Here is an 883034-nt window from a genome sequence, read left to right as displayed (position 1 = left end):
CCACCGCTGACATACCTGCCATACTCAAGAAGTACCAGCAGGAGATCCTGAACAACATCGGAGGCTGAAGTCCTTTCCCTTTTCCTACCTTTTTGGAGGGATGAGGATGAGAAAGACCACAACGATTGCCCTGTTTCTAATCCTGCCAGGAATAGCAGCGTTCCTTTTCTTCAACCTGTGGCCGATAATATACTCGATATACCTCGCCTTCACCAACGCCCAGCTCGGAAACTTCCCGATTCAGGCGCCGCAGGCGCCGAAGCTGACCTTCGTGGGGCTGGACAACTTCAGGTGGATACTGAGCGATGAGAAGTTCAGGAGCGCCTTCCTCTGGACGTGGCTGTTCGTGCTGACGAGCGTCACCTTCAAGGTCCTCGCCGGAATCTTCCTCAGCCTGCTCTACAACAGCAAGTACGTGAAGGGTAAGATGATATACCGCTCGCTTTTGATAATCCCCTGGGCATTGCCCCTGCTCTTCTCCGTCACCGTGTGGAAGTTCATGTTTGACCCCATTTTTGGACCCATAAACCAGATGCTCAAATCCCTGGGGGTTCAAACGCTCCCAAACTGGATTAACGATCCGCTCTGGGCGTTTCTGGCCCTGAACATCATCGAGGTATGGCTGGCGTACCCGTTCATGATAACCGTCATAACCGCCGCCCTCCAGTCGGTTCCTGAGACGCTGGTCGAGGCGGCGATAATAGACGGCGCCAGCTACTGGCAGAGGATAAGGCATGTGGTTCTGCCCATAGTTGGAAAACCGATAGCCTTCGCGACGATACTCACCAGCGCGGCAAGCTTCCAGTACTTCATGGTGCCCTATATCTACAACGCCGGTCTCTTCGAGGACAAGTTCATACTGCTCTACGGTTTCAGGAAGGCCTTCGGTGCAACGCCCCACTACGGAAGGGCAGCGGCGGTCATGATAATAGCGACCCTCGTTCTGGCGGTCTACATGTACGTCAACGTTAGGATAACCAAGCTCCAGGAGGGTGCCAAAGGATGAGGGGCATGAGAAAGGGTGAGGCTCTGAGGAGCCTCGTGCTCACGGCACTGGCAGTGTTCGTCATGTTCATAATACTCTTCCCGGTCTACTACATCTTCGTGGTCTCGATAACGCCGGGCTCGACCCTGGCCACAACGGAGTTCCGGCTCATACCCCAGAACGTTAGCCTCGACTCCTACAGGGATGTGCTCTTCGGCTTCAAGGGCAGCAGGATAAGCGAGAACTTCACGGGGACCATCGAAGGGGCGGCCCACATAGAGGACGGGAAGCTCTACGTTATCAACGGCAAGCTCATAGGGAAGGTCAAATACGGGCCTTTTACGGGGCTTACCTTTGAGATACCGCTGTCCAGTGCGGTCTTCGAGGTCTCCGCGGGCGAAAACGTGCAGGGACAGCTGAAAGGGAACGTTAAGGGACTGTTCGTCCTCACCAAGGTCAACGACGACGGGAGCATAGGCTTTGGACTCGTCAGAAACCTTGAGCTTACGAGCGGCGAGCTCGATGGGACGTCCTTCTCGGGGATACTCCTCAAGGGACCGACCGGGAGGGACTACATCGTAGTCAGGAACTCCGGAAAGGTTACCTTCACCCACATAGGAATGTTCGTCAATTCATTGTTCTTCGGCTACCTCAAGAACAGCCTCATAATAGCCGGCCTGGCGGTGCTGCTAACCCTCATCTTCGTCGTCCCGGCAGCGTACGCCTTCTCGCGCATGAAGTTCTTCGGAAGGGACCACGTGCTGTACTTCTACCTGATGTTCACCCAGGTCGCAGGGGGTCTCGGCATAGCGGGCTTGATAGCACTCTACGGTATGGTCGTCAAGCTCGGTCTATACGACAAGCTGCCGGTGCTGTCCTTCATCTACGCCGCGGGCGGCGTGCCCTTCAATACCTGGCTCCTGAAGGGCTACATCGACTCAATCAGCCCGGACTTCGACGAGGCAGCCCTGGTCGACGGCGCCAGTTACCTTCAGATAATCCGGCACGTGCTCCTTCCGATGGCACTGCCTGGAATAGCGACCGTTGCAATATTCGCCTTCATAGGCGGCTGGACTGAGTTCATCCTGGCAAGCCTCCTCCTGACGGAGAAGAACCAGCCGCTTTCCGTGTGGATATACCTGCTCATGGGCGGCATAGGCAGGGGAATAGACTGGAGCTACTTCGCAGCGGCTGCGCTGCTATTCGCCCTGCCGGTGTTCGTGATGTTCATGCTCGCCCAGAACTACATAAGGAGCGGCCTCACGATCGGAGGCCTGAAGGAATGAGGTGATATCATGAGACGGGTGGTTGCCCTCTTTATTGCAATTTTGATGCTCGGAAGCATCGTTGGAGCGAACGTTAAGACCGTTGGAGCGGCGGAGCCGAAGCCGCTCAACGTCATAATAGTCTGGCACCAGCACCAGCCCTACTACTACGACCCGATTCAGGGGATATACACGAGGCCGTGGGTCAGGCTTCACGCGGCGAACAACTACTGGAAGATGGCCTACTATCTCAGCAAGTATCCGGACGTTCACGCCACGATCGATTTATCGGGCTCCCTCATAGCCCAGCTGGCGGACTACATGAACGGTGCCAAGGACAACTATCAGATAGTCACCGAGAAGATAGCCAACGGAGAACCCCTGACGGTTGACGAGAAGTGGTTCATGCTCCAGGCACCGGGAGGGTTCTTCGACCACACCATCCCTTGGAACGGCGAGCCGATAACCGACCCCAACGGCAACCCGATAAGGGACTTCTGGAACCGCTACACCGAGCTGAAGAACAAGATGCTTCAGGCGAAGGCAAAGTACGCCAACCTTCCTCTAGAGGAGCAGAAGGCGGCGGTAACCAACGAGTTCACAGAGCAGGACTACATAGACCTCGCTGTGCTCTTCAACCTCGCCTGGATAGACTACAACTACATAATGACTCACCCCGAGCTCAAGGCCCTCTACGACAAGGTTGACGAGGGCGGTTATACAAGGGCGGACGTCAAAACCGTTCTCGACGCCCAGATGTGGCTCCTCAACCACACCTTCGAGGAGCACGAGAAGATAAACCTCCTCCTCGGAAACGGCAACGTCGAGGTTACGGTAGTTCCCTACGCGCACCCGATAGGCCCGATACTCAACGACTTCGGCTGGGAGAGCGACTTCAACGACCAGGTCAAGAAGGCGGACGAACTGTACAAACAGTACCTCGGCGGCGGAACCGCGGTTCCAAAGGGAGGATGGGCGGCTGAGTCGGCCCTCAACGACAAGACCCTCGAAATACTCGCCGACAACGGCTGGGAGTGGGTCATGACCGACCAGCTGGTTCTAGGAAAGCTTGGAATAGAGGGAACCGTCGAGAACTACTACAAGCCCTGGGTGGCCGAGTTCAATGGAGGAAAGAAAATCTACCTCTTCCCGCGTGACCACGCGCTCAGCGACCGTGTTGGTTTCACCTACGGCGGAATGAACCAGTACCAGGCCGTTGAGGACTTCGTCAACGAACTCCTCAAGCTCCAGAAGCAGAACTACGATGGCAGTCTCGTCTATGTGGTTACGCTCGACGGCGAGAACCCGTGGGAGCACTACCCGTACGACGGCAAGCTCTTCCTCACCGAGCTCTACAAGAAGCTGACCGAACTCCAGGAGCAGGGCCTCATAAGAACCCTCACCCCAAGCGAGTACATCCAGCTCTACGGTGACAAAGCTAACAAGCTCACACCCCAGATGATGGAGAGGCTGAATCTCACGGGCGACAACGTTAACGCACTCCTCAAAGCCCAGAGCCTCGGCGAGCTCTACGACATGACCGGGGTTAAGGAGGAGATGCAGTGGCCCGAGAGCAGCTGGATAGACGGAACCCTCTCCACGTGGATAGGTGAGCCCCAGGAGAACTACGGCTGGTACTGGCTCTACCTAGCGAGAAAGACCCTGATGGAGAACAGGGAGGAGATGAGCCAGGCCGACTGGAACAAGGCCTACGAGTACCTGCTGAGGGCTGAAGCAAGCGACTGGTTCTGGTGGTACGGAAGCGACCAGGACAGCGGGCAGGACTACACCTTCGACCGCTACCTGAAGACATACCTCTACGAGATGTACAAGTTAGCCGGAGTCGAGCCGCCGAGCTACCTCTTCGGGAACTACTTCCCGGACGGAGAGCCTTACACCACGAGGGGCCTGGTCGGACTCAAGGAGGGAGAGGTAAAGAACTTCTCCAGCATGTCCCCGACCTCAAGCGGTGTGAGCGTTTACTTCGAGGGTGATGGACTGCACTTCGTCGTTAAGGGCAGCCTGGACAAGTTCGAGGTGAGCATCTGGGAGAAGGGCAAGAGGGTAGGAAACACCTTCACCCTCCTCCAGGAGAAGCCGAGCGAGTTGCACTATTCAATGTTCCCGTTCTCTAAGGACAGCGTCGGGCTGATGATAACCAAACACATCGTTTACCGGAACGGCAAGGCGGAAATCTACGGTGCGACCGACTACGAGAGCAGCGAGAAGCTCGGGGAGGCCACAGTAAAGGAGACTAGTGAGGGAATCGAAGTCGTCGTCCCCTTCGACTACATAGAAACCCCATCTGACTTCTACTTCGCGGTCTCGACGGTCAAGGACGGAAACCTTGAGGTGATAAGCACCCCCGTGGAGCTGAAGCTCCCGACTGAGGTTAAAGGAGTCGTCATAGCAGACATAACGGACCCGGAGGGCGACGACCACGGGCCGGGAACCTACACTTACCCGACGGACAAGGTCTTCAAGCCCGGTGTCTTTGACCTCCTCCGCTTCAGGATGCTCGAGCAGACGGACAGCTATGTCATGGAGTTCTACTTCAAGGACCTCGGAGGTAACCCCTGGAACGGGCCGAACGGCTTCAGTTTGCAGATAATCGAGGTCTACCTCGACTTCAAGGACGGCGGAAACAGTTCTGCCATCAAGATGTTCCCCGACGGACCGGGAAGCAACGTTAACCTCGATCCAGACCATCCATGGGACGTTGCCTTCAGAATAGCGGGCTGGGACTACGGCAACCTCATAGTTCTGCCGAACGGGACTGTTTACCAGGGCGAGATGCAGATTTCAGCCGATCCGGTTAAGAACGCCATAATAGTCAAGGTTCCGAAGAAGTACATCGGGATAAACGAGGACTACGGTCTCTGGGGGGTCATCCTCACCGGAAGCCAGGACGGTTACGGCCCGGACAAGTGGAGGCCAGTGGCCGTTGAGGCCGAGCAGTGGAAAGTTGGAGGTGCCGATCCACAGGCGGTAATCAACAACGTTGCCCCGCGCGTCTTGGACCTCCTCGCTCCCGTCAACTTCAAACCGACCCAGGAGGAGCAGCTGGGCAGCTACGACGCCAACGAGATAAAGCTCGCCACGGTCAAGGCACTGCCGCTCCTCAAGCAGGGCATAGTCGTGAACGACCCGGAGGGCGACGACCACGGCCCCGGAACCTACACCTACGCCACCGATAAGGTCTTCGTTCCGGGCCACCTCGACCTGCTCAAGTTCAAGATGGTCGAGGGAAGCGACGACTGGACGCTGGAGTTCTACTTCAAGGACCTTGGAGGCAACCCCTGGAACGGACCGAACGGCTTCAGTTTGCAGATAATCGAGGCCTACTTCGACTTCAAGGAGGGCGGCAACACAAGCGCCATCAAGATGTTCCCCGACGGACCGGGAAGCAACGTTAACCTCGATCCAGACCATCCATGGGACGTTGCCTTCAGAATAGCGGGCTGGGACTACGGAAACCTGATAGTCCTCCCCGACGGAACCGTTTACCAGGGTGAGATGCAGATTTCAGCCGATCCGGTTAAGAACGCCATAATAGTCAAGGTTCCGAAGAAGTACCTGAACATATCCGACTACGGACTCTACACCGCGGTCATCGTTGGTTCCCAGGACGGTTACGGTCCGGACAAGTGGAGGCCGGTAGCTGTTGAGGCCGAGCAGTGGAAACTCGGAGGAGCGGACCCACAGGCGGTCATAGACAACCTCGCACCGAGGGTCGTTGACGAACTCGTGCCGGAGGGCTTCAAGCCAACGCAGGAGGAGCAGCTCAGCAGTTACGACCTTGAGAAGAAGACCCTTGCCACGGTGCTTATGATACCGCTCGTTGAAGGAACCGGTGGCGAGCAGCCGACGCCGACGGAGACCCCGACAACCCCAAGCGAGACGACAACCACTCCCAGCGAAACGACCACCACGGCTTCAACGACCACTAGCTCGAGCTCAACAACCACGACCACACCGGGCGGAGGAATCTGCGGTCCGGGCATCATAGCGGGCCTGGCCCTGATACCGCTCCTCCTCAGGAGGAGGCGCTGACCTCCAATTTTTTCCTTTTGAGGGGTGAGAGCATGGCGGAAGTAAAGCTCATCGGCGTGTGGAAGCAGTTCGGTGATTTCACGGCGGTTAAGGATATGAACCTTCACGTTAAGGATGGGGAATTCATGATTCTCCTCGGCCCAAGCGGCTGCGGAAAAACAACGACGCTGAGAATGATTTCCGGCCTGGAAGAGCCAACCAAAGGCCAAATCTACATTGGGGACAAATTAGTAGCAGACCCGGAGAAAGGAGTCTTCATAGCCCCCAAGGATAGAGACATCGCCATGGTCTTCCAGAGTTACGCTCTATACCCGCACATGACGGTTTACGACAACATCGCCTTTCCACTCAAGCTTAGAAAAGTCCCCAAGCAGGAGATTGACCAGCGCGTGAGGGAAGTTGCCGAAATGCTCGGATTAACCGAACTCCTCAAGAGAAAGCCCAGAGAATTAAGCGGCGGCCAGAGGCAGCGTGTAGCCTTGGGCAGGGCAATCGTGAGAAAACCACAAGTCTTCCTCATGGACGAGCCGCTCAGCAACCTGGACGCCAAACTCAGGGTGAAAATGCGCGCGGAATTAAAGAGACTTCAGAAGCAACTCGGGGTCACAACCATCTACGTCACCCACGATCAAGTCGAGGCAATGACGATGGGCGATAGAATAGCAGTGATAAACGCTGGAGTCCTCCAACAGGTGGGCACGCCAGAGGAAGTTTACGACAAGCCAGCGAACACTTTTGTGGCGGGATTCATTGGCTCGCCGCCAATGAACTTTATGGACGCGACAATCACCGAGGACGGTTTTGCAGACTTCGGAGAGTTTAAACTCAAACTCCTCCCGGACCAAGTTGAAGTTTTGAGGGAAGAAAACCTGATCGGAAAGGAAGTCATCTTTGGAATTCGCCCGGAGGACATTTACGATGCAATGTTCGCTCAGGTCAAGATTCCCGGCGAGAACATGACTAGAGCAATGGTTGACATCATCGAGAACCTGGGCAGTGAAAAGATCGTGCACCTGCATGTCGGGCAAGTGACGTTTTTGGGTGCATTCAGGTCAGAGTCAAAAGTCAGGGAAGGACACGAGATCGACGTGGTCTTCGACATGAACAAAGCCCACATCTTCAAAAAAGACACAGGAAAAGCGGTGTTCTGAATTTTTTATTTTAAATTATCACTGGCCTGGCTGCGAGCATTACACAATATATTTAAGGCACGAATCCATAGAACACGGAAGCACGGGAATAAAACGCTTGTGAAGCAGGCGGTTCCCGACTCACGTCCGGATTTTGGCTTCTGCCAAAACTTCGGATGATTTTGAAGTCATTGCAATGTAATACTGGAGGGTACTGTATGAACACTGCATGGGGGGTAAAAACAAACAGTCTATATGAAACGTGCTGTTTTTTGAATACTCTGTTCATTGACAGACCATATCGGAATTATTACAGGGACGACTATGAATACTGGATGAATTTACCAGGCAACGACAAGAGTATGATTATTTCGAGTCTTTCCAAGAATTTATCGTCCGTATGCATGAAAAAGGGGAAGCTCGCGGTGTGAAGCAATACAGAATAGAGGGGCGGAAACATTGTGAAAACCTCAAAACCTGCAAATCCCTGGAAGTTTTTCGCTCTAGCCCTTAGCATTTCATGGTTTTTCTGGATGTGGGTTATATTGCTAGACTGGAATGTTTTTACATTCCCGGCAATAATTCTCGGTGCCCTCGGATTGTTTGGCCCCGCAATCGCGGAAATCATCCTAATCTCCCGCACTCACGATAAAGAAGAATGGCGGGATTACTGGCAGCGGGTATTTGATATCAGGCGGATTGGTAAAAGATGGCATCTGGTTATCTGGCTCACATTTCCTGTGCTGAACACTCTTGCCCTTCTGTTAAGTGTCCTCACAGGCTCCCCGTGGCCAGAGTTCGAAACGGCCAGAAATCTGCTGTCTGAACCCTGGAGAATTCTTCCTTTTGCCATTTTTATCCTGCTCTATGGCCCATTACCGGAAGAGCTGGGCTGGCGCGGTTATGCCCTGGATGGGCTGCAGGCGAGATACAATGCCCTTTTCTCAAGCCTTATCCTTGGCGCGGTATGGGCATTGTGGCATTTTCCCCTTTTCTTCATGGAAGGACAATGGCAGCACGACGTGTTAAAATTTGGCACGTTGGATTTCTGGACATTTATTTTTAGCCCAATCTTTCTTTCAATTCTATTCACTTGGATTTACAACAACACCAACCGCAGCACATTATCCGCTATCCTCTTCCATTTTATGTGCAATTTCAGCGGGAACCTCATTCCACTGACAGAGCGGGGCAGGCTGTATAGTCTGATTTTGACCATTATTTTATCAATGACAGTAACACTCATTTTTGGACCGGAAACCTTGACCCGGAACAGAAAAGGCTGCCAAATGAGATCAACGGAGAAAGGAATTCTAGAGCGTTTCTTGGGCAGAGGAGTTTGTCCATATCAGCTCTCATTTATCTTGGACTCTCCTTTTAGAAGGCTCATCCTTTCGCCTCAGAGACTGGCTGATCGCCTCCATCTCAAAGAAGATTCAAGAGTGCTTGAAATAGGACCGGGTTCTGGCTACTTCAGCGTTGAGGTTGCACGGCGCATTCCGCACGGGCATCTGGAATTGTTTGATATACAGCAGGAGATGCTCGAAAAAGCACATCACAAAATTGAGTCAGCAGGGCTTAATAATGTTGGATTTACCCGAGGAGATGCTGTTGATCTCCCCTTTGACGAGGGCGAATTCGATGTTGTCTTTCTTGTTGCAGTCTTGGGTGAAGTTTCAGACCCGGAAGCGTGTCTTCGGAGCATCTATAAAGTTCTCCGTCCATCCGGTCTCCTATCAATCACTGAGCAGCCTGGAGACCCCGATTTCCTGCCCCAGCGGACTGTCATCGCAATGGCCGAAAAACAGGGGTTTAAATTCGTCGAAAGTTACGGCGGAAAAAGGAATTACACTGCTAATTTCAGAAAACCAGTTCCGAGGATGGAAACGGGGAAGTCTGATATCTTCACGTCCTGAAGGGGGAGGTTTCAGAGAAAAGGTCATAGGCTCCCCGCATCAACAACCCTTTTAAATTCCCTCTCATACTCCCCCTCATGCCTATCGAAGATTTTGCGGAGTTTCTCGCGAGAGAAGTGCCCAAGGGAAAGATTGTGGAGCTGGGTATAGGCTTTCAGTTCAAGGTCGTACTCAGATTAAAGGAGCTTGGATACGACGTTCTGGCGGTAGACTGGAATCCCGAGTCGGTTAAGAGGGCCGAGGAACTGGGTATAAACGCGGTTCGCGATGACCTCTTCAACCCGAGGCTTGAGCTCTACAGGAGCGCCAACGCCCTCTATTCAGTCAGACCCACGCCGGAGATAGTGCGGCCCCTCCTGAACCTCGGAAAAAAGCTCAAGCTCCCACTCTACATCCTGCCCCTGGCGGGCGATACGATGCCCCGGGGGATGAGGCTGGTGAACTACCGCGGGCTGGCAATCTACGTGGCTAAAGGTATTTAAGTCGCCTCCCAAGTAGTCATGGTGGTGATATGAGGCTCTTCGGTACCGCTGGAATTAGGGGCACCCTGTGGGAGAAGGTCACCCCGAATCTCGCAATGGACATCGGAAAGGCCGTGGGAACGTACATCGAGGGAAAAACCGTCGTCGTTGCGAGGGACGGAAGGACATCCAGCGTGATGCTCAAGAACGCCCTCATCTCGGGACTCCTCTCGACGGGGACGGAGGTTCTCGATGCTGATTTAATCCCAACGCCGGCTTTAGCTTGGGCGACCAGGAAAAACGGCGATGGGGGAGTAATGATTACGGCGAGCCACAACCCGCCCACCGACAACGGGATAAAAGTATTCAATGGCGATGGAACCGAGTTCTATGTGGAGCAGGAGAGGGAGCTTGAGGAACTCGTTTTCTCCGGAAACTTCAGAAAGGCTATGTGGAATGAGCTAAAGACCGTAAAAGCCCTCGATGTAATCGACGAGTACATTGGGGCCGTTCTCGACTTCGTGAACCACGAGACTGAGCTCAAAGTTCTCTACGACGGTGCCAACGGTGCCGGAAGCGTTTTAGCGCCATACCTGCTCCGTGAGATGGGGGCGAGAGTTATAAGCATGAACGCCCACGTTGACGGCCACTTCCCTGGAAGAAAACCCGAACCGAGGTACGAGAACATAGCCTACCTCGGCGAACTAGCGAGGGAGCTCGGCGTTGACCTCGTCGTCGCCCAGGACGGGGACGCCGACAGGATAGCGGTCTTCGATGAGAAGGGCCAGTACGTGAACGAGGACACCGTCATAGCCCTTTTCGCGAAGCTCTACGTGGAGGAGCACGGCGGGGGGACGGTGGTCGTTTCCATAGACACGGGCTCAAGGATAGACCACGTCGTTGAGAACGCTGGAGGGAGGGTCGTTAGGGTTCCCCTCGGCCAGCCCCACGATGGAATAAAGAAGTATGGAGCTATATTCGCGGCGGAGCCGTGGAAGCTGGTCCACCCGAAGTTCGGGCCGTGGATAGACAGCTTCGTGACCATGGGGCTGCTCATAAAGCTCATAGACGAGCGCGGAAAGCCGCTCTCCCAGATAATCCGGGAGGAGATACCGACCTACTACCTCACAAAGAAGAACGTGAAGTGCCCAGACGAGTTCAAGAAGGCCACCCTGGAGAGGGCCTACAAGGTCCTCGAGGAGAAGCTGGGGAAAGAGGTGAAGGAGGTTCTCACGATTTCAGGCTACCGCTTCCAGCTGAAAGACGGCTCGTGGGTCCTCGTGAGGCCGAGCGGTACGGAGCCGAAGATACGCGTCGTCGTAGAGGCGCCGAGCGAGAAGAGACGCGACGAGCTCTTCGAGCTGGCCTATGAAACTGTGAAAAAGAGCGTCGAGGCGGCAATGAAAAAATAGAGGGCTAAACGAACCTCGCCGGCCTCAGAGTTCTCACCGATATCTCGTTCTTTTCCACCATTACCTTGAAGCCCTCCTTAGCGACGTACGTCTTAACACCGGTCACGGTCTCGATGTACTTGGCCTCCTTGTAGGGGTTCGCAAAGTGCATCTTCATGCCGATGTGGCTCATGACCAGGGTTTCCGGCTTTTCCTCCATCTTCTTGAGCATCATGACGACGTCGTCCGTGCTCAGGTGATAGGGAATCCCCATGTCCCTGGGTCTCGTTACGGCGGCGATTATCAGCCTTGAACCGTCATGCCACTCAAGGAGCCCGTCGAAGTAGGCCGTGTCCGGGATGTAGGATATATCTCCGTAGCGGGTCTTCATGCGGAAGCCTATAGTGGTTGGGTCGGAGTGAACGGTCGGGGTTATTATGAACTCCTCCTCGCCGATTGCTATCTTGCTCCCCGGTTCGGGGATGTGTATGCTCTCAAGGACGTCCATGTGGTACTTGCTGACCGCGGGAGTGTGAGTATCGTCGCCGTAGACGACGCTCTTCGAGGCTATCAGCATGCCACGCTTTTTGAGTGCGCCACCCGTCATGGCCTCGATCAGAACTTCAACGTCGTTGCAGTGGTCAACGTGCCGGTGGGAGACGAATATCGCATCGAGCTTCCTGGGGTCGAGCTTGTAGCGCCAGGAGCGAACCAGTGCACCAGGCCCCGGGTCAACGTAGATGTTCCTGCTGGCACGGATATGAAAGCCCCCGGTGGAGCGGAACTGCGTTATCGTGATGAACCTGCCGCCCCCGCTGCCGAGGAAGGTTATCTCAATCACCCATACACCCCCGATTTCTTTTGCAGACGTAGGGGTATCACAGTGAGGGTATATAAGGCATTACCTCCATGCCGCTGAGACTAATATGAATTTTTTGACACATAAGTTGAGATCATATGAACATGGCATAACATTTGGTCCAAAGGTATACATGACTACATCTGTTTGTATTACGAAATGTTACACTATAATGACAAATTTTCCATAGAACTTGTAAAAATACCTATTTAGCAAAACATTTTTAACATCAGAAGTGTTCACTCACTACGCCACCATTCGGGAGGTGTAGGTTATGGAGTTAAAACCGTACATACCACCTGAAAAATCACTCCCAGAATACACAGTCAAGGCTTTTATTTTGGGTATAGTCCTTTCAATAGTGATGGGCGCAGCGAACGCCTACCTTGGAATGTACGCGGGAATGACGGTAAGCGCCAGCATTCCAGCGGCGGTCATCTCAATGGCCATACTCTTCGCGTTCAAGGACAGAAACATCCTGGAGAACAACATGGTCCAGACTGCCGCTTCAGCCGGTGAGTCGCTCGCGGCGGGAGTAATCTTCACGTTCCCGGCGCTGGTCGTTCTCGGCTACTACACGACCTTCCCGTACTACATCGTGACGCTGATAGCGGCGCTCGGCGGTTCCCTCGGTGCGCTCTTCACCATCGTGCTGAGGAGGGCCTTCATCGTCGAGGAAAGGCTCCCCTATCCTGAAGGTACCGCCTGTGCAGAGGTTCTCATAGCGGGTGACAGGGGTGGAAGCCACGCCAAGCCGATACTCTACGGTGGAATCTTCGGCGGTCTCTTCAAGCTCTTCGGAAGCTCGGGCCTCTGGTCCGGAACCGTCGAGGCCGCAAAGATGGTCGGTTCTCGCGTTTACTACCTCGGAAGCGACCTCTCAGCGGCGCTCATAGCCGTCGGTTACATCGTCGGCCTCAACATAGCATTCCTCGTCTTCCTCGGAGGCGCCATAGCCTGGTTCATAGCCATCCCGCTCTACGCCGGCCAGATGGGTCACACCGACCTCAGCCCGCTTGACCTCGCGTGGACCATCTGGAGCACCAAGATCCGCTACATGGGTGTCGGCGCGATGGTCGTCGGTGGTCTCTGGAGCCTCATCAAGCTCAGGAATCCAATCAAGAGAGGTATCAAGGCCGGCCTTGAGGTTGCAAAGAGGAAGCAGTCGGGAGAGGCCATACTCAGGACCGAGGAGGACCTTCCGCTCAACTACGTGCTGGTGCTCATAGGAGCATTCGTCGTTCCGCTGTTCCTGCTCTACTTCCACATCATCGGCTCCATCGGAATCGCGGCAATAATGGCGGTGATACTCCTCATAGTCGGCTTCCTCGGAAGCTCGATAGCCGGCTACCTCGCGGGTGTCGTTGGTTCCTCCAACAACCCGGTCTCTGGAATCACCATCATGAGCCTGCTCTTCACGGCATTCGTCCTCAAGGGCCTCGGCCTCAGCGGAATGGAGGGCATGGCAGCGACCATCCTCGTCGCGGCAGTCATATGTACCGCCGCAGCCATAGCCGGTGACACCATGCAGGACCTCGCCACCGGTTACTTCGTCGGAGCAACACCGAAGAGGCAGCAGGTCTTCGAGATAGTCGGAACGTTCTTCGCCGCCCTCGTTATGGCCCCGGTGCTCAACCTGCTCATCCAGGCCTACGGTATAGCCGGAACCCCGACGGCAAAGGAGAACGCCTTGGCTGCCCCGCAGGCGTTCCTCATGGCCAAGGTCACCGAGGGTGTCTTCACCGGCAACCTCGAGTGGAACATGATATACATCGGCGCAGGAATAGCCATAGCCCTCATAATCATCGACGAGATACTCGCCATGAAGGGCTCCAAGTTCAGGACCCCGGTCATGCCGGTCGCGGTCGGTATCTACCTGCCGCTCAGCCTCGGCGTTCCGATATTCATCGGCGGTCTCGTCAGACACTTCGTCGGCAAGGCCAGGGGCAGCGACGAGGAGAGCCCAACCGACCCAGGAGTCCTCGGTGCCGCAGGACTCATCGCTGGTGAGGCCCTCATGGGCATATTCTTCGCCGCCCTCATCGTTGCAGGCGTGGCACCGAGCTTCGGCTTCAGCAGCAACCTCCTCGGTGTCGTCCTTCTGGCCGGAATAGCGGTCTGGCTATACATGACCGGCAAGAAGAAGTGATTTCTTCTTTTCCCTTTCCCAACCTTTAAATTTTGAACGCCGGAGGAATGAGCATGGAGGAATACATGAACCTCGTGCCAGTGCGCAACGAGAAGGTCGAGCTGAAGAAGATCGAGGGAAAGTACTACCTTCTCATACCGATGGAATCCAAGCTTGACTTTCTGGCGAGGAAGCTCCACGGCGAGCACAGAAGGATAGAGCTCGATGAGATAGGGGCCTACACGTGGGAGCTCTGCGACGGGCGGAGAACCGTCAGGGAGATAGGAAAGGCCCTGAAGGCACGCTTTGGGGACGAAGTTGAGCCTCTTTACGAGCGTCTGATAACGTTTCTTTTCGAACTGGGGAAAAGGTACCTAGTTGAGTTTAAAAACGGAAACGAGCTAATCTACGGTGGTGATAGGAATGACAGAGCTTGAAAAAATCTCAAAGGAGATTGAGAAGCTCCAGGACGAGATGGTTAACACCCTCGTCGAACTGATTAAAATCCCCGCCATAAGCCCAGACTATGGCTATGAGGGGGAGTACGACAAGGCCCAGAAGCTGCTCGAGATAATCAAGGACTGGCCCTTCGACAAGGTCGAGGTCTACAACGCACCCGATGAGAGGGCCAAGAACGGCGTCAGGCCGAGCATTTTGGCCTACTACTACGGTCGGAACGGCGAGAAGAGCCCGAGAATATGGATTCTTACCCACATAGACGTCGTTCCGCCCGGGGACATGAGCAAGTGGACAGTCACGGAGCCCTTCAAGCCGATCGTCAAGGACGGCAAGGTCTACGGGCGCGGAAGCGAGGACAACGGGCAGAGCTTGGTGGCTTCACTCTACGCGGTAAGGGCCATGATGAACCTCGGGATAAGGCCGAAGAGAACGGTCATCCTGGCCTTCGTCAGCGACGAGGAGACCGGCAGCAAGTACGGCGTCGAGTGGCTGATGAAGGAGCACCCGGAGCTGTTCAGAAAGGACGACCTGGTTCTTGTGCCCGACGGAGGAAACGAGGAGGGCACCTTCATCGAGGTGGCCGAGAAGAGCATCCTCTGGCTCAGGGTAAAGGTTAGGGGCAAGCAGGTCCACGCCAGCATGCCCGACAAAGGCCTGAACGCCCACCGCGTCGCCCTCGACTTCGCCTACCACCTCGACAAACTCCTCCACGAGAAGTACGGCGAGAGGGACGAGCTCTTCGACCCGCCGGAGAGCACATTCGAGCCGACGATGGTTCACGGCCCGGCCGACAGCCCGAACATAGCTCCCGGCGAGCACGAAGTGGTTTTCGACTGCAGGATTCTGCCGAGGTACAGCATAGATGAAATTCTGAAAGACGCCGAGAGGCTGGCCGAGGAGATCAAAGAGAAGTACAGAAAGGAGTTCGATGGAAAGGTTCTACCGGAGATAGAGTTCGAGATCCTCCAGCGCATGGACGCCCCGGAGCCAACCGACCCGAACAGCGAGATAGTGAAGCTCCTCCAGGAGGCGCTCAGGAAGCTCCGCGGAAAGGAAGCCAAGGTAGGAGGAATAGGAGGCGGAACCTTCGCGGCCTACTTCAGGAAACTCGGGATTCCAGCGGTTGTCTGGGCGACGCTCGACGAGACCGCCCACCAGCCCAACGAGTACGCCTGGATAAAGAACATGGTCGAGGACGCCAAGGTCATGGCGGCCCTAGCTCTTCTCTGACCCTTCTTCCCATTTTGTTTCAAACGCGATTGAAACCATCGCCAGCCATTTATATCATCCCGCCCAACATAACCCAGGGTGAACATCATGAGGTACGTACTGGCTGCCCTCATCATCTTCATGGTCGTTGCATCCGGCTGCATAGCCAATAACGAAGGAACGTCAACGGTTTCTCCGAGTTCCTCGAGCAAAACGTTCACTCCCCCGATGACCAAGTACGACGTTCTGAAGGAGGGGCAGGAAAGGCCAGTTGTTGAGGGCCTAAATGCTTTTACCTTCGACCTGTACCGCGAGCTGAGCGCGAAAGGAGGAAACATATTCTTCTCGCCCTACAGCGTGGAGGTCGCCCTGGCGATGGCCTACGAGGGGGCGAACGGAAGCACTCGGGAGGAGATGGGGAAAGTCCTGCACCTGCCCGGGGACGACGAGGCCAGATGGACGGGCTTCAGATACCTGATACTCTCCCTTAATCCATCGAACGGGCCCTACGTCCTCAGCACCGCCAACGCGCTCTGGATGCAGAGGGGCTACCCTGTGAACGAGCGATACCTCTGGATAATCAGGGAGTTCTACCTGGGAGACGTGAGGAACGTTGACTTCGTTAAGAACCCAGATGGAGCGGCGGAGGAGATAAACCGCTGGGCCGAGGAGCAAACAATGGGCAGGATAAAGGACCTCGTCCCGAAAGGGGCGTTGAACGAGTACACAAGGCTCGTGATAACCAACGCGATATACTTCCGAGCCAACTGGTCGAGCAGGTTTGACCCGAGGGACACGGCCAACGAGAGCTTCACCCTCGCCTCGGGCGAAAAGATAACGGTTCCCATGATGCACCAGAGGGGAACCTTTAACTACACCGAGAACGACGAACTCCAGGCCCTCGAGATGCCCTACGAGGGCGGCCTGCTGAGCATGCTGATAATACTGCCCAGGGATAACTCCCCCTCAGGCATCGAGGGGAAGCTCACGCCGGAGTTCATCCGGGAGCTCAGGAAGGGCATGATGCCTGAACTCGTCGACGTGACGGTTCCCAAGTTCAGGTTCGAGGCGAGCTACTCGTTAAAGATGCCGCTCATCGACATGGGTATGAGGGAGGCATTCAGCGGTAGAGCGAACTTCTCGGGAATCACCGATGTCGAGAGGCTCTTCATAAGCGACGTGATACATAAGACCTTCATAAGCGTCGCAGAGAACGGCACCGAGGCGGCCGCGGCGACGGCCGTTATAATTGAGGCCGCCTCTGCACCAGGAGAAGAGCCGGAGTACAAGGTTTTCAAAGCAGACCACCCGTTCCTGTTCCTCATAGTAGACAGGGAAACGGGGGCGGTACTCTTCATGGGCAGGCTGATGGACCCGAGGGGTTGAGCTTTTTAAGCCCCTCCCCCAACTCTTTTCATGCCAGCCTGGAAGGACGGAAAGCTCGGACTGCCTGTAAAGGAAGCCGTGAAGCTGTTTCCGGAGCTGAACAATTACATAGACGAGCGCGGAAGGCTCGATTTCTCGAACAGGGAAGCGAGGATACTCTACAACAGGGCGATAGCGAAGGCCCTCTTCGGGCTGGAGATAGAGTACCACCCGCGCGGGCTCGTGACCACCCCTGTCTCGCGCTACCTATTCCTCAAGACCTTCCTGCGCGGGGGAGAGAGGGTTCTTGAGATTGGAACCGGCCATACCGCGATGATGGCCCTCATGGCTGAGAAGCTCTTCAAGTGCGATGTTACCGCGACGGAGCTCGACGGGGAGTTCTTCGAGTATGCTAGGAAGAACATCGAGCAGAACGGGGGAAAAGTCAGGTTAATCAAAAGCAACGGTGGGGTAATCAAGGGGGTAATCCCTGAGGGCGAGCGCTTTGACGTAATCTTTTCCGCCCCGCCCTACTACGAGAGGCCGACAAGGGGCGTTCTGACGGAGAGGGAAGGCGTTGGTGGAGGCGAACACGGGGAGGCTTTCTCGGTGAGGCTCATCGAGGAGGCTCTGGAATACCTGAAGCCCCGGGGAAAGGTAGCTCTCTTTCTTCCGGACAAAAAGCCGCTGATAAATGCCATAACGAAAAAGGGAGAAGAGCTGGGCTACTCCGTGAGGGACGTGCGCTTTAAAGCTGGAACGCGGTGGAGGCACAGTTTGATTTTATCCGTTTAGGGACTCGGACCGTGGGCGTTTCAGCATCCACGCCGGCTCAGAGGAGGTGCTTTCTCCTCATCGTCCCCAAATTCACTTCATGTCCTCAACGTAGAGGAAGAGCGCCTTGAGGTACTCCGTGTCCTTCGAGGCCATAAGTATCGGGTGGTCCGGCGCCTGGGTTCTGTAGGGTTCAAGGAGCTTGAGGAACTTGCCCGCCTTGGCCGCGGCCGCTATCACCATGTCCTTGAAGGCCTGCATGTCAACGTGCTGGGAGCACGATGCCGTGACGAGTATGCCCCCTTCCTTCACCAGCTGTAAACCAGCGTAGTTCACGTTGAAATACGCCCTAAGCCCGCGCTTGAGGTCCTTCTCATGCTGGACGAATGCAGGGGGATCGAGGATCACTATATCGAACTTCTCACCCCTCTTTATCATCTCCTCCATGATCGGGAAGGCCGAGCCAACGACGTACTTCATCCTATCCTCGACGCCGTTGAGCTTGGCGTTCTCCTTCACCATGTTGATCGCCCAGGGGGACTTGTCGACGGCGACAACTTCATCCGCCCCGGCGACAGCGGCGTGTATCGCGAAGCCGCCGGTGTAGGTGAATACATCGAGAACCCTCATTCCGGGTTTAACGTACTTCTCCAAGGCAATACGGTTCTCCCTCTGGTCGAGGAAGAAACCCGTCTTCTGGCCACGCATATCGACGATGAACCTCGCCTTCCCCTCCTTGATTATCGTCCTGTACTTCTCCTTGCCGAGGAGGACGCGCTCGATTTCTGGCAGACCCTCCCTGCGCCTGCTCCTCCCCGTGTTCTTCTCGAAGACGGTCTCGATTTCAGGTTCAGCCTCCATGATGGCCTCGGCCAAGTCGAGCTTGAACTTCTCCATCCCGATGCTCGAAATTTGGAGCGAGGCTATCTCGTTGAAGCGGTCAACTATAAGGCCGGGGAGGTAGTCCGCCTCGCCGTAGACCATACGGTATGCCTTGTCGTAGCCGAGGACCTTTTTCCTGTACTCGTTGGCCCTCCTAATCCTCTCGCGGAAGAGCTCCTTGTTTATCTCAACGTCTCTGTCCTTGGTGACGAGCCTGATCATGATGTTGGAGTTGGGGTTGACGAATCCCTTTCCAAGGAACTTGCCGCCCCGAGTGTACACCTCGACAACGTCACCGGGTGAAAACTCGCCCTCGGTTCTCACAACACCCTTTTTGAAGACTATCATCGCGCCTTTTCCTATCGCCCTCGCGGCCTGGGCGTCAACTATCACCTTCGCCATCTCTCACCACCGGTTGAAGTTCGGCGATAGGTATATAACCCTTAGCGTCCTATATTATGCCGGTGATTCTATGCACTTCGAGGTAGTGAAAGAGTTTCTCGAGGAAATAGGGGCGGATTGGATAGAGATTGACGGCGAAATCCACCTTGAGCCGGAGGTCTTCTACGAAGTCTGGAAATACGTCGGCCAACCCGACCTCGGCATGTACACGATCGAAGACGAGGTCGTCGAGCCCGGTTCTTACGATCCGCCCGAGAAGAAGTACGTAAGTACGAAGAAGATTCGGGTCAAGAAGGCGTACTTCACTACGCTGGACGACAAGAGAATAGTAACGGACTACAACGAACTCCAGAGGATTCTGAAGGAGAAATCTCCCTGATTCCTCTTCTTATCCGATTATTATTTGGAGCATGAGAACTCCCATACAGTTCGTTCTTTTGACGCCGAGGCCCATTGCCAGAAGCCCTATCATGGCTCCCCCCGTAAGGACGAGGAGTCCCAGGAGGCCGTCGAAGTACAGGGAGAGAAGCAGGAGGGCAACCACAACCGCACCATTCAGGAGCCTATAGGGCACACGTGACAGGGCCTTGAGTATGATGGCCGCCAGCGGCTCGCCGTAACTCAGAACCAGAAGGGAGACGAAGAGGGCCGCCAGGGCGTAGTACGGCAGGAATCCCACGGCATCGGGGGTCATGAGCGCCACGATGCCGTTTCTCACCCTCCTGGTTTCCAGGAAGTTCACGAACGAAAACAGGAAGTTGGCGGTGTTGACGGAAAAAACGACCGTCAGAAACGAGCGTTCGTCCCTGGAGAGAAAAGAGCCAATCAGGGCCGCCTGAGAGGCGGTGAACGCTGGGATCAGCGAGGCCATCATCCCAAGGAGGGTTCCCAGAAAGGAAAAGCCTATGAAGCGTTTCAAGTCCATTCTGATTTTTCCATCACCTCCCGATAGGCTCCCGGTCCCATTCACGATCGCTGTGATGAGCACGGGCAAACCGAAGAGTCCCGTGAATAGGTGGTAGTACGGCTGTCTCAGTGGGAGCCAGAAAGCCAGGACTCCAAAAAGGCCGGAGAGAATGAACACCAGAGCCGCGTGGAGCTTTTTCAGGCCCCCCTCGGTGAGGATCAGGAAAACGGCCAGAAAGCATACGACCGTCCTCCCAATCTTTGGAGTGTAAGCGCCCGCCAGCACGGGATAGACGGGGGAGATGAGAATCGTCATGAAAACCGCCAGAAAGCTCGCCCACAGCGCTATCCTAACGACCTCCATAGCCCTTCCGCGGAGAACGAGCCTGTGCGCCGGCAGGATTCCAAGGGCCGTTCCCTCGTCAGGAACGCCGAGGAAAGCCGACGGAACGACGTCCAGGAACGTATGGGTTAAACCCATCGAGAAGAGCAGCAGGTTCCCGCCTATCCCCGCGGTCGCCAAAAACGCCCCAAGGGTGTTCACGTGGATTCCGGGGAGGATACCGCTAATGGTTCCCGCGAGGACTCCGCTCAGCAGTTCCCGGAGCAAAGGTCATCACCCGAAGCAACTTCAAAGGCGGGCATGTTCCTGTAGGTGGTGAAGAACCCGTAGGCCGTTACCGTCTCGTTAGCCTCGAGGGAGACGTTGAGTGACTTTCTAAGTTTGAGGAGAACCCAGCAGTCGCCGTTGGTGACGTTCGCCAGTCCAAAGCCGTTCCTGTAAACCCTGACCCATTCAACCCATCCGGCTATCCTTGCAAAGGCCCCGTCAGAGAAGGAGCATATCCCGTTGGGCAGCCCTTCCCTGGGCTCGATGACTTCGCACTTCAGGCAGTGGAGTGAAGACCTCCTCCTGACGGCCTCAAAGTGAATTCTGTCACCGACCCTGGCCCTGAAGTTGTGGAGCCTCAACCCTGTGCAGTCGAGCTTCAGGGAGCGACCGGCTGCAATTACGGTGCAGTTACCGACGGCGATGTCTCCGATGGACGCCTCTGAAACCGGAACCCGCTCCGCGCGGCCCGTTACGACAACATCATCGGGCGAATCAACGATGAGGGAAAGCTTTGAGTAGAACCTGACTATTCCCACCACCCTCACGCGCTCCCCAACTTCGAGGCTTGTGCCGTAGGGGAGATAGAGAACAACCTCCTCGCTTCCGTTCCAGATCACGGTTCTTGAGCCGTTGTAAATCACGGTTCCCTCGACGACCCATGGCATGCTCTCTCTGGGCTTCCTCGGAAACCCAAGAACCCTGTATCTGAGGGGGTAGAACCTGTTTCGATACCATATGCCCTCGACCCTCACGATTCGACCCTTTTCCACGGGGAGAGCGATCGCCAGCCTCACCCTCCCCGGCGTCAATATGTAAAGGCCCGATGACGGCCAGTAGGCGCCTTCCACGGTGGAGAGGGGAAAGTCCGGCTCGGCAGGCTCTATTCGAACATCCCTGAGCCTTGCTCCAGAGGTCGTGTTGTACATCCTTCCTACCGCTCGGTAAATCTCGCCCTCCTGGAGGGATGCGTACACCCCCACCGTGGTCCGTCCATCGCTCAGGAGCGAGAAGGAGCCCGAGGAGTACACGCAGACGCCGGTGAACTCGTCGGAGCCTCCCGTGGTTGCGCCGATGTGGGCCATGACCAGCAGAACCACTAACGAACCAATCAACAGAACAACTGTCAGTCTTTTATTTGTCACCATGTTTGATAGTAAGAATTGGACCTTAAAAAACTTACCCCATTAACGGTGAGGGTGGAAAAGAAGAGGGTCAGTAGACTTCGCCGCTCGGGTAGACGACGATGCCTTCCTCGTTGATCTCGAAGGGGTACTTCTTCATGGAGTGCTTGGTCTCGCGCATCTTCCTGATGAGGAGGTAGCGCTTCAGTTCGACCTCCTTCTCGACGAAGTCCAGAAGGACAACGCCCCTTGCTATGTACTCCTCCATTCCATAGCGGCTTATTCTACCCCTGCTGGGGTCGGGGGCCTCGGTGGTCAGTATCGATGTGACGCCCATCTCAAGGAGTATCGTGTTGAGCTGGAGAAGAACCTCCCTTATCTTGCCCTCCTCCTGGAGTCTAAAGGCTATGGAGGGGATCGAGTCTATCACCAGTCTCTTGGCGTTTATCGCCTTGACGACACGGTATATGTAGCGGAGAAAGTCCTCGGCGTTGAGGTTGCCCTCGAGAACGTACTGCTCCTCGGAGGGTAGCCCGACAACCGCGCTGACGCCGTCAACTATGGCTATCTTTCTCTCCCTCTCGTACTTTTCAAGGTCCCATCCGAAGGCCAGCATCTCCCTTCTGAGGTCCTGCGCCCTTTCCTCAAGGGTGACTATGACTCCGGGTTCGTCATGCTCAGCGGCACCCTTGTAGACGAACTGAACTCCAAAAGTAGTCTTACCGCTTCCAGTTGGCCCTGTAACCAAGACGGTCGTTCCCGCGGGAAAACCACCCTCGATTAAATCGTCAAAACCAGGGATACCGCTTTTTACTCTTTTGACGGTGTATTTCATGACCATCCAAATCACCCGTGAAATCTTTACGAACTCTCTCCTTTGTCTAATATAACATCTGGAACCAAAGAGATATAAAACTTTTGGGGTGCAAGTGGCCACTCACGTTTAAATCAATATATCCCGGGGATTGTTCGGAAGTTCGCGCTATTTGGGGCTGCAAGCGCCATAAACGGCCGCCCTGAGGGTTTTTGGAGAATCCGTAGTTGGGAAGGATATATAATCCACAACACCACGGAAACCGTTTTATGCTCCAACATCCACCTATCGATGAGAGGTGAAGCCATGCTTGATCCCTTCGGAGATAGAGCCAAGCGGCTCGTCAAGGAGGAGTTCGGTGGAATAAGCGAACTGCTCTCAATCATCCCCTCCTACGTGGGAATAGACCAGGCCATAGAGAGGGTCTCGTGGGTGAAATCGGGCGAGATTCCGGAGGAGATTCTCGGACTTGGAGACGTTCAGGACCTGCTGACGTTCTACGCCCTTCTGGGCGCCCTTGCGTTTTCACCCTACGGCATAGAGATGGAGCTCGTGAAGGAGAGCAACGCCAGGATATACTCCGAGAGACTTAGACGGGCGGGGAGGATAAGGGGAACCTCAATCGCCCTGGAGAGCGTGGATACGGACGAGATACCCACCAGGGACAGAACAATACTTGAGAGAACCCACCACCAGGAACTCCCTCCCGGGGAGAGGGAGAGGCTCAGGCTGAAGTACAAGATACCCCTCGGAAAGCTTCTGGAGCTGTGGGATGGCAGCCTCAAGGAGGTGTACATCAGGAGAGGCTACGCATACCTCACGGAGGAACAGGGACTGAGGCTGTGGGAGAGGTCCTTCGAGAGGAACTTTGAAAGGGCGGTGAACCTGCTCTATGAGGTGAGGGACGAGCTTCCGGAGTACTACCTCAGGCTCTACGAGAGACTCGGGGAAGTCGCGAGGGAGCACTTCAAGGAAAGGCTCGAAAGGATGGGCTCGGCAGAAGCTCAGCCGCTGCGCTTTGACCTCTTCCCTCCGTGTGTTAAAACCGCCCTCGGGGGCGTTCCGTCCGGGCTGAGGAACTACGCCATAACGGTTCTCCTCACGAGCTTCCTGAGCTACGCGAGGCTGTGCCCCAATCCCCCCAGGAGGGACATCAGGGTAAGGGACTGCGTGAGCGACCTGAGCATCGTTGAGAAGGAGATACTTCCTGTGATAATCGAGGCTGGTAACCGCTGCAGCCCGCCACTCTTCGAGGACCAGCCCCACGAGGTCAAGAACATCTGGTATCACCTCGGCTTCGGCCTGACGGACAAGCCAACCCTCGAGGACAGCGGAAACTCCACGTGGTACTTCCCGCCGAACTGCTCCAAGATACGGGCAAACGCCCCGCAGCTCTGCAAGCCGGACAGACACTGCAGGAACATCAAGAACCCGCTGACGTACTATCTGAGACGTCTCTACCTTGAAAACAGAGGAAAAGCCGGCGAGAAGGAAAGCGTCGAGGGCGGTGAGGAGAATGGCTGAGCTGTTCAGGGAGGCCACGCCGAAGGAGCGGAAGCTCTACTACTCGAAGGAATGGAGCCCCGAGAAACTCCCGGACTTCATAGTCGAAACCCTGGAGAACAGGGAGTTCGGCTTCGACCACACCGGAGAGGGACCGAGCGACAGAAAGAACGTCTTCCTCGATGTTCGCGATCTGGGCGACTACATACGGGCAACGGCCCCGTACGCGATATACTCCAGCGTCGCCCTCTACGAGGAGCCCAAGGGCATGAGCGGCTGGCTCGGGGCAGAGCTGGTCTTCGATATAGACGCGAAGGACCTGCCGCTGAGGAGGTGCTCCCACCTTCACGAGCACGGCCAGGTGTGCCCGATATGCCTCGAGGACGCGAAGGAGCTGGCGAGGGACACCCTGGTGATTCTCAAGGAGGACTTCGGCTTCGAGAACGTTCACGTGATATACTCCGGGAGAGGCTACCACATCCGCGTTCTGGATGAATGGGCACTCTCCCTCGACGGAAAGGCCAGGGAGAGGGTGCTGGCTTACGTCAGTGCCGCAGAGGACGTAACCTTCGATGATATCCAGAGCAGGAGGATAATGCTCTCCTCGGGCTATTACAGGGTCTTCCGCCTCAGGTTCGGATACTTCATAAGGCGGGTCAACGAGAACCACCTCCTCAACATAGGCCTGAAGAGGGGGCAGGTCGAGAAGGTTCTGGAAAGCAAGGAGGATATATACGAGGGCTTTGTGAGGAAGGGCCTTCTGACCGCGTTCCCGAGGGGGATAGGGTACAAAACCCTGACGAGACTGTTCTCCCTATCGAGTACGTTCTCAAAGGCCTACTTTGACGGAAGGGTCACTGTTGATGTTAAAAGAATCCTGCGCCTCCCGTCGAGCCTCCATTCCAAAGTCGGCCTCGTAACGACCTACATCGGCTCGGACGAGAAAAAACTTGAGCGGTTCAACCCGTTCGAGGATGCGGTTCCTAGATTCAGAAGGAAAGAGGTCAGGGAAGCCTACGGGGAGTGGCTGGAAGAGCACGGGGATGAACTGTGAACGGAAGGATAAAGATAGCCACGGCGATGCTGATATGGGGCAGCGTGGGGATATTCGCACGCTTCTCGAACCTATCCGGCCTAGGGGTTGCCTTCTTCAGGGTGGCCCTTGGCGCCCTCCTGCTCCTCGCCATCCTAATGAGAAGGAGGGAATGGCTCCAATCACTCCTCCCCCTCCTGAAGGCCAGGTGGAAGCCCCTCTTGGCGCTGGGCGTTTCCCTCGCCCTGAACTGGGTCTTCCTGTTCACGGCGTTTAACTACACCACCATAGCCAACGCGGTTCTCGTCTACTACCTGGCCCCGATAATAGCGACGGTTATCTCGTGGAAGTTCCTGGGAGAGAAACTGAGCCTGAAGAGCTGGCTCCTTATAGGCACTGCCTTCGCCGGGCTTATCCTGATCATGAGCGGCCAGAACGTTGACCTAGGCGACAAGGACTTCATAGGGATTCTGCTCGCTCTGGTGGCGGCTTTCTTCTACGCCCTGATACCGAACCTCGGAAGGTTCCTGCGCGGAATCGAAGGCAAAACGCTGACTTTCCTCCAGCTCGCAATAGCATCGCTCGTGCTCGCCCCGTTTATGGCCCTCTCGGGCGCCGGAGAACCTGCCTGGTGGGCGATTTTCATCCTCGTTGCGGTTCACACAGTTCTGGCGCTGTTCCTCTACATGGACGGGCTCAAGGATGTCGAGGTCAACGAGGCAGCCCTGCTGAGTTACCTAGACCCCATGAGCGCGATAGTCTACGCCTTTCTGATATTCGGGGAGGTTCCGGGAATAAGAACCGCGATTGGAGGGGCCCTGATACTCCTCGCATCCCTGCTGGACGTCAAGGCGAGGGGGTCGTAGCCCGCCTTCTGTCTCAAGGGGACATTCGACTGAGCGGCCTACCACGGGGCTCCCACCGGGAACTCATCGCCCCTCCCTCGGCCTTGCACCCCGCGGGACGGCCGTTTCACCGGTCCCCGACGGGTCGTCTGCGGGTTAGCTCGGGCACCGTCGCCGGGCCCTTCGCCGCTTTCATCCCCATACCCGCCGGGACGTGTCGTTTCTGCGCCGTTGCCCTCCCTCTCGGGAGGTGCCTTGCGGCACCGCGGCCCCGGTGCGGTGGGCGGAACTTCCTCGGGAGTGCCCCGAGAGTCCCCGACCCCCTCGCCGAAGGGGAGTTAGAAAAGGAGGGATAAAAAAGTTTGGTATTCACTTCTTCTTGGGGAGTTCCTTGTTCTCCTTGAACTTGGGCTCCTTGGGCCTCCTGAACCTTCCGAGGGGCGAGCGCCTCTTCGGTTTGGGCCTGGCACGTTTTTTGGATTTTCCGCCCTCGCGGGTGTAGTAGAAAGCCCCAGCGACGAGCAGGAGGAAGGCCACGATGACGAGACCTATCCACAGGCCTCCGGAGGCTCCCGACGAGGTTGTCGTCGTGGTGTTCGAAGCGGTGGTGGTCGTGGTGGTAGTGGTTGTCGTTGGGGGCGCAGGGGGCTGCAGGTACAGCTCTCCCTTGGACGTGCTGGTTTCACCCATCGCGCTCAGGGTAAACTCGTACTCAACGACCTTCCCCACGGGCAGCTCAAACTTCAGGGAGACCTCGTTGGTTCCCGGTTTGAGCACGCTCTGGAGCGAATCCTTGTAGAGGACGTTGCCATCGGCGACGATTCTGTATCCAAATTCGCCCTGAACCTCCTCGTAGTTGGGGTTCTCCATCGTGATTTTAAACATAACCTCCTCGTCAGAGACCCTCTCGTAGGTCACGTTGCGGATGACCGGCGGGGCCTGCACCTTGTAGGAGACCTTACCGCTTCCGATGATCCTCCCATCGAAGGTCAGCTCTATGACAGAGGTCAGGTTTCCTGATACGTTGGTCGGAAGTTCCGCCTCGATCACGTCCGTGCCGCCCTTAACGGTAACCGGTGTCGTGGTGTTCGAGACGAGGCTTCCGTTCCTGTAGGTCTCCACGGTCAGGTTGAGGCCAACCGTCCTCTCCGACAGGAGGGTGAGGTAGGCCCTGTTTTTCTCACCGAGCTTCACGACGTCCGACTGGAGGGAGAGGCCAACGAGTTTAACCCCGAAACGAACCGGGATTTCGCGGGAGTACCTGTAGCTTCCGCCGTCGTACCCGATGCGGTACTCCAGCCTGTACGTTCCCTCCGGGAGGTCGTAGCCAACGGGAACCTCGAAACGTATCAGGTTGTCCCCGGGCTTCATAGCCAGCGTTCTGTTCTCGAAGAAGTAGACCTTGCCGCCCGATGACAGGGAAACGGAGGCCTCAACCATGACGTCCGAGTGGCCGATGTTGTCGACGTGGGAGAACACCACTATGGTTTCCCCGTTGAGGGCGTAGGACGAGCCGGGCCTCTCCTTCACGTAGGCATCGGCAACTCCGAAGTTCAGGGCGCTCTCGATTATGTGGAGCGGAACCGTGGCGTGAACTATGTACATCGAGTTGTCGGCGGTGTACGCCAGAAAACGCAGATAGAGGGTGTAGGTTCCGCCGGAGACGTTGGAGGCGCAGGATATGTTGTACGAGACGGAGTACGTCTTCTGGGATGTCCAGTCGGTGAATATCGTTGGCTTAATAGTTAGATTGAAGCCCGAAATCTTGTTTCCGTCCGCGTCCTCGACCCAGAACTTCTGGTAGCTGACCACCTTGAAGCTGAAGCCGCCGGCGTTCGTCAACATTATCGTCCCGCTGCTGTAGTCGCCGCGCAGCAGGGTTATCTCATCGTTCGTCGTGAAACTGACGAACTGAGCCGAGGACCGGGGGAGAAGCGCCATGACCAGCATCAAAAGGATAAACGCAACCGCTGTCTTTCTCATGCGTTCCCACCACCAATAGTTGTGTTTTCACCCATATAAAGGCTACTCTCCATAGAGCAGAATAAGGGCACCCACGACCATCAAACCGGCAAAGGCGGCCATCATGAGCCTGTACCAGAGGAGCCTGGAGAGGTGGGGCCCTATGACGAGACCGAGCACGAAGAGCATAAAACCGTAGAATATCGCGAATATTCCCAGGGCGGTGTTAACGCTAATCCCCAATATCAGGAGAACCCCCAGGAGCGCTCCTGCGAGCACCGTGACGTGGGGAACCGTGAAGGCCAGGTAGTCCCTTAAAACCCTTAGGTCTTCGTCCATACCCATCACTCCGTTATGAAGGCGTAGGTCGTTGTCGTCGGGAGGGCTTTTCTGATTTTCGGAAGGAGGTACCTGGGGTACAGCTCCTCCGCCTTCTCCTCCAGGATATCGTAGGTGCCGAGGATTTTGTCCATGACCTTAACCTCAATACGGCCCCTCACCCTAAAGTACCCCCTGTAGAGGGTGCTTATCTCGAGCACTATCGGTATCCTGAGACGCTCCTCCTCGCCCCTATCGAGGAGGGAGAGAAGGTACTCCAGCTCGGAGCGTTTGAAGTAGTGGTAGCTCCCATCCCGCAGTCTGACTCTAGGCTCATTCTCGTTGAGCAGCTCCCCCAGCGTGGGTCTGCTGGCGGGAAGGTGGAGGTTCACCCTGGCTATCTCCCTGTTTAGTATGTCCTCTGCCTTCGGCATGTTCGTGCCTACTCGCGAATCCAATAAACCTTTGCTTAACACTAATTTGTTAAAAATCGTCAGAACAGGCAGATAAAATGACAGTTTCTTGTCAATCAAAGGAGGATTCAAGCGCACCGTCGTCATAATGACAAAAATCCAGTGAAAAGGCTTTTATTGGGTTAATCGTTCAATAAGATGGTGTTAATACTGAACATTTAAGCAATAATAGGTGATAAAGATGAACGATTTGATCACGTCCGGCGTGGGACACGGACTTGAATCGAAGAGGGTGAGGTTCATCCAGCTCATTTTCGTGGACATCAACGGCGTTCCGAAGGGCATGGAGGTCCCCATAGGGAGATACGACGAGGCTATAGAGGACGGCATAGCCTTCGATGGCTCCTCGATTCCGGGATTCGAAGGGATAGAGGACAGCGATTTAATTTTCAAAGCGGACCCCTCAACCTACGCCGAAGTCCCATGGGAAGGCGTCTCCAGGGTCTACGGGTACATATACAAGGGGGATAAACCCTATCCTGCGGACCCCAGGGGCGTCCTCAGGGATGCCCTTGGAGAGCTTGAAAAGGCAGGATTCAAGGCGTATATAGGGCCAGAACCAGAGTTCTACCTCTTCAGAAAGAACGGCTCCTGGGAGCTTCAGATACCCGACAGCGGCGGCTACTTCGACCTGGTGACCCTCGACAAAGCCAGGGGTATACGCAGGGAGATAGCGCTCCACATGCCGGCCCTCGGACTCGTTCCGGAGGTTCTCCACCACGAGGTCGGGAAGGCCCAGCATGAGATTGACTTCCGCTATGACGAGGCACTCAAGACGGCCGACAACATCATCAGCTTCAAGCACATAGTGAAGGCGACCGCCGAGGCCCACGGCCTCTACGCCACGTTCATGCCCAAACCCCTCTACGGATTCCCCGGCAACGGAATGCACCTTCACATAAGCCTCTGGGAGGACGGGAAGAACGCGTTCATCGGCGACGATGGACTCAGCGAAACGGCGCTCCACTTCCTCGGGGGTGTACTCGCCCATGCGAAAGCCCTGACGGCGGTAACGAACCCGACGGTGAACAGCTACAAGCGCCTCGTTCCAGGCTACGAGGCCCCGGTGTACACAAGCTGGGGATACAGGAACAGGAGCACACTGATAAGGGTTCCGGCGTTCTGGGGCAACGGCGCCAGGATAGAGTACCGCTGCCCGGACCCAAGCGCAAACCCCTACCTGGCCTTTGCCGCGATACTTATGGCCGGGCTGGACGGTATAAAAAGGAAAATTGAACCTGAAGCCTACGTGGAGGAGAACGTCTACGAGATGGACGACTCCCGGCGTGAGAGCCTCGGCATAGACACGCTCCCGGAAAGCCTCGGCGAAGCCCTTGAGTGGCTGAAGGAAGATAAAGTTGTCAGGGAAGCCCTGGGTGGGGCGTACAGGAACTTCATGGCCTACAAGGAACGCGAGTGGGATGGATACCTAGAATACCTCGGCGCCAAGGGTCTCCCGGAGGGAACAAAGAAGGTAACCGAGTGGGAGCTGGAGAGGTACTTCCACGTCTAGTGAATCTCTTCGAGCACTTCCTCGAGGACCGTTTCCTCGGGCTTTTCTTTCTCCTTCAGGTGCACCAGCGTCGAGCCGCCTATTATGAGGGCAGCCCCGATTAGCTGTTCAAAGGTGAGGGTCTCACCGAAGAGCAGGAACGCCAGTGTTATCGCAACCACCGGTTCAATCGTGGCGACTATGCTGGCCCTGCTGACCTCAATCTCCCTCAGAGCGTGGTTGTAGAGTATGTATCCGAGGAACGTCGGAAAGAACGCCAGGGCAAAGAGATACGGAACCGCGCCCGAGGGCACCGAGAAGTCCGTGAAGGGCAGGAGGTACAGCATGCCAAAGAGGAGCGTGTAGAAGAGCGCCTTCTCGGGCTCGTCGTCCCTGACGGCAAACTTCGCAAGAACGCCGTAGAGCGCGTAGGTCAGGCCGGTCAGTAGCCCAAATATCAGCGCCTTGGTGGAGAACTGCATGTCCCCCCAGTTCACTAGGAGAACGCCCAGCATAACCATCGCCAGGGCGGCGATTTTCTCCCTCATCAGGGGCTCGTTGAACACCAGCCTGCCCAGGATTATCGAATACACCGGGGCGGTGTAGAGGAGCAGAACGGCGAAGGACACCGAGGATATCGTTACCGTGTAGAAGTACAGCGTGTAGAAGAGGAAGATGCTGAAGAAGCCGTAGAGGGCGTAGAACCTAAGGCGGGAGCGCTCGAGGGAGAGTCCTATGCCCATGAGGCGAAGATAGGCCGCCAGCAGAACTATGGCGAAGAAAACGCGGTAGAACACCATAGTGAAGGGGGTCAGCCCGAAGCCGTCGAGGTACTTGGCGAATATGCCCAGCGTCCCCCACATGGAGGCGGCTAGAAAAACGAAAATGTAGCCTCGCTTCATGGACTCACCTCAGAAGACGGGGCCAACCGGGAGGCGCCTCTTGTGTTCGCTGCCCTTCACGAGTTTCTCGACGTATTCGACGGTTTCGATGTCGATTCCAAGCTCCCTCGCTATTTCAGCCTTTTCCTTTCCGAGGTCGATCATGCGCCAGAGTATCTCGTCGAGGAGGCGGTAGCTTATCCCGAGCTCGTCCTCGTCCGTCTGTCCCTCCCACAGGCCGGCCGACGGCTTCTTTTCGATTATCCTCTCCGGAACCCCGAGGAGCTTTGCTATCTCCCAGACCTCGGTCTTGTAGAGGTTTATGAGCGGAGCGTAGTCGCTGGCACCGTCGCCCCATTTCGTGAAGTATCCAGTGAGAAACTCACTCCTGTTGCTGGTTCCGAGGACGAGGCGGTTCATGGCGTTGGCGTGGGCGTACAGCAGGACCATCCTCGTTCTGGCCATGATGTTTCCCCTGCTCTTTGTGTCGAGTCCTCCAACGGCCCTCTCGAACTCGTCCACGATGGGCTTTATGTTGACCACCTTGTAGTCAATCCCCAGGCTCTCACAGACGAGCTTGGCGTCGTCAAGATCGCGGTTCTCGTAGTAGGGCATTATCAGGCCGAGAACTCTCTCCCTCCCAAGGGCCTCTGCGGCGAGGTACGCGACGGTGGCGCTGTCTATGCCCCCGCTTACACCCACGACGACCCCGTCCACACCAGCCTCTTCGACCTTCTCACGAATGAACTCCTTTATCCTCTCAACGGCGGCGCCGTAATCAAGCTTCCTCATTTCTTACCCTCCTTCACGTCCCTCAGGAACTGGGAGTACCCCAGGAACGCCATGACGACCCCCACCAGCATCAGCACGAAGGCAAAGAGGGAGTAGACCGCGTAGGGGTAGTCAACGGCGGTTGCACTGTAAGTATAATTCACGCTCCCGTTAAAAACATATATCACCGGTCTCTCCGTTGGATGGAGCGTTATCTCGCGGTTCACCAGCGTGTAGTTGGTCATCTCGGTCCCCTGGAGGAGGGAGAGGTTCGCGTTGGAGGAATAGAGAACGAGGGTTCTGTTGTGGTACAGGTACTCACTCTCGAATTTGTCGTCCCCCAGGTAGTGCATGCCCTCCCCAAGGGTTCCGCTCGCGGAGTAGGACTTGTCAACGCGATAGAAACCCGCGATGGATATGAGCAGGGCGAGGATGAGCATTATCAGTCCGACCCTCAGAAGAGGATAGCCCATAGCGTCCCTGAGCGTTCCCATCGGCATCACCTAGAGAAAGAAAAGAAGGGGTCAGTACTTGCCAACGAGGTGGCACTCGGCCCAGTGGTTGTGCTCGTACTCGACGAGCTGCGGGTGCTTGGTGTCGCAGAGTCCCTTCTGGGCGTAGATGCACCTCGGGTGGAAGCGGCATCCCGGCGGGATGTCAACGGCGTTGGGCACCTCACCCCTGATCGGCAGCTCCTTGATGATGTTCCTGCGCTCAGGCTTCGGCTCTGGAACGGCCGCGAGCAGTGCCCTGGTGTACGGGTGGAGCGGGTTGTCGATGACCTTCTCGACCGGTCCCATCTCGACTATCCTTCCGAGGTACATGACCGCCATCCAGTCGGCGAAGTACCTAGCGGTGGACATGTCGTGGGTGATGTAGAGGTAGGTGACGCCCATCTTCTCCTTGAGCTCCTTCATCAGCTCGAGGATCTCGGCACGGATTGAAACGTCGAGCATCGAGACCGGCTCGTCGGCGACGATGAAGGTCGGGTTGAGGATGAGGGCCCTGGCTATAGCGACACGCTGCCTCTGACCGCCGGAGAGCATGTGCGGGAACCTGCCGACGTAGTCCTCCGGTGGGGTTATCTTGACCATCTCAAGGGCCTTGTAGATGAGTTCCTCACGCTCTGCCTTGGTTTCACCTATGCCGTGTATGAGGAGCGGCTCCTCAAGGATGTCGAATATCCTGAACCTCGGGTTCATCGAGCTGAACGGGTCCTGGAAGATTATCTGCACGTGCCTTCTGTAGTCAAGGATCTCCTCCTTGGTCTTGATGTCAGTGACATCCTTGCCCTCAAGGTATATCCTGCCGTCAGTGGGCTCGAGGAGCTTGACGATCAGCTTTCCGGTGGTGGACTTACCACAACCGCTCTCACCGACGAGTGCGAAGACCTGCTGCTTGTATATCTCAAAGCTGATGCCGTCCACCGCGTGGACCTTCTTCTGCGGGGCACCCTTGATCGTGTCTATGAATCCCCTCTTGATCGGGAAGTACTTCTTAAGGTTCTCAACTTTAAGTACCGGCTCGGTCATTTCTCACACCTCACAGCAGCCAGCATGCGGCGTAGTGGTCCTTATCAACTTCCTTCAGCTCGGGTTCCTGCTCCTTACAAACCTGCATTGCGTATGGGCACCTCGGGTGGAAGCGGCATCCCTTCGGTGGCGTGATGAGGTTGGGCGGCTGTCCAGGAATGAACTCCAACTTCTCAACGTCCTCGTGGAGCCTCGGTATTGCCGCGAGGAGCTTCTGGGTGTACGGGTGGGCCGGCTCGTAGTAGACCTTCTCGCTGTCACCAATCTCGACTATCTTACCTGCGTACATTATCGCGACCCTGTCGCTGATCTCGGCGAGGATACTGAGGTCGTGGGTGATGAATATCATCGAGAGGCCGAGCTCCTTCTTCAGCTTCTTCATGAGGTTGATGATCTGCGCCTGAACGACGACGTCGAGTGCCGTTGTCGGCTCGTCTGCGATGACGACCTCGGGCTCAAGCAGGAGGGCGGTTGCGATGATGACACGCTGCTTCATACCACCAGAGAGCTCGTGCGGGTAGCGATAGACGATCTCAGGGTCAAGACCGACGAGCTCAAGGTACTTCTGAGCCCTGTCAAGGGCCTCCTCCTTGCTCATTCCCTTGTGGAGCATGAGCGGCTCGGTCATCTGGTAGCCGACGGTGTAGACCGGGTTGAGGGCGTTCATTGCACCCTGGAATATCATGGATATCTTCTGCCAGCGAATCTCCTTCCTGAGGACGTCCTCGGGAAGACCGACTATCTCCCTTCCGTCGATCTTCACACTTCCACTGACTATCTTGCCGGGTGGGGTCGGCATGCCCATAAGGGTAAAACCAAGGGAGGACTTGCCGCATCCGCTCTCACCGGCAAGTCCAAGCACTTCACCCTTCCTGAGGTTGAAGGTGAGGTTGTCGACGGCCTTGACGACACCCTTGCTGGTGAAGTAATACATCTTGAGGTCCTTAACTTCGAGCACGTTCTTAGCCATTTATACCACCTCACAGCCTCCTGAGCCTTGGGTTGAGTATCTTATCGAGGGCCGTACCGATGAGGACAAAGGTAAGGCCGACGACAGCGATACCGAGCCCGGGCGGGAGGACCCACCACCAGTAACCCTTGGTTGTCGCCGACTGCGCCTGTGCCGCGTTGAGTATCTGTCCCCACGTTACCGCGCTCGGGTCACCGATACCGAGGAAGCTCAGGGAAGCCTCGGCGATAACCGCACCCGGAACGCTGAGGGCTATAACCGCGAAGGCGTACGGAAGCAGCTGCGGAAGGATGTGCTTGAATATGATCCTTCCGTTGCCGGCACCTAGGGCCTTGGCGGCCTCTATGTACGTCTGCTCCTTGATCTGAAGGGCCATACTTCTCGCAATCCTCGCTATTCCCATCCATCCGAAGATGACCAACAGCAGCACTATGAACATTAGGGTTATGTGACCGAGTGTGGCTCCTATGAGGATAAGTATCGGCAGGCTCGGGATTGAGGCGAATATCTCGTTGATACGCATCATGAACTCGTCGGCGTTTCCTCCGAGGTAGGCACTGGTGACCCCGTAGATGAGGCCTATGACGGTGCTGAGGACTGAAACGAGTATACCGATGACGAGGGAGACCCTGCTACCCCAGATGATTCCGGCCCAGAGGTCCCTGCCGAGGTAGTCGGTACCCATGGTTCCGTAGCTCCTTCCGAGGAAGGTGACCTTGAGGTTGTCGTAGACGACCTGGTTGTACTTGGGAGCGGGGTTGTTGATCTTGAGTATAAGCTTGTACTGGCCGTTGAGCGGCTGCGGGTTGCCTATTATGTCGGTGACGTTCATTCCCGGCTCGACCTTGGCGAACATCGGAGCAACCATGTCGCTGATGAGGATCGTCTCGAGGGGAACCTCGAACATGGTTATCTCCCTGCCCTCGGTGACGTTCACGAGCCAGATGTATATGTTGGTCGAGATGGTGCTGTCCCTACCGATGGAGATGGTGGTGCCTGAGCTGAGCTGCTTGTTGGTGAGGAGCGGAACGGTCTTTCCGTCTGGCCTCAGGAGGTATATGTCCATGGTTGGTGCCTGAGATGGAGCGTTCAGCGTGACGTTCAGGCCCCTTATGATTATTCCCTGGGGTCCGAGGTAGTACCCATCTGGGAACTGATAATCGGCCTCAATTATGGTCACGGTATCGCTCGGGTGGCTGATCTTGAGGTCGTTGGCGTAGTAAACCTCCTGTGGAACGAGCTTCTGAGAGGTGAACATGTTGTACCAGGAGGGAGGAACGTTCTTGGGGTTGTCCTCCCAGTAGGCGGAGCTCCTCCACTTCTCGGGGAGGTTGGGCATGGTGGTGTATGGAGCCGTGAGTGCAACCAAGACAAGGATGATGAGGAGAATGACACCGGCTATGCCGGTCTTCTCCCTCTTAAACTCTTCAAGGAATTCCTTAAATCCTTCTTTGACGTCGACCCATCTCATCGTGAATCACCTCACATCTTGGCGGAAGCACCGACCTTGACACGCGGGTCGAGGAATCCGTAGATCATGTCCGCGAGGACCACTCCCGTCAGGTAGAGCACGGTGAAGAAGTACGTCAGTCCTATGAGGAGGTTGGTCTCGTTCTGCTGGAGGGCGACCCAGTAGAGCCTGCCCATTCCCGGGTAGTTGAAAACGAGCTCACTGATGATGGCACCTCCGAGCGAACCGAGGAGGGCGAAGATGATCATGGTGACTATCGGCGGGGCAGCGGCACGAAGGGCGTGGCCGTAGATGATCTTGTGCTCGGGGACACCCTTGGCCTTGGCGGCCATAATGAAGTCCTCCTGGAGGGTACCGATCATGATGTTCCTAGTCGTCCAAGCCCAGCCACCGAAGACGACGAAGACGTAGGTGAAGACCGGAAGGGCGAGCTTCCAAAGAACGTCCTTAACGTGCTCCCAACCGGTGAGCTGTGGGTCAAACATCGAGCTGAGCGGGAACCAGCCGAGCTTGAATGCGAATATCAGGAGGAACATCATTCCGGTCCACCACATCGGCAGACTGTAGGTGAGCAGTGCGAAGATGGAGAGACCCCTGTCGAAGACACTGCCGGCGTGCCTGGCGGCCCTGACTCCAAGGAAGATACCCAGTATGATGACTATTATAGTTGCTGTCGTGAAGAGCAGGATGCTCCTTGGAACGGCGACCTTGATGATGTCGGAGACGTTGTTGGTTCCGAAGATTGGCATGCTCGTCGTTCCGAAATCCAGCCGCAGCGTACGTAGGGCCTTATTATAGACCTTCTGCCAGTAGGGGATGTTCAGCTCGTACTTCTCCTCCAAGGCGGCCTGCTTTGCGGCCTTGGCCTGTTCAAAGGCCTCCAATCCCTGGCTCTGCTTGATTTTAGCACCCTCGGTTCTTTCCCACATCATCAGTTCTTCGTACATCTTGGATCTGTTGCTCTGCTCGGCAACCTTGACGAAGAGTGCCGAGATAATAAACGTCACTATCAGTAGAACGAGAATGGCGTTCAGGATCCTAAACACCAGGTACTTTAGATACCCCATTTTTCCACCCCCACGTAGGTTGCTCGTGTTTAATGTATCTTTTTCAGCATTGTAAAACTGGCTTTATATATCTTACTGCATAGATGTGCACATTTTCATAGAAGTGCACTATGAAGCTTGGAAAGAACCGTCAGAAACGCGGGTAAAATTTCAAAAAAGAGGGGAAAGAACGAAACTACTTCACTTCTTCTTGGTGAAGTACCAGGCGGCCGCGGCGATGATGATTATCACCAGGCCGACGACGACGTAGGTGGTCGTGTTGCCTCCACCGCTTGGCGGCTGGCTGGTGGTCGTGGTGGTCTCGCCGGGGCTGCTTGTGGTGGTCGTGCTGGGCGGCTGGGTGGTGGTGGTCTTGGTTATGTCGTCCCAGGTGAGGCCTGAGATCTTCAGCATGACCTTGGCGAGGTCGTCAACGTGCTCCTTGGTGAGGAGGTCGAGCCAGAGGACTCCCTCGGCACCGCTGCTGAAGGAGTAGGTCTTGTCAATGCCGTACTCCTTGGCGTTGGCGACGAGCTCACCCATGGCCCAGTAGAGCTCCCACGGGAGGGTCGGGTAGAACACGTAGAATCCAGCGGTCATGTCGTCGGCGAGCGGGTGCTCGTAGGTGCCGTAGACGACGTAGCCGTCGTCGGTCCACTGCCAGCCGAGTATGCTGGCGAGGGTTCCCGAAGTGCTCGAGGCAACGCTGTCGTCGTAGTACGGGTCGTCGGCGCCGTCCTTGTAGGCCCAGGTGTAGAGGAACGCGATGTAGTACTTGAGGTCGTCGATGTTGCCCTTAACGCCGTTGTGCCACTCGCCGAAGTCACAGGTGACCTTGACCTTGACGACGGCATCCTTGCCGGCGTTCTTGGCGATCCATCCCTGGGTCTGGTTGTAGATGACCGCGTCGTCCGGAACGGTGAAGTGGCCGCGCTCGAGCTCCCACTTGCACCTGTACGGGGTGACGATACCGTCGAAGTTGGTGGTGGCACCGTAGTCCCTGATGAGGTTCCAGACGCGGACGCTGTAGACGTCGCTCAGACCGCCAACCGGGTTGAAGGCGCTCATGAACATGGCACCGGTTGAGGCGAACTGGGCGATCTTAAGGTGCTTGTCCGGGGTCTCGGCGGTCATGATGCTCCAGCGCTGGCCGATACCGGTGCTGGCCTCCGGCTTGATGCTGGTGACCCTCTGCTTGTTGGCCGGGTAGAACTCCCAGGTCTCGATGAGGAAGACCCTCTCGCTCTCGAGGATGCCTATGAGCATGCTTATCTTCTGGAGGTCCCAGTACTGCTCCTTGGTGGTTATCTTGATCGGCTGCTCCGGAACGACGTCCGGGTTGAGGTGCGGGGTGTTCTGAGCCTTCTCCTTGGTGATCTCGAAGTAGGTCAGCAGGTAGGTGAGTTCCTCCTCGGTCCACTTAAGCATCGGGCCGAGGCTGTCAGGGCTCTTGTAGTACTCGGCACCGATCTTCTGGAGACCGGCGGCAACGTCGCCGTCGCCCAGGTACTTGAGGGCGTCCTCAACAGTGACGGTGTTAACGTGCTTGGGCTCAACCGCGCCAGGAACGTATCCGTACCAGGCGGCGTAGAACCAGGCGGTGTAGTCGTCAATCCAAACGCTCGGGATACCGCTGGTACCCCATCCACCGGTGTAGATGTTCCACTCGTAGTTGCTCGGCGGCTTGGCGAAGACGACCTGACCGGCCTTCTGCCTGTCCCACTCGAGCCTGTCAACCTTGAAGCCAACCTTCTTCTCAAGGAGGTCAGCAACGTAGAGACCGATCTCGTGCCTCTCATCCTCTATACGGATGATGAACTTGATCTCAACCGGCTGGCCGTCGAAGTACCACATTCCCTCCTTCTTCTCGAGGGTGTGTCCGTACTTAGCGACCTGCTGGGCGGCCTCCTGCATGGCGTTGCCGATTATCTTGAGGGCAAGCTCCTCGTTGCCGGCGCCGCTGAGGCCGAGGGCCTTGTAGACCGGCTCGAAGTACTTGTCGGCCGGGTGGCTCGGCCTGATGCATCCGAGCATCGGGGCACCGCTACCCTGGTAGATGTTCTGGACGATGTAGTCCCTGCTGATGAGCCAGTTCATGGCGAACCTGACCTGCCTGATGGCGAACGGGTTGAAGTAAACCTTGTCACCGACGGTGACGAGAGGAGCGTCCTTGTCCGGGTCGTGGTAGGTGTTGAAGGTCAGCTCGTTGTACGAGCTGGCGCTCTTGTACAGGTTGAGGTTGGCAAGAACATCCTCACCAAGACCCTGGTACTTTCCTGCGGGGAACGAGAACATACCAAGGTCGTACTCACCCTTGGCGATCTGGAGAATGACGTTCTCAGGGTTCTGGACACCCTGGTACTCGATAATGTCTGAGTAGCCGTCCTTCGGAAGGGTGTCGGTGTAGATCTTCCTCGGGCCGGTGTACTTCTCAAGCTTGAGGTAGAGGTTCTCCGGGGAGTACATGACGAGCATGTACGGACCGTTGCTGATGACAAAGTGGCCGTACTTGAGGTACCACTGGAGGTCGGCCTTGAAACGGGCCTTGGCCTCGTCGCTATTCAGCGGAATGTCCTTCGGAGTGTAGTTTGCTGCACTAACTGGGTGGATAGCAAACAAACTAAACAACATCAAACCCATAATAAACAATCCCAAAGCCTTCTTCATACTCCACTGCCTCCTTCACTTTTTGGCAATGTTGCCACATATGGTGTATAATGGCATGAAGATATACATTGAAAGCCTATTTAAGGGTTACGTTCTTGTAAAAGTAGTGCACTTAACAGAGCCATCACAAGTCACGATTAACCACTTAGAGGAATTTGGTATGTTCATTATAGCATTGCGTTGTTGAAAACGATGCAAAGACTTAACCACAAGCACATATAATAAATAGGGCGATACAAAGATGGCAGACAGTTGGGGAAAGCCCCAAAAATCGTTAGCAGGCTTTTTGTCATAATGACAAAAGTTGGGATGATCAAAAAACTTAAAATGGGCTAGCATCCATTCCAGTGCGGGCGCTATGTACGACCTTGTCCTGAAAGGGAAGCTCTTAAAGGATGGGAAAGTGATAGAAGGAAGCGTAGGTATTCTTGACGGGAAAATTTCTCGAATATCCCTCGGCGAATTGAAGGGAGAGGAAAAGATTAAAATCGGCCGTGGAAACCTCATCCTTCCGGGACTCATAGACGTTCATGTCCATCTGAGGGATTTTAAGCAGAAGAGAAAGGAAACCGTGAAAACTGGGACCATGGCAGCGATACACGGCGGGATAACGACGGTTTTCGATATGCCCAACACAGACCCGCCCATAATCGACTCCGGGACTTTCCAGAGAAGGGTGGAGCTGTTTAAGGGGAGGGCGTACTCGGACTACACCCTGAGCTTTCTCGTCAGAGACAACTGCACAGAGGCCGAGAGGGTGAACGCGGATTTCTACAAGATTTTCATGGGCGCTTCGACGGGAGGTCTCTTCTCGGAGGATTTTGAGAGCGACTATCGCTGTGTCCCAGGGGTTGTAAGCGTTCATGCCGAAGACGCTGGAATAATCCATAAAAAACCTGAAAGACCGCCAGATGCCGAGATAACCGCCATAAAACGCGCCCTGAAAGCCGTCGAGAAATTCAGAAAGCCCCTCAACATCTGTCACGTCTCCACCGCAGGTGGAATAGAGGCCATACTGAGCGCGAACCTCCCATGGGTAAGCTTTGAGGTCACCCCACACCATCTCTTCCTTGGTAGGGAGGACTACGAAAGGAACCCTCTCCTCAAGGTTTACCCTCCTTTGAGGGACGATGGACATAGAAGGGCGCTCTGGAGGAATCTCTCCAGGATCCCAATCATAGCCAGCGACCACGCACCCCACACGCCAGAGGATAAGGAATCAGGGGCGGCGGGAATTCCCGGATTGGAGACTGAGGTGGCCCTTCTCCTCGATGCGGTTAACAGGGGCATGCTGGAGCTTTCGGATATCGTGGAGAAGATGCACAATAATCCTATTAGGATATTTGGAATACGCAACAAGGGTCTCGAAGTTGGCAAAGATGCCGACTTTACGATGGTGGACCTCAAGGAAGAGTGGGTGGTTAAGCCGGAAGAATTCTACACGAAGGCAAAATGGAGCCCGTGGGAGGGCAGAAGACTGAGGGGGAAGGTCGTAATGACGATTCTCCATGGAGAAATCGTTATGGAGGACGATGAAATCTTCGGAAAGCCCCAGGGGGTTAGGATAAATGCTGCAGAGGGTGAGCATTAGAGAAGTCTGGGACGTCGCTAAGGACGTCAAGGCCTTTCGCTTCGACAAAAAACTCGAGTTCAATGCGGGACAGTTCATAATGGCATGGCTCCCGGGTGTTGGTGAGAAGCCCTTCAGCCTGGCCTGGAACGATCTGATAGTCGTCAAGAGGGTCGGTCCCTTCACATCAAGGCTCTTCGAGCTGGGGGAGGGAGATTACCTCTGGATCCGCGGGCCATACGGCAGAGGCTTTGAATCTGCGGGAGCTAGGATAGCCCTCGTGGGCGGCGGCATAGGAATTCCACCACTCTACGCCTTCGCGAGGCAGCACAGAGACAGATTCGATGAGATGACCCTCATCTACGGTGCCCGCTCGAAGGACGAGCTTGCGCTGATGGACATCGAGAACTACGTTGACGAGGTGATAATAACCACCGACGACGGCTCCGCGGGGAGAAGGGGCTTCCCAACGGAGGTTCTCTCCGAGAGGAAGGGGGAGTTTGACCGGGTCTACGCCTGCGGTCCGGAGCCAATGCTGAGGGCCGTTCTGAGGGTTATGGATTACAAAAACGTCCAGGTATCGGCTGAGCGCTACATGAGGTGTGGAATAGGCGTCTGCGGCTCCTGCAACCTCGGAAAGTACCTCGTCTGCAGGGACGGACCCGTCTTCGACGGCTTCCAGCTGAGGGGACTGCTCTGACCAGTGAGCTTTTTAAACCCCTTTTCTCCGCTTCGGCCGGTGAGAGAATGAAGAAGATGAGCTGGGAGGAGTTCGCGAGGAGCATGGGAGTCGAGCCCCAGATTCTTGAGAACAGGGAGGCCAGGTTGCTGAAGAAGTTCGTCATGGATTTGAAGTTCCCCACCCACTGTCAGGGCTGCCAGGGGCTTGATTTAAGCAATCCCAATCCAGTTCACCACCCGAGCTATGAGTTAACGCCAGCCTGCAACCACGACTGCATCTTCTGCTACTCGAACGTTGCGGTAAAACTCGGGAAGGCTCCGAAGCCCGGCTACTACGGCTGGGAGGATCCATACGCGATAACCGTTTCTCAGTACGGCGAGCCGCTGATAAGCCCCCGTATAGTCGAAGTGAACAGAATGCTTAGGGAGAGATTCCCAAAGGCGAGACTCGACCTTCAGACCAACGGCTCACTGCTGACGGAGGAGCTGTGGGAGAAGCTCGACTTCGACCTGGTCATGATAAGCCTCGACGCGGCAAGCAGGGAGAAGCACCTCAAAATAACCAACGCAGACACCTTCGATGCCGTCGTCAACGCCCTGAGGATAGTGGGCAGGGAGGAGAGCGTCCGTTCCGTCGTTAGGACGATATTCATGCCCGGCATCAACGACGATGACATACCAAAGATAGCGGAGCTTGCCGCTTCCCTCGGAATAGACGAAATGATGCTCCAGCCGCTCACAATCCATGAGCTGAACGTTGAACGCTTAAGAAAGGCCGGCCTCGACTTCGAGAGGGCGGAGAGCGTGAGGGAGTACCTAAAGGCGGCCATGGAGGCGAAGGAGCACATAGACGTTCGCATAAGCGGCTGTCAGCTGGCGGTCTACAGAACGATGGACCCGCTGACGCTCTTCAGCGCGAGGCGCGTCGCTCGGGATGTGGCACCAGCGATGAAGAGGGAAAGGGACTCTTCTCAACGGCAAGGGACGTAGGAATGGCTTCTGAAGAGACAAATAGACAAGCGTTAAATATTCCAACTCCAATTTTATTTTAGGCCCTTCGGAGGGATGGACATGATACGGGAGATGCTCGCGTTCTTCTTCTTAACTGCTTTTCTCTTCATCAACCTATCCCTAATGCTCATGAGGGCCTTCGGAAGCCTCGCCGGAATGACCTGGAGAAAGGTTCTGAAGCTGGATATTCCGGAAAACGAAAAGAAGGGCATTGAAAGGATTTACACCATCGTCTGGATAGCCGTAGGCATCTGGGCCTTCTGGAAGCTCTGGGGGGCTGCATGGACGGCGGCGCTGTTCGGATTCCTGGCTTTCAGGAGCGGGGCGAACATAACCAAAACTCTCGTCTACGGCCTCCACGACCAGAGACTTATAGGCGAGTATACTGAGGAGAGCAAGGTGCTCGGCATCGTTGGAACTGCAACCAAACTTTCGATACTGCTGGAAACGGTTTTCGTGGTGGCATTTGCCCTGGCGTACAAGGCGTTCTCCGTAACACTCAGCCCAAACGGAATGAGCGCCAACACGTTCATTCTCTCGCTCTGGCTCGGAGGACTGGCGTTTGGTCTGCTCTTCGGCTGGTTCATAGCCAGGAACAACCGCGGAATACTCCTCCAGAACGCCATAGCGACGGTCGGCTTCTTTGCAACGAGAAAGGGCAAGGAGAAGACGGACGAAACCATAGGAAAGGCCAAGTCCAAGATACCCAAACTTGGACGGTAGCATTTTTAAGGGGCCTTTCTTTCCTTCGACCATGCTCAAGTGCTCGCTCTGCATCCACGACGAGAGGACGGCAAAGATAGACATCATAGACGGAAAGCCCGTCTGCAGGGAGTGCCAGGTCTATCTGAGGCATCCCCTCGACCGCGAGAGGATACGAAAGGAGCTCGAAGAGCTCATGGAAGACGTCGAGAGGGCAATCGTTGCCTATTCCGGCGGCAAGGACAGTGTAGTTGCTCTATACCTAGCCAAAGAGGTTTACAAGGTTCCGGAGCTTGAGGCGGTTATGATAGACCACGGGCTCATGGCGGAGGAGGCGGTGGAGAACGCCGGGAGAATCGCCGAGGCCCTCGGAGTTCCCTTTAAGATCCTCCGCTATGACTACTCTGACATCTTCCGCGAGGCCCTTCTGAAGGCGGAGTCCCCGTGCAGGCGCTGCTCGAAGAGAACGATGGAGAAGCTGAGGAAATACGCCCTTAAGAACGGTTACCGTTACATCATAACAGGCCACGAGCTCCCCTTCGGCCACCACCCATACAGGCTCATGAAAGGGGGAATAATCCAGATAAGACTCCTCTCCCTGATACCTGAGAGCGAGAGGATTGAAATCCTTAAAGGGCTCCCCTTTGAGTTCCCGGAGCTACCAGGATACACAACCAACTGCCTCGTCCTCGGTCCGGCCCTGGAGCGCTACTGGGAGAGGCACGGACACAGTTTTGAGCACAGGAGAATAGCCGCCCTCGTCCGCTACGGTCTCATGGACAGGGAGAAAGCCGAGAGGGAGCTCTCAAAGCCAACCGTCCCGGCGTGGCAGAGGAAGCTCGTAATGGAACGTTTGGGTATCGAACCAGGACAGTAGTTCCGGGCTTTGTCGTTTCCTCCGCAACCACTTGTTACGATTTTCTCTCGAGTTTTTATTCACGGACTTATCGTTGGAACGTTAACACTCCCGAGCATTAGATTTTTAAAGGTTTACATTAACGTAAAACAGGGGGTACTGATGAGCGGAAGATGGCATTTGTACCTCTGGGTGCTCATTAAGAACCTAATCCTGTTTACAATCGGTGTCTTGATCCTCGATTACATGGCGGTTCTCGGCCACATTAACGCGGAGCTATACAACAGCGATGTCTACGGTGACTACCTCGACATGGTCAGCCACCTTCCGGAGAGCGTGAAGGAGGTCATAGAAAAGCACGTCAGCCTCGAACAGCTGGCCAAGGAGATGGCCATGGAGGCGTTGGGCCTATCCAGCAAAAGGGAACTCATGATGGACCACCTCCGTGTCGTGTACAACTTTTTCGCAAACCCCCACACCAAAACCCGGAGCGGATACGAGTACTACACCTACATCCTGAAGAGCCTCATGCTGGTCATCTTCACCGAGCTGTTCATACTGACCTTCGGTCTCTACCTCGGGCTGAGGGCCGGTTACAGAGGCGGGTGGACCGACAGGCTCCTATCCGTGCTCACCCCAATCTTCTCCGCAATCCCCTCCTGGTTCATAGCGGTGGTGCTCCTCTACACGCTGTACTGGAGGATGTCGCTTCTCCCCATAGATTTCGAAGGCCATCTAAGGGACGTTTCGATAAACGGAGGCTCGATTCCACTGGCATACGTCGTGGGGCTTCTCCTCCCGGTTCTGACCCTCGTGGTGGCGATGATATGGGAGTACGCCTTCAACGTGAGGAACCTTGTCAAATTCGAAAGCACCGAAGGCCACGTTCTCTACGACAGGGCGAGGGGCCTTCCAGACCGGAGAATAATGAGAAAACTCCTGAGAACCGCGCTTCCTGCGTTCCTTACGTTCACCACGTACAACTTCCTGGAGATCCTGATGAGCGCGTTCGTCGTGGAGATTATATTCAACATCCACGGCGTGGGCTGGATACTCGCCCGTTCCTTCAGGCTGGGGCACGGTGTGAACGGTGTGACGTTCTACTACAGCAGCTACGGGGTTTTCTTCGCTGCCTTCGTGATGCTGCTCTTCTACTTCATAAACGCGGTCGTGATGGAGTCGCTATACATACACCTCGACCCCAGAGTGGGAAGGGAGGGGCGCGGATGAGAGGGATACCCCTTAAGATAAAAATCGCCGCCGCAATACTCCTTTTTTACTTCCTGGCGGCCGCATTGGGACCAAACATGGCCAACAAGGAGGCGATAGACAACTGGAACAACAAGATGTACTGGGCGGACAACCCAAAGCTCGTGCCACCGGAGTGGGTCAACCTCTTCGGAAAGAACCTGCCCCCAACGGAAAACCTGACCCCCGCAAAGGTTGAGGGAAACGTCTACACCTACGAATACGACTTCCGGTACTCCGAGGCTCCGACGGACATAATAATCTACACAGAGTTCCCCGGGGACATCACGATAAACCTGACCCTCCCCGACGGCAGGGAGTATACGGTGTACCGGGGGCTCTCACGGAGTCAGATAAGGCTCGGCATGATGTTCATGACCATGCAGAGGATAGCCCAGGATAAGGGGCTGAACTACACGGACTCTGACCTGATTTTCGGTGGAGGACTTACCCCGATATTCACAGGTAAGGATGGCCTTGAAAAGGGAACCTACGTGCTGGAGATAACCGCGGAGGAGGAACCTAAGGTTCGGGTGCTCGGAAAGGTCTACGGACTCATGGGGACGGATTCAACGGGAAGGGACATCTGGCAGGGCTTCGTATGGGGCCTGAGGGAGACGATGGAGATGGTGGTAGCCGTTGGCCTGACGGCGGTTGCAATAGGGGCCACTCTAGGAGTCCTGAGCGCCCTCTCGGGCGTCGCTGGGGCGATAACGGACGGCCTGACGAAACTCTCGACAATACTGCCCCTGGTCCCCGTCATGGTAATGATGATTCCCATTACTGGAAAAATCACCTACGGGGGCCATATAGAGGTGCCCTTCTGGAGCTTTGTCCTCCTAATGGGGCTGCTCCTCTTCGGAAAGATAGCGAGAAACGTCAGGGCGCTCGTTGAGACTGAGCTTAGCAAGGACTACGTGGAGTCGGCGATCAGCCTCGGGGGCTCGAGGTGGTGGATACTGAAGCACCACATATCCAGGGCGGTTCTGCCCTACAGCGTCTACCAGTTCTCGATAGTCATGCCGAAGGTCGTTGCGCTCGTTTCGCTGCTGGGATTCTTTGAAGCGATACCGGGCTTCAACTGGGGAACACTGCTGGGAAGCATGATAACCGAAAACCAGCTCTTCAGCATGGCGTGGTGGATAGTGGTGCCCATCGGGGCGGCGCTGGCGCTCTTCGCCATGGCATTCGTGCTGATAAACCTGAGCATGGAGGAGATGTTCCTAACCAGATGAATCGCCTGAAAGCAGCGTAAGTCCGATGCTGACGATGATTATGGCGATGGAGGGTGAAAGAGGCCACCACCAGAGGGAATAGATGGCGTTCTGGGTGAAAGCCTCGGCCACGAAGGAACCCCAGTTGGCTCCAGGGATTATCTGGAAGAGGCCCAGTATAGAGATGACCGCTATCATCTGGGCGAAGAGCAGGGTGGAGTAGGAGAGCGCATAGGGGACGACGGCCTTCATTATATGCCTCGAGATTATCTCGATATCCCCCGCCCCCAGGGCCCTGGCGGACTCTATGTACTCCTGAACCTTCTCGTGCATGACGATGCCCTTAACGGCACTGGCAAACTTGCCCACGAGCAGGAGGGCGAGTATTAGTGCAAGCTCGAACACGCCCATCTCAAGCTTGCCGTGAAAGCCCGTGGAGGAGAGAACGAATATTATCGCTATCGCCAGTGGTAGGTAGGGGATCGAGTTAAGGGCCTCGAGAATCACCGATATGGCATCACCAAGCCTCGTCTCGTAGTAGCCGGATCCTATTCCAAGGAGGATTCCCAGGAAGATGACAAGAACCGTCGTGAGGAACGCGAGAATCAGCGTGTTCACGGTCGAACCAATGAAGCCGACCCAGAGGTCCCTGCCTTTGTAGTCGGTTCCAAGGAGACCGTAGGTGTCCCCAACCAGCTGCGCCTCGACGCTCCTCGGGTGTATCTGGATGGTGTAGTTTCCGGGCAGGGGATTCCTGTCTTCGTCCATGAAGAGGGCCTGCGTAGGGGCTATGAAGGCCAGATCCTCCCTCCTGAGGCCAAGGTTCTCAATGGCAAAACGTCTCGCCTGGAGGGCCAGCTCGGTGTTTGAGTTCACGCTGGTCGTCCCGTTTATTTCGGCGCTCAGGCGAACTACCTTACCGTCCGGCCGAAATATCGTGATCGAAACATCACCGTTTCCGTGGAGTATCAGGTTAACCGGCGCCTTTTCGGTCACGGTGTACTCAATCTGCCCGCTGAATTCAACCGACTTGGAGGAATCGCCAAGCCACACTGGCCTAGCACCCTTAGGATAATCAACCCAGAACAGGTAGTTGTCCCAGTTGGCGAGCTTTTCCCTGTCGAGGGTGGCATAGGAAACAGCGGTGAAAAGGAGAAAGGTAGCCAGTAACAGCGCACCGAGCGTTCTCCGCCTCATGCCGTTCCCCTCGGCTCCAGTTTTATCGCGAGTAGCTCCACCACAACTGAAACCAGGAAGTTCAGAAGCACCAGCACCACGACCACGAACGCAAAAGTCTTGGAGTAGAAGAGCACGTTGTCAGGGGTTATCGTGAGGGCCGATGCGAGCAGGGTTCCCAGGCCGTTGAGCCTGAAGAGGTAATCCACGACCAGGATGAGCGTCTGTATCTCGATGAAGTTCTGGAGCCAGACGTATATCACCGGGACTATCGACGCCCGGATGACGTGCCTCTTGACTCTCATCTCGGAGAGTCCCATGGCCCTCTTGGCCTCAACGTAGGGCTGGTCGAACTCCTCCTTCATTACGACGGTTATCCCCTCGGCGAGCCCCCACGACGCGACCAGAAGTATAGAGAGAACTGGGAAGGCGAAGTAAACGAGCATTCCCAAACCCGAGCCCCTGATGCCGTTCGCTAGGTCCGACGGTATCGGGGAGTAGATTATGAGCAGGAAGAAGAGGACGACGAAGAACCAAACTGGGATGCCGTTGAAAGTTCTCGCCGCCATCTGCAGAAAGCCGTAGAAGCGTTCGCTCCTCACGGCCTTAAACGACAGGAGGAGAGCCAAGAGCACCACGGAAACATCCGCAAGGACTAAGAAAAGCAACGTGCGGTAGATGTAACCCCAGCCCAGTCTCTCAAAGCCGTAGAGATAACCCCCGGACTCCTGTGTGGAGATTCCAAAGAGGTTCTTCACTATGGTCGCCATGTAATCCAAACCCACGTGGAGGGAGGACATGGCAAGCTCAGGATGGTTCTTTGGGGCAATATATTTGACGTAGTACTCAATCGGATCCATGCTCATCTTTTCCGCCGCAGCTATTACCTTCCCGGCGTTTGGATTGAACTGAAAGAAGCCAACGGCCTCGTAATAAGCCAGCCTCTCCTCAGCCCCCTTTATTGCATAACCGAGGACGAGGGCAATGAACAGGGTTACAATGGCGTATCTAAGCACTATTCTCCGCAGGGACAACACCGACCCTCCAACAGGGAGACACGTACCATCGCTAACGAGCGTCAGTAAGAATTCTCGACAACGCTTAAAAAGTTTTACTTTTAATTAAAGCCATGCGCAATAAGTTCCAAAGCCGGAAAAACAGGAGAAAAGAACGTCACTTAATGTAATTCCCGACGAGTCTGCGGGCGAGGTTTAGGACATCCTCCGGTGACACCCTGAACCCCCCACCCCTCGCAAGGGTTTCACTGCCGCCGCCACCGCCCCCGACCTCGGATAGAACCGCCTTCAGGAGGTCGTTCATTGAGAGACCCCCAACCTCCCGGTTCTTGGCGAATATCACGTAGTTCTCGCCGGCCACGAGGGCTACCGTCTTGGGGTTCTTGTCAACGAGGTAAACCACGAAAGCCTGGGCGTCCTTCATGGGGGCGTCTTCGATGTACGAGACCACCCTAACACCTTTGATTTCATCGGCGTTGTTCAGCAAGGCTTTGGCCTTCCACCTCCAGAGCTCCCGTCTAAGGCCGTCCTTTTCCTCCTCAAGCCTCTCGATTTCGGCCTTGAGTTCCCCTACGCGCTCAACGAGCGGGCGGTTCTTGTTCGGCATCTCATCGAGACTCCGCCAGTAGTCCGCTATAAGCTCGTCCAGATACTTCAGAGCCCTGTTTCCACAGGCGAACTCGATGCGCCAGAGCTTCCTACTCTTCCGGTAGAAGTTAACGACCTTTATGATACCAACTTCCCTCGTGCTCCTCACGTGCGTTCCGCCGCAGGGAATGACGTCAACCCCCGGAATTGAGACTATCCTTATCGGGGGCTTGACTTTATCTGAGAGCTCCTTCCGGAGCTTTTTTCTGAGTTCATCGGGAAGATTCTCGTAAACTTCCACCTCAACCGGAAGGTCCGACCAGACGATTCCGTTGGCGGTTCTCTCAACATCAAGGATTATCTCCCACGTAAGCTCGCCCGGATAGTCTATCTCTATCTTGTTGTATCCCTCGAATATCTGGAAACCAGTCGTGTTGGCGTCGTAGAGGTCCTTAAAGACCGCCGAGAGTATGTGCTGTCCCGTGTGCTGGCGCATGTTCTCGTAGCGCCACTCGGCATCAAGAATTAGCCTCACCGGTTCGCCCGCCTCGGGAAGGCGGCCCTCAAGTTTTCCCTCGTGCCATATCTCGTCCTTTCCCTCGACCTTTTCGACGGTTATCCTGAAGCCCTCGCCGGCTATTATCCCCCTGTCGGAGGGCTGGCCGCCGCCCTCGGGGTAGAAGATAGTCCTGTCGAGTAGGATTCTCACTCTCTTGCCCCTTTTCTCGACCCTCTCAACCCTCGCGCCGGCCTCCCAGAGGTAGGCGTTCTTGTAGAACAGCTTTTCCGTCATGTCACCACCAGGAAGAAAAGGAAGGCTGAAAATAAAAGGGTTGTTGCTTCACGAACCCTCGGCTTGGGTTCTGGCCTCGATTAGCGCCTTGACCCTCTTGAGCCTGAAGAAGTTCTCGCGCTCCATCTCATCGAGGCGCTGCTTGATGAACTTCACCGTCGCCTCCATGCGCGGGATTATGATGTACTCAAGGGCATTAACGCGCCTCTTGGTGACCTCTATCTCCTTCGCGAGCCTCTTGAGGGTCTCCTCCACCTCAGCCAGGCGAACCGCCAGGTCGAGAACCTCCTCAAACTTCTCGGCGGCGAGGTCTACCTTGGCCGAGCTCGAGACGAGTGCGTAGCCGCGCTCGTTCGTGCTCCTCCTGAAGGACTCTGCCTCAATGAGCGGAACCGGAACGCCCATTACGTTCCTCCTTCTTATCTCGACCTCCCTGTTGGGCTTCACGGAGAGGCCTATCTCCCTGAGGCGCAGCGTTCCGACGTCTATCTCCGCCGCCTGAAGGGCCGCGAAGGCCTCGGCCATCTTCCTGCCCAGCTCCTCGCGGAGGCTCAGGGCCTCGTCGTATATCGTGAAGAACTCCATGACGAGGGCGTCCTGCTTGTCCTTGAGGAGCTTGTGGCCTTTCTTGGCCAGCTTAATGCGCCTCTTGAGGTTCAGGAGCTCCATACGGGTGGGCTTGACGTTGAGCAGCTCTGCCATCTCGACCACCTAAGGGTTGAAGGGAGGTCAGCCCTCCCTCTTCCTGTACTTCGGGTGGTACTTGAGGATGTACTCCTTCCTGACACGCTTGAGCTCGCTCTCCGGAAGCTCGGCGAGGAGCTCCCAGCCGAGGTCGAGGGTCTCGAAGATGCTCCTGTCCTCGTCGTAGCGCTGGGCAATGAACTCCCTCTCGAACCTGTCCGCGAACTTGAGGTACTTCCTGTCGGTCTCGCTGAGGGCCTCTTCACCGACGACTGCAACGAGGTCTCTCAGGGAGCGTCCCTCGGCGTATGCCGCGTAGAGCTGCTGGCTGAGCTGCGGGTGGTCTTCCCTGGTCATTCCCTTACCGATACCGTCCTTCATCAGACGGCTGAGGCTCGGGAGAACGTCAATGGGCGGGTAGATACCCTTCCTGTGCAGCTCCCTGCTGAGAACTATCTGTCCCTCGGTGATGTAACCGGTCAAATCCGGAATCGGGTGGGTGATATCGTCGTCCGGCATCGTCAGGATAGGCACCTGGGTGATGGAACCCTTCCTGCCTCTGACACGGCCGGCACGCTCGTAGATGGTCGCCAAGTCGGTGTACATGTAACCCGGATAACCGCGCCTTCCAGGAACCTCTTCCCTCGCCGCGGAAATCTCACGCAGGGCCTCCGCGTAGTTGGTCATGTCGGTGAGTATAACCAGGACCTGCATATCGTAATCGTAGGCGAGGTATTCCGCAACGGTGAGTGCCATACGCGGGGTGATGATACGCTCGATGGCCGGGTCGTCGGCGAGGTTTAGGAAGAGGACCGCCCTCTCGATAGCACCGGTCTCCTCGAAGCTCTTCTTGAAGAAATTAGCTTCTTCGTAGGTGATACCCATCGCCGCGAAGACGACGGCGAACTGCTCCTCCTCACCGAGGACCTTAGCCTGCCTGGCTATCTGGGCAGCGAGCATGTTGTGCGGGAGACCGGAACCGCTGAAGATGGGCAGCTTCTGACCGCGGATGAGGGTGTTCATTCCGTCTATGGCGGAAACACCGGTCTGGATGAAGTCCCTAGGATAGGCACGGGCGACGGGGTTGAGGGGAGCACCGTGGACGTCGCGCCTGTCCTCGGGGATTATGTCCGGGCCTCCGTCGATCGGCTTTCCGATACCGTTGAAGACCCTGCCGAGCATGTCCATGCTGACCGGGACCTTGAGGGTCTCACCGGTGAAGCGGACGCGCGTCGTTTTGACATCGAGGTCGCGCGTTCCCTCGAAGACCTGGACGATTGCCATGTCCTCCCTGGCTTCGAGAACCTGTCCCTTCCTCTTCTCACCGCTCTCGGTCTCAATCTCAACGACCTCACCGTAGGCGACGCCCTTGACGCCCTGGACGATCATGAGCGGCCCGTAAATCTTGCTAACGGTTGAGTACTCCATTCCCGGCATCGGCATCACGCTCCGTACCTCTTAAAGAGCTCCTCAAACTGCTCGTTCGTCTCATCGATGAGCGCCGCGACCTTCTCTATCTCGGGCTCGAACTTCATACGGCCTATCTTCTCCCTGACCGGGAGCTTGGCTATCTCGTCAACCGGAACTCCCCTGTCGACGGCCTCCATAGTCCTGTCGTAGAAGTTGAGTATAACGCGCATCATGGTGACCTGCTTCTTCGGCGGGCAGTAGGTGTCGACCTCGTCGAAGGCATCCTGCTGGAGGAAGTCCTCACGTATCATCCTAGTCACGATGAGTATGGCCTTCTCCCTGTCCGGCAGCGCATCCGGACCGACGATACGGACGATTTCCTGAAGTTCGGCCTCCTTCTGGAGGAGCGCCATTGCCTGGTCGCGCATCTTCCTCCACTCGGGGTCAACATTCTTGTGCCACCAGTCCTGGATGGCGTCGATGTAGAGGGAGTAGCTCCTCAGCCAGTTGATGGCAGGGAAGTGCCTTCTCCTAGCCAAGTCGGCATCGAGCGCCCAGAAGACCTTGACGACACGGAGGGTGTTCTGGACGACCGGCTCGCTGAAGTCTCCACCGGGCGGCGAAACGGCACCGATGACGGAGACGCTACCTATCCTCTCGTCGCTTCCGAGTGTAACGACACGACCTGCACGCTCGTAGAACTCGGCGATCTTGCTCGCGAGGTATGCCGGGTAACCTTCCTCACCGGGCATCTCCTCGAGACGGCCAGAAATCTCACGGAGCGCTTCCGCCCACCTGCTCGTTGAGTCGGCCATCAGAGCCACGTCGTAACCCATGTCCCTGAAGTACTCCGCTATGGTGATTCCGGTGTAGATTGAAGCCTCACGCGCAGCGACCGGCATGTTCGAGGTGTTGGCTATGAGAACCGTCCTCTCCATGAGCGGCTTTCCGGTCTTCGGGTCCTTGAGCTTGGGGAACTCCTCAAGGACATCGGTCATCTCATTTCCGCGCTCGCCACAGCCTATGTAAACGACAACCTGCGCGTCACTCCACTTGGCGAGCTGGTGCTGGGTAACGGTCTTTCCTGAACCGAACGGGCCAGGAATTGCCGCGGTTCCACCCTTCGCCTGGCTGAAGAAGGTGTCTATCGTCCTCTGGCCGGTGATGAGCGGAACCTCCGGCGGGAGCTTCCTCTTGTAGGGCCTCTTGACACGAACCGGCCAGCGGTGGTACATCTTGAGCTCCTCGATGCTCCCGTCCGGCTTCTTGACCTTGGCTATGACCTCCTCGAGGGTGTAGTCGCCCTCCTCGACTATCTCTACTATCTCGCCCTCCACCCAGGGCGGGACGAGAACGCGGTGCTCGATGATGCTGGTCTCGGGAACAACACCGAGGACGTCGCCGCCAACGACCTTGTCCCCGACCTTGACCTTGGGCGTGAAGTGCCACTTCTTGTCCCTCGGCAGTGCCGGGGCGGTAAGACCCCTCGCGATGAAGTCACCACTCAGCTCCCTGAGGACCTCGAGCGGCCTCTGGATACCGTCGTACATTGCGGTGAGCAGCCCAGGACCGAGTTCAACGCTCAGCGAGGCGCCGGTTCCCTCGACTGGCTCCCCGGGCCTTATACCTGCGGTCTCCTCGTAGACCTGGATGACTGCTTTATCACCCTCAAGGCGAATGATTTCTCCTATGAGTCCCATTTCGCCGACGCGAACCACTTCGTACATCTTGGAGCCCTTCATTTCGTCGGCAACGACGAGCGGACCGGTAACACGAATTATCCTTCCCATTTCCCTTCACCTCTTCAGCTCAACACCAATTGCCCTTCTAACTATCTCCTTGATTGCCTCTTCACCAAGCTTGGAGCCGGACTTGTCCGGCACCTGAAGAATGATTGGAACGGTAACCTCCGGAAGTTCAACCTTCCCAACGAATCTCTCGGTTATCAGGATTATTCCGATGTCGTCCCTCTCGACGAGCTCCTTCAGCTTGTTCCGGAGCCTCTCCATATCAAGCGGGGTGTCGTCGAAGGAATAAACCTCATGGGCACCGGCCAGCCTGAAGCCGAGCGCGGTGTCCTTATCGCCAAGCACGGCTATCTTCATGCAACATCACCCGCGAGTTCCTTTATCCTCTCAGGGTGAACGCCGTCCTCGATGAGCTTCGCTATCGCCCTGAGCTTTCTGAGTTCCCTCTCCCTCTGGAGGATGTAGCCCAGCGGTGCGGCGACGCTGAGCGGGTAGAACCTGTTGAGCTCGTTCATCCTCTCAAGGATGTGCCTCTCAAGGGCCCTCTCAAGGACGCTGAGGTCCCTCTCGACTTCCTCCCTGACGTCCCTGATGACCTTTCCGTACTTCGTTGAGTCCAGCTCGGCCAAGGCCATGCTCAGGTCGTCGACGTGAAGGAGTGGGTCTAGCTTTACGCTTCCGCCGGGAATTATCAGCGGCCTTATCTCCTCCGCGGTCATTCCAGCGGCCTTTGCCCTGAGGACGGTGAGTATGTTGGTCTTGTCTACCTTGAGCCTGACGAACTCCTCAAGGATAACGCGCTCGTCGTCCTTCCTCGAGAGAGCATACCTGAGGAGCTTTCCGTAGTGCATCCTGTAGAGCTCGGTTTCAAACTCCTGGAGCGATATCTCCCCGAGGAGCAGTCTCTGGTAGGGTTCCTCGTAGGGGGTGCCCTCAAGGATTACGAGTATCTCCTCCATGGTCTTTGCCTCTGCCATGGCCTTGACCTTGGGGAGCATCGGGCCTATCTCCATGACGTAGTCGCCCGCAACCTCGCCGGCGAACTTGGCCTTGACCACGCTGGCTATGTTCCTGACGTCCCACTCCTCGAGCATGAACCTGAAGAACGGGCTAACCCTCTTCGGGAGGATCTTAATCATCAGCTCGTAGGTCCCGGCAAGGGCCTTTTCTAGGGCTCTCTCTATCTCCTCGACGGTGTAGGTCGAAACGTCGGTGAGGTAGTCCTTGTAGTCGGTGTCCTCTAGGCTGACGACGAAGTTCTGCAGCGTTCTGCTCTCGGCCAGCTCGTTGAAGCGCTGCTCGGTGAGGAGCTTCGCTTCCATGGCCTTTATCCTGGCGTTGGGGTACGAGTAGGGAGTGTATTTCCAGACTATCCTGGCCGTCTTGTATCCCACCCACACGAATACTACAGCCAGCGTCGTGTTGAGGATTCCGCTTACGGCTCCTGCTTCCATTAACCTCACCCGAAGAGAGCCTTGGCTATCTCTGCCCTGAGCTCGCTCTCAAACCTCTCTATCCTTGACTCGAAGGTGTTGTCGACCCTAATAGAGCCATCGGGGGTCTCAACCAGGACGCCGCCTATGGTCGATATCGGCTCACCGAGGCTTATCTCCACGTCCCTTCCGAGCTTTGCCGCAACGGTCTTCCTGAACTCCCCGAGCTTGCTCTCAAGGAGCTTCAGGGTCTTAACGTTGGAGCGAATAATGCAAGCCTCCCCGCCGAGCTCTTCGAGGGCCTTGACGGTGAGGTCAACGAGCATCGGGAAGTACTCCTCCTCGGGAAGCTCCGCGAGTCTCTCCCTGAGGGCGGTTATTACCTCCTGGATGAGCTCCTCCTGAACCTCAAGGCGCTTCTTCCTGACCTCAAGCCTCGCGTTGGCTATTATGCGCTGCCTTTCCGTCTCGGCCTGGGTCTGGGCCTTCCTGAGTATCCACTCGGCTCTCGCTTCGGCCCTCTTTCTCGCCTCTTCCTTAATCTTCTCTGCCTCCTTCTGGGCCTCGCTGAGTATGTACTGTATCTTCTGCTCCGCTTCCCTGTTTATCTCCTGGATGATCAGCTCTGCTCCATCCATCCTCCTTCCTCCTTGGCCTATAAAGAAAGTTTGCGGGAGTCAGAAGCCGACTCCGGTGACTATCATTATCAGAGCGCCGACGAGACCGAAGATGGCCATGGTCTCCGCCATAGCGGAGAATATGATTCCCTGGGTGAAGGTCTTCGGGTTCTTGGCGACTGCACCGATGCTCGCGCTGGCGATGATTCCCTGCGGTATTGCCGAGAGACCGGTGAGGCCGACGGTGAGACCTGCACCGAGGAGGATGGCGCTCTTAACGATGTTGTCCATGTTGGTCGGGTCGGTGAACTTGAAGCCGCCACCGAGGATTCCGGAGACCATCAGGATGAGGAACAGCGTAATGAGGCCGTATATACTCTGGGTCATTGGCAGACCCTCAAGGATGAGGGCGTTCTTGAAGTTCCTCTCATCCTCGGCGACGACTCCGGCCGCTGCGGCACCGGCTATACCGACACCAAAGGCCGAAGCTGCTCCAGCTATTCCTGCGGCAAGGGCCGCACCGAGGGATACGTAAACTATCGGGTCCATCTTTCATGCACCTCCTTAAGCTTCAAACTCCAATTCGGAAACTTCTCTTTTTGCCCTGAAGGGCTGGAAGGGTTTACCTTCACCTGAGTAGAACGTTCCGAAAAATTCAACGTACTGCAGACGGAGCGAGTGAACGAACGCTCCGAGGGCGTTAATGGCGACCGAAAACAGCTGGCCGCCGGCAAACAGTATGATTCCGATGAGTATGCCTATGGGAACGGGGCCGATGCTCACACCCCAGACCATCTGGGCCAGTATGTTGACGACCATCGCGATCCCTGCGGTCGCTAGGGCGAGTGCCATGAGCCTCGCGTAGCTGAGCCAGCTGCCCACGAAGCCGAAGAAGTCCGAGATGACCAGGAGAACCGCCAGTGCACCGTTCTTGAGCTCGCTGAGTATGAAGAGCACCAGGCCAACTCCGAAGAGCGCCTTGCCCGGCATGTCCAGGGACGGGTTCTTGCTAGAGAGGAACAGGAAGGTTATTCCAAGTATTATGAGCATCCACGAGAGCTGGTCGAGTATCGCATCCTTGGTTTCGCCGTTCCTGAGCTTGACTATGAAGCCGACGGTGTAGCCGGTGAAGAGGTGGGCTATACCTATCGCCAGGGCCAGCTGAAGCACCACTAGGGCATCCTGGAAGGTGTCCCAGACGCGCGGAACGGTGAAGCCGGCCAGATCGAGGGCGTTGCCGAAGTAGCTGCCGAAGATAACTCCCATCGCCATCGTGAAGAACGAGCTTATCAGCAGGGTGTAGGCGAACTTGTAGGTGCCGTCGTTGAACTTCTTGTGTCCCTTGACGAGGAGCGCGGCTATTATCGCTATTATGAGACCGTACATGAAGTCGGTGAGCATGAATCCGAAGAAGAACGAGTAGGTGAAGGTTATTATCGGCGTCGGGTCTATCTCGTTGTACTTGGGGACGCCGTACATCTCGGTGAGCATCTCGAAGGGCCTCGCCCATCCAGGGTTCTTGAGCTTTATCGGAATCTCGTCGAGTTCCTCCTCGGTCGGCTCCCTGATGTTGATGTAGGCCGTGCCGTTGGTCACCCTCTTGATGCCCTCCAGGACCTTGGGGACATCGCTCCTTGGAAGCCAGCCGGTTAAAGCGAAGGTCATGTTGGTTCTGGCGAGCATCGGCAGCACGGTTGACTTGTCGCGCTCGTTCTCCATGAGCTCCTGGTAGAAGACAACGTCCTCGTAGTACTTCTCGGCAAGCATCTCCGCGTCCTTCTTGGCGCTCTCAAGCTCCTCCTCCTTGGCACGGAGCTTCTCCTCGTAGACAGCTATGAGCTCCCTCGGGGTTCCTTCTCCCTCGGGAACCTCCAGCCTCTCGAGGGAGTACTTGGCCAGAATCGGGTTGGCCCTGTCGTAGTCGGCCTTGAGGAAGACAAAAACCGCCAGAACCTTGTCCTTCAGCTCCTTGGAAACTATGACCGCCCTGTTCTCAGTGGCCTTGGTGACCTCCTCAACGAGGGGCTTGAACTTGTTCCTGTCAACGGTTCCGACGACGATTTCAAGCATGTCGGTCGATTTGAGGTACGAAACGTCGAGATTGAGCGCCGAGAGAAGCTCCAGTATCGCTATGTCGCCCTTTATCCTCTCGATTTCAGTCTGGGTGGCGGTTATCTTGCCCTCAACCGCCTTTATCTCCGGCTCGACGGCGCTGAGAAAGTTCTCAACGTCTTTTATGAGCCTCTCGATCCCCTCGTACCTGTACTTCTTCCTCGCCCTCTCCTTCGGGAAGATGAACTCCTTTATGCCGCCCCCAGTGGACTTCCGGTAGGCCTTCAGAAAATCAACGAGCCTTGAGATGGTTATGCTGTACGAGGCGGCCTTCCTGTGGTACTCGTTTGGGGAATCCTTCTGGGCTATCTCGACGTCGAGTTCCCTTATTTCAACCATGCCGTTCTCGTGGAGATACGTTAGAAGGCTGTCCTTGTAGCGGTTGAGCGTAATGACCTCTATCCTGACCATCTCTTCAGGCTTGAACATTTCATCTCCCTCTCACGAGCGCTATTCCCGCAGAGATGGCCTTCTCGAAGTTGTTCGTGGCCTTGACCTTGAGCTCCTCGATCTCGGAATCCCCCTCCTCGAGTATTCTCTTGGCCTCCTCCTCGCCCTCGAGGCGGGCCTTCTCGATGAGGGATTCTGCGTTTTTCTCGGCCTCTTCAACTATGCTCTTTTCGAGAAGCTTGGCCTCTTCGCGGGCCTTGAGGACTATCTCCTTGGCCTCCTCCTTGGCCCTCTCGATCCTCTCCTCGGCCTGCTTCTCTGCATCAACAATCTGCTTGATGACGTCCTCCATGATTAGCCCCCCAATGACACCGAAAACAGGTGATCCTCACGCCACCTTTGGCTTCCCTAATCGGTTTAAATAGTTTTTGGCCTACAAACCGAGGATTTGACGATGAAAGAACAAAAATGGACATGAAAGTTGAAAAAAATGTCATATTAACTTTCGTTCTCAGGTTTTTTCTTTTCCAGGAGCTTCTTCACATCGTCCAGAACGCTGTTCTTGGCGAATATTATGAGCTGACCGCGCTCCGGGAGCTTTGTATCGCCTGACGGGATTATGAGGTTGCCCTTCTCGTCGTAAACCGCCACCATGAGCGCGTCCCTCGGCAGCTTCAGATCCTTGACCAGCTTGCCGGCTATCTCACTGTCCCCGTTTATGCTGAAGCGGACTATCTCGGCGCCCTCCTTCGGGAAGAGCACCCTGTCAAAGCCCGGCGTGACTATGTTCCTGCTGATGTACTCCGCGGCTATTTCCTCAGGCGAAATCACGAAGTCGAAGTAGCGCTTGAGGTCGGTGACCTCCTCGAATATGCGCCTGTTCTGCGGGTTGCTTATCCTGAGCGAGGTCTTGATCTTGGGGTTGAGGTGCTTCGCCAGTATGCAGGCGAGCAGGTTGGCATCGTCCTTGCCCGTCAAAGCCGCGAAGGCGTCGGCCTGCTTTATGTTGGCCTCCTCAAGCGTTTTCGGGTCGGTGGCATCGCCCTCGATGACCAAGCCATTGATGAGGAGGGAGAGCTCCTTGGCGCGCTCCTTGTCCATCTCTATTATGGTGACGTCGTGTCCCTCCTCCTCCAGCATCTTGGCCACGAGGTAGCCAACCCTTCCGGCACCCATTATAACGACGAACATCAGTCCTCACCGAGGAGGTATTTGGCTATTTCAGCGTAGGCTGGCCTTGTTATCAGGATTCCGATGAGCACGCCCAGTATCGTCGTGAAGGCGAATCCCTTGAGCGTTCCGACGAAGTAGACCAGCAGGAAGCTCATGGCCGCTATCGTTGTTGCCGCCGAGGCGAAGATGACGAAGAACGCCCTTCCCATCCTCTTGAGCACGCTGGAACGCCTGCTTATCTTCGTGGTCTTCTCCCCACCGAGGAGCTCGTCGGTTATGACTATCTGCTGGTCGACACCGGTACCTATGGCCGCGATGATACCTGCTATACTCGGGAGGTCGAGGTTCCACTTGATCAGCGCCGCGAAGCCCAGGATGATTATCGCCTCGAAGAGGCTGGTGGAGGCAACCGGTATGGCTATCCTCCACTTCCTGTAGTGGAAGTAGACGATGAGGAGAACCGTTATCAGCGCGCCTATGCCCGCATAGACGGCCTGCGTCCTGAAACCCTCGCCGAGCCTCGGGGAGATGAACTCCATGCCGACGACGCTGAGCTTGACCGGAAGCGAACCGCTCTTGAGGACGGTGTAGATAGTGCTGGCCTCCTGCTCGGCTGTGAGCCTGTCGGGGGCGCTTCCGGTTATCTGGACGTCCTGCTGAGGCTCTCCAACCGTGAGACCCTCTCCGAGGGAGTACGGACCGTAGAGACCGAGAACCCTGACTATGAGCGCGTGGTCGCTCTCGCCCTGGGCCCTCGGAACGTACCTTACCGTGATGTTCATTCCCTCAAGCTGGGTCTGAAGTTCCTGCGGGACGTCAACGAGGACTATCTTGTCCTTGCCCTGGGCGAGCTTGGCTATCTCGTCGGCGCTCTGGTTGGCGTAGGCGACGACGCTTATGTTGAAGGCCTTGGTGATCCTCTCCAGGAGTGTCGGCGCCTCGGGGGCCTCGGCGTTGAACTCCGAGCTGTTCATAGCCTTGTAAACGCTCTCCGGAACCACCAGGAGGGAGTTGACCGGCGGGTCGAGGAACATGTCAACGGGCCAGCCCTTCTTACCGTAGGCCAGCTCGGCGAACTTCTCCGCGGCGCTCTTTGAAATCCTGAAGGGAACGCTCCAGCTGTTGTCGGGGTTTATCTTGTAGATGCCAACGTACTCGACGTCGTTGCCCGTTCCAAAGATCGTTCCTGTGAACTCCATGTAGAAGACACCCTGGCTCTCGATGACGCTCTTTATCTGATTCGCCTCCTCCGGGGAGGTGACGTTGGCAACTTTGATGAGGACTATCTGGTCTCCCTGGGCCTCAACGGTTATGTCCCTCAGACCGAGGGTGTTCAGCCTCTTCTGCAGTGAATCGACGACGAGCTGCATGGTCTTGGTGTCGACGGGATGTTCCGTCTGGGCAACGAGCGCGACACCACCGCTTATATCTATACCGAAGGTGAGCGGTTTGAGCGCGAGGGTCGCTATCGAGCCTATGAGGAAGAGCGTGAGCAGGATTATCCTCCAGTTCCGGAGGAGCTTTTTGGTTCTTCTCTTCATGCCTTACCACCCCTGGCAGCTTCCCTGGTGAGGTACCACTTGAGCACGCCCGCGTTGAGAACCCAGGTGTTCATGAAGTCCGCGAGCAGACCGAAGATGAGGACTATGGCAATGTTGTCTATGGTCTGTGAGGTCGAGATTATCCAGAGAATCAGCAGGGCACCGAGGGTAGTGGTGCTCATGGTGAAGCCGGTTGAAACGGCCGAGAGGTAGGCTTTGTCTATGGAGTCCTCCTTCCGCCTGAGGAGCTTAGTCGTCAGGAGGATGTTGCTGTCGACGGTGTAACCTATGAGCATGAGCAGGGCCGCTATCGTGGCGGTGGTGAGTTCAATTCCGAAGATGCCCATCAAGGCAACGGCTATCGTCATGTCCGAGAGAGCGGAGAATATTATCGTGAGGGACGGCACGAGGTTCCTGAAGAACAGGAAGACCACGACCGCCATGGCGAGGAACGCAAACACCAGCGCCCTTATTCCCTGCTGTTGGGCTATCTCTCCAAAGGTGGGCTGCACCTCGCTGTGGGTGTATTCGGCGTTTGGATACTTATCCTTCATGGCATCGATTATCTTGAGCGGATCGGTGCCTATGGGGGCGTAAACCCTGACACCGCTGGCTTCCACGCCCGTGAAGCTCTCGACCCTGACGTCCACCCCGATTTTATCGCTTATGTACTTGCCGAGTTCATCCGGATTCGCATCCACCCCGTAGGCGGTGACGACCACACCGCCGCGGAGGTCTATTCCAAGCGTTGGAAAGTTGACCGCGAGAAGTATCAGTGCTATCACGAAGACCGCGAGGGGGTACATTATCATCTTCTTGTACTCCATCCGCGCTAGAAAGCTCAGTTTTTCCTGTTTCTTCGCCCTCACGGCATCCCCTGCCGCGGGCTTGGACTTCGGTTTAGACTTCGACATACCTTCACCCCTTCGTGAGTTTTCGTAAACTTGTCGTTAGTTGGAGGTATGAGTTTTAAAATTAGTGGTTCACGCTTAAAAAAGGCCATCGGTGAGCAGGATTAAACGAGGCGGAGAAGGGATTTAATCCATGAAAGAGCCTTCAAATCGGGCTTGGGAGGAAACCACCATAAGCTTTCGGAAAATTTCGATAACGACCAGGACATAACCGTTCAATGCATTCCAGGCCAATTAAGAGCAGTTCAAAGCCAGAACGGCCCGTTCACAGCTCTCCACTTTAGGGCTTAACTTTAAAAAGGGTTCGTAATAGGAGCAACAAGAGGTGAGAGCCATGGCTGAGATAGAGACGATCGGGTTCCACTACGTTGTTGAGGCCGCAGGTTGCGATCCCGAAATCCTCGGTAACGCTGACAAGATAAGAGAGATATTCCTAGAGGCCGCCAAGGTTGGTAAAATGGAGGTCAAGGCGAGCTATTTCTTTAAGTTCTCGCCCACAGGCGTCAGCGGCATGGTCATCGTCGCCGAGAGCCACATCTCGATACACACCTGGCCCGAGAAGGGCTACGCCGCCCTGGACGTTTACACCTGCGGAACCACCGCCGATCCGGAGAAGGCCGTTGACTACATCCTCGACAAGCTCCGCGCCCAGTACGCCCACGTTTCCGAGATAAAGCGCGGAATAGAGGAAGAGGACGAGACCTTCACCCACATGATACTCACGTGGGAGGAGAAGCTCGAGAGAACAAACAACGGCAAGAACTGAATCCACCCCCATCCTCTTTTCTGTCTCTAACGCTTTCTCCTTATGAACTCCCCTATGTCCGTAACGTTCAGGATGAACTTCCTTTTGCTTTCTGGGTTTATCCTGCCGATGCCGAGGATAATCCCGTTCTCGTCGTAGATAACGAGCTTCTTCGTTCCCTGCCAGTTGTATTTTCTCACGCCGCTCCTCGGCACGTCCTTTCCGGTGGTGAAGAGAAAGCCCGCCTTCGGGCTGAGAACCGCGTAGTTCTTCTCAACCCTCACGAAGTAGAAGAACTCGACGTTGGGGTAGAACTTCTCGACCAGGTTTTTGTCCACCTTTATCGTGCCGACGAAGGTTCCGTATGCGTAGGGCTTGACCTTCATCCCCTCAATCTCGGCCCAGGCCCTCTCGTTAACGGCGTAAACGTCGCGGAACTTCCCCTCGACTATCGCAAAGAAGTGATGCTCCAGCTCGCCGTACTTCTCGGCCTCGCGAAGGATCAAATCGTACTCCCAGGACGAGGCCCGCCTATACCTCAGCTCGCCCTCCATGAACCCACCGGTTGGGAGTCTTAGGCATTCCTTAAAAGGCTTAGCTCAGCTTGAGTTGGTGAGGTTTGGGGGAGGCACCTCCACTGGGTGCTCCACGACAACCGTGGCGTTCCCCGGGATGCTCTCGTTCATGTGGACGTGGACGTGGACGTAGTAGTCGGCGACCACCCACTGGGCCGTTGCGGCACTGATGAAGGCCGAGATGCCCAGGAAAGCGATTATCGCGGCGGCAACGGCATCGGGAACCTTCTCCTCTAGCAGCCAGAGGGAGACAATTCCACCGATGGATGAGGCGAACCATATGCCGAAGGCTATGAGGAGGAGGGGAGTTTCCGTACCGGCGAGGGACTCCGCTATCACCCAGGCCGAGCCGATTGCACCGAATGCGAAGTACGCCGAGCCGAGTAGCCTGCCTCTTTTCGGCCTCGGGGAGATTCCAAGGTAGTAGAGGGACGCCATCGCCAGGAGAAAGTAGACGATGATGAGAACGGGCAGACTCCAGGCAATCTCTGGATAGAGGGACTCCGGAACTATCCCCGAGAACATTATGGCCGGAAAGCCGTAGAAAATCAGATTGATGGCCAATTGAACGATGAAACAGCCGAGCAGGAGGGGGAGCTTCCAGTTCCTCATGTTTTCAAATAGCCGCCTATGGTATATCTATCTTTCGAGCTCATCCATGAGCCTCGCGAGGCCCTCCATGTCGGTTCTCTCGAGTTCCCTCTCGAATTCAAGGCCGAGCTCGGCGATCTCCTCGGGGTTTATTAGGGTTTCCGGCTCGTCGGCGTTTATCCCGGGACAGGAGGCATCGTAGTAGAGCCAGAGCCTCTGGCCCTTGTACTGGAACGGCCTCTCGCCCTTGACCCCGAGCGGTTTGCGCGAAACCATGAAGGGGTAGATCCTGCAGATTACCGGATTGACCTCGTGAATCCGGCACTTCCCGGTTTCGGGGTCGTGGAAGACGCAGCCGAGGTCCCATTCTCTCACGGCCAGAACGAAGCGGATTTTGTTCCCCTCCACGGAGAACGTCACGAAGTCCTGCGGGTCGTGGCCGGCCCTCGCTATTCTCTCTATGTCCTTCAGCGTCAGGTACACGTGTCTCCCGCGGCAGCAGTCGAGACAGAACTCGCACCTGAAGGGCACCGGTTGGGTGAAGGGTCTCGGTTCGAACCTCATGGAATTCAATTCAGGGATCTGGTTAAAAATGCATCGGGATATTTTCGAAAACTATTCGACGAAAGGTTTTTATCAGTTCGAAGTGGATACCTTATTTGCAAAAAAGCGTTTTGGAGGTAGTACCTATGGATGAAGTTAAGGAACCTTCTGGGGTTGAGGGAGAGAAGAAACCAATGACCCCGGAGGAGTACGAGGAGTACAAGGAGGAGATGGCCAAGAAGCAGATGGCCAGCGTCATGGCCCACTGGCCCTGGTATCTGATCCTCGGTATAGTGCTGACCGTTCTCGGTATCGTCGGTCTGGGAATGCTCCCGTTCGTAACTCTAGCCAGCATAGCCGTCTTCGGAGTGTTCCTGATAGTTGGCGGTATAATGCTCATATTCGCGGGACTCTTCGGCCGCGGCGAGACCGGGGGAACGAGAATATTCCAGCTGCTGCTGGCGGTTCTCTACTTGGCGGTGGGCGTCACCATGATCGAGGAGCCGCTGATATCGGCCCAGATACTGACCTTCATACTCGGTGGAGCGTTCTTCATCTTCGGTATCGTCAAGGTGCTGATGGGCTTCAAGGTTCAGAACGGTGGACTGGTCATATTCTCCGGCGTCATAGACTTCTTCATCGGCGCCATGATACTGGCCAACTGGCCGGAGTGGAGCCCATGGGTCATAGGAATCTTCGTCGCGGTGGAGCTGATCGTCGCCGGTGCGAGCTTTATTGCCATCTCGCTCGGCGCAAGGTCAATGAAAAAGGAAGCCGAAACGGGGGTTTAACCCCCTTTAGCTTTTTCCGTAGGCGACCTTGAAGGCGCCCCAGTCGATTTTCTCGCCGTATGTCACCGTGAAGTTAATCAGCTCATACTTCTCAGGGTTTCCTTCCGGCTTGTAGAAGATTAGGTGATATCCTGGCTCGACGTACCAGTAAAAGGCGGGGGTTATCACGAAGAAGTACTTGGAGATCGTCAGCTGCCTAACGCACTTCTCGCTCACGATGAACTTCTGCCCATCCCAGAAGGCAACGTCGGCACACCAGCCGGGTGTTTGAATTTTAAGGAACACGGAGTCCCCGTAGTCCTCGTTGCCCTTCAGTATCAGGTGCCCCTGCATGTCAACGGCGTTCTCCCATGTGTAGTTGCCCAGCGTGATGTTTTCGAGGAGGATTATCTGCCCCTTCGGCGCGGCCACGCCGTACGGAACGACTTTGTGGGTGAGGAGGGGGTAGTAAACTATCCTGAAGATGAGAATTCCAAAAACGAGGACTATGAAGAGAACCTTGAGCCGAAACGCCGTTTCGTAGGACAACCTCATAGTACCACCTCACTGGCTCCCGAGGGAGACCCTGAGCGAGCCCTCCCCAGTAACCCCGCCGTAGGTGACCGTGAAGTTGACGGTCTCGTAGTTCTGAACGGCACCCTCCTTGTGGAGCACTATGACGTATCCCGGCTCCAGGTACCAGTAGAGTATCTCCTTCGCCTCGTGGGTCGGAACCCTCCTGAAGGAGTACTGGCTCAGCTGAACCTCTCTGGCGCAGTCGTACTTCAGCTGCCAGCCGTTCGACGAGCCGCCCCACACCCAGATGTCAATGCACCAACCGGGGGTCTCCATTTTCATCGTCAGCGTGTCCCCGGCGTCGTCGTTGCCCTTCAGAACGAGTACGCCGTTCTGGGACGTTATCGGAACGGCGTTGGTGTAGTTCACGGAGCCCAGGGTGAAGTTCTGGGCTAGAACCACCTGCCCCTTGGGCGAGGCAACGTCAAAGGGATTCACGTTGTGGGAGAGGAGGGGATAGTAAACTATCATGAATATGGCGATTCCAAAGATGACCGCGAGTATGAGGACCTTGGCCCGGAAACTCGTCTCATATGAGATTCTTGACCTGCCACCCTTCCCCATTCAGGCTCACCTCAGTCCATAATTGTTCATCAGTGCTTAAAAGTTTTACTGAAGAGAAAAGGTTTTTCCTCCGAACCTGGTGACGAGAATAGGCTGAAGTTAAGGAAGAATAAAACACCTTTCACGTGTTTAAGTGGCCGTCGAAGTGTCCCCGGGTTTCGAAGTCAGCATAGCCCTTATCGAGCCGCTTTGCCACGTACGGCCCATTCTTCCGGTAGCCGAACTTCCTGTAGTAGTTCCTAACGCCAACGCCGCTGATGACGAGCATCTTCCTGACGTCAAACTCCTCCCTCGCTATCCTCTCGGCCTCAGCGAGGAGTTCCCTTCCGTAGCCGCGGTGCTGCCACTCGTAGCGGGGCTTTCCGCCGATGGGCACGAGCGGCCCGTAAATGTGGAGTTCCCTGACTATCGCAGAGGGACAGCAGTTTATCTCCCTCCTGTGGGCCTTTTCGCTCGGAATTCTCAGCCTGAGGAAGCCTATCAAGATGTCGTTCTTAACGTCCTCGAAGCTGAGGAAGATTTCCCTTCCCCCCGCTGCCTCGTAGTCCTCGCGGAGGAGCGTGATGTGCTCGATCTCGGGCTGAACCCCGAACTTCTCCATCATGTGGCCGACTTCTCTAAACCTAATCTCCTTCGGCCTTATACCACGCTTCACGAGCTCGTTGAAGACGAGCTGGCCCAGATTGGAGTGCTTGACGCCGTCAACGATGAGCTGAACAGGTATGTCGCGCTGGATCCTCATCACACGAACCCACCTGGGGAAGAACTTGTAGGCCTCGACGAGAAGCTCCACTGCCTCCTCCGTGCGGTAGGGGCGGTATTTACCCTCCTTCCACCAGCGGTAGAGCGGTGCATCGGCGGTAACCAGGGTGGGATACACCTTCAGCATGTCCGGGCGGAAGCGAGGATCCTCGAAGATGGCGCGGAAGGTGTAGAGGTCGCGCTCAAAGTTGCTTCCGGGCAGGCCGGGCATTATGTGGTAGTTGATTTTAAGGCCCGCGTCGCGGAGGAGCTGGGTGGCCTTAACTATCTCCTCGACGCCGTGCCCCCTTCTGGTCCTCTCGTGGATGAAGTTGAAAACCGTCTGGACGCCGAGCTCAACCCTCGTCGTTCCGAGCTTCAGCATCCTGTCTATGTGCCTCTCGAAGGCCCAGTCCGGGCGCGTCTCGATGGTCAAGCCGACCATCCTGACCTTGGCCATCTCGTTCTTCCTCTGCTCGTCCTCGAGGTAGTAGTATGGCCTTGAGTGAGTTTTCTCCCAGGCTTCCTTGAACTTCGGGTCCTCCTCAAAGACGGACTCATCGTTGTGGACTATCAGCCTGACGAGCTTCTCCTCAAGGTTCTCTATATCCTTAAAGTGCGGGAAGTCGTTCATCGCCTTGAAGGCGCACTTGACGAACCACTCCTGGTAGTCCAGATCAACGGCCGGGAAGGTGCCGCCCTGGATTATGACCTCCACCTTGTCCACGTCGTGCCCTATGTCGGTGAGCTGCTTTAGCCTGCGCATCATGATGATGTAGGGATGATAGGCGCTCTGAACGGCCCTCAGGGCGGAAGGTTCTTTTCCGGTGTAGCTCTGGGGGGAGCCGACGCTCGGTCCCCCGGGACAGTAGATGCAGCGCCCATGGGGACACGGGAAGGGCTTGGTCATCATGGCAACCACGGCGACGCCGCTTATCGTCCTCGTCGGCTTTCTCCTGAGCAGGTCCCTGAACTCCTCCCGCCTGTCCTCCGGGATGGCCTTGAGGATGTCAGAGTTACCGGGAATCTTTGAGAGATGATACTTCCTGGATACGGCTATCTTGTACCTGTTGAGCTCCTCACGGCTCTTTATCTCGCCTTTCATGACGGCCCTCGCGAGCTCCTCGACGGCCTTTCGGAACTTCTCACTCATCTCAACACCTCTCGGCTGGAGTTGAGGCTCGGTTTTAAAAGGGTTTGCCGGACATATTGGAGTAGCGAATACAACCGGGTGATAACCATGAACCGCGACAAGCTCGTTGCATTCCTCGATGAATACCTCAACGTTCAGGCTTACCCAGACAAATCGAGCAACGGCCTCCAGGTGGAGGGGAAGGCGGAAGTCGAGAGGGTAGCTTTCGCCGTCGATACGACGCTGAAGACGATAGGACGCGCCGCCAGGGGAAGGGCGGACATGCTCATCGTCCACCACGGCATGATATGGGGCGGGCTGAGTTACATCACCGGAATCCATTACAGGCGCCTGAAGGCGCTCTTCGATGCCGGCATAAACCTCTACGCGGCACACGTTCCCCTCGACGCCCATCCCGAGGTCGGGAACAACGTTCAGCTTCTGAAACTGCTCGGTCTTGAGCCGAAGGAGCCCTTCGGAGAGTACAAGGGGGCAACCATCGGCTTCCTTGGGGAGTTCGAGGAGCCGCAGCCCATAGAAAAGGTCGCCCAGGTTCTGGCCGAGAGGCTCGGCACGACCGTGAGAACCTACGAGTTCGGGGAGAGGGAGATAAGGGTCGTCGGAGCCATAACCGGCGCCGGAGCCTTTGCACTCGAAGAGGGTAAGAGGAAGGGCGTTGATCTTTTCGTAACCGGCGAATTTACTCACGCGGATTACCTCACCGCCCTAGACCTGGGGATAAGCGTTGCCGTCGCCGGACACTACAAGACCGAGACCTTGGGAGTCAAGGCCCTGATGGAGGTCGTAAAAGAAAAGTTTGGGGTGGATGTTTTCTTCATAGACGAGCCTACTGGGCTCTAATGCCCCTTATTTTCTCCCTGAACTCCTCCGGCCCGAGAATTCTCAATTCGACGCCGAGCTCCATGGCGTACTCGTTTATCCAGCCTAGAGAAGGCACCTGAAACGGATACACAACCCAGAGCTCCGAGAAACCGGCTCTGGAAGCCTTAACGATGTTGTAGAGCAGCCTCTGGCGGATCCACTTGTAGGAGTTCTCGAACTCGATGGCGAGGAGCTTTCGTCCATCGTCCAGTATCGCAAGGTCTATCCTCGTCCCGTCGGGCGTCCTGTACTCCGGAACGGCCGTGAGCCCCATTCCACCGGCTATCTCTGCAGCTTCCTTGGTTAGGGCCTTCACCCTGATTTTAACCACCCAAAAAAGTTTTGAATCAGCCGAGGCTCTTCTTCACCTCGGCTATAGCTTCCTCAGCCTTGAGCGGGTTCTTTATTCTGCCCTGGGCGAGCTCCTTCCTTCCGCCACCGCCACCGCCGGCGACGGAGGTTATTATCTTCGCCAGCTCGCCAGCTTTAAGGTCGAGGCCGTCTCCAACGGCGACCACGAAGTGCCCCTCTCTGCTGATAAGGACGATGACCCGGTTGTCCTTCCTGAGCTTGTTGGCGGCCTCGCGGAGGTCGTCCATGGTGCCCTCTACCACGGCCCCGATGAACTCAACCTCACCGACCTTTTCGGCCTCGCTCTCAAGCTCATAGACGAGAAGCTTGGCCAGCTCCTTCCTGAGCTTCTCCACCTCTTTTCTGGCCTGCTTCCACTCGTTGAAGAACCTCTCGGCGGTCTCGGGGACCTTCTCGGGCGGCACACGGAAGACCTCGCTCGTCCTCTTGAGTATCCTCTCCGTCTCCTGCATCCAGTTAACGGCCGCCTCTCCAGCGGCGAAGACGATCCTCTCGACACCGTCCTGTATGCGCTCGGTTCTCAGAATCTTAATCGGGCCTATGAGCCCGGTGTTCGGCAGGTGGGTTCCACCGCAGGCCTGGACGTCCCAGTCCTCTATCCTGAGAACCCTGATGGTCCTCCCGGGAACAACTCCACCCTGGTAGAGCCTGAAACCGTACTTCATCTCGGCCTCCGTCCTCGGGAGCCACTCCCAGGTCACCTTTCTGTTCTCCATGACGACGCGGTTGGCAAGGCGCTCTATCTCCCTGAGCTCCTCCTCGGTTATGCGCTTGTAGTGGCTTATGTCCAGCCTAGCCCAGTCGGTATGGAGCTGTGAACCGGCCTGCCAGACGTGCTTGCCGAGAACCCTAACCAGGGCCCCCATGAGGACGTGGGTTCCGGTGTGGTGGCGCATGTGCTGGATTCTCCTGTCCCAGTCGATCTTTCCATGGACGGTCTGGCCCTCCTTGAAGGCCTCGGGCTTCTCCACCCTGTGGAGAATAACCTTTCCGACCTTCTGGACGTCCAGAACCTTCACTCCGTTCAGCTCACCGAGGTCGCAGGGCTGACCGCCGCCCTCAGGGTAGAAGGCGGTCTGGTTGAGAACCACCCAGTCGTCTATGACCTTGAGAACCTCGGCATCGAACTCCTTCATGAAGGGGTCTTCGTAGTAGAGCGTCCTCGTGTCTGGGAGGTCCTTGACAAGCTCGAAGTCAACGACGTATTTGGCGGCCTCCTCCTTTGCGGTCTTCTCTGCGTCCTTGGCGACGAGGGTGTAGAAGTTGTCCGGGATGTGAACCTTGACCCCCTCGCTCTTGGCGACTTCCGCGACTATCTCAGGAGTTAGGCCGTGGCTCTCGTAGAACAGGATGAGCTTTTCGAGGGGTATCTCGTCCTTGCCGGACTTCTTGAGCTTGGCAATCTCGCGTTTCACAAGGTCGCTTCCGCGCCTGAGGGTCTCCTGATAGCGCTTCTCCTCGACGTTGACTATATCGAGGATTACCTCCTCCATCTCCTTGAACTCCGGGAACGTCGGGGAGAGGACCTTGATGTGCATCGCCACTACCTCGCTCAGCGGCATCTCCAGTCCGAGCTCGCGGAGGTGCCTTATGCTCTTCCTTATGAGGAGCCTCGCCAGATAGCCGGCTTTAACGTTGGAGGGAATCACGCCATCGGCGAGCATGAAGGTCAGGGCCTTTGTGTGGTCGGCTATCGCGTAGATTAGCTCGTAGGGTCTGACGGCCCTCTCCAGCTCCTCGACGCTTATGCCGACGCGCCTCGCGACTTCCTGGCGGAGAACCTTGAGGTCGCCCATGTCCTCGATATCGAACATTCCCGCCAGGCGGGAGTTCTCCATGAGGATGCGCTCGTCGATCTTGTCTATCCCTGCCGCCTTCTTCAGCGGCTCGACGACGTAGCCGAGGACGGCATCGTACGCCGTCGGCGTTCCCTGGCTCATCCAGACGAGCCTCTCGAGGCCGTAGCCGGTGTCAACGACCCTCGTCTCCATCGGGACGTAGTAGTCCCCTTTAATCTCAACGACCTGGCTGGGGTCTGCGTTCTCCGGGGCCTTCTTGTACTGCATGAAAACGAGCGTTGCCACCTCGAGGCCGCGGTAGAGCACCTCGAAGGCCGGCCCAGCGTTTCCTCCCCCTGCCCAGGGGTTCTCCTTGAAGGTTATGTCCTCGCCCTTCATTCCAAGCTCCTTGGTGAAGAACTCAAAAGCCAGCTCCACCGTCTCGTCCATCCAGTAAATCGGCTTGTTCGGATAGTTGAAGGCGTGGTGGGCCATCATTTCAAATATCGTGAAGTGCCTGCCGGTTATTCCAACGTTGTCTATGTCCGTGAAGCGAATCGAGGGCTGGCTTATCGTGAGCGGGTTGGCCGGCGGGTCGGCCTCGCCGCTTATGACCCACGGCTGGAAGTCCATTATGCTCGCCCCGACGAGGAGAACGTCATCTCTCCAGCGCGGCAGAACCGGGTAGCGCTTGACCCTTCCGTGGCCGTGCCTCTCGAAGAAGCTCAGGAACTTCTCGCGCATCTCATCGAGGGTGTACTTCTTCGGTATTCCGGGCTTTCCTATGAAGGCGTACTCGTCACAGGGCGGGTCACCGCAGGTCTCCCTGTCCGGATCGAGGGTCCAGAAGAACTTCCCGCACTTCGGGCACTGCTTTCTAATCCATCCTTCCTCCTTAAACATCCTGGTCGTCATGTCCATACTCATAATCCTCACCTTCTTACTCCTAAGCCTATCCTACGGTGATGCTAAAAAAGACTTTCGTTTGAAGTTCAGTTCTCCCCTTCGGAGGTCTTTTCCTGGAAGTAGTAGAGCACCCCCTCGTTCAGGAAAAAGTATACGCCCTTTTCGGCGTCGTGGATGACCCTCTTGTTCATGTCTATGGCCGCCTCAACGAGGTCGGTAAGCGAGGCCAGCTCTATCCTCTTAGCGGGGAGGCTCTTGGGGAGCTTTCCGGAGCTTATCCACTTGGCGAGCTTTTTCCTCTCCTGCTCGGCCGTAAGCTCCTCCACGCTGTATGCACCGGGGTCGAACTTCCGGCCGATGACGACTGTGGCGGCTGCGAGAACTCCGAAGAGTACCGACAGTGACAGGAACAGGGCGCGCTTTCTCTGGTTCACCGCCCGGGTCTCCGTAACGGTCTTTGTGAACGTCTGGGTACCGTTCCTCGAGTCACCCTCGATTTTATAGAAGCCCTCGTAGGGGAAGCTTATGCTCCCCTTGAACTCCTGAGACCCTTTCACAGGCTTTCCGTCAACCGTGCCCGAGTACCTGATTTTTCCGATGATCTCAACACCGGTGCTCTCCCTCGGAAGCTTCAGGATGTTCCTGGCGATCTCTATGCGGGTGAAAACGTCGCTGACGTTCAAAAGCAGGTGATCTGTAAAGGAACTCCCAGTCGAGGAGTTGGAGACCGAGAGGTAGGTTTTCTCAATCACCCTCTCCTTGTCGTAGGAGATGTAGTAAACGACCCTCATCTCTCGCTCAAACTTTAGATTAACGTCCTTTCCGCTCACGTTGAAGCCCAACGCAATCTCCGCCACGGGCATTATGGAAACGGGGTATATCGGAAGCTCCACCCTTTTTCCAACGTCCCATATCGGGTTCGGCCTACCCACAACGCCCGTTCCACCAATCCAGCCGGACCAACGGTACAGGGTCTTCGCAACGGTGGCCTTCGTGGTGACCGTCGTGGGGGTCGTGCCGTAGGCGTAGCCAAAACCAGCCGTCAGAAGCAGGAAGATTACGGTTAGAGGAATCCAGCGCCGTTTTACAATAGAGAGCAGATTATACTCCCAGAGTTCCATGGTGCCGCCTCCTTACCCGGCTTTTTATGTCCGGGAACTCCCTGACCCACAGGGGAAACGTTACGAGCGTCAGCAGGAGTGATATTATAACGTTTAGCGATTTAACTATAAAAGGGTTGACCTCGTAGGCACGGACGAGCCACATCACCGGGAGAACCGAGTTAACGGCCAGTTCGTAGTTTCCGTCGTAGGTTTCTCCCGGGGAAAGGTAGACGTAGTCGGGCACGTCGTTTCTGAGGAGGAGGACCGGGAGCACACCGGTGTTAACGATGCCCGCGGGGGTTCTTTCGAGCGATGGGTAAAACAACAGGGTCAACGCCACCAGTGATATAACGAATATACCCGCGGCCCTCATGGGAAGCACCTCCTCGACGGTCCTAGCTCGCCAGCGTTTCAGCCTCTCCTCCATCCTCTCGATTCTCGGTGAGTAGTTCCGCAGGTACGACAGCTCACCGTAGAGCACCACGAGGCCGGGGATAACTATGAGGAGGATATACGCCGCAAGTTTGACGGTTCTGTTCGGGTTGTGCCTCGTGAGGTATCCGAGGTAGGGCAGGGAGAAAACCGCCTTCCCCACGACGTTTTCTGATGGCACTAGAAAGGGATCGAGGTCCTCGTTGTTGTCGCCCTTGGTCTGGAAGTACCTGCGGCTCCCGTTAGTTATCACCTCAACGACCCTGTGGGTGACCAGCGTTTTCTCGTCCTTAGCATTTGGGGGATGGAAGGCTATGACGTCCCCAACAGTCACCGAGTCCAGGTTCACGCTCTCGATTACAACCATGTCGCCGGGATTGAAGAGGGGCTGCATGCTCCCGCTGAGAACCACGAGGAGGTCGAGCCTACTCAGGCTGGGCAGGAGAACGAGGGCTGGGGCAACGAGGATTAGGAGCACGAGGTATTTTACCTTCATCCGCTACACCCACTCGAACTTGACGCATGGTATGAAGTATACCTCCTCAACGTGGTCGTCGAAGATGAAGGTTATTTCAAAGACCGGGGAGACTATTGATTCAAAGCCCAGCTCAACGCTGTGGTACCCGCCCCCCAGCGTCACCCCGACTTCAACCTCCGCGGGGGACGTGGAGTTGGACTCGAACGTTCTGTTATCTATCTTCAGATAGTTAAGCTTTCCGCCGCACCACCACCTGACGATGACCCCCTCGAGAACCACGTCCCTTCCATCGTTCTTTATGTAAATCCCGTCGAGGACGGCCTTGTTACACACCTTCCTGAAACACTGCGGGGCGTGCTCCAGACTCTCGGGACTTTTCTCGGCCTTGGAGATAACCCCGTTCAAATCGGACGCGCCAGAACCGCTGCAGTGATGGCAACAGGGAACGTGGCAGAAGAAGGTGAGGGTGGCGTTTTCGTACAGAACGGTGACGCTGGAGGGCGGGATCGCGGCGGCCAGTTCAGCGGTTATGGTCTCGGTATCGGAGAAATAGGAAAAAGACGCCTGGGAAACGTAGAGAGAAAAGACGGCAATGATGAGGGGTATGAGCAGGATCTTCCTCATTTCATCTCACCACCAGTGTCGAGACCAGGGACAGGAACATCGCAAGTGCCACGGCCAAGAGGCTCAGCTTTGCCGCGAGCTCTATCGCACCGAGCATCTCTTCGTAGTTTATTTCCTTCACAGTGAAGCGCTCGGCCAGCGCCACTATCCTTGAGGAGTTCGACACGGTGAAGTTCGGGATGCCGAGCCTTGAGTTCACCCCCTGCACGTTCATTAGGTTTCGATTCTCCCCCGCTAGGGGAGACTCAAGCGGAGCGCTCTGACTAGCCCCCATCATCAGGGAACTGTAGAGCAGGAAGCCCATGAGAACAAAAAGAAAGATAATGGAGAGCGACCTCATCGGCCCCCGACCTCATGGCTTGTGATACAGCAGGACCATCCCTGGCCCGTAGACTTTCACTCCCCCTGCGCTTAGTACTTCCTGACTGCTATCCTGAGCCAGTGCAACATGGATTATGATTTCACATATGTCGCCCTGCCAGTCGTTCTGAGGAACTCCCGTTTCGGTAAAGTTAAAGTCCATTTGGATGAGACCATACTCGTTACTGTTTATTAATGGAGTATACTCTGGGGGTAGCTTGATGACGGACAAAGCTAGGTCATTCATTGTGCATTCTGGATCACCATCGGCGTTGCACAGTCCATTCAGAAGGACATAAGTAGGTTTACGGTTTGAAGAAAGCCCATAGTTAAGTTTCACTAGGTGTATCTCCTTGAGCCAGTTTCCAATACCACTCTGGTTCGTGTCAGATTCTGGGCCAACTATGTGCTTGCTTGGAGCATAAGTGAAGTTGTAAGGATACGTAGGACTAACAAACACGTCCCCATCATTGTCCTCATAGCACTTGAACTCAAAGGAAAGTTCCAAGTGATCTCCCTGGATGCTGCCATTGTTATGAATCTTAATCTGACCTGAGCCCATCCAGTTACTCTGACCCGGATTATTCTCGTCTGTATCAGGGTATGCATTTAAAACCAGCCATTGCTGGTTTGCGTCTTTATCGTGGTCAGTTAGATATATGTCCAATGTTCCAGCCTGGACATAGTTTCCACTGCTTATCTCCGTGTCTTGATAGATTGCCCATGTAGCATAGCCCATTCCTGCAACCAGCAGGCCGATGAGGAGGAAAGTTACTGCAATGCTCCGCATCGCTGGTCACCCCTGTAAAGAACTAAATGGGAATCATGGAGAGTAGCCATCCTGGATTAGTACAAACTCAACAGTAATGTTAACCCAGTCTCCCTGTATTTCGTTTCCAACGTCATCCGGGATATACGCCGTTACAGTAGCCTCTAACCAATCTCCAGGACCTAAGTTATCGTAAAGTTTATAGTAACCCTCATCAGCCCACTCTTTCAGCGTTTTAGTGACTGAAGTTCCGTTTACGGTTATGGTTATGTTAAGGTTGTCATCTAAGACTGCCTCATCTGGAGTGCCTTCAGGCTCTGGATTTGTTCCACCACCCTCGGTATAGGTAACTTTCATGTAAAGATCCCCTGTGATTGATCCAAAGTTCTTTGCGTATCCCGTCACGGTTTTGCTCCATCCTGGATAGACATCTTTCACTTCAATGTCTCCAGGTACTGACTCATTGTCGAACCAAGTGTTCTTATCCCAACTAAACTTCAAATCAAGGGTTCCAGCAGCAATGTAGTTCCCGCTGCTGGTCTCGGTGTCGCTGAAGTACGCCCAAGTTCCTGCTCCAATGCCAAACAGAACAATCCCTACCAAAACCAAACTTGCCAACATCTTCATTTCCGAACACCTCCGGAAGGGCCCCCTTCATACCAGGGCCCTTAGTAAATATTACCCTTCCAATATTTAAGCAAGAAGAAACGCTTTTCCGGAGTGAAGTTACGGAACAATGTTACGGAACAGAGTTCAGGTGATTTGAGAACTGATTGGAGCCTAAATGGCGTTTTCTATACAGAAGATGTCATCCAGCTCACGGGCTATGGTGAAGAATTCCCTGAGGAAGGCCTGCCCCTTGTCGGTGGCTTTGTAGACCCTCCTGTTGTTCTCGACGGTTTCCACCAGGTAGCCTTTCTTCAGAAGATACCTGATGTATCCCGTCGCAAGCTTGAAGTTCAGGTTGGCCCTGTAGACGATCTGGGTTTTAGTGGCACCGGTGCCGTTGGTGGAGCGGAGGATATCGGCTATTATCTCAACTTTCGACCGCCGCATACCAAACACACCTCCCACAGCTGCAATCGAAGACATTTGAATCAAGGTGGATTATACAAAACAGATTGTGGCATGTTATTGTTACGCTATCTAGACTAATTTGTCATGTTATTTAAGCTTTGCGTATCTTGTAACTATTCGAACCTTTTTCAAGTTCTTACATGCCGAGGAAAACATCAACGTTGAAAGAAATATAACAAAGTTTGCCGAAAAATGATGTATGTTTATGAAGTCTTATAGAAACAACAAGGCCGTAACCATGTTACTGAACAATGTTACTTCCAATCTGACAAAACTTTGTAGTTATTCCAACGATTTACAGTGGTGTCAATCAAGAACACAAGTGGGTAACGGGACATCACTCCCCGTCGGTTTCCTCATCGTTCAGCAGTATTATCGGGAACTTAATCTTCTTCAGCAGTTCGACCATCCGGTTGTAGGTGCGCCGCTGCACCTCCAGCTTGTGCCTTAGACTCGCGTTCTCTATCGCCAGACGGTTGGCCTCGTCCACCTTCAGGTTGAGCTGCATGCGGAGTTCCGTTATCTCGTCCTCCAGCTCCCTGATGGAGCGTTCAAGGCGCTCGATTTCCTCCAGGTATTCCCTGCAGAGGCGCTCTCGTATCATCTTGGTCAGCCCCGCGAAACGTCATCACCACTCAGGGGGCTCCAGACTCATCATCCCCTACCAGTAACGTGCCCAAGCTCATAAGCCTTTGCCCCGCGAAGTTTTTTCAAAAGTGAAGCACTTTTCTTTTATCAACCTCAAAGTCAAACTTTAAAAGGATAAAGCACATAGATGTACTGGCCAGTAACGTTGTGTGCAGTATACGTGGTAGGATACCATCAACCCCCATATTTGGCCCGAGAGGTGTTGAAAATGAGCGCCATCGTGGACTTTATCAACTGGCTCGATGGGGAAGTCTGGGGCATACCCATGATAGTGTTGCTGCTGGGCACCGGTATTCTCCTGACAGCGTTTCTGAAAGTTATACAGTTCAGGCGCTTGGGCTGGTCCATCAGGTTCACCCTCTTCGAGGGCAGGAAAAAGACCGGCAAGGGTGACATCACCCCGTTCCAGGCGTTAATGGCAACTATCTCAGGAACCGTCGGTATCGGAAACATAGCCGGTGTCGCAACGGCAATCCACTTCGGTGGCCCCGGAGCCCTGTTCTGGATGTGGATAACAGCACTCGTGGGAATGGCCACGAGATACTCAGAGGGACTCCTCGGAGTTGCCTTCAGGGACACCCTTCCAGACGGAACAATGATAGGAGGAACCTTCAACTTCCTCGAAAAGGGCTTCGCCATGGAGAACATTCCGAAGACCGGCAAGTACATAGCCTCGATATTCACCCTACTGTTTGCTCTCTTCGTCGGCTACGACGCCACCAAGCTAGCCGGGGCAACACAGATAGGGGCAATAATAGTCGCGATACTCTTCGCCATACTGGGCCTCTTCCTGCTCAAAGACGACGCATATCCAACGCTCGGAAAGGTGCTGGCGATACTGTTCGCACTCTTCGCGTCCATAGCGGCCTTCGGAATAGGCAACATGACCCAGTCCAACTCGGTAGCCGACGCCATGAAGACGGCCTTCAACGTTCCAATGTGGGCCACGGGACTGGTCCTGGCGGTCCTGACCTTCATAGTCGTCATAGGCGGTATCAAGAGGATCGGTGAAGTCGCAGAGATGCTCGTGCCATTCATGGCAATAATATACTTCATCTTCGCCATAGGCGTCTGGATCAAGTTCGCAGGAAAGCTCCCGAGTGCCATCGCCCTTATCATCAACGACGCCTTCACCGGAAAGGCCGTGGCCGGCGGTGCGATCGGCCAGGTCATCCTCTGGGGTGTCAAGAGAGGACTGTTCTCCAACGAGGCCGGTCTCGGTACGGCAACGCTCGCCCACGCTGCGGCTAAGACGGACCACCCCTCAAGGCAGGCCCACGTCGCAATGCTCGGTCCGTTCATCGACACCCTGATCATCTGTACCCTCACCGGTGTCTCAATAGTCGTCACGGAAGCCTACCTCAACCCCGAGCTCAACGGTGCACCGCTCACCCAGGCGGCTTTCGCGGCTGCCTTCGGACACGCGGGCGAGATAATGGTCGCCATAGGCATCGTTCTCTTCGCATACTCGACGATACTCGCCTGGTCCTTCTACGGCAGGCAGAACGTCATGTACCTCGCCAAGTGGCTCGAACAGGACCCAGAGAAGTTCGCTAAGCTCTATCCGAAGCTCCACTTAATCTACAACCTGCTCTTCGTCGTCTTCATCTACGTGGGTTCAGTGACCAAGCTGGAAACCGTCTGGAACTTCTCGGACATGATGAACGGACTCATGGCAATACCGAACCTGATAGGCCTGCTCGTTCTCTCCTGGTACGTCAAGAAGAAGACGGACGAGTTCGTCGCGGCCAACCCGTGACCTTTCGTTTTTTCAACTTTTTAGCTCTTTGAGGCGATGAAAATGACTTCTGAGTATCCAAAAATCGTGGTTAAGCCCCCAGGACCAAAAGCGAAGGAGCTGATCGAGAGAGAAGGGAGGGTTATCTCGCCGGGTCTTGGAGTCAAGCTTTTCCCGGTGGTTCCGGAGAGGGGATACGGTGCGCTGATAGAGGACGTTGACGGAAACGTCTTCATAGACTTCCTCGCCGGCGCCGCGGCCGCCTCGACCGGCTACGCGCATCCTAAGCTCGTGAAAGAGGTCCAGGAGCAGGTGGAGAAGATACAGCACTCGATGATAGGCTACACATACAGCAAGAGGGCCATAGAGGTCGCCGAGATACTCGCGGAGAAAGCTCCCGTGGAGGAGCCGCTGATACTCTTCGGCATGAGCGGGAGCGATGCGATGGACTTGACCATGCAGGTGGCGAGGTTCGCCACGAGAAGGCCTTGGATGATAGCGTTCATCGGCGCCTACCACGGTCAGACCTACGGCGCCACTTCAATAGCGGCCTTCCAGAGCTCCCAGAAGCGCGGTCTGTCCCCCCTGGTTCCTAACGTTGTCTGGGTACCATACCCGAACCCGTACAGGAACGTTTGGGGGATAAACGGCTACGACGAGCCCGACGAACTGATAAACCGCTTCCTCGACTACCTCGAGGGCTACATCTTCGCCCACGTGCTCCCCCCCGACGAGACCGCCGTTCTCATAGCCGAGCCCATCCAGGGCGACGGGGGGATAGTCGTTCCGCCGGAGAACTTCTTCGTCGAGCTCAAAAAGCTCCTCGACGAGCATGGAATACTCCTGGCGATGGATGAGGTGCAGACCGGAATGGGGCGGACAGGGAAGTGGTTTGCCAGCGAATGGTTCGGCGTTGAGCCGGATCTCCTAACGTTCGGCAAGGGCGTCGCCAGCGGCATGGGGCTGAGCGGTGTTATTGGGAGAGGAAAGCTGATGAAAGGCCTAACGAGCGGCTCCGCGCTCCTAACTCCCGCAGCGAACCCAGTGATCTCAGCCGCTGCATATGCGACGCTGAGGATAATCGAGGAGGAGAACCTTCTCCAAAACGCCCTGCGTGTCGGGGAGTTCATTCAGAAACGTCTGCGGGAGATGCAGGAGGAGTACGAGGTAATCGGAGACGTCCGCGGAAAGGGTTTGATGATAGGAGCGGAGATAGTCAAACCCGACGGGAAGCCGGACCCGGAGCTGACCGGGAAGGTGTGCTGGCGCGCCTTCGAGCTCGGCCTCATCCTGCCCAGCTACGGCATGTTCGGAAATGTGATCAGGATAACGCCGCCCCTCGTGATAACCGAGGAACTCGCCGAGAAGGGTCTGGAGATAATGGAGCAGGCTTTGAAGGACGCCATCGCCGGAAGGGTCACCCACAGGGTCGTGACGTGGCATTAAATTTTTAAGATTCCCCTCCTCTTTTTGCTTTTGTGGAGGCCATGAAGCGGATTGTGTTGCTCATTGTTTTCCTGGTTCTATCCGCGGGGTGCCTCGGTGGAACCCAAACGGCAGTCACCCACACCCAGAACCACACCATCACGCTAACGGAGACGACAACCAGGACCGTGACCGAGACTTACACGCAGACGGTAACGGTGGAAAACAAGACGACCATCGAAGAGCTGAACAAAACCCTGTCGGAATACTCCGAACGACTATCCGACTTGAACCTGACTCTAAGCGAGAGAGAGGCGGAACTTGCCGACATAAAAGCCAAGTACGCGTCCTGTCTGCTTCAGCTGGCGCTGGATAACGAATCGAGAAACGGGGCAGAGTTCAAGCTTCTCACGGATCGCGAGTACTACAGTGAAGTCCTGAGGGCGATAGAAGAGGCAAGCGACAGCATATACGTCATGATGTTCTCCATGAAATACGACCCGGACGACAGTTTTGATTGGGCGAATGATCTCATACGGGCGCTCGTTGCCGCAAAGAACAGAGGTGTGGACGTCCACGTACTGCTGGAAGACGGTATAGAGAGCAACGAAGAAGCGTACAGCTACCTGCGCTCTCACGGCGTCGACGTTTCCTTTGACTCCCCCGAAACGACCCTCCACGCGAAGGTTATCGTAATCGACGGAAGGCTGATCTTCCTCGGGAGCCACAACTGGAGCGAGAGTGCACTATACTGGAACCACGAGGTCAGCCTGATGATTGCCTCGGAGGAGCTGGCTGAGAGACTTATCGGATACTTCAAAAGCATCCGCTAAGGATTTAAAGTCCCATTCAGAAACCCAACGGGTGCAAAAAATGCTCGAATCCCTGAGAAAAGCTTACTTGAAGTGGCGCTCCCGCTGTCCCTTCGTCCGCCGCTTCGAGGAGTGGAGGATGAAAAAGAAGGCGAGGGAGTTCAAGGTAGAGGTGAAGAGGTAGCGAAAACCGAGTTTCTCTTTCTCTTGATGCCCCGCCTGTATCGAAGTGGTTTTCCGTTTTTTGATTACCTCTTCTAATAGTATACAAAATTTGAATAGAAAAAGTATTTATACCCTTTGCAGATGTTACTTTTATTGGTGGTTTGCAGATGAAACGCCTAGGTGGAATCTGGCTAATATTCCTGATTGTTGGGATGAGCGTAAGTGTGCCATCCTACAGCAAACCCGTGGCGGCGGCAACTAGTGACCCTTACGAAGCCTTCTGGCAGATACTGAACAGAGAAGCCGAACTCGTGGTTCAATTCAACTCTACTGGAAATGCCTCCCTCGCTCAGGAGTTAATTCAAAACTCCCACCTCGGTGCTGAGAACGCCGCCAACATTTCGGCATTAATCTGGCAGGCTCTGGAAGAATTAAAAGCATCAGGAGTCAAAACTTATTATACCGCCGAAGAACTTAGGGAAATGGCTCAGAACATTAGTCAAAACGGTTTGCCTGATGAGACTGTTGAGGCCCTAAAAGAGCAGGGCTGGACCGACGAGCAGATTCAAGCTTTGAAAGAGTACATTGTCCAGAATGCAGATGAGATTAACGAAGATTTCAACATGACTGCTTTCCTTGAGGACTTTTCGATGGCATTCATAAACGTGGCATTCAAATACAATGAGTACGAAGCCTGGACACTGAGAAAATGGAAATGGACAAACGCCCAAAAGACTCCACAAGCAAACGATAATTACCTCCTAAACCCAGCACTCGGTGGGGAATGGACTACGTTGTACTTTAGGTATTTACACAGCGATTACCAGAGGATGGAGCCTGCAGCTAAAACGCTGAGACAGTCAATGTACAACCTCCTAACCGGCGTTGGTGGAAATGTTAATCTGCTGTTCTACGAGAGGGGCACTTCACCATCTAAATTCCAAGGGAGTGTTGGATCCATTGTATGGGTGGAAGATGGTGGCCTGCTGTTCACGGTAACCACTAGAAGAGCAACAGCAACAGAAGTTATAACAGAAACGAAGACCTATTACTGGCCGAATGCGCTGAGGGCGTATAAACTGGTCAACAACATCTACGCACTCATAAGAGCAAGGAATCGCGGAAATAACAATACCATGATAGATTCCATCCTTAACCAGAAGATTGCTGAGCTTAAAGAGGCTCTAAAGGTGGAGATAGTTTCCAGTAAAGTCACAAGAACCCCCATAAAGAACCCCAAGCCTATCACCCCAATCCCCATCAAGCCCGGTGACCCAGGAATACCCGATCCACGTCCAAAGCCGCCACTAAGTTCCACTTTGGGAACAGGCATGACGTCCACTGTTTCAGACGAAGACACTGGGATAACAGTAGACGGAGTCCCAATAGACCAGGACGTACTCAAGGAGGCGCTCGATCCACAGAGCAGTCCCGGCACTCTGATGATAACCGATATAGCAGTTGTTGTTGACAAAAACGTGCCGGGTGAAGTTAAGTATCACGTCAAAGTCTCATTTAAGGCGGAGAACAACGCAGTAAACAACATCAGGGTTAGCGTCAAGGACTACACAACTGGAGATTCCGACTCTGGAACGGTCCCATTCCTCAACTCAGGAGAGAGCCACACATGGAACAGCAAGGAGTTTACTTATACTCACTCCTCAGGTGGAGAACTCACGGTCAGCGGAAGGGTCGAGATAACCTACACTCCATCCTGTAACGACGTGCCCCTGTCTAAGAATGAGCCCTTTTCTGCCTCCCTGAGCTGCCAAGAAAGAACTATCACGAAGGATTACTCCGCCACCATCGACTTAACCTCCCCAGTAGACTGGAGCAAGGTGAACATCAGGGTGGAAGCTTCGCGGGACAGTATTACAAAAGGCGAGAGCGTGACCTACAGGGTTATCGTTGAGAACAGGCAGAGTGTCAAACTCGATGATGTCAAATACTCGGTGACTATCCCGTTTTCTCCAACGAATTCGAGGACGTACTCCGGGACAGTTGATGTTCAGCAGGATGGAGAGCAGGTTATTTTAGAGAGGACGGTAACTTACACTGATGCTGGTACTTACGTTGTTCACGCCTCAATCTACTGGAACGGGCACTCAAAGAGCGCCGAGAAGAGCGTTACGGTGACTTCAGGGACTTTGAGCATAACTGGCGTGGACGTTTCGCCGGTGAATCCAACGCACGGGGACACCGTGAGTTTTGACGTGAGTCTCAAAAACCCTGTCTCAAGGTCCAGGGCCCTAACGATAAAACTTTTCATTGACGGCGTTGAAAAGTCGAGCAAGAGCCTTACAATCGGTGCCGAGGGTTCTAGAGTGGTGAGCTTAACGTGGACTGCTCAGGCGGGAGACCATGAGTGGAGGATCGAAGTCTGGGAGGGCGGAAAACTGGAAGCGTCGAGGAGTGGTGGGATAACAGTGTCTGATCCTCCAACTTCAGCCTGTTTGAGCGGTGTTCCCCTAGAGGGTCATTTAGAGGTTTATCCTGAGGGGGTTGAGGCTGGAGACAGCGTGAGTGTCCACATAACCGTCACTAACCTGGATCCGAACTGTGCACAAGGGCCCTTCAACATTGAGTTAGTCGATGATTCTGGGGCATTATGGTGGCCGAAGAAGGACATGGATTACGGGTGCAGTGGTTGCGGTTATGTAATCCAAGAGAGAGCATTAAAGATATATGCAGGTAAAACAATGAGCGAGTGGACGGACTTCAACAATATCGATCAGGCCACTACTCTGTACTTGAAGGTTGGTGGCAAGACACTGGCAAGTGCAAAAATCAACGTCAAGCAGGACGGACCGATTAAGGCAAGCATGGAATGCAAGCCTACGGTCATTCCCTTGGACGGTTCAACCACTTGTACTGTTCATTTTGAGCTTAAGAGTGTCGATACGGTCACATTGAACTTGGAAGAGGTTGACTTTGGGGGTAAGAAAGTGTGGCCAAACGGGCCAAGCAGCGTCACTGTTAACAAGCGAACTGTGACTCTAACTCCAACCAACATGCAGGAGGATCTAACGATAACCATCAACATAGATGACGAGCTAGCGGATTATTACTTTGGAAAGCCAATTTATAGGACATACATTGACAAGTTTGCTGGTCACTCATACTTAATTAAAGCGGAGTTCAGTGAATTTAATTACTCAGTTTCAGATGTAATAAAAATAATTTACAAGGACACGAGAAGTGGGACAGAAAAGGCAATAGATTATGGTTCAACCACAGGGGAAATAATATCCACAGCACAGCTTGTTGTTGAGGGCAGTAACCCTGTGGGCTGGATTGCATTTGCATTAACAAGTCTTCCAAAGCTCGGAAAAGCCGCTTCTGAGATCCAGTGGATATTTGAGTGGGGTGTGAATGGATTCCCACAAGAAAACGACAATAATGCTGTGGTGGGGGGATGAGAAATGGACATTTCCCTTACTGTTTCTATCTTTTTGTGGGTCGTCATAGCGTCACTTGCTGTCGTATCTTCACGGCGGGCTATAGCTTGTCTTGCGATTCTTATGGTGTCTGGATACATTGCTCTACGCTCGAACTCAATAGGGGCACTTTTGCCACTTGTCGCTTCCTTGATGCTATGGCTCGGGACTGCTCTGATTAGTATCAGGAGATATATTATTGGAACAACTAGAAGGGATATTGAAAACAGTGGTGCTTTGGCTTCCATTCCATTTCTTGGTTTTTCAGCGACATTGCTCTTTAAACATCCAGGATATGGGGCTTTTGGTATTTTAATCTGGTTCTTCCTCTGGTATTACCTTAAGAATGCATGTAAGAGCTTAAGGGCACTATGTCTACTAATCCTTTATCTCCCAACCATCTTATTCGTAATACTCTACAGGACCCCAATTGCCGTAGTGTACGGAATAATTACATTATGGTTGCAGAATGAGATTAAAATCTTACAGAACATAAGGAATAAAGAAGAGTCATGAGAAGGAAATATACCTACAAGCTTCCCCGACAATTATGACAGAGAACCTAATGAAGCAGAGAAGAACACTGGAACAAGGGGGGTGAAGATGAGAGGTTGATTAACGTATGCCAGCGTGAAGCATGCTACAACTCAATAAGAACCTATCACTTGCCCAAGAACCGCATGATTAGCCTTAAGGTTATAGAGCGACAAATTTTGCTCCAACAATCGAAGCATTGACACCAAAGTAGGGGTGGAGTTATCACGACCAAATATTATGGGTACGTTGAAAATAGAGTTACCCCAAGACATCATTGATACCTCAATTGAGATCGAATACCTAACTCCACTAAGAGAAAAAGACCACGGAAATGAAGCAGCAAGGATAAAAATACCGAGCAAAGGGAGCACAGGATGAACTTTCAGCTTCTCAGCATCTTCTCGATGGTCTCAACAACCCTCTCCTTTTCCACTGCCCTCTGCTCGCCGCTCTCCATGTCCCTTATCGTTACTTTGCCCTCCGCGAGGTCTCTCTTTCCAACGAGAACAACGTACGGAACGCCGAGTTTTCCTGCGTAGTCGAGGGCCTTCCTCAGCTTCCTTCCGGTCAGCTCGTAATCGGCCGTGATTCCGGCCCCCCTTAGGGAGGAAGTTATATCTATGGCGGCCCTTTTGAGCTCCGGCTCCTTTCCAATTGGAATCACATAAACGTCCGGTCTCAGCTTCGGCTCCGGAATGAGGCCCTTCCACTCAAGGATTGGAATCAGCCTCTCGATCCCGATGGCAAAGCCGGTCGCCGGAGTTGGTTTTCCACCAAAGACCTCTATGAGGTTGTCGTACCTCCCACCGCCGCCTATCGAACCTATACCGAGGTCGTTGGGCGCTATGGCCTCGAAGACTATGCTCGTGTAGTAATCGAAGCCCCTCGCTATGCCGAGGTCTACGAGGATTTTCTCCTTAACGCCGTAGGCGTCGAGGAGGTCAATCAGCCCGTAGAGCCTTTTGATTTCCGCCTTTGCCTCATCGCTCGTGAAAAGCTCCTCAGCCTTTGGAAGGACCTCGTCCGGCTTTCCCTTGACCTCTATCAGCGAGAGAACCTTCTCGATTCCATCCTCGTCGAGCCCAAAATCGCTCAGAGCGGCGATGAAGTCCTCACGGCTCATCTTGTCCTTCTTGTCTATGAGCCTCATGAGGCCGACGTCGTCCTCGACGCCGAGCATTTTGGCGAACTCGTCGAGCAGAACGCGGTCGCCTATGTTGACGGTGAAGTCCTCAAGGCCGGTTGCAAGGTAGCTTTCCACGAACAGGGCTATGACCTCTGCGTCGGCCTCCACCTTATCGCTTCCGAGGAGCTCCACCCCAGCCTGCCAGAACTCCCTATAGCGGCCGCTCTGCGGTTCCTCATACCTGAACATGTTGGCCATGTAGTACCACTTTATTGGCTTGGGGGCGTTCTGGAAGGAGTTGACGTAAAGACGGGCCACACTCGACGTCATGTCCGGGCGAAGCGAGATGTTCCTGCCGCCCTTGTCGTCGAAGGCGTAAAGCTGCTCGACGACCTCCTCACCGCTCCTCAGCTGGAAGAGCGTTGTGTACTCAAATGTCGGGGTGAGAACCTCATGAAAGTTATAGCGCTCGAAAACCTCGCGGATTCTCTCGAAAACCCATCTCCTCTTGGCCATCTCCTCCGGGAGCAAGTCTCGCGTTCCCTTAACCTTCTCAAGTCTGACCTTCATTCTCAACCCTCCTTTCCCTGGGAAAAGCGGAAGGGGTTAAAAGGTTAGCCCATGAAACTTTGACATTTATCCAGCGGATGTCATGAGCAAGTATATCCCGACGACACCCTGCACCATCATCTGGGCACCGATCGCCATCGTGAACATACCTATTATCCGGATGAACACGCCGAGGGTGGTCTTGCTCACGTTCTTGATGACGTACAGCGTGACGAACATTACGAGGGCCGTCAGCAGTATGGCGATGAATATCGCGGCTGTGGCGTGGTAGAGGCCCTTCTCGGCCGTTAGGGTTATCGCGGTCGTTATTGCGGCAGGACCTGCTATCAGCGGCGTCGCCACCGGGACCGCGGCCAGCGCGAGTATGTTCTTCTCCTTTTTGAGGGTCATCATGCCTCCGCTCTCGAGGGCTTCGAGACCTATCTTGAAGAGCACGAAGCCACCGGCAACGCGAAGGGCGTTGATGTCTATGTGGAATACCTCCTGAAGGATTATCTGGCCCGAGACGGCGAACAGGAAGAGCAGGAGAAAGCCTATGAGGTTTGCCCTCACGATGAGGGTCCTTATGTCCTCTATGTGAAAGTCCTCGCGGAGGAGGCTGACCAGGAGTATCTTGTCGCTCGGGTCTATCATGATGAGCATGAACAGCGCCGAACTGAGTATCGAGAGTGCCTCGCTCATGTTCGCCACTGCGGTGAGGGTTTTATAAAGCTATGCCCTAAAGTGTGCATCTCATCTGGAGTAGAGCCACTTAAGGAGCGGCGGCGTTATTACAGTCGTCACGAAGACCATGAGGATTGCCACGGTGAGCGCATCCGGCCCTATTATCCCGCTGGCCATCGCGACGGCGAGCATGGCGAGCTCCACACCCAGGCGGGGTACCATTCCAACGCCAATCTTGAGGGATGAGTTCCAGTCGAAGCCGGCCATCCTGGCGCCGGCGCCGCATCCGAGGATTTTGCTCGTTATCGCTGCCACGGTGTACAGGACCGCGAAGAGGCCTGCGTGAAGTATGTAGCCCAGCTCAATCCTCATCCCCACCTCAACGAAGAAGAGCGGTATGAAGAGCGAGTAGCCGATGACGTTCATGTGATCCATTATGCCCTTCTTTTTGGTGCTCTGGCCGAGGGCGAGACCGGTCAGGTAGGCTCCAAGGATTGAGGCGAGGTTCAGGTGTTCGGCGAGGTAGGCGAAGGCTATCAGAAAGACTAGGGCGAATGCCGTCTCCGCCTCCGGGAGGTCAATGCGGGAGATCAGCTTGAACGCCCTGTCCGCAAGGCCCGGCCCAAAGTACAGGAAGAAGAAGAGAAGGAAGGAAACGGAAATAAGAACCTCCGCGAGGCTCGCGTAGTTGACCTCCCCGCCCTTTATCATCGAGATGGCCACGGTGAGGATGAGGATTCCAAGAACGTCGTCAACCACAGCGGCGGCAAGAATCGTCGTCCCCTCCCGGGTGTTCAGCCTCCTCAGTTCCATGAGCACCTTTACCGTTATGCTGACGCTCGTCGGGGTCATCATGGCGCCGTAGAGGACGGCCTCGTGGAGGGGGACGAAGAAGTAGGCGACGGAGAACCCGAAGATGAACGCCATCAGAACCCCGATGCCCGCCACAACCATGCTCTGACGACCAACACGCTTGAACTCCTCCAGTTCGCTCTCGAGGCCAGCTATGAAGAGGAGCAGCAGAACGCCGAGGTTAGCGAACTGCCCGATGATAGGGTTGGTGTCGAAGAATATGCCTATGAGGAGCCCCCCGAATATCTGGCCGAGAACCACGGGCTGACCGATGCGCTCGAATATGTACCCGACCAGTTTCGCCGTTGCAAGCATCAGGGCCATCAGGAGCAGTATCTCCATATCACTCCCTCGAAAACGCCCATTTGAGGAAGAAGGGCGTCACAAGCGTTGTTATTATCACCATGCTTACGGGTATGGAAAACGTCCCCCTGTCGAAGACGCCCTCGCGGAGGGCGATGTTGGCCATGATGAGCGCGACCTCCATCCTCGGAACCATTCCCACACCGATCTGGATGGCCTCCCTGCCCTTGAACTTGGTCAGCAGCCCGCCGATGCCACAGCCGACTATCTTTCCGACTATCGCCAGAAACGCATAGAGCCCGGCGAACGCCCCGATGTGGGCCAGAACGTGGATGTCGGTCTCAACTCCTATGCTGACGAGGAAAACGGGGATGAAAAGGGAGTAACCGATGGTCAGGGTCTTGCCCGTAACCTCCCTGGCCTCGGCGCTTCCGGCTATGAGGAGGCCCGCCAGGTAGGCGCCGGTTATGCCCGCCAGCTGGAACTGCTCGGCGATGTAGGCGAAGATGAGCATTATGGCTATCGCGAAGGCCGTTATGGTCTCGGGCAGGTTTATCCTCTCCGACGCGCGGAGGGCTTCCTTTACGGCGGGGCTGCCGAGGAGGAGTCCGAGGAGGAAGAACAGCGTGACCTCACCGAGGATTATGAGGACGTCGATCGGATAGACGCTCCCCTTGGTGTTCATGGCGACGAGGACAGTTAGGATTATGATGCCGAGAACGTCATCAACGACCGCCGCGGCGAGGATCGTCGTTCCCACGCGGCTCCTCAGCTTCTTCATCTCCATGAGTATGCTCGTGGTGAGGCCGACGCTCGTGGCGGTGAGGATTCCACCGAGGAAGAGTGCCTGAATGTCCGAATAGCCCCAGGCCAAAGCGCCAACGTAGCCGAGAATGAAGGGTATCATGACACCGAGGACGGCCACTATGAAAGCGGAGACGCCAACGTTCTTGAACTCGTCGATGTCGGTCTCCAGGCCAGCAAGAAAGAGCAGCATGACGACCCCGAGCTCGGCAACGAGCTTCACTCCCTCATCGTACGTCACCACGCCCAGCAGAGAAGGGCCTATGATGATGCCGCCGATGAGCTGGCCGAGGGCGGCCGGAAAGCCCAGCCGCAGGGTGAGGTAACCGAACAGCTTCGCGACTATGAGTATCAGCGCCAGCTCCAGGAAGACGTCCATGATTATCATCCCGCGTTAGTTTAGAGCAGCTCAAGCCGAGACTATGCGGATGAGGCGGATTATGTCCTTGACCTCAAGAACGCCGTGAACGTGGCCGTTCTCGTCAATAACGGGGAGGTGGTGCTTTCCAGTCTCGATCATTATCTTTATCGCCCGTCCGAGGTCGTCCTCAACGTGAATGGTTATGGGCTTGCGGACCATTATGTCCCCAACGCGCGAGGCGTGGCTTATCGAGTACTTCTTGAGAAGGCCTATCCCGACGATCGAGTACCTCCTAGGCGGCTCGAAGAAGTGGAGAAGGTCCTTCATCGTGATGAATCCCATGAGCCGGCCTTCCTCGTCAACGACGACGGCGGAGCTCTCCTCATCCCTGAGGTTCTGCACCAGCTTCGATATCGAGTCCTCGGGGTGCAGGGTGAGGAACTCCCTGTCCATTACTATCTTGACCGGAACCTTCGAGATGTAGCGGATGTTGTGACTCATCTCCTCCTTCCGCTTGATCTGGAGCATTCTGCGCTTGCTGTGAATTATCTTTATCTTTTTGGCCTTCGCGCTCTTCGATTTATCGCTCATCATGCTCCCACTAAGGATTTTATTACCCAATTCTGTTTAAAGGTTTCGGGAAAATTATAATCAAATTCGTGTTAAACAGATGAGCATAAATAGGCCATATTAACCAAAAACTTGCCAAAAAGTTTTTAAGGCGTTGCCCATAAACATCGGCAAGGGAAATATGGTTTCTGGAAAAACCTACGACGTCGTCATAATCGGTGCCGGCCCGGCGGGTCTTTTTGCGGCCTACGAGCTGGTCGAAAGGAGCGATTTTAAGGTTCTGATAGTTGACGAGGGCGGAGACATCGAGCAGAGAATCTGTCCGATGTACGATCTGGGGTACTGCATCGGCTGCCAACCCTGCCACATCATGAGCGGCGTGGGGGGTGCCGGCGGTCTCAGCGACGGCACGATAAACCTCCGTCCGGACATAGGCGGCGACCTGAGCGAGCTTACCGGCGACGAGAACTACGCGTGGCAGCTCGTGTGGGAAGTGGACCGGATATTCCTGAACCACAAAGCGCCGAGAAACCTCTTCAAGGGCAATCCGGAGGAAGTCAGGTACTGGGAGCAGAAAGCGGCCCAGGCAGGCGTTAAGTTCATACCCATAATCCAGCGCCACATCGGCTCCGACAGGACGCCCGAAGTCATAGCGGACATAAAAAAGCACCTCGAAAGCCGGGGCGTGGAGTTCCTCCTCTGGACCAAGGCCCTGGAGTTCGGAAAGGGCTGGGTGAGGGTAAAGCGCGGAAAGGACGTTTTCGAGATAAAAACCAGGTACACGATAGTTTCACCCGGCCGCGGCGGGGCCGACTGGTTCCACGAGGTCGCCCAGAGGATAGGCCTCAAGGCCAGGCACGGGCCTATCGACGTTGGCGTCCGCGTTGAGGTGCCGGCGATAATCATGGAGCCGATAACGAGCATAAACCACGACCCCAAGTTCCACATATACACGAACACCTACGACGACTTCGTGAGAACCTTCTGTACAAACCCCAACGGCTTCGTCGTTGAGGAGCGCTACGACGGCTACGTTGGCGTGAACGGGCACTCGATGCACGAGAAGAAGAGCAACAACACGAACTTCGCATTTCTCACGAGGATAGAGTTGACCGAGCCGGTTGAGGATACCACCGCCTACGGCAGGAGCATAGCCCAGCTGGCGACGACGATAGGTGGCGGAAAGCCCATACTCCAGAGGCTCGGCGACCTGAGGCGCGGGAGGAGGAGCACCTGGCAGAGGATAAGGAGGAGCGACGTCGAGCCGACGCTGAAGCACGTTACTCCCGGGGACATCGCGATGGCCCTGCCCCACCGCGTCGTTACCAACATTCTGGAGGGCCTTGAAAAGCTCGACAGGGTTCTGCCCGGTGTCGCGAGCGACCATACGCTGCTCTACGCACCCGAGATCAAGTACTACGCCATGAAGGTCGAGGTGAACGAGGATCTCGAGACGAGCATTGAGAACATCTTCGCGGCAGGAGACGGCGCTGGCCTGAGCAGGGACATCGTGAACGCCGCAGCTACCGGCCTTCTCGCGGCGAGGGGGATACTCAAGAAGGAGGGCCTCTACACCGAGAAGGACTTTAGAAAGCCTGACAACTGGAAGGCAAAGATCGAGGGGCTCAAACCATAAAAACATCAAACGTTTCCATTTTCTTGGCAAAAGTATATTTAGTCGAAGTGCAATAGGTTAGACGTGAGATGATACCATGACGAGCCTATTGAGACAGCTTCCAAGGATAAAGGAGGGCATAGTGCTCGTTGAGTACTCCTCGACGGATCATCCCGAGAGGGCCATGGCGGAGATATTCACGGAATGGATGAATCAGGGAATAACTCCCCTGATAGTCGACATAGGCGATGCCCTCCACGTCTTTATCCAGAACCTGCGGTTTCAGGGCGTTGAGCTCCCCATAGAGAACGTCCCCGTGATAAAGGAGAGAGGAACGGTCAACGTTGGAAACGTCGTGGGGAACGTGGACGTTGTAGAGGACTTCGACCACCACCTGGCCATCTACGCCAAGTTCGCCAGGGAGGTCCCCCTGGAGAGCCGGAACCACACCATCGTCCTGGGGATGGAGAGGTTCTCCTTCACGTTCATGTCGGACCCGCCGAAGCTTGAGAGGTATTTCGAAAAGATAACAAGGCTATACCTCCCGGTCGAGGAAAGGATAAGCTTTCTTTTCCTGAACGTCGACATAGCGTCCGAATACCTGAAAAAAGGGCTTGAACAGGATTCCGACTACGTAATCCAGGTAGTGGGAAAGGATGCCAAACTCCTGAAATCCCCCGGAGGGGTGGGATATGCGGTTCTCTGAGTATCTGGGCAAGATCGGGCCTGGCGAAACCGTCCTCATAGAGCATACTTCGCTGTCCCCATATCCCAGGTTGTTCTACGCGATAGGAAACTCGTACGGCTGGGAGAGGGTGCTTCTGATAGACATCCTAGACTCGAGCATGCCCGTCGTCAGGTGGCTCAGGCTGGCCGGATTCACCGTCCCCCAGTACATAAAGAGGATAAAAGCCGGAGGAATGTCCGAATGGGGGGAGGTGCTCTTCGAGGTTGACCCCCACAAGGACCCGGGCATTTTCCTGAGTCGCTTCTCCAACTGGACCAACGGATACTACTCAAAGAACCCCGGAACCGTCAGCGTGGTTATGAACCCCGAGAGGCTCATCCCTCTCCAGAACAACAATCCGCGCTTCATCATAAGCCTCGCCAACCTGGGAGTGGCTTTCATAGGCAACCCCACGAGGAAAACCTTCTACTTCGTGAACACCGACCTCGCGGACAGAAGGTACGTGGCGCTCCTGGAGGAGGCCTTCATACGCGTAATAAGGACCGATGACGACGGAAAGACGGTGATAGTTAAATCACCCGAGGAGGATGAGGGGGCAAGCCTGGAACCCGTGTAGATGAAATCTGCCAAGGTTAAATTAATATAACGAACTCCCCCGTTTTAACTCGGTGACCAAGATGCCGATGAGATGCAAGTTCTGCGAGAGGCCGGCCTTCATCAAGCTCCACTATCCAAGGATGTACCTCTGCCCGGAGCACTTCACCGAGTACTTCGAGAGGAAGGTAAAGCGGACAATAGAGCGCTACAAGCTCATAAAGCCCGGCGAGAGGATTCTGGTCGTTGTGAGCGGGGGAAAGGACTCGGCCGTTACCGCCCACGTCCTCAAGAAGCTCGGCTACGACATCGAGTGCCTCCACATAAACCTGGGGATAGGCGAGTACTCCGAGAAGAGCGAGGAGTACGCCAAAAGGCAGTGCGAGAAGCTCGGCGTTCCCCTCCACATCGTTCGCGTCAGGGAACTCCTCGGAAAGGGCATCGGCGAGGTGAGGACGAGGAGACCGACCTGCTCCTACTGCGGGCTGACCAAGCGCTACATCTTCAACAAGTTCGCCTACGACAACGGCTTCGACGCGGTAGCTACCGGCCACAACCTCGACGACGAGGCGAGCTTCATCTTCGCCAACCTAATGAACTGGAATACGCAGTACCTCGCCAAGCAGGGTCCGATAACTCCGGCGCAGTTCAACGGGAAGCTCGTGAAGAAGATAAAGCCGCTCTACGAGCTGACCGAGAGGGAGGTAGTCGCCTACGCCCTGGCGAACGGCATAGAGTACCACATCGAGGAATGTCCCCACGCCGTTGGAGCACCGACCATCGAGTACAAGGGCATACTCAACGAGATGGAGGAAAAGAGACCGGGTACCAAAATCAACTTCGTCAAGGGTTACCTGAGAAAAAAGAAGCTCTTCGAGGCAGAGCTCCAGGAAACGGAGCTGAGGGAGTGCAGGATATGCGGAATGCCATCGAGCGGTGAGGTGTGCTCGTTCTGCCGGTTCTGGCGCAGGGAGGAACCGATAGATTTCAGGGTGGGGAAAGAATAAACAAACCTGATGTCCAAAGGGAGAATCAAAGCTCCCTGAACCTAATCCTAAACCTCAGCTCCCCCTCCATCGGGAACAGCAGGGTGTAGCTGACGCCCTGCTGGATGAAGTCCCATCCCGCTTCACTCTGGCTGAGGGTCTTTATCGGGTACTTCCAGACCTTTGCCTTCCTGTCAAGCTCTATTTCCACCTTTCCGATGCCATAGGGGTCGTTCACCTCAAAGCTTTCCGCCTCGAACTCCCCTGGCTTCTCCATGACGCTGTGGACGGCCAAGTTAAGCTCAACGCCGAACAGTGCCTTGACCTCACTCTTTACCGTATAGTCCACCACGAAGCCATCCTCACCCAACCTGAAGGACTTTTCAACCCGAGCAGGCCTTCCGGAAACGCTACCATCGCGCCAGAGGGTGATGCCCCCATCGAAGGTGCTGTAGTCATAGGCCCCCTTCACGAAGTCGCCCATCTCGAGGTACCTCGCAAGGCGGTACTCATCGAGGGTAGTCTTGGGATGTAGGAAGTGGTCCTGGAGGATTGCCCTCAGGTGATCATCGTAGGCCATTTCACGCTTTATCTCGTCGGGGATTCTCTTGCCCAGCTCGTGTATGCTAGCAACGCCCTCGTCACCACCCTCCTCTGGGGTGGCCGCCTCGGGAACCTCGTGGTAGTGCTCCCAGCGCCTCGCGAGAACGTCATTGTAGTTGAGGGCTCTCTTCTTCGAGCTGAGCTCGAAGAGCGCTCCACCGTAGGCGGGTTTAAACACTGCGTAGAAACTTTCGTTCTCCAGAAAGACCTCCTCCCGTCCGTCGAAGTCTATGTCCCTAACGAAGGTTCCAATCTTCACGTGGCTGTTCGCCTTTATGAGATTCTCCCAGACGGCCCTCCTGAGGTGGGGGAGGTAGACGCCGCCGAAGACACCGTGCCAGTAGGCGTCGTTGCACTGGGCCCTGAAGAGGAAGCGTCTGGCCTCCGGATTTTCCCGCACCAGCTTGCTCACCATGAGCATGCGCTTGTGCATGTAGTTGCTCTCCGGGTACTTGAGGAAAAAGTTCTTCCAGATGCCTCCCCTGACGAAGACGCGGTACCTCTCAAACTGGCCCTGCTCCTTGAGCTTTTCGACGAACTCGACGAAGAGCTTTGCCTGCGCCGCCGGAAGGGACCACTCGCTCATCTCGAAGTAGGAAGCTATCGGAAGGTAGACTATACCCCGTGGCTTGAACCTTGAGAGGTACTCGGAGTAAAGGGTGAGGTTTATCCCCTCATCGCTTGAAATCCGGTCGAAGAACTCCCTGAGCCAGCCCTTCTCATAGACCCACTCGTAGGTGCCCGGCCAGACGCCGAACTTCTCGCCGTCGTCATGGAAAACTGCAACCTTGCTCTCATCGCCGTCCTCCAGGGAGTGAAGGTACTCTATCGTTTTCTCGACGGGACGGAAGGGAATGAGGTAGCGCAGCTTCTCGTCTATCGGGAAAACCGCTATAACCTCCCCGCCGTCCTCCGTGTAGTATGGCCAGAAGAGCTCTTCCTTGCTCAGCCCGGCGCTCATGAAGTGGTAATCGTCAACGATCACGTACTCTATGCCCGCCTGGCGGAGGCTCTTTACGAGCTCCGGCTGCCACACGCGCTCGGTCAGCCAGACGCCCTTTGAATCGTAGCCGAGCTTCTTGGCGAAGTCCTTGAGAAGCTTAATCTGCTCTATCCTGTCTTCCTTCGGAATCGCCGCCAGAACAGGTTCATAAAAGCCGGCGACGACTATCTCAAGCTGTCCCTTCCTCACGAGGGAGCGGAGAAGATCAATGTACTCCGGTCGGCTCTCATCCAGCCACTCAAGGAGGGGACCGCTTATGTGAACCGCGACCTTCATGTTCGGGTATTCTTCAAGTATCTCCATGAACGGCCGGTAGGAGCGCTCGTAGGCGCTCTCCAAGACCCAGCCGAAGTTACCGAGAGGCTGATGGTTATGGATCCCGAATATGAAGTTCACCATGGCAACCACCCCTGTTATCACTAGCAGTGATATGGAAAGAAAAGCATATAAACCTTTTTCTCCAAATATTCACTACCGGTGATTACAGTACACCCTTGGGGATTGAACATCACCGGAGGTGTTTGATGTGAAAAAAACGGCAGCCTTTATATTGATGACCGTTCTTCTACTTAGTCTAGTGCCCTTTGGAAAGCTCGCAAGCGCCATGTACGGGGAGAAAATCCTCGACGGAAGTATTGCGGAGTGGGGCACCCTGGATCACGTCGCAACGGCAAAGAACAACGGCCTTGCAGGCGCCAATCTCAGAGACCTCTACATCGCCTGGGATGACGAGTACCTCTACATCGCCATAACAACCAGAAACTCCGCGAGCTGGGATGTGGCTTACGGAATAGGGATAGACGTCGACCCCGGAACAGGAAACGGATACACCGGCACCAGCGATGCATGGGGAAGGAGGATAAGCTTCGGAGGCGGATACGCCGCCGACTACGAGTTATACTTCTGGTGGTCAGGCGGCGATGGAAATATAACCGCGGACAACTTCATAGCCTGGACCGGCGGTGGCTGGGACTACAAGGGAGTTAAAGACGTCGGAGGCGATTTCGTCTACACCGGTGACTCCAGCAGCGGACTCCAGCTCATGGAGATAAAGATACCGTGGAGTGCGCTGGGCGGAAAGAGGGACAAGATAGCGATAGTCGCGTGGATAGCGGGCGGCGGTGACTCTTCAGCAGTCAGTGCCCTGCCCTGGGACAGCACGATGGAGAGCCTCGATGCCCCCTACGCCAACTGGTACGGGGGTGACGAGTGGGGCGACACCGACTACTTCACGGAGCTCACCGAAGTGGCAATAGCCCCCAAGACCATAGACGGAAACCTCGATGACTGGGAGAACTACGAAGTTGTCGGCGTGAGCAGCCTGGACGGCCCGGATGGCGCGGACGTTGGTAAGCTCTACGTATCCTACGACGACCAGTACCTATACCTAGCCCTCACCACGAACAACACCGCGAGCTGGGATGTCGCTTATGGAATAGGAATAGACGTCGATCCAGGAACGGGGAACGGATACACCGGAGACCTGGATTCCTGGGGAAGGAAGATCGGCTTCAGCAAGGAGTACGCGGTTGACTACGAGCTCTACTTCTGGTGGAGCGGAGGGGGCAAGAGCATAACCTCCGCAAACTTCAACAGGTACAAGGGGGACATGGGAGGAAACTACTGGGAGAACTGGGACTACAACTTTGCCAGCTTCAACTACGCCTACACCGGAGGGGACAACGGTCTGCAGACCCTGGAGATCAGAATCCCATGGAGCGCCCTCGGCGGAAACACGCCCAAGCTGGCCATAATGGCCTGGGTTGCCGGAGGGGACGGGAGCTCCGCGGTGGATACAGTTCCGGACGATCCCGCGGTTGATGGAAACGACTGGGTTGATCAGGATCAGCTCTCAAACTTCGCCGTGATCGAGATACCGATTCCAAAACCAGAGCTCACCGTCAAGCTGACCTCCAACGTGCTTGATGTTGAACCAAGGAAGCCTGCCAACCTGACCATCGATGTCCGGAACTTGGGAACCGTTGAGGCAAAGAACGTGACGGTTGCCCTCTACGACAACGATAAGCTGCTGACATCGTGGATTGTGAACCTCTCGGCTGGGGGCAATGCCAGCTTCTGGTACGTCTACGAGTACCCGGGAATGTGGGGAACCCACGTTTTCAAAGCGGTCGTGGACCCCGATAACACCATCGAGGAGTTCAACGAGGACAACAACGTCGACACGGTTACCCTCGATGTCGGACGGCTGCCCAAGCTCCAGAACACCTTCGTCATGCACAACATGTTCTACGGAACCAGACATTTCGAGAAGGACTATCCAAGGTACAACGAGCTCGACCAGCAGCTCAGGAACATGCCGCTTCCAGAGGACGCGAAGGAGAGGCTCGACGAGATACAGAACGAGGTTCTGGACCTGGTGAAGCTCTACAACGAGGGTAAGGACATGATCACCCAGCCGAACTACGCGTTCATGGGGGCAATGAAGATATACCGCGCCTACACCGGACTTAAGAGGATCATCGGAGAGATGGAAGAGATGCTCAGAAAGGCCCAGGAAGGAGAATACGAGCACGAGAAATACATGGAGGAGCTCGCCAAGAACCTCACCAAGAACATAGACGGAAACCTCGACGACTGGAGCGTGGAGCCGGTTGCAGTTGACGACACCGGCTTCGGGCAAGACGGTGCCAACCTCAAGGCACTCTACGTCGACTACGACAACCAGTTCCTCTACATAGCCCTCACCACCGAGAACAAGGCATCATGGAGGGTCGCCTACGGCATAGCACTGGACTACAAGGACGGCGGATACACGACCGGAACCGACGCCTGGGGCAGGAAGGTTAGCTTTACCGATGGAGTTGACGCCCAGCTCTACTTCTTCTGGAACGGGGAGTTCTTCGGCGACAAGGGAACCAGCAACATAACCAGCGCCCAGCTCGTACTCTGGAACGGTACCGCCTGGAAGTACGAGGACCTCAAGTGGGTGGGGTTCTACGCCTACACCGGCGGCGCCGAGAACGGACTCCAGACCCTAGAGATAGCGATTCCGTGGACGGCCATCGGCGGAGAGCCCGAGAAGCTGAGAATCGTGGCCTACGTGACCGGACAGGGCAGCGGAGACTCGGCCGTCGACGTACTGCCACTCCAGGAGGCCGTTAAGGACAACGCGCCGGGCGATGAGTGGGGAGACGCGGACACTTTCTCGGAGTTTGCGGTGGTCACGATTGAGTGACCATCCTCTTTTGCATTCTTCTTAGTTTTCTCAGAGGGGAATAAAACCCGCAAGGTAAAGAGCTATCGCTATCGCCAGCTGATTGGAGAAGTTATCGTCCAGCTGGTTGGCGGGATTTGACCCTGGGGGCAAACCGTAGAGCTCAACCAGTGCCCCTGTTAACGAGCCTATAACCGCCAGAAGGGGACCGACCAGGGGGTACAGGATGAGCACGCCGGAGATGAAGTAGGCAAGGCTTCCCTCGAGGCTCTTTCCGTTGCTGAATCGGTGCCTGCCCAGGGATTTTCCGATTATAGCTGCCAGGGCATCCCCCACCGTGGCGACGGTGATGGCACCGATGGCTATCTCGGCTGGGAAAAAGTAGACCACTATGAAGGCCGCCGCGGCAAAGTATATGTGCGCCGCCACGCGATAGCGCTCGTGACTCCGGGTAATCTCGTCGATCTGCTTCTCGAGAACCTCCATGCGCTCCATGACGTCGTTGTCCACGTATATCTTGAGCCTCCTCTTTATGTTGTCCCTCAGCTCCTCGATTATCCTGAAGGGTTCGAGCACAACGAAGATGAAGAACGCCAGGCCAATGAGTGTGAGCGTGAGGTCCCGCCCGAAGAGCAGGTAGGAGACCGGAACCAGCAGGCCTGTGAGGTGGAGGGACTTACGCTTCAGCTCGCTTTTCATGCTCATTCCTTATCACCTCCAGAGCCTCTATGAGGTCCCTCACCACGTAGTCCGCGTGCTTGGGGCGCCTCCCCTTGAAGTATCCCCTGCCAACGAGTATCGTGGTCGCGCCTATCTCCTTCCCGCCCCTCATGTCGGTATCGTCCCTGTCCCCGACCATGTAAACCTCGTCCTCGTGCGGAAAGAGCCGCCTGGCCAGGCGGAAGTTGTGGGGATCGAGCTTGCTGTGGCCGGTCTCGCCGCTTATTATGAGGGCGTCGAAGTAGTCCTTTATGCCAAGGTATTCGAGCTTCTTTCTCTGCCACCTGGTCGAGGAGTCCGTCACAAGAACCACCTTGGCACCCATGCGTTTCAACGCCTCAAGGAACGGTACCGCGTCCGGGAAGAGCCTAAGGTTCGAGAAGAACACCCTGTCTATGAGCTCTTGCATCTCCTCAAGCTCCTTGGGAGAGATTTTGGCGTAGACCTTCTCTAGGAGGTTCTCCACGATTTTATCCAGGTCCATCATGTGGAACTCACGCGACTGCTCCAGCTCGCGGTAGCGGGCGGTGAGTATGTAGAAGAAAGCCTTAAACTTCCTCCGTTTCAGCAGAAAGGGTATGAGACGGAGTATCGTATACTTCCCGGCCTCCCACGTGTTGCACAGGGTATCGTCGAGGTCAACGAGCACGAGCATATTAGAGAATCCCTCCCCGGGATTTAAATCCTTTGGGTTAAGTTTTAAAAGATGACGGGAAAGTCTCCAACGTATGGACAAGGGAAGCCTGCTCATAATGACGGGCATGGGAATGATAATGCTCGGATTCTTGCTAGTCTTTATTGGAACCGCCATCTCGGCCCTCGGCGGCGAGGGTGAGGTGGAGAGCGGTGGGGTTATAATGATAGGACCGATACCGATAGTCTTCGGAACGAGCAGGGGTGCCGCAGGAATAGCCATGATACTGGCGATAATTCTCATGGCGCTCTGGGTGATAGGGGCTCTACTCGCGAGGAGGGGATGACGTGGACTTCCTGCTGGCCCTGGCAATTCTCCTGGTGGTTGCGAAGAGCATCGAGTGGCTCTTCGAAAAGGCCGAGATACACCCGATAATAGCCCACGTGCTGACGGGAATACTCCTCGGTCCCTTCGTCCTGGGCATCATAGAGCCGAGCGAGGAACTGGGCGTTCTGGCAAGGTTCGGCCTGATAATGATGATGCTCTACATGGGGCTCACCAGCAACTTCTCGGCGATAGCGCAGAACACCAAGAAGGCCATCGCCGTTGCCAGCCTGGGGGTTGCCGCCTCGTTCATCCTGGGGTTCCTAACAGTCGAGTACTTCGGCAAGGGAACAACTGCAGCCATCTTCGTGGGAATAACCCTCGGAAACACCGCAATAGAGGTCACGAGCGGAATTCTCGTTAAGGAGCGCGTCAAGAGGGAGGTCTCGTCGATCCTCATGGGCGCGGCATTCGCCGACGACATAATGGCCGTCTACCTGATAGGCATCATAACCGCGATGGCCGGCGGGAGCCTGGATGCCCTCTCCTTCGGAATCCTGACCGTCAAGATATTCGCATTCATAGCCGCCACGCTCCTCATCTCGGAGTACGTCTTCAAGAGGGCGAAGTGGTTTTACTCGATCGTCCGGAACCTGAACGTCTTCTTCACCTTCACGCTCATCCTCACCTTCGCCCTCGCCATCATAGCTGAGAAGGTCGGCCTGAACCAGATAATCGGAGCTTATCTAGCGGGACTCACGATAAGCAGACTCCGCGAGAGGAAGGACCCGCTCGTGGTCACGAGGATAAAACTGAACGAGCTGATCGAAGACCTCCAGGTGGTCCTCACCGAGTTCTTCATACCTCTGTTCTTCATCTACGTCGGCCTGATGTTCAACCCCCCGCTGGCGAGCATAAGCCTGGCCCTTATAGCGGCTCTCTACATAGCCGCCGTCCTCGGGAAGCTCCTCGGCTGCGGCCTGGGGAGTAGGCTCTTCGGCCTCGGCTGGAAGGACTCAATCCTCGTGGGAATCGGAATGGGCGGAAGGGGAAGCCTGGAGCTGGCCATACTCACCTTCGGCCTCACGACGGGCCTGATAGACCAGGTCCTCTTCGCCAGCGTCATAGTGGTCTCGATGCTGACGGCACTGACGACGCCACTGTTCTTTAAGACCTACATCAAAAGGGCAAAAGCTTAAATTCATACCGGACGACTAGTGCCAGGTTGGTGAGAGGATGTTTCCGAGGAGAGGCGCGAGCGAGGAAGAGGTTCTGGAGGAGCTTGAGGAGAAAACGTCCCCCGATCTTACCTTTGATTCGGGGAGGATACTCGGTTCGATGTGCACATACCCCCATCCCTTCGCCCTCGAGGTCGTCCGGCGCTACATTGACAGAAACCTGGGCGACCCTGGACTGCACGTCGGGAGCCAGAAGGTCGAGGAAGAGGCCATCGGAATGCTCTCAAACCTGCTCGGCCTGGCGAGGGGCTACGGGCACATAGTTTCTGGCGGAACCGAGGCGAACATCCTGGCCGTGAGGGCCTTCCGGAACATAGCGAACGTCGAGAAACCTGAGCTCATTCTGCCCGAGAGCGCCCACTTCTCTTTCCTGAAGGCGAGCGAGATGCTCGGCGTTAAGCTCGTCTGGGCGGAGCTGAATCCAGATTATTCCGTCAACGTTAGGAACGTCGAGGATAGGATTACCGACAACACTATTGGGATAGTTGGAATAGCCGGCACTACTGGCCTCGGCGTTGTGGACGACATCCCGGCCCTAAGCGACCTGGCCCTGGACTACGGCCTTCCACTTCACGTGGATGCCGCCTTCGGGGGCTTCGTGATACCCTTCGCAAAAGCTTTAGGCTACGAGATTCCGGACTTCGACTTCAGGCTGAAAGGTGTGAAGAGTGTAACGATAGACCCCCATAAGATGGGGATGGTTCCGATTCCAGCTGGAGGAATAATCTTCAGGGAGAAGAGGTTTCTGGAGGCGATAAGCGTTCCGGCGCCGTATCTGGCCGGTGGAAAGGTGTGGCAGGCCACGATAACAGGAACCCGTCCGGGTGCAAGCGCTCTAGCCGTTTGGGCGATGATAAAACACCTCGGCTTCGAGGGCTATACTGAGGTCGTCGGGAACGCGATGGAGCTGAGCAGATGGTTCGCCTCAGAATTGAAGCGGATTCCCGGCGTTTACCTGATCAGAGAGCCGGTTCTCAACATAGTGTCCTTCGGGACCGAGAACCTTGAGGAAGTCGAGGAAGAACTGAAGAGGCGCGGCTGGGGCATAAGCGCCCACAGGGGCTACATCAGAATCGTCATGATGCCCCACGTGAAAAGGGAGCACCTGGAGGCTTTCCTGAGGGATTTGATGGAAGTTATTCGGTGACCCCTTTTATGTCCACGTGAACGAAGGCGACCTCCACCTCGGGGATCTCCTCTATCCGCTTCTTAACCTCCTCGCTGATGTCGTGGGCCTCTTTCAGCGTGAGTTCCGGAGGCACCTCTATGTGGAGCTCGACGTGAAGTCTGCTGCCAACGTAGTGAGCGCGGAGGTCGTGAACGCCGAGAACGTTGGGAACGTCCAGCGCGCGTTTCTTTATCTCCTCGCATATCTCAAAGGGCGGGGCCTGGCCGGTCAGATAACCGACGTTCTCGAGGATTATGTCCAGGGAAACCTTCATGAGGAACACCGCAACCACGAGGCCGGCGAGGGAATCACCGTACTGGAAACCAAGTTCCTGGGCACCCAAACCTATGAGAACCGCAACGCTGCTCAGGGCGTCGCTCCTGTGGTGGTACGCGTCCGCAACTAGTATCTGGCTGTTGAGCTTTTTCCCGACGTGGACGGAGTAACGGAACATGAGCTCCTTCGCCAGGATTGAAACCACCGTAACCGCGAGCATTATTGAGTTTACCTCTATGCTTCCCCCACGGATGATTCTGTAGACCGCATCGCGGCCTATCTCGTAGGCCACTATAACCAGCGCCTCTCCGATTAGGAAGGCCACCAGGGGTTCAAACCGCGAGTGGCCGAAGGGGTGGCTTTTATCGGGCGGCTTCGAGGAGATTTTTATTCCCGCGTAGCCGATGACGCTTGTGACGACGTCGCTCAGCGAGTGAACGCCGTCGGATATGAGGGCTATGCTCGAATACAGAAAACCCACGGTTAGCTTGAGGACGGCGAGAAGGACGTTGCCAACGATGCTGACCCATATGGGCCTGTATATCTCCTCCACGGTACCACCACAATTTTGTGCATATGCACACAATATTTAAACCTTTCCACACTGGCGTTGGGGCCAAACCTTATTAGGTTTTCCAATTTTGTTAGGCTAATCGAAAAAAGCAGAATGGAGCATCGCGGTCAGTCCGTCACTCCATCATCACGAGCCTCAGACAAGGCTGAAATCATCATCCCGAAAAAGGTTGAGGATGGGCCTTAAAAGGGTTTGCTCAGAGATCACCTTTCCTTCCTCATCCATCGGTTCGCCCATCACTCATCATCGCGTTCCCAACTTCTCGCGGGGGCTTAAAACGGTTGCCCAAAAATAGTGTAAGGAGGCAGTGGAGTCAGAACTCCAGCTCGAAGTTCCCGGGCCTGTGCTCGACCACGATGGTAAGAACGCCATCCGAGATGGACTCGTCCACGATTTTACCGCCGACGACCCTGACGTCCTCAACGTTTCTCAGCGCCACCTCACTGAGGTTCGAGAGATGGTTGCGGAGGTGGAACACGTCGCCGTCCCTGCCGAGGACGGTCGCAGTGGAGTAAACGACCTCGACGTCGCCGTACCTGACCCCAAAGGGCAGGAAGAGAACGCCGCGCTTTTTCATCTCTATCCCGTCCATGAGCTTTGGAACCTCGATTCCTCTGTACCGAACCTTTCCGAATACCCTGTGGCCGCGCGGGTTGGCGAGGACGAGGTAGTTCCCCCGCGGAATCGCTATCATGTCACCGTCGGTGACCTCAAAATCCCGTCCAACTCCCTGAAGGGCCAGCAGCTTTTCAACGAACTTTCTGTGGAGGTCGTGATAGCTGCTGAAGTACTGGGGCCTGAAGCCGAGCACTACCGCGCTTCCCCTTCCCTTCCGAACGAGCGCCCCGACGGGCTTACCGTTGGCGAAGGCTACCGGCGTTCCGCCCCTAACCTCTCTGGCAACGTTCCTGGTTACCATCCTGTCAATCCCGTCCGAAGAAACACTGACGAAGGGGATGAGCCTGAAGTTGTCCCTCGCCTCTGCAAACTCAACCTCAACGCCGAGATAGTCTGCTAGAGCGGAGTACGGCTTCATGCTCTCGTCAAGATAGGGGAGCATCGGGAGAATCACGAGGTTTCCGCCCCTCTCAACGAACTCCACCAGCTTGTCCTGAACGTCCTTGGCCATGAAGTCGAGGCTGTAGACCCAGAGCTGGTCGTACGCCAACATCTCCCCGACGCTCGCCTCCTCAAGGTCGAGGACGTCGAAGGGGACGTTGCTCATGGCTAAGAGAGTCAAAAGCCCGCGCTCGCCAAGGAGGTACTCGTTGAGGTTGACACTCTCCTTAAGGCCACCTCTGAGTCCCCATACAGTCAGGGGCTCGTAGGGCTCGTAACTCCCGAAGGCCACCCTCGGCCTAAGCCGGCTCTCCACGAAACCTGGATTGCCCCTCAGAAATTCGCCGAGCCATTTAATCGGCTCGACGTGCGGCCTCTCGCTTCCATCAAGACCTACCGGCGAGTAAACGTCCCAGGTTGCCCCGTTGTGTGACTCGTAGCCTTTGGGATTCTCCCCGCCGGCGTAGAGGTAGTAGTTGATGTTGTGGATTCCGAGGGCCGGAAGGAGGGCGTAGAGCAGCTCGGCCTCGTCCGGCTCTATCGTGTGGGCCAGCGAGACCTGGGTCTCTATGCTCAGCGGCGGCGTTCCAAGCCTCTTCTGATAGAAGCGGTAGATTCCTGTTTTGTAATAAATGTGCCCGAGCCTGTCCTCTTTGAAGTCGAAGGAGCGGTAGAAGGAGTACCAAAACTCCGTCCAGAGGTGGATATCGAGGTTCTTCTCCCTCACGTAGCGGTAGAAGTGTTTCCACGCCACCAGGAGGAGGTAGGGGTCGAGTATGCTTATCGGGACATCAACGTAGCGCCTCAGGTGGTAGTAGAGGGTCTCGACGTAGCGGTTGGTCATCCATATCTTGAAGTGGTGCCAGTCGAGGAGCTTTGTGAGGGGCTCCGATGGCTCTGTAGGGGGTTTAACCTCACCGTAGTCTGAGATTTCAGTTCCGTACCTCTCCGCGAGAGTTTCAAGGGGGTAGTTTTCCCTGAGCCATTCCTCCCAGAGACCGCCGGGTTTAACGACTACATCGTTGTAATCGGTGAGGAACGGCTGGAATATCGTTTCCCAGTATGAGGGCTCGTCGTCGATCGAGACGCTTATTATAGGTCCGCCGTTGGTGTGGAGGTAGTCCCGGATTACCGGCAGGACAGCGTCGTACCACTCCGAGACGGCCTCCAGGTAGGTCGGGTGGAGGTAGGTAACCGGCGGGTAATAGATGTCCCGCGGCAGGGCCCCGTCAGGCCCCCTGGCGAGTATCTCGGGGTGCTCGTTGATGAGCCAGTCGGGAATTCCACCGTTCCGCCACTCGCCGCAGATGTACGGGCCGGGTCTGACGATGGCGTACATGCCCAGCTCCTGAACCAGCTCAAGGAACCCCACCAGGTCTCGTTCGGGATGTGTTTCTCCAGTGAAGTCGAGCTCACCCTTCGAAGGCTCGTGCCAGTTCCAGGCAACGTAGGTGTCAACCGTGTTGAGGCCGTGCCCCTTCATTTTTTCCAGCCTGTCGCGCCAGTGTCTCCTCGGAACGCGGAAGAACTGGAGCGTTCCGCCGTAGATTACAACCCTCTCGCCGTCGATAACGTAAAACCTGCCGTCGTGATCAACCTTCATAACCATCACCACTTCACCACCTTGCTCAGAAACCTCGGCCTGTCCGGGTTGAGTCCGCGCCCAACGGCCTTGTAGTAGGCGAGGAGCTGAATAACCGGCAGGTAGAGAACCACGTTAGCCGGCTGGCTCAGCTCCGGGACCTCGATAAAGTAATCTGCCCCAGTGTCGCGCCTTCCAACGGTGAGAACCCTTGCTTTTTGCCCCTGGAATTCCTCCGTGAGCTTTTCGTGCCAGTCAAAGGGCTCGTTCACGAGCAGAACTACGAGGGTTCCGTCGTCGGCTATAGACTTGAAGCCGTGCCTGACCTCGAAGGTCGGGTATGCCTCGCTCCAGAAGAGGGCCATCTCCTTCATCTTCAGCATGGCCTCAAGTGCCACGGGATAGAGTATCCCCGAGCCGAGGAAGATGACGTTCCTGAAGTCGAAGCCGCTGACGATTTCCCTGATGTAGTCCTCGCTCCGCAGGACTTCCTTCGTTAGCGACGAGACGAGTTCCGCGTCGTAGGTTTCCCGCCCGTACGAACGGAGGAGAAGCTGCAGGAAGGCGAAGTAGAAGGCCGTGAAGGAGTGGGTCATGACGACGCTCTCCTCGTGGGCCGGGACGATCAGGGCATAATCGGCTTTCCTTGAGAGGGTGCTCTCGTAGGCGGTGAGGGCAAACCTGGGAACGTCGAGCGTGTTAAGGGCCTTAACCGCCTCGGTTGTCTCGCCAGAGCGCGATATGGCGACGAGAAGTTCAGGGTTTCCTATCGGATACCATTCACGCGAATAAAGAAGTTCGGAGCAGGGGGCGCTGAGCCCCCTGCCCCCGAGGCGGGTGGTTGCCATGGCCAGCGGCTGCGACAGGAAGTGCGAGCTGCCGCAACCAGTGTAAACTATCTCCCTCGGTAACCGGAAGTCGTGAGATGTTACGAAGTCTTCGAAGGCCTTCTGGGCTGTGAGTATTCCCTCAGGGGTTTTCCTTATCTCCCTCAGAGTCGCGTGCATTCAACCACCCCCGTAGAGATGACAGGCAACCCAGTGGTTCTTCTCGACCTCGCGGAGCTCGGGGCGGACTTTGAAACAAACGTCCTTGGCCTTCGGACACCTCGGCGCGTAGCGGCAGCCGGCTATCTCGTAGATGCCGCGCTCCTCCTTCTCGGGCTCGATCCCCCTGAACTCCCACTTGACGTTCAAATCGGGAACGCTCTCCAGGAGCATCTGGGTGTACGGATGAAGCGGATTGTGGAACACCTTCTCAGTGTCGCCCATCTCGACGATGGTTCCGCGGTACATGATTATCGTCGAGTCGCTGATGTAGTAGCCGAGAGCTAGATCGTGGGTGACGAAGAGAACCGAGGTGTCGTACCTGTCCCTGAAGTCGCCGAGGAGGTTGAGGATGTCAATCCTCGTTGAGGCGTCGAGCATTGAGACCGCCTCGTCCGCTATTAGGAGCTTCGGCTTCACGAGGAGGGCCCTCGCTATGAGTATGCGCTGCAGCTGGCCTCCGCTGAGCTGGTGCGGGTACTTGCCGCGCACCTCGCTCGGATTCAGGCCGACCTGGGTCAGCGCACCGTTTATCATCTCGTCACGCTCGTCCCGACCAACGTCCGGGAAGAACGACCGAAAGACCAGGTCAAAGGCCCTGTCAATCTCATGGAGGGGATTGAAGCTCGCAAAGGGGTCCTGGAACACCGCCTGGACGTCCTTGTAGTACTCCCTCCTCAGCTGCTTCTTGCTCAGCTCGGTTATATCACGACCCTCGAAGAGTATCCTTCCCGAGGTTGGCTTTATCAGCCTGAGGATGAGCTTTCCGACCGTGGTCTTTCCGCTCCCGCTCTCGCCGACCAGGGAAACTATCTCCCCGGGTTTAATCTCGAAGCTGACGTCGTCAACGGCTCGAATTTCAAAACCACCGACGAGGCCGGAGCGGAATATCTTAGTCAGCCTCTCGACCTTGAGGAGACTCATTGGCCCTCACCCCCGGCGACGTGACAGGCAACGTAGTGGTCCCTGCCAACGCTCAGGAGCGGCGGTTCCTCACTGGGGCACTTCTCGAGGGCGTAGGGACAGCGGGTGTGGAAGCGGCATCCCTTCGGCGGGTTGAGCAGGCTTATCGGATATCCTGGAATACCGCTCAGTTTCTGCCTCCTGTACTGCACGCCCATCCTCGGCAGGGAGTTGAGGAGGAGCCGGGTGTATGGATGAACCGGGTTGTTGATTATCTCCTCTGTGGGGCCTATTTCGACGACCTTACCCGCGTACATCACCATTATCCTGTCGGCTATCTTGTCGAGTATCGCCAGGTCGTGGGTGACGAAGATTATCGACTTGACTATGCCCTCCTCCATGAAGTGATGAAGGAGTTCAATGACGACGCGCTGGGTCGTAACATCTAGGGCAGAGGTTATCTCGTCCGCTATGAGCAGATCCGGGTTGAGGAGCGTTGAGACGACCATTGTGGCGCGCTGGCGCATTCCGCCGCTCAGCTCGACTGGGTACATGTTCGCCACATTGGGGCTGAGCTTCACCATCGCCAGCCTCTCGCGGAGGAGCTTTTCCACCTCTTCCCTTTCCGTGTGGCCGTGCTCCCTCGCCAGATCCCAGACTATGTCCCGGATTTTCTTGGTCGGGTTGAGGGCGTTCATCGCGTACTGGGGGATTATTGAGAGTTCGTTGTAGCGTATCCTCCTCGCCTCCTCCTCGCTCAGCCTCATTAGGTCCCTACCCTTGAAGAGCGCCTTTCCGCCCATGTGAACCATCGGCGGCTTCCTGAGGATGAGGGAGTGCACGAGGGTTGATTTTCCGCAGCCACTCTCGCCGGCTATGCCGAAGACCTCCCCCTCCTTGATCTCGAAGCTGACGCCGTCAACGGCCTTTACGTGGCCGACGGGGGTTGCGTAGTAGATTCTAAGGTCCTCAACGGTGAGCATGTCATTCCCTCCTCAGCCTTGGATTGAACACCTCTTCCATGCCCAGGTTGATGAAAAACAACGCCGTGATGATGAGGGTGATTATCAGCCCGGGCGGGATGAACCACCACCACCAGCCGAACTGGAGGGCATTGTGGGCTATCGCCTTCTGGAGTATCGTTCCCAGTGATACAGCCGTCGTTGGGCCAAGGCCTATGAAGTCGAGCGTCGCCGAGGCGAGTATCGCGCCGCTGAACTGCAGGATTCCGACCATGAAGATGTAGGAAATCATGTTGGGCATTATCTCCTCGAAGATTATCCTGAGGTCGCTGAGGCCGACTATCCTCGCCAGGTTCACGAACTCGCGGTTCTTCAGCGAGAGGGTCTGGGAGCGAACGGCTCTTGCAACCCAGGGCCAGCCGGTTAAACCTATGATAACCGCCTGAACCTCCGGGCTTCTGGCTTCGAGATAGGCCGCGACCAGTATTAGGAGCACTATCGACGGGATGACCAGCATTATGTTGACGAACATCATGAGCAGTTCGTCGGTCAGTCCGCCCTTGTAGCCCGCGATGAAGCCTATCGTAATACCGAGGATGGTTCCTATCACCGCCGCCAGCACGGCTATCCAGAGGCTGGTCCTCAGACCGTAGACGAGGAGGGCGTAGAGGTCCTTTCCGAGCTTGTCGGTTCCGAGGATGTGGAGAACCTCCACCTGCCTGCCGGTGTAGGTCGTGAGCACCTCCCGCGTCATCGGCGGAAGGGTCTTGGTGGAGTACGTCGCCACCGTGATGTTCGTTCCGGGTATGGTCTCGTAGTATAGGCCATCGCTCGAGAACACCGTGAACAGTGGACCGATTATGGCGAATACCACGAAGAACAGGAGTACCCCGAAGCCGAAGCGGAACTTGTTGTTCCTCATGGCGAGTTTGAACTTGTAGAGCTTGCTCTCCCTGGCCATCTTCAACCCTCCGTGTAGCTCGTCCTGACGCGCGGGTCAATGAAGGCGTAGACTATGTCTATGACGAAGTTCGCCGCGAGAACCGAGACCACGACCATGAGGAAAGCCCCCTGAAGCAGGAAGTAATCCTGGCTCAGCGCCGCGTTCATGAGGAGTATGCCTATCCCCGGGTAGTTGAAGACTATCTCCGTCGCTATCGCCCCGGCAACCATCAAGCCGAGCTGAAGCGCCAGACCTGTAACCTGGGGCAGAATGGCGTTTCTGTAGGCATGCCGAGTCATCAGCTTCTCGCTCGCCCCGAGCGCCTCAAGGTAGCGGACGTAGTCTGCCTCAAGCTCGTAGATTATCATGTTGCGCATTCCTATGGCCCAGCTGCCGATCATGACTATGAACAGGCTCAGGAATGGGAGTATCCAGTGGGAGATGAAGCTCTTTATGAACTCCCACGAGAAGCTGGGGAGCAGAGAGGGGTCGTAGGCGCCCTGGTAGGGGAGCCAGCCGGCCTTGACCCCGATGAAGTAGACGAGGAGCATGGCAAACCAGAAGTAGGGCATGCTCGCGAGGAAGTAGAAGATGGGCATCATGTAGCGGTCGTACCTCTTATTCTTACCCGCTATCGCGCCCAGCCAGTTTCCGACCAGCCAGCTGAGCGCTATGGCCGGCAACAGAAGGGCGATATCATAGGGAAGGGCGTGCTTGATTAAATCGGCCACGGGGGCCTTGTAGAGGAGGCTGTAACCGAGATCACCGTGAAAGAGCCTCACCCAGAAGTTTACGAACTGTCTCCAGAGGGGCTCGTTGAGCCCGTAAAGCTCCTCATAGAATTTAATCAGAATCTCCCTCTCCCCAGGGGAGAGGTTTAGGGTCGAGTCTATCATAGCCTCTATCGGGTTGCCCGGCATGAGCCTGGGCAGGAGCCAGTTGAGCGTGACCGCGAATAGGAAAGTTATCGCGTAAACGAAGGTTTTCCTGGCGAGATACTTCCTGAACCCCATTGCTTTCCCTCCCGATTATAAATCGTCAAAAGGAAGAAAAAGGTATCAGCGCCTCCTCCTTAGAAGGAGAGGCACCGCCGCCAGTAGGATCAAGGCGGCCGGACCGCAGGTGCTACCTCCACCACCGGTTGTAGTCGTGGTTCCGCTCGGGCTGCTGGTCGTCGGGGCCTGGGCGGGCTGGACTCCAAGCATCGCCAGCGCGGTACCCCAAGTTCCGAAGCCGGGCCAGAAGATCGGAACGCCGTAGGGGTTCTTCTCGTTGGGCCAGTTCTTCCAGTACTGGGTGTTGGCCTCGTAGAAGACGGTTCCGGTGTAGACGGGAACCGCAGGGACGTCCTGGAGCCATATCTGCGTGAGCTCCTTGAGGTACTTTATCTGCTCGTCCTGATTGGGCGTCGCTGCGAGCTTCTGGAGCAGCTCGTTGACCCTCTCGTTGTGATAGTTGCCGAAGTTGGCGCCGCCCCTGTCGGTCTCGTTCTTGTAGTACATGAGGTTGTAGTAGACGCTGTAGGGGTCGGGCTTGAAGGTTCCGGCCCAGTGGAGCGCGAGGTCGAAGTCGCCGCTGTTGAGCTTCTGCATGAAGAAGTTGGTCCAGTCACCCTTGTCTATGACCACCTTTATTCCGAGGGGCTTGAGCTGGTTGGCGATTATCTCGCCCGCCTGTATCCAGTCGGAACAGCCGGAACAGGTGACGAAGTGCAGCTCAACGGGCTTTCCGTTGTATTCCCTAATGCCGTCTCCGTCGGTGTCCTTGATGCCCAACTGGTCGAGTATCTTCATGGCATCCTGGAGGTCGCCGTACTTCCAGCCGTACTCGGTGATGAGGTCCTTGGCACCGATCTTGTCCTTCCAGCCCTGCATGATGGGTCCGAGCGGAGTCTGGTCTGGAACCGCGCTTATCGGTCCCTGCTGGACGATCTGCTCCGGGTTGATGGCCATCGCTATGGCCTTCCTGAAGGCGGGCATGTTCATGGGCTCGCGCTGGGTGTTGAAGTAGAGAACCACCGGAACGACCGGCGGGAAGTAGGGCTCCTTGTCGAGCCAGCTGACGATGTTGGGGTTCTGCTTTTTGAGCTCGGCTATGTCGAGGTAGTAGGTGGCAACATCGAGGTCTCCCTTGAGGAACATGTTCGCGGCCTGGTCGTTGCTCGAAACGTAGAGCTGGATGATGTACTTGGCGGCGGGCTTGTTGAAGTACTTCGCCCCCCACCAGTCCTCGTTCCTCTCGAGGATTGACTTCTGCTGCTCGACGACCTCCTTGAGCTTGTAGGCACCAGAACCGACGAGGTATTTCTTGTCGTCGCCCGTGAAGGTCATGGTCTTGACTTTCTCAGGGTCGAGGTTCTCGAAGATGTGCTTCGGTATTATGAGAACAGAGTAGAGGTTCTGGTCCCAGACCCACACGTTGGGCTGGCCTGAGAAGACAAAGCGGACGGTCCTGTCGTCAACGACCTCGATTTCGCTCAGGCCCTCGAACTTCTTCAGGCCGAGTTTTTCGTAGTACTCGAAGGAGAACTTCACGTCCTCGGCGGTCAGGGGTTTTCCGTCCTGCCACTTTGTCCCTTCGCGGAGCTTCACCTCGTAGGTGGTGCTGTCTATCCACTTCCCGTACTCGGCGAGCCAGGGTTTGAGTTCAGTCGTCATGAAGTTCAGCATGAAGAGAGGCTCGAAGACGAGACCGTCTATGCCGATGATGTTGCCGCCCTGGAAGGGATTGGCACTGGTCGGGGGAGCGCTGTTGGCCGTGTATATCGTTTCATTTCGGGGAAAGTCCTCAGCGCGTACGGAGGCAAAGCTCCAGAGGCTTACCAGCAGAAGAGCCACCAGAGCTATGGCAAGATGCCTTTTCATAGTTTCCCACCCCATTATAAACAATGTCAATTTTATAACACTAGCCAAATCTATATAAGCTTTTTGGTGAACAGGATGGGTACACAGTGTACACAAAAGTTCAGGAGAACAGGAGCGACGGGCACGACCGGTGCATCACAACGTCACGGCAGCGAGGGTAGGAAAATTATAAAAACACCAAAATCTATAAATGCCTAGGTGGAACCGATGAAAGAATTTTACTGGGGCGTCGTTCAGTCGGCCTTCCAGTTCGAGATGGGTGACCCCCTTAGACGGGGAATAGACGCGAGGAGCGACTGGTGGCAGTGGGTCCGCGATCCGTTCAACATCAAGAACGACCTCGTCAGCGGCGATTTGCCCGAGGACGGCATTAACAATTATGAGCTGTACGAAATCGACCACAGGCTCGCCAAGGACCTGGGTTTGAACGCCTACCAGCTCACGATAGAGTGGAGCAGAATCTTCCCGTGTCCAACCTTCGGCGTCGAAGCAGAGGTTGAGAGGGACTCCTACGGCCTGATAAAGCGCGTTAAAATCAAGAAGGAAACCCTGGAGGAGCTCGATGGGCTGGCCAACCATTTCGAGGTCGCCCACTACAGGGCCGTGCTGAAGAACCTCAAGAAGCTCGGCTTCTCGACCTTCGTGACGCTCAACCACCAGACCCTCCCCGTGTGGCTCCACAACCCCATCGAGGTGAGGAAGAACCTCGAAGAGGCAGGGGCAAGGGGCTGGGTTGACGAGAGAAGCATAGTCGAGTTCGTTAAGTTCTCGGCGTACGTCGCCTGGAAGTTCTCCGATTTGGTGGATTTCTGGGCCACCTTCGACGAACCGATGGTTACCGTTGAGCTCGGTTACCTCGCCCCCTACGTCGGCTGGCCGCCGGGGATACTGAACCCCAACGCGGCGAAGAAGGTCATAATTCACCAGATGGTCGCCCACGCGAGGGCCTACGATGCGATAAAGGAGTTCTCGAAGGCGCCGGTGGGGATAATCCTCAACATAATCCCCGCCTATCCCCTGAACCCGAGGGACGAGCGGGACGTTAAAGCCGCGGAAAACTACGACTACTTCCACAACAGACTCTTTCTCAACGCCCTCAACGACGGCCGGGTTGACCTCGAACTGAACTGGGAGGAGGTTAAAATAGACCATCTGGCCAGGAACGACTGGATAGGGAACAACTACTATACCCGCGAAGTCGTAAGGTGGATCGAGCCGAAGTTCAAGGAACTGCCGATGGTCAGCTTCGTGGGTGCCGAGGGATACGGCTATTCCGGAAATCCGATGGGGGTCTCACCCGACAACAACCCGACCAGCGACTTCGGCTGGGAGGTCTACCCGAAAGGTATATACGACTCGACGATGATAGCCGCGGAGTACGGGAAGCCGGTCTACATAACCGAGAACGGAATAGCGGACTCCAAGGATATACTGAGGCCGCGGTACATCGTCAGCCACGTGAGGGAGCTGTTCAGGGCGATTGAGAACGGCGCCGACGTCAGGGGCTACTTCCACTGGGCGCTGACGGACAACTACGAGTGGGCGATGGGGTTCAAAATACGCTTCGGCCTCTACGAAGTCGACCTGATAACCAAGGAGAGAATCCCGCGTAGAAAGAGCGTGGAGACGTATAGGAGAATCGTCACGGAGGGGTTGGGAGATGAAAACGATAGCAGTTGATGAGAGCACCTGGAAGAAGATAAAGCTCCTCAAGGACAAGCTTGACGCTCGTTCCTACGATGAGGTGCTCCAGAAGCTCATAGAGACCTGGCACCTCGTCGAGCTCGACAAGAAGGTTGACAACGTCATAATGGACGACGAAGAGGCCGAGATGCTCATCAACCTGCTCGAAAAGAAAAAGGGGAGTTGAATCATGCCGCTCCCATCGGAGATAACCTTCGACAGCCGGACGCTCCTCAGGATGCACACCGCGGGCAGAAAGAGACAGCTGGAGATAACGCTGGCCAAGTTCACCGTCTCGCTCTCAGTCATCACGCTCTACCGCTACCTTTCGGTTCGAGCGTACCTCAAGAAGAACGTCGAGAGGGAGCTGGAGGTACTGAGGGACATCTACACAATAGTTCCCCTGAACGATGAGATACTCGTCAAAGCGGCCCAGATAGAGGCCCAGCTCCTCCAGAAGGGGAAGATGCTCGACCTTGAGGACATCCTTACCGCGGCAACGGCAATCTGCACGGGAAGCTTACTCGTTACCGACGATCCCAAGAGGTACGAATCCATCAGGCAGTTCGGCCTCGATACAATGCCCCTCGAGAAGTTCCTGAAGGAACTTGAGATAATGGTGAAAATGGAGCTGGGCTAAATCAGCTCCGCGAAGGGCGTTATGTGCAGGAACATGCCCGGCATGAAGCGCAGCCCCTCGGCGTACTTCACTCCCGCCTTTTTACCGTAGTAGAGCGCCACCGTTCTCAGGAAGGGCTCCCATTTCTCCCAGACGTCATCGGTGAATTGGCTTTTGTGGGCCCGTATCGCCCTCAGCTTGAGCTCCATGACGTCGGTTATGTCCATGAAGTAGTTGGGCCTTGCGGTGTAGTAGAAGCCAAAGACCTCGACCTGGTGGGGTTCCAAGCCGGCCGCCACGTCGGTGCTCCCGAAGTTGGGAAGCTGGGAGAAGGCCACGGCGTCGATGGCCAGGAAGCCCGTCCTCCTGTGGTCCGGATGCGCCTCGTAGGGGAGCCAGGGGTCGGGGGCGAGAACCGCGTCCGGCTTCTCAGCGCGGATTATCTTTACCAGGTCTTTTCTGACCTCTTTCGTGTAGGGGAGCTCGGTGTCTCGATAATCAAGCCAGATTATCCTTTTGACGCCGAGCATCCTCGCACTCTCCTCCTCCTCGCGCTTTCTCACGATGGCGAGCTCGTGGGAGCTCAGGTCGTCATCGAGCGTCCCCATTGAGCCGTCGGTCATGCAGACGTAGACGACCTCTATTCCAGCATCGGTCAGCTTCTTTATCGTGCCCCCCAGGCCTATGGCGCAGTCGTCCGGGTGGGGCTCGATGCACAGAACCTTTTCGACTTCCTCAAATGGATTCGAGAGGTCGAATTCAAGCTCTTCGAGGAGCTTTTCAAAAGCCTCATCAAAGTTATCGATGTCCTCGAACATCGCCAACACCTCATCAACGTTGTACCCCAGTACTTATAAATATGGCGGCATTTATAAGTTCAGCAGAAGATATAACTACTGGCCAAAAGGTCCAAAAATCAACAAGAGTCCAAATGACAACCGCAGTAACAGTGTATCCGCTCAGACTCTCAAAAATGTTTATAATATTCCTCAATTCAATCCTAGCATAGTGGGGTGATAATCATGAAAGCTCTCATTCTCTCCGGTGGTCATGGGACTAGGCTCAGGCCTCTGACTTACTCCCAGCAGAAGCAGTTGATTCCAGTCGCCAACAAGCCGGTTTTATTCTATGCTATTGAAGATGTGATCGAAGCAGGAATTCACGATATTGGAATAATTGTGGGACCTAACGCAGAATTGGTAAAAGAAACCGTCCTCAGCAGGGAGTGGGACGCCTCCATAGAGTTTATCTATCAGGGTGAGCCAAAGGGCTTGGCGCATGCGATAAAAGTAGCAAGGGACTATCTCGGTGATGATGACTTTGTTATGTACCTCGGTGACAATATCCTCAGGGAAGGAATAGTGGAGCACTTAAAATACTTCCAAGAAGGAAACTTCGATGCCAGCATACTCCTCCAAGAGGTTCCCAATCCCCAGCAGTTCGGTGTGGCCGAACTGAACGATGATGGGAAGACCATCAAAAGGCTCGTCGAGAAGCCCAAGGTGCCACCAAGCAACCTTGCCTTGGTGGGGATATACTTCTTCAAGCCCATCATCCATGAAGCAGTTGAAAACATTAAGCCCTCCTGGAGAAACGAGCTTGAGATAACCGACGCGATCCAATGGCTCATTGACAACGGCTATCGTGTTGGCTGGACGAAGGTAACGGGCTGGTGGAAGGACACTGGTAAGCCCGAGGATATACTCGATGCTAACAGACTCATTCTAGACGACATCCAGCCAGACATAAAGGTGAAAACAAAGGCAAGAATCCACGGGAGAGTCATAATCGAGGAGGGAACGGAGATAGACGACAATACCGTAATTAAAGGGCCCGTTGTGATAGGAAAGAACGTCGTGATAAGAAACGCCTACATCGGCCCATACACAAGCATAGGCAACAAATGCATCATCGAAAACACGGAGATAGAAGACTCAATAATCCTCGAGGGAAGTGAGATAAGGAATGCGGGTAGGATAGTCGAAAGCCTCATTGGGAGGGGAGTGAAGATAATAAACGGTACCTCCCATCCATTTGGCAGAAAGCTCGTTGTGGGAGATAACTCCCGCATAATCCTATGAGGTGGAAAGATGAGACTCTTGGTAACCGGTGGGATGGGCTTCATAGGGAGCAACTTCATCCGCTACGTCCTGGAAAAGCACGAGGAGTGGGAGATAATCAACCTAGACAAGCTCGGATACGGCTCAAATCCAGAGAATCTGAGAGACATTGAAGACGAGCCCCGGTACACATTCATAAGGGGGGACATAGGGGACTTTGAGCTGATGAAGAATCTCGTGAAGAAAGTCGATGCGGTTGTGAACTTCGCGGCCGAGAGCCACGTGGACAGGAGCATCTCAAGTCCAGAGCACTTTCTGAAGAGCAACGTCATCGGTGTTTACACTATACTGGAAGCAATCAGGAGATATAATCCTGAGGTCAGGTTCGTCCACATAAGCACGGACGAGGTCTACGGCGACATCATTGGGGGCTCTTTCACCGAGAGAGACGCTCTGATGCCATCCTCCCCGTACTCTGCCAGCAAGGCGGCGGCGGATTCTCTCGTCCTCGGTTGGACGAGAACCTATAATCTGAACGCCTCTATAACAAGGTGCACCAACAACTACGGCCCTTATCAGTTCCCGGAAAAACTAATCCCCAAGACAATAATCAGGGCCAGCATGGGTCTTAAGACTCCAATATACGGTACCGGCCAGAACGTGAGGGACTGGATCTACGTCGAAGACCACGTTAGAGGGGTTGAAGCCGTTCTCCTCAAGGGTGAACCACGGGAGGTATACAACATTTCGGCCGGCGAGGAAAAGACCAACATTGAAGTCGTTAAAACGATTCTAAAGCTCCTTGGAAAGGATGAGTCATTCATCGAGTTCGTTGAGGATAGACCCGGCCATGACCTCCGTTACTCGCTCGATTCTTGGAAGATAACACGCGATCTCAAGTGGCGTCCACGGTACAACTTTGAGAAAGGAATCAAACTAACCGTGGAGTGGTATCTCGAAAATAAGGCCTGGTGGAAGCCGTTGGTGAACGAGAAGGTTCTCCACCCAACGCCCTGGAAGCTGGGGTGGTGAGGATGCCCTTCGAGTTTAAAAGGCTGGAAATTCCCGATGTTATTTTAATCAAGCCGAAGGTCTTCGGGGATAAGCGGGGCTTTTTCATGGAAACTTACAAGAAACCGGATTTTGAGATGGCTGGAATCAAAGAGGAGTTCATCCAGGACAACCACTCAAAATCTAAGTACGGCGTGCTCAGGGGCCTACACTTCCAGCGCAAGCCCTACGCCCAGGCCAAGATTGTGAGGGCCGTTAGGGGAGTCATCTACGACGTTGCCGTTGATTTAAGACGAGACTCACCAACTTTCGGGAAGTGGGTGGGGGTTATCCTCTCGGAGCACAACAAGTGGCAACTCTACATCCCAAGGGGTTTTGCCCACGGATTCCTAGTACTGAGCGATATTGCGGAAGTGGTTTACAAAGTGGACAACGTTTATGCCCCCGACTATGAAGGCGGAATAATCTGGAACGACCCAGAGATAGGCATAGACTGGCCGATTGATGACCCCCTGGTCTCTGAGAAGGACAGGAAGTGGCCAACACTGAGGGAGGCCATCGAAAAGGGATGGACTTTCTGAGGTGATTCAATGAGAGTTGCAATAATCGGTGCCGCCGGCCAGCTTGGAAGCGACTTAGTGAGGGTTTTGGGGGAAGACCTCTCGTTTGAAGTGATTCCTCTAACTCACGCTGACTTAGACGTCACGATTCCAGAGACACTGAAGGTTCTGAGAGAGTTGAGGCCCGACGTTATTATCAACACTGCCGCATATGTTAGGGTTGATGATGCAGAGCTTTATCCGGAGAAGGCTTTTGCGGTCAATGCTATTGGCGCTCTGAACGTTGCGAGGGTTGCTAACGAGATTGATGCCATCAATGTGTACATCAGCACGGACTACGTCTTTGACGGGGAGAAAGAAAAGCCGTATACAGAAGATGACGTTCCTAATCCGATAAACGTTTATGGGGCAAGCAAGTACGCGGGCGAAATCCTCACGAGAAATTATTCCACGAAGTACTATATTATCCGAGTCGCAAGCCTGTATGGAAAAGCTGGAGCAAGCGGAAAAGGTGGGAATTTCGTCGAATGGATCATTGAGAGAGCAAAACGTGGGGAAAAACTGCAGATAGTCGACGACCAAGTCATGAGTCCGACCCACACTCTATATGTGGCCAAAGCATTGAAAGAGTTCCTAAAGGTTCGACCCGATTATGGTGTCTATCATATGGTAAACGAAGGATACTGCTCTTGGTATGACTTTGCGAAGGCAATCTTCGAGATTCTTGGTTGGGACGTTGAGATAACGCCCATAAAGTCCAGCGAACTCAACAGATTGGCAAGGAGGCCAAGGTTTTCAGCACTGAGCGTCAAAAAGCTTAAGTCCCTTGGAGTCTTGAGCATATACTGGAAAGAAGCCCTAAAAGAATACTTAATTGAAGTGGGCCAGTTGTGAACATTGCTCCGTTTACAGGGATCAATCAAAGGTGTACACAATGAACACGATACAAAGAATCGCAAAGAACATGATGGTGCTTTTTGTAGGAAGAATCCTTAGTATGCTCCTCGGCTTCTTCTACGTAATGTACACCGCAAGGTATCTAGGTCCAGCAAATTATGGTATCTTGACTTTTGCCCTAGCTTTAAATGGAATATTTGGAGTTATTACCAATTTTGGTCTTGACCCCCTGACTGTCAGGGAAGTTGCAAGAGATAAAAGTTTGGCCAAGAGGTATCTAGCAAATGGAGTTGCTTTAAAGTTACTCTTTGGAGGTCTGACTTTTTTGATCGTCTTCCTAGTGATGGCTCTCTTAGACTACCCAGAGATCACAAGGAAGGTCGTCTACATAATAGCCCTATCTACGATCATTGGAGGGATTTCGAATTTGTTTAAAGATATATACCAGGCCTTTGAGAAGATGGAGTTCATGTCCATCGGACAGATTCTACAGAGTGCACTCTCCCTGCTTTTTGCAATAATTGCGATAAAGCTCAGCTTAAATGTGATACATTTTGCAATGATTTATTTGAGTGTAAACTTAATTGTTTTAGGTTACCATATCGTCATAACCACCTGGAAATTTTTGAAACCAGCCGTGGAAGTTGATTTAGAGTTCTGGAAAAGCATCGTAAAGGAAGCATGGCCGTTTGCACTAACTGCGATTTTTATATCCATCTATTACTGGATAGATTCGGTAATGTTGTCGTATATGAAAGGAGACGAAGTAGTTGGCTGGTACAATGCAGCTTACAGGTTGATTCTGATTCTGCTAGTAATCCCCAGCATTTACTTCACAGCAGTGTACCCTCTAATGTCACAGCTCTTCAAAAACTCAAATGATTCTCTTAGATTTTCATTTGAACGCTCTTTTAAATACATGAGCATGCTGGCATTCCCAATTGGAGTGGGAACAACTCTGCTGGCCGATAGAATTATCCTGCTAATATTTGGACCGGAGTATTCACCCGCCGCAAATGCGTTACGTATTTTAGTATGGTCTTCGGTGCTTATATTTCTAAGCCAACCTTACGGGCGGCTGGTACAAGCCACCAATAAGCAAATAATTGAAACTAAGATAACAGCAACAGGGGCCATCATAAATATGATATTGAATGCAGTTATAATTCCAAGATACAGTTATCTCGGAGCAAGTGCAACTACATTAACAACAGAATTATTTGTCACACTGGCATACATGTACATCTTTCGAAATACTAAATTCTTCAACCGACACATACTCACGTTTATGTGGAAAGCGAGCATAGCAGCCGCAATCATGGGGTTACTTATCTGGTTTTTCAAGAGTTTGAATCTATTTTTAATAATAATCACTGCAATAATTACGTACTTCGGTGTATTCATTTTGATAAATGGATTTGACCATGTAGACACAAAAATCCTAAAAAGACTTATGCTACCGGAGGGGGGATCAAAATGAGGATTGCTGCCGTTGTGGTGACGTTCAACCGAAAACAGCTCTTATTAGAGTGTCTTAACGCATTGAAGCAACAGACATATCCATTAGATGCCATTTTTATAATTGATGGACCCTCAACAGATGGAACACCTAATGCATTAAAAGATGCGGGATATATCCAGAAACTCCCGCCTAAGGAATGCAGGGAGGGCTCATGGTCCACAGAGAATGTCATTGAGAGTTCAAAAGGTACCCCGATTAAAGTCACGTATGTAAGGTTATATGAAGATGTTGGGGGGGCTGGAGGATTTCATGAGGGTGTTAAGAGAGCCTACAAAGAAGGGTATGACTGGATTTGGCTGATGGATGATGATGCAGAACCGAAGAAAGATGCACTGGAGAATTTAGTAAGGTGGTTACATTTACCAGACGCTGTTGCACTTGCTTGTTTAAAGATTGATGAAAACGAACGGGTACTACACTATCATAGAGGATATTTCTTTTTCAATGACGTCTTTAGACATATAATTCGTCCAATAAAAGACAACGAGTTCAAAGACAAAAGCTTTTTGGAAATCGACCATGCATCCTTTGTTGGCATTTTAATAAATTCAGAAGCTATTAGGAAAATTGGACTCCCTGACAAACGGTTTTTTATAACCTACGATGATGTTGAATATTGTATCAGATTAAGAACGGTAGGTAAGATATATCTTATTCCGGATAGCAGGATTGTTCATAAAGAAGGCATTAAAAAGAGAGGATTAATTAAAAAGACAGTTTTTAGAAAGACCTTGTACATAGTCCCTTATAACAAACTATGGAAAAGTTATTATGGAATCAGGAACCTAACGTATCTTGGCAGAAAATATTCAACAAACAGGCTCAAATTTTATCTCAGCCTCGTGAAGAGATTGGGTTTAAGTATAGGAGCTATAATATTGTTCCATGACCACAAATTTAAACGGATCTTGTTTGTGACATCCGCCTACTTGGATGGACTTAGGGGCATCTTTGACAACGAAAAACCAAAAAGAATACTCTATGGGGGTAATCAAAGATGAGAATCGGAATCCTCGGTGGTGGTTTAGCAGGACTCTCTCTAGGGTATTTTCTCGGTAAAAAAGGCTATGACTTCGCTATTTTAGAAAAGAATACCGAAACCGGGGGATTACTAAAATCTGTTAATGTAGAGGGATTCACCTTTGATGTCGGTGGCTCTCACATAATTTTCTCAAAAGACAAAGAAATCCTCAACTTTATGGTATCACTCCTTGGTAGCAATGTCGTTAGAAATCGGAGGAACACGAAAATCTTGTACAAAGGAAACTACGTTAAGTACCCCTTCGAGAATGGCCTAGCTGATCTACCCAAACAGGATAATTTTGAGTGTCTGTATTACTTCATCCAAAATCTCATTGCAAAAGAGAAGGGACTATTGAGACCTCCAAAAAACATGAAGGAGTGGTTTTACTACACTTTTGGAAAGGGGATAGCCGAGAAATACCTAATTCCATATAACGAAAAAATCTGGAAGTATCCTCTAGATCAGATGAGTACTGTGTGGGTTGAACGTATTCCTCAGCCACCGGTAGAGGATATTATAAAATCATCACTAGGAATTCCAACTGAAGGATACACTCACCAGCTTCACTTTTATTATCCCAAGTATGGTGGAATACAAAGTCTAGCAAAAGCGTTCGAAGAACCTATGAAAGACAAGGTAATTACGAATTTTGCGATCAAAAAAATCAAAAAAGAAGACAAAAAATGGATAGTTTCCAATGGAAAGAGAGAACTCGAATTTGACAAACTAATTTCCACAATTCCATTACAAGAGCTCATTAATGTCCTAGATGATGTTCCACACGAAGTTGAAGATGCGGTAAACAATCTCAAGTTTAACTCCTTAATTACTATCGGAATTGGACTTGATAAACCTAAACTCAACAGTCTTTCATGGTTGTATATCCCCGACAAGGAGATTTTAACGCATCGAGTCAGCTTCCCATCAAACTACTCACCTTACGTTGCTCCAGAGAGTAAATCATCAATCCTTGCAGAGATTACGTACAGGGAAGGAGATAAGGTTAGTAAGATGAACGACACTGAGATAGCCGAGAGAACTATTGAGGAATTGAACCGGCTGGGGATAATAAAAAGGGATGATGTGGTGTTAACAACAGTATATCGGTTCAAGTATGCCTATGTAATCTATGATATAGAATACAAAAAGCAACTAAAAATCGTTCACAATTACTTAACAAAACTTGGAATTACAAGTACCGGGAGATTCGGAAGCTGGGAATATGCCAATATGGATGCTGTGGTCAAAATGGCAAGAGATGTCACAGACTGGATTCAAAGTAATACGAATCCTTAGTAAACTGAGGAGGATAGGGGACTAAGAATGGAACATCCACGTGTCTCAATCATAATCCTCAACTGGAATAGCTGGAGGGACACTATAGAATGCCTAGAGTCAGTTTACAGGATAGATTATCCTAACTACGACGTCATCGTCGTTGACAATGCATCCCGCGATGAATCAATACAAAAAATCAAGGAATATGCCCGAGGAAACCTGAAAGTCAAGTCAAAATTCTTTGACTACACCACGGAGAACAAACCGATCAAAATTTTTGAACTCAGCGAAGAGGAAGCACTCCAAGGGAAACTTAACCGGCCCCTCTATGGTAAATATGACCCAAACAGAAGATTGATCATTATAAAAAACAGAGACAACTATGGCTATGCGAAGGGCAATAATATAGGAATAAAATTTGCATTAAGCGTTCTTTACCCCGAATACGTGCTAATACTAAATCCAGACACAGTAGTAAACCCTCACCTCTTAGAGACACTCATCCAGAATATAGATTGTGATACCGGCGTGGCAGGACCAACTGTCTACTTCTATGATTTCAATGGCAAGACCAATATAATCAGCTTTGCTGGAGCATTCTTAGTGCCAGAACGAGGCAGAGAACTCCGGCTCAACTTTAAAAGAGACAGTGATTCTCTCCCCCCAAATCCAAGAGAAGTTGAGAAAATAGAAGGTTCATGCATGCTAGTAAGAAAAGATGTCTTTTTTGAAGTCGGTTTGTTTAAAGAAGAGTTCTTTTGTTACTGGGAGGAAACTGACCTCTGCGTTAGAGCAAAGAAAAAAAGCTTCAAGCTACTGCATGTTCCTCAAGCAAGTATCTGGCATAAAGTGGGAGCCTTAACAGGAGGATATTTAAGTGATTTTTACACGTATCACTACTATCGCAATCGTCTCTGGTTTTTGAGAGATAATTATCCACAAAAAGTGCTAATTTTTCATTTATTTTACGTATTATTGTACGAAATTTACTTTAAACTGGTGCAACTAGTGTTCAAGTACAAACGGCCCAAAACATTTATTAAATACGCCCTTGCCATTGCTGATGGACTATTCAGCCGCTAGTCATCACCCCTGAAATACACCGATAGTCTCTTTTTCTCAATATTCCCCGAAAACCTCACTTCAGCATGCTTTCTCCCAAACACTCCAATTTTACGCTTGTACTTAGGATTCTCACTCAGAAACCTGACTATCTCTTCAATTTCATCCAAGTTAACAACAATGGCATTTTTCATATGCGTAAACTCCAGTCCTTGGGCACCGATTTTTGTCGTTATCACGGGTATCCCCCTGAGGAGGTAATCTAGTATCTTAAGCTTAACCCCAGCACCCCTTTTGAGGGGGACCAATGCGAGATCGCCCATAGAAAGAAACTCATCCAAGTTTTCAACAAACCCCATGAACTCAACGTTTTTCAATTTCTTCTTGGGCATGCCTGAGCCAGCTAAATAAAACCTGGCCCATTTAAGATTTTCGGAAACCTCTAGAATAAAATCTACAGCTTCCTTGTTTGGGAAATATTTGAAACTCCCATGAAAAAGGATGCCACACTTTCTTTTGTATTTTACACCTCTATTTGTAGGTACAATTGGACGTATAACCAAGATTCTCTCCGGAGGAATCCCATAAGTCCTCTTAAAAACTCTCTTATCTCTATGACTTATTGAGAAGACAATGTCAGAAGTTCTCACAGCAATCCATTCAGAGAATATGAGGATTATCTTTGTAAAGATTCTCAACAACGAGCTTTGAGTTGAGAATGCTCCACTCTCTACTCTCTCTTTTTCAACATTATGCGCATCATACACAATCAAAATTTTTTTTCTCCCATTAAATACAATTTTAACAAATAAAGCACCTAAACACCCCAATGGACCGGTCAATACAAGATTAACAGACCTTCCTTGATACTTCCGTAATAACTGTACAAGCTTCACATAATAGCTTGGATTCCAGTCTAAAACAAGACCCCCATGCCCCTTATAAGAAAAAAACATCTGTGAATTAATAGTGTATTCCCCCGACTGTATGGGTATAGGCCCTATAATAGTAACCCTCATTCCAGATTTCTCAAAAGCACGTATTAAAGATGAGCTTCTTTTTTCCACCCCACTTGACTCAAGCAACGGATTTCCCCAAGGGTATACAACAATTATATCAGGCGTTTTATCGTGGATCTTTTCAGTTTTCATAATCCACCCTCCAATTCCAAAAATACATCCAACTCATTCATTCTGGAATATTGTTTATTCTACGTTCAAGCTCATCTTATCCCTATATAATTTTTATAGTGCTGGGAAAAGTTTTTGAGAAACTATAGCTTTGGTTGTATGAGGATATCATCAGAATGTTTGTTAAAAAACCGCCGTGAGGGACGTGTAAATGAATGATTGGCTAACAACACTCAACGAAAAAATCTACAGTCATTCAGCTATAATAGGCATTGTAGGCCTCGGCTATGTTGGCCTTCCGCTGGCTATAGAGTTTTCAAAAAAGTTCAAGGTCATTGGATACGACGTTGCAGAGGACAAAATAACGATGCTAAAAAATGGAGTTTCATACATAGACGATATTAAAGACGAAGACCTAAATCTCGACAACTTTACACCAACAAACAATATCGACGATCTTAAAGAGTGTGACTTTATAATAATCGCCGTTCCCACTCCACTGAGGGAAGACAAAACACCAGACTTGAGCTTTGTAAAGTCCTCGGCAGTATCTATTGGAAAGATTCTCCGAAGAGGACAATTTATAATCCTCGAGAGCACAACCTACCCAGGTACTACGGAGGAGATTCTAGTCCCTCTACTTGAGGAACATAGCGGGTTAAGGGTCATAAGGGATTTCGGTGTTGCGTACTCCCCAGAACGCGTGGATCCCGGGAATAAAAAATACACAATTAGCAACACCCCCAAGGTCGTTGGTGGATTGATACCAGAATTTACTGAAACCGCGGCCCTTCTTTATGGATCAATAGTTACTCAAGTCATTAAGGTCCAAGACTGTAAGACCGCCGAAGCCGTAAAAATGCTCGAAAATATATTCAGACACGTTAACATCGCTCTGGTAAATGAACTTGCACTTATATTTGAAAGAATGGGAATTGACATCTGGGAGGTCATTGACGCAGCAAAGACTAAACCATACGGATTCATGGCGTTTTATCCTGGGCCTGGAGTTGGAGGACACTGTATCCCGCTTGATCCATTTTACCTTTCATACAAAGCAAAACAATATGGATTCATACCGAGATTCATAGAAACCGCGGGACAGATAAATGACTACATGCCAATACACACCGTAAACTTGCTTGAAGAAGGACTGAGGAAAATCAACATGAAACTATGGGGATCAAAAATCGCAGTACTCGGAATTGCATATAAGAAGAATATAAGTGATACCCGCGAGTCTCCAGCGATTAAAATTATCGAGGAACTCATCGAAAGAGGGGCTAAGGTTAGAGTCCATGACCCCTACTCGAAGACCATCAAAACAAAAGTTGGGGTATTCAGTTCGGAGGACCTTAATGAAGTCATCAAATGGGCAGATGCAATAGTCATAGTCACGGACCACGATATGTTTAGAGAAATCCTTCCCAAACTTTTGACAGAGAATGCTGAAAAGGTTGTCATCGATACAAGAAACGTTGTATGCGCGAAGATTAAAGAAAAGGTCAGGGTTTGCATAAAAATATAGCTCCTGATCTCCTATGAATATGCTTTTTTTATTATCTCCTTGTTTCTACCCCAATTCCATTTGTCCCTAAGCCTGATGGGAGGTCTGAGTTTGAGGGATTTTTCAAGGGCAATCTCCACATCCTTGGGGGTAATATCTATCGCTATCCCACACCGATGGATCTGAACAAAATCCTCCATAAGGGTATCCTTGTTGACTATCACCGGTCTTCCCACCACAACGCCTTCAAACATTTTCACGGCAAAAGTTCTTCTGATGTTTTCAGTGAGGGGGAAGACCGAGTATATCACATCACAGCGTGCGTAATACTCAGCAATACGCTGATAGGGAATGTGGCTTACAAACTCAACGTTAATGTCCGGATACTGCGTGGATAGCAACTCCTGAATTTTGTCCCTAGACGCCCCTCCACCCACAAAGAGTATTTTCAAAGCCTTATTTCTCCGAGCAACCTCAAACAAAGGAATAAAATTGGATATACTACGTATGGTTCCTATGTATCCCACGATGAGTCCATTATGCCTTTGTCGTGCCAATCGGGGGAAGAGCTCCAAGTCAGGAGTGTTCCAAACCACGTATATTTTGTCGGATACGACCCCATTCTTCACGAAAAATTCTTTGAACCCCTCATGTCTCCCTCCAACGGACCTACTTACTGTTATCACAGCATCAGAAAGCCTGGCAAATAGTATCTCCGCCGTCCGGAGAATTTTTCTAACAGGGCTATCTTTTTCCCGTTCTTCGAGAAGTGAGATACGAGTATAGTACAAATCATGAACATCGTAAATAAATTTCGCTTTGAGGAGCCGGGTTAAGAAAAAAGCCAGTGGAGCCGTATCAAAATCATTCGCATGGATTGCATAAAGACCCGTTCGATTGTTAACGATGTACAAAAAGGCTTTAAGATAAAACAATGGGAGTTTCAAAAAGAAATCCACAAACGATGCATATTTAGATTCGATGGGCACCCTATAAACCTCAATTCCCTCAACGACTTCGCGACGAGGATGCGTCCCTTCCCGATCCCATGCCACAATAGAGACATCGAACCCCAGTTCTAGCAGGGTCTTGGCCTCCTTGTACACTCGTGGGTCCGGTTTGAACGGATTAGTGAGTAGCATGAAGACCTTTTTTCTTCCCATCAGCATCACCTTTTTATTAAGTTCACACTCCAGTAGGTATCGGGTGATAGAATAATGAAGGTTTCGGTCATTGGCTCTGGTTACGTTGGCCTCGTTACCGGCATGGGCTTCGTTAAGCTTGGAAACGAAGTTATTTTCGTGGACGTTGATGAGGAAAAAATCAACATGATAAACAATGCAGAACCACCAATCTACGAGGAAGGCTTGGACGAGCTAATGAAGGAATTTAAAGGGCGCTATCATGCGACTAACGATTACCGCGAGGCGATTCTCAACTCTGAAGTCACTTTCATCTGCGTTGGAACACCCTCTCGAGAAGACGGCTCAATCGATTTAACCTACGTTAAACAAGCCGCCGAAGAAATCGGGAAAGTTTTGAAGGAGAAGGACTCCTACCACGTTGTCGTTGTCAAGAGTACTGTCCTGCCAGGAACAACCGAAAACGTCGTCAAGCCGATTCTGGAAGAGTACTCCGGCAGAAAAGCCTTCAAAGACTTTGGTTTGGCGATGAATCCCGAATTCCTCCGCGAGGGCGTTGCATTGAGGGACTTCCTCAACCCGGATAGAATCGTCATCGGCGTTCAGGACGAGAGGACGAGAGAGATTCTCGAGGAACTCTACCAGCCGATAGATGCCCCAAAGCTCTTTACTGACATTAAGACGGCGGAGATGATCAAGTACGCTTCAAACGCTTTCCTTGCGACAAAAATCAGTTTTGCCAACGAGATTGGGAACATTTGTAAGAAGCTCGGCATCGACTCGTGGAAGGTTTTTGAAGGCGTCGGCCTGGATCACCGGATTAGTCCGCACTTCTTTAGAACTGGAATCGGCTGGGGCGGTTCATGCTTCCCGAAGGACGTTAAGGCACTCATTAATAAAGCTGAAGAAATCGGTGAAGAGCCGGTAATACTGAAGGCCGTCGTGGAGGTGAACGAGAGGCAGCCGCTTAAACTCATTGAACTCCTCAAGAAGTACGTTCCAGAGCTTAAGGGAAAAACCGTTGGGGTCCTGGGACTGGCCTTCAAGCCGGATACGGATGACGTGAGGGAAACGAGAGCGTACATCGTCATCAAGAAGCTCCTCGATGAGGGAGCTAAAGTCCTAGCTTACGACCCTCAGGCGATGAAGAACTTTAAGCGATTCTATCCGGACGTTGGAGAGAGGATTGAATACGCGAGTTCGGTGGGAGATGTTTTGGAGAGGACAGATGTTGTCCTCATCGTTACAGAGTGGGGGGAGTTTGGGGAGTTGGATTATTCGGGGAAGATTGTAATCGATGGTCGTCGGGTGAGAGCCGCTGAGAGGACTGCGAAGATTTACGAGGGGGTGTGCTGGTGAAAGTTAGAAAGGCCGTTATTCCTGCGGCTGGACTCGGCACTAGAATGCTCCCAATAACGAAATCAATGCCCAAGGAAATGCTCCCCATAGTTGACAAACCAGTCATTCACTACGTGGTTGAAGAGGCTATAAAGGCCGGCATCGACGATATCCTCATAATTACCGGAAAAGGAAAACGCGCTATAGAAGATTACTTTGATAGGAGTTTCGAGTTGGAGTACTACTTGAGGGAGAAGGGTAAGGTTAACGAGCTCAGGCAGATTGAAGAGATTGGTGAAATGGTGGACATCTACTACGTCCGCCAGAAGAAGCCCCTCGGGCTGGGGGACGCGATACTCCATGCGGAGAAACATGTAAACGGAGAGCCTTTCGCTGTATTGCTGGGCGATGACATCATAATAAGTCAAAAACCTGCGATAGGACAACTGATGGAGGTCGCCAAAAGAAGGGACGCAGCGGTCATTGGCGTGGAGGAGGTTCCCTTTGAACTTGTGGGTAGATACGGAATCGTTGATGGAGAGAAAGTTGAAGACGGCCTCTACAGGATACGGAGCCTTGTGGAGAAGCCATCACCCGAGGAGGCACCTAGCAACATCGCAATAATCGGGAGGTACGTTTTAACACCGGATGTCTTCGACGCACTTAAAGAAACATCCCCTGGAAAGGGAGGCGAGATACAGCTCACCGACGCCCTCGGAGCCCTCTTAAAGGAACAGGAGATGTTCGCAAAGAAGATTGAGGGTAAAAGATACGATGTGGGGAGCAGGGTTGGCTTTATACGGGCCAACCTTGAATTAAGTCTCGCAAGGGAGGAGCTAAGAGATGAAGTAACCAAGCACTTACAGAGCATGCTTAAGGAGGTTCTTGATGGCTAAACCCACAGTATCCGTGATAATACCCACGTACAACCGCGCAAATCTGCTAAAAAGGGCGATAGAGAGCGTAATTAGTCAGCGATTTGAGGACTTCGAGCTGATAGTTGTTGATGACGCATCCCCTGATAACACCCCCGAGATCGTGGAAAGTATAAACGACACCCGGATAAGGTATATACGTCTCAAAGAAAACTCCGGTGGACCTGTTGCAAGGAACACTGGCATAAAGAAGGCCCGGGGGAAATTCATAGCCCTGCTGGATGACGATGATGAGTGGCTCCCCAACAGGCTGGAGGTCCAGGTAAGGAAATTTGAAAACCTTGATAGGGAATTTGGGGTCGTCTACGGGGGATTTTACTACGTCTCCCAGCAGGATGGTAAAATACTTGGGAAGAGACTTCCGAGGCACCGGGGTGACGTATACGAGCACTTTCTCCGTGAGAACTTTATCGGAAGCCCAACGTTGCTGATAAGGCGCGAATGCTTTAAAAGGGCGGGACTTTTTGACCCAAAGCTAACGAGCTCCCAGGACTGGGATATGTGGCTACGGATCGCGAGGTACTACAAATTTGATTACGTCAACGAGATAGTCGCAAAGTATTATGTTCACGGAAGGCAGATATCATTCAACATGGGGAAATACATCCCCGGAAGGGAACGATTCATCAGAAAGCACCTAGATATCTGGAGAAACCCAAATGTTCTCAGCATTCACCTAAGCCAGATGGGATTGCTCCTTCTCCTGGGCGGTGATCCAGAAAAGGGGCTGAAATACCTCATACGTTCCGTAGCAATCGCTCCCTTTAACATGGAAAACTACAGAAAGCTCGCCGAACTTGCACTGGATTCACGCTCGTTAGAGTACATCAAGAAAATACTGCATTTCAACAGGTAGCGCACTACATTTTTAAACCCCACTGGAAAGCCCTTATTAGGTGACCCAAATGAACAGCACACTCCTCATAGTCATCATTGGCATCGTCGCATTCTGGATGATCCTCTACGCCCTCTTCGGTAGAAGGGAGGAGAAGGAAGAGGGGCTGACCGTTGACCTGTTCATCGCAATGTGGAGAACCAAGAGGCTACTCGGGCTCATAGACAGCCTCGCAGGTAAGGCCAAGCGCTTCTGGAAGGTTTATGCGGACGTTGGAATAGTCCTTGGATTCGCTGGAATGGTCTACGTATTCTACGCCCTTCTTAAGACTGCAATGAGAACCATCCAAACCGGCGGCGAGCAGTCCGGGGTTCAGTTAGTCATCCCCGGCGTCACGATTCCCCTCTGGTACGGTCTCATAGCCCTCGCCGTCGTCATGGTGGTTCATGAGCTGAGCCACGGAATAGTAGCCAGGGCCGAAGACCTGCCACTAAAATCGGTGGGGCTGGTTCTCCTCGCGGTGATACCTGGTGCCTTCGTCGAACCGGACGAGGAGGAACTTGAGAAAGCCCCTCTCCGCTCGAGACTGAGGGTTTACGGCGCCGGTTCCCTCGCGAACGTCGCAACAGCCCTTATAGCTCTCCTAATAATAAACTTCGCAATAACACCCGTTCTTCAGCCCGCAGGGATCCTCGTTTCTGGGGTTTTGGAGGATGGCCCAGCGTTCGGCGTTCTCCAGAAGGGAGACATCATAATCGCAATGGACGGACAGCAGATAAGGGACATGGATAGCTTCATCAACTTCATGAACACGACCAAACCCGGCCAAGTCGTGACGCTTACAGTTCTGCGCAACGGGGAGGAACTGAACCTCCAGCTGAAGCTCGGTGCGCATCCTGAGGATCCGGAGAAGGGCTACATCGGCATCTATCCCGCCCAGCATGTGGTATCAAAAATCGGCTACGAGAACATAGTACTTCCGCTGTTCTTCACGTTCTACTGGATATACGTGCTCAACATCGGAATCGGCCTGATGAATCTCTTCCCGCTGGTGCCCCTCGACGGAGGCAGGATGCTGGACGACGTTGTTAAGGCGTATCTGCCGGAGAGAGTAGCCAAGCCGGTGAGGTACTTCACGATAGGCGTCGGCCTGTTCCTGCTGGCGCTCAACCTGTGGCCCGCGCTGGCGAATCTGGTCGGCTGAGCTAAATCTCCAGCCTCTCCGGGACTATCCTTATTTTTCCCTTTGAGAAGCGGAACTCAGCGGTGCACGGTTCAAAATCTGGCAGCAGAGACTTTCTCACTACCATCTTCTCGACTCCTGGTGCCTCCCTGTGGCTGAACTCTATTATATGCTCCGCGTACTGCGATATCCACGATATGAAGCGCTTTGAGACCCTATCCTGATTGAGGAGGAAGATGTTGACGGGTCTCTTTCTCCTTTCCGCGACTCGGGCGGATTCTTTCATCACCAGGTTCTTCTGGAGAAGCTTCATAGTGGACTCTTCTCCGAAGAGGTACGCGAAGCCGTCGAGGGTTATCGTAATGCCAATGGGTTTCCTTTCACCGACTTCGTGGAGAATCTCGTAATACACCGAAACCATCTTCGGAAGGTACGTGCTGGCATCGATCTCCCCTGGGGAATACACAAAGGGCAGGTCAGCGGCTATGCCGTTGACGGCGCTGAAAACGTCAATTATCGCCATATCCCTCGACTCACCGAGCTTTCTCACGTCAAAACCGAGCATCTTGCCGTACTTCTGCAGCAGGCTCAGAGGGAATGAGTAGTTGGTGACAACGCCGAAGCCGTTCCTGCTGACGAGGCTCCTGAAGATTTCAACCCCCAGCACCCAGCCGAAGGAGTTCGTGTCATAGATGACGAGAACTAGGCTGTCGTCGAGGAGGCCGCCCCCGAGCATGGTGTCCAGCTCATCAATCCCGGTTTTGATAACCTCATCCTCCATACGCCCCACTCAGTTAGTTTAAGGAACCAACCTTTTTAAACGATGTCCCGACCTTTCATCGGTGAGCCCATGAAGTGTTCCAAGTGCAACAGGCCTGCAGTTTATCACGCGCGCTACACGGGAAGGTATTACTGTAAGAAACACTTCAACGAGATGGTGGAGAAGAAGTTCAAGGAGACCGTCAAGAAGTACCGGCTCATAGAAAAGGGCGAGAGGATAGCCGTGGGAGTGAGCGGCGGAAAGGACAGTGTAGTCCTGATGCATCTCCTGGCGAAGCTCCGCGAGAAATTTCCCTTCGAACTGGTCGCGATAACGATTGACGAGGGGATATCGGGATACAGACCTCCGAGCGTGGAGATAGCCAAGAGAAACGCGGAAAAACTGGGCATAGAGCACAGGATTTATTCCTTCAAGGAATACATCGGCTTCACCCTAGACGAGACGGTTGAGATGATGGGGAGCTTTGAGAAGGGCGAGCGCGTCGGGGCCTGCTCCTACTGCGGCGTCTGGAGGCGCTGGCTACTCAACTATGCCGCAAAAGACGTTGAGGCAGATAAATTAGCCGTTGGCCACAACCTTGATGACGAGGTCCAGATGTTCATAATGAACATCCTGCGCGGTGACATAGCCCGGCTGGGAAGAACTGGTCCCTACTACGAGGAAATCCATCCGGAGCTGGTTCCTAGGATAAAGCCTCTCCGAGAGATTCCGGAGAAGGAGATAGTCCTGTATGCGGTTCTCAACGATATAGAGGTTGACCTCAGCGAGTGTCCCTACGCGGTCGAGGCCTTCCGGGCGGAGATAAGGGACTGGATAAACGAGATGGAGGAGGAACACCCCGGAACCAAGTACCAGATACTGAGGAGCTACGACAAGCTCTTCCCACTCATAGCGAAGACCTACACGAAGAGAACGAGCGAGCTGAACCGCTGCAAGATATGCGGCCAGCCGACGACGGGCGAGATATGCAAGGCCTGCCAGTTCCGCCTTCAGGTCGAGAGGAAGGCGAGGGAGAAGGGACTGACCTTTAGAGTTGGATAAGCATTCCCTAGTTGTCCCTAATTCTGAAACTCAGAGAAACCCCACGGTATAAATAGGCGGGGGTTCTATTCTTAATCGGTGAGACGCATGGAAGAGGTCAAGGAGCTGAGGGAGGTCCTCGAGAGAGTCGAGGGCAAGCTCATAGCGGCGGGAAAGATGTACGGAGCAATGAACTTTGGAGTGTGGCTGGCCATCATGAGCCTCTACTACGTCATGATGGGTGTACTAAATTTACCGTGGCAGTTCAACCTGATATACTGGCCGGTGGCGTTTATAGTTGCCATGAAGTTCACGGGCAACGTGTGGAAGAGGTACGTCAGACTGGCAGGAATATCGGGGAGTTCCTGGAAGGAAGGAGCAGTGATAATGGGGATATGGATTACGGGCGTACTTCTCGGGTGGATCGTGGTGCCGCTGGCTCTCAACAAGCCGGTCGATACCGAGATAGGTGTTGCCCTTCTCACGTTCATCTCGTTCTCCGTGGGAGGAATGTTCGCCCTTACGAGGGAGAGGGAAATGGTTCCGGCCTTTGGAATACCGGCACTCCTCATACCCTTCGCCTACAGCACAGTCTCCAACGCAACTGTACTGGCGGCCTTTGGAATCTCCCTAGGCTTCAGCCTCACAACCCTCTGGTACCTCCACTCAGCCTTCATGGCAATAGAGCGGTGATACCATGGAGGCCCTCAGAGAGCTGAGCAGGAATCACACACTTGGAAATCCGATTAGGTTAGGGGTGATGCTCTATCTGCTCCCGCGGGGGAGGGTTCTCTTCCGGGACCTCTTGAAGGTTCTGGAGGTAACGCCAGGCAATCTTGATTCGCACCTTAAGGCCCTCGAAAAGGCGGGCTACATCGAGATTTACAAGGTTATCGCAGACAGACCTCGAACGGCCGTTAGAATAACGGAGAGAGGAGCGAAGGAAACCGGGGAGTATTTGAAGGCCCTGAAGGAAGCGCTATCACTCATTCCCGCGGAGGACTGAATGGATAGCCCTTCTTAGTGACCATCCAGAGCCCGAAGAGGGCCCCCAGCTGTTCCATCAGGACGTCCCTTATCTTGTTCGGTATCGTCTCCTTCAGTATGCCCTCCGTGAAGTGGCTTCCAAACCACTCCGCTATTTCCCAGCCCACCCCGATCACCAGCAGGAGCGCGAAGGAGTAGAGGAGCATCTTTCTCCACGGCATCTCACTGAAAAGCCCCCGGAGGATGCTCACGAGGAAGAGCCAGAGGACGAGTCCCCCCAGGGAGTGGCTTATCATGTCCACGTTCCGGCAGGCGACGTTGAAGAGGTCCACGTTCGTGAACGGAACGTTTACGAGGGATGCATGGGCCGCGAGGAAAACCGAGGTCATGGCAGTGATGCCCCCGTTGTAGAAGGGGCTGAGAAGGGCCCCAAGGGTCCCGTCCGGCCGTTTGTACTTTCGAGGAAGCCACAGGAGGGCGAGAAGGTAGGCTATCATCCACGAAGTTCTCAGTATGTGGTCAACCCTTCGGTAATAGAGGCCGGTTAAAAACCCGATGAGAAGCACGAATATTGATACCAAAACGACCTTTTCTTCCCGGTTTATATCTACCACCAGTCCTGGGCGATTTTCAAACTACTTAAGCCTTTCGATGCTCCGCTTTGGCTTCCTCCTCGGCCTTTCTCCTCAGCTCCTTCATGCGCTCTATCCTGTACTCCTCCACGAGGCGGAGGAGCCTCTCTGCCTCCCTCTCGCGGTCTTCCTCCTCCCATCTCGCCAGCAGTTCATCGATTGCCCTTTCGAGGGTCTCCCTCTCAACGACGGCAAACTCGTCAACCCTCTTGACGTCCAGCTCATCGCTCGTGAAGAATGGCAGGTGGGCCTCTCGGAGGACTTCCTTGACCGGCCCCGGAAGGGGCTTCTCGGTGATGAGGGCGCGTATCCCCTTCCCAACCAGCTCCTCCGCTATACCTCTACCCGCCCCAGCGGGGTTTACGACGAAGAGAACGTCCCCCCGCTTGATTCCTATTTCACGTTCCAGCCTCTGGAGCTCGCGCCAGCTGAGGACGTTCATGACCTTGAGAGGAACCGCGCTGCCACGTATCTCTACCACGTTCATCCTCTTCACCTGAACCAAGTCCTTGCTCAGGCGCTCTATGACGGCCTTGGCATCCCTAAGCTGCCTTTCCAGAACCTCTATGCGCTTCACCTTCGCCTCCAGCTCCCTCTCGCGGAGAACCTTCCTCCGGATCTCCTCGTCGTAGTCAACCAGCTTTCTCTCAAGCCGGCCGATTACCCTCTTCTGCTCCTTTATAACCTCCCTCAGCTCGGCATTTTCTCTCTCAAGGAACTCTATCCTCCTCTCAAGCTCGCGGATGCGCCTTATGTAAGGCCTGGCATCTATACTCTGCCGCTCCTCGGGTGCTTCTCCTTCCTCCTTCGGCCTCTCACGCAGTGTAACGCGCTGCATGGCCTCTCCGAGGTTGTAGCCCTGAATGACCAAAGCTTTAACCTCGTCGGCCTTTCTCGTGAGTCCCGCCTCGCGGAGCTTGGCGTCAACGTGCTCAAGCTTGGGCTTCAGGCGAAGGTAGGCCTTGTAAGCGGCGGCTAAAGCGTCGCGCTGATGATCGTCGTCAACGCTTATCCCCAGGTTCCGCAGGAGCTCGTTCTTCTCCTCAACGCGGAGGCTCTCCCTGGGGACGAAAAGGTTGGCCTTGAAGGAGCGGGCAATTTTTTCGACGAATCCTGGGGCAGGGTTTACATCGGTAGCAACGATAACCGGATGCCCGACGTCGCTTATGAACCGGAAGACCTCGCCGACCGGCATGTTCCTCTCACTGTGGAGGGCGACTATCCTCCCGTTCAGGTCTATGGCCGCTATGCCAACCGTTATCCCGGGATCTATGCCCACTATGATGCTCCTCCTCTCGCGTATTGCCTCTTCCCCCTTCAGGGGGGCGAAGCCAAGCTCGGCCCTCTCAACCGGCTGGATCCTCACCTCGACGTCCCCGCCGCGCATGGGCTTTATCAGTCCCGCGAGCTCTTCCCTGCGGGCGTAGACCTTGAACTCCCCCTTGGCCAAGCCGTAGTCCTTCTCCTCAGTCTCAAGGTCGAAAGGTATATCCGCCCTTCTGAGCCTGTCCTCTATCTCCCTCACTTTATCGCGGACGAGGTTGTGAACGCGCTTCCTGTACCTGTCCTGGCTCCAGCCACCCTTGCCATGGCTTCTCCCCCGGGTTACCTTGATTATCACCTCGTCTTCGAAGGCAAGAACCTCGTAGCCGACTCCTTTGCTGGCCAGCAGGGCGGAAAGCTTGGCCTCCTCATAGGGGTCAAAGCGGTCTCCGGTTCTTATCCCGTGCTCCCTCGCGAGGCTCTGAAGGGTTCTCTGCTCACCCGGACGGCCGGTCACCTGGACGAGCTTCGTCCCGCTCGGCAGGGCCCGGAGGAACTTCCTGAGGTCGTCGCCAAGCTCGGTGACGCTGTCCATAGCCACTATATCCGGCCTCTTGGACTGGATGAAGCGGATAAGACGGTAGAGAGTGAACTCACCCTTTCTCTCAAGCCTGCCGTTGAACCAGCTCACGACGGCAAACCTCTTGGGGTTCTCGCTTATTATGTCCACTCCGAGGATTAGAATAGGCCTCACCCTCTAAGGGTTCTGTAGAAAGGTTGGAGGGGCCATTTAAAAAGCTTATCAGCCCCTCAAGGAGGTTCTGATGGCGACCTCAAAGGCCTTCCTTATCGTTTCAACGGCCATTGAAGGCCTCGGCTTTTCTAGAGCCTGCTCGTGGCTGAAGGGGACGTGGATGAAGCCGGCCTTGGTCTCCATTCCAGCGACAGCTATCGTGTGGAGCGCCGTGAACATTGCAGTATTGCAGACGTAGGTGCCAGCCGTGTTGGAAATTCCAGCTGGGATTTTTGCCTCCCTCAAAGCCCTCACGATGGCCTTTATCGGGAGTGTTGCGAAGTATGCAGCCGGCGCGCCCTCAAAGACAGGTTCGTCCTCTGGAGCAAAGCCCTCGTTGTCAGGCATCGTCGAGTCCATGACATTTATTGCAACGCGCTCGACGGTTATGTTCGGCCTCCCGCCGGCCTGACCGGCCAGGATCACAAAGTCCGGCTTCTCATCGACGATCAGCTTCGGGAGAATCTTCCTGACGCCGTTGAAGGTCACCGGGAGCTGGCGCTTTATTATCTCTGCCCCCTCGATCTCATCCGGAAGCCCCGAAACGGCCTCCCAGGAGGGGTTTATCTCCTCGCCGCCGAAGGGCTCAAATCCCGTCACGAGCACTTTCATGCTATCACCGAAAAGGTTAGGTTTTTAGGTTTTAAAACGCACTCCCCTCGGTGGGTGAGAATGAGGTACGACGTTCTTATCATCGGTGGCGGACCGGTTGGCAACTACCTCGCCAACCTGCTCGCGAGGGACTTCAGGGTAGCCGTTGTGGAGAGAAAGGGCTCCTTCGGGGGTAAGGCCTGCACCGGCATAATAGGGGCCGAGAACTATGAGAGGCTCGGCCTTCCGGAGAGTGCAGTTTTGAACAAGCTCCGCGGTGCGGTTTTCTACTCGCGGATACAGAGCTTCGAGATAGGGAGAAAATCGCCTCAAGCGTATCTCGTGGACAGGAAGGCCCTTGAGAGGTGGCTGGCAGAGAGGGCCGTGGGAAAGGGCGTGGACTACTACATGGCGACCACGTTTCTTGCCTTCAGGGATGGAAAGGCCGTCCTCCAGAGGCTCGGCGAGAGGATCGAGATAGAGGCAGACTTCTACATCGGCGCCGACGGCGTGAACAGCACCGTAGCCAAGGCGATAGGGGTTCAGACGAAAGGTGAATTCCTGAGCGGCTACGAGGCCGAAGTGGTGGGAGAATTCAATCCCGACTTCGTCGAGGTCTGGGTGAACAGGGAGATAAATCCCGAGTTCTTCTTCTGGGTGGCCCCGGTGAGCGAGAGAGTTGCCAGGGTTGGAACATTCGGGAGCCTCGATGCCTTCCACAGGTTCCTGAAGATAAGGATGCTGAAGCCAACTTCGATAGTCGAGTTCAAAGCTGGAAGCGTCGGCTTCGGCGTAAGGAAGCCCTGGGTCAGGAACAACGTTGCGCTCGTGGGCGACGCGGCGCTGCAGATAAAGCCGACCACCGCTGGAGGAATAGTCTACGGGATGTACTGCGCCCACGTCCTCAGAAGGGCGCTCCTCGATGGAAGGCTCAGGGACTACGAGAAGGGCTGCTCCTTCGTCAAGAAGCAGGTAAGCTTCGGGCTCCGCTTCAGGAAGGTCTTTCTGGGCCTGAGCCAGGACGACATCGAGAAGGTCTTTGAGGTCCTCGGAAGTCCAGAGGCGAGGGAGGTCATAGAGGGCCAGGCCGACTTCGATGACCACGTGAAGACCGCGAAGGCAATCCTTAAGAGGCCAAAGCTCCTCGCAAGGCTGATAAAGATAAGCCCGGCCATAGTCAGAACCCTCCTGTGAGGTGGTTCCATGGCAACGTGGAGGATGGGACTTCAGGAGGAGTACCTCAGGGCTATAGCCGAGGGCAGGAAGAGGGTCGAGGGGCGCTTGTACGACGAGAAGAGGCAGGGAATTAGGCCAGGAGACACGATAATCTTCGAGAACAAGCTGATGTGTGTGGTGAAGGACGTGAGGGTTTACTCCTCCTTCAGAGAGATGCTGGAGAAAGAAGGATTAGAGAACGTCCTCCCCGGCGTTGAGAGCATCGAAGAGGGCGTTAAGGTGTACCGCCGCTTTTATTCGGAGGAGAAGGAGCGAAAGTACGGGGTAGCGGCAATAGAGGTCGAGCCGGTCGGGTGGATTGGAGAACCCCTTGAATGACTACCCAACCAAAAAGTTAAAGTCCCTTCTCCCATTTTAACATGGTGTGCGATATGAGAAAGAAGCTCCTCATCATTATCCTTCTGGTGTTCATAATCGGTTTCATATCGCCACCCGCAGGAGCCAGTTCATTAATGGGAAGAGAGGTGGAGCACTACATAAACGAATACCAGCTCCGAACCCTGAACCATGCATGGAACACCGGAAGCGTTTCCGGATGGGACGCCTTCAGGGAAAACGAGACGTTTTATCTTGCATGCCTCAAAGTTATAGCCCTCGCGCGGAGCGGCTATCCAAGGAACTCGACGGAGTTCCGAGCACTGGTCGAATGGATAAAGTCAAGGCAGGACAAGGACGGTTCCTTTCCGGCGATAATAACTGACGACTACCCAGAGCCAGATTCGGAGTGGTTTTACTGGGAGCTCTCCAGATCGGCCGGAACAGGACTGGCGATTTTAGCTCTCCTTGGGGCGGGTGAAAGTCCCGATTCCAGGGAGATAGAAAAGGCAGCCCAATTCCTCCTGAAGAACGAGAGCGGGAACCACTGGGGGAGCACGGTCTACCTGTTCTGGGAGCAGACGGGACTCAACGCGGTCAATGAGTCGCCGAGCATCGTTGCCACGGCTTATGCAATCGCCGCCCTCTCAAGACTCGGTCACAACGTCTCGGAAGAGTGGAGATGGCTGGAGGAGAGGCTGACGCCGGAGAGGCTTGTGAGCCCGTATCTGGACAACACCTTCACGGGTTTCATCTTTCCCATGCCCTACCGCGATATTAGGCCCCCCTACGAGAGCATAGTCCTGCCGTTGCTCTTCCTGAGGGAGGAGAACATGAGACCGCCGAAGGGGACGCTCGATTTCATCGCCTCCCTTCTCGAAAGGACGCAGTACCTCGGAAACGCAACGCTGAGGCTGAGCTTTAGGGGGATTACCAACTACACGGTTGAGGAGAGGGTTTACACAGTAAACGGCTGGGAAGTGGAGAAAACCTGGAACGGGACCGGAAGAATGGCCGAGATAAACGTCAGCCTGGGGACCCCCGACCGGGGAAGTACCTTCCTGATACTCTCAGGGAAAGCCCTTCTCGAAAACGAGTCCGGCTTCTTCAGGGGAGGAGTGAGGCTCTACCCGGAACTTCCGGAGGGATATCAACCTTTCATCGGAACTGGGTACGCCGAAAGGACGGTTTTCCAGTTCAGGGATGGGGAGAACTACGCAGTGATTGAAGACCCGCACTTGGACGGTTCCTGGAATCATGAAGTTTACTCGACGGCTATAGCCCTGATATGGCTCCACATGGCTGGCAGGGACGAGGGCACCAAAGAGGCCCTCGAATTTCTCGAACTCGCGAGTCCCAGAGAATCCATGACCTTTGACGGCGATGCCTATGCTCTGATAGCCCTGAGCCTATACGGTGGAAAGTGGGAAAGCAACAGGCCCGGACCAGTGGAGAATGAGCCAAGCGCCCAATCAGGGGTTTCATGGAGGCTGCCGGCGATTTTTGGGATAGGGCTTTTGATTGGGGCACTCATTGGCGCCAAAGCGGGAAGAAAATGAAGGAGTGGCTAAAAAGAAACCTCAGAGGTACCTCTCCTTCACCCACCTTATGAAGTAGTCCGGGTTCAGCTCCTCACCGATGGCCCTCTGAAGGAGCTCCTTGGGTGGGTATATGCTTCCGTGCCTGTGAATCCTCTCGCGGAGCCAGTCCTTTATGGGTCCGAAGTTGCCCTCGCTTATCAGCTCCTCCACGTTGAGATCGCGCTTCATGTGGTAGTAGAGCTGAGCCGAGAGGAGTGTTCCGATGCTGTAGGTCGGGAAGTAACCGACCGTTCCGTGGGCCCAGTGGATATCCTGCAGGATTCCCTCGCGGTAGGTCTTTGGCCTTATGCCGAGGAGGTTCTCCATCTCGTCGTTCCAGAGCTCGGGGAGGTCTCTGGCTTTAACGCCCTCATTGAGCATCATCCTCTCGAGCTTGAAGCGGAGGAGTATGTGGAAGTTGTAGGTAACGACATCGGCCTCGGTCCTTATGAAGTCCGGGCGCACCATGTTGAAGTACAGGTAGACGTCCTCGGGGGTGTACTTGGACATGAAGGGCAGGTTCTCCCGAAGGGTTGGGTAGATGAGGCCCGCGAACTCCCTCGAGCGGCCAACGATGTTCTCCCAGAAGCGGCTCTGGCTCTCGTGGATTCCAAGGGAGACGCCCCCGACTATGGGGCTGAACATGAATCTCTCGTCCTGCTGGAGCTCGTAGAGCGCATGTCCGAACTCGTGGACCGTGCTGAGGACGGTCATCCTGAAGTCGTAGCCCTCGTAGCGCGTGGTTATCCTGACGTCCCTTATCCCGAACTCAGTCGTGAAGGGATGAGCCGAAACGTCGAGCCTTGAGCGAACGCCGAGTGGAAAGCCGAACTTCTCGAGTATCCAGCGGTTCACCTTCTCCATCTGGGCCTGCTCGTAGGTTTCCTTCTCAAGCGGGTGGCTCTGGGGAACTTTCCCCTCCTCCATTATCTTCTCGAGGAGAGGCTTGAGCTCCTTCTCGAGCTTGTCGAACATCCTCTCGACTTCCTTGGTCCTGAGGCCCTCCTCGAAGAGGTCGAGCAGGGCATCGTAGGGCTCGTCCTCGTAGCCGAGGTAGTCGGCGGCGCGCTTCGCGAGGTCTATGATTCTATCGAGCCACGGCTCAAACTTGGAGTAGTCGTCACTTCTCTTCGCCTCCTCCCAGGCCTTCGTTGCCTGGCTCGTGACCTCGCTCATCTCCCTAAGGAACTCAGGTGGGAAAGAGCGGCTTATCCTTATGTTCCTGTCAAGAACCCTGACGACACCGCGCTCGTACTCGTTGAGGTCCTCGATTCCCTTGGCCTTCTCGACGAGCTCAATGAACTCCGGCTTGAGGAGGAACTCCTGGCTGAGAACAGAAAGCTCGCCCTGGGCAACCGAGCGCTCAAGGATGCCCTCCCGTGGCATGTTGACCTCCATGTCCCAGCCGAGGACGCTCTGGGCGTGGCCTATTGCCCAGATGCGCCTGTACCTCATGAGTATCTCCCTGACGGTCTCGTTCTGGAAGACGCTTTCCATCGAAACCACCCCTTGTTTTTGATAGAACTTTCAGGCATCCGCTTTTAATCTTTTCGATGCTCATCTAAACGGGAGGGTAGAAGTCTGTTACTTCCACCGGAAACGGCTTAAAGGGGGAAGCGTAAGTCCGTGAAAGAACGAGTGCTGGTGATGACTATGGAACTCGACCTGGCTGTACTGGGCCACGTCTCAATAGACCACATTCGGTTTCCGGGGAGGGAGGAGATACTCTATCCCGGTGGTGCGGCTGCGGCCGTGGCTACTTCGGCAGCTTTGGCCGGCGCGAGGGTTGGCCTGATAACCAAAGTTGGAGAGGATTTTCCCAGGGAATGGCTCGAAAAGCTCGCCTCCGTTCTGGACGTGGGGGGCGTTCAAATCCTGCCCGGCAAGACGATTCACATATACATGATTTACCACGAGGACGGAACCGTGGATGCTCCAGTTGACATGGGTGTCGCCCGTAACATGGGGGAGACCCCGATTCCGGAGGAGTACATGAACGCCGAAATCTTTCACATAGCCCCGATTCCACCAGAAGAGCAGCTCAAGGCCCTGAAAAGGCTGGAAGGCAAGAGGATAAGCCTGGACTTTAACCCGACCTACATCGAGGACTACGCCAAGAGAACCGGGCTCATGAGGGAGATAGTATCGCGGGTCGAGGTTCTCTTTCCAAACGAGAGGGAAGCTTTAACGATAACCAAGGTCCGGGACGTGAAGAGAGCCGCTGAGGTACTGTACGAATGGGGAGCGAAGATAGTCGTGATAACGCGCGGCGAGAGGGGCGTTCTCGTCTATGACGGTGATTTCAGGGAGTTCCCGGCGCTTCCGATATCCCCCCACGAGATAGTCGATCCCACCGGTGCGGGGGATGCCTTCGCGGGCGGCTTTCTTGCGATGTACTCCAGGGGTGCGGCGCTCGAAGACTGCGTGAGAAGGGGCCTGGAGAGGGCGAGGGAAGTTCTGAAAAAAACCGGAAGCTGGAGCGTTTAAGAGGTCGCGAGCCTGGCGAAGAGGTAGAGCACCACCAGGAGCAGCGCCGCCAGGGCCGTCACCTCCAGCCTCGGGAGCGCAGGGGAGAGCGTTGACATCAGCAGGTAGGTTGGGAAGGACATCGCAACAGCCGCGAGGAGAATGAGGTAGTGCTCCCTCGGGGCACGCTCCCTGTCCAGGTAGCCCATTTCAAGGGCGAGGATAGCAAGCGCCATCACAGCGAGACCGTAGAGACCCCCCGTCCTCGTGTAGATGAGGAAAGCCGCCGTTGCCAGGAGAAAGAGCGTGCCGACGAAGTACCACTGAATCGCCATGAGGGCCAGCGGGATTAGGAGGAGGGTTCTGGAATCGAGGGTTCCGAGCAGGACGAAGAGTGGAACCAGAGGTATGAGGGAGTAGAGCCTTCTCCTCACTTTCATAGACCCACCACCTCCGCTATAGCAGCCTCCAGGGGTTTTCTGACATCCCAGTCGATGATGATACCGTAGGCGGACATCTTTATGAGCATCGCGCGCCTCTGGAGCATCAGCAGCTTCAGCGCAAGCTCCTCCTCTCGGCTCTTAGGCTCAACCGCCGTGTAAGGATTGGGACTTATGACGACGACGTTGTAGCCGTACTGGGCCATTATCCTGAGGGCCTCTCTGCTCTCCTCGGTCAGGAGGGGGGAGAAGTACAGCAGCTGGGCTTTGGCCGGGAAGCGCGCCTTTATGAGGTGCTCGACCTGGTAGGTTATCATGTTGTTCTTGTCGGGTTTGGCCGTGCTCAGGAAGTCGATGCACTTGAAGAAGTGCCTCTTGCCGTAGTCAACTCGAATCCAGAGCGGGACCTCTTCGGACAGTAGGAGTCCGAAGCTCGTGCCGTTGTTGAGTGCATTGAGCATGAGGGAAGCCGCGGCACGGACGAGGTGGTCAAAGACGAGATCCCCCGTGTAGGAGGCGTCCACTATGAAGACGACGTCGACCTTGCGCTCGCTCTCGTACTCGTTGGCCATTATCCTGCCGGTTCTGGCGGTGGCCTTCCAGTTGATTATCTTGAGCGGATCGCCCGGCTGGTACTCCCTGACGGCGTGGAACTCAACACCCTCCCCCACCCTCGGCGATGGGAGCGGGCCGACGGTTATCTTCGTTCCCTTGGTGGAGTACGGCGTCGGGACGTCCGTGATTATCGGAACGCCCACTATCTCGCTGTAAACCTCCACCGCCTTGTCAACCTTGAAGAAGCCGAAGGGGTCGCGGTAGCTCAGCCTCACCCAGTTGAACTCGTGAATTCCCCTCTTAACGCGAACCCTGTACCGTATCTCCCGTTCCTCCCCGGGTTTGAGCGACAGAACGTACTCTTTCTGCCCTTCTACGAGCTCCAGACCCGGCGGGATGTCCTCCGTGATCTTCAGGGTGGGTATCCTCTCGTGCGATTTAATTCTAAGGACTATCTCCAGCTCGGTTCCCTCAAGGAAGCGGTTGTGCGGGATTACACGCTCTATCTCAACGTTGAGGGTCGGTTTGAAGAAGAACACCGCCACGAAGAGGAGCCATATTATCGGGAGCGTCAGGTACACGAGCTCCCACCGCAGGAGGAGAAAGGCCAGCATGACGATTAGCCAGAGGGCGAGGAGTATCTCCTCCGCCTTCTCCGTTGGGTACATTTTGCCCGTGGGCTCCTCCCTCTCCTCGACCGGAACGGAGTGCCCGTAGAGCGGGGGTTGGGCCTGCACCTTTTCACCTCACTCAAACTTGGGAACTGGAACGCGCTCAAGGAGCTTCGCCATTATGCTCTCCTGGCTGACCTTCGTGTACCAGAGCTCCCTCTTGAGGATGAGCCTGTGGCTCAGCGCCGGAACGGCGACGGCCTTTATGTCGTCTGGAATGACGTAGTCCCTACCCTCGAGGGCAGCATAGGCTCTGGAGAGCTTGAGAAGGGCGAGGCTCCCCCTGGGCGAGGCCCCAACCTCTATCTCCTTCTTGTCCTCCCTCGTGGCTAGGACTATCTCGGTTATGTACTCCAGGATTGCGTCGCTGACGTAGACGTCCTCTATGGCCCTTTGCATCTCTACGACTTCTTCTGGGGTCAGGATCGGTGTTATATCCACCTCCTCCTTCTTCCTCGCCATCCTCCTGCGGAGTATCTCGATCTCCTCGCTCTTGCTCGGATAACCGACGCGGAGCCTGACGAGGAACCTGTCCAGCTGGGCCTCCGGAAGCGGATAAGTACCCTCCTGCTCTATTGGGTTCTGAGTGGCGAAGACTATGAAGGGCCTCTCAAGTTCGTACGTGTTGCCCTCGACGGTGACCTGCCTCTCCTGCATGGCCTCTAGGAGAGCGCTCTGGGTCTTGGGCGGGGCACGGTTTATTTCGTCGGCCAGGAGTATGTTCGTGAAGACGGGGCCCTTTTTGAACTCGAACTCGAGCGTTTTCTGGTTGAAGATGCTGACGCCGAGGATGTCGCTGGGGAGAAGGTCGGGTGTGAACTGGACGCGCTTGAACCTCACCCCCATCGCGGTGGCGAAGCTCTTCGCCATGAGCGTCTTGGCCAGTCCGGGCAGGTCTTCCAGGAGTATGTGGCCATCCGCCAAAATCGTCGTCAGTATGAGCCTCAACACCTCGTCCTTTCCGACTATCGCCTTCTTGACCTCTTCAAGAACGGCGTTACCCTTGGAGCTTACCTCCTCTATCTTCATAGAGATCCTCCTCCACAATTTTTAAGGCCCTTTCAAGGTTATCGAGAAAGTCTCCCTCCGAACGGAGGGCTTGGATGGCCTCGTTCGGCTCGGAAGTGAGCGAATGAAACGTCTGATTGTAGTCCTCGGAGAGGGTGGCGTATATTTCCGCTATCTTCTCCTCAAGGAGGGAGCGTGCAACCCTTCCCCTCTTGGCGCGCTCTATGAGCGTCACAACCCTCTCAACGTCAGTTTTTCTCTCGACCCTCTCCAGTCTCTCCCTCGTGGGGAGGGGAGCGCGTATCTCAAATCCGAAGAGGAGAAAGGCCAGAAGGGCACCCAGCGCCAGAACGGCGAGCCATCTAACCAGGTAGGAGCCGGCAACTATGGCCACGAGCAGCGGTATCACGGCTATCGCGAGCACGTGTCTGTTAAACCTCATCCACCCCCCTCCTCATCTCGCGGTAGACCTCGAGGGCCCTCCGGGCATCATCCCATGTTATTTTCTCGGGGGCGTATTTGGCCTTTTCGAAGAGCCGCGTCAGCTCGACGAAGGCATCGTGCATGTATTTAACATGCTCCGCGTGCTCCCAGTGCGTCCAGCTCTCCTGGTACGGCATCCCGAGGTACTCGAGCCAGAGAACGGCGTTCTTGTATATACCCACGACGGCCTCCCTTGGGTTCTCAAACATCCCAAGGCCGAGTTCGTCGAGTTTCCTGTCGAAGAGCTCGGCCCGGAGCCTCATCTCCCTGCGTTCCTTCTTCCGCAGGTACGTCCTGTACTGGACCGCGGCGAGGTATGAAAAGACCACTATCCCAATGAGCAGAACGGCATAGAGGATGTACTGGGAGGGGAGGGACTGCCTGGTCGGGGCCAGTTGGGTGCCGTTGTAGTGACCGGGGGTTTGAACGGGCGCGGAACCGTTCACGGAAGCGTTTAAGGCGGTACTGTTGTTGGAGGGGATTTTTACGGCCGCATTCTCCCGAATCAGATACATCACGAGGACGAGGCCGGAAAATCCCAGAGCCAGCATGATATACCTGATGAAAAGGGCGAGGCCGCCCGAATCAAGTCTCTGAAAGGGGTCCTTCCATCCTAAGAATACGCCAACGATAACGAACAGGCCAACTATCGCGAGGATCATCACGAGAACACCCGCCCACTGGGCGGGACTACCCCTTGAGGTCTCCGACGTGGCCGCGCTGTAGTTAATCATCAGCGCCATCAATGAAAACAGCAGTCCAGAGAGGGCCAATAATTTTACCCTGGTGGACATTTTTATCAGGGGTTTTAGAGAGGGCAGGTTTAAAAACTTTTACCCCCAGGTAAAGGTCAGGTGATGAAAGTGGAGAGGGTTCCAAGGCTTTACGTTGAAGCTCCCCCCGAGGAGTGCCTTGAGGGAAGGAAGGTTAAAAAAGACTGCGTGGTCATCAGCGGGAACGTTGAGGTCTGGCTGAAGAGGGACGAGAGCGTTCCGGACTTCATCGAGATCGAAGGGGCCAAATTCCTGGCGAAGGAAGTTTACGACAGGTTCTACCTCTACGTTGACAGAATGGAGGGTAAGATGCTTGCCGATGCCATCCTGGCCCTCCCCGATGGGAGAACGCGGATATATTTGAAGAGGGACGATGAACTGCTAATCCTTCCCGTCGAAGGATACACGAAAACCCTGATAGCGAACGTTGGGAACCGGGTGAGGACGGGGGATGCCTTTGCAGCGATAACCACCAGAAAAGGAGAGGTTCACTACCTCAAGCCGCCCAAGACGGGAACGGTCGTGTTCATAGACGAGGTGACCAACAGGCCGCACTACGTTTACTACATACTCCCCGAGGAATGAGCGTTCTTTCCCACTTTTGTACAAACCTTTATAAACTGCCGGGTCAAGCCCCACCTGAAGAGAATTTTGGAGTTGAAGGAAATGAAGATTGAAGCTGGAGATTTTGTGGTGTTTCACTACGTCGGAAAGTTCGAGAACGGCGAAGTTTTTGATACCAGTTACGAGGACATTGCCAAGGAGAACGAGATATACGTGGAAGAGAGGGAGTACAGTCCCCTTGGCGTCAACGTCGGTGTTGGCGAGATAATCCCCGGCCTTGACGAGGCCCTTATCGGCATGGAGCTTGGGGAGAAGAAGACGGTCACGATACCGCCGGAGAAGGCCTACGGCATGCCCAACCCGGAGCTCGTCATTGAGGTGGCAAAGACGGAGTTCTCAAACGTCGGCATAGAGCCCATCGAGGGCATGTACGTCATGACCGACTCGGGAATCGCCAAGATAGCCAAAGTCGGCGAGGAGAACGTCACCCTTGACTTCAACCATCCGCTGGCAGGGAAGACCCTCGTCTTCGAGGTAGAAATAGTGGACATTCAGAAAGCCAAAGAAGAGGCCTCAGACGGCGAGGTTGAGGCCTGAGGCTCCCTGGAAGACCGCCACTCCCATTATTACGAGCAGCAGGCTGTACTTTATGCCTGCTGAGTATTTCCCTTCTCTTATGACGCCAATTCCAAGGCCTGAAACTATCGCTTGGAGGGCAACGAATCCCAGCAGTATGGTCCTCACGGTCTCCACCGGAAACTCCACGTTGCCGGTGCTCATAGCCAGCATTACCTGGGCGACTATGCCGAGTATGAGGGGTCCGATAAAACCGCTGGTGATTATGAAGAACATCACCTGCATGCCCGTTGAGGCCTTCCTCTCCTGCTTTATCCTGAGTATCTCCCTGACGTCGTTTCCAACGAAGACAAGGACGTCGCTCATCGGGGCACCCCTCTCGAGGGCCTCGATGATGATCATCATCGAACGGTAGATGACGGGAGACTTTCTGTTCCTTACCGCAAAGGCCCTGAGGGCTTCGACGGTCGGACGGCCCTTCTTTATCTCGGCTACGGTCTTCTTGAACTCGTCAGTCAACGCTCCGAACTTGGCTGTTGTCAACTCCTCCAGAGCCTCCGAGAAAGAGATACCCGCCCTGAGCGAGCTGGCCAGGTAGAAGAACGCATCCGGGAGCATCTTCTCCATTTCATCAATGCGCTTGCTGATTCTCCAGTAGGGGTAGCCAAAGGCCATCACTCCAAAGAGGGCCAAGAACGTTATGAGGGCATAAACTGCAGTGAAAAACATATCAACGAGTACGGCACCGATTATTCCGACCAGCAGGGAGACGATGAGGTACTCTGCGGCGAGGAAGTTTATTCCCGAGGAGTATATGAACACCTCGTAGCGCCTCATCCATCGTTTGGGGACTATTCTCTCAATGATCTGAACCAATGCTCCTGACAATCCTCCCGCCATCATTGTCACCTCGGCTCTCCCTTCTTAATCATGTTGACCACTATGAACGACAGCGCCGGGAAGGCGAACAGCAGTATAACCGCCAGGGTCTCCGGGGGCAGTATGAGCTGCTGGGACATCACCGAACCGGCGAGTATTCCAACGACGAACATGGTGGGCATGACTATCGTCATGAACATGTAGATGAACGCTATACCGTTGACCCTCTGGACGTACTCTATGAGCTTCATCCTGTACTCAAAGGCGAAGTCCTCGGCCAGTTTGTAGAGTATCTCGGAGAGGTTTCCACCGAACTTTATCGCCCTGAGTATCTGCTTGACGACACGGCTGACGTTCTCGGAGCCCATTTTCTCATCAAACTTGGTGAGGGCATCCTCAAAGGAGGAACCCGTCCTCATGTCCCTCAGTATGAGCTCAAACTCCTCGGATATAACGCCGTAATCGGCGCGGGCAACGGATAGCAGGGCCTCGGATATACCGACACCAGCGCTGAGGAGGGAAGCCATGTGCCTCAGGGCGTAGGGCATCGCCCTCTCAACCTCAACTACCCTGCGCTTCCACACCATGCGCGGATAGTACCTCATGTACATGAAACCGCCCACGAAGCCCAGGAACCCAACGAGGGCGGACATGTCAATGGGGATGTACAGAAGGTACGCGAACAGGAATCCAAAGATGCCCGCAAACACGGCCACCGCCAGCATCAGCGCGACGTACTTCTCCTGGGGCATCAGTATGCTCGCCCGGTAAAGCTCCTGGTCGAGGCCCTTGAGGGAGTTCGTGAGTGATTGAACCGGTCCCTTGAAGTAGCGGAGCACAGTCTCCGCAAGCCTCTCAGAGAAGGGCTTCTGGATTTCCTTCTTCCTCCACTCCAGAATCTCCTCTATCTCCTTCTCCTTTTCTTCCTCAGCCCTCTCCTTCTCGATTTCCTTCTGCAGTTCTTTGAGCGCCCGGAGCCTCTCCTGAACACTTTTACCCTGGGGGATTCTTCGCAGGGGCTTCTCGGCGACCTCTACCGTCTTTCCCCCTAGGCGCTCCAAAAAGTCGGTGATGGCTTTAACGACGCCCACGATTATCACCCTTAGATCAGATTCTTAACCTGCTTGCTGGTTTCAATGCTGCTCTCGGCCTGAATCCTCTTCAGCAACGCCTCCTCGTCTATGTAGAACTGCCTTATGTAGTGGCCAACCTTATCAATGCTCCTGATGCCCTGCTCTATCATCCAGTCGAGGATTATCTTGCGCTTCTCCTTCTCGAACTCAAGCTCGGATATGCTCATACCCGTGTGGTGGGCCAGGGTGTTCAGTGTTCTGCTCGGAACTCCCGTGGGAATCAGCTCATCCTTGGCCGGGTCGTACTTGTAGAGCTTGTTGAGCTGGACGCTCTCGGCCTCGATGCCCGAGATCTCGGCTATCTCTGTGATGCGCCTTATGGTTCCCTTCTTCCGGCTGTGGAACCTGACCTGCATTATGATGATGTCCAGCGCGGGTATCATTATCCTGGGAACGCTCATTGGCGGGCTCTCCAGACGGACTATGGTTTCCCTCGCGCTGTTTGAGTGTATGGTTCCCATACAGCCGTCGTGACCCGTGTTCATTGCGGTGAACATAGTTCTGGCCTCTGGACCACGGACCTCACCGACGATGATTCTGTCGGGACGCATACGGAGGGTGTTCTTAACGAGGTCGTCCATGGTTATCTCGCCCTTGCCCTCGACGTTGGGCGGCCTCGTCTCGAGCCTGATCCAGTGCTCAACCGGGAGCTGAAGCTCGGCCGTGTCCTCTATCGTTATCACACGCTCACTCGGCGGGATGAACATGGCTAGGGAGTTAAGGGTAGTGGTCTTACCGGAACCCGTACCTCCTGCAACGAGAACGTTCGCAGGCTTGACGCCCAGGCCATCCACGAATATCCACAGCAGGGCAGCTATCTCGGTGTTCATGGTCCCGTACTTGATTAGGTCGATTATCGTGAGCGGGTCCTTCTTGAACTTACGGATGGTTATGGTAGGGCCGTCAAGGCTGATCGGTGGGATGGTCGCGTTGACACGGCTTCCGTCCGGAAGGCGTGCATCCAGGAGGGGGCTCTGCTGGTCGATTCTCCTGCCCACTTCCCTCGCTATCCTCTCGATGATGTTGAGTATCTCCTTCTCCTCGGGAAAGACTATGTTGGTCTTACACATATTGAAGCGCCTGTGCCAGACGTAAACGGGCCTGCCTGTACCTATGACCATGATTTCCTCGAGGTTGTCGTCGCGGACGAGGGGATCGAGCTTGCCGTAGCCTATCATGGACTGGACTATCATCTCGGTGAGGACCTCGACCCTGCCCTCCGAGAAGTGGGGGGCCTCGTCCTTTATCATCCTCCTGACGGCGTTCATGAAGACGCGCCTGCGCTCCTCCAAGTCTGGAAAGGCAGAGGGGTCTATCTGGAGTTCTGTTATCGCCCGGTCCTTGATCCTCTTGAAGAGCTCCTCCTCCTCGCGGCTTAGCTTGGGGAGGCGGATCTCGTATATGGGGACGGGTTCGCCCTTAACGCGGAGGATGCGGACGTTTCCGTAGGCATCCAAAACCTCGGCCTTCCCCGCGTAGGTCGTCTCCTCCGCGCGAACAGATGAACCTAGGATATCCTGGAGGGTTGACGGCGGTTTGGGTTTGGGGGCAGGCTTGGGCTTCTCCTTGGGGGCCTCTTCCTCCTTGGTGAGTATCTCTCCAAGAATATCGGCACCGGTGGGCCTGTTGGTGATGGCCTCCTCGGGGGAGGGCCTGCTGAGGATCTCCTCTAAATCAACTCCTCCCTCCTCCCTCACAAAGGGGAGGTGCTCCTCCTCTTCCTCCTTAGTTTTATCCTCCTTCTTGAGGACGTTCTCAAGGAGGTCGTCCTCCCCGCTCAGTATCTCATCAATCCATGAGATGGTCTCCTTCTTCTTTTTCTTCTCATCCGGCACCAACGCTCACCGCCCCTCATTCTTCCAGCTGACGTGATAGGTTATATCAACACCCTTACCCATGAATATTATCCACACGGGGAAGTCGAAGCCTGCCTGCTTGGGCGGATTGATCTCTGGCGTCCCAACGGAAACTCCGCTGATTAAACTGCTCGAAAGCTGGAACATTCCAGGCATCGTTGGAAGCGGCTGCGGCTGGCTCTTCTGAGGCGGGTTAAGGCCCTTGTATTTCCACACGAACTCCTCCATGTAGTCCCTGTACGTCATTGTGTAGTTGGGGGTGAAGTCCGTCATACTGGCACCATCGAATATGACCGGTATCGAGGCGGCGAAGAACGTGTTGAAGGTTCCCGCATCGTTGGGAACGTTTGTGAGGCGGAAGGTAACGTCACCCTCGTACTGAAGGATCTTGATGTGGGCATCAACCATTGGGAACATGCTCCTCAGGTAGAGAACCTTGGGGGTGTTTACGAGCTGAGGATACATGACCCCGCAGCTTATTATTCCAATATCATCCAGATCCTCTATCACGCCGCTAACGCTACTCCCGTTGTACTCAACGGTGGTTATTTTAGCGGTATCTCCGCAGACCGTCTTGTAATCCATGGTCGGGACTATGTACGAGTAGTGAGAGGTTATCCTGAAGTTTACAACAACGGTTTCGTAGGGCATTATCCAGAAGCCAGTGTAGTAGTTGAGGGTGGTCTTCTTAACGTTCGATATGTTGTGGAGAACCGTGTTTCCAACGAGTACGGCATTCATGGTCTCGCTGTTGTCCAGCCTGTAGACGGTGAAATCGTAACGCGGGTTCACCACTATGAACTTGGGGAACGGGGCAGTGTTCACCATGGTAACGTTCAGATCTATCATAACCTGCCCCATGATACCTATGTTGTTGTAGGTATCGCCGGGAAGACGATAGGTTGCTGCACTAACCAAAGATGAAGCTAACAAAAGAATAAAGAGAGATGCTGCGAGGCGTTTCATTGCTATCACCTCAGGTGGCAACTTTAGCGATGTAGATGTACTGCTGGTTGGAGAGTATGTCGGGCACGAATATTGAGGGAACCCTTACTATGACCAGGAACTGGGTGTTCGGGTCGAGCACGAGCATTCCGGATTCCTTCTCAAGGTCAACTATCTCCCAGCCGTAGGCCCTGAGCTGCTCCTTGACGTCCTCGCTGGCCTGTATCTTTCCGGCCGCTATCGCCTTGAGTATCTCCGTCAGATCAACGTTGTAGGTGTAGCTGGCTGAGGCGCTCTGGCTGGCAGTCTGGGAGTTGGAGTAGATGTCGCTTATCGCCTGGCCGTTGGTTATGGACGCATCTCCAGGCGTGTACTGGGTGTTGTGCTGCTCGGAGTACTGGGTCGATGAGCTGGTGCTCGATGAGCTGGTCTGGGTCTGGGCCTCGTTGACGGAAATCGTTCCGGCCTCCGTCGGGAGGAGTACTAGCTCAACGTAACCCTCATTCACTATCTCCTTGAAGGGCGCGTTGGTCGCGTTCTTGGCGAATATCATGATCTCATCGCCCGGAGCAAGGAAGGCACCGTTTATCTTGTCCCTTGAGAGGACGAGGGCGATGTCAACGAACTCAACCTTGTAGACCTTGTACTGCATCAGCTCCTTGTAGTCCAGTATTCCGCCCAGCACAGCCTTTGCGTCGGATTTGCTGACTATCTTCTTGACGTTGTCCTTCTCCAGGATGACGTTCTGGGTCGGGATGGTGTCGATGATGTAGTAGTAGTACTCCCTCCAGAGCTCGAGAAGGTACGGATCCGCGTTGACAGCCTCGACCTGCTGCTCGCTGGTGGCGCTCATGACCTGCTCCTCGAGGCTGTTCATCGAATCAACCACCTTCTTCTTGAGGCTGTCCGGCAGCGGCATCGCGAGGAGCTGGCTGAACTGTGCCTCGATCTGGCTTATCTTCTCCTTCTTGGTCTGGTTGAGCTGCCTCTCCATTTCAAGGCGGTGCTGCTCCTCGAGGTAAGCCTGATACTGGTTCCAGGCACTCTGGTATGCGGCTTTAACGTCTATCGATTCGACCTCATCCACAGTCTGGGCCGCGTTTATCTTTCTTATCAAGTCGTCCCTGGCGTTCTTTCCAAACGTCGTGTTCATGAGTTCGCTTCCGGGTTTGAAGTAGTAGTTAACCTCCGCGAGCTTTTTGTTCTTAGCCTGGGTGAGCTGCTCGGCGGCGCGGTTCTCCATGTAGATGTAAGCGCCTATAGAAATTATTAAAATCACAATGATGACTATCGATGCACCAATGAGAATGCGTCTCTTCCTTTCCCTCTCCCTTATGCTGCCCACGGGGCGGGGCTTCTTGGGGGGTTTCTTGACAGGGGGCTTGGCCGTTTTGGGGGCCTCAGGCTCTACGCTGGCTTTACCCAGCTCTCTAAGACGGCGGATTTTCGCCTCAATATCCTCGGACACGTTGAGCACCACCATCAATCGTTATCATAACCAGCTTCTTATGTCGAATAGTTTTTTGAACTTCAATCTTTATTTAGGTTTCGGTGAGAAGTATGGAGCGGTTAGAGATTGCCGTAATAGAAATCCGGGGAAAATGTCCCGTTTTTAACCCGGGAGACAGAATCGTCATAGAGGGGCCCAGCGTCAAACTCGATGAGACCGATGCGATTTGCACCCACGCCTTTGCATCCCTGCTCCCATACATAGTCGCCCTGCGAAAGGGTATTAAGCCCAGCGAACTAGGCCTTGGCAGGGGAGAGAAAGCGTACGTTCAGTGCCTCGATCCCGGACCGCCGTACACGAACGGTGGGACTGTAATCTTCGAGATAACGGTGGTGAGAGATGAAGCAGAGGAAGGCGTGGAGGATAGTGAGGGAGGTAGTTGAGGAGGCCGACCTCATCGTTGAGGTAGTTGACGCGAGGGACCCGATCGGGACGAGGAACAGAAAGCTCGAGAGGCTCGTCCAAGAGGAGGGCAAACCGCTCCTCATAGTGATGAACAAAGCGGATTTAGTGCCGAAAGAGTGGGCGGAGGAATACAAGAGGAAGAGTGACCTTCCGGTCGTCTTTATATCGGCCCGCGAGAGAAAGGGAACTGGAATCCTGAGGAGGGAAATAAGGAAGCTCGCAAAGCCTTTGCTCGACGAGAGGGAGAAGGTTAAGGTTGCACTCATAGGCTACCCCAACGTCGGCAAGAGCACGATAATCAACACGCTGAAGGGCAAGAAGGCCGTTGGCACTGCCCCCATACCAGGCTACACAAAGGGAAAGCAGCTGATAAGGCTCAGCAAGAAGATATGGCTCCTGGATTCGCCAGGTGTTGTTCCAATAGACGATTTCGACGAGCTGGTAATCAAAGGAGGCTTCCCGGCTGACAAAATAGACGAACCCGTAAAGCCTGCGTTAAAGCTCATAAGCAGGATTCTTGAGACCAGAAAAGAAGCCCTCACAGAGAAGTTCGGGATAGATGAATTCGAGAGCGAGGAGGAGATTCTTAGGATGATAGGCGAGAGAAGAGGGCTGATAAAGGCCGGAGGCGAGGTTGACATCGAAGAGACGGCAAGGTGGTTCCTAAGGGAGTGGCAGACGGGTCGCTTTACCCTCTTCGGAAAGGAGGAAACGGGGAAGGAGGAATTTGCCTGGGACTTCGAGGAAATCCTCGATGGAGTTGAGAGGGACCTCCTGCTCGACCCAAGGAGGATACTCTGGAAGTACGGCGACGAACTAAGGGAGAGGCTCGACAACCGGAAGCGCGTTGGGATACGTGAGATAGAGGGCTTTACCGTCGGAATAGCGACGGGCTTCAAGAAGTGCGACGGGGGGATAAAGCTCCTCGAGAGGCTCACCGGCAAGCACGTTCTGGCGAGCGAGTGCTTCGGGAAGAAGTGGAAGGGCGTAGTTGTGATAATGGAGTGATGCGGTATGAGGCTTTTGCTGACGACTTCGCAGGGGATTGAGGACTTAGCGAGGGCCGAACTTGAGAGTCTGCTCTCGGGCCTTGGAGTTCCGTTTCGAGTAGAGGAGAAGCCGCTCGGCGTCGAGGGGAGGGTCTTAGCGGAGGTCAATAAAGCATTTTACATCGACGAGAAGGGGCGGAAGAGAGAGCTGAGCGTTTCGACATATCTGAACGAGCGCTCGCGGCTTCTTCACCGTGTAATAGTCGAGATAGCTAGCGAGAGGTTTGAGGGAATCGGTGAGGAAGAGCCCGAGAGGGCGTTGAAGAGGATAGAAGAATTCGTCTCGGAGCTTCCGGTGGAGAGATACGTCAAAATCAGTGAGAGCTTCGCCGTGAGAAGCTTCCGAAAGGGCGAACACAAAATTACAAGCCTCGATATATCCAAAACCGTTGGCAAGGCGATATTCGAGCGTTTGGAGCGCTTTGGAACCCCAAGGGTGAACCTCGACCATCCTGCCGTTATATTCCGGGCCGAGCTGATTGGAGAGGTTTTCTTCCTCGGGGTAGACACAACCGGCGACAGCTCCCTCCACAAGAGGCCTTGGCGCGTTTACGACCATCCCGCCCACCTCAAGGCGAGCATAGCGAACGCACTAATTGAGCTGGCAGAACCGGACGGCGGCCCGTTCATCGACCCGTTCTGCGGGAGCGGCACGATTCCTATAGAGCTGGCCCTGAGGGACTACGATGGAAGGATAATTGGCCTGGAGAAGTATAGAAAACACCTGCGCGGGGCCGAGATGAACGCCCTCTCCGCAGGGGTTCTGGAGCGGATAGAATTCATACTCGGCGACGCCACCAGGCTGAGCGAGTACGTCGATAGTGTCGACTTTGCCGTCAGCAACCTGCCCTACGGGCTGAAAATAGGTCGCAAAAGCGCCATTCCGAGGCTCTACATGGACTTTTTCAGCGAGCTCGCCAAGGTTCTTGAGAAGCGCGGAGTCTTCATAACGACGGAGAAAAGGGCGATAGAGAAAGCGATAACCGAGAACGGCTTTGAAATCAAACATCACCGCCTCATCGGCCACGGCGGGCTCATGGTGCACACCTACGTGATAGAATAGCCATGAGAAGAAAAGAAAGGGCTCAGACCTTCAGCGCCTTGACCGCGCTGAGGGTCTCCTTGAGGTCCTCGTAGCCGTAGTGGAGGTATCTCCGCCCCTCGCTTTCATAGCCGTCCGCAAAGGCGCTCCAGGCCCTGTTGAGGGCCCTCTCGCCCCTGCTGAAGACGCTCATGATGGTTCCGTAGGTCATGAGACCCTCTATCCTGAGGGGCTGCGCCTTCTCGGCGAACTCGTCGAGCTCCTCGAGTATCTTCGTCAGCTCGGCCGTGACCTTCTCGGCGGGGGCGTCCATTATCTTCTCAATTCTGACGATGGCATCGGAGAGGAGTCTCTCGAGCTCCCTGACACCGCCGGTTCCGCTCTGGGCCGCCCTGTGGAGCTCCTCCTTCGCACCCTGGCGCCTGAGGAAGATACCAGCCCCCATGACGGCCAGGGAAACGGCCAAGCCGCCCCACATGGGCGGTATCCTGGCGGCGGTTATCGCTCCGGCAACGAGGCCAGCTGTGAGGAGTACGTTTCCGATGAGCTTCTTCATTTCCATCACCTCACGGGTGGAGCACTCCCATGACGGTCAGGACCGCGAAGAGGAGGGTCATAGCCGCCTCTCCGACCATCAGTCCGGCCGCGACCGGGAGCATCTTCTCGGTTATGAACTCGTTGCCCTTCTTCCTCTTGGCTATCTCGTGGACGATACAGCCGAGTCCGTAGGGCAGGATGTAGAGCATCGGCAGGTACATCGACAGGCCGACGAGGACTCCGAGTCCCGGTATTCCGCTCATGGAGAGGGCGAAGCCAAGGATTCCTCCCGCGATGAACTTGTCCACAGGGACGTTGCCCCCGAGGATCGCATCGACCATGGACTTGAGGGCCATGGCCTGCGGAGCAGGAACCATCTCGTTTCCGATGCCGTAAGCCTTCCATATGAGGCCGACGACGGTGAGGGCTATTATCGGGCCTATCCAGGCGGTGAGGAGCTCGACCTTCTGCTGCCTGGAGGGAATACCTCCAACGAGGTGGCCGGTCTTGAGATCCTGCATCATGTCGGCGGCGCCGGAGATGGCGACACCGACGGTGGCTCCGAGGAGTATGGTTAGCGGAACCTGCTTGCCGGTGAGGTAGAGGAGTATCATGACCGACACGAGGGAGAGACCGGAAACTGGGCTCCAGTCGGTCATTCCGGTGGACATGGCGACGAGCAGGGCCGCCACGAATATCCAGGCGACGCCGACGATTGCCGTGAGCAGGCTCCTGCCGATGCCGAGGTTACCCAGCTGGTAGGTGGTAACCAGCAGCAGGAGGAACGCAAGGGTTATTCCGGCGTAGAGGTACTTTATCGGGAGTTCCTCGTTCCTGCCGGTTCCGAGCTTGCTCGCGTTGGCTATGCTCCTGAGGGCGACTATGATGACGGGCATCGAGAGTATGAGGCCCGCTATCGAGCCGCCGAGGAGCATTCCGATACCGAGCGGCCTGGTCATGTTGGCGTAGACGAAGCCGCTGATGGCTCCACCGGTGACGTCGCTCGGGAGCCAGCCGAGGGCCTTGACTATGGGCGTGATGATGTAGTAGGAGAGTATTCCACCGGCGAGGACTATGAGACCGTTCCTTCCGGTGATGAGGCCCATTCCAAAGACCATCAGCGAGAGGGCCATGGCGAGGCTGACCCACTCGGGAAGGTGGAGTATGGCCCCAAGGTCGATGTACTCGGGGATTATCTCCGGAAGGCCGAGCACCGGGAACTGCTGGACGAGGTAGACGGCCGCGCTAACGGCCATGCCGAGGAAGAGCAGCCTGGCCTTCTCGATTCCGCTTCCCGGGGTCTTGAGGACGGTTGCAACGGCCGTTCCGGTCGGGAAGCGAAGCCTGTCAATCTCAATCATCTGCTTCCTCAGCGGGATTATGAAGGTGATTCCCAGTATCGCTCCGGCCGCGGTGGCGAGGAAGAAGTACGTGGTGTTTATCTCCTCGTGGAGTCCCATGATGTAGAGCGCCGGGATGGTGAAGATGACTCCAGAGACGGAGATGTTGACGGCAGAGGCTATGGTCTGGACGATGTTGTTCTCGACGACGGTTCCCTTCTTGAGGATTCCCCTGAGGACTCCCCAGCCGACGATGGCAGCTATAGCTGAGCCGCCGGAGGTGAAGCCCATTATCATTCCCGCGTAGGTGAAGCTGGCGGCCATGAAGGCGCCCCAGATGACGCCGAGGATTATGGCGGCAGGCGTCACTTCGCGGTAGGTCTCGTCCGAATCCTTACGCTTCCAGCTCGCTTCTCCAACCTTCCAGTTGGCATCCGCCATCTCCCAACCTCCTGTACAGTTATGAGCATTCATGTCCACGTTCTTCGGGAATGTGCATTCCTTGGAGGTTGGCCCGTTCTGAAATATAAAGTTTTTCAGCCCTGTAAATATCAAGAACGTGGATTTAAAACCAGAAACGAGTTAAAACAGGCCTTTATGCCGTTTTTAGTCTCAGCATGAATAAAAATTCATCAAGAAGATGAACAAATGGGCACTGACGCACATTACGACATTAGAGGCTCGAAGGGTATTTACTGGACCGTTTAATCCGCCGAACGATGGTTAGTTGAAACTTGAAAAGACTGAAGCGATTTAGGGGAAGCAACGAGAAAAACGAATGCTCATGTCTTCAGCGTCACGTCAATGACCACGGTCTCGTTGCAGGGGTTCCTCACCACGACCTTCCACTTGCCATCTGGAAGCCCAACGACCTCGTTTACTTCCTTGACGGTTCCAAAATCCTTCAAAACCTCCCCATCGGCCGAGACCACCTTTACCTCCACCGGAAGGTTTGAGGTCAACTTTACGGTCAGATTGGCCGGACCCTTAAAGGGCCACTCCCTGGCTTCACCTGCAGGAACGCTCTTCCCCTTGACGTAAACGAAGTTGCTGTCCAGGCAGCCCGCCATCACGACGGCGAGAACGAGGAGGATGATGACAGGGCGTACCCACCTCATGGCACCACCGGAGATAGTCAAATAAGGAAAACTTAAAAAAGTTTCTCAGCACAGTATCGAGTCCTCGGCCAGGACGTCCTCCTCCAGCGTTCCTATGCCATCTATCCACGCCTCAACCCTATCCCCGTGCCTCAGGGGGCCGACTCCAGCCGGGGTTCCCGTCGCTATTATATCGCCGGGTTCGAGGGTCATTATGCCCGAAATGTACTCGATTATCTCCGGGATTTTGAATATCATCTCGCTCGTCCTCGCGAGCTGCCTTATTTCGCCGTTGACCCTCAAGCCCAGCTCCAGATCGCTCACGTCCAGCTCACGTTTGTCAACCACCCTGGGGCCGACCGGAGCGAATGTGTCGAAGCCCTTGGCAACCGTCCAGGGAAGGCCCTTCCGCTTGGCCTCCCACTGCAGGTCTCTGGCCGTTATGTCCAGCAGAATCGTGTAGCCGAGGACGTAATCCATTGCCCTCTCCCTTGGAATCCTCCTCCCGCGTTTGCCTATTATCACCGCCAGCTCAACCTCGTGGTGAACTTCCTTGCTTTTCCTTGGCAAGATTATGGCCTCTTTTGGGCCTATCAGGGAGCTCGGCGGTTTGAGAAAAATCACCGGCTCTTTCGGAACCTCATGGCCGAGTTCCTTTGCGTGCTCCGCGTAGTTCCTGCCGAGGCAGATTATCTTGCTCGGCCTCAGTTCGTAAAAGCCATCACGGAATGGAAGGCGAATCATCTTGAGCACCCAAGAATAGTTCGGGGATTCGGTTATAAACCGCTCGCGGGAAGGGTAATAAACCACTTCATCCAAACCCTCAACGGTGAAACCCATGAAGCTCGTCGTCCTCAAGGAGAGGGGAAGCACTCTCGTCTTCGTTTTCTTGGTGATTTTTATAGTGCTCTTCACGCTGCCGCTGATATACATGCTCATCAACGTTCCAGAGGGGAGGCTGTTCATACTGGGCTTCTTCGTCTTCTTCCTGCTGATGATGTCCCTCGGTGCCTACTCCCTGCTCAGAAGGCGTAGGGAATACCGGCGCGCCGAGAACTTCGCGAGCCTGGTGGGATTCTCCGACTCGGGGGTAACGTTTCCGGAGGAGATTGAATTCGAGACGGGAACGCTTGAGATGAGGGGCTACTGGGTCGGGAGCGGAAGGAACAGAAGCTACCACGTGGAAAGAAAGTTCATCTCTGGGGAGAAGAAAAGGGCCTCGCGGGTTCCCTTCATGGACTCACCGTTCAAAGTGGCCGTTTCTTCAGACGGAACGGGCTTCGTAAAGGCTCCCGCCGTGAGGATAATCGATGAGCTCTACAAAAACATCGTGGTGCTCTTCTTCACCGATGAGGGCAAGGTCAGGGGCACCGGCACGGTAACGGTGGCGACCGAGAGCGACTCGGCGCAGGTAAACTACCGAGGGGACGGGAAGTTTATCATGGGGACGGTCTACTCGACGCTCACCAAGGCTAGGACCGTTAAGGTCGCCATAAGCGCCGAAGGATTCGAGTACGAGAAGATCGTCGGAAAGGGCCGGAGCTTCGAGTTCAGGGAGGGGATGCTCCCCGAGGAGAGGGTCATCATGGTCGGCTCCTACGGCACGATAACGCCGAAGATGGTGGTGAATGGCCTCGGTGGAGGAACCGTCATCCTCGGCCACGGCGAGTTCATAATCCGTGGCATTCTGGACATAAGGCTGAGGCCGGACGTGCGAGCTGAGGAGACCTTCAGGGTCGAGTTAAAGGGAGAAGAAATCGAGGAAGAAAAGGAGTTCGAGGAGGAGTGGGGGTTTAGGGACTGAATAGCAGTAGGATCTAATTCACATCCACCTCTATCCCCTCAACCTCAAACTTCCAGTTTACGTTGGCCATCCACTCATCCGGGTCAATTATTATCTTGACCGGCCGGTCTTCGAGGCGGAGCGAAACCTCCGCGGTCCTGTTGACCCACACCCGGGTATCGAGAGAGTCCCCGTTCTCCATGACGATCCTAATCGGAACAGGCATCGTAAAGTTGCTGGCGTCGACGATTGTGAAGGTCAGGTTGTAGCCCTCCCCTGTCGGTGAGAGGTTTAGATTGGTAATGCTGTAGTTCGGGAAGAGCGTGGAGTTGAACCACTCGTCGAAGAACCAATCGAGGTTTTTGCCGGAAACGTTCTCGGCGGTTTCGATGAACACCGTGTAGTTGCAGTGGGAGCCGTGACACTCCTCAAGAACATCGTGAAGAATCCTGTTGAAGGTTTCGTTTCCAACGATGAGACGGAGGGAGCGGAGCATAAAGGCACCCTTGGCGTACCGGACGCTGTAGATGTACTTCTCCTTATCGGCGGGGAGGTTTCTGCGAAGGGATTCCCTGAGGGAAAGCGCACCGTTTGCCCAGATAGCCCTGCTTTCCTCCCTCCTGTCGAGCCATCCCAGGGCATCGCTCTGGTTCCAGCGGGTGTAGGCCTCCATACGGAAGTACTCGGCGAGGGGCTCGTTGAAGGTACCAAAGCTCATGTAGTGACCGAACCACTCGTGGGCGAGTTCGTGGAACAGTGTGGACACGAAGTTCGTGGCGGAGTGCCCGATGTTCGAGGGGCAATCGACTATGAAAGTTCCACCAATGTTTACTGCACCGGCAGATATCCCCAGGACTTCCCGGCTGATCCTCCAGCTGAAACCAGGGACAAAGAGCACGTTGAAGCGTTCAACGGGTTTTATACCCGTTATGTTCTGATAGAGACCAAAGGAGAAGGTCAGTTCCCTTTTGACCAGCTCCAGACCCTCTTCATCGTAGCAGTCCCCCGGATAATAGACCGTAAAGCTCACGTCCGATGCCTCAAAACCCGTCCAGCCAAGGTTTGGGAGATAAAGGGAGAACCCGAGGTAGGGGTGGATGGGTGAAGTGTAAACCACCTCTGAGCCGTTGCGGACGACTCCGTAGTCGAAGAGCACGAAAACCGTGTCCTTGGGCAGATATGGAGTAACGGTGACGGTGGCGTTCTTCGAGGCGAACTCCCACCAGGAGAAATCGGTTCCAATGAAAACATCGTGCTCCCACATCTGGCGTATATACTCCTTATTTTCGAGATAGCGGAAATCGTAGGTGACGACACCTTTTAGGGTGGTGAGGTTCGTCGAAACGTTCACCGCGTAAATCTCGATACCAACGCCGTCTTCATCAACCCATCTGTAGACGTCCATGCGGGAAAGCTCAAGCGGAACGCCCTCAATGCTGATGTTGAGGGTTAGGGGATCGTTTGGAGTGACGAGGAGCGCCAGATAAAGCGGTCCCGACGTGAAATTCGTGAGGACAAAGTCGTATCTGCCCCTAAATGTTCCATCAGTGTAGTTCACGCTGATATTTCCATACTGGGAGTAGGGCACGGCAGAATACGTCTTCCAGAAGAATTCGCCCATGTTCTCAAAGCTCATGTTCACGTTGGCCGGTTCTTCGGGATAGATGAACCTCAGAGGAGGAGCCTTGTACTGAGAACCCGGTGATTGGACAGATGAAACTGTATTCGAAGCCGATCCGGTTGATGTGGTGCCGGTCGTTGTGTTCCCACCGAGACAGCCGCTCACGAGAATGACAAGGACCACCAGAAGGGCAGGAACCGCCTTCCGCACCTTTAACCCACCGGTAAAAGTTAATCCCGGCGAGTATAAAAGAGTTTCGAAAGGGGATTAAAAATCCAGCTCAGTTCTTCAACGGCTCCGGAATGGACTTATCCCACTGCTCCCTCGCCAGTTCACCGGTGTACTTGAACTTCTCGACCTTCTTCTCGGCCTCCTTGCGCTTCTTCTGGTGTTCCTTCAGGAAGGCCTGAACGCGCTCGATCAGCTCGCGCTTGCACTGGCCGCAGAGCAGCTCGCCGCTCTTGCATGCGTGGTAGCGTTCCATGAGCTTCTTGTCGTCGGGCTCGAAGAATATCTCGAACCACTTGAAGACGACGCACTTCTCCGGCTCTCCGCCCTTCTCGCGCTGCTCCTTCGCGGTGGCCCTCCCACCGGTGAGGGCGTACTTCCATATCTTCTTGCCGGCCTCTTCCGGGTCGTCGGTGAGGTAGACTGCAGTCTCTGGCTTTGAGGCGCTCATCTTACCCTCAAGGCCCATGAGCCCTGGCACGAACTTGGAGTGAATTGCCGCCGTCTTGTAGTAGCCGAGGCTCTCTGCAAAGTCCCTCTGGAGCCTCCAGTAGGGGTCCTGATCAATTGCCGCTGGGATTAAACAGCGCTTCCTCTCGAAGAATGTCGGGGCTGCCTGAATCGCCGGGTAGAAGATCATTCCAATCTTGCTCTGGTCGGTGAAGCCGAAGACCGCTTTGGCCATCGAGTAGTTTATCTTCTTCGCTATCGGTATCGCCATCTCGTATATCTTCGTGAACTCGCTGTCCTGGAAGATGAAGGTCTTGTCCGGGTCGAAGCCGACGGCTATGATGTCGAGGATGTTGTCGTAGGCCCATCTCTTGGTGTCGTCGAAGGTGAGCTTCTCCTTGAAGAGGAACTTCTCGTCGTCGGTTATCTGGACGTAGAGGTTGACGCCGAACTTCTCCTGGAGCCACTTGGTGGCAAAGAATGGAATGATGTGGCCTATGTGCATCGGTCCGCTCGGACCTCTCCCTGTGTAGAGGAAGAAACCCTTACCGTTCTCATAATCCGCCAGAACCTTGTCGTAGTCCCTGTGGGAGAAGAAGAACCTCCTCCTGAAGTAGATGGGCAGCTCGCTCCTGGTCAGCCTGGCAGTTTTCTCAAGCAGTTCATCCGTCAGCGGGCTTGTTCCGAATTCTTCTATTAGCTTCGCGTAGTCCACCATTCCCTCAACGTCCCATGGGGTGACCTTAAACGCGTCGTCCATTCAAAACACCTCCATTTCCAGTGGAAACGAAACCCAAGGCTAAGCCGGGGCAGAAGAGCAAGGCTTCACCAAGGCCAAAAGCAATCACCGAGCATGGGAAGAGAAAGGGAAGAAGGGGATTTAAAGTTTTTGGATGGTTTCAAAATCACCGCCTTTTCCAGAGAACCCATCCAACGCCGATGCCTATTGCAAGCCCTATGAGAAGGGAAAGGCCAAGCCAAACCCCCCAGTACCTCAGTTCCTCCCTTCCGGTCGGTGGATCGTAAAGGGTGCCCGCGAAGAACACACTCCTGACGTCATCCAGTTTCCGAACGTGTATTCCATCAAAAACCGCCCATCTTCGCTTGAAATCCGGAATTTGAGACCGCATAATCTCCGAACAATCAAAGGCATCAACCAGCAAATGCCTGCCTTTGTAATGAAAGCGCGGGTCATTGGAGATGAACTGTACGATGACACCGCCGTAGTCGCTCCAGTTGCAGCGCTGGAATGTGAGGTTCATGCTGTCTGAGTCATCGTTGCTTCCAAGAAAACTCAGGACGGCATCTTCTCTGAAGGAAGCCCGAATGACAAAGGACGAGAACTTAACTGGCTCAATTTTCAGCTCGTAGCCGTCGGGGGTTTCCAGTACAACGAAATTCGTTGGCTCCTTCGAGCGGTACAGGAAGGCTTTAAGTTCCTCCACGCGAACTGAGGCGTTTTCATCCACAATGAATTTCAGGGAAACATTAAACCCATTCTCCTCGAAGAAACGAACATAGGACGGGTCAACTGGAAGAATATCGGTCAGTTCACCCCACACACTCCTGAAGTCGCACGAGGCCGTGTAGCCCTCGGAAGTGCGGTACAGAATCGCCGGTGACGTGTAGTTCCCTGCCGCTTGGCTCACGATGCAATCAACCCAGTAGATCCTCCCTGAGGACGAAAGGTTCATGGTGAGGCCTATGAGCTGGCTCTGGTTTCTGGGAAGGATTCGTACCTCAAAAACACGGATGTGCTTGTCCTCCACCCATGCAGTTCCTCCCGGGAGTGTAACAGCGGAAACGTTCTCCACGATGAAGCCGGTGGAGTACTTGAAGCTTTCTCCCCCGTAGTACAGCCCGGCACTGACCAAGGAGATCAGAAGCAACGGCACGAGTACCAAAGGGAGTAGTCTCATCGAACCGCCCATAGTAACTCGAAGGAAGGGGTTAATTAACCTTTCGAATGTTAAGGTCAAAGAATTCCATCACGAGAATTGCAGTCAGAGATAGCGAAAACGGGAGAAAAGGCTAAGAAGAATCAGAGCTTCCCGTTCTCCCTCAGCCACTCGCCGTACTTGACGAGGGCATAGACCGCATCGACGCCGTCCTCGACGGTCTCGTAGACGGGAACGCCCTTGAGCTCAATGTTCCTGGCCATCTTGTGCGGGTAGTCTCCACCGGGGGCCACGAAGACTATCGGCTTGCCGTACTCCCTCATCCTAGCCATTGCCTCGACGATTCCCTCGTCGAGGGCCGGGCTCTGGAAGAGGGCTATGACGACGAGGACGTCAACGTTTTCATCCTCCAGCGCGTAGCGCATGGCTATCTCGTATCTGCTCGACGGGGCGTCGCCGATGATGTCGATGGGGTTCTTGTAGCTCATGTGCTCCGGAAGCTCACCCCTCTCTATGGCCTCCTTGAACTTCCTGTTGGTCTCATCGCTCAGTTCGGCTAGCTTCATGCCGCGCTCAAGCAGGCCGTCGCTCATCATGACTCCTGCACCGCCGCCGTTGGTGACTATGGCGACCCTGTTGCCCTTCGCCGGCTTCTGCATGGCGAGAACCTTCGCGTAGTTGAAGAGCTGGCGCATGCTCTTGGCGCTCAGGACACCGGTCTGCTCAAAGGCGGCCTCGTATATCTTGAAGGAACCTGCGAGGGAACCAGTGTGGCTTGCCGCAGCCTTAGCGCCGGCCTCCGTCCTTCCCGCCTTGAGGATGATTATGGGCTTCTTGAGCGTGACCTCCTTGGCAACGTTGAAGAACTTCCTTCCGTCCTTGACGCCCTCTATGTAGCCGGTGATGACGCCGGTCTTCTCATCCTCGCCGAGATAGGCTATGAAGTCACTCTCGTCGAGGTCTGCCATGTTGCCGAGGCTGATGAACTTGCTCATGCCTATCTTGTGACTGGCGGCCCAGTCGAGGATTGCAGCGCCGAAGGCACCGCTCTGGCTCATGAAGGCGACCTTTCCGAAGGGCGGCCTGGCCTGCCTCTCCGGCGGGTTGAAGTTGCAGTCGAAGCCGTTCTCGAGGTTGGTGACGCCGAGGCAGTTCGGACCGACGAGCCTTATTCCCCACTTCCTGGCGCGCTTGACGAGCTCCTCCTCGAGTTCGACCCTTCCGGCCTCTTTAAAGCCCGCCGAGATGACGACGGCGCTCTTAACCCCCTTCTCGCCGCACTCGTCTATGACATCAGGAACGAACCTGGCCGGAACCGCTATGACCGCGACGTCAACCTCGTCCGGTATCTCCTTAATGCTCCTGTAAACCGGGAACTTCTTCCCGTTAACCTCGACCTCACCGCCCTTGACGTTGACGGCGTAGACCTTTCCGCTGAAGTTGAGCGTTATCGAGCGCATTATCGAGTTCCCTATCTTTCCGGGGACGTTTGACGCCCCGATGACAGCGACACTCCTTGGGTAAAACAGGAAATCGAGCCTTGGAGCCTCCATCTTGTCCACCTCCGAAGGTTTTTCGGGAGCCCATATTTAAGCCTTCCTCCACAGATGGGTACATCCGGGTGCTGGATATTTTGTCCAGCTGCGGCCCTAATGAACCATGACCTTTACTTATATAAAGGTAGCGGGAAGCAAAAGGGTTATATGCCATAACGTTAAAAGAGGCATTAGAACGTTTAAATTGGGTGGTGGAAATGGCGAAGGTTAAGGTCATAACAGACCCGGAAGTTATAAAACTGATGCTTGAGGACACGAGGAGGAAGATACTCGGACTGCTCCGCAACAAGGAGATGACCATCTCCCAGCTGAGCGAGATACTGGGGAAGACGCCCCAGACGATATACCACCACATCGAGAAGCTCAAGGAGGCCGGCCTAGTCGAGGTCAAGAGGACGGAGATGAAGGGCAACCTGGTGGAGAAGTATTACGGAAGAACGGCCGATGCGTTCTACATCAACATGTACCTCGGGGACGAGGAGCTCCGCTACTTCGCCCGCTCAAGGCTCAAGATAAAGCTGGAGATATTCAAGGCCCTTGGCTACGAGTTCGACGGCGAGGAGCTGCTCGACGTCATGGACAGCCTCCTGGCAAAGGAGCATGAGTACAAGACGGAGATATCCAAGGAGATCGAAGCCAACGAAGAGGCTCTCAAGGACTTCTCCAACGAGGACATCATCCACGCCATCGAGTGGCTGGCCATGGCCAGGATGGGTCGCGACGAGGAGACCCTAGAGCTCCTCAAGAAGCTGGGAGAAATACTTAAAAAATGACGCCGAAAGGAGAAGCGATGGGATATGGCGAAGGGTATACGACTTCTAGTGCTGGACGTGCTTAAGCCGCACCAGCCCATGGTGACGGAGCTGGCGCTCGGACTAAGCGAGCTCGAGGGCGTTGACGGCGTCAACATAACCCTCGTTGAGATAGACAAGGAAACCGAGAACGTTAAGATAACGATGGTCGGCGACAACCTCGACTACGACGAGATAGTCAGGACCATCGAGGAGTTCGGCGGCGTGGTGCACAGCATAGACATGGTCGCTGCCGGTAAGAAGATCGTCGAAGAGGGAGAGACTCCCCAGGACAAGCTGGAGGAGTACTGAGTGAGGGAAGTCCTCATAATAACCGAGCCGGAAAGGATAAGGGTGCTCTCCGATGAAACCCGCTTTAAAATTCTTCAACTATTGAGGGAGCACCCCATGACCATAAACGAGCTCAGCGACGCCATAGGGAAGGACAGGACGACTATATACCGACACATAAAGATTCTAGAGAACGCCGGGCTCGTGGAAGAGCTTGAGGTCCACGGAAACGAGCGGGTTTACGCGAGGAGCGCCAGGCTGTTCCTCATAAAGGCGGATCCGGACGAGAGCGTCGAGGAGTTCAGGCAGGCCTACCTCCAGGTGGAGGCCGAAAAGCTAGTACAGGTTCTGGAGAAGGCAGGATTCAAAATAGAAGACCGGGAGAAGCTCAAGAATCTTGCCAAGGATGTTCTGAACGAGATAGAACTAAATTCCCAGCCGGTAATCAAGAGAATATCCCAGGCGGGCATCGACCTGACAGAGATAGAACTCTTCCACCTCCTCAACATGCTGGTTTTCCTTCAGAGCTGTGAGCTCTGTGAAAAGGCAGAGAAGGTAAAGGAGCTGGTTGAGTTCTGAGGAATTGAAAACCTCAGAACTCCATCACCCACTTAACCGCATGTGGAACTTTCTTCGCAATCTCCAACGCCGTGAAGTTCTCGCCGAGTTCCTCTTTCACCATATCGCCGGCGAGGCCGTTGAGGAAGGCACCAACTGAAGCGGCCCTGAGCGGTTCGTTGCCGAGCGCGAGCAGGGCGCCAACGAGGCCTGTCAGGACATCGCCGGTTCCACCGGTGGTCATGCCCCGGTTCCCCGTTCTGTTGTATTTCCAGGTCTTTCCGTCACTTATGACGTCGTAGGGACCTTTGAGAAGTATAACCCCCCTAATCTCACCGGCCTTTTCCGTCACCACCTTAGCCTTCTCCATGAGCGAACCCTCGGGCTTCACGCCAAAGAGAATCCCGAACTCGCCCGCGTGCGGAGTTAAGGCGAAGGTCTTCCCATCGAGAACGCTCAAATCTTCTGCCACCGCCTTTAGGCCGTCGGCGTCCACGACCATCGGCTTCTCACAGCGCCTCACGAACTCCCTCACGAACTCCCCCGTTTCTTCTGCGAGGCCGATTCCAGGGCCGATGACGACGGCGTCGGCCTTTTGAGCTAGGCTCAGAAGTTCACGGACGTGGTCCGGTGAGAAGTTCCTCCCTTCAATAGGTCTGAGGATTAAATCGGGGTCACTTATTCTCTCCGCTGGTTCAGAGGGCATTGCCAGATAAACCAAATCGACGAGGTAGCTCGCTGCCTTGGAAGCGAGATATGGGGCGCCGTAGTAGTCCCCACTGCCGCCGATGATGAGCAACTTACCGTTCTGACCCTTGTGCTCGCCCCTCTTCCTGAGCGCGAACTTGGCATCACCGGGGCCGACGATGTGATAGAGCTCCTTTGGATAGCCGATTTTGGCGATTATCCTTTCAAAGCCCTCGTACTCCTCCTTGTCCCACTGGAAGGTCACCGCGAAGTCGGCCTTGACCCGAATTGCGCTCGGATAGCCGCTCGGCAGGTCAACGCTCACTATCTTCGCCTTTCCGGCGTATTCGTTAATCTTCTCTATCGCGGAGCGTATCGGCTCGCGCGGCTCGCCCTTTGTGCCAGCTCCAAGAAGGGCATCGACGATAACATCGTAACCGCTCAGGTCCAGGGACTTTATGTAGGCGGAATCCTTGAGAACCTTGATTTTCACGAAGTCCAGGCCCTTGAGTATCTCCCAGTTGTGCTTGGCTTCATCGCTCCTTATCTTCGCCTCGTTCCCCACGAGGAAGAGCGTGACCTCGTTCTCGAAGCTGAGGTGTCTGGCCGCCACGAAGCCGTCCCCGCCGTTGTTCCCTGTTCCTGAGAAGACGGCGATTTTGAGCCCCCTTCCAAAGCGCTCCTCAATCGTTCTGGCAACTCCAGCGCCGGCATTTTCCATGAGCTGGTAAGGCGTAATCCCAAGCCACTTGGCGTTTATGTCCCAGATGTAAACGTCCTCGATGCGCATGATAATCACCGGAGAAATTTCAGACTCAAAGGTTAAGGGGTTTTCCATGAGCGATACGAGGTCAGGACGAGGAGCAGGCCGAGGGGAGCCGTGATGTACCACACCAGGACAAATAGGAGAATCTCACTTGTCCCACTCTCAATCGCCGCGTAGGGGAACTCGAAGACGACGGCTATGACGAAATACGCCAGAAGTAACCTGAGGGGAAACTTCCCCCTCCTGAGAACCACCATAAGGTAAACCTCAGCGATGCCCATAAGGAGTGGGTAACCCAAGGCGAGGAATCTGGGAAGATGCAGCAAGAGGGGCACGTTGTAGAAAAGCACCATGCCGAGGATGGGATCGAGGAGCGTGACGAAGCGAAAACCGAGCCGAAACAGTATAAGGAGAGGCAGCCAAGGGGAAAAGGAAGGATTGTTCCCTCCAGTCATACTATTCTCACGTTCCATAGACGATGCACCCGCTATTTCCTATCAGATTTTTCCGTTCCGCTGGACGCTAGTGTGAAGATGTCCAGCTTCAGACAAATTTCAATGCTTGCTTGTAATCCCTCTCTGAGTACAGCACCAAATAAACCCTCTCCAAGCTCTTCACTTCCTTTGAGAACTCCTCGACAGTCTCCTTGAACGTCCTCACGACCTCTTCAAGCGGGCAGCCGTAGATGCCGGCGCTTATGGCCGGAAACGCTATCGTTTTGATACCGAGCTCATCGGCCTTTCTCAGCGCGCCGAGAATTGCCTTTCTGAGCTTTTCTTTCTTGTCATCGTCCCAGACGCCACCGCAGTAGGGCCCGACCGTGTGGATGACGTACCTGATTCCGTGTTCCTCAAGCCTCATCGCTGGGGTCACGACTACCTCCCCGTGCTCGATGGAGCCCTTTCCGAGCTGCTCCCTCATGGCTTCCTTGCTTATCCTGATGTATTCGCGGGCGTCTCCAGCGGCCGCTTTGGCTATGGCGTAGGCGACGCCACCACCGTGTTCTAGATAGCGGTTGGCAGCGTTGACTATAGCATCAGCCGGGAAGTGGGTTATGTCCCCACGGGCAATCTCGAAGGAAACCATCGGACTCACCGTTCCAAGGATTACTCGGGAGGGATTTAACCCTTGCGCGAGCAATTACTAAGCAAGCTTTTCACGACATACAACTCAAAACAGTAACAGTTAAATACGGCTGAAGCCTATGAAATGTGGTGGTGGAATGAGGGCGTTCGAGGCGCTGGGGGAAACCATTGCATCCATCTCCGAGGACGGGAAGAGATGGAGGTATCCCGTTGCGGCGTCAGGGATAGCCGGTGTGCTCCTGGCCATCTCAGGATTCAACACCGATATGAGACCTGTGGATTACAGCCCCAATCTAAACCTGGGCATTGCGGCTCTCCTCGTCCTCATTGCCCTGCTCATCAGGCTCACCGTAATATACTACCCAATCAAGGCATTCTACTACCACAAAAAGGGCATACCCTTCGAGGAGTTGACTCTCATTAAGGAGTCCATAACCGGGGGAATACTGGCCCTCTTGGTGGGCATCGTTTACGGAATCGTCATCCTCATAGTCGGCGGTCTCATGCTCTTCCCAGCGATACTGGCGTACTACGCGCTCTCCGGAACAACGAGGTACGTGATAGCGGGACTGCTTGGACTGCCCCCGGCGATCTTCCTGATGGGGACAATCACCATGATGATTCCGGCGTACATATGGACCAAGGATTTCGGGGAGGGACTGGGAATAATCGGAACCGCCCTGGACAACGCCAAGGAAGTCTTCGTCTTCGGGGCCCTGATGGGAGCTGTTATCGTTGGTATCGGGGCCGCGGCAGGAGGGCTCGTTTTCATGACCTCCCTCGTTGCCAGGGGCTTCATTGAAACCCTGCTGGCGGGCCTGATCGACGGCCTCATAACGGGCCTGTCGAACGTAATCTCCGGTGTCGCTGGGGCAGCCATGTACAGAAAGCTCAGGGTGTGGGCGGAAAAGGAAAGGCCTGTTGAGGTAAACCCAGACTGGCTGGCCAGCCTCTGAGCTAAGCTAGCTTCCCTATCGTTTTTTCGGCCTCGTCAAGTATCTTCTCCTCGTCGAGCGTGAGAACCTCGCGGTCGAGCATGAGGATCTTCCCGTCCACTATCGTCGTCTCGACATCGTTTCCACTGGCTGAGTAGACGAGATGGCTAACCACGTTGTTCACGGGGCGGAGGTGGGGCTGGTTAAAGTCGATGATTGCTATATCCGCCAGGTAGCCTTCCTTTATGACACCCGCGTTGAGATGAAGGGCTCGGGCACCGTTTACTGTGGCCATCTTGAAGACAGTCTTGGCATCGGCCACGGTTGGATCGAGGTTGTGCACCTTGTGAATGAGAGCGGCCAGCTTCATCTCGTCGAGCATATCGAGGTTGTTGTTGCTGGCGGCACCATCGGTACCGAGGCCGACGTTTACGCCGGCGTTGATGAGCCTCTGCAACGGCATCACCCCGCTCGCGAGCTTCATGTTGCTCGCGGGGTTGTGGGCGACGGTAACGCCGTTCCTCGCGAGAATCTGTATGTCCCTGCTGTCGAGCCAGACGCCGTGGGCTATGATGACGTCCTTCCCCAGGAAGCCAATCTCATCGAGCAGAACCACGGGGCTCTTTCCATAGCGCTCGGTTATCTGGCCTATCTCCGCCATCGTCTCGCTGACGTGGATCGTTATCATCTTCCCGTGCTCGTTCGCCAGCTTCCTGACCTCCTTGAGCAGGGCTATCGAGCAGGTGTAGGGCGCGTGGGGCCCGAAGACGAAGTGAACCCTGTCGGAGCCGAGCTTCTCTATGAACTCCATCGTGCGAAGGGCCTCTTTTATTTCCTTCTCGGTTTTCTCGGGGTCGCCGAGGTCTATCATCCCGTAGGAGAGGTAGCCCCTGAGGCCAGACTCCTCCACGACTTCGGCAACGGCGTCCATGAAGAAATACATGTCGAGAAAAGCCGTCGTTCCGGTCTTTATCATCTCCAGCGCGCCGAGGTAGGCCCCAACCTTGGTGTACTCCCTCGTGAGCTTCGCTTCTCTCGGCCATATGTGGTTCTGGAGCCAGTCCATGAGGGGCAGATCGTCGGCGAGACCGCGGAAGAGGCCCATCGGAGAGTGGGTGTGCAGGTTCACGAAGCCTGGAGAAACCACCTTCCCCCTGGCATCGATGACGGTGTCTGCGGCTTCAGTTACCTCCTTGGCAACCTTGACGATGCGGTTTCCTTCTATGAGAAGGTCGGCCTCGACGACCTCAAAGTTCTCGCCGTAGATAACGCGCCCGTTTTTGATGAGAATGCTCATGAGCATCACCTTTTAAGAAGGTGTGTTTCCCCTGGAAGTTAAAAAGGTGTCGGAGAAAAGGAATCAGACAAACATGCTCTTCAGCACGTCGGCGCAGCCGCACTTCCTCTCCTCCGGAATGAGCGGGATGGCCTTCTTGAGCAGTTCCTGAACCTTGTAGTTGTTCTCGGCCATGACCTTGAGGACCTCCTGGGCATCTACCGGCTTGTCGGCCCAGACGTCGTAGTCCGTAACCGTCGCGATGTTCGCGTAGCACATACCCAGCTCCCTGGCGAGGTTTATCTCCGGGACGAGCGTCATTCCGATTATGTGGGCGTACTGCCTGAACATGAAGCTCTCTGCCCTCGTGGAAAAGCGCGGTCCCTCGATGCAGACGTAAGTGCCCTTCTCGTGGACAGGGAAGCCGAGCTCCTTGGCGGTCTCGTAGAATATCCTCCTCATCTCCGGGCAGAATGGATCGGCCATGGAAACGTGGGCAACCCTCGGCCCGTTGTAGAAGGTGTAGTCCCTCTTCTTCGTGAAGTCGATGAACTGGTCGGTTATGACTATGTCGCCGGGCTTGTACTCCTCACGGAGCGAGCCGACGGCGGTAACGCCGATAACCCTCTCAACGCCGAGCTCATGGAGAGCCCAGATGTTGGCCCGGTAGGGGACCTCGTGCGGCGGGAACTCGTGGTTCTTTCCGTGGCGGGGTATGAAGGCGACCTCAATGCCCTCTATCTCTCCGATTTCCACTGGAGCCGAAGGCCTGCCGTAGGGGGTATGGACCTTCACGGTTTCTTTCGGCTCGAAGACGCCGTAAACGCCCGAACCACCTATGATACCAATCTTCACCATAGACATCACCCTGTAAAAATAAAGCCCGAGTTATTTAAGGGTTGCTTTTCCAGTGGAAATGAAACTCGGAATAAAGCTTAAGGCAATGAAGACCAAGGGGCATACTGGGATTTGAAATGCCGGCCGGTCTCGGCAGATGGCTCATATCCTGGACGTTCGCGGGCATCATCGGCTGGTTCGTGGGGACTTTCCTCATGTTCCATCTTCTGGGTTCGGGAGTTAGACCCTCAGCCGGCTGGTTTGTGACGTTTATGGTAGGCTGGATAATCGGAGGTTTCATCTGGTACGAGTGGAAGATAAAGACGGAACTGGAGGGAAGCACCGTCCGGTAGAGGGCAAAATTTAATAACCTTTTGGAATTAAATTCTTTCGTGGGGGTGAGAGCATGGACAACGGGGGACCGGTGAAAATAGTGCTCCCTGAGATAAAGAACCCCATCCTGATAGAGGGCTATCCCGGGATAGGCCTGGTCGGCCACATAGCGGCGAACTTCCTAGCGAAGGAGCTTGGAATGGAGATGATAGGCTACGTGGAGAGCCCGTTCATCCCGCCTATGGCACTGATCCTCGACGGAAAACCCAACCCTCCCCTCAGGTTCTACGGGAAGGACAACATAATACTCGCCGTGGCGGACATCTACGTCCCGCCCACCCTGGTGAGCGAGATAGCCCGGGAGCTCGTGAGGTACCTTAGGGACATGAGGGCGGACAAGATCGTATCCCTCGGCGGTATAGGCATAGGCCTCTTCAAGGAGAAGATGGACGTCTGGGGGGTTGGAGCCAAGGAAGAGCTGAACAGGGAGCTCGAGAACCTGGGAGTGAAAATCCTCCAGTACGGTTCGATAATGGGAATGAGTGGAAAGCTCCTTTGGGAGGCAAGCAAGGAAAAACTCGACGCCTACGTGCTGTTGGGAGAGACCTTCGGGGACAGACCCGACCCGAGGGCCGCTGCGAACGTCATAGAAGTTCTGAAGAAGCTGACACCGATAGAGGTCTCAACGGAGCCCCTGCTCAAGGAGGCGGAGATGATAGAGGCCCAGCTTAGGAAGATGCACGAGCAGATGGAGCAGGCCAGGAGAAAGGCCGAGAAGCAGTACGAGAGCATCTACCTGTGAGGTGAGAGTATGGAGGCGATAACTCTCGCCGGAATCGCGAGACGGGTTCTCGATGAGCTTTTGAGGAGCCCGTACAAGACTCTGGAGATAAGGAGCGCGAGGAACGTTATTGCGCTCGAAAGGGCCCGCGAGCTCGGAAGGATCTTCCTCACCTACGAAACCTTCCAGGATGTCACTGTGGGCACGGAGGGGCTTCTCGCGGAGATACTCCGCCTGGAGAGCATGGAGCAGAGGATTCCATGGGAAGAGAGCGACGAGAGGGAAGTGACCGTGTGCCGGGCGCAGGTGAGGCTCCTCGGCCTCGGCAGAATAGTCGAAGTGAGGAAGAGGAACACGGTGCTGGTGGTCAGGGTTCGCGAGATGCTACCGCAGGAGATGGACATAGGTTAAAACAGGGTTTTCTGCCTGCCCTTTCCGAGCTTTTCCCTCTTCGGCGGCTGAACCTTTCTGAACTCAAGGCCCTCCTTTTCAAGGAGTTTCTTTGCGCCGGAGGTCAGGGACGGGGCAACGAGTATCCCCCTAACGTCCCCGTGCTCCTTGCTCAGGGCTTCAACGTAGCGCTTAAGCTGGCTGACGGCATGCAGGTCTGCCTTTCTGCGCTTCAGCTCAAGAACGACGAGGTTACCGTCCCTATCGCGTCCGAGGATGTCCACTATGCCGTGACCGATCTGCTTTTCCCTGAAGAGAGGCTTGAATCCAGGCTCAATGAGTTCGGGGTTTCCAAATATCATCTCCGCCATCTCGGCCTCGCTGCCTGTCAAAGCAAGCTCCTCGTAGTCCTCGGCCTTGAACATGGAGACTAGGTAAACCTCCTCAAGCTCAACTTCGAGTATCTCCTTCGGCTTCCTCCTCACTGAACGGAGGATGATTACGCCATCGCGCTCCCCAACCGTTACGAAGCTCCCCGGCGGCTGCCAGTTGACGGGTTCCCGCTTCTTGCTCTGGTGGATGAGAAAGGCACCGTCGGGCTTGATTATTATCACCCTGTCGCCGGAGCCGAGCTCGCTCTTGGCTCTTCCATCGTAGTGCACCTTGCAGCGGGCAAATATCGTCAGCATTGCCTCGGACGACAGGGCGGAATCGACTATCCTCATGAGTTCATCGCAGGATGGGTTCTGAACGGCCTCAACCTTTGACATGGAATGGGGTAAAGAAGAAGGGTTAAAAAGCTAACTCAGTCCTCGATGCCCTTGTCGGTTATCCTAAAGATTGCCTCACCCTCTGGGAGGTGGGGGCTGTCTATGAGCCTGGCTACGCGCTTGCCGGCCTTGCCCTTCCTCAGGTAGATTCTTAGGGTTGCACTGTGGGCTAGGATGTGGCCACCAACGGGCCTCGTGGGGTCGCCGAAGAAGGCATCGGGCTTAGCCTGCACCTGGTTGGTAACGAAGACAGCTATGTCGTAGAGGTCAGCTATCCTGTGCAGGTCAGAGAGGTGCTTGGCCAGCTTCTGCTGCCTTTCGGCGAGGGTTCCCCTGCCGACGTACTCGCTTCTGAAGTGAGCCATGAGCGAATCGACGACCAGAAGCTTTACCGGCCTATCGGTCTCGGCCTTCTCCTTGATTATCTCCTCGGCCTTCTCGATGAGGAGCATCTGATGGTTGCTGTTGAAGGCCCTCGCGACGTAGATGTTCTTGAGCGTCTCCTCGGGGTCAAGGCCGCGGTTTTCGGCGATCTGCCTTATTCTCTCGGGCCTGAAGGTGTTCTCGGTGTCTATCCATATGACCGAACCGTGAAGGCCGCCCTCTTCCTCTGGGAGCTGAACCATCACCGCGAGGGTGTGCGCCAGCTGGGTCTTTCCGGAACCGAACTCACCGAAGACCTCGGTTATGGCCTGCGTCTCGACTCCGCCGCCAACGAGTTTGTCGAGGCTCTTGCTTCCAGTGGAAATCCTGCCTATGGTTCTGCGCTTCTCCATGTACTCATCGGCACGCATGAAGGTTCCTATGTTGGCGGCCTCTCTGGCGGCTTGGATTATCTTGAGCGCCGCACCCTCACTTATTCCCGCTATCTCCTTGAGCTCCATTGGAGATGCAACTGCTATGGCCTCGATGCTGTCGTAGCCGGCCTCGCGAAGCTTTTCAGCAGTGGCAGGACCAACGCCTGGGAGGTCTTCAAGGGTCTTTATTTCCTTCTCCTTCTTTTTCTTGGTTGAGCTTGACGGGGACTCCTCAACGACATCGAGCTCCTCAAACTCTTCGAGCTCTTTTATTTCATCCTCAGCCTTCTTCTTCCTTGGCATCTCACTCACCCGCTACGGCTACCTTTCATAGGGGTAAAAAGCCGAAGGGTTATATACTTTTCTTTCCCATGGAGCGGAAGACAAAAGTGCCGAGTATTGGGAAATACCGCGAATTCACGCCCCCGCTTGGTCGTTTCAATCGAGATTGGATACACAATCCGGAAGTAAGAGTGATGGGGCAACGCCATCACCTTTTTCCACTGGAAGAGCCGGGCTTTATGATGATCAGTTTGGACCCTTCGGGAATCTTCTCTTCCAGTGCTGGGTTGAGAACGGGCTTTTCCCTGTAATAACCGAGGAGGAAGTAGCCCTCGTCGTGGAGGCGCTTCATGGCCTCGACGTAGGGAATGCCCCACAGGTCTCTGCGCTCCAGAACGGAGATATCGTAGCCGCCGGAGGCCGTGGTGAGGTCATCTATGACGTCCACCACCTCGGGCTCGAAAACGGAGCTTGCGAGGAGCCTTCCGGCGAGACTTCTGCTGAGTATCACCCTGTCGGCCCCGGCCCCTTTGAGCAGCTCCATGCTCTCCCCGCGGAGGGCCTCGACGAAGACCTTCGCTTTGGACATGCGCTTCACCATGAGGGTCGTGAAGACGGACTTCGAGTCGTCCTCCAGGGCGAGGATGACGTAGGATGCCTCCCTCACGTGGGCGCGTTCAAGGGTCTCTGGATTCGTGGGGTCGCCGATGAGGACCTCCACTTCCTCTGGAAGCTCAACCTTCTTCCGCTCGCCCTCGTCGGGAAAGACCACCACTATGGGCCGCATCTCCACCTCCCCACTAGAAATCGCGGACATGAGCTCACCCACGCAGCTGGGTATGCTGCTCCCGCGGCCGATTATCACGTAGTGTCCGGAATACCTAACGCTGTGCATGCCCATCATCCTCCTTAGAGACGATGAAATGAAGTATTCGGCCAGAATCGAAACGAGGGCCGTGAAAGTCGAGATTCCGGCAACGGCAGCGACCATCGCCACGGCGCGGCCGGCCTCGGTCTGGGGCGTTATATCCCCATAGCCGATTGTGGCCATCGTTATAACCGCCCAGTAAAAAGCTGTATAAAATCCCACGTTCTCAAAATACATGAACAGGAACGCAAAAATAATCGCCAGCAGGAGCACAAGCGCCGCTATTTGGAGAAGCCGGTTCCTGCTGACCTTGACCTTCATCCTGAGAAGTCGCCTGACCACTGGTACCGGAATCATGATGTACACTATGACACCTGCTTTAAAAAATTATCACCCATGTCCCAGTACATCCACGGATGGACTCATTTTTCCAGTGGAAACAGAGGTCTTTTTCGATGCCCATCTAAACGACCCCCCAGAGTTTCATTTCCACTGGAACCCAGTTTTGACTATGGACGGATTTGAGGCCAATGGATATGGAAAGGGGGATTTATAAGGCAGATTACAAAGAGCAAATTCACAATTTTTAAAGAGTGTTGGTGACTCACTGAACTATCTTTCATCACTATTTCAGATTGCATCTTTTTTATGAACATTGTTCATGAAAATATATAAATATCAGAAGTTGTAGAAAAGATGGGAAAGTTTCACCAGGAATACAAACGGTATTGGGGAGTAGCAATAACCCCGCTCCACAGGAAACGAAACTCCCTGGGGGTTAATCTCGTTAACCTTTTTACTGTAATGTTAACATTGATGTTTTCCCAAAATGCCATTCCCTGGGCTATGATGTATGCTTTTTGATGTTCATTCATGTTCATTCTCCTTTCAGTGGAAGTGAACGAATGGGTTCATCTGTCCGTTTACAAATAGAAACTTTCGATGTACAGAAGTGCGCTGAAAACCCCTTAGCTTCCTGTGGAAACTCATTTCGAGTGTAACGTTATTAACCCCTTTGCCCAATTTCTACTGGTGGTTCGCATGGAGGAGATTGAAAACCTCGTTCTGGAGTGGCTCAAGGCAGGCAACGATACGGCCGAGGACATAGTTGACCTCCCTTGGTCCATCAGGGAGATGAGGCCCGGCATGTACGTGGCGGAGCATCCGAGGATGCCGTTCTCGTTGCTGGTGACGTTTTCGGAGGACTTCATCCATCTGCTCGTCCCTCTGGGCCTTGAAACTTTCTCCATGACGAAGGACGAGAAGCTCAGGGTGTATCACACTCTCCTTCGTCTCAACGACCAGGTGAACCTCATGAAGTTCACCCTCTCGGGCATGGACGATGACGTTTATCTCCGCGTTGACCTGGACAAGAAGACCCTCGGTAAGGCGGAGTTCAACGATGCACTGACCGCGCTCCTCATAGGTCTGATGTCCGCGGTTTCTGCCCTGGGTCTGGAGGAGGCCTTTGCGAAGGAACTCTTTGACCGCATCGTTGGGATGGTCCTCGAGAGGGTTGAACGCGGCGCCAGCAGGGATGAGCTCATGAGGTTCCTCACGGTCAAGGTCGGCATGAGCGTTGAGGACGCCAGGAACCTTCTCAACGAGGTGTTCGCGGTCAAGAAGGAGATGGAGGAGCAGGGAAAGGACGTTGGCTATTTCTGATACCCTCTTCGGGTTTTTCATTTCCAGCGTCTGGAGTGCAGGGTATAGATGTATACGTTTTTAGAACCTTTAAGTCCGATGTTTGAATCTTTCATTGCCGATACCTTTATTAACTCTTTCACATTTAGAACCTTGAGGTGATTTGTGTGACTGATATTGAAACCCAGGTTCTTGAGTGGCTTAGGTCGGGCAGCGAGGATGCCGCCGACATAGTTGACCTTCCGTGGGAGGTTAAGGCGGTTGACAAGTCGATGTACGTGGCCGAGCATCCGAAGATGCCGTTCACTCTGGTGATCATGTTCTCGGACGAGTTCGTTCACCTTGTGATACCGACGAGTCTTGAGACCTACGGCATGAACGACGAGGACAGACTCTATGTTTACCACACGCTTCTTGAGCTGAACGACAGGATATACATGATGAAGTTCAGCCTCGGGAGGCCGAACGACGTAGTTAACATCCGGGTTGACCTGGACAAGAAGACTCTCGGCAAGGACGAGTTCAACGACGCCCTGACGGCCCTCGCGGTTGGCCTTCTCTCCGGAGTTTCCGCCCTAGGCCTCGAAGAGGAGTTCGTTGAGAGGATGTTTGACCGCATCATCCTCATGCTCCTTGAGAGGATTCAGAAGGGTTACACCTACGAGCAGCTCATGGAGTTCCTCACGGTCAAGGTTGGACTCGCGGAGAAGGACGCGAAGGAGCTTCTCGACGCCGTTCTTGAAGCCATGGAAGAGGAGCCTGCGGACGGAGAAGAGTGATTTCGCCTTCTTTTCTTTGATTATCTCTTCTATTTTCCGCTTACCTTTTTACATCCTCCTGTTCAACAAGGCATATAAACCCCTTGGCTCGATTATCTATGCTTTCCTCTGCATCCGGTGCTTCCTCTGGAGCACATGTTTGACGTTCAAGATCTCTTCGATTAAATTGGCTGGTTGACAACTGTAAACCTTAAAATTATCACATGTTCAACAAATTGCAGATTCCCTGAATAAAAATCAGCGATGGGGCTGGATTTCCAGTGGAGTGGGTGGTTCCTATGGACGACAATTACCTCGATTCAATCTTTGAGAAGTACCTTCACGCCAAGAAGATCTTTAAGAATAAGGAGGTTCTCAGGCACAGTTACACGCCTAAGGAGCTTCCCCACAGGCGTGAGCAGATCGAGAACCTTGCTCATATCCTGGTTCCCGTTCTCCGCGGTGAGACCCCCTCCAACGTTTTTGTCTACGGGAAGACCGGAACCGGTAAGACCGTAACCATCAAGTTCGTGACTGAGGAGCTCAAAAAGATATCCCAGAAGTACAACGTCCCCGTGGATGTCATATACGTCAACTGCGAGATAGTTGACACCCAGTACCGCGTTCTGGCCAACATCGTGAACTACTTCAAGCTCGAGAGTGGTGTCGAGGTCCCCCTCGTCGGCTGGCCGACTGATGAGGTCTACGCCAAGCTCAAGGAGGTTATAGACGCCAAGGAGCGCTTCGTCATAATAGTCCTGGACGAGATAGACAAGCTCATCAAGAAGAGCGGCGACGATATACTGTATTCCCTCACGAGGATAAACACGGAGCTTCACCGCGCCAAGGTGAGCATAATCGGCATCTCCAACGACCTCAAGTTCAAGGAGTACCTCGACGCGCGCGTTCTCTCGAGCCTGAGCGAGGAGGAGGTTGTCTTCCCGCCATACGACGCCAACCAGCTCAGGGACATACTTATGCAGCGTGCCGAGAGCGCCTTCAACGAGGGCGTTCTGGACGATGGGGTCGTTCCCCTCTGTGCGGCTTTGGCCGCGAGGGAGCATGGCGATGCTCGGCGCGCCCTTGACCTTCTCCGCGTTGCCGGTGAGATAGCCGAGCGCGAGGGGGCCAGCAAGGTCACGGAGAGGCACGTCTGGAAGGCCCAGGAGAAGATAGAGCAGGACACCATGGAGGAAGTTATAAAGACCCTCCCGCTCCACTCGAAGGTTCTCCTCTACGCCATAGTTCTCCTCGACGAGAACGGCGAGCTTCCGGCCAACACCGGTGACGTTTACTCAGTTTACAAATCCCTCTGCGATCACATAGACCTCGAACCTCTCACCCAGAGGCGCGTGAGTGACCTGATAAACGAGCTCGACATGCTCGGCATCATCAACGCCAAGGTTGTCAGCAAGGGCCGCTATGGAAGGACCAAGGAGATTCGTCTGAACGTAACCCCTTATAAGGTTAAGAACATATACCGTCATGACCACCAACTTCAGACTGTGCTCACCGTGAGCATGTCCCGCCAGAGGAGGCTGCTCTGATGGGTCTGATCGAGGATCTGATGTCCAATAACTATCTAATCACCCCTTCGGCTTATTACCTTCTCGTTGATGCCTATAAGAGAGACTTTACGCTCGCGGAGCTCATAAAGTTTGCAAAGGCAAAGGGAACCTTCGTGATAGACTCTGCACTGGCAAAGGATTTTCTGTCGCAGAAGGGTGCCCCTCCAATGGAAAGCCCCGCAGAGTCTTCGGTCGTGGAGTCGCCCACTGTTGAAGAACACATCTCCCCGGAGGTCCCTCCTGCTAGCGAAACTCCTGTGGAAACGTCTGTTCCTGGTGAATCCAGCGGTTTGATTGCCTCAACAACCCAAACGGCGGAATTCGTTCCTTCTTCAAGCGATGCTTCCCAGACGTTCATTTCCACTGGAACTCCTACTGAAAGCGGCGAGGAAACATCTGAAATTCCTGTATTAGAGGGAGAAGAAGGCAGTTTTTCTGAGGGAGAGAGTTCCATTTCTACTGGAGATGCTGAGACGGAAGAGGCCGTTGAGAGCTTTGAATCTGAAACCGGGATTGAGGGGGCCACTTCTTCCGAGGCTCCGGAGGAAGTCCTTCCCATGGAAGGTGAGACCACCGTTGAGGAAGCTCCGGCCGAGAACGGCAACGGCTACGATAACGGCTACGTGAACGGGGAAGAGAACGGAAACGGCGTCAAGCCTAAGATAGTCTACGGTGATTACGGTGTTCCCATAGCGTACGTGGGTGAAGAGGTCCCTGAGGAGGAGAAGAGCTACTCCGTTTATGCAGATCTCAAGCTCTCTCCAAGAGACGGTTTCCACTACAGGGCAAAGGAGATTCCCGACGAGTACGAGGTAACGTTCGACGTGAAGAACGTTAAGTTCGCCCTCCCAAAGGCCAAGAACGCCGCGGGTAAAGAGGGAGAAGTCATAATCAAGGTCTACTCCGACTACTTCAGGAGCAGGCTCAAGAAGATGCGCAGAATCCTCCGCGAGAACCCCGAGATTGGCGGTGTGATAGACATAGCCAAGCTGGGCTACGTTAGGGGCGAGGACGAGGTAACCATCATCGGCCTCGTTAACAGCAAGCGTGAGACTGCGAAGGGCTACATGTTTGAGGTGGAGGACAACACGGGCGTCATCAAGGTCTTTATAAACCGCAACAACGAGGAGAGCAAGAAGTTCTTCCAGATAATGCCTGACGCTGTTATAGCCTTCCGTGGACGCTACTCCGGTAGGGGCATATTCTTCGCCAACAAGATATTCCTCCCCGACGTTCCCAAGTTCAAGCGGGAGAAGCCGCCCCTCGAGGAGAAGGTCTACGCCGTTCTCCTCAGCGACATCCACGTAGGCTCAAACAAGTTCTGCGAGAAGGCTTTCATGCGCTTCCTCGAGTGGCTCAACGGCGACGTCAATAACAAGGCCGAGGAGGAGTTCGTGAGCAGAATAAAGTACATGGTGATCGCGGGTGACGTTGTCGATGGCATCGGTATCTATCCCGGCCAGTACAACGAGCTGGCAATTCCTGACATCTTCGACCAGTACGAGGCGCTCGCGAATCTGCTGAGCAACGTGCCGGATCACATAACCATGTTCATCGGTCCAGGCAACCACGACGCCGCCAGAACCGCCATCCCACAGCCGGGCTTCTACGAAGAATACGCTAGGCCCCTTCTCAAGCTCAAGAACGCCGTCATAATAAGCAACCCCGCCGTGATACGGCTCCACGGCAGGGATTTCCTCATAGCCCACGGAAGGGGAATCGAGGACGTCGTCAACTTCATCCCGAACAGGAGCCACCACAGGCCGGCCGAGGCGATGCTCGACCTGCTGAAGCTGAGGCACCTCGCACCGACCTTCGGTGAGAAGGTTCCAATCGCTCCAGACTCCGAGGATACCCTCGTCATAGAGTCCGTCCCCGACCTCTTCCAGGCCGGTCACGTCCACGTTATGCAGTACAAGATGTACAACGGCGTTTTTCTGATAAACACCGGCACCTGGCAGGCCCAGACCGAGTTCCAGAAGATGGTTAACATAGTTCCGACTCCAGCGAGGGTTCCGATAATCGACATCGAGACCGCCAGGCTGAGGGCGGTCATAAGGTTCGACCAGTACTGTGAGGGTGTCTGAGATGGGCGAGATATATTCCCCTGAAATGAAGGCTTACTTCGAATCCCTCCAGCGCGAGATAGACAGGGCCTACGAGATAGCGAGAAAGGCCCGCGAGCAGGGAAAGGATCCCAGCCTTGAGGTCGAAGTGCCCCAGGCGACCGACATGGCCGGCCGTGTTGAGAGCCTCGTCGGCCCGAAGGGCGTGGCCGAGAGGATACGCGTCCTCGTCAAGGAGTACGGAAAGGAGCTTGCGGCCCTCAAGGTCGTTGATGAGATTATAGACGGAAAGTTCGGCGACCTTGGGAGCAAGGAGCGCTATGCGGAGCAGGCGGTGAGAACGGCACTCGCGATACTCACGGAGGGCATCGTTTCCGCCCCCCTGGAGGGAATAGCCGATGTTAAAATCAAGCGCAACGAGTGGGCCGACAACAGCGAATACCTGGCCCTCTACTACGCTGGCCCGATAAGGAGTTCGGGTGGAACCGCGCAGGCATTGAGCGTCCTCGTTGGGGATTACGTTCGCAAAAAACTCGGTCTCGACCGCTTCAAACCGAGCGAAAAGCACATAGAGCGCATGGTGGAGGAGATAGACCTCTATCACCGCGCCGTTACGAGGCTGCAGTACCATCCAGAAGCGGATGAAGTAAGGCTGGCTATGAAGAACATCCCCATTGAGATAACCGGCGAAGAGACCGATAAAGTCGAGGTTTCCCACAGGGACGTCCCCGGCGTTGAGACCAACCACCTGCGCGGCGGTGCGATTCTCGTCTTGGCCGAGGGTGTCCTTCAGAAGGCGAAGAAGCTCGTCAAGTACATAGACAAGATGGGTGTTGACGGCTGGGACTGGATAAAGGAGTTCGTCGAGGCCAAGGAGAAGGGCAAGAAGGCAGAGGATTCCAAGTCCACGGAGTCCAAGGCCGAGGATTCCGGTGCAAAGGAAGAGGTTGAGGAGAAAGTTGAGAAGGGCTTCTACTACGAACTCTATGAGCGCTTGAGGGCAAACATAGCCCCCAACAAGAAGTACACGAAGGAGATAATCGGTGGAAGGCCGCTCTTCGCCGAGCCGTCGAGGAACGGCGGCTTCAGGCTCAGATATGGCCGCTCTCGCGTCAGCGGATTCGCCACCTGGAGTGTCAATCCCGCCACCATGCTGGTTCTGGACGAGTTCATAGCGATTGGAACTCAGATGAAGACGGAAAGGCCTGGCAAGGGCTGTATAGTGACGCCTGCAACGACGGTTGAGGGCCCTATAATCAAGCTCAAGGACGGAAGCGTGATAAGGGTAGACGATTACCAGACCGCCCTCAGAATCAGGGATAAAATCGAGGAGATACTCTACGTTGGCGACGCGCTGGTCAACTTTGGAGACTTCGTGGAGAACAACCAGACGCTTCTTCCGGCCAACTATGCCGAGGAATGGTGGATTCAGGAGTTCACCAGGGCGATGGCCGAGACCTACGAGGTTGAGCTCAGGCCCTTTGAAGACAACCCGCGCGACGCTATCGAGGAGGCCGCGGAATACATCGAACTCGATCCGGACTTTCTCGGGAACCTCCTGAGGGACCCGCTCCGCGTGAGGCCGAGCGTCGAGGAGGCCATACACATATCAAAGGTTCTCGATGTTCCCCTTCACCCTTACTACACCCTCTACTGGAACACCCTGGAGCCGGAGGAAGTTGAGGAGCTCCAGAGGGCTCTGGTCGGTGCTCAGATCGAGTGGGACGAGCACATGAAGAACAAGTTCGCGAGGAAAGTAGTTTTGGAGAACGACGCCAGGATCAAACGCTACCTTGAACTTCTTGGCCTTCCCCACAGGCTTGAGAGGACTGAGGACAGGAAGAAGGTTATAGTGGTCGATTATCCGTGGAGCGCCGCCCTGCTCACGCCTCTCGGCAACCTTGAATGGGAGTTCAAGGCGAAGCCCTTCCATACCGCCATAGACATCATCAACGAAAACAACCGGATAAAGCTCCGCGATAGGGGGATAAGCTGGATCGGAGCTCGCATGGGCAGGCCGGAGAAGGCCAAGGAAAGGAAGATGAAGCCGCCCGTTCAGGTTCTCTTCCCGATCGGTCTCGCCGGCGGCTCGAGCAGAGACATCAAGAAGGCCGCCGAGGAAGGAAAGGTAACGAGCGTGGAGATAGCCTTTTTCAAATGTCCCAGTTGCGGCCACATCGGGCCGGAGCACATCTGCCCGCGCTGTGGAACGAGGAAGGAACTCCTCTGGCACTGTGCCAAGTGCAACGTCGACTACTCCCAGGACGAAGCCGAGAACTTCGACTTCCGCTGTCCCAAGTGCGGCATGGAACTGAAGCCCTACGCGAGGAGGACCATAAAGCCCTCCGAACTTCTCCGCGCGGCGATGGAGAACGTCAAGGTCTACGGCATCGACAAGCTCAAGGGCGTCCAAGGTATGACCTCGGGCTACAAGATGGCCGAGCCGCTTGAAAAGGGCCTTCTGAGGGCTAAAAACGACGTCTACGTCTTTAAAGACGGCACCATTCGTTTCGACGCCACCGACGCCCCGATAACCCACTTCAAGCCAAAGGAGATAGGCACGAGCGTTGAAAAGCTCCGTGAACTCGGCTATACCCACGACTTCGAGGGTAAGCCCCTGGAGCGGGACGACCAGATACTCGAGCTCCGCGTTCAGGACGTCATACTGCCCTACGAGGCTGGAAGGTACCTCCTCAAGGTGGCCCGCTTCATAGACGACCTCCTCGAGAAGTTCTACGGTCTGCAGAGGTTCTACAACGCCGAGAAGATGGAGGATCTCGTCGGGCACCTCGTCATCGGTTTGGCTCCACATACCTCCGCCGGAATCATAGGCAGGATAATAGGCTTCTCCGACGTCCTCGTAGGTTATGCACACCCGTATTATCACGCAGCGAAGAGGAGGAACTGCGATGGCGACGAAGATGCCGTCATGCTCCTTCTAGATGCCCTGCTCAACTTCAGCAAGTACTACCTCCCTGAGAAGCGCGGCGGCAAGATGGACGCCCCGCTGGTCGTTACCACGCGCCTCGACCCGCGCGAGGTTGACAGTGAGGTTCACAACATGGACGTCGTCAGGTATTATCCCCTGGAATTCTACAGCGCCACCTACGAGATGAAGTCCCCGAAGGAGATTAAGTTCATCGAGCGTGTTGAGGACAGGCTAGGCAAGCCGGAGATGTACGAGGGCCTTAAGTTCACCCACGACACGGACGACATCGGCCTCGGCCCGAAGATGAGCCTGTACAAACAGCTCGGCGATATGGTCGAGAAGGTGGAGCGCCAGCTCGCTCTTGCGGAACGCATAAGGGCGGTCGATGAGCACCACGTGGCCGAGACGATAATCAACTCCCACCTCGTTCCGGATTTGAGGGGCAACCTGAGGAGCTTCACCCGCCAAGAGTTCCGCTGTGTGAAGTGCAACACCAAATACAGAAGGCCTCCGCTGACCGGCAAATGCCCCAAGTGCGGCGGAAAGATCGTTCTGACCGTCAGCAAGGGTGCCATAGAGAAGTACCTTCCGACTGCCAAGATGCTCGTTACGAAGTACAGCGTCCTAGACTACACGAGGCAGAGGATATGCCTGACCGAGAAGGACATAAAGTCACTCTTCGAGAACGTCTTCCCCGAGCGGCAGAGAACCCTGATGGGCTTTTCAGCCGATGTATGCGAGAAGATGATAAAGGCAAGGACCGGCAGGTCCAACGGGAGGAACGGCTACCTCGACGAGCTGAGGGCAAACGGGAAGCTCAAGAAGAGCTCTAAGACCGAGAAAAAGAAGGAATCCAAGAAGACCTCCAAGCGCTCTGAAAAGAAGATAAAGCCCTCACAGGGGTTTGAAAAAGCAGTCAAGAAGGAAAAGGCGGCCATGAAGAAGAAAAAGAAGGGTATAAGCCTCGACGAGTTCTTCGGTTCTTAGCCTTTCCGTTAATCATATATATCATTACGTCGCTCTTTCTTTGATGGGGATGAACTCAGGGTTCAAATTACTGCCCAGCGTGGCCTACCTGCGGGTTCAGAGGCAGACGTTCATAGGCTATTCTATGCCCTTGGCCGGCTGGATAGGTGAGTATCTGGTGAACTATCGGAAGCTTCCAAGGCCGAACTTCCTCGGAAGGGCCATGGGCAAGCTGGGCTTTCACCTCGCCGGCGAGGAGCGCGATGATAGGTATATAACTCAGTTCTTCACGAAGGGGAGCGTTTCAATAAGCGCGAGCTGGGACGTTGACAAGGAGAGCCTCTTCCTTCAGGTGATTCCCCTCCGCTCAAGGCTCTCCCGCGGTCTGATGGTTAGGGCCGAGAGAATCGAGTTCTACGACCAGTACGTGGTGAGCATAGAGCCAACCGGCAAGCTCCCACCGGGAATCAGGGGCATCGGAATAAACGCCCTGATCCTTGAGGATTTTTATCCCATCGAGACCCCCTACTGGGGGATGCTCCACGAGGACTGGGAGGCCGAGCTGAACCTGCTCGTCATGAAGGACGAGGTTTACGAGGGGCTGAGCCGTGAGGAGTACCGCTGTCCCGTCTGCTTCTCACCGCTGAGTGAGGAGAACGGAGTTTTGAAGTGCACCACGTGCGGCTTTACCTACGCTCCAGAGACGGACTTCGAGAGGGTCATGGAAGAGTTCAGCGTGGAGGAGTTCGCGTTCTAGAAACTTTGCCTAGCAAAGTTTCATCAAAGTTCGTGATTCCTCCAAAAAGCCAACTGGGAAAAGGCTTGCAATCTTAACAGACATTTTCAAGCAGGAATTCACAATTCAAAGCCCTAAAAACACGGGTTTAAACGCTTAAAGCGCTCCAACGGAGCGCGAGGAAAGTAAACCCACTTGAATAAGGCATTTTCAAAGGAATTCTTCACTAAAAACCGCACACTCAAAAAGGCAAACCTCTCAAAAGAGCACTTCACAAAAGAATCACCAACTTTTGATCAAACTTCGCCTTCGTGAAGTTTTGGGGGTGTGGGGGCGTTAGCCCCCCGGAGTTTTAGAGAAAAGCGGGGTTGTGGGGCGAAGCCCCACTATGGGGGTTTGAGAGTACAGAGAGATAAGGGGGCGGAGCCCCCTTGTCTTTCGTTGTGGTAGCCCCGCCGGGATTCGAACCCGGGTCGCGGGATCCAAAGTCCCGCATGCTTGGCCGCTACACCACGGGGCTGCCCGATAGAAAAGCCGAGTCCGAGCTTATAAATCTTAAGCCTCCCCGGGCTTAAAAGTTAGAAAAGGCTCAGAGAATCAGCGACACCAGATCCCTTATCGCCTTTTCCGGGTCTTTGGCCTTGGTTACACCGCTCGCGAGGAGGACTCCGACGCTTCCGAGCTCAAGGGCCTTCTTGACGTCCTCACCTGTGCTTATTCCCGCGCCCGTGAGAACCTTGACGTCCGGATTGACCCTCCTAACCAGCTCGACGGTGTCGGTGATAACTTCAGGCTTGGCCTTGCTGACCGGAATACCGGTGCCTATGAGCTCGGGCGGCTCGACGGCAACGTAGTCCGGGCCGAGTGCCGCCACCGCCGCTGAAACCGCCGGATTGTTGGAGCAGACCATCGTCATCAGCCCAACTTCCTCAGCACGCCTTATGCTGGCCTCCAAATCCGCTAAAATCATCCTGTTCTCGGAGTGGTTGAGGAGCGTTCCAACGGCCCCAGCCTCCTTCACGGCCTCCGGTAGAACGTGGCCGGTGTGGCTTCCCGGCGTTATCGGGTCGATGTGCTGGGCGAAGACCGGAATCTCGACCTCCTGGGCTATCCTGTAGAGGTCGGCCAGCTGTGGTGCAACGACTATGGTTATGCCCGTCTCCTTCCAGACCTTCTCCGCGGCCTTGGCTATTCTCAGGGCACCCTCGCCCGTGGCCTGGGCGTAGGTTTTGAAGTTAATCGCTATAATCGGCTCCTTCAGCTTCTCCATGAGTATCACCATAGGTGTTACGTTTTTGTCCCTTAAACGCCTTTCCCTCCGGGGTTTTGTTTCCACTGGAGAGCGGTCTTCCGAATGGGTCTATCAGGCCGGCCCTTATGAGGGATGAGCTGATTTTGGGTCCGAGGGAGCTCCTCACGAGGCCTATGGTGACTATCTTGAGGGGTCTTAGACCCTTCTCCTCCCGCGCCCTGTTTACGATGAGCGCGCCCTTGTAGGTCTCCTCGCTCACGACTATGGCTTCTAAGCTCTTCATATCGTCTGCGAAGCCGATGGCAGTGTGTATCTTAATCACGCGGTAGTTGGAGTAGCCGTTAACCTCGAAGAACTTGATTAAATCCTTGAGCCGTAGCTCGTACGGGAGGATTTTATCCGCGTACGGCTTCTCACGTATCATCTCGTCGGAGGTGAGGCCGATATAGACGTACTTCCCAACCTCGAAGGCCTTCCTCAGCAGGGCTTTATGGCCGAGGTGGAGTCTGTCGAAGGTTCCGCCGACGACCACTTTCCGGTATTTTCTCCCCATGGAGTGAACTTAGGCGGAGGAACCAATAAGCTTTTTTATCGCCGGTGGAAAATTCCCGTGGAGGTGATTGAATGAGGCGATTCGTGGCGCTCATACTCATCGTTCTTCTCCTCACTCCGCTCGCAGGTGAGGTCGGGGCCGCAGGCAACGCCCAGCCCCTCTTCAAGATAGACATGACCATCAAGGTTGCTCCAGTTGTCATAGAGAACACCTCGACGTGGCTTGGGACGTTCAAGATGTACGTGGTCCTCACGGATCCGCACTACAGGGCCTACTTCGACTATTTGGCCTCCAACAACACAACCGCGGCCAACGAGGAGTTCAAGGACTTTGTGAAGGAGCTGATCTACGACAACATGAAGGACAACCTTGAGAAGAGATACGAAGCGGCCAACGTAAGCAGCACAATATACCTCCCGTCTGGGGGGCCGGTTAAGGTCCTTGACAACTGGTCCGCCGTCGTGACCTTCGCGGTTACGAACTTCCTGATCAGCGATGGAAAGACGCTCCGGTGTCCTGCCGCCGGAAACCTGGACTTCGTGTACAAGGGTCACGTCTTCGACTACACCTGGGACAGGCTCACCCTCATCCTCCCGCAGGACTACGAGATAGCCAACCTCGCCCCGGTTCCGGACGACCTGAGCGACAACGTTGCCGTGTGGAACAAAGGGGACTTTATCCCCTTGATAGAGCTCTACACCCGCGTGTACTCGTACGTTAGGTTCCTAAACGCCACCAGGAAGGAGATATCCCTCCAGTACGACCCTCACGAGGGCTACGTCCAGTTCAACGCGACCTTCACGGGTGCCAACGCGACCCCTGTGGTAATCAGCCAGCTCCTCGCGAGCTTCAAGGCCACTATGAACATAATGAGCATTGACACCCGCCAGGAAAACGGCTCCCTGGTGGTTATAGGCGTCGCCAGGCCGGAGGTTGCCTACAAGGAGACGTCCTCTGAGAAGATATGGAAGGCGATGGTGAAGCTCCCCGGTGCGTTCGACAGCATCTCCGTCGTGGGCGGCAGCTACGTTGTTGCTCCTGACCACACCATCATAATAACCGTAACCGAGAAGAAGTCAACCTACAGGTTCTACGCCTACGGAATCGCGGCTGTCCTCGTTGTGGTGGCCGTCCTCATCGTAGTGAAGAGGCGGGGGACCAAGGAAGAAACGGAGACCGAGCCTGAGGAGCCAGGGGAGGAAGAGCCTTTCCCCGAATCTGAGGAGCAGGAGCCCCCTGAGGAAGCGGAGGATGGAGGTGAGTGAATGGACTTCTTCTTTTATCCTTCCAGCGTCGCGGTGTTCGGCTCGTTCAAAAAGGGGGCCATAGCGTACGAAATCCTGAGGAACATCGTCGAGGGCGGCTTCGGGGGAAAGGTAATCCCTGTCAACCCAAAGGGTGGAACCGTCGAGGTCGCGGGGAGAACCTTCGAAATCCGAGAGAGGCTTGACGAGCCCGTCGATACAGCCATAATCGCGATTCCGGCAAAGTTCGTGCCCGCTCTCATCGATGAAATCGGCCCTCTAATCAAGGGCGCCGTCGTCATAAGCGCCGGCTTTTCCGAGGTTGGGAACGTTGACCTCGAGCGCGAGCTGGTTGAAAAGGCGAGAAAGCACAGCGTCAGAATAATTGGGCCCAACTGTGCGGGCATCTTCGGCGTCCACGGGGGGTTCTTCGGCTCCTTCGAGGTTCGCGTTAGGCCCGGTGGATTGGCCCTCATCAGCCAGAGCGGTGCCTTTGGAGGGGCGGCCTTGGCGATGGGCAACGACGAGGGCATCGGCTTTTCGGCCTTCGTTTCCTATGGAAACGCCTCCGATTTGAACGAGAGCGACTTTCTGGAGTACTTCGCCGACGACGAGAACACGAAGGCCATAGCCCTCTACATCGAGGGAGTTAAAGATGGCCGGCGGTTTTTGAAGGCGCTCCGCTACGCCACTGAAAGAAAGCCCGTCATAATTCTCAAGGCCGGCAAGAGCGCCAGCGGTGCTAAGGCGGCCGCTTCCCACACCGGCTCGCTAGCGGGGAGTTACGAGATTTACCGCGCGGCCTTCAAGCAGGCCGGCGCCATTGAGGTTGAGGAGATGGAGGAACTCTTCGATGCCGCGAAGGCCTTCGAGATGTACACCAAAGCCGGAAAGAGAGTCGCGGTAATCACAAACTCAGGTGGCCCGGGCGTTCTCGCAACGGACAAGCTCGAAAGGCTCGGCCTTGAGATTGCGAAGCTGAGCGATGAAACGGTCGATGAACTCCGCTCCTTCCTCCCACCCCAGTGCTCGGTGAGGAACCCGATTGACCTCATAGCGGATGCGGACTACGGGAGGTACAGGAAAACGATTGAAGTCGTCTGCCGCGACGAAAACGTGGATTCCCTCCTCGTCATCTGCGTGCCGCCCATATTCCTGCCCAGCGAGGAGATAGCCAAAGCCATAATCGAGGCCGACTGCGACAAGCCGGTCATCGTCAACTTCATGGCCGGAGAGCTCGTGAGGGGCGGGGTTGGGCTGCTTGAGGGGCACGGGGTCAAGAACTTCCCGACCCCCGAGCGGGCAGCCAAAGCCCTTGCCTGGCTCGCGAGGCGCTGAGCCTCATCTTTTTTATAACATGAAGTCGGATTCATTTTTGGTGATGCCATGAGGCCTTACAGGCTCCTCTATCCGATGAGAACCTACCTAGTGGTGGCCGGTAAGGGCGAGGAAGCAAACGTCATGGCTGCCGACTGGGTCACGATAGTTTCCGCCGAGCCCTTCATGGTCGGCGTGGCGGTGGCGCTCAAGAGGTACACATGGGGGCTTATCAGGAAGCACCGGGAGTTCGTGATAAGCGTCCCGGGCATGGAGATGCTCGATGACGTCTGGCTCGTTGGGACGAGGCACGGGCCCTCAAAGCTGAGGGAAACCTCCATAGAACTGGTGCCGTCAAAGGCCATTGAAACCCCGAGCATTGGAAACGCCCTGGCCAACCTTGAGTGCAGGCTGGTGGATGAGAGAACCTACGGGGACCACACCTGGTTCGTCGGAGAGGTCGTGGGCAGTTCCTACAGGAGGGATGCCTTCAGCGGGGACAGTCCCAGGCTTGGGGCCGGCTTCCTCGCCCATGCATCGTGGACCGACTTCGTGACCTTCGAGGAGAAGATTCACCGCCCCGGGGAGTAGCCCGGCAACTTTTTATACACCTTCCCGGAGCGTATCACGATGATAGCCCTAGGCCTGGAAGGTACTGCCCACACGCTCGGCATAGGCATCGTTACAGAGAGAGAGGTTCTGGCCAACGTATTCCACACTCTCACGACGGAAAAGGGTGGAATACACCCCAAGGAGGCGGCGGAGCATCATTCCAGACTTCTCAAGCCCCTTCTGCGTAAAGCCCTCGATGAGGCTGGTATAGGAATGGAGGACGTTGACGTTATAGCGTTCTCCCAGGGACCGGGTCTCGGTCCCTGCCTCCGCGTCGTCGCAACGGCCGCGAGGGCGCTTGCGATAAAGTACCGCAAGCCCATAGTCGGCGTCAACCACTGCATCGCCCACGTGGAGATAACCAAGATGTTCGGCGTTAGGGACCCCGTCGGCCTCTACGTCAGCGGTGGCAACACGCAGGTTCTCGCCCTTGAAGGCGGCCGCTACCGCGTCTTCGGCGAGACCCTCGACATAGGCATAGGAAACGCGATAGATACCTTCGCGAGGGAACTCGGCATAGGCTTCCCGGGCGGGCCGAAGATTGAGAAGCTTGCCCTCAGGGGAGAGCGCTACATAGAGCTCCCCTACGCGGTTAAAGGAATGGATTTGAGCTTCTCCGGAATACTCACTGAGGCCGTTAGGAAGTACAGGACGGGGAAGTACCGCGTTGAGGACCTGGCCTACTCCTTCCAGGAGACGGCTTTCTCGGCGCTCGTTGAGGTCACTGAAAGGGCCGTGGCCCACACGGGCAAGGACGAGGTCGTTCTGGTCGGCGGTGTCGCGGCCAACAACCGCCTCCGCGAGATGCTGAGGGTCATGACGGAGGACAGGGGCATAGACTTCTTCGTTCCTCCCTACGACCTCTGCAGGGACAACGGCGCGATGATAGCCTACACCGGCCTTAGGATGTACCTCGGGGGGGTGCGCTTCTCGCTCAACGACACCGTGGTCAAGCAGAAGTTCAGAACCGACGAGGTGGATGTTGTATGGGGCTGACGGTGCCCCCTCTGGTATTCATCTCGGACGTCGTCCTCCTTCTGGTGATAGGCTACGCAGCGTTCTACGCCCTCAGGCGGATCAACCGCTATGAGGAGCCATTGAACCGGTTTCTGGTCATCACAGCCTTCTCCCTTCTCCTGGCATCCATCGGACGATTTATAGATGTGGTTGACGACTTCGCCGCCAATCCTGAGACCTTCGCGCCGCTGGAGGGGGCGCTCTACTTCTTCTCGATAGTTGGGGTAGCGTACGGCATCATAAACTACATCCGTAGTGTCGAGAGGAGGATATTTCCGGTTCCGTCCGGAGAAATCCGCGACGGAAACCTTCCTCCTGGAGGCTTTCTGTACCTAGGGGAACGCGAGGAGATCTTTGAGTTCCTCGGAAGTTGCGAGGTTCCCGCGCTGGTGGTGACGAGAAGCCCCTGGAAGTACAAGGAGTTCTGCGAGAGCGCCCAGACCCTCTGGATAACCCAGGCTAGTGAAAGCGGTGTCGGCCCCACGAAGCTCCACGTGATCCTGGACAGCGCTGTGAAGTTCCTTCAGAGCGGGGGAAGGCTGGTCGTCATAGACTGCCTTGAGGTTCTGATACTCTACAACGACTTCCACTCGGTGTTCCGGTTCCTCTCGACGCTCAGGGACTACGCGGTGGAGGCCGGCTCGACGGTGCTCCTTATCGTCGGTCGGTCGACCGTCGGGGACAGGGAGCTCATGATGCTGAAAAGGGAATTCATCCCAGTAAAAGACCTGGAGGAGCTCCTTAGAACTTCCTCTTGATCTTCATCGTGTACTTGGGGTACACTTCCCTCGTGAACCTCACGAACTTGGCCTTTCTTGGGGAGAGCCTCACCGTTATCTCGGTCCCCGGTTCCAGGTAGGTGTAGAACTGTCCGTCTATGGCGAGGATTATCTCCCTCGTGAGGGCTATGTTCTTGATGTCTATCCTGCTGTACGAGGGCACTATCATCGGCCGCGAGCTGAGGGCTATCGGCGCTATCGGGGCGATGACTACCACGTCCAGCCGGGGGTCAACGAAGGGACCGCCGACGCTCATGGCGTAGCCCGTGGAGCCCGTCGGAGTCGAGACCACAAGCCCATCGGCCCTTATCTCGTCGGCGAGGCCGCCGTCTATGTAGTACTTGAGGTGGATTATCTTGCCGGGGATTCCAGTCAGAACCGCGACCTCATTCAAGGCGTCGGGAACGATGTTTCTCCCGTTCAGGTAGGTCCTGAGCTTTATGCGCTCGTCCAGGTGGTAGTCCCCTTCAAGGAGCTTGCTGAGGGCGAAGAAGGCCTCGTGGGGCTCCACCTCCGTGAGGAATCCCAGGGTGCCCATGTTGATGCCCAGTATCGGTATGTCCTTCTTGGTTCTGTGCTCCACCCGCAGTATCGTTCCATCGCCGCCGATGACGATGATGAAGTCCACGTCGAAGTCCTCGAGCGGGCAGACGTCCTCCTCCTGGAACTCCGGGAGGTGCCTGTGGGTCTCGCTGTCCACGCAGACGTCGTATCCGCTGACCTTGAGGAAATCGTAGACGCGGTATGCGAGCTTGAGTGCGGCCTTCTTGTCCCTTCTGGCCACTATCCCGAACTTCATGGTTCGCTTTCCTCCTTCTCTTCCATTTTCTTCTTCAGGGTTTCCTCATCCGGAGCTGGGAGCGGGAGCTCCTCCTCTGGAACCTCGGCCTCGTAGCCGGCGGTCACGAAGGAGCCTATAACCGTTGGGCCCCAGTAGGATATGAGCCTCTCCAGGAGAACCCCGGTGACCGCGTACTCCGGGTTTATCCCGAGGGCTATGAAGACCGCTGAGTTAACGGCCTCTATTATTCCCGCCCCTCCAGGAACTATTGCGAACATTCCCACGACCATGGACACTACCAGAACGACGGTTATGTCCATCGGGGCTATCGGGTACTTTATGGCCAGAAAGACGAGGTAGTAGCGGAGTATCGTCAGCCCCCAGTATACGAAGGAGTGGAAGAGCGCCACTACGGTCGCCATCTTGTCCTGTGAGAGAATCCTGAAGTCCGACTGGAGCCTCGGGATTGTTACATCCGCAATGTTCTGGAAGGAGGCCTTGCGTTTCTCGGCCCTTCCCGCGGATATCCTGTGGTAGAGCCTGTAGATCCACCAGACCGCCCCAGGGGCCTTGGTCTCGCTCATGAGGAGCCATATCACGAGGGCGGAGAAGGCCATGAGAATCGCATCGAGGACTATTATGAGGATTGTAAGGCCGGTCTCGCCGAGCCAGTAGACGTGGAGGGTCGCCACGACCATCATCACCGCGATGGGAGCCAGGTCGAGTATCCTGTCCATCATAACGCTCGCCGTCATCGGCCCGTAGGGACTCTTCACCCTCTTGGCGAGGTAGTAAACCCTTATGAACTCGCCCAGCCCCTTGGCGCCGGGGCTGATGTTGTTGAAGAACATCCCGACGAATATGGCCGAGAAAACCGCTCTGAACGGGGCCTTTATCCCAAGCCCCTTGAGGAGAACCTTCCAGCGTAGCGCCCAGGCAACGAGGGTGAGAACGTAAACGAGGATGGCGAGGAGGAAGTACTCAATGTCCGAATCCCGGAGGATTTCGGCTATTCCCTGGGCTCCCGCCCAGTTGATGAGGGCGCCTATGACTATGAGCGCTCCGATGAAAAAAACTGCTTTTTTCCAGTCCATGATGTACACCGTCAAACCCGTTATTGGGGTTCATCGTTTATATCCTTGTCGTCCTCCCCTTCCAGTCTCTTCCTGTCCTGGCTCACCTTGATGCCGAAGTGAGTCATTATGCCTGCCCCTATCGCCGTCGGCGCCCAGTAGGATATCAGTCTCTCCAGCAGCGTCGCAGTCACCGCTATCTCCTTGTTTATCCCCAGGAGAACGTAAACGGCCGAATTTATGGCCTCTATTATTCCCGCTCCGCCCGGGATTATCATGAACATCCCGACGACGATGCCTATCATCTGGACGACCATGACGTCGAGGAGCTTTATCGGGCTGTTTATGCTGATGAAGATGAAGTATGAGCGGAGCAGAACGAGGAACCAGAAGGCGAAGGAGTAAATCAGCGACAGCGTGAAGGCCACCTTGTGCCTCATCAGGAGCTTGAAGTTCTCCTGGAACTGGGGAACGCTCACCTCGACGGCGTGAACGAACTTCTCCTCGTACTTGGCGGCCTTCTTGGGCATTATCCTCCCGAAGAGGCGGTAGAACCAGTAGAGGATGCCCTTGGTCTTCTTCTCGCTCAGGAGTATTCCAACGGTGGCTAGGGTTATTATGGCGAAGAATACATCCAGGAGGAGGAGCGTCAGCGTGAGCGAGAAAGAGCCGAGGTTGTAGACGTAGACCGTCGCGAGGAGAAGCATGACTACGACCGGGATGACGTCCATTATCCTGTCCATCATTATCGTGGCAAAAACGTGACCGTAGGGTTGCTTCGTGTGTTTGGAGATGTAGTACATCCTAACAGGCTCGCCGCCGCCCCTGGCGCCGGGGGTCACATTGTTTATGAAGACCCCGACGAAGAGACCGGCCACTATGGTCCTGAAGGGTGCTTCTATGCCGAGGCTCTTTAGCAGGACGCGCCAGCGCAGCGCCCACATGATAACCGCCGCGACGTAGGCCAGAATTGCCAGCACGAAGTACTCCAGTCTCGCGCCCTTCAGTATCTCGATGACGTCCTCTAGGCCGGCCCACCAGACCAGGAGGATTATTATGAGCAGGCCGAGGCCCAGGAGGGAGTACTTCTTCCAGTCCATGCCTACACCTTCCTGAACCTGGCTATGAAGAAGCCCTGGGTCAGGTGCCTGTTAGGATAGAACCTCTGAACCTCATCTATGTCCATACCGCTCGAACCTATAAAGATGCTCTGCTCTTCGAGCTTTAAACCTTTGCCGAGGATGTACTTCACGTTGGCCTCGTTCTCCTCATAACTCAGCGTGCAGGTGGAGTAGACGAGAACGCCGCCTCTCCTTAGGGATTTTATGGCGGCGTTGATGAAGTGCCTCTGGTAGCGCGCGGTGGCTTCTATGTCCTTCGGCGTCCTGCTCTCCCAGAGCTTCGGCCGTATACCCAGAGCGGTGCACGGTGCGTCGAGGAGTATCTTGTCCGCCTCGATTCCCAGCTCCGGGAGCTTCCGTGAGTCCATGTGGATGGGCTTGACGTTCTTCACGCCGAGCCTCTTCAGTTCCTCCTCCATCTTTTTGAGCCTGTTCTTGGACTTGTCCATCGCTATTATCTCGCCCCTGTTCTGCATCAGCTGGGCTAGGTGGCTCGTCTTTCCGCCAGGGGCGGCGGCCATGTCGATTATTAGCTCCTCCTCGCTCGGCTCAAGGACGTGGGCGACCACCATGGATGGCAGGCTCTGGGCGTAGAAGAGGCCCTCCTTGAAGGACTCCAGCTCGCTCAGACTGGGGAGCTTAAACTTCGGTAGCGTGACCTCAACGGCCAGTCCCTTTGTCGAGACTATCATCTCCTTGGCGCTCATTCTGGCGATTCCTATTCCGACGAGAAGCCCCCTCGGGTCGCGTATCTCCACCTCGTCGCCGGGCTTGATTTTTTTGTCCGCCTGGAGGACGCCGGGGGCGTAGAGCATCGCACCCTGGTAGACACTCTCGCTCGCGAACTTGTTGGCGCGGACGACTGGAAGGCCGGGTTCGTAGTCATCGGGGAAGTTTGGGCCTTCCCTCTCGAAGTATATGCCCTCCTTCAGGTAGGGGCTTCGCTTCGGCTTGAGGCCCTCCCTCCTGAGTATCCCCATGAGCTTCTGCCTGCTCGTCTTCAGCGTGTTCACGCGGATGTAGTACTTCTCCACCGGCGTTCTGAGCGAGGCCATTATCTCCTCCGCTTCGCTCCCGAAGAGCCTCCGGTAGTACTCCCTCAGCTCCTCGGGGAAAGCATCGGCGTACATGGGGACACCTCAGAGGTCGAAGATTTCGAAGCGCTTGCCGGTCTTTATGAGTCTCATGAGCCCTCGCTTCAGCGCCTCGACGCTGCCGAAGTTCGCCTCGAACTGGAAGAGCTTCTCATCGCTGGCTTCAATCTTCTCAAGTATCTCCCTCGGGGAGACCCTTCCGTCGCGCCTCCAGTTGTATACATCGCTGAGGAAGTCCTGGGCGCCGTATATGAAGCTCCTCGGAAAGAGCTCGATGAACAGGCCGACGAAGTTCTCGTTTATCCTCTCCTTTGGAACCGCAACCACGAAGTAGTAGCTCTCCGGCGTGGCCCCGACCTCTATCTGGGGCTTTATTTCGAAGGCCGGGTGGGGGTACTTCATGAGCCTCCACTCGCCGTCGAGGAAGATGTAGGCACCGAAGGCCTCCTCAACGTCCTCTACCCTGAAGCCCTCCTTGGGGAGCTCCAGCTTAAGCTCCTCGTTGAGGGTGAACATGCTCTCCCACATCTCGTTGAGGAACTCGTGAATCTCTCTCACGTTCATTTCTCTCACCAGAAATGGAAAAGATGGGGGCCTTAAAAACCTTCATCCGGAGAGGAGGCTCTCCAGCATGTCGTTGATGCCGCCCATGATGTCGGTCTGCACGGTCTCCTCGTAGCTTGCCAGCTTAATGCTGTACTCCCTGCCGAGGACGGTTATGTCCAGGTATATGTCCGCCCTGACCTTGCTGACCTCACCGTTCTTTACGTGGGTGGCCCAGACCTCGGGAAGGGCGTCCTCCTCTATGAAGGTCTCGACGTCCAGCGTAGCGTAGCCCTTGGGTGGGAGAACCACGGTCTCGACGGTTTTTCCGTAGCCGATTTTCACGTCGTTGGCGTACATGTCGAAGCTCACGTTCCCTATCGGAATTCTGTAGGAGTTGGGGTTGTAGAACTTCATGTGGGCTATTAGGACTGCCTTCCCGTCCTGCTCACCGGCCCAGTCGAAGGTTGTCTCGACCAGTGCGGGGCTCTTGACGAGTCCCCCTGCGAGTTCCTTGCTGTCTGCGGTGAAGTTGAGGTACGCGAGGATGTCCTCGCTGATGACCTGCTTTATGTCGGCGTTGATCGGGATAACCTTGAGGAGGCTCCCCTTGAGTTTGAGCTCGACATCGCCGGTCTGGCCGTTGTCCAGGTAGGCCACGAGGGAGCGCACCAGATTTCCGTTGTCTATGACTATCGCCATGTTTACGTCGGTTCTCGTTGCCCCGTAGTCGAACCTAGCGACCCTGGCAACGGGTATCCCCATGAAGCTCAGGCTCAGGTTCTCTATCTCAGCAGGAACGAGCAGTGGCTTGCTGAGCTTTGCCTCGACCCATATTTCTGTCGTCTTCTCGTCCACGTAGCCCCAGCTGGCGTGGACCGTGGGATGGGCCGTTACTGCGGCGTAGACCACGTATCCAATCCAGACGATGAGTATCAGCACGACCCCGAGTATCACCAGCTTCCAGTTCATTCTTTCCACCATAACGTTTCATTCTTCGAAGTGCGTTTAAAGGTTTCCAACGTCCGCTGGAGTCATCCCGACCTCTTCCTGTATGTGTAGGCCACCACTATGACGACCAGCGCTCCGATGACTATCGCGAGGTTCCTGAGGTTAGTCCTCGTCTTCGTGTTCTTCTCCACCGTAACGGTCACGGTTCTCTCGAAGACGTAGACGTTGTCGTCACCCTGGGTGGGGTCGCCCACGGCCCTTATGCGCAGCTGGATGTTGTAGTCCTTTGGAATAGCGTTTCCATCTATCCTCAGGACGATCACGCCCTCACCGGTCGCCCCTGGGGCGAGGTCTCCGACGTAGTCGGTTCTCTTGTCCAGCGTGAATGGCTGGTCGGCCTTCACAACTCCCTCGATGAGCACGCTGGTGGCCTTCTCGCCGCCCGTGTTCTTCAGCTTGACGTAGACGTTGACGGTCTCCCCATGGAGCGGCTCCGGGTCGAAGCGCACGCTGACGACCTCGATGTTGGGCTTGGAGCCTATTATAATCGGGACCTTGAGGGTTACGTTCTTCGCCATACCGAGGTCGTTGGTATATGTCACGAGCAGGGGTATCTCGTAGGTTCCAGAGCTGGCGTTCTCGGCGACGTTTATCTTGAACGATGACTGCGCGGAGTCGCCCTTCCCCAGACTTCCCAGGCCAATTACCTGTTCGCTGCTCTCGCTGAGCGAGAAGGGCCGCTCCGGCATGGGCTTGACTATTATCGTCCTGGCAGTCCCGGTTCCGACGTTGTCCACCTGGAAGTCGACCTCGACGTTGTCCGTCCCGGGGATTATCTTGCCGGGCGACGTTGAGACCTTTGAGAGTATCAGCTGGGCCCTTCCGGTCACGTCTATTCCGACCAGCCTCTCGTCGGTTATCTCCTTCTCGTTCGGCTCCGTGAGGTACTTCAGCTCTATCCTGAGCGGATATATGCCGTTCTCCAGCCTGTCGTTGGCCTTGATTCTGAACTCGAGGGTGGCCCTCTCCCCCGGCTGAAGTTCGGCTACATATTTCACGTTGTCCTCCCCGATGGGCAGGAAGGCCTCTATGTTCTGCTTGGCGAGCTGTGCCATTATCTGATTGAGCGCGTCCTGAAGGCTCCCGCTGAGCTGCTCGCTCCCTTGAATTGGGAGCTGCGAGAGTGCCGAGAGGTCGACGTTCTTTATCTCGCCCTGGACCGGCACCTTGTAGGAGCTTATCTTAAGGCTGAGGGCCTTAACCGGCTCCGCCCCGGTATTCTCAAGGGTAAAGCGCACGGTGAAGGTGTCCCCGGGGCTTATCTCCATGGGCTCGGTCTCGACCTTGGTTATCTCGACGAAGGCCTCCCTGGGCTTCTTAACTGTGAGCGCCATGAAGTTGTAGCTCTGCACCATGCGCATGTTCGCCCCCAGGCCGGTGAAATAGACGACCCCAACGTAGAGCGGGTACGTTCCAACGTCGGCGTTGGGGTTTATCTTTATCCTGAAGGTCATCGTTGCGTTCTCCTTGCCATCGAGGTACTCGATGTACTGCACGGCGCTTCCCTCAGGATAGAAGACGCTCTGCGACACCCCGCTCTGGCTGAGGGCCATCGAGACCGCGCTCGCTATTGAGGAGCTGTCGTTGAAGCTCATCGGCGTGGGCGTGACGAAGACGTTGATGTAGCGCACCTTCAGGGCGCCCTCGTTCTTCAGGTGGACCTTGACCGTGACAGTATCACCCGGCTGAACCGTGCTCGGCATCTCAACGCTCGAGATTATCATTCCGGGGGCGATTGCAGCCCTCCACTCGGGGGGCCCGCTTATGCTTATCCTGACCCCGTTCGGATAGACCTCGTTGACCGTCACGTAGACCGTCCGGTTGTCAACGTTGACCTCTACCGTCTCCCCCTCCCTGACGGGGGTTACCTCGGGGTACGTTATCTCCATCAGGATGTCTTCCTTGCTTATCCCAAGTTCGGGGTGCTCCTCTATCGTCTTCACGACCGCCTCCCCTATCTCCCTCGGGGATGCCGAGTTGAGCCACTGGTAGAATCCGTAGGCGTTGGCGATCAGACAGGCGTTGAACTCGGCGGTGTTGTTCACGTACTGCTCGCACTGGGTCACGTCGTAGCCCTGGGTTTCGGCCATGGCCAGCAGGAACTCCGGATCGAGGAGAAGCCTTCTTATCTTCTGCGGGTCGGGCACGAGTATCGTCTTGTACTCCGCGTTGAGTATTCTTCCGTCCTTCATTATCATGAGGAAGGCGTAGTAGTCACCGCTCCCGTAGTCCTTCTGGGTATCCGTGAGGGTCACTATCAGCGGGCCGACGAGAATCGCCTCACCCTTGCTCAGGTAGCCCTCGAAGAGGGGACTTCCAGTTGATGCGCTCACGCTCCCGGAGAGCATTGCGGTGATGAGCATCAGTCCGAGGATCGGTCCAATCTTTTTCATTCCCTACCACCTCCGATGTTCCTTCCATAAAAGACCTGCAGCAGCGCAGGGGTTACGAGGTAAGCGGCAAACATGGATGCGAATATTCCAAAGGCGAGCGTGGTTCCAAAATCGTGTATGGTCGGCAGCTCACCGGCGAGCAAAGCCAGGAAGCCGCCGGCCGTTGTCAGGGCGCCGGCCAGTATGCCCGGCCCGACGCTCTCAACCGACGTAACTATCGGCCTGGGGTTGCCCTCGTTCATCTCTTCAAGGAAGCGGTGGGTGAGGTGCATGCCGTAGTCAACGCCCAGGCCGACTATCATTGAGATAACTCCTGCCAGACTCTGGGTGAACGGTATCCCGGCCCATCCCATGAAGCCAACCGTCCAGAGGGCACCTAAAAACATCGGTGTTATCATCGCCATCGAGACCTTGGGCCGCCTGAAAAGGAGGAGCACTATCAACACTACAAACACGGTCCCGTACATCGAGATACGGTTTATCTCGACCTTCGTGAGCTGGTCGAGGACGTAGTTCAGGTATATGTCCCCCGTGAGGGAGAGCCTCGTACCCGGTGGGAACTCGGTATCCTGCGCCCTCGCGGTTTCCTCCTCGAAATAGCGCATTATCCTCCTGAAGTCGTCCATACTCTCTCCCCCGAAGTCCCCCTTGAACTTGACGATGGTCATCGAGTAGTCGCTGGACACCATGTTAACGCCCTGGTAGTCGCCGAGCGCCTCCTTTATCTTCCCCTCGTCGTTTGGGATGTACCCGTACTCGCGATGCACGACGTCGGCGATGCTCTCCGAGTCGAAGACGCCGTTGTAGTATGAGTCTGCCTTTATCTGGTTCTCGAAGCGGTAGATGCCCCTGACGATGGCGGGGTTCCTGACATCGTTGGCCTTGACCAGAACGTACAGCTCGTCCTGGCCGCCGAAGTCACTCCTGATGTCCATGAGGGCCTCTATCTCCGGCATTCCCTTGGGCACGAACTTCTCGAGTCTGACCTCAGTGGTCACCTGAGTTATCCCGTAGCCGAAGAAGAGGGTTATCAGGAACACCGCCGCGAGAAATGCAACCGGCTTTCTCCTGATGGTCTCCCCGAGGCTATGGAATACCCTCCCCACGAGGCCGGAGTGCGAGCGAACCTCCGGAACCACGTAGTGTCCCTTCAGTTTCTTCATGATGTCCTCCTCGAGGATTATGACGGCGGGGGTTATCACGACGGCGTTGAGTGCGGCTAAACTTAAACCGAGGATCAGCGCGGTAGCTAGGTGGTGGAGCATCGGAAGGCTGGAAAGGTACATCGCGGCGAAGCCCGCTATGGTGGTAAGCGCCGCACCGAGGAGGGCTTTTCCGGTCTCCGCGACCGCTTCCTCGGCCGCTTCTTCTATGCTCCTTCCCTTGCCGCGCTCCTCGTAATAGCGGTTGGTCACGTGAATTCCGTAGTCTATCCCCATTCCGATGAGCATCGCGCCTATTGTGGTTGTGGCCAGGTCGAGGGGGATGTTCATCAGCCCCATGAAGCCGAGCGTCATCGTGACGCCGAAGATGAGGGGGATGAGCGGAATGACGGCCTTAACGGGGGAACGGTAGAAGTACAGGAGCAGGGCTATGACGAGGATGAATGAGATGGCCATCGTCTTGTTGAGGTCGCTCTGGAGGAGTTCCAGTATGCGGTAGGTTATGCCGATGTTCCCCGTCTGGATGACCTCAACGTTCTTCGGGAACTTGACGTCGTTTATGTCCTCCTCTATGCCCTTGTAGACCCTCACCAGGGTCTCCGTTTTCTTCTCCCTGCTTATCGTCACGGCTATTATCGTCGTCGTGTAGTCCCTGCTGACGAGCTGGTACCTCTCCTCCGGAGGGAGCATGTCGAGGACGAACTTTGCCTCCTCCTCTGTCTTTGGAAGCCTCCCTAGAACCTGCATGTAGATATCGGCGATGCTCATGGTGTCCGTTACGTACTCCCTTTGCCGGAGCCTCTGCTCAAGCTCGTAAACGGCCTCTATGACCTTCGGGTCGCGGATGTCGTAGACGCCGCCCTGTTCTATCGAGTCCACCTTGACGACTATCAGCGTGCTGTCGCCGCTCTGAAACTCGTTCTGGAGGGTCGTGTAGTCGGCTATGGCCGGATGGTTCTCGGGCAGCATGGTTCTGAGGTCGCTCTCAAAGCGGAGGTTCTGGATGCCGTATATCGAAACGACTAGCAGAAATATGGCGATTAGCGCAAAGGCCACCCTGTACCCCACGATGACTCTCGCGGCGCCCCTCAGCAGTTTCATGCTTTCTCCCCCAACTTTCGGAAACTTCCGAAAGTTTTAAATATGCGAAACCTTAAAAACCTTTTGTCAGTTGATTGGTATACTCCGTTTCGGCGATGGTATAAATCGGGGTGTTGGTCATGGGTGTGGACGAGGCCAAGAGGATAATCATGGATCATTTCGCAGGGGCCGCGAGAAGATTCGGTTTCAACGAGCTTTACGGTTACATCTACGGCGTTCTCTTTCTGGCTAGGGAGCCGATGAGCCTGGGTGAGATCGCCGAGGCGACGGGATATTCCCTCTCCCACGTGAGCACCGCCCTCAAGTTCATGGAGCGCATAGGGCTCGTGATGAGGATCAAAAAGCCCGGCGACAAGAAGGCCTACTTCCGAGCCACCAAGCTCCTGAAGGACTGGCGCCAGGCAGCCTACTACGGGAAGATAATGGAGGACATACAGCAGACCAGGGCCAACCTCGAGAGGGCCTTGAAGGAGCTCGAGGGCGAAGAAGGCGAGGAGGCGGAGTCAATACGTGAGAGCATCACGTTCGCGATGAGGAGGAACGCGCTCGCCGAGAGGATTCTTAGGTTCCTCATCGAGCACGAGGACGAGGAGGTCTTGGAGAGGCTGCTCAACTGCCTCGAATCCACTTAAAAGCGGTAGCTTTAAAACCGACCCTCGATAATCAAATCGGGTGAAATTATGACGGCGTCACTCTCATCTCTCCTGTGGGCGTTCTGGTACATACTGCCCGCCTACGTTGCCAACGGTTCACCGGTGTTGCTTGGGGGAGGGCCGCCGATAGACGGTGGTAGGAACTGGCGCGACGGACGGAGGATTCTCGGCGACGGGAAGACGTGGAGGGGCTTCTTTGGGGGACTGGCCTGCGGCACGCTGACGGGGGTCGTGCAGTACTTCCTCACCCCCGGCTTTTACGGAGACCTGAGAACGGCAGCCCTTCTTGCGTTCCTCCTGGCCCTCGGTGCCCTCCTGGGGGACCTAATCGGGAGCTTCCTCAAGAGGCGCGCGAACCTGCCGCGCGGGGCCCCTGCCATAGGCCTGGACCAGCTGGGTTTCCTCATAGCTGCCCTTGCACTTGCCTATCCCGTCAAGACCCTGAGCTCTGGCCAGATAATCTTTCTCCTCGTCGTCTCGCCCTTCATCCACTGGGGCGCGAACTACTTCGCCTACAGGATGGGCTGGAAGAGCGTGCCGTGGTAGCAGAACCGTCCAGCAATCCTTTTTAACTTCCCCTCCAACTCTTTTCGGTGGTGTGCATGAGGATTAAGGTTCGCTATTTCGCCAGATTCCGCTCCATCGTTGGTACTGGTGAGGAGGAGCTGGAGGTTCCGAATGGCATAACGGTCAGGGAGCTCATAGAGTTGCTGAAGGAGAGGCACCCGGTTCTCAGGACGGAGGTCTTCGCCGAGGACGACGACCTGGCGGACGTCAACGTCTCCCGAAACGGCCGCTACGTGGGTTTTGACGACGTGCTGCAGGATGGGGACGTTGTGGCTCTGTTCCCGCCGGTGAGTGGTGGTTGACATGCTGAGCGATAGGGAGCTTGAGCGCTACGACAGGCAGATAATGATCTTCGGAAAGGAGGGCCAGGAGAAGCTTAAGGCCTCAAAGGTAGCCGTCGTTGGCGTTGGCGGCCTTGGAAGTCCGGTGGCATATTACTTGGCCGCGGCCGGGATAGGTACCATCCTCCTCGTGGACGAGCAAAAGCCTGAGCTGAGCAACCTCAACAGGCAGATACTCCACTGGGAGGAGGACATTGGAAAGAATCCGAAGCCCATCTCCGCGAAGTGGAAGCTGGAGCGCTTCAACCCTGACATACAGATAGAGACCTTCGTTGGTCGATTAACGGCGGAGAACATCGAAGAGGTCCTGAACGGAGTTGACGTCATCGTTGACTGCCTCGACAACTTCGAAACGAGGTTCCTGCTCGATGATTACGCCCAAAAGGCCAGAATCCCCCTGGTTCACGGCGCGGTCGAGGGAACCTTCGGGCAGGTCACCACCGTGGTGCCTGGGTTCACGAAGAGCCTGAGGGAGATATTCCCAAATGTGAGGGGAAAGAGCGGAAAGTTCCCGATACTCGGCGCAACCGCTGGAGTCATCGGAACGATTCAGGCGATGGAGGTTGTGAAGCTGCTCACCGGAATCGGCGAGCCGCTCCTCAACAAGCTACTCATAGTTGACCTGGCCTTCAATACCTTCGACGTCGTTGAGCTCAGGTAGAGGGCTCCGTGACCTTTCTCTTTTCGTTCACCGACGTTATGGTTATTGTCTCGCTCCACGAGCCGTCCTGGGTTATCGTCATCTTCCCTATCGTCGGATCGTCTATCGAGGTCTTCGTGCTGACCGAGAAGCTTATCCTCCCCCCGATCAGGTTGGCGCCGTCGAAGTAGAGCTCAAGGACACCGTTCTTCACGCTTATCTGGGTGTCCTGGGTCGCGGCGAAGTACATCATGGCCAGAGGGGCCACCTCCTGGTCGTTCAGGTAGTACCTGAGCACGAGCTTCTCTCCGTTCTCCCTCTCGTCCGGGGTTCTCTTGAGGTACTCCCTCGCGAGGCTCACCAGGTTGTACCTCCACATGAACTCTGCCGTCGCCGGATCGGTGGCCTTTACCCATCCCATCGGGGTCATAATGTACGTGACGTTGTTGACCACGATTCTGGACGTGTTGGTGGAGGCGTTGTCCGGAACGCTGATGGTCGTGGTGTTTATCCAGGCGCTCCACGATTCAAAGTCCATGTAACCGGTTTCCTCTATCGCGAGCGTCACGTTGTCCCTCTGGGTCAGGTTTTCCTGCTTCACGATGACGAGCATGGAAACCTCGGCGTTGGCCGTGTAGGTGAACTGCCTTATCTTAGAAACCCCCGCGAGGAGCTCGTCCGTCGTGATCTCCCTGGGAGTTTCCGTCGGCGACTGGGTCGTTGTGGTTGAGGAGACGCTCCTCGTTGTGGTCGTGGATGGAGTGTGCTCCGTTTGCTGAGACGTCGTCGGACTCGATGTCGTTGAGCCGTTGCCCCCAAGACAGCCGGCCATGAGCCCGGTGACCAGGATCAGAATGAGAACGAGGGCATATTTTTTCATTCCAACCACCCACAGTTCCTGGAATCGAGGTCACTTAAACCTTTTCGTTAACCCGGCAGCTTTTAATTTGGTTGGGCGTAGTCTCTAGGGGGATGAGGATGAAGGTTAGGATGACCAAGGATGCCTTTGATCTGAACGAGGCGTTGGGACACATCGCCGTCCCGGAGGCTGGGGGCTACGTCTTCTTCCTGGGGAGGGTGAGGAACGAAAGCCACGGGAGGCGGGTGAGGAGGCTCGTATACGAGGCCTACGAGGAGATGGCTGAGGCGGAGATGGAAAGGATTCGAAAGGAGGCCCTTGAGAAGTTCCCCATCCTAGACATGCTGATATGGCACCGCTACGGCGAGCTTGAGGTCGGCGAGGACACGATACTCATCATCGCCAGCGGGAGGCACAGGAAGGAGGCATTCGAAGCGTGCAGCTGGGCCATAGACGAAGTGAAGCGTCGTGTTCCCGTCTGGAAGAGGGAGATTACCGACGAGGGGACCTTCTGGATAGAGGGTGACAGGGTGGTGCCCGGGGAATAGGCCCTGTGGATTTTCCATTTTTTGCAGACTACTGCCAGTAGTGTGCAAAATCGGAATAGAAAAAGTATATATACGATCCCGGCGTTTCTTCCTATGGTGAGGGCTAAATGGAGAAGGTAGCTTACGATGCGTCTCATGCCGTTGATGTGGGAACCGCCCTCAACATAGTTTCCATCGGTAAGCCTCCTTGGAGTCACAGGGCTCACAACGGGAAGCTTGAGCGCCTCATCGTTCAACTCGGCGCCGGCAGGGGGAGATTCTCGGAAGTGGGTGGGATACCCCGCTCCATAGGCTGCATAGGAAACAACTCCTTCCTGCTCCGCCGCGAGCCGCTGAGTCCAGAGCGAGTTAAGGAACTGATAAAGGAGTTCAAGGAGATCGGTGGAAAGGAGCTGTGGCTCACAAATTACGACAGGGTCGAATACCTGACAAGTGTTGCCTCATACGCGGTTGAAATAGGTGTTCCCGAGGTTTACGCCGTCGTTAGGCTTGAGGACGTGGATTCAATCGAACCCATTGAGGGTGTTCGTTTCATAGCCGAGTTCGAGTACTCGCCCGAGAACCTCCACCGGCTTGAGGCCCACAGCTGGCTCCACGGGGCGCTGGTGATGGTGCAGGGCTCACGCCTGGATGAACTTAGGGGCCTCAAGACCACCTTCCCCGGAGAAATCTACGTTGACGTGCTTTTCCCGGGCTCCGCGAGAAGGCTGGACTTCAACGTCATCGAGGTCAAGAGGATACTCAACCCGAGCGTTGAGAAGTACCACGACTGCCTCGCGGGCACCATGGCGATAACCGCCGAGGGCTACGCCCTTCCGTGCCCGCTGCTGAGGAACTACGTCGTTGGGGACATGAAGGAACTGGGAATCAAGAAGGTACTCAGGAAGAAGAGGCTCAAGGCCTTCTGGAAAATGACGAAGGACGATATCGATGCCTGCAGGACCTGTCCGTTCAAGTACATATGCCACGACTGCAGGGCGCTGGAGTACCAGGCGAGTGGGGAGATAGACGGCCTGGAATACTGTCAGATAGCCTTTTAGAAGTCAAGCATGGAGCGGTAGCCGCTCCCATCCTTTTTAACCATCCTGGCGTACCGGGTTCTGGCGTTTCTGTCGTTGAGCTCCTTGAAGGTCTCGTCGAAGTACTCTATGAGGAGCTTCTCGACGTGGGCGCTGAACTCGAGAACCTTGCTCCCCAGGTCCTCCTTGGAGGAGAAGAACCACTCCAGAATGTATCCGTATCCGGGGAGGACTCCCACCATTATTTCGTACTCGTTGAATCGCTCCAGGACCTTCTCGTCCAGTTCTTTCGTGAGTCCTATGACTGCCCTGTCGTGGACGTTCATGTCTATCACCGGCGCGAAGTCGAGGAGTATGCCCTCCTCTTTCAGCCTGTTTATCATGTATCTAACGGTGGGCCTGCTCTTTCCGAGGTTCCGTGCCATCTCGGTTATGGGCATCCTCGAATCCCACTTGAGTATGTCGAGCAGAATGGCGTAATCGTAGCTCAGGTCCCAGTCTCCAAAGTTGTCGTCGCCGTCGTACGGGTATGCCCTGGCCTCGTAGTACTCGTAGTCCTCCGAGTACTGGGATAGGAACTCCTCTATCCTGTCCCTCTGGTCATCGGGGGTGTAGAATATCACCGAAAGGCCGTTTTTGAATCCATACGCTGGGTTCATGTAGCCAACGAATGGATTCTGGCTCATTCGAAGGCCCACTTCGAGGAGCCTGTCCGATGGAACCGTTAGGAATCCGACGTAGGTTCGCAGTCCAAGGCGCTTGAGGCTGATGAACGCACTCACGGTGAGGTACTTTCCGTAGTACTTGTCGTACAGCCTCTTAAGCCTGTAGTAATCTATACCCTCCTCCTCGGCGATTTTTTTGAGGCTGTCGAGGGGATGTTTCTCGAGGATTTCAACGAGGAATTCGAGCTCGTCCATAATGGGTTCGCCCATTTTACCTCACCATGCCGCCGCACGAAAAGGTTATATCATCATTGGATATTAAACCCTTCCGGTGGTGAACATGGTAAAGATAGATGTTGTGGATATCGAGAAGCCCGAAGGGGTCGAGGTGATAATCGGCCAGGGAAACTTCTCTATCTTCACGGTTGACGACCTCGCCAAGACGCTTCTGACGACGGTTCCGGGCATAAAGTTCGGTGTGGCAATGAACGAGGCCAAGCCGCAGCTGACGCGCTTCACGGGCAACGACGAGGAGCTTGAGAAGCTGGCAGCCAAGAACGCCCTTAAGATCGGTGCCGGCCACGTCTTCGTGATACTCATGAAGAACGCCTTCCCGATAAACGTTCTCAACGCCGTCAAGAACCACCCGGCCGTTGCGATGGTCTACGGCGCCAGCGAGAACCCCTTCCAGGTGATAATAGCTGAAACCGAGCTGGGAAGAAGCGTCCTCGGAGTCGTTGACGGCAAGGCCGCCAACAGGATCGAGGATGAGGAACTCAAGAGGGAGCGCAGGGAGCTCGTTGAGAGGATAGGCTACAAGTTCGACTGAAACCTTTTTATTTCTCCTTTCCACTTCCCCTCGGTGATTCCATGAGGCTGGCTTTTATCACTTCTAACCCCGGAAAGGTTGAGGAGGCGAGGAAGTACTTCGAACCCCTCGGCGTTGAGGTTTATCAGCTCAGGATGCAGTACCCGGAGATACAGGCGGATACACTTGAGGAAGTCGCCCTCTTCGGCGTTGAATGGCTGAGCGGGAAGATTGAGGGTCCCTTCTTCCTGGACGACTCCGGTCTCTTCATAGACGCCTTTGACGGCTTTCCCGGTGTCTACTCCGCCTACGTCTACAGGACGCTGGGAATAGACGGAATACTCAAGCTGATGGAGGGCCTCGAGAACAGGAAGGCCCATTTCAAAAGCGTCATCGCCTACTGGGACGGCGAGGCCCACCTCTTCACTGGCAGGGTTGATGGCGAGATAACGGCCGAGCCGAGGGGAAGTGGCGGCTTCGGCTTCGATCCGATATTCAAACCTCTGGGATTCGAGGAGACTTTCGCCGAAATGACAACAGATGAGAAGAACCTCATATCGCACAGGGGACGTGCCCTTAAGGCTTTCGCTGAGTGGCTAAAGGAAAACCTTAAATAAGGCTATCGTTCCAAAGTTAACAGTTATAATTGAACGAATGACGAAGGGGGTCGCGATGGTAGCTTCATTGGATGGCACGGATTTGAGGTTGTTGAGGGAGCTCAAAGAGAACGCCAGGGAGAACATAGCGAGCCTGAGCAAAAAGCTGGGGATACCCAGGACGACCGTCCACTACCGCATCAAGAAGCTGGTGGAGGAGGGCGTGATAGAGAAGTTCACCGTGAAACCCAACTACAAGAAGCTCAACCTTGGAACCACCGCGTTCATACTTGCCCGGTACGAACCGGATTCTGGTTTAAGCCAGAGGGAAGTGGCTGAGAGGATAGCGGCCCTTGAGGGAGTCTACGAAGTCCACATAATAGCCGGTGAGTGGGACCTCCTCATAAAGGTCCGCGCTCCAAGCTCCGAGGAGGTTGGAAAGATAGTCGTGGACCGGCTCAGAGAGATAAAGGGCGTTGGACAGACCGTGACTATGGTATCCTTCGTCACGGTTAAGGAGGAACTGTGAAGTCCCGGGGCGATGATTGGCGTTCTCCTTTCTGATTTTATGATGATGCGAGGTTTCCTGAGCCCACCGTCGTGGCGCCCTACATGACGCAGCACTCGTAGATTATCTCAACGTCCCTCACACTTTTTGCCCATTCGATAACTTTTCTGGGCGGATTCGTCAGCCTGTCAACGCCGGCTAGAATCGCCCCCCTGTCGAAGTCAACCCGCCACCTGCCCAGTGGGCGCATGCAGCCTATGCTCAGCTCCCCGTCGAAGCGCTCCCTGGCGTATTTCACGACCTTCAGGCTATCCTCAACGCTCGGCTTTGGAACGTTCTCCATCTCCGTCCCCTTCGTCGGGATGAGTACGTCCAGCACGAGGACGTCTATCGGATACTCCATCAGCAGGTCTATCGCCCTGTACTCCCAGCCGATTCTGCCGAAGTCTAGGCCTATGGTTATGTGGGGGGCCACCCTGACGCCCGCCCCCGTGAGCAGGTCTAGGATCCTCATGTAGTCCTCAACGGTCTTGTCTATCTTGTAAACGCGCCTTATGACGTCGTCATCGCCCACGAAGTCGAGGGAAACAACATCGACGTATTTGACCCACTCCAGATCGTTCTCGTCTATGAACCCCACGTGGGCGTTGAGCTTGAGGCCCGTTCTCCGCTTTATCTCCCTGATTTCATCCGCGTACCTGTCGATGGGAACCTTGAGCCTCGAATCCATTCCACCGCTCAGCAGGCAGCCGGTGTAGCCCTCCCTCTTCAGGCTGAGGCAATAGTCAACTAGATTCTTTCTGGTGGGCTTTCTCATACCCTCGAGATAGTGCCTCCCGCAGTGGGCGCAGTTCAGCGAGCAGTAGTTACCGGTGAGAGAGATTGAGGGGAATTTGATGCCTGGAATGTAGATTTTGAGCTTTTTCATTTAACTCACCTCAGAAAGGGGGTTGTAGGGGGCTTTGCCCCCTCCGGTGTTTAAAGGAGAAGGAAGGGTTTGGGAAACGTAGTTTCCCGATTCATGTGGGGCGAAGCCCCATCTTCGGGGGGAGGGGGTTAGCAAGGACGTGGGGGGTGAAACCCCCCGGTCCTGCGAGGGGAATTTAATGCCGGGAATGTAAATTTTGAGTTTTTTGGTCATTCAGTCTCCCTCCCACCTCGGGAGTCCGCCCTCCCGCTTAAAACCCTGACTGGACGGTTTTGTTTCCTCGAAGGTCAGGAGGAACCTGAGGTAGAACAGCTTACCGAGTATTGCGAGAACCGTGAAGGAACCGAGTATCGGGGCCGCTAGGACTGCCAAGAGCCAGGTTACCTCGCCGGCCTTGGCGAGTGCCGGCAGAAACGGAACCGCCGCCATGAGGAACAGCACTATCGAGTTCAGCCTCGACATCCAGAGGCTCATCTTCAGCCCCTCAATCTTCCAGAGCACGCTGTTCCTTATCCCGACCGCGAGGTAGTTTATTCCCGCTCCCACGAGCGCCACCACGGAGGTTATCACGAACTCGGGAGGTCCGAAGGGGAAGATGTTCTCTATAACCGCGGAGTAGGTGTAGACTGCCGATGCGAGCATAAGAACCCACGAGAGTGCCCTGAGGAGATAGGCTACCGTAAACCTCTTAACCGCCCACCTTCCGAGCCTTCTGCTCACGAGCTCGGTCATGCCTACGTAGTAGAGGACCGTCGAGGCTCCGAGGCAGGCTATCGAGGCGTTGTAGGACTCGGTGGCGGCGAATGCCGCCAGCAGAAGGAATAACTCGGCCAGAAGCAGGAGCGGTTTGGGCTTTATGAGCTTCTCCGGCTTGAACTCCATCTGCTCCACCAAAATTAAGGAAAAGGGGTCAGAGGAAGGGGTTGCGGAACTTCCTGCCGGGGTAGAGCGCTATTCCCTCGAGCTCTTCCTCTATGCGTATCAGCTGGTTGTACTTGGCGTTCCTGTCGCTCCTAGCCGGAGCACCGGTCTTTATCTGGCCGGCGTTGAGGGCAACCGCCAGGTCGGCTATCGTGCTGTCCTCGGTTTCTCCGGAGCGGTGGGAGACGACGACGCCGTAGCCGGCGCGGAAAGCCGTGTATGCCGCATCTATGGCCTCGCTGAGGGTTCCAATCTGGTTCACCTTGAGGAGGAGCGCGTTCGCTGCGCCCATTTCTATGCCCTTCCTTATCCTCTTCGGGTTGGTGACGAAGAGGTCGTCGCCGACTATCTGTATCTTGCCTCCGAGTTCCTTGGTTATCATGACGAAGCCTTCCCAGTCACCCTCGTGGAACGGGTCCTCGATGGAGACTATCGGGTAGCTTGAGACGAGCTCCTTGTAGAGTTCGAGGAGCTCGGCGTTGGTGTACTCCTTGCCGTTGACGACGTACTTGCCGATGTCCGGGTGGAAGAACTCGCTTGAGGCCGGGTCCATGGCGAAGGCAATCTCGTCTCCCGGCTTGTATCCGGCCTCCTCGATGGCCTTTATGAGGAGTTCAAGCGGCTCGTGGGGCTCCTTCAGCGGCGGGGCGAAGCCACCCTCGTCGCCAACGTTAACGGCGTCTTTGCCGTACTTATCGGCGATAACTCCCTTGAGAACGTGGTAGGTCTCGCTCACCCACCTTATGGCTTCCCTGAATGAATCGGCTCCAACGGGCATTATCATGAACTCCTGGAAGTCGAGCTCGTTGCCCGCGTGAACGCCGCCGTTGATGACGTTGCTCATCGGAACGGGCATGACGTAGGCGTTGGTTCCGCCGATGTACTGGTAGAGCGGAAGGCCGAGCGCGTTGGCGGCGGCCTTGGCGACCGCCAGAGAAACGCCCAGAATAGCGTTCGCGCCGAGGTTGCTCTTGTTCTCGGTACCGTCGAGCTCGAGCATGAGGCTGTCTATGTCCCTCTGCCAGGTGACGTCCATACCGACTATCTCGGGTGCGATTATCTTGTTGACGTTTTCGACGGCCCTTCTAACGCCCTTGCCGAGATAGCGCTTCCCGCCGTCGCGGAGCTCCAGGGCCTCGTGGGTGCCGGTTGAGGCTCCGCTTGGAACTGCAGCGCGCCCCATGCTTATCGGCGTGTAAACCTCAACCTCGACCGTTGGGTTTCCCCTGCTGTCGAGTATCTCCCTGGCAACGACTCCGGTTATCTCAAAGGGATTCTCCATCTCAATCACCTCGGGTGATATTCCCGGCAGGGCATATAAAGGTTTTAGCTTCAATCCGGGCCGAAGTGATGAATAAGCGTATATATTTGGGCGTCGTAGTTCACTCGGTGAGAAAATGAAGAGGGTTCTGGGGTTCGTTGTCCTTCTGATGTTCACGGTGAGCCCACTTGTGAAGGCCTGCATGACCCCGGCAGATTCCTACGCTGTCGAAGTCGTCCTGAACAAGCCCGGGATAACCTACGAACTCTGGCGCTTTAAGGTTGCCCATTACGTTCTCTCTGAAAACGGTACCTTCGTCTTCCGCTCCCACTACGATAAGAGGCTTTACGTCATCGTCTGGAACGAAAGCGACGGCCTCCACGTGAGGGTTGGAATCCCCCTGGAGTGGAAGTCTTACAACATCTCACGCGCGGCGCTCAACGCGTCGATTCTCCTGACCTCCGACGCTGTGGAGAGGCTCATTGCCGATGGGTGGAAAACCAGGGACAACACCACGTTCGTTAGAAACGGGGTCACGATAGCGCTGACTCCCGTGATGGGCACCGAGTGCGCCTCCGATGCCGACTGTGCCACGGGAGGCTGCTCCGGGGAAGTCTGCGCCCCCAAGAAGGAAGCCCTGGAGATAGTGACGCCCTGCGTTTACAAGCCTTGGTACGACTGTCTCTCACTGACGAGCTGCGGCTGCGTCAACGGCGTCTGCACCTGGAAGCCCAACCCTGCCTTTGAGTCCTGCATGAGGGAGCACGGGGTTGATCCGTCATCCGTCATCCGCGCCGGGGTTATGAGGGTGGACGTTGTTGCCGTTAACAAGGGGGATGTGGAGATTGAAGCCGCCCTCAAGGACTTCCTTGGGGCCTTTGGGATTACATGCGATCCGAAGCTGACCTTTGTCCAGAGTATCGGAGGGGAATTCGTCCCCGGAGTTGATCCTGGAGCGCTGAACGCCTCTGAGGCCATCCGGGCGGAGCTGGAGTGGCTGATTGAGGGCGGCGTCGTCAAAATGGATGACGGAGACGTCGACGAGATAGCCAAAACTGCTGAGTGGGGCTTTGCCGGCCACAACTCGAAGATAGGGTGGTACAAGACCGAAAACGGAAGCTACGCCTGGATACCTTACCACAAGAGCAGGAACCCCGAGCTGATTAGGTGCTTCTCCACGCGGTTCACCGTTCCGAACCTCCCGAACGGAACTGCGTACTTTGGTCCGACGGCGACGGCTCCACCATCGGGCTCGCAAACGTCCCCCGGGGAATCCAGCGGAATATGCGGACCTGGAGTTGTGGTTCTGTTGGCGTTGCTGGTTGCCTTCGCGGGGAGGAGATGAGCTTTTAAACTCCCCCTCCAACCTTCCCCCCATGGACTGGAAGAGACTGCTGCGTGAGGATGGCTTCGTCGAGGTCGATGGCTTTCGAATAGAGCTCAGTCTGGACAACACGTTCATGGACTTGGACTACATCCCCAGGGTGCTGTTCTACGACCCGCCAACTGGGAGATGGCACGTTCTGAGGAATCCGATTCCGAAGGGGAGGGATCTTGAGGAGAACTGGGACAACGCCGTTGAGGTTCTTGAACGCATAGCCGCCGGGAACGAGAAGCCCATCCTGGATGATGACGCGGTTGCCGAGAGGTTCGTTGAGTTCCTGAAGCGGCTTGGAGATTCCACACGATGATGTGGTTTCTTCATCTCACGGCAGACTTTGCCAACAAATCGGCGAAGATTCAATGAAACTCTGCAGATTTTCCGATAAATTGCCCATTTTTGAGGAGAAAAAGTCTAAATACCTTCAGGGAAAGTAGTTATTGGTGATGATTATGGGTGATCACATCGATGTCGCCAAGTATATTGACCATACGAACCTCAAACCCTACGCTACCGTCGATGACATTAAGAGGCTCTGCGATGAGGCGATAGAGTACGGATTCTACGCGGTCTGCGTCAACCCCTACCGGGTCAAGCTCGCCAAGGACTACCTGAGCGGGAAGAACGCCGACGTGAAGGTTGCCAGCGTCATAGGCTTCCCCCTCGGAGCGACCCCGACCGAGGTGAAGGTCGCAGAGGCCAGAAAGGCCCTGGAAGACGGCGCGGATGAGCTGGACATGGTCATCAACATCGGCGCCCTCAAGGACGGCGATTACGATTACGTCAGGCGGGACATAGCCGAGGTCGTCAAGGTTGCCCACGAGAGGGGCGCGAAGGTCAAGGTCATCATCGAGACCTGCTACCTCACCGAGGAGGAGAAGGTAAAGGCCTGTGAGCTGGCGAAAGAAGCTGGGGCGGACTTCGTTAAGACATCCACGGGCTTTGGAACCGGCGGTGCCACCGTTGAGGACGTCAGGCTCATGAGAAAGGTCGTCGGCCCGGAGATGGGGGTCAAGGCCGCTGGGGGTATCAGAACCTACGAGCAGGCACTGGCAATGATAGAGGCCGGCGCAACGAGGATTGGAACTTCCAGCGGAGTAAAAATCGTGGAGGGGGCGAGAAATGCAGGGAATTAACGATATCAAGGACATCCTCGGCAGGGCCATCGAGGAGCTCCAGGCGGAAGGGCTCGAACCCGACATACTCCTCGTCGGACCCGGCTTCCTCGAGTACGCTGCTGGAATGCTCCGGGACTGCAGGCTGAGGATATACAAAATCGAGGAACTGGGCTACGACGCGGTCGTCGCCGATTCGAAATACCTGGGGCAGATGAAGAGGGCATCCAGGAGAATCTCCGTCGAGCCCCTCCTGAAGGAAAGTGAAATGTGGGAAGAATTGAAGAGGCTGGAAGTCTAAATTAAATCGACGACCTCCGGATATCTCTTCTTTATTATCGTTGCCAGTCCCGTGCCCACGAGTATTCCCGTAACGGCTTGGAGTATGTTTCCTGGCACCTCAGTGAGCGCCGCGGGGACTCCGAACATGTACGCCTCGAAGAGGAAGTAGCCGGAGACCATTATGATGCCGCCGACGATGCCCGCTATGACCATCGTCGAGACGTTGTCGCTTCTTCTGGCGATGTATCCGATTGCAAGGCCCTCGAGGCCCTTAACCACCAGCGTTATCGGGGCCCATCCCGCGTAGCCGCCCATGATGTCGCCGAGGGCCGAGCCGACGCCTCCGGCGAAGACACCCACGACCGGGCCGAAGACCATTGCCGAGAACATGACCATCGTGTCTCCGAAGTTGATGTAGCCTCCCGTGGCAGGTGTTGGAACCTTTACCAGGTTCGTTGCTATCGCCACGACCGCCGCTAGGATGGCCGAGAGGGCTATCGTCGCCGGTGCCTGGTACTCCCTCCTCTTTGCCCAGACGTACGCGAGGAAAATGACCACGGCGCCACCGAGCACGTAGTGGCCGTAGGGTTCGAGCATCTGGGTCAGGTCCACCATGTTCACCACCGAGAGAATTTCAAGTTATAACTTTAAAAACTTTGACTTTTCGGGATCGTGGCTTGGGGGAGGTTGATAGGAAATGAATGAGAAAAGGAAGGAAATCACTGGAGAGCGGCCTTGAGGCTCTCCTCGAATATCTCCATCGCGACGTCTATCTCCTCCTCCTTGATGGTCAGCGGCGGTATGAACCTTATGCTGTTGTCGCCGCAGCCGAGGAGTATGAGCCCGCGCTTGACGGCCTCCTTGACGATGGCATCCCTGAGCTTGGGGTTCTTCTCCTTGGTGTCCTTGCTCTTGACGATCTCAACCGCCTGGGCAAGTCCGAGACCTCTGGCGTCTCCGATGACCTCGTACTTCTCGAGAAGCTCTTCGAGGCGCTTGTGGAGGTAGTCACCGACCTCCTGAACGTGCGGGAGGAGCTCCTTGACTATCTCGACGACCTCTATTCCAGCCGCTATTGCCACCGGGTTGCCGCCGAAGGTCGAGGCGTGCCTGCCCGGCTTGTCAAATGCAATGTCCGCCCTGTGGACGACACCGGCGAGCGGGATTCCGCCGCCTATGGCCTTACCGAACTGGATGGTGTCCGGCGCGACGTCGAAGTGCTCGATGGCCCAGAACTTTCCGGTCCTTCCGACGCCCATCTGAACCTCGTCGTCGGCGAGGAGTATCCCGTAGTTGTCGGCGAGCTTCTTGAGCTCCTTGAAGAAGTTCTTCGGCGGGACGACGTAGCCGCCCTCACCCTGTATCGGCTCGAAGACTATGGCTCCGACCTCGTGGGGCGGGACGTGCCTGAAGACGTACTCCTCGATGAACTCAATAACGCGGTTGACGAGCTCGTCCGGCTCGGCGTAACCGTCTATGTGCCAGGGGTTCCTGTAGGGATTCGGGTAGGGTATGTGCTCGACTCCAGGCATGGTCGGGAAGAACCTGTCCTGCTGAACCCACTTGCTGGCGGTAAGGCTGAGAACGGCCTGGCTCCTTCCGTGGAAGGCGTGGTAGAAGGCGATGAACCTCTTCCTTCCGGTGCCGTACTTGACGAGCTTCATCATGGCTTCGTTGGCCTCTGCACCGCTGTTCTGGTAAACCACCTTCTTCGGGAAGTCTCCGGGGCTGATCTCCGCGAGCTTCTGGGCGAGTATGACGGCGTTCTCGTAGAAGAAGTCGTTCAGGGCGAAGTGGGTGAACTTCTCGGCCTGCCTCTTAACGGCCTCAACGACCCTTGGGTGGGCGTGTCCGACGTTGAGAACGCCGACACCGCTTCCGAAGTCGTAGAAGGTGTTTCCATCAACGTCGTAAACGAGGATTCCATCTCCGTGGTCGATGACTATCGGGAGGGTCTCCGGGTCCTGCGTGGTAACTGCGAGGGCCTCAAAGTTCTTCTCAATAACCTCCTTGGCCTTGGGTCCGGGGAGTTCTTTAACGTTCGGTCTAACCACCATGTGCATCACCGATGGGGGATGGGGTTTATCCTATATAACCCTATGTTCATCAATGAACATCTTTGACCGAAGAATTTTCGATAAACATCCCGTCGGAATGGGTTCATAAAAGATAGCCGTTCCAGGGAACGCAAGGTTAATAAACCTGAGTTGGTAGAATGATTCGGTGCTGGAGTAGTGAACATGGGCAGGCTCGACGGTGTTGAGCTTGGGGGTGGTGTGCCCTTTGAGGAGCATCACGGGAATCGACTTTACAATTCCCTGCTTTCCGTGATGGTGGCCCTTTTCCTCGGTTTGATATTCTCGTACCTATTCGATGAGAAGGTTGGGGTCTTCGTCTTTGTTCAGGCTATTTTTTCCGGAATGGCCTCCTTGATGAGACCTGAAAACTCTGAGAAGGAGCCCTACATCATCGGTGATTCAAACGAAATCGTGTACCTGACGAAAAAGGAGCTTGAAGAGAGGCTGAAAAAGAAGAAAACCTCACTCCACGACCTTTGAGTTCCACTCCTCGAGGAGCTCCTTGGCGGAGTTTGCCGCTATCGCTCCCTGACCTACGGCTACCGCGATCTGCTTGAAGACGTTGGTTATGTCTCCCGCGGCAAAGATGCCCTTCACCTTCGTGCGCATGTACATATCGACCGGTATGTAGCCGTACTCGTCGGTTATTCCGAGGTGCTTGACGAAGTCGGTCTTGGGTTCGTAGCCGATGAATATGAAGACGCCGTCAACGGGCATCTCGGTCTCCTCGCCGGTCACGCGGTTCCTGAGCTTCACGGCCTCGACCTTGCCGTCGCCCTTGATCTCGGTCACGACGGTGTTGAGTATCGCCGGAATGCCGCTCTCCTTGAACCTGTCCTGGAGTATCTTGTCGGCCCTGAACTTGTCGCGCCTGTGAACGAGCGTGACATCTACGCCTATGCTCTTGAGGTAGAGCGCCTCTTGAAGTGCGGTGTTTCCGCCGCCGACGACGACAACCTTCTTGCCCTTGAAGAGCGGGCCGTCGCAGGTCGCGCAGTAAGAAACGCCCCTTCCGGTGAACTCCTCTTCCCCGGGCACGTGGAGCTTTCTCGGCGCGGCGCCGACGGTTATGATTATCGTCTTCGCCTTGTACTCCTTGCCGTTCTTGGTCTTGATGGCGAACTTGCACGGCCCCTCGTAGTAGGCGCACTCCGTTGGGTCTATGCGCTCAACCTCGTCGAAGATGACCTCAACGCCGAGCTTTTTGACCTGCTCGTGCATCCTGTTGGTCAGTTCGGAGCCGCTGATTCCCTCCGGAAAGCCGGGGTAGTTCTCTATCAGGTCCGTGAGGGCCATGTTTCCTCCGAGGTCTTTGCTGATTATCAGCGTCTCAAGGCCGAAGCGCGCCGCGTATATCGCCGCTGTGAATCCCGCCGGACCTGCACCGATGATAAGCACGTCCCAGGTCTTGTTTTCGTATTCGCCTCCGCGTGAGAATCCTCCCAGGCTGAACATCTCTCTCACCTCCGGTTCCTAACCTTGGGTTGAACACTTAAAAACATTGCGGGACAATCATGTGCCAATTCAGGACAAAAAGTGGTGGGTTAAAGGAGGGAAACCTCCCTGTCGAGGAGCAGGTGGAGGGTGTACCCGCTGAATGCCGCGAAACCGACGAAGAGGCCCTCCCCCGTGCTCATTCCGAGGCCGAACTCAACGAGGGCGTAGCCCAGGAGGCCGTACACCGCCGCGAAGAGCAGTGAGTGGACTATCCCCCTGTGCTTCGGCATCATCCATGTGAAGGCGAACCAGGCCACGAAAGCGGCCAGCGCCCCGATTCCCCAAGCCGCTGTGATGTTGAGCCAGGGTTCGCCGAGGTGCACGGAGTCAACGCTCTGTACGAAGATCGCGCTCCCCACGGCCACCGCCACTATCGGCTTCGTTCCTCGGTGTATCAGCGCGTTGGGATGATCCATGTCCGGCAGATCGCTGCCGAGGACGTAGAGGGCGTAGCCTATGACCATCGCCGCCGTGCTGAGGACGAAAGGGATTCCGGCGTAGTCCCGGAGCATGAACGCGATAAAAACGGCGAGCGGATAGGTAACTATGCCGCTCAGGAGATGAACGTCGTAGTTCGGCATGGACTATCACTCTTCGCCTTCTTCGGCCTCTTCGCTCTCCTCGAGGAACTTCCTCACGTACTCGGGGACCTTGTAGTTGCCCTTGGGGTCTCCAACCAGGAACCCCAGCCTTATGAGCTCGTTGAGCTGGTCGTAGACCTGTATTCCGGGCCTCTTGACGACCTTGGCTATCTGGATGTAGCTCACCGGTCCGCCGTTGAACTCGTAAACGATGGCTTCAACTAAGTCCTTGTACTCCTTCGGAATCCTCGTGAGGTACTCCTCAAGGCTCTTCGGCTCCTCGAGGATAGTTGTCACCACGTAGTCGTCTATCGGGTCGAACTTGTGCTTAGCGGCTTCGCTCAGAACGTAGTGGAGCAGGCGAAGAATCTGCCTGGGGTTGCCCTTTCCGAGCTCATGGATGAGTTTTACCGCCTCCTCCGTGAACGGGTAGAGCGGGTTGTCCGTGTCCTTTATCCTGACCCTGTTGAGTCTCTTTTTCACCAGCTCGTATGCCTCGTCTATGCTCATCGGTCTGAGCTTGAACTCGTAGTGCAGGCGCATGAAGAACGCCGGGAATATCTTCGTGTACTCATCGTAGGCCTCGGGAACGCAGGCGAATGCAACCACGCATCCCTGGGGCATGTTGCTGATGAAGTGCCTGAGCATCTCGAAGAACTGTATCTTCTCCCTCTCGCTCGCGGTCTGCATGTTCTCCAGCTCGTCCAGGAGAAGGGCGCAGTACGGGTACTTGCCCATCTGCTCGGTCAAAAGCTCGGCTATGTCCCTGCTCTTGTACTCGTCCCTGCTGCTCAGCATCTTCTCGAGCCTGTCTATGAACCCGAGCTTCCTTGAGAGGTTCTCGAGGAATATGTTCGTCCTGCTCTTCGGCGGTTTGAGGGCGTAGAAGATGTCACGCGTGAGCTTGAGGATGTCGTTCGTGTCAACCTTGACGTATATCGCCTTTCCCCGGTTCTCCTCTATGGCCTTGGCTATGGTCTTGAGCCTCTGGGTCTTGCCCATTCCGAGGGGGCCGACGATGCTCATGGCTATCGAGCTCTTGTTTCCGATAACCTCGGAGATTATCATCTGAAGGCGCATGTCTATCTCCTGATAGACGTGAATGCTCTCGACGTCGGCTATTCCCTCGCTCGCAAGCTGCTCAAAGGGGTTTCGAGAAAGACCGTAAACTTCGTATGACTGATAGGGATAAAGCTTAAGGCCACCGGCTTCCATTTTAACTCACCGCATAGTTTAGGAACGCGAAATATAAAAACTTGTCCATCGGTGAGCGGAGATGACGATTCTTCTCGTTACGACCCCACAGGGACGTGAGGGTGATGGAATACTCGAACTGGAATGGGCGCTGGGAAAGGTCCGGGTCAGGGGAACAGACTGGAAGGGCGTTCTCCTGGCCGAAACTCCCCTGTCGAAGGGCGAGGCCCTGGAACGGCTGAGGAACTTTGAGACGCAGGCTATACAGAGGGTCGTCCCCCTCGACCTCATCGTTCCCGCCAGGAGGGAGGAGATTGAAGGGGCCATCCTCCAACTGGCGGAAAAAATAAACGGAACCTTCGCAGTGCGCGCCAAGGTTCGTGGGAATAAGGGGCTCTCAGCGAGGGAGCTTGAGATTGGCCTCGGCTCCCTGGTGGTCGAGCGCTTCGGCCTCGATGTGAACCTAAGCGACCCGGATTACACCCTCGTGGTTGAGGTTCTCGGGAAGAAGGCCGGCATCGGGCTGGTGAGGAGGGGCGAGCTCCTCCGCTTCGAGGTAGTCGAGTGAAGGCTAAAATAGGATGAAGTCGAATTCATAAACATGGACGTCAAGCGAGTTTCATACCTGGTTATCGCCTTGGTCGTGGTTTCCTCGGTTCTTCTTTTCGTCAAGCCCTACGTTATTTGGAGGGAGGGGGGTGAGAGAATCTCCGGTGAGGTTGTTGTTCTTCCCGAGCCGAGACTGACTGGGGAGATGAGCGTTGAGGAGGCCATAGCAAAGCGGAGGAGCATCCGCTCGTACAGGAACGAGCCCCTGACCATTGAGCAGCTTTCCCAGCTCCTGTGGGCGGCGCAGGGAATAACGGACCCGAGGAAGTACCGCTCGGCCCCGAGTGCAGGGGCGACATATCCTTTCGAGGTTTACGTCGTGGTAGGAAACGTTGAGGGCCTTGAACAGGGAATATACCGCTACGACCCCTTCAACCACACGCTGATCCTGGTGAGGAAGGGGGACTGGAGGAAGGCCCTCCAGAAGGCCGCGCTGGACCAGTCGTGGGTCGGGAGGGCGGCGGTGGACATCGTCCTGGTGGCGTACTACTCCAGGACGACCTCCTACTACGGTGAAAGGGGTGTCAGATACGTCCACATGGAGGCCGGGCACATAGGCCAGAACATCTACCTCCAGGCGACCGCCCTGAACCTCGGAACCGTTGCAGTTGGGGCCTTCTACGATGACCAGGTTGCCGAGATAGTAGGCGCCGGGGGCGTTCCGCTGTACATATTCCCGGTGGGTGTTCCCGGTGGTTAGCCTGGACCATTACACGCTGGGTTACGCAGCCTTTGCCCTCATGAGCCTGGCCATGCTCAGCGGGGCACTGATATTCCTCTCGAAGCGCAGGGAGACATGGATAAAGGTCCACATCGTCATCAGCGTGATAGCCTACATCATCATGTTCCTAGCGATATGGCTCGTTAGATGAACCTAAAGCTTATTAGGCCCCGTGTGCTACCCGTACGGGGGGATGGGAATGTACGACGTTCACGAGGTCGTTGAGGCCCTTTCAAAGCTGAGTTACAAGGACGCCCTTGCGTACTGGATAGAGGGCGAGAAGGAGGAGGCGGAATTCTACCGCGAGCTCGCGAGACGCGCCCGGGACCTGGGTCTCGGGGAGGAGCTGGTGAAGACATTCGAGAAGCTGGCCGAGGACTCGCTGAACCACGCCGCCGAGCTTGAGGCCCGGTTCAGGGAGACCTACGGGAACGCCCCGAGGAGCGACCTCCCCCCGCTCGAGGTTCTTCCGGTTCTCGATGAGTTCGAGAGGGCCGACCAGCTGGAGGAGGTTTTGAAGGCTGCCATGGAGAGCGAGCTGATAGCCCACGAATCCTACAAGCTGCTCGCGGAGAGGGTCGACGACGAGCGGCTGAGGGAGCTCTACTCCAAACTGGCCGACGTTGAGCGGGGACACTACGAGATGCTCCTGGAGAGGTACAGAGAGTTGGTAAAGGAAAAGGCCTGAAACCCCGAAATCCGATTCAAAAACATCCCCTCTTTTGATAAATCCTTTATCAACGGTCCTTTTCTCCCAAACTCCTTTCATAGACGGTTGTGCCAAAGCCCGTATAAAACCTCCCGAGTATGGTTTACTGGGTGAGTGAGATGGTCGATCTCGAAGGATTGTCTTTCCTTGAGGAGCTTCCGCTGAGGGAGCTTCTCGCCCACTGGATATCCCTGGAGGGTGACAAGGCCCTGCTCTACGAGAAGCTGGCCGAAAAGGCCAGGGGCATGGAGATTGAGGGGGCCGTTGGGGATATGTTCAAACTCCTCGGCCAGGAAGCGAGGAGACACGAGAAGAAGCTGAGGGCCCTCTACACGAGGAAGTTCGGGGAGGAGATTCCCGCCGTCAACGGCCCATCGTTGGAGGACCTCTCCGACATAAGGGAGCTCGAGAGTGAGAACGACGTTTTTGCCGTTCTTAAGTGTGCCCTTGAGCTGGAAGAGGTTGCAGAGAGGGTTTACTCGATTCTGGCTGAGAAGGCCGACGACGAAACCCTGAGGGCGATCTTCTCCTACTTGGGCTCCACGGAGAGGCTCCACGAGAGGGCCGTTGAATCCCTCATCAGGGATTACGACTACAGAAACGGGGTAAGAAAAAAGGGGATGGAGGCTTAGCTCACGCTAGCCTTCTGACTCCGCTGCCTCCTTCACTTCTTTTTTGAATAGCTCCTTTGCCTCGGGAGGCTCCTCTATCAGGTTGTCGCTGTACTTGTCATAGTCAGCTATCAGGAACTCCTCGCTCATCCTCAGCGCCTTGACGGCCTTCTCCTCTCCAGGGAACTTCTTGCCTGGGCAGACGTCAACGCAGAGGGCGCAGAACATGCAGCGCGAGACGTAGTGCCTTATCTTCTTGAGTTCCGGTATCCACTCCATGGCGTCCGCCGGGCAGACCATTATGCAGAGCCTGCAGCCTATGCACCTCTCCGGGTCGTAGACGAGCTTGCCCCTGAACCCCTCGGGAACCGGGACGGGCGGGTTTATCTGAACCTCTCCCTTCTGGACCTTCTCTATTAAAGCCGTGACGTTCGCTGGAGCGTGTTTGACCGGGAAGGGATTTGTGGCCGGCTTCTTGACGAGCTGCTTAAGGAGGACGAACATCATCTTGTTCACCATGCATCACACCCCCAGCCATACCAGCGCGAGCCCGACGAGGGCGATTATGTTGACGTAGACCCAGAACACCCTGGACGCCTGCTCTATCCTGAACCTTGCGAACGATGTCCTGACCAGCGTTATCGCCAGCAGGTAGATGACCATGACCTTGAAGAGGAACCACAGGGCTTCGACGACGTAGTAGGGCGTTCCCGTTAGGTTCAGGTTGAGCATGCTCGTCAGCGTGAACGGGAAGAACAGCACCACCTCCAGCGCTGCCATGGCGAAGCCCCTGACCGCGTCCGAGAGGTAGAACAGTGCGAGGTTCCTCCCGCTGTACTCCGCGAGCATACCCTCACATATCTCCGTCTCAGCCTCTGCTATGTCGAAGGGCAGTTTCGCCAGCTCGGCCGGCGTGACGACGAGCAGGGCAACGAAGAGCAGCAGCACGCCCATGGCCGCGAGCGGACCCGCGACGCCCCACACCGGTGTGCTTGCTATGGTCGTCAGTGAGAAGCTCTTGTAGAGCACGGCGAAGCCGACTATGACGGTAGCCAGCGGCATCTCGTAGCTCATCATGAGCACCATTTCCCTCTGCGCACCCACCGATGAGAACGGGCTTCCCGATGCAAAGCCGCCTATGGCCATCGCCAGCGACTGGAGGGTCAGCAGGTACAGGATGACGACGAGGTCTCCGTAGCCCTCGAGCGGAGCTTTGAGCACTCCGAATGGTATGTACAGGAGCAGGGTCATTGAGGCCGCGAATGAGACTATGGGCATCGCGTTGAATATCCAGGCAACGGCGTTCTCGGGAACGACGGTCTCCTTCAGGAGCAGCTTGCCAACGTCCCAGAACGGCTGCCTTATGGGAGGCCCTATCCTGGAGGTCAGCCTGGCCGAGACGCGCCTGTCTACACCCTTGTAGACCAGTCCGAGGAAAACCCCCAGTAGGGGAAACGTGAAGGCGTACAGCAACGTTTCGGGGGTCATTCTCTCACCCCCAGCTCTTCTCTAAGCTTCCTTGTTTTTTCAACCGCCTTCAGGTGTAGCGTCGCTGGGTCGATTAGCCTGCCGTTCTCGTCCCTTACCACCGCGACCCTGTCGTTGCAGCACATGCACGGGTCTATGTAGGCGACGACTATCGGTATATCCGCCACCTCGGCGCCGAGGAGGAGCGGTCCCCACGTGTTGATGTTGTTGTAGCTCGGGGCTATCACCTTCCAGACGACCGGCCCGTCGCGCTTGTTGCCGTACTTGAAGTAGTGGATGACCTCACCGCGCGGTGCCTCGTGCATTCCTATCGCTTCCCCCTCACTCCTCCTTATCTTTGCCAGAAGCGCCACGTAGTTCGGAATGGCCATTATCTTGCCCTCTGGCATCTCATCAAGGCAGAACTCGATTATGTCGAGGCTCTGCTCTATCTCGTATATCCTGACGAGGGTGATGTCGTAGGCATCGCCCCTGGCCTCGCCGACTATGTCCTGGGGAACCACTGCCCTGACCCCGATGTCGGCGTAGGCGTCGTACGGGTTGTCCTGCCTGACGTCCATCCTCAGTCCGGCCGCCCTGGCAACGGGCCCGCATACGTTGAGCTTCTTCGCCATATCCCTAGAGAGCTGTGCCACTCCCCGCGTCCTGGCCTTGTATACGGGGTCCGCCAGGAAGACGTCCTTCATTTCCTCTGTGAATATCCTGTAGTAGTTTATCATGTCCTTTATGGCCTTCGCCTGGCTCTCCGTTATGTCCCTCCTGACGCCGCCTATCATGAAGACGGAGTAGTTTATCCTGTTTCCGGTCAGGAGCTCGAGGATGTCGAGAACCTTCTCCCTGCCCTTCCACGTCCAGAACAGGAGGGAGTCGAAGCCCATCTCGTGCGCAACCACTCCGAGCCAGAGTATGTGGCTGTGAATCCTCTCCAGCTCGGCTATTATCGTCCTTATGTACTGGGCCCTCGGCGGGGCCTCTATTCCCAGGGCCTTTTCGCTCCCAATGACGAAGGCGTAGGGGTGCGATATCGAGCAGATCCCGCATATCCTCTCCGAGAGGTAGAGGGTCTGTATGGCGTTCCTCTTCATGCCCATGTATTCTATTCCTCTGTGGGCGAAGCCCCTCTTGACGTCCACCTCAACTATCCTCTCGCCCTCGACCTTGGCCTCGACCCTTATCGGCTCCTTCAGCGCCGGGTGGATCGGGCCGACCGGGACGTAGTACTGGGTTTTCGCCATCACTCACCCCTCCTTATCTCGTTCACGCTCTTGTGGGTGTGTTTCACCATGTCCTCCACGCCGTACTCGTCCTTCCTCCAGGGATACTTGCCCTCCGGCCAGTCGTCGGGCAGGAAGAGGTGCCTCTTGTTCTTCAGGCCCTCGAATTCAACGCCGAGCATCTCCCTGATCTCGCGCTCGTTGGTCTCCGCCCCGGGCATCAGGTCGGTTATCGTCGGCAGGACTAGGTTATCCTTCGGAAGGTTGAAGCGCATGGTGACGCTGAGCTCTCCCCAGGGAACGGCCCAGAACAGGCCGAAGGAGTAGACCATCCTCAGGGAGTCGCCTCCGTCATCCTCTCCAGTTATGAAGTGCAGGTGCGGGTAGTCAAGCTCGAACATGACTTCGACGGCTCTCCTGAAGGCCTTCGGGTCTATCTCTATCCAGAGCTCTTGGTACGTCCTCTTCCTCCTGACGCCCATCGTGTACTCCCTGACCTCGTGGGAGAGCAGGGCCTCCCCGAGCGCCTCCTGGAGCCTCTTGAGGACCTCTTCCGCGCTCATTGGTTCCCTCATTCTTTCTTCCCCTCCAGCTCCTTTTCCAGCTTCTCTATCTTGAGCCAGGCCTTCACAACGCCGTCTATTATCGCCTCGGGCCTCGGAGGGCAGCCGGGAACGTAGACGTCCACCGGGATTATCTCGTCTATCGGGCCGGCTATGTTGTAGGAGTCGTAGAACACTCCCCCGCTGGTTCCGCAGCTCCCAATGACCACGACGGCCTTCGGGTCGGGCATCTGCTCGTATATGCGCCTCAGCTTGTCGGCGAAGTCCCTTGGAATGGCCCCGGTTACGAGGAGGACATCCGCGTGCCTTGGGCTTCCGACGAGTTTGATTCCAAAGCGCTCCACGTCGTAGCGCGGTGTTAACGCGGCTATGATCTCGATATCGCAGGCGTTACAGCTCCCTCCAGAGGCGTGGAAAACCCAGAGGGAGCGTTTAAAGTTGGTCAGCTTCCCCATTCACACACCCCCCACGAGGATGAACAGGATTATGGCACCGAGTCCGAGGTACCATAGGATGTAGTCCCTGACGTCTCCGGTATGCATTCTCATGAGCACGTTGTAGTAGCCCTTCAGTGCCTCGATGAAGCCCCAGTATATGTCGCCGGCCCTTACGCGGATTTCCTCCACGTCCTCAACCTCATTGCCGCTCAGGAAGGGCTTCACCTGGTCGGTGTTCGGCTTGTAGCTCCTGTTTCCGCGGGAGTAGATTACGTAGCCGATGACCGCGAAGACGATGAGGAGGGCCAGCCAGACTATCGGGTTCCAGAATCCCGACGGGGAGTTCAGTGTAAGGCTCTCAATCCACGTCATAGTATACCACCCCACGTCTGGTAGCTGCCCAGCTTCAGCAGCGCGTCAACCGCCGGGTAGACCAGCTTGTCCAGCACAACGTTCGGGAACAGACCGAAGAGCAGACACAGCGCCGCCAGGATGAGCATCGCCACTACCATGCTCCTTGGAACCTCCTTTACCCCCTCGTACTTCTTGACCGGCGGTCCGAGGAAGGCCGAGGCAAAGACCTTGACGAACGAAGCCAGCGTCAGTACGCTCGTGACCATTGCGAATATCGCGAATATCGGGCTCAGCTGGTAGGACGTCTCGTAGATGAGGAATTTGCTCGCGAAGCCGTTGAAGGGCGGTATTCCGGATATTGCCGCGGCGCCTACTATGAAGGCTATCGTGGTGTAGGGCATCTTCCTCGCCAAGCCGCCCATCTCGTTGAGGTTCCTCGTTCCGGTCACGTAGAACAGCGCTCCGGCGGTCATGAGGAGGAGACTCTTGTAGATGATGTGGTTGATGATGTGGAATATACCTCCAGCCATCGCGTCCCTTCCGAAGGCGGCTAGCTTTGCCGGGTCGTTGAGGACTGCCAGGCCAACGCCAACGCCGAGGAGCATGTAGCCGGTCTGCGAAATCGCATGGTAGCTCATGAGCCTCTTGACGTCCTTCTGGACGAGGGCCATCGTAACGCCGATGAACATGGTGAGCACCCCGAGGACGCACATTATCCAGCCGACGCTGCTCATCCCCGAGCTGACCTTTCCGAAGAGGCTGAAGCTCACCCTGAAGAGGGCGTAGAGGCTCGCGTAGGTCGCCACCAGGAGTGTGGGGTTGATTCCCGAGGGAACCTCCGTGTACGCGTCTGGAACCCAGTGGTGGGTCGGCACGGAACCGCACTTCATCGCGAAGGACGTGAAGAGTATTCCGAGGGCGATTATGTCAACGGTGTTGAACCCTATCTGGGTGCTCAGGTAGGCTATGTTGAGGTTCCCGTACTCGCCGTAGAGCAGGCCGATTGAGAACAGCACCATCAGCGAAGCGATCGCGCTGACTATGAGGTACTTGATTCCGGCCTCGCTTGCCTCACCGCGGTAGTTTCTGAAGCCGACCAGTGCTGAACCGGCTATTCCGGCTATCTCCAGGAACACGAAGAGGTTGAACAGGTCTCCAGTCAGGACCATGCCGAGAATTCCGACCTCTAGGAGGAGGAGCAGTGCGTAGTACTTCTCAAGGCCCGTCTCGTTCCTCACGTGGCTGTAGGAGTACATCGCCCCGATGAAGCTCATGAGCGTTGCGGAGAGCGCCATGAAGGCCCCTATCGCGTCGACCTCGAATATTATCCTTATCGGGACCCGGTATCCCGAGGGCAGGACGAGGTGCGGGTTGTCCGCTCCGAAGACGTACACCATCATCCCCTGGGCGAGCACCTCCCTGACGAGGAGGAGCGCCATTCCCAGCGTCACGCCGGTGATTATCATCGCCCAGACGGCTGGGGCACTGCCCTTCTTCTTGAGCAGGGGAGCCACGAACGCCCCGAAGAGGGGCACGGCTATCATGAGTGCAGGCAGGTGCTCGATCATCCTTTCAGCCTCCTGACCTTTGTAACGTCAAGGGTTCCGTAGTGCTCGTAGATGTTGACGGCGAAGGCCAGCATCAGGGCCGAGACCGCGACGCCTATGACGATGCTCGTCAGCGTGAGCGCCTGCGGCGTCGGCAGAACCATGTTGTTGACGGCCTCCTTCGGTGCCATGGTGTATATCGGGGCGTAGGCGCCTTTGACGTAGCCTAGAGCGATTAGGAACAGGTTGACGGCTCCCTCAAGGATTTCAATGCCTATGACGACCTTGATGAGGTTCCGCTTGAAGCCTACCGTGTAGAACCCCACCGCCAGCAGGAGCGCCACGACTATGAACGGGAGGTTGACTAGAATCACGTTATTCATCCTTCCTCACCCCCAGGAGGAGGTAGAACACCAGGATTATGCTGGTCAATCCGGCCAAAACCTTCGTTCCGACGAATATGTTCATGTACGGCAGCGTTCCGCCCGTGTTCAGGTAGCCTGGGTTTATCCCTATCGGGGTCGGGTCTCCGAAGAGCGGGAACCCGCTGTTGGCTATGACGTTCCTGAAGAACGTGTACCCCATGAAGCCGATGGTTGCCACTCCCAGGAATCCGAGGGCGCCGATGCTCTCAAAGGCGCTCAGGGGCACCTTCTTGAACCGCTCCCTTATCGCTCTGTCCTCGCACGCAACTATTAGGAGCGCCAGACCGCTGGCGAAGACGGCTCCTCCCTGGAAGCCGCCTCCCGGCGTGAGGTGACCGTGGAGGATGATGTAGGCTCCGAACGTCAGTATGAGCGCCGTCAGGTACCGGGTGGTCGTCTTGATGATGAGGGTCGTCATACTTTCACCTCCCTCCTTCTGAGGGCCATCAGCACGCCCGCAACAGCTGTGAACAGTACCGTGGCCTCTCCGAGGGTATCGAAACCCCTGTAGTCGAAGACTATGCTGGTGACGACGTTGTTGGCAGAGGCCTCCGCCTGAGCGTGTTCTATGAAGTAGGAGTCCATCTCCGTGTGAACCGGCTCGCCGAAGGGTCTGAGGCTCGCCACTGCCACGAGGAGGAACAGCGTGAAGCCTATGAACGCGAAGAGACCGAGGGCTTTCCTCATTCTATCACCTCCTCGTCTGTGGTTTTCTTGATCGCCAGCAGGTACATCGCCGTTGTGAGGCACGCTCCAACTCCAGCCTCTGCTATCGCGACGTCCGGTGCCTGCAGTATGTAGAACTCCAGCGAGAGTATCAGGCTAAACACAGCCATCGCAATGACGGCCGAGACCAGGTTCTTGAACCTCACAGCGGCTATTGCTGCTATCAGGAGTCCCAGCCCGGCCATAACCTGAAGCGCCCAGAAGAGCTCCTCGAAGTTCATAGGCGACCCTCCAGTTCGTCTATAACCGCCCCGTGGGGCAGTATTCCCGACTTCCTGGCTGCCCTGCCGAGGGCGTGCGCTCCAACGGGGTTCGTGAGGACGAGGAATATGACCACCAGCGCAGAGTGTATCCCTATGGTTATCCACGAGGGGTCCTTCTCAACCCAGAAGTAGCTGTATATCGCGTAGGTTACCGTGGCGAGCACGATGAATATCGTGCCGAAGGTCGTGCACTTCGTTGCCGCGTGTATCCTCGTGTAGACGTCGGGGAAGCGGAGGAGCCCTACGCTGGCCAGCAGGTTGAAGATGACGCCTATTGCCAGGAAGATCCCGATGAGCCACTCTATCATGTTCCCTCCCCCTCGCATTCACATGCGATACCAACCCTCTTCTTGACCAGATAGCGGGCTATGTAGAGGGTCGCGATGTAGCTCAGAACAGCGTAGACGAGAGCGACGTCTATGAAAACCGCCTGTCTGGTTATCACGCCGTAGGCGACCATCGCTCCTGCCGTGGTCGTCGTCATGGAATCCAGGGCGACGGCCCTGTCGGGTATCGTTGGCCCCGCTAGGAGCCTTATGAGCGTCAGAGTCGCCGAAAACAGCAGCAGTATCATGGCCCACATGAACATTCCGTCTATCGTCATTCCGCAATCCTCCTTGCCCATTTTGGAAGGTACCCACACAGATCCTCCGGCGTGGGCTTCTCCTTTCCGGGCGGCACGTTTATCCAGTGAACGTAGAAGTTGCCTTCCTCGTCTATCTCCAGGGTGAAGGTTCCAGGTGTCAGGGTTATCGAGTTGGCGAGGAGAGTCCTGCTCTCGTCCCTGGTCAGGTCGGGCGATATCTTGACTATCCCCGGTCTTATCTTGCCGGTTATGACCCTGTAGGCGACGTCAAGGTTGGCCTTGGCCATGGCGAAGAAGAACGGCCCTATGGCGTAGACTATGAAGAGCAGCCACCTCTTCGGGTTGAAGAAGTAGCCCACCTTTTCGTTCATGATGTCCTTTGTGGCGTAGCCGATGATGGCCGCTATTACAATCCCTGCAACCAGCTCCCCTGGGCTCCAAGCGATGATGTTGCCGGAACCCGCCGTGAGGAGTAGATAGACGATAAGGGACCACAGGAACGGTGCGGCAAACCCCATTTTCCCACCTCAACTTTAGGTTTTAAACCCTTATCGGGCGTATTTTCCCGAAATCTCAATTGAGCATTGGCTAAATCTTTATAAATGGATTTCTAAAACAAATGGTTAACAACCTGAAATTTGACAAACAGAAACGGCACAACGCTTTACATAAGTACAAAAAACGGCTCTCCGTAGTATGTTCTTGGATACGGATGCTCAGAAAAGGACATCAGAAAAGCCGGAGGAAAGTGCGAAAAGTAAAATGTAACTATTTGGAACCCTCTTTCTTCGCCGCTTCCTTGGCCTTCTTCTGCTCCTCCAGCTTCTTCTTGAGCTCCGCTATCTCGTCCTCCTTGAACCAGCGGAGGTTGTCGTCGTACTTGTCGTCCGTGGCAAGGAGGAACTCGTCGCTCATCTCTAGGGCCTTCACCGGACAGACGTCCACGCACTGCTGGCAGAAGACGCACCTTCCTAGCCAGAAGGTGACCTTCCTGACCTCCGGGACGTACTCTATGACACCCGCCGGGCAGACCATGACGCAGAGCCTGCAGCCGACGCACTTGTCCGGGTAGTAGACGAGCTTGCCCCTGAAGCCCTCGGGAGTTGGAACGGGCTCGCTGGCCGGGAACGGGTTGGTTGCCGGCTTCTTGAACAGGTTGCTCAGCACCGTCGATAGCGTTGGCGGAACCTTCATGCTATCACCCCCAGGGTGTCTATCGCCAGCAGCAGCGCCCCAACTATTGCCGCGGGGAGCATCCTGGTCCAGAACAGGCCCACTGCCTGGTTTATCCTTAGTCTTCCCGTCACCGCCCTGAAGACGCTCATGCTCACGAAGAGCACGGCGAATACCTTCAGGGTGTGGAAGAGCAGGTCGACGACTATCGCCGCAACTCCGCTGAGCCCGAGGTAGCCCGAGATGCCCCAGGGGAAGAATATCGCCACCACGAGGCTCGCGCTCACGAAGGCCTTTATCGCATTGGCCAGCTCGAAGAGGGCCAGGTGCCTTCCGCTGTACTCGGCCATCGTTCCCTCGGCGAGCTCGGTCTCCGCCTCGGGGATGTCGAAGTAGCCCACCTCGATCTCGCTGGCGAGCCAGGCCACGAAGACTAGCAGGAGTATGAAAGTTCCTATGAGGCTCAAGGGAGTTCCGAGCTCCCAGATGTTGTGCTCGTAGAAGGTGCCCATGCTGAACGGCTTGGTAACGCCGAGCTCGTTGAGGCGCCAGAGTATCGTGAAGAGTGCCAGCATCATCGGCCCTTCCCTGGAGACGAGGATTATCATCTCCCTCTGGGCACCTATCTGGGCGTAGGGGGAGCCCGAGCTAACCGCACCGAGTACCCTGAGGAAGCCGATGAGTGTCAGCAGGTAGATGAAGAGTATCACGTCTCCCTTGGTTCCGAAGAGCGGCTCGAAGCCGAGCGGTGTGTAGGCGAGCAGGGCTATCGAAGTGGCGAGGGCCAGCACGGGGGCCAGCTCGAAGAACCTGTTGGCGTCCCTCGGGATTATGGACTCCTTGCTAACTAACTTTAGGAAGTCGTAGAACGGCTGGAGCAGCGGGGGGCCCATCCTGCGCTGCATCCTTGCAACCAGCTTCCTGTCTAATCCTCCCCAGAGCAGTGAAGCGAAGGAGACGTAAGCGTAAACTCCTAGGAATCCGAGCGTTGCGTAGAGGACGTTCATAGGACACCACCCCTCGGGCAGCCTACTCCAACAACTTCGGGCTTCGCCCTAACGTTCGGGTTCAGCTCCCTGGTTTTCTCTATCGAGAGCCTCAGGAGGTCCTTCTCGGTGAGAACCTTCTTCCTCCCCGTGTTCGCATCGATAACCGCGACCCTGTCGGTACAGCTCAGGCAGGGGTCTATCGAGGCTATGGCAACTGGAACGTCCGCCACCTGCTCGCCGACCAGCGCCCTGGCTATCGCGAACAGGTTCGGGAAGGTGGGCTCGCGCATCTTCCACTTCGCCGGAACGTCCTTGCCCTTCTGACCCATGACGTAGTGGATGAGCTCACCGCGCGGCGCCTCATACCTGCCTATTCCCTCTCCCTCAGCCTTCTTGAGCTGGAACAGGAGGGTGTTGTCCTTTGGAACGGCCTTTATCTTGCCCTCCGGCATCTGGTCTATGGCCCTCTCAATGAGCTCCATGCTCTGCCAGAGCTCTCCAACGCGGACCACCATCCTGTCGAAAACGTCTCCCTTGACAACGCCGGTGAACTCCTTGGGCGTTATCGGCTTCACACCGAGGTCAGGGTAGACGCTCAGCTTCTCGTTGTAGCGGACGTCCTTCTTCACGCCGCTTCCCCTGGCAGTTGGCCCCTGGGCGCTGTACTCGATGGCTATTCTCTTGGGTATAACTCCGGCGTCCCTCAGCCTGGCCTCCACCGTCGGGTCGTAGAGGAATATCTCCTCGATCTTTGGCATGACCTCGTTGCGGTAGTACTCTATCATGTCGAGTATCGCCCGCACGTGCTTCTCTTCTAAGTCCCTCCTGACGCCGCCGATGGTGTTGATGGAGTAGTTGACCCTGTTGCCGCCGATGGCCTCGAGGATGTCCATGACGCGCTCGCGAGCGAGCCAGCTGAGGTGTAGAATCGTGTCGTAGCCTATCGCGTGGCCAACCACGCCAAGGTTGAGCAGGTGGGAGTGTATCCTCTCGAGCTCACCGATTATCACGCGGATGTACTCGGCCCTCTCGGGCACCTCTATGCCCGCCATCTCCTCGACGGCTCTGGAGTAGGTGTGGTTGTGGGAGAAGGAGCAGATTCCGCATATCCTCTCTGCTAGGTAGAGTATCTGGATGTAGTTCCTCCTCATGGCTATCCATTCCAGGCCCCTGAGGTTGTAGCCGAGCTTGACGTCGACGTTGATTATCCTCTCTCCATCGAGCGTGATGATGAACTTCTCCGGCTCCTCCAGGGCCGGATGAATGGGTCCCACGGGAACCTTGACCCAGTACTCAAGCTTTCCGTTCATTTTGAGCCCTCCTTTTTGATTTTGTACGGATGTCCTGCGTTCTTCACCATCTCGGGCTTGATTCCGGTCTCGTCGAGCCTCAGCGGGTAGATTCCCTCCGGGAAGTCGTCGGGCAGGAAGAGCCTCCTTGGGTCGGGGATTCCCTCGAAGAACAGCCCGAGGAACTCCTGGTTCTCCCTCTCGTAGGGCAGCGCGCTCGGGAAGATGTCCGTGACCGTTGGCAGTTTGGGGTCGTCCTTGGGGACGCTCGTACCTATGATGAGCGACAGGCTCTCCCCCTCCTCCCAGAACATCTCCATGTGGTACTTGGCGAGGAGTTTGTCTCCCGCGTCTATCCCTATTATGATGGAGAACTGGGCCTTCGGGTCGAGCTCCTTGATGAACTTCATGGCGTCGTGGAACCTCTCCCTGTCTATCTCGACCCAGACGCGCCTCTTCGGGTGGGGCATCTTGTTCTCGCTCACCCTTACCTCCGCCTCGGGGAACCTCTCGCCAAAGGCTTTAACGAACTCGTCAACGTTCATCTCCTACCCCCCTCAATCAGCCCTTTGCTCCGCAAAGCGCTGGCGGAAAAACTTTTCCTGCTAGATATGCTTTTCATTTTTTGAGGGGACTTTTTATCGCTCCATTTGGAAGTGTTCCCTCTTGGAAAGCGCTCTTCGAGCGCAAGATGAACGGGAACGCTGTGATATGTTTTCATTCTTCGTTCCCCTCCTTACCTTCAATTCTCTCTATCAGCTTCTGCAGACCGAGCACGACTCCGTAGAGTATCGCTTCCGGCCTCGGCGGGCAGCCGGGTACGAAGACGTCCACCGGTATGTGCTTGTCCAGCGGAGCGTTGGTGAACGGGCTCTCAAAGAACACGCTTCCGCCGGTGGGACAGGCTCCCACCGCTATGACAACCTTTGGGTCCGGCGTCTGCTCGTAGACCAGCTTGACCCTCTCAAGGCTCTGGTCGGTCACCGGTCCGGTTACGAGCAGTATGTCGGCGTGTCTCGGCGTTCCGACGAGCTTCACACCGAAACGCTCGGCGTCGTACCTCGGTGTTAACGCGGCTATTATCTCGATGTCGCAGCCGTTGCAGCTGCCGCTGTTCACGTGGAACACCCAGGGTGAGCGCCCTATGTATCTGCAGAGCTTTGATATCTCCCTCTCAAGCCTCTCGCGCTCCGAGGAGTTTGAACTGACATTAGTCTCTGCCCTTGTAACCTTAATCGCCATTCATCTCACCCCCACACTATCAGTGCTCCCACAAGTATCGCGGTCGTGACGAGCAGGTAGCTGATGTAGTCGCTCAGCAGGCCGGTGTGCTCCCTGCGGAAGACCAGGAACATCCTGTGGATTCCCCTTATGAGGCCCCACATGACGTGCCTTCCGGTGACGTAGCCCTGGAAGTGCTCGAACTGCGGGATAATCTCGTCCTGGTCCTCACCGCTGAGGAATATCTTCGTTCCATCTCCGGTTCTCCTCGTCCCCGTGCTGGAGCGCTCGGCCCACTTGTAGAGGGCGTACGAGATGAGCAGGCCTATGGCGAAGACGTAGATGAAGTAGAGTGCATCCCAGTAGCCAAACATTTCACGCACCCCCCAGCACCGCCGAAACGTAAGCTCCTATGTTCTCCAGAGTCTTTGCCGCCGGAAGCATGACCTTGTCGCTGATGGCCCATGGGAAGAGTCCCATGACGATTATTGCCACCACCAGTATGAGCATCGGCACGAGCATGGCCTTTCCTGGCTCTCTGGCCTTCATGACCCTCTCGCTGGGCCTTCCGAAGAACGTGAAGAGCACCTTGATGTAGGCGGCGGTACAGAAGGCCGTGCCTATGACCGCTACTGCCGCGAGGAACGGGTTGAAGAGCGCCGAGCTCTCGTAGATGAGCCACTTGCTCGCGAAGCCGTTGAGCGGCGGAAGGCCGATTATCGCGGCCGCGCCGACCAGGAAGGCGAAGCTCGTGACCGGCATCTTCCTGGCTATTCCGCTCAGCTCGTTGAGGTTCTTGGTTCCAAGCTGATGTATGACCGCTCCCGCGACGAGGAACAGGAGTGCCTTCATTATCGCGTGGTTCACGGTGTGGTATATCGCTCCGGCAAGGGCGACCTGGCCGACGTCGCTTCCGTACGCGGCAAGGCCGATTCCGATTCCCAGGAGGATGTAGCCTATCTGGCCGACGCTGGAGAAGGCGAAGAGCCTCTTCATGTCGGTCTGTATCACAGCCATCGCGTTTCCGACTATGAGGGTCACGCAGGCGAAGAATATGATTATCCAGCCGATAGTTCTGGTGCTGATTCCGGCGCTGAAGACGCTGAAGGCGAGCCTCGCCAGGGCGTAGGTACCGCCTATCTTGATGACGAGACCCGAGAGCATGGCGCTGATCGAGCTCGGTGCCGCCGGGTGAGCATCTGAGAGCCACATGTGCACCGGAACGGCACCGCTCTTGAAGAGCAGTCCGCCCGCGAGGAGGCCGAGGGCCACCTTGGCGGTGAAGGTCGGGTTCTCGGCTATCATCTTGGCCAGATAGGCCATAGTCAGCGTTCCGTACTGGCCGTAGAGGAGTACTATGCCGAGGAGGATGAACGAGCTGGCCAGCGAGCCGACGAACATGTACTTTATGCCCGCCTCGATGCCCTCCCAGGTGTCGTTCCTGAAGGCGACGAGGGCGTAGCTCGCTATGCTCATTATCTCTAGGAAGACGTAGAAGTTGAAGAGGTCTCCGGTTATGGCTATGCCGAGCATGCCGACCTCGAGGACGAGGACTAGGGCGTAGTACTTCTCAAGCCCCGTGTCGTGCCTCATGTACTCGCTGGAGTAGAGCACGGCCACGAAGGCTATGAAGGTCACCATCAGGGCGAAGAGAGCACTGATAAGGTCTACCTCCCAGACTATCCTTATCGGGAACGGAACTCCATTTCCGAGGGGGCTCTTCGCTCCGAGGGTGTAGACGAGTATCTCGCCGCTCTCCCAGACTTCTTTGAACAGACCGACCGCGACGCCGAGGGTGATGCCGGTTATGAGTATCGCCCACAGCTCCCTGGCCTTCCTTCCCGCGAGGCCGACTATGGGCAGTGCGAATGCTCCGAAGAGCGGGACTATGATGAGGTATGGAATCAGCCCGTTCATCCTCTCAACCTCCTGAGCTTGTTAACGTCGAGGCTTCCGTAGTGCCTGTAGGCGTTTATCGTGAGGGCCATCGCCAGCGAGAGAACGCAGACTCCGATGACTATGCTGGTGAGCGTGAGCGCCTGCGGAATCGGGGCGACCATTGCGCTCTTTACCGTCTCGTAGCCGGTGTAGATTGGCGCCGTCGGTATCTGGCCCGCCTCTATGCGGTATCCGAAGCTTATGAGGAGCAGGTGGATGCCCGCATCAATGATGTTGAGGGCCAGTATGAGCTTGATGAGGTTCCTCTTGTAGAGCAGGGCGTAGATTCCCATGGCTATGAGCAGGAAGGCAGTAATGAACTGGAACGGTATCATTCGTTCCACCTCCTGAACGCTGCTATGGCGACCATCGCGCTGACCAGTCCCGCGAAGACCTTCAGTCCAACTGCGAGGTTCATTACCGGCAGGTATCCCGCTGAGAGCAGCGTTCCCGGCTGGCCGTTGAAGACCGGTCCGTTGTGCCACAGCGTGTTGTAGAAGAACGCCACGCCGAGGCCGAGCATCGCCGCTCCGAGGAATACCAGGCCGCCGAGGCCCTCGAGGGCCGAGTAGAGGTGGTGGTTGTAGCGCCTCTTCATCTCGCCCAGCCCGAAGGCTATGAGGAACAGTATCCCGGCTCCCGCTATGGTCGCTCCTCCCTGGAAGCCGCCTCCTGGCGTAAGATGACCGTGTGAGACCACGTAGGCGCCGAAGATGCCTATGAGTGGGATGGTTGCCCTCGCGGTGGTCTTGACTATGAGTCCCATGTCACTCTTCATCCTCATCCCTCCTCCAGGGCCTGAGAAGTGCAACCGCTCCTGCTATGGCTGTGAAGAGAACGGTAGCCTCTCCGAGGGTATCGTAGCCACGGTAGTCGAAGACTATGTCGGTGACTATGTTGGTTCCGCCGACCTCTTGCACGCCGTGGTCTATGTAGTACTGGTCGGTGTAGCGGTAGGCCTTCCAGTCCTCACCGCCGAGGCCGAACTTTATTCCGGTTGAAGGGCTCGCAACGACTAGCAGCACTCCGAGGAGGAACAGCAGTGCGAGAGCTCCAAAAGTCCTCTTCATGGTCCCTCACGCTCCCATCTCTCCGTTTTGGCTATCCCGTACACAACCACGGCCGTAACGACGCCGGCTCCGACCGCGGCCTCGGCTATCGCAACATCCGGCGCGTGGAGCATGTAGAACTCCAGACTGAGGAGCAGGCTCATGGCGGCAGAGGCTATGGCCGCGCTGAGCAGGTCTCTCATCGTTATCGTGATGTATGCCGCCACCAGCACACCGAGGAGTATTCCGAACTGTATGGCCATGTCGACCGAGAGAACGTTCATTCGGCACCACCCCTGAGCTTGTTCTCGTAGGCGTCTATGACGGCCTTGGCCGGTTTGTAGCCGCTCAGATGGGCCGCCTTGGCTATCGCGTGCGCTCCGGTCGGGTTCGTGAGGAGCAGCGCTATCAGGGCGACGACGCTGTGAAGCGCCATCTGGAGGTACTTGGGGTCTCCGGTGAGGTGGAGCTGGTAGGCGGCGTGAACCACCACCGCCAGAACCGCGAATATCGTTCCGAAGGTGGTGCACTTGGTCGCTCCGTGGAGTCTGGTGTAGACGTCCGGGAACCTGTGGAGCGAGAAGCTGCCCAGCAGGTTGAAGACTATGTTTATCGTGAGGAAGGCGTAGATGACGTAGGTGACAGCGTTCATTCCAATCCCCCCTGGAGATACTTGGCTATGGCCAGGGTTCCCACGTAGCTCAGAAGGGCGTAGACGATGGCAATATCGATGTATATCGTCCTGTCGTAGGCCGCTCCGAGGAGAACCATTCCGGCGACGATCAGCGTGTTGAGGGTGTCGACTCCGACTACCCTGTCGGGCACGCTTGGTCCGAAGAACACCCTGAGCAGGGCCAGGAACGCCCCGATCATGACTATGACCGCGGCATAGAAGAACTCCGGTGCCATCATCTTCCCAGCCTCCTCGCCCATTTTTCGAATGAACCGGCTATGACCTCGGAGCTCTCCGGCTCCTTCTCGGTGACGTTTATCCAGTGGACGTAGAGGGCCTTCTCCTCTGGGCACGCGTCCACGGTGAGCGTTCCGGGGGTGAGGGTTATCGAGTTGCTGAGAATCGTGTACTGGGCGTCGTTTTCAAGCTCAACCGGAACGCGAACGATTCCGGGCTTTATCTTGCCCGTTATGACGCGATAGGCAACGTCGAGGTTTGCCTTGACCATGCCCCAGAACAGAGGCCCGATGGCATAGATTACGAAGCCGACCCACTTCGCCGGGTTGAGGAAGCGGGATGCCTTCTCGCCTATGATGTCCTTGGTTGTTAACGCAATTACTCCCGAGAATATCAGGCCCGCGATGAGTTCTTCGGGACTCCAGAGTAATCCTTTACTGCCCGCAGTGAGTACTAACCAGAGCACAAATGACCAAATGAATACAGCGATGAAACTCATTGTTCCTCCCTCCTCTCACCTGATACGGGCTCCACAGCCCTGTGTTTCGTCAGTTTTCAATAGAAAATTCGTTATTTGCTTTAAAAGGGTTTTTTGAAGCTTAGAATTGAAAGCAAAGGTCTGTAACCCCTTGTTGTTAACCAAAGGTTAAATACCCTGGAGCCGGTATGGAGACGCGGCCTTCGGTGGCTTTTTTAGCCGGATGTTACATCCCCGAACCCTTGTGGGCCTAAAAAGCCTTTTAGTGACTTTAGGGGCCTAAAAATCACCCAAAGCTTTATATACCCTCGGGCAGACCCATCATTGGGACTCTTCTCGGAGTTTTCCCTGAAGGGCCCTGAAAGTTGAAAGAGTTGGTGTTGGATATGTATGGAGATGGATTTGGCGGTGGCTACGAAGCCCCTGTTAAGGTTGGAGAAAGATATAGAGTTAGGATCGAGAGCCTTGGAAAGGGCGGTGACGGCATCGCCAAGATAAAGGGCTTCGTTATCTTCGTCCCGAACACTCAGGTCGGCGACGAGGTCGAGATCGTCATTAACTCGGTCAAGAGAAAGTTCGCTTTCGCGGAAGTCATCTGATTTCCTTTTCCTTCCTATTCTTACCTGCCATTTTGTGAGACGTTTTTAAGATATTGACTCAAGATTTTCCTGGTGGTTCCATGGATGAGGACTCCATAATGATTGGAGTTACGGTTGGAGTCATGGTTCTTCTGTCACCCGTCATGCTCTACTGGACGGTGGCCCTCTTCGACACGATCGGGGTTGATACGTATCTTCCAGATGTTGCGTTCATTGCCCTTTCCGCACTCGTCCCGGTTTTAATCGTTTGTTTCCTCTCCTATCTCGTTATGCGGCACTTCAACAGGCCCCGCGAATGGGTAAAGAGAGCACTAACGCTCGTGGCCGTTTTTCTCTTCGCCGCTCTCTTCATGCTCCTGAGTATGATGGGTGCGGTCTAATCCCCATTTTTGAACCGCACCCTTTTTAAACCCCTTCCCAGAGCGCCCACCGATGGTTAGGGTTCACGTCGAGACCTACGGGTGCACGAGGAACAAGGCAGACGCCGAGATGATGGAGGCGATTCTGGTTAGTGCTGGCTATGAGTTGGCGGAGAGCCCCGAAACTGCCGATTACGTCGTGGTGAACACGTGTGCCGTCAAGGATCCGACGGAAAAGCACATGCGCGAGAGGATAAAGGAGCTCCTCGATGCGGGCAAGAGGGTGATTGTCACTGGCTGCCTTCCTCATGTTAACCCAGATGTAATTGATCCCCGCGTTTCTGGAATACTCGGCGTTAAGAGTATAGACAGAATAGCCGAGGCGATAAGCCTAGCGGAGAATGGTGAAAAGCTGATCAGCGTCGAGGGCTGGCGCGAGAGGAACATAGACAAGCTCGAGCTCCCCCGCATCTGGAAGGGTGGCGTTGCCTTTGTCGTCCCGATAAGCGAGGGCTGCCTCAACGCATGCACTTACTGCGCGACCCGCTTCGCCAGGGGAGTTCTCAAGAGCTACAAACCCGAGTTCGTCGTTAAGTGGGTTAAGGAGGCCCTCGCCAGGGGATACAGGGAGATACAGCTGTCGAGCGAGGACACCGGTTGCTACGGCTTCGACATCGGGACGAACTTGGCCGAACTCCTCGACGAGATAACGGCCATCGAGGGCGACTTCAGGGTCAGGGTTGGAATGATGAACCCGAACCACGTTCTCAGGTTCCTCGACGAGCTCGTTGATGCCTACACCGATGAGAAGGTCTACCGCTTCCTCCACCTGCCCGTCCAGAGCGGCGACGATGAGGTTCTGAAGCGGATGGGTAGAACGTACACTGTGGAACAGTTCGAGGAGATAGTTCGAACTTTTCGTAAGAGAGTTCGCGATTTGAACCTCAACACGGACATAATAGTTGGCTTCCCTGGTGAGACGGACGAGGCCTTCAGGAACACCGTGGAGCTTGTTAGGCGCATCAGGCCCGACAAAATTAACGTTTCGCGCTACTCGCCGAGGCCCGGAACGATAGCGGCGAAGTGGAAGCAGCTTCCCGGCTGGAAGGTCAAGGAGCGCTCGAGGGAGCTTCACAGGCTCCGGCTGGCCATCGCCTACGAGATAAACCGCGCCTACGTCGGGAGAACCGTTGAGGTTCTCGTCCACGGCGAGGGTAAGAAGGGCGGCGTCGAGGGTAGGACTTTCAACTATAAGGATATAATCCTCGATTCCGGCGAACCCGGCGAATTTCTGCAGGTTCGGGTTGAATGGGCTGGCTCGACGTATCTGCGGGGCATTTCCCTGCACTGACGTATACTTTTGAGTAGTATTCAATGACCCTTGGGAAACCCCCAACGATTCCGCGGTTCTTTTGTAGAACTTACAATATCAAAGGGTGAACCAATTAGGTTTGCATTCGAAAACTATTTATACTCTCGTGCAAGCATATAAGCAAATCCTTCATGCTGGAGGTGAATCAGGATGAGGAGGAGTAATAAGAAGAGGTTAATTCCGCTGGCACTCGCCCTTGTGCTAGCTCTTGTTGGAGCCGCACTGGCTGTTCCGGTTATCACAGTGAACATCCAGCAGATTGGCGCCGGCTCAAACCCAGTTCTTAGCCCCGTTGACGTTGCCAACATAAGCTGGACCCTCGCGTCCAACCCGGACTACGTCAGTGGTGCGGTCATAGTCTTTGACCAGACCATTCCTGCAGGTTCCCAGGTATACCTTAAGATATACAACAGCACCGGCAGCATAATTGCTCTGGGTGTTAACGCGACCACCACCTCGACTAACACGGTGACCATATCGTTCACTAGTGCCGTTGACATAACCAAGATGGAAACTGCCGCGGTTGTAGTTAAGGGACCCAGCCCGTGAATTCCTTGGGAGGCTCTGAATGAATGCCAAGCGCCCCAACCTCCTTTCTCTTTTGACGTATCTTCTTCTGGGCTTTGTGGCCCTAGTCGTTGTTCTCCACTTCGTCTTCGGCTTCCAGTACGTCGTCATTCTGACCGACTCGATGGAGCCCAACATCAACCCCAATGACCTAGTCATCACGATGCCGGTTTCTCCGGATGAGCTTCATGTAGGGGACGTTGTTCTTTACCGCGTGGACATAGGCAACACGACCTACAAGATAACCCACCGCATAGTGGGTATGAAGACGGATTCCAGCGGTAGGCTCTACTACGTTACCAAGGGCGATAACAGGAAGTACACGGACCCCTGGCAGGTCTATCCGGAGCAGGTTATAGGAAGGGTAATCCTGGTCATCCCGAAGGTTGGCGTGGTGTGGTACTACACTCCGCTAATCGTTTTCGGCCTCTTCCTCATCGTCATAGCTTCCCTGGCCTACGACCTGGCCTGGCTCCTGCTTGAGGAGGAACCGATACGCCCGAAGTCCAGAAAAGCCGATCTTCTCGTTCTAAGAAGGAAGAAAATAAAGGTCTATCACTACAGGCGCCATTAGGCCCATTCTTCCTTGGGGATTGCCTCCCTCTTGGCCGGGATTATGCAGAGGAACTCGAAGGTTTCGCTCAGGGCCTTGTAGCCGTGGGGCTCGTTGGGCGGGACGTAGAGGAAGTCGCCCGCCTTGACGTGGGCTTCTTTGTCTCCGCCGGTGATGATTCCCTCTCCCTTCACGATGAATATCTCGTGCTCCCAGTCGTGTTGATGGAGCGGTATCTCGGCGCCCTTCTTGAGGACGAAGTAGCGCATCGCGTAGTTCTTCGCTCCGAGCTTTGGAGAAACGAGCCACCTGATGGTAACACCCTCAAACCCGGTGTCCTTCTCGGGGACATCCTTGTAGTGTCCGACGAACATGGTATCACCGAAGGACTTTCGGCTTTGGGCTATTTAAATCTGCCGAGTTCGGGTTTCTAATGGAAAGTGCTTTAAGCTTTCGTTTCCAATCCCCCTGAAGGTGATTCCATGAAGAAAGCCGCTTTTGCCTTCATTCTGGTTTTAATTGTGATGGCCTCGGGCTGCGTCAGCCAGAGCGGTCCGAGCCAGACTTCAACCACTACCAGCTCCGCCGCCGGAGGAATAGACTTCGGGGGCTACGAGAAGGGCCAGGTCCTGGCGCAGTGGAAGAGCCTGGCGGACGTTTCCAAGGTTTACGTCAGCGAGGGCTACGAGGACATGGCGAAGCACTACTTCCCGAACGCCCAGATACTCCCGGCGAGCCAGTACGACGGTGGCGTCGCGATACTCTCGCCCGCCGATGCGAGGCCCCTGCTGAGGGGCAAACCGATTCTCATAACGGTCAGTGACTACTTCGGCTACGTGGTCTACAAGCTCGGCCTTAAGTTCGTCGGCCCGGACAAGGGCGTCTTCGCCGCCTTCAACAAGGACGGTAAGCCCTACTTCGTATTCACCGGAACGAGCAAGGCCGGCGCGGGCGCCGCTGTGGAGTACGCCCTGGACTTGGCGGGTGGAAAGGCCCCCAACGCCGAGGACGTTCTCAGGAGCGGAGAGTTCGAGGGTGTCGTTCTCAAGGTCATAGGCGACAACAACTGGAACGGAATTCCGGACGACGGCGAGCACTGGTATCTGGACTCCTTCAAGACGTGGGAGCCCTTCATCTACTACTGGCGCATCGTTGACGGCGAGAACGTGACGGTTAAGGGAGGGTTCATAAGGCTGGTCAACGGTTCGACGGTCTACATCCACGCCCTGGGCTTCAACGTCAGCGTTGACGTCAAGGACTCGAAGAACGTTGAGCTGACCTACGTCATCGAGAACATCAACCCGTCCGTCCTGGAGCTCCCCGCCGGGGCCGAGACCGGGGACACCTGGGTCAAGCTGAGCACTTCAGAGGCTTCCCTTGACATCGTCCCGAAGGAGCTGAAAGACTACAGGGTGATAGCCTTCGGTGACCACAGGTCCGACGGTGGGAAGGAGCCGCCGCAGGTCTTCCTCAAGATAAGGGACGAGATAAACTCCGACGATGCTGTCTTCATAATCGACGGCGGTGACCTCGTCTATTCGGGCAAGGTTGATGAGTGGGCGGCCCTGCTGAAGGAGTGGAAGTGGAACAGGCCGATATTCCTGGCCCCAGGAAACCACGAGTACCGCGGGGAGGGCGTGAACGTCTACCACATGTTCTTCGGCCCGGACGACTATTCCTTCGCCCTCGGGGATTACTACTACATCTTCATAAACGACGTTGAGAACGACTACGGGCTCAGCGACGAGGTCTTTGCCTGGCTCGAGGGGGAGCTGGAGAGGGCGAAGGAGTCTGGAAAGAGGCCGGTTCTGGTTCTCCACGCCCCGCCGGTGGACCCAAGGCCGGAGGGCGACCACGCTATGAACCCCGAGGACGGGAAGAGGCTCTTGGCACTCATGAAGGAGTACAACGCCTTCGGAATATTCAGCCACATCCACATCTACTGGTACGGCGAGGAAGACGGCGTCCAGATGCTCATAACCGGTGGCGGCGGTGCGCCCCTCTACGCGCCCCCGGACCAAGGCGGCTTCTACCACTACGTCAGACTCTCGATGGGGGCCGAGGGGAACATAGGGGTCGAGCCCGTGAAGGTGAGTCCCTGATCCCTTTATTCTATTTATGCCTATATAGTGGATGGTATCCGGCTATATTCTACTGCGGCAAGATATTTATATACCGCCCCTTATTGAGCTTCGGTGGTGACGGTGGACGTATGGCTACTGATAACCGTGATCCTTGGATTCTCCATGGCCTGGGCGATAGGTGCCAACGACGCGGCCAACTCGATGAGCACCGCGGTGGGTGCGAAGGCCATAACCCCGAAGCAGGCCGTTATAATAGCCGGCGTCCTTGAGTTCGCGGGCGCGTACTTCTTCGGAAAGAGCGTCACTGAGACTATAAGGAAGGGTATCCTCGACCCCACGATGATAACGGACCCGAATGTGCTCGTTTACGGTTCTGTTGCGGCCCTCCTTGCCGCCACGATCTGGCTCCTCATCGCGACCAAGTTCGGGCTGCCGGTCTCGACGACTCATTCCATCATAGGCGGAATAGCGGGCTATGGAATAGTCTACGCCGGAACTGCGATAGTCAACTGGGGCAAGATGGGGCAGGTCGTCCTCAGCTGGATTCTCTCGCCGATAATCGGCGCCATAATGGCCTACTTCATCTTCAAAGCTCTGACGAAGAGCATCTTCGAGAGAAAGGACCCGGTTAGGAGTGCCCGCATCTGGTCACCCTTCTGGATAGGCCTTGCCTTCGTGGTCATAGGGACCATGTTCTACATCAAGGTTCTCCACGGGAAGGATTTAAAGACCGGGGTTCTCATGTACGGCATTCCGCTCGGTATAGTCGTGTTCGCCGTGACCTACTTCCTCATAAAGCTCCGCTTCCCGAGCAGCGACCCGTTCATAGGGGTTGAGGCCATATTCCGGAAGGTCCAGGTCATTACATCCGGCTACGTAGCCTTGGCGCACGGTGCCAACGACGTTGCCAACGCCATCGGCCCGGTCGCGGCGGTTTATGCTGTGGCCACCATGGGACTTGGTGGTTTGCTGGTTCCCGTTCCCAAGTGGATACTCGCCATGGGTGGTCTCGGGATAGCGGTCGGAGTTGCGACCTACGGTTACAAGGTCATGGAGACCGTCGGGAAGAAGATAACGGAGCTGACCAACACCAGGGGTTTCACCATAGACTTCTCAGCCGCGACGGTGGTTCTCGTCGCCAGCTGGCTTGGACTGCCCATCTCGACGACCCACACGGTCGTTGGTGCGGTCATTGGTATCGGCCTCGCCAGGGGAGTAAAGGCAATAAACAAGAACATCGTTAGGGACATAATAATCTCCTGGTTCGTTACCGTTCCGGTCGCGGGCCTGATAAGCGCGGCCATATTCAAGTTCCTGATGATAGTGGGGTGATACCATGCAGGTGTGGACGAAGCTCTTCGCGAAGAGCCCCTTCAAGCCCCTCATAAAGCACGCGGATGTTGTGCTCAGCACCGTTGAGACTCTGGAGAAGGCCCTCCAGTACTGGTACGAGGGGAACTACGAGGAGATGGAGAAGGTTGCGATCGAGGTTGACCGCCTTGAGGACGTCGCCGACAGGATAAAGGAGGAGATAAGGGATTCCCTCAGCTCCAAGCTCATGATGGCCGTGGCCAGGGAAGACGTTCTCATCTACCTCCACATGCAGGACAAGGTGGCGGACGCCGCCGAGGACACGGCCAAATGGCTGCTCATCAAGAAGCCGGATGGCGTTCCGACGGAGGTCAAGGATATAATCCTTCAGATGGGAATGGAGAGCATCAAGGCCGCGAAGCTCGTCCACGAGGCCATAGTCCAGATGGACCGCGTTATAGAGAGCGGCTTCACCGAGGGCGAGATAAAGAGGGAGTACGAGATAATCAGGCAGATAGAGAGCGTCGAGAACAAGATAGACGGCCTTGACACGAGGCTCATGCAGCTGGTCTTCGAGAACGCCGACAAGCTCAGCTGGGGAGATGGCTTCTACATCCTAAACATCGCCAGGACGCTCAGCAACATCTCGGACAAGGCCAAGGATGCCGCCGAGAGGATAAGGCTCATGATGAACAAGTGAGCCCTCTGCTCTTCTATTATTCCTGGAAGAATGGCAAGAGAGAAGAACGAGAGAATCAGATGGCTATCATCGTCGAGGTCATCTGTATCTCGGACATCTTCCTTATCTTCTCCGTGATGAACTGGTCAAGGTCCTTGAGGGTGTCGGTCTCGACCTTTACGACGAGGTCGTATTCGCCATAGACCACGTAAGCCTCCTTAACCTCCGGCATGGCCAGAAGCTTCTCCATAACTTCCCTTTCCTTTCCAGCGGCCGTCACCATCAAAATAAAAGCCGTCACCATGGCTATCACCAAAAGTATTTTATCGGCGGAGTATTTAAGCTTATCGAGGCCTATGTTCGACCACTTGATAAGTAAAGCTCAGTTGGGGCGGTTTTACTCTCACCTGAGAGGGCTTGGATTGGACGAAATAGGGCCCTACGCCAAGGGCACCACAAGCCTAATCTTCAGGGCGAGGTTGGATGAAAAAAACGTCATTATAAAGCTTCAACGGCCGGATTCCCCGAGGCAGAACTTCGCGAGGGAGGCGGAAATCATCCGCGCGGTGGAGCCCTTCGGAGTGACCCCACCGCTGATAGCCTACGGCGTCTTCGAGGGCCTTGAGTACATCATCCGGGAGTTCGCTGAGGGGGAGATAATATTCTACGCCGAGCTTGAAAAGCGCCATCTGTTCGAGATAGTCGAGAAAACCGCCCTGCTCGACAGGCTGGACCTCGACCACGGCCAGATTCAGGGCGGCAAGCATATAATAATCGGGAAGAGCGTTTACCTCATAGACTTCGAGAAGGCCGGCTGGAGGAAGCCGAAGAACCTCACCTCCGCGATGGCCATGATATTCCTCAACGACAACTACATCTCGCGTCGCGTTAGGGGGAAGTTCGGGGTTGATGAATCCTTCTTAAGAGAGATGAGAAACGAGGTCAGGGTTTACAAGAGAACCGGTCAGCTATCGGGCCTTCTGAGCCTTCTTTCTCGCCTTTAGTCTGTCAGCGTAGATCGCCAGCAGGGGTATTGCGACGGCCATCGCTATGAGGCCCATCCTCGGGTCCCAGAGGTAGTTGAAGACGAGTATGACAACGACCGCTATCGCTATCATGAGGAAGAGGTCCCTGTCGTAGAGTCTGGACTTTGCCAGTATGTTCTGCCCCCTAGCGGTGTACGCCAGGTACAGCGGTATTCCGACGGCCGCTATCGCCACTCCCACGTAGGTTCTGAGGATGAGCGAAATCAGTATTCCAGCGGCCAGTATTATTCCAACGGCGTACTCCTCCTTCATTCTCTCACCTGGCCCGGTAGTTACGCTTATATACTTTTAAGGCTCTCTACCAAATAGGTGATAGCGTTATGAGCAGTATCGAATGGAACCACGAGACCTTTTCTAAGTTCGCCTACCTGGGCGACCCGAGGATAAGGGGGAACCTGGTTGCCTACACCCTTACCAAGGCCAACATGAAGGACAACAGGTACGAGAGCACGGTGGTCGTTGAGGACCTGGAAACCGGGGCGAGGCGCTTCATCGAGAACGCTTCCATGCCAAGGATTTCGCCCGACGGCAAAAAGCTCGCCTTCATGCGCCCCAACGAGGAGAAGAAGGAGAGCGAGATATGGGTGGCAGACATCCAGACCCTGAGCGCCAAGAAGGTTCTGTCGGCCAAGAACGTCCGCTCGATCGAGTGGAACGACGATTCGAGAAGGCTCCTGGTTGTGGGCTTCAAACGCAGGGACGACGAGGACTTCGTCTTCGACGACGACGTTCCTGCCTGGTTCGACAGCATGGGCTTCTTCGACGGCGAGAAAACAACCTTCTGGGTTCTTGACACGGAGAGCGAGGAGGTAATAGAGCAGTTCGAGAAGCCGAGGTTTTCGAGCGGAATCTGGCACGGTGATTCCATAGCCGTCAACGTCCCGCACCGCGAGGGAGGCAAGCCGGCACTTTTCAAGTTCTACGACATCTACCTCTGGAGGGACGGCGAGGAGGAGAGGCTCTTCGAGGGTGTTTCTTTCGCGGCCGTCGATTCCGATGGAAAGGCACTCCTCCTGCGGGGCAAGAGGGAGAAGAAGTACATCAGCGAGCACGAGTGGCTGTACCTCTGGGACGGAGAGCTCAAACCCGTCTACGAGGGGCCGCTCGACGTCTACGATGCCAAGCTAGACGGGGGAAGGGTCTACTTCCTGACCCCTGACGCTGGCAGGGTGAACCTCTGGCTCTGGGACGGCAAGGCCGAGAGGGTTGTGGTGGGAAACCACTGGATTTACGGCTTGGACGTCAGCGACGGGAAGGCGCTGCTCCTGATAATGACCGCCACTAGGATAGGCGAGCTCTACCTCTACGACGGCGAGCTGAGGCAGCTAACCGACTACAACGGGCCGATATTCGCCAGGCTCAAGACCTTCGAGCCGAGGCACTTCCGCTTTAAGAGCAAGGACCTGGAGATAGACGGCTGGTACCTGAAGCCCGAGCTTAAGGAGGACGAGAAGGCCCCGGTTATAGTCTTCGTCCACGGCGGGCCGAAGGGAATGTACGGGCACCGTTTTGTCTACGAGATGCAGCTGATGGCCAACAGGGGCTACTACGTTGTCTTCGTGAACCCGCGCGGCAGCGACGGCTACGACGAAGACTTCGCCCTTCGCGTCCTTGAGAGGACTGGCTTAGAGGACTTCGAGGACATAATGGCTGGAATCGAGGAGTTCCTTAAACTTGAGCCTCAGGCGGACAGGGAGCGCGTTGGAATAACCGGCATAAGCTACGGCGGCTTCATGACCAACTGGGCCTTAACGCAGTCCGAGCTCTTCAAGGCCGGCATCAGCGAGAACGGCATAAGCTACTGGCTGACCAGCTATGCGTTCTCCGACATAGGCCTCTGGTACGACGTTGAGGTCATCGGCCCGAACCCGCTGGAGAACGAGAACTATCGGAAGCTCAGCCCGCTGTTCTACGCGGAGAACGTGAAAGCCCCGATACTGCTCATCCACTCGCTGGAGGACTACCGCTGTCCGCTCGACCAGAGCCTGATGTTCTACAACGTGCTCAAGGATATGGGCAAGGAGGCCTACATAGCGGTGTTCAAGCGCGGTCCCCACGGCCATAGCATCCGCGGAAGCCCGAAGCACCGGGCAAAGCGCTACAAGCTCTTCATCGAGTTCTTCGAGAGGAAGCTGAGGAAGTATGAGGAAGGGTTTGACGTGGAGAAGGTGATGAAGGGCGAAAAGAAGGAATGAGTTTTTTATCCCTTTTCTTTCAGCGGCTTCCTAGCCACCACGCCGAGCGCTTCTTCCACCCGCTTGACTCCGACGAAGCCCGCTTTTCTTAACCGTTCCATCACGCCTCTCTGGAGGTCCTTTCTGCGGTACTTCTTCCCGGGGTTTCCAACGTAATGGAAGAGTCTTCCGCCCGGCTTCAGGATCCTGAAAAGCTCGCGGTAGAACTCCTCCCCGTAGAGGTGGCCGGCTAAAGAAAACCTCGGCGGGTCGTGGATAACAACGTCAAAGGTCTCGTCGTTGAACCTCTTGACGACCTCGAAGGCATCGCCCTGTATAACCTGCACCTTCCCGCCCGTGAACAGCTCCCTGCTCCAGGGATTTATCCTCGCAAGTTCTAGGACGTGAGGGTCCTTCTCGATCGTTATGACGTACGCTCCCCTCCTCGCGGACTCTATCGCGGTGTAGCCGAGTCCCATGCAGGTGTCCAGAACCGTTTCGCCTTCCTTCGGCTTGACGGCGTTCACCTTGTTCCTCGTGTCTTGGAGCGGATTTACCTCCTTCGTCCTGTGCATTCTTATCCCGTTTATCTCTATCGTCGGCGGAATCGTCGGTACGAGCTTGTAGAAACCCTCGTCACTCGCTATGGCTGCCTTGTAAACACCGTTTCGGATGAAGTAAACGCTCCCCTCGTCCCTTGCGATTCTCTCGATCACGTCCCTTCCAACCCGCGTCCTGTCGGGAAACACGAACTCGTCTCCTTCAAGCGTTATGAGCCATGAGCGGTTTGTTTTTCTCAGGTCCAGGTTGAGTCTCGCCCCTCCCTTCGCGAAGAGTAGCCTTCTCGCGTCTCTCGCTGTTAGAAAGTAGAGTTCTTCCATAACTCCCACCGTGCCGTGGTGGGGGACAGGGAATAAAAACCTAACCCACGACCCGCTCAAAAACCCGCTCGAAGTTCTTGAAGGTTATCGCCTCGACCTCCCTCTCGCTGAAGGTTTCGGACAGCCTCTCGACGAGCGCGGGAATCTTGGATTCGTTCTCAAAGCCCTCGACGCTCCTTCCGCTCCAGCCCGGGAGGTAGTAGACGAAGTCGAAGCCGAGGCCGACGTGCCGGTAGCCAGCCAGGTCGACCATGTACGCTATATGCTCCACGTACCGCTCAAGCGTCGCGTGCTCCCTGTGGACGAAGCTTGGAATCGCCACCGCCCCGATGACGCCGTCGCGCTCCGCTATGGCCTTTATCTGCTCGTCAGTGAGGTTTCTCGAGTGGTCGCAGAGCCTTCTAGCGTTGGAGTGGGATGCTACGACCGGAAAAGCGGTAGCGTCCAGGGCGTCCCAGAAGCCTGCCTCGTTTATGTGGCTCAGGTCTATTACGATTCCCAGCTCCTCGGCCTTTCCAACGACGTCCAGGCCGAAGTTGGTGAGCCCCCCGCCGGTTCTCTCAAAGACGCCGTCGCCTATCGCGTTGCGCAGGCTCCAGGTGAGGGTCAAAAGCCTCAGCCCAAGGCGGTAGAACACCTCGAGGAGGTGGATGCTTTCACCTATGGGCTCGCCGCCCTCAAGGGCGAGCCAGAGCGCGACTCTTCCTTCCTCGATGGCCTTCTTCATGCCGTCTACCGTCGTCACGAGTTCGAAGCGCTCGCTCTCCTCGATGTCCCTTCTTAAAGAGTTCAGAACCTCCAGGCCGTAGAGGGTTGCGCTGTTCCTCCTGTCGGGTCGGGTCCAGATGGCCATGACGCGCGCCCCTATCCCCGGGGCGAAGAAACGGTCGAAGTTTTCCTCCAGAACGCGGGTCTTCCCGTTAACCCTCTCATCGTAGACGAAGGTCGGGAGGTCCGAATGGGCGTCGAATATCATATTCCCTCACTGGCCTCCTCTATGGCTATTATCTCCGTCAGCGCCTCGGTCTTTATCCTGGGGTCGGGTATGCTCCTCACGATTTCTCTGGCTTCTTCAAACTCCTTCCTCTTCGCCAGTTCCAGCGCTATTGCCCTGAGCGCATCGCTCCTCTTGCGGACGTCCTTTATCTCCCTCGCGAATTCGAGGGCCCTCTTCAGGCTTCCGAGCTCCGTCAGGAGCCGGGCTATCTTCTGAACGTTCGCCTCGGTGAAGTGCGGGTTCTCGCAGTGCTCGAACGCCTTGTCCACTATGTCCAGGTACTCTATGTTGTTAACCCTCTTCATCCAGAGGGCTACTTCCAGCTCCCCGATGAGCCTCACGACGCCGGCGTATTTCTTCTCTATGAGCGCGAGGGCGTAGTGGTTCCTCCCCTCCAGGAGGGCCTGCCTTATTGGCGGAAGGCCGACGTCGTAGATGGTCTGTGAGAGCTCTATCTTCTTCTCGACGATGGCCGCGCGCTGGTTGACGTGGAGCTTGTCGAATATGTCGAACGCCATCCTGTAGAAGTCGAGGGCCTTGTTTGAGGGGAGCGTGTCTCCGGCCTTCTCGAGGAGCTCTCCTATCCTTATTATGCCGTCCACCTTGAGGTTGTAGCCTATCTCCGCCCCGATTATGGTGTCGAAGGCTATGTTGAACAGTTCGAGGGCCGTCTCGGGGCGGCCGGCGAGGGCCAGGTGGTAGGCCAGCTCCGAGAGAACCACGCCCTTCTCTATCGGGCTCTTTATGCTGTCCGTTTCGTCTATGGCCCTGTTGAAGAAGTCCATCGCGTCCTCTTCGTACTCCATTATCGCGAGGGAGGATGCTATCGTTGAGTAGGCCACCGCCTTGTTGGCGGGGTCTTTGAGTTTCTTGGCTATGTACATGGCGTCCTCTATTATGCTTGGAATCCACTCCTGGGGCCCGCCGTGCTGGTATATGGCAACGGCTATGTCCGTGAGAACCTCTATCTGGTCGAGGGGGTCCTTCAGCTTATGAACCTTGGACAGGGCCTCCTCGTAGTACCTCCTCTCAACTAATAGTTCTATCTCCTCTCGCGTCGTCATACTAACTATTTAATCCGTTCTAAATCCTTATAAACCTTTGTTGGCCACTCTGAGTGAGGAAAGATGTTGACGCTGGCACTTTACAACACCTACGACCCCAAAAAACTCCACGAGGCTCATCTGAGGGCGATAGCCAGGGCCGGGCCGATAGCCTACGCCTATGGCTTCCATCTGGCCCTCGTGGGGTTTCCGTTCGAGGGCAGGCCAGTTGACGTTGCCCGTGAGATAAGCTCCCACACGACCATAGGCGAGGGGGGCAGGTATCTCCTTGAGCTGGCCGAGGGGGACCGCTTTCACCTTCTGGAGTTCCCGAAGAGGGGTTTTCCGCCGCAGTTCGGAATTCCGGTCGCAACTACAAGGAAGCCGGGCGAGGAGAAGGAGGTAACCCCGCTGGAACTCGCCGAAAGGGCCCTTCGAGGCGAGAGTTTTCTCCTCCTCGTTGGCCTCGGGAGGCACGGGCTCCCGAAGGAAATCTTTAAGACCGCCCGCTATCATATGGACATCACGGGAAAGAGGGTGAGCCTTGAAACGTGCACCGCGATAGGCGCGATACCCGCGAGAATAAGCACCCTCATGGAGGCGCTGAAATGGAGGACTCATGGAAAAAGGATTTAGCGTGGATACTGATAGCACTGCTTGCGGTTTTCACCCTTCAGGTGGGCCTCAAGGTGGCCCTTCACACCGACTCGCCCCTCGTGATAGTGGTAAGCGAGTCTATGGAACCGGTGTTCTACCGCGGCGACGTCGTCCTGCTCAAGGGCATAAGTGAGGAGAACATAGACGACGTGCATCTCAACGACGTCATCGTTTACAAGCGCCCCGGTTACGAGTACCCGATAATTCACCGCGTTAGGGAGATAAAGACCGTTGAGCTGGATGGAAAGGTGGAGAAGTGCTTCGTAACGTGGGGGGACAACAACTGGGCACCCGACCCGGATTACCCGACCCCCTATGGGATGATACCCTGCGTTCCGGCTTACGCGGTTGAGGACAAAGCTCTGCTGGTTTTCCCGAAGATCGGCCTCATTCCGTTGATTATAAGGGAACACCTTGGCCTGGGATGATGTGAGGGTAGGTGTCCGAGGTCTCCGATGAGGAGCTAATCGGCCCCTGACCCTACGAAAGACAAGGGGGCTCCGCCCCCTTATCTCTCTGTACTCTCAAACCCCCGGAGTGGGGCTTCGCCCCACAACCCCATTTTTTCTCTAAACTACTGAGGGGCTCCGCCCCCACGCCCTCAAAACTCTACAAAAAGTTGCTTGGCAGAGATGCATCAAAACTGGCACACCTTTTTGTGATTGCTTTATCTGGTGGGCTTAATCTCAACTTGCTCGTTTTAGTTGGGTTTCTTCTTAGGGCCCTTTGGGCGCGTTTTTAGACAACCCCTCACCAACAGGCTTTCATAAACATAACCCCCTTAAACAAATCGCCCACTTGGCGAGGCATGCAACTACCACCTACTCTCTTAGCTACTCAAACTCCTTTGGTCAAGCTTTGCGCGGGCAAAGCTTGCTCAGTGGTGACCGCTCTCCTCATCGTCACCTCGGAAGGGCTTGGGCGTCATCATCGCTGGGCTTAAAAACGCTCACGACCTTTTAACCTTGGTGATGTCATGAGGTTCATCCCGCTCATAGTTGCCAGGCCCGAGGTTCAGATGGCCATAGACGAGGCGATAATGCGCGCCAGAATCGAGGGGAAGGTTCCCGACACGGTTAGACTCTACGCCTTTTCTCCGAGCTCCGTGACGATAGGAAGGTTCCAGAGCGTCGTCCACGATGTGAACCTTGAGGAGGCAAGGAGGCTTGGAATTCCTGTCGTGAGGCGCATAACCGGGGGCGGTTCGGTGTTCCACGACGAGTTTGGGGAGATAACCTACTCTGTGATCGTCGGCGATGACTATCATCCAATGCTCAGGAACGTTGAGACGAGCTACCGCTATCTTGCCGGTCCGCTCGTCGATGCTCTGAAAGAGCTCGGTCTCGAAGCGGGTTTCTCGGGACTTAACGACATCGTTGCCAACGGGAAAAAAATCAGTGGTTCCGCACAGACGAGGAGGAAGGGTGTGATCCTCCAGCACGGCACCTTCATGTACTCCACCCGCGTTGAGATACTCGGGAAGGTTCTGAGGGTTTCCAAGGCAAAGCTGGCCGACAAGGGCGTGTCGAGCATCTGGGAGCGCGTAACGACCCTGGAGCGCGAGGGGGTAAAGCTGAGCCGCTGGGAGGCTTATGAGCTGCTCAGGGACAAGTTCACGGCCGCCTTTGAGCTCGAGGAGGGAGAGCTGACCGATTACGAGCTTGAACTGGCGGAGAAGCTGGTGGAAGAGAAATATGGGAACACAGAATGGAACGAGAGCCGCTGAACTAGGGTAGCCTCCATTTTTCTTCTATTCCGTGTTCCTCGGCCAGCTCGTAGAACAGTTCGTCTTCACCGAGCTCATCCTTCAAAGCCTTGAAGTTCCTTTCCAGCCGTGGAAGTCTTCCCTTTGAGCGCTTCAGCATATCGTTGCCGAGGTCAACTGCGAAGAGGAGGTACTCATCGTCCACCAGAACTTTTCCGTCCTTCCCCAGCGGGGCGGTGAGGTACTCGGTGGCGTTTATCTCGACGAGGTACCGCTTGGAGATCACCTTGAAGGTGGTGTACTTGAAGCCGCTCGCCAGACCAAGCTCGTGGAGCTTCCTCGCCCTCTCCAGGTCTTCGGCGACGATGTGGAATATGGGCGGCTGGCTCTTGAGGAATATGAGGCCTTTCTCGGCGTTTTTGAGTGCTCTCCTGGCCTCCTCGAACTCGATCGGGCGGTGAACCTTTACCAGCCATCTCGAGAGGGGCTTTGCCCCCAGTGCCGGTTCCTCTATTATTCCTATCCTCCCGGAGCAGGAGGAGGTTGTGTAGACGCCGTTGATGGAGTTTATGAGCAGGAGGAGGTCGATTATGTCGGCATCAACCTTTTCCTCTCTCATGGCCGTGAAGAGGCTGGTGAGTGCTTCGCGCTTTGCCTTCATATCTAAACCCCCTATGGCCTTCCGACTGCTTAAATCTCGCCCCAGCTCTTAGTTATGGTATGTAAAAGGTCTCAGCTCCCTCTTTCAGCCCCTTCTGTCGAAAACTTTATAAAGCTAACCCAAAAGGTTTAGCTGGAAATGGCCAGGGTGGTGTAGCCTGGTTAGCACAGGGGACTGTGGATCCCCTAGCCCGGGTTCAAATCCCGGCCCTGGCCCCATCCTCACAAACTTCGCGAAGGCGAAGTTTGATCAAGGTTCGTGATTCTTATCCGAGGTGCTCTTTTGTAGTAATGATTTCCGGATTCAAGGAACTGTTTTTCGGTTGAATGCACTCTTAATGGCCAACTTTAAGTGGGTTTACTCCAACTCGCGCTCCTATGGAGCGCTAAAAAGAACAAACCCTCTTCGAGAGCCAAGTTAGAACCGCATTCCTCTAGAAAACCCTCGGAGTATAAAAATCACAATAATAGGGGAGACATGAGGAAAATCACGAACTTTGATGAGACTTTCCCAAAGTTTTAGTGTTGACGGAAAGAGGGCGTTTTCTTTGGTCAAGCCCTGCGCAGGCCAATCTTGCTGGGGGGCTAACGTCCCCACATCCCAATAACTCCGCTTGCGCGGAGTTTGATCAAATTTTGTAACTTCTTTTTTAAGTTTGACAGAATGAATAACAACCATCAAAAAATTCGAGATTGTTGGTCAAAATGAAAAGTCAAAGCAGGCCTTCAATCAGCCTGTAGTCTTCCTCGGGGATTTCTCTCATCGCCCTGCCCATCAGGTGGCCGCTCCAGCGCTTCTTGTTGGTGATGAAGTTGAGCTTTGGAATGAGGGGCTTGAAGTCGAGCTCGCCGAGCTTTACGGGCTTGATCTTAATTCTCAGCGGGTAAGTCTCGTTAAGGTGCGGCGGGCTCTTGAATATCTTTGTTGAGTCAGTGTAAGGCTCGCTAATGACCTCAAAGATGCCGACGATCTTGGGTTCGAGAACTTCCTTGTTCTTCCGCTCCTTCTTGATGTAGAAGACAAGCTTGTCACCGGGTTTGACTTTGGCGATAGTGTTCTTGTGCCTCCTCGCCACGCCCCAGACGTTCTTCGTTCTGACAACTTCCCAGTTGTCGCGGTTGGTTATGCAGAGCCAGTGAATCATTCATACCACCACTTCAAATCTGTCGTTGATGATATTTAATGTTTGTTAGGTTGATTTATAATTCTCAAAACCATTTAATGAGTGTAGTGATAAGTATTGGAGTTGGAGCATGATTCGGGAGTTTCTTAGCTTCCAGAGATTGTGTTTCAGGATAAAACACTAAAAATGTGAAATTTGAAAATAAAAATAATGGTTACCTTTTATCTTAATGGCCTCTGAAATCTTTCCTCAATAGTGGGGATCCACTCATGTTGTAATGCTGTAATATACTCTCTGCTGGATTCTTCCTTAAGAATTAAGCACAGCCTTTCAAGTTTGGTGGATATGCCTTTTGACAGTTCGTTGAATCTCTCTGTTTCCTCTGTTAGGCCTTTATTGTGATACTCCTCGAACCACTCGTCGAAGGGTATGTCTTCGAGCTTCCGCCCGATTTCATCGATCGGAGCCCTCTCCTTGAGGACGTCACCGAAGTACAGGGAGTAGACTATGGCCTCTCTCAGGTTGTCGAAGAACTCGAAGGCTTCCCTGTATCCCCTGGCCGTTTTTTCGTCCTCGGCCTCGTTCTCCATAATCTTCAGGAAGGTCAGGTACTCCCCGAGCCTTTCCAGAATCCTTTGAGTTTCCCTGTCCGCGAGCACCACCGGCAATCTACGGACTTCGGGCATTGTTATGTTGTTCGATGAAGAGAACCTCTGGAAGAACCAATCGAGTAGGCGGGAGTTCAGGAGGGCGAGTAGGTATTTAGGGGACACTCTATCGTCGTTCAGCACCATAAAATCAATCGCGTGTGTGAGTACGACGTTCCTCGGTACCAATGAGAACTTTAGCCTCGGCACCTGTGCCTTATTGACAACGGCTCTCCACCCGAGCCTCTCTTTCCTTATGTTCTCCCTGACAGAGGGATACTTCTCAACCAGCCTGTTGAAGTCCTTCACCCACCTCGGCTTCGGGCCGTTGGGGTCAAGGTTGACGTAATAGCGGTCGAGGTGGATACCCTTGACGAGAAAGACCTTGGGGTCGTCGGGTTCGTCGCCGAGGAATTCCTTATCCTTCGTCTCGTTGATGTCACCCTGTTTCAGTTCGGCACTAACACTATCCAGTTTTGGGAATCTTGATAGGTGGGCCAGTATCTCCCATTCCTCTTGGGTTCCAACGAGTGGAACCACGTAACTGCTACCGGTAAGTTCTCTGAGGGCCGATTTGCTGACCCTTATCGGAACCAGTGCGTTGAGGTTCCTGATGCCCTCGGGAGTTATTCCCGTGACGAGATCGAAGCTATAATCCCCTGTATCCCCATCTTCGCTTTTTCCATAGACCTTTTGGAGGAGGGTTATCGTCACAGCCTGGGTGACGCCACTTCCTTTGAAGACTCCGGTCTTCTCTGGGAACTCCAACACTTTTCGCACTACACCCTTCTCGAAGAACGTCTTTCTGAGGCCGACGGATGTAGAGTCGTTTAGGAACGGGGCGGGGAATATCATTCCAAGGTACCCACCCTTGGCGAGAAGGTCGTAGGAGCGTTCGAGGAAGACCTTGTATATATTGACCTTTCTGCCTTCATCCTGTAATTTGTATCCCAACACCTTCTTGTCTTTGTACAATATACTTAACAACCTTGCTAGTTTCTTGTTATTGTTGGTCTTGTTTATTTCACCATATGGCGGATTCCCGATGACTATATCAAAACCTCCCTTCTCCATGAATACCTCTGGGAACTCCCAGGGCCAGTGGAACGTTCCTATCTTGGAGAGATCATCCAGGAGTTCCTTAAGATTTTCCATGTTTATTTTGATGTTCTTCTCTTTCAGCGACTCTACTAAACTCTCTGCGAGTTCTTGGTTGAGGTTATCGTTTACTGCGTTGGTCATCTCATCAAGTAGTTTGATTATTTCCTGTGCATATTTGGTGTCCAATGAGACTAGAAGTATTCTCGCTAACTTGCTCTTTAGTCTTAAGAAACGTTTAAAGAGCTCCCTGGTAAGCTGGGTGTTCAGGCTTACTTCCAGCTTTCTCAGTTCATTCACCACGCTCCGGCCATCAGCAAATTCAGGCTCATTCTTGAGTTTTTCCTCTATACGTCCTATGTAATCTTTCGTATCCCCTTGGAGAGACAGATTGACCTTTGAGGATCCAGTCGTAGATGCAGGCTTACTGAAAGTAAGCCATCTATCCAATTTACCTTTCTCTTCCTTTATTAGAAGTGAGTATAGTTCCTCGACCGTGATAAATCCTATTAAACTGTTGCCTGGCCGTATGTTGAAGTGAACGTTGGGGAACCTGATGTACACATCGGTTGGATCGAAGCTTTCCGCCAATGTCAGGAAAAGCCTGGCCCTGGTTAGGCTGACCGCCCTTGGATCAATATCAACTCCGTATATATTGCTGGAGATTATTATGTAAAACATAATCTTCAGCTTGAACTCATCGCCCGCTTTAAGTTCAGTTATGGGAACCTTTACGAGTTCGCCATTTTTGTCAACAGTGGTTATGGCAAACTCTGATTCGTTAAATCCATAGTCAATAACTGCATTCCGTATTTGTTTGTAAATGTCAACCAGTACTTCAATGGCACTCTCAAGAAAATGGCCACTGCCAACCGCGGGGTCTATGATCTTTAGGTTTCTCAGCTCGTTGAACAAGAATATGTACTGCCTCTCTTTCTGGCTTTTGTCTGTTCCATTTCTTTTCCAATCCTCGTTAAAGAAGTCATCCAGTGTATTATATTCGGTTTCAAACTCTTCGTTCAGCTTGTCAATCAAGTAGGGCTTAATGGTGTTCTCTGCGATATATTTAGTTATCTCTTCAGGAGTGTAGTATGCCCCGCGGCCTTTTCTGGCCTCTGGATCAAGGAGTTTCTCGAATATAGCACCTATAACGTACCTGTCAATTTCTCCTTCGGCGCCCTCTGATGTCCAGTCTCTGCTCTCAAAAATCGCAAGTACTGGGACTCCTTCCTCTCCCAGCTCTCTCATTTTTTCTTTTAAATTTTTGGGTTTTTCGGTTACTAGATAATCCAGCCCCTTTTTCAGTCCCTCGGGGGTTGAGAAGTAAAAAGCCTTGTTTGGTATCTTCACCTGATCGAGCTTTTCAATTGACGTTAGAAACGGAGCCGGGCCGGTTATGAATATCCTGCCTAGCTCCGGGCATTCTGCAAATGTGTTCTCATCATTAATGGCACACTCTTCGTCATTGCCCATCATGATCTTGAATAACCTTTTCAGAAACTCAAAATAGGAGTACTTCCCCCGGTCCTTTACTTCGAGGAACTTTTCAATGAGGTACGGTTTTTCACGTCCCTCTGGGAGGAATCCTCTGGACTGGAGGTACCAGACGATCAGAAGCTGAAGCATAAGCTCATCTATGAAGTATCCGATTTCTCTGTCGTCAGTTATACCTGTGATCTCGTGGTTTTTATAGAGGTCATACAGGTAACTTCTGGCGAGTCTAAAGAGCTGGAAGAAGTCCTCTATAATGTCCCTTCTGTCAAATATGGCTTTCCAGACTGTTGGAAAATAGTATTCCGCTATTTCACGGTCCTCGATTAATTTGTTCAATGGAACAACTACGAACTTACTTGGCTTATTTAGAGACCGTGCTAGGCTCTTAAGTTTCTTTTTGAATGCCTCTGTAATCTTGTCAGGAGATTTAATAATTGCATCGGGGTCACGTACTGGTGATGGGCCAATGAATGTTATCCCTCTGTTTGAGAAAACAATGGCATACCTGGGCCGTCCTGGCAAGCTGGTTATGTTTAGTTCTTCCTTTGATGCCAATTGGATATTACCCATGAGCTCACTGTATTCCTCATCAGGATCCACTAAACCTGTAGTTTTACGTCCCTTTTCTAGAAGTGTTCTAAGATAACTAACACAGTCTCGGTGGTCACCTTCACACTTCTTTATTATAAATATATCATCTTTGTCTTCAACGGGATCAATCTCTAGAAGTCTTAAGCGAAACCATATTTCATCTCCGGCGGGGATATCTTTTTCTTTATATTTCATGTACCAGGTTTGCCAAACTTGCTTAACGTTCTCAAGTTGAGGATATCCTATAGCATCAAGTTTGCCTTTAAGGAGCTCGTACTCAAGAAAATCACTCCATCCAAGCTTTTTTTCCCTGCTCATTACCACCACCATCCAACCACCTTATAGTAGATGTGTTTGTCCATAGTGTTAGAGTGAAACTTGCTAAAGTAGCTTATAATTCCCTCTACCAGCTTTGGAAAGTCTGCCAGAACGGTTTTTTTGCCCCTCATTTTGAGTCCTCCAGTTTTTAGAAGGTGTTCACGAAATTCTTTGATCTCTGAAGGGGATAACTCGGCCATTGAAAGGTATGACTTTGCCAGTTGGACTCTATCTGGAGTTATCTCCTTAGTCAATATTGCCTGGACGGTATGTTGCTCGAGAATTCCATGAAGTTCTGCAAGGAAACCTCTAAGAGGAGCGCCTCTAGAATGCTTGGCTAGTAATGTATTCTTGGAATACCTGTGAAGGGCAGTGAGGTGCTTTTCAAGTACGTGTATGCTGGGGGTTACTGTGGGGTGGTTCTCCCGCCACAATTGTTTTAGTACACTGCATCCGTGCTCGGATACTCTATCTTCTTCTACAACAAGAATCTTCTTTCCAGTAATTCTTTTTCCTCTTTTAATCTCAACCATACCAAACAACTTTCCGGTGTTCAGGAATGTATATGCGGGGCGGGCTAGGTGGAGTATAGGCTTTATTTCTTCGAAATCTTTCTTGGTGAGCTCTAGTTCATTTTGAATATAATCAAGTAGCTCAAATTCTTCTACCACGTCCTTAGGAATGCCGCCCTTTATTAATTTGAACTCCTCCGACTGGGAGGTTTCTTCCAGCTGGCTCAGGCTGAGTTCAGCCAAGCTCTTCAATTTTTCTCCGAAAGTTTCGAGGCTTACATCTTCATCCGAGCTTAGTATCTGGAACTCCTTTCCTAAGAGGATTGTTATGTCCTTTATCTTTTCTCTCAACTTGGAAAGAACACCAAGGGTTATCTCTATCTCATCTGCAGGGAAGAAATTCTTCACTATGACTTCTTTCTCATTCCCTATGCGGCTGACTCTACCCACTCTCTGGACTATCACCATCGGATTCCAGGGTAGGTCGTAGTTAATAACAGCATCTGCATCTTGGAGGTTTACGCCCTCACTAAGAGAATCAGTGGAGATTAATATCTCTATCTCTCCATGCGCCTCAGCAACATCCCTGCTATTGTTTGCAATTGGAGCAAAACGTTTTATCATACGTTCTTTCTGTTCAACGTCTAGTTCTCCGGTGACTAAACCGATTTTTAGTCCGCCATCTTGCTGTACTAGGTACTGTAAAACTACTTGGTGGGGTATCCATTGCTTCAGAGCGGCATAGAGATACTTTGCGGTATCCTTGTACTGAGTGAAGATTATATACTTCCTTCTCAGGAATTCGGTTTTGGCGATTTCCTTGAGGCGCTCAAGTTTTGGATCATAGTATGTGTATATCGGGACTTTCTCTGTTTCTTCAGTTATATGATCCAATACCTCTGGCTCATCAGAATTGGGCTTTCTTACCTTCAACTCATCAAGTTTGGAGAGGATGGCTTTCATCACAGTTATATCTGATTTTACCTTGGTAGATACGGTCGTTATTCCCCTAATGAGGACCTGTTCTAGATGCTTTTTATGGATATACTGCAGAAATTCCTCGGTAGTTTTGAACTCTGGAAGCTGGATCTGGGCACCGTTTTCTACAAATGTTGATAACATCTTGAGCTTTGTGTTATAAGTCCCAGTTTCTTCTCCAAGCTCTTCAAGGAGAGATGACTCGATATCCTCCTTTCCAAGTACCTGAAGAAGATCCTCTCCAAGGGAGAGCACATACCTGTCAAATTCAGCGCGGTTATTTTTTGCAACTTTTAGTTTAGGGAGGTACTTTTTGAGAGTGGTATAAACAAGCTGGTTTTTGGTGTACATCTTGTTTAGGGTTCTTTCAAAAGCGAAGATGCTGCTCTCTATCCTTTTTGCCAATAGGAGCTTTAATATTGAGGATAGGGATACCTTGATAAACTCCTCTTCTGCATGGTCGGGGGTAGTTTCCTCTGGGGTACTCCCAAGTACTATGTATCCGCTAGTATAAAGATTAACATACTCAAATTCGAGTTTCTTAAAATATTCGGGAAGCACTCTAAGGAATTCCCAGTATCTCTGATAGGGACCACCGGCTATCTCTTTGTATGTTACTCTTTCTGGTTTTGGATCTTGGAAAATAAGCTCTCTCTCGCCAATTTTTATCTTTCCATCCTTCCCGAACGTCTGGAGAATGTACTTTCTTGTGCGAAGTATCATGACATTATCTAAGACTTCTTCCTTTATCTTTTGAGCAATCCTTTGTAATTGGGCTTCGTATTTCAATGGGTCTTCTTTCCATTTTTTCTTAATTTCCTTGAATTCTGTGAATAACTGGGTAATATTTATTCCTCTGGACTTGAATGCAGAAAAGAAATCATCCGAAAACACACGTATTAAGTTGTAGATATCCCAGATAGTATTGTTCAGTGGAGTTGCTGTAAGCAGTATGAACTTATTCTGATAAGAGGATGACCTACCCTTAAATCTCAATATTCTCGCGTTTCTCCACCGCTTGGTTGCACGGTTTCTTAGTCTATGAGCTTCGTCTATCAGAATGAGGTCGTACTCATAATTGAGTTCCATGTTCATGATGTCCTCTTGAGAGTATGTGCTGAATTTGTCCATTGATAAAAACGCTATTTCTCCGATTCTGCCGTGTGTTTTATGGAAAACTGCATACTTCTTGAACCTGGCTGAGTCTGAAGAGATCTGCTTTAGATAAAATCCTTCGCTCCTCGAAAAGAAGTATTCACCGCTGACAAAGAGATACTCCCATTGGGGAATTAGAGAAGGTGGCAATATCAGAAGCGCTTTCCTTTCCTTTTCAATTCCAAAGCGATTGGGATCCCAATTCGAAAGTTTCCCGCGGATATATTCTTCAATAATAGTTGCCCCGATAAAGCTCTTCCCCAATCCAACTGAGTCGGCTATTATAACACCACTAAACTCTGAGATGATCCGAATAGCATTTACAACACCTATCAGTTGGAATTCGGCTAGGATATCTTTCTTTTCTACTGGCTCGATCATGCCATCAAACCATTTCCAAACGAGAAGTTTGAACAGCTGTTTTGGGGTCACAAATTTCCCAAAATTTTTGCCCATCCTCTTTCCGGTTTCTATTATCTGTAAAATCTCCTCTTGTATATCCTCACTCTCTTCCCAGAGTTCATCAAACCACTTGTCTAACTCGAGTATCGTCTCAACATTCTGGAGCATAATATTCAACTCTTTATTCCGGGTTAACCCTGCACTGGTTAGGTTGGAGGAGCCGACTATGGCGAGAGTTTTACCCGGTTCCTTGAACAGGTAAAGCTTAGAATGGAGTTTTCCTTGAGTATATGCCCTGATTTTCACAATCTCTTCTTTCAAGAGAGTGTAAAGCTTCTCCAAGGTATCTGAGTTGGAGTATTGTGAGACCTCCTCCAGAAGTCGTAGTTTGAATTCTTCTTTTGAAATGTTGAGTTCTGTATCAGGGGAATTACCAATGACTAGCCTCAAGAAGTCTTTAGGGGCTGTGGGGGGTATACCTTCGTCGATTAGGTCCCATCCGCTGAGGTAAAAGTAACCCACAGCAAATTTAGCATTTCGGCTTTCTCTTAGTTCGTTTTTTATATATTCAGCGAGAGGCTTTTTTGTGTTGTCTATTACCTCTATTTTACCTGGGATAGCTCCTCACCACCAGATAACTATATAGGCGAATTATTTATATTCTTTTAGCTGTTAGATAACATGCACTTTTTAATTCCTGGAGGGAAGCAGATGCTCAAAATCAATGACAAAATTATAAACAAATGGCTCTCGGGTGAAACTAGAGTCCCATCTTATATAACACTAAACGAGGAAGAGTTCACTATTAGGGAAGATCTCGATGACTCATTTGAGGTCATCCTGTCAAACCCAGGAATAAGCATAAAGAGGGTTGGAATAGCAGGGGTTATCATTGATAATGCTTCCAGTATTAAAGTTTCTAGTACTTCCGTTCAGGAGGTCTCGCTAGTTAAAATATTGCCAGCATCAGAGGATGATATTCATTTAGAAATAGAACTCGAACATGTCAAACTCCATAGGGGTTTGACATTACAGGATATTGAAGTCAATACTATTCTATCAGTCAGACGCGCCAAGCTGGGGGACACCCGGCTTGAAAACGTAAAATTGGAAAGTATTTATATAAATGAGCTGGAGGCAGAATCTTTTATACTCGAAGGGGTAGCGGGACCTGAGAATATTGCGAAGGATACATCTAGAATTGAATTTCAGAACTTGTCTGGCAATATCGAGAGAATACGCTTCAAGAATGTTAGGAACTTTTCGCGGATCGTACTTTCCGGAGGGTATAAGAGCAACAACAAGCCAACGGTCAAAGATTTGGAAATCCAAAACGTCAGTGTAGAGGGTATTAGTATAATGGGAGTCTATATCAAAAAGTTTGAAGTGAATAATAGTAGTAAAGTCGGGATTGGTGAACTAAACTTGAGTAACGTTGAAATTGATGAACTAAAGATAACTGGGGGGAGCATGACAGCACTACATATTGAAAATAGTAAAATAGACAAACTTTTGATTGATGTAGATGACATTGAAATGATTTCCTTTGTAAATGTCATTGTGGCTCATACAAATAAAGTGAACACAAAAAATGTGACTGTTACCCTAACTGCCCGCCAGAACGAAATGAAACTTGGCATGCTGGGATTGGGGGTAGACATAAAAACATCAAACTTTAACAATGAGAGGACAAAAAAAGAGGGGCCTTTAATGTGCGATCTTAGAGTAAATTCATTGCAGGGTAATGGAGATTTAATAATTCAACCCAAAACGGACTTTGATAATGTCATTTTGGAAAATCTACAAGTGCGTAATATTAAAATTTACTGTCCAAAGAACACAATCAATCATATTGAACAGTTTAAGTTGAGTGGAGATATTTACTCAGGAAATATAACTGAAGTTTTTGCGGACCTAAAAATTGAAAATATAGATTTTGGGAGGTTTGTGCTCTCCAATGTGGAAGTTGGGAACAAGCTTCAAATTCACAGTTCTGCTCGCAACGTAATTCGAGATAAGTTTTCGATGAAAAAAGTTACCGTGGGAGATGATCTTGAATTATTGAACTATGACATTTGTCCGGGGAAGGATGCGCCTCCCGAGGGTAACATGAGGGGGGATGTGTTTGAGATGTTAAAGGTCTACATTGGCGGTGATGTTATTCTAGAAGTGGATGGTAACTTTGGCTTATCCTCTCGTACACCGGCATGGATACGCAAGATTATTTACGGGGTTGCTAGGCGTAACTATGATGCAAACGGAAATCCTGAGAAGGCAGATAAATATTTTGTCCTGGAAATGAGATCTAGAAGGGAAGACAACAGATGGAAGTCCAGAAATTCAAAGTCTATTAGGAAAAAAATAACCGGAGAATTAGGATACTGGGGAGAGATTATTCTCATTGACATATTCTCCGAATATGGAACCAATTGGAAACGTACTTTTGGCGTTTGGCTCGGTATATGGCTGATGGGAGCTATTTTATATGGAATATATGATCTTTTTGGACTTCTTTCGAGTGAGTCAGTACATAGTATTGTAGGGTACATGTATATTAGCCTTTCAGCGTTAGTGACTTCCGATCCATCTGTTAGATTTTCAACCGGATTCGCCATTTGGACGTATGCCATCGAGATGGGCATTGGAATATACATCTGGACCCAGTTGCTTGCGTTATTTTCTCGTCAGTTTATGAGAGGTGCTTAATTTGAGTCTTTTGTTTTTTGTTTGGTTTCTTGATAATATCACTAAAATCTTACCCAACACCCTTTAAAACCCCTGGCAATTATATCCATCCGGTGAACCAACATGCCATGGAAAGACAAGCTCGGCCTCGTTCACATCTACACCGGAAACGGAAAGGGAAAGACCACCGCCGCCTTTGGCCTGGCCGTCAGGATGCTCGGCTCCGGCGGGAGGGTGATAATCCTCCAGTTCATGAAGGCGCCGGATGTTTACGGCGAGCAGAAGAAGATCGCTGAATGCGGCGCAGTCATAGAGTCCTTCGGCCTGCCCAAGTTCGTCCACGGGGAGCCCGAGCCGGACGACATAGAGGCGGCGAAGAAGGCCCTGACGCGCGCAAAAGAGGTAGTCTCAAGCGGCGAGTGGGATTTAGTCATTCTCGACGAAATCTGCGTTGCCCTCGGTTTCAAAATGCTCGACGTTGAGGAGGTCAAGGAACTCATCAAGAACAAAGCCCCTCACACCGAACTCGTCCTTACCGGCCGCTACTGTCCGGAGGAGCTCTTCGAGCTGGCCGACTACGTGACGGAGATGCGGGAGGTCAAGCACCCCTACCAGAAAGGAATCCTCGCGAGGAGGGGAGTGGAGTTCTGACGTCTCTCCTCCCTTTCGACGTTGACCGAAAAGCTTTTTAGTTAGGAAAGCTTAAGATAATCCGGGAAAGTTTTAGTAACAATTCTTTAGAAAAGGGGGTGATAGAATGAGCGAGCTCATCGGTCAGATCGTGCAGGTTCTCAAGGAGCAGGTCGTTCAGGACACCGTTGTTCCCAGGAACATAAGGCGCGCCGCCGAGCAGGCCATCGAGGCCCTCCTGGACGAGAGCAAGGAGCCGGCCGTCAGGGCCGCCGATGCCATAGCGATCCTTGAGGAGATAAGCGAGGACCCGAACATGCCGATGCACACAAGGACGATCATCTGGGAAGTCCTCGGTGCCCTTGAGCAGGTCAAGTGAGCGTTTTTCTTTTCCCGCTCATTTCCCTGCGTTTCTGGCGTTGCCGTCAGGCTTTTCTGCTCAGATACCAGAGCTTCGCGCTCTCCTCAACGAGTTCTGCCTTGTAGAACGCCTCCCGAAGGGTCTTCCCCACGGTAACTATGCCGTGGTTCGCCATTATCGCCGCGTCCGAGTGGCACACGCTTTCGGCAACGATATCGGCAAGCTCCTGCGTTCCAGCCGGCCTGAACGGGGCTATTGGAATTCTCTTCAGGTAAATCTCGGCCTCGGGGGTTATTATCGGCAGCTCACCCTCCACCAGCGTCGAGGCGACTATGGAGTATGGCGGGTGGAGGTGCGCTATGGCTTTGACGTCCGGCCTCCTCTCGTAAACCGCAAGGTGGAGCCTGTACTCCGACGACGGCCTCACCCCGGAGACCTGCCTTCCGCTCATGTCGATTACGGCGACCTGTTCGACCGTCATGTCGTCCATGACGGCTCCAGTGGCCTTGATGAAGACGAGGTTTCCCTTCCTGATGCTCAGGTTTCCGCCAAACGCCGCGGTAAGCCCCCTCTCGTGGGCCAGCCTGGAGTACTTCACGAGCTGGGTTTTTATGGCCCTGCTCATCATTTCACCACCCTCACGCCGTAGCCGCAGTCCTGGCAGTAGGCCCTCTCACCCTTCCAGGCGAGTTCTCCGCCGCATATTGGGCAGGTGTTGATGTCTCCCTCCTCCTTCCAGCGCTCGTAGGTCTCGCGCTCTATGACCAGGAAGAGCCCCTCTTCATCCTCCTCGAAGTGGCCCAGAGCCGGGTTGCTCTCCAGTTCGAGGGTCTTCTCGTCCACGATTATCGGCTCGATGCCGACGTTGCCCTCGTATTCGAGGTCGTTGGTCGGGAGAATCTCAACCACGAAGGCCCCGAGCTTCCTGTCGTGGTAGGCTATGACCTCCAGGGCGTCGCTGAGCTCACCGCTGGAGGAGATGGCGTCCACTACTACGGTCTCCTCCCTGGGAAATGCCAGGGCTATGACGAACCTGCTCCGGTAGAGGGCCAGTCCGCGGTCGAGGCAGCCCTCCTCGAGGCCAAGGCCCTTCAGCATCTCGCGAAGCTCGTCGCCGCTTGGCAGCTTACCCTCACGTCTTATGAACTCTCCGATTTCCTTTGCGAGCGGCATGGCGAGTGTAACGGGTTCGTAGAGCTTCATGTTCCCACCACTTCAGAGTCGGGAGAAAAATTTATAAACCTACCCGGGGCACTATGGAACGGGCTGACTGTAGGGTCCCGCGGTAGCCTAGCCTGGGAGCGGCGGCGGACTGTAGATCCGCAGGTCCCCGGTTCAAATCCGGGCCGCGGGACCACCAGAATTCTAACAGCCTTTTCTGAGAGCTTCAAACCGTTGGATTTCCCGTCTCTGTGAGCCTTTGCTTCGATTGCTCTGCTTCTTATCCCCTTACAACACGCTGAGTTTGACCCCATCCCCACGAGAAAAAACTTTTTAATCTTTGGCGCCATGTTAAACTTTGGTGTTTAAAAATGGGGAACCGGAGCTTTCTCACCGAGCAGCAGATTAGGATACTCCGCCTGCGAGCGAAGGGGTTGAAGCAGAGCGAGATCGCAGAGATGCTGGGCACTAGCAGGGCCAACATAAGCATCCTCGAGAGGCGCGCCCTCGAGAAGATAGAGAAGGCCAGGAACACCATCCTCCTCTGGGAGCAGATAAACTCCAAGATAAGCGTTGACGTGAGGAAGGGGGAGGACATCTTCAACGTCCCGGAGAGGCTCTTCCGGAAGGCGGACGAGCTTAATGTTAAGGTTCCCTACAGCACCGCCGAGATAATAGCTTTTCTCGTGGAGCACGCCCCGATAAGCGACAGGATAGCGAAGCGCGACTTCACACTCTTCCTTGACGCGAAGGACAGGCTAAGGATAAGCGAATGTCTACTTGAGGACTTCGATAAGGTAGGGAAGCAGGAGTGACGTGAAGACGCCGTTCAGGGCCATTGCCAGGCCGCTCACCGCCCCCGCCAGCTCGTCATCGAGGATTATCCTCGCCGTCCCGAGACCGTGGGAGCTGACTCCCATTGCCAGCCCCCTGGCTATTCTGTCCCTAACCCTCGCCAGGCCGAGAAGCTCCGGGCCGAGGGCGTTCCCCATTATCCCGGTCAGTATCACGAGAACCGCGGTTAGGGCCGGAATGCCGCCTATCTTCTCGCTTATGCCTATAGCTATCGCCGTGGTAACGCTCTTCGGGGCTATGCTGAGGAGGACCTCCTCGCTTCCGCCTAGGAGCTTGGCGATGTAGAAGGCGCTGAGGATGGCGACCGTTCCGCCGACGGCTATCCCGAGCGTTATCTCCTTCGCGTAGGCTTTTATGGTTTCCCTGCCCTTGTAGACCGGAACTGCCAGACTCACAACCGCCGGTCCGAGCAGGAACTTGAATATAACCGCGCTGTCCATGTAGCTCCCGTAGGGGATTCCGAACCACCTGAGGGTGACCGCTATCGTGATTATGGAGAGGAGAACCGGGTTGGTATAGAATGCCCTTTTCCTGGCGTGGAGCTCCGAGAACAGGTAGAAGACAACGAGGGTGAGTGTTATTCCGAGCGGGTTCATTCCTCGCCCCTCCTGAGGAGTTCAACCGTCTTCGCGGTGACGATCAGCGTAACCAGGAAGCTCAGTATCAATGCGACGAATATCGGCACCGCCTGGCTCTTTATGAGGCCGATGTAGGTGACTATCCCCACTCCTGGGGGAACGAACATGACGCTCATGTTCCTGACGAACAGCTCGGCTTCCCCTTCCACCCATTCCAGCCTGATGGCACCCGTGAGGAGCGCCGCCAAGAGGAAGAGCATACCTAGCACGCTCCCAGGGATCGTCAGGTTGAGGGCAAAACTGATGAACTCACCCAGCGCGTAGAAGCCGAAGATTATCGCCAGTCCGCGGTAAGGCCTCATGCTCTAAGCTAGGCGCTCCACCTATAAAAGCCTCCCGAAAGGTCAATAAGGTTCGGGGTCGAGTAAGTGCGGGTGGTTCCATGCTCCTCAGGGACTATAGATTCCCCCCAAGGTACGGCCCCGAGTGGGGCAGCGGTGGAATTTTTGGACTCAAATACCACAACGGAACGCTCTACTTTACGCTGGCCTTCGAGGCCGAGGCCCACTTCGTCAGGGACGGGCGGGAGAAGGTCTACGACTTCACCCTCCTTGGCGAGGCTCCAACCAGCGGCGGCGACACCTACAACGCGGTCGAGACTGTTGACGAGTTCATCTACTTCGGTGGCTGGGTTCACGCGCCGGCGGTTTACCGCGAGGACAGGAGGATACTCTTCCACAACAAGTACTCCCACGTCCACGTCTACGACACCGAGAACGACTCCATAAGGCTGCTCTGGAAGGATTCCATTCACCACGAGACCGACTGGGCCGGCGAGGTGAGCGATATCCTATACGACCCCGCCAACGACAGGCTCCTCATCACGAGGGAGGACGGTCACGCGAACCTGGGTGTGTACGCCGTTGACAGGCTCACCGGGAAGGCCGAGGCCTTGATTCACGAGCCGTCCCTCAAGGGGACGATAGTTCACGATACGGCCTTCTTCGGCATCGGCAGCAACTTCACGGAGGGCCTGAGGGAGATAAGGGCCCTGGACCTGATAGAGGGCAGATGGCAGACCTTCAAGCTTGGTGAGAGCGTCGACGGACGGCCCTACATAAGGCCCGAGTACGGCCCGCTGGCGAGCGCTTACAACAGGGCCTTCGCCTTCGTTCGCGGTGGAATAATCGCAGGAAACCCCTTCATGGGTGAGGACTTCCGCTTTTTCCGTCTCTTCGAGTTCTACACCTTCTACGCCCCCTTCAGGGTGAACGCGATAAACGTCGGGGGAGGCATCCTCACGGCCTACAACGCCCACCACGACGCGGTTTATAGAAGGGACTCAGCCGACGTCGGCATGGAGTGGGCGGCAACGAACACCATAACCGGCCCCAGCGTTCTCCTCTACGTTGCCCCACCGATGGTCAAGATAGTTGGGGCCTTTGGCGCCAGGATCACGAGCATAGAGAAGATGAACGGGAAGCTCCTGGTGGCGACCAACACGGCACCCAACACGGGCGTGACCGAGGCGACGCCCTTCGACACCGGGGCCAGGGACATAGTGGTTCTCGACGAGAGGATAATCCAGGAAAAGCCCCCCGCGGTGAGCTTCTCCCTCCCGCTGGCACTCCCGGGCATGGCGAAGAACCTGGGCGCCGGAACCTTCGGCGGAATCCCGCTGGACGGCTACCGCGAGCCGAGGATGGTTCTCTACCTGAGCGGGAACAACAGGCTGACCGTTCACGAGTACGACCTGGCGCTACCGGCTGGGGAGGCCGTGAGCGAAACCTTCGACGTGGGGGCAGGAAAGAACGTGCTCGACCTGAGCTCATTCAGCGGCATCGTGAGCTTCGAGCTAGAAAAACCGGATATGAGGGGGAAGGTAAGAATAGAGCTCCGCTGAGCCTTCCCCTTTACGATTCCATTCTTCCGAGGAGGTTGTTCCACGAGTAGCTGGATTCTATGAGCTCCCCGACGGTTACGGTCTCCTCCCTCGTTATCTCCGGCTTTAGCTCGCTGAGCTTTTCTAGGAGCTCCGCCCTCGGAAGATCCTCCTCGTCGAATATCACGAAGCCGTTCTTGGCGTAGCCGTTGATGAACGCCCTCCAGACCCTCTCGTCCTTCAGGAGCTCGTACTGTTTGCCCATTGCCCTCTCCCAGTCTATGCTTCCAAATCTGAGGACCAGTTTGGTAAGCCTCTTCTCCGGCTTGACCGTCATTCTACCACCTCACTCCCCGGGGTTTGTCCCGAAGTAGTCCTCTATGTCGATGTACGTCTTCCGGTAAAGCTCGCTGTTCTTCATCCGCTCGACGAACTCCTTGGTTCTGATGTACTTGTCCTTCTGGTACTCCCAGTCTGGGTGCATGGCCTTCCACTCCTCCCAGGTGTAGCTGAACTGGGCCTGCACCTTGTCCCTGTAGAGCTCCGGAATCACGTTGAAGGTACAGAACGGCACTATCCTTCCGTCCGGCATGGCGTAGTGGATGACGCAGCGCTCAACCCTCTCGACGTCGTAGTTGTACTCGTCCATGAAGTGCATCATTCCGAGGAAGAGCGAGTTCATGTGGAACTTTCCGAGGGCGTCGTAGTTTCCGTGCATAAAGGCGTTCTTTATGAGTTCGAGGACGCCGATGCCCTCGGGGGCGTACTTCTCGTCGTAGAAGCTCTTGAACTTCATGAATATCTCCGCTCCGAGCTTGAGCTTCTGGAGCCTTCCTAGGGTCTTCCACTGCTCTATCTCCTCCGCCTTGCTCTCCAAGTACTCGACGAAGCCCTCCACGTCAAGGAACCTTCCTATCGGGACGACCTTCTTGTTCTCCCTGTCAAGGAAGACGTAGGTTGCCGCGCCGCAGCAGTAGTGGCTGGTCATGTAGTAGCGCGAACCCGTGAAGGCCTCGAAAAAGCGCGCTATGTGGCCAGCGATCGGAATCGGGTACCAGTCGTCCATGACTATGGCCCCGTTCGTCTGCTCCTCGATGCGCTTTATGGCGCCCGGTATGGTTATCCTGAAGCGCTGGCGCTCCTTCTTCGGAACCCTGCCGACGAGGGAAATCGGCTGGAAGTTGACACCGCGCACTATATCGAGGTGGTTCAGGCCGAAGTTGATTATCGCGCCGAGCTCGTGGTCGTTGACGTTCCTTATGGTCGTCGGCACGAGGACTATTCCCGGCCCACCGGCCTTTCTCACGTTCTCAAATATGAGCGGAATCTCCCAGTGATTCTTCCAGTTGGTCTGGGGCGTCATTCCATCGTAGCTCAGGTAGAGGACGTTAACCCCGGCCTGCCTCACCGCCTTGACCAGCTCCGGCTCGAAGGCGAGCTTTATTCCGTCCGTGTTGAGCTGGACGTGGTCGTAACCTTCTTCCTTCGCGATTTTGATTATCTCGACGAGGTCCTCCCTGAGGGTCGGCTCGCCGCCGGTCAGCTGGACGGCGTTGGCTCCCACAGGGTACTCCTTCTTGGCGTTGCGGAGCATCATGCGTATCTGCTCGAGGGTGGGCTCGTATATCGGCTGACCCTCCTTGGCGTAGAAGAAGCAGTACCAGCAGCTTAAATTACAGCGGTTGGTGAGCACTATGTTGAGCAAACTGGTGTGCGAGCGGTGCCTCGCGCAGAGACCGCAGTCCAGGGGACAATTGACGCCGGAAGCGTCAACGTTGGCACTCATGAGCTTGAAGTCGAACTTCCACTTCTGAAACCTGTAGTACTGCTCAACATCCTCATAATACACATCGGTTATCATACCCTCGGGACAGCGCTTAGTTATCCACACCTTACCATCCTTTTCCCATACGAGGGCCGGAACGACCCTTCTGGTCTCCGGACAGAGGGAGTACGTTCTGTGCGGCAGCGGCCCACCGTACGCCCTGCTGGCCTTCCTGAGCATCTCCTCGAACTGCTCCTCGCTGATCTCGGGGAACTCGATTATGTCCCTGATCCTCCTAGTTAGCTGGTCGAATTCCTTTTCGCCGCTGGGCACTTCACCAACGCTCTCTGCCATGCTACTCACCTCTCCAACTTTCACCTTTGGTCACTTATCCAATCCACAGGTATAAAAACTTTTGCGTAAATATGAAGATTTTCCTGCATATCTATGCCCCACATCTGGGTAATGGGCTAAGGGTTAAAAGCACGCCGTCAAAATTATCCCGGTGGTGAGATGCCAGCGAGAGAAATGAGGATGGAGATGTTCCTCCGCGCCCTACTCCGGAGGGACTTCACCAAGGCCAAGGCCCACCTGGAGAAGCTCCAGAAGATGGCGGGCTCCGACGAGTGGGGAAGGGGCTACGGAAAGGCCATAAACGGCTTCATGAGCGCCCTCAAGGACAACGACACCGACGCGCTCATAGTCCAGCTCGTAAACGAGCACGACAGGGAGAAGGCCGAAAAGCTCTTGGAACACTTCCAGGGAATACTCGAGCACGAATTCCGCGACGAGTACGAGAAGGGCTACTACACGGCCTGGGTTGAGTTCCTCAACGCCTACCTCGCCCAGAAAACGCTAGCACTCAAGAAATGAGGTGTTTCCATGGGAAAGGAAGAGGCCATGAGAAAGCTCGAGGAACGCATTAGGAACTGCCAGAAATGCCCCCTCGGAAAGCTCAGAACCAACGCCGTCCCTGGCTCAGGGAGCTACGACGCCAAGGTGATGTTCGTCGGCGAAGCGCCCGGTTACTGGGAGGACCAGAAGGGCCTGCCCTTCGTCGGCAGGGCGGGGAAGATACTCGACGAACTCCTGGCCGAGATAGGCCTCAGCAGGGAGGAGGTCTACATAACCAACATAGTCAAGTGCCGCCCGCCGGAGAACCGCGACCCCACGGAGGAGGAAATCAAAGCCTGCTCACCCTACCTCGACAGGCAGATAGACATAATCAGGCCGAAGGTCATAGTCCCCCTCGGAAGGCACTCCATGAGGTACATCCTCGAGAAGTTCGGATTCGAGGCCGAGCCCATAAGCAAGATACACGGAAAAACCTTCGAGGCCCACACGCTCTTCGGAAGATTCGTCATAATGCCGATGTACCACCCGGCCGTTGCCCTCTACAGACCTCCCCTGAAGGAGGAGCTGAGGAAGGATTTCAGGAGGCTTAAAGAGCTGATAGAGGGCCAACCATGAAAGGCCCTTCAATTTTCAAATACTCTTCCGAGTGAGTCGTCCGTATTTAGCGTTTTTTAAGCCTCAAAGCCCCTTTCCTGAAGCTTTTTCTGGGAAAGATTTTTATGGTATTGGTGCGCATTATTGTACCTGAGAGCATGCATTAATGCAGGGATACACCAGTGTTCACCAGAACGCAAGAAATTCGATTCAGATGTATGGAAACGGCCCACGGGATTTTCGAAAACATGTCATTGTGTCAAAAACTTTTCAGGAAACCTTATATTGCACCCAAGGATTCCAAGGCATGATATTTAGGTGGGGGTGAAACTGTGTCGGATTTCGGAGTACTGTCTCTGCTGCCACCCCTGGTGGCTATTATCTTGGCGATATGGACTAAGAGGGTTATCCTGGCTCTGTTCGCCGGTGTCTGGATTGGAGGCGTAATGGTCTCCGGCTGGAACCCGGTGACGGGAACCACCCAAACCCTCGACTGGATAGTCGGCAACGCCATCGATGACTGGAACGTCAAAATACTGCTCTTCGACTTCCTCATCGGTGCGGGCGTGGGACTCATATACAAGTCCGGAGGAGCAATGGCAATAGGCCGCGCCCTGGCGAGCAAGGTGCGCAGCAGCCGCGGCGCCGCGATGATGGGATGGCTCCTCGGTGTGCTCATCTTCTTCGATGATTACACCAACACCATCATCGTCGGTAACACCATGAGGCCCATCACCGACAGGACCCGCGTTTCCCGTGAAATGCTCGCCTACATAGACGACTCGACTGCGGCCCCGGTTGCGGGACTGGCCATAGTCTCGACCTGGATAGGCTACGAGGTCGGTCTCATCGGCGACGCCTTCAAGGACCTCAACGTTGACTACGGCGCCTACGTCGCCTGGATGCACAGCGTTCCCTTCAGGTTCTACTCGATACTTGCGATAATACTGGTCTTCATCGTGGCCTTCACCCACAGGCACTACGGCCCGATGCTCCACGCCGAGTACCGCGCCAGGACCGAGGGCAAAGTCCTCCGCGACGGTGCGAAGCCGCTCATGACCACCGAGGTTGACCTCGGCATGCCGAAGGAGGACGGCAGCGTCCACATATTCATCTGGCCGATACTGACGCTCATCTTCGTCACCCTCTACGGCATGTGGTACACCGGTGGCGGTGGCGCGGCCTACGCTGAGGGCGGCCTCATGGAGGTCCTCGGAAACTCCGACTCGGCACTGGCGCTCCTCTGGGGTTCCTTCGCCATGGTCGTGGTCGCCTTCTTCCTAGTCTTGGCCATGAAGCGCATGACCATCGAGGAGGCCGAGGACGCCATCGTCCGCGGTATGAAGCAGATGGTCATAGCCAACACGATACTGCTCTTGGCCTGGAGTATAAAGAGCGCCACCGACGCCGTCGGGACCGCCCCGTACATCGTCGACCTAGCCAAGAGCGCGGGCGTCACCGGCAGCTGGGTGCCGCTGATAGTGTTCCTCATCGCCATGTTCATCTCGTTCACGACGGGAACGAGCTGGGGAACCTTCAGTATCATGCTGCCCATCGCCATACCGCTCGCCTACGGAGTTACGGGCTACGTCGGCCCGGAGGTCTTCGCTGCCATCGGTGCGGTCTTCGCCGGCGGTATCTTCGGCGACCACTGCTCACCGATCAGCGACACGACCATCATGAGCTCGATGTTCTCCGGTTCGGACCACATAGACCACGTCACAACGCAGGTGCCGTACGCGGTAACGGCCTCGAGCGTCGGCATAATACTCTACCTGCTCTTCGGCTTCGGCGTCCACAGCTGGGCGATACTCCTGCCGCTCGGCTTCATACTCCTCGTCGGCGCCTGGTACGTCCTCAGCGAGTGGTACGGCAAGAAGTACGGTATACCGCACGGAAAGGTCCCGGTGTACGTGGCCGAGGACTGAACCTTTCCTTTTCCCTTTTCTCGCCACTTTTAAAAGGCCAAGGACGCACTTTTCTCGGAGGTGAGAGATTGCTCGTCAGAACCTTCGTTCCGGCCCACATAACGGCGTTCTTCGTTCCCAGATTTCACGATGACCCGCTTAGAGCCGGCTCCCTCGGGGCCGGGGTAAACCTCGACAAGGGCGTCAACGTCTTCGCGAGCATAGAAACCGGCACCCTGGAGAGGCACATACACGTCGCCTTCAACGGCGAGCCGGTTGAGAGGAAAAGGGCGATCATAAGCTACTCCGTCGCGGACGAGCTGGTTCCGGACAACTTTGTGGGTGAGGTTGAAATCTGGCAGTACTTCGACTTCCCGAACGGCCACGGCTTCGGCAACAGTGCCGGCGGTGCCCTGGGGACGGCGTTGGCTTTGAGCTACTCCTTCGGCGGGACGTGGCTCAAAGCTGCCCAGATAGCGCACAAGCACGAGGTCCTCAACAGGGGCGGCCTCGGGGACGTTGTGGGCCAGCTGGCCGGAGGGATAGAGGTTCGCGTTAAAGCAGGTGGTCCGGGCGTTGGCGTCGTTGACAATCTCTTCTTCGAGGATTACCGCGTTCTCGTCGTCCCCCTGGGCAGGCTCTCAACCAGGGAGGTTCTGGACGGCGACGTCGTGGAGGCCATAGAGCGCGAGGGGAAGGAGGCACTTGAGAAGCTCCTCCTGGAACCGAGGCCCGAGAGGATGATGGCCCTCGCGAGGGAATTCGCGGAGAAAACCGGCCTCCTTAGCGGTGAACTCCTTGAGCTGGCGAGGGAACTGGACAAAGTTATTTCCACCCCCAGCTCCATGATAATGCTTGGAAGGGGTCTCTTCGCCCTTCTCCATGAGAACGAGGTGGAGAACGCCATAAGCCTCCTCTCCGACCTCAACCTGCCCTACGACGTGACCGGAATCCACGAGGGCAGGCCGAAGGTTGGCAGGTGGGTTGGCTAAACCCTTTTATCTCCCTACCCCCTAACCCCACTCAGGTGGTGAAGATGAAATACGCCGAACTGGCCGACCTTTACAGACGCCTGGAAAAAACGACCCTCAAGACCCTCAAGACCAAATTCGTCTCTGATTTTCTCAAGAAGGCACCCGATGAACTCCTCGAGATAATCCCCTACCTAATCCTCGGAAAGGTCTTTCCGGACTGGGACGAGAGAGAGCTTGGAGTCGGCGAGAAGCTCCTCATAAAGGCCGTTTCCATGGCTACCGGCGTTCCCGAGCGGGAGATAGAGAACTCCGTGAGGGACACCGGCGACCTCGGTGAGAGCGTTGCCCTGGCCCTGAAGAAGAAAAAGCAGAAGAGCTTCTTCTCCCAGCCGCTGACCATAAAGCGCGTTTACGACACCTTCGTGAAGATAGCCGAGGCCAGCGGGCAGGGAAGTCAGGACAGGAAGCTGAAGTACCTCGCCAACCTCTTCATGGACGCTCAGCCAGAGGAGGGCAAGTACCTCGCCAGGACGGTTCTCGGAACCATGCGCACCGGCGTTGCGGAGGGACTCATGAGGGACGCCATAGCGAGCGCATTCGGCGTCAAGGCCGAGCTCGTTGAGAGGGCCTACATGCTCACGAGCGACTTCGGCTACGTCGCGAGGGTGGCCAAGCTCGAGGGCAACGAAGGCCTTTCAAAGGTCAGAATCCAGGTGGGCAAGCCCATAAGGCCGATGCTCGCTCAGAACGCGGCCAACGTGAAGGAAGCTTTGGTAGAGATGGGTGGAAAGGCGGCGTTCGAGATAAAGTACGATGGCGCACGCGTTCAGGTTCACAAAGACGGCAATAGGGTTGTTATATACTCCCGCAGGCTGGAGAATGTGACGAAGTCCATCCCGGAGGTTGTTGATGCCGTCCTGGAAAGCGTAAAGCCCGAGAAGGCTATCGTGGAGGGCGAACTCGTTGCCGTCGGCGAGGGCGGGAAGCCCAGGCCCTTCCAGTACGTGCTGAGGCGCTTCAGGAGAAAGTACAACATCGAGGAGATGATAGAGAAAATCCCCCTCGAGCTGAACCTCTTCGACGTCCTCTACGTTGACGGCGATGGGATGATAGACACGCCCTTCTCCGAGCGCAGGAAAAAGCTGGAAGAGATAATCTCCCCAAATGAGCGGATAAGGCTGGCTGAGCAGCTGGTAACCACCAGCGCTGACGAGGCGGAGGAGTTCTACCAGCGCGCCCTTGAGCTCGGCCACGAGGGGCTGATGGCGAAGCGCCTGGATTCGGTTTACGAGCCCGGAAACAGGGGCAAGAAGTGGCTCAAGATAAAGCCCACGATGGAGGATCTAGACCTCGTCATAATCGGCGCCGAATGGGGTGAGGGAAGGCGTGCACACCTCCTTGGCTCCTTCCTGGTTGCGGCCTTCGACCCGCACAGCGGCCAGTTCGTCCCGGTCGGAAAGGTCGGGAGCGGCTTCACCGATGAAGACTTGGCCGAGTTCACCAAGATGCTCAAGCCCCTCATAATCCGCGAGGAGGGCAAGTACGTCGAGATAGAGCCAAAGGTCGTTATTCAGGTCACCTACCAGGAGATACAGAAGAGCCCGAAGTACGAGAGCGGCTTTGCCCTTCGCTTCCCGCGCTACGTCGCTTTGAGGGAGGACAAGAGTCCCGAGGAAGCGGACACGATCGAGCGCATAGCCCAGCTCTACGAGTTCCAGGAGAGGTTCAAGGCGAAGAGGTGACCTCGTTTTCTTCCGTTTCTTCAACGTTTTCTCGCACTTCGTCCGACTCTTCATCCTCCTCTGGAACCAGTCTTCCGGCAAGCTCGGCGGCCTTCTTAGCCATTAGCGGGGTGGCCAGCAGGAGGCCCGTTGAGAGTCCAGCAAGGTACGCGATCACGTTTCCAGAATAGCCGTCCACCATCGCCAGGGAGGGAAGGTCGTAGAGGGCGTGTGCGATCATCGAGAATGCCAGCCCCGTGAAGCGCTTCCATCCCCTCTCGCCGAGCAGGAAGCCTATCGTGATGGCCGCCCAGATGGCGTGAAGCCCCATGAGGACGATTCTGACCCCAACGAGGTACGCCGGCTGGTTGAGGGCGAAGATTCCCGCGGTGTAGAATATCCCCTCCACAACGCCCAGGAAGAGACCCGCGCCTATGACGAGCTTCCACTTTTCCCATTCCGGCGAACGCTCGAAGAACTTCATGGGCAGGAGCTTCACCGACTCCTCGATTATCCCCGCCGCGAAGGCTAGGGCAATCCACGTTTTGAGGAACAGTAAGGGTGCCTCAAGGACGGAGGCTATGACGAGGCCGAGCACTCCGAGGGCGAAGGATTGAACCTTCCAGCCGCTCTCCGGGAAGGAGCGCCACCTCTGGAGGGTGTACTTGATCGCCAGCAGAACGGACAGGCCCCCGACTACGGTTATGATTCCGAAGTAGTACTCGATGACCTTCTCCGGCGTGAGCATGGTACTTTCTTCACTCTTCCGCCTTATTAACGTTGGCCCCAACTTTTTTAAATCCGGTGTGGATTTTTCTCTGAAACTGCCAAGAAATTTACACGAAGGTGTTCAAAATGGAGGACGCGAAGGCCCGGCTCATCGACATGTTCTTCACCGAGGAGGCCATCCTCTTCGGTCGCTTCGTTCTCACCTCCGGCAGGGAGAGCGACTACTACATCAACGTCAAGAAGCTCTCCACTAATCCCAGGGCGCTGAGGATAATCGCGAGGCTGATGGCGGAGAGGGCCAAGGCCCTTGGCATCGAGTTCGACCGCGTTGCCGGCCCGGAGCTTGGAGCTGTGCCGATAGCGACGGCACTGTCTCTGGAAACCGAAAAGCCCCTCGTCATAGTCCGCAAGAAGCCCAAGGGACACGGCACCGGGAGCCAGATCGAGGGTGATGTAAAGCCCGGCGAGAAGATTTTCCTGGTCGAGGACGTGACGACCACCGGCGGGAGCGTTCTGAAAGCTGCTGAGGTTCTGGAGAAAGCTGGAGCGGAGATAGTCGCCATAAGCGTGGTGGCTGACAGGGAGGAAGGAGCCGGCGAGAGAATCGGGGAGAGGTACAGGTTCATACCCCTGGTCACGGTTTCAGAGCTTTTTGCCCGCAGGGGCCCTGCCGGAGTGGAGGAATGAGATTATAGCCTCGTAGAGCCTGTAGAGGAGGCCGTCTCTTTTCTTCCTTCCGAATATCCACTCGTCGAGAACCGAGCCTGCCTCGCTTATGGCCTTTGAAGCGGGTGCGTGCGGCGCGTAGTCCAGAACCGGCCGTCCCATGTTTGTTGCCTCCGGAACCTTGTAGTCGTAGGGTATTATGCCGACGACGGGAACGTCGACGCTGTACTCGAGGAAGTCCACCACGTCGTCGATGTTGGCCGAGGATTCCCTGACCTTGTTGATGATGACGCCCACCTTCAGGCCGTAGGCCTCTCCAAGGGCCTTCAGCTTGATGACCTCGTTCTCCACCATCTTGTGTACCGAGTGTATTGGACAGCGCTCTATCTCGAGTATGATAATCTGGTACTGGGCGAGCCTGAACGTCGATATGGTGTCGAAGGGTATGCCGACGGGGGAGTCTATTATCGTCAGCTTGTATCTGGCCGAGATTTCCCTCACTATGTTCCTGAGGCGCTTGTTGTCGAGGTCAAGAACGTCGTACAGCCTTGAACTCCCGGGAAGAACGTCAACGCCGGTGTTCACATCGTGATACACCGCGTTGAGAACCCGCATGTCCGGGTTCTTTAGGAGGGTATGGAGGTTGTAGACGGGGTTGTATATGCCGAAATGGAAGGCTAGCTTTGGCAGGTACAGGTCACCGTCTATGACGAGCGTTTTGTAACCGTTCTTGGAGAAGTAGGTGCTTAGATTGGCGGTCATGGTGGTCTTCCCTGCACCGCCCCTTCCAGTTATGACGACTGATACCACCTCTAGCCCTCCGTCCGTCCTTGTTATTCTCAGGCAAAAATTATTGAAAGGAATCAGAGGTAATCCTCTATGGTCTTGGCCTTGACCATTATTGAAGCCTTCTTCTGGCCGTAGAAGACCTCCACTAGGCCGTCGGATTCAAGCTGCTTAACGGTTTTGAGAACCGCAGGCATTGGAGTCTCAAGCTCGGCGCTCAGCGTCTGAAGCGCCACGGCCCTCTTCTTGGTAGCAAGGGTTTTGTAAACAACATCCTTACGCCTGCCGAACATCAAGGGCACCAATATCTAATTACCTCCTCCTACTAAATAAACCTTCTGGGGACGGGTTTGGCACATGTACGAAGGGCAGGTTTATAAGGCGCCCGCTGGATGAAAAACCATGCGGGGAGTCGTCGAAAGGCTTGACCTGGAAGGTCTGGGCGTTGTGAGGCTGGGGAAAAAAGAAATTCACGTCCCGTTCACCGCACCGGGTGACGTCGTGGAAGTCAGGAGATGGTGGAGGAGGAAGAGAACGCTCATAGCCACGGATTTTGACGTCGTGGAGCCCTCCCTAAACAGAACCGAGCCCAAATGCCCCTACTTTGGAACGTGCGGTGGTTGCCTCCTCCAGCACATTCCCTACACGGAGCAGGTTAGGTTTAAATCCGACAAGTTATCCAAGATTTTGGGCTTTGATGTCGAGGTTATCCCCTCCCCCCGGATATACGGTCATAGAAATCGCATTGATGTTGTCATTTCGACGAGAGGAATAGGCTTCAGAAGGCGCGGCACCTGGTGGGACGCTGTTGACATCGAGTGGTGCCCCGTCTTCGGCGAGTCCAGCGGAAGGGTCCTCCGCTCCCTTAGGGAGTTCATCGAGGACTTCAGACCGAGCCTCTACGAGATACGGGGGAACAAGGGCTTCCTCAGGTATATCGTCATCCGCGAGGGCAAGTTCACGGGCGAGCTGATGGTTAACCTAGTTACCTCGGAGGGCGAGCTCCCCCAGGAGTTCCCGGAGTACTTCGACTACGCGACCTCCGTCTACTGGAGCGTCAACAGAACCCCCAGCGACGTCTCCTACGGTGAGATAGAGCGCTTCTGGGGAAGCGAGTTCATAAGGGAGAGGCTCGAGGACGTGACCTACCTGATACATCCCAACAGCTTCTTCCAGACGAACAGCCACCAGGCCGTAGCGCTGGTTAGGAAGGTGGCCGAGCTGGTCGACGGTGGGAAAGTCCTCGACCTGTACTCCGGCGTTGGGACCTTCGGCATCTACCTCGCCAAGAGGGGTTTCGACGTGGAGGGAATCGAGGTCAACCCCTTCGCGGTGGAGATGGCAAACAGAAACGTCGAGCTGAACGGTGTCGATGCGACCTTCAGGGTCGGCGAGGACAAGGACGTCGAAAATCTTTCGGAATACGAGACGATAATCGTTGATCCGCCAAGGGCGGGGTTGCATCCCAAACTGATAAAGAAAATCTTAAAAGACAAACCGCAAAGCATCGTTTACGTCTCCTGCAATCCAAAGACCCTCAAGGCCAACCTCGATGAACTGGCGGGGATTTACTCTCTAGAAACCGCGGTGGGAATTGACATGTTCCCGCACACGCCCCACGTGGAGACGGTTGTCAAACTTAAACTCAAGGTTTAACTTTAGAACCAATAGGTTCAAAAACTTAATATACCTAGTCTGCATAACTTTAAGCAGAGGTGATGAGAATGCTTGATGAAAGGGACAGGGTTATAATCGAAATGCTCACCAAGGATGCCCGCACTCCGTTCACGGAGATAGCCAAGGTTCTTGGCATAAGCGAGACGGCGGTCAGGAAAAGGGTCAAGGCCCTCGAGGAGGCGGGCGTCATAAGGCAGTACACCGTCGTGGTGGACCCGTCGAAGCTCGGCTACAACCTCGTCAGCCTGACGGGCGTTGACACGCTTCCCGAGAAGATATTCGACGTGGCCAGCAAGCTGAAGGAGTTTGAGTTCGTCAGGAGCGTCTACCTCACCAGCGGCGACCACATGATAATGACCGAGGTCTGGGCCAAGGACGGGGAGGACCTCTCCGACATAATCTCCAACAAGATAGGCAAGATAGAGGGCGTTACCAAGGTCTGCCCGGCGATAATCCTTGAGAAGCTGAAGTGAGTCCCCCTTTCTTTTTAATTCTGTGAGAAAAAGAAAAGGTGGGTTTCATTCCATCGCGGATTCTAGAATCGCTACGGCTTCTTTGACCTTTACGTAGGCGTCCCTTACCTCATAGATTCTTGGGATGACGCCCCTCATGGTCCAGAGGGTCAGGCGCAGGTGCTCCAGGCTCTCCTCGTTCCAGGCGTGGAGGAGCATGTCAACGGCCTCGTTGTAAGCCTGCATCGCCGAGGCGAGAGTCTCGTTGTCAACTCCCGCGTTGGAGGCTTCCTCGTAGAGCTCGTTGAAGTCGTCGCTCTCAGAGAAGAACAGGTTGGTCCAGATTATCGCCATTCTGTAGTACGTGTTGTAAACGGCCAGCGGGGAGCCCTGGGCTGCTCCCACAACGTGAACATCAACGGGTGGCAGGCCATCTATCGTAACGCTGTACGTCCCCGGGGCGTTGAGGGTGAGGTCGAACGTCACGATTGCCGATTCTCCGGGTAGGAGCGCTCCCTTTTCGGTTTCGTTGACGTTTCCGTTGACCTTAAGCTCGGCGGTGTATCCAATTGGAATCTCGTTGGTGTTCTCGACGGTGGCGGATACGGTTATCGTGTCCCCCGGTGATACCACGGTTTTACTCACCTGAAGGTCTGAGTATGTGGCCTCCGGAGTCTTCCCGATCCATGGGTCAAAGTAAACGTAATCACCAACGGGATCCCCGCTTCCTATGGGGGTCTGTCCGTGGTAAACAACGTTGGAAATCGCACTCGGCCCGTCCTCGGCACCCCACCAGTTGAGGGTCGCGTTGACCCATGCCGGGCTGATGTAATAGAAGAACGTCCTGACTCCGATGCCGTTCCCGACTATGCTGTTGTAGTGCACCTCAATCCCACTGCTATCCCATACGAAGACACCACTTGAGTACCCGCCGATGTAGTTGTGGGTGATGTTTACACCAGTCGTCTTGTAAAGTGTGATTCCCGACTGTATTCCACTCATTATGATGTTGTAGTGTATCCCAACGTTCTGAGACCATTGGGCGTTTATTCCCTGGGTGTTGTTGATGAAGATGTTATGAATGACGGTCGTGTTGGTGGTTGAGTGGAGGTTTATTCCGATGGAGTTCCCGGAGAGCTCGTTCCCCTCGGCAATGCTGGAGACGAGGTCTCTCAGGTGAATGCCGCGGGCGCTCCTCGAGACTTTGTTGTTTCTCACCGTGCCGTTCTCCAGCTCATACACGAAGATACCGAAGGTGCAGTTCGTGACCACGTTGTCCTCTATAACGGTACCGTCGGAGTGGTCAACATAGATGCCGGACTGGTAGTTGGAGACAAAGTTTCCTTTGACAACGACCTTTTCGCGGGTGTAGCTCTTCACCGCGGACATGTTCTGAACCTCTCTCGTGAAGGTGTTGTTCTCCACCACGAGGGAGACCCTGCTGTTGTAGCTGGCCAAGATGTCGTACTGATAGTTGTCGGTGAATACGTTGCCGCGGATGACGGCGTTGGTAACTCTTGCGGTACCGGGGAAGTGAATTGCAGCGGTGTAGGAAACGCCCTGTGCGGTTTTTATGAACCTGCTGTTCTCGACGAGGATGCTATCCACGGTTCCATCGATGACAATCGCCTGCCTGTTGAGCTCCTGGAAGGTGTCGTTCCTAAACGTCACGTCCCTGGAATCGTACACGTAGACGCCGACGCCCGAGCCAAGGGGTCCGAGGATGCTGTTCTCTATCGTCACGTTGGTGGTGTTCCTCACGACGAAGAAGTCGGGTATGCTGCTGTGGGTCATGTTGAGGCCTGAAATCACCACATCCTGAGTGTTCAAGATGTTGATTGCAGTTTTCACGACGGGCATGCCCTCCCCGAGTATAGTGAGGGGTTTTGTGATCCAAATGTAGAACTGGGGCTCGTAGGTTCCCGGAAGGACGTGGATGACCCCTCCGGGGCTCACGATGCTAACCGCGGTCGCGATGTTGTCCACGTGGTTGGCGTCGTACCAGTCAACTGGGGCGTCGTCATCAACCCATACCTCGGGATAGCTCGGGGCGGCGGAGGCCAAGTTCACAAAACTTGGGACGACCGCCACGAGAAGGAGAATCGCGGTTAAAAGGCTCAGGGCTTTTTTCATGTTATCACCCCAATACATCAAAACAATTTGGGCAAAATGGTATTTAATAATTGCTACTTGGAAACGTCCTTTTGGAATTGTATAAATGAGCACATTGAAGTTCGTTAACAATCAGGTTATACGTATCGCGTCATCCCGAAAGTACGTAAAAACAGTGTTATCTGGTAAGGATCCTGGAGAAGATAACCCGAGAAGTTAAAGGTGCAGAATTATGGTGCGGTGGCCGGGATTCGAACCCGGGTTGCCGGCTTGGGAGGCCGGTGTCCTAGACCAGGCTAGACTACCACCGCTCCGTCCAGCCCGGTATTATTAACCATCCGTGCCTTTAAAAGTTTTACCTACGTCCTCCGACTTCTTGGCGACGATGAGCCTCACGACGCCCCGGTAATGGCTTTCCTCGTGTTCAACCTCGAAGTATCTTCTCACGAGCTCGTGAGTTTCCCTCAGCGTGTTGTCCCCCAAGAGCCAGCCGAGGAGAAGGTTGAGGGGCTTCAGGAAGAGCCAGTTCAAAAGCCTGCAGTCGCTCTTCGTGTGCTCCAGTAGGACTACCCTCCCGCCGGGCTTGAGAACGCGGTGAATTTCCTCCATGGCCCTCTCAGGGTCCGGCACCGTGCAGAAGACGAAGGATGAAAGGACCGTATCGAAGCTCTCGTCAGGAAACTCGAGCCTCTCGGCATCCATTACGTAAAACCGGGCGTTGAGACCCAGTTCTTTGGCCTTCCTCCTAGCTATCCCGACCATCTCGGGGACGGCATCAACGGCGTGGAGCTCAATCCCCGGGGGATAGTAAGGGAGCATCTTTCCAACGCCTACTCCAACTTCAAGAGTCCTACCACGGACAAAGGCTGCCGCCTTCTTCCTGAGCGGGCAGAAGAACCTGTCCAGAGGTTTTTCCAGGATCTCGTAGCGCTCCCCGAGCCTCGCGTACTTCTCCCTGAAGCTCATGTGGAAGAGTCGGTCTCCCCCGTTAAAACTCTAACTGGACAGTTTCGTGGAGTCGGCAGGCTTTTAAGGTCTCAGTCCAAAGCCGACCCGGTGATGCTCATGCCGTACCTGCTCATAGAACACCTGGAGGAACTGCGCGACTGGGTCCTGCTCGAGTACAGGCACGCGAGCGAGTGGTGGGGCGAAAAGCTGATATTCACCAACGTGGAGCCGAACGAGAGGGAAGAACTCGCGAAGCTGGGGAGCGTTTTGAGCCAGAGCGTCACGGAGTTCCCCTTTGACCGCTCGAAGCTCATAATCCTCGACCCCTTCGCCGAGGAGGAGCTGAAGCCCGAAGACATCGAGGAGGACAGCATAATCGTCGTCGGCGGAATCCTCGGAGACTTCGAGTTCACGGGGAAGACCAAGAAGTTCATAACCGAGAAGATTGAAGGGGCAAAGGCGAGGCACATCGGAAGCGTGCAGTTCTCCATAGACGGCTCGGCGATAGTCGCGAAGCTCATAGCTGAAGGAAAGAGGCTCGACGAGATTGAGTACGAGCTGAACCCGACGATAAGGCTGGACGAGTTCAGCGAGATAACGCTCCACTACGCCGTGCCAAAGCTCGAGGGAAAGCTCCTCCTCACACCGGGACTCATAGAACTCCAGAAGAGGGAGCTGGGGTACACCGAAGCGGATGAGGAGATAAGCGACGAGGAGCTTGAAGCGTTCTTCGAGGGGAGGGGAGAGATTTAGCCCCTCAACTCTCTCACTAGCCTCTCAATCTCCCTCCGGACCATCTCCCTGTCGGCCTTATCAACGACCAGAAAAACGTCCTGAACGCTCCCATCGCTCTTGGCAACGAGCTTGAGACCCGTCTGGGTTTCCCGTGAGACCTTTATCTCGAAGCCCCTGGAATCGCTCGCGTAGATTCTTCCGGGGATTACCTTCTTGACCCCGGGTATAGCTGCTATTCTCTCCAGCGGCTTCTCAAGGCCCTTCAGGAAGTGGTGCTCCCTTTTGACGCCTTTCTTGAAATGCTTGGGCATGTTCCTTAGAACGCCCGCCGGGTTTTTAGCGTTTTCTCAGGAGGATCACTAGAAGCACTGTGGAGACCAGAACCGCAGCGATTAGGGCACTGAGCGAAGCCGAGAGCCTGCTCTCACCGCTGCACGGGCATTCATCCCTGGCAATCACCTTTTGGGCCAGCGGTTTGAATGAGTATCCGTCCGTGGAGAGGAGGGGGATTGCCTTCAGCTCCCCGTTGTAGATGAACCCGTAGACCGGCTTCAGGTCTTTTGAGCTGACGTTCTCAATTGTGTGGGTCTTATAGGGGTTCTTGGCAACGAAGGTCAGGGTGCTCTTGGTTGTACCGTTGCAGCTCTCCCTGTGGTAGCTGATTGTGGGGGGAAGGATGAGTAGATAGTTTTCCATAAACACCCCGAGAAGAAACTCTGCCTCGGAGGGGTCCTGGAGGTAAGGCAACACGTCCTTCAGCGGAATTCTGTAGGTCTTTGAGCCGTTTGAGAACACAAGCTCGTCGTTTTTCACCACCCCGTTAACCATACTCGGTCGTTGAACCTTGGGCCACGGCTTCCACTCGAGTTTCTCGACCTCCGTTATCCCCTCAGGCGAGAGCCGGAACCTTCTGGTGCCGTTCTTGCAGTGAAGGGTGAGTGAATCGGGGGCCAGGCTGAAGTTACAGTCCGGCGATGCGTTTATGGCCCCTACTTTCTCTATTGAACACGCGATGTGGTACACGTCAAGGTGACCGTTCTTCATCGCCGCCGCGTATGGAAGGAGAACCCTCAGGCGGTACGGCGAACTAACGCCCCCAAGCTGCTGGAAGCATCCGTGATAGCCCCTCCAGACGCTGACGCCTTTGTCCTCGTTGAAGTAATGGAGGAGGTAGACGCCGTTCCTGTTCGACGTTACCCAGAGCTCGTATAGGTATCCTACGTAGTAGATTCCGCTCCCGTTTGCGTAGAGGGCTATGTAGTGGCAGCAGTCGTCCTGGACGTCCCCGCAGCATTCCACTCCGCAGTGTCCCCCCGGACTCAGTGGAATCCATTCCATCAGAATCAGGGCATCGTCCCCGTTCCCCGCTATTTTAGAGTGCACGAGAACGAATCCTGTAGCTGAAGCATACTGCGAAGTAAGGAGCAGGAGGAGCAGCACGCCGAACTTAAGTTTCATCGCCCATCGGGTGGGCTTTACTCCACGAAGATAAAAACTTTGCTATTGCCTCCTCACCATGAAGAACCAGGTGAAGCCTATCAGCGCCAGCAGGAGCACTGCCGCCCAGAACTCGAGGGCGTACGTTCTCGGCACCTCGCACCCGACAAACCTCACACCCTCAGCCTTTACCAGGAACCTGCTTCCCGTCGGCTCTCCGAGGGGAAAGGCCCTCAGCTTCCCGTCGTAGTACAGGACGTAAACATCCGTGGTGCCGCTGACTGCAACGCTCTCGTTGCCGAACTCCAGCAGTTCCCCGGTGGAGTTGGCGTCGGGGGCGAAGTAGTGGGTAACGCTCGGGGGTACCAGCAGGAGGGCGTTCTCAAGCCTGTACACCCTGAGGTGCCCCGCCTCCTCCCGAGCCCACAGGTATTTTCCCACGGAATTCAGCGGAAGTTCGATGTTCCCTTCGGGAATGCGGAGGGCGTCGCCGGAGACGTGGACGGCCATGGCGGTGGGTGGTTTCTCGGGCGAGTCCCCAACCAGTCTGATGTTCTTTCCCTCCTTGACGATGGTCACGCCCCTGAAATAGGTTCCGCTCTCGGCCTCCCTCAGGTCCAGGGTTCCAACGGTTACGTTCCTGGCGATATTGACGGCCAGAACCTCGTTCTCCGAGACCTGCACAACGAGGTACGGAACTGCAACGGCGAATGCTGGGGCCGAGTCGCTGTTCCGGGATTTGACGGTGAGTATCCCCTCAAAGCAGCCCTCCCCCATTCTGTAAACCTCTACCGAGCCTTCACTGGGTATGAAGGCGTAGTAGAAGCCCCTATACCAGTAGACCACGGGCTCTTCCAGGGAGTCCCCTATGAGGTACGCCCCGCTCGAGTTGACGTAGAAGTTGTAGTAGAAGTAACCGGTGGGCACCAAGGTATCGCTCATCGAGGTTGAGTATGGAACGTACACAAGCGAGAGCAGGGCGGAGTCACCGTAGGCCGCAATGACGTGGAAGTCTAGGCTCTCCGCCCCCAGATAGTCGGCTGAGGCTCCCGGCAGGAAGGAAATAAGAACCGAGATAACCAGGAGAAGGCTGAAAAACCTCCTCATACTCAGGCCCTCTTCCTGACCTTGACGGCGACGCCCTTTCTCGCCCTGACCATCTCCTCTCCGGCCAGAACGGCCTTTCCGACGCCGACAACCTTGCCGTCCCGGACTATGCCGACTATGTCGTCCGGCCTTATAGCCGGGTCCGCCTCGTCAACGCCGATCGCGAAGACATCACCGCGGAGCTCGAAGTCAATCTTCACCCAGTATGATTTGAGGGAGTCGTATATCCTCTGCATTCCGAAGGGGGTGACGCTTATCACGCCGTCTTTGAAGGTTCCCGTCTGCTGGTTTTCAACGAAGAGGCGGGGCATCTTGGAACCCCTGACCCTGCCGTTCTCTGGAAGGACTGCCTCTCCGGCTCCCGGGCCGAAGTAGAAGTCGAAGACCTTCCTTATACCCTCGAAGTAGCGGTAGGTTCTGTCTTCTTTCGTTCCCTCGAGCTCGAACTCCCTTAAGGTTTCGGTGAGGGCTTTGAGGCTCTCCCTGCTCGTCGTCCCGTTCTCAACGCGGGTGAAGGTTATCTCCCTCCCACTCAGCTCGGAAGCGAGCTTTGCAATCTCGACGTAGGCCTCGTCGAGGTGTGCTATAATCGGAATCTCCTTCGGGTACTTCTCGAGAGTTTTCGCGAGGAGTTCTGCCGCTGGCCTTATCTCCTCCTCGCTCCAGTGGCCGGTAACGACTATGTCGTACTTTGCCAGCCACTCCCATTCCCTCGGCACGACGCCGAAGGGTGAGGTGAGTATGAGCTCGTGAACTTTGCTTATCCCAGAGCCGAGGGCCTCTTTCACAGCTTTGCGGTAGAGCGTGTGTGAGCGTGAGAAGGAATAGGGCTTCTTGGCGGAGCACGGGAAGAGGAGAACCAGCTCGGTGTTCCTCGGCGGGACGAAGCGCTCGGCAACACGTTCGTGCCATCTCCTCACTTCCGGCCTTCTTATCGAGGCGTCGCTTATGAAGTAGACGGTCTCCTTCTGGATTGGGGTGTACTTCTCGAGGTAATCTCCGTGCTCCATGTCGGCTATCCTCAGTATCCCCGCGTGGTACTGGGTGTTGAAGAAGTTCTCAACTAGATAGCGGAGCTTGCCCTCCTGGAGGGCCTTTCTCACAAGGAGTATGGTCTCACGGGCGAAGTCGAGGGAGTTCGGCTCTTCTTTCCAGAGGAACGGGCTGTACCCGGTGAATCCCTTGCCGTCGAAGTCGTACAGCTTGAGCGAGCGCGTGTCGAAGGCATCAACGCCGAGGTAAACGGCCAGTGGGTAGAAGAAGGGCTCCAGATCGGCTATTATCATGACGTTGGGGAATCTCTCGCGCAGCTCCCTCAGAATCCTCACGAAGTAGCGGTATTCCCTTATTAGAATCTTCGAGTTGCCGAGGTAGACGGCGTCGAAGTTGTAGCGCTCGATTATCTTGAAGAACTCGCCCAGGTAGGAGGTCCTCCTCAGGGCCGGCAGGTAGAATGCGTTGAAGCCCCCGTAGTTTACGCTCCAGAGCCTTCCGAGGGCCTTCTCTATAACCTCATCCGGCGTGTAGAAGCCGAGCGGGATTGCGGGGGCGAGGTTGAGGTCATACTCCCCGGGCTCGGCGGGATGGAAGAAGGAGTTGAACGGGGAGAGTGTAAAGTCTACCCCTGCCAGTGCGGGGGTTCTGAACGAGTACTCCCCGAGTCTTACGAGGCCCAGCCTTCCAGGCCCCTCGTGCCTGATGACCTCCATAGCCAGGCCTCAGACGAGGTTGTACCTCTGTAGGAGGAGCAGTTCGTCGAGGGTGAGCTTCTCGCCCTTCTTGAACTTCTCGAGGGCCTCGACGGCCTTCTCGAAGCTGGCGTCCTTCTTGGAGCGCATCCTGGCAACGAGCCTGTAGGCGATGAGCTCCTTGTGTCTCTCGTCGTACTCCCTTATCTTCTTCTCGATCTCGCGAAGCTCCTTTCTGACTTCCTTGATCTTCTCCCTGAGCTCAACGACCTTGGCGTGGTACTCGTCGGCCTCCTTCTTGACCTCGTCGGCCTGGTTGAAGGCCTTTATCATCTGCTCGTGGAACTGCTGGCTCTGGTTGGCGAGCTTCTGTATCTCCATGCTTATGGCCCTTCTGGCCTTCTTGAGCTGGTCCACCTTCTTCCTGGTCTCCTGGAGCTTGGTGTGGAACCTCTGGGCCTGCTGGAGTATCTCGAGTTCGGTGGCAAGGACCTGAATCTGGTCGACTATCTGCTTCTCCCTCTCCGGCGTTATGTTCGGGTTGGTCTGGAGCTCCCACTCCAGCTTCTCTATGCGCTCCTGTATCTTCTCGGGCGGCATCTTAAGGCGCCTGAGCTGGTTGTACTCGTCCCTCTTCGTCCTGTACTCGAGTATCTCCTGGTAGAGGAGGTCGAGCTTCGCGTTTATCTCCTCGCGGTTCTTCTTGAGCTCCTGTATCTGGGCGTTGATTTCATCCCTCTTGGCTTTATACTCGCGTCCCTTCTGGCGGAGCTCCTTGACCTCGTTGTTCTTCTCGTCCCTCTTCTGAATCCAGATTTGAAGCTCCTTATCAAGCTCCTCCAGTTTGGCCCTTATCTCGTTTCTCTCCTTTTCAAGGGCCTCAATCTCCCTCTTGATCCTCTTAATTTCCTCTGGGTCCACTTTCGCTTGCATCTCTCTTCCCCTTCCCTCTTTTTAGAACAGCCCGTGAGCTTACTCCAAACATCTGGACTGAAAACGGTGAGAGTAAATAAAAACTTTTTGGCTGGAATTTTGTGAGTCCTTCAAAAATGGTGGAAGTAGGGGAAATCTCGAATCCTCAGGAGCTCTCGCCCCTCTGTGTGTAGGGCATGAATTCTACGGTGCCTCTCTGCTTCATTGGCTGCTTGTAAAGCTCCATGAGGGCGTAAACCTCCTCGGGAACGTCCGTTTCAACGTGAAGCCCAAGCTCCTTCGCGTGCTCGTAGGTAATTGGATAATCGTGAGTCCACCTGCCCTCGGTCAGCACTTGCGCAAGCTCCCTCGCCTTCTCCTCGCCGTAGCGGTCCTTCAGAAGGCTGTAGACGAAGTCGCGAACTTGGTTGATGGCCTTCTCAGCCACGTCCGCCAGGATAAGTGTTTGATCATCCACCTTGTCAACGCCCTTCTTTTCCACCGCCCTGACGATGCTTGGTCCAGGATACTGGCCGAGCTGCGGGTCAACCGGGCCGAGAACCGCGTGCGGGTCCATTATTATCTTGTCAGCAGCCAATGCGATGAGTGTTCCGCCGCTCATGGCGTAGTGGGGGACTATGACGCGAGTCTCAGCCGGGTGATCGTGGAGGGCCTTCGCTATCTGCGTTGCCGCGAGAACAAGCCCTCCAGGCGTGTGGATTATCAAATCAATCGGCTTGTCCTTTGGTGCCGAGCGGATGGCCCTGAGAACTTCCTCGCTGTCTTCAACGCTTATGAACTTGTAGAAGGGTATTCCGAAGAGTCCTATGCTCTCCTGCCTGTGAATCATTGTTATTACCGTTGATTTTCGCTTTTCCGAGAGTCTCCTGAGTAGCTTCGCCCTGGCCAGCTGCAGGCTCCTGTACTGCATTTGAGGCCACAGGAGAATGTACATGAAGAACAACCACCACAGCAGCGAACCGAAGAATCCGCTCGCCGCGTCCATCAATTACCACCTCCAAAAGCTTCAACGAGAACCCTGCCCGCCTCGGTGAGGCTCTTGCTTCCGAGGAAGCCGAGCTGGCGGAGCATCGTTAAGGCTTTCTTTATCTCGTCGTCACTGAGGCCGAGGTGCTTTCTGATGACGTCCACTTCCTCCATCTTGTAGTCCTTGACCTCGCCCTTCTCCTTCCAGATTCTATTGAAGGTCTCAAGCTCCTCGTAGACCACCTTGAGCACGTTGTAGAGGGTCGGCGTGACGCTGAACTTGACCTTGACTATCTCCTGGAGCTTGGCGTTCTCGAGGGCGGTCTTGACCTCCTCTCCTAGGGCGGTGAGTTTGACCATGCCGTTCTGGAGCTCGACGATAAAGCCCTTAGCTTCCGCCTCGCCGATTGCCCTTATTATCTCCTTCTCGTCCCCGCCGACGTAATCTCTCACTAGCTCCACCAGCTCATCCCTGTGGATGTACTTCTTCCTAGGGGTCTTGGCAAGTATCGCGGCGTCGTACTTGGTGAGGAATGGCTTCCTCTTGATGCTCCTGCTGAGCTTGAGGTAGAACCTGCCCTTGTCGGTGACTCCTGCCTTGACGAGTCCCTCCTTCTGGGCCTTGATGACCCACTCGGCTATGGGCACGTCACCGCTCTCGGCGGAGGTTATCGCCTTCATTCCATCCGGACTCACGGTTCCGAAGTTTATTGCTTCCCTACCCCACTCGGTGAGCCAGTAGGTGTCCTTGTTCTTGACGAGCCTCCTCTCTATGAGCTCCTTGCTCTCGAGGAGGTGCAGAATTGCTCCAAGGTCCTCAACCTCGACGCGCTTGGCGATTTCCTTCTCGGTGGGCAAGATGTCTGGGTTGGTCTCGTACTTCTCCTCGATTCCTCTGATGGCCTCGAGCACCGAAAGCTCATCGTCGAGCAGGTAAACCGGGAGAACCTTCTCCTCGACCCTGCCCATAGCCTCGTAGGTCTCCATCATGGCCTTTCCGAACTCCGTTGTGCCCTTCTCGTCGCTGAGCCCCATGCTTTCGAGCTCGGCGTTGCTCCTTCCGGCTTTTAAGGCCTCGAAGTCCTCCTTCCTGAGGACTATCGCGCGAGCAAATACTGGAATCATGCTGACTGCCTTGAGAGCGAGCTTTGCCGCCGGAGTGGTCGCGAAGGCCCTTCCCTTCTCGGTCGGCGGCGAGATGAGGAGAAGCCTCATAGCCTGCAGGGCGTTAACGATGTTGTCGCCGTAAAGGCGCGAGTTCTTGAATGTGACCAGCTCGTCGAGGGTTCCGAGCTTTGGCATTCCCCTAAGGAACGAGACTATCTCAGGGGTAAGGTAGACGACCGGGTGGGTCTCGCGGTAAAGCTGGAGGAGCGCCTTTCCGAACTCAGTGAGGCCGTTCTCATCGGCGAGCTTCCTCTCTCTCAGCTTCTCAAGCCAGCTCTTGGGAACCTTTCCGGTCTCCTCCAAGAGCTCGAGCATCTTGGTTATTTCCGTGTCGGCTATGACCTCGGGAAGTTCGTCTAGGTTCAGAGACTCGCTTATCTCGAGGAGCTTCCTCCCGGCCTCGGTGAGCTTAATCTTTCCGCCCCCAAGCTCAGCAAACCCGAGAATGTAGAGCTCGATTGCCCTTATCTGGAACTCCTCCGGGAGCTTGGCCTCGATCTCGGCCTGACTCTCGGTCTTTTTCATTTCCCTGAGTATCTCAAGGGGCCTCTTCTTAAGATACATTTCCATCACCTCTTCAGCTTGATCAAAAAGACTGCAGAGATTTTAGAAACTTAAAGTTTTTAAAAATTTCGGTAACTAAAAACGGGGAAGGTTTAAAAGGTGCCGGCACAAGGAGAGCACGGTGATGCGTATGAGAAACACGATGGTTTTAGTAAGGACCGACAACTTCCAGAAGGCCAGCATAGCCCTCGCCGACCTGGTGCGCTACGGCGGCATGGAGATACGCGGCGACCCAAGGATCATCCCTCCCGCCCTGTCCGACTGGGCCTTCGAGAAGATAAGCGGCGAGAAGCCGAAGAGGCGCTTCAGGGCGCACGTGATTGCCCAGATAAACCTTCCGCCGGCGAAGGCGATAGGAAGGCTCACGGACATTCACCCCCCGGCGCATATACTCGTGATACCCCCCGACAGCGAGGTCTGGGAGGAGCTGATTCGCCTCTGGGGCACCTTTGAGAAGCTCAAGGGATTCCACCCGCCGAAGAGAACCAAGGCAGAGGAACTCATGAAGAAGAGAGAAGAGGAAGAACTGGAAGAGCTCTGATTTACTTCTTCTTCCGCTTCTTGATCTTGATGTTGGCTATGTCACCGAGCGTTGGCTCGTAGTCCTTGGGAATCGAGGCCTTCTTCTCGATCTTGGTCTCGGCGCGCTCGATGAGGGTTATCTTGAAGTACTTCTCCAGCTTTCTTGCTTCCTTTATCGTCGGCTCGCGATAGCCGTGGGCTATGGCCCTCAGATCGTTCATCGAAAGACCTATCTCATGGGAAAGCTCCTCGTAGCTCTTCCCCGAGCGCTGTATCGCCCTGTAAACCCTCTCGGCGTAATCCTCAACTATCTCCTCGGTGTAGAGCGGCCTCTCGGTCCTGGGCTTGGATGATGGCCTCGGCCTGGCCGGCCGTGAATAGGTTCTCCTCGCCGGCTGCCTGCCGGTCGGCATGATGCTGAACGTTCCGGGCTTCTTTCCGCCGTACTTCTCGTAACAGCGGTTGCAAACGAGAACCTCCGCCCCCTCAAGCCTTATCTTGTGGCCTGGCCCCCTTATTGGAGCACCGCATATCTCGCAGTATCTAGGCTTGGCTTTCCCCATCTCAACCACCTTCTTGCCACACTTAAGGCTCGGAGTCAGGCTTTTTAAACCCCACGATGAGCTTATATTGATGAGCGGGGTAAAAATAGAGAGGCTCCAACGGCTCGACCAAGAAACGTTGGAGAGGCTCATTGAAATCTACATGCGAGGCTACGAGGGAATGCGCGAGTACGGCGGTGAAGGGGAGAGCTACGCGAAGCGCTACCTTAGATGGTGTTGGGACAAGGCGAAGGACGGCTTCTTCATCGCAAAGGTCGGCGATGAGATAGCGGGCTTCATAGTCTGCGACAACGACTGGTACAGCAAGTACGAGGGGAGAACGGTCGGGGCGATTCACGAGTTCGTGGTAGACAGGCGCTTCCAGGGACACGGCATAGGCCACGTGCTCATGGAGAAGTGCCTGGAGTACCTGGGGAAGCACAACGACAGGATAGAACTCTGGGTGGGCGAGAGGAACAAGAAGGCCATCAAGTTCTACGAGGACTACGGCTTCAGGCGCGTCGGTCAGAGCGGGATATGGGTGCGCATGGTGAAAGACATGCGAAGGGATGATAATAGAAAACCGCTGGGGGATAGTTGATGCCGTGCATAAAACCACCCCAGCCTGAGAGGGTGAAAGATTTGAAGGAAGAGAGCTTCATACGCGAAGGTAAGGGCAGGCTGAAGGTTGTTGTAGAGAGCGAGGGAGAGAGGATCGAAACTACCATTAACGGCTCCCTGAAGAGCGTTGACGAGATGGCCGAGATGCTGGGCGTCGAGGTTAGGGACGGAAGGATAGACGCCGTCGTTGACGGGGTGAAAGTCAGGGCCAAACGCGGAAGGCTGGAGATGGAGTTCGAGAACGGGGACAGGCTGAGGATAGAAAGGGCATGAGTCAGCCCGTCGAGATGAGGATTATCCCGACGCCCGTGAGGATCATGGCGTAGAGAAGTCTCCTGGTGAAGGGCTCCTTCAGGAAAAGCACGGCCAGGAGGGCAGCCAGAATCGGGCTGGACTCCGCCGCAGGGGTGGCTATGCTCGAACCGGCCTCTTTTATTGCCGTCGTGAAGAAGCAGTGACCAAGGAAGGTTCCCAGGAACGCGACGAGAAAGACCGTCGCCCAGTTCCTGGGCTTCATCCTCCTGACGTCCGGCAGTATCTTCGGCACGAAGATAACAGCACCGAGGGCGCCGAAGCTTATCCTGAGGCCGGCTATGACGAGGGGGTTGTTGCCCGTGACGAGCCAGTCGGTCATGACGATCGCGGCGGCCCAGAGAACCTGCGCGCCGGCGCTGAAGAGGACTCCCCTGGGGTCGAGCCTCCCCTCCCTCGATTCGCCCATGAGTATCGTCACCGCAAGGATTATCAGGAAAGCCCCCACACCGATCTGGATGGTCAGGGGCCTTCCAAGGAAGATGTGAGCCAGGAGCATCGTGAGTATAGGATAAGGCGTCACGAGGAGGGCCGCCCTGGAGACGCCAAGTATTTTGATGGACTCGAAAAAGAGCCAGTCCCCGAGTGTGAAGCCGATCAGGGCCGAGGAGATAAGGATCAAAAAGCCCGGGGTTCCGAGGGGAGGAATGCCGTAGATAGCCAGAACCACGAGGTACAGAAGGGCACCCATGAAGAGCCTCAGAACGTTGAGGGAGAGTGAACTGATGCCCCGCATGGAGACCCTGGCGAGCAGCGAGCCAACCGCCCACAGAAGGGCCGCGGAGAGTGCAAAGATCACGCCGAGGATGATGCTCATGGTGGGGGATGGGGCACCGGGGCTAATAAGGGTAGCGATTGAAAAAGACAGAAAAAAAGACCTCACTTCAGCGGAGGCCTGAACTTGTAGCCGTAGAGGATTATTCCGTCCTCCTCGAACTCCCTTATCTTCTTGGTGACGACCTCGACCTCCATGCCGAAGTCTATCTCCTCCGGGTCGACGTCCGTCAGCTGGGCAAGGACGACGGGCCCCTCTTCGAGCTCCACGAGCGCCAGCGGGAAGGGTTTGTAGTACTCGAAGCCGCTGGGCGGGTTCCTGACGATGGTCCAGCTGAGGACCCTGCCCTTGCCGCTCAGCTCGATTTCCTCGATCTTCCTCGAGCCGCAGACCGGACAGACCGACCTCTTCGGGAAGTGCACGTGACCGTTCTCGCACTTTCCACCTATGAGCATGTACTTCTCACGGAAGTGCCTCCAGTAGCGGGAAACCTGCATCGGGCGCGCCATTTCAGACCCTCCTAAAGACGTTAACGGTTATGTTCGAACCGGTTCCACCTATGTTCTGAGTCAGTCCGATTTCCGCGTCAGGCACCTGGCTCGGCGCCTCACCGCGGAGCTGGAGGACCGCCTCAACCGTCTGGTAAACTCCTGTGGCTCCGACCGGGTGACCGCGAGCCTTGAGACCTCCCATGGTCTGTATCGGGTAGTCCGCGTCAATCGCTATCTGTCCCTCCTTGGCCAGCTTCGCTCCCTCTCCCTTCTCGGCAACGCCGAGGGCCTCGAGGCTGAGTGCCGCCATGACGGTGAAGGCGTCGTGAACCTCGAAGAAGTCGATGTCCTTGGCCTCAACGCCGGCCATCTTGTAGGCCCTTTCGGCGGCGACTTTGGCGGCCTTCAAAACGAGAAGGTCCTCTCTGCTGGCGAGGGTTATGGTGTCTATGGCGCGCCCCATTCCGGCAACCTCGACCCACTTCTCCTTCGGAACGCCGAGTTCCTTGGCTTTCTCGGGCGTGGTGATTATCACCGATGCCGCACCGTCGCAGACCGGCGAGGCGTCGAAGAGCTTGAGCGGGTCGGCAACGTAGGGGCTCTTGAGAACGGTCTCAACCTTAATCGGGCGCTTGAACATGGCATAGGGGTTCTTGGCGCCGTTGGCGTGGGCGTTGACCGCGAAGAGTGCCAGGTCCTCCTCGGTGTACCCGTAGGCCTTCATGTAGTAGCGCATGATGAGTGCGTTCAAAGCTACGAAACTCGCCCCGTGGAACAGCTCCCACTCGGCATCGGCAGCGTAGGCAAGGTATCTGGTGGCGTCGCTCGGCCAGGCGTCGGTCATCTTCTCAACGCCGACGACGGCAACCACATCTTCGAGTCCGCTGAGAACGGCTTTGACTCCCTCCTGAACCGCGGCACCACCGCTGGCACAGGCGGCCTCGATTTTAACGGCTGGGATGTTTCCAAGTCCAGCCCAGTCGGCTATGAGCGCGCCGAGGTTCTCCTGCTCCACGAAGGGGCCAGAAACCATGTTTCCAACGTAGAGTGAATCGACCTTGTCTATTCCAGCGTCGTCCATAGCGTTGAGGAGCGCCTCGACTGCGAGATCCCTCAATCCGAGCTTCCAGTGCTCACCAACCGGGGTCATACCGGCACCGATTATGACTGCCTTCCTCATCTCAACCACCTCACAGGATGTACTTCCTCCTCGCCTTCGCGTAGAGAGCGTAGTCTATGTACTTCTTCCTGTTCACGTAGTCCATGGTCTTCGGAGCCAGCTCGCGCTTCTCCTCGATGACGTCCTGAACGACTATGCTGAAGGCGTCGCTTCCCGCACCGGAGCCAAAGCTGACCCACAGAATCCTGTCTCCGGGCTTGGCTATGTCGAGAACCGCTGAAACACCGACCATCGTTGCACCGCTGTAGGTGTTTCCGATGATTCCGGTGAGCAGGCCAGGAAGAACCTTCTCCTTCGGGATTCCTAGGATTTTAGCAACGGTGAGGGGGAACTTGACGTTCGGCTGGTGGAAGACGGCGTAGTCGAAGTCGTCCACAGTGAGGCCGAGCTCTTCCATGAGGGTTTGGGCGGCGTTGACTATGTGGTGGAAGTAGGCCGGCTCGCCGGTGAACCTGTTTCCGTGCCTCGGGTAGTGCTCGTGCTGGCGCCTCCAGAAGTCGGGCGTATCAGTAACGTAGGAGTAGCTGCCCTCAAAGTAGGCGACGGTCTCGCTGTTCTTCTCGCCGACTATGAAGGCCGCTCCACCGGCACCGGCGGTGAACTCAAGGTGGTCACCGGGCCTTCCCTGTGCGGTGTCGGCACCGATGGCCATGGCGTAGTCGGCCATCTCGGAACCGACGAAGCCTATTGCCGTCTGCAGTGCCTCGGTTCCGGCCTTACAGGCAAACTCGAAGTCAGCCGTGCTTACATCGGGTGTGGCGCCGATGGCCTCAGCTATGACCGTGCCAGTGGGCTTGACGGCGTAGGGCTTGCTCTCGCTTCCAAACCAGACGGCCCTGATGAGCGTCGGGTCTATCCGGGCCCTCCTGAGTGCGTTTCTCGCGGCCTCAATTCCTATCGTGAGCGCGTCCTCGTCGAGACCGGGAACGGCCTTCTCCTGTATCGGGAAGCTGGAAACTCCCCAGACCCTTCCTATCTCTTCGGCCTTGATTCTATACATCGGAACGTAGGCACCGTAGCCGACGATGCCGACTTCGCGCCTTGGCTTCAGGAGCTTTTTCATGGGGCATCACCTACAAAAGCTGAACGTAACTTCGGCTAAGGTTCATGAGCGAGTTATAAAAGTCTTTCGGTAAAAGTAAAAGGTTTTTTCGACGATTGGCGATAAAAAAGGACGGAAAACGAGGGAACACCTTTATGGTTTCCTCACAACGAACAGCGCGTGGTCCTTCTCGTAGGGTTCGAGCGAAAGCCTCTCAACGACCTCGAAGTAGCTCGCGAGCTCCTTCTCGACCTCCTTGAAGACCTGCTCCGGCTCCTTGGTGACATCAATGCTCCTGCTCTTGACGCTTATCATGCCGTAGCCGCCGCTTTTGAGGTAGATCTTGGCGTTGTCTATGAGTATCTTCGCCTGCGTCGGCTGGGCAACGTCCTCAAAGATGACGTCAACCTTCGGCACGAGCGCGCGGTAGCCCTCAGGCTTTGTCGCATCGCCGAGTATCGGCACGATGTTCCTGCGCTCGTCAACCAGCGGAACGAGCTCCCTCAGGACCCTAGGTGAGAACTCCACGCCAAAGACCTTCCCCTCCCAGCCGACGATGTCGCTGACGTGGGAAGCGGTCGTTCCGCTCGCGACTCCGAGGTAGAGAACCTTTGAGTCGGGCTTTATCGGGAAGTTCTCCAGGCCGTTGAGTATAGCGGCGGCGAGCTTTGAGCGCCTCGGGTTCCACACCCTGTACTCCTCGCCCTCGAATTTAATCAGCCTCTCGCCGTAGACCTTCTGGCCCGGAACGAGGTTCTTGGTGGCTATCTTCTCGCTACCGTCCTCATCCACGAAGACGTAAACGCCGGGGAACTTGTGCTTCTTAATCCTCATCTACCTCACCTCTTGCCCTTCTTCTTTTTCTTTCCGCCTTTCTCGCCCTTCTTACCCTTTCCTGCCTTTTCCTTCTTCTTTCCACCGAAGCCCTTGCCCCGCTTTTCTTTCCCCTTGAACTTCTTCTTTTTCTTCTTTTCAGGCTTGGCCTTCCTCTTGGGCGGGTTCGGATACTTCTGCTTTATCTCCTGGATGCGCTGCTCTATCTCCTGCTTCAGCTCCTCGGCTATGTATTCACCGGAGAAGTAGTCAACCCTGGCAGCTATGGCGAGCTTTCCGGCCAGAGCTCTCGCTATCTTACCCCTCTGCCACCACGGTGAGCGGTTTATGGCAGGATACTGGAAGATGACGCCGTGCTTGGGTGGCTTGGCACCGCTCCTCAGGTGCCTGAAGAGCGCCTTCTCGGCACCGAGAACCTGTATGGTCGATGCCGGCATCATGGCGAGCTCCTTCAAACCGCCGGCGAGGCTGAGCAGCCTGGCGCCGAGCTTGGCACCGACCAGAGCCTTCAGGTTTGGTGCGACCTCGTCCATGGCGGTCTCGAGGTAGTCCTCTATCTCCTCCCTCAGCTTGTAGAGGTCGCTTATCTCGCTCGCGAGCTTCATTATGATGTCAGCGTCGAACTTGCCGAGGGGAGCGCCCATCGAGGTTTCGGCCGCCTTCAGAATCTTCTCCACCTTGCCCTCGGGGAGGCCGAGGCTCTTGAGCTTCTCCTCGCTCACGTTCTCCCTCGGGCCAACGGTCTTGACAAAGGCAACGTACTGCTGGTGCTTGGGCAGTATCTCGTCGAGTTCAGGGAAGTGAAGGCTGTACCACTCCCTCAAGCGAGAAACGAGCAGGTTGATGACCTTGTCGATGTCGTCGAGGGACTCGATGGCCTGGATTATCATCTTGTCCCTTGCCCCGCTCTGCTCCTGTATGCGGAGCCTCGTCAGGGCAACGCCAACTCCAAAGTACTCGTCGAACCAGTTCTCGCCGAGGAACTCCTCAGGGCTTGAGCGGAGCTTTTCCCCTGCGATGTTCGGAAACTCCGCGGTGGCGTTGTAGCCGAGCTCCTTTAGGTTTCTGCTCAGCTCCGAGTCCTCGAGGACGAACTCGTCGTAGCCCCTCTCCTTAAGCTCGTCGAGGAAAGAAATCAGCTCGTCGCTTGGCTCGCCCTTCAGAAGCCTGTCGAGGCTCGCCTCCGGCCTTCCGGAGAAGACCCTCTGATCAATGAGATTACCGCTCTCGTCAAAGGCGTAGATGCCCCTGACGTTCTCAGCCACGTAAGCTTTCATCATCATCACCCTCTCAGTTTTTGTTTCTGAAGTATAAAAGGCATACCCCTTTTAAGCCCTATCGGTGGAACGAAGTGGAAGAAAAGGAGAAGAGCCTCAGTCCTCCCAGGGCTCGGTGTACTTGAGGGCCCAGCCGAACTCCTCCTTGAGTATGTCTATGGCCGCGCTCGGCGGGATTATCCCGCGCTCGGTTATGATGACGTCCACGTACTCCGGGGGAGTTACATCAAAGGCCGGGTTCCAGACCTCTATGTTCTTAGGCCAGGTCTTGAGCTCCTCCTCGGGAATGACCTCCGTCGGGTCGCGCATCTCTATCTCGACCAGCTGGCCGAGCATCGTCTCGGGGTGGAACTTGTAGGTTTCCGCTGCGATCATCGTCCATATCCGGTGCTCCTTGGCAGTGAGGGCTATCAGAGCCGTTCCAATCTTGTTTATGACCGCACCGTTGACCGTTATGCTGTCCGCACCCATGACCACCTTGTCCGTCATCTTCATGTAGTGCCTCGCGGCGCTGTCAACGACGTAGATGACCGGGATGCCGTAACTGGCCAGCTCCTTAGCGGTGAGCTTGCCCTGCCACTTGGGCCTCGTCTCGGTGACGATGACCTTTATGTCCTTGCCCTGCTCCCATGCGGTCTTCATGACGCTTATGGCAGCCTTGCTGTGACAGTGGGTCATTATGACGTCTCCATCCTCTATGCGCTTCGCCCCCATCTCGCCTATCCTGATTATCGCGTTCTCGGAGTTGTGGATGAACTCCTTGGCGGCGTTGATGACGACGAACTTGAGCTGGTCGAGGTCGGCGCCGCCCGCGTAGGCAACCTTCCCGCGGTGCATGACGTAACGGAGCGCGTTGGGGAGGGAAACCGCTGTGGGCCTTGTCTCGTACAGTATCTTGGCCGCCTTCTTCATCTCGTTCCAGAAATCGTCAACGTTCGTTGCTTTGCTCTTCTCAGCCTGAAGCTGGAGCGCATAGGCCGCGAAGCGGGCTATCTTGCCAGCCCCCCTAATCTCCATGTTCCTGATTTCGTCGGCAATCTCGAGCACTTCCTTCACTACCGTCATCTCCATCACCCCTCTTCGGTAAACCCAGGTTATGGCGGGAGGGTTTATAGGGGTTTTGTGTTCACCCGTGTTCCTTTCAGTCCGTTGATGTTCTTAAAAATACCCCCACAAAGCACTTTACAAACGTAAACGGCACTAACGACCATTGCAGAAAGATTTATAACCAATCGCCGCTACCCCTTAAGTGTATAGATTTGATGACGTGCTCAAAAGTGTGCATCTAATGGGGGGAACGGAAGTGGAGGAAAAACTTATGCGCAAGCTGAGTTCAGGGTCACTGGATTTTGAGGCGTACTTCTCGGACAAGGCTCAGGGTATGAAGGCCTCGGAGATTAGGGAACTCCTCAAGCTCGTTGAAGCTGGAGACGTCATCTCCCTTGCCGGCGGTCTTCCCGCTCCCGAAACCTTCCCTGTTGAGACCATAAAGGAGATAGCCGCCGAGGTTCTCACCCACCACGCCGACAAGGCCCTGCAGTACGGAACCACCAAGGGCTTCACGCCGCTCCGCCTCGCTCTGGCGGACTGGATGGAGAAGCGCTACGGCATCCCGACCAGCAAGGTCGAGATAATGATGGTCGCCGGTTCACAGCAGGCGCTCGACCTCATCGGAAGGGTCTTCATAAACCCCGGCGATATAGTCGTGGTCGAGGGGCCGACCTATCTCGCGGCACTCAACGCGTTCAAGTACTACGACCCCGAGTTCCTCAGCATCCCCATGGACGACAACGGTATGATGGTTGACCTCCTCGAGGAGAAGCTCAGGAAGCTCAACGCGGAGGGCAAGAAGATCAAGTTCGTCTACACCGTTTCAACCTTCCAGAACCCGATGGGCGTCACGATGAGCCTGGACAGGAGGAAGAGGCTCATAGAACTCGCCAGGGAATACGACTTCCTCATCGTCGAGGACAGCCCGTACAGCGAGCTCAGGTATTCGGGCGAGCCCATACCGCCCATAAAGCACTTCGACGACGAGGGCCGCGTCATGTACCTCGGAACCTTCTCGAAGATACTCTCCCCGGGAATGAGGCTCGGTTGGATAGCAGCTCACCCGCACTTCATCAGGAAGATAGAGATAGCCAAGCAGGCCGTTGACCTCTGCGCCAACACCCTCAGCCAGGTCATAGCCTGGAAGTACGTGGCGGACGGCCACCTCGACGAGCACATACCGAAGATAATAGAGTTCTACAAGCCGCGCAGGGACGCCATGCTGGAGGCCCTTGAGGAGTACATGCCCGAGGGCGTCAAGTGGACCAAGCCCGATGGAGGAATGTTCATCTGGGTCACCCTCCCAGAGGGCATTGACACCAAGGTGATGGCCGAGAAGGCCATAAGCAGGGGCGTTGCCTACGTGCCCGGCGAGGCATTCTTCGCCCACCGCGAGGTCAAGAACGCCATGCGTCTGAACTTCACCTACGTGCCCGAGGAGAAGATACGCGACGGCGTTAAGAGGCTCGCCGAGGTCATAGAGGAAGAGATGAAGGCCCTCAAGGGCTGACGTTCCTTCTTTTCTTCCCGCAAAGCTTTTTATTCTGACGTGAACACATCACTAGGTGGTGGTACTTATGAGGCCATTGATAGGCATAATAGGTCAGGTTGATCCATCCAAAAACAGGCTTTTTCTCGACCGCAGGCACGTTGAGAAGGTCACCGCTGCCGGGGGCATTCCGGCGGTTTTCAACATAAACTCCTCCCCCGAGGAGGTTCTTGAGCACGTGGACGGTGTGCTGCTCATCGAGGGCCCAGACGTCCATCCCCACTTCTACGGAGAGGACCCCTCGGGCGCGATAAAATACGTCGACGTTGACAGGGACGAGTTCGAGATACGGCTCGTGAAGAGGGCCGTGGAGATGGGCGTTCCGATACTTGGCATCTCCCGCGGAATGCACGTGATAAACGTGGCCCTCGGGGGAACGCTCTATCAGGACCTGAACGACATCCCAAAGGCCATAAAGCACGACTGGGACGTCGAGCTGATTGGACCGACCCAGAGGGTTCATGGCGTCAGGATAAAGACCAGCTCTACCCTCTACGAGATACTCAAGGACGAGCTGGACATAGAGGGAACCAACGAGGTTTACCTCCGGGTCAACAGCTTCCACCACCAGGCGGTTAAGAGGGTCGGTGAGGGAATAAAGCCAGTTGCCTACGCCGTGGACGGTCTGATAGAGGCCATCGAGGGAACCGATGGTTTCATAATTGGCCTGCAGTGGCAGCCGGAGTACCTACCCGAGATGGACAGGGTCTTCGAGGCCTTCGTCAAAGCCGCCGCCGAGTACCGCAGGGGCAAGCTTGAGATGGAGAAGATAGAGATAGAGGCCGAGCTCAGGGAGGAGCTCACAAGGGAACAAGATGAGAGCCATCACAGCTCGGAAACGACCGATAGCCCTCCCGACACGAACCAAACGTGATTCCTTTCCCCAAAACCTTCCTCTCCGCCTCCCTTAGGATTTCAAACCTCAGCTCGCGGGGCAGGTAGTGGTATCCCCCAATCCTCTCCCCCTTCTCGTAGAGGGGCCACAGCTTTTCCATTAGCCCCGGAAACTTGACGAACATCCTCCCCTTTGAATCGGGCCTCAGTTTGAGGGTCGAGACGGTTATGTGGCTCACGAAGCTCAGGGCATCGAGGATTTCATCGAAGTCCTCCCAGGTGTAGAAAGGTATTATCGGGTCGATGCGGGCGTAAACTGGAATACCTGCATCCTTTGCCCTCTCAAGCGCCCGGATTCTCGCCCTCGGGGAAGGGGCGTTCGGCTCCAGCAGCTTCGCCTTCTGTTCATCCACCGTGGTCACGGTTATCCCGACGGCGCACTTGAGATCGCTCAGAACGTCCAGGTCGCGCTCAAAGATGTCGGACTTCGTAAGGAGCAGGCAGCGGACGCCGTAGCGCCTGAAGAGCTTGAGAACGCTCCGGGTTATGCCCAGCTCACGTTCAATCGTTGGATACGGGTCGGAGGAGTAGGAGAGCGCTATTATGTGGCGCCGGTCAAAACGCCTCAGTTCGCGCTCCAGCTTCGGCAGGAGACCCTCTTTAGTCCGTACGCGGAAGGCGTTGGGGATGTAGCTCGTTATGTAGCAGTAGACGCACGCGTGGTCGCAACCGGTATAGACGTTGAGGGTGTACTTGAAGGGGCAGGTGCAGAGCTTAGCCTTCCACGGGTCGAAGGGCCGGATATACATATTCCTGCCTACGAAAAGTCCTTAAAAGGGATTGCGTCTACACGAATGGGTGAAAAAGGTGACAAATGAAGTTAGGGGACGGGTTAAGTGGGTCGAGAACATGCAGTTCGTGGGAAAGATGGACACCGACCAGTGCGCGATAATCCTTGGAGACGGCGGCATAAGTCCCATGAAGCTCCTTCTTCTGAGCGTTGCCGGCTGCACCGCCTACGACGTGGTTATGATCCTCCAGAAGATGCGCGAGCCCATTGAAGGACTGGAGGTCGAGATTTCGGGCGAGAGGCGTGATGAGCACCCGAAGATATACGACAGGGTGCACCTCCACTACAGGATATATGGGGACGTGAGGGAGGAGAAGGCCAGGCGCGCCATAGAGCTGAGCCAGGACAAGTACTGCTCGGCATCCGCCCACGTGAAGCTCAGCGGCGCTGAAGTTACGTATTCCTTCGAGATAATCAGGGGTTAGGTTTTTAACCTCCTCTTCTTCCCGCCTTCGGGTGGTGACGTGATAGAGCTGGTCAAGCACTTCGTGATACTCTACGGTGGGCTGTTCGCGATAACGAACCCGGTTGGAGCCGTTCCGGTGTTCCTTGGAGTCACTCACGACCTTTCCAGGAGGGAAAGGCGGGAGATAGCCAGAAAGACCGCGATAACTGTGGTCGTTACACTCGTAACCTTCGCCCTCATAGGGGAGTGGATATTCAAGTTCTTCGGCTCCAGCACGGACGCCTTCGCGATAGCCGGTGGGATACTGCTCTTCAAGATGGCTATGGAGATGCTCTCGGGGAAGCTTTCCTCGGTCAAGATAAGCAGGGAAGAAACCGAGGAGTTCAGCGAGGAAGTCGTCACCCTCGAGGAGGTCGCGGTGATCCCCCTGGCGATCCCGTTGATTTCCGGCCCCGGCGCGATAACGACGGTGATGCTCTACATGGCTAAGAGCACGTCCATACCTGAGAAAGGGGCGGTCATAGCAAGCATAGCTGCGATAGCCGTAACGGTCTGGCTCATCCTCTGCTCGTCCAACGGGATACAGAGGAGGCTCGGCAGGGTGGGAATAAAGGTCATGACGAGGATGATGGGCCTGATACTCACGTCCATGGCGGTGCAGATGATAATCAACGGCATCAAGGGGGCGTTTGGAATTTAGGCCCTTAAATCTCGTTCTTCGTCATTTTTAACAACTCGAAAAAGTTAAATATCATAAGCGTTCTATATGTAACGGATTCGGAAAAGTAAAAACACGCACTGTTCGTTATCTGTACTCGGGGGTCACCCATGGGGAAGGGAGCAACCGGTCTGGTGCTCGCGCTGGCCATTATATTCCTCGTGCTTTTTGGGGCGGTTATTTTAAAGAGAGGGGAAGAGAGCCCAAAAACCTGCACTTTCTCCTCGGATTTTCCCCTCGTTCAGTCGCCACACGTCATAAACGTAGCGTACTACCCCGAGAACGGCTCCAAGGTAAGCTTCAGTGAAGGCTTCGGAGCCTGGCCGATTAGTGGGGGAAGCGGGTATTCCATAATAGACGAATGGGCCACAGAGCTCGGCATAACTCCACCCTGCCACATCCAGCGCGGAGAGGTCAGGGTCAAGATAGAGAAAGGTGCCAAGGCCTCCCACAGCGTTCACCTCTGCCATCACAATCCGAATCCGACGGATCCACTCTGGGAGAAGTGCCTCAAAGAATACACTCTCAGGACGGAGCTAATGATTCCGTCAGGAGAAGTGAAGATTGCCACCTTCGTCGTTCCCATAGGCGGAGGAAGCTGGAAGAAGACCGACATGCCCTTCTGCGGGAAGGCCCTCAACCTAACATCCGCCGGGGCCTGCCCACCTGCGACTGCCTGGGTCAACGGGACCTGCAGTTGCACTCCGGAGGAAATTCTGAAGATCACGGTGAAGAGGTTAGAGTCAGCCGGCTTTAGTAAGCGCGAGGATGTGAAGGTCTTGGAAACGGAGGTACTGAAACCCATGTACTCGGCCCTCTTTGTTAAGGACGATGAGTACCTCTACGTGGAATTCGTGGAAGTCGAGGGCATGAATCTGATGAGAGTCCTCATGATAATGGGCGATGAAAAAACCGTCAGAGCCTACGCGGGGGCATTCAGTAGTGCCCCCTGAGCAATCACCCTTTTAAACTTCCCCACCAACTCTCTAATGGTGTTGAAGATGCGTGGAGACCTGATCCGTGTTCTGAGCACCGTGGAGGAGAAGGCCAACGAGCTGAAGCTCGACGGCTACGAACCCGACATAGTCCTCCTTGGAAAGGAGGCGTACGAGTTCATAAGGGCGCAGATAAACGAGGAGTTCGGCGACGAGGAGGAGGTTTTCGAGCTCTCCGGCCTAAAGATACGCATGCTCGACGAACTCGACGGTGACGCCGTCGTTGTGGACAGCAAGGCGCTGGGCCTCGGTCTGGGCGGGGCGAAGCGCTTCAAGGTCGTCCTATAACTCCCCAGACCCTTCCGTTTCTCAATTCTATCCTTAATCCCCTGAGGACGAGCAGGCTGAGCGAGACGGCCATGACGTCCGCCAGGCTGCCCGGGTTTCTCAGGTCGCCCCTCTCGCGCATGAAGGCATCGAACTCCTCAACGCCGAGCTCTCCGGCGAGAACCTTCCCGGCGTTCTCTCGAACGAGCTTCGCCTCCTCCAGGCCTGCCTTTCTGACTATCAGCGTGTCGAGGTTTGTTGCGAGCAGCTCAACGAAGGCCCTCACGACGGCGTCCTCCAGCGGGAGCTCCTTTATCAGCTCGTAGAGCCTTCCGAAGGTGGAGTAGCTCAGCTCGTATTCCTTGAGCCACTCGCAGAATATCAGCTCTCGTTTACAGCTTATCTCGGCGAGCCTGGCGAGGTTAATCCCGTCCTGGAAAAGCTCCCTGAAGGAATCGTCGGAGTAGACGTCGTACTTGACGCCGCTGGGGATTCCCTTGGGGTTGGCTATTCTTATCGCCCGGTAGAGCTCCATCGTGTCCCTGACCGTTGATTCCTCTATCAGCAGCCTCGCCTTTTTCCTCGCATCGAGCATGTTCCTCCCAATCGTCATTCCCATTATGAGGGGAAGCGAGAGGGCCACAACGCCAAAGTTGGGGTTGGCGTCCTGGGCCTCGCGCGATGCCTGGAGGGCGCGTTTTATCAGCTCGCCGAGTCCCGCTTCCCGGGGCTCGAGGATGCCCTTCCGCAGAAGCTCCGCCGTCTTCACGGCCTCGTAGTAAACCCCCGTAACGGCCGTGTCGGCGAAGAGGAAGTGGTAGAAGGTGAGGTCGTCGAAATCCCTGAGCCTGCTCACGTTGCCCGGCTTTGGAACCGCTGCCTCGAGGAGCGGACCGAGGGTGAAGGCGCGGACTATTCTCCACCTCTCCATTCAGACCACCAGATAGAGGAGCAGGTAGATTAAGTAAGCGATTAGGACGAGCTTCCTCGCCGTTCTCCGGGTCAGGAAGTACAGGCCTATCGCGATGAGGGTGACCCCTCCGAACGCCTCCTTGATGTAGGGGGCGTAGGGCTGGAGCCAGCCGAGGAACGCGGGGTCGAACTCCCTGAGGAGGACGAGCAGACCTATGAAAACGAGTATTATCCCGAGGGTTCTCATCTCAATCACCTTTCACCAGCAGTATTATGCCTATCATGAGGAAGACGACCGCCAGGGCGGTTTTGGGGTCAACGACGGGCATCACCAGCGGAAAGAACGGGCCGGCCAGTAGAATCGCACCCAGGATTATGAGAACTATCGCGAGGGCCCTTGCATTCTCGCTTCCCGAGAAAACCTCCTCGAGCCTCTCCCCGGTCTCGTCCACGAGCTCGGTGATTTTATCCCCAAGGGGCTTTTCTTCCCCCTCCTCCCCCTCTTCGGGTATTATCAGGGCCACTATGAAGTAGAGCAGTCCCATAGCCACAGGGTTGAAGACGAAGAGCACCGCGAAGATGATCCTGACCAGCGTTGGGTCAACGTCCAGATGCTCCGCTATGCCGCCAAGAACCCCCAGGAGGATTCTGTCCTTCCGCGAGCGTGTGAGCTTCCTCGCCATGGTTTCCACCAGAGATAAGAAAATCCGGAGGCTTAAAAAGTCATCCCCCCACAGTGATGTCGCCAACCACGTCATTAACGGTGATTACGACGGTGCCGTTCTTCCCGTTGGCCGTGTTGGTCACATCCCCCACGATGTCCTTGACGGTGAGCGCCGCCCCAAAGCCCCGGGGAACGGTTATGGTCACGTCGCCAACCACGTCGCTTATCGTCGCCCTCTCTGCGACGTTGAGGGCGACACCGCCCACGATGTCAGAGAGGTCGTAATCGTTCCAGGAGGCTCCCCGCACCTGTCCCACAACGTCAGTAATGTCGATTCCAGCCGAGTCCGCGGCCACCAGAACGTCCCCAACAACATCGTGGACGTTCAGGCCCAGCAGCCCCCCCGGAACCTCAATTATAACGGTGCCGTTCCTGTAATCGTTGCAGACGTTCCTGTGGCTGATGCCGACCTTCTTCGTGGGGCAGTAGACGGTAAGAACCCCGTTCTCCAGGCTGACGTTTATCGGCAGGTTGCTCCTGACCACGATCTCGCTCACGTTGGCGCCGACGACCGAGACGTCGCCGACCACGGCCGTTACCTCCAGAACGGAGGCGTTGAATTCGCCGATCTCAACGACCTTCCCCGCCACTTTCTTCGGGGTTATCCCGTTTATGTGTATGTCCCCCCTGATGGCTAGGACTGTGAGAACCGCACCGATCAGAAGGACCGCGAGGGCCACGCCGAGCACTGCCCCCAGGACACCACCTCTTCGCCTCATGCACCACACCGATGAAAATATCCTAATTTTCCGTATAAAGTTTACGCCCGGCAAGAGTTACAAAGAAAAGTTGAAGGTCAGCGGAGGAGCTTGACGAACTCCCTCATCCAGGCGTATAAGTCGCCGGGATGCCTCGAGCTGACCCAGTTGCCGTCAACCACGACCTCTGAGTCTATCCACTCCGCCCCTGCGTTCCTCACGTCGTCCCTGATTGTTATCGTGCTCGTTCCCTTTCTGCCCCTCAGAACGCCGGCCGAGATGAGTATCTGGGGACCGTGGCAGATGCTCGCTACCGGCTTTCCAGCCTGGAACATCCTCCTGGTTATCTCAACGGCCTTCTCGTTGAGCCTGACTATCTCGGGCGCCTTTCCCCCGGGCAGAACCAGGGCGTCGAACTCGTCCGGATCAGCCTCGTCAAAGGTCAGGTCAACGTTCACGGAATAACCGTGCTTTCCGGTTATCTTTCCCCTCTCGAAGCTCGCCACGTAGACCTCGTGGTTCTCCTCTTTAAGCCTGTGGAGCGGGTATATAAGCTCCAGGTCCTCGAAGCCGTCGGCACTCAGAAACAGCACCCTCATTCAGAACACCCCCCATCCAAACGCTTGGAGAGAAATAGAAAGGGACATTTATAATCCTTTCTGGGCAGAAATGGTCAGAGCGGAAGCTCCGTGGTCTCCTTGTGAACCTTGAGGACGACCATCGTATGGGTAGCCACGACACCGTCAATCTCGCCGATGGTGTCCAAGAACTCGTTGAGCTCCTCGCTCCCGCGGGTTCTTATCTTGACGAGCATGTCGTAATCGCCGGTGGTCTCGAATATCTCAACGATCTCGGGGTACTTCTTAAGCTCACTCGCGACGTACGAGTACTTGCCGGCCTTGGCCTTTATCAGTATGAACGCCAGAATCTTGAAGCCGAGGGACCCGGGATCCAGTATGACGGTGAACTTCTTTATTATCCCCCGCTCCTTAAGCTTTTTAATCCTCTCGTAAACGGTCGATTCGGCGAGATTGACCTCTTTCGAGATCTCCCTCAGGGGCGTTCTGCTGTTCTTTTGGAGGATGGCGAGAATCTTTCTGTCTATGTCGTCCAAACCCGTTCGCATGAGCATCACCGCCTGTAAAAAATTTTCGGAAGATTTTATAAACTTGCCGATTTCAGAACCACAGCGTTTATAAAACGCCGCTCGCCTCTTACTTCAGAGCTTCTGGGAGGGTCAGCGATGCCAACCAACGTAACAGCGGAATACCTAGCGGCGGAGGAAGAGTACAGAAACGCCAAGACTATTCCAGAGAAGATTCGGGCCCTCGAAAAGATGTACGCCACCGTCCCGAAGCACAAGGGGACGGAAAAGCTCAGGCTGCAGATAAAGCGAAAGCTCGCCGAGCTGAGGAAGGAGCTGGAGAAGCAGCGCCAGATGAAGAAGGGCGGCGGCGGGCCGTCGATGTCTGTGAGGAAGGAGGGCGCGGCACAGATCGTTCTCGCAGGTCTTCCCAACGTCGGAAAGAGCTCACTCATGAAGGCCCTTACCAACGTGGATATAGATGTTGCCGATTACGCTTTCACAACTGTGGAACCGATCCCAGGCATGATGCACCACAAAGACGTCCAGATTCAGCTCGTTGAGGTTCCGGGCCTCGTTGAAGGTGCCGCCCTTGGAAAGGGAATGGGACCCCAGCTCCTCAGCGTCGTGAGAAACGCCGATGCGATAGCCATCGTGGTTGACCTCTCCCAGGACCCGGTGAAGCAGATGGAAACCCTCCTCAAGGAGTTTGAGAGGGCCGGAATAAAGCTGAACAAGCGCCGTCCGCGGGTCGAGATAAAGAGGACAGCGATGGGCGGAATCGTCATCAACGGCCAGGAGAACATCAAGGGAGACATCAGCGAGGTCATGAAGATGCTCAGGGAAGAGCGCATTCACTCGGCCGAGATAACCGTCAAGGAACCGGTAACGCTGGAGGAGTTCGCAGATGCCCTGGATGAGAGCCTCGTCTGGAGGAGGGCGATAATCATAGCCAACAAGGGCGATGCCCCCGGAAGCAAGGAGAACTACGAGAAACTCGTTGAAGCCTACGGCGACAGGTTCAAGATAATCCCCGTCTCGGCGAAGAGGAAGATACAGTTGGACCGGCTCAAGGACGAACTCTACGATCTGGCCGGAATCATCCGCGTCTTCACCAAGAGTCCCGGCGAGGACCCGGCTTACCCGCCCGTGCCGCTGAAGAGGGGCTCGACCGTTATGGATTTAGCCGAGAGGATTCACAAGGACTTCGCCAAGAACTTCCGCTATGCTAGAGTCTGGGGCAAGAGCGTGAAGTTCCCTGGCCAGCGCGTTGGGGCCGACCACGTCCTCGAGGACGGGGACATAGTGGAGATTCACGCGAGGTGAAGGTATGTTCCTCCTCCTACCTGAGAACCCAGATGAACGGTTCAGACACGGAGGGAACAATGCAGTCTACGGCGCGACTCACGTCGGGGGAAGGGGGCACAATGAGGACGGTTTGCTGATTATGGAGCTTCCGGATGCGTACCTCCTGGCGGTCGCCGATGGGCTGGGTGGACACAGCGCGGGTGAGATAGCGTCGCGCCTCGCCCTCGAAACGCTTGCTCGGTTCTTCAGGGAGAACTACGAGCCAGGCATGGACGATGAATCCCTCGGACTTTTCATGGAGAATGCTCACAGAGCAGCTCATTCCGCCGTCACGGAAAGGGCACAGGGCCCATTTGAGGACATGGGGACGACCCTCGTCTCGGTGGTTGTGAAGGGGGATGGTGTCACGGTGGCCAACACCGGTGACAGCAGGGCGTACCTCTTTAGGGATGGGATGCCCGTTGAGAGAACCCTCGACCACTCGCCGCTGCAGGAACTGGTCCTCTCCGGGGAAGTGAGTGAGGAGGAAGCTATGAGGCATCCGCTCAGGAACCGTGTGAACGCCGCTATAGGGCGGAGGTTCAGAGTGGACGTGTACCACTGGAAACGGGGAGATGCACTGCTCCTGGGCACCGATGGGCTTCACGACTACGTTCCAAAGGCGGACATCGCTGGGATAATTTCCTCCGGCGAATCGGCCAGAGAGATTGCACTCGACCTCGTTGAAAGGGCGTTGCCGGTTACCAAAGACAACGTGACCGTTGTGGTGTGGAAGTGGGAAATGTGAGTAAAAACACGTCGAAGAGGACGCTCTTTTTGGTTCCGTGACTGTTAGCGGCAGAGTGGCCCCTTACACTTCCTTCCGTCCTTCCCAACGAGCCTCTCTAGGCTGAACTCCTTCCCGTCAAGACTGTCCAGGAGGAACTTCTCCCCGTCCTTCTCGAAAATCCAGAAGACCTTGTACGCCTGGGCCTCTCGGATTATCTCTATCCTCGGAAGCCACCACGAGACGACCCTTGAGTTGCCCCAGGTTATCGCGCTTTCAAAGGCCTTCATCCTCGCCTCCTCGTAGTCCACCAGCGGTTCCATGACCTTTTTCTCATCGACGTCCCACTCGTAGAGGTCTATGAAGCCGTCACCCCTCTCCGCCCCGAGACGGTACAGGTCGACGTAGGCGAAGTAGTCGAAGACCCTGTCGCTTCTGCCTAAGCGCTTGTAGAACAGCTTCAGGTGGAATATGTGGTAGGGATACAGAACGAAGTCGGCATCCGGCACCTCGGGTTTGAATATAGGTCTCATGACGTTGACCCTCATATTTCAGCCCCGAATCTACATACCCCCATGGCCTATTAACTGTTACCCTTTGTTTGTCACGGCCGCTCAACATCCCGTTCTCAACGGGGAACTGGTAAACCAATATGTTTATATTTTCAAACGTTCATAATGTGGTCTGATGTCCTTTAGTTTACACCAATGGATTGAGGTGGAGTAAGATGGGCTTGAGTGGTTCAGCCTGGGCAACACTTTTGGTGCCGACACTTTTGGGTATTTTGACGATGCTGCTGTATGGCTTTTGGGACAAAATAACGGGCAAGGAGTACTACGTGGACGACGAGATTCTGGCCTACGACGAAGACCTCATGACAACTCTCAAGGAGGAGGGTAAGCTATGAACAGCGGGATACTGTTTGGTTTTCTGGTGTATCTCGCACTGCTGGCGTACATAGGCTGGTGGGCCAACAGGTACACCAAGACCGAGGATCAGTACTTCGTCGGAGGCAGGAGGGTTCACGTCCTGGCCGCGACCCTCTCCGACAAGGCGAGTGACTTCTCCGGATGGCTGATGCTCGGTTATCCGGGTGCAGCATTCTCCAGCGGTCTCGGTGCTTTCTGGGCGGGAATCGGCTGTCTCTTCGGTACCCTCGCCGATTACGTCCTTATTGGACCGAGGTTGAGGATATACGCCGGTAAATTCAGGGCAATAACCGTGCCCGACTACCTGGAGGCAAGGCTCAAGGACGACACCAAACTGATAAGGGTTCTGAGCGCGCTGATAATCATAATCTTCATGACCGCCTACGTTGCAGCGCAGTTCACCGCCGGTGGAAAGACCTTCGCCGAGGGCTTCGGCATAAGCGACAACATGGGAATCCTCATAACAGTCATCATCCTGACGGCCTACGTTATCACCGGTGGATTCTTCGCGGTCGTCTGGACCGACGTCGTTCAGGCAATGTTCATGCTGCTGACCCTCCTTATAGTTCCATTCCTAGCGCTCTCTGAGATAGGCGGCTTCGAGAAGGCCACGCAGATAATAGGCAGCGCCGACCCGGCGAAGCTGCACCCGTTCGGAGGTGCTACGGGAATAGCGGCCATAGTCTTCGCCATAGGCTACGCCTCATGGATAGTCGGCTACCTCGGTCAGCCCCACATAGTCACCCGTTACATGAGCGTTGAGGACCCGAGGAAACTCAGGAGGCCGGGTATCTTCATCAGCGGTACCTGGACCATCCTCGTTCTCTGGGGAGCGTTCTTCGCGGGCTTCCTCGGCTTCGCCATGTACCAGGCAGGAATCCTGAGCGTCAGCGACCCGGAGAAGGTCATCCCGGCCATGGCCGTTGAGCTGATGCCCGGCTGGCTCGCGGGCTTTGTGATAGCGGGCATAATCTCCGCCGTCATGAGTACCGCGGATTCACAGCTGCTCGTCGCCTCCTCGGCAATAGCGAGGGACTTCTACCACAAGGTCCTCGGCAAGGAGATAGGCAAGAAGCAGATGGTCAACATATCGAGGCTCGTCGTTGCCGGCGTTGCCCTAGTGGGCCTCTGGTTCGCCATCAGCGGTCCGAAGGTCATCTACCAGATGGTTGCTACCGCCTGGGGTGGCTTGGCCGTTGGCTTCGGCCCGATACTCACGCTGAGCCTCTGGTGGAAGAGGGCCACCAAGGAGGGAGCAATAGTCGGCATGGCCTACGGTCTTATCAGCGAGGTCATCTTCGAGGCAAAGATATACGGCTGGGCCTTCAACCCGGACGCTCCGGGCTTCTTCGGAACGATAGGTGGCTGGTTCAACGGCATACCGGTGTTCTTCATCAACTTCTTCGTAACGCTGATAGTCATCATAATCGTCAGCCTTCTCACCAAGCCACCGGAGGACATCGTCAAGCTCCACGAGGAGATATTCAAGAAGGTTCCCGTCGAGGGAACCGGCAAGAAGAGCATCACCGAGACCAGGGCCAAGAGCCAGGTCGAGAACGTCGCCGAGTTCGTCCTTGCCAAGGGAATCGCCTGATTCCCCCTTTTCTTTCCACCGTTATTTTTCGGTCGCACTACAGAGGGCTATTAAACCAAAGGTTTTGAACCTTTTTTGGTCAACCTAACATTTATAAGCATTGGTGTATAAATGAGGGCGTCCTTTGTAAAATCTTCGAGGTGGGAGCATGAGACCGCTCGACCTGACCGAGAAGGACCCTTCTAAGAGGATCACCATCTATTTTGAAGGAAAGCCCTACGAGGCCTACGAGGGGGAAAAGATCACCGTCGCACTCCTCGCCAACGGAGTGTACTGGCTCACCACCAGCACCGAGGGAAGGAAGCGCGGAGCCTTCACCTTCGGCCCGGTCCCCATGGTGGTGAACGGGATAAAGAACGTGAACGCGCGCAAGACGAAGGTCAGAGACGGCATGAGGCTGGAGAGGCAGGGCTACGGAGACTTCCAGGAAACCGTGGAGATAGACGAGGACAAGCCCGTTGAAAGGCTGGTCGTTGACGTGGCCGTCATCGGAGGCGGCCCGGCTGGAATCGGAACCGTTCTCGAGGTTCAGGATCATCTGACCGTCGCCCTGGTGGAGGAGAAGGGATGGCTCGGGGGCGACCTCTGGCTCAAGGGGCTTCCCCAGGAAGGTTTTGGAGAGAAATCTCCCCAGGATGTTGTTAGAGAGCTCACCGGAAAGTTCAACGAGAACGTCAGGGTTTTCAGGGGCACGATAGCCCTCGGTGTCTTCGACAAGGGCGAGTACTTCCTCGTGCCGATAGTCACCGGGGAAAACCAGCTCATCGAGGTAATGGCCAAGCGCGTTGTTCTTGCCGTTGGGGCCGTTGACAACATCCATCTCTTCGAGAACAACGACATGCCGGGTGTGTTCAGGCGCTCCGACCTCCTGGAGGTTCTCAACGTCTGGGGAGTTGCCCCTGGAAGGAAGGTCGCAGTCGTGGGCAGCAAGCCGGGGGAGATAACGGCGGAGCTCGACCGCTGGGGCATCGAGTACATCGTCGTCCCGAATCCCAAGCGCGTTGAGGGAGACGAGAGGGTCGAGAGACTCATCGACATGAACGGGCACGTTTACGAGGTCGATGCCGTCGTAATGGCCGAGGGAAGAAGGCCGGACATCAACCCGCCGACCCAGGCCGGTGGAAAGCTGATCTTCAAGCACGGCTACTACATGCCCCTCCTCGATTCCCAGCACAGAATACGCGATGGAATCTACGTCGCAGGTAGCGCAGCTTCAATAAAGCCGCACTACGCGAACTACCTAGAGGGCAGGCTCGTCGGGGCCTACATCCTCAGGGAGTTCGGCTTCGACGCCGAGCCGTGCATCTACGCTGGGAGACTGGAGGAGTACGAACCGGAGGCGGTGCAGGTTCAGAGCATAGACTTCGGAAGCCTCAACCTTGAGGACGTCCAGATATGCGGCTGCGACGTTTCCCTGAGGAAGGTAGACGACGTGGTCAGGGCCGGAATAACGGACCTGCAGATAATCAAGCGCCTGACTCACCTCGCAATGGGCTTCTGCCAGGGCCGCTTCTGCCTGTTCAACGGCGCGGTTGTGGTTTCGCAGAGGACTGGGACGCCGATGGACAGACTCGACATACCAGTCGCGAGACCGCCTCTCAAGAACGTCAGGATGAAGGTCACCGCCGAGGGGGTGGATGAGTATGCCGAGTAAAGAGCTTCCCGAGAGGGGTGAAATCGTCATCATCGGTGGGGGAATAATCGGAGTCACCATAGCGCACGAGCTCGCCAAGCGCGGGGAGGAGGTCACCATCATAGAGAAGCGCTTCATCGGCTCCGGCTCCACCTTCCGCTGCGGAACGGGAATAAGGCAGCAGTTCAACGATGAGGCCAACGTCCAGGTCATGAAGCGCTCCGTCGAGCTGTGGAAAAAGTACAGCGAGGAGTACGGCTTCTCCTTCGAGCAGACCGGCTACCTCTTCCTGCTCTACGACGACGATGAGGTCGAGGAGTTCAAGGCCAACATAGCGATTCAGAACCGCTTCGGAGTTCCGACGAGGCTCATAACGCCCGAGGAGGCGAAGGAGATAGTCCCGCTCCTCGACATCAGCGAGGTCATTGCAGCCTCATGGAACCCGACCGACGGAAAGGCCGACCCGTTCCACTCCACGGCCAAGTTCGCCCTCAACGCCGAGCGCTTTGGGGCCAAACTCGTCGAGTACACCGAGGTCAAGGACTTCATCATCGAGAACGGTGAGATAAAGGGGCTGAAAACGAACAGGGGGACCATTAAGACCGGCACCGTCATCAACGCCACCAACGCCTGGGCCAAGCTCATCAACGCGATGGCAGGGATAAAGACACAGATACCCATAGAGCCCTACAAGCACCAGGCAGTCATCACGCAACCGATAAAGAAGGGCTCGATAAATCCGATGGTCATCTCCTTCAAGTACGGGCACGCCTACCTCACCCAGACCGCCCACGGAGGCGTCGTTGGCGGCGTCGGCTACGAGCTGGGCCCGACCTACGACCTCAACCCGACCTACGAGTTCCTCCGCGAGGTGAGCTACTACTTCACCAAGATTATCCCGGCTTTAAGGGAGCTCCTCATACTGAGGACGTGGGCCGGTTACTACGCGAAGACTCCGGACAGCAATGCCGCCATAGGAAAGATCGAGGAACTGAGCGACTACTACATCGCTGCCGGTTTCAGCGGGCACGGATTCATGATGGCACCCGCGGTTGCCGAAATGGTGGCGGACCTGGTTACGAAGGGAAGAACCGACCTACCCGTGGAGTGGTACGACCCCTACCGCTTCGAGAGGGGAGAACTGAGAACGACGGCGATTCAGATGGGCTGAACTTTCCTTTTCTCTCTCGTTATATCCCTCTTTTGAAAACCTTGCCGTTCACGGTAGGGATTCAGTAAACCGCTCAACCAGCCCTTGAGAAGGAAAGCGATACTCTTTTAAAGCTTAAAATTCATACTATATACCAGAATGAAGCGGACGGTAACAGTAAAACTACATCCCTCAAAAACCCAAGAGAAAGCCCTTTTCGAGTTATCAGATATTAGCGCTAAGGCTTGGAACAGAGCAAATTACCTGAGGAGACAGGAATACTTTCAGGGGAAACCCATTGACTTTCTGAAAACTCAGAAAACCGTTTATGAGGAGTTTAAACGGGAAATTGGTTCCGCAACGGTTCAAACAATTGCAAGGAAAAACGCCGAGGCATGGCGTTCGTTCTTCTCTCTCCTCCGAAAGAAAAGGAATGGTGAACTCCCCAACTGGCTGAAACCAAAACCACCAAACTACCTCAAAGAAAACAGGAGGAGAAAACCCTTAATCGTCCTCAGAAACGACCAGTACAAAATTGATGGGAACAAACTAATCCTCAAGGGTCTTGGAAGGTTCAAACGCCTTGAAATCCAGTTTAAGGGCAGAATTCACTTGAGGGGCAAGCAGGGGCGCTTAGAAATCACTTACGATGAAGTTAAGAGGAAATGGTACGCTCACTTGAGCTTCACAGTCGAGGAGAGGCTTGAGGATGAAGAGTGGATTAAGCTTCCAAGAATCCCAAAAGGGAGCCTTTCCGCTGGAATTGACTTGGGAGTGAACAACCTAATGGCAATCTATGTTGAAAACGGTCAAAGCTTCCTCGTTAATGGAAGACCACTAAAAAGCATTGACTTCTACTGGCGGAAGAAGATTACTGACTATCAGTCCAAACTTAACAGATCTGGGGCTAAAACGAGTAGAAAGCTCAAAAGAATGCATGAGAAAGCCAAACTTCAGGCGAGGCATTACATTAACACAGCAGTCAGGCAGACAGTGAGAAAACTCTACGAGCTCGGTGTTTCCAGAATTGTCGTCGGTTACCCCAAAGGCATAACCAGAAACTCTAATAAGGGAGCAAGGCAGAATTTCCTCCTTTCTCACGTTTGGCGGTTCAATTACGTTATCAAACGTTTAACCGAGGTTGCTGAAGAGTATGGTATTCGTGTTGTGGTTGTTGGGGAAGCTTTCACTTCTAAGACCTGCCCTGTCTGCGGGAAGCCTCACGAGGGGGCTCGCTTCGTTCGGGGATTGTTTAAGTGTCCCGCGACGGGGCTTATCTTTAATGCAGATTTAGTTGGTGCTTTCAACATTTTGAAGAAGGCTGTGAAAACCATAACCCCGAGCTTGGGCGGTTTGTACGCTCAAGGGAGGGGTAACTGGCCTAAGACCGGGCCAGAGGGGTTGAAAACCCACTTTTTAGCGGGTTTGAATGAGACCCCTCAAACCTCCCCGTCAATGGCGAGGGGTTAACCCTCCAAGGCGGGGAGGGGGTCAGCCTTAAATATTTTCGAGCCTAACCCCATTGGGTGGAATCATGTACCGCGTTGATTCTCCTGGAAGGGTCAATCTGATCGGGGAGCACACGGACTACGCCCTCGGCTACGTCATGCCGATGGCGATAGACCTCTACACGGTCCTGCATGCCCAGGCCGATGAGAGGGTGAGGCTCTACTCCCAGATATCCAGGGAAGTTAAGGAGTTCGACCTCGATGAAATCAGGAAGGCCAACGACTGGGCCGACTACGTCAGAGGAATCTTCTGGGTTCTCAGGGAGGAAGGACACGAGATTGGGGGAATGAAGGGCATCATTGGAGGGGACCTCCCGATAGGCTCGGGTTTGAGCTCCTCGGCGAGCCTCGAGCTGGCCGTTCTGGCCTTCCTCAACGAGGTCTATAAGCTAAACCTCCTTCCGATAGAGATGGCACTCCTGGCCCAGAAGGCGGAGAACGAGTTCGTCGGTGTCCCCTGCGGGATACTCGACCAGTTCGCGATCGTCCATGGGAAGAAGGACCACCTCATTTTCTTAGACACGGACACGCTACGGCACGAGTACCTCCGGTTCCCGAGCGATGTTCAGGTTCTGGTGTTCTACACAGGGGTTAAAAGGGAACTCGCAGGCTCAGCCTACGCCGAGAGGAGAAAGGTCGCGGAGGAGACCCTCAGGTTCCTCGGAAAGAGAACCTCCAAGGAGGTCGAAGAGGAGGAGCTGAGGAACCTCCCCTCACTTTACCGGCGCTTCTTCGGCTACATAGTGAGGGAAAACCGGCGCGTCCTCGAGGCGAGGGACGCCCTGAGGAGCGGCGACGTTGGAACCTTTGGGGAGCTGATGACCGCCTCGCACTGGGATTTGGCCAGAAACTACGACGTCTCGAGCGAGGAGCTCGACTTCTTCGTGAGGAAGGCGGTTGAATTCGGCGCCTACGGTGCCAAACTGACCGGTGCCGGCTTTGGTGGTTCCGCAGTGGCCGTAGTGCCCGAGGAGCTGGCCCTGGACATTGCAATGAGGGTCACCGACGAGTACGTCAGGCACTTCAACTGGGAGCCGGACTACCATCTCGTCAGCCCGAGCGACGGGGTGAGCGTGAGGAGGGTCTGAGTTGATGGCTCTCCTCCTCCACGGCAACCTGCAGTACGCTGAGATTCCGAAGGCGGAGATAGAAAGGGTCATCGAGAGGGCCTACGTGTCGGTTCTCTCGGCGCTCCTCAAAAGGGAAATCCCCTTCGCCCTCAACATAACTGGCTTCACGCTCGAACTCCTTCCGGGGGACGTGCTGAGGCTCGTGCGCGAGGGTATCGAGTCTGGGCTGATAGAAATAACCGGAACCGCCTACAACCACGCGATACTGCCCCTCCTAAGCCTTGACAGGGTTGAGGCCCAGGTGAGGAGGGACAGGGAGGTAAAGGAGACCCTCCTCGAAGTCTCCCCGAGGCTCTTCTTCCCGCCGGAGCTGGCCTACGACCCGATCCTGCCGGCCATACTCAGGGACAACGGCTACGGGACGGTTTTCGTTGACGGCGAAGCCCTCCTTCTTTCAAACCACCTCAACAGGGCGATAAAGCCGGTGAAGCCACTCTACCCCCACCTCATCAAGGCCCAGCGGGGCGAGGGCAACAGATACCTCAACTACCTCCTCGGCCTGAGGGAGCTGAAAAAGTCGCTCAAACTTGTCTTTCCGGGCAAAGTGACCCTCGAAGCGGTTAAGGAGATCGAAGCGATACCGGTATGGGTGAACGTGAACACCGTCGTGATGCTCGGTGCCGGGAGGTTTCCATTGATGAACCCGGGAAAGGCCGCGAAGTGGCTGGAAAACCTCGACGACATCATCCTATACGGCACCGACATAGAGTTCTTAGGATACCGTCCATTAGCGGACTACCTGATAACCGTCGATTCTTTCCTTGAGGTCTTCGACGCCCTGGGGAGGGAGGTAAAGCTTCCAAGCGGGCTCCCCCACTCCGGAAGGAGGCTCTACCTGAGGACTTCGAGCTGGGCGCCCGATAAAAGCCTCGCCATATGGAGCCTCGACGACGGCAACGCCAGGCTGAACCTCCTCTCCCGGAATCTGAGAGGAGAAAAGGCCTTCCTCGCGGAGAACAGCGATGCGAGGGGATGGGAGCCCCTGTCCGAGAGGAGGCTCGACGCGTTTAGGGCTATCTACGAAGCCTGGAGGGATGGTGAATGGGAAACCTGAGGAATAAGATGGCGATAGTCCTTCTCGTCCTGATGGCGGCCTTCCTGATGGCCGACCAGAACCTGCTTCCCCCCAACTACCAGCAGATAATGGCCGAGTTCGGGATAAGCGAGACCCAGATGGGGCTCGTCTCAACGATATTCGTCGCAACGAGCGCCCTGATAACGATAGTATGGGGTTTTCTCTCCGACATCAAGGGGAGGAAGAAGCTCCTCGTGGTAGGCGTTCTCCTCGGTGAGATACCCTGCTTTCTAACCGCCTTCGTCAACAGCTACTACGAGCTCCTCCTCATGAGGCTCTTCACGGGGATTGGAGTTGGCTCGATAATCCCGATAGGCTACTCCCTGATAGCCGACATGTTCCCGAGCGAGGAGCGCGGAAAGGGCTACGCCTTCATACAGACCGCCTTCGGCTTCGGAACCCTCTTCGGAATGATAATGGCCGGCCTGATAGGGAGCTGGAGGCTTCCGTTTATCCTCGCCTCGGTTCCAAACTTCATACTGGCTCCCCTCTTCTACGTGATAGCGGAGGAGCCCAAGAGGGGGGCCGGAGAGGAGGAGGTCAGAAAGCTCATCGAGCGCGGTGTGGAATACACTTACCGGCTGAGCTGGGAGGCCGTTAGAAAGTCCTTCAGAACCAAGACAAACCTTCTGATATTCCTCCAGGGCCTGGCCGGAACCGTCCCCTGGGGCGTCCTCATGTACTGGCTGGTCTCGTTCCTCATCGTAACGAGAGGAATGGAGAAGGACACCGCGACCTTCGTTCTGCTGATCCTAGGAATAGCAACCGTCATAGGAACCTTGGTTGGAGGCTACGTCGGAGACTACTTCGAGAGGAGAAGCCCCGGCGGCAGGGCGCTGATAACGGGGATAGCAGTTTTTCTCGGAATGATAGCGGCGATCGGGGTCATAGTTTACCCGCTCCCACCGGAGCTCTCCTTCGAGGGCTGGCTCGCACTGACGGTCTACTCGATACTCTTCCTCCAGCTCGTCAGCTTCGCGGGGCCGAACGTTACGGCCATAATCTCCCAGGTGAACCTGCCCGAGGACAGGGGAACGGTCTTTGGAGTGTTCAACATCATAGACAACGTCGGAAAGGCCCTCGGCCCGCTCTTCGGCGGGTTCCTCATCGAGGCCCTGAGGAGTGCAGGCTACACCAACGCCCAGGCCTACGAGTACACGCTCGTAATAGGCTCGCTCTTCTGGACGCTCTGTGCGCTCGTGTGGTTTTGGATAAGGCATCAGTATCCGAAGGACAGGGAGGAGGTCAGGGAGATACTCAGGAGACGCGCCCAGGAACTTTTAGGGGGTGAGGTATCTTGAAGCCAATCCTTCTGGCCAAGGCCAAGCTCAGGGGAGTTTCTCCCGGCGAGTTCCGGGCGCTCTTGAGGGAAACCCTGGGCTTCGACGTGGAGAGGCCATTCGATGGCGTTGAGAGGATCCTCTGCGTCCAGCCCCACCCGGACGACTGCGAGCTTGCCATCGGGGGAACGCTGGCGAAGCTCTCGCGGGATGGGAGGGAGATAACCTACCTCACACTGACGGACGGCTCAGCGGGGAGCAGGGAGATTCCGCCAGAGGAGCTGAAGGAAGTCCGGGGGATGGAGCAGGAGAGGGCGGCGGAGATAATAGGCGTCAAAAAGCTCCTCTGGCTCGACTACCCCGATACGAAGCTCCCCTACAGCGAGGAGGCAAAAATGAAGCTGCTGAAGATAATACGCTCCGAGAGGCCCGACCTCGTACTCGCCCCCGACCCCTGGCTTCCCTACGACGTCCATCCGGACCACAGGAACGCGGGGCTCTTAACCGGGGAGGCGGCCTTCTTCTCCGCCCTTCCGAGCGTCGGGGAGGGGAAGCCGTGGGAGGTGAGACTTCTCGGCTTCTACTACACGGACAACCCGAACCACGTTGAGGACGTCGGGGCTTTCCTCAAGCTCAAGCTGAAAGCTTTAAAGGCCCACGAGAGCCAGTTCAGAGAGGATTGGAACTCGTGGGAGGTATTCGTGAAGAGCGTTGCCAGGTTCTACGGAGAGATGGCGGGCTTCAAATACGGCGAAGGGCTGAGAATTCTGCCCACGATTCTCTTCCACGCCAACCCGCTCGCGGGGGTGCTGTGAATGAGGATAGCCTTCATCGGAGCCGGGAGCATATTCACCCCTCTGGGCCTCTACACGATAGCCACGAGCGAGGTTCTGAGAAACGCCGATGTCTACCTCGTCGAGATAGACGGCGAGCGGAGGAGGTTCATAACGGCCCTGGCGGAGAAGATAAAAAAGACCTTCAAAGCTGACTTCACCGTCACTCCCCTTGAGAGCGTCGAGGGGCTCGAAGGGTACGGCGTCGATTACGCGGTTATCTCGGTCGAGAAGGAGCGGTACGAACGCTGGAGGCTGGATTTTGAGATCCCCCATAAGTACGGCATCAGGCAGGTTCTAGGGGAGAACGGGGGCTTGGGGGGTCTGGCCCACACGCTCCGCGTCGTCCCGCTGGTTCTGGAGATAGCGAGAAGGATAGAGGATATAAACAGGGATGCCCGGGTTTTCATATACTCCAACCCCGAGCCAAGGGTGACCTACGCGGTTCTAAACTACACCGGGCTCAAAAACGTCTACGGCCTCTGCACCGGCTACATTGAGAGGAAGGAAATGTTAGCTCCCCTGCTGAAGGCCGACGAGAGGGAGATAAGCCTTATCGCGGCTGGCCTGAACCACTTCACCTGGATAAGGGAACTCCGCGTGGGGGGAGAGGATGCCTACCCAAGGCTCGACGGGGCGCTGAAGAGAAGGCCGGATTTCGAGCCGCTGAGCCAGCTGCTCTACAGGACGTACGGTCTCTTCCCCTCGCCGGACGACAACCACATAGGGGAGTACCTGGGCTTTGCCTGGCCGCTGGTTCCGGAGGAGAAGAAGGGGCTGAGATGGATAGAGCGGACGAGAAAGGAGGGGGAGGAGGTAAGGAGGCTTTTGAGGCTGTTCCTCAGGGGCCTCGTCCCCAGGTTCGCCTTCAACCGCTTCGTTAAGTTCCCGGACGTTGCGATGAACGTCGTGGAGGGGCTTGAGGGCATGGAAAAGCTCCAGGAGGCCATAAACGTCCCCAACAGGGGCTACATCGACCTGCCGGAAGGGGTCATCGTCGAGGTTCCGGCGGAGGTCTCGCCGAAGGGGGTAAAGCCGCTCCGCGTCGAGCTCCCGGGGGAGGCACTGGTTCTCCTCAGGGTTCAGGCTGAGATACAGCGGCTATCGGCGGAGGCAGCGGCAGAAGGAAACGTGGAGAAGGTGATAAAAGCCGTACTCCTCGACCCAGTTGTTCACGACGCCGAGGCGGGATTGAAGGCCATGGCGGAGCTCCTGAGGGTTCACCTCGATGCCCTTCCTCGGTTCGACGAGGGCGATGTGGAGAAAATAGAGGGCTGGATGAGGGCCTAAACCTCCCCAAGGCCGTACCTCTCGAGCAGCTCGTCGCTTATTTCCCTTTTCTTAGCGATTTCGCCGTAGATGTGGGCGCTTTTCCTCGGCTTCCTCTCGAAGGTCTCGTAATCAACCTCCACCAGCCCGAAGCGCGGCCTGAAACCTTCTGCCCATTCGTAGTTGTCGATGAGCGACCAGTAGAAGTAGCCCCCAACGTCGATGCCCTCTTTTAGGGCTTTATGGACGTACTGGAGGTGCTGGACTATGAACTCCACCCGCCACTCGTCGTCGAGCGTCGCTATGCCGTTTTCAGTGACGTAGAGCGGAAGGTCGTACTCCGAAAAGGCCTTCAGCCCCTCGTAGATGCCCTTCGGGTAGACGCTCCAGCCCATATCCGTCTTCCTGCTCACGCCGGCGTCCTCGACGGCGAAGCGTCTGAGCGGGTTCCTCACCGCCTTGACCTTCATGATGTTGTAGTAGTTCATCCCAAGCCAGTCGAGGCCGCTCGGGGGAACGTCGAAGGTCCTCATGAAGCCCTTGAATCTCCCGGTCAGGATTCCATCCAGTATGGAGCGGTTGAAGGTGTAGTCTATCTCTTCTGTCGCTTTCCTGTCCCTCTCGGAATCGCTCGCCGGAATGAAGTGCGGGCGGTTCTTCACTATCCCGACCCTGAACTTGCCGTGAAGGATCTCGTAGGCGATGGCGTGGGCCTTGATCAGGTTTGCCGCGACCTTCTCGGCCTTCAGAGGGTTCTTCCTGAAGGGCGGCCACATCCCCTCGAGGTAGGAGGCCACGACGTAGACCATCGGCTCGTTGAAGGTCGCCACCAGCTCAACGCCCTCGATGTTGTCGGCTATCAGCTCAACGTAGCTCCTCCAGTGCTCCAGGTTCTCCTCCCTTTCGAAGCCACCCTTGAGGGCGAACCAAGTGGGCAGGGTGAAGTGGTGGGGCGTGAGCATCGGGGTAATCCCGTTCTCTCTGAGCAGGTCGATTATCCCCTGGTAGCGCATTAAGGCCTCCTCGTTCGGCTTTCCCTCCTCCGGAAAGACCCTGCCCCATTCGATGGAGAAGCGGTAGGCCACATAACCCAGCCCGACCATCAGTTCGATGTCTTTCTCGTACAGCTCCCAGGAGTTGCAGGCCTTTCCGGCAGGGGGAAGCTTTCCTTTTTCGGCCCAGTACCACCAGTCGCTCCAGACGTTGTCGCCCTCTATCTGGTAGGAAGACGTTGCCGTTCCGAGGAGAAATCCATCCGGAAACCTGAGCATCCTCAACCCTCCAGCCTGAGTCCAGCATTCTCGTTAACCTTTCTCCAGCTCCGCCCGAAGAGGAATGGAAGCCTCCCGGGCTTCACGATCTTCTCCCACCTTTCGAGGAGCTTGGCCTCTTCCCTGAAGGCCCACTCCGTCAAAGCTTTCAGGTCCTCCGGCGTCTTCTCAATCTCCCTCGCCTTCTCTATTATCCCGGCCTGCAGTCTATCCCTCTCGCGGGCGAAGTCATCGATGTAGCTCCGGTAGTTCGTCAGGAACCTCCTGTGGAAGGCCTCGAAGCGCCACCAGTATGCCTCGGGATCGTAGCGGTCGGTGGGTTCCTTTCCGAGGTCCGGGAGGCCGCCCTCGAAGGTTACTGGCTTGAAGATGCTCATGCAGGGGTTTGAGGTACCCGTGAACCAGTGAAGGCCCTTTCCAAGCTCGGAAACCTGCGATGAAGCCGTCTGAGATGGCCTAGTCAGTCCGCCGTAGTGCATGCAGATGTCCCTCATCGAGCCCTTCTCCGGGCGGTAAGGCTCAAAGGAGTGGGAGCGCAGAAGGGACATCATGTATTCGAGCGTTATCTCGCCCTCCATCTCCTTTAGTTTCGTCAGCGTGAAGGCCCTCCGCTCCCTGCCGTGGGCGAAGTGAGTGTAAAAGCGGTCCGAGAAGTGTTTCGCGAAGCTGAAGGAGCCCTTTCTCGCGAGCCTCTCGACGCCCTCGGATGCCATATCCCAGTCGCCTTCTATAGTGAGGGCGTTGGAGATGGAGTAAACACCCTCGATTTTCTTTGCGGCCCATTCCCTCCCGACGGTCTCAAGAACCCAGGCCTCTTTTGGGTCGGCTATTATGAAGGAGCTGAAGTAGTAGAGTTTGTGACTTTTGCTCCCGTTCCCACCCTGCAAACCCTGCTCGACGATGCCGGTTATGAACTCCAGGGCCTCCCTCGCGCTCTTCGTCCTCTCAAGCGCCAAACGTATCATGTCCATTCCTGTTATCCCCTTCTCCGGCACCTTGACCTTTGTGAAGACAGCCGTGTTGCCTATCGCCAGCCCGAACTCGTTCACACCCATTTCAGCGCCCCACATCCACCAGGGGCGGGAGAGAATTACCGCGTAGGTCTCCTTCACCTGCGGAAAGTCCACGTAGGTTAGCCTGACCTTCTCCTCCTCGTGCTTGGTCCTCGGTATGAACTCAAGTATCTGAGCCTCGTTCGGCTCGCGGTCGCTGTTCTTGGCGAAGAGAGTTATTCCCTCCTTGGTGGCCTCGGGAGTAGCCACGAGAATATCGCACATGGTTTCACCCGTGAATCATTGGGAGAAGTTTTATAAGAGGCTTTCCGTTAGGGCCGGCCGATGAGGAGGGAACTGACGGTACTGCAGGGGCGCAGGGAGAAGGCGGGGAAGCTGAGGAGGCTGAAGGTGAAGAGGAAGAACGTCCTCCTGTTAGCCGTCTCCATGTTCCTCGCCAACGTCGCCTTCGGCATGGCCTTCCCCTACCTGAGCGTCTACATGCGCCTCCTCGGCGGAACGATGCTGATAGTCGGCCTCCTGAGCGTCGCCTTCAACCTGACCTCGACGGTCTTCCAGTATCCCTTCGGCTGGCTCTCGGACTCGACCGGCAACAGGAAGGGCTTCATAGCCCTCGGCCTGTTCTCGACCGGGTTATTCTACACCGCAATGGCGCTCGTCTCGACTCCCCTCGCCCTCCTAGCCCTCAGGACGACCCAGGGAGCTTTGGGTTCGGCTATGATGCCTGCCAAGTCGGCCCTCATAGCCGAGCTCTCCACGAGGATAGGCTCGGCCTACGGCATCTTCTCCACCGTCGAGAACTCCGGCTTTATGGTGGGCAACTTCCTCGGCGGCTTCCTCGTGAAGAGAACTGGGATAGATGGGATATTCGTGTTCTCCGGAGTCTTGCTCGTTGTTTCCACAGCGATAGCCCTGGCCATGCGCGAGAGGCCGAGGGGGAGGAGGGCACCCAGGTTGCTCCTTATCCCCCAGGAGGGCCGGGAGAGCGAAAGGGTGACGGTCAGGAAAACAGCCCTCGGGAAGCTCATGAGGGGCGAGCTTGGCCTCTTCTACCTCAGCGTCCTGCTGGCGATGATAGCGAGCGGACAGGTTTACTCGGTGGTCTCGGTCTACTTCGGCGAGACCTTCGGCGATGAGTGGGTCGGGATTCTCTTCGGCATAGACTCCCTCGCGGCTGCGCTCAGCGGCTACTACATCGGGAAGCTGATAGACAGGCACGGCGCCAGGAACTTCTACCTGCTCGCCATAGCCGGCTACGCGGCAGCTTTCCTAGGATACGCCTTCGCGAAGAACATCTACCTGATGCTCCCCGTCGCCTTCATCTCGGGCGTGAAGTGGTCGATGACGCTGAACTCGGCATCTACCTACGTCGCCGAGAGGGTGAAGGTGAGCGAACGCGGCCAGGCTATGGGCCTGCTCAACGCCATGATGAGCCTCGGCTGGGTGATAGGGCCGCTAATCGGGGGCTACCTCTCTGGAATAAGCTTCACGCTGAACTTCCTCAGCACGCTGATTCCACTCGGGCTGGCCTTTATCCTAGCCCTCAGACTGCCAGGGTGATGCACTCCGGCGGGACTTTCTCTACTATCCTCACGTTCTTTCCGGCCTTGTAGACTTTCAAGCCCTTCCTCCTCAGGCAGTCGGCGTCGATGATGAGCAGAACGACGTCCCTCCCGTGTCTCCTGCCGGTTTCGAGGGCCTCGCTTCTGCTCGTGCTCAGATGAACAAACTGTCTCTTCATCGGCTTAAGTCCTTCCCCCAGAATCCGCCCTAAGTTCCTCCTCGGCGTGCCATGGTAGAGAACCCTTGACTCGGTGTCCTCTTCGTGGTTCAAAGAGACCGGAAAGCTGTGGCCGTAGCGGGCGCGGATTTTATCCTCCATTATCTCGTAGCGCCCCTTCGCGTCCCTCTCTACGATCTCACGCACAAAATCCTCGGTAACGTCCGGATAAACCTTCTGGAGCGCTCTGACGAGTTCGCTCAGCGGTACGAAACCCTCGACGTCGGGTTTTAGGCCGAACTCCTCCGGCGAGTGGCGGAGAATGTAGGCCATCAGCCTGCTAACCTTGACCCTCGGCGGCATGGAGAAAAGTGGGAGGGGAAGATAAAAAAACCTCACGGCAGCTCAATGAGAGCCCACACTGGCCTGTGGTCGGACACGAGGACGTCGCAGAGGCAGCCGTAGTCCTTTACCTCAGCCGGCCAGTCGTTCTTGAGCAGTATGTAGTCGATGTTCTCCTTATCAACCACCCCGTTGCGCTCCCAGAGGAATGTGTAGGGCGGCCTCTCGGGGAAGGCGTCGCGGTAGTCGCGAGTGAGTATCTCGATGGCCTTCTCGTCTGGCTCGGCGTTGGTGTCGCCGGCTATTATCTGGGCCACCGGCGAGCTCTCGGCGAACTTCAAAAGCTCCTCCGCCTGCATGGCCCTTTCTTCCTCGCTGAGGCCCATGTGAACGTTCACCACCGTTATTCCCAGCTCCTCGATGGAGACCTTCTGAGCGGGCCTCGCCTGTCCCACGCTCGGAAGGTTGAGTTCACCTTCGGTCTTCATGTGCCAGTGGGAGAAGACCGCTATTCCGTAGGTTCCCTCTATGGCCGGCTTGTACTCATAGGCGTAGCCGAAGCGGGCCGATATCAGGAGCGGAAGGTCGACGTAGGCACTTCCTATCATGCCGCCGGCAACCTCCTGGGCCATCAGAACGTCGGGTTTCTGTTCGTCAAGCAGGTTCAGGAGCTCGTGCCCGTTGAACGTGCCGTCGTAGGGGCCGAGTCCCTGGTGGAGGTTGTAGGTCCAGAGGAGAACCTCCCTCTTGCCTCCAGCGTAGCTCGGCCCGGTGTGGAAGGCGGCGAGGACAACGATCGAGGCGAGGATGACCCCCAGTAGGGGGCCGGCTATCTCTTTGGCACTCGGGAGCTTCACCTCCACGCTCTTCCCGTAGGCGCTTAGGGCGTAGACGGCCGAGGCGGCCAAGATTAGGACCTCCATGTTGTTCTCCATGAAAGGAACCCCTATGTCCCTGCCGACGTAGACGCCGAGCCCGAGGAAGCCGATGAGGATGAAGTATATCGAGCCGAGGATTCCTCCCCTGCTTCCCTTGGCACCCTCAACGAGGGCTATGGCAGAGGCGAGGGCAAGGGGCAGGCCGATCAGCGAGAGGGGTTTGATGAAGAGCGTGGCGGAGCCAATCAGGAGAAGGAGGGCCGCCAGGTTCGGCCTCTTCGCCAGATAGGGGCCCAAAAGAAGCGCGGCGGCCAGAATTATCGAAACGCCGATGAACTTGGGGAGGTAGTAGACGTTGATTCCAGAGTAGCGCAGCACGGCGTTGGGGTAGATGAGGCCCAGTCCGAGGAGTATCGCAAAGGCGTAGAGCCCGAAACCGGGCTTCTTGAGCGTTCCCGGTTCGTGCCAGAGGGCGTAGGCACCCAGGAGAAGGAGAATGGCCAAGATCGCCCCGGTGTACGGGAAGTCGATGGGTTCGCCGCCGACGGCTAGAACTCGAAGCGCTAAGTCCGCGACCAGTCCAAAGGCAAGATACTTGACGTCCAGCTCCTTGACGAGCGCCAGGGACAGGGGCAGGGCGAAGGCCGCTATTAGGTGGAGGTATTCCGTTGCATCGCTAAATAGGAGTGCAAGCGCATAGACGGCCATTATCACTGCCCCGGCCTTTCTGCTCAGCCGTCCGACCAGGAAGGATGCGATGATCAGGAGAACCAGCCCCAGGAAAGACGGGAACATGACACCGTAGAAGAACGTCTTTTCAACGCTTGAGTACGCTCCAGCGACGAAGATTCTCATGCTCGAAGCGAGCAGCACTCCGGTTCCGAGACCGAGGAGGATTCTATCCCTTTCAGCGACCTTCATGGAATCACCTAAGAAGGGAGTTGGTCTTTGAGGACTTAAAGTTTGTCCACTCAGAGGAAGAAGGGCAGCAGGAACGCCAGCGCCCCGAGGAGGAGGGCGACTTCCATCCTTCTGAAGACCTCCCCCCGATCGGCCCCGTGGAGCCATCTCCTGAGCTGAAGGACGGAATAGGCCATGAATGGGAGGAAGGAGAGGGAAGCGACCGGATAGTAGCCGGGGATGCAGTACGCAACCACCATTACGGAAGAAACCGCGAAGAGGAGCATCCCGACCCTTATCCCCCTCTCCCGGCCGAGCAGGGCCGCAGAAGTCCTCGCACCGAGCGAGAGGTCTTCCTCTATCGTGGGGATCGCGAGGAGCATGTGCCCCGCTGAGAGGAGGACGAGGAAGGGAAGAGAGTAGACAACGGCCCATCTGACGGGAAGACCGAGGGACTCAAAGACGAGCCCCATCGTAACCGGTCCGTAGGTGAGGCCGTTGGTGAGGGAGTCAACGAGTGGCCTCGCCTTGAAGCGTAGCGGTGGGGCCGAGTAGGCAATCGCGAGAAAAGATGCGACGAGGGTTATTGCGATGGCCCTGAGGGATATTATCCCAGTGAGAAGAATTGCCGGAAGAAAGAGGCCGTAGCCGAGCAGCTTGGCCGTTCTGAGGCTCACCTTTCCGCTCACGAGGGGAAGCTCTGTTCTGTTCGCGAGGACGTCGAGCTCGTAGTCGTAGTACTCGTTGATGACGAGGCCTGCGGAGGTTACAAGGAACACCACGAGCATTGCAATGAGAAAATCCACCGTGAAGAAAACACCGTAGTGGTAGCGCGCTATGGTGAACGCAACTAACCCGGGAACGATTGATGGGAGGGCGAACTTGGGGCGAAGAAGGGAGAAAAGAGCCCGAAGCTCCACTCAGCGGAACCTCCTGAGGGCCATTTCGGCGGCAACGGTTATTGGGTCTATCGTCGGGCTTATCGGCGGTGCGTAGGCGGTTTCGAGGTAAACGATGTCCTCAACGGTCGCCCCCTTCTGGGCTAAGGCTGAGAGGGTCATTATCCTGCCCCAGACGCGCTCGCCGCCGACTATCTGAGCGCCGATGAGCTTCCTGTCCGACTTCCTGAAGATGACCTTGACCGTTATCGGCTTTCCACCCGGATAATATTCCGGCTTGGTGGAGCCCTTGAACTTGCCGACGGCTATCTCAACCCCCGCCTTCTTCGCCCGCTCCTCGGTTATCCCGAAGGTGCCTATCTCAAGGCCGAGGAGCTCGGTTATCGCCGTGTTGAAGACCGGCCTGAAGGAGACGTCCTTTCCGGCTATGTGTTCAGCGGCAACCTTTGCCATCCTCACCGCGCTCGTTCCCAGCTGGCTGAGCGTTCTCTCGCCGGTTACCGCATCGATTACCTCAGCGCAGTCGCCTATCGCGTATATGTCCGGGTCGCTCGTCTGGAGGTGCTCGTTCACCACGATGCCCCAGTGCACGTCTAGGCCCGACGCCTTTGCGAGGTCTGTGTTCGCCCTGACGCCGGTGGCGACGAGAACGAGGTCGGCTGGAACCTCCTCGTCGCCTATTTTCACGGCTCTAACCGGACTGCCGATTATCTCGCTAACCCCCTCGTTGAACCTGAAGGAAACGCCGTGCTCCTCCATCTCCTTCTGGACAAGCTTTGCAGTGTCCTTGTCGAGCATGGTCGGCATGAGCCTGTCCATAAGCTCGACGACCAGAACCTCCATGCCGAGCTTCGCGAAGGCTTCGGCCCCTTCGAGGCCTATTAAACCAGCACCGATGACCACCGCTTTCTTCGGCTTCCTCTCAGCGATGTAGGCCTTAATCCTTCTCACGTCGTCGAGGCTCTTGAGGGTGAACACTCCTTCGTTCTCAACGCCCTTGATCGGCGGGACAAAGGCCTTCGAGCCCACAGCCAGAACGAGCTTGTCGTAGGGAACCTCGCCCTTATCGGTGACCACGACTTTCCTCTCGCGGTCGATGGATTTGACCTCAGTTCCGAGCATGAGGTTGATTTTCTGCCTCTCGTAGAACTCGTTCGGGAAGACAATAACATCTTCGGGCTTCTCGATCGTGCCGCTGATGACGTGCGGCAGGGCACAGGGAGAGTACTGCATGGTCTCCTCCTTTCCGATGACGGTTATCTCGGCCTTCCTGTCGAGCTTGCGCATGAACAGCGCGAAGTTGCTTCCTGCTGTGCCAGAACCGACGACCACGATTTTCATGAGCACCACCAGCTTGAGAAGGGCGAGGAGGTATAAAAGGATTGAGTCAGCGCATCCACTTTCTTGCTATCACTGCAACGATGAGCGCCATGAAAACGGCTCCGGTTAGGGCTTCGATTGCACTCAAAGCTTTAAGCCAGCCGGTCGGATGCATGTCGCCGTAGCCGAGGGTCGTGAAGGTGACGAGGGAGTAATAGAGGGCGTTGGCGAAGCGGATAAAGTAGCTCGAAGTTTCAGGAAAGCCTTCAATTAGTTTGCTCCATATCGTGTAGGGAACGGCGTTTCCAATGATTACAAGCAACGAAAATAGGAACAGTCGAACCCAGTTCGTGCCGTATTCTGAAGGCAAATCTGCCAGTAGCCATTCCACGAAATTATGAACATAGGCTTTAACTTTGCTTAACTTGCCTTGTGCGTTTTTTAGCCGAGCCCTACGCTTAGCGCGCATTTCGAGGACGAACATCCTATCTGCTTCCTCTCGCTTGCCTTCTTTTTCGTAAGTGAGACGCTGAACACGACGGGCTTCGATTTCCGCTTCGGGGAGCTTGAACCATTCGCTTGGGATGTCAATGTCAATGCCTTTTCGAATGTCTACATGAAAGAAATCAAGCTTGCCATGGAATTTGAATTTTTCATTTTCGGGTTTTCCTTGAAAAGAGATCGGCTCGTTAAATGAAGCTCCCTCAAAGGAGACATCTTCTTTAAAAACAGTTCCTTCAAAATAGGAGTACCCCTCAAATACTGAGGCAGAGAAATTTGTTGGACCCTTAAAAATTACTGGCGAGTCAGGGTCTTCTTCAATAGCTATTCCACTATACTCAAGCACGGGTATCATTCCAATACTCAGTTGTCCAAATATTGAAGGCGCCCTGAATATAGCCTCGCTAAAACTAACATAATCACTAAACACAACATTAGAGAAAACTATCTCTCTATTGAACTCTGAAGTCTCGAATGAAACCTCTTCCTTGAACTCAACCTGGTGGAGGTGAAATGGGAGGTTAAATGTGCATTCATCAAACCTTACTCCCTTTGAAAATACCACATTTGAAAGATTCACCCAACTTTCAAGATTGGAGGATTCTCCAAATTTGGAACCTGCAAATGAAACAGTTTCAAAGAAATTGGCATCTGTGACAACGAAATCTCTCAAAAACGAGCATTCACTAAAATCTGTTTCTCCTTTGAAGGTGGCACCATAAAGTTTAACCCATCCGTCAAATGTACTCCGGGAGAAATAAGCTGTTTTGTGGAAAATTGTGTCGCGAGAATCAACATTTCCCCTAAAAGAGCAGTTATGAAAATAAGCATCACCCTTGAATCGAACCCACATGAAATTAAGATATTTTTCTGAACCCTTGGAAAAGATAGTGCGATCAAAGTGAACATCATCTAAAAATACCGAGGCAAAAAAACTAACCCCCCCAAGAAACTTAACAAAAGGAAAGTATGTGTTCCTCTTAAACGTTACGTGGTCAAACTTTGCATTTCCTATAAATATGGATTCCATAAAGGATACTCCTGATTCGAAGATTCCATGTGAAAAATTAACATCTTCCTTGAAGGTAGTATATTCAAATGAAAACCCTACTGAACGTGGAATCTCCGGAAACACAAAACCTCTCGCATCTACAGGTCTCTCAAAAACCAATCTCTTTATTGTAGTCCCATCAACCTCAATCTCCTCAACCCTCGGCTTGAACCTCTCCAGAAACTTCCTGTAAAACTCAACCGCTTCCTCCTCACTCTTGTCCGGCTTGTGAAAAATACAATACTCCTGGTCAGCCGTTTCGGGGTCGCAGTTCCCAAAGTGCGCCATCTTGCACATGGATGCATCTTACGCGTCAGAACTATAAAAGCTTTCGTCTGGAATAGAACAAGGAACAAGAGAAAAAGAACCTCACGGCTCAACAACAGTCCCGCTGTGCTTCCCCTTCACAACGTCGAAGAGGTGGTAGGCGTCCTTCTTGCCCACGATGTAGGTCTTTATCTTGCCGCGCTGGATGAACTTAGCGGCGAGGGCATCGACGACGCCGCTTCCCCCGGCCTTGCTCTCGGCCTGCATCGCGATCTCAACGAGCTGGTCGAAGGTTATCCTGTCGAGTTTCTTCGCGTTCGGGTTCTTTCTCGGATCGCTGTCGTAGACGCCGTCAACGTTCGTCACCACGACGAGAAGGTCTGCCTGGAGGTACTCCGCGAGGAGAGCCGAGACGGCATCCGTGGTGTGGCCCGGATGCGTTCCGCCCATTATCGGTATCTTCTTGAGCTGGATGACCTCCCAGGCCTTACGGAAGTCCTGGATTACGAAGGGATAGGCCTTCTCGCCAAGCGCCGCTATGAGAAGCATCGCGTTGGCGCGGGTGATGTGTATGCCGATGTAGTCCTTGAAGGTCTCGTTGGGCGTGAAGGTCTTCGCGGCCTTGATGTACTTGCGCGCTACCTTTCCGCCGCCGACTACCACGGCAACCTCGTGATCCTCGCTTATCTTGATGAGCTCGTAAGCCATCTTCCCGATAAAATCAACGTCCGGGTCGTCGGGAACGAGAACCGAACCGCCTATATCGAAGACTATCCTCATGATGACCCTCACGATGCTAATCGGGGCTCCTTTATAACCTTTTTCTTGCCGCAGGGGTGTTAAAAGAAGGGACGGAGAAAGTGAAAAGGCTCAGCCTATCTGGAAGGCGCTCGTACGGAGCTCGCCGCGCTCGAAGCGGTACGGGTCGTACCACTCCCAGTCGAGCGGAACCTTCGAGCGGCCCTTTGAAATCAGCTCGGCCATCGCCTCTCCAACGGCCGGCGCCATCATGAAGCCGTGCCCGCTGAAGCCTGCCGCTATGTAGAAGTTGTCGAGGAGCTTTCCAATGGCCGGGTTGCTGTCCGGCGTCTTTGCGTAGAAACCGGCCCACTGCCTAACGACGTGAGCATAGCGCAGCGGCGGGGCGATTCTGACGGCATACTCCAGAACGCCGCGCAGGAAGTCGTAGGTCGGCTCGTAGTCGTCGAGGCTCTTGGCCTTGTGCTCTATCCCGGCACCGCAGATTATTCCGCCGTCCTCACCGTCCTGGATTATGTAGGCGTCGTTCCAGCTCGGCGGGCAGACCAGCGGCTCGGCCTGTCCGGGTTCCAGAGGTTCGGTCTTGACGAGCTGGTGCTTGTATGCCGTGATGGGAACGAGGTCCCGCTTTAAGCCGGCCATCTCGTTGATGAGCGGCGCCCAGGCGTTGGCCGCGTTCAGAACTGCGTCAACCTTAACGCTCTCAACCTTCCCGTTGCTCCTGAACTTCACGGCCCTTATGGCATCACCCTCGCGCTCGAAGCCAACAACTTCCGTGTGCTCCCTTGCATCGACGCCAAACTCCTTAGCCTTGAAAAGGTAGGCAAAGAGCGTCTTGAAGGGGTTCGCCTTGCCGTCCTTCGGGTTCCAGGCTCCGGCCAAGAAGGGCTCGGTGTTGAGGATCGGTACTATCTCCTTGGCCTCGTCCATGTCGATGAGCCTCGTGGGGACACCGAATTTGTTCTGGAGCTTTATGTTCGCCTTAAACGCTTCAACCTCCTCCCCGCTCGCGGCGAGGAACAGGTAGCCGGTCTGCCTGAAGACGATGTCGCTCTCCAGCTCCTCCTCAAGCTTCTCCCACCTCTCAACGGAGTGCTTCATCAGCCTGATGTTCGCCTCGTCCGTGAACTGGGCGCGGATTCCCGTTGCGCAGCGGAAGGTGGAGCCCGAGCCGAAGTAGTTCTTCTCGAAGAGGATTACCTCCTCGCCGAGCTTCGCCAGCTCGTAGGCGGTGACAACGCCTATTATCCCGCCGCCGATGATGGCTATTTTACTCATCGGCACCACCCACTATGACCTCTACGCGAACGGGCCTCGTGGGGACCCTAGCCTTTGGAAGCGGTATCTCCTCCTGCCTCTTTCCGGTCTTCCTCGCGAGGATCGACAGCACTATGGGAATGCAGGTCCTTCCCTGACAGGGGCCCATTCCTATGCGGAGAAGCCTCTTGAGCTCCTCGATGTCGGTGACGCCGGAATCGATGAGCGCCTCGACTTCCTCAACGGTGACATCGTTACAGCGACAGACGATTTTCTTTCCCCCCATTTCAATCACCTCTCAACCCTCACGGCGCGGACGTCCCAGGCCAGCTCTACCGGCACCTCGACGATGATTATCGGCGTGTCACCCTTGCTCTTCTCCCTCGGCACGACCGTGAGCACCTTCCCCGTTCCAACAGGCTCGCCGACCCTGTTGAGAAGAACGACCTCCTCGCCCTTCTCTGGAACCGGAAGGAGTTCGTGGGGCATAGTTATCCTAGCTTTGTCGCCGACGTAGTGCACCATGAAGAAAGCCAGACCTGGACAGATTTGGACGCAGAGGGAGCAGCCAATGCACTTATCGTAGTCAACTATCGGCAGGTCGTTCGGGGTGGGCATGCTTATGGCCCCCGTGGGGCATATCTCCCTGCACGGGGCGCAGGGTATCTCCTGCGGGCACTCCGGAACGGCAACGGGCCTCTTCCTGAGCCTCTCCTCGCTCGGCAGGGGGATGAACTTCTCAAGCTCCTCAGGGGTGATGTAGCCCTTTCTAAGGTACTCCGGAATCTCACTCATTCTCTCACCACCAGAGCCTTCTTAATGCCCTCGAGCACGTGCCTGCCGAAGGGCCCGGAGCGGAACTCCAGGAGGTCTTTCTGGGCCTTCTCCATCTCCTTGAGCCAGCCCTTGTCCGCTATGCCCAGCCGAAGCGCGGCGGCAATTCCTGCGACCTTACCCTCAAGCATCGCGGTCGTTGCCTCCTCTATCCCAGCGGAGTCGCCAGCCACGAAGATTCCCCTGACGGTGGTCTCCATCCACTCGTCGCGGACGGCCACGTGACCGCTGAGCTCGCGGACGTACATTATCTGGCAGCCGGCCTGGTGGAGGAGCTCGATGCTGGGCCTCAAGCCGACGGCGAGTGCTATGACGTCGACCTCAAAGGTCCTCTCCGTTCCGGGGATTACCCGCCAGTTCTCGTCGAGCTGGGCAACAATAGCTCTCTCGACCTTCTCCTTCCCCTCGGCGCGCAAGATGGTGTGCCTCGTGAGTATCGGAACGCCCAGGCGCCTAACCTTCGCCGCGTGGACGAAGTAACCGCCGACCTTCGGCATGGCCTCGACTATCGCCTTCACCTCGACGCCGGCCTGGATGAGCTGATACGCCAGAATAAGTCCCACGTTTCCGGCTCCAACGATTAGGACCTTATCGCCGGGCTTGACGCCGTAGGTGTTCATGAGCGTCTGAATTGCCCCGGCACCGTAGATTCCAGGCAGATCGTTGTTCTCGAATGGTATCATCTTCTCCATCGCGCCGGTGGCAACTATGACCGCCCTTCCGCGGAACTCTATCAGCTCGCGGTTGTTCTTGACGGCCAGAACGAGCTTCTCGTCGCCCTCCTGAAAGATGCCGACGGCGGAGGTTTCAAGGAAGATTTCAACGTTCTCCCGCTTCCTGGCTTCATCCTCAAGGATTTTGGCTATCTCTACTCCCCTGACTCCCGCGAACTGCTCGCGCTTGCCGAAGAACTTGTGGGTCTGCTTGACGAGCTGGCCGCCGAGCATGGGGTTCTCGTCGAGAAGAACTACGCTCGCTCCTGCATCGGCAGCATGGATGGCTGCCATAAGACCGGCAGGACCGCCGCCCACTATAACGACGTCCGCCCTGACGACCTTCGCGTCCTTGAACTCCGGAGGCTTTGCCTCCTTCGGCAGCTTGGCCTTTCCTCGCTGGGGTTCAATCCTCATGCCATCCTCAACGAGGGTTATGCACGTTCTAACGTTTGGTATTCCGTTCACGACCATCAGACACGAGGAGCATTTGCCGATGGCGCAGAAGAGCCCCCTGGGCCGCTTCTCGTTGGCGGAGTAGTTCAGAACCCTCACGCCAGCGGCGTGAAGGGCCGTCGCTATCGTTTCCCCCTCGTATGCCTTGATCGGCCGTCCTTCAAAGTATATTGTAACCTCCCTGCCACGCTCAAAACGCAGAACAGGATGCTCAGTTAAGCGCACGGTGTATCACCCATGCACCTATTCGTTCACGCATTTATGAAAATTTTTCAATCCGAAGGTTCTTCACCTTTGGTTTCAGGGAGTACCAAAGCTTTATATATCGGGCGGCGGATAAGTTAGCTGGCGGCGGGCTAGGCCGGGGGGTTCGGCGTCCCCTGTAACCGGAAACCGTCGATATGCCGGGGCCGAAGCCCGGGGGGCGGTTCCCAAAGCCGTCCCCGGAAGCCGGGGCACAACGGTGATCCCTCGTCCCACGGGGCCGGCGGTGGGAGGGGCTCGGCTGGAGGGCCGGGCTAACTCCCTTTGCCCGCCGAACCCCGCCAGGCCCGGAAGGGAGCAGCGGTAGGCGGGACGTTCGGCGCTCGTGGGGTAGCGGGGGTGAGCGAGCCCCGGTGGAAGGGAACGGTGGAGGGTTCCCACCCCCGGGCGCGCCCGCCGCCACTAAACTTTTAGCGCTTCTTCGCGTATTCAGGTACGGTGATTCCAGATGCATCCAAAGATAGGTTCTCTTCTCGCCAGGTTTCCAAGGGTGGAGCTCATCGGCTGGGAAACGCCGATCCAGTACCTTCCGAAGATAAGCTCGATGGTCGGCGTTGACGTCTACGTCAAGCGCGATGACCTCACAGGCTTTGGAATCGGCGGGAACAAGATAAGAAAGCTCGAATTCCTCCTGGGCGATGCGATAGCCAAGGGCGCCGATACCGTGATAACCCTCGGTGCGGTCCACTCGAACCACGCCTTCGTGACGGCCCTGGCCGCAAAGAGCTTAGGTCTAGATGCTCTCCTCGTTCTCCGCGGGAGGGAGGAGCTCAAGGGCAACTACCTCCTCGACAAGCTGGTCGGGATAGAAACGAGGGTCTTCGAGGCCGAGAAGACGACCGACCTGATTCCTATGGCAGAGGAGATAGCCAAGGAGCTGAGGGCGGAGGGCAGAAAGCCGTACCTGATCCCGATAGGCGGCGCTTCCCCAATCGGAACCCTCGGGTACGTGAGGGGAGTTGGAGAAATCGCCTCGCAGGCGAACGGGCTTGGCCTCGAGTTCGACACGGTAGTTGACGCCGTCGGCAGCGGCGGCACTTTGGCGGGAATAACCCTCGGCCTTAGCCTCCTTGGAGTGGAGACGGAGCCCGTGGGAATGGGTGTCGGGATATTCGCCGGCGACATGGAGGAGAGGGTCGTGGAACTGGCCGAGGAGACGCAGAAGCTTCTGGGAACCAAGCGCAGGATCAAAAAGCCGAGGATACACGACTACAGCTTCGGCGCCTACGGGAAGATTGTGAAAGAGGTGGGGGAAACGATAAGGCTCGTGGCGAAGCTTGAGGGAATACTCCTCGACCCGGTCTACACCGGAAAAGCCTTCCACGGCCTCATGGAGATGGCCCAGACCGGCGAGCTCGGCGAAACCGTGCTCTTCATCCACACGGGAGGAACCCCCGGCCTGTTCCACTACGGAGAGGAGATGCTCAGGCTCATGGAAAAGCCTTAAAGCCATCCTCCACCTTTTTGCCTTCGGGGTGTCAAGATGGTCAGCCTTGAAATGGAGCTTTTCGGGATAAGGTTCGAGAATCCCCTCATTCTCGCGTCGGGAATAAACGACAAGGTTCCCGAGCAGTGGATAAGGGCGCACGGGGAGGGCGCCGGCGGGGTGGTCACCAAATCAATCGGAATCGAGCCGAGGGCAGGTTACGACAATCCAACGATTGTGGAGCTTCCCTACGGCCTGATAAACGCGATGGGCCTGCCGAACCCCGGCTGGAGGGGCTTCCTTGAGATGGTCGAAGGATACACCTTTGACTTCCCGCTCATAGTCTCGATTTTCGGCGGAACGCCGGGGGAGTTCGCCTTCCTGGCGGAGAAGCTGAGCGACGTCGCCGATGCATTCGAGCTGAACCTCAGCTGCCCCCATGCGAAGGGCTATGGCATGGAGATCGGCCAGAAGCCGGAGAACGTCTATGAAGTGGTCAGGGCAGTTAAAGACGCCACGGATAAGCCCGTCATCGCGAAGCTAACGCCTAACATAGACGACATCACGAAGCTCGGTTTGGCGGCGGAGAAAGCGGGGGCGGATGCCGTCTCAGCGATAAACACGCTGAAGGCGATAGCTATAGACGTCTACGCTAGGAAACCAATCCTGAGCAACCGCGTCGGCGGCTACTCTGGGCCGGGCGTGAAGCCGGTAGCTTTGAGGGCCGTGTACGACCTTGCGAGAACGCTTGAAATCCCTGTCATAGGCATCGGCGGCATAACGACGTGGCAGGATGCTGTGGAGTTCCTCCTTGCCGGGGCCTCGGCCCTTCAGATCGGCACGGCCGTCTCGCTCCGCGGGTGGAAGGTATTCCGGGAGATAAACGAGGGGATAGCTGGATACCTCGAAAGCGAGGGCTTTTCGAGCGTGAGGGAGATAGTCGGCCTGGCGCTGGAGTAGGTTTTTAACCCCAGGCTTTCCTTTTAATCCAGTGGGGTGATAGTATGAAGCGCGCTGTGGTGTTGTTCTCGGGTGGGCTTGACTCGACGGCCTGCCTCTACTGGGCGAAGAGGAACTACGACGAGGTCATCATGCTCACCGTGAACTACGGAAGCAACGAGGAGAGGGTCACGAACAAAGTTGCCGAGTTCTTCTCAAAGGAGCTGGACGTTCCGCTGAAGATAATCCGCCTCGACTTCCTCGAGGAGTTCTCGAAGCTCCGCGGAACGACCCTCGTTGGAGGTGAGACGCCGAAGGTTACCGCCGAGGAGCTTGAGGACATGAGCGTTGCACAGGAGACGGCGAAAAGCGTCTGGGTTCCGGCGAGAAACGTCGTGCTGATAAGCGTCGTGGCTTCACTCCTCGATGCCCTTGGAGGCGGGGACATAATAGTCGGCTTCAACGCTGAAGAGGGGGCAACGTTCCCGGACAACACCCCGGAGTTCGTCGAGAGGATGAACGAGATGCTGAAGTATGGAACCATGGCCGATGTGAGGGTCGTCGCTCCGCTCATAGAGCTTGACAAGAAGGGCATAGCCAGACTCCTCAAAGAGCTGGACGCGAAGTACGAGTACTCCAACTCCTGCTACATGCCGAGGGGCTTCACGGAGGACGGCAAGCCGATACACTGCGGCCAGTGCGAGAGCTGTGTGAGACGCCACCGCGGTCTGATCGAGGCCATCGGGGAGGACAGGACCGTTTACGCCGTGGAGCCGAGGATATGACCTCCTCCCCAAACCCTCTCCGTTTCAACGGCCCCGTTTCTGAGCCACCGCAAGATTTATAAATTCGCTCTCTACCCTATCCATTGGGCGTGGGGCGGTAGCTCAGCCTGGGAGAGCGCCGGACTGAAGATCCGGGTGTCGGGGGTTCAAATCCCCCTCGCCCCACCACTTTCTCAGCAACGCGGTGGTAGTCTAGCCTGGTCTAGGACACCGGCCTTCCAAGCCGGTGACCCGGGTTCAAATCCCGGCCACCGCACCATTCTAACAAACTTCTCCCGGATCAAGCTCGTCAGCCATTATTTTCCGGTTTTCACCGGCTTAAATTGATCCGAGGGTTCTCCGCTGCCCACATCTGTCCACTAAACGTTATAAAGGCCACCGTTTTACTTCGTCTTTAGGTGGGTTACGTTGGAGAAAGACGCTCATAGGTTCGAGCTCAACGGCGCTTTCGTTCTTATCCCTAAAAAACCTGATTTGAAGTATCTCTACATCGAGATAACCAACAGGTGCAACCTCCGCTGCGAGATGTGCTTCAAGCAGTACTGGGAGGACCCCGAGGGGGATATGGACTGGGAACTCTTCATGAAGATACTCGACGATGCGGAGGAGCTTCCCGAGCTGGAGATGATATACTTCGGAGGAATAGGCGAGCCTACGGTTCATCCGAGGTTCATGGACATGGCCAAGGAGGTCAAGAGGAGAGGATTTGCGCTGGGAATAAGCACCAACGGCTTTCTTCTCACTGACAAACGCATAGAGGAGCTCGTTGAGCTCGGCCTCGATCTGATATACTTCTCGGTGGACTCCGTGCCCACCCAACCGGTGGACATAGGGCACATAAAGCCAGATGTGACGGGTTCCAGGATCAGGAAGATTCAGGAGGTCAAGAAGAAGCTCGGAAGCGACGTCCCGCACATAGGGGTTGAGGTGGTGGTCACCAAGGAGAACTACACCGAGCTCATAGACATAGTGCACTACGTGGGGTCGCTGGGCGTGGACACCGTCCTCATCTCAAACCTGATTCCGATAACGAAGGAGCACGCGGAGCTGATAGTCTACGACGGAAGCGTTGACATGAAGCCGATAGTGGACAAGCTCGAGGCCGTATACCACGGCTACATCTACAAGCTCGCGGAGTTCTCCCTGAGGACGGAGAGGCACTGCGAGTTCGTGGAGAAGAACGTGGCCGTCATACGGTGGGACGGCGAGGTCGCCCCGTGCTACCGCTTCCTGCACACCTATCCGGAGATAGTCTTCGGAAGGGAGAAGAGGGTAATAGCGTACTCCTTTGGGAACGTTAAGGAGAAGAGCCTGAAAGAGATATGGACCAGCAGGGATTACTCCTGGTTCCGCTTCGTCGTCAAGAATTCGCTGTACCCAAGCTGCGCGGACTGTCCGCTCAACGAGTCCTGTTCCTTTGTGTGGGACACTGAGTCCGACTGCTGGAGCAACAAGCCGAGCTGCGCCGACTGCCTCTGGGCGAGGCGCATAGTGCTCTGCCCGATACCCGAAAAAGGCATGAAAGGGTATTGGTGAAGTTAAATTCATGCTTTTATCAACATTTTTTCATCCGTCCCCAAACTTTTAAGTTCGAAAAAATTCGCCTCGATGTTTGTTAAACTAATGTGCTTATCATAGCATCAATGTTGCATTCTTTTGCTTTCGTCAAATTTATTAGCATCAATGTACAAAAATGCTTCCAAGAACTGCTGGAGGCTTCGAAATATGTTTGCGTATTGGGGAAAAATTTTGAGAGTGAACTTGACGGACGGAACCATTAAGGAAGAGCACTTTGACGAGGAGTTCGCGAAGAAGTGGCTGGGTACCAGAGGTTTTGGCATATACTTCCTCCTCAAGGAGATGGACCCAACCGCGGACCCGCTGAGCCCGGAGAATAAGATTATCTACACCACCGGCCCACTGACGGGAACGACCGCCCCGACCGGTGGAAGGTATATGGTCATCACCAAGAGCCCGCTGACCGGTTACATCGCCATGGCAAACTCCGGCGGCTTCTTCGGTGCGGAGCTGAAGTTTGCCGGCTGGGACGCCATCATAGTTGAGGGTGCCTCCGACCACCCGGTTTACCTGTACATCAACGACGAGAGTGTCGAGCTCAGAGACGCGAGCCACCTCTGGGGCAAGACCTCAACCGAGACCGAGGAGGCCCTCAAGGAGGAGATCGGAGACAAGCGCATAAGGGCCGCGCTCATAGGACCCGCCGGCGAGAACCTCGTAAAGTTCGCGGCCGTCATGAATGACGAGCACAGGGCGGCAGGAAGGGGCGGCGTTGGAGCCGTCATGGGAAGCAAGAAGCTGAAAGCCATCGTCGTTCGCGGCCACAAGCGCGTTGAGGTCGCCGACAGGGCGAAGTTCACGAGCGTCGTCAAGGAGAAGACCGACAAGCTGAGGAACGACCCCGTTGCAGGCGGAGGCCTGCCGAAGTACGGAACGGCCGTTCTCGTCAACATCATCAACCAGAACGGCCTGTATCCGACGAAGAACTTCCAGTACAGCCAGTTCGAGTACGCGGAGGAGCAGAGCGGTGAGGCCATGACCGCGAAGTACCTCATCAGGAACAAGCCGTGCTACGCCTGTCCGATCGGCTGTGGCAGGGTCAACAAGCTCCCGACCCTTGGAGTTACCGAGGGACCGGAGTACGAGAGCATCTGGGCGCTCGGTGCCCACAACGGCATAAACGACCTAGCGAGCATAATCCACGCCAACCACATGGCGGACGAGTATGGTATGGACACCATAAGCCTTGGCGGAACCCTCGCAACGGCGATGGAGCTCTACGAGAAGGGCATCCTCAAGCAGGAAGACCTCGGAGAGGAGGCTCCCCCGTTTAGGTGGGGCAACACGGAGGTTCTGCACTACTACATCGAGAAGATCGCCAAGAGGGAGGGCTTCGGAGACAAGCTGGCCGAGGGCGGCTACCGCCTGGCCGAGATGTACGGTCACACCGAGTACTTCATGGGCGTCAAGAAGCAGGAGCTTCCGGCTTACGACCCGCGTGGAGCCGAGGGACACGGCCTCGGTTACGCCACCAACAACCGTGGCGGCTGCCACATCAAGCAGTACATGATAAGTCCCGAGATACTCGGCTACCCGTACAAGATGGACCCGCACGACATCGGCGACGAGAAGGTCAAGATGGTCATCCTCTTCCAGGACCTCACGGCTCTCATCGACGCGGCAGGACTGTGTGTCTTCACGACCTTCGGTCTCGGTGCCGACGACTACCGCGACATGATAAACGCCGCGACCGGCTGGGACTTCTCAACCGAGGAGTACCTCAAGATAGGCGAGCGCATCTGGAACGCCGAGAGGCTCTTCAACCTCCGCGCTGGTCTCGACCCGCTCAAGGAGGACACCCTGCCCAAGAGGCTCCTCGAGGAGCCCGTCAGGAACGGTCCGAACAAGGGGCACGTCGTCAGGCTGCACCTGATGCTTCCGAAGTACTACAAGTTCCGCGGCTGGACCGAGGACGGAAAGATAACCGAGGAGAAGATGAAGGAGCTCGGAATCGAAGAGCTCTGATCCCTATCTTCTCACCTTTTCTGCCATTTTCTTCACCCTGGATAGCACGAACTTCCTGAGGAACCGCTCGTCGAATTCCGTCCTCCTGCCGTCGAGGTAGGCGCTGTATATCCTCACGGCGTCCTCATCCCCGAGTTCCCGCAGGGCGCCCAGCACGTCCTCCTTCGCGAGGCTGGAGCCGTTCAGAAAGGCCATCAGCCTTGCCGTTTCACCGGCCAGGATGTGGAGCATCTTCAGGTTCCCCGAAAAGCGCTCGAGGTTCCTCAAAAGGCCCTCCAGCCTTCCGGGGAGGAGCTCGTCCAGGGAATACTCCGGAATGATGTCAACCACGTCCTCCCCGAGCAGAACCGCATGATTTTCTCTGAAATCCCGCTGGTAGACAGTAAGAAACTTGTAGGGATAGCCCAGGTTGAGGGGGTCGCTTAGATTTGAGAGCCATTCCCAGGCGACGTCAACCTCCACCGGGTTGAGGGACGATGAGCACTCCTCGAGAACCGGCTTTATCTCCCGGAGAATGGACTCTGGGTCGGTTCCGTCCTCAAGGACCGCGAAGAAGTCTACGTCGCTCGTTCCTGGAACGAAGTCGCCCCTAACGAGGGAACCGTACAGAATGAGGGAATGGAGGCCGGGAATCCGGCCGAGTTTCTCCCGTATGCAGTCCGCGAGCCTTTCGGCCCTCATGTGGTCGAGGCCTCTTCGTCGTTGTAGAGCTCGTCGCCGACGGTAATCCTGTCCTCGAAGCCCTTCGAGCCCTCGAGGGTCTGAATCCTGAACATGTAGCTCTTGTACCAGTTGTAGGACGGCTTGACCTTGACCGGCAGGAGCTTCCAGGCGCGGGTCTCTTCCTCGTAGCCCCAGTTGACGTACTCGTTGAAGTTCCTGATGATGTCGGTAATGACGACCCCGAACTCGTTGAGGAGAACCCTCTGAATTTCCCTCCACTTGTCGAGAGAGCTCTCGCGCCTCGTTATGCCGAAGTAGCCGGCGCAGCCGGGTCCTTTGAGCGTCGCTATTCCCCTGCCGACGAACGCCCTTATGGCGTCAACCGTCTCGGGCGGGTCGGTGATGAAGGTATCGAACTTGTGGAGCGCGTAGTCCGGGAGCGGCTCGCGGAGGTCGAAGGTGAACATCTCGATGTTCTCGTAGCCGAGCTCGTCGGCGGTCTTCTCGATGAACTTCACGAGACGCTCGTCGATGTCGAGGACGGCAATGCGCTTCGGAAGGCCGCTGAGCATGAGGGCTATGCTGGTCAGGTCGTCGTCGCCAAGGACGAAGACCTCCTTGTTCTCAAGGTCCCCGCGCGTGTGCATGAGGGCTATCCTAGCGACGGTGGTCTCGGGGGTAACGTAGGCCTGGTCGAAGTCGTGCTTGGGCTGCGGCCTGTCCTTGACTATCTCCTTGAACTGCTCGAGAAGGTCGCTGAAGGCACTCAGCTCGACCGTCTTGCCCTCGCAGTGGGAGCAGGTGTAGTCCTTCCTGGGCCCTATTCCATACTTCTCCACCAGCTTCCTGCCGCTCTGGGTGAGGACGACGCTCGGGCCGTCGAAGGCCACGTAGCCGAGCTCGTGGAGTGCGGTGACAACGGCAACGACGAGCGGGAGCGGCTCCTCGCTGAGGTCAACGATTCTCCAGACGTCTCCACTCGCCTGGATGGCGCTCAGAACGTTCTCGACGGTTCTCTCGTAAACGGGGATGCTCGTCTTCTCCCTAACCTTTTCCACTATCTCCCTCATCGCAAGCACCTCCAGAAGCATTTTAGGTTCGTGAACGGGGTTAGGGTGGGTCTCTTTTAAGGTTTTCCCAGCGGCAAGTTTAATAAGTGGGGCGTTTAGTGGCCTTCGATGATAAAGCCAGTGGGAGACGAGTTCGTCAAGCGCTACCGCCTCGAGTACAACCTGGAGGCCCTTGAGAGGGTTAGGGGGAAAATCGGCGAAGAAGCCTATTCCCGCCTGAAGGCCTTGATAGAATACCGACTGGGCGGGAAGGACTTCGACCGCTCTCCGGTCGGCGTTAAGATGGCCCTGGCATTCTCCGCCGGTTCCGACAGCACGGCCGCGCTCAAAATACTCCGCTGGGCGGGCTTTGAGGTGGTGCCCGTAACGGCCAGGCTTCCCCAGATGAACGAGGCGGTCATAGAGAGGGCAGAGAAGCTGGGGGCCGTCTTCGTCGAGGTTCCCGGATACCTTGAGGTAATCACGGCCCAGATGGAGAAGGGCGCGCCGATCTGCGGCAAGTGCCACTCGATGGTAATGGCCGCCGTGGAGGGGTACGCGAAGGAAAACGGGATAAAAATCCTCGCCAGCGGCGATCTGCTCAGCTCAGGCCTCATCTCGATCTACGAAACCGGGGGAGTTATTACCCTGAACCTTCCAGCGTTCTTAGCCCTGGACAAGGCCGAGATAATCGAGATCATTGGGGGCAGATACGACCTCAAATTCGGCTGTCCCCTCCTCTGGGAGACGTTCAGAAAGACGCCGAGCGTAAAGCGCTTCGCCATGCAGAGGATTCTCCGGGAGCTCCGCGCCAGGGCAATAACCCCCGAGATGGCCGAGGCGCTGATACTGGACGTGCTGTCCAGATAGTTACTCATTTCTGACCCAAAAGGTTTAAATCTGTCATCCGGAACTTCACCCAGGTGGTGAATAATGGTCACGAAAGAGGAAGTTGAGAACGTCGTTAAAGCTATCGTTGACGAGAAGTTCGTAAAATCCGTTGAGGTGAACGAGAAGGGAGACGTAGCGGTCACCCTCGCGAAGGACACCCCGAACATCGACGACGTGCTGATAAGGCTCAATGCGGAGCTCGGAAAGCTTGAAGGGGTTGGCACGATAACGATAAACCGCGAGAGGGAGATGAAGGCCGAAGAGAACGCCGAGCTGAGCGAGGAGCTGATCCTTGAGAAGCTCAAGGAGGTCATAGACCCCGAAATCGGCATCGACGTCGTCAACCTCGGCCTCATATACGAGCTAAAGGTCAGGCCGGATAAAACCGTGTACGTGAAGATGACGATGACGACCCCGGGCTGTCCGCTCACGATGTGGATTCTTCGCGCCGTTGAGGACAAGGTTCTCGAAATCCCCGGCGTTAAGGACGCCGAAATCGAGCTAACCTTCGACCCGCCCTGGACGCCCGACAGAATCAGCCCGGAGTACAAGAAGAGGCTTGGACTCTACTGACCCATTCTGTCAATTTTTGTTCATCAACGGGCGGTTTGCTCCCCTTTTCCACGTATTTTCGTCTTTCGGAGTCCTTTCCTCGACGAAAAGTTTATATTCGCCTGGGTTCATCTAACTCCGGTGATGTTCCCATGGCTTGGAAGGTTAGGGTTGACCAGGACGTTTGTATCGGAGATGCCATCTGTGCCAGCCTCTGCCCGGACATCTTCGAGATGAACGATGAGGGCAAGAGCGTTGTCATCGTCGAGGTTATCGAGGACGAGAACCTCTACAACTGCGCCGTCGAGGCCGCTGAGGCCTGCCCGGTCAGCTGCATTTACGTCGAGGAGGCCTGAAGCCTCTTCTTTTTCCCCTTCATTGGGCCCGCTTTTCTGAAAGTCCTGGAAGATTTAAAAGAAGAGGAAGTCACTCCAGGCCAAGTCCAAACTTCTCGGCCTGCTCGAGCACGTACTCCCTTATCTCCCTCGCCTTCGGCAGCTCCGCCACTATCTCACCGTTCTCGATGAGCGGTTTGAGGAGCGGCTCAACCTTCGCCCCGCAGACCGGGCAGCGTTCGAGCTTTTTGCCCGCTGGAACGCGGTGGTAGTGGCCGTTCTCGCAGCGGTATATCTGCTTCCTTCCGCTGAGCTTGCCGCGCTTGGTGATGGGCTTCCCCTCAATTTCAACTATGTCGAGCGAGAAGTCAACGGGCTTGGCGCTCGCTATCGAGCCTCCAACGCCGAAGGCATCGACAACGTCCACTATCTCCCTTATGCTCTCCTCGTCGAGACCGCCGCTCACGAAGATTTTGACGTGCTCGTAACCCCTGAGGTCGAGCTCCCAGCGGACCTCCTCGATTATCCTCCTGAAGTTGCCCCTCCTGGAGCTCGGGGTGTCGAGCCTGACCGCTGTGAGCCTCTCGCCCAGGGCTTCTGCAGCCATCAGGGCCTCGAACTTCTCGTCACAGAGCGTATCCACCAAAGCGGTTCTCGGAACCTCGGGCTCAACGACCTCGTCGAAGTACTTCCAGGCCTTCACCTGGTCGCCAACGACGAGGATGAGCGCGTGGGGCATCGTGCCGACGGGCTTCTCCCCCATCATCTCAGCACCCAGAACGCCGCTGACACCGTCGCAGCCGCCTATGAATGCCGAGCGGTCTATCATCGGCGCTATTGCCGGATGCATGTGCCTTATGCCGAAGGAGTAGACAGGTTTGAAGTCCGCCGCTATCTTCGTTCTGAGTGCGGCGGTGGCTATTCCCGTGGCCTGGCTGAGCATTCCCAGCAAAGCGGTCTCGTAGATTCCAAACTCCTTGTAATAGCCCTCTACCTGGAGGACGGGCTCGTAGGGGTGGAATATCGTTCCCTCCGGCATCGCATAGACGTTTATGGGGAGCCCCTCAAGGAGCTTTGCGACCTCTTCAATCCCAGCCAGAACCCCCCACTTCCAGCCCTTCGGAAGGGAAGTCGTTGTCACGTCGGCGAAAACCTTCCTGTGGATGCCCTTCTCGACGAGTATCTTCTTCGTCCTGATGAAGTAAACGTCAGTGGTCTTTCCGGCTTTGATATCCTCCTCGTGGGCGATGTAGAAGTCTCTCATTTCTCCTCACCTGATAGGGAGTTCTCGCCATCCGATTTAAGGCTTTCCGGGAAAAGGCTTATAAGACTAAAAACCGACCGGTCGGTAGGTGAAATAATGAAGGTCTGCATAGTCTACGACTCCAAGAGGGGCTCGACCGAGAGGGTGGCGCGGGCGATGGAAATGGCCCTCCGGGAGAGAGGCTTCGAAGCCCGTGCATGGAACGCGGGGCAGGATCCGGACGTTGATGACTGCGACCTCGTGGTCATCGGGGCGCCCATCTACTACGAACGTCCCCTACCGGGAATCGGGAGGTTCATCGCATCGAAGAACGGCCTGAAAGGAAAGAAGGTCGCGGTCTTCATACTCTGCATAGCCGACAGGTTCGGGAAGCTCGGTAGGAGATACACCGAGCGGAGGTACCTCAGGATGATGACCGAGCCCATCGAGGGGAGGATAATCGCCGCCCGGGTCTTCGACGGCTGGATACTGGGTGAGAACGAAGGGACGATAGACGAAGCCAGGGGCTGGATAATGCGGGTCGTTGAGGCCTTCGAAGATGGAAGAGGGCTCGGAATCGAGCATCCGGGGTGATGGGGATGAAGGGAGAGGAAACCAGGAGAAGGATAGTGGAATCTGCCCTCGAGCTGTTCAGTGAGAAGTCCTACCACGACGTCTCCATGGAGGAGATAGCGAAAAAAGCAGGCCTCTCAAAGGGCGGCCTCTTCCACCACTTCCCGAGCAAGTACGACCTCGCCAGAACCGTCCTGTTCACGCTCCTCGACGAGTGGCTGGAGAACCTCACGGCGAGGCTGGAGGGACTCTCGGGCAGGGAGAAGCTTGAAACCCTCGTGGATGCAGCGTTTGAGCTGATAACGACCAGTCCGAAGCTGTCGCGCTTCTTCCTGGAGCTGTACGAGGAGAGCCTGAGACTGAACAGAACCGCCGACTGGGACGAGTTCTACGGACGGTACATAGGCTCGGTGTCCAGCGTTCTCAGGGATGCAGGCGCGAGGGAGCCGGAGAAGAAGGCCCTGCTCCTGGGGGCGCTGGTGGATGGCCTCGCCCTTCACCACCTCCTCTCGGGAGGGAAGCTCTTCGAAGTCGAGGACATGAAGGAAGAGGTCTTGAGGATTATGGAGGGATGAGTTTATGGAAAGGTCTCTGGGCGATCTCATCTCCCTGAAGGGGAGACGGGCCCTGATAACCGGCGCGGCATCTGGAATAGGCCGTGCGACGGCACTTCGCTTCGCGGAGGCCGGTGCCGACCTGGAGCTTGTAGATATAGACGAATTTGGCCTGAGGGAGACCAAGTCGCTCGCCGAGGAGTTCGGCGTCGAGGTTGGCATTCACCGCGTTGACCTCTCGAAAAAGATCGAGGTGGACGCGCTCTGGGAGGCCCTGAAGGGCAGGGAGCCGGATATCCTGGTGAACAACGCCGGCGTATACTGGTTCAAGGACTTCACGGAGGTCGACGAGGGGTTCTACGAGAAGGTCATGGCGATAAACCTCGACTCCGTCTTCTGGATGTGTCAGCACTTCGTCAGGGCGAGGAAGGACAGGGGAGGGGTGATAATCAACGTGAGCTCGATAGAAGCTTTTCTCCCCTTTGCCAAGGGTCTTGCCCACTACGACGCGGCCAAACTTGGCGTGGTTGCCCTCACCAGGGCGATAGCCAGGGACTATGGCAAGAAAATCCGGGCCAACGTGGTGGTTCCGGGGGGCATAGAGACAGAGGGTGTGAAGAGGCTCAAGAAGGAGGCGATAATGAAGTTCGACATGGAGAAAATAAGCATCTCGTTCAACTTCAACGCGCGCCTCCCGATGGGCCGCTTCGGCCAGCCGGATGAGGTAGCCAGGGTCATGCTGTTCCTGGCGAGCGACCTGGCGAGCTACGTCAACGGGGCGGTAATCCCCGTGGACGGCGGGTTCCTCTCGACGTAAGCTTTAGAGCGTTGTACCAGTACATTATTAACGCGGCCTTCCGAATCTCCTTCGGTGGGGCCGATGCGCAAGGATTTTGATATCGGCGAGGTAATCCCCGGAGGGGTTCTTCTGGTCTCCTACGGCCAGTACAGCCTCGGCTGGAAGATAGGTGTGGAGTACCTCAAAAGGGAGATTGAGGGGGGCGCCTTTGGACTCATCATGAACACCACGGTTCCCGTTAGGAAGCTCTGGGAGAGGGCAAGGTCGGCAGGATTCGACATCGTTGAGGCCGGAAAAAACGGACGGTTGGCCGTTATAGACCTGTTCAACGAGCAGACCGGGCTCGACTTCGTCTATCCCATCGAGACCGTCGATAGAACCCTCATAATCCCGCGGATAGAGAAGGTTATGGACGAGATACAGGCCAGATACGACCTCAAAAACAGAAGGGTCGTGGGGGCCATAGCGACCCTGGACGGCCTCTACGAGCTGTTTGGAGGGAAGTTCCTGAAGAACATGACGCTCCAGTACCTCATCCGCTCCGAGAGGCTGCTGAAGGAGGGCTACGACCACTGGACGATTTTCATAGTCAACAGGGACACCATACCCCGGGAGCTCCACTCCTGGATAATCAGCGTCAGCGACTACGTGATCCTGACCGAGGGCATAGTGGACAGAGAGAGCCTGATAGAGAACACGGTCCTCCTGAAGAGTCTGGCCCCAGGTTTCTCCCAGAGAATGTTCCAGACGACCGTGCCTGCAAAAAAGCTGCAATGAGTCAGAGGCTGAACGGAAGCTCCACCTCCTCGCCCCCTTCCCTTTTGTGAAGCTCCCGCCTGTAGGCCTCAAGGGGCCTGTCTTCAACCTTCAGGTAAGCGGCGAACGTCTTTGGAGTTTCCTCCAGCTCATCGAAGAACTCCGGATAGCGTTTGTCCCTGATGATGTGATGGTCGAGTATTACCTCAGCCCCCGTTTCGCGGATTATCTCGTTGAGGTTCCTGATGCCCGTTTCCCAGCTGCCCTCGGCGCGTTTTCCGAGGTAGGTCGGCGGGCCACCCGTGATGAGCATGTCCGGATTCTTCTCCACTATCCATTCAACGGCCTTCCTGTTGAGGAGCTGGATGTCGCTGGCGTGGATTAAGCGGAAGCCGTCGTCAATCATGACCATGACCACGAAACCGAGCTTCGAACCCTCGCTTCCGTGAGGAACTGCAGGGGAGAACTCCAGCGTAACGCCGCCGAGGTCGAAGCTCCTGCCGTCCGCGAACTCTATCCTCTCCGCTATCGGCTCGGCGTTCTTCATGAAGGCCCAGGCGCGCTTCCTCTGGCTGAAGTTGATGTTCTCCCTCGGGTGCTTTATGAGGAGGAGCTTTCCGGAGTAGATTTCCCTCGCAAAGGCTTCACTGGAGCTCTCGTAGAGACCATCAAAGAAAGGCGTGTGGTGATCGTAGTGGTAGTGGGAGATGGTGACCACGTCCGCCCTCCGGGCGTAGCCCTGAAGCTTGCGGCGCATCCTGTGGAGAGTCTCTATCTCGACCCTTGCGGGAGGAAGGCCGTAGCGCTTAGGCCCGAGGGCAACTCCCGGATCTATGAGAACTTTTATCCCGGATGCTTCAACGAAGGTTGCCAGGCTCCTCACACCGAGGCTTTCGGAGGCGAGTGGAATGATCCTCATGATTCTCCCCATGTTAGACTTCCATGCTAAACCTTAATAAGTCCTGCCCGTTAGTGGAAGTTGACCGATGAAGAGTGTCATCCCTCCTGATGCCAAGATGATGACATTATCCCCACCTGAGGTGGTTTCATGCTTGGATTCTTCAAGAAAAAGAAGAAGGAAACCTACGGCCCGCTCGTCTACCTGAGCGAGCCGACGATACTCTACCACACCCACACCGAGCGGGCGCTCCTTGAGATACTCGAGGAGAAGCTCGGCTCCAACAACTTCGTCGTTCCATCTGACTACGGCCTCAGAACCACCGACCACCTGATACCAGAGGCCGAGATATTCGTGGCGATAGCCATAGTCGGCAAGTTCACTTCCCTGGTCGTCAGGGAGATCGAGATAGCCAGGAAACACGGAAAGAAGATCTACACCCTAGACGTGGCCAGAAAGGACGACGAGATACTCTACCTCTTCGAGGAGGGAATTCCGGAGAGGATCGAGTGGCTAACCCCAGAGGAAACCCAGAGCCTCTACGCGGCATTCCGCGGCGAGGACTTCTCGGGCTTCATGAAGTTCTTCGTGGGGGATAGAAAAAGGCAGTGGTAAAAAGAAAGGAATCATGCGTTGGCCTTTTTGCCCTTTATGTACCCGTCTATCGCCTTCGCGGCCTTCTTTCCGTCTCCCATCGCCAGAATAACCGTCGCCTCTCCCCTTATCGCATCTCCACCGGCGAAGACTCCGGGAATGCTGGTCATCAGGTTCTCGTCGACGATCAGCGTTCCGTCCGGGTTGGCCTTAAAGCCGCTGGCCTCAACGAGTATCTTGTTGGGCTCAAGGCCGATGGCTATGATGACGGTGTCGGCTTCGAGGGTCACGTACTCGCCGGTTCCGACTATCTTCCTCTTTCCGCGCTTGTCCCTCTCCTCGAGCGGGCGCATCTTCTCGAACTTAACGGCCTTGACCTTGCCGTTCTCGTCGCCGATGAACTCGACCGGCGTGAGGAAGAACTCGAACTTGACGCCCTCCTCTTCGGCGTGGCCTATTTCCTCCACCCTAGCCGTCATGTCCTCCCTTCCGCGGCGGTAGGCGATCGTAACCTCGGCGCCGAGCCTGAGCGCGGAGCGCGCCGCGTCCATGGCGGTGTTTCCGGCACCGATGACTATGACCTTCTTTCCAACGGCTATCGGCGTGTCGTACTCGGGGAACAGGTAGGCCTTCATGAGGTTCACGCGCGTGAGGAACTCGTTGGCGCTGTAAATCCTGTCGAGCAGGATTCCCGGTATGTTGAGCAGCTTGGGCGTTCCGGCGCCCGTTCCTATGAAAACGGCGTCGTACTCCTGAAGGAGCTCCTCGACGGTGACGGTCTTGCCGACGATGTAGTTGGTCTTCACCTCAACGCCGAGCTTCTCGAGCTTCTCCAGCTCGGTCTTGAGGATGTCCTTCGGCAGCCTGAACTCGGGGATGCCGTACATGAGCACTCCACCGGCCTCGTGAAGGGCCTCGAAGATGGTGACCTTGTAGCCCATCTTCGCCAGCTCGAGGGCGCAGGTTAGGCCAGCGGGTCCGGCGCCGACGACGGCAACCCTGCCCTTCCCATCGGTCTCGGCTATGAACTCCTTGAGAAGCTCTTGGTCGATTCCCCTCTCGCGGGCGTAGTCGGCCACGAAGCGCTCGAGCTTTCCGATGTTTATCTTGTCGCCGACCTTGCCCATGACACAGTTCATCTCACACTGGTCCTCCTGCGGGCAGACACGGCCCGTGACAGCGGGCAGCGTGTTGTCGTTCCAGATAACGCGCAGGGCGTTCTTGACGGCCTCGTCCGGGTTGTCAGCGTTCTCGCGGAGGGCCTTCAGGAATCCCGGGATGTTGATGTGAACGGGACAGCCCTTGATGCACGGGGCGTACTCCGGCGGACACTGTATGCAGCGCTCCGCCTCCTTCAGCGCGGAGGCGAAGTCGTAGCCGAGGTTGACCTCGACGAAGCTCTTAACGCGCTCCTCAACGGGCCTCTCGGGTGTGGGAACGCGCTCCTTGATGAGCTTTGGCTTCGCCATTCAGACCACCCCCTTGGACTCAAGGTAGTGCTTTTTGGCTATCTCCTGCTCGCGGACGAACCTGCTGTCACGCCTTATGACGTCGTCCCAGTCCACCTTGTGGGCGTCGAACATCGGCCCGTCGCGGCAAGCAAACTTTATCTCGCCGTCGTAGAGTATCCTGCAGGAGCCGCACATGCCGGTTCCGTCCACCATTATCTGCCTGACGGTGACTATGGTCGGGATTCCGTACTCCCTGGTCAGCTCGGCGAGCTTCTTGAGCGAGCCCAGCTTTCCACCGCCGAAGACTATGTCGACCTTGTCCTTCTCGATGAGCTCCTTCAGAACGTCGAGGTAGTGTCCCTTGATTCCACGCGAGCCGTCCTCCGTGGTGAGGTAGTGCTCGTCGGCGACGGGCTTTGCCAGGAACTTCTCGGGGTAGGAGTGGGCCCTGTCCTCGAAGGTCTGGATGGAGATCGTGTAGTTTCCGGCCTCTTTCATCGCCTTGAGCGTGGCGTAGTTCTCGGCCTGACCGCAGACGGCGTCGGAGACGAAGACGACGTTTCCGTAGTACTTGACCTCGATTGGCGTTCCGAGCGGGCCCGCGACCGCGTAGAGGGAATCGCCAACGTCAAAGTTGTCCCAGAGGTCGAAGGTGGTCTTTCCGTGTCTCCTGATGAACATTCCCAGCCTTCCGGTCTCCCTGTCGGCGTAGTAGATGGACATTGGAATCCTTTCACCCTTCTTGTGTATCAACAAAACAACGAACTGACCCGGCTTCCAGGCCCTTGCCACGTGCGGTGCCTCGACCTCCATAAAGAAATCCCTAACATCCAGTTCTTCTTTTGCGGTAATTCGGTACATGGATGAAACCTCCCGTGCGAATGAACAGTTTTGTTCACCTTTAGTTCTGAACTTCGGGTTTATAACAGTTTTTTGAACCAAAGGTTTAGAACTCCTTTCCGCCCAAAACAAGGCCGGAGCGTCCTTTTTTAGAGCCCGGTGGGGGCTCCTTTCGCTTTGGGAAGCCTTTTTAGCATGAGCGCGTAACTCCAATAGGTGATAGGAATGGTGGAGATACCGAAGAGCCACCCGCGCTACTGGAGCCTGTACTACAGGGAGAAGATCATCGAGGGAATGGAGAAGGGCATGACGGCCAAGGCCGGGCTGATAGCCCACGGCCGCGGTGAGGCCTTCGACTACCTCATAGGGGAAAGAACAATAGAGCCGGCCGAGAGGGCGATGAAAGCCGCCGTCGCTAAGCTAATCCTGGCGAAGCACCCAGTTATCTCGGTCAACGGCAACGTCGCGGCACTCGTTCCAAAGGAGACGATAGAGCTGGCAAAAGCGCTAAACGCCAAGCTCGAGATAAACCTATTCTACCGCACGGAAGAGCGCGTTAGGGCGATAGCGGAGGAGCTGAGGAAGTACGACCCCGATGTGGAGCTCCTGGGAATAAACCCCACGAAGCGCATCCCCGGCCTCGAGCACGAGAGGGGAAAGGTTGACGAGGAGGGGATATGGAAGGCCGACGTGGTGGTCGTCCCGCTGGAGGACGGCGACAGAACGGAGGCCCTCGTCAGAATGGGTAAGTTCGTGATCACCGTTGACCTCAACCCGCTTTCCCGCTCGGCGAGGATGGCGGACATAACGATAGTTGACAACATAGTCCGCGCGTATCCGAGAATGACTGAACTGGCTAGAGAGATGAAGGACTACAGCCGCGAGGAGCTTCTCGCGATACTGGAGGAATACGACAACGGAAAAACGCTAAGCGACGTGCTCACACACATACGGGATAGGTTAAGCAGGCTAGCCCAGGGTGGGGTGTGGCGCAAGGAGAGGTTGGAGTGAGCTCATAGCTCCTTCTCAGTTTTTTCGACGAGCCTTCTGAGGCCGGTTATGAGCTCCGCCTCGCTTGACGCGTGGGAGATGACCAGTGGGACTCTCTCGCGCTCGGCTAGCTTCACTGCAAGCTCATCGAGCTTCTTGACTCCGTGGAGAACCACAACGGCCGGTTTGAGCCCCTGAACGCGGACCGCTATCATCGGGCTCCTTCCGGTGGTGACCTTGGTGAATATCAGCGCCCTCTCCGTCGTCCAGCCGTAGAGCTTGAGGAACTCCTCGCTGCTCATCTCGAGGATCGCTTTTATGCTGTCAACGACGGTGTAGCCGTATATGCGCCTGTCTATGAGGTGCATGTTGGCGACAACGTCCCCCTTTACGGCCCCGACCAGATCCCTAATCGTGAGGGGCAGTGCGAACTCTCTGATGTCGAGTATCGCGCTCGTCGGAAGCTCGCTGCCGATGGTCTTGCTGAACGCCTTGATGACGTTTCCACCGCGACGCTCGTCGATCTCCAGGAGGGCCTCCACGAACTTCCTTATGGTCGACGCACCTGGACTCTTCCTCCTGCCGCCCTCGTAGTCGCTTATGACCGAAGAAGAGACGCCGAGGTATTCGGCGAGTTCTGTCTGGCTGATTCCGAAGATCTCGCGCCATTTGCGCATTGTTTTGCCGGGGTCGGAGGAGAGGGTTATTTCTCCTGCGATTCTCTTGGCTAGGGCTTCTTTCTCCTTTTCAAGCATGTTGGTAAAATATTCGTCAATCGTTATAAGCTTTTCGGCAATTGCCTAACATCCCCGCCCTCAAGCTTAAAAACTCCCCGCCCTACGCTCCCCGGTGAGGCTCATGGCGATATACTTCATAGGACTCGGCCTTTACGACGAGAAGGACATCACGCTCAAAGGACTTGAAACCGCCAGAAAATGCGACCTGGTCTTTGCGGAATTTTATACCTCCCTCCTGGCGGGTACCACCCTGGATAAGGTGGAGGAGCTCATCGGGAAGCCCATTCGGCGGCTGAGCAGGGAGGAGGTTGAGCTCCACTTTGAGAGAATAGTCCTCAGTGAGGCGAAGGAGAAGGATGTGGCCTTCCTCACCGCCGGCGACCCGATGGTGGCGACGACGCATTCTGACCTCCGCATAAGGGCCAAAGAGCTCGGAATCGAGAGCTACGTCATCCACGCCCCGAGCATCTACTCGGCGATAGCGGTAACCGGGCTACAGATATACAAGTTCGGCAAGAGCGCAACCGTCGCCTACCCGGAGAAGAACTGGTTTCCAACGAGCCACTACGATGTAATAAAGGAGAACATGGAAAGAAACCTTCACACGATGCTCTTCCTCGACATAAAGGCCGAGCAGAACCGCTACATGACGGCCAACGAGGCGATGGAGATACTCCTCCAGGTGGAGGACATGAAGAGAGAAAACGTCTTCACCCCGGACACGTTGGTCGTGGTTCTGGCGAGAGCAGGCTCCCTGAACCCGACGCTCAAGGCCGGCTACGTTCGGGACATGATCCGAGAGGACTTCGGGAGACAGCCCCACGTAATGGTCGTTCCTGGCAGGCTCCACATAGTGGAGGCGGAGTACTTGGTGGCCTTCGCGGGAGCCCCGAAAGAGATACTCGACGGAATCTAGCGAAAGCTTTATATTTTCCCCTCCGCCCACTAATTCCGGGAAGGGCCCGTGGTCTAGCCTGGTTATGACGCCGCCCTCACACGGCGGAGGTCCGGGGTTCGAACCCCCGCGGGCCCACCATTGAAACTTTGCTTGCGCAAAGTTTCATCAAAGTTCGTAGCTCTTTCTTGAAGTGCAAGTTCTCGGAGGTTTTCTACTTGAAATCAATTGTTTTGAGTGAGAACTCCTTTAGGGACTCCTTGTAATGGGTTTAACCTTAAAAAGACGCCCAAAGGGCGTCGGAGGAAAAGTAAACCCCTTGATAATCCTAGGATTTTGTTCATCGTTCTCCGCAAAAACAGGCCCCAAGAGAAAGAAAACCAAAACTTTTCCAAACACGACAATGCAGAGAGCTACAAACTTTTGGTCAAGCTTTTCCCAAAAGCTTGCTTCGCGAAGTTTGATCAAGGTCGGTGATTCTTCTTCCAAGTGCTATTCTGAGATGTGTTTGCGCTCTAAAAAAGCTCTTTCAAGCTGGGAATTCACTTTTAAAGCCTACAAGGAGGGTTTACCTATAAAAAGCGCTCCTTCGGAGCGCGAGAAGACTGTAAACCACGAACAAACGCCTCCCATCAAGGAATTCCAAACTCCAAAAGCATTTTGGAAGCAAACACTTGATCGGGTTGGCAAAGTTCTGGGGGTGTGGGGGCGTTAGCCCCCCAGTAGTTTAAAGAGAAACGGGGTTGTGGGGCGAAGCCCCACTATGGGGGTTTGAGAGTACAGAGAGATAAGGGGGCGGAGCCCCCTTGTCTTTCGTTGTGGCGGGCCGGGCGGGATTTGAACCCGCGACCTTCGGCTCCGGAGGCCGACGCCCTGTCCCGACTAGGCCACCGGCCCACGCCCATAGGTATTCCCTGGGTGAATTTAAAAACCTAATCACCCGGACGGATGGACCATAATGTTCATCAAGGCATCGAAAAGCACAAAAACTTTTTAGCCTGGGCACCCTACATAGAACAGGACGAAGGAGGAATGAACCATGGAACCGCACGAATTCAAGCTCACCGAGGAGGGTATAAAGGCTGTTCTTCCACCCCTCGAAGCCGAGATAATGGAGCACATGTGGAAGGTCCAGGTTGCCACCGCCGGCCAGGTATACGAGTACATGAAAGTGAAGCACCCGGACATAAGGCGCTCCACCATAAGCATCCTCATGAACCGCCTGTGCGAGCGCGGCCTTCTCAAGAGGAGCGTTGAGAAGGGCAGGGGCGGGATGAGATACGTCTACTCCATAACGACAACCAGGGAAGAGTTTGAGGAGAGGGTCGTCCAGAGCATCCTAGACGCACTAATGACGAACTTCAAGGAGGCGACCTACGCGTACCTGTCCAAAATCAAGAAGTGATGAGAAATGCTGTTCATCATCATGGCCCTCGAGGTCTTGCTGGCGGTGATAGCCCTAAGGGAGCTAGGCCTTAAGATAGCCATGGCTGCCTTCGGCTCCATAGTGCTCCTCTACTTCTGGGTCTCAACCAGGGACGTCAAGGGCAACTACGTAACCCTCCAGAGGAGCGAGATGCCCTGGCTCTACGACGGCATAGCCGAGATGGCCAGCAAGGCTGGAATCCCAATGCCCCGGATATACATCCTGGACGACTACATACCGAACGCGTACTCGTTCAAAAACACGATAGTACTCTCCCTCGGCCTCTTCGAGGTGCTTGACCGGGAGGAGATACTGGCAGTTGCTGCCCACGAGCTGGGCCACATAAAGAACGGTGACACCAAGGTATTCCCCGTACTGGCGTACGGCAGGTACCTGATGATGGTCTTCACGGGAATACTGATACTCCTCGCCCACAGGCCGAGCGTTACGCTGGCGGCGCTGCTCCTCTACGCCCTCTACGAGGTCGCCAGGGCGAACTTCCTCAAGGGCAGGGAGTTCCTGGCGGATGAATCGGCACTCAGGCTGCTGGACGTGCCCATGAGTCTGAAGCATGCCCTGGAGGAGCTCAAGTACTACGAGGACCTCAGGGCCGATGTAAGGCTGAGCGCCGTGCCCAGCATAGAGCCGTCCATAGAGAGGCGCCAGAAGGTCCCGAGGATAGAAACCCACCCGAGCTACGATGAGAGGATATTCAGGATACTCGTCGAGATTCACGGCAACAACATGTTCAACCAGCGCATGATGCAGTGATGCCTTATGGCGGTGGAGATAGTACTGGACAGGGAAAGGGCCGAGAGGATAAAGCGCGTACGGCCCACCAAGGACGAGTACTTTATGCTCATAGCCAAGCTCGTATCGCTCAGGGCGACCTGTCCGCGCCTGAGGGTTGGGGCCGTGGCCGTAAAGGACGGATACATCCTTGCAACTGGCTACAACGGTGCACCGAGGGGCATGGAGCACTGTATAGACTCCGGATGCCTCATCGTCGACGGCCACTGCCACAGGGCCGTCCATGCGGAGCAGAACGTCATAGCGATGGCGGCTAGAAAGGGCATAAGCCTCGAGGGGGCGACGCTCTACGTCACCCACTTCCCCTGCGACACCTGCTTCAAGCTGGTCATCAACGCCGGAATCCGGGAGATAGTCTACGAGGAGATGTACCCCAACGAGGCGACTGAGATTCTCCTGAGGGAAGCGCAGGAAAAAGGAATAGTCAGGATAAGACAGTTCAGGCTCCCGAAGGAGAGAGTACGGGTCTTTCTGGAGGAACTTTTCGGGGAGTTCGTGGATTAGAGCTTCTCCTCGATTTTCTCCAGTCTTCTGTTCATCTCCTCAAGTTCGATGGCGATTTTCCTCGTCAGTTCGGTTATCTCCCTCTCCGTTTTGTCCACGGCCACGTAGACCTTCAGTATCAGGAGGTACGACAGGCCTATCGCAAGGACAAAGAGGGCATCCAGGCCCCTTCCGAGGCCGAGAAGGTTCTTTATTTCCTCGGCTATCTGGAGGGGGAATACTGCGATCACCAGGAGACCAAGGAGGATAACCTCCCAAAAGAGGAAATCGCCCCACTCAAACTCCCTCTTCCCGTACTTCCCCATAACGTAGAGCATCAGGGCCAGCACAACGACTATGGCTATGTACTGAACGGCGTACATCCCCATCACCTCAGCTTGTCAAACAGCAGGTTGAGGGCTATCTTAACTCCCTCCAAGATGTTCGTCCCCTTCTTCATCGAGTACTCCGTGTAGACGGCACGGATGGGCACCTCAACGATGCGGCATCGGTTCTTGGCGGCCTCGATTATGATCTCGCTCGAAACCGCGTAGCGGTCGCACGTTATTATAATCTTGGACGCGCATTCCCTGCTGAGGCAGCGAAGACCGCTCTGGCTGTCGCTCACGTACTTCCGGGCAAAGACGGCTGTTATCGCGTCGAGAACGAAGTTTCCAAAGCGCTTCACGAAGGGCATCTGGCTGGTGTCGCCCTTGAGCCTCGAACCAACCGCAAAGTCGGCCCTTCCCTCGGCGACGGGCTTCATGACGCGCAGGGCGTCGCTCACGAGGTGCTGGCCGTCGGCGTCGAACGTTAGTATGAGCCTGGCATTCTGCCTGAGGGCGTAGGCGATTCCAGTTCCGAGTGCACCGCCCAGGCCCCTGTTGACGAGGTGGGTGAGAACGTGAACGCCCTTCGAGCGGGCTATCTCCCTCGTCATGTCCCCGGAGCCGTCGTTGACCACCACTATCTCTTCCCGCCTGAAGTACCTGAGCAGGTCGTCCAGGACGCCTCCAAGGGTTTTCTCCTCGTTGTAGGCTGGGACGACAACGTAGGCATCCAGAATGTTCTCCAGAAGGAGCAGGAGTCCCTTCATATCCTGGACTTCAAAATCCGGCGTGGAATCCACCGAAAAGCTCATCCTCCCCGCGGTATGCCCCGTTATCATGACGCTCAGCGCGCCGAGCTCCCTGGCTGGGAGTATGTCGTAGCCGTGGTCGCCCACCACCAGAACCTTGGTGGGTTCGGCACCGAAGGACTCGATTATCCACCTCAGCTGCCCGGCGTTCGGTTTGAGCCCCTCAGGAGGAACGTCGTCCCTCGTCGAGATTATCCGGAAGTACCCCCTTATTCCGTGCATCTCCAGCGCCTTCAGGGTCGCCTCCCGGGAGCTCCTGGTCATTATCGCCATCTCGATGCCCCTTTCCCTCAGGAAATCCAGAACGTCCAGAACCCCTTCAAAGAGGAAACTATCTCCAATCCTCTCGACCTCAAGCTCGACCAGGATAGAATAAAGCTCTCCGAAGTCCCTCCCGGTCTCGCGTGATATTCTGAGCAGGTTCTCGTACATCGGCGTCAGGTCGCCGAGGGTTTCCTCGGGTATTCCCATCTCGAAGAGCCTGGATTTAAGCTCCTCCTTGAGTTCCGCGAAGGGCTTGGGCGCGCCGACCAGTGTCCCGTCGAGGTCAAAGACCACAAGTTTTACGTCCATGGTATCCACCGAAGGGTTTATTTTTGGCCAGTCCTAAGGGATTTGGGTGTCTAAATATGATAGCGGCCGCTCCGCTTATAGGTTTAACCCTGACGCTCATTCTTACCCCCTACATAGCCGCGAGGATGAAGAGGGCTGGAATCATCGGGAGGGACATCCACAAGATGGACCTGCCGGAAGTGGCCGAGATGGGGGGTATAGCCATCCTCCTCGCCCTTCCCGTGGCGCTCTCGCCCTTCATGAGTGTGGAAATCGCGAGAGTTCTCATGGTTTTCCTGCTCTTCGGGGTCGTTGGAATCATAGACGACCTGGCGAATTTGAGACAACTCCACAAGGTCGTTCTCTCGCTCATAGTCTCCGTTCCGGTGGCGTTCTTCGGCATCGCGCCGGAGGTTAACGTCTTCGGCTACACGCTCAACCTCGGCATCCTGTACCCGGTCTTCGCGGTGCTCTTCGTTACGGGCTCGGCAAATCTGGTGAACCTCCTGGCCGGCTTCAACGGGCTGGAGATGGGCACCTCCGCCATAATCCTCGGTGTTTTAGCGGCCATAACCGGGGGAGAAGCGAGGCTCCTCGCCCTCGCCGGCATGGGGGCGGCCCTCGGGTTCCTCTGGTGGAACAGGTATCCCGCGAGGGTTTTTCCGGGTGACACCGGAACGCTCAGCGCCGGCGCCCTGATAGGTCTCGTCGCCATCACCGGAAAAGTCGAGGCCTACACGGCGTTACTCCTGGTTCCCCACTTCCTGGACTTCGTTATAAAGGCAACGAGCGTCCGCTTTGGTGTGAGGAGGCACGGAAGAACGAGGGTTCTGCCGGACGGGACGCTTCAGGCGCCGCCGTACCCCAGCTTCCTGGGGACAATAATGAGAAGGGTCAGGGTGACGGAGCCCAAGCTGGTTGCGATTGTGTGGCTGATAGAGCTCACTCTTGGTCTTCTCGTTTGGGCTCTTCATCGATCACTTTGACCATTCCAAAGCCGTAGCGGGTCTTCTCACCGAAGCCGTTCTCGTAGCCGAAGCGGGCTATCTCGAGAGAGCCATGGTAGCGGAATATCATGAGGGAACCGCGGTAGTAGGTGTCCCTGACGAGAATCCTGACCGGCTTGAACTTTATGACATCTATCGTGAAGTCCTTCTCCTCGGGCATGGCTCCGACTATGGCAGAGTAGCGCATCAGCATTACCTTGCGGAGCTTGTCGAAGAAGGCCTCCTCGCTCGGATAGAGGTCCCATATCTTCATCTTATTGCCGCTGAGCTTGACCGTTCTGACCATTATTGGACTGAGCGTTGAAAAGAGAGCCCCATCCCGTATTCTGGGCTCCTTCAGTATTTTGATGTCGTCCGCTATGAAAGCCGCATCGCCCAGCTGGAGAACCGGGCTGTCAATAAAGCCCTCCACAACGGCCTTTATCAGCTCGCTGGAAGACGAGGAGACGTAGAGAGAAACATCGTCGGAGAGAACCTTTATTCCCTTATCTGGTATCAGTTCGCGCTTCCTGACCATGATGCGGGAGAATGTGAAGTAATCAACGTGACTCACCTCGGCCTCCCGAGCTATTTCGGGTGAGACTATGGCCATCTTTTCAAGAAGCTGAGCGTAAACGTCATAGTTATAATTGAACGGGAGAATCGTGCCCTCCTTTGCGGGCCTGAACTTTATCTCAACTCTCATTACATCCCACCCCTTGCTATAACCCCATTATAGTTGGTACTAGAAGTTAATAAGAATTTCGCAGATAAACCATGGTTCTATTACTTCAAAATTAAGTCAGGAAAAATTCGCACATCCCGTACCAAAGGTATATAAAGCCGGATGCCCCAAAGCATGCATGGAAAAGATAGAGTTAAAAAGGCCCTTCTACACAGTTTGAAATGTGAGAGGTGAAAGATTATGAGCGTTGAAGACGTTGGAGTCAAACCATCGGACGAGTACGATGATTACATCATGTACCTCAAGAGGAGGATTAGGCAGCTTGAACTCCAGGTGAGAACCCTGGAGGCTGATAAGGAGAGGCTGGAGAGGGAGCTTTCCCGCCTTAGGATGGAGATGTCCCGGCTGAGGCAGCCCCCCGCCTTCGCGGGCACGCTCCTCGAACTGCTCGACGAGGACAGGGCGATAGTCCAGAACTACAACGGACCGCGCTTCGTCGTCAGGATAGCACCGTGGATAGAGCGGGAGAACCTGAAGCCCGGAGCGAGGGTCGCCCTTGACCAGAGGACGATGGCGGTTGTGGAGCTCCTCCCCAGTGAGAAGGACCCAAGCGTTCTCGGCTTCGAGGTCATCGAGAGGCCAGAGGTCAGCTACAAAGACGTTGGTGGCCTGGACAAACAGTTGCAGGAGCTGAGGGAGGCAGTGGAGCTTCCGCTCAGGCACCCGGAGCTCTTCGAGAAGGTGGGAATCGAGCCGCCGAAGGGAGTTCTCCTATACGGCCCGCCGGGCTGTGGAAAGACCCTCATGGCTAAGGCGCTCGCCCACGAGGTCAACGCCACCTTCATAAAGGTCGTCGGCAGCGAGCTGGTGAGGAAGTTCATAGGCGAAGGGGCAAGGCTGGTTCACGAGCTCTTTGAACTGGCCAAGGAGAAGGCCCCTACGATAATATTCATCGACGAAATTGACGCAATAGGCGCAAAGAGGATGGACGAGACGACCGGCGGCGAGAGGGAGGTCAACAGGACCCTGATGCAGCTCCTGGCCGAGATGGACGGCTTCGACCCGAGCGGAAACGTCAAAGTGATAGCGGCCACCAACAGGCCCGACATTCTCGATCCAGCCCTGCTAAGGCCCGGACGCTTTGACAGGCTGATAGAGGTTCCGCTTCCGGACTTCAAGGGCAGGCTGGAGATACTCAGGGTTCACACCAGAAAGATGAACCTCAAGGACGTTGACCTGCGCATAATAGCGGAGATGACCGAGGGAGCCAGCGGAGCGGACCTCAAGGCCATAGCCACTGAGGCCGGAATGTTCGCCATAAGGGCGAGGCGCGAGTACGTTACCCAGGACGACTTCCTCAAGGCAATAGAGAAGGTCTTCAGCTCTGAACAGAAGCTGGCGCAACAGATAGCCATGCACGAGGTCATGTACGGCTGATTTCCTTCTTTTCCAGCTTTTCTTCCACCCGGATTATCCCCCATGCCAGCAGGTACATGGCGGGTATTGAGAGAAACGCCTTCTCATAGCCGAAGCCGTCAATGAGGAGCCCAACGAGGTACGGGCCGACGGTTGCGCCAAAGAACCCGACCATGTTGACGAAGCCCATGACCGAACCCAGGTTCTCCCCGGTGGCCTTTTCCGATGTGTATGCGGTGACTATGGCACCGACCGAATAGAACGCCAGTCCCAGGGGAATTATCACCCAAGGGGAAGCCGTGAGGGCGAGAATCAATGTGAGGAGGGCGTTGAGACCGAAGACTACCGCTATGCTTCCCCGCCCTATTCTGTCGTAGAGGCCGCCGCCGAAGAGGGAACCTGCGATTCCGATAACCGAGAGAAGGGAGAACAGCAGGGACGCAGTTTCAAGGGAGACCCCTGAGTTCACCAGGAAGGACACAAGGAACGTGAGGAGGCCGAAGAAAGCCGCCAGGACTATGAAGTTCGCCGCGCTGAGCAGAAAAACGTTCCGCGGGATGGAGAACGTGACCCTCGAGGGTTTTGAGACCTCCCCCTTGATGGCGAAGGCCAGGGCTATTCCGATTGCCAGGCTCATTGCCGCGAGCGCGGGGAAGGCGTAGCGCCATTCGAGGCTCATCGCTATGGGAACGACTATCAGGGGAGCTATTCCGCTGCCAACGGGCGGGCCGACCATGAAGACGCCCAGCGCGGAGCCCTTCCTCTCGCGGTAGACCTCGCTTATCAGCGCCGTTGCGGGGGCGTAGTAGAGGCCGGAGAAGAGGCCGTACAGTGCCCGAACCGCGAGCAGTTCCCAGTACTCGCGGGCAAAGATTATGAGGGCGGAGGAGAGCGAGTAGCCGATTATGCTAAGGACAAGGAGCCTCTTCCGCCCAAAGCGGTCACCGATATATCCGGCTGGAACCTGTATGAGCGCGTAGGGTAAAAGCAGGGCCGTCATCAAAAGTCCGGCCTCGGCATTGTTTATCCCCAGCTCGGCCTTTATCATTGGAATAAGGGGCGGGATTGCCATCCTGTGGGCGTAGTTGAAGACCCAGCCGAGCGAGACCAGCAGGAGGAGCCTCTTCCGCATGGTTTCGATAAAGGACTAAGCGTTTAAAAGCATGTTGGACAGGAGCGTCCAACTACATTTATAAATGCAGGCCGGAAACCGACTTCAGGGAAGAGAGATGGTGAGCAAGCTACTGGCACTCGAGGCCTATCCCAACCTGCGGGACCTGGACTTCAGGATACTCAGAGGGGTAGAGCTGAATATGCGGCACCACAGGTGGGTTCCGCTCGAGGACATAGCCAGGTTCGCGAGGGTTGACGTGGAAACCGCATCCTTCAGGCTGGGCAAGCTGGACGACCTGTCCCTCGTCAGACGGAGGAGCGATATAGGCTACATCGGCTACCAGCTCACAATACACGGCTACGACGTCCTGGCGATAAGGGCGCTGGCAAAGAAGGGCGTTGTAGAGGCCATAAGCACCGCCCAGATAGGCGTTGGAAAGGACGCCGATGTGTACGTGGGAGTAACGCCAGCGGGGGAGAAGGTAGCCGTCAAGTTTAACCGCATAGGCGGCAGAACTGCCTCAAGAAAAGCGGCCTATCACGGGCACGTCTTCCAGGACAAAAGGCACACGAGCTGGCTCTACGTCTCGAGGCTCATAGCGAAGAAGGAGTACGAGGCGCTGACCCTGCTGAGCCCGATAGCTCGGGTACCGAGGCCGATAGCATGGAACAGGCACGTCATCGTTATGGAGTTTATAGACGGAACCGAACTGGCGGAGCTGCGCGACACCGACCTCTCTATGGAGGAGGCGAGGGAGATACTCGACACCGTTCTGGATGAATACCTCAAGATAGTTCGCTTCGGCATCGTTCACTCGGATATGAGCGAGTTCAACGTAGTTCTGACCCACGACGGGGGCATTCTCATAATCGACTGGGCCCAGTACGTCACGACCGCCCGCCCGGAGAGTTACGAGCTTCTCAAAAGGGACATAACCGTGCTCCTCAACGCATTCAGGAGAAGGTGGCGCGTGGAGAAGAGGTTTGAAGATGTGTGGCCGGACTTTGAGAGGGCCTGGCTCGAGAGCAGGGGTGAGGAATGATGGTGATAAAGTACGAACCGCTGAACCGGCGCGAGAGGATCATGAGGCTCTTCCGGGAGGCCATAGAGGCGGAGAACGCCAGGGACCTCGAGAGGGCTAAGCGAAAGCTGGACGAGATAATGGAGCTGGCGAGGGACGAGGAGCCGGAGTTCTACTTCGAGGCCTGCTTCAGGCTCGCGGAGATTTTCCTTCAGGAGGACAACTACAGGGGAGCCGTGAAGTGCGCGGTGCGCGGAATAGGCCGCGCGCCCAACGAAGACCTTTACCGGCTCGGGATAAAGAGGCTCGGGGACGTTCTGTTCATTATGAAGGAGGAGAACCGGCTCGGCGAGATAGCGGAGGGCATGGACGTTACGCTGGGCCTGGTGAAGGACGACGAGGAGCTTTACTGCTTCGTTCAAACTCTCGTGAGAATAGCGAGGGGAGAAAAGGTCGAGGAGCGGTTCTCGCTGGAGGAGTTCAACGAGATAATCGAGCTCCTCAGAGGATAGAGTCAAGGACGCGCATCACGTAGTCCCTCCCGGGACTTTCGGGGAAGTTGTAGGGTTCTTTTTTGGGCCTCTCGTTGTAGTACGGCCTGTTGCAACCTGGGCAGCCGTGGGTGGCGAAAACCTCGGGGGGAATGAGTTCGGCAAGCTTCTCCCCCTCGATTCCAAAGCCGATCAGGGAGTCGCTCTCATCGAACTCAAAATCCTCCGGCGTGGCGAGTCCCTCCTTTATGAGGTGGTGGGCCACCTGGATTCTCCTGTACCTCGCGAGGCTCGGGGGCTTCGCGTTCTCAAGGCGGGTTCCCCTTATGGGTGTGAAGGCGAAGAGGGAAACCCAGGCACCCATCGAGTACGCCCTCCAGATGGTCTCGACGGCTTCCCTGTCGGTCTCCCCGAGCCCGATTATAAGGTGGACGAGGGCCTTTCCATCGCCGAAGACATCGATAACGTCTCCCGTGAAACGCCACATCTCGTCCCATGAGTAGAGGGAGTCCTTTATCCCAGGGTAGAGCCTCTCGCTGGCCACGTCGAGGCCGACACCGATGTAGTCAACTCCCCTCGATTTGAACTCCTCGAGGGTTTCCCTATCCACCGGGGTTATCGAGACTGAGACTGGAAGGCCCAGCGGATGGAAAAGGTCAAGGAGTTCAAGAACGTCGGAGACTAAGCCGGGGTAGTCAACCGTCTGGAGGCATATCCTTGCGAAGCGGCCCCCAGGGAGGGCCTCAACGACGTCCTCCACGTCGAAGGCAGGCCAGGTTATCCTGGAGAGCTTCTTCAGGTCGGCCCTGCTCTCCCTCGCCTGGGGACAGAAGGCGCAGTTGTTGCGACAGCGGCCGTCGTGGTACGTCATGAGGTACGCGGTGGTTGGTCTGGCGAGCATCCTAGCCCTTACGAGTCCCATGGCTATGGCCGTTCCGTAGGAGACTCTGACTTTCATCCCTTTCTACCTCCAAGTATGAGAGGCACGTGGACTATTATAAGTGATGCGCCCGCTATGAAGGGGAGCAGCGGAAAGACCCCGGCGTAACCCCTGATGCCGGCGACGTAGCCGAGGGTTACCTGGCCCCCGAGCATCCCAAGGTCGAAGAACATCGTGTAGACACTCGAACCCATCGTCCTTATCCTCGCGGGAAGGTTTCCAAGGGCCATGAGCTGCATCGCGGGAACGGAGAGGCCGAAGCCGGCGCCGATGAGGAGTGCGCTGGCGTAGGAGTAAGGTGGTAGGCTGTAAAGGATCAGCACGATGTAGCCGAGGATAACGAGGAGCATGCCGGCACGTATGACCGGAATCGGACCCATTCTGTCGGCGCTCCTGCCACCCACGAGCCTCATTACGAAGCTCGATATCCCGATGACCATCATGTAGAAGCCGAACAGGCTCTGGGGCATCCCCAGTACCTTGTAGAGCGCGGGGAGGTACGTTATGACGCCGGCGTAGGAGAAGGAGAAGAAGAACAGGGCCAGCGACGCGGCAACGAAATAGCTTCTGAGGAGCTCGGAGTAACTGACGTCCTCGTGCCTCCCCTCCCTCCTGGCAACGGCCTTTCTGCCATCGAGCCAGACCGGGACTACGAGGGCGAGGCCAACGAGGGAGAACGTCACGGTGAATGAGAAGGCCCCAACGAAGCCGAGGAGGTCGGAGAGATAGCCTCCGAGGGCCGGGCCGATTATGTTGCCGAGGGAGAACATCATGCCCCTCCAGCCCAGCGTCTCGCCGACGCGTCCCTCCGGTGCAAGGTCAACTGCGGTGGAGAGGCTCGAGGGGAAGAATATCCCCATGGAGAAGCCATGGATCGCCCTGGCGAAGGCGAATATCCATAGGTTTCCGAGGAGCGCAGAGGTTATGTAGAGGAGCCCAGCCAGCATTCCGAGGACGTTGCCGGCCATCATAGCCTGGAACCGATAACCTCTATCCCCTATGAGGCCGCCGATGGGCTTTGAGAACAGGGAGACGACGGAGGCAACCCCCGCGACCAGACCAACCAGAAAAGGCGTGGCGTTGAGGGTTATCGCGAAGGGCGATATTATGGGGTTGACTACGCTTATTCCTAGGAAGAAAAAGAAGGTCGAGAAGTTGAGAAGCCAGATGTCCCGGAGCGCTCTGTCGATGGCTCAAACCCCCGCTACGGGTTCGTCCATTCCCTCCCTCATGAAGGCGTGGCTCATGTGTTTCGTATTCTTAGCGAAGCCCACGTTGCCCTTGGCATCAACCATTATTATACCCATCGTATCGGCGCCGAAGTACTTCGTGGCGAGGCTTATCGCGGCCTCGCTGGCTGCCTGGGCGTCCATTCCGAGGCGGACGAAGTCGGTGGCACTTTTTGCCAGGGCGAGCTTTATCGCCACCTCACCGAGTCCCGTGCAGGAGGCACCCGCAACCTCGTTGGCGTAGGTTCCGCCACCGATTATCGGGGTGTCGCCAACCCTGCCGAACATCTTGAGGAATACCCCACCGGTGGACGTTCCGGCAACGACCTCCTCGCCGTCGAAGGCAACCGCTCCAACCGTGCTCCTAAGGACTTCAGGATACTCCCTGATCAGCTCGTTGAGCTTCTTCCAGTGCCTCGTTTCTCCACTTTCAACGAGCTTCTTCCTCAGCTCCTCCCACTGCTTCAGCCTCTCGTCGGTTACCGGGTTGTACTCCTCGAAGCCCATGAGCCTAGCGAACTTTACCGCACCCTCACCGTTGAGGAGCACGTGGTCGGTCTTCTCCATAACCTTCCTCGCGACGCTTATGGGGTTCCTAACGCCCCAGATTCCTGCAACGGCGCCGGCTTCGAGGGTTCTTCCGCGCATTATTGCCGCGTCCATCTCGACCTTGCCGTCGAGGGTAAGAACGCTCCCGGTTCCCGCGTTGAAGAGCGGGTTGTCCTCGAGGGCTTTGACGGCTTCTTCCACTGCATCCAGCGCAGAACCCCGCTTGAGCTCGCGCCAGCCGGCCAGAACAGCCTCCCTAACGCCCTCAATGACCTTTGGAATGCGCTCCTCCTTCCTTATCGTGCCGGCACCGCCGTGAACTATTATCGCGACCATGAGAACCACCGTAATAAAAAGTCCTCGAACGGTTAAAAGGGTTGTGGAAACGAAAAGATAGGAACTTCAGCTCAGCGCCATGTTGATTATCGTCTCGCCGATGTTCTCGAGGTACTCGAGAATCCTGCGGTAGCTCTCGAGGGCTATCGACTGACGGTAGTCTATCGAGCGTATCTCCTCCTTCAGCTCAAGCATCAGCCCATCGATTTTCCCCAAATCCCTCTCCTCGATCTGGGTCATCATCCCCTCGAACTTCTCCTTCAGGTAGGCAACGTTTATCTCGCTGGGGTTCTCGGCTATCCTGGTTATGTGGTCGCCTATGCGCTCGATGTTCCTGACTATGAAGAGTATGCCGAGCAGGTCGAAGGTTCTCCTGATTATGCCGCTCTCCTCCGTGACGCCGCGCTTGCTCAGAAGCCGATTGACGGCACGGATTATGAGGAAGTAGAACCTGTCCAGCTCGTTCTCGAGGTCGTTTATGTCGCGCAGAATCTCGTCGTCCCCGGGCGAGACTATCAGCAGCTCGAGGTCCCCGAGCATCGAGATGATGAGCGAGCGAATCCTGTTGAGGAGTTCCGCGAGGTTCACCTCCTCCTCGTCGAGCAAACTCTTGGCGACTATCCTCTGGGGCTCGTCGAGTATTATCTCGACCCCGGGAAGGCTCTGGAGGACCTTCCTTATCTTGACCTTGTATATCGGCATCTCCTCGACGAGGTGAATCTCAAGGACGTCGTAGCCCTGGATGTAGGCAGAGATGACGAGCCTGACCGCCATGTCGGGGGAATACTCCTTCGAGATGTCCAGAATTTTCTTCTCGCTTACCTCCCTCGGCTCCTTGGGAAATATGGTTATGCTCCCGTCGGGGTTTATGAGGAGCGGAACGACATCGCCCTGGGCAAGTCCGTGCTCCCTGACCCACTTCTTGGGAAGGGAGATTATGTATGAGCTCCTACCGGTAAATTGGATTTTCCTGAACTCCATAGATATCACCGCCGATATATAGACGAGCGACGGCCTATAAAAGGCTTCGGTTCGATATGCTTATAAACGCTAAGATTAACGTTAGCACATGTTCCAGGACTACGGCAGGGACGCGAAAATACTCATAGCAGCCAACGCGGCGGGCCAGCTCTTCCTCCAGTTCTCAATATTCATCATGCCCTTCTATCTGGCAGTTTTAGGCTACGATATGGCCGCCATGGGGACGTTCTTCTCGATACAGACGTTCACTGGGGGACTGTTCTTCCTGATAGCCGGCCAAGTCTCACTGAGGCTGGGCTATAGAAGAACCCTAATTATCTCAGCCCTCCTCGGACTGGCCGGAAGGCTCCTCCAGGTGGCCGCGATAAACGACTACGTACTCGCTTTAGGCTTCTTCCTGGTCGGCGCGAACATGGGGATGAGACAGCCGAACTTTACCGCTCTGCTCAGCGAGGAGGTTGGCGAGGAGAAGCGCCATCATGCGTTCTCTATAAGCTTTGGCCTGGGAACTATATTCAACGCCCTAGGCGTCCTCATAGCGGGCTTCGCACCAAGCTTTTTCGTGGGGCTTGGACTGACGGAGGGAATAGCCTACAGGCTGGTAATCTCGCTGGCGCTCCTCCAGTTTGCCCTCGTGATCCCGGCGCTGCTCATGATAAGCGATGTTCCAGTGAAGAACCCGAGGATAAACTGGAACCGTGAGCTGGTCGTCAAGATACTCAAGTTCTCCCTCCCAAGCGCGCTGATAGGCTTTGGAGCCGGGATAACTATACCCTACATGAGCCTCTACTTCAAGCTCCAGTTCGGGCAAACTTTGGCGGCAATAAGCGGGATATTCTTCTTCCAGCAGCTGGCAATGGGCCTCGGCTCCTTCGGCCTTCCAAAGCTGGTTCACAGGATAGGGCCGGTGAAGGTGATAACGTCCTTCCAGAGCATAGCGGCATTTCTCTTCGCGATATTCCCCTCGATAGAGACCTTCCTGGTAGCGGCACTGCTCTACGTCGTCCGCTCCATCCTCATGAACATAGTCTGGCCCATAAATGACTCCTTCATGATGGGCTTCTTCTCGACCGAGGAGAAGGCCACCGCGGCGGGAATAAGGAGGGCCTTCTCGACCTTCATGCGCGGAGGAGGGAACTACGTCGGCGGCCTGCTCTTCGGCATGTCCTTGAGCTATCCATTCTATGCGACAGCGGCGCTCTATGTAATAGCAACGGCGATATTCTACGCCTTCTTCATAAAGCACAACGAGTGAAAAGAAAAGTCAACCCTCTGCGAGCTCGATTCCCCGCTCAAGGGCCCTGAAGTTGATCTCCCAGAGCTTCTCCCTGAGGGTGAGCCTTATTCCCTCAAGCAGGGAGTCCTTCTTGAGGGGCACGAGGCCCTTTCCGTAGGCGTAGCCGAGCATCAGGACGCCGAGAGTCCTGGGGTTTATCCTATCGGCCTCGCGCTGGAAGTCCATCATGTACACGGGGCAGATTCTTCCCAGGGCGGCCTCTATCTCGTCCAGCCCCGGATACTTCTCCTTCCCAACGAGGGTCGTTGCCGTGTGGATCGGATAGGCATTGACCACTGCATGGCTGTCCTTTCCCAGGAAGCGGGCGTTTCTCAGCGCCTCGGCGGGTTCAAGGGCGAGCATGAGGTTTGCTTTGCCCTCCTCGATTAGGGGTGAGTAGACCTCCTCACCAAAGCGGAGGTAGCTCAGAACACTGCCGTAGCGCTGGCTCATCCCGAGGGTTTCACCTATCCTGACGTTGTAGCCCTCGTGCATGGCAGCGTTCCCAACGATCCTCGAAAGCGTCAATCCACCTTGACCGCCAACACCTGTGATTATGAGGTTGAACTCCATCTGCACCACCGAGATGCATTGGAGGGAGCGGATAAAAACCTGTTGTCAAGAAAATTCGGCCGGCTGGAGTGAGACTCGAAAATACCACAGGGAAAGGGTGGAAAAAGTTGAAGAACTAAATCAGCCCTCCAGGCGGAGGCGCCTGATGACGAAGTCCCTGTCGAGGGAAGCCAGGAAGCTCGCGAGCCTTGGACCACGGTCCTTGCCGATGAAGACGTTGTAGAGCGCCTTGAACCACTCCTTGCTCGGGATTTCACGCTTCTTGGCGGCATCGTAGATGGCGTTGTTGAGTTCCTCAACGGTGAAGCCCTCGTGAGCCTCGAGCCATCCCGCGACCTCGAGCATGGCCTCCCGGATTTCAGGCCTAAGCTCGATCTCCGGGGGCTTTTCCAGGATGCTGAATTTCACGTTGTCGGGGGCGTACTTCTCAACCCAGTTCCTGGCGAGCCTTATGCGGAGCCTTATGCGCTCCATGTCGTCTTCGCCGAGCTCCCTCGGAACGTGACCCTGCTCCTGGAGAACGCGGATTATGCCATCCTCGTCGAGGTGCGGCATCTGGACGAGCGTAACCAGGAACCTGAAGGGCGCCTGCGCGGTCAGCCTGTCCGGAACCTTCGGCATCGACAGCTCGTAGGTTCTCTTGAGCTCCTCTTCCTCCTCCGGATTCTTGGCCCGCTCAATGCCGAAGTAGATGCGCTCCACCTTGTCGAACTCGTCGTAGAGGTTGAGCAGGCCCAGGCCGAGGTCTATCTTGAGCTCCTTGTTCGGCCTCGCCTTCGCGTATATGAAGCGGATTATTCCCGGCTCGAGCACCTCGTAGAGGTCGCTGAGGAGTATAACGTTGCCCTTGCTGCCGGACATCTTGCCCTTCTGCCCCTTGATTCCGACGAATTCGTACATCAGGTCTATGGGCGAAGGCCAGCCGAATATCTTCTCAACTATCTCCCTTCCGGTGTCGTACGAGCCGCCAGCTGCCAGGTGGTCCTTTCCGGCCGGCTCGAAGTCCACCTTGAAGTGAGCCCAGCGCATCGGCCAGTCAACTCTCCACCTGAGCTTGACGTTGCCCTCCCTTATGTCCGTCTCGCCCTCGCTTCCGCAGTGGGGGCAGCGATAAGAAACCTTCCACTCGCCGTCCCACGAAACGAACTCCGCCTCCTTCCTGCACTTCGGGCAGTAAACCATGACCGGCTGCCAGTCCTCCTCAAGGGGCGGCTGCTTGGCCCTCTCGCGGTATTTGTCGAGTATGGCCTTTATCTCTTCGCGCTTGGCCAGAGCAAGCTTTATCTCCTCGGCGTACTCGCCGGACTTGTACAGCTCGTAGGCGTGGAGGAAGTCCACCTCTATGCCGAGCCTCTCCACCTCGCTCTCGAAGAGCTCCATGAAGTGCTCCGCGTAGCTCTCGTGGCAACCCCAAGGGTCCGGAACCTCACGAACCGGCTTCGTGAGGTGCTCCTTCCACTCGGGCGGAACGTTCTTCGGCACCTTTCTAAAGCGGTCGTAGTCGTCCCACATGTGAATGTGCCTGACCTTCTTCCCCCTGTCCCTCAAAGCGTGGCCCACTATGTAGGCCGTGAAGAACTCGCGGAAGTTTCCGATGTGAACGTAACCGCTCGGCGTTATTCCGCTCTCCACAACGTATTCATCCTTGTCGCCGCGCTCCCTGATGATTTTCTCGGCCATGTAATCCGCCCAGTGAACCATTTTCACCACCGGGTTTAGCTCCGCTGAGGGCTTTTTAAGCTTAAGCTCGGCCAGCTGATGACAACTCAAAGAGGGAAAATTTTATAAGCTACGATGGTAAAACTACTCGTAAAAGTAACTGGAGGCGTCCCCATGGAGCTGGAACCCTTGAGGATGCAGGTGTTCTTCCCGGCCTCGCTGGAGATTCAGGAGGAGCTGCTCAAGGCTGGCTTCAGGGTACCCTACGACAAGGAGAGCGGGAGAAAAACACCGATTCCAGTGGTGGTGAGCTCGCGGGAGGAGAGGCGCATCAGAAGGAGCCGCCTGCTGAAGGCCAGGGACTTTGAAAGCGACGGCAAATTTGCCATGCTATCCGGAGAAAAAACGTCCATTGAGTTTGAGCTCACGGAAAGGGGTTTTCTGGTGCTCAGACCAAAGCCGATCGAGTACCACCTCGAGGAGATGGGCTTCGTCTCCGTCCCTCCCAGGGTCTGGGGAACGTGGGCGAGCTTTTCGCTGCCCTTTTCAGCGTACAATGAACTGGTGGATTTCCTGGCCGAGGTCAGGAAAGATAATGGAAACGGATTCTACACCGCCTCCAGAGGCTCCGGCGGAAGGATAGAGGTCTACGCCTACAAGGGGAGGAAGGGAAAAGACCTGGGGATTCCAGTTTTCGGCTACTCCCTCGGGCTCCACGGCCTGACGCTTGCGGAAGAGTACTTTTTGGAGAAGGCCAAGGAGAACGAGGTTCCAGAGGAGAGGCTCCGCTACATCAAGCTCGGCCTGAGAAAGAGAAAGGAAACCAAAGCGGGCCTCAAGGTTGGCCTTGTCTGGGAGAACGGAAGGCCGGTCGAGATAACGCTCAAGCTCTCGACGACGGAGCCAAGGGTTAAAATCCAGGGGCTCTACGGCGAAATTGTCGGCAAGTCTCGGGGAGAACTCGCGAGAACAGAGGGATGGTACATCGTCGTCCACGCGGGCGATTTTATCACCGCACTGGAGACCGTTGGGAGGGCCTTCGGGGGCAATCCATATTAACCCCAACCCCCTCTCATTTTTTGGTGGAACGCATGCTCCCTAGCTGGGGAATCTACGCGGGCATCGCCGCGGGGTTCATACTCCTCGCCATAGGTCTCACGAAAAGGCTCGGACAGGAATGGGCCTGGGTGAACAGGAAGATAATCCACTTCAGCATAGTCCCGGCGGTTCTGATGTTCTACTACGGGAAAATACCCGCCGAGGTCTTCAGCGGAGCCGCTTTCGTCTTCGGGCTCTTCCAGCTCTGGCCGCACCTCAAAAAGAGGGAGTTCTCGTGGTACCAGATAGAGCACAACTACGGGGAGGTCTTCTTCGCCTTCTCAGCCTCGGTCATTCCGATGGTTCTGCCGAAGGAGTACGCCACCGCCCTGCTCCTGGCCATGGCCGTCAGCGACGGGGTAACCGGGATAATCAGGCACTTCTACTTCAAGCGGCACGGATTCAACGTCAAACTGAGGAAGCACTGGACGGGAAGCCTTGGCTACCTGGCGACGGCGCTGGCGATAGCGTTCCTTCTCCTCGATGCAGGTGCGATGGGAAAAATAGGATGGGCGGTCGTTCTGACCCTGGCGGAGTATCAAGGTTGGCTCGACGATAACCTGGCGGTTCCTCTGGTTGGAAGCGTTCTGTTCCTCCTCTACTGAGCCCACCTGACCTTCAGGCTGTCCTTCTTCACCTTGTTGAACTCCCCCACGAGGGCCTTTCCGGTTCTCTCCATGAAGTCCTCGACGTCGGTAATGCCGAGTTCCTTGAGGCCGATAGCGTTCACGCCTTCGGGGATTCCTTTCGCTTCCACGTTTATCCCGATGTGGATTTTGACGCTGACCGGCGAAACGGTGGCTATCGAGATGCTAAGCTTCCTCCCGTTCACATAGATGTCGTCGCCCCTTCTCTCAGTCTTCACGCCGTATTCCCCCAAAACCTCGCAGAGCCTCGCTATGAAGAGCTTCTGGAGCGTTGAGGCGAAGAGGGTGTTGACAAGGTCGAAGATCTCGATGATGTAGTGAACCATGTCGTCGCTCTTAATCTCCTTGCTCGCTCGGAGGTCTTCAATGTCAATCATCTCCTCAACCTTGACGTCGCACTTTCCGCGGAAGACGACGAGCGAATTCCCGAGTATTCCGAAGTTCCTGTATGCCCAGTGGCTCCCTATCGCGGAACCGTCGTAGTCTACGCGCCTATCCTTCACTATGAGCAGCTCCATGCTATCACCCCATCCTTTCCAAAAGTTCCCTCAACTCCTCAAAACCTTTGGCATCTCTCCACATGTGGATGAACCGAATAGCCGGAACTGAGGTTTTAACCTCTTCGATGTGTATATCCCTGTCGTCCACGTAGATGACCATATCAACATCGTATCCAGAGAGCTCCAGCTCCCGGAGTGTTCTCGCTATCATGTCCGCCTTGTCCGGGTGGTTCTCAATTTTTGGAAACATGAAGTAGTCCCAGAGACCGAATCCCTTGAGGATTGGTCTAACCTTCTCCTCAACGTTCCAGCTCGCTATACTCAGAACGAACCTACCACTCGCCCATTCAAGGAACTCTCTGACCCCCGGGAAGAGATGGAGTTCCTGCCCAGTAGAATCAATCAGATAATCGCCGTGGAAATCGTATGGCGGCGTAAGCCGGGATGCATCCTCGTGATCCCACAGTGTGCCGTCTAGGTCGAGAACTAGCAGCTTCATTACACCACCAAGAAAAGCTCCGCTGGAAGGTTTTAACGGTTGCGGAAAAGCATCATGACTGTAGGTTTAACACTGCAATGCAATCAATCAGACAGAAACGAGATTTAGGGCCAGGACCGTGCACAGGCCGATTGACCTATCAAATGCCCAGCCCCCCTTTCAGAGGCAGAAACCTCGGGCTGTTGGGAGCGGCAGACTGAACGGGTCGGTTTCCCTTCCCGCTTACATCCCCGCCCCATCAAACGGGTCTTCTTCCCGAGCCCTCGTCCCAGGCAAAGGACCGGTCGCCCGACCCCCTGCGCCTGGGAGTGGGTGCCTATTTTCGGGGACCGCTTCGGCCTTAGATGCTTTCAGGCCTTATCGGACGCGGCGTAGCTGCCCGGCTGTGCCCTGTAGGACAACCGGTAGACCAGAGGCCGCGGCTCCCTGTTCCTCTCGTACTGGGGGAGCCTTCCCCTCAGGCACCCAGCACCTCCGGTAGATAGCATCCGACCTGTCTCACGACGGTCTAAACCCAGCTCACGTTCCCCTTTAATGGGTGAACACCCCCACCCTTGGCCCCTGCTGCAGGACCAGGATGGGAAGAGCCGACAGCGAGGTAGCAAGCCTCGGGGTCGATATGGGCTCTCGCCCGAGACGACTCTGTTATCCCCAGGGTAGCTTTTCTGTCATCCCTGGCCCCCACCGGGGAGGCACAGGGGTTCGCTAGGCCACGCTTTCGCGGCTGGACCCGCCTCTGTTACGGGTCCAGTCAGGCCGGCTTTTGCCCTTGCACTCTACGGCGGATTCCTGACCCGCCTGAGCCGACCTTAGGGCACCCTCGATACCTTTTCGAGGGTGTGCCGCCCCAGCCAAACTGCCCACCTACCGCTGTCCCCCCGTCGGGGGTTAGCCGTACGGCAGAGGGTGGGCGGTGTCTCATGGACGGCTCCACCCGCCCCGGAGGACGGGCTTCGACGCCTCCCGCCTACGCTGCGCACCCCCCGCCGTACGGCAACGGCAGGCTGCAGTAAAGCTCCATGGGGTCTTCGCTTCCCACCGGAGGTCCCAGGCATATGCGCCTGGCAGTGGTTTCGCCGGGCCCCAGCCGGGGACAGTGGGGACCTCGTTACGCCATTCATGCAGGTCGGCATTTAACCGACAAGGAATTTCGCTACCTTAAGAGGGTTATAGTTACCCCCGCCGTTTACCGGTGCTTCACCCGGTTGGACCCGGGCTTCACATACCGGCACTGGGCAGGCGTCGGCCCCAGTACAAACCCTTTCGGGCTAGCTGGGACCTGTGTTTTTACTAAACAGTCGGGCCCCCCTAGTCACTGCGACCTGCGGGTTACGCACCCGCAGGCACCCCTTCTCCCGAAGTTACGGGGCCAATTTGCCGAGTTCCCTCGGCTGGGTTTCCCCCGACACGCCTTAGGCTTCTCACCCAGGGGCACCGGTGTCGGTTCTCGGTACGGTCGCGGTGGATCGTTCCCAGAGGGCTTTTCACGGGCCCCAGGGATCGGCGGAACCCCCCTTACGGGAGGCCATTCGCGCTTTCATCCGGTTCTCGCCATTACGGCACTCCCCGGACTTATACGCTTAGCCGGCCTTGTGGACCGGTCCGCCTACCCCGAGGCGTCACCCTCTGGGCTTGCGTTGCCGCACCTACCACCGCGGTACGGGAATATAAACCCGTTTCCCTTTCGCCAGCGCCGAGTTACGGGCTGGCTTAGGACCGACTAACCCACGGCTGACGAACATTGCCGTGGAACCCTGGCCCCTTCGGCGGCCGGGATTCTCACCCGGCTATGCTGCTACTCCCGGCAGGATCCACAATACCGACGGGTCCACCGGACCTTACGGCCCGGCTTCCACCCCACCGGCACGCCCGCCTACCCGATCACGGACCAATCGGTCCGTGCGCCGGGGTCTCGGCAGCCGGCTTAAGCCCCGTCCATTTTCGGGGCCCCTGACCTCGACGGGTGAGCTGTTACGCACTCTTTAAAGGATGGCTGCTTCTAAGCCTACCTCCCCGCTGTCTAAGGCCAGGGACACCCTTTGGAGTAACACTTAGCCGGCATTTAGGGGCCTTAACCCCGGTCTGGGTTGTTCCCCTCTCGGTTGACGGCTTACACCGTCACCCTACTCCGGCCATCTACGGCGGCAGTGGGTTCGGAGTTTGACAGGGAGCCGGGGGATTTCTCCCCCTAAACCCCCAATCAGTGCTCTACCCCACCACCTACCTCCGGCCGGGCTATCCTGAGGGATAATTCGGCGGGAACCAGCTATCGCCGGCCTCGATTGGCCTTTCACCCCTAGCCCGAGGTCACGGGAGCGAATTGCACGTCAGCATCCCTATCGGGCCTCCATCCCTCTGTTGAGGGACTTCACCCTGCCCCGGGCTAGATCGACCGGCTTCGGGTCTCATCCGAGCGACTCCGGGCGCTTTCACACCCCGTCCCTCACCCTTACGGGCTGCGGACCTGTCGGTTTCCCTGTGGCTTCGGGGGTGAACCCCTTAACCTCGCCGCTCGGATGAACTCCCTGCCCCGTGATCCAAGACGGACGGTGCAACCCCGGTCGCCTCCCCTCGTACTCCACGGTCGCCCGTGTTTCCTTCGGGGAGGGTCAACCCTTTCGGGCCGCACCCACCTATCGCCGCCTGGTTTCAGGCTCTTTTCACCCCCTGCCAGGGGTGCTTTTCAGCTTTCCCTCACGGTACTAGTTCGCTATCGGTCTCGGGACGTATTTAGGGTTGGGAGCCGATGCCTCCCAGCTTCCCGCCGGATATCCGACCGACGGTACTCAGGAACCCTGCAGGAGCCTGAGGGCTTACGCCTACGGGGCTTTCACCCTCTACGGCGCCACGTTCCAGTGGACTTCGGCTTCACCCTCGAGGCTCCGATGCAGGGCCCTACTACACCACATCCCGCCGGGGTTTCCCCCAACGGTTCAGTTTGCCCTGTGCCGCTTTCGGTCGCCCCTACTAACGGCATCGCTTTTGCTTTCTTTTCCTGCGGGTACTAAGATGTTTCAATTCCCCGCGTTCCCCCTCCCGACTGGGAGTGCGGCAAGAGCCGCAGGAGGTCCCATTCGGGAATCCCCGGTTCGACGGCTGCCTGCGCCTCGCCGGGGCTTATCGCAGCTTGCCACGCCCTTCGTCGGCGCCCCGAGCCGAGCCATCCACCAGGCGGCTTAGGTTTTCTGCCCCCTACTCAGGGGGCTGGACATTTTTTGGGTCAATCGGCCTGTGCACGGTCCTCATCGTGACCCCTGTTCGGGGCCTAGGACCCTTCCACCCCAAGCAGAGCTTGGGATGTGCACCTCTTCGTGGTGGACCGGCCGGGATTCGAACCCGGGGCCTTCGGCTTGCAAAGCCGACGCTCTCCCAGGCTGAGCTACCGGCCCACGGATGGCAGGCCCGACATCCCTTAGACCCCCCGGACGGATTTTCCGGCGATAGGAGGTGATCGAGCCGTAGGTTCCCCTACGGCTACCTTGTTACGACTTCTCCCCCCTCACGGAGCCCAGACTCGACCCGACCTCCCCGAAGGGAGATCAGGCCTCATCCAGACCCCGCTCGGGTGGAGTGACGGGCGGTGTGTGCAAGGAGCAGGGACGTATTCGCCGCGCGATGATGACACGCGGGTACTAGGGATTCCAGCTTCACGCGGGCGAGTTGCAGCCCGCGATCCGAACTGGGGGCGGGTTTAGGGGATTCCCTTCCCCTTTCGGGGTCGGATCCCATTGTCCCGCCCATTGTAGCGCGCGTGTAGCCCGGGGGTTTCGGGGCATACTGACCTACCGTCGCCCGCTCCTTCCTCCGGCTTATCGCCGGCGGTCCCCCCAGAGTGCCTCCTCCCCAACGGGGAGGACTGGCAACTGGGGGCGCGGGTCTCGCTCGTTACCACACTTAAGTGGACGCCTCACGGTACGAGCTGACGGCGGCCATGCACCTCCTCTCGGCGTGTCCGGCAAGACCTTCAGCCTGGCCTTCATCCTGCCGTCGCCCCCGGTGAGGTTCCCGGCGTTGAATCCAATTAAACCGCACGCTCCACCCCTTGTAGTGCTCCCCCGCCAATTCCTTTAAGTTTCAGCCTTGCGGCCGTACTCCCCAGGCGGCGGGCTTAACGGCTTCCCTTCGGCACCGGACGAGCTCGAAGCTCGTCCGACACCTAGCCCGCATCCTTTACAGCCAGGACTACCCGGGTATCTAATCCGGTTCGCTCCCCTGGCCTTCGTCCCTCACCGTCGGACCCGTTCCAGCCGGGCGCCTTCGCCACTGGCGGTCCCCCTGGGATTATAGGATTTCACCCCTACCCCAGGGGTACCCCCGGCCTCTCCCGGTCCCAAGGCCTGCAGTATCCCCAGCAAGCCCCACGGTTGAGCCGTGGGATTTCGCCAGGGACTTACAGGCCCGGCTACGGACGCTTTAGGCCCAATAATAGCGGCCACCACTCGGGCCGCCGGTATTACCGCGGCGGCTGCCACCGGCCTTGCCCAGCCCTTATTCCCGGAGCTTTTTACACTCCGGAAAAGCCGTGGCGATGCCACGGCACTGGGGGTCCCCCCGTCGCGGTTGCCCGCATTGCGGAGGTTTCGCGCCTGCTGCGCCCCGTAGGGCCTGGACCCGTGTCTCAGTGTCCATCTCCGGGCTCCCACTCTCATGGCCCGTACCGATCTTCGGCTTGGTGGGCCGTTACCCCACCAACTACCTAATCGGCCGCCGGCCCATCCTCGGGCGGGCAAAGCCCCTTTCGGCCTGAGGACCTTCCAGTACCTCAGGCCTATGGGGGATTAGCCCCAGTTTCCCGGGGTTATCCCCCTCCCGAGGGTAGGTTACCGACGTGTTACTGAGCCGTCCGCCGGTGCGCGCAAGGCGCCCCATGACTCGCATGGCTTAGTCGGACCCCCATAGCAGTGGCCTCCGGCAGGATCAACCGGAATTGAGCAAGGAGTACGGCCGGTGGGACTTCCCTCAGGGGGAAGTACCAAATATCCGTCCGGGGTTTAGTCGGGATGTCGGGCCTGCCTTACCCCCGAGGGGTCCGCCTTTCGGCGTTTCCTCGGGAGCGCACATTGCTGTGCCCATGGTTGGAGGGCGGGGTTCATACTGGGTGCTTTGCACCCGTTCCCCCCGACGCCGCCGTCTTGGCACCTGGGCTTTGTCGCGCCCTGTTCGGGCGCTCCACCCAATAGGGGTGAACCCCCACAGTGAAAAATTTTTGCAAAACCCTTTCCAGGCCATATTTTTGAAAAAGAAGCTGTCAAAAAGCGCTGATAAAATGCACAATTTTAGACATAAAAACGGCAAAAAATTTTTGCAAAGTCAGAGGAGGAAAAAGACGAGGAGCAGAAAACCGGAGACCACAGGAACAACGACGCCCATGTTGACTGCATCATCATGACTTAGCCCGAGACCCCTTCCCGTTGCCCACCCAACGTAGCCACCGAGTGCCACCATCGGAAGGGAGACCATGAACAGCAACCAGCGTCCCCCAAGCGGTATCAACCTGTCCACGAAGAGGACGAAATCAAGAGAGGCCAGGAGCGTCATGAGGATGAATCCGATGGTATAGAGAACAACCCTCTTCATCAACGTCACCATCCGCAAGCTCTCGGTATGGTCATGTAGAACACCAAAACCGAGAGGAGACCGGCCAGGAGGGCAAGCTTTCTGGCGTCCCCTTCCTCCACACCAATAGAGATGAGGAGGCGCTTCGTCAGTGGGAGGAGAACTATGAGCGAGGGAACTATGGAGAAGCCGTCTGCGAAGGGAATCACCGAACCCCGGCCGCCAACCACGAGGAAAGAAACCACCATGAGAAGCCCGGCTCCAAAAAACGTCAGAAAGGTCAAGAGGGCAGCGAGGGAAGACGCCCTGGCCATCGCCCCGCCTCACAGCTTCAGTATCTCGGGCACAACGCTTATCTTCGAGACCGGCGTGGGTATCGTGTTGGTGACCGCCAGCTCGTCGACTGCGTTGCTCACCTTTTCTATGGCCCCCTCGGCGAAGACACCGTGAGTGGCCGCGACGAAGACCTTCTCGGCCCCCATGTCCCTGAGCAGGTTTGCCGCCCTTATCATGGTCCCGCCGGTGCTTATGATGTCATCAACTATGAGCACGTTCTTTCCCTTAACATCCACATCCACCGGCTTCATCTGAACCTCGGTCGGAGAAATGCGGACCTTGTGGAAGTGGCTGTACTCAAGGCCAAGCCTCTCGGCAACAGCCTTGGCCCTCATCAGCGCTCCCTTGTCGGGGGCGAGAACGACGCCCTCTCCGAGCTTCTCCCGGAAGTAGTCCGCAATGACCCGGGCGGGCGAAAGGTTGACGGCCTTCCCCGGGAAGAACCTTAGGGTCTCTGGATTGTGGAGGTCGAAGACGTAGAGTTCGTCGTAGTAAACGGCGAGGGTTCTCATCACCGCCCTCACGCTCACCGGCTCGCCGTCCTTCGTGACCCTGTCCTGTCTCGAGTAGGCAAGGTACGGAACGACCGCCCTGAGCTTCTGAACTCCCCTCTCGCGCAGAGCATCCGCCATGAGGATCAGCTCAATCAGATGCTCGTCCTGTGGGGCGAACGTTGACTGCACGACCGTGACGTCTTTCGAGGAGCCCATGATTCTGACGTACTTCTCACCATCGGGGAACCTCTTTATCTCAGCATCGAGGACCTCGCCGCCCAGGGCCTTTATCTCATCCTCCAGATGCCTGGCACCGCTTCCAACTACGAACATGAGCACCACCCCTTTTTGCCGTTGGAATGTTCAATTCACGGCTTATAAACCCACCGTCATACCAGAAGGACGGCAATAATCCCCGCGAGGAATATGCCGTCGAAGGTCCCCGCGCCGCCTATACTCACCATCGGCGCTCCGAGGTTCTTGATCCTGTTCCAGTTCATCAGGTCGGCCCCTATGAGGACTCCCATCGTTCCGCTGACGTAGGCCACGAGGTTGGGGTTTCCGTCGCCGAGGAGCCAGCCGAGGATTATGGCTATCAGGGGCGGGAGGAAGATGGGCATCGCTATGCCGAGACCCCTGACGGGTCTGGCAAAGGCGTGGCTGAAAAGGGCCGCTACGAGGGTCGCCAGGATGGTGTTGAAGAGCAGCCCGAATTGACCGAAGTAGAGGAGCCTGAAGATTTCGTACAGAACGATGCTGAGGGGAACCAGCGCCCCGCCGACGTTTATCGCTATTATCACCCTCTTCTCAGCCCAGTCGAAGTAGGGGACGGGATAGGAGATGCCGAAGAAGCGAACCTCCCTAAGGGTGACGATGGGCTCATACGAGACCTCCTCCGCTATGGGGATGTTGATGAAGCTCCCGAGGAGGGCGAAGAGGAAGAGGGCGTAGGCCACCTCGGGGGGTATTCCGAGCTTCTCAAAGGCGGCCATGACTATGCTCGAGAAGACTATGAAAACCGCCAGGAAGATGAAGAACATCAGAAGGAGAACCGGAAGCGAAACGGGTGGGATTATGAAGCGCCTCTTATTCATCCTCCACCACCACGTTGGCCCAGACCTGGGCGCCTCTGGGGATGCGGACCCTCCTCGGTCCATCGAACTTCTTCGCGTTGCGGAAGACCCAGGCGTAGAGGGGCTTGCCTCTGGAGTATTCCCGCAGGAATTCCACGTCAACGAGGTGCTTGTCCCCGTGTTGGGCCAGCTCCTCCGGGGTAAACGGACCGAGGACGTCAACGAGTTCTGCACTGCCAACCGCCCTGCCGCCGCTGAGAATAAGAACCTCCCCCCTAACCCTCGTCCGAGATTTCCTAATCTCCCAGACCTTCTTTCCTTCCGCTATGAGGGTTGCGAAGGGTTCGCGAACTATCAGACCCTTTCTGAAGTTTGAATTCCCGGCGCACATCAGTATGGTGACGAAAGCGAAGTATATAAAATCTACGCCGGGCTTTCGGAAGCTAACCGGGCGAGTTTCCAAAAAGAACCGCCAATGAAAAACTTTAAGTCCACCTCACCGAACCCATTGGAGGAGGTATCACCGATGAAGATTATCTGGTACGGACACGCGTGCTTTTGGGTCGAGACGAATGGTGTGAGACTGCTCATCGACCCGTACCCTGAGGTTGACGACGACAAAATCGGGGAAGTGGACTACATACTGATAACCCACGAACACGTTGACCACTACGGAAAGGTCGAGCTGCTCTCAAGGCTCCGCGACGCGACCGTCATAGGGCCGAAGCCGGTCTACATGATGGCCATCAGCGACGGGGTAACGAAGGTAAAGGAGATAGAGGAAGGCCAGACGATAGAGCTCGGGAACGGCGTTAAGGTCACCGCCGTCTACATGGAGCACCCCTCGAGCCAGTACCCTGTCGGCTACATCATAGAGGGCGACAAGACCCTCTTCCACACCGGAGATACCTATTCAACGCCGACCCTCCAGAAGCTCAGGGGAAAGATAGACGTGCTCATGGTGCCCATCAGCGGCCGCTCAACCGCCAACGAGCGCGAGGCGGCGCAGATAATCGAGGACATAAGACCGAAGATCGTCATCCCGATGCACTACGGCATCTACGGCACGGGAAGCGTCGAAAAACTCCAGGACGAGCTGAAGAAGAAGCGCATATGGGTCATGGTTCGCCCCATGGAGCTCTACGAAGAGCTCACCCTCTAGCGGTGGGGCTGATGCTCACCACGGGGGTAAAATCACTCGACGAGCTTCTCGGCGGCGGAATAGCCGAGGAGGTACTGACCCAGATTTACGGGAGCTTCGCCACCGGAAAGACGACGCTCGCCGTGCAGGTCGGCCTCCTGAGTCCCGGAAAGGTTGCCTACGTCGACACCGAGGGGGGCTTTTCTCCCGAGAGACTGAGCCAAATGGCCGAGGTGAGGGGTTTAGACCCCGAGGAGGCGCTCCAGAGGTTCATCCTCTTCACGCCATCGGACTTCAAGGAGCAGAGGCGCACCATCGGAAGCTTGAAGAAAATCGTTGACGGGTCTTTTTCCCTCGTGGTCGTTGACTCCATAACGGCCCACTACCGCGTAGAGGAGCACAGAAGGAACCTCACCGCTGAACTCGGTAAACAGCTCCAGGTTCTCCTCTGGATAGCCAGGAGAAACCGCATTCCGGTGATAGTTATCAACCAGGTCCACTTCGACAGCCGGGCGGAGAGGATGAAGCCCGTTGCCGAGCACACCCTCAACTACCGGACCAAGGACATCCTCAGGCTCGACAAGCTCAACACGCCCGGAATGAGGGTGGCCGTGCTCGAGAGACACAGGTTCAGGCCCGAGGGGGGAATGGTCTACTTCAGGATAACGGAGAAAGGTATCGAGGAAGCCCTGAGCGGTGAAGAAGGGGAGTAAACAGAAAAGGAACTAAACCCTCTCGTAGACCTCCTGAACTATTCTGAGAACCGCCTTGTAGAGCTTCTCGGTAATGATGCCCTCCTCATAGTGCTCGGTCAGCTTCTCCTTGTCTATTATCTCCTTCTTGCCGTCCGGCCACTTGACGATGTCCACCTCGAGGTCGATGTAGCGCGCCCTGTCCGGGTATATCTCCACCGGCGTGTTGATGTTGTAGTACTCGCCCTTGAGGTTGCCGTTGCGGTCGTAGTAGCGGTGCACGAACCACCACTTTCCGGACTCTATCTCAGTTATGACGTAGTCCCCGAACTCTATGGGAATGTCCAGGCCGTCGTAGAACTTGCCGGGCTTGAGGTGGCGCTTGAAGGTTATCTTCAGCGGATTCATAGAAACCTCGGTTATCTCACCGGGCCCTATCTTTATCCTCTGCCCGTCGGGCTTGTAGTGCTCAAGGCTGAAGAGCCACCCCCTCTTGGGCCCCTTGTTGGTTATCAGAGCCTCCCAGAAGCCCGTCTTCACCTTTTCCCTCTGGCCGGGAACCTTCGAAAGGATTCCCTCCGCTATCTCCACCGCGAAGCTCAGCTCGGGATCGTAGGCCTTCAGCTGGTGGTGGCCCTCAACGGTCGGAACGACTTTGTTCCTTATCTCGTCGAGCTTTCTCTTTGCGCCCCCACCGAACTCAACCTCGTATATGTTCCTCCCCTCGATTATGAGGGAGGGGGCCGTGTAGGAGTCCGCCTTCTTGAGCCGGTCAGCAAGCTTGGAGAGGTTTATTATCTCGTCCCGGAGGGTGTTCCAGTCTTTATAAGCTGCAGCCGTCCTCCAGAGGATTCCCCACTCACCCAGGTCTATGCTGAGGCCGAGGATGCGAAGCCTTTCGCGCTCACTCTGCTCCCTTATCTTTCTGGATATCTTGACGTGCCTCTGCGCCCCTATCGGCTTCGGGATGAGAACCGCGTAGTCGCCCGGAATCGTCAGCGTGACGCTCAGCTGGGGAAGGAGGTTGTGCTTCTTAACCTGAACGAGAACCTCATCGCCCTCCATCGCGCGCGGCAGTTCGCTGGCGACCACGGTTCCGATGGCGCTTCCGATGTCTATGTAGACGTAGCGCTCGTCCTTCTTGACTACCATTCCCTTGTAGATTCCGTAGAGCTGGTAGGGGAGCTTCCTAAAGAAAACGTCTATGAGCTCGTCCTCAAGGGCAGCCTTAACCTCCTCAACCTTCGTTCCAACGAGGATTACCCCGTGGTGGTCCTTCTTGTCGTAAACATCAACATCAAACTCGTCGTAGGTCTTTTCGAGGTTGAAGCGCTCGACGATCCTGTTGCTGGGCTGCGAGATTCCGAAGCCCCTGTCGAGGAAGAGCTTTGTAAGGGCCGTGCTGTAGATGCCCCTAACTCGAACTGAAACTCCTGTGTCTGTAGACACCTTCACCACCCCTCATCTTCTTTTCCACCACTCCGATGAGCGTGAGTCCCTCGAGTATATCCTCGGCGTCCTCGACGCCGCTGAGTTTCTCAACGTTTCTCGCCTCGACCCAGAGCAGTCCCCTGGAGTGCCAGTCTCTCAGCGCCTCTTCAACCTTATGCACATCACCGGGATGAGTGTAAAGCCTGAGCAGGAAAACCTTTAAGATTCCAAGCTCGGCCTCAAGTTTCTTAACTTTCCTGAGCTCCTCCATTATACCAACGGGTACCTTTTTCTCCTTTTCGCCCCCGGCCAAAAGGCTCAGCCCCTCGACCTCCCGGAGCATCTCGCCCAGTGCCTTTCTAACTGCATAGTCGTAAACCCTGTGGAACTGGACGAGCCGGTCCAGGGCCGTTGAGAGCTTTATCCTGGTGTCGTAGTCGTGCTCCTTGACTAGGAGAGAGAGTATCTCCTCAAGGCGGAACTTCATCTGGTACTCGTTGCGGTACAGTTCCTTCGCCTGCTCCTCTATGTGGCCGCCGAAGCTCCCCATCTCACGGTACAGAGATGACGCTATCTCAAGCTTCTCCCTCGATATGTTGTACAGGGACTTCACCTTCTCCAGAAGAGCCTCTCCGTCCCGTTCCTCGTAGATGGTTGGAAACTGCCGCTCAAAAGTGGAGTGAAGCGACTCAAGATGTGAAAGTTGGGCCTTAACCTCCTCAACGTTCATGCGGAAAACCCCCTGGGCTTAATCTTGCGCCTCCCCCTACTTGTAGTTTTCGATGGGAATGAGTTAAACAAAAACGCTTATCCAAAACCTTTTTTTAAGCCAAAAAACTAATCACCCCGGTGGTTGAATGACCCTCTACGACCGCTTTGGCCGGCCAGTAACGAACCTCAGGATTTCGCTCACCCAGGACTGCAACTTCCGCTGCTTCTTCTGCCACAGGGAGGGGCAGCACTTCAACGCGAGGCTCGAACTGACACCTGGAGAGATAGAGAGAATCGTGAGGATAGCCTCGCGCCTTGGAATAAGGAAGGTCAAGCTTACCGGCGGTGAGCCAACCGTAAGGGAAGATATAATCGAGATAGTCGGGCGAATCAAGCCGTACGTGGTGGACCTCTCCATGACGACCAACGGAAGTCGCTTAAAGGAGCTGGCAAAGCCCCTCGCAAAAGCCGGCCTCGACAGGGTTAACGTCTCGCTCCACAGCCTGAGGCCGGAGGTTTACAGGAGAATCACCGGCGTTGACATGCTCGACGTCGTTATCGAGGGAATCGAGGAGGCCGTGAAGTACCTCAGTCCCGTGAAGCTCAACATGACGGTGATGAAGGGCCTAAACGACGACGAGATATGGGACATGGTGGACTTTGCGGCGAAGACCGGGACGATCCTCCAGCTCATAGAACTCGAAGCCCCGAGGGAGTTCACGGAGACGAGATTCTTCAGGAAGTACTTCTACCCCCTCAAACCGGTTGAAAAGAAGCTCGAGGAGATGGCGGTGGAGACCAGGGAGAGACGGATGCACAGGCGGAAGAAGTACTTCATCCCGACCGACTACGGCATCGCCGAGGTTGAGGTCGTCAGGGCGATGCACAACACGGTCTTCTGCGCCAACTGCACCCGCCTAAGGGTCACCTCCGACGGCAAGTTCAAGACCTGCCTGCTGAGGAAGAACGACCTGATAGACTTCGCCACTGCTCTGAGGAACGGGGCGAGCGATGCCGAACTCGTCGAGATATTCAAACAGGCCGTTCTCATGCGCGAGCCCTACTGGAGGTAAGCGTTTTTAAGCCCCTTTCCCAACTCCTCCCGGTGAGAGATTGCCGGCTGTAAAGGTTCCAAGGCGGGAGGCAGAACCCGTCAAGAGAAAGCTGAAGAAGCTCGGCCTCTACGATGGCAAAAGGAGGCCGAGGAGGGAAAACGGGTACGTTCTCCTACCGGTTATCAACGACCCCCGGATTGGAAGGCTCGGCTACGAGGTTCTCCCGCTAGAACTCCCGCTCAGGCCGGAGAGGCAGATATACAAGAACCTTGAGAGCGTCCTCGCCGAGAGGCTGAGCAGAGAAGAGCTGAATTACCTGAGGCGCTACGACGTGATAGGCGACATAGCGGTCATCCAGATACCGCCGGAGCTTGAGCATAGGATTGAGGACATAGTTTGGGGCCTGAGGAAGGTCCACCCGTTTCTGAAGGTCATTGCCAAAAAGGGGTTCCACGAGGGTGCCTTCAGGATAAGGGACTACTCGATAATCTGGGGAGAGAAGAGACTGGAAACGGTTCACAAAGAGAACGGCGTTCGGATAAAGGTTGACCTCTCAAAGGCCTTCTTCAACCCGCGCATGAAGGGTGAGCGGTACCGCTTGGCCCAGCTCATCCGCGACGGCGAGAGGGTTTTAATTCCCTTCGCCGGCGTTCTGCCCTACGCAATCGTCATAGCGCGCTATAAGAGGGTCAAAATCACCGCGGTGGAGCTGAACAGGGAAGCCTACGAGCTCGGCCTTGAGAACATTGAGCTGAACAAGGAGAAGCTGAGGGGCGAGATAGAGTTCATTCACGGGGATGTCTTCGAGGTTCTCCCGGAGCTTCCAAGCCACGACAGAGTGATAAGCCCCACGCCGAGGGGCGTTGATGCCCTGACCCTAACTCTGGACAGGGCAGAGAAATGGCTGCACTACTACGACTTCGTCCACGAGGGGGAGATCGAGACGTTCAGGGCGAGAATCCTCGATGAGTGCCGGAAGCTCGGAAGGGACTGCACCGTCAGGATCAAAAAAGTGAGCGACTTCAAGCCGCACGTTTTCAAGGTCTGTGCGGATGTGGAGATTGGGTGAATCCTTATTAACCTCAATCGCATTATCTTGATTTGATGGAGAGTCGTATGGAACTGGTACAGATACTCAGCATTTTGCACTCCCATGCCCAAGAACTCCGGAAGTTCGGGGTTAGGCACCTCTGGCTCTTCGGTTCTTACGTGCGGGGAGAGGCAAGGGAAGACAGCGATCTGGACATCCTGGTGGAGTTTGAACCAGGGAAAAAAACCTTCGACAACTACATGGAGCTCAAGTTCTTCCTCGAAGACCTCCTCGGAGTCGAGGTTGATCTGATAACGATCGAGGCCCTCAAGCCGAGAGTCCGGAAGTACGTATGGAGTGAGGCGGTGAGCGTTGAGGGACTATAGACTGTACGTTGAAGATATCCTCGAAGCGATATCCCGGATCGAGGAATACACAGGAGAATTGAGTTTAGAGGAGTTCAGAGCCAAGGGGATGGTTATTGATGCTGTTGTGAGAAACCTTGAAATAATCGGTGAAGCCTGTCGGGCTATCCCAGAAGAAATCCGGGAGAGACATCCAGAGATAGAATGGCGCAAGATAATCGGCCTTAGGAATATTCTCATCCATCAGTATTTTGGTGTAGATGTGGAGCTTATCTGGGACGTTGTGAGGAACAAGCTACCAGAGCTAAAAATCAAGATGGAAAAACTTGCAGAGGAGTTGTGACCCCGTTCAAACTTCCAGCAAAAATCTCCCAGCGGGGCGTACTCCACCGTTTTCTCGCCGGGGAGCCGAATCTTATATTCCGCGGAATACAAAAACACCAAAAATTTGTATTGCAAAGAATATAAAATCTGGCCATCACTTCTTCCCGAGGAAGTCGAACAGCGTCGCCTGCTTGCCCTTCTTCTTGGGCTTGTCTATCTTCTCCCCGCTTTCCTCGACGGCTTCCATTTCCTCCTCGGCCTTCTCAAGCTCTTCCTCGCTTATCTCTTCCTCCGCCTCTTCCTCGACTTCTTCCTCTTCCGTGGGCTCAATTTCTTCTTCCTTCTCAGCGGCAACCCTCACGTGCTCCTCAAGCTCACCGCGCTCCTTGAGCTTCTTCTCGATGTTCATGCTCTTGCCCCATATAGTCCTGGCCTTCTCCTTGTCCCCGACTATGAACTCGACCTCCTTGAGGTCAAGGTCGAGGTAAACGACGAAGTGCGCCGCCATGTCTGGGTTGTACTCGAATATTGCCTTCAGGACGTTGAGGGTCTCCAGGGCTTCGAGCTTCGCCATGTGCATCTCCTTCATTATCTTCTTGAGCACCGAGTCCCTTAGTCCCCTCTCGGCCTTGCTCTCCGTGAGGAGCTTTATGGTCTTGGGTGGATAAATTCTCACGAAGCCCTTCCTCTTAACGCCAGCAACCGCAACCCCTGCCGTCATCATGTCCGTGGCGTACTTCCAGAGGCCGTAGTTCCCCGTCCTCTGCGCCCTTCCGAGGTATATGTCCGCCCTACTCAGAGCCTCGTAGGCCCTCGCTATGTCCTCGGGCTTGTAGTAGACGTAGGGAAGGTTCTCGTCTATCCACTGGAGGAGCTCGTGGGGGAACATGTCAACGCCGAGAACGACCAGCTTGGCCTTCTTGGCGTTGTCGGTTGCGAAGAGCTGAGCCAAAGCCTGGAAGACGCTCTTTTCCGTGTCGCGGTAGGCGAGAACGTCGACGGCATCCTCTATCCCGCCGGACACAACCGTCTGGAGGTCGTTTATTGCAGCCCTCAGATCACCGTTGGCGCGCTTGGCTATCTCGTAGAGCACCTCCTTCGGAACCGTCAGGCCCTCCGCGTGGAGGATCCTCACGAGTCCCTTTATGATGTCCCTCTGGGTCAGGCGCTTGTACTCGACTATCTGGGCCTTGTTTCTTATCTCCCTCGGGACTTCCCAGTAGTGATTGGCGCTCATGATTATCGGATTTCTGGCTCTATCTATCAGCTTCGCTATCTCCCTCGCCCCGCTCGGCTCCATGTTGTCGGCTTCATCGAGGAATATGAGCTTCCTCCTCTTCCCGAGGATGTCGAGGGTGTAGGCAGCCTGAACGTAGCGCTCCACCTTCTCGTATGTCCTCTCGTCGCTGGCGTTGAGCTCGATTATTTCGAAGCCGTACTCCCGGGCTATGGCATACACCGTCGCAGTCTTACCTGTTCCCGGAGGGCCGGCCAGGATCAGCGCCTTCTTCTTCGGCGGACTGCCCTGGAGCCACGCCTCTATCCATGCCTTCACCTGTCCCAGGGCCTTGGTCTGGTTTATCAGCTCCCCCAGGCGTCTCGGCCGGTACTTCTCAACCCAAGGAACGTCCCGCGGCATGGCCATCACTTACCCATCAGGGTGAACTGGGCCAGCAGAGCCTCAAGCTGTATCATCTCGTTCGCTCCTTCCACGAGCCTGAAGTTGTACTCTCCGATCTTGTCGGCCAGGGCAACTTTCCTGTCCTCGGGTATGGTCAGGTTGAAGACCTCCTTGTGCATCTGAATGAGAACGTCCTCGCCGCTCAGGCCCTGCTTGAGGAGTATCTCCCTGAGCTTCTCCCTGGCCTTGAGGAAGTTGCCCTCCAGGGCCAGCTGCATCATCTGTCTGACGTCCTCCGGACGAGCTCTGCTGGCAACGAGGAAGACGTTCTCATCGGTTATCTTGGTGTCAAGGGCGGCAGCAGCCTGCAGGACGTTTATGGCCCTTCTGAGGTCGCCCTCTGCAACGTAGAGGAGCGCCTGGAGTCCCTCCTCCGTCAGTTCAAGCCCCTCGTTCTCAGCTATGAGCTCTATGCGCCTCGCTATGTCCTCGTCCCTCAGCGGCCTGAAGCGGAAGATGGCGCACCTCGACTGTATCGGCTCGATTATCTTTGAGGAGTAGTTGCAGCTCAGGATGAAGCGGACGTTGTTCGAGAACATCTCCATCGTTCTCCTCAGGGCCTGCTGAGCATCTTGGGTCAAAGCGTCTGCCTCATCGAGGAAGATTATCTTGAAGCTCGCCCCGCCTATCGGCTTAGTTCTCGCGAACTCCTTAACCTTCTCGCGGATGACGTTTATTCCACGCTCGTCGCTCGCGTTCAGCTCAAGGAAGTTGTGTCTCCAGCCCTCGCCGAAGAGCTCCCTCGCGAGACACAGAGCCGCGGTGGTCTTTCCAACGCCCGGGGGTCCGGCAAATAGAAGGTGCGGCATGGAACCGGTTTTAACGTAGTGCTTGAGCCTCTTGACTATGTGATCCTGCCCGACCATGTCGTCGAGCTTTTGAGGCCTGTACTTCTCAACCCAAGGCTTCTCGAGGATTTTAACCTCCTTAACTTCCTCCGGCATAGCTATCACCCTACCTAAAGGCTTATGAGCCTTTGAGGTATTAAGCCTTTTGCCATGGACCCACTCGAACACGCCTCGATACCAGCGTTGGCATACCTCGCGCTCTCGTCGAATCCCACAGCTGGGTTAGTGCTCGCCATCATCATTGGAGCGGTCTTTCCGGACCTCGACGCATTCACACGGGAGCACCGGTCGTACCTCCATTCTCTCCTCCTCGCGGTTCCCATCACGGGGCTGGCGTACCTCGCGGGCAACCCCTACGCCATCCTTTTCTCCCTAGGCTGGCTCAGCCACATCTTCCTCGACTTCTTCACGGGCGTGATTCCCTTCGCATACCCCCTGATGAGGAGGGGCTACGGAATCGAAATATTCGCAAGGGGAGGAACCAACGGGCTGAGGATAGAGCCCAAGGTTCTGACCAGGTATCCCGATCCCCGGCGGGAGTACGAGATAAGCATAGGCGGCAGCGTCGCCCTCGCCTTGCTCACCCTGGCGGTAATGGTTCTTAGGCTGCACTAACTGGGGCACTGCAAAACTTTTATACCTCGATGTCCAAGAATCACCGGTGGTTCTCATGGCGAAGCTCGACTGGATTAGGGAAGAGCTCAAGGAGCTCAAGGAGAAAGGCCTTTACGTGACCATTAGAAAGCTTGAGAGCTCCCAGGGTCCCTGGGTCGTCGTTGACGGAAAGCGCGTTCTCAACATGTGTTCGAACAACTACCTCGGTTTGGCCGCACATCCCAAGATAAAGGAGGCCGCTATAAGGGCCATCCTCGACTACGGCGTCGGTGCCGGAGCGGTTAGGACCATAGCCGGCACCATGGAGCTCCACGTGGAGCTCGAGGAGAAGCTGGCCAAGTTTAAGAAGAGGGAGGCAGCCATACTATTCCAGAGCGGCTACAACGCCAACCTCGGCGCTCTAAGTGCTCTACTCACCAAGAAGGACAACGGTGTCTTCATCAGCGAGGAGCTCAACCACGCGAGCATCATAGATGGAATGCGCCTCAGCGGTGCTCCAAAGGTCATCTACAAGCACCTCGATATGGAGGACCTCAAGAAGCGCCTCGAGGAGAACAAGGACAAGGAGAAGAAGATAATCGTCAGCGACGGTGTCTTCTCGATGGACGGTGACCTCGCGCCGGTCCCGGAGATGGCCGAGCTGGCCGAGCAGTACGATGCCATGCTCTACATAGACGACGCCCACGGTGAGGGTGTCCTCGGAGACAGCGGAAGGGGTATAGTCGATCACTTCAAGCTCCACGACAAGGTTGACTTCGAGATGGGTACGCTGAGCAAGGCCTTCGGTGTTATCGGCGGCTACGTCGCCGGACCGGAGGAGGCCATCGAGTACCTCAGGCAGAGGGGAAGGCCGTTCCTCTTCTCAAGCGCCCCGAACCCGCCCGACGTTGCGGCGGCCATTGCAGCCGTCGAGATACTCCAGCACAGCGACGAGCTAGTTAAGAAGCTCTGGGACAACACCCACTTCCTCCAGAACGGGCTGAGGGACCTCGGCTACGACCTCGGCAACACCAAGCACCCGATTACGCCGGTCATGCTCTACGACGAGAAGACCGCCCAGGAGTTCTCACGGAGGCTCTACGACGAGTACAACATCTTCGCTCAGGCGATAGTCTACCCGACCGTCCCGCTCGGAACTGCTCGCATAAGGCTCGAGCCTTCAGCGGCCCACAGCAAGGAGGACCTCCAGTACGTTCTGGATGCCTTCGAGGACCTCGGAAAGAAGACCGGCTTCCTGAAGTGATTCCGGGCCCTTCAATTTTCACATTTTTCACCAAAACTGGTTCTTTGTTCGAACATTGTCTCCGATTCATGTTAAAAATTAGAACTTACGGTGTCCAATTACTTCGAAGCACCACCGAAAAATATAATTTATTGGAGAGAAGACAACATGTTGGGGAATAACCGGGTTATCAGCGGTGGTGGCCGATGGCGATAATCGTCGCACTGCTTGCGGAGGTTGCATTCATAGGCCTGTTCCTCATAACCGTCGGCCGTAGAAAACGGTTCATCTCACACTACCCGGAGCTCAAGCGGTTCTACGACTACGCGATGCTCTCCTTCTTTGTGGGCGCCCTTGGCAAGTCCGTTTTCCTGCTCCTCGATCTCAGGAGCAACAACCTCATTCTCATGACCCCTGAGCAGGTGGACTTGGTGAACTCGATAGGCAACCTTCTGGCCCTCCTGGCCGCGGTAATCTTCATCGCGGGATGGTGGAGCCTCCTCACAGTCCTCACGGAGAGGTACGAACTCATCCCGGTTGTGGAGTTCACTGGAAAGGAAGAGCAGGAGAGCCTCAAGCCCGGGCTGTACCTGTGCAACCTGCCCAACTGCTACCCGGTGATAGAGAGGCTCCTTCGCGGAAGGGCCGGGCTCATAGTGTCCAGGCATCCTCCGGAAGTCATCAGAGAGCATCTGAACATCGAAAAGACCCCGGTACTGTGGCTGACCACGGTTAGGGACAAAAACGCCGTTTCCCCCACTCGCTTGGAGTTCCTCCTCCAGGCGATGGTTGACTTCATGAGAAAGACCGACAATCCGAAGATTATTTTCCTCGATGGGGTCGAGTACCTCATCCTCGAGAACGGTTTCGCCCCGGTCTTCAAGTTCCTCACGACCCTGAAGGACTACACAACCATCTACAACACCGTGGTGATAGTCCCCATTGACGCGGAAAGCCTTGACGAGAAAACCGTGAACCTCATGTACAGGGAGTTCGAGAGGATGAAGCCCCAGTCCTAAAACTTCACCCATTCTATCTTGTAGTACACCACGTCGTTGTCCTCGTCGACGACGGCCATCACCATGTTCTTTCTGACGCCGTGGGCAACCCTCACGCGGGCGGTGATGTCGTTCGGGCTGAAGCGGAGGTTCTCGGGGACGACCCATATCAGCCACTGGGAGTGCTCGTCCATTCCGCGCCTGTAAACGCGGAAGTGCGAGCCGAACTTGAGGGCGGACTTGACGGTGTAGCCCCTGTCGCGCAGGTCGGTGTAGACGAGGAGCTTTATGTCGAACTGGTCGTCGCGCTTCCTTCCGAGCTCGACCAGTTCCTTGAAAGAAAGCTCTTTCTCGCCATCAAAAACCCTTATCTTGCCCTTCTCCATCAGGTAGGCAGCTTCTATGAGCGAGAGAAAGAGCTTCCCGTTCACGACCTCGCCGAAATACCTCTTGTTGTAGAACTGGTTTATCGCCTTTTCGCGCTCGCTGAAGACCCTGTCCCCGCTGAGCTGAAAGACTATCGGCTCCTTCAATTTCTTCCACCCCACTCGTCGGCCGGCATCAGCATGTAGTAGGCGTCCTCACCGTCGGCGTAGTAGCCGATTATGCGCTTGATGCGCCTGAAACCGAAGCGCTCGTAGAGCTTTATGGCCTTTTCGTTGCTCACACGAACCTCCAGACCGATGTAGCGGGCGCCCTTCTTTATGAGCCTTTCGATGACCTCGCTAAGCAGGGCCGAACCGATGCCGCTGCCCCGGTACTGGGGGTCAACGGCAATGCTCATTATGTGCCCCTCCAGGTCGGGACGAAGGTATGCCATCACGTAGCCGATGACCCTCCCGCGGTACTCGGCCACTAGGAAAGTATCGGGGTTGTTCTCAAGAAAAACCAGAAAAACACCCCGCGGGTACTGTTCCCGGAACGAGAGCCGTTCTATCCTGACGACGTCGGGTATGTCGAACAGCTTCGCCGGCCTTATAACGACCATCGCCAGGGGAATCCTCCCACCGGCTTCTCTAACGGACACGCTCATGTTATAGACTACGCGCCAAAGCTTTTAAGACTTGAGGAAGACTTCATCCGGGGTGGCCACCCCACGTGATGAGCACTCTCGAACCTGACGGCGGGATGATGACCGGATTCCTGGCTGATTCTCCCCCCTACTTTCCGGAGTAAAGTTTAAAGCCCCCGAAAACCAAGTCAACCGATAGGTGATGTTATGCGCATAGCTGAAGACCTTAACAACCCGGTTGGAATCGTGACTGGTGAAGCCACGGTTAACTCCTTCCAGTTCTACGCTCATCCCGATAGCGACCTCAAGTTTGGAGACTTCGTCGTTGCAAGGCTGTGCAAGGAGGCGAAGGACAGGAACTGCCGCTGGGGCGACGACGTTGAGTGGGTGATAGGCACCATCAGAGGGATTAAAAACATCAACTGGCTCCTCAGTGAGGGGAAGAGCACTTTCGCGAGCCTTGACCTCGACCTGAGGGAGTACGGAGAGAGCATAGGCGAGAACGAAGCACTGATAGTCACCGTTCATGTGCTGGGAAGGATAGAGCTCAGAGGCGACAGGGCCGAGATAGTCCCCAACCGCGTCCCCGTTCCCAACGGAAACAAGGTCTACATAGCCAGCTCAGACCTTCTCGGGGCGATCTACTACGGCGGGGAGGGCTTCATCGAAGTTGGAACCCTGCTCCTGAGGGACGACGTGCCGATATACCTCAACGCCGACGAGCTGGTTTCGAGGCACTTTGCTGTTTTAGCCGTTACCGGAGCGGGCAAGAGCAACACAGTTTCGGTCATGCTCTGGAAGATGGTGGAAGAGCTGAGGGGAACGGTCGTCGTTCTCGACCCCCACGGCGATTACATGCGCCTGAGCCTTCCCAACACGGGCACAAGATACGTCAACCTCATCGAGGCGAGAATCCAGCCCGAGACGATGGACGGCGAGGAGCTGGCTGACCTCATGGAGATACAGAGCAACGCAACCATACAGCGCTCCTACCTGCTGCGAGCCTGGGACACGGTTCTCCACGAGAACCCCAACCTTGGTGGGAGGGAGGTAGTCAAGGCCGTCCTCGACCTGCTCCAGCGGTGGGCGAGCGAGGGGTACGGCAGCTACTGGGACCCCCACGCCGGCAAGTACCGCGACCTGGGCGAGATAAAGGCCGCCGAAAAGGAAACGATAACGAGGCTCACGATGAAGATATCCCGCTTCCTGAGGAACTACGGCCATCTGCTCTCAAGTGAAGACATAGTGGCTTCCATCAGAGCTGGTATGGTGAACGTCATAGACCTCGGCCCCTTAGACGAGGGCCAGATGAAGCTGGTAGCTGCGAAGCTCCTCGAAAAGATGTTCGAAACCAGGATGGACTACGAGAAGGCCAGGAAGAGGCTCGAATACCTCAAGAGAAAGTACGGAAGCAGAATCTCGGCCGTTTCGGAAGAGGTGGAGGAGCTTGAGAAGTTCATCCGCTCTGTCGAGGCGAGCTATCCGGCCCTCTCGGAACCTATACTCATAATAGTAGAAGAGGCTCACATCTTCGCACCCCACGGCGAGAAGGGCGGAACCGTGAGGATACTCGGAAGGATAGCCAGGGAGGGCAGGAAGTTCGGCGTCGGCATGGGACTCGTATCCCAGAGGCCGAGCAGGCTCAACGAGGACGTGCTGAGCCAGACGAACACGAAAATCATAATGCGCATCGTGAACCCGAACGACCAGAACTACGTCATAAAAGCCAGCGAGCAGCTGAGCGGGGAGCTTATGGGGGACATAGCCGGCCTCGGCAAGGGCGAGGCGGTGATAGTAGGTCAGGCCATAAGCCTGCCCGCGCTGGTGAAGGTCTACAACTTCAAGGCCCTCGGCGGTGACTACGGGGGCGAGGACATAGGTGTCGTGAGGCGCTGGAGGGAAAGGGCGGAGCGCGAGAAGGCAGAGGAGAAGAAGGAGGAGCTCTACGAGGAGGAGGGCATAGAGCTGGACTTCTGAGGTGTCCCAGATGAAGTTCGCCCACATGGCCGATGTTCATCTCGGCTTCGAGCAGTACCGCCTTCCCTACCGCGCCGAGGAGTTTGCCCAGGCCTTCAGAGAGGCAATGAAGAGGGCCGTAGCGGAGGAAGTGGACTTCATTCTCATAGCCGGCGACCTGTTCCACTCAAGCCGGCCCAGTCCAGAGACAATAAAGACCGCGATAGAGATACTGGAAAAGCCGAGGAAAGCCGGAATTCCAGTCTTTGCGATAGAGGGAAACCACGACAGAACGCAGAGGAAGGTCTCGGCTTATCATCTCCTTGAGGGGCTCGGTCTGCTCCACCTCGTCGGTCTGAGGGACGAGAAGGTTGAGAACGAGTACCTGACGAGCGAGAGGCTTGGGGGCAAATACCTCGTTAGGGGCGTCTTTGAGAGGGGCGGGAAGACCGTCGAGATTCACGGGCTGAAGTACATGAGTGCGGCATGGCTTGAGCGCAACAGACTCGCTGAAATTTTCAAGCCCGAGGGAGACGCCATCCTGATGCTCCACCAGGGGATAAAGGAGCTCATAGAGAAGATGATGGGGATAATCCCCGAGAGCCAGCGCGACTACTTCGAGCTGAGGATGGAAGACCTGCCAAAGGGCTATGTCTACTACGCTCTCGGCCACATCCACAGGGAGTTCGTCACGAGCTACGATATAGGGACGCTGGTCTATCCGGGCTCGCTCCAGCGCTGGGACTTCGGGGACTACGAGCTCAGGTACCGCTGGAACGGAAGGAGCTTCACCCCGGAAGCCGGCACGAGGAAGGGCTTCTACATAGTCGAGGACTTCAAACCGAGGTTCATCGAGCTGAGGGTGAGGCCCTTCATAGACGTTAAAATGAAAGCCGACGAGGAAACCGCCAAGAGGGAGCTGAAGCGCCTCAGGAGTAAGATACCGAGAGAGGCCTTTGTAAGGCTCGACCTGCGCTGGGAAAGGCCCTACGACGTTTCCCACTTCCAGGAGATTCTGGAAGTTAAGTACCTCTACCTGAGAACGCGCTTCGAGAGGAAGCTGAAAGCTGCCGCCGGCGGAGAGGTGCCCAAGCCGGCTGAGTACTTCACCCCAGCGGAACTGAGGGCGATAGAGCTGACCGGCGAGAAGAAGTTCGAGGCCCTCGATATCGTCGTCGAGCTGTTCCTGGGCGAGTGGGAGGAGAAGAAGCCGGAAGAGCCGGGAGAGGAGAAGCTCGAAGAGCCCGCCCCGGCCAAGGAGGAGAAACCCCCTAAGAAAGAGAAGAAGCCCGAAAAGGCGCAGAAGGCGAAGAGACCCAGGCCGAAGGGCAAGCCCACGAGCATTCTCGCCTGGATCGGTGGTGGAGATGAAGATTGAAAAGCTCATAATCAAGGACTTCCGCTCCCACGGGCTGACCAAGGTTAACTTCACGAGCGGGATAAACCTCATAATCGGACAGAACGGCTCTGGAAAGAGCTCCCTTCTCGATGCGCTCCTCGTCGGCCTCTACTGGCCGAGCAAGCCCAAAGACCTCAGAAAGGAGGACATACTCAGGGTGGACGGAAAGTCCACGGAGATAACGGTCTTCTTCGAGAAGGACGGCGTCAAATACCAGCTCCACAGGAACATAACCAGGGGAATGGCCTTCGCCAAGTACCACGACGGAAGCTCCTGGAAGCACGCCACGGAGACGAGCCAAAAAGCTGTAAGGGACTGGATGGAGAAGCTAGTTCCGTACGACGTCTTCCTCAACGCGATTTACATAAGGCAGGGGGAGATCGATGCCATCCTTGAGAGCGACGAGAGCAGGGAGAAGGTCGTCCGCCAGGTTCTCGGTCTCGACAGGTATGAAAACGCCTACAAGAACCTCCTCGAAGTGAGAAAAGAGATAGAACGCAGGATAAAATCGACGGAGGACTACCTGAAGAGCACGGAAAACCTCGACGAGCTGATCGGGGAGATGGAGAGGGAGCTCTCAAACGCCCTCAAAGAGATAAACAAGCTCTCACCTCAGATTCCAAAGCTGGAGAAGGAACTGGAAAGGGTGGAGAAAAAGCTCGGGGAGCTTGATGCCCTGGAGAAGGAGATAAACTCTCTCAGACTTGAGGCCAAGGAGAGGGAAGGGAACCGAAAGCGGCTTGAGACGAAGCTGGAGGGGCTTGAGAAACGCATAGCCGAGAGCAAACAAAGATTGAGTGAGCTGGAGGAACGGGTGAAGGAGTTCCGTAAGTTAAAGGAGAAAGCCGAGCTCTACCTGAAGCTCTCGAACTTCAGGAAGCGCTATGTGGACGAGAAGGCCAGAAACGAGAAGCTCGCCGAGAACTACAGGGCACAGATTTCGGCGATAGAGGAGCGCCTCGCCGAGCTGAGTGAACTGGAGAAGCGCCTCAAGGAGCTGGAGAAAGAGAGGGGCAAGCTCGAGAGGAAACTCAAGAGGCTCGAAAAGGACGCCCGGGCGTACGAAGATGCCAAATCATTGTCGTCGCAGCTGGAAGGCCTCAGAAAACGCCTCAAGCTCTCCAGAGAAGAGATAGAAAAGCTCTCCGCCGAGGTCGAGGGTGCAAAGAGGAGGAAGGAAGAGATACAGGTTGAGCTAAACGAGATAAACGAGGAGCGCGGTGGACTGAAAAACCTGGTCAAGGAGAGGAACAAGGCCATAATGGAGCTGAAGAAGGCCAAGGGCAACTGTCCCGTCTGCGGCAGAAAGCTAACCGAGAAGCACAGGAAGGAGATAATCGAGAAGTACCAGGCCGAGCTCAAGGAGGTATCCCAGTCCCTGAAGGAACTCGACGAGAGGGAGAGAAAGCTCAGGAGCGAGCTTGTCAGGATAGAGAAGGTTCTGAAGAGGGAACGCGAGCTGATAGCCGCCAAGGAGCTCATTGACCAGATAGCCGGCCTTGAGGAGAAGCTGAAGGAATACGACCTTGAGAAGCTCATGAAAAAGGCGGAAGAATACGAGGGAGTGAAGAGCGAACTGAGCAGGCTCGAGGGCGAGCTGGAGAGCACGAAGGCCGAGCTTGAGAAGGCGAAGGCCCTCAAAAAGAAGAGGACACTCGCCGAGGAGAAACTCAAGTCGATCGAGGAGAAGCTGAGAAAGCTCGATGAAGAGCTCGAGGGGATGGGCTTCTCCAAGATAGAGGAGCTCGACGAAAAGCTTGCCGAGCTTGAACCGTCCTACAAGCGCTACCTCGAACTGAAGAACTCCGAGAAAGAGTTCGAGAGGGAGAAGAATAACTTGGAGCGGCTCACGCTGGAGCTTGAGGAGGTAAAACGCAGCCTGGATGCCGAGAGCAAAGCCCTGAACGCGCTGATGGATGAGCTGGCAAAGAAAGAGAAGCTTTACAGCAGGGAGGAGCACGAAAAGACCCGGGAAGCCTTCGCCTCGCTCAGGGAGGAGCTGGCCGGAAAGAAGGCCCAGCTGGAGGCCCTAGAGAAGAAGCGCGACGAGACCATGGAGAACCTCCGGAAACTCAAGGAGGAGAAGGACCGCAGAAAGGAGAAGACAAAGGAACTTGAGGAGCTTAAGAAGGCCCGCGAGAGGGTTCAGGAGCTCAGGGAGAAGGTGAGGCGCTACAAGGCCATGCTCAAGGAGGGGGCGCTGGCGAAGGTCGGTGAGATAGCCAGCGAGATATTCGAGGAGCTGACCGAGGAGAAGTACTCCGGGGTTACCGTGAAGGCGGAGGAGAACAAGATAAGGCTCGGGGTGCTGTACAACGGCAGGGAATACGGCCTCGGATTCCTCAGCGGAGGAGAGAGGATAGCCCTCGGCCTGGCCTTCCGGCTGGCGCTCTCGCTCTATCTCGCGGGCGAGATAAGCCTGCTCATCCTGGACGAGCCAACGCCTTACCTCGACGACGAGAGGAGGAGAAGGCTCGTTGACATAATGCAGCGCTACCTGAGGAAGATACCGCAGGTCATAGTCGTTTCACACGACGAAGAGCTGAAAGATGCCGCCGACAGGGTGATACGGGTGAGCCTTGAGAACGGCGTCTCGGTGGTCAAAGAGGTCGAGCTGGGGGTGTGACGATGGGATACAGGCTCATAGACAGGGCGAGCGTTGACAGGATAAAGCGGATGCTCCAGAGGGGCTACGCCGAGGCGCAGGAGAAGCTAAAAACCATAGAGTGGCGCGAGCTGCCGGAGAGAAGGGGGAGCAAAGTCTATGCCATCGATGGAAGCCAGGGGAAGCAGAGGCTCAGCGGGACGATTTTCTACGCTGTCTCAAGTTACGCCTTCGGCAACGGCCCGGCATACAGGCTGGTCTACACCAACGCCATGCTCTACAACCAGGGCATATCCGACCAGATAATCCGCCTCCAGATGGAGACCCTTGAGAACAAGCTGGGCTACCTTGCGGCGAAGATCGGCAATGTGGACTACGTCATGATGGACGGAACGCTGACCGGCTCGCTCACTAGGCCGCCCGTTTATCCGGAGAGCGTGAGGGGGATAACAACCATAAAGAGCGCCCTCGGGGACGAGCGCCTTGAGGAGCTTATAGAGCGCTTCGTTGAGGAGCTAAGGGAACATTACGAGGAGCTGGAAAGAAAACTGACGAGGGACGGCAGGATAAACGGCGACGTGATCCTGGCCGACAGGGTTCTTGAGGAGTACGCCGAGTACTACAGGGCCATGGAGGGGAAGGAGATCGTCAACTACGACGGCGCGTTCAGGGAAATCAGGAAAGCCCTCAAAGAGGAAGATACCGTAAAGGCCACGGAGATACTCGAAAACCTCGAGGAGTACGCCGAGAGCAAGCGCCTCTCCCTCGACGACGCCAGAAACGCCGTCCACGTCGTTCTCGGCTACCTGGAGTACCTGTATTCCCTGGAGAAGCTCCTGCACCTGAACCTCGTCTACGTGGCGAAGAGCTTCTACAACAGAAAGCTGACCCAAAAGCTCGGCATAGACATCGTTGACGTACCGTACCTCGACGCATACCTCCGAAAGACCTACGGCGAGGAGAGGGCGGGCTACTACGTGATAACCCAGGGAGGGAAGGCCATAAGCCACAGGATGCCCAAGGTCCTGAGGAAGCGGTTCCCCAAGGTCGAGCACTTCATAGAAAACGGCGTTCCAATGGCCTACATCCGCACCATGAAGGGCGGCGTCATATACCTCCTCCAGAGCAACAGGGAGATAGACGACGACCTGCTGGCTGAGATACTCTGGCACGAGAGGAACGGCTACTTCAGGCCGCTCCAGAGGGCCCACGAGGGAGTGAAAATCGAGAAGAAGGCCTTCGAGGCCGAACTAGCTGCGCTGCTCAACATAATAAAGGCGGAAAGTCCAGAGCTGAGGGTATTCCTGAAGTACGGAAGGAGCCCGCTGGAGTAAAAAAAGAAAGCTCAGGAAACCGAGGCACTGAAGGTCGCTAGGATTCTCAGATACGACTGGTCGAGGCCGTTCATGTAGTCCCTTGTTTTTCCTCCAGTCCCCCATCTATCCTGTCCCGCGAGGACTACGACCACCTGGCCCTCGGTCCAGACGTTGGTCTTGACGAACATGCCCCTCTCTCCGTTTCTCACCGCACTCTGCTCGCCGGGACTGAGAACCTGCCTGACGTAGCCGCCAACGCCATCGTAGGCGTCCGGACCGCCGAGGATTATGATTATCTTCGAGTCCCTGTAGGCCTCGAAATCGTCGGCGGTGACGTGCCTCACCGAGAGGCCGAGCGCCCCCAGGTGCGCCGCCAGCAGGTTGCCCTTGATGCCCCAGTCAATGTCGTTGGCGAGGATAACAACCTCGGGCATCTGAACGGGCTCGTAGTTCAAGGTCCAGTCCACCAGTTCCTTGAGAACCGAGAGCTCCTCCGCACTACCGGCCTCAAGCTCAACGGAGCTGTAGACTGCGCGGTAGTCCCCCTCGGTGGCAAGTATTCCACCGCTGTAGTCGCTGGTGCGGGCCAGAAGCATCGGGGCGTAACCCTTGAGGGCATGGAGGAGCCTGACGCGCTCGAGGAGCTTCCTCTCGACGGGAATCTCCGCCACCATGCCGTTGTGGCTTATCACAACGCCTTTATCGGTAACCTCCATGGAAGCGAGGACTTCCGGAAGTACCATTGACGCTGACAGCGAGAAGTTGAACTGCACGCCAGTGAGGTTCTTGATGGACTCGCCCATCTCGCGCATCCTGAGGCCGTTCTCCGAGGCGAAGCGTGAGACGCTCCTCTTGGCTATCCCAAAGTGTGTGGACGAGAGGACGTACTGCCACCCAACCGTTGAATAAGTGTTGACATCCACGGTGCCGCCGTTGAAGGGTCCCTTCTCCGACAGCACGAGGGAGTAGCCGGTGCTTATGAATGGGACCATAACAGAGGCCTGGGTGAGGTTGAGTTCGCCCTTGGCCGCGTCGGCGAGGATCAGCGGGTCGAGGCCGAGGAGCTTCGCCAGGCCCGGCTCGTCCACGCTCCCGATGTGCTGCGGGTTGGTGGCGTCGAACATGGTTCCGGACGTGACCACGAGGCCGGCGTGGTGAGTCTCAAGGTAGTCCTCAAGGGCCGAAATCTGATCCTCGGAGAGGCCCCACTCCGGGAGCCAGAGGTTCGAGAGTATCACCGCCTGGGGCTGGAAGCTCTGCAGGGCATCGGAAAGCTCATCCGGGGAGACTATCTTTATGTTGTAGTACTTGGCCAGGCCCTCCCAGTGGTGCTCGGCGAGCATCCAGGGCTTGAGCTTGGTCAGGGGCTCGGCAACGGCCTCGAAGTCCGAGAGGTTGTAGTGGTAAAAGCTCCTGGAGACGTTGAACTGGATCATCAGCGAATCCAGGGACTTCTCGAAGGCCATCGCCTCGACCGAGGGGTCAACTATGAGAACCTTCGGTCCACCGGGGTTGGCAACGTAGTAGGAGTAAACCGGGCTGTAGGAGGTGTGGCCCTCCACGTCCGTGACGGCTATCTTGAACTCTATCCTGCTTCCGGGTGGCGCCCCCGGCAGGTTTATCTTGCGGTAGAAGACGTAGAAGTTCTGGCTCTCGCCGTAAAAGCGGTGTATTATTGACTGGTAGAGCGACCAGTTCTCACCGGCCGCGGCGGTTCTAACGTACGCCGGCTTCCAGTCGCCGTCGTCTATCCTGTAGTACGCCTCAACCTTGCCCTTACCCACCGTAATCCCGAAGTCATCGGCTATGTAGAAGTACACCGTGAACTCCTCGTAGGGGCCAACGACGAAATCCTTGGGGATGTTGCCCACGAGTATTATAGGTGGCCGCAGTTCAGAGACTATCACAGCCGAGGATGCCGGTGGAAGGAGCATACCGAACAGCAACAGTATTGCAAAAACCGCTTTGAGTTTATCCATGGTGTCCTCACCAACATAAGGTAACGCTTCCGAACTATTTATATTTAGCCCGAAAGATTTAAACGCCTGGACAAATAATCCATGGCCATGAAAAAATGGCTCCCAACTCTGCTGGCCCTCTCGATCATCGCGGGCTTCCTCGGCGTCTACGTGGGCTCGGTCAGTCTGAACCCCTCTGACGTAACGGCTAGCGTGGCCTACGGGATAAAATCGGCCCTGTCAGGGATATTCCCGTCCATAAATCCCGGGGAGAGACCGAAGGCCTTCATCATCGTGTGGGAGCTTCGCCTCCCGAGGGTTCTGCTGGCCTATCTGGTCGGGCTCTCCCTCGCCTCGGCGGGCGTTGCCAGCCAGGCGCTCTTCAGGAACCCGCTGGCGGACCCGTACATAATAGGCGTGAGCGCTGGAGCGGGAATAGGCGCCGCCCTTGCGGCCATCTACGCACCGGCGCACATGGGAGCCTTCGCCCTGGTCTCCGCCATCCTCTCGGTCTTTGTTGTCTACACTGTCTCGAAGGTCGACGGCCACATCCCGGTTGATACGCTCCTCCTGGCGGGAATAGCCTACGGCTTCCTAGCCAGCGCGGTAACGTGGTACCTCATAATAAGCCAGGGAGAGAGGGCCCACGTAACCTGGATGTGGCTCATGGGGACGTTCAACGGCGCCGGCTGGGGCGACGTTGGCGAGATGTTTATCGTTGCACTCCTCGGCGTCGGCTTCCTCGTATGGAAGTGGAGGGAGCTGAACCTGATACTCTTCGGAGAGGAGAGCATTGCCCTCGGTCTGGACGTTCACCTATACAGAAAGCTCTTCATCGGGGCGATAGCCCTCCTAACAGCCTTCGCCGTCTCGACCGCGGGGATAATCGGCTTCATCGGCCTCGTCAGTCCGCACATAATGCGCCTTCTCCTCGGGCCAAACCACAGGGAGCTGACCCCAGCGAGTGCCCTCTTCGGAGGCGCCCTTTTGGTTTTCGCGGACCTGCTGGCGAGGACGCTGGCGAAGCCCACCGAGCTTCCCGTTGGCATCATAACTGCCCTCATGGGAGCACCTTTCTTCCTCTACCTCCTGATGAAGCACAAGAGGGGTGAGCTGTACTCATGAAGGCTCTTGAGGTCAAAGTTTCCTTCGCCTACGGCGAGAGGGAGGTCCTCAGGGGAGTGGAGTTCACCGCAGAGAGAGGGGAGCTTCTGGCCATAATCGGCCCCAACGGAGCTGGAAAGTCAACTCTCCTCAAGTGCTTGGTTGGAATCCTCAGGCCAAGGGGCCACGTGACCTTCGACGGAACGAACCTGCTTGAGCTTAAGCCCAAGGATAGGGCCAAACTGATAACCTACGTTCCCCAGAGTTCATTCCCCGAGTTCGCCTTCACCATAGAGGAGTTCGTCGAGCTCGGCACATACGCGACGAGGGGAAGCGTTGAAGGGGCCCTGAAAAGGGTCGGCTTATGGGAGCGCCGGATGGAGCAGATAACAGCGTTAAGCGGCGGTGAATACCAGCTGGCCCTGATAGCGAGGGCCTTAGCTCAGGGAAGCGAAGTGGTTCTCCTGGACGAGCCGACGAGCCACCTGGACATAAACCACGCCCTTGAGATAATGGAGCTCCTGAAGGAGATGAGCCGGGAAAGAATAGTCATAGCAGTTCTCCACGACCTCAACCTAGCCCTCCGCTACGCGGACAGGCTGATGCTCCTCCACGAGGGGCGGAAGCACTGGGAGGGGAAGCCGGGGGAGCTGAAGCCCGAGACCATCGAGGAAGTCTACGGCGTGAAGGCCAAGATAACGGAGGTAGATGGTCACAGAGTCCTTCTAGCGAGGGTCTAGCAAAGGTTTAAAACGTCAGGCGAGAAGATGTGTCAGGGGTGAGAGAATGGAAACGAAGAAAACCGGCACCACCACCGTGGGAATAAAGGCCAAGGACGGTGTCGTTCTGGCCGCGGATACGCAGGCTTCCCTCGACCACATGGTCGAGACCCTCAACATCAGGAAGATAGTCCCAATCACCGACAGGATAGCGATAACCACCGCGGGAAGCGTTGGCGACGTTCAGGCCCTGGCGAGAATGCTTGAGGCTGAAGCCAGATACTACCAGTTCACCTGGAACAGGCCCATGAGCACCAAGGCCATGGCGAACCTGCTCAGCAACATACTCAACGAGAACAAGTGGTTCCCCTACCTCGTCCAGATAATTATAGGGGGCCACGTTGAGGAGCCGACCTTAGCGAACCTCGACCCGATGGGAGGGCTTATCTTCGACGACTACACCGCAACCGGCTCGGGAAGCCCATTCGCGATAGCCGTCCTTGAGGATGGCTTCAAGAAGGACATGAGCGTCGAGGAGGCCAAGGAGCTCGCGGTCAGGGCCGTCAGGACTGCCGGAAAGAGGGACGTCTACACCGGCAGCAGAAAGGTCCAGGTCGTCGTCATAACGAAGGACGGCATGAAGGAAGAGTTCGTCGAGTTCAAGGAGTGAACCGTTCAACGGTTGCACCAAAGCCCTTTTTAATTCTCTTTTCGAGTTGGTAACATGCGGAATCTCCCAGAAAAGCTGGCGGTTCTCGGGCTGATAGTCCTGCTCGTCTCAGCGCTCTACGCAGCTGAGAGACTAACCGTTAACCCGAGCTCGGTTCTCACCCAGGTAAACGAGATACTCGATCAGGTTCAGGAGATAAGGAACCTCACCTTCAAGGAGAGGCCGAAGATAGTCGTTCTGACCAAGGATGAAGCCCTGGCAAAATGGAAGCCCGGAAAAGGCGACATCGAGAGGATGAAAATAGAAGAACTGACCTACAAGATGACCCTCCTTCTTCCCCCGGACTACCATTACATCAAAAAGGAGACGGAGAGGAGCGCCAACTGGATAGCCGCGACTGTGGGGGATACCATCTACATCATCCAGGAGAACTTCATGTCCGACCAGGACACCGCAAGGAGAACGATAGCCCACGAGAGCGTTCACGTGCTCCAGAAGCAGTGGTTCGACGCGAAGTACGGCGCCGACACCTACGACGGGACGATAGCGGTTCAGTCCCTAATCGAGGGCGACGCCGACCTCGTCGCGGACCTCTACTGCGAGAGGAACGGGATACCGATTCACAAGATACGCTCGCTGAGCGGCAACCCACTCACGGACCTCCACATCTTCCCCTACGTCTTCGGCGACCGCTTCGTGAGGTACCTCTACGAGAAAGGCGGCTGGAAGCTCGTTAACGAGGCATACACCCGCTATCCGGTCTCGGCGCAGCAGGTCATGCATCCGGAGCTGTACCTCGAAAACGTTACCCCCCTCAACGTCACCCTGAGCGCACCGCCGAACTCACGGATTCTCAAGGAAGACAGGCTCGGCGAGTACTACGTCTACCTCCTCCTCAGGGACGTTGCGAAGCTTGACAACGAGACCGCCTGGAACGTCTCAAGTGCGTGGCGCGGGGATAAGCTCCTCCTGACCCAGAACGCGACGGGCTACCTCCTCCAGTGGAAGGTCGTCTTCTCAAGCGAGAACGCCGCGAAGATCTTTGGGGAAACCATCTCCAAGCTTGCAGAGGGCAACACCTACGCGAACTACACGATAAGGATTGAAAGGAACTCCGTTCTCCTGATCGCCGAAAGGAGGGACTGATGTGAAGCTGGTCTGTCCCATCTGCGGGAAAACCTACGACGAACCTGTTCAGAGGTGTGAATGCGGCGAGCCTGTCGAGTTTGAAAGGTTCACCGGCGAACCGTACATAGGAAAGAGCGTCTGGGAGCGGTTCTGGGACTTCTGGCCGGTGGAACCGGCACTGGAGTTCTCCCTCGGCGAGGGCGACACACCCCTTGTGAAGTCGGGACTCGGCGAAGAGCTTGGAGTGAAGCTCTACCTCAAGAACGAGACAGTAAACCCGACGTGGAGCTTCAAGGACAGGGGCACTTTTCTGGCGATGAGCCATGCCCTAAAGGCTGGCTACAAGACCGTTGGAACCGTCTCCACAGGAAACATGGCGGCGAGCGTTTCGGCCTACGCTTCCCGCTTCGGGTTGAAGGCGAAGATTCTCGTCTCCGAGAGCGCGAGCGACGAGAAGCTGAAGGCCGTTTCGGTTTACGGCGGCGAGGTCATCAGGGTTCACGGCGACTACGGGAGGCTCTACTTCGAGAGCCTGAAGTTGGGAGAAAGGCTCGGGGTCTACTTCATGAACTCGGACAATCCCTTCAGAATCGAGGGCTACAAGGGCATCGCCTTCGAGATAGCCGAGGAGATAAGCCCGGACTACGTTCTGATTCCGACCAGCTCGGGCGGGCTCTTCCGGGGAATAGCCAAAGGCTTCATCGAGCTCCATGAGAGCGGGCTCATCGATGACCTCCCAACCCTCATAGCGGTTCAGGCGGAGGGCTGTTCGCCGATATGCAGGGCATTTAAGGAAGGTAAAGCAAAAATCGAGCGCTTTGAGAACCCCAAGACCATAGCCAAGGCCATAGCCAACCCGTATCCGCCGAGCGGGAACGCGGTTCTGAGGCTCATGCGGGACTTCGGCTGGAGCTGTGTATCCGTTTCCGACGGTGAGATACTCGAAGCTCAGAGGAAGCTCGCCGGCGAAGGCCTCTTCGTCCAGCCGGCGAGTGCTACAGGCATAGCGGCGCTGGAGAGGCTCGACCTTCCAAGAGGGGCCAAGGTCGTCTCAATACTCACCGGCTCGGGCTTGAAAACCCTCAAGAGCGCTCCACAGGGAGGGATTAAGGAGTGCCCGCTCGAGATGCTGGAAAGCTGTTTGAGGTGATACCATGCTGATTGGAGCCGCGGTTATGCCCCACGGGAACCCCGTCTTAGAGCCGGAGGACGATGAGACGAGAAAACTCGCGGAGGTTCTCAGAAAGATCGGTGAGGAGTTCAAGGGAGCTGAGGCCTACGTCCTCATAAGCCCGCACAACGTCCGGATGAGCGACCACCTCGGCGTGGTCATGGCCGAGCATCTCGTCTCATGGCTCGGCTTCGAAGGAAAGGAACTGCCCGGAGAATGGGAGACCGAGAGAGGGCTCGCGGGGAAAATCTACGAGTCGGCGAAGAGTGCCGGCCTGCCCGTGGTGGACATGAACTTCGCCGCACTGAGCGGTGAGTACTCCCGGTGGCCTCTGAGCTGGGGAGAGCTTATACCCCTGCAGTTCCTCGAAAAGAAGCCGCTCGTTCTCCTGACCCCGGCCAGAAACGTGTCCAGAGAAGTGCTCGTTCGCTTCGGCGAGATCATCGGAGAGGTTATAGAGGGGAGCGAGAAGAGGGTAGCCTTCATAGCCAGCGCCGACCACGGACACGGACACGATGAAAACGGCCCGTACGGAAAGGTGAAGGAGAGCGAGGAGTACGACAGGCTCGTCATGGAGATAATCTCGGAAAACAGGCTGGAAAGGCTCATGGAAATTCCCGAAGAGCTCGTGAGAAAGGCCCTAGTGGACAGCTACTGGCAGCTCCTCGTCCTCCACGGCCTTCTGAGGAGGGTCCCGATGGAGGTGAGGGAAACCGCCTACGCCTGTCCAACATACTTCGGAATGGCCGGGGCGCTGTGGGTCAGGTGAGTCACAGAACGTCAAAGCTTATCTCAAGCAGCCCCTTGCTCTTCCTGAACCTGACCTTTCTGATTTTTATCTCCCCGATTTCTCCCGTCGTTGCGGTATGCTCCTCCTTGCAGGCGTTGACGTTCCAGCCCTCGATGACGACGACCCTTAGGGTTCTTACCTCCGGCGGAATCGGGAAGAGGTCGTACATGTCCTCGCCGAAGCGCTTCTCGGCCTCGTCCCTGGGCAGCTCGTAAACCCGAATCGGTGCATTTTCCTCTACCTTCTCGTTGGCGAGGCGCTCTATCTCGGCAACCTCCTCTGGCGTTGGCTTCCGGTCGAACTTGACGGTCAGCCGCCCATGGTTTCCGTCCACGTAAACGCTCGCCGTCCACTTGGCGTTTTCACCCAGAACCTTGACGACGGCGCCCTTGACCACGTGCAGTGCAGTGTGGGCTCTAACCTCAACCGACGACATAGGCATCGTTCCATCTTCTCGGAGGACTTATTAACGGTTGCGCCGTACTCGGCTTGGGTGTTGGTATGAAAAGAATCGAGGAAATCGCGAAGGAACTGGGGGCCGAGATTCTCGAGATTGGAAGGCCAGTCAAGACCGTCGAGCAGGCCACGAGGGAGGCGGGCGTTGCCAGAAAGCAGGTTATAAAGTCGCTCGTCATCATAAGCGAGAGCGGGCCCCTTCTCGTCATAGTTGACGGCGAGTCGAGGGTCAGCCTACCGAAGCTGGAGGAAAGGTTTGGAAAGTGCAGGTTCGCCAAGGCGAAGGAAGTCAAGGAGCTCACCGGCTACGAGGTCGGAGGCGTTCCTCCCGTCGGCGTGCCGCTCAGGACGATAATCGACTCGCGGGTTCTGGAGAACGAGCACGTCATCGGCGGGGGAGGGGCCGTCGACAGGCTCATCAAGATAAGGCCCGAAAGGATCATCGAGTACCAGCGGGCGGAGGTAATGGACGTTAGGGAATAATCGGGTCAGGTTATCAACCCCACAGGTAAATTCAAACGGAGATTATCCAGCGGCGCTTGAATGTTTTTCAGTTCACTGAAGTCCCCACCGAATAATTCACGCCAGAAGCTTGCACCATTAAACAAAAACCGTTATAAATGCCAAAAACGATACACCAGTGCCAGATTAACAACTTTTGAGGTGGTCAACATGGCCGAAAAGAAGAGAAAGAGGGTTCTCATTTTGGGCGCCGCCGGAAGGGACTTCCACAACTTCAACACGTTCTTCAGGGACAACCCTGAGTACGAGGTGGTAGCTTTCACCGCCACTCAGATTCCTGACATCGAGGGAAGGGTTTACCCGCCCGAGCTCGCCGGTGAGCTCTACCCGAACGGGATTCCCATCTGGAGCGAGGATGACATGGAGAAGATCATCAAGGAGCACAACATCGATATCGTCGTTTTCGCCTACTCCGATGTCTCTCACGAGCACGTCATGCACCTCGCCAGCAGGGCCCACTCAGCCGGTGCCGACTTCTGGCTCCTCGGCCCGAAGAGCACCATGATAAAGAGCACCAAGCCGGTCATAGCGGTCACCGCCGTCAGAACCGGCTGCGGAAAGAGCCAGACCAGCAGAAAGGTCGCCCAGATCCTCCAGGAGATGGGCTACAAGGTCGTCGCCATCAGGCACCCGATGCCCTACGGCGACCTCAGGAAGCAGATCGTCCAGCGCTTCGCCAGCTACGAGGACCTGGACAAGTACGAGTGCACCATCGAGGAGCGCGAGGAGTACGAGCCCTACATCGACAGGGGCATGGTGGTCTATGCCGGCGTTGACTACGAGAAGATCCTCCGCGAGGCCGAGAAAGAAGCTGACATAATCCTCTGGGACGGCGGAAACAACGACTTCCCGTTCTACGTTCCGGACCTCTGGATAGTCGTCACCGATCCGCACAGGCCCGGCCACGAGCTCAAGTACCACCCAGGTGAGACCAACTTCAGAGCAGCCGACGTCATCATCATCAACAAGATCGACACCGCCAACAGGGACGACATTCAGAAGGTTCGCGAGAGCATCGAGAAGGTCAACCCGAACGCCATCGTCATCGACGGTGCCTCACCGCTCTACGTGGACAAGCCGGAGCTCATCAAGGGCAAGCGCGTTCTCGTCGTCGAGGACGGCCCGACCCTCACCCACGGCGGCATGAAGTACGGTGCAGGCTACGTCGCTGCCAAGAAGTACGGCGCCAAGGAAATCATCGACCCGAGACCCTACGCCGTCGGCTCGATCATCGACACCTACAAGAAGTACAGCCACCTTGACGTCATCCTGCCGGCCATGGGTTACGGCGCCAAGCAGATCAAGGAGCTTGAGGAGACCATCAACCGTGCCGACGCAGATGTCGTCGTCATCGGAACCCCGATCGACCTCCGCCGCGTCATGAAGCTCAACAAGCCGGCCGTCAGGGTCAGGTACGAGCTCGAGGAGATCGGCGAGCCGAAGCTCAGGGACATCCTCAAGGACTTCGTCGAGAAGCACGTCAAGAAGGAGTGATCCTTCTTTTTCATTCTCTTCTTCTCAGAACCAGCCAGACGTCGTTCCCCTCGAAGCCACAGCGCCTATAAAGCGCCTCTGGATTCGTTCTGTTGTCAAGCTGGCCCGAAACCGTTGTGAAGGCCGCGTCCTTCAGCCTGCGAAGGAGTTCAAACACAAGGGCCTTCCCGAGGCCCCTCCCGCGGTAGGATGAGTGAACCTGTATCCATTCCAGCGAGCCCTCGCCGATGGAGCGGTCCAAGTCCGCTATCCCAAGGGCAACGGGCTCACCACCATTAAGAATCCAGAGCCAGAACGACCGGTCGAACGCCGGCCCAGCGGTCCACGACTTGACTTCACCAGAACCCACATGGATGTCCTCGTAGCAGAGGTTTATGAACTCCGCAACCTCTCGGGCCTCCGCAGGGACGTCCACCTCTCTGAAGGCAAAGCCCGCCGGTAGGGACGGTGCCTCAAGGGTCTCGCCCCTGTGAACGAGCCTGAAGTACCTCTCAACATAAAATTCCTCCAGGTCTAAAGCCCTAGCTAGCCTCTCATGCAGAAGTACAAAATCCAGTCCCTCAATATCGGGGGGAACGCCGTTCGAGTCCCAGTAAACGTAGATCCCTCTGCCCCTCCTGGCCTCCAGATGGACGACTTCCCCTCCGCGAACGTCCAGAAGGGTCTCCATCCCGTCCAGCATCGCCAGGGTCTTCCAGAGGGCGTTCGGAAGCGTTCCGGTTGGGTTCCTGAGGTACAACTCGGTCAGTGCCGTTTTAAAGTCCATGAGAGCCGTACTCCCGGAGAAATTTAAACTTTGGGGTTACGGAAAGCTTTTTTATCGCGGGGCGGTACGTCAATTGGTGATGCGATGATATTCGGAGCGGTAGGGGTTCTCGGAACCTTCCTCATGGTGCTCCAGCTTCTCGCCCTTGTGTGGGTCATCTACGACGTCCTCACAAAGCAGAAGAGAATGCCGGACGTTGAAAAGGTCATCTGGATAGTTTTGGCGTTCATCTCCACGATACTCGGAGCGCTGGTGTACTACATACTCGTCAAGAGGCAGGGAAAATACGAGGAGAAACCGGAGGAAGCCGGCGCCTCCGAGGATTCCGTAAGGGTGTACTGACCGGAAGCCTTTTAGGGATAACGTCCAACTTATCCTGCCCGGGGAGTGCCGCCGAAGGCGGAGCCAATGAACTTGGGCGGGTTATTACCCCCTTTTCACGGCGTTTCTTGAATCCAAAATGTCATCGAAAGCCTCACTCCCCCATAACCTGCACTATAACGCGCCTGTGCCTCGGTATCACGTCGAGTTCGACGAAGAAAATCTGCTGCCAGGTTCCGCGCACGAGCCTGCCGTTAAGGACGGGGAAGCATTCGCTCGCACCGAGGAGGGTCGCCCTAAGGTGGCTGTGGGCGTTGTCGTCTATCCTGTCGTGGAGGTAGCCTTTGCCTTTGGGAATTAGCTCCCTCAAAGCTCGCTTGAAGTCCTCCAGAAGGCCGGATTCATGCTCTATCGTGACTATCGCGCCGGTGGCACCGGGAACGAAGACCAGAACCTGACCGTTCTCGATTCCAGATTCCTCAACGATCCTCTCGACCTCGCGGGTTATATCCACCAGGTCAATCTCTCCCTTCGTGGAAAAGCGGAGCTCCTTCGTCACGACCTTCATACCACCACCCCGCGATGAGTCCGAGGGTGAAGCCTATTAGGTTTGCGGCCATGTCGGCGAAGGAGAACGTTCTACCGGGGACGAAGAGCTGGAGGAACTCCAGGAGGAACGGTAGGGGCAGCAGGTAGGCCCACCAACGCCATCCAAGGATGCCCAGGGCAGAGAATTCTAGCAGATGAACCAGCTTATCCCCGTTGGCCACGGGCGACGATGGGACCCTCGGGGTCAGGTTCAGAAACAGAAGAAGGAGCACGTAGAGGAAGAGAAGCCTTCGCCTCAAAGGTTCTCCACCAGCCTCTTGAGTTTCTCCACGACGTCAAAGGGCGTCTCACCGAATACGTAGACCAGCGGCTCAACTCCAAAGCCGCCCACGTCAACGACGGCGTCGTAACAGCCCTGCCTGAAGACGTCCGCTATGACCCTCACGGCCTCATCCTCGCTCAGCCCACCTGTTTTAACCCTTGCGACTTTGAAGCCCGCAGCCTCGAGGGCCGTTTCGACGTCGCGGCCGTACCTGATGTTGAGAACGCTCCGTATCTCGGGCCTGATATCGGCCAGCCTAACGAGTATTCTCGCTGTGAACTCGCTGGCCCCGAACTCGGGCGGCAGCGCAAAGGCCTTCCCCTTGACGGCCGTTATCCTTCCCGGGATTGCCGCAACGTCCTCGATGCCCCGTGGAGAAGGGAGGGCATAGGCAAAGTTGCTCCTGACCTCCGGAATGAGCTCCGGGAACTTCTCATTTCTGATCAGCTCGTTGAGCGCCATGTTCAGAACCTCAAGAATCTCGCCCCTGAGGGGACGCACGGCGAAGAGCGACCTGCAGGAGTCCTCACTAACACCCGCGTACTCGGCGTAGAAGCCGCACAGAAAGCCGCTCTGGAAGAGCTCAAAGATTCTCCTCGCCACGAGAAGGACAGCGTCCTCACGGCGTCCCCCGAAGAGGATGAATTTGGACACCTCGTTGGCGATGTCCTCCAGCCTCTGGGCCACCTCCTCAGGGGGGACCTTGTACCTGCCCGAGAGGTACTTGCTAACCATCGCCTGGGTTATGCCGAGGTACTCGGCTATCTGGGACTGCTTCATGCCCTCGCGGTAGAGCCTCTCGGCTATCTTGGCCCTCAGAAAAGGCATCAACTCCTCGGCTATGTAAACGCTGGGAGTCCTCATACTACCACCCTAAAACTAAGTTATTGAAACTTCGAACCGAGGTTTAAAGGGTTACCGTCGACAACTTTATGTCAAAAAACGTTTAAAAACCCATCGATTTTTACATCGGAAGGGCTTTTATGGACTGGAAAGGACGAGACGTGATAAGCGTTAGGGACTTCTCGAAGGAAGATATTGAGTTTGTTTTGAAGGTTGCCGAAAGACTTGAAACGGAGCTCAACGAGAAGGGCGCACTCGACTATGCAAAGGGAAAGATACTCGCGACGCTCTTCTTCGAACCATCAACGAGAACCCGCTTAAGCTTTGAAAGCGCCATGCACCGCCTAGGCGGCTCGGTCATCGGATTCTCCTCCGCCGCTAGTACTAGCGTTAAGAAGGGTGAAAGCCTGGCCGACACGATAAAGACGGTCGAACAGTACAGCGACGTTATAGTGATACGCCATCCGATGGAGGGGGCAGCGAGGCTCGCCGCGGAGGTTGCTGATATACCGGTCATCAACGCCGGCGACGGCAGCAATCAGCATCCAACCCAGACCCTCCTCGACCTCTACACGATAAAGCGCGCCTTCGGGAGGATAGACGGCCTGACCATAGGCCTGCTCGGAGACCTCAAGTACGGGAGAACCGTCCACAGCCTGGCGGAGGCTCTGGCCTTCTATGACGTCGAGCTCTACCTGATTTCACCGGAGCTTTTGAGGATGCCCAAGCACATCATAGAGGAACTCCGCGAGAAGGGAGTTAGAATCCACGAGACGACCGACCTGGAGGGAACGATCCCGGAGCTGGACGTTCTCTACGTCACCAGAATCCAGCGCGAGCGCTTCCCGGACGAGCAGGAGTACCTCAAGGTCAAGGGCAGCTACCAGGTGAACTGCGCGGTTCTGAAGAAGGCCAAAGAAAGCCTCAGGATAATGCACCCGCTCCCGAGGGTCGACGAGATACACCCGGAGGTCGACAGGACGGAGCACGCGCTCTACTTCAGGCAGGTCTTCTCCGGAGTTCCCGTGAGAATGGCCCTTCTGGGTTTAACACTGGGGGTGCTTTGAATGGCCGAGCTCAAGGTTACCGCCATTAGAGAGGGAACCGTCATAGACCACATCCCAGCCGGAAAGGGGCTGAAGGTCATTGAGATACTCCGCCTCAACAGGCCGAACGGAGGCGTTCTCCTTCTCGCCTCGAACGTCCACAGCGGAAAGCTCGGAAGGAAGGACATCGTCAAGATAGAGGGCAAGTTCCTGAGCGAGGAGGAGGTTAACAAGATAGCCCTCATCGCTCCAACTGCTACCGTCAACATAGTGCGGGGCTACAAGGTGGCCGAGAAGTTCAAGGTCGAGGTTCCGGACGAGATAACCGGAATCCTCCGCTGTGCCAATCCAAACTGCGTCAGCAACCACGAGTACACCGTTTCAAAGTTCTACGTCGTCTCAAGGGAGCCCCTCAAGGTGCGCTGCCACTACTGCGAGAGGACGATGGAAGAAGAGGAGATACTGGGCAACCTCTAGCCCTTCTCCAATTTTCATCCTCATTCCAGCAGGTGGGGAACCCTTCTAAGCACCGGGATCGTGGCGGCCAGGCCCATGAAGACGTCGATGGCGCTCTGAATGGCGTTCGGGAGCCCAATGGCGACCCAGAAAGGAACACCAGTCCAACTCTCGACAGCCTGGATCACCTGCTCCCTTGGAAGGCCGAGCCATATCTCAAGGGCAACGTAGTAGTTGAGGGCCAGCATGAGGGGTATCCTTATCGCGATTCCGGCGAGGTAGGCAACCACCGCAAACAGAAGGAGCCTCTGTCTCACCCCATCGCCAAGCTCAAAGCGCGTGAGTCTCCTAGCCGCTTCAAAGCCCACGATGACCGAGAGGGTGGCGAGGGACTTCATCATAGCCCCGAGCCAGCTGGCTGAGGATACCACGCTGAGGCCAGCAAAGAGCAGCAGAACCGCGGTTAATCCTCCGGCGAACCCAGTGAGGAGGTAGACCATCACTATCGGAACCGCCACGAGGTCTATCTTCATCCCCCACACGGTGGGCATCTCAATAGGCATCACATCGAAGAGCAGCGAGAGTCCCAGCATCATGCCGATTAGAGCTATCTCCCTCGAACTCATCCTCACCCCAATCACCGGAGGGAGTTTGTTCCACATTTTATAAATTTTTGTTCTTATTTTGGAACAAATTTCCCGCCGAGAACCTTAAAAGTCCGCCCCTTGAGGTAAGAGGGAAGAGCCATGTTCACGATCAAGGGGATATCGGAGCTGGTGGGGGAGATAAGGCGCGAGAACGGTTTTCCGGAGAGCCCGTTCAGGATAGACGAGGTTCGCTATGACCCCGGGGGTGACAAGCTCTTCATAATCGCCCACGACAGAACGGACAAGAGCGTCGTCATAGGAAACAGCTTCGTAATCGGGAAGCTCCGCGAGAGGCTCAAAGTCAAACAGGTCACGGTCTATTCCAATCTTGACCTGGAGATAAAGCGGAGGAAGCTCAAGGAAGCCGAAAAACTCGTTGAAGGAACTGAGCTTGAGTTCCTCCTCCCGATAATCGAGGCGGAGAAGAGGTTTCCCCCGAGAAAGTGGCCGGACGTCAGAGGGGACGTCAAAACGCTCGTCTTCATGAGCTTCAATGCAAAGGCCCTGGTAGGCTTTGCCGAGGGGCTGAACCTGCCCCACGATGCCGTTGGAATCAGGTACGCCTTTCCGAGGCTGAAGTACGAGCCGATAGACGGAGAGCCAGAGGAACTGTTCTTTCCGGACGAGAGGAAACTTATCGGGATTGCGGAGGAGAGGGGGGCGAAACTGATTCTGGCGGATTTTCCCTTCGGTCTGAAGTTTGAGGGGGTTTACCTCCTCAACCCCTTCCGGCTGCTGCACATAGGCTTCTTCGAGCTGAAGTACCTCTTCGGCTTTGAGAGGCCCGTGGTGTACGACAAAAAAGCCTTAATTCGGTTCATCACAGACTTAACCTACGAGGGGCTTATGGAATCGACCGACGGAGCGAATCTAATCTGGAGGATGTGGAGAAGATGATAGTCGGTGTCGTTGGAAAGATAGCCGCCGGAAAGACGACGGTTGCAAAGTTCTTCGAGGAGAGGGGATTCTGCAGGGTTTCCTGCAGCGATCCGCTGATAGACCTGCTCACCCACAACGTCTCGGACTACTCGTGGATTCCAGAGCTGCCTGAGAAGGCCGAGCCAACGCGGGACAGGCTCATAGAGTTCGGGAAGTACCTCAAGGAGACCTACGGTGAGGACATACTCATAAGGCTCGCCGTTGACAAGATGAGGCACTGCGAAAACATCGTCATAGACGGCGTCCGCTCCGAGGGGGAGATAAAGGCCGTCAAGAGGCTCGGCGGAAAGGTCATCTACGTCGAGGCGAGCCCGGAGGTGAGGTTCGAGCGCCTGATGAGGAGGAAGGCGAGCAAGGACAAGGGCATAAGGAGCTTTGCCGACTTCAAGGCCATGGATGACGCCGAGGAGCGCTTATACCGCACGAGCGAGCTGAAGGGCCTGGCCGACTACGTGATAACCAACGAGGGAACGCTCGAGGAGCTGAGGGAGAAGGTCGAGGGGATAATTGAAGAGGTGGTTGGATGAAGCTCCTCATCATCGCCCCCTGCCTCCTGAGTCCGTTCTACGTCTACCGCGGGCCGAAGGAGAAGGAGTACGTGACGGCGAGGCTCCTGAGGGAACTGATTGGAGAGCTCGGCGAGGACTGGCAGGTTCTAGCCTATCCGTGCCCCGAATACGAGCTGATGGGCTGGCCGAGGGCGCCGGCGAGCCGGGAAGTTTACGAAAGGCTCGGAATGCGCGAGAGGGCCAAGACCATAGTGGACTTCATCGGAAGGGTTCTGACAGAGGAAAAGCCGGAGAGGGTAGTTTTCATAGGCGTTAAGGGCTCACCGACCTGCGGGGTCTTCCACACGAGCTCGAGCGACCCGGAAAGCTATCCCTACTCGGCCATGCAGGAGTTCTTCTACATGAGCAAGGAGGAGAGACTGGGCCGCTCTAGGGAGATGGTGGAGGGACAGGGATTCAAGCTCGTGAAGGCGCCAGGAATACTCTTTGAGATACTCCAGAGCAGGTTTCCCGAGGGAACGTACATCGAGTTCGACAAGGACGATATCGAGGGGAGCATGGAAAGGGTTAAATCGGTTCTTGTTGAATTAGGGGCCAGATGATGCAACATGATGTGGTACACGCACGTGGTTTTCGGGGTTCTCTTCTACCTGATAGCGGTTCTCTTTGGAGCCCCGATGAGCTTTCTGGACATCGGTATGGCCGCCTTCGGCGCCCTGATGCCGGACATAGACCATCCCAAGTCGTACATCTCGACCAAGCTGCCCGGCGGAACCGTCATGCCCAGGTTCGTGGAGCACAGGGGGCCGACTCACACCATAGAGGCTGGAATACTGATAACCGCCCTCGTTGGCGGCCTGGCGTACTGGATAACGAACAGCTACTGGCCGGCGGTGGCGTTCTTCATAGGCTACATCTCGCACCTCTTCGCAGATACGCTCACGGTTTCGGGCATCAAATGGAGCCATTTCTCAAGCTTCCACCCGAGGGGGAAGATAAAAACCGGAACGAGGGGAGAGGGACTGGTTCTGATACTGGTGACCTTCACCACGGTGATGCTGTTCGCGTACATCGTCATGCCGGAGGAAACAAGCAAGAACCTCGGCTGGGTCATGCTGATAGCCCTGATGGCGACCTTCGCGATAATAGGGAAGAAGCTGAAGAGGTTGAAGTGATCAGGCCCTGGTTATTGCATCCCTCACCAGCCTTTCCGCCTTCTCCATGAGCTCCTTAGCCTTATCCTCGGTGTGGGCTTCCAGAGTTATGCGCATTATCGGCTCGGTTCCGCTCGGGCGGAAGAGGATCCACCAGTTGGAGTTCTCGATTCTAACGCCATCTATGTCTATGAGCCTCTCGTAGTCGAAGCTCCTGAGGGCCTCGTGGGCGATTATCTCCATTGCCCTCGCTTTCTTCTCGTTGGGGCAGGGTATCTTCGCCCTCAAGGTTACGTAGCGCGGAACTTCCTTTGCTAGCTCGCTCAGCGGGCCGAGTTTGTCAATCATCTCAAGGACGAGCGCTCCAGCGAAGATACCATCTGGGGTGAGGTTCCACTCGGGCATTATCCACGTCCCGCTCGGCTCGCCGCCGAAGACGCCACCGTGCTTGGCCAGCTCGTCCGCGACGGCAACGTCCCCGACGCGCGTCCTTATAACCTCGCCACCGAGGGGTTTGACGTAGTCGTCCAGGGCGAAACCGGCATCGACCGTCGTCACGATTTTGCCCTTTCCGAACTTCCTGAGCATGTAGCCGGCTATAAGCGAGAGCATGACCTCGTACTCGACGAAGTTGCCCCGGTCATCCACGACCCCAATTCTGTCGGCGTCGCCATCGTGGGCTATTCCGACGTCGGCCTTCATGACCCTAACAGTGTTCGCCAGTCCCGAAAGGCTCTCCGCGTTCGGCTCGAGCTCCCTGACGAAGAAACCGCTGGGATGGGAGTTGAGGCTTATCACGCGGTTGCCCATCTCCCTCTGGAGGTAGGGGCTCAGAATCGAGCCGGCCCCGTTGCCGGAGTCGAGAACGACGGTGTAGGAACCGTCCAGGTGAACCATCTCAAGGGCGGCCTCTATGTACTCCTCCCTCGGGTCGGCCTTTCTGAGGCTTCCAATCTCGTTCCAGGGGGCCTTCTTGAAGTTCCCGGATTCCAGAATAGCCTCAAGCCTGTTCTCCATCTCGGGGGTGTAGGCCATCCCATTGGCCTGCCAGACCTTTATACCGTTGTACTCGGGCGGGTTGTGGCTTGCGGTGATTGTAACGCCCGCATCTGCACCGTAGAGCCTGATGGCGAAGCCGGTGAGGGGCGTGGGCGCGAGGCCGATGTCTATAACGTCTATTCCCGCAGATAGGAGCCCGCTCACCAGGGCTCTCTTCAGCATCTCGCCGCTCGTCCTCGTGTCCATGCCGACGACGACCGTTCCCTCGCCGAGGCAAGTCCCAAGGGCCCTGCCGACACCCAGGGCAAGCTCAGGGGTTAGCTTTTCGTTGACGACCTCTCGAATCCCGCTGGTTCCAAAGTACCTTCCCATGGGCACCACCTGGCTAAAGGCGTATATACGATGGGCGAATATAACCCTTTGGGTGAGTGTCATGGAGGAAAACTTCCCCTACGCAAGGGCGGCGCTGCTGTTTTCCCTCATAGCCGTCGCGGTGCTGATCTTCGCGGGCCTCTACTTTGACGTGAGGATTACCCTGATTTCCCTGCCCCTGCTCGTCTTCCTCGCGGTCATCTTCATAGGCTGGAGCGGCAACCGGTGTCTAAACAAAGGAGAGATGCGGCGCGCCATAGCGGCGACCCTCGTTGCGACGTTCATCGTCCTCGTCCTTGGAAGCGACTACATCACGATACCCTCTGAGCTGAGAAACTACTTCCTCGGCGTTCTCTCGACGATAATAGGCTTCTACTTCGGCTACCGTGGCAGGGAGACGGAGGAGGAGAGGATGGAGCGCATAATCCGCGGTCTGGGGGCTAACCTCCAGGGAAACGAGAACGAGGGCTGAGGGCCCCACGGGCCCCCAGCATCTTTGATCGTCCAGGACAGAAAAGGAAAGAGCCCGAAAACCCAGACTAAGGTTCGGACTACTTCTTCTCCAGCCGGTAGATTCCGACCGAGACGGTATAGCTCTCAACGTTTACGGGAGCCTTGTAGTCAATCCTGACCTGGAACGGCTGGGTTGAGCCGTAGATGAGCTCGTTCGTTTCCGATTCGGTCAGGACGTTGCCGCTCTCGTCGAGGATGGTTATTTTTTCCACGGTTCCCTCGCTGTCTGCGGTTATCTTGTACTTGCCGGGCTCAAGGACGTGGCTGAGGTAGAACACATCTCCCGTAACGGTTTCGCTCTTGACCTCGACCGGAACCTTCGTGTAGGCGGTATCGTAGTAGTACTGCATCCCGAAGATTGCCACTACACCGATGAGCACGAGCAGGAAAAATCCCACCAGGAGTTTCTTGAACAGTCCCATTTTCTCACCTCCCTCCAGTTTTAGAAACCGTCACCAGTCCGGGGAGTTCCTCAGCGGTAACCTCCCCGCTCTGGAGCCGTATTATATCCCTCGAGGACATCGAGAGGGTCACCGTCCCGTTATCGGCCAGGTAGGTTATCGAAACGGTCTCCACCCAAGGAGCATCTTCTAGGACGACGAAGGCCATCGCGAAGTAGTCCTTCCAGAAGCCTTCTCTATCGGCGAGATACTCCAGGGTTACTGAAGCAGTCTCGTTGGTCAGTTCAACGCTTTGAACCCTCGAATCGAACAGGGTGAGGTCGCTCTCGATCCTGAATTCGGGCCTCCTGATGTCTTCAAGCTCGGCGTTCTCAAGGTCCCCGTTCATTACTGTCACTGCCAGCAGCGGTTCGCCCAGGTAGTACGCCTCCACGCGGACCCTCTTGGCATGGCTTGATGAGTATGCCATCCCTGCAACGTCGTAGAGCATCGCGGTGAGGTTATCGTCGACGGTGGGGATGCCCATCCTGACCAAGGCGTCATCCCTTGAGAGGGAAACCTCAACCTCCGTGGCGCCGAGGGCCTTGACCTCATCCTGCAGCGATGAAACTCCTCCAGAGGAACTCCCGGTATCAAGGCCTGGAAGGCCCTCCGGAACCTTGACCTCTCCGCTGATGTAGAGGTAGCCACCAACGAGCAGGAGAATCAAGAGAACGGCCCAGCCCTTCATATCATCCCCTCCTCGAAGAGCTTGTTCAGGTAGAGCCTTATTCTGGCCTCCTGGTCCTTGTAGGGGCCCTTGGACTGGGCGTTGAGGGTCTGAACCTTCCTGTCCTGGCTCGTCTCCTCCATGACGTCGTCTATCGTTCTCCTGATGATGTCTTGGTACTTCATGCCGAGCCTTTTGTAGTACTCGGCCCTCTCCGCAGTCTTCCTGAACTCCCAGCCGTAGTCCTGGGCGACCGACTTCTTGACGGCTATTCCCAGGGACTGAACGATGAACTCCACGGGCTTCGTTTCCGGACCCGTGGGGATAGAGTTCTTCGCCGGTGAGAGCCTGAGCTCCCTCTCCTCGATGCCACTCATGTCATTGTACAGCGCCGCACTCCTACCGTCAACGTGGAGATCGAGGGCGGTCTTCCTCACCGCGTCCTCTCCCTGGAAGAGCTCGCTGTCCTTGTAGGCCTTGACGTAGTCCTTGAAGAGTCCGAGGGGAGAAACGCCGTACTTCTCCAGCAGGCCGTCGAGAGCCTCTAGGCTTGAGTCAACGGTCTTGTCGAGGACGTATTTGTTGCCGTAGTACTTCAGCTTGAAGCTCAGGGCGGTGCCCTTGGCATCTGCACCCTTGTTGATGACCCTTACCAGCTCACCCTCCGGGGTCTTGACCCGCACCACCTCGATGTTCCCGCCGCTCAGTCCCTCAAGCTTCCCCAGCGTTTCCTCCATCCTGGCCTTAGCCTCGGGGCTGAGCACCACGTTAGGCCTCTCAAGGCTGGAACCGCCGTTTTTGGTTTCTCCCGTTCCAGTCGTGGTTGTCGTGGTCACGTTTCCCGAGCCCCCCGAGGGAGCACCGGGGCCGCTGGTTAGGGGTATCAAAACCATGTTTCCGGGAATCGTGTCGAGGTAGTGGTTGATTAGGGTCGGAAGGGCCACCTCAACGTCGCAGGAGGAATCGTCGTAGTACCACCCCTTAGCGAGGATAAGGTACGGTCCCTCCATGACGATGTACCTAACAGTGACCTGGAGCCTGGGCGACTCGTCGGGATGTGCCTCAACCCAGCTCTCGCAGCTCGCCGAGATGCACTCGTGGGTTATGACCTCCCTGAAGACGGCCCACTTGGAGTCGGACGAACCTCCGGCCTCGTCGACCGTGTAGCGGTAATGAGTCGCCACGTAGGGATTCCCGTCGAGGTCATTCCCCACCTCGTCCCTGTCCTTGTAGGAGCGCCAGTCCGCCAAGGTCTCCTCGTAATAACTCCTTTTGGCGCTTGCATCCGTGAAGTAGCCCATCCAGAGGTCAATCTCGTAGGTAGCGTTGAGCTTGCCCCTATCCCTGCAGACGAAGGCGAAGTCGGCCAGGCTCGGCACATCAGCGCTCCCCATCATAGTGCCCCAGCCTTTTACCTTCAGATTGAGCGAGAGGAGTTCCGAATCGCTCGGGGGCGAGCGCACGTACGGTTCCACAGCCTCGCCGTAGGCCAGCATTGAACCGAAGAGAAGGCCCGCTACCATGAGCACGATGTAAATCCTAGGTGCCCTCATGCCATCATCCCCAGAACCGCCCGGAACGCGGGCTCGTTCTTTCCAACCATAGTTCCACTTCCATTATCACCCATCTCGCGGAAAAGAAAAGCGGGACAGGGTTGCGTATTTCAACAAGTTACACGTTTTTAGGTAATAAGCCTTTCGGAGAAAAAGATTCGAAAAACGGAGAAATCAGGGCATCAGAGGCGAAGTTTATTCGCCAGCTCGACCAGCTTCCTCGCCCTCTCGAGCGAGACCTCGTTCTCGACCTTTCCGTCGCGTTTGATCCACGTGCCCACTATGAAGCCATCGGCGTGCTCCCAGAGCTCCGGGAGGTTGTCGTAGCCCGTTCCAGAGCCCACTATGACCGGTACAGGCGAGATTCTCTTTGCGACGGCCAGTTTTTCAACGTCAACCGGCTTTCCTGTTGCTCTGCCGCTGACCACTATCACGTCGGCAAGGCCGCGCTCGACGGTGTCCCTTATCGCGTCCTCGAAGTCGAAGAAGTGAACCGCGTGCTTGACGTGGACGTCGGCGAAGACCTTTATTTTGCTCGGGAGGAGCTTTCTGAGCTTAGCGAGCTCGTGGGCGATGCCCTCTATGAGGCCCTGGTCTGTGTAAGCTATACCACTCAGCACGTTCACCCTTATGAAGTCCGCCTTCACTGCGTAGGCTATTGAGTACGCGGCGATTCCATCGTTGCGGAGAACGTTTATCCCAAGGGGAAGGCTCACCTCGTCGCGGATTGCCTTGGCGACCGCCGTGAAAGCCGCGACGGTCGTCTTGTCCACGTGCTTCGGGAAGGGAACGTCGCCGAAGTTCTCGACCATTATCGCGTCGAAGCCGGCCTCCTCAAGGGTTCTCGCGTCCCTGAGGGCGGATTCGATTACGGCGTCGAGGCTCCCATCGTAGAGGTACGAACCCGGAAGGGGCCGCAGGTGAACCATGCCTATGAGGGGTTTCCTCTCGAATTCCATAACACCACCAATCCAAGGATGACCCGCCGATAGTTAAGGGTTTTGGACAGGGATGTCCAAAGTACTACATTGATGCAAAGCCTTATATAACCCGCGATTGAAGTAAGGAACATCATGGTGGGGCGGAAATACATCGCCTTTCTCACCCTCACACTGCTGTCTCTCCTCCTTACCTCCGTCGTCCTGGGACCAGCCCTCATTGAGGCTCCCCCTGAAACCAAGAGCATCGAGGAGATACTCTCTCCGAAGCTTCCGCCCGGGAACGAGAGCAACGAAACCGGGCCACCGGTCGAGGTTCCGGTTTCTCCCCACTTCGTCCTCCTGGTAACAGGGGCCGCCCACACCCACTACCTCAGGCTCAACGTCTACACCGACTACGTTGACGGAAGGTGGACGACGAGAAACGCCACGAGGGTTCCGAGCAACGTCATTGCCCCTCCGGAGATAAAAGTCCCCTACCACAGCGAAAGGGACAGGGTGACCGTCGTCTCGTTCCTTCCCCTCAGCGGGAACCTCTTCACCTCCCTCTACACGACCCGCGTTGACGGTGCCGGGGCCGAGGCGGTTCCGGAGTACAACCTCTTCAGAACCGGCCTGAACGTGACGACCTACTCATTCTCCGCGGTGAGCTACACCTTTGACTGGCCCTACCTGGTCAACCTCACCGCTGGAAACCAGACGGAGTACCTCTCCGCCCCCAACGACACCCAGCTCGTGGTCCTGGCGAGGGGCATAACCATGGGCACGAGTTCGGACTACGGGAGGGCTCTGAGTATAGCGAGGTATCTGGCCAACAACTACAGGCACGTGGAGAACGCCACGCCCCCGGCCAACACAGACAGACTGAAGTGGTTCCTGTTTGAGTCCAAAGCGGGTAGCTCCTACGACTTTGCCACAGCCTTCGTCGTGCTGGCGAGGCTGAACGGCCTTCCCGCGAGGCTCGTCGAGGGAGTCTATATCGATGCGATTCCCCAGACCCAGGTCGTGACCGAGAGAAACAGGCACTTCTGGGCGGAGGTTTACTTCAAGAATGCGGGCTGGCTGGTCTTCGACCCGCTGCACCCAGATCAGAACGTTTACGTTCCCTTCGAGCTCGAGATTACGCCGCCGAAGATGACCCTCAACCCCGGTTCGCCGGGAACGGTTACGGTAAAGTTCGAGCGGGTCGCGGGCGGGACGAACTCGAGCGTTGTCGTGGAGGTTCCCACCCTCGGAAGGATAGCGCTCATCAACGAGTCGGGGATATACAATCTGACGGTGGGCCCCTTTGAGGAACCCGGCCACTACCCGGTCATTGCCAGGGCCTCCACGGGAGCCGGAACGCCGATGTCCGTGCTCCGTCTTACCGCAGTTACGGCTCCGGGGGCGATAACCGTCATCCCGGACCAGGCATCGGTTGGACTCCTCAAGGAGAACCAGGTTGTCCTCGGTCTTTCCATCCAGGGCGCCACCCAGGATGTAAGGCTCGAAACAACCTCCCCGCTGGTTGAGACGTGGTTCTGGTGGGGAACGCCGGGAAGCGAGACCGGGATATACGTCAGGCTGGCCCCACCCCTCAGGTATCCCCCCGGCTGGCACGTCCTTAACCTGACCGTTACGAGCGGAGCGGAGAGGTACCCCCTATACATCCCAGTCTTCGTAATGGAATCCACGTCCCTCGGCGTGAAGGTCCCCGAAACGCTCACCGCGGGCGATTCGCTCACCGTAAACGGCACGGTGAGGGGGACGGTCACCGGGGAGGCACCGTCCCTGGGGAACGTCGCTGTATTTCTGAACGATGGGGAGAGGAACATCCTGATAGGATACGGCAACGTCTCGAACGGTAGATTCTCGATCCCCGTTAAAATCCCCGAGTACCTCAAACCTGGAACCAGGCAGGTCGGGGTGTACTACGTGGCACCCCCCGGATACCCGTACCTCGCCACGGGGACAACGCTCGTAGTCAAGGTAAAGGGGCTGGCGAGGTTCTCGCTTCCCGGGCTGATTCTGGCCAGGCCAGGAAACGTCACCATCGTGGGGACGCTCCTCGATGGGGCGGATGAGCCGATAGCCAACGCCAGCGTTGCCTATTACTTAGACGGAAGATACCTCGGAAACGCAACGACCCGCACCGACGGCAGGTTCTCCCTGAGGCTGGAGATTCCGGGGATAGAGCAACACACGCTGACTCTTGAGTACCCAGGAAGTGCCAACTACTCCCCGGCGACCATAAGCGTTAGGGTCGCAACCGTTGAGCTCGACGTTCCCGAGAAAGTGACCGGTGAGCTCGGAAAACCCGTTAAAATCAGCGGGAGGGTCATCGGGATTGAGAACGCCACTCTAACCGCCTATGTGTTCCCGGGCAAGACCTACACATTCAACGTCGTCAACGGAAGCTTCGATTTCACCATCGAGCCCTTCCAGACCGTCGGTGAGAGGTCCCTGGAGTTCAGGCACGGCGCCAGCGTTCTGAAACGGATAACCGTTGCGGTGGTCTCTCCTGTGAAGATAGAACTGCTCACGTCGGAGGCGAAGGGAGAGGAAACCGCCCGGCTGAAGTTCCGGGTCGTGGATTCCGTTGACGACCCCGTCGGCGGCGTCTACCTCAACGTCAGCGTAGACGGCTTCGTGATGCGCGTGATGACCAACGGCTCGGGGATAGCCACCCTCGACGTCCCCGTGCCCGAGAAGAAAACCAACGCAACTGTGAGGGTTGCCTTCGACGGCTCCCCCTACTACCTGCCCGCCAGCGGGAGGTTCCACGTCATAATAGCCAAAAAGCGGAAAATCCCCTGGCTCTACATCGGTGTGATCGTGATAATCGGCGCTCTGGTGGCCAGATACAGGCTCGTGAAGAGGAAACCCGAGGAGAGAAGGCGGGAAAAGATTCTGAAGATAATATTCAACAACGGCATACCCCTGTTTCAGGAGGGCGAGACCATGGAGATAAGCATAGAGTGCGACGGTGAGCCTGAGCTCTACGTCGATGGAAAACCCTTCGGGAAGGGGCGGGACTTCAAGCTGACCCTTCCACTGGGAGACCACACGATAGAGGCCAGGTGCGGCGACCTCGTGGAGACAGCAACGGCAAGGATACTGCCCAGCTACAACGATGCCGTCGTGGAGTACTACGAGAGGTGCTTCCTCCCCTGGGCGAAGGGTGTGGGAGTGGACGTGGACGAACTGACGCCCAGGGAGATAGCGGAGACCCTCACGGAGATGATGTACCCCTGGGAGCCGATAGATACCCTCACATGGATATTCGAGAAGGCCAAGTACAGCGGAAGGAGGGTCTCGAGGGACGAGTTCATACGGTTCTATCGCTCGGTGCTCGAGGTGATAGGGGGTGGCTGCGGTGTTTAAAGTCAACTGGGGGAGAGTCGCCATATACATCGGCGCCCTAACGCTCATGTACGCCCTCTCCATCCAGATGGAAGCGTTGAGGGTGCTCATGGCCCCCGTCGCGGTTCTGGTGGCGTTCCTGGTGGCGGGAGAATTCATCGCCGCCATACGGAGAAAAAATGAAGCGTTCGTGACCAGACTGCTGGGGGTTACCCTCGCGGCGCTCTTTGCGCCCTCCGGATGGAACCTGCCCGCGGCCATGATCGCCCTCGGCGGAGGAATGGCTTTCATAGCCCCCCGGCTCGAGAGTCACTCCCGGTTCATCAGGGGAGCCGGGCTGTTGATTGGCCTCTACGGCATCTCAAGGCTCCCCCCTCTCGCCGCAGTTGGAAGCGTCTTCAGCTACGCCGGCCTTTTCCTGTTCCTCGGCTATTCCGTGGCGGAGCTCGGCGAGAGGTATCCCTGGACCGAGCCCGTTGAGAGGAACCTGCTCGGGCTCGGCGCCCTCGGTGCAATCCTCGGCCTCTACGTGGCGGTGAGGGGGAGCCTGAGCGAGAGCCATCCGGAGCTCGTGTTCTACGGGGAGTGGCTGGTTCTTCTCCTGGGCGTCATCGCGGCGGGAAGCATGGTCTATTCGTACATCAGCGAAAAAGACCCGGAAGCGTACCTCCTTTCCCAGTGGAGAAAGCACGAGGCGAAGACCGTGGAGAAGCTCGGCCCCGAGCTCTCCGAGGCTATGGAAGCGGTTGAGGACTTCGTGGTGCGCGGGAAAAAGGGGCCGCTGGTGGCGTTCATAGCCTACTACGGCTCCCGGCTCTTCGATGACAGGAAGCGGTTCGAGGCGCTCGTAGAAAAGATAGCCGACTACAGGGCCAGGCAAACCTCCCGGCTAACGCCGCTCTGGATAAGGCACGCCTACGAGCGGAGGGAGCTGGAAAGGAGGATTAAAATCGTTGAGGAAGTTTTTGATGAACTGAGAACGCTCATGGGGTGGGAGTCATGATGGAGGTTAAAGAGGCGTTTGAGACCCTTGAGGAAATCGTTGAGGGGATTTCCAAGGTGTATATTGGCAATGAGGTTGTTGTTAGGAAGACTCTAGCTGCCGCGCTGGTGAATGGGAACGTCCTCTTCGAGGATTACCCCGGGTTGGGTAAAACCCTCCTGGCAAAAGCCTTTGGGAAAGTTCTGGGCTTGAAGTACACGCGAGTCCAATTCACGCCGGATTTACTCCCCGCGGACATTCTGGGCACCAAAGTCTGGCGCCAGAACCTCGGAACATTCGAACTAATCAAAGGGCCCATATTCACCCACGTGCTTTTAGCGGACGAGATCAATCGAGCGCCGCCAAAGACTCAGTCGGCGCTGCTCGAAGCCATGGAGGAGAAGCAGGTAACTATCGAGGGAGAAACCTTCACCCTGGAGAGGCCCTTCTTCGTGATTGCAACTCAGAACCCGATTGAGTTCGAGGGGACTTACCCGCTCCCAGAGGCTCAGTTAGACCGTTTCCTGCTCAGGCTTCGCGTTGGTTATCCGAAGAGTTTAGAGGATGAGATTGCCATTCTCGAGGCTCGCTTGTCTTGGGGAAAGGACGACCCAACGGTTGACATGAAGGCTTTGATCGACCGTGAGACTTTTGTCGAAATGCAGGAGCTGGTAGAGCGGAGAATCTTCATCAGCAGGGACCTGCTGAGGTACATTGCCGAACTCATCAGGAACGCCCGCTCTGACGAGCGGGTTGAGGCGGGGCCAAGCCCGAGGGGTGGCATTGCCTTGATGAAGGTTGCGAAGGCGAATGCTTTGCTTGAGGGCAGGGATTTCGTCCTGCCGGATGATGTTAAGGCTTACGCGGTTGATGCTTTGGCGCACAGGATTGTTATCAAGCCCGAGTACGCTTTTGAAGGCATAAGTGGTGAGGAAATCGTTAGGGAAGCCCTAGAAAAAACACCCGTACCGAAAGAGGCGGGGGAGAGATGAGGAAAAGCCTGGTGGGATACATCCTCTGGGCATTGCTCCTCGGGACGGCCTTCCTCTCGCCGGGGATGATAGGCCTAGCCATAGTGCCGCTTTCTCTGCTCGCCCTGGCGATGCTCGTTGACCCTCCCAGGGAGGTGAGGGTGAAGAGGAAGCTCTCAAGGCGCGAGATAAGGCTCGGCGAGGAGGTCGAGATCAGGGTCGAGGTTACCGTGGAGAAGGGACTCGGACTGGTCGTCGTCAGGGACCCGCTTCCAAAGAACGCCGCCCTCACATCGGGAAACAACGTTGGGGTGTTCTTCAAGGGACTGAAGCCGCTGAAGGCCAGTTACACCTACAGGATACGGCCGATGCTCAGGGGATTCTACACGCTGCCGAGGAGTGAGGTAACCACCAGAAATCCGCTGGGGACGAGGTACATCTGGGGGCTCTACGGCGAGGAGCTCAGGCTCAGGGCGGTCCCAAAGGTCATCAGGGCGGTTCCGATTGCGGAGACGAGGAGGAAGGCAAAGATAAGCGTCCCGGAAACGAGTTTCTCGATAAGGGGGCCCATCTCCACCGACTTCAAGGAGATAAGGGACTACCAGACCGGCGATCCGGTGAAGCTCATAAACTGGAAGGCCACCGCGAGGATGGGGCGGGTTCTCGTCAACGAGTTCGAGAGGGAGGGCAAGAAAACCGTCCTCTTCATAGTCGACGCGAGGGAGGGCATGAAGATCGGCCCCGAGAGCGAGAGCCCGTACGAGCACGCCATGAACCTCGTCGCCTCGATGGCACACCGCTTCCTGAGGAAGGACTACCACGTCGGTCTCTACCTCCTCGGGGCAAAGAAGTTCCTCCCGCCGGCCACTGGGCCCAGACAGCTCCACACGATTGTGAAGACGATGATGGACTTCGAGAGGGTTAAGACGGAGGAGGAGAGCTTCTCAGATGCGGTCGAAAGGCTGAAGAGGATACTGGTTCAGTACAGCCCCCTCGTCATCTACGTCTCCAACGTCCTCGAGAGGACGAGTGGCGAAACCAGGAGGGGAGTGCTCACCGTGATGGCCGTCCACAGGGGAAAATCCAGGCCGGTGGTGGTAGACATCTCCGTCTATCCGACCCTCGACCCTAAAACGGGCACGCTGATTGAGATGGAGAAGCGAGCCATAATGGCGGAGCTCGAGGGCACCGGGGCCTACGTCGTCCGCTGGCTCCCCGGAAGGGAGGATATCGGAGAGGTGCTGAGCAAGCTGCTGGGGGAGATAAGATGAACTTCAGGGTGGAAAAGCTGGCGGTGGTGCTTCCGGCGATAATCCTGACGTCCCTGGCGTACTCCAACTTACTCCGCCCAGGGGACTACCTGTTGGCGGTGGCCTTCGGGATAATCCTCCTGGGGACGTTCCTCTCCAGAGGTTCCGCCAGCGGAACGGTCTTTCTCTCGACGGTCCTCTACTCTGTTCCCTACGCCATAGCGTTTTCGCAGTTCCTGCCCTTGGCATTCCCCGAGGCGTACAGAAACCTGAGCGAGGCCATACTGGCGAGCCCCTACTTCTCCAACCCGCTGGTAATCTTCACCCTGATAGCCCTGAGCATACTCGCCGACTACGTTGAAACCGCCGAGACCTGGGAGGAGACATTAAGGCGGCTCGGATGGAGGGACACCGGTGGAAAGACCCTCCTTTACGGCCTCCCCGTCGTCCTACTGGCCTTTGCACTCTCCCTGGGACTCCTGTGGCTTGGAAGAAGTCTGGGACTCTCAACAACAGGGGTTCTGCTGCCTGTCCTCCTGCTCGTCCTTGGCCTGGCGGTGGCGTACTCGTCAATCGAGGGTGGAAACTATCGGAGGGTCGTCATTGCAGTCGAGCTCCCTCCTCTGAACGGGGAGGTAATCATAGAGAACCCCGATGAAAGAAGGGTCATGCCGCTGAGCCGTTCCGCGGCCTTCGAGTGGGACACCATTCGATTGGAGGCCGAGATGAAGAAAAGGCCGACTCGGGTGGTTCTGCGGAGCGGTGGCGGCGAGGAGGTTCTGACCCCCCTCATAGAGAGCGTCGACGGCGAGACCCTGTTCCTCCTCTATAGGAGGGGCAGTAAGGAAGGTTAATATACTCCCACATCCAAGGGTAACACGGTGAGAGTCATGAGCACAAACCTTCCAAAGGCCGTTGTTCGGCATTTAGAACCAGATGAAAAGGTTCTGTTTACCGTCAGAAAAAAGGTCAGCCTCGAAAAGCCGAAGTGGCTGGTAATAACGGACAGGAGAATAGTCTACATAGATGAGAAAGTCCTCGGAAGGTACGACATGAAGGCAATACCCTACCAGAAGCTTGAGGAGGTCACCGTTGAGCTGGGCGTCATATCCTCGGAGTTCATCATAAAGGGCGAGGAGAACATAAGGCTCAAGCTCGGCTGGATGAACAAGGAGCAGGCCAGGGCGACGATAAACGCCATAAAGGATGCGCTGAACGCAATAGCCATCGAGCCGGTAACGATAGAGGTCAAGAAGGGCCTGACACACGAGACGTGGGTGCTGAAGAAGCCCAAGGAGCTCGTCAGCAGGGTCGTTCCGGCTGGAACCACCGTCCAGCACGCGCCGGCCGTGGAGAAGAAGGAAGACCCCCTCGAGAAGCTCAAGAAGCTGAAGGAGCTCTACGACATGGGCGTTATAAGCGCCGAAGAGTACGAGGAAAAGAGAAAGAAGCTGCTTGAACAGATTTAACTCCTTTTCTTCCAGATTATTAGAGCCGCCCCGAGCAGGAGGAGGGCGGCGAGGATGTAGGGGAGGGGATTCCCTCCAATTGGCCTGTGGACTATCGTCGTCGTTGGCATCGCAACGATGGGAGGCTCATCCCTCAGAACCACAACCGTGGAGTTCACGAAGCCGTAGAGGGTGACGTTGAGGGGTTCAAGCTCCCCCCATGGAGAACCAGTGTAGAGCTCCACAGAGAATGCCGTTCCGTTGGGGAGCGGGGCAACGGTGAAGTAGTAGCCCGTTGATGATCTGAATAGGGGTCTCGGCTCGGCCAGCTCCGATAGGTTACCCTTAATCCAGAGCCTCCCGGTGAGGTTTGTGGCGTTGATGGCTATAAGCGCTGGAAGATCGTTCCCCGAATAGTAGCGCAGCTTTGCCGGTTCGCTGGCCTTTCCCCCGGTTTCGACCACGACGTCGAGCCAGGCATTCTCAGTCTTCACCGCGGGAACCTCGACGAGTATTTCGGTCGAATTCCACGAGAGAACCCTCGCCTCAACGTCGCCGATGGTAACCCTTCCGGAGGAGCCGAAGCCGGCTCCACCTATGAGAACCCTCTGGCCGGGCTGGGCGATGTAAGGGGTCACCGAACCTATGAGGGGTTCTTTCTGCTCCCCTTCGATGTGGAAGACGTAGAAGCCGTTGCGCCCGAGTTCAAGGGATGCCCTTCCATTCGAAACGCTCATCTCGGCCCCGTAGAGTGCATCCCGGTACGTCCCGTCAGGCCAGTTGAGGTTGAGGGTCAGACTGACGGGCGAGCCCTTGTTCATGACGGCTAGAAGCTTATGGCTTCCAAAGGTTCTCTCAAAGGCCCACACGGAGTAGTTGGCATAAACCGTTCTGAAGTCTCCAAAGGCCAGGGCATCGTTGGTCTTTCTCAGCTCCGCCAGTGTTCTGATTATCCTCGCCGCCTCGGTTGTGTTGTTGAAGACCATCATCGGCCTGTTGTACGGGTCGCCCTTCCCGTCCCCGCTCACCAGATAGCTCTCGTCGCCGTAGTATATCACCGGGATCCCGGGCAGGGTCATCGTCAGTGCCAGGGCCATGTGGAAGCGCTCCACCGCGTCGTCCCGCTTTGCCGCGTTGAGGAAGCGGACGAGGTCGTGGCTGTCGAGGAAGTTAACCTGTTTGTTCGGATAGACGAAGAGGGAGTAGTAATCCTCAAGCGTTCTGGAGAGAGTTTCGAGACTTCCCACGAAGCCGAAGGTCCTCACTATGTCCTCCCTTATCGGTATGTTGAGAACCGGCGAGACGTTGGAGTAGCGGTAGAGCTCGTAGAGGTCGTCGCTCCTTTCCGGCGAGAGTGAGTAGTACTCTCCGTAGATGAAGAGGGGTCTCTCAGAGTAGAGGCGCAGGTAGAGGCTCTCAAGCCAGCCGAGTTCCATGTGCTTGACGGCGTCGATCCTGAAGCCGCAGGCCCCGGAGTGGGCGAAGAGGAGCGCGCCCTCCGTGAGGTATGAGTCGACCCACGGATTGAGCTGGTTGAAGTCGGCCAGGCCGAAGAGGTTGGCGTACTTGAGGGGAATCCCGGCCCAGGTGAATATGTTGCCGTTGTGGTGGTAGACGTTCTCCCTGATGCCCGTGTACGAGTTCACCGTGGCGTTTCTGGTGTCCCTGTGGTAGTCGGTTACAAAGGTGCCGTTGTCGTAGAGCGCTCCAAACTCACCGTCCGTCGCCGGGTTGGAGTGGTTGGGGACGTAGTCAACGATTACGCATATATCCCTCTTCCCAGCTTCCTCCACGAGCCTCCTGAAATCCTTCCAGTCACCAAAGTGCTCCTCTATGCGTTTGTAGTCGCGCGTCCAGTAGCCGTGGTAGGGGGCACTCCCCCCTGCCATCCTGTTGATGTTGTCGTTGAGCGGGGAGACCCATATCATTGAGACGCCGAGGCTTCGGATGTAGTCGAGCTTCTCGGTGAGGCCTTCCAGGTCGCCGCCCCAGTAGAGGCGGTAGTTGGTGTGGGTCGGGTCGTAGAAGGGCCCGTTGTTGCTCGCGTTTCCATCGTAGAAGCGGTCGACCATCACCTGGTAAACGACGCCCCTCTCGGGGACTTGGTAAGCGCCGACCAGCGGCATCAGGAGCATCAGGGTTACGATGACCACCAGAACTGACCTCACAGTATCACCAGGGGTGATAAGAAAAGGGGCTTAAAAACCTCACGTCCCGAGTATGTCCTTGAAGCTCATGGACACTATCGAACCCAGAATCTCGTCGTTTGCAGCCTTCAGGGCCCTGAGCCTGTACTTCCCCTTGCCAGCCTCCCACTGGAGCACCGTGCTGGCGGTCTCCTCGAGGAGTGGGAGGAGCTCGGGATTCCTCCGCTCCAGAACATCCCTGTTTATGAAGTAGAAGGCGAAGCGGCTCTTCCTGCCAACGAACGTTGATATGTTGCGGACGAGCCTTATAACGTCCTGCCTCTCGAGGGCCACGAAGAGCTTGTGTATGCCGAGGACCGGGTTGCACACGACCCTTTCAGGCACGACCTTGTCGTATATCTTTCCGTAGTACTTGAAATCGAGGGAGTACTTGTCCACCTCGACCCTGCCAACGACGTTGCCGAACTCCCTGTTGCCCCCGATCTTTATTACCGGGATCTCCATGAGGTCCTCTGTGTTCAGACCCATCAGTTCAAGTCGAATCACGTACTCGGAAAATGTGTCCGAGATATCGTCAATAAGAACCGGGCTCTCTGCGTGCCCGCATCTGCGGCACATGAGGTAGAGGAGGAGTTCGGGAGACGATACCGCGCTGTATTCAACGAGCACAGTCTCACCGGGCCTTATTTTGAGGAGGATCTTGTCAATCCCGTGACATACCATATCCGCTCACCTATCTAGTTTTTAAGACGCCGAACTATAAAAGCTTACCGAGAAGGGCCCGAATCTACACCAATCTGGCAATGCCGAGAACCCTCGGGGAATAAAAGGAGCCCTTTCTAACGATTTCGCGTCCGATTGCCCGGAGTGAACGCAGGAACTGGAAGGCGTTTCCGACGAGCATGTTGTCCCTGAACGGTCCCATCTCGCCGTTCTTAACAACGTAGCCCAGCTCAACGGTCAGCGAGAAGTCCCCGCTCACGGGGTTGGCGGTGTGCTCACCGAAGACCTTCCTCACGACGATCCCCTCGAAGTCCCCAAGGTTCTCGTCACCTGGGGCCACCATCACGTTGCTCGTCCCTATGTGGGGGGTCGTCCTGAAGTCCCGGACCGCGTTCCCAGTGCTCCTCAAATTCAGGAAGCGGGCGTAGGTTTCGTCGAGGAGGAAGGAGCGTATTACGCCATCCTCGACCAGAAGGGTCCTCTCTCCGGGATTACCCTCGCCGTCGAAGGGGAAGCTTCCAACGCCCCCCGGAACAGTTGCATCATCGATGACCGTAAGTCCCTCGGGTGCGACCTCCTCACCGAGCTTGGAAAAGCGGCTCCTGCCGTGATAAACGCCGTCTCCGAAGAGGTTCTCGAGGAATATCCCCAGAACGGCGCGGAAGGCCTCGGGTTCAAGGAGAATCTCACCCGAGTGGGGCTCCATCTTCCCGGCGCGATAGCTGAGCTCGGCCTCCTCGATGGCAGAGAGGATCGCGTTCTCAAGCTCCTCGAAGGGCTGAAGGGAACGATAGGTCTGATAATACGAACCCGAACCGGTTTTTCCATCCTTTTTCACGGCGTAGGCCGAGACGCTCATCCCGGTACCTTTGGTCTCAAGCCAGACCCCGTTGGAGTTCGCTATCCCGTAGGTGCTGACCGCGAGGGCCATCGACCCCGACAGCGTGAGGGAATTGTCCTTCAGCTCGCGCATCCTGGCGGCGAACTCCCCCGCGAGGGAGTGGGCCTCCTCGAAGGGTATCTCATCTATCCTCCTGTCGTAGAGACCCCCAACACGGGGCACCTTTGCCGGAGAAGGGAAGCCAACGAAGGGCACCTCGCTAACCTTGGCAAGCTTTATCGTCCGCTTTACGAACTCCTCAAGCGTTTTCCTGTCGTGATTCAGGCCGGTTACGTAGGAGAAGCCGAGCCGTCCTCTGTAGCCGACGCGCAGGCCTATGCCGGAATGGAACTTCCTCTGGGAGCGTTCGAGTCTCTCGCGCTCTATCCGGAAGGAGCCTCCCCTGCCCTTCTCCCAGTAGAGCTCCCACTCAACGTTCTCTCGCTCCAGGATTTCGATGAGTTCCTCTATCATTGGCACCGAGAGAAGTTTGGATGGGAATTTAAAAGGTATTCGACTACCTCTCCATGGCCTCGTAGAGTTTCAGAAGCTTTTCGTAGGCGGCCTCCTTCATCTCGGCCAGCCTTTCGAACAGCTCCGCCACCTCCTCATCGCCGGACATCCTCTGGAGCTTCCGGTAGATATCCCTGCCTATCGTTTCGGAGAGCATGGCAATCGCAAGGGCGTTTTCAAGCTCTCTTGTCTTCATCAGCTCTCTGCATACCGGCAGGGTGTCCAGGGGTGGGGCGTTGAACTCGAGGGGCTTCATGCCTGGATAGAGCTCCTCGAAGAGCTTCCTCAATTCCGCCGCATGCTTCCGCTTTTCCTTTGCCAGGTACCTAAACTCGTCAACGAGGATGCCCTCAACTCGGCCGGCAAGCCATTCATAGGTTTCCGCACCGCATTCCTCGTTGCAGATGGCGTAGCTGAGGAGTTCGTAGCCGTTGAGGTTCTTGAGCAGCGTCTCAACATCTTGAATAATGCCCACGTCTATCGCCATTTCACCCACCAAATATTAGGTTAAACTTTGGCATATATACACTTTTGCCTCGAAGACTTCAAATTGGGTTGAAGCTGTGGGAAGTGTTAAGTGCCCCATGGAGAACTAAAAACGGTGAGGTTATGAGACTGGAGACCTCGCTTACCCTGACGATTGCCCTGCTACTGCTTCTGGCGAGCGGATGCATCAGCGGGCCCAGCGGAGGTACCCCCACAGAATCGCAGGCTATCCATCCCGGCTACGGCGAGTTCAACGCCGGCAACGTTCTCATTGGAGACGGGGGGGTCATGAGGAATCATTACGGCCTGGTGATGCCCGTGAACAGAACTGTCACTCTCAAAGGGATCGTTTTCTCCAGGGAGTATCGGGTCTCGTCCGAGAACGGGAGCGGCACCACCGGCTACTACCGCGGAAAAGTGGGGCTCAAAGCATATCTCGGCGATATCGTCGTTTCCTATGCGTGGAGCGGCCTGGAGTCGAGATTGGAGCCGGTTTCCGAGCTGAAGGTCGAGATAGCGCCGGAAACGGTTGAGGTGGAACCCGGGAAGAACGGGACCTTCGAGGTGAGGATTGACACCTCCGGAGCGGTCAGGGGGAAGACGTACTACCTCTACATCGTCGCCTTCGGTGAGGACGGCTGGAAGGGCTGGGCGGTTGTCGAGGTGAAGATATGGGGGAATGAAACGGTAACCTCTCCTTAGCGCATGCCCCCTACCAACGCCCTCGTGAGCACGTGCGGCCCGCCGTCGTCGACCGGCACCCACTGGCCCTTTCCACAGTAGCCGGGGAACTCGATCCTGAGGTCATCCCCTATGGCGTGGATGTTCCGCAGGACGTCGAGGATTCTGCCGGAGAGGGCCACATCCCTGACCTGCGCCTTGATTTCACCGTTCTCGATTATGTAACCCTCCTTGGCGCCGAAGGTGAAGGTGCCGTTGGCGGTGTCGACCTCTCCCCCCTTGTCCCCCACCATGTAGAGGCCGTTCTTGACCTCCTCGACCATCTCCTCGAAGGACCAGTCCCGGGGCTCGACGTAGGTGTTACTCATCCTCACGAGGGGCTGGTAGTTGTAGCCCTGGGCACGACCGTGGCCGTTCGGCTCGAGGCCGAGCAGGGCGCTCGTCTCGCGGTCGTTGAGGTAGTTCATCAGAACGCCGTTCTTTATTACCTCAACCCTCTTGGCCTTTATTCCCTCGTCGTCATAAACGTAGGAGCCGAACTTGCCGGGCAGGGTCGGGTCGTCAACGACGGTGAGCTCCTCCACCGCTATCTTCTCGCCCAGCCTTCCGGCGAGTATGCTGTCGCCGTTCTTGACAGCGTCCGCCTCGACGGCATGGCCCAAAGCCTCGTGGATGAAGACGCCGGTAAGCTCGGGATCCATTATCACCGGGAACTCTCCGGAAGGGGGCGACTGGGCGTGGAGAAGCGAAATCGCCTTTTCCTTCACGAAGGCAGTCCAGTGGTTCAGGTCTATCCCCTCAACGAGCTCCCAGCCCGCGGTGCCGCCGAAGCTCTTCCAGTAGCTCTGCATTTCTCCGTTTTCCCTAGCGGTAACCGAGAAGCTCAGCCTCAGCCTCGGGACGACCGTCTCGATTTCGCTCCCGAGGGAGTTGAAGTAGAAGCCCTCCTTGAGGCCATCACCGTAGTAGACGCTCCTGTTGGACACCCGCCCGTCCCGGAGGAGCGAATCGATCTCCTTCACGAGGGCAAGCTTGTCCTCGACGTCCACGTCGAGAAAGCTCTTCTTCGGCCTTATTTCAGCCCTGTCCTTGATGGGGTCCCCAAGGTGAATCCTCGAATCGCCCTTTGAGAGCTTCGCTATCTTCATGGCGGTCTCTATGGCCTTTTCGGCGCGGCCCATGTCGTTGGCGCTTGAGAAGCCCCAGGCACCGTTGAAGGCCCTGACCCCTATCCCCATCTCGGTGTTCATGGCCAGCTCTTCGAGCTGACCGTTCTGCATCGTGAGGTGGGAAGCGGTGACGCGGGTTATACGTATTTCATAATATGATATACCGTAACGCTCCGCAAGCTCCTCGGCCCTTCGCATCAGTGCCTCCATCGTCCCACCGGTGGACATAAAAGGGGTAGCGTTTATATGACTTCCCATAGAGGGATGAACCACAAGGGTTTAAGTGTTGGGTATGGAGAGGCGTAGTGAGATACTCCACCACATCCAGGGCAAACCGGGAATAACCTTCCGGGAGCTTGCAAGGGAGCTGGGAATAGGGATAGGGGACCTCCAGTACCACCTCTACCGATTGGAGAAAGAGGGGAAGGTGTTTTCCAGGAAAATCGGAAAGAGGAGATACATCTTCCCTGCGGGCTTCGAGAGGGACTGCCAGAGGCTGCTGATAGCCATCTCGACGGAGACCCGAAGGAGAATCCTCCTGCTCCTCATGGAGGGTCCCCTGACCCAGAGCGAGATAGCCAAGAGGCTCGGGCTCAGCCAGCCCACCGTGAGCTACCACATGGGGGAGCTCGTGAAGCTCGGCATCGTGGATGCCCGAAAAGAGGGGAAGAGCGTGACGTACACCCTCTCCTACGACCCGGCGATAATAGCGCGCGTCATAAAGGAGTACAGGCCCAGCCTCTGGGAGAAGCTGGCTGACAACCTGATAGACCTGCTCACCAGTGTGGGTGATGAGGAATGATGGAAACGGTACTGGCAATCATAGCCCTGATACTGTCACTGGCCCTCGCGGGGATTTCATTGATCGCCTACAGGAAGAGCCATCTGAGGGCGGCGCTCTACCTGATAGCGGCGTTCCTCCTGCTGGCCATAAAGAAGGTCATAGAGACCCTACACCTGGCGGAATGGATAGAAAAAGACGTAAGCATGGCCGTTGGCGCCCTTGAAGTCGTGGTACTGCTGCTCTTCGTGGTTGCACTCTGGAAGCGCTAGCGGACAACCATGACCGGCGGATCTATCGAACCCACGACCTCCTCAAGGAGGCTTCCTATCCTCGTTTTTCCACTTCTTCCGTAGGCACCCATGACGACCAGGCTGTACCCCCCGGAGTTGGCCTCCTCGAGGATGGTGTCCTTTGCGGAACCCTCCACTATCCTTATGGAGCAGTTGGCTCCCTCCTGCTGGCAGAGCTCGAGGAGGTTCGTCATTATGTCGCGTATGCTCTTCTTCATCTCGCGCCATATCTCCTCCTCGAACTTCTGAACGTTCGTGAGGTCCTGGCTGAGCATGCCCATGTTGAAGGCCAGGGCCTTCGCCTCCCTCCTGTCAAGAACGGAGAACAGGATGAGCTTGCCTCCCCTCCTCTTGGCGATGGCTATCGCGTGAAGGGCAGCCTTCTGACTCCACTTGGAGCCGTCAACGAGCACGAGTATCCTCATGGATCACACCCCTACGTACCTTATCCATATGATTACCATACCCACTCCAACCGTGCTGAGCATTATCACGAGGCCCACCTTGAGGAAGTCCATGAAGGTTATGTTGAGCCTCTCCCTGGCCGCTATACCGAGGACAACGATGTTGGCGCTCGCTCCTATCGCGGTTCCGTTTCCACCGAGGCACGCGCCGAGCGAGAGCGCCCACCACAGGGGATAGACGTTCATCGAGACGCTCATGGATTTTATCAGGGGTATCATGGCGGCGGTCAGGGGGATGTTGTCTACTATGGCGGAGGCTATCGCCGAGAACCATGTGATCATCACTATCGCCTCGGCGGTCGTGTGAACGTAGCTGAGGAGCCAGTTGGCAACGTCGTCTATCACCCCGGTCTCCACGAGGGAACCGACGATTATAAAGAGCCCCATGAAGAAGAATATCGCCGTCCACTCTATCTTTTCGAGAACCTCCGTCGGCTCCATCCTGCTCCAGAGGAGAAGGAAGGAAGCACCGCTGAGGGCCACGACCGCCGGAGGAATTCCAAGCCTGTCGTGGACGAAGAACAGCAGGACGACTGCAACTATAACGACCACGGACTTCTTGAAGAGCGCCCTGTCCCTTATGGCCTCGTCCTCCCGGAGCATCTGAATGGTGGACTGAATCCTCTCCATCTTGGTCGGGGTTATCCTCATGGCATCCCGGTAGACGAGGTATATTATGCCGAGGGTTATGAGGAGGTCAACCGCCGCTATGGGCCCCATGTTCAGGAGAAATTCGTTGAAGCTCAGTCCTGCAGCCGAGCCTATCATTATGTTGGGCGGGTCGCCGATGAGCGTTGCAGTTCCGCCGATGTTGGAGGCGAATATCTCGGCCAGAAGGTAGGGAATCGGGTTAACGTCCATGAGACGGGTTATGTAGAGGAGCATCGGCGTCAGCAGGAGAACGGTTGTAACGTTGTCGAGAACCGAGCTCACCAGCGCAGTCACTATGGAGAACAGTATGAGGACCTTCATGGGACTTCCCTTGGCGAATTTTGCGGTCTTTATCGCTATGAACTCGAAGAGGCCGCTCTCCTTGGCGGTGTTGACTATCATCATCATTCCTATTAAGAGGAACAGCGTTCCGAGGTCGAGGTACTCGGACATCTTCTCCCACGGAACCACACCAATGAAGAGGACTATAGAAGCGCCAAAGAGGGCGGCAACCGTCCTGTGAACCCTTTCGCTGATTATCAGGGCGTAGATAAATATGAACACTGTAACCGCGATTGCCACCTGCTCGTTCAGTACCATTTGAACCACCTAATACACTATGGTCGGTCTGTCCACGTGCTGGACTATCTTGAGGACCAGGGGGCTTATAGGAGACGTTCTCGTGACCTCGGAGCCGTAGCTCCTGGAGATAACGAGGAGGTCGAAGTTTCCTTCCTCCATCATCCGCACGACGTCATCGCTCTTGTTTCCGATGAAGTACCTCTTCTCAACCTGAAGCCCGTGGGCCTCAAGCCTCGAGGCTATCTCCTTGGCGAGCCTCTCGGCGAACTCCATCTTGACCTTCCTGAGCTTTTCGGCCTCTTCCTTGCCGAGGGTCTGCTCTATGAGGGAGAGGGTCCTTTTTTCCGAGATGTAAACGACCGTGACTGAAGCCCCTGGATAGGCGCTCAGGGTCTCGTAGAGCTCCTCCCGTATTTCGCCCGAGAACCTGTCCACCGGAAGGAGTATAGAGTGTATCTCCGGGAGAACGAATTCCTCGGGGAGGAGGAGAAATTCCCGATAGCGCTTGGCTATCTCCTCGTACCTCTCACCGGCGATGTTCCTGAACTTCCTAGCGATGAGTTTATTGAAGATGTCCATTGCCATCCCCGGAGTAGGAAGATAAAGAGATGATTTAAGCTTTTTGTCGCCCGGTTTTAGAGGGTTGAACCACAAACGCTTTATTAAGGCGCAACGAGCTAAAAACGGGGTGAGAAAATGAAAAGGGCACTTGTACCACTGCTGATAATCATGCTTCTGCTCCCGTTTGCATCCTTTGCCGCCGCTGAATGCCCCAGCGAAGGCCACACGGTGGTGCTGAAGGCACCGGCCGTCTCAAGGACAGCCAGCGGGGAGCTGATAGGTGTCGCCACGGATTTCGTCATCACCGTCGCACCGGGAACCGGTCACGTTTACGTCGAGACGTGGCCCCTCGCGGAGGTTGACATGCAGGCGAGTGCCAGATTGGCCGCCCAGATAGCGGGCAAGGTTCTCGGGGTAGATATGAGCAAGTACGATGTTTTCATCCAGATTAAGGCCGATTCTCCCATAATCGGAGGCCCCTCAGCGGGAGGGACCATGACCGTCGGAATCATCGCGGCCCTTGAGGGATGGACGGTCAACCCCAAGGTTATGATGACCGGGATGATAAACCCGGACGGCACCATAGGGCCCGTAGGAGGAATCCTTGAGAAGGCCTCTGCGGCCCACGATGTCGGGGCGCAGCTCTTTCTGATTCCCCAGGGACAGCGCATCCAATACGTTCAGGAGACCCAGAAAAAGGAGATAGGAGGCATAGTCGAGATAAACACCCAGACGAAGAAGGTTGACGTCGTTGACTACGCCAAGGAGCGCTGGGGACTGACGGTCATCGAAATCAAGGACATATACGACGCCGTCTACTACTTCACCGGCCACAAGATACCCAGGCCGGAGGCGCCCGCGTACATAAAGATAGACACCTCCTTCCTCAAGGACGATGCGCTCAAGGACTACGACAACACGACGGCCTACTACCAGGCCACCCTTGAGAAGCTCAAGAAGAGCGACGTCAACTACGCCACATACACGACCCTCATGGAGGCCCTAAACGAGGCCCAGGCGGTGCTCAACCAGTCGAAGCAGAGCCTCGACGACGGGATGTACTACACGACGATGAGCAAGGACTTCCAGGCGAGGATAATAATAAGGCACGTGGACTGGTACCTGGGCGTGAAGTCGGAGGAGGACGTTCAGAGAATCCTGAGGACAACGGGCTCGGAGATAAACGCCTCTGAGAAGAGGGTGTCCAACCTCACGATAAGGGGCACGACGATGCTCCAGGCCGTCGCGGCCGCCGAGGAGAGGGTGGAGCAGGCCAAGGGTCTGCTGGACGAGGCATGGAAGTACTACTACAACGGTGACTACTGGGACGCCGTTGGCGATGCGGCCTACGCCTATGAGAGGGCAAAGACAGCGGTCTTCTGGGCGAGCCTCGGCGAGAGGTTCGCGACCGGCGACGTGATAGGCAGGGACGTGGTCAAGGCCACAGCGAGGGACTACATAGACGAATCCAACCTCATAGTGACCTACATAGAGTCGATGTACGGGAACGTTGGGGGCGACCTGAGTCAGAGCATCCAGCAGGCGGAGCAGTACTACGAGGACGGCAAGTACTCCGCGGCGCTATTCACGGCGATGGAGGCGCGCGTGAGGGCACAGGTCTTCCTCGACACGCTGGGAATAGACAACCAAACGGTTCTCAAGGACAAGCTGGCGGGAATGAAGGAGGGCGCTAAGGTGGCCATTGCGCTGGCCCAGAACCAGGGCATAACGCCCGTGCTGGCCATAGCATACTACGAGTTCGCGGAGAGCTACGAGCAGAGCGCCGAGGAGAACGGCAGCATGGAGGACCTCCAGACGGCCATGATATTCTACCAGTACGCCAGAGAAACCGCCAATCTGTTCCTCAGCAAACCAACCCAGTCCGTACCAGCGGCCAACACAACGGCAACCGACGTTCCCCAGATAGTCATCCCAACACCATCACCCGCCGAGACTTCGACGAGCACCCCCGGCGACTCCTCGGAGAGAATCCCCGAGACGGCAATAATCCTGATAGCCGTCGGCGCGTTCCTCGTCGGTGCGGCAGTGGGCAAGAAACTATGAACCTTCCCTTTCCCTCTTCTTCAGGAGCCTTACCTCCCAGTCGGAGAGGCTCGGGCACACCGTGCAGCCCAGCCGGTAGAAACCTTCGTAGTAGAGAGGGTGGAGCTCGATGCCTCTCATCAGGAGGAAGAGCTGAACCATCAGGCCGCTCCAGAACTTCACCGGCATGACCTCGAGGAACCTTCCAAGCACGTCATTCCGCCGCTCCAGAACGGGCGGTTTGAGCCTTCTCCTGGCGCTCTCGCCGTCGCGGTCTCCCACGACCAGGAGGGGTTTCTCAAACTCGGAGGCGGCCCGGTAAAGGGCCTCCACCTTCAACCTCGTGCACCAGCGGTTGGAGTGGGTCGGCACGCCGTACCGGTCGAGCGGCATGGGCACGTCAACCCTGATGACGTCAACGCCGAGCCTCCGGGCGGTCTCCTCCACGTACTCATCCGTCCCGGGCATCTCGTATTCCATGCGGATGTAGACGGCTGTGACATCGTCAAAGACCTCGCTGGCCAGAAGCAGGGCGGCCGTTGAGTCTTTCCCGCCGCTCCACGGAACGACGATGTCGTGCCCCTCAAACCTCCGGAGAAAGGCTCTGCTGGCCTCCGCAAAGGCCTCTATATATCCCCGATTAAGCTCAATGATTCTCTCCAGTGGTACCGCCTCAGTCGAGGGAATCCTCCAGAGAACCTCCACAGGGGAGCCGAGCCTCTTGCTGACCTCGGCCACCCTGTGCGGGCCGGAGTAGTAGACCTCGAGGTTCATCAGCTTCCTCAGGACGAGGGAGTTTTCTCCAATCTCGACGCCGAGGATGGAGCGCATCGCCCTCCGGAAGCCCTCCCCCATGGCCAGATAGATGTCGTAGTCCGGATGAATCTCGATGCCAAGGGGATTCTCCGGGTTCAGCGCGTAGGCATTCTTCCATTCGATCCCAAGCCTGAACCTGGCCTTGATCTCCTCGATGTTGGAATGCAGCTCGTCAACACGCATGTTCCTCACGCGCTTCGTCCTCAGAAGCCGCGCGTGGAATGGCTTGCCGGATTCCTCAAGGACGGCCAGCGCTTCCTCCATCAGCTCCCCCTCGGCCTCTCCAAGGAGCAGGATGGGCACGTACGGCTCATCGAGGAGCTCCCGGAGGGGGCCCTCAACCTCTTCCAGTGTTCTGCCACCGCCGAGGCTTGAAACCTTTAGAAAACCGCCGTAGTTTCGTTCGTTTATGTACTGAAGGGCCTTGGCGTCCTTCCTGGCCCTGACTATGAGATGGAACATGAAAAAAGATTTTAGGCGAAGCTTAAAACCTTTGCCGCCGATGATGAAAACTCCCTGCCCTGAGCGGTGAGGAGAACCGGCTCCCTGAGGCAGGAAAGGGCTTATATTCCCGGCCATTCACCGCCCTTCTTCCCCCGAGTCAGCTCCCCAACGAAAATCCCTGAGGGCATCAGAAGAGGCTCATAGAATCACCACTCGGAGAACAAGACCACGAGTAAAAATCGTCCTGCAGAAAACGGTTTGGTGGACCGGGCGGGATTTGAACCCGCGGCCTCCGCCTTGCGAGGGCGGCGCTCATACCAGGCTGAGCTACCGGCCCGCTCCCGGTTATATGGGAACCGCCTCGCCTTTAAAAAGTTTTGGTATACCCCTGGCGATTTATAAACATTTGCGAGTTTAATTTCCACTGGAAAGGAAGGACTTTTAACTTTAATTTGCCAATCAACTCCGGTGGTCTGATGGACGCGCTGAACTTTCATCGCAATAACTTTCCGGGCAACGGGAAGATAGAGGTAATCCCAAAGGTCCCCCTCACGAAGGAAACGCTCAGCCTCGCCTACACCCCCGGTGTGGCGGAGGTCTCGAGGGCGATAGCCAACGGAGAAGACCCCTGCGAGTACACCAACAGGTGCAACACGGTGGCCATTGTAAGCGATGGCACGAGGGTTCTCGGTCTCGGAGACGTTGGCCCCCTCGCGGCCCTTCCCGTGATGGAGGGGAAGGCTTTACTCTTCAAGGCCTTCGGCGGAGTGGATGCCTTTCCCCTCGTCCTAGCCGAGAAGGACCCTAATATGTTCATCGAGGTCGTGAAAGCGGTCTCCCCCTCCTTCGGCGGGATAAACCTCGAGGACATAGCCTCGCCCAAGTGCTTCTACGTGCTTGAGAGACTGAGGGAAGAACTCGATATCCCAGTCTTCCACGACGACCAGCAGGGAACCGCGAGCGTCGTTTTGGCGGCTCTGCTCAACGCTCTCAAGGTCGTTGGTAAGAAGCTGGACGGAATAACCGTCGCCCTCTTCGGCGCCGGGGCGGCGGGCTTTGCGACGCTGAGGATAATAACCAAGGCGGGGGTAAGGCCGGAGAACGTCAGAGTTGTGGAGCTGGTTGATGGGAAGCCGAGGGTTCTGACCCCCGACCTGCCGCTTGAGGAACTCTTCCCCCACAGGGGCGAGCTCCTCTCGAAGACGAACGGTGAGGGAATCGAAGGCGGTCCGGAAGAGGCGCTTAAGGGGGCGGACGTGCTCATATCCTTCACGAGACCCGGGCCTGGAGTCATAAAGCCGGAGTGGATAAGGCTCATGGCGGACGACGCGATAGTCTTCCCTCTGGCGAACCCAACGCCGGAGATACTCCCCGAGGAAGCAAAGAAGGCCGGGGCGAGGGTGATAGCGACGGGGAGGAGCGACTACCCCAACCAGGTCAACAACCTCCTCGGCTTTCCGGCGATTTTCAGGGGGGCGCTCGACGTCAGGGCCAGAACGATAACCGACGGCATGATCATAGCCGCCTCGAAGGCGATGGCCTCCGTGATAGAGCCGAGCGAGGATGAGATAATCCCCTCGCCGTTCCACCCGGAGGTCCACCCAAAGGTGGCCGGGGCGGTTGCAGAAGCAGCCATGCGGGAAGGGGTCGCGAGGGTTCGCGTTAACCCAGAGGAGATCGAAGGGCGGTTAAGGAAATGGAGGGAGTTCTACGGGAAGAACATCGTCCCACTGAACGAGGGGAGGAAAGCCTACCTGTAAAGGCTCCCTCCACTGGCGTCTATCGCAACCAGCAGGGGGAAGTCCTCGACCTCAAGAACCCACACCGCCTCAGGAATCCCCAACTCCTCCAGCCAGAGAACGTCAAGGACGCGCTTTACGCTCTTCGCCGCAAGGGAGCCGGCTCCGCCGGTAAAGGCAAAGTAAACGGCGCGGCCTTTGAAGGGCTCGGCATCCATACCACCCTTTCCTATTATCCCGCGGACGCCGAGGGAGAGGATTCCCCTCAGGTAGCGGTTCATCCTCGCGCTCGTCGTCGGCCCGGCGGAAACTATCTCGTAACCCTTGGAGGTTTTTCTCACGACCGGCCCGCAGTGGTATATGACTGCACCATCAAGTTCAAAGGGAAGCCCTCCCCTCTCGGCCAGCCCAAGGATTTTCCTGTGGGCCGAATCCCTGGCGGTGTAGATTACACCAGAGAGGTGAACGATGTCTCCAGCATTGAGGTTCAAAACGTCCTCCTCGCTTAAGGGAGTCCTCAGCCTCACTGCCACACGTCCACCCTCCCGTCGGGCTTTATCTCCACGAAGGCCCTCCTGTTGGCCCAGCACTGAACGACCAGACCGACCGGGAAGCTCGCAGGATGCCTGTGGGCGACCTCTATCTTGACGTCCAGGGCGGTGGTCCTTCCCCCCATGCCCATCGGGCCGATTCCCGTTTTGTTCACCTCCATCAAAAGCTCCTCCTCGATTTTCGCTATCCTCCCGTCCGGGTTCCTCTCCCCCACTTTTCTCAGCAGGGCCTTTTTGGCCATGAGCAGGGCGTAGTCGGCCCCGCCGCCAACGCCTATGCCCAAGATAACCGGCGGGCAGGGCTTTCCCCCGCAGGCCTTCAGGTGCTCGAGTACAAAACGCTTTACCCCCTCCCAGCCCTCGGCGGGGGTGAGCATGGCCAAAGCAGAGCAGTTCTCGCTTCCCCCTCCCTTCGGAAGAACCGCTATCCTTATCCTGTCACCCGGGGCGGGCTCCCAGTGGATTACCGGAACGCCCCTCCCTGTGTTGTCGCCGGAGTTCCTCCCTGTGAGGACGTCGACGGCGTTGGGCCTGAGGGGTATTTCCTCCGTGGCTCTCCTCGTAGCCTCGATGAGCCAGCCCTTAACCTCGCCGAGAAAGGGACTTTCAACGCCGGCCTCAACGAAGAAGGTCACCGTGCCGGTATCCTGGCAGACGGGAACCCGGTCGGCGAAGCCGAGGTCTATTGCCTTGATTATGTTGCCGAGGTTGAAGCGCGCTATCTCGTTATCCTCCTCGGCGTAGGCCTTCCTGATGGCCGAGAAGGTATCCTCGGGAATCTTGGTGACGGCCAACCGGATGGCCTCGACAATCGAGTCCACGAACTCCTCAGACAATCAGCATCCACCCATCAAAAATAGCCTGGGAAGCTTAAAAAGTTAACAGAAAAGGGGCAATCAGCCCTTCAGAATCTCGACTATCTGCTCGGCGACCTGGACGCCGGCGCGCATCTGGGCCTCGACGGTTGAGGCTCCGATGTGGGGCGTGAGGACGACGTTGTCGAGCTTCGTGAGCGGGTGGTCCTTCGGGAGGGGCTCCTCCTCGAAGACGTCCAGGCCGGCTCCGGCTATCCAGCCTTCTTGGAGGGCCTTGACGAGGGCGTTCGTGTCAACTACAGCCCCACGAGCGGCGTTGATGAGTATCGCGGTGGGCTTCATCAGCTTAAGCCTCTCCTCGTTGATGAGGTGGTAGGTTGCATCCACTAGGGGAACGTGGAGAGTAACAACGTCGCTCTCCTTCAGGAGGGTCTCGAGGTCGACGAACTTCCCTCCAACCTCTTTCGCGCGCTCTTCGTTCGGGTACGGGTCGTAGAGGAGGACGTTCATGCCGAGGGCCTTGGCTATCTTGGCTATGCTGTAGCCTATCCTTCCGAAGCCGATTATTCCGAGGGTCTTGCCCTCAAGCTCGAAGCCCATGCACTGCTTCTTGGCCCAGACGCCTTCCCTCATCTTCCTGTCGGCGAAGGCTATCTTCCTGGCCACGTTGAACATGAGCGCAACGGCGAGCTCGGCGACGCTTCTGCTCGAGGCCCCGGGGCTGTTGACTACCTTAATGCCCCTTTCCTTGGCGGCCTCAAGGTCTATGTTGTCCAGCCCGACGCCGGCCCTTCCGATGACCTTGAGCTTCGGAGCGGCCTCGATGACTTTCCTCGTCACCTTGGGCTTGCTCCTGACGATTATGGCATCAACGTCCCCGACGAGCTCCAGAAGACGGGCCTCGTCGGGATACTCCTCGTAAAGAACCTCAAAACCGGCGTTCTTCAAAACTTCCAGAGCTTTCTCGTGCAGTGGGGCAGCAACGAGAACCTTCACCATATCCATCACCTCATCCCCTTCTTTTTATGGCCATGAGCATGACCTGATCCGACGCATCCTCCGCACGGTCGGCTATATCGCCGATCTTCGTCAGTATCTGGTTCCAGATAAGCTTTGCGTAGGTCGTAACGGTCTCGCTCTCAAAAACCTTGCCCTTGACGTCGTACTCAACCTCGTCGGCCTTTTCCTCGGCGTCCTCAACGGCTTTGGCCAGCTCTATCGCCCTGTCAACGTCGGAGTTGAGGGCATTGACGGCATCCTCAAGGATGGCGTAGCTCTCTATCGCCGACTCAACGAGCTCCATAATCTCGCCCTTTAGCTCCATCGGCGCCTTCGGTTTCGCAAGAATCAGAGTGTGGGCCGCGCTCTCGGCCGCATCGGCAACTTGGTCAATTAGCTCGCTCAGCCTCACGTAGTCCCCCCTGTTGGCGGGCAGAAATGCACCCTCGTAGAGCATCGTCTCTATGCTCCTCCTGAGCGTGTCGGCCTTGCTCTCGAGCTGGTCAACCTCCCTCTCAAAGGCCCTGGCCCTCTCGAAATCCCCGTCAAGATAGGCGTTCATAAGCTCCCTGAAGGCGACCAGAGACTCCTTAACGACCTCAAGGTGACTCTCGATGGCCTCAAAGACGCTGCTCTCCTTACCACCGAATATGGGCATTTTCCCTCCCCCGCGATAACTTCCAACCGTGGGGTTTATCTACTTTGCCCCTCCTTTGCCTTGATGAGTGCCCAGAGGAGCTCGTTCCTCGGAGCCTCGAGGCCGACGGAGCTAGCGTACTCCACTATTTTGCCATGGATGTAGTCGACCTCCGTCCTCTTGCCCCTCCTTATGTCCTGAAGGGTGGAGTTGTAGTTCTCCCTAGTGCGCTCTATCGTGTCCCACAGGAGCTCAAGCGGGTGTATCTCGAACTCGATGCCGAGCCGCTGGGCAACGGTGCAGCCCTCGCGGGCTATCTCGACGGAGATGGCCTCAAGGTATGGGTCATCCTTCAGAAAGCCGTTTTTGACCTCGAGAACCGTCCCGAGACCGTTGATGACCGAGTTGACTATGGTCTTTGCCCATTTCCAGCCGTTCACGTTCTCTGTGACGTGGGTTTCCAGGCCGGAGGCGTTGAAAACCTCTGCGACCTTTCCGACAAAGGGGTCGCTTCCGGTGGGGTACCTTCCGATGACTGTGATGCCCTTCCCGGTCCACCTCACGTGCCCCCACTCGACCAGCATCGCCCCGTTCGTTGTTATCCCCCCCATGACGTTGGGCGTGACCTTCAAAGCCATCTCCTCGTTGCCCAGACCGTTCTGAATGCTGAGTATCCATGTTCCCGGCCCAATGCAGCCGCGCGCGCACTCAAGGGCGGCCTTGGTAGAGTAGGACTTGGTCGAGAGTATCAGAAGCTCCGGGGGCTCGTCAGGCGCGTAGAGGCTCGCCTTAGGATGGACCGTGAACTCCTCAAACCCAGAAACGTGCAGCCCGTTCTCGTTTATCGCCCGCACCTGCTCCTCTCTTCCGATGAGCGTGACGTCGTTGCCCGCCCTCGCGAGCAAAGCCCCGAAGAGCGAGCCTATGCTCCCCGCGCCGAGTACGTAAATCTTCATCCCACCACCGCAAGCGTTTAAAGCCCCATCCTTAAAGCCTTACCGATGATAAGCGTTGTTCTCGTCGAGCCAGAGGGGCCCGCAAACATCGGAATGGTGGCAAGGACCATGAAGAACTTCGGCTTCTCCAGCTTAGTCCTGGTCAACCCAAACATCACGGAGGAGAGCTACAGCTACGCAGTTCACGCGGGGGACGTTCTCGAAAACGCGATGCTGGTCGAGAGCTTTGAGGAGGCTCTGGGACTCTTCGACGTTGCCGTTGGAACCACGGGCAAGCCCGGAAAAAGCTACATCCCCGAGAGGGCACCCTTGATGCCCTGGGAGCTGAGGGAAACCCTACGAGGCTATTCCGGGAGGGTCGGCCTCTTCTTCGGCAGGGAGAGCATCGGCCTGAAAAACGATGAGCTGAAGAGGCTCGACTTCACGGTAACGATTCCGACAAGCGAGGCCTATCCGGTCATGAACCTCGCCCAGGCGGTGGCCGTTATCCTCTACGAGCTGGCGAGGGAGAAGCCAAAAGCTAACGTCCACTCCCTCGAGCCAGCCACGCGACTGGAGAAGGAGGAGCTGGTGAGAGCCTGGGAGAGGCTGCTCAACGTGCTGAACTACCCGAAGGACTCCGAGAGAAGGGAGGTTTTCACGAGGGTGTTTCGGCGCTTCGTCGGGAGGTCCCTCCTCTACGGGAGGGAGGTTCACACGCTCATCGGGCCGATCAGAAAGGCGGCCCTCAAACTGGAGGAATGCGAAGATGCTGAGCGTTGAGAGGTTTGATATAGCAGGTAGAGAGGTATGGATAGGAGTAGTCCACTCCGAAAAAATCCAGGGGATAACCTTCTCCCTGGAAAGGGAGCAGTTCGAGAGGAACGTCAAGCGCCTCACGGGTTTTCTGGAGAGAAGGAGCGTTGGTGTAGACATAGAGCCAGCGAAGAGCCGGTATCCTTCCCTCGTGAGGGACGTTATCCTGGGCAGGGTGGAGAATTTCGATGTTCTAGGGGAGCTCTCCTTCGAGGGCCTTACACCTTTTGAGAGACGAGTTTACGAATGGCTCACGAAAAACGTTAAAAGAGGGAGCGTTATAACCTACGGTAACCTTGCGAAGGCCGTTGGAACGTCTCCACGGGCAATCGGCGGGGCCATGAAGAGGAACCCTTACCCGATAGTCGTTCCCTGCCACAGAGTGGTCGCCCACGATGGCATCGGTTACTACACTCCGAGGCTGGAGGAGAAGATGTTCCTGCTCGAAATTGAGGGGGTGAAAGGATGGACAAGCTCAAGGCATACCTGATAGCGTTCGTTCTCATCGTTCTCGGGATAGCCGCGGGGATAGTCTATGAATGGGGCCCGACAATGCTGCTCAGGGTTATCCTGACCCTCGGCTTCCTGGGAGTCACGCTAATGCTGCTCTTCTTCACCGGGCTAACGCTCTACGCGGAGAGCTGGAAGTACGGAATAATCCTTGCGATCTTCACCGCGATAAGCGGCTACGGCCTCTACCTGAGCGCCACATGGCAGGGGCTCCACGTAATCGCCGGCATAATCGTCTTCTTCATCGCCATAGTCGCCTTCGGCATCTGGTACATCAGCGAGCCTGATTTAAGCCTGACCGACCGCTTCCGCTCGGCCGAAAAGCTCGAAAGGATGGGCAAGTACAAAGCCGCAGCAAGAAAGTACGAGAAGGCTGGGAACTACCTGAAGGCGGCGGAGATGTACGAGAAGCTCGGCTGGATGGAGAGCGCCGCCTGGGCCTACGAGAAGGCTGAAAAGTACGAGAAAGCGGCCGAGATATACGAGGAGCTGTACGAGAAGGAGAAGGACACCTACTACCTCAAGGAGGCCCACGAGTACTGGAAGAAGGCCGGAAACATGGAGCGGGCCGCTAAGGCCCTCGAGCGCTACGCTGAGGAGGAGCCCTGGTTCTGGGAGGACGTTGCGAAGCTCTACGAGGAGCTGGGCAACGATGAGAAGGCCAGGGAAGCCTGGGAGAGGGCCCTCGACTACTACCAGAAGGAGGCCCAGGAGGAGGGTGTCTTTTACGAGGACGTCGGCAACATAGCGCGCAAACTCGGAAAAGAGGAGCTCGCGAGGGAAGCATACCAGAAGTTCCTCGAGTACTGCCTCAAGGAGGCTGAGGAAGACCCGATGTGGTGGAAACACGTCGCTGAAGCCTACGAATATCTCGGCGAGAAGGAGAAGGCGGAAGAGGCCAGGAAGAAGTACGAGGAGTACCGGGCAAAGATAATGAGGGCCAACGAGGAAACCTCGAATTTCCCGGAGGAGAAGGGGGAGTAGTTCCAGACTAATACAGCTCCCCAGTTTCATCCAACTCCTCGAGTTCCTTCTCGATTTCCCTCTCCTTTTTCTCAGCGTACCTCTCCATCCAGTCGAAGAAGAACCAGACTGCGAGGAGAAGCAGGGATATACCCAAAAAGCCGAATAGGATCTGGAAGTCCGTGGGAACCGTCTGTGGAATGTAGGACATGCTCCCACCGAAGGGGATTTCGCGGGACACCTAAAAAACTTTGCCAACCTTTTTAAAATCCGGGTGAAACTCTCCTCAGGTGGTAGCGATGATGGGAATGAACCCGAGGCAGATGAAGAAGCTCATGCGCCAGATGGGCATCAAGATGGAGGAGCTCGATGGCGTCAAGGAAGTCGTAATCAGACTTGAGAACAGGGAGATAATCATAAGGGAACCCGCGGTCACGGTCATCACTGCGCAGGGCGAGAAGAGCTACCAGATAATCGGGCCGGAGGAGGTCAGGGCGATAGTCAGCATCCCGGAGGAGGACATAAAGCTCGTGATGGAGCAGACCGGCGTTGACTACGACACTGCAAAGAAGGCCCTGGAGGAGGCAGAGGGAGACCTCGCGGAGGCCATACTCAAACTGAGCGGGGAATGAAAAAGAAAAGGCATCACGCCTTTTGTCCTTTTCCGAAGTTCTCTATGGCCTTCATGAGCGGGATGAGATGCATCAGCGCCGGACCACCGGCCATGAGAACCGCCACGAGACCGGCTTCGATAAGCTCCTCGGGCTTTGCGCCGGCGGCGAGGGCCTTCTGGGTGTGGAGGTAGATGCACCACTCGCAGCCCTGGGCGATGCCGAGGGCAAGGGCTATGAGCTCCTTCTCACGGGTCGTCAGTGCCTTGTTGTCGAGGGTCTCACGCAGGAAGCGGGAGAAGGCCGATATCTCCTTCGGGTGCTCCTTTCCGAGTTTGTCAAGGAGCTCCTCTATTTCCTGAAGTTTGACGTTAACCTCGTCGTAATCCATGGGAATCACCGTAAATAACTCGCGTTCTGGGTTTAAAGGCCTATCTCCAACTTCAGGTTAGAAACCAGCCGTTCCAAAAGACTATAAACCCCGCCGAATAGGTGGATACGATGAGGGCGATAGGCGTCATAAGGAAATCAAGGCGGGACAGGATAAGCCGCGAAGAGTTTGAGGAGCTTTTGGAAAGCGCCGGCTATGAGGTAGTGGCGATTCTGGAGCAGAACAGAGAGGAGCATCCCAAGTACAACATCGGAAAGGGCAAGCTGGAGGAGCTGAAGGAGCTCGTGAGGGAGCTCGAGCCGGACAGGGTGATATTTGCCAACAAGCTTACGCCGAGCCAGGCATACAACCTCTGGAAGGAGCTAAGGGTTGAGATCATGGACAAGTGGCAGCTCGTCTTGGAGATATTCGAGAGGCGGGCGCATTCCAAGGAGGCCAAACTCCAGGTTGAACTCGCCTCGCTCCAGTACGAGGTTCCCCTGGTGAAGGAGGCGATAAGGAGGATAAAACTCGGAGACAGGGCCGGTTTCAAGGGAATGGGTGAATATCAGACCCGACAGTACCTCAAGCACATCAGATACCGCATGGGAAGGATCAGAAAGGAGCTGGAGAAGGTCAAAGCCGATAGAGAGGTGAAGAGAAAGCGCCGTGAAGAGGTCGGCTTCATACTCCTGGCTCTGGCGGGCTACACGAACGCCGGCAAGTCGACCCTCCTCAACACCCTGGCGAGGGAGGAGATAGAGGCGAAAAACCAGATGTTCACGACGCTCGATACAACCACACGGCGTTTCAAGCTCGGAGGCAAGAGGGTTCTCCTGACCGACACGGTTGGCTTCATAGACGGTCTTCCCCCCTTCATAGTCGAGGCATTCCACTCGACGCTTGAGGAGATCGTGAAGGCGGATATAATACTCCTCGTCCTTGACGTCAGCGAGCCCTGGTCCGAGATAAGGAGGAAGTTTCTGGCCTCCCTCAACGTCCTCAGGGAGCTGAAGACCCTCGACAGGCCGATGATAGTTGTGCTCAACAAGATAGACCTGACCACCGAGGAGGACGTGAGGGACAAGGCGGGGAGGATAGAGGAGATAATCGAGGAACGCGGGGTAAACGTCTCCCGCGTGGTGGCGATATCGGCCAAGCTCGGTCAACTGGAAGAGCTTTACAGCGCCCTCGAGGAGGTCATCCTCACCCTTCCGAAGTACGGTGCCTTCGAGATAACCGTGAGCGAGCCCGAGAAGGTGCCGCAGGTTATGGCGCTGATAAACGCCATCGGCGAGGTTTTGGATGTGGAATACGGCGAGGAAACGCGGATAGAGGCCTACATCCAGACAGGAATGATAAAGGAACTCACGAGGCTCGGAGTTGGGATACGGAGACTCTCCGTTGAGAACGAGTGAAAAAGGTTTTTAGGAAAAACGCCATATAGTAACACCGGGGAAGCGGTGTGGAACCTAAGGCAATAGCCGGGGCCCTCATTCTAGTCGCCATGTTAGCCCTCCTCCTGCCGAAGGGAATCCTGTTTCCAGTCAGCCCCAGAGGGGTCGACTTTCCAATCAGGAGCAGCGGATTCGTGAAGTGCCAGTTCTTCGTGAGGGAGCGCCTCAACTTCAGTAACCAGAGCATTGAGTTCACGGTGGTTGACAACGGCACGCCGCTGACGAACCTATCCCTGAAAGGCATCACGGGAGGGCACGTCTGCGTTCCCGAGGGAATCCTCGTGTACTCCTACTATCCAGGAGACCCCTACGCGGGCATGTACGGGGCGCTGATCGATTCCGAAAATCTGAGCGAGAGATGGTCGAGGAGAATCCTTGGACTCCCCTGGAGGTACTCAAACGGCGCAATCTACCTCACAGATGACGGTTGCGTTACCCTCCTGAACGCATCAACGGGAAGGTTCGTCTTCAGGTTCTGCCCGGACGCCCCCCGCTCGAAGACCACAGACCTGTTTTTCATGGACGGAAAGGCGTACATAACGGCAGTTTCGGTCGAGGAAGGTCCAAGGGGAGAAGTGGGAAGGGCGATAATATACCTCGTGGAAAAAGGAGAGACCCGAAAGAGGACCTTCGCTAGTCTCATCGGCGAGCCAGCGGTGGCCGAACTCTGGATAGACGGCAATGAGGAATACGTGGCTGTCTCATATTTCATGTACACTGCAGCCGGAAGGGAGAGGGACGGTCTCTGCGTCTTCAGGGCGGATGACCTCACCCCCATCGGGTGTAAAAGCTTCAGGCACTCCGCCCTAAACGTCAAGGTTGAGGGCGACGTTGTCTACGTTAGGGTTCTGGACGAGGTTAAGGCCTACCGGATAATCTCGCCCTGAGGTGATGGTATGGAGAGGGTCGTCATTGCCTTCCTCGTGCTCCTCATGGTGGTGGTTGCAGGCTGTATAGCTAGCGAGGAAACGCCGCCCACGGAAACCACGGGCGGTCCGCTCTCCGTTAATGCCCACCACTACGAGGTGAACGGTACACCCTTCGTCAACTTCACGGTTACGCTCAACGGCACCACCTTTGGCCCCTACGCCCTGGAGGGTAAGATTGCTGGAGACGTGCCGCTCCAGGAGGGCATCCTTCTCTACGCCGGCTATCCCGACGAGGCCTCCAAACCCACGGAGTTCCTGCTGGTGGGAAAGTCCGGTCGGGTCGTGTGGAGAAAGAGGTTCTGGGGCCCCACAGAGTTCTGGGCCTCAACGGAGGGTAAGGGAATATTCGTAAAGCAGGGGAGCCAGAAACCAAGGATCAACCCTGTTCTCTACTTGGTGGACATGGAAACCGGGAGGATCGTTCTTTCCCGTGAACTTCCGGGTGGGGGAAGGGTGGGCGACATCGTGCTCAGGGACGGGACGATTTACCTGGCGACGTCCACAGGATACGTTCACATGGTGGAGAATGACAAGCTCAGACTCGTCTACTTTGACTCCCTGAGCGGGGCTCGGGTAAGTGCTGAGCTCCACTTAGCCGCCACCGAGGAGTACGTGGCCGTCGCGTATCGCTTCACCAACGGGAGCGGTGAGAGGAAGGGCCTCTGCCTCTTTACCTCCAAACTGGAAAGGCTCGCGTGCAGGGAGCTGGAGAAGAGACCCAGTGGGGTCAAGATCGAGGGGAACACCGTTTACGTAATCAGTCCCACGGGAAGCGTTCCGTATCCAGTAGAGGCCCTCACGAGCACAGGCCAGAGGAAAGATAGCGACCAGAACTCCCCCACGGGAGATACCACGACATTTGCCTGTCTCCCATCGCTACGGATCTCGAAGAGAACCACCGAGGACACCGAGTACTACACCCACTTCACCCTCCAAACGGGGAACAGAACGGTTAACGTGACCCTCAAAGGACCCGACGGGAAGCGCATGTGCACCCCGGAAGGCGTTCTGGTGTACACGTACTACCCGGGCGAATCAACGGGAGGGGAGGGAGTGTTTTTCGACCACAACCTGAGCATCCTGTGGGAGCGGAAACTTCCGGCACTCCCGAGGGGATACCAGAACGGTAGCATCGTCCTCGTGCTCTCAGATGAGTACACCTCCCAGGGCTGCGTCTATCTCCTAGACCCCCTGAGCGGGGAGGAGAGGTTCAGCTTCTGCCCCGACGAGTACAAGTTCTACATCACGGACGTCAAGGTTGTGGGGGAAGAGGTCTACATCGCCGGGGCGAGCCTGTTCAGCGGGGATGCGTTCATCTACGCCCTGAGGGGAAACGAGACGAGAAAGGTCTTCGTGGCGAGCGCCGGGGAGCACCTCCTCGGCGTCAGGGTGCGCCTCAGAGTGAGCGACGAATACATAAGGGTGACCTACGGCCTCTCGGGATGGACGGGGGAAGCGGATGTTTTCGGGCACTGCATTTTCAGAAGGGACGACCTGTCGATGGTGGAATGCACGGGCTAAACCAGTCCAACCAGCGAGAAAGCCTTGAATATCACCAGGGAGATGACTATGGCCGTCAGCGGCGTGGCGACCCAGCCAAAGATTATGTCCCTGATGACCGACCTCTCAACGCCCTCCCCCGCGAGAAGGCCAACGCCAACGACGCCGCCGACTATGGACTGGCTCGAGCTCACGGGGAGGCCGAAGAAGTTCGCCAGGCTGACGGCTATTGCCGAGCCGAACTGGGCCGCGAAGGCCGAAATCGGGCCGAGGGCGGTTATCTTCTTTCCGACAGTGTGCATAACCGCGTAGCTGAAGGTGAGCGCGCCGATTGAAAGGGCGATGGCCCCGAAGATGCCGGCCACCTTGGGCTCCATGAAACCCGCACCGACGAGAGGACCAGAGGCGTTCGCAACCTCGTTCGTCCCGAAGTTGAATGCCATGTACGAGCCCCCGAGTATGGCGAGGGCCTTGTATAGGGTTTCAATCGTCGAGACGCTCTTGATTCTGGAGATGGCCCACGAATAGAACCTGAAGAGGATTATGGCCAGTATCCCCGAGAGTATGGGGGAGACGACCCAGGCGGAGGCTATCTTGAGGAGGGTGTACCAGTTGACGGGCGCGCTCGCCGCGAGGCCAACTCCAATGACACCGCCCACTATCGCCTGGGTTGTGGAAACCGGCAGGCCCTTAACGGTCGCTATCGTCACCCAGACACCCGCGGCCAGGAGGGCTATAACCGCCATCTCCATCGTCAAAAAGCCGCTGGGGACTATCCCCTCCCCGACGGTCTTCATGACCTTGTAGCCCCTCAGGTAGGCGCCCATGAGGACGAATATCGCTATCGTGAGCGTGGCCTGGCGGAAGCTGAGTATCCCTGCACCGACGGCGGTGCCCATTGCGTTGGCCGAATCGTTGGAGCCTATGTTCCAGGCTATGTAGAACGCCACCGCAATCGCCGCCAGGGCCAGGCCGTCCATGGACATCACCTATATAGTCTATATATCCCCGGTGGAGGCGAGGCTTAAAAGTTTTTGCCAAGATGTGAACGAACTTTTTTCGAGAAATGATGCCTTAATTAAGCCATTGACGACTGACAACGTTCATGCCTACCCAAAGACACCTGCCGAAGGTCGGTTAAGCCAATACCGAAACTTAAATAAATGCATTGGATGATTAAAGTTTGACAAACTTAAGGAGGCAGGAATGATGATAGAGATTCGTTTTCACGGTAGGGGTGGACAGGGCGCAGTTACCGCCGCCAACATACTAGCCTCAGCTGCTTTCCTTGAGGGCAAGTACGTCCAGGCGTTCCCGTTCTTCGGCGTTGAGAGGCGTGGAGCGCCGGTTACGGCATTCACCAGGATTGACGAGAAGCCGATAAGGATAAAGACCCAGATCTACGAGCCCGACATCGTCGTCGTTCTCGACCCGAGCCTTCTCGACACCGTTGACGTCACCGCCGGTCTCAAGGACGACGGCATAGTCATCGTCAACACCGAGAAGAGCAAGGAAGAGGTTCTCGAGAAGCTCAAGAAGAAGCCGGCGAAGCTCGCGCTCGTCGATGCAACCACCATAGCCCTCGACGTTCTCGGACTGCCCATCACCAACACCGCAATCCTCGGTGCGGTCTCAAAGGCCACCGGCGTCGTTACCCTCGAGCACGTCCAGAAGGCCATCCAGGACGTCTTCTCCGGAGCCCTTGGCGAGAAGAACGCCAAGGCCGCAGAGGAAGCCTTCAACAAGACCGTCATTTACGAACTCTGATTCTCTTTCCTTCATAATCCTTGACAAGGGGTGAAAAGCGTGAACACGTTGTTTGGTGAAAGGAAGGAAGGGGCAACCAAGATCGTCCTCAAATCCGTGGACGAGTATCCGGAGGCCCCCGTGACGTTGGGAACGACCCTCGTTAACTTCACCGGAGACTGGAGGACCTTCATACCGGTGATAGACGACGACAAGTGCGTCAAGTGCTACATCTGCTGGAAGTTCTGCCCGGAGCCGGCCATATTCATCCGCGAGGACGGCTACGTCGGCGTGGACTACGACTACTGTAAGGGTTGCGGAATCTGCGCGAACGAGTGCCCGACCAACGCGATAACAATGGAGAAGGAGGAGAAGTGAGATGGCCGAGTACAAGCCCATTAGGAAGGTTGTGAGCGGCAACTACGCCGCTGCTTACGCCGTTAAGCACGCCCGCGTTGAGGTCGTCGCGGCCTACCCGATCACTCCCCAGACGAGCATCATCGAGAAGATAGCCGAATTCCTGGCCAACGGCGAGATAGAGGGACTCGAGTACGTTCCCGTTGAAAGCGAGCACTCAGCCATGGCAGCCTGCATAGGTGCCAGCGCCACCGGCGCCAGGGCATTCACTGCAACCTCCGCCCAGGGTCTAGCACTCATGCACGAGATGCTCCACTGGGCCAGCGGAGCGAGGCTGCCGATAGTCATGGTCGACGTCAACCGTGCCATGGCTCCCCCCTGGAGCGTGTGGGACGACCAGACGGACAGCCTTGCCCAGCGCGACACCGGCTGGATGCAGTTCTACGCCGAGAACAACCAGGAGGTCTACGACGGCGTGCTGATGGCCTTCAAGATAGCCGAGACGGTCAACCTCCCGGCCATGGTCATAGAGAGCGCCTTCATACTGAGCCACACCTACGACGTCGTAGAGATGATTCCGCAGGAGCTGGTTGACGAGTTCCTCCCACCGAGGAAGCCGCTCTACACCCTCACCGACTTCGACAACCCGATAGCCGTCGGTGCCCTCGGAGGCCCCAACGACTACTACGAGTTCCGTTACAAGATACAGAAGGCCATGGAGGAGGCCGAGAAGGTCATCCACGAGGTCGGTAAGGAGTTCGGCGAGCGCTTTGGAAGGGACTACAGCCAGATGATAGAGCTTTACAAGACAGAGGACGCCGACTTCGTCTTCATGGGCATGGGTTCGCTCATGGGAACCGTCAAGCAGGCCGTCGATGTTCTCCGCGAGGAGGGCTACAAGGTCGGTGCCGCGAAGGTCCGCTGGTTCAGGCCCTTCCCGAAGAAAGAGCTCTACGAGCTGGCAAAGAGCGTTGATGGCATAGCCGTCCTCGACAGGAACTTCTCCTTCGGACAGGAGGGTATACTCTTCAACGAGGCCAAGGGAGCGCTCTACAACACCGACGCGAAGCCGCTCATCAAGAACTACATCGTTGGCCTTGGCGGAAGGGACTTCACGGTCGCCGACGTCAGGAAGATAGCCGAGAACATGAAGGCGATAATCGAGAAGGGAGAGCTTGATGTAGAGGTGGACTGGTACCACCTTAAGAGGTGAGAATGATGGAGATTCCAGAGAACGTTAAGAAGAGGTTGAGCATCCCCGCTGATGAGCACTTTTACGCCGGTCACACGGCCTGCCAGGGCTGTGGGGCCTCCCTCGGTATCCGCTACGTGCTGAAGGCGTACGGAAGGAAGACCATATTCACAATCCCGGCGTGCTGTTCGACCATCATCGCCGGTCCCTGGCCGTACACCGCCTTCGAGGCCAACCTGTTCCACACCGCCTTCGAGACCACCGGTGCCGTCATGGGCGGTATCGAGGCGGCACTCAAGGCCAAGGGATACAAGGTCAAGGGCGAGGACGGAATAATGGTCGTCGGCTGGGCCGGTGACGGTGGTACCGCGGACATCGGTCTCCAGGCACTTTCGGGCTTCCTTGAGAGGGGCCACGATGCCGTCTACATAATGTACGACAACGAGGCCTACATGAACACCGGAATCCAGAGGTCTGGTTCGACCCCGTACGGAGCCTGGACCACCAACACCCCCGGTGGAAAGAAGCACTTCCTCGAGAGGAGGCACAAGAAGAAGGTCATAGACATCGTCATCGCCCACGAGATACCCTACGCGGCAACCGCCAGCATAGCCTTCCCCGAGGACTTCATAAGGAAGCTCAAGAAGGCCCAGAAGACGCCCGGACCGAGCTTCATCCAGCTCTTCGCGCCGTGCCCGACCGGCTGGCGCTCACCGACCGACAAGAGCATCGAGCTCGCAAGGCTCGCCGTTCAGACGGCATACTTCCCGCTCTTCGAGTACGAGAACGGAAGGTACAAGATCAACATGCCCTCAACGAAGAAGGAGCCCAAGCCCATAGAGGAGTTCCTCAAGCTCCAGGGCAGGTTCAAGTACATGACCAAGGAGGACATAGAGATCCTCCAGCAGTGGGTCAACCACGAGTGGGAGAAGCTCAAGAAGCTCGCCGAGATCTTCGGCTGAGCTTTCCATCTTTAATTCCTCGCAAGGTTTAAGTTCCAATATGATAATTCACCTGAGGTGATAAACATGGCCGAGACTCCGTTTAAGGCCGAGATTGAGAGGGTTCAGAAGGAGTATAGCGAAAAGATGACCCCGGGAGCGATAGCCACTATTCCGGGGAGCAGCGTCATAAACAAGACGGGTTCCTGGCGTGTTTTTATGCCCGAGTTCTACAAGGACAAGTGCGTTAGGTGCTACCTGTGCTACATATACTGCCCGGAGCCGGCTATCTACCTCGACGAGGAGAACTACCCGGTCTTCGACTACGACTACTGTAAGGGTTGCGGAATCTGCGCGAACGAGTGCCCGACCGACGCCATCATAATGGTTAGGGAGACCAAGTGAGGTGGTGAAAGATGCCGATAAGAAAGGTTATGAAGGCCAACGAAGCCGCCGCCTGGGCGGCCAAGCTCGCCAAGCCGAAGGTCATAGCGGCTTTCCCGATTACACCGTCAACGCTCGTTCCAGAGAAGATTAGTGAGTTCGTCGCCGACGGAGAGCTCGACGCTGAGTTCATCAAGGTCGAGAGCGAGCACTCGGCGATTTCAGCCTGTGTCGGTGCCTCCGCGGCAGGTGTTAGAGTCTTCACCGCGACCGCCTCTCAGGGTCTCGCCCTGATGCACGAGATACTCTTCATTGCAGCAGGAATGCGCCTTCCGATAGTCATCGCCGTCGGAAACCGCTCCCTGAGCGCACCCATCAACATCTGGAACGACTGGCAGGACACCATCAGCGAGCGCGATACCGGCTGGATGCAGTTCTACGCCGAGAACAACCAAGAGGCGCTTGACCTCATTCTGATAGCCTACAAGGTCGCCGAGAACGAGAAGGTTCTCCTTCCGGCCATGGTTGGATTCGACGCCTTCATCCTGACCCACACCGTCGAACCGGTCGAGATACCCGACCAGGAGCTCGTTGACGACTTCCTCGGCGAGTACGAGCCGAAGTACGCATACCTCGACCCGGCCAGGCCGATAACCCAGGGTACCCTCGCCTTCCCGGCCCACTACATGGAGGCTAGATACACCGTCTGGGAGGCCAACGAGAACGCCAAGAAGGTCATCGATGAGGTTTTCGCCGAGTTCGAGAAGAAGTTTGGTAGAAAGTACCAGAAGATAGAGGAGTACAGGACGGACGACGCTGACATAATCTTCGTCACCATGGGTTCACTCGCCGGAACGGTCAAGGAGTACGTTGACCACCTCCGCGAGCAGGGCATCAAGGTCGGTGCCGCGAAGATGACCGTCTACAGGCCGTTCCCGATTGAGGAGGTTCGTGCCCTCGCCAAGAAGGCGAAGGTTCTCGCGCTCCTCGAGAAGAACATCACCTTCAGCGTCGGTGGAGCCCTCTTCCAGGACTTCAGCAGGGCGCTCATCAACGAGAGCGAGAAGCCGAAGATAGTTGACTTCATCCTCGGCCTTGGAGGCAGGGACGTCACCTTCAAGGACCTCGACGAGGCCCTGGCCATAGCCCAGAAGGCCTTGGCTGGAGAGGAGTTTGATGAGGTCAACTGGATCGGCCTGAGGAAGGAGATTCTGTGAGGTGATGAAGATGGCCGTTAGAAAACCCCCTATCACAACTCGCGAGTACTGGGCACCCGGTCACGCCGCCTGTGCCGGCTGTGGCTGTGCCACCGCTCTTAGACTCGCCACGAAGGCCTTCAGCGAGGCTATGGAGGAGAAGTACGGTGATCCAAACGCCTTCGCCATAGCCCAGGCGACCGGATGTATGGAGGTCGTCTCCGCCGTCTTCCCGTACACCGCCTGGAAGGCCCCGTGGATCCACGTCGCCTTCGAGAACGCGGCAGCCGCTGCAAGCGGTGTTGAAGCGGCTTGGAAGAAGCTCGGAAGGAAGGGCAAGATACTCGCCATAGGCGGTGACGGTGGTACTGCCGACATCGGTATGCAGGCCCTCTCAGGAATGCTCGAGCGCTGGCACAACGTCGTTTACCTCATGTACGACAACGAGGCCTATATGAACACTGGAATCCAGAGGTCAAGCTCAACCCCCTACGGTGCCTGGACCACCACAAGCCCGCCGGGCAAGTACTCCATCGGTGAGGACAAGCCCAAGAAGTGGGTCGCCCTCATCGCTGCTGCTCACCAGGTTCCGTACGTCGCAACCGCCAGCATAGGCAACCCCTTCGACTTCGTCAAGAAGATGAAGAAGGCCGCCAAGGTGGACGGTCCTGCCTTCGTCCAGGTCCAGTGTACGTGCCCGACCGGATGGAAGAGCCCGCTCGAGAAGGGCGTTGAGATAGCTCGCCTCGCCATCGAGACCGGCGTCTGGCCGCTCTTCGAGATCGAGAACGGCGACCTCTGGAACATCAAGATACAGTCCCCTGGAGGAGGCGCCAAGGTCAAGCGCGAGGGAGGTCGCGTAGTCGCCATAGAGTTCAAGAAACCCATCGAGGAGTACCTCAAGCTCCAGGGCAGGTTCAAGCACCTCTTCAAGCAGCCCGAGGCCATAGACGTCATGCGCGAGCAGATCAAGGCCATGTGGAAGGTCCTTGGTGTCGATGTCACCCTCCCGAAGCCGGAGGAGTGAACTCCCTTTTCTTTCCACTTTGATATTCCGATGCTCAGTCCACGGCATCCTTGAAGGCCAGCGCGAGGGCTCTAACGCAGTTTTTAATTTCCTCGCTCACCCCCATCCAGTCCCCGGGCTGACAGCCGAGGAGCAGGAAACGGGTCTCAGGGAGCAACTCGGCCAGGTGGTCAAGCGTCACCCTGAGCTGGAAGCGGAAGTCCTCGGGAACGTCCCCCATGGCCTCCCATGGGTCGGCAACGACAACTTTGCCGGGCTCGCCCCCGAATTCAAGGGGGACCGCAACTATCACCAGCTCCGGACGGAAGCGTATTATAGCCCCCGCCTGGCTCTCGGGAACGTCGTGGCAGTTGATTGGGAGGAAGTTCGGGTTTTCCACCGCCACGGAGAGGGCCTCTGCCAAATAGGCCCCGAATCCATAATCACCGCGTTTCTCGTTGCCCACACCGCAGAGAACTATCCTGCGTGCATTCCCAATTATCTCATCAACCTGCACGGTGGGACCTCCAAAAAGGTATCAGAGGAGAACGTAGCCGGAACTCACGCTCTCCCTAAGCTCCTCCTCGCTGAGCTCCCTCTGGTGTTCGGGGATGTTCTTGGCACGCCTCTCGTTGACGAGTTCAAGAACCATCTCCAACGGGCCGTACTGGATGGCCTCCGCTGGGCACATGAGGGCGCAGGCTGGCTCGAGACCCTCCTCGCGTCTGTCGGCACACATGTCGCACTTGGTTATCGCCCTGACCTTGAGGCTGTAGAAGGGAACGCCGTAGGGACACACCTGGAGACAGGCGAGACAGCCGATGCACCTGTTCTCGGCTATCCTCACCGCTCCATCCTCATCGCGGTAGATGGCGTTGGTCGGGCAAACCCTCACGCAGGGCGCGTCGTCGCAGTGCTTGCAGTTTATCGGGAGGTACTGCTTGTTCTCCGTTACGTAAATCCTGATGTGTGGGCTCCCATCGTGGATGAAGTCGCAGACGGTTTCACAGGTCTCGCAGCCGATGCACGTGAGGTAATCGAGGTAGAGGTACTTCCTCTCCATCAGGACTCACCCCTGAGCCACCTGTCGATTGAGACTGCCGCATAGAGGCCGTCTTTTATCGCCCTGCCGACCTTCGTCGGGCCGTTGACCACATCCCCGGCGGCAAAGATTCCCTCAACGCTCGTCATGTGCCTGGAATCAACGACGATTCTGCCCCTCCTGTCCGTTGCGATATAGGAGCCGTTAACCGGCGGGGTGGAGACCATGCCTATGGCAAAGACCAGGTAGTCCAGCTCGACTTGGAACTCCGAGCCCTCTATGGGTATCGGCCTCCTCCTTCCGGTCTCGTCGGGCTCACCGAGGCGAGTTCTGAGGAGTTCAATCGCCTTAACGCGGCCGTTCTCACCTATCACGCGCTTTGGAGTCACGAGCTCGAACCATTTGACTCCCCTGTTCCGGAGGATGTTTATCTCGTAGGCTCCGGCCGGGGCTTCCCTTATCGTCCTGCGGTAGAATATCTCGACCTCCGCACCGAGGCGGTTGCACTCGAAGGCTGTATCAACCGCCGTCAATCCCGCGCCGATTATACCGACCCTCCTGCCCCTCAAATCGGGAACCTTTTCCTTTGGAACGTAGCCGAGTTCGGCGCCTTTTATCCAGAAGAGGAGCTCCAGCGGCGAGAGTATGCCCTCCAGGTCGTCCCCGGGGATTCCAATCCTCCTGACGTTCCAGATTCCGGTGGCTATCAGAACCGCGTCGTAGTTCTCCCTGAGTTCACTGAGCTTAACAACCCTCTCGTAGAACTCGTCACCCTCATCCTCTCGTTCATCCTCCATGACCTTCGTCTTCGGGTAATAGGTTACCTCGAACTCCTCCTCAAGCTCCTTCGCACCGAGGCGAACCCTCTCGACGGGAATCCGGAACTCTGGAATGACGAAGAGCATCAACCCCCCGGGCTCGGGCATCTTGTCGTAGATGTCAACGTCGTGTCCCTTGCAGACGAGGTAGCCGGCCGCCGTAAGTCCCGCCGGCCCAGCGCCGACTATGGCCACCCTCTTTCCGGTACGCTGGGGCTTCTCTTTGCAGAGAAAGGAGAACTTGATACCCCTCATTTGGTGGTCCCCCCAAAGAACCTGAGGTACTCGCTCGGGAACTCCTTGACGCGGTCGTGCTTGCACCTGTCGCACATGAAGACGACCTCTGGATGGTCGTAGAACTTCTCCAGCTTGTGGTAGAGGAACTCCGCGGTTTTAACGGTGTAATCCAGCCTCTTGCCGCAGACCTGACAGTGGGCGTACTCGAACTCGAGGTCGAGCCTGTCGGGATGGCCCTGGATGGCCTTCGTCGGACATATGTCGTTGCACTCGTAGTTGCACTCCTTGCAGAGCTCGGGATGGAACGAGATGACCTTCTTACCGTCGTCTATGACGAATATCGCGTTGTGCGGGCACACCTGGGCACAGAGGGCACAGCCTATGCAGGCGTCGGCGTTGAGGTCTTCCTCCTTTTCCGGAGTTTCTGGAGTCTCGGCCAGCGGGGAAGCCGGGGCCTTCCCTTCCCTCCCGAATAATCCCCTGATGCGCTTGAACATTCTCCCACCTCAAAAGGGAATAAAAGAGGGAGCTCAGATGCCGAGCTCCTTCCTCTTCTTCATGATGTGCTCGTACATCAGCTTCGCTGCCTTGTACGGGTCGGGCTCCACTATGAAGGCCGCTCCAACGATGTCGTAGAGATCCTGCGTGAGGATCTTTACCACCTTCGGACCGCCGAGAACCGGCGGGACTATGCCGAGGTGCGTGGTGATTCCGCTGGCCACGAAGTAGGTTCCTATCGAGACCGCCTTCTCGGTCATGGCCTCGGGGGCGGAGCCCACCACCGGTAACGCCGAAATCGGAAGGTTGAGGTCCCTCGCTATGAGGTCAGCCAGAACCAGCATCCTCGTACAGTCAACGCACGAACCCATGTTGAGGGCGGGAGGAATGCCCCACTCCTTGGCGAACTCCCTCAGGCCGGGCCCGACATTCTCGGTGTCGGCGTACTCGGGCAGGAAGATGCCGTACTTCATCGCTGCAGTCGCCCAGCAGCCGGTTCCTATGAGGAGGACGTCCCTCTTCATCAGCTCGTTGGCTATCTTGATGTGGTTGTGATCCTGCTTTATCTTCGGGTTGTTGCAGCCGACCAAGCCGGCGACGCCCTTTATCTTGCCCTCGACTATCGCCTCCTCCAGGGGCTTGAGGGAGCCTCCGAAGTGCTTGAGTATCGCCTCGACACTGAAGCCAACGTAGCCGGCCATCTTCTCCTTCGGTATCTCGACCCTCTGCTTCGACCTGTTCGGGAAGTTCTCAACTGCAGTCTTGACTATCTCCTTGGCTATCTCATCCGCTCTCCTTTCGTCGAACTTGATGTGTATGGCTCCCGGGAACGTTGCCAGCGGGCTGGTGTCTATTATCTTGGTGTGGAAGCATCTCGCAACGTCAACCGTTGCGGGCATTATACACTGCACGTCAACGACCATGGCCTCGACGGCACCGGTAACTATGGCCATCTCCTGCTGAAGGAAGTTGCCGGCTATGGGTATGCCGTGCCTCATGAGAACCTCAAGACCGGTACAGCACATTCCGACGACGTTTATGCCCTTGGCACCGAGTTTCTCGGCGAGCTCGAGCAGCTCGGGGTCCTGTGCCGCCTCGACTATCTTCTCGGAGAGAACCGGCTCGTGGCCGTGGACGACTATGTTGACGTAGTCCTCCTTGAGGACCCCGAGGTTGGCCTCGGCCTTTATGACCTGCGGCGTGCCGAAGAGCACATCCTGAAGTTCGGTCGCTATGAGCGAACCTCCCCAGGCATCGCCGAGGGACGTCTTCAGACCGTGGAGGAGTATGCTCACCGGGTCGTGGTCGGTTCCTATGTGGGTCCTGTGGAGACTCTCCACTATCTCCCTGTCTATCCCCCTCGGCAGGATGCCGTTCTCGAACCAGGGCATGCCGGCCTTTTCGGCGGCCTTCTCGAATATCTCGTAGGTCTTGGGGTTGAGGTAGGCCTTGAGAAATGCCAGAGCCTCCTCATCCTGCTTTCCGAAATCGTGGAGCGCCACTTCGGCAACTTCCTTGGCGAGCTCTCTGACGGTCTTGCCCTCCGTCTCGATTCCGAGCCTCTCCGCAACGGCCTTGAGCTTCTCCACGTCCCTGACCTGATACGGCAGAGTGCTCGACGCCATGTTGTCGAGTTCAAGGACGGGCTTTCCTTCCTTCTTGAACTTCTCGGCCATCTCGGCCGCTATGAGAAGGGTCAGAGCCACGTGCCGCCCGTGGTCACTGTGGGCGGCTGCACCGGCCGCTATCATCCTGAGAAGGTTCCTGGCAACTATGGTGTCAGCATCAGCACCGCAGACGCCCCTTCTCGGCTCGCCCCCGAAGGGGTTGATCCTGCACGGTCCCATCATACAGTTCCTGCAGCAGACTCCAAGGAGGCCGTAGCCGCACTGCGGCTGCTGCTTCTCGAGCCTCTCCCAAACGGTCTCGATGCCCATCTCCTGGGCCCGTTCGTACATCTGCTGGGTGGTACTATCGATGGAGACTTCCTTATACTTCTTCATTTCGACTCCCCCTCATTAATACGAATAATTTCGGCGTACATGGACCTGAAAAGGTCCCAACCGTTGTATTCCTCCTCATACGTGCCTTCTTTCAGCTTGATTATCTTCTCGGCCGTTTCCTTCCTGACGTTGGAGACTATCTCGTCCATGGTGCCGAACTGAAGCGCCCCGGTCTTGCACGCCTCAACGCACGCGGGAGGCCGGCCCTCGGCCCTTCTGTCGGGACACAGGTCGCACTTGAACATCACGCCGTTGAGGGCTTCGAACTCGGGGATACCGAACGGACAGACGATGGCACACATCTTGCAGCCGATGCACTTCTCGGGGGTTATCATAACCGCGCCGTCTTCGTCGTGATAGAGCGCGCCGGTGGGGCATACCTCAACACACGGAGCGCCATCGCAGTGCCGACAGTTCATGGGTACGTTGTAGGCCCCCATGGGGAGAATGTGTATCCTCGGCAGGGGCAGCGGGTCCTCAAAGATCGCTGAGAAGAGGTCCTTGCTCTGGGAGTGTTCCACTGCACACGCTATCTCACACTGCCGACAGCCAATGCACTTCGCTGGATTTATGAAAATAGTAGGCTTTGAATCGATGGGCATAGGAAATCACCGTTGTTCTTTTTGACGTATGCTTTATAAATTCCTTTCCGTTTTAACATGCAACCAGGAGATAGTCTTTAAAATTGTAACAGAAATTGTTAAAAAATGCAACAATGCAATGAATCAGGGCCGGATACGCCCTCCCGCGAGATAACTACCCAAAAGTGTGAAACCAAAGGTTATACATTTCTGCCCATTAAAGGTCATTTACAAAAGGGTGTACATCAACTCCAGAAAAATGGCATCAAATACCCAAATTTGTGGAATCATTGGGTTCGTATATCGAACCTAAAAGCATTTATATCGCCGTATTTCAATCATTAGAGGTGCTCGATTATGACAAAACCCCTGAATCCCGAGGATGAGGAGAGGAGAAAAAAACTGTTTGAAATCGCCGATGAACTCAGGGAGCGGACGAAAAAGCAGACCCCCGAGGAAGGTTTTAGGGTCGTGATAACTGGCAAGGGCGGAGTTGGAAAAACCACGATGACGGCTATTCTCGCAAGGCTCCTGGCCAGGGACGGCTACCGCGTTCTGGCCGTTGATGAGGACCCCCAGATGAACCTCGCACACGCCCTCGGCGTTCCAAAGGAAGTGCGCGATAAGATAGTTCCCCTAAACAGAAACCTAGATTACATAGAGGAAAAAACGGGAGCGAGGCCGGGCACCAACTGGGGTCTGTACTTCTCACTCACCCCCGACGTCAGGGACGTCGTTGACCGCTTCGGCGTCGTCGGACCCGATGGCGTCATGCTCCTCGTCATGGGAAGCGTGGTTCAGGCCGCGGCCGGCTGTCTCTGCCCCGAAAATGCTCTCCTCGATGCCGTCATCAAGTACATCAACCTCAGGAAGGGCGAGATAATCCTGATGGACACGCAGGCCGGGCTGGAGCACTTTGGAAGGGCCCTCGCCAGGGGCTTCAAGCAGGCGGTTATACTCACGGAGCCAACCTACAACTCCGTTCAGGTGGCCGTCGATGCGGCGAAACTGGCGAGGCAGCTGGGCATAGACCACATCCACCTGGTGATCAACAAAGTGAAGAAGGAAGGCCACGTGGAAAAGGTCGAGAGAATCCTGAACGAGCTCGGCTTCAACGACTTCACGACGAAGACGGTGATCCCCTACGACGAGATGGTGGAGGAGTACGACCCGGAGATAGAGGCAATACTCGCCAATCCCGAGTCACCGACCTACATGAAAGCCCTGGAGCTGAAGGACATCCTCCTGAAGTACGCGGAGTAGTCAAAACGCTGCGCTTCCGGTTTCTTTCAACTTTCATCCCACGATCTGGATACCCACATATGTGTAACACTGTCGAAGTTTGGGACAAAACTTTTAAGCCCCTTAGGTCAACCTAAGCCGGAGGTGAATTGGATGACCATCAAAGCTCCCACACTCAACATAGGCGGACTGGGCGCTGATCCCCTCACCCAGAGGATAAACGAGAAGCAGGAGAAGTGGACGTACAAGATAGCCGTCCTGAGCGGTAAGGGTGGCGTTGGAAAGAGCACCGTGGCGGTCAACATCGCCGCCGCACTCGCAAAGAAGGGCTACTTCGTCGGAATACTCGACGCGGACATACACGGACCGAACGTCGCCAAGATGCTCGGCGTCGACAGGGCCGAGGTTCTGGCCGAGAAGATGGAAGACGGCAGGTTTGAGATGATACCTCCGATGAACGACTTCCTTGGCCAGACAACCCCGATCAAGGTCATGAGCATGGGGTTCCTCGTTCCGGACGACCAGCCGATAATCTGGCGCGGGGCCCTTGTCACGAAGGCAATCAAGCAGCTCCTCGGCGACGTCAAGTGGGGTTCGCTGGATTTCATGATAGTTGACTTCCCGCCCGGAACCGGCGACGAGATACTGACCGTCACCCAGACCCTCAAGCTCGATGCGGCGGTCATAGTGACCACCCCGCAGGAGGTCGCTCTGCTCGACACGGGCAAGGCCGTCAACATGATGAAGAAGATGGAGGTGCCCTACGTCGCGGTCGTCGAGAACATGAGCTACCTCATCTGCCCGCACTGCGGCAACGAGATAGACATCTTCGGCAAGGGTGGCGGAAAGAAGCTCGCCGAGAAGGAGGGGGTTGACTTCCTCGGAGAGATTCCGATAGACCTCAAGGCCAGAGAGGCCAGCGACGCGGGCATACCTATAGTCCTCTACGAGGACACCGTTGCGGCCAAGGCCTTCATGAAGATAGTTGACAAGCTCGTGGAGAAGCTCGAAGCGATGAAGGGCGAGAAGGAAGCCCCGGATGAATCCAAGGAGGAGTAATCTCCCAACGAATCCTTTCCTTCTTTATCGACTTCCGCTGCATTAACTTTTTAACCACTTCTGGGTATCTCACTGGGAGGGATACGATGAAACGGGCCCTCGTTCTGGTAACTCTAATCATCCTAACCGCCCTTCCACTGGTCTCCGCGGAGAGGTTAAGTTACTATCCTAGCCAGGATGCGTTTCAGGCGTTTCTAAACTCAAGCTCGTCCTACACGGTCTTGGCAGGTAACGATGAGTGGGCCAGGGGATGGGCGTACTACGTGGACGAGAGGCTCTACACGATAAAGCCCCACGGCAACGAAACGCTCGTTCTGGTGGGAAACGTCTACAACAACCCCGCGATGGCTGACGTCTGGAACCTCACGGGGCTTCCCGCCAACGCTTCCCTTCTCCCCTCCATCGTCGTCCTCAACGGCACCGTTCTCATAACCGGCTCCGAGGACAACATCTACATGACCGAGAGGGCCTTTGAAGGGCTTTGGAATCCCCCCCGAGGCTCGGTGGTGGCTTTTCTAGTACTCCTGTCCACCCTCATCCTGGCGTTCCTGCTCGCCCTGAGGCGCGACGACAGCCACGCAGGTAGCTTCTACATCCTAACCGTGTCACTCTTCATCCTCTGGTACCTGACCGCCCAAAGGCCCGTCCTGACGGAAGGATTCCTGCGCTACCTCCTCCAGGCGGTAACATTCGCCGTGGGCGGTTCTCCCGAGTCGCCCCTCAGCATGATAATGGGGTCCGTCTTCAGGTTCGTGCCACCGATCGAGGAGAACATAATCTTCGTCCACTGGATTCTTATCCTGCTGATAGCATCGTTCTCCTTCTACCTGGCACCCAAGAGGGCCCGTGAACTCGGCTTTATGATATTCGGGCTTACGTTCGTTGCCCCCATGTTCAGGGAGAACCTGTACCACATCAACGGCAGCGCCCTCGGACTGGCGGGCCTCGCGATAACCCTCGCCATCGTGAGCAACGTGACGTTCTCCCCCGAAAAGTGGAAGGCCCTGCTCCAGACCTTCGTTCTCTCGGCCTTCACACTGCTCACGATAGCCATAAACCCGTACCTGGTCTTCATACCAATAGCATTTGTCATCACGTTCCCGAAGAGGCACCTAAGAAACTACGCATACCTGCTGATAACCGGCGCCGGGATTCTCCTCATGTACCTCCAGTTCGGGGTTCCCGTTGGCCTTCCAAAGGGAATGGACCCGCACGGATGGGGGTACCTGGAGAGGTTCCTGTTCAACAGCGCCCTGGCCCTGGTGACGATGGCCTACGTGATGGCCGCGGGAGAAAGGGGAATAAAGATGAAGGGTCAGACGGCGTTTCTGCTCCTGATGACGATTCTGTACCTTCCGGCGTCGTTGTTCGTGCCCTCGCTGTTTCCATACTGCTTCGTCCTTATCTCAGCCCTGACCGTGAGACTGGTGCACGGGCTCACTCCCGGAACTTGACGGCCCCGATGAGGGTCCCCCTGAGGTGCGGACCGATTTCCTTGATTATTCCGGGGGCCTGGGTCCCCTTCTTGAGTATCAGGAGGGTCTCCATGAGACCCAGCTCCTCTATGCGCTTCACGTCCCTTCCGTGGCCCGTTTTGATGAGGGCTTTTTCAACGTTCTCGCTCACGGTGCCGGCTATGAAGAGCTTGTCGTAGCCGTCGCTTATCCAGCCCTCTATGCGCTTCAGCTGGGCGTCGCTGAAGGCCAGCTCAACCTCCCTAGCACCGAACTCCACCTCGGTCACGGTTACCTCGATGGGCAGGTTGTCCACCCATCCGAAGTCCCTTATCATCTGCCTGACGGGCATTTCACCGAAGGTCTCTTTGAGGTAGTACAGGGGGAGCAGCGCGTCCTTGGGCCTCGGCGTGAAGATTCCGATGTCCACGTAGGCCCCGTAGCCGACCTTACCGAGGTCCACGAAGCGACCGCGGTAGGTCTCTCCCTCTTTAACCGCGCTCAGCTTGTAGGGAACCTCGCCGAACTCCTCGCGGACGAGGTTCGCGCTTATCTCCTCATCCTCCCCGTTCAGGGAAACCTTAATCCAGTTCTTCTTGACCGCCGAAAGTTTCCATTCGACTTCTAAATCTCCAAGGAGGGCCTTCAGCTTCTTGTCGAGCTTAAGAAAACCACTCCTATCCCCGTAAACCTTCTCAAGAATAACTACTTCCTGCATACTCACCATCCCCGAAGTTCATTACCAACCGTTCAAACACACATCACTTCTTCTTCCTGGGCTTCTTCCTGAGGCCGAGCTCTATCTCGAGCTCCTCGATGCGCCTCTTGAGCTCCTCGACGACGGCGGTGTTGTCGTACTGCATGAGCATCTGGCCGCATATCGGGCACTGGAACTCGTACTCCATGGCCTCATCGAAGGTCAGCTTTGGATGACCCGGCGTGCCGCAGTGGTAGTAAATCTCGCTGGTCTCTTCCTCCAGCATCTCCCTGAGCTTCTTGAGTTCCGCCATCTTCTTGGCCCGGATTATCTCCGGGAGGCGCTTGGTCTCAAGGCGCCAGTAGTAGTAATACCAGCCGGTTTCTTTATCCCTTATGCGCTTGAACTCAGCCAGCCCCTGGTCGTAGAGCATGTAGAGGACCTTTCTGACGGTGTTGACTCTAATGCCCGTTATCTCGGCGAGCTCCTCGTCGGTGGATTCCTTCTTCTTCTCGAGAGCCTTGATTACCTCAACGGCCTCCTCACCGCCCATGTCCAGCGCAAGCTCAAGGAGCTCCTTGTTTTTTCTCCTCGCCACCATAACAACCTCCAGAGAATATTTAAACACGCTGAATTTTAGCGCATAAATACTGTCCAATAACAAACTATGTGAGCTGGAGTATATATAGGTTTTTGTCATATTTCCAACGCCAGTGAACAGAAAAGAACGTTGGATGGGCTAATCGGTGAAGTACTCGTTAAGCAATTCCTTCGCGGAGGGCTTGTAGAGCTCCATAACCTCTATGTCCTCGATAACGTTACCCTCCCTGAGCTTGAGCTTGACCTTGCCCCCGTAAACCTGAAGGTCGTCTAGCATGCCGTAGATAGCATCCTCCGCCTCGAGGGGAGTTTTAAACTTCATTATATACTCCCCGTCCTGAGTGATGAGCTTGACCCAGTACTCGTTCTTCCTCTTGAAGGGACGGGTGATCTTCGGCTTGAAGTTGTCGATTATGATTTCCAAGTGCTCCACCTCCAGCCCAAAGACTTTTTGGTCTCTCTAAGGCTTTTAGGATGCGGATTTTTAAGGGTTTCCTAAGGACCCTTTGAATAAAATGATACCGGCTATTATTTAAACGTTATGAGGCGCGATTTCCGGAATTCCCGAACGACGGGCCGGCATCATGACCTCTCGAAGGGCAGTTCGATTCCCGTTTCCCTCGCCACCTCAACGACTTTTTCCAGGGAAACCACCGCGCTTCTCGCCCCGACCTTCTGAACGGTGAGATACGCCAGCAGCATGCCGAGCCTGGCGGCTTCCTCAAGCGTCCACCCATTGAGAACGCCGTATATGACCCCCGCATCGAAAGCGTCTCCAGCGCCGGTCGAGTCAACGACCTCGGCACTCAGCCCACGAACCTCGCGGACGTTTCCGTTCTCGTCCCTCACAAGGGCACCGCCGCCGTTGAGGGTGACCACGAGGTTCCTGGCGCTTGAGAGCGAGAGGTCCAGCGAACCGAACTTCCTCCGGTATTCATCCTCGTTCATCATGAGGTAATCCACCCTCTCCTCCACATCCCTCGGGAGCTCGGCCTCTCCTATGTCCAGGGAAACCGTTATTCCCCTATCGCTGGCGAAGTTCACGACCTCAACTATCGTCTCCGGCGGGTTTGAGGAGAGGTGCACGTGCCTCGCCCCTGAGAGGTAATCGAAGTCTATCTCCTTCATGCGATTGGCACCGGGGTACTTCACTATCCTCTTGTCCTCCCCGTGTATTATGGCAACGGCAACCCCTGAGGGCGCGTCCACCGTTCTGATGCCCCCCGTATCAACGCCCAGCCTTCTAAAGTACGAGATGTGAGCCTCCCCAATCTCGTCCCTTCCAACGGCCCCTATATAGCCGGTTCTCAGCCCAAACGTGGCCAGCCAGCTTATGGTGTTGGCGGCGGCACCGCCCAGACCGAAGAACGCGTTTTCGGCGTTGACCTTCTCGTGGAACTCGGGAAAACGCTCTACGAGCAGTATGATATCGTAGTTGAGGTTGCCCACACCCACAACGTCGAACCTTGCCATGACCCTCACCTCTGAATAGAGAGATGGGCCGGGCATTGTTAATAAACTTGCGGGGGAATCCGGGGAAAGATTTAAATATCCATTCCTACCCATATATGAGTAAGAGGTGGACAAAAATGATGCTCATACTGGAGGCGTACTTCAAGAACTATCCCGCCAGGAGGAAGGTGGCAGAGTTCCTCTTTGAGAACGGTCTCAGCGTGAAGAACGGGAAGATATACCTCAGAAACGTGGAAGTTCCGATAAGCGAGCTCGCGAGGGTAATCGGGGTCAACAGGAAGATAGTGTACCACACGATAGAATACATCGAAAAGACATATCCCCTCAAGCTCATCTTCGAGAGGCTCAACCCCCTGCCGAGCCTCATAGACGTCGCACCCCTGATGGGGTGGGAGGTTCTGGAGATAGAACTGGAGAAGGGAGGCTACCTCCGCGGTTTCTCAGAGGTCCTCGGCCTGCTCTCGGAGAACGGCGTTCCGGTCATGGAGGTCTTCAGCAGAAACCTCCGCGAGGAACCCACGAAGCTATACATAGTCATAGACGGCACTCTTCCAGTTGAGGTCTTCATGAGGGTCAAGGAGATGGAGGGGTTCAGAAAGCTAATCCTCCACACCCCGGAGAAAGACAAGGAGCGGTTCGTCTGCAACTACTGCGAGGTCAAGTACTGCCCGAAAAGGATCCTAATCGAGAGGCTAGAGGCTACCCCGTGACCCTGAACCCTTCAAGCCCCTCCGGTTCTTCCCATTTTACGTCAACCCTTGTGACCCTCGCCAGGAGCGGGCCCTGGTGAGCCCAGCCGATCAGTGCCTCAACCCTCTCCGGGTCACCCTCTACCACTGCCTCGACGGTTCCGTCGGGCAAATTCCTCACCCAGCCGCTAACGCCGAGCTTTCTCGCCTCCCTCTGCATGCTCCACCTGAATCCAACCCCCTGAACGCGCCCGTAGATTTTAAGGTGAGCCCTTACCCTCCTCATACACCATCCCCTCGATGATACTCCCACAACCGATTTAAGCTTATCCGTCGACCCTAATCCGGTGGGGAAGATGGAGATGGTACTGGTCTACACGACCTTCCCCGACTGGGACAGCGCGGAGAGAATAGTGAAAGCCCTCCTGGAGAGGAAGCTCATCGCCTGCGCCAACCTCAGGGAGCACAAAGCGCTCTACTGGTGGGAGGAGAAGATCGAGGAAGGGGCGGAAGTCGGCGCCATACTCAAGACAGAGGTCGAGAAGTGGAAGGAACTGCGGGAGGCCATCAAGGAGATGCACCCGTACGAGGTTCCCGTGATTGCCAGAATAGAGGTGGACAAGGTCAACGGGGAGTACCTGGAGTGGCTTGAGAAGGTGCTGTCATGATAAGGAAGGTCAAGCCGCAGATCCGCGTCGTTGGATTCGACGACGGAACCTTCTCTTTCTCCTCCAAACTCGAACGGGAGAAGACGATTCTGATAGGCGTGGTCATGAAGGGCTCCCAGGAGGTTGTTGGCGTTCTCTCGCGCTGGATAACCGTCGACGGAAACGACGCCACCGATGCGATGATAGACGCCGTCAACTCCTCCAGATTCAAAGACCTGCGCGTGATAATGCTGAAGGGAATAACCTACGCCGGCTTCAACGTCGTTGACCTCGAAAGGCTCCACTCCGAGACGGGCCTGCCCGTCGTTGTCGTGGTGAGGAAGAGGCCAGACCTAGCGGCCATGGAGGGGGCGCTGAGAAAGCACTTCACCGATGCCGAGGGGAGGATAGGCCTTCTGAGGAAAGCCCCATCTCTGGTGGAGCTCGTCCCGGAGAGGCTCTACATCCAAGCCCTGGGCCTCGAAGCCGATACCGCCGCGGAGATAGTCCGGGTGACGACCAAAACGGGCCTGATTCCGGAACCCCTGAGGCTGGCACACATGATAGCCAGCGCCGTGATGAGGGGAGAGAGCACGCGGGAGTAGGTTTATAAGAGGCTCGGGGAAAGAAAGAAACGGCCGATGATGGCAACAGGGTAGCTACCGAATCTTGATGTGGAAGCCGTTCCAGTCTGAGGCTAATCACACGGTACCAGCAGCACCGGGACTTTTGAGTCCCTCATGACCCTCTCCGCGGTGCTACCGAGGAGCAGGTCCTTCAGGAAGTTTCTGCCCTTCTTACCGATGACTATGAGCGTGGCGTTCTTTGCCAGTGCGGTTCCTATTATCGCCTGACTGGCGGAACCCACGAGAACCTCAAACTCAAACTCCACCCTCACGCCCTTGGCGGATTTCCGCAGGTTGAGCTTCGCCACCTCTATGTTGTGCTCAAGCTCGTCCATCTTGCCGTAGTCCACGGAGTGGACGAGGATTCCCCGCTCTATGAGTTCCTCGAACTCCCTGACGGTCTTGATTATCTTTATCGAGCACTTCGAGAAGTCCAGCGTGACCAGCGGGCGTTTGAATATCGTCGAGCAGTCCACCGAGGGCTCGAAACCGTCATCCTTCTTCTGGTACTTCAGAAGGAGAACCGGCCGCCTGGTGGCCCTGGCGAGGTTGGAGGCGGTGCTGCCCATGAACATAGTCCTCCAGATGTTCTCGCCGACGCTTGGGATGACGACGAGGTCTATGTCAACCTCCTCCGCCACCTCCGCTATCTCAATCGAAGGAATCCCTATCCTGACTATCGCGTTCACGGTTACACCGTCAGTTTTGAGCTCTCTGGCGAGCTTCTCAAGCTTCTCGCGGTAAATATCCTCAAGCTCAAAGGCCTCGAACTCGGCTATGGTTATGTCAACGACGTGGATGAGGTAAAGCTCCTTAACCCCCATGGAGACGAGTTCGGGAATGCACGTGCGAAGGGCGTGTAGGGAAACGTCCGAAAAGTCGGTCGGATACAAAACTTTCTCAAACATCTTGGACACCTCGGTATTAATTTGGACGTTGATGCTTATTATCGTTGCTCTAGACGTGCTTGTATTTCATGCGGGTCGTGAACAGCTTCGGGCTGGAGACTGCCGGCAGTATCAGGGTTTTCTGGATTATATCTCTCCCCTGGAGAAACTCATCTATCGTCTTTTTGAGCTCCTTGAAGTCCTTGTCAAAGAACTTGATTACCACATTGTACTCCCCCATGTACTCGTCTATTTCGAAGACCTTCCTGTGGGATATCGCCTCCTCCATGAAGCCGGCGACTTTTTCCTTCGGTGCATCTTCCCGGAATTTGACGAGCACATCCGCCGACGCCAGACCGAACTCCTCAAAGATAAACAGGGCCATTATCCGCACGTAGCCCCTTTCCTGAAGGCTTATCCTGTGCCTCCTGGCGGTCGGGACTGAAACGCCCGTTATCCTCGCGAGTTCCGTATCGGGAAGTCTGCCGTTCTCCCTCAGCGCCAAGAAAATCTTAACGTCAAGGTCGCTCAGCTCGCCCTTGCTCATCTCCCTCCAGAACTTGATGTCCTCAGGGTTCCAGGAGTAGGATTTTTTCTTTTTGTTCACCATAACGTGTCACCTAAATAACGAATTTGGAAAAAATAGACTTAAGTTTTTTGATTCCTGATAATTCTTGCAAGCTCCCGCGACAGTTCATCGGTCAGCCTCACGAATTCCTCCTGGTCGTACATCAGGACGTCGATGGCCTCCTCGACGAGCTCCCTGAGCCTGAGCACCTCTTCGCCGGCCTTGCCTTCATCCTCCATAATTTCTATCAGCCTCGAAGCTGCGTCGAGCAGCCTCAACGGCCCGTAGAGCTTTGGCTCGTCTATGCATCCCCTCGCGCTCGTTATCAAAAACGCCAGGAGCTGAAAGTGCTTGTCACTCAAAAGGCCGTCCGTACTCCTCAACGTGTGCCACCTCCCTCAGCGGTTTCCTCCTCGGCGGCTTCGGCCAGACCTTGGGATAGCCAAAGATAAGGATAAGGACTGGCTCCACGTGCTCGGGTATGTTCAGGAGTTCCCTGAGGGCTGCTTTGTTGAAGGAAAGCACCGGACAGGAGCCTATGCCCAGTGAGTATGCCATCAGCATCATGTTCTGGGCCGCCATAGAGACGTCCATGAGGGCGCTTTCCTCCCCGAGCTTCCCGCCCCTTTCGGCCAGTTTGCGGTTTACGCAGAGCACCACCAGAGCCGCCGGATTTCCAAACAGGCCGGGGGAGATTAGTTTCACCTTCTCAACGTTGTCCCTCTCCATGACAACGATGAACTCCCACGGCTGAACGTTGCTCCCGCTCGGAGCCCATATCCCGGCCTCAAGAATTTTTCTCATGTCCTCCAAGGGGATATCCCTATCCTGAAATCTCCTAACGGCCCTTCTGCCCTTTATCGCTTCCATTACCTCCAACTTGACTCACCCTCACTCCTTAAGGAGACGCTTCTCCAACCTTTTCAGCTCGGGATGAGCGTACTCTCCGTCCTTTATGATGTACCTTCCATCGCCTTTGACGGTCGGGGCCAGGCATATACCGTCGGTGTGGCTCTTCGCGGGGCCGAACTTGCCCTTAAAGCTCTCGGCCTGATTGCCGAGGCCCCACTCCACCGCCCCCCAGACACGCTCGTCCTCCAGAATGTTTCCGGTGAGCTTTGCGCCGGGGTTGCAACCGTAGGAGAGGTGGGCTATGTTGAACATTCCCGGGTCGTTGAAGCTCCGGAGCCATCTCTCGAAGAACCTGGCCTCCCAGCCACCGTCTATCCCCACGACCTTTCCTTCCTCGACCTCAAGGGCGATGGGCTCCTTCAGTATTCCGAGCTCCTGCGGGGGCCACACGGAGCCATCGAAGACTATGGTTCCGTTTATGGTCTCCTCCACCGGTGCCCAGTCCACCTGCCCGAAGAGCATGTAGTCGCCGGGGCCGTTAACGTCCCCCTCCGTGAACACGGGTCTCCCCGGGTCATTTTCGAATTTAACGTCCATACCCGCTGGGCTGGTTATCTCCATCTTCCGGCTCTCCCTGGTCAGCTTTGCCAGAACCCTCTGGAATTCAAGAAGAACCGGGACGTTTATCCTTCCGATGTTCCGCACCATCATATCGCCGGTCATTCCAACGAGACAGATATAGCGCACACTCCTCTCGGCCATAACCCTGTCCCAGGGGGTCGAGTAAAGGAGCCAGCTTTTGTTGAACTCTATCCAGACGTCCGCGTTCTTCAGAGCGGCCTCAAGGGGGCCCATCGGCAGGTACGGGTCGGCGGCCTTTCCGACGTGGGGCGGCATTGAATACCACAGGACGAGGGGCTTCGCCCCCACGAGCTTCGCCGCCTTGGCGGTTGCCTCCACAACGTTCCAATCGCTCCCGGTGTCGGCGGTTATGACAACGGCCTCCCCCGGCTGAACCTTCATAACGTCCCTAACCAGCGTGTAGGCCCCTTCCTGCACCTCTATCGAGAGCTCATTCACCCTTCATCCCCCCAAGCTCCACCATATCCTCAACGATCTTAACCGCCGCGGCGACGGGGTCGAGGATGGGGACGTCGAAGAACGGCTTAACCTTCTCCGCGAACCCGGCCAGTCCAGTGCAGCCAAGGAGGATAACATCGGCACTGTCCGATATGGCCAGGGATATTTCCTCCCTGAGCAGACGCACCGTTCGGTTCTCATCGGCTGTTATCTGCGGGACGGAGATGTCTATTCCCCTTATGCTCGTTACCCGCTTGTCCATCCTGTACTTCAGTACCAGCTCCTCGAAGAGGGGCACCGCGGTCTTTGAAACCGTGACTATTCCCGCCTTCCTTCCAAAGACCGAGGCCAGGGCAAGAGAGGCTTGGCAGGGGCCGACTGTGGGAGTAGGGATCAGGGAGCGGATGACGTCGACTGCCGGGTCGAGGCAGCAGTTGACGATTATCCCGTCGTACCCCTCATGAAGCTCCAGGGCCTTCCGGACTATGAGCGGGAGAACCTCGGTTTCGGCGGCCCTGTTCTCTATTGACCTGGGCCCGGTTTCCAGGCTCACAACGTCTATGTGCGTGTCCTTCGATGCAAACGTTTCGTAGATTCTCCTGTCGGATTCGTTCCATTCATCCGTTCCAACGGGATTTATGACGAGTATCCTCATGGAAACACCTCAAAAAATGAATTCAGCGGGGACGCTCCTCTATGGGAACGTACTCCCTCTCAAGCCCCAGATACTTCGGCCCGAATATCTCCAGACCCTTCGGTGTTCTCCACAGCTCGGGGGCGGGGAAGCCAACAACGACGTACTCCTTCCCCTCCTCCACGTGGGGGTTCGTCACGGGGTGGCCGTCCGGGGTAAGCACGGATATGAGGTCGGGTATCGTGACGTCAACCTCCCCGTCCCTCCAGGAGATTAGGTTCTCGTTCTTGTACCAGACCCTGTAAGTCTCTCCCTTGAACTCACCCGTTCCCTCAAGCTCGAATTCCCCGACGGTGAATCCCGATTCCTCCCGCCATTCTGCCTTCGTGGCGACGCCCTCAAACAGCAGGAAGCCGTTCCCCGCTTTGAGCAAGGCCTCTATCGGGTTCCCCCCGTTTTCCCTGGCGGTTCTCAGCGCCCTGCCCATGTTCAGAGCGTGGCTTATGGCGTCCTTCACAACCGCGTTCCTGAGTTCCCTCCCCCTGACAGGATGCGACGTGACACCAACGTTGGTTTTTATCGAAGATGCTATGGCCCTGACGAGCTTTTCGGCCTGGAAGTCGTCCTTGACGCGGCCCACCACTATCTCGTCACCGTAGGGGGTAACAACGGCAAACGGGGCCATCTCAACGCCGACGATGTAATACGTGGTATGCTGCAGCTCCGGAACCGACCTTCCTGCCGGGTCGCCGTCAACTATCGGCCTCCCTAGCCTGGCCGCCGTCGCCAGCGCCGCAGCCGTGTTCGCCCCACCGAGTTCGGTTGAGATGACGGCGGCAAATTTCTCCCCCATGAAGTCCTCTAAAACCCTATAGGAGCGAACGGCTTCGCCCTCCTCGTAGAAGGATTCGACCTTTTCGCCGGCGAGAGAGCCGACGAAATACGGCATCGGCACCACGCCGTCGTCGGGAATCTCCTCCAAACTTGCCAAGCGGAACTCCCGCCCGGCGTCAAGCTCCTTCTTTACCATCTCCCAGCCCTCGGCGGGGTCGCCGCCCCCACCGGTACCAAGGACGGTGCAACCCTCCAAGAGGTCCCTCAAATCCTGCTCGTTCAACACCCTCATACTTCCACCTCCAGTCATTTTCCTGAAAACAATCCCCGTTTCCCGTGACGTATGAACGGATACAGGGAGCGCGCGGTTCCGTAAGTCGTCAATAGAGGTTCAAGAACCGGCACTCCGAACCTCTCCCAGACTTCCTCCATCAATCTATCAGCGATGTTAACGAACCCCGTGCAGCCGAGAACCACCACGTCGGCTCCGTCCTCAACCGCCTTTTCGCAGGCACTCAGGGCCTCCCCGTAGAGGCCCTCCTCGTTTTTCAGTATGCCCCCCAGGGGAAGCGCTATACCCCTAACCGAGACGAGCTTGTCGAGCAAACCGTACTCCCTGGCCTGAATCCGCGTCCAGGATGCCAGATTCTGGCCGGGCCCAACCACAGAGAACTCGCCCAGCATGGCGGCGATGTGAAGGGTCGTTTCCCCGGCCCCGAAAACCGGAACGTTGAGGTTCTCCCTCAGCTCAAAGAGGCACGGGTCGGCGAAGCAGTTCACGACGACCGCCGACGCATCCCCGAACTCGTCCAAGTGCCTCAAGATCGAAGCACATGCCAGCGTCTTCTGGGTGAAGTTCCCTATCTCCTCCGGCCCGTCTTCCAGCGTTACTATCCTGAAGCGATCCCCCGGATAGTGCCTGGAGAGATACGCCTCCGTTTCCCGCCGGAAATCGCCCCCCTCATCCCTTATCGGGTCAAGAATCACTATCATCATAGCTCACCCGCAAAATGGCATCTTACGAAGTGGCCGTTCTCCACCTCAATCATCCTCGGCTCCTCCCGCCTGCAGACATCCTTTGCGTATGGACACCTCGTGTGGAACCTGCACCCACTCGGCGGGTTTACTGGGCTGGGGATTTCCCCGATTACAGTCTCCTTCTCGATGTTCCGGGCCTTTGGATCCGGCACCGGTATGGAACTCAGCAGCATTCTCGTGTAGGGGTGCATCGGATTGTCGAAAACCTGCTCGATGGTACCGACCTCAACGAGCTTTCCAAGGTACATAACGCCGACGCGGTTGGCGAGGTACCTCACCACGCCGAGGTCGTGGGAGATGAAGAGATACGTGAGTCCCCTTTCCTTCTGGAGTCTCTCCAAGAGGTTGAGAACCTGGGCCTGGACTGAGACATCCAACGCGGAGGTAGGCTCGTCGAGAACCAGAAACTCGGGGTTCAGGGCGAGGGCCCTCGCTATGGCAACGCGCTGGCACTGACCACCGCTTATCTCATCCGGGTACTTCCTTGCATGCTCTTCGCTGAGTCCGACGGACTCAAGGAGGCCGATTACCGTGTCTTCAATGTCCTCATGCCCGTACTCCCTCAGGGGTTCCGCGATGATGTCAAATATGGTCAACCTGGGATTGAGGGAGGAGTACGGGTCCTGGTATATTATCTGCATCTTGGGCCGAAGCTCCCGGAGCTCCTCCCCAGAGAGGGCCGTTACCTCGACGTCGTTGAAGTACACCTTCCCATCGGTGGGTTCGTAGAGCCGCAGGATGGTTCTTCCGGTGGTGGACTTCCCGCTCCCGCTCTCACCCACCAGTCCAAACGTCTCACCGTCGTGTATTTCGAAGGAAACGCCATCAACGGCCTTCAGCCACGTCGTTTTCTTTCTAATGAAGCCCTGGGTTATCGGGAAGTACTTCTTGAGGTTCTCAACCCTCAACATCCGCCTCACCTCCATAGAGATGGCAGGCCACGAAGTGCCCGGGGAAGCGCTCGATGAGCTCAGGCTTTACCCTGCTGCAGACGTCCTTCGCGTAATCGCACCTCGGATGGAATCTGCATCCGCTCGGCGGGTTCAAAAGGCTCGGAACACTGCCTCTGAGGGGTTTGAGGGGCTTCTTTGTCCTCGGATCCGGAACGACGGATAGCAGTCCCTGGGTGTACGGATGGAGGGGATTCTCAAAGAGCTCCTCCGTCGGGGCTATCTCCACTATGTTGCCCGCGTACATCACCCCAACGCGGTCGCAGACTTCGGCAACGACTCCCAGGTCGTGGGTGATGAGGAGAACCGAGAAACTGTACCTGTCCCTGAGGTCGAGTATCAGCTTGAGTATCTGCTTCTGAATCGTGACGTCCAAGGCGGTTGTGGGTTCATCCGCTATCAGAAGGGACGGGTTCGAGGAGAGGGCCATGGCTATCATTATCCTCTGCCTCATGCCGCCGCTGAGCTCGTGGGGGTACGAGTTGAGTATCCTCTCTGGGTCGGAGAGTCCAACGGACTTTAGGAGGTTCCTGGCGTGTTCCAGAGCCTCCTCCTTGCTCAGACCCTCGTGGAGTGTTATTATGTCTACCATCTGATCCCCAATCTTGAAAAGGGGGTTCAGAGAAGTCATGGGGTCCTGGAATATTATTGAGATCTCCTTGCCCCGGAGCTTTCTCATCTCCTCCTCCGACTTCTCCAGCAGGTTCTCCCCCTTGAAGATGATTTCCCCGGAAATCTGGGCGTTCGATGGGAGCAGGCGGAGCACGCTCAGGGCGGTTACACTCTTCCCGCAGCCGGTTTCGCCGACGAGGCCGAATATCTCGCCATCGTTTATCTCAAAGCTGACGCCGTTGAGAACCTTTGCAACGCCCCACATGGTTCTGAAGTTGATGTAGAGGTCGCGTATTTCGAGTACCTTGCTCATAGCAACCTCCTCCTCAGCCTGGGGTCAATTACCTCCCTCACGGCGTCCCCGAGCAGGTTGAACGCCATGACAGTGATGAATATCGCCAGTCCCGGGAAGACGGGATACCACCAGTAGTTCAGGAAGTAATCCTTCCCCTCGCTGACCATCAGACCCCAATCCGGCGTGGGCGGCTGGACGCCGAGTCCAAGAAAGCTCAGGGCCGCGGCCTCAAGGATGGCGGAGCCCATATCCATGGTGGCCTGCACTATTATCGGGGACAGCGAGTTCGGAAGAACGTGGCGCAGCATAATCTTCCAGTCAGAGATTCCCATCGCCTTCGAGGCCTCAACGTAGGGCCGCTCCTTCACGGAGATCGCCATTCCCCTGGCGAGTCTCGTGTACCACGGCCACCAGCTTATAGCGAGGGCAACGATGGCATTCATCATTCCCCTACCGAGGCTCGTTGCTATGAGCAGTGCCAGAAGCAGGGGCGGAAAGGCGAGGAAGATGTCGGTTATCCTCATGATCACGAGGTCGGTCTTGCCGCTGAAGTAGCCGGCCATCAGGCCCAGGGGCACGCCTATGAGCAATGCCAGCGCAACCACAGAGAAGCCCATCAGCAGGGACGTTCTCGCACCGTATATCACCCTGCTGAGGATGTCCCTTCCCATGTGGTCCGTTCCAAAGAGGTGCGTTCTGCTCGGCGGCTGCAGCCTCTCCTGCAGGTTGGGCTCCCCGAGGGCCTGGTCGGGGTACGGGGCGAGTACGGGGGCAAGGATCGCCATGAGTATCAAGCCGGCTATTATCGCTAGACCTATCAGGGAAAGTTTGTTCCTTAGAAGGATTTTAACTGTCTCTTCTTTCCTCATTTTCCTCCCTCACAGCCTTATCCTAGGGTCAAGTTTGACCTGAATGAGGTCAACTATCAGGTTGATGAACACGTAGGCCGTGGCGGTGATTATCGTGACACCGAGAACCGCTGGATAGTCCATGCTCAGTATTGCATAGGCCGCATACCTGCCGAGACCCGGCCAGTTGAATATCAGCTCGACCAGGAAGGCCCCAACGAGGGTGTAGGCAAACGAGAGGCCCACGGTTATCAGCGCCGGGGCTATGGCGTTCTTCAGGGCATACTTGAAGTATATCTTCCTGGAGGGAAGGCCGTAGGCCCACGCGGTGCGGATGTAGTTCTCGTTCAGGACTTCTATCATCATGGAGCGTACCTGCCTCGTTATCAGGCCTATTGGGTACATTGCCAGGGTCAAGGCGGGCAGTATCAGATGCTTGAGCGCATCGACGAAGACTGGAATGTTCCCGGTCAGCAGGGAGTCGAGGAGGTAGAACCCGGTTATCACGTGAAGTGGATGCTCCAGCATGACCACCGTGTCAACCCTGCCGGCCAGCGGGAGTATTCCAAGATGCTTGAAGAATATAAGCTGAAGCACGATTCCAAACCAGAAGGCGGGCAATGAAACGCCGCTTATTGCGAAGACCCTGCCGAAATTGTCGACCCATGAATCCTTTTTGACGGCTGAATAAACGCCCAGCGGAATGGCGATAACTATCGCTATGAACTCCGCAGCCAGTATGAGTTCAAAGGTGGCAGTAAAGGCAGATTTTAAATCCGCCGCAACGGGGTTGTGGGTTCTTATTGAGACCCCAAGGTCGCCGTGAAGGAGAGACCACAGGTAGTACGCAAACTGCTTGACCACGGGATCGTTGAGATGAAGCTGCTCCCTCGCCTTTTCAATGGCCTCCGGGGTTGGATGGGCACCGACCCACAGGGCCGCGGGATCGGACGGGATTATCCTCGATACAAAAAACACAACGGTTACGACACCAATAATGACAAACACTGCCAGCACAAGTCTGTATACGATGTACTCCCTGAACCTCATAGCCCTTCCCCTCACCTATCGAATGAATAAAAGAAAAAGAAGTCATGCCTTGTGCAGGTCATAGAAGAAAACCACCTGCGGGTAACCTGGGTTGTCCTTGAAGCCGGTGATGCTCTTGTGGTAGACGTAAACATCATCCGGGTTGTAGAAGAATATCGCCGGAGCGTCTTCCATCAGTATCTCCTCAGCCTTCCTGTAGAGCTGAGCTGCTTTGTCCGGGTCGATTCCCTCCAGTGTAGCCGCCTCGTCAATGGCCTTGTCGAACTCGTCGTTGCAGTAGTAGCAGAGGTTAAAGTTGATTTCCGGTTCGCAGTGGAACATGTTGAAGAGGAAGTCGTATGGCGTCGGGTATGTCGGCCACCAGTACATCATGAGGATATCCTGGGCCTTGGAGGGGTCGCTCTTTGCGAGGGCCCACTGCTGCTCCCAGTTCATGGGCCTTATCTCAACGTCAACCCCGAGCTTCTTCCATTCGGCCTTTATTATCTCGGCAACCTTCGCCTCCGCCTGGTCGCCCTGGGTGTACGTCAGCACGAGCTTGAACCCGCCGTCGGGATACCCCGCCTGGGCCAGCAGCTGCTTCGCCTTGTCGATGTCGTAGGTGTAAGTGTCCATGTCCTCGAAGTGACCCAGCATGCCCTTCGGAATCGGGCCTTTGGCGACCTCGCCGTAGCCGTGGAGGACGTAGTCAACTATGTCCTTATAGGGAACTGCGTAGCTGAGAGCCTGCCTTACAAGTTTGTTGTTCAGAGGCTCCTTCTTGGTGTTGAAGAAGGCGTAGAGTTCCTGATACGATGCAGTCTGGTCAACCTTGACGCTCGGGTTCTCCTGGAGCTTCGGAAGGTCATCGAGCGGCAGGTCCCTCGTTATCTGGATTTCCCCGCTCGTCACCATCTGCTCCCTCAGGGAGGCATCCGGAACTATCTTTATCACCGCGATATCGAACTGGTCACCGCTCCAGCCGCCCCAGTAGTCGTCGAACTTCTTGAGGACTATCTCGGTCTTTGGATCGTACTTGTCCTTCACTATAGTGTACGGTCCCGTTCCGGCGTCCTGGCCCTGGTTGAACCAGTCGGCTATCGCGTTATCGTCCCCGACGGTCGAGAGGTACCTGCTGTCCATTATGTAGGCACCGTAGGCCGAGGAGGCTATCAGGGGAAGGTTGGCCGGATACTTCAGGTAGAACTTTATGGTGTAGTCATCCACAACTTCCATCTTGTCAATGGGGTCCCATATGAACGCCGGCCCCAGGCCCATTCTAATGGTTCTCTCAATGGACCATTTAACGTCCTCCGCGGTCATCGTGTTGCCGGTGTGGAACTTAACCCCCTTCCTCAGATGGAAGGTCCAGACGGTTCCGTTCTCGTTGCTCTCCCACGAAGTCGCGAGCCACGGCTCCAGCCCGTTGGGGGTGTACTTAACGAGACACTCGTAAACGTTCGCAAGAACCACTATGGAATTGGAAAACTCCGTGCTTGGGTCGAGAGTTATCATCTCGCTCCCGTATCCGTAGATTACGACGTTTGTTGTTTTCTCCGGCGTGGAGGTCTCACCGGAAGCGGTGCTTGTAGAAGTACTCTCCTGCCCACTCAGGCATCCACTGGCCACCACACCCATAACGGTGATGACCAGCATAAACAGGGCAAGTTCCTTTTTCACAATACCACCCCTGGATTATGTTAATGATTTTATCACATTGGTTTTAATGTTTTTATATTATTTAACTGTACCTGTTCAAAATCTTCACATCTTTGTGACCAATTTTGTCAAACATGCAGTTAACAATATTAACGGACATTGATGTTACAATTTTGTCATTAGTGTTTTTAGATGTTCTTCACCATGTCCACCCGGTTTACACAAAAGGATTATATGCTAAAGAGGGGATTTCGTGAGTGGTGATTGCTATGGTTAAGAGGGTTCACATCTTTGACTGGCACAAGGAAAACGCGAAGAAGGTTGAGGAGTTCGCCGGCTGGGAGATGCCCATCTGGTACTCAAGCATAAAGGAGGAGCATCTGGCGGTTAGAAACGGCGTTGGAATCTTCGACGTCTCCCACATGGGAGAGTTCATCTTCCGCGGTAAGGACGCCCTCGAGTTCCTCCAGTACGTCACGACCAACGACATCTCAAAGCCCCCCGCTATAAGCGGAACCTACACCCTCGTCCTCAACGAGCGCGGGGCTGTTAAGGACGAGACCCTCGTATTCAACATGGGGAACGATACCTACATGATGGTCTGCGACAGCGATGCATTCGAGAAGCTCGAGGCCTGGTTCAACGCCATAAAGCGCGGAATCGAGAAGTTCGGTAACCTCGACCTCGAGATAGAAAACAAGACCTACGACATGGTCATGTTCTCAATCCAGGGCCCGAAGGCGAGGGACCTCGCAAAGGACCTCTTCGGCATCGACATCAACGAACTCTGGTGGTTCCAGGCCAAGGAAGTCGAGCTCGATGGAATTAAGATGCTCCTCTCAAGGAGCGGTTACACCGGCGAGAACGGCTGGGAGATCTACTTCGAGGACGCCAACCCGTACCACCCGGACGAGAGCAAGCGCGGAGAGCCGGAGAAGGCCCTGCACGTCTGGAAGACCATCCTTGAGGCCGGCAAGAAATACGGCATAAAGCCGGCTGGATTGGGAGCCAGGGACACCCTCAGGCTCGAGGCCGGCTACACCCTCTACGGCAACGAGACCAAGGAACTCCAGCTCCTCAGCACGGACATCGACGAGGTTACTCCCCTCCAGGCCAACCTCGACTTCGCGCTCTTCTGGGACAAGGAGTTCATAGGCAAGGAGGCACTCCTCAAGCAGAGGGAGCGCGGCCTTGGCAGGAAGATGGTGCACTTCAAGATGATCGACAGGGGCATCCCGAGGGAGGGCTACAAGGTTCTGGCCAACGGCGAGGTTATAGGCGAGGTCACGAGCGGAACCAGCTCCCCGCTCCTTGTAATCGGCATTGGAATAGCTTTCGTGAAGGAGGAGTACGCCAAACCCGGCGTTGAGCTGGAGATAGAGATAAGGGGTAAGCCCAAGAAGGCCGTGACCGTTGCCCCGCCCTTCTATGACCCCAAGAAGTACGGGGCCTTCAGGGAGGAGTGAGGTTTTTATTCCCTTTTCCCCATCTTTCCTCATGTCCCGCAAGCACGCGATCGGAGCCGTTCTCCTGTGGGCAACGGTGGCCAGCGCTTTCAAGCTTTCACTGCGCTACATGAGCCCGCTCCAGCTCCTGTTCTACGCGTCCCTAACCTCGCTCATACTCTTCGGCCTCCTCTACGCGAGGGAATTCTCCCCCCGGAAGGAGAACCTCCGCTCGGCATACCTCGGCCTGATAAACCCCCTGCTGTACTACACAGTGCTCTTCTCGGCCTATGACCGCCTGCCGGCCCAAGAGGCGCAGGCGCTCAACTACACCTGGCCCCTGGCCCTAGTTCTCCTCTCGATTCCTCTCCTGGGAAAGAGGCCCGGGGCAAGAACCGTATTCGGACTGTTCCTCGGCTTCTTCGGGGCCATCGTTGTCGCGACGAAGGGAGACGTTATGGGCCTGAGCTTCACCGATCCACTCGGTGTTGCCCTTGGCCTGGGGAGTGCACTCATCTGGGCAAGCTACTGGCTTCTCAATCTGCGCGACGAGAGGCCCCTCGTCGAAAAGATGTTCTGGAACTTCCTCTTTGGCTTCGTCTACGTCTCCATCGTTGTGGTCGTGATGGGTAGGTTCACCGTCCCCCCAGTGGAAGGCCTGGCCGGCGCAGTCTACGTCGGCCTGTTCGAGATGGGGGTCACGTTCCTCCTCTGGTACCGGGCCGTTGAGGGGGACATGGCATTCGCATCCAACCTGGCCTACCTGGTGCCGTTCCTCAGCCTGTTCTTCATCTCGGTCGTCGTCGGGGAGAGCATAGCCCCGGCAACGGTGATCGGGCTGGCGATGATAGTGGGCGGCATCATCATCGGGAAGAGATAGCAAAACTTATAAACTCGGCTTGGGTAGGTTAAGCCGGATGGGGGCGTGGTGTAGCCTGGTCCATCATCGCGGGCTCCAGAGGTATGAGGACTTGCGGGTTTGCTGATTTGGGGATGAGCCTTTGGAGCTCTGACCCGGAGAAACCCGCGGACCGGGGTTCAAATCCCCGCGCCCCCACCATTCAAACTTCGCCTGCGCGAAGTTTGACCAAGGTTCGTGATTCTCTTCTAAGGTGCTTCTTTGAGAGGGTTTGCCTTTTTAAAGGGGTTTTTAGTGAGGAAATTCACTTCAAAGAGGCCATAAAATGAGGGCTTTTCTAAAAAGCGCTCCTTCGGAGCGTGAGAAAAAAGTAAACCCACAACAAAGGCTCGCGAATCATAGAATTTCAAAGCTCCAAAAGACCTCTAGAGACGCAAACACTCTCAAGAGGCCACTTCAAAGAGGAATCATAACCTTTGATGAAACTTTGCCACGCAAAGTTTCTTTGGTGAAGCTTTTTCCAAAAGCTTCAGCGTTGACGGAAAATTGTATGCAGTTTTGAGTGTGCTTGTTTAGAGAGGGGTTCACTCTCCGAATGGCGTCCTTCGGATGCCAAAAACAAAGTAGAACTGCTTGAAAGGCCTTATTTGTGAGGTGAACCTCTTTAATCCTGATACTTTGTTAGTGCACGACTGATTTTTGCCATCTTGGCAAGAAAAACACTTCTTTCGCCAGCCTTTCTTAAAGGCTGTGGGCAAAGTTTCAGCGCCGGCGGAAGTTTTATTAACTTTGACTTACAAAAAGTTTACGAGGTGATACCATGGAGGAGCCCATAAAGATAGGCCACGACAAGTTTTACATAGGGGAGGGGGAGACCGCCAAGAGGGAGCTCCGCGTGGTCAAGGTCAGCGACGACGTGATTCAGGTTCAGGAGGAGGTTCACGGCATCATCGCCCTAGTCGGTGCAAGCTCAAGCGTCAACATCAAAAAGGAGGAACTCAAGAACCTCATAAAGGTCGCCAAAGAGGAGTTCGGCTGGACCGACATCTGCGAATGAATCCCCTTTCCATTTCTGTGGAGAATTTGCCGCCCGTCTGGTATCATCGGCGGTGATATTAACGTTTTATAAGCATAAAAGTGCTTAAAAGCCATCGAGGTGATTGCCATGGCAGTTGGAGAGAAGATAACGATCAGCGTTATAAAGGCAGACATCGGCGGCTGGCCGGGCCATTCAAGGGTTCACCCCCAGCTCGTCGAGACCGCCGAGGAGGTTCTTGCCAAGGCCCAGGAGGAGGGCACCATAATAGACTTCTACGTCGCCACCTGTGGCGATGACCTGCAGCTCATCATGACTCACAAGAAGGGCGTCGACAGCTCCGAGATACACGGCCTCGCATGGAGGACCTTTGAGGAGGCCACCAAGGTCGCCAAGGAGCTCGGCCTCTACGGAGCCGGGCAGGACCTCCTAAAGGACGCCTTCAGCGGCAACGTTCGCGGAATGGGGCCGGGAGTTGCGGAGATGGAGATCACCCTGAGGAAGAGTGAACCGATAGTCACCTTCCACATGGACAAGACCGAGCCTGGAGCCTTCAACCTGCCGATATTCAGGATGTTCGCCGACCCGTTCAACACGGCCGGCCTTGTCATTGACCCTAACATGCACATGGGCTTCCGCTTTGAGGTCTGGGACATAAAGGAGCACAAGCGCGTGATCCTTAACACCCCGGAGGAAGTCTACGACCTCCTCGCCCTCATCGGAGCCAAGAGCCGCTACGTCATCAAGCGCGTCTTCCCGAAGGAGGGCCACAAGATAGCCAAGGACGAGCCGGTCGCCGTCATCAGCACGGAGAAGCTCTACGAGATAGCCGGAGAGTACGTTGGAAAGGACGACCCGGTAGCTATCGTCAGAGCCCAGAGCGGACTACCTGCGCTCGGTGAGGTTCTCGAGCCCTTCGCCTTCCCGCACCTGGTCAGCGGCTGGATGAGGGGTTCCCACAACGGTCCGGTAATGCCGGTTCCAATGCACCAGGCCAACCCGACCAGGTTCGACGGTCCTCCAAGGGTTGTTGCCCTCGGCTGGCAGATAAGCCCAGAAGGAAAGCTCGTTGGCCCGGTTGACCTCTTCGACGACCCGGCCTTCGACGGCGCCAGGCAGAAGGCCGTCGAGATCGCCGAGTACATGCGCAGGCACGGTCCGTTCGAGCCCCACAGGCTCCCGATGGAGGACATGGAGTACACAACTCTTCCGGGAATTCTGGAGAAGCTCAAGGACAGGTTCGAGCCCGTCGAGTGATCTCCCTTTTCCTTTCCTTGCCTCCACTCTTCTCCCCGTAAAATCTTATAACCCGTGAGCACCATAGCCGTCAATATACACCCTCCAGCCAGGGAGGATAGCAATGTACATCGGTGGTTGAAATGGGCGAGGATAAGTTCATTCTCTCCCTCGACGAGGGAACCACGAGCGCCAGGGCGATAGTCTTCGACAGGGAAAGCAACGTTCGAGGCATCGGGCAGTACGAGTTCCCGCAGCACTACCCCAGGCCCGGCTGGGTCGAGCACAGGCCGGATGAGATATGGGAGGCCCAGATAAGGGCGATCCGAACGGCCCTTGAGAGGGCAGGAATCGGGCCGGAACAGATAGCGGCAATAGGCATCACCAACCAGAGGGAAACGACTATAGTGTGGGACAGGGAAACCGGAAGGCCGGTCTACAACGCCATCGTATGGCAGTGCAGGAGAACCGCCGAGATGGTGGAGGAGATAAAGAGGGAATACGGGGATGTAATCAAGGAGAAGACCGGCTTGGTTCCAGATGCATACTTCTCGGCCAGCAAGCTTAAGTGGCTCCTCGACAACGTTCCGGGGCTCAGGGAAAAGGCCGAGAGGGGAGAGGTTCTCTTCGGGACCGTGGATACCTTCCTCATCTACAGCCTCACAGGGGAGCACGTGACCGACTACTCCAACGCTTCCAGGACGATGCTCTTCAACATCAAGAGGCTCGACTGGGACGACGAGCTGCTGGAAATCTTCGAGATTCCAGAAGGGATTCTCCCCGAGGTCCGAGAGTCGAGCGAGGTATACGGCTACACAAAGAGGGAACTCCTAGGGTCAGAGATACCCGTGAGCGGAGACGCCGGCGATCAGCAGGCGGCCCTGTTCGGGCAGGCCGCGTTTGAAGCTGGAATGGTGAAGGCCACCTACGGAACCGGGAACTTCATCCTGGCAAACACCGGCAAAACCGTCCGCTATTCCGATAACCTCCTCACCACGATAGCATGGGGCCTCAACGGAAAGGTCACCTACGCCCTTGAGGGAAGCGTCTTCATAACCGGAGCGGCCGTGCAGTGGCTCCGCGATGGAATAAGAATCATAAAGAGCGCCGGGGAGACCGAAGAACTCGCAAGGAAGCTCGAAAGCAACGAGGGTGTTTACTTCGTCCCGGCCTTTGTAGGCCTCGGGGCGCCCTACTGGGACCAGTTCGCCAGGGGTTTGATAATCGGCATAACGCGCGGAACCGGAAGGGAACACCTGGCGAGGGCGACTCTGGAGGCGATAGCCTACCTGACCCGGGACGTGATCGAGGAGATGGAGAGACTCGTTGGCATAAAGGAACTGCGCGTTGACGGGGGAGCGACGGCGAACGACTTCCTCATGGAGTTCCAAGCAAACATACTTGGAAAACCCGTCATAAGGCCCGTCGTTAAGGAAACCACTGCCCTCGGAGCGGCCTATTTAGCCGGCCTTGCCGTGGACTACTGGGAGGGCATGGAGGAGATCAGGGAGCTCTGGAAGGCCGAGAGGATCTTCGAACCGAAGATGGACGCGGAGACCCGGGAAAGGCTCTACCGCGGCTGGAGGGAGGCCGTTAAGAGGGCGCTGGGATGGGCGAAGGTTACCGGAACCTGACGGGATAACCGCCCGTCCCTTAACTTTTACCATTTCTCATGAAGCTTGCATGAAGTGGGGGAAGACTGTTTTACCGAGCCGTCGAGAACATGGAAAGGACACTTCAGTCCATTGCCCCAATGTTCACCAATGTGCTACCTCCTTATGCTCAGATATGTTCTCTACGCGCCGCTGGCAGGAACTTGAGGTTTAAGAAAGCTTTAAAACGAGAAAGACCCTTTCTTAAGTCAGTTGGGAGGGAGAAAGAATGAAGACACGGATCGCAATAATCGGTGCCGGCGTCGTTGGGGCGTCGATAGCGCGCGTTCTCAGCCAGTACGAGGGACTTGAGGTTCATCTAATCGAGAGGAACGTTGACGCGGGGATGGGCGTCAGCAAGGCCAACACGGGCATAATCCATCCAGGACACGAGGACGACCCCGGAAAGCACCCGCTGAGGGCTAAGCTCTGCGTCGAGGGGAACAGGCTCTGGTACCAGTGGACAAGGGAGCTGAGAATTCCCGCGAAATGGCCGGGCGAGCTCATGGTCGCCCTCGAAGAGGAGGACATGAAGGTTGCCGAGTACTACCTAGAGCTTGCACAGAAAAATGGCGTTCCGGGTGTCAGGCTCGTTGACCGGGAGGAGCTTCTGAGGCTTGAGCCCAACGTCAATCCAAATGCCGCCGGAGCGCTGTGGGCCCCGACCGCTGGAGTTATGTCCTCCCCAATGGCAGCGGTGGCACTCACCGAGAACGCCGTTGACAACGGGGTCAGGTTTCACCCGGAGACCGAAGTGCGTGGAATAAAGGTGGAGAACGGTGAGGTAAAGGGCGTTGAAACGAACCAGGGATTCATCGAAGCGGACATCGTGATAAACGCTGCGGGTCTCTACGCGGACAGAATCTCAGCCATGGCTGGCATAGACTACTTCACAATACGCCCACGGAAGGGCGAGTACTACATCTTCGACGATGATGCCGGGCCGAAGGTCAGGAGGATAGTCCACCAGACGCCCACTCCCACGACGAAGGGCGTCTACGTCATCACCGAGATGAACGATGGGGTGATGATAGGGCCCACCGCCGAGGACCTGCCGGAGGATGCAAAGGACGACACCTCGACGACCAAGGAGGGACTGGAGTTCGTCTGGGAGATGGCGAAGAAGCTGGTTAAGGGACTGCCGCCCAAGAGCAAGGTCATAAGAACCTTCGCGGGCCTGAGACCAGAACCACCGGACGGCAGGTGGATAATAGAGGCCTACGACGACCCCTGGGGCTTCATAAACGTTGCAGGAATAAGGTCGCCCGGACTCACCGCCGCGCCCGCAATAGCGCACTACGTTGTTGGAGAGTTGATTCAGGGCAAACTGGACGTAAAGCTGACCAAAAAGTCCCACTGGAACCCATACAGAAACGCCTTCTGGTTCAAGGCCCTGCCGAGAGAGAAACAGGCGGAGCTGATAAAGAGGAACTCCGCCTACGGAAGGGTCATCTGCATGTGCCGCACGATAACCGAGGGTGACATAGTGGACATAATACACCGCATGAAGCGGATGGGTGTTAAGACCATCACCCTCGACGGCGTCAAGCTGAGGAGCGGCGTCATGTCAGGGACCTGCCAGGGCTCGTACTGCAGGGTGAGGATAGCCAACATCATAGCCAGGGAAACCGGAGTCCCACTGTGGAAGGTCAGCATCAAGGGGGAGGGCACGGAGTACGGCATCGGTGACATAAAGGTTCTCCTGAGGGGGGAGAAGGATGAGGAGTGAGTACGATGTTGTTGTCATCGGTGGCGGGCCTGCAGGTCTGGCCGCCGCGATAAAGGCGAAAGAACTGGGGATGAGCGTCCTCCTCATCGAGAACAGGGAATTCCTCGGCGGCATTCCGATGCAGTGCGTGCACCCGGGCTTCGGGCTCCACTATTTCAAGGAAGACCTGACCGGAACGGAGTTCATACACCGCATACTCGAGAGGTTCCGCGAGATGAATGTGGAGTACTACACGAACGCCCACGTTCTTGAGGTGGTGCCCTACTCCTACAGGCACAAGATTCTCAGGGTAGTGACGGATAAAGGGCTCTTCGAGGTCAGAGCAAAGACCGTCATCTACGCTGCCGGCGCCAGGGAGAGGCACATGTTTGAGATAGGCATAACCGGTCACAGGGTTGCCGGGATATACACCGCCGGGGAAGCCCAGACCATGATGGACATCTACGGGGTAATGCCCGGAAAGGAGATAGTCATAGTCGGTTCAGGAGACGTTGGACTCATAATGGCAAGAAGGTTCACCCTCGAGGGTGCTCACGTCAAGGCGGTCATAGAACTCATGCCCTATCCCGGCGGACTAACCAGAAACGTCGTCCAATGCTTAGAGGACTTCGGAATCCCCCTCTACCTGAGCCACGCCGTAACGAGGGTTGAAGGAAAGAAGAGGGTCGAGAGGGTCATCGTGACGAAGGTTGACGAGAACCTCCGGCCCATTCCAGGAACCGAGGAGAGCATAGAGTGCGACACCGTCGTTCTGGCAGCCGGTCTTGTCCCGTATCTCAAGGTCATAGAGAAGGCCGGGGTGGAGATAGACCCCGCCACCAGGGGACCGGTCGTCAACAGCTACCTCGAAACCAGCGTTCCGGGAATCTTCGTCGCAGGGAACGCCCTCGTCATCAACGACCTCGTTGACTACGTCGTCGAGCAGGGAGAAGAGGCCGCCGAAGGGGCGTACGAGTTTGTCAAAAACGGTGGCCTGCCGGCGCTCAAATGGAGGAAGCTCGTTAAGGGAAGGAACATCAGGCTCGCCGTGCCACACTACCTCGCTGACACCAAGGACGTCACAATCTACGCGAGGGTTGCAGAGCCGGAGGAGAACGTCAAGCTTCGCTTCCCGGAGATCGGAAAGGAGATACGGCTGCCCCTCGTGAGACCCTCCGAGATGATAAGGGTGAAGCTGAAGGGGGAGGAGATAGCCCGGGCGAAGGGAAGAATCACGATGGAGGTCGTTCGGGATGAGTAAAGTCAAGAAGTTCAGGCTGACCTGCATCGTCTGTCCCCTGGGCTGTACGGTGGAAGTTACCATGGAGGGAGACAGGATAACCGGCGTCAAAGGCTTCACCTGCCCGAGGGGCGAGGAGTACGCGATTCAGGAGATAAGAGAGCCGAAGCGCGTGGTCATGAGCGTCGTGAAGGTGAAGGGTGGAACCTTCCCAACGGTGGCCGTTAAGAGCGACAGGCCGGTTCCCAGGGAGCTTATACCGAAGATCATGAGGGAGCTCGCGGAGGTTGAGGTCGAGGCACCGGTTCGCGTGGGACAGGTCATCGTGGAGAACGTCCTCGGAACCGGGGCGAACATAGTGGCCACGAGGGAGGCCTAGCAAGGAAAGCCTCCAAGAAACCACCACTTTATTTTTTAAGGGCAGGACGTAGCGCAACTCTCAAAACTCTTAAATACATTGATTGTAAATAACACTGGGAGTGATACGGGGTGAGGGATATGAGGTTCACGGTTCTCAGGATCAACCTGGACGAAGGAAAAGTTGAAAGCGAGGAGATGGAAAAAGGTGGAATCTATGGGGTATTGGACTACGGCATAGAGGTTCATGAGAGTCTCGAGACATACGACCTCGAACCCTACGACCCGAAGAACGTCGTGGTCATGGGGATGGGGCCCTTCTCGGGTTCAACCCTGCCCGGGGCCCACAGGCTCATGTTCTTCTTCCGCTCACCGCTCTACGGAACGCTGTTTCCCTCCGCGATGGGCGGAGCGGCATATGCATTCAAGAACGTCGGCGTTGACTTCGTGACCTTCGAGGGCAAGGCAGAGAAGCCCGTCGTCGTTCTGCTCTACAACGATGGAGAGAGCGTGAGGGTAGAACTCCACGCGATAGACCTCGAGAAGGTCGTTGAGATATGGAGGGGCTACAAGGGCGAGGAGGGGGTCTATGCCCTCACCCAGTACCTGCTGGACACATTCGGAAAGAACTTCGATTTCGAGTACCGCATAGCCGTTGTAGGGCCCGCCGCTCTGAACACCAACTACGGCGCAATATTCTCCCAGGCTCTGCGGAAGGGAGAGAGGCTTGTAGGTAGCGAGGACTGGGCCGCCCGCGGAGGCTCCGGAAGCGTTCTCCTCCGTGCCCACAACGTCGTCGGAATAATCTTCGGTGGAAAGGCAAGGAAGAGGCCCTTCCCCGGTGAGGACATCGGCAACTTCAGGACTTCCAAGGCGATTGTTGAGGGCGTTCACAAGAAGCCCTACAACGAGATAATAAGCGAGAAGACCACCAAGTACCGCTTCAACCCTAAGCTCAACACCGGTGGAACCTTCGGCGGCAACTACCCGGCCGAGGGTGACTTCGTTCCGATACTCAACTGGCAGATGCCCTACATTCCGAAGGAGGAGCGCATAAAAATCCACGAGAACATAATGAAGCACTACTGGGAGCCCTTCAACGAGGAAGCAATAAAGCCCAAGAACTGGACGACCTGTGGCGAGCCCTGTCCGGTCGTCTGCAAGAAGTACCGCAACGGCCATCACGTCGAGTACGAGCCCTACGAGGCCAACGGACCGCTCAGCGGAAGCATAAGCCTCCGCGCCAGCGACATAAGCGTTCATGCCGTCGATGCTATGGGCTTCGACGCGATAGAGTTTGGTGGAACCGCCGCCTGGGTCCTTGAGCTCGTCCACCGCGGTCTGCTCAAGCCTGAGGAGGTTGGCCTCAGCGGAAAGCCGGAGTTCACGAAGGAGGCACTCCTCGAGAGACCGGTCGAGGCGAGCGAGGTCAACGCCAAGCTTGTGGCGGAGCTGGCCCACCTCGTGGCCTTCTCCGAGAACGAGATAGCCAGGATAATCGGCCTCGGCAAGAGGAAGGCGAGCGTGATCTTTGACGAGAGGTTCAAGGACAGGCTGAAGTACGGCGAGAGCTTCAAGGACTACGGCGTCTTCGTCCCGCTCGGCGAGAACGGTGAGATGACGCCGACGATGTACTGGGCCATAGGCAACTACATACCGCTCCCGATTCAGGGTCGTTACTGGACGTTCTACCAGTTCGGCGTCTTCCTCGAGCCGGAGGAGCTGGCAGGCAAGATCATAGCCAGCGCCCTCTGGGAGTTCTGGTACGACAACGTCGGCTGGTGCCGCTTCCACAGGGGATGGATGAAGCCCGTCCTTAAAGCCCTCTTCATGGACGCCTACGGGGAAAACGTCGACATGGAAGAGCACGCCAGGAAGCAGCTCAAGAGGCTCATAGAGTACGCGAGGAAGGCCGGCTACACCCCATCCTTCTGGGACTCGATGCGCGTTATAGACCTCGTTTCAGCGGGAAGCGAGGAGTTCGGCAACGAGCGCTGGGCCGAGAGGTTCAGGGTTGACAAGGTAGGCACCGCCAAGGAGTACCTCGAAAGGGTTCTCGACGCCTACAGCGAGGCCCTCGGTGTGGATTGGAGGCTCTGAGTTTTCTTCCTTTTAGGAACAACCCTTATATTCTCCTCTTTCCTCAGGTTTTCAGGTGAGAAAAATGAGGGCAGTTGTAATAGGCTCCGGAATCGGCGGCCTTCTGACGGCCTCGTTCCTGGCCAAAAACGGTTACGATGTCACCGTCATCGAAAAATCGCCCTACATCGGCGGCCGCTTCACGAATCTGGAGTACAGGGGCTTCGGCCTATCGACGGGCGCCTTTCATATGCTCCCCCACGGCGAGGACGGGCCTCTGGCTCACCTCCTCAAGCTCCTCAACGCGGACGTTCAAATCGTGAACTCAAATCCAAAGGGAGTGATGTTCTACGATGGCAGAACCTTCCCCTACAAGGAGGGATGGAGGTATCTAAGTTTCCGTGAGAAGGCCAGGGCCATGAAGCTGCTCGCGGATATAAAGCGGAACAAACTGCCGACCGGTGAAGAGGCCGAGATGAGCGGTCGCGAGTGGATAAGGGAAAGGATAGGCGACAACGAGTTCGTTGACCTCTTCATCAAAAGCTTCCTAGGCTGGGCCGACAGCGTCTTGGACGTTCCTGCCGGAGAGCTGGCGAGGGAGATAAAGGCGGCGCTGAAATGGGGTGGGCCGGGCCTGGTGAAAGGTGGTTGCAAGTCGATTCCCGACGCGTTGAGCTCAATAATCCTCGGTAACGGCGGAAGGATAATCACGAGGAAGAGGGCCATTGAAATCGACGCCGATGCCAAGAAGGTCGTAACCTCCGACGGCGACGAGCTTCAATACGACGTGCTGGTTTCCAACGTTGGGATAAAGGAGACCGTCGAGCTGATAGGTAGGGAGAACTTCGACCGCGAGTACCTCAAGCGGGTTGATTCACTGAAGCCGAGCGAGGGCATAAAGTACAACGTGGCACTGAAGGGTGGGCCGAGGATAGGCAACACCGTCGTCTTCACCCTCGACACCGAGAGGATAAACGGCTACAACGAGCCGTCATCGCTGAGCCCTGAGCTCGCCAAGGAAGGCTACACACTTATCATGCTCCACCACGCACTCCAGAGCAGAAACGTCAAGGCCGAGCAGAGAAAGGGGATAGATGACATCTACCGCATCTTCCCGAACCTCGATGAAGAGGGCGAGATTCTGCTCGTCCAGACCTACCTCGATGGAAATCCTGTGAATAGAGTGGCAAGCGGCCAGACCGTTGAGGACTTCCCGATAGGCGATGTTTACATCGTCGGCGACGCCTACAAGCCGCCCGGAGGGATAGAGGTTGAGGGCATAGCCCTGGGGGTCATGAGGACGCTCGAGAGGCTCGGCCTGGGGAACTTTTCAGAGTGGTACCTCTGAATTTCCACATCCCCACCGAAACTCTTTTTTATCATTAGTTCGTACCATGAAACGTGGTGAGACATGAAGAGGGCAACCGCTGTTACAGCCGTTATGCTCCTCCTTCTGACGGCCCTTCCAACGGTGCATGCGGACCGGAGCGATCCCTTCAAGCTCCTCGGCCTCGAGTACTACCGGGACTGGGACTCCGTTGGGGAGATTTCAAACCTCACGATGCACGGTCTCATAGAGTTCGCCAGGAACAACGTGAGCGACGAGTCCCAGTACCGGGACGTGATGAGACTCATAGCGGCCCTCCACACCTACGAGAGCACGAGGATAGCGCTCATCGATGCGGGAAGGTTTTACATAGCCAGCAGTCGTGTGGAAAGCCCCTTCTACGATCCTTACAGGGGTTTCGACGTCAGATGGACTCCAATGACTGCCAAAACACCTGACGGGCTTTTAAGGGCCGCGTTCATGGTCTACACCTGCGGCGTCCACCGGCCATTCAACCCGGTCGCAGGTCTCGACCATTATCCGGCGCAGTTCCTCAGCAGGGCGTTCGACAGGGGTGCCTACCTCTTCAACGGTACGTACGTCCCGTACAGATGCAGCTGGGAGATAAGCGAAAAATCCGGAACCGTTCCATCGGGGGCGGTTCTCTACAACCAGACTTCGGGATGGGTGGGCGTCCATGGGGGCGAGGATTACAGCGTCTCGATAACCTACCGCTGTGGCCTCGGCCAGTGGCAGAACGGGGTGTGGATGACCGGGGAGGACATCAAGAACTACATAGCGTTCCTCTACGCCTGGGCCTACGAGGACTTCCAGGGCGACCCCTACTACGAACCGAAGCTGGAACTCGCGGAGAACCTGTCAAACATCGTGGGATTCTCCTTCAATGGGAGCTCGTACACGGTCTATCTGAGGGTGAGGGAGCCACTGGTGGACGATCTCCTCGCCAGTAAATACCTGTTCTACCCCCAGCTTCCGTGGGAGCTCTACTGGGCCATGGGCGAGCTGGTGGCGAACGAGGGACGCTATGGGATATACGGCACCAACTACGTTTTCATCCCGGAGGAGCTCTCGAGCTGGGGCTATCCAGAGAACGATTATCCGGTAGACCTCTTCGACAACAAGTCTCTTGAAGACCTAGATAGGGTCATTGTTAAGCTGATGACGGGAAAAGGGCCAGATATTCCCGGGATAGAGTGGAGGAAGGCCTTCGTCAGGTTCATCCTCGATAGGACCTTCCACAGCATCTACGGTCACTTCCTCGTCGGGAACGGCCCCTACGTCTTCGCCGAGGCAGTGCCGGAGAAGGTCTCCTACAGGATGGAGCGCTTCGAAGGCTGGCGGGACGTTGTTGGGGACACCCTGCCCGCGGAGGGGAGCGCCGGGACGATATACTGCGTGGGAGTACCTTACATGGACAGGCTCATCGAGAAAGTTGCCGCCGGTGAATACGACGTCTTCTTGGAGGGTTACTCGACCGACTACTACCAGAAACTGCAGGAGTATGCCAAGGAGGGAAAGATCAAACTCTTCCGTGCCTCCGATGGCGTGTACGGGGCGGTTTTGAACCCTGCTGAGGAGAACGGTCTCCCTGTGGTAACGGACGAGTACGGAAAGCTGCACTTCAACCCGTTCGCCATCAGGGAGGTGAGGCTCGCCCTCAACTACATCATCAACAGGAGCGAGCTCGCCTCGGAGATTCCCGGGGCACTTCCGGCATTCGACAGGCTCGGCCCGTTTCACCCTGGGGAAGGCATCGTGGGGAATGTCTACGGGGCCTTCAATCTAACTCCTGGGGGAGACCCCGACTGCGGCATGGCCCTTTTCGAGAGGGGGATGGAGAAGGCGAGACTCATGCTCAACGGCACGAACCACACCCTTGAGAGGATCAACGGAACCTGGTACTTCGACGGAAGGAAGGTCGAGATAATCCTCGCCGTGGAGGAAAGGAATCCCCGCTACCGGGAGCCCCACACGCTGGAGGTTGGGAACTACCTCAGGAGGGTCTTCCAGAGGCTGGGCTTTGAAGTCCGTATGGAGTACTGGGACATTTACCACATGTACGGATGGATATCCAAGGACGAAGGTGCCTGGCACGTCTATGTCATGCGCTCCTGGCCGCCGTCTTCACACTGGACGGCGAGGCCTCACTTCGTTCCGTGGAGTTTCATTGACGTGCCCTCGGAGGTGACCGTGGGAGAGCTGCTCCGCCACCTCTCGGAGGGATGAGGGCCCGTTAGCTTTACCTTTGCCAACTTATTTTCCCTCCCCCCGAACCTTTTTCCAGTGAACAGCCCTGGCTCCTAACGAACGTTTTTATCCTCCCCCGCGTATCTATACATCCCGGAGGTGATGCTCATGAAGAGGGTTGTCATAGCCTTGGGCGGTAACGCTATTCTCCAGCGAGGCCAGAAGGGAACCTATGAGGAGCAGATGGCCAACGTCATGAAGACGGCCAAACAGATAGTGGATATAATCCTCGACGGCGATTACGAGGTTGTAATCACCCATGGAAACGGCCCCCAGGTCGGGGCGCTCCTCCTTCACATGGACGCCGGTCAGGCTACTCACGGCATTCCGGCCCAGCCGATGGACGTTGCCGGCGCGATGACCCAGGGCCAGATAGGTTACATGATACAGCAGGCGATAAGGAACGAGCTGAAGAGGCGCGGGATAGACAAGCCCGTGGCGACGATAGTCACCCAGACCATCGTTGACAAGAACGATCCGGCATTCCAGCACCCGAGCAAGCCGGTTGGACCATTCTACGACGAAGAAACCGCCAAAAAGCTCGCGAAGGAGAAGGGCTGGGTCGTCATAGAGGACTCCGGCAGGGGCTGGAGGCGCGTCGTGCCGAGTCCCGATCCAAAGGGCCACGTTGAAGCGCCGGTCATAGTTGACCTCGTTGAGAAGGGATTCATAGTGGTGGCCAGCGGCGGTGGTGGGGTTCCCGTCATCGAGGAGGACGGTCAGCTCAAGGGCGTCGAGGCGGTCATAGACAAGGACTTGGCCGGAGAGAGGCTCGCAGAGGAGGTCAACGCTGACATCTTTATGATTCTGACCGACGTGAACGGAGCCGCTATAAACTTCGGCAAACCGGATGAGAAGTGGCTCGAGAGGGTCACGGTCGAGGAACTCAGGAAATACTACGAGGAGGGGCACTTCAAGAAGGGAAGCATGGGGCCGAAGGTTCTGGCTGCCATGCGCTTCGTCGAGTGGGGCGGCGAGAGGGCCGTCATAGCTGCGCTCGACAGGGCCGTTGAAGCCCTCGAAGGAAAGACCGGAACGCAGGTCATAAAGGGCTGAACCAAAGCCTATAAATATCTCCCCTTCCTTCTTTATTCGGTGATAACATGAGCGAGGCCGCCACCGGATTCTTTGGTTCGTTGTTGTGGTGGTTGTTCTTCATGTACATTCTCCTGTGGCCTCAAATGCAGTACAGGAGCCTGCAGCTGGCCAGGGCGAAGCTACTCAGGAGACTCTCGGAAAAGCGAAAATCAACGGTAATAACAATGATTCACAGGCAGGAGAGCATAGGACTCTTCGGAATACCCTTCTACAAGTTCATAAGCGTTGAAGACAGCGAGGAAGTTCTCAGGGCCATCCGCTCGGCACCAAAGGACAAGCCGATTGATTTGATAATCCACACGCCTGGAGGGCTTGTTCTCGCGGCAACGCAGATAGCGAAGGCCCTCCACGATCACCCGGCTGAGACTCGCGTCATAGTCCCCCACTACGCCATGAGCGGAGGAACACTCATCGCATTGGCTGCCGACAAGATAATAATGGACCCGCACGCGGTTCTCGGGCCGGTTGACCCGCAGCTCGGCCAGTATCCTGGACCGAGCATCGTCAGGGCGGTGGAAAAGAAGGGCGTTGACAAGGTTGACGATCAAACACTTATCCTCGCCGATGTCGCCGAGAAGGCCATCAACCAAGTCCGTGACTTCGTCTACAACCTGCTGAAGGACCGCTACGGTGAAGAGAAGGCGAGGGAGCTTGCTCAAGTGCTGACCGAGGGCAGGTGGACGCACGATTATCCAATTACCTACGAGCAAGCCAAGGAACTCGGGCTTCACGTTGAAACGGACGTTCCGGAGGAGGTTTACGCCCTCATGGAGCTTTACAAGCAGCCAATGAAGCAGAGGGGCACCGTAGAATTCATGCCCTATCCCATCAGGCAGGAGAATGGAGGTTGACTTACTGTCTTTTCTTTTTTATTCGTTCCCTCTCTTTTGGAGACCTAAACCTTTAAAAACTCAACCCGCCTCATTTATAAAGGGTTTTTAAACCCACCATCTGGAGGTGTAAGCCTTGGTCGACATGAGCAATGTAAAGCTCAGAATCGAAAACATCGTTGCTTCTGTGGATCTTTTTACGCAGCTGAACCTTGAAAAAGTCATAGAGATATGTCCCAACTCCAAGTACAACCCCGAGGAGTTCCCGGGGATAATATGCCGTTTCGAGGAGCCCAAGGTGGCGCTCCTTATATTCAGCTCTGGCAAGCTCGTCGTCACTGGCGCAAAGAGCGTCGAGGACATAGAGCGCGCCGTCAACAAGCTCATCCAGATGCTCAAGAAGATAGGCGCCAAGTTCGGCCGCGCCCCGCAGATAGACATTCAGAACATGGTTTTCAGCGGAGACATCGGCATGGAGTTCAACCTCGATGCCGTCGCTCTGAGCCTGCCGAACTGTGAGTACGAACCCGAGCAGTTCCCCGGCGTTATCTACCGCGTCAAGGAGCCGAGGGCTGTGATACTGCTCTTCTCGTCCGGGAAGATCGTCTGCTCCGGAGCGAAGAGCGAGCACGACGCCTGGGAAGCCGTTAGAAAGCTCCTCCGCGAGCTGGAGAAGTACGGCCTCATCGAGGAAGAGGAAGAGTGGTGAAACCCTCTTGCCCCTCAGAATCTTTTACTCCCCCCTTTTCAGGGAGCACAGGCCGGAGGGCTACCACCCCGAGAACCCAACCAGGCTGGACTACGCCATAAGGGGCCTCTCCGAAAATGGCCTGTGGGATGAAGAGCTGATTCTGGAGCCGGAGCCAGTATCGCCCTCCGATGTCCTTCTGATACACGAGGAGGAGTACGTGGAGCGCGTCAGGGAACTGGCGAACACCTTCGAATACCTCGACCCCGACACCTACGTATCCCCCGGCACGTGGGAGGCGGCCCTTACAGCCCTTGGCGCAGCGAGGGATGCCGTAAAGCTCGCGGTGAAGAAAAAAGGCCTCTACCTGGCCCTAGTCAGGCCCCCCGGACACCATGCTGGCAGATCCGGAAGGGCTTTCAACGCCTCAACCCTCGGTTTCTGCATCTTCAACAACAGCGCCTTCGCGGCTCACACCCTCAAAGAGCTCGATGGGAAGGCCTTGGTCATAGACTTCGACGCCCACCACGGCAACGGAACCCAGGAGATATTCTGGAACGATGACGGTGTAATCCACATCGACCTCCACGAGCGCGACATCTATCCCTGGAGCGGCTACGAACACGACGTTGGGGGAAGGGACGCCGAGGGGAGCAAGATAAACGTTCCCATGCCGCACTACTCGATGGATGACGATTATCTACTGGCGTGGAGGGAGGTTGTTCTGCCCGTTCTGGAGGCGGTGAAACCGAAAGTTGTGGTGGTCTCAGCCGGCTTCGACGGCTTCCAGGGTGAACTTCTGACGACCCTAAGGCTGACGGAGAGGTTCTTCCGCTACGCCGGTGCAACGCTCTCGCGCTATTCCCTAGCGGTTATCTTCGAGGGCGGCTACAACGTGGGACTGATGAAGGGGCTCCCGGCTTTCATCGATGGCTACCTGAAAGGCGAATCGGAGAGGGGGCCGATAGAACCGAGCTATGAGGCCCTGTCCACGGTTCACCGTGTGGTGGAGATTCAGAGGGAATGGTGGGAGCTGTAGCTTACCGGGGATAAGTTGGTTTGCCAAGCTTCAGAAGAAAAGTGGAAATTGAAGGGGGCATCAGAGCCCCAGCATCTCTTTTGCGGCCTGGACACCGAGGTCGAAGGCCTTCATGTTCACATCGACGGCCTTCGGCGGGACGCTGACGCGGATGACCTCCTTGACGTGCTCCGCGGAGAGCGGGAAGCCGGGCGTCTGGGTCAGCGCGCCTATGAGAACGACGTTGGTCGTTATCACGTGGCCGGCCTTGACCGCGAGCTCCTCGGCGTCGAAGGCCATGAACTTGGCCTGGAAGTCCTCCTCGACGACCTTCTTTATCTCATCAAGGCTCGGATAACTGGCCAGGCCCATCGAAACCTGGACCGGCGGTATCGGCCTGGCGTTCGTGAAGACAAGGCCACCCTTCTTGAGGTAGTTGATGTAGCGGAGCGCCTCGACCGGCTCGAAGGAGAGGATAACGTCGGCCTTCCCCTCGGGGACCATCGCGCCGTAGACCTCCTCTCCAAAGCGGACGTAGGCGATGACCGAACCAAAGCGCTGGCTCATTCCGTGGACCTCTCCCATCCTGACCTTGTAGCCGGCGCGGAGGGCGGCCCAGCCGAGAAGGTTGGCGGCGGTGAGGATTCCCTGGCCGCCAACTCCGGTGATAACGATGTTGTACTCCTTCATATCTCTCCCTCCCTGACCTTCTCAAAGGCGTCGAACGGACAGATCTGCGCACATCCGCCGCAGCCCCAGCACATGAGCTCGTCTATCTTGGCCTTTCCGGTCTCGGCGTCCCAGTAGATTGCCGGACAGCCGTAGGCGTTGATACATATCTTACAGCCGGTACACTTCTCCTCGTTGACCTGGTAGAGCGGCCACTGTATCCTGGCCCTCCTGAGCTCTCCTATCCTGTGGAGGGCACAGACGCGCCTGGTGACGACGACGCTCACTCCCTCGACCTGGAGGGCCCTCTTCATGGTCTCGACGGTCGCCTTGATGTCGTACGGGTCGACGACCTCGACGAAGTCGGCGCCGAGCGCCTTGGCGACCTCCTCGATCTTTATCTGCTTGCCGGGTCCGTGCGGTGTATCACCGGTTCCCGGGTTCGGCTGGTCGCCGGTCATTGCCGTGACGAGGTTGTCGACGACGACTATGAGGACGTTGGAGCGGTTGTAGATCGCGTTGGCAAGGGCCGGAAGTCCGGTGTGGAAGAACGTCGAGTCACCTATCGTTGCCACGATGACCTTCTTCTCCTTGCCGGTCTTGTGCTCGTCCTCAGCAACGGAACCGTTGAGGGCTATGCTGAGGCCGTGGGCGACACCGATTGAACCGCCCATCGCGACGGTCGTGTCAACGGCCTTGAGCGGCGGGAGGACACCGAGGGTGTAACAGCCTATGTCGCTCGGGAATATGGCGCGCGGCGTGGCGGCCTTCTTTATGGCGTAGAAGGTGTTCCTGTGCGGACAGGCGGGACAGAGGCTCGGCGGCCTCGGCGGGACCATGGCCTGGACCTTCTTGTACTTCTCGTCGAGCTCCTCGAAGTTTATCGGGGTCTCAAGGCCGAGGAACTTGGCTACGGCCTCGACGGCCCTCCTGGTGGTCATCTCGTAAACCCTCGGCACGAGGTCCTTTCCGTGGATCGGGATGTTCAGTCCCTTGTCGTAGGCCCAGGTCTTGACCTGCTCCTCAACGACCGGCTCAAGCTCCTCAACGATGAGGACCTTCTCGAGACCGTCGAGGAACTTCTCAAGCAGGCCGTAGGGAACGGGGAACGGGGTTCCAAGCTTGAGAACCTTTACGTTCTCGACGCCGAGCCAGTGAAGGGCCTCCTTCACGTAGGAATATGCCAGTCCCGGAGCGATGATACCAACCTTGGCGCTCTCGTCGCCCTCTATCCAGTTGAACGGGCACTCGTTGAGCTCCTCGCGGATCTTCTCTATCTTCTCAAGAATCTGCGGGTGGAAGCGCCTCGAGTTGGCGGGTATGTCGACGAACCTGCTCGGGTCCTTCTTGAAGTTTCCGAACTTCCTCTTTGCCTGCTTTATCTCCTCTGGAAGCTCCCCGAGGACTATGTCTCCCCTAGCGTGCGACGTTCTCGTGGTCGTCCTCAGGATGACGAAGTGCTTGAACTTCTCGCTCAGCTCGAAGGCGTACTTCGTCATCTCCTTGGCTTCCATCGGGTCGCTGGGTTCGAGAACGGGGACGTTGGCGAACTTCGCGTAAACCCTGGTGTCCTGTTCGTTCTGGCTGCTCCACATGCTCGGGTCGTCGGCGACCATTATGACGAATCCGCCCTCAACGCCCATTCCAACGGCGCTCATGAAGGTGTCGGCCGCGACGTTCAGTCCAACGTGCTTCATGGCCGTCATGGCCCTGAGGCCGCTCCAGGCAGCGGAAAGGGCGGTTTCAAAGGCGACCTTCTCGTTGGTGGAGTATTCCATGTAGACTCCTGCCTTCTTTGCCACCATCGCCATCGTATCGGTAAGCTCTGAACTGGGGGTTCCCGGGTAGGCCGCGTAAACCGCTATGTTGGCCTCCAGGGCACCCCTCGCTATGGCCTGGTTGCCGAGGAGTATGACCTTCTCCCCGGGCTTGTCCCACAACACAATGTCGGTAACCTTCGCCATCCAAAATCACCTCATTCCTCTTCCTTCAAAACTCCCTTAGCCTTTGCAAACTCCACTAGGGCATAAGCCGCGGCGGCCGCGTCCTCCGGCCTCTCGTAGCTTGGAATGCCTGCCTTCTCGAGAACCTCCTTCGCGGGCTCGCTCACGTAGCCTGCCATGAACAGACCGAGAACCGGCTTGCCGTTGTTGACCTCCTTAACAGCCTTCACAACGCCCTCCGCGTGTTCAGTCGGCGTCATGCCCGCGAAGGTCGGAACGACACAGATGCTGATGAGCATGTCAACGTTGGGGTCTTCGAGGAGAAGCTTTGCGGTCTTGTAGTAGTCCTCTCCCCTGGCAGAGGCTATCATATCGACTGGGTTCTTCACAGCGGCCATCGGCGGAAGGAACGAGCGAAGTCCCTCGATGGTCTCCTCCTCGAGGTTGGCCAGCTTCAGTCCGCGCTTGTCTATCTCATCCGCGGTGAGGACCCCCGGTCCACCGGCGTTGGTCATTATGGCGACGCGGGTTCCCTTCGGCAGCGGCTGCGTGAAGGCCCTCGCCATGCTTAGCATGTCGTCTATCGTGTCCGCGACGATTATTCCACTCTGCTTGAAGGCCGCCTCGTATATCTTGTACGAGCCGGCGAGTGAACCCGTGTGGCTCGAAGCCGCCCTGGCTCCGCTCTCGCTCTTGCCTGCCTTGAGAACTATGACGGGCTTCTTCTTGGTAACGCGCTTGGCTATCTCCATGAAGGCCCTTCCGTTCTTCAGGCCCTCGATGTAGAGCGCTATGGCCTTGTCCTCCTCGGTGTCGGCGAGGTACTCCATAAACTCGGAGAAGTCAACGTCCGCCATGTTGCCAATGCTGACGAACTTGGAGAAGCCTATTCCCTCCTTGACGGTCTTGTAGATTATTCCCGCCCCGAGGGCGCCGCTCTGGCTTATGAAGGCTATGTCTCCCTTCTTCGCGTCCATCACGAAGGTGGCGTTCATGGAGTTGTGGGTGTTCATTATACCGACGCAGTTGGGGCCGACTATGCGCATGCCGTATTTGTGGGCTATCTCAACGAGCTCGCGCTCCTCCCTCTTGCCCTCCTCGCCGACCTCGCCGAAGCCGGCGGTAATGAGGATTATTCCCTTGACGCCCTTCTCACCGCAGTCCACTATGGTGCCCTTGACGAAGCGCTTCGGAACGACGACAACCGCCAAGTCGACCTCGTCCGGGATGTCCTTCACGTTCTTGTAAGCCTTGACGCCCTGAACGACCTCGTCCTTGACGTTCACGGGATAAACCTTGCCGTCCTTGTAATCTTTAAGGTTCTTGAAGACCTCGTAGCCAAGCTTGAGCGGGTCATTGGATGCTCCAATAACCGCTATAGCCTTTGGCTTGAAGAAGTAATCAAACGTCACTTGTCGCTCACCGTTACGACATCGGTGGAATTGTATATAAGCTTTCCTAAAGAGGACAGAGAGGCAAATATGAGCATGGAGGAGGAAAAGTAAAGCCCTGATGGGCTAAAAAGGACATCAATGGATAAAAAACAAAACTCAGGCGGTGGCGGCTGCCTCCCTGGGTTTCAGGGCGTAGGTCGCTATCACCGCAACCACCGCGGTCACGATGAAGGTCATGAGCCTCGCCGAGACGACCTCCTCCAGCCCCGAGCTGATCCAGAAGATTGTGAACAGCAGGCCCGCGACGATGGTCGGCGGGACGGCCCTTCCGTGGAACCTCTTCCAGAACAGCGTCATTATGACTATCACGGAGAAGGTGTCGCCTATTCCGGCCCAGGTGTAGCCGACGATGGTGTAGATGAGCTTTGACGGGACGAGGTAGGCGGTAACGAGCGCTATGACTCCCAGGGCGACGGTGGTAATTCTCGAGAGCTTGAGGCTCCTCTTCGGGTCGAAGTCATCCTTGTAGACGAAGGGCTTGAGCAGGTTCTCCGAGAGCTCGGTGGCGGAGAGTATGAGCAGCGAGTCAGCCGTCGAGAGCATGGCCGCTATCGCACCGGTTATGAATATCGCCGCGAGGAAGGGCGGGAACAGCTTCAGCATAACCGAGGGCATAACGGCCTCCTGGTCCTCGAGGCCGGTCGGGCCGAAGATAGCTATTCCAATCCATCCTATGAGGAGGGCACCGATGTAGGCCAGTATGGTCCAGCTGACACCGACGTTCCTGGCTAGTTTGGCGTTCTTCTCGTCCTTGATTGCCATGAACCTGATGCTGAGCTGGGGCATTCCACCGAGGTAGCCGAAGAACCAGGAGAACTCGGCTATGACGAAGACGAACGCCGCGCCGCCAACGAGGCCGCCGAGGATCGTGGAGTACTCGGGCCCGGACATCTCCAGGGCACTGGAGACAGAGTGGGCGAAAACATCCGGGTGGTTGGCGATGTAGACGAGACCGACTATTGGCGCTATGGTGAGGGTGAGTATCATGACTATTGCCTGGACGGTGTCGGTGTATGCGACGCTCTTGAGGCCTCCGAGGACGGTGTAGGGCAGGATTATCACCGCGGTTATCAGCATTCCGATCTTCGGGTCAACTCCGAAGAGAGCGTTCAGCGTCTTTCCGCCGCCGAGGAACTGGGCACCGACGTAGAAGAAAAAGAAGAACACCACGGTAACGCTGCCGAGGATTCTTATCCACTTCTCGGCGTCGGAATGGCGCCTGGCGATGTAGTCGATGAATGTGGTAGCGTCGTACTTCTCGGCCTCCCTCCTGAGCCTTCCAGCGAAGACGGTCCACGCCACGATGATACCGGCCACACATCCAACCGCGACCCATATCGCCGAGAGACCGGCGGCATAGGCGAAACCGGGGAGGCCCAGGAGTGCCCACGCCGACTCACCGGTGGCGCGCTCCGAGAGCGCCGCTATCCAGCCCGGAAGCTGCCTGCCTGCGATGGCGAAGTCCTTGCCGCTCTTTGCCTTCCTTCCCTGATAGATTCCAAACCCTATCAAAAACGAAAGGTACAGAACCAGAACAATCAGTATTTGAGTCTGGCCCTCCACTATTGAATCACCGCTCATATTCAACATTGTTCATGTTTATAAACCTTGCCCTTTTTTGTACAGAGTTGCCTTTTTATGTCCAGTATAGGTGCGTTTTGTTACATTGTATTTGGTTTACTACTGGAATTATTGTACTCCATTGCCTTCGTAATTCAAACTATCGGAGGGCGGCCGTACCGTTCGGTGATGGTCGCGGAAGCCTCAACCCGAAAGACTTAAGTTAGTTCAGGTTATTATATCCGTCGGGGTGATACCATGGTGAGGGTGAAGTTTCTGGGCCACGCTGCCTTCCTGATCGAGGGGAGCAGGAGGATTCTGATAGACCCGTTCCTGACCGGCAATCCTGCCGCGGCTGCCAAGCCCGAGGAGGTTGAGGCGGACCTGATACTCGTTACACACGCCCACGGCGACCACGTGGGCGACGCTGCAGCGATAGCCAGGAGAACCGGGGCGAAAATCGTTGCGATGTACGACATAGCCAACTACCTCGTTGAGAGCGAGAGCGGCATAACGACCATCGGCATGAACTACGGTCCGACGGAGGTCGATGGGGTTAAGATCGTCCAGGTTCCGGCCTGGCACTCCAGCAGCGACGGCAAGTACAGCATAGGAAGCGCCTGCGGCTACATAATCGAGCTCGACGGCGTCAAGATATACCACGCCGGCGACACCTTTGTCTTCAGGGACATGGAGCTCTTCGCCGAGCTCTACGGGCCGATAGACGTTGCCCTGCTGCCGATAGGCGGTCACTTCACGATGGGACCGCGCGAGGCTGCCAAGGCCGTGGAGTTCCTCAGGCCGAGAAAGGTCGTGCCGATGCACTACAACACCTGGCCCCCGATTTCGGCCGACCCCGAGGAGTTCAGAAGGCTGGTCGGGGATAGGGCCGAGGTGGTAATCCTCAAACCCGGGGAGACCCTGGAGCTTTGAAAAACCTTTTAAGGAGCTTTCCCTACCCTTTTTTCAGGTGATGGAATGGTTAAAAGGGCCTTGACGTTGGCGCTCATCCTGCTCGTGTTTTCATCCTTCCTCGTTCCTCTCTCCTCCGCACAGGGGGCGAAGGGAGAGAAGCCCAAGTACGATTTAATCATCGTTAGAAACGACGATATGATTGATTACATCGTCGCGCTTCCCTACGCCAAGATGCTCGACGTTCCTATTCTCCCGGTTAACCCGAAGGAGCTCGACCCTGGCACCATAGCCCAGCTCCAGAGCTACGCCCAGTTCGGGTGGAACCACGTGCTCATAATAGGCGACTCCCAGGCCGTCAGCGACACAGTCCAGGACGAATTGCTGAACATGGGCTTCGTCGTCGAGAGAATAGGCGGCGCGGTTAGAACTGAAACGGCCGCAAAGCTGGCGCTTCACTTCTATCCGAACGGAGCGGACATAGTCGTCGTAGCCAGCTCCAGCGACTACGGCTCGGCGCTGGCCGCTGCCAGGTGGGCGATGATATACGGCTACCCCCTCCTCCTCACCCAGGAGGATGCGCTCTCCGATTCGACGGCCAACGCGATAAAGAAGCTCAATCCCGAACTCGTGGAGCTGATGGGTGCCGGGATGTCGAAGGACGTCCAGACCAAGATAGAGGCCATGGGCTACCAGACCTACTGGGTCAAGGAGAACCTGGAGATAAAGCTCCCGCCCCAGCCGAAGGAAACCAACTGGGTGCTGATAATAGCCGCGGTGATACTCTCGCTGGCCGTTGCGATTCCGGTTTCCCTCTACTACGCCAAGAAGCGCTGGGCCGCCAACAGGGTTCCCATCGAGGTGCTGACTGAAAAGGAGCGCATAGTTGTCAAGGCCATCCTGGAGAAGGGCGGCGTCATCAAGCAGGAGGAACTGCCGGAACTCACTGGCTACTCTAGGCCGACGATAAGCAGGATCATCCAGGAGCTTGAGAAGAAGCAGCTCGTCGAAAGGGAGAAAGTCGGAAAGACCTTCATCGTCAAGCTCACGAAGGAGATAATCCTCAGGGAATGACGGTCGGCAAGCCCGAAACCGCTCATCACTTTTTTCAGGCCTGGCCGTTCTCCTCATCCCGAAGGAAAAAGAAAGGGTCACTTCTTGAAGAGATGGCCGTGGGACTTGTTCACGTGCCTCGTGTAGTCCTTGGAGTTCCTGAAGAGCATTCCGCAGCGCGGGCAGCGGTAGTAGCGGGTGCCGTCGCGGTCGTAGAACACAACCGCCCTCAGCTCCGCCACTGCCACCACCTCCGGCGTTAGGTGAGAAAAGCCCTTTTAAAATTTTACGGATGGGGAAAGCGGGAAATGGAAATCAAACCCATATCCGGTTGCCCTTGACCTTCAGGTAGCCGAGCGTTTGAAGCTCCTTGAGGAAGTCTTCTATAGCTTCCTCGTCGAAGTATATGTTGAGCCTCTCGCGCTCTCCCTCAACGACTATCGGCTCCCTCTCCAGTAGGGCGTCTATGAGGTCGTTCTTCTTCCTGTGCTTCTCCGCCAGCTCCAGGATTACGTCCGCCAGAACCGAGCGGGCTATGCCGTCGAACATGGCCTCCACTATGCTCTCCTCGGTCGCGTACTCCTCCGCTATCTCAAGCGCCGCCTCGACAAGTTCCCTGTCGACCTCCATTACCTCGACGAAGTACCTCTTCTCCATCGTGTACTCGGTTATCATTCCCGTTTCAAAGCGCTTCTCAAGCTCTTCAAGATACTCCTCAATCTCGTCTATCGGGAAGCGGAGCTCCACCCTAAGGCCGTCGAGAACGGGCTTCTTCATGAGCACCAGCTTTCCATCCTCCTCAACCACGGCGCCGCTCTCTATCAGCGCCGTGAGCACGAGTAGCCTGCCCAGGTCGGACTCGTCGAACAGGCCATCGAGGGCTTTCCCCGCTCCAACTTCCCAGTCGGATATTATCTCCTCAAAGGCGAACTCAAGTTCGTCCAGACTCTCCTGGAGGGGTCCTATCCCCTCGGCCTTCTCCACAAGCTCGGCGTAGGTGCCCTTCACGACCACGTAGTGGGAAATCTCGGGGGTCACCTCTTCTCGGGTCCTGTTCATAATCCCCGCCCTGCTCAGCTCCCTCGAGAGGGCGTTCATATCGTCCTTGCTTAGAACCTCCAGCCTCAAGCCTCTCACCGGAGGGAGAAGGGCGCCATCGGTTATAACCTTAGCCCTCGACCAGCGATGAGAGGAGCGCCTTGATGGGCTTGTTGCTGACTACCTTCACGGTCTCCCGCACCTCGTCCTCAAGCTCCGGGCGATATGTGGCATAGAGGTACAGTGCGTAGGCCATGACCTTTGGGTCTCCCTCGTTGGTCCTCTCGATGGCCTCCGCCAGGATCGGGTTGTTCAGGAGGTCCTCGGCCAGACCCTCCATCTTTCTCCTGTCGTCCTTCTCAATGGCCTCCCTCAACGGCCTGTAGAAGAGTGAGAGCACGAGTTTGGCGAGCCTTTCCCTCTCCTCGAGCTCGTCCATCGGTGTCTTCGGCTCCTCGCGCCGGCTCAGGTAGTAGTACGCCAGGGGAAGCACCACAACGACGAGCACGACGAGGACGTAGGGGAGCAGCGGGAAGTTGAAGCCGTAGGGGAGTCTGTGGCCGATGGCCATCAGGGCGAGAAAGCCGAGGAGCACCCAAACGGCCATGAGGAGGAGGTAGTAGACAGAGTTGTCCTTCCTCTGGAGGGTTTTGTACCTCGACGGGGCGCCTATCTCATCCAGGTAGCGTAGCCTCTCCTCCGCGAGTTCAACTTCGGCCTCAAGGCGCTTTATGCGTTTGTCCAGTTCCGCGAGAACCTCTTCGCGTCCCATCATCCCTCCCCCGCTATGAGACGGGCTATCTTCTCGCTCACAACGCTCAAAATTGCCTCGCCCTTCTCGGCCGTCGCGAGGGACGGGTCGTCGTTCACGCCGTCCGGAAACAGCTCCCTTCCGATGTCCTTCCGGATTACCCTTACCCTTGAGGTCCTCCGTTGCCCACGGGCGTTCTCCATCTTCACGAGTTCGGGCCTTATGGCGAGCATCACGGACGTTTCGTCCTGGCCTGCATGCCCCTGGCTGGAGCATATGCTCAGGATGTCCTCCCTGAAGTCTATCCACCAGTTTATGAGCCAGATTTCGACCTCCGGAAACTCCTCCGCGACCTCTTCCGCCGCCAGAACCAGCGGCGAGTAGTTGCCGCCGTGCCCGTTGAGGAGGACTATCCTCCGAAAGCCCTCGGCGGCGAACTCGCGCATTATCTCGCGTACGTAGGCCTTCAGGGCATCTGAAGCAACGTTTATCGTTCCGGGGTACACATCGAGAACGAAGGTGTGCCCGTACCACACGGGCGGGGCTATGAGAACCTCCACCCCCAGCCCACGGAGCCTCTCTTCAACCCTCTTTCCTATCTCCAGCGGGGCGAAGACGTCGGTTCCAAGGGGCAGGTGTCTTCCATGGGCTTCAACGCTCCCTATGGGGAGTATGATCGTATCAACACGCTTTTTCAGTTCCTCGAACTCGGCCCAGGTGAGCTCCTCGATCCGCATGATGATCCCCATGTGTAGTGGGGACGAAACCTCATAAGCCTTTTCTATGCGCTGGAGAAAATCGCAAAAAGAGGTGAGGGTCAGACCCTCTCAAGGAGATCCCTGACGTATTTCGGCATCTGGAAGAGCGTCTCGTGCCTCTCCGGGTCGTAGTAGTAGAGGTCGAGTTTCTTCGCCCTCTCCACGTCCACCTTGGTGAAGTCCAGGTCGCCCTTAACGCCAACGAGGAAGCTCCAGGGCGAGGCGTAGCCGATTACCGGGAAGCTGAAGTAGTAAACGCGGTCAAAGACGTTCTTCATGGCCTTGTAGGCGTCGAGGAGCTCGTTGGTGAAGAGGTAGACGCTCCCGGCCTGGGTGATGTAAAGTCCCTTATCGTTCAGCTTCTCGTAGGCGTCGCGGTAGAACTCCTCGCTGAAGAGGAGCTTCGCCGGGCCGACGGGGTCGGTGGAGTCCACTATGATGACGTCAAAGCGCTCGTCGGTCTCCCTGAGGTACCTCACGCCGTCGCCGACCATTACCTCTGCCCTGGGATCCTCGAAGGCACCCCTCGCCACGTTCATGTATATCTTCGATACCTCTATCACCATCTCGTCTATCTCGACCATCGTGGCTTTCTCAACGGTTTCGTGCCTCAGAACCTCCCTGAGGGTTCCGCCGTCGCCGCCCCCGATGATGAGCACCCTCCTCGGATTTGGGTGGGCGAGCATGACGGGATGAACCAGTGGCTCGTGGTAGCTCTCCTCGCCGACCTCGACGAGCTGAACCGTGCCGTCGAGGACGAGGAGCTTGCCGAAGCCCTCCGTCTCGTACAGCTCGAGCCTCTGATACTTCGTCTGGGTTTCGAAGAGCCTCTCGGTCACCTTAAAACCGACTCCATAACCGCGAGGGTACCACTCTATGAATGCTCTCTCCTTCTCGTTGAATCCCATAAGCTCTCACCTCTAAAAGCTGAAGAAGGGAAAGGGCTTAAAAACCACACCCTCAGTACGGGAACATCACCACGGCCGCTATGGCGGCAGCCGGCTTGTCCTTGACGGTAATGCTTGCGCTGGCGACCTTGAACTCCGCCAGCTTCCATCCGCGCATGGCAAAGCCTTCCTCGACCATCTTCCTGACCATCTCCTCCGCCTCTTCCTTGGTGCAGTAGCCGGCGTACTCGTAGATGAGACCGCCCTCGTTGTTCTCGCTGATGCCTATTCCCAGGGCAGCGCTGATCGTCATTCCGGGCTCGTCGCTCTCGATGTGGGCGTAGACCGTCGGCAGCAGCATTCCTATCGGGACGTCGTGCACCTCCTCTATCCACTCGATGTGGGCCGGAATGACGCTGCTCAGCTTGACGAGGTTGACGTTTCCTATGCCGAGTTTGAGGAGAGCGTTATCAAACGCGTTGAGCTTAGTGCCTCCCTCCGCGGAGGCGGCGCCTATAAATGCCCTCTTTGGGGTTGTCCAGCTCATCTCAGCTTCCTCCTTTCTTTTCTCACGAGTTAGACGATTATAAGCTAAACCAACGATTTCTCTACTCGCTAGTCTGGGGTAGACTTAAAAACGTTTCGCTATATTGGAAAGAAACCATCATGAGCCATATTGTGGCTGGAAAACGCTTTACATGTCGCGGTTCGCTTTAAGCGGCCGCCTTGGAGGCTTTTGACTGGTAATGGTTGACCGCCCTGCCCAGGGTGGCCGAGGTGAAGATTCCAAGGACGCTGGCTAGGGAGGCCATGGCGTACATGTGCTGGCTTAAAACGCCCGAGACGAAGCCTATTTCTCCCACGAGCAGGCCGAGGACGCCGAAGCTCGCTATTCCGGCCCCCCTGACGACCGACGTTGGAACGTCCTGGTGTCTGACGATGATGGAAGAGAGCACCAGCCTGACGGCGTACACCAGAACGAAGAATTCTACCACCACGAAGGACAGCTCGGTCTCGAAGTTGAGGCCGCGCCAGGCGAAGAATATCGGGGCGAAGATGCCGTACGTAACGCCGCTGACTATGGTGGTGAGCCTGTCGTACTGCTTCGTTCCGACCAGGTCGCTGTGCATCATCAAGCCGGCCATGAAGCCCCCTATACTGAAGTGGAGGCCTATCTCATCGCTGATGAACGCCAGGGACGTTGAGAGCACCATGAATAGGCCAAAAACGGCCTCGTCGCTCTTGAGCCTGCGGAGGAAGCGTATTATCATCACCTTGTGCTTTATTCCTATAATGTAATTGACGTACATGAGGATGCCGATGAAGAGAGCGTCCTTCAGTACGCTCTCCAGGACCGGGGTGTAGTCGCCGGGCGTCTCGTGTATCCTGACCATCATGTAGACTATGAACAGACTCATTATCTCGCTTATGACCGCATAGGATAGGGCAACGTGGATGAAGTCCTCTCCAAAGAAGCGCTTGAGCCTCAGGACTATCGGCGCCGAGGCGGTCGAGATTATCGCGGCCACGATGAACGCATCTGAGTTAAGCTGCCAGCCGGTGAAGGGAAGCGTGACCAGCAGCATGACGATGTAGGTGACTATGTAGAGGGGCAGCGTTTTTTTCCCGGCGTAGTGGAGCTCCTCGGGGGTCACCTCCAGGCCGGCCGAGATCATCAGGAAGAAAAGGCCGAGCTCGGCCATGAGGAGCATCTGGTCCCTGGGCATGTCCAGGAGAACGGCGCTCAGTATCATTCCCGCCGTTATCTCGCCCAGAAATCCAGGATAGTCCAGTCTCTCAAAGCCTTCCGCGAGGAGCCTCGCGAATGCGATGATCACGAAGACGTACCCGATGATTTCCATGTTGGCCTCCTACGGCGGGCGGGTTAATAATTCTTCCGCCCGACAAGGCTTTTATGATGTTGGGAGTAGTTCCAAGCATGAGGCACTACGAGATAGTTCGTATACGGGAGAACGGCAAGGTTGAGCTTCCCAAGGATTACGCCTACGAGCTCGGCATGGTGGAGGGCGCGTATTTTCTCCTCGAGATAGACACCGACCTGAACGAGGTCCACATGGAGCGGATAGCGCTCCCTGGAAAGAGGCTCGTGGAGGTTGAGCTCGTCGTCGAGGACAGACCGGGGGTTCTCGCGAAGATAAGCGGACTCTTCGGGAGGCACGGGGCCAACATACTCTTCAGCGAGGCCGAGGAGCTTGAGGGCATAGAGCTGGCGGGAATAGTTGCGGTCATAGACGTGAGCGGAATGAGCGGCACGCTGGAGGAACTCAAGGGGGAGCTTGAATCGCTGGACGTCGTGAGGGAGGTCACCCTAAGACCACTGGAGTAGGAGCACCGTCAGCATGAAGGTCACGAAAACCGCCGCCAGGACGTTTACATCCCTTCCAACGTCCTTTGCTTCGCTCTGTACTCCCCTCTCGAAGACGCCCAGAGCCCTCAGCCCAAAGAAGGTGAGCACTGCGGCGGCAATGTAGATGGCATCGCTCGGCTTGAGCCCCGCACCGAGGTAGAGGCCGGCACCGAGGGTGGTTAAAGCAAGTACCAGTGAGGAGAGCTTCCAAGAGGGCCTGAGGTCTTCCGTTTCTCCCCTCAAGAGGTGGTAGTTCAGCTTGGTGAATGAAACGAGCGTTCCTATCGTCCCGGCCAGAACGGTCCACCTCCAATCCCCCGGCAGGCCTGAGTATATCAATCCCTTCGCATAGGAACCTATGAAGGGCGAAACCCCTCCTATGGCGAGGCTGAGCATCAGCACCGAGAAGGCCATGAGTGGAGCGTTCCTATAGCCGAACTCACCCAATTTCCTTGACTTTCTTCCGAGGCTTCCAACGCTCAGGAAGAGGCCTCCTTTGGCCAGAGAATGCGCCAAAGCGTAGTACGCTGCCCCCGTGAAGTTGAAGGTGGCTATTCCGAGGAGCACGTAGCCCATCTGGGAGACCGTGGAGTAGGCGAGGAAGCGCTTTGCATCCCTCTGGAGGAGCATAATAACTATGCCGAAGAATATCGACGCAACCGCTACCATCATGGCGGCGGTTTTCAGGCTCTCCCCAACGGGCAGGGCCGAGAAGAGGAGAATCATCCCGTAAGCGGGTGCCTTGACCACGAGCCCGCTCAGGAGGGCACTAACCGGGGTTGGAGCCTTCGAATGGGCATCGGGCAGCCAGCCGTGGAGGGGGAAGATGCCGGCCTTCAGGAGGAGTGATGCAAAGGCCACTCCGAGGGCGGCGTTGAGCTCCCTGCTCGGGAGGGCGTTCTGGGCCACGAGGTCGACGTTGAGGTAGCCCGTCTCCATGTATACGAGGCCTATCGCGAAGATGAAGAGGTAGGAAGCGAGGAGAGATAGGATGAGGTACTTGAAGGTCGCCTTTTTCGAGCCCGGCTCTTCGGAAAAGGCAACCAGGGCGAAGGCCGAGACGGAGGCAATCTCCATGTAGATGTAGAAGTTGAAGAAATCCCTCGCCAAAAACGCCCCCAGCAAACCCGCATGCATCAGGAGGAACAGGACGAGGGCTTTGGCGGTCTTTTTGTACCTGAAATCGAAGTAGGAAATGGAATAGAGGGCAACAACGGTGAAGAGTATCAGCTCGCCCGCGATGAACGGGGCGTTGATTTCACCGATTCCGACCTCTATCCCCGCCACCCTGCTCCAGCCCCCGACGATTTCCCTTCCATTCTCCACGAAGAAAATCCCGACCGGGAGAACGGCGCCAAAGACGAAGGAAGCCTTTATTAAAACCTTCTTCGCCCGCAGGGTGTCCAGGATGACGATTATGAACCCAAACAGGAGCGGAAAGGCCACCATCAAGGGAATCATAAGCCGTCCCTCCGCATGCGGATTATTATCGCCAGCGCGAGCGACGTTATGGCAACGTCAACGACGAGCGTTGTCAGCATCAGCGTTGCCGGGAGCGGGTCGACCGGATTCGTCGGCATCATGGGGATGTCCTTTCCGGGGGAGTACGCTAAGCCGATGAAGAAGAGCACTAAACCCAGAGAAACCACGTTTATGGAAAGTACTAGCTTTATCGGCTCCCTCTTCGCCATCAGGCCGTATATCCCCACGAGCATTATGACCACTCCGGCCTGCTCCGGGCTAATCACTTTCAACCCACCTCAGCAGGATGTAGAAGACGAAGGTGAAGGCGGCGCCGACCTCAAGGCCAACGATCACGTTGAATGGCAGTATTATGCCGCCCTCCGTCGGCAGGAAATTGGAGTAGAACGCCCCAAAGGCTATCCCGGCGATTCCCAGCAGGACGAGCATCGCTCCGGCCGAGCTCTCTATCAGGCTCGCCCAGTTGAACTTGAACCTCTTCCTGACCTTTTTGTAGCCGTGGGATGTTATGAGTAGTATGACCGCGACCGCGAGAATCACCCCTCCCTGAAAGCCGCCCCCGGGGCTTAGATGGCCGTAGAGCATAATGTACGCTGCGTAGGTGACCAGGAACGGGCTTATCATCTTGGTGGTGCTCCTCACGACGGTGCTCATCTTCACTTCTTCTTCCCCCCGAGGAGCAGGTAGAAGCCAATGACTGCCGTAAACAGCAAACTCGCCTCGCCGAGGCTGTCGTAGGCCCTCCAGCCGGCTAAAATAGCCGAAACCAGGTTGGGTATTCCAATCTCGCCCCAGTTGGCGACGTAGTAGGTGTAGCTCCCGCCGTAGGACGGAGAGTAGTTCAGGCCAAGCAGGAACGCCCCAAGGGCAACGGTCAGGAGCAGAGCTATTGCCCTCACCTCGTCACCTCCTCTATCGTGAAGAGGAAGACGCCTATCACTATCGCGCCGACGACTATCGCAGAGAGGGCGACGTCTGGCGCTTTAAGCTCGAACAGGGCCAGGACGAAGAGCAGACTGAGGAGGGAGTATTTAACGACCGCACTAACCAGGTTCTTCTCTTCAACGACCGCTATGGCCAGCAGTATCATCGCTACGAAGACCACGTCAAGGATTGTCCCAAGCATACATATCCACCACTACCTTCGGCTTCACCCCGTACTTGTAGGCTCCGCGGGCTATGGCATGGCCCACCATGGGGTTTATCATCGCTATCAGGAAGGCCAGCACCAGGAACTTGGCCCTCACAACGGCAGGAGCGTCCATTATCAGGATCAGGGCGAGGATTATGCTCATGGCCCCGCCGGTGTCGCACTTCGTTGCCGCGTGGAGCCTCGTATAAACGTCGGGGAAGCGGAGAATGCCGAGAGCCCCGAAGACCATGACGGCCTCTCCAAACAGCATAAGGATTATCTCAATCATATGAAGCCCTCCGCTCCATGTATTTGGCCAAGATCAGCCCTCCGACGGCGTTCACCATCAGCAGGACTATCGCGAGGTCCACAAGGTAGTACTCACTCCTGATGACCGATACGACCGCGATTATGACGACCACCTTCGTCGTTATCGTGTTCAGACCCACTATCCTGTCTGGCAGGGTCGGTCCTTTGACCACGCGGTAGGTTATCAGTATCGCAGTGAAGACGAGCACGTAGAACGCGCTCACCAGAAGACCTTCTTGAGCCATTCCTCGATGTCCCCCTTTATCTTTTCTCCGGCCTTCTCGCGGTTGAGTGTCTCCAAATCTATCCAGTGGACGTAGAGATAGGTCTCGCCGAGCTTTTTGTTGACGTCAAGGGTTAACGTGCCCGGGGTCAGGGTTATTGAGTTGGCGAGTATCGTCACGCCCGTGTCCGAGTGGAGGTCGGTCTTTATCTTGACTATTCCCGGGTTGATGTCCATGAAAATCACGTTCTTCGCAACCTTCAGGTTGCTCTCCAGCAGGCGGAAGGCCATTATCACGAGGTACTGCGGGAGGTATATGAAGGCGAAGTAGAGGAGTTTCTCGACTATATGGCCGCTCTTCCTTATGTCCTCGGTTAGGAGGTCGCGCATGAAAGCCGCTATTATCAGCGTAACGGCCGCGCCCAGGGCCAAGTCCCTCGCCCTGAAGCTTCCAGAAACGACCACCCAGAATGCCATCAGGACTGCCCACGTCAGAACCACCCTCTCCCAGGAGGGGAGCTTCGAGGCCTCGAATTCCTCGTGGAGGACCCTCTCCCTGAGGGTCTCAAGCCTTTCCTTCAGGTAGAAGGGAACGCGGCTCATGTGGTAGTTTAGGGCGCGGAAGGTTATAACGATTTTGCAGACGCAAAGATATTGCCCAAAATTGTGAAATCCGTTCGGATAATGCCCGAAAAATCGGAGGTTTTTGCGTAGCTCTCTCGGGGCCCCACCGTGGAGGGCTCGTTATGGAAAGGTTTAAATCTCCGGCGGTTCTAGAGGAAAACGGTGATGCTCATGATTGAGGTTGGGGAATACAAGGTCAAGGAAGGCCTTTACTACACGAAGGACCACGAGTGGGTTCAGGTTCTTGAGGACGGAGTCGTTCTCGTCGGAATAAGCGACTACGCCCAGAAGGAGCTCGGCGACCTTGCCTACGTTGAGCTTCCTGAGGTTGGTAAGGAGGTCAACAAGGGCGACGTTCTCTGTGAGCTGGAGAGCGTCAAGGCCGTTTCCGAGGTCTACGCTCCGGTCAGCGGTGAGGTCGTTGAGGTCAACGAGGAGCTTGAGGACAGCCCGGAGCTCATCAACGAGGACCCCTACGAGAACTGGATTGCCAAGCTCAAGCCGAGCAACCTCGACGAGGAGCTCAAGGAGCTCATGGACGCCAAGGCCTACGCCGAGTACCTTGAGAGCCTCTGAGGTGTTCTCTAACTTTTCTCTTCCCCGCTCGGAATCCTTAAGTATCTGGACGTCCATTAGTCTTCGGTGGTTTTCATGAAGGTTCTCAAAGAGTGGGACGTTAAGGTAAAGCTCGTGAAGACCCGGCGCGGGGCGATTCTTCACATGATCGAGCTCGAGCCCGGCCACTTCTACCTCGAACAGAATCCCCTGAAGGACTCAAAGTACGGTGTGGCCTATAGAAAGATAAAGGAGAATTTCCCCGAGTTCTACATGTTCTGGGAGATCAAGAACAACCGCTATACAGGGAAGCTCCTCGCGGGGGCTTTCCTTGAGAAGTCCGAGATAGATGAGTTCGTTACGCTTCTGGCGAAGAGCGAGGACTTCAAGAAGTTCGAGGAGATACTCGAAGAGATCGAAGAGATGGAGGAATGAGCTCAGTTTCTGACCTTCATCATTTTTGCCGCGTAAAGCGCGGTTTCAGATACCCTAGAGGTCTTCATCGCTCGCTTTCTCTATTTCTGAGAAGGTTAAAAGTCTAGCGGCTCGGCCAGTATGCCCTTCATCACGGTGCCATTCAGCCACTCCGGGGCTCGTCATCGCCGGTAATCATCTCCACCTACTCACTGATAAACATCACGAAACCCTTATAACTTCTGCCCCAGTAGTTAACTACTGGGGTGGTAGTTGTGTACTTTGACATCAGACCGAAGAGGAAGCGCGAGGATTTGTACGACAGAGAAGCGGAGCTGAAGGAGTTTGAAAAGTCCATCACCTCCGGGAATCCCCTCACAGTCATCACTGGTATAAGACGTCTTGGAAAGACTTCCCTGCTCGTGGTGGGCCTCAACGAACTGGCAGTCCCCTACGTTCTCGTAGATTTCCGGGGTGTCAATCCCAACTCCCGTATGGACGTTTACAAAAGAATAGAAAGCTCCATCAATGAATTCTTCCGCGAAAACCGTAACCTCTGGGAGGAGATTAAAACCGAGCTCAAAAACATAGCCGGTCTCCGGGTTCTGAGCCTCGGAGTGAACTTTTCCTGGAAAGAGGAGAGAACCGATCTCATAGCGCTCTTTCGTGAGTTGGAAAAGTACGACGTCGTCCTCGCTTTTGATGAGGTTCAGTACCTCCGCGGGCCGGTCGGGAGCGGGTTTGCCGGCCTAATTGCCCACCTGTACGACTACTCCGATCTCAAAATGGTCATGACGGGTTCAGAGGTGGGCCTGCTTCACGATTACCTCGGTGCCGATGACCCTAAGGCTCCACTCTACGGCAGGTACTTCCATGAGATTTCTCTGGGGAGATTCACACCCGAACAGAGCAGGGATTTTCTCCAGAAAGGCTTTGAACAGGTTGGATTGACACCCCGAGAGGAGATCATAAGCCTCGCAGTTGAGAGGCTCGATGGAATAGTGGGATGGCTGGTTCTCTTCGGCAGAAAGGCCATGGAAAAAGGGCTCTCCGAGAAGCTCATTGACGATGTTTTCGATGAGGCGAAGGCCCTTGCCATGGATGAATTCGAGAACTTTCTCTCAAAGAGACCTGCCGCGAGGAACCGGTACGTCGAGATAATGAGGGCTATCGCCTATGGCAAGAGAACGTGGGAGGAAATAAAGGAACACCTCGAAAGAAAGGAGGGTAAAAGTGTAGCGGACAGTGTACTGGCGAGGCTTCTGAAGGCCCTCGTTGATTCTTCGTTCCTTGAGAAGGTTAAAGAAGGCAGAAACGTCTACTACCACATTCCCGATCCAATACTGGAGGCGTGCTTCAAAGAAAAATAGAAGAGGCTCACGCGTTTCCGTTTTCCCTCTTCTTCGTGAGGTACTCGTGGATAGCCTTTGCGGCCATCCTTCCGTCGCCCATCGCGAGGATAACCGTCGCCTCTCCCCTTATCGCATCTCCACCGGCGAAGACTCCAGGAATGCTGGTCATCAGGTTCTCGTCAACGACTATTCTTCCGCGCTCGACCTTGAGGCCGGGCGTGTTAACGATGAGCCTGTTCGGGTGCTTTCCGATGGCGATGATGGCGGTTTCGGCCTCTATCGTCACGTACTCGCCGGTTCCGACGATCTTTCTCTTGCCCCTGCTGTCCCTCTCGTCCAGGGCCTTCATCTTCTCAAACTTGACGGCCTTCAGGTTGCCCTTGCCGTCCCCGATGAACTCCACCGGGTTAACGAAGAACTCGAACTTTATGCCCTCCTCTTTGGCGTGCTCGACCTCTTCAACCCTGGCGCTGACGTCCTCCGGGCCGCGGCGGTAGGCGATAATGACCTCTGAGCCGAAGCGCCTCGCGCTCCTGGCCGCGTCCATGGCCGTGTTTCCGGCACCGATGACGATGACGCGCTTCCCGACCTTGACGGGGGTGTCGTACTCGGGGAACAGGTAGGCCTTCATGAGGTTGACCCTCGTCAGGAACTCGTTGGCCGTGTAGATTCCGTTGAGGTTTATGCCGGGCGCGTTGATGAGCCTCGGGGTTCCGGCGCCGGAGCCTATGAAGACGGCGTCGTACTCCTCCAGGAGCTCCTCGATGGTGACGGTCCTTCCAACTATGTGGTCGGTGAGTATCTTGACTCCAAGCTTCTTGAGCTTGTCAATCTCGCTCTCGACGATGCTCTTGGGCAGCCTGAACTCTGGGATGCCGTACATGAGGACTCCACCGGCCTCGTGAAGGGCCTCGTAGATGGTAACGTCGTAGCCGAGCTTGGCGAGCTCTCCAGCGGCGGTAAGGCCGGCCGGACCGGCACCGATGATGGCAATCTTCTGGCCCTTCTTCTCTATCCTCGGGATCATCTCGAAGAGGAGTTCCTCGTCTATGCCCTTCTCGCGCGCGTAGTCGGCCACGAAGCGCTCGAGCTTTCCGATGTTTATCTTGTCACCGACCTTACCCATGACACAGTTCATCTCACACTGGTCCTCCTGCGGGCAGACCCTTCCGGTGGTGGCCGGGAGGGAGTTGCATGCCCATATGACGCTGAGAGCCTCCTTAACGGCCTTGTCCGGGTCGTCGCGGTATTGGACTAGTTTGCTTATGAAGCCCGGAATGTCGATGTGAACGGGGCAACCCTTTATACAGGGCGCGTAGTTGTAGGGGCACTGAAGGCAGCGCTCCGCCTCCTTAACGGCAAGCTCGAAGGTGTAACCAAGGTTGACCTCGGCAAAACTCTTAATACGCTCCTCCGCTGGCCTCTCCGGCGTCGGAACGCGCTCCTTAATGATCTTCCTCTTGACCGCCATTACTGTTCACCCCCCTGGAGGGCCTTCATGTACTCTGTGAACGCCTTCACCTCTAGGTCAGTATAGTACCCGCTCCTCGCTATCAGCTCATCCCAAGCGACCTGGTATGCGTCGAACTCCGGTCCGTCTATGCATGCGAACTTGACCTCGCCGCCGACGGTGACACGGCAGGCGCCGCACATGCCGGTTCCGTCCACCATTATCGGGTGAAGGTCGGCCTTCATTGGAACTCCGAACTCTTTGACGACCTCGAAAACGGCCTTCTGGTCTCCGGTTGGACCGACCATGAAGACGAGGTCGTAGTTCTCCTTCTCGAGCATCTCGCGAACTTTCTCCACGAGTCTCTTGGTGACGTTCTTCATGTTGGTTGGGAAGTCGAGGTTCGGGTCTATGGGGACGGTCTCGACCACGTGCCTGCCAACGGCCCTCTCAAGCTCGTCCTTAAGGACTACCATCGGCTCGAAGGTCACGTGGAGCGTGGTTACGTCGTTCCCAAGCTCCTGCCAGGCCTTTGCTATCGGGTAGACCTCGACTATTCCAGTGTACGCTCCAATCGCGAGTATCTTCCCGAACTTCTCCATCTCTGCCGGGTTTCCGAGCGGGCCTGCGATGTTGAGTATCTCGCCGCCCTCCTTCAGCTCCGCGGCCATCCTCGCCGTCGTCTTGCCCCTCGTGAAGACGATGAGAACAATCCAGCCCTCCTCGGGGTCCCACATGACTGGCGTGAGCGGAATCCTCTCACCGTTCTTGAAAGCCCTGACGATGACGAACTGCCCGGGCTTTACCTTCTTGGCAACGTGGGGTGCGTGAACCTTATACCAGGTGTTTCTCATGGCGATCTCTTTTTTCTCAAGGATTTTATACACGATGAACACCTCCGTGCAGGTGGTCAAATTTGGACATCTAAAGGTTTGCAACCAAAAGTGTTTATAAAGATGTTGCTAACCTTTGGTTCAACCGGGCGAATAGATTTCGGAATAAGCCTTTCTCCACGAGAAATTTTCAAGAAAAGGTCACATATTCAAGAGGATAAGAATCAGAGCTTCCTGATGAACGTTATGTAGCCGGTGTGCGCCAGCATGGTCGTCTTTGGCCTCATGCACTCCCTCTTGACCTCGTGCTCCCTGACGAGAACCTCAACGACCCTCGGCTTGTAGAAGTGCTCCCTGTACTCCTGGAACGCCTGGAAGAAGCGGTGTACCTGGTTGGTGCACGGTGTGTAGGCGACGAAGTAGCCACCCGGTTTCAGAACCTCAACCGCGTGGGGGAGAACGTTCTCCGGCTGGGGCAGGTCGAGAACTATGTGGTCCGCGCTTTCCTCGTCTATGCCGTCGTAGATGTTCTTGAGCTTTATCGTGACCCTGTCGGCGAAGCCCGCCATCTCGACGTTCTTCTGGGCTATCCTTGCAAAATCTTCCCTGAGCTCGTAGCTGATGACCCTGCCCTGGGGGCCAACTATGTTCGCGAGAAATATCGTGAGCGCCCCGCTTCCAACGCCGGCCTCTATCACGGTGTTCCCCGGGGAAATGCCGGCGTAGGCGATTATTATACCAGCGTCCTTGGGATGGACGATTTGAGGGCCGCGACGCATCTTCGCTATGATGTCGTTGACGTCCGGCTTCAGTATCCTGAACTCCTCGCCCTTGTGGCTGGTGATGCTCTCCCCGTAGTCCTTCTCCACCAGCTCACCGAGGTTGATTATACCCAGGTCCGTATGGAACTCCCTGTTAGAGACCGTCACGAGGTACCTCTTTCCCCTCCTGTCGACCAGAAGAACCCTATCCCCCTCTCGAATCAAAAATCTCACCGCCCTTCTTCACGATAAGTTCCTCGTTGGATACGTGGAATACTATCGAGGCCATCTCCTCCAGCATGGCCAGGTGGGCCTTACTGAGCACCTCGACGTTGAGGAAGTGTATACCGACCCAGTCTTCCATCGGTATCGTGCTTATCCCGGTCATTATGGCCTTCATGGCCTCGTCCCCGCCGAAGTGGACGTAGTGGGAGAGCCCGAAGGTCACGAAGTACTCGGGCTTCGTCGGCGAGTGGGTCATCCTGTTGACGACCGTGTGGTAGTTCTTGAGGAAGCTGTGGGAGTCGTAGACGGGAACGACCTCCTCTATGACCTCTCCGTAGCTGGCCGAGCCTGGTCCTATCTTGACGACCTTTATCTTCTTTATGAGTTCGATCACGTCGGAGTACTCCTTTCCGGAGATTCTGCGGATGTAGTTCCGGAAGAGCAGGTCACCGATACCGAAGAAGTCCCCTATGACGACGTCTCCCCTCTCTATGAGGGCCGGTATGAGGAATCCCCATGAGAGCTCCTCAAGCGGGTACGTCGGTCGGTACTCGATGAGAACGGTATCGCCCCTCTCGGCCTTTCCGAAGAGGTACTTTTCGAGGACAGAGGTCTCCATAGGACTCACCAAAAGGGTTTTTAACGGCTCCTCTTTTAAACCTTGTTAGGTGGAAGGGATGAAACGGTTTGTGGTGTGGCCCAGCGAACTTGATGCCAGGTTGAGCAGAAGGTACGGCAGGGCCGTTGGAAAGGAATTCGCCGTTGACGGCCCGAAAATCCAGGAGATAGCAGACGCGGCAAGGGCACTGGGCATGAAGATCATCGAGATGGACGAGTCGAAGCTCAACCCCCGCTTGGCGGGCCTGGACGAGGAGTACAGGCTCAGGGGGATGCTCCGCCTCGAGGGCAAGCACCCCAAGGGGAAGAGCCTCAAAATGATAGGTCAGAAAATCAGGGAAATCAGAAAAATCCAGGCTAAAGCCAAGGGCAAGAAGAAGCACAAATCCAGGAAGAAAAAGAGGTGATCACTCCTCTTCTTCCATCTCTACGACTATGGCGGTAGTAGTGTCTATAACTCCGTCGATGTTGTGTATGTCGTGGAGTATCTTCCTGGTGAGCTCGCCGAGGTCCTTGGCCTCGATGTGAACTATCGCATCGTAGGGTCCGGTGACGGCGTCCGCCCTCGTAACGCCCGGTATCTGCTTGAGGGCGTCTATAACGCTTTCAACCTTCCCAATCTCCACAGTCAATAAAACGTACGACCTAACCATTTTCCACCACCGCTGAAAGGCTTTACGCCTTTATTTAGCCCCCCATCTCATTTAAGCTTTTCGTAGTTTTTCGACGAATCCCTTGGATGGCCACACTCCTTCTACGCTGTCCAGTAGCACCCTTTAGTATCATTAATCTCACAGTGTACCACCGAGAGGTACATCGAAAGCTTTATTACCGGATTAGTCGTAGAATCAATGCCCTTAATGTACAGGGGTGGGTATTAATGAAGGCAAAGGCTGCAATGGCCCTGCTGGTTGTCTTTTTGGTGGCTTTTTCTGTTGTTGCTAGCGGCTGCATTGGTGGAGGCAAGAGTGCCACAACGACGATTTCTCAGGGCGGCACCACATCGAGCCCGAGCGGGCAGACTACCTCCCAGACCGGAACTTCCACCGGAACCACCACGTCCAGCGCGACGTCAACGCAAACCCAGACTCCCGCAGAGGTGAAGCCTGGGATACTCGAGATGGGGAAGGTCTACGTCATAGTCACGGACAAGAGCGTCGTGGTCGTCGGCCCGAAGGGCGCCAGCCCGAGCGTGAGCATCCCGAGCGGCAAGAAGGTCATAAAGGTCGAATACGAGGTTGACACCGCCAACACCCCGGACGTCAAGACCCTCATGGAACAGGGTCAGGGATTCGGTGCGATTGACCCGGCCTTCTTCCGCGACGAGCACGTGGATGCCCTCATCATCGCGGCAAGGCGCCAGACTGACCCCGCCATAAGAACCGAGCTCTTCAAGGCCGTTTACATGCTTGGAAACAAGCTGGTTCCCGAGATCATCCTCGGCCAGAACAGGCAGCTCCGCGTTTACTGGAACTGGGTCAAGGGACGCTACTACCACCCGACCCTTGCGGAGCGCTACGACCTCCTCAGCGAGGACCAGAACGCCCCGTCCGTCAAGATAGGTATCAAGGACTACAAGAACGACCCCGAGACCTACACCATCGCCACCTTCGGCTGGCCGGAGAGCTTTGACCCGGCGATGACCTACGAGACCTTCGGATGGGAAATCTGGCACGAGATAGGCGACACCCTCGTCACATACTGGAAGGAGAACACCGAGCAGGTCAGCCCCGACCTGGCCGTCGCCTGGGCGCACAACAAGGACGGTACCGAGTGGTACTTCCTCATCCGCGGCGGCGTCAAGGCATACGATCCGTGGGACGACAAGACCTACCCGATCGACGCTACCGACGTGGCCTTCACGTTCCTCCGCGTTGAGAGGCTTGGCCACAGCGTCAGCTGGATGGTTGACGCCTTTATGGACGTTAACCACTCGGCCGCCCTCACCGAGGACGAGTTCGACCAGTACCTCAAGGAGCACCCGCTCATAGCCGAGTTCAACGGCAAGAGCACCGAGGTCAAGAGCCTTGACGAGCTCAAGCAGTTCTTCGGCTACAACGGCGACACCGCTGGAGTCTTCAAGCTCGTTCTCCCGGCCCCGTACGCTCCGGTTCTCGGAATACTCGCAGACCCGTTCCTCAGCGTCGTCCCGATGGAGTACCTCCTCGGCGACAAGTACCAGGAGGCCCTCCAGGCTAGCGACAACGGTCACAACCCGAGCGCCTGGTGGAGCTACCTGAGCGAGGGCAAGAGCGACCCGACCCACCAGCTCATGCACAACAAGCCCGTTGGAACCGGGCCGTTCTACGTCGCCGACTACCAGAAGGACGCCTACATAGTCCTCGAGTACAACCCGCACTACTGGAACGCCACCGCCAACCCAGGCCACAAGAGGGTCATCTACATCATAAACAGCGACGCCATGGCGAGGATTAACATATTCAAGACCGGAACCGCGGACGTCGTTGCGATTCCGCCCGAGAAGATGGACACCGTCAAGGGACTCACGCTCAACGGCTTCAAGTCCATCGTTCAGACCGACATCCTCCAGCCGATACTGACCTTCCTCGTCTTCAACACCCAGAGGGAGCCCTTCAACGACCCGCTCGTCAGAGAGGCACTGGCATACGCCGTTCCGTACGACCAGATTTCCCAGATCGTGTACCAGGGACTGCTCGAGAGGAACTACGGACCGATACCGAAGCCGTGGCCTGGCTACACCGAGGAGGGAATAATCAAGTACAGCTACAACCTCGCCAAGGCCCAGCAGCTCCTCCAGCAGGCGGGCGTTGACCCGTCCAAGTACAAGATCGAGCTCATCTACAACGAGGGCAACAGCGCCCGTGAGAAGATAATGACCCTCCTCCAGAACGTCTGGAGCCAGCTCGGCTTCCAAGTCACCGTCAACAGCTACAACTGGCCGACCTACCTCGACAAGACCGAGCACGGCGAGTACGACGTCTACGTCGTCGGTTGGGTCCCGGACTACCTCGACTCCGACAACTGGGTTGGCCCATTCCTCTACGGCGCCACCGAGTTCAAGAGCGTCGAGGTAACCGTGAGCTGATTTCGAGTTTTCTTTTTTTCTCCCTATGATTTTTGGAGCTGTCCCGCAGAGGCATGCCAAAGAAGGCAGGGGGGATCGAATTGGCGAACCTGAGGAAGTTCCTAATAAGGAGGCTCCTCACCTTCATACCAACCCTCATTGGAGTCACGCTCATAGTGTTTTTGATCGCGTACGTCATCCCCGCGGATGTTGCAAGGGCCTGGGCAGGGGGTGAGAAGGCGAGCCAGGCCTACATGGAGCAGATAAGACGCCAGTACCACCTCGACGAACCCTGGTACGACCAGTACTGGTTCCTCATCAGCGGGCTCGCAAGGAACAATATCGTTGACCCGAGGACATCAAACTACGTCTTCGACGACATAAGCGAGAGGTTTCCCATAACGTTTGAGCTGGCGTTGGTGGCGTTCTTCTTCATATTGATAATAGGCATCCCGCTCGGTATTATCTCCGCCCTCAAGCGCAACACGTGGGTGGACACGGTTATAAGATTCTTTGCCCTCACCGGTGTCTCGATGCCGGTTTTCTGGCTGGGCTATCTTCTCATCTACGTGTTCTTCGTTGAGGTGCACTGGATAACGCTCGCCGGCTTTCCAGCTCCCCCCGAGCATCAGATAACCCACATCCCGATGATAGACGCCCTGCTGACGGGCGACTTTGACACGCTCAGCCAGCACATTCACAGGCTCTGGCTGCCCGGATTCACGCTTGGATTCATGGGCGCGGGCGTTCTGGCCAGGTTCGTTAGGAACAGCTTCCTCGAGGCCATAGGGAGTGACTACGTGGGCTTCCTCAAGGCCAAGGGAGTTCCCAAGAGGGGCATCTACCGCCACGCCCTCAAGAACGCGATGGTGCCGATAGTTACAGTCCTTGGCCTTCAGTTCGGAGGCCTCCTCGGAGGAACGCCGATCACCGAGACCGTCTTCGGCCTGCCGGGAATGGGTTCGTACGTCATAGAGTCCATCAGGAACCTCGACTTCCCCGCGGTCGTGGCGATAACCATGGTCTTCGCCCTGATATTCCTCATAACGAACCTCGTCGTGGACATACTCTACGCGCTGATAGACCCGAGGGTGAGGTATTAGCAGGGGTGGTAAAATGGGAAGGGAAGAATACACGAAGAACGTCCTCGATAAGCTCTCCGATGCCTTCGTTGAGGCTCTCGGCTCATTCATCAGTCTCTTCAGGAAGGACTGGAAGAAAAAGAACCGTTCCAAGATGGAAGAGTGGAAGCTCATGCTCTACGCCCTCAACCGCTCACCGCCGGGACTCATAGGCCTCGTCCTCGTGCTCATGTTCGTGTTCCTCGGACTCTTCGGCCCCAGCCTCGCGCCCTGGAGCTACCGCTTCTTCCCGAGCAACTACAACTTCGAGACCTACCTCGCCCCGCCTGGCTCCACCTACAGCATGAACGTCACGGAGCTCCATGATGGAAACATAATCCAGTACACCGCCACGATACACTACGTCCTCGGTGGAGACCACTACGGTAGAGACCTCGTCAGCCTCATCCTCTACGGCGCCAGGGTGTCCTTCGTGATATCCATAATCGTCATAGCCCTGGGCGTCCCCCTGGGCATCATCCTGGGTTTGATAGCGGGCTACTATGGCGGCAAGGTGGACGAGCTCGTGATGCGTATCACGGACGTTTTCCTCGCCTTCCCGGCGCTCATCCTCGCCATAGCCTTCTCCGCTGTGCTTCCCCAGAGGCTTCAGAACTTCATCTCGGCCCATGAGACCGTCCAGAGCTTCGTGCTGTGGCTCTTCGCTCTGAAGCCCCAGGACGCGGGCAACCTCGGAAAGCTCCTCGCGGTTATACTGGCGATGATAATCGTCTGGTGGCCGGCCTACGCAAGGATCACGCGCGGTTCAACCCTCACCGAGAGGGAGAACCTCTACGTCGAGGCGGCGAGGGCCATAGGTCTGAGCTCGAGGACGATAATGTTCAAGCACATCCTGCCCAACATCATCGGGCCGATACTCGTCTACATCACCCTCGACTTCGGTGGCGTCATCCTGATGGAGGCTGGCCTGAGCTTCCTCGGTCTGGGTGCAACGCCGCCCATAGCGGACTGGGGAAGGATAGTCTACGACGGCTCCCAGTACTTCCCTGAGAAGTGGTGGCTGGTCACCTTCTCGGGCTTCATGATCATGCTGGTGGCCCTCGGCTGGAACCTCCTTGGAGACACGATGAGGGACATCCTTGACCCGAAGACGAGGAGGAGCATAGAGTTCAAGGTCAAGAAGGCCAAGAAGGAGGGTGAGAGCAATGCCTGAGCCCATCCTTGAGGTCCGCGACTTAACCGTGCACTTCTACACCTACGCCGGCATAGTCAAGGCCATCGAGAAGGTTTCCTTCGACGTCTACCGCGGTGAAACTTTTGCCCTCGTCGGTGAAACCGGCTGCGGAAAGAGCGTCACCTCTAGGGCGTTGACCCAGCTCATCGAGAGTCCGGGAAGGATAGTCGAGGGCAGCGTGATCTATCACCGCGAGGACGGCTCCGCCGTGGACCTGCTGAAGCTCTCCCAGGAGGAGATACGCGACATCCGCGGCAAGGAGATAGCCTACATTTTCCAGGACCCCCACGCATCGCTCGACCCGCTCTACACCGTCGGTTACCAGATAGCCGAGGCGATGGTCGTCCACAACACCGTGAAGGACTGGAAGGAGGGCTTCAGAAAGGCCGTGGACATACTCCGGCGCGTCCTCATCCCCGACCCCGAGAGCAGGGTGAAGAACTACCCCCATGAGATGAGCGGAGGAATGAAGCAGCGTGTTGTTATAGGAACCGGAGTGTCTAACAACCCCAAGATACTCATAGCCGACGAGCCGACTACAGCTCTGGACGTTACGGTTCAGGCCCAGATACTCGACCTCATGAACAAGCTCAAGGAGGAGTACAACACCACGGTTATACTCATCACCCACAACATGGGCGTCGTCGCGGAGATGGCCGACCGTGTTGCCGTCATGTACGCGGGCAAGATAGTCGAGATAGGCACCGTTGACCAGATATTCAAGAACCCGCTCCATCCGTACACGCAAGGGCTCCTGCGCGCGGTTCCAAACCCCATGGCAAAGATAGAGCGCCTTGAGACGATACCCGGAACGGTTCCGAACCTGATAGAACCCCCCAGTGGCTGCCGCTTCCATCCCAGGTGTCCAAGGGTCATGGGTATCTGCAAGGAGAAGGTTCCCGAGCTGAAGGAGATGGAGCCCGGCCACTTCGTGGCCTGCCACCTGTACTGAGGTGATAGCATGAGCGAGCCGATACTCGAGGTTAAGAACCTCAAAAAGTACTTCCCCATCAGGGGCCTTTTCAGGACCGAGGGCTACGTCAAGGCCGTTGACGACGTCAGCTTCACGATAAACCGGGGCGAAACCTTCGGCCTCGTCGGTGAGAGCGGATGCGGAAAAACGACCACTGGGAGAACGATCCTCCGCCTCATAGAGCCCACCGACGGTCAAATCATATTCCAGGGGAAGGACGTCACGAAGCTCAAGGGGGAGGAGATGAAGTGGTTCCGCAGGAAGGCCCAGATAATGTTCCAGGACCCCTACTCATCCCTGAACCCCAGGCAGACGGTCTTCGAGATAATCATGGAGCCGGTCAAGTTCCACGGCATAGAGGTTGACGACCCGGAGGAGTTCGTGATAAGGCTCCTCGAGAGCGTCGGCCTCAACGAGATGCACCTCTACCGCTACCCCCACGAGTTCAGCGGCGGCCAGAGGCAGAGGATAGCGCTTGCAAGGCTCCTCGCGCTCAGGCCGGAGTTCATAGTTCTGGACGAGCCGACATCGGCCCTCGATGTCTCAGTTCAGGCCAACATCCTCAACACGATGAAGGACCTCCAGAGACGGTTCGGCTTCACCTACCTGTTCATCAGCCATGACCTCGGTGTCGTCAAGTACATGAGTCACAGGATGGGCGTTATGTACCTCGGGAAGCTCGTTGAGGTCGGGCCCGCTGAGGAGATATTCGAGAACCCGCTCCATCCATACACCAAGTTCCTGCTGTCGGCGATACCCGTTCCGGACCCCGAACTGGCAAGGGAACTCAAGAAAAAGCGCATGAAGGTCGAGGGAGAGCCACCCAGCCCGATAAACCCACCGCAGGGCTGCCGCTTCCACCCGAGGTGCCCCCTCGCGAAGGCCGGACTCTGCGACAAGAAGGAGCCACCCCTCATAGAGGTCGAGAGCGGTCACTACGTAGCCTGCTGGCTCTACGGAAAGGCATGATTCTATTCTCCCTTCTTTTCAGTCATCAGCCACGGGAGCGCCATCCCCGCGTTGGAGTCTATTCTGAACAGCTCCCTGTATACCGGGTCGCCGACGTCTCCACCGTTCACCTCGAATTCGAGAAAGGCATAGCCCAGCGGTTTTATCGTTGTGTCACTCAGCTCGACTGGAGTTTTTACCCCTAGAACCTTCCTCAGTATCGCCAGGGCCAGGAGGGCCTCCCGGTTCTTCTTGGCCAGCTCTTCGTCCCTGTCCACGTGCCGCTGATGCCCAGTGGGTATCCCTATGAGCCGCCAGATGTTCCAGCGCCTCATGTGCCTTGCCCTCTCGTTGAAGCTCTCGCCGCTGAGCTCGTAGAGGATCACGAAGAGAGAGGTGAGGTACTCCACGACGGACTCACCCTCTAGGAGTGCTCCCATTGGCTTTTCCTTGACCATTACAAGGTCTTCGGCCTTCCTTATCAGGGTTGCCCGTCTCTCCGGTTTCTCCACCCTCAGCGAGAAGTAGGCATCCACACCGTACTTCCCGGTCTTGGTCTCGAAGAGCACGTAGGGAACCCTCAGCCTCATTTCCCTCCCCCGCGGAGTAGGTGGGATAAGCATATAAAACCGTCGGTGGAATATTCCCGGAGCTGAGGGTCATGAGAATTGAGGAACTCCCGGTTGACGAGCGCGTGAAAAGGGTCATCATTGAGAGGGGCATAGAGGAGCTTTATCCGCCGCAGGGGGAGGCGCTAAAGAGCGGGGTCCTCGACGGAAAGAACCTAGTCCTCGCCATCCCCACCGCGAGCGGAAAGACCCTGGTAAGCGAGATAGTCATGGCCAACAAGCTCCTCCGGGAGGGAGGAAAGGCGGTCTACCTGGTTCCGCTCAAAGCCCTCGCCGAGGAGAAGTACCGGGAGTTCAAGGCCTGGGAGGTTCTAGGCCTCCGCGTTGCGGCAACCACCGGCGACTACGATTCAACCGACGAGTGGCTCGGGAGGTACGACATAATCATCGCCACATCCGAGAAGTTTGACTCCCTTTTGAGGCACGGCTCCAACTGGATAAGGGACGTCAAGCTTGTCGTTGCCGACGAGGTCCACCTCATAGGCTCCTACGACAGGGGAGCGACGCTGGAGATGATACTCAGTCACATGCTCGACAGGGCCCAGATTCTGGCTCTGAGCGCCACTGTCGGAAACGCCGAGGAGCTGGCGGAGTGGCTCAACGCGGAGCTCGTTGTGAGCGACTGGCGGCCGGTCGAGCTGAAAAAGGGTGTCTTTCACCTTGGGGAGCTAATCTGGGAGGACGGAAAGCGGGAGCGCTATCCGGAGAACTGGGAGAGCCTGGCGATTGACGCGGTTAAGAGGGGCAAGCAGGCGCTGGTGTTCGTCAACACCCGCCGCTCGGCCGAGAAGGAGGCCGTCTCGCTGTCCTCCAAGATAGCCCGCCTTCTCACGAAGCCTGAAACAAGGCAGCTTAAGGAACTCGCGGATTCCCTCGAGGAGAATCCGACCAACGAGAAGCTCAAAAAGGCCATCAGGGGCGGCGTGGCATTCCATCATGCCGGCCTGAGCAGAACCGAGAGGACGATGATAGAAGATGCTTTCCGTGAGGGTTTGATTAAGGTAATAACCGCCACCCCAACCCTCAGCGCCGGAATAAACCTCCCTGCGTTCCGCGTTATCATAAGGGACACCAAGCGCTACGCCGGCTTTGGCTGGACGGACATACCCGTCCTCGAGATACAGCAGATGATGGGCAGAGCAGGGAGGCCGAAGTACGATAGGGTTGGCGAAGCCATAGTTGTAGCGAGAACCGAAGATCCGAAGAAGCTGATGGAGAAGTACATCCATGGAAAGCCGGAAAAGCTGTTCTCGATGCTCGCCAACGAGCAGGCCTTCAGGAGTCAGGTTCTGGCTTTGATAACGAACTTCGGCGTTTCAAACTTCAGGGAGCTGATAGGCTTCCTCGAGAAGACCTTCTACTTCCACCAGAGGAAGGACACAAGCTCGATAGAGTACAAGGCGAAGGATATAGTCTACTTCCTAATCGAAAACGAGTTCGTGGACATGGACATGAACGACCGCTTCATAGCCCTTCCCTTCGGAAAGCGCACTTCTCAGCTCTACATCGACCCGCTGACGGCGAAGAGATTCAAGGACGCCTTTCCGAAGCTTGAGAGGAACCCCAACCCCTTTGGAATCTTCCAGCTGATAGCCTCGACGCCGGACATGGCAACGCTGAACGCCCGGAGGAGGGAGATGGAGGATTACCTCGACCTAGCCTACGAGTTTGAGGAGAAGCTGTACACGAACATCCCCTATTACGAGGACTACCGGTTCCAGACCTTCCTCGGCGAGATAAAGACCGCGAAAATTCTTCTTGACTGGATAAACGAGGTTCCGGAGGCGAGGATATACGAGACATACAGCATCGACCCCGGGGACCTCTACAGAATTCTGGAGCTCGCGGACTGGCTCATGTACTCCCTCATTGAACTCTACAAGCTCTTCGAGCCGGAGAAAGACGTGCTGAACTATCTGAGAGACCTGCACCTCAGGCTGAGGCATGGAGTCAGAGAGGAGCTTCTTGAGCTGGTTAGGCTCCCCAACATCGGAAGGAAGAGGGCAAGGGCGCTCTACAACGCAGGCTTCAGGACTCAGGAGGATATAATGCGCGCCAAGGTGAGGGACCTCCTGGAGGTCGAGGGCATCGGAATGAAGGTGGTTGAGGGACTGTTCCGGCACTTTGGTGTGGAGATGCCGAAGGGTGCTAAAAAGGGCTCCAAAAAGGCAGAAAGGGCGCGAAAAGGGACCCTCGACGACTTCCTGAAGTGAGGGTCAAGCTTTTAAATCCAGCCCCTTTACTCTGGCGTGGGCACTATGATAATCATCGTGACTGGAATGCCTGGTTCGGGAAAGAGCAGGATCGTCAAGGAGTTCGAGAGGAGAGGCTTTCCGAGCGTTTCTATGGGGGACGTCGTAAGGGAAGAGACGGCAAAGCGCGGTCTGGAGCTGACCAAGGAGAACGTTGCCAAGGTGAGCATCCGCCTGAGGCAGGAGCTTGGTCAGAACGCCGTTGCAAAGCTGACGGTGGAAAAGGTGAGGAGCCTCCTTGAGAGCAGCAGGGTCGTCGTTATAGACGGCGTCCGCTCCCTCGATGAGGTTGGAACCTTCAGGAGCGCTTTTCCGGACGAGGAGATAATAATACTCGCCGTTCACACGCCACCGCACATGCGCTTCGATAGGCTCAAAGCCCGGGGCAGACACGACGATCCGAGAACGTGGGAGGACTTCGAGGAGCGCGACTGGAAGGAGCTGAAGTTCGGCATAGGAAACGTCATCGCGATGGCCGACCACATGATAGTGAACGACTGCAGCAGGGAAGAGTACGAGGAGAGGGTGAGGGAGCTCGTTGACAGGATTCTAGCCGAGCATTGAGTCGAGGAACAGCATCACGTAGAAGCCCAGGAAGAATCCCAGGGTTATCAGCGTGTCGCTGTTTTCTCCCCTGTATATCTCGGGTATCATCTCCTTCACGGTCACGTAGAGCATCGCCCCGCCGGCCAGGCCGAGGCCGTACGGCAGGAGCCAGGCGAAGAGGGTGAAGAAATACGCCCCTAGAAGAACCATTGCCATCTCCGCGAAGCCGCTCAGCACGCCCATTGCTATCGGCTGAAGGCGCTTCTTCTGTATCGTCGCGAGGGGCAGCGAAACGACGGTCCCCTCTGGGAAGTCCTGGATTCCTATGGCTATGGTGGTGACGAGGCCCATCTCCAGGTTGTAGACGAGGGACGTCCCGACCGCGAGGCCCTCCGGCAGGTTGTGGATTATCACCGCTATGACGAGAAGCCAGACCTTCCTCAGCTTGTCCTTCATGGATTTGGGGCCCTCGTAGCCCTTGACGAGGTGCTCGTGGGGAAGAAAGCGGTCTATGGCGTAGATAAGTAGCACACCAAGGGCTATCCCGATTCCGGCAGGTGCAAAAGAACCGGTGCTCTCTATCGCCGGCAGGATAAGGCTCGTGAAGGCCGCCACTATCATCACGCCGGCGGCGAAGCTGAGGGCGAAGTCAACGCCCCCCTCGGGGAGGCTCTTGGCGAATATCGCCACCATAGCTCCGAGGGAAGTCATGAGTGCGACGAAAAGTCCGGCGTAGAAAGCAACCCACATGATTTCGCCGTTCGAGATGCTCAGTATCCACTCCGCGAGATTGGCCACGAAGTTCTCTAACACTATTAGGCCACCCTAACTATTTGGGCGGTTGGGTTTATAAGCCTTCCCGCGAGCTTCTTCTGGGTGAGAATATGGAGCTCTTTGAGGAAGTTGAGGTTGAGGCTTACGTTTATCCGACCGAGGACATCGAGAAGGTCAAGAGGGCCATGCTGAACCTGGTTCATGACCTGGAGTTCGAGGCGTTCGATAGGGGTGATTACGTCATTCTGACCGGCAAAACGAGGAGCAGAAAAGCCCTTAGCAGGCTCTACGAGCTCTTCAGGGGGCAGGCTATACTCGACACCGCGCGCTCGTTCCTTGAGGAGGGCTACTTCGGTGAGGAGATAATCATCAGGGTCAACAAGCAGGCGGCCTATGCGGGCGTCGTTAACTTCAACGAGGAGTCGCCGCTGGGCCCGATAACGATAATCATCAGAACCAAGGATCCTGGGAAGCTCATGAAGTGGCTCGCGCCGAGGACCAAGGACGGTGTGCCGATAGAGTAAAAAAAGGAAAGCTCACTCGGCCGCTTTTTTCTTCTTCCTTCTGCCCCAGCTTACCTGTGCCGTGAGGATTCTCTCCGTTGAGAACAACCATGCCGTGGCGTAGAGTATGACGACCGCAACCACCGTCAGGTAGGTCATGCTTATCGCTATCGGCGTGTAGCTGCTGAGGAGGACGTAGCGGTAGTCCACCACGGGGTGGGTGAAGGGTATCGCAAGCAGGACGTACTTGACAACCGCTGGGAGGTCGTTGATGTCGGTGTACATCAGCAGGAAAGCCGGGAACGCCAGGGGCAGGATAACCGCGCTGACGAGGGTCGTCGCGCTCTGGACGTCTTCGGCGAAGGTTGCCACTATCATGGCCAGGCTGAGGGCGATTATTATCGTCAGGAACACCACGACCGCGAACATCAGCGCCCCCGTCGGGGTGACGACCAGACCCAGGTCTTCGAGGCTCACCCCGCTCGACCCCAGCCCGAAGGAGCTCATGTAGTAGCGCATGCCTACCATGTACGCTATCGCGGCAACGAGACCCATCATGGCCGTTCCGAATATCTTCGCCGCGACTATCTTCGTCCTCGCCACGGGCAGGGTCAGGAGGGTCTCGAGGGTCTTGTTCTCCTTCTCGCTCGCTATGGCTCCGGCGGCCATCTGGGAGGTTATCATGACCATCATGAAGACGATGAGCGGTATCGTGAAGGCCTGGGCCGCTATAACGCTCGAAACTGCGGTTGGCGATATATCCACGACGTTGTTGTTTATGACGGACTTGCTCTCGGTCCTTATCGGATGCAGTATGGCATCGGGGTTGCTGGCGCCGAGGTTCTTCACCTTTATCCTGGCTATCTCGTCGCTGAGTATCCCGAGGACGGCGTTTATCCTGCCCTCGCTGACGCTCTCCTTTATGCCGGTGCTTATCGTCGTGAAGATGCCGTATATCTCGACGGTGGCGGTCTCGTTGGCCTGGAGCTTGGCCGTGAAGTCTGGAGGAATGACCACGAGAACGTTCTGTTCCTGCTGGATGGCCTGTTGAATGGCCTCGTCAAGCGTCGTCGCGTTCACCACGGTTACCGTGACGTTGGGGGCGACCTCCAGGGCCTTTATCAGCAGATTCCCGTAGGCACCCTCGTCGAAGTTGACTATCGTAACCTGTGTCTCCCCCTGGGCCTGCTCCATGCCGATGTTCACGGCCTTTCCCATCACCGGGAGCAGTATTAGCGGGACGACCACGAGGCCAAAGACGAGCTTCTTGTCCCTGAAGAGGTTCCACAGCTCCTTCTTGGCCATCACCCAGAAGTCGCTCATCCGCCCTCACCCCCTATTGGCTCGCTGATGTTCGCCCCCACTGCCCTCATGAAGACCTCCTCGAGGTTCTCTGCGTCGTATTTCTCCTTCAGCTCCTTCGGAGTTCCCACCTCTACTATCTGCCCCTTGTTTATCAGGGCGACCCGGTGGCAGAGGAACTCGACCTCGAGCATGTTGTGGCTCGAGAGCAGAAAGGTGACCCCTTCCGTCCTTGAAAAGCGTCTTATCATCTGCCTTATCGCGTATGCGTTGACTATGTCCAGTCCGCTCGCCGGTTCGTCCAGTATTGCCAGCTTAGGCCGCACCATGAGCGCCCTCGCTATTAGGAGCTTCCTCGTCATTCCCTTGGAGTACGTCGACACCTTGTCGTGCAGCCTCTCTCCCAGTCCACTGAGCTCAACACCTAGCTCGAGCATCTCCCTTGCCTTTTCCTCGTCCTTGGCGTAGAGCCGCGCCATGAACTGGAGGTATTCGTAGCCGGTGAGGTTCTTGTAGGCGCCTGCCTCCTCGGGAAGGTAGCTGATGATCTCCCTGACCTTGTCGGCCTCCTTCACCACGTCGTGGCCGTCTATCTTCGCGCTCCCTCCCGTCGGCTTGAGGAGCGTCGAGAGTATCTTTAGCGTGGTGCTCTTTCCGGCACCGTTGGGCCCGATGAGCCCAAAGATTTCACCCTCGTTGATTGAGAAGCTTATTCCCTTGAGGGCCTTTACCTTTCCGTAGTCCTTCTCCAGATTCAGAACTTCAACCATGGGCATCTCCAGCCCTCCCAACGTCTTTTTAACCCTCCTCGTAGATAAAGATTTCTTCAATCCGTCTGTTGAAAAAGTGGGCTATCTTGAATGCCAGCCTCAGCGATGGGTCGTAGCGACCCTTCTCGATGGCTATTATCGTCTGCCTCGTCACTCCAAGGGCTTTCGCCAGCTCCTCCTGGGTTACGCCCAGCTCCTCTCTGAGCTCCCGCAGGTGGTTCTTCACTCACATCACCCTCGAGTAGTAAACCTTTAGGAGCAGATGTCCAAAGGTCGCTATGAAGAACGTCAGTGATAGAAAAGCAAACGCCAGATTATTCGCCTCTCCGGTGATAAAAGCCAAATAAACCATTTCTAATCCACTTGTAATCTGGACCACATTGAGAATTCTCAGAGCAGCTTTCTCTTCAATTCGTTCTGCCCTCTCGTCAAGATCATGACCGACGTTTCTCCGATAGACCAACGGCAGGGAAATCCCGACTGCCATCCCAACGAGCACTCCAATGAGTATGTCCCACTCCATGCTCTCACCATGTAAAGTTTCCTTTACGTAAAGCTTCCTTTACATCCTTATAAGCCTTTCCCCTCAAAGTTTTTAAAGCGCCGGAGAGAAGTTCAATCCGCGCGGGGGTTGCCGAGCCTGGCCAAAGGCGCGGGATTTAGGGTCCCGTCCCGTAGGGGTTCGCGGGTTCAAATCCCGTCCCCCGCACCAGAAACTTTGCTGGGCAAAGTTTCATCAAAGTTCGTAGCTCCTTTTCATGGCTCAATTCTGTGTGATTTATTATCAATATGGCTGTTTTAAAGTTGAGAAGAACTTTTCAAGTTACTCTTTGAGTGTGGGTTTAACTTTAAAAATCGACGCCTGCAGGGCGTCAATGGAGAGCAAACCATGTTCAATAGTTTCTTCGAAGTGTTCTCGCTTGAAAAATGGACACTTGGGGGATAAAATCGGTTACAGGAGCGTTCTCTGTGATGAGCTACAAACTTTTGGTGAAGCTTTTGGAAAAAGCTTCAGCGTTGACGAAAAGAGGATGTAAGATCTTTTTGATCAAACTTTGCACAGGCAAAGCTTGTCTATGGCATTTTGAGCTCGGTTCTTACGTCTTCGTCCATCAGGACGAAGAGGATCAGCGCCGAGAGGAGGGTTAGTGTTACCGCCGGAAGGGACAGTCCCACCATCACCCAGAGGAGCCCGAAGAGAAGGTCCAGGAGGGCTATGTACGCCGAGAGGTCCACGGTTGTCTCGTGCCCTGTCCAGACCCCGTAGGCGAAGAGCAGGTGCACGCTCCCGACGAGGATGTAGCCAAAAAACGTGTACTCCTCCCCGAAACTTATCGCGGCTATGCCGTAGAAGAAAATCGCAAGGAGGATAAAGAAAGAAACGACGAGGGGTTTAGGCCGCATCGCCGAGCTCCTCCACCGGGAGCCTCATTCTCGAGACCGCTATAAGGGTCAGGATTCCTATGAGCGGCATGAGGGCCAGTTCTCCCAGGGCCAGGCCGGTGCTCTGCCTCGCGAGTACGTCCGTTATCGTTGGAGCTATGGCGTTAGCCGAGTTGGAGATGAGACCAAGGGCAAAGCTGGCCTTCGGGAAGATGTTCCTGGGATACGTTGCCGGGGCGCTGGTCCAGAACGCTGGTCCAGTTCCCTGGAGGGCTCCAATGAGGACCACCGATGCGAGGGCAAGGGTGTAGTTGCCGGCGAGCATGGCTTTGCCGTAGACCAGCAGTCCGATGAAGGCAACCGCGTAGGAGAATATCATGACCTGCACGATGGCCTTGAAGAGACCCCTCGCGTTCGGGTTCTTCCGGGACAGCATGTAGCCGACGTAGCCCATGCCTATGCTCCAGAGCGCCTTGGATATGTTGAGGCTCGTGCTGAGCGTTGCCACGTGCTCCTTCGTCCACCCGATTTCATAGCCGAGGGATGCGGAGAACCCTATGATGGTGAATATGACCCAGAGGGCCGGGAAGAACGTGAAGCCGAGCACCCAGGTGAAGGGCATCTTCCAGACGCTTACCTTCTCGGTCCCCTCGGTCTTGTGGATTATCTCGAAGTCCTCGACGAAGAACCACCAGAGGGCGAGAACCGCGTACATTATGAGGACGGTGACCCAGAAACCGCCCTTCCACCCGAAGTCCGCGACGGCGTACTTGGCGCTCATGCTTCCAAACACACCGCCCCAGAAGATACCTGAAAGGATTATACCCTTCGCAAAGGGCCTCTCGGCAACGAAGAACTGGGCTATCTGGGTGCTGAAGAGCGGCACGAGCGTGACCACGAAACCTTGGATGAACCTGAGGAAGACGACGACGTACCAGTTGGGGGCGAGCGGAATGAGCGCCTGCGCTATCGCCGCCCAGCTGAGTGCTATGGCAACGCTCTTCTTGAAGCTTCCTTCGTATATCCTGGTGTGGCCGAGAAGGAACGCTATGAACAAACCAAAGACGTACGCTATGTGCTGCCATTCGTACTCCGCACTGCTTATCCCGAAGTGGGCGATTATATCTGGCTTTGCGACGGCCATCATGGTCAGGGTTCCGAAGCCGGCCGTCATGACCAACGTGTCAAGCAGGACTGAACTCCACCGTTTGTCCATGATTTATCCCTCCTAGAGCTTTCCGAATATCATGAGGATTCCGAAAACAATGAAAAGTGCTCCGGCGAACTTGTGGACAACCTCGAGGGGCACCATGTCGCCGAGCTTGTCGCCGAGTAGCGCCCCAATGAGGTTAACCGCTGCGAGGCCCAGAATGGCCCCCATAAACGCTACCTTCCATCCGTATCTGGCCGCGAAGGCCATGGTTGCCAGCTGGGTCTTGTCCCCGAGCTCGGCTAGAAAAATGGCAAAGAAGATGGCCAGAACGCCGTCCATCCCTTTCCCCCGCTAGAGCTTTGAGAGTGCCTCGTTCATTCTCTGCATTGCCTCGATGAGCTGGCTCTTCTTGGTCGCGTAGCTTATCCTTATCCAGCCCTCACCGGCCTTTCCAAAGGCAGTTCCCGGGATGACGACGACGCGCGCGTTCTCCAGGAGCCAGTCGGCAAAGTCCTCGCTGCTCATGTCCAGGCTGGGGTCTATCTTTGCCCAGATGTAGAACGCGCCCTTTGGCTTGAACGGGGTGATGTACGGCATCTTGTGGAGGTGCTTGAGCACGAGCTTCCTCCTCTCCGCGTAGGTCTCGCGCATAGCACTGACGGCCTCCCAGCTGCGCTTGTCGCGGAGGGCCGTGATTCCCGCTATCTGTATGAACGAGGTGACGTTGCCGATGACGTATGCGTGGAGCTTTATCATGTCCCGTATGACCTGCGTTGGGGCTATGGTGAATCCGAGGCGCCAGCCGGTCATGGCGAAGGTCTTGGAGAAGCTGTTAGCCAGAATCGTGTTGTCCGGGGCGTACTTTATCATCGGGTAGTGCTTCGCCCCCTCGTAGAGGAAGTGCTCGTAGGGCTCATCGCTCAGGATGTAGAGGTTGTAATCCTCGGCTATGTCGGCTATAGCCTTAACTGTCTTCTTCTTGAGAATCGCGCCCGTTGGGTTGTTTGGATAGTTGAGAACCAGCATCCTGGTGCGCTTGGTTATCGCCTCGACGAGTTCATCCGGGTCGACTTGGAACTCGTTCTCCTCCCTGAGGGGTATCCTGATGATGCCCGCCTCGGCTATCTTCGCGTCCTCAACGTAGCACACGAAGGCCGGATCCGGGATTATAACATCATCGTCCTGCTCAAGGAGGGTCTGAAAGGCCAGATAGGTCGCCTCGTAAGCGCCGGCGGTCACGATTATATCGTTCGGAGAAACGTCAACCTTGTAGTGGGTCTTGTAGTACTCCGCTATGGCCTCGCGGAACTCCGGAATGCCCGCGTTGGGCGTGTAGTGAGTGTAACCTTCATCGATGGCCCTCTTGGCGGCCTCCTTGACGACATCGGGAGTATCGAAGTCAGGTTCTCCTATGCCCAGGGAGATAACGTTCTCCATCTTCTTAGCCTTCTCAAAAAGCTCCCTGATTTTCGAGCGCTGGATGAGGTTTATTCTGCCAGCAAGGAAATACTTGCGCTTTTTATACTTCATGAGCATCACCTCAGGCACTTCGAAAATGAGGAAGGGATTTTATAAACCTATCCTCCGAGGGGTACAGAACTGGGTACTTGCTGTCTATAAAACTTCAGCGAGTGCGGCTTTTTCAAAAAAAGTTTTCACTTTTTCCTCGTCACAACCGGTGAGCGGGAGCTCGTTCAGTCCCAATTCACGCAGGACCTCCAACGCCCTTTCCTGCGTTCCGAAGACCACCAGATAGTTCTCGCCATTTTTTATGCCGTTTTGGGCTATGGCGTCTTTTATCTGGAGCGTTCCGGCCAGGCGGATCAGCAGTTCTCCCCCAAGAGTTCTCGCATGATTTGTTCCCCTCTCGAACGAGCGGAGTGCCAGCAGGGCCGCGAACGCCACAGCCTCCCAGCATTCGGCGCTGACTATCTGAACGTCCCCCCCAAGCTTCGGGATAAGCTTTTCGGCGTCTTCCACGTACACCCTTGTGATGTGAAGTTTTTCGGTTATTCCTCTCATCGAGCTCCCCGAAATCGGGTGAAATATTCGATGTTAAAACCCTTTCTCCTCCCCGATTTTTGCCGATCTGAAGCATTTTTTGTATTCTTGGATTTTTCTAAAAATTTTTTGAAATTGATAATATTATAATATTAACATTCAGCCGCAAAGTATTTAACTAATTAAATCACTAGTTATTTCAGCGGCTTACTGAACTGGGTGGTGCAGGGATGAGCAAAATGCGTATCATCAGTGTACAGCTCCCCCAGGGCTTGATTAACGCCATGGATCAGCTGGTTAAGAAGGGCGTCTACCCCAGCAGGAGCGAAATCATCAGGGAAGCCATTCGCGAGCTTTTGAAGAAGGAGCTCTATCAGCTGGAGACTGAGGAACGTTCAACGCCTGACTACATCCTGAAATAAGCCGCTAAAATCATGACTTTAAATCACTATCATCCGAAAACCAGACGTATTGAGGGGGTTGGGGCAATGGTATTTAAACTCCTGGAACAAGCCGGAATAAAACTCGACTTGGACGACGAGCCTAGGACGGCGAAGTTCGACAGATTCTCCGACGAGAACCTTGAGGATCTGATAAGGATCGTCATAGTCGGCGTGGGCGGTTCTGGAAACAACACGATAACCAGGCTCTACGAGCTTGGCGTTCAGGGCGCGGAGCTCATAGCCATGAACACCGACGCCCAGCACCTTGCCAGGACGAAGGCCCACAGGAAGCTTCTCCTCGGCAAGGAGATAACGCAGGGTAAGGGCTCTGGTGGAAACCCCGAGATAGGCTACCGCGCCGCCGAGGCGAGCGCCCATGAGATTGCCGAGACCATCGGTGACGCCGATCTTGTGTTCATAACCGCTGGTATGGGTAACGGCACCGGTACGGGCGCTGCTCCAGTTGTTGCCAAGGTTATAAAGGAGCGTGCCAGGCACAACGGAAGGTTTAGGGAACCGCTCGTCGTCAGCGTTGTAACGTACCCGTTCAAGAACGAGGGCAAGATAAGGATTGAGAAGGCCAAGGCGGGCATAAAGGCCCTTATGTACTACTCCGACACGGTCATCATCATCGAGAACGACAAGCTCCTCAAGCTCGTTCCGAAGCTTCCCATCAATGCTGCCTTCCGCTTCGCCGACGAGATAATAGCCAGGATGGTCAAGGGCATCACCGAGACCATAAAGCTCCCGTCCATGGTGAACATCGACTTCGCCGACGTTTACAGCGTTATGCACAACGGCGGTGCCGCTCTGATAGGAATCGGCGAGAGCGACTCCAGCAACAGGGCGGTTGATGCCGTCAAGAACGCGCTCGAGAACAAGATGCTCGAGGTCGAGTACGGCAGCGGCGACAGGGCTCTGGTTCACTTCACCGTCGGACCGGATGTGAGCCTCGGAGAGATAAACGACGCCATGAACATCGTCTACGAGAAGCTCGGCGAGAAGAGCGAAATCAAGTGGGGTGCAAGGATAGACGAGGACATGGGCAAGGTCGTCCGTGCCATGGTCATCATGACCGGTGTTAAGAGCCCGCACATCCTGGGCGGAGAGCACGCCCTCCGCGTTGGCTCCTCCTTCAAGGAGAACATCATAGCCCCCGAGCCGGTCAAGCCCTTCAAGTCCGAGGACAACGGCTTCGACAAGATATTCACGACGATATCCAAGAAGGAGAAGAAGGAACTCCCTGCCTACGCCAAGAGGGCCCTCGAGGACTTCATCGACATCACCTGACCCTTTCTTTACTTTGGCAGGTGATTCCAGTGGCCGTCGTGATCAGCATAGCCAATCAGAAGGGCGGGGTTGGGAAGACCACTCTGACCATGAACCTTGGCCATGCCCTGGCTGGGATGGGCAAGAGGGTTCTTCTCGTTGACATAGACCCGCAGTTCAATCTAACCTTTGGATTGATAGGCATGGACGTCCTCCAGTACGGGGACAGCAACGTGGGAACGCTGATGACCAGGGAGAGCGACATCGAGGACACCATCGTCGAGGTACGGAGGAATCTTCATCTCATTCCAAGCCACCTGAACCTTTCCGCCAGGGAGATAGAGATTATCAACGCTTACAACCGTGAGAGGCGCCTGGAGAAGGCCCTAACACCCATACTGCCCGACTATGACTACGTTCTCATAGACAACCCGCCCAGCATGGGCATCTTCCTGGTCAACTCGCTCACCGCTTCGGACTACGTTCTCATACCCCTCGAGCTGAGCTACTTCGGCGTCATAGGCATGCAGCTCATGTTCAACCTCATGCGCATGATCCGCGAGGAGACCAACGAGAACCTGAAGCTGCTCGGTCTCGTTCCCAACAAGTTCACCCGCCAGACGAAGGTTCCGAAGATGCGCCTCAGGGAGCTCAAGGCAACCTATCCGGACGCCCCGATACTGACTACGATTCCGAAGGCGATAGCCCTTGAGAAGGCCCAGAGCCAGGGGATGAGCATATTTGAATTCGACGGGGATGGTAGAGCCTCCAAGGCCCTTCTAAAACTCGCGAGAGAGGTGGTTGAAATTGTCGAAGGATAAAATCCCCAAGCTTTTTGACGGCTCCGTTAACGAGCTCACCCGGCCGTCCAGGCCCAAAAAGGACCGGAAGGCCAAGTCCAAGGACATGAAGAAGGAAAAGAAGCAGAAGACCCTTTACGTCAGCCTCGACATGAACAGGAAGCTCATTGAGCTCTACGGCGAGGAGGGCAGAAGGCAGAGCATCATCGTCGAGGATGCCCTCAACCTCTACTATTACCTGAAGCTCGCATTAGGGGAGAAGAAGTTCGATGAGCTGATGAGTGCTGTGAAAAGAGAGGACCCGGAGTTCCTGCGGGAGTACATGGGGAGATTCAAACTCTAACGTTAATCCAGACGCTCAACTCACCGTTTGAATCATCCGCTAAAATCAGGCCCCAACTCCCGCGGGCGGCTTAAAATCAGGGTTAAAATCAATCGCAGTACGTTTCTATTATCCTTTGGATTATCTTGCTGGTCTTCGCCCTGTCGCTCTTGTAGAGGTAGGGTATCCTTACCACGTCCGCCCCTATTCCGTGCTTCCTTAGCTCCTCCTTGAGGCGCTCGCAGCTGAAGGCCTGATCGGGCCCTATCGCAACGATATCAGGGTTTATCCGTTTCACCAGCTCGTAGTCTATACCCCCTGGAGAGCCTATGTAGACCTCGTCCACGACCGCGAGTGCCCTGAGTAGCTCGGCCCTATCCTCCGCACTGTTCACAGGTTCCCTGCGCTTCTGCCTTCTGACGGTCTCATCGTGGGCGACTATCACTATCAGCTCATCCCCCAGGGCCTTGGCCTGGCTGAGAAAGTGGATGTGGCCGACGTGAAGGATGTCGAAAACCCCGCCGACGAGAACGCGGATTTTCCTCCTTCCCTCCTCTGTTCTGCTCATCTCAGCCCACCGTCAGTTCCCAGATTCTGTCCTTGGCGTGATGGATGTTCTTCACCGCCTTGCCCTTGGGCTTCTCCTTCATGGCTTTTCCGTCCATCAGGGCGATGCCTATCGCCAGGGGCCTTCCGTAGTCTTCCTCGACCACGAAGACGAAGTCACCCTCCTTTATGCCTTCATCCGCGTCGGTTATTCCAGCCGCCATGACGTCGGCGCCCTTGATTATGAACGGCACCGCGCCCGCATCGACCACGACGCGCCTCGGCCATTTCCTCAGGTCCTCCTCGTTGGAGAGCTCGTAGAGCGCTATGACGAGGGGGAATATCAGTCCCTTCCTCCGTATGAAGAAGGGCCTGCCGTTAACGAGGAGTATATCCGTCGTCTTGTCAAACTCGGCAACCTCGACGCGGTCCTTTTTGTTGAGCATTTTGCCCGCTATCTCTTCACCAAATATTTCGCCCATCTCGCGGATTATCTCCTTGATCTCCTTCTTGCTGAGCGGATGCTTGACCTTCAGCTCCATCCTTACACCCCCGCTATCTCCTCGTGAAGCCTCCTCGCGGCTTCCCTCGGATTTTCACTCGCGTATATCGAGCGCCCCACTATGACGTAGTCGGCACCGGCCTTTAAAACCTCACCCGCCTTACCACCTTGAGCGCCAACTCCTGGGGTCAGGATTTTGATTCCCTGCTTCAGCTTCGAGCGGATATATGCAACGCGCTCCGGCCTCGTGGCGGGTGCTATGACTCCAAAGGGCTCGAGCTCGTTGGCCAGCTCGATCAGCCTATCAGTCGCCGGCTGGATGAACTCCCTCGCCCCGGGATGGCTCATCTCGACGACGATTATGGTCTTTCCAAGTTCCATAACGGCTTCAACGCTGTCCTTCCCAACGAAGCTATGGGCTATGATGTAGTCTGCCCCGGCCTCGAAAACCTTACCCGCTATCAGCCTGTTGGTGTTGGGTATGTCCGCCAGCTTGAGGTCGGCTATTATAGGCAGTCCCGTAACCTGCTTGAGCTCGGTGATGATGTTCAGCCCCGAGCCTATTATCAGCGGCCAGTTCACCTTCACCGCCCACAGGTAATCCGCCGTGCACTCGGCTATCTCAAGCGCCCTCTCCCGGTCGTACACGTCGAGTGCGAGAATAAGCTTCCTCATGCCTTCACCTCACGAGGGACTTTATCTCCTCAGGTAGCTCATCGCCCTTGAGCGTCAGGGCGACGTGGTAGGCGCTCTTCATGGCGTCGGCTTCCTTCTCCGCCCAAGTTACCACGACGAGGTCGCCGTCGTTCAGCTTGAACGCTTCCTTAATCTTCCCAGCGAGCTCGGGCATCGTCTCGCTCAGCGGCCTTCCATCCTCCGGAAAGACAGGTTCACCATCCCTCACGACGAGAATCATGGCCCCCTTCGCGAAGAACCTTATGGCCTCATCGCGGAGCTCGATGCTCTTGAACTCCCCAGCTCCTTTCACCGTTAGTGCGCAGGCGGGATAGCCCTCAACCTCTCCGATACGGTGGACCTCGGAGAAATGCTTGGAAATTTCCTCTAGGAGCTCCATTCCCCTCTCGTTGAGCGAGTGTCCGCGCTGGGTGGAGCTTATGACCTCGAGGGCGGCAAGCTTCTTTAAAAGCGTTCTAACGCTCCCCTCGCCGAGGTCAAGAACCTCTGATATCGCCTTTCTCCCCGTCGGGTTCTGGAGCATGAAAAGAACCGCAACGGCATCCTCAAGCGTGAATTCAGGATAGGCTCCCCTCTTCCAGCTCATCGGCTTCCCTCCGAGAAAAATAGGGCAAGGAGATTAAAAAGTTTTAGAGAATCAGAACCAGCGCGGCTCCAGACCGGCCCACATTCTCATCTTCTCGTGGGCGATGATGCGCGGGATGTTCGGCCTGTCCTTCGGTCCAGGGTTCTTCATGTAGAAGGCGTTGACCTCGTAGACGGTTCCGAAGGCCTTCTTCTCGATCGCTATCTTTCCGAGCCTCGCGAGGTCGACGAGCAGGCCCGCTAAAGCTGGACTGTCGTTTATCCTGCCGGTGATGACGAGCTCATCCCTGGCACCGTTGAAGCTGACGTACTCGATGTGCATCGCTATGAACTTTTTGTCGCCGAGGGGCTCAAGGAATCCGGTGGGCTTGATGTAGTGCGGCGCGTCGTAGCCGAGGAGCTCCTTGACGACCGAGCTCTTGGTGAACTCCTTGCTCTTGTTCCTCTCCTTGTCGGTGAGGGCCAGGAAGTCGTTGTTTCCGCCGATGTTGAACTGGGCTATGTCGAGGACGTAGCGGTTCCTCTGGGCGAGGTGGCTGAGTATGTCGGCCGTGAGCGGAGTGGCACCGGTGGCTCCGTCGTCGCCGAAGATGGCCATGTTGCTCTCCTCGGCGAGCTCCACAAAGGCCGGGTCGTTGGCTATGAGGGTCGGAATAGCGTTCACGAAGGCAGCACCGCCAACCTCCTTGGCGTACTGGGCTATGGCGTAGGCGTAGACCTGAGTGGCGGTGAGCCTGTCCCTGTTGTCCTCAGTGATGGCCTTCTCGAGCTCCTCCCTGCTTCCGAAGGGCACGAAGGCCTCTGTGGTGCAGACGTTTATGAAGACCTCTGCGCCGAGTTCCTTCCACTCGTTAATGAGGTGCTCGACAGCCTCCTTGAGGGTCATGTCATCCTCAAGCCCGGTGGCCTCGATCGGCAGATTTCTGAGGCTCCTCAGGTGGATTCCCTTACTGACGGTGATGCCCTTGAGGCTCTCCGGCGCCTCGGGGTCGTAGGCCTTAACGACCTCGTGGAGGTCCTTTCCGACCTTGCCCGCGTCAACATCGTAGGAGCCGACTATCTCTATCTCCTTGATTTTAATCGGAAGCTCATCGGCGAGGGGAACGCCGTAGGGCTCCATCTTTCCGGCCTTTATCTTCTCCAGACCGCTCGCAAAGATGCTGGCAACGTAGCCCTGTCCGAGTATGACAACCTTAACCATTCCATCCACCTCCTTTACTTGCGGTAAATTATTTTATAGCAGTTAAATAGTTTTTGGTGGAAAAACGATTTTATGGATTTTTGAACATTCTCTCCGTACTCGTTTGTCTGAATACCGCTCACAGAGGGCCGTCCAAAAATTTTATAAATACAAAATCTGAATAAAATGTGGAATCAGTTCGCTTTCTAAAATAAGCCCTCCGGGCCTTTTTGGGCTCGCTTTTGAAAACTTCGGAGGGTGGTAGCCATGAGGGCCGCGGCACTCTGGCTGATTGCACTGGTGATCTTCGGAGTGGTCGCCAGTGGTTGCATAGGCGGCGAGGAAGCGAAGACTTCTCAGGCTGAGGTTCAGCTTACGGGCGACTTCACCAAGGACGTTGTGGAGATAGGAAAGGTTCTGGAGCAGAACGGTGTTAACGAGGTCAAGTTCTCCGCCTGGGGTTCCGGCGATCCGAACAGCGTCATGAGGGTTTACGGAATAGTGGAAGCCGCGAGGAGGATAAACAAAATCTGGGCCGACAACGGAATCAACGTCAAGATCGTCGTAACTGAGACCCACTACGTTGCCTCCTTCCAGGATGCCTACAAGGAGTACCTCAGCAAGCAGCCCCTCGGACAGGCCGGGGACTTCTTCGTGAACAGCTACGCCTTCCTGCCGACGCTGGCTGACGAGGGATACATACTCGACATAACGGACTACGCCAAGGCCTATCAGAGCGTTATCGACGACTTCTATCCGTCCTTGATCGAGGCCTCCAAGTTCAACGGAAAGCTCTACGGCCTGCCGCAGGACACCGAGGCGAGGCCGCTCTACATAAGGAAGGACGTGGCTCAGAAGATAGGGTTCGACCTCAACGGCCTCGATGAGAAGGTGAAGAACGGCGAGTTCACCTGGAGCGACGTCTACTACTGGGCCAAGAAGGCCAAGGATGAAGGCGCCGCCGAGTGGGGCCTCATCCACAGGAAGGGTTCGGCACATCCCGACCTGATACAGTTCATCTTCGCCTTCGGTGGAAAGCTCTACGACCCGAACACCGGAAAGCTCGTCGTCGACGTTCCGGCAGTTTACAAGTGGCTCTACGTTGAGTGGAAGTTTGCCCGCGATGGCCTCCTTCCAGAGGACATAATGAGCTGGGACTGGGCCAAGCAGATACACCCGGCCGTAGTCGAGGGAAGGACGCTCTTCGACATAGGCGGAACCTGGTACTGGACCGAGTGGCAGACCAAGCAGTACTACGCCAAGGGCGGAACACCGAGGGGCCTGAAGCCTGAGGAGGTGAGGGATTGGTTCTACTACACCCTCTTCCCCGCTGGAGAGAAGGGGGACAAGCCGGTAACCCTCAGCCAGCCCTTCGTCTGGATGATAAACTCCAAGGCGGGCCAGCTGAACCCGAAGTACGACGAGCTCAAGGATGTTTACCACAAGCTCGCCTTCCTGATGCTCATCAAGGCCAGCGATCCTGATATAAACGCCATACACAGCGTCATCTCCGCCCACCTGCCCGTGAGAAAAGAGGCGGCAAAGCTGATCAAGGACGAGAAGTGGCTCAACGACCTCAAAGCGCTCAACCTCGACCTGAGCGACGAGGTGAAGAACAACATCAGGGACATAGTCCAAGCGACCGTCAACCCGATAAACGCCCAGTTCCTGGCGGACGTCAGCTACATGCTCGAGTACACCCACCTCGCTCCAGCCCACCCGAAGTATCCGGCTTTGGCCGACATCTTCAAGGAGGCTGTCGACAAGGTTCTGAGGGGCGAGATGACCCCGGAGGAGGCCGTCAACTACATCATCCAGAAGGTTCAGGCTGACCCGGAGCTCGCCCAGAACGTCGAGATACAGGGTGAGATACCCAAGGATTGGAAGTTCCCGCAGGGATGAGGTGATGCCATGACAAAGGGGAAGCTCAGGGACCTTTCCTTCTTTCTTTCCCCAATGGTGCTGATGGTGTTCCTGTTCTATCTGGTGCCCCTAGTCATGACCATCTACATAAGCATGACCCGGATGAGGAACTGGAACGTTGACAGGTACCTTACCGAGTTCGTGGGCCTCTACAACTACGAGAGGCTCTTCTACATGTTCCAGCACGACCCGACGTTTAAGGCCGTAATCCTGACCACCCTCGTATTCGTTGGAATAACGCTCATGATAAACGTCTTCGGCGGCCTTGCGCTGGCTCTTGCGACCTTCTTCATCAACGAGAGGCCTGCTTCCTCGTACAGGCTCCTCTGGCTCCTCCCCAGGATGTCGCCGATAGCGGTTTACAGCCTCGTCTGGTACTACTTCTTCCACGGGAGTGAAATCGGAACCCTGAACTCGATCCTCATGAGTCTCGGCCTCATCTCGGAGCCCATCCCCTGGGGTCAGGTAACGCCCTGGGGGGCGTGGAGTGTGATAATCTTCGTCAACGGCCTGGTGGGTGTAAGTTTCGGAATGATAGTCTTCACCTCGGCCTTGAATCAGATACCCAAGGAACTCGTCATAGCCGCGAGGGTCGATGGTGCCTCCTCCTGGCAGATATCGAGGCGGATTCTGATTCCGATGATTAAATGGCACCTCCTCTACGTCCTGACGTGGCAGTTCCTCAGCCTGCTGACGACGTATCCGCACCTCTTCCTGCTCGTCCAGTGGGACCTCGTCAACAGGGACTACGGAACAACCTTGGCGCTCTACGTCTTCAACACGGCCTTCGGCAGGGGAGAACAGGATCAGGGATTGGCCGCTGCAGCGGCTGTCATACTCTCCATAATCGGAATCCTCGGCGGCTTCGTGACGCTCAAGGTCCTCAAGTTTGAGAGGATGATGAAAAAGCCCAGGGGGGACTTCTGATGAGGGACGTGGAAACGAGACCCAAGAGGTACGAGCGGCTTATAATCCTCGCCCTCCTCCTTGCAAGCCTCCCGCTAATTCTGGGCTTTTTCCTCCTCGTCCTTTCGAGCTTCAGCACGGAGATGGTCACCAACCTTGACCCCAACTCCTTCCACCCGACGCTTGAGAACTGGATAAACCTCTTCCAAGGGAAGATAGCCACCACCGGTGGAATAAGGGTCAACATATGGCGCATAACTCTCAACACTCTCATAGTGGCCCTCGGTGTTGCCGGCGTTGTCACCGGGATAAGCGCCCTCGCTGGGTACTCCCTCTCAAGGATCGACTTCCGCGGAAGGAAGACCATGATGGTTCTCCTCCTCGTCCTCCACGCCTTCCCAGGCGTTGCCCTCATAGTCGGCGTTTACCTCCTCTACCGCCTCACGTTCCCCCAGAACTACGAGGTCGTCGGGCTCTACTCCTTCGCGTACGTCATACTCGCGAGGGCTGCATTAGAGATACCCATGTCGATCTGGCTCATGAAGGGCTTCTTCGACACTATTCCCTGGGAGTTCGAGTGGTCTGGAATCATAGACGGCGCCTCGCGGATAACCGTCTGGAGAAAGATAATGCTGCCCCTCATAAAGCCCGGAATTCTGGCGGTTGCCCTCTTTGCCTTCCTCGCCGGCTGGCAGGACATAATCTACGTGAGGACGTTCCTCGTCTATCCCACGCTCGCAACCTTCATAGAGGCCAACATAGAGGCCGAATACTCCCACATGCCTCTCATAGCGGCTGCCGGAACGTTCTACCTCCTTCCCACGATAATATTCTTCATCACCGCCCAGCAGCTCCTCCTCCAGGGCTACTCGGGTGGAATAAAGGGCTGAGGTGATTGAAATGGTTAAGGTCACCCTGGACAACATCACGAAGAGGTTCGGCGACTTTGAGGCCCTCAAGCGGGTAAGCCTTGAGATAGCCGACAAGGAGTTCATGGCGCTCCTCGGCCCCTCGGGAAGCGGGAAGTCAACGCTCCTCTACACGATAGCAGGAATTTACCGGCCGACGAGCGGGAGGATATATTTCGACGGCAGGGACGTTACCGATGTCCCGCCGAAGGACAGAAACGTCGGTCTGGTCTTTCAGAACTGGGCGCTCTATCCTCACATGAAGGTCTTCGACAACATAGCCTTTCCGCTTGAGCTGAGGAAGGCACCGAAGGACGAGATAGCCAAGAAGGTCGGGGAAGTTGCCGAGATGCTCCGCATAGAGAACCTCCTCGACCGCTACCCGTGGCAGCTCTCCGGCGGCCAGCAGCAGCGCGTTGCCATAGCGAGGGCCCTGGTCAAAGAGCCGGACGTTCTCCTCCTCGACGAGCCACTCAGCAACCTCGACGCGCTCCTGAGGCTTGAGGTAAGGGCCGAGCTCAAGAGACTCCAGAAGGAGCTTGGAATCACCGCCGTTTACGTCACCCATGACCAGGCCGAGGCCTTGGCCATGGCCGACAGGATAGCCGTGATAAAGGAGGGGGTGATACTTCAGGTCGGAAGCCCGGACGACGTCTATTACAGGCCGAAGTACCGCTTCGTCGGTGGCTTCCTCGGAAGCCCGCCCATGAACTTCGTCGAGGCTGAGGTCAGGGGATCTTACCTCGACGTCTATGGAAGCAGGATTCCGGTTCCGGCCCAGTATCGGGAGCTGGTTGAGAAACTCGGGGTCACGGAGGTCATCCTCGGCTTCAGGCCACACGACGCAGAGGTCGTGAAAGGAAGCGCCGAGGGACTCGCCGGAACGGTCTATTCCTTTGAGCCCCTCGGCAGGGAGCAGATAGTTACCGTCTCGGTCAACGGGGCGTTCGTCAAGGTCTTTGCCCCGGAGGGGGAGCACTTCAGCTTCGGCGAGCCGGTGACGGTGAAACTCCGGAAGGACCGGATAGTCCTCTTCGACAGGAAGACGGAGAAGGCGCTTGAGTTCCTCGAAGGGTGAGCTCAGCTTTTCTTTCTCCCTATCAGCCACGCCGTCATTACCACCCGCAGGTTCGTGATTATGGAGAGAAGGAGGAAGAGCGCTTTAACCGAAGCCTCGACCGGATACAAGAGAAAGAGCATCGTCAGGAAGATTCTCTCATCCCTTTTACCAGGGAGCTTTCTGAGAGCCGGAATCGAGCTGTAGGCGTTCTCACCGTAGGCGGCCTTGAACCTCTCGGTCGAGTAGCTCACCATCACCGAGCCGAGGAGTGCAAGGAGTGCAATGAGGTACCAGAGGGGCTCTCTGAGGGTTGAGTAAGCAAGGAGGGTCAGAAATGCGCCGTCAACGTAGCGGTCGAGGAGGGAATCTATGTAGCCCCCGAACCTGCTCGTCATCATCTGGGCCCTCGCCAGCTCGCCATCAACGCCGTCAAGGATTGAGCTAATCTGATACAGTATTCCGGCTAGGGGGAGGCTGAGGAGCGTCAAAAAGGCCGAGATCATTCCGAGGACAAATGTAACGACAGTCATTTGGTTCGGGGTGGCCTTCTCGACGAGGAGGTAGCTTATCTCGGTTGAAACCTTCCTGTTGAGATGCCTGCTGATGAACCCGTCGCCCGTTCCCTTCACAGCGGTCTTGACGAGCATCCTCCTGGCTCTCTTCAGGTCCGAAGGCGTATCAACGTCGGTCCAGGGGAGGCCGTCGAGGAAGGTAACCTCAAGCTTAGCCCTCTTCACGACCTCGCTCACGGGGTAGTCCCCTTCTCTCTCCCTTTCTAAGGCCTCTGTTATCTCGAAGATTGTCTCACCGAGGACGAAGAAGCCCGTATCGACTGCGTCCCACTCGTCGAGGGATTTTCCTATCCCCTCGACCCTGCCGTTTCTGACCCTCACCTTAGTCGCCTCGCCAACGTCTGTCCATCTCGGTTTCCTGTCCGTTATCAGGCCGCTCCCCCTCAGAGCTTCCCGGATGAATTCCTCGCCGTAAACGTGGTCGCTCATCACCAGAACAAACCTTCCAGAGACGCGGTTTTTGACCAGGTGGAGGGAGTGCCCGTTGCCCTTTTCCGGCTCGGGATTGATCACCAGCTCGGCATTGAGGCCGTGCCCCTCGATGAACTCACGGTAAAGCCCTGCATAGCGTTCGTTGGTGACTATTATGAACCTCTCAACGCCGTTTTGCCTGAGAAGGGTTAGCGTCCGGTACAGAATCTCCCTTCGGGCGACTTTCAGGAGCCCCTTGGGTCTCTTCCCCATCCTCGTTCCGAGGCCTGCCGCCAGAATCACCGCCGTTTTTGGCACCATCGGCATCACCTTTTTAAAGCCCCCGCCGAGCCACTCTCCAGTGAGGGTTATCGGACCAATGATTTGAAGCTTTCGGGTGAGAGAGATGCGCGTTGCCGTGCTGTATTCGGGCGGGAAGGACTCCAACTATGCCCTCTACTGGGCCCTGAAGCAGGGTTTCGAGGTCAAATACCTCGTCTCTATGGTGAGCGAGCGCGATGACAGCTACATGTACCACGTGCCGAACATTCACCTCACGGAGCTCCAGGCGAAGGCTGTGGGGATTCCCCTCGTGAAGGGCTTCACGGGCGGCGAGAAGGAGAAAGAGGTAGATGACATGAAGGCCGTCCTTGAGGGGCTGAGGATAGACGGTGTCGTTGCCGGCGCCTTAGCCAGCGAGTACCAGAAGAAGCGCGTTGACAGGGTTGCTGAAGAGCTCGGCATAGAGAGCTTCGCCCCGGCCTGGCACCGCGATCCAATCGAGTATATGCGCGAGATAATCGGCATCTTCGACGTGGTCATGGTCGGCACGGCCGCCTACGGCCTGGACGAGAGATGGCTCGGGAGGAGGATTGACGAAAAGGCCTTAGAGGAGCTGGTGAGGCTCCACGAGAAGTACAGAATCCACGTTGCGGGAGAAGGCGGTGAGTTCGAGACCTTCGTCAGGGATGCGCCCTTCTTCAAGGCGCGCATAGTTTTCGATGAAGTCGAGAAGAAGTGGAACGAGTGCAACTATTCCGGAGTGCTTGAGGTCAAGAGGGCTCATCTGGAGCCGAAATGAAGGGGAGTCAGCTGAACTCCCCGTTCTCCATGTAAGCGACGTATGCGTGTGTTCCTTCGGGAACCGTGTTTATGTCCACATAGATGCCGTCTATCTTTCCGTTCTCGTCGGTATGAAACGTTATCGCGTCCTTGTACTCGACCGGAACCGCCAGAACGTATGAATCGCCGTTGGCGTCGTTATCGGCGAGCCCCATGGCAAAGCCCACGAGAACAGGGGCTATGCTTCCCTTCATGTAGTAGCCGTCCATGCCCTCGTAGCCGGTGCTGTCCCCGATGTAGAAGTAGTAGTAATCGTCCGTGATGAACTCGTCCGCCATCAACTCGACGTCTCCCCTGCCAACGTTCTGGGCGTCGAGGTCGTCAAGGGATATCAGCTCGCCATCGTTGTACGAGTATTCGATGTCGTAAACGGTAGCCTCGCTTGAGAGGGCCCTGTCGAATATGCCCACGAGGTAGTTGTAGAACCGCTGGGCGTCCCCAACGTCGGGAGTTTCATCCCAGTTCCCGTTTTTCACGTGGTAGGAGACGCTTCCGTCTGAGGTGGCTATGCTGAAACCATCATCACTTTCCCTGAACGTTATGTCCCAGTAGAACGCCCCATCGCGCTCCTCAACGGTTGAGAGGCTTATCCAGTCGTCGTCTATGTAGACCTTACCGTCCTCAACGCTCACGTAGTCCTCATCCGGCACGGCGAGCATGTATGTCGTTGAACCGTTGGCGTATCTTATGACGACGGCGTGGGAGTACTCTATGTCCGGCGTGACTATCACGTGGAGCGTGTCTGCATTGAAGAGGCTAACGGTGCTTGCCGTGTGGGTATCGCCTTCCGAACTTGAGCCGATGCACCCGGAACCGAGTGCCGCGATAAAAACCAGGAAAAGAACCGCCATTGAGAGGAGTTTTCGCATTATTCTTCACCAACCTAACTTGAGTTTCTTACTGAAAATGGCGTTTCCCTTAAAAGGATTGTTTTTATCGGGGGTAAAAGAAAGGAAAGGCTCAGTCGGCCTTTATCCTGACCCAGAACCAAGCCTTTGAGCAGCCGCCCGAGACGCCGCAGCTTGGGAACTCGAGGCTCCACTCCTTGGTTGGAATCGCGGAGTTCGGCTCCCAGTCGAAGTAGTCGTCGTCGAGGAGGAGCGTTATAGCCACCTGTCCCATCGGGTCGTCGTCGTTGCCCCACTTTCCAGCATCCTCTTCCCAGCCGTCGTATTCGAGGTAGAGGAACGGCACGTCGGCCCTCGTGTGGCCTATGATTAGCATCTGGGGCCTTGTGGCGAACCTGTTCCCCGAAAGAACTCCCGCCTTGGGATAGCGGTTAACCGGCTGTACGGGAACCATCGCGGTGGTTTCCTCCCGCGTTATGTCGGGCACATCGGCTACCTCCTCTGGCTTGAATGATATGAATCCGCTCGCGTAGAGGTAATACTCGTCATCCCCGAACTCCGTGTCCTTCGTGAACTGAACGGTATCGAGGTAAGCCTGGAGCGTGTTGTAGCGGAGCGTCCTCGGGACCTCAACCTCCTGAACGAGGTAGGTAACCCTCATGTTGCCGTCAGCGGACCATACCTCAACGAGAACACCGTCGCGGTAGTTGCCGTTCGTGTCTATCGTGTAGCCGTTGTACCCGACCGGATCGGGGTCTCCGCCGAGGTCCTTGACTATCGTTGAGCCCCACCACTCGGCCGCACCCTGGCCGGTGACGAGCTGGTTGATGAACATAACGCCGTTGTAGCCGTACTTCATGGCCGTTCCTATTTCTCCGGTGGCGAGGCCGATGGCGGCGTCAACCAAGAAGCCAACGCCGAGGGTGATGTATTCGCCGGGGTCGTCCAAGTCCCAGCCGGCGGTTTGGACGTAAACCTTCCTGTATTTTTTGACCTCATCGAGGGGCATGGCAAAAATCGGGTAGCCGTTGATGAAGGGATAGCTCACGCTTATCGCCCTCTCGTCGTGGTAGAGCAGTCTGCTGTGGTCGTCCGCCTCGACCCAGCGCTTTGCTGGATAGCCGACGGCGTAAATCGGCCCGTACTTCCAGTCAAGGTCGTTCTCGTGCTTCCAGTAAACCGGGAAGGCCCACGAGACGAGCTGAATCTCGCCCTCCGCGCTGTCCTTGTTGCCCTTTATGTAAACGTCTTCGACGACGATGACGAGGTAGCGGTCGACGTCCTTGTCGAGGCTCAGTCCGTTGGTCGCGTTCACCCAGATGTTGCTGTGAGACGGGAAGCGGGGCTTGAAGGTCGGCGATTGAACCTGGCCCGCGAACCAGAGGCGGAAGTAGCGCCAGGGGACGAGGGAGAAGAAGTTCTCGATGGTGAACTCGACGACGTGCCTGTCGTTTTCGATGTAGGTGCTCACCGTTCCTTCGCGGTAAACGCTCCCGTGCGCGTCCCTCAGCTTAAAGGAGTCCTCGTCGAGGTAAGCCACCCAGTCGGCCTCGCCGTTGTCGGTGCTGTCAAAGAAGACCTTCATCGGCATCATGTCGCGGTACTTCCGGTCGTCGAGGTAGAGCCTCATCGTCAGGTCGTAGCCCCTCGCCTCCATGTACAGCTCAACGTCTTCACCTGGAAGGCCAAACCATGCTGGGGTGTAGTAGTCAATCCAGCCCCTTCCTGCCTCCACCACGAAGGTTCCAACGCTAGGATAGGTGAGGCTCGGGTTGTCATCGCTAGTCGTTCTGCCGTAGATCCTGAGATGAACCTTTTCGGGAAAGATTTCGGAGAAGTTTTCGACGGTGAAGCTCACGCGCCTTCCGTCGAGCTGAACGCTTCCATTCTGGAGTTCGACGGGGCCGTTTCCAGTCAGCTCGTAGAGTGTGAAACCCGTTGAGTACAGATGGAGCTCCCATCTTCTCCCGAACTCGTCACCCTCGTCGAAGCGCAGAACCGTCGGCTTGTACACGTACTTTTTGCCGCTAAACAGGTCGATGAAGACGGGGATGTGAACGTATGTCGCCGCAAGGCTCTCGTTCTCAAAGGTTATCGTGAACTTGACGCTCTTTCCGGGATTCGTGGAGGCAGTGATGATCGAGACCTTCTCTATCTTCTCCCCGTTGGGCTCGAAGGCGTCGCTTCCGATCGGTCCGGCGTATGTGAAGTTTGCCGTGAGCTTGTAAATGGGTATTATGACGGGTTCAAGGGTGACGTTTATCAGGGTATCTGGCAGGGAGAACCCTGCCCCTGTTCCGTTGTCGTTGGTTTCTCCAGCCTCGCAGCCGAGGTCAGGGTCAGCGTCGCCCTCACATATCACATTGCCATCCTCATCGTACTGAATGCTCTCGTTCGGTGCGGGGGTCTCAGTGGGTGTTGAGGTCTCGGTCGAGGTCTCAGTCTGGGTTTCGGTTTGCGTTACTGTCTCTGTGGTTGTGTGGGTTCCGGTCTCACTTCCAGTTTCCGTTGGAGAACTCTCCGCCGTGGATGTCGTCTCGCCCGTGCCGCTTGTCGTTGGGTTCTCGCTGGTTGTTGGGCCAGTTCCGGTGGGTGAGGGGGTGGTGCCGATACACCCGCTGATGACAACTAACGCGCTTAGTAAAATGAGAACCAAAATCCGAGAGGTTTTTCTCATACCTGCACCTCCAACCCAAACCCGGGGCAAGAAACGAAATTGAAGCCCATACAGGGGTTTGGATTTTACCCAATTTTGGGTTTTATTTTATTTAAGTGTTTCTTCGATGAAGAGTCATTCAGGGGACAAAATTTATTAAGCGCGAATTATTATCACATCCGGTGGTAGAATGATCGAGGTTGAGAACCTCGTTAAGCGCTTCGGCCCGACGAGGGCAGTCAATGGAATAACGTTCACTGTTGCTGATGGCGAGATATACGGCCTCCTTGGGCCGAACGGGAGCGGGAAGAGCACGACAATGAAGATTCTGGCAGGGATACTGAAACCCACCTCGGGGCGTGTTGTTGTTGGCGGCGTTGACGTCGCCGAGGATTCACTTGGCGTCAAGCGGATAGTCGGTTACGTGCCTGAAACGCCGGTTCTCTACGAGAGCCTAACGCCGGTTGAGTTCTTCAACTTCGTGGGGAGTGTGAGGGGGATTCCGAAGGAAGAGCTCCAGGAGAGGGTCGAGACCATGGTCAGGGCGTTTGGCATAGGGGGCTATCTCGGCGAGATGATAGGTTCGCTCAGCTTCGGAACGAGGCAGAAGGTGTCGCTCATAGCGGCCATGCTCCACGACCCGAAGGTTCTCATACTGGACGAGGCGATGAACGGTCTCGACCCCAAGAGCGCCCGCATTCTCCGGGAACTCCTACTCCAGTTCAGGGAGGAGGGCAGGAGCATAGTCTTCTCCACCCACGTTCTGGCGCTGGCAGAGACGATATGCGACCGCGTTGGGGTTATCTACAACGGCGAGATAATAGCTGAGGGAACCGTGGAGCAGCTCAAGGAGTTCGCCCACGAGGAGAGCCTTGAGGACGTCTTTCTCAAGCTCACCGAGAGCCAGGACGAGGTGGCGAGCATAGTCCGGGCCCTTAAAGATGCCCTCTAGGGTGGGAGCATGTTCGAGATAGTCAGAATCCTCTACAAGGAGCTCCATTACCGGCGTTTGAAGAGCAACCCTCAGATAGCCGCTGATCCCGAGAAGTTCAGGAAGCAGCTCAGGAACGCGGGTGACATAAAGAGGGGGATGGCCCTTCAGTCAGTTGCCTTCCTGTTCTTTGGCGTCATGATGGCGGGGGCGATTGCCGGGGCCGAGGACGAAACCCGGGCGGCGGTGATATTCGCCACCTACGCCCTTCTCCCCTTCATAATGGCGCTCTACACGACGACCGTCAATGCTTCCTACGCGACCTCCATGGGAATCTTCGAGCCGCTCAAGCCCCTACCCATAAGAACGGGCTCAAAGTACCTCAGCGTTCTCCTTGCTATAGACAACGTCCCAGCGGTCATCGCGCTCCTCCCCGCGGCCGTCATGATGATGGCGAAGTACGGAACCTCCGGCATGCTCGGCCTGCTCTGGATCCTCACCGGGGCCTTCCTCGGCCACGTCCTCGGGCTGGTCGTCTTCACGTTCTTCGGCTCGGCGAGCGTTGGCGGCAGGTTCTCGAAGCTCAGGACGCTGGCGAGGACCATGGGGGTTATCCTCTTCATCGGCATCTTCTACGCCCTCAACTACTTCCAGCAGTACGTCAACGAGCACTACGAGGACCTTCTGCCCTTCTTCTCGAAGTACTCCCTGGCATATCCGTTCTCGGTTGCCTCGATAACGGATCCATCCCACTCCTCCCTCATTCTCCTCGGCTATCTCGTCATCCTCGTCCCGCTCTACCTGTTCATCCTCGGGCGACTCTGGGGCAGGCTCGAGGAGGGAAGGGTGGTTTCCCGCTCCAGAATCGTTCGCTTCAAGGCAGAAACCCACCACCCAATCGTGGCGATCGCCCTGAAGGACCTGAGGGTAGTCTTCAGAAAAAGCGCCCTCCTCGTCGGCCTCATCTTTCCGCTCTTCATAATCCTGCCGAGTGCCGTCGGCATTCTCACGTCCGGAAAGGTTGAGGACTGGGCGCTCGCATCGGTTCTCCTCATGATAGCCTGGATGAGCTCCGTTGGAATAGACACGGTTCTCAAAATAGACGGTAGGGAGTTCGAGTTCCTGAGGAGTCTGCCCATAACTGTCGGTCAGTTCGTTCGGGCGAAGCTTCTCGTCATGAACGCCGTTCCGGTCACCGCCGGCGTTGGCCTCGTTCTAGCGGTTTCGTACCTCAACGTTAGAACCCTTGCCCTGCTTCCCGCTGCGGTTATCCTTCCGCTCCTGACGTCCTCAGTGGCGCTGGCCTTCTTCTATCACGGCGAAAGCGAGCTATCCGTGCCGGAGACGAACTTCGGTCACGTTCTGGTGCTCATGATAATCAACGGGGTTACCCTCGGAGCAATCGCCGGCCTCTGGTACTTCCTCGGCTATCCCTACGCGCTGGCTCTGGCTACCGTTGGCTTCGTAGCGGTTCAAGCTGTCATCAACATGTGATGTGGAATATCGCGAGGACTTTCCTCTTTCCCCAGAGTCCGTTGAAGAGCTCCACAGCATCGCCTGTCGGCTTTTCGATGACTTCTTTGTTCGCCACCAGCTCCCTGCTTTCCGGCAGGAGAGAGAGCCTTCCCCAGGCCCCGGTGCCGATTAGCAGAACGTCGAAGTCCTCCGTTAGGTACTCCCTCAGCTCATCCGGGTCGAGCTTGTGGCTCGTGCCGTGCTTGTTCTTGCTGAGCCATTTCTTGCGCTCCTCGATTTTTCCGCTCGGATAGATCACGATATCGTGGTCGTAAATCTTGCCGTCCACGACTATCCTCCCGAACTCAGGGAACTCGACCCTCATGACATCACCTCAGGCTCAGGGCGTCCCTCAGAATCTTCCCGTGGTCGAACGCCAGCGGCAACTTCAGCGCTTCATCCACGGGTATAACGTGAACTTCCTTCGCGTCGTCCCCGGCCTTCAGTTTCCCGGTTCCGATGGCCAGAAATGCCGTCGTCACGGTGTGCCCCCTTGGGTCGCGGTTCGGGTCGGAGTAAACTCCAACGAGCTTGATGAGTCTAACGTCGAGACCGGTTTCCTCCTTTGCCTCGCGCAGGGCCGCCTCCTCGACGGTTTCGCCGTACTCGACGAATCCCCCGGGCAGGGCGTAGTGATCTTTGAACGGCTCGTGCTTCCTTTTTATGAGTACGACGCCGTCCCCGTACAGGATGACTACGTCGGCGGTGAGGCCTATGCACCTGTGTGCCTCGACCTTGAGCTCCGGATGGGTTCTGGAGAGAAACTCTCTGAGCTCCTCCCGTACGGGGGTTATATCGTAGCCCCTCGGGGCCTTAACGAGCAGAACGTATCGGTCCATACCATCACCTCAGGGAAGTCTCTCTTCATCATCTTCAGCATGCTGACGTTTCATCATCGGCGGGCATAATTATTCCTATGGATTTATATCGTTAAGCCTCTCGACCGCGACCCTCATAGCTAGCTCGTTGACATCTTCTATCGAGAAGGAAAAGTCCCTGTGCTTTAGAAAGAGGGCGGTGAACGCGTTCGCTCTCTTCAGCGCCTGGATGAACGGGCACTGGGAGTAGAAATGGGCAAAGCTCGCGAGGAAAACGTCTCCCGCGCCGGTTGATTCCTCGATGTCCATCTCCACCGGCCGGTAGGTGTACCCCTTCCCCCGGAGGTACGCAAAACCCGGTTGCGCTCCGTTGGTGACCAGGAGAACCTCGACATCGCTGGGGTTGAAGTTTTTCAGATAGCGCGTTTCCGTGAGGTCGGCGTGGAGGACTCTCATACCCCTGAGGAAGGACGCATCAATCTCCCAAAGCCGCACCGGACCAACTTCTGGCGCCCTTATGAATCCCTGAACGTCGGCGACAAGAAAGTCCGATAGCTTCTTGAACTTGGTGGCACTTTCGGGGGGAATCTCCCCGGCAACCGGGTTCAGCATCACCATGTCGTAATCCCCGCCCGGCACGTCCGTTATTGGAGCAGCCCTTGAGAGGAGCCGGAGCTTTCTTCTGTTGGCGTCCAGGTAACGGAGTTCGTAGGAGGTGCTCTTCTCGGCCGGTATTATTCTGAGCCTTATCCCTCGGTCGGTTAGTTCATCGAGCCACTCGTCCGGAAAATCCTCCCCAACGCTGGTCAGAACCTCAACGTCGCAGAAATTTGCGAGGGTTATCGCGGAGTAGTAGGCCCCTCCGCCGATCCTCCTTTCGAATCTCGAACCCCTTATTATTCTGTCGATGACCAGGTGTCCGGCGAGGAGGCATTTCATTTTAACCTACCTAATCTTTTGTTTTAGAGGGCACTTAAATAAAAACCTTTTGGAAATTCGGCGAAAAGTTTATAAAGGCAAAAGCGAAAAGCTTAAAAGGATATGTCCTTTTGGGGTGGGGCTATGAGACGCCTGGGCAAAGTTTCTCACTACGCGAAGCAGGGGTTCCTTATTCTGCGTACGGACTGGGTTCCTTCGCTCAACGACCCGGTGGTTGACAAAAAGCTCACCGTGGTCGGGGTAGTGAAGGATGTGTTCGGACCAGTTAACAGACCGTACGTGGCCGTGAAGCCACGCATCAAGAATCCCGAGAATTACGTCGGGACTCTGCTCTACGTTGATACCAAGCGCAAGAAGTCGAGGCCGGGAAAGACCGGCAAGAGGCGCACGAAGGGCGGAAAGGCAAGACGCCCTGCCCCCAGAAAGAGGGGGTGAGAGCTTTTGGCTGATAAGAATGTTTGTCCGGTTTGTGGCTCCGATAAGTTGTTTTACGACCCGCGGAGGGGCGAAATTGTCTGTTCTGTCTGCGGTTACGTCGTTCAGCAGAACGTCATTGATGAGGGTCCCGAGTGGCGTGCCTTCGATCCGGATCAGAGGGCAAAGCGCGCCAGAACCGGTGCGCCCATGACTTTGATGATCCACGATAAGGGCCTCTCCACAGACATAGACTGGCGCGATAGGGATATACACGGCAACCAGATAACCGGAATGTACCGTACGAAGATGAGAAGGCTCAGAATGTGGCAGCGCAGGATGAGAATAAACGACGCCGCCGAGAGAAACCTCGCCTTCGCCCTCAGCGAGCTGGACAGGATGGCGGCCCAGATGATGCTGCCGAGGCGCGTTAAGGAAGTTGCTGCATCGCTCTACCGCAAGGCCGTCATGAAGAAGCTCATCAGGGGGAGGTCCATAGAGGGAATGGTTTCCGCCGCTCTGTACGCCGCCTGCAGGATGGAAAGCATCCCAAGGACTCTCGACGAGATTGCCGCGGTTTCGAAGGTCACGAAGAAGGAGATAGGGCGGAGCTACCGCTTCCTTGCCAGGGGCCTCGGTCTTAACCTCAGGCCGACCAGCCCGATAGAGTACGTCGACAGGTTTGGTGATGCACTCGGCGTCAGTCAGCGGACGAAGAAGCGTGCCAAGGAGATACTCCAGGAGGCCATCAGGAGGGGCATCACGAGCGGAAAGGGTCCGACCGGATTGGCGGCCGCTGCGCTTTACGTCGCGTCCCTGCTTGAGGGGGAGAAGAAGACCCAGCGCGAGGTGGCCGAGGTAGCGCACGTCACCGAGGTTACCGTGAGGAACAGGTATAAGGAACTCGTCGAGAAGCTCAACATAAACGTCCCGATATGAGGGATGGGCTTGCTGATAGCGGTAACGGGCGACACGCATCACGGCGATAAAACAAAGAACCTTCCTTCCCTTCTTTTCCAGCATCTTGAAGAGAAAAAGCCCGATTTGATACTCCACACGGGGGACGTTACGTCCCATGAACTTCTGGAGAGACTGGAGGATTTCGCGCCGGTCGTAGCCGTGAGGGGAAACGCGGACCACCTCAACCTGCCCGAGGAGAGGCTCATCGATGTCGAGGATGTGAGTATCGGTCTCCTCCACGGTCATCAGTTCTTCTCTCTCAATGCGCAGTTCTTGACGCTCAAGGCCCTCGACATGGGGGCGGACGTTCTGATATTCGGCCACACGCACCGCTTCTACCACGATATCTACTCGGTTCACGGAGAGCGGGTGGTTCTCCTCAGCCCCGGCTCCCCAACGTTTCCGAGGATGGATACCGCAGGTTTTGCATTTTTGAGGGTCAGCGGCAAAAGCGTTAGAGTCGAAAGGATACGCTTCTGGTAATGTTTCAAAACTTTCAGAAAAGCGGAAAAGGGTGGAAAAGAAAGGCCATCAGCTCTTGATAGCGAGCTTGATGTCCTCGGCCTTGACGGTCTTCCTGCCGGCGTGGTGGGCGAGGTCGACCGCCTTGCTGGCGATCTCCATGGCCTTCTCCTCAAGGTGCTCGGCCAGGAGCTTGGCGGCGTCCTCGCTGACGCGGGCGGCGCCGGCCTTCCTTATCAACCTGTCAACTGGGGCAATCGGCAACTCAGCCATTTTCCCAACCTCCTAAACGTTGTTTTGCAGGTATCTGCGTTCTATTCTAAGAACAAAGGTCTATATAAACCTTTCGGAAACCGGGCGCTCTGGGGCCAATAATCGGCCATTTTTGGGTGAGATGTTGAGAAATCTGGTATCCTTAGCCTACCGACTTATGAACGGGCAAATACTAACTTGAGGGCAAAGTTTCAAAAACGGCAAATCGGGCGTTAAATCGCATTTAGAGGCCCATTAAACCTTCGATTTCTAAAAGAAGGGCAGGAGTTTGGAGCGTTGACGCAGGAAAAGCGTCTCCAATACTCACATAGAGGCAGGAATGCCCCACTATTGCACCACAGCATTTTTATAGGTAGCGATGCAATCTTCAGGTTACTCAGGAGGTGAAAGCATGGTAGAGAAGTTTGAGATATACGACATCTACGTGGACAAGGACTACGAACCCAACCCAAAGAGGGACCTGGTGGCTGTTTTCAGGATAACCCCCGCGGAGGGATTCAGCATAGAGGATGCCGCTGGAGCCGTCGCGGCGGAGAGCTCGACTGGAACCTGGACGAGCCTCTACCAGTGGTACGAGAAGGAAAGATGGGATGACATGTCGGCTAAGGCGTACCACTTCCATGACATGGGGGACGGCAGCTGGATCGTCAGGATAGCCTATCCGATTCATCTGTTCGAGGAGTGGAACATGCCCGGCATGCTCGCCAGCGTCGCCGGCAACGTCTTCGGAATGAAGCGCGTTAAGGGACTCCGCCTCGAGGACATCTACCTCCCGGAGAAGTTCCTCCGCGAGTTTGAGGGGCCGTACTTCGGAAAGGACGGCGTCAAGAGGATTTTTGACGTCAAGGACAGGCCGATAGTTGGAACGGTTCCCAAGCCGAAGGTCGGCTATTCGCCGGAGGAGCTTGAAAAGCTCGCCTACGACCTGCTCAGCGGCGGAATGGACTACATAAAGGACGACGAGAACCTGACCAGCCCCTGGTACAACCGCTTTGAGACTAGGGCGGAGGTTCTGATGAACGTCATAGACAGGGTCGAGGACGAGACCGGCGAGGCCAAGAGCTGGTTCGCCAACATAACCGCCGACGTGCGCGAGATGGAGCGCAGGCTCGAGATACTCGCCGACTACGGCAATCCACATGCCATGGTCGACGTCGTAGTCACCGGCTGGGGGGCGCTGGAGTACATCAGGGACATCGCGGCCGACTACGGCATAGCGGTTCACGGCCACAGGGCCATGCACGCGACCTTCACGAGGGACCCCTACCACGGCATCTCGATGTTCGTCTTGGCTAAGCTCCTCCGCGTCATAGGCATAGACCAGCTCCACGTTGGAACCGCTGGTGCTGGCAAGCTTGAGGGAAGCAAGTGGGACGTCATCCAGATAGCCAGGGTATTCAGGGAGGAGCACTACGTCCCCGATGAGACTGACGTCTTCCACATGGAGCAGAAGTTCTACCACATCAGGCCGGCCATGCCCGTCAGCTCGGGCGGCCTTCACCCCGGCAACATAGAGCCTGTTATAGACGCCCTTGGAAAGGACATAGTTCTCCAGATAGGCGGTGGAACCCTCGGCCACCCGGACGGACCGAAGGCCGGAGCGATGGCCGTCAGGCAGGCCCTCGACGCCATCATGCAGGGCATCCCGCTCGACGAGTACGCCAAGAGCCACAGGGAACTCGCTAGGGCCCTCGAAAAGTGGGGCCACGTCACCCCGGTCTGACCGGTTTGACGGCTTTTTTCTTCCATTTTCGTCTTCCGTTCAACTTTTCGGCCGGAGGAGATTTAACAGCTGAAGGCCTTCTTTTCTTGGTGGGAATCATGGTTCATCCAGGGGGATTCTTGGAGGTAATCACCGGTCCGATGTTCGCTGGAAAGACAACCGAGCTGATAAAGCGCATCGAGAGGCAGATGTTCGCGAAGAGAAAGGCGGCTCTCTTCAAGCCGAGCATAGACAACCGCTACTCCGAGGACGAGGTCGTCGCCCACAACGGTCTGCGCTACGAGGCATTCGTCATCCCTACCGATGAGAATGGTGTTGAGAGGATAGTGGAGATAACCAAGAGGGAAGGCTACGAGGTCATCGGCGTCGACGAGGTGCAGTTCTTCCCGATGGCCATCGTGGATGCCTTAGAAAGGCTCGCCGACGAGGGCGTTTACGTCATCGCGAGCGGGCTCAACCTCGACTTTAAGGCCGACCCGTTTCCCGTCACCAGGGAGTTGCTCGTTCGGGCGGACAACATAGTCTATCTCACCGCCGTGTGCACGGTTTGTGGAAAGCCTGCTACCCGGACCCAGCGCCTCATAGATGGAAAACCAGCGCCCCGTGACTCGCCGGTGATACTCGTCGGCGGAAGCGAGAGCTACGAAGCCAGATGCAGGGAGCACCACTTCGTTCCATAGTTTCTTCCAATTTTCCAAATCACCGAAAAGCTTAAAGTAATCTTTTCTTACATCAGGTTAGGGAAAGGGGGTGAGACCATGGAGTCAAATAAGAACATGGGGAGACTGCTGGACATACTCGGAAACGAGACGCGAAGGAGGATACTCATCCTGCTCACCAAGAGACCGTACTTCGTGAGCGAGCTCAGCCAGGAGCTTGGGGTGGGCCAGAAGGCGGTTCTTGAACACCTCAGGATACTCGAGAGCGCGGGCCTCATTGAAGGCCGAACCGAGAAGATACCGCGCGGCAGGCCGAGGAAGTACTACACGATAAAGCGCGGCTTCCGCCTTGAGGTTCTGCTCACGCCCTACGCCTTCGGCACCGAGATGTACGAACCCAAAGCACCGAGGCAGACAAAGGAGTACGCCCAGGCTAGGGCTCTCATAAAGTCTACGGAGCCGGCCGAGGAGAAGATAGACGAGCTTCTGACTTTTCTGACCGAGATACAGGGCAGGATAGAGGAAATAATCAGGATGAAGCAGGAGCTCGAGGAGGTTCGCCTGCTCACGGAGACCTACATCGAGAGCCTCTTCCGCCGCATCGCCCAGGAGAACGAGAGGGAATTCGAGCGGCTGATGAAAGAGTTCAGGGCTAGACTTCCAAGAAAAATACTCGAAGACCTTGAAGACTTTTAGGAAGCGGCTTGAAGAGAATAAATCCTAGAAAAGGGCCTCAAAGCATCTTGCCCTCTTCCTTCATCCTCACGAGCCTGGTCATGTAGCCCGCTATCCTGTTTCTGATGGTCTTGCTGGTGACGTTGGTGAGCTCCTCAACCTTCTTCTTGTTGTGCTCGAAGTCCCTGGTGAACTCGTTCGGATAGCGGTCAAACAGCTCGCGCGCAACCCTCTTGATGAACGTCTGCTTGATGTTTCCCATCATCAATCCCCCCGTTAGCTTGACTCTGACAACCATACCCCAGTCTCGAAAGCAGTTTTAAAGCTTTTCCCTCGCTCAGACTTATAAACCCCAGCTCGAAGTTGGAACCATGCTGAGGGAGGTAATCCACTGCAGGGGTCACGAGAACGTCAGGGCAACTCACAAATCAACGCTGGAGTTCACGAAGGAAGACTACCTCACGCCCCGAGGGGACTGCATACTCTGCATCGAGGCCGACAAGGGAATAAATGACCTTAGCGATGAGTTTAAATCCGCCCTGAAGGCTGGAAAAAGGCTTCTAATCCGAATAAAGGTAGAGAATTTGGTGGACGAGGTTCTCGCCGAGGGGAGTCCGGGGCTGATCCTCGATCACGACTTTTCGATGGTGGTAAGAAAGAGCAACTACATCGACGCCAGAACCCTCGCCATAAGGGCGAACAAAGCCGCGAGGGACATAGACAGGAAAATAGTGGAACTCCTGAAGAGCCCCGAGAGGGCAGCGGAGATCGAGCTGATAATTCTAGATTAATCTTCCTTCCTCCTCCAGTCCCCTATCGCCAGACCAACGTGCCTGTCTGCTCCCCCGTAGTAGAGGTAGTAGTTGCCCCCGTGGTCTATCATGGCCTCCGCGAAGACCACGTTGTCTACCCATCCATGCAGCTCCCAGTCGAAGGTTGGCCTGAGGATGGGCTTCTCGGTTCTCCAGATGAGCTTTCTCGGCTCTTCACTGTCAAAGAGGGCCGCGTGAGTGTAGTAAACGAGCTTTCCGTCCTCGTGGAAGGCCTCGCTGTGTATCAGGAGTATCCCGTCCTCCGTAGGGATTGGCGGAGGTCCGGGCTCGACGAGATGGCCCCTCGGCCTCAGGACGGGCTCCCTCTCGTATTCCCAGTGGATGAGGTCCTTTGAATAGGCAAGCCAGACCTTTGAGTCACCGAAGTACATGACGTAGTGCCCCTTGAACGGCCCGAATTTCATCTTCTCGGGCAGTATGGCTCCGCTCTTTGTCCAGTTGAGCCTTCCGTTCTTGGGGAAAGGAAACTCCTCGAAAATCACGCCGTGCTTCTTCCAGTTCAGCAGATTCTTCGAGGTGGCGATGCAGAGCCGTGCCGTCTTCCCATCGTAGCCGGTGTAGGTCATGTAGTAGGTCTTTCCGATTCTCACGACGCGGGGATCCTCAACGCCGAGGCTCTCCCACTCGTATTTGGGCTCCATAACGGGCTCCGGGTGCCTGATGAAGTTGATTCCATCCTCACTCAGCGCCAGCCCGATTCTTCCGGTTATCTTTTCGCCTTTAGCCTCCGCACGGTAGAGCATGACCACCTTCCCCCTCCTCTTAACCACCGCAGGATTGTAGACGTTCTTTGAGTCGAATCCTTCATCTGATGGGGAAAGCACGGGTTTTGGGAGTTTTTCAAACCTGAACTCATAGGGGTTCAACGCTAACGCCCCCGTCGGCAACTACGAGGTATCTCCTCCCTCCAAACGAAACCCCCCTCAGAACGATGCTCGTTCCCTCCGCCGGCTGGATGGTAAGCTCATCCCCTGTCTCAATTCCCAGCGCGGCGGTAACGAAGGCGAAAACGCTCGCCGCGCTCCATACCTGCGGGGAGTTGGCCCTCGGAACGGGAACGAGCTCGTTTAGGCCGCTGTACAGCTCCGGAAGCTCCCTATCCGGCAGAAGCTTCGCGGCATCGAAGACGGCATCCATGAGTGCCTTCGCCATGTCCGTTCTTCCAATCCTCGCCAGGCCGAGGGCTATCAGCGCGTTGTCGTGCGGCCATACGCTTCCGCGGTGGTAGCTGAAGGGGTTGTAGGCTTTCTCTCTGGCGCTCAGGGTTCTTATCCCGTACCGGGAAAGCATATCCTGCTGGAAAAGCCTCCCCGCGAGTTCCTCCTCGTGCTCGGCTATGCCCGTCAGGAGCAGGTGCCCCATGTTGGAGGAGACGACTCTAAGTGGCCTTCCCTCCCCGTCCAGCGCGAGGGCGTAGTGGGAGCCGAGCCAGAAGTCGCGGTTGAACCTTTTCCTGAGCCGTTCCGCCTCCGCGAGAAGGGTCTTTTCATCGAGCTCTGTCAGGTCAAGCTTCCCCGCAAATTTAAGCGCCCAGTGGGCGTAGCCCTGCACCTCGACGAGCGCTATCGGCGGCTTTGGAAGCTTCCCCTCCTCGTCAACTATAGCATCCCTTGAATCCTTCCACCCCTTGTTGCCGAGTATTCCCGGAACGTAAGTTATGTAACCATCATCGAGCTTTCCGATTATCCACTCGACGGCAGCCGTCAGGTTCGGCCTCAGTTCCTCAATCAGTTTCCTGTCCTTAGTCCAGCGCAGGTACTCGCCCGCCAGCGCCACGTAGAGTGGGGTGGCATCGACCGTGCCGTAGTACGGCGCGAAGGGAACCTTCCCCGACTGCGCGAGCTCCCCGAGGCGGAACTCGTGGGGTATCTTCCCCGGCTCCTCCTCGTTCTTCGGGTTGGTTCCCTTTCCCTGGAGCCGCCCAAAGAGCCTCAGTGTGCCGGCGGCGTATTCCGGGTAGTACGGCAGGAGAAAGAGTGAGGTTATTATCGCGTCCCTTCCGAAGGGACAGGCGAAGTACGGAATCCCGGCGAGGGGAACCGGCCCGAAACGCGTGAATAGCGTCAGGGCGTTTATGTTCTCAACCGCCCTCTCAAATATTCCGTCGATGGCGGGTGAGCCGGTGAAGGCGACGTTTTTTATCGTTTTCCTTTTCTCTGCGAGTATCTCCGAGACCCTGCCCTCGATTTTGGGGATGAAGCGGACGTAGAGGACTGCCTTTTCGAGGGGAGGTATCTCAAGTTCTGCCCTTAAGAGACTTCCCTCCCTTTCCATGTTGGTCTCGATGAAGAGGCTCCTCCTTCCGGCGGGGCTTTCCTTCAGGTGCGCTTCTCCGGCTGGAGCTATCGCCTCTCCGCTCTTCAGCCCCATGAAGCCCCTGACCTGGAATATGTCCTCAAGGGGAGCCTCGTAGGAGTACCAGACCTTGACACCGAGCGGTTCTTCCGACGTGTTGTAGAAGGAGAGCTTTTCCTCGTAAACCCCATCCAGCGTTCTCAGTCTCACCAGGATTCCCTGTTCGCCGAGGGAGAAGTGTGAAACCGCCCTGGTGAAGGTCGATGAGGCTCCTAGGAAGCCCGGTTCCGGAGAAACCTCAAGCTTGGCCTTTCTGACGAATCTGGTGTCGAGAAAATAAAAGCCGTCGTAATGGGAGGGCATGTCTCCTCTCTCATCGCTCAGGACGAAGGCCCCGTTGCCTGCGAGGATGGTTTTCATGGACTACCCCTCAAGGAAGGACTTTACCTCCCTTGAGTCTTCAAGGTTTATTGCCTTTACTCCCCATAGCCTAGCCACGAAGCGGACTTCCTCCGTAAAGTCACCGGGAACCAGCGAGAGGTGGTTGGCCCCCATAGCCGAAATAAAGCCCTCCTTGTCGAGCGGGTTCTTTATGGCCGTATGCGGCCACTGCTTGCCCCATTTAAGCTTCGATTCCATCTCCTCCGTTATCTCAAGACCCTCCGCGAGGAAGTAGATGAGGTAGTACTCGCCGCCCTTCCGTACGAGCCTCGCCACAGTGAACTCCGCCGGCGGGGTTCTGTAAGTTAGCGCTCCACCGCTCGCCCCCTGGCACTGTCCCTGGACGGTTGTTGCTTTGAGGTTCTCCTCCGGGTTCTCGCTCAGCCTTGCATAGTAGAGCGAAGCCGCCCCGCAGTTGGCTATCATGACGACCTCGTCGTCCACGTACTTTATGTCTCCGAAGAGCGGGGGCTTTCCGCTCAGATAGAAGAGGAGCGCCGAGCTTATCGTGCCCTTGACGTCGCCCTCACATGTGGCCGGGATTACCTCCTTCTCGCCCTCGGCATCGAGGTTGAACGGGAACAGCGCCGGAATCAGGCAGGCCGTAACGCCGTAGACCTCGCTCAGCTCTGGCTGACACTTTATCGAGACGGCCGAAACGTCCTTCTGCTCGCTCCAGCTCTCCTTTGCGGCGAGATATATGGCTATCTGCCTCCTCAATGCCTCCGGTGTCAGCATGAGGTCATCAAACTTAACGGTTGTCTTCTCGGTCAGCCAGTCGTAGAACTCCTCCACGCGGACCCTCAGCCTCTCGTCCGAGAGCATCTTCTCCGCCTTCCTCACCAGAACGTACTGGTCGAGCATTATGAAGTCGCCGACGATTCTCTTAAGCCTCGGCAGGTCGTCCATGAGGTGCTCCATCCCAAGGGTGTACGGAGCCCCCCAGAGGAGGAGAGACTTCCTGGAGAGCTTTGAGACGGCCTCAACGGCTCTAGCCCAGGCTTTTACCTTTTCAACGTCCCCCTTGAGACGGACATGGTTCAGCGCGTACTCGTTCACCGCGCTCTCCCAGAGCGAGGCCCCGACAGACGTGATGCACGTGGTTCCGGCCCACGCAGGGTCGTCGTCGGCGTAGAGGAGTATCGGCCTCTTGGTTTCCCTGACGAGTGCCGTGACTAGGTTGCTCTCCGTCCAGTGCCAGAGACCGGCTATTATTCCAGAAGCAGAGCTCCCGGCTATAATCTCTCCTGCCTCGAAGCTCTCGTCCATCGAATCTACCCCGAAGTTCTTCCCGGCTTTGAGGGCTTCGTATTTTCCAAGCCTCCCGTTCACGTCGAGAACTTCAAAGCCGGCCTTCCTCAGCTCCCCGATGAGGGCGGAGTGCTTCTCCATCAAAGCCCTCTCGCGCTCAATCGAGAGGGCCGTTGGCCTGGGATCCGTGAACGTTATTACCGCTATCATGGGCAACACCTCAGAATACGGCTTTTCCTGTGTCTTTTTTGAAGATGTGGGCTTTGTTCATGTCGAAGACCACGTCGATCTCGTGTCCTTCCCTGACTTTTGACTCTGACCTGAATGCACCCAAAAACGTCACTTGCCCGACATGCAGGTGCACGATCTTCTCGCTCCCCAGGTTCTCGATGATGTCAACCATTGCTCTAGTCATGTTCTCGCCGGGAATCTTGACCTGAGCGAACATTGCATCGTAAATGTCCTCCGGGCGAATTCCAAAGATGACTTCCTTTCCGATCAGGTTTTCTTCCCTCAAAACTTCAACTTGGTCCGGGAGGAGTTTGAGTTTAAACTCTCCGAAGTCCGCGAAGCCGTCTTCAGTGATCGTCGCGTCCATGAAGTTCATTGGCGGCGAGCCAATGAATCCCGCCACAAAAGTGTTCGCTGGCTTGTCGTAAACTTCTTCTGGCGTGCCCACCTGCTGGAGGACTCCGGCATTTATCACTGCAATTCTATCGCCCATGGTCATTGCTTCAACCTGATCGTGAGTCACGTAGATGGTCGTGACTCCCAGCTGCTTCTGGAGCCTCTTAAGCTCGGCGCGCATTTTCACTCTAAGCTTGGCGTCCAGGTTGCTGAGTGGCTCGTCCATGAGGAAGACTTGTGGTTTTCTCACGATTGCCCTGCCTAGAGCGACTCTCTGCCTCTGGCCGCCGCTTAATTCTCTGGGCTTTCTCTTGAGTAATTCGGTTAAGCCGAGCATTTCCGCGACTTCCCTAACGCGCTGGTCAATCTCCTGCTTGGGGACTTTTCTCAGTTTAAGCGGGAAGGCGATGTTGTCGTAGACAGTCATGTGCGGGTATAGAGCGTAACTCTGGAAGACCATGGCGATGTCTCTATCCTTTGGAGGGATGAAGACACCTTTCTCCGGATCTGCGACGAGTTTATCCCCAATGTAGATTTGGCCTTTCGTGGGTTCTTCCAAGCCTGAAATCATTCTCAGAGTGGTTGTTTTTCCGCAACCGCTCGGCCCGAGGAGAATCATGAATTCCCCATCCTTAACGTGAAGATTCATATCCTTAACCGCCGTGAAATCACCGAACATTTTCCAAACGTTCACAAGTCTAACGTCCGCCATACAATCACCTCAAACTATGGTCAGCCGGATCATAGTCGTTTCATAATCCTCCAAAACCGCGAACATTCCCCCAACCTTCACTATTCCCCTCTCCGTCTCCAGGTCGAAGTTGTCTATTCCCTCATCAAGCGCTACTGTGTAGCCAACAACGCGGCCTTCGAGTTCCTCCACCTCGCCCGTGACGAGGTTTCTTCCAAGCACCTTTGCGTAGATGACTCCATCGTTAAGGTGCCTCCTTATGATGTCCACGGCGTGGAAGTTAGCAAAGAACCGCAGATCGTCCCTGTTTTTTATCCCCTCAAGTATTAGGCTCGATTCCTTGAAGGCCTCCCTGATGAAGCTGTATTGGGAGAATATTATCTCCGGATAAGTCGCCTTGAAGCTCGGCGGATTCCTCGGCCTGAAGCCTATGTTCTGGATGTCTATGACCTCCCTGCCGTCGAACATCCCTATGAAGTGGTTCAGCTTGTGGAACTTCCTCACGTAGAGGTTGCCGAGCTTGGCAAAATCTGAGAGGTCTATCTTTTCCTCGGTGTAGAGGGAGATTGTGGTTCCCCGCTTGAGTGCGGCCTTTATGTTGTCCTCTATGTTCTCCAGGAACTTCTCCGGAGCCACCAATATCGCCTCGTAGGAACTCGCATCTATGGATTCCTTCACCATCTCAACGGCTATGTTGAGGTCCTTCGTGCGCCAGATTCCGGGCCTCTCATCGGTTTTTACCTTGACCCTCTTGAGCTCCTTCTCAAGCTCCTCCTTGATTCCATCTATGTCCCGCTTGAACTTCAGAAACGCTATCTTTGGGGAATACGCAACGTACACCTTCGGAGAACCCTCAACCTCGTTGACGAAGCCCCTCGCCTTCAGCGACGCTATGGTATCGTAAACCCTGTTGTACGGCACGCCACTCCTCTCGGATATCTCCTTCGCCGTGCTCGGCCCGTAGACAAGGAGCGTCCAGTATATCATGACCTCATACTTCGTGAAGCCGATTTTGGTCAGCATGGTTATGGCCTTTTCACTGATCTCCATACTTACCCCTCCCCAGAAAATGAGAGGAGGAGGTCTAAATACCTTTCCAGGTGCTTGGTGATGAGGAAGTTCTCCCTCACACGTTCTCTGGCACTGATGCCAAGCCTCTCGGCTTCTTCAGGGTGCTTCAGCAGGTAGAGGGTCTTCTCGACCGCGTCCTTTACTCCCTTCACGAGGAAGCCCGTCTCCCCGTCAACAACTTGGAACTTAATCCCCCCAACGGCCCTACCCACCACCGGCCTGCCCTTCCACATAGCCTCAGTGACCGTTAGTCCAAAACCCTCTCTGATGGACATCTGGAGGACAACGTCACTAGCCCGCTGGAAGGCGTTGACCTCACGGGCGTGAACTCCAGTCAAATTCGTCAGAACTTTCACGTCGTAATCCTCGCCGATCTTTCTCAGGGTCTTCTCGAAGTAGACCCAGCCTTCGGGGTCGTCGGCAGCCATGACACCAACGAGGAGCAACTGAACCTCCGGAATCTTCTCCTTCACTTTCCTGTAAACGTCAATGACATCAAACACTCCCTTCCACGGATCGAAGCGGGCAACCTGAGTGATTATCGGCCTGTCCGGGTCAACGTCGAACCTTTCGAGCGTTTTGAGAACCTCCGACTCTTTCAGTTCCATGTTCTTTTCACTCAGTGGGTCGATTGACGGGGGCATGATAACGGTTTTCTCCGGGTTCAAATCCGATTGAACGTACTCTGGAAGGTGAAAGATGTAGCGGTCGTATTTCTGCACGTATTGTCTTAGGAACTCCCAGAATTCCCTGTTTGGGCAGCTCAAGTCGATGTGGCAGCGCCATATCCAGGGCTGTTTCTTCTCGTAAAATTCTATCAACGCCGCCGGTTGCGGGTCGTGGACGAGGACGTAGTCGAATTCAGTCAAGTCGGTTTTTTGGGCGTTCTCCTCGTTGGTTTTGATGTAGAGGTTTTTCATTTCCTCGGTAAGTTTGAGGTTCTTGTTGCCCTGGAGGGCGTTGTGAAAGCTCTTCGTGACATTGAAGAACTCGTCGCTCCCCTCGAGGACCCACCATTCGGCCCTTATCCCTATGTCGTTCATAAGGGGCACGAGGTTGCTCAGTATCTCGGCGACACCGCCGCCGTATGCGGTTGAGTTGACGTGGGCAAGTTTGGTTCCCGAGAGCTTTTCCCCCTTTTCCATAATCCTTGAGACTGCATCTTCTCCGGCGACGGAAGAATAGTCCTCAATTCTCTTTTGGGATAGTTCCATAATCTGAAACATATGAGTGCTCCCCCTTGTATACTTTTAGTATATGAATATCCGGCAAATGTTTGGTCGTCCACATATAAAAAGTTTTTTGAAGTATGTCTTGAATTTTAATGAACGTTTCGTAAATAAAGTTGGTATTTGGGGTTTTTTGTCTAGACATTTTCCGAAATTTTTGGGGAATTATGAACACAAATTAACAGGGGCTTTCCGAAAAATATAAATATACTAAAAGTATACAGCCCTAGTGAACAGCCTTGGTGAGGTGTCTATCTATGAGGTTTCATGCCAAAAGGTTTGCACTGCTTTTGAGCGTGCTGTTGTTAGCCGCCTTTGTCTCAGGATGCATTTCAGGAGGGGGAACGTCCCCAACGCAGACAACATCCAGCCCCGGACAGACGACCACTCAGGAACAGGTTGAGGTTGTGGTTTACGGTCAGTGGGGTGGAGTTGAGGGCGAGAACTTCCAGAACGCCCTGAAGGCTTATGAGAAGGAACACCCGAACGTTAAGATAAAGTATGTGATCCAGTCCAAACTCAGGGATGCCGTTCTCACAGAGCTCGCAACGGGCTCTCCGGGTTTTGACATCGCTATTCTGCCGTGGCCGGCACTCATTACCGAACTCGGTCAGAAGAACCAGCTTGAGCCCATGAATTCTATAGTCGATTCTTATAAAGGAGACATCATGGAGAACCTCCTTGAACCCGTGAAGGTTGGGAACACCTACTACGCCGTCCCCATAAAGGCCTGGGCAAAGCCCGGAATCTGGTACAACGTCCACGACTTCGAGAAGTACAACCTAAAGCCGCCCGAGACCATTGATGACCTCAAGGCAGATTGTAAGGTCTTTGAGCAGAACGGAATCCAGCCGATGGCCAGTGGCGCCGCCGACAAGTGGCCCCTCAGCGACATCTTTGAGGCGGTTCTCATAAGGGTTGGCGGCCCGCAGCTCCACAACGACCTCATGACCCACAAGGTCAAGTGGACCGACCCGCAGGTTCTTGAGGCCTTCAAGGTTCTCAGCGACCTCCTTAAGGAGGGTTGCTACGGCGACCCAAAGGTTGCCATCGGTGAGAAGTGGGAGGTTCAGGTTACGAGGCTCGGCCAGGGAGAGGTTGCCATGTACTTCATGGGCAACTGGATCAACCTGATGCTCCAGAACCAGGGCTACAAGCCCGGTACCGACTACGACCTCATTCCGTTCCCCACCATTAACCCAGACGCCGACTTCGCCATAGTTGCGGGTGGAGACTGGGTCATCATACCCAGAGGAGCCCCGCACAAGGATGCCGCCTTTGAGCTCGCCAAGTGGCTCGCCGGTCCGGAGTACCAGAAGATAATGGTCGAGCAGAAGGGCTACCTAGCGCCCAACCTCCAGGTTCCCAAGAGCGCCTACGACCCGGTCGACGCGAAGATCATCGACATGATGGCCAAGTACACCGTGGTCCCCGACCTCGACGACAACGCCCCCTCCGGATTCCAGCCGATAATCTGGGACAAGCTCTTCGAGCTCTGGGCCAACCCGGACAACTACCAGCAGATAGCCCAGGAGCTTGAACAGTACGCGGAACAGTACTACGGCTCATGAGGTGCCTGAGATGGGCGGAAGGAGGGACTGGCTCAGCAAGGATTTCCTAATCCTGATGATGCCCGCCTTTATCCTCCTTTTAGTTTTTATACTCTACCCGATTTTCAACACGTTCTATCTGGGGTTCACCAAGTGGGACGGCTTCACCCAGCCCCAGTTCGTTGGACTCGATAACTACCGGACCATGATGGGTGATCCGCTCTTCTGGACGTCGGTGAAGAACAATATATTCATATTCATCGTTTTCCTGCCCTTCGTGACCATGCTCGGCCTTGGTTTTGCGCTCCTCCTCCACAACAGCGCCGTTGTGGGGCGCAACCTGCTCAGGGGCTTCGTCATGCTCGGAATGGTAATGCCCCTTACCGTCGTCGGTATCGTCTGGATGCTGCTCCTGGACCCCAACGCGGGTATCGTCAATCACGTCCTGAGCTTCTTCGGGGTCGAACCTAGGGCTTGGATTCAAGACCCCAGCACGGCGATATACTTCGTTATAATAGGCTCCCTGTGGGCGTGGCAGGGCTTTTCGACCACCGTATTCCTGGCCGGGCTGGAGGGGCTCGACGTTGAGGTTCTCGAGGCGTCGGTTATTGACGGCGCAAACCCCTGGCAGCGCTTCAGATACGTTATACTGCCCCTTCTGAAGCCCGCCCTGGTAGTCGTCGTCACGATGAGTTCCATCTACATACTCAAGGTCTTTGACCTTGTCTACGTACTCTCCGGTGGCGAATCCGTACCCATGTACCTCTCAGTGCTGGCCTACATGGTGTACTACGAGATATTCCGCATGTTCAAGTGGGGCTATGCCGCCGCGATAGCGACGTTGCTGACCGTTGCAGTGTTCCTGTTCTCCATAGGGATGCTGAAGAAGATGATAAGTGAAAGGGGAGTGGGCTCATGAAGGTAAGCACTAGATACAAGGTTACCATAAACCTCGTGGCCTGGGCAATAGGGCTGATGCTCCTCATACCCCTTCTGGGGCTGATAATGACCTCCATCAGGCCGTTCGACGAGATAGTGAACGGCTGGTGGAACCTCAAGAACGCCCACTTCATCATTGACAACTACGTCAGCGTGTGGGACGCGGGCTTCTGGAGGAACATCCTCAACTCAATCCTGATAGCCACGGTAGCTACGATAGTCCCAATACTCATCGCCGGAATGGCCGCCTACGGCTTTACCTCCTTCAGCTTCCCGATAAAGACGATGCTCTTCCTCACCCTCGTGGCCATTCAGGTCGTTCCGCAGCAGGCAGTCATAGTCCCGCTCCTGAGGCTCTTCCGCGACCTTCACATGTACGACCAGTACTACGGCATAATCCTCGTTCACACGGCCTTCGCGCTCCCGTGGACGATATTCTTCCTCCGCAACTTCTTCATGTCAATCCCCAAGGACTACGAGGAAGCCGCGAGGATAGACGGTCTCAGCGACGTTGGGATATACTTTAGGGTGATACTGCCCATAGCGATGCCCGCCGTCATCAGCGTTGCGGTCGTGCAGTTCATCTTCGTGTGGCAGGACCTGTTCTTCGCCATAACCCTGCTGAGACCCGGGAAGTGGCCGGTTTCGGCGGGGGTAACGCAGTTCATAAGCCGCTACAACCCCAACTGGGGACAGTTGACAGCCGCTGGAGTGCTGGCGATAATAGTGCCCATAACGGTCTACGTCGTGCTCCAGAAGTACTACATGAGGGGAGTGTCCGGCGGAATCAAGGGCTGAGCCCTTTCAAAACTTTTTTGGAGGGATGAAGATGGAATTCGTCCTCGGTGTCAACTACTGGCCGAGAAGGAAGGCCATGTTCTGGTGGAAGGAGTTCGAGGAACGGGAAGTTAGGGAGGAGTTCGCGGTAATAAAGGAGCTCAACCTCGATGTCGTGAGGATTTTCCTGCTCTGGGAGGATTTCCAGCCGGAACCCGAAAGAATCGACGATAAATCCCTCCGGAACCTGGGGAGGGTTATGGACATAGCGCATGAACTCGGGCTTAGGATTATGCCGACCTTTTTCATCGGTCACATGAGCGGAATAAACTGGCTCCCGGAATGGACGCTCTCCGACGAACCCCACAATAGGTTTCTGACGTACTCTAACGGAAGGGTCGTTGACCTCGGTGCGAGGGACATCTACGAGGAGCCAGACCTTTTGAAGGCCGAGGAATTGCTTCTCCGGACCGTTGGTTCTGAACTCGACGACCATCCGGCACTCTACGCATGGGACATCTCAAACGAGATAGACAACGTCAGAATTCCCCGCACCCCCGAGGCGGGGAGGAGATGGGTCCGGTTCGTCTACGAGACGCTGAAGGCCAGCTCCAGCAAGCCGGTGACCTTCGGTATCCATCAGGAGGACATCCAGGGGGACAAGCACTTCCGCGTGGGCGATGTTGCAGAAGGAAACGACTTTCTCTGCATGCACGCCTATTCGGTCTACACGGACTTCACGGATCCCCTCGACCCCTACTTCGTCCCCTTCGCGTGCCTGCTGACGAAAGCCCTCGGAGGGAAGGAGGTTCTCATGGAAGAGTTCGGGATGCCGACGACGCCGGGAGAGACCAGAAAGATACGCTCCGTGACTGGAAAGCACGAGGCCGAACACTACCTGATAAGCGAGAAGGACGCCGCGAGGTGGCTCGAAGAGACCCTCAAAGCCCTCTACGAGTTCGGAACCCTCGGTGCGTTCTACTGGAACTTCGTCGATTATCACGAGAGCATATGGGACAGGCCTCCCCTCGACAGGGCGGTCCATGAGAGGTTCTTCGGCCTCCTGAGGAGCGACGGGAGCCTAAAGCCGACCGCCCTTGTGATGAGGGAGTTCAGGAAAAAGATGGGCGAGCTTAAAAGGAGAACCTTGGAGATAGATGTGCCGGAAGACTACTACTCAGACCCCAAGGGCAACCTTGTAAGGCTGTACAGGGAGTTCAGGGGAAAGCTCGGCCTTGAGTGAGGTGGTTACCGTGATTGTATCCGTTGGGGAGGTCCTCATAGATTTCATAGCCCTCCAAGAGGGGAAGCTTAAGGATGTGAAGTCCTTCGAGAAGCATCCAGGTGGTGCTCCTGCAAACGTTGCGGTTGGTCTTTCAAGGCTCGGCGTTGAGAGTGCGCTGGTAAGCAAGGTTGGCGACGACCCCTTCGGGGACTTTCTGCTTGAAAGGCTCCGTGATGAGGGGGTGAGGATATACATATCCCGGGACGATGAAAAACATACTGGCGTTGTCTTCGTTCAGCTCATCGGTGCCAAGCCGGAGTTCATCCTCTACGACGGTGTTGCCTACTTCAACCTGAAGCCGGAGGACGTGGAGACGGCCCTCCTAGAAGGCGCAGAGGTCGTTCACTTCGGTACCGTGCTCTTCGCCAGGGAGCCCTCCCGCTCGACGCTCTTCGGGATTCTGGAGGAACTGAAGGGAAGGGTTCCGCTGAGCTATGACGTCAACATAAGGCCCGATCTCTGGCGCGGAAGGGGGGGCGAGATGCTCCGCGATATTGAGAGGGCCCTCGGGCTGGCGGATATAGTTAAACTCGGCGATGGGGAGATGGCGTACCTCAGAAACAACGGAATAAACCCCGAAGACTTCGACTTCAAACTGCTCGCGGTGACTCTGGGTGAGAAGGGCAGCGAGCTGATGAGTGGAGGCGCTAAGGTTCACATCCCGGCTTACAGAGTCGAACCGGTTGACACAACCGGCGCCGGGGATGCCTTTACGGCCGCCCTCCTGGCTGGTCTTCACTACTCGAACCTGCTCGGTGATGGGACCATCGATGAGGAGCACCTCAGAAAAATCGGCCGCTTCGCAAACCTCGTAGCGGCGCTCTCAACGACCCTTAGAGGGGCCTGGAGCGTTCCAAAAATGGAGGAAATAGTTCTGATGAAAGAGGTCAGGGAGCTCTACCAGTGCTCCAGCAGGTAGTCCTTCTCCTCAAGGAATACCTTCGCCCTCTCCTCTATCAGTTTTTCGGCCTCAAGGGTGCTCATGTCCATCGTTCTCCTGATGAAATCAGCCGTCTTTGCGAAGTACAGCGGCACGAGGGGTTCCGCCTCGGTTAGAATTCCGTTTTTGTACGCCACCGCCCCGTCGTAGAGAACGTGGCTCCAGAGCCTGTCGTCGAACTCGAAGGTCTTGAGAACCTCCATTACTCCCTTGAGCGTCTCTTCGCCCAGTGCCCTCTTCAGCACTGGCTCGTGCTGGGCAAAGAGCTCCTTCGCCCTTATCTCGAGGAGCTCCAGGGTCACCTTTACAGGCTCGGGTTCACCTTTCTCAAGCTCCCCGAAGACCGGAACGGGCTCTATCGTTCTCACGTCCTTCCAGACGTTCTCGTACTTCTCCATCAGCATGAACAGCGTTCCGACGACCTGGTTGAACATCGGGCCGAGTGATGCCGCCGGATCCTTGGGGTCGTGTATCTTCATTCCAAGGGCCGTCTGGGTGATCTTGAAGCCCCTCGCTATGGCCGTCGTCGTCAGAAATATGTCCACGCCGAAGCGCGCCACATGGGTCTTCCAGACCTCCTTGTCCTCGAGGTAGACCTCCATGAGCTTTCTGCTCACTCCAAAGTCCCCTCCTATCGGCTGCCTGACGTTCTTCCCGTAGAGCGAGGCCGTCATAGGGTAGGCTATGTTGTTGGTTATCGTGCCGTCCCACTTGTGCCTTATGTAGAGCGGCGCCACGAAGTCGTAGCCCTCCTCGATGGGCTTGGCGAAGCGGTATATCCACTCGGGGGTTATGCTCCTCAGGTCGCTGTCCACGAAGACGAGCGCATCGGCGTCCCTCTCGAGGGCAAACTCCATGAGTTCCTTCATGGCGCTGCCCTTTCCAGGAATCGGCCAGCTGTAGACGAAGCTGTGAACCTCGACACCATCTGGAACCTTCGTCCCCAGAACCGCCTCCCTCGTCCCATCGGTACTTCCTCCGTCAGCGTTGACGACGATTCCTCCACCGAAATACTTCTTCAGCCCCTCGGCGGCCTGCTTAACGACAAAAGAGATTGTTTCCGCGTTGTTGTAACTGGGAATTCCAACGATGACCCTCATCTCTTCCACCCCATAAATTTACAACCATTTAAAGTGGTTTATTTTGAAAAGGATTATATACTTTTTGCCCCTACTCCCTTGGGGGATCCCCATGGAGCTGAAGGTCGGAGTGATAGGCTGCGGAAACATATTCAATCTTGCCCACAAGAAGGCCCTCAGGGGAATCGAGGGCATCAGGGTCGTTGCATGCATGGACATAGACCCGAAACGGGCCCGCGAGGGTGCGAAGGAGTTTCGGGCGAAGGCGTTCACGACTCTCGACGAGTTTTTGGATACAGAGATTGACGTCGTTGAGGTGCTCACGCCAACTTACACTCACGCAGAACTTGCCGTTGAGGCCCTCAAGGCTGGAAAGCACGTGATAGTGGAGAAGCCGATAGCTCTCACCGTTGAAGAGGGCGAGAGGATGATAAAAACCGCCGAAAAGGAAGACCTGCACCTCTTCGTTGGTCACGTGAGGCGATTTGACAAGAGATGGATGCAGATGAAGGAGGTCATAAAGAAGCGCAACCTCCTTCCCATGCACATCAGAAAGGCCGAAGTCCAGAACCTCCCCTTCCCCAGGGATTACTGGTACTGGGACGAGAACAGGAGCGGCGGTGTCGCCGTTGACCTCGGAGTTCACGTCACGGACTTCCTGCGCTGGTTCTTCGAGAGCGAACCTGTGAGCGTCTACGCCGTTGGGAAGTCCATCAAGGAGGAGGCGAGGGCCAACGGGACGTTCGACCACTTCATGATGATGATAAAGTTCGAGGGAGGAAAGACCGGCATAGCGGAGGTCAGCTGGGCCTACCCCTACCCCTCGCGCTACGGTGTCTTCTACCACCACGTTGACATCATAGGGAAAAACGGCAGGATACGCTACACCCCGCTGGATACTCCCGTGGTCGGCGTCGCCAAGGCCAACTTCGAGATGCCGCGCTTCTCACCGCTCCTCTCAACCTTCCCCGACGCCTTCGAGAGGGAACTGAGGCACTTCTTCAACTGCATTAAGGGGAAGGAAGAGCCAGTGGTTACCGCCGAGGACGCCCTGATAGCGCTGAAGATTGCTGAGAGAGCAAAGGAGAGCGCCCGCAAGGGGGAGGTGGTTGAGGTATGAAGAAGCTCAACTTCGGAATAATAAGCTACGCTCATCCCCACGCCCTTCGTTTTGCCTCCACTATCGCGGGGGGCAAGGGAACAAAACTCGTGGCCATATCCGGCGATGGAGCCAACCCGGACGTTGCACGCGCCGAGGCGAAGAAGTACGGGGCGAAGTTCTACAGAAACTACGAGGCACTCCTGAGGGATGAGAACGTCGAGGCGGTTTACATAGCAATCGAGACCTACAGGCACAAGGAAATAGCCATCAGGGCCGCTGAGGAGGGCAAGCACATACTCCTTGAGAAACCCATAGCCCTGAACCTCAGGGATGCGGACGAGGTTATAAGGGCCGCCAAAAAGGCCGGTGTAAAGCTCATGCTCCCGTTCAACCCCAGGTTCACGGAGCCCCTCGTGAAGGCGAAGGAGATGATCGATGCCGGCGAGATAGGCCCCATTGAGTACATCCAGACGATTTCGGAGAACGTTAAGCCTCCGATATTCCTTCAGGGCCTTGACATGGGCTGGTTCTTGGACGCGAGTAAGTCCGGCGGCGGGGGCTTCATGGACACGGCACCCCACGGTGTTGACTCCCTCCTCTGGCTCACGGGGGACCTCCCCAAGAAGGTCTACGCGGACATAGGCGCCAAGATATATGGCTTCCCTGTGGACGATATAGGCACCGCCGTCCTTGAGTTCAGAAAGGGTGTTCTGGCCGTTCTCACTGCCGGATGGGGCAACCCGAGGGGCTACTCCTACGGCATCGAGATAAAGTACTACCTCGTCGGCAGGGATGGATTCCTCGACGTGAGAACTGCCTACCCGGACTTTACGGTCTACCAGGACAGGGCAGAGAAGATATACTGGGACAGGCCTGACGTGAGGGGGATAGTGAGTTCCTTCACCAGGGCAGTTCTGAAGGATGAGAACGTTCCCATAACCGGCGAGGATGCGAAGAAGAACCTGGCGATAATCCTGGCGGCCTACGAGTCGTCCAGAAAGGGGAAAACCGTGAAGCCCAGGGTTTAATTCCAAACTTTTACTTTTTTGTAATACAACCACTTTTAGTGGTTCTAAACACAAATCTTATATATGTTGTTCACATAAGTCCGTTGAAGTACCTTACTTTAGGGATAGGGTGATGCCCCATGATTAGGAGGTTGTTTGGTGTTCTGTTGGCGGCGGTTGTGTTGTTCGCCGTAGTGTTCAGTGGCTGTATCTCCCCCGGAGGGGAGGAGAAGGTAACAGTGACGTTTCTGTCAACCCAGCTGAACCCGCCCGAGGAGAGGGCCTTCGTCCAGGAGGACCTTCTGAAGGGGTTTACATCGGACACGAACATCGAGGTTAATTTCGTCCCGATTTCCTACACGGACATGGTTACGAGGCTCGAGGGCGAGATGCAGACTGGAAAGGTCACCATCGACGTCATAGGTGACCTCCACGGCGGTATGGACTACATGGCCTCGAAGGGCTGGCTCGAGGACCTCAGCACGATGCCCAAGCTCGAGGGAAGGACCTTCATCAGCACCTTCGAGCAGTACTCCTACATCCGCGGCCAGAAGGCCTACGTGCCATGGATGAGCGCCACCTACGTTATGGTCGTTAACAAGGAGGCCTTCCAGTACCTGCCGGAAGGGCTTACCGAAGAGGACGTCATGAAGGGCACCGACAAGTGGACCTACGATGCCCTCCTCCAGTGGGCCAAGAACCTCAAGGAGGCCAAGGGACAGCCCGAACTGGGCTTCCCGGCCGGACCGAAGGGACTCTTCGTCAGGTTCCTCCACGGCTACATCTATCCGAGCTACACCGGCTACCAGGCGAAGGAGTTCGACAGTCCAGAGGCCGTTGAGATGTGGGACTACCTCAAGGAACTCTGGCCCTACGTGCACCCGTCGAGCACCACCTGGGACGCCATGGCCGACCCGCTCTTGAAGGGCGAGGTTCTCATAGCCTGGGACCACACAGCGAGGATTAAGAACGCCATAGAGACCAAGCCGGACCAGTTCGTCGTCGTGCCGGTTCCGAGGGGACCGAAGGGCAGGGGATTCATAGTCGTCCTCGCCGGCCTTGCCATACCGAAGGGAGCACCGCACAAGGACGAGGCCTGGAAGCTCATCGACTACCTCACCAAGCCAGACACCCAGGTCAAGGTTCTGGAGAAGGTTGGATTCTTCCCGACAGTTGAGGAGGCCAGCGGAAAGCTGCCCGAGGGACCGCTCAAGATACTCGCGGAGGGTGTCAAGGCTCAGGCGAGCACCGAAGATGCCCTCGTCGTCATGATACCGAACCTCGGAGACAAGGGAGGACAGTTCAAGGAGTACTACAAGCAGGCCTTCGAGAGGATAGTCCTCAACAACGAGGACCCGGCGACGGTAACCAAGGAGATCAAGCCCGACCTCATAAAGCTCTTCGAGGACGTTGGAGTGCCGGTGCCGTGAAGGAGGAGTTCCCATGGAACGGCGCTCTCTCGTTCCCTATCTTTTAATTTTGCCGGCTTTCGCGTATCTGCTGTTTTTCGTTGGATATCCTCTCGTTCAGGCCCTCTATCTGGCCTTCACCCAGAACGGGGCGTTCTCTCTGGAGGTATGGCGGAGAACCTTTAGCGATTACTACTTTTGGAGCGCGTTTAAATACACAATCCTTCTCGCGGGTATCATAGTCCCGACCCAGGTTGCCCTTGCCGTTGTTCTGGCCCTCCTGATGAACCGCGTTTTCAAGGGCAAGGACGCCGCCCTCTACGCCCTCATAATTCCTCTCACCATAAGCGACGTGGCGGCCGGTTTGATATGGTACTCCATGCTCTCCCCCTACGGTTTCATAAACAAGCTTCTCATGAACCTGGGGCTGATAAGCCAGCCGATATACGTATTCGGCTACGAATACCGCATGAGGGAGTTCTTCGCGATAGTCATAGCCGAGCTTTGGCGCTCCACGGCGATAGTCTTTGTGATAATCCTGGCCGGCCTTCAGATGATAAGCAAGGAGTACATCGAGGCTGCCGAGGTCTTCGGGGCGAGCTACTGGACGAGGCTCAGGCGCATCGTTCTGCCGCTCCTGAAGCCCAGCATCCAGAGCGCCCTCATAATAAGGACGCTCTTCGCGATGCAGATCTTCGGTATCGTCTGGATACTGGCAGGCAGGGACATCCCGGTTCTCGCCGGTGAGGGCTACTACCAGCTCACGGAGATAAAAGACGCCGGCGTTGCATCGGTATACGCCCTCGTGATAGCGGGTCTCTCCATACTGCTCGGTGCGCTGTACATCAAGTTCCTCCGCGCTGAGTATCTGGAGGTGGGAGAATGAACGACGAGACAAAGTACGCCCTCAAAAAGGTGGGGTTCTACACCGCCGTTTTCACGGCCGCGGTCTGGATAGTGATTCCGATAATCATCTCCTTCCTCTACGCCTTCACCAGCAAGGCCGACTACTACGACCCGACCAAGATAATCCCGACGAGCTTCACGAGCGAGTACGTTCACACGATACTCTTCACCCTCGGCGCGTGGGACGGAATAAAGAACAGCGTCATAGTGGCGGTGCTCACCATCATCATAAGCTTCATCCTCGGCGTCCCGGCCGGGTACTCTATAGCCAAGTACATGTTCCCGGGCAAGGACCACATAAAGCTCTCCATCGTTGCCCTCAGGATGTTCCCGATTCCGGTCATGGCTATACCGCTCCTGGTTCTCTACATAGACCTCCATCTGGCGGATACTCTCCTTGGAGTGGCGCTGGCCCACACGGCAATGGCGCTCCCCTTCGTCGTCCTCATAACCTCGAGCATCTTCGCCGGAGTATCCAAGGAGTACGAGGAGGCCGCGATGGTTTTTGGCCTTACCCGGTTCGGCTCCTTCAGGAAGATAACTCTTCCCCTGGCCCTTCCGGGGCTGGCCGCTGCCGCTATGTTCACCTTCGTCATGAGCTGGAACGAGGTCTTCGTTGCCTCGATTCTCACCCTCAACAACAGAACCCTTCCGGCTCAGATACTCTCGATAATGGCCGGCTCCAGCGGCGGTGCCGCGCCGGACTACTACAAGTTCGCGGCGGCCTTCATAATGACCCTCCCGGCGATGCTGTTCATCCTCTTCGCCAGGAGGTATCTGGTCACAATGTGGGGTATAACGCTCAAGTGAGGTGTTACCATGGTTGAGGTCAAGCTTGAGGGAATAACCAAGAGGTTTGGGGACTTTGAGGCCGTTAAGGACCTCACCCTCACGATAAAGGATGGGGAGTTCCTCGTGCTCCTCGGGCCGAGCGGCTGTGGAAAGACGACGACGCTGAGGATGATTTCTGGCCTTGAGACGCCCAGCGAAGGCAAGATATACTTCGGCGATAGAGACGTTACATACCTGCCCCCCAAGGACAGGAACATCTCGATGGTCTTTCAGAGCTACGCCGTCTGGCCGCACATGAAGGTCTTCGACAACATAGCCTTCCCGCTCAGGGTGAAGAAGTATCCCGAGGACGAGATAACGAGGCGCGTCAAGTGGGCGGCCGAACTGCTTCAGATAGAGAGTCTCCTCGACCGCTACCCCGGACAGCTCAGCGGTGGCCAGAGGCAGCGTGTGGCCGTCGCCAGGGCGATAGTGGTTGAGCCAGACGTTCTGCTCATGGACGAGCCGCTCAGCAACCTGGATGCAAAGCTCAGGGTGGCGATGCGCGCCGAGATCAAGAAGCTCCAGACGAAGCTGAACGTCACGACCATCTACGTCACCCACGATCAAGTCGAGGCAATGACCATGGGAGACAGGATAGCGGTTATGAACAAGGGCCGGCTCCTCCAGGTGGGTCCGCCCACGGAGGTTTACCTCAAGCCCAACTCCCTCTTCGTGGCGACTTTCATAGGCGCTCCCGAGATGAACATCCTCAGCGCCGCGGTCACCGAGAGGGAGGGGCTGGCGCTCGAAGGGGATGGCTTCATCGTCCCCCTACCGGAGGACTTCAGGGAGCTACTTCTTGACTACATCGGGAAAGACGTTCTCCTTGGCATAAGGCCAGAGCACATGACGGTGAAGGGGGTCTCCACCCTCGAGCACGTAACCAGAACTGCGGAGATAGATGGGATCGTGGATTTCATCGAGGCCCTAGGGACGGACACGATAGTCCACGCCAAGGTTGGGGGAAACATAATCAAGATAAAGCTGCCAGGACATATACCCCTCCCGGTCGGAGAAAAGATTAAAATAGAAATAGACCTTGACAATATCCATATCTTCGACAGAGACACGGAGAAAGCGATAATCTGAGGCCTGCCTATGGACGAGAAGGAGATAAAGTCCCTCCTCCGCGAGTTTGGCCTTAACGAGTACGAGGTTAGGGCTTACCTCACCCTAATCAGAAACGGGCCGTTAACCGCGGGAGAGCTCGCGACGCTCTCGAAGGTTCCCCAGCCCAGGATATACGACGTAATAAGAACGCTCATGGCCAAGGGATTCGTCACGACGAGCCAGGGCAGACCCAAGCAGGTCATTCCCCTCAATCCGGAAAGCGTCATGAACGCCATCAAGCAGCGGTACGACGAGAGGATAGAGGCCCTCAAATCCGCCCTCGAGGAGATTTACACACCTCACGGCGAGATAGGCAGCGTAATCGTGGTTAAGAGCCGCATAACTCTGGAGGACTACATCAGGAAGGCGATAAAGAACGCCAGATTTCACATGAGCATTGCAGTTCCCAGGGAGTTCCTGAAGAGGCTGGAGAAGGAACTGAGGGAAAAGAAGGACAACAACGTCCGCATAAACCTTTTCCTTTACGGGGAAAACGACGTTCCACCCGTGGCCAACGAGATACGCATCAGAGACGTGCCCGATCCAATAATCATAATTCAAGACCGGGACATGGGAGTATACCTCCCCTACGAGGCCTTGAGCGGTGGCAGCTCCCTCCACGGCTACGGCCTTATAATCCAGGACAACAACCTGCTCTTCATGCTCGACCGCTACTTCTATCACGCCCTATGGCCCACCGGCAGGGTCGTTTATCGTGAGGAGCGCGAGCTCAAGCTTCCGAGGGAGTACATACACATAAGGGAGCTGGTCGCCGACCTGAAAACCTTTGGACTCGCCGGCATGCGCGTGGAGGTCATCGGAAGGTTCGTACGTTCAGGGGAGCCGGTCCATCTCACGGGCACCATCGTTGAGTTTTTTGAAGACGAGCACAAGGTCATATCCAACATAACCGTCGAGACCGAAGAGGGGACTAGATACGTCGTGGGCGGCTGGAACGCTTCCCTGGAGGACATAGAGGCCGAGAGGATAATACTCTTTGAGTGAGCTCTCTCCACTGGAGGAGGGTGAGATGGACGCCAAAACAGCCGCATTGGAGGTTATGAACTCTGCAATTGAAAGCGCCGACCCCTACCGGGCAGTGCGCAGGAGCATTAACGTCGATGGAAACCGCATGGCCGTTTTTGGAGAGGAGTTCCCCCTGTCTGGAAAGGTGTATCTTCTGGCCTTCGGCAAGGCCGCCTGCTCCATGGCAAGGGCCGTCGTTGACCTCCTTGGGGAGCGGATTGAGGAGGGAGTAATAATCACCAAGTACGGCTACGCAGAGGACTGCCCTAAAATGGAAAGGCTGAAGGTCATCGAGGCGGGACATCCCGTTCCAGACGAGAACTCCCTCCTGGGCGGAAGGCTCGGCCTCGAGCTGGCCGAGAAGGTGGGGGAGAACGACGTCCTTCTCGTCCTTATCTCCGGCGGCGGGAGTGCACTCTTCCTCCTCCCCGAGAGGGGGATAACCCTGGAGGACAAAATCAGGACGAACGAGCTCCTTCTGAAGAGCGGGGCAAAGATATACGAGATAAACACAGTGAGAAAGCACATCTCGGCAGTCAAGGGAGGCAAGCTGGCGAAGCGCGTGAGGGGGACTGTGATAAGCCTGATCCTCTCGGACGTCGTCGGCGACCCGCTCGAGGCAATAGCATCGGGCCCAACCGTAAAGGACCCAACCACCTTCGGAGACGCCTTCAGAATTCTGAAGCTCTACGGCGTCTGGGAGAAGCTGCCGGAGAGCGTTAAAGCTCACATCGAACTTGGACTTGAGGGGAAGGCGGAGGAGACCCTCAAGGAAGACCTCCCAAACGTCCGCAACTTCATCGTCGGGAGCAACACCCTCGCCTGCGAATCCGCCTTGGCGAAGGCGAGGGAGCTCGGCTACAACGCATTGCTTCTCACCACGACCCTCGAAGGCGAGGCCAGGGAGATAGCCCTGGCGATAGGCTCGATAGTCCAGGAGATAGCCAGGTATGACCGACCGGTTCCAAAGCCGGCCGTCCTGATAGCCGGCGGCGAGTGGACGGTGACAATCGAGGAAAAGGCCGGCCTCGGCGGGCCGAATCAGGAGTTTGCCCTGAGTATTGCCAGAAAGATAGATGGGCTGAACGCTGTTGTTTTGGCGGTCGATACCGATGGAACGGACGGGCCAACCGATGCTGCCGGCGGGATAGTGGACGGGAAAACCCTCGGACTTCTCAGGGAATCGGGAATAGACGTCGAGGAAGTCCTCAGGAGGCACGACGCCTATAACGCGCTGGAAAAGGTCGGCGCGCTCCTCAGGACTGGGCCAACTGGAACCAACGTGAACTCGCTGATGGTGGCGGTGGTTCCAAAGGAACGCCAGTAAATTTACAGCTCCACGAACTCCCAGCCTTCCCTGTGGGTCTCTATTCCCTCCGCCTTCACGCGTAGGGCCCTTATCTCCTTCTTCAGCCCCCACAGAAACTCTTCAAAGGCCTCCTCGTCGGTCAGAACCTCGTAGCTTTCCGGGTACTCATCGCGGAGGAGTTCCTGGAATTCCCTTCCCGACGCGCGGAGGTTGAGCACTTCGAAGAAGTAGTAGTCTGCGAAGCCCCTCGTGTCCTCTACTATGGCGGAGACGTCCGTTATCTCCGGGATTATGGGGCTGACGAAGACGTACGTTTTTATGCCCGCCTCGTGGAGTTCCTTAAGGGCGTTAACCCTCGCCTCGTGGACCGGTGTCAGCGGTTCAAACAGCCTCTTTTCTCTCCCCCTAAAGCCGTTTATCGTGAGGCCGACCTCTATCGTCCGGAACTCCTTGAAAATGTCAATGTCCCGGGTTACCAGAGGGGACTTGGTGAGCACCGAAAGTTCGTTCCTCTTGTCCATGTACCTCAAAACCCTTCTCGTAAGCTTTAACTCGGCTTCTATCGGTTGGTACGGATCGCTCACCGTTGACATGACGACGCTCCCAGAAACGTGCTTTCTCGCCAGGTCGGGCGCGTTGGTCTTGACCTCGACCCAGCTCCCCCATCTCCCGTAGTCCTTCCACCTCGTCAGAAACTTGGCGTAGCAGTATTCGCATGCGAAGGCGCAGCCGACGTACTGATTGATCGCCCACTCCACACCCGGAATCTTCGATTTGGTGTAGATGCTCCTGGCGCGCCTCTCTATAACCCGAACCTTCATAAGGACTTTTTATCCATTCTCCTTAAAAGGTGAGCGGCATGAGGTTGAGGGTTCGCCGTCGGCCGGTTAAGTATGCAAGGCTCGAGGTAAGGCCGGACGGAACGGTTGTTATCACCGCCCCGGATGGCTTCGATGTCGATAACCTGATCGAGAGGCACCGCGGCTGGCTCGAGGGCAAGCTGGCCGAGATAGGTGAGCTCAGGGAGATTGCGGAGTCCGGTTTCCCTATCAACGGTGAGTTCTACCAGGTCATCCACGGGAGAAAGCCTAAAGTTCACGAGCGGTTCAAGACCGTCGTCCTCTCCCCCAACCCCAACGATATGGTCGACTGCCTGAAGAAGATTCTCCGAAGGGAGCTTCTGCCCCTCGTGGATTCCTACGCCCACAGGATGGGAGTGGAGCCAGGAAAGGTCTACATCAGGCATCAGAAGAGCCGGTGGGGGAGCTGTTCCCCCAAGGGGAACCTGAACTTCAACGTTCGCCTCATAGCCCTCCCCCGGGAGCTTAGGGAGTACGTTGTAATCCACGAGCTCGCCCATCTGAAGCACATGAACCATTCGAAGGCCTTCTGGGAGCTCGTCGGGGAGTTCTACCCTGACTACAAAAACGCCAGAAAGGAGCTTAAGAAGTGGTGGACGATAGTCGAGCTCAATCCCTACTGGAAGTGGTTGGCCAGGGGCGAGGTTTAGAAATGGGGCGTATAAAAGCCGGGAATCTGCTCAAGCTCCTTGCACTGATGGCCGACGAGATAATCGTTGGCATCTTCATCTTCCTGATACTCCCTCGAATGGGCGTGGAGATTCCCCTATGGGCGGGTCTGCTTGTGATGGCAGTCCTCTTGGCCAAGGACTTCCTAATAGCGCCCTTCGTTCTCGGCGGGGGAGCAGACAGGAAGCCAGAGGCCGGCCCCGAGAGGCTGATAGGGAGAACCGCCCTCGTTGTCGAAGACCTTTCCCCCGAAGGGGTCGTTAAGCTCGATGGCGAGCTCTGGAAGGCGGAGTGCTTGAACGGAACCGTCAAAAGGGGCGAAAAGGTTAGAATAGTCTCAGTCAGGGGCACTAGGGTGCTCGTGGAACGCCGAGGGTAGCGAGGACCCTGGCGACCTCCTCCGGGTTGTTGGTCGTGAACGAGACCGTCCAGCCACTCTTCTGATGTATCGTGACGCAGCCCCTGGCAGGCAGGTTGAAGTGTATCGTCCCGTAGCAGGACGTCCAGCCCTCGCCGACCCTAAAGCTCGCAATGTTCTCGATGGGAACCGTCTTCCTGACTATGAGTCCGATGATACCCCTTATCCTCAGCTCGCGCTCGTCTATCTCGATTTTAATTGCCATGACATCGAGGAGCAGAACTGCAACCCCCACCGTGGCCGCGAGCATTATTTCGGCACCCTCCCCTGCCTGGTACGTCGCGTAGAGGCCCGCGAACATCGCGAGGATTGGAACCAGCATGATGATCTGGAAGGCCCGGCTCGTCAGGGTTTCCTCGTAGAGTGCCATGTCCTCACCGAAGGGAGTTCTCCGCTATCCCTTTAAAGTTTGGCCTCCAAACTTCTCCGGTGGTAAGATGGTAAGGACGATGCCCGTTGACAGGCTGACCGATGATGATGTCAGAGAAATCCTGACGAAGTACAGAAAGATCGCCCTCGTGGGCGCTTCACCGAAGCCAGAGAGGGATTCCAACGATGTGATGCGCTACCTTCTCGAACACGGCTACGAAGTCTATCCAGTCAACCCCCGCTACGATGAAGTCCTTGGAAGAAAGTGCTATCCGAGCGTTCTCGATATCCCCGATGATGTGGATATAGTCGACCTCTTCGTGAGACCCGAGTTCACGATGGACTACGTCGAGCAGGCGATAGAGAAGGGTGCGAAGGTCGTCTGGTTCCAGTTCAACACGTACAACAGGGATGCGTTCAAAAAGGCCAAGGAGGCTGGCCTAACCGCGGTTGCCCACCGCTGCATAAAGCAGGAGCACGCGAGGCTCCTTTAGCCCCGATACCTCAGCACGTGGATGTCCCTGACGAGTCTGTGCCTCTCCTCGTAGTCGGTGTACCTTCCAACGACCTCGAAGCCGAGCTTGGTCAGCCACTTCCTTTCCTTTCTGTATATTCCCCCTCCGCTCAGCCTGTAGGCTGGGAAGACGAAGACCACCTTTCCGTTCCTCTTGAGAACCTCACTAAGGCTCTCGAAGACGGGGTAGTAGAGTCTGTCCAGCTCGTTGGCGAGCTTTATCGCCTCGCCTCTGCTGGGATTCCTTTTGAGAGGTTTTCCGAGGTAGGGCTCGGTAACTATCGCGTCGAACCGCTGGCGGAAGCAGCGCTTCAGCTTCCTCGCGTCGCAGACCTCGAGGTGAGCCGAGCTCTTCAGACGGAACTCCTTTCTGAGCCATGCGAGGTTTTTCTTGGCGTCCCGTATTCTCTCCGGGTCGCGGTCGCTTCCGTAGGCACTCAGCCCCTGGAGGACGAACTCCTGAACTATCGTCCCTATCCCGCAGAAGGGGTCGAGGAAGGAGCCCTTCCTCACCTCCGTCAGGTTCACCATTATCCTCGCGAGCCTGGGCGGGATAGAAAGGATGGGCCTCTGAACGGGCCTCTCCACGTCGAGCTTCTTCAGCTCGAACGGGTCTGTAACCTTCACTGTCTCGCCGACCCAGAAGCTCCCGTCCTCGCGGAAGAGGAAGACGAAGTCCTTAACTTCTGGAAAGCCCTTGAGGATAAGTTCGGCGGGCATGGCATAAACCTTAGCGGGCTTGAAGAACTTTGACGAGCCTTCCGCCTTGAACTCCCTCTTTATCGCGCTCCCCAGCTTCCGCCAGAGCTTCCAGTCGTTCTCACCGTAGAGGCTGACCGTGAAGAGCCTCGCGTATTCGAGGTCGCCTATGGCACCCTCCCCTTCGCCGACTATCCGAACCAGTTTGAGTGAGCCCCCGAGCCAGTGGAAGTACCTCTCAACCTTGGGGCTCGAATTGAATACCATCCAGTCACGGTTGGAGTCGATGATTCCAACCTTTAGGTTGAACCTTCTCGCAAACGCATGAAATTCCGCTTCACTCAGGAGGGGATTCTTTCCGAATATCACGGCGTACATAGTCGTTCACTCCGCTTACGGTCTTAAAAACGTTCCGAGGGTTAGGTTAATAAGAAGAAGCGCGTAATATACTAAATGAGGATTCGGGTAAAATCTACAATCCAATGGGGGATATGTCGTATGATTGCCAAAGAGGTGCTGGCCTCCGTTGAGGTAATTCCAGACCCCTATATAAAATCTGCAACTTATGCTAAAATTGGTGAGAGATTAGCCAAAGCAAGGGACAACCTCTACAAGACCGCTTTTCTCCGCGCAATTGAGACTGCCAAGGAGATAGAGGATCCGGTGACGATGTTCCGGGCGCTTCTTTCCGTTGGATACTCAATGGGCCGCGCGGGGCTCAAATCCGCCAAGAGAATATACCAGGGGGTTCTTGAGGATTCCAGGATGCTTCCGAAGGCCCAGAGGGATCTGATAATGCAGAGTGCCGCCGGCTACATGCTGGCTCTCGGGGAGGTTAACGAGGCGATAACCTACGCCCTGGAGATAGAGAACCCCAAGGCCCGGAACGAGATGCTCCTTGAAATACTGCGCGTCAACACCAGGATGATAGGAAAGGAGCACCTAAAGGTGGCATACAGGCTCAGGAAGAGCAAGCTAATCGTGGACTACATAGATTCCGAACCCTATCGCTCAAAGGCCATGCTGGAGCTGATAAAGGCCTATCTGTTCCTGGACAGCTACGAGAACGCCATATCTCTCCTTCGGGAGATTCAGGTTAAGGACTGGGCCAAGCAGGCCTTCAAAGAGGTCGCTTTCTATCTGAAGGAGAAGGACGTGCTCGGTCACTACATAGACGCTCTGGAGACGGTTGCCAACGACCTCATCGGAAAGTTTGGAAGAGACTTCACGGTGGAGCTGGCTTTTGTATTCGCCCTCAGCGGTGAGGGTGTGCCCGCCCTCGACCTCATAAGGCGCCTTGAGAACAGCGACTCCATCATCGTCGAGATGGCCCTGGAGCTCCTTGAAAGGGACCACGATGTGCTGCCCAGCTTCATCTCCGCCATGAGGGAGGAAGAGGTGGCCCTAGTCGGGAAGGTCGTCATGAACAAAATCCTCGAGAACCCGAAGAAGGGCAGCTGGGCGATAGTTAAAGCCATCGGAAATGGGACCTCCAGCGAGGAGGTCTGGGCCAAGATAGCCCGCTACCACGTCCTCAAGGGCGAGCTGGAGGGGGCGATGAGGATAGGAAGCCTCATACAGAACGAAAGACTGCGCTCGATAATAATGGCCGACGTTGCCCACCACCTGGTCAAGAGGGGAGAGGTCGAGAGGGCCATCGATGCCGCGCTTGAGGTCAGGAACCCGAGGTTCTCTTCGATACTGGTCTCAGAGATACTCATCAAGGCCCTGGAGCAAGAGCTTCCGGGGAGGGTTAAGTCATGGAACGGCTCAAGGCACTGATAGGGAGAAAGGAAGACAGGGTTGACTTCGTCAGCTACCTCATAACCATCCTCCTGACGAACAAGGAGCTTTACTCCGACGAGATACTGTTCAGGGACGCCGTCGAGGAGATATACCGAACCCTCCGCTCAGAGGTGGTGGATAACGGCAGAAAGGACTTGATTGACGCCTACGAGAAGGCGGTTCTTCTGAGGGCGGTCGTTTCCGGCTCGATTGAGGCCCCCGATAAGCTTTTACTCGAGATAAAGAAAGGACTCACCCGGTGGGAGTGATGCTGTTCGAGGTCAAGGTCCCAACCGAGGAGAAGTTCCAGATAGTGGATATAACCGAGCAGATTCAGCACCTCGTGTGGAAGAGCGACGTGACCAGCGGCATCGCCGTCGTCTTTACCGCCCACACCACAACTGGCCTCGCCATAAACGAGAACGAGGCGGGGCTTATTCAGGACATCAGGGCAAAGATGAAGGAACTGATTCCGAAGGGTGCCGGCTACGCCCACGACCGCATAGACAGCAACGCCCACTCACATCTGAGGGCGACCCTCCTCCTGAACCCCGAGGTCGTCGTACCGATAGAGAACGGCGAGCTGCTCCTTGGAACCTGGCAGAGAATCCTTTTCATCGAACTGGACGGTCCGAGGCACAGGAAGGTTCTGGTGAAGATTTGCAAGTGCTAAACGTACTGGGCGTAGTACGCCAGCCTCTCGAGCAGATCGTTGAACCCCTCGTAGGTGACCAGCGAGAGGGGTATTGCCTCCTGCTCAAGGCGCTTCTTTATGACCTCCTGGATTTCCTCAACCTGCTCCCTTGGCACGAGGTCTACCTTGTTGATAACGACGATTATCGGCTTCTCGTAGCGGAACTTGAGCATGTGGTGGAGCTTCTCCATACCCCTGTGCAGGCCGACCGTGGCATCGACCATGTGGATGACTATGTCCGAGGAGACTATCTCGTCGATTATCTCCCGGAACTTCTCCTCGCTCAGGACCTTGCCCCTCAGCTCCCTCTGGGGGTCGAAGAGGCCGGCTGTGTCTATGAGCACGAACTCGTCGGCACCACCGAGCGGGTTCTTCATGCTCTTCGGTATCTTGAGCTTTCCGAAGCGCCGTCTTATCGTCCCCTTGGTCGTTCCGGGGAGGTTCTCCACCTCGGATATTTTACCGCCTATGAGGGCGTTCATGAGCGTTGACTTGCCGACGTTCTCGGCACCGATAATCGCAACCTTTATCATACCCTCACCCCACAGATATTTACAAGGTTGGCCTATAAAGGTGATGAGCATGCCCAAGCGGGTCAAACTCGGTCATCATTATTATTACATCGTTACGGTTGATGAGCTGAATTCCGGCGGTTTTCGCGGTAAGAACGTCGTCATCGAGGGCACCATCGAGGACAAGCCTCTGGTGGAGTTCCTTCCCATGGAGTTACCTGGCTACAGGACGACCTTTAAAGTTTCCGGCCTCAGGGTGGAGTTCTCGGGAAGTCCGTGCCTCGGAAAGGGCGAGTGGGTAAAGGTCTACGGCCGCTTTCTCGGTGACTGCATAATGGCGAGCGCCATCGAAACCGAAAGGGCCGTTTTCACGACGGAGGAGTGAAAATGTCCATTCTCGACCTTTTTATTGAAGCCGGAAACCTGAAAAAACTTCCCAGAACCGGCTGGCTTCTCCGGGGCGTTTCAAACCCCGAGAGCATAGCGGACCACAGCTACCGCGTTGCCCTGATAACTCTTTTTCTGGCCGACGAGCTAAAAGCGAGAGGCGTTGAGATAGACGTTGAGCGGGCCCTCAAGATAGCGGTTCTTCACGACCTCGCCGAGGCTAGAGTCACCGACATACCCCTGACGGCGCAGTACTACCTCGACAAGGGCAAAGCCGAGAAGAAGGCTGCGATGGAGCTTTTCATCAGAACACCGGACCCGAGGGAGTACTTCAGGCTCTGGCGCGAGTATGAGGAGGGGCTTAGCTTGGAGGGCAGGCTCGTGAAGTTCGCCGACAAGCTGGAGATGCTGGTTCAGGCCCACGAGTACGAAAAGGCCGGCTTTAGAGACCTCGACGAGTTCTGGGGTGCGCTGGATTCCCTCAGGGAGAGCGAGTTCTACGAGCACTTCCGGGAACTCATCGAAGAGCTCGCCGGGTTGAGAAAACAAAACCGTTAACGTTAATTCTTTTGTTTGCTCAAAATGTTTAAATACACGATTCTGCCCATTCTATTGGTGGTTCCAAATGAGGTGGAAAGGCATACCTCTGATTGCGCTCTTCCTGCTCTCCGTTATCGCGGCAGGCTGCATAAACGGCTCTGAGAACTCAGGGCTCAAGGAGGCAACCCTCGTGGTCTTCCACGCGGGTTCGCTGAGCATACCCTTCCAGCAGCTTGAGAAGGAGTTCTCGGATTACGCTGAGAAGAACCTCGGCTACAAGGTGACCTTCCAGGACGAGGCCAGCGGTAGCGTCGCTGCGGTGAGGAAGGTTACCGACCTGGGCAAGAAGGCCGACGTGGTCGGCGTTGCGGACTACACCCTCATTCCCCAGCTCATGATTCCCAACTACACGGACTTCTACGTCATCTTCGCCACCAACGAGATAGTTATAGCGTTCACTGACAAGAGCAAGTACGCGGACGAGATGAAGGCCCACCCAGAGAAGTGGTACGAGATACTGGCGAGGGACGATGTTTCCTTCGGCTTCTCGGACCCGAACCAGGACCCCTGCGGCTACCGCTCCGTCATGGTCATGAAGCTGGCCGATTACTACTACGACAAACCGGTATTCGAGACCCTGGTCGAGAAGAACACGAACATATACTTCAACGGGAGCATGGTGGTCGCCCCCAAGGATATCCAGATAAAGAACGACAGGGTCGTCATAAGGCCCAAGGAGACTGACCTTACCGCCCTCGTCGAGAGCGGAAGCCTCGACTACTTCTTCATCTACAAGAGCGTGGCCGAGCAGCACAACCTCAGCTACATCACCCTCCCGAACGAGATAAACCTCAAGGACTTCAACAAGGCCGACTTCTATGGAAAGGTGAGCATCTACATCGGTTCCACCGGCAAGGTCATCAAGGCCAAGCCCATCGTTTACGGCGTTACCGTTCCGAAGGACGCGCCCAACAGGGAGCTGGCGATGGAGTTCCTCAAGTACCTCCTGGGCGAGAACGGCAGGCGGGTCTTCCAGGAGAACCACCAGGACTTCATCTGGCCGCCGGTTGCCTTCGGCAACGTTCCGGAGGAGATCAAGGACGAGGTCAAGGTTGAGGGGTGAGGTTTTTATCTCCTCTTTCCAACTCTATGGGGATCGCCATGGGGACGAGGCACGACTACACGCTCTACTTCTTTGCAGCCCTGGGGAGCTTCCTAGTGGTTTACATAGCCCTGCCCCTGCTGGTTATACTGGCCAAGCAGGCCTCGGACTTCGACATGCTGCTCAGGGCCCTTCACGACGCCTACGTTATCGAGGCCCTCAGGAACTCCCTCCTTACAGCGACGGCGACAGCTCTCATAGCTCTCCTCTTCGGCGTCCCCCTCGGCTACGTTCTCGCGAGGAAGGACTTTCCAGGGAAAAGCCTCGTCCAGGCCCTGGTTGATGTTCCCATCGTCATCCCACACTCAGTCGTCGGAATAATGCTCCTCGTCACCTTCTCCAGCGCAATTCTCGATAGCTACACGGGCATAATAGCGGCGATGCTCTTCGTCTCCGCACCGTTCGCGATAAACGCCGCGCGCGATGGCTTTCTGGCGGTTGACGAGGGACTGGAGCACGTTGCCAGAACCCTCGGTGCCTCACGCCTGAGGGCGTTCTTCTCCGTGGCACTCCCGATGGCGTTTCCGGCCATAGCGAGCGGGGCAATAATGACGTGGGCCCGCGCTATAAGCGAGGTGGGTGCGATACTCATCGTCGCGTACTACCCGAAGACGGCCCAGGTTCTCGTCATGGAGTACTTCAACAACTACGGCCTGAGGGCATCGAGACCGATTTCCGTTATCCTCATCGTGATGAGCCTCACCGTTTTCGTTATCCTGCGCTGGCTCGTGGGGAGGAAGGCCAATGCTTGAGGTAAAGTCCGTTTCCAAGGACTGGAAGGAGTTCCGGCTGAGGGAGATAAGCTTTGACGTGAGCGAGGGGGAGCACTTCATAATCCTCGGCCCGAGCGGGGCCGGGAAGACGGTGCTCCTTGAGATAATAGCGGGTATAATCGAACCCGACGCCGGGAGGGTCCTTCTCAACGGTGAGGACATAACCCACTGGCCGCCGGAGAAGCGCGGCCTCGCCTATATCCCCCAGAACTATGCCCTCTTCCCCCACATGAGCGTCTTCGATAACATAGCCTTCGGGCTTAAGCTCCGTAGGGTTCCGAGGGCAGAAATTGAGAGGAAAGTTAAGGAAATAGCTGGGGTTCTGGGCATAGCCCACCTCCTCCACAGAAAGCCAAAAACTCTGAGCGGCGGCGAGAGTCAGCGCGTGGCCATAGCCAGGGCCCTTGTTGTGGAACCCGAGCTTCTGCTCATGGACGAGCCCTTCGCGAACCTCGACGTCCAAACCAGGGCGAAGCTTCTGGGCGAGATGAAGCGCTGGAAGCGAGAGCTCGGCTTCACCGCCCTGCACGTTACCCACTCCTTCGAGGAGGCGGTGAGCCTGGGCGATAGGGTGGGGGTCATGCTCGACGGGAGGCTCGTCCAGACCGGCTCCGTTCGGGACGTCTTTTCGAGACCATCTAGTGAAGAAGTCGCGCGGTTCCTCGGCTTCGAGAACATCATAGAGGGCACCGCGGAGGGAAGGGTCCTGAGGAGCAACGGCGTCGAGATAGAGCTTCCGGCGGAGGCGAGGGGAAGGGTTCGCGTTGGCCTGAGGCCCGAGGACATAATCCTCTCGTTGGAGCCCATTAGAACGTCCGCGAGGAACGAGTTCAAAGCCCTGGTCGAGTCGGTTGAAGAACTCGGCCCACTCGTCAGGGTTCATCTGAGAATCGGCGGCCTACATTTGAGGGCGTTCATAACCCGCTCCTCGATGTTGGAGATGGGAATAACGAAGGGACGGGAGGTCTACGTCAGCTTCAAGGCGAGCGCCCTTCACGTCTTCTGAGGTCCCTTAGCCTGTCTTTTATCTCCACTGGCAGGTTCTCGTATATTTCCTCCAGGGTGTTGATCAGCTCGACCAGTTCCCTCGCCGTCAGGACCTCCGTCCTCGGTCCCAGCTCAAGAACCAGCGCCTCGTACTCCTCGGGCAAAACCTCTTCCAGCTCATCGAGGTGTTCGCTTTTCCGGGGTATCAGGTTGACCTCTCCAATCTGCCTTGATGCGGGTACCTCAAGCTCCTCCTCCGGAATCGGAGTCTCCCTCGGGCAGTCGAGCCTTTCCACTAGTATCTTTATGTCAACAACGGGCGTTCCGTCCATCGCGTCTATCCAGTCGATGTAGAGCCTGTTTCCCTCGATGCGGTTTATCCTGACGGCATAGATGGCCAGTGGGTTTGGTCTGACCGGTGAGCGCGTGGCAAAAACTCCCCTGAGCGGGTTCTCTGGGTTGTTGTAGGGATGAACCTTCAGGACGCTCCTTCTCTCCGGCCTATCGCTGGCGTGGAACCAGAGGATCAGCTTTATCCAGTCCCCCTCGTTGAGACCGTGGACTGCATCGCTGAACTCCGGTAGGATTTCGATGAATGTCTCTCCGTTCTTCCTCACGTAGCCGACGGGAACGAGTTTGAAGGGTTCGAAGTTCATTGCCACCACCCGAAAAGAAAAGGGACTCAGGTCCCGTGCTCCCAGCTCTCCAGGTATTTCCTCTGCTCCTCGGTGAGCTCCTCGATTTTTATCCCCATCGAGGCGAGCTTTATCCTCGCCACCATCTCGTCTATCTCCCTCGGGAGCACGTAGACCTTCGGCTCAAGCCTCTCGTGGTTGTTCAGTATGTATTCGGCCGCCTTCGCCTGAAGGGCGAAGCTCATGTCCATTATCTCAGCCGGGTGGCCGTCAGCGGCCGCTAAGTTGACCAGCCTGCCTTCAGCGAGAAGGTAGAGCCTTCTTCCGTCCGCCATTCTGTACTCGGTTATGTTCGGCCTCGGCTCGCTTATCTCGACCGCCAGGCTCTCAAGGTCCGGTTTGCTTATCTCGACGTCGAAGTGGCCGGCGTTGGCCATTATGGCGCCGTCCTTCATGACTTCGAAGTGTTCCCGCCTTATGCAGTTGATGTCGCCCGTCGAGGTGACGAAGATGTCGCCCACCTTCGCCGCTTCCATCATGTTCATGACCAAGAACCCGTCCATCCTTGCCTCCAACGCCCTAATTGGGTCAACCTCCACCACTATCACCGTCGCGCCGAGACCGCGGGCGCGCATGGCTATGCCCCTGCCGCACCAGCCGTAGCCGACAACGACGACGTTCTTACCCGCTATCAGCAGGTTGGTGGTTCTCAGGATTCCGTCCCACGTTGACTGGCCGGTGCCGTAGCGGTTGTCGAAGAGGTACTTGGTGTAGGAGTCGTTCACAGCTATGATTGGGAACCTCAGCACGCCGTCCTTCTCCATGGCACGGAGCCTTATGACACCCGTTGTCGTCTCCTCGCTCGCTCCCCAGAGTCCGTCTATCAGCTCGGTTCTCTCCCTCAGCACCGTCGAGACCATGTCCGCGCCGTCGTCTATGATTATGTTCGGTTCTATGTCGAGCGCCTTGTGCATGAACTCGTAGTACTGCTCCCTGTCCTCCCCGCGGATCGCGTAGACCTTGACCCCTGCCTTGGCGAGGGCGGCGACAACGTCGTCCTGTGTCGAGAGCGGGTTGCTTGCAGCCGCCGAAACCTCCGCACCGGCCGCCTTAAGCGTGAGGAGCAGGAAAGCCGTCTTCATCTCAAGATGCAATGTCGCCGCGATTCTGACTCCCTCGAAGGGCCTTTTCTCCTCGAAGTCCTTTCTTATCGTCTGGAGAACCGGCATAAACCTGGAGACCCAGTCTATCTTTTTCTCGCCGCTGGGGGCCAGGCTGATGTCCTTAACGCAGTAATCCCTCGTGCAGTCCATCATCATCACCGCAGGGTTTTTAATCAAAGACGTTAAAAAAGGATTGGTGTTCCCATGATAGTTGACCTATCGGTGCCCCTCTCCGAGGATACACCGGTCTACCCCGACGATCCGGGAGTAAGCATAAGGCTCTGGGCCGTCATCGACAGGGACGGCTATTACATGAACATTCTGAAGATGGGGGAGCATTCAGGCACCCACGTTGACGCGCCGGCGCACTTCGTGCCTGGGGGAAAGACCATCGACGAGATGCCCCTGGAGAGGTTCGCGGGAAGGGGAATGGTCGTTGACGTGAGGGGTGGTGAGGGCCCGGTACGTCTGGACGAGATTCCGGACGAGGGCTATTTTGACAGGATCGTGCTTTTCCTGACGGGTGGCAGGGAGCTCTCTCCGGAGGTGGCGCTGTTTCTCGTGGCTGAAGGCGTTAGGGCCGTTGGCACAGACTCCATGAGCATCGGGGACGATGCCGTTCACAGGATACTCCTCAGCGAGGAGGTGCCAGTGTTTGAGAATCTGACCAACCTGGAGGCCCTCTTGGGAAAGGACTTCACGTTCGTGGCGTTTCCCCTCAAGATTGAGGGCGGTTCAGGAAGCCCCGTCAGGGCGGTGGCTTTTGTGGAGTGAACTCCGCGCTTGTTTTGTTTGATATGGGTTTGTTGCCCCCTTATTCGCATATCTACGTCAGCTTACTTTCGATTAAACAGAGTTAAACGTTGTGGAACCTTTGTTAACGGTTAAAAGATAAAACTCGGCTCTCAAGACTTTTTTCTAAACAATCGCCAACGTACATGGACGATTTCGTGAAAAAAGCTTAAATAAGCCTTTTTTCATAGAGATGACCGAGGTGAAGAGCCATGATGGGAAAGAAAGTAGCGGCAATCCTGTTTGGGTTGCTGATGTTGGGAATGCCACTGACCGTTGGAAGCGTCAGTGCCGCGGAAGGGAGCGTTACAGTGATACTGGTGAGCGATAACGCGGCAGACAAGGCAATCGCCGAGTACCTGGCCAACGAAACTGGGGCCGTGATGGTCACGACAACGTGGGGCGTCTACGATCCGAACGTTACGGCGGAGATCATGAGCTACGCCCCGGACGAGGTGATAATAATCGGCGGCCCGGACGCAGTGGTTGATGAATACGTCACGGACTTGGAGGAACTCAACATCACCGTCGAACGCTGGGGCGGCCAGAACAGGTACGAGACCAACCTCATGGTCATGGAGGGGGCCAAAGTCAAATTCAAGCTCGAGTTCAACAACAGCGTTCTAGTTGCTGGAAACGACACCCTGGCCATTCAGAACGCCCTTCAGCTGGCCCTTCAGAAGGGGGCCATGATTATCTACGTTAACGAGAGCAGCAACGTCACAAAGCTCATGGAGAAGCTCGAGATAAAGGAAGCGGCCATGGTCAAGACTCAGGCATCCGAGAGGGTCGTGGAGCACGTTAGGGAGCAGCTCCGCGAGTGCAACTGCACCGCCACGGAGGTTCAGGTCAACGTCACCAAGGAGACGGTTCTTCAGTTGATGGTTCAGGTTCAGGAGAGGCTCAAAACTATCGAGAAGATGGCAAACGAAACCAACTCAACCGCACTCACGGAGCAGGTTAGGGTCATGGAGATGACAATGGAGAAGGCCAACCAGGCGCTTCAGGCCGGAAACTACACCGATGCATACCAGATGGTGCTTGAACTCCAGGTTCGGACGGAGTTCAGCCTCAAAGCGGCGAACGGCGAGATGAGGATGGCGATAAAGAACTGTGAAAAGGCTGCCCTTGAGCGCGAGATGGGAAAGCTTGAGGCGCAGATAAGCGTCATGGAGAAGGCGGGAATAGACGTTAGCGCCATCAACGCGCTGATGGAGCAGCTCAAGGTTGCGATCCAGAACGGCCAGTACGACGAGGCCAGGGGGTTCATGAACCAGATAAAGGCCATGATAAAGGAAGCCTACCAGAACGGAAGGCAGGCCATCAGGGACAGCGCTCAAAAAACCCACGGAATGGGCTCCTCACGGCCGTGAGCAAGTTAACACACGTTGGGCACCACCAACCCCCGGTATGGGCGCTAAAATCAGGGGCTTGAATCAGTCCTTTGCCTTCTCTTCTCCTTTTGTTCCCTGATGTACGGGTACCTCATGATGTGGCCGCAGTTGAGGCACTTGATGACAATGTGACCGTTCCGGAGCCTCACCCTGGCGTTGACACCAGGGACGAGGAAGGAATGGCAGCGCTTGCAGTAACGGCGCTTCCACTTTCTCGGCATCCTTATTCTAGCCTTCTGCTGAACCGCGAGGGCTATCTCGACGTAGCGGTTGGCCAGCTCGGGTTCGTAGGGGAAGGCCCTCTCCGCGAGCGTAAAGAGGACGTTTACCCTCTCGCGGGCGATCCTGCGCTTTTCCCTCTGCTCCCTCTGGCGGATGAACTTCTTGGACATGACATCACCCTATCAGCCTTAGTTTCCCTGGGAACGGTTCGTATACGTATCCGGCGGCTATAAACCTTTCAAGGAGCTCCGCGGCATCCTCCCCCGAGAACCCGTCCCTCACCAGTTCCTGGATGAAGTCCTCCCTCGTTACCTCGTTTGAAGGGCTCACCGATGCCAGGTCGTGCAGTATCTCCAGAGCCCGCCGGGCCTTGAGCGTTCCCGGGACGTACATCTGGTATTCCCTCAGGAGCTTTATCATCTCCGAGGGATGGTCCTTGAGAACGACCATCCAGTCGTTCACTATGGCCTCGTTTATCAGCTTGACCTCCCTGGCGGCCCTCTTGGTAACCCTCCCGTTGAACCGAACTATCGAGCCGAAGACTCTTTTGCCCAGCTCCGCCCTAAGCCGGATGTTCATCGGCCCGCTGGGGGCGGTTAGGGCCCTGAATGGGTCTCCGTAGTCCTCTCTTGACTCCCTGAGCCACCTCAGAAACTCTTCCTCAACCGCACGGGTCTTTTCCCGGTCGAGGGAGCCCAACCTTTCCCTCTGGATGAATATCGTGACGAGGAGGTTGGGTATGAGCTGGAGGAACTCCCGGTTCTCCTCGAAGTAGGGCTTTTCCTCCGAGGGTACGAGCACGAACGGCGTCTCGGACATCCTTGCCATCCTGTCGAGGGGGTCCGCTTCGACGTTTTTGGGGAGCAGGCCAATCGCCCTCTTGCTCAGTATCCTTTCGGTGACCCACTTGGGTAGGCTGATGGTACCCCTCTTTGTCGGCGGGGTGTAGTACCGCATGTCGCTTCCGTTGGGGTTCCCAAGCCGGAAATCCAAACCGAGCAACGGGTCGTCCACTTCGAGGACCCTTTTCCTGGTGAGACGAACCTCCCAGGGAAGGCTTGAGTGGAAGTACTTGAGGGCCTTCCAAAGCGCGAGAAGCCCGGAATCCTCCCGGTATTTGAACACTGTGAACTCGAATCCCTCGCCCCACTCCTCGCCCGGTATGTACGGAACGCCGTATATCGAGTAGATGAGGGCCTTCCTCATGTCGTCACGTAGGTAAACCGTCCTCTCGAAGAGGTCGAGAACCTCCCGTCTGCTCAACGCGAACTCGCGGTAGTCCTTCCAGTACTCCGAGTAGTCCCTCCCCTCGATCCTTGCCGCGCTGACCATCCGGAGGTTTCCCCAGGGATATGCGTCGATGATTCCCCTCACGAGCACGTAGCTCCCGGGTTTTATCCTCCCGGAGAACTCGGTCCTTTCAGTCGCCCGGATAACCAGATACGTGCGGAAGTCTCCCCTGCGCAGGGACGACAGCTCCGAGGGGGAGAGTGGGGACAGCAGGTAGTAGGCGGCGTCGGCCGGTGCATTGGGAGGCTTCCTGCCCAGCAGAAAGCCGGCTACCTCGATCTCGTCCCCGTTTTTGAGCCGTTGGATCTTCATCTGAAACTCCCTGAGCCGCCTTCCCGGACTGAGCGGCTCCCTCATCCTCTCCAGCCTCAGCAGTTCCAGTATCTCGCCCTCCATCATCCACCCTCATCGACCGCAAGATTTATAAATGCACCGCGACAGGTATACATCGGTACGGCGGTCATAGCGGCGGGGTCACACCCGGTCTCGTTTCGACCCCGGAAGTTAAGCCCGCCAGCGATCCCGGGTGTACTGTCCTCCGGGAGGGGACGGGAAACCGGGGACGCCGCCGGCCACTATCCTTCTGACACACTTCTCGCAAGTCTTAAATCCTTTGGGCACGTATTTCTTCCCGATGAGTTCGATGGTTTCCGAGGACGAACTTCGGAGAAGATGGAAGAGAACGGTTGAGCGGCTTTTTCGGGAGAGGATCATCCGAAGCGAGGCCGTTAGGAAGGCTTTTCTTAAGTATCCGCGCTACCTCTTCGTTCAGAAGCGCTACTGGGACTACGCCCACGTTGATGAGCCCCTCCCGATTCCCGCGGGGCAGACGATAAGTGCCCCTCACATGGTGGCGATAATGCTCGAGCTGGCCGAGCTGAGGCCTGGGATGAAGGTCCTTGAGGTAGGAACCGGCAGCGGGTGGAACGCGGCCCTGATAGCTGAGCTCGTAAAGACCGACGTTTACACGATAGAACGGATTCCCGAGCTTGTCGAATTCGCGAGGAGGAACCTCGAGCGAGCTGGGGTGGAAAACGTCCACGTGATTCCCGGGGACGGCACGAAGGGCTTTCCGCCGAAGGCACCCTACGACAGGATAATCGTCACCGCTGGGGCGCCAAAGGTTCCCGACCCCCTTGTGGAGCAGCTGAAACCCGGAGGAAAACTGCTGATACCGGTTGGGAGCTACCACCTGTGGCAGGACCTCCTGGAGGTCCTCAAGCTCCCCGACGGTTCAACTGAGACCAAGAACCACGGGGGCGTTGCCTTCGTGCCGCTCATTGGGGAGCACGGCTGGAGGGGGTAGGCTTTTAAGTTTCCCCTCGCTCTCTTTTCAGGTGGTACGATGGTCAAGCTCATAGCCTTTGATCTCGAGGGGACGCTGGTCAAGTCGGTCTCCAGCTGGGTGGAGCTTCACAAGAGGTTTGGGACCTGGGAGAAGGGAAAGGAATACGCCGAACTCTTCTTTGCGGGAAAGATAGACTACGTAAAGTGGGCGGAGCTCGATGCTTCACTGTGGAAGGGCCACACCAAGGATGAAATAATGGAATGGGCGAACTCGGTCGAGTACATGGAGGGTGCAAGGGAGCTCATCGAGTTTCTGAGGAGGAACGGCTTCAAGATAGCGATACTCAGCAGCGGCCTCATGTGCCTCGCCGGAAGGATAGCGAAGGAGCTCGAGGTTGACTACGTTTTCGCAAACGAGCTGGTCTTTGAAAACGGCGTCGTTACCGGGAAGGTCAACCCCCTCGTTGACTTCAAGAGCAAGGGGACCATACTCCGGGAGCTGAAGGAAGAGCTGGAGCCGGAGCTTACTGTGGCCGTCGGCGACGGCTTCAACGACCTGAGCATGTTTAAGGAAGCCGACGTCAGCATAGCGATAAACCCCCACGAGGGCGTGGAGGGCGACCACAACGTTGAGAGCCTCTACGAGGTCATGGAGATCGTCAAGGGACTCATAGAAGAGCGGGGTCAGTGAAGGGCGTGTTCATCACCGCTCGGCAAAGCAAAAGCTCGTCATCCCCCTGTTGGCCCGACCGGAATCCCCACCTCACTCCTCCGTGGGGTGGGCGGACGCCGGGCCGGATAAAGGTTCGACGACGGTTTTAAATCCTTTTCTCACAGTCCGGCTATCTTGAGCTGAATCCACCAGAATATGTCGCCCCAGAAGTAACTTATCAGGAAGCCGAGGAAGAGAGCCGGGGCGAAGGGCATCGACTTCTTTCTCAGAAAGCTGTTTTCAAGCCTCCCCTCCTCAACGAGCCGCTTGAGTTCCTCGATCTGCTCCCTGCTCAGGCCCTCCGCACTAGAGGAGGCTATCACCTTGCCGTAATCAGGATGGAGTGCACCCAAGTCCGCACTGAGGAGGGCGTTCTTTATCCTCGTGAAGGTGTCCATTCTGTCCCTAAGGATTTCCCCGTCCTTCTCAAATACCGTCTCGCCCAGGATGTCCCATTCTCTGAGTTTCTCCACCGCCACCTCTTCCATCAGAACTTCGGTGCGCATGAACTTCACGAGGGAAAAGAACACCTTAAACAGGTACAGCACGGCGAGGAGCTTTAGGAACGCCCCCACGGCGGTTGATGGTTCCTGATAAATCAGGTAGGCCAGAACGCAGATTCCTATAGCGTCTCCAACCTTCCTGAACTTTCCGAGGACGTATATCACGCCGATTGTGAATACCCACGACCACAGCCCGACGATTGAGACTCCCGTGACCTCGTAGATTATTAGCCTGAGGCCGAGGGCGGCCATTATCCAGAGGGATAGCTCAAGGGTAAGCCTCGCCCTCTCGGTGAATATGGCCCTCAGCTCGGCGAACTTCCTTCTGGCGATGAGCACCCCGAAGGCGTAGACGAAGATGAAGGGGAATATCGCTATGATGCTGTTTAGAAGTATCGTCAGGGGGTAGAGGGGATACTCAACGGTGTAGGGGGCGACGATAGAGGCTGTTGCAGGTGCGTAGGGCAGGAGCGCCGAGAAGCCGGCGAGTATCACCGCGTCACCGCTCGCCCAGGCCCCGAGGTAGTAGAGGAGCAAACCGAGGACGAAGCCCAACACAAGCCCAACGAAGCCCGATGCGGCTAGGAGTGCATCCCCCTGGCTGATTCCGAGGTAGAGGTAGTAGATTATCCCGACCTCGACGGCAGGTATTATCAGCCTGGGAATCCACCCTGGAAGACCTTCCTCCTCTTCCTCTCCCTCCTCCCACCCGAGGAGCTTTCCTATCAAGGTGAGCGTCGGAAAAATGTGGTTGTCAAAAACGAATCCCGTCTTTACATCGGTGTACGAAGTAACGACTCCCATAACCAGCCCCAGAATCAGGGGAACGTAATCCATGATTCCACCTCATAGATCTTCGAGAATTTGCTTCCTTACCTGGGTTGTGTAGTTTGATATTGCCTCGTTGAGGTTCCTCGTGCCGTTGAGAACCACTCTGGCAGCTATGGTCACCAGAACCAGAACCGCCGCCAGCATGAACAGGTACTCAAGGGCTCCCTGGGCTCGTCTCATCTCTCACACCTAAACCTTCTTCGGCGCTAAAGGATTTAAAAGTTTCCATCGGCTAAGCTTTTAAGGGAAAAGAGAAGGCGGAATGTGGTGAAAATGAGGGTCCATCACCTGAGGGTTCGAGAGGAGTACCTGGACTACATAAAGTCCGGGGAGAAGCGGATAGAGGTTAGGGTTGCCTATCCGGGGCTGAGGGGAATACAACCCGGGGACAAGCTCATATTCAACGATTCGATTCCTGCTGTAGTCACCGGAGTCAAGCGCTACGAGACCTTCCGGCAGGTTCTGAGGGAGGAGCCGATAAAGAAAATCTTTCCAGACGAACCGAGCTTCGAGAGGGCGGTGAAGAGGTTCCACGGCATGTACCCGAAGTGGAAGGAGAACCGCTACGGGGTCATCGCCATAAGGTTCAAGCTCCTCGGTGAGGGGAGATGAGGCACTTAGAGTTCGATGGGCGCTATGCAGAGGCCATACTGAGCGGAAGGAAGAGGGCAACGGTGAGGCTGGGCAGGAAACCGAACCTCAAACCCGGAGACGAGGTTCTCATCCATTCGGGCGGCTATGCGATAGGGAAGGCGGTTATCGAGAGGATCGAGAGCAAAACCGTTGGCGAGCTCACGGATGAGGACGCTTTTCTGGACGGTTTCTCCAGCAGGGAGGAGCTGATAGAGGCCCTCAAAAGCCACTACAGGTACGTTAACGACGATTCCACCGCCCACGTTATAGTCTTCCGTCTCGTGGAGCGCTTCGAGAAGCCGGTCATGAGCTCGGATTATGCCTACGAGGGCAATTTGCCGGTGGAGATAGCCGAGAAGGCCCTTAAGTACCTCGACCTCTCCGAGGAGGACAGAAAGCTCCTCGAACTTTTCCTCCGGGCGGGGAGTCTGAGAAAGGCCGCCCACAGGCTCGGGGGCATGAACAAGAGGTACCTGATTAGGGACGCCCTCAGGAGGGCCTACGAGGAGCTGAAAAAGAGGGGCATCATGGGGCCGAAGGTTTGAGCCCCTCGAGGACGTTCGTTTCTCCGCCGTTCTTAACGGCCGAAATCACAACCGGAATGAGCTTGAAGGTTCCGCCGTGGATTACACGCTTGAGGTCTCTCATGAACGTCTCCATCTCGAACTCGTCCCGGAATTCCAGCTTGGCTATAAAGTCGTACTCCCCGTAGAGCCAGTACCCTTCGACGGGGAGCTTTTCCAGAACCTCGTCCCGGACGCCCCAGACGAGGAGTATCGCCTCGATTTCCATCACCTCCGTCGGCGATTCGTCCCCGGGAGCTGATAAAAGTCTTTCTAACGTTTTTCCGTCATAGGTGCAACTTTCTGAAAGATTTTAGGGCCCAACTTGTCGTTCTGCCGGGCAAGGGTTTTAACGTCCGCACCCAACTCCATCAGGTGGTCCTGATGAAAGCCGTCTTCTTCGATTTTGTGGGCACGCTCATAACGAAGGAGGGCGAAAACGTTACCCATCAGAACATCGTGAGGGAGGTCCTCAGAAAGGCCGGGAGGGAAGATCTCGACTACGTGATGCTCTGGGAGGAGTACGAGACCGAAAGCTCCGCGATGTTTAAGGAACTGGCCGGCAAGCCCTATGTCAAAATCCGGGACGTCGACATCAATGCAATGCAGAAGGTGGCCGAGCGCTACGGCTTCCCGGTTCCCGATGACTTCTGGGAGATAAGCATCGCCATGCATGAGCGTTACGGTCAGCTCTTCCCGGATGCCGTTGAGACGATTAAGGCCCTCAAAGACCTCGGCCTCCACGTCGGAATCATAACCGATTCGGACAACGACTACATCGAGGCCCACCTCAAGGCCCTCGGAATCTACGACCTGTTCGATTCCATAACGACCAGCGAGGATGCCGGTTTCTACAAGCCCCACGAGATGCCCTTCAGGCTCGCCCTCGAAAGGGCCGGCGTTGAAGCGGGCGAAGCCCTCTACGTCGGCGACAACCCGGCCAAAGACTGCGTTGGGGCTAAGAACGTCGGCATGATGAGCGTCCTTCTTGACCCGAATGGCGCGAAGAGAGAACTGTGGGGGAACTGTGACTTTGTGGTTTCAAAGCTGAGCGAGGTCGTTGAAATCGTGAAGGGTCTGATGAAAAAATGAGGGGTCGGCAACGGCAGGGCTCTTCATCGCCCTGGGGGCTCGCCTAGCGAAATTCTCGTCATTCCCCCTCTTCTTCACTCCTTGAGCCTCTGGTAAGCCACGTAAAGCCTCTGGAGAACGGTTATCCAGGCCAGAACCGCAACCGCGTAGACACCGTACTCAACGTAGCCGAAGAGCGCGGTTATGATTATTATCAGTAGCCGCTCCGCCCTTTCGGCTATCCCAACTGCCAGCCTTCCGGAGCCTGCCAGTTCAGCCCTGCAGCGCTCGTAGCTCACCAGGTAGCTCCCCATGAAAGCTATGAATGCAACGCGCCAGTCCACGAGGTTTCCGAGGGCTATCCCGAAAAGAACCGCTCCGTCGCTTATCCTGTCGAAGGTGGAGTCGAGGAAGGCCCCAAAGCGGCTCGTCTTTCCCGTGAGCCTCGCGAGCGTTCCGTCGAGGGCGTCTATAAGCGAGCCGAAGAGCAGAACGAGGGCCGCTATGGCCTGCTCGCCGCGGTAGAAGAAGTAAGCACCGGCGAGGCTTATCAGCAGGCCGAGGACGGTTATAGTGTTCGGTGTAACGCCGGCCTTCGCGAGTGGTCTGACGATGGCCTCGAGGTAGCCCTTCACGTTCTCGCGGTACCTGTTGAGCAACGCTCTCACCTCATTCCAGCTCGATTACCCTCTTGCCCCTCTCCTGCGGGATTATCTTGAGCTTTGCGTTCTCAAAGCTTTTCCTCAGGCCCTCCCCTTTCAGGAGCCTGTCCAGGAAAACGGCCAAGGCGGCGACCTCGCTGTGGGGCTGGTTCCCAACTCCGACGTTGTAGTCGGCCATCTCGTAGACCTCCCTGGGCACCTTCTCGGCGCCGACAACGACGAGAACGTCCCGACCTTCCTCCAGCTCTTTTCGGATCTGTGGCATCGCGTCGTCTATGTGGATTCCGTACATCGTGAGGTGAATTATCGCCCCCCCGCGTTCCTTCCACTCGCGCATGAACTTCCTCCAGCCCGGGTCGAAGGATATCTCGAAGGGCCCTCCCCATCTCCGGACAACGTCCTCGACGCTCTCCCTCACGTGCTCGTCCTCCTCGGCGGCAATGATTATTTTATCCGCCCCGAAGGCCCTCGCCGTCAAAGCGACGTGGGTCGTTATCCTCTTGTCCCTCTCGGGTCTGTGTCCGAGCCTTAGAACTACTATCATCATACCTCCCCCGCGAATATCTTCCAGTATCTGGTGAAGTCGTCCCTCCAGGTCATGTTCTTGTAGAACTCGTACATGGTTTTTACGTCTTGCTCTATTTTGCCCGTGCCGTACTCGCTCAGCACCCTGTTCAGGTCCTCCTCGTTGGGCGCCGAGGCGAAGAGGAACAGGGCGTACAGCCTCTCGTTCTCGTCGAGATTGTTCATAACGAGCATGAGCTTTGACCTCAGCTCCGGCTTCAGTCTCTCGGTTACCTTCTTCAGGAGCCTGTCCTCAAGGTTCGCGAGGAAATCACCGGTGACGTCAACGTGCTCGTGCCCCTGAAGGGTCGCCGGTGCCTGGGCGACTATCCTGAAGCCGTCGCGCGTTACGAGCTGGTACACCTTGGGGAAGTACGGACTGGCGAGGTAGTCGTCAACGGAACCAACGAAGCCGTGCTTTACGTCCACGATGTACCACCCGTCGGCGGTGTAGAACTCGGTCATCGGCCTCATCGTGCAGTCCGTGCCGTTGGAGAGTGTTATGATTCTGGCGGGGATATCAACCGAACGCAGCATCGCCGTGATGAGTATCTGGGCCTCCGCGTAGCTTATCCTGTCCTGGGGAAGTATCTTATCCGGCTCAAGGGTCGAGGTGGTGTCCCCCAGGGAGTATGTCCTCATCATCCAGCTGTATATTGCCTCCGCGGCCTGCGGCTCCGACTCGGCGCTCCGGATTATCCTGAGCGTCATGTTCCTGAACTCGGTTCTGTTGAACTCCGACGTCGAATTGTAGCGCTCCATCCAGTAGCCGTCGACTATGTACTCATCGGTTACCCAGTGATACTTCAGGCCGTAGGCCTCCTTTAGAACCTCGGTGCTCTGGTTCCACGGCTCCCACACCACCTTCAGCGGGAAGCTCTTGACTGTGCTGCCCTCGGCGCCGCTTATCGCGTACTTGAGGATGGTCGATATGTAGCCCTCGCGGTACGCGTACGGTGCCCTCACGGTGTACCTGACCCTCACCTCATCCTTTCCATCGACGGACGCTGGAAGCGTCCCCGCGCTCGCAACCTTCATGCCGTTGAAGAGGTTGAAGCTGAGGTCGCGAAGCTCTATCGGGACATCGAGCTTGTTCTTGATGATCACGGTTAGGTTGGCCGTTTCCCCTCCCCTGATGACCTCCGGTGCCTCAACGTTCACCTCGACCTCGTCGGAAGGACCGGCCTCGCTCGACACCGTTATCCTGAACTGCCCGTAGAAGCCCGTCCACGAGCGCTTGAGCTCGTCTGTAAGCTCGAGGGACAGCTTCAGGTTGTAGACACCCGGTTTTAGGGGCGCCCTTAGAATCCAGACCAGCTGTACCGCATCGCCGACTGGAAGTATCTCCGGAAACTTCGGCTCCTGGAGTATCTGGAAGCTGTCGTCTCCGAGAACGAGCGTCGCACCGGTGAGTCCGACCTTCCCGGTGTTGTTGACGAGTATCATGACGTGAATCGTCCCGCCCGGTCGGACGAGGGTCTTGTCAACCGAGAATTTAACCTCTGCCGGAGGCTTGAAGAGGCAGCCTGAAACCACCACGATGAGAATCAGCAGCAGGACGGGGATTAACTTCCTCATGACCATCTTCCAAACCCTTTAAAGCCCCAACCGTTAATAAGCTTTAGGTGGTGCGGATGATAACCCTGACGACTGACTTTGGCCTTAGGGGCCCCTACGTGGGGGAGATGAAGGCTGCCATGCTGAGGCTCAATCCAGAGGCGGTAATCGTCGATGTCAGCCATTCAATAACCAGACACTCCGTTCTTGAGGGATCGTTTGTGATGGAGCAGGTGGTCAAGTACTCGCCCGAGGGGACGGTTCACGTTGGCGTGATAGATCCCGGCGTTGGAACCGAGAGACGAGCGGTTATAATCGAGGGCGAGCAGTTCCTCGTCGTCCCGGACAACGGTCTGGCCACACTTCCCCTCAAGCACATCAAGGCGAGGAAAGCCTGGGAGATAGACTTCGAGAGGGTGAAGCGCTTCACCAAGTGGGAGATAAGCTCCACCTTCCATGGAAGGGACGTTTTTGGGCCGGTTGGGGCCCTGCTGGACGCGTGGGTCGAGCCGGAGAAGCTCGGAAGCGAGATTCCGCTGGAAAGCTTAATTAGGCTGGACGTCGAACCGAGGAGGGAGGATGACCTCTGGCTGCTCAAGGTGATATACATCGATGACTTTGGCAACGTCATACTGAACCTTGAGGGGTACGAAAGGCCGGAGAGGGTTGAACTGCCCGGCCGTGGTCTCAAAATACCCTACCTGGATACCTACGGCCAGGTAAAGCCCGGCGAACTGCTTGCACTCCCCGGAAGCCACAACTACCTCGAGATAGCCGTCAACCAGGGGAGCGCGGCAAAAAGGCTCGGCCTGAAGGTTGGGGATGAGGTCAGGGTGAAGCTCATCGGAGGTGATTGAATGGTCAAGCGCGGTCTATTCGTCGGCCGGTTCCAGCCGGTTCACAACGGTCATATAAAAGCGCTCGAATTCGTTTTTTCACAGGTTGATGAGGTAATCATAGGAATCGGAAGCGCCCAAGCGAGCCATACGCTGAAGAACCCCTTCACGACGAGCGAGAGGATGGAGATGCTCATCCGGGCACTGAACGAGACGCACCTGGCGGACAAGCGCTACTACCTGATTCCGCTCCCGGACATAAACTTCAACGCCATATGGGCGACCTATGTTGTGAGCATGGTTCCGCGCTTCGACGTCGTCTTCACGGGGAACTCGCTCGTTGCACAGCTCTTCCGCGAGAAGGGCTACGAGGTCATCGTCCAGCCGATGTTCAGGAAGGACATCCTCTCGGCGACCGAGATAAGGAAGCGCATGGTCGAAGGACAGCCCTGGGAGGAGCTAGTGCCCAAGAGCGTGGCCGAATTCATCAGGGAGATAAAGGGCTGCGAAAGGATAAAGATGCTCGCGACGAACCTTGAGAAGAACGAGAAGGAGCTACAGGCACCGATAAGGATTCCGGAGTTCTAGGCAAGATTCCCAAGCAAAACGCTTTTAAAAGAATATTTTTCTAATTTTACTTTGATAAACAATGAACTACGCTAGAAAAACAACAATACTAATTACAATGTTGTTTCTAATTTTAATCGGGTTTAGTCCGTACACCTTAGCCAGCAATAGCACGAAAAAGGAGGTTAATAATGGAATAGTCGTGTATTATAATAACAACAGGTGGAATCTGTATACGTTTAATGAGACCAATACCAAAGCTCCAATAATACAAGTTAGCAATCTAACAATCCCTCTTGCAGGTTTGGAAGGAAATGGCACGGCCGAGTTTGCAATTTTTAACGTGATTTACCTGCCTAAAGGCACAGTTTTTAACATGTCAGCCTTTGTATGTTCTGAGGATAGAATAACGAACTTGTCAGTGGTTGTTTTCAGGGGAAATTGGTTGGGTCCCTATGACTTTTCCCACCGCATAAAATTAAACCAGAAAAATTCGTACCGTCTCTATATGCCGTCAGGTATGTATTCCGTGGGTATCATTTTCGACATTAAAAACACCAGCATGGATAAAGTCCACTTCTGTAATATCTTTTTGAATATTTCGTCTAAAAAAGGAACTGCTCTTGTGCTTAAGCCCTCAATTCCCGGTCTCTCAAGGCCATTCTTTGTTGTGGGCAGACATGTTAAAGAGGGGAAAGTTAGGTCGATTTCTTGGATATATTACCAAGCTACGAAAGATGGTGCAAAAATTCCGATTCTTAACCTCACCAATTACAAAAAAACAGGGAAGATTTGGGCATGCTTTTATACGCCAACAAAAAATGCAACTCTCAGCATAGTAGTTCATGCAGAGGATCTGTTAAGTGAGCATAAGCTCAACTGGTACCCCACGGAATTGTATATCTGGAACGGCTCTAGATTAGATATTACAAATCTTAAGTGGAACAGCACATTCATATATAACGGTTCAGACTATGGTCTGGTGATTAATCCTAGCAATTTATGGAACTTTTCGAGAAACTTAACAGATGCTGGAGATACTTTGAGATGTATTGGGATATGGGTTAAATGGGACCCCCTCCTGAATGCTTCGGTTACTCTATCATTGCCGGCCAATTCCATTGTTGGACTCACTAACAGCTCGAATGTTCAATCAAACTCAGAGGAGATAATCCGACAAAACCGTATAACGGGGATTGAATTATTTATTGTTGGTTTATGGTTGCTAGTAATTTTCTTGGCACTCAGACAGCCTCAGTTGGTAAGAAGGTGTAGATTTCCAGATTGGATAGATGACTTAATAAGAACAATAAGAGGATTTTTCCAGAATACACAAAATCTGATTGGTATTGGTGTATGCATTGTGCTTCTTTTGGCAGCATTGGTATCTTTCGGCCTTATCCCACCAAATCAACTTGCCACATGGGGAGGAATTATTATCTTTATACTATTATGGGTATTGTCAGGTTCGCTCCTATGGTTAATTGATAATGAGTGGTGGAGTGTTCTTATTATTGCTGCTATAATAATAGGAATCCTGAGGGGATTAATTAACATTGGAGTATTCGGTAACAGTGAAGTCTTCCTATTCGTGCATTTTGCTACGTTTCTCCTTCCACTCCCCCTCCTTGTTCGCTCTTTGAGAATTGCGTGGGAAATAATTGATAGAGGAAGCCGCACAAGCCCACGCTTAATTCGTAGAAGGAGTGAAAGAATGCAACTTTTCCTTTCCATTGTGCTTTCCATATTCATAGGACCTGGAATGGTAATCTTGGTTTATGCCTCTGCCTCCATTTTGGGCCTTATTAATAACAATATTAGCACTTGGCAACAGATTGTGGGCTCCAGTTTCATTATCTCCATCGGAACCGCTGCTCTTCTTGTTTATGAATGTCTCTTGCTGAGGGATTTCTGAATATTGTTCCTTTTTGCCACAGCCTCCAAAACATCCCTCCAGCCATCAAAAACAGCCCTAAGCTAGCCGCGTACGGCAGCGTCGCGTGGATGCTCGCTAAAGCGCCGGCTATGATGGGCGTGAAGAGCCCTATGAGCCTCCGATAGCTCGATATTGCCGCATGGAACTCGCTGGCCCGCTCCTTCGGAATCAGCGAGAACTGCCAGGAGCGGTAGAAGGGGAACCAGAGGGTGTTTCCGAAGTCGCCGAGGGCATACACCGCCAGCGCCAGCCAGAAGGGCGGCGAGAGGGCCATGACCAGAGCATAGAAAGCGTTGATGAACATCCCGAGGCCGATGACCTGGAAGCCTCTCCCCTTTGGAACCCTCTCGCTGGCGTATGTGCCGATTATCGATGCCAAACTGCTCGCGCAGGCTATCAGCGTCACCTCGAAGACTGTTTTGTGGAGCACGAATACCACGTAGTTGATGAGCACCAGTTCAGGGGCGAGCGCCCAGGCGAGCGTTAGTAAAGCCTCGAAGGCGAGGAGAACCTTGAACTCCCCCACCTTAAACGTGAAGCCCTCGGGCGTTATCCTCTCCTCCCTGCTGACCGAGGGTAGGAAGAACCAGATATAGGCTACCGTAACGGCCGAGAAGAGGCCGAAGAATATGAACGCCCAGCGGTAGTTCTCCGCGCCGGGGTAGAGGTAGCCGAAGATGTAGCCGAGAATCGGGAAGGTTACCAGTCTCGCTATCTCCGGCAGGCGCAGGTGCCAGGCGAATATCTCCTCGTACTTGTCCTCGGGATAGATTACCTGCTCATATGCACGGTAGAGGGGGTAGAGAACCGTTGAGAGCTTCTCCACGGTCCTTCCGGCGAAGAGCACGAGCGGGGCCATGGCGCCTCTGGCAAGGCCGTAGAGGACGTAGGCGATGCCATCGAGTATGTCTATCGCGATGAGGCCCTTCTTAATGTCCCAGCGGTTGAAAAGCCGGCCGAAGAGATACGTTAGGGGAATCGCGACGATGTTGACGGCTGTGAAGAACGTCCCGACCTCGAGGACGGAGTAACCGACCTTCATCATATAGAGCGGGAAGAGTATCCAGACTATCAACCCGGGAGCGATGAGCGTGTGGTAGAGCATGTATGCCCTGGCTTCCCTCGGAATCTCACTCCAGCGCATCTGAAGCCCCGTTCATATTACAACTGAGATTTTTAAACGTTTCTCAGACACTTGGCGTAAATCAGCGCCGGCTCGCCCCACTCCGGATACGGGTCTATCAGCTCGATTCTTGAGAAGCCCCTCCGCTCGTAGAAGCCCCTCGTCGCGTCGTAGGGTTTGTAGGTTAAGTCTCCCGAGCTCTTGACGACGAGGAGCTCGAAGCCTCTCTCCCTTGCCCACTCCTCGACGAATCGGAGCAGTTTCGTACCTATCCCTTTACCCCTCAGCTCCCTTCTAACGGCTATCCAGAGGATTTCAACGGCCTTCTCGTTGAGCGGTTTGATCGCTACAAAGCCGAGAACCTCTCCCCCTTCCACGGCGACGAAGGTCTTCTCCTCTCTCAACTCCCGCTCCATAGCTCTCAGACCGGCCTCGTTGAACCACTCGGGAAGACCGCGAGCTATTTGAAGGCATTTTTCAATATCGTCCTCTCCCACAGCCATAACGATGTTCAATGCACTCACCCAGATTAATTTCTCAAGAAGCTTTAAATGGAGTTCCCCCAAGTTCGGATGGCGGTCAACGTGCTGAGGAGATTGATTCCACTCACGGCGTTTTTCATCGTCCTTCTGGTTATCTTCGGGCTGCTGTTCGTCAATCAAACCCCGAACCTTCCGCCCTGCGAGGGCAACACCACCTACACCCTCGCTCCCGGGATCAACGGCTCCCTCGGCGTCCTGATAGTCTACATGGATCCGGGCATAAGCCACGAGAGGGCGGAGGCCGTTTTTGACGCGGCGAAGAAGGCAGGTGCGAAGTGGGTGAGGATAGGCTTCATCTGGGCGCTGGCCGAGCCCTCGCCAGGGGAGTACAACTTCACCGAGTTCGATTGGATAATCAACGTCGCACTCCAGAGGAACCTCTCCGTGCTTCCCGTCGTGATGTTCACGCCTAAATGGGCCTCGGGAAAGCCGGACGCGAAGGACTACTACCTCTACCCGCCGGCTAAGGGTGAATACCTCCGCGATTTCGGGAGGGCCCTTGCCATGCACTACCGCGGGAGGATAACCCACTGGGAGCTCTGGAACGAGCCGGACATGAGGGGCTTCCTCAAAGACCCAGATGGAGACGGCTCGACCGCCGACGAGTACACGGAGATGCTGGCCTACTTCTACGGCGGTATAAAGGCCGGAGACCCGGATGCAAAGGTCGTCCTCGGCGGGCTTGCCAATTCGAAGGTCGAACCCTCCTGCGAGAAGGACTACCTCAGGAAGCTCCTGAGCGACCCGGACTTTCCAGCCGGGCGGAACTTCGACGTGGTGAACATCCACACGAACTTCCGGAGTCCCGAGGATATAATTCAGGAAATCCGGGAGACCCGGGCGATTCTACGTGAATTCGGCCTCGAAAAGCCCCTCTGGATAACGGAAACGAGCTACACCCCCGTCAAAAGGTTCCAGATTCTGCCGTGCTATCAGGGAGAGGAGGGGTTTGACCGCTACGTGCACGACGCGCTCGTGGTTGAGTTAAACGAAGGCGCCGAGGTCGTCTTCTGGGCGGCCCTCCATGACTATGGGGCCGACAGGCCGGAGAGCGACCCCTACAAGCACTCCGGGCTCTACACCTACGACCTGAAGTCCAAAAAGGCGGTGGAAGTGTTTAGAGAGTTGAGCGAGGAGCTGGGGGGTTAGGCTAGTCCAGCCACCCCTCCAGGGCCCTGTTGACGAGTCTCAGGAACTCCCCCTTCGTTCCACCCTTTCTGTAGAACTCGTCCAGCAACTCCATGAAGCGCCTCTCTTCCTCCGTGAACTTCTCGCCCCGCCATCTGAAGATTCTGAACCTCTCGCCGAGAACCTCAACCGTGTGAAAGCCACTATCTCTGGGCGTTGCCTCAAGGTCCTTCACGAGCTCGATGGTGTTTATCGTGTCGTAGCCGAGCCTCTTCCAGAAGGTCACTGCGTCCTTGTCCTGGGGCAGGACGAAGAGGTAGAGCGCTGAATCCCACTTCAGCACTTCCTCTTCGGCCCGTTCAACAAGACTTCGCCCAATTCCCCGCCCCCTGAATTCCGGCCTCACGTATATTTCCTCCACCCAGAAGCTGCCCTCCCTGCTCGAAACCCTGATGAAGCCTGCGACCCTTCCTCCATCGAAGGCGAGGAAGATTATGTCGCCCCTTTTGAAGTAGTGCGCGGCCTCTGCTCTGTATTCTGCCTCGGCGTGGGGGCTCCAGCCCTGCTTGCCCCTCAGCTCCTTGAAGAATTCGATGTAAAGCTCCTGGAAGTCCAGGAGGTGTTCTTCATCGAGACGGAGTATCTCCATATCCGTCACCTCTCAAACTAACTTCTTCCGGAACACCAGCACGTTAGGCTCCTTGGTCTCGTCCCAGAGGAAGAGACCGAGCCTCCTCAGTCCCGGCAGGAGAGGTTTAACCCCGCTGGGGAGCATTATGTCGAACTCCTCTCGTCCCCTCTCGCGAGCAACCCAAGCCATTCCCGGGAGCGTGGCCTTAAGTGTTGCCAGTCCAACATCGAGGGGCGTGAACGTTGCCTCCCCCTTCGGAACGAGGAAGCGGAAGCCGTTGATATCGTAGAATTTGGCCTTCGCCTTCAACCATTCGAGGCTTTCGGCACTCCTGCGGAGGAACTTCCATCCGGCGGGGATTACGCCGAGGGTCAGGTCTTCCAGGCTGGGTTCTATCATCGCCGGCTCCTCGGGCTCAAAGGCGGAAACCTTCGCCCCCAGGTTGAAGAACTTCGCGGTTGTTGAGAAGCCGTCCCTCTTCGCCATTGCTATGCTCTCGCGGTTGAGGAAGTAGGTCGCGAACTCGAGAGCTTCAATCTTCCCCTCGCGGGCGAGTCTCTCGCCCAGTTCGAGCATGAAGCCGTGGAGCTTCCTCCCGTAGCCCCTGCCCTGGTAGTTCGGGTGAACCCTCAGTCCCTCAAGCCAGCCGACTTTTCCCGGCAAAAGCGTCATCTTCGCCGTGCCAATGACCTTTCCGTCCAGCTCAAGCACGTAGAAGCCGCCGTCTTTAAGCCACTCGTCGAACACCCTCGCCAGGTAGTCCTCGCCGCCCCAGGTTAGTCTCGCTATTTCCTCGATGAAGGATTTATCCTCTGGCCTTGCCTCGCGGATGAGCGGTTCCATGGTATCACCAGGAAGAGTTGGGGAAACCTTTTAAGGTTCTTTCGTTATTACGATTGGTGATGTTAATGAATCGTCTCCTCGCGATTGCCGTCGCATTGCTCATCATTTCGGCTTCCCTTGGATACGCCTACCACGAGAAGGGGGCGGAGGTTGAGGATGCCAAGGCCGGCCTGTTCGCGGTTTCAAACACCGCGCTATACTGCATGACGGACATATATGCACTCAAAATAATGCTCGAAAACAACGCGAGCGAGGAACTCATAAGGGAGCGGGTTGGAAGGTATACCTACTGCGCGCTGATGCTTAGAGAGGCTTCCGCGTCGCTCTACGATATCACTGGGGAGGAGAAGTACTGGAACCTCCACGTCGCGGCTACAAACCTCATGGATTACTTCAACCACGCTAGGAACAGTGAGGATCCGCGAGAAGTCGTGGCCGAGAATCTGGAAGTCCTCATGAGGATCAAGGACGGAATTTCGGAAATATACCATGCGTGGGGCACGGGTAACGTCACCGAAGACATGACATCCAATCTCCTCAATCTGACCCAAGAGCTCTCGTGGTGAGGGCGAAGAGGCCAATGGCAAGAAACCCCAAAAGAAACGCTCCGGAAGTGAGGCTTAGCGTTCCTGCGCCGTTTTCAATCAGCCACGCGAAGGTCAACTGCGACAGCGGAATAACGAGTGTCGCGAGGGCGTCAAAAAGGCCCCTGGCAGTTCCAAGGCTCTCGAGGGGAATGAACTTCTGCATCAGGCTGTCGAGGGAGACGTTGAGGAGCTCCCCGCCGAAGCCGAGGATGAAAACTGCTGGGAACAGTGCTATCACCGCCGGAACGCCGACGATGAGGAGTGCAATGCTCTGGAGGAGCATTCCGGCAATCAGGGGGCGTCTTAAACCCGTCAGCCTCTTGCGGGCCAGGTAGGTAAGCCCCGCAACCGCCACGAGGCTTCCGACCGTCGTGAGTCCCTGGAGGAGGCCGTATAGAACCTTGCCCTCAGCGAGTTCCTTTAGGGAGGCGAAGACGAATATCCTGAAGGAGCCGAGGGCGAAGTTGAAGAGCAGCACCGAGGCGAGTATTCCAACCACGAGCCGACGGCTGATTTGTAGCCGTTTCTCTTCCCCCATCTCAGTTCTTCTTTCGCGCTTCACCTCGACGTTCAGGTAGGGAAGGAGCGTGAGAGCCCCCAGGAGAAGGAGAAGCGCGTCGAGGAACATTGCCCTTATTCCGAAGCGATACGCCAAGAACCCTGCCAGCGGAAACGCCACGAGCGAGACCCCGTTACCCAGGGTCGCAAGTGTCGCGTTCAATCCCTGAAGTTCACTCTCGTCAAGGGTCATCGAGGCTACCAGCGAAAACCCGTAATAGCGGTGGAGTATGTCCAGGGCGGAGATGGCCGAGACGATGAGATAGAAGGCCGGGACGTTCGAGGAGAGCGGGATTATAAGGACTGCGAGCAGGGACTGGAGAATGAGCGCGAGAAAGGCGAGCCTGACTTTTTTGGCCGTCCTGTCGAGGGTTCTCCCGAGGATTGGTGGAAGAATGACCCACGGTAGATGAGTGAAGAGCGCAAACCCTCCGATGCTCACCAGCGACCCGGTGGTATCCAGCAGACTCCAGGGTAGGGCGACGCTTTCGATGGCATCCCCGACGATTCTGAGGGATGACGTGAGCATGTGAAGGCGGTAGAGGGTTCGCTTCATGAATGCACCTCGACGGTTTCTGCCTTAAGCTTTATCCAGCGGAGTCTAAACTGCTCACTCCTGACCGGAAAGGCTAAAGGAGTGACCACACTATGGACAATCATGGCCGACAAGGAACTTGCCAGGGAAGTTCAGGAGCTCAGAAAAGCCCTTGAGGAGCTCAGGGAGAGCTTCGCAGTTGTCTCCCAGATGGCGCAGGCCTATCTGCGGCTCATCAACATATACGCCCAGTACGGTGGGCTCAGCATAGACCTTGTCGTCCCTGAGGTCAGGGGCGACCCGATAGCGCGTGAAATCGTCCGGATTCTCTTCGACCTTAAGAGGGCCAACGTGAGTCAGATAGCGCGGGAGCTGAAGGGGAGGCGCGGAAAGGCCTCACGGAACACCGTTAGGGCTAAGCTGGCCGAGCTGAAGGAGATGGGTATCGTTGTCGAGGCTCCCGGCGAGAGGGGGAAGGTCTACGCCCTCTCCCGCGAAGTGGTCAAAAAGTGGCTCGAAATGATCGGAATGCCGATTAAGCTTGACCAGACTAATGATTATTGAGGTGGTTGATATGGTGGATGAGAACGTAGGAGTCCCAAAGAAGCTGGAGGAACTCCTCGACGAGCTGGTCGAGGGGATAAGGAACGCAAAAACTGAGGAGGAGGTCGAGCTCCTCAAAAAGAAGGCCGAGATCGTGGAAGACCTCATCGAGACCTACGAGGGCGACAGGGACCTCGACAAGATACCGGCCATCATGGATAAGGTCGGGGACATGATGGAGGACCTCCTCCAGCCGCTCAAGGAGTTCCTCAACGAGCTCTACAGTCCGGAGAGGGTTCAGGCAATGGGAAGGAGCGTGGCCGAGTTCTACAAGAACCTGGCCGAGGCCGGGATGGACAGGGATGCGGCCCTTGAGCTGACGAAGGAGTACATGGAAGCGATAAACCCCGGAAAGAAGCTCATGGAGATGATCGCTAGCTTTGGAAAAGGCGGTTTCGGCAACATAAATATTCCCGGCCCTCCGCGGGGCCCCGGAGGGGATGAGCGAAAGGAGGAGTGAGCTTGGGGCTTTTTCACTTTTTTCTTCGACTGCCAGTGATAGCGTTCAGGATGGCTGGCATAGTTAGAGTATCAAATCGGGCGAAGCGGCGGTTCAGGAGGGAACTCGTGGAGAGCGGCCTTCCGGATGAGGTTGTTGAGGAGTTGGTTAACTACTTCAACCCGTCCGCGCCGCTTAGGGAGATGCTTTTCAAGTTTTCTGAGAGATAATCACTCCGTTTTCATCTAAAAATTCCTCTTTCAAGTTGTTTTAGCGCGTTGTTTGTAGTCCCTTGCAAACCTCTCATAAATAAGCTCGTCGAGATATCGCCCATTACTCCAGACGTGCTCTCTGAACCGTCCACTCAAAGAGAACCCATTCTTTTCAAGGACACGTATGGAGGGTAGATTGTTCTCATGAACCTTCGCCCAGACCTTGTGGAGGTTGAGATGAGTAAAAGCGTAATCACAGAGGAGCTTCACTGTCTCCGTTCCATAGCCCTTCCCTCTCTCTTCCGGTGAGAGGTAGTAGAGTATCTCCCCCCACCTTGCTTGCCAGTTAATCCAGTTGAAGCCAGCTATGCCCACGAGCGTTCCCTCTTTGTTCTCAACGACCGCAAAGATAGGCGCTTTGTCTTTGTTCTTCTTCAGCTCCTCATAAAACTCCTCCTCTTCCTCCGGAAGGGTGAAGTGAGCGGAGTTGAAGAGGTGTCTGACGGTGCTCCTGTCGTTGAACCACTCCCAGCTCTCTTGGAGGTCTTCCCTGAGGAGAATCGCCAGAGAGACCTTTTTACCCTTCAAAATTATCGGTCTCATCTCCCTCCCCCATATTACAACACGAAAGCGTTTTAAAGGTTTTACTGTGAAGTTGTCTCAAGTGGTGCCGATGGAACGGTGGGTGAGGGGTACCCTACTGACGGCCGTGCTAACTGCGATGATTCTCTCCAATCTCTTCATTGACCTTGGATACGCACAGAGATGGCTCGATCTCGCCGAGTTAATTTTCCTTGTCGTTGCTGTCGTTAGGTTCTCGGGATACAGCAGAGAAGAGCTGGGCCTCGGCGGGGAATTCAGCCTTCTCAAGCACGTTCTGTTTCCCCTTGCATTCTTCATCCTGCCACTAGTCGCGGTCCTCTTCGTGCCCCACAGGAGTGTTTCTCCCAAGATTTTTGCCCTCTATTTTCTCAACTATCTCCTCATCGCTGGTCTGCCCGAGGAGCTTCTCTTCAGGGCGCTTCTCTTTGCCTCCTTTGAGGAGCGCTTCGGCGGGATAACTGCCCTAGTTGGGAACTCTGTAATTCACTGGCTCATTCACTTTGGGGTTGTTTGAACATGTCCCAGCTGATGGCGGCGTTGGTACTTTCCTCCTACCGTCTGACGTTCCGACGGATTGAACCCCTGATTATTGCCCACGCCCTTTGGGATGCCGTTTTTATCGCGCTGAAGCCCAGTTTTGTTGGTTCATGGGGCCTCGTTATCATGGCACCCTTCGCTGGAGCGTTTCTCTCGATTTTAATTTACCTTGCTGGCCGTAGCCAGCAAGCAGAACTTAGTGTAGGGTGAGTTCCATGAATCCGGTCATGGTCTTTGTCGTTGCATTCCTCCTTTGGGCCTCTAAGGGAATCTACATCGGTACGTTAGTGGAGCGTTTCAAGGGCAGATTCAACGAGATAACCGCTTACTGGCTGATCACATCTTTGTTCAACGTTCTTTTGGCAGTCCTTGTAACCCTCCTCTGTCCCGACGTTTACTTTGTCAGCTGGAGCTTTTCGATTAGGGAGTTCCTTATCTTCTTTGCCCTTTCGGTCCTCGCCGTCATCCCTGGCTTAAAGGAACTCTGGCGCTTCATCGAGCCGAAAACTGAGGAAGAACAGAAAGCCGCAGAGCCTTTCAGGAATTTGGGCCTTATCGAGGCTTCGGTTCTCCAGATCATAAGCTCCGCCCTCCCGGAGGAGCTGGTCTTCCGTTACATCTTCCTGGGCCTTCTCTCGCTCTGGAATCCATTTGCGGGTCTGATCGCCGTGTCTGTATTCTTTGGCCTCGGCCACATGTTCTCCCACAGGGAGCGCGGATGGGGTCTTCTCATCTCCAATGTCCTGTCGGGTATAGTTTTCGGCCTGGCTTACCTATATACCCGGAGCCTTTTGGTGGTCATGGTAATCCACTGGCTCGGCAACATGATTCCTTGGGCCATGATGAAGTACACTGGGGTGAGAAACGTTATCGCGGCGGCAACGGCCTTGCCCCTTGCATCACTCTTCGTTTTCCGGAGCGAAGTGCGGGGGATCTTCGAATACTTGGCAGGAATTTACACGGCCTCGGGACTGTTCTGGGGGCTGATAATTGGACTCGCGATGCTCGGGGTAATCTACGCCGGGATTAAAATTTTAAGTGCTAAAAACGGTGAATGACCGTTTCCATACTTTTTCCTTCCACCCTCACGCCGAGCGCGATTTCCTTTCCCATAACCTCGACCCAGCCGTTCCCCCAGAGCTCCTTGACATTTGGTTCCCTCTCTCTGAGAATCTCGACCACAACGGCTTTTCCACCGAGCTCTCCCCCAACGAGGAGCTTATTGCCAGTGGGCAGCAGTGAGGTGGCGCTCCCCTCTCCGAGCTCAACCTCACGCCCACCGACCCGGATCCAGAAGTTTTCACCCCTGTACCCGGCGAGGACGAGCTTTTCCCTCCAGAGGCGTGCTGTTAAAGCGATTCCCTCCGCAAGGACTTCCTCATGGGAAGGCTCACCCTCTTTACCGAACTCGAAGGCATGGACCTTCCAGCTTCCCTCTTTGACGCTCCCGATGAGCTTTAAACCGCTCTCGGATTGGAGCAGGGCCGTGAAAACCTCATCCTCCCAGTTGCCAAAGTCCCTCAGCCAGAGGAGCTTCCCCTCGGGAGAGACCTTTCCGATGAAGAATCCCTTGTCTCCGGGCCTTCCGGTTTCTCCTGCGATGAAGATCCCCTCCCCTTCAGGGAGGATTGAATAGACCGCCCCATTGTTCCTGACGTTGAATTTCCGCTCCCAGAGAACGTTCAGGTTCTCGTCAAGCCTCGCTAGGTAAGCCTTCCAGCCTTCGCCACCGTCTGGTGTGGCCTTCCCCTCAACGGCACCGCCGATGAGGTAGCCATCGTAGAGTTCCGCTATGCTGTGGCCTTCCCAGTCGTTCTCTCCCGCCAGGAAGTGAATCTCAACGATATCCTCTTCATCAATCCTCGCAAGCATAATCCTGTAGTTCTTTCCATCGTGGACGCTTCCAACGACCAAATCCCGAGCTATGGCGACTGGAACGGTCTCAACGCCGAAGGAGTGAGTTTTCATGTCCAATCACCGATAAAAAAGAGAGCGGCGGGTTTAAAATGTATGCCTTAAGAAAAGAATGGTAAAAACTTCAGCCCGTGGGCATTCCAGTTTCCATCGGGCTGCTGATTATTGCCTCGTACTCGTCCTGCGGCAGAACCTGCGGTTCGTAGGTCACGCCGTACTGCCTCGCGAGCACGCCGGTGAACGCCCTCAGGTGGTTCCTGCTTCCCATCATGAGGTTCTCGAAGACGTACTCGATGTCCTGGTTGTCGGTCTTTTCCAGCCAGTCCTGCAGGTCTTTGATGTCAACTTCCTCTATGAGGGCGCCGACCGCAAGTGCCGCCTCCTCGCTCTTCATGCCCTCCTCTATGAGCTGGTCGTAGAGGGCCTGAAGCTCGGGGTTCTCGAACTCGCCGATGTCTTTATCTGCGGCAGGGTCAGTGAGGTTGTACTTTTCTATCAACGCCAGCACCATGTCCATGTGCGTCTGCTCGCTTCTCGCTATGTTGCTGAATATCGGAATTTCCCACTGGTCGTAGAGGGTGAGGTAGACGTCCCTTGCGAGCTTCTCCTCCTCGCGCATGTAGAGGATGGCCTGTATCTCATCCACGCTGAGGTCTTCCGAAGGAAGCGACGCGACGTAATCGGTGCCGTATCCATCCACCGTACCGCCGGCGGTCACGTTTGAAGGCGGCCCGCGGGGAGCCGCTTCGGCACCACGGGCGGACGTTGTGGTCGTGGAGGAGTCGCTTGTTATGCACCCCGCCCCGAATACGCCGAGGAGAACGACCCCCATGAGGAGCAGTCCGAATGTTTTCTTTCCCAGCATTTTCATCACCTTCTCCCATATGTAATTCTAATATTACATATGTGCCAAAGCTTTATAAGCCTTTCGGGTTACAGAAATGGGCAACAGGCTTATATCCCTCCATGAGAAACGGTATGCATGAACAACCGCCTGAATGCCGCCTTCCTGCTCATACTCCTTGCCAACGTCCTGAAGAAATCGCCGGTTTACCTCCTACTGTACTTCTTGGCGTTTGCCCTCTTCTCGCGGAGGGAATGGAAGAGCCTGCCCGTGCTCGTGGGGCTTGCTATCTCCCTCGGATTTCTCGCTGAACTCATTGGAACGCGGCTCTGCCTTCCCTTCGGCTGCTACGAGTACGTAAACCTCCAGCCCCAGCTCTTCGGTGTCGCCCTCTTCGTGCCCTTAGCCTGGGCGATTTTTGGCTCCGTCGCCTATCTGGCGGCGAGTTTCTTATTCCCTGGTAAGGTCAGCCGGCTTCTATTCGCCTCCCTGCTCATGGTGGTCTTTGACCTCGCCATAGACCCGCTGATGACGTCCTGGAACGCCTGGATGTGGAAGACCTCAACGTCCATAAACTGGTTCGGAATCCCTTGGACGAACTACCTTGGCTGGTTTCTCGTCTCGCTGCTCATATTCTACCTCTACGAGCGGCTTTCAAGCCCTTCAATATGCTCGTGCCTCAAGAGGTTCGGGCCAGCTATATACCTCCTCGAAACCTTCACCTTTGCCCTGTACGCTCCGGCGAGCGTGAAAACGCCCACTGTTACTGCGTTTGTTCTTTCACTGGCTCTGCTCATTCCTCTAACAATAGGGAGGCTGAAGAATGAGGGTAGTTCTGGTACCGATGCGAGTTGAGGTCAACAACTTTGAGGCCAACTGGCGGGAGTTCGAACGAAGATTCAGCGGGGCCCTGCAACATGAGCCTGACTTCGTCGCCTTTCCTGAATACTGCCTGACGGGCTTTATCGAGTGGGATTTCAGCGGGGCGAAGCTTTACGACGAGATAGTCTCTCGAGTGGGCAGGCTTGCCAGGGAGGCGGGCGTTTACATCGTCTTCGGTCTCATTGAGCCCTACAAAAACTGTGTCTACAACTCCGCCCTGCTGATCGGCCGGAACGGTGAGATTCTGCTGAAGCACCGCAAGTTCCAGGAGCCGATGAAGTTCTGCACCGGCAACACCGTGAAGACGGCAAGAACCGAGTTCGGAAAGGTTGCGATAATCATATGCGGCGACCTGTACAACAAGAGGATAGCGAAGTGGGTGCGAAGGAAAAAGCCGGACTTCATCCTAGTCCCGATGGAGTACTCCCCGGATTACGGCGAGCCCAACGAGGAGGACGTTGAGGCGATGGCTGAGAGGGTTAAGCTCCTCGGCGCTAAGACCTTCGTCGTAAACAGCCACCCGCCGGGAGGTGCCTGGGTCTTCGACTCCGATGGGAAGCTTCTGGCGTCATCGAGGGGAGATGAGATTCTGGTTGTGAAGCTTTGAGCTCCGAAACCCTTAAGCCCAGCCCTTCCAAAGATTATCCGGTGGTTCCATGGAGCTCTATGACGTTTCCGAATTCTGGAAGTTTGACCTCCGCGTCGGCCTTGTAAGGAAGGCCGAGAAGTTGAAACGGACGAGGAAACTGATAAAGCTCGACGTTGACTTTGGAACCGAACGGAGGACGATAATAACGGGCATAGCCGACCAGCACAGTCCGGAGGAGTTCGAGGGTAAGAAGTTCATCTTCGTCCTCAACCTGAAGCCGAAGGAGTTCTCGGGGGTTAGGAGCGAGGGGATGCTGGTGGTGGCGGAAAACGAGGACGGGAGGGTTTACCTCCTGCCCGTTCCGGAGGAGGTTCCAGAGGGAACGAAGGTGTGGTAGCATGTGGCGCTCGGCCAAATTCGTTGACGATAACGTTGCCTTCTCGAGGATGCCGACGAGGCGTGAAATAGATGAAGTTGCCGAAACCTTCGATGCGGTGGTTGTGCTCGTTGAGGAGTTTGAGCTCCCCTACAGCCTAAGCGAATGGAAGAAACGGGGCGTTGAGGTTTTCCACAGTCCCGTTCAGGATTTCTCGGCCCCTACTCTGGAGCAGCTCCTCGAAATCCTCCGCTGGATCGAGGCGAGGGTTGCGGAGGGCAAAAGGGTTCTGATCCACTGCATGGGCGGCCTCGGAAGGAGCGGAACGGTTGCCGTTGCCTGGGTGATGTACTCCAAGGGGCTTCCTCTGAGGGAAGCCCTGAGAAGGGTTCGCAGGGTACGGCCCGGTGCGGTTGAGGTGGAGGAGCAGATGGGGATTCTGAAGGAGCTGGAAAAGCTCCTCAGAAGCCGTTGAAGCTCACCACCTCTTCGAGCCGTCTCCTCTCGTACTTCGGCTTTGGGTCTGCCGGATAGCCAACGGGTAGAATCGTCTGGAGCTTGTAGTCCTTTGGTGTGTTCAACAGCTCTTCGACCGGCTTCGGGTTAGGAGGGGTGTAGGTTACCGTTCCGAGGCCGAGCTCCTCAAGTGCAAGGAGAAGGTAGCCGACCGCTATCCAGGTTGATTGGAGCCAGTACGGTGCCTTTGTGTGTCCGAAGACGAGTATCAGATAGGGCACCTCGCTGAGGAATGGCTTCTCCGGTTTGAAGCCCTTGGCGTTCAGCCAGGCCATCAGGTCACCCTTCGTCCTCGAGTAGAACTTTTCCTCTTCCCCCTCGCAGAGCTCCCTTATCTTCCCCTTGAGCCAGTCGTCATCCACAACCACGAACTTCCAGGGCTGGGCGTTCATGCCGCTCGGCGCTTCCTTTGCCGCCTTGATTGCCTTCATCACGTCCTCCTTCGGGGGCCTCTCCGGGAGAAACTGCCTCACGGTCTTTCTCCTCTTCGCCAGCTCAAGAACGCGCATGGCATCACCGGTTCCCTTTGGACGGAAACGGATAAAAACGTTTAGACGTAGAACACCATGCCATCGTAGGCTACCAGGACTTTGTTTCTCCACCGTCTCCTCACGTACTCCGTCAGCTTGAGGAATGGGAGGTTTTTGTGGGAGATGTGGCTGAGGACGGTCCTCTCCGCAAGCTTAAGCCCTATCTCGGCCGCCTCATCAACGTTGTTGTGATACGGGTCGTCGGTCCCTGGGGGATAGGTTGCGTCAACTATCGCCAGCCTGAGCGGGGCCTTCTCCCCGAGGAACTCCCACGTCTCCGTTGGAAGACCTTTGGTATCGTAAAGGAGGGCAACGCTCTTTCCGTCCTCCTCGATGAGATATCCGAGGGTCTCGACCTGGTGGTTTAGCCGAAAGGCGGTGATTTTGAGTGTGTCGAGCTCGATGACGTCGCCCGGTTTCACGACCTTCGGCTGAAGGTTCTTGGGCTCGCGGAGAATTAGAGCATCGGCGTGTCCCTCCGGCGCGTAGAGCGGGGTTTCAAGTGCCATCCAGCGGAGTTTGTAGAGGCCGTATATGTGGTCGTGGTGCCAGTGGGTGAGGAAAATCGCCTCCAGCGGAACGTTCAGGAAGTCCCTTATGTCGGTTCCAACGTCGAAGAGAACGGCTTTTCCCGTTTCGGTTATGATGGCCAGTGTTGAGGGCCTCCTCTGGGCGAAGCCGAACTTCCTCGCCTCGCTGCATGTCGGGCAGGTGCAGAGGTGGGCCGGAATTCCCTCGCTCCCACCGGTGCCGATGAAGTAGACTATCAAACCCACCACCTATTTCATGGCTGTGAAATAGTTCCCTTATAAGGATTGCCACCAACTCCTGAACATGAAGTTCATAGCGGACATGATGCTCGGCCGGCTCGCGAGGTGGCTCCGGCTGTACGGCTACGACACGCTCTACGGCATTGAAGATGACGATGAGATACTTCGGGTTGCCCTGGCTGAGAACCGGGTTCTCCTGACCAGGGACTCGGGTCTTGCAAAGAGGGCGGAGAAGTTCGGGGTTGAATCAATCCTGCTGAACTCGAACTCCCTTGAGGGGCAGGTCGAGGAACTCAGGCGTTTTGGCCTGAAGTTCAGGGAGCTTTTTCCGGCCAACGCACGCTGTCCCAAATGCAACGGACTGATAAGACCCGCTTCGAAGGAAGAGGTTAAGGATAGAGTCCCGGAGAGCGTTTACGAGCGCTATGACGAGTTCTACGTCTGTGAGAACTGCGGTCAAATCTACTGGCCGGGAAGACAGTGGAGGGAGATGCTGAAAATAGACCGGAAATTAAGAAAAGAAGGCTAGTGAAGCGGATGGTGGCAGGCAACGAAGTGGTTGTGGCCTATCTCCACCAGCTCCGGCTCGTGGGCTATGCAGACCTCGCTCGAGAACGGACACCTTGGATGGAAGCGGCATCCCTTCGGCGGGTTGGCGGCGTTGGGGACTTCTCCGGTTATCTTGAGCTTCTTCTCCTTCTTCCTGCGCGCTATCGATGGAACCGCCTGGATGAGGGCCATCGTGTACGGGTGGGCGGGGTTCTTCAGGACCTCATCGGTCGGGCCGATCTCGACTATCTTGCCGAGGTACATCACCGCTATCCTGTCCGCTATGAGCTTGCCGACCGCTATGTCGTGGGTTATGAAGAGCTGGCTGAGGTTGTACTCCTCCCTGAAGGACTCGAGGAGCTCGAGGATCGAGGCGCGCATGGAGACGTCTATCATCGAGACCGCCTCGTCCGCCACCACGAACTCCGGCTTCAGGACCATCGCCCTGGCTATCACGACGCGCTGCCTCTGGCCGCCGCTTAGATGGTGGGGATAGCGGTCGTAGAACTCATCTTCCGGGGTCAGGCCGACGCGCTTCAGCATTCTGAGGGCTATCTCCTTCGCCTCCTCCTTCTCGGCTATCCCATGGACGAGGAGCGGATGGGCTATCGCATCGCCGATCTTCATCCTGGGGCTCAGGCTTGCGTAGGGGTCCTGGAAGATTATCTGCATCCTCCGCCTGAAGGGCCTCATCTCCTCGCGGGAGAGCTCCGTTATATCCGTCCCGTCGAAGATTATCTTGCCGTCAGTGGGCTCTATAAGCCTCAAAACGGTCCTTCCGGCGGTCGTTTTACCGCAGCCGCTCTCACCGATGAGCGCCAGAACCTCTCCCCTGTCTATTTCGAAACTGATGCCGTCAACGGCCTTGACGTAGCGCGGCGGCTCCTTCCTGAGAACCTCCAGGATGTTTCTCCTTATCGGGAAGTACTTCTTCAGGTTCTCAACGCGAAGCAGTGGCTCGCTCATTCCCCTGCACCCCCGTAGAGATGGCAGGCCACGAAGTGGCCCTTCTCGTACTCTATCATCCCTGGCTCGACCGCGTCACAGAGGCCCTTAAGCGTCGAGCGCTCCTTGAAAACCGGGCACCTCGGGTGGAACCGGCAGCCCCGGGGCGGGTTCCTCAGGTCGGGCGGGTATCCCGGAATCGCCCTGACCTCGCTCTCCTTCCAGAGGTCCGGAACCGCCTCGATGAGCGCCTTCGTGTACGGATGGAGCGGGTTCTCGACTATCTGCTCGACGGTTCCGAACTCGACGAGCTTCCCCGCGTACATGACGGCTATCTTGTCGCTCCTCTCGGCTGCAAGCGAAATGTCGTGGGTAACGAAGTAGATGCTCGTTCCCTCGGCCTTGAGGGCGTCTATGAGGTCCATTATGGAGTCCTGCACGATAACGTCCAGAGCTGTCGTCGGCTCGTCCGCGATGAGGAGCTTCGGGTTGAAGGCCATCGCCATCGCTATGCTTATCCTCTGCCTCTGGCCGCCGCTGAGCTGGTGGGGGTAGTAGTCGAGCCTGTCGGGCGGGAGGTTGACCTTCTCGAGGAGCTCCTTCGCCCTCTCCCTCGCCTCATCCTCCGGGACGCCGTGGACGGTCATGACCTCGACCATCTGGTCGCCGACTTTCCTGAGGGGGTCGAGGCTGGTCATCGGGTCCTGGAATATCATGCTGATGTCCTTTCCGCGGATCTTCCTAAGCTCCTCCTTGCCAACCTTCAGCAGGTCCTTTCCCTCGAAGATGACCTCGCCCGAGACTATCTTCCCCGGCGACGGGACGATATTCATTATCGCGTGCGCGACCGTGGATTTTCCGCTTCCGCTCTCCCCGACGAAGGTGACCCACTCTCCCCTGTCAATGCTGAACGTCACGTTCTCGGCCCCTTTGACAACCCCAGCGAGGGTGTAGTAGTAGATGCTAAGGTTTTTGACTTCCAGCAGCATTCACATCACCTCGTTCCAAGGGAGAGCCTCTCGCTGAGGGCCTCTCCTATCAGCGCGAAGGCCATGGCCAGGAGCATTATCATTATTCCCGGGAAGAAGACCAGCCACCAGTAGCCGTCGAGGAGGAACGGCTGGCCGACGCGCAGGTCGTATCCCCAGTCGGGCGTTGGCGGCGTTACCGACAGTCCCAGGAAGCTCAGGCCGGCCTCCGTTAGTATGGCATCAGCGACGCTGAGGGTGAAGACTACCAGTATGGTTGGTGCGAGGTTGGGCAGGATGTACTTGAACATGACCTCCTTGTCCCTCGCGCCTATCGCGTGGGCCGCTTCAACGAAGAGCTGGCCGGTGAAGCTGAGGGTCTGCCCGCGAACCATCCTGAAGTAGGTCGGCACGTAGACGAAACTTATCGCTATGGCCGTGTTTATCGGACTCGGGCCCAGAACCACCGCGATGACCATCGCGAGGATCAAAGCGGGGAACGCGTAGATGCTGTCCATTATCACGCTCAGCGTTCTGTCGATTTTTCCACCGTGGTAGCCGGAGAGCAGTCCGAGGGGAATTCCTATCGCCATCGAGAGCAGCGTCGCTATGAATACGACGTAGAGGACGACCCTTGAGCCCCAGACTATCCTCGAGAACATGTCCTGGCCGAGCCTGTTGGTTCCCATGAGGTGGTCCCAGCTGGGCGGGGCGAAGACGTCGTCGCTGCTCTGAGTCGGGTCGTAGGGCGCTATCCAGGGGGCGAAGATCGCCATTATGACCACGATGAGGACGATGATTATGCCGAAGATGAGCATGCCCCTGCCGGGCTTCTTCCCAAAGACGAACTCGGTAAGTTTTCCTGCTATCTCCATCTTGACCACCTCAGTACTTCACCCTCGGATCGAGCAACGCGTAGACTATGTCTACTATGAGGCTGATGATGCCGACGAAGAATGCGAAGAATATCACCGCACCCTGGATGGCGTTGTAGTCGCGGTAGTCTATCCTGTCCACGAGGAACGTTCCCATTCCCGGCCAGCTGAAGGTCGTCTCGGTAAGAACCGCACCGCCGAGGAGTATGGCGAACTGGAGTCCCATGAGGGTAACGACGGGTATGAAGGCGTTCTTCAACGCGTACCACATGACCTTTCTGTCGGCAACACCCCTGGCATAGTAGGCCCTTATGAAGTCCTGGCTGAGGACGTCAACCATGTTGTTCCTCACCAGCCTCGTGTACGCTCCGCTGAGGACGATTCCGAGGGTGAGCGCCGGCAGAACCAGGTGCCTCACCGAGCTCACCAGCGCGTCCCAGTTTCCGGTGATGATGCTGTCCAGGACGTAGAGGCCGGTTACCGTGTGGAGGTTGACCCCCGGATCGAGCCTGCCCGAAGTGGGCAGCCAGTGGAGGTGGATGCCGAAGAGGTACTGGAGCATCATGCCGAACCAGGGTATGAAGAGCGTGTAGGCGATTATGCTGTAGACCCTCATGGCACTGTCGGTCTTCGTCCCCTTCCTGGTGGCCCCTATCACTCCGGTGAGGAGGCCCAGGAGCACGCTGACGGTGAAGGCCCAGAGGGCGAGCTCAAGCGTCGCCGGGAAGCGCTGGGCTATGTAGTCCCACACGGGCTTCCCCATCGGGAACGCCAGCGTAACCCCGAAATCGCCGTGGAGGACGCCCTTGAGGTAGTCGAAGTACTGGACGTAGAGGGGCTTGTCGAGCCCGGCCATGTGCATGAGGTGCTCCAGCTGCTCCGGGGGAATGTTCTTCGTCCCCACGACGGCCATAACGGGGTTTCCGGGGAGGATTCTCAGGAAGAAGAACACGAGGGTGTAGAGAATGAGAATCGTTGGAATTATCATGAGCGCCCTGATTATTATGTACTGACCGAGTCCCCTGGCCACGTTATCACCCCTTCGTTAATTGAGACAAAAAGGAGTGAAAGAAGGAAATCACTCCTTGTAGAGGGTCGAGTAGCGGAATATCATGTCCGGCCCTATGGTTACTCCCTTGACGTTCTTCTGGGTCACCACGAAGAGCTTGCCCTGTATCAGCGGTATGTAGGGAACGTCCTGGGCGAGTATGTCCTGGACCTGCTCGTAGAGCTTCGTCCTCTCGTTCTGGTCGCTGAGCCTCTGGGCCTGGCTCAGGAGGTCGTCCATCGTCGGGTTGGAGTAGCCGGTTCCGGCCCACTTGTTGGCGCCGGTCTTGAGGAACGGCGTGGTGTAGTCATCGGGGTCGAGGTAGTCTGGATACCAGCCGAGCAGGTAGACCTGCATCTGGCCGTTCCTGGCGTAGTCGGTGTAGGTTCCCCATTCGGCGCTCTTGATGGTGACCTTTATCATTCCGGTCTTCTCCCACTGCTCCTTGAGTATCTGAGCAAGGTCAGCCTCGGTGTCGCCGTAGTGGGTCGGCGTGTACCAGAGCTGTATCTCCAGCGGGTTGCTCTCGGAGTAGCCAGCTTCGCTGAGGAGCGCCTTGGCCTTCTCTATGTTGCCGTCGCCGTAGGCGGTCTTGAAGACGTCCTTGTGGCTCCACATTCCGTTCGGGACCAGGCTGTAGAGGGGCTCGACGGTTCCCATGAAGACCTTCTGGGCTATCTCCGGCCTGTCAACGGCCGCCGCGAGCGCCTGCCTGACCTTGACGTTGCTCGTCGGGTCGTTCTTGGTGTTGAGGCAGATGTAGCGGATGAATCCGCCCGGAACCTCTATGACGTTGAAGTTTCCGTCCTTCTTCAGGCTGTCTATGTCGCTGGGCCTGAGCGTCCTCCAGGCGATGTCTATCTCGCCGTTCTGGAGGGCGAGGCGCATTGTCGAGGCGTCGCGGTAGAACTTGATGATTATCTTCTCGGTCTTGGGCTTCTCGCCGTAGTAGTTCGGGTTGGCCTCGAGAACGAGCTCCTCATCGCGCACCCACTTGGTTATCTTGTAGGGGCCGGCACCGCCGGCGGTCTGGTCGCTCTGTATCTGGTCGGGGGCGTAGTCGGGATGGACCGGGAAGTACGGCGGGGTCGTGAGGAGGGCCAGGAAGTACGCGGTTGGCTGCTTGAGGTAGAATACAACCGTGTAGTCGTCCTTCGCTTCAACCTTGTCCACGAAGTCCGTAACGAGCCAGGACGGGTCGCCCTGGATGGTCATTACCCTCTCGATGCTCCTGACGACGTCCTTTGCGGTTAGAGGCGTTCCGTCCGCGAATTTAAGGTCCTTCCTAAGGTGGAAGGTCCAAACGGTCGAGTCCTCGTTGACCTCCCAGCTCTCCGCCAGAGCCGGCTCGATTTCCAGCGTTCCCGGCTTGTACTTCACCAGACCTTCCATGACGTTGTTGAGAACCTCCCAGGTGTAGAAGTCGTAGGCGTTCGCCGGGTCGAGGTCCGTTACCTTGTCAGTGACTCCAATAACTATCGTCGTTGGTTTTTCTTCGCCGCCACCGCCGCTTATACAGCCGCTGGCCACGACCGAAAAAACAACCAAAAACACCAGAGCCAATGTCGCGTACTGCCGTCGCATAAGGTGTCACCGATGAATATTTACGAGCATCCATGGATTTAAACCTTTCGTAGTGTTCGTTATCGAACCGACGAAGTCCGAACCTGGGGAGGGGACAAAGTTGATATATGCTCTACCCGATCTTCCTCCATGGACTGGGAAGAATGGAAGCCCTTCTATCTCCGCATCGTTCGGGAGATGGGGTACTCGATTGAGGGTGATAGAAGGGCCGCTAGAATCCTCAGGGCGCTTCTCCTTGAGGGGGACGAGTACATCCTGCGGGACGAGCTGGCGGCCGTCGTCGAAAAAAAGGTCTACGTCTTCGGCTGCGGGCCCAGCCTGGGGGATGCCCTCCGGGAGTTTGATTTCTCCGATGGGACGTTGATAGCCGCCGACGGGGCAACCTCCGCACTCCTAGAGCAGAATATGGTGCCGGACATCATCGTCTCCGACCTTGACGGTAGGATTCCCGACCTGAAGCTGGCGAACGACCGGGGAGCGTTCATGGCAGTTCACGCCCATGGGGACAACGTGGATAAACTGACCGCCTACGTGCCACTCTTCTCGAGGGTCCTGGGAACGACCCAGACGGAACCGCTGGACATCGTTTATAACTTTGGCGGCTTTACCGACGGCGACAGGGCCGCTTTTCTGGCCGAGGAACTGGGCGCGAGGGAGATAGTTCTGGTTGGCTTCGACTTCGGCGAAACCGTGGGGAGGTGGAGCAAGCCCGGGTTGAGGGAGCACGCCCCAATATGGGAGAGCAAGAGGAAGAAGTTCGAGTTCGCGAAGGAACTGCTGGAATGGCTGGATAAGAATGGGAAGGCGAGGATAGAGTACCTCAGACCAAGTCCTTGAGCTTCTTGACCTTTCCGGCTTTTATCTCGACGTAGCCGGCCCTCTTGAGGAAGCGGAGGACCTCCTCGACAGCCTTTGGAGAGTAGTTGATGACCAGGGTTCCCTTCTCGGTGGGTATCGAGATGGGTGAGGCCCTCACGAATCCCTTGACCAGGTCTTCCTCCGGAACCTTCTCGTTGCCAAGGGACTTGAGTATCTCCCCTGAAAGAATCGAGCGGCCTATCAGTGCGAAGTAGACCTTGAGGAGGTAGTCCTCGGGGAAGTAGCGCGATGCGATTTTTCCGAGGGTGTTTATCTTGGCTATGTCCAGCTCGAGTATCTCGAACTCGTACTCCATGGTGAGGTCCGCGAAGGCGAACTGCTTGGCTATCCTCTCGGCGCTCTCGGGGCTGTGGACGAGGTTGAAGGGGAACTTGAACTCGAAGCGGAGCTTCGTGACGTCAACGCCTTCCCTCAGCTTGATGACGCCGTCACTGTAGTCTATGGCGCCGTTCCTCGTGAGCTGGTCGAGGAGTTCAGCCACCCATGGGCCCTCCTGGAGGAGGGTCTCGAACCTCTCGCCGACCTTGATGTGCTCCAGTATGTGGTTGAGGCTCTCCTTGAACGAAACGAAGCCCTCCCTGAGGGCCTCCCTGTCGGCCCCCTCTATGACGTCTATCTGCGCGCTTATCTCCTCAAGGGTCCCCTCGAGCAGATATCCAACGAACGCCTCGTATCCGAGTCTCTCATGAAGCTCGAACTTGATGCCTTCCCTTCTCAGGTCTTCGAAAAACGATTTCTTTACGGATTCACTCTTCGTGACGAACCTCATTCTATCACCGAACCGGAAACGGTTAAAAGCCTTATAGGTTTTTGGTTTCTGGAGGTGAGCGCATGGGCGAGAAGCAGTACCTGCTCGACAAGACCCTTGAAACCTGGAAGGGGAAGAGGGTTGCGATAGCGGTTAGCAACGAGCACTCCTTCACCGGAATCCTGGAGGACTTCGATGAGGAGGTCATACTCCTGAGGGACGTTGTGGACATAGCCGGGAACAAGGCCAAGGCCCTCGTGGTGAAGATAGACGACCTCAACTGGATAATGCTCCTGTGAGGGATCGGAATGAGGGGCATCGCCTTCGTTGGCTTCAAGAAGAGCGGGAAAACGACGACGGTTGAGGCCGTTGCGAGGGTCCTCAAGGAGAGGGGCTACCGCGTTGCGGTGGCCAAGAGCATGCACGCCGACTTCGACAGGGAAGGGAGCGATACGTGGCGCTTCTCAAAGGTCGCCGATGCCGTCCTGGTAAGGGCGAACGATACAGATGCCCTCCTCTTCAACGCCAAGGACATCAACGCGCTGTTCTCGATGGTTTCCGCCGATTTCCTCCTGCTCGAGGGATTCAAATCGATTCAGCACGTTCCCAAGGTAATATGCGCGAGGAACGAGGAGGACGTGAGGGAGCTCAATGACGGTCTCGCGATAGCGGTGAGCGGCGTTATAGCATCTGCCGGCGTGGAGGAGGTTGAGGGCCTTCCCGTCATAGACGGCACCAAGGAGCCGGAGAGGCTCGCGGATTTGGTGGAGAAGAGGGCATTCATGCTTCCCAACATAGACTGCGGCCTCTGCGGCTTTGAGTGCGCCGAGATGGCGAGGATGATAGTGAGGGGCGAGAAGACGACCAAGGACTGTGTGGTCCTGAGTCAGAAGCCGAAGGTGACAGTTAGAATAGACGGCCAGGTACTGCCGATGAAGGACTGGGTGCAGGAGCTGGTTGAGAAGACGATAAAGGGAATGCTCTCGGCGATGAAGGGCTACCGCGAGGGGAGAAGGATAGAGATCGTGATTAGGGACGATTGAAGTCAGACGACCTCAACCCATACCTCCCGAATTTTGTCCCCTTCCAGCACAAATGCCCCGTAGTTCCCCTTCTCGTCGACTATCAGCCAGACGACCTGCCAGAGCCTCATGCCCCTCAAGTCCCTGCCGCTCGGTCTCGGCGGGCACTTCAGGTGGGAATGGAAGATGCCGACAACCTCAAGGCCCCTTTCCTCGGCCCGGTCTATGGCATTCACCATCTCGACCGGCTCCATCTCGAAGGCGGTGGGCGAGTTCAGCCTGTTGGGGACGAAGCGGACTTCCTCGACTTCAATCCGCTCCCCGTTCCTGCGGCCGAAGAGCATGCCGCATATTTCAATCCGCGAATTTTCCGCCGCTTTGATAATCCGCTTTAAATCTTCCCGGCGAATAACCATCATCATGTCAAGAAATTTCCCGTTAACCTTATAAGTTTTGGAGCGCCGAGAGGTCTTTGCCGGTGATAGGATGAAATGGGCCCTTACCCTCCATGGTGGGGAAAACCACGGTGAAACCATTATCCTCCACGCCGACAGCGCCGATGAGGCGCGGAGGATGGCGATAAGGGAAATGAAGCGGAAGGACGCAAGGGTTTTCGAACTCGAAAAGCTTGAGTGACTCCCTTTTCTTCCCCCTAATGCTTGAACGGTCCCTTCGTCTGCTCAAGCCCGTAGATTATCAGGATGAGCCCCATCCACGTTGCAACGAAGTACGCGGTTATCGTGGCGAAGTGAAGCGGTATGGCAACTAGGAGCATGAGCCCGCCCGTCTTCAGCATCTCCGCACCGGTGTCGTCGGACATCCGCGAGAGGGCGCGGTAGAGGAAGTAGAGGCTCAAGAACTGCAGGACAAGAAAGACCACATGGACCGTGTTTATCACCGCGGGGCTCGCTTCCACAGGGGTTATTCCAAGGGTTTTGCTCCATCCAGAGATTCCAAGGACTATCTTAGCTCCGTAGAGGGGGAGTGAAGCTATGAAAACGATGAGCGACCTTTTGATGGCCTCCTTATACTCCGGAAGCTCCCCCATGAGGAGCCAGAGGCCTACGACGGCCAGAGGATAGATGTACATCATCAGAATCAGCGTGAGCGCGAAAAGAACCTCAAGCCTTCTAACGTTCATGGAACCACCGTAGAAGAGTCAGCCTCAAAAGTTAAAAGGTTGAGGGGTTCGGCCCCTCGCCCCGCATGAACGCTGGGTCTCGTGGTCAACCGCGTGACTGCTTGAACTGCTCCTGAATCTTTCTGTAGTACTCCATTGTCTCCTCGCTCACGCTGGGGCCTATCTTCTTCATGGCCTCCTCGAAGTCCTTCATCGTTACCTTGACCTTCTGCCTTATCTCGTCGGCCTTCATGCCGGGCCTTATGATGCCCTCCTGCAGTCCCCTGCGCATGGCCAGCATCGCGGCTTCTCTGACCACCGCCTCGATGTCGGCTCCGGTGTAGCCTTCCGTCTTCTTCGCCAGCTCTTCGAGCTTGACGTCCTCCGCGAGCGGCACGTTCCTGGTGTGCACCTTGAATATCTCCAGTCTGGCCTTCTCGTCGGGCGCTGGGACGAGTATCAGCCTGTCGAATCTACCCGGTCTGAGCAGGGCGGGGTCTATGATGTCCGGCCTGTTGGTGGCAGCTATGACGACCACTCCGCTGTTCTCCTGGATTCCGTCCATCTCCGTGAGCAGCTGGTTGATGAGTCTGTCGGTGACACGGTTGACGTCGGTTCCCCTGCGCGGGGCGATGGCGTCAATCTCGTCGATGAATATCACAGTTGGCGCAGCCTGCCTCGCCTTCCTGAATATCTCGCGGATGTTCTTCTCGCTCTCGCCCACCCACTTGCTGAGCACCTCGGGTCCCTTGATGGCGATGAAGTTCGCCTCGCTCTCGTTTGCTACAGCCTTTGCGAGGAGGGTCTTACCCGTTCCGGGCGGACCGTAGAGGAGTATGCCCTTCGGCGGGGTGATTCCGAGTCCCATGAAGGCCTCCGGGTACTTGAGCGGCCACTCGACTGCCTCGCGGAGCTCCTCTTTCACGTCCTCAAGGCCGCCTATGTCGTCCCAGTGGACGTTCGGAACCTCAAGGAGCACCTCTCTGAGGGCTGACGGCTCGACCATCTTGAGGGCCTCGTAGAAGTCCTTCCTGGTGACTCTGAGCTCCTCGAGAACCTCCTTGGGTATGTGCTCTGCCTCGAAGTCTATCTTGCCCTCCTTGATGAGCCTCCTGAGCGCTGCCATGGCGGCCTCTCTCGCGAGCGCGGCTAAGTCGGCACCGACGAATCCGTGGGTGACCTCGGCCAGCTCCTCGAGGAGTCCATCGATAAGCCTGGCCTTGACCTCGTCGTAGAGCTTCTCGTCTATGCTCCTGAGTATCTCCGGAATCTCCTCATCATTCGCGTTCTTGACCTTCATCAGGGCCCTCTCGGCGCTCTCGCGGTAGGCGTCGTTCCTCTCCAGCTCCTCGAGTATCTCGATGACCCTGCCCCTCCTGAACTCGGGCTCGATGGGCATTCCCCTGGTGTGTATCTGGAGTATCTCCTTCCTGCCGGCCTTGTCGGGAACGCCGACCTCGAGCTCGCGGTCGAACCTTCCTGGTCTCCTGAGGGCCGGGTCTATGGCGTCCGGCCTGTTGGTTGCACCTATGACTATGACCTTTCCGCGGCTCTTGAGGCCGTCCATCAGCGTGAGGAGCTGGCTGACGACCCTCTTCTCGACCTCACCGTGGGTCTCCTCCCTCTTCGGAGCGATTGCGTCGATCTCGTCTATGAAGATTATCGCCGGCGCGTTCTCTTCAGCTTCTTTGAAGACCTCCCTGAGCCTCTCCTCGCTCTCGCCGTAGTACTTGCTCATTATCTCGGGGCCGTTTATCGCGATGAAGTGAGCGTTGGCCTCGTTCGCTACAGCCTTTGCGAGGAGGGTCTTACCGGTTCCCGGCGGGCCATAGAGGAGGACACCCTTGGGTGGCTCAATGCCGAGCTTCTCGAATATCTCCGGGTGCTTGAGCGGGAGCTCAATCATCTCCCTGACCTTCTGGATGACGTCCTTGAGGCCTCCTATGTCCTCGTAAGTTACGCCGAGCGCGGCAGTCTTGGAGACCTCCTTAACGGGCTTCTCGCTGACCGTGAACTCGGTGAACTCGGTTATCTGGACTATTCCAGCCGGGGTCGTCGCGGTGACCACGAAGGTCAGCTCCTGGCCGAGTATTCCGACCTTGATGTAGTCTCCTCTAACGACGGGCCTTCCGACGAGCCTGCTGTGGAACCACTCAACAAAGTCGTGGCCGAAGCGAATCGGCTCGGTCGGGGCCACGATGACCTTCTTCGCTTCCTTGACCTCGGCCTTTCTCACCGTAACCTCGTCACCGAGGCCGACGCCGGCGTTCTTCCTTATGGTTCCGTCCATTCTGATGATGCCCAGCCCTTCGTCCTCTGGGTAGGCCGGCCAGACGACGGCAGCGGTGTTCTTGGTTCCGATTATCTCGATGATGTCGCCGCTCTGAACGCCAATCTCGCGCATGGCCTTGCGGTCTATCCTAACTATTCCCCTTCCAACGTCCCTCTGGTAAGCAGAGGCGACCTTGAGCTTAACTTCCCTCTTTTCGGTCATCTTTCACCACCTCCAAACTTTTCATGACCGATGATCGTGAGTTGTCTGATTTTACCCGGTTGCGGGACAAGCCCACGCCGGGTTTGATCGGCAAATGGAAACAACGAAAGGGTCACTCAATCTTCACCTCGAAGCCCTCGCCCTCCTCCTTCTTTGGGGCCTTCTTGGGTATCTCTATCTCGAGGACGCCGTTGTTGTAGCGGGCCTTGGTCTTCTCCGGGATGACCTCCTCGGGGAGCCTGATGACCCTCCTGTAACCGCTGTAGTAGCGCTCGATCTTTATCGCTCCCTCGGTCTCAAGCTCCTTCTCGCGCTTCACCTGGGCCTCGAGGTAGACGGTGTCCTCGGTAACGCGGAGCTTGATGTCCTCCTTGCGTACTCCAGGCAGTTCAACCGTTATGACGAACCTGTCACCGCGGTCGAAGATGTCCACGAAGGGCTCGCGCCAGGTCTCACCCACGAACTCGTAGCGCTCTGGCTCTCTGGTGCTCCAGAGCCTCGGTCCGCGCATGATGTCCCTGAAGATGGCGTCGATCTCCTCCTGAATCTCCCTCATCAGGTCGAAGGGGTCCCAGTAACGGTCCCTCCTCCAGACCATGCTCTCACCCCCTCAACCTTTTGGTTACCAGTAGTAACTAAAAGCCCAAGGTTTATAAAGTTTTTCGTCTTTTAATGTGCATCGGTGACTAAAATCGGAGAATGGGAAAGATCAAAGGTTGCTCAGCATGCGGACGAGCGGGTAGTACACATCATCGAAGCTCTCGTTTCCCCGGAGGGGGTACACGAACGTCACGTCCTTTCCTTCAACCCTGATCTCCACTTCCCTGGACTCGTTCACCAAGACTAGCTCCGTAACCTCGAGCATATCGCTGACTATTCGACCCCTCCCGAGAAGAGAACCCCTGCTGATTCCGTTATTCAAAACCTCCTCAAGCCGGGGTCTCAGTCCGGCTACCCATTTCGGACGAAACCTTCGTCTGGTTAAAGCCTCCATCCGCTCACCCCCGGAGGTGAAAGAAGGGGAAGAGGCGCTTGACTACCACCCCCTTTGGCTTGTTGGCACATCCGACCTGTTTTTCGGGGCGGGATTCGGGCACTGCCGCGTGATGCTATCTTTGGATAATGGGTTCCACCATAGCTATGGGACTTTGAAAAATATTAGTTTTTCGCCCGAATTTTTGGAAGATTCGTTCAGTTTTCATGTTTCTACACGAAAAAGTTTGAGTTTTTGTCCGGCTAGGATTGGGTTTTTGTCATCATGCCCATTGGCTCCAGGACGGAATTCTGAGACACGGACCGGGCATCGTAGCCGAGTCCCCGGAGAATCCTTGCGAACTCCTCGGCGAAGCCGTAAACCGTGAAAACCCTCTCCGGGTTTACCCTCTCCACGATCCTCATCAGCTCCCAGAAATCAGCGTGGTTGCTGAGTTTGAGGGTTCCAAAACCGGAAACCGTAAGCTCCCAGGGGGAGAGGGAGTTCTCAACCCGGGGCGAGCGGTAGGAACGCAGGACGACCTCGCCATCGGCCGAGATGTTGCCGAAGGAGAGGCCGAACTTCGAATAAACGCGCGCCACCTTGATCATCTCCCTCGATGCTTTGACGGTGTAGCCGTGAAGGTCGAGTATCTTCATGACTTCCTGGGCTTTCCCCATCTGGTTAACGTAGAGAACCGGTCTCTTGCCCCTCTCAAGGGCTTCCTCGACGAAGGCGATTAGCTTCTTCTCGGCCTCCCTCGGCGTTGGGAACGTGAAGTGCGGAACGCCGAAGGTGGCCTCGATTACCAGGAAGTCCGCCCTTGGGAAGCGGCTCTTCTCGGCCGTTCTGAGCTTGAACCACTTGGTGTCGCCGGTGTAGAACAGCGTCCCGTTTTCGAGCCACAGCTTTATCCCGGCCGATCCGAGCATGTGGCCCGCTGGGTAGAGCTTTGCCTTAAAATCGCCGAGGTAGAAGGCCTTTCCAAACTCGATTTCCCTGTAAAAGCCGCCCTTCCTGAGGTGGCTGAGGAACTTGGTCGCCCTGGTGGAGTAGATAACCTCGCCGCTGACGAAGTGGTCGGTGTGGGCGTGGCTCTGGAAGGCGAAGCGGGCCGAGCTGTCGAGGCCGACGTTACCTATTATCATTACTTGAATATAAGCCCCCGAAACCCTTATTTAGCTTCGTTTCGATATTCCTCTGGGTGTTGAGATGTCCACTTACATCATCGAGACTGAGAAGCTCACCAAGTTCTTCGGCAGGATGAACGTTGTGTATCATCTCAACCTTAAGGTTCCCAAAGGGGCAGTCTACGGCTTTCTCGGCCCCAACGGCGCCGGGAAGACCACCACGATAAAGATGCTTACCGGGGCGCTGAAGCCGACCTACGGCGAGATAAGGATTTTTGGCCTCGATATGCCGGGTGAGAGGGTTGAAATAATGCGGAAGGTCGGCTACATGCCCGAGAAGCCTCTCGCATATGAAGACATGACGATCTTCGAGTTCCTGACATATATGGGCCGCCTCATGGGCCTTCCCAAGGAAGAGGCAATAAAGCAGGCGAGGGAGCTGATGGCCTACACAGGAGTTGGAAAGCTGGCCTTCAACAGGATAAGGGAGCTCTCAAGCGGCCAGAGGCAGAGGGTTACCTTTGCCATGGCCCTCCTCGGAAACCCCGAGCTTCTGATCCTCGACGAGCCCACGAGCAACCTCGATCCCCTCGGAAGAATGGAGTTCATCGGAAAGGTTCTGGAGCTGGCCAAGGCCGGAAAGACCATCTTCATAAGCTCGCACATAGTCAGCGAGATAGAGAGGATGTGCAACCACGTTGGTCTGATCAAGGACGGCCAGCTCATCGAACAGGGGCGCGTTAGAGACCTGGTGAACGTTGAGGGGACGGATTACGACGTTGTTGTCTCGGACAACGGGAAGCTCCTTGAGTTCCTGAAGGACAAGGTCTACGTCAGGGAAGCCTGGGAAGAGGAGGGAATCCTCAGGGTGAAGCTCGACGAGAGGTTCGCGGAGCGGTTCTTCGTTGAGCTGCCGGAGTTCATAGCGAGGGAAAAACTCGCCCTCAAGCTCTTCAAGTCCCATACGAGCCCGCTGGAGAGAATCCTGATGAAGCGCTTCAACGTGGGGTGGAAGGAATGAGCGATGAAGGCGTGAAACCCTTCCAGAGCGCCCTCTGGGTGGTCTTTGAGAGCGAGTTCCGGAGGTTGATCCGTTCGAGGAAGCTCAAGGTTCTCTTCCTCGTCACGTTCTTTCCCGCGTTCATCTACCTCCTCAGCCCGAACGCGTCAGGAACTGGCGTTGATGCCATGCTCAAGGCGTTTCAGGCGCTCATGCTCGATCTGGTCCCCAACTACTGGCTGGGTATAATCGGCCAGCTCATCGCGATAATCCTCATGAGCGACCTCCTCGCGGGTGAGATAGACAGGGGAACGATAAGGCTGCTGCTTGCGAGGCCGGTGAGGCTCAGCGAGGTTGTCACAGCCAAGTTCCTCGCCGGACTCGGTGCCCTCGCAGTTCTCTTCGGGGTTCCCTACACCGTCATCTGGCTCTACAACCCGGTCGTTTACGGCACCGGCGCGAACGGTCTCTGGAAGGGCCTGCCCGACTTCCTTCTCGCCATGGGAGCGACGCTCCTAGTTCTGGCCGCCCTCGGAGCACTGGCTATGCTAATTTCGGTCATCATAACACGCCCGCTCTACGCCTCGCTGGCTACCTTCGGGATAGTCTTTCTCCTCCAGTTCCTCCTGCCCCAGATTCCTTACGTCAAAAACCCGGAGCGCTACACCCTTGGCTACCAGACGGTGGTTCTGCTGAAGGCCGGGTTCGATAAGGTTGACTTAAGCGCCTTCGTCGGGAACTCCGCCTACACCGCCGTCTTTTTCGGTGCCGTTGGGGCTCTCTTCCTGGTCGTTGCCTGGGCGGTTCTAGTAAGCCGCGACTTCCCCGACTGATGGATAATTTATCCAACGTCAAGCCCAACCTTTAGTTATGTAAAAGCTTTTTATAGGCTGAGACCCAAATAGGGGCAGGTGGTAGGCATGACTTTCGATAAGGAGAAGCTCGCGAAGATTAGGGAAGAGGAAAAGCGCTGGGACGAAACGACCGTTAAAAAGTTCATCGAGAAGAGGCCCGAGAGAAAGGAGAAGTTCATGACCGATGACGGTTTTGAGATAAAGCGCGTTTACACCCCCGCCGACCTAGGCGAGGAATGGGATTACCTCGAAAAGCTCGGTTTCCCCGGTGAGTATCCGTTCACCCGCGGCGTCTATGCAACCATGTACCGCGGTAGGTTCTGGACGATGAGGCAGTACGCAGGTTTTGGAACCGCTGAAGAATCCAACAGGCGCTACAAGTACCTCCTCGAGCAGGGACAGACCGGCCTGAGCGTCGCCTTCGACCTGCCGACCCAGATAGGCTACGACTCCGACCACCCGATGAGCGAGGGCGAGGTCGGAAAGGTCGGTGTGGCAATCGACTCCCTCTGGGACATGAGGATTCTCTTCGACGGAATCCCACTCGACAAGGTTTCGACGAGCATGACCATCAACTCGACGGCGGCTAACCTCCTTGCGATGTACATCCTCGTTGCCGAGGAGCAGGGCGTTGCCCAGAACCAGCTCCGCGGAACGGTCCAGAACGACATTCTGAAGGAGTACATAGCCAGGGGAACCTACATCTTCCCGCCGCAGCCGAGCATGAGGCTGACCACGGATATCATAATGTATTGTGCCGAGAACGTCCCCAAGTGGAACCCGATAAGCATAAGCGGCTACCACATCCGCGAGGCCGGAGCCAACGCCGTCCAGGAGGTTGCGTTCACCCTCGCCGACGGTATCGAGTACGTTAAGGCTGTCATAGACAGGGGCATGGACGTTGACAAGTTCGCTGGAAGGCTGAGCTTCTTCTTCAACGCCCACAACAACTTCCTTGAGGAGATAGCCAAGTTCAGGGCCGCCAGAAGGCTCTGGGCATACATCATGAAGGAGTGGTTCAACGCCAAGAACCCGCGCTCAATGCTCCTGCGCTTCCACACCCAGACGGCCGGCTCAACGCTCACTGCCCAGCAGCCGGAGAACAACATAGTCCGCGTTGCGATACAGGCCCTCGCGGCCGTCCTCGGTGGAACCCAGAGCCTGCACACTAACTCCTACGATGAGGCCCTCTCCCTCCCGACCGAGAAGAGCGTCAGAATTGCCCTCAGAACCCAGCAGATAATCGCCTACGAGAGCGGCGTCGTTGACACAATCGACCCGCTCGGAGGCTCGTACTACATCGAGTGGCTCACCGACCACATCTACGAGGAGGCCCTCAAGTACATCGAGAAGATTCAGAAGATGGGTGGCATGATGAGGGCCATCGAGAGGGGCTACATCCAGAAGGAGATAGCGGAGAGCGCCTACAAGTACCAGAGGGAAGTCGAGGAGAAGAAGCGCATCATCGTCGGAGTCAACGAGTTCATCGTCGACGAGCCGCTCGACGTCGAGATACTCAAGGTAGACCCGAGCATCAGGGAGAAGCAGATCGAGAGGCTCAAGAAGCTCCGCTCAGAGAGGGACAACAAGAAGGTCGAGGAGGCCCTCGATAAGCTCAGGAAGGCGGCGGAAACCGAGGACGAGAACCTCATGCCCTACATCATCGAGGCCCACAGGCACCTCGCGACCCTCGGAGAGGTCACCGACGTTCTCCGCGAGGTCTGGGGCGAGTACAGGGCACCGCTGATATTCTGAGGATGAGCTTTTCTTCCCCTTTATTTCCATCGCGGAAAACCTTAAAACCCCACGAAAAAGCTTAAAAAAGGATAGCCAAAGCATCAACAGGCATCATGATAATCCCGGGAGGTGTAGTTATGGCGAGAAACAAGCCGCTTGCGAAGAAGCTCAGACTTGCCAAAGCCGCCAAGCAGAACAGGCGCATTCCGGTCTGGGTCATAGTCAAGACCAACAGGGAGGTCATGACCCACCCGAAGAGAAGGATGTGGAGAAGGACCAAGCTCAAGGAGTGAGGTGATTTAGATGATTAAGCCCGGAGAGGAAGTCATATTCGTCGTTCCCATCAAGAAGATAAAGAAGCGCGTTCCGCGCTGGAAGAGGGCCCCCAGAGCGGCTCGCTTCGTCCGCGAGTGGATAGCCAGGCACGCCAAGGCCGACGAGGTAGTCATCGGCACCGACGTCAACGAGAAGCTCTGGGAGAGGGGCGCCGAGAAGCCGCCCAACAAGCTCCGCGTTAAGGTCGTTGTCGAAGAGGAAGAGGGCAAGAGGATTGCCAAGGTCTCCCTCGCCTGATTACTTTTAATTTAACGAGGTGACGAGATGCACATAGAAAGGCTCGATTTTGAGAACTCTCCATACCTGGGCGTTTACGGCACCGCCACCGACAGGTTAGCCCTTATCAGGGAGGGCCTCGGCGAGAAGAAGCTCGAGGTTCTCAGGGAGGTTCTCAAGGTTCCGCTCATTGAAACGAGTATAATGAAGTCGCGCATAGTGGGTATATTCGCGGCCGGGAACTCCAACGCGATAGTCGTCCCCTGGTACGTCTGGGACGCCGAGCTGGAGAGGATAAACGGTCAGTTAGAGGAGCACGGGATTGACACCGAGATAGTCCCGTTCCAGAGCACCCTCACGGCCTTTGGCAACCTCATCCTCGCCAACGACAGGGCGGCGCTGATAAGCGCCAAGTTCACCCGCGAGGAGGCCAAGAGGCTCGAGGAGATACTCGGCGTCGAGGTTGAGAGGGGCATGATAGGTGACTTCCACGCGGTTGGAAGCGTTGGAGTTGTTACAAACAGGGGCGGACTCGTCCACCCCGAAGCAACCGACGAGGAGCTCGAGTGGCTCCGCGACCTGTTCAAGGTTGATATCTATGTCGGAACCGCCAACATGGGTGTTCCCTTCGTCGGTTCCTGCATGCTGGCGAACTCTCACGGTGTCGTCGTTGGGCACCTGACCACGGGACCTGAGATAGTGAAGATTGAAGAAGCCTTGGGCTTCCTTGACTGATGATGGAGGTGTGAGCTATGGAGGTTAAGGTCTTCCGCGTTAAGGGCGTTTTCGAGAGGAACGGAAAGAGGGAGAGGTTCACCAGGGAATACCGCGGCCTCAAGGCCGAGGACGTCGTTGAGATACTCTACTCCGAGGTCGGCAGCAAGCACCGCGTTCCGAGGAACAAGATATGGATCGAGAGCGTCGAGGAGATAAAACCTGAAGAGGCCGAGAACCCGATAGTCAGAAAGCTCAGCGGGCTCTGATTTCCTTTTCTATTCTACCCCCAGCCCGACGGAGAACTCCATTTCTTCCCTCGCCTTTCCAACGCTGAGCCTGAGCGTAAATTTTCCGTGTCCGCTCACCGTGGAGAGGCCGTTCATGGCCTTCTGGAGCTTCGGTGGGTCGAGGATTTTCTCGTGGGACACCACGAGAATCGGCTCGCTCGGGAACTCGTAGTTGAACCTCCCAGGTTCGTCACCGAAGAAGACGATGTCCTCGACCATCTTACCCAAGAGGGCGAGGTCAACGTAATCGGCCTTCTGGAGGCTCATGCTGACCTCACCTTCGAAGCCGTTTTCCAGGGGTTTGAGCGATACCTGGGCGTAGTCCTCCAGGGCTCCTGCCGTCATGACGTCGCTGGGGAACGTAAACCTGTAGCTCGGCGTGATGTAGAGAAGCAGAACCCCGTTTTTGAGCCTGTATCCGGGCAGCTCAATCCTTCCTGAGCCGGGGACGTCGAGCTCAAGCCTGTATTCGGCCGGAGTTAATGGGAGCTCCCTGGAGAGGACGCTCTTCTCTGGCACGAACTTTCTTGATGTATCAAAGAGCCAGGCCGATGTGTAGTACTTGGAACCCCTCCCTCCTATCCTGGGGCCTATAAGGACGGAACTTGCCGCGTTGAACCTTCCGTATTCGGCCTCGACGCTCTCAGGGAACAGGACCGCGTTCTCGAGAACCTCGATCCTCCCGGAGATTTCCTCGACAAGTTTTCTGGCCCTGCCTGGGAGAAATCTACCGCCTGAAACCGTGAGGATTTTCATTCGACGTCCCCGAGATGAGTGGGAAAGAAAATTTAAATCCCTTTCTCCCTCCAGCCGAGAACCCTCGACTGGTAGTGCCTCTTCGGGAAGATACTGAGCGGGTCAACTCCTCTCTCGCGGAGCAGGTGTCTCAGCTCGACTTCGTAGTCCGCCTTCTGGAGCTCCTCACTCTCCTTGATTTCAACGACGAAGAGCTTCTCCGTCAGCTCGCGTATCGTCTTGTAGCCGAGGCCGAGTAGGGGTCGTATGTAAGCGACGTTGAAGCGGTCCTCCAGGGAGCGGGCCTTCGGCAGGTCGAGGAAAGGCACCCTGTCGTCCCTTCTCGTTCCGTCGCTCACGCGCTCGACTTCAGGCATCGCTGCTATTGCCTCAAGGGCCCTCTCGTGAATGAACTGAATCGCGTTGTTCGGATGGCCGTCGCTGAGTGCCATATCCGCAGCCTTCTCCAGGATTTCCCTTGGCAGATAGACGATCTGGTGCTCGAAGCCCAGCCTTTCGGCGGTCTCCCTGGCGAAGCTCCAGTTGTCGAGGAGGCCGAAGCTGACGGTTACCAATCTCACCTCGTAGCCGAGTCTGGTTAGAATCCACGCGCTCAGGCTTGAGTCCTTGCCGCCGGAGTAGAGATGATGGACGAGCATAGCCTCACCCCGTTTCATCGGTGATTGTTGCCAACACCTTTAAAAGGCCAACCTTTTTAAAGTGCTTGACCGCGAGAGCTAAGAGGTGAGAGAGATGGAGAAACGCTTACCCGGAAAGGTGAGACGCGCCATAAGGGCGAGATACTACGACATCCCTCCGAGAGCCTGGATAGGTAAGAGAGGGCTGGATGAGGGTGTCATAGAGGAGATAAACACCCAGCTTGAGAAGGACGGGATACTGAAGGTTGAGATAAGGAAGGGGGCGCTCATAAGCACCGAGCTTGACAGGCGCCAGCTTGCCGAGAAGGTAGCGGAGATGACGGACAGCGAACTCATCGAGGTTCGCGGCAAAAGGTTTATATTGTTCAAACCGAGGGAAGGTTGGGAAAAGTATTTAAGGAAGCTCCAGAGAAAGGAGCTTTCGAAGGAAAAGCGGGAGGAGAAGCCCGTTAAGAAAGTCAGGCTCGATATCGCTCAATTCAGGAGGAAATTCAAGAAGGGGAGGGATTGAAAGTGGCGACAGTTTATGACGTTCCCGGTGATTTGCTCGTTGAGAGGACTGCGCAGAAGCTCAAGGAGATCGAGGCCATAAAGCCGCCCGAGTGGGCCCCGTTCGTCAAGACCAGCAGACACAAGGAGCGCATCCCCGAGCAGGATGACTGGTGGTACTACCGCGTTGCCAGCATCTTCAGGAAGATATACATCGATGGCCCGGTCGGCATCGAGAGGCTCCGCACCTGGTACGGTGGCAGGAAGAACCGCGGGCACGCTCCGGAGCACTTCTACAAGGCCGGAGGGAGCATCATAAGGAAGGCCCTCCAGCAGCTTGAGGCTGCCGGCTTCGTCCAGAAGGTTCCGGGCGAGGGCAGGATCGTCACCCCGCAGGGACAGAGCTTCCTCGACAAGATCGCCACCGAGCTCAAGAAGGAGCTTGAGGAGCAGATTCCGGAGCTCAAGAAGTACTGAGGGCCTTGGCCCTTTTCCCCTTGTTAGTTTCTGGCGATACCTTTCCCAGGTTATTAAACCCAATACCTTTTTAACCGGAGGTCTAACCCTATGGTGGGGGTGAGAGGATGGCCGAGGACATAGAGGAGATCAGAAAGCGCAAGCTCATGGAACTGCAGAAGAAGTACCTCGAGCAGCAGAAGGCCCAGGAAGAGGCTTTGAGGCAGGAGATGGAGCTTGAGGCCCAGCTTGATGCCATAATGAGGAGAATTCTCACGCAGGACGCCAGGGAGAGGCTCGGTAGGGTGAAGCTGGTTCGCCCCGAACTGGCGAGACAGGTTGAGCTGGTTCTCGTTCAGCTTTACCAGGCCGGACAGATAAGGGAGCCGATAGACGACGCCAAGCTGAAGAAGATACTCGCGCAGATAGACGCCAGAACGAGGCGGGACTTCAAGATCAAGTGGTAGCCAGAAGGTGCTCCCATGGACGCCAGGGAGATAATAAAAATACTCGACGAAAAGGGAGAGGTCAGTCTCGAAACCTGGAAGGCCGTCTCGGTTAAGAAGAACAAGGATGGAACCGTTGACGTTCTCTACAAGAACCTCCACGTTGGGACGGACGAGGATCCGGTCTTCCTCTGGATCTATGCCAACATAGTTGAGGACGACTGGGACGTCCGCGTTCTGGAGCGGATAACCTTCAAGCGCGAGGACCTCGCCTGGTTACTCCGCTACGTTGTGAAAAAAGGAGAAGGTTTATAAGGGCTTTATAAAATAGCCGGCCGGTTGGGGGTGTTTGAGTGAGCAAGCGTAGGGTCTGCCCGGTTTGTGGCTCAACGGAGTTCATCTACGACCCGGGTAGGGGAGAGGTCGTCTGTAAGGTTTGCGGTTACGTTATCGAGGAGAACGTCATAGATATGGGTCCCGAGTGGCGCGCCTTTGACGCGAGCCAGAGGGAGAAGAGGGCGAGAGTTGGTGCCCCCGAGAGCATTCTCCTCCACGATAAGGGTCTCTCAACAGATATTGGAATCGACAGGAACCTTTCCGGTTTGATGCGTGAGAAGATGTACCGCCTGAGGAAGTGGCAGAGCCGCCTCCGCGTGAGCGATGCCGCCGAGCGTAACCTGGCCTTTGCCCTGAGCGAGCTGGATAGAATTGCTTCCCAGCTCAAGCTTCCCAGGCACGTCGAGGAGGAAGCGGCAAGGCTCTACCGTGAGGCCGTGAGAAAGGGCCTCATAAGGGGACGCTCGATCGAGAGCGTTATAGCAGCGTGCGTCTACGCCGCCTGCAGGCTCCTCAAGGTTCCGAGGACCCTCGACGAGATAGCCGACATATCCCGCGTTGACAAGAAGGAGATAGGCAGGAGCTTCCGCTTCATAGCGAGAAACCTCAACCTCACACCGAAGAAGCTCTTCGTCAAGCCAACCGACTACGTCAACAAGTTCGCCGACGAGCTCGGACTCAGCGAGAAGGTCAGGAGAAGGGCCGTGACGATTCTCGACGAGGCCTACGAAAAGGGCCTCACGAGCGGGAAGAGCCCCGCAGGCCTGGTCGCGGCCGCGCTATACATAGCGGGCCTTCTCGAGGACGAGAAGAGAACCCAGAGGGAGGTCGCAGAGGTCGCGCGCGTCACCGAGGTCACCGTGAGGAACAGGTATAAGGAACTCGTCGAGAAACTCAACCTGAAGATTCCGGTTTGAGGAAAAGAAAAGGGTCAGCGCTTCCCAAACCAGCTTTCCAGCGTGGCCTGCTTTCCTGCTTTCACGGCTTTTTTCAGCCTCTCAAGTCCGTTCTTTACCCTCTCCTCGCTGAAGTCGTGCTCGTCGCAGAGAAACTTTAGAATTCCTTCCTCGTCCGGCTCGCGCCACTTGAGCTCGTATTCGTCGGTGACTGGGGGATTCAGGAAGAACTCCTTTATCGCGTAGAGGTCGACTTCGCTGTCCTTGTTGTACTTCTTCAGCGGGTCTTTTGTGCGCTTAACGATGGTGAGGGCCTTCTTCGGTCCGATTCCCTTTATTCCGCCGGGGTTGTAGTCCGTGCCGACCAGTATGGCCATCTCTATGAGCTTCTCCCTGTCTATGCCGAGTTCCTTGAGAACCTCCTCCAGAACTATCAGCTCCGGCCTGACCTCAACGTAGACGTTTTTTCCCGGGAGCTTTCTCCTGCCGGTTATCGTGACGTTCCTCACCAGTCTGGGGGCTCCAAAGAGGAGCGAGTCGTAGTCCTGACTCGCGGAAGCGTAGACCTTCTTTTTAGCGGCCATGTAAGCGGCCTGGGCCTCACCCTCGCTCGGAGCCTGGATCACGGGGATTCCCATCAGCTCAAGGAGCCTCTTGGCATCGTTTATCAACTGCTCATTTACCTTGGTCGCACGCATCGCGTACTTCTTGGCCTCCTCGAGGTCGCCGCGCTCCAAAGCCTCGTACCACTTCTCCTCGGCCTCTTCCCTCGCCTCGCGGCGCTTCTCTATCTCCTTCTTTTTGAACTCCGGGGGCTTCCCGTCGAAGACGTAGGCTGGCTTTATTCCGGCCTCCATGAGGTTGATGTTCCTGTAGAAGAGGCCGCTGAGGTGGGAGGTTATCCTCCCGCGGGAGTCCATGAGCGGCGTCCCATCGCGCTGCCTTATGGTCGAGAGGAACTGGTATATCGCATTGAACGCGTCGATTGCGACCTTTCTCCCGTAGAGGTTCTCCAGTTCTATCTCCTTCCTCGGAACGAGCTCGCCTATCTGTACGCCCATACCATCACCCCTTGATGAAAAGAACGTCGCGGGCCTATTTAGAGTTTGCCTATTCCTTTGCCTCATCCAGGGTCTTCGTCAGGTCGTCCACGTCCTTCTCCGTGATGCCCCGCTCTATGAGGAACCTGTTGTAATTATCCTCCCTCTGCCTCTCCCTGGTGTACACCCAGCCCATCGCGGCTATAAGGGCCGCCATGCCGAGGAGCACCTGCCAGCCGAGTTCCGTGAGGTCTAGGGTTATGAGGAGCTCCTTCACGAGCGCCAGCACGCCTATCTCCACTACGTTCTTCATCGGAACATGGTGATAGATGATGTACATCACGATTATCTCGAAGATTTCCAGGAATATTAGGATGAGAACTATGCCCTGGAGCGCATCTTCGGGGGCGAAGTGAATGAGTGAGTTTATCGCCAGATCTATTATCATCCTGACGACGTAGAGCATGGTCAATGTTCCCAGGGCTATCACGACGAAATCGAATAGAACGCTCAGCAGCCGGAGCGCCCTTCGCTCGGCCCTGCTTCCGAAAGTCCTCACGCTATCACCTGAATCATTGGTTTGGGCGTTGGGATTAATAAGAATTTTGGAGTTCAGGGTGGGTTTTAAATCAACGGTGTCCAACCTTCGGTGCTTTTAACGTCCGTCGAGTTTCCTATCGTCAAAAAGAGAAGAGAAAAGTTATAACTCGTTTTACGGACGTGAAACTGTGACTTTCATTACGGATGAGGTGATTGAGATGGATGGAAACTTGGAGGCTCTCTTCAGACCCAAGAGCATCGCCGTCATCGGCGCTTCTGAGAAACCGGGCAAGATAGGATACGCTGTTATGAGAAACCTTGTTGAGTACGGCTACGATGGCAAAATCTACCCAGTCAACGTCAAGGGTGTTGAGATCGAGATAAACGGGAGGAAGTTCCAGTCCTACAAGAGCATCCTCGACGTTCCGGACGAGGTCGATATGGCCGTTATCGTCGTTCCGGCCAAGTTCGTTCCGCAGGTCGTCGAGGAGTGCGGGCAGAAGGGCGTTAAGGTCCTCCCGATCATAACCTCGGGCTTCGGCGAGCTCGGCGAGGAGGGCAAGAAGGTCGAGAGGCAGATAGTCGAGACCGCCCACAAGTACGGCATGAGAATCCTCGGCCCGAACATCTTCGGTGTCGTCTACACCCCCGCCAAGATGAACGCCACCTTCGGCCCGACCGACGTCATGCCGGGCAACCTGGCCCTCATCAGCCAGAGCGGCGCGCTGGGAATAGCCCTCATGGGCTGGACCATCCTTGAGAAGGTCGGTCTCTCGGCCGTCGTCAGTGTCGGAAACAAGAGCGACATCGACGACGCCGACCTGCTCGAGTTCTTCAAGACCGACGACAACACCAAGGCAATCCTCATATACATGGAGGGCGTCAAGGACGGAAGGCGCTTCATGGACGTCGCGAGGGAGGTCAGCAAGGAGAAGCCGATTATCATCATCAAGGCCGGAAGGAGCGAGCGCGGTGCTAAGGCTGCCGCGAGCCACACCGGTTCCCTCGCCGGCGCCGACAAGATATACGAGGCCGCCTTCAAGCAGAGCGGTGTTCTCAGGGCACTCACCATAGGCGAGGCCTTCGACTGGGCTAGGACCCTGAGCAACCTTCCGGAGCCTGAGGGAGAGAACGTCGTCATACTCACCAACGGTGGCGGAATCGGAGTTATGGCCACCGATGCGGCCGAGGAGGAGGGGCTGCATCTCTACGACAACCTCGAGGACCTCAAGGTCTTCGCTAACCACATGCCGCCCTTCGGTTCCTACAAGAACCCGGTTGACCTCACCGGCATGGCGGGCGCCGAGGCCTACGAGGGTGCCGTTCGCGACGCACTCGCCAACCCGAACATGCACGCCATAGCCGTCCTCTACTGCCAGACTGCAGTCCTCGACCCGCGCGACCTGGCCAAGATAGTCATCCGCGAGTACAACGAGAGCGGCAGGAAGAAGCCCCTCGTCGTTGCCATCGTCGGCGGCATAGAGGCCAAGGAAGCCATCGACATGCTCAACGAGGAAGGAATTCCGGCCTATCCGGAGCCGGAGAGGGCCATAAAGGCTCTGGCAGCGCTCTACCGCTGGAGCAACTGGAAGGCCAGGCAGAAGAAGGAGTGATTTCCTTTCTCTCTTTGTTCAATCTTTACGACAAAAAGTTCTTAGGAAGTTTGTTCCAATTCTGTGACGGTGGGTCTTGTGAAGCGCCCCATCTTAATACTGGGCGTCATCTTTGTGCTCATTGGGAGTCTCCTGACTGCGTGGGACTACAACTCACGCCCGGCGTGCACCTGTGCCTCAACCCTCTCCAATGAATCCGTGCATGAGCTGAGGATATTCAACATAACAAACGGGGGCATTGTGAACGGAACCGTCCTTGCGGTAAGGGTTCCCCTCATGGGACAAAACCTGACTGTCAGGGATCCCGAAAGGGACGTTTATGTAGTCTTCAATCGGCGGGGAGAACTGTATCTCCCGAAAACTCCGATATTTTTCAGAAGGATTCAGGTTGATGGGCTCGGGGACGAAAAAGTAGAAGTCTATGCCAATTTGGCCGGTGGTTACGTATTTGATGTTAAACCCGGGATGTTTGTTGTCCTGGAATCTGTTGACGCCATCCAGTTTCCCCTCACCCGGTACGGTGCGGAGCTTGGATTCCTGAATCCTCGGGGGCGCATCGTGATAGTCGATCAGAACAGGACGGAAATAATCCTGGGAGATTCCATCGAGATTCCGCGGCTGAACGTAACACTCCATGGAGAACCACGGGTCCTGAAGGTCATTTATAGCCTCACCACTCCAAAAAAGGTCTGGATAGACGGCTACGTCGATCTTGGAAACGGGAGGGTTACGTACTACACCTACGGGATTGACCTCAATCCCATCGATGAGACCCTTCCAGCTTTGGTGAGCGTTGAGAGGGGCTCATCGTTCACAGCCTTCAACTATTCACATTTTCGTCTCATCGAAGGGGAATGTCCGGTTGAGAAGATTGGTCCTGAAGGCCCGCTCTCCCTTTCCCTTGGCCTGCTGATGATTTTTGCCGGTCTTCTCTGGAGGACCTAACCTTTTTCTATTTCCTCACCGTCTATTCATCAGGTGATTCCATGCTAATCGCCCTCATCTCCGACATCCACTCGAACCTTGAAGCTTTAAAGGCGGTCTGGCGGGAGGTAAAGAGCGCCGACGCCGTTCTCTGTATGGGGGACTTGGTCGGCTACGGGGCGAGCCCAAACGAGGTCGTTGACTTCGTCCGGAAGCAGATGGAGAAAAGAACCTTTCTCTGCGTCCGCGGCAACCACGACAACGCGATAGCCTTTGGGGCGGAGTGGGGCTTCAACCCCTACGCCAGGCAGGCGGTGAGGTGGCACCAGCGGGTGATGACGAGCGAGAACCTTGAGTTTCTCAGGAGGCTTCCGGTAAGGCAGCTCTTCACCGACGATGCCGGCAGGAGCTATCTCCTCATCCACGGCTCGCCGAGGGCCCCCATAGACGAGTACCTCTTCCCCTGGTTTTCTGACGAGGAGTTCAGAGCGGTTCTGAGCTATGTCAGACAGGACGACCTCCTCGTCGGCCACACCCACGTGCCCATGCTGAGGGTGATAGACGGCAGGAGGATCATCAACCCCGGCGGCGTGGGCCAGCCCAGGGACGGAGACTGGAGGGCAGCCTACGCGCTGATCGACACCGAAAAAGAGCCCCCCGACAACGTTGAGTTTTACAGGGTGGAGTACGATGTCGATTCTGCCGCGGAGAAGATAATAGAAGCGGGACTTCCGAGGTTCCTGGCCATGAGACTCTACGAGGGGTATTAAAAGAGGGGATCACTCCCCAAGGGTTCTCGACTCTTCCTCCGTGAGTCTCCTCTTTATCGTGCCGACCCTTCTGAGCTTGGACTTGACCGCGAGCTTGCTGGAGTCTATTATGATTACCTCTCCGATGCTCTTAACCGCGCTCACAGGGATGAGGAGAAGACCCTCGTGATCGGTGACAAACTCGCTCGTATCGAGGTCCTCATCGGGCTCGGCAACTATCACAAGAATATCGCCGGTTTCCTCATCGAAGCTGAGGTCGTAGACCCAGCCGAGCCTTATACCCGTGTCGGTTATCAGCTCCACGTCCCTAAGCTTGGAGGCTATTATCTTGACCATTTTCGCCACCCCTCGGTTTAATCGTGTAAGTTCTTGGGCACCAACGTATAAAACTTTTTCCAAAGGGAAAAGAAATCAGAAGGTGTAGTAGTCTGGACCGGCTGCCCTCTTCTCGACCCTTGACTTCCTGCTCTCCTCGAAGTTCCTGTAGTACTCGACCATGTAGGGCGTTATGCTCGGCTTGACTTTCTTGAGGGCCTCCTCGAAGTCCCTCCTTGAAACCCTGAGTTTCTCAAGGAACTCCTCGCTCTCCTCCTCGACCAGCTCCGCCGGGAGTTCGGCCATTATCCTGCGCATCGCCAGCAGCGCTGCCTCCCTCACGAGGGCCTCTATGTCAGCTCCGGAGTAGCCTTCCGTCTTCTTCGCCAGCTCGCGGAGGTTCACATCGCTCGCCAGCGGGACGCGCTTCGTGTGAACCCTGAGTATCTCCAGCCTGGCCTTCTCGTCCGGTGCCGGAACGAGTATGAGTCTATCAAACCGTCCGGGCCTCAGCAAAGCCGGATCGAGGATGTCCGGCCTGTTTGTTGCGGCTATGACGACCACACCGCTGTTGCGCTCTATGCCATCCATCTCAGTCAACAGTTGGTTTATGAGCCTGTCGGTGACCCTGCTCATGTCGCTTCCCCTGGCGGGGGCTATCGCGTCAATCTCGTCGATGAATATCACAGTTGGAGCCGCCTGGCGGGCCTTGCGGAATATCTCCCTCACGCGCTTCTCGCTCTCGCCCACCCACTTGCTGAGCACCTCCGGCCCGCGGATGCCGATGAAGTTCGCCTCGCTCTCGGTTGCGACCGCCTTAGCGAGGAGGGTCTTACCCGTTCCGGGCGGACCGTAGAGGAGTATTCCCCTCGGCGGCTCTATTCCGAGCCTTTGGAAGGCCTTCGGGTACTTGAGGGGCCACTCAACGGCTTCCTTGAGTTCCTGCTTCACCTCCTCGAGCCCACCGACGTCCTCCCAGCGGACGTTGGGCATCTCGATGAGGACTTCTCTCAAAGCGGAAGGCTCGACCATCTTGAGGGCCTCGTAGAAGTCCGCCTTTCTAACGCGCAGCTGCTGAAGAACCTCCGGAGGAATCCTCTCCTGCTCCGGGCTTATCTTGCCCTCGTTGATGAGCCTCCTGAGGACCACCATGGCGGCCTCCCTGGCTAGTGCGGCCAGGTCGGCTCCAACGAAGCCGTGCGTCTTCTCGGCTATCTCCTCTAGCATTCTGTCTATCAGCCTGCTCCTGACCTCAGGATAGACCTCGCTCTCGCTCTTGAGGGCCTCCTTGACCTCCTCGTCACTCTTTGCGGCCTCGACCCTCTCGATGAGCCTCTCCAGTTTCGCCCTCTCAAAGGTCTCCCTCTTCAGGAGCTCTTTGAGAACCTTGAGGACGGTGGCCTTGTCGTAGTCCGGCTCAAGGGGCATTCCCCTGGTGTGTATCTGGAGTATCTCCTTCCTGCCCTTCTTGTCGGGAACGCCGACCTCGATCTCCCTGTCGAACCTGCCAGGTCTTCTCAATGCCGGGTCGAGGGCATCGGGCCTGTTGGTTGCACCTATGACTATGACCTTGCCCCTGCCCTTCAGGCCGTCCATGAGCGTGAGCAGCTGGCTGACAACGCGCTTCTCAACCTCCCCGACGACCTCCTCCCTCTTCGGAGCGATGGCGTCAATTTCATCTATGAATATGATGCTCGGTGCGTTCTCCTCGGCGTCCTTGAATATCTCCCTCAAACGCTCCTCGCTCTCACCGTAGAACTTGCTCATTATCTCCGGCCCGTTGATGGCTATGAAGTGCGCGTTGGCCTCGTTTGCAACGGCCTTTGCAAGGAGGGTCTTACCTGTTCCCGGCGGGCCGTATAGGAGAACTCCCTTCGGCGGCTCGATGCCGAGCCTCTCGAAGAGCTCCGGGTGCTTGAGCGGCAGCTCGACCATCTCGCGTATCTTCTGAATCGCATCGCTCAGACCGCCTATGTCCTCGTAGGTGACCTCCGGGATGGCCTCCTCGCGTATCTCCACCGCCTGCGGAAGAACCTCGACCTCGGTGTTGTAGGTTATCTGAACTATGCCCCTAGGGACGGTGTTCACGACGACGAACTTGAGCTCCCCAAAGCCGATGGGCATGGTCTCGAAGAGACCCCTGAGCAGCTCGTCGAAGGGTGAGCCGCCGTAGTAGCCGCCCTCGCTTCTGCTGCTTGCCACTATGAGGTCCCCCTTCAGAACGGGCCTGCCCAGGAGGTTCTGCTTGACCATATCGCCGGGTATCTGGATGAAAACTCCCTTCTGGGCCGGCGCCAGCACGACCTTCTTCGCCTCCTGCACCTCGGCCTTGGCGACGGTGACGTAATCGCCGATGCTCACCCCGGCGTTCCTCCTGATGTAGCCGTCCATCCTGACGATGTCCAGTCCACGGTCGTCGGGATGGGGATTCGCGACTATCGCGGCGGTGGTTCTCTCTCCAATCAGCTCGACGATGTCGCCGGGCTCGACGCCGAGCTGCTTCTGATACTTCCGGTCGAAGCGGACTATCCCCCTTCCAACGTCTCTCTTCAAAGCCTCGGCAACGCGGAGCTTTATCTTCTCGTACCTCTCCTCGTCCTTACCAAAAATCATCTTGACCGCCTCCTCTGCTTTTCGATAGCCTCCTCAAGCGTCAGATTGCCCAGGGCCACCTCACGGGCGAGCTTTGAGGATATCGTGATGTTCCCGCTCAGCTCGCGGCTGCGTCTCTTTATGTCATCAATCTCACGCTTGGTGGGCTCCTTGGCCTCTATGAGCTCTCCGATGGGGACCTCCCTCCCCTCGCGCAGGCCTATGTTTATGGCCGCCACGATGTCCTGAACCTGGGAGACGTCTATCCCCCCAACCTTGGGGGTCGTTCTCGACTCGTTGACGACGGTGATTGGATAATCGTATCCCAGCAGGTCGGCGAGGGCTTTCAGCATGAGAACCCTCTGCCTCTTGGCCCCGTGTCCTATCTTGATTTTAGCACCGGGATACTTCTCCAGCAGGTCGAGGATTATTTCAACGTCGCGCGGGCTCTTCAGGTGGTGAACCTCGAGCACGCGGTTATCGGCGACGACGCTCAGGCCGGGCCTCTCACCGGGGTCAATGGCTATGTATACCCTTTTAAACCTCTCCCTCCCCTCAAGCTTGGCGAGGAGTTCGTCTATAAAGTTCTCGTTTCTCACGATAATCTTGACTGGAAAGTCCACCCTGTCGTAGTCAGCCTCGCCCGTCAGGACGACCTCAACATCGAAGGGTATCCTGTCCCCGACCCGAATGCTGTGGAAGGGTATGTGGTACTCCTTCAGCACCTTTGTTGCCAGGTAGTAAACCCTGGCGTCGCTTGTTACTATCGCTACTCTCATGGTTTCTGATACGTCTCCACAATTAAAAACCTTTCTAACCGTTCTAATCAAAAATTTTGGCCACGAAAGGCTTCGATTCTGTGGAAAAAAGTTTATAAGCCATTATTGGCAAGTAGAAAGGGGGATACGGATGCAGCCTCCTAAGAAAAAGAAGAAGGTCGAGGAGTTTGAGGAGGAGCTCTTTGAGGAAGAGGAGGAGTGGGAACTCGAAGAGGACTGGGAGGATGAGGATTGGGAAGATGAGTGGGAGGAGGAAGACTGGGAAGAGGATGAAGAGTGGTGAGTTAAACGTTTTCTTTTACGCAACCCATTTATAGAAAGGCGTTCTCTTTTCTCCCGGTGATAGAATGGCGTTCCTGAAGGTCGTTCCTCTGGAGAAAGCCCTGGAGGTCATAAACTCATTCCCCCTGAAGCCAGAAATCGAAAGCGTCCCACTGAGCGAGGCCCTCGGCAGGGTTTTGGCCGAGGACGTGACATCGCCGATAAATGTCCCGCCCTTCGACCGCGCCACGGTCGATGGCTACGCCGTAAGGGCTGAGGACACCTTCATGGCGAGCGAAAGCGAGCCGGTTAGACTGAAGGTCGTCGGGGAGATAAACGCTGGGGACACTCCAACGGTGGAGCTCAAACCCGGTGAGAGCGTTTACATCTCCACGGGCGCGCCCCTGCCCGAAGGTGCCGATGCGGTGATACAGTTCGAGGACGTGGACAGGGAAGGAGAGGAGGTCGTCATCTACAAGCCGGCCTACCCGGGCCTCGGCGTCATGAAGGCCGGAACAGACATTCCCCGGGGAAAGACCCTCCTCAAACGCGGAACGAGGCTGACCTTCAAGGACACCGCGCTTCTCTCGGCGGTCGGTTTCTCGGAAGTCGAAGTCTTCAGGAAGCCCAAGGTTGCCGTGATAAGCACCGGAAACGAAGTGGTTCTTCCCGGGACTGAGCTGAGGCACGGGCAGATATACGACATAAACGGCCGCGCCATAGTGGACGCAGTCAGGGAGCTCGGTGGCGAGGCTCTCTTTCTCGGCATAGCCAGAGACGACCGCGAGAGCCTCAAGGCGCTCATCGAGAAGGGAATCGAGTGCTGCGACATGGTAATCCTCAGCGGCGGTGCGAGCGGGGGAATAAGGGATCTGACCAGCTCGATAATCGAGGAGCTCGGCGAGGTAAAGATCCACGGCATAGCGATTCAGCCGGGTAAGCCGACAATAATCGGCCTGATCAACGGAAAGCCGGTCTTTGGCCTGCCCGGCTACCCGACCAGTTGCCTGACCAACTTCACCCTGCTCGTTGCACCGCTTCTGAGGAAGCTCCTCGGAAGAGAGAACGAGGTCAGAAAGGTCAGGAAAAAGCTCGCCCACAAGGTCTTCTCCGTCAAAGGCAGACGTCAGTTCCTGCCGGTCAGGATAGAGGGCGAAAAAGCCCTACCCATACTCAAGGGAAGCGGAGCGGTCACGAGCTTCGTGGATGCCGACGGTTTCATCGAGGTGCCGGAGAACGTGGAGATACTGGAGGCGGGAGAGGAAGTAGAAGTTACGTTCTTTGGTTAATCTCAACACCAATTTTGAAACTTTTCTAATCATTTCTTGAATTGATACGATAAGAGACTTTAAATAGTTAAAACACGCAGATGAACTATAGCTCTCATGAGGAGGCGCACTCAAATGGGCAAAGGCTTGATGGCTTTCCTTGTGACGCTTCTCCTTGTTGGGTCTCTTTTTCTGGTCTTTCCCTGGCGGGGAGAAGCGGCGGTTTCTGCAGCGCCTGTGGTTAAGACGATAGACACATGTGGAGTGACCATCAATGAATCGGGCTATTACGTGCTCTCTGGCGATCTAAACGCCGGCGGTACCTTATGCATCTGGGTTAACGCCAGCAACGTTGTTATTGACGGGAACGGCAGCACTATAAACGAGGACGGGGGAGAGGCTATCGGCATTGCACGTATCTCCCCAGGTTCCGGAATCCTGAACAACGTAACGGTAAGGAACATAAAAATAACCAACGCATCTGCAGGGATAATACTAATGAACGCGGCCAATGTGACCGTGTACAACACGACCTTTTGGAATGTGAGTGACTATTCCATTTACTCTCTAAACTCCAGTGAGGTCTATATAAACAACACAGTACAGGAGCCTGGCCCAAACCCACCCAACTTCCTCTTCGTCAACAACGGCAAGTCCATAACCCTGGAAAACACGCGCGCGGGGGCATACAACACCATAGTCAACGTCACGAACACGGACGGGCTACGCATTGTGGATACATATGCAGGAGATTCCCGGAGGATGCTCGTGGCAACCAACAGCTCAAACATTGAGGTCACGGGTGTAACCTCGAACGAAATTTCAATCACCGTTGTAGAGATACGCAATTCATCCAAGGTAACCCTCAGGGGCGATGTTTTCACCCGCAGCTATGCAGATAACGGGCCAGGAATCAACATAACGAATACGGACGATGTTTTGATTGACAACGTCACAATTGACAACTATGACCTCCTCATCAGAATATCCAATTCCTCCAACGTTACAGTCAGAAACAGCAACTTCCCTCAGGGTGAACAGTCTGAGGGCATCGGTGTACAAGTCGCAAACTCAACCGGAATCGCCATCAATTCCAATAGCTACCAGAAAGACCAGCCGATAAGAATCTTCAACTCAAGCAACATCGAAATAACCAGAAACACTATGCCGGAAACCCGCATCGGAATACACATCGAATTATCCCAGAACATCTCAGTAAGGGATAATTTCATAGCAGAGTTCTTCGGTGGGGAGACTGGAGTAAACATCACCGACTCAAGGGTCATCGCGATAGAAAACAACAGAATACTCAACTTCTCGGCGGGAATTTTTGCGGCCAACATCACAGACACGTCCATAGCGGATAACACGATTGCGTTCTCAAACGCAACCGCTGGAAACATTGACTTTAGCACTGGAGGTATTCTCATCGAGGGACTCCCATTATTGGAGGGCGGTGGCCCTTCTGGGAACAACAATACCCCCAATGCCACCACTGTGCAGGGATTATTGGATTGGATATTCAGTTCCATCTCAACTCTCCAGATTCGAAATGTCAATGTGACTGGGAACGTTGTTTACGGAGAAAACTACGACCCTGGGGCAACGGGTATTCTTGTGGTAGCAACCCCGAGAACGGTGCTGATAGCCAACAACACCGTGACGAACTTTGGAATGGGAATCGTTGGACTCATAGCTAACGGGACGAAAGTCGTTGACAACACAGTTTCGGACATAAAAAGCAACATCAGCTGGGGCAGCGAGTTCTTCGTGCCCGGGGCGATTGCGTTCGGCGTAAGCGCCAACGCGAGCGTTGAAGGAAACCACATCAGGAACTCCACCATTTTCATGGCGAATGCATTCTCGGCCCAGATGAATATGAGCAAAAACCGCGCCCTTGACGGCGAGTATGGGCTCATTGTAGTATTCTCCAACCTTACCAGCATCTCCAGCAACTACATAAGCAACACCACCTTTGCACTAATGGCGGGCAATCTCTTCAGTGGCGTTGTCTATAACAACTTCTTCAACTCGTCCAACGGCACTAGACTTTTCAACTCGAGCATAGCCTGGAACGTTTCAAAGACGCGGGGCTTCAATATCGTGGGTGGCCCATACCTCGGAGGGAACTTCTGGGCGAACTCCACTGGAACGGGCTTCAGTCAAAACTGCACGGACGCTGACCAGGACGGTATATGCGATGTCCCATACCAGATAGACGGTAACAACACCGACTACCTGCCCCTGGCCGTTCCCCCGAACCTTCCCGACCTAACGGTTTCAAACCTCAGCGCCGTGCTGGTGGACCCGACTCGGAACGTATATAACGTTACGATCACGGTGGAGAACGTTGGAACGAGAGACGCCGGCCCATTCAACGTAACCCTTCTTGAGAACGGAACCGAAATCTGGGACACCACCGTGACTGGCCTCGCCACTGGGGAAAGCATCACCCTGAACTTCACGTGGACGCCGGCACAGGGGGTTTACAATCTCACCGCCATGGCAGACCCGGGTTATCCGAACGACTCCGTAATCGAATCGAACGAAAGCAACAACGAGCGGCACGTGACAGTGACGGTCGGGCCAGAGCTCAGGGCGGATTTGATCGTCACAAACATCTCCACACCGGGTACGATTTACGCAGGAGATACCGTTCAGATAAACGCGACTGTTGCCAACGATGGAACCTACTCCGCTGGCCCCTTCAACGTTACTTTGACAGCGAACGGAACCGTCATCGACACCGTTCTAGTCTCCGGGCTTGGAGCGGGCTCGGATATTGGGGTTACTTTCTCGTGGACGCCATCAACCCCCGGAACCTACAACCTGACCGTGATAGCCGATTCATCGGATTCAGTTCTTGAACTGGACGAGTCGGACAACGCCCTCTCCACTGAGGTTCGGGTCATTGAGAGGCTGCCGGACCTGTTGATAACAGGGATGGCCGCACCCGCCCTGCCGCAGAACGGAAGTCCTGTAACGGTGAACGTCACGGTCTTTAACAACGGCACCCTTGATTCTCCATCCTTCAACGTTTCCCTCTACGTGAATTCGAGCCTTGTGGGGACCCAGAGCGTGGCCGGGCTGAACGTCGGGGATTATGTGACCCTCCACTTCAACTGGACTCCAGCACTCCCGGGCCTCTACAACCTTACAGCCGTGGCAGATCCCGAGAACTCCGTCAGGGAATACGTAGAAACTAACAACGAGCATTCCATCTGGGTGCAGGTCGTCAAAGCTCCGATATACAAACCGGACTTAACTGTTACCCGGATTTACCTGCCGCCGGAACTCGTGAGGGGAGAGCTGGCGGTGATAAACGCGACCGTGCTCAACCGGGGCAACGTTAGCGCTACCAGCGTCAACGTCACCCTCTACGCGGACGGGGTCCCCGTATCGAGCCAGGTTATACCCCTGCTCCCTGTTGGCTCTCCGACCAACGTCAGCCTTTCATGGACACCAAGTAAAGCCGGCAGTGCGGTTCTTGAGGTCGTTGCCGACCCAGACAACGTTATCCCGGAGTTCAACGAGACGAACAACGGGTTCGCCGTCTCGGTTAACGTCGCCGAGAGGCTGCCAGACTTAGTGGTTCTGAACGTCTCGGTGCCCTCAATCATGCAGGCTGGTGACAACGTTACAGTCAACGTGACCGTTCTCAATTCCGGCAACGCCTCTGCGAGCGATGTAAACGTCACGCTCTACGCGGATTCGGACATTTTGGGAAGCGCCCTGATTTCGGCGCTGAACCCGGGAGCCAACGTCACCCTTTCCTTCAACTGGACTCCGGAGTACGCTGGCATCTACAACCTCACCGCGGTCGTTGACCCAGACAACTCGATCGAGGAGTTCAACGAGAGCAACAACAACCTGAGCGTTGAGGCGTTTGTTGAACCTGCCCCGAGCAAGCCTCCTGGACGCTACGGGGAGGAGACATACGGCGTGCTCTTTGACATGTGGAACCTGTGGACGAGATGGTTCTTCATGAACTACGAGGAGCTCTCGGAGCTCTACCCCACGGCGGTTCGGCAGGGTGTGAACGAAGACGTTCTCGCCAGCGTTAGGGACCTAAACTCCACGGGCGTCGGGTTCATAAGAGAAGCCTGGCGGGGAAGCTCCCTCGAGGAGATACGCGGGGAAATGTGGGGCTACGTTACCCAGCCGGTGCTCTGGTACAAGGCCCGGAAGGCATACCTCGCCGAGAAAGAGGCAGTGGAGCTACTGAAACAGGCCCTCGGAGAGTCTGGGGGCTGATTGTGTTCCCTTTCTTTACCCTTGAAAGGAAGACGAATCGAGCATCAAAACCTTTTTTAAACTCCTTCACCTTCTTTCCCCAGGTGAAAGACTATGCTGGACATAAAGCTCATCCGTGAAAATCCCGACCTCGTTAAGGGCGACCTCATAAAGCGCGGCGAGCTTGAGAAGCTCAAGTGGATAGACGAGATTCTGGAGCTCGACAGGAAGTGGCGTGAGAACCTGAAGAGGATAAACGCCCTCAGGAAGGAGCGCAACCAGCTTGCCGTCCAGATAGGCAAGCGCAAGAAGGCCGGCGAACCGGTAGACGATTTGCTGGCTAAAAGCAACGAGATAGTGAAGCAGATCGAGGAACTTGAGAAAGAGGTTGAGGAGCTGAGAAAGCAGATAGACTACTACCTCTGGCGCCTGCCGAACATCACCCACGAGAGCGTTCCCATAGGTAAGGACGACAGCGAGAACGTTCCAATAAGGTTCTGGGGTAAGGCGAGAGTTTGGGAGGGCTTTCTCGAGACCTTCAAGGAGCAGAGCCTCGGAAAGATGGAGTACGAAGTCCTCGACTGGAGGCCGAGGCTTCACGTTGACATGCTTGAACTCCTCCGCGGTGCCGACCTCGAGAGGGCCGCCAAGGTCAGCGGTGCGAGGTTCTACTACCTCATGAACGAGCTGGTTATCCTCGACCTAGCTTTGCTCCGCTTCGCCCTCGACAAGCTCATCGAGAAGGGCTTTGTCCCGGTCATACCGCCCTATATGGTCAGGCGCTTTGTTGAGGAAGGCGTCACGAGCTTCGGAGACTTCGAGGACGTCATATACAAGGTCGAGGGCGAGGACCTCTACCTCATCCCGACGGCCGAGCACCCACTTGCCGGCCTTCACGCCAACGAGATAATCGAGGGGAAGGACTTGCCCCTCCTCTACGTCGGCGTTAGCCCCTGCTTCAGGAAGGAGGCCGGAACGGCGGGAAAGGACACGAAGGGAATCTTCCGCGTTCACCAGTTCCACAAGGTCGAGCAGTTCGTTTACGCGAGGCCCGAGGAGAGCTGGGAGTGGCACGAGAAGCTCATCCAGAATGCGGAGGAAATATTCCAGGAGCTTGAGATTCCCTACCGCGTTGTGAACATCTGCACCGGCGATCTGGGATATGTAGCTGCCAAGAAGTACGACATCGAGGCCTGGATGGCCGGCCAGGGCAAGTTCCGCGAGGTTGTCAGCGCGAGCAACTGCACCGAGTGGCAGGCGAGAAGGCTGAACATCCGCTACCGCGACAAGACCCACGAGAAGCCCAAGTTCCTTCACACGCTCAACTCGACTGCCATAGCGACGTCGAGGGCGATAGTGGCGATACTCGAGAACTTCCAGACGGAAGAGGGCGTGGTAAAGCTCCCGAGGGCGATCTGGAAGTACACAGGCTTCAAGGAGATACTGCCGGCCCACATGAAGGAGAAGTGCTGCCAGTACTGATGTCTTCTTTTCTTATCATATCCCACCGCGCTCCCTTACCTTTCTCCTGACGTTCGGGTCGCGGTCTGCTATCACCTTTAGGGCCTCCTCAAAGCTCATCCAGTCTGGGACTTCCTCGTTGATGTAGATTCCGGTTCTTCCAATAGCGTCCCTCCTCGTGAGAACATGAACGCGCTCGGTAACGATATCGATGCTCACGCCGAGGATTTTTGCAACCTCGCTCTCCCGCCCCACGACTTCCCTCTCGATGTGTCCCCTTTCGGTGGGGACTATGAGTATCAGCTTCTTGTTCACCCCAGGGACGCGCTGCCTGGTCTTCACGCCCCACGTGTCTATCATCCCTCCCCACCTGTAAAACTCAAGCTCCCTGTCGGTGGGGTCGATCAGCGGGAAGGTGACCGTCGTTTCCTCGTCTATCTCGATGACGCCCTTTATGAGGTGCCAAGGGGTTGCCATGACTATCTTCCTTCTGCTCACGAGTCCCTCGAGGGCGAGCTCGATGAGGTAGCTCGGCACCCGGTAGGGGATGAAGATGTCTATGTCGCTGTCCCGTCTGACGTCTCCCCTGGCGACGCTGCCGTAGAGCTGGGGGTCGAACTGGCCCAGTCTTTCCATTATTCCCAGCGCTTTCTCCCGCTTCTCCCAGAGGTAGCGCCACCTCTTCGGTGAATAGAGGACCTCCCTCTCGTCCCAAACGCGAACAACCTTTTCCCTCGGCATCGAGCTAAGCTCGACCGGAACGTTTAAAGCCCTACCGATAGCGTTTTATATAGCTGGAACCAGTTTTGGGTGGTGAAAGAAATGCCAGTGCTGGGATTCAACGTAACCAAAATAGAGCTCGAGAGGGTTACCCTCGCGGTGCCCCAGGGCCAGATAGAGGTCAGGCTCTCCCCCAAGGTTAAAGAGATGCGCCTCGGGGAGATACGCACTCCCACAGGGAAGATGAACGGAATAGAGATACTCTTCAGGTACGAGATTGATTACAACCCCAGGATCGCCCAGGGTGCGATCGAGGGTGTGATACTCTACGTTCCGCCCCAGAAGGATAAAATGGACGAGATACTGAACCTCTGGGAAGATGAGAAAAAGATAGACTCCCTGACCTTCGCGGAGGTCGTCAACTTCATAACCAAGGAGATTTCCCCGATCCTCATGCTGATGGCCAAGGAGATGCGCCTGCCCTACCACATACCCCTTCCGAGGGTTGAGGTCAAGCCTCAGCCCCAGTGATCCCTTTCCCTTCTTCTTTAATGATATATTCCCTCGGCCTCGTGGATTCTGTTCGCGGCCTCTTTGAGACCCTCCCTCATCATGGCGTTCTCGGCCAGCTCCAGCGCCCGCAGGTAGGCCTTCTTGTTGAAGTAGTACTCAACGGTCTCTATATCTGCCAGAACTTCCTCCGATCCGGTGGATGCCGCGAACTGCTTGAGTGCGGCTATGCGGACCCTGACGCGGAACCTGAGGTCGCTCTTGGTCTCCAGAACGCTCTTGTATACCTCCATGGCCTCGTTGAGCTTGCCCATTCCGAGGAGGGCTTCAGTTAGCTCGGTGAGCTTCTCAGCGGCCATCTCATCGTCTCCCTTGGCCCTGTAGGAGCTCACTATCTGGTAGAGCATCCTCGCGGTGTTGAGTCCGATAAGCTTGGCCCGACTGAAGTTCTTCGCGAGCAGATACGCGTACTGAGCCTTCACGAGGCAGCTGGTCGTCCCGTCGAGGTCTCCGCGGGAGTAGGCTATCTTGCTCGCCTTCTCGAAGTTCTTGGCGGCGGTGTCCATCATCTCGATGAAGTGGATGTCGTAGCCGAATATTGCCCGGATAAAGCCTGCGAGCCGGTAGAACGCCTCCGCTGCACCCTTGGCGTCGCCCTTCTCCAGCCTGCCCTCGGCAATCTGGCCGTAGAGGGTTATCAGGGTCTCGGCGAGCCTCCTGTAGGACTCAACGTCGTTTATGGTCCTGTAGTAGCGGTAGGCCGCCTCGTACGCCCTTATGGCCATCGGTATGTCATCGTTGTCCTGGTAGGAGTTGCCCAGATCCTCGTAGATGGCCGCGAACTCCTCTGCGTACTTCATCAGGTTCTTCTCATCGTTAAGCGTCATGAAAATCTCAAGGACGTTTGAGCAGTACTCATCGAGAATATCGAGGTCAACCTCGGCCCGGGAGATTTCCTCCTCTATGAGGTCAATATACAGGTAAGCACTCTTCAGGAGGGAGGGACGGGCCTTCTCAATGGCCTTCGTCTTTTTGAGAAGAACGTATCCCAGGTACTTGTAAAGCCTCGCGGCGTCCTCGGTTTTACCTTCTTCCTCATAGCCTTTAGCGGCGCGAAGGACCAATTTGAGCCCATCCTTGATTCTTCCCTCATTGAGCCTCTTGAAGGCGAGCTGTTCTAGCTCTTCTGGCCCCTCTAGCCCGACGTTCGCTGGCAAATTTCTCACCCCACATGATTCAAGTCCAGGGCTTGCTGGCTAAATTTAAGGGCTCCAGATATTTAAGCGTTGTCTATGCCCAGACTATTCTGTACCCTGCTGCCTTTCTCAGGCGGTTCATAACCGCGAATCCAAGGCCCCTCTCCTCGATGCCCTCGGCGATTATCACGTCAACGCCCCTCTTATCGAGCTCCCTGAGCGCCCTGAAGAGGTTTCTCGCAACCTCCTCCTCAGTCTTTCCAAGGTGGAAGAACTCGTCCGAGTCGTACTCCTCGGTTGCCATTACCCCAACGCGGAAGCCCTTTGCGCGATACTCATCGACCAGCTCGGCTATCTTTCTCCTCACGTTTTCGCGCTTCCCCTCGACAACTATCACCTGCGCGCTGGGCGAGTAGTGCTTGTACTTCATGCCCGGCGAACGGGCGACGTCGACCAGCTTGCCCCTGACGGCGGGGTGTATCTCAACCTCGCCTATGACTTTCTCTATCTCCTCAAGGGGTAGCCCTCCCGGCCGGAGGAGGGTCGGTCTCTCCGAGCTGAGGTCTATAACCGTTGACTCGACCCCAATCTTCGTTTCTCCACCGTCGATTATGCACTCGATTCTCCCGTAGAAGTCGTCTATCACGTGCTCCGCCAGCGTGGGGCTCGGCTTTCCGCTTATGTTTGCCGAAGGCGCCGCAATCGGGGTGCTGGCCTTTATGAGGGCGAGTGCTATGGGGTGCGCCGGCATCCTCACCGCGACGGTGTCGAGGCCGCCGGTGGTAACGTACGGAACCTCCTCCCTCTTCGGCAGGACCATCGTCAGGGGGCCCGGCCAGAACCTCTCGGCGAGCAGCTTTGCCTCCCTTGGAACTTCCCTCGCGAGCTTTTTCAGGTCGTCGAATTCTGCGATGTGAACTATGAGCGGATTGTCGGCCGGGCGTCCCTTGGCCTCGAAGATTCTCCTCACGGCGTTTTCGTTGAGTGCATCCGCCCCGAGACCGTATACCGTCTCGGTGGGAAACGCGACGAGCTTCCCCTCCAGTATGAACCTCGCGGCTATCCTTATCCCCCTCTCGTCAAGCCCATCTCGCATGTTGATTACTACCGTCATTCTCTCACCAAGGATTCACCGAGAAGAGGCCGTTAAAAACGTTACCCAGCGACTTCCTCATAGACCCGCTCGACCTCCCAGGCGACGGCACTCCATGTGTACAAGCCGGCTATCTTCCTTCCAAGTGCTCCCGCCCTGGCGTTGAACTTGGGTTCGAGGAGTCTTTTCACGGCCTCGACCAGCTCCTCGAAGCTCTCAAAGGTGAGACCATTCTTCCCCTCGCGTACAAGCTCCGGGATCGCGCTCACGCGCCTTCCCACCGCGGGGACGCCTAGGCTGTTGGCCTCCAACACTACCAGACCGAAGCCCTCCCTCCTGGACGGCAGAACCAGAAGCCTGCTCCTGGACAGTACTGCGCCAACGTCGCGGCGATAACCGGCGAACTCGACGTTCGGAGGTGCGGTCGCTTGGAGCCTTCTCCTGAGGGGACCGTCGCCGACGACCAGAAACTTTTCGTTCGGAAAGGCGCGTGCCAGCTCTATGAATGTCTCTGGGCTCTTGTAGTCCCTGAGCGCACCGATGAACGTGATGTACTCCCTCTTTCCCTCCGCCGGCTGGAGAGGTTTCACCCCGTTGGGCACGACCCTAACCCTTCCCGCACCCAGGGAGGCGGCCTTTCCCGCGAGCCAGTGGCTGACGGCTATGACTGCATCGGCATCGGCCAGCGTTCTCTTGACGTAGAACCGTCCCAAGGTTAGCTTCGCCGTGTGCTCCAGATCGCTGCCGTGGGCAGTAACCACCAGGGGCAGTCCGGTTCTTTCTTTCGCGAGGACCGCGGCGTAGCTGGTCGTTCCCACGAAGTGGGCGTGAATCAAATCGAAGTCAAATTCCCGGTGGAGTCTGCATATTTTCTTTGCCCCCCGCAGGGCAAAGGTCGTCCCCCTGATCCCGTACACCGGCGGGACGCTGACTTGATGCACGAATTCAGCCTCGAAGGGCCTAGGCTCTACTGGCCCGTAGGTGAGAACGTGAACCTCGTGGCGCTTCCTTAGCTCCCTCACGAGGTTGTCCAGGTGGTTCGCAACGCCTCCGCCGTGGGGTGGGTAGTGTCCTACCATCAGAATCCGCATTTTGACCGGAGAAAATGGAGAAGAGACGTTAAAAAGGCTTATGGTCTTCCGTGGTCCCTTCCGCCAGGCGTTCCGGGCGAGGGTCTCTTGGTCGTCAGTTTGGCTAGGGTGTCCTTTATCTCGGGGATTAGTTCGTTGAGGAGGAGGGAGTATTTGCCCTGCTTAAGGGCCTCCTTCGCCTGGCTGATGAGGGACTCCAGTTCGCTCACGTCGTAGCCCTTCCTCTTGAGGACCTTGGCCATAATCTCGAACTGCTGAATCTCCATCTGCAGCTGCATGTTTGGCAGACCCTGGTACACAGTTCTCATCTCGCGGTACGCCCGCGATATGACGAAGTCCGCGTTGAAGCTCGCCATCATGGCGAGCTGGTATGCCTTGGAATATTCGCCGGAGTTGTACGCATCCCATGCGGCATTTAAGGCAGTCTTCGCCCCCTCGAGTTTCTTCCTTGCGGCGGGTATCTGGAGTCCATCAAGGAGCTCCTCGGCGCGGCCCGTCTTGTTCTGGACGTTGATGAGAAGGGAGTAGACCTCCTCCCTCGTGGGGGACTGGACGAGGGTGCCCTCGTTGTAGGCGGCGAAGTGGCTCTTCATCCAGGCGTCTATCTTCTCACGGTTCAGCGGGAACATCGGCTTTTCCCGGCCAGAATAAGTCGCCGCGTACTTGACCTCGGATACGTGTATAAAGCGCTCCAGGGCGGTTATCGTCACGTTTTCCCTGCCCTCGTCGGTCAGTACGAGAATCGGCTTTCCTTTGAACTCGTACGGCATAAGTTTCATGGCCCTCAGGTAGCCCTCAATAGCAAGGGCATCACGGCCGTTGGCTATGACGACGGTTCCTATCTCGTCGAAGGCTTCAGGGAACTCCTCCTTGAGCGCCTGGATTACCACGAGGTTCGTCTCGTATCTGGTTTCACCGTACCAGCGCTCGTACGGGATTCCAAACTCATCAAAATCCTTTGTGTACTCCTCAGGTATCGCCACAGGGCCGCCTACGATTATCACCCTCTCGGGCTCGACGCTGAGTATCTCGGCGCTCACCGCGGGGTCGTAGGTGCCCCAGGGGCTGACTATGAGATGTGCCCCGAGGAGGTCGGCCACGTTCTGGGCTATCGCCCAGTCGGCCTCGTTGTCGCTGACCAGGATGACCAGCCGGGTCTCCTCCGCGGACGCGCGGGGAAGGGGCACGGTACCCAGGATGAAGATAAAGCTGATGAATATCACAAGGCCTTTTTTACCTATCACGTCTTCTCACCTGCTTCTACCTTGGGAAAAGGCTTATTTAAGCCTTTTTCACGCAATCGTTTGCCCCCGTTCGAGGGTGGGGAGAATAGAGGGATGGAAATCCTCCCCCGGCGGCCGGAATATTAACGGACGTTCAGAAACGTTTACTCGCGTTTAAAAACCTCTCTGAAGGCTTTTTGGGCGTATCCGCTCAGGGTCAGGTTTTCTCTCTTCGCCAGCTTTTCAAGGAGTTTTTGAGCGTGGCTTCCGTACTGGGCGGCCTTCTTCTCGCGCTCGACTATCTCCCTCGGCAGACCGAGCTCGCCGGCCGCCTTTCTAAGAATGGCCTTCCTGACGCCGTTCTCAATCTTTGCACTTACCGGTGTTCCCAGAGCGACGGACACGACCGCTAGGTCAAGGAATGGCACGCGCCCCTCAACGGAGTTGAGCATGGCTATCTTGTCGTCCCTGGCCAGGTTCCGCTCCCCCATCTCGAGGAGGTCCCTCTCCATCAGCGCCGGGTCCCTGAGGTACTTCGCATAGCCGCCGAACAGCTCATCCGCCCCCTGCCCGCTCAGGAGGAGCCTGCAGCCCTCTCCACCCGCGAGCCTCGTGGCGAAGTACAGGGGGATTCCTATCGCGAGATTCATTGCGTTCGGCTCCTCTATTGCGAAGATCACTCTGGGAACGGCCTCACGGACGTCATCCAAGTTAAAAACGTACTCCCGGAGGGGAAGTCCGAGAAGCTCGCTGGCTTTTCTGGCCCACTCCAGGTCCGGACTGCCCTCGGCGCCGGCGGTGTACAGGACGACATCGGAGTAGCGGGACGCCAGCAGGGCGATTAGCGAGCTGTCTAGCCCTCCCGAGAACAGGACTCCGGTCTTCTTTCCGGTCCGGACCCTCACGGCGTGCTCCAGAACGTTCAAAAGTGCGCGCTTTGCCCCCTCCGGCGTTAGAGTTGCCCTCTTCAGCTCCGTGAGCGTGAAAACCTTCTTTCTCTCCACACCTCGTCGGGAGATTACAACGAGCTCGCCGGGCTCCACGGGAATCGCTTCCTCTCCTATAGCCCAGAGAACCTTTCTCTCCGATGCGAAGAAACCTCCTGGGGAATAGTAGAGCGGCCTTATCCCCACGGGATCGCGGAAGAGGTATATCCTCTCCCCGTCGCTGAAGGCCACCGCGTAGTCGCCCTCAAGCATGAGCATGGCTTTTCTTACGGCATCCTCCACGGGCAGTCCTTCCCCAATCAGGTGCTCGATGAGCCTGAGAATTACCTCGCTGTCGACGTCCGTCTCGAAGGATGCCCCCTTCCCCTCCAGGTACTCCCTCAGATGGGGGTGGTTGTAGATTTCCCCGTTGTGGACGAGGGCGAGGTCGTTGTGGAAGGGCTGGGTGTATCCTAGGGAGCCTGTCATCGCCAGCCTACACTGAATGAGGCCAACCCTCCCGTCCGGAATCTCGGCAACGCGCGAGAAGTCTTCAGATTTGAGCACTCCCGTATCGGTCCACACACCGAAGGAGTCCTCTCCCCTGTGCTTTCCGGCGAGTATCATCCTCACGAACCTATCCCTCAACCCCTCACCGATTCCTCCGGCTATCAGACACATGCTCCCACCGTACGGATTTGAACATACGATGCCAAAAGGCTTCTTCCTTATCCCTTGAAAAAGTTTTCACAACCCGTCCAACTAACTGAAAGTCCGCTCAAAAACCGCGTATTCGAATGAACTAAGTCAGGTCGCCGCAGGTGCAGCGATGCTCGTAGGCCAGGGTCTCAAGGTCATCGAATCCCTCTCCCGCCTGGGCGGAGATGTAGAGAACCCTCGTCGGGGGAGCCAGTTCCGGAAGGGTCGAGCACATCCTGTAGGCGAGGAGCCCCTGCGTGGATGGCTCCAGTCTGAGCCTGGCGGTGAGGTACTCAACGTCGTCGAGGTACCGCCTGTACTCCTCGAGGTTCCCCACGGTGTCAACCTTGCTCATCGCTGGAACGGTGGTGGTTCCGAGGCGCAGCTCTATCATCAGGCCAAAGAACCTGGCGAAGCAGAAGTCCGCCGGTTTCCTCAGTATGTCCGGGCTGAAGAGGTAGACCGTGAGCGGCTCCGGGAGGCCCTCCATCAGCCTGACACCGAAGTCGTGGAAGAGAAACGTCTCCATCTGGCCGGGGGTGTCGAGGAGCACGTAGTCGTTCTCCCCGTCCAGTTCCATGATCGAAGAAACGTACTCAGAAACCCGCGGGAGGAGCCTATCGTAGCTCTCCACTATGGCCCCGTTGGGACCGTAGCCCTCTTCCATGATCTCCCAGGCGGTCACCTCGGCCCTAACGTCGAGGTCCGGCCTGTAGGGCAACCTCTTTACGCCCGTGTCCAGGTTCACGTACGAGACTCTGTAATCGTTTTCCTCCAAGTATTTTCCAAACGCCCGGGTTAGGGTGGTCTTTCCGCTTCCGGCAGTCCCCACAAAGGTCAGTATCATCTCATCACCCTGGCTTTGAAGCCGGATATTCTCGCTATCCTCTCGGCCAGCTCCATGTATGCCTTTGCGCCCTCGGATTCGGGTTTGTACTCCACTACTGGAACGCCCTCAAGGGTCGCCTCCCTCACGGCGGGGTCCTCAGGGATGACGGCAAGAAGGGGCAGTTCCATTACCTCCTCTGCCACCTCGGGCGGAATTTCGGTCTCGCTGCGTCCGTAACGGTTCAGAACGAAGCCCAGAATAGCCAGACCCGCCTTCCTCAGAACCATCCCCACCTTCATGGTATCGGTAACGCACGAGATTTCGGGGTTCGTGACGAGAAGAACCTCCTCTCCGCTTAGCATGGCGTTCATGGCGTCCATCTGAAGGCCCGCGGGGGAGTCTATCACAACAAAATCGAACTTATCCTTCAGCCGCTTTATCGTCTCGGGGAGCTTCCTGGGGTCGGCCCGTATAACGTGCTCCCAGTCTATCGACGCGGGAACGAGGTGAACGTTCTCATAGGCTGTGGCGTATATGGCGTCGCTTATGGTTGCCCTACCGGCCAGAACATCGTGAAGGGTAGTGTAAGCGTCGTCTATTCCCATGACGAGGCTCAGGTTGGCCATTGTGAGGTCTGCATCAACGGCACAGACGTGATAGTTCATCTTCCCGAGGGCGATGGCGAGGTTAGCCGTCGTTGTGGTCTTTCCCGTGCCTCCCTTGCCAGAGGCTATGGATATCAGCCTACCCATTGTCCCACCCATTTATTTTTCGGCTAAACCTTTATGAACCTTTAGCTGTAGCACCCCTTGGAAGTAACATAATCGAAGGAGAGTTTCGAATCTTCTGAGGTGAGAGAGATGAGGATGTTTGTTGCCGATACGAGCGTGATTGTTGACGGCAGACTTACACAGTTCCTTGCGGGCGTTGAAGGGGAGGTCAAGGTCATCATACCAGAGGCAGTCGTTGCTGAGATAGAGCACCAGGCCAACGAGGGGAAGGCGATAGGTCACGTTGGACTTGAGGAACTTAAAAAGCTCCGCGAGATGGCAAACGAGGGCAGGATTATCCTGGAGTTCCATGGAGAAAGACCGGAGCTCTGGCAGATAAAGAGGGCCAAATCCGGGGAGATAGACAACATGGTCAGAGAGATAGCCAGGGAGCTCGGCGCCACCTTGATAACCGGCGACCAGGTGCAGAGGGACATCGCGATAGCCAAGGGAATCGATGTCATTTACCTGACCGCCAGGAAGGAGGTCAAGCACCGCCTCGAGGACTTCTTCGATGAGACGACGATGAGCGTTCACCTGAAGGCGGGACTGAGGCCCCTCGCGAAGAAGGGAAGGCCGGGCGAGTGGAGGCTCGTTCCGACTGGCGAGGAGGTTTTGACCGACGAGGAGCTTGAGGAGATAGCCGACGACATAGTCGAAAGGGCGAAGCGCGACCCCGAGAGCTTTATAGAGCTCGACGAGCCCGGAGCGACGGTCGTTCAGCTCAGGAACTACCGTATAGTCATAGCCAAACCGCCCTTCGCGGACAGGATAGAGATAACCGCCGTCAGGCCGGTCAAGAAGCTCAGCATTGAGGACTACGAGCTGAGCGAGAAGCTCATGGAGCGCCTCAGGGAGAAGGCCGAGGGAATACTCATCGCCGGAGCGCCAGGTGAAGGAAAGACGACCTTCGCTCAGGCTCTGGCCGAGTGGTACGCCGGAATGGGCAGGATAGTTAAGACGATGGAGAAGCCGCGCGACCTGCAGGTCGGTGAAGAGATTACCCAGTACACTGCCTTGAGCGGCAGGATGGAGAAGACCGGCGACATACTCCTCTTGGTGAGACCGGACTACACGATATTCGACGAGATGAGGAAGACGAGTGACTTCAAGATATACGCCGACCTGAGGCTCGCGGGAGTCGGTATGGTCGGAGTTGTGCACGCAACGAAGCCGATAGATGCCGTCCAGCGCTTCATCGGCAGGGTCGAGCTTGGAATGATACCACAGATAGTCGATACCGTCATCTTCATCAAGGCCGGAAGGGTCGCCAAGGTTCTGACGCTGGAATACCTCGTCAAGGTGCCGAGCGGCATGAGGGAAGAGGACCTGGCCAGGCCTGTGATAGAAGTCCGCGATTTTGAGACCGGCGAGCTGGAGTACGAGATATACACCTACGGCGAGGAGATAAGCGTCGTGCCCGTCAAGAGGGAGGAGAAAGCCCCGGCGCTGAAGCTGGCGGAGAAGAGGCTCAAACAGGAGATAAAGAAGTTCCTGCCTGATGTTTACACCGAGGTCGAGATAGTCAGCCCGCATAAGGCGATAATCTACGCCGACGAGTTCGACATCCCGGCGATAATCGGCAAGAAGGGCAAGCGCATCACCGAGCTGGAGAAGAGGATAGGCATAAGCATCGACGTCAAGAGCTTCACCGAGAGAGAGGCGGCAAAGCCGAAGGAAAAGATACCCGTCGAGATCGATGAGAAGAAGAAAACGATAGTCCTCCGCGTTTCGCCCGACTACGCTAAGAGGCCGCTGAAGTTCTACGGCGGGGAGCAGTACGTCTTCACAGCAACGCCCAGCAAGAAGGGTCTCGTAAAGGTGAGCAAGAGCACGCCGATAGGAAAGGAACTTAAAAGGCTCATCGAGGCGGGGATACCCATCTGGGCGACCGCCTGAGAAAACTTTTTATAGTTTGCTTTCTTCTTTTCTATGGTGGTAAGGAGTGGGAGCCGCAGACGTGCTGGCCATCCTCGGGGCAATCTTTTTCATACTCCTGATATTCACGCCGTTCATTCCAGGCGGCCCTAGCCTGATGGTACTCTTCCTTGGTCTTCTGCCCTTGGCTTTGCTTGTCGTTCTTATAGTCAAGATGTGGGAGCTCAGCAGTGAGGTCAGAAGCATTAAAGAGGAACTAAAGGCACTCCGGGACGAAAGGGAGGACACGGAAGATGGGACAGAGGTATGACTCCCTCGAGGCTGTTGGGGCGGTTGTGGTTGGATTTGGATTGGTGTTGATGTTCGCGACTTATGGAGTGGGCCTTTTTGCCGGTGCTCTGATGATGGGAATCGGCCTCGTCGTCTGGAAGATGGGCGAGATGAGGAGGGAGTTCAACGAGAAGCTCGAATCCCTTAGGCAAGAGATAGATTCCCTCAAAGGCTCTGGAGGCACCGTCGATGCTGACGTCTCCCGAGAGATAATGGGGTCCATGGAAGAACTCGGGACGGTGGAGTGAGATGAAGCTCGTGAGGGACCTCACCGTGCTCTTTGCACTTCTTGTGTCCATTTCCCTGCTCCTGTGGGTCCAGCCCGAGAGCAGAGGTTCGATGGGTTTCTATCTTGGCATTGCCTTTGTTGTTCTGGTTTTCCTGCTCATTGTCATCTGGAGGGAGCTGGAGCGCCTGGAGGATAGGATCATCGAGCTGGAGTTCATCCTTGGTGGTTCTGTAGGGGATGGGAACGATGCGGGGAATATGGAATGACAGGGTTTTCTGGGCCCTGGCAATTGGAGGATTGCTCGCGTATCTGTCGGTGTTCTTTGCCGGCCCAGACGCCTTACTGGTCGGGGACTTCCTCTGGATACTCGCCTTCGTTTACTTGCTCGTTTCAAGCATAGAAAAGTGGGCGGAATCCAGAAAACCATCATGACGGCTCAGCTGCGAGGGTACTCATCACGCATCAGCTAGCGAAATTGTCTTCATCGCCGGGTTAAGTTCTCGCAAGATTTTTTAACCCTTTTCCGGAGGAGAGACCATGCTGGTTTTGGCCTCTGCCTCACCGAGGAGACGGGAGATACTCGCTAGGTTCATACGGGAGTTCGAGGTTATTCCGAGCAGGGCTAGCGAGGAGTGTGACCTAGAAAACCCCGCCGAATACGCCCTAGAGCTGGCCCGGAGGAAGGCCAGGGAGGTCTATGGACGTGTGGGTGGAACAGTCATCGGCGCCGATACGGTGGTCAGTATAGACGGCCACATCCTCGGAAAGCCGGGGAGCAAGGAGGAGGCCTTTGAAATGCTCAGACTTCTCAGCGGGAAGGTGCACAGGGTCACGACGGGCTACTGCATAATCCATGAGGGGATGGAGATCTCAGGAGTCGTCATCACGGAGGTTAAGTTCCGGGAGCTTGACGATGATATAATCGAGACGTACATCGAGACTGGAGAACCAATGGACAAGGCAGGCGCCTACGGCATACAGGGAAAAGCCGGCCTCTTCGTCGAGTGGATAAGGGGCGACTACTACAACGTTGTCGGCTTCCCGCTGGAGATAGTCTGGAAGCTGAGGGAGCTTGGATTTGAGGTTATGTGAGGGTTATCACGCTCTTCTCGTTCTGTTCCCAATTCCGTCTCCAGGCTTCAATTTTTTGCCGAAATGCGCCTCCATTCGACGTTGGGAAGTTGATTTTTGCCTTTTCGGTTTTATTACTGGATGGCATGTTATTTTCTGATTTTGTGACGAAATTTTTTCAAATAGCTTTAATCAAAGCAGTCCCATCCTCAAATAGGCTGTTCTCTGTCAAAAACGTTTTTCCTACTATATAGTGGCCTGATATGAAAGCTTTTGTCGGAAACGGTGTGGACATCTCTTGGGAAGTTCTCGAATGTTCGTGAGATGTATCAAAAATATCTCCGATGAGATTGTTACAAACGGAACAGGGCTCTTGAGAGCCCGGGATAGCAAGCCTCATCGGGATGTTTTAACGAACCTTTCCAGAAAATCTTAAATATCAAAGGTCTCTTAACTCTCTAACGGGAAAAAGAAGGCAAAATGTGCCCTGTTGCAATAAGACTTTAGGAGAATTGAAAGTGTATTTAGAGCGGGAAACGTAGGACTTGAATTTTACGTTGCAATAAGACTTTAGGAGAATTGAAAGTGTAATAAATCTGGGCGTCGTGAGTCCAAAGCTGAGTTGCAATAAGACTTTAGGAGAATTGAAAGCCGAGCCACTTTCCGAAGATTCTCGTGACATTCATGTTGCAATAAGACTTTAGGAGAATTGAAAGTCGCTAGCTTCTCTTCCTGCCTCTTCCTGAGTGCCTGTTGCAATAAGACTTTAGGAGAATTGAAAGGGCTCTGGGTTATCCTGATGTGGGCCTGATCCTGGAAGTTGCAATAAGACTTTAGGAGAATTGAAAGTGATGATGCAGTTGCAACGAACGTTCAAGTTTGGAAGGTTGCAATAAGACTTTAGGAGAATTGAAAGTATGCCACTCTGTTACTGCCGAATAGCGGCTGTGGCGAGTTGCAATAAGACTTTAGGAGAATTGAAAGGAGCTAACATAATCCGTATCAGTCACATAGAGCACAGGTTGCAATAAGACTTTAGGAGAATTGAAAGAGAACCCTGAGGTCATCAAGGAGGCCAAAAAATCAAAGTTGCAATAAGACTTTAGGAGAATTGAAAGTAACGCATAAGCGGGTCTTTACTCTTACGGCCTCCCTTGTTGCAATAAGACTTTAGGAGAATTGAAAGAAGAACCCGCCGAATAGTGCTTCCATGAGAAAGTAGTAGTTGCAATAAGACTTTAGGAGAATTGAAAGTGCTGAGATCTGGGAGAATGCTAACGGTCAATTGAATGTTGCAATAAGACTTTAGGAGAATTGAAAGCGGAGGGTGATGGGTATGGTGATAAGCGTTCTCCAGAGTTGCAATAAGACTTTAGGAGAATTGAAAGTACTGCCTGCTATTGGGGGTGTTTGAGAAATGAAGGGTTGCAATAAGACTTTAGGAGAATTGAAAGTACTAATGTGAGTTTTTGCTATAAATAGTTTTCGGCGTTGCAATAAGACTTTAGGAGAATTGAAAGAATAACCATAAGTCAACGTCTAAACGACCTTACCTCAGTTGCAATAAGACTTTAGGAGAATTGAAAGTATTCTGAACAAACACATAGCAGGTGCTGGTGTTGCTATCCCACGTTGCAATAAGACTTTAGGAGAATTGAAAGCGTCGTAACCGGACCCGCCCGAGACGGGGAGGGCCGCGGTTGCAATAAGACTTTAGGAGAATTGAAAGTAATGCTCTGATAGAAGAGGGCAAGGTGAGGAGGGTCTGTTGCAATAAGACTTTAGGAGAATTGAAAGTATTTTTCCTCAGGTAGCGCCTCACCCGGTTTGGGTGGTTGCAATAAGACTTTAGGAGAATTGAAAGCGTGTAGTATGCCAACAAGCCAACCCACGCCCAAGTCCGTTGCAATAAGACTTTAGGAGAATTGAAAGATAGAAAAGCTATACTGACAAAGACCGCACAACCTTCGTTGCAATAAGACTTTAGGAGAATTGAAAGTCTTTTTAGTCGCGACCTCGGCGAGGTCCCTCTTTATGTTGCAATAAGACTTTAGGAGAATTGAAAGTCATGTTCTTAAGGACCTTCATCAGGGCTGAGGGCGTTGCAATAAGACTTTAGGAGAATTGAAAGGAAATCGTCAGTAATCTGTGGGCTTAGTGGGCTGAAGTTGCAATAAGACTTTAGGAGAATTGAAAGATTAAAACCGAGGCTGCTTATAATGCCTATCTCAGGTTGCAATAAGACTTTAGGAGAATTGAAAGTGTAATAAATCTGGGCGTCGTGAGTCCAAAGCTGAGTTGCAATAAGACTTTAGGAGAATTGAAAGCCGAGCCACTTTCCGAAGATTCTCGTGACATTCATGTTGCAATAAGACTTTAGGAGAATTGAAAGCGCATATCGAACGATATTCTAAACGCTTTTGACGTAGTTGCAATAAGACTTTAGGAGAATTGAAAGTGAGAGTTAAGGCTTTGATAACCTCAGCCCTCGGAGAGGTTGCAATAAGACTTTAGGAGAATTGAAAGGAAATCGTCGAGAAAATCGTCGCGAGCATCGCCCCGGTTGCAATAAGACTTTAGGAGAATTGAAAGGAATGTTCGCCTCAGGAGCAACACCGCTCACGTAGACGGTTGCAATAAGACTTTAGGAGAATTGAAAGGGCTTCCCTCGTCGTAGCATATGGGTTCGGCGTCCACGTTGCAATAAGACTTTAGGAGAATTGAAAGCTCGGAAGGTCGGCCCTCCACTTTTGGATCTTTAGTTGCAATAAGACTTTAGGAGAATTGAAAGTTAGTGCCATGCTCCCACCTCAGGTGATAACCGGGGTGTTGCAATAAGACTTTAGGAGAATTGAAAGCCCTGGTCGTCTTTCTGTGGGGGAAGGCCCCCCATATCGTTGCAATAAGACTTTAGGAGAATTGAAAGTTTACATAAAAGACGAGGACGGCAGGGTTTACTGGCTGGTTGCAATAAGACTTTAGGAGAATTGAAAGTAGAATTTTTGATAAACCGCGTTTCCCTGCTTACCCGTTGCAATAAGACTTTAGGAGAATTGAAAGGGGAGAAAAGTTATTTACGATGAAGACGCTAGGGGTTGTTGCAATAAGACTTTAGGAGAATTGAAAGTGAGATCCTGCCCAAAATCGGGGGTTACCATACAATGTTGCAATAAGACTTTATAGCAGATTTAATGCAAACCTACAAAAACTCCCCGAACAGCAGGTCTTCCTTCGTGCCTCCCGCCTTCTTGAAGACCCTCTCGCTCCAGGAGACGCTCCCAACGTCCCTGGGTCTGTGGGCGTCGCTCGCGAAGACCAACTTTACGCCGCGCCTTATGCATTCCCTTATGAAGCTGATATCGGGGACGCGGTAGCGGGAGCTTATCTCGAAGGCCTTTCCGCTCGCCTCCGCCAGCTCTATGAGCTCCCTCAGGCTCTCCTCATCGGGATAGCCTATGTGTGGAAAACTCGCCCCGAAGTGCCCGATTATGTCAACGCTCTCATCGAGGAGTGCGCCCTTCACGAGCTCAACGTATTCCTCCGGGTCACTCAGCCAGAGGTGAACGCTGGCTATGACGTAATCCAGCTCTTCCACCATTCCCGCGGCAACGTCAACGCCGTTGTGGGTTATATTGGCCTCGATCCCAGCCAAGACTGTTATCCCGCTCTCCTCTCTCCAACGGCGGACCTCCCGGATATAGCGGTTGAAGGCCCTGCCCGTGAGGTAGTGGCTGTGGTCGCTTATCCCGAGCAGGCTCAGGCCCCGAAGCTCTGCGGCAGCAACGTTGTCTCCTATTCCTCCAACGCCGTCGGAGTATGCTGAGTGCGTGTGTATATCGTGGGGAAAGTCGAGCATGTTAGAAACTCCGTGGGGAGATTAAAAAGCCTTCTGGACAAAATATCCAAAGTAAAGTCCAACCTTGAGTTTTGACAACCTTTAAATACCGTCTGAAACAAAACTCACCCGGTGGTGAAAATGGTCGAGCGCTCCAAGGTTAGGGTTCTCGTTGCAAAACCGGGACTTGACGGTCACGACAGGGGAGCCAAGGTCGTTGCGAGGGCCTTGCGCGATGCAGGTTTTGAGGTCATCTACACGGGCATAAGGCAGACTCCGGAGCAGATAGTGGAGAGCGTCATTCAGGAGGACGTTGACGTCCTTGGAATAAGCATCCTCTCCGGTGCGCACATGGTTCTGATTCCCAAGATACTCAGGCTCCTTGAAGAGCGCGGTATAAAGCCCAACGAGGACGTTCTCGTGATAGCCGGCGGAATAATTCCGCCCGACGATGCCGAGCAGCTCGAGAAGATCGGCGTCGCCAAGGTTTTCGGTCCGGGAAGCCCGATAGGCGACATCATAAGCTTCATAGACGAGAACGTTCCGAAGCTCAAGAAGTTCAGGTCGGCCTGAACCCAACCTTTATAATTTCTTGCTGGATAATTTGTCCGAGTGGTGACGATGATAGACGACCTTATAGAACGCATGCTCCAGGGGGACAGGCGCGCCACGGCGAGGCTCATAACCCTCGTTGAGAACGATGAGGAGAAGGCTCGGGAGATAATCTCAAAGATATACCCCCACACCGGAAACGCCTACATCGTTGGTATAACCGGGCCGCCCGGAGCCGGGAAATCAACGCTTCTCGACAAGCTCATCAGGGTTGCCAGGGAAGAGGGGAAAATCGTCGGCGTCATAGCCATAGACCCCACCTCCCCCTTCACGGGTGGTGCCCTCCTCGGCGACAGGATAAGGATGCAGAGGCACTCGACCGACCCCGGAGTTTTCATCAGGAGCATGGCGACGCGCGGCTCCCTCGGTGGGCTCGCCAAGGCCACGAACGACGCCATAAAGGTTCTCGACGCCTACGGATGCGACGTCATCTTCGTCGAAACGGTCGGTGTTGGCCAGATCGAGATTGACATCGTTAAGACGGCCGATACCGTGGTTCTCGTAACCGTACCCGGTCTGGGAGACGACGTGCAGGCAATAAAGGCAGGCCTTATGGAGATAGCGGACGTCTTCGTAATCAACAAGGCAGACAAGGAAGGGGCGGATGCAACGTACTTCGAGCTCAACCTCATGCTCGACCTCGAGAAAGAGCGCTGGGAGAAGCGCGGCTGGAGACCGCCGATAGTTGAGACCGTGGCAACGACGATGAAGGGAATCAGGGAGCTCTGGTCGGCCATAAAGGAGCACCATAACTTCCTTGAGCGCAGCGGTGAGATAGAGCGGAAGAGGAAGTTCCGGGCCGAGGAGGAGGTCAAGACTATAGTCTCCGGAAGGATAGCAAAGGCGATAAGCGAGAGACTCAATGAGGAAGAGGTGGCGGCCCTGATAGAGAAGATTGTGATGCGTGAAATCGACCCTTACTCTGCCGCGGATCTGGTACTTGAAAAAGCCCTGGGGGTGAAGGTATGATAAAGAAGATAGACCACGTTGGTATAGCCGTTAAGAACCTCGACGAGGCCATCAAGGTCTGGGAGGGCCTCGGCCTCAAGGTCGAGGAGATTGAGGAGGTCCCGGACCAGAAGGTAAGGACCGCGATAATCCACGTTGGGGAGAGCAGGATTGAGCTCCTGGAGCCCACAGCTGAGGACTCCCCGATAGCCAAGTTCATAGCCAAGCGCGGTGAGGGCATACACCACATAGCCCTCGGCGTTGAGGACATCGAGGGGCACCTCGAGAAGCTCAAGGAGGAGGGCTACAGGCTCATAGATGAAAAACCGCGCATAGGTGCGGGCGGTGCTAGGATAGCTTTCGTTCACCCGAAGGCCGTAACAGGTGTGCTTCTCGAACTATGTGAGAGGGAGGAGTGATACTCCAAAAGGAGTTGCGTTTGGTGCTGTCCCTCTCTTTTCTGTTTAACTGAAAGGTCCGAGCAGTCGCTTGCTCAGATTCATACCGTAACGCTTATTAAGTATGTTTGCAAACTTACTGTGGCCGCGGTGCGGTAAGAATAATACTTGAGTAATGTGTACGAAGTGATGACCTATGATGTTTAGGGGGCGACCCCTGAGGAAGGAGTCACGAATACTGGACTATCGCCGTCTCAACGATATTCTGGTGAGGAACCCAAACAGGGAAAAGATTCTCATAACCAGAAGGTCTCCCTTCGAGGTTAACGCTCCGAACGTTTACCAGATCTGGATCACCAAGGTTTCCCATCCCAACGCCGTCCATCCCTCCAAGCTTCACGTCATCGAACAGATTGTGTGGGACAGACTTCAGAATGAGAAATCCGACGTTGTTCTGGACGCCGTCGAGTACCTGATGATAGAGAACGGGGTCGAACCCACGCTTCGCTTCGTGGGCAAGATACGGGACATGGCCGTCATGAAGAACTCGGACTTCTACGTCACGGTTAGCGACGGTCTGGATGACAGGCTACTCAACGTCCTCCGCAGAATAGTCGAGTGAGCGCGCGGCAGGTAAAGTTATATAACCTACTTCATCATTCTCCAATTTAGGTGTAGGGCATGCCGTACATCGAGAAGATTGAAATGAAAGGTTTCAAATCCTACGGTAACCGAAAAGTAGTCGTTCCGCTTTCTAAGGGGTTTACAGCGATCGTTGGTGCCAACGGTTCTGGAAAGAGCAACATTGGTGACGCCGTTCTCTTCGTTCTCGGTGGACTGTCGGCCAAAGCCATGCGCGCAACCAGGATAAGCGACCTTATATTCGCGGGCACAAAAACCGAGGCGCCGGCAAAGTACGCCGAGGTAGTGATGTACTTCAACAACGAGGACAGAGGCTTTCCCATCGACGAAGACGAGGTTGTGATAAAGCGCCGCGTTTATCCCGATGGCAGGAGCACCTACTGGCTCAACGGCAAGAGGACCAGCAGGAGCGACATCCTCGACGTTCTCAGCGCGGCGATGATTTCACCGGAGGGCTACAACCTGGTCCTCCAGGGAGACATCACCAAGTTCATCAAGATGAGCCCCACTGAGAGAAGGATGCTCATAGACGAAATCTCTGGAATAGCCGAGTACGACGCGAAGAAGGAGAAGGCCCTGAAGGAGCTGAAGCAGGCGGAGGAGAATCTGGCGCGTGTTGACCTGCTCATCCGCGAGGTCAAGACCCAGCTCGACAAGCTCGAAAAGGAGCGCAACGATGCCCTTCGCTACCTCGACCTGAAGGAGCGCGTTGAAAGGGCTAAAGTAACGCTTCTCCTGGGCGAGATAAGGAAGCTGAAGTCCCTGATTGAGGAGAACAATCTCCGCGACAAGGAGATAGAGGCCGAGATAGCCGCCATAGAGGAGCGCCTCAAGGACATAGCCAAGGAGATAGTCGCCAAGGAGAAGGAGCTGAACGCTATCGAGAAGGAGCTTGAGGAGAAGAGCGAAGACGGCATCCTTGAGGTTACCCGGAAGATCAGCGAGGTTCAGTCGAAGATTGAGATGGCAAGGAAGAACATCGAGCTGGCTCAGAAGGAGATAGAGGACAGTCAGCACAGGCTCGCCAAGACCAAGGAGGAGCTGAAGAAAGTATCCGAGGAGATAGAGAAGAGCAGAAACGCCATTCAGCGCTGGACGAAGAGGCGCGAGAAGCTCAAGGCGGAGATAAAGGAGAAAGAGGTAGTCAAAAACGAACTGGTCATCAAGCTCGGCGAGATAGACAGGGACTTCGCCATAGCCAAGCAGGACTTTGACAAGGTCGTTGACGAACTTGAGGAGGCCAAGAAGGAGCTCTATATGAAGGAGAGCGATATTAGAAAGTTCGAGGAAGAGATAGAGCGCCTTAAGGGTAAGATTGCCCAGGAGGGTGCCAAGAGAACGGCACTCAAGTCCAAAATCGAGGAGGCCAAGAAGTCTCTTGAGGCCAAGCGCTCCGAGCTCGGAGAGATAGATGGAAAGATGTCCAGGGCCGAGGCGAGGCTTAGAAAAGCTGAAAAGGAGCTTGAGGAGAAGACCAAAGCCCTCAGAAAGGTCGAAGGGGAGCTTTCCAAGGCCAGGGAAGAGCTCATCAAGGCCGAGGCCCAGAGGGAAGTTCGCGGAAACCGCGCGGTCGAGTTCCTCAAGAACCAGAACATTCCCGGCCTCTACGGGCCCCTCGGGGAACTGATAACCGTCGCGGACAGGGACTACGCTCTAGCCGTGGAGGTCGCCCTCGGCGGGAACTACGACAACGTTGTGGTCGAGGACGATAGGGTCGCCGAGAAGGCCATCAAGCTCCTCAAGGAGAAAAAGCTCGGAAGGCTGACCTTCCTCCCGCTCAACAAGATAAAGCCCCGTTCGATGCGCGAGAAGCCCTCCCTCGGAATCCCCGCGATGGACGTTGTCCAGTACGACCCGCGCTTTAAGAACGCGGTAGCATATGCCCTCGGGGATACGCTCATTGTAAACGATATGGACGAAGCCAGAACCGTAGGGATTGGAAAGGTTCGCATGGTGACCCTGGGCGGTGAGCTCCTTGAGAGGAGCGGAGCGATAACCGGCGGTCACTACAGGCCAAGGGGTAAGCTCGGGGTAAACGTCGACGAGATAAGGAAGAAGGTCGAGAAGCTCGAACGCGAGAAAGAGGCCATGGAATCCTCAATTAACGCGCTCAAGATCGAGGTTAAGGGTCTCCAGAACGAGCTCTTTGAGCTCCGCATGAGGAAGAGTGACCTGAGCAAGGACCTGCAGGTCGTCCAGAGGGAGATGGAGCGTCTCCTCGCCGAGGACAAGGCCCTAAAGGAGAGCATCGAGGAGAGCGAGAAGCTCATCGAGGTTCTCGAGAAGAGGATTCACGGGACAAAGGGCGACATGGCGAAGCTCCGCGGAAGGATAGAGAGGCTTGAGAAGAAGAAGGAGAGGCTCAAGAAGGCCCTTGAGAACCCCGAGGCTAGGGAGCTGAACCAGAAGATCAGGGAAGTGGAGCACGAGATAAGCAAGCTCAGGGAGGAGCTCAGCAAGGTCGAGAGCAAGCTCGAAAACCTTGAGATAAGGATAAACGAAGAGCTACTTCCGAGGAAAGCGGACCTCGAGGAGGAGATAGAGGGTCTCGTGAACAGGATAAACGCCCTCAAGGCCAACATCACCGAGAACGAGAAGGCCATCAAGGAGTTCGAGAAGGAACTTGAGGAGCTCAGAAAGGCTGAGGAGAGCGTCAAGGACGAGCTCAAGGAGCTCCGCGAGAGGCGCGAGAAGGTCAAGAACGAGATAATAGACCTCCGCTCGGAGAAGGACGAGCTCAACTCCAAGCTCCAGGAGCTGCGCATCGAGGCCAACACCCTCAAGATAAAGCTCGCCCAGTACGAGGCAACGCTGAAGGAGAAGCAGGACGAGCTGAAGCACCACGATACCAAGCTCATAAGGAGCATCAAGGAAGTCCCACTGGAGCTTGAGGCTTTGCGGGAGCAGATAGAGAAGATGGAGGAGGAGATACGCTCCCTTGAGCCCGTCAACATGAAGGCCATAGAGGACTTCGAGGTCGTTGAGCGTCGCTACCTTGAGCTGAAGAGCAAGCGCGAGCAGGTCGTTGCCGAGAAGGAGAGTATAGAGGAGTTCATCGAGGAGATAGAGGGGCAGAAGAGGAACGTCTTCATGCAGACCCTCAGCGAGATAGCCAAGAACTTCTCGGAGCTCTTCGCGAAGCTCTCTCCGGGAGGAAGCGCCAAGCTCATCCTTGAGAATCCGGACGACCCCTTCGCAGGAGGCCTCGAGATAGAGGCCAAGCCTGCAGGAAAGGACGTCAAGAGGATAGAGGCCATGAGCGGCGGTGAGAAGGCTTTAACTGCCCTCGCCTTCGTCTTCGCGATACAGCGCTACAAGCCTGCCCCGTTCTACCTCTTCGATGAGATCGATGCACACCTCGACGATGCCAACGTCAAGCGCGTCGCTGACCTCATCAAGGAGGCCTCCCAGAACAGCCAGTTCATCGTGATAACTCTGAGGGACGTCATGATGGCCAACGCGGACAAGATAATCGGCGTCAGCATGAGGGCCGGTGTCTCGCGTGTCGTTGCACTCAGCCTCGAGAAGGCCATGAAGATACTCGAGGAGGCAAGGAAGAGGAGCGAGGCCGAGCACGCGGAGATGTTCGGTCACCTGAGCGGGTGATAACGATGGAATCGCGCCGTGAGGAGGAGATAACGCCCGTCGACATTCTCCTCCAGCTCGTCACCATGGGCAAGGTTGACCCATGGAACATAGACATCGTCGACCTGACCGAGAAGTACATCGAAAGGCTCAGGGAGATGAAGGAGCTCGACCTCCGCGTTTCGGCGAGGGCTATCCTGGCGGCGTCAATCCTCGTCAGGATGAAGAGCGAGGCTCTGCTCCACGCCGATGAGGAGGAAGAGGAGGAGCACCACGAAGAGCGCATAAGGGTCGAGGTTGAGCCTTTGGCTCCCCCGCTCAGGAGGGTCGAGCGCTACTACACCTTCGACGACCTCCTGGATGCCCTCATGGACGCCCTTGAGGAGGCCGAAAAGAGAAAGCCGCGGAAGAGGAAGAAGGTCGAGATAGAGGAGGAGGTATTCGTCGTCGACGACTTCCGCGTTGACATCGAGAAGCACGTCTACAGGCTCCACGAGATAGTCGTGAACATGTACAGGGAAACCAGGGAGCCCATAAACTTCTGGGACCTGGTCTTCGACCCAACGCCGAAGATAGTCGCCAGAACCTTCCTCTACCTCCTGTTCCTCTCCAACATGGGCAAGGTTGACCTCATTCAGGAGGAGCCCTTCGGGGACATACTCGTCGTGCCCGTGGAGGAGGCCTGATTTCTTTCCTCCCTCTTTGCAGGCCTTATCGTTATGACCAGCAGGGGTTCCTCGCCTCCTATGTAGAGGCTCTTCTTTTCCCTGTTTATGTAGAAGCAGTACCTCCCGTTCGGAAGGCCTTCAACGAATTTTCGGGGGAGTGTATGCCTTGCAGTTCTACCATCGAAGAAGACGCAGTCGTAGGCCTCGGAAATCCCGGAAACCCTTTCTCTGATTTCCTCAAGGGGCAGCATCTCGCATTCGAGCCTGGCACAGACCAGGCTCTTTCTTCCGTCCGTGAGGATTACCACCCGCTCGTTCACATCGATCTTCCGCGAGCGGTCGAGGAAGTCCCACAGTTCGGCGTATATTCGTTCAAGCCTCCGCTTCTTCGCCAGCCTTTTGACGAGCCTCTCCCTGGCGTGCCTCGTGAGGAGCATGCCCTAACTTCGTCCGAGAATTTATAAACTTCGCCGAGGATATAAGCACATGTATCTTCGCCGCGATCTAATCGAGCCCCGCGTTTATCAGGAGGTAATCTACGCCCGCTGCAAGGAAACCAACTGCCTCGTCGTCCTGCCAACGGGGTTAGGAAAGACGCTTATAGCCATGCTCATAGCCGACTACCGCCTCTCGAAGTACGGCGGCAAGGTTCTCATGCTCGCCCCGACGAAGCCTTTAGCAGTCCAGCACGCCGAGAGCTTCAGGCGGCTCTTCGACCTTCCCCCCGAGAGGATCAACGTCCTCACCGGCGAACTCTCCCCCAAACAGAGGGCCGAGCTGTGGGTGAGGAGCACGGTAATAACCGCCACGCCCCAGACCGTTGAAAACGACATCCTTACCGGAAAAATCTCTCTGGAGGACGTTGTTCTGCTCGTTTTTGACGAGGCTCACAGGGCGGTGGGAAACTACTCCTACGTCTTCATAGCCAAGGAGTACCTCAGGACTGCCAAGCACCCGCTCGTGCTCGGGCTCACAGCATCCCCCGGAAGCGACGAGGAGAGGATACGGGAGATAGTCAGGAACCTCGGGATAGAGCGCATCGAGATAAGAACCGAGAGCTCGCCCGACGTCAAACCCTACGTTCAGAGGATGAGCTTCGAGTGGGTGAAGGTTGAGCTCCCCGGCATCTACAAGGAGGTGCGCTCCCTTCTGAGGGAGATGCTCAAAGAGAGCCTCAAACCCCTCGCCCAGTTCAAGCTGGTGAGCACGTACTCGCCGGACATCTCAAAGAGGGAGGTTCTCCAGGCGGGTTCAAAGATAAACCAGGAGGTCGCGAGGGGCAACTACGAGCTCGGCCGGCTTAGGATGTACCAGGCCAAGGCGGTAAAGTTGCAGCACGCGATAGAGCTGCTTGAGACGCAGGGGCTAACCGCGCTGAGGGCGTACCTCAAGAAGCTCAGGGAGGACAAGAGGACGAAATCCAGCAGGCAGCTCATGGAAGACCCGCGCATGAGGAAGGTGATATACCTCCTCGTTCAGGCAAAGGAGCTTGGCCTCGACCATCCGAAGATGGAGAGCATGTTGAGTCTGGTTAAGGAGCAGCTGAAGAAAAAGCCGAACTCAAAAATCATAGTCTTCACGAACTACCGCGACACCGGGAGGAAGATCGTCGAGGTTCTCCGCGGTGAGGGAATAACGGCCGAGCGCTTCATCGGACAGGCGAGCAGGAGCAACGACAGGGGAATGAGCCAGAAAGAGCAGAAGGAGACCCTTGAGAGGTTCTCGCGCAGCGAGTTCAACGTTTTGGTAGCCACGAGCGTCGGCGAAGAAGGCCTCGATGTGCCCGAAGTTGATCTCGTCATCTTCTACGAGCCGGTGCCCTCGGCCATAAGGAGCATCCAGAGGCGCGGAAGAACCGGGAGGCACAGACCGGGAAGGGTCGTTATACTGATGGCCAAGGGAACGCGCGATGAAGCTTACTACTGGAGCTCCCGGAGGAAGGAAAAGGGAATGTTCGACGCCATAAAGAAGCTCGCCAGGGAGCTTGAGAAGGCTCACCCGAAGAGGGGTAAAATAAGGGAAAGGGCCGTGGAGCGTGTTGAAATGCCCTCGAAGGGAAGGGTAACGTCCCTAGATGAGTTCCTGAAGCCGAAGGAAAAGCCCGAAAAGGCTGAGAAGAAGGTGGAAAAGGCCGAGAAACCCGGGCCTTCCAAGGAGGAGGTCTATGAAAAGCTCCCGATAAAGCCTGTCTTTGTGAGGAAGCCCAAGGGGATAGTGGTTTACGTTGACAACCGCGAGCTTAGGAGCGGCGTTCCAAAGCACCTGAAGGAGCTCGGAGCGGAGATAGAGGTCAGAACCCTCGACGTTGCCGACTACGTTGTGAGCGAGGAGATTGGGATAGAGAGGAAGAGCGCCAACGACTTCATACAGTCCATCATCGACGGCAGGCTCTTCGACCAGGTTGAGAGGCTGAAGAGGGCCTACGAGAAGCCGGTGATAATCCTAGAGGGCGAACTCTATGGCATAAGGAACGTCCATCCCAACGCCATCAGGGGCGCCATAGCCGCCGTAACACTCGATTGGGGGGTTCCGATACTGTTCTCCTCCGGAACCGAGGAGACCGCCCAGTTCATCTACCTCATGGCCAAGCGCGAGCAGGAGGAGAGGAAGAAGGAGGTTCGCCTCAGGAGCGAGAAGAAGGCCTTAACCCTCGCCGAGAGGCAGAGGCTCATCGTTGAGGGCCTCCCCTACGTCTCGTCCACACTCGCAAAGAGGCTCCTCAGGCACTTCGGGAACGTTGAGCGCGTTTTCACCGCCACGGAGGAGGAGCTCCAGGAAGTCGAGGGAATAGGCAAAAAGAAGGCGAGGGAGATAAGGAAAGTGATAACCGCCCCCTACGTTGAGGACGAGGACAAAGCTTAAGTCAGGATTTTGGAAGATTATGTTGCCCCCGGGAAACCGCGGGGGATGAGCGCCTCGGCGAGCCGTGATTCCCCTTCGCTCCCCGGGGGCACACTTCTCGGTTACCTTGTGACGATGGCGTTCACTCCGGCCGCCGCTAGGGTAAGCAGCTCGAACACCTTGTAGGCTTCCTCCACCGTTTTGGTCTCGAACTCGACCGTCTTTCCATCTATGCGCTTCACGAAGGGCAGCAGTTCAGCCGTGTCCGCCATGTCGCTTCTGAGGAAGCGAACCCTAACGTGAACGGGCTCCTTCATCACGAGCGCCTTCGCTTCTCCCCTCTTCAGCCTCTCGACGGCCTCTCTAACGCCTTCCCTCAGCATGGTCTTTATCCTGCGCATTCCGGGACTCTTGGCGGCGTAGCGCGAGGGGGACTCCTTGAAGGGGACGCCGACGACCCAGGGGGTGAAGGCCTTAACGTCGGTCTCTATCAGCCTCCTGTCCCCGCCGACCAGAATTACCGGAATTCCCCAGCTCCCTAGAAGGTATGTGTTGAGCAGGAACTCGCTCACCTCAACGCCGTTTATTTCAAGCCGGTCTATACTCGCCCCGCTGTAGGTGTGGTCGAAGGTCGCTCTATCCGTTCCAGCCTTGGCATGGTAGCCGAGGAAGAGGGCGGCATCGCTCCCCTTTGCGAAGGCCACCATGCTGAGCGGCCTCGGAAAGCCCCTGACCAGTTCGACGTACTCGGGCATCTCTTCCGGAAGGATGTTGACCATCGGCCCGTGGCTGTCGGCTATGACGACCTCGTCGAAGCCGTTTTCGTGCAGCGTCTCGGCCGTGACCTTTGCTATCTCGGTTGCTATCCTTCTGGCCTCCGAATACAGGGCACCCTTCACGAAGAGATGCTCCCTGCTGACGATATAGGGCAGGCCCTCAAGGTCGAGGGATATGAAGGCACGCATCGGCATCACCACGATAAAAATCGAAGCGATAAAAGATAAGTCTTGTGGTAGGCGCCATAACTGCGGGGAATATACGGCACGAAATTCAATAATTCCCGCTCATGAAAAGGGTTATATAGGCCTTCTTTCATAGAATAGAGTGGTGATTGGTATGCAAATCGTTGAACTCGACATTAAATTGCCCTACGAAGGAAGGGGAAAGATTCTGAGCCGTCTTTATGAAAAGGTTAGGGGCAAGATTCGGGACATACACTTCTTCCCGCCAACCCTGGAGGGCATTAGCGAAATCAGGATGGAGATAGTCGAAGATGACGCTCCGAAGCTTCTCTCCGAGCTCAAAAGGATAATCAAAAACGGAAAGGTAACCTTCAAGGTCCTCTCTGAGGCCTAACCCTTTATCCCCTTATTGAGTTCTTCCAGCTTTTCTCTGGCCTTCTCAAGCGAATCTGCCTTCTCTATCGCCGTTCCTGTGACGATGATGTCGGTCCCGGCCTCGACGGCCATTCTTGCCTGTTCCCCGGTTCTTATGCCACCTCCGACGATGAGGGGAACGTCTATAACCCTCCGGACGAGGGAGATCATCTCCGGCGGAACGGGCTCCCTCGCCCCGCTCCCCGCCTCCAGGTAGACGAGGCGCATTCCCAGGTACTGTCCAGCCAGGGCGTAGGCCGCCGCAATTTTCGGCTTGTGCCTGGGGATTGGCTTGGCATCGCCGATCCAGCCGACGGTTTCCCCGGGTTCGATGATGAGGTAGGCCATCGGAATAGGTTCTATTCCGTAGCGTTTGACAGTGAAGGCGCCGAGGGCCTGGGAACCGGTTATGAAAAACGGGTTGGTCGAGTTGAGCAGGCTCATGAAGAATATCGCGTCGGCGTGCCTGCTTATCCCCCCGTGGGAACCGGGAAATAGTATCGTTGGAAGGCTCGAGTTCTCCTTTATTGCCCTCACGACACCGTCCAGAACGTCCCCCTCGGCCCCCGTGGAGCCGCCTATCATCACTGCATCAACGCCGACTTCTTCACTCATCCTCGCTATCTCTCCAGCGATATCTGGGGTAACGTCGTCGGGATCGATGAGAACGAAGTGGAGCTTCTCTCTCTTGAGCTTTTCATGAATGTAGGACTCAACTCTCCCCAGTTCGAGCTTCATTTTCCTCACCGAATTCTATAGCTTCCCTCTCGCTTTTAACCCTTTTCCATTTCAGGCCCAGTCCTTCGAGGATTCTGATAAGGAGGGCGTCCGGTTCTTCGTCGAATCTGTAGAGGTTCGTCTCCACCCTAACGTCACCAGCGCCGAAACCCTCCACCGGCTCCCCATGCCTGGAGACCTCCACTGAGAGCTTCTCCTCAAGTCTCTCCTCGCTCGGAATCATGTACGCTCTCAAGAGCTTCGCATCCTTCAGGAGGAAGTCTATGTGCCAGTGGAGCTTTTTGTGCCTCCTGAAGTGCCTGGCGACCCTTTTCTCGAGGGAGTTCATGGCGGAGCCGACGTAGACGTAGTATCCGCCCTTTAGGGGGAACCTGCGTCCCTTCGTGGTTATTTCGCTCTCCTTGGGCAGATGGATAACCAGGAAGTACGCACCCTTCATGGAAGTGACTCCCACTCAGAGTTTATAAACCCTCAAGCCTAATTCCCCATAGGTGTGGAGAATGGACGAAAAGAAAAAGAAGCGCCCCGTTGACGAGTTTGCCTGGCAGGAGTATGACAAAGAGGAGTTTGAGGAGCGTTTCCCTGCCCTGGCGAAGGAACTCGAGGAGGAAGGGGTTCCGATAGACGCTTACAGAACCGACGAGAAGAAGGCCATCGACGAGGAGGCGAGGGATTTCTCCGGCTACAATCCAACCGTCATAGACTTTCTCAGGAGATGCGAGACCGACGACGAGGCGCTTGAGATAATCAACTGGATGGAGGAGCGCGGGGAGATAACCCACGAGATGGCCAAGGAGCTGCGCATAACCCTAGTCCAGAAGGGTGTGAGGGCTTTCGGCTCCAAAAAAGAGTGGGGATGGTACGAGAGACACAGGAAGAGGGAATAATTCAGATGTTCCCTATCCTCTGCAGGACCATTCCCTCTATCCTTATCGGCTCCGTTCTCCTGGCGAGGACTATCGCCTGGTCGAGTCTGGCCTCGCTCTCGGCGCGTATCGTGAATAGAGGATCGCCTTCCTTGACCTTTTCTCCGACCTTGACGTAGAGTTCTATCCCGGCTCCCTTGTCCTCGGGGGCACCGGCGGCCCTCGCTATCCCCGTTATTGCCTTGTTGTCTATCCCGGTTATGTAGCCGCTGATGGGGGCCGTGAAGGTGTAGGTCTTATCGCCTATCGGTATCTCCTCCGGCTTGATGTCGGGGTTTCCGCCCTGCTCCTCTATAATTTCCCTCATTTTCTCGTAGGCCTTTCCGCTCTCCAGGATTTCCCTCGCCATCTTCTTGCCCATCCCTGTCGGCGCCACTCCTCCCATCTCAAGGAGAATGCCCGCCAGCCCGGTGGCCTTCTCTATCAGGCTTCCGGGGCCCTTCCCCGTCATGAGCGCCGAGAGGGCCTCCCTGGCCTCAAGCGCCGGACCGACGGTGTGACCTATCGGCTGGCCGCCGTAGGTTATGGCCACCTCCACGTACTGGCCAAGCCTTCTGCCCAGCTCTATGAAGTCCCTGGAGAGGGCCCTGGCCTGATCGACCGTCTCCACCTTGACGCCCTTGCCCGTTGGGATGTCGATGAGAACGTACTGGCTTCCCATCGCGTACTTCTTTGACATTATGCTGGCGAGCATGAGGCCGGTCGGGTCGATGCTCAGAGCGCGTTCGGACTTTATCGTGATGTCATCAGCCGGGGCGAGGTTCAGAGCGCCGCCCCAGACCATACATGCGCCTATCTTCTCCACGATGCGCTTTATCTCATCGAGGGAGAAGCTTACGTCAGCAAAAACCTCGACCACGTCGGCGGTGCCTGCGGCGCTTGTGATTGCCCTCGAGCTGGTCTTGGGTATCGTCAAACCTGCGGCGGCGACGATGGGCACGACGAGTATGTTGGTCTTGTTTCCGGGGACGCCTCCGATGCTGTGGACGTCCATGATCGGCTTTCTGTCTATATCAAGCATGTCTCCGGTCTCGGCCATCGCTATCGTCAGCGCGGCGATCTCGTCCATGTCGAGGCCGTTTATCTCAAGTGATGTGACGAAGGAGCTTATCTCGATGTCGCGGAGCTTCCTGTCCACGATGTCCTTGATTATCGCCTCTATCTCGACCTTCCTGAGCTTCCCTCCATGCATCTTCTTCTTTATGTAGCGGACGCTCTCGGGGGTGCCACTTGGTATAACGGTGACGACCTCCCCCTCGGAGAAGCTGTGGAGCCCGAGTATGTCCCTGCTTATCCCAATCTCTCCCTCCTTCACGAGATTGCTCACGACAACGCTTCCGTAGACGGTTTTCTTTCCGGCCTCGATCTTCACGAGGTCATCCGGGTGGAGTTTGGCCTTCTTGGCTTCCTTCTCGTTGATGAAGACCGAATACCTCCCGCTGTACATGTCGAGTATCCTAATCTTGGCCTTCATGACTATCCCTCCCTTTCACACACGAGTTCACAGTATTGGACAGAAGAGTACTTAAATGTTTTCAACTGATTGGCCATCAAAATGAGCACAGCCGTTCATAAAGCTTGGCAGGGAAATGTAAAAAGATCAGCCACTGAGGCCCTGGCCGTACTCGGCCACCGGAACCACGCTGTTCTGGAGCTCGCCGGTGCTGAGGAGAACCCTCACTACGTCGGGGACTATCTCCCTTACCGCCGGCGGTAGAAGTCCCTCTCCCCTGAGATAGTAGCCAACGACCTCGCTCAGTGGGGCGCTTACGAGCCTGCCCTTAAAAACCCGGACCACCTTATCCTCCACCTCGACTATCCTGTCTGGATAGCCGAGCCTAACCTTCATAGCGCCCCACCCCCCAGAATGGAATTAATACTGGAGGGCTTTTAAAATTTAACGCCACAGAAATGTTTAATAACAAAAGGAACAGAAAAGCTCAGAGGTTCCTGACTTCTTCGTCTATGGACTCTTCGAGGGTCTTCTCCCACTCTTCGACGTCGAAGTCAACGAGTTCGCTCTCAAGGTCCTCCTTGAGGCTGGTGACGCGCCTCTTGAGGGCACTCTTAGTTTCTTCGTCGTAAACTACGTAGTACGGGTTGCTCTTGGCTGAGTAGTAGAGCATCAAGAGAACTATGTTGAGCACGATGAGGATGACCACTATTCCGTAGAGCAGTGGCTCGGCCATTACCTCTTCCCTCCAAACAGCGCTTTGAAAACCCTCTTTATCGGGCTCTCTGGCTCGGGTGCCTGCCACTTGATTCCTGCGAGCTTGGCCGCGAGTTGCTTGATGGCTATGGCCGCCGGGCTGGTCGGGTTCTTGATGACGAGTGGCACACCGTAGGCGGAGGCACGCTTGACCTCCGGGTCCTCGGGTATCATAGCGAGGACCGGTACCTCGAGGATGGCCTCTATCTCCTCCTGGGTCAGTTCGGTCTTCTCGTTGGTAACCCTGTTGAGTATCGCACCGAGCGGAAGGGTTCCGAGTTTCTCGGCGATCAGCTTTGTCTTGAGAGAGTCAGTGATGGCGGAGATTTCAGGGTTTGTAACGATTATAAGCTCCTTTCCAATGAGGAGCGCGGTAACGGACGTCATCTCAAGGCCCGCTGGGGCATCGATAAGGACAAAATCCGCCATCTGGCCGATTTCTCTGATCAGCTGCCTGAGCCTCTCGGGTTTGGCCTTCTTTATCTTCTCGAGGCTCAATCCACCGGGGATGACCTTAACCCCGGCCGGGCCCTCGTAGATTGCATCCCTGAGATCGGCCTCTCCTGCCAGAACATCGTGGAGCGTTATTGGAATGTCCTCCATACCAAGAACAAGGCTGAGGTTTGCCATGGTTATATCAGCATCCAGCAGGATGACCTCCTTTCCAAACTGGGCAAGGGCAACACCCAGATTGGCAACAGTCGTTGTTTTACCCGTTCCACCCTTTCCCGATGCAAAAACAATTGAACGACCTTCCAAAGTTAACACCCCCGGTATGAGCGGTGACCGCCCTTTCCCATAAAGCGTTCCTGAATTTCTTCAATTTTATACGGAGTAGTGTCTCTGTGTGTATGAAGTATGCAGGCAATGCTTTTATTTTTTGCGGTTCATCCAGGGATGGAAAAGAAAAGATGGAAGAAAAGCCATTCACACCTTACTCTTGCTCAGCCTTCGCCTCGGCTTCCTTTTCAGCTTCCTCGCGGACCTCTTTCTCAAGCTTTACCTTGGCGACCTCTGCAGTGTCGGCGAGACTCCTGAAGAGCTTCAGCATCTCCATCGGCAGGGTGAGTACGATGACGTTGCTCTTGTCGCCAGCCACGTCGCTTATGGTCTGGAGCGTCCTGAGCTGGAGTGCCATCGGGTGCTCCGAGATTATCTCGGCGGCCTCACGGAGCTTCTCGGCGGCCTGGCGCTCGGCCTCGGCAAGAAGTATCCTCGCACGCCTCTCACGCTCGGCCTCTGCCTGCCTTGCCATCGCCCTCTGCATTCCGCTCGGAAGCTCAACGTCCTTTATCTCGACCGTGCTGACTTTGATGCCCCACGGATCGGTGGCCTCGTCGATGATCTTCTGGAGCTGGAGGTTAAGCTTCTCCCTCTCGCTGAGCAGCTCGTCGAGGTGTGCCTGACCGATGACGCTCCTCAGCGTCGTCTGGGCGATCTGGCTGGTGGCCATGATGTAGTTGCTGACCTGGGTGACGGCCTTGACCGGCTCTATGACGCGGAAGTAAACGACCGCGTTGACCCTGACGGGGACGTTGTCCTTGGTTATGGTCTCCTGAACCGGAACGTCGAGAACCCTGGTACGGAGGTCGACTATCACTGCCTTCTCGAATATCGGGATTATGAAGAACAGTCCAGGCCCTCTGGCTCCGACTATCCTTCCGAGACGGAATATCACTGCCCTCTCGTACTCTTTGACTATCTTTATGGCGCTTGCCAGTATAATCAACACAAACAACAAAACAATGGCCAACACAACATTTCCGGCGCTTACAAGGGCCATGCTCATTCCTCCCTCCTTTCCTCAATTCTTTCGACTATAAGAGTGAGCCCCTTAACTTCAACAACCCTAATTTTTTCTCCAACGGGTATACTCTTTCCGTCCTTACTCTCCGCCTTCCAGAGTTCGCCGTGGAGCTTGACGACTCCCTCCGGGTCGAGGTCCTCGACGACCTTGCCGACCTCTCCCACAAGCTCCTCCCTTCCGGCCTCTGGCTTCTTCCTGTGCGCCTTGACCACTGTCGCCGCGCCGAAGAGGAAGAACAGTCCGAGGAGTATCGCCATGACGATGATGGCTATTCTGAGTATCGAGTACGTTTCACCGGTCACCAGGTATTCACCCCCGTTTCCGCTGAAGAGCATGATTCCACCCAGAATGAAGGTTATGACGCCCGCCACAGTGAACAGGCCGAAGGTCGGTGTCAGCGCCTCGGCTATGAAGAATATCATGGCGAGCACGATGAGTATTAGGGCCGCGCTGCTGTAACCGAAGTATCCCAGGCCTATGAGGCCGAGAACGAGCATTATGGCACCGACGGTCTCCGGAACGTGCCACCCGGGCGTGAGAAAGCCGAATATGAGGCCGATGAATCCGAGGTTGAGGAGGAGGTACGCTATCGTTGGGTCGGTTATGTACTTGACGACCGTGTCCCTGAAGGACGGTTCGATGTAAACGAGCCTTGCGTTCTTGAGGTGAAGGGTTACCTTCCCCTTTCCGGCCACGGGTATCTTTGTCTCCATTCCGTCGGCCTTCTGGAGGAGTTCGTCAACGTTCGTCGCGATGACCTCGATGACGCCGTACTTCAGGGCCTCCTCCGGCGTTACGCTCCTGTCCTTCGTTATAAACTCCTCAGCGAGTGTCTCGTTTCTCCCGCTCATTCTCGCGAGCTCACGGATGTACGCCACGTAGAAGTTGGTTATCTTGGGCGGCGCCTCGACGATGCTCCCGTTCTGGCCGTAGCCGAGTATCGGCCTGCAGGCCCCTATGACCGTGCCCGGTGTCATTGCTATCAAATGCGAGCTGAGTGCTATATACGTCCCCGCGGAGGCCGCCATCCCTCCCGAGGGGTGAACGTAGATTATGACCGGAACCTTTGCGTTCTGGATTCTCGTGACGATGGCCTGCATTGCATCTCCCCGTCCTCCGGGGGTGTTGAGTTCGATTATTATCGCCTCTGCGTTGTTCCTCTCGGCCTCGCTGATGTATCTGTCGAACTGGTCCACGGTGTATCCCGTTATCATGCCGTCAACCTTGGCCACGTAAACCACGTTGCTCTGGGCATGAACGCTCGGAAGGAGCATGAGGAGCATCAGCAGGGCAATCAGGACAAACCTCGGCCTCATCCGTACCGCCTGATAATAATACCACTGGATGGTTTAAATCTTTTGCCTGTCCTCCAAAAGTGATTTATATATTGGACGCCAATCTTCTAATATGAGTTTGAAGACCCTCGCCAAGCTCTACCGTGTTGCACGGGGCGATGAGAAGGTTGAACGAGCTTGGAGGCTCGTGAGGGAGGCGGCTAGATATTCCAACCGCGAGCCGTACTGGGAGTTCCTCAAGCGGAACTTCGATGTTCGTGCCGAGGATGTTAAAGACGCCCTTCGCTTCCTTGAAGAGAAAGGCGAGCTTCAAATCAAGCGTTCCGTTGACGGTAAGAGGCTCTACGTCTCAACCCTAAAGGATATAAGGGAGAACCCCGTTAGGCTCGACCGATGGCTGGGATTGACCTGAGAAAGACTACCCATGAGATGATACGCAACGGAACGTGGAAGTTCGAAGACGGTGTTTTCTACCAGGCTTTTGAGAGCGGTATCGCCGGCTACGATGGAGAGGACTTCATTCTTCCCGACTCGTGGGGCAGAAGGGAAAGGAAGTCCGCGAAGGAAAAGCTGTCCTTTGTCCTAGGCCTCGATACGGATCTGGATTCCTTCTACGCCGAGATAAGCGACTCTCTCTTTGCCTTCCTGATCGACGAGTTCAACGGTCTGGTCGTTCCCGCCTCACCGGGCACCTACCAGGCGTTAGTTGAGACGATAGCCCAGCAGCAGGTCAGCTTCGAATTCGCCCAGCGAACTATCGCGAACCTCGTGAAGCTCGCGGGCAAGCCAATGGGGGACTTACACGCATTCCCCACCCCGGAGAGGATAGCATCTCTGAGCGAAGAGGAGCTGAAAAAGGCCAAGCTCGGCTATAGGGCAGGGTACATAAAGTCCCTGACGGAGCTTTATTTGGTCAAAAAGCTCGACCTCGAACTCTGGGACTGGGGCGTTGAGGAGGCCATCGGGTACCTCACGAGGTTCAGGGGAATAGGAAAATGGAGTGCGGAGCTTTTCCTCGCGTATGGCCTCAGGAAGAACGTCTATCCCGCCGGAGACCTCGGACTCAGGAGGGGGATAGCAAAGATTTTCGGGAAGCGGGTTAAGGACGTCAAAGAAAAGGACGTGAGGGAGGTCATAGAACCCTACGGGAAGTGGAAGGGGCTTCTGGCGTTTTACATCACCTGCTACGACAGGAAGACCGAGATGGAGAGGAAGAGAAAATGAGCGAGATTAAGATTATTCTGGAAAAGGAGAAATTCAAGTCCTTGAAGGGGCGCGACATCAATGCCCTCCTCCGCGAAAACCTCCCAAGGGTGGAGGATACTCTAAAGGCCGAGCGCGAGGAGATTCTCCTTGAAAAGGTCGCAAAACTTGAGGAAAAACTTCGGGAGATAGAAGGGGAGATAGAGGAGCTCAGAGAGTTCTACGAGAGGGCTTTGAAGGACAAGGAGTTTATGATGGCCGAACGGGAGAGGCTGAGGAGGGAAAACGAGGAGCTCAGGAAGAAGGTCGAGGAGAAAAGGAAAGACCTTGAGAAAGTTCACGGATCGTGAACGAGTCGTTCATGGAGTGTGAACGGGATGAAACTCATCATCAAGCCGAAAAAGGGCTTCGGGAAAATCGAAGTCGAGATAAACGAAGAGCTGTGGGGCGAGATAGAGCGCCTCAGTGAGAGGTACGGAGTTCCCGCTGAGCGGGTCATTGAGATCGCCCTCACCGGGGAGTTCCGCGAGCCGAAAGGAAACCTTGAGGAGCTTGAGGAGAATGTGAGAGAGCTTGAGGAAAGGACGTGGGAGCTTGAGAAGGAGTACGCCCCGCTCCGCTTCAAGGCCTACGGCCTGAGCGAGGACAACAAGGTACTCGCCATCGAGCTCTCGGGCCTGCTTGCCGAGAACGGCGGGCTTAAGAGGTTTCTCCGCATGAAGCCCGAGCGCAACGTCGAGCTGAGAAAGCTTATATCCTACTACCTCCAAGGTTGAACCGCGGATGATGACAGCGAATTGCGCGGATCGGTGAAGAGCAATGCTATCTGACGCCGTCCCGGGCGGGCCGTGACGATTCCAAGACGGGCTGAACCGCTCCGTGGTTGTGACGTACCCTATGAGCGCCGAGCCCGTCCGGGGCGTTTTCTCCGGCGCTTCTTCTTCGGTATCAGCCTCACGGGACTGCCGCAATCCGGGCAGATTCCCTCCGGTGGCATCTCGGAAAACCTCTTCCCACAGCCGATGCAGACGTAGTTCCAGCGGATGACTCGCTTTATCCCCCGCTTCAGGGTTCTGAACTCTATCCCAAGGGTTTTCGCTATGTTCTGGAGGTTATAATCATCGGTGAATAGAACCCCCCCAAGCTCGTACGCGAGGGCGAGAATCTCAAGGTCTGCCTCGCTTAATTCTCCCAGCTCGCCCGTCTTTCTCGCCGCTTCCCTTACCGCCTCAATGCTCTCCCGGGATGGGGACAGAACCCTAACCTTCCCGGCGCTTATCAGCCCCTCTACGAAAAGCCTCGACTCGGGGTCTTTCACCTCATCGACGACCTTCGGCGTCGTAACGCCTTCCACATCGAACCCCTGAATGAAGACCGCCGCATCGATGACCTGAACCTTCATGGCCTAAACTCGGAGAAACCCTTTTTTAGATTTCCGTCGAAATGAAGCCGGTGGTGCGGATGAAGGTTGACCTGAACTCGGACCTCGGCGAGAGCTTCGGGAGGTACAAGCTCGGTCTCGACGAGGATGTCATGAACTACATCACGAGCGCCAACGTTGCAACGGGCTGGCATGCCGGCGACCCGATGGTCATGAGGAAAACGGTAAGGCTCGCGAAGGAGAAGGACGTCGCCGTTGGGGCGCACCCCGGCTACCCGGATCTTCTCGGCTTTGGCAGGAGGTACATGAAGCTCTCACCCGAGGAAGCTCGCAACTACATCCTCTATCAGATCGGCGCCCTCTACGCCTTCACGAGGGCGGAAGGAATCGAGCTCCAGCACGTCAAGCCACATGGGGCGCTCTACAACGCCCTCGTTAAAGAGGAGGAGCTCGCGAGGGCCGTGATAGAGGGAATAGCGGACTTCGATAGGAACCTGATATTCGTGGCCCTCTCCGGCTCAAGGCCGGCTGAGATAGCGGAGGAGATGGGGGTTAAGGTTGCCCACGAGGTCTTCGCGGATCGCGCGTACAACCCCGACGGAACCCTCGTTCCACGTTCGAAGCCCGGAGCGGTCATACACGAGGAGGAAGAGATAGCGGAGCGCGTGGTCTCGATGGTCAAGGACGGTGGAGTCAGGGCGATAAACGGCGAGTGGGTCGAGCTTAGGGCAGATACAATCTGCGTCCATGGCGACAACCCAAAGGCTGTTCAAATAGCGGCGCGGATAAGGAGGGTCCTTGAGGAAGAGGGCGTTAGGGTAGTGCCGATGAGGGAGATCGTGCGGTGAGACCATGCAACCAACGATAAAACCTGCCGGTGATTCAGCGCTGCTCGTGTCCTTCGGCGAGGTCATCGACGAAGAGATAAACGCCAGAGTCCATGCCATTGCCGATGCTGTGGGGAGGGCTGGCTTTGAATGGCTTATTGAGGCCGTGCCGGCTTACTCGACGGTCTACGTCTTCTACGACCCCCTCAAGGCGAGCTTCAGCGAGGTGAAGGCGGCCATTGAGCCCCTCCTCCAGGTTTCGCCGGAATCCTTCAAGGGGAGGCTCGTCGAGATCCCCGTCGTTTACGGCGGCCAGTACGGCCCGGATATCGGCTTTGTGGCGGAACACAACGGCCTGACCGTCGATGATGTGATCGAGATACATTCCAAGCCGACCTACCGCGTCTACTTCCTTGGATTCCTTCCGGGTTTCGCCTACCTCGGCGGCATGGACGAGAGGATAGCCGTACCGAGACTTGAAAAACCTCGCTTAAAGGTCCCAGCCGGCTCCGTGGGGATAGCCGGAAGGCAGACCGGCATCTATCCCCTCGAAAGCCCCGGCGGCTGGAGGCTCATCGGGAGGACTCCGCTCAGGCTCTTCAACCCCGGGAGGGAATCCCCGACCCTTCTAAGGCCCGGTGACATGGTGAGGTTCGTCTCCATCGATGAGTCGGAGTTCCGGGAGCTCTACGAGGTTGAATGGGGGGAGGACGGTGATTGAGCTTCTCAACGTTCCCTCACTCCTCACCGTCCAGGACTCCGGCAGGAGAGGCTACCGAAAGCTCGGTGTCCCAGTCTCAGGCTTCATGGACGATTACTCCGCGAGGATAGCGAACTACCTCGTCGGGAACGGCGATGATGCACCCCCCCTTGAGTTCCTCCTCGCCGGCCCAACGCTCAGGTTCAACGCCTCCTGCGTCTTTGCGGTTGCTGGGGACGTTGAGGTGAGACTCAACGGCATCCCTGTAGAACCCTGGATGAGCCACTGGGCAAAGAGGGGAGATATCCTTGAGGTTGGCGCCTTGAAGAGCGGACTCTACGGCTACATAGCCTTCGCCGGCGGGATAAAGTGTGAGCCGCTCCTCGGGAGCTGCTCGGCCTATCCCAAGGCCGGCCTTGGAAGGCCGCTGAAGGCCGGGGATGTTCTGAACCTCGGCTACGCGATACTAACTGGGAAGGATGGGAGGTACCTTCCCCCGGGGCTGAGGCCCGACTATTCCGCGAAAGAAAAGACCGTCCGCGTCGTTCTCGGTCCCAACCTCGACCACTTCACCGAGGAGGGGATAGAGACCTTCCTGAGCGAGGCCTATACCGTGACGCCTGAGTCCGACAGAATGGGCTACCGTCTCGATGGAAAGGCCATAGAGCACTCGGAGAAGGGCGCAGGGATAGTGACGGACGCCATACCGACAGGCTCGGTTCAGGTTCCGGCAAATGGAAAGCCGATAGTGATGCTCCGCGACGCCCAGACGACCGGCGGCTACGCGAAGATAGCCGTCGTTTCAACGGCAGACCTTCCCATCGTTGCCCAGAGCCGGCCGGGAGAAAGGCTGAGGTTTGAGGCAGTGAGCGTCGATGAAGCCCGGGAGCTTCTGATTAGGCGCGAGAGAACCCTAAGGGCAATCAAGGGCTTCCTTGACGGGGAGATGCACGCCTACAGGATAAGAACGGGGGAAGAAGAGCTGATCGCGTTCACAAAAGTGGAAAGAAGGTGTTAGTCCTTCTTGCGCATGACCTTGACGACCTTGTAGGTCTTGCCGTCGCACTCGACGTCGTCGAGGATTTCTATTATCTTCACGTGGTCGCCCTCGAAGAGGCCTTCCGGCCTGAACAGGTCCGCCTTTTCCTTGTCGCTGCAGTCCGCGAAGTGGAGCTTTATCACGGAGCCCGCTATGGCCAGCCTCGGCTCTATCGCGACCTCGATGCTCGGCTCGACGACTTCAACAACCCTAACCTTGCCCTCGTGAAGCGGGCAGGAGTGTGAGGGCATGCTCCTTACCCGGAGGATTTTATACCTCCTGCCGGGTTCTAGGTTTCCGACGCAGACTCCTGCGAGCTTGCACGTCTTGCACGGTTCTGCCGGGCCGTAATATATGAATTCAACCCCTGGTCTTGCCAGCTTTTCCCCAACTAACGTGATTATTGCCATTCCAAACACCTCCGTTTTGTGAAGCGGTGATCTTCAGATGACTCCGGTGATTTTAGCGGCCTTCTCGGCTGCCTCTCGCGTGAGACCGTCCTTCCCGAGGATCGTGTATCTCTCGGGCCTTATCGTGTGGGCAATCGTGAGGGCCTCGATTATGTACTCCGGGTCGATCCCAAGCTCGTATGCGTTAGTTGGCGCCCCGACCTTCTTTAAGGTTTCCCTAATCCTCTCCCACTTGAGCCCGTGGAGGTAGGCCATTATTATCGTCCCAACGCCGACCTGCTCGCCGTGCAAGGCTGGTTTTGGCGCTATAGCATCGAGTGCGTGGCTGAAGAGGTGCTCCGCGCCGCTTGCAGGTCTCGAAGAGCCCGCTATGCTCATGGCCACACCGCACGAGATGAGACCCTTCACAACCTTCCTCACGCTCTCCTCGTTGCCGAGGCGTATTATGTCCGCGTTCTTTATCACCATCTTGGCGCTCATCAGGCTCAGCGAGGCCGCGTACTCGCTGTAGTACTCGCCCTTTATCCTGTGGGCCAGCTGCCAGTCCTTCACCGCCGTCAGATTGCTTATCATGTCCCCCACTCCAGCGGCTAGGTAGCGGTAGGGGGCGGTCTTGATGACCCTGACGTCGGCTATCACCGCCACCGGCGGCACGGCCTTGACCGATGTCTTGGTTCCGAGGTCTTTGATGGATGCATTTGCACTCGCTATGCCGTCATGGGAAGCGGTTGTCGGGAAGCTGATGAAAGGAACTCCGGCTTTAAACGAGGCGAGCTTGGCGACGTCGATTATACTTCCGCCGCCAACGGCTATGAGCCAGTCAGAGTTATCGTCCCTAATTTTAGCAAGGCTCCTCTCGACCTCCTCCATGCTGGCTTCCCTGATTACCAGCGCGCTCACATCAAACGACTCCCTGAGGCTCTTCTCGATGTCCTTTCCGGCTATCTCCTTTGTCTTCGGTCCGTAGAGCACTAGAGCCCTCTCGCCCAGGCCAAGTCTCTTCGCGACGTTAACGGCCTCTCCCTTCAGATTTTCGCCCAGCAGCACCTCTCTGGGCAGCTGCATCAGATGCATCTCAACCACCGTCCTAATAACTATGGGTGGGAAAAGCTTTAAGGCTATCGGAACAACGGTCTATGGTGGTCGAATGGGGCTCTACGAGTTCTTTTACGAGTACTTCATCAAACCGATACAGGAGAACCAGGGTTACAACCCCGTGAACACGGTTGTCTACGCTATAATCCTGGGCGTGGCTGTGATACTCCTCTACAAGATGCTCAAGCGGATGGGGATAAAGGTTGACGACCGCTTCTTCAAGGCGCTCATTCCGTACATAATCCTCGGCCCGCTGATGAGGAGCATGACGGACGTCGGTATTCTGCCGAGAACCTACCTAACCGTCAGCCCCGGCGGCTACTTCGTCATAGCGGCCTTTGCGATAGCCTCTCTCTACGTCGTCTGGAGGCACGTTGGGCCTGGAGAGAAGCTCTATTCCCTCTACCGGGACTTCGGCTGGGTTCTGCTCGGCGGGCTCGTCTTCGTCCTGATAATAAACCTGGGGAAGGTTGACTTCAATCCGGAAGTCTTCAAGTACTTCATCCCGGCGCTGATAATAGCCGAGGCCTTTATATGGCTCATCTCGAAGAAGCTCGCCCTCGTTAGGGACAACTCGCTCCTCTTCTACACCCACTTCTACGACGCCACAACGACGTTCGTTGGAATCCAGTTCCTCGGCTTCTGGGAGCAGCACGTCCTCGCGAGGTGGCTGATGGATACCTTTGGAACGCCGGCGGTTATATACGCCGAGAAGTTTCTGATACTGCTGCCTATCGTGTGGATACTGGACCGGGCCATGGCGGACGAGGACCCGGATTTAATAAACTTCGTGAAGCTCACTATGTTCATCCTCGGTTTTGGGCCGGGAACGAGAAACCTGCTGATAATGCTGATGGGTGGTTGATATGGAGATTCCATGGAACGAGATTGCCCTCGAAATCGCGAGGGAGGTTGAGAAGGAAGTGATGCCCCTCTTCGGCACTCCGAGGGCAGGGGAGACAATAGGGGAAAACGTCAGCGGAGACGTTACCAAGTACGTTGACAAAGTGGCTGAAGACGTTGTTCTAGGCAGGCTCCAGCCCCTCGGGGTCAACATCGTCAGCGAGGAAATAGGCTTCATAGACAACGGGAGCGACTACACGGTCATCGTTGACCCGATAGACGGCTCCTACAACTTCGCCGCAGGGATACCGATATTCGCCTTCAGCTTCGCCGTCTTCAGGAGGAATGAACCCGTCTACGGTGCGATATACGAGTTCGTCAGGAGGACGTTTTACGAGGCCCTGCCGGGGGAAGGCGCCTACATGGACGGAAGGCCCATAAGGGTAAGAAAACCCGAGCGCGGAAAAGAGGCATTGAGCTTCTACACGCGCGGCAGGTGCCTCGGCCTAATAGAGAGGGTCAAGCGGGTCCGGGTCCTCGGGGCCATAGCGGTTGAGCTGACCTACCTCGCCAAGGGGGCCCTCGACGGAGTCTTGGACATAAGGAACTACGTGAGGACGACGGACATAGCCGCGGGGGTGCTCATAGCCAAGGAAGCCGGGGCGATAGTCACCGACGAGACCGGTAGGGAGCTGGAGCTGAGGCTCGACGCGACCACCAAGACGAACGTAATAGCCGTCAACGACCGCTACCTGCTCGACATGATCCTGGAGGAGCTGAAAAATGAGCCTTGAGGGCTATTTCCACCGCTACGGGAAGGCTACCTTCACCCTCTTCCTGATAAACGTCTCGGTCTACATCTTAGAGTCAATACTCAGCGGAAACCCCTTCAGCATAAGCATCGAAGTCTTGGCAAGGCTCGGCCAGTGGAACTACGCCGTCCTCAACTACGGCTGGTGGTGGCAGCTCATCAGCGCGATGTTCGTGCACGTGGGCATACTCCACATAGGCTTCAACATGTACTTCCTTCTGATGATGGGCAGGCAGCTCGAAGGAATCCTCGGACCGAAACGGCTCGTTATGGTCTACCTCGTCTCGGGTCTGGCAGGAAACCTTCTGACGCTCTTCCTGCTGCCGGCCAACTCGGTCAGCGCCGGCGCGAGCGGCTCGCTCTTTGGCATAGTTGGGGCGCTGATACTCATAACCGGCGTCGTCGGCGGGAACATGCAGGCCGCGCTGATAAACGCCTTCGTGCTCTTCCTGATAAACAGCCTGCTGCCAAGCGTCAACATCTACGCCCATCTCGGCGGGCTGCTCGTTGGAATGGCAATAGGCTACTACTACGGCAGGCGGATCAAGAGGCACCTGATGGCGAGGATGTACGGCTACGGGTGGTGACGTCTCGTTTTTTCAATTTTAGGGATGGCTGAGGGTTAAGATTCGGTACACTTCCAGCCCCTTGGTCGTTTGGAGATACACCACATCCCCACGAAGCTTTACTTCCAGGGGTCTATTATCCGCTTTGAGTTCTCTGCATGAGATTTTTCTAAAGGTGTTCCGTTCAAACACGCACAAACCGTTTTTCTCTGCCCCACTGACTCCTCTGAGGTAATATGCCACCGCTACGTACTCTTCACTAACATCGAGAATCGCTCTGGCCCCTAACAAATGCTCGTCCATTTTCACAATTAGAGCCTCCTCCCTTTTACCGTCTTTGACCCTGTAAATGTGCACCTGAGAATTCATGGTAAAGACGCTGTAGTGAACGACCGTGAAGTATGTTTCATCGCCCAGAATCTTCACACCGGGGACTTGTGCTCTGGCTACACCGGGGCATATCTCTCTGCTCAAATCCCCAGTTGATGCGTTCACGAAGTATATGCACGAACTCGTTAAAAGAAGCTCACCATTGTGATACTTCACCGGAAAAGCTTGGAAGTGCCTTTTCCACACTGTATTAAGGCTGTAATCCACAAGTGCGGCATTGATTCCTGCCCAGTCACCGGGATAATAGGTGTAAAGGACAATACCCTCCGGAATGCACACGTGCTCCTCTATAACACCCTCCAGGGAGAACTCCAGGCTTGAGGAGCTGTTAGTTGAGATAGTGAAGTTGACGAAGTACCGGGAATGGTTTTCATAGTACTGGGACGTTATTTTGATGCTTGGCGGACAGGACCGAAAGCCCGAATCGTCGCCGAAGTATATCCTTTCGGCTTCCACGGGAATCAAAATTCCACGAAAGAACAGGAACAGGCCCAAGGATAGAACCGCAACAAGTACCAACCCAGCAACAGCTTTCTTTTTCATAGCCCTCCGACCTCGGGGCCATCTTACCTTCAGGGAATGTTGGAATCCGTTCTATATAATGCTTTCTTGCGTACTCAGTGCTCGGTTTGGTCAGGTAAATGACCTGTCTTTCGTCAGTGCTGAAGCTTTGGAACAAGCTTTTCCAAAAGCATGTAGCTCCTCACAGAGAACGCTCATGCAAGCTGATTTATTTCCCAAGTGCCCATTTTCAAGCGAGAAGACTTTGAAGAAGCCATTGAACGGGGTTTGCTCTCCATTGACGCCCTTGGGGCGTCTATCTTAGAGTTAAACCAGCCAAAGGGGGCAATTTGGAAAGTTCTCATTCTTAAAGCGGCCATTTGAAGAGAAATCGCCCAAGAATTTAGCTTTTCAGAAGGAACTACGAACCTTGATCAAACTTCGCGAAGGCGAAGTTTGTGTGGTGCGGGGGCGGGGATTTGAACCCCGGAACCCCTACGGGACGGGACCCTCAATCCCGCGCCTTTGACCAGGCTCGGCAACCCCCGCGTTGCCAAAGTATAACGCTCGGAGAGGCTTTATAAAGTTTTCCCTGCCCCCTTTTCGGCCTCTGACCAAAAAATTTATAAAGCAACCTCCCGTCTATGACTTCGGGTTGAGGGCCGGTAGCTCAGCATGGTTAGAGCGCGGGACTCTTAATCCCGTGGTCGGGGGTTCGAATCCCCCCCGGCCCGCCAGACCGCGTTTCTTCTCGACGCGTTCCGTTTGAGAAGGGATGCGTTTGAGTAACGTAAGGAGTTAGAAAAATGAGTTTTGAAAGCTTAGGCTTATCCAAGGCCACGTTAGTGGCGGTTAGAGAGAAGGGTTTTGAGACCCCAACGGACATTCAGAGGGAAGTCATTCCACGTCTTCTATCGGGCGACGTCGATATAATCGGCCAGTCCCAGACCGGGACGGGGAAAACAGCTGCCTTTGCACTCCCCATAATCGAGGCGATTGACCCGAAGATAAAGGCCGTTCAGGCAATAATATTGACCCCCACGAGGGAGCTCGCCCTCCAGGTGGCGGATGAAATCAAGAGTCTCCGCGGGAGGAAGAGGGTTTACGTCTATGCCATCTACGGCGGCCAGCCGATAGGGCCGCAGATCAGGGCTCTTGAGAGGGGAACCCACGTTGTAGTCGGAACCCCCGGGAGGGTTCTCGACCACATAAGGCGCGGAACCCTCGACCTGAGCTCCGTGAAGTTTTTCATCCTCGATGAGGCTGACAGAATGCTCGACATGGGCTTTATAGACGACATAGAGGCGATTTTCAGGGAGACCCCGAGGAGAAAGAGGGTGCTGATGTTTTCTGCCACCATGCCCCCCGAGATTAGAAGGCTCGCGAGGCGCTACATGGGGGACTACGAGGTGATAAGCGTCAGCAGCGACGAACTCGTGCCCGAGATGGTGGATCAGGAGTACGTGGAGGTCGTTCCCGCGAGAAAGTTCACGGTGCTGAAGAAGATCCTCAGCGACGACTTCTACGGCATAGTCTTCTGCGCCACCAAGAGGGAAACCAGAGAGCTGAGCGAGAAGCTTAGGAGGGGGGGCTACAGCGCCGAGGCTTTAAACGGCGACATGAGCCAGGCCGCCCGTGAGAGAACCTTCTGGCGCTTCAAGACCAAGAGGACGGGGATTCTCGTGGCAACCGATGTCGCCGCGCGTGGCTTGGACGTCCAGGACATAAGCCACATCGTCAACTACTCCCTGCCCATGACGGCCGAGGACTACGTCCACAGGATAGGGAGAACCGGCAGGATGGGCAAGCGGGGAAGGGCGATAACCTTCATAATGCCCGGCGAGTTCAAGAGGCTGCGCTACATTGCTCAAGTTGCAGGGGTGGAGATAAGGAAATCCGAGCTCAGCGAAGAAATCCCGAAGGAGTACCGGGAGAGGTACGAGCGCGGCCATTCAGATGGCTACAGAAGAAACGGAAGAAGAAATTCCCGTTACCGCGGGAACTCCCGGGGCTATTCTAAGAACTCCCGAGGTAGATGGTGAGGATCAAATCCTCGCCCTCTATTCTAACCTCTATCCAGACCGCGTCACTCTTCTGAACGTAGCCTGCGAACTCCGCGTCTGAAAGCATCTGAGAGACCAGCCACTCGGTGTACTGTTCGTGGAAAAACGGGTGGTAGTAGTCGGCCAGGTTGTAGTAGGTAACCCCCCACGTCCAGCCGGCCTTGTATCCCTTCGGGAGCTTTCCGTCGGAGAGACTCTTCAGGGATTCATCGGCCTTCAGGCCAAACCGGCTATACAGAGAGTTCATCATCGAGACGGCTAAATTCCTCGCGTCGGCATCGCCCATGGTGTAATCCTGGTTAAGGAACTCCTCGCCGGTAACGACGCCGAGAACCTTGACGGTGGCCTTCTCCCCTCCCGGTGTTATTTCGTAGAGCGTGGCGTTGATTATCCTGCTCCCCTGCCGCTCCCAGTAGCGGTAGTAGGCACCCAGATCCATGGGCGGAAGGTGCTGGTCGAGGGCGAAGTACCAGCCGTTTATCTTTACCAAGGCCGTTGCGTGTCCCAAATCGGTGAGGTTTATGGCCATCGCGTAGACCGGTGAGTAGTTCATGGCTAAGAGCAGGGCATCCGTGAGAACGGTGTAGTCGGTGCATACCCCGGTTCTCTTCATTATCGTCTCATAGGGGGTCTGAATCGTGTTGTTCTGCCCCTCAACGACCTCCTGTCGCCCGTCGGGGTATATTATGACCTTGGCGAAGGGCTGCTTGGCCTTCTCCCAGTCGTAGCTCAGCCACTCCCCTTCCCAGGCAAGAACGTTCCAGGCGCTTTGGGTGAGGTCTCCCCCCTTGAGCTCCTCCGCGAGGGACGATATGACCTCAAGCTCTTCCCTGCTCAGCATGCATGCGAGTGCGTCCTTGAGGATGTAACGCCAGAGGATTCCCTGACAGCTGAACTCGGCGTCCTGGCTTGGCAGGGATACCGTTGCGTTCTCCCATTTAACGAGGGGATTCGTCCAGGTCGCCGGGGATGGACCAGGCGTTGGGGTCGAGAGAGGAGTAGTTGAAGTCGTGGATGGGTATGCCGTGCCTCCGGACGTTCCGGTCTCCGGAGTGACTGAGAGGCAGCCCGCGATGATGACGATGAACGCGATGGTAAATGCCGCGAGGAACCTTCTCATCATGGAACTAACTTGGGAGAAGGGCTTATAAAACAGCTCCCCGGCGGAGAAGCATCGGGTGCATGTCCATCGAAAGATTTAAAAATGCCCTCCTGAAGGTATAACCCGGGCGCTCGGGCAGTGCCGGGGTAGCTTAGCCTGGTCAGAGCGCTCGGCTCATAGGGCCGCTCCCCTTCGGGGGAGCCTGAGAAACCGAGAGGTCCGGGGTTCAAAGCCCCGCCCCGGCACCATTACAACCCTTTGCTTCGCAAAGCGTTGACGGAAAACTTGCGTGCTTTTCTATAACATCCTGTTTTGAAGTCAAAACCCTCTTCACGGGCAAATCTTAGAATGCACGCGTTGGTGTCCTGTTAGTCCAAAGAAACTCCTTGGACAGAAACTTCTCTCAGCGTGTTCCCCAGAACCTCCTCAGGTACAGCCTCATCCTCGCTCGGTCAACTGGCCTCATGCTCTCGCGCATCCAGTCCGGCAGGTCCTTCTTTATCGAGCTCCAGAGGAGGCGGTAGTCTAGGACTATTATGGACCCTTTCTCCTCGGCCGAGCGGTGAACTCTTCCAGCCGCCTGGACGAGCTTCCTGTGGGCCGGCAGGTAATAGCCATAGTAACGGCCCTTCCCAGGGAACTTGCGCTCGAAGTACCTTATCTGGGCCTGAACCCTCGGAGTTGGCCTCGCGTAGGGTATCCCAACGAGCACAACACCGTTCATCTCGTCGCCGCTGTAGTCCTGCCCCTCACTGTTCCTGCCCCCCATGACCCCGAGGAGCACCGCTCCCCTGCCCTTGGCGTGGGCCTTGAAGCTCGCTACCATCGCATCGTTCTCGGCTGAGCTGACGCCCTGCTTCTCAATGAATATCGCCTTTCCGGTCTCCTCAAGGCGAACCTGGAGGTTTGCCGAGAGAAGCCCCTGAAGGACCTCGTAGGAAGCCGTGAAGACCCCGACGTTCTTCGGTATGAGCTTGGCCGCCTCGACGATGTACTCCACCATGCGCCTGTAAACCTGGAGCGAACGCTCATCGCCTCTCGTCGAGACGTCTTTGGCAACTAAAACCTGCGCGTTTTCCCGCTTTACCATCCTCGGGAACTTCTTCATCCGGACGTTTTCGATGCCCATAACGTCGCGGAAGGCCTCCATCGGGGTGAGGGTCCCGGACATGAAAACCGCGCTCTGGACGTTTCTGATGAAGCCCAGGGCTTTCGAGGGATCCAGCGCCACGAGCTCAAGGCTCAACCCCCTGTCCCTGCTCATGAGGAAGAGGTAGTCCTCCCGTCCAATGAGCGAGAGCCAGAAGAGGAGGAACTCGCCGACGCGGCCGATGTAGGAGCGGGGCGGCTTGCCCTTCTCTATCCTGTCCTCCCTTATGGCGTCGCCAACCGCCACCATGTCGTTGAGTATTCTAACGAGCCTCCTGGTGTCGAGGCTCAGAATATCAATGACGTGTGCAAAAACGAGCTCCGGCTGGATGGGGGTTTCGTGCACGTCCCTGTCCTTGAGCTTCTCGTCGTAGAGTATCTCCAGCCCCCTGGCAAAGATGCTGAGGAAGTTGGCTATCTCATGTTCGTTGTACTCGTCGGCCTCCTTTATCGCCCTGTTTACCGTGTGTATACTTATCCGGTCGCTTAAAGCCGAAATCGCCTGGTCCGGCAGGTTGTGGGCCTCGTCGAAGACGACTATCAGGTCGGAGTAGTCAACGTCGAGGGAGCTTATGAAGTTCTCCCGGATGGTGGGGCTGAGGAGGTAGAGGTAACTGGCCACTATGACGTCAGCCTTCTCCGCTATCCTCTTGGTTAAATCGTAGGGGCACAGCTCCAGGGTTTCGGCGTAGCTCAGAATCTCGGCCGGATGGCTCGGCTCGCTCAGAAAGAACTTCACCAGCTCGTCGAATTCCGTCTTTTTCTTCTTCTCGTTCTCGTAGAACTCGCACTTCTTGAGCTTCTTGAGGTTCTTGCAGACGACCATGGCGGTGTATGCATCGCTCGTGAACTGGGTGAGGTACGTGTGCAGGCAGAGGTCCTTCCTGCTTCTCAGTTCAACGCCGGAAACCGGGTTTCTCCTGTTTATCGCCTTCAGCTCCTCTATGACCCTGTCCATCTGTCTGTGGGTTCTGGCTAGATAGAGAACCTTGTAGCCCATCTCCTTGGCGTAAGGCAGGATCCCCGCCAGAACGCTCACGGTCTTTCCAAAACCGGTAGGAGCCTCTATTATGGCGTTCTCGCCGTTTTTAACTGCCTCCGCAACGAGGTCTATGAATTCCCGCTGATGTGGTCTGAGTTCCTCGTAGGGAAAGTACTCGAACCCTTCGCCCGTTTCGCTCATGGGAAAGAGTTTTAACGGCTCGCTTTTAACTTTTCCCCAGGTGAAGGGTGTGGACGAGAAGGAGCAGAGACTGGTTGAATACTCCATTGAGGCAGTTATAATAGCGTGGCTCGCGTACCTGTTCTTCTATCAGAATTACCTGCTCCACGGCTGGCACCGGGGATTGCCACTTCCCTCAAAACTGCCCTTCCTGGTGGCTGGAATCATTGTTGCGGCGCTGTTCTTCTGGTACGAGTGGACCAGATTCGAGCGCGAGCTGGAGGGAAGGAAGAAGGTGCCCCTGAAATCGGTTCTGCCCGTTGCCCTCAAGGAGGAGAACCTCCCCGACTCGGACTCGAACGAAACCGAGAACGGCGTCGAGACTACGGGCGATGAGGATCAGAAAGAAGAATGGGAAGAGGTCAGAGCTTCAGCTCCGGAATCTCCTCAAGAACCTTGACGGTCAGCTTAACGGCTGCATCGACGTCGCGCTCGTCAACAACCTCCGTGTTGGAGTGGATGTAGCGCGCTGGAATGCTTATTCCGCCGCTCGGGACGCCTGCCTTGTTGAGGTGTATCGCTCCCGCGTCGGTTCCGCCGCCGGTGAGGATGTCCCACTGGTAGGGAATCTCGTGCTTCTTGGCTATCTCCTCCATCCAGCGGACGATCGTCGGGTGGCAGATGACGGAGCGGTCCATTATCTTAATCGCGACGCCCTTTCCGAGCTGGCTTATCTGCTTGTGCTCCGGCGTTCCGGGAACGTCGGCGGCTATGGTGACATCGAGTGCGAAGCCGTAGTCGGGGTCTATGCCGAAGGACGAGACCTTCGCACCGCGGAGGCCGACCTCCTCCTGGACGGTGGCGACGAAGTAGACATCTGCGTCGGTCTCGGCCAGCTGTCTCGCGGCCTCGACGAGGATGTAAACCGCTATCCTGTCGTCGTGGGCTATGCTGACGAGGCGGTGCTTTCCGAGCCTCTCGAGCCTGCCGTCCCAGGTGATGACGGTGCCTATCCTAACGCCCATCTCCTCGGCCTCTTCCTTGCTCTCGGCGCCTATGTCTATGAAGACCTGGTCCCAGGTCGGGGCCTTGTTCCTCTGCTCCGGCTTCTGGATGTGCGGCGGAACGCTTCCACCGACGCCGTAGACGAACTCGTTCGGACCGATCCAGACCTTGAAGCGCTGGGCGATGAGAGTTCTCGGGTCAACACCGCCAACCGGTGCAACGCGGAGGAATCCGTTCTTCTCGATGTGGGTCACCATGAGGCCAATCTGGTCCATGTGTCCGGCGAGCATGACCTTCGGGCCCTTGCCCTTTTTGTGGGCGATAACGTTGCCGAGCTTGTCGACGGTTATCTCGTCGACGTAGGGCTTGAAGGCCTCGATAACAACGTCCCTGACGCCGAGGAACTCGTAGCCGGAAACGCCCGGCGCCTCTATAATCCTTTTGAGAAGCTCGTAGTCAACCATCACAACCACCCCTTTCGTTTAGATTTCCATCTAAATGCTCATGCCCGGGATATTTAAGGTTTTAGGTGGGGTTCACACCCGGTTGCCTCGGGGGTAAATCTTAACTCCCATTTTATCCTCGCCGTTGTCGTATATCTCACGGATCCTGAAGAGATACGCCGGCGTTCTGCTCCAGTCCCGTGGCTTTTTTGGCCTGTGGAAGATGTCGTGAAGGGCGTTGGTGTACTCCCACACGGGGCCATCTTCGTGTACCTCCACGTCGCATCTGACCTCGTAGGAGGTGCTGGGTGGGGTGAAGAAGAGTACCGTTGCCTCTTTCCTTCCCTCGGTTAGGTTTTTCCAGGTGTGCTTTCTGGCGAGCTCGAGGGACACCAGTTTCGTGAAGTCTATCCTTTCCCTCACGTAGATTTCCTCCAGGAGAAACCTGCCCGCGTTTAGTGGGTTGTATGGCCTTCTGAGTTCCTCCCTCATCTTTTCGATGGTCTCGGCGAGAAGTTCCTCTCTGTGTATGAAGCCCACGCCTTTAATGGAACCGTTCACGCCGGCGGGCCCGCAGGTGATTATCGCCGCGTTGTGCCGTGTGAAGCTTATCAGAACCTCCGGGCCAAGCTTTCCGTTCAGGAGGCGCTTTATCCCCTCAACCCTCTCCTCGAACGCGTATCTGATGAACTCCTCTGGGAGCATGTTTCCACCGTATCCGATACGGCGCTATCGTTAAAAGCCCTCTCCCGGAGAACCTTCGGGATTTAAAATGACGACCCTGCTGAGGCTCGATGCGGTCCCCTGCATCTTCCGCAAAAGGCTCAACCGCTTCGTGGCACTGGTTGATGTTGAAGGCAAGGAGAGGAAAGCCTTGGTAACCAACACCGGCCGCTTGGAGGAGTTCATGGTTCCGGGCAGGAAGGCCTTCTGCACGCCCAAGACCGGTGGAAAGACGGACTTCGTTCTGGTCGCCTTCGAGGACCTGGGCGGAAAAGGGGCGGTGATAGACACCCGAACCCAGGCCAAAGCCTTCGAGCGGGCGGTGGGGCTTGGTTTGGTACCATGGCTGAGGGGTTGCCGGATAAAGCGGAAGGAGATCAAAGTTGGCAAATCGCGCCTCGATTACCTCTTCGAATGCCCCGAGGGTGAGGTGTACGCAGAGATGAAGAGCGCCGTCCTGCGCGGAGGTGAAAAAGGGGAGTACGCGATGTATCCGGACTGTCCGAGCGTCAGGGGGCAGAGGCACATCAGGGAGCTTATAGAGCTCTCGAAAGCTGGGAAGAAAGCCATGATCTTCTTCATCGGTGCGATGCCGGGCGTTGAGAGGTTCCGCCCCTACGGGAGGGGCGACCCTGAGATAGCGAGGCTCCTTAAAGAGGCTGACAAGGTGGGCGTTGAAATCCACGCGCTGGGCATCTCCCTCCTGCCCGATGGAAGGGTCGTTCTTGAGAGGCCGAGCCTTGAAATCGAGCTCTAAACCGCCGTCCGCGGGGTCTTGTACCACACCTTCTTGGCCTTTCCCGCCTCCCACAGGCCGGCCAGCGAAATGAATATCCATATCTGGGAGTAGGTGTAGTACATGAGCGGCGCGAGGAGCCAGCAGCCAACGCTCCTTATCTTCCCGTCGTAGAGGCCGGCGAATATCTCCAGCAGGAAGGATACGTAAACGAAGCTCAGAATGAGCCCCGTGAACCACGTGACGTTTCCGAAGGTTGCCAGGAGCGCTACAAAGGCCACGTCCGCCACTATGACGGCTATCGCCAGGAGGTAGTACACCATCAGCGTGAGGAGCAGGTCAAAGCGCAGGCCCCAGCCTGGAATCTCGCGGAACCTCTTTATGTGCTCCTTCACGGTGTAGACGTTTCCGGCCGCCCAGCGCGTCCGCTGCCTGAACCACACGCGCCAGCTCTCGGGCTCCTGCTCCCAGGTAACGGCGAGTGGATTGTAGGCTATCCTCTTGCCCATGGCTATTATCCTGAAGGACATCTCCAGGTCCTCGGCGAGGGCCTCTTCGTCCCAGCCTCCGAGCTCTTCGAGCAGGTCCCTCCTGATTACGAAGTTCGTCCCGGGGAGCACCGCGGTTTTGTAGAGTTTGCTCTTTCCGCTCTGGCCGGCCAGCTGGAAGTAGAGGTACTCCATGCATATGAACCTCGTGAGGATGTTCCTGTTCCAGTTTATCGTCCGGACCTTTCCGGCCACCGCCGGCGTCTCATCGCTCAGCATCGCCACCAGACCCTTGAGCGCCCCGGGCTCGGGTCTGTTGTCCGCGTCGTAGACCGCTATAACCTCTCCCCTGGCCAGCCTTAGGCCGTAGTTCAGGACGTAGCTCTTCCCCCTGCCGCCGCCCTCAACGCGGACTACCCTGATGAACGGGTACTCCCTAGCGACTTCCTCGGCTATCCTCACCGTGTCGTCCGTGGAGCCGTCGTCCAGGAGGAGAACCTCCAGTTTATCCTTGGGATAGTCGAGGTTTGCCATCGCCAGGAGCGTGTCCCTTATAACCACAGCCTCGTTCCTAGCGGGGATGAGGATGGTGACGGAGGGGAGCTCACCCGGAATCGCGGGCTCCTTGAACTTGGAGTTGTACCTCAAACCCGCTATCGTCAATGCTATGTAGTAGAAGAACACGGGATAGATAACTGCGGCCGAAAACAGCCAGATGAAGTGGAGGACCGCCACTACGATGTCAACGACCTCGGCTAACGCCTCCATACTCCCCTCCATGTTTCTATGTCCCTTGGCCTTATAAGCATGACTTCCACGCGGAAGCGTTTTAAACCCGGAGTGGGAGAGAGAATTAGGTGGTGTGAATGGCCATAGTCGATGTTAGAATTCTGGTTGAGGGTGCGAGCGACGTGGAGGTCGTAAGCAAAGCCCTTCAGGGTCTCGCTTTGGGAAGCGAGTACAACATAACGATATCCTCGATAATCCCGACGACGAACGTCGAGATAGCTAAGAGCGCAGCCGCCGGGGCGGACCTTCTCATCATAGCGACCGACGCCGACCGGGTCGGGAGGGACCTGGCCGAGAGGCTCTTCAGCGAGCTGGGGGAGATGGTCGGCCACGTTGAAAGGATGAAGCTCCCCCTCGGTCACGATCTGGAGCACGTTGACGTTGAACTCGTCCGGAAGGAGCTCAAGAACACCCTCGTCCGCGCCGGCCTCAAGAGCCTTCAGATACTCCCGGAGTACATGGCGCTCAGGAACCAGCTCCTCGACCTCAAGGGCCGCTACGACGGCCTGGGCGAGGAGTACAGGAAGCTCAGGGAGGAGTATGAGGCGATCACAAAGGCCTTTGAGGAGCTGAAGGAGGAGAACGCGAGGCTCAAGGAGGAGAACGAAGGACTTAAGGCACTCCTTGAGAGCGCCAAGAACATTTACCGCGTTGACGAGGCATGGAAGTCCCTCTTCCCCGCCGAGCCGGTTCCGGACGAGGCGTACATCGGAAAGGCCGTCGAGAAGCTAGGTCTAGCGGGTAAGGTGATAGTCGGGCAGGGCTACATCTTCGCCGAGGACAAGGGGCTCGTGGACGAGCTCCTCAGGACGGTTTACCTCAGCCTGAGTATAAAGGAGGAGCCCCCTAAGCCGCCCAAGCCGCCGGTTGAGGAGCCGCCAAAGCCCCAGGAGCCCGAACCCCGGAGCGAGCCGGCGGTCGTTGAGAACGCCGAGGTAAAGCCCGACGACATCGAGGGACTCCTGAAGGGGCTGTGATATGGAACTCAAAGAGACGCTGGAGGAGTACGAGACCTACCTCGACCTCGAGGGGAAGAGCCCGAACACGATTAGGATGTACTCCTACTACGTGGGGCGCTACCTCGAGTGGGGCGGAAAGCTCAACTCCCGCTCCGCCCTCCGTTTTCTCGCGAAATTGCGCCGGCAGGGTTACTCCAACAAGAGCCTCAACCTCGTGGTCCAGGCGCTGCGCTCCTACTTCCGCTTCGAGGGCTACGACGAGGAGGCTGAGAAGCTCAAGCCCCCGAAGGTTCCCAGGAGCCTGCCGAAGGCTCTAACCCGCGAGGAAGTTAGAAAGCTGCTCTCGGTGATACCACCAACGAGAAGGCGCGACAGGCTGATATTTCTCCTCCTCTACGGTGCCGGTCTTCGGGTAAGCGAGCTGTGCAACCTGAAGAAGTCCGACGTTGACTTCGAGCGCTCGCTGATAGTCGTCCGCGGCGGTAAAGGGGCCAAGGATCGCGTCGTGCCCATTCCAGGATTCCTTCTGGAGGAGATCAAGTCCTACCTCGAGACCCGCGATGACGACAGTGAGTACCTCATCGTCGAGGAGGGGCGCAGAGAAAAGGACAAGGTATCGCCCAAGACCGTCTGGTATCTCCTCAAGAAATACGGGGAACGTGCGGGGGTCAAGGTTACACCCCACATGCTCCGCCACAGCTTCGCCACTCACATGCTCGAAAACGGCGTTGACATAAGGGCCATCCAGGAACTCCTCGGCCACTCGAACCTCTCAACGACGCAGATCTACACCAAGGTCACCGTCGAGCACCTCAGGAAGGCCCAGGAGAAGGCGAGGCTGATAGAGGGGCTGATGGAGTAGAAAACGGCGTACCCTACCGTACCAAAAATTGAACGTTCAAAGCTCCCCCTTCTTCCTCAGCATCGCAAGGTAGCTCGTGAATGCCCCAGCGGAGATTGTATCGCCCAGGCCGACGGTTGAGACGGGATTTCTGACGAGCCTCGTCGGGATTATAACGACCTTGTACTCCCTGGTCCTCAGGCGCCTCTTCGCCTCCTCAAAGCGGAGCTTCACGAACTCGCCGTACTCGTTGTATGGAACCCTCGTGCCGACTTTTATGTCTTCGGGGCTCTTTATGTCCCCGAGGGAAGCCCTCGCCGCGGCCAGGGTTGTTGCGAGCTCAAGGCTGCTCCTCAGCTCCTCCTCGCTCAGCGGATTGTCCGAGTGGGTGATGTACATGATGTAGTAAATCGTGTGTATCTGGAGCACCTCGAGGTTCATCTCGTCAACGAGGATTTTGCCGCCCAAGACGGTGTCCTCTATGCGGTTGTAGGTGAATATTCTCTCCGCGAGCTTGGAGTAGCCAAGGGCGTTGAGGACGTGGGCTATCTCGGCCTCGTCCATGCCGACGCTGTCCACCAGCGGGAAGAGGTTGTAGATGACCTTCTTTCTGAGCTCGCGGTTCTGTATCGAGGCGAACTCCAGATGAACCCTAACGTCCTTCTCCCGCTTGAGCAGGAGTATGTCCTTTTTGGCCTCCCTTAGGTAGTGGTTCGCGTCCTTGCCGTCCGAATAGCGGAGCTTTATCCCCTGGTAGCCCGACAGGATGGCCCCGTCAACCTGGAGGCCTATCTCAGGTAAGAACCTCTTCAGCTCGGGCTCGGTGTAGATCCTTATGCTCTCGAAGCGGGCCGAGACGATAAACCTGCCCGAGAAGGGAACCCGTATCGTCTCATCGCCAAGCCTGAAGGTCGTTCCGGCGCGGAACTCGAAGATGCGGTTCACTTTTATAGGGTCACCCTCCCTGTAGGCCTCGCGTGGGTGTTTGAAGGCCAACCTGCCATCCTCGATGACCGGATAGAAGAGGTTGGGCTTGTCCACGAACATCTCTGCCTGCTTCCTAGCGAGGTGGGGGGTGTAGACTATCACCCGCCTGAAATCAAGGTTCGCGAGTAGGTTGGCTATGATTCCGGCCTGGCCGCCCATCCTCTCAACGTCGTATTTGAAGTGAGAATCGAACCACGTGTGGAGCTCCTCGTTGACGAGGGGGACTGCCATGGGCTTCCCGGTTTTGAGGGCGTGGACCAGCCTCGCGACGAAGTCGAGGGGCTCGTTTATCTCCCTGGGGTAATCGTCCATCCTTTTCCTGACCGTTTCGGCCCCAAATTCCTCTATGAGTGCCTGCACAATCTCCCCGTTCAGAAAGGTTATCGCATCGACGTTCGTGTTGTAGGCGGTGTAGATCGAAAGTCCCATGGCCTCCTCGAGGAGCCCCATTTGTATCACCCTCAGTGACTAACGTCTAAGAAATTCGGGTGAATTCTTAAAAGGGTTTCGGAAGCGGTGGAGGGAAAAATGTTGAAGGCTCAGAACTCGGTGAAAAGCCTTCCAAGCCAGGGGATTCTCTCCATGATGTCCATTTCTCTCAAAGCGAGCCACAGCGATGCCTGGTTGCTCGTGACGACCGGAATGCCAAGATCTTCCTCGAGGGGCTCGATTATCTCGAATGTCCGCAGGTTCGTGCAGCTGATGAAGATCGCGTCGGCCTCGTCCATGAAGCTCGCCTTGGCAAGGCGGTATGCCTCGTAGGGTTCGAGCTTTCCGATCTTGGTGTTGTCCTCTATTCCAAGCCCCCTTATGTCGAGTACGTTGAACTCGTTCGCCTCCAGGAACTCCCTCTCGCGGGCGTTTATCTCGTCCGTGTAGGGGGTTATGACCAGCACATCCCTCGCATCGAGCATCTTGAGGGCCTCGACGACGGCCGTGCTCGTGCTAACAACGGGGACGTTTACTTCTTCCTCTATCTGGGACTCAAGCTCCTTCTCGTAATCCTTCCCGCCGATGAACGACCCGCTGGTGCAGCCGTATAGAATCATCTCCACGCTGGCATCGCGCAGAAGCCTTGCCGCCTCAACGGCGAGGGTGTTCATCTTGACGAGCTCCTCCTCGGTGACGTTCCTCAGCGGAACCCTCGCGGTGTGGAGCGAGACCCCATCGGGAAGGGCCTCGTGAAGCTCCATCTCCATGGTGGTGTTTGATGAGGGAACTATAAGCCCGAGCCTACCTCTCCATCCGTACATGCTTTCACCTCTGCGGTGTTACGCTGGGATTCTCTTAAACCTTTGGTTTTGGAAAGGCTGATTAAGGCCGGCGAGAAAGTTCCATGGGTGGTAACGTGGAGCTTGATGATGCGATATTGAAGAGAACCTCCGTGCGGTATTTCGAGGAGAGGGACGTTTCTGAGGAGGACGTGAGGGCGCTGATCGAGGCGGCGATAAGGGCACCTACCGCGAGCGGCTTGGAGAACTGGAAGTTCGTGGTCTTCAGGAGTGGAGACGCAAGGGAGAAGCTCTACAACCTCATAGCGGAGGGCATGATTCGATACTACCGCGCGGTGAACCTGGCGGAGGAGAAGATAGAGAAGCTCAGAAAGCGCATGTACGAGCAGGGTATGTACCGTGCACCGGTCTACGTGGCGGTCTTCATCGACAGGCGCGTTCGATTCCTCCCAGGTGAGGAATTCGATGAGCCCGAGTTCATTTGGAGCGTCGAGAGCGCGGCGATGGCGATTCAGAACCTCATGCTCAAGGCCGTTGAGCTCGGCCTCGGAACGGTCTACATCGGCGTTACGAATTTTCCGGGGATAGACGAGGAGGTTCGGGAGCTCGCGGGCCTCGACGAGAACCACTACCTCGTTGGAGTCATCCCGGTTGGTTATCCCAAGGGGGAAGTTAAACCAAGGAAGAGGAGAAAGACCCTCAATGAGGTGCTGGTCTTCATCTAAACGTTTTTATTCCCTCCCCCTCAACTCCAACTGGTGGAAGGATGATAGAGTTCGTGATACTGCTCGGCGTCATCGGCGGCTGGATAATAGTGGCATCGACGCTCTTCCTCATGCTGGCCCTGGGCAAGATGTGGGGCCTAGTCGGGGTTCTGCTCCTCGTCGTGGCGATTCAGATAAACCACTGGCTCAAGGGGAAGTACATGCACGCCATAGTCGATGCCACGCCGAGGGCCAAGGCCATAGCCGCGCACATATTCGAGATGAACGAGCTCATCCTTCTCTCGTCCTACCTGATATCGGTTGTTCTCTACGTCGTCATCCAGAAGTACGTGGAGATAGTCATCAAGTTCCCGCACGCACTGGGGTGAGAGCATGAACGTCGTCATAGTCAGATACGGAGAGATAGGAACGAAATCCAGGCAGACCAGGAGATGGTTCGAGAGCATACTCATGAACAACATCCGCGAGGCCTTGGTGAGCGAGGGGATCGAGTTCAAAAAGGTCGAGGCGAAGCACGGAAGGATTCTCGTGAAGACGAATAAAGCTGGAGATGCCGTTGACGTTCTCAGACGGGTTTTTGGCATAGTGTCGCTCTCCCCGGCGATGGAAATCGACGCCGAGCTGGATAAGATTAACAGAACGGCTCTAAAGCTCTTCAGGAGGAAGAAGAGGGAGCTCGGCCTGGAAAGGCCGAAGTTCCGCGTCACCGCGAGGAGAATCACCAAGGAGTTCCCCCTCAAGAGCCCAGAGGTTCAGGCAAAGGTCGGCGAGTACATCCTTGAAAACGAGGAGAGCGAGGTTGATCTTCACAACTACGACATCGAAGTCGGCGTCGAGCTGATGGAGGGCAAAGCCTACGTCTTCGTTGACAAAATCTACGCCTGGGGCGGTCTTCCCATCGGCACCCAGGGCAAGGTGGTGGCGCTTCTCAGCGGCGGCATAGATTCGCCGGTTGCCGCTTTCCTCATGATGAAGCGCGGCGTTGAGGTCATTCCCGTCCACATCTACATGGGCGAGAAGACCCTTGAAAAGGTGCGCAAGATATGGAACCAGCTCAAGCGGTACGGCTACGGCGGAAAGGGCGAGCTGATAGTGGTCAAGCCCAAAGAGCGCGAGAGAATCCTTGAAAAGTTGCGCGAGATGAAGAAGGAGAAGTACACCTGCGTCTTCTGCAAGTACATGATGGTGAGGCACGCGGATAGAATAGCCCGGGAGTTCGGGGCGAAGGGCATCGTCATGGGCGATTCCCTCGGACAAGTGGCAAGCCAGACCCTCGAGAACATGTACATAGTCAGCCAGGCGACTGATTTACCGATATACCGTCCTCTCGTGGGGCTCGACAAGGAGGAAATCGTCAGGATAGCGAAGGAGATAGGAACCTTCGAGCTTTCAACCCTGCCTGAGGACGAGATTCCGTTCATACCGAAGCATCCCGTTATAAGGGGCTCCTGGGAGGAGTTCAGGAAGCTCTACCGGGCGGTCTTTGGAGAGGAGCCCCGGAAAAGGCAGTGCTGAGGTGCTCCCATGGACTTCGAAAGGGTCGGCGCGTACCTTAGCCTCTCTCTTCCCCTCATCTTCATCGTGGGGCTGCTCATCGTCCTGAGCCAGAACCCCTGGTTCTCCTTCACGGGAAACGCCCTGAGCGACATGGGCTCAGTACGGAACCCGGTGAACTACTACTTCAACGGCTTCCTGATGGTCTTCGCGGCTCTCGGTTTCATAGCCGCCATAGGAGCCCTGAGAAACGGTCTGTCATACCTGATGCCCCTCGCGATGGTCCTCCTGTTCCTAGTTGGAGTTTTTCCAGAGGAGTACGCGCCACACGCCCCGGCGGCGGTCTTCTTCTACGTCCTCGCCCTCGCAGATATAACGATCATCGGCTTAAAGCTCGGGAGGAAGGGACTTTCAGCCGGCTACGCCTGGAGCGTTCTGGCGGTTCTCACCTTCGCCCTGATGCTCTACCTCGTGAAGGCTAGGGTCTTCAAGGGGCTCGCGATTCCGGAGCTGGTCGGTGCGGCCACTATACTTGCGTGGTTCACCTACATCGGCCTGCTCCAGCTGGAGGTTCGTAGGAATTCCTACAGGAACCTTTAAATATTATGATGTTGTAGGAATGGCTACACGGTGAAGGATGTGCCCGTGAACCTTGATGACCTGAAGGAGAACATCCGGGAGTACATAGAAACTGGAGAAGACGCTTTCAAGAAGGGTAGGTATAACTCCGCGTCAATACTGTATTTCAAGGCTCTCGTTGGGATATGTGACTACGTCATCAAGCGGGATCTGAACCTGGAACCCAAGAATCACAGTGAGCGATTTGCGATTCTGAGGCTTCATTACCGTGATCTGTACCGTATCGTCAGTAAGTTCTTTGATTTCTACAGGGATGCATACGAGAGGAGGCTCACGAGGGACGAGGTGGGGGCGTTGAGGAATGAGGTTCTCAAACTTACCGATAGAACTAAGTGAACTGGAGCAGGCCGCGGAGGAATTCAAGAGGGAGCACGAGAGGGTCTTTGATGTGGTCCTCTATGGCTCTGTGACCCAGGGGAAAGAAGCCCCAAACGATTTCGACTTCATGGTACTTCTCACCGGGGCAGCTGAGTCGGAGAGGTTTGAACTTGCCTTCGAGTTCAAGGAGATGCTGATTGACATGGGGTTCCCCCATGAAAGACTGGACGTTAAGGCGATGAACCTTGAGCAGGTGTGGGACCCAAACTACCTCGCCGTTCCAGGGCTGATTATCACTGGCTATTCTCTTATCAGGAGGCGTCCCCTTCATGAACTGATGAATGGCGAGGGATACGCACTGTTCATCCTCGATGTCCGGGGAATGACAAAAAACAAGAAGAACAAGTTCAGCTTCGCACTTCGAGGTAGGGACGGGAAAACCGGAGTGTTGAGAGACCTGGGAGGACGCTACCTTGCCCCGTGGGTTGTTCTTCTCCCCGTGGAGGCCACTTACAGGTTCAAAGAGTTTCTGAAAATGTGGAAGGTGCCTTATGAACTCTATCTGATGTTCGGAACTCTCTACGAGTCAAAGGACTGGAGGATTGAAGAGGGCATCGTGAGACCTCAACCTTAAGTTGTGGAAAGCTTCATATATCCTTCCTCGCTTTCATCAATCATGAGGGCAGTGGCGCTCCTAAGCTCGGGCATAGACTCGCCGGTGGCGATCTACCTCATGCTCAGAAAGGGCTTTGAGGTAACTCCGGTTCACTTCAGGCAGAGCGGCACGAAGGAGTCCAAGGTTTTTGAGCTCTGCGAGGTTCTTGGGAAGTACGGGAGGCTGAACGAGCCTGTCGTAGTCGACGCCTACGAGGAACAGGCGCCGGTTTTCTCGAAGCTGGCCGAGATTGGAAAGGGGAAGTGGACGTGCCTTTTCTGCAAGTGGACGATGCTGAGGAAGGCCTGCAGGGTGGGGCATCAGATTGGGGCAAAGGCGATAATCACGGGAGACAGCCTCGGCCAGGTGGCAAGCCAGACCCTCGACAACCTGCTCATCATAAGCACCGCGAGCGACCTTCCGATTCTGCGGCCGCTCATAGGCCTTGACAAGGAGGAGATAGTCAGAATCGCCAATGCGATAGGGACGTTTGAGATAAGCATCGAGCAGGAGGAGCCGTGCCCCTTCGTTCCGAGGTATCCCGTTGTCAGGGGCTCCCTCGGTGAGTTCGAGAGGATAAAGGAGAGGCTCGTGAGGGAGGGGGTGCTTTGAATATCCCGTTCATTTCATGAGGGATATTGAAACGCCACTGGTCACCACAGGCTGATTATCTTGTAGGCCTTTACCCCTTTGGTAGTCTGGACGTAAACTATGTTCCCTTTGAGTTTAACTTTTAGTGGTCTCTCACCGTCGCCGAATTCCTTGCACGCGATTTTCTTCAGGTTTTCTGTTCTAAACACACAGACTCCGTTCTTCTCCTCTTCCCTCTCGTTTGCTAAGAAGTAAGCAACGGCCACATACCTTTCGTTGGCGTCTATGAGAAGTCTGATACCTACACCCTCTCCTGGAATGCTGGTGATCTCCGCTTTCTTGACCTTCTCGCCTTCCTTCATGTAGATCAAGGCATGGGTCTCTAGTGGGGGTCTTCTTGGCTCTCCAATGGTGACGTATATTCTTCCATCGGTGAGTTTAACGTCCGAGACATGGCCGCCAAGCACATTCGGGCAGAACCATCCGGAAAGCCTGCCGGTCGAGATGTTTAGAATGTAAACGCATGAGCTTCCGGAAGAACCGAAGACCGGGTTTTTCACGAGGATTAACCCTTCATTTGTATATTTGACCGGATACGCTGGAAGTTCTCGTCTCCATTTTTCGCTGAGGTTGTAGTCGAGGAAAACCATCGAAGATTTGCTGTCCTGAACGAAATATGCGTAGAGGAGAATCCCCCGTGAGGTACATAGGTATCCCTTATCCAGTCCCTCAAGGGAGAAATTAAAGACCGCTGTGTTGTTCGCGATGATGTTAAAAACATAGGTAAAGTTATCAAAAATGAAAGAAGTGCGAATTGTGAATGGACAGGTCGTTTTCGATGTGCTACTCTCGAAGGACACCTCTTGGGCATCAGTTGGAACGATGAGTCCTTTTGGGAGGATTAAGACGACCGCCAGTACGACCAAGGTTACAATGAGCACCTTTTTGGATCCCATTATGTTGGTCCTCCACGGTTTTCTAGGGAATATTTATTCCAATGTCGTATATGAAAATTTCGCTCTCGAGTTATTAAAGCCACCACCGTAGATTACCCAATTCTGTCCATAACTGTTCGTTTTAGGAAAGTTTTTAAAGCCCTCTTCTCACCCGTTTTCGGTGATGGCAAATGAACGTGTTTAACAGCACCCTCGAACTGTTCGAGAAGTACAAGCCGACCCCCCTGGTTAAACTCTCAGCCGAGAGGGGGGATGTATTTTGCCAAGCTAGAGTTCTTTAACCCGTTCAGCAGGAGCATAAAGGACAGGGCTGTTTTTAACATGCTTATGAAGGCCCTGGAGCGCGGGGACATCAACGGCACCGCTCTTTTCGAGGCCACATCAGGCAACGTCGGAATCGCCATGGCGGCGCTGGGCAACGTTCTCGGGGTGAAGTTTAGGGCATATCTGCCGAGACCAACGCCCAGAGCGACGCAGGTTCTCCTGAAGGTTCTGGGCGCGGAGGTCGTTATGACGGACTTCGAGACGATAGACCAGACGATGGTGCAGTACGTCATCGAGGAGGCCAGGAAAGCCAGTGCCGCTAACCTCAACCAGTTCGAGAACGACGACAACTTCGAGGCACACTACCGCTTTACCGCGGGGGAGATAGACGAGCAGCTGAGGAGCATCGGCAGGAAGCCCGACGTGCTCATAGCAGGTATAGGAACCTCCGGACACATAGGGGGCATAGCGAGTTACCTCAAGGAGCGCTACGACACGCGGGTTATCGGCGTCGTTCCGGCGAAGGGCGAGAAGATACCCGGCATCAAGAGGCTTGAAACGAGGCCCAAATGGTACTTCCAGGTCGAGATAGACAGGGTCTTGGAGATAACGAGGAGGGAGGCCATCGAGGGGGCAATCCGCGTTGCCAGGAGCGACGGTCTTCTCGTAGGTCTCAGCTCCGGTGCCGTTTTCAGGGCCTATGAGAAGATCGCCGGAGAACTCGGCGAGAAAACCTACGTCCTCATCTTTCCGGACGATGGGTTTAAATACGTGGAGGTCTTTGAAAACCATTTGGGGATGCCATGAAGCGTCTGAGGGTTGCCTCGTCTCTCCTTTTTCTCAGCGGTTTTCTGCTCCTCTACTACGCATACTACCTAGCCTCACCGATCTACCTTACCTTCGCGATATTCAACATGGGGCTCGGATACGGCGTGGGGATTGAAAACAAGACCGCAATCAAGGTAGCCCTCGTATACGCCGGTGTGACATTTTTCTTCTCCCTGCTGTTCCTGATAGCCGGCAACCCCATGGCCCTGGTTGAGGTGGCGATAAGCTTCTTCATAATCCACGACATCCTGAGCTACATCAAGGTGGTGGTGCAGGAAGAGGAGGCCGAAGAGGGCCCGGAGACGGGTACCGAGGAGTGAATGGGTCGTCTCTCGAACCGGTTTTGCGGTTCTTGGTGCGGTTTACGGAACCGTTTTAAGAATTTAATGAAAAACTTTATATCAGGGGGTGGACACCATGGGAGAGAATCTTGAGAAAACCGTTTTTGGATACGCCGAGACCATCAGACCCGGTGAGCTGGTTCTCGTGGAGTACACATCCAAGGAACCAGTTTACCTGCTTCTCTACGAGGTTCTCAAATACGCGAGGCACAACGGCCTTCCCTACGTGATAGTGGACGTGCTCGACGGGCTGCACGTCGTGAGGGCCCAGCTCAGGTTCGCGGACCTCGATACGTCCCCAATCGATGGTGCCCCAGTGATAAAGATCGGCGGAAGGCTGGACACCGGCAGGGTCCTGGCAAAGATTGACGAGGTTACGGAGCTCCCGATACTGAAGAGGCGCTTCATGGAGCTCCTTGAGAGCATCGGTGAGGAGATGGGCAGGGAGTCTTTAATCAGGATCGTGATCGGGGCCACGGAGCTTCTCCAGCAGCTGGAGAACGACCCGATGAGACGCGAGGAATTCTTTGCCAGCATCATAAGGCCAATGATTGGAAACCCCGGAAGCAGGGGTCTCGTCTTCATCAACATGAAGCGCGTGGAAGGGCCAAGCATTAAGGAGGCCGAGGAGATTTCCACCCGTGTCCTAAGAACCCGGGTCGAGGACGGGCGGTTCGTGGTGGAGGTCGTCAAGTCGATTTACTTCGATGAATACGGTACCGAAGTGGTGTTTGAGCCCGGCACCATGGGAGGTGGCGAGAATGACGGCGAATAAAGCCGTGGAAGAGACCATTGAGAGCATCGGGCTCCTTCAGCCAGGAGAGGTCGTTGTTGTGGAGTACGATTCCCTCGCCCCGGTTCACCTCGCGGCATCCATAGCCCTCCTCGACATCGACGGGGAGAGACACATCATAGTCAACGATATCTTCGACCAGCTCCACGTTATACGGGCCCATCTCTCGATAATAGGGGTTGACACCGGCTGGATAGACGAGATACCCGTGATTAAATTCGGGGGCGTTCTCCATACTGGCAACGTAATCAGGAGAATAAGCGTGCTCAAGGCGGCCTCGGTATGGCATCGGGAGTACCTGGAAGCCCTCGAGACCTTCCGCGGGCTGAAGCTCGTGGTGACGCTGGGACTTGAGAAGCTCATAACGGTCAAGACAGACATCCCTCCAGCTTCAGTGTGCCGCATGTGCATGGCATCATCCATTGGTTCGGAGGACGTGATTATGATGGCGTTCGTCAACAGGGAGATGCTCCCCGAGAGCGTTCTGGAGGACGTGAGGGAGCTGGCCAGCAGGGTTTTCGAGCTCAGCTTCAGGGACGGCCGGCTCGTGCTCCGCGTGGTTAAGTCGCCCGCCCTTGAGCGTTACGGCTCCGAGTTCTCGGTCAGCGCCAGTGAACTCGTGGAGTACCTCAAGGGGAAGAGCGGCGGTAAATAGTGTCTCAGCTACTGGGGATGCGGGGATTGAGAACCGGCTCCAAGGCCCTCTACCTCATCCTTATCGCGGGATTCTTCGCGATCCTAGGCTCCACCATGAGCAAGTCCCCCACGCTTCCCCTCTACGCCCAGAGCATAGGGCTCGGAAAGGGGGAAATCGGCCTCGTCGCTGCCGCATCGACGGTGACGGGCATCTTCATAAACTTCGCGTCAGGCCTTCTCAGCGATGTTTACGGGAGGAAGAGGCTCCTGAAGATGAGCGGCTTCGTTTTTCTCAGCGCCCCGCTGCTGTACTTTCTCGCGGGTGACGCGTTGAGCCTCGCCCTCGTCAGGGTTTACTACGGCGTTGCGACGGCCATCTTCGTCCCGGTGTCCTTCGCTTTGGTCAGCGATCTCTATCCGGACAGGAAGGGCACTTTCATGGGTTTCCTAAGCTCATCAACCCTCGTCGGCCGCGCCCTTGCCCCTGTCCTCGCGGGAAGCATCATATACTTCCTTGGATTTTCCGTGGTCTTCGTTCTCTGTTCGCTGACTGGGCTGGTGGTTTTTGCCCTCACCTTCAGGTTCCCCGAGACGGGGGGCGAGCTCAAGAGGTTCGAGTTCACGTTCAGCGGGGAGCTCCTCCTGATCGGCCTGCTAGATGCGGCCGTGTACATGGCCTACCAGGGCATAGAAACCTTCCTGCCCCTCTTCTACTACCTCCAGGACAAGGCCTGGCTCTCCGGGCTGATACTGACGGTGGAAATCGCCATAATGGCGGTCGTTAAGCCCTACGCGGGTTACCTCAGCGACAGGATTGGCAGAACGAAGCCGATAGTGGTGGGCATGACAATGGTTGGCCTGGCGATGTTTGCGTTTGCCCTCTCCGACTCCCTTCCGCTGGTGGTTCTGGGTGCGGTGGTCTTCTCGGTGGGCGCCTCGATAAGCGAGGCCTCGACGAAACCCCTGGCTACAGAAGTCTCAAAGCTCCGTGGAACCGCGCTGGGTTTCCTGGAGAGCATAAAGGACATAGGTCAGGCTCTGGGGCCTGTTTTGATAGGGTTCCTCGGCCTTAGAAGCGGTTTTACATTCATAGGGATATTCGGAATCCTGTCGCTGGGAGTGTTTCTCCTCGCCCACTCGAGAAGGAAAACTTGAAAAAAAGATGAGGGTCAGGCACACCTCTCCCTGTACTCGGTGATTATCTCCTCCTTCTTCTCGGTCGGCTCCTTGACGATTATCCTGGCGTCAACGACGACGGCACCCTTGCCCTTCTCGTAGACGAAGACCGGGTTGAGGTCCATCTCCTTGATGTACTCGTCGAGGTCGTCCACGAGCTCGCTGACCTTGAGGAGAAGCTCCACTATGGCGTCTATATCAGCGGGCTCCTCTCCACGAGCTCCTGCAAGAATCGGGTAGCTCTTTATCTCCTGGATCATCTTCCTGGCGTCGCGCTCGGTTATTGGGATTATGCGGAAGGTGACGTCCTTGAGAACCTCGACGAAGATTCCGCCGAGTCCGAACATGAGGGCGTGGCCGAACTGCGGGTCTTCGGTGACGCCTATGATGATCTCCCTTCCGACCTTGAGCATCGGGGCTATGAGAACGCCCAGGATTTCAGCGTCCGGGCGGTATTTGCGCGCGTTCTCGTGGATGACTTCCCACTTCTCCTTCAGCTCCTCGGGGGTCTTGATGTTGAGAAGTACGACTTTCGCGTCGCTCTTGTGGAGAATCTGCGGGGACATCAGCTTCATGGCAACGGGATAGCCGATTTCCTCGGCGTACTTGAGTGCCTCGTCAAGGGTCTTGGCGAGCTTTTCCTCCGGAACCGGGAGGCCGTAGGCTTTGAGAACCTGCTTTGCCTCGTACTCAACGAGCGAAGTCCTTCCGGACTTCAAAACCTCTTCAATAACTTTAAGGGCTTCCTCCTTCATGATACCACCACCGGAAGATTGGGGGGTCAGGCCCCCCTCCTGAGGTATTCAGCGTACTTAACAAGGCCCGCCAGGGCGCGGACACCCCTCTCGGGAGTCGGGTAAACGGGAACTCCCTTGTCCTCGAGGATTCTGGCGTAGTGGTCGGTCTTCTTACCGCCCATGGCAACGGCAACTATCGGCTTGTCGCTCTTCTTCTGGTACTCGGCAAGGATGTCGATTATCTTCTCCTCCTCGAGGAGCGGGACCTGGAAGAGTACTATGACGAGTATTGCGTCAACGTTGGGGTCGTTCACGAAGCCCTCGATGGCGATTCTGTACCTTTCGGCATCGGTGTCGCCGACGACGTCGGTCGGGTTTCCTGCCACTGCGTGCGGTGGGAAGTTCTCCTTCAGGTACCTGAGGGTCTCCTCGCTGAGGTCGGCCATTTTGAGGCCGAACTTCGCTACCGCATCGCTGGCCATAACGCCGGCTCCACCGCCGTCGGTGATTATTCCTATCCTGTCGCCCTTCGGGAGCTTGTCCTTGAGCGCGGCAAAGGCCTTCGCGAGGTCGAACATGTGCTCGAAGTCCTCGGCGCGGATGACACCGGTCTGCTTGAAGACGGCATCGTAAATCGTGTCGGCACCGGCGAGCGAACCGGTATGGCTTGAGGCGGCCTTGGCGCCGTACTCGGTCCTTCCGCTCTTGAGGGCTATGACCGGCTTGACTTTCGTAATGCGCTTGGCGGCCTCTATGAACTTCCTACCGTCCTTGACGCCTTCGATGTAGAAGGTGACGACGTTTATGCCATCGTCGTGGATGAAGTAGTCCATAAGGTCGGCGTCGTCGACGTCGAGCTTGTTGCCGTAGCTGACCATCTTGCCGATTCCTATTCCAGCCATCGCTGCCCAGTCGAGCATCGCAGCGGCGAAGGCACCGCTCTGGCTGACGAAGGCTATCGGTCCGCTCTTCGGCCTGTCCATCTTGCTCTCCGGCAGGAAAACGGTGTCAACGCCGGTGTCCGGGACGTAGACGCCGACACAGTTCGGGCCGATGACCCTTATCCCGTTCTCCCTGGCTATCTCAAGGATCTCGCGCTCCAGCTTCTTTCCTTCCTCACCGAGCTCACCGAAGCCGCCGGTGATGATGATAACTGACTTTATTCCCTTCTTAGCCACGCCCCTCATGGTGTCCGGGACGAACGGGGCCGGAATCGAAATGACCGCCAGGTCCGTGTCCTCCGGAAGCTCCTCGACGCTCTTGTAGACCTTGTAACCCTCTATCTCGTCGAGCTTGGGGTTCACGGGGTATATGTTGCCCTTGAAGATTCCGCGCTCCTTGTTCATCTTGAAGTTCTCAAAAATGACGTTTCCAACTTTACCCTTCTTGTTGGTTGCGCCGATGATAGCGACCGCCTTCGGGTCGAAGAAGGGCCTCATTTCCTCAACTATCTTTTCCACCATTGGTATCCCTCCGCCAGAAACTGCTTCTCGCAAGAACTTCATTTTAAATGTATAAAAGAGTTGCGTTTTGTAAAAATTGGACGCCAATGAACTGAAACGTCCATTAATGCAGGCTTTTCAAAAATTCGAGGCTTCTCCTGGCAGATTCGATGTCGTTGACTTCGAGGGCCCACGTCACCCTCGGGAGCTTTGGCAGCACCCTGACCCAGGGAACCGTGCCGTCACCCAGGGCGAGGTGTTCGTCCCTCTCGCCTCGGTTGTCGTGGAGGTGAACGTGAACTATCCTGTCCCCGAGAACCTCCAGGAAGCGCTCGAACTTTCCGGTTGTCGTGTTCAGGTGCCCAACGTCGAAGGTTACCCCTATCTCGACGTCCCCGAGTATCTCCCACAGCCTCTCGCACGTCTGGGCATCGAGGATTACGAAGCGCGGCATGTTCTCGACGCCGATCTTTATCCCGTACTCGAGCCCCCATTCGGAGATTTTCCTCAGGGATTCCCGGTGTATCTCCATGTACTTCCTCCTGTTCTTCACGCTGATCGGCGAGCAGTGCCCGGGATGTATCGTGACGGAGAGTGCATCGAGCTCGGCCGCCAGTTCGATGGCCTCACGGATTACCTCCAGCGACGCCCTCCGTAGCCTGTCGTTGAAGGAGCCTATGTTGACGTCGCTGAAGGGTGCATGGACTGTTCTCTTCATCCCCCAGCCGTCAAAAACCTCGGCGAAGAGACGGTAGTTGTCCCTCGTCAGGTAGTGGGGCCATTCGCTCAGAATCTCGACGAAATCAAAGCCCAGCTTTCTCGCCCTCCGGACCCACCCCTCCAGCCCGGAGAGGTCCCTTCCGGAATAGGCCGTCATGGAGAGACCTATCATTCAACCACCCACCATCAGCTTAGCCATGAGCACGACGTAAATCGTGCCGAATATATCGCTGTTGTTGGATATAAGCGGTATCGCCACGTGGTCGGGGTCTATGTTCTTCTGGAAGAGGAAGTAGGAGACCGTGTAGGAGTAGAGCATGATGAACAGGACCATGAACGGGTACGTGAGGACTATTATCCACGCGGAGCTCGGAACCGTCATCCCTGTCGTCAGCTTCACAAGGGCGATGCCTATGAGGAGCTTCGTCGTTCCGATGACCGGCGCCGTCGTGAATAGGGCCAGGATGTCTGTGAGGGGCTTCCAGCAGATGAAGCTCTCTATCTCACCGAGGTGGAGCTTCGTCGAGGTTTTCGCGGCTATTATGGAGCCGTAGTTTCCGAAGCTGCTGAGGAGCGAGGGGTAGATGAAGCTCAGTATGACCGACGCCTGGATTATCCCGCTGAACCTGGCGAGTATTGAACCTGATATCGTCGAGAGGAGCGCCAGCCCGGTTATAGTTATGAAGACCTGCCGGAGCTCAACGAACTCCGCCTTCCGGACCCTGCTTACAGCCGCCACGACCGCAAAGAGAGCCAGCACCGCGTAGTTGAAGAGCCTGAATCCCTCCGGTGAGCGCTCTATGAGGAGTATGAACAGCACCAGCGAGGGAACCGTCAGGAAATCGCCCATGGAGGCGACCAGCGGTGCCGCAACGCTGTCCGGGTCGGTGCCGCGCCTGAAGGAGAATATCGTGACGAAGGATGTGAAGTAGCCGAGGATGAAGGACACGAGTATCGTCGATGTAACGACTATGAGGAGGACGTCGAAGGCGTTCTTCTTCACCCCGGTGGCAACGCCTATGGCCCACAGCATGACTATCGGAATGAGCGAGATGAGCATTCTGAGGACTATCTCCTTGAGGACCTTCTTATCCCTCACCGAGGGCTCGAGGTCACCGAGGTAGAGCATCGTGGAGAAGCGCGATGCCATGGAACCGAAGACGTTCCCGCGGAGTCCCATTATACCCGGCAGAACCACCAGAAGGCCGGGGAATTGGGTTCTTATCGTCTCGAAGTACTTACCTAGAAACGTACCGCCGAATAGGCCGAATATCTGCGAGGTGAACAGGGACGGTAGCGTAACCCTGTAGGCTTCCTTGACCTTTTCCTTCAGCTCCCTCCTGGCCTCTCCGCCGATCACTGCCATCACTCTCCATCGCCCTCACCCCGTAGACGTTGACCTTTGCGGGTATTAAACTTTTCGAAGGCGAAAACTAAATAAGATTTCCCCTCCTTCCCCACATCGGTGAGAGCCGGGTGGAAGAGTGGGACGAAATCGAGGTTCCAAGGAACGTTAAGGACATCTTCGTTGAAATGAAAAACACCGCAGAGCTGATGGTTGACCTGGCCTACTCCTCGATACTCTTCAACGAGGAGGAAATGGCCGAGGAGGTACTCGAGCTTGAGGAGTACCTCGACCTGCTCAACTACCACCTGATGGTTCACGCGGTTCTGGCCGCGAGAAGCCCCAAGGAGGCGGAGCAGATAACGTCCATCCTCCACATGGCGCACGCCATAGACGACATGTCCAACGCCGCGGCCGATCTGGCGAAGATGGTCCTGGAGGGAGTCGAGCTCCACCCAGTCATAACCGAGGCGATACTGGGCAGCGAGGAGATAATAGGTAAAATCTACGTCTCCGCGGATTCAATACTCGTGGGCAAAACCCTGGAGGAGCTGGACGTGGCCACGAACACCGGCGTCTGGATAGTGGCCGTTAGAAGGGGCAAGCGCTGGATTTTTGACCCCGACGGGGACTTCAAGATATTCCCTGGGGACATACTCATCGGAAGGGGCACGAACACTTCCATAGACTACCTCAAGGAGATAGCCAGGGGCAACATCAAGGTGATGGGCAATGAATGAGCTTGAGGAGATTAGGAACTGCCTCATAGAGATGAAGGACCTGTCATCGCTCATGGTCGATCTGGCGTTCTCCTCGGTCATGTACAACAGCGAGGACATAGCTGAGGAGGTCTACCTCCTCGAGGAGCGCATGGACGAGCTGACCCTCAAGGTCAAGAAGCTGGCCCTCCTGATGGCCAAGAGGGAGGACGACCCCCTCAAGCTCCTCAGCGTCATAGACATGGCGGACATAAACGAGCAGATAAGCGATGCCGCCTATAAGATTTCCGACCTCGTGCTGAGGGACGTCGAGCCTCACCCGATAATCAGGAGGATAATGGAGGACACTGAGGAGGAACTCGGAAGGGTAACGGTTCACGAGGGCTCCGTTCTCCATGGAAAGACCCTCGCCCAGCTCAAGCTCCCCAGCAAGATAGGCACGAGGATACTCGCCATAAAGCGCGGGAGCAGGTACATCTACAACCCCGGAAGGGACGACGTCATCAGGGAGGGCGACGTTCTCATAGCGGTTGGCTCCGACCTCGACAAGCTGAGGAAGCTCGCCGGTGAGGAAGTGGAAGAGGAGGAATGACTTTCCTCATTCGAAAACTTTTTATCATCTTATGTGGTTTTAATTTCGATGCCGACGCGAAGGGACAAAGCGTTCCTGCTTGGACTGCTGGTACTTGTGTTGCTGGCGTATTCGACATCCTGGCTCCATGGTAGGACTGTTTCCTCCTCTGGCCGGATAAGTGACGCCACACTGGACACTTGGAGTTTTGACATCAACGCGAGCAACCTCTCCTGCATCCTGGGCCGAGAGAAGTTGGTGGGCTTCTACTCCTTCAGGAACCGGAGCGACCTTTTCATCTGGTTCTCCTACTCCCCATCGGCTATGAGGAATGCGGGCTGTGACGATTTTCCGATATCCGGTGAGTTCGTCCTCCGTCTCAGACCAATGAACGATTCGATCGCGATAAGGCGGGTTCTCTTTGTGGCGGAGAACGTGAGCAACGTCTCCGTTGACCCCATATTTCCCAAACAGGTGGGGGTCATGTACTTCAAAACCCCTGACGGTAATTTTGAGGTAACCGAGGCCCATGTGCCCGGTCTCGAAATATGGCAGGCCATCAGGGCTGAGGCATTGAAACCAACGTGGGGCGAGCCCCTTGACCTAACACCAGTTATTCCTCTCGACATCAGAAAGGGTGGGGAGATAGCCACTATCGAGGCGAGGATGCGGTTCAGGATAGAAGTCGAGTACCTCGTGAGAACCGGCTTCTTTAAATCGGAGAAGAGAAAGATTGAGATAGAGATACCCGCCGTTTACCGTCTGTACGGACTCGAGAACTGTCCCTACGAGTGCGAACCCTGAGCCTTCCCCTTTATGTCCGCATCGGTCACCAGGCCCTTCGCGTAGGGACACAGCTCCCTCAGCGGACACTCGTTACACTTCGGCCTTATCGGGTTGCATATTCTCTTTCCGTGGTCCACCATCGCGTGGTTCACGTATATCCACTTCTCGTAGGGGATCAGCTCCGCGAGGTACTCCTCAACCTTCTCGGGCGGAACCCTCGGTGGGGCCAGGCCGAGGCGCTTGCTTATCCTGTTCACGTGGGTGTCAACGGGTATCGCCTGCCTGCCGAAGCCGTAGGCCAGGACTATGTTGGCGCACTTCCTTCCGATTCCTGGGAGATTCATTAGCTCCCTAATGTCGTCTGGAACCCTTCCGCCGTACTTTTCGAGGATTATTTGCGACGCCCTCACAATCCACTCGCCCTTGGTCTTCCAGAGGCCGACCCCGTTCTTTCTCAAAAACTCCTGCATCTCCTCGACCGGCGTGCTGGCTATCCTGTGGATGTCTCCGTATTTCTCAAACAGCCTCTCCCAGACCTTGTATGTTACCTCGTCCCTCATACGCTGTGAGATTATGCAGTGTATCAGCGTTCTGTAGGGGTCGCCGATGAGGAGCTTCTCCCTGGGGTGCGTCTCCATCAGAATCTTGACGATTCTCTCCGCACGCTTTCTCTTCTCCTCCCAGCTCTCATCGAAGGTGAACTTTTCAAGGCTTAACGAGCCTGATTTTGCTTCCGCCATGGATTATCACCACTGTCCCTTTGGAGACCCTAACTCCGTTAAGTTCCTCGAACTCATCGCTATAAATCTTTTGCCCATCCTGGTTCAGAATCAGAACCTTTTTCTCGAAGGTGACGACGAACCCCTTTTCAAAGGGGATTACATCCCTCACGGATTCATCGAACTCAAAATCAACGACTTCAACCTCGCCCCGCGAGAACTCTATCCTAGTACTCCTGTTCACCTTCAGCGGCGAGGGCTCCGCCAGGACGACCTTGAAGCGGAGGGACTTCCCGAGGAGCTCGACTTCAATTTCCTCTCCAGTTCTGAGTTCCTCTCCCATGAGCTTGCCCTTTATGACCTCGCTGAAATCCGCCGGCAGTTCGGCCTCGAATAGGGGCTTTAGAACGGCCCTCATGGTATCACCACTGAATCCTCGAGGAGTAGGGTAATAAGCGTTCCCTACCGCAATCTTTTTAAGCAATATATCGTTCGATATATTGGGTGAGATAATTGGAGCGTCCGAGCTTCAAGGGTTACATGAAGATACTCGTGCTGGACCTCCTCAGGGAGCCGAGGCACGGATACGGGATAATGGCCGAGCTGGAGAACCTCTACGGGATAAAGCTGAGCGCTGGTACGGTTTACCCAATACTATCCTCCCTCAAGAGAAACGGGCTAATAGAAGTTGCCGACACCGGGAGCAGGGACAGAAAAACCTACCTAATAACCGAAAAGGGCAGGACGTACCTGGCGGAGCATGAGGAGGAACTCAGGGAGATAAAGGCGAGAATGCGCGCCTACAAGGCATTCCTTGAGCTGGGAGGCGACGAGCTGAGGGCGGCATTCAGGGAGCTCTTTGAGTCGATGGATGAACTGACTGACGAGCAGAGGGAGAGGATCAGAGAGCTATTCACCGGCTGTGCGAAGGAACTTAGGTTGATTCTACTTGGAGGTGGACGGTATGAACGCGATTGAGGTTGAGAACCTGGTGAAGAAGTACGGGGATTTTGAAGCCGTTAAAGGAATATCGTTCAACGTGAGACAGGGCGAGATATTTGCCTTTCTGGGTCCCAACGGGGCCGGGAAGACCACAACCGTCCACGTCCTCACTACGCTGTTGAAGCCGACCGCTGGAAGGGCCATAGTTGCTGGCCATGACGTCGTTAAGGAACCGATAGCGGTTAGGAAGAAGATAGGCATAGTCTTTCAGGACCCGAGCGTTGATAGAGAGCTTACCGCCTACGAGAACATGCTCATCCACGGCAAGATATACGGCCTGGGTGGAAATGAGCTGAAGGAGAAGATAGAACGCCTCCTCAAGTTCGTCGAGCTCTGGGAGTTCAGAGACAGGCCAGTCAAGACCTTCTCCGGCGGAATGCAGCGCAGGCTTGAGATAGCCCGCTCGCTGCTCCACGAGCCCGAAATCCTCTTCCTCGACGAGCCGACGATAGGCCTCGACCCGCAGACTAGGGCCCACATCTGGGACTACATAAGGGCCATGAAGGAAGAGCACAACATGACGATTTTCCTCACCACGCACTACATGGACGAGGCGGAGCAGCTGGCCGACAGGATAGCCATAATGGACCACGGGAAGATAATCGCAGAGGGAACGGCGGAGGAGCTGAAGAAGCTCGTGGGCAACGACATAATCTACCTGAAGCTCCAGAGTCCGAGGGAGGAGCTCAAGTGCCTCAAGGCTGACTTCATCAAGGGCTGCAAGATGCTCCCGGACGGTAGGATACGGCTCGACGTGGACAACGCCGCCGAAGCCCTTCCAAGGCTCTTCGAGCTGGCAAAGGAGACGGACATCAAAATCCTCGAGGTCACATATCACCGGCCGACGCTCAACGACGTCTTCCTGCATCTGACCGGCAGGGAAATCAGGGACGAAGGCGGCGAGGGGAACGTGGCGAAGATGATAATGAAGGCGAGGATGAGGAGGTGATGGCATGCAGGTCTTTCTCACGATGATATACCGCGAGCTGAAGAGGTTTTCCCGCTCCCGTGCCAGGGTCATCGGGAGCATAATCAATCCTCTCATCTGGCTCATATTCTTCGGAAAGGGCTGGAGCGGGGTCTTCAACAACCCCATGGCGGCCCCGATATTCGGTGGCGTCGACTACATGACGTACCTCGTGCCGGGTATAATCGCCATGACGGTCTTCAACATGAGCTTCATGCAGGGTATAACCCTCATCTGGGACAAGCAGTTCGGCTTCCTGAAGGAGATTCTTGTCGCCCCCGCGAGCAGAACGGAAGCGATACTCGGCAGAATCACCGGTGGCGCTTTGATGGCCATGATACAGGGCGTCATAATCCTAGCGCTCAGCTTTGCCCTCGCCGACCTCAAGGTGAGCGGAATCCTTCCGGCGCTAGGCCTCAGCTTCCTGGTGGGCCTCGCCATAGCGGGCATGGGGGTTGCAATAGCCCTCAAGATGAGCAGCATGGAAGGCTTCCAGATGATCGTCATGATGATAATGCTTCCCATGACGTTCCTCAGCGGGGCCTTCTACCCGATAAAGACGATGCCGGAGTGGATGCAGTGGCTGGCCAAGGTGAACCCGCTGACCTACGCGGTCGACGGCTCCAGGTATTACCTTGCCGGAGTCGAGCCGACGTTTGGAATCGTTACAGACTGGGTCGTTCTCATCGGCCTTGCCGCGCTGTTCGCCGGAATCGCGGCGCTGGGCTTCAGAAAGGCGACGATAGACTGAGGTGATGAAAGATGAAAAAGCGGGTCTTGACTATGCTCTGCGTGGCCCTCGCGGGTCTCATATTCATCCCCACCGTCTTTTTCAACCAGCCGCTCTTTGCCCTGGCGGGGGCGTTCTTCGACTGGCTGCCCCTGCCGACGGGCTGGATGAAATCCGGAGGCGAAATCAACAGAACCTTCCTCAAACTTCACGTGGCGGTGACGCTCGTAGCCTACGCGATATTCGTTGGATGGCTCATCACCGGGACGGCCACGGTGGGCTTCGCCTTCCTCGAGGTCTGGTGGGTGGCGGTAATCTTCGGCGTGCTGATGGGCTACTGAAGTTTTCATTTTCGGTCGAAATCTTTTTAACTTTTGGGCGTTTTAATAATCCGGAGGAACATGAACGGTGAGGTTCTTCCCGCCATAGCGCTCGCGGTTGGCGTCCCATTCTTCGGCATCTACCCAGCCTACCTCTTCCGAAAGGGACGGCTCTCACTGGAATCCCTGCTAGTCTACCTGGCCTTCACGGCATGGGCCGTCATGGTGGCCCTCGGGGCAATCCTTGACAACGGCTTCCTCCTAATCGGCTCCTTCGTTGTCATGCTTCTCACCGCTGGACTCGCGATTGCGTTTCGACGGGAGATGCTGAGGGACGCCTACTCGGTAGAGATTTCTCCGGATGAACCGCTCAGGCTCCGCTGGCTGGTGGCGCTCAATCCATCGTTTTGGATATGGCTCGCGTATCGCTACGGGACAACGCTGGCGGCCATCCTCAACGTCCTCACGACCTATCTGATAGTCATTGGAACCCTCGCCTTGCTGAATCACCTCATCGGCGGCACCTTCCCCCTGAAATCCTTCGCGGTGCTCTATGCGGTTATCATGGTTTTTCAGTTCAGGGGTGTGTACAGGAGGCTCTACGAGAAAACCAGAATTGAGTGAACTCGATAGCCTTAAATTCCGAAGCGCGTAGGAAAGACCGGGGGTTCGATGGCGGAAGGGGCCGAAGCGGGCGGAGAAGTCTCTAAACGGGAGGAGCTGGAGGAGCTCGAAGAGGCACTGAGCGTGGCAGACCACGTCCACAAGGTCTTCGTGATGGCGCTCATAGTCTCCACCATACTTTCGGGGGTTATATGGATCTACGAGAGGGCCGTTCATTCGAAGGCAGTTCCGATTCCCCTCGAGATACAGGCGATGGTGGTTTTCCTCGTGGCCTTCGCCGCGACCTTCTACATAACAAACGCGAGAAAGATGAGGCACGGCTACGCCATCACCGGGGCCGTTCTGCTGTTCCTGGCCCTCTGGGGCGTTGAAACTGTTCTCAGCAGGGTCGAATCGGCGGAGGAAAGGATACTGATAGTCTCATCCCTCATCCTTGGAATCATAGGGCACGTTCTCTACTCGAACAGAAAACTGATGGAAAGGGTCGAGTGGCTCCTGATGCTGCTCCTTGGGGGCATCATAATCGCCGTGCTCCTGGTCTGGCTGTTCACCCTTTGAGCAGGTCTTTAAAGCGTTCGTAGCTCTCCTTGAAGGCCTCCAGGACCGGGAGCTTTTCACCGGCGAAGAAGTTCAGCATCGCGCCGCCGCCTGTGGAGACGTGGCTTATGCCCGTTATGTTGTGCTGGTATATGCTCGCTATCGAGTGGCCTCCCCCGACTATGCTGAAGGCTGGACTCTCTCCTATCGCCCTGAAGACGCCGACGGTGCCCACCGCGAACTCCTCGCGCTCGAAGACGCCCATCGGTCCGTTGGCGACTATTATCTTCGCCCCCATAAGCACCTCGCGGTACTTCTCAATGGTTCTTGAACCTATGTCGAGTATGGGATACTCGTCGAACAGCCATTTCTCCTCGCTCAGCAGATCGACCTCGACACGCTCCCCCTTGTAATCAACGGCGAAATCAACGGGAGTTCTCACGTAGGGATAGAACTCGTTGAGTATCTCCTCGGCCCAGTCCACCAGTTCGAGAAGGCCCTTCCGCTCCATGAACTCGAGGTTAGAGTCGCCGAGATGGAAGCCCTTGGCGAGGGTGAATACGTGACCTACCAGTCCCCCGGTGAGTATGACCTCGGCCCTGCCGTTCCTCAGCACGTTCTCCGCCACGCGGAGGGAGTCGTCAACCTTCGCACCGCCGAGCACGTAGACCCTCGGCTTCTCCTGGGTCTCGTAGGCCTTTGTGAGGGCCTGGACCTCCCTCTCCATGAGGAAGCCCATTATCATGGGTTTCAGCCTTGCGAACCCCACCAGGGAGGGCTGGCTCCTGTGGGCGGCGGCGAAGGCATCGTTCACGACGTAATCGATCAGGGGGGCGAGTTTTCTCACGAAAAACGTCTTCTCGCAATCCTCAATCGGCTTGTATTTGACCTCCTCCGCGGCAAAGCGGAGGTTCTCCAACATAAGGGCCTCGCCGGGTTTTAGGCCTTGTATCTTCTCGCGGGCGTACTTTCCAAAGATGTCCTCAACGTACTCCACTTCCTGGCCGAGCAACCCGCTCAGTATCTCGGCGTGCTGCTCCGTGGTGATGTAGTCCCCCTTGTATGGCTTGCTCTGGTGCGTCCCTATGACGAGTTTGGCCCCGTGCTCGAGGAGGTATATTATCGTCGGGAGAACCGCTCTAAACCTGGCGTCGCTGATTATCCTTCCGTCCTTGACGGGAGAGTTGAGATCGGCCCTCAGAAACACTGTCCTGTTGTGATAGCTGAAGTCCGTGAGCCTGAACATTCCATCACCACACCGGTGTTAAATTCCTCCCGTTAAAAACTTATTTTGAACACTTCGGGTGATAATGAATTTTCGGGGGAAAGAGATTTATAAAATGAGGTTCAAAAATATTCCAGTGTCTGATTTCGCTTTCATAGGTGAGAATGATGCCGTGGACTCAGGATATAATAATGCTGGCACCTGAGGACGTTCTCATTGAAAACGTAATCGAACTGCTCAAGAGAATGGGTTTCAGGGACTACGAAAAGGTCGCGAGCAAGAAGGACTGGGGAATAGACATCGTGGCCATAAGGGACGACCCAATAGCCGGTATGGAGAAGCTGGTCATAGCCGTTCACAGGAAGGGGCTCGCTTCATCGCGCGACGTCAACGTCTTCGCCGGGCTCGTGGACAAGTACAAGGCGGACAAGGGCATACTCATCTCGACCGCTGGCTTCACCAAGGACGCCAAGGTTCTCATCTCGCGGGAGCACCGGGGAAGGATAATCCCCTGGGATGGTGAGAAGCTCATCTCGCTCTTCCACAACTATTCGCTTGAGCCACCGGAGGAGCTCCTCAAGATGGCCGAGAGCGCCAAGAAGAAATCCGAGAAAAAGAGCCCCCTGAATGAGTTCGAGCTCGATGCTCCCCTCCTCTACGAGTTCTCCGCCCAGGATGTGTTCAAGAAGGTCGCCTCCTTTGCCTCATCCAAGTACCCGATCAAGCCCTCTGAGATGAGCCTCCAGGCCCTCTCCGTGACGCTCTCCAGCGCCTACATATTCTCCTGGTCCGTTGAGGGAGGGGAGGAGAAGGACAAGGCGGTGGTGTTCTCGGGGCAGGACATAGTCCTTCGCGCAACCGAGGACAAGAGGCTCAGCGTCCCGGTGACCAAGGCACTCCTCAACGATGCCTCCTCCATTCAGGCGACCGAGAGGTACATCGAGGTTCCGATAAGCCCGAGCGAGGCGGTTCTGATACTCAAGGAACGGGCCGCCAGGGAACTGGGCGTCGCCGAGGGAAAGGTCTCAATCCACGAGCGGAAGAAGGTCTACGTTCCGAAGCTCGCCAAGCTCGACCTCAAGGTTGGTGAGAACACCGCGAAGGCCACCGTCAACCTGGAGAGCGGCAAGGTCGAGTTCGAGATAAGCCCTCTCCCGGACGAGTACTTCGTCGGAAAGACCGAGGAGATAGTCCTCAAACAGACAGGTGAGGAAGTGCTAGAAAAGGAGCTGAAGAGGGACAAGGGCAAGGTGAAGATATCCGGTAGAACCAAGAGCTTCTCCTTCGAAATGACCTTCAACGAGTACACCGGGAAGCCCCTCAGCCTCGAGGCCCTGCTGAGCGACGAGGCGCTGGACGAACTCCTGAGGAAGGCCTACCCGAGCGGGAAAGTTATGAACCTCGAGAAGGGCAAGAAGGTTGCCGTTGCCGATATCCTGCTCGACGACGGCATAGCAGTCCTCGAGGTTGACCTAACCACCGGAAAGCACTCCGAAGTTAGGAAGCTTCCGTCCCCGCAGGAGGCCTTCAAAAACGCCAAGGAAGTCATAGAGGGCAACTTCCCGCTCAGGGACCTTGAGATGAGCTCGTACCGCGTTCTGGAGCACAAGTACCTCGAGCTGACCCTTGAGAGCCCCGATGGCAAGGCAGTAGTTAAGGTGGACGGCGCCACGGGCGACGTTCTGGACTACCTCGTCGAGATAACCCCCGAGCGTGCCAAGGAGCTGGTGGCCGAGAGGTATCCAGACTTTGAGATAACTTCCGTTGAAGGAAAGGAGGCGGAGTACGTACTCAAGGCCGAGAACGAAAGGCACGTGGTCACAATACGGCTCAGCAAGGACGGCAAGCTCGTTGAGGAGGTTGACCGTGTCCTCAGGAAGGAGCTGGCAGAGAAGATAGCCCTGGAGCGCGCGAGGGAGATCGATGAGGAGGCCGGTATCGACTCAATCTCCCTGAACGAAAACTGGGAGGTCGAGTTCGCCGGCAAGACGAAGATTGGAACGCTGGTCCTCCACAGGGCCACAGGGGAGGTTCTCGAGGAGAACGTGCGCTTCACGGAGATGGCGATAGAGGCCATGTACCACGAGCACCTGAGGATGGCCTTTGGAGAGAAGGAGGTCAAGACCGAGAGGCTGACCCACTACAAGGATAAGGGATACATAACCATCAAGGTCTCCGGCGCCGAGAGGTTCTACTACGCGCGGATAGACACCAGAACGGGGAAAATAATAAGCGAGGACACGGCACCCATGAAGGGAATAACGGCGAAGCTGAAGCAGATTCAGCTGGAGAGCAAATACAAGTGACTAGGTCATCAGCATGTTCTCTATCATTTTTATGGCTTCCACTATCTTCCTCTCTGGCTTTTCCTCGTTCTTCGGTATCTCCAGGTTTATGACGAGCCTCTCCTCCTTGCTGTCCTCGAAGTCGTAGACCTCAAGCTCCTCGACCTCGACGTCCTCGAAGATGCTCTCTATCTCCGGGCTGATTATCTTCTTGTCGTTGCCGTAGACCTCGACGCGCACAACGTCCTCCGTCGTCGAGGCTATGACTATTATCTCGTACGCACCGACCTTTTTGGTGAAGCGGAGGACGCTTCCGTAGCCCTCGACCTCCTCCTTGAAGCCGAGCTGGTGCATGGTGCTCCTTATGGCCTCGGTCTTGCTCTTTATCCTGTTCAGAATCCTCTCGCGGAGCTTGTAGCTCTCCTGGAGGGCCTTCTTTATCCCCTCCCCGGCATCCTCGATCGTGCCCTCCCAGATGCCAATGACCTTGATACCCGATGAGGTTGGTTTGAGCTCTATCTTGATTGAGTCTATATCGAAGTCTCGCAGGTCGTCTATTTTAAGCTCGCTCAGCGTGAGGATATCGAATTCCATCCTCACGATGTTGCCGAAGGCCTTGCCCTTGAACTTCACCTTCATCACCATGGTGGGCTTATGGCGACGGTTTAAAAACTCTTCCATCTGGGTGATGCGCGACGTTACAAAAAATGGAGGGGAGGAGGGCTTTCACTTCCTTCTCCTGAGGAAGGCCGGGATAAGCGCTATGGCTACCAGAGCAGCGGGGCCGCAGACACCCTTGCCCTCCGACGGGCTGCTGGTGGTGGTTGTCGCGGATGCGTGCTCGTAGGTGGTCTCGGCTGTGTTGCCGTAGAAGTCCTCAACGACCACCTTCAGGGTGAATTCTGAGGAGTTCACCGTGAACTGGCTGAAGTAGTTGCCCTTGACGTCCCACGGGTTGGTGGAGAACGCCGGGTACGTTGCCACGACCTTCCCGTTCTCGATGACCTCAACCTTGGCGCTCTTTATTCCGACGTTGTCGTTGGCGTCGAAGAAGACCTTGATAAGCGTTCCCGGCTTCGGCTTCCTTGGTGAGATGTAGCCGAACTCGACGGTCGGCTTCTGGGTGTCCTTCTCCTTGACGACCGCCAGCTGACTCTCACCTTCAGGCACGGTGACGTTCAGCAGCATGTAGTAATTGCCTCCTATCTCCCTCTCCGCGATGACCTTGTAGGTTATGGTGGTCGCGTCGGGGTCAACCTTGGCGCCCTCGGGTATCTGAACCACGAGGGGACCGCTGACGGCTTTACCCAGGTCGTTGAAGAAGTGAACCGCGCTTCCATCCTCACCGTTCTGCCTGAGGACGACGAACTTCTGGGGAACCGGCAGGGAGCTTATTCCCGGGTGAAGGACGTCCTCCATCTCCGGGAATGCCACCGTTCCGTTGGGATAAACGTATATCACCTGGGAGCCGTACCAGGAGGGAACGTTGTAGTTGTGGGACAGGTCGGCCTTGCTCGGCGGGTTGCTGGTCTTGTCCGGCGCCCCCGTGGTGGTCAGGGTGTAGAACCAGTGCTCGTTCCCGTCCTTGTCGATGTACAGTATCGGCTTGTCGTGGTGTATGTGGCCGGCGAGTATAAGCCTGACGTTGTACTTCTCGACGAGCTGGAGGAAGTACCTTGCTATGTCCTGGTACTGTCCGTCTTTGCCCGCCCAGTCCCAGCTGATGTACTTCATGAGGGCGTTCCAGTCGTTGTCGTCGAAGGCGGTGTAGCCCTTTATAGTGCCGTACTGTCCCTCGTCGGTCTTGTACCAGAACGGGTGGTGGACGAGGACTATGACCGTCTTGTTCGGGTGGGATTTGAGTACGTCCTCCATCCACTGGAGCTGCTCCATCTCGGGATGCCTCTCCTCGCCGCGGCTGTCAAGGCCGATGATGAGGAAGTTCCCGATGACCTCGTAGAAGTACCTGGGGCCGACGTACTTCGAGTAGTAGGTCGGCGGGTGGTCGTGGTTGCCCTTGATGCTTATGAAGGGCATTCCGGCGGCGGTTCCATGGAGGATCGCCAGATCGAAGAGCTGGTAGCCCCTCTTGTCGCCGTTGGTGTCAACGTCGTCGCCGGTGCTTATCATGACGTTTACCTCGCCGCTGTCCACCATGGCGTAGTACGTCATGAAGCTGTCGGTGGCGGTGTAGCTGTGCATCGGTATCGGATCGTCGCAGTACTTAAGTATCTCGGGGATGCTCTTCTGGAAGTACTCCCCGCAGACGAAGCCCATCTTCGAGCCGCTCGTCACGTGGAAATCGCTTCCTTGGGCGATCTTGAGAACCTTCGGGGCCTCCTTCATGACCCAAACGCCGTTCGGAATGGTCACTTCTCCCTTGTCGCTCTTCACGACAAGGAAGTAAACGTCCGGGGCGGCGTCCTCGGGTATCTTTGCCTTAACGACTCCGTTTTCGGTTCCGAGTATCTGAAGGTCGTACGGGCCGTGGAGAATCGAGATTATCTGCAATCCCTGGATTGTAACTCCTTCGGCCGGCTGCACCTCTATCGTGTCTCCGGGGAGGCCGATCGCTGGAACTCCTGGGAGAGGCTTCAGAATTATGTCCCCCGGCGTCACTGTGGTTCCTGCCTTGACTGGGGCCGATAAAACCGCCACGACGGCGAGAAGGGCAACGATTATTGCAATGGCTCTTTTGATGGCCATGGTATCACCAAGAAGAGGTGGTACAACTCAATTATAAGCTTTCCTTCCTACACTGGAAGGAATTTTCATGGGACCCTCTCCAACAGTTCCCTTGCCCACGCCACGATTCTCTCCGCGATTTCCGAGCCTCCCCCGAAACGGAGGTAGAGGCCGTAGTTTTCCTCTATCCTGTCGCCCAGCTTCAGTGCCAGTTCCCTTCTCCCTGCATCGGCGGCAACTATGAGCCGCGTCAGGTCAACGGCCATCTCTATCAGCATGCAGTCCGCCCTGCTGAGGGGCCTGTTCGGGAGGCTTCCGCTTATCTCGCCCTCGGGGGTCACGGAGCACACCAGAATCATAGTCTCCCCAAGCTCGTCCTCGTAGGGCTCTTCGCGGGCATCAACCCTTCCGTAGAATCCGGGTAGTCCTTTGATCCATCTGAATCCATCCACCCCTTCGAACTCAAGGCTCACCGGGAGGTTCAGGCCGAGTTTCACCAGGAGTTCGGCGTCGTTGGTTATCTGTATCGAGGCGTACGGGTGTTCCTTGAGCTCCTCCGCACTCTTCCCGCCGAAGAGCCTGAAGAACAGTCTGTTTCCTCTCCTCACAACGCCCACTGGGGTGACGTTTGACCTCGTGACCAGCAGAACCTCGTAGACCTGCCCCTCCCTGAAGAGCTCGAGCATGAAACCACCAAAGGGAGATAGAAAAAGGGGGATTTAAAGCTGCTGCTTCGGAAGGACGATTATGTCGTCCCTCTCGACGTAGAAGGTTACCTCCTGCAGGGGCCTGAGTCCAGCAACTTCCCTGTCGCTGATGGTTCTTGCGATTATCCTGGTGTCCCCGAAGAGGCCAACGACCTCGATGAAGAAGCCGTAGTACTCGATTAGGTCAACGGTTCCCGTGAAGGAAACTGCATTCTCGGCCGGCTTGAGCTGTATCCTCTCGGGCCTGATGACGATGACAACGTTGTCGCTCTCCTCGGTGTAGTGGAGGCCATCGAGCCTTATGCCCTCGAACTCGACGGTAACCCTGTCACCGTTCCTCTCCACGACCTTGGCCGGGATGACGTTGGTCTTGCCCATGAAGCTCGCCACGAACTCGGTCCTCGGGCTCTCGTATATCTCCTTCGGCGTTCCGACCTGCTCGACGGTTCCGACGTTCATGACTGCAATCCTGTCGCTTATCGCCATCGCCTCCTCCTGGTCGTGGGTGACGTAGATGACGGTAATGCCGAGCTCGCGCTGGATTCTCCTTATCTCCGAACGCATCTCAAGGCGGAGCTTGGCGTCGAGGTTGCTCAGCGGCTCGTCGAGGAGTAGAACCTTCGGTTCGACGACGAGGGCCCTGGCTATCGCGACACGCTGTTGCTGACCACCGGAAAGCTGGGTCGGGTAGCGGTCCTCGAAGCCCTTGAGCTTGACCAGTTCAAGCGCCCACTCCACCTTCTTCCTTATCTCCTCCTTGGAGAGCTTCTTGAGCTTTAGGCCGTAGGCAACGTTGTCGAAGACGGTCATGTGCGGCCAGAGGGCGTAGTTCTGGAAGACGAGCACCGCTCCGCGCTTGCTGGAGGGGAGGTAGGTGACCTCCTCGTCCCCGAAGTAGATGGTTCCGCTGTCCGGGAAGTCCAGGCCGGCTATGATTCTCAGAGTCGTTGACTTTCCACAGCCGCTCGGTCCGAGCAGTGTGAAGAGCTCTCCGGCTTTTATGTGAAGGTCTATCCCCTTAAGGGCAACGGTTTCTCCGAAAGTTTTAACGATGTTTTCAAGCTTGACGTCAACCATCCCAACCACCTCATGTGAGACCTATGAATGAGTACCTCTGCTTGGTTATCACGTTGGCGAGGACTATGGCTATGATCTGCACGGTCATGAGGAAGACACCGAGCGCGGCCGCTAGATTAGCGCTTCCGACGGCGCTCGTCATCAGCTCGACCATTCTGGCGGTTATCGGGTAGTACTCCGGGTTTATTGAACCGAGCGTGATGCCGACGCTGGTCTCGCTCATACAGTAGACGAAGCTCAGCATCGCGCCGCCCAGGAGGTTCAGGAGTATCAGCGGCATGAGGATTCCTGTGAGTGCCTTCCACCTTCCGGCGCCGAGGTTGAGCGCCGCCTCCTCTAGGGACACGTGCACCTGCTGGATTCCGGCGGAGATGGAACGCGCCGCGAAGGGCAGACGCCTTATGGAGTAGGCCAGCACCAGGACCATCGCCGGGTTGAAGCCGAGCAGGTTGGTGGGATCGAGGGGGGTGTCGGGGAACACCTTGGCGAAGAAGAAGAAATAGCTCATGGCTATGACGATACCGGGAACCGCTATCGGGATGGTCGAGAGGCTGTCGAGGACCGGACCGAGCTTGCTCTTCTTGAACCTGCTGGAGGCGTAGGACGCTGTAAGAGAGAGCAGGAGGATGACGATTATCGCCGCCGTCGAATACATGACGCTGTTCATGATGACCCTCTCTATGTCGGGCTGCGTGATGATGCTCTGTATGTGGGCCGTCGTGAAGCCCTGTGGCCACGTTCCGGACCAGCTCTCACTGAAGGCGAGGAGAACCACACCCACCTGCGGGAATATCGAGATGAGGAGCATCGGAATGACGACGAGGTAAATCAAAGCAGCCTGCCAGCCCTTGGGCTTGGCCACGCGCGGCTTCCACCTTCCGCCCTTGCTGAGCATCGCGTACTGGCGCAGGCTGACGTACTTCCTGATGCCGAGGAACATCAGGATGGCGATGGTGAGCATTATGAGCGCGAGGGCCGCCAGCTGTGGACTGCCAACGTTGAAACCGCTCGTGAAGGCGCTGTAAATCTGGAAGGACATGAGCTTCCTGGCGAGCGGGTTGCCCTGGAAGACTATCGGCGCGGCGAGGTCCTCGAGGCTGAAGATGCCGACGAGGGTTGCACCGGCCGCTATTCCCGGAAGGGCAAGCGGGAAGGTGACCGTTCTGAAGAGGTGGAACCTGCTGCTTCCGAGGTTCTCGGCCTGCTCCTCGAGGGTGGGGTCGATGTTTATGAAGCTCGCGTAGGCGTTGAGGTAGACGATGGGGTAGTACGTCATCGCCTGGGCCACTATGACGCCGACCAGGCCGTCGATGACGATCCTGTGCGGGAACAGGTGAAGCATGTCGTAGAACAGCCAGTTGATGAGGCCGTTGGGGAGGAACATCTTCTTGACGATGAAGACGTTGACGAACGGTGTGACTAGGAGGGGAACGAAGAGCAGAATCCTAACGATGTTCTTGCCCGGGAAGTCGTAGCGGGCCATAACGAAGGCGAATACCGTTCCGAGAATCGTCGTCAGTATCATAACGCTTATCGAGACGAGCAGGGAGTTGATGATGACTCCGAAGTCAACGCCCTGAACGTAGTATATCTGCTCTCCGTTGGGCATGGTGATGAGTCTGTAGAACTCTCCCGTTGGTTTGCTGATGTAGTAGTCCGACGTCAGGATGCTGGTGAACCAGTGGAATGAGAAGTGGCCGTTGTACTCGAAGGCCACCGCCAGCATCGTCACCACGGGGATTATCAGGAATGCCACCAGGTAGAGGAGTGGGAACATGAATGACGCTGTCACAACAGGGTCGAAGATTGGCGTTCCAAAGAGATTCTCGCTCCACTTGCTAACCTTCATCGAGCATCAACCTCCGTTGTTTTGAAGGTACCCGTCACTCTGATTGGGTCGAGGCGGACTCTATTTAAATATTTCCAAAAATTTGTTGATTCGCCGGCATCTAAACGGAGGGAAAAAAGGGAAGGAATATTCAGGGAGATATCAAATTCAACCGGTCATGCTCTGAAGGTCCTGGAGGACCTTGTCGTACTTGTTGCCGGCGGCCTGGCGCCACTCCTGGACGAGCTGGTCCTGGAAGTTTCTGTCGCTGGTTATCTTGTCGTTTATCTTCTTGGCGTAGTCCTCGGTGAAGGTCACCATCTGGCCGGTCTCTGGGTCCTTGAACTGTATCGGGGCGGTGAGCTCTTCCTTGAGCTGCTCGAACTGCTCCTTGGTTATCTTGCCGTCCTTGTAGGCCTGCACTATGGCAACCCAGGCGTCGTGGAGCTTCTGGTTCGGGTCAACGAGGGTGGCCTTGAAGTAGTACTGGAGCGCGCTGACGGTCTCAAGGGCACGCTTGTCGTCGAACGGTATTCCCTTGGCGTTGATGGCGTCCTGGTAGGCCTTCTTGAGGGCCGGCCTGACCTGACCGTAGGTCTGTCCCTCGTGCTGGCCCTTGAATATGACGTCGGCGTAGGTCTTGGTTATCTTCATGTCGAAGATGTTCGGGTTGATTGGGAGCCTGTTGACGTCGGGGCTCATCCAGACGGCCTGGCCCTCGGTGAGGACCCAGTAGATGAAGGCCTGGGCCGCCTCGGGGTGCTGGGCGTTCTTGAGGAGCGCTATCGGGTCACCGTTGATGATGCTCTCTCCCTTCGGGACTATGTACTGGCAGTCGGGGTTCTGCTGCATGGCGGTGTAGCCGTAGAAGTCGATGGTGTTTCCTGCCGCTATCTCGCCGTTTATGACGGCATCCCTGACGGCGTCACTCTGCATGTATATCTTGGAGTTGGCCGCTATGAGGGTCATGATGCGCCAGCCCTGGTCCCAGCCGAAGGCCTGGACGATGATCTGGTAAATCCTCGTGTTGGACGTGCTCCTGGTCGGGTCGGCTATGCCGTACTGCGGCGGGTTGAGGGCCCACTGCTCGCTGGCGACGTCCTCCCACTTCTCGGGAACTGGGAGGTTCCACTTCTTGAGCTGAGCCTTGTTGATAGTGAATCCGAACGATGAGAGCGCGGCGGCTATCCAGTATACGTTGTCGCCTTCCTTCCTTATCATGGGCATTCCGGCGAGCTGGGTTGGAATCTGGTTGCCTATGAGACCGAGAACCTTCTCGTCGGTTATCGGCGCGAGGTAGCCGGCCTTGTAGAGGTCGTCGAATAGGGTCGGACCTCCGCCCCAGCCGACGTCGGCGCCCTTCTCGATGTAGCTCGGCCAGAGGCTCTCGGGGACCTTGATGAACTTGAGGTCCTTGATGTTGTACTGCTTCGCGATGTCGCTCTTGAGGAACGCCTGCTTGGCCATGTACTGTATGGTGGCGTCGTGTCTGGTGACGATAACAAGGGTTATGCCGCTGCTTTCGCCACCGCCGCCACTGATGCAGCCGCTGGCCACAACACTGATGGCAAGAAGCAGGATAAGACCAAGGGAGGCCCATTTCTTCATGGTTTATCACCCAGTTATGTTCAATCAGTGGAAGTTCCTCAAACTCAATAAAAAATTAATGGTTCAAGGGGCTAAAAAAAAGAAGAAAGATTCACCTCTTCCTCCTGTAGAGGGCGAGCGGTATGAGGGCGAGTCCGACGAGAGCGGCCGGACCGCAGGTGCTGCCTCCGCCACCTCCACCCTCTTCCTTACCGAGGCTCTGCTGGAGGTCAATGGCCCAGTGGATGAAGTTGGTGACGAACTGCGGGCCGTCGAGGTCAACGCCGTGGTAGGTCGGGCTCCACATGGGCTCGTAGCCGCCGTAGGGGGTCTCACCGCTGACGATGAGGACGTTCTTCTTGTCCGGGAAGACCTCAACAGCCATGAGCGGGAACTGGCCGGTTGAACCGGCGGTGTAGGCCTGGGCGGCCGGGTCGGTGTTCTCGACTATCTGACCGTCGCCGCTGCTGGTGACGATGACGTAGACGTTCTCAATGCCTCCTCCACCTGGTATCGGCTTCCAGTTGCCGTTGTCGTCAACGTAGGCAACGACACCCGGGCCGTGGAAGAGAACCTTTCCTCCGTTCTTGAGGTCCTTGGTGAGCATGTCCTTGTTCGGGGTGTTGGCCTCGGGGTTAACGAGACCGACGACACGGTATCCAGCGCCAGCGTTGCTGGTGGCGTCCTCAACGGAGCACTGGTCAACCCTGAGGTGAACTCCAAGGGCGTCGAGAACCGAGTCGGCGTAGTCAATCCTGTCCTTACCGTCGCCGTAGTCGCTGTCGGCGGCGATCCAGAGGATCTTTCCACCCTGGTTCCACCAGTCCTCCAGGGCCTTTATCTCGTCGTTGCTGAAGGGCTGGCTGGGCTGGCCTATGATAAGGAAGTCAACGTCCTTGAGGGCATCGGCGGTTATCTTCTCGCCGACGCTCTGGATTCCGAGCTGGTCCGCGAGAGCGGGGTCACCGATGTAAACCCAGTTGACATCGGTTATGGTCTTGATCATTCCCTCGGCGAGGACATTGCCATTCTTGTCCGTCAGCACTGCCAGGCCCTTGTCGCTTTCACCATGGGAGAGGTCAACACCGATGGTGGTGGCACTGGCCATGGCAAATCCAAACACTCCAAAGAAAACAAACACCGCAAGTATTATTGCAGCCTTCCTCATGGTATCACCGGGTTATTTAAGGCTCAGGAAGTTATAAATCTTATGAATCCGAACTTTAACAGTCTCGAAAAAGTTCCGTAAAGTCCTTAAAGGCTTATACCGTTCAGGCTTCAGGTGGTGAGTATGGACATTGAGAGAAGGATAGAGCTTATCAAGAGAAAGCCCACGGAGGAGCTCCTGACGGAGGAAAACCTCAGGCACCTGCTCGAAGTTGGAGTTCCGATGCAGCATTACATCGGATTTGAGATAAGCGGTTACATTCATCTGGGAACCGGTTTGATGGCCGGAGCGAAGATAGCCGACCTTCAGAAGGCTGGAATCAAGACGAGAATCTTCCTCGCCGACTGGCACAGCTGGATAAACGACAAGCTCGGCGGGGATTTGGAGGTCATCCAGAAGGTCGCGCTGAGCTACTTCAAGGAGGGCATGAAGCAGAGCATAAAGGTCATGGGTGGCGACCCGGATAAGGTCGAGTTCGTTCTGGCCAGCGAGATACTGGAGAAAGGTGATTACTGGCAGACGGTCATAGACATCTCCAAGAACGTGACTTTGGCGAGGATGATGCGCTCCATAACCATCATGGGCCGCCAGATGGGAGAGGGCATAGACTTCGCGAAGCTCATCTACCCCGCCATGCAGGTTGCCGACATCTACTACCAGGGTGTCACGATAGCCCACGCAGGAATGGATCAGAGGAAGGCGCACGTTATAGCCATCGAAGTGGCCCAGAAGCTTAAGTACCACGCCCTCGAATGGAAGGGTGAGAAGCTCAAGCCGGTTGCTCTGCACCACCACCTCCTGCTCGGCCTCCAGGAACCGCCGGTGTGGCCCATTGAGAGCGAGGAGCAGTTCAAAGAGCTGAAGACCCAGATGAAGATGAGCAAGAGCAAGCCCTACTCGGCCGTGTTTATCCACGACACCCCGGAGGAGATACGGCAGAAGCTCAGGAAGGCCTTCTGCCCGGCGAAAGAGGTCAAGTACAACCCGGTCCTCGACTGGGCCGAGTACATAATCTTCCGTGAAGAGCCGACGGAGTTCACAATCCACCGCCCGGCCAAGTTCGGCGGCGACGTCACTTACACGACCATCGAGGAGCTCAAGAGGGATTTCGCCGAGGGTAAGCTTCACCCGCTCGACCTCAAGAACGCGGTCGCCGAATACCTCATCGAACTCCTAAAGCCGGTCAGGGACTACTTCGAGAGGAATCCTGAGCCGCTTGAGTTGATGCGGGAGATAAAGATCACCCGCTGATTTTCCTCCCTTTTAGTTGGTGGAGCCGATGCCGGGAATAGACGAGAAGGACAGAGAGATACTCCGAATCCTCCGGAAGGAGGGCAGAATAACCCTAACCGAGCTCGGGAAGAGGGTTGGCCTATCCCCTGCGAGCGTGAAGAACAGGGTTGAAAAGCTGGAGAAACTCGGGGCCATTAAGGGCTACTCCGCCATCGTTGACCCGGCTTTCCTAGATGAATACGTCCAGGCGTTCTTTGAGTTGCGCCTGGCCATAGACGACCACACGATCGACCAGATTCTGATGAAGATTGCTCGCATGGAGGAGGTTCAGAGCCTCTACCGGCGCAGCGGTGAGAGGCAGATACTCGTGAGGGCGAGCTTCCACGACACGGATGAGGTCAAGGCCTTCGCGGGAAGGCTTAAACGGTTCTTCGGCAAAAACCTTGAGCGAGTGGAGGTTACGCTCATAATAGACACCTTCAAGGAGAACTGGGTGTCTGGGGAGATTGAGAGGCGCTGATTGCTTGGCGAGGCGGTGGGAATGCTCTTCGTCGTGAGGCCAGGGAGAAAGAAGAACGAGCTTGAGGCATTCTTCATCGAGAACGAGCCCGAAAAGCTCACCGCCATGAAGAACCTGAAGGCCGACAGGATATACCGCTTCATAATGCGCGAGGGGAGGCTCTTCAAGGTTCTCGAGGGGAGTCAGTACCGCAATCCAAAGGAGATCGAGAAGCTCCTCCGCGGTGCCAGAATCGTCCTTGTGAACGCCGACGAGTGGGAGGACTACTTCAAGAGGAGGCTCCAGAACAAGAGGGTTGAACGTGCCGAGCTCTGCCGCCTCTGCCTCCTCGACGGCAGGATAACCGTCCTCACCGAGGGCAACCGCATTAAATACCACGGCGAGTACATCTGCGAGCGCTGTGCCGAGGACGAGCTGAAGAGGGAGCTCCGCTTCAGGTTCAAGAGCGTTGCCATGTTCGACCAGGCAAAAAAGCTCCTCGACAGGTTTAGAGACCTCGATAAAGTCCTGTATGCCTTTGACCCTCGCTTTGACCCGACGAGGCATCCGGAGATAACCAAGTGGGATGAACTGAAGGCCAAGCACGTGCGCGTTGAGAAAATCCACCTCGACGAGCTCCCTCTTCCCGGGAAGTTTAAATCCGTTCTCAAGGCGGAAGGCGTTAACGAGCTCCTCCCGGTCCAGAGCTTGGCGGTAAAGGGCGGCCTCCTCGAGGGCGAGAGCCTTCTCGTGGTTTCGGCAACTGCGAGCGGCAAAACCCTCATCGGCGAGCTGGCGGGAGTTCCCAAGGCCATGAAAGGTCAGAAGATGCTCTTCCTCGTCCCCCTCGTCGCGCTGGCCAACCAGAAGTACGAGGACTTCAAGCGGAGATACTCAAAGCTCGGGCTGAGGGTGGCGATAAGGGTTGGAATGAGCCGCATAAAGACCCGGGACGAGCTGGTGGTCGTTGACACGGGCATCGATGCCGACATCATAGTGGGAACCTACGAGGGTATAGACTACCTCCTCCGTGCCGGCAGGAAGATCGGCAACGTTGGAACCATAGTGATAGATGAGATACACACCCTCGACGACGAGGAGCGCGGGCCAAGGCTGGACGGACTAATTGCGAGGCTGAGGAAGCTCTATCCGAGCGCGCAGTTCATTGGCCTGAGTGCCACCGTAGGAAATTCCGGCGAACTGGCCAGAGAACTGGGGTTAAAACTGGTGCTCTACGACGAGAGACCGGTGGATTTGGAGAGGCACATAATCATAGCGAGAAACGAGTCCGAGAAGTGGCGCCACATAGCGGTTCTCTGCCGGGCGGAGGCGATGAGAAAATCCCGGCAGGGCTACAAGGGGCAGACGATAGTCTTCACCTTCTCGCGCAAGAGGACGCACGAGCTTGCGGCTTATCTCACGAGCAAAGGGCTGAAAGCCAAGCCCTACCACTCCGGTTTACCTTACAAACAGAGGAAGCTCACCGAGATGGAGTTTTTAGCCCAGAGGCTCGACGTTGTGGTCACCACAGCCGCCCTTGGGGCCGGCGTTGACTTTCCCGCTTCACAGGTCATCTTTGAGAGCCTCGCAATGGGCAACAAGTGGCTGAGCGTGAGGGAGTTCCACCAGATGCTCGGGAGAGCTGGAAGGCCGCTCTACCATGAGAAGGGCAGAGTCTACCTCATCGTTGAGCCCGGGAGGAAGTATTCCGCCCAGATGGAAAGCTCGGAGGACGAAGTTGCATTCAAACTCCTCACCGCACCGATTGAGCCTGTTCTTGTCGAGTGGAGCGACGAGCTTGAGCAGGACAACGTTTTGGCTCATTCCTGCGTCTTCAATAGGCTCGACGTCATCGAGGATGTCCAATCCAAATGCCTCGGCGCCAACCAGAGTGCGGAAAAGGTTCTCGAAAAGCTTGAGGAGTTCGGCTTCGTCCGGCTTAAGGGCTCCCTCGTCGATGTCACCCCCTACGGAAGGGCCGTGAGCATGAGCTTCCTCCTGCCCAAGGAGGCCTCCTTCATAAGGAACAACCTTGGAAAGAAGCCCGCCCAGTGGATAGCCGTCAAGCTCTTGCCCTTCGAGAACCTCTACCTGAGCGGAACGCTCCAGAGGGAGCTTGAGGGTGCAGTGAGGGGGAGGCTGAGCGCCAACGTATTCTCGCCGAGCTTTGCTTCCATCCTTGAGGAGCTCGACAAGGTCATCCCGGAGCTCAGCCCTAACGCCGCCGAGAGGCTCTTCACGCTCTACCAGGAGTTCTTCATGTGTCCCGAGGAGGACTGCACGGACTATGCCATGGAGCGCGTTAGCAACATGATAATCGAGCTGAGGAGGAACGGAAAGCACCCCACGCAAATAGCGGAGCACTTCAGGAAGGTCTACGGGTTGATAGTCTATCCTGGAGACGTCTTCACGTGGCTTGACGGCATCGTGAGGAAGCTTGAAGCGGTGGAGAGGATCGCGAGGGTCTTCCGCGTGAGAAGTGCCGAGGAGGAGGCGAAGGTTATGAAGAGGGAAATCGAGGAGGGCAGAACGATACGCAGGGACCGCGGGGAGGAGAGAAGTTACCAGAGGCCTTCAAGCCGTGGATACCACGGGAAATCGGGGAATAGGACCCAGACCCGAAAAGGGCTGGACGGTAGGAGGAAGAGGGCAGGCTGAGGCTCAGCCCCCTATCTGGAGCACCAGCTGGGCCGGGTCCCTTATGGCCGGCCCCAGGCCGAGGACGTAGACCATGAGGTACCACAGGTGTCTCTCTTCTTCATCTGGAACTAGCTTCTGGAGGCCGTAGTAGACCGCAACGAGGATGATGGTTATCCAGGGGTAGTAGAAGTACGCCCCGAAGTGCTGGACCAGGATGTTCTCCAGCCAGTGGACCTCGCGGTAGCCATAGAAGTGTATGGCGACGACCGTTGAGCCCATGTCGTAGAGGTGCGCTAAAACCGCGTAGAGGTAGAGCCTGTCGAAGGGCCTGTACTTGTATATAAGCAGTGCGGGAATCCAGGAGACGAAGGTGTGAAGGAGCGTCAGCCCGTAGGGCTCCCAGCTCTTTGCATGGGTCACGAGGAGGTAGTTGGCCCAGAGGACGAGCACGGCCCCCCAGCCGAAGGTCAGCTTCGGGTACGTCTTCAGCTTTGCGTCTATCACTATCGCAGGGAGCATTATGAAGAACGTCGTGAAGAAGATTCCGGGGGTTAGTATCAGAGGGTTCTGGGGGAGTATGCCTCCATCGACGAGGGCCCTCACCGTGGAGCCGAAGACGACCATCAGGGTGACCGCGATGAAGAGTGTCCTGTCGATTTTTATCTTGAGGGGTTTCAGTATATACCTATATGTATATATGGCTCCGAAGCCGAGCATGAACGCGTACACGAGGGTGTTTATTGGGTTGTAGCCGCTCCTGGTGAACATCGGCTCCCAGAAGTACTTGTAGATGAAACCCCAGACCTCGTTCCACAGTGATTCCAGCATCTCTTTCCCCCTGCCTGAGTCGCCCTCCCGGTTTAAAGGTCTTTTGGAGCGAAAACGGGAACTTTAATAAATCCGTGTCCAAATGATGGTTGGAGGTGAGAGGATGGCGCACGGACCCGCGATGGTCTTTGGAATAGGCGCCGCGGCGATACTCGGGTTCCTGCTGGCGCTGTTCATAGCGGCACTGTTCCTGTGGATGGCCGCGAAGCTCATCGGAATCAAAAACGCCTCTATAGGGAAGGCCATGATCGCGATACTCGGTGGCGGAATACTGGCTGCCCTGATCAGTGCTATCGTCGGGGCTATATTCCAGCCTCTCGGCCCGATACTTGGTTTCCTGGCCAACCTCTGGGTGATAAAGGCGGTCTTTGACACCGACTGGCTCAGGGCCTTCCTCGCGTGGATACTCTCGGCCGTGATAGCGGCTATAGTTATGGGAATCCTGGTACTCCTGGGGGTATTCACAATCGGCGCCCTCGCGGCGCTCTGAGTTTCTCTTTTTTGGGTAAGGTATAAATATCCCCAGCGCGCTAAGCTATGTGATGCCTATGTTTTTCAAACCGGCCGAGCTCCAATCCAGGGAGGTGAAGCCCTTCGAAGGGTTCCCCTTCGGTCTTAGCGAAGGGAGCCTAGCGGGTGTAATCTCAACCGACGAGCTGGCCGAGACGGCTTTTCTGTACCACCTCGTCGCGAACGCCCTTAAGGATGGCCCCGTCTATCATATAGGCCCTGGAACATCGTTTTCAGTCAAGGTTCTGAAGCGCCTCACCGAGGACGTTTCCAACCTGTACGCCGGCAACGTCTACTCGGTTGAGGAACTCCTCCAAGCGCTCAACGTCGTTGAGGATGGCTCCCTCGTGGTGGTCTCGCTCTTCCCGGCGCTCCTCAACCGCTCCGCCGAGGGGGTAGTCGAGGTTCGGAAGCTGGTTGACAGAAAGGGTCTCATCCTGGTTCTGGGGCACACGACCATAGAGCTCAACGAACTCGACCTTCCGGGAGAATTCAGGCGCCTCTACGACCTGCCGGAGATATTCGAGGCGCTGGCCGTTCTGAGAACCAGCTCCTACCGCGGCCATTACCGCCTCAACATGACCGTTCTCAAGGCACCCCCAGACTACGTCTCCGCCGTTGGAGACCACTCAATACCCATAGACTCCCTGATAAAGCCCCTTCTCTAGCCATATATGCTAACGTGGCCGAGTCCCAGGCCGTAGCGAACGTAGAGCGCCAGTCCAAAGAGAATCAGGATGACCACCGTGGCCGCGTAATCCCTGCCCTTCATCTCGATATCGTAGAGAAACGTCCTCTTCTTGGCGGCGCCGAGGGCGCGGCTCTCGAGGGCTATGCTCAGCTCGTGGGCGGTCTTCAGGGACGCCACGAGAAGGGGGATTAGGACTGCGCTCATCCTCTTCATCCTGAGGAGGAAATTCCCCTTCTCGACTTCCCAGCCGCGGCTCTTCTGGGCGTCCATGATGTTGCTCGTGAGTATGTAGAGCGTCGGGATGTAGCGGAGCGCTATGGAGATCGTCAGACCGAACTCGTAGGGCATGCCGAGCCTGACGAAGCCTAGGATGAGGTCGCGCTGAGGCGTCGTCATCAGTAGCATGAACGTCAGCAGGGCGAAGGTCAGCAGGCGCATCGAGAAGGAGACGCCGAAGAGAAGCCCCTGGAGCCTCGGCTTGTATATCAGGGGCCAGATTATGAGCGTTATGATGACTATGGGGATGAGGGGCTTCAGGAGGCGGAGCCCTTCCCGGATTTCAATCTTTCCGAGCGCCCTCATGGCGATGAGCGTCATGAAGAACAGCGGAATCAGGAAAATCGGGTCGTTGTAGAGCATTATCGCCGCTATTCCGGCTATGGTTCCGATTATCTTGACTCTCGGGTCGAGGCGGTGTAGGATGGAGTCCCTCTCAAAGTAGAACGGATATATCATCGCGAACCACCCGCCAGGGCGTTTATAACCTCTGAAGCACTCCTCACAAACCCTATTCCGAGCCTCTCGCTTATTCTGAGGAGCTCCGGCTTTTCAAGTCCGTAGTCGTGGAGTTCGAGCGAGAAGAACTCCTTCACGGAACCGTCGAAGACCTTCCTCCCCTCATGGAGGAGCAGAACTCTCTCGGCCAGCTCCAGAACCAGGTCCATGTCGTGGGTTATGAGCAGTATCCCGTGACCGTCCCTCCTGAGCTCGCGTATCGTCTCGACGACTCCCGCGGCGCTCCTAGCGTCCAATCCGGTCGTTGGTTCGTCGAGTATCAGGTACTTCGGCTTCATCGCCAGAACACAGGCTATCGCCAGTCTCTGCTTCTCACCGCCGCTCAGGGAGTAGGGGGTTCTCCTCTCGTAGCCGTCTAGATGAACAACCTTCAGCGCCCACCGAACGCGCTCCTCGACCTCTTCCTCGCTCAGGCCGAGGTTCTTCGGTCCGAAGGCCACCTCCTTGAAGACGTCCTCCTCGAAGAACATGTGTTCCGGGTTCTGAAAGACGTAGCCGACGATGCGCGAGAGCTCGGCGACGGTGTGCTCCCTCGTGTCCATCCCGTCAATCACGACCTCTCCCCTGGTGGGCTTCAGAAGGCCGTTCAGATGCTTCGCCAGCGTCGTCTTTCCGCTCCCGTTCTGCCCCACCAGCGCCACTATCTCCTCGCCCATCTCAAAGTCTACGCCCCTCAGGGCCTCCTTCCCATTCTCGTAGACGTGCCAAAGATTTTTAACCCGGATCATCGTGAACCTTTCAAGTTTTAAGTTTAAAAACTTTGCAAGGTGGATGGGATGAGGGGCAGGGATGTAGCATTCGCGGCGCTCTTTGCGGCCCTAACCGCCGTTGGCGCTCAAATAAGCATTCCGATAGGGCCCGTCCCGATAACGCTTCAGGTTCTGGTCGTTCTCCTGAGCGGGCTAATTCTTGGGATGAGGCTCGGCTTTCTGAGCCAGCTTGTTTACGTGGCCATGGGCGCGGTGGGACTCCCCGTCTTTGCCAACCTTCAGGGCGGGTTTGCGATGCTCTACGGGCCGACCGGGGGATACATAGTCGCCTTCCCGATAGCGGCGTTCATAGCTGGATACATGGCCGAAAAGACTGGGGGAAAAACCGGCATGATTGGAGGTTCCCTGGTGGGGATTGCCGTGATATACCTCCTCGGCTGGCTGAGGCTCAGCCTCTTCCTCGGAGGGGACTTCCACAAGGCGCTCCTCATTGGGGTGCTGCCGTTCGTTCCACTGGATATTGGTAAGGCTGCCCTGGCGGCTCTGATAGCCGACAGGGTGAAAAAAGCAACGGATTTGGGATGATGGCCTTCACCAGTCGGCCATTCCCTCTTCAAGTATTCCCACTGCCTGCTTCTGGTGAAGCGCTGCCTTTCTCAGGTCTATGAAGATGTAGATCCTCGGGAAGTTCGCAACAACCGGTCCGTACTGGCTCGCGTTGGCGTAGTAGTCAGCCGCGGTGTCGTTCTGTACGGTCGCCAGACCGAGGGTTTCGTTGTCCATTCCGCCGTCGACGGCCTCTCCGTAGAGAGTGTTGTATTTGTCGAGGTTCCTGTGGTACTGGATGTAGTAGTAGAAGTTGAAGAGCATCACGTTTATTCCCTTTTGAACCGGCGCCTCAGGGGTGGGTATCATCGATGAGTAACCGAGGTTGTTCATGATAATCTCCTTGTAGAACGCTTCCCATTCGGGTCCCTTCCTTGCGACGCTGTACTCAATGGTCAGGCCGGTAACGAAGACCTTGCCGCTTCCCAGGGTGTATATTGCGGTGCTTGGCTTGGTGTTGTCGGGGGTCCCACTGGGTGCCTGGACTGTGATTATCTCGGCGTTCGCCGGAAGACCAGTGAAGTAACCGTGGCTTGCGTAGCTGCTGATGAGCGTCGTGTTGTTGGCTATTACGTAGTCGCGGGTTGAGTAGCTCCTCTGTATCTCCGCTCCTCCCGGCAAGGGGCTTAACCAGCGGCCTCCGCTCCAGCCCCAGTTGGCGGCGTGGATTTCGAGAACCTTCCCGGCCTTCACGTACTCCTCCAGTTTGCCCATCTGCGGGTCTATCTCGTTGTAGAACTGCTGCCTCTGGTCGCTGACGATGATAATCATGTCGTAGGTGCCTATGAGGTCCTGAGCCGTTTTGTTCTGGAGCTCAGTGCTCGTCATGACGTCGTAGGGTATACTCATGTTTGTGAGGGTTTTTTCAACGCTGGGCGAGCCCCATGCGTCAGAGTTCTTTAGAATCAGTACGTTGTAACTCGTTAGGGGCTTTGCGGAAACCGACGGGGGTCCCAGCACCGCCACCAAACTGAACAGCATGAGCAGCGATAAAGCTGCGCTTAAAACTTTTTTCATACAAATCTCTCCTTTTTGGTCCGAACCGAGCAGAAGAACTTTTAGGGACTCCTACCCTTAGCCTATTGTAGGCTTTACACTATTTAAGTCTTCTTACACAATTTTGAAGGATCTCCAATCAAATTTACCCCTGCAGATTTCGGAGGGTCTCGGCCGCGAACCTAACGTCGAAGGAGTTCCTTACCCTGAAGAAGCTCAGCGTCACCTTGGGGTTCCTCTTCGCAAGCTCCTCAATGGACAGCGGTTCGTAGTCGAGGAACTCAATTATTCTGCTCAGGCTCCGGTAACCCTCGGCCAGAGCCGCGTTTATCGCGTCTTCCAGGGCGTCGGGCTCATAGACCGCATGTGTAACCTCGGCCGTCCCGTCCTTCCAGACCGGCATCAGCGCCTCCGGCTCGTTCTCGTAGAAGAGTCCGGTCATGTAGTTCACGAGGAAGGGCATTATCAGGGGCATGTTGCCCTCGGCCAGGAAGAACGGCTCCCCTGGGAGGGCTTTCAGGAGGGCCTCCATCCTGCTCCTCGCGGCAACAGGGAGGGGGTTCGAGACGTGGAGGGAATAGGTTCTGAGCTTGTCCTTCCTGACCACCGTGATTACCTCATCTATCCTCTTGCTCGCGAGGAGCCTCCCCTCCGTGAGCCTGACGACGGGTTCATCTGCAACTGGCAGGGTGTAGTTCTCCCACCGCTTTTCCGGAAACGCCAAGATGTACGCCCTCATGGGCCGAACTAGGGCGGGTCGTTTAAAAACCTTTTTTCATCCTCCTGTCATTTGTACGAATTTTTCTCCAAAAATCTTAAATCATGTCAGTTCTTTGCCATTTTGGTGGGATAAATGATACCAAGAACGATGAGCACTCAGCATCCTGACAACGTATTCATTCCCTTTTTCGCAGGCAGTCCGACGATGGGCGGTGAGGACGAGATCGTCGAGGCTTTCTACGCCTTCAGCGTCCTGGGGATAGACGAGCAGATGTGGGACTTTGAGGGCAAAGAAGTGGACGAATTCGTCGTCAAGAAGCTATTCGAGCGCTATGGCTATTTCTTCAAGCGTAAAAAGCTCGGGGAAGAACTCAGACTGACGCCGCGCGTCCCCAACCCCAGCGTCGAAAAGGCCGAGGCGAAACTCCTCCTTGAGACCCTAGAAGCCATACCCCGCTCGGCGGACTACGCGAGGTTGTTCTACGGTGAAGAGCTTCCGCCGATATTTGAGGTCATCCTCCCGATGACAACCTCTTCCCAGGAACTGAACAGGGTTTACGAGCTCTACAGGCACTACATAGCCGGAAAGCAGTACAAGCGGGTCCACGACATCAAGCTCCACGAGTGGATAGGGGAGTTCTACCCCTCAGAGATAGGCGTCATCCCGCTCTTCGAGAGCAGGGAGGCGATACTGGGCGCGGCGGACATCGTGCGGGAGTACCTCGGCGGGAAAGAGGTTGAATATCAGCGCGTTTTTCTCGCGAGGAGCGACCCCGCGATGAACTACGGCATCATAAGCGCGGTGCTCTACGACAAGCTGGCGCTCTTCGAACTTCAGGGACTCGAGGAGGAACTCGGAATTCCAATCTATCCGATAATCGGCGTCGGCGGTGCGCCGTTCAGGGGGCACTTCACCCCCGAGAACGTCGAGGGGGTTCTGGCAGAATACCCGAGCGTCCAGACCTTCACGATACAGAGTTCGTTCAAGTACGACAGGACGCCGAAGGACGTCATAAGGGCCGTTGAGCGGATCAGGGAATCGAAGAGGAGAAAAGCCCAGCCCGTTCCGGAGGAGGCGTTTGAAATCATCAAGAAGTACGAGGGCAGATACTCGGAGGAGCTCAGGGCGCTCGCTCCCTTCATCAGGGAGGTCGCAAAGTTCGTCCCATCGAGGAGACGAAGGAAGCTCCACATCGGTCTCTTCGGCTACTCTCGCGAGGTGAACGGCTCGGCGCTGCCGAGGGCGATAAAGTTCACGGCCTCGCTCTACTCCCTCGGAATTCCCCCGGAGCTCCTCGGCCTGAGTGCGCTTAGTGAAAAGGAGCTTGAATTCCTTGGCGACTACTACCTGGGCCTTTATCGGGACATCGAGTTCGCCTTCCGTTACTTCAACCCCGAGGCTGCCGAGAGATTCCCGTTCCTTAAACCGCTCGCGGAGATGGCGAAAGAGTACGAGCAGGACGAGAGGCACGGCGAGATAACCTCAAGGATACTAACCGGGGAGCTGAGCAGCGAGCTGATAGTTGAAGCGGCGGGGATTAGGGGGTTTTTGGGATAAAGCTGCAAAAAACGGGAAGGTTTCATTATATGCTCTGGAGCCGCAGCTCCTTGAATTCTTCCTTTATCCACTCAAAGTGTTTGTCCTTCGTGACGAGCGTTAGCTCCCGATTCATTGCAACCGCTGCGACGATGGCATCAACCGCGGGAACGGGCGTTCCTTTCCTGACCATCGCCTGCGATATCTTGATTGCGAGCAGGTAGTCTTCGAGGCTCGGTGTTATCACGGTCAGCCCCAGCTCAAGCGCCCTCGGGAACTCGACGATGTTGAGGACCGTGGTGTATCCGTTGAGGGTTTTTCCGGATTTTGCCGCGTCTATCAGGACGTTGGTGTCGTAGAGAGCCTTTTCCATTCCGCATCCCTCGTTTTCTTGAGTGCCTTCTCGTACTTTTCAACGGGCGTGCTCTCAAGCTCTTTCCTGAAGTCTTCGCCGAGAAGTGAGAGCAGTTCGTCCGAACTGAGTTCTTCGGCCTCGATTTTGGCTAAATACTCCGCTATGGCCTTTCTCGCCACCTCACTCCACTTTATTTCGGGATGCTTCTTCATTCTCCGGTAAAGGTCGGGTGGGACGGAGAGGGTTATGTTCGGCATGCCATCACCACACAGAATTATGTGAGTCCACGTATTTAAGGGTTATGAAAAGAGATGGAGGGAGAGAAATCACCCCTTCAGCCACCTCTCCATCCATCCGGCGATCAGCTCAAGTCTCTTGACCCTGTGCTTCGGCTTTCCGCCCCTGCTGAGATCGTGGTTCTCGCCGGGGAAGAGAGCGAGCTCGACGGTCTTGCCGAGGTATTTGAGCGCCGTGTAGAACTGAAGGGCCTCGGGCAGCCAGCAGCGGTAGTCCTCCATCGAGTGGATTATCAGGAGTGGAGTTTCGACGTTCGGCGCGTACCTCAGCGGGCTCTTCTCCCAGTAGCCGTCGGTGTTGCTCCAGGGGTCGCCGCCTATCTGGTCCGGCGCGAAGAAGTAGCCTATATCGGTGGTCCCGAAGAAGCTCACCCAGTTGGAGATTGAGCGTTGCGTAACGGCTGCCTTAAAGCGCTTCGTGTGGCCGACTATCCAGTTGGTCATGAAGCCGCCGTAGGAGCCGCCGGTGACGCCGAGCCTCTCCCCATCGATGAAGTCGAAGCGCTTCAGTGCTTCATCAACGACCTCCATGAGGTCCTGATAATCCCTCTCCCCGTAGTGCTCCCTTATGTCCGCGAAATCCTCACCGTAGCCGTCGCTGCCGCGCGGGTTGGAGAATATCACGACGAAGCCCTTGGCCGTCAAAACGTGGAACTCGTGCATGAATGAGTAGCCGTAAGCCGTCTTCGGCCCTCCGTGAATCTCCAGAACAGCGGGGTACTTCCTTCCGGGATCAAAGTCAACGGGCTTCATAATCCAGGCGTCAATTTCTACTCCATCGCTGGCCTTAACCTTAAAGTGCTCCGGTCTGGAGAGGGTGTACTCCTTTATCCAGCCGTTGAAGTCCGTGAGCTTTTTCTCCTTCCCATCCCTGAGAACGTAGAGCTCCGTGGGAGTGACCGCATCCTGCGCAGTGAAGGCTATGTAGTCGCCGATTGCGAAGCTCTCAACGCTTCTATCTCCTCCGATGACGCGCTCTATCTTCCCCTCAAGGTTCACGCGGAAGAGGTTCGCCCTCGGGCCGTCGGTTGCGACATAGTAAACCCAGCCATCCTTGAAAACCAGTTCTGCCCTCTGGCTTCCCCTGACGTCACAGTTCAGGGAGTTGTATGCAGCCCTGTCGAGTTCTGCGGTGAGCTTCCTCGTCTCGCCCGTCTCGGGGTTGTAGTGGTAGATGTGGGTGTTCGTCGGAATCCCGCGCTCGCGGGTGTTGGCCTTGAGGATGAACGTGTCGTCGTCGAGGGGTATGAAGTCCTGAACGCTCCACTCTCCCGGAGTTAGTCTCTTCGCCTTCCTGCCCTCAAGGACGTAGAGGTCGCTCACCATCGGCTTCCTCTCGCGGTCCTCCTGGGCCGTGAAGTAGAGCTTTCCTTCATGGAACCTGATCTGCGAGACGTCGAGGTTCTTCGGCGTTACCCGCCTCTTCCTGCCTGTCTCAAGGTCAACGAGATAGACGACGCTCCTCTTCCCGTAGACCCATCCGACGCCGTTGAACCAGAAGGGCATCTCCTTGATAACGTGGACGTCGTCCTTCGGCTTCTTCTCGACGTCTATCGGCGTAACGATCGCTATGCTCTTCCCGTCCTCTGTGAAGCGAAGGTTCTTGATTCCGTACTTGAACTTCGTCAGAAGCCTCGCCTCGCCGCCGTCGGTCGGAATAACGTACAGCTCGGCTTCCTTGCTCTCCTTATCGCGCTTTGAGGTGAAGGCTATCAGCTTTCCGTCCGGGGAGAAGCGCGGGTTCCCGTCCTTCTTTCCGGAGGTGAAGGGCTTAACCTTTCTGCCGTCGTGGAGGTAGAGCCTCGAGAAGTAGTCGTCCTTCTCAACGCTTATCTCCGTTACCTGGAAAACGAGCCTTCTCCCGAAGGCGTCGATGTTCCCAACGAGCTTGAACTTTCCGAGGTCTTTCTCGCTCAGGCCTTTCGCCATAGAAACCACCGAACTAACATCGGCCTTTTCGTATAAAAACTTAGCGTTTCGATGATTATCGAGAAGCTTTCAAAACCGCCTAACCTTTTTAAATCCCCCTTCTCCCTTTTATCCGGGAGGTGGCGGCCGTGACCGTCAAGGTCCGCTTTGACAAGGAAGTGAGAGAGTACGCGAAAGGCGAGAAGGTTAAGGACTCGGTTCTCAAGCTCACGGAGACCGCTCTGGCTCAGGCGCTTGAGAAGTTTCACAGGAGAATGATAATCATAGAGGGGGATACGGTAAAAAAGGCCGAACTGGCCGGAATCCTGGCCGGCGCATCGGCCAGAACCCTGGGGGAGATTCTCGACGACCTCCGCGAGAAACGGTTGAGGGACGAGAGCGAGGACAGAATCGAACTCCTCTACGCAACCGACGCACTCGGCGAGGACACCTTCGGAAGGAAGCGCTATGAGGCATTCAGAAAGCACTTCGACGTTCTGGCCGGTTCTACCGCCGAGGTTAAGGCGGTTACGTTCAAGCACACCCGCGACATACTGGGCAGGACCTTCGACATCCTCGTCCTGGACATGAGCTACGATTACTCGCCGAACGACCTCGGAAGGATAATCGAGACCGTCCGCGGCGGCGGGCTCATCTTCATACTCGCCCACCCGTTCGAGAAGTGGAAAAACATGTGGACGGGCTTCCACAAGAGCCTCGTCACGCCGCCCTACACGATAGACGACGTCAAGAAGCGCTTCAACAGGCGGCTCATCAGGAAGTTCACGGAGCACGACGGCATCTACATCATCACCGAGAACGGCAAGCTCAAGAAGAAGCCGAAGAGGAACAAGAGCCAGGCGAAGATTAAATCGAGGAAGGGTGTCCCGATTCCGGAGGAGACCCTTTTCCCGCGCGAGCTGTACGAGATGGCCCTCACCGAGGGACAGGTTGAGGTTCTGAAGGCCTTCGAGGAGCTGGTTGAGGAGGAGGGCATGCTCGTTCTCACCGCTGACAGGGGACGCGGAAAGAGCGTCTCTGTTGGAATCGCCGCGATAGGTCTCGCCCTGGCCCTCGGAAAGCGCACGCGCGTAGTCGTGACGGCCCCCGAGCCGGAGAACGTTCAGGCTCTGTTCCGCTTCGCCAAGCGGGCACTGGAAAGGCTCGGCTTCAAGCCCCACGTCGTCGAGGAGAGGGGCCTCATAAAGGAACTCTACGCGAGGAAGATCGGTCTGAGGTATTATCCCCCCGCTGAGGGCTACAAGAAGACGGCCGACCTGTACATCCTCGACGAGGCGGCCGGAATCCACGTGCCGATACTCCACAAGTACCTCAACAAGCCCCGCGTCGTTTACTCCTCCACCATACACGGCTACGAGGGTGCCGGAAGGGGCTTCTCCGTCAAGTTCCTGAAGAAGGCGAGGGAGAAGCGCTCTTTTAAGGAGCTTCACATGGAGGAGCCCATCCGCTACGCCGAGAACGACCCCATCGAGAAGTGGCTCTTCGACGTCCTCCTGCTCGATGCCGAGCCGGTTGAGCTCACGGAGGAGGACTACGAGCTTATAAAGAACAAGGAGGTCTACTTCGAGGAGCCCGACCTCGACGACTGGTTCGAGAAGGACAGGGAAGACCTGAGGAACTTCGTCGGCATCTACATCCTCGCCCACTACCGCAACAGGCCCAGCGACGTTGCCCTGCTCGCCGATGCTCCCCACCACAGGGCCCGCGTCCTTCGCCTCAAGAACGGCAAGATAGTGACCGCAGTCCAGATAGCGGAGGAGGGCAACATACCCAAGAAGGTCATCGAGAAGATGGCGAAGGGCTACAAGCCGCGCGGCAACATAATCCCGGACATGATGGTCAAGCACCACATGGCGAAGGAGTTCGCGAAGCTGAAGGGCTACCGCATAGTGAGGATAGCGACCCATCCGGACGCGATGGACATGGGGCTGGGCAGCAAGGCGCTGGAGCTCCTCGAAAAGGAAGCGAGGGAGAAAGGCCTTGACTGGATCGGCTCGGGCTTCGGTGCCAGCGAGGAGCTCGTCCGCTTCTGGGTCAGGAACGGCTTTGCCGTCGTCCACCTGAGCCCCGCGAGAAACCCGGTCAGCGGCGAATTCACCGCCATAGTTCTCAAGCCGATAAGCGAGAGGGCGAAGAAGCTCATCCGCAGGGCCAACGACGAGTTCAGGATAAGGCTCACGGAGTGGCTGGGCGATACCCATCGCGAGATCGAGCCCGAGATAGTCAGGTGGCTCTTTGAGACGCCGTTCGGTGAGGCGGTGGATTATCCGATTCACCTCACGGACGTCCAGAGAAAACGGCTAGATGCCTTTACTGGTAAGGTTCTGACCTACGACACCGTGGTTGACGCCGTTAAGCCCATCGTGAAGCTATACTTCCTCGACGGCTGGATGAAGCCCTACCTCGACGAGAGGCAGATAAAGCTGCTCATCTACCGCGTTCTCCAGGCCCACAGCTGGGAGGAGACGGCAAGGCTCATCGACAGAACCGAAACCTTCACCATGATAGAGGTGCGCGATATCATAAGGGGACTCTGGTACTATTACAAGAGGGTCATTTCCTGACCCTAAACTAACTTTTTATAGGATTGGCGCGTAGTTCCCTCGGTGTGTCATTGGTGTATCCATTCCAACGGTGACTCCTATGCCGGGCGGCAACTGGGAGAAGATAATTTCGATAACGAAGGATGGCATGAGGAGCATAGGAACGATGAGACGGAAGATAAGCAGGGGTAAGAGGATAGCACTTCTCATCGACGGTCCCAACATCCTCAGGAAGGAGTTCGGCGTCAAGCTGGAGGACATAGTTGAGGCCCTGGAGGGACTGGGCGACCTCAGGGTCTCCAAGGTGATACTGAACCAGTACGCCCCCCAGGGGCTCATAGAGGCGGTATCGAACCAGGGCTTTGAGGCAATCGTCGTCTCGGGCGAGACGGGTGTGAAGCTCGCCGTCGAGGCGATGAGGGAGATATACAACCCGAACATCGACGTTATCGCCCTGGCCACCAGAAACGCGGAGTTCCTGCCGGTGATTCTCAAGGCCAAGGAGCGCGGCAAGGAAACCATCGTCATCGGAATCGAGCCGGGCTTCTCGGCGGCGCTGAAGCATGCCGCCGACTACACCATAATCCTCGAGGGCGGTGAGGAGAAATGAAGGAGCGCTTTTTCAGGGTTCTGAGGCGCGGGGAGAAGGAGGTCAGGGAGGTCGGCGAGGAGACGCCCAAGCCGAAGAAGAAGAGAAGCATAGGCCTCATCATCGACGGTCCCAACATTCTCAGGAAGGAGTTCGGGATAAAGCTGGAGGACATCATAGACGCCCTCGAGCGGATTGGAAAGCTCAGGGTGGCCAAGGTAGTTCTCAACCAGTACGCCCCCCAGGGGCTCATAGAGGCCGTCGTGAACCAGGGGCTCGAGCCGATAATAGTGGCCGGCGACACCGACGTGAGGATAGCCATCGAGGCCATGGAGCTCATCTACAACTCCGACGTCGACGTGATTGCCCTGGCCACCAGGGACGCGGACTTCCTCCCGATAGTCAACGAGGCGAAGCGCAGGGGCAAGGAGACGATAGTCATAGGGGTGGAGCCGGGCTTCTCGGTCGCGCTCCAGAACGCGGCCGACTACGTCATCAAGATGGAGGGTAAAGGTATTGACGTTCACGAGGCCAAATAGCTTTTAAGCTTTCTTTCCAGCCCTATTCTGGTGGGAGAAAGTGATAGTTGAAATCATCCTCTTCGCGCTCGGCCTCATCCTGCTCATCAAGGGGAGCGACTATTTTGTCGAAGCCGCCTCGCGCGTTGCGAAGGGCTTTGGCGTCAGCGAGTTCATCATAGCGCTCGTCCTGGCGAGCATAGCCACCACCCTTCCGGAGGTCACAGTCTCCGCCATCTCGTCCTACCAGGGAAAGCCCGACATAGCCCTCGGTAACGCGATAGGAAGTGCCCTCGCGAACATCGCCCTCATTCTTGGCGTTTCCGCCCTGCTCCGTCCGCTGAAGGTCGAGAAAACTGCCTGGAAGAACGCCCTCTTCATGATAGGTGTTACTGCCTACGCCGGCCTGCTCATGTACGACGGCACGATAAGCCGGCTCGACGGCGCGAGCCTGATAATGATATACTTCGGATTCCTCTACTACCTCTACCGCAAGCACATGACCCTGGAAGAGCTCCCCGAAGGCGGACGCGGGAACCCTAGAAGGGACGCCCTCATAATGTTCGGGAGCGGCATACTCGTCGTGACCGGTGCCAAGCTCGTGGTCGACAGCGCGGTCACGATAGCTAGAGCCTTTGGAGTTCCCGAGGTCGTCATAGGCCTCACGATGGTCTCGATCGGAACTTCCCTGCCCGAGTTCACAAACTCCCTCATGGCGACCATCAAGAGGCTCCCGAACATCAGCGTGGGCAACATAATCGGCGCGAACATCCTCGACGTCCTCATGGTCATCGGCATAGCGGCCCTCATAAACCCGATCAGGGTGGACGCGACGATATACACCTTCACCCTGCCCCTGACGCTCCTCGTCATGGGAATACTCACCGCAGTTCTCCGCCTCACCGGCAGGATAGACCGGCTCACCGGCGGGGTGCTGCTGGCGATCTATTCGTACTTCATCTACGTCTACCTCACCGGCGGCGTCAACCTGCCGCAGGGCTGACCCTTTCCCTCTTCTACGCTATTTTCAGTCCACAATTCTGGGGCGCAAAGCTTTTTAATCCGTCGTATTACTCCATTATGAAAACTCAAAACCTGTTCATGGGGGTGGAAGAATGAGGAAGCTCGCCACGCTGCTGCTCACCCTCCTGCTCCTCGGTGCCATCGGGGCTTCAAAGCCCGTTAAAGCCCAGGAGGGGCTGACGGTTTACTCCTACGACAGCATAGAGTGGTGGATGAAGGAGATAGTTCCGATTTTCGAGCAGAAATACGGCGTCAAGGTGAATCTCGTCCTCATAGGCGACGCCGGTGAGGTTCTCAACAGGCTCATCCTTGAGAAGGACAACCCGCAGGCTGACGTCGTCGTGGGCATAGACAACAGCTACCTGGCCAAAGCTATTGACGCGGGAATACTGGAACCCTACAAGCCGGCCAACGCCGACGTGATTCCGGGCTGGATCGTTGAGAAGTTCGACCCGAGTTATCACCTCACGCCCTACGACTACGGCTTCATAGCCATCAACTACCGCAAGGATATGGTTCAGAACCCGCCGACCAGCCTTGAAGACCTCACCAAGCCGGAGTGGAAGGGCAAACTGATAATCGAAGACCCGCGCACCAGCTCGCCGGGAATGGCCTTCCTCCTCTGGACGATAGCGGTCTACGGCGACGACTGGCTCTACTACTGGGAGAAGCTGAAGGAGAACGACGTCCAGATAGTCGAGGGCTGGAGCGCGGCCTGGAACGCCTTCACCAAGGGTGAATACCCGCTGGTCCTCAGCTACGCCACCTCGCCGGCTGCAACCGTCTACTACGACAACAACACCAACGTCGGTGCCGTTGCCTTTAAGGAGGGCAACTACCTCCAGATAGAGGGCGCGGGAATCGTCAAGGGCGCCAAGCACCCTGAGCTGGCCAAGAAGTTCATTGAGTTCCTCATCAGCGAGGAGGCACAGGAGAAGCTCCCGCTCAACCAGTGGATGTACCCGGTAAACAAAAACGTCCAGACCCCGGAGGTCTTTAAGTACGCTGTGAAGATAGACAAGCCAGTGACCGTTGACCCCAATGAGATCGAGAACAGCTACGACCTCTGGCTCAGGCAGTGGACCCAGCTCATGATAGAGGGAAAGAGCCCGGACGAGATACTCGGGAAGACGACCACGACGACCTCTGAGGAGAACGGTGGAATCTGCGGCCCAACTCTGGTAGTTGGCCTTGCCCTGATACCGATCCTCCTCTGGAGGAGGCGGTGAGGTTTCTTTATCCCATTCCTTTCTTTTGTTATTATTTCAACAAGTCATGGCTACTCAAACTTTAACCGTATTTCAATGATGTTTTTTAGAATCCATATACATCGGTAGACGAAAAATATAGAGATTATGAACATGGTCAGCATGGTCCATACAAACAGCGTATTTTCAGAAAATTTGAACCATCCCATAACAGCTAGGAACATTAAAACCAACAGAAAAATGAATGTAGTGTAGTATATTCCAGGAATTTCCCTAAAAGGCTCAAAAGTCTTTAGTTTATTATACACCGCTGTTTCTGGAAGGGCGTATATTATTGACAATCCGACTAAGATGAATCCTGCGAATGCTCCAGATATAGATGCTACGACTGAGAACAAACTTTTATCCGGTTGGAATGAGCCTAAATACCCTCCATAACTTAAGCCAAAAATTAATAGAGAAACGGACACGCCCTTTAGTGCATCTTTTACAAAAATTCTTGGCATCATCTGTGACACCAGTTACTTGTGTTTTTCCATTTCATTTATAAATTCAATGATTTCTGGTGCTAATTCTGAATATGCCTCGATAATGGCATTATACATACTTTTGGAGTCTACACGCTTGAGATTGCCCTCAAGGCGAGCAACTTTAACGGATTTCATGAGTTTGTCGTCAAATATGTTTTTATCTTCAAGGGTGTTAGTGATAGGATTTTCTATTTTGGCTACTGCTTTTTCAACAGCTCCTCTTTCTTTTCTTAGCCTCGTCAAATCTTCTATTATCTTTTTGATTTTCATAGGATTTAGCCTACTATCTTTTCTCTTGCCATTAACTCCGACTGTGATTTCAATATATTCTGACTTACCAAAGATCTCGGTTGCATAGCCAAATAATCTCTCTAGGTCACTATTTCCCTCTTTATAGTAAGCATACTTTAGTGCAGGAACTCGGATTTTGAATAGTGTGACTCTATTGTGTTTGACTAAATCGATTAGAAATTCTAAACGGTACATTTCATCAAGAGTTATTATTCCGTGGATACCAAATAGTGCCATACTTAGGAAATACCTTAGTGCTGATGTCGAGGGACCCTCTCTCCAACTCTCAATACCAACAGCTCCATTAGAAAAAATAACGAAATGACTTGGATAATACAAGTCCTGATGTTCAGGGTTAAACTCAACTGGAGTCTCTAATCCCGTCTTTTCGTCAATAATTGTAGGAATGTCAATCTTTTTACCAATTCCGATACGGGCAGTAAATATTTTTGTGTCCAACGAAGGAATGTATGGTGTTAAATTAAACTTGTGAGGATCATCTCTAAGGAATATTAGCTTTTTAAGAGAATCAACTCCATAACTCATTAGTAGGGGCTTTTCAGGAGGTAGGTTATTACTAACAAACTCAAAAGGGTCCGATCTAAACTCCTCAATTTTCTCTCGAACTTTACTTTGATTATTGTATTTTGTTGCAATGTCCTCATTAAGATGCAGATAGTAAAAATAAATTCGCCTCTCAACTTCAGTCATTGCAATCACCTAGACTTCATTACCCACCCGTTAGATCAATCGGATTTTTTACGCCTAAGTATAAGAACATTTCGTTGCTTTGTACTAGAACTATTAGTCAATTTGCATTTATAAGATCAGAAGTGAAAGACGCGCGTTCATCTCTACCGTGATGAGGAAGTGGTCGGCGGTCTCAAGGCTGAGGGTTATAGTATCTCGGCCCTCACAAACAAGCTTCTTAAAGAGCATTTAGAGAAGGTGAGGCGCATGGAAGCGATTATTTCGAGAATGGCGGGCCCGGCGGGATTCGAACCCGCGACCTCCGGCTTAGAAGGCCGGCGCCCTATCCTGCTAGGCTACGGGCCCTCGGGCTAATGGTCTTGGGGGAGTTTTATAAAAGTTGTGGTGGGAGCAGGCTTATGGATACAGCCTGCTCGGCGTCCTCGGGAAGAGCGTGGCCCAGCGGACGTGATCGAGCTTCAGAACCCAGGCGACGAGCCTCTCTAGGCCGAGGCCGAAGCCGCTGTGCGGGACGCTGCCGTACTTCCTGAGGTCGAGGTACCACTCGTAGTCCTTCGGATCCATTCCCTCGTCGAGGATCCTCTGCACGAGCTTGTCGTAGTCGTCTTCACGCTGTGAGCCCCCTATGACCTCGCCGTATCCCTCCGGCGCGAGCATGTCCGCCGCGAGAACCTTTCTCGGGTCTTCCGGGTCCTCCTTCATGTAGAAGGCCTTGATGTGCTTCGGATAGCCGTAGACGAAGAACGGGGCCTCAAACTCCTGGGTGAGGATTCTCTCCTCGTCGGCGCCCATGTCCTCGCCCCACTCTATCTCGACGCCCTTGCTCTGGAGGATGTCTATAGCCTCGTCGTAGCTTATCCTGGGGAAGGGCGGAACGGTGTTCTTGAGGGTGGTGAAGTCCTTCCTGAAGGTCTCGATGTCGCCCTTCCTGAGCTCAAGCGTCCTCTGAACCATGTAGCTCACAAGCTCCTCCTCGACCTTCATGATGTCCCAGAGGTCCATCCAGGCTCCCTCGAGCTCCAGGTGCCAGAACTCGGTGAGGTGCCTCCTGGTCCTGCTCTTCTCCGCTCTGAAGCTCGGCGTGAGCGACCAGGCCTTCTCAAGGCCGAAGATGGCGGCCTCTAGGTAGAGCTGGGCCGACTGGCTGAGGTAAGCCGTCCTGTCGAAGTACTTGAGCTTGAAGAGCGTCGCACCACCCTCAACGGCTCCGGTGACGAGTATCGGCGGAAAGACCTCATACCAGCCGTCCTGAAGGAGCCACTCCCTGGCTGCCTGCATCATCGTCGCCTTGACCTTCATTATTGAGGCGACCTTCGGTGAGTGCAGGTGCAGGTGTCTCACATCCAGGAGGAACTCGTCGCTCGCGTCCTTGGTTATCGGGAAGAAGTCAACGTTCTGGACGATCTGAATCCTGTCCGCCTGAATCTCGACCCCAGTGGGGGCGCGGGGGTCGGCTTTGACGATACCCTCGACTATCACGCTGGACTCTATCCCGGCCTTCTTCGCCTCGGCGTAGGCCTCCTCGCTCAGCTCCTTCTTGAATATGGTCTGGACTATTCCGCTTGAGTCGCGGAGGACTATGAACACCTTCTTTCCAACTTCTCTCTTCCTGTAAACCCATCCGGCGAGTTTAACGCGCTTGCCTTCCATATCGGGCCGAACGTCGGCGCAATAAACCTTATCAATCATCGTTACCACCTCCAGAGGCTTTGAAGGGGACTTTATAACGGTAGCGATTGGGCTACCAGAAGAGCGTCAATTTATCCAAAGGGGAAATGCCCCTATTCTATGTTCCACGACTATCATCAGCGGCATGGGTGTAGGTTTGAAAACCATAATTTAAATTCTTTGTCCCCTCGATTGTCATTTCATCATGAAGTATGGAAATTCTCCCAAAATATGACGATACCCAGTGTTGGGCACCCTCGAAGAAGTTGGGAGTCATCCAATCCTTGGATAATTTTTATCCAAACTGGATAAACCTTCAACAATGGAATATCTATTGGGATAATAATTACATTTTGACAAGTTGAAAAGGGTTATTAGTTCACAAATGGTAACATTTATATAGTATCGTGCTCAACATATTTTGGTGAGAATTGGAGAGTCTTTAATTATTGCGGGGTAGTGGTGGGGGGATGTTCAAATGTTCATTGATCCCTTTGTAATCCGCTCTATCAACCGCAGCGAACTGAGGAAGCGGATACTCTTCTATCTCGATGAAATATATCCCACCCCCACCTACCTCTCTGAAATCGCACGGGTGGTCAAATCAGACCCCTCAAATGTGAAGGGTGCTCTTATCGGCCTTGGGAACCGATACAACGGCCACAGCTCTCTCGTGAGCCTCGGACTCGTGGAGGTCGTTACCGAGAAGGGCTTCAAGTACTACCGGCTCACTGAGTACGGAAAGCAGGTCGTCAAGCTCCTGAAGTCCTACCACTCATACTATTCGAGGTACACCTGAGGTGACGGCAATGAACCCACTGGCGGAGATACTCGACAGGAACCTTGAGGCGATCGTCGACTTATCCCTTGGGCATCTCCTCAGGCTCGGGTTAAAGTACGGCATATTCCGCAGGCTCGCGAGTGGAATGCCCCGTGAAGAGTTGCTGTCGGTGATTCCAGTCTCCAACAAGGCATACCTGGGAAGGCTCATAGATACCTACGTCTCCCTTGGCTTCGTGGAGGAGTCCGACGGCATCCTTAAGATGCCTGGTTTCTCCTACGAGTTCAACTTAAGCGCGGAAGACGCAGGAAAGCTCCTCTCCGACTGGGTTCAGATAGTTGAGGAGCTTTACAAGATGGCGGATTACGCCTTCATCTCCGCGGAGCATCCGAAGATACTCATGGACTTCGACAAAGGCGCCGACTTCTGGGACATGCGCCTGCTGATGGAACTCAACAGGACCTACCGGCAGCTTGCAGCGAGCCTCCTCGGACTCGAGGACGGCATGCGCATCCTCGACCTCGGCTGTGGCTCCGTCTCTCCCGTGGAACTTGGGGAAACCGTTGGCCCAAATGGGAAATACGTTGGAGTTGACTTTTCTCCGGGACTGCTGAGCATAGCCAAGGCCCGCGTCAGGAACGCCCGCATGGACTGGGTAGTGCTGAGGGAGATGGACATAAGGAAACTTGTGGTCAAGAACACCTACGATGCCGTGGTGATGAGCTTCGTCCTGGAGTACTTGGAGAACCCCGGAGCGGCCGTTAAGAGGGCAATTGGAACCCTGGAGCCCGGCGGAAAGCTCGTTATAATCGAACCCTTCAGGGACAACTACCCACGGATCGCCGCCCTGGAGTTCTTTGAGAGTCTGACCAGGGAATTCACCCGCTTCCCGAGCTCAGAAGATATCATCGCCGCCGTCGAGGAGAGTCCATACGACGTGAAGGTTGAGCCCGTCGGTAAATCCGCCCTGCTGGTGACGCGCTTGATGTAACGTTTCTTCACATTCTACCCGCTATCTTTGTTGTAGAATCTGCCATCCTGTATTTATTTCTTGAAGTAGTATTAACCTACATATGTAGGTACACTAGTTTCTACATAATTACCAACAAAAAATCGATTTATATACAAAGCTCCTAGAATATATTGCAAAATCCCTAAGGGAGGTGCCAGGAGATGAGGTTGCTGAAGAAGAAGAGGGGTGCCGTCGGTATCGGTACCCTGATAGTGTTCATAGCCATGGTTCTAGTGGCCGCAGTAGCCGCCGCCGTTCTCATCAACACCAGCGGCTACCTCCAGCAGAGGGCCGAGGCCACGGGCAGGCAGACCACCCAGGAGGTTTCAACGGGCATAAAGATCGATGCAGTGACGGGCTACGCGCCCTCTTCCAACAACATGACCTTGATGACAATACAGGTCTCCCTTAACGCCGGAAGCACCCCGATCGACCTCAACCAGACCAAGATCTACCTTGACAACGGCCAGAAGCAGGTCGTTCTCTCCTACGGAAACGCCAAGGCCACCATTAGCGGGGACATGTTCGACACAAGCTCCGATGCATGGAACAGCAGCAAGGTTGACGGAACGCACTTCGGTATTCTCATTGTCCAGGACGCTGACAGCTCCCTCAGCGGCACCATTCCGACCCTCACCACCGGAGACATAGCCCTGCTCACCATCAACCTCACCGCCGTCTTCGGCGGTGTTGAGCCGAGGACCCCAATAACCATCAGGGTCGTTCCTGAGTTCGGTGCCCCTGGCTACACCAAGGTCATCACTCCGACCGCCTACGGTCTCAGCGACACCGACAAGATAGTCGATCTCAAGTGAAGCCCCCTACCATCTTTCCTTTTTCCAAAACTTTCCTCGCGGGTGATCGGAATGTCGTTTTCGTACCTGAAGAACAAGTTCAAGAAGAAAAAGGAGGGGGAGGAGAAGGCGGAAGACAATAGGGAGATAATCAAGCTAGATGAGCTGGAGCAGGAAGCCGCGGAAGAGATGGCTCAGAAGAAAAAGGAGGAAGAGGAGCTCATAACCCAGGTCATGACGAGGATAAACGAGATCGAGAACGACATTCCCCGCATAAAGGTGAGTATAGACACCCTCAAGACCCAGATAAACGAGCTCCGCGAGGAGATAGATCGCCTGGATAAGGTGATAAAGGACGTTATGGTCCTCTATGAGATAGTTTCGCAGCAGATTAACCCGTTTAAGGATGTTGATTCCGCTAATCCCTTACTTAGCGAGATTCAGGAGTTAAGCGAGGAGATTGAGAATTTGAAAGCCGAGATAGCTCAGATAAAATCTGACTTGAGACTCCTTGTAATCGATGGTATGGACCTCGATGACCTGATATATGAAGCCATATCGGAGGGAGGGGCATGATTACCGAAACCGAAATTGAGGAGAGGCTCAAGCGCCTCAGGGGCAAGGTCCCGAACTTCCTTATCGACGACCTCAAAGACCGCCTCATGAAGAAGCGCGACATACTGACTCCGGAGCAGGTTGACAGGATAGTTGACAAGGTGCTCCGCACCTACGCCGGGCAGATCGAGAAGCTCTCCCGGCTCGACAGCCGCGTGGATGAGATCGGCAGGTACCTGGAGGAGATACGCAATCACCTCATGAACCTCTCGCAGGCGGCTCAGGCTAATCAGTCACTGTGGGGCGAGGCCCAGAATCAACCAATGGGAGGGGCCCAGGTCGTGGAGTACGGTGAACTCATGGGTGCCGGAAATAGCGGAGGTTTCGGTGAGGGGTCCCTCGCCAGTGAAACCCATGTGGAGGAAGCACCGACTCCGGAGCCTCCCGCCCAAAACCCGACGGAGGTAGAGCCCATGGAGAAGGAGTTTGAGCTTTCCAAGGGGTTTGAAATCCCCTCTGAAATTAGGGACGTCCTGATCAGTCCTCCACGCACCAAGGCAAGGCTCGAGCACATACCGAACGACATGGTCTCGACCATGATGGCACTGAAATGGCTTGGCTTCCTCATAGACAGGGTAGGCATGCAGAACCTCGAGGATGTGCTTGAGTTCTACTACCAGATCGGCTGGATTTCTGAGGACGTGCTGAATACCCTGCTCAGGTACGCCGAGGGCATAAGGCCTCACCACCGGGAGCCCGACTGGAGGCCGGACGAGAAGCTCACGATACAGGATCACCTCGTTTCGCTGCTCTTCATAGAGCGCCTTAGGGGAGTCAGGATAACCAGGGAACTGCTGGACGCCATAGAGAGGGAAATGCGGGTGATCGGCAGGGTGCTGGAAGACGTGTACGGAGTTTAGGGGATTCCCATGGGGGTCAGTGTACCAGCGGCCTTCGCTGTGCTGCTGATAGCAACGCTGGTTTCCTTCGGGATGCTCTACGTCTCGAGTGAGAACGCATACTCCATGGTGCATCAGGCGACGGAAGACTACAACCAGATGGCCATGAAGGCAAAGACATCGGAGCTTGAGCTTACCGGATACAACTACTCAACCCAGTCAAACGTTACGGTTTACGACATCACCTTCAACATAACGAACGAGGGAAGCACCCTGTCGCCGGCGAAGTGGACGTACATATACAACGGAGACCTGACAACATCGAAGGTCCTGACCTCCGGCAGGGAATACCTCCTACCCGGCGAATGGATGGAGCTGACCGTTCAAAACCTCCAGAAGGACCAAACCGTGGTCAATTCCCTCGTGATAAGCACCGAGGTTGGCTGTGGGCTGAAGATAAAATGGAAGTGGGTCGGTAACGCGACCAACGGATCCCCGCAGGTGATTAGCAGTGCCTGGTACTGCCCTGTGGAGGGGTAATAATGGCGAGTTCAGTGGTGTCGGAGCTTGTACTATTCATCGTCTCACTACTGGTAGCGGGTATGGTAGCCGGGGGTCTGTACGTGGTTACTCAGGATATTTCGGGTGGTATCCTCACGAAAGGCCAGGATGTGGCCGAGAGTCTGCGTACTAATTTTGAGATAATTAACGATCCCGAGAACATTCCCGTTTCTGGCTCTTCGTACGTCTTCTACATCCGCAACATCGGTAAAGACTCATTCTCCTTCGACCCCAACTCCGTCGTCGTCATGATAGACGGCTCGATGATACCCCCCGCGAACCTTACCTTCGACCCCTCGGGCGTGCTCGCCCCATACGAGGTTGGTAAAATCTACGTTCCCACAGCTTTCATATCATCGGGTTATCACAAGATCACGGTCGTCATCGAGACCGGGAAGAGAAAATCGCTCGTGTTCGAGGTGGGGTGATGACCATGGGGAGCCTCCTTAAGATTCAGATACCCAACGACGAGCTTCACAGGCGCCTTGGAGGGGGCATCCCGGCCGGGAGTATAGTTCTGATCGAGGGAGACAGGGGTACCGGTAAGTCCATATTCTCCCAGAGGCTCCTTTACGGGCTCCTGAGGAACGATTACACCGCCACCTACGTTTCCAGCCAGTATACCACCCCCGAGTTCATAAATCAGATGGATTCGCTGGGGTACAGCATAATCCAGGATCTGATAAAGAGGCGCCTCATGTTCGTCTCCCTCTATCCCCTGCTCGTCGGGGTCTCCGACAGGCGGAAGTTCCTCTCGAGGTTCGTTGGTGAGCCGAGGCTGTGGAAAACCGACGTCATGATAATCGACTCCCTTTCCGCCCTGCTTCCATCCGAACTCGACAGGGAGGAGATAAGGGCATTCTCGCTTCATCTGAAGAGGCTGAGCTCCCTGGGAAAGGTCACGATAATGACGGTGAACCCGGCAGACATAGACCCGGAGTTCCTCAAGATACTCGAGGAGGCATCCAGCCTGCTCATACGGCTGAGCGTGAAGACGTTCGGCGGCGACCTGAAGAACTCCGCCACCATAGTCAAGTACAACAACGCCATGGGCATCTTCCAGAAGATAATCCCGTTCAGGGTGGAGCCGAGGGTTGGATTCATAGTCGAGATAGCCGCGGTGGTGTGATATGCCGGTCAGGAGGGACGTCAGCGACAACATCGAGGTTGCAATGGCGCGGAACCCTCATCTGCGGAGGTACGTGGAGGAATTCGTCAAGAAGACCGGCAAGTTTCCGGAGTTCTACGCCCAGCTCAGCAGGGACATGAAGGACATCAAGTACCCGAACATACTCTACCCCGTCGGCGACCCGATATTCATCCACATCTACGGTGACCTGAACACCGAGAAGAGGTACATAGTCATCGAGCCGAGGATAACCCGCCCAGAGGAGGAGAGGAAGTACGAACTCCTGAAGGACAAGATACTCGAGCTGGCGCCTGAGAAGAAGATCCCTGAGGACAGCGAGGAGTTCGAGCGCTTTCTGGACGACCTGATGGACGAGGCTCTGAGCAAGATTGGAGGGGGACTGTTCAACCGCAGGCGGGTCTCGTTCACGGCCGAGGAAGTTGCTAAATTTCGCTATCTCCTCAAGAGGGACATCGTCGGAATCGGCCCCCTCGAGCCCCTCATGCGCGACCCCTACATCGAGGATATCCACATAATAGGCGCCAACTACGTCTCACTCATTCACAAGATATTCGATGCGATGGAGACCAACATAACCTTCGGCGATAACCTCCACCTGGCGGACTACTTCAAGAACCTCAGCGAGAGGATGGGGAGGCCCGTCAGCGACAAGAACCCGATCGTCGACGGAACCCTGCCTGATGGCTCGCGTATCAACATCATCTACTCGCCCGACGTCAGCATCCAGGGTCCGAGCGCAACTATCCGTAAGTTCTCGGCGACGCCGCTCAGCGTCGTCCAGCTCGTTAAGTGGAACACCTTCTCGGCAGAGGTCGCTGCCTACCTCTGGCTGGCCCTCGAGTACGGTATGAGCATCTTCGTCTGCGGTGAGACGGCGAGCGGAAAGACCACGACGCTTAATTCAATCATCCCGTTCATCAAGCCAGACGCTAAAATCTACACCGCTGAGGACACACCAGAGGTCGTCGTTCCGCACAAGAACTGGCAGAGGCTCACCACCAGGGAGCGCGGTCCAGAGGAGAGCAGAGTTACGCTCTTCGACCTCCTGAAGGCGGCCCTGCGTTCGAGGCCGAACTACATCATAGTCGGTGAGATCCGTGGAGCCGAGGGTGCCATAGCCTTCCAGGCCATGCAGACGGGCCACCCGGTTATGGCGACGTTCCACGCGGGCGACGTCAGGAAGATGATACAGCGTTTCACCGGTTCGCCGATAAACATCCCGGTCACGTTCATAGACAACCTGAACATAGCCCTCTTCCAGCAGGCGGTCTACGTCCGCGGCAGGTTCCTGAGGAGGGTTCTGAGCGTCGTTGAGATTGAGGGCTACTACGAGGAGCTGGGCGGCGTCGCGACGAGGAACGTCTTCGAGTGGGACTCGGTGACGGACAGGCACATCTTCCGTGGAATGAACAACTCGTACATCCTAGAGAGGAAAATCGCGGAGGTTGCCGGCTACGAGGACCCGAAGGAGATATACAACGAGCTCTTCCTGAGGGCGAGGATAATCAAGAGGATGGCGGAGCTTGGCATAACGGACTACTACGCAGTTCACCGTGAGATCAAGGCGTTCTACGAGAGGGGAATCGAGGGGCTGAGCTTCAGGCTGTGAGGTGGTAAGATGGCCGGGGAGAAGGCGGGAGTGCTGGCGCAGTCGGGCATCACCATGCATGAGTACTTCAGGAAGATTCTGCTGCCCAGCCTAGTGGGTGCCATGGCGCTCTTCGCCGCGGTCTCAGTTCTCAAGAGGTTCGTTGCCCTCTCCAGCGTAATAACCTTCGCCCTCTACGCGATCCCGCTTCTCCCCCTCATCTACGCCGTCGGCTATCCCTACGCCAGAATAAGCAACAAGAGGGTTCAGATAAACTCCAAGATTCCGTTCTTCGCCACGTACTTCGCGGTTCTCTCGACGAGCGATGTGAGCAGAAGCGAGCTCATCTGGAACCTGGCCACTGAGAAGATTCTGGAGCCGATAGCGAGCGACATGAAGAAGGTTTACTACCTAATAGCCAAGCTCCACAGGGGAATGCCGGAAGCTCTGAGGTTCCTGGCGAGGAGAACGCCCAGCAAGGTCTTCGCGGACTTCCTCGACAGGCTTGCCTATTCCCTCGACAGCGGTGTCGAGCTCAGGGACTACCTCCTCCAGGAGCAGAAGACGGTTATGGACGACTACGAGACCTTCTACGAGGGAACCCTCTACGACCTGGACGTCTTTAAGGAGGTGTACTCCTCCCTGATAATCTCGGTCGTCTTCATGGTGACTTTCATAATCATCGGTCCGATACTGACCGGCCAGGACATCGTCAGCCTGAGCGCCTTCATGTTCGTGCTCGTCCTTGCCACCGAGATTGGAATAATGCTCGTCATAAAGTACAGGATGCCGGAGGACAAGATATGGGCCGACTACGCCATGACCTCCGAGAGGAAGGCCAAGTTCATCAAGGCCGCGCTCGTGTCCGTCGCAGGCATCGTCGTGGCGGCGGTTCTGGTGGCGCTCGTGGTGAGGCCGAGGTTTGACCTCCCACTCCTCGTGCAGGTCGCGATAGTGCTCACCCCGCTCATGTACCTGGGTAAGGTTCTTGAGAAGGAGGAGAAGGCCATCCTCGTTAAGGACGAGAACTTTCCTGCCTTCATGAGGAGCCTCAGCTCATCGCTGGCTGCCAGCGGCGCCGCCCTTCCCCTAGTGCTCAAGTACCTCAGCGCCCACGACTTCGGAGTCCTCACCCAGGACATAAGGAACCTCTACCGCAGGGTCTCGATGAGGATAGACAACAGCAAATCCTGGCGCTACTTCACGATAGACACGGGGAGCTGGCTCATAGGCATCTTCTCCGAGATATTCAACAAGAGCATAAACCTCGGTGCTGAGCCGGACTACGTTGGAATGGTTATATCGAGGAACTTCGAGCGTCTGGTGAGGCTCAGGAGGAAGCGCGCCCAGACTGTGGCGAGCTTCAGGGGCGTTATCTACGGCATAACTGGCGCTTTCGCCTTCTCCGTTGCGGCCGCGTTTCAGGTTTCAGTTTACATGAACAAGCTCTTCTCAAACCTGACCATCCAGGGGGACTTCCTCCAGAACATAATCTTCGTTCCGTCGAAGAGCGGCCTGGAGATGACTGACTACATCCTCATGGTTATCCTGATCATCCACTGCCTCCTTTCCGCCCTTTCGATAAAGTTCGCCGATGGCGGACACATCGGGATCACGGTCTACTACTTCGTGGTTCTCGTATGGCTGGCGGCGCTCGGCCAGTACCTGGGAACCATTGTGATGGGCAAGATGATGACGTTCTCCTCGCTGACGGGGGTGGTTATAGGCTCCCTGGGGGTGATACCGTGAAGAGGTTACTCGTTTTGGTCCTGGCGTTCATGCTGCTGCCCGGCGTGGCGGCCAGCTCCTCGATAACCGGCTGGCTTCCGTTCCCGGCCAGGGTTGGGGTTGATGGGGGCGACGTTCTCGTCAGGGACATCTCCCTTAGCGACGGCTCGGTCCTCGTTTATCCCAACGGCATGGGCATGAGGGTGGTTCCGGTTGGGGGAAGTATCCTGTGGGACGGCTATTCGTTCTCCTTCCACAACGCCCTGTACTCCTCAGAGATGTCGTATCTGAACCTCTCGTACACCTTCCCCTACATCCTAGAGGGTGAGAAGCTCTTCGTTGGGGATTACGAGGTTCTGCTGAAGTCCGTGAGCGAGAAGGGCGGTACATTGGTAGTATCCAGTGGAGAGACTTCGAAGGAAATCTACTGTGCGGCCGGGAAGGAGGTCTCCTACGGGAACCTGGGGATATTCCTGACGCCGATGCCGGTTCTCTTCGACGGCTACCTGAAGAGGGACAAAAACGTATCGGTGGGAGAATGGAGCGTCGTGTTCTACAATTACACGGTCTCCTCGGAGAACGGAGGGCTGACGGAGATAGTGGACATCCGCGTAAGCGGCAAGCAGTACCTAGCGGAACCCGGTGAGACGATAGATGCCGGGGGTCTGCTAATTTCCGTCGGTGAGCTGGTGGGTTCGGACTACCTGAAGGCCACCATCCGGCTGAAGGGCGCGTACATCCGCGTGAAGGTTCACCCCTCCTTCGAGGGATGGCTCCGCGAGGGCAAGACAGAGAAGCTCGGCCCGTACCTGGTCAGGGTGGACAAAATCTTCAACGACAGCGCCTACGTCTCTATAATGAACCCCTGCGGCAGGGTCATCAGGTCGGGGTTCATAACTATCGGCAACTTCTCCTCCGGAATCTACTACGGTGGCCTTCTCCTGGGTGCAACGGCGTCCAGGAAGCGCGATGGGGCGATGGAGGTTCACGTGGTGGCGTTCATAGACGAGGAGAAGGTTCCCAAGGTGAGCGATGTTGCGCTCCTCAACGTCTCCTTCCTCGCTCCCGGAAACGCCACCCAGTTCGTTCCCTTCGAGGCGAGGATAATCATAAAGAACGAGGGGCCGAACGACCTGAAGTACGTCGAGGTGAACCTCAACCTCTCCGACGGGTTCGGGGTTCTCGGCGACTACCCGAGCTATTTTGAGGAGATTCCGAAGGGCAAGAGCGTTGAGATTCCGCTGAGGCTGCTCCCGGAGAAGGCCGGCAATCTCTCACTTGGCAACGTGGTCGTCACTGGTCACGCGCCCTACGCCCTCTCCTGCTACGGCGTTGAGGAAGTGAGCTTCAGCTCAGAGAACAGGGCCATCGACGTCGCTCCAGCGAAGATTGGCTACCGCGTGGAGGTCTCGGCCTCGAACGGCAGCGTTGGAAAGGAGATACCCCTCAACGTGACCGTGATGAACACGGGGAACGCGGAGCTTCCCTTCACACTCACCGTTGCCCTTCCGAAGGGCTTCGCCTCCATAGCCGAGAACTTCACCGCCTACGGAAAATGGCTGACGAGGACTGACACGCTCGCCCCGAACGGGAGCAGGACGTATTCCCTCACAGTCATCCCGCTGGCTCCCGGGGAGTACGAGATAAGCGTGGGTGTTGAAAGTCACGGCAAGGTGTTCTACAACTCCACGACGATCAAAGTTACCGGTGAGACCAGCAACGTCCTCGAAAACTCCTCAATCGAAATCTCCAACGAGAGCACCAATTCCACGTGCGAGCCGAAGGTCGTGACGGAGGTCATCAAGGTGCCAGTTCCGTGCAACGAAAGCAACGTGACGGCGATGAGCTCGGAGGGGGGCATGTCACTGAAGGAGAAGCTCATCTACATCGGGGGCTCCTTCGTGGGCGGCATCGTCTTCATCCTGCTCCTCGCGTGGATAGCCGCCAGGATGGAGGAGAGGTGACCCAAAGGTTTAACTGAAAGCCCAACTAACTCCACTCGGTGAGTCCATGAAGGCTCTGGTCGGAACCGTCGTTGACTGGGAGGGCTTCAGGGAGAATATCGCGGTGGTAATAGACGGATCTGTAATCAGGGACGTCGTTCCCGCCGATGGTATTCGCCAGTACGACGTCGATGAGGTCTACGGCGGTAAGGGTTTCCTGATTCTCCCGGGACTGGTCAACGCCCACACCCACGTAGCGATGGCAAAGTTCAGGGGTCTGGGCGAAGACGTGCCGATCGAAAGATGGCTGAGCGATGTTATCTGGCCCGCCGAGCTCGAATGGACGCGCGAGGAAATCCGCAGGTGGGCGCTCATCGGCATGGCCGAGGCGCTTTCAAACGGCTCAACGACGGTAAACGACCATTACTTCTTCGCCGATGAGATAGCCAAGACCGCCAGGGAACTCGGAATCAGGGCGTTTGTTGGTCAGACGGTGATGGACCTCGTTGACTTCCCGATAGCCGAGCCCGCAGAGGGGTTCCGCTTCTTCAAACGCTGGGAAGGGAGGGACGAGCTTGTAACACCCATCTTAGCTCCCCACGCAACCAACACTGTGTCCCTTGAGCTGATGCGGGAGATTGGGGAGTTCGCCCGCGAGAGAAACGCACTCGTTCACGTCCACCTCTCCCAGAGCAGGAGCGAAGTGCGGGAGGTCAAACAACGCTACGGGCTTTCTCCCGTTGAGTACCTCCAGAGGGCAGGGGTGCTGCACGAAAACCTCATAGGCGTCCATGGGATCTACCTTGACGATTCAGAGGTTTCCCTCTACTCAAAGAGCGGCGCGACACTCGTCCACTGCTCTCTGAGCATGGCGAAGCTTGAGGGAAGGATAGCGCCAATAATAGAACTCTTCGAGAACGGAACGAACATCGCCCTCGGTAACGATTCACCCAACCCTGTCGGACTGATGGACATGTTCACAGAGATGCGCTTTGCCGCGGTTCTCAACAAAGTTTGGAGGAAGAGGACCGACGTTGCATCGGCAAGGGACGTTTTTCGCTGGGCGACCCTCGGCGGCGCGATGGCTCTCAAGCTGAAGGCCGGTCTCATAAAGCCTGGCTATCTGGCGGACCTCATCCTTCTCAACGCTCGGAAACCCCAGTTCCTGCCGGGTGAGAACCCATACTCGCACATCGTCTACTCCGCCAGAGGAAGCGACGTCGAAATGGTCATGGTGAACGGAGAGGTCGTCTACAAAAACGGAATACTGCTGAAGCTGGGAAAAACGCTGGAGGAACTGTGGGAGGAGGTCATGCTTTCCTGACTATGAGCTTGACACCGTCAACTTCAACGACTTCGACGGTTTCGCCTATCTTCAGCTTTTCCTCATTCTCGCTGAGGGCTATCCACCTGTCCCCCTCAAGCTCAACTATGTAGTGTTCCCTGCCTATCTCGACGACCTTTCCACGCTTGCCCTTCAGCTCGAAGGTGTACTTGCCCTTCCCCGCATCTTGGACGTCCCTCTTTATGTACCTGCCGACGAGGATGTAGGTCACAACCGCGGAGATGAGTGCCGCGATGAAGCTTTCGTTGAAATTGACTCCAAAGCCGAGCAGGATGCCCATGACGACCATGGCGACTCCTATGGGGGTTATGAACGCGGTCACCATCATGTCAAGGGCTATCACGAGCAGTCCAAGAATCAAAAGGGAAATGGGGAGTGGATCCATCTCCATCACCGGGATAATTCACTCCATCATGTTCTTAAGCTTTTTCAGCTCGTCCTCTGAGAGGTTGGCCGATGCGCTCTCATTTCCTGGATTGTCCCCCTTGGGAGGGGTCGGCAGCGGTGTTTCCTTGACCTTTTGGAGTATCCTCAGCAGGCCGATCAGGGCCTCAGTGTCGTACGGGACTATGAGGTTGCCGTACTTGGCAAGCTCGGGCATCTTCTCGATGTACTGGAGAGTGAGGTACTTCTCGTCGGCGAGCTTGAGAGCCTCAAGGACCTTCCTTATCGCCTCGGCCTGACCTTCCGCGACGAGTATCTGCCTCTGCTTCTCACCCTCGGCCTTGAGTATCGCCGCCTGCTTCTGCCCCTCCGCCTCCTTAATGGCCGCCTCCTTCTTACCCTCGGCGAGGAGTATCATCGCCCTCTTTTCCCTTTCAGCCGTCATCTGCTTGGCCATTGCATCCTGAATGTCCTTGGGCGGGTCTATGCGCTGTATCTCAACCCTGGTTATCTTGACGCCCCAGCGGTCCGTTATCTTGTCCAGCTCCTCTCTGAGCTTGGCGTTGATTATGTCCCTTCCGCTCAGTGTTTCGTCGAGCTCCATCTCACCTATGATGGCACGGAGATTAGTCTGTGCGAGCTTGATTATGGCCATGAGGAAGTTGCTGACGTTGTAGATGACCTTTACCGGGTCGAGGATCTGGTAGTAAACCACAGCATCAACGGTAACGACCACGTTGTCCTTACAGATGACCTCCTGGGGCGGCACATCAACGACGTGCTCACGCATGTCCACGACCTTGACGCGCTCCATGAAGGGGATTATGAAGTGTATCCCCGGCTCTAAAATTCTGTTGAACTTTCCGAGTCTCTCGACGAGGCCCTTCTGGTACGGCCGTATCACCTTTACGCTCAGCAGGAGCATTATCAAAAGAAAAACACCCAGTATCACCAGTGCGGCACCAGCGAATACCGCCATTACTATCGCCTCCAGTGATTTTTCATAGAACATGAAGTTAAACTGCTTAAAAACTTTGGGGAGATACTACACGAGCAATCGCCTTTATAAACCCCGGCTCCCTTCTCGCTCCAGGTGAGAGAAATGGGAAGGCCGGTATTCCTCGGTAAGGCTTACATAAACTGGTGTGAGAAGTGCAACGTCCCGCTCATCGGCGATAGTTGTGCCGTTCACGGAAAGGAGAGTGTATTCCGTCTCAACATCACTCCCCCCGGCGATCTGAGGTTCGCCTTTGAGAAGGACATCGAGTTCATACGCTCGGTGTTTAAGGAGCACTACGGTGTCGACCTCGGCGAACTCTTTGATGGAAAGGTGATTCTCCTCAACAAGACGCCCGGGGAGGACGACTCCTACGAGATAATACTCGACGGCTACGTCTTCGGCTGGATACGTTTCGACCCGCTGGAGCTGAAGTGGAAGCCCGGCTTAAAGGTCGAAGGAGCTATAGCCCTCTGGAAGCGCTTTGGCAGGTCTATGAAAAAGTGGGTAATCGTCGATGAAGGCGCGATAGAGCCCATCCTCAGCGGCTCCAACCTCCTGCCGGTTGGTATAATCGAGGCGGAGCAAAGCATAAGGAGAAACGACGACGTAATCCTCGTCTCCGAGGGCGGCAAGGTCATCGCGACCGGCATAGCAAAGAAGGACTACGATGGACTTGCCAACAAGGAGCGCGGAACCGGAGTCAAGGTCAGGCGGCAGAAGAGCGTGAACTACCGCGAGGGGAGAAAGGCCACGATGGAAGACGTGCTGAGGGCAAACTCCATCGAGCTTGAGAGGAAGGTGATGGAAGCGAGGCGCTTCATGAGGAAGGTTGCCGCTAGGTACTCCGACCTCCCGATGGCAGTAGCCTTCTCCGGCGGGAAGGACAGCCTGGCCGTCCTTGGTCTGGCCCTGGAGGAGTTCGGCGACGAGGGCTTCACGATCTTCTTCAACAACACCGGCATAGAGTTTCCGGAAACGCTCGAATACGTCGAGGAGCTGAGGGAGGAGCTCGAACCGAAGGGCATTAGGTTCATCGTTGCCGATGCCGGCGACGCCTTCTGGCGCGCCCTTCACGTCTTCTCCCCGCCGGGCAGAGACTACCGCTGGTGCTGCAAGGTTACGAAGCTCGGCCCGATAACGATGGCTATAAAGGAAAACTACCCAAAAGGCGTTCTCATGTTCGTCGGCCAGAGGAAGTACGAGAGCATAAAGAGGTTTAAACAGCCAAGGGTATGGAAGAACCCCTGGGTGCCGAACGAGACCGGGGCATCACCAATATTCCACTGGCGCGCGCTTGAGGTCTGGCTCTACATCTTCAGCAGGAAGCTCAAGTACAACCCGCTCTACGAGGAGAGGCTCGACAGGATAGGCTGCTTCCTCTGTCCGAGCGCGTCCCTGGCGGAGATTTACACCCTGAAGGAGGAGAGGCCCGAGCTGTGGGCCAAGTGGGAAAACGAGCTCAAGCGCTGGCAAAAACGCTTCAACATGCCCGACGAGTGGATAACTTACGGCTTCTGGCGCTGGAAGAAGCTGAGTAAGGGGGAGAAGGCGATAGCGAGGGAGCTGGGCGTGGATGTTCCGGAGGAGCGTTCCTGGGAACCGGTGAGGTACACGATAGAGGAGACCAAGGAGGGCTTCGTGACCCGCTTCAACACCGTCGTGAACCTGGAGAGGATTAAGGAAGTCGCTCCAATCCTTGGAGAGGTTGAGGAAGGCGAAAACTACATAAGGGCGGGCGATATTACATTTAGACCAGACGGTGCCTACACGGACGAGTTCAACGAGGCCCTGCAGGCTTACTACCTCGTCAAGAGGGCCTACGAGTGTGTCGGCTGCGGTGTCTGCGTCGGAAAGTGTCCCGAGGAGGCGCTCAGCATAGACCCGAGGAGCAAGAAAATCGTCGTTAATTACGACCTGTGCACCCACTGCCGGGAGTGTATGGACGTATGCCCGCTGTTAAAAATCAAAAACCCCGAGGAAGGGAGCCAGCTCTAATTGGGTTATTCCTGATTCTGTCCCTCATTTTCCTCCCGCTGGTCGGTGCACAGGAGTATGACTACGAGATAAACGCCTACGCGGTCTACTTTGAGGTGATAGACCAGAACAACATCCGCGAGACCGTCGAGATAGACCTTACACCGCACACAAACCTCAGCCAGTACGTCATCTACACCGCCTATCCGGTTGAGAACGCGAGCGCCGTGCTCGACCTTGGGAACAGGGTGGAGAGGATAAACGTAACCGTGAGGGAAGTTCTTGGCGGAACCAACGCCATCTACATGACTTTCCCCACCCTTGAGGCGGGGCAGAGCGCCAGGATAGGGCTTACCTTCACGACGAGGGGCATGATAAGTGAGAACGGCGGAAACGAGCAGTTCACGTACTACATCAAATTCAGTCAGCCGGTTGGCGTCTTCCACATGCAGCTACTCGTCCCGAGGGGCTACGCGATACTCTCGCCGATAATCCCCTCGCCGGACAGGGTCGAGAGTTCAACCGACCGGCTTCTTCTGGAATGGAAGCGCAGCAACGTCCGGCCCGGAGACGAGTTCTACTTCATAGTGGGCTTTTCGGGGGAGATAACCGTTCCAAAGCCGCCCTCGCCGTGGCTCTACGTTGGCCTTTTCATAATAGGCCTCCTAATCGGCGGCGGTTCGGTTTACGGCTACATACTCTACCGGGAGAGGAAGCGCGAGGAGGAGCTCACCCACCTGAGGAGCGATGAGGAGAAGATACTCGCCATGCTGAAGGAGGGTCCGGTTCTCCAGAGTGAACTAGCCGAAAAACTCGGTGTTTCTAAGGCCAAGGTCAGCATAATCCTCCGCGAGATGGAGGAGAAGGGATTGATAACCCGCACCAAGGAAGGGAGAACCTACCGGGTTTTTCTGAAGGAGTGAGTACCTTTATAAACGCCTCCCCTCTTCTTCCCACTGGTGAGAGACATGGAGGAGTACTTCATCTGTCCAGAGTGTGGTAGCGATGACGTTGAGGTCATCAAGGAGAGGGGAAGGGAGCTCACCCTCCGCTGCAACGAGTGCGGCAACGTGTGGCACGTCACGCTTCCAAAGCTCATCAAGGTTCCGCTCATAGTGAGCAAGCACGAGAGAAGTTTCAGAACCTTCGTCGAACTGCCCGAGGGTGAAGAAATCCGGGTGGGCGACATCGTCGAAACCGAAGACGACGAGGTAAGGATAACCGGCATAGAGCTTGAGGGAGACAGGCGCGTTGAGAGGGCCGAGATAGGCGAGATCAAGACCCTCTGGGGCGAGAGCCTAACCTACCCGAAGGTCATCAAGGTCTCCATATATCTGCCGAAGGGCCTTACCCAGGCCTTCAAGGTGAAGGTGCCGAGGAACGAGGAGTTCGTCGTCGGAGAGGTTCTTGAGGTCGGCGGCTACACCTTCCGGGTTGAGAAGATAAAGACCGAGACCAAGATGCTCCACCACGGGAAGGCAAAGGCCGATAAGATAGTCGCCCTCATGGGTCACAGCATTCCCCGCGCGAGGGCGAGGAGGAGCCTTGAGATATACAGGGGCTACGACAGGGAATCCTTGTGAAAGAGCCGGTCGTGATGAGCATTTCTTTCTCCTTTCCGACCCCTTCGGGGAATGAGGAGCTTGGCCGCTGCTGACATCGAAATCCTTTTAAAGCCTCCTCCGGAATTGAGCACGCAAAACTCGATGAACGATGAGGTTTCGGAGGGATGAAAGATGGCGAAGCCAAGCTACGTCAAGTTTGAGGTTCCGGCAGAGCTTGCCGAGAAGGCCCTTGAGGCCGTCGAGCTCGCTCGCGACACCGGAAGGATAAGGAAGGGTACCAACGAGACCACCAAGGCCGTTGAGAGGGGCCAGGCCAAGCTCGTTGTCATCGCTGAGGACGTTGACCCTGAGGAGATAGTTGCCCACCTCCCGCCGCTGTGTGAGGAGAAGGAGATTCCGTACATTTACGTTCCGAGCAAGAAGGAGCTCGGTGCCGCCGCTGGTATTGAGGTTCCCTCTGCCAGCGTCGCCATCGTCGAGCCCGGCAAGGGCCGCGAGCTCGTTGAGGACATCGCTATGAAGGTTAGGGAGCTCATGAAGTGAGCTCCTTTTCCTTCCTTCACCGCAAGGAAAGGTTTAAGTTCATCCGTGCGAGGGATTTTTAGGTTAAGGGGTGTGAGAAATGAGCGACGAAGGATACCCGGCTGAGGTTATTGAGATCGTTGCCAGAACCGGCGTCACCGGTGGCGTTACTCAGGTCAAGGTTAGAGTTTTAGAGGGCCGTGACAAGGGCAGGGTCATCAGAAGGAACATCAAGGGGCCGGTTCGCGTCGGCGACATAGTCATCCTCAGGGAGACCGAGCGTGAAGCTAGGGAGATCAGGACCAGGAGGTAATCGCGATGGCCAGGTGGAACGTCTGCTCCTACTGCGGAAAGGAGTTCGAGCCGGGAACGGGCAAGATGTACGTCAGGAACGACGGCAGAGTCCTGTTCTTCTGCTCCAGCAAGTGCGAGAAGTACTACTTCATGGGCAGGAACCCGAGGAAGCTCAAGTGGACCAAGGCCTTCCAGGAGGCCCGCCTTCAGAGGGCCAAGAGAAGGAAGTAACACTATTTGTTGGCTTTTGTTTTTTACCTAATTTAAAGCCAAATCTCCAGATGATTGTTTTAGGATTTATGCTCTCTGGTGAATTTACTATAAACAGTTATGCTAATAACAATGATAGCAAACACTAATGCCATGTTTGTTGGCGATGAATTGATTGTAGTTATTCTTGAGAATATAACAAGGAGCATGCTCACTATTAAGATCTCTATTACCCTATTCTCGATATCTTTAAACGTTTTGAGTTCTGTGAATGGCAATTGTCCTCCAATTTTGCTTTGAAGATATAGGATTTTCGTGGGAAATGTTATTCTGGTAATCCCGACGGATATCATTATAAACACCATAGCGCTCAACATGTATTCAGCTATTTGAATAATATAAACATCAAACATCTCTATGTTTTGTTGTAATACTAAAGACAGCAGGATGGAAATTCCATAAACAAATGATGTCACCCCAAGTATCATGAATGATATAGAGACTAATATCGCAAATAAGGCAGAGATAGGAAAAACTGAGTATGCAACTGTTTCAATCAAACTGACACTTCTATCTTCGGTATTAGGTTCCATCGTTACTTCCTCTCTTTGGGATTAACCTCCAAATAATCTCTGTATTAATCGGACGACCCAATTAGATCCACTAGGTTTTGGAGGAGTCTCACTGGGAATATCAAATTCTGCTCTCTGATTCGGATACGGATAGGGATATGAGTCTCCCACAATAATCTCCTGCCTGGGTTTGTATGAGGTGGACCTACGTCTTAAATATGCGTCCAGTGCAGGATGAATAAGATACGTTCCCACGGGACCAAATATAGAATCTTTAACCTCTTTGGAATGCATTAAAGGCTCCCCGGATCTTTCATCGATGATAACCTGGGGGTATTTCATTTCATTTGGGGATAAAAATTCTTGAACAAACTCATGATTAATACGACTTCTAGAAACTATTCCAAGAAGCCCAACTCCATATAATGGGTAAAATAACTCCCAACAATTTAGTCCATAATTCTCGCATATATCTTCTAAATCATCCTTTGAAAGTATATTAGTAGGAATTTGAGCAAGGAGGCTCTCTAATATTGATGCTTGGAGTTGGATAAAGGGGTATACCTGATTCAAGAACTCTCTTTCTATTATCTCTGCAGCAGTACTATTTACGACTTCTCTAATTTTTTTAGGTGACTTTCTTTTTTCTGGACCTAATTCGCTTAGTCTCCTTCCAATTGTTATTATGTCCCTTGGTCTTTTTAGAGTATGTCTATATATGTACATGAATATATCCTCCTCTACATAAGGAAGTGTTTCAATTTTACTAGTTCCAAAGAATCCCTCTATAGGATCTTTACTGTTTGGCTCGACTAAATTATCCCTGTCCTCTAGCAGAATATTTTTGATGAAGATTCTCCTTAGGTCATCTAAGTCGTACTTAATGTTAAGAGTCATCCCTTGAATTTGTTGATATGACTGGCCCCTGTAACTATCTATAACTTCTTTTCTGATCCCAACGAAGATCTTGATATGATGGTTTTGTGTTGTTATCTCCCTCACAGCAAGTATCAACCCCCCTTGAATTGCATACCAAACGCTAATAGAAAGCATCCCGAATGTTAAGTCGGTTCCTCTATCATTAGTTCCACGTATTAGATGTTCAATTAAAAACTCATCTGTCTTATCAATGAAAATCGCACACCCACTTCTAATATAAGTTGATATGAGACTTCTCATATTTGTTAACAAATCTGAGTTTATAATACCATAAAATTCCTTTTTACCTCTCAACCCAACTTTCTGTAAATAAGCACTAATAAATTCGCCGGGATTTAAAAATGCATTTTCGAATATTATTTCATAGACTACTGGATATTTTTCAATTATGTTTTTGGCATCACGTAAAAGCCCGCTGTCAGGACGGGATTTAATATGATATTTGATAATTGATGAATATATTGAAATTTTCCATAAAGTTGCCCAGACATTTATTTGAGATAAGAACTTGATATCTGATTGGCTGAATGTCCCTACACCAGTGGGATGATCTAGTTCTATATTTTCGGGGATTATTAGATAATCCCTGTGTTCTGTCTGAAATTTGTGTCGCTTTAGTTTTAATAGTAGGGTTTTTCCTGTTCCTTTTGTTCCGCTGATTAAATAGTAATCATCAGAATCTTTGAATTTTTTAACAACAGGAGTCTCGTATATATATTCCTCGATTATAGAAGTGTTAATGCGATCTGCATCATTTATCCATGGTTCATTTCTTCCCATAATGCTCCCCCCGGAGAGCATTAGCTCACATGTTATTGACATTAATTGATAAAAAAATAGTACAATATTTAATAAACCTTTTCATTCGAAAACTTTATTCTAAACAGGTTAGTTGATAATATCAATACTTCAAGTGCACATGAATCCAAAAAACCTATTAACCACCCGGCCAATTAACTTCGGTGTTGCCAATGGCTGAGAGGAAGATAGAGAGGACGCTCGTTATACTCAAGCCCGACGCAGTCGTCCGCGGACTGATGGGCGAAATAATCTCCCGCTTTGAGAAGAGGGGACTTAAAATCGTCGGGATGAAGATGATATGGATCGACCGCGAGTTAGCCGAGAAGCACTACGAGGAGCACAGGGGAAAGCCCTTCTTCGAGCCACTACTCGACTACATCACCAAGGCCCCGAGCGTTGTCATGGTGGTTGAGGGACGCTACGCCATAAGCGTCGTCAGAAAGATGTGCGGCGCCACCGACCCGAAGGACGCGGAGCCCGGAAGCATAAGGGGCGACTACGGCCTCGACATCGGAGACTCGATATACAACATAATCCACGCCTCGGACAGCCCTGAGAGCGCCGAGAGGGAGATAAACCTCTACTTCAAGCCGGAGGAGATATTCGAGTACTGTAAAGCAGCGGACTGGTTCTACCACACCCACGCGAGGGGAAAGAAGGAGTACCTCGACAGCATGAACTGCCTCGAGCGCTAGACCTTTTTCATTCTCTTCTCCACGTTTGCAAGTGTTGTGAACTCGTCCCGTCCCTTGTTCTTCTTCGCCAGCTCAGTCACTTTCTTCAGCGTCCTCTGGAGCGTTTCCTTTCCGAGCTCCCCGGCCACGAACTGATCCGTGGCCATGCGTACCTGGATTATATAGGCCAAATCAACCCCCCAGGAGAGGAGCGTTAGAAAGGCCGCGCCGGCAAGCTTGAGGTTCCAATCGCCGATGTCCGCGACCACCATTCCGGATATGAGGAACACTATCAGGCCGAGGATGAGCTGCCTGACAGCTATTCCCCTGCTCTCGACGTAGGCCGCCTCGAGTACCATCACCTTTGTCTCGTCGGGTTCAAAATCCAGAAGCCTCTCTCCGATGAAGAGCCGCTTTCCAGTCAGCAGAGCCGTGAAGCAGTCCTTTACGCAGTATACCTCCTCAACCTCAATGCCGTACTTCCTCAGGAAACCCTTCACCCAGCCGAGGTCGAGCCTTTCTGCGTTTGTCACGTTTCTTATGTATTCCTCACGGTTTTTGAGGAGCCAGACTCCGATCACCAGGTAGAGAACCGCGTAAACGCCGAGGAGCCTGGGATAGAGGCCCACGGAAACCAGGGAGAAGAACAGGGTAATCTTCCCGATGTTGTTCTCCCACGAGGCCGCCCTGTGCAGCGTCAGACCGGCGTTCCTCACGAGGAGGTAAGCGATGAGGTAGTCGAGATACACCGCGAACAGCAGGGCCAGGCCGATTTCCCTGCCGGGGGCGGTCTCACCGGCGATCATCTCCCCGCGGAGGGGATTGAGGGTCGCGAAGTAGAGCATCCAGACGGAGGCGAGTGACAGCGAGAACAGCATGCCGTAAACCGAGGTCCTGTATCTGTTTTTCCTCCAGAGCAGAAGAGCGATTCCAAACCCCACGACCGTTGAAATCAACACGATGGCAAAGCCGGCCAGCATTTTACCACCCCTCTGAGATTACCACTCCAGCTTTTAATCCTTCCGGCCGGACGAACCTTTAAAAGGCCACGCCGGAGTTAGGCTTAGAGGTGAGGGAGATGAAGAAGATTAGGCAGCCTATCATAGCGGTTCTCGGTCACGTTGACCATGGAAAAACAACCCTGCTCGACAGGATCAGGCGCACGAACGTCGCCGGCAAAGAGGCCGGCGGAATAACTCAGCACATAGGCGCTACGGAGGTGCCGATCGAGACCGTCAAGCAGCTGGCCGGTCCGCTCATCAAGCTCTGGAAGGGTGAGATAAAGCTCCCGGGACTGCTCTTCATAGACACTCCCGGTCACGAGGCCTTTACCAGCCTCCGCGCTAGGGGTGGGAGCCTGGCAGACCTCGCGGTTCTGATAGTTGACGTGAACGAGGGCTTCCAGCCGCAGACGATAGAGAGCATCGAGATACTCAGGAAGAACAGGACCCCCTTCATCGTGGCCGCCAACAAGATAGACAGGATTAAGGGCTGGAAGGTCGAGGAGGACGAGCCGTTCCTAGTCAACATCAAGAAGCAGGACCAGAGGGCCCAACAGGAGCTTGAAACCAAGCTCTGGGAACTCATCGGAAAGTTCTATGAGATGGGCTTCAACGCCAACCGCTTCGACAGGGTTCAGGACTTCACGCGCGAGCTTGCCATAATCCCGATTTCAGCCAAGTATGGTATAGGCGTTCCGGAACTTCTCGTCCTTATCGCGGGTCTCAGCCAGAAGTACCTCGAGGAGAAGCTCAAGATCGAGGTCGAGGGCCCGGCGCGCGGCACGATCCTTGAAGTGCGCGAAGAGCTCGGCCTCGGAACCACCATAGACGTCATAATCTACGACGGAACTCTGAGGAAGGACGACACGATAGTCGTTGGAGGCAAAGACAAAGCGATAGTGACGAAAATCCGCGCCCTGCTCAAGCCGAAGCCCCTCGATGAGATACGCGACCCGAGGTTCCGCTTCGACCAGGTCGACGAGGTCGCCGCCGCCGCGGGTATAAAGATAGCCGCACCCGGTCTTGAGGAAGCCTTAGCCGGCTCGCCGGTCATAGCGGCCCGCTCGGAGGAAGAGGTCGAGAGGGCCAAGGCCGAGATACTCGGCCAGATACAGAGCGTCGTCATAAGCACCGGCAAGGTGGGCGTCATAGTCAAGGCCGACACCCTCGGAAGCCTCGAGGCCCTCAGCAAGGAGCTCCAGGAGAAGAACATACCGATAAGGAAGGCCGACGTCGGGAACATCAGCAAGACCGACGTGATGGAGGCCCTGAGCGTCAAGGACGAGGAGCCCAAGTACGGCGTCGTCCTCGGCTTCAACGTCAAGGTGAACGAGGACGCTGCGGAGGTCGCCAAGGCCAAAGGGGTGCCGATATTCACCGGCAACATCATCTACAAGCTCATCGAGGACTACGAGGCCTGGGTCAAGGCGGAGGAGGAGAAAAAGAAGCGCGAGCTGCTCAGCAAGGTCACCTTCCCGGGTGTCATAAGGCTCTACCCGGACGAGCGCTACGTATTCAGGCGCAGCCACCCGGCCATAGTCGGCATCGAGGTGGTTGAGGGCAGGATAAAGCCTGGAGTGACGCTCATCAAGCAGAACGGCCAGAAGGTCGGCGTTATCAAGTCGATCAAGAACAAGAACGACTTCGTCCAGGAGGCCAAGAAGGGCGACGCCGTTGCGATAGCCATCGAGGGCGCGATGGTCGGCAGGCACATCCACCCCGGCGAGACGCTCTACGTTGACCTGAGCAAGAACGACGTCATAATCCTTGCCAAGCAGCTCAAGAACGAGCTGGACGAGACCGACATAAGGGCCCTCAAGATGACGGCGAAGGTCAAGGCCCCGCAGGACCCGTTCTGGAAGGCGGTTTGAGTCCCGTTGCCCTCTTTTCTTTCAAGTTCTTTCCAGCCATATCACCGCCTCAACGTGCGGCGTGTGAGGGAACATGTCGATTAGAATAGCGTCCTCAATCCTGTAAGCCTTACTCAGGTGGTTCTCGTAGTCGAGCCGAAACGCCTTTGGGTTGCAGGAGACGTAAATGACCCTCTCAACGCCGCTTTTTACCAGGAGCTCAGCCGCCTCCCTCAGCCCCTTCCTCGGCGGGTCAACTATGACTGTGTCGTAGTCGCCGATCGGCGTTTCCTCTGCCTGGCCGACCCTGAATACGGCATGGGCCCCGTTCAGTTCAGCGTTTCTTCTGGCTATCTCCACCGCGAAGGGGTTCAGCTCCACACCTTCGACGGCAAAGCCTCCCTTCGCCAGCCAGACGCCGAAGGTTCCAACGCCGGAGTACAGGTCGAGAACTCTCTCGCCATCGGCAAAGCCCTCGACGGCCTTGAGGAGTAACCGTAGGGCATAGCTGTTGGTCTGGAAGAATGAATTGGGGTGGATGAGGTAAGTCACATCACCGATTCTCTCGCGTATGAAAGGTTCGCCGTCCAGAAGCTCAGGCTCTCCCTTCGGGTCGTCCCTTCCGTTCGTCTTGAGGCTCCAGTAGAGGGAATCCACGAAGGAGAAGTAGTCCCTGAAGACCTCAGCAACTTCCTCCGATGGTTTCGTATGGGCTACGAGATTCACCATGACCTCGCCCGTGAACTTACCCTCCCTGACCTGGAGGTAGTGAACGTCGCCGGCTTTTCTCCTCAAGTCCCATGGCTCAAGGCCAGTCTCGCTCAAAAAAGCCCGAAGGGCGCGCAGGTATTCGGACGTCCTCTTCGAGAAAACCGGACACTCGGAAAGATTAACCACGCCGAAGGGATCCCCATATTCCTTGAGTCCTATCCCTTCGACGGTCACGATGAAGTTGCTTACGTTTCTGAAGTCCCAGATATTGGGCGAGCCTTTGATGGGGGCGCTTATTCCGGTTATCCGCTCAAAGAGTTCGGCTTTGAATCCCAACTGTTCTCCATATCTCAGACCCTGCCAGAGGCAGCCCCCGCAGGCTCCGAAGTGGGAACATCTCGGGGTCTGCCTGAGCGGTGAAGGTTCGAGGAGCTCAAAATCCGTGGCTACCCTCCTACCGAAGCGCCTCCGGGTTTTCTTCACACTCACCACGTCGCCGGGATAGACGAAGGGCACGTAAATGACCTTATTACCCCTCTCCAGCACGCCGAGGCCCTCGTCGCTCAGGGCTTTTATCTCTCCCTTCAGGGGCATGCTTGGGAGTCACCGTCAGGGTTTTTATATCCCTCGCATACTCTCGGGCGGAGGTGGAGGTGATGCCGAAGGTATTCGTCACGCGCGCGATTCCCGAGAACGGTATCGAGATGCTGAGGGAGCACTTCGAGGTTGAGGTCTGGGAGGACGAGCACGAGATTCCGAGGGAAGTCTTGCTAGAGAAGGTTCGCGACGTTGATGCCCTCGTCACCATGCTCAGCGAGCGGATTGACGCGGAAATCTTCGATGCCGCTCCTAGGCTTAGAATCGTGGCCAACTACGCCGTCGGCTACGACAACATAGACGTTGAGGAAGCGACCAGGAGGGGAATCTACGTCACAAATACCCCCGACGTTCTCACCAACGCCACCGCTGACTTCGCTTGGACTCTCCTCCTTGCCACCGCGAGGAGGCTCGTCGAGGCGGACGGATTTACCCGCTCCGGCGAGTGGAAAAGGCGCGGCGTTGCCTGGCACCCGCTCATGTTCTTAGGTTACGATGTCTACGGCAGGACGATAGGCATAGTCGGCTTCGGAAGGATTGGCCAGGCGATAGCGAGACGCGCCAAGGGCTTCGGAATGAGAATCCTCTACAACTCGCGCACGAGGAAGCCGGAAGCTGAGAAGGAGCTCGGCGCTGAGTTCAAGCCCCTCGAAGAGCTCCTGCGCGAGAGCGACTTCGTGGTCTTAGCCGTTCCACTGACCAAGGAAACCCATCACCTGATAAACGAGGAGAGACTTAAGCTGATGAAGCCCACCGCGATACTCGTCAACGTAGCTCGCGGAAAGGTCGTCGACACGGAGGCGCTCGTGAGGGCGCTCAAAGAGGGCTGGATCGCCGGGGCGGGCCTGGACGTCTTCGAGGAGGAGCCCTACTACCACGAGGAGCTCTTCAGTCTGGACAACGTGGTTCTGGCCCCGCACATAGGCAGCGCCACCCACGGCGCGAGGGAGGGCATGGCCGAACTCGTTGCGAGGAACCTGATAGCCTTCAAGAACGGCGAAGTCCCGCCGACGCTGGTCAACAGGGAGGTCTTAAAGGTCAGGAAGCCTGGGTTTGAGTGAACCATGTATAAGATGAGCTAGAGAATTGCCTTGAACCTCTTCGCGTCCTTGCACATGTCCGAGTTGTTGAAGAAGACGAAGCTTTCGGAGATGTTCCAGCCGAGAACCCTTTCCCTTATCTTTTTCAGCTCCTCGTCGCTGTAGGAATGCTTGTAGATTATCCGCTCGTTCTCGTAGCGGCCGTGAAGCCTGTAGTAGTTCACATCACCTCTGTGTAGGGGAACCCGCACGAGGGGATCGGTGACGTCTATGGCCCCGAACTCCCTCACGAAGCGTTTTACCCCCTCCTCGCTCCAGCCCCTCAGCTCGACCGCTATCTCGAAGTCCCCCCGCTCCGCCATCTCAAAGAAGCGCTCCGCGTTGGCGAAGCTCTCCTCACTCTCCCTGAAGCTCTTCGGCAGCTGGATCAGAATAAAGCGGGCCCTTAAAATTTCTGCTTCCCTCAGCGTCAAACGCCAGAAGTGGAGCACCTCGCTGTTCGGCCTTAACAGGCCGACTTCCCTTCTCGGCTTCACGTTGCTCCTGCGCCACGTCGGGCTGTTTGGCGGATGCGTCACGCCCTGAAAGGCCTTTATGGCGAAGGTGAACTCCTGCGGAGCTTCCCTCCGCCAGCGTTCGAGCGTCTTCTCCTGAAGTATCCGGTAGAATGTCTGCTGCACCTCTATAGCATTGAAATCGCGGTAGTACTTTGCGTGGCTCTCGCAGAAGCCGCAGGTTCCGACGTGAATCACTCCCACCACCACTGGTCATTTCTTCCAAAAGCCTAAATACTTTCGGGGCCAATTTCCAGCCATGAAGCCATCCGGGAGAATCCTCCTCGTCACAGGAAAACTCGCGGAACCCCTCGTGAGGAAGTACGGAGAAGGCTGCGACGTCTTCGTTACTCCGGTCAGCGTTGCCGCCTTCCTTACTCCAGAGATGATAGTCCGCTACCTGAAAAAGGCCGGCATAAAGAGTGAGGATTACAACCTGATTCTGATTCCCGGCCTCGTTCGGGGTTCAGCTCAGCTCATCGAGGACGAAATCGGAATCCCCACCTTCAAGGGGCCGAGGAACGCGATGGACATCCCCCAGACGCTTAAAGCCCTGAGTGAAGGCTTCAGGCTCAGCAAGGAACTCCCCGCCGACGAGCTCTTCTCCTTCGATGCCCTCAAAAGGGTCGAGGACATCAGAAATAAGACCAAAAACCGGCGCTACATCGAGAAGGCCCTCAAAAAGCCGTGGAACGTCCTCATCGGCAACCTTCCCGCGGGAAGGGACTTCCCGGCGAGGATTCTGGGGGAAGTGGTGGATGCCCCGAAGCTTGGGATTGAAAAGACCATCGAGAAGGCCCTCTACTACCTCCGCGAGGGGGCCGATATAATCGACATCGGGATGGTCGCGGGTGAGACGAATCCCGATTTCATCGAGCTGATTCCCGAAATCCGAGAGAGGCTCAGTGAAGAGGGCTTCGAAGTCCCGATAAGCTTTGATTCCCTCAACACGGCAGAAATTGAGAGGGCCCTCGACTGTGCAGACCTCTTCCTGAGCGTCGACGAGGGCAACCTTGAGGGGCTCGTGACGGAAAAACCCGTCGTTTTAATTCCGACCAACCAGAAGAGGGGCTTTTTCCCGGTCAAGCCGCTGGAGAGGGTCGAGTTCCTTGAAAACCTCAGGGGGAGAGCCCTTGATTTGGGTTATAGGACGGTAATTCCCGACCTAATCCTCGAGCATGTCCCTCATCTAGCGCGCTCCCTTACTGCCTTCCAGCTCTACCGCGAGAGGAATCCGAACGACGTTCTTTTGGCCGGCGTTGGCAACGTGGTCGAGCTTTACGACGCGGACAGCGTCGGGATGAACGCGTTACTCGCTGGAATCGCTAAGGAGCTTTCAATAAACCTCCTCCTCACGACCGAGACGAGCGCCAAGGCGAGAGGTTCGGTGAGGGAGCTGAGAAGGGCGGTGGACATGAACCTCTTTGAGATGCCAAAGGATTTGGGCTTCGGCATGCTTCTCTTAAAAGAGAAGAGGGCCGCGGACTGGCGGTTTGAGCCTGCCGGGAAGATTGTCGAGGCGGAGGAGAGGTCCGTTGAGCTCGAACCGGTCTACTTCCGGGTCTGGGTTGAGGGAGGCAAAATCTGGGTCAATGCCCACCGGGGGACCGAAGCGGTTCTAACAATCGTTGGCGACGAACCGAACGCGATAATCGACACTATCCTTGAACGCTTTGAGATAAGCCCGAGACACGCCTTCTACCTCGGCAGGGAGCTTGAGAGGGCTAAAACGGCGCTGAAGCTGAGGAGGAGCTACGTCCAGGAGGTTGAACTCTTCCCGGATTTTTACCTGAAAGATTGAAAGAGGCGCTAGCGTCTCCTAATTGCGGCGAGAATTACTATGAGAGCCATTATGCCGGGCCCGCAGGTTTTTCCTGAGCTGCTGCTGGCGGTGGACGATGTCTTCTCTGGACTCGAAGTTTCGATTGGGGACTGGGTCTCGGTTTCCGTAGGGGTGAACTCGTAGGAGACCCCAACCTGGCTGATGTACATGTGGGATTTCAGTGGGCTGTCGTCCCATCCCCCGATGAGGAGCTGGAAATGGGTAGCGTCTCCAAACTCCCCTGTTGAGGCATTTTTGATCAGCTCCCCTGATTCCCAGAACTCTACGTGGTCCTTGTATAGAACGATTTTGAAGGATTTGTACTCCCTGGGAATCCTCCGGGCCTCACTGAGCGCTCCGCCGGGTAAATCGTAGGCTATCTTGTCCGAGGGCCAGCTTATGTAGCGCATCCCCAGGTACTTTCCGGAGTCAAGGTCATAGACCCGGAACCACATCTCGGCCGTTCCCGGGTCCGTGAACTTCCACATGCCGGAGAACGTTATGGAATCCCAGTTCTCGATCGTTATCACCCTGCTTCTGAGGAAGGCGTGCTCCTTGTGATAGTCTTTGAGCCTGAGGCCGTAGGTCTCGAAAGCCGCCGCACCGTCCTCCTCGCTGAACCTGTTACCGTTTCCCGCGATATCGAGGGTCCATTTTCCCTCTATGCTTCCCGAACTGAAGTCGTCGTAGAATGCCACCTTCCCCGAAGGGTTTCCTGCAGTCAGTCCCGAAAATGCCAGAAGGCCTGAAAGAAACAGGAAAAGGAGCAAAAACGGACCTCTTCTCACTTTCACCGCCTCCTGTATGCGTAAACCCCAATCAGCGCCAGGATCGCGAGCGCCGCGAGTAGGTAGTAGGCAGCGTTTCCTCCTTCTGGTGCCGGTGTTGACGTCGTTTCGGTTGAGCTTTCGGTGTGGACCGGTGTTTCCGTGGGTGTCTCATGCTCTTCCGCCTTGACCTTCTCGGCCACCGCAAAGACGGAGAGGGATGGGACACTGACTTTGTAGTACGCGTACCTGAGGTCTTCGTACTCAAACACAGGCTCGTACTCGACCCAGCCGTTCTCGAGGTGGAGCAGGAGCAGGGAATCCTTACTAACGTTGTTCGCCCTGAGCCATTCCTTCGAGACCCTGAAGCGGAGCGTTGCGTTGGTTATGCTCCAGTTCTCCGGATGGGTGACGTTGAAGATGGAGTATGTGACGTAGTCGTAGCCCTTCGGTGCCTCAACATCTCCGGGCTTCTGGTAAACCGCCACCATGCCGCTCACCCTCACCTTTGGAAGGAAGTATAACCTGTAGAGGTCCGTCTTCGTCGAGACCCGCACCCATTTACCGGGTTCGCCAGATACTATGTCTCCATCGGCTCTGTTCTCCGTTATAGGCTTCTCCATCAGTTCCACCGTGAAGCTCTTCTCCTCCGTCACGTTCCCGTAGAGGCAGGTCACAGTGAGGGTGTAGTTTCCTGCCTTCAGTCCCCGGGTCGGTACGAAATCCCCGCTTCCGGTGAAGTTTCCGAGCTTCCAGCTCAGGGAACACGGCTTTGACGTCTCGATACTAATCCTTCCGCCGGTATAGAGCTTCTCGGGTGTGACGGTTACCTCCGGTGGTTCTAAGCTTCCATTCTCGGGAATGGCTATCAAGATGCTTCCGTTTTCGTTGCCCTCAGAGACCTTGACGCTCCCTCCAACGGCGGTTTCCACTTTGGATGGGTCTATCCCAAAGGCCGGCGTCAGCTCGACCGAGCCTCTGTAGGTACCCCTCCTCTCGATGGTCGCGTTGGTGAAGAGTTTTCCAGCCTCCATCGTGATGTGTATCCCCTCGTCCTCTGGTAGGGCGACGAGCTCTCCCCTGGCAGTCAGGATTATTGCATTGTCCCTGACTTCTACATCGAGGGAATCAACCTTAGTGAAGTATGGGCTCACGAAAGCCCTGGCGAAGGCTTCGTTCCTGAAGAGCGCGAAGACCATGGATGCGTTCCGTGGGTCGGGTCTCAGTTCCATTCTGACCTCGCCGAGCATTGCCCCTTTTCTGGTTCCGGTTATCCCAACGCTCATGCCTTCAAGGGTTCCATTGAAGAGTGGCCCAATTCTCGTCAGGGGCGTTGGAACCACGTATTTTGCCCTATAAACGTCCGGCTCGCCGAAGGTGAGGCTCACGTTGCCCCAGCCGTCAAGGCTTCCTCCCTCGCCGCCGAGGAGTATCGCGGTGTCGAACTTTTGGGCCTCAACCGTATAGTTCGCCGGCGGGTCAAGCACCTGTATGCTCATTGGAAGCGGCTGAGTTAGGGTGGCGTAGATGTTGTAGAAGGCCCACTCCCCCAGGGTTATGAACGTGTCTACCGCCGCTGCTATTGTGCCCTTTGCGTCCTTCAGGGCCTTTTTCTGCTCCTTCGGTGAGAGGGACTGGAACGACTTCTTCTTTTTGAGCTCCTCGACTATCAGTTCCTGCGCTATCTCCTTGGCAGCCTTCTTCGAGTTCTCGCTGATTTCCTCGGTCATCTCCTCCTCCGGCGATGGCGGATTGGCGGCGTCTTGGGCTTCCTTGTAGATGTCGTTCAGGGTGTCGCTGTCCACTATCTCAAGCACAGTTTCAAGGAGCAGCATTTGAAGGTCCTCATCACCTATTATCGCAGTCCCGTACTTCTTCACGATCTCGACTTCCTCCGGCAGGGGGAGGCTCTCGAAATCGGCAACGTCCTCATAGAAAGCCCTGTCCATGCCGTAGTTCTGCTCCAGTCTTGCCATCGTGTCGAGATTTATCACCGCCGCGTAGGTCGCGTCGTCGGCCTCGATGAGGGCGTTGGTTTCGGGTGAGTTCTGGGCCATCCACGTGAAGTTCTTGTCCTCATCGGGGAAGTCTATGTTCTCGACGATGTTGGTTATCTTGAGCATGCTCTTGGCTATGGCCGCCACTATGGTCCTCACCGGAACGTCGATGTCGTACACGCCGAGCGCCCCTTCCACGCCTATCGCTATCAGGTCTATCTCGTTGAAGAGGAGCGAGTACTCGACCCCCACGGTAACGCGGTAGTGGGGTATGACCGTTCCGGGTTCCTTGCTGTGGTCCGCTATGGCTTTGAACTCGAAACCCGGCGGGATGACGTGGTACCAAACGTAGCCTTCCGGCTCCATGTCGTAGTCGCCCTCGGCGTAGTAGCTGTAGTAAACGTTCTCGTTCGTGTTCTTGAGCTTTAGATAGGTCTTGTCCCCGTTCACGCCTATGACGTCAACCTGAACGGGACCGACGTTCTCTGTGAAGGGCACGAAGCTCTTGTCGAGGGCCTTCACGGGTGTTTCCACGTAGTTTATCGGTATCGTCACGTAGTAGCCGGGCAGGGGCTGTCCGTTGATGGTCTCGTAGTATAGCACGTTAACCGTGCTCATGTAGTCGCCTGAGAAGTTCACCGGTGGGATGTACTTCGGCGGATTGTCCCACCACCAGGGCATCCAGGCCCCATAAACATACCTAACCTGACCAGGCTTGACGAGCCTCGTCAGGTTCTTCGCCCAGACGTCCGCCATGAACGTTTTGTCGGCACCATGGAGGAGCATGACGGAGTTCCTCTTGAGGAGCTTGTTGTGTAGGTTAGGGTCGCGCTCCGGGATGTAGTCCCTTACGTTGAGATACCACAGGTAAATTTCTCTATCGCCGATGTTCTGAATCTCAAGGTCGAAATGGTGGCTCTCTGCCGCTTCGAGGTTTTTATCCCCGTCGCCGTCATAGGTGTAGGTGTTCAGGTCGTACTTCTTGACGTGGCACTTGCCGGTCTGCTGACACCACTGCCTCGTATAAACGTAGGCTTTGTATTCGTTTATTTTGAAGACGGGCCCGAGGTCGAACTCTATCGTGGCGTTTCTCTCATCCCTTAGAACACCATCGAGGTCGTAGAGCCGTATCTTAATTGGAATCTTCCCGTCGCTCGGAAGTTCGTCCGGGAGGGGGTCCCATGTCAGGGTTATCGGATCGAAATCCGTTATCGGAATGAGGGCGTTGAAGTAGCCTTCCATGTTCCCTGGAACCGCCACTAGGAGGCTCACCTTTCCGGTGTGCCTCTCGATGTACTCGGGTAGAACGAGCTCAATCTTTGCGACGCCTGTAAGTCCCCCGGTGTTCTTTAGGAGAACGCTCACGTTCGCGAAGCGCTCGTCGTATGGAATGGCCGTTCCAAAGACATCTGGATCTCTTCTATAAACGTAAACGGCCGTCGGATGACTGATTGAGTAGGACACTATCTTTATGTCCACGTTTCTGAAGTACACCTTCCTGACGGCGCTGATGCTCGTCCCCTCGGCGTTCTTGGCGGTGAACTTCAGATAGCCTGTCCCCGTGAGGTTCTTCCCGACGGTGTCGAGCGTTATGTAGCCGTAGTACTCCCTGGAATTTGGAGAGCTCTCGTTGAGAAGCTCCTCTGTACCGTTGTATATGAGGGTGTAGTTCACGGCTATTATGGAACTCCGAGAGGTCGCTCCCCCGGCGAGGCTTATAACGCCCTTAACGTTGCCGTTTTCCATCGGGTACACGTCCAGCGAGACGCCGAGAAGGCTGGAGCCCCAGTCTGGACCCGTGCTAACTGTGCTTCCCGGCGAAACCGCCCCGTTCTCGTCGAGGATGTCGTAGTTCGTCTCCACTTCGCCGCTCGCGGTGTACATCGTCCCGCCCGTGAAGTTTTCAACGAGCCGCGGCTCGTGGCCTCCCCAGTCGGTGTTGTTGATGGTGATTGCTCTGGCGCCCGTGGTTAGGTGGATGCCCTTCCGGTTCACGAGTGAGTTGTTCTCCAGCGTGAGAACCGCGTTCCCACCCATGAGAACCCCGAGTCCGTTGTTCTGGACGAGGCTGTTGGTTAAGCCCACGGCACCGCCACTTCCCTGGAGTATTGAAATCCCCACGTTTCCTCCTGTTATCGTGTCGTGGTCTATTAGGGTGCTCTCTCCCCCCGATGCCCAGATGTCGATTCCGACGTCGTTGTCGAAGAGCAGGTCGTTGTAAATGGTTCCGTTAACGCTCAGGAGCTCCATGCCCTTGGTGTTGTGCATAACGTAGCTGTCCCTTACGTCAACACCTGCCCTATATGCCCAGAGTCCCACCTCGTTTCCGGTTATCGTACTGGAGATTACCTCAACGCTCCCGCTGGAGCCCATTGGATGGAGATGAAGTCCATACTCGAAGCCGCTTATCGTGCTCTCGTTGATGATGACATCGAAGGGGTTCTCCGACCAGACTCCGTAGCCGGTTCCGTTCCCGGTTACCTCACTCTTCTCTATCTCCATGCGCCCGCTGGCCTTGACGCTCCCGTGGATTCTGGAGCCGCTTATCCGTACCCTTGAGTAGAACGAGGACGTTATGTTGCCGTTTATCTCGTCGTTGGCTATGACGAGCCTCGCCGCACTGCCGTAAACGGGTGCATTTACAACGCTGTCCCTCAGGCCAGCGACTCCGCTTACCGTGTGGAGGGTGCTCTTGAAGGCACCGAGCTGGAGGTAAGGATAGCGGTTCGGGCTCCTGACGTGAACTGCTATGACGTTCTCCCCGGTTCTCAGGTAGCCTGCCACGTCAACGACGTCCATCAGCGGGTGGGCGCTTATCCTCCCCCCGCCCCAGCCCTGGACGAAGGAAAGCTGCGCCTCGTGGTTCAGCTCGTCAACGACCTTCTTCCCGTTAACGTATATCTCAACGCCGCTTATCGCGTAGTAGTTCAGCCACGCCTGGACCGGCAGTTTTTCAAAGTTCACGACCTTCTTCAGGTAGAGGTCCGTGAACTCCCCCACCTCGGTTCCATCGGTGAAGCCTGAGCGGTACTCGTCGGCCGAGAAGGGGGCGTTTCCGGCACTCATCCCAGTAGTCCCCATTGTGTAAACCCAGTTATCGGCAGGCTGGGTGGTCGAGTAGAACCACTCGGCGTTTTCACCTACGGCAGTTCCCCGGACCTCTGTGCTCCAATGGCTCCAAGACATCCCGGTGCTGAAGGAGACCCTCCCACCGTCTATGAGGCAGCCTTTAATCAGGGCATCGGTCGAGAGGGTTCCGAAGGTCGAGCCTTCGAGCCTTGAGTTCAGGATTACGATGTGAGACTGACCGGTGTTGCTCCTCAGACCCTCAATGACCATGTTCCTGAGAACGCTCGCGTCCCCGTCGAGGTCGTTCGTGGCCGGTATCCCGTCAACGTCTTCCACGCGGAGAGTTCCTTCAGGCCTGACTTCTATCTTGCCCCCCTCAACCGTGTAGCTCCTCAGCCTGAGTTCACCGTTCACGTGGGCGTAGAGGTTGCCGGCCCTTCCGCTCTCGAAGGTGCTCATCTTTCCTTCGCTGACGTAGACCATCAGGTACACGGGGTACGGGGATACGTCGCCGGTGAGGTTAACGTCGTGAAGCTCGATTCCACCGACGTTCTGGGCGTGGAACGCGTACTCGCTGCCGGTGATGTTGGTGTTGTAGATGTAAATCCAGTTGTTGCCCAGGTCGAGCTCGAAGTTCCTGTCCCCGTTGGACTCTATCAGCGAATCCATGAAGCTCAGGCGAACGTTCTTCGCACAAACGCCTTTTCCATTGTTTCTCAGGGTCACGTTCTTCAGTTCCTCGGTGGCGTATCCATAGCTGGGGGCCTCAAGATAGAGTCCACATTCCCGGTTGTTCTCGATTAGGAGGGTCTCCATCGTCCAGTGCCAGTCAGAGGCGACCCCGAGGAACTTTATTCCGAAGTCGTTGTTCCGGAAGGTGCTGTTGACTACCCTCAGCGAGCCGGGGGAGTTCCATGCGGGCCTGAGGTACGTGAGCCCTATCCCGCTGTGGAAGACGCTGTTCTCAACGTTCAAGCTTCCGCTCACGGTCATTTCACCGCTCACGTGGCTCAGCATCACCGTGACGTTCGAGAGACTGAAGTTGAATCCCCCATCCAAGACCGAGCGAGTGAACTCGGCGTTGCCCGTGAAGGTTCCTCCTTCGAATCCGCTTAGCCTTGAGTCGGATACCTCTATGTTCCCGTTCTCGCCGGAGAGGTTGAGGGAAGTACCCCGGATGAGCGAGCCCTGGAGAACCTTCAGCGTTCCGTTTACTTCCAAGCCCCCACCGAGGACGTTAATCTGGCAGTTCCTCAGCTCAAGGGAACCCCTACTGGTTATCAAGAGACTCCCGTTGATGGTATAGCTCCTCCCGGAGCAGAACTGGGTGTTGTTCACCAGCCAGTCGCCCTGAACCGGCGGGCCGGAGATTCTCACTTTAAAGGCCTCAACGGTCGCAGCCCCGCAGGTGTCAACGGCCTTCACCCGTATCACGTTGTTTGCGTACGGCTGGAGGTACGGCGATATGTCCATGTCCTCGCTGTAATCCATGTATTCACCGCCGTTGATTGAGACGTAGATTCCCTTCAGGTTTCCGTTCTTGTCTTTGGCCTCCGCGTGGAGGATAACCTCTTCGCCGGGTCTGGCCTCATCATCAACCTTCACGGCGAGCTCCGGCCTCTCGTTGCCTGAACATACGGAGAACTCCGTCTCTGCCCTCAGCTCTTTCCCGCAGGAATCCGTGGCGGTGATAACCAGACTCAAAAGCTCCCCGCGGGGCCCTTCTTCCATAAGCTCCTTCATGAAGGGGCTCAAGTCCAGCAGAAAGTTTCCGTTCAGGCTGAGGTGGTCGTCCACCCAGGAGTAGCTCACGTTCGGCGTAAAGGTTTCCGTGTGCTTGATGTTTTCTATGGTGAGTGTGTAGTTGCTCGGCGGGGCGTTGGTTCTCATCGTGAAGTTGATGGGGACGAGCAGGTTCATCACGTTGCCCCTCGGCGATGTCAGCTCAATGGTGCAGTTCTCGAAGCAGGGCCAGAGAACCCTGATGTGCCTCATGGGCAGGTCCTTGAAGTGGCCGTAGCTATCATAGACAACCGCATAGAACCAGTGCTCCCCGTTCAGGTGCCCGCCGAAGGTTTTCTCGCAGGTGTAAACGAGCTTTGAATGAACGTTCCCCCTCTCATCGATCTCGTTGACCCAGCGGTAGGTAACCGAGGCGCTGTAGCTCTTTCCGTCCCAGACCACCCTGCAGGCGCTTATTTTATCCTGCGAAGAAACTTTAACGGTTATCTCATTCGTGTCCGGGGAAAGCTCAGCTCCATCGGCAGGTGTTGGAGACATGTATCCCGCGTTCAGGCTCGGATATGGTATTGTCACGCTCTTCCACGTAGCTTCTCCCCTGTTTCCGTACCTGTCAACCGGGACAACGGAGATGTTATAGGTCTGTCCTGAGGTTAGGAGGGCGGTGTATCCTCCCATCGAGCCCGGCTCCCCCGTGAAGTTCCCAACCAGCGTCTCGTTTATCCACAGCTCGGTGTGGTTGAAGTCTTCATCGTTCGGGTTCAGCCAGCCTATTTCCGCGCCACCGACAAAGGGATAGACCCCTAAGTAAGTTATCTTTTCCGGAGGAGTCGTGTCCCTGACTGTCAGGTAGAAGTATTTGTCGTAGTCGTAGTTGTCGAGGCCATCTGCGACGGTGACGAAGTAGATAACATAGCCCTCTTCCGTGGTGTTGAAGGGTATGAAGAACGGAGTTCCGTTTTCCCAGTTGCCCTCATCGAGCCTGTACCAGCCGACCTGGGGCGTGTTCGCGTCCGGGTTGAAGTCCACGGTGTACCAGCCTGGATGTGAGTCCGTCGCGTTGATCCAGACCCCGGCGTTTGAGAGCCTCTCCGCGATAGTGTATATCTGATCCCCAGCCTCTGCAATAACGGTCAGATTCGCCAGGGTAACTTCAACATCCGGCGGGGTTATATCCGTCTCCATGATTCTTTGCTCACTGACCCCAGTTACTCCCCCTTCGTCCGTCCCATATGCCCTGAACGTATGTGGGCCATCTTTGGTTATGGCCAAGCTCAACTCCCAGTGGGTTCCCGAGCCGCTCATGGTATGGTTAACGCCATCGAGCTCAAGGACGGCCGAGGTGAGATTCTCGCTGGAGTTTATCGCGAAGGAAACCCACCAGAAGCCGAGTAAAGAACCGTTCTCCGGCGTCGGCGGGACGAACCAGATTTCGGGGGGCTCGTTCGCAGGTGGATTCACCCGCACCAGCCACCAGTGCCTCACAGCGCCGTTCCCGTTCTCGGCCCTCACGCTGACGTTCCAGAGGCCGATGATGAGGCTGGAGTTAATGTATGTCGAGCCGTTCCCCTCTTCCTCCAGAACAGCTGTCCCGTTGACGGCCCACGTGACGTTCGCCACCTGGTTGAGCGCTACGGAGAATGCCGCCGTTTCGTTTTCCCCGAGGGTGATTTCCTCCACTTCAGGCGAGAATGAAACTATCCTCAACGGTTCGGTGACCCTGAAGCAGAGCTCCGGCGTCTCGTTCTCGTTCCCGAAGGTGTCGTTCGCCCTGATGTACCAGCAGAAAACCTTCCCGGCGAAGTTTTCGTCGGTGCTTATCGTCCCGTTGCTCCAGCCGTCGGCGATTTGGAGCGGTACCTCGCTCCATACGAAGGCTCCATCAACGAAGGTCGCGTTCGTGGTCAAGACGGCCCCGTCGAGATGGACATCGCTCCACCTCGCGAAGACCTCAACGTCGTCGCCAGCGCTCACTTCCTCCTTACTCTGGCCGTACTCGATGAACTCTGGGGCCGTCGCGTCTATCTCCACCGTTCTCCCTTCCGTGGCGTTGTTCATTCCTTCGGCCGAGCCGTAAACGCGGAAGGTGTAGGTTCCGTCCGCGAGGTTTTCCTTGATAACCCACCAGCTCCTTCCCGAACCGCTCATGCTCTCGTTGACGCCGTTCCACGCTAGGGTGGCGTTGTCAAGATCGAGCGAGGAGCTGACGTTGATGATAATCTTCCTCACGTTGAGCATCGCCCCGTTCTCTGGAGTTGGTTCCACGAAGCTCACGGTGAGACCCGGCCGCGGGTAGACGTACCACGCCCAGAACTGGCTCGCCGAGCCGTTTGAGTTCTCAACGATGGCCCTGACGCTGTGCTCTCCCTCTCCCACATCAGAGTTCGTGTAGGTGGATGCTCCAACGTTCTCCTCCGTCTTCACGACGCTCCCGTCGAGGTACCAGGTGACGTTTACGGTCTGGTCCGCGGTTACCGAGAACTCGACGGTATCGCCGACGTAGCTCTCGACTGGGCTCTCCGGTGAGTACGAGACTATTTCCGGCGGGGAGTAAACTATGAAACAGTGAACAGGGGTGGTGTTCTCGTGATCCAGGGCATCGTATCCAGTAATCTTCCAGCAGTAGAGCCCTGGCTCGTCGAGGGTTATAGAGAAATTGCTCCAGCCTTCCGTTCCTTCAAAGACCACTTCATCAAAGATCTCCCAGGGACCGGTCATGTTCGTGTAAAGAACAGCCCCCCGAAGATGGGGGTCGCTCCAGAAGGCATGAACGTGAACCTCTCCGCCCGGCGGAAGGCCTTCCACATCCTGGCCGACGTTTGAATACTCAGGGGCTCTCGTGTCAACCTCGAAGCTCCTCTCCTCGCTCGTCCCGTTGTTCTCGGCCAGGTCCTGGCCGTAAACCCTAAATGTGTGAACACCATCCGCAACGTTCATCGGGTAGTACCAGTCCCTTCCCGAGCCGAGCATCGTGTGGTTTGCCCCGTCGAACTCCAGGGTCGCCAGGGCGAGGTTCTCGTTCGATGTGACGTTTATCACCACGCTGGATTCACCGATCAGGGAGCCGTCCTTTGGCGTCGGCTCAACGAAGGTAAGAACTGGTGGGATGATGTCGTTCTCCTCCTGGGCGAGTGGCGCGAAGATGCCCAACCCCGTCAGGTTGGCCTCGACGAGGTTCTTGTTCGTGTCCAAATGGTGCCCGCTCGTTCCCTCGAGCGTCCAGCCCTCGCTGAAGTGCCATATCTGGAGGCTGTCCTCTCTAAGGCTCCCAAGGGACGAATCGTCGTAATAGAGGCCCAGATGGAGCCAGCTGTCCACGTCTATCTCGAGGTACTCCCCAACGTCGCCGTAGCCCTCCGGCGGTGCCGGCCGGTTCTCCGGAGAAACGCCCCTCACGAGACAGTTTCCTGGACAGACTATCTCGGTCTGGATTCCGTTTATCAGGTCACCGCTCAGCGACCCTCTGAACTCCCCGATGACTGTTATTGCCCAGGCGTTCGTCTCGGAGAGGTTGGTCGTCAGTTCGTTGTTGTCTACAAATGAATCTCCCGCGAGGTACAGGTAGAGCGCGTAGCCGGGGTTCTCGTCCACCCCATCTATCGAGATAGTGTTATCATAAACCCACGCCGAGGTGTAGAAGACCTCTATCCCGTCGGCGCTATCTCCCCTAACCGTGAGGGTGTTGTCGTGGACGTCGCTGGCTTCACTCTCTTCCTCGTAGACGTAAATTCCGACACCCTGGAAGCCCGAAACGCTCACGTCGTTGTTACTAACAACGTTGTTCCCGCCGTAGCTGAGATAGATTCCGTAGCGCTCACTGTCCTCGGTTTCGGTTATCGTCACCGTGTTGTCCTCAATCGTACAGTTCTCGACGCCATCCACCCAGACTCCAATGTTCGAGACCGACGAGGCTATGACGAATCCCCTCAGCGTGACGTTATCGGAGCTCACGTAGAAGACTGGCTTCCTTCCGTTCGCCCACTCGGAGCCATCACCGGTAACGCGGGCGCTCTCGCTCGTTTCCACGGTGAGGGGTTTGTCTATCTCCACACTCTCCGGGTACGTTCCGGAGAGGACTACGACCGTTCCACCTTCGACCGCGTTCTTTATTCCGTCCTGGAGCGGCGTCTCGCTGGGGTTGAGGCTCCCGCCCTCGTACCACCAGCCGCTCTCGTTTACATAAACCGTTTCTGCAGGGGTGAGCGTCGTTGCGGTGTCGTTCACCCACGTGGTGTTGATGTTCCCGGAGTAGTCCCTCGTGAGGATTCCAACCGTATGCGTCTCGCCGGGTGAGAGCTCGTCGAGCCACCACTCACCCTCGTCCGTCTCGCCCTCGAATTTTCCGTCCACGTAGACCAGCGCCGTTTCGAAGTCCTCATCCTCCGGGTTGTCCCACGTCCAGTGGATGTAGTCCGCCCCAACTTCGTGGGCCAGGTTTCTAACGGTCCCCGGCGGCGTCTCGTCTTTCTCGCTCGCGTTCACGTAGAAGTTCACCTGGGCCATCCCGGTCTCGTCGCCGGCGAGGGCGTACACCACGAGGAGGTTCTCTCCATCCTGGCCGGTTATCGTGGTGTTCGGCTCGAACGTGATGTTCTTCCCGCCGTTGAGGGAGTAGCGCCACTCGTCAACCGGCTTGTTGGCAGTGACGTTCAGGTCTATCGTTGTGGTGTTATATATCTTCTCCTCCGGCGAGAGGATGGTTACCTGAAGCTCCTCACCCACCTGCTCCTCCGTGTAGCTGACGGCAGCGTTGTCGAAGTCCATATGCGACTCGAGGGAGGAGGCGTCCCATCCCCCCATAACGAACTGGAACCTCGTGGTTCCCGCCATGCTGGTGGTGTAGATGGTCTTCACGAGAACTCCGCTTTCCCAGAACTCAAAGCGGTCCTTGTAGATCACAATCTTGAACGGAACGTAACTGGTTGGAATTTCACGATATTCCGTCTGAGACGTGCCATCGTACCTGTACGATATTTTTGGGCCCTGCCAGCTTATGTAGTGCACTCCAACGTATTTTCCGGTGTCCAGATCAACGACGTGGACGAGCATCTCTGCCGTGTACGGGTCGAGGAACTCCCACTCGGCCTCGAAACTCACGGAACTCCAGTTGCTGACGTCAATTTCCCGGCTCTTCAATAGTGCGTGTCCGGAGTCCCATCCGCCGTGGCCGTAGGTAACCACCTGAATCTCCCCGTTGGCTTCAGTAACGCTGTTCCCGTCGCCCACCACATCGGTGCTCCACTTCGTCGCATCGAGGCTGTTGTCGTTGAAGTTGTCTTGAAAAACGTACGTTCCCTGGGCCTGGACAACGTGGGAAACACCGACGAAGCCCACGTTTAGGTATGAACTGATTAAAAGGTAGACAAGGAAGAGTGTGCTTTTTTTCATACCTGGCACCTCCAACGCAAGAAGAGCCGGGCTGCGTTGAGCTTGGGCCAAGTGATTAAAACAACGGTGTTATTTGAGCCTGCAGTCCGAGGCTCTCCTTACATCATGGTATCATAGGCCTAACTACGCTTCCAAAGTATAATAAGCTTTTGGTAAATCTCCAAAATGTTAAAAAAGCTACAATAGGCGTTTTCTCCCCAGCACTGGCCAGTAATGTGTATTTTGTCCCAATTACGTTTCATCAAAGATCTGCATCCTCGGTTTTCTGAAGGCGGCATCAAGCTCCGCCCTTCTCCTGCTGACCTTTTCGAGGAGGTTCCTCACCCTCTCGTCATCGGGATACTTCCTCATCAGGCTCACGAGGATGCCCTCGGCGAAGCCGAGGAGGGAGACCTCTATGAACTCCTTCCCCTTCTTGCTCTCAAGCCCCTCGTTGAGCGCCACGAATGAGTCTATCCTCCCGACAAGGCTTGTTTCTCCGAGTTTCTCGCACAGCTCCCTCAGTTCTCCAATCTCAGGAACGTCCACATCAACACCCCCTAGAGCTTCAAACCGAAGAACCTCACGGCGTTTCTTTCGGTTACCCTCTCGACTTCCTCGAACTCCAAGCCCTTAAGTTTTGCCACCTCTTCAATGGCAACACGGACGTTGCATGGAGTGTTCCTCTGCCCCTTTACCGGGCTCATATAGGGCGCGTCCGTCTCCACCAGCATATCCTCAACCCCAAGTGCCTCCGCCGCGGCCTTCACCTCTGGGATGAACACTATCCCCGTGTTTATTCCGACGGTGTGTCCGTTATCGGCTATTTCCCTCGCCAGCTCAACGCTTCCAGAGAACGAGTGGAAGTACGCCTTAACTCCAACTCTCTGGACGAGTTCGAAGGCCTCCCTTTCGGCCTCTCTAGCGTGGATGACGACGGGGAGGTTGAGTTCAACGGCGAGCCCCAGGAAATGCAGGAAAATTTTCCTCTGGTTCTCCCTCTGAGTTTCGTTTTCCGCGTAGTGGTAGTCCAGCCCTATCTCGCCTATCGCCACTATCTCGTCCCTGTGGGCCAGGATGAACTCCTCAACCTTCTTCACCTTCTCCCAGTTGCCCCTCCTCGCTTCGTTGGGGTGGTATCCGAGTGTGGGGAAGATGAATCCGAAGTAGGGTTTTAACATTTCCCAGCTCTTCCAGACGTGGGCTTTGCGGTACTCCGTTATGGAGTCCACAACGGCCTTCAGCTCCTCTCTGCACTCTTCTATCATACGCGGTGCGTCCTTTTTGTAAAACTCGAAATGGGCGTGGGCGTCAAGCATGTTTCTCGCTTCATGGATGGATAGAAAAGCTTTTCCGTTGTTTGGGTGATTATTCACCGGAGGTCAAAGTATCATGGAAAACGAGGAGGGTTCCACAATCAGTATGGACGAGATAGTGGAGGCGCTTAGGGATAAGTCTCCGAAGGAGCTTTTGAGCTACGCCATCTTCAACGAGGAAGAGGAGGCGAAGTACTACGCCAAACTCGCCGAAAAGGCCAAGAGGGCCAGCATCAAGGCGCTGTTCATCAAGATGAGCGAGGACAGTAAGGGCCATCACGACTGGCTGTACGGGCTCTTCAAGAAGATGTACCCCGACGAGGAGCCGGTGAAGGTTGAGGCTCCCCCCGTTGAGGTGGCCCCGTTCTATCCTGAGTTTGAGAGCGTCGAGGACTACATCTCGGCCCTCAAGTACTGCATGGAAAGCGAGCTGTTCGCCAAGAAGACCTACGAGCTTCTGGCCAGGGTTGCCAAGGACGAAGATACGAGGGCATTCGCGCTCAACCTGGCCGCGATGGAGGAGGATCACTACAATTCAATCAGAAAGATGTACGAGCTCATACTCTCCCTTGAGGAGAAGGAGATAACCCCCGAAAAGCTTGAGCCCGGGGGATACCTCTTCACCGATGAACTGAAGGCAAAGTACTTCCTCATAGACCTTCTGGAAAGCGGCGTTGAGCTGTCGGTGGCCATACGGGAAAAGCCCGAGAAGTTCCTCGAAATGCTGGACAGTACTAAGGTCAGCGTGGTGTGGATAACCAGAACCGAGGTCGAGGGTTCAATACGCCCCGACGAGATACCCCTGCTCAAGAAGAGGTTCTGCGGATTTCTGGGCAAGACGTCCGAAGGTGACAAAAAGGGCGCGGTTTTCCTTCAGAACCTCAGCTACTTCGCGCTTGAGCTCGGCTTCAAGAGCATGATGGACGTCGTGCTTTACCTGAAGGACTGCGCACTCCTCTACGACGGCTACATCCTGGCCACGGCAGTTAAGGACGCGTTCAGCCCCCGCGAGTGGGCGCTCCTCACCTCGGAGCTCAGAGAGGTCTCCTGATCAGAGCTTTCTGGTCTCCCATATTACCTTCCCATCTTTTCTAACGACCTTCAGGATACGGTGGTACGGTATCTGGGCGTCCCCGACGAAGAAGTAGCCGTGACCGAGCTCTATCATCTCGACGGGGATTTTCTTGACATCACCGTAGGCACCGCGGTGCTCTATGATGACGTAGTAATCGCCCTCGTCCTCCCGGGGGTCGTACTTGAGCTTCGCCAGAACCTCCTTCACGGAACCCTTCCGCATCAGAGCCACCCCAGGATTTCGTCGATGTTTCCTCTCCAGTCCTTTATGACCCAGCCGTGCCCCGGAAGGCCGAAGTCAACGTCGTAATCCCTGAGCCTTTCGAGGCTCTCTTGGAGCTTCCATCCGTTTCCGGTCGGCAAATCCGTCCTGCCAACCGTGCCGTTGAAGACCGTATCCCCGGTGAACATGATCCGGGTCTCACCATCGTCGAGGTAGAGGCACGAACTCCCCGCCGTGTGGCCGGGCGTGTGGATCAGCTCAAGCTCCAGGGAGCCGACTTTGAGCGCATCGCCTTCTCTCATGTGGAGGTCAACCCTCTGCGGTTCGAACCTCCGTCCGTAAGAATATGCCAGAATCACGTAGTCGTCCCCCTTCTCCAGCGTTTTTGCCGTGGTTTCGTGGGCGGCGAAGAGAACCGCCATGCCCTTCCCCTTCAGCCAGTCCGCCAGGGCCATGTTCCCGCCCACGTGGTCAAAGTGCTCGTGGGTGTTGAATATCGTGACCCTCTCAACACCGTTGAGGAGGCCTTCCCTCTCCCAGATCTCGGCGTAGACGTGCCAGTTAACGCCGGTGCCGGTGTCCACTACGAGGGCCTCCCTCCCGTCCCTCACAAGGTAGACGTTCGAGTCCCAGCCTATGCCCCTCAGCATCATGGTGTGGGGAGGAATCTCGACGGGCACCAGCTCCCTCGGGAACTCCTCGATGGAGCTTATCCTCACGCTTTCACCTCCAAAAGGGGCTCGAGGGGGGACCGCCTCCTCATACGGGGAGCAAACCCCGTCGGGAGGGGTTAAACTCTTCATCGCCCTATCTGTTTACGCGGGGATGTTTATAAACTCAACCGCAGAGGTTGAATTAGGTGACCCAAATGAAAACCGAGCGCGCGAAGGAGATACTCCTTCAGCTTTTGAAGATACCCTCCCCATCGGGAGAGGAAGACAGGATAATGCTCCACATCATGGAGTTCCTCCACAAGCTGAACTACGACGTTCACATCGAGAGCGACGGCCAGATAATAGACCTGGTCGTTAACCCCGATGCCGAGCTCTTCTACGAGGTTCACATCGACACGATACCGATTCGCGCGGAGCCCTTCGTGAGGGGCAACATCGTCTACGGAACCGGCGCGAGCGACATCAAGGGCGGCGCCGCTGCCATACTCCTCATGCTCGAGAACCTCCGCAAGGAGGGGAAAGAACTTAACGCTGGCATAGTTTTCGTTAGCGACGAGGAGCACGGCGGAAGAGGAAGCGCACTCTTCATGGAGAGGTACAAACCAAAGATGGCCGTCGTTTTAGAGCCGACCGACCTGGAAGTCCACATTGCCCATGCCGGCAACATCGAGGCCTACTTTGAAGTTGACGGCAAAGAAGCCCACGGTGCCTGTCCAGAGAGCGGCATCAACGCCATAGAGGAGACCTACAAGATGCTCGAGGAGATGAAGAAGCTCGAGCCCTTCAAGGTCAAGGGCAAGTACTTCGACCCACACATCGGCATCCAGGAGCTCGTCTGCGAGAACCCCGTCTACCTCATCCCCGCCCTCTGCCGCGGCCGGCTTGAGGCGAGGCTCCTGCCCGATCAGGAAGTCGAGGACATACTCGACCTGCTCGACCCCATATTCGACGAGTACACGCTAAAGTACGAGTACACCGAGATATGGGACGGCTACGAGCTTGAGCCGGATGAGGAGATCGTCCAGCTTGCCAAAAAGGCCATGGAAGTCACGGACATAGACGAGTTCGGCGGAATGAGAAGCTGGACAGACGCCATAAACTTCATGTACAACGGTACCAGAACCATAGTCTTCGGGCCCGGCAACCTCGACATATCGCACACCAAGAACGAGCACATCGACGTCAGGGACGTCGTTACGGCGAGCGAGTTTTTGAAAGCCCTGAACGAGATTTACGGGAAAGGCGGATGAGTCTTTCTTTTTCCCTTTTGACCCAACCTTTTTAAGCAAGACCCCCCACCAGTTACTGGTGGGGGGTATGCTGTTCAACCCTAAACCCAAGATGAGAAGGGAGGAGCTATATGACCGCGAGGAGGAACTTTCTCTGATTGAAAACTCGATAGAGAAGGGCCTCTCACTCATAGTGCTCCTCGGAATCAGGCGTCTCGGCAAGAGCTCCCTTCTGAACGTTACACTAAACGAGCTCCCTTATAGAAGCGTTAAGATTGATGCAAGAAAGGTTTACTCCGAGTTCGGAAGCGTTCCAAAAGAAGCCATCGGGAAGCTCATACTTCAGGGCTACCTCAAGGGCTCCACGAAGGAACGTGCCAAAGAGACCTTAAAATCCCTCAAAGGGGTTCGTATTGGGGGACTGGGGATAGAACTGAGCGTTGACAGGAGCGTGAGTCTTCACGAGGTTCTTGAGCGCATAGACTCCATCGGAGAGCGCTTCATAATAGCCATCGATGAGGCCCAGTACCTGAGGTTCTCAAATTCAAGGTACCCGGAGCTAATAGCTTGGGCTATGGACGAACTTCAAAACGTGAGCTTCATCCTGACGGGCTCGGAGATAGGTCTGCTGGAGGATTTTTTGGGCCTCCATGATCCAGAATCAGCCCTCTTTGGAAGAGCCCACAGGGAGATAAGACTGAAAAGGTTTGAGAGAAAGCAGAGCAGAGATTTCCTCATGAGGGGTTTTGAAGAGGTTGGAATGAACGTTCCGGAAGACGAAATCGGGGAGGCAATTGGTGAGCTCGACGGAATAGTCGGCTGGCTGACCCTCTACGGCTACAACCGCTACCTCGGCATGTCCCACAGGGAAGCGCTGAACAGACTCAAAGAGGACGCGAGAAGGCTAATCCTTGCGGAATTCTCTGCCCTGGAAAAGCTCTCCCACCGCTATGAGCTGGCAATGCGGGCGGTGGCCAACGGAAAACACCGCTGGAAGGAGATAAAGGAGACCGTTGAACTCCTTGAAGGGAAGAGAATAGACGACAAGAACTTTTCCAACGTCCTCAACAACCTCGTCCGCTACGGCTATCTGGAAAAGACCATCGAGGGCTACTTCATCCCCGACCCGCTGGTGGAGCATGCCTTTAGGTAAGGGGTCACCAGTTACTGGTTGAGGCTATTCCTCGTGTTCCTTCTCCTCCTTCTTATCCACCCAGAAGCGCCTCGTTCTTATGAACTGCCGCTCCCTCTCCATGAGGGCGACGAGCAGGGCGTCTCCCCTGTACTGGGCCAAAATCCTCGCCGCCGTGTCTGGACCGGTGCCGTAGCTGGCCAAAGCCAAGACCGCCTCGAACCCGTAGGAATCCACGAGGTCAGCGGCCTTCAGCAGCTTCCTGTAGGTTCTCTCCTCCTTCCGCTCCAGCGGCTTCCCGTGACGAACCTTCTCTAGGACAGGGAAAAACTCCTCTGCATCTATCGGGTGGGCAACGGCTAACATCTTCGAGCCACAGCGCGGGCACTGCCTCAGCTTTATATTCTGGAGCCTCACAACCTTCGTCTTCGAGTGCCAGCCGCAGTTGGTGCAGACCAAGACGACCTCGTGGTCGAGCAGTCTCTTCCTGAACAGCTCCAGTATTTCGTCCCTCTCCAGGACGCCGGAGAGCAGGAACTCGCCGCCGACGGTCATGTTGAGCCTGGCCAGCGTTGACGGCTCCCTCCTAAGCTCGGCCTTCACCCTCATCGTGCCCCTCTTGAGCATCTCAAGGACCAGCTCACCCTTCCTCACGTCCACCTTGTCGTGGTACAGCTCGCTCAGGGTTTCCCTCTCCACCACGGTGCCCTCGAAGAGCCTCTCGATTCTCCTTATCCTGGCGTCCCTTCTTAAAGCCCCGAACCGCTTCGCCACGTTCAGCATCCTCCACCGGTAGGCGTGGGAATCCCTCATAGCGCGGGAAACTATGAACTCCAGGCTCTCCGGTTCCTGGTAGAGATAGCCCTTTACCTCCTCCGGGTTCAGCTGGAACGGCGTTTTGAATACTATCGCGTGGGCCTGTGAGCGGACGGAAAAAACCCTTCCGTAGCGCAGAATCAGGAACGAGTGAACCAGCCGTCCGAGGGCCTCGTTGGCCCGGTTCCCGAAATCGGCGTGTATGGCGAGCGCCTTGGGCGTACTCTCGACGACGATATCGTGGTCTGTTGAGAAGGGTTCGTCTTTGATTTCATCGAAGGCCCTCCTCAGCTCCTCCTCGCTGAACTCGACCCCCTCCAAAAGCCCCTTTGCCTTCTCGAAGTCAAAAGCCAGCTCCCTCTTTAGCCTGCCGACGTCGAGGGCAACGCTGAACGGAACGGGAATCATCTCGCCCTCCCAGCTCGGTATCGCGCTCTCAAGGCTCTTGCTCTCGCGAACCTTCAAAAGCCTCGCCTCGTCGTCTATCTTGAGCACTATCCAGCTCCGTCCGTTCATTACGAAGTCCATGCCTTCCTCCAAATCCATGACGAAGCTCTCGTCGAGCCTTCCTATGACGTGTCCGCTTCCGGCGTCGAAGACCCTCCACGAAACCTCATCGGGAATCGTCGAGAGGTTCTCGTAGTAGTACTGGAATGCCCCTCTCCTAAGGTAGAGCAGGCCGCTCTCCTCGTCGTAGCCTATCAGCCTGGCATCCTCCAAAACGCGAAGAACGTCGAGATAGTCCTCCCAGCTCAAATCCCGGTAAACGTAGGCCCTTTTCGCTATCTCGTAGGGCCTCTCGCGGGGCAGTCTTTTGTACTCGATGAGCAGGCCGACGACGAAATGGGCTAAAACGTCTACCCCTCCCATCGGCTCGACCGCCTCAAAGCGGCCTTTGAGGGCGTGCTTCGCTATAACGAGGCTCTGAAGGTAATCCTCGACGTTGGAGGTTATGACGTAGCCCTCGCTCACCTCGCCTATCCTGTGCTTCGCCCTTCCAACGCGCTGGACGAGCCTGTTCACCTGCCTCGGGCTCATGTACTGGATCACAACATCAACGTCGCCTATGTCTATGCCCAGCTCCATCGAGGAGGTACATATCAGGGCCTTGATTTTGCCCTCCTTCAGCGCCCTCTCCGCCTTAACGCGCGCCTCCCTCGAAAGAGAGCCGTGGTGAACCTCGACCGGCTTTCCCCATGCCTTGAGGCGGTGCGCCAAAATCTCCGCGAACTGGCGCGTGTTGGTGAATATGAGGGCCTTTCCGTGCTCCTCAACGATCTCCCAGAGGAGCCTCAGCCTCGCCGCTATCTCGGGTGAGAGGCTCAGCTTCCTGGCGAGTTCCATGTCCCTCTCGCCGGGCTTCGGATAGAGGACGTGGAAGCGGTAGTTCTTCCTCCAGCTCGGCTTCACTATAACGTCGGCCTTCAGCCACTCCCTCACCTCATCCTCGTTGCCCACCGTCGCCGTCATGCCTATTCTTCTGAAGTCCGCTATCTCGGCCAGGCGCTCAAGGCCGAGGAGGAGCTGCGCACCGCGCTTGTTGTCCACCAGCTCCGCTATCTCATCGACGATGACGAACCTCACGTTCTCAAGGTGCTTTCTAAGAGACTTGACCGTCAGAATCACCCCGAGGGTCTCAGGGGTTATGATGAGCATCTGCGGAGGATTCTTCGTCTGCTTCGCCTTTCTGTAGGCCGAGGTGTCGCCGTGTCTGACCTCAACGGTTATTCCGAGCTTCTGGCCCCACCATTCGAGTCTCTCGAGCAGATCCCTGTTGAGGGCCTTGAGCGGAGCTATATAGAGCGCTGAGATTGGTTTGAGCCCCTCCTCAAGGATTTCGTTTAAGACGGGCAGAACGGCCGCTTCGGTTTTCCCCGAGCCGGTGGGGGCGATGATCAGAACGCTCCTCCCCGAACTAACCTCACGGAATGCCCCCATCTGAACCTCGTTGAGCCTTCCGAAGCGCTCCCTGATGGCCTTTCTCAGGAGGGGATGCATGATGAAAAATGAGCGGGGTGGTTTATAAGCCCAACCACCGTTAGATTTATAAACGATATATCGTTCGATACATCGGTGATAGAAGATGGAGGTCACGAGGAAGGACGGAACCTACGACATGGCCTACGCCAAGCGGGCAATGCTGGTGGTAGTTATCCTCCCACTGCTCGTCATGTACACCGAGGCGATGCTCACTCCAGCACTGCCGACGATACAGAAGGAGTTTGGAATAAACCCCAACGACGTCAGCTGGGTGCTGACCATCTACCTCCTCGTCGGAACGGTAAGTGCCGCCATACTCGGCAAGCTCGGCGACATGTACGGTAAGAAGAGGATGTTTTTGGTCGCCCTGGGCTTTTACACGCTCGGAGTTATCCTCAACGGCTTCGCGCCGAGCTTTCAGTGGCTCCTCGTGTCGCGCGGAATTCAGGGCCTTGGGATGGCTATATTCCCGTTAGCGTTCAGCCTCGTTCGTGAGGAATTCCCGCCTGAGATGGTGCCGCAGGTTCAGGGCATGATAAGCGCCATGTTTGGAGTTGGTATGGTTATCGCGCTTCCCCTTGGAGCTTACGTAACCCAGAACTTCGGATGGCGCTGGACGTACCACTCGGCGGCACCTTTTGCGGTTCTGATGTTCATCCTCGCATGGAGGGTTCTTCGCGAGAGCCGCTACGTGAACCCCGGAAAGCTCGACTGGCCCGGGGCGCTCTTCCTGGTCTGGGCCGTCGTGCCGGCCTTGGTCGCAGTGACTAGGGCACCCAACGTCGGCTGGAGGGCGGAGCAGACGCTCGTGCTCTTCGGGGTATCCATCGTTGGAGTCATCGCGCTCTACCTCTGGGAGAAGAGAGCGGACAACCCGCTGATCCCGCTCGATATAATATCCTCCAGAAACCCCGCCATAGTGAACCTCGGCATAATGTTCGCGGCCTTCGGAATATCCATGATGAGCCAGGCGAACACCTACATCTTCCAGATGAAGCCGCCCTACGGCTTTGGCAAGACGATACTCGAAAGTGGCCTGCTCATGACCCCGATGGCCGGCGTCATGCTGGTGGTGGCCCCCCTGGCCGGCAAACTGATGCCCAGGATAGGTGCGAAGCCCTTGGCCATAACAGGTGCCCTAACGGCGAGCGCCGGCCTGGCCCTGCTCTCCCAGTACGCCACCCAGCTCTCCCTCGCCCAGTTTGTGGCCCTCATAGCGGTCGTCGGAGCCGGGATAACCCTCATGAACGTCTCATTCATCAACGTGCTGGTGTTCTCGGTTCCGCCGAGGGTCATGGGAGTCGCCACCGGAGCGAACAGCCTGTTCAGAAACTTCGGCTCGACCTGGGGACCGGCCATAGCGGGAACAGTCATGAGCACCTACTACATACTCGTGCACATCCCACAGATTCCAGTGCCCATCAAGATACCGACGGAGAAGGCCTACGAAGTGCTCTTTGGAACTTCAGCGCTCGTCTACCTCTTCCTCGCCCTGCTCAGCCTGGCCATCGTGGAGGTCATGAAGGGTGGAAAGATACACGAGGTCGAGAACGAGGGAGAAAAGGAAATAACCGTCGGCTGATTTCTTTTTTATCCCCTTTTATTCTCCCCGGTATGCCCTCAGATACAGCTCCCTTATTTCCTCGGGCTTCGGTTCGACGGGATTGAAAGCCACAAGCCCGTCGCGGTAGGCTTTTTCGGCCATCTCTTCGACCCTCTCGACGAAGGTCTCCTCGTCGACCAGCTCCCTCAGCCCTGGAACACCAAGCATCTCGTTGAGCTCCCTCACGACCTCAATAAGGTCCTTCGCCGTCTGGAAGCCCAGCTCCCTCGCTATCTCAGCGTAGCGCTTCCTCGCGTAGTCGCTCCTCTCGGCGTTGAACTCCATCACGTAGGGCAGGAATATCGCGTTGAGGAGTCCATGCGGGCCAATCCACGCCGCCTTGTGGCTCATCGCGTGGCAGAGGCCTAGACGCGCGTTGAGGAAAGCTATCCCCGCCATCGTCGCCGCGTAGTGAACCCTCCCCCGAGCATCCTCATCTCCTCTAACCGACAGCGGAAGCCACCGGTAAACGGTCTTTATGGCCTTAATCGCCATGGCGTCGCTGAAGGGGTTGGCGACCTTGGTTGTGTATGCCTCTATTCCGTGAACGAGGACGTCAAGGCCAGAGTTCCGGGCCACCTCGGCGGGCATTGTCCTCGGCAGTCGGGGGTCGAGGATGGCCACGTCGGGCGCTATCTCAGGCGTAACGATGTTGTATTTGACACCGCCCTTCTTCAGCACGCTCGCCCCCGAAACTTCGCTTCCCGCTCCGCTCGTCGAGGGTATCGCTATTAACCTCGTCCTCAGCTTAGGAACCGGCTTCGGCTTCGAAAACCTGTCTATGAATGCTATCTCCTCGAAGTTCAGCTCGGGGGCATCGTAGAAGACCTTCAACGCCTTGGTCGTGTCGATGACGCTGCCCCCTCCCATGGCCACGAGAAGGTCGGGCTCGAACTCCCTCACCTTGGGCAGGAACTCCTCTATGACCTCGACGCTCGGCTCCGCCGGAAGATCCGCTATCGAGAAGACCTCCGCACCGGCCTCCTTCACGTAGTCCTCGGCCTCGCTCAGGAAGCCGTGCCTCTTCATTGAGCGGGAAGCCAAGATAAGAACGCGTTCGTGCCCTCTTACTTCCTTGGACAGCCTTCCAAGGGAGCCCTCTCCCTCGATGAGTCTCGTCTTCAGCCAGAACATCTCCACCACCGGAGAAGATTGGGTGGGTGGGCTTTTAACGTTCTCGGCCGGATTAACTTCAAGTTCGAAACCTTTCGGTAGAGAAATTCTTTAATCCTTGCCTTTTTAGCCTATATTCGATGCTCGTGAGAGGCAAGGTTATCGGTGAGAACCTTACCGCACCCTTTGAGATTCTAAAGACAGGGGACGGTATCTCCCTCAGGGTCAAACTTCCGGGCGAACCCTTCGAGTACTCGACGGACTGCTCCTATCTGGAACCCCTTGAGCTCCTCGGCCTCCTCCTGCCGGCCATAGAAGAGGAAATCGGAGAGATAAAGGGAGTTTTCGTTGAAGAAGTGGTCGAGGAAAAGAAAGGAAAGGCTCACTCCATTTTGAACAGTCTCTTCAGATTCCTCTCGAAGGGCGGGTAAACGACGCCCCTGTCGGTTATTATGCCGGTTAGATACTTGTGCGGGGTAACATCGAACGCTGGATTGTAAACGTCCACATCAGGGGCGATCCTGCATCCGCCGCAGGTGAGGACTTCCTCCGGCTTCCTCTCCTCTATGGGTATCTCCTTTCCGCTCTTCAGGCTCATGTCTATCGTCGAGAGCGGCGCGACGGTGAAGAACGGTATCCCGTGCTCCTTGGCGAGGACAGCCAGGGTATAGGTGCCTATCTTGTTGGCGAAGTCGCCGTTGGCCACTATCCTGTCGGCACCAACGATTATCGCGTCAACCTTCCCCTGCTGCATCACAAAGCCTGCCATGTTGTCGGTTATCAGTTTCAGCGGAATGCCGTCGTAGTGGTACTCCCAGGCGCTTAAGCGGGCGCCCTGGAGAACGGGCCTCGTCTCGTCCACCCAGAGGAGCTTGAGGTTGCCATCGCGGTGCATCACCCTCAGAACCGCCCCAACGGTTCCGAGCTGAACTGTCGCCAAGCTTCCCGCGTTGCAGTGGGTGAGAACGTTTCCCTCCGGCAGGGCTTCGGCTCCGTAGTGTCCCATCCTGAGGTTAGCCTCGACGTCTTCGTCCGCTATCCTCTGCGCCTCAGCGACGATGAGCCTTTTTATTTCCTCCAGTGGGCTCTCACGGTTCTCCTCAACCAGCTTCTTAATCCTGTTGAGTGCCCAGAAGAGGTTTACAGCTGTGGGCCTCGTGTTCTTCAGCCTGTCGTATGCGCTGTAAAAGCCGTCCATGAACTCGTCCTTGGTTTTTGCCGTCGTCGTGTCAGCATAGAGGGCCAGGCCGAACGCGGCGGCGGCACCTATCGCCGGAGCACCGCGGACCTTCATTGTCACTATCGCCTCGGCCACCCCATCAACGGTCGTCAGCTCTATCGTCTTGAACTCCCCGGGCAGGAGTCTCTGGTCGATCATGATGACCTTTCCGGTTTCATAGGTCACGCTTCTCGGAAGCCTCGTGAGTTCCTCCGGTCTGTATCTTATCTCCATAACCACCACCCCAAAGGGTTTAAGGAAGGAACTTAAATCTCCTTCGGTGGTTGAAATGACGCTGAGAATATTTGTTACCGGTCCGGCGGGAGTCGGGAAGACAACGCTCGTGGAGAGGGTTGCTAAAGAAGCCGACCGCTGGGGCTACCTCGTCGGAGGAATGATCACGAGAGAAGTGCGGAGGGGAGGAAAGCGCGTGGGATTCAGGATCACGGCCCTCGACAACGGGGAGGAGGGAACCCTGGCCAGCGTTAGGGGCACCTCGCACCTCCCGGGCGTTCCCTTTGGGAAGTACATTGTCCACGTCGATGAGATAAACCGCGTCGGCGTTTCAGCGATAAAACGCGCTCTCGTTGAGGCTGACCTGATAGTCATAGACGAAATCGGTCCGATGGAGTACAAGAGCGACGAGTTCATCCGCGTAGTTGGCGAGGTTCTGAAGTCGGAAAAGCCCCTCCTGGCCGTTGTGCACAGAAGGATGGTCGATAAGTTCCGTCCCCTTGGGAAACTCTACACGCTGAGCGTCGAGAACAGAAACAGAGCCTTCGCTGAGGTAATGGACGAAGTTATGAAAGAACTGAAGGGAGTCAGAGATTGAGGCTGTCCTTGCAGCTCTCACATATCCACTTCTCGCCGCCCTCGATGTAGACCTTGTATAGTGGGCCGTACTGTCCGCAGAGCTCGCAGATGCCGTAGACCTCGGTCTCTTCACTTACCTCCTCCGCCTCACTGCTGTACGTGTTGAGCGCAGCGAGAAGGTCTGCGGCGGTGACGAAGCCTATTGGCCTTCCGAGCCGGGTAACGAGGAGCCTCCTAATGCCCTTGTCCATCATCTTGTCGATCGCGTCCTGGACCTCGTAGTCGTCCTCGATGGTTATCGGATTCTCCGTCATGACCTCCTTGACCTTGACGGTCTTGGGGTCCCTTCCCTTCGCGACGACCTTGTCCAGTATATCGCGGTCGGTTATTATTCCAACGATCTCGTCGTCTTTAACCACGACGGCACTCCCTACCTTGTTCTTCGAGAGAATCTTGGCGACCCTGTGGACGGTGTCGTCCGGCTTGACGATGACTGCCTTCCTCTTAACTACTTGTCCCACGGCTATCCTAGGTGCCATTTTATCACCTCGCCAACCGGGGGTTGGGGGAGAAACTTAAAAAGCTTTCTTCAAGCACGGCGCCTCAGGAAATACGAGACGAGGAGAAACGTTAAGATGAACGCCGCAACGGCGAGAATTATCGGAAGGTTCGAACTTCCCGTGGCTGGAGCCGTGGGCGACGTTACGGATGTTGTTGTCTGAAGTACCGCTCCGGTACTCGTGTTAGTCGCCATAGGCACCAGGGCCTTCTCCGGCGTCGACATCGCCGTGACGTTGTTGGCCTCGTAGGCAACGCTTGGCCCGGCACCGCCCATTGGAGTCAACAGGCTATGGGATACCGCATACACCCCCGCCGAGATCAACCCGGCTATGCCGAGGCTGATAACGTGAAGCCGCTCAAAGCCGAGCACTGCCTTCTTCTTGACCTTGGCGACGCTCTTCCTCGGGACGAGGAGAATGGGCCTGTTGGAGGCTCGGTAGAGCTTAACCTCCTGGAGCCTCTTCCCGTACTTCTTCCCGGCCACCTCGATGAGGCCGACCTTGAGCATCTTGTCTATGTGGTACGAGACGGTAGAAATTGGAAGGTCAAGCTCGCGCGATATCTCACTTATCGAGAGCGCCCGATCTTCCACGAGATGAAGGATGGCTATCGCTTTTTCGTTCATCAGAATCTGAGCAAGCTCCTTCGCCCTCTCATCGTGGATGTCTATGGTCTCATAGTCCAAGCGGCGCCACCTGGGAAGAATAGGGCACGGACGTATTAAAGCTTTTCACAGCTTCAAGCTGGCTTGAAGTCATCAGAAGGGCACGAGAGTAAAAGGAAAGGAAGCTCAAATTCACGGCTTCTCGAGGATAATCTCAATGGTCGAGGTGTTGGCGGTCCTGCCGTCGGCAGTCGGGAGCTCCTCGGTGCCGATCTTGATCTCCTTGACCCTGACCTCTGGGAGGAACCTGTTCCTGACGATCTCGGCGACGTCGACAGCCCTGCTGATGGCCCTACCGCGAGCCTTGACGCTGACCTCCTTAGCGCCCTCGTTGAACTGGGTTATCACGGCGAGGACGTAGTTCATAACCGGCTTCTTTCCGATGTAGACGACATGCTCCTCTGCCATCTTTGGCACCTCCGGAATTTTGTCGTTAACCAGTCGTGGGATTTTGGTTAAATACTTTTCGGTATTTTCTCAGCTTTATTGGACAATCCTGTGGCTTTAATGGATTAATCGAATGTTCATCCATGCTCCTGCAAATTCGTGTCAAGCGAAAGGTTTTAAGGCCTAAAAATTGCCATAGATTTGGTGATAATATGGCCGTTCACCCGATTGATTACCGCTACGGGAGCGAGGAAATGAGGCGTATCTGGGATGAAGAGAATAAACTCCAAAAACTTCTCGATGTTGAGGCCGCTCTGGCCAGGGCACACGCAAAGCTCGGCAACATCCCCGAGGAGAGCGCCCGTGTTATCTCTGAGCGGGCCAACACGGAGTGGGTGAAACTCGAGCGCGTCAAGGAGATAGAAGCTGAGATACACCACGATATAATGGCCGTCGTTAAGGCTCTGAGCGAGGTCTGCGGCGAGCACGGCAAGTACGTTCATCTCGGCGCTACCTCCAATGATATAATAGACACTGCCAACGCCCTCCTCATAAAGGAGAGCCTGGAGATTGTGAAGAGCGACCTCAGGGAGATACGCTCGATTCTCAAGAACCTCGCCAGAGAGCACAAGTACACCGTCTGCATAGGAAGGACCCACGGCCAGCACGCGGTTCCAACGACCTACGGTATGAAGTTCGCGATATGGCTCGACGAGATACAGAGGCACTTGGACAGAGTAGAAGAGCTGAAAGAAAGGGTTTTAATCGGCCAGATGAGCGGCGCCGTTGGGACGATGGCAAGCTTCGGGGACAAGGGGCTCGAGATACAGCGCTTGGTTATGGAGGATCTCGGGCTAAAACCTGCCAGGATAAGCAACCAGATAATCCAGCGCGACGTCTATGCGGAGCTTATGGCGGTTCTCGCTCTCATCGCCTCGACCCTTGACAAGATTGCACTGGAGATAAGGAACCTTCAGAGGACGGAGATACTTGAGATCAGCGAGCCCTTTGGGAAGAGGCAGGTGGGCTCTTCGACCATGCCCCACAAGAGGAACCCCATCAGGAGCGAGAAGGTAAGCGGTCTGGCGAGGGTCTTGTACTCGAACGTCTTCCCGGCCCTGCTCAACAACCCCCTCTGGCACGAAAGGGACCTCACAAACTCCTCTGTTGAGAGGGTCATCCTTCCCGAGAGCTTTGTTCTGCTTGATGAGATGCTCAAGAGCATGAAGAAGGTACTCTCGGGACTGGAGTTCTTCCCCGAGAACATCAAGAGGAACCTGTACATGACGCACAACCTCATCATGGCCGAGCCGCTGATGCTGAAGCTAACTGAGAAGGGCATGGGGAGGCAGGAGGCGCATGAACTCGTCAGAGGGCTAGCCATGGAGGCGTTTAGGGAAAACAGAGATCTGATCGAGGTTGCCAAGGAAAACGAAGATGTGAGAAAGTTCTTAACTGAGGACGATTTTGAGAGCCTGAAGCCGGAGAACTACGTAGGAATTGCACCTCAGATAGTCGACAATGTAATCGCGTGGATAGAGGAGAAAGAGCGAAAAGAAGGGCTTTAATCCCTTTTTCTCTGATTTAATGCCACAACCATCTTTTTTGGATTTTTGGTCTGATGATGTCAAATGACTCTCAAATTTTTTGATAAGTTTCTACTTTTTAGTTTAGTTGTAATTTTAGGATTTTAATTTATAATCTTTTGTCTATGATATTAAAATCATTCTTCTTTTTAATTTTTTGTTTTAAAATTACTATTTAAAAAATTAAATCTTAACGATTTTTGACTATAATTAGGCGTAAAATCTGACTAAATGTGCGGTATTGTTCATGGCAATTCCGAGGCTGGCGGGACAAAGGGGAGACCTGTTATAGCATCACTTGTTGTTGGCTCCTTATCCCTGCCTGCTTCGGTGGTTCTGGAGCTGGATGGTCCAAGGATACCTTCTCGAGGAGTACATCATGTCAATGTTCTCAGATTCTCAAAAGTTAACTTCTAAGATCGGGCTTTCATGGGGCAAAATTCAGTTACAATTAAAGGTGGTATGAATTTGGAGCACGAGGTCTCTGTGATGGAGGTGTATTCTGTGGCATTGAGCAGCTCAAAAAGTCGATGATCGCTTTGGAAGCGTTGTTGAATTTGGGATCCTTGACTGCTACTCCTCCTAATGCCCTGGAAACGCACATTACTCGGGCTGATATGCATGTCGAACGGCAATATTCGGGCGTATTGGCTCCGATCACTGGGAACGCGCGAAATCTCAATCGATGTACGACTCCATTGTATGAACAACATTGTGCCTTAGTTTTGGATATAATGTACCTTATATCTAAAATTTACGTACATTAACATACATTATCAAGCGCGTGCAAGCTTCGATTTACAGGTGATGCCTCGCTGTATAATAGCGTTTTCTGTTAGACCTCGTGTGATATTTAACTCGCTTATACATGATAACGCCGCGTTTGCTCCAATCTCGTACTTCCGTACCTGCTCAAACAAAAGATCCGTTAGATGCTTCGTTGCGGGCGTGTTAAGGGTCTTAAAGAAGGTGTACCACTCCTGATGAAGTAAATAATTGCCTTAAACGAATGAACGGCTAAGAGAAAATACAGCTGCAATGACGTAGCAGCAGGAAAATTCTAGGAGCCTAGTGGGGAATGATGCCCCTCGCAGACCGTCTCTCCGAGCTTGTTTAATAACCGCAATAACGCTCGAGGCTGACGAGGAAATAGCCACCTCTTGCAGGTGTTTATGCCTAACTGCAGCAGAACTTCCTCGTGCTTATTATAGACTTCCCGTTCGTTTTTAATGAATTCATTGCACTTGTCATGCTCAACTATGTCCATTTTATTAATCCTTCCGAATAGATATCGTAAATTTTTTGGATTTTTTACTATAATAAGTTTATTTCCAAACCTTTTGTTTAACGTTATTTATTAGTACATTTATTCCTATGCTTTTTGGACTTTCGATTTTAGTAATATCAATGAAACATTTAAACTTCTAATGTTGACCTTTTATTAAAGTAAAAATTCACTGGAAACTTTGAGAGATAAATGATGCCATAAATTAGGTTAACCTAAAACTCCAAATCGGTAGGAGAACAGCCGGATTGGCAAATATTCGGCAATAAGAAGTGTTTTTAAGGAGATAACCGACTATAACTCTTCTTCGCTAGGAGTTTTTGGGACCTCGTTTCCCTGGGGTAAAATTATGAGTTCCCTTCCCTCCACCAGCATCTGGGCAACTTTTTTCCGGGCCGAGCTCAGGGCCCTCCACACGGTGCCGCGGGAGACCCCCATTCTCTTTCCAGCTTCTTCCTGCGTCAGCCCTTCGTGATCCACCAGCCTGAGAGCTTCGAATTCTTCGTATGTCATGAAAATTGGGGGCTTGGGCTGGCCCATAGGGGGTAATGCGGGATAGAAATGCCTAACCTCCGGAACGAATCCTATCATCCTCAGCTTCCTTCTCCTCCCCCTTCCGTGGCCCCAGCCGGGTCCCATTCCCATCGGCATGGCTATCAAAGACCTTTGAGCTTTGGGGTTTATAGGCTTTCCCCCGCCCAGTAAGGGTTATAACTCCCTCCCGCGAACCCCTTGGTGGTGAGAGATATGGGATTCCACGTGACCGAGAGGAAGATAGGATGGCACAAGGACTTTGACAGCTCACATTTTCTTGCCCTGCCCTACGAAAGCAAGTGCCTCAGAATACACGGGCACACTTACAACGTGGACGTCGAGATATGGGGTGACCTCAATGAGAATGGTATGATATTCGACTTCAACCACCTCAGCAGGCTTATCAAGCTCCTCGACCACAGGATCATCGTGAGCGAGAGCTGGGTTGTGGAGAGGAAAGGGAATAGTATCGTTATTGAAAAGAATGGAAAACGCCTGGAGCTACCACAGAATGAGGCGGTAATCCTCGACAAACCGAACGTTACCGCCGAGTATATAGCGGAGTGGTTCGCGGAGAGGATAGCAGAGAAAGCAGGAGACAACGTAAAGAAGATTCGTGTGAAAATCTGGGAGGATCCGCGGAGCTACGCGGAGGTAACCCTTGAGAGATGACTCTTAACGTCCTTTTTGCCTTTCTCTCTATTTTGAAACCGGGGTAGAAAGGAAACCCGTAAATAGAAAGACGTCAATTTTTCTTCGAGGCGATTTTTATGAAGTGGGTGACCCGTGAACACGTCCATGTTGACCGCGTGGCGTGCCCCTGGCTTATAAAGCGTTTTATCGACCCTGATGCGGAGTTTATCTTCGTGCCCCGCGATACAGACCCTGCGACCATCACCGAGGGAATACCCTTTGATTTTAAGGGAGTTGAGCTTGGTCATCACGACGGGAAATGCTCCTTCGACGCTTTCGTTGAGAAGTACAACATAACCGACCCCGCCGTTCTGAAGATTGCCGAGATAGTTCGGGAGGCCGACACTCACGTCGAGAACCCCCAGCCTCTGGCGGTTGCCCTCGATATACTCGCGAGGGGGTACAGGATGATATGCAAGGATGACTATGAAACCCTCGAGAAGGAGTTCTACCTCTATGATGCCATGTACGCCTACTTTAAGAAGCAGATTGAGGAAGGAAAGGCCTAACAGCCCTTCCCCCTTTTTTCAGGAAGAGCCTCATCGATTCCACAGTTCTTGTAGACCCTTGCAAGCATTTCTCTAGCCTTCTTTTTAAGCTCGCTGAAATACTCCTCCTCGAAGGTTTCTTCCGCTTCGATCGTTAGTAGGTAGGCGGTTTTCATGTATGCTGGACCCAGCTCGCAGTCGGATTTTTTCGCAATTTTCTCCGCTATATCCACGAGGTAGCCGACGAACGAATGTAGGAGCCGCCTGTAATCGTTCTCGAAGCCGTTTTCGTTGAGCCAGCCTTTAAGGGTTAGAAAGACCTTAAACGCCGGCACCTCGACCTTTTCGTCCCCGTAGCGGCGGTGCCTGATGAGAAGGTACTGGAATATTGAGATGAGGAACTTTCCAACGTCGGCCTTCGTTCCGCCGTTTTCCTCAACGAACTCCTCGAATTCCCTTAAACCGGTTTTTCCGCTCTTGAGGAAGGCCATCAGCACCGCCGCGTAGGGTGTTGAGTATTGGGAGAAGTCAACCTCATCGAATTCCGGAATCTCTGGGAAGATGCGCATTATCGCCCCTTTGATGTCCATTCCTTTCACCCAAAACCGTTAAATCCGGGGAGGCTTATTAGCTTTGAGGTGAGTACCGTGAGGTTCTCGAGGGGCAGGAATTTCCTGTTCAGGATTCCCGAGGGGGAGGAGCTCCTGAAGTTCATAAACGAATTTGCAAAGAAGAACAACGTCTTGATTGGGACGGTCAGCGCCATCGGGAGTTTGAAGAACCCGAAGATAGGTTACTTCGATGAGGATGCAGGGGAGTACAAGGTCATCGAGCTGACCGGTACTTATGAGCTGGTATCCCTCGCGGGCAACATAAGTGTCAAGGACGGTGAGCCGTTCGCCCACATCCACGTTGCACTGGGCGACTCGGATGGCATGCTCTACGGCGGACATCTCGTTGAGGGAGAAGTCTTCGTGGCGGAGGTTTTCATGCAGGAACTCCTCGGCGAGCTGCTTGAAAGAAAGCCGCAGGAGAATGGATTGGCGCTGTGGGACGAGACTAGCCTTTAGGCTCTCTAACTCTTTTCGGCGAAGAATTTCTTCCACAGCAGCGCGTAGTGCCAGATTACCATGGCGAAAATTCCGGTGAATTCGGCGATGGCAACGCCATTGAAGGTCTTAAACGCCCATCTCGCGAGGAGCACCTCTGCGATGAAGAGCAGAACGGTGAAGGCTCCGAATTTTCCCTGGCCTTCGAGCCAGAGGCCGGCTCCGGCTATCAGATATCCAACGCTCCCGGCCAGAAAGAACCCCCAGCTGACGTGGTAGTGCGGTTCAGTTCCTTCCGGAAAGACCGCTATTCCCGCCAGGAATGCCAGCCCAAGGATAAAAACTCCGATCCCAAGCTTGGAGATAGGATTCGCAATCTCCCTGAAAAGACCCACCGCGTAATAGATGGCAAGAATCGCGGATATGAACAGCGGGACGTTCATCACCCAGTTGTACGGAAGGCCGACCTTTCCCAGGTCGCTTATCGCGTTGTCCGTGAGCCGCCACCAGGAGCGGTTTATGATGATTGCCGCACCTATCCCACCGAGGGCGATTGGGGGAGAAAGGATGCCAGCCCACAGCTGGCTCTTTTTCATTCACGGTCACCCTTCGTAGAAGATCCTGTAGTGCTGAACGTACTTCTCCTTTTCCAGCAGGAAGTCGTCGTCCTCCGAGTAGTACTTAGCTATCTCCGGGTTTTCGCCGGCAAACTTCTTGATCGATTCCATCGAATCCCATATCGTGACGAGAAGGAAGTGGGCAACGTCTCCTTCGTCTTTCCTTGTGAAGTAGAGTTTTAAAAGTCCATCAACGGAACCGTAGTCAGGAACAGCCCTCTCGATGAGGAACTTTTCGTATTCGTCCGCCTTTTCGATCGGCACCCTTCCGTGCCAGAGCCTCATAACTGCCACTAAAATCACCTCGGCATTATTCTCGGCGGCATCCTATAAAAACCTCCCGCGGTATTACTGGGTAAACGCCCATCTGGCGCTCTTCACAAGACTCACGACCGCGATAACGCTCGCAAAGGCCCAGAGAGTCATGATAACCGCAACCCCAAGCTCTGGCAGCACGAACGTTTTGATTGAGGTAAATATTGTCGCGGAGATTACGAAAACCCCTGCAAGTTCGGTGAGTCTTCTAAGCTCGGGCCTACATTCCGTGATTTCAACCTCTCCATGCTCTCGGGACTTCTTCAGGGCGCGGTACAGCAGGAAAAACGTGAGGGCGTAGAGAAGCCAGATTGGAATCTGGGCAGAGAAGCCGGGGAGTGCTTCTCTCCTGAGTAGGGAGCCGAAGATTATGTAGTACGCAATGAGCGCCAGAATCAGAGGCTTGAGCTCCCTCCTGTTGGGTAGGAGCTCCATCATGTCATGGTTCCTGCCGTTGAAACGCTCCAGCCAGAGATATATCATGAGAATTAGAAACGCCGAGGAGGAGAACGTCGATAGAAATGAGTGGAGGGGAGACGGAGCATTCGAGGATTCGACTATGCCAAGAAGCAGGACAGTGAGGTAGGGGTGTTTGAGAACGAAACCCGGGAGCACCCTTCTTCCCGAAGTCAGGAGCTCCGCGACTCCAACTGGGATTATGAACGACATGAACGGGTGCCAGAAGAGCACCACGACGAGAACCTCGAAGATTCCGACGCCGCCGATCTTGAGGAAGGAGTCCCACTCCGGATTCCACACTACTTTGGTTATGTACGCCTCGTAGAGGCCGAAGAGTATTCCTGCGAGGTAGAGGGTCTCGAACCGGGGCTTCCCAAAGCGGTAGACGATCCCCGCGAGAACCAATGTGTGGAGGCCGTAGAGCGGGAGAAGGGAGATTATTCCCCAGGGTGTGAAGTATGGGTAGAGGTATGAAGCCACCGTCACCTCAGCAAAGAAGACTGACAGCGAGGCGAGGAGAAACCAAAAAAAGTACCCCTGCATTCCCCGCTCGCCCGTTGTGTGTTTCATATGGGTGTTTATCGGGCGCATGGTCTACGAACTACGCTTACAGATAGTTTTTCAGGATGAAAACTGCAAACCCCAGGGCCAATACTGCGAGTATTATGACTACGGCGGTTTCTATGGCCGAGTACTTCCGGAGTTCTCCCCTCTCGCGTTGGAACCTTTCGGTTCTTTCGCGGGCAAGGGGGTCGGACCTCTTGATGGTGACTTGGTCTGGGAACGGACCGCGCATAGACTCACCGTTGTTTTCTCCACTCTAGAATATTTTAACATTTCGTCGGCCGTATGTTAGAACTTTAACTTTTGATGGGAGTGTGCTCACGAAAAATGTTGGAAGAAGGGACTCAAGTTCACCAACCGCCGCCTCTGCCGCGGCCGCCGCCCATTCCACGGCCCATACCTCTGCCTCTTCCCATGCCGCGTCCCATACCTCTTCCCATTCCTCCGCCGGCTCCACCGCCTTCGGGGCCGAAAACGGCCTGGGTGAGCTCGCCCCTCAGGAAGGCTTCGACCGCTTCTCTGACGGTCATCGTGGCTGGAGCCGAGACCATCCTTATGCCGGCAGCCTGAAGAACGCCCGATGAGTTGGGTCCGAACTGGCCGGCTATCACAACGTCTGCCCCCTGGTCTATGCAGAACTGCGCCGCGGTAACTCCCGCTCCCCTCGGCTGGCTGTAGCCGGGATTCTGGACCACTTGGACGTTGGTTATTCCGCCATTTTCGACGTCAACTATCGTGAAAGTGGGGGTTCTTCCAAACGCCTGGTTCACCCTGTCGTCGAGTCCTCCGTTTATGGTTGACACGATAATCCTCATTCACACCACCTCCGGAAGAATTAGGAAAACCGAACTTAAAAAAGTTTGCATACGCTCAAAATGGCCTTCCCCATCCCCAGAAACGGGGCCTCAGGAACGACCTGAGGATCAGGAGTATCGCCAGGCCCAGAGCGTATGGAAACGCCACAACGAAGAGCTTGAACAGGAAATACAGGATCCCTACGAGGAAGAGCAGATCGATTAGGCCGTACGCTCCGCCGAATGGATAAAATCCGTACCCTGACCTTCCGTATCCCCTTCCCATTCCCCTTGGCATTCTCCTTCCTCCGATACGTTATCAGACTCATGTCCATAATGTAAAAAGAGAGGGTTCACCACCAGCCGTAGAGCCAGCGGAGGGCCCTCCTGCTGGGCTGGCCGGTCCAGGGGCAGTAGCCGAGCCTTGCTCCCCAGCCCCTTCCTCCTCTGCCCCATCCACGGCCGAAGCCTCTGCCCCTTCCCCAGCCGCCACCGCGGCCCCAGCCTCTGCCGGGACCAAAGCCGTAGCCGTAGGTCGGGTAGGCAGGATAAGCGGGTGTAGCTGGGTACGGGCCGTAGGCGGGGGCCGGCGTTGTCGGAACTGCTGGAGCCGCAGGCACTGGGGCGGTAGGCTGTCCAGCGCTTCCAGTGGTGACGGCCTTTATGGCCTCCTCAACCGGGGTTCCCGGTGCAACCTGGTAGAGCCTTATTCCTGCGGCCTGTATGGCCCCAAGGGCGTTAGGGCCGACCTGCGGTGCTATCACCGCTTCAACGCCCTCGTTGATGAGGGTCTGGACGGCCATTGGCCCGGCTCCACCGCCGGCCATGGCGGCACCGTTCTGGATGACCCTGCTGTTGGTGACGTTGCCGTTTTCGTCAACGTCCGCTATGAGGAACGCGGGGGCCCTGGCAAAGACCGGGGCAACGGTGTCCTCCAGTCCCCCTCCGTTGGTGGGTACAGCAATCTTCATCTCAACCACCTCACTTTCGTTCTATTATTTTGTGCATATGCACAGCATTTAAAGTTTTCGGTTACCCTAATCCTCCTGAGTCCTGCAATTCGCACAATGTTCATATATTGGCTTGTGTAGAGACTTGACGGTGACCTATGAGGATAGCCACTGTTGAGGGATTCCCTCTTGATGTGCCGGAGAATGCGTGGTGGAGCTTCTACAATAGCCCCTATCCAGCCCACAGGCTCGGGACTGCCGTTGATGTGTATTTTCCCGACGAGGCGCTCTTTCCCTTTGAAGAGGGCAGGGTGGTGGCCGTCAGGAGGGTCAAGACGCCGGGCTACGTGCCTGTGCGGGAGGATTACCTCACAATCGTGAAGGTTGGGGAGTTCTGTCTCAAGGTGCTCCACGTGAAACCCGCTGTGGGGGAGGGTGAACGTTTGGTTCTTGGTGATCCTGTAGGGGGGATGGTGGTCTCGGGCTTCTTCAGTCCTTGGAGCGACAGGCACGCACACTTTGAGCTTAGGCCGTGCCACGACGCCTACCGGGCTCGCGGGGCGTTTCTAATGAGTCCCATTCTCCTTGAGCTGGTGCCCTCTTTGAGGGAGGATGAGCTTGAGGTCGTGGAATGCATGGAAAACTATTGCTGGGCACGACCATTGAAAACCGAAGGACGCTCCCTCACACCTCTAACATCCGGGGGCTTTTCCATCGAGGGTGGTCTTCCGCACTACCGCTACGGGGCGCTCTTTGGTGAGGTAGACAACGTAAAGCTCTTTGGCCTGGAGCTTTCGGTTGGGGAGAGATTATCAAACGGCGTCTCGATTTTTGACGCGAACTTTAGGGTGCTGGCCAATGGAAAGGAAATAAGAGGGGTTGGGGTTTACTGCAACAATTCCCTCTTCAAGCTCGTGGGCAGGTTTGAGGAGGGTGAAGCAGTGAAGCTGACCTTTGTGCGGCCGTGAGGTTTTAGCGTTGGCTTTGGGAATTGGTTCGGCCGTTAGTCGTATTTCTTTCTTGTTTCTTCATCACAGATGACGTACTTCAGTTTTTCCTCCCACTCGGGCGAGTCCCACGTGCCTAAAGCTTTGTGGGTCGTGTAGTATTTCTGCGGAATGGGGTGGGTTCCAAGGACGACCTTGAGGCAGTATTTCTCCTCGATGAACCGCTTGAAGTAGTCTATCCAGGGACAGGGAGGATAGCCCACCAGAAAGCCCGTTGCGAGGTGGATCACCTCAGCATCGTTCTTTTTCATTTCTGCTGGGGCGTATTCAATGTTCCCTCCAGGGCAGCCTCCGCAGGTGGTGTATCCGACAACCTCGACTTCTTGGTCCTTGTATATGCTGAAGGCTCCCTCGCGTTCCCTCAGCGCCCTGAAGCATTTACCGCCCGCGCAGGTGCGGTAGCGGTCGCAAATTATAATTCCAATTTTTACCATTTTCGGCATCTCCCTAAATGTTCAGACAGATATCTTAACAAAAAAGTTGGCTTAAAGCTTTTGTACGATGTCCTTTGTTCAACCGTGAATCAAGAGGATAACGGTGCTACTCCTTCACGAATCTGCCGTCGTCTCTGGCCTCGGGGAGCTTGTGAACGTTTTGCTCCAGCCAGCCCGTCCTCTCGACGGTTCTGATGTCAAACTCCGGCACGTACGGCTTTATGTCGAGCAGTGGCGTTCCGTCAACGATGTCAACGTCTTCGATGTGGAGCACGTTCCCTTCGACGCCGATGAGTCTCACTATCGAGATGCCTATCGGGTTCGGTCTGGC

General features: G+C 55.9%; 924 protein-coding genes, 16 tRNA genes, 3 rRNA genes, 2 other RNA genes, 2 pseudogenes and 1 CRISPR repeat array (2 of these 948 only partly in view). Of the genes and pseudogenes, 468 read left to right on the top strand and 479 right to left on the bottom strand.

Annotated features, from left to right (window positions below):
- The 8 genes from CDI07_RS09915 to glmM (CDI07_RS09880) form a co-directional block, all read left to right on the top strand.
- Positions 1–68: the 3' end of an extracellular solute-binding protein gene (locus CDI07_RS09915; RefSeq protein ID WP_088181476.1), read on the top strand. It extends 1288 nt beyond the left edge of the window; 68 of the gene's 1356 nt are visible here — the last part of the coding sequence; the start codon falls outside the window, past its left edge; it ends in the stop codon at positions 66–68.
- Positions 69–106: 38 nt separating this feature from the next.
- Positions 107–1006 carry a carbohydrate ABC transporter permease gene (locus tag CDI07_RS09910; protein WP_088181475.1) on the top strand — a complete coding sequence of 300 codons (900 nt, stop codon included), beginning with the start codon at positions 107–109 and terminating at the stop codon, positions 1004–1006.
- Positions 1003–2271 (top strand): ABC transporter permease subunit, encoded by a 1269-nt coding sequence (locus CDI07_RS09905; protein ID WP_088181474.1) that lies wholly within the window; start codon positions 1003–1005, stop codon positions 2269–2271. The genes CDI07_RS09910 and CDI07_RS09905 overlap by 4 nt, the downstream gene beginning before the upstream one ends.
- 9 nt (positions 2272–2280) lie before the next feature.
- Positions 2281–6303, top strand: a complete 4023-nt coding sequence (locus CDI07_RS09900; RefSeq protein ID WP_088181473.1) for a glucodextranase DOMON-like domain-containing protein — start codon at positions 2281–2283, stop codon at positions 6301–6303.
- A gap of 32 nt (positions 6304–6335) precedes the next feature.
- On the top strand, positions 6336–7454 hold the full coding sequence (locus CDI07_RS09895; RefSeq protein ID WP_088181472.1) for an ABC transporter ATP-binding protein: 1119 nt from the start codon (positions 6336–6338) through the stop codon (positions 7452–7454).
- Positions 7455–7894: 440 nt separating this feature from the next.
- Positions 7895–9349, top strand: coding sequence for a methyltransferase domain-containing protein (locus tag CDI07_RS09890; RefSeq protein WP_145954996.1), 1455 nt, complete (start codon positions 7895–7897; stop codon positions 9347–9349).
- Positions 9350–9426: 77 nt separating this feature from the next.
- A complete protein-coding gene (locus CDI07_RS09885; protein WP_088181470.1) occupies positions 9427–9831 on the top strand; it encodes a UPF0146 family protein in 405 nt (134 codons plus the stop codon).
- A 29-nt stretch (positions 9832–9860) separates the two neighbouring features.
- Positions 9861–11222, top strand: a complete 1362-nt coding sequence (gene glmM / locus CDI07_RS09880; RefSeq protein ID WP_088181469.1) for a phosphoglucosamine mutase — start codon at positions 9861–9863, stop codon at positions 11220–11222.
- A gap of 4 nt (positions 11223–11226) precedes the next feature.
- Here the strand turns inward: glmM (CDI07_RS09880) and CDI07_RS09875 are convergent, their stop codons facing one another.
- Positions 11227–12042, bottom strand: a complete 816-nt coding sequence (locus CDI07_RS09875; protein WP_088181468.1) for an MBL fold metallo-hydrolase — start codon at positions 12040–12042, stop codon at positions 11227–11229.
- Positions 12043–12334: 292 nt separating this feature from the next.
- Between CDI07_RS09875 and CDI07_RS09870 the strand changes: the two genes are divergently transcribed.
- From CDI07_RS09870 to CDI07_RS09850, 5 genes are all read left to right on the top strand, one after another.
- Entirely contained in the window at positions 12335–14209 is a 1875-nt protein-coding gene (locus CDI07_RS09870) for an OPT family oligopeptide transporter (RefSeq protein ID WP_088181467.1), read from the top strand.
- A 53-nt stretch (positions 14210–14262) separates the two neighbouring features.
- Positions 14263–14625: a PqqD family protein gene (locus CDI07_RS09865; RefSeq protein ID WP_088181466.1), complete on the top strand. Its 363-nt coding sequence runs from the start codon at positions 14263–14265 to the stop codon at positions 14623–14625.
- Positions 14612–15877, top strand: a complete 1266-nt coding sequence (locus CDI07_RS09860; RefSeq protein WP_088181465.1) for a M20 family metallo-hydrolase — start codon at positions 14612–14614, stop codon at positions 15875–15877. Before CDI07_RS09865 ends, CDI07_RS09860 begins: the two co-directional genes overlap by 14 nt.
- An 87-nt stretch (positions 15878–15964) precedes the next feature.
- Positions 15965–17242: a serpin family protein gene (locus tag CDI07_RS09855; RefSeq protein WP_088181464.1), complete on the top strand. Its 1278-nt coding sequence runs from the start codon at positions 15965–15967 to the stop codon at positions 17240–17242.
- A 30-nt stretch (positions 17243–17272) separates the two neighbouring features.
- On the top strand, positions 17273–18016 hold the full coding sequence (locus CDI07_RS09850; RefSeq protein ID WP_088181463.1) for an RlmF-related methyltransferase: 744 nt from the start codon (positions 17273–17275) through the stop codon (positions 18014–18016).
- Between the two features lie 72 nt (positions 18017–18088).
- Here the strand turns inward: CDI07_RS09850 and CDI07_RS09845 are convergent, their stop codons facing one another.
- The gene (locus CDI07_RS09845; protein ID WP_088181462.1) at positions 18089–19279 is read right to left on the bottom strand and encodes a class I SAM-dependent rRNA methyltransferase; all 1191 of its coding nucleotides are present in this window, start codon (positions 19277–19279) and stop codon (positions 18089–18091) included.
- A 70-nt stretch (positions 19280–19349) separates the two neighbouring features.
- On the opposite strand from CDI07_RS09845, the gene CDI07_RS09840 reads away from it, so the two are divergent.
- Entirely contained in the window at positions 19350–19658 is a 309-nt protein-coding gene (locus tag CDI07_RS09840) for a DUF5748 family protein (RefSeq protein ID WP_088181461.1), read from the top strand.
- Positions 19659–19667: 9 nt separating this feature from the next.
- On the opposite strand, the gene CDI07_RS09835 is transcribed toward CDI07_RS09840, so the two are convergent.
- The 3 genes from CDI07_RS09835 to CDI07_RS09825 form a co-directional block, all read right to left on the bottom strand.
- Positions 19668–20795 (bottom strand): tripartite tricarboxylate transporter permease, encoded by a 1128-nt coding sequence (locus CDI07_RS09835; protein ID WP_088181460.1) that lies wholly within the window; start codon positions 20793–20795, stop codon positions 19668–19670.
- Positions 20777–21943 (bottom strand): hypothetical protein, encoded by a 1167-nt coding sequence (locus CDI07_RS09830; RefSeq protein ID WP_088181459.1) that lies wholly within the window; start codon positions 21941–21943, stop codon positions 20777–20779. Before CDI07_RS09830 ends, CDI07_RS09835 begins: the two co-directional genes overlap by 19 nt.
- 67 nt (positions 21944–22010) lie before the next feature.
- The gene (locus CDI07_RS09825) at positions 22011–22760 is read right to left on the bottom strand and encodes an ATPase domain-containing protein (protein WP_088181458.1); all 750 of its coding nucleotides are present in this window, start codon (positions 22758–22760) and stop codon (positions 22011–22013) included.
- Between the two features lie 279 nt (positions 22761–23039).
- Here CDI07_RS09825 and priL point away from each other — a divergent pair, with 279 nt between their 5' ends.
- The 3 genes from priL to CDI07_RS09810 are packed head-to-tail and all read left to right on the top strand — an operon-like array spanning position 23040 to position 26135.
- The gene (priL, locus tag CDI07_RS09820) at positions 23040–24257 is read left to right on the top strand and encodes a DNA primase large subunit PriL (RefSeq protein WP_088181457.1); all 1218 of its coding nucleotides are present in this window, start codon (positions 23040–23042) and stop codon (positions 24255–24257) included.
- A complete protein-coding gene (gene priS / locus CDI07_RS09815) occupies positions 24250–25290 on the top strand; it encodes a DNA primase catalytic subunit PriS (RefSeq protein ID WP_088181456.1) in 1041 nt (346 codons plus the stop codon). The genes priL and priS overlap by 8 nt, the downstream gene beginning before the upstream one ends.
- Positions 25287–26135: a DMT family transporter gene (locus CDI07_RS09810; protein WP_088181455.1), complete on the top strand. Its 849-nt coding sequence runs from the start codon at positions 25287–25289 to the stop codon at positions 26133–26135. The genes priS and CDI07_RS09810 overlap by 4 nt, the downstream gene beginning before the upstream one ends.
- On the opposite strand, the gene rnpB is transcribed toward CDI07_RS09810, so the two are convergent.
- From rnpB to CDI07_RS09790, 4 genes are all read right to left on the bottom strand, one after another.
- Positions 26121–26442: RNase P RNA component (gene rnpB, locus CDI07_RS09805), an RNA gene on the bottom strand. The two genes, CDI07_RS09810 and rnpB, sit on opposite strands and share 15 nt — an antisense overlap.
- Before the next feature lie 41 nt (positions 26443–26483).
- Positions 26484–28097 carry a hypothetical protein gene (locus CDI07_RS09800; RefSeq protein WP_088181454.1) on the bottom strand — a complete coding sequence of 538 codons (1614 nt, stop codon included), beginning with the start codon at positions 28095–28097 and terminating at the stop codon, positions 26484–26486.
- Between the two features lie 42 nt (positions 28098–28139).
- Positions 28140–28415 (bottom strand): hypothetical protein, encoded by a 276-nt coding sequence (locus tag CDI07_RS09795; RefSeq protein WP_088181453.1) that lies wholly within the window; start codon positions 28413–28415, stop codon positions 28140–28142.
- Positions 28416–28420: 5 nt separating this feature from the next.
- Complete coding sequence (locus CDI07_RS09790) at positions 28421–28828, bottom strand: DUF61 family protein (RefSeq protein WP_088181452.1); 408 nt, start codon at positions 28826–28828, stop codon at positions 28421–28423.
- A 220-nt stretch (positions 28829–29048) separates the two neighbouring features.
- Here CDI07_RS09790 and glnA point away from each other — a divergent pair, with 220 nt between their 5' ends.
- Positions 29049–30380: a type I glutamate--ammonia ligase gene (glnA, locus tag CDI07_RS09785; protein WP_088181451.1), complete on the top strand. Its 1332-nt coding sequence runs from the start codon at positions 29049–29051 to the stop codon at positions 30378–30380.
- On the opposite strand, the gene CDI07_RS09780 is transcribed toward glnA, so the two are convergent.
- The 8 genes from CDI07_RS09780 to CDI07_RS09745 form a co-directional block, all read right to left on the bottom strand.
- Positions 30377–31261 carry an EamA family transporter gene (locus tag CDI07_RS09780; RefSeq protein ID WP_088181450.1) on the bottom strand — a complete coding sequence of 295 codons (885 nt, stop codon included), beginning with the start codon at positions 31259–31261 and terminating at the stop codon, positions 30377–30379. The two genes, glnA and CDI07_RS09780, sit on opposite strands and share 4 nt — an antisense overlap.
- A gap of 9 nt (positions 31262–31270) precedes the next feature.
- Complete coding sequence (locus CDI07_RS09775; RefSeq protein ID WP_088181449.1) at positions 31271–32032, bottom strand: NAD+ synthase; 762 nt, start codon at positions 32030–32032, stop codon at positions 31271–31273.
- Positions 32029–32511 (bottom strand): hypothetical protein, encoded by a 483-nt coding sequence (locus tag CDI07_RS09770; protein ID WP_226996582.1) that lies wholly within the window; start codon positions 32509–32511, stop codon positions 32029–32031. The genes CDI07_RS09775 and CDI07_RS09770 overlap by 4 nt, the downstream gene beginning before the upstream one ends.
- A 24-nt stretch (positions 32512–32535) precedes the next feature.
- Positions 32536–33543 (bottom strand): ABC transporter ATP-binding protein, encoded by a 1008-nt coding sequence (locus CDI07_RS09765; RefSeq protein WP_088181447.1) that lies wholly within the window; start codon positions 33541–33543, stop codon positions 32536–32538.
- A 10-nt stretch (positions 33544–33553) separates the two neighbouring features.
- A complete protein-coding gene (locus tag CDI07_RS09760; protein WP_088181446.1) occupies positions 33554–34513 on the bottom strand; it encodes an ABC transporter ATP-binding protein in 960 nt (319 codons plus the stop codon).
- A 10-nt stretch (positions 34514–34523) separates the two neighbouring features.
- Complete coding sequence (locus tag CDI07_RS09755) at positions 34524–35984, bottom strand: ABC transporter permease (protein WP_088181445.1); 1461 nt, start codon at positions 35982–35984, stop codon at positions 34524–34526.
- An 11-nt stretch (positions 35985–35995) separates the two neighbouring features.
- On the bottom strand, positions 35996–37051 hold the full coding sequence (locus CDI07_RS09750) for an ABC transporter permease (protein WP_088181444.1): 1056 nt from the start codon (positions 37049–37051) through the stop codon (positions 35996–35998).
- A 180-nt stretch (positions 37052–37231) separates the two neighbouring features.
- Positions 37232–39649: an ABC transporter substrate-binding protein gene (locus tag CDI07_RS09745; RefSeq protein ID WP_226996580.1), complete on the bottom strand. Its 2418-nt coding sequence runs from the start codon at positions 39647–39649 to the stop codon at positions 37232–37234.
- A 406-nt stretch (positions 39650–40055) separates the two neighbouring features.
- Between CDI07_RS09745 and CDI07_RS09740 the strand changes: the two genes are divergently transcribed.
- From CDI07_RS09740 to CDI07_RS09710, 7 genes are all read left to right on the top strand, one after another.
- Positions 40056–41288 (top strand): dihydroorotase, encoded by a 1233-nt coding sequence (locus tag CDI07_RS09740; protein ID WP_088181442.1) that lies wholly within the window; start codon positions 40056–40058, stop codon positions 41286–41288.
- The gene (locus tag CDI07_RS09735) at positions 41266–41967 is read left to right on the top strand and encodes a dihydroorotate dehydrogenase electron transfer subunit (RefSeq protein WP_088181441.1); all 702 of its coding nucleotides are present in this window, start codon (positions 41266–41268) and stop codon (positions 41965–41967) included. Before CDI07_RS09740 ends, CDI07_RS09735 begins: the two co-directional genes overlap by 23 nt.
- 47 nt (positions 41968–42014) lie before the next feature.
- Entirely contained in the window at positions 42015–42938 is a 924-nt protein-coding gene (locus CDI07_RS09730; protein WP_088181440.1) for a radical SAM protein, read from the top strand.
- 75 nt (positions 42939–43013) lie between these two features.
- Positions 43014–43682 (top strand): hypothetical protein, encoded by a 669-nt coding sequence (locus tag CDI07_RS09725; protein ID WP_226996578.1) that lies wholly within the window; start codon positions 43014–43016, stop codon positions 43680–43682.
- A 31-nt stretch (positions 43683–43713) separates the two neighbouring features.
- The gene (locus tag CDI07_RS09720) at positions 43714–44538 is read left to right on the top strand and encodes an ATP-binding protein (protein WP_088181438.1); all 825 of its coding nucleotides are present in this window, start codon (positions 43714–43716) and stop codon (positions 44536–44538) included.
- Between the two features lie 141 nt (positions 44539–44679).
- On the top strand, positions 44680–45747 hold the full coding sequence (locus tag CDI07_RS09715) for an ABC transporter permease subunit (RefSeq protein WP_088181437.1): 1068 nt from the start codon (positions 44680–44682) through the stop codon (positions 45745–45747).
- A complete protein-coding gene (locus CDI07_RS09710) occupies positions 45744–47000 on the top strand; it encodes an ABC transporter permease subunit (protein ID WP_088181436.1) in 1257 nt (418 codons plus the stop codon). Before CDI07_RS09715 ends, CDI07_RS09710 begins: the two co-directional genes overlap by 4 nt.
- Here CDI07_RS09710 and CDI07_RS09705 read toward each other — a convergent pair.
- From CDI07_RS09705 to CDI07_RS09635, 15 genes are all read right to left on the bottom strand, one after another.
- The gene (locus CDI07_RS09705) at positions 46989–48176 is read right to left on the bottom strand and encodes an ABC transporter permease (protein ID WP_088181435.1); all 1188 of its coding nucleotides are present in this window, start codon (positions 48174–48176) and stop codon (positions 46989–46991) included. The genes CDI07_RS09710 and CDI07_RS09705 overlap by 12 nt on opposite strands.
- Positions 48173–49189 (bottom strand): ABC transporter permease subunit, encoded by a 1017-nt coding sequence (locus tag CDI07_RS09700; RefSeq protein ID WP_088181434.1) that lies wholly within the window; start codon positions 49187–49189, stop codon positions 48173–48175. Before CDI07_RS09700 ends, CDI07_RS09705 begins: the two co-directional genes overlap by 4 nt.
- Positions 49190–49328: 139 nt before the next feature.
- Positions 49329–50552 (bottom strand): DHHA1 domain-containing protein, encoded by a 1224-nt coding sequence (locus CDI07_RS09695; protein ID WP_088181433.1) that lies wholly within the window; start codon positions 50550–50552, stop codon positions 49329–49331.
- Between the two features lie 48 nt (positions 50553–50600).
- Positions 50601–51254: a V-type ATP synthase subunit D gene (locus tag CDI07_RS09690; protein ID WP_088181432.1), complete on the bottom strand. Its 654-nt coding sequence runs from the start codon at positions 51252–51254 to the stop codon at positions 50601–50603.
- Positions 51255–51281: 27 nt separating this feature from the next.
- Positions 51282–52673 carry an ATP synthase subunit B gene (locus CDI07_RS09685; protein ID WP_088181431.1) on the bottom strand — a complete coding sequence of 464 codons (1392 nt, stop codon included), beginning with the start codon at positions 52671–52673 and terminating at the stop codon, positions 51282–51284.
- 5 nt (positions 52674–52678) lie between these two features.
- A complete protein-coding gene (locus CDI07_RS09680; RefSeq protein WP_088181430.1) occupies positions 52679–54436 on the bottom strand; it encodes an ATP synthase subunit A in 1758 nt (585 codons plus the stop codon).
- A gap of 6 nt (positions 54437–54442) precedes the next feature.
- The gene (locus CDI07_RS09675) at positions 54443–54751 is read right to left on the bottom strand and encodes a V-type ATP synthase subunit F (RefSeq protein ID WP_088181429.1); all 309 of its coding nucleotides are present in this window, start codon (positions 54749–54751) and stop codon (positions 54443–54445) included.
- Complete coding sequence (locus tag CDI07_RS09670) at positions 54748–55848, bottom strand: V-type ATP synthase subunit C (RefSeq protein WP_088181428.1); 1101 nt, start codon at positions 55846–55848, stop codon at positions 54748–54750. Before CDI07_RS09670 ends, CDI07_RS09675 begins: the two co-directional genes overlap by 4 nt.
- A 5-nt stretch (positions 55849–55853) precedes the next feature.
- On the bottom strand, positions 55854–56465 hold the full coding sequence (locus tag CDI07_RS09665; RefSeq protein ID WP_088181427.1) for a V-type ATP synthase subunit E: 612 nt from the start codon (positions 56463–56465) through the stop codon (positions 55854–55856).
- A gap of 39 nt (positions 56466–56504) precedes the next feature.
- Entirely contained in the window at positions 56505–56993 is a 489-nt protein-coding gene (locus CDI07_RS09660) for a V-type ATP synthase subunit K (RefSeq protein WP_088181426.1), read from the bottom strand.
- A 15-nt stretch (positions 56994–57008) separates the two neighbouring features.
- Positions 57009–58985, bottom strand: a complete 1977-nt coding sequence (locus tag CDI07_RS09655) for a V-type ATP synthase subunit I (protein ID WP_088181425.1) — start codon at positions 58983–58985, stop codon at positions 57009–57011.
- Between the two features lies 1 nt (position 58986).
- Positions 58987–59298, bottom strand: a complete 312-nt coding sequence (locus CDI07_RS09650) for a V-type ATP synthase subunit H (protein ID WP_088181424.1) — start codon at positions 59296–59298, stop codon at positions 58987–58989.
- 146 nt (positions 59299–59444) lie between these two features.
- Positions 59445–60137: a TrkA family potassium uptake protein gene (locus CDI07_RS09645; protein WP_088181423.1), complete on the bottom strand. Its 693-nt coding sequence runs from the start codon at positions 60135–60137 to the stop codon at positions 59445–59447.
- Entirely contained in the window at positions 60137–61660 is a 1524-nt protein-coding gene (locus CDI07_RS09640) for a preprotein translocase subunit SecD (RefSeq protein WP_088181422.1), read from the bottom strand. The genes CDI07_RS09645 and CDI07_RS09640 overlap by 1 nt, the downstream gene beginning before the upstream one ends.
- On the bottom strand, positions 61657–62574 hold the full coding sequence (locus tag CDI07_RS09635) for a protein translocase subunit SecF (protein WP_088181421.1): 918 nt from the start codon (positions 62572–62574) through the stop codon (positions 61657–61659). Before CDI07_RS09635 ends, CDI07_RS09640 begins: the two co-directional genes overlap by 4 nt.
- Positions 62575–62905: 331 nt before the next feature.
- On the opposite strand from CDI07_RS09635, the gene speD reads away from it, so the two are divergent.
- Entirely contained in the window at positions 62906–63337 is a 432-nt protein-coding gene (speD, locus tag CDI07_RS09630) for an adenosylmethionine decarboxylase (RefSeq protein ID WP_088181420.1), read from the top strand.
- A 26-nt stretch (positions 63338–63363) separates the two neighbouring features.
- Here the strand turns inward: speD and CDI07_RS09625 are convergent, their stop codons facing one another.
- From CDI07_RS09625 to CDI07_RS09615, 3 genes are read right to left on the bottom strand one after another with little or no spacing between them, the layout of a single operon-like run.
- Positions 63364–63870: a PUA domain-containing protein gene (locus CDI07_RS09625; RefSeq protein WP_088181419.1), complete on the bottom strand. Its 507-nt coding sequence runs from the start codon at positions 63868–63870 to the stop codon at positions 63364–63366.
- A 45-nt stretch (positions 63871–63915) separates the two neighbouring features.
- On the bottom strand, positions 63916–64503 hold the full coding sequence (locus tag CDI07_RS09620) for a hypothetical protein (RefSeq protein WP_088181418.1): 588 nt from the start codon (positions 64501–64503) through the stop codon (positions 63916–63918).
- Between the two features lie 27 nt (positions 64504–64530).
- Positions 64531–65046: a YkgJ family cysteine cluster protein gene (locus CDI07_RS09615; RefSeq protein ID WP_088181417.1), complete on the bottom strand. Its 516-nt coding sequence runs from the start codon at positions 65044–65046 to the stop codon at positions 64531–64533.
- 125 nt (positions 65047–65171) lie between these two features.
- Between CDI07_RS09615 and CDI07_RS09610 the strand changes: the two genes are divergently transcribed.
- Complete coding sequence (locus tag CDI07_RS09610; RefSeq protein WP_088181416.1) at positions 65172–65816, top strand: HdeD family acid-resistance protein; 645 nt, start codon at positions 65172–65174, stop codon at positions 65814–65816.
- Between the two features lie 6 nt (positions 65817–65822).
- Here the strand turns inward: CDI07_RS09610 and CDI07_RS09605 are convergent, their stop codons facing one another.
- The 3 genes from CDI07_RS09605 to CDI07_RS09595 all read right to left on the bottom strand — a co-directional run bounded on the left by CDI07_RS09605 (position 65823) and on the right by CDI07_RS09595 (position 68829).
- Complete coding sequence (locus CDI07_RS09605) at positions 65823–66350, bottom strand: hypothetical protein (RefSeq protein WP_088181415.1); 528 nt, start codon at positions 66348–66350, stop codon at positions 65823–65825.
- Between the two features lie 9 nt (positions 66351–66359).
- Positions 66360–66935, bottom strand: a complete 576-nt coding sequence (locus tag CDI07_RS09600; RefSeq protein WP_088181414.1) for a hypothetical protein — start codon at positions 66933–66935, stop codon at positions 66360–66362.
- A gap of 121 nt (positions 66936–67056) precedes the next feature.
- A complete protein-coding gene (locus CDI07_RS09595; RefSeq protein ID WP_088181413.1) occupies positions 67057–68829 on the bottom strand; it encodes a tRNA uridine(34) 5-carboxymethylaminomethyl modification radical SAM/GNAT enzyme Elp3 in 1773 nt (590 codons plus the stop codon).
- An 87-nt stretch (positions 68830–68916) separates the two neighbouring features.
- Here CDI07_RS09595 and CDI07_RS09590 point away from each other — a divergent pair, with 87 nt between their 5' ends.
- Positions 68917–69669 carry a Nif3-like dinuclear metal center hexameric protein gene (locus tag CDI07_RS09590; RefSeq protein ID WP_088181412.1) on the top strand — a complete coding sequence of 251 codons (753 nt, stop codon included), beginning with the start codon at positions 68917–68919 and terminating at the stop codon, positions 69667–69669.
- Here the strand turns inward: CDI07_RS09590 and CDI07_RS09585 are convergent.
- The 10 genes from CDI07_RS09585 to CDI07_RS09540 all read right to left on the bottom strand — a co-directional run bounded on the left by CDI07_RS09585 (position 69656) and on the right by CDI07_RS09540 (position 78193).
- Complete coding sequence (locus tag CDI07_RS09585; RefSeq protein ID WP_088181411.1) at positions 69656–70021, bottom strand: hypothetical protein; 366 nt, start codon at positions 70019–70021, stop codon at positions 69656–69658. The genes CDI07_RS09590 and CDI07_RS09585 overlap by 14 nt on opposite strands.
- 16 nt (positions 70022–70037) lie before the next feature.
- Positions 70038–72767: an alanine--tRNA ligase gene (alaS, locus tag CDI07_RS09580; RefSeq protein ID WP_088181410.1), complete on the bottom strand. Its 2730-nt coding sequence runs from the start codon at positions 72765–72767 to the stop codon at positions 70038–70040.
- Between the two features lie 65 nt (positions 72768–72832).
- Complete coding sequence (locus CDI07_RS09575; RefSeq protein WP_088181409.1) at positions 72833–73867, bottom strand: DUF5305 family protein; 1035 nt, start codon at positions 73865–73867, stop codon at positions 72833–72835.
- Positions 73848–74777 (bottom strand): signal peptidase I, encoded by a 930-nt coding sequence (locus tag CDI07_RS09570; RefSeq protein WP_088181408.1) that lies wholly within the window; start codon positions 74775–74777, stop codon positions 73848–73850. Before CDI07_RS09570 ends, CDI07_RS09575 begins: the two co-directional genes overlap by 20 nt.
- 3 nt (positions 74778–74780) lie before the next feature.
- Complete coding sequence (locus CDI07_RS09565) at positions 74781–75383, bottom strand: hypothetical protein (protein WP_088181407.1); 603 nt, start codon at positions 75381–75383, stop codon at positions 74781–74783.
- A gap of 1 nt (position 75384) precedes the next feature.
- Positions 75385–75723, bottom strand: coding sequence for a hypothetical protein (locus tag CDI07_RS10125; protein WP_145954995.1), 339 nt, complete (start codon positions 75721–75723; stop codon positions 75385–75387).
- A 12-nt stretch (positions 75724–75735) separates the two neighbouring features.
- Positions 75736–76533, bottom strand: coding sequence for a hypothetical protein (locus tag CDI07_RS09555; RefSeq protein WP_088181405.1), 798 nt, complete (start codon positions 76531–76533; stop codon positions 75736–75738).
- A gap of 33 nt (positions 76534–76566) precedes the next feature.
- Positions 76567–77139 (bottom strand): TasA family protein, encoded by a 573-nt coding sequence (locus CDI07_RS10230; RefSeq protein WP_088181404.1) that lies wholly within the window; start codon positions 77137–77139, stop codon positions 76567–76569.
- Between the two features lie 153 nt (positions 77140–77292).
- Positions 77293–77568 (bottom strand): winged helix-turn-helix domain-containing protein, encoded by a 276-nt coding sequence (locus tag CDI07_RS09545; protein WP_088181403.1) that lies wholly within the window; start codon positions 77566–77568, stop codon positions 77293–77295.
- 358 nt (positions 77569–77926) lie between these two features.
- On the bottom strand, positions 77927–78193 hold the full coding sequence (locus CDI07_RS09540) for a hypothetical protein (RefSeq protein ID WP_088181402.1): 267 nt from the start codon (positions 78191–78193) through the stop codon (positions 77927–77929).
- A 252-nt stretch (positions 78194–78445) separates the two neighbouring features.
- Between CDI07_RS09540 and CDI07_RS09535 the strand changes: the two genes are divergently transcribed.
- The 6 genes from CDI07_RS09535 to CDI07_RS09515 all read left to right on the top strand — a co-directional run bounded on the left by CDI07_RS09535 (position 78446) and on the right by CDI07_RS09515 (position 86330).
- Positions 78446–79996 carry a sodium:alanine symporter family protein gene (locus CDI07_RS09535; protein ID WP_088181401.1) on the top strand — a complete coding sequence of 517 codons (1551 nt, stop codon included), beginning with the start codon at positions 78446–78448 and terminating at the stop codon, positions 79994–79996.
- A gap of 42 nt (positions 79997–80038) precedes the next feature.
- Positions 80039–81421: an acetyl ornithine aminotransferase family protein gene (locus CDI07_RS09530; protein WP_088181400.1), complete on the top strand. Its 1383-nt coding sequence runs from the start codon at positions 80039–80041 to the stop codon at positions 81419–81421.
- Between the two features lie 53 nt (positions 81422–81474).
- Entirely contained in the window at positions 81475–82233 is a 759-nt protein-coding gene (locus CDI07_RS09525; protein WP_226996576.1) for a phospholipase D-like domain-containing protein, read from the top strand.
- 40 nt (positions 82234–82273) lie between these two features.
- A complete protein-coding gene (locus CDI07_RS10225) occupies positions 82274–82396 on the top strand; it encodes a hypothetical protein (protein WP_255373842.1) in 123 nt (40 codons plus the stop codon).
- A gap of 148 nt (positions 82397–82544) precedes the next feature.
- Positions 82545–85796, top strand: a complete 3252-nt coding sequence (locus tag CDI07_RS09520; RefSeq protein WP_088181398.1) for a hypothetical protein — start codon at positions 82545–82547, stop codon at positions 85794–85796.
- Between the two features lie 3 nt (positions 85797–85799).
- The gene (locus tag CDI07_RS09515; RefSeq protein WP_088181397.1) at positions 85800–86330 is read left to right on the top strand and encodes a hypothetical protein; all 531 of its coding nucleotides are present in this window, start codon (positions 85800–85802) and stop codon (positions 86328–86330) included.
- 403 nt (positions 86331–86733) lie between these two features.
- On the opposite strand, the gene hisS is transcribed toward CDI07_RS09515, so the two are convergent.
- The 5 genes from hisS to CDI07_RS09490 all read right to left on the bottom strand — a co-directional run bounded on the left by hisS (position 86734) and on the right by CDI07_RS09490 (position 91624).
- A complete protein-coding gene (gene hisS / locus CDI07_RS09510) occupies positions 86734–88047 on the bottom strand; it encodes a histidine--tRNA ligase (RefSeq protein ID WP_088181396.1) in 1314 nt (437 codons plus the stop codon).
- 66 nt (positions 88048–88113) lie between these two features.
- Positions 88114–88728 (bottom strand): MarC family protein, encoded by a 615-nt coding sequence (locus tag CDI07_RS09505; protein WP_088181395.1) that lies wholly within the window; start codon positions 88726–88728, stop codon positions 88114–88116.
- 51 nt (positions 88729–88779) lie between these two features.
- Positions 88780–89904, bottom strand: coding sequence for a cation:proton antiporter (locus tag CDI07_RS09500; RefSeq protein WP_088181394.1), 1125 nt, complete (start codon positions 89902–89904; stop codon positions 88780–88782).
- Position 89905: 1 nt separating this feature from the next.
- A complete protein-coding gene (locus CDI07_RS09495) occupies positions 89906–91048 on the bottom strand; it encodes a cation:proton antiporter (RefSeq protein ID WP_088181393.1) in 1143 nt (380 codons plus the stop codon).
- Between the two features lie 30 nt (positions 91049–91078).
- Entirely contained in the window at positions 91079–91624 is a 546-nt protein-coding gene (locus tag CDI07_RS09490; RefSeq protein WP_394335162.1) for an HPP family protein, read from the bottom strand.
- Positions 91625–91781: 157 nt separating this feature from the next.
- Between CDI07_RS09490 and CDI07_RS09485 the strand changes: the two genes are divergently transcribed.
- The 4 genes from CDI07_RS09485 to CDI07_RS09470 all read left to right on the top strand — a co-directional run bounded on the left by CDI07_RS09485 (position 91782) and on the right by CDI07_RS09470 (position 95504).
- Positions 91782–93236 carry an NAD(P)/FAD-dependent oxidoreductase gene (locus CDI07_RS09485; RefSeq protein WP_088181392.1) on the top strand — a complete coding sequence of 485 codons (1455 nt, stop codon included), beginning with the start codon at positions 91782–91784 and terminating at the stop codon, positions 93234–93236.
- Positions 93237–93312: 76 nt separating this feature from the next.
- Positions 93313–93921, top strand: coding sequence for a DUF257 family protein (locus CDI07_RS09480; protein WP_088181391.1), 609 nt, complete (start codon positions 93313–93315; stop codon positions 93919–93921).
- Positions 93908–94519, top strand: a complete 612-nt coding sequence (locus tag CDI07_RS09475) for a DUF257 family protein (protein ID WP_088181390.1) — start codon at positions 93908–93910, stop codon at positions 94517–94519. Before CDI07_RS09480 ends, CDI07_RS09475 begins: the two co-directional genes overlap by 14 nt.
- Before the next feature lie 67 nt (positions 94520–94586).
- The gene (locus tag CDI07_RS09470; RefSeq protein WP_088181579.1) at positions 94587–95504 is read left to right on the top strand and encodes a TIGR00269 family protein; all 918 of its coding nucleotides are present in this window, start codon (positions 94587–94589) and stop codon (positions 95502–95504) included.
- A gap of 25 nt (positions 95505–95529) precedes the next feature.
- Here the strand turns inward: CDI07_RS09470 and CDI07_RS09465 are convergent, their stop codons facing one another.
- Complete coding sequence (locus CDI07_RS09465; protein ID WP_088181389.1) at positions 95530–97488, bottom strand: alpha-amylase/4-alpha-glucanotransferase domain-containing protein; 1959 nt, start codon at positions 97486–97488, stop codon at positions 95530–95532.
- A gap of 154 nt (positions 97489–97642) precedes the next feature.
- Here CDI07_RS09465 and CDI07_RS09460 point away from each other — a divergent pair, with 154 nt between their 5' ends.
- Positions 97643–100285: a CARDB domain-containing protein gene (locus CDI07_RS09460; RefSeq protein ID WP_088181388.1), complete on the top strand. Its 2643-nt coding sequence runs from the start codon at positions 97643–97645 to the stop codon at positions 100283–100285.
- Positions 100286–100315: 30 nt separating this feature from the next.
- On the opposite strand, the gene CDI07_RS09455 is transcribed toward CDI07_RS09460, so the two are convergent.
- Positions 100316–100969, bottom strand: coding sequence for a diacylglycerol/polyprenol kinase family protein (locus CDI07_RS09455; RefSeq protein WP_088181387.1), 654 nt, complete (start codon positions 100967–100969; stop codon positions 100316–100318).
- Positions 100941–101639 carry an HAD family hydrolase gene (locus CDI07_RS09450; protein ID WP_088181386.1) on the bottom strand — a complete coding sequence of 233 codons (699 nt, stop codon included), beginning with the start codon at positions 101637–101639 and terminating at the stop codon, positions 100941–100943. Before CDI07_RS09450 ends, CDI07_RS09455 begins: the two co-directional genes overlap by 29 nt.
- Before the next feature lie 73 nt (positions 101640–101712).
- Here CDI07_RS09450 and CDI07_RS09445 point away from each other — a divergent pair, with 73 nt between their 5' ends.
- Genes CDI07_RS09445 through mfnA form a run of 3 tightly spaced genes read left to right on the top strand, consistent with a single transcriptional unit; the run spans position 101713 to position 104327 of the window.
- Positions 101713–101964, top strand: coding sequence for a DUF131 domain-containing protein (locus CDI07_RS09445; RefSeq protein ID WP_088181385.1), 252 nt, complete (start codon positions 101713–101715; stop codon positions 101962–101964).
- Between the two features lies 1 nt (position 101965).
- Positions 101966–103141 carry a cation:proton antiporter gene (locus CDI07_RS09440; protein WP_088181384.1) on the top strand — a complete coding sequence of 392 codons (1176 nt, stop codon included), beginning with the start codon at positions 101966–101968 and terminating at the stop codon, positions 103139–103141.
- Between the two features lie 37 nt (positions 103142–103178).
- Positions 103179–104327 carry a tyrosine decarboxylase MfnA gene (gene mfnA, locus CDI07_RS09435; RefSeq protein ID WP_088181383.1) on the top strand — a complete coding sequence of 383 codons (1149 nt, stop codon included), beginning with the start codon at positions 103179–103181 and terminating at the stop codon, positions 104325–104327.
- On the opposite strand, the gene CDI07_RS09430 is transcribed toward mfnA, so the two are convergent.
- The 8 genes from CDI07_RS09430 to CDI07_RS09395 form a co-directional block, all read right to left on the bottom strand.
- Entirely contained in the window at positions 104317–105177 is an 861-nt protein-coding gene (locus CDI07_RS09430; RefSeq protein ID WP_088181382.1) for a cation diffusion facilitator family transporter, read from the bottom strand. The genes mfnA and CDI07_RS09430 overlap by 11 nt on opposite strands.
- A 334-nt stretch (positions 105178–105511) precedes the next feature.
- The gene (gene glmA / locus CDI07_RS09425; protein WP_088181381.1) at positions 105512–107860 is read right to left on the bottom strand and encodes an exo-beta-D-glucosaminidase; all 2349 of its coding nucleotides are present in this window, start codon (positions 107858–107860) and stop codon (positions 105512–105514) included.
- Positions 107861–107865: 5 nt separating this feature from the next.
- Positions 107866–108846: a glucosamine-6-phosphate deaminase gene (gene glmD, locus CDI07_RS09420; RefSeq protein WP_088181380.1), complete on the bottom strand. Its 981-nt coding sequence runs from the start codon at positions 108844–108846 to the stop codon at positions 107866–107868.
- Entirely contained in the window at positions 108847–109809 is a 963-nt protein-coding gene (locus CDI07_RS09415) for an ABC transporter ATP-binding protein (protein WP_088181379.1), read from the bottom strand.
- Positions 109806–110771: an ABC transporter ATP-binding protein gene (locus CDI07_RS09410; protein ID WP_088181378.1), complete on the bottom strand. Its 966-nt coding sequence runs from the start codon at positions 110769–110771 to the stop codon at positions 109806–109808. Before CDI07_RS09410 ends, CDI07_RS09415 begins: the two co-directional genes overlap by 4 nt.
- Before the next feature lies 1 nt (position 110772).
- Complete coding sequence (locus CDI07_RS09405) at positions 110773–111711, bottom strand: ABC transporter permease (RefSeq protein WP_088181377.1); 939 nt, start codon at positions 111709–111711, stop codon at positions 110773–110775.
- 2 nt (positions 111712–111713) lie between these two features.
- Entirely contained in the window at positions 111714–112706 is a 993-nt protein-coding gene (locus CDI07_RS09400; protein ID WP_088181376.1) for an ABC transporter permease, read from the bottom strand.
- A gap of 45 nt (positions 112707–112751) precedes the next feature.
- Positions 112752–114557, bottom strand: a complete 1806-nt coding sequence (locus CDI07_RS09395; protein ID WP_088181375.1) for an ABC transporter substrate-binding protein — start codon at positions 114555–114557, stop codon at positions 112752–112754.
- 207 nt (positions 114558–114764) lie between these two features.
- On the opposite strand from CDI07_RS09395, the gene bgaS reads away from it, so the two are divergent.
- From bgaS to CDI07_RS09380, 3 genes are read left to right on the top strand one after another with little or no spacing between them, the layout of a single operon-like run.
- Entirely contained in the window at positions 114765–116237 is a 1473-nt protein-coding gene (bgaS, locus tag CDI07_RS09390; RefSeq protein ID WP_088181374.1) for a beta-galactosidase BgaS, read from the top strand.
- The gene (locus CDI07_RS09385) at positions 116218–116427 is read left to right on the top strand and encodes a hypothetical protein (protein WP_088181373.1); all 210 of its coding nucleotides are present in this window, start codon (positions 116218–116220) and stop codon (positions 116425–116427) included. Before bgaS ends, CDI07_RS09385 begins: the two co-directional genes overlap by 20 nt.
- Before the next feature lie 3 nt (positions 116428–116430).
- Positions 116431–116880 carry a type II toxin-antitoxin system VapC family toxin gene (locus CDI07_RS09380; RefSeq protein WP_088181372.1) on the top strand — a complete coding sequence of 150 codons (450 nt, stop codon included), beginning with the start codon at positions 116431–116433 and terminating at the stop codon, positions 116878–116880.
- On the opposite strand, the gene CDI07_RS09375 is transcribed toward CDI07_RS09380, so the two are convergent.
- A complete protein-coding gene (locus tag CDI07_RS09375; RefSeq protein ID WP_088181371.1) occupies positions 116877–117677 on the bottom strand; it encodes a PIG-L deacetylase family protein in 801 nt (266 codons plus the stop codon). The genes CDI07_RS09380 and CDI07_RS09375 overlap by 4 nt on opposite strands.
- Positions 117678–117881: 204 nt before the next feature.
- Between CDI07_RS09375 and CDI07_RS09370 the strand changes: the two genes are divergently transcribed.
- From CDI07_RS09370 to CDI07_RS09335, 8 genes are read left to right on the top strand one after another with little or no spacing between them, the layout of a single operon-like run.
- Positions 117882–118940: a glucose-1-phosphate thymidylyltransferase gene (locus CDI07_RS09370; protein WP_088181370.1), complete on the top strand. Its 1059-nt coding sequence runs from the start codon at positions 117882–117884 to the stop codon at positions 118938–118940.
- A gap of 9 nt (positions 118941–118949) precedes the next feature.
- Positions 118950–119951 (top strand): dTDP-glucose 4,6-dehydratase, encoded by a 1002-nt coding sequence (rfbB, locus tag CDI07_RS09365; RefSeq protein WP_088181369.1) that lies wholly within the window; start codon positions 118950–118952, stop codon positions 119949–119951.
- 2 nt (positions 119952–119953) lie between these two features.
- Complete coding sequence (gene rfbC / locus CDI07_RS09360) at positions 119954–120511, top strand: dTDP-4-dehydrorhamnose 3,5-epimerase (protein WP_088181368.1); 558 nt, start codon at positions 119954–119956, stop codon at positions 120509–120511.
- A gap of 9 nt (positions 120512–120520) precedes the next feature.
- On the top strand, positions 120521–121384 hold the full coding sequence (rfbD, locus tag CDI07_RS09355) for a dTDP-4-dehydrorhamnose reductase (protein ID WP_088181367.1): 864 nt from the start codon (positions 120521–120523) through the stop codon (positions 121382–121384).
- A gap of 40 nt (positions 121385–121424) precedes the next feature.
- Positions 121425–122867 (top strand): flippase, encoded by a 1443-nt coding sequence (locus CDI07_RS09350; protein ID WP_088181366.1) that lies wholly within the window; start codon positions 121425–121427, stop codon positions 122865–122867.
- The gene (locus CDI07_RS09345; protein ID WP_088181365.1) at positions 122864–123910 is read left to right on the top strand and encodes a glycosyltransferase family 2 protein; all 1047 of its coding nucleotides are present in this window, start codon (positions 122864–122866) and stop codon (positions 123908–123910) included. The genes CDI07_RS09350 and CDI07_RS09345 overlap by 4 nt, the downstream gene beginning before the upstream one ends.
- Complete coding sequence (locus CDI07_RS09340) at positions 123907–125229, top strand: NAD(P)/FAD-dependent oxidoreductase (RefSeq protein WP_088181364.1); 1323 nt, start codon at positions 123907–123909, stop codon at positions 125227–125229. The genes CDI07_RS09345 and CDI07_RS09340 overlap by 4 nt, the downstream gene beginning before the upstream one ends.
- A 27-nt stretch (positions 125230–125256) precedes the next feature.
- Positions 125257–126294: a glycosyltransferase family 2 protein gene (locus tag CDI07_RS09335; RefSeq protein ID WP_088181363.1), complete on the top strand. Its 1038-nt coding sequence runs from the start codon at positions 125257–125259 to the stop codon at positions 126292–126294.
- Here CDI07_RS09335 and CDI07_RS09330 read toward each other — a convergent pair.
- The gene (locus CDI07_RS09330; protein ID WP_088181362.1) at positions 126291–127424 is read right to left on the bottom strand and encodes a glycosyltransferase; all 1134 of its coding nucleotides are present in this window, start codon (positions 127422–127424) and stop codon (positions 126291–126293) included. The genes CDI07_RS09335 and CDI07_RS09330 overlap by 4 nt on opposite strands.
- Positions 127425–127614: 190 nt before the next feature.
- On the opposite strand from CDI07_RS09330, the gene CDI07_RS09325 reads away from it, so the two are divergent.
- Positions 127615–128931: a nucleotide sugar dehydrogenase gene (locus CDI07_RS09325; RefSeq protein WP_088181361.1), complete on the top strand. Its 1317-nt coding sequence runs from the start codon at positions 127615–127617 to the stop codon at positions 128929–128931.
- Between the two features lie 11 nt (positions 128932–128942).
- Here CDI07_RS09325 and CDI07_RS09320 read toward each other — a convergent pair whose 3' ends face one another.
- Positions 128943–130079, bottom strand: coding sequence for a glycosyltransferase family 4 protein (locus CDI07_RS09320; RefSeq protein ID WP_226996573.1), 1137 nt, complete (start codon positions 130077–130079; stop codon positions 128943–128945).
- Positions 130080–130127: 48 nt separating this feature from the next.
- On the opposite strand from CDI07_RS09320, the gene CDI07_RS09315 reads away from it, so the two are divergent.
- The 4 genes from CDI07_RS09315 to CDI07_RS09300 are packed head-to-tail and all read left to right on the top strand — an operon-like array spanning position 130128 to position 134364.
- Positions 130128–131411, top strand: coding sequence for a UDP-glucose/GDP-mannose dehydrogenase family protein (locus CDI07_RS09315; RefSeq protein ID WP_088181360.1), 1284 nt, complete (start codon positions 130128–130130; stop codon positions 131409–131411).
- Positions 131408–132286: a UTP--glucose-1-phosphate uridylyltransferase GalU gene (gene galU / locus CDI07_RS09310; protein ID WP_088181359.1), complete on the top strand. Its 879-nt coding sequence runs from the start codon at positions 131408–131410 to the stop codon at positions 132284–132286. Before CDI07_RS09315 ends, galU begins: the two co-directional genes overlap by 4 nt.
- Positions 132279–133181 (top strand): glycosyltransferase, encoded by a 903-nt coding sequence (locus CDI07_RS09305; protein WP_088181358.1) that lies wholly within the window; start codon positions 132279–132281, stop codon positions 133179–133181. Before galU ends, CDI07_RS09305 begins: the two co-directional genes overlap by 8 nt.
- 49 nt (positions 133182–133230) lie before the next feature.
- Entirely contained in the window at positions 133231–134364 is a 1134-nt protein-coding gene (locus tag CDI07_RS09300) for a site-2 protease family protein (RefSeq protein WP_088181357.1), read from the top strand.
- 1 nt (position 134365) lies between these two features.
- On the opposite strand, the gene CDI07_RS09295 is transcribed toward CDI07_RS09300, so the two are convergent.
- Positions 134366–135133 carry a hypothetical protein gene (locus CDI07_RS09295; RefSeq protein WP_145954994.1) on the bottom strand — a complete coding sequence of 256 codons (768 nt, stop codon included), beginning with the start codon at positions 135131–135133 and terminating at the stop codon, positions 134366–134368.
- 60 nt (positions 135134–135193) lie between these two features.
- On the opposite strand from CDI07_RS09295, the gene CDI07_RS09290 reads away from it, so the two are divergent.
- From CDI07_RS09290 to CDI07_RS09280, 3 genes are all read left to right on the top strand, one after another.
- Positions 135194–136165 (top strand): TIGR00269 family protein, encoded by a 972-nt coding sequence (locus CDI07_RS09290; RefSeq protein WP_088181355.1) that lies wholly within the window; start codon positions 135194–135196, stop codon positions 136163–136165.
- An 87-nt stretch (positions 136166–136252) separates the two neighbouring features.
- Entirely contained in the window at positions 136253–136837 is a 585-nt protein-coding gene (locus tag CDI07_RS09285; protein WP_088181354.1) for a hypothetical protein, read from the top strand.
- 4 nt (positions 136838–136841) lie between these two features.
- Positions 136842–137150: a transcriptional regulator gene (locus CDI07_RS09280; RefSeq protein WP_088181353.1), complete on the top strand. Its 309-nt coding sequence runs from the start codon at positions 136842–136844 to the stop codon at positions 137148–137150.
- On the opposite strand, the gene CDI07_RS09275 is transcribed toward CDI07_RS09280, so the two are convergent.
- From CDI07_RS09275 to pcp, 3 genes are read right to left on the bottom strand one after another with little or no spacing between them, the layout of a single operon-like run.
- Complete coding sequence (locus CDI07_RS09275) at positions 137131–137745, bottom strand: hypothetical protein (RefSeq protein ID WP_088181352.1); 615 nt, start codon at positions 137743–137745, stop codon at positions 137131–137133. The genes CDI07_RS09280 and CDI07_RS09275 overlap by 20 nt on opposite strands.
- A gap of 25 nt (positions 137746–137770) precedes the next feature.
- Complete coding sequence (locus CDI07_RS09270; protein ID WP_088181351.1) at positions 137771–139780, bottom strand: DUF460 domain-containing protein; 2010 nt, start codon at positions 139778–139780, stop codon at positions 137771–137773.
- A gap of 48 nt (positions 139781–139828) precedes the next feature.
- Entirely contained in the window at positions 139829–140431 is a 603-nt protein-coding gene (gene pcp / locus CDI07_RS09265; protein WP_088181350.1) for a pyroglutamyl-peptidase I, read from the bottom strand.
- Between the two features lie 60 nt (positions 140432–140491).
- Between pcp and CDI07_RS09260 the strand changes: the two genes are divergently transcribed.
- From CDI07_RS09260 to CDI07_RS09250, 3 genes are read left to right on the top strand one after another with little or no spacing between them, the layout of a single operon-like run.
- Complete coding sequence (locus tag CDI07_RS09260; protein ID WP_088181349.1) at positions 140492–141604, top strand: NAD(P)/FAD-dependent oxidoreductase; 1113 nt, start codon at positions 140492–140494, stop codon at positions 141602–141604.
- 9 nt (positions 141605–141613) lie between these two features.
- Positions 141614–141964: an ASCH domain-containing protein gene (locus CDI07_RS09255; RefSeq protein WP_088181348.1), complete on the top strand. Its 351-nt coding sequence runs from the start codon at positions 141614–141616 to the stop codon at positions 141962–141964.
- A gap of 53 nt (positions 141965–142017) precedes the next feature.
- Positions 142018–143520: a prenyltransferase/squalene oxidase repeat-containing protein gene (locus tag CDI07_RS09250; RefSeq protein ID WP_088181347.1), complete on the top strand. Its 1503-nt coding sequence runs from the start codon at positions 142018–142020 to the stop codon at positions 143518–143520.
- Positions 143521–143541: 21 nt separating this feature from the next.
- Here the strand turns inward: CDI07_RS09250 and CDI07_RS09245 are convergent, their stop codons facing one another.
- Entirely contained in the window at positions 143542–145038 is a 1497-nt protein-coding gene (locus CDI07_RS09245; protein ID WP_088181346.1) for a carboxypeptidase M32, read from the bottom strand.
- 156 nt (positions 145039–145194) lie between these two features.
- On the opposite strand from CDI07_RS09245, the gene CDI07_RS09240 reads away from it, so the two are divergent.
- Complete coding sequence (locus CDI07_RS09240; RefSeq protein ID WP_088181345.1) at positions 145195–146028, top strand: carbohydrate kinase family protein; 834 nt, start codon at positions 145195–145197, stop codon at positions 146026–146028.
- Here CDI07_RS09240 and CDI07_RS09235 read toward each other — a convergent pair.
- The 5 genes from CDI07_RS09235 to CDI07_RS09215 all read right to left on the bottom strand — a co-directional run bounded on the left by CDI07_RS09235 (position 146025) and on the right by CDI07_RS09215 (position 149958).
- Entirely contained in the window at positions 146025–146447 is a 423-nt protein-coding gene (locus tag CDI07_RS09235; protein ID WP_088181344.1) for a hypothetical protein, read from the bottom strand. The genes CDI07_RS09240 and CDI07_RS09235 overlap by 4 nt on opposite strands.
- A complete protein-coding gene (locus tag CDI07_RS09230) occupies positions 146444–147670 on the bottom strand; it encodes a DUF58 domain-containing protein (protein WP_088181577.1) in 1227 nt (408 codons plus the stop codon). The genes CDI07_RS09235 and CDI07_RS09230 overlap by 4 nt, the downstream gene beginning before the upstream one ends.
- Positions 147671–147748: 78 nt before the next feature.
- Positions 147749–148702: a MoxR family ATPase gene (locus CDI07_RS09225; RefSeq protein ID WP_088181343.1), complete on the bottom strand. Its 954-nt coding sequence runs from the start codon at positions 148700–148702 to the stop codon at positions 147749–147751.
- Positions 148671–149123, bottom strand: a complete 453-nt coding sequence (locus CDI07_RS09220; protein ID WP_088181342.1) for a hypothetical protein — start codon at positions 149121–149123, stop codon at positions 148671–148673. The genes CDI07_RS09225 and CDI07_RS09220 overlap by 32 nt, the downstream gene beginning before the upstream one ends.
- The gene (locus CDI07_RS09215) at positions 149113–149958 is read right to left on the bottom strand and encodes a DUF4129 domain-containing protein (RefSeq protein ID WP_088181341.1); all 846 of its coding nucleotides are present in this window, start codon (positions 149956–149958) and stop codon (positions 149113–149115) included. Before CDI07_RS09215 ends, CDI07_RS09220 begins: the two co-directional genes overlap by 11 nt.
- 69 nt (positions 149959–150027) lie before the next feature.
- Here CDI07_RS09215 and CDI07_RS09210 point away from each other — a divergent pair, with 69 nt between their 5' ends.
- Positions 150028–150522, top strand: coding sequence for a DUF2118 family protein (locus CDI07_RS09210; protein ID WP_088181340.1), 495 nt, complete (start codon positions 150028–150030; stop codon positions 150520–150522).
- Between the two features lie 81 nt (positions 150523–150603).
- On the top strand, positions 150604–151098 hold the full coding sequence (locus tag CDI07_RS09205; RefSeq protein WP_088181339.1) for a peptidylprolyl isomerase: 495 nt from the start codon (positions 150604–150606) through the stop codon (positions 151096–151098).
- Here CDI07_RS09205 and CDI07_RS09200 read toward each other — a convergent pair.
- Genes CDI07_RS09200 through CDI07_RS09180 form a run of 5 tightly spaced genes read right to left on the bottom strand, consistent with a single transcriptional unit; the run spans position 151075 to position 157358 of the window.
- Positions 151075–151980 carry a type II secretion system F family protein gene (locus CDI07_RS09200; protein ID WP_193432412.1) on the bottom strand — a complete coding sequence of 302 codons (906 nt, stop codon included), beginning with the start codon at positions 151978–151980 and terminating at the stop codon, positions 151075–151077. The genes CDI07_RS09205 and CDI07_RS09200 overlap by 24 nt on opposite strands.
- Before the next feature lie 2 nt (positions 151981–151982).
- Positions 151983–153047 (bottom strand): type II secretion system F family protein, encoded by a 1065-nt coding sequence (locus CDI07_RS09195; protein WP_088181337.1) that lies wholly within the window; start codon positions 153045–153047, stop codon positions 151983–151985.
- An 11-nt stretch (positions 153048–153058) separates the two neighbouring features.
- Positions 153059–154924: a CpaF family protein gene (locus CDI07_RS09190; protein ID WP_088181336.1), complete on the bottom strand. Its 1866-nt coding sequence runs from the start codon at positions 154922–154924 to the stop codon at positions 153059–153061.
- A 6-nt stretch (positions 154925–154930) separates the two neighbouring features.
- Entirely contained in the window at positions 154931–155911 is a 981-nt protein-coding gene (locus CDI07_RS09185; RefSeq protein ID WP_088181335.1) for a hypothetical protein, read from the bottom strand.
- A 10-nt stretch (positions 155912–155921) separates the two neighbouring features.
- Complete coding sequence (locus CDI07_RS09180) at positions 155922–157358, bottom strand: DUF515 domain-containing protein (RefSeq protein ID WP_088181334.1); 1437 nt, start codon at positions 157356–157358, stop codon at positions 155922–155924.
- A gap of 92 nt (positions 157359–157450) precedes the next feature.
- On the opposite strand from CDI07_RS09180, the gene CDI07_RS09175 reads away from it, so the two are divergent.
- The 3 genes from CDI07_RS09175 to trm14 are packed head-to-tail and all read left to right on the top strand — an operon-like array spanning position 157451 to position 159917.
- Entirely contained in the window at positions 157451–157783 is a 333-nt protein-coding gene (locus CDI07_RS09175) for a TIGR04076 family protein (RefSeq protein ID WP_088181333.1), read from the top strand.
- The gene (locus CDI07_RS09170) at positions 157740–158813 is read left to right on the top strand and encodes a GTPase (protein ID WP_088181332.1); all 1074 of its coding nucleotides are present in this window, start codon (positions 157740–157742) and stop codon (positions 158811–158813) included. The genes CDI07_RS09175 and CDI07_RS09170 overlap by 44 nt, the downstream gene beginning before the upstream one ends.
- Before the next feature lie 6 nt (positions 158814–158819).
- Positions 158820–159917 carry a tRNA (guanine(6)-N2)-methyltransferase gene (gene trm14, locus CDI07_RS09165; protein WP_088181331.1) on the top strand — a complete coding sequence of 366 codons (1098 nt, stop codon included), beginning with the start codon at positions 158820–158822 and terminating at the stop codon, positions 159915–159917.
- A 22-nt stretch (positions 159918–159939) separates the two neighbouring features.
- Here the strand turns inward: trm14 and CDI07_RS09160 are convergent, their stop codons facing one another.
- The 4 genes from CDI07_RS09160 to CDI07_RS09145 all read right to left on the bottom strand — a co-directional run bounded on the left by CDI07_RS09160 (position 159940) and on the right by CDI07_RS09145 (position 163614).
- The gene (locus tag CDI07_RS09160) at positions 159940–160458 is read right to left on the bottom strand and encodes a BREX-1 system adenine-specific DNA-methyltransferase PglX (protein WP_226996571.1); all 519 of its coding nucleotides are present in this window, start codon (positions 160456–160458) and stop codon (positions 159940–159942) included.
- Between the two features lie 4 nt (positions 160459–160462).
- The gene (locus CDI07_RS09155; protein WP_088181329.1) at positions 160463–162214 is read right to left on the bottom strand and encodes an OPT family oligopeptide transporter; all 1752 of its coding nucleotides are present in this window, start codon (positions 162212–162214) and stop codon (positions 160463–160465) included.
- A gap of 341 nt (positions 162215–162555) precedes the next feature.
- Positions 162556–162891 carry a hypothetical protein gene (locus CDI07_RS09150; RefSeq protein ID WP_088181328.1) on the bottom strand — a complete coding sequence of 112 codons (336 nt, stop codon included), beginning with the start codon at positions 162889–162891 and terminating at the stop codon, positions 162556–162558.
- Positions 162892–162936: 45 nt separating this feature from the next.
- Complete coding sequence (locus tag CDI07_RS09145; protein WP_088181327.1) at positions 162937–163614, bottom strand: fumarylacetoacetate hydrolase family protein; 678 nt, start codon at positions 163612–163614, stop codon at positions 162937–162939.
- Between the two features lie 94 nt (positions 163615–163708).
- Between CDI07_RS09145 and CDI07_RS09140 the strand changes: the two genes are divergently transcribed.
- Entirely contained in the window at positions 163709–164674 is a 966-nt protein-coding gene (locus CDI07_RS09140) for a hypothetical protein (RefSeq protein ID WP_088181326.1), read from the top strand.
- A gap of 13 nt (positions 164675–164687) precedes the next feature.
- On the opposite strand, the gene CDI07_RS09135 is transcribed toward CDI07_RS09140, so the two are convergent.
- From CDI07_RS09135 to CDI07_RS09120, 4 genes are all read right to left on the bottom strand, one after another.
- The gene (locus tag CDI07_RS09135) at positions 164688–166484 is read right to left on the bottom strand and encodes a M1 family aminopeptidase (RefSeq protein WP_088181325.1); all 1797 of its coding nucleotides are present in this window, start codon (positions 166482–166484) and stop codon (positions 164688–164690) included.
- 70 nt (positions 166485–166554) lie between these two features.
- On the bottom strand, positions 166555–167712 hold the full coding sequence (locus tag CDI07_RS09130; RefSeq protein WP_088181324.1) for a tryptophan--tRNA ligase: 1158 nt from the start codon (positions 167710–167712) through the stop codon (positions 166555–166557).
- Positions 167713–167857: 145 nt separating this feature from the next.
- Positions 167858–168883, bottom strand: a complete 1026-nt coding sequence (locus tag CDI07_RS10195) for a hypothetical protein (protein ID WP_168169250.1) — start codon at positions 168881–168883, stop codon at positions 167858–167860.
- A gap of 110 nt (positions 168884–168993) precedes the next feature.
- The gene (locus CDI07_RS09120) at positions 168994–170403 is read right to left on the bottom strand and encodes an acetate--CoA ligase family protein (protein WP_088181322.1); all 1410 of its coding nucleotides are present in this window, start codon (positions 170401–170403) and stop codon (positions 168994–168996) included.
- A 200-nt stretch (positions 170404–170603) separates the two neighbouring features.
- Between CDI07_RS09120 and CDI07_RS09115 the strand changes: the two genes are divergently transcribed.
- From CDI07_RS09115 to CDI07_RS09105, 3 genes are read left to right on the top strand one after another with little or no spacing between them, the layout of a single operon-like run.
- Positions 170604–171179 carry a winged helix-turn-helix domain-containing protein gene (locus tag CDI07_RS09115; protein ID WP_088181321.1) on the top strand — a complete coding sequence of 192 codons (576 nt, stop codon included), beginning with the start codon at positions 170604–170606 and terminating at the stop codon, positions 171177–171179.
- A 24-nt stretch (positions 171180–171203) separates the two neighbouring features.
- Positions 171204–171509 (top strand): DUF211 domain-containing protein, encoded by a 306-nt coding sequence (locus CDI07_RS09110; protein WP_014788876.1) that lies wholly within the window; start codon positions 171204–171206, stop codon positions 171507–171509.
- Entirely contained in the window at positions 171510–172067 is a 558-nt protein-coding gene (locus tag CDI07_RS09105; protein ID WP_088181320.1) for a transcriptional regulator, read from the top strand.
- Positions 172068–172080: 13 nt separating this feature from the next.
- Here the strand turns inward: CDI07_RS09105 and CDI07_RS09100 are convergent, their stop codons facing one another.
- The 3 genes from CDI07_RS09100 to CDI07_RS09090 all read right to left on the bottom strand — a co-directional run bounded on the left by CDI07_RS09100 (position 172081) and on the right by CDI07_RS09090 (position 174585).
- Positions 172081–173523, bottom strand: a complete 1443-nt coding sequence (locus tag CDI07_RS09100; RefSeq protein ID WP_088181319.1) for an NAD(P)H-hydrate dehydratase — start codon at positions 173521–173523, stop codon at positions 172081–172083.
- 32 nt (positions 173524–173555) lie between these two features.
- Positions 173556–173756 carry a hypothetical protein gene (locus CDI07_RS10120; RefSeq protein ID WP_145954992.1) on the bottom strand — a complete coding sequence of 67 codons (201 nt, stop codon included), beginning with the start codon at positions 173754–173756 and terminating at the stop codon, positions 173556–173558.
- A gap of 286 nt (positions 173757–174042) precedes the next feature.
- A complete protein-coding gene (locus CDI07_RS09090) occupies positions 174043–174585 on the bottom strand; it encodes a [protein ADP-ribosylglutamate] hydrolase (protein WP_088181317.1) in 543 nt (180 codons plus the stop codon).
- A gap of 136 nt (positions 174586–174721) precedes the next feature.
- On the opposite strand from CDI07_RS09090, the gene CDI07_RS09085 reads away from it, so the two are divergent.
- A complete protein-coding gene (locus tag CDI07_RS09085; RefSeq protein WP_226996569.1) occupies positions 174722–175540 on the top strand; it encodes a hypothetical protein in 819 nt (272 codons plus the stop codon).
- Position 175541: 1 nt separating this feature from the next.
- Here CDI07_RS09085 and CDI07_RS09080 read toward each other — a convergent pair whose 3' ends face one another.
- Positions 175542–176816 carry an amidohydrolase family protein gene (locus tag CDI07_RS09080; protein WP_088181315.1) on the bottom strand — a complete coding sequence of 425 codons (1275 nt, stop codon included), beginning with the start codon at positions 176814–176816 and terminating at the stop codon, positions 175542–175544.
- 63 nt (positions 176817–176879) lie between these two features.
- Positions 176880–177653 carry an S-methyl-5'-thioadenosine phosphorylase gene (locus tag CDI07_RS09075; protein WP_088181314.1) on the bottom strand — a complete coding sequence of 258 codons (774 nt, stop codon included), beginning with the start codon at positions 177651–177653 and terminating at the stop codon, positions 176880–176882.
- 116 nt (positions 177654–177769) lie between these two features.
- Here CDI07_RS09075 and CDI07_RS09070 point away from each other — a divergent pair, with 116 nt between their 5' ends.
- Genes CDI07_RS09070 through CDI07_RS09060 form a run of 3 tightly spaced genes read left to right on the top strand, consistent with a single transcriptional unit; the run spans position 177770 to position 179157 of the window.
- A complete protein-coding gene (locus CDI07_RS09070) occupies positions 177770–177985 on the top strand; it encodes a hypothetical protein (protein ID WP_088181313.1) in 216 nt (71 codons plus the stop codon).
- Positions 177986–178038: 53 nt separating this feature from the next.
- Positions 178039–178767: a proteasome assembly chaperone family protein gene (locus CDI07_RS09065; protein WP_088181312.1), complete on the top strand. Its 729-nt coding sequence runs from the start codon at positions 178039–178041 to the stop codon at positions 178765–178767.
- Between the two features lie 9 nt (positions 178768–178776).
- The gene (locus tag CDI07_RS09060; RefSeq protein ID WP_088181311.1) at positions 178777–179157 is read left to right on the top strand and encodes a DUF473 domain-containing protein; all 381 of its coding nucleotides are present in this window, start codon (positions 178777–178779) and stop codon (positions 179155–179157) included.
- Here the strand turns inward: CDI07_RS09060 and nucS are convergent.
- The 3 genes from nucS to CDI07_RS09045 form a co-directional block, all read right to left on the bottom strand.
- Complete coding sequence (gene nucS / locus CDI07_RS09055; protein WP_088181310.1) at positions 179154–179906, bottom strand: endonuclease NucS; 753 nt, start codon at positions 179904–179906, stop codon at positions 179154–179156. The genes CDI07_RS09060 and nucS overlap by 4 nt on opposite strands.
- 35 nt (positions 179907–179941) lie before the next feature.
- A complete protein-coding gene (radA, locus tag CDI07_RS09050) occupies positions 179942–181006 on the bottom strand; it encodes a DNA repair and recombination protein RadA (protein WP_088181309.1) in 1065 nt (354 codons plus the stop codon).
- A gap of 187 nt (positions 181007–181193) precedes the next feature.
- The gene (locus CDI07_RS09045; RefSeq protein ID WP_088181308.1) at positions 181194–182210 is read right to left on the bottom strand and encodes a TrkA family potassium uptake protein; all 1017 of its coding nucleotides are present in this window, start codon (positions 182208–182210) and stop codon (positions 181194–181196) included.
- 684 nt (positions 182211–182894) lie between these two features.
- Here CDI07_RS09045 and CDI07_RS09040 point away from each other — a divergent pair.
- The 6 genes from CDI07_RS09040 to CDI07_RS09015 all read left to right on the top strand — a co-directional run bounded on the left by CDI07_RS09040 (position 182895) and on the right by CDI07_RS09015 (position 192541).
- Positions 182895–183518 carry a DNA-binding protein gene (locus tag CDI07_RS09040; RefSeq protein ID WP_088181307.1) on the top strand — a complete coding sequence of 208 codons (624 nt, stop codon included), beginning with the start codon at positions 182895–182897 and terminating at the stop codon, positions 183516–183518.
- A 146-nt stretch (positions 183519–183664) separates the two neighbouring features.
- Positions 183665–184276: a DNA-binding protein gene (locus CDI07_RS09035; protein ID WP_088181306.1), complete on the top strand. Its 612-nt coding sequence runs from the start codon at positions 183665–183667 to the stop codon at positions 184274–184276.
- A 278-nt stretch (positions 184277–184554) separates the two neighbouring features.
- Complete coding sequence (locus tag CDI07_RS09030) at positions 184555–185802, top strand: ORC1-type DNA replication protein (RefSeq protein WP_088181305.1); 1248 nt, start codon at positions 184555–184557, stop codon at positions 185800–185802.
- A complete protein-coding gene (locus CDI07_RS09025) occupies positions 185802–187910 on the top strand; it encodes a DNA-directed DNA polymerase II small subunit (protein WP_088181304.1) in 2109 nt (702 codons plus the stop codon). Before CDI07_RS09030 ends, CDI07_RS09025 begins: the two co-directional genes overlap by 1 nt.
- A 1-nt stretch (position 187911) precedes the next feature.
- A complete protein-coding gene (locus CDI07_RS09020) occupies positions 187912–191805 on the top strand; it encodes a DNA-directed DNA polymerase II large subunit (protein WP_088181303.1) in 3894 nt (1297 codons plus the stop codon).
- Between the two features lie 49 nt (positions 191806–191854).
- The gene (locus CDI07_RS09015) at positions 191855–192541 is read left to right on the top strand and encodes a hypothetical protein (RefSeq protein ID WP_088181302.1); all 687 of its coding nucleotides are present in this window, start codon (positions 191855–191857) and stop codon (positions 192539–192541) included.
- 423 nt (positions 192542–192964) lie between these two features.
- On the opposite strand, the gene CDI07_RS09010 is transcribed toward CDI07_RS09015, so the two are convergent.
- The 3 genes and pseudogenes from CDI07_RS09010 to coaD form a co-directional block, all read right to left on the bottom strand.
- Positions 192965–193040 (bottom strand) — tRNA-Gln (locus tag CDI07_RS09010).
- 69 nt (positions 193041–193109) lie between these two features.
- Positions 193110–193790 (bottom strand): triose-phosphate isomerase, encoded by a 681-nt coding sequence (gene tpiA / locus CDI07_RS09005; protein ID WP_088181301.1) that lies wholly within the window; start codon positions 193788–193790, stop codon positions 193110–193112.
- A gap of 70 nt (positions 193791–193860) precedes the next feature.
- A pseudogene (gene coaD / locus CDI07_RS09000) lies at positions 193861–194325 on the bottom strand (phosphopantetheine adenylyltransferase); the annotation flags it as partial.
- A gap of 71 nt (positions 194326–194396) precedes the next feature.
- On the opposite strand from coaD, the gene CDI07_RS08995 reads away from it, so the two are divergent.
- From CDI07_RS08995 to CDI07_RS08975, 5 genes are read left to right on the top strand one after another with little or no spacing between them, the layout of a single operon-like run.
- Entirely contained in the window at positions 194397–195590 is a 1194-nt protein-coding gene (locus tag CDI07_RS08995) for a hypothetical protein (protein WP_088181299.1), read from the top strand.
- Entirely contained in the window at positions 195591–196907 is a 1317-nt protein-coding gene (locus tag CDI07_RS08990) for an acetate--CoA ligase family protein (protein ID WP_088181298.1), read from the top strand. It begins immediately after the preceding gene.
- Positions 196908–196955: 48 nt separating this feature from the next.
- Complete coding sequence (locus tag CDI07_RS08985) at positions 196956–197477, top strand: flavin reductase family protein (protein WP_088181297.1); 522 nt, start codon at positions 196956–196958, stop codon at positions 197475–197477.
- 39 nt (positions 197478–197516) lie between these two features.
- On the top strand, positions 197517–198494 hold the full coding sequence (locus tag CDI07_RS08980; RefSeq protein ID WP_088181296.1) for a bifunctional N(6)-L-threonylcarbamoyladenine synthase/serine/threonine protein kinase: 978 nt from the start codon (positions 197517–197519) through the stop codon (positions 198492–198494).
- A complete protein-coding gene (locus CDI07_RS08975; RefSeq protein ID WP_088181295.1) occupies positions 198485–199273 on the top strand; it encodes a DUF835 domain-containing protein in 789 nt (262 codons plus the stop codon). The genes CDI07_RS08980 and CDI07_RS08975 overlap by 10 nt, the downstream gene beginning before the upstream one ends.
- On the opposite strand, the gene CDI07_RS08970 is transcribed toward CDI07_RS08975, so the two are convergent.
- The 8 genes from CDI07_RS08970 to CDI07_RS08935 are packed head-to-tail and all read right to left on the bottom strand — an operon-like array spanning position 199257 to position 209574.
- Positions 199257–200093 carry an NAD(+) kinase gene (locus tag CDI07_RS08970; RefSeq protein ID WP_088181294.1) on the bottom strand — a complete coding sequence of 279 codons (837 nt, stop codon included), beginning with the start codon at positions 200091–200093 and terminating at the stop codon, positions 199257–199259. The two genes, CDI07_RS08975 and CDI07_RS08970, sit on opposite strands and share 17 nt — an antisense overlap.
- Positions 200090–201169 (bottom strand): lysylphosphatidylglycerol synthase transmembrane domain-containing protein, encoded by a 1080-nt coding sequence (locus CDI07_RS08965; protein ID WP_088181293.1) that lies wholly within the window; start codon positions 201167–201169, stop codon positions 200090–200092. The genes CDI07_RS08970 and CDI07_RS08965 overlap by 4 nt, the downstream gene beginning before the upstream one ends.
- 20 nt (positions 201170–201189) lie before the next feature.
- Entirely contained in the window at positions 201190–202248 is a 1059-nt protein-coding gene (locus CDI07_RS08960) for a lysylphosphatidylglycerol synthase transmembrane domain-containing protein (RefSeq protein ID WP_088181292.1), read from the bottom strand.
- 2 nt (positions 202249–202250) lie between these two features.
- Positions 202251–203399 (bottom strand): RsmB/NOP family class I SAM-dependent RNA methyltransferase, encoded by a 1149-nt coding sequence (locus CDI07_RS08955; protein WP_088181291.1) that lies wholly within the window; start codon positions 203397–203399, stop codon positions 202251–202253.
- A 9-nt stretch (positions 203400–203408) separates the two neighbouring features.
- A complete protein-coding gene (locus CDI07_RS08950) occupies positions 203409–203927 on the bottom strand; it encodes a DUF3201 domain-containing protein (protein ID WP_088181290.1) in 519 nt (172 codons plus the stop codon).
- A 42-nt stretch (positions 203928–203969) separates the two neighbouring features.
- Positions 203970–204890, bottom strand: a complete 921-nt coding sequence (locus tag CDI07_RS08945) for an LEA type 2 family protein (protein WP_226996567.1) — start codon at positions 204888–204890, stop codon at positions 203970–203972.
- Between the two features lie 50 nt (positions 204891–204940).
- Positions 204941–207310, bottom strand: a complete 2370-nt coding sequence (locus tag CDI07_RS08940; protein WP_088181288.1) for a COG1361 S-layer family protein — start codon at positions 207308–207310, stop codon at positions 204941–204943.
- The gene (locus CDI07_RS08935; protein WP_193432403.1) at positions 207307–209574 is read right to left on the bottom strand and encodes a hydrophobe/amphiphile efflux-3 (HAE3) family transporter; all 2268 of its coding nucleotides are present in this window, start codon (positions 209572–209574) and stop codon (positions 207307–207309) included. The genes CDI07_RS08940 and CDI07_RS08935 overlap by 4 nt, the downstream gene beginning before the upstream one ends.
- Positions 209575–209693: 119 nt before the next feature.
- Between CDI07_RS08935 and CDI07_RS08930 the strand changes: the two genes are divergently transcribed.
- From CDI07_RS08930 to CDI07_RS08915, 4 genes are read left to right on the top strand one after another with little or no spacing between them, the layout of a single operon-like run.
- A complete protein-coding gene (locus tag CDI07_RS08930) occupies positions 209694–210206 on the top strand; it encodes a GbsR/MarR family transcriptional regulator (RefSeq protein ID WP_088181287.1) in 513 nt (170 codons plus the stop codon).
- A 48-nt stretch (positions 210207–210254) separates the two neighbouring features.
- A complete protein-coding gene (locus tag CDI07_RS08925; protein WP_088181286.1) occupies positions 210255–210773 on the top strand; it encodes a CDP-2,3-bis-(O-geranylgeranyl)-sn-glycerol synthase in 519 nt (172 codons plus the stop codon).
- 56 nt (positions 210774–210829) lie between these two features.
- Positions 210830–211096, top strand: coding sequence for a ubiquitin-like small modifier protein 1 (locus CDI07_RS08920; protein ID WP_088181285.1), 267 nt, complete (start codon positions 210830–210832; stop codon positions 211094–211096).
- A gap of 1 nt (position 211097) precedes the next feature.
- The gene (locus CDI07_RS08915; protein ID WP_088181284.1) at positions 211098–211796 is read left to right on the top strand and encodes a ThiF family adenylyltransferase; all 699 of its coding nucleotides are present in this window, start codon (positions 211098–211100) and stop codon (positions 211794–211796) included.
- Here the strand turns inward: CDI07_RS08915 and CDI07_RS08910 are convergent.
- On the bottom strand, positions 211789–212655 hold the full coding sequence (locus tag CDI07_RS08910; RefSeq protein WP_088181283.1) for a hypothetical protein: 867 nt from the start codon (positions 212653–212655) through the stop codon (positions 211789–211791). The two genes, CDI07_RS08915 and CDI07_RS08910, sit on opposite strands and share 8 nt — an antisense overlap.
- Positions 212656–212753: 98 nt before the next feature.
- On the opposite strand from CDI07_RS08910, the gene CDI07_RS08905 reads away from it, so the two are divergent.
- Both CDI07_RS08905 and CDI07_RS08900 read left to right on the top strand, forming a co-directional pair.
- Entirely contained in the window at positions 212754–213182 is a 429-nt protein-coding gene (locus CDI07_RS08905; RefSeq protein ID WP_088181282.1) for a molybdenum cofactor biosynthesis protein MoaE, read from the top strand.
- A gap of 107 nt (positions 213183–213289) precedes the next feature.
- Positions 213290–214222, top strand: coding sequence for an SPASM domain-containing protein (locus CDI07_RS08900; RefSeq protein ID WP_088181281.1), 933 nt, complete (start codon positions 213290–213292; stop codon positions 214220–214222).
- Here CDI07_RS08900 and CDI07_RS08895 read toward each other — a convergent pair.
- Positions 214219–215136 (bottom strand): Lrp/AsnC family transcriptional regulator, encoded by a 918-nt coding sequence (locus CDI07_RS08895; RefSeq protein ID WP_088181280.1) that lies wholly within the window; start codon positions 215134–215136, stop codon positions 214219–214221. The two genes, CDI07_RS08900 and CDI07_RS08895, sit on opposite strands and share 4 nt — an antisense overlap.
- A gap of 70 nt (positions 215137–215206) precedes the next feature.
- Here CDI07_RS08895 and CDI07_RS08890 point away from each other — a divergent pair, with 70 nt between their 5' ends.
- Genes CDI07_RS08890 through CDI07_RS08880 form a run of 3 tightly spaced genes read left to right on the top strand, consistent with a single transcriptional unit; the run spans position 215207 to position 216799 of the window.
- Complete coding sequence (locus CDI07_RS08890; protein ID WP_088181279.1) at positions 215207–215695, top strand: adenosine-specific kinase; 489 nt, start codon at positions 215207–215209, stop codon at positions 215693–215695.
- A 41-nt stretch (positions 215696–215736) separates the two neighbouring features.
- Positions 215737–216291 (top strand): XTP/dITP diphosphatase, encoded by a 555-nt coding sequence (locus tag CDI07_RS08885; RefSeq protein WP_088181278.1) that lies wholly within the window; start codon positions 215737–215739, stop codon positions 216289–216291.
- 55 nt (positions 216292–216346) lie between these two features.
- Positions 216347–216799, top strand: a complete 453-nt coding sequence (locus CDI07_RS08880; RefSeq protein ID WP_088181277.1) for an Lrp/AsnC family transcriptional regulator — start codon at positions 216347–216349, stop codon at positions 216797–216799.
- Between the two features lie 79 nt (positions 216800–216878).
- Here the strand turns inward: CDI07_RS08880 and CDI07_RS08875 are convergent, their stop codons facing one another.
- The 3 genes from CDI07_RS08875 to eno form a co-directional block, all read right to left on the bottom strand.
- Positions 216879–217706, bottom strand: a complete 828-nt coding sequence (locus tag CDI07_RS08875; protein WP_088181276.1) for a radical SAM protein — start codon at positions 217704–217706, stop codon at positions 216879–216881.
- Positions 217707–217919: 213 nt separating this feature from the next.
- Positions 217920–218588: a hypothetical protein gene (locus CDI07_RS08870; protein ID WP_088181275.1), complete on the bottom strand. Its 669-nt coding sequence runs from the start codon at positions 218586–218588 to the stop codon at positions 217920–217922.
- Positions 218589–218616: 28 nt separating this feature from the next.
- Positions 218617–219909 carry a phosphopyruvate hydratase gene (gene eno / locus CDI07_RS08865; protein WP_088181274.1) on the bottom strand — a complete coding sequence of 431 codons (1293 nt, stop codon included), beginning with the start codon at positions 219907–219909 and terminating at the stop codon, positions 218617–218619.
- Between the two features lie 115 nt (positions 219910–220024).
- On the opposite strand from eno, the gene CDI07_RS08860 reads away from it, so the two are divergent.
- The 4 genes from CDI07_RS08860 (at position 220025) to CDI07_RS08845 (ending at position 222685) form a co-directional block, all read left to right on the top strand.
- Entirely contained in the window at positions 220025–221233 is a 1209-nt protein-coding gene (locus CDI07_RS08860) for a CGP-CTERM-anchored Cys-rich protein (protein ID WP_088181273.1), read from the top strand.
- Between the two features lie 31 nt (positions 221234–221264).
- Complete coding sequence (locus CDI07_RS08855) at positions 221265–221579, top strand: hypothetical protein (RefSeq protein WP_088181272.1); 315 nt, start codon at positions 221265–221267, stop codon at positions 221577–221579.
- A gap of 142 nt (positions 221580–221721) precedes the next feature.
- Positions 221722–222405, top strand: a complete 684-nt coding sequence (gene deoC / locus CDI07_RS08850) for a deoxyribose-phosphate aldolase (RefSeq protein ID WP_088181271.1) — start codon at positions 221722–221724, stop codon at positions 222403–222405.
- Positions 222392–222685, top strand: coding sequence for a family 4B encapsulin nanocompartment shell protein (locus CDI07_RS08845; RefSeq protein ID WP_088181270.1), 294 nt, complete (start codon positions 222392–222394; stop codon positions 222683–222685). Before deoC ends, CDI07_RS08845 begins: the two co-directional genes overlap by 14 nt.
- On the opposite strand, the gene CDI07_RS08840 is transcribed toward CDI07_RS08845, so the two are convergent.
- The gene (locus CDI07_RS08840; protein ID WP_088181269.1) at positions 222682–223281 is read right to left on the bottom strand and encodes an ECF transporter S component; all 600 of its coding nucleotides are present in this window, start codon (positions 223279–223281) and stop codon (positions 222682–222684) included. The two genes, CDI07_RS08845 and CDI07_RS08840, sit on opposite strands and share 4 nt — an antisense overlap.
- Positions 223282–223385: 104 nt before the next feature.
- Positions 223386–224723, bottom strand: coding sequence for an ornithine aminotransferase (locus CDI07_RS08835; RefSeq protein WP_088181268.1), 1338 nt, complete (start codon positions 224721–224723; stop codon positions 223386–223388).
- 183 nt (positions 224724–224906) lie between these two features.
- On the opposite strand from CDI07_RS08835, the gene CDI07_RS08830 reads away from it, so the two are divergent.
- A complete protein-coding gene (locus tag CDI07_RS08830) occupies positions 224907–225224 on the top strand; it encodes a hypothetical protein (RefSeq protein ID WP_088181267.1) in 318 nt (105 codons plus the stop codon).
- Here CDI07_RS08830 and trxB read toward each other — a convergent pair.
- From trxB to CDI07_RS08815, 3 genes are all read right to left on the bottom strand, one after another.
- Entirely contained in the window at positions 225207–226199 is a 993-nt protein-coding gene (trxB, locus tag CDI07_RS08825) for a thioredoxin-disulfide reductase (protein WP_088181266.1), read from the bottom strand. The two genes, CDI07_RS08830 and trxB, sit on opposite strands and share 18 nt — an antisense overlap.
- 89 nt (positions 226200–226288) lie before the next feature.
- Positions 226289–226822 (bottom strand): metal-dependent hydrolase, encoded by a 534-nt coding sequence (locus CDI07_RS08820; protein WP_088181265.1) that lies wholly within the window; start codon positions 226820–226822, stop codon positions 226289–226291.
- 6 nt (positions 226823–226828) lie between these two features.
- Positions 226829–228037 carry an AAA family ATPase gene (locus CDI07_RS08815; RefSeq protein ID WP_088181264.1) on the bottom strand — a complete coding sequence of 403 codons (1209 nt, stop codon included), beginning with the start codon at positions 228035–228037 and terminating at the stop codon, positions 226829–226831.
- Between the two features lie 61 nt (positions 228038–228098).
- On the opposite strand from CDI07_RS08815, the gene CDI07_RS08810 reads away from it, so the two are divergent.
- The 5 genes from CDI07_RS08810 to CDI07_RS08790 all read left to right on the top strand — a co-directional run bounded on the left by CDI07_RS08810 (position 228099) and on the right by CDI07_RS08790 (position 230687).
- The gene (locus CDI07_RS08810) at positions 228099–228584 is read left to right on the top strand and encodes a THUMP domain-containing protein (RefSeq protein ID WP_088181263.1); all 486 of its coding nucleotides are present in this window, start codon (positions 228099–228101) and stop codon (positions 228582–228584) included.
- A 33-nt stretch (positions 228585–228617) separates the two neighbouring features.
- The gene (locus CDI07_RS08805; RefSeq protein ID WP_088181262.1) at positions 228618–229325 is read left to right on the top strand and encodes a SagB/ThcOx family dehydrogenase; all 708 of its coding nucleotides are present in this window, start codon (positions 228618–228620) and stop codon (positions 229323–229325) included.
- The gene (locus CDI07_RS08800) at positions 229318–229497 is read left to right on the top strand and encodes a hypothetical protein (RefSeq protein WP_088181261.1); all 180 of its coding nucleotides are present in this window, start codon (positions 229318–229320) and stop codon (positions 229495–229497) included. Before CDI07_RS08805 ends, CDI07_RS08800 begins: the two co-directional genes overlap by 8 nt.
- A gap of 42 nt (positions 229498–229539) precedes the next feature.
- Entirely contained in the window at positions 229540–230034 is a 495-nt protein-coding gene (locus CDI07_RS08795; protein ID WP_394335161.1) for a ferritin family protein, read from the top strand.
- 140 nt (positions 230035–230174) lie between these two features.
- The gene (locus CDI07_RS08790; protein ID WP_168169249.1) at positions 230175–230687 is read left to right on the top strand and encodes a ferritin family protein; all 513 of its coding nucleotides are present in this window, start codon (positions 230175–230177) and stop codon (positions 230685–230687) included.
- A gap of 6 nt (positions 230688–230693) precedes the next feature.
- On the opposite strand, the gene CDI07_RS08785 is transcribed toward CDI07_RS08790, so the two are convergent.
- From CDI07_RS08785 to CDI07_RS08650, 28 genes are all read right to left on the bottom strand, one after another.
- Positions 230694–231185, bottom strand: coding sequence for a 4Fe-4S dicluster domain-containing protein (locus tag CDI07_RS08785; RefSeq protein WP_088181258.1), 492 nt, complete (start codon positions 231183–231185; stop codon positions 230694–230696).
- A gap of 3 nt (positions 231186–231188) precedes the next feature.
- The gene (locus tag CDI07_RS08780) at positions 231189–232154 is read right to left on the bottom strand and encodes a respiratory chain complex I subunit 1 family protein (RefSeq protein ID WP_088181257.1); all 966 of its coding nucleotides are present in this window, start codon (positions 232152–232154) and stop codon (positions 231189–231191) included.
- Positions 232151–233389: a nickel-dependent hydrogenase large subunit gene (locus CDI07_RS08775; RefSeq protein ID WP_088181256.1), complete on the bottom strand. Its 1239-nt coding sequence runs from the start codon at positions 233387–233389 to the stop codon at positions 232151–232153. The genes CDI07_RS08780 and CDI07_RS08775 overlap by 4 nt, the downstream gene beginning before the upstream one ends.
- Positions 233389–233943 carry an NADH-quinone oxidoreductase subunit C gene (locus CDI07_RS08770; RefSeq protein WP_088181255.1) on the bottom strand — a complete coding sequence of 185 codons (555 nt, stop codon included), beginning with the start codon at positions 233941–233943 and terminating at the stop codon, positions 233389–233391. Before CDI07_RS08770 ends, CDI07_RS08775 begins: the two co-directional genes overlap by 1 nt.
- Entirely contained in the window at positions 233940–234386 is a 447-nt protein-coding gene (locus CDI07_RS08765) for an NADH-quinone oxidoreductase subunit B family protein (RefSeq protein WP_088181254.1), read from the bottom strand. The genes CDI07_RS08770 and CDI07_RS08765 overlap by 4 nt, the downstream gene beginning before the upstream one ends.
- Positions 234387–234740, bottom strand: coding sequence for a hydrogenase (locus CDI07_RS08760; RefSeq protein WP_088181253.1), 354 nt, complete (start codon positions 234738–234740; stop codon positions 234387–234389).
- Positions 234737–236290 carry a proton-conducting transporter membrane subunit gene (locus tag CDI07_RS08755; RefSeq protein WP_088181252.1) on the bottom strand — a complete coding sequence of 518 codons (1554 nt, stop codon included), beginning with the start codon at positions 236288–236290 and terminating at the stop codon, positions 234737–234739. The genes CDI07_RS08760 and CDI07_RS08755 overlap by 4 nt, the downstream gene beginning before the upstream one ends.
- Positions 236287–236652, bottom strand: coding sequence for a sodium:proton antiporter (locus tag CDI07_RS08750; protein WP_088181251.1), 366 nt, complete (start codon positions 236650–236652; stop codon positions 236287–236289). Before CDI07_RS08750 ends, CDI07_RS08755 begins: the two co-directional genes overlap by 4 nt.
- On the bottom strand, positions 236645–237112 hold the full coding sequence (locus CDI07_RS08745) for an MnhB domain-containing protein (protein ID WP_088181250.1): 468 nt from the start codon (positions 237110–237112) through the stop codon (positions 236645–236647). Before CDI07_RS08745 ends, CDI07_RS08750 begins: the two co-directional genes overlap by 8 nt.
- Complete coding sequence (gene mbhE, locus CDI07_RS08740; protein ID WP_088181249.1) at positions 237109–237381, bottom strand: hydrogen gas-evolving membrane-bound hydrogenase subunit E; 273 nt, start codon at positions 237379–237381, stop codon at positions 237109–237111. The genes CDI07_RS08745 and mbhE (CDI07_RS08740) overlap by 4 nt, the downstream gene beginning before the upstream one ends.
- A complete protein-coding gene (locus tag CDI07_RS08735) occupies positions 237378–237641 on the bottom strand; it encodes a hydrogenase subunit MbhD domain-containing protein (RefSeq protein WP_088181248.1) in 264 nt (87 codons plus the stop codon). The genes mbhE (CDI07_RS08740) and CDI07_RS08735 overlap by 4 nt, the downstream gene beginning before the upstream one ends.
- Entirely contained in the window at positions 237638–237991 is a 354-nt protein-coding gene (mnhG, locus tag CDI07_RS08730; RefSeq protein WP_088181247.1) for a monovalent cation/H(+) antiporter subunit G, read from the bottom strand. The genes CDI07_RS08735 and mnhG (CDI07_RS08730) overlap by 4 nt, the downstream gene beginning before the upstream one ends.
- Positions 237988–238308: a cation:proton antiporter gene (locus CDI07_RS08725; RefSeq protein ID WP_226996565.1), complete on the bottom strand. Its 321-nt coding sequence runs from the start codon at positions 238306–238308 to the stop codon at positions 237988–237990. Before CDI07_RS08725 ends, mnhG (CDI07_RS08730) begins: the two co-directional genes overlap by 4 nt.
- Positions 238284–238787 (bottom strand): Na+/H+ antiporter subunit E, encoded by a 504-nt coding sequence (locus tag CDI07_RS08720; RefSeq protein WP_088181245.1) that lies wholly within the window; start codon positions 238785–238787, stop codon positions 238284–238286. Before CDI07_RS08720 ends, CDI07_RS08725 begins: the two co-directional genes overlap by 25 nt.
- Positions 238788–239037: 250 nt before the next feature.
- Positions 239038–239463, bottom strand: a complete 426-nt coding sequence (locus CDI07_RS08715) for a 4Fe-4S binding protein (protein ID WP_088181244.1) — start codon at positions 239461–239463, stop codon at positions 239038–239040.
- Complete coding sequence (locus tag CDI07_RS08710) at positions 239460–240449, bottom strand: respiratory chain complex I subunit 1 family protein (RefSeq protein ID WP_088181243.1); 990 nt, start codon at positions 240447–240449, stop codon at positions 239460–239462. Before CDI07_RS08710 ends, CDI07_RS08715 begins: the two co-directional genes overlap by 4 nt.
- Positions 240446–241741: a nickel-dependent hydrogenase large subunit gene (locus CDI07_RS08705; protein WP_088181242.1), complete on the bottom strand. Its 1296-nt coding sequence runs from the start codon at positions 241739–241741 to the stop codon at positions 240446–240448. The genes CDI07_RS08710 and CDI07_RS08705 overlap by 4 nt, the downstream gene beginning before the upstream one ends.
- A complete protein-coding gene (locus CDI07_RS08700) occupies positions 241738–242265 on the bottom strand; it encodes an NADH-quinone oxidoreductase subunit C (RefSeq protein WP_088181241.1) in 528 nt (175 codons plus the stop codon). The genes CDI07_RS08705 and CDI07_RS08700 overlap by 4 nt, the downstream gene beginning before the upstream one ends.
- A 172-nt stretch (positions 242266–242437) precedes the next feature.
- Positions 242438–242962, bottom strand: coding sequence for an NADH-quinone oxidoreductase subunit B family protein (locus tag CDI07_RS08695; RefSeq protein WP_088181240.1), 525 nt, complete (start codon positions 242960–242962; stop codon positions 242438–242440).
- Positions 242963–242967: 5 nt separating this feature from the next.
- On the bottom strand, positions 242968–243315 hold the full coding sequence (locus CDI07_RS08690; RefSeq protein ID WP_088181239.1) for a hydrogenase: 348 nt from the start codon (positions 243313–243315) through the stop codon (positions 242968–242970).
- Position 243316: 1 nt separating this feature from the next.
- Positions 243317–244858 carry a proton-conducting transporter membrane subunit gene (locus CDI07_RS08685; protein WP_088181238.1) on the bottom strand — a complete coding sequence of 514 codons (1542 nt, stop codon included), beginning with the start codon at positions 244856–244858 and terminating at the stop codon, positions 243317–243319.
- The gene (locus CDI07_RS08680) at positions 244855–245214 is read right to left on the bottom strand and encodes an NADH-quinone oxidoreductase subunit K (RefSeq protein WP_014013091.1); all 360 of its coding nucleotides are present in this window, start codon (positions 245212–245214) and stop codon (positions 244855–244857) included. Before CDI07_RS08680 ends, CDI07_RS08685 begins: the two co-directional genes overlap by 4 nt.
- Positions 245211–245657: a Na(+)/H(+) antiporter subunit B gene (locus CDI07_RS08675; RefSeq protein WP_088181575.1), complete on the bottom strand. Its 447-nt coding sequence runs from the start codon at positions 245655–245657 to the stop codon at positions 245211–245213. Before CDI07_RS08675 ends, CDI07_RS08680 begins: the two co-directional genes overlap by 4 nt.
- Positions 245647–245949: a hydrogen gas-evolving membrane-bound hydrogenase subunit E gene (mbhE, locus tag CDI07_RS08670; protein ID WP_014013093.1), complete on the bottom strand. Its 303-nt coding sequence runs from the start codon at positions 245947–245949 to the stop codon at positions 245647–245649. The genes CDI07_RS08675 and mbhE (CDI07_RS08670) overlap by 11 nt, the downstream gene beginning before the upstream one ends.
- Positions 245946–246212, bottom strand: coding sequence for a DUF4040 domain-containing protein (locus CDI07_RS08665; RefSeq protein ID WP_088181237.1), 267 nt, complete (start codon positions 246210–246212; stop codon positions 245946–245948). The genes mbhE (CDI07_RS08670) and CDI07_RS08665 overlap by 4 nt, the downstream gene beginning before the upstream one ends.
- Entirely contained in the window at positions 246209–246580 is a 372-nt protein-coding gene (gene mnhG, locus CDI07_RS08660) for a monovalent cation/H(+) antiporter subunit G (RefSeq protein ID WP_088181236.1), read from the bottom strand. The genes CDI07_RS08665 and mnhG (CDI07_RS08660) overlap by 4 nt, the downstream gene beginning before the upstream one ends.
- The gene (locus CDI07_RS08655; RefSeq protein WP_088181574.1) at positions 246577–246840 is read right to left on the bottom strand and encodes a cation:proton antiporter; all 264 of its coding nucleotides are present in this window, start codon (positions 246838–246840) and stop codon (positions 246577–246579) included. The genes mnhG (CDI07_RS08660) and CDI07_RS08655 overlap by 4 nt, the downstream gene beginning before the upstream one ends.
- The gene (locus tag CDI07_RS08650; RefSeq protein WP_088181235.1) at positions 246837–247337 is read right to left on the bottom strand and encodes a monovalent cation/H+ antiporter subunit E; all 501 of its coding nucleotides are present in this window, start codon (positions 247335–247337) and stop codon (positions 246837–246839) included. Before CDI07_RS08650 ends, CDI07_RS08655 begins: the two co-directional genes overlap by 4 nt.
- Positions 247338–247702: 365 nt before the next feature.
- Here CDI07_RS08650 and CDI07_RS08645 point away from each other — a divergent pair, with 365 nt between their 5' ends.
- From CDI07_RS08645 to CDI07_RS08625, 5 genes are all read left to right on the top strand, one after another.
- Positions 247703–247915, top strand: coding sequence for a TRAM domain-containing protein (locus CDI07_RS08645; RefSeq protein ID WP_055430018.1), 213 nt, complete (start codon positions 247703–247705; stop codon positions 247913–247915).
- Between the two features lie 80 nt (positions 247916–247995).
- Positions 247996–248295: a hypothetical protein gene (locus tag CDI07_RS08640; protein ID WP_088181234.1), complete on the top strand. Its 300-nt coding sequence runs from the start codon at positions 247996–247998 to the stop codon at positions 248293–248295.
- Between the two features lie 52 nt (positions 248296–248347).
- Complete coding sequence (locus tag CDI07_RS08635; RefSeq protein ID WP_088181233.1) at positions 248348–249625, top strand: tRNA (N(6)-L-threonylcarbamoyladenosine(37)-C(2))-methylthiotransferase; 1278 nt, start codon at positions 248348–248350, stop codon at positions 249623–249625.
- A 219-nt stretch (positions 249626–249844) separates the two neighbouring features.
- The gene (locus tag CDI07_RS08630) at positions 249845–250195 is read left to right on the top strand and encodes a hypothetical protein (RefSeq protein WP_145954991.1); all 351 of its coding nucleotides are present in this window, start codon (positions 249845–249847) and stop codon (positions 250193–250195) included.
- 19 nt (positions 250196–250214) lie between these two features.
- On the top strand, positions 250215–250787 hold the full coding sequence (locus CDI07_RS08625) for a signal peptidase I (RefSeq protein ID WP_088181231.1): 573 nt from the start codon (positions 250215–250217) through the stop codon (positions 250785–250787).
- Here the strand turns inward: CDI07_RS08625 and CDI07_RS08620 are convergent.
- On the bottom strand, positions 250784–251140 hold the full coding sequence (locus CDI07_RS08620; protein ID WP_088181230.1) for a cupin domain-containing protein: 357 nt from the start codon (positions 251138–251140) through the stop codon (positions 250784–250786). The genes CDI07_RS08625 and CDI07_RS08620 overlap by 4 nt on opposite strands.
- Before the next feature lie 108 nt (positions 251141–251248).
- Between CDI07_RS08620 and CDI07_RS08615 the strand changes: the two genes are divergently transcribed.
- The 3 genes from CDI07_RS08615 (at position 251249) to CDI07_RS08605 (ending at position 254861) form a co-directional block, all read left to right on the top strand.
- Positions 251249–252868 (top strand): metallophosphoesterase, encoded by a 1620-nt coding sequence (locus CDI07_RS08615; RefSeq protein ID WP_088181229.1) that lies wholly within the window; start codon positions 251249–251251, stop codon positions 252866–252868.
- Between the two features lie 144 nt (positions 252869–253012).
- Positions 253013–254182, top strand: a complete 1170-nt coding sequence (locus CDI07_RS08610; RefSeq protein ID WP_394335172.1) for an inorganic phosphate transporter — start codon at positions 253013–253015, stop codon at positions 254180–254182.
- Positions 254183–254186: 4 nt separating this feature from the next.
- Positions 254187–254861, top strand: coding sequence for a TIGR00153 family protein (locus CDI07_RS08605; RefSeq protein ID WP_088181227.1), 675 nt, complete (start codon positions 254187–254189; stop codon positions 254859–254861).
- A 55-nt stretch (positions 254862–254916) separates the two neighbouring features.
- Here CDI07_RS08605 and CDI07_RS08600 read toward each other — a convergent pair whose 3' ends face one another.
- Complete coding sequence (locus CDI07_RS08600) at positions 254917–255144, bottom strand: Lrp/AsnC family transcriptional regulator (protein WP_012572508.1); 228 nt, start codon at positions 255142–255144, stop codon at positions 254917–254919.
- 52 nt (positions 255145–255196) lie between these two features.
- Between CDI07_RS08600 and CDI07_RS08595 the strand changes: the two genes are divergently transcribed.
- Complete coding sequence (locus tag CDI07_RS08595; RefSeq protein WP_088181226.1) at positions 255197–255844, top strand: serine/threonine protein kinase; 648 nt, start codon at positions 255197–255199, stop codon at positions 255842–255844.
- On the opposite strand, the gene CDI07_RS08590 is transcribed toward CDI07_RS08595, so the two are convergent.
- Positions 255809–256138 carry a hypothetical protein gene (locus CDI07_RS08590; protein WP_088181225.1) on the bottom strand — a complete coding sequence of 110 codons (330 nt, stop codon included), beginning with the start codon at positions 256136–256138 and terminating at the stop codon, positions 255809–255811. The genes CDI07_RS08595 and CDI07_RS08590 overlap by 36 nt on opposite strands.
- Before the next feature lie 68 nt (positions 256139–256206).
- Between CDI07_RS08590 and CDI07_RS08585 the strand changes: the two genes are divergently transcribed.
- Entirely contained in the window at positions 256207–258081 is a 1875-nt protein-coding gene (locus CDI07_RS08585; protein WP_088181224.1) for a S9 family peptidase, read from the top strand.
- Between the two features lie 5 nt (positions 258082–258086).
- Here the strand turns inward: CDI07_RS08585 and CDI07_RS08580 are convergent, their stop codons facing one another.
- The 3 genes from CDI07_RS08580 to CDI07_RS08570 are packed head-to-tail and all read right to left on the bottom strand — an operon-like array spanning position 258087 to position 261002.
- A complete protein-coding gene (locus CDI07_RS08580) occupies positions 258087–258941 on the bottom strand; it encodes a methyltransferase domain-containing protein (RefSeq protein ID WP_088181223.1) in 855 nt (284 codons plus the stop codon).
- A 40-nt stretch (positions 258942–258981) separates the two neighbouring features.
- Entirely contained in the window at positions 258982–259917 is a 936-nt protein-coding gene (locus CDI07_RS08575; protein WP_088181222.1) for a dipeptidase, read from the bottom strand.
- Complete coding sequence (locus tag CDI07_RS08570) at positions 259914–261002, bottom strand: hypothetical protein (RefSeq protein WP_088181221.1); 1089 nt, start codon at positions 261000–261002, stop codon at positions 259914–259916. The genes CDI07_RS08575 and CDI07_RS08570 overlap by 4 nt, the downstream gene beginning before the upstream one ends.
- A 63-nt stretch (positions 261003–261065) precedes the next feature.
- On the opposite strand from CDI07_RS08570, the gene CDI07_RS08565 reads away from it, so the two are divergent.
- The 3 genes from CDI07_RS08565 to CDI07_RS08555 all read left to right on the top strand — a co-directional run bounded on the left by CDI07_RS08565 (position 261066) and on the right by CDI07_RS08555 (position 263364).
- A complete protein-coding gene (locus CDI07_RS08565; protein WP_088181220.1) occupies positions 261066–261617 on the top strand; it encodes a DUF531 domain-containing protein in 552 nt (183 codons plus the stop codon).
- Positions 261590–262066, top strand: coding sequence for a signal peptidase I (locus CDI07_RS08560; RefSeq protein ID WP_088181219.1), 477 nt, complete (start codon positions 261590–261592; stop codon positions 262064–262066). The genes CDI07_RS08565 and CDI07_RS08560 overlap by 28 nt, the downstream gene beginning before the upstream one ends.
- Positions 262067–262614: 548 nt before the next feature.
- A complete protein-coding gene (locus tag CDI07_RS08555) occupies positions 262615–263364 on the top strand; it encodes a biotin/lipoate A/B protein ligase family protein (RefSeq protein WP_088181218.1) in 750 nt (249 codons plus the stop codon).
- Position 263365: 1 nt separating this feature from the next.
- Here the strand turns inward: CDI07_RS08555 and CDI07_RS08550 are convergent, their stop codons facing one another.
- Positions 263366–264004 carry a hypothetical protein gene (locus tag CDI07_RS08550; RefSeq protein WP_088181217.1) on the bottom strand — a complete coding sequence of 213 codons (639 nt, stop codon included), beginning with the start codon at positions 264002–264004 and terminating at the stop codon, positions 263366–263368.
- Positions 264005–264145: 141 nt separating this feature from the next.
- Between CDI07_RS08550 and CDI07_RS08545 the strand changes: the two genes are divergently transcribed.
- Positions 264146–264222 (top strand) — tRNA-His (locus CDI07_RS08545).
- Between the two features lie 494 nt (positions 264223–264716).
- Here CDI07_RS08545 and CDI07_RS08540 read toward each other — a convergent pair.
- From CDI07_RS08540 to CDI07_RS08530, 3 genes are all read right to left on the bottom strand, one after another.
- The gene (locus CDI07_RS08540) at positions 264717–265148 is read right to left on the bottom strand and encodes an EVE domain-containing protein (RefSeq protein WP_088181216.1); all 432 of its coding nucleotides are present in this window, start codon (positions 265146–265148) and stop codon (positions 264717–264719) included.
- 200 nt (positions 265149–265348) lie between these two features.
- Positions 265349–269287: an Eco57I restriction-modification methylase domain-containing protein gene (locus CDI07_RS08535; RefSeq protein ID WP_088181215.1), complete on the bottom strand. Its 3939-nt coding sequence runs from the start codon at positions 269285–269287 to the stop codon at positions 265349–265351.
- The gene (locus CDI07_RS08530) at positions 269275–272844 is read right to left on the bottom strand and encodes a helicase-related protein (RefSeq protein WP_088181214.1); all 3570 of its coding nucleotides are present in this window, start codon (positions 272842–272844) and stop codon (positions 269275–269277) included. The genes CDI07_RS08535 and CDI07_RS08530 overlap by 13 nt, the downstream gene beginning before the upstream one ends.
- Before the next feature lie 189 nt (positions 272845–273033).
- Here CDI07_RS08530 and CDI07_RS08525 point away from each other — a divergent pair, with 189 nt between their 5' ends.
- From CDI07_RS08525 to CDI07_RS08515, 3 genes are all read left to right on the top strand, one after another.
- A complete protein-coding gene (locus CDI07_RS08525) occupies positions 273034–275028 on the top strand; it encodes a hypothetical protein (protein ID WP_088181213.1) in 1995 nt (664 codons plus the stop codon).
- A 102-nt stretch (positions 275029–275130) separates the two neighbouring features.
- The gene (gene cobO / locus CDI07_RS08520) at positions 275131–275658 is read left to right on the top strand and encodes a cob(I)yrinic acid a,c-diamide adenosyltransferase (protein WP_088181212.1); all 528 of its coding nucleotides are present in this window, start codon (positions 275131–275133) and stop codon (positions 275656–275658) included.
- 106 nt (positions 275659–275764) lie between these two features.
- On the top strand, positions 275765–276016 hold the full coding sequence (locus CDI07_RS08515) for a UPF0147 family protein (protein ID WP_014013138.1): 252 nt from the start codon (positions 275765–275767) through the stop codon (positions 276014–276016).
- Between the two features lie 46 nt (positions 276017–276062).
- On the opposite strand, the gene CDI07_RS08510 is transcribed toward CDI07_RS08515, so the two are convergent.
- Both CDI07_RS08510 and CDI07_RS08505 read right to left on the bottom strand, forming a co-directional pair.
- Positions 276063–276623, bottom strand: coding sequence for an aldolase (locus tag CDI07_RS08510; RefSeq protein WP_088181573.1), 561 nt, complete (start codon positions 276621–276623; stop codon positions 276063–276065).
- On the bottom strand, positions 276623–277201 hold the full coding sequence (locus tag CDI07_RS08505; RefSeq protein ID WP_088181211.1) for a hypothetical protein: 579 nt from the start codon (positions 277199–277201) through the stop codon (positions 276623–276625). Before CDI07_RS08505 ends, CDI07_RS08510 begins: the two co-directional genes overlap by 1 nt.
- A gap of 76 nt (positions 277202–277277) precedes the next feature.
- Between CDI07_RS08505 and CDI07_RS08500 the strand changes: the two genes are divergently transcribed.
- Both CDI07_RS08500 and CDI07_RS08495 read left to right on the top strand, forming a co-directional pair.
- A tRNA-Tyr gene (locus tag CDI07_RS08500) sits at positions 277278–277355 on the top strand.
- A 175-nt stretch (positions 277356–277530) separates the two neighbouring features.
- Positions 277531–277974, top strand: a complete 444-nt coding sequence (locus CDI07_RS08495; RefSeq protein ID WP_088181210.1) for a Tfx family DNA-binding protein — start codon at positions 277531–277533, stop codon at positions 277972–277974.
- On the opposite strand, the gene CDI07_RS08490 is transcribed toward CDI07_RS08495, so the two are convergent.
- Together CDI07_RS08490 and CDI07_RS08485 are read right to left on the bottom strand one after the other, a co-directional pair.
- Positions 277936–278610, bottom strand: a complete 675-nt coding sequence (locus CDI07_RS08490) for a CidB/LrgB family autolysis modulator (protein WP_088181209.1) — start codon at positions 278608–278610, stop codon at positions 277936–277938. The genes CDI07_RS08495 and CDI07_RS08490 overlap by 39 nt on opposite strands.
- Positions 278607–278954, bottom strand: coding sequence for a CidA/LrgA family protein (locus CDI07_RS08485; protein ID WP_088181208.1), 348 nt, complete (start codon positions 278952–278954; stop codon positions 278607–278609). Before CDI07_RS08485 ends, CDI07_RS08490 begins: the two co-directional genes overlap by 4 nt.
- Positions 278955–279034: 80 nt before the next feature.
- Between CDI07_RS08485 and CDI07_RS08480 the strand changes: the two genes are divergently transcribed.
- On the top strand, positions 279035–280495 hold the full coding sequence (locus CDI07_RS08480; RefSeq protein ID WP_088181207.1) for a DUF2139 domain-containing protein: 1461 nt from the start codon (positions 279035–279037) through the stop codon (positions 280493–280495).
- Between the two features lie 10 nt (positions 280496–280505).
- On the opposite strand, the gene CDI07_RS08475 is transcribed toward CDI07_RS08480, so the two are convergent.
- On the bottom strand, positions 280506–280811 hold the full coding sequence (locus CDI07_RS08475; protein ID WP_088181206.1) for a DUF3213 domain-containing protein: 306 nt from the start codon (positions 280809–280811) through the stop codon (positions 280506–280508).
- A 9-nt stretch (positions 280812–280820) separates the two neighbouring features.
- Positions 280821–282593 carry a tetraether lipid synthase Tes gene (gene tes / locus CDI07_RS08470; RefSeq protein WP_088181205.1) on the bottom strand — a complete coding sequence of 591 codons (1773 nt, stop codon included), beginning with the start codon at positions 282591–282593 and terminating at the stop codon, positions 280821–280823.
- A 159-nt stretch (positions 282594–282752) separates the two neighbouring features.
- On the opposite strand from tes, the gene CDI07_RS08465 reads away from it, so the two are divergent.
- From CDI07_RS08465 to CDI07_RS08445, 5 genes are all read left to right on the top strand, one after another.
- Entirely contained in the window at positions 282753–283112 is a 360-nt protein-coding gene (locus CDI07_RS08465; protein WP_088181204.1) for a hypothetical protein, read from the top strand.
- Between the two features lie 9 nt (positions 283113–283121).
- On the top strand, positions 283122–283709 hold the full coding sequence (gene udg / locus CDI07_RS08460; RefSeq protein WP_088181203.1) for a type-4 uracil-DNA glycosylase: 588 nt from the start codon (positions 283122–283124) through the stop codon (positions 283707–283709).
- A gap of 311 nt (positions 283710–284020) precedes the next feature.
- Positions 284021–285616: a Na+/H+ antiporter NhaC family protein gene (locus tag CDI07_RS08455; RefSeq protein ID WP_088181202.1), complete on the top strand. Its 1596-nt coding sequence runs from the start codon at positions 284021–284023 to the stop codon at positions 285614–285616.
- Between the two features lie 68 nt (positions 285617–285684).
- The gene (locus CDI07_RS08450; RefSeq protein ID WP_088181201.1) at positions 285685–286587 is read left to right on the top strand and encodes a pantoate kinase; all 903 of its coding nucleotides are present in this window, start codon (positions 285685–285687) and stop codon (positions 286585–286587) included.
- Between the two features lie 44 nt (positions 286588–286631).
- Positions 286632–288311 carry an ATP-dependent DNA ligase gene (locus CDI07_RS08445; RefSeq protein ID WP_088181200.1) on the top strand — a complete coding sequence of 560 codons (1680 nt, stop codon included), beginning with the start codon at positions 286632–286634 and terminating at the stop codon, positions 288309–288311.
- Here CDI07_RS08445 and CDI07_RS08440 read toward each other — a convergent pair.
- The gene (locus tag CDI07_RS08440; RefSeq protein ID WP_088181199.1) at positions 288295–289038 is read right to left on the bottom strand and encodes a PrsW family glutamic-type intramembrane protease; all 744 of its coding nucleotides are present in this window, start codon (positions 289036–289038) and stop codon (positions 288295–288297) included. The genes CDI07_RS08445 and CDI07_RS08440 overlap by 17 nt on opposite strands.
- A gap of 107 nt (positions 289039–289145) precedes the next feature.
- Between CDI07_RS08440 and pyrE the strand changes: the two genes are divergently transcribed.
- Positions 289146–289706, top strand: a complete 561-nt coding sequence (gene pyrE / locus CDI07_RS08435; RefSeq protein ID WP_088181198.1) for an orotate phosphoribosyltransferase — start codon at positions 289146–289148, stop codon at positions 289704–289706.
- On the opposite strand, the gene CDI07_RS08430 is transcribed toward pyrE, so the two are convergent.
- On the bottom strand, positions 289662–290495 hold the full coding sequence (locus tag CDI07_RS08430) for a MinD/ParA family protein (protein ID WP_088181197.1): 834 nt from the start codon (positions 290493–290495) through the stop codon (positions 289662–289664). The genes pyrE and CDI07_RS08430 overlap by 45 nt on opposite strands.
- Before the next feature lie 53 nt (positions 290496–290548).
- A complete protein-coding gene (locus tag CDI07_RS08425) occupies positions 290549–290764 on the bottom strand; it encodes a helix-turn-helix transcriptional regulator (protein WP_088181196.1) in 216 nt (71 codons plus the stop codon).
- Between the two features lie 109 nt (positions 290765–290873).
- On the opposite strand from CDI07_RS08425, the gene rlmD (CDI07_RS08420) reads away from it, so the two are divergent.
- The gene (rlmD, locus tag CDI07_RS08420) at positions 290874–292127 is read left to right on the top strand and encodes a 23S rRNA (uracil(1939)-C(5))-methyltransferase RlmD (RefSeq protein WP_088181195.1); all 1254 of its coding nucleotides are present in this window, start codon (positions 290874–290876) and stop codon (positions 292125–292127) included.
- Between the two features lie 68 nt (positions 292128–292195).
- A complete protein-coding gene (lrpA, locus tag CDI07_RS08415) occupies positions 292196–292621 on the top strand; it encodes an HTH-type transcriptional regulator LrpA (RefSeq protein ID WP_088181194.1) in 426 nt (141 codons plus the stop codon).
- 45 nt (positions 292622–292666) lie between these two features.
- On the opposite strand, the gene CDI07_RS08410 is transcribed toward lrpA, so the two are convergent.
- The 3 genes from CDI07_RS08410 to CDI07_RS08400 form a co-directional block, all read right to left on the bottom strand.
- On the bottom strand, positions 292667–294733 hold the full coding sequence (locus CDI07_RS08410; RefSeq protein ID WP_168169248.1) for a nitrous oxide reductase family maturation protein NosD: 2067 nt from the start codon (positions 294731–294733) through the stop codon (positions 292667–292669).
- Positions 294734–294945: 212 nt separating this feature from the next.
- Positions 294946–295023 (bottom strand) — tRNA-Gly (locus tag CDI07_RS08405).
- Positions 295024–295042: 19 nt separating this feature from the next.
- Positions 295043–295678 carry a class I SAM-dependent methyltransferase gene (locus tag CDI07_RS08400; RefSeq protein ID WP_088181192.1) on the bottom strand — a complete coding sequence of 212 codons (636 nt, stop codon included), beginning with the start codon at positions 295676–295678 and terminating at the stop codon, positions 295043–295045.
- A gap of 99 nt (positions 295679–295777) precedes the next feature.
- Between CDI07_RS08400 and CDI07_RS08395 the strand changes: the two genes are divergently transcribed.
- Positions 295778–296413: a hypothetical protein gene (locus tag CDI07_RS08395; RefSeq protein ID WP_088181191.1), complete on the top strand. Its 636-nt coding sequence runs from the start codon at positions 295778–295780 to the stop codon at positions 296411–296413.
- Here the strand turns inward: CDI07_RS08395 and CDI07_RS08390 are convergent.
- The 7 genes from CDI07_RS08390 to CDI07_RS08360 form a co-directional block, all read right to left on the bottom strand.
- Positions 296410–296706 (bottom strand): DUF2103 domain-containing protein, encoded by a 297-nt coding sequence (locus CDI07_RS08390; RefSeq protein WP_088181190.1) that lies wholly within the window; start codon positions 296704–296706, stop codon positions 296410–296412. The two genes, CDI07_RS08395 and CDI07_RS08390, sit on opposite strands and share 4 nt — an antisense overlap.
- A 25-nt stretch (positions 296707–296731) precedes the next feature.
- Positions 296732–297853, bottom strand: coding sequence for a hypothetical protein (locus tag CDI07_RS08385; RefSeq protein WP_088181189.1), 1122 nt, complete (start codon positions 297851–297853; stop codon positions 296732–296734).
- A gap of 42 nt (positions 297854–297895) precedes the next feature.
- Positions 297896–298939, bottom strand: coding sequence for a hypothetical protein (locus CDI07_RS08380; RefSeq protein WP_088181188.1), 1044 nt, complete (start codon positions 298937–298939; stop codon positions 297896–297898).
- A gap of 2 nt (positions 298940–298941) precedes the next feature.
- Positions 298942–300648 (bottom strand): archaeosine synthase subunit alpha, encoded by a 1707-nt coding sequence (arcS, locus tag CDI07_RS08375; RefSeq protein WP_088181187.1) that lies wholly within the window; start codon positions 300646–300648, stop codon positions 298942–298944.
- Positions 300649–300657: 9 nt separating this feature from the next.
- Positions 300658–301560, bottom strand: coding sequence for a coiled-coil protein (locus CDI07_RS08370; protein WP_088181186.1), 903 nt, complete (start codon positions 301558–301560; stop codon positions 300658–300660).
- 145 nt (positions 301561–301705) lie between these two features.
- Positions 301706–302545: an ATP-dependent Clp protease proteolytic subunit gene (locus tag CDI07_RS08365; protein ID WP_088181185.1), complete on the bottom strand. Its 840-nt coding sequence runs from the start codon at positions 302543–302545 to the stop codon at positions 301706–301708.
- Positions 302545–304263: a DUF505 family protein gene (locus tag CDI07_RS08360; protein ID WP_226996563.1), complete on the bottom strand. Its 1719-nt coding sequence runs from the start codon at positions 304261–304263 to the stop codon at positions 302545–302547. The genes CDI07_RS08365 and CDI07_RS08360 overlap by 1 nt, the downstream gene beginning before the upstream one ends.
- A 124-nt stretch (positions 304264–304387) precedes the next feature.
- On the opposite strand from CDI07_RS08360, the gene CDI07_RS08355 reads away from it, so the two are divergent.
- Positions 304388–304798, top strand: coding sequence for a DUF356 domain-containing protein (locus CDI07_RS08355; protein WP_088181183.1), 411 nt, complete (start codon positions 304388–304390; stop codon positions 304796–304798).
- A gap of 1 nt (position 304799) precedes the next feature.
- On the opposite strand, the gene CDI07_RS08350 is transcribed toward CDI07_RS08355, so the two are convergent.
- The gene (locus tag CDI07_RS08350; protein ID WP_088181182.1) at positions 304800–305342 is read right to left on the bottom strand and encodes a multiprotein bridging factor aMBF1; all 543 of its coding nucleotides are present in this window, start codon (positions 305340–305342) and stop codon (positions 304800–304802) included.
- Positions 305343–305412: 70 nt separating this feature from the next.
- On the opposite strand from CDI07_RS08350, the gene CDI07_RS08345 reads away from it, so the two are divergent.
- Positions 305413–305922 carry a GNAT family N-acetyltransferase gene (locus CDI07_RS08345; RefSeq protein WP_088181181.1) on the top strand — a complete coding sequence of 170 codons (510 nt, stop codon included), beginning with the start codon at positions 305413–305415 and terminating at the stop codon, positions 305920–305922.
- A 32-nt stretch (positions 305923–305954) separates the two neighbouring features.
- Positions 305955–306215 (top strand): hypothetical protein, encoded by a 261-nt coding sequence (locus tag CDI07_RS08340; RefSeq protein ID WP_343232476.1) that lies wholly within the window; start codon positions 305955–305957, stop codon positions 306213–306215.
- A 1-nt stretch (position 306216) separates the two neighbouring features.
- Here CDI07_RS08340 and CDI07_RS08335 read toward each other — a convergent pair whose 3' ends face one another.
- From CDI07_RS08335 to CDI07_RS08305, 7 genes are all read right to left on the bottom strand, one after another.
- Complete coding sequence (locus tag CDI07_RS08335) at positions 306217–307071, bottom strand: DMT family transporter (RefSeq protein WP_088181179.1); 855 nt, start codon at positions 307069–307071, stop codon at positions 306217–306219.
- A 62-nt stretch (positions 307072–307133) separates the two neighbouring features.
- Positions 307134–307538, bottom strand: coding sequence for a Zn-ribbon domain-containing OB-fold protein (locus CDI07_RS08330; protein ID WP_088181178.1), 405 nt, complete (start codon positions 307536–307538; stop codon positions 307134–307136).
- A gap of 1 nt (position 307539) precedes the next feature.
- Positions 307540–308700 (bottom strand): thiolase domain-containing protein, encoded by a 1161-nt coding sequence (locus CDI07_RS08325; RefSeq protein ID WP_088181177.1) that lies wholly within the window; start codon positions 308698–308700, stop codon positions 307540–307542.
- A gap of 10 nt (positions 308701–308710) precedes the next feature.
- Positions 308711–309763 carry a hydroxymethylglutaryl-CoA synthase gene (locus CDI07_RS08320; RefSeq protein ID WP_088181176.1) on the bottom strand — a complete coding sequence of 351 codons (1053 nt, stop codon included), beginning with the start codon at positions 309761–309763 and terminating at the stop codon, positions 308711–308713.
- 132 nt (positions 309764–309895) lie between these two features.
- Entirely contained in the window at positions 309896–310576 is a 681-nt protein-coding gene (locus CDI07_RS08315) for a fibrillarin-like rRNA/tRNA 2'-O-methyltransferase (RefSeq protein WP_088181175.1), read from the bottom strand.
- A 5-nt stretch (positions 310577–310581) separates the two neighbouring features.
- Positions 310582–311853, bottom strand: coding sequence for a C/D box methylation guide ribonucleoprotein complex aNOP56 subunit (locus CDI07_RS08310; RefSeq protein WP_088181174.1), 1272 nt, complete (start codon positions 311851–311853; stop codon positions 310582–310584).
- Positions 311854–311949: 96 nt separating this feature from the next.
- Entirely contained in the window at positions 311950–312918 is a 969-nt protein-coding gene (locus CDI07_RS08305; RefSeq protein ID WP_088181173.1) for a ribose 1,5-bisphosphate isomerase, read from the bottom strand.
- A gap of 238 nt (positions 312919–313156) precedes the next feature.
- Here CDI07_RS08305 and CDI07_RS08300 point away from each other — a divergent pair, with 238 nt between their 5' ends.
- Entirely contained in the window at positions 313157–314413 is a 1257-nt protein-coding gene (locus CDI07_RS08300; protein ID WP_088181572.1) for a PLP-dependent aminotransferase family protein, read from the top strand.
- 67 nt (positions 314414–314480) lie between these two features.
- Complete coding sequence (locus tag CDI07_RS08295) at positions 314481–315326, top strand: gamma-glutamyl-gamma-aminobutyrate hydrolase family protein (protein WP_088181172.1); 846 nt, start codon at positions 314481–314483, stop codon at positions 315324–315326.
- On the opposite strand, the gene CDI07_RS08290 is transcribed toward CDI07_RS08295, so the two are convergent.
- Positions 315253–316095: a radical SAM protein gene (locus tag CDI07_RS08290; protein ID WP_088181171.1), complete on the bottom strand. Its 843-nt coding sequence runs from the start codon at positions 316093–316095 to the stop codon at positions 315253–315255. The genes CDI07_RS08295 and CDI07_RS08290 overlap by 74 nt on opposite strands.
- 58 nt (positions 316096–316153) lie before the next feature.
- Here CDI07_RS08290 and CDI07_RS08285 point away from each other — a divergent pair, with 58 nt between their 5' ends.
- From CDI07_RS08285 to CDI07_RS08270, 4 genes are all read left to right on the top strand, one after another.
- On the top strand, positions 316154–316561 hold the full coding sequence (locus CDI07_RS08285; protein WP_088181170.1) for an OsmC family protein: 408 nt from the start codon (positions 316154–316156) through the stop codon (positions 316559–316561).
- A 39-nt stretch (positions 316562–316600) separates the two neighbouring features.
- Entirely contained in the window at positions 316601–317242 is a 642-nt protein-coding gene (gene snatA / locus CDI07_RS08280) for a neutral amino acid NAAT transporter SnatA (protein ID WP_088181169.1), read from the top strand.
- Positions 317243–317370: 128 nt separating this feature from the next.
- Positions 317371–318213 carry a hypothetical protein gene (locus CDI07_RS08275; RefSeq protein WP_088181168.1) on the top strand — a complete coding sequence of 281 codons (843 nt, stop codon included), beginning with the start codon at positions 317371–317373 and terminating at the stop codon, positions 318211–318213.
- A 48-nt stretch (positions 318214–318261) separates the two neighbouring features.
- The gene (locus CDI07_RS08270) at positions 318262–318543 is read left to right on the top strand and encodes a family 4A encapsulin nanocompartment shell protein (RefSeq protein WP_088181167.1); all 282 of its coding nucleotides are present in this window, start codon (positions 318262–318264) and stop codon (positions 318541–318543) included.
- Here the strand turns inward: CDI07_RS08270 and CDI07_RS08265 are convergent.
- From CDI07_RS08265 to CDI07_RS08240, 6 genes are all read right to left on the bottom strand, one after another.
- Positions 318527–319453, bottom strand: a complete 927-nt coding sequence (locus CDI07_RS08265; RefSeq protein WP_088181166.1) for a triphosphoribosyl-dephospho-CoA synthase — start codon at positions 319451–319453, stop codon at positions 318527–318529. The two genes, CDI07_RS08270 and CDI07_RS08265, sit on opposite strands and share 17 nt — an antisense overlap.
- Positions 319454–319681: a hypothetical protein gene (locus tag CDI07_RS08260; protein ID WP_088181165.1), complete on the bottom strand. Its 228-nt coding sequence runs from the start codon at positions 319679–319681 to the stop codon at positions 319454–319456.
- Position 319682: 1 nt separating this feature from the next.
- A complete protein-coding gene (locus CDI07_RS08255; RefSeq protein WP_088181164.1) occupies positions 319683–320117 on the bottom strand; it encodes a PspC domain-containing protein in 435 nt (144 codons plus the stop codon).
- 40 nt (positions 320118–320157) lie between these two features.
- Positions 320158–320877, bottom strand: a complete 720-nt coding sequence (locus tag CDI07_RS08250; RefSeq protein WP_088181163.1) for a hypothetical protein — start codon at positions 320875–320877, stop codon at positions 320158–320160.
- Positions 320878–320954: 77 nt separating this feature from the next.
- A complete protein-coding gene (gene pfpI / locus CDI07_RS08245; RefSeq protein ID WP_088181162.1) occupies positions 320955–321455 on the bottom strand; it encodes a deglycase PfpI in 501 nt (166 codons plus the stop codon).
- 74 nt (positions 321456–321529) lie between these two features.
- Positions 321530–321982, bottom strand: a complete 453-nt coding sequence (locus CDI07_RS08240) for an Lrp/AsnC family transcriptional regulator (protein ID WP_088181161.1) — start codon at positions 321980–321982, stop codon at positions 321530–321532.
- A gap of 117 nt (positions 321983–322099) precedes the next feature.
- On the opposite strand from CDI07_RS08240, the gene CDI07_RS08235 reads away from it, so the two are divergent.
- Both CDI07_RS08235 and CDI07_RS08230 read left to right on the top strand, forming a co-directional pair.
- Positions 322100–323266, top strand: coding sequence for a GTP-binding protein (locus tag CDI07_RS08235; RefSeq protein ID WP_088181160.1), 1167 nt, complete (start codon positions 322100–322102; stop codon positions 323264–323266).
- 4 nt (positions 323267–323270) lie between these two features.
- Positions 323271–324035: a PP2C family serine/threonine-protein phosphatase gene (locus tag CDI07_RS08230; RefSeq protein WP_088181159.1), complete on the top strand. Its 765-nt coding sequence runs from the start codon at positions 323271–323273 to the stop codon at positions 324033–324035.
- A 44-nt stretch (positions 324036–324079) separates the two neighbouring features.
- Here the strand turns inward: CDI07_RS08230 and CDI07_RS08225 are convergent, their stop codons facing one another.
- Positions 324080–324562, bottom strand: coding sequence for a hypothetical protein (locus CDI07_RS08225; protein WP_088181158.1), 483 nt, complete (start codon positions 324560–324562; stop codon positions 324080–324082).
- Between the two features lie 179 nt (positions 324563–324741).
- Between CDI07_RS08225 and CDI07_RS08220 the strand changes: the two genes are divergently transcribed.
- The 10 genes from CDI07_RS08220 to CDI07_RS08175 all read left to right on the top strand — a co-directional run bounded on the left by CDI07_RS08220 (position 324742) and on the right by CDI07_RS08175 (position 336436).
- Entirely contained in the window at positions 324742–324921 is a 180-nt protein-coding gene (locus tag CDI07_RS08220; protein WP_088181157.1) for a hypothetical protein, read from the top strand.
- Complete coding sequence (locus tag CDI07_RS08215; RefSeq protein WP_088181156.1) at positions 324918–326537, top strand: sodium/proline symporter; 1620 nt, start codon at positions 324918–324920, stop codon at positions 326535–326537. Before CDI07_RS08220 ends, CDI07_RS08215 begins: the two co-directional genes overlap by 4 nt.
- Positions 326538–326685: 148 nt before the next feature.
- Positions 326686–328191 (top strand): FAD-dependent oxidoreductase, encoded by a 1506-nt coding sequence (locus CDI07_RS08210; RefSeq protein ID WP_088181155.1) that lies wholly within the window; start codon positions 326686–326688, stop codon positions 328189–328191.
- The gene (locus CDI07_RS08205) at positions 328181–329341 is read left to right on the top strand and encodes an FAD-binding oxidoreductase (protein ID WP_088181154.1); all 1161 of its coding nucleotides are present in this window, start codon (positions 328181–328183) and stop codon (positions 329339–329341) included. Before CDI07_RS08210 ends, CDI07_RS08205 begins: the two co-directional genes overlap by 11 nt.
- A 138-nt stretch (positions 329342–329479) precedes the next feature.
- Positions 329480–330790: an RNA-guided endonuclease TnpB family protein gene (locus tag CDI07_RS08200; protein WP_088181153.1), complete on the top strand. Its 1311-nt coding sequence runs from the start codon at positions 329480–329482 to the stop codon at positions 330788–330790.
- A gap of 64 nt (positions 330791–330854) precedes the next feature.
- Positions 330855–331916 carry a galactokinase gene (locus CDI07_RS08195; protein WP_088181152.1) on the top strand — a complete coding sequence of 354 codons (1062 nt, stop codon included), beginning with the start codon at positions 330855–330857 and terminating at the stop codon, positions 331914–331916.
- Position 331917: 1 nt separating this feature from the next.
- Positions 331918–333012: a polysaccharide deacetylase family protein gene (locus tag CDI07_RS08190; RefSeq protein WP_088181151.1), complete on the top strand. Its 1095-nt coding sequence runs from the start codon at positions 331918–331920 to the stop codon at positions 333010–333012.
- Complete coding sequence (locus tag CDI07_RS08185) at positions 333000–334334, top strand: MFS transporter (protein ID WP_088181150.1); 1335 nt, start codon at positions 333000–333002, stop codon at positions 334332–334334. The genes CDI07_RS08190 and CDI07_RS08185 overlap by 13 nt, the downstream gene beginning before the upstream one ends.
- A complete protein-coding gene (locus tag CDI07_RS08180; RefSeq protein ID WP_088181149.1) occupies positions 334331–335128 on the top strand; it encodes a PIG-L deacetylase family protein in 798 nt (265 codons plus the stop codon). Before CDI07_RS08185 ends, CDI07_RS08180 begins: the two co-directional genes overlap by 4 nt.
- On the top strand, positions 335129–336436 hold the full coding sequence (locus tag CDI07_RS08175; protein WP_088181148.1) for a hypothetical protein: 1308 nt from the start codon (positions 335129–335131) through the stop codon (positions 336434–336436). It abuts the gene before it with no gap.
- Here CDI07_RS08175 and CDI07_RS08170 read toward each other — a convergent pair.
- Entirely contained in the window at positions 336433–337686 is a 1254-nt protein-coding gene (locus CDI07_RS08170; protein WP_088181147.1) for a glycoside hydrolase family 1 protein, read from the bottom strand. The two genes, CDI07_RS08175 and CDI07_RS08170, sit on opposite strands and share 4 nt — an antisense overlap.
- A 2-nt stretch (positions 337687–337688) precedes the next feature.
- Positions 337689–338963 carry a C69 family dipeptidase gene (locus CDI07_RS08165; protein ID WP_088181146.1) on the bottom strand — a complete coding sequence of 425 codons (1275 nt, stop codon included), beginning with the start codon at positions 338961–338963 and terminating at the stop codon, positions 337689–337691.
- Between the two features lie 60 nt (positions 338964–339023).
- On the opposite strand from CDI07_RS08165, the gene CDI07_RS08160 reads away from it, so the two are divergent.
- The gene (locus CDI07_RS08160; protein WP_088181145.1) at positions 339024–340259 is read left to right on the top strand and encodes an MFS transporter; all 1236 of its coding nucleotides are present in this window, start codon (positions 339024–339026) and stop codon (positions 340257–340259) included.
- Here CDI07_RS08160 and CDI07_RS08155 read toward each other — a convergent pair.
- From CDI07_RS08155 to CDI07_RS08110, 10 genes are all read right to left on the bottom strand, one after another.
- On the bottom strand, positions 340243–340782 hold the full coding sequence (locus CDI07_RS08155; RefSeq protein WP_088181144.1) for an RNA 2'-phosphotransferase: 540 nt from the start codon (positions 340780–340782) through the stop codon (positions 340243–340245). The two genes, CDI07_RS08160 and CDI07_RS08155, sit on opposite strands and share 17 nt — an antisense overlap.
- A 32-nt stretch (positions 340783–340814) precedes the next feature.
- Positions 340815–342560, bottom strand: a complete 1746-nt coding sequence (locus CDI07_RS08150) for an endonuclease/exonuclease/phosphatase family protein (protein WP_088181143.1) — start codon at positions 342558–342560, stop codon at positions 340815–340817.
- A gap of 50 nt (positions 342561–342610) precedes the next feature.
- On the bottom strand, positions 342611–343459 hold the full coding sequence (locus tag CDI07_RS08145) for a prenyltransferase (protein ID WP_088181142.1): 849 nt from the start codon (positions 343457–343459) through the stop codon (positions 342611–342613).
- Positions 343460–344779, bottom strand: a complete 1320-nt coding sequence (locus CDI07_RS08140; protein ID WP_088181141.1) for an NAD(P)/FAD-dependent oxidoreductase — start codon at positions 344777–344779, stop codon at positions 343460–343462.
- Between the two features lie 46 nt (positions 344780–344825).
- Entirely contained in the window at positions 344826–346607 is a 1782-nt protein-coding gene (locus CDI07_RS08135) for a potassium channel family protein (RefSeq protein WP_088181140.1), read from the bottom strand.
- A gap of 72 nt (positions 346608–346679) precedes the next feature.
- Positions 346680–347357, bottom strand: a complete 678-nt coding sequence (pyrH, locus tag CDI07_RS08130; protein ID WP_088181139.1) for a UMP kinase — start codon at positions 347355–347357, stop codon at positions 346680–346682.
- Positions 347358–347447: 90 nt separating this feature from the next.
- Positions 347448–348614, bottom strand: coding sequence for an FAD-binding oxidoreductase (locus tag CDI07_RS08125; RefSeq protein ID WP_088181138.1), 1167 nt, complete (start codon positions 348612–348614; stop codon positions 347448–347450).
- The gene (locus tag CDI07_RS08120) at positions 348607–348879 is read right to left on the bottom strand and encodes a (2Fe-2S)-binding protein (RefSeq protein ID WP_088181137.1); all 273 of its coding nucleotides are present in this window, start codon (positions 348877–348879) and stop codon (positions 348607–348609) included. Before CDI07_RS08120 ends, CDI07_RS08125 begins: the two co-directional genes overlap by 8 nt.
- A gap of 5 nt (positions 348880–348884) precedes the next feature.
- Positions 348885–349388, bottom strand: coding sequence for a 4Fe-4S binding protein (locus CDI07_RS08115; RefSeq protein ID WP_088181136.1), 504 nt, complete (start codon positions 349386–349388; stop codon positions 348885–348887).
- Positions 349385–350821, bottom strand: a complete 1437-nt coding sequence (locus CDI07_RS08110; protein WP_088181135.1) for an FAD-dependent oxidoreductase — start codon at positions 350819–350821, stop codon at positions 349385–349387. The genes CDI07_RS08115 and CDI07_RS08110 overlap by 4 nt, the downstream gene beginning before the upstream one ends.
- A 124-nt stretch (positions 350822–350945) precedes the next feature.
- Between CDI07_RS08110 and ffs the strand changes: the two genes are divergently transcribed.
- From ffs to CDI07_RS08070, 8 genes are all read left to right on the top strand, one after another.
- Positions 350946–351259: signal recognition particle sRNA (ffs, locus tag CDI07_RS08105), an RNA gene on the top strand.
- Positions 351260–351308: 49 nt separating this feature from the next.
- A complete protein-coding gene (locus CDI07_RS08100) occupies positions 351309–352307 on the top strand; it encodes a pyridoxal-phosphate dependent enzyme (protein ID WP_088181134.1) in 999 nt (332 codons plus the stop codon).
- Positions 352308–352343: 36 nt separating this feature from the next.
- A complete protein-coding gene (locus CDI07_RS08095; RefSeq protein WP_088181133.1) occupies positions 352344–353246 on the top strand; it encodes a dihydroorotate dehydrogenase in 903 nt (300 codons plus the stop codon).
- A gap of 44 nt (positions 353247–353290) precedes the next feature.
- Positions 353291–354010 (top strand): 7-cyano-7-deazaguanine synthase QueC, encoded by a 720-nt coding sequence (gene queC / locus CDI07_RS08090; protein WP_088181132.1) that lies wholly within the window; start codon positions 353291–353293, stop codon positions 354008–354010.
- Between the two features lie 91 nt (positions 354011–354101).
- Positions 354102–354178 (top strand) — tRNA-Phe (locus CDI07_RS08085).
- A gap of 13 nt (positions 354179–354191) precedes the next feature.
- Positions 354192–354269, top strand: a tRNA-Gly gene (locus tag CDI07_RS08080).
- Positions 354270–354418: 149 nt separating this feature from the next.
- Positions 354419–355546, top strand: a complete 1128-nt coding sequence (locus tag CDI07_RS08075) for a tungsten cofactor oxidoreductase radical SAM maturase (protein ID WP_088181131.1) — start codon at positions 354419–354421, stop codon at positions 355544–355546.
- Between the two features lie 189 nt (positions 355547–355735).
- Positions 355736–357553 carry an aldehyde ferredoxin oxidoreductase family protein gene (locus tag CDI07_RS08070; protein WP_088181130.1) on the top strand — a complete coding sequence of 606 codons (1818 nt, stop codon included), beginning with the start codon at positions 355736–355738 and terminating at the stop codon, positions 357551–357553.
- A gap of 3 nt (positions 357554–357556) precedes the next feature.
- On the opposite strand, the gene CDI07_RS08065 is transcribed toward CDI07_RS08070, so the two are convergent.
- Both CDI07_RS08065 and bpsA read right to left on the bottom strand, forming a co-directional pair.
- Positions 357557–358234 carry a nucleotidyltransferase domain-containing protein gene (locus tag CDI07_RS08065; protein WP_088181129.1) on the bottom strand — a complete coding sequence of 226 codons (678 nt, stop codon included), beginning with the start codon at positions 358232–358234 and terminating at the stop codon, positions 357557–357559.
- Positions 358231–359286, bottom strand: a complete 1056-nt coding sequence (gene bpsA / locus CDI07_RS08060; RefSeq protein ID WP_088181128.1) for a N(4)-bis(aminopropyl)spermidine synthase — start codon at positions 359284–359286, stop codon at positions 358231–358233. The genes CDI07_RS08065 and bpsA overlap by 4 nt, the downstream gene beginning before the upstream one ends.
- A gap of 108 nt (positions 359287–359394) precedes the next feature.
- Between bpsA and CDI07_RS08055 the strand changes: the two genes are divergently transcribed.
- The 3 genes from CDI07_RS08055 (at position 359395) to CDI07_RS08045 (ending at position 361064) form a co-directional block, all read left to right on the top strand.
- Positions 359395–360135, top strand: a complete 741-nt coding sequence (locus tag CDI07_RS08055; RefSeq protein WP_088181127.1) for an ATPase — start codon at positions 359395–359397, stop codon at positions 360133–360135.
- A gap of 63 nt (positions 360136–360198) precedes the next feature.
- Positions 360199–360729 (top strand): metal-sulfur cluster assembly factor, encoded by a 531-nt coding sequence (locus tag CDI07_RS08050; protein ID WP_088181126.1) that lies wholly within the window; start codon positions 360199–360201, stop codon positions 360727–360729.
- 131 nt (positions 360730–360860) lie between these two features.
- Positions 360861–361064, top strand: a complete 204-nt coding sequence (locus tag CDI07_RS08045) for a ferredoxin (protein ID WP_014013325.1) — start codon at positions 360861–360863, stop codon at positions 361062–361064.
- 70 nt (positions 361065–361134) lie between these two features.
- Here the strand turns inward: CDI07_RS08045 and CDI07_RS08040 are convergent, their stop codons facing one another.
- Positions 361135–362307, bottom strand: coding sequence for a nicotinate phosphoribosyltransferase (locus CDI07_RS08040; protein WP_088181125.1), 1173 nt, complete (start codon positions 362305–362307; stop codon positions 361135–361137).
- 96 nt (positions 362308–362403) lie between these two features.
- Here CDI07_RS08040 and CDI07_RS08035 point away from each other — a divergent pair, with 96 nt between their 5' ends.
- The 4 genes from CDI07_RS08035 to CDI07_RS08020 are packed head-to-tail and all read left to right on the top strand — an operon-like array spanning position 362404 to position 364989.
- A complete protein-coding gene (locus tag CDI07_RS08035; protein WP_088181124.1) occupies positions 362404–362880 on the top strand; it encodes a flavodoxin domain-containing protein in 477 nt (158 codons plus the stop codon).
- Entirely contained in the window at positions 362880–363434 is a 555-nt protein-coding gene (locus CDI07_RS08030) for a TetR/AcrR family transcriptional regulator (protein WP_088181123.1), read from the top strand. Before CDI07_RS08035 ends, CDI07_RS08030 begins: the two co-directional genes overlap by 1 nt.
- A gap of 4 nt (positions 363435–363438) precedes the next feature.
- The gene (locus tag CDI07_RS08025; RefSeq protein WP_088181122.1) at positions 363439–364230 is read left to right on the top strand and encodes an SDR family NAD(P)-dependent oxidoreductase; all 792 of its coding nucleotides are present in this window, start codon (positions 363439–363441) and stop codon (positions 364228–364230) included.
- Between the two features lie 54 nt (positions 364231–364284).
- Positions 364285–364989, top strand: a complete 705-nt coding sequence (locus tag CDI07_RS08020) for a hypothetical protein (protein WP_145954990.1) — start codon at positions 364285–364287, stop codon at positions 364987–364989.
- A gap of 1 nt (position 364990) precedes the next feature.
- Here CDI07_RS08020 and CDI07_RS08015 read toward each other — a convergent pair whose 3' ends face one another.
- Positions 364991–365887, bottom strand: a complete 897-nt coding sequence (locus tag CDI07_RS08015; protein ID WP_088181120.1) for an MBL fold metallo-hydrolase — start codon at positions 365885–365887, stop codon at positions 364991–364993.
- 129 nt (positions 365888–366016) lie between these two features.
- Here CDI07_RS08015 and CDI07_RS08010 point away from each other — a divergent pair, with 129 nt between their 5' ends.
- Positions 366017–366481, top strand: coding sequence for a hypothetical protein (locus tag CDI07_RS08010; protein ID WP_088181119.1), 465 nt, complete (start codon positions 366017–366019; stop codon positions 366479–366481).
- Positions 366482–366492: 11 nt separating this feature from the next.
- Here the strand turns inward: CDI07_RS08010 and gltA (CDI07_RS08005) are convergent, their stop codons facing one another.
- Positions 366493–367929, bottom strand: coding sequence for an NADPH-dependent glutamate synthase (gltA, locus tag CDI07_RS08005; RefSeq protein WP_088181118.1), 1437 nt, complete (start codon positions 367927–367929; stop codon positions 366493–366495).
- A complete protein-coding gene (locus CDI07_RS08000) occupies positions 367930–368772 on the bottom strand; it encodes a sulfide/dihydroorotate dehydrogenase-like FAD/NAD-binding protein (RefSeq protein ID WP_088181117.1) in 843 nt (280 codons plus the stop codon).
- 204 nt (positions 368773–368976) lie between these two features.
- Here CDI07_RS08000 and CDI07_RS07995 point away from each other — a divergent pair, with 204 nt between their 5' ends.
- On the top strand, positions 368977–369762 hold the full coding sequence (locus CDI07_RS07995) for a 4-phosphopantoate--beta-alanine ligase (RefSeq protein ID WP_088181116.1): 786 nt from the start codon (positions 368977–368979) through the stop codon (positions 369760–369762).
- Between the two features lie 2 nt (positions 369763–369764).
- Here CDI07_RS07995 and CDI07_RS07990 read toward each other — a convergent pair whose 3' ends face one another.
- Positions 369765–370496 (bottom strand): helix-turn-helix domain-containing protein, encoded by a 732-nt coding sequence (locus CDI07_RS07990; RefSeq protein WP_088181115.1) that lies wholly within the window; start codon positions 370494–370496, stop codon positions 369765–369767.
- A gap of 103 nt (positions 370497–370599) precedes the next feature.
- Between CDI07_RS07990 and dph5 the strand changes: the two genes are divergently transcribed.
- Both dph5 and CDI07_RS07980 read left to right on the top strand, forming a co-directional pair.
- The gene (dph5, locus tag CDI07_RS07985; protein ID WP_088181114.1) at positions 370600–371394 is read left to right on the top strand and encodes a diphthine synthase; all 795 of its coding nucleotides are present in this window, start codon (positions 370600–370602) and stop codon (positions 371392–371394) included.
- A gap of 42 nt (positions 371395–371436) precedes the next feature.
- Positions 371437–371514: transfer RNA gene (locus tag CDI07_RS07980), tRNA-Val, on the top strand.
- A 678-nt stretch (positions 371515–372192) separates the two neighbouring features.
- Here CDI07_RS07980 and CDI07_RS07970 read toward each other — a convergent pair.
- Positions 372193–372270 (bottom strand) — tRNA-Arg (locus CDI07_RS07970).
- Positions 372271–372412: 142 nt separating this feature from the next.
- Here CDI07_RS07970 and CDI07_RS07965 point away from each other — a divergent pair.
- The 3 genes from CDI07_RS07965 to CDI07_RS07955 are packed head-to-tail and all read left to right on the top strand — an operon-like array spanning position 372413 to position 374113.
- A complete protein-coding gene (locus CDI07_RS07965; protein ID WP_088181112.1) occupies positions 372413–372778 on the top strand; it encodes a BlaI/MecI/CopY family transcriptional regulator in 366 nt (121 codons plus the stop codon).
- Between the two features lie 6 nt (positions 372779–372784).
- The gene (locus tag CDI07_RS07960) at positions 372785–373570 is read left to right on the top strand and encodes a M48 family metallopeptidase (protein WP_088181111.1); all 786 of its coding nucleotides are present in this window, start codon (positions 372785–372787) and stop codon (positions 373568–373570) included.
- A 6-nt stretch (positions 373571–373576) separates the two neighbouring features.
- Positions 373577–374113 (top strand): cytidine/deoxycytidylate deaminase family protein, encoded by a 537-nt coding sequence (locus CDI07_RS07955; RefSeq protein ID WP_088181110.1) that lies wholly within the window; start codon positions 373577–373579, stop codon positions 374111–374113.
- On the opposite strand, the gene CDI07_RS07950 is transcribed toward CDI07_RS07955, so the two are convergent.
- Together CDI07_RS07950 and CDI07_RS07945 are read right to left on the bottom strand one after the other, a co-directional pair.
- Positions 374110–374475 (bottom strand): DUF2304 domain-containing protein, encoded by a 366-nt coding sequence (locus CDI07_RS07950; RefSeq protein WP_088181109.1) that lies wholly within the window; start codon positions 374473–374475, stop codon positions 374110–374112. The genes CDI07_RS07955 and CDI07_RS07950 overlap by 4 nt on opposite strands.
- Before the next feature lie 5 nt (positions 374476–374480).
- Positions 374481–375803 carry a glycosyltransferase gene (locus CDI07_RS07945; protein WP_088181108.1) on the bottom strand — a complete coding sequence of 441 codons (1323 nt, stop codon included), beginning with the start codon at positions 375801–375803 and terminating at the stop codon, positions 374481–374483.
- Positions 375804–375859: 56 nt separating this feature from the next.
- Between CDI07_RS07945 and CDI07_RS07940 the strand changes: the two genes are divergently transcribed.
- Entirely contained in the window at positions 375860–376768 is a 909-nt protein-coding gene (locus tag CDI07_RS07940; protein WP_088181107.1) for a glycosyltransferase 4 family protein, read from the top strand.
- Here the strand turns inward: CDI07_RS07940 and cas6 are convergent.
- Entirely contained in the window at positions 376725–377474 is a 750-nt protein-coding gene (gene cas6 / locus CDI07_RS07935; RefSeq protein WP_088181106.1) for a CRISPR-associated endoribonuclease Cas6, read from the bottom strand. The two genes, CDI07_RS07940 and cas6, sit on opposite strands and share 44 nt — an antisense overlap.
- A gap of 219 nt (positions 377475–377693) precedes the next feature.
- Here cas6 and CDI07_RS07930 point away from each other — a divergent pair, with 219 nt between their 5' ends.
- Positions 377694–378890 (top strand): proteasome-activating nucleotidase, encoded by a 1197-nt coding sequence (locus tag CDI07_RS07930; RefSeq protein ID WP_088181105.1) that lies wholly within the window; start codon positions 377694–377696, stop codon positions 378888–378890.
- Here the strand turns inward: CDI07_RS07930 and CDI07_RS07925 are convergent.
- Positions 378877–380001: an MFS transporter gene (locus tag CDI07_RS07925; RefSeq protein ID WP_088181104.1), complete on the bottom strand. Its 1125-nt coding sequence runs from the start codon at positions 379999–380001 to the stop codon at positions 378877–378879. The two genes, CDI07_RS07930 and CDI07_RS07925, sit on opposite strands and share 14 nt — an antisense overlap.
- A 97-nt stretch (positions 380002–380098) precedes the next feature.
- Between CDI07_RS07925 and CDI07_RS07920 the strand changes: the two genes are divergently transcribed.
- Positions 380099–381025, top strand: a complete 927-nt coding sequence (locus CDI07_RS07920; RefSeq protein ID WP_088181103.1) for a serine/threonine-protein kinase RIO2 — start codon at positions 380099–380101, stop codon at positions 381023–381025.
- Complete coding sequence (locus CDI07_RS07915; protein WP_088181102.1) at positions 381025–381516, top strand: hypothetical protein; 492 nt, start codon at positions 381025–381027, stop codon at positions 381514–381516. Before CDI07_RS07920 ends, CDI07_RS07915 begins: the two co-directional genes overlap by 1 nt.
- On the opposite strand, the gene CDI07_RS07910 is transcribed toward CDI07_RS07915, so the two are convergent.
- The 4 genes from CDI07_RS07910 to CDI07_RS07895 form a co-directional block, all read right to left on the bottom strand.
- Positions 381506–382453, bottom strand: a complete 948-nt coding sequence (locus tag CDI07_RS07910) for a radical SAM protein (RefSeq protein ID WP_088181101.1) — start codon at positions 382451–382453, stop codon at positions 381506–381508. The genes CDI07_RS07915 and CDI07_RS07910 overlap by 11 nt on opposite strands.
- The gene (locus CDI07_RS07905; RefSeq protein WP_088181100.1) at positions 382450–383625 is read right to left on the bottom strand and encodes an MFS transporter; all 1176 of its coding nucleotides are present in this window, start codon (positions 383623–383625) and stop codon (positions 382450–382452) included. The genes CDI07_RS07910 and CDI07_RS07905 overlap by 4 nt, the downstream gene beginning before the upstream one ends.
- 3 nt (positions 383626–383628) lie before the next feature.
- Positions 383629–384549, bottom strand: a complete 921-nt coding sequence (locus tag CDI07_RS07900) for an isoaspartyl peptidase/L-asparaginase family protein (RefSeq protein ID WP_088181099.1) — start codon at positions 384547–384549, stop codon at positions 383629–383631.
- A 66-nt stretch (positions 384550–384615) separates the two neighbouring features.
- Positions 384616–385530, bottom strand: coding sequence for a phosphate uptake regulator PhoU (locus tag CDI07_RS07895; RefSeq protein WP_088181098.1), 915 nt, complete (start codon positions 385528–385530; stop codon positions 384616–384618).
- A gap of 88 nt (positions 385531–385618) precedes the next feature.
- On the opposite strand from CDI07_RS07895, the gene CDI07_RS07890 reads away from it, so the two are divergent.
- Entirely contained in the window at positions 385619–386785 is a 1167-nt protein-coding gene (locus CDI07_RS07890) for an MFS transporter (protein WP_088181097.1), read from the top strand.
- 9 nt (positions 386786–386794) lie between these two features.
- Here CDI07_RS07890 and CDI07_RS07885 read toward each other — a convergent pair whose 3' ends face one another.
- Together CDI07_RS07885 and lysS are read right to left on the bottom strand one after the other, a co-directional pair.
- Positions 386795–387379 (bottom strand): indolepyruvate oxidoreductase subunit beta, encoded by a 585-nt coding sequence (locus CDI07_RS07885; RefSeq protein ID WP_088181096.1) that lies wholly within the window; start codon positions 387377–387379, stop codon positions 386795–386797.
- Positions 387380–387499: 120 nt separating this feature from the next.
- Positions 387500–389080 (bottom strand): lysine--tRNA ligase, encoded by a 1581-nt coding sequence (gene lysS, locus CDI07_RS07880; protein WP_088181095.1) that lies wholly within the window; start codon positions 389078–389080, stop codon positions 387500–387502.
- Positions 389081–389212: 132 nt separating this feature from the next.
- Here lysS and CDI07_RS07875 point away from each other — a divergent pair, with 132 nt between their 5' ends.
- Together CDI07_RS07875 and CDI07_RS07870 are read left to right on the top strand one after the other, a co-directional pair.
- Positions 389213–390097 (top strand): PhoI, encoded by an 885-nt coding sequence (locus CDI07_RS07875; protein ID WP_088181094.1) that lies wholly within the window; start codon positions 389213–389215, stop codon positions 390095–390097.
- Positions 390098–390129: 32 nt separating this feature from the next.
- Entirely contained in the window at positions 390130–390741 is a 612-nt protein-coding gene (locus tag CDI07_RS07870) for a hypothetical protein (protein WP_088181093.1), read from the top strand.
- On the opposite strand, the gene CDI07_RS07865 is transcribed toward CDI07_RS07870, so the two are convergent.
- The 10 genes from CDI07_RS07865 to CDI07_RS07820 all read right to left on the bottom strand — a co-directional run bounded on the left by CDI07_RS07865 (position 390735) and on the right by CDI07_RS07820 (position 399632).
- Positions 390735–391301 (bottom strand): DUF366 family protein, encoded by a 567-nt coding sequence (locus tag CDI07_RS07865; RefSeq protein WP_088181092.1) that lies wholly within the window; start codon positions 391299–391301, stop codon positions 390735–390737. The two genes, CDI07_RS07870 and CDI07_RS07865, sit on opposite strands and share 7 nt — an antisense overlap.
- A 4-nt stretch (positions 391302–391305) precedes the next feature.
- Positions 391306–391782, bottom strand: a complete 477-nt coding sequence (locus CDI07_RS07860; protein ID WP_088181091.1) for a magnesium-dependent phosphatase-1 — start codon at positions 391780–391782, stop codon at positions 391306–391308.
- 162 nt (positions 391783–391944) lie between these two features.
- Positions 391945–394974, bottom strand: a 23S ribosomal RNA gene (locus tag CDI07_RS07855).
- Positions 394975–395094: 120 nt separating this feature from the next.
- Positions 395095–395171, bottom strand: a tRNA-Ala gene (locus CDI07_RS07850).
- A gap of 53 nt (positions 395172–395224) precedes the next feature.
- Positions 395225–396710: ribosomal RNA gene (locus tag CDI07_RS07845) — 16S ribosomal RNA — on the bottom strand.
- 382 nt (positions 396711–397092) lie between these two features.
- Positions 397093–397368 carry a hypothetical protein gene (locus CDI07_RS07840; RefSeq protein ID WP_168169247.1) on the bottom strand — a complete coding sequence of 92 codons (276 nt, stop codon included), beginning with the start codon at positions 397366–397368 and terminating at the stop codon, positions 397093–397095.
- Entirely contained in the window at positions 397365–397652 is a 288-nt protein-coding gene (locus tag CDI07_RS07835) for a hypothetical protein (protein WP_088181089.1), read from the bottom strand. Before CDI07_RS07835 ends, CDI07_RS07840 begins: the two co-directional genes overlap by 4 nt.
- A gap of 9 nt (positions 397653–397661) precedes the next feature.
- A complete protein-coding gene (locus CDI07_RS07830; protein ID WP_088181088.1) occupies positions 397662–398501 on the bottom strand; it encodes a ribose-phosphate diphosphokinase in 840 nt (279 codons plus the stop codon).
- A gap of 56 nt (positions 398502–398557) precedes the next feature.
- On the bottom strand, positions 398558–399262 hold the full coding sequence (locus CDI07_RS07825; protein ID WP_088181087.1) for a DUF1614 domain-containing protein: 705 nt from the start codon (positions 399260–399262) through the stop codon (positions 398558–398560).
- The gene (locus CDI07_RS07820; protein ID WP_088181571.1) at positions 399255–399632 is read right to left on the bottom strand and encodes an ASCH domain-containing protein; all 378 of its coding nucleotides are present in this window, start codon (positions 399630–399632) and stop codon (positions 399255–399257) included. The genes CDI07_RS07825 and CDI07_RS07820 overlap by 8 nt, the downstream gene beginning before the upstream one ends.
- A 135-nt stretch (positions 399633–399767) precedes the next feature.
- Here CDI07_RS07820 and CDI07_RS07815 point away from each other — a divergent pair, with 135 nt between their 5' ends.
- Together CDI07_RS07815 and radB are read left to right on the top strand one after the other, a co-directional pair.
- A complete protein-coding gene (locus tag CDI07_RS07815; protein WP_088181086.1) occupies positions 399768–400403 on the top strand; it encodes an MBL fold metallo-hydrolase in 636 nt (211 codons plus the stop codon).
- Between the two features lie 11 nt (positions 400404–400414).
- Positions 400415–401095 carry a DNA repair and recombination protein RadB gene (radB, locus tag CDI07_RS07810; RefSeq protein WP_088181085.1) on the top strand — a complete coding sequence of 227 codons (681 nt, stop codon included), beginning with the start codon at positions 400415–400417 and terminating at the stop codon, positions 401093–401095.
- A gap of 12 nt (positions 401096–401107) precedes the next feature.
- Here radB and CDI07_RS07805 read toward each other — a convergent pair whose 3' ends face one another.
- Positions 401108–402523 (bottom strand): ribonuclease E/G, encoded by a 1416-nt coding sequence (locus CDI07_RS07805; protein ID WP_088181084.1) that lies wholly within the window; start codon positions 402521–402523, stop codon positions 401108–401110.
- Positions 402489–403235 carry a hypothetical protein gene (locus tag CDI07_RS07800; RefSeq protein ID WP_088181083.1) on the bottom strand — a complete coding sequence of 249 codons (747 nt, stop codon included), beginning with the start codon at positions 403233–403235 and terminating at the stop codon, positions 402489–402491. The genes CDI07_RS07805 and CDI07_RS07800 overlap by 35 nt, the downstream gene beginning before the upstream one ends.
- A 127-nt stretch (positions 403236–403362) precedes the next feature.
- Here CDI07_RS07800 and moaA point away from each other — a divergent pair, with 127 nt between their 5' ends.
- The 4 genes from moaA to CDI07_RS07780 are packed head-to-tail and all read left to right on the top strand — an operon-like array spanning position 403363 to position 406009.
- A complete protein-coding gene (gene moaA, locus CDI07_RS07795; RefSeq protein WP_088181082.1) occupies positions 403363–404289 on the top strand; it encodes a GTP 3',8-cyclase MoaA in 927 nt (308 codons plus the stop codon).
- A gap of 40 nt (positions 404290–404329) precedes the next feature.
- Entirely contained in the window at positions 404330–405340 is a 1011-nt protein-coding gene (locus CDI07_RS07790) for a class I SAM-dependent methyltransferase family protein (protein ID WP_088181081.1), read from the top strand.
- Positions 405341–405375: 35 nt separating this feature from the next.
- Complete coding sequence (locus CDI07_RS07785; protein WP_226996561.1) at positions 405376–405687, top strand: nucleotidyltransferase family protein; 312 nt, start codon at positions 405376–405378, stop codon at positions 405685–405687.
- On the top strand, positions 405674–406009 hold the full coding sequence (locus CDI07_RS07780; protein ID WP_088181079.1) for a DUF86 domain-containing protein: 336 nt from the start codon (positions 405674–405676) through the stop codon (positions 406007–406009). Before CDI07_RS07785 ends, CDI07_RS07780 begins: the two co-directional genes overlap by 14 nt.
- A 135-nt stretch (positions 406010–406144) precedes the next feature.
- Here CDI07_RS07780 and CDI07_RS07775 read toward each other — a convergent pair whose 3' ends face one another.
- Together CDI07_RS07775 and CDI07_RS07770 are read right to left on the bottom strand one after the other, a co-directional pair.
- Complete coding sequence (locus tag CDI07_RS07775; protein WP_088181078.1) at positions 406145–407629, bottom strand: replication factor C large subunit; 1485 nt, start codon at positions 407627–407629, stop codon at positions 406145–406147.
- A gap of 5 nt (positions 407630–407634) precedes the next feature.
- A complete protein-coding gene (locus CDI07_RS07770; protein ID WP_255373846.1) occupies positions 407635–408537 on the bottom strand; it encodes a replication factor C small subunit in 903 nt (300 codons plus the stop codon).
- A 132-nt stretch (positions 408538–408669) separates the two neighbouring features.
- Between CDI07_RS07770 and CDI07_RS07765 the strand changes: the two genes are divergently transcribed.
- The 3 genes from CDI07_RS07765 (at position 408670) to CDI07_RS07755 (ending at position 411375) form a co-directional block, all read left to right on the top strand.
- Positions 408670–409134, top strand: coding sequence for a metal-dependent hydrolase (locus tag CDI07_RS07765; RefSeq protein WP_088181076.1), 465 nt, complete (start codon positions 408670–408672; stop codon positions 409132–409134).
- Positions 409135–409189: 55 nt separating this feature from the next.
- The gene (locus CDI07_RS07760; RefSeq protein ID WP_088181075.1) at positions 409190–410377 is read left to right on the top strand and encodes a glycine C-acetyltransferase; all 1188 of its coding nucleotides are present in this window, start codon (positions 409190–409192) and stop codon (positions 410375–410377) included.
- Between the two features lie 185 nt (positions 410378–410562).
- Positions 410563–411375, top strand: a complete 813-nt coding sequence (locus tag CDI07_RS07755) for a DUF835 domain-containing protein (RefSeq protein WP_088181074.1) — start codon at positions 410563–410565, stop codon at positions 411373–411375.
- Here CDI07_RS07755 and endA read toward each other — a convergent pair.
- Complete coding sequence (endA, locus tag CDI07_RS07750) at positions 411372–411887, bottom strand: tRNA-intron lyase (RefSeq protein ID WP_088181073.1); 516 nt, start codon at positions 411885–411887, stop codon at positions 411372–411374. The two genes, CDI07_RS07755 and endA, sit on opposite strands and share 4 nt — an antisense overlap.
- The gene (gene rimI / locus CDI07_RS07745) at positions 411884–412387 is read right to left on the bottom strand and encodes a ribosomal protein S18-alanine N-acetyltransferase (RefSeq protein WP_088181072.1); all 504 of its coding nucleotides are present in this window, start codon (positions 412385–412387) and stop codon (positions 411884–411886) included. Before rimI ends, endA begins: the two co-directional genes overlap by 4 nt.
- Positions 412388–412573: 186 nt before the next feature.
- Between rimI and herA the strand changes: the two genes are divergently transcribed.
- From herA to nurA, 4 genes are read left to right on the top strand one after another with little or no spacing between them, the layout of a single operon-like run.
- Positions 412574–414343 (top strand): DNA double-strand break repair helicase HerA, encoded by a 1770-nt coding sequence (gene herA, locus CDI07_RS07740; protein ID WP_088181071.1) that lies wholly within the window; start codon positions 412574–412576, stop codon positions 414341–414343.
- Positions 414344–414353: 10 nt separating this feature from the next.
- Positions 414354–415700 (top strand): DNA double-strand break repair protein Mre11, encoded by a 1347-nt coding sequence (mre11, locus tag CDI07_RS07735; protein WP_088181070.1) that lies wholly within the window; start codon positions 414354–414356, stop codon positions 415698–415700.
- Positions 415690–418347, top strand: coding sequence for a DNA double-strand break repair ATPase Rad50 (gene rad50 / locus CDI07_RS07730; RefSeq protein ID WP_088181069.1), 2658 nt, complete (start codon positions 415690–415692; stop codon positions 418345–418347). The genes mre11 and rad50 overlap by 11 nt, the downstream gene beginning before the upstream one ends.
- Positions 418348–418349: 2 nt before the next feature.
- Positions 418350–419660, top strand: a complete 1311-nt coding sequence (gene nurA / locus CDI07_RS07725; RefSeq protein ID WP_088181068.1) for a DNA double-strand break repair nuclease NurA — start codon at positions 418350–418352, stop codon at positions 419658–419660.
- A gap of 11 nt (positions 419661–419671) precedes the next feature.
- On the opposite strand, the gene CDI07_RS07720 is transcribed toward nurA, so the two are convergent.
- Positions 419672–421621, bottom strand: a complete 1950-nt coding sequence (locus CDI07_RS07720) for a hypothetical protein (RefSeq protein ID WP_226996560.1) — start codon at positions 421619–421621, stop codon at positions 419672–419674.
- 87 nt (positions 421622–421708) lie between these two features.
- On the opposite strand from CDI07_RS07720, the gene CDI07_RS07715 reads away from it, so the two are divergent.
- The 6 genes from CDI07_RS07715 to CDI07_RS07690 are packed head-to-tail and all read left to right on the top strand — an operon-like array spanning position 421709 to position 427161.
- Positions 421709–422725, top strand: a complete 1017-nt coding sequence (locus CDI07_RS07715; protein ID WP_088181569.1) for an iron ABC transporter permease — start codon at positions 421709–421711, stop codon at positions 422723–422725.
- Positions 422722–423444, top strand: a complete 723-nt coding sequence (locus tag CDI07_RS07710) for an ABC transporter ATP-binding protein (protein ID WP_088181067.1) — start codon at positions 422722–422724, stop codon at positions 423442–423444. Before CDI07_RS07715 ends, CDI07_RS07710 begins: the two co-directional genes overlap by 4 nt.
- 46 nt (positions 423445–423490) lie before the next feature.
- Positions 423491–424093 (top strand): archaeal proteasome endopeptidase complex subunit beta, encoded by a 603-nt coding sequence (gene psmB, locus CDI07_RS07705; RefSeq protein ID WP_088181066.1) that lies wholly within the window; start codon positions 423491–423493, stop codon positions 424091–424093.
- A gap of 54 nt (positions 424094–424147) precedes the next feature.
- Entirely contained in the window at positions 424148–425239 is a 1092-nt protein-coding gene (locus CDI07_RS07700; protein WP_088181065.1) for a DUF4157 domain-containing protein, read from the top strand.
- A gap of 1 nt (position 425240) precedes the next feature.
- A complete protein-coding gene (thrC, locus tag CDI07_RS07695) occupies positions 425241–426371 on the top strand; it encodes a threonine synthase (RefSeq protein ID WP_088181064.1) in 1131 nt (376 codons plus the stop codon).
- Between the two features lie 4 nt (positions 426372–426375).
- On the top strand, positions 426376–427161 hold the full coding sequence (locus CDI07_RS07690) for an extradiol dioxygenase (RefSeq protein WP_088181063.1): 786 nt from the start codon (positions 426376–426378) through the stop codon (positions 427159–427161).
- 1 nt (position 427162) lies between these two features.
- Here the strand turns inward: CDI07_RS07690 and CDI07_RS07685 are convergent, their stop codons facing one another.
- Positions 427163–427618, bottom strand: coding sequence for an alanyl-tRNA editing protein (locus CDI07_RS07685; RefSeq protein ID WP_088181062.1), 456 nt, complete (start codon positions 427616–427618; stop codon positions 427163–427165).
- 65 nt (positions 427619–427683) lie between these two features.
- Here CDI07_RS07685 and CDI07_RS07680 point away from each other — a divergent pair, with 65 nt between their 5' ends.
- Both CDI07_RS07680 and CDI07_RS07675 read left to right on the top strand, forming a co-directional pair.
- Complete coding sequence (locus tag CDI07_RS07680; RefSeq protein ID WP_088181061.1) at positions 427684–428121, top strand: aminoacyl-tRNA deacylase; 438 nt, start codon at positions 427684–427686, stop codon at positions 428119–428121.
- A 189-nt stretch (positions 428122–428310) separates the two neighbouring features.
- Positions 428311–429654, top strand: coding sequence for a cyclic 2,3-diphosphoglycerate synthase (locus tag CDI07_RS07675; protein WP_088181060.1), 1344 nt, complete (start codon positions 428311–428313; stop codon positions 429652–429654).
- 10 nt (positions 429655–429664) lie between these two features.
- Here CDI07_RS07675 and CDI07_RS07670 read toward each other — a convergent pair whose 3' ends face one another.
- Complete coding sequence (locus CDI07_RS07670) at positions 429665–430420, bottom strand: N-acetyltransferase (RefSeq protein ID WP_088181059.1); 756 nt, start codon at positions 430418–430420, stop codon at positions 429665–429667.
- An 84-nt stretch (positions 430421–430504) separates the two neighbouring features.
- Between CDI07_RS07670 and CDI07_RS07665 the strand changes: the two genes are divergently transcribed.
- Positions 430505–430762 carry a PLDc N-terminal domain-containing protein gene (locus tag CDI07_RS07665; RefSeq protein WP_226996559.1) on the top strand — a complete coding sequence of 86 codons (258 nt, stop codon included), beginning with the start codon at positions 430505–430507 and terminating at the stop codon, positions 430760–430762.
- A gap of 133 nt (positions 430763–430895) precedes the next feature.
- On the opposite strand, the gene CDI07_RS07660 is transcribed toward CDI07_RS07665, so the two are convergent.
- Genes CDI07_RS07660 through CDI07_RS07650 form a run of 3 tightly spaced genes read right to left on the bottom strand, consistent with a single transcriptional unit; the run spans position 430896 to position 432476 of the window.
- Complete coding sequence (locus CDI07_RS07660; RefSeq protein ID WP_088181058.1) at positions 430896–431309, bottom strand: secondary thiamine-phosphate synthase enzyme YjbQ; 414 nt, start codon at positions 431307–431309, stop codon at positions 430896–430898.
- On the bottom strand, positions 431260–431589 hold the full coding sequence (locus CDI07_RS07655; RefSeq protein ID WP_088181057.1) for a VanZ family protein: 330 nt from the start codon (positions 431587–431589) through the stop codon (positions 431260–431262). Before CDI07_RS07655 ends, CDI07_RS07660 begins: the two co-directional genes overlap by 50 nt.
- On the bottom strand, positions 431586–432476 hold the full coding sequence (locus tag CDI07_RS07650; RefSeq protein WP_088181056.1) for a thiamine-phosphate synthase family protein: 891 nt from the start codon (positions 432474–432476) through the stop codon (positions 431586–431588). Before CDI07_RS07650 ends, CDI07_RS07655 begins: the two co-directional genes overlap by 4 nt.
- A 119-nt stretch (positions 432477–432595) precedes the next feature.
- Here CDI07_RS07650 and pyrB point away from each other — a divergent pair, with 119 nt between their 5' ends.
- Together pyrB and pyrI are read left to right on the top strand one after the other, a co-directional pair.
- Positions 432596–433522, top strand: coding sequence for an aspartate carbamoyltransferase (gene pyrB, locus CDI07_RS07645; protein ID WP_088181055.1), 927 nt, complete (start codon positions 432596–432598; stop codon positions 433520–433522).
- On the top strand, positions 433523–433978 hold the full coding sequence (gene pyrI, locus CDI07_RS07640) for an aspartate carbamoyltransferase regulatory subunit (RefSeq protein WP_088181054.1): 456 nt from the start codon (positions 433523–433525) through the stop codon (positions 433976–433978).
- 20 nt (positions 433979–433998) lie between these two features.
- Here pyrI and CDI07_RS07635 read toward each other — a convergent pair whose 3' ends face one another.
- The gene (locus tag CDI07_RS07635) at positions 433999–434583 is read right to left on the bottom strand and encodes a hypothetical protein (protein WP_088181567.1); all 585 of its coding nucleotides are present in this window, start codon (positions 434581–434583) and stop codon (positions 433999–434001) included.
- A 120-nt stretch (positions 434584–434703) separates the two neighbouring features.
- Between CDI07_RS07635 and CDI07_RS07630 the strand changes: the two genes are divergently transcribed.
- From CDI07_RS07630 to CDI07_RS07615, 4 genes are read left to right on the top strand one after another with little or no spacing between them, the layout of a single operon-like run.
- Positions 434704–435501 (top strand): hypothetical protein, encoded by a 798-nt coding sequence (locus CDI07_RS07630; protein WP_088181053.1) that lies wholly within the window; start codon positions 434704–434706, stop codon positions 435499–435501.
- Positions 435498–436070, top strand: a complete 573-nt coding sequence (locus CDI07_RS07625) for an AAA family ATPase (RefSeq protein WP_088181566.1) — start codon at positions 435498–435500, stop codon at positions 436068–436070. The genes CDI07_RS07630 and CDI07_RS07625 overlap by 4 nt, the downstream gene beginning before the upstream one ends.
- Entirely contained in the window at positions 436067–436654 is a 588-nt protein-coding gene (locus CDI07_RS07620) for a DUF523 domain-containing protein (protein WP_088181052.1), read from the top strand. The genes CDI07_RS07625 and CDI07_RS07620 overlap by 4 nt, the downstream gene beginning before the upstream one ends.
- A 6-nt stretch (positions 436655–436660) precedes the next feature.
- The gene (locus tag CDI07_RS07615) at positions 436661–437227 is read left to right on the top strand and encodes a metal-dependent hydrolase (protein ID WP_088181051.1); all 567 of its coding nucleotides are present in this window, start codon (positions 436661–436663) and stop codon (positions 437225–437227) included.
- On the opposite strand, the gene glmM (CDI07_RS07610) is transcribed toward CDI07_RS07615, so the two are convergent.
- Positions 437228–438577 (bottom strand): phosphoglucosamine mutase, encoded by a 1350-nt coding sequence (gene glmM / locus CDI07_RS07610; RefSeq protein WP_088181050.1) that lies wholly within the window; start codon positions 438575–438577, stop codon positions 437228–437230.
- A 61-nt stretch (positions 438578–438638) separates the two neighbouring features.
- On the opposite strand from glmM (CDI07_RS07610), the gene CDI07_RS07605 reads away from it, so the two are divergent.
- A complete protein-coding gene (locus tag CDI07_RS07605; protein ID WP_088181049.1) occupies positions 438639–439049 on the top strand; it encodes a hypothetical protein in 411 nt (136 codons plus the stop codon).
- Positions 439050–439128: 79 nt separating this feature from the next.
- Here the strand turns inward: CDI07_RS07605 and CDI07_RS07600 are convergent, their stop codons facing one another.
- The 4 genes from CDI07_RS07600 to CDI07_RS07585 form a co-directional block, all read right to left on the bottom strand.
- The gene (locus tag CDI07_RS07600; RefSeq protein ID WP_088181048.1) at positions 439129–439512 is read right to left on the bottom strand and encodes a hypothetical protein; all 384 of its coding nucleotides are present in this window, start codon (positions 439510–439512) and stop codon (positions 439129–439131) included.
- A gap of 4 nt (positions 439513–439516) precedes the next feature.
- A complete protein-coding gene (locus CDI07_RS07595; protein WP_088181047.1) occupies positions 439517–440221 on the bottom strand; it encodes a hypothetical protein in 705 nt (234 codons plus the stop codon).
- Positions 440218–441753 carry a hypothetical protein gene (locus CDI07_RS07590; RefSeq protein ID WP_088181046.1) on the bottom strand — a complete coding sequence of 512 codons (1536 nt, stop codon included), beginning with the start codon at positions 441751–441753 and terminating at the stop codon, positions 440218–440220. Before CDI07_RS07590 ends, CDI07_RS07595 begins: the two co-directional genes overlap by 4 nt.
- Before the next feature lie 182 nt (positions 441754–441935).
- Positions 441936–442712: a BtpA/SgcQ family protein gene (locus tag CDI07_RS07585; protein WP_088181045.1), complete on the bottom strand. Its 777-nt coding sequence runs from the start codon at positions 442710–442712 to the stop codon at positions 441936–441938.
- A 114-nt stretch (positions 442713–442826) separates the two neighbouring features.
- Here CDI07_RS07585 and CDI07_RS07580 point away from each other — a divergent pair, with 114 nt between their 5' ends.
- From CDI07_RS07580 to CDI07_RS07555, 6 genes are read left to right on the top strand one after another with little or no spacing between them, the layout of a single operon-like run.
- The gene (locus CDI07_RS07580; protein ID WP_088181044.1) at positions 442827–446054 is read left to right on the top strand and encodes a transglutaminase domain-containing protein; all 3228 of its coding nucleotides are present in this window, start codon (positions 442827–442829) and stop codon (positions 446052–446054) included.
- Positions 446038–447036, top strand: coding sequence for a hypothetical protein (locus tag CDI07_RS07575; protein WP_226996558.1), 999 nt, complete (start codon positions 446038–446040; stop codon positions 447034–447036). The genes CDI07_RS07580 and CDI07_RS07575 overlap by 17 nt, the downstream gene beginning before the upstream one ends.
- Positions 447033–448007, top strand: a complete 975-nt coding sequence (locus tag CDI07_RS07570; protein ID WP_088181043.1) for a MoxR family ATPase — start codon at positions 447033–447035, stop codon at positions 448005–448007. The genes CDI07_RS07575 and CDI07_RS07570 overlap by 4 nt, the downstream gene beginning before the upstream one ends.
- Positions 448004–449257, top strand: a complete 1254-nt coding sequence (locus tag CDI07_RS07565) for a DUF58 domain-containing protein (protein WP_088181042.1) — start codon at positions 448004–448006, stop codon at positions 449255–449257. The genes CDI07_RS07570 and CDI07_RS07565 overlap by 4 nt, the downstream gene beginning before the upstream one ends.
- Positions 449254–450090 carry a hypothetical protein gene (locus CDI07_RS07560; RefSeq protein WP_088181041.1) on the top strand — a complete coding sequence of 279 codons (837 nt, stop codon included), beginning with the start codon at positions 449254–449256 and terminating at the stop codon, positions 450088–450090. Before CDI07_RS07565 ends, CDI07_RS07560 begins: the two co-directional genes overlap by 4 nt.
- 36 nt (positions 450091–450126) lie before the next feature.
- Positions 450127–450705 carry a PH domain-containing protein gene (locus CDI07_RS07555; RefSeq protein WP_088181040.1) on the top strand — a complete coding sequence of 193 codons (579 nt, stop codon included), beginning with the start codon at positions 450127–450129 and terminating at the stop codon, positions 450703–450705.
- Here the strand turns inward: CDI07_RS07555 and CDI07_RS07550 are convergent.
- The 4 genes from CDI07_RS07550 to CDI07_RS07535 all read right to left on the bottom strand — a co-directional run bounded on the left by CDI07_RS07550 (position 450702) and on the right by CDI07_RS07535 (position 455434).
- On the bottom strand, positions 450702–452819 hold the full coding sequence (locus CDI07_RS07550; protein ID WP_394335171.1) for an alpha-amylase family glycosyl hydrolase: 2118 nt from the start codon (positions 452817–452819) through the stop codon (positions 450702–450704). The genes CDI07_RS07555 and CDI07_RS07550 overlap by 4 nt on opposite strands.
- Positions 452820–452891: 72 nt before the next feature.
- Positions 452892–453554 (bottom strand): DUF257 family protein, encoded by a 663-nt coding sequence (locus tag CDI07_RS07545; protein WP_088181038.1) that lies wholly within the window; start codon positions 453552–453554, stop codon positions 452892–452894.
- 64 nt (positions 453555–453618) lie between these two features.
- Positions 453619–454908, bottom strand: a complete 1290-nt coding sequence (locus tag CDI07_RS07540) for a TldD/PmbA family protein (RefSeq protein WP_088181037.1) — start codon at positions 454906–454908, stop codon at positions 453619–453621.
- Between the two features lie 43 nt (positions 454909–454951).
- Complete coding sequence (locus CDI07_RS07535; RefSeq protein ID WP_088181036.1) at positions 454952–455434, bottom strand: ferritin family protein; 483 nt, start codon at positions 455432–455434, stop codon at positions 454952–454954.
- 122 nt (positions 455435–455556) lie between these two features.
- Here CDI07_RS07535 and CDI07_RS07530 point away from each other — a divergent pair, with 122 nt between their 5' ends.
- Positions 455557–456135 carry a hypothetical protein gene (locus CDI07_RS07530; protein ID WP_088181035.1) on the top strand — a complete coding sequence of 193 codons (579 nt, stop codon included), beginning with the start codon at positions 455557–455559 and terminating at the stop codon, positions 456133–456135.
- On the opposite strand, the gene CDI07_RS07525 is transcribed toward CDI07_RS07530, so the two are convergent.
- On the bottom strand, positions 456132–457493 hold the full coding sequence (locus CDI07_RS07525; protein WP_088181034.1) for a TldD/PmbA family protein: 1362 nt from the start codon (positions 457491–457493) through the stop codon (positions 456132–456134). The genes CDI07_RS07530 and CDI07_RS07525 overlap by 4 nt on opposite strands.
- 82 nt (positions 457494–457575) lie before the next feature.
- Between CDI07_RS07525 and CDI07_RS07520 the strand changes: the two genes are divergently transcribed.
- Together CDI07_RS07520 and CDI07_RS07515 are read left to right on the top strand one after the other, a co-directional pair.
- A complete protein-coding gene (locus CDI07_RS07520) occupies positions 457576–458085 on the top strand; it encodes a metalloregulator ArsR/SmtB family transcription factor (RefSeq protein WP_088181033.1) in 510 nt (169 codons plus the stop codon).
- Complete coding sequence (locus CDI07_RS07515) at positions 458082–458336, top strand: hypothetical protein (protein WP_088181032.1); 255 nt, start codon at positions 458082–458084, stop codon at positions 458334–458336. The genes CDI07_RS07520 and CDI07_RS07515 overlap by 4 nt, the downstream gene beginning before the upstream one ends.
- On the opposite strand, the gene CDI07_RS07510 is transcribed toward CDI07_RS07515, so the two are convergent.
- From CDI07_RS07510 to CDI07_RS07500, 3 genes are read right to left on the bottom strand one after another with little or no spacing between them, the layout of a single operon-like run.
- Positions 458333–458782, bottom strand: a complete 450-nt coding sequence (locus CDI07_RS07510) for a universal stress protein (protein ID WP_088181031.1) — start codon at positions 458780–458782, stop codon at positions 458333–458335. The two genes, CDI07_RS07515 and CDI07_RS07510, sit on opposite strands and share 4 nt — an antisense overlap.
- A gap of 3 nt (positions 458783–458785) precedes the next feature.
- The gene (locus tag CDI07_RS07505) at positions 458786–460072 is read right to left on the bottom strand and encodes an SLC13 family permease (protein WP_088181030.1); all 1287 of its coding nucleotides are present in this window, start codon (positions 460070–460072) and stop codon (positions 458786–458788) included.
- A gap of 9 nt (positions 460073–460081) precedes the next feature.
- Positions 460082–460633, bottom strand: a complete 552-nt coding sequence (locus tag CDI07_RS07500) for a universal stress protein (RefSeq protein WP_088181029.1) — start codon at positions 460631–460633, stop codon at positions 460082–460084.
- 117 nt (positions 460634–460750) lie between these two features.
- Between CDI07_RS07500 and CDI07_RS07495 the strand changes: the two genes are divergently transcribed.
- Positions 460751–462679, top strand: coding sequence for a S16 family serine protease (locus CDI07_RS07495; RefSeq protein ID WP_088181028.1), 1929 nt, complete (start codon positions 460751–460753; stop codon positions 462677–462679).
- Here CDI07_RS07495 and CDI07_RS07490 read toward each other — a convergent pair.
- Positions 462674–463936, bottom strand: a complete 1263-nt coding sequence (locus tag CDI07_RS07490; protein ID WP_088181027.1) for a phosphoadenosine phosphosulfate reductase family protein — start codon at positions 463934–463936, stop codon at positions 462674–462676. The genes CDI07_RS07495 and CDI07_RS07490 overlap by 6 nt on opposite strands.
- Positions 463937–464177: 241 nt before the next feature.
- Positions 464178–464255, bottom strand: a tRNA-Ala gene (locus tag CDI07_RS07485).
- A gap of 139 nt (positions 464256–464394) precedes the next feature.
- Here CDI07_RS07485 and CDI07_RS07480 point away from each other — a divergent pair.
- Positions 464395–465678: an NADP-dependent malic enzyme gene (locus CDI07_RS07480; RefSeq protein ID WP_088181026.1), complete on the top strand. Its 1284-nt coding sequence runs from the start codon at positions 464395–464397 to the stop codon at positions 465676–465678.
- On the opposite strand, the gene CDI07_RS07475 is transcribed toward CDI07_RS07480, so the two are convergent.
- Genes CDI07_RS07475 through CDI07_RS07455 form a run of 5 tightly spaced genes read right to left on the bottom strand, consistent with a single transcriptional unit; the run spans position 465669 to position 469615 of the window.
- On the bottom strand, positions 465669–466190 hold the full coding sequence (locus CDI07_RS07475; RefSeq protein ID WP_088181025.1) for a FumA C-terminus/TtdB family hydratase beta subunit: 522 nt from the start codon (positions 466188–466190) through the stop codon (positions 465669–465671). The two genes, CDI07_RS07480 and CDI07_RS07475, sit on opposite strands and share 10 nt — an antisense overlap.
- On the bottom strand, positions 466181–467044 hold the full coding sequence (locus CDI07_RS07470; RefSeq protein ID WP_088181024.1) for a fumarate hydratase: 864 nt from the start codon (positions 467042–467044) through the stop codon (positions 466181–466183). Before CDI07_RS07470 ends, CDI07_RS07475 begins: the two co-directional genes overlap by 10 nt.
- A 60-nt stretch (positions 467045–467104) precedes the next feature.
- Positions 467105–468019 carry a hydroxyacid dehydrogenase gene (locus CDI07_RS07465; protein WP_088181564.1) on the bottom strand — a complete coding sequence of 305 codons (915 nt, stop codon included), beginning with the start codon at positions 468017–468019 and terminating at the stop codon, positions 467105–467107.
- Between the two features lie 13 nt (positions 468020–468032).
- Positions 468033–468680, bottom strand: coding sequence for a TIGR00153 family protein (locus tag CDI07_RS07460; protein ID WP_088181023.1), 648 nt, complete (start codon positions 468678–468680; stop codon positions 468033–468035).
- Positions 468681–468715: 35 nt separating this feature from the next.
- Positions 468716–469615, bottom strand: coding sequence for a 2-dehydropantoate 2-reductase (locus CDI07_RS07455; RefSeq protein WP_088181022.1), 900 nt, complete (start codon positions 469613–469615; stop codon positions 468716–468718).
- A gap of 45 nt (positions 469616–469660) precedes the next feature.
- Between CDI07_RS07455 and CDI07_RS07450 the strand changes: the two genes are divergently transcribed.
- Genes CDI07_RS07450 through CDI07_RS07440 form a run of 3 tightly spaced genes read left to right on the top strand, consistent with a single transcriptional unit; the run spans position 469661 to position 471904 of the window.
- On the top strand, positions 469661–470377 hold the full coding sequence (locus CDI07_RS07450) for an RNA methyltransferase (protein WP_088181021.1): 717 nt from the start codon (positions 469661–469663) through the stop codon (positions 470375–470377).
- Positions 470364–470900 (top strand): methylated-DNA--protein-cysteine methyltransferase, encoded by a 537-nt coding sequence (gene otg / locus CDI07_RS07445; RefSeq protein WP_088181020.1) that lies wholly within the window; start codon positions 470364–470366, stop codon positions 470898–470900. Before CDI07_RS07450 ends, otg begins: the two co-directional genes overlap by 14 nt.
- A complete protein-coding gene (locus CDI07_RS07440) occupies positions 470876–471904 on the top strand; it encodes a tetratricopeptide repeat protein (protein ID WP_088181019.1) in 1029 nt (342 codons plus the stop codon). The genes otg and CDI07_RS07440 overlap by 25 nt, the downstream gene beginning before the upstream one ends.
- A gap of 7 nt (positions 471905–471911) precedes the next feature.
- On the opposite strand, the gene CDI07_RS07435 is transcribed toward CDI07_RS07440, so the two are convergent.
- Positions 471912–472094 (bottom strand): hypothetical protein, encoded by a 183-nt coding sequence (locus CDI07_RS07435; RefSeq protein ID WP_088181018.1) that lies wholly within the window; start codon positions 472092–472094, stop codon positions 471912–471914.
- Between the two features lie 88 nt (positions 472095–472182).
- Between CDI07_RS07435 and CDI07_RS07430 the strand changes: the two genes are divergently transcribed.
- Positions 472183–472515, top strand: a complete 333-nt coding sequence (locus tag CDI07_RS07430; protein WP_088181017.1) for a nascent polypeptide-associated complex protein — start codon at positions 472183–472185, stop codon at positions 472513–472515.
- Between the two features lie 13 nt (positions 472516–472528).
- On the opposite strand, the gene CDI07_RS07425 is transcribed toward CDI07_RS07430, so the two are convergent.
- Positions 472529–472885: a carboxymuconolactone decarboxylase family protein gene (locus CDI07_RS07425; protein WP_088181016.1), complete on the bottom strand. Its 357-nt coding sequence runs from the start codon at positions 472883–472885 to the stop codon at positions 472529–472531.
- Between the two features lie 110 nt (positions 472886–472995).
- Between CDI07_RS07425 and hflX the strand changes: the two genes are divergently transcribed.
- Genes hflX through CDI07_RS07410 form a run of 3 tightly spaced genes read left to right on the top strand, consistent with a single transcriptional unit; the run spans position 472996 to position 476771 of the window.
- Positions 472996–474282, top strand: coding sequence for a GTPase HflX (hflX, locus tag CDI07_RS07420; RefSeq protein ID WP_088181015.1), 1287 nt, complete (start codon positions 472996–472998; stop codon positions 474280–474282).
- A gap of 47 nt (positions 474283–474329) precedes the next feature.
- Entirely contained in the window at positions 474330–475208 is an 879-nt protein-coding gene (locus CDI07_RS07415) for a hypothetical protein (RefSeq protein ID WP_088181014.1), read from the top strand.
- 9 nt (positions 475209–475217) lie between these two features.
- Positions 475218–476771: a hypothetical protein gene (locus CDI07_RS07410; protein WP_088181013.1), complete on the top strand. Its 1554-nt coding sequence runs from the start codon at positions 475218–475220 to the stop codon at positions 476769–476771.
- Here the strand turns inward: CDI07_RS07410 and CDI07_RS07405 are convergent.
- Positions 476768–477730: an inorganic phosphate transporter gene (locus CDI07_RS07405; RefSeq protein ID WP_088181012.1), complete on the bottom strand. Its 963-nt coding sequence runs from the start codon at positions 477728–477730 to the stop codon at positions 476768–476770. The genes CDI07_RS07410 and CDI07_RS07405 overlap by 4 nt on opposite strands.
- Before the next feature lie 229 nt (positions 477731–477959).
- On the opposite strand from CDI07_RS07405, the gene CDI07_RS07400 reads away from it, so the two are divergent.
- The 7 genes from CDI07_RS07400 (at position 477960) to porB (ending at position 483593) form a co-directional block, all read left to right on the top strand.
- Positions 477960–478517, top strand: coding sequence for a pyruvate/ketoisovalerate ferredoxin oxidoreductase subunit gamma (locus tag CDI07_RS07400; protein ID WP_088181563.1), 558 nt, complete (start codon positions 477960–477962; stop codon positions 478515–478517).
- A 39-nt stretch (positions 478518–478556) separates the two neighbouring features.
- Complete coding sequence (locus CDI07_RS07395; RefSeq protein WP_088181011.1) at positions 478557–478874, top strand: 3-methyl-2-oxobutanoate dehydrogenase subunit delta; 318 nt, start codon at positions 478557–478559, stop codon at positions 478872–478874.
- Position 478875: 1 nt separating this feature from the next.
- Entirely contained in the window at positions 478876–480066 is a 1191-nt protein-coding gene (gene porA, locus CDI07_RS07390; protein WP_088181010.1) for a pyruvate ferredoxin oxidoreductase, read from the top strand.
- Positions 480067–480071: 5 nt separating this feature from the next.
- Positions 480072–481007 carry a 3-methyl-2-oxobutanoate dehydrogenase subunit beta gene (locus CDI07_RS07385; protein ID WP_088181009.1) on the top strand — a complete coding sequence of 312 codons (936 nt, stop codon included), beginning with the start codon at positions 480072–480074 and terminating at the stop codon, positions 481005–481007.
- A gap of 66 nt (positions 481008–481073) precedes the next feature.
- Entirely contained in the window at positions 481074–481391 is a 318-nt protein-coding gene (porD, locus tag CDI07_RS07380) for a pyruvate synthase subunit PorD (RefSeq protein WP_088181008.1), read from the top strand.
- 11 nt (positions 481392–481402) lie between these two features.
- Positions 481403–482587 (top strand): pyruvate synthase subunit PorA, encoded by a 1185-nt coding sequence (gene porA / locus CDI07_RS07375; RefSeq protein WP_088181007.1) that lies wholly within the window; start codon positions 481403–481405, stop codon positions 482585–482587.
- 10 nt (positions 482588–482597) lie between these two features.
- On the top strand, positions 482598–483593 hold the full coding sequence (porB, locus tag CDI07_RS07370) for a pyruvate synthase subunit PorB (protein ID WP_088181006.1): 996 nt from the start codon (positions 482598–482600) through the stop codon (positions 483591–483593).
- 34 nt (positions 483594–483627) lie between these two features.
- On the opposite strand, the gene CDI07_RS07365 is transcribed toward porB, so the two are convergent.
- The 6 genes from CDI07_RS07365 to CDI07_RS07340 are packed head-to-tail and all read right to left on the bottom strand — an operon-like array spanning position 483628 to position 488772.
- Positions 483628–484089, bottom strand: coding sequence for a hydrogenase maturation protease (locus CDI07_RS07365; RefSeq protein ID WP_088181005.1), 462 nt, complete (start codon positions 484087–484089; stop codon positions 483628–483630).
- 21 nt (positions 484090–484110) lie between these two features.
- The gene (locus CDI07_RS07360) at positions 484111–484635 is read right to left on the bottom strand and encodes a 4Fe-4S dicluster domain-containing protein (protein WP_088181004.1); all 525 of its coding nucleotides are present in this window, start codon (positions 484633–484635) and stop codon (positions 484111–484113) included.
- Positions 484635–485687 carry an FAD-dependent oxidoreductase gene (locus CDI07_RS07355; protein ID WP_088181003.1) on the bottom strand — a complete coding sequence of 351 codons (1053 nt, stop codon included), beginning with the start codon at positions 485685–485687 and terminating at the stop codon, positions 484635–484637. Before CDI07_RS07355 ends, CDI07_RS07360 begins: the two co-directional genes overlap by 1 nt.
- Complete coding sequence (locus tag CDI07_RS07350) at positions 485684–486166, bottom strand: 4Fe-4S dicluster domain-containing protein (RefSeq protein WP_088181002.1); 483 nt, start codon at positions 486164–486166, stop codon at positions 485684–485686. Before CDI07_RS07350 ends, CDI07_RS07355 begins: the two co-directional genes overlap by 4 nt.
- A gap of 33 nt (positions 486167–486199) precedes the next feature.
- Complete coding sequence (gene cooS / locus CDI07_RS07345; RefSeq protein WP_088181001.1) at positions 486200–488170, bottom strand: anaerobic carbon-monoxide dehydrogenase catalytic subunit; 1971 nt, start codon at positions 488168–488170, stop codon at positions 486200–486202.
- Positions 488167–488772, bottom strand: a complete 606-nt coding sequence (locus CDI07_RS07340; protein WP_088181000.1) for a 4Fe-4S dicluster domain-containing protein — start codon at positions 488770–488772, stop codon at positions 488167–488169. Before CDI07_RS07340 ends, cooS begins: the two co-directional genes overlap by 4 nt.
- A 336-nt stretch (positions 488773–489108) precedes the next feature.
- Here CDI07_RS07340 and CDI07_RS07335 point away from each other — a divergent pair, with 336 nt between their 5' ends.
- The 3 genes from CDI07_RS07335 (at position 489109) to CDI07_RS07325 (ending at position 492506) form a co-directional block, all read left to right on the top strand.
- A complete protein-coding gene (locus CDI07_RS07335; RefSeq protein WP_088180999.1) occupies positions 489109–490014 on the top strand; it encodes an AAA family ATPase in 906 nt (301 codons plus the stop codon).
- A gap of 132 nt (positions 490015–490146) precedes the next feature.
- Positions 490147–491052, top strand: a complete 906-nt coding sequence (locus CDI07_RS07330) for an Mrp/NBP35 family ATP-binding protein (RefSeq protein WP_088180998.1) — start codon at positions 490147–490149, stop codon at positions 491050–491052.
- Positions 491053–491138: 86 nt separating this feature from the next.
- Positions 491139–492506 carry a hypothetical protein gene (locus tag CDI07_RS07325; RefSeq protein WP_088180997.1) on the top strand — a complete coding sequence of 456 codons (1368 nt, stop codon included), beginning with the start codon at positions 491139–491141 and terminating at the stop codon, positions 492504–492506.
- Here CDI07_RS07325 and CDI07_RS07320 read toward each other — a convergent pair.
- The 4 genes from CDI07_RS07320 to CDI07_RS07305 all read right to left on the bottom strand — a co-directional run bounded on the left by CDI07_RS07320 (position 492490) and on the right by CDI07_RS07305 (position 495276).
- Entirely contained in the window at positions 492490–493224 is a 735-nt protein-coding gene (locus CDI07_RS07320) for a DUF2110 family protein (protein WP_088180996.1), read from the bottom strand. The genes CDI07_RS07325 and CDI07_RS07320 overlap by 17 nt on opposite strands.
- 43 nt (positions 493225–493267) lie before the next feature.
- The gene (gene tfe, locus CDI07_RS07315) at positions 493268–493801 is read right to left on the bottom strand and encodes a transcription factor E (RefSeq protein ID WP_088181562.1); all 534 of its coding nucleotides are present in this window, start codon (positions 493799–493801) and stop codon (positions 493268–493270) included.
- Positions 493802–493942: 141 nt separating this feature from the next.
- On the bottom strand, positions 493943–494227 hold the full coding sequence (locus CDI07_RS07310) for a hypothetical protein (RefSeq protein ID WP_088180995.1): 285 nt from the start codon (positions 494225–494227) through the stop codon (positions 493943–493945).
- Between the two features lie 158 nt (positions 494228–494385).
- The gene (locus CDI07_RS07305; RefSeq protein WP_088180994.1) at positions 494386–495276 is read right to left on the bottom strand and encodes an ADP-dependent ribose-1-phosphate kinase; all 891 of its coding nucleotides are present in this window, start codon (positions 495274–495276) and stop codon (positions 494386–494388) included.
- A gap of 116 nt (positions 495277–495392) precedes the next feature.
- On the opposite strand from CDI07_RS07305, the gene CDI07_RS07300 reads away from it, so the two are divergent.
- A complete protein-coding gene (locus tag CDI07_RS07300; RefSeq protein ID WP_088180993.1) occupies positions 495393–495986 on the top strand; it encodes a regulator of amino acid metabolism, contains ACT domain protein in 594 nt (197 codons plus the stop codon).
- Here the strand turns inward: CDI07_RS07300 and CDI07_RS07295 are convergent.
- Positions 495976–496251, bottom strand: a complete 276-nt coding sequence (locus CDI07_RS07295; protein ID WP_088180992.1) for an acylphosphatase — start codon at positions 496249–496251, stop codon at positions 495976–495978. The two genes, CDI07_RS07300 and CDI07_RS07295, sit on opposite strands and share 11 nt — an antisense overlap.
- A gap of 70 nt (positions 496252–496321) precedes the next feature.
- On the opposite strand from CDI07_RS07295, the gene cutA reads away from it, so the two are divergent.
- Complete coding sequence (gene cutA / locus CDI07_RS07290) at positions 496322–496633, top strand: divalent-cation tolerance protein CutA (protein ID WP_088180991.1); 312 nt, start codon at positions 496322–496324, stop codon at positions 496631–496633.
- On the top strand, positions 496630–497217 hold the full coding sequence (locus tag CDI07_RS07285) for a DUF99 family protein (protein WP_088180990.1): 588 nt from the start codon (positions 496630–496632) through the stop codon (positions 497215–497217). Before cutA ends, CDI07_RS07285 begins: the two co-directional genes overlap by 4 nt.
- A 92-nt stretch (positions 497218–497309) precedes the next feature.
- Here the strand turns inward: CDI07_RS07285 and CDI07_RS07280 are convergent, their stop codons facing one another.
- From CDI07_RS07280 to CDI07_RS07220, 13 genes are read right to left on the bottom strand one after another with little or no spacing between them, the layout of a single operon-like run.
- Positions 497310–498146 (bottom strand): universal stress protein, encoded by an 837-nt coding sequence (locus CDI07_RS07280; RefSeq protein ID WP_088180989.1) that lies wholly within the window; start codon positions 498144–498146, stop codon positions 497310–497312.
- Between the two features lie 49 nt (positions 498147–498195).
- Complete coding sequence (locus CDI07_RS07275; RefSeq protein ID WP_088180988.1) at positions 498196–498735, bottom strand: Lrp/AsnC family transcriptional regulator; 540 nt, start codon at positions 498733–498735, stop codon at positions 498196–498198.
- Positions 498736–498773: 38 nt separating this feature from the next.
- Entirely contained in the window at positions 498774–499076 is a 303-nt protein-coding gene (locus tag CDI07_RS07270; RefSeq protein ID WP_088180987.1) for a DUF6092 family protein, read from the bottom strand.
- Complete coding sequence (locus CDI07_RS07265; RefSeq protein ID WP_226996625.1) at positions 499048–499563, bottom strand: nitroreductase family protein; 516 nt, start codon at positions 499561–499563, stop codon at positions 499048–499050. Before CDI07_RS07265 ends, CDI07_RS07270 begins: the two co-directional genes overlap by 29 nt.
- A 21-nt stretch (positions 499564–499584) precedes the next feature.
- Positions 499585–500625: an aminopeptidase gene (locus tag CDI07_RS07260; RefSeq protein ID WP_226996557.1), complete on the bottom strand. Its 1041-nt coding sequence runs from the start codon at positions 500623–500625 to the stop codon at positions 499585–499587.
- Complete coding sequence (locus CDI07_RS07255; RefSeq protein ID WP_088180985.1) at positions 500618–501280, bottom strand: aspartate/glutamate racemase family protein; 663 nt, start codon at positions 501278–501280, stop codon at positions 500618–500620. Before CDI07_RS07255 ends, CDI07_RS07260 begins: the two co-directional genes overlap by 8 nt.
- A 22-nt stretch (positions 501281–501302) precedes the next feature.
- The gene (locus tag CDI07_RS07250) at positions 501303–502385 is read right to left on the bottom strand and encodes a DUF917 domain-containing protein (protein WP_088180984.1); all 1083 of its coding nucleotides are present in this window, start codon (positions 502383–502385) and stop codon (positions 501303–501305) included.
- A gap of 14 nt (positions 502386–502399) precedes the next feature.
- On the bottom strand, positions 502400–503086 hold the full coding sequence (locus CDI07_RS07245) for an aspartate/glutamate racemase family protein (RefSeq protein ID WP_088180983.1): 687 nt from the start codon (positions 503084–503086) through the stop codon (positions 502400–502402).
- The gene (locus tag CDI07_RS07240) at positions 503086–504042 is read right to left on the bottom strand and encodes an ABC transporter ATP-binding protein (RefSeq protein WP_145954988.1); all 957 of its coding nucleotides are present in this window, start codon (positions 504040–504042) and stop codon (positions 503086–503088) included. The genes CDI07_RS07245 and CDI07_RS07240 overlap by 1 nt, the downstream gene beginning before the upstream one ends.
- A complete protein-coding gene (locus tag CDI07_RS07235) occupies positions 504029–505006 on the bottom strand; it encodes an ABC transporter ATP-binding protein (RefSeq protein WP_088180981.1) in 978 nt (325 codons plus the stop codon). Before CDI07_RS07235 ends, CDI07_RS07240 begins: the two co-directional genes overlap by 14 nt.
- Positions 505003–505857, bottom strand: a complete 855-nt coding sequence (gene nikC, locus CDI07_RS07230; RefSeq protein WP_088180980.1) for a nickel transporter permease — start codon at positions 505855–505857, stop codon at positions 505003–505005. Before nikC ends, CDI07_RS07235 begins: the two co-directional genes overlap by 4 nt.
- A 9-nt stretch (positions 505858–505866) precedes the next feature.
- Positions 505867–506886 (bottom strand): ABC transporter permease, encoded by a 1020-nt coding sequence (locus tag CDI07_RS07225; protein ID WP_088180979.1) that lies wholly within the window; start codon positions 506884–506886, stop codon positions 505867–505869.
- Between the two features lie 42 nt (positions 506887–506928).
- A complete protein-coding gene (locus CDI07_RS07220) occupies positions 506929–508545 on the bottom strand; it encodes an ABC transporter substrate-binding protein (protein WP_226996556.1) in 1617 nt (538 codons plus the stop codon).
- A gap of 248 nt (positions 508546–508793) precedes the next feature.
- On the opposite strand from CDI07_RS07220, the gene gcvT reads away from it, so the two are divergent.
- From gcvT to CDI07_RS07145, 16 genes are all read left to right on the top strand, one after another.
- Entirely contained in the window at positions 508794–509990 is a 1197-nt protein-coding gene (gcvT, locus tag CDI07_RS07215) for a glycine cleavage system aminomethyltransferase GcvT (protein ID WP_088180978.1), read from the top strand.
- A 31-nt stretch (positions 509991–510021) separates the two neighbouring features.
- Positions 510022–510849, top strand: a complete 828-nt coding sequence (locus CDI07_RS07210; protein ID WP_088180977.1) for a DMT family transporter — start codon at positions 510022–510024, stop codon at positions 510847–510849.
- 39 nt (positions 510850–510888) lie between these two features.
- Positions 510889–511029, top strand: a tRNA-Trp gene (locus CDI07_RS10135).
- A 619-nt stretch (positions 511030–511648) separates the two neighbouring features.
- On the top strand, positions 511649–511885 hold the full coding sequence (locus tag CDI07_RS07205; protein ID WP_088180976.1) for a hypothetical protein: 237 nt from the start codon (positions 511649–511651) through the stop codon (positions 511883–511885).
- Positions 511886–511993: 108 nt separating this feature from the next.
- The gene (gene fbp, locus CDI07_RS07200) at positions 511994–513121 is read left to right on the top strand and encodes a fructose-1,6-bisphosphate aldolase/phosphatase (RefSeq protein WP_088180975.1); all 1128 of its coding nucleotides are present in this window, start codon (positions 511994–511996) and stop codon (positions 513119–513121) included.
- A gap of 122 nt (positions 513122–513243) precedes the next feature.
- Positions 513244–514734 carry a glycerol kinase GlpK gene (glpK, locus tag CDI07_RS07195; protein WP_088180974.1) on the top strand — a complete coding sequence of 497 codons (1491 nt, stop codon included), beginning with the start codon at positions 513244–513246 and terminating at the stop codon, positions 514732–514734.
- A 247-nt stretch (positions 514735–514981) separates the two neighbouring features.
- A complete protein-coding gene (locus tag CDI07_RS07190; protein ID WP_088180973.1) occupies positions 514982–516481 on the top strand; it encodes an NAD(P)/FAD-dependent oxidoreductase in 1500 nt (499 codons plus the stop codon).
- Positions 516471–517721, top strand: a complete 1251-nt coding sequence (locus tag CDI07_RS07185) for an NAD(P)/FAD-dependent oxidoreductase (protein WP_088180972.1) — start codon at positions 516471–516473, stop codon at positions 517719–517721. The genes CDI07_RS07190 and CDI07_RS07185 overlap by 11 nt, the downstream gene beginning before the upstream one ends.
- A complete protein-coding gene (locus CDI07_RS07180) occupies positions 517714–518079 on the top strand; it encodes a DUF1667 domain-containing protein (RefSeq protein WP_088180971.1) in 366 nt (121 codons plus the stop codon). The genes CDI07_RS07185 and CDI07_RS07180 overlap by 8 nt, the downstream gene beginning before the upstream one ends.
- Before the next feature lie 119 nt (positions 518080–518198).
- Positions 518199–520157, top strand: coding sequence for a glyceraldehyde-3-phosphate:ferredoxin oxidoreductase (gene gor, locus CDI07_RS07175; protein WP_088180970.1), 1959 nt, complete (start codon positions 518199–518201; stop codon positions 520155–520157).
- A gap of 64 nt (positions 520158–520221) precedes the next feature.
- A complete protein-coding gene (locus CDI07_RS07170) occupies positions 520222–521484 on the top strand; it encodes an NAD(P)/FAD-dependent oxidoreductase (RefSeq protein WP_088180969.1) in 1263 nt (420 codons plus the stop codon).
- 63 nt (positions 521485–521547) lie between these two features.
- Positions 521548–523710, top strand: a complete 2163-nt coding sequence (locus CDI07_RS07165; protein WP_088180968.1) for an ABC transporter substrate-binding protein — start codon at positions 521548–521550, stop codon at positions 523708–523710.
- Positions 523711–523839: 129 nt separating this feature from the next.
- Positions 523840–524787 (top strand): carbamate kinase, encoded by a 948-nt coding sequence (gene arcC, locus CDI07_RS07160; protein ID WP_088180967.1) that lies wholly within the window; start codon positions 523840–523842, stop codon positions 524785–524787.
- Between the two features lie 47 nt (positions 524788–524834).
- Positions 524835–525680, top strand: coding sequence for an ATP-dependent Clp protease proteolytic subunit (locus CDI07_RS07155; RefSeq protein WP_088180966.1), 846 nt, complete (start codon positions 524835–524837; stop codon positions 525678–525680).
- Positions 525681–525795: 115 nt separating this feature from the next.
- Positions 525796–526368: a TATA-box-binding protein gene (locus CDI07_RS07150; protein WP_048152114.1), complete on the top strand. Its 573-nt coding sequence runs from the start codon at positions 525796–525798 to the stop codon at positions 526366–526368.
- 7 nt (positions 526369–526375) lie between these two features.
- Positions 526376–527386, top strand: coding sequence for a histone deacetylase family protein (locus CDI07_RS07145; protein ID WP_088180965.1), 1011 nt, complete (start codon positions 526376–526378; stop codon positions 527384–527386).
- A gap of 60 nt (positions 527387–527446) precedes the next feature.
- On the opposite strand, the gene CDI07_RS07140 is transcribed toward CDI07_RS07145, so the two are convergent.
- The 4 genes from CDI07_RS07140 to CDI07_RS07125 form a co-directional block, all read right to left on the bottom strand.
- Positions 527447–528055, bottom strand: coding sequence for an indolepyruvate oxidoreductase subunit beta (locus tag CDI07_RS07140; protein WP_088180964.1), 609 nt, complete (start codon positions 528053–528055; stop codon positions 527447–527449).
- Entirely contained in the window at positions 528052–529998 is a 1947-nt protein-coding gene (gene iorA / locus CDI07_RS07135) for an indolepyruvate ferredoxin oxidoreductase subunit alpha (protein WP_088180963.1), read from the bottom strand. Before iorA ends, CDI07_RS07140 begins: the two co-directional genes overlap by 4 nt.
- 11 nt (positions 529999–530009) lie before the next feature.
- The gene (locus tag CDI07_RS07130) at positions 530010–531389 is read right to left on the bottom strand and encodes an acetate--CoA ligase family protein (protein ID WP_088180962.1); all 1380 of its coding nucleotides are present in this window, start codon (positions 531387–531389) and stop codon (positions 530010–530012) included.
- 138 nt (positions 531390–531527) lie between these two features.
- Positions 531528–533012, bottom strand: a complete 1485-nt coding sequence (locus CDI07_RS07125) for a sodium/proline symporter (protein ID WP_226996554.1) — start codon at positions 533010–533012, stop codon at positions 531528–531530.
- 237 nt (positions 533013–533249) lie between these two features.
- On the opposite strand from CDI07_RS07125, the gene CDI07_RS07120 reads away from it, so the two are divergent.
- Together CDI07_RS07120 and CDI07_RS07115 are read left to right on the top strand one after the other, a co-directional pair.
- Positions 533250–533924 carry a metal-dependent hydrolase gene (locus CDI07_RS07120; RefSeq protein ID WP_088180960.1) on the top strand — a complete coding sequence of 225 codons (675 nt, stop codon included), beginning with the start codon at positions 533250–533252 and terminating at the stop codon, positions 533922–533924.
- Positions 533925–533969: 45 nt separating this feature from the next.
- Positions 533970–534977: a cell wall-binding repeat-containing protein gene (locus tag CDI07_RS07115; RefSeq protein ID WP_088180959.1), complete on the top strand. Its 1008-nt coding sequence runs from the start codon at positions 533970–533972 to the stop codon at positions 534975–534977.
- A gap of 77 nt (positions 534978–535054) precedes the next feature.
- Here CDI07_RS07115 and CDI07_RS07110 read toward each other — a convergent pair whose 3' ends face one another.
- The 7 genes from CDI07_RS07110 to CDI07_RS07080 all read right to left on the bottom strand — a co-directional run bounded on the left by CDI07_RS07110 (position 535055) and on the right by CDI07_RS07080 (position 540252).
- On the bottom strand, positions 535055–535204 hold the full coding sequence (locus tag CDI07_RS07110) for a nucleotide-binding protein (RefSeq protein ID WP_226996551.1): 150 nt from the start codon (positions 535202–535204) through the stop codon (positions 535055–535057).
- Positions 535205–535271: 67 nt separating this feature from the next.
- Entirely contained in the window at positions 535272–536084 is an 813-nt protein-coding gene (locus CDI07_RS07105; RefSeq protein ID WP_088180957.1) for a hypothetical protein, read from the bottom strand.
- Between the two features lie 40 nt (positions 536085–536124).
- The gene (locus tag CDI07_RS07100) at positions 536125–536766 is read right to left on the bottom strand and encodes a hypothetical protein (protein WP_088180956.1); all 642 of its coding nucleotides are present in this window, start codon (positions 536764–536766) and stop codon (positions 536125–536127) included.
- Complete coding sequence (locus CDI07_RS07095; RefSeq protein ID WP_088180955.1) at positions 536766–537482, bottom strand: creatininase family protein; 717 nt, start codon at positions 537480–537482, stop codon at positions 536766–536768. The genes CDI07_RS07100 and CDI07_RS07095 overlap by 1 nt, the downstream gene beginning before the upstream one ends.
- Before the next feature lie 80 nt (positions 537483–537562).
- Positions 537563–538411: a polyamine aminopropyltransferase gene (speE, locus tag CDI07_RS07090; RefSeq protein ID WP_088180954.1), complete on the bottom strand. Its 849-nt coding sequence runs from the start codon at positions 538409–538411 to the stop codon at positions 537563–537565.
- A 52-nt stretch (positions 538412–538463) separates the two neighbouring features.
- A complete protein-coding gene (locus CDI07_RS07085; protein WP_088180953.1) occupies positions 538464–538937 on the bottom strand; it encodes a pyruvoyl-dependent arginine decarboxylase in 474 nt (157 codons plus the stop codon).
- 166 nt (positions 538938–539103) lie between these two features.
- Positions 539104–540252 carry a cation:proton antiporter gene (locus CDI07_RS07080; protein WP_088180952.1) on the bottom strand — a complete coding sequence of 383 codons (1149 nt, stop codon included), beginning with the start codon at positions 540250–540252 and terminating at the stop codon, positions 539104–539106.
- 77 nt (positions 540253–540329) lie between these two features.
- On the opposite strand from CDI07_RS07080, the gene CDI07_RS07075 reads away from it, so the two are divergent.
- Positions 540330–540737 (top strand): ACT domain-containing protein, encoded by a 408-nt coding sequence (locus CDI07_RS07075; protein WP_088180951.1) that lies wholly within the window; start codon positions 540330–540332, stop codon positions 540735–540737.
- Here the strand turns inward: CDI07_RS07075 and CDI07_RS07070 are convergent.
- Genes CDI07_RS07070 through CDI07_RS07035 form a run of 8 tightly spaced genes read right to left on the bottom strand, consistent with a single transcriptional unit; the run spans position 540720 to position 544507 of the window.
- Positions 540720–542219: a proton-conducting transporter membrane subunit gene (locus tag CDI07_RS07070; protein WP_088180950.1), complete on the bottom strand. Its 1500-nt coding sequence runs from the start codon at positions 542217–542219 to the stop codon at positions 540720–540722. The genes CDI07_RS07075 and CDI07_RS07070 overlap by 18 nt on opposite strands.
- Positions 542216–542506 (bottom strand): cation:proton antiporter subunit C, encoded by a 291-nt coding sequence (locus CDI07_RS07065; RefSeq protein ID WP_088180949.1) that lies wholly within the window; start codon positions 542504–542506, stop codon positions 542216–542218. Before CDI07_RS07065 ends, CDI07_RS07070 begins: the two co-directional genes overlap by 4 nt.
- A complete protein-coding gene (locus CDI07_RS07060; protein WP_088180948.1) occupies positions 542499–542900 on the bottom strand; it encodes a Na(+)/H(+) antiporter subunit B in 402 nt (133 codons plus the stop codon). The genes CDI07_RS07065 and CDI07_RS07060 overlap by 8 nt, the downstream gene beginning before the upstream one ends.
- Positions 542897–543139: a hypothetical protein gene (locus CDI07_RS07055; protein WP_088180947.1), complete on the bottom strand. Its 243-nt coding sequence runs from the start codon at positions 543137–543139 to the stop codon at positions 542897–542899. The genes CDI07_RS07060 and CDI07_RS07055 overlap by 4 nt, the downstream gene beginning before the upstream one ends.
- On the bottom strand, positions 543136–543366 hold the full coding sequence (locus CDI07_RS07050) for a hydrogenase subunit MbhD domain-containing protein (RefSeq protein WP_088180946.1): 231 nt from the start codon (positions 543364–543366) through the stop codon (positions 543136–543138). Before CDI07_RS07050 ends, CDI07_RS07055 begins: the two co-directional genes overlap by 4 nt.
- Positions 543347–543661, bottom strand: coding sequence for a monovalent cation/H(+) antiporter subunit G (gene mnhG, locus CDI07_RS07045; RefSeq protein WP_088180945.1), 315 nt, complete (start codon positions 543659–543661; stop codon positions 543347–543349). Before mnhG (CDI07_RS07045) ends, CDI07_RS07050 begins: the two co-directional genes overlap by 20 nt.
- Positions 543654–543926, bottom strand: a complete 273-nt coding sequence (locus CDI07_RS07040; protein WP_088180944.1) for a monovalent cation/H+ antiporter complex subunit F — start codon at positions 543924–543926, stop codon at positions 543654–543656. Before CDI07_RS07040 ends, mnhG (CDI07_RS07045) begins: the two co-directional genes overlap by 8 nt.
- Complete coding sequence (locus tag CDI07_RS07035; RefSeq protein ID WP_088180943.1) at positions 543902–544507, bottom strand: monovalent cation/H+ antiporter subunit E; 606 nt, start codon at positions 544505–544507, stop codon at positions 543902–543904. The genes CDI07_RS07040 and CDI07_RS07035 overlap by 25 nt, the downstream gene beginning before the upstream one ends.
- 192 nt (positions 544508–544699) lie before the next feature.
- Between CDI07_RS07035 and gcvH the strand changes: the two genes are divergently transcribed.
- The 3 genes from gcvH to CDI07_RS07020 all read left to right on the top strand — a co-directional run bounded on the left by gcvH (position 544700) and on the right by CDI07_RS07020 (position 546867).
- Positions 544700–545104 carry a glycine cleavage system protein GcvH gene (gene gcvH / locus CDI07_RS07030; protein ID WP_088180942.1) on the top strand — a complete coding sequence of 135 codons (405 nt, stop codon included), beginning with the start codon at positions 544700–544702 and terminating at the stop codon, positions 545102–545104.
- A 75-nt stretch (positions 545105–545179) separates the two neighbouring features.
- Entirely contained in the window at positions 545180–545518 is a 339-nt protein-coding gene (locus CDI07_RS07025; protein ID WP_088180941.1) for a hypothetical protein, read from the top strand.
- A gap of 245 nt (positions 545519–545763) precedes the next feature.
- Entirely contained in the window at positions 545764–546867 is a 1104-nt protein-coding gene (locus tag CDI07_RS07020; RefSeq protein ID WP_343232452.1) for an ATP-binding protein, read from the top strand.
- A 7-nt stretch (positions 546868–546874) separates the two neighbouring features.
- Here the strand turns inward: CDI07_RS07020 and gltA (CDI07_RS07015) are convergent, their stop codons facing one another.
- From gltA (CDI07_RS07015) to CDI07_RS07000, 4 genes are all read right to left on the bottom strand, one after another.
- Positions 546875–548320 carry an NADPH-dependent glutamate synthase gene (gene gltA, locus CDI07_RS07015; RefSeq protein ID WP_088180939.1) on the bottom strand — a complete coding sequence of 482 codons (1446 nt, stop codon included), beginning with the start codon at positions 548318–548320 and terminating at the stop codon, positions 546875–546877.
- On the bottom strand, positions 548320–549186 hold the full coding sequence (locus CDI07_RS07010) for a sulfide/dihydroorotate dehydrogenase-like FAD/NAD-binding protein (RefSeq protein WP_088180938.1): 867 nt from the start codon (positions 549184–549186) through the stop codon (positions 548320–548322). The genes gltA (CDI07_RS07015) and CDI07_RS07010 overlap by 1 nt, the downstream gene beginning before the upstream one ends.
- 170 nt (positions 549187–549356) lie before the next feature.
- Complete coding sequence (locus CDI07_RS07005; protein WP_088180937.1) at positions 549357–550118, bottom strand: tRNA (adenine-N1)-methyltransferase; 762 nt, start codon at positions 550116–550118, stop codon at positions 549357–549359.
- On the bottom strand, positions 550099–550737 hold the full coding sequence (locus CDI07_RS07000; protein ID WP_088180936.1) for a DUF257 family protein: 639 nt from the start codon (positions 550735–550737) through the stop codon (positions 550099–550101). The genes CDI07_RS07005 and CDI07_RS07000 overlap by 20 nt, the downstream gene beginning before the upstream one ends.
- Positions 550738–550795: 58 nt before the next feature.
- Between CDI07_RS07000 and CDI07_RS06995 the strand changes: the two genes are divergently transcribed.
- Positions 550796–551143 carry a signal recognition particle protein Srp19 gene (locus tag CDI07_RS06995; RefSeq protein ID WP_088180935.1) on the top strand — a complete coding sequence of 116 codons (348 nt, stop codon included), beginning with the start codon at positions 550796–550798 and terminating at the stop codon, positions 551141–551143.
- Here CDI07_RS06995 and CDI07_RS06990 read toward each other — a convergent pair whose 3' ends face one another.
- Positions 551144–551389: an Lrp/AsnC family transcriptional regulator gene (locus CDI07_RS06990; protein WP_088180934.1), complete on the bottom strand. Its 246-nt coding sequence runs from the start codon at positions 551387–551389 to the stop codon at positions 551144–551146.
- A 227-nt stretch (positions 551390–551616) separates the two neighbouring features.
- Between CDI07_RS06990 and CDI07_RS06985 the strand changes: the two genes are divergently transcribed.
- The 5 genes from CDI07_RS06985 (at position 551617) to CDI07_RS06965 (ending at position 558040) form a co-directional block, all read left to right on the top strand.
- Positions 551617–553803, top strand: a complete 2187-nt coding sequence (locus tag CDI07_RS06985; protein ID WP_088180933.1) for an ABC transporter substrate-binding protein — start codon at positions 551617–551619, stop codon at positions 553801–553803.
- A gap of 80 nt (positions 553804–553883) precedes the next feature.
- Positions 553884–554885 carry an ABC transporter permease gene (locus CDI07_RS06980; protein WP_088180932.1) on the top strand — a complete coding sequence of 334 codons (1002 nt, stop codon included), beginning with the start codon at positions 553884–553886 and terminating at the stop codon, positions 554883–554885.
- A 13-nt stretch (positions 554886–554898) separates the two neighbouring features.
- Positions 554899–556077, top strand: a complete 1179-nt coding sequence (locus CDI07_RS06975; RefSeq protein ID WP_088180931.1) for an ABC transporter permease — start codon at positions 554899–554901, stop codon at positions 556075–556077.
- A complete protein-coding gene (locus CDI07_RS06970) occupies positions 556070–557050 on the top strand; it encodes an ABC transporter ATP-binding protein (protein ID WP_088180930.1) in 981 nt (326 codons plus the stop codon). Before CDI07_RS06975 ends, CDI07_RS06970 begins: the two co-directional genes overlap by 8 nt.
- Before the next feature lie 9 nt (positions 557051–557059).
- On the top strand, positions 557060–558040 hold the full coding sequence (locus tag CDI07_RS06965; RefSeq protein ID WP_088180929.1) for an ABC transporter ATP-binding protein: 981 nt from the start codon (positions 557060–557062) through the stop codon (positions 558038–558040).
- Positions 558041–558042: 2 nt separating this feature from the next.
- On the opposite strand, the gene CDI07_RS06960 is transcribed toward CDI07_RS06965, so the two are convergent.
- Positions 558043–558609: a hypothetical protein gene (locus tag CDI07_RS06960; protein WP_088180928.1), complete on the bottom strand. Its 567-nt coding sequence runs from the start codon at positions 558607–558609 to the stop codon at positions 558043–558045.
- 71 nt (positions 558610–558680) lie between these two features.
- Between CDI07_RS06960 and CDI07_RS06955 the strand changes: the two genes are divergently transcribed.
- Positions 558681–560861, top strand: a complete 2181-nt coding sequence (locus CDI07_RS06955; protein WP_088180927.1) for an ATP-dependent DNA helicase — start codon at positions 558681–558683, stop codon at positions 560859–560861.
- Positions 560862–560906: 45 nt separating this feature from the next.
- Complete coding sequence (locus CDI07_RS06950) at positions 560907–561464, top strand: dephospho-CoA kinase (RefSeq protein WP_088180926.1); 558 nt, start codon at positions 560907–560909, stop codon at positions 561462–561464.
- Here CDI07_RS06950 and CDI07_RS06945 read toward each other — a convergent pair.
- Entirely contained in the window at positions 561450–562259 is an 810-nt protein-coding gene (locus CDI07_RS06945) for a ZIP family metal transporter (protein ID WP_088180925.1), read from the bottom strand. The two genes, CDI07_RS06950 and CDI07_RS06945, sit on opposite strands and share 15 nt — an antisense overlap.
- A 71-nt stretch (positions 562260–562330) precedes the next feature.
- On the opposite strand from CDI07_RS06945, the gene CDI07_RS06940 reads away from it, so the two are divergent.
- The gene (locus CDI07_RS06940) at positions 562331–562744 is read left to right on the top strand and encodes an RNA-binding domain-containing protein (protein ID WP_088180924.1); all 414 of its coding nucleotides are present in this window, start codon (positions 562331–562333) and stop codon (positions 562742–562744) included.
- 12 nt (positions 562745–562756) lie between these two features.
- Here the strand turns inward: CDI07_RS06940 and CDI07_RS06935 are convergent, their stop codons facing one another.
- The 4 genes from CDI07_RS06935 to CDI07_RS06920 are packed head-to-tail and all read right to left on the bottom strand — an operon-like array spanning position 562757 to position 565318.
- Positions 562757–564046: an ABC transporter permease gene (locus tag CDI07_RS06935; RefSeq protein ID WP_088180923.1), complete on the bottom strand. Its 1290-nt coding sequence runs from the start codon at positions 564044–564046 to the stop codon at positions 562757–562759.
- Complete coding sequence (locus tag CDI07_RS06930) at positions 564043–564801, bottom strand: ABC transporter ATP-binding protein (RefSeq protein ID WP_088180922.1); 759 nt, start codon at positions 564799–564801, stop codon at positions 564043–564045. Before CDI07_RS06930 ends, CDI07_RS06935 begins: the two co-directional genes overlap by 4 nt.
- A gap of 22 nt (positions 564802–564823) precedes the next feature.
- Positions 564824–565021 carry a helix-turn-helix transcriptional regulator gene (locus CDI07_RS06925; RefSeq protein WP_088180921.1) on the bottom strand — a complete coding sequence of 66 codons (198 nt, stop codon included), beginning with the start codon at positions 565019–565021 and terminating at the stop codon, positions 564824–564826.
- Positions 565022–565318, bottom strand: coding sequence for a DUF2178 domain-containing protein (locus tag CDI07_RS06920; RefSeq protein WP_088180920.1), 297 nt, complete (start codon positions 565316–565318; stop codon positions 565022–565024).
- A gap of 101 nt (positions 565319–565419) precedes the next feature.
- Between CDI07_RS06920 and CDI07_RS06915 the strand changes: the two genes are divergently transcribed.
- Positions 565420–565507 (top strand) — tRNA-Leu (locus tag CDI07_RS06915).
- 362 nt (positions 565508–565869) lie between these two features.
- Here CDI07_RS06915 and CDI07_RS06910 read toward each other — a convergent pair.
- From CDI07_RS06910 to cgi121, 5 genes are all read right to left on the bottom strand, one after another.
- The gene (locus CDI07_RS06910) at positions 565870–566199 is read right to left on the bottom strand and encodes a hypothetical protein (RefSeq protein WP_088180919.1); all 330 of its coding nucleotides are present in this window, start codon (positions 566197–566199) and stop codon (positions 565870–565872) included.
- Positions 566189–567394: an MFS transporter gene (locus tag CDI07_RS06905; RefSeq protein WP_088180918.1), complete on the bottom strand. Its 1206-nt coding sequence runs from the start codon at positions 567392–567394 to the stop codon at positions 566189–566191. Before CDI07_RS06905 ends, CDI07_RS06910 begins: the two co-directional genes overlap by 11 nt.
- A gap of 12 nt (positions 567395–567406) precedes the next feature.
- Positions 567407–567670, bottom strand: a complete 264-nt coding sequence (locus tag CDI07_RS06900) for a TMEM165/GDT1 family protein (protein WP_088180917.1) — start codon at positions 567668–567670, stop codon at positions 567407–567409.
- 12 nt (positions 567671–567682) lie between these two features.
- Complete coding sequence (locus tag CDI07_RS06895; RefSeq protein ID WP_088180916.1) at positions 567683–568861, bottom strand: pyridoxal phosphate-dependent aminotransferase; 1179 nt, start codon at positions 568859–568861, stop codon at positions 567683–567685.
- A gap of 84 nt (positions 568862–568945) precedes the next feature.
- Positions 568946–569353 carry a KEOPS complex subunit Cgi121 gene (gene cgi121, locus CDI07_RS06890; protein ID WP_088180915.1) on the bottom strand — a complete coding sequence of 136 codons (408 nt, stop codon included), beginning with the start codon at positions 569351–569353 and terminating at the stop codon, positions 568946–568948.
- Positions 569354–569562: 209 nt separating this feature from the next.
- Here cgi121 and CDI07_RS06885 point away from each other — a divergent pair, with 209 nt between their 5' ends.
- The 4 genes from CDI07_RS06885 to CDI07_RS06870 all read left to right on the top strand — a co-directional run bounded on the left by CDI07_RS06885 (position 569563) and on the right by CDI07_RS06870 (position 572187).
- Positions 569563–569754, top strand: coding sequence for a ribbon-helix-helix domain-containing protein (locus tag CDI07_RS06885; RefSeq protein ID WP_088180914.1), 192 nt, complete (start codon positions 569563–569565; stop codon positions 569752–569754).
- Between the two features lie 66 nt (positions 569755–569820).
- Positions 569821–571065: a cell division protein FtsZ gene (gene ftsZ / locus CDI07_RS06880; RefSeq protein ID WP_088180913.1), complete on the top strand. Its 1245-nt coding sequence runs from the start codon at positions 569821–569823 to the stop codon at positions 571063–571065.
- A 29-nt stretch (positions 571066–571094) separates the two neighbouring features.
- Positions 571095–571865, top strand: coding sequence for a ParA family protein (locus CDI07_RS06875; protein WP_088180912.1), 771 nt, complete (start codon positions 571095–571097; stop codon positions 571863–571865).
- Positions 571852–572187 (top strand): CopG family transcriptional regulator, encoded by a 336-nt coding sequence (locus CDI07_RS06870; protein WP_088180911.1) that lies wholly within the window; start codon positions 571852–571854, stop codon positions 572185–572187. Before CDI07_RS06875 ends, CDI07_RS06870 begins: the two co-directional genes overlap by 14 nt.
- An 88-nt stretch (positions 572188–572275) precedes the next feature.
- Here CDI07_RS06870 and CDI07_RS06865 read toward each other — a convergent pair whose 3' ends face one another.
- Genes CDI07_RS06865 through CDI07_RS06845 form a run of 5 tightly spaced genes read right to left on the bottom strand, consistent with a single transcriptional unit; the run spans position 572276 to position 575696 of the window.
- Positions 572276–572734, bottom strand: a complete 459-nt coding sequence (locus CDI07_RS06865) for an adenylyltransferase/cytidyltransferase family protein (RefSeq protein WP_088180910.1) — start codon at positions 572732–572734, stop codon at positions 572276–572278.
- Between the two features lies 1 nt (position 572735).
- Entirely contained in the window at positions 572736–573254 is a 519-nt protein-coding gene (locus CDI07_RS06860; RefSeq protein WP_088180909.1) for an RNA-binding protein, read from the bottom strand.
- Positions 573255–573256: 2 nt separating this feature from the next.
- A complete protein-coding gene (gene pyrF, locus CDI07_RS06855; protein ID WP_088180908.1) occupies positions 573257–573889 on the bottom strand; it encodes an orotidine-5'-phosphate decarboxylase in 633 nt (210 codons plus the stop codon).
- A 4-nt stretch (positions 573890–573893) separates the two neighbouring features.
- The gene (locus CDI07_RS06850) at positions 573894–574496 is read right to left on the bottom strand and encodes a DUF4443 domain-containing protein (RefSeq protein WP_088180907.1); all 603 of its coding nucleotides are present in this window, start codon (positions 574494–574496) and stop codon (positions 573894–573896) included.
- Between the two features lie 51 nt (positions 574497–574547).
- Positions 574548–575696 (bottom strand): inositol-3-phosphate synthase, encoded by a 1149-nt coding sequence (locus CDI07_RS06845; RefSeq protein ID WP_088180906.1) that lies wholly within the window; start codon positions 575694–575696, stop codon positions 574548–574550.
- Positions 575697–575942: 246 nt separating this feature from the next.
- Between CDI07_RS06845 and CDI07_RS06840 the strand changes: the two genes are divergently transcribed.
- From CDI07_RS06840 to CDI07_RS06825, 4 genes are read left to right on the top strand one after another with little or no spacing between them, the layout of a single operon-like run.
- Positions 575943–577577, top strand: a complete 1635-nt coding sequence (locus CDI07_RS06840) for an extracellular solute-binding protein (protein ID WP_088180905.1) — start codon at positions 575943–575945, stop codon at positions 577575–577577.
- A 9-nt stretch (positions 577578–577586) separates the two neighbouring features.
- Positions 577587–578525, top strand: coding sequence for a carbohydrate ABC transporter permease (locus CDI07_RS06835; protein WP_088180904.1), 939 nt, complete (start codon positions 577587–577589; stop codon positions 578523–578525).
- Positions 578525–579394, top strand: coding sequence for a carbohydrate ABC transporter permease (locus CDI07_RS06830; RefSeq protein ID WP_088180903.1), 870 nt, complete (start codon positions 578525–578527; stop codon positions 579392–579394). The genes CDI07_RS06835 and CDI07_RS06830 overlap by 1 nt, the downstream gene beginning before the upstream one ends.
- 10 nt (positions 579395–579404) lie before the next feature.
- Complete coding sequence (locus tag CDI07_RS06825) at positions 579405–580490, top strand: ABC transporter ATP-binding protein (protein ID WP_088180902.1); 1086 nt, start codon at positions 579405–579407, stop codon at positions 580488–580490.
- A 2-nt stretch (positions 580491–580492) separates the two neighbouring features.
- Here CDI07_RS06825 and CDI07_RS06820 read toward each other — a convergent pair whose 3' ends face one another.
- Positions 580493–581776: a bifunctional L-myo-inositol-1-phosphate cytidylyltransferase/CDP-L-myo-inositol myo-inositolphosphotransferase gene (locus CDI07_RS06820; protein WP_088180901.1), complete on the bottom strand. Its 1284-nt coding sequence runs from the start codon at positions 581774–581776 to the stop codon at positions 580493–580495.
- An 85-nt stretch (positions 581777–581861) separates the two neighbouring features.
- Here CDI07_RS06820 and CDI07_RS06815 point away from each other — a divergent pair, with 85 nt between their 5' ends.
- Positions 581862–582536, top strand: a complete 675-nt coding sequence (locus CDI07_RS06815) for a TIGR00289 family protein (protein ID WP_088180900.1) — start codon at positions 581862–581864, stop codon at positions 582534–582536.
- Positions 582537–582543: 7 nt separating this feature from the next.
- Here the strand turns inward: CDI07_RS06815 and CDI07_RS06810 are convergent, their stop codons facing one another.
- Together CDI07_RS06810 and CDI07_RS06805 are read right to left on the bottom strand one after the other, a co-directional pair.
- A complete protein-coding gene (locus tag CDI07_RS06810; RefSeq protein ID WP_088180899.1) occupies positions 582544–583446 on the bottom strand; it encodes a hypothetical protein in 903 nt (300 codons plus the stop codon).
- 91 nt (positions 583447–583537) lie between these two features.
- Positions 583538–586102: a hypothetical protein gene (locus CDI07_RS06805; RefSeq protein WP_088180898.1), complete on the bottom strand. Its 2565-nt coding sequence runs from the start codon at positions 586100–586102 to the stop codon at positions 583538–583540.
- 169 nt (positions 586103–586271) lie between these two features.
- On the opposite strand from CDI07_RS06805, the gene CDI07_RS06800 reads away from it, so the two are divergent.
- Positions 586272–587033 (top strand): ABC transporter ATP-binding protein, encoded by a 762-nt coding sequence (locus CDI07_RS06800; RefSeq protein ID WP_088180897.1) that lies wholly within the window; start codon positions 586272–586274, stop codon positions 587031–587033.
- A 9-nt stretch (positions 587034–587042) separates the two neighbouring features.
- A complete protein-coding gene (locus CDI07_RS06795) occupies positions 587043–588506 on the top strand; it encodes a hypothetical protein (RefSeq protein WP_088180896.1) in 1464 nt (487 codons plus the stop codon).
- Here CDI07_RS06795 and CDI07_RS06790 read toward each other — a convergent pair.
- The 3 genes from CDI07_RS06790 to CDI07_RS06780 all read right to left on the bottom strand — a co-directional run bounded on the left by CDI07_RS06790 (position 588496) and on the right by CDI07_RS06780 (position 590284).
- Positions 588496–588852 (bottom strand): Mth938-like domain-containing protein, encoded by a 357-nt coding sequence (locus CDI07_RS06790; protein WP_088180895.1) that lies wholly within the window; start codon positions 588850–588852, stop codon positions 588496–588498. The genes CDI07_RS06795 and CDI07_RS06790 overlap by 11 nt on opposite strands.
- A 4-nt stretch (positions 588853–588856) precedes the next feature.
- Positions 588857–589366 carry an NUDIX hydrolase gene (locus CDI07_RS06785; protein ID WP_088180894.1) on the bottom strand — a complete coding sequence of 170 codons (510 nt, stop codon included), beginning with the start codon at positions 589364–589366 and terminating at the stop codon, positions 588857–588859.
- Between the two features lie 75 nt (positions 589367–589441).
- Positions 589442–590284, bottom strand: a complete 843-nt coding sequence (locus tag CDI07_RS06780) for a PfkB family carbohydrate kinase (protein WP_088180893.1) — start codon at positions 590282–590284, stop codon at positions 589442–589444.
- A gap of 123 nt (positions 590285–590407) precedes the next feature.
- Here CDI07_RS06780 and CDI07_RS06775 point away from each other — a divergent pair, with 123 nt between their 5' ends.
- Genes CDI07_RS06775 through CDI07_RS06765 form a run of 3 tightly spaced genes read left to right on the top strand, consistent with a single transcriptional unit; the run spans position 590408 to position 592141 of the window.
- On the top strand, positions 590408–590719 hold the full coding sequence (locus CDI07_RS06775; protein ID WP_088180892.1) for a Gar1/Naf1 family protein: 312 nt from the start codon (positions 590408–590410) through the stop codon (positions 590717–590719).
- A 6-nt stretch (positions 590720–590725) separates the two neighbouring features.
- The gene (locus CDI07_RS06770; protein ID WP_088180891.1) at positions 590726–591637 is read left to right on the top strand and encodes a transcription initiation factor IIB; all 912 of its coding nucleotides are present in this window, start codon (positions 590726–590728) and stop codon (positions 591635–591637) included.
- A gap of 9 nt (positions 591638–591646) precedes the next feature.
- Positions 591647–592141 carry a YfcE family phosphodiesterase gene (locus CDI07_RS06765; RefSeq protein WP_088180890.1) on the top strand — a complete coding sequence of 165 codons (495 nt, stop codon included), beginning with the start codon at positions 591647–591649 and terminating at the stop codon, positions 592139–592141.
- A gap of 48 nt (positions 592142–592189) precedes the next feature.
- On the opposite strand, the gene hpkB is transcribed toward CDI07_RS06765, so the two are convergent.
- Positions 592190–592393 (bottom strand): archaeal histone HpkB, encoded by a 204-nt coding sequence (gene hpkB, locus CDI07_RS06760; RefSeq protein ID WP_088180889.1) that lies wholly within the window; start codon positions 592391–592393, stop codon positions 592190–592192.
- A gap of 391 nt (positions 592394–592784) precedes the next feature.
- Between hpkB and rbcL the strand changes: the two genes are divergently transcribed.
- The 3 genes from rbcL (at position 592785) to CDI07_RS06745 (ending at position 595471) form a co-directional block, all read left to right on the top strand.
- Positions 592785–594116 (top strand): type III ribulose-bisphosphate carboxylase, encoded by a 1332-nt coding sequence (rbcL, locus tag CDI07_RS06755; RefSeq protein ID WP_088180888.1) that lies wholly within the window; start codon positions 592785–592787, stop codon positions 594114–594116.
- Between the two features lie 98 nt (positions 594117–594214).
- Positions 594215–594796 carry a thymidine kinase gene (locus tag CDI07_RS06750; RefSeq protein WP_088180887.1) on the top strand — a complete coding sequence of 194 codons (582 nt, stop codon included), beginning with the start codon at positions 594215–594217 and terminating at the stop codon, positions 594794–594796.
- A gap of 78 nt (positions 594797–594874) precedes the next feature.
- Positions 594875–595471: an ArsR family transcriptional regulator gene (locus tag CDI07_RS06745; protein ID WP_088180886.1), complete on the top strand. Its 597-nt coding sequence runs from the start codon at positions 594875–594877 to the stop codon at positions 595469–595471.
- Between the two features lie 37 nt (positions 595472–595508).
- Here CDI07_RS06745 and CDI07_RS06740 read toward each other — a convergent pair whose 3' ends face one another.
- Positions 595509–595712 (bottom strand): 30S ribosomal protein S17e, encoded by a 204-nt coding sequence (locus CDI07_RS06740; protein ID WP_088181559.1) that lies wholly within the window; start codon positions 595710–595712, stop codon positions 595509–595511.
- Positions 595713–595821: 109 nt separating this feature from the next.
- On the opposite strand from CDI07_RS06740, the gene CDI07_RS06735 reads away from it, so the two are divergent.
- A complete protein-coding gene (locus CDI07_RS06735; RefSeq protein WP_088180885.1) occupies positions 595822–596241 on the top strand; it encodes a DUF371 domain-containing protein in 420 nt (139 codons plus the stop codon).
- Here CDI07_RS06735 and CDI07_RS06730 read toward each other — a convergent pair.
- The 6 genes from CDI07_RS06730 to treT are packed head-to-tail and all read right to left on the bottom strand — an operon-like array spanning position 596238 to position 603885.
- On the bottom strand, positions 596238–597149 hold the full coding sequence (locus tag CDI07_RS06730) for a glycoside hydrolase family 130 protein (RefSeq protein ID WP_088180884.1): 912 nt from the start codon (positions 597147–597149) through the stop codon (positions 596238–596240). The genes CDI07_RS06735 and CDI07_RS06730 overlap by 4 nt on opposite strands.
- A complete protein-coding gene (locus tag CDI07_RS06725) occupies positions 597136–598998 on the bottom strand; it encodes a glycogen debranching N-terminal domain-containing protein (RefSeq protein WP_088180883.1) in 1863 nt (620 codons plus the stop codon). The genes CDI07_RS06730 and CDI07_RS06725 overlap by 14 nt, the downstream gene beginning before the upstream one ends.
- Positions 598999–599001: 3 nt before the next feature.
- Positions 599002–600480 carry an L-fucose/L-arabinose isomerase family protein gene (locus tag CDI07_RS06720; protein ID WP_088180882.1) on the bottom strand — a complete coding sequence of 493 codons (1479 nt, stop codon included), beginning with the start codon at positions 600478–600480 and terminating at the stop codon, positions 599002–599004.
- Between the two features lie 10 nt (positions 600481–600490).
- The gene (locus tag CDI07_RS06715; protein ID WP_088180881.1) at positions 600491–601609 is read right to left on the bottom strand and encodes an ABC transporter ATP-binding protein; all 1119 of its coding nucleotides are present in this window, start codon (positions 601607–601609) and stop codon (positions 600491–600493) included.
- Between the two features lie 9 nt (positions 601610–601618).
- On the bottom strand, positions 601619–602638 hold the full coding sequence (trmB, locus tag CDI07_RS06710) for an HTH-type sugar-sensing transcriptional regulator TrmB (protein ID WP_088180880.1): 1020 nt from the start codon (positions 602636–602638) through the stop codon (positions 601619–601621).
- Positions 602639–602640: 2 nt separating this feature from the next.
- Positions 602641–603885 (bottom strand): trehalose synthase, encoded by a 1245-nt coding sequence (gene treT, locus CDI07_RS06705; RefSeq protein ID WP_088180879.1) that lies wholly within the window; start codon positions 603883–603885, stop codon positions 602641–602643.
- Positions 603886–604145: 260 nt separating this feature from the next.
- Here treT and CDI07_RS06700 point away from each other — a divergent pair, with 260 nt between their 5' ends.
- From CDI07_RS06700 to CDI07_RS06680, 5 genes are read left to right on the top strand one after another with little or no spacing between them, the layout of a single operon-like run.
- The gene (locus CDI07_RS06700; RefSeq protein ID WP_088180878.1) at positions 604146–605459 is read left to right on the top strand and encodes an ABC transporter substrate-binding protein; all 1314 of its coding nucleotides are present in this window, start codon (positions 604146–604148) and stop codon (positions 605457–605459) included.
- A 10-nt stretch (positions 605460–605469) separates the two neighbouring features.
- Positions 605470–606357 (top strand): carbohydrate ABC transporter permease, encoded by an 888-nt coding sequence (locus CDI07_RS06695; RefSeq protein WP_088180877.1) that lies wholly within the window; start codon positions 605470–605472, stop codon positions 606355–606357.
- Positions 606354–607175: a carbohydrate ABC transporter permease gene (locus CDI07_RS06690; protein ID WP_088180876.1), complete on the top strand. Its 822-nt coding sequence runs from the start codon at positions 606354–606356 to the stop codon at positions 607173–607175. Before CDI07_RS06695 ends, CDI07_RS06690 begins: the two co-directional genes overlap by 4 nt.
- A gap of 25 nt (positions 607176–607200) precedes the next feature.
- Entirely contained in the window at positions 607201–608397 is a 1197-nt protein-coding gene (locus CDI07_RS06685; RefSeq protein ID WP_145954987.1) for a beta-galactosidase, read from the top strand.
- 10 nt (positions 608398–608407) lie between these two features.
- On the top strand, positions 608408–609358 hold the full coding sequence (locus CDI07_RS06680) for a carbohydrate kinase (RefSeq protein WP_088180874.1): 951 nt from the start codon (positions 608408–608410) through the stop codon (positions 609356–609358).
- On the opposite strand, the gene CDI07_RS06675 is transcribed toward CDI07_RS06680, so the two are convergent.
- Positions 609337–610479, bottom strand: coding sequence for a glycosyltransferase (locus CDI07_RS06675; protein WP_088180873.1), 1143 nt, complete (start codon positions 610477–610479; stop codon positions 609337–609339). The genes CDI07_RS06680 and CDI07_RS06675 overlap by 22 nt on opposite strands.
- Positions 610480–610570: 91 nt before the next feature.
- Between CDI07_RS06675 and CDI07_RS06670 the strand changes: the two genes are divergently transcribed.
- The 8 genes from CDI07_RS06670 to CDI07_RS06635 all read left to right on the top strand — a co-directional run bounded on the left by CDI07_RS06670 (position 610571) and on the right by CDI07_RS06635 (position 619179).
- Positions 610571–611578 carry a Gfo/Idh/MocA family protein gene (locus tag CDI07_RS06670; protein ID WP_088180872.1) on the top strand — a complete coding sequence of 336 codons (1008 nt, stop codon included), beginning with the start codon at positions 610571–610573 and terminating at the stop codon, positions 611576–611578.
- On the top strand, positions 611575–612588 hold the full coding sequence (locus CDI07_RS06665) for a Gfo/Idh/MocA family protein (RefSeq protein ID WP_088180871.1): 1014 nt from the start codon (positions 611575–611577) through the stop codon (positions 612586–612588). The genes CDI07_RS06670 and CDI07_RS06665 overlap by 4 nt, the downstream gene beginning before the upstream one ends.
- 122 nt (positions 612589–612710) lie before the next feature.
- Complete coding sequence (locus tag CDI07_RS06660; RefSeq protein ID WP_394335170.1) at positions 612711–613997, top strand: ABC transporter substrate-binding protein; 1287 nt, start codon at positions 612711–612713, stop codon at positions 613995–613997.
- Between the two features lie 13 nt (positions 613998–614010).
- Complete coding sequence (locus CDI07_RS06655) at positions 614011–614862, top strand: carbohydrate ABC transporter permease (protein WP_088180869.1); 852 nt, start codon at positions 614011–614013, stop codon at positions 614860–614862.
- Positions 614859–615692, top strand: a complete 834-nt coding sequence (locus tag CDI07_RS06650; protein ID WP_088180868.1) for a carbohydrate ABC transporter permease — start codon at positions 614859–614861, stop codon at positions 615690–615692. Before CDI07_RS06655 ends, CDI07_RS06650 begins: the two co-directional genes overlap by 4 nt.
- A 9-nt stretch (positions 615693–615701) precedes the next feature.
- Complete coding sequence (locus tag CDI07_RS06645; RefSeq protein WP_088180867.1) at positions 615702–616805, top strand: ABC transporter ATP-binding protein; 1104 nt, start codon at positions 615702–615704, stop codon at positions 616803–616805.
- A 9-nt stretch (positions 616806–616814) separates the two neighbouring features.
- Entirely contained in the window at positions 616815–617831 is a 1017-nt protein-coding gene (locus CDI07_RS06640; RefSeq protein WP_088180866.1) for a TrmB family transcriptional regulator, read from the top strand.
- A 25-nt stretch (positions 617832–617856) separates the two neighbouring features.
- Complete coding sequence (locus CDI07_RS06635; RefSeq protein WP_088180865.1) at positions 617857–619179, top strand: glycerate kinase; 1323 nt, start codon at positions 617857–617859, stop codon at positions 619177–619179.
- Positions 619180–619181: 2 nt separating this feature from the next.
- Here the strand turns inward: CDI07_RS06635 and CDI07_RS06630 are convergent, their stop codons facing one another.
- Positions 619182–619982, bottom strand: coding sequence for a radical SAM protein (locus tag CDI07_RS06630; RefSeq protein WP_088180864.1), 801 nt, complete (start codon positions 619980–619982; stop codon positions 619182–619184).
- Positions 619983–620020: 38 nt separating this feature from the next.
- On the opposite strand from CDI07_RS06630, the gene CDI07_RS06625 reads away from it, so the two are divergent.
- Together CDI07_RS06625 and CDI07_RS06620 are read left to right on the top strand one after the other, a co-directional pair.
- Entirely contained in the window at positions 620021–620671 is a 651-nt protein-coding gene (locus tag CDI07_RS06625) for a M48 family metallopeptidase (protein ID WP_088180863.1), read from the top strand.
- A gap of 2 nt (positions 620672–620673) precedes the next feature.
- Positions 620674–621069, top strand: coding sequence for an NfeD family protein (locus CDI07_RS06620; protein WP_394335160.1), 396 nt, complete (start codon positions 620674–620676; stop codon positions 621067–621069).
- On the opposite strand, the gene CDI07_RS06615 is transcribed toward CDI07_RS06620, so the two are convergent.
- On the bottom strand, positions 621041–621478 hold the full coding sequence (locus CDI07_RS06615) for a hypothetical protein (protein ID WP_088180862.1): 438 nt from the start codon (positions 621476–621478) through the stop codon (positions 621041–621043). The two genes, CDI07_RS06620 and CDI07_RS06615, sit on opposite strands and share 29 nt — an antisense overlap.
- Positions 621479–621545: 67 nt before the next feature.
- Between CDI07_RS06615 and CDI07_RS06610 the strand changes: the two genes are divergently transcribed.
- Positions 621546–621971, top strand: coding sequence for a CoA-binding protein (locus tag CDI07_RS06610; RefSeq protein ID WP_088180861.1), 426 nt, complete (start codon positions 621546–621548; stop codon positions 621969–621971).
- Here CDI07_RS06610 and CDI07_RS06605 read toward each other — a convergent pair.
- Positions 621968–623068, bottom strand: coding sequence for a TRM11 family methyltransferase (locus CDI07_RS06605; RefSeq protein WP_088180860.1), 1101 nt, complete (start codon positions 623066–623068; stop codon positions 621968–621970). The genes CDI07_RS06610 and CDI07_RS06605 overlap by 4 nt on opposite strands.
- A gap of 120 nt (positions 623069–623188) precedes the next feature.
- Here CDI07_RS06605 and CDI07_RS06600 point away from each other — a divergent pair, with 120 nt between their 5' ends.
- From CDI07_RS06600 to CDI07_RS06590, 3 genes are read left to right on the top strand one after another with little or no spacing between them, the layout of a single operon-like run.
- Positions 623189–624472 carry a prenyltransferase gene (locus tag CDI07_RS06600; protein WP_088180859.1) on the top strand — a complete coding sequence of 428 codons (1284 nt, stop codon included), beginning with the start codon at positions 623189–623191 and terminating at the stop codon, positions 624470–624472.
- Positions 624451–624744 (top strand): hypothetical protein, encoded by a 294-nt coding sequence (locus CDI07_RS06595; RefSeq protein ID WP_088180858.1) that lies wholly within the window; start codon positions 624451–624453, stop codon positions 624742–624744. The genes CDI07_RS06600 and CDI07_RS06595 overlap by 22 nt, the downstream gene beginning before the upstream one ends.
- Positions 624744–625148: a secondary thiamine-phosphate synthase enzyme YjbQ gene (locus tag CDI07_RS06590; RefSeq protein WP_088180857.1), complete on the top strand. Its 405-nt coding sequence runs from the start codon at positions 624744–624746 to the stop codon at positions 625146–625148. The genes CDI07_RS06595 and CDI07_RS06590 overlap by 1 nt, the downstream gene beginning before the upstream one ends.
- On the opposite strand, the gene CDI07_RS06585 is transcribed toward CDI07_RS06590, so the two are convergent.
- Entirely contained in the window at positions 625145–625702 is a 558-nt protein-coding gene (locus CDI07_RS06585; protein WP_088180856.1) for an Era-like GTP-binding protein, read from the bottom strand. The two genes, CDI07_RS06590 and CDI07_RS06585, sit on opposite strands and share 4 nt — an antisense overlap.
- A gap of 49 nt (positions 625703–625751) precedes the next feature.
- On the opposite strand from CDI07_RS06585, the gene CDI07_RS06580 reads away from it, so the two are divergent.
- The 5 genes from CDI07_RS06580 (at position 625752) to wtpC (ending at position 629549) form a co-directional block, all read left to right on the top strand.
- Positions 625752–626066, top strand: coding sequence for a hypothetical protein (locus tag CDI07_RS06580; protein ID WP_058938761.1), 315 nt, complete (start codon positions 625752–625754; stop codon positions 626064–626066).
- Between the two features lie 2 nt (positions 626067–626068).
- A complete protein-coding gene (locus CDI07_RS06575) occupies positions 626069–626626 on the top strand; it encodes an HD family hydrolase (RefSeq protein WP_088180855.1) in 558 nt (185 codons plus the stop codon).
- Between the two features lie 67 nt (positions 626627–626693).
- Positions 626694–627731 carry a tungstate ABC transporter substrate-binding protein WtpA gene (gene wtpA, locus CDI07_RS06570; protein WP_088180854.1) on the top strand — a complete coding sequence of 346 codons (1038 nt, stop codon included), beginning with the start codon at positions 626694–626696 and terminating at the stop codon, positions 627729–627731.
- A 38-nt stretch (positions 627732–627769) separates the two neighbouring features.
- The gene (gene wtpB, locus CDI07_RS06565) at positions 627770–628522 is read left to right on the top strand and encodes a tungstate ABC transporter permease WtpB (RefSeq protein WP_088180853.1); all 753 of its coding nucleotides are present in this window, start codon (positions 627770–627772) and stop codon (positions 628520–628522) included.
- A complete protein-coding gene (wtpC, locus tag CDI07_RS06560; protein ID WP_088180852.1) occupies positions 628515–629549 on the top strand; it encodes a tungstate ABC transporter ATP-binding protein WtpC in 1035 nt (344 codons plus the stop codon). Before wtpB ends, wtpC begins: the two co-directional genes overlap by 8 nt.
- On the opposite strand, the gene tsaA (CDI07_RS06555) is transcribed toward wtpC, so the two are convergent.
- Positions 629521–630186, bottom strand: a complete 666-nt coding sequence (tsaA, locus tag CDI07_RS06555; RefSeq protein ID WP_088180851.1) for a tRNA (N6-threonylcarbamoyladenosine(37)-N6)-methyltransferase TrmO — start codon at positions 630184–630186, stop codon at positions 629521–629523. The two genes, wtpC and tsaA (CDI07_RS06555), sit on opposite strands and share 29 nt — an antisense overlap.
- A gap of 26 nt (positions 630187–630212) precedes the next feature.
- On the bottom strand, positions 630213–631478 hold the full coding sequence (locus tag CDI07_RS06550) for an adenosylhomocysteinase (protein WP_088180850.1): 1266 nt from the start codon (positions 631476–631478) through the stop codon (positions 630213–630215).
- A gap of 54 nt (positions 631479–631532) precedes the next feature.
- Here CDI07_RS06550 and CDI07_RS06545 point away from each other — a divergent pair, with 54 nt between their 5' ends.
- Both CDI07_RS06545 and CDI07_RS06540 read left to right on the top strand, forming a co-directional pair.
- Positions 631533–632102 carry a cyclase family protein gene (locus CDI07_RS06545; RefSeq protein WP_088180849.1) on the top strand — a complete coding sequence of 190 codons (570 nt, stop codon included), beginning with the start codon at positions 631533–631535 and terminating at the stop codon, positions 632100–632102.
- A 230-nt stretch (positions 632103–632332) separates the two neighbouring features.
- Positions 632333–633493 (top strand): cell wall-binding repeat-containing protein, encoded by a 1161-nt coding sequence (locus tag CDI07_RS06540; protein ID WP_088180848.1) that lies wholly within the window; start codon positions 632333–632335, stop codon positions 633491–633493.
- Between the two features lie 50 nt (positions 633494–633543).
- Here the strand turns inward: CDI07_RS06540 and CDI07_RS06535 are convergent, their stop codons facing one another.
- Together CDI07_RS06535 and CDI07_RS06530 are read right to left on the bottom strand one after the other, a co-directional pair.
- Complete coding sequence (locus tag CDI07_RS06535; protein ID WP_088180847.1) at positions 633544–633906, bottom strand: ribonuclease P protein component 4; 363 nt, start codon at positions 633904–633906, stop codon at positions 633544–633546.
- 4 nt (positions 633907–633910) lie between these two features.
- Positions 633911–635425, bottom strand: coding sequence for a hypothetical protein (locus CDI07_RS06530; RefSeq protein ID WP_226996550.1), 1515 nt, complete (start codon positions 635423–635425; stop codon positions 633911–633913).
- Positions 635426–635478: 53 nt separating this feature from the next.
- On the opposite strand from CDI07_RS06530, the gene rrf reads away from it, so the two are divergent.
- From rrf to CDI07_RS06515, 3 genes are all read left to right on the top strand, one after another.
- A 5S ribosomal RNA gene (gene rrf / locus CDI07_RS06525) occupies positions 635479–635600 on the top strand.
- Positions 635601–635669: 69 nt separating this feature from the next.
- Positions 635670–636332, top strand: a complete 663-nt coding sequence (locus tag CDI07_RS06520) for a protein-L-isoaspartate(D-aspartate) O-methyltransferase (RefSeq protein ID WP_088180845.1) — start codon at positions 635670–635672, stop codon at positions 636330–636332.
- Between the two features lie 39 nt (positions 636333–636371).
- Positions 636372–637004, top strand: coding sequence for an HAD-IB family phosphatase (locus tag CDI07_RS06515; RefSeq protein WP_088180844.1), 633 nt, complete (start codon positions 636372–636374; stop codon positions 637002–637004).
- A gap of 140 nt (positions 637005–637144) precedes the next feature.
- Here the strand turns inward: CDI07_RS06515 and CDI07_RS06510 are convergent, their stop codons facing one another.
- A complete protein-coding gene (locus CDI07_RS06510) occupies positions 637145–638365 on the bottom strand; it encodes an A24 family peptidase C-terminal domain-containing protein (RefSeq protein ID WP_088180843.1) in 1221 nt (406 codons plus the stop codon).
- 9 nt (positions 638366–638374) lie between these two features.
- A complete protein-coding gene (locus CDI07_RS06505; RefSeq protein ID WP_088180842.1) occupies positions 638375–638539 on the bottom strand; it encodes a class III signal peptide-containing protein in 165 nt (54 codons plus the stop codon).
- Positions 638540–638632: 93 nt separating this feature from the next.
- Between CDI07_RS06505 and CDI07_RS06500 the strand changes: the two genes are divergently transcribed.
- Together CDI07_RS06500 and CDI07_RS06495 are read left to right on the top strand one after the other, a co-directional pair.
- Positions 638633–638971, top strand: a complete 339-nt coding sequence (locus CDI07_RS06500; protein WP_088180841.1) for an ASCH domain-containing protein — start codon at positions 638633–638635, stop codon at positions 638969–638971.
- Positions 638968–639537 carry an ASCH domain-containing protein gene (locus tag CDI07_RS06495; RefSeq protein ID WP_088180840.1) on the top strand — a complete coding sequence of 190 codons (570 nt, stop codon included), beginning with the start codon at positions 638968–638970 and terminating at the stop codon, positions 639535–639537. The genes CDI07_RS06500 and CDI07_RS06495 overlap by 4 nt, the downstream gene beginning before the upstream one ends.
- Here CDI07_RS06495 and CDI07_RS06490 read toward each other — a convergent pair.
- Positions 639518–639784 (bottom strand): hypothetical protein, encoded by a 267-nt coding sequence (locus CDI07_RS06490; protein WP_088180839.1) that lies wholly within the window; start codon positions 639782–639784, stop codon positions 639518–639520. The two genes, CDI07_RS06495 and CDI07_RS06490, sit on opposite strands and share 20 nt — an antisense overlap.
- A 155-nt stretch (positions 639785–639939) precedes the next feature.
- Here CDI07_RS06490 and CDI07_RS06485 point away from each other — a divergent pair, with 155 nt between their 5' ends.
- Positions 639940–640647, top strand: coding sequence for a TIGR02253 family HAD-type hydrolase (locus CDI07_RS06485; RefSeq protein ID WP_088180838.1), 708 nt, complete (start codon positions 639940–639942; stop codon positions 640645–640647).
- A 74-nt stretch (positions 640648–640721) separates the two neighbouring features.
- On the opposite strand, the gene pgsA is transcribed toward CDI07_RS06485, so the two are convergent.
- From pgsA to CDI07_RS06470, 3 genes are read right to left on the bottom strand one after another with little or no spacing between them, the layout of a single operon-like run.
- Entirely contained in the window at positions 640722–641285 is a 564-nt protein-coding gene (pgsA, locus tag CDI07_RS06480; RefSeq protein ID WP_088180837.1) for an archaetidylinositol phosphate synthase, read from the bottom strand.
- Between the two features lie 10 nt (positions 641286–641295).
- Positions 641296–641832, bottom strand: a complete 537-nt coding sequence (locus CDI07_RS06475) for a tRNA (cytidine(56)-2'-O)-methyltransferase (RefSeq protein ID WP_088180836.1) — start codon at positions 641830–641832, stop codon at positions 641296–641298.
- On the bottom strand, positions 641832–643436 hold the full coding sequence (locus CDI07_RS06470; RefSeq protein ID WP_088180835.1) for a transglutaminase-like domain-containing protein: 1605 nt from the start codon (positions 643434–643436) through the stop codon (positions 641832–641834). Before CDI07_RS06470 ends, CDI07_RS06475 begins: the two co-directional genes overlap by 1 nt.
- A gap of 50 nt (positions 643437–643486) precedes the next feature.
- Here CDI07_RS06470 and CDI07_RS06465 point away from each other — a divergent pair, with 50 nt between their 5' ends.
- From CDI07_RS06465 to CDI07_RS10115, 3 genes are all read left to right on the top strand, one after another.
- Positions 643487–644266: an S-adenosyl-l-methionine hydroxide adenosyltransferase family protein gene (locus tag CDI07_RS06465; protein ID WP_088180834.1), complete on the top strand. Its 780-nt coding sequence runs from the start codon at positions 643487–643489 to the stop codon at positions 644264–644266.
- Complete coding sequence (locus tag CDI07_RS06460) at positions 644267–644833, top strand: nicotinamide-nucleotide adenylyltransferase (protein ID WP_088180833.1); 567 nt, start codon at positions 644267–644269, stop codon at positions 644831–644833.
- Positions 644834–644894: 61 nt separating this feature from the next.
- Positions 644895–646727 carry a hypothetical protein gene (locus tag CDI07_RS10115; RefSeq protein ID WP_145954986.1) on the top strand — a complete coding sequence of 611 codons (1833 nt, stop codon included), beginning with the start codon at positions 644895–644897 and terminating at the stop codon, positions 646725–646727.
- Here CDI07_RS10115 and CDI07_RS06455 read toward each other — a convergent pair.
- Both CDI07_RS06455 and CDI07_RS06450 read right to left on the bottom strand, forming a co-directional pair.
- A complete protein-coding gene (locus CDI07_RS06455) occupies positions 646666–647892 on the bottom strand; it encodes an MFS transporter (protein ID WP_226996549.1) in 1227 nt (408 codons plus the stop codon). The two genes, CDI07_RS10115 and CDI07_RS06455, sit on opposite strands and share 62 nt — an antisense overlap.
- Before the next feature lie 32 nt (positions 647893–647924).
- Positions 647925–648386: a GNAT family N-acetyltransferase gene (locus tag CDI07_RS06450; protein WP_226996548.1), complete on the bottom strand. Its 462-nt coding sequence runs from the start codon at positions 648384–648386 to the stop codon at positions 647925–647927.
- Between the two features lie 57 nt (positions 648387–648443).
- Between CDI07_RS06450 and CDI07_RS06445 the strand changes: the two genes are divergently transcribed.
- Positions 648444–649562: a beta-galactosidase gene (locus tag CDI07_RS06445; RefSeq protein WP_088180832.1), complete on the top strand. Its 1119-nt coding sequence runs from the start codon at positions 648444–648446 to the stop codon at positions 649560–649562.
- Position 649563: 1 nt separating this feature from the next.
- On the opposite strand, the gene CDI07_RS06440 is transcribed toward CDI07_RS06445, so the two are convergent.
- Positions 649564–650190, bottom strand: a complete 627-nt coding sequence (locus CDI07_RS06440; protein WP_088180831.1) for a GNAT family N-acetyltransferase — start codon at positions 650188–650190, stop codon at positions 649564–649566.
- 12 nt (positions 650191–650202) lie between these two features.
- On the bottom strand, positions 650203–651015 hold the full coding sequence (locus tag CDI07_RS06435; protein WP_088180830.1) for a GNAT family N-acetyltransferase: 813 nt from the start codon (positions 651013–651015) through the stop codon (positions 650203–650205).
- Positions 651016–651074: 59 nt separating this feature from the next.
- Between CDI07_RS06435 and CDI07_RS06430 the strand changes: the two genes are divergently transcribed.
- Positions 651075–651581, top strand: a complete 507-nt coding sequence (locus CDI07_RS06430) for a hypothetical protein (protein ID WP_226996624.1) — start codon at positions 651075–651077, stop codon at positions 651579–651581.
- Here CDI07_RS06430 and CDI07_RS06425 read toward each other — a convergent pair.
- Complete coding sequence (locus tag CDI07_RS06425) at positions 651553–652716, bottom strand: MFS transporter (RefSeq protein WP_088180828.1); 1164 nt, start codon at positions 652714–652716, stop codon at positions 651553–651555. The two genes, CDI07_RS06430 and CDI07_RS06425, sit on opposite strands and share 29 nt — an antisense overlap.
- Positions 652717–652818: 102 nt before the next feature.
- Here CDI07_RS06425 and CDI07_RS06420 point away from each other — a divergent pair, with 102 nt between their 5' ends.
- From CDI07_RS06420 to CDI07_RS06410, 3 genes are read left to right on the top strand one after another with little or no spacing between them, the layout of a single operon-like run.
- On the top strand, positions 652819–653259 hold the full coding sequence (locus CDI07_RS06420; RefSeq protein ID WP_088180827.1) for a winged helix-turn-helix domain-containing protein: 441 nt from the start codon (positions 652819–652821) through the stop codon (positions 653257–653259).
- 10 nt (positions 653260–653269) lie between these two features.
- Positions 653270–653758, top strand: coding sequence for a hypothetical protein (locus tag CDI07_RS06415; protein WP_088180826.1), 489 nt, complete (start codon positions 653270–653272; stop codon positions 653756–653758).
- A gap of 35 nt (positions 653759–653793) precedes the next feature.
- Positions 653794–653967 (top strand): hypothetical protein, encoded by a 174-nt coding sequence (locus tag CDI07_RS06410; protein WP_226996547.1) that lies wholly within the window; start codon positions 653794–653796, stop codon positions 653965–653967.
- A 30-nt stretch (positions 653968–653997) separates the two neighbouring features.
- On the opposite strand, the gene CDI07_RS06405 is transcribed toward CDI07_RS06410, so the two are convergent.
- Entirely contained in the window at positions 653998–654552 is a 555-nt protein-coding gene (locus tag CDI07_RS06405) for a GNAT family N-acetyltransferase (RefSeq protein ID WP_088180824.1), read from the bottom strand.
- Between the two features lie 70 nt (positions 654553–654622).
- Between CDI07_RS06405 and CDI07_RS06400 the strand changes: the two genes are divergently transcribed.
- Together CDI07_RS06400 and CDI07_RS06390 are read left to right on the top strand one after the other, a co-directional pair.
- Positions 654623–655066, top strand: coding sequence for a CPBP family intramembrane glutamic endopeptidase (locus CDI07_RS06400; RefSeq protein ID WP_343232471.1), 444 nt, complete (start codon positions 654623–654625; stop codon positions 655064–655066).
- Between the two features lie 238 nt (positions 655067–655304).
- Positions 655305–656147: a CPBP family intramembrane glutamic endopeptidase gene (locus CDI07_RS06390; protein WP_088180821.1), complete on the top strand. Its 843-nt coding sequence runs from the start codon at positions 655305–655307 to the stop codon at positions 656145–656147.
- Here the strand turns inward: CDI07_RS06390 and CDI07_RS06385 are convergent.
- Together CDI07_RS06385 and CDI07_RS06380 are read right to left on the bottom strand one after the other, a co-directional pair.
- Positions 656131–657057, bottom strand: coding sequence for a hypothetical protein (locus CDI07_RS06385; RefSeq protein ID WP_088180820.1), 927 nt, complete (start codon positions 657055–657057; stop codon positions 656131–656133). The genes CDI07_RS06390 and CDI07_RS06385 overlap by 17 nt on opposite strands.
- Before the next feature lie 70 nt (positions 657058–657127).
- A complete protein-coding gene (locus CDI07_RS06380) occupies positions 657128–657868 on the bottom strand; it encodes a DUF2202 domain-containing protein (RefSeq protein WP_088180819.1) in 741 nt (246 codons plus the stop codon).
- 117 nt (positions 657869–657985) lie between these two features.
- Between CDI07_RS06380 and CDI07_RS06375 the strand changes: the two genes are divergently transcribed.
- From CDI07_RS06375 to CDI07_RS06360, 4 genes are read left to right on the top strand one after another with little or no spacing between them, the layout of a single operon-like run.
- Complete coding sequence (locus CDI07_RS06375) at positions 657986–658702, top strand: carotenoid biosynthesis protein (protein WP_088180818.1); 717 nt, start codon at positions 657986–657988, stop codon at positions 658700–658702.
- The gene (locus CDI07_RS06370; RefSeq protein ID WP_088180817.1) at positions 658671–659336 is read left to right on the top strand and encodes a carbon-nitrogen hydrolase family protein; all 666 of its coding nucleotides are present in this window, start codon (positions 658671–658673) and stop codon (positions 659334–659336) included. The genes CDI07_RS06375 and CDI07_RS06370 overlap by 32 nt, the downstream gene beginning before the upstream one ends.
- Before the next feature lie 49 nt (positions 659337–659385).
- On the top strand, positions 659386–659715 hold the full coding sequence (locus CDI07_RS06365; protein ID WP_088180816.1) for a methionine--tRNA ligase subunit beta: 330 nt from the start codon (positions 659386–659388) through the stop codon (positions 659713–659715).
- A 1-nt stretch (position 659716) separates the two neighbouring features.
- Positions 659717–660169 (top strand): dual specificity protein phosphatase family protein, encoded by a 453-nt coding sequence (locus tag CDI07_RS06360; protein ID WP_088180815.1) that lies wholly within the window; start codon positions 659717–659719, stop codon positions 660167–660169.
- Here the strand turns inward: CDI07_RS06360 and CDI07_RS06355 are convergent.
- Together CDI07_RS06355 and CDI07_RS06350 are read right to left on the bottom strand one after the other, a co-directional pair.
- The gene (locus CDI07_RS06355; RefSeq protein ID WP_088180814.1) at positions 660156–660719 is read right to left on the bottom strand and encodes a nitroreductase family protein; all 564 of its coding nucleotides are present in this window, start codon (positions 660717–660719) and stop codon (positions 660156–660158) included. The two genes, CDI07_RS06360 and CDI07_RS06355, sit on opposite strands and share 14 nt — an antisense overlap.
- Before the next feature lie 41 nt (positions 660720–660760).
- The gene (locus CDI07_RS06350; RefSeq protein ID WP_088180813.1) at positions 660761–661510 is read right to left on the bottom strand and encodes an MBL fold metallo-hydrolase; all 750 of its coding nucleotides are present in this window, start codon (positions 661508–661510) and stop codon (positions 660761–660763) included.
- Positions 661511–661574: 64 nt separating this feature from the next.
- On the opposite strand from CDI07_RS06350, the gene CDI07_RS06345 reads away from it, so the two are divergent.
- Positions 661575–662039 carry a Mut7-C RNAse domain-containing protein gene (locus tag CDI07_RS06345; RefSeq protein WP_088180812.1) on the top strand — a complete coding sequence of 155 codons (465 nt, stop codon included), beginning with the start codon at positions 661575–661577 and terminating at the stop codon, positions 662037–662039.
- Here the strand turns inward: CDI07_RS06345 and CDI07_RS06340 are convergent.
- Genes CDI07_RS06340 through CDI07_RS06320 form a run of 5 tightly spaced genes read right to left on the bottom strand, consistent with a single transcriptional unit; the run spans position 662036 to position 667479 of the window.
- Positions 662036–663025: an ABC transporter ATP-binding protein gene (locus CDI07_RS06340; protein ID WP_088180811.1), complete on the bottom strand. Its 990-nt coding sequence runs from the start codon at positions 663023–663025 to the stop codon at positions 662036–662038. The two genes, CDI07_RS06345 and CDI07_RS06340, sit on opposite strands and share 4 nt — an antisense overlap.
- The gene (locus tag CDI07_RS06335) at positions 663022–663993 is read right to left on the bottom strand and encodes an ABC transporter ATP-binding protein (protein ID WP_088180810.1); all 972 of its coding nucleotides are present in this window, start codon (positions 663991–663993) and stop codon (positions 663022–663024) included. The genes CDI07_RS06340 and CDI07_RS06335 overlap by 4 nt, the downstream gene beginning before the upstream one ends.
- Before the next feature lie 5 nt (positions 663994–663998).
- Entirely contained in the window at positions 663999–664847 is an 849-nt protein-coding gene (locus tag CDI07_RS06330) for an ABC transporter permease (RefSeq protein WP_088180809.1), read from the bottom strand.
- Positions 664848–664857: 10 nt separating this feature from the next.
- Complete coding sequence (locus tag CDI07_RS06325; protein WP_088180808.1) at positions 664858–665877, bottom strand: ABC transporter permease; 1020 nt, start codon at positions 665875–665877, stop codon at positions 664858–664860.
- Between the two features lie 48 nt (positions 665878–665925).
- Positions 665926–667479: an ABC transporter substrate-binding protein gene (locus tag CDI07_RS06320; protein WP_088180807.1), complete on the bottom strand. Its 1554-nt coding sequence runs from the start codon at positions 667477–667479 to the stop codon at positions 665926–665928.
- Between the two features lie 129 nt (positions 667480–667608).
- Here CDI07_RS06320 and CDI07_RS06315 point away from each other — a divergent pair, with 129 nt between their 5' ends.
- Entirely contained in the window at positions 667609–668316 is a 708-nt protein-coding gene (locus CDI07_RS06315; RefSeq protein WP_088180806.1) for a 6-hydroxymethylpterin diphosphokinase MptE-like protein, read from the top strand.
- On the opposite strand, the gene CDI07_RS06310 is transcribed toward CDI07_RS06315, so the two are convergent.
- Positions 668300–669127 (bottom strand): hypothetical protein, encoded by an 828-nt coding sequence (locus CDI07_RS06310; protein WP_088180805.1) that lies wholly within the window; start codon positions 669125–669127, stop codon positions 668300–668302. The two genes, CDI07_RS06315 and CDI07_RS06310, sit on opposite strands and share 17 nt — an antisense overlap.
- A 62-nt stretch (positions 669128–669189) precedes the next feature.
- On the opposite strand from CDI07_RS06310, the gene CDI07_RS06305 reads away from it, so the two are divergent.
- Together CDI07_RS06305 and mobB are read left to right on the top strand one after the other, a co-directional pair.
- The gene (locus CDI07_RS06305) at positions 669190–669405 is read left to right on the top strand and encodes an LSm family protein (RefSeq protein ID WP_088180804.1); all 216 of its coding nucleotides are present in this window, start codon (positions 669190–669192) and stop codon (positions 669403–669405) included.
- 9 nt (positions 669406–669414) lie between these two features.
- Entirely contained in the window at positions 669415–670149 is a 735-nt protein-coding gene (gene mobB, locus CDI07_RS06300; protein WP_088180803.1) for a molybdopterin-guanine dinucleotide biosynthesis protein B, read from the top strand.
- 2 nt (positions 670150–670151) lie between these two features.
- Here the strand turns inward: mobB and CDI07_RS06295 are convergent, their stop codons facing one another.
- Positions 670152–670550: a M67 family metallopeptidase gene (locus tag CDI07_RS06295; RefSeq protein ID WP_088180802.1), complete on the bottom strand. Its 399-nt coding sequence runs from the start codon at positions 670548–670550 to the stop codon at positions 670152–670154.
- Positions 670551–670614: 64 nt separating this feature from the next.
- On the opposite strand from CDI07_RS06295, the gene CDI07_RS10190 reads away from it, so the two are divergent.
- The gene (locus CDI07_RS10190; protein WP_168169246.1) at positions 670615–670764 is read left to right on the top strand and encodes a hypothetical protein; all 150 of its coding nucleotides are present in this window, start codon (positions 670615–670617) and stop codon (positions 670762–670764) included.
- 16 nt (positions 670765–670780) lie between these two features.
- Here CDI07_RS10190 and CDI07_RS06290 read toward each other — a convergent pair whose 3' ends face one another.
- From CDI07_RS06290 to CDI07_RS06270, 5 genes are all read right to left on the bottom strand, one after another.
- On the bottom strand, positions 670781–671269 hold the full coding sequence (locus CDI07_RS06290) for a transposase (protein ID WP_088180801.1): 489 nt from the start codon (positions 671267–671269) through the stop codon (positions 670781–670783).
- Between the two features lie 85 nt (positions 671270–671354).
- On the bottom strand, positions 671355–673742 hold the full coding sequence (locus tag CDI07_RS06285; RefSeq protein ID WP_088180800.1) for a CDC48 family AAA ATPase: 2388 nt from the start codon (positions 673740–673742) through the stop codon (positions 671355–671357).
- A 112-nt stretch (positions 673743–673854) separates the two neighbouring features.
- Entirely contained in the window at positions 673855–674340 is a 486-nt protein-coding gene (locus tag CDI07_RS06280) for an Hsp20/alpha crystallin family protein (protein ID WP_088180799.1), read from the bottom strand.
- A gap of 111 nt (positions 674341–674451) precedes the next feature.
- Positions 674452–674607, bottom strand: coding sequence for a hypothetical protein (locus CDI07_RS10185; RefSeq protein WP_168169245.1), 156 nt, complete (start codon positions 674605–674607; stop codon positions 674452–674454).
- A 371-nt stretch (positions 674608–674978) separates the two neighbouring features.
- Positions 674979–675863, bottom strand: coding sequence for an MBL fold metallo-hydrolase (locus CDI07_RS06270; RefSeq protein ID WP_088180797.1), 885 nt, complete (start codon positions 675861–675863; stop codon positions 674979–674981).
- 64 nt (positions 675864–675927) lie between these two features.
- On the opposite strand from CDI07_RS06270, the gene CDI07_RS06265 reads away from it, so the two are divergent.
- The 7 genes from CDI07_RS06265 to rpl18a all read left to right on the top strand — a co-directional run bounded on the left by CDI07_RS06265 (position 675928) and on the right by rpl18a (position 680971).
- The gene (locus CDI07_RS06265; RefSeq protein ID WP_088180796.1) at positions 675928–676866 is read left to right on the top strand and encodes an ABC transporter ATP-binding protein; all 939 of its coding nucleotides are present in this window, start codon (positions 675928–675930) and stop codon (positions 676864–676866) included.
- The gene (locus CDI07_RS06260; protein ID WP_088180795.1) at positions 676863–677678 is read left to right on the top strand and encodes an ABC transporter permease; all 816 of its coding nucleotides are present in this window, start codon (positions 676863–676865) and stop codon (positions 677676–677678) included. Before CDI07_RS06265 ends, CDI07_RS06260 begins: the two co-directional genes overlap by 4 nt.
- Before the next feature lie 87 nt (positions 677679–677765).
- Positions 677766–679454 (top strand): methylmalonyl-CoA mutase, encoded by a 1689-nt coding sequence (locus tag CDI07_RS06255; protein WP_088180794.1) that lies wholly within the window; start codon positions 677766–677768, stop codon positions 679452–679454.
- Between the two features lie 119 nt (positions 679455–679573).
- The gene (locus CDI07_RS06250) at positions 679574–679729 is read left to right on the top strand and encodes a 50S ribosomal protein L39e (protein WP_088180793.1); all 156 of its coding nucleotides are present in this window, start codon (positions 679574–679576) and stop codon (positions 679727–679729) included.
- A gap of 10 nt (positions 679730–679739) precedes the next feature.
- A complete protein-coding gene (locus tag CDI07_RS06245; protein WP_088180792.1) occupies positions 679740–680009 on the top strand; it encodes a 50S ribosomal protein L31e in 270 nt (89 codons plus the stop codon).
- A gap of 27 nt (positions 680010–680036) precedes the next feature.
- The gene (locus CDI07_RS06240) at positions 680037–680723 is read left to right on the top strand and encodes a translation initiation factor IF-6 (protein WP_088180791.1); all 687 of its coding nucleotides are present in this window, start codon (positions 680037–680039) and stop codon (positions 680721–680723) included.
- A 17-nt stretch (positions 680724–680740) separates the two neighbouring features.
- Positions 680741–680971: a 50S ribosomal protein L18Ae gene (gene rpl18a / locus CDI07_RS06235; RefSeq protein WP_014013577.1), complete on the top strand. Its 231-nt coding sequence runs from the start codon at positions 680741–680743 to the stop codon at positions 680969–680971.
- A gap of 9 nt (positions 680972–680980) precedes the next feature.
- On the opposite strand, the gene CDI07_RS06230 is transcribed toward rpl18a, so the two are convergent.
- Together CDI07_RS06230 and CDI07_RS06225 are read right to left on the bottom strand one after the other, a co-directional pair.
- Entirely contained in the window at positions 680981–681748 is a 768-nt protein-coding gene (locus tag CDI07_RS06230) for a hypothetical protein (RefSeq protein WP_088180790.1), read from the bottom strand.
- A gap of 32 nt (positions 681749–681780) precedes the next feature.
- Entirely contained in the window at positions 681781–682386 is a 606-nt protein-coding gene (locus CDI07_RS06225; RefSeq protein WP_088180789.1) for an asparagine synthase-related protein, read from the bottom strand.
- Positions 682387–682480: 94 nt separating this feature from the next.
- Here CDI07_RS06225 and CDI07_RS06220 point away from each other — a divergent pair, with 94 nt between their 5' ends.
- The 5 genes from CDI07_RS06220 to CDI07_RS06200 all read left to right on the top strand — a co-directional run bounded on the left by CDI07_RS06220 (position 682481) and on the right by CDI07_RS06200 (position 685030).
- Positions 682481–682897 carry a YhbY family RNA-binding protein gene (locus CDI07_RS06220; protein WP_088180788.1) on the top strand — a complete coding sequence of 139 codons (417 nt, stop codon included), beginning with the start codon at positions 682481–682483 and terminating at the stop codon, positions 682895–682897.
- A gap of 2 nt (positions 682898–682899) precedes the next feature.
- Positions 682900–683352 (top strand): 30S ribosomal protein S19e, encoded by a 453-nt coding sequence (locus CDI07_RS06215; RefSeq protein ID WP_088180787.1) that lies wholly within the window; start codon positions 682900–682902, stop codon positions 683350–683352.
- Positions 683353–683459: 107 nt separating this feature from the next.
- Entirely contained in the window at positions 683460–683798 is a 339-nt protein-coding gene (locus CDI07_RS06210; protein ID WP_088180786.1) for a DNA-binding protein, read from the top strand.
- 15 nt (positions 683799–683813) lie between these two features.
- The gene (locus CDI07_RS06205) at positions 683814–684092 is read left to right on the top strand and encodes a hypothetical protein (protein WP_088180785.1); all 279 of its coding nucleotides are present in this window, start codon (positions 683814–683816) and stop codon (positions 684090–684092) included.
- Between the two features lie 38 nt (positions 684093–684130).
- Entirely contained in the window at positions 684131–685030 is a 900-nt protein-coding gene (locus CDI07_RS06200) for a transcription initiation factor IIB (RefSeq protein WP_088180784.1), read from the top strand.
- A 14-nt stretch (positions 685031–685044) separates the two neighbouring features.
- Here CDI07_RS06200 and fen read toward each other — a convergent pair whose 3' ends face one another.
- Both fen and CDI07_RS06190 read right to left on the bottom strand, forming a co-directional pair.
- Positions 685045–686070, bottom strand: a complete 1026-nt coding sequence (gene fen / locus CDI07_RS06195; RefSeq protein ID WP_088180783.1) for a flap endonuclease-1 — start codon at positions 686068–686070, stop codon at positions 685045–685047.
- Between the two features lie 49 nt (positions 686071–686119).
- Positions 686120–686608: a phosphate-starvation-inducible PsiE family protein gene (locus CDI07_RS06190; RefSeq protein ID WP_088180782.1), complete on the bottom strand. Its 489-nt coding sequence runs from the start codon at positions 686606–686608 to the stop codon at positions 686120–686122.
- Between the two features lie 199 nt (positions 686609–686807).
- On the opposite strand from CDI07_RS06190, the gene acs reads away from it, so the two are divergent.
- From acs to CDI07_RS06175, 3 genes are all read left to right on the top strand, one after another.
- Positions 686808–688202 carry an acetate--CoA ligase alpha subunit gene (gene acs, locus CDI07_RS06185; protein WP_088180781.1) on the top strand — a complete coding sequence of 465 codons (1395 nt, stop codon included), beginning with the start codon at positions 686808–686810 and terminating at the stop codon, positions 688200–688202.
- A 78-nt stretch (positions 688203–688280) separates the two neighbouring features.
- The gene (locus tag CDI07_RS06180) at positions 688281–689147 is read left to right on the top strand and encodes a hypothetical protein (protein ID WP_088180780.1); all 867 of its coding nucleotides are present in this window, start codon (positions 688281–688283) and stop codon (positions 689145–689147) included.
- 41 nt (positions 689148–689188) lie between these two features.
- The gene (locus CDI07_RS06175; RefSeq protein WP_088180779.1) at positions 689189–689896 is read left to right on the top strand and encodes a metallophosphoesterase; all 708 of its coding nucleotides are present in this window, start codon (positions 689189–689191) and stop codon (positions 689894–689896) included.
- A gap of 9 nt (positions 689897–689905) precedes the next feature.
- Here the strand turns inward: CDI07_RS06175 and CDI07_RS06170 are convergent, their stop codons facing one another.
- The 3 genes from CDI07_RS06170 to CDI07_RS06160 all read right to left on the bottom strand — a co-directional run bounded on the left by CDI07_RS06170 (position 689906) and on the right by CDI07_RS06160 (position 693582).
- Positions 689906–690232, bottom strand: a complete 327-nt coding sequence (locus CDI07_RS06170; protein ID WP_088180778.1) for a PRC-barrel domain-containing protein — start codon at positions 690230–690232, stop codon at positions 689906–689908.
- 75 nt (positions 690233–690307) lie between these two features.
- Complete coding sequence (locus CDI07_RS06165; protein WP_088180777.1) at positions 690308–692824, bottom strand: CDC48 family AAA ATPase; 2517 nt, start codon at positions 692822–692824, stop codon at positions 690308–690310.
- On the bottom strand, positions 692821–693582 hold the full coding sequence (locus tag CDI07_RS06160; RefSeq protein WP_088180776.1) for a hypothetical protein: 762 nt from the start codon (positions 693580–693582) through the stop codon (positions 692821–692823). The genes CDI07_RS06165 and CDI07_RS06160 overlap by 4 nt, the downstream gene beginning before the upstream one ends.
- A 130-nt stretch (positions 693583–693712) precedes the next feature.
- Between CDI07_RS06160 and CDI07_RS10180 the strand changes: the two genes are divergently transcribed.
- From CDI07_RS10180 to serS, 4 genes are all read left to right on the top strand, one after another.
- A complete protein-coding gene (locus CDI07_RS10180; RefSeq protein ID WP_168169244.1) occupies positions 693713–693865 on the top strand; it encodes a hypothetical protein in 153 nt (50 codons plus the stop codon).
- Positions 693866–693929: 64 nt separating this feature from the next.
- Positions 693930–695132: a gephyrin-like molybdotransferase Glp gene (gene glp, locus CDI07_RS06155; protein WP_088180775.1), complete on the top strand. Its 1203-nt coding sequence runs from the start codon at positions 693930–693932 to the stop codon at positions 695130–695132.
- Between the two features lie 477 nt (positions 695133–695609).
- Positions 695610–699365: a CARDB domain-containing protein gene (locus CDI07_RS06150; protein ID WP_168169243.1), complete on the top strand. Its 3756-nt coding sequence runs from the start codon at positions 695610–695612 to the stop codon at positions 699363–699365.
- Between the two features lie 93 nt (positions 699366–699458).
- Positions 699459–700826: a serine--tRNA ligase gene (gene serS / locus CDI07_RS06145; RefSeq protein WP_088180773.1), complete on the top strand. Its 1368-nt coding sequence runs from the start codon at positions 699459–699461 to the stop codon at positions 700824–700826.
- Between the two features lie 15 nt (positions 700827–700841).
- Here the strand turns inward: serS and CDI07_RS06140 are convergent, their stop codons facing one another.
- Positions 700842–701546 carry a nucleotidyltransferase domain-containing protein gene (locus tag CDI07_RS06140; RefSeq protein ID WP_088180772.1) on the bottom strand — a complete coding sequence of 235 codons (705 nt, stop codon included), beginning with the start codon at positions 701544–701546 and terminating at the stop codon, positions 700842–700844.
- A gap of 81 nt (positions 701547–701627) precedes the next feature.
- Here CDI07_RS06140 and CDI07_RS06135 point away from each other — a divergent pair, with 81 nt between their 5' ends.
- Positions 701628–702056 (top strand): hypothetical protein, encoded by a 429-nt coding sequence (locus CDI07_RS06135; RefSeq protein WP_088180771.1) that lies wholly within the window; start codon positions 701628–701630, stop codon positions 702054–702056.
- 17 nt (positions 702057–702073) lie between these two features.
- Here CDI07_RS06135 and CDI07_RS06130 read toward each other — a convergent pair whose 3' ends face one another.
- From CDI07_RS06130 to minD (CDI07_RS06100), 7 genes are all read right to left on the bottom strand, one after another.
- Positions 702074–703261: a hypothetical protein gene (locus tag CDI07_RS06130; protein ID WP_226996546.1), complete on the bottom strand. Its 1188-nt coding sequence runs from the start codon at positions 703259–703261 to the stop codon at positions 702074–702076.
- 64 nt (positions 703262–703325) lie between these two features.
- Complete coding sequence (locus CDI07_RS06125) at positions 703326–704345, bottom strand: L-threonylcarbamoyladenylate synthase (RefSeq protein WP_088180769.1); 1020 nt, start codon at positions 704343–704345, stop codon at positions 703326–703328.
- A gap of 41 nt (positions 704346–704386) precedes the next feature.
- The gene (locus tag CDI07_RS06120; RefSeq protein WP_088180768.1) at positions 704387–705415 is read right to left on the bottom strand and encodes a glycosyltransferase family 4 protein; all 1029 of its coding nucleotides are present in this window, start codon (positions 705413–705415) and stop codon (positions 704387–704389) included.
- Positions 705416–705453: 38 nt separating this feature from the next.
- Positions 705454–706659 carry a cell wall-binding repeat-containing protein gene (locus tag CDI07_RS06115; protein WP_088180767.1) on the bottom strand — a complete coding sequence of 402 codons (1206 nt, stop codon included), beginning with the start codon at positions 706657–706659 and terminating at the stop codon, positions 705454–705456.
- A gap of 143 nt (positions 706660–706802) precedes the next feature.
- Positions 706803–708245, bottom strand: coding sequence for an asparagine synthase-related protein (locus CDI07_RS06110; protein ID WP_088180766.1), 1443 nt, complete (start codon positions 708243–708245; stop codon positions 706803–706805).
- Between the two features lie 121 nt (positions 708246–708366).
- A complete protein-coding gene (locus tag CDI07_RS06105) occupies positions 708367–709110 on the bottom strand; it encodes an ATP/GTP-binding protein (protein ID WP_088180765.1) in 744 nt (247 codons plus the stop codon).
- Positions 709107–709844 carry a cell division ATPase MinD gene (gene minD, locus CDI07_RS06100; RefSeq protein WP_088180764.1) on the bottom strand — a complete coding sequence of 246 codons (738 nt, stop codon included), beginning with the start codon at positions 709842–709844 and terminating at the stop codon, positions 709107–709109. Before minD (CDI07_RS06100) ends, CDI07_RS06105 begins: the two co-directional genes overlap by 4 nt.
- Positions 709845–709952: 108 nt before the next feature.
- On the opposite strand from minD (CDI07_RS06100), the gene CDI07_RS06095 reads away from it, so the two are divergent.
- The 6 genes from CDI07_RS06095 to CDI07_RS06070 all read left to right on the top strand — a co-directional run bounded on the left by CDI07_RS06095 (position 709953) and on the right by CDI07_RS06070 (position 713391).
- Positions 709953–711761, top strand: coding sequence for a PINc/VapC family ATPase (locus CDI07_RS06095; RefSeq protein ID WP_088180763.1), 1809 nt, complete (start codon positions 709953–709955; stop codon positions 711759–711761).
- Positions 711762–711807: 46 nt separating this feature from the next.
- Complete coding sequence (locus tag CDI07_RS06090; RefSeq protein WP_088180762.1) at positions 711808–712050, top strand: hypothetical protein; 243 nt, start codon at positions 711808–711810, stop codon at positions 712048–712050.
- Between the two features lie 46 nt (positions 712051–712096).
- Entirely contained in the window at positions 712097–712318 is a 222-nt protein-coding gene (locus tag CDI07_RS06085) for a hypothetical protein (RefSeq protein WP_226996545.1), read from the top strand.
- Position 712319: 1 nt separating this feature from the next.
- Positions 712320–712565: a hypothetical protein gene (locus tag CDI07_RS06080; RefSeq protein WP_088180760.1), complete on the top strand. Its 246-nt coding sequence runs from the start codon at positions 712320–712322 to the stop codon at positions 712563–712565.
- Complete coding sequence (locus CDI07_RS06075) at positions 712537–712731, top strand: hypothetical protein (RefSeq protein WP_226996544.1); 195 nt, start codon at positions 712537–712539, stop codon at positions 712729–712731. Before CDI07_RS06080 ends, CDI07_RS06075 begins: the two co-directional genes overlap by 29 nt.
- 105 nt (positions 712732–712836) lie before the next feature.
- Complete coding sequence (locus tag CDI07_RS06070) at positions 712837–713391, top strand: Maf-like protein (protein ID WP_088180758.1); 555 nt, start codon at positions 712837–712839, stop codon at positions 713389–713391.
- Between the two features lie 468 nt (positions 713392–713859).
- Positions 713860–716563: direct repeats of the CRISPR family, unit length 30 nt; unit sequence GTTGCAATAAGACTTTAGGAGAATTGAAAG.
- A gap of 6 nt (positions 716564–716569) precedes the next feature.
- On the opposite strand, the gene CDI07_RS06065 is transcribed toward CDI07_RS06070, so the two are convergent.
- Positions 716570–717226, bottom strand: a complete 657-nt coding sequence (locus tag CDI07_RS06065) for a PHP domain-containing protein (protein ID WP_088180757.1) — start codon at positions 717224–717226, stop codon at positions 716570–716572.
- Between the two features lie 120 nt (positions 717227–717346).
- Between CDI07_RS06065 and CDI07_RS06060 the strand changes: the two genes are divergently transcribed.
- The 6 genes from CDI07_RS06060 to CDI07_RS06035 all read left to right on the top strand — a co-directional run bounded on the left by CDI07_RS06060 (position 717347) and on the right by CDI07_RS06035 (position 724076).
- Complete coding sequence (locus CDI07_RS06060) at positions 717347–717778, top strand: cobalamin B12-binding domain-containing protein (protein ID WP_088180756.1); 432 nt, start codon at positions 717347–717349, stop codon at positions 717776–717778.
- A 48-nt stretch (positions 717779–717826) separates the two neighbouring features.
- Positions 717827–718786, top strand: coding sequence for a methylmalonyl Co-A mutase-associated GTPase MeaB (meaB, locus tag CDI07_RS06055; RefSeq protein ID WP_088180755.1), 960 nt, complete (start codon positions 717827–717829; stop codon positions 718784–718786).
- Positions 718783–719184, top strand: coding sequence for a methylmalonyl-CoA epimerase (mce, locus tag CDI07_RS06050; protein ID WP_088180754.1), 402 nt, complete (start codon positions 718783–718785; stop codon positions 719182–719184). The genes meaB and mce overlap by 4 nt, the downstream gene beginning before the upstream one ends.
- 175 nt (positions 719185–719359) lie before the next feature.
- The gene (locus tag CDI07_RS06045) at positions 719360–719785 is read left to right on the top strand and encodes a DUF835 domain-containing protein (protein ID WP_088180753.1); all 426 of its coding nucleotides are present in this window, start codon (positions 719360–719362) and stop codon (positions 719783–719785) included.
- A 59-nt stretch (positions 719786–719844) separates the two neighbouring features.
- Complete coding sequence (gene smc, locus CDI07_RS06040; protein ID WP_088180752.1) at positions 719845–723411, top strand: chromosome segregation protein SMC; 3567 nt, start codon at positions 719845–719847, stop codon at positions 723409–723411.
- A 5-nt stretch (positions 723412–723416) separates the two neighbouring features.
- Entirely contained in the window at positions 723417–724076 is a 660-nt protein-coding gene (locus CDI07_RS06035; RefSeq protein WP_088180751.1) for a ScpA family protein, read from the top strand.
- Here the strand turns inward: CDI07_RS06035 and CDI07_RS06030 are convergent.
- Positions 724025–724495, bottom strand: a complete 471-nt coding sequence (locus CDI07_RS06030) for a hypothetical protein (protein WP_088180750.1) — start codon at positions 724493–724495, stop codon at positions 724025–724027. The two genes, CDI07_RS06035 and CDI07_RS06030, sit on opposite strands and share 52 nt — an antisense overlap.
- A gap of 49 nt (positions 724496–724544) precedes the next feature.
- On the opposite strand from CDI07_RS06030, the gene CDI07_RS06025 reads away from it, so the two are divergent.
- A complete protein-coding gene (locus CDI07_RS06025) occupies positions 724545–726920 on the top strand; it encodes a DEAD/DEAH box helicase (RefSeq protein WP_088180749.1) in 2376 nt (791 codons plus the stop codon).
- Between the two features lie 101 nt (positions 726921–727021).
- Here CDI07_RS06025 and CDI07_RS06020 read toward each other — a convergent pair whose 3' ends face one another.
- Entirely contained in the window at positions 727022–727864 is an 843-nt protein-coding gene (locus CDI07_RS06020) for a M55 family metallopeptidase (protein ID WP_088180748.1), read from the bottom strand.
- Positions 727865–728015: 151 nt separating this feature from the next.
- Between CDI07_RS06020 and CDI07_RS06015 the strand changes: the two genes are divergently transcribed.
- Entirely contained in the window at positions 728016–728255 is a 240-nt protein-coding gene (locus CDI07_RS06015) for a hypothetical protein (RefSeq protein WP_088180747.1), read from the top strand.
- Here CDI07_RS06015 and CDI07_RS06010 read toward each other — a convergent pair.
- Together CDI07_RS06010 and CDI07_RS06005 are read right to left on the bottom strand one after the other, a co-directional pair.
- Entirely contained in the window at positions 728252–729013 is a 762-nt protein-coding gene (locus tag CDI07_RS06010) for a geranylgeranylglyceryl/heptaprenylglyceryl phosphate synthase (RefSeq protein ID WP_088180746.1), read from the bottom strand. The two genes, CDI07_RS06015 and CDI07_RS06010, sit on opposite strands and share 4 nt — an antisense overlap.
- Positions 728988–729452 (bottom strand): DUF123 domain-containing protein, encoded by a 465-nt coding sequence (locus tag CDI07_RS06005; RefSeq protein WP_088180745.1) that lies wholly within the window; start codon positions 729450–729452, stop codon positions 728988–728990. Before CDI07_RS06005 ends, CDI07_RS06010 begins: the two co-directional genes overlap by 26 nt.
- Positions 729453–729513: 61 nt before the next feature.
- Here CDI07_RS06005 and CDI07_RS06000 point away from each other — a divergent pair, with 61 nt between their 5' ends.
- Complete coding sequence (locus CDI07_RS06000) at positions 729514–729900, top strand: DUF2095 family protein (protein WP_088180744.1); 387 nt, start codon at positions 729514–729516, stop codon at positions 729898–729900.
- A 1-nt stretch (position 729901) separates the two neighbouring features.
- On the opposite strand, the gene CDI07_RS05995 is transcribed toward CDI07_RS06000, so the two are convergent.
- The 6 genes from CDI07_RS05995 to CDI07_RS05970 form a co-directional block, all read right to left on the bottom strand.
- Positions 729902–731413 carry an AMP phosphorylase gene (locus CDI07_RS05995; protein ID WP_088180743.1) on the bottom strand — a complete coding sequence of 504 codons (1512 nt, stop codon included), beginning with the start codon at positions 731411–731413 and terminating at the stop codon, positions 729902–729904.
- A 126-nt stretch (positions 731414–731539) separates the two neighbouring features.
- Positions 731540–731788: a hypothetical protein gene (locus CDI07_RS05990; RefSeq protein WP_088180742.1), complete on the bottom strand. Its 249-nt coding sequence runs from the start codon at positions 731786–731788 to the stop codon at positions 731540–731542.
- 91 nt (positions 731789–731879) lie between these two features.
- Positions 731880–732128 (bottom strand): hypothetical protein, encoded by a 249-nt coding sequence (locus tag CDI07_RS05985; protein ID WP_088180741.1) that lies wholly within the window; start codon positions 732126–732128, stop codon positions 731880–731882.
- Positions 732128–732907 (bottom strand): cell division ATPase MinD, encoded by a 780-nt coding sequence (gene minD, locus CDI07_RS05980; protein WP_088180740.1) that lies wholly within the window; start codon positions 732905–732907, stop codon positions 732128–732130. The genes CDI07_RS05985 and minD (CDI07_RS05980) overlap by 1 nt, the downstream gene beginning before the upstream one ends.
- A gap of 175 nt (positions 732908–733082) precedes the next feature.
- Positions 733083–733937 carry a slipin family protein gene (locus CDI07_RS05975; RefSeq protein ID WP_226996543.1) on the bottom strand — a complete coding sequence of 285 codons (855 nt, stop codon included), beginning with the start codon at positions 733935–733937 and terminating at the stop codon, positions 733083–733085.
- Positions 733934–735271: a nodulation protein NfeD gene (locus tag CDI07_RS05970; protein WP_088180739.1), complete on the bottom strand. Its 1338-nt coding sequence runs from the start codon at positions 735269–735271 to the stop codon at positions 733934–733936. The genes CDI07_RS05975 and CDI07_RS05970 overlap by 4 nt, the downstream gene beginning before the upstream one ends.
- A gap of 91 nt (positions 735272–735362) precedes the next feature.
- On the opposite strand from CDI07_RS05970, the gene CDI07_RS05965 reads away from it, so the two are divergent.
- Genes CDI07_RS05965 through CDI07_RS05950 form a run of 4 tightly spaced genes read left to right on the top strand, consistent with a single transcriptional unit; the run spans position 735363 to position 737229 of the window.
- On the top strand, positions 735363–735662 hold the full coding sequence (locus CDI07_RS05965) for a hypothetical protein (protein ID WP_088180738.1): 300 nt from the start codon (positions 735363–735365) through the stop codon (positions 735660–735662).
- Complete coding sequence (locus CDI07_RS05960) at positions 735644–736474, top strand: DNA-3-methyladenine glycosylase (RefSeq protein ID WP_088180737.1); 831 nt, start codon at positions 735644–735646, stop codon at positions 736472–736474. Before CDI07_RS05965 ends, CDI07_RS05960 begins: the two co-directional genes overlap by 19 nt.
- Positions 736471–736803, top strand: coding sequence for a hypothetical protein (locus CDI07_RS05955; RefSeq protein WP_088180736.1), 333 nt, complete (start codon positions 736471–736473; stop codon positions 736801–736803). Before CDI07_RS05960 ends, CDI07_RS05955 begins: the two co-directional genes overlap by 4 nt.
- Positions 736804–736830: 27 nt before the next feature.
- Positions 736831–737229: a hypothetical protein gene (locus CDI07_RS05950; protein ID WP_088180735.1), complete on the top strand. Its 399-nt coding sequence runs from the start codon at positions 736831–736833 to the stop codon at positions 737227–737229.
- A gap of 119 nt (positions 737230–737348) precedes the next feature.
- On the opposite strand, the gene CDI07_RS05945 is transcribed toward CDI07_RS05950, so the two are convergent.
- Positions 737349–737855, bottom strand: coding sequence for a type II toxin-antitoxin system VapC family toxin (locus CDI07_RS05945; RefSeq protein WP_088180734.1), 507 nt, complete (start codon positions 737853–737855; stop codon positions 737349–737351).
- Between the two features lie 59 nt (positions 737856–737914).
- Here CDI07_RS05945 and CDI07_RS05940 point away from each other — a divergent pair, with 59 nt between their 5' ends.
- From CDI07_RS05940 to CDI07_RS05930, 3 genes are read left to right on the top strand one after another with little or no spacing between them, the layout of a single operon-like run.
- Complete coding sequence (locus CDI07_RS05940; protein ID WP_088180733.1) at positions 737915–738682, top strand: LamB/YcsF family protein; 768 nt, start codon at positions 737915–737917, stop codon at positions 738680–738682.
- 4 nt (positions 738683–738686) lie between these two features.
- The gene (gene pxpB / locus CDI07_RS05935) at positions 738687–739382 is read left to right on the top strand and encodes a 5-oxoprolinase subunit PxpB (protein WP_088180732.1); all 696 of its coding nucleotides are present in this window, start codon (positions 738687–738689) and stop codon (positions 739380–739382) included.
- Positions 739375–740379, top strand: a complete 1005-nt coding sequence (locus tag CDI07_RS05930; RefSeq protein ID WP_088180731.1) for a biotin-dependent carboxyltransferase family protein — start codon at positions 739375–739377, stop codon at positions 740377–740379. The genes pxpB and CDI07_RS05930 overlap by 8 nt, the downstream gene beginning before the upstream one ends.
- Here the strand turns inward: CDI07_RS05930 and CDI07_RS05925 are convergent.
- Both CDI07_RS05925 and CDI07_RS05920 read right to left on the bottom strand, forming a co-directional pair.
- Positions 740376–740810, bottom strand: coding sequence for a UPF0179 family protein (locus tag CDI07_RS05925; protein WP_088180730.1), 435 nt, complete (start codon positions 740808–740810; stop codon positions 740376–740378). The two genes, CDI07_RS05930 and CDI07_RS05925, sit on opposite strands and share 4 nt — an antisense overlap.
- 33 nt (positions 740811–740843) lie before the next feature.
- Entirely contained in the window at positions 740844–741884 is a 1041-nt protein-coding gene (locus CDI07_RS05920; protein ID WP_088180729.1) for an NAD(P)-dependent glycerol-1-phosphate dehydrogenase, read from the bottom strand.
- Positions 741885–741957: 73 nt separating this feature from the next.
- Here CDI07_RS05920 and CDI07_RS05915 point away from each other — a divergent pair, with 73 nt between their 5' ends.
- From CDI07_RS05915 to CDI07_RS05905, 3 genes are read left to right on the top strand one after another with little or no spacing between them, the layout of a single operon-like run.
- Positions 741958–742770 (top strand): DUF63 family protein, encoded by an 813-nt coding sequence (locus CDI07_RS05915; RefSeq protein WP_088180728.1) that lies wholly within the window; start codon positions 741958–741960, stop codon positions 742768–742770.
- A gap of 1 nt (position 742771) precedes the next feature.
- A complete protein-coding gene (locus CDI07_RS05910; protein ID WP_088180727.1) occupies positions 742772–743542 on the top strand; it encodes a bifunctional fructose-bisphosphatase/inositol-phosphate phosphatase in 771 nt (256 codons plus the stop codon).
- Complete coding sequence (locus CDI07_RS05905; RefSeq protein ID WP_088180726.1) at positions 743532–744146, top strand: rhomboid family intramembrane serine protease; 615 nt, start codon at positions 743532–743534, stop codon at positions 744144–744146. Before CDI07_RS05910 ends, CDI07_RS05905 begins: the two co-directional genes overlap by 11 nt.
- Before the next feature lie 18 nt (positions 744147–744164).
- On the opposite strand, the gene CDI07_RS05900 is transcribed toward CDI07_RS05905, so the two are convergent.
- Together CDI07_RS05900 and CDI07_RS05895 are read right to left on the bottom strand one after the other, a co-directional pair.
- Positions 744165–745058 carry a hypothetical protein gene (locus CDI07_RS05900; protein ID WP_088180725.1) on the bottom strand — a complete coding sequence of 298 codons (894 nt, stop codon included), beginning with the start codon at positions 745056–745058 and terminating at the stop codon, positions 744165–744167.
- A gap of 419 nt (positions 745059–745477) precedes the next feature.
- Positions 745478–745565: transfer RNA gene (locus tag CDI07_RS05895), tRNA-Leu, on the bottom strand.
- A gap of 110 nt (positions 745566–745675) precedes the next feature.
- On the opposite strand from CDI07_RS05895, the gene CDI07_RS05890 reads away from it, so the two are divergent.
- A tRNA-Lys gene (locus tag CDI07_RS05890) sits at positions 745676–745753 on the top strand.
- A gap of 69 nt (positions 745754–745822) precedes the next feature.
- A complete protein-coding gene (locus CDI07_RS05885; RefSeq protein ID WP_088180724.1) occupies positions 745823–747058 on the top strand; it encodes a DEAD/DEAH box helicase in 1236 nt (411 codons plus the stop codon).
- Here the strand turns inward: CDI07_RS05885 and CDI07_RS05880 are convergent.
- On the bottom strand, positions 747033–748202 hold the full coding sequence (locus tag CDI07_RS05880; protein WP_226996541.1) for a transglutaminase-like domain-containing protein: 1170 nt from the start codon (positions 748200–748202) through the stop codon (positions 747033–747035). The two genes, CDI07_RS05885 and CDI07_RS05880, sit on opposite strands and share 26 nt — an antisense overlap.
- Before the next feature lie 119 nt (positions 748203–748321).
- Here CDI07_RS05880 and CDI07_RS05875 point away from each other — a divergent pair.
- Positions 748322–748429, top strand: a tRNA-Met gene (locus tag CDI07_RS05875).
- Positions 748430–748584: 155 nt separating this feature from the next.
- Here the strand turns inward: CDI07_RS05875 and CDI07_RS05870 are convergent.
- Positions 748585–750513 (bottom strand): helicase C-terminal domain-containing protein, encoded by a 1929-nt coding sequence (locus CDI07_RS05870; protein ID WP_088180723.1) that lies wholly within the window; start codon positions 750511–750513, stop codon positions 748585–748587.
- 40 nt (positions 750514–750553) lie between these two features.
- Between CDI07_RS05870 and CDI07_RS10200 the strand changes: the two genes are divergently transcribed.
- Entirely contained in the window at positions 750554–750952 is a 399-nt protein-coding gene (locus tag CDI07_RS10200; protein WP_193432402.1) for a hypothetical protein, read from the top strand.
- Here CDI07_RS10200 and CDI07_RS05860 read toward each other — a convergent pair.
- Positions 750915–751961 (bottom strand): M42 family metallopeptidase, encoded by a 1047-nt coding sequence (locus CDI07_RS05860; protein ID WP_088180722.1) that lies wholly within the window; start codon positions 751959–751961, stop codon positions 750915–750917. The two genes, CDI07_RS10200 and CDI07_RS05860, sit on opposite strands and share 38 nt — an antisense overlap.
- A 72-nt stretch (positions 751962–752033) precedes the next feature.
- Positions 752034–752645 carry a hypothetical protein gene (locus tag CDI07_RS05855; protein ID WP_088180721.1) on the bottom strand — a complete coding sequence of 204 codons (612 nt, stop codon included), beginning with the start codon at positions 752643–752645 and terminating at the stop codon, positions 752034–752036.
- A gap of 67 nt (positions 752646–752712) precedes the next feature.
- Here CDI07_RS05855 and sfsA point away from each other — a divergent pair, with 67 nt between their 5' ends.
- Positions 752713–753420 carry a DNA/RNA nuclease SfsA gene (gene sfsA, locus CDI07_RS05850; protein ID WP_088180720.1) on the top strand — a complete coding sequence of 236 codons (708 nt, stop codon included), beginning with the start codon at positions 752713–752715 and terminating at the stop codon, positions 753418–753420.
- Here the strand turns inward: sfsA and CDI07_RS05845 are convergent.
- Positions 753417–754655: a glycosyltransferase family 2 protein gene (locus tag CDI07_RS05845; protein WP_088180719.1), complete on the bottom strand. Its 1239-nt coding sequence runs from the start codon at positions 754653–754655 to the stop codon at positions 753417–753419. The two genes, sfsA and CDI07_RS05845, sit on opposite strands and share 4 nt — an antisense overlap.
- A gap of 98 nt (positions 754656–754753) precedes the next feature.
- On the opposite strand from CDI07_RS05845, the gene CDI07_RS05840 reads away from it, so the two are divergent.
- A complete protein-coding gene (locus CDI07_RS05840) occupies positions 754754–755653 on the top strand; it encodes a toprim domain-containing protein (protein ID WP_088180718.1) in 900 nt (299 codons plus the stop codon).
- Between the two features lies 1 nt (position 755654).
- A complete protein-coding gene (xerA, locus tag CDI07_RS05835; RefSeq protein ID WP_088180717.1) occupies positions 755655–756497 on the top strand; it encodes a site-specific tyrosine recombinase/integron integrase in 843 nt (280 codons plus the stop codon).
- 36 nt (positions 756498–756533) lie between these two features.
- On the opposite strand, the gene pfkC is transcribed toward xerA, so the two are convergent.
- On the bottom strand, positions 756534–757913 hold the full coding sequence (gene pfkC / locus CDI07_RS05830; RefSeq protein WP_193432401.1) for an ADP-specific phosphofructokinase: 1380 nt from the start codon (positions 757911–757913) through the stop codon (positions 756534–756536).
- Positions 757914–758002: 89 nt separating this feature from the next.
- Entirely contained in the window at positions 758003–758716 is a 714-nt protein-coding gene (locus tag CDI07_RS05825) for an aspartate/glutamate racemase family protein (protein WP_088180716.1), read from the bottom strand.
- Positions 758717–758811: 95 nt separating this feature from the next.
- On the opposite strand from CDI07_RS05825, the gene CDI07_RS05820 reads away from it, so the two are divergent.
- Genes CDI07_RS05820 through CDI07_RS05790 form a run of 7 tightly spaced genes read left to right on the top strand, consistent with a single transcriptional unit; the run spans position 758812 to position 763138 of the window.
- Positions 758812–759420, top strand: coding sequence for a nitroreductase family protein (locus tag CDI07_RS05820; RefSeq protein WP_088180715.1), 609 nt, complete (start codon positions 758812–758814; stop codon positions 759418–759420).
- A 41-nt stretch (positions 759421–759461) separates the two neighbouring features.
- Complete coding sequence (locus tag CDI07_RS05815; protein ID WP_088180714.1) at positions 759462–759788, top strand: hypothetical protein; 327 nt, start codon at positions 759462–759464, stop codon at positions 759786–759788.
- 4 nt (positions 759789–759792) lie between these two features.
- Positions 759793–760935 (top strand): tRNA uracil 4-sulfurtransferase ThiI, encoded by a 1143-nt coding sequence (gene thiI, locus CDI07_RS05810; RefSeq protein ID WP_088180713.1) that lies wholly within the window; start codon positions 759793–759795, stop codon positions 760933–760935.
- Positions 760936–760944: 9 nt separating this feature from the next.
- Entirely contained in the window at positions 760945–761514 is a 570-nt protein-coding gene (locus CDI07_RS05805) for a DUF998 domain-containing protein (RefSeq protein WP_088180712.1), read from the top strand.
- A 30-nt stretch (positions 761515–761544) separates the two neighbouring features.
- Entirely contained in the window at positions 761545–761889 is a 345-nt protein-coding gene (locus CDI07_RS05800) for a hypothetical protein (protein WP_226996540.1), read from the top strand.
- Complete coding sequence (locus CDI07_RS05795; RefSeq protein ID WP_088180710.1) at positions 761855–762505, top strand: nucleotidyltransferase; 651 nt, start codon at positions 761855–761857, stop codon at positions 762503–762505. Before CDI07_RS05800 ends, CDI07_RS05795 begins: the two co-directional genes overlap by 35 nt.
- A 42-nt stretch (positions 762506–762547) precedes the next feature.
- Complete coding sequence (locus CDI07_RS05790) at positions 762548–763138, top strand: hypothetical protein (RefSeq protein ID WP_088180709.1); 591 nt, start codon at positions 762548–762550, stop codon at positions 763136–763138.
- A 41-nt stretch (positions 763139–763179) separates the two neighbouring features.
- Here CDI07_RS05790 and CDI07_RS05785 read toward each other — a convergent pair whose 3' ends face one another.
- Positions 763180–764043, bottom strand: a complete 864-nt coding sequence (locus tag CDI07_RS05785; protein WP_145954983.1) for a hypothetical protein — start codon at positions 764041–764043, stop codon at positions 763180–763182.
- A gap of 282 nt (positions 764044–764325) precedes the next feature.
- On the opposite strand from CDI07_RS05785, the gene CDI07_RS05780 reads away from it, so the two are divergent.
- The 5 genes from CDI07_RS05780 to CDI07_RS05760 all read left to right on the top strand — a co-directional run bounded on the left by CDI07_RS05780 (position 764326) and on the right by CDI07_RS05760 (position 768090).
- Positions 764326–765144, top strand: a complete 819-nt coding sequence (locus tag CDI07_RS05780; protein WP_088180707.1) for a cysteine synthase family protein — start codon at positions 764326–764328, stop codon at positions 765142–765144.
- Positions 765141–765485 (top strand): hypothetical protein, encoded by a 345-nt coding sequence (locus tag CDI07_RS05775; protein WP_088180706.1) that lies wholly within the window; start codon positions 765141–765143, stop codon positions 765483–765485. The genes CDI07_RS05780 and CDI07_RS05775 overlap by 4 nt, the downstream gene beginning before the upstream one ends.
- Before the next feature lie 97 nt (positions 765486–765582).
- Positions 765583–766281 carry a DUF257 family protein gene (locus CDI07_RS05770; protein ID WP_088180705.1) on the top strand — a complete coding sequence of 233 codons (699 nt, stop codon included), beginning with the start codon at positions 765583–765585 and terminating at the stop codon, positions 766279–766281.
- The gene (locus CDI07_RS05765) at positions 766268–766954 is read left to right on the top strand and encodes a DUF257 family protein (RefSeq protein ID WP_168169241.1); all 687 of its coding nucleotides are present in this window, start codon (positions 766268–766270) and stop codon (positions 766952–766954) included. Before CDI07_RS05770 ends, CDI07_RS05765 begins: the two co-directional genes overlap by 14 nt.
- A gap of 17 nt (positions 766955–766971) precedes the next feature.
- On the top strand, positions 766972–768090 hold the full coding sequence (locus CDI07_RS05760) for an MFS transporter (RefSeq protein ID WP_088180703.1): 1119 nt from the start codon (positions 766972–766974) through the stop codon (positions 768088–768090).
- Positions 768091–768104: 14 nt separating this feature from the next.
- On the opposite strand, the gene CDI07_RS05755 is transcribed toward CDI07_RS05760, so the two are convergent.
- From CDI07_RS05755 to CDI07_RS05740, 4 genes are all read right to left on the bottom strand, one after another.
- On the bottom strand, positions 768105–768866 hold the full coding sequence (locus CDI07_RS05755; protein WP_088180702.1) for an acetate--CoA ligase family protein: 762 nt from the start codon (positions 768864–768866) through the stop codon (positions 768105–768107).
- A 26-nt stretch (positions 768867–768892) separates the two neighbouring features.
- Positions 768893–770311, bottom strand: coding sequence for an acetate--CoA ligase family protein (locus tag CDI07_RS05750; protein WP_088180701.1), 1419 nt, complete (start codon positions 770309–770311; stop codon positions 768893–768895).
- A gap of 103 nt (positions 770312–770414) precedes the next feature.
- Positions 770415–771182, bottom strand: a complete 768-nt coding sequence (locus CDI07_RS05745) for a sugar phosphate isomerase/epimerase (RefSeq protein WP_088180700.1) — start codon at positions 771180–771182, stop codon at positions 770415–770417.
- Entirely contained in the window at positions 771183–772376 is a 1194-nt protein-coding gene (locus CDI07_RS05740; protein WP_088180699.1) for a magnesium transporter, read from the bottom strand.
- Positions 772377–772486: 110 nt separating this feature from the next.
- Here CDI07_RS05740 and CDI07_RS05735 point away from each other — a divergent pair, with 110 nt between their 5' ends.
- Genes CDI07_RS05735 through CDI07_RS05725 form a run of 3 tightly spaced genes read left to right on the top strand, consistent with a single transcriptional unit; the run spans position 772487 to position 774449 of the window.
- A complete protein-coding gene (locus CDI07_RS05735; RefSeq protein ID WP_088180698.1) occupies positions 772487–773095 on the top strand; it encodes a potassium channel family protein in 609 nt (202 codons plus the stop codon).
- On the top strand, positions 773088–773666 hold the full coding sequence (locus tag CDI07_RS05730) for a potassium channel family protein (protein WP_088180697.1): 579 nt from the start codon (positions 773088–773090) through the stop codon (positions 773664–773666). Before CDI07_RS05735 ends, CDI07_RS05730 begins: the two co-directional genes overlap by 8 nt.
- Positions 773667–773714: 48 nt before the next feature.
- Positions 773715–774449, top strand: a complete 735-nt coding sequence (locus tag CDI07_RS05725; protein ID WP_145954982.1) for a hypothetical protein — start codon at positions 773715–773717, stop codon at positions 774447–774449.
- On the opposite strand, the gene nth is transcribed toward CDI07_RS05725, so the two are convergent.
- On the bottom strand, positions 774431–775171 hold the full coding sequence (nth, locus tag CDI07_RS05720) for an endonuclease III (RefSeq protein ID WP_088180695.1): 741 nt from the start codon (positions 775169–775171) through the stop codon (positions 774431–774433). The genes CDI07_RS05725 and nth overlap by 19 nt on opposite strands.
- Positions 775137–775568 carry an ATPase gene (locus CDI07_RS05715; protein ID WP_088180694.1) on the bottom strand — a complete coding sequence of 144 codons (432 nt, stop codon included), beginning with the start codon at positions 775566–775568 and terminating at the stop codon, positions 775137–775139. Before CDI07_RS05715 ends, nth begins: the two co-directional genes overlap by 35 nt.
- Before the next feature lie 95 nt (positions 775569–775663).
- Between CDI07_RS05715 and CDI07_RS05710 the strand changes: the two genes are divergently transcribed.
- Genes CDI07_RS05710 through CDI07_RS05685 form a run of 6 tightly spaced genes read left to right on the top strand, consistent with a single transcriptional unit; the run spans position 775664 to position 779351 of the window.
- The gene (locus CDI07_RS05710; protein ID WP_088180693.1) at positions 775664–776128 is read left to right on the top strand and encodes a PadR family transcriptional regulator; all 465 of its coding nucleotides are present in this window, start codon (positions 775664–775666) and stop codon (positions 776126–776128) included.
- On the top strand, positions 776115–777101 hold the full coding sequence (locus CDI07_RS05705) for an ATP-binding cassette domain-containing protein (protein ID WP_088180692.1): 987 nt from the start codon (positions 776115–776117) through the stop codon (positions 777099–777101). Before CDI07_RS05710 ends, CDI07_RS05705 begins: the two co-directional genes overlap by 14 nt.
- A gap of 4 nt (positions 777102–777105) precedes the next feature.
- Positions 777106–777870: an ABC transporter permease gene (locus CDI07_RS05700; RefSeq protein WP_088180691.1), complete on the top strand. Its 765-nt coding sequence runs from the start codon at positions 777106–777108 to the stop codon at positions 777868–777870.
- 11 nt (positions 777871–777881) lie between these two features.
- Positions 777882–778190 (top strand): hypothetical protein, encoded by a 309-nt coding sequence (locus CDI07_RS05695; protein WP_088180690.1) that lies wholly within the window; start codon positions 777882–777884, stop codon positions 778188–778190.
- Between the two features lie 33 nt (positions 778191–778223).
- Positions 778224–778793, top strand: a complete 570-nt coding sequence (locus tag CDI07_RS05690) for a hypothetical protein (protein WP_226996538.1) — start codon at positions 778224–778226, stop codon at positions 778791–778793.
- Positions 778794–778841: 48 nt separating this feature from the next.
- Positions 778842–779351: a hypothetical protein gene (locus tag CDI07_RS05685; RefSeq protein ID WP_088180688.1), complete on the top strand. Its 510-nt coding sequence runs from the start codon at positions 778842–778844 to the stop codon at positions 779349–779351.
- Here CDI07_RS05685 and CDI07_RS05680 read toward each other — a convergent pair.
- A complete protein-coding gene (locus CDI07_RS05680; RefSeq protein ID WP_088180687.1) occupies positions 779341–780576 on the bottom strand; it encodes a phosphoglycerate kinase in 1236 nt (411 codons plus the stop codon). The two genes, CDI07_RS05685 and CDI07_RS05680, sit on opposite strands and share 11 nt — an antisense overlap.
- Positions 780577–780722: 146 nt before the next feature.
- Here CDI07_RS05680 and CDI07_RS05675 point away from each other — a divergent pair, with 146 nt between their 5' ends.
- Positions 780723–782861 carry a restriction endonuclease gene (locus tag CDI07_RS05675; RefSeq protein WP_088180686.1) on the top strand — a complete coding sequence of 713 codons (2139 nt, stop codon included), beginning with the start codon at positions 780723–780725 and terminating at the stop codon, positions 782859–782861.
- Here CDI07_RS05675 and CDI07_RS05670 read toward each other — a convergent pair whose 3' ends face one another.
- The 8 genes and pseudogenes from CDI07_RS05670 to CDI07_RS05640 all read right to left on the bottom strand — a co-directional run bounded on the left by CDI07_RS05670 (position 782862) and on the right by CDI07_RS05640 (position 791892).
- Positions 782862–783485, bottom strand: coding sequence for a hypothetical protein (locus tag CDI07_RS05670; RefSeq protein ID WP_088180685.1), 624 nt, complete (start codon positions 783483–783485; stop codon positions 782862–782864). It lies immediately after the preceding gene.
- Between the two features lie 81 nt (positions 783486–783566).
- Positions 783567–784028: a CGP-CTERM sorting domain-containing protein gene (locus CDI07_RS10240; RefSeq protein ID WP_394335169.1), complete on the bottom strand. Its 462-nt coding sequence runs from the start codon at positions 784026–784028 to the stop codon at positions 783567–783569.
- 435 nt (positions 784029–784463) lie between these two features.
- Positions 784464–785186 (bottom strand): annotated as a pseudogene (locus tag CDI07_RS10235) (metallophosphoesterase family protein); the annotation flags it as partial.
- Positions 785187–785611: 425 nt separating this feature from the next.
- Positions 785612–786211, bottom strand: coding sequence for a DUF447 domain-containing protein (locus CDI07_RS05660; protein WP_088180683.1), 600 nt, complete (start codon positions 786209–786211; stop codon positions 785612–785614).
- A 33-nt stretch (positions 786212–786244) separates the two neighbouring features.
- On the bottom strand, positions 786245–787309 hold the full coding sequence (locus CDI07_RS05655; protein ID WP_088180682.1) for an ABC transporter ATP-binding protein: 1065 nt from the start codon (positions 787307–787309) through the stop codon (positions 786245–786247).
- Positions 787310–787319: 10 nt separating this feature from the next.
- On the bottom strand, positions 787320–789158 hold the full coding sequence (locus CDI07_RS05650; RefSeq protein ID WP_088180681.1) for an iron ABC transporter permease: 1839 nt from the start codon (positions 789156–789158) through the stop codon (positions 787320–787322).
- Positions 789159–789305: 147 nt separating this feature from the next.
- The gene (locus tag CDI07_RS05645) at positions 789306–790745 is read right to left on the bottom strand and encodes an ABC transporter substrate-binding protein (RefSeq protein ID WP_088180680.1); all 1440 of its coding nucleotides are present in this window, start codon (positions 790743–790745) and stop codon (positions 789306–789308) included.
- A gap of 91 nt (positions 790746–790836) precedes the next feature.
- On the bottom strand, positions 790837–791892 hold the full coding sequence (locus tag CDI07_RS05640) for a CGP-CTERM sorting domain-containing protein (protein WP_088180679.1): 1056 nt from the start codon (positions 791890–791892) through the stop codon (positions 790837–790839).
- A gap of 123 nt (positions 791893–792015) precedes the next feature.
- On the opposite strand from CDI07_RS05640, the gene CDI07_RS05635 reads away from it, so the two are divergent.
- The 3 genes from CDI07_RS05635 to CDI07_RS05625 are packed head-to-tail and all read left to right on the top strand — an operon-like array spanning position 792016 to position 796282.
- Positions 792016–793143 (top strand): tyrosine--tRNA ligase, encoded by a 1128-nt coding sequence (locus CDI07_RS05635; protein ID WP_088180678.1) that lies wholly within the window; start codon positions 792016–792018, stop codon positions 793141–793143.
- Between the two features lie 28 nt (positions 793144–793171).
- Complete coding sequence (locus CDI07_RS05630) at positions 793172–793645, top strand: Lrp/AsnC family transcriptional regulator (RefSeq protein WP_088180677.1); 474 nt, start codon at positions 793172–793174, stop codon at positions 793643–793645.
- A 21-nt stretch (positions 793646–793666) separates the two neighbouring features.
- Positions 793667–796282 carry a DUF5814 domain-containing protein gene (locus CDI07_RS05625; RefSeq protein WP_088181553.1) on the top strand — a complete coding sequence of 872 codons (2616 nt, stop codon included), beginning with the start codon at positions 793667–793669 and terminating at the stop codon, positions 796280–796282.
- 3 nt (positions 796283–796285) lie between these two features.
- Here the strand turns inward: CDI07_RS05625 and CDI07_RS05620 are convergent, their stop codons facing one another.
- The gene (locus CDI07_RS05620; RefSeq protein WP_088180676.1) at positions 796286–797092 is read right to left on the bottom strand and encodes a DUF63 family protein; all 807 of its coding nucleotides are present in this window, start codon (positions 797090–797092) and stop codon (positions 796286–796288) included.
- Between the two features lie 103 nt (positions 797093–797195).
- Here CDI07_RS05620 and CDI07_RS05615 point away from each other — a divergent pair, with 103 nt between their 5' ends.
- Positions 797196–797582, top strand: a complete 387-nt coding sequence (locus CDI07_RS05615) for a hypothetical protein (RefSeq protein WP_088180675.1) — start codon at positions 797196–797198, stop codon at positions 797580–797582.
- A gap of 52 nt (positions 797583–797634) precedes the next feature.
- The gene (locus tag CDI07_RS05610) at positions 797635–798270 is read left to right on the top strand and encodes a hypothetical protein (RefSeq protein ID WP_226996536.1); all 636 of its coding nucleotides are present in this window, start codon (positions 797635–797637) and stop codon (positions 798268–798270) included.
- Here CDI07_RS05610 and CDI07_RS05605 read toward each other — a convergent pair.
- Both CDI07_RS05605 and CDI07_RS05600 read right to left on the bottom strand, forming a co-directional pair.
- Complete coding sequence (locus CDI07_RS05605) at positions 798267–799028, bottom strand: energy-coupling factor transporter transmembrane protein EcfT (protein ID WP_088180673.1); 762 nt, start codon at positions 799026–799028, stop codon at positions 798267–798269. The two genes, CDI07_RS05610 and CDI07_RS05605, sit on opposite strands and share 4 nt — an antisense overlap.
- Positions 799025–799816: an energy-coupling factor ABC transporter ATP-binding protein gene (locus CDI07_RS05600; protein ID WP_088180672.1), complete on the bottom strand. Its 792-nt coding sequence runs from the start codon at positions 799814–799816 to the stop codon at positions 799025–799027. Before CDI07_RS05600 ends, CDI07_RS05605 begins: the two co-directional genes overlap by 4 nt.
- Positions 799817–799864: 48 nt before the next feature.
- Here CDI07_RS05600 and CDI07_RS05595 point away from each other — a divergent pair, with 48 nt between their 5' ends.
- Positions 799865–800383 carry a biotin transporter BioY gene (locus CDI07_RS05595; protein WP_088180671.1) on the top strand — a complete coding sequence of 173 codons (519 nt, stop codon included), beginning with the start codon at positions 799865–799867 and terminating at the stop codon, positions 800381–800383.
- Between the two features lie 6 nt (positions 800384–800389).
- Here CDI07_RS05595 and CDI07_RS05590 read toward each other — a convergent pair whose 3' ends face one another.
- Positions 800390–801385, bottom strand: a complete 996-nt coding sequence (locus CDI07_RS05590) for a pyrolysin (RefSeq protein WP_226996534.1) — start codon at positions 801383–801385, stop codon at positions 800390–800392.
- Positions 801386–801545: 160 nt separating this feature from the next.
- On the bottom strand, positions 801546–802139 hold the full coding sequence (locus CDI07_RS05585; RefSeq protein ID WP_088180669.1) for a molybdenum cofactor guanylyltransferase: 594 nt from the start codon (positions 802137–802139) through the stop codon (positions 801546–801548).
- A gap of 114 nt (positions 802140–802253) precedes the next feature.
- Here CDI07_RS05585 and ppcA point away from each other — a divergent pair, with 114 nt between their 5' ends.
- Positions 802254–803678: a phosphoenolpyruvate carboxylase gene (gene ppcA, locus CDI07_RS05580; protein WP_088180668.1), complete on the top strand. Its 1425-nt coding sequence runs from the start codon at positions 802254–802256 to the stop codon at positions 803676–803678.
- Positions 803679–803703: 25 nt separating this feature from the next.
- Here ppcA and CDI07_RS05575 read toward each other — a convergent pair whose 3' ends face one another.
- The 3 genes from CDI07_RS05575 to CDI07_RS05565 form a co-directional block, all read right to left on the bottom strand.
- Entirely contained in the window at positions 803704–804030 is a 327-nt protein-coding gene (locus tag CDI07_RS05575; protein WP_088180667.1) for a PIN domain-containing protein, read from the bottom strand.
- Entirely contained in the window at positions 803997–804269 is a 273-nt protein-coding gene (locus CDI07_RS05570) for a hypothetical protein (protein ID WP_088180666.1), read from the bottom strand. The genes CDI07_RS05575 and CDI07_RS05570 overlap by 34 nt, the downstream gene beginning before the upstream one ends.
- 69 nt (positions 804270–804338) lie before the next feature.
- A complete protein-coding gene (locus CDI07_RS05565; protein ID WP_088180665.1) occupies positions 804339–806237 on the bottom strand; it encodes a S9 family peptidase in 1899 nt (632 codons plus the stop codon).
- Between the two features lie 128 nt (positions 806238–806365).
- Between CDI07_RS05565 and CDI07_RS05560 the strand changes: the two genes are divergently transcribed.
- From CDI07_RS05560 to CDI07_RS05540, 5 genes are all read left to right on the top strand, one after another.
- Positions 806366–808801: a tRNA(Met) cytidine acetyltransferase TmcA gene (locus CDI07_RS05560; RefSeq protein WP_088180664.1), complete on the top strand. Its 2436-nt coding sequence runs from the start codon at positions 806366–806368 to the stop codon at positions 808799–808801.
- A 79-nt stretch (positions 808802–808880) separates the two neighbouring features.
- Positions 808881–809390 carry a TIGR00288 family NYN domain-containing protein gene (locus CDI07_RS05555; protein ID WP_088180663.1) on the top strand — a complete coding sequence of 170 codons (510 nt, stop codon included), beginning with the start codon at positions 808881–808883 and terminating at the stop codon, positions 809388–809390.
- On the top strand, positions 809387–809908 hold the full coding sequence (locus CDI07_RS05550) for a TIGR00288 family NYN domain-containing protein (protein ID WP_088180662.1): 522 nt from the start codon (positions 809387–809389) through the stop codon (positions 809906–809908). Before CDI07_RS05555 ends, CDI07_RS05550 begins: the two co-directional genes overlap by 4 nt.
- Before the next feature lie 40 nt (positions 809909–809948).
- Positions 809949–810890, top strand: coding sequence for a calcium/sodium antiporter (locus tag CDI07_RS05545; RefSeq protein ID WP_088180661.1), 942 nt, complete (start codon positions 809949–809951; stop codon positions 810888–810890).
- 112 nt (positions 810891–811002) lie between these two features.
- Positions 811003–812139, top strand: coding sequence for a thiamine ABC transporter substrate-binding protein (locus tag CDI07_RS05540; protein WP_088180660.1), 1137 nt, complete (start codon positions 811003–811005; stop codon positions 812137–812139).
- 50 nt (positions 812140–812189) lie between these two features.
- Here CDI07_RS05540 and CDI07_RS05535 read toward each other — a convergent pair whose 3' ends face one another.
- The 4 genes from CDI07_RS05535 to asnS all read right to left on the bottom strand — a co-directional run bounded on the left by CDI07_RS05535 (position 812190) and on the right by asnS (position 815339).
- Complete coding sequence (locus CDI07_RS05535) at positions 812190–812627, bottom strand: hypothetical protein (protein WP_088180659.1); 438 nt, start codon at positions 812625–812627, stop codon at positions 812190–812192.
- Between the two features lie 12 nt (positions 812628–812639).
- Positions 812640–813650: a hypothetical protein gene (locus CDI07_RS05530; RefSeq protein ID WP_088180658.1), complete on the bottom strand. Its 1011-nt coding sequence runs from the start codon at positions 813648–813650 to the stop codon at positions 812640–812642.
- A gap of 268 nt (positions 813651–813918) precedes the next feature.
- Positions 813919–813995, bottom strand: a tRNA-Arg gene (locus CDI07_RS05525).
- Between the two features lie 51 nt (positions 813996–814046).
- Entirely contained in the window at positions 814047–815339 is a 1293-nt protein-coding gene (gene asnS / locus CDI07_RS05520; protein ID WP_088180657.1) for an asparagine--tRNA ligase, read from the bottom strand.
- A gap of 457 nt (positions 815340–815796) precedes the next feature.
- Here asnS and CDI07_RS05515 point away from each other — a divergent pair, with 457 nt between their 5' ends.
- The 12 genes from CDI07_RS05515 (at position 815797) to CDI07_RS05460 (ending at position 827653) form a co-directional block, all read left to right on the top strand.
- A complete protein-coding gene (locus CDI07_RS05515; protein WP_088180656.1) occupies positions 815797–816117 on the top strand; it encodes a helix-turn-helix domain-containing protein in 321 nt (106 codons plus the stop codon).
- A 10-nt stretch (positions 816118–816127) separates the two neighbouring features.
- Positions 816128–817090, top strand: a complete 963-nt coding sequence (locus CDI07_RS05510) for a class I SAM-dependent methyltransferase (RefSeq protein ID WP_088180655.1) — start codon at positions 816128–816130, stop codon at positions 817088–817090.
- 182 nt (positions 817091–817272) lie between these two features.
- A complete protein-coding gene (locus CDI07_RS05505) occupies positions 817273–817926 on the top strand; it encodes a flagellin (RefSeq protein ID WP_088180654.1) in 654 nt (217 codons plus the stop codon).
- Positions 817927–817977: 51 nt separating this feature from the next.
- Entirely contained in the window at positions 817978–818481 is a 504-nt protein-coding gene (locus tag CDI07_RS05500; protein ID WP_088180653.1) for a flagella accessory protein C, read from the top strand.
- Complete coding sequence (locus CDI07_RS05495; protein WP_088180652.1) at positions 818478–819380, top strand: FlaD/FlaE family flagellar protein; 903 nt, start codon at positions 818478–818480, stop codon at positions 819378–819380. Before CDI07_RS05500 ends, CDI07_RS05495 begins: the two co-directional genes overlap by 4 nt.
- A 9-nt stretch (positions 819381–819389) precedes the next feature.
- Positions 819390–819899, top strand: coding sequence for a hypothetical protein (locus CDI07_RS05490; RefSeq protein ID WP_088180651.1), 510 nt, complete (start codon positions 819390–819392; stop codon positions 819897–819899).
- Positions 819900–819916: 17 nt separating this feature from the next.
- Positions 819917–820348: a flagellar protein G gene (locus tag CDI07_RS05485; RefSeq protein WP_343232451.1), complete on the top strand. Its 432-nt coding sequence runs from the start codon at positions 819917–819919 to the stop codon at positions 820346–820348.
- A 5-nt stretch (positions 820349–820353) separates the two neighbouring features.
- Entirely contained in the window at positions 820354–821049 is a 696-nt protein-coding gene (locus tag CDI07_RS05480) for an ATPase domain-containing protein (RefSeq protein ID WP_088181552.1), read from the top strand.
- A 1-nt stretch (position 821050) separates the two neighbouring features.
- The gene (locus CDI07_RS05475) at positions 821051–822679 is read left to right on the top strand and encodes a type II/IV secretion system ATPase subunit (protein ID WP_088180649.1); all 1629 of its coding nucleotides are present in this window, start codon (positions 821051–821053) and stop codon (positions 822677–822679) included.
- A 9-nt stretch (positions 822680–822688) separates the two neighbouring features.
- A complete protein-coding gene (gene flaJ, locus CDI07_RS05470) occupies positions 822689–824407 on the top strand; it encodes an archaellar assembly protein FlaJ (RefSeq protein ID WP_088180648.1) in 1719 nt (572 codons plus the stop codon).
- On the top strand, positions 824404–826350 hold the full coding sequence (locus CDI07_RS05465) for a hypothetical protein (RefSeq protein WP_088180647.1): 1947 nt from the start codon (positions 824404–824406) through the stop codon (positions 826348–826350). The genes flaJ and CDI07_RS05465 overlap by 4 nt, the downstream gene beginning before the upstream one ends.
- A gap of 46 nt (positions 826351–826396) precedes the next feature.
- On the top strand, positions 826397–827653 hold the full coding sequence (locus CDI07_RS05460) for an amidohydrolase (protein WP_088180646.1): 1257 nt from the start codon (positions 826397–826399) through the stop codon (positions 827651–827653).
- Here CDI07_RS05460 and CDI07_RS05455 read toward each other — a convergent pair.
- Together CDI07_RS05455 and CDI07_RS05450 are read right to left on the bottom strand one after the other, a co-directional pair.
- Positions 827640–828059: an NfeD family protein gene (locus CDI07_RS05455; RefSeq protein ID WP_088180645.1), complete on the bottom strand. Its 420-nt coding sequence runs from the start codon at positions 828057–828059 to the stop codon at positions 827640–827642. The two genes, CDI07_RS05460 and CDI07_RS05455, sit on opposite strands and share 14 nt — an antisense overlap.
- Before the next feature lie 18 nt (positions 828060–828077).
- The gene (locus tag CDI07_RS05450; RefSeq protein WP_088180644.1) at positions 828078–829037 is read right to left on the bottom strand and encodes an SPFH domain-containing protein; all 960 of its coding nucleotides are present in this window, start codon (positions 829035–829037) and stop codon (positions 828078–828080) included.
- A 123-nt stretch (positions 829038–829160) separates the two neighbouring features.
- On the opposite strand from CDI07_RS05450, the gene CDI07_RS05445 reads away from it, so the two are divergent.
- The 6 genes from CDI07_RS05445 (at position 829161) to CDI07_RS05420 (ending at position 833644) form a co-directional block, all read left to right on the top strand.
- A complete protein-coding gene (locus CDI07_RS05445) occupies positions 829161–831053 on the top strand; it encodes a phosphoadenosine phosphosulfate reductase family protein (protein ID WP_088180643.1) in 1893 nt (630 codons plus the stop codon).
- The gene (locus CDI07_RS05440) at positions 831005–831955 is read left to right on the top strand and encodes a MarR family transcriptional regulator (RefSeq protein WP_088180642.1); all 951 of its coding nucleotides are present in this window, start codon (positions 831005–831007) and stop codon (positions 831953–831955) included. The genes CDI07_RS05445 and CDI07_RS05440 overlap by 49 nt, the downstream gene beginning before the upstream one ends.
- 45 nt (positions 831956–832000) lie before the next feature.
- On the top strand, positions 832001–832615 hold the full coding sequence (locus CDI07_RS05435) for an HVO_0476 family zinc finger protein (RefSeq protein ID WP_088180641.1): 615 nt from the start codon (positions 832001–832003) through the stop codon (positions 832613–832615).
- A 153-nt stretch (positions 832616–832768) separates the two neighbouring features.
- Positions 832769–833140 carry a 50S ribosomal protein L7Ae gene (gene rpl7ae, locus CDI07_RS05430; protein WP_088180640.1) on the top strand — a complete coding sequence of 124 codons (372 nt, stop codon included), beginning with the start codon at positions 832769–832771 and terminating at the stop codon, positions 833138–833140.
- A 79-nt stretch (positions 833141–833219) separates the two neighbouring features.
- A complete protein-coding gene (locus tag CDI07_RS05425) occupies positions 833220–833432 on the top strand; it encodes a 30S ribosomal protein S28e (RefSeq protein WP_088180639.1) in 213 nt (70 codons plus the stop codon).
- Positions 833433–833437: 5 nt separating this feature from the next.
- Positions 833438–833644 (top strand): 50S ribosomal protein L24e, encoded by a 207-nt coding sequence (locus CDI07_RS05420; RefSeq protein WP_055429496.1) that lies wholly within the window; start codon positions 833438–833440, stop codon positions 833642–833644.
- Between the two features lie 59 nt (positions 833645–833703).
- Here the strand turns inward: CDI07_RS05420 and CDI07_RS05415 are convergent, their stop codons facing one another.
- Together CDI07_RS05415 and CDI07_RS05410 are read right to left on the bottom strand one after the other, a co-directional pair.
- Positions 833704–834183, bottom strand: coding sequence for a hypothetical protein (locus CDI07_RS05415; protein ID WP_145954981.1), 480 nt, complete (start codon positions 834181–834183; stop codon positions 833704–833706).
- 54 nt (positions 834184–834237) lie between these two features.
- Positions 834238–835956, bottom strand: a complete 1719-nt coding sequence (locus CDI07_RS05410) for a P-loop ATPase, Sll1717 family (RefSeq protein ID WP_145954980.1) — start codon at positions 835954–835956, stop codon at positions 834238–834240.
- Positions 835957–836105: 149 nt separating this feature from the next.
- Here CDI07_RS05410 and ndk point away from each other — a divergent pair, with 149 nt between their 5' ends.
- Positions 836106–836630 carry a nucleoside-diphosphate kinase gene (gene ndk, locus CDI07_RS05405; protein WP_088180636.1) on the top strand — a complete coding sequence of 175 codons (525 nt, stop codon included), beginning with the start codon at positions 836106–836108 and terminating at the stop codon, positions 836628–836630.
- Here the strand turns inward: ndk and CDI07_RS05400 are convergent.
- The gene (locus CDI07_RS05400) at positions 836627–837589 is read right to left on the bottom strand and encodes a hypothetical protein (RefSeq protein ID WP_088180635.1); all 963 of its coding nucleotides are present in this window, start codon (positions 837587–837589) and stop codon (positions 836627–836629) included. The two genes, ndk and CDI07_RS05400, sit on opposite strands and share 4 nt — an antisense overlap.
- A 98-nt stretch (positions 837590–837687) precedes the next feature.
- On the opposite strand from CDI07_RS05400, the gene infB reads away from it, so the two are divergent.
- On the top strand, positions 837688–839481 hold the full coding sequence (gene infB, locus CDI07_RS05395) for a translation initiation factor IF-2 (RefSeq protein ID WP_088180634.1): 1794 nt from the start codon (positions 837688–837690) through the stop codon (positions 839479–839481).
- Between the two features lie 21 nt (positions 839482–839502).
- On the opposite strand, the gene rlmD (CDI07_RS05390) is transcribed toward infB, so the two are convergent.
- Positions 839503–840765 carry a 23S rRNA (uracil(1939)-C(5))-methyltransferase RlmD gene (gene rlmD / locus CDI07_RS05390; RefSeq protein ID WP_088180633.1) on the bottom strand — a complete coding sequence of 421 codons (1263 nt, stop codon included), beginning with the start codon at positions 840763–840765 and terminating at the stop codon, positions 839503–839505.
- A 59-nt stretch (positions 840766–840824) separates the two neighbouring features.
- Here rlmD (CDI07_RS05390) and gyaR point away from each other — a divergent pair, with 59 nt between their 5' ends.
- Positions 840825–841829: a glyoxylate reductase gene (gene gyaR / locus CDI07_RS05385; protein WP_088180632.1), complete on the top strand. Its 1005-nt coding sequence runs from the start codon at positions 840825–840827 to the stop codon at positions 841827–841829.
- A gap of 17 nt (positions 841830–841846) precedes the next feature.
- Here gyaR and CDI07_RS05380 read toward each other — a convergent pair whose 3' ends face one another.
- The gene (locus tag CDI07_RS05380; RefSeq protein WP_088180631.1) at positions 841847–842560 is read right to left on the bottom strand and encodes a DUF72 domain-containing protein; all 714 of its coding nucleotides are present in this window, start codon (positions 842558–842560) and stop codon (positions 841847–841849) included.
- 61 nt (positions 842561–842621) lie between these two features.
- On the opposite strand from CDI07_RS05380, the gene CDI07_RS05375 reads away from it, so the two are divergent.
- Positions 842622–844163 (top strand): dihydropteroate synthase-like protein, encoded by a 1542-nt coding sequence (locus CDI07_RS05375; RefSeq protein WP_088180630.1) that lies wholly within the window; start codon positions 842622–842624, stop codon positions 844161–844163.
- A gap of 8 nt (positions 844164–844171) precedes the next feature.
- Here CDI07_RS05375 and CDI07_RS05370 read toward each other — a convergent pair whose 3' ends face one another.
- The 4 genes from CDI07_RS05370 to CDI07_RS05355 form a co-directional block, all read right to left on the bottom strand.
- Complete coding sequence (locus CDI07_RS05370) at positions 844172–844978, bottom strand: CGP-CTERM sorting domain-containing protein (RefSeq protein WP_088180629.1); 807 nt, start codon at positions 844976–844978, stop codon at positions 844172–844174.
- A complete protein-coding gene (locus CDI07_RS05365; protein WP_088180628.1) occupies positions 844975–857145 on the bottom strand; it encodes a right-handed parallel beta-helix repeat-containing protein in 12171 nt (4056 codons plus the stop codon). The genes CDI07_RS05370 and CDI07_RS05365 overlap by 4 nt, the downstream gene beginning before the upstream one ends.
- Before the next feature lie 231 nt (positions 857146–857376).
- Positions 857377–857673: a DUF3216 domain-containing protein gene (locus CDI07_RS05360; protein ID WP_088180627.1), complete on the bottom strand. Its 297-nt coding sequence runs from the start codon at positions 857671–857673 to the stop codon at positions 857377–857379.
- A gap of 11 nt (positions 857674–857684) precedes the next feature.
- A complete protein-coding gene (locus tag CDI07_RS05355) occupies positions 857685–858443 on the bottom strand; it encodes a YchF/TatD family DNA exonuclease (RefSeq protein ID WP_088180626.1) in 759 nt (252 codons plus the stop codon).
- Between the two features lie 73 nt (positions 858444–858516).
- On the opposite strand from CDI07_RS05355, the gene CDI07_RS05350 reads away from it, so the two are divergent.
- The gene (locus CDI07_RS05350) at positions 858517–859491 is read left to right on the top strand and encodes a DUF835 domain-containing protein (RefSeq protein WP_088180625.1); all 975 of its coding nucleotides are present in this window, start codon (positions 858517–858519) and stop codon (positions 859489–859491) included.
- On the opposite strand, the gene CDI07_RS05345 is transcribed toward CDI07_RS05350, so the two are convergent.
- The gene (locus tag CDI07_RS05345; RefSeq protein WP_014011649.1) at positions 859492–859737 is read right to left on the bottom strand and encodes a DUF504 domain-containing protein; all 246 of its coding nucleotides are present in this window, start codon (positions 859735–859737) and stop codon (positions 859492–859494) included. It lies immediately after the preceding gene.
- Positions 859737–860456: an MBL fold metallo-hydrolase gene (locus CDI07_RS05340; RefSeq protein ID WP_088180624.1), complete on the bottom strand. Its 720-nt coding sequence runs from the start codon at positions 860454–860456 to the stop codon at positions 859737–859739. The genes CDI07_RS05345 and CDI07_RS05340 overlap by 1 nt, the downstream gene beginning before the upstream one ends.
- Before the next feature lie 149 nt (positions 860457–860605).
- Between CDI07_RS05340 and CDI07_RS05335 the strand changes: the two genes are divergently transcribed.
- Positions 860606–861661 carry a M20/M25/M40 family metallo-hydrolase gene (locus CDI07_RS05335; protein WP_088180623.1) on the top strand — a complete coding sequence of 352 codons (1056 nt, stop codon included), beginning with the start codon at positions 860606–860608 and terminating at the stop codon, positions 861659–861661.
- 67 nt (positions 861662–861728) lie between these two features.
- Positions 861729–862793: an ATP-binding protein gene (locus tag CDI07_RS05330; RefSeq protein ID WP_088180622.1), complete on the top strand. Its 1065-nt coding sequence runs from the start codon at positions 861729–861731 to the stop codon at positions 862791–862793.
- A 24-nt stretch (positions 862794–862817) separates the two neighbouring features.
- On the opposite strand, the gene CDI07_RS05325 is transcribed toward CDI07_RS05330, so the two are convergent.
- The gene (locus tag CDI07_RS05325) at positions 862818–865586 is read right to left on the bottom strand and encodes a DEAD/DEAH box helicase (RefSeq protein ID WP_088180621.1); all 2769 of its coding nucleotides are present in this window, start codon (positions 865584–865586) and stop codon (positions 862818–862820) included.
- Between the two features lie 85 nt (positions 865587–865671).
- On the opposite strand from CDI07_RS05325, the gene CDI07_RS05320 reads away from it, so the two are divergent.
- Positions 865672–867150 (top strand): MFS transporter, encoded by a 1479-nt coding sequence (locus tag CDI07_RS05320; protein ID WP_088180620.1) that lies wholly within the window; start codon positions 865672–865674, stop codon positions 867148–867150.
- Between the two features lie 18 nt (positions 867151–867168).
- Here the strand turns inward: CDI07_RS05320 and CDI07_RS05315 are convergent, their stop codons facing one another.
- Complete coding sequence (locus tag CDI07_RS05315) at positions 867169–868305, bottom strand: iron-containing alcohol dehydrogenase (protein WP_088180619.1); 1137 nt, start codon at positions 868303–868305, stop codon at positions 867169–867171.
- 119 nt (positions 868306–868424) lie between these two features.
- On the opposite strand from CDI07_RS05315, the gene CDI07_RS05310 reads away from it, so the two are divergent.
- Entirely contained in the window at positions 868425–868715 is a 291-nt protein-coding gene (locus CDI07_RS05310) for a hypothetical protein (protein WP_088180618.1), read from the top strand.
- On the opposite strand, the gene mtnA is transcribed toward CDI07_RS05310, so the two are convergent.
- Positions 868667–869737 (bottom strand): S-methyl-5-thioribose-1-phosphate isomerase, encoded by a 1071-nt coding sequence (gene mtnA, locus CDI07_RS05305; protein WP_088180617.1) that lies wholly within the window; start codon positions 869735–869737, stop codon positions 868667–868669. The two genes, CDI07_RS05310 and mtnA, sit on opposite strands and share 49 nt — an antisense overlap.
- 55 nt (positions 869738–869792) lie before the next feature.
- Between mtnA and CDI07_RS05300 the strand changes: the two genes are divergently transcribed.
- A complete protein-coding gene (locus CDI07_RS05300) occupies positions 869793–870335 on the top strand; it encodes an NTPase (RefSeq protein WP_088180616.1) in 543 nt (180 codons plus the stop codon).
- Here the strand turns inward: CDI07_RS05300 and CDI07_RS05295 are convergent.
- The 3 genes from CDI07_RS05295 to albA all read right to left on the bottom strand — a co-directional run bounded on the left by CDI07_RS05295 (position 870325) and on the right by albA (position 871949).
- Positions 870325–870855: a cyclic nucleotide-binding/CBS domain-containing protein gene (locus CDI07_RS05295; RefSeq protein ID WP_088180615.1), complete on the bottom strand. Its 531-nt coding sequence runs from the start codon at positions 870853–870855 to the stop codon at positions 870325–870327. The genes CDI07_RS05300 and CDI07_RS05295 overlap by 11 nt on opposite strands.
- 50 nt (positions 870856–870905) lie before the next feature.
- Positions 870906–871562, bottom strand: coding sequence for a transcriptional regulator (locus CDI07_RS05290; RefSeq protein ID WP_088180614.1), 657 nt, complete (start codon positions 871560–871562; stop codon positions 870906–870908).
- A 111-nt stretch (positions 871563–871673) separates the two neighbouring features.
- Entirely contained in the window at positions 871674–871949 is a 276-nt protein-coding gene (albA, locus tag CDI07_RS05285; RefSeq protein ID WP_012571890.1) for a DNA-binding protein Alba, read from the bottom strand.
- Between the two features lie 191 nt (positions 871950–872140).
- Between albA and purB the strand changes: the two genes are divergently transcribed.
- The gene (gene purB / locus CDI07_RS05280; protein WP_088180613.1) at positions 872141–873496 is read left to right on the top strand and encodes an adenylosuccinate lyase; all 1356 of its coding nucleotides are present in this window, start codon (positions 872141–872143) and stop codon (positions 873494–873496) included.
- 1597 nt (positions 873497–875093) lie between these two features.
- Here purB and CDI07_RS05275 read toward each other — a convergent pair.
- Positions 875094–875450: a DUF134 domain-containing protein gene (locus CDI07_RS05275; protein WP_088181551.1), complete on the bottom strand. Its 357-nt coding sequence runs from the start codon at positions 875448–875450 to the stop codon at positions 875094–875096.
- 96 nt (positions 875451–875546) lie between these two features.
- On the opposite strand from CDI07_RS05275, the gene CDI07_RS05270 reads away from it, so the two are divergent.
- Positions 875547–876005: a 6-carboxytetrahydropterin synthase gene (locus CDI07_RS05270; RefSeq protein ID WP_088180612.1), complete on the top strand. Its 459-nt coding sequence runs from the start codon at positions 875547–875549 to the stop codon at positions 876003–876005.
- Between the two features lie 98 nt (positions 876006–876103).
- A complete protein-coding gene (locus tag CDI07_RS05265) occupies positions 876104–876535 on the top strand; it encodes a chromate resistance protein ChrB domain-containing protein (RefSeq protein WP_088180611.1) in 432 nt (143 codons plus the stop codon).
- On the opposite strand, the gene CDI07_RS05260 is transcribed toward CDI07_RS05265, so the two are convergent.
- The gene (locus tag CDI07_RS05260) at positions 876532–877104 is read right to left on the bottom strand and encodes a hypothetical protein (protein WP_088180610.1); all 573 of its coding nucleotides are present in this window, start codon (positions 877102–877104) and stop codon (positions 876532–876534) included. The genes CDI07_RS05265 and CDI07_RS05260 overlap by 4 nt on opposite strands.
- Before the next feature lie 57 nt (positions 877105–877161).
- On the opposite strand from CDI07_RS05260, the gene CDI07_RS05255 reads away from it, so the two are divergent.
- Positions 877162–877584, top strand: a complete 423-nt coding sequence (locus CDI07_RS05255) for a PPC domain-containing DNA-binding protein (RefSeq protein WP_088180609.1) — start codon at positions 877162–877164, stop codon at positions 877582–877584.
- A 5-nt stretch (positions 877585–877589) separates the two neighbouring features.
- Here the strand turns inward: CDI07_RS05255 and CDI07_RS05250 are convergent, their stop codons facing one another.
- From CDI07_RS05250 to CDI07_RS05220, 7 genes are all read right to left on the bottom strand, one after another.
- A complete protein-coding gene (locus CDI07_RS05250; protein ID WP_088180608.1) occupies positions 877590–878159 on the bottom strand; it encodes a DUF998 domain-containing protein in 570 nt (189 codons plus the stop codon).
- Positions 878160–878165: 6 nt separating this feature from the next.
- Positions 878166–878465, bottom strand: a complete 300-nt coding sequence (locus tag CDI07_RS05245) for an antibiotic biosynthesis monooxygenase (protein ID WP_226996623.1) — start codon at positions 878463–878465, stop codon at positions 878166–878168.
- Between the two features lie 63 nt (positions 878466–878528).
- On the bottom strand, positions 878529–879497 hold the full coding sequence (locus CDI07_RS05240) for a hypothetical protein (protein ID WP_168169240.1): 969 nt from the start codon (positions 879495–879497) through the stop codon (positions 878529–878531).
- 64 nt (positions 879498–879561) lie between these two features.
- Positions 879562–879750 carry a hypothetical protein gene (locus tag CDI07_RS05235; RefSeq protein ID WP_088180605.1) on the bottom strand — a complete coding sequence of 63 codons (189 nt, stop codon included), beginning with the start codon at positions 879748–879750 and terminating at the stop codon, positions 879562–879564.
- A 118-nt stretch (positions 879751–879868) separates the two neighbouring features.
- Positions 879869–880333, bottom strand: coding sequence for a NifB/NifX family molybdenum-iron cluster-binding protein (locus tag CDI07_RS05230; RefSeq protein ID WP_088180604.1), 465 nt, complete (start codon positions 880331–880333; stop codon positions 879869–879871).
- A gap of 55 nt (positions 880334–880388) precedes the next feature.
- Positions 880389–880610: a hypothetical protein gene (locus tag CDI07_RS05225; protein ID WP_088180603.1), complete on the bottom strand. Its 222-nt coding sequence runs from the start codon at positions 880608–880610 to the stop codon at positions 880389–880391.
- Positions 880611–880665: 55 nt separating this feature from the next.
- Positions 880666–881283 carry a NifB/NifX family molybdenum-iron cluster-binding protein gene (locus tag CDI07_RS05220; RefSeq protein WP_088180602.1) on the bottom strand — a complete coding sequence of 206 codons (618 nt, stop codon included), beginning with the start codon at positions 881281–881283 and terminating at the stop codon, positions 880666–880668.
- 137 nt (positions 881284–881420) lie between these two features.
- On the opposite strand from CDI07_RS05220, the gene CDI07_RS05215 reads away from it, so the two are divergent.
- Positions 881421–882230 (top strand): hypothetical protein, encoded by an 810-nt coding sequence (locus CDI07_RS05215; protein ID WP_088180601.1) that lies wholly within the window; start codon positions 881421–881423, stop codon positions 882228–882230.
- Positions 882231–882265: 35 nt separating this feature from the next.
- Here CDI07_RS05215 and CDI07_RS05210 read toward each other — a convergent pair whose 3' ends face one another.
- Both CDI07_RS05210 and tsaA (CDI07_RS05205) read right to left on the bottom strand, forming a co-directional pair.
- Positions 882266–882712, bottom strand: a complete 447-nt coding sequence (locus tag CDI07_RS05210) for a CGGC domain-containing protein (RefSeq protein WP_168169239.1) — start codon at positions 882710–882712, stop codon at positions 882266–882268.
- A gap of 97 nt (positions 882713–882809) precedes the next feature.
- On the bottom strand, positions 882810–883034 hold the 3' end of the coding sequence (gene tsaA, locus CDI07_RS05205) for a tRNA (N6-threonylcarbamoyladenosine(37)-N6)-methyltransferase TrmO (protein WP_088180599.1). 276 nt of this gene lie beyond the right edge of the window; 225 of the gene's 501 nt are visible here — the last part of the coding sequence; the start codon falls outside the window, past its right edge; the stop codon is at positions 882810–882812.

This window comes from Thermococcus sp. 5-4 (assembly GCF_002197185.1).
Classification (GTDB): domain Archaea; phylum Methanobacteriota_B; class Thermococci; order Thermococcales; family Thermococcaceae; genus Thermococcus; species Thermococcus radiotolerans.
Note: the sequence above shows the minus strand (reverse complement) of the source record. Positions and strands in the feature narration are given on the sequence as shown.

What these genes read in the sequence shown, in the direction of transcription:
- CDI07_RS09910 (WP_088181475.1), top strand. Translation starts at nt 107, where the DNA reads ATGAGAAAGACCACAACGATTGCCCTGTTTCTAATCCTGCCAGGAATA.
- CDI07_RS09905 (WP_088181474.1), top strand. Translation starts at nt 1,003, where the DNA reads ATGAGGGGCATGAGAAAGGGTGAGGCTCTGAGGAGCCTCGTGCTCACG.
- CDI07_RS09900 (WP_088181473.1), top strand. Translation starts at nt 2,281, where the DNA reads ATGAGACGGGTGGTTGCCCTCTTTATTGCAATTTTGATGCTCGGAAGC.
- CDI07_RS09895 (WP_088181472.1), top strand. Translation starts at nt 6,336, where the DNA reads ATGGCGGAAGTAAAGCTCATCGGCGTGTGGAAGCAGTTCGGTGATTTC.
- CDI07_RS09885 (WP_088181470.1), top strand. Translation starts at nt 9,427, where the DNA reads ATGCCTATCGAAGATTTTGCGGAGTTTCTCGCGAGAGAAGTGCCCAAG.
- glmM (WP_088181469.1), top strand. Translation starts at nt 9,861, where the DNA reads ATGAGGCTCTTCGGTACCGCTGGAATTAGGGGCACCCTGTGGGAGAAG.
- CDI07_RS09870 (WP_088181467.1), top strand. Translation starts at nt 12,335, where the DNA reads ATGGAGTTAAAACCGTACATACCACCTGAAAAATCACTCCCAGAATAC.
- CDI07_RS09865 (WP_088181466.1), top strand. Translation starts at nt 14,263, where the DNA reads ATGGAGGAATACATGAACCTCGTGCCAGTGCGCAACGAGAAGGTCGAG.
- CDI07_RS09860 (WP_088181465.1), top strand. Translation starts at nt 14,612, where the DNA reads ATGACAGAGCTTGAAAAAATCTCAAAGGAGATTGAGAAGCTCCAGGAC.
- CDI07_RS09855 (WP_088181464.1), top strand. Translation starts at nt 15,965, where the DNA reads ATGAGGTACGTACTGGCTGCCCTCATCATCTTCATGGTCGTTGCATCC.
- CDI07_RS09850 (WP_088181463.1), top strand. Translation starts at nt 17,273, where the DNA reads ATGCCAGCCTGGAAGGACGGAAAGCTCGGACTGCCTGTAAAGGAAGCC.
- CDI07_RS09845 (WP_088181462.1), bottom strand. Translation starts at nt 19,279, where the DNA reads ATGGCGAAGGTGATAGTTGACGCCCAGGCCGCGAGGGCGATAGGAAAA.
- CDI07_RS09840 (WP_088181461.1), top strand. Translation starts at nt 19,350, where the DNA reads ATGCACTTCGAGGTAGTGAAAGAGTTTCTCGAGGAAATAGGGGCGGAT.
- CDI07_RS09830 (WP_088181459.1), bottom strand. Translation starts at nt 21,943, where the DNA reads ATGGTGACAAATAAAAGACTGACAGTTGTTCTGTTGATTGGTTCGTTA.
- CDI07_RS09825 (WP_088181458.1), bottom strand. Translation starts at nt 22,760, where the DNA reads ATGGTCATGAAATACACCGTCAAAAGAGTAAAAAGCGGTATCCCTGGT.
- priL (WP_088181457.1), top strand. Translation starts at nt 23,040, where the DNA reads ATGCTTGATCCCTTCGGAGATAGAGCCAAGCGGCTCGTCAAGGAGGAG.
- priS (WP_088181456.1), top strand. Translation starts at nt 24,250, where the DNA reads ATGGCTGAGCTGTTCAGGGAGGCCACGCCGAAGGAGCGGAAGCTCTAC.
- CDI07_RS09800 (WP_088181454.1), bottom strand. Translation starts at nt 28,097, where the DNA reads ATGAGAAAGACAGCGGTTGCGTTTATCCTTTTGATGCTGGTCATGGCG.
- CDI07_RS09795 (WP_088181453.1), bottom strand. Translation starts at nt 28,415, where the DNA reads ATGGACGAAGACCTAAGGGTTTTAAGGGACTACCTGGCCTTCACGGTT.
- CDI07_RS09790 (WP_088181452.1), bottom strand. Translation starts at nt 28,828, where the DNA reads ATGCCGAAGGCAGAGGACATACTAAACAGGGAGATAGCCAGGGTGAAC.
- glnA (WP_088181451.1), top strand. Translation starts at nt 29,049, where the DNA reads ATGAACGATTTGATCACGTCCGGCGTGGGACACGGACTTGAATCGAAG.
- CDI07_RS09780 (WP_088181450.1), bottom strand. Translation starts at nt 31,261, where the DNA reads ATGAAGCGAGGCTACATTTTCGTTTTTCTAGCCGCCTCCATGTGGGGG.
- CDI07_RS09775 (WP_088181449.1), bottom strand. Translation starts at nt 32,032, where the DNA reads ATGAGGAAGCTTGATTACGGCGCCGCCGTTGAGAGGATAAAGGAGTTC.
- CDI07_RS09770 (WP_226996582.1), bottom strand. Translation starts at nt 32,511, where the DNA reads ATGCCGATGGGAACGCTCAGGGACGCTATGGGCTATCCTCTTCTGAGG.
- CDI07_RS09765 (WP_088181447.1), bottom strand. Translation starts at nt 33,543, where the DNA reads ATGACCGAGCCGGTACTTAAAGTTGAGAACCTTAAGAAGTACTTCCCG.
- CDI07_RS09760 (WP_088181446.1), bottom strand. Translation starts at nt 34,513, where the DNA reads ATGGCTAAGAACGTGCTCGAAGTTAAGGACCTCAAGATGTATTACTTC.
- CDI07_RS09755 (WP_088181445.1), bottom strand. Translation starts at nt 35,984, where the DNA reads ATGAGATGGGTCGACGTCAAAGAAGGATTTAAGGAATTCCTTGAAGAG.
- CDI07_RS09750 (WP_088181444.1), bottom strand. Translation starts at nt 37,051, where the DNA reads ATGGGGTATCTAAAGTACCTGGTGTTTAGGATCCTGAACGCCATTCTC.
- CDI07_RS09740 (WP_088181442.1), top strand. Translation starts at nt 40,056, where the DNA reads ATGTACGACCTTGTCCTGAAAGGGAAGCTCTTAAAGGATGGGAAAGTG.
- CDI07_RS09735 (WP_088181441.1), top strand. Translation starts at nt 41,266, where the DNA reads ATGCTGCAGAGGGTGAGCATTAGAGAAGTCTGGGACGTCGCTAAGGAC.
- CDI07_RS09730 (WP_088181440.1), top strand. Translation starts at nt 42,015, where the DNA reads ATGAAGAAGATGAGCTGGGAGGAGTTCGCGAGGAGCATGGGAGTCGAG.
- CDI07_RS09725 (WP_226996578.1), top strand. Translation starts at nt 43,014, where the DNA reads ATGGACATGATACGGGAGATGCTCGCGTTCTTCTTCTTAACTGCTTTT.
- CDI07_RS09720 (WP_088181438.1), top strand. Translation starts at nt 43,714, where the DNA reads ATGCTCAAGTGCTCGCTCTGCATCCACGACGAGAGGACGGCAAAGATA.
- CDI07_RS09715 (WP_088181437.1), top strand. Translation starts at nt 44,680, where the DNA reads ATGAGCGGAAGATGGCATTTGTACCTCTGGGTGCTCATTAAGAACCTA.
- CDI07_RS09710 (WP_088181436.1), top strand. Translation starts at nt 45,744, where the DNA reads ATGAGAGGGATACCCCTTAAGATAAAAATCGCCGCCGCAATACTCCTT.
- CDI07_RS09705 (WP_088181435.1), bottom strand. Translation starts at nt 48,176, where the DNA reads ATGAGGCGGAGAACGCTCGGTGCGCTGTTACTGGCTACCTTTCTCCTT.
- CDI07_RS09695 (WP_088181433.1), bottom strand. Translation starts at nt 50,552, where the DNA reads ATGACGGAAAAGCTGTTCTACAAGAACGCCTACCTCTGGGAGGCCGGC.
- CDI07_RS09690 (WP_088181432.1), bottom strand. Translation starts at nt 51,254, where the DNA reads ATGGCAGAGCTGCTCAACGTCAAGCCCACCCGTATGGAGCTCCTGAAC.
- CDI07_RS09685 (WP_088181431.1), bottom strand. Translation starts at nt 52,673, where the DNA reads ATGCCGGGAATGGAGTACTCAACCGTTAGCAAGATTTACGGGCCGCTC.
- CDI07_RS09680 (WP_088181430.1), bottom strand. Translation starts at nt 54,436, where the DNA reads ATGGGAAGGATAATTCGTGTTACCGGTCCGCTCGTCGTTGCCGACGAA.
- CDI07_RS09675 (WP_088181429.1), bottom strand. Translation starts at nt 54,751, where the DNA reads ATGAAGATAGCCGTGCTTGGCGATAAGGACACCGCGCTCGGCTTCAGG.
- CDI07_RS09670 (WP_088181428.1), bottom strand. Translation starts at nt 55,848, where the DNA reads ATGGAAGCAGGAGCCGTAAGCGGAATCCTCAACACGACGCTGGCTGTA.
- CDI07_RS09665 (WP_088181427.1), bottom strand. Translation starts at nt 56,465, where the DNA reads ATGGATGGAGCAGAGCTGATCATCCAGGAGATAAACAGGGAAGCGGAG.
- CDI07_RS09660 (WP_088181426.1), bottom strand. Translation starts at nt 56,993, where the DNA reads ATGGACCCGATAGTTTACGTATCCCTCGGTGCGGCCCTTGCCGCAGGA.
- CDI07_RS09655 (WP_088181425.1), bottom strand. Translation starts at nt 58,985, where the DNA reads ATGTTCAAGCCTGAAGAGATGGTCAGGATAGAGGTCATTACGCTCAAC.
- CDI07_RS09650 (WP_088181424.1), bottom strand. Translation starts at nt 59,298, where the DNA reads ATGGAGGACGTCATCAAGCAGATTGTTGATGCAGAGAAGCAGGCCGAG.
- CDI07_RS09645 (WP_088181423.1), bottom strand. Translation starts at nt 60,137, where the DNA reads ATGTTCGTCGTTATAATGGGTGCCGGAAGGGTTGGCTACCTCGTGGCC.
- CDI07_RS09640 (WP_088181422.1), bottom strand. Translation starts at nt 61,660, where the DNA reads ATGAAGAGAAGAACCAAAAAGCTCCTCCGGAACTGGAGGATAATCCTG.
- CDI07_RS09635 (WP_088181421.1), bottom strand. Translation starts at nt 62,574, where the DNA reads ATGTCGAAGTCTAAACCGAAGTCCAAGCCCGCGGCAGGGGATGCCGTG.
- speD (WP_088181420.1), top strand. Translation starts at nt 62,906, where the DNA reads ATGGCTGAGATAGAGACGATCGGGTTCCACTACGTTGTTGAGGCCGCA.
- CDI07_RS09625 (WP_088181419.1), bottom strand. Translation starts at nt 63,870, where the DNA reads ATGGAGGGCGAGCTGAGGTATAGGCGGGCCTCGTCCTGGGAGTACGAT.
- CDI07_RS09620 (WP_088181418.1), bottom strand. Translation starts at nt 64,503, where the DNA reads ATGAGGAACTGGAAGCTCCCCCTCCTGCTCGGCTGTTTCATCGTTCAA.
- CDI07_RS09615 (WP_088181417.1), bottom strand. Translation starts at nt 65,046, where the DNA reads ATGAGGTTCGAACCGAGACCCTTCACCCAACCGGTGCCCTTCAGGTGC.
- CDI07_RS09610 (WP_088181416.1), top strand. Translation starts at nt 65,172, where the DNA reads ATGGATGAAGTTAAGGAACCTTCTGGGGTTGAGGGAGAGAAGAAACCA.
- CDI07_RS09605 (WP_088181415.1), bottom strand. Translation starts at nt 66,350, where the DNA reads ATGAGGTTGTCCTACGAAACGGCGTTTCGGCTCAAGGTTCTCTTCATA.
- CDI07_RS09600 (WP_088181414.1), bottom strand. Translation starts at nt 66,935, where the DNA reads ATGGGGAAGGGTGGCAGGTCAAGAATCTCATATGAGACGAGTTTCCGG.
- CDI07_RS09595 (WP_088181413.1), bottom strand. Translation starts at nt 68,829, where the DNA reads ATGAGTGAGAAGTTCCGAAAGGCCGTCGAGGAGCTCGCGAGGGCCGTC.
- CDI07_RS09590 (WP_088181412.1), top strand. Translation starts at nt 68,917, where the DNA reads ATGAACCGCGACAAGCTCGTTGCATTCCTCGATGAATACCTCAACGTT.
- alaS (WP_088181410.1), bottom strand. Translation starts at nt 72,767, where the DNA reads ATGAGTATGGACATGACGACCAGGATGTTTAAGGAGGAAGGATGGATT.
- CDI07_RS09575 (WP_088181409.1), bottom strand. Translation starts at nt 73,867, where the DNA reads ATGGAACTCTGGGAGTATAATCTGCTCTCTATTGTAAAACGGCGCTGG.
- CDI07_RS09570 (WP_088181408.1), bottom strand. Translation starts at nt 74,777, where the DNA reads ATGAAGGTAAAATACCTCGTGCTCCTAATCCTCGTTGCCCCAGCCCTC.
- CDI07_RS09565 (WP_088181407.1), bottom strand. Translation starts at nt 75,383, where the DNA reads ATGAGGAAGATCCTGCTCATACCCCTCATCATTGCCGTCTTTTCTCTC.
- CDI07_RS10125 (WP_145954995.1), bottom strand. Translation starts at nt 75,723, where the DNA reads ATGAGGTCGCTCTCCATTATCTTTCTTTTTGTTCTCATGGGCTTCCTG.
- CDI07_RS09555 (WP_088181405.1), bottom strand. Translation starts at nt 76,533, where the DNA reads ATGCGGAGCATTGCAGTAACTTTCCTCCTCATCGGCCTGCTGGTTGCA.
- CDI07_RS10230 (WP_088181404.1), bottom strand. Translation starts at nt 77,139, where the DNA reads ATGAAGATGTTGGCAAGTTTGGTTTTGGTAGGGATTGTTCTGTTTGGC.
- CDI07_RS09545 (WP_088181403.1), bottom strand. Translation starts at nt 77,568, where the DNA reads ATGCGGCGGTCGAAAGTTGAGATAATAGCCGATATCCTCCGCTCCACC.
- CDI07_RS09540 (WP_088181402.1), bottom strand. Translation starts at nt 78,193, where the DNA reads ATGATACGAGAGCGCCTCTGCAGGGAATACCTGGAGGAAATCGAGCGC.
- CDI07_RS09535 (WP_088181401.1), top strand. Translation starts at nt 78,446, where the DNA reads ATGAGCGCCATCGTGGACTTTATCAACTGGCTCGATGGGGAAGTCTGG.
- CDI07_RS09530 (WP_088181400.1), top strand. Translation starts at nt 80,039, where the DNA reads ATGACTTCTGAGTATCCAAAAATCGTGGTTAAGCCCCCAGGACCAAAA.
- CDI07_RS10225 (WP_255373842.1), top strand. Translation starts at nt 82,274, where the DNA reads ATGCTCGAATCCCTGAGAAAAGCTTACTTGAAGTGGCGCTCCCGCTGT.
- CDI07_RS09520 (WP_088181398.1), top strand. Translation starts at nt 82,545, where the DNA reads ATGAAACGCCTAGGTGGAATCTGGCTAATATTCCTGATTGTTGGGATG.
- CDI07_RS09515 (WP_088181397.1), top strand. Translation starts at nt 85,800, where the DNA reads ATGGACATTTCCCTTACTGTTTCTATCTTTTTGTGGGTCGTCATAGCG.
- hisS (WP_088181396.1), bottom strand. Translation starts at nt 88,047, where the DNA reads ATGAAGGTCAGACTTGAGAAGGTTAAGGGAACGCGAGACTTGCTCCCG.
- CDI07_RS09505 (WP_088181395.1), bottom strand. Translation starts at nt 88,728, where the DNA reads ATGAGCGAGGCACTCTCGATACTCAGTTCGGCGCTGTTCATGCTCATC.
- CDI07_RS09500 (WP_088181394.1), bottom strand. Translation starts at nt 89,904, where the DNA reads ATGGAGATACTGCTCCTGATGGCCCTGATGCTTGCAACGGCGAAACTG.
- CDI07_RS09495 (WP_088181393.1), bottom strand. Translation starts at nt 91,048, where the DNA reads ATGGACGTCTTCCTGGAGCTGGCGCTGATACTCATAGTCGCGAAGCTG.
- CDI07_RS09490 (WP_394335162.1), bottom strand. Translation starts at nt 91,624, where the DNA reads ATGATGAGCGATAAATCGAAGAGCGCGAAGGCCAAAAAGATAAAGATA.
- CDI07_RS09485 (WP_088181392.1), top strand. Translation starts at nt 91,782, where the DNA reads ATGGTTTCTGGAAAAACCTACGACGTCGTCATAATCGGTGCCGGCCCG.
- CDI07_RS09480 (WP_088181391.1), top strand. Translation starts at nt 93,313, where the DNA reads ATGACGAGCCTATTGAGACAGCTTCCAAGGATAAAGGAGGGCATAGTG.
- CDI07_RS09475 (WP_088181390.1), top strand. Translation starts at nt 93,908, where the DNA reads ATGCGGTTCTCTGAGTATCTGGGCAAGATCGGGCCTGGCGAAACCGTC.
- CDI07_RS09470 (WP_088181579.1), top strand. Translation starts at nt 94,587, where the DNA reads ATGAGATGCAAGTTCTGCGAGAGGCCGGCCTTCATCAAGCTCCACTAT.
- CDI07_RS09465 (WP_088181389.1), bottom strand. Translation starts at nt 97,488, where the DNA reads ATGGTGAACTTCATATTCGGGATCCATAACCATCAGCCTCTCGGTAAC.
- CDI07_RS09460 (WP_088181388.1), top strand. Translation starts at nt 97,643, where the DNA reads ATGACCGTTCTTCTACTTAGTCTAGTGCCCTTTGGAAAGCTCGCAAGC.
- CDI07_RS09455 (WP_088181387.1), bottom strand. Translation starts at nt 100,969, where the DNA reads ATGAGCATGAAAAGCGAGCTGAAGCGTAAGTCCCTCCACCTCACAGGC.
- CDI07_RS09450 (WP_088181386.1), bottom strand. Translation starts at nt 101,639, where the DNA reads ATGCTCGTGCTCGTTGACCTCGACGATACCCTGTGCAACACGTGGGAG.
- CDI07_RS09445 (WP_088181385.1), top strand. Translation starts at nt 101,713, where the DNA reads ATGGACAAGGGAAGCCTGCTCATAATGACGGGCATGGGAATGATAATG.
- mfnA (WP_088181383.1), top strand. Translation starts at nt 103,179, where the DNA reads ATGTTTCCGAGGAGAGGCGCGAGCGAGGAAGAGGTTCTGGAGGAGCTT.
- glmA (WP_088181381.1), bottom strand. Translation starts at nt 107,860, where the DNA reads ATGAAGGTTGATCACGACGGCAGGTTTTACGTTATCGACGGCGAGAGG.
- glmD (WP_088181380.1), bottom strand. Translation starts at nt 108,846, where the DNA reads ATGCACGCGACTCTGAGGGAGATAAGGAAAACCCCTGAGGGAATACTC.
- CDI07_RS09415 (WP_088181379.1), bottom strand. Translation starts at nt 109,809, where the DNA reads ATGAGTCTCCTCAAGGTCGAGAGGCTGACTAAGATATTCCGCTCCGGC.
- CDI07_RS09410 (WP_088181378.1), bottom strand. Translation starts at nt 110,771, where the DNA reads ATGCTCACCGTTGAGGACCTTAGAATCTACTACGCAACCCCCGTCGGC.
- CDI07_RS09405 (WP_088181377.1), bottom strand. Translation starts at nt 111,711, where the DNA reads ATGGCCAGGGAGAGCAAGCTCTACAAGTTCAAACTCGCCATGAGGAAC.
- CDI07_RS09400 (WP_088181376.1), bottom strand. Translation starts at nt 112,706, where the DNA reads ATGGGGTTCAGGAAGTATCTCGCCAGGAAAACCTTCGTTTACGCGATA.
- CDI07_RS09395 (WP_088181375.1), bottom strand. Translation starts at nt 114,557, where the DNA reads ATGAAAAGGCATCTTGCCATAGCTCTGGTGGCTCTTCTGCTGGTAAGC.
- bgaS (WP_088181374.1), top strand. Translation starts at nt 114,765, where the DNA reads ATGAAAGAATTTTACTGGGGCGTCGTTCAGTCGGCCTTCCAGTTCGAG.
- CDI07_RS09385 (WP_088181373.1), top strand. Translation starts at nt 116,218, where the DNA reads ATGAAAACGATAGCAGTTGATGAGAGCACCTGGAAGAAGATAAAGCTC.
- CDI07_RS09380 (WP_088181372.1), top strand. Translation starts at nt 116,431, where the DNA reads ATGCCGCTCCCATCGGAGATAACCTTCGACAGCCGGACGCTCCTCAGG.
- CDI07_RS09375 (WP_088181371.1), bottom strand. Translation starts at nt 117,677, where the DNA reads ATGTTCGAGGACATCGATAACTTTGATGAGGCTTTTGAAAAGCTCCTC.
- CDI07_RS09370 (WP_088181370.1), top strand. Translation starts at nt 117,882, where the DNA reads ATGAAAGCTCTCATTCTCTCCGGTGGTCATGGGACTAGGCTCAGGCCT.
- rfbB (WP_088181369.1), top strand. Translation starts at nt 118,950, where the DNA reads ATGAGACTCTTGGTAACCGGTGGGATGGGCTTCATAGGGAGCAACTTC.
- rfbC (WP_088181368.1), top strand. Translation starts at nt 119,954, where the DNA reads ATGCCCTTCGAGTTTAAAAGGCTGGAAATTCCCGATGTTATTTTAATC.
- rfbD (WP_088181367.1), top strand. Translation starts at nt 120,521, where the DNA reads ATGAGAGTTGCAATAATCGGTGCCGCCGGCCAGCTTGGAAGCGACTTA.
- CDI07_RS09350 (WP_088181366.1), top strand. Translation starts at nt 121,425, where the DNA reads ATGAACACGATACAAAGAATCGCAAAGAACATGATGGTGCTTTTTGTA.
- CDI07_RS09345 (WP_088181365.1), top strand. Translation starts at nt 122,864, where the DNA reads ATGAGGATTGCTGCCGTTGTGGTGACGTTCAACCGAAAACAGCTCTTA.
- CDI07_RS09340 (WP_088181364.1), top strand. Translation starts at nt 123,907, where the DNA reads ATGAGAATCGGAATCCTCGGTGGTGGTTTAGCAGGACTCTCTCTAGGG.
- CDI07_RS09335 (WP_088181363.1), top strand. Translation starts at nt 125,257, where the DNA reads ATGGAACATCCACGTGTCTCAATCATAATCCTCAACTGGAATAGCTGG.
- CDI07_RS09330 (WP_088181362.1), bottom strand. Translation starts at nt 127,424, where the DNA reads ATGAAAACTGAAAAGATCCACGATAAAACGCCTGATATAATTGTTGTA.
- CDI07_RS09325 (WP_088181361.1), top strand. Translation starts at nt 127,615, where the DNA reads ATGAATGATTGGCTAACAACACTCAACGAAAAAATCTACAGTCATTCA.
- CDI07_RS09320 (WP_226996573.1), bottom strand. Translation starts at nt 130,079, where the DNA reads ATGCTGATGGGAAGAAAAAAGGTCTTCATGCTACTCACTAATCCGTTC.
- CDI07_RS09315 (WP_088181360.1), top strand. Translation starts at nt 130,128, where the DNA reads ATGAAGGTTTCGGTCATTGGCTCTGGTTACGTTGGCCTCGTTACCGGC.
- CDI07_RS09305 (WP_088181358.1), top strand. Translation starts at nt 132,279, where the DNA reads ATGGCTAAACCCACAGTATCCGTGATAATACCCACGTACAACCGCGCA.
- CDI07_RS09300 (WP_088181357.1), top strand. Translation starts at nt 133,231, where the DNA reads ATGAACAGCACACTCCTCATAGTCATCATTGGCATCGTCGCATTCTGG.
- CDI07_RS09290 (WP_088181355.1), top strand. Translation starts at nt 135,194, where the DNA reads ATGAAGTGTTCCAAGTGCAACAGGCCTGCAGTTTATCACGCGCGCTAC.
- CDI07_RS09285 (WP_088181354.1), top strand. Translation starts at nt 136,253, where the DNA reads ATGGAAGAGGTCAAGGAGCTGAGGGAGGTCCTCGAGAGAGTCGAGGGC.
- CDI07_RS09280 (WP_088181353.1), top strand. Translation starts at nt 136,842, where the DNA reads ATGGAGGCCCTCAGAGAGCTGAGCAGGAATCACACACTTGGAAATCCG.
- pcp (WP_088181350.1), bottom strand. Translation starts at nt 140,431, where the DNA reads ATGAAAGTGCTCGTGACGGGATTTGAGCCCTTCGGCGGCGAGGAGATA.
- CDI07_RS09260 (WP_088181349.1), top strand. Translation starts at nt 140,492, where the DNA reads ATGAGGTACGACGTTCTTATCATCGGTGGCGGACCGGTTGGCAACTAC.
- CDI07_RS09255 (WP_088181348.1), top strand. Translation starts at nt 141,614, where the DNA reads ATGGCAACGTGGAGGATGGGACTTCAGGAGGAGTACCTCAGGGCTATA.
- CDI07_RS09250 (WP_088181347.1), top strand. Translation starts at nt 142,018, where the DNA reads ATGAGAAAGAAGCTCCTCATCATTATCCTTCTGGTGTTCATAATCGGT.
- CDI07_RS09245 (WP_088181346.1), bottom strand. Translation starts at nt 145,038, where the DNA reads ATGGAAAGCGTCTTCCAGAACGAGACCGTCAGGGAGATACTCATGAGG.
- CDI07_RS09240 (WP_088181345.1), top strand. Translation starts at nt 145,195, where the DNA reads ATGGAACTCGACCTGGCTGTACTGGGCCACGTCTCAATAGACCACATT.
- CDI07_RS09235 (WP_088181344.1), bottom strand. Translation starts at nt 146,447, where the DNA reads ATGAAAGTGAGGAGAAGGCTCTACTCCCTCATACCTCTGGTTCCACTC.
- CDI07_RS09230 (WP_088181577.1), bottom strand. Translation starts at nt 147,670, where the DNA reads ATGTACCCAACGGAGAAGGCGGAGGAGATACTCCTCGCCCTCTGGCTA.
- CDI07_RS09225 (WP_088181343.1), bottom strand. Translation starts at nt 148,702, where the DNA reads ATGAAGATAGAGGAGGTAAGCTCCAAGGGTAACGCCGTTCTTGAAGAG.
- CDI07_RS09220 (WP_088181342.1), bottom strand. Translation starts at nt 149,123, where the DNA reads ATGAGGTTTAACAGACACGTGCTCGCGATAGCCGTGATACCGCTGCTC.
- CDI07_RS09215 (WP_088181341.1), bottom strand. Translation starts at nt 149,958, where the DNA reads ATGTCCACCAGGGTAAAATTATTGGCCCTCTCTGGACTGCTGTTTTCA.
- CDI07_RS09205 (WP_088181339.1), top strand. Translation starts at nt 150,604, where the DNA reads ATGAAGATTGAAGCTGGAGATTTTGTGGTGTTTCACTACGTCGGAAAG.
- CDI07_RS09200 (WP_193432412.1), bottom strand. Translation starts at nt 151,980, where the DNA reads ATGATGGCGGGAGGATTGTCAGGAGCATTGGTTCAGATCATTGAGAGA.
- CDI07_RS09185 (WP_088181335.1), bottom strand. Translation starts at nt 155,911, where the DNA reads ATGAAACGCCTCGCAGCATCTCTCTTTATTCTTTTGTTAGCTTCATCT.
- CDI07_RS09175 (WP_088181333.1), top strand. Translation starts at nt 157,451, where the DNA reads ATGGAGCGGTTAGAGATTGCCGTAATAGAAATCCGGGGAAAATGTCCC.
- CDI07_RS09170 (WP_088181332.1), top strand. Translation starts at nt 157,740, where the DNA reads ATGAAGCAGAGGAAGGCGTGGAGGATAGTGAGGGAGGTAGTTGAGGAG.
- trm14 (WP_088181331.1), top strand. Translation starts at nt 158,820, where the DNA reads ATGAGGCTTTTGCTGACGACTTCGCAGGGGATTGAGGACTTAGCGAGG.
- CDI07_RS09160 (WP_226996571.1), bottom strand. Translation starts at nt 160,458, where the DNA reads ATGGAAATGAAGAAGCTCATCGGAAACGTACTCCTCACAGCTGGCCTC.
- CDI07_RS09155 (WP_088181329.1), bottom strand. Translation starts at nt 162,214, where the DNA reads ATGGCGGATGCCAACTGGAAGGTTGGAGAAGCGAGCTGGAAGCGTAAG.
- CDI07_RS09150 (WP_088181328.1), bottom strand. Translation starts at nt 162,891, where the DNA reads ATGAGGTGGGTACGCCCTGTCATCATCCTCCTCGTTCTCGCCGTCGTG.
- CDI07_RS09145 (WP_088181327.1), bottom strand. Translation starts at nt 163,614, where the DNA reads ATGATTCGCCTTCCATTCCGTGATGGCTTTTACGAACTGAGGCCGAGC.
- CDI07_RS09140 (WP_088181326.1), top strand. Translation starts at nt 163,709, where the DNA reads ATGAAGCTCGTCGTCCTCAAGGAGAGGGGAAGCACTCTCGTCTTCGTT.
- CDI07_RS09130 (WP_088181324.1), bottom strand. Translation starts at nt 167,712, where the DNA reads ATGGACGACGCGTTTAAGGTCACCCCATGGGACGTTGAGGGAATGGTG.
- CDI07_RS10195 (WP_168169250.1), bottom strand. Translation starts at nt 168,883, where the DNA reads ATGGGCGGTTCGATGAGACTACTCCCTTTGGTACTCGTGCCGTTGCTT.
- CDI07_RS09120 (WP_088181322.1), bottom strand. Translation starts at nt 170,403, where the DNA reads ATGGAGGCTCCAAGGCTCGATTTCCTGTTTTACCCAAGGAGTGTCGCT.
- CDI07_RS09115 (WP_088181321.1), top strand. Translation starts at nt 170,604, where the DNA reads ATGGCGAAGGTTAAGGTCATAACAGACCCGGAAGTTATAAAACTGATG.
- CDI07_RS09110 (WP_014788876.1), top strand. Translation starts at nt 171,204, where the DNA reads ATGGCGAAGGGTATACGACTTCTAGTGCTGGACGTGCTTAAGCCGCAC.
- CDI07_RS09100 (WP_088181319.1), bottom strand. Translation starts at nt 173,523, where the DNA reads ATGCGCATCGAGGACGTTTACATCTGGGACATAAACGCCAAGTGGCTT.
- CDI07_RS10120 (WP_145954992.1), bottom strand. Translation starts at nt 173,756, where the DNA reads ATGGTGGTTCTCAGGAGGGGGAAGTTTCCCCTCAGGTTACTTCTGGCG.
- CDI07_RS09090 (WP_088181317.1), bottom strand. Translation starts at nt 174,585, where the DNA reads ATGGTTTCCTTCGAGATTGCCCGTGGGGACATAACCCACTTCCCGGCT.
- CDI07_RS09085 (WP_226996569.1), top strand. Translation starts at nt 174,722, where the DNA reads ATGAGGGCGTTCGAGGCGCTGGGGGAAACCATTGCATCCATCTCCGAG.
- CDI07_RS09080 (WP_088181315.1), bottom strand. Translation starts at nt 176,816, where the DNA reads ATGAGCATTCTCATCAAAAACGGGCGCGTTATCTACGGCGAGAACTTT.
- CDI07_RS09075 (WP_088181314.1), bottom strand. Translation starts at nt 177,653, where the DNA reads ATGGTGAAGATTGGTATCATAGGTGGTTCGGGCGTTTACGGCGTCTTC.
- CDI07_RS09070 (WP_088181313.1), top strand. Translation starts at nt 177,770, where the DNA reads ATGCCGGCCGGTCTCGGCAGATGGCTCATATCCTGGACGTTCGCGGGC.
- CDI07_RS09065 (WP_088181312.1), top strand. Translation starts at nt 178,039, where the DNA reads ATGGACAACGGGGGACCGGTGAAAATAGTGCTCCCTGAGATAAAGAAC.
- CDI07_RS09060 (WP_088181311.1), top strand. Translation starts at nt 178,777, where the DNA reads ATGGAGGCGATAACTCTCGCCGGAATCGCGAGACGGGTTCTCGATGAG.
- nucS (WP_088181310.1), bottom strand. Translation starts at nt 179,906, where the DNA reads ATGTCAAAGGTTGAGGCCGTTCAGAACCCATCCTGCGATGAACTCATG.
- radA (WP_088181309.1), bottom strand. Translation starts at nt 181,006, where the DNA reads ATGCCAAGGAAGAAGAAGGCTGAGGATGAAATAAAAGAGCTCGAAGAG.
- CDI07_RS09045 (WP_088181308.1), bottom strand. Translation starts at nt 182,210, where the DNA reads ATGATTCCGGTACCAGTGGTCAGGCGACTTCTCAGGATGAAGGTCAAG.
- CDI07_RS09040 (WP_088181307.1), top strand. Translation starts at nt 182,895, where the DNA reads ATGGAGGAGATTGAAAACCTCGTTCTGGAGTGGCTCAAGGCAGGCAAC.
- CDI07_RS09030 (WP_088181305.1), top strand. Translation starts at nt 184,555, where the DNA reads ATGGACGACAATTACCTCGATTCAATCTTTGAGAAGTACCTTCACGCC.
- CDI07_RS09025 (WP_088181304.1), top strand. Translation starts at nt 185,802, where the DNA reads ATGGGTCTGATCGAGGATCTGATGTCCAATAACTATCTAATCACCCCT.
- CDI07_RS09020 (WP_088181303.1), top strand. Translation starts at nt 187,912, where the DNA reads ATGGGCGAGATATATTCCCCTGAAATGAAGGCTTACTTCGAATCCCTC.
- CDI07_RS09015 (WP_088181302.1), top strand. Translation starts at nt 191,855, where the DNA reads ATGAACTCAGGGTTCAAATTACTGCCCAGCGTGGCCTACCTGCGGGTT.
- tpiA (WP_088181301.1), bottom strand. Translation starts at nt 193,790, where the DNA reads ATGGAGAAGCTGAAGGAGCCGATTATAGCGATTAACTTCAAAACCTAC.
- CDI07_RS08995 (WP_088181299.1), top strand. Translation starts at nt 194,397, where the DNA reads ATGAGGCGATTCGTGGCGCTCATACTCATCGTTCTTCTCCTCACTCCG.
- CDI07_RS08990 (WP_088181298.1), top strand. Translation starts at nt 195,591, where the DNA reads ATGGACTTCTTCTTTTATCCTTCCAGCGTCGCGGTGTTCGGCTCGTTC.
- CDI07_RS08985 (WP_088181297.1), top strand. Translation starts at nt 196,956, where the DNA reads ATGAGGCCTTACAGGCTCCTCTATCCGATGAGAACCTACCTAGTGGTG.
- CDI07_RS08980 (WP_088181296.1), top strand. Translation starts at nt 197,517, where the DNA reads ATGATAGCCCTAGGCCTGGAAGGTACTGCCCACACGCTCGGCATAGGC.
- CDI07_RS08975 (WP_088181295.1), top strand. Translation starts at nt 198,485, where the DNA reads ATGGGGCTGACGGTGCCCCCTCTGGTATTCATCTCGGACGTCGTCCTC.
- CDI07_RS08970 (WP_088181294.1), bottom strand. Translation starts at nt 200,093, where the DNA reads ATGAAGTTCGGGATAGTGGCCAGAAGGGACAAGAAGGCCGCACTCAAG.
- CDI07_RS08965 (WP_088181293.1), bottom strand. Translation starts at nt 201,169, where the DNA reads ATGGACTGGAAAAAAGCAGTTTTTTTCATCGGAGCGCTCATAGTCATA.
- CDI07_RS08960 (WP_088181292.1), bottom strand. Translation starts at nt 202,248, where the DNA reads ATGGACTGGAAGAAGTACTCCCTCCTGGGCCTCGGCCTGCTCATAATA.
- CDI07_RS08955 (WP_088181291.1), bottom strand. Translation starts at nt 203,399, where the DNA reads ATGTACGCCGATGCTTTCCCCGAGGAGCTGAGGGAGTACTACCGGAGG.
- CDI07_RS08950 (WP_088181290.1), bottom strand. Translation starts at nt 203,927, where the DNA reads ATGAACGTGAGAGAGATTCACGAGTTCCTCAACGAGATGTGGGAGAGC.
- CDI07_RS08945 (WP_226996567.1), bottom strand. Translation starts at nt 204,890, where the DNA reads ATGGTGGAAAGAATGAACTGGAAGCTGGTGATACTCGGGGTCGTGCTG.
- CDI07_RS08940 (WP_088181288.1), bottom strand. Translation starts at nt 207,310, where the DNA reads ATGAAAAAGATTGGACCGATCCTCGGACTGATGCTCATCACCGCAATG.
- CDI07_RS08935 (WP_193432403.1), bottom strand. Translation starts at nt 209,574, where the DNA reads ATGAAACTGCTGAGGGGCGCCGCGAGAGTCATCGTGGGGTACAGGGTG.
- CDI07_RS08930 (WP_088181287.1), top strand. Translation starts at nt 209,694, where the DNA reads ATGGGTGTGGACGAGGCCAAGAGGATAATCATGGATCATTTCGCAGGG.
- CDI07_RS08925 (WP_088181286.1), top strand. Translation starts at nt 210,255, where the DNA reads ATGACGGCGTCACTCTCATCTCTCCTGTGGGCGTTCTGGTACATACTG.
- CDI07_RS08920 (WP_088181285.1), top strand. Translation starts at nt 210,830, where the DNA reads ATGAGGATTAAGGTTCGCTATTTCGCCAGATTCCGCTCCATCGTTGGT.
- CDI07_RS08915 (WP_088181284.1), top strand. Translation starts at nt 211,098, where the DNA reads ATGCTGAGCGATAGGGAGCTTGAGCGCTACGACAGGCAGATAATGATC.
- CDI07_RS08910 (WP_088181283.1), bottom strand. Translation starts at nt 212,655, where the DNA reads ATGAAAAAATATGCCCTCGTTCTCATTCTGATCCTGGTCACCGGGCTC.
- CDI07_RS08905 (WP_088181282.1), top strand. Translation starts at nt 212,754, where the DNA reads ATGAAGGTTAGGATGACCAAGGATGCCTTTGATCTGAACGAGGCGTTG.
- CDI07_RS08900 (WP_088181281.1), top strand. Translation starts at nt 213,290, where the DNA reads ATGGAGAAGGTAGCTTACGATGCGTCTCATGCCGTTGATGTGGGAACC.
- CDI07_RS08895 (WP_088181280.1), bottom strand. Translation starts at nt 215,136, where the DNA reads ATGGGCGAACCCATTATGGACGAGCTCGAATTCCTCGTTGAAATCCTC.
- CDI07_RS08890 (WP_088181279.1), top strand. Translation starts at nt 215,207, where the DNA reads ATGGTAAAGATAGATGTTGTGGATATCGAGAAGCCCGAAGGGGTCGAG.
- CDI07_RS08885 (WP_088181278.1), top strand. Translation starts at nt 215,737, where the DNA reads ATGAGGCTGGCTTTTATCACTTCTAACCCCGGAAAGGTTGAGGAGGCG.
- CDI07_RS08880 (WP_088181277.1), top strand. Translation starts at nt 216,347, where the DNA reads ATGGTAGCTTCATTGGATGGCACGGATTTGAGGTTGTTGAGGGAGCTC.
- CDI07_RS08875 (WP_088181276.1), bottom strand. Translation starts at nt 217,706, where the DNA reads ATGAAAAAGCTCAAAATCTACATTCCAGGCATCAAATTCCCCTCAATC.
- CDI07_RS08870 (WP_088181275.1), bottom strand. Translation starts at nt 218,588, where the DNA reads ATGGAGTTCAAGCCGGAGAAGCTCATAAAGCCCAAACCGCTCCTGCTT.
- eno (WP_088181274.1), bottom strand. Translation starts at nt 219,909, where the DNA reads ATGGAGAATCCCTTTGAGATAACCGGAGTCGTTGCCAGGGAGATACTC.
- CDI07_RS08860 (WP_088181273.1), top strand. Translation starts at nt 220,025, where the DNA reads ATGAAGAGGGTTCTGGGGTTCGTTGTCCTTCTGATGTTCACGGTGAGC.
- CDI07_RS08855 (WP_088181272.1), top strand. Translation starts at nt 221,265, where the DNA reads ATGGACTGGAAGAGACTGCTGCGTGAGGATGGCTTCGTCGAGGTCGAT.
- deoC (WP_088181271.1), top strand. Translation starts at nt 221,722, where the DNA reads ATGGGTGATCACATCGATGTCGCCAAGTATATTGACCATACGAACCTC.
- CDI07_RS08845 (WP_088181270.1), top strand. Translation starts at nt 222,392, where the DNA reads ATGCAGGGAATTAACGATATCAAGGACATCCTCGGCAGGGCCATCGAG.
- CDI07_RS08840 (WP_088181269.1), bottom strand. Translation starts at nt 223,281, where the DNA reads ATGGTGGACCTGACCCAGATGCTCGAACCCTACGGCCACTACGTGCTC.
- CDI07_RS08835 (WP_088181268.1), bottom strand. Translation starts at nt 224,723, where the DNA reads ATGGTGGTTAGACCGAACGTTAAAGAACTCCCCGGACCCAAGGCCAAG.
- CDI07_RS08830 (WP_088181267.1), top strand. Translation starts at nt 224,907, where the DNA reads ATGGGCAGGCTCGACGGTGTTGAGCTTGGGGGTGGTGTGCCCTTTGAG.
- trxB (WP_088181266.1), bottom strand. Translation starts at nt 226,199, where the DNA reads ATGTTCAGCCTGGGAGGATTCTCACGCGGAGGCGAATACGAAAACAAG.
- CDI07_RS08820 (WP_088181265.1), bottom strand. Translation starts at nt 226,822, where the DNA reads ATGCCGAACTACGACGTTCATCTCCTGAGCGGCATAGTTACCTATCCG.
- CDI07_RS08815 (WP_088181264.1), bottom strand. Translation starts at nt 228,037, where the DNA reads ATGGAAGCCGGTGGCCTTAAGCTTTATCCCTATCAGTCATACGAAGTT.
- CDI07_RS08810 (WP_088181263.1), top strand. Translation starts at nt 228,099, where the DNA reads ATGACGATTCTTCTCGTTACGACCCCACAGGGACGTGAGGGTGATGGA.
- CDI07_RS08805 (WP_088181262.1), top strand. Translation starts at nt 228,618, where the DNA reads ATGGACGTCAAGCGAGTTTCATACCTGGTTATCGCCTTGGTCGTGGTT.
- CDI07_RS08795 (WP_394335161.1), top strand. Translation starts at nt 229,540, where the DNA reads ATGGGAATGTACGACGTTCACGAGGTCGTTGAGGCCCTTTCAAAGCTG.
- CDI07_RS08790 (WP_168169249.1), top strand. Translation starts at nt 230,175, where the DNA reads ATGGTCGATCTCGAAGGATTGTCTTTCCTTGAGGAGCTTCCGCTGAGG.
- CDI07_RS08785 (WP_088181258.1), bottom strand. Translation starts at nt 231,185, where the DNA reads ATGGTGAACAAGATGATGTTCGTCCTCCTTAAGCAGCTCGTCAAGAAG.
- CDI07_RS08780 (WP_088181257.1), bottom strand. Translation starts at nt 232,154, where the DNA reads ATGACCCCCGAAACGTTGCTGTACGCCTTCACGTTTCCCCTACTGGGG.
- CDI07_RS08775 (WP_088181256.1), bottom strand. Translation starts at nt 233,389, where the DNA reads ATGGCGAAAACCCAGTACTACGTCCCGGTCGGCCCGATCCACCCGGCG.
- CDI07_RS08770 (WP_088181255.1), bottom strand. Translation starts at nt 233,943, where the DNA reads ATGAGGGAACCAATGAGCGCGGAAGAGGTCCTCAAGAGGCTCCAGGAG.
- CDI07_RS08765 (WP_088181254.1), bottom strand. Translation starts at nt 234,386, where the DNA reads ATGGGGAAGCTGACCAACTTTAAACGCTCCCTCTGGGTTTTCCACGCC.
- CDI07_RS08760 (WP_088181253.1), bottom strand. Translation starts at nt 234,740, where the DNA reads ATGACGTGGATTGAGAGCCTTACACTGAACTCCCCGTCGGGATTCTGG.
- CDI07_RS08755 (WP_088181252.1), bottom strand. Translation starts at nt 236,290, where the DNA reads ATGATCGAGCACCTGCCTGCACTCATGATAGCCGTGCCCCTCTTCGGG.
- CDI07_RS08750 (WP_088181251.1), bottom strand. Translation starts at nt 236,652, where the DNA reads ATGAATAACGTGATTCTAGTCAACCTCCCGTTCATAGTCGTGGCGCTC.
- CDI07_RS08745 (WP_088181250.1), bottom strand. Translation starts at nt 237,112, where the DNA reads ATGACGACCCTCATCATCAAGACGACCACCCGGTACCTGACGGCGCTC.
- mbhE (WP_088181249.1), bottom strand. Translation starts at nt 237,381, where the DNA reads ATGAGGAAAGCCCTCGGTCTCTTCGCGTTCATAGGCTTCACGCTGTTC.
- CDI07_RS08735 (WP_088181248.1), bottom strand. Translation starts at nt 237,641, where the DNA reads ATGAACTTCGAGGAGCTCTTCTGGGCGCTTCAGGTTATGGCCGGGCTG.
- mnhG (WP_088181247.1), bottom strand. Translation starts at nt 237,991, where the DNA reads ATGATAGAGTGGCTCATCGGGATCTTCCTGGCAATAGGCGTCATCTTC.
- CDI07_RS08725 (WP_226996565.1), bottom strand. Translation starts at nt 238,308, where the DNA reads ATGGGCAAGGAGGATTGCGGAATGACGATAGACGGAATGTTCATGTGG.
- CDI07_RS08720 (WP_088181245.1), bottom strand. Translation starts at nt 238,787, where the DNA reads ATGGGGTTTGCCGCACCGTTCCTGTGGTCCCTTATCGTCTATCTACTC.
- CDI07_RS08715 (WP_088181244.1), bottom strand. Translation starts at nt 239,463, where the DNA reads ATGAAGGTTCCGCCAACGCTATCGACGGTGCTGAGCAACCTGTTCAAG.
- CDI07_RS08710 (WP_088181243.1), bottom strand. Translation starts at nt 240,449, where the DNA reads ATGAACGTCCTCTACGCAACGCTCGGATTCCTAGGAGTTTACGCTTAC.
- CDI07_RS08705 (WP_088181242.1), bottom strand. Translation starts at nt 241,741, where the DNA reads ATGAACGGAAAGCTTGAGTACTGGGTCAAGGTTCCCGTGGGACCCATT.
- CDI07_RS08700 (WP_088181241.1), bottom strand. Translation starts at nt 242,265, where the DNA reads ATGAACGTTGACGAGTTCGTTAAAGCCTTTGGCGAGAGGTTCCCCGAG.
- CDI07_RS08695 (WP_088181240.1), bottom strand. Translation starts at nt 242,962, where the DNA reads ATGGCGATTAAGGTTACAAGGGCAGAGACTAATGTCAGTTCAAACTCC.
- CDI07_RS08690 (WP_088181239.1), bottom strand. Translation starts at nt 243,315, where the DNA reads ATGTTTGGCTACTGGGATGCACTCTACTTCATCTACGTCTTCGCCATA.
- CDI07_RS08685 (WP_088181238.1), bottom strand. Translation starts at nt 244,858, where the DNA reads ATGAACGGGCTGATTCCATACCTCATCATAGTCCCGCTCTTCGGAGCA.
- CDI07_RS08680 (WP_014013091.1), bottom strand. Translation starts at nt 245,214, where the DNA reads ATGATACCGTTCCAGTTCATTACTGCCTTCCTGCTCATAGCCATGGGA.
- CDI07_RS08675 (WP_088181575.1), bottom strand. Translation starts at nt 245,657, where the DNA reads ATGAAGAGTGACATGGGACTCATAGTCAAGACCACCGCGAGGGCAACC.
- mbhE (WP_014013093.1), bottom strand. Translation starts at nt 245,949, where the DNA reads ATGAAGAGGACTTTTGGAGCTCTCGCACTGCTGTTCCTCCTCGGAGTG.
- CDI07_RS08665 (WP_088181237.1), bottom strand. Translation starts at nt 246,212, where the DNA reads ATGAACGTTCTCTCGGTCGACATGGCCATACAGTTCGGAATACTCCTC.
- mnhG (WP_088181236.1), bottom strand. Translation starts at nt 246,580, where the DNA reads ATGAACGCTGTCACCTACGTCATCTACGCCTTCCTCACGATAAACATA.
- CDI07_RS08655 (WP_088181574.1), bottom strand. Translation starts at nt 246,840, where the DNA reads ATGATGGCACCGGAGTTCTTCTATGCCGCGGTCATAGTCATGATCGGG.
- CDI07_RS08650 (WP_088181235.1), bottom strand. Translation starts at nt 247,337, where the DNA reads ATGAGTTTCATCGCTGTATTCATTTGGTCATTTGTGCTCTGGTTAGTA.
- CDI07_RS08645 (WP_055430018.1), top strand. Translation starts at nt 247,703, where the DNA reads ATGTATGGAGATGGATTTGGCGGTGGCTACGAAGCCCCTGTTAAGGTT.
- CDI07_RS08640 (WP_088181234.1), top strand. Translation starts at nt 247,996, where the DNA reads ATGGATGAGGACTCCATAATGATTGGAGTTACGGTTGGAGTCATGGTT.
- CDI07_RS08635 (WP_088181233.1), top strand. Translation starts at nt 248,348, where the DNA reads ATGGTTAGGGTTCACGTCGAGACCTACGGGTGCACGAGGAACAAGGCA.
- CDI07_RS08625 (WP_088181231.1), top strand. Translation starts at nt 250,215, where the DNA reads ATGAATGCCAAGCGCCCCAACCTCCTTTCTCTTTTGACGTATCTTCTT.
- CDI07_RS08620 (WP_088181230.1), bottom strand. Translation starts at nt 251,140, where the DNA reads ATGTTCGTCGGACACTACAAGGATGTCCCCGAGAAGGACACCGGGTTT.
- CDI07_RS08615 (WP_088181229.1), top strand. Translation starts at nt 251,249, where the DNA reads ATGAAGAAAGCCGCTTTTGCCTTCATTCTGGTTTTAATTGTGATGGCC.
- CDI07_RS08610 (WP_394335172.1), top strand. Translation starts at nt 253,013, where the DNA reads ATGGCCTGGGCGATAGGTGCCAACGACGCGGCCAACTCGATGAGCACC.
- CDI07_RS08605 (WP_088181227.1), top strand. Translation starts at nt 254,187, where the DNA reads ATGCAGGTGTGGACGAAGCTCTTCGCGAAGAGCCCCTTCAAGCCCCTC.
- CDI07_RS08600 (WP_012572508.1), bottom strand. Translation starts at nt 255,144, where the DNA reads ATGGTGACGGCTTTTATTTTGATGGTGACGGCCGCTGGAAAGGAAAGG.
- CDI07_RS08595 (WP_088181226.1), top strand. Translation starts at nt 255,197, where the DNA reads ATGTTCGACCACTTGATAAGTAAAGCTCAGTTGGGGCGGTTTTACTCT.
- CDI07_RS08590 (WP_088181225.1), bottom strand. Translation starts at nt 256,138, where the DNA reads ATGAAGGAGGAGTACGCCGTTGGAATAATACTGGCCGCTGGAATACTG.
- CDI07_RS08585 (WP_088181224.1), top strand. Translation starts at nt 256,207, where the DNA reads ATGAGCAGTATCGAATGGAACCACGAGACCTTTTCTAAGTTCGCCTAC.
- CDI07_RS08580 (WP_088181223.1), bottom strand. Translation starts at nt 258,941, where the DNA reads ATGGAAGAACTCTACTTTCTAACAGCGAGAGACGCGAGAAGGCTACTC.
- CDI07_RS08575 (WP_088181222.1), bottom strand. Translation starts at nt 259,917, where the DNA reads ATGATATTCGACGCCCATTCGGACCTCCCGACCTTCGTCTACGATGAG.
- CDI07_RS08570 (WP_088181221.1), bottom strand. Translation starts at nt 261,002, where the DNA reads ATGACGACGCGAGAGGAGATAGAACTATTAGTTGAGAGGAGGTACTAC.
- CDI07_RS08565 (WP_088181220.1), top strand. Translation starts at nt 261,066, where the DNA reads ATGTTGACGCTGGCACTTTACAACACCTACGACCCCAAAAAACTCCAC.
- CDI07_RS08560 (WP_088181219.1), top strand. Translation starts at nt 261,590, where the DNA reads ATGGAGGACTCATGGAAAAAGGATTTAGCGTGGATACTGATAGCACTG.
- CDI07_RS08555 (WP_088181218.1), top strand. Translation starts at nt 262,615, where the DNA reads ATGAGGTTCATCCCGCTCATAGTTGCCAGGCCCGAGGTTCAGATGGCC.
- CDI07_RS08550 (WP_088181217.1), bottom strand. Translation starts at nt 264,004, where the DNA reads ATGAAGGCAAAGCGCGAAGCACTCACCAGCCTCTTCACGGCCATGAGA.
- CDI07_RS08540 (WP_088181216.1), bottom strand. Translation starts at nt 265,148, where the DNA reads ATGATTCACTGGCTCTGCATAACCAACCGCGACAACTGGGAAGTTGTC.
- CDI07_RS08535 (WP_088181215.1), bottom strand. Translation starts at nt 269,287, where the DNA reads ATGGTGGTGGTAATGAGCAGGGAAAAAAAGCTTGGATGGAGTGATTTT.
- CDI07_RS08525 (WP_088181213.1), top strand. Translation starts at nt 273,034, where the DNA reads ATGCTCAAAATCAATGACAAAATTATAAACAAATGGCTCTCGGGTGAA.
- cobO (WP_088181212.1), top strand. Translation starts at nt 275,131, where the DNA reads ATGCCATGGAAAGACAAGCTCGGCCTCGTTCACATCTACACCGGAAAC.
- CDI07_RS08515 (WP_014013138.1), top strand. Translation starts at nt 275,765, where the DNA reads ATGAGCGAGCTCATCGGTCAGATCGTGCAGGTTCTCAAGGAGCAGGTC.
- CDI07_RS08510 (WP_088181573.1), bottom strand. Translation starts at nt 276,623, where the DNA reads ATGAGCAGGGCCATAAAAACCCAGCTCGTGAAGTACTCCAGGCTGGCC.
- CDI07_RS08505 (WP_088181211.1), bottom strand. Translation starts at nt 277,201, where the DNA reads ATGAAGCTCTACGAACCCGTTACACTCGCCATGCCGCTCGCAAAGGAA.
- CDI07_RS08495 (WP_088181210.1), top strand. Translation starts at nt 277,531, where the DNA reads ATGGGGAACCGGAGCTTTCTCACCGAGCAGCAGATTAGGATACTCCGC.
- CDI07_RS08490 (WP_088181209.1), bottom strand. Translation starts at nt 278,610, where the DNA reads ATGAACCCGCTCGGAATAACACTCACCCTCGTTGTCTTCTACCTGTTC.
- CDI07_RS08485 (WP_088181208.1), bottom strand. Translation starts at nt 278,954, where the DNA reads ATGAGGCCTTACCGCGGACTGGCGATAATCTTCGGCTTCTACGCGCTG.
- CDI07_RS08480 (WP_088181207.1), top strand. Translation starts at nt 279,035, where the DNA reads ATGCTCCTCAGGGACTATAGATTCCCCCCAAGGTACGGCCCCGAGTGG.
- CDI07_RS08475 (WP_088181206.1), bottom strand. Translation starts at nt 280,811, where the DNA reads ATGACGGTCAAGCCGGAGAAGAGGCTTACCAAACTGGTCCTCAGATTT.
- tes (WP_088181205.1), bottom strand. Translation starts at nt 282,593, where the DNA reads ATGGCAGAGAGCGTTGGTGAAGTGCCCAGCGGCGAAAAGGAATTCGAC.
- CDI07_RS08465 (WP_088181204.1), top strand. Translation starts at nt 282,753, where the DNA reads ATGCCAGCGAGAGAAATGAGGATGGAGATGTTCCTCCGCGCCCTACTC.
- udg (WP_088181203.1), top strand. Translation starts at nt 283,122, where the DNA reads ATGGGAAAGGAAGAGGCCATGAGAAAGCTCGAGGAACGCATTAGGAAC.
- CDI07_RS08445 (WP_088181200.1), top strand. Translation starts at nt 286,632, where the DNA reads ATGAAATACGCCGAACTGGCCGACCTTTACAGACGCCTGGAAAAAACG.
- CDI07_RS08440 (WP_088181199.1), bottom strand. Translation starts at nt 289,038, where the DNA reads ATGCTCACGCCGGAGAAGGTCATCGAGTACTACTTCGGAATCATAACC.
- pyrE (WP_088181198.1), top strand. Translation starts at nt 289,146, where the DNA reads ATGGAGGACGCGAAGGCCCGGCTCATCGACATGTTCTTCACCGAGGAG.
- CDI07_RS08425 (WP_088181196.1), bottom strand. Translation starts at nt 290,764, where the DNA reads ATGTTCGGCAGGCGTAAGGATGTTGTTTACAAAACCCTTGCTACCAAG.
- rlmD (WP_088181195.1), top strand. Translation starts at nt 290,874, where the DNA reads ATGCGGGGAGTCGTCGAAAGGCTTGACCTGGAAGGTCTGGGCGTTGTG.
- lrpA (WP_088181194.1), top strand. Translation starts at nt 292,196, where the DNA reads ATGCTTGATGAAAGGGACAGGGTTATAATCGAAATGCTCACCAAGGAT.
- CDI07_RS08410 (WP_168169248.1), bottom strand. Translation starts at nt 294,733, where the DNA reads ATGAAAAAAGCCCTGAGCCTTTTAACCGCGATTCTCCTTCTCGTGGCG.
- CDI07_RS08400 (WP_088181192.1), bottom strand. Translation starts at nt 295,678, where the DNA reads ATGAGCTTCAGGGAGAAGTACGCGAGGCTCGGGGAGCGCTACGAGATC.
- CDI07_RS08395 (WP_088181191.1), top strand. Translation starts at nt 295,778, where the DNA reads ATGCCGTACCTGCTCATAGAACACCTGGAGGAACTGCGCGACTGGGTC.
- CDI07_RS08390 (WP_088181190.1), bottom strand. Translation starts at nt 296,706, where the DNA reads ATGCCCAAGCATTTCAAGAAAGGCGTCAAAAGGGAGCACCACTTCCTG.
- CDI07_RS08385 (WP_088181189.1), bottom strand. Translation starts at nt 297,853, where the DNA reads ATGAAACTTAAGTTCGGCGTGCTGCTCCTCCTGCTCCTTACTTCGCAG.
- CDI07_RS08380 (WP_088181188.1), bottom strand. Translation starts at nt 298,939, where the DNA reads ATGAGGAGGTTTTTCAGCCTTCTCCTGGTTATCTCGGTTCTTATTTCC.
- arcS (WP_088181187.1), bottom strand. Translation starts at nt 300,648, where the DNA reads ATGGAGGTCATCAGGCACGAGGGGCCTGGAAGGCTGGGCCTCGTAAGA.
- CDI07_RS08370 (WP_088181186.1), bottom strand. Translation starts at nt 301,560, where the DNA reads ATGCAAGCGAAAGTGGACCCAGAGGAAATTAAGAGGATCAAGAGGGAG.
- CDI07_RS08365 (WP_088181185.1), bottom strand. Translation starts at nt 302,545, where the DNA reads ATGGACGCGGCGAGCGGATTCTTCGGTTCGCTGCTGTGGTGGTTGTTC.
- CDI07_RS08360 (WP_226996563.1), bottom strand. Translation starts at nt 304,263, where the DNA reads ATGGAAATGTATCTTAAGAAGAGGCCCCTTGAGATACTCAGGGAAATG.
- CDI07_RS08355 (WP_088181183.1), top strand. Translation starts at nt 304,388, where the DNA reads ATGAGAAACACGATGGTTTTAGTAAGGACCGACAACTTCCAGAAGGCC.
- CDI07_RS08350 (WP_088181182.1), bottom strand. Translation starts at nt 305,342, where the DNA reads ATGGGGAAAGCCAAGCCTAGATACTGCGAGATATGCGGTGCTCCAATA.
- CDI07_RS08345 (WP_088181181.1), top strand. Translation starts at nt 305,413, where the DNA reads ATGAGCGGGGTAAAAATAGAGAGGCTCCAACGGCTCGACCAAGAAACG.
- CDI07_RS08335 (WP_088181179.1), bottom strand. Translation starts at nt 307,071, where the DNA reads ATGAGCATCATCCTCGGCGTGATCTTTGCACTCTCCGCGGCCCTTCTG.
- CDI07_RS08330 (WP_088181178.1), bottom strand. Translation starts at nt 307,538, where the DNA reads ATGGCGCGCCCGATGCAGGTTTCCCGCTACTGGAGGCACTTCCGTGAG.
- CDI07_RS08325 (WP_088181177.1), bottom strand. Translation starts at nt 308,700, where the DNA reads ATGAGGAAGGCAGTCATAATCGGTGCCGGTATGACCCCGGTTGGTGAG.
- CDI07_RS08320 (WP_088181176.1), bottom strand. Translation starts at nt 309,763, where the DNA reads ATGAAAAAGCTCCTGAAGCCAAGGCGCGAAGTCGGCATCGTCGGCTAC.
- CDI07_RS08315 (WP_088181175.1), bottom strand. Translation starts at nt 310,576, where the DNA reads ATGAGGATTAAGAAGCACAAGTTCCCCGGCGTTTACGTCTTCGTGGAT.
- CDI07_RS08310 (WP_088181174.1), bottom strand. Translation starts at nt 311,853, where the DNA reads ATGAAAGCTTACGTGGCTGAGAACGTCAGGGGCATCTACGCCTTTGAC.
- CDI07_RS08305 (WP_088181173.1), bottom strand. Translation starts at nt 312,918, where the DNA reads ATGACGGTAGTGAAGGAAGTGCTCGAGATTGCCGACGAAATCAGGAAC.
- CDI07_RS08295 (WP_088181172.1), top strand. Translation starts at nt 314,481, where the DNA reads ATGAGGCCATTGATAGGCATAATAGGTCAGGTTGATCCATCCAAAAAC.
- CDI07_RS08290 (WP_088181171.1), bottom strand. Translation starts at nt 316,095, where the DNA reads ATGTATATCCGGCCCTTCGACCCGTGGAAGGCTAAGCTCTGCACCTGC.
- CDI07_RS08275 (WP_088181168.1), top strand. Translation starts at nt 317,371, where the DNA reads ATGGGGAAGGGAGCAACCGGTCTGGTGCTCGCGCTGGCCATTATATTC.
- CDI07_RS08270 (WP_088181167.1), top strand. Translation starts at nt 318,262, where the DNA reads ATGCGTGGAGACCTGATCCGTGTTCTGAGCACCGTGGAGGAGAAGGCC.
- CDI07_RS08265 (WP_088181166.1), bottom strand. Translation starts at nt 319,453, where the DNA reads ATGGAGAGGTGGAGAATAGTCCGCGCCTTCACCCTCGGTCCGCTCCTC.
- CDI07_RS08260 (WP_088181165.1), bottom strand. Translation starts at nt 319,681, where the DNA reads ATGAGAACCCTCGGGATAATACTCGTTTTCATAGGTCTGCTCGTCCTC.
- CDI07_RS08255 (WP_088181164.1), bottom strand. Translation starts at nt 320,117, where the DNA reads ATGGCGAGGAAGCTCACACGCTCGCGGAAGGACAGAATCCTCCTGGGG.
- CDI07_RS08250 (WP_088181163.1), bottom strand. Translation starts at nt 320,877, where the DNA reads ATGAGGCGAAGAGGTGGTGTCCTGGGGGCAGTGCTCGGCGTGGCCCTC.
- pfpI (WP_088181162.1), bottom strand. Translation starts at nt 321,455, where the DNA reads ATGAGGGTGCTGTTTCTGAGTGCCGACGGCTTCGAGGACCTGGAGCTT.
- CDI07_RS08240 (WP_088181161.1), bottom strand. Translation starts at nt 321,982, where the DNA reads ATGCGAACGGGTTTGGACGACATAGACAGAAAGATTCTCGCCATCCTC.
- CDI07_RS08235 (WP_088181160.1), top strand. Translation starts at nt 322,100, where the DNA reads ATGCCAACCAACGTAACAGCGGAATACCTAGCGGCGGAGGAAGAGTAC.
- CDI07_RS08230 (WP_088181159.1), top strand. Translation starts at nt 323,271, where the DNA reads ATGTTCCTCCTCCTACCTGAGAACCCAGATGAACGGTTCAGACACGGA.
- CDI07_RS08225 (WP_088181158.1), bottom strand. Translation starts at nt 324,562, where the DNA reads ATGAGGGTCAACGTCATGAGACCTATATTCAAACCCGAGGTGCCGGAT.
- CDI07_RS08220 (WP_088181157.1), top strand. Translation starts at nt 324,742, where the DNA reads ATGGGCTTGAGTGGTTCAGCCTGGGCAACACTTTTGGTGCCGACACTT.
- CDI07_RS08215 (WP_088181156.1), top strand. Translation starts at nt 324,918, where the DNA reads ATGAACAGCGGGATACTGTTTGGTTTTCTGGTGTATCTCGCACTGCTG.
- CDI07_RS08210 (WP_088181155.1), top strand. Translation starts at nt 326,686, where the DNA reads ATGAGACCGCTCGACCTGACCGAGAAGGACCCTTCTAAGAGGATCACC.
- CDI07_RS08205 (WP_088181154.1), top strand. Translation starts at nt 328,181, where the DNA reads ATGCCGAGTAAAGAGCTTCCCGAGAGGGGTGAAATCGTCATCATCGGT.
- CDI07_RS08200 (WP_088181153.1), top strand. Translation starts at nt 329,480, where the DNA reads ATGAAGCGGACGGTAACAGTAAAACTACATCCCTCAAAAACCCAAGAG.
- CDI07_RS08195 (WP_088181152.1), top strand. Translation starts at nt 330,855, where the DNA reads ATGTACCGCGTTGATTCTCCTGGAAGGGTCAATCTGATCGGGGAGCAC.
- CDI07_RS08185 (WP_088181150.1), top strand. Translation starts at nt 333,000, where the DNA reads ATGGGAAACCTGAGGAATAAGATGGCGATAGTCCTTCTCGTCCTGATG.
- CDI07_RS08175 (WP_088181148.1), top strand. Translation starts at nt 335,129, where the DNA reads ATGAGGATAGCCTTCATCGGAGCCGGGAGCATATTCACCCCTCTGGGC.
- CDI07_RS08170 (WP_088181147.1), bottom strand. Translation starts at nt 337,686, where the DNA reads ATGCTCAGGTTTCCGGATGGATTTCTCCTCGGAACGGCAACGTCTTCC.
- CDI07_RS08165 (WP_088181146.1), bottom strand. Translation starts at nt 338,963, where the DNA reads ATGTGCGATATTCTCGTGGCTACTCCCGAGGCCACCAAGGAGGGAATA.
- CDI07_RS08160 (WP_088181145.1), top strand. Translation starts at nt 339,024, where the DNA reads ATGAGGAGGGAACTGACGGTACTGCAGGGGCGCAGGGAGAAGGCGGGG.
- CDI07_RS08155 (WP_088181144.1), bottom strand. Translation starts at nt 340,782, where the DNA reads ATGCCGCCGAGGGTCAAGGTTAGCAGGCTGATGGCCTACATTCTCCGC.
- CDI07_RS08150 (WP_088181143.1), bottom strand. Translation starts at nt 342,560, where the DNA reads ATGAAGGTCGCTGAAAGGGATAGAATCCTCCTCGGTCTCGGAACCGGA.
- CDI07_RS08140 (WP_088181141.1), bottom strand. Translation starts at nt 344,779, where the DNA reads ATGAAAATCGTGGTCGTCGGTTCTGGCACAGCAGGAAGCAACTTCGCG.
- CDI07_RS08135 (WP_088181140.1), bottom strand. Translation starts at nt 346,607, where the DNA reads ATGTGCAAGATGGCGCACTTTGGGAACTGCGACCCCGAAACGGCTGAC.
- pyrH (WP_088181139.1), bottom strand. Translation starts at nt 347,357, where the DNA reads ATGAGGATAGTCTTCGATATAGGCGGTTCGGTTCTCGTTCCCGACGAC.
- CDI07_RS08125 (WP_088181138.1), bottom strand. Translation starts at nt 348,614, where the DNA reads ATGAGTAAAATAGCCATCATCGGCGGCGGGATAATAGGCGTTGTCACC.
- CDI07_RS08120 (WP_088181137.1), bottom strand. Translation starts at nt 348,879, where the DNA reads ATGGGGGGAAAGAAAATCGTCTGTCGCTGTAACGATGTCACCGTTGAG.
- CDI07_RS08115 (WP_088181136.1), bottom strand. Translation starts at nt 349,388, where the DNA reads ATGAGTGAGATTCCGGAGTACCTTAGAAAGGGCTACATCACCCCTGAG.
- CDI07_RS08100 (WP_088181134.1), top strand. Translation starts at nt 351,309, where the DNA reads ATGCATCCAAAGATAGGTTCTCTTCTCGCCAGGTTTCCAAGGGTGGAG.
- CDI07_RS08095 (WP_088181133.1), top strand. Translation starts at nt 352,344, where the DNA reads ATGGTCAGCCTTGAAATGGAGCTTTTCGGGATAAGGTTCGAGAATCCC.
- queC (WP_088181132.1), top strand. Translation starts at nt 353,291, where the DNA reads ATGAAGCGCGCTGTGGTGTTGTTCTCGGGTGGGCTTGACTCGACGGCC.
- CDI07_RS08070 (WP_088181130.1), top strand. Translation starts at nt 355,736, where the DNA reads ATGTTTGCGTATTGGGGAAAAATTTTGAGAGTGAACTTGACGGACGGA.
- CDI07_RS08065 (WP_088181129.1), bottom strand. Translation starts at nt 358,234, where the DNA reads ATGAGGGCCGAAAGGCTCGCGGACTGCATACGGGAGAAACTCGGCCGG.
- bpsA (WP_088181128.1), bottom strand. Translation starts at nt 359,286, where the DNA reads ATGAGGGAGATAGTGGAAAAGGTTAGGGAGAAGACGAGCATCCCCGTT.
- CDI07_RS08055 (WP_088181127.1), top strand. Translation starts at nt 359,395, where the DNA reads ATGATAAAGCCAGTGGGAGACGAGTTCGTCAAGCGCTACCGCCTCGAG.
- CDI07_RS08050 (WP_088181126.1), top strand. Translation starts at nt 360,199, where the DNA reads ATGGTCACGAAAGAGGAAGTTGAGAACGTCGTTAAAGCTATCGTTGAC.
- CDI07_RS08045 (WP_014013325.1), top strand. Translation starts at nt 360,861, where the DNA reads ATGGCTTGGAAGGTTAGGGTTGACCAGGACGTTTGTATCGGAGATGCC.
- CDI07_RS08040 (WP_088181125.1), bottom strand. Translation starts at nt 362,307, where the DNA reads ATGAGAGACTTCTACATCGCCCACGAGGAGGATATCAAAGCCGGAAAG.
- CDI07_RS08035 (WP_088181124.1), top strand. Translation starts at nt 362,404, where the DNA reads ATGAAGGTCTGCATAGTCTACGACTCCAAGAGGGGCTCGACCGAGAGG.
- CDI07_RS08030 (WP_088181123.1), top strand. Translation starts at nt 362,880, where the DNA reads ATGGGGATGAAGGGAGAGGAAACCAGGAGAAGGATAGTGGAATCTGCC.
- CDI07_RS08025 (WP_088181122.1), top strand. Translation starts at nt 363,439, where the DNA reads ATGGAAAGGTCTCTGGGCGATCTCATCTCCCTGAAGGGGAGACGGGCC.
- CDI07_RS08015 (WP_088181120.1), bottom strand. Translation starts at nt 365,887, where the DNA reads ATGAGGATCATTCCACTCGCCTCCGAAAGCCTCGGTGTGAGGAGCCTG.
- CDI07_RS08010 (WP_088181119.1), top strand. Translation starts at nt 366,017, where the DNA reads ATGCTTGGATTCTTCAAGAAAAAGAAGAAGGAAACCTACGGCCCGCTC.
- gltA (WP_088181118.1), bottom strand. Translation starts at nt 367,929, where the DNA reads ATGGCGAAGCCAAAGCTCATCAAGGAGCGCGTTCCCACACCCGAGAGG.
- CDI07_RS08000 (WP_088181117.1), bottom strand. Translation starts at nt 368,772, where the DNA reads ATGTACCGAATTACCGCAAAAGAAGAACTGGATGTTAGGGATTTCTTT.
- CDI07_RS07995 (WP_088181116.1), top strand. Translation starts at nt 368,977, where the DNA reads ATGGTGGAGATACCGAAGAGCCACCCGCGCTACTGGAGCCTGTACTAC.
- CDI07_RS07990 (WP_088181115.1), bottom strand. Translation starts at nt 370,496, where the DNA reads ATGCTTGAAAAGGAGAAAGAAGCCCTAGCCAAGAGAATCGCAGGAGAA.
- dph5 (WP_088181114.1), top strand. Translation starts at nt 370,600, where the DNA reads ATGGCGATATACTTCATAGGACTCGGCCTTTACGACGAGAAGGACATC.
- CDI07_RS07965 (WP_088181112.1), top strand. Translation starts at nt 372,413, where the DNA reads ATGGAACCGCACGAATTCAAGCTCACCGAGGAGGGTATAAAGGCTGTT.
- CDI07_RS07960 (WP_088181111.1), top strand. Translation starts at nt 372,785, where the DNA reads ATGCTGTTCATCATCATGGCCCTCGAGGTCTTGCTGGCGGTGATAGCC.
- CDI07_RS07955 (WP_088181110.1), top strand. Translation starts at nt 373,577, where the DNA reads ATGGCGGTGGAGATAGTACTGGACAGGGAAAGGGCCGAGAGGATAAAG.
- CDI07_RS07950 (WP_088181109.1), bottom strand. Translation starts at nt 374,475, where the DNA reads ATGTACGCCGTTCAGTACATAGCCATAGTCGTTGTGCTGGCCCTGATG.
- CDI07_RS07945 (WP_088181108.1), bottom strand. Translation starts at nt 375,803, where the DNA reads ATGGACGTAAAACTTGTGGTCTTTGACCTCGACGGGACACTGGTCGGC.
- CDI07_RS07940 (WP_088181107.1), top strand. Translation starts at nt 375,860, where the DNA reads ATGATAGCGGCCGCTCCGCTTATAGGTTTAACCCTGACGCTCATTCTT.
- cas6 (WP_088181106.1), bottom strand. Translation starts at nt 377,474, where the DNA reads ATGAGAGTTGAGATAAAGTTCAGGCCCGCAAAGGAGGGCACGATTCTC.
- CDI07_RS07930 (WP_088181105.1), top strand. Translation starts at nt 377,694, where the DNA reads ATGAGCGTTGAAGACGTTGGAGTCAAACCATCGGACGAGTACGATGAT.
- CDI07_RS07925 (WP_088181104.1), bottom strand. Translation starts at nt 380,001, where the DNA reads ATGCGGAAGAGGCTCCTCCTGCTGGTCTCGCTCGGCTGGGTCTTCAAC.
- CDI07_RS07920 (WP_088181103.1), top strand. Translation starts at nt 380,099, where the DNA reads ATGGTGAGCAAGCTACTGGCACTCGAGGCCTATCCCAACCTGCGGGAC.
- CDI07_RS07915 (WP_088181102.1), top strand. Translation starts at nt 381,025, where the DNA reads ATGGTGATAAAGTACGAACCGCTGAACCGGCGCGAGAGGATCATGAGG.
- CDI07_RS07910 (WP_088181101.1), bottom strand. Translation starts at nt 382,453, where the DNA reads ATGAAAGTCAGAGTCTCCTACGGAACGGCCATAGCCATGGGACTCGTA.
- CDI07_RS07900 (WP_088181099.1), bottom strand. Translation starts at nt 384,549, where the DNA reads ATGGTCGCGATAATAGTTCACGGCGGTGCCGGCACGATAAGGAAGGAG.
- CDI07_RS07895 (WP_088181098.1), bottom strand. Translation starts at nt 385,530, where the DNA reads ATGGAGTTCAGGAAAATCCAATTTACCGGTAGGAGCTCATACATAATC.
- CDI07_RS07890 (WP_088181097.1), top strand. Translation starts at nt 385,619, where the DNA reads ATGTTCCAGGACTACGGCAGGGACGCGAAAATACTCATAGCAGCCAAC.
- CDI07_RS07885 (WP_088181096.1), bottom strand. Translation starts at nt 387,379, where the DNA reads ATGGAGTTCAACCTCATAATCACAGGTGTTGGCGGTCAAGGTGGATTG.
- lysS (WP_088181095.1), bottom strand. Translation starts at nt 389,080, where the DNA reads ATGGTTCACTGGGCGGATTACATGGCCGAGAAAATCATCAGGGAGCGC.
- CDI07_RS07875 (WP_088181094.1), top strand. Translation starts at nt 389,213, where the DNA reads ATGGAGCTGGAACCCTTGAGGATGCAGGTGTTCTTCCCGGCCTCGCTG.
- CDI07_RS07870 (WP_088181093.1), top strand. Translation starts at nt 390,130, where the DNA reads ATGCTCCCTAGCTGGGGAATCTACGCGGGCATCGCCGCGGGGTTCATA.
- CDI07_RS07865 (WP_088181092.1), bottom strand. Translation starts at nt 391,301, where the DNA reads ATGGAGCTGCTCATAGTGAAGGATAGGCGCGTAGACTACGACGGTTCC.
- CDI07_RS07860 (WP_088181091.1), bottom strand. Translation starts at nt 391,782, where the DNA reads ATGAAGCTGCTAGTTCTCGACCTAGACGGCACACTGTGGGATCACGAG.
- CDI07_RS07835 (WP_088181089.1), bottom strand. Translation starts at nt 397,652, where the DNA reads ATGGCCAGGGCGTCTTCCCTCGCTGCCCTCTTGACCTTTCTGACGTTT.
- CDI07_RS07830 (WP_088181088.1), bottom strand. Translation starts at nt 398,501, where the DNA reads ATGTTCGTAGTTGGAAGCGGTGCCAGGCATCTGGAGGATGAGATAAAG.
- CDI07_RS07825 (WP_088181087.1), bottom strand. Translation starts at nt 399,262, where the DNA reads ATGAATAAGAGGCGCTTCATAATCCCACCCGTTTCGCTTCCGGTTCTC.
- CDI07_RS07820 (WP_088181571.1), bottom strand. Translation starts at nt 399,632, where the DNA reads ATGTGCGCCGGGAATTCAAACTTCAGAAAGGGTCTGATAGTTCGCGAA.
- CDI07_RS07815 (WP_088181086.1), top strand. Translation starts at nt 399,768, where the DNA reads ATGAAGATTATCTGGTACGGACACGCGTGCTTTTGGGTCGAGACGAAT.
- radB (WP_088181085.1), top strand. Translation starts at nt 400,415, where the DNA reads ATGCTCACCACGGGGGTAAAATCACTCGACGAGCTTCTCGGCGGCGGA.
- CDI07_RS07800 (WP_088181083.1), bottom strand. Translation starts at nt 403,235, where the DNA reads ATGAACGTTGAGGAGGTTAAGGCCCAACTTTCACATCTTGAGTCGCTT.
- moaA (WP_088181082.1), top strand. Translation starts at nt 403,363, where the DNA reads ATGACCCTCTACGACCGCTTTGGCCGGCCAGTAACGAACCTCAGGATT.
- CDI07_RS07785 (WP_226996561.1), top strand. Translation starts at nt 405,376, where the DNA reads ATGGAGAGTCGTATGGAACTGGTACAGATACTCAGCATTTTGCACTCC.
- CDI07_RS07775 (WP_088181078.1), bottom strand. Translation starts at nt 407,629, where the DNA reads ATGCCGCGGGACGTTCCTTGGGTTGAGAAGTACCGGCCGAGACGCCTG.
- CDI07_RS07770 (WP_255373846.1), bottom strand. Translation starts at nt 408,537, where the DNA reads ATGGTCGGGCAGGATCACATAGTCAAGAGGCTCAAGCACTACGTTAAA.
- CDI07_RS07765 (WP_088181076.1), top strand. Translation starts at nt 408,670, where the DNA reads ATGGACCCACTCGAACACGCCTCGATACCAGCGTTGGCATACCTCGCG.
- CDI07_RS07760 (WP_088181075.1), top strand. Translation starts at nt 409,190, where the DNA reads ATGGCGAAGCTCGACTGGATTAGGGAAGAGCTCAAGGAGCTCAAGGAG.
- CDI07_RS07755 (WP_088181074.1), top strand. Translation starts at nt 410,563, where the DNA reads ATGGCGATAATCGTCGCACTGCTTGCGGAGGTTGCATTCATAGGCCTG.
- rimI (WP_088181072.1), bottom strand. Translation starts at nt 412,387, where the DNA reads ATGAGCGTGTCCGTTAGAGAAGCCGGTGGGAGGATTCCCCTGGCGATG.
- herA (WP_088181071.1), top strand. Translation starts at nt 412,574, where the DNA reads ATGCGCATAGCTGAAGACCTTAACAACCCGGTTGGAATCGTGACTGGT.
- mre11 (WP_088181070.1), top strand. Translation starts at nt 414,354, where the DNA reads ATGAAGTTCGCCCACATGGCCGATGTTCATCTCGGCTTCGAGCAGTAC.
- rad50 (WP_088181069.1), top strand. Translation starts at nt 415,690, where the DNA reads ATGAAGATTGAAAAGCTCATAATCAAGGACTTCCGCTCCCACGGGCTG.
- nurA (WP_088181068.1), top strand. Translation starts at nt 418,350, where the DNA reads ATGGGATACAGGCTCATAGACAGGGCGAGCGTTGACAGGATAAAGCGG.
- CDI07_RS07720 (WP_226996560.1), bottom strand. Translation starts at nt 421,621, where the DNA reads ATGGATAAACTCAAAGCGGTTTTTGCAATACTGTTGCTGTTCGGTATG.
- CDI07_RS07715 (WP_088181569.1), top strand. Translation starts at nt 421,709, where the DNA reads ATGAAAAAATGGCTCCCAACTCTGCTGGCCCTCTCGATCATCGCGGGC.
- CDI07_RS07710 (WP_088181067.1), top strand. Translation starts at nt 422,722, where the DNA reads ATGAAGGCTCTTGAGGTCAAAGTTTCCTTCGCCTACGGCGAGAGGGAG.
- psmB (WP_088181066.1), top strand. Translation starts at nt 423,491, where the DNA reads ATGGAAACGAAGAAAACCGGCACCACCACCGTGGGAATAAAGGCCAAG.
- CDI07_RS07700 (WP_088181065.1), top strand. Translation starts at nt 424,148, where the DNA reads ATGCGGAATCTCCCAGAAAAGCTGGCGGTTCTCGGGCTGATAGTCCTG.
- CDI07_RS07690 (WP_088181063.1), top strand. Translation starts at nt 426,376, where the DNA reads ATGCTGATTGGAGCCGCGGTTATGCCCCACGGGAACCCCGTCTTAGAG.
- CDI07_RS07685 (WP_088181062.1), bottom strand. Translation starts at nt 427,618, where the DNA reads ATGTCGTCGGTTGAGGTTAGAGCCCACACTGCACTGCACGTGGTCAAG.
- CDI07_RS07680 (WP_088181061.1), top strand. Translation starts at nt 427,684, where the DNA reads ATGAAAAGAATCGAGGAAATCGCGAAGGAACTGGGGGCCGAGATTCTC.
- CDI07_RS07675 (WP_088181060.1), top strand. Translation starts at nt 428,311, where the DNA reads ATGGCCGAAAAGAAGAGAAAGAGGGTTCTCATTTTGGGCGCCGCCGGA.
- CDI07_RS07670 (WP_088181059.1), bottom strand. Translation starts at nt 430,420, where the DNA reads ATGGACTTTAAAACGGCACTGACCGAGTTGTACCTCAGGAACCCAACC.
- CDI07_RS07665 (WP_226996559.1), top strand. Translation starts at nt 430,505, where the DNA reads ATGATATTCGGAGCGGTAGGGGTTCTCGGAACCTTCCTCATGGTGCTC.
- CDI07_RS07660 (WP_088181058.1), bottom strand. Translation starts at nt 431,309, where the DNA reads ATGAAGGTCGTGACGAAGGAGCTCCGCTTTTCCACGAAGGGAGAGATT.
- CDI07_RS07650 (WP_088181056.1), bottom strand. Translation starts at nt 432,476, where the DNA reads ATGAGGACTCCCAGCGTTTACATAGCCGAGGAGTTGATGCCTTTTCTG.
- pyrB (WP_088181055.1), top strand. Translation starts at nt 432,596, where the DNA reads ATGGACTGGAAAGGACGAGACGTGATAAGCGTTAGGGACTTCTCGAAG.
- pyrI (WP_088181054.1), top strand. Translation starts at nt 433,523, where the DNA reads ATGGCCGAGCTCAAGGTTACCGCCATTAGAGAGGGAACCGTCATAGAC.
- CDI07_RS07635 (WP_088181567.1), bottom strand. Translation starts at nt 434,583, where the DNA reads ATGAGTTCGAGGGAGATAGCTCTAATCGGCATGATGCTGGGACTCTCG.
- CDI07_RS07630 (WP_088181053.1), top strand. Translation starts at nt 434,704, where the DNA reads ATGTTCACGATCAAGGGGATATCGGAGCTGGTGGGGGAGATAAGGCGC.
- CDI07_RS07625 (WP_088181566.1), top strand. Translation starts at nt 435,498, where the DNA reads ATGATAGTCGGTGTCGTTGGAAAGATAGCCGCCGGAAAGACGACGGTT.
- CDI07_RS07620 (WP_088181052.1), top strand. Translation starts at nt 436,067, where the DNA reads ATGAAGCTCCTCATCATCGCCCCCTGCCTCCTGAGTCCGTTCTACGTC.
- CDI07_RS07615 (WP_088181051.1), top strand. Translation starts at nt 436,661, where the DNA reads ATGATGTGGTACACGCACGTGGTTTTCGGGGTTCTCTTCTACCTGATA.
- glmM (WP_088181050.1), bottom strand. Translation starts at nt 438,577, where the DNA reads ATGGGAAGGTACTTTGGAACCAGCGGGATTCGAGAGGTCGTCAACGAA.
- CDI07_RS07605 (WP_088181049.1), top strand. Translation starts at nt 438,639, where the DNA reads ATGGAGGAAAACTTCCCCTACGCAAGGGCGGCGCTGCTGTTTTCCCTC.
- CDI07_RS07600 (WP_088181048.1), bottom strand. Translation starts at nt 439,512, where the DNA reads ATGGGACTGTTCAAGAAACTCCTGGTGGGATTTTTCCTGCTCGTGCTC.
- CDI07_RS07595 (WP_088181047.1), bottom strand. Translation starts at nt 440,221, where the DNA reads ATGAAGGGCTGGGCCGTTCTCTTGATTCTCCTGCTCGTTGGTGGCTAC.
- CDI07_RS07590 (WP_088181046.1), bottom strand. Translation starts at nt 441,753, where the DNA reads ATGAGGGCACCTAGGATTTACATCGTGCTCATGGTAGCGGGCCTTCTC.
- CDI07_RS07585 (WP_088181045.1), bottom strand. Translation starts at nt 442,712, where the DNA reads ATGGAATTCGAGAGGAAACCCCTCATAGGCATGGTTCACCTGCGGCCC.
- CDI07_RS07580 (WP_088181044.1), top strand. Translation starts at nt 442,827, where the DNA reads ATGGTGGGGCGGAAATACATCGCCTTTCTCACCCTCACACTGCTGTCT.
- CDI07_RS07570 (WP_088181043.1), top strand. Translation starts at nt 447,033, where the DNA reads ATGATGGAGGTTAAAGAGGCGTTTGAGACCCTTGAGGAAATCGTTGAG.
- CDI07_RS07565 (WP_088181042.1), top strand. Translation starts at nt 448,004, where the DNA reads ATGAGGAAAAGCCTGGTGGGATACATCCTCTGGGCATTGCTCCTCGGG.
- CDI07_RS07560 (WP_088181041.1), top strand. Translation starts at nt 449,254, where the DNA reads ATGAACTTCAGGGTGGAAAAGCTGGCGGTGGTGCTTCCGGCGATAATC.
- CDI07_RS07555 (WP_088181040.1), top strand. Translation starts at nt 450,127, where the DNA reads ATGAGCACAAACCTTCCAAAGGCCGTTGTTCGGCATTTAGAACCAGAT.
- CDI07_RS07550 (WP_394335171.1), bottom strand. Translation starts at nt 452,819, where the DNA reads ATGCTCCTGATGCCGCTGGTCGGCGCTTACCAAGTCCCCGAGAGGGGC.
- CDI07_RS07545 (WP_088181038.1), bottom strand. Translation starts at nt 453,554, where the DNA reads ATGGTATGTCACGGGATTGACAAGATCCTCCTCAAAATAAGGCCCGGT.
- CDI07_RS07540 (WP_088181037.1), bottom strand. Translation starts at nt 454,908, where the DNA reads ATGATAGAGGAACTCATCGAAATCCTGGAGCGAGAGAACGTTGAGTGG.
- CDI07_RS07535 (WP_088181036.1), bottom strand. Translation starts at nt 455,434, where the DNA reads ATGGCGATAGACGTGGGCATTATTCAAGATGTTGAGACGCTGCTCAAG.
- CDI07_RS07530 (WP_088181035.1), top strand. Translation starts at nt 455,557, where the DNA reads ATGAGACTGGAGACCTCGCTTACCCTGACGATTGCCCTGCTACTGCTT.
- CDI07_RS07525 (WP_088181034.1), bottom strand. Translation starts at nt 457,493, where the DNA reads ATGGAGGCACTGATGCGAAGGGCCGAGGAGCTTGCGGAGCGTTACGGT.
- CDI07_RS07520 (WP_088181033.1), top strand. Translation starts at nt 457,576, where the DNA reads ATGGAGAGGCGTAGTGAGATACTCCACCACATCCAGGGCAAACCGGGA.
- CDI07_RS07515 (WP_088181032.1), top strand. Translation starts at nt 458,082, where the DNA reads ATGATGGAAACGGTACTGGCAATCATAGCCCTGATACTGTCACTGGCC.
- CDI07_RS07510 (WP_088181031.1), bottom strand. Translation starts at nt 458,782, where the DNA reads ATGAGGATACTCGTGCTCGTTGACGGCTCCAAGTGGAGTCAGAAGGCT.
- CDI07_RS07505 (WP_088181030.1), bottom strand. Translation starts at nt 460,072, where the DNA reads ATGGTACTGAACGAGCAGGTGGCAATCGCGGTTACAGTGTTCATATTT.
- CDI07_RS07500 (WP_088181029.1), bottom strand. Translation starts at nt 460,633, where the DNA reads ATGGACATCTTCAATAAACTCATCGCTAGGAAGTTCAGGAACATCGCC.
- CDI07_RS07495 (WP_088181028.1), top strand. Translation starts at nt 460,751, where the DNA reads ATGAAAAGGGCACTTGTACCACTGCTGATAATCATGCTTCTGCTCCCG.
- CDI07_RS07490 (WP_088181027.1), bottom strand. Translation starts at nt 463,936, where the DNA reads ATGTTCCATCTCATAGTCAGGGCCAGGAAGGACGCCAAGGCCCTTCAG.
- CDI07_RS07480 (WP_088181026.1), top strand. Translation starts at nt 464,395, where the DNA reads ATGGACGCGCTGAACTTTCATCGCAATAACTTTCCGGGCAACGGGAAG.
- CDI07_RS07460 (WP_088181023.1), bottom strand. Translation starts at nt 468,680, where the DNA reads ATGCCCATATTCGGTGGTAAGGAGAGCAGCGTCTTTGAGGCCATCGAG.
- CDI07_RS07455 (WP_088181022.1), bottom strand. Translation starts at nt 469,615, where the DNA reads ATGAAGATTTACGTACTCGGCGCGGGGAGCATAGGCTCGCTCTTCGGG.
- CDI07_RS07450 (WP_088181021.1), top strand. Translation starts at nt 469,661, where the DNA reads ATGATAAGCGTTGTTCTCGTCGAGCCAGAGGGGCCCGCAAACATCGGA.
- otg (WP_088181020.1), top strand. Translation starts at nt 470,364, where the DNA reads ATGCTGAGCGTTGAGAGGTTTGATATAGCAGGTAGAGAGGTATGGATA.
- CDI07_RS07440 (WP_088181019.1), top strand. Translation starts at nt 470,876, where the DNA reads ATGGACAAGCTCAAGGCATACCTGATAGCGTTCGTTCTCATCGTTCTC.
- CDI07_RS07435 (WP_088181018.1), bottom strand. Translation starts at nt 472,094, where the DNA reads ATGTCCTACATTCCACAGACGGTTCCCACGGACTTCCAGATCCTATTC.
- CDI07_RS07430 (WP_088181017.1), top strand. Translation starts at nt 472,183, where the DNA reads ATGATGGGAATGAACCCGAGGCAGATGAAGAAGCTCATGCGCCAGATG.
- CDI07_RS07425 (WP_088181016.1), bottom strand. Translation starts at nt 472,885, where the DNA reads ATGGATTACGACGAGGTTAACGTCAAACTTCAGGAAATAGAGGAGCTC.
- hflX (WP_088181015.1), top strand. Translation starts at nt 472,996, where the DNA reads ATGAGGGCGATAGGCGTCATAAGGAAATCAAGGCGGGACAGGATAAGC.
- CDI07_RS07410 (WP_088181013.1), top strand. Translation starts at nt 475,218, where the DNA reads ATGGAGAGGGTCGTCATTGCCTTCCTCGTGCTCCTCATGGTGGTGGTT.
- CDI07_RS07405 (WP_088181012.1), bottom strand. Translation starts at nt 477,730, where the DNA reads ATGGACGGCCTGGCCCTGGCGGCGATTGCGGTGGCGTTCTACATAGCC.
- CDI07_RS07400 (WP_088181563.1), top strand. Translation starts at nt 477,960, where the DNA reads ATGATAGAGATTCGTTTTCACGGTAGGGGTGGACAGGGCGCAGTTACC.
- porA (WP_088181010.1), top strand. Translation starts at nt 478,876, where the DNA reads ATGGCCGAGTACAAGCCCATTAGGAAGGTTGTGAGCGGCAACTACGCC.
- CDI07_RS07385 (WP_088181009.1), top strand. Translation starts at nt 480,072, where the DNA reads ATGGAGATTCCAGAGAACGTTAAGAAGAGGTTGAGCATCCCCGCTGAT.
- porD (WP_088181008.1), top strand. Translation starts at nt 481,074, where the DNA reads ATGGCCGAGACTCCGTTTAAGGCCGAGATTGAGAGGGTTCAGAAGGAG.
- porA (WP_088181007.1), top strand. Translation starts at nt 481,403, where the DNA reads ATGCCGATAAGAAAGGTTATGAAGGCCAACGAAGCCGCCGCCTGGGCG.
- porB (WP_088181006.1), top strand. Translation starts at nt 482,598, where the DNA reads ATGGCCGTTAGAAAACCCCCTATCACAACTCGCGAGTACTGGGCACCC.
- CDI07_RS07360 (WP_088181004.1), bottom strand. Translation starts at nt 484,635, where the DNA reads ATGGAGAGGAAGTACCTCTACCTCGATTACCTCACGTGCATCGGCTGC.
- CDI07_RS07355 (WP_088181003.1), bottom strand. Translation starts at nt 485,687, where the DNA reads ATGAGGGGTATCAAGTTCTCCTTTCTCTGCAAAGAGAAGCCCCAGCGT.
- CDI07_RS07350 (WP_088181002.1), bottom strand. Translation starts at nt 486,166, where the DNA reads ATGTTCAAGCGCATCAGGGGATTATTCGGGAGGGAAGGGAAGGCCCCG.
- cooS (WP_088181001.1), bottom strand. Translation starts at nt 488,170, where the DNA reads ATGAAGAAGTATAAGGAAGTCTCCATCGATAGTACCACCCAGCAGATG.
- CDI07_RS07340 (WP_088181000.1), bottom strand. Translation starts at nt 488,772, where the DNA reads ATGCCCATCGATTCAAAGCCTACTATTTTCATAAATCCAGCGAAGTGC.
- CDI07_RS07335 (WP_088180999.1), top strand. Translation starts at nt 489,109, where the DNA reads ATGACAAAACCCCTGAATCCCGAGGATGAGGAGAGGAGAAAAAAACTG.
- CDI07_RS07330 (WP_088180998.1), top strand. Translation starts at nt 490,147, where the DNA reads ATGACCATCAAAGCTCCCACACTCAACATAGGCGGACTGGGCGCTGAT.
- CDI07_RS07325 (WP_088180997.1), top strand. Translation starts at nt 491,139, where the DNA reads ATGAAACGGGCCCTCGTTCTGGTAACTCTAATCATCCTAACCGCCCTT.
- CDI07_RS07320 (WP_088180996.1), bottom strand. Translation starts at nt 493,224, where the DNA reads ATGCAGGAAGTAGTTATTCTTGAGAAGGTTTACGGGGATAGGAGTGGT.
- CDI07_RS07305 (WP_088180994.1), bottom strand. Translation starts at nt 495,276, where the DNA reads ATGGCAAGGTTCGACGTTGTGGGTGTGGGCAACCTCAACTACGATATC.
- CDI07_RS07300 (WP_088180993.1), top strand. Translation starts at nt 495,393, where the DNA reads ATGATGCTCATACTGGAGGCGTACTTCAAGAACTATCCCGCCAGGAGG.
- CDI07_RS07295 (WP_088180992.1), bottom strand. Translation starts at nt 496,251, where the DNA reads ATGAGGAGGGTAAGGGCTCACCTTAAAATCTACGGGCGCGTTCAGGGG.
- cutA (WP_088180991.1), top strand. Translation starts at nt 496,322, where the DNA reads ATGGAGATGGTACTGGTCTACACGACCTTCCCCGACTGGGACAGCGCG.
- CDI07_RS07285 (WP_088180990.1), top strand. Translation starts at nt 496,630, where the DNA reads ATGATAAGGAAGGTCAAGCCGCAGATCCGCGTCGTTGGATTCGACGAC.
- CDI07_RS07280 (WP_088180989.1), bottom strand. Translation starts at nt 498,146, where the DNA reads ATGTTTGAGAAAGTTTTGTATCCGACCGACTTTTCGGACGTTTCCCTA.
- CDI07_RS07275 (WP_088180988.1), bottom strand. Translation starts at nt 498,735, where the DNA reads ATGGTGAACAAAAAGAAAAAATCCTACTCCTGGAACCCTGAGGACATC.
- CDI07_RS07265 (WP_226996625.1), bottom strand. Translation starts at nt 499,563, where the DNA reads ATGGAAGCGATAAAGGGCAGAAGGGCCGTTAGGAGATTTCAGGATAGG.
- CDI07_RS07255 (WP_088180985.1), bottom strand. Translation starts at nt 501,280, where the DNA reads ATGAGGATACTCGTCATAAATCCCGTTGGAACGGATGAATGGAACGAA.
- CDI07_RS07250 (WP_088180984.1), bottom strand. Translation starts at nt 502,385, where the DNA reads ATGAGGGTGTTGAACGAGCAGGATTTGAGGGACCTCTTGGAGGGTTGC.
- CDI07_RS07245 (WP_088180983.1), bottom strand. Translation starts at nt 503,086, where the DNA reads ATGATAGTGATTCTTGACCCGATAAGGGATGAGGGGGGCGATTTCCGG.
- CDI07_RS07240 (WP_145954988.1), bottom strand. Translation starts at nt 504,042, where the DNA reads ATGTTGAGGGTTGAGAACCTCAAGAAGTACTTCCCGATAACCCAGGGC.
- CDI07_RS07235 (WP_088180981.1), bottom strand. Translation starts at nt 505,006, where the DNA reads ATGAGCAAGGTACTCGAAATACGCGACCTCTACATCAACTTCAGAACC.
- nikC (WP_088180980.1), bottom strand. Translation starts at nt 505,857, where the DNA reads ATGAGGAAAGAAGAGACAGTTAAAATCCTTCTAAGGAACAAACTTTCC.
- CDI07_RS07225 (WP_088180979.1), bottom strand. Translation starts at nt 506,886, where the DNA reads ATGAGGTTCAGGGAGTACATCGTATACAGACTTGTGCTGGCAGTGTTT.
- gcvT (WP_088180978.1), top strand. Translation starts at nt 508,794, where the DNA reads ATGGTTAAGAGGGTTCACATCTTTGACTGGCACAAGGAAAACGCGAAG.
- CDI07_RS07210 (WP_088180977.1), top strand. Translation starts at nt 510,022, where the DNA reads ATGTCCCGCAAGCACGCGATCGGAGCCGTTCTCCTGTGGGCAACGGTG.
- CDI07_RS07205 (WP_088180976.1), top strand. Translation starts at nt 511,649, where the DNA reads ATGGAGGAGCCCATAAAGATAGGCCACGACAAGTTTTACATAGGGGAG.
- fbp (WP_088180975.1), top strand. Translation starts at nt 511,994, where the DNA reads ATGGCAGTTGGAGAGAAGATAACGATCAGCGTTATAAAGGCAGACATC.
- glpK (WP_088180974.1), top strand. Translation starts at nt 513,244, where the DNA reads ATGGGCGAGGATAAGTTCATTCTCTCCCTCGACGAGGGAACCACGAGC.
- CDI07_RS07190 (WP_088180973.1), top strand. Translation starts at nt 514,982, where the DNA reads ATGAAGACACGGATCGCAATAATCGGTGCCGGCGTCGTTGGGGCGTCG.
- CDI07_RS07185 (WP_088180972.1), top strand. Translation starts at nt 516,471, where the DNA reads ATGAGGAGTGAGTACGATGTTGTTGTCATCGGTGGCGGGCCTGCAGGT.
- CDI07_RS07180 (WP_088180971.1), top strand. Translation starts at nt 517,714, where the DNA reads ATGAGTAAAGTCAAGAAGTTCAGGCTGACCTGCATCGTCTGTCCCCTG.
- gor (WP_088180970.1), top strand. Translation starts at nt 518,199, where the DNA reads ATGAGGTTCACGGTTCTCAGGATCAACCTGGACGAAGGAAAAGTTGAA.
- CDI07_RS07170 (WP_088180969.1), top strand. Translation starts at nt 520,222, where the DNA reads ATGAGGGCAGTTGTAATAGGCTCCGGAATCGGCGGCCTTCTGACGGCC.
- CDI07_RS07165 (WP_088180968.1), top strand. Translation starts at nt 521,548, where the DNA reads ATGAAGAGGGCAACCGCTGTTACAGCCGTTATGCTCCTCCTTCTGACG.
- arcC (WP_088180967.1), top strand. Translation starts at nt 523,840, where the DNA reads ATGAAGAGGGTTGTCATAGCCTTGGGCGGTAACGCTATTCTCCAGCGA.
- CDI07_RS07155 (WP_088180966.1), top strand. Translation starts at nt 524,835, where the DNA reads ATGAGCGAGGCCGCCACCGGATTCTTTGGTTCGTTGTTGTGGTGGTTG.
- CDI07_RS07140 (WP_088180964.1), bottom strand. Translation starts at nt 528,055, where the DNA reads ATGAAGGAGTACAACATCGTTATCACCGGAGTTGGCGGCCAGGGAATC.
- iorA (WP_088180963.1), bottom strand. Translation starts at nt 529,998, where the DNA reads ATGGCGAAGGTTACCGACATTGTGTTGTGGGACAAGCCCGGGGAGAAG.
- CDI07_RS07125 (WP_226996554.1), bottom strand. Translation starts at nt 533,012, where the DNA reads ATGAGCGGTGATTCAATAGTGGAGGGCCAGACTCAAATACTGATTGTT.
- CDI07_RS07120 (WP_088180960.1), top strand. Translation starts at nt 533,250, where the DNA reads ATGGTGAGGGTGAAGTTTCTGGGCCACGCTGCCTTCCTGATCGAGGGG.
- CDI07_RS07115 (WP_088180959.1), top strand. Translation starts at nt 533,970, where the DNA reads ATGGTTAAAAGGGCCTTGACGTTGGCGCTCATCCTGCTCGTGTTTTCA.
- CDI07_RS07100 (WP_088180956.1), bottom strand. Translation starts at nt 536,766, where the DNA reads ATGGGACGCGAAGAGGTTCTCGCGGAACTGGACAAACGCATAAAGCGC.
- CDI07_RS07095 (WP_088180955.1), bottom strand. Translation starts at nt 537,482, where the DNA reads ATGCGGATCGAGGAGCTCACCTGGGCCGAGTTCGAGGAACTGAAAAAG.
- speE (WP_088180954.1), bottom strand. Translation starts at nt 538,411, where the DNA reads ATGGGATTCAACGAGAAGGAGAGAGCATTCATAGAGTGGTACCCTCGC.
- CDI07_RS07085 (WP_088180953.1), bottom strand. Translation starts at nt 538,937, where the DNA reads ATGAGCTGGACAACCCCAAAGAGGGCATTTATAGGCGCCGCCTCCGCG.
- CDI07_RS07080 (WP_088180952.1), bottom strand. Translation starts at nt 540,252, where the DNA reads ATGGAAATCATCGGGTACGTCTTCGTGATCATCGCATTCGCGAGGCTC.
- CDI07_RS07075 (WP_088180951.1), top strand. Translation starts at nt 540,330, where the DNA reads ATGAGGCACTACGAGATAGTTCGTATACGGGAGAACGGCAAGGTTGAG.
- CDI07_RS07070 (WP_088180950.1), bottom strand. Translation starts at nt 542,219, where the DNA reads ATGATTCCCTTGATGGTGGCCTTTCCGCTCCTGTTTGGGTTCATAATC.
- CDI07_RS07050 (WP_088180946.1), bottom strand. Translation starts at nt 543,366, where the DNA reads ATGCTTGGGACAATCCTTGACGTGGTCTTCGTAGCGATGATACTGCTG.
- mnhG (WP_088180945.1), bottom strand. Translation starts at nt 543,661, where the DNA reads ATGATTGAGATAATCCTTATGCTGTTTGGAGAGGCCGTCATGGTCTTC.
- CDI07_RS07040 (WP_088180944.1), bottom strand. Translation starts at nt 543,926, where the DNA reads ATGGCTCAAGAAGGTCTTCTGGTGAGCGCGTTCTACGTGCTCGTCTTC.
- CDI07_RS07035 (WP_088180943.1), bottom strand. Translation starts at nt 544,507, where the DNA reads ATGAGCCGCGTTCCCTTCTACCTGAAGGAAAGGCTTGAGACCCTCAGG.
- gcvH (WP_088180942.1), top strand. Translation starts at nt 544,700, where the DNA reads ATGATTGAGGTTGGGGAATACAAGGTCAAGGAAGGCCTTTACTACACG.
- CDI07_RS07025 (WP_088180941.1), top strand. Translation starts at nt 545,180, where the DNA reads ATGAAGGTTCTCAAAGAGTGGGACGTTAAGGTAAAGCTCGTGAAGACC.
- gltA (WP_088180939.1), bottom strand. Translation starts at nt 548,320, where the DNA reads ATGGCGGTCAAGAGGAAGATCATTAAGGAGCGCGTTCCGACGCCGGAG.
- CDI07_RS07000 (WP_088180936.1), bottom strand. Translation starts at nt 550,737, where the DNA reads ATGGAGACCTCTGTCCTCGAAAAGTACCTCTTCGGAAAGGCCGAGAGG.
- CDI07_RS06995 (WP_088180935.1), top strand. Translation starts at nt 550,796, where the DNA reads ATGAAACGGTTTGTGGTGTGGCCCAGCGAACTTGATGCCAGGTTGAGC.
- CDI07_RS06990 (WP_088180934.1), bottom strand. Translation starts at nt 551,389, where the DNA reads ATGGTTAGGTCGTACGTTTTATTGACTGTGGAGATTGGGAAGGTTGAA.
- CDI07_RS06985 (WP_088180933.1), top strand. Translation starts at nt 551,617, where the DNA reads ATGAAGGCAAAGGCTGCAATGGCCCTGCTGGTTGTCTTTTTGGTGGCT.
- CDI07_RS06975 (WP_088180931.1), top strand. Translation starts at nt 554,899, where the DNA reads ATGGGAAGGGAAGAATACACGAAGAACGTCCTCGATAAGCTCTCCGAT.
- CDI07_RS06970 (WP_088180930.1), top strand. Translation starts at nt 556,070, where the DNA reads ATGCCTGAGCCCATCCTTGAGGTCCGCGACTTAACCGTGCACTTCTAC.
- CDI07_RS06965 (WP_088180929.1), top strand. Translation starts at nt 557,060, where the DNA reads ATGAGCGAGCCGATACTCGAGGTTAAGAACCTCAAAAAGTACTTCCCC.
- CDI07_RS06960 (WP_088180928.1), bottom strand. Translation starts at nt 558,609, where the DNA reads ATGAGGCTGAGGGTTCCCTACGTGCTCTTCGAGACCAAGACCGGGAAG.
- CDI07_RS06955 (WP_088180927.1), top strand. Translation starts at nt 558,681, where the DNA reads ATGAGAATTGAGGAACTCCCGGTTGACGAGCGCGTGAAAAGGGTCATC.
- CDI07_RS06950 (WP_088180926.1), top strand. Translation starts at nt 560,907, where the DNA reads ATGATAATCATCGTGACTGGAATGCCTGGTTCGGGAAAGAGCAGGATC.
- CDI07_RS06940 (WP_088180924.1), top strand. Translation starts at nt 562,331, where the DNA reads ATGGAGCTCTTTGAGGAAGTTGAGGTTGAGGCTTACGTTTATCCGACC.
- CDI07_RS06935 (WP_088180923.1), bottom strand. Translation starts at nt 564,046, where the DNA reads ATGAGCGACTTCTGGGTGATGGCCAAGAAGGAGCTGTGGAACCTCTTC.
- CDI07_RS06930 (WP_088180922.1), bottom strand. Translation starts at nt 564,801, where the DNA reads ATGCCCATGGTTGAAGTTCTGAATCTGGAGAAGGACTACGGAAAGGTA.
- CDI07_RS06920 (WP_088180920.1), bottom strand. Translation starts at nt 565,318, where the DNA reads ATGGAGTGGGACATACTCATTGGAGTGCTCGTTGGGATGGCAGTCGGG.
- CDI07_RS06910 (WP_088180919.1), bottom strand. Translation starts at nt 566,199, where the DNA reads ATGCGGCCTAAACCCCTCGTCGTTTCTTTCTTTATCCTCCTTGCGATT.
- CDI07_RS06905 (WP_088180918.1), bottom strand. Translation starts at nt 567,394, where the DNA reads ATGGACAAACGGTGGAGTTCAGTCCTGCTTGACACGTTGGTCATGACG.
- CDI07_RS06900 (WP_088180917.1), bottom strand. Translation starts at nt 567,670, where the DNA reads ATGGACGGCGTTCTGGCCATCTTCTTTGCCATTTTTCTAGCCGAGCTC.
- CDI07_RS06895 (WP_088180916.1), bottom strand. Translation starts at nt 568,861, where the DNA reads ATGAAGTATAAAAAGCGCAAGTATTTCCTTGCTGGCAGAATAAACCTC.
- cgi121 (WP_088180915.1), bottom strand. Translation starts at nt 569,353, where the DNA reads ATGAGAGGAATAACCGAAAAACTTCACATCACAAGGGTGTACGTGGAA.
- CDI07_RS06885 (WP_088180914.1), top strand. Translation starts at nt 569,563, where the DNA reads ATGAGCAAAATGCGTATCATCAGTGTACAGCTCCCCCAGGGCTTGATT.
- ftsZ (WP_088180913.1), top strand. Translation starts at nt 569,821, where the DNA reads ATGGTATTTAAACTCCTGGAACAAGCCGGAATAAAACTCGACTTGGAC.
- CDI07_RS06865 (WP_088180910.1), bottom strand. Translation starts at nt 572,734, where the DNA reads ATGAGCAGAACAGAGGAGGGAAGGAGGAAAATCCGCGTTCTCGTCGGC.
- CDI07_RS06860 (WP_088180909.1), bottom strand. Translation starts at nt 573,254, where the DNA reads ATGGAGCTGAAGGTCAAGCATCCGCTCAGCAAGAAGGAGATCAAGGAG.
- pyrF (WP_088180908.1), bottom strand. Translation starts at nt 573,889, where the DNA reads ATGAGGAAGCTTATTCTCGCACTCGACGTGTACGACCGGGAGAGGGCG.
- CDI07_RS06850 (WP_088180907.1), bottom strand. Translation starts at nt 574,496, where the DNA reads ATGAGCTGGAAGAGGGGAGCCTATCCTGAATTCACGCTTGAGGATGCC.
- CDI07_RS06845 (WP_088180906.1), bottom strand. Translation starts at nt 575,696, where the DNA reads ATGGTTAAGGTTGTCATACTCGGACAGGGCTACGTTGCCAGCATCTTT.
- CDI07_RS06840 (WP_088180905.1), top strand. Translation starts at nt 575,943, where the DNA reads ATGAGGGCCGCGGCACTCTGGCTGATTGCACTGGTGATCTTCGGAGTG.
- CDI07_RS06835 (WP_088180904.1), top strand. Translation starts at nt 577,587, where the DNA reads ATGACAAAGGGGAAGCTCAGGGACCTTTCCTTCTTTCTTTCCCCAATG.
- CDI07_RS06830 (WP_088180903.1), top strand. Translation starts at nt 578,525, where the DNA reads ATGAGGGACGTGGAAACGAGACCCAAGAGGTACGAGCGGCTTATAATC.
- CDI07_RS06825 (WP_088180902.1), top strand. Translation starts at nt 579,405, where the DNA reads ATGGTTAAGGTCACCCTGGACAACATCACGAAGAGGTTCGGCGACTTT.
- CDI07_RS06820 (WP_088180901.1), bottom strand. Translation starts at nt 581,776, where the DNA reads ATGGTGCCAAAAACGGCGGTGATTCTGGCGGCAGGCCTCGGAACGAGG.
- CDI07_RS06815 (WP_088180900.1), top strand. Translation starts at nt 581,862, where the DNA reads ATGCGCGTTGCCGTGCTGTATTCGGGCGGGAAGGACTCCAACTATGCC.
- CDI07_RS06810 (WP_088180899.1), bottom strand. Translation starts at nt 583,446, where the DNA reads ATGCGAAAACTCCTCTCAATGGCGGTTCTTTTCCTGGTTTTTATCGCG.
- CDI07_RS06805 (WP_088180898.1), bottom strand. Translation starts at nt 586,102, where the DNA reads ATGAGAAAAACCTCTCGGATTTTGGTTCTCATTTTACTAAGCGCGTTA.
- CDI07_RS06800 (WP_088180897.1), top strand. Translation starts at nt 586,272, where the DNA reads ATGATCGAGGTTGAGAACCTCGTTAAGCGCTTCGGCCCGACGAGGGCA.
- CDI07_RS06795 (WP_088180896.1), top strand. Translation starts at nt 587,043, where the DNA reads ATGTTCGAGATAGTCAGAATCCTCTACAAGGAGCTCCATTACCGGCGT.
- CDI07_RS06790 (WP_088180895.1), bottom strand. Translation starts at nt 588,852, where the DNA reads ATGAGGGTCGAGTTCCCTGAGTTCGGGAGGATAGTCGTGGACGGCAAG.
- CDI07_RS06785 (WP_088180894.1), bottom strand. Translation starts at nt 589,366, where the DNA reads ATGGACCGATACGTTCTGCTCGTTAAGGCCCCGAGGGGCTACGATATA.
- CDI07_RS06780 (WP_088180893.1), bottom strand. Translation starts at nt 590,284, where the DNA reads ATGAAATGCCTCCTCGCCGGACACCTGGTCATCGACAGAATAATAAGG.
- CDI07_RS06775 (WP_088180892.1), top strand. Translation starts at nt 590,408, where the DNA reads ATGAGACGCCTGGGCAAAGTTTCTCACTACGCGAAGCAGGGGTTCCTT.
- hpkB (WP_088180889.1), bottom strand. Translation starts at nt 592,393, where the DNA reads ATGGCTGAGTTGCCGATTGCCCCAGTTGACAGGTTGATAAGGAAGGCC.
- rbcL (WP_088180888.1), top strand. Translation starts at nt 592,785, where the DNA reads ATGGTAGAGAAGTTTGAGATATACGACATCTACGTGGACAAGGACTAC.
- CDI07_RS06750 (WP_088180887.1), top strand. Translation starts at nt 594,215, where the DNA reads ATGGTTCATCCAGGGGGATTCTTGGAGGTAATCACCGGTCCGATGTTC.
- CDI07_RS06745 (WP_088180886.1), top strand. Translation starts at nt 594,875, where the DNA reads ATGGAGTCAAATAAGAACATGGGGAGACTGCTGGACATACTCGGAAAC.
- CDI07_RS06740 (WP_088181559.1), bottom strand. Translation starts at nt 595,712, where the DNA reads ATGGGAAACATCAAGCAGACGTTCATCAAGAGGGTTGCGCGCGAGCTG.
- CDI07_RS06735 (WP_088180885.1), top strand. Translation starts at nt 595,822, where the DNA reads ATGCTGAGGGAGGTAATCCACTGCAGGGGTCACGAGAACGTCAGGGCA.
- CDI07_RS06725 (WP_088180883.1), bottom strand. Translation starts at nt 598,998, where the DNA reads ATGAAAACCATCCTCGCAGGCAACGGGGCCTTCGTCCTGAGCGATGAG.
- CDI07_RS06720 (WP_088180882.1), bottom strand. Translation starts at nt 600,480, where the DNA reads ATGATAGCGGTAATAACGTTCACGGATCCCAGGCCAACGGCCCTCTCG.
- CDI07_RS06715 (WP_088180881.1), bottom strand. Translation starts at nt 601,609, where the DNA reads ATGGCGGACGTTAGACTTGTGAACGTTTGGAAAATGTTCGGTGATTTC.
- trmB (WP_088180880.1), bottom strand. Translation starts at nt 602,638, where the DNA reads ATGGAGATCAGTGAAAAGGCCATAACCATGCTGACCAAAATCGGCTTC.
- treT (WP_088180879.1), bottom strand. Translation starts at nt 603,885, where the DNA reads ATGTTTCAGATTATGGAACTATCCCAAAAGAGAATTGAGGACTATTCT.
- CDI07_RS06700 (WP_088180878.1), top strand. Translation starts at nt 604,146, where the DNA reads ATGAGGTTTCATGCCAAAAGGTTTGCACTGCTTTTGAGCGTGCTGTTG.
- CDI07_RS06695 (WP_088180877.1), top strand. Translation starts at nt 605,470, where the DNA reads ATGGGCGGAAGGAGGGACTGGCTCAGCAAGGATTTCCTAATCCTGATG.
- CDI07_RS06690 (WP_088180876.1), top strand. Translation starts at nt 606,354, where the DNA reads ATGAAGGTAAGCACTAGATACAAGGTTACCATAAACCTCGTGGCCTGG.
- CDI07_RS06685 (WP_145954987.1), top strand. Translation starts at nt 607,201, where the DNA reads ATGAAGATGGAATTCGTCCTCGGTGTCAACTACTGGCCGAGAAGGAAG.
- CDI07_RS06675 (WP_088180873.1), bottom strand. Translation starts at nt 610,479, where the DNA reads ATGAGGGTCATCGTTGGAATTCCCAGTTACAACAACGCGGAAACAATC.
- CDI07_RS06670 (WP_088180872.1), top strand. Translation starts at nt 610,571, where the DNA reads ATGGAGCTGAAGGTCGGAGTGATAGGCTGCGGAAACATATTCAATCTT.
- CDI07_RS06665 (WP_088180871.1), top strand. Translation starts at nt 611,575, where the DNA reads ATGAAGAAGCTCAACTTCGGAATAATAAGCTACGCTCATCCCCACGCC.
- CDI07_RS06655 (WP_088180869.1), top strand. Translation starts at nt 614,011, where the DNA reads ATGGAACGGCGCTCTCTCGTTCCCTATCTTTTAATTTTGCCGGCTTTC.
- CDI07_RS06650 (WP_088180868.1), top strand. Translation starts at nt 614,859, where the DNA reads ATGAACGACGAGACAAAGTACGCCCTCAAAAAGGTGGGGTTCTACACC.
- CDI07_RS06645 (WP_088180867.1), top strand. Translation starts at nt 615,702, where the DNA reads ATGGTTGAGGTCAAGCTTGAGGGAATAACCAAGAGGTTTGGGGACTTT.
- CDI07_RS06640 (WP_088180866.1), top strand. Translation starts at nt 616,815, where the DNA reads ATGGACGAGAAGGAGATAAAGTCCCTCCTCCGCGAGTTTGGCCTTAAC.
- CDI07_RS06635 (WP_088180865.1), top strand. Translation starts at nt 617,857, where the DNA reads ATGGACGCCAAAACAGCCGCATTGGAGGTTATGAACTCTGCAATTGAA.
- CDI07_RS06630 (WP_088180864.1), bottom strand. Translation starts at nt 619,982, where the DNA reads ATGAAGGTTCGGGTTATAGAGAGGCGCGCCAGGAGCATCTACACCAAA.
- CDI07_RS06625 (WP_088180863.1), top strand. Translation starts at nt 620,021, where the DNA reads ATGAGGTTGAGGGTTCGCCGTCGGCCGGTTAAGTATGCAAGGCTCGAG.
- CDI07_RS06620 (WP_394335160.1), top strand. Translation starts at nt 620,674, where the DNA reads ATGGGGCGTATAAAAGCCGGGAATCTGCTCAAGCTCCTTGCACTGATG.
- CDI07_RS06615 (WP_088180862.1), bottom strand. Translation starts at nt 621,478, where the DNA reads ATGGCACTCTACGAGGAAACCCTGACGAGCCGGGCCTTCCAGATCATC.
- CDI07_RS06610 (WP_088180861.1), top strand. Translation starts at nt 621,546, where the DNA reads ATGGTAAGGACGATGCCCGTTGACAGGCTGACCGATGATGATGTCAGA.
- CDI07_RS06605 (WP_088180860.1), bottom strand. Translation starts at nt 623,068, where the DNA reads ATGTACGCCGTGATATTCGGAAAGAATCCCCTCCTGAGTGAAGCGGAA.
- CDI07_RS06600 (WP_088180859.1), top strand. Translation starts at nt 623,189, where the DNA reads ATGATTGCCAAAGAGGTGCTGGCCTCCGTTGAGGTAATTCCAGACCCC.
- CDI07_RS06595 (WP_088180858.1), top strand. Translation starts at nt 624,451, where the DNA reads ATGGAACGGCTCAAGGCACTGATAGGGAGAAAGGAAGACAGGGTTGAC.
- CDI07_RS06590 (WP_088180857.1), top strand. Translation starts at nt 624,744, where the DNA reads ATGCTGTTCGAGGTCAAGGTCCCAACCGAGGAGAAGTTCCAGATAGTG.
- CDI07_RS06585 (WP_088180856.1), bottom strand. Translation starts at nt 625,702, where the DNA reads ATGATAAAGGTTGCGATTATCGGTGCCGAGAACGTCGGCAAGTCAACG.
- CDI07_RS06580 (WP_058938761.1), top strand. Translation starts at nt 625,752, where the DNA reads ATGCCCAAGCGGGTCAAACTCGGTCATCATTATTATTACATCGTTACG.
- CDI07_RS06575 (WP_088180855.1), top strand. Translation starts at nt 626,069, where the DNA reads ATGTCCATTCTCGACCTTTTTATTGAAGCCGGAAACCTGAAAAAACTT.
- wtpA (WP_088180854.1), top strand. Translation starts at nt 626,694, where the DNA reads ATGAGGTGGAAAGGCATACCTCTGATTGCGCTCTTCCTGCTCTCCGTT.
- wtpB (WP_088180853.1), top strand. Translation starts at nt 627,770, where the DNA reads ATGGGGACGAGGCACGACTACACGCTCTACTTCTTTGCAGCCCTGGGG.
- wtpC (WP_088180852.1), top strand. Translation starts at nt 628,515, where the DNA reads ATGCTTGAGGTAAAGTCCGTTTCCAAGGACTGGAAGGAGTTCCGGCTG.
- tsaA (WP_088180851.1), bottom strand. Translation starts at nt 630,186, where the DNA reads ATGAACTTCGAACCCTTCAAACTCGTTCCCGTCGGCTACGTGAGGAAG.
- CDI07_RS06550 (WP_088180850.1), bottom strand. Translation starts at nt 631,478, where the DNA reads ATGGACTGCACGAGGGATTACTGCGTTAAGGACATCAGCCTGGCCCCC.
- CDI07_RS06545 (WP_088180849.1), top strand. Translation starts at nt 631,533, where the DNA reads ATGATAGTTGACCTATCGGTGCCCCTCTCCGAGGATACACCGGTCTAC.
- CDI07_RS06540 (WP_088180848.1), top strand. Translation starts at nt 632,333, where the DNA reads ATGATGGGAAAGAAAGTAGCGGCAATCCTGTTTGGGTTGCTGATGTTG.
- CDI07_RS06535 (WP_088180847.1), bottom strand. Translation starts at nt 633,906, where the DNA reads ATGTCCAAGAAGTTCATCCGCCAGAGGGAGCAGAGGGAAAAGCGCAGG.
- CDI07_RS06530 (WP_226996550.1), bottom strand. Translation starts at nt 635,425, where the DNA reads ATGATGGAGGGCGAGATACTGGAACTGCTGAGGCTGGAGAGGATGAGG.
- CDI07_RS06520 (WP_088180845.1), top strand. Translation starts at nt 635,670, where the DNA reads ATGGTTTCCGAGGACGAACTTCGGAGAAGATGGAAGAGAACGGTTGAG.
- CDI07_RS06515 (WP_088180844.1), top strand. Translation starts at nt 636,372, where the DNA reads ATGGTCAAGCTCATAGCCTTTGATCTCGAGGGGACGCTGGTCAAGTCG.
- CDI07_RS06510 (WP_088180843.1), bottom strand. Translation starts at nt 638,365, where the DNA reads ATGGATTACGTTCCCCTGATTCTGGGGCTGGTTATGGGAGTCGTTACT.
- CDI07_RS06505 (WP_088180842.1), bottom strand. Translation starts at nt 638,539, where the DNA reads ATGAGACGAGCCCAGGGAGCCCTTGAGTACCTGTTCATGCTGGCGGCG.
- CDI07_RS06500 (WP_088180841.1), top strand. Translation starts at nt 638,633, where the DNA reads ATGAGGGTCCATCACCTGAGGGTTCGAGAGGAGTACCTGGACTACATA.
- CDI07_RS06495 (WP_088180840.1), top strand. Translation starts at nt 638,968, where the DNA reads ATGAGGCACTTAGAGTTCGATGGGCGCTATGCAGAGGCCATACTGAGC.
- CDI07_RS06490 (WP_088180839.1), bottom strand. Translation starts at nt 639,784, where the DNA reads ATGGAAATCGAGGCGATACTCCTCGTCTGGGGCGTCCGGGACGAGGTT.
- CDI07_RS06485 (WP_088180838.1), top strand. Translation starts at nt 639,940, where the DNA reads ATGAAAGCCGTCTTCTTCGATTTTGTGGGCACGCTCATAACGAAGGAG.
- CDI07_RS06475 (WP_088180836.1), bottom strand. Translation starts at nt 641,832, where the DNA reads ATGATAGTAGTTCTAAGGCTCGGACACAGACCCGAGAGGGACAAGAGG.
- CDI07_RS06470 (WP_088180835.1), bottom strand. Translation starts at nt 643,436, where the DNA reads ATGGTCATGAGGAAGTTAATCCCCGTCCTGCTGCTGATTCTCATCGTG.
- CDI07_RS06465 (WP_088180834.1), top strand. Translation starts at nt 643,487, where the DNA reads ATGATAACCCTGACGACTGACTTTGGCCTTAGGGGCCCCTACGTGGGG.
- CDI07_RS06460 (WP_088180833.1), top strand. Translation starts at nt 644,267, where the DNA reads ATGGTCAAGCGCGGTCTATTCGTCGGCCGGTTCCAGCCGGTTCACAAC.
- CDI07_RS10115 (WP_145954986.1), top strand. Translation starts at nt 644,895, where the DNA reads ATGAACTACGCTAGAAAAACAACAATACTAATTACAATGTTGTTTCTA.
- CDI07_RS06455 (WP_226996549.1), bottom strand. Translation starts at nt 647,892, where the DNA reads ATGCGCTGGAGTGAGATTCCGAGGGAAGCCAGGGCATACATGCTCTAC.
- CDI07_RS06445 (WP_088180832.1), top strand. Translation starts at nt 648,444, where the DNA reads ATGGCGGTCAACGTGCTGAGGAGATTGATTCCACTCACGGCGTTTTTC.
- CDI07_RS06440 (WP_088180831.1), bottom strand. Translation starts at nt 650,190, where the DNA reads ATGGAGATACTCCGTCTCGATGAAGAACACCTCCTGGACTTCCAGGAG.
- CDI07_RS06435 (WP_088180830.1), bottom strand. Translation starts at nt 651,015, where the DNA reads ATGGAACCGCTCATCCGCGAGGCAAGGCCAGAGGATAAATCCTTCATC.
- CDI07_RS06430 (WP_226996624.1), top strand. Translation starts at nt 651,075, where the DNA reads ATGTTAATGAATCGTCTCCTCGCGATTGCCGTCGCATTGCTCATCATT.
- CDI07_RS06425 (WP_088180828.1), bottom strand. Translation starts at nt 652,716, where the DNA reads ATGAAGCGAACCCTCTACCGCCTTCACATGCTCACGTCATCCCTCAGA.
- CDI07_RS06420 (WP_088180827.1), top strand. Translation starts at nt 652,819, where the DNA reads ATGGCCGACAAGGAACTTGCCAGGGAAGTTCAGGAGCTCAGAAAAGCC.
- CDI07_RS06415 (WP_088180826.1), top strand. Translation starts at nt 653,270, where the DNA reads ATGGTGGATGAGAACGTAGGAGTCCCAAAGAAGCTGGAGGAACTCCTC.
- CDI07_RS06405 (WP_088180824.1), bottom strand. Translation starts at nt 654,552, where the DNA reads ATGAGACCGATAATTTTGAAGGGTAAAAAGGTCTCTCTGGCGATTCTC.
- CDI07_RS06400 (WP_343232471.1), top strand. Translation starts at nt 654,623, where the DNA reads ATGGAACGGTGGGTGAGGGGTACCCTACTGACGGCCGTGCTAACTGCG.
- CDI07_RS06390 (WP_088180821.1), top strand. Translation starts at nt 655,305, where the DNA reads ATGAATCCGGTCATGGTCTTTGTCGTTGCATTCCTCCTTTGGGCCTCT.
- CDI07_RS06385 (WP_088180820.1), bottom strand. Translation starts at nt 657,057, where the DNA reads ATGAAAACTCACTCCTTCGGCGTTGAGACCGTTCCAGTCGCCATAGCT.
- CDI07_RS06380 (WP_088180819.1), bottom strand. Translation starts at nt 657,868, where the DNA reads ATGCTGGGAAAGAAAACATTCGGACTGCTCCTCATGGGGGTCGTTCTC.
- CDI07_RS06375 (WP_088180818.1), top strand. Translation starts at nt 657,986, where the DNA reads ATGAACAACCGCCTGAATGCCGCCTTCCTGCTCATACTCCTTGCCAAC.
- CDI07_RS06370 (WP_088180817.1), top strand. Translation starts at nt 658,671, where the DNA reads ATGAGGGTAGTTCTGGTACCGATGCGAGTTGAGGTCAACAACTTTGAG.
- CDI07_RS06365 (WP_088180816.1), top strand. Translation starts at nt 659,386, where the DNA reads ATGGAGCTCTATGACGTTTCCGAATTCTGGAAGTTTGACCTCCGCGTC.
- CDI07_RS06360 (WP_088180815.1), top strand. Translation starts at nt 659,717, where the DNA reads ATGTGGCGCTCGGCCAAATTCGTTGACGATAACGTTGCCTTCTCGAGG.
- CDI07_RS06355 (WP_088180814.1), bottom strand. Translation starts at nt 660,719, where the DNA reads ATGCGCGTTCTTGAGCTGGCGAAGAGGAGAAAGACCGTGAGGCAGTTT.
- CDI07_RS06345 (WP_088180812.1), top strand. Translation starts at nt 661,575, where the DNA reads ATGAAGTTCATAGCGGACATGATGCTCGGCCGGCTCGCGAGGTGGCTC.
- CDI07_RS06340 (WP_088180811.1), bottom strand. Translation starts at nt 663,025, where the DNA reads ATGAGCGAGCCACTGCTTCGCGTTGAGAACCTGAAGAAGTACTTCCCG.
- CDI07_RS06335 (WP_088180810.1), bottom strand. Translation starts at nt 663,993, where the DNA reads ATGCTGCTGGAAGTCAAAAACCTTAGCATCTACTACTACACCCTCGCT.
- CDI07_RS06330 (WP_088180809.1), bottom strand. Translation starts at nt 664,847, where the DNA reads ATGGAGATAGCAGGAAAACTTACCGAGTTCGTCTTTGGGAAGAAGCCC.
- CDI07_RS06320 (WP_088180807.1), bottom strand. Translation starts at nt 667,479, where the DNA reads ATGCGACGGCAGTACGCGACATTGGCTCTGGTGTTTTTGGTTGTTTTT.
- CDI07_RS06315 (WP_088180806.1), top strand. Translation starts at nt 667,609, where the DNA reads ATGGACTGGGAAGAATGGAAGCCCTTCTATCTCCGCATCGTTCGGGAG.
- CDI07_RS06310 (WP_088180805.1), bottom strand. Translation starts at nt 669,127, where the DNA reads ATGAGGTTCGTCACGAAGAGTGAATCCGTAAAGAAATCGTTTTTCGAA.
- CDI07_RS06305 (WP_088180804.1), top strand. Translation starts at nt 669,190, where the DNA reads ATGGGCGAGAAGCAGTACCTGCTCGACAAGACCCTTGAAACCTGGAAG.
- mobB (WP_088180803.1), top strand. Translation starts at nt 669,415, where the DNA reads ATGAGGGGCATCGCCTTCGTTGGCTTCAAGAAGAGCGGGAAAACGACG.
- CDI07_RS06295 (WP_088180802.1), bottom strand. Translation starts at nt 670,550, where the DNA reads ATGATGATGGTTATTCGCCGGGAAGATTTAAAGCGGATTATCAAAGCG.
- CDI07_RS10190 (WP_168169246.1), top strand. Translation starts at nt 670,615, where the DNA reads ATGAAATGGGCCCTTACCCTCCATGGTGGGGAAAACCACGGTGAAACC.
- CDI07_RS06290 (WP_088180801.1), bottom strand. Translation starts at nt 671,269, where the DNA reads ATGAACGTTAGAAGGCTTGAGGTTCTTTTCGCGCTCACGCTGATTCTG.
- CDI07_RS06285 (WP_088180800.1), bottom strand. Translation starts at nt 673,742, where the DNA reads ATGACCGAAAAGAGGGAAGTTAAGCTCAAGGTCGCCTCTGCTTACCAG.
- CDI07_RS06280 (WP_088180799.1), bottom strand. Translation starts at nt 674,340, where the DNA reads ATGGTCTGGAGGAGGGACCGTTACTGGGACCCCTTCGACCTGATGAGG.
- CDI07_RS10185 (WP_168169245.1), bottom strand. Translation starts at nt 674,607, where the DNA reads ATGCTCGAGGTTACGGAGCTAGTCTTGGTGAACGAGTCCAGGGAAGTG.
- CDI07_RS06270 (WP_088180797.1), bottom strand. Translation starts at nt 675,863, where the DNA reads ATGATAATAGGTAACGTCGGCCTCGACAGCTCGGCCCGCTTCGCCTTC.
- CDI07_RS06265 (WP_088180796.1), top strand. Translation starts at nt 675,928, where the DNA reads ATGTCCACTTACATCATCGAGACTGAGAAGCTCACCAAGTTCTTCGGC.
- CDI07_RS06260 (WP_088180795.1), top strand. Translation starts at nt 676,863, where the DNA reads ATGAGCGATGAAGGCGTGAAACCCTTCCAGAGCGCCCTCTGGGTGGTC.
- CDI07_RS06255 (WP_088180794.1), top strand. Translation starts at nt 677,766, where the DNA reads ATGACTTTCGATAAGGAGAAGCTCGCGAAGATTAGGGAAGAGGAAAAG.
- CDI07_RS06250 (WP_088180793.1), top strand. Translation starts at nt 679,574, where the DNA reads ATGGCGAGAAACAAGCCGCTTGCGAAGAAGCTCAGACTTGCCAAAGCC.
- CDI07_RS06245 (WP_088180792.1), top strand. Translation starts at nt 679,740, where the DNA reads ATGATTAAGCCCGGAGAGGAAGTCATATTCGTCGTTCCCATCAAGAAG.
- CDI07_RS06240 (WP_088180791.1), top strand. Translation starts at nt 680,037, where the DNA reads ATGCACATAGAAAGGCTCGATTTTGAGAACTCTCCATACCTGGGCGTT.
- rpl18a (WP_014013577.1), top strand. Translation starts at nt 680,741, where the DNA reads ATGGAGGTTAAGGTCTTCCGCGTTAAGGGCGTTTTCGAGAGGAACGGA.
- CDI07_RS06230 (WP_088180790.1), bottom strand. Translation starts at nt 681,748, where the DNA reads ATGAAAATCCTCACGGTTTCAGGCGGTAGATTTCTCCCAGGCAGGGCC.
- CDI07_RS06225 (WP_088180789.1), bottom strand. Translation starts at nt 682,386, where the DNA reads ATGCTCGTCCATCATCTCTACTCCGGCGGCAAGGACTCAAGCCTGAGC.
- CDI07_RS06220 (WP_088180788.1), top strand. Translation starts at nt 682,481, where the DNA reads ATGGAGAAACGCTTACCCGGAAAGGTGAGACGCGCCATAAGGGCGAGA.
- CDI07_RS06210 (WP_088180786.1), top strand. Translation starts at nt 683,460, where the DNA reads ATGGCCGAGGACATAGAGGAGATCAGAAAGCGCAAGCTCATGGAACTG.
- CDI07_RS06205 (WP_088180785.1), top strand. Translation starts at nt 683,814, where the DNA reads ATGGACGCCAGGGAGATAATAAAAATACTCGACGAAAAGGGAGAGGTC.
- fen (WP_088180783.1), bottom strand. Translation starts at nt 686,070, where the DNA reads ATGGGCGTACAGATAGGCGAGCTCGTTCCGAGGAAGGAGATAGAACTG.
- acs (WP_088180781.1), top strand. Translation starts at nt 686,808, where the DNA reads ATGGATGGAAACTTGGAGGCTCTCTTCAGACCCAAGAGCATCGCCGTC.
- CDI07_RS06175 (WP_088180779.1), top strand. Translation starts at nt 689,189, where the DNA reads ATGCTAATCGCCCTCATCTCCGACATCCACTCGAACCTTGAAGCTTTA.
- CDI07_RS06170 (WP_088180778.1), bottom strand. Translation starts at nt 690,232, where the DNA reads ATGGTCAAGATAATAGCCTCCAAGCTTAGGGACGTGGAGCTGATAACC.
- CDI07_RS06165 (WP_088180777.1), bottom strand. Translation starts at nt 692,824, where the DNA reads ATGATTTTTGGTAAGGACGAGGAGAGGTACGAGAAGATAAAGCTCCGC.
- CDI07_RS06160 (WP_088180776.1), bottom strand. Translation starts at nt 693,582, where the DNA reads ATGAGAGTAGCGATAGTAACAAGCGACGCCAGGGTTTACTACCTGGCA.
- CDI07_RS10180 (WP_168169244.1), top strand. Translation starts at nt 693,713, where the DNA reads ATGCAGCCTCCTAAGAAAAAGAAGAAGGTCGAGGAGTTTGAGGAGGAG.
- glp (WP_088180775.1), top strand. Translation starts at nt 693,930, where the DNA reads ATGGCGTTCCTGAAGGTCGTTCCTCTGGAGAAAGCCCTGGAGGTCATA.
- CDI07_RS06150 (WP_168169243.1), top strand. Translation starts at nt 695,610, where the DNA reads ATGAACGCGGCCAATGTGACCGTGTACAACACGACCTTTTGGAATGTG.
- serS (WP_088180773.1), top strand. Translation starts at nt 699,459, where the DNA reads ATGCTGGACATAAAGCTCATCCGTGAAAATCCCGACCTCGTTAAGGGC.
- CDI07_RS06140 (WP_088180772.1), bottom strand. Translation starts at nt 701,546, where the DNA reads ATGCCGAGGGAAAAGGTTGTTCGCGTTTGGGACGAGAGGGAGGTCCTC.
- CDI07_RS06135 (WP_088180771.1), top strand. Translation starts at nt 701,628, where the DNA reads ATGCCAGTGCTGGGATTCAACGTAACCAAAATAGAGCTCGAGAGGGTT.
- CDI07_RS06125 (WP_088180769.1), bottom strand. Translation starts at nt 704,345, where the DNA reads ATGACGGTAGTAATCAACATGCGAGATGGGCTTGACGAGAGGGGGATA.
- CDI07_RS06120 (WP_088180768.1), bottom strand. Translation starts at nt 705,415, where the DNA reads ATGCGGATTCTGATGGTAGGACACTACCCACCCCACGGCGGAGGCGTT.
- CDI07_RS06110 (WP_088180766.1), bottom strand. Translation starts at nt 708,245, where the DNA reads ATGTGTCTGATAGCCGGAGGAATCGGTGAGGGGTTGAGGGATAGGTTC.
- CDI07_RS06105 (WP_088180765.1), bottom strand. Translation starts at nt 709,110, where the DNA reads ATGATACTGACCTTTGTGGGGACTGCCGGAAGCGGAAAGACCACCCTA.
- minD (WP_088180764.1), bottom strand. Translation starts at nt 709,844, where the DNA reads ATGGGTAGGCTGATATCCATAGCCTCTGGCAAGGGAGGCACGGGAAAG.
- CDI07_RS06095 (WP_088180763.1), top strand. Translation starts at nt 709,953, where the DNA reads ATGAGGATGTTTGTTGCCGATACGAGCGTGATTGTTGACGGCAGACTT.
- CDI07_RS06080 (WP_088180760.1), top strand. Translation starts at nt 712,320, where the DNA reads ATGAAGCTCGTGAGGGACCTCACCGTGCTCTTTGCACTTCTTGTGTCC.
- CDI07_RS06075 (WP_226996544.1), top strand. Translation starts at nt 712,537, where the DNA reads ATGGGAACGATGCGGGGAATATGGAATGACAGGGTTTTCTGGGCCCTG.
- CDI07_RS06070 (WP_088180758.1), top strand. Translation starts at nt 712,837, where the DNA reads ATGCTGGTTTTGGCCTCTGCCTCACCGAGGAGACGGGAGATACTCGCT.
- CDI07_RS06065 (WP_088180757.1), bottom strand. Translation starts at nt 717,226, where the DNA reads ATGCTCGACTTTCCCCACGATATACACACGCACTCAGCATACTCCGAC.
- CDI07_RS06060 (WP_088180756.1), top strand. Translation starts at nt 717,347, where the DNA reads ATGGTCGAGCGCTCCAAGGTTAGGGTTCTCGTTGCAAAACCGGGACTT.
- meaB (WP_088180755.1), top strand. Translation starts at nt 717,827, where the DNA reads ATGATAGACGACCTTATAGAACGCATGCTCCAGGGGGACAGGCGCGCC.
- mce (WP_088180754.1), top strand. Translation starts at nt 718,783, where the DNA reads ATGATAAAGAAGATAGACCACGTTGGTATAGCCGTTAAGAACCTCGAC.
- CDI07_RS06045 (WP_088180753.1), top strand. Translation starts at nt 719,360, where the DNA reads ATGATGTTTAGGGGGCGACCCCTGAGGAAGGAGTCACGAATACTGGAC.
- smc (WP_088180752.1), top strand. Translation starts at nt 719,845, where the DNA reads ATGCCGTACATCGAGAAGATTGAAATGAAAGGTTTCAAATCCTACGGT.
- CDI07_RS06035 (WP_088180751.1), top strand. Translation starts at nt 723,417, where the DNA reads ATGGAATCGCGCCGTGAGGAGGAGATAACGCCCGTCGACATTCTCCTC.
- CDI07_RS06030 (WP_088180750.1), bottom strand. Translation starts at nt 724,495, where the DNA reads ATGCTCCTCACGAGGCACGCCAGGGAGAGGCTCGTCAAAAGGCTGGCG.
- CDI07_RS06025 (WP_088180749.1), top strand. Translation starts at nt 724,545, where the DNA reads ATGTATCTTCGCCGCGATCTAATCGAGCCCCGCGTTTATCAGGAGGTA.
- CDI07_RS06020 (WP_088180748.1), bottom strand. Translation starts at nt 727,864, where the DNA reads ATGCGTGCCTTCATATCCCTCGACCTTGAGGGCCTGCCCTATATCGTC.
- CDI07_RS06015 (WP_088180747.1), top strand. Translation starts at nt 728,016, where the DNA reads ATGCAAATCGTTGAACTCGACATTAAATTGCCCTACGAAGGAAGGGGA.
- CDI07_RS06010 (WP_088180746.1), bottom strand. Translation starts at nt 729,013, where the DNA reads ATGAAGCTCGAACTGGGGAGAGTTGAGTCCTACATTCATGAAAAGCTC.
- CDI07_RS06005 (WP_088180745.1), bottom strand. Translation starts at nt 729,452, where the DNA reads ATGAAGGGTGCGTACTTCCTGGTTATCCATCTGCCCAAGGAGAGCGAA.
- CDI07_RS06000 (WP_088180744.1), top strand. Translation starts at nt 729,514, where the DNA reads ATGGACGAAAAGAAAAAGAAGCGCCCCGTTGACGAGTTTGCCTGGCAG.
- CDI07_RS05995 (WP_088180743.1), bottom strand. Translation starts at nt 731,413, where the DNA reads ATGAAGGCCAAGATTAGGATACTCGACATGTACAGCGGGAGGTATTCG.
- CDI07_RS05990 (WP_088180742.1), bottom strand. Translation starts at nt 731,788, where the DNA reads ATGAAGGTTAGGCTCGGCTATCCAGACAGGATAGTCGAGGTGGAGGAT.
- CDI07_RS05985 (WP_088180741.1), bottom strand. Translation starts at nt 732,128, where the DNA reads ATGGCCGAGCCACTGCTCTACGGAATAGTGGTCATCCTCATCGTGCTC.
- CDI07_RS05975 (WP_226996543.1), bottom strand. Translation starts at nt 733,937, where the DNA reads ATGAGCATGGCCCTTGTAAGCGCCGGAAATGTTGTGTTGGCCATTGTT.
- CDI07_RS05970 (WP_088180739.1), bottom strand. Translation starts at nt 735,271, where the DNA reads ATGAGGCCGAGGTTTGTCCTGATTGCCCTGCTGATGCTCCTCATGCTC.
- CDI07_RS05965 (WP_088180738.1), top strand. Translation starts at nt 735,363, where the DNA reads ATGAGTTTGAAGACCCTCGCCAAGCTCTACCGTGTTGCACGGGGCGAT.
- CDI07_RS05960 (WP_088180737.1), top strand. Translation starts at nt 735,644, where the DNA reads ATGGCTGGGATTGACCTGAGAAAGACTACCCATGAGATGATACGCAAC.
- CDI07_RS05955 (WP_088180736.1), top strand. Translation starts at nt 736,471, where the DNA reads ATGAGCGAGATTAAGATTATTCTGGAAAAGGAGAAATTCAAGTCCTTG.
- CDI07_RS05950 (WP_088180735.1), top strand. Translation starts at nt 736,831, where the DNA reads ATGAAACTCATCATCAAGCCGAAAAAGGGCTTCGGGAAAATCGAAGTC.
- CDI07_RS05945 (WP_088180734.1), bottom strand. Translation starts at nt 737,855, where the DNA reads ATGAAGGTTCAGGTCATCGATGCGGCGGTCTTCATTCAGGGGTTCGAT.
- CDI07_RS05940 (WP_088180733.1), top strand. Translation starts at nt 737,915, where the DNA reads ATGAAGGTTGACCTGAACTCGGACCTCGGCGAGAGCTTCGGGAGGTAC.
- pxpB (WP_088180732.1), top strand. Translation starts at nt 738,687, where the DNA reads ATGCAACCAACGATAAAACCTGCCGGTGATTCAGCGCTGCTCGTGTCC.
- CDI07_RS05925 (WP_088180730.1), bottom strand. Translation starts at nt 740,810, where the DNA reads ATGGCAATAATCACGTTAGTTGGGGAAAAGCTGGCAAGACCAGGGGTT.
- CDI07_RS05920 (WP_088180729.1), bottom strand. Translation starts at nt 741,884, where the DNA reads ATGCATCTGATGCAGCTGCCCAGAGAGGTGCTGCTGGGCGAAAATCTG.
- CDI07_RS05915 (WP_088180728.1), top strand. Translation starts at nt 741,958, where the DNA reads ATGGGGCTCTACGAGTTCTTTTACGAGTACTTCATCAAACCGATACAG.
- CDI07_RS05910 (WP_088180727.1), top strand. Translation starts at nt 742,772, where the DNA reads ATGGAGATTCCATGGAACGAGATTGCCCTCGAAATCGCGAGGGAGGTT.
- CDI07_RS05905 (WP_088180726.1), top strand. Translation starts at nt 743,532, where the DNA reads ATGAGCCTTGAGGGCTATTTCCACCGCTACGGGAAGGCTACCTTCACC.
- CDI07_RS05900 (WP_088180725.1), bottom strand. Translation starts at nt 745,058, where the DNA reads ATGAAAAAGAAAGCTGTTGCTGGGTTGGTACTTGTTGCGGTTCTATCC.
- CDI07_RS05885 (WP_088180724.1), top strand. Translation starts at nt 745,823, where the DNA reads ATGAGTTTTGAAAGCTTAGGCTTATCCAAGGCCACGTTAGTGGCGGTT.
- CDI07_RS05880 (WP_226996541.1), bottom strand. Translation starts at nt 748,202, where the DNA reads ATGATGAGAAGGTTCCTCGCGGCATTTACCATCGCGTTCATCGTCATC.
- CDI07_RS05870 (WP_088180723.1), bottom strand. Translation starts at nt 750,513, where the DNA reads ATGAGCGAAACGGGCGAAGGGTTCGAGTACTTTCCCTACGAGGAACTC.
- CDI07_RS05860 (WP_088180722.1), bottom strand. Translation starts at nt 751,961, where the DNA reads ATGGTTGACTACGAGCTTCTCAAAAGGATTATAGAGGCGCCGGGCGTT.
- CDI07_RS05855 (WP_088180721.1), bottom strand. Translation starts at nt 752,645, where the DNA reads ATGCTCCCAGAGGAGTTCATCAGATACGCGTTCGAGGAGAGGGTTGAG.
- sfsA (WP_088180720.1), top strand. Translation starts at nt 752,713, where the DNA reads ATGACGACCCTGCTGAGGCTCGATGCGGTCCCCTGCATCTTCCGCAAA.
- CDI07_RS05845 (WP_088180719.1), bottom strand. Translation starts at nt 754,655, where the DNA reads ATGGAGGCGTTAGCCGAGGTCGTTGACATCGTAGTGGCGGTCCTCCAC.
- CDI07_RS05840 (WP_088180718.1), top strand. Translation starts at nt 754,754, where the DNA reads ATGGCCATAGTCGATGTTAGAATTCTGGTTGAGGGTGCGAGCGACGTG.
- xerA (WP_088180717.1), top strand. Translation starts at nt 755,655, where the DNA reads ATGGAACTCAAAGAGACGCTGGAGGAGTACGAGACCTACCTCGACCTC.
- pfkC (WP_193432401.1), bottom strand. Translation starts at nt 757,913, where the DNA reads ATGGGGCTCCTCGAGGAGGCCATGGGACTTTCGATCTACACCGCCTAC.
- CDI07_RS05825 (WP_088180716.1), bottom strand. Translation starts at nt 758,716, where the DNA reads ATGTACGGATGGAGAGGTAGGCTCGGGCTTATAGTTCCCTCATCAAAC.
- CDI07_RS05815 (WP_088180714.1), top strand. Translation starts at nt 759,462, where the DNA reads ATGATAGAGTTCGTGATACTGCTCGGCGTCATCGGCGGCTGGATAATA.
- thiI (WP_088180713.1), top strand. Translation starts at nt 759,793, where the DNA reads ATGAACGTCGTCATAGTCAGATACGGAGAGATAGGAACGAAATCCAGG.
- CDI07_RS05805 (WP_088180712.1), top strand. Translation starts at nt 760,945, where the DNA reads ATGGACTTCGAAAGGGTCGGCGCGTACCTTAGCCTCTCTCTTCCCCTC.
- CDI07_RS05795 (WP_088180710.1), top strand. Translation starts at nt 761,855, where the DNA reads ATGAGGTTCTCAAACTTACCGATAGAACTAAGTGAACTGGAGCAGGCC.
- CDI07_RS05790 (WP_088180709.1), top strand. Translation starts at nt 762,548, where the DNA reads ATGAGGGCAGTGGCGCTCCTAAGCTCGGGCATAGACTCGCCGGTGGCG.
- CDI07_RS05780 (WP_088180707.1), top strand. Translation starts at nt 764,326, where the DNA reads ATGTATTTTGCCAAGCTAGAGTTCTTTAACCCGTTCAGCAGGAGCATA.
- CDI07_RS05775 (WP_088180706.1), top strand. Translation starts at nt 765,141, where the DNA reads ATGAAGCGTCTGAGGGTTGCCTCGTCTCTCCTTTTTCTCAGCGGTTTT.
- CDI07_RS05770 (WP_088180705.1), top strand. Translation starts at nt 765,583, where the DNA reads ATGGGAGAGAATCTTGAGAAAACCGTTTTTGGATACGCCGAGACCATC.
- CDI07_RS05765 (WP_168169241.1), top strand. Translation starts at nt 766,268, where the DNA reads ATGACGGCGAATAAAGCCGTGGAAGAGACCATTGAGAGCATCGGGCTC.
- CDI07_RS05760 (WP_088180703.1), top strand. Translation starts at nt 766,972, where the DNA reads ATGCGGGGATTGAGAACCGGCTCCAAGGCCCTCTACCTCATCCTTATC.
- CDI07_RS05755 (WP_088180702.1), bottom strand. Translation starts at nt 768,866, where the DNA reads ATGAAGGAGGAAGCCCTTAAAGTTATTGAAGAGGTTTTGAAGTCCGGA.
- CDI07_RS05750 (WP_088180701.1), bottom strand. Translation starts at nt 770,311, where the DNA reads ATGGTGGAAAAGATAGTTGAGGAAATGAGGCCCTTCTTCGACCCGAAG.
- CDI07_RS05745 (WP_088180700.1), bottom strand. Translation starts at nt 771,182, where the DNA reads ATGATAGGTCTCTCCATGACGGCCTATTCCGGAAGGGACCTCTCCGGG.
- CDI07_RS05740 (WP_088180699.1), bottom strand. Translation starts at nt 772,376, where the DNA reads ATGGCAGTGATCGGCGGAGAGGCCAGGAGGGAGCTGAAGGAAAAGGTC.
- CDI07_RS05730 (WP_088180697.1), top strand. Translation starts at nt 773,088, where the DNA reads ATGAATGAGCTTGAGGAGATTAGGAACTGCCTCATAGAGATGAAGGAC.
- CDI07_RS05725 (WP_145954982.1), top strand. Translation starts at nt 773,715, where the DNA reads ATGCCGACGCGAAGGGACAAAGCGTTCCTGCTTGGACTGCTGGTACTT.
- nth (WP_088180695.1), bottom strand. Translation starts at nt 775,171, where the DNA reads ATGGCGGAAGCAAAATCAGGCTCGTTAAGCCTTGAAAAGTTCACCTTC.
- CDI07_RS05715 (WP_088180694.1), bottom strand. Translation starts at nt 775,568, where the DNA reads ATGAGGGCCGTTCTAAAGCCCCTATTCGAGGCCGAACTGCCGGCGGAT.
- CDI07_RS05705 (WP_088180692.1), top strand. Translation starts at nt 776,115, where the DNA reads ATGAACGCGATTGAGGTTGAGAACCTGGTGAAGAAGTACGGGGATTTT.
- CDI07_RS05700 (WP_088180691.1), top strand. Translation starts at nt 777,106, where the DNA reads ATGCAGGTCTTTCTCACGATGATATACCGCGAGCTGAAGAGGTTTTCC.
- CDI07_RS05695 (WP_088180690.1), top strand. Translation starts at nt 777,882, where the DNA reads ATGAAAAAGCGGGTCTTGACTATGCTCTGCGTGGCCCTCGCGGGTCTC.
- CDI07_RS05685 (WP_088180688.1), top strand. Translation starts at nt 778,842, where the DNA reads ATGGCGGAAGGGGCCGAAGCGGGCGGAGAAGTCTCTAAACGGGAGGAG.
- CDI07_RS05680 (WP_088180687.1), bottom strand. Translation starts at nt 780,576, where the DNA reads ATGTTCAGGCTCACGGACTTCAGCTATCACAACAGGACAGTGTTTCTG.
- CDI07_RS05675 (WP_088180686.1), top strand. Translation starts at nt 780,723, where the DNA reads ATGCCGTGGACTCAGGATATAATAATGCTGGCACCTGAGGACGTTCTC.
- CDI07_RS05670 (WP_088180685.1), bottom strand. Translation starts at nt 783,485, where the DNA reads ATGGTGATGAAGGTGAAGTTCAAGGGCAAGGCCTTCGGCAACATCGTG.
- CDI07_RS10240 (WP_394335169.1), bottom strand. Translation starts at nt 784,028, where the DNA reads ATGCTGCTGAACGTCACCGTGCCTGAAGGTGAGAGTCAGCTGGCGGTC.
- CDI07_RS05660 (WP_088180683.1), bottom strand. Translation starts at nt 786,211, where the DNA reads ATGCTCGAGCTCTTCAGGGAGGGGCAGGTCTACGAGGTTCTGCTGGTC.
- CDI07_RS05655 (WP_088180682.1), bottom strand. Translation starts at nt 787,309, where the DNA reads ATGGTTGACGTCAAGCTTGAAAACATCGTTAAAACTTTCGGAGAAACC.
- CDI07_RS05650 (WP_088180681.1), bottom strand. Translation starts at nt 789,158, where the DNA reads ATGAAGGTTAGCAAGTGGAGCGAGAATCTCTTTGGAACGCCAATCTTC.
- CDI07_RS05645 (WP_088180680.1), bottom strand. Translation starts at nt 790,745, where the DNA reads ATGAAGAAATGGGCCTCCCTTGGTCTTATCCTGCTTCTTGCCATCAGT.
- CDI07_RS05640 (WP_088180679.1), bottom strand. Translation starts at nt 791,892, where the DNA reads ATGAGGAAGGCTGCAATAATACTTGCGGTGTTTGTTTTCTTTGGAGTG.
- CDI07_RS05635 (WP_088180678.1), top strand. Translation starts at nt 792,016, where the DNA reads ATGGACATTGAGAGAAGGATAGAGCTTATCAAGAGAAAGCCCACGGAG.
- CDI07_RS05630 (WP_088180677.1), top strand. Translation starts at nt 793,172, where the DNA reads ATGCCGGGAATAGACGAGAAGGACAGAGAGATACTCCGAATCCTCCGG.
- CDI07_RS05625 (WP_088181553.1), top strand. Translation starts at nt 793,667, where the DNA reads ATGCTCTTCGTCGTGAGGCCAGGGAGAAAGAAGAACGAGCTTGAGGCA.
- CDI07_RS05620 (WP_088180676.1), bottom strand. Translation starts at nt 797,092, where the DNA reads ATGCTGGAATCACTGTGGAACGAGGTCTGGGGTTTCATCTACAAGTAC.
- CDI07_RS05615 (WP_088180675.1), top strand. Translation starts at nt 797,196, where the DNA reads ATGGCGCACGGACCCGCGATGGTCTTTGGAATAGGCGCCGCGGCGATA.
- CDI07_RS05610 (WP_226996536.1), top strand. Translation starts at nt 797,635, where the DNA reads ATGCCTATGTTTTTCAAACCGGCCGAGCTCCAATCCAGGGAGGTGAAG.
- CDI07_RS05605 (WP_088180673.1), bottom strand. Translation starts at nt 799,028, where the DNA reads ATGATATATCCGTTCTACTTTGAGAGGGACTCCATCCTACACCGCCTC.
- CDI07_RS05600 (WP_088180672.1), bottom strand. Translation starts at nt 799,816, where the DNA reads ATGATCCGGGTTAAAAATCTTTGGCACGTCTACGAGAATGGGAAGGAG.
- CDI07_RS05595 (WP_088180671.1), top strand. Translation starts at nt 799,865, where the DNA reads ATGAGGGGCAGGGATGTAGCATTCGCGGCGCTCTTTGCGGCCCTAACC.
- CDI07_RS05590 (WP_226996534.1), bottom strand. Translation starts at nt 801,385, where the DNA reads ATGCTGTTCAGTTTGGTGGCGGTGCTGGGACCCCCGTCGGTTTCCGCA.
- CDI07_RS05585 (WP_088180669.1), bottom strand. Translation starts at nt 802,139, where the DNA reads ATGAGGGCGTACATCTTGGCGTTTCCGGAAAAGCGGTGGGAGAACTAC.
- ppcA (WP_088180668.1), top strand. Translation starts at nt 802,254, where the DNA reads ATGATACCAAGAACGATGAGCACTCAGCATCCTGACAACGTATTCATT.
- CDI07_RS05575 (WP_088180667.1), bottom strand. Translation starts at nt 804,030, where the DNA reads ATGGAAAAGGCTCTCTACGACACCAACGTCCTGATAGACGCGGCAAAA.
- CDI07_RS05570 (WP_088180666.1), bottom strand. Translation starts at nt 804,269, where the DNA reads ATGCCGAACATAACCCTCTCCGTCCCACCCGACCTTTACCGGAGAATG.
- CDI07_RS05565 (WP_088180665.1), bottom strand. Translation starts at nt 806,237, where the DNA reads ATGGCGAAAGGCCTGAGCGAGAAAGACCTCGGAAAGTTCAAGCTCGTT.
- CDI07_RS05555 (WP_088180663.1), top strand. Translation starts at nt 808,881, where the DNA reads ATGCCGGGCGGCAACTGGGAGAAGATAATTTCGATAACGAAGGATGGC.
- CDI07_RS05550 (WP_088180662.1), top strand. Translation starts at nt 809,387, where the DNA reads ATGAAGGAGCGCTTTTTCAGGGTTCTGAGGCGCGGGGAGAAGGAGGTC.
- CDI07_RS05540 (WP_088180660.1), top strand. Translation starts at nt 811,003, where the DNA reads ATGAGGAAGCTCGCCACGCTGCTGCTCACCCTCCTGCTCCTCGGTGCC.
- CDI07_RS05535 (WP_088180659.1), bottom strand. Translation starts at nt 812,627, where the DNA reads ATGATGCCAAGAATTTTTGTAAAAGATGCACTAAAGGGCGTGTCCGTT.
- CDI07_RS05530 (WP_088180658.1), bottom strand. Translation starts at nt 813,650, where the DNA reads ATGACTGAAGTTGAGAGGCGAATTTATTTTTACTATCTGCATCTTAAT.
- asnS (WP_088180657.1), bottom strand. Translation starts at nt 815,339, where the DNA reads ATGATTGATAAGGTTTATTGCGCCGACGTTCGGCCCGATATGGAAGGC.
- CDI07_RS05515 (WP_088180656.1), top strand. Translation starts at nt 815,797, where the DNA reads ATGTTCATTGATCCCTTTGTAATCCGCTCTATCAACCGCAGCGAACTG.
- CDI07_RS05510 (WP_088180655.1), top strand. Translation starts at nt 816,128, where the DNA reads ATGAACCCACTGGCGGAGATACTCGACAGGAACCTTGAGGCGATCGTC.
- CDI07_RS05505 (WP_088180654.1), top strand. Translation starts at nt 817,273, where the DNA reads ATGAGGTTGCTGAAGAAGAAGAGGGGTGCCGTCGGTATCGGTACCCTG.
- CDI07_RS05500 (WP_088180653.1), top strand. Translation starts at nt 817,978, where the DNA reads ATGTCGTTTTCGTACCTGAAGAACAAGTTCAAGAAGAAAAAGGAGGGG.
- CDI07_RS05495 (WP_088180652.1), top strand. Translation starts at nt 818,478, where the DNA reads ATGATTACCGAAACCGAAATTGAGGAGAGGCTCAAGCGCCTCAGGGGC.
- CDI07_RS05490 (WP_088180651.1), top strand. Translation starts at nt 819,390, where the DNA reads ATGGGGGTCAGTGTACCAGCGGCCTTCGCTGTGCTGCTGATAGCAACG.
- CDI07_RS05480 (WP_088181552.1), top strand. Translation starts at nt 820,354, where the DNA reads ATGGGGAGCCTCCTTAAGATTCAGATACCCAACGACGAGCTTCACAGG.
- CDI07_RS05475 (WP_088180649.1), top strand. Translation starts at nt 821,051, where the DNA reads ATGCCGGTCAGGAGGGACGTCAGCGACAACATCGAGGTTGCAATGGCG.
- flaJ (WP_088180648.1), top strand. Translation starts at nt 822,689, where the DNA reads ATGGCCGGGGAGAAGGCGGGAGTGCTGGCGCAGTCGGGCATCACCATG.
- CDI07_RS05460 (WP_088180646.1), top strand. Translation starts at nt 826,397, where the DNA reads ATGAAGGCTCTGGTCGGAACCGTCGTTGACTGGGAGGGCTTCAGGGAG.
- CDI07_RS05455 (WP_088180645.1), bottom strand. Translation starts at nt 828,059, where the DNA reads ATGGATCCACTCCCCATTTCCCTTTTGATTCTTGGACTGCTCGTGATA.
- CDI07_RS05450 (WP_088180644.1), bottom strand. Translation starts at nt 829,037, where the DNA reads ATGGCGGTATTCGCTGGTGCCGCACTGGTGATACTGGGTGTTTTTCTT.
- CDI07_RS05445 (WP_088180643.1), top strand. Translation starts at nt 829,161, where the DNA reads ATGGGAAGGCCGGTATTCCTCGGTAAGGCTTACATAAACTGGTGTGAG.
- CDI07_RS05440 (WP_088180642.1), top strand. Translation starts at nt 831,005, where the DNA reads ATGCCCGCTGTTAAAAATCAAAAACCCCGAGGAAGGGAGCCAGCTCTA.
- CDI07_RS05435 (WP_088180641.1), top strand. Translation starts at nt 832,001, where the DNA reads ATGGAGGAGTACTTCATCTGTCCAGAGTGTGGTAGCGATGACGTTGAG.
- rpl7ae (WP_088180640.1), top strand. Translation starts at nt 832,769, where the DNA reads ATGGCGAAGCCAAGCTACGTCAAGTTTGAGGTTCCGGCAGAGCTTGCC.
- CDI07_RS05425 (WP_088180639.1), top strand. Translation starts at nt 833,220, where the DNA reads ATGAGCGACGAAGGATACCCGGCTGAGGTTATTGAGATCGTTGCCAGA.
- CDI07_RS05420 (WP_055429496.1), top strand. Translation starts at nt 833,438, where the DNA reads ATGGCCAGGTGGAACGTCTGCTCCTACTGCGGAAAGGAGTTCGAGCCG.
- CDI07_RS05410 (WP_145954980.1), bottom strand. Translation starts at nt 835,956, where the DNA reads ATGTCAATAACATGTGAGCTAATGCTCTCCGGGGGGAGCATTATGGGA.
- ndk (WP_088180636.1), top strand. Translation starts at nt 836,106, where the DNA reads ATGGCTGAGAGGAAGATAGAGAGGACGCTCGTTATACTCAAGCCCGAC.
- CDI07_RS05400 (WP_088180635.1), bottom strand. Translation starts at nt 837,589, where the DNA reads ATGCTGGCCGGCTTTGCCATCGTGTTGATTTCAACGGTCGTGGGGTTT.
- infB (WP_088180634.1), top strand. Translation starts at nt 837,688, where the DNA reads ATGAAGAAGATTAGGCAGCCTATCATAGCGGTTCTCGGTCACGTTGAC.
- rlmD (WP_088180633.1), bottom strand. Translation starts at nt 840,765, where the DNA reads ATGCCCCTGAAGGGAGAGATAAAAGCCCTGAGCGACGAGGGCCTCGGC.
- CDI07_RS05375 (WP_088180630.1), top strand. Translation starts at nt 842,622, where the DNA reads ATGAAGCCATCCGGGAGAATCCTCCTCGTCACAGGAAAACTCGCGGAA.
- CDI07_RS05365 (WP_088180628.1), bottom strand. Translation starts at nt 857,145, where the DNA reads ATGAAAAAAAGCACACTCTTCCTTGTCTACCTTTTAATCAGTTCATAC.
- CDI07_RS05355 (WP_088180626.1), bottom strand. Translation starts at nt 858,443, where the DNA reads ATGCTTGACGCCCACGCCCATTTCGAGTTTTACAAAAAGGACGCACCG.
- CDI07_RS05350 (WP_088180625.1), top strand. Translation starts at nt 858,517, where the DNA reads ATGGAAAACGAGGAGGGTTCCACAATCAGTATGGACGAGATAGTGGAG.
- CDI07_RS05345 (WP_014011649.1), bottom strand. Translation starts at nt 859,737, where the DNA reads ATGCGGAAGGGTTCCGTGAAGGAGGTTCTGGCGAAGCTCAAGTACGAC.
- CDI07_RS05335 (WP_088180623.1), top strand. Translation starts at nt 860,606, where the DNA reads ATGAAAACCGAGCGCGCGAAGGAGATACTCCTTCAGCTTTTGAAGATA.
- CDI07_RS05330 (WP_088180622.1), top strand. Translation starts at nt 861,729, where the DNA reads ATGCTGTTCAACCCTAAACCCAAGATGAGAAGGGAGGAGCTATATGAC.
- CDI07_RS05325 (WP_088180621.1), bottom strand. Translation starts at nt 865,586, where the DNA reads ATGCATCCCCTCCTGAGAAAGGCCATCAGGGAGCGCTTCGGAAGGCTC.
- CDI07_RS05320 (WP_088180620.1), top strand. Translation starts at nt 865,672, where the DNA reads ATGGAGGTCACGAGGAAGGACGGAACCTACGACATGGCCTACGCCAAG.
- CDI07_RS05315 (WP_088180619.1), bottom strand. Translation starts at nt 868,305, where the DNA reads ATGTTCTGGCTGAAGACGAGACTCATCGAGGGAGAGGGCTCCCTTGGA.
- CDI07_RS05310 (WP_088180618.1), top strand. Translation starts at nt 868,425, where the DNA reads ATGCTCGTGAGAGGCAAGGTTATCGGTGAGAACCTTACCGCACCCTTT.
- mtnA (WP_088180617.1), bottom strand. Translation starts at nt 869,737, where the DNA reads ATGGAGATAAGATACAGACCGGAGGAACTCACGAGGCTTCCGAGAAGC.
- CDI07_RS05300 (WP_088180616.1), top strand. Translation starts at nt 869,793, where the DNA reads ATGACGCTGAGAATATTTGTTACCGGTCCGGCGGGAGTCGGGAAGACA.
- CDI07_RS05295 (WP_088180615.1), bottom strand. Translation starts at nt 870,855, where the DNA reads ATGGCACCTAGGATAGCCGTGGGACAAGTAGTTAAGAGGAAGGCAGTC.
- albA (WP_012571890.1), bottom strand. Translation starts at nt 871,949, where the DNA reads ATGGCAGAGGAGCATGTCGTCTACATCGGAAAGAAGCCGGTTATGAAC.
- purB (WP_088180613.1), top strand. Translation starts at nt 872,141, where the DNA reads ATGGCCGTTCACCCGATTGATTACCGCTACGGGAGCGAGGAAATGAGG.
- CDI07_RS05275 (WP_088181551.1), bottom strand. Translation starts at nt 875,450, where the DNA reads ATGCCGATGGGAATGGGACCCGGCTGGGGCCACGGAAGGGGGAGGAGA.
- CDI07_RS05270 (WP_088180612.1), top strand. Translation starts at nt 875,547, where the DNA reads ATGGGATTCCACGTGACCGAGAGGAAGATAGGATGGCACAAGGACTTT.
- CDI07_RS05265 (WP_088180611.1), top strand. Translation starts at nt 876,104, where the DNA reads ATGAAGTGGGTGACCCGTGAACACGTCCATGTTGACCGCGTGGCGTGC.
- CDI07_RS05260 (WP_088180610.1), bottom strand. Translation starts at nt 877,104, where the DNA reads ATGGACATCAAAGGGGCGATAATGCGCATCTTCCCAGAGATTCCGGAA.
- CDI07_RS05250 (WP_088180608.1), bottom strand. Translation starts at nt 878,159, where the DNA reads ATGAAAAAGAGCCAGCTGTGGGCTGGCATCCTTTCTCCCCCAATCGCC.
- CDI07_RS05245 (WP_226996623.1), bottom strand. Translation starts at nt 878,465, where the DNA reads ATGAGGCTCTGGCACGGAAGGGTGCCGATCGAAAAGGCGGACGAATAC.
- CDI07_RS05240 (WP_168169240.1), bottom strand. Translation starts at nt 879,497, where the DNA reads ATGCAGGGGTACTTTTTTTGGTTTCTCCTCGCCTCGCTGTCAGTCTTC.
- CDI07_RS05235 (WP_088180605.1), bottom strand. Translation starts at nt 879,750, where the DNA reads ATGCGCGGTCCGTTCCCAGACCAAGTCACCATCAAGAGGTCCGACCCC.
- CDI07_RS05230 (WP_088180604.1), bottom strand. Translation starts at nt 880,333, where the DNA reads ATGAGGATTATCGTGTCAACCATAAACGGAGGACTCGACGACAGGGTG.
- CDI07_RS05225 (WP_088180603.1), bottom strand. Translation starts at nt 880,610, where the DNA reads ATGCCAAGGGGAATGGGAAGGGGATACGGAAGGTCAGGGTACGGATTT.
- CDI07_RS05220 (WP_088180602.1), bottom strand. Translation starts at nt 881,283, where the DNA reads ATGAAGATTGCTGTACCCACCAACGGAGGGGGACTGGAGGACACCGTT.
- CDI07_RS05215 (WP_088180601.1), top strand. Translation starts at nt 881,421, where the DNA reads ATGAGGATAGCCACTGTTGAGGGATTCCCTCTTGATGTGCCGGAGAAT.
- CDI07_RS05210 (WP_168169239.1), bottom strand. Translation starts at nt 882,712, where the DNA reads ATGCCGAAAATGGTAAAAATTGGAATTATAATTTGCGACCGCTACCGC.